755 protein-coding genes, 1 tRNA gene, 31 pseudogenes and 1 riboswitch (2 of these 788 only partly in view) are annotated in these 922746 nt (G+C 70.3%); of the genes and pseudogenes, 417 read left to right on the top strand and 370 right to left on the bottom strand.

Annotation, left to right across the window (positions count from 1 at the left end; genetic code table 11):
• From SH922_RS31950 to SH922_RS31965, 4 genes are all read right to left on the bottom strand, one after another.
• Positions 1 to 568, bottom strand: the 5' portion of a protein-coding gene (locus SH922_RS31950) for a GTPase-associated protein 1-related protein (RefSeq protein ID WP_393061965.1). The gene continues 1880 nt to the left of window position 1, outside the view; 568 of the gene's 2448 nt are visible here — the first part of the coding sequence; its start codon is at positions 566 to 568; its stop codon lies off the left edge, out of view.
• 219 nt (positions 569 to 787) lie between these two features.
• Positions 788 to 2158, bottom strand: a complete 1371-nt coding sequence (locus SH922_RS31955; protein ID WP_393061967.1) for a hypothetical protein — start codon at positions 2156 to 2158, stop codon at positions 788 to 790.
• A 72-nt stretch (positions 2159 to 2230) separates the two neighbouring features.
• A complete protein-coding gene (locus tag SH922_RS31960) occupies positions 2231 to 3172 on the bottom strand; it encodes a hypothetical protein (RefSeq protein ID WP_393061969.1) in 942 nt (313 codons plus the stop codon).
• A gap of 41 nt (positions 3173 to 3213) precedes the next feature.
• A complete protein-coding gene (locus tag SH922_RS31965) occupies positions 3214 to 3756 on the bottom strand; it encodes a hypothetical protein (protein WP_393061971.1) in 543 nt (180 codons plus the stop codon).
• Positions 3757 to 4228: 472 nt separating this feature from the next.
• On the opposite strand from SH922_RS31965, the gene SH922_RS31970 reads away from it, so the two are divergent.
• Together SH922_RS31970 and SH922_RS31975 are read left to right on the top strand one after the other, a co-directional pair.
• Positions 4229 to 5443, top strand: coding sequence for an RCC1-like domain-containing protein (locus SH922_RS31970; protein ID WP_393061973.1), 1215 nt, complete (start codon positions 4229 to 4231; stop codon positions 5441 to 5443).
• A 48-nt stretch (positions 5444 to 5491) separates the two neighbouring features.
• A complete protein-coding gene (locus SH922_RS31975) occupies positions 5492 to 6667 on the top strand; it encodes an RCC1 domain-containing protein (protein ID WP_393061975.1) in 1176 nt (391 codons plus the stop codon).
• Between the two features lie 183 nt (positions 6668 to 6850).
• Here SH922_RS31975 and SH922_RS31980 read toward each other — a convergent pair whose 3' ends face one another.
• Positions 6851 to 7354, bottom strand: a complete 504-nt coding sequence (locus tag SH922_RS31980; protein WP_393061977.1) for a YfbM family protein — start codon at positions 7352 to 7354, stop codon at positions 6851 to 6853.
• Between the two features lie 184 nt (positions 7355 to 7538).
• Here SH922_RS31980 and SH922_RS31985 point away from each other — a divergent pair, with 184 nt between their 5' ends.
• Entirely contained in the window at positions 7539 to 8435 is an 897-nt protein-coding gene (locus SH922_RS31985) for a LysR family transcriptional regulator (RefSeq protein ID WP_393061979.1), read from the top strand.
• A 55-nt stretch (positions 8436 to 8490) separates the two neighbouring features.
• Here the strand turns inward: SH922_RS31985 and SH922_RS31990 are convergent, their stop codons facing one another.
• Entirely contained in the window at positions 8491 to 9453 is a 963-nt protein-coding gene (locus SH922_RS31990) for a transcriptional regulator (protein WP_393061981.1), read from the bottom strand.
• A 300-nt stretch (positions 9454 to 9753) separates the two neighbouring features.
• Between SH922_RS31990 and SH922_RS31995 the strand changes: the two genes are divergently transcribed.
• On the top strand, positions 9754 to 12765 hold the full coding sequence (locus SH922_RS31995) for a S8 family serine peptidase (RefSeq protein ID WP_393061983.1): 3012 nt from the start codon (positions 9754 to 9756) through the stop codon (positions 12763 to 12765).
• Between the two features lie 83 nt (positions 12766 to 12848).
• Here SH922_RS31995 and SH922_RS32000 read toward each other — a convergent pair whose 3' ends face one another.
• Positions 12849 to 13619 (bottom strand): SDR family oxidoreductase, encoded by a 771-nt coding sequence (locus SH922_RS32000; protein WP_393061985.1) that lies wholly within the window; start codon positions 13617 to 13619, stop codon positions 12849 to 12851.
• A 371-nt stretch (positions 13620 to 13990) separates the two neighbouring features.
• Between SH922_RS32000 and SH922_RS32005 the strand changes: the two genes are divergently transcribed.
• Positions 13991 to 14917 (top strand): DUF4344 domain-containing metallopeptidase, encoded by a 927-nt coding sequence (locus tag SH922_RS32005; RefSeq protein ID WP_393061987.1) that lies wholly within the window; start codon positions 13991 to 13993, stop codon positions 14915 to 14917.
• 29 nt (positions 14918 to 14946) lie between these two features.
• Here SH922_RS32005 and SH922_RS32010 read toward each other — a convergent pair whose 3' ends face one another.
• The 3 genes and pseudogenes from SH922_RS32010 to SH922_RS32020 form a co-directional block, all read right to left on the bottom strand.
• On the bottom strand, positions 14947 to 15357 hold the full coding sequence (locus SH922_RS32010) for a RidA family protein (protein ID WP_393061989.1): 411 nt from the start codon (positions 15355 to 15357) through the stop codon (positions 14947 to 14949).
• 60 nt (positions 15358 to 15417) lie between these two features.
• Complete coding sequence (locus SH922_RS32015) at positions 15418 to 15663, bottom strand: DUF397 domain-containing protein (RefSeq protein WP_393061991.1); 246 nt, start codon at positions 15661 to 15663, stop codon at positions 15418 to 15420.
• Positions 15663 to 16258, bottom strand: a pseudogene (locus tag SH922_RS32020) (DUF5753 domain-containing protein); the annotation flags it as partial. The pseudogene SH922_RS32020 and the gene SH922_RS32015, both read right to left, overlap by 1 nt.
• On the opposite strand from SH922_RS32020, the pseudogene SH922_RS32025 reads away from it, so the two are divergent.
• Positions 16247 to 16604, top strand: a pseudogene (locus tag SH922_RS32025) (ATP-binding protein). The pseudogenes SH922_RS32020 and SH922_RS32025 sit on opposite strands and share 12 nt — an antisense overlap.
• A 44-nt stretch (positions 16605 to 16648) precedes the next feature.
• On the opposite strand, the gene SH922_RS32030 reads toward SH922_RS32025, so the two are convergent.
• Entirely contained in the window at positions 16649 to 17269 is a 621-nt protein-coding gene (locus SH922_RS32030) for an L-threonylcarbamoyladenylate synthase (RefSeq protein ID WP_393061993.1), read from the bottom strand.
• Positions 17270 to 17525: 256 nt separating this feature from the next.
• Here SH922_RS32030 and SH922_RS32035 point away from each other — a divergent pair, with 256 nt between their 5' ends.
• Positions 17526 to 17972: a MarR family winged helix-turn-helix transcriptional regulator gene (locus SH922_RS32035; protein ID WP_393061995.1), complete on the top strand. Its 447-nt coding sequence runs from the start codon at positions 17526 to 17528 to the stop codon at positions 17970 to 17972.
• 71 nt (positions 17973 to 18043) lie between these two features.
• Here SH922_RS32035 and SH922_RS32040 read toward each other — a convergent pair whose 3' ends face one another.
• Both SH922_RS32040 and SH922_RS32045 read right to left on the bottom strand, forming a co-directional pair.
• Positions 18044 to 18238: an RICIN domain-containing protein gene (locus SH922_RS32040; protein ID WP_393063748.1), complete on the bottom strand. Its 195-nt coding sequence runs from the start codon at positions 18236 to 18238 to the stop codon at positions 18044 to 18046.
• Positions 18163 to 20034: an RICIN domain-containing protein gene (locus SH922_RS32045; protein WP_393061997.1), complete on the bottom strand. Its 1872-nt coding sequence runs from the start codon at positions 20032 to 20034 to the stop codon at positions 18163 to 18165. The genes SH922_RS32040 and SH922_RS32045 overlap by 76 nt, the downstream gene beginning before the upstream one ends.
• A gap of 219 nt (positions 20035 to 20253) precedes the next feature.
• Between SH922_RS32045 and SH922_RS32050 the strand changes: the two genes are divergently transcribed.
• The 4 genes from SH922_RS32050 (at position 20254) to SH922_RS32065 (ending at position 26250) form a co-directional block, all read left to right on the top strand.
• Positions 20254 to 21063 carry a hypothetical protein gene (locus SH922_RS32050; RefSeq protein WP_393061999.1) on the top strand — a complete coding sequence of 270 codons (810 nt, stop codon included), beginning with the start codon at positions 20254 to 20256 and terminating at the stop codon, positions 21061 to 21063.
• A gap of 16 nt (positions 21064 to 21079) precedes the next feature.
• Positions 21080 to 23224, top strand: a complete 2145-nt coding sequence (locus SH922_RS32055; RefSeq protein WP_393062001.1) for a bifunctional serine/threonine-protein kinase/ABC transporter substrate-binding protein — start codon at positions 21080 to 21082, stop codon at positions 23222 to 23224.
• 6 nt (positions 23225 to 23230) lie between these two features.
• A complete protein-coding gene (locus tag SH922_RS32060) occupies positions 23231 to 25339 on the top strand; it encodes a bifunctional serine/threonine-protein kinase/ABC transporter substrate-binding protein (RefSeq protein ID WP_393062003.1) in 2109 nt (702 codons plus the stop codon).
• 74 nt (positions 25340 to 25413) lie between these two features.
• Entirely contained in the window at positions 25414 to 26250 is an 837-nt protein-coding gene (locus SH922_RS32065) for an alpha/beta fold hydrolase (RefSeq protein ID WP_393062005.1), read from the top strand.
• Here the strand turns inward: SH922_RS32065 and SH922_RS32070 are convergent.
• Together SH922_RS32070 and SH922_RS32075 are read right to left on the bottom strand one after the other, a co-directional pair.
• A pseudogene (locus tag SH922_RS32070) lies at positions 26178 to 26692 on the bottom strand (hypothetical protein); the annotation flags it as partial. The gene SH922_RS32065 and the pseudogene SH922_RS32070 overlap by 73 nt on opposite strands.
• A pseudogene (locus tag SH922_RS32075) lies at positions 26682 to 26846 on the bottom strand (TetR/AcrR family transcriptional regulator); the annotation flags it as partial. The pseudogenes SH922_RS32075 and SH922_RS32070, both read right to left, overlap by 11 nt.
• Positions 26847 to 27279: 433 nt before the next feature.
• On the opposite strand from SH922_RS32075, the gene tdh reads away from it, so the two are divergent.
• The 7 genes from tdh (at position 27280) to SH922_RS32110 (ending at position 36535) form a co-directional block, all read left to right on the top strand.
• A complete protein-coding gene (tdh, locus tag SH922_RS32080) occupies positions 27280 to 28308 on the top strand; it encodes an L-threonine 3-dehydrogenase (RefSeq protein WP_393062007.1) in 1029 nt (342 codons plus the stop codon).
• A 40-nt stretch (positions 28309 to 28348) separates the two neighbouring features.
• On the top strand, positions 28349 to 29542 hold the full coding sequence (locus SH922_RS32085) for a glycine C-acetyltransferase (RefSeq protein WP_393062009.1): 1194 nt from the start codon (positions 28349 to 28351) through the stop codon (positions 29540 to 29542).
• A gap of 58 nt (positions 29543 to 29600) precedes the next feature.
• A complete protein-coding gene (locus SH922_RS32090; RefSeq protein ID WP_393062011.1) occupies positions 29601 to 30521 on the top strand; it encodes a LysR family transcriptional regulator in 921 nt (306 codons plus the stop codon).
• 269 nt (positions 30522 to 30790) lie between these two features.
• Positions 30791 to 31153, top strand: coding sequence for a hypothetical protein (locus SH922_RS32095; protein WP_393062013.1), 363 nt, complete (start codon positions 30791 to 30793; stop codon positions 31151 to 31153).
• Positions 31150 to 35505 (top strand): DUF6531 domain-containing protein, encoded by a 4356-nt coding sequence (locus SH922_RS32100; protein WP_393062015.1) that lies wholly within the window; start codon positions 31150 to 31152, stop codon positions 35503 to 35505. Before SH922_RS32095 ends, SH922_RS32100 begins: the two co-directional genes overlap by 4 nt.
• Entirely contained in the window at positions 35493 to 35987 is a 495-nt protein-coding gene (locus SH922_RS32105) for a barstar family protein (protein WP_393062017.1), read from the top strand. The genes SH922_RS32100 and SH922_RS32105 overlap by 13 nt, the downstream gene beginning before the upstream one ends.
• Before the next feature lie 89 nt (positions 35988 to 36076).
• Positions 36077 to 36535 (top strand): hypothetical protein, encoded by a 459-nt coding sequence (locus SH922_RS32110; protein ID WP_393062019.1) that lies wholly within the window; start codon positions 36077 to 36079, stop codon positions 36533 to 36535.
• Between the two features lie 196 nt (positions 36536 to 36731).
• Here SH922_RS32110 and SH922_RS32115 read toward each other — a convergent pair whose 3' ends face one another.
• Together SH922_RS32115 and SH922_RS32120 are read right to left on the bottom strand one after the other, a co-directional pair.
• Positions 36732 to 37046, bottom strand: coding sequence for a hypothetical protein (locus SH922_RS32115; RefSeq protein WP_393063844.1), 315 nt, complete (start codon positions 37044 to 37046; stop codon positions 36732 to 36734).
• A 38-nt stretch (positions 37047 to 37084) separates the two neighbouring features.
• Positions 37085 to 37237 (bottom strand): annotated as a pseudogene (locus tag SH922_RS32120) (IS630 family transposase); the annotation flags it as partial.
• A gap of 8 nt (positions 37238 to 37245) precedes the next feature.
• Between SH922_RS32120 and SH922_RS32125 the strand changes: the two are divergent.
• The gene (locus SH922_RS32125; RefSeq protein WP_393062021.1) at positions 37246 to 37428 is read left to right on the top strand and encodes a hypothetical protein; all 183 of its coding nucleotides are present in this window, start codon (positions 37246 to 37248) and stop codon (positions 37426 to 37428) included.
• 7 nt (positions 37429 to 37435) lie between these two features.
• Here the strand turns inward: SH922_RS32125 and SH922_RS32130 are convergent, their stop codons facing one another.
• Positions 37436 to 37822, bottom strand: coding sequence for a VOC family protein (locus tag SH922_RS32130; protein ID WP_362548300.1), 387 nt, complete (start codon positions 37820 to 37822; stop codon positions 37436 to 37438).
• Positions 37823 to 37899: 77 nt separating this feature from the next.
• Between SH922_RS32130 and SH922_RS32135 the strand changes: the two genes are divergently transcribed.
• Both SH922_RS32135 and SH922_RS32140 read left to right on the top strand, forming a co-directional pair.
• Positions 37900 to 38541 carry a nucleoside/nucleotide kinase family protein gene (locus tag SH922_RS32135; RefSeq protein ID WP_393062023.1) on the top strand — a complete coding sequence of 214 codons (642 nt, stop codon included), beginning with the start codon at positions 37900 to 37902 and terminating at the stop codon, positions 38539 to 38541.
• Between the two features lie 68 nt (positions 38542 to 38609).
• On the top strand, positions 38610 to 39740 hold the full coding sequence (locus SH922_RS32140; RefSeq protein WP_393062025.1) for an aminopeptidase P family protein: 1131 nt from the start codon (positions 38610 to 38612) through the stop codon (positions 39738 to 39740).
• A gap of 24 nt (positions 39741 to 39764) precedes the next feature.
• Here SH922_RS32140 and treZ read toward each other — a convergent pair whose 3' ends face one another.
• Positions 39765 to 41525, bottom strand: a complete 1761-nt coding sequence (treZ, locus tag SH922_RS32145) for a malto-oligosyltrehalose trehalohydrolase (protein WP_393062027.1) — start codon at positions 41523 to 41525, stop codon at positions 39765 to 39767.
• 166 nt (positions 41526 to 41691) lie between these two features.
• Between treZ and SH922_RS32150 the strand changes: the two genes are divergently transcribed.
• A complete protein-coding gene (locus SH922_RS32150) occupies positions 41692 to 43047 on the top strand; it encodes a GH1 family beta-glucosidase (protein WP_393062029.1) in 1356 nt (451 codons plus the stop codon).
• On the opposite strand, the pseudogene SH922_RS32155 reads toward SH922_RS32150, so the two are convergent.
• Together SH922_RS32155 and SH922_RS32160 are read right to left on the bottom strand one after the other, a co-directional pair.
• Positions 43019 to 43239 (bottom strand): annotated as a pseudogene (locus tag SH922_RS32155) (hypothetical protein); the annotation flags it as partial. The gene SH922_RS32150 and the pseudogene SH922_RS32155 overlap by 29 nt on opposite strands.
• Positions 43240 to 43371: 132 nt before the next feature.
• The gene (locus SH922_RS32160; protein ID WP_393062031.1) at positions 43372 to 44328 is read right to left on the bottom strand and encodes a GNAT family N-acetyltransferase; all 957 of its coding nucleotides are present in this window, start codon (positions 44326 to 44328) and stop codon (positions 43372 to 43374) included.
• A 175-nt stretch (positions 44329 to 44503) separates the two neighbouring features.
• On the opposite strand from SH922_RS32160, the gene SH922_RS32165 reads away from it, so the two are divergent.
• The gene (locus tag SH922_RS32165) at positions 44504 to 45073 is read left to right on the top strand and encodes a DUF1707 and FHA domain-containing protein (protein WP_393062033.1); all 570 of its coding nucleotides are present in this window, start codon (positions 44504 to 44506) and stop codon (positions 45071 to 45073) included.
• An 18-nt stretch (positions 45074 to 45091) separates the two neighbouring features.
• Here SH922_RS32165 and lpdA read toward each other — a convergent pair whose 3' ends face one another.
• A complete protein-coding gene (gene lpdA / locus SH922_RS32170; protein WP_393062035.1) occupies positions 45092 to 46513 on the bottom strand; it encodes a dihydrolipoyl dehydrogenase in 1422 nt (473 codons plus the stop codon).
• Positions 46514 to 46610: 97 nt separating this feature from the next.
• Here lpdA and SH922_RS32175 point away from each other — a divergent pair, with 97 nt between their 5' ends.
• The gene (locus tag SH922_RS32175) at positions 46611 to 47525 is read left to right on the top strand and encodes a LysR substrate-binding domain-containing protein (protein WP_393062037.1); all 915 of its coding nucleotides are present in this window, start codon (positions 46611 to 46613) and stop codon (positions 47523 to 47525) included.
• Positions 47526 to 47872: 347 nt separating this feature from the next.
• On the opposite strand, the gene SH922_RS32180 is transcribed toward SH922_RS32175, so the two are convergent.
• On the bottom strand, positions 47873 to 48790 hold the full coding sequence (locus SH922_RS32180; RefSeq protein WP_393062039.1) for an alcohol dehydrogenase catalytic domain-containing protein: 918 nt from the start codon (positions 48788 to 48790) through the stop codon (positions 47873 to 47875).
• 121 nt (positions 48791 to 48911) lie between these two features.
• Between SH922_RS32180 and SH922_RS32185 the strand changes: the two genes are divergently transcribed.
• Positions 48912 to 49361, top strand: coding sequence for a winged helix-turn-helix transcriptional regulator (locus SH922_RS32185; protein WP_393062041.1), 450 nt, complete (start codon positions 48912 to 48914; stop codon positions 49359 to 49361).
• Positions 49362 to 49646: 285 nt separating this feature from the next.
• Positions 49647 to 50663: a cytochrome P450 gene (locus tag SH922_RS32190; RefSeq protein WP_393062043.1), complete on the top strand. Its 1017-nt coding sequence runs from the start codon at positions 49647 to 49649 to the stop codon at positions 50661 to 50663.
• On the opposite strand, the gene treY is transcribed toward SH922_RS32190, so the two are convergent.
• Complete coding sequence (gene treY, locus SH922_RS32195) at positions 50623 to 53016, bottom strand: malto-oligosyltrehalose synthase (protein ID WP_393062045.1); 2394 nt, start codon at positions 53014 to 53016, stop codon at positions 50623 to 50625. The genes SH922_RS32190 and treY overlap by 41 nt on opposite strands.
• A gap of 135 nt (positions 53017 to 53151) precedes the next feature.
• The gene (gene glgX / locus SH922_RS32200) at positions 53152 to 55320 is read right to left on the bottom strand and encodes a glycogen debranching protein GlgX (protein WP_393062047.1); all 2169 of its coding nucleotides are present in this window, start codon (positions 55318 to 55320) and stop codon (positions 53152 to 53154) included.
• Between the two features lie 378 nt (positions 55321 to 55698).
• On the opposite strand from glgX, the gene SH922_RS32205 reads away from it, so the two are divergent.
• Positions 55699 to 56931 carry an SAV2148 family HEPN domain-containing protein gene (locus SH922_RS32205; protein WP_393062049.1) on the top strand — a complete coding sequence of 411 codons (1233 nt, stop codon included), beginning with the start codon at positions 55699 to 55701 and terminating at the stop codon, positions 56929 to 56931.
• Positions 56932 to 57009: 78 nt separating this feature from the next.
• Positions 57010 to 57738, top strand: coding sequence for a 3'-5' exonuclease (locus SH922_RS32210; protein ID WP_393062051.1), 729 nt, complete (start codon positions 57010 to 57012; stop codon positions 57736 to 57738).
• Between the two features lie 45 nt (positions 57739 to 57783).
• Here the strand turns inward: SH922_RS32210 and SH922_RS32215 are convergent, their stop codons facing one another.
• Positions 57784 to 58650 carry a phosphotransferase enzyme family protein gene (locus SH922_RS32215; RefSeq protein ID WP_393062053.1) on the bottom strand — a complete coding sequence of 289 codons (867 nt, stop codon included), beginning with the start codon at positions 58648 to 58650 and terminating at the stop codon, positions 57784 to 57786.
• 126 nt (positions 58651 to 58776) lie between these two features.
• Here SH922_RS32215 and SH922_RS32220 point away from each other — a divergent pair, with 126 nt between their 5' ends.
• The 7 genes from SH922_RS32220 (at position 58777) to SH922_RS32250 (ending at position 65581) form a co-directional block, all read left to right on the top strand.
• The gene (locus tag SH922_RS32220) at positions 58777 to 59727 is read left to right on the top strand and encodes a carbohydrate ABC transporter permease (protein WP_393062055.1); all 951 of its coding nucleotides are present in this window, start codon (positions 58777 to 58779) and stop codon (positions 59725 to 59727) included.
• On the top strand, positions 59724 to 60563 hold the full coding sequence (locus SH922_RS32225; RefSeq protein WP_393062057.1) for a carbohydrate ABC transporter permease: 840 nt from the start codon (positions 59724 to 59726) through the stop codon (positions 60561 to 60563). Before SH922_RS32220 ends, SH922_RS32225 begins: the two co-directional genes overlap by 4 nt.
• Positions 60563 to 61855 (top strand): ABC transporter substrate-binding protein, encoded by a 1293-nt coding sequence (locus tag SH922_RS32230; protein WP_393062059.1) that lies wholly within the window; start codon positions 60563 to 60565, stop codon positions 61853 to 61855. Before SH922_RS32225 ends, SH922_RS32230 begins: the two co-directional genes overlap by 1 nt.
• A gap of 421 nt (positions 61856 to 62276) precedes the next feature.
• Positions 62277 to 62357 (top strand): tryptorubin family RiPP precursor, encoded by an 81-nt coding sequence (locus SH922_RS32235; protein ID WP_350985409.1) that lies wholly within the window; start codon positions 62277 to 62279, stop codon positions 62355 to 62357.
• A 113-nt stretch (positions 62358 to 62470) separates the two neighbouring features.
• Positions 62471 to 63517 carry a cytochrome P450 gene (locus SH922_RS32240; protein WP_393062061.1) on the top strand — a complete coding sequence of 349 codons (1047 nt, stop codon included), beginning with the start codon at positions 62471 to 62473 and terminating at the stop codon, positions 63515 to 63517.
• Between the two features lie 271 nt (positions 63518 to 63788).
• Positions 63789 to 64991 carry a S8 family peptidase gene (locus SH922_RS32245; RefSeq protein ID WP_393062063.1) on the top strand — a complete coding sequence of 401 codons (1203 nt, stop codon included), beginning with the start codon at positions 63789 to 63791 and terminating at the stop codon, positions 64989 to 64991.
• Between the two features lie 206 nt (positions 64992 to 65197).
• Positions 65198 to 65581, top strand: a complete 384-nt coding sequence (locus SH922_RS32250; protein WP_393062065.1) for a DUF4440 domain-containing protein — start codon at positions 65198 to 65200, stop codon at positions 65579 to 65581.
• Positions 65582 to 65585: 4 nt separating this feature from the next.
• Here the strand turns inward: SH922_RS32250 and SH922_RS32255 are convergent, their stop codons facing one another.
• Positions 65586 to 66416: an ABC transporter ATP-binding protein gene (locus SH922_RS32255; protein ID WP_393063749.1), complete on the bottom strand. Its 831-nt coding sequence runs from the start codon at positions 66414 to 66416 to the stop codon at positions 65586 to 65588.
• Between the two features lie 23 nt (positions 66417 to 66439).
• Positions 66440 to 67309 carry an aldo/keto reductase gene (locus tag SH922_RS32260; RefSeq protein WP_393062067.1) on the bottom strand — a complete coding sequence of 290 codons (870 nt, stop codon included), beginning with the start codon at positions 67307 to 67309 and terminating at the stop codon, positions 66440 to 66442.
• A gap of 97 nt (positions 67310 to 67406) precedes the next feature.
• Between SH922_RS32260 and SH922_RS32265 the strand changes: the two genes are divergently transcribed.
• Together SH922_RS32265 and SH922_RS32270 are read left to right on the top strand one after the other, a co-directional pair.
• Positions 67407 to 67991, top strand: a complete 585-nt coding sequence (locus SH922_RS32265) for a TIGR03086 family metal-binding protein (protein ID WP_393062068.1) — start codon at positions 67407 to 67409, stop codon at positions 67989 to 67991.
• Positions 67992 to 68059: 68 nt separating this feature from the next.
• Positions 68060 to 68692: a DsbA family protein gene (locus tag SH922_RS32270; protein WP_393062070.1), complete on the top strand. Its 633-nt coding sequence runs from the start codon at positions 68060 to 68062 to the stop codon at positions 68690 to 68692.
• 32 nt (positions 68693 to 68724) lie between these two features.
• Here SH922_RS32270 and SH922_RS32275 read toward each other — a convergent pair whose 3' ends face one another.
• The 14 genes from SH922_RS32275 to SH922_RS32340 all read right to left on the bottom strand — a co-directional run bounded on the left by SH922_RS32275 (position 68725) and on the right by SH922_RS32340 (position 82235).
• Positions 68725 to 69483: a sirohydrochlorin chelatase gene (locus tag SH922_RS32275; RefSeq protein WP_393062072.1), complete on the bottom strand. Its 759-nt coding sequence runs from the start codon at positions 69481 to 69483 to the stop codon at positions 68725 to 68727.
• 9 nt (positions 69484 to 69492) lie between these two features.
• Positions 69493 to 70398, bottom strand: coding sequence for an ABC transporter permease (locus SH922_RS32280; protein WP_393062074.1), 906 nt, complete (start codon positions 70396 to 70398; stop codon positions 69493 to 69495).
• The gene (locus SH922_RS32285) at positions 70385 to 71176 is read right to left on the bottom strand and encodes an ABC transporter ATP-binding protein (RefSeq protein ID WP_393062076.1); all 792 of its coding nucleotides are present in this window, start codon (positions 71174 to 71176) and stop codon (positions 70385 to 70387) included. The genes SH922_RS32280 and SH922_RS32285 overlap by 14 nt, the downstream gene beginning before the upstream one ends.
• A 39-nt stretch (positions 71177 to 71215) precedes the next feature.
• A complete protein-coding gene (locus SH922_RS32290; protein ID WP_393062078.1) occupies positions 71216 to 72331 on the bottom strand; it encodes an aliphatic sulfonate ABC transporter substrate-binding protein in 1116 nt (371 codons plus the stop codon).
• 234 nt (positions 72332 to 72565) lie between these two features.
• On the bottom strand, positions 72566 to 73909 hold the full coding sequence (locus SH922_RS32295) for a sulfate adenylyltransferase subunit 1 (RefSeq protein WP_393062080.1): 1344 nt from the start codon (positions 73907 to 73909) through the stop codon (positions 72566 to 72568).
• 1 nt (position 73910) lies between these two features.
• Complete coding sequence (gene cysD / locus SH922_RS32300; protein WP_393062082.1) at positions 73911 to 74846, bottom strand: sulfate adenylyltransferase subunit CysD; 936 nt, start codon at positions 74844 to 74846, stop codon at positions 73911 to 73913.
• Entirely contained in the window at positions 74843 to 75412 is a 570-nt protein-coding gene (gene cysC / locus SH922_RS32305) for an adenylyl-sulfate kinase (RefSeq protein WP_148021567.1), read from the bottom strand. Before cysC ends, cysD begins: the two co-directional genes overlap by 4 nt.
• Positions 75412 to 76128: a phosphoadenylyl-sulfate reductase gene (locus tag SH922_RS32310; protein ID WP_393062084.1), complete on the bottom strand. Its 717-nt coding sequence runs from the start codon at positions 76126 to 76128 to the stop codon at positions 75412 to 75414. The genes cysC and SH922_RS32310 overlap by 1 nt, the downstream gene beginning before the upstream one ends.
• Positions 76125 to 76304, bottom strand: coding sequence for a hypothetical protein (locus tag SH922_RS32315; protein WP_393062086.1), 180 nt, complete (start codon positions 76302 to 76304; stop codon positions 76125 to 76127). The genes SH922_RS32310 and SH922_RS32315 overlap by 4 nt, the downstream gene beginning before the upstream one ends.
• Positions 76301 to 77998: a nitrite/sulfite reductase gene (locus SH922_RS32320; protein WP_393062088.1), complete on the bottom strand. Its 1698-nt coding sequence runs from the start codon at positions 77996 to 77998 to the stop codon at positions 76301 to 76303. The genes SH922_RS32315 and SH922_RS32320 overlap by 4 nt, the downstream gene beginning before the upstream one ends.
• Before the next feature lie 114 nt (positions 77999 to 78112).
• Positions 78113 to 78196, bottom strand: coding sequence for a putative leader peptide (locus SH922_RS32325; RefSeq protein WP_310739661.1), 84 nt, complete (start codon positions 78194 to 78196; stop codon positions 78113 to 78115).
• Positions 78197 to 78365: 169 nt separating this feature from the next.
• Entirely contained in the window at positions 78366 to 78974 is a 609-nt protein-coding gene (locus SH922_RS32330; RefSeq protein WP_393062090.1) for a GNAT family N-acetyltransferase, read from the bottom strand.
• Positions 78975 to 79055: 81 nt separating this feature from the next.
• Entirely contained in the window at positions 79056 to 80336 is a 1281-nt protein-coding gene (locus SH922_RS32335) for a GAF domain-containing protein (RefSeq protein WP_393062092.1), read from the bottom strand.
• Positions 80337 to 80597: 261 nt separating this feature from the next.
• Positions 80598 to 82235, bottom strand: coding sequence for an acyl-CoA dehydrogenase family protein (locus tag SH922_RS32340; RefSeq protein WP_393062093.1), 1638 nt, complete (start codon positions 82233 to 82235; stop codon positions 80598 to 80600).
• Between the two features lie 74 nt (positions 82236 to 82309).
• On the opposite strand from SH922_RS32340, the gene SH922_RS32345 reads away from it, so the two are divergent.
• Positions 82310 to 83413, top strand: coding sequence for a YihY/virulence factor BrkB family protein (locus tag SH922_RS32345; protein ID WP_393063750.1), 1104 nt, complete (start codon positions 82310 to 82312; stop codon positions 83411 to 83413).
• An 11-nt stretch (positions 83414 to 83424) separates the two neighbouring features.
• On the opposite strand, the gene SH922_RS32350 is transcribed toward SH922_RS32345, so the two are convergent.
• A complete protein-coding gene (locus SH922_RS32350; protein ID WP_393062094.1) occupies positions 83425 to 83799 on the bottom strand; it encodes a CU044_2847 family protein in 375 nt (124 codons plus the stop codon).
• Positions 83800 to 83858: 59 nt separating this feature from the next.
• Between SH922_RS32350 and SH922_RS32355 the strand changes: the two genes are divergently transcribed.
• Positions 83859 to 84557, top strand: a complete 699-nt coding sequence (locus SH922_RS32355; protein WP_393062095.1) for a DUF6597 domain-containing transcriptional factor — start codon at positions 83859 to 83861, stop codon at positions 84555 to 84557.
• Between the two features lie 95 nt (positions 84558 to 84652).
• Here SH922_RS32355 and SH922_RS32360 read toward each other — a convergent pair whose 3' ends face one another.
• Complete coding sequence (locus SH922_RS32360) at positions 84653 to 85099, bottom strand: VOC family protein (RefSeq protein ID WP_393062096.1); 447 nt, start codon at positions 85097 to 85099, stop codon at positions 84653 to 84655.
• Positions 85100 to 85229: 130 nt separating this feature from the next.
• Between SH922_RS32360 and SH922_RS32365 the strand changes: the two genes are divergently transcribed.
• Positions 85230 to 85421: a hypothetical protein gene (locus SH922_RS32365; RefSeq protein ID WP_393062097.1), complete on the top strand. Its 192-nt coding sequence runs from the start codon at positions 85230 to 85232 to the stop codon at positions 85419 to 85421.
• A 32-nt stretch (positions 85422 to 85453) separates the two neighbouring features.
• Here SH922_RS32365 and SH922_RS32370 read toward each other — a convergent pair whose 3' ends face one another.
• Genes SH922_RS32370 through SH922_RS32380 form a run of 3 tightly spaced genes read right to left on the bottom strand, consistent with a single transcriptional unit; the run spans position 85454 to position 88821 of the window.
• Positions 85454 to 87025 carry a 3-hydroxyacyl-CoA dehydrogenase gene (locus SH922_RS32370; protein WP_393062098.1) on the bottom strand — a complete coding sequence of 524 codons (1572 nt, stop codon included), beginning with the start codon at positions 87023 to 87025 and terminating at the stop codon, positions 85454 to 85456.
• A gap of 54 nt (positions 87026 to 87079) precedes the next feature.
• On the bottom strand, positions 87080 to 87856 hold the full coding sequence (locus SH922_RS32375) for a CoA-transferase subunit beta (RefSeq protein ID WP_393062099.1): 777 nt from the start codon (positions 87854 to 87856) through the stop codon (positions 87080 to 87082).
• A 47-nt stretch (positions 87857 to 87903) separates the two neighbouring features.
• Positions 87904 to 88821 (bottom strand): CoA transferase subunit A, encoded by a 918-nt coding sequence (locus SH922_RS32380; RefSeq protein ID WP_393063751.1) that lies wholly within the window; start codon positions 88819 to 88821, stop codon positions 87904 to 87906.
• A gap of 160 nt (positions 88822 to 88981) precedes the next feature.
• On the opposite strand from SH922_RS32380, the gene SH922_RS32385 reads away from it, so the two are divergent.
• Entirely contained in the window at positions 88982 to 89893 is a 912-nt protein-coding gene (locus SH922_RS32385) for a LysR substrate-binding domain-containing protein (RefSeq protein WP_393062100.1), read from the top strand.
• Between the two features lie 113 nt (positions 89894 to 90006).
• The gene (locus tag SH922_RS32390; RefSeq protein WP_393062101.1) at positions 90007 to 91230 is read left to right on the top strand and encodes an acetyl-CoA C-acetyltransferase; all 1224 of its coding nucleotides are present in this window, start codon (positions 90007 to 90009) and stop codon (positions 91228 to 91230) included.
• Between the two features lie 88 nt (positions 91231 to 91318).
• Here the strand turns inward: SH922_RS32390 and SH922_RS32395 are convergent, their stop codons facing one another.
• Positions 91319 to 94903: a DNRLRE domain-containing protein gene (locus tag SH922_RS32395; RefSeq protein WP_393062102.1), complete on the bottom strand. Its 3585-nt coding sequence runs from the start codon at positions 94901 to 94903 to the stop codon at positions 91319 to 91321.
• A 477-nt stretch (positions 94904 to 95380) separates the two neighbouring features.
• On the opposite strand from SH922_RS32395, the gene SH922_RS32400 reads away from it, so the two are divergent.
• Together SH922_RS32400 and SH922_RS32405 are read left to right on the top strand one after the other, a co-directional pair.
• Positions 95381 to 102550 carry a ricin-type beta-trefoil lectin domain protein gene (locus tag SH922_RS32400; RefSeq protein ID WP_393062103.1) on the top strand — a complete coding sequence of 2390 codons (7170 nt, stop codon included), beginning with the start codon at positions 95381 to 95383 and terminating at the stop codon, positions 102548 to 102550.
• 72 nt (positions 102551 to 102622) lie between these two features.
• A complete protein-coding gene (locus SH922_RS32405) occupies positions 102623 to 103339 on the top strand; it encodes a hypothetical protein (protein WP_393062104.1) in 717 nt (238 codons plus the stop codon).
• A gap of 39 nt (positions 103340 to 103378) precedes the next feature.
• Here SH922_RS32405 and SH922_RS32410 read toward each other — a convergent pair whose 3' ends face one another.
• The 5 genes from SH922_RS32410 to SH922_RS32430 all read right to left on the bottom strand — a co-directional run bounded on the left by SH922_RS32410 (position 103379) and on the right by SH922_RS32430 (position 108310).
• Positions 103379 to 104125, bottom strand: coding sequence for an SAM-dependent methyltransferase (locus SH922_RS32410; RefSeq protein ID WP_393062105.1), 747 nt, complete (start codon positions 104123 to 104125; stop codon positions 103379 to 103381).
• Between the two features lie 61 nt (positions 104126 to 104186).
• Positions 104187 to 105647, bottom strand: coding sequence for a sialate:H+ symport family MFS transporter (locus SH922_RS32415; RefSeq protein WP_393062106.1), 1461 nt, complete (start codon positions 105645 to 105647; stop codon positions 104187 to 104189).
• 64 nt (positions 105648 to 105711) lie between these two features.
• On the bottom strand, positions 105712 to 106392 hold the full coding sequence (locus SH922_RS32420; RefSeq protein ID WP_393062107.1) for an N-acetylmannosamine-6-phosphate 2-epimerase: 681 nt from the start codon (positions 106390 to 106392) through the stop codon (positions 105712 to 105714).
• Positions 106389 to 107354, bottom strand: coding sequence for an ROK family protein (locus SH922_RS32425; RefSeq protein ID WP_393062108.1), 966 nt, complete (start codon positions 107352 to 107354; stop codon positions 106389 to 106391). Before SH922_RS32425 ends, SH922_RS32420 begins: the two co-directional genes overlap by 4 nt.
• Positions 107351 to 108310, bottom strand: coding sequence for a dihydrodipicolinate synthase family protein (locus SH922_RS32430; RefSeq protein ID WP_393062109.1), 960 nt, complete (start codon positions 108308 to 108310; stop codon positions 107351 to 107353). The genes SH922_RS32425 and SH922_RS32430 overlap by 4 nt, the downstream gene beginning before the upstream one ends.
• A gap of 150 nt (positions 108311 to 108460) precedes the next feature.
• On the opposite strand from SH922_RS32430, the gene SH922_RS32435 reads away from it, so the two are divergent.
• Positions 108461 to 109156 (top strand): FadR/GntR family transcriptional regulator, encoded by a 696-nt coding sequence (locus SH922_RS32435; RefSeq protein ID WP_393062110.1) that lies wholly within the window; start codon positions 108461 to 108463, stop codon positions 109154 to 109156.
• 42 nt (positions 109157 to 109198) lie between these two features.
• Here SH922_RS32435 and SH922_RS32440 read toward each other — a convergent pair whose 3' ends face one another.
• From SH922_RS32440 to SH922_RS32460, 5 genes are all read right to left on the bottom strand, one after another.
• The gene (locus SH922_RS32440; RefSeq protein WP_393062111.1) at positions 109199 to 110323 is read right to left on the bottom strand and encodes an FAD-dependent monooxygenase; all 1125 of its coding nucleotides are present in this window, start codon (positions 110321 to 110323) and stop codon (positions 109199 to 109201) included.
• A gap of 174 nt (positions 110324 to 110497) precedes the next feature.
• Positions 110498 to 111937: an exo-alpha-sialidase gene (locus SH922_RS32445; protein ID WP_393062112.1), complete on the bottom strand. Its 1440-nt coding sequence runs from the start codon at positions 111935 to 111937 to the stop codon at positions 110498 to 110500.
• Between the two features lie 70 nt (positions 111938 to 112007).
• Positions 112008 to 113291 (bottom strand): GDSL-type esterase/lipase family protein, encoded by a 1284-nt coding sequence (locus SH922_RS32450; RefSeq protein WP_393062113.1) that lies wholly within the window; start codon positions 113289 to 113291, stop codon positions 112008 to 112010.
• 30 nt (positions 113292 to 113321) lie between these two features.
• Positions 113322 to 114323: an acetylxylan esterase gene (locus SH922_RS32455; RefSeq protein WP_393062114.1), complete on the bottom strand. Its 1002-nt coding sequence runs from the start codon at positions 114321 to 114323 to the stop codon at positions 113322 to 113324.
• A gap of 174 nt (positions 114324 to 114497) precedes the next feature.
• Complete coding sequence (locus SH922_RS32460; protein ID WP_393062115.1) at positions 114498 to 115217, bottom strand: FadR/GntR family transcriptional regulator; 720 nt, start codon at positions 115215 to 115217, stop codon at positions 114498 to 114500.
• A gap of 169 nt (positions 115218 to 115386) precedes the next feature.
• Between SH922_RS32460 and SH922_RS32465 the strand changes: the two genes are divergently transcribed.
• The 5 genes from SH922_RS32465 to SH922_RS32485 all read left to right on the top strand — a co-directional run bounded on the left by SH922_RS32465 (position 115387) and on the right by SH922_RS32485 (position 122066).
• Positions 115387 to 116982 carry an ABC transporter substrate-binding protein gene (locus SH922_RS32465; RefSeq protein ID WP_393062116.1) on the top strand — a complete coding sequence of 532 codons (1596 nt, stop codon included), beginning with the start codon at positions 115387 to 115389 and terminating at the stop codon, positions 116980 to 116982.
• 222 nt (positions 116983 to 117204) lie between these two features.
• Complete coding sequence (locus SH922_RS32470; RefSeq protein WP_393062117.1) at positions 117205 to 118155, top strand: ABC transporter permease; 951 nt, start codon at positions 117205 to 117207, stop codon at positions 118153 to 118155.
• Between the two features lies 1 nt (position 118156).
• Positions 118157 to 120130, top strand: coding sequence for a dipeptide/oligopeptide/nickel ABC transporter permease/ATP-binding protein (locus SH922_RS32475; RefSeq protein ID WP_393062118.1), 1974 nt, complete (start codon positions 118157 to 118159; stop codon positions 120128 to 120130).
• On the top strand, positions 120127 to 121134 hold the full coding sequence (locus SH922_RS32480) for an oligopeptide/dipeptide ABC transporter ATP-binding protein (RefSeq protein WP_393062119.1): 1008 nt from the start codon (positions 120127 to 120129) through the stop codon (positions 121132 to 121134). The genes SH922_RS32475 and SH922_RS32480 overlap by 4 nt, the downstream gene beginning before the upstream one ends.
• Positions 121131 to 122066 carry a dihydrodipicolinate synthase family protein gene (locus SH922_RS32485; protein WP_393062120.1) on the top strand — a complete coding sequence of 312 codons (936 nt, stop codon included), beginning with the start codon at positions 121131 to 121133 and terminating at the stop codon, positions 122064 to 122066. The genes SH922_RS32480 and SH922_RS32485 overlap by 4 nt, the downstream gene beginning before the upstream one ends.
• Before the next feature lie 89 nt (positions 122067 to 122155).
• Here the strand turns inward: SH922_RS32485 and SH922_RS32490 are convergent, their stop codons facing one another.
• Positions 122156 to 123025 carry a chaplin family protein gene (locus tag SH922_RS32490; protein WP_393062121.1) on the bottom strand — a complete coding sequence of 290 codons (870 nt, stop codon included), beginning with the start codon at positions 123023 to 123025 and terminating at the stop codon, positions 122156 to 122158.
• Between the two features lie 362 nt (positions 123026 to 123387).
• Between SH922_RS32490 and SH922_RS32495 the strand changes: the two genes are divergently transcribed.
• From SH922_RS32495 to SH922_RS32520, 6 genes are all read left to right on the top strand, one after another.
• The gene (locus tag SH922_RS32495) at positions 123388 to 123789 is read left to right on the top strand and encodes a rodlin (protein WP_393062122.1); all 402 of its coding nucleotides are present in this window, start codon (positions 123388 to 123390) and stop codon (positions 123787 to 123789) included.
• A 287-nt stretch (positions 123790 to 124076) separates the two neighbouring features.
• Positions 124077 to 124310 carry a chaplin gene (locus SH922_RS32500; protein WP_393062123.1) on the top strand — a complete coding sequence of 78 codons (234 nt, stop codon included), beginning with the start codon at positions 124077 to 124079 and terminating at the stop codon, positions 124308 to 124310.
• Between the two features lie 442 nt (positions 124311 to 124752).
• Positions 124753 to 125043: a hypothetical protein gene (locus tag SH922_RS32505; protein ID WP_393062124.1), complete on the top strand. Its 291-nt coding sequence runs from the start codon at positions 124753 to 124755 to the stop codon at positions 125041 to 125043.
• A 190-nt stretch (positions 125044 to 125233) separates the two neighbouring features.
• Complete coding sequence (locus SH922_RS32510) at positions 125234 to 125644, top strand: rodlin (protein ID WP_393062125.1); 411 nt, start codon at positions 125234 to 125236, stop codon at positions 125642 to 125644.
• 221 nt (positions 125645 to 125865) lie between these two features.
• Positions 125866 to 126057, top strand: coding sequence for a hypothetical protein (locus tag SH922_RS32515; RefSeq protein WP_393062126.1), 192 nt, complete (start codon positions 125866 to 125868; stop codon positions 126055 to 126057).
• 131 nt (positions 126058 to 126188) lie between these two features.
• A complete protein-coding gene (locus SH922_RS32520; protein ID WP_393062127.1) occupies positions 126189 to 126599 on the top strand; it encodes a rodlin in 411 nt (136 codons plus the stop codon).
• Between the two features lie 127 nt (positions 126600 to 126726).
• Here SH922_RS32520 and SH922_RS32525 read toward each other — a convergent pair whose 3' ends face one another.
• Positions 126727 to 127227, bottom strand: coding sequence for a DUF5949 family protein (locus SH922_RS32525; protein ID WP_393062128.1), 501 nt, complete (start codon positions 127225 to 127227; stop codon positions 126727 to 126729).
• 341 nt (positions 127228 to 127568) lie between these two features.
• Between SH922_RS32525 and rsgA the strand changes: the two genes are divergently transcribed.
• Complete coding sequence (gene rsgA, locus SH922_RS32530) at positions 127569 to 128774, top strand: ribosome small subunit-dependent GTPase A (RefSeq protein ID WP_393062129.1); 1206 nt, start codon at positions 127569 to 127571, stop codon at positions 128772 to 128774.
• Positions 128775 to 128846: 72 nt separating this feature from the next.
• The gene (locus SH922_RS32535) at positions 128847 to 130214 is read left to right on the top strand and encodes a DNA-3-methyladenine glycosylase 2 family protein (protein ID WP_393062130.1); all 1368 of its coding nucleotides are present in this window, start codon (positions 128847 to 128849) and stop codon (positions 130212 to 130214) included.
• 5 nt (positions 130215 to 130219) lie between these two features.
• Here the strand turns inward: SH922_RS32535 and SH922_RS32540 are convergent, their stop codons facing one another.
• The 3 genes from SH922_RS32540 to SH922_RS32550 form a co-directional block, all read right to left on the bottom strand.
• Positions 130220 to 132613 (bottom strand): glycoside hydrolase family 95-like protein, encoded by a 2394-nt coding sequence (locus tag SH922_RS32540; protein ID WP_393062131.1) that lies wholly within the window; start codon positions 132611 to 132613, stop codon positions 130220 to 130222.
• 165 nt (positions 132614 to 132778) lie between these two features.
• Entirely contained in the window at positions 132779 to 133261 is a 483-nt protein-coding gene (locus tag SH922_RS32545; protein WP_393062132.1) for a DUF456 domain-containing protein, read from the bottom strand.
• Between the two features lie 71 nt (positions 133262 to 133332).
• Positions 133333 to 134322 carry a helix-turn-helix domain-containing protein gene (locus SH922_RS32550; RefSeq protein ID WP_393062133.1) on the bottom strand — a complete coding sequence of 330 codons (990 nt, stop codon included), beginning with the start codon at positions 134320 to 134322 and terminating at the stop codon, positions 133333 to 133335.
• A gap of 211 nt (positions 134323 to 134533) precedes the next feature.
• Between SH922_RS32550 and SH922_RS32555 the strand changes: the two genes are divergently transcribed.
• The gene (locus SH922_RS32555) at positions 134534 to 138304 is read left to right on the top strand and encodes a S8 family serine peptidase (protein WP_393062134.1); all 3771 of its coding nucleotides are present in this window, start codon (positions 134534 to 134536) and stop codon (positions 138302 to 138304) included.
• A 147-nt stretch (positions 138305 to 138451) separates the two neighbouring features.
• Here the strand turns inward: SH922_RS32555 and SH922_RS32560 are convergent, their stop codons facing one another.
• Positions 138452 to 138661 carry a hypothetical protein gene (locus tag SH922_RS32560; protein ID WP_393062135.1) on the bottom strand — a complete coding sequence of 70 codons (210 nt, stop codon included), beginning with the start codon at positions 138659 to 138661 and terminating at the stop codon, positions 138452 to 138454.
• A 54-nt stretch (positions 138662 to 138715) separates the two neighbouring features.
• On the opposite strand from SH922_RS32560, the gene SH922_RS32565 reads away from it, so the two are divergent.
• The 8 genes from SH922_RS32565 (at position 138716) to SH922_RS32600 (ending at position 148053) form a co-directional block, all read left to right on the top strand.
• Positions 138716 to 140074, top strand: coding sequence for a protein phosphatase 2C domain-containing protein (locus SH922_RS32565; protein WP_393062136.1), 1359 nt, complete (start codon positions 138716 to 138718; stop codon positions 140072 to 140074).
• A gap of 121 nt (positions 140075 to 140195) precedes the next feature.
• Positions 140196 to 141938: a pyruvate dehydrogenase gene (locus SH922_RS32570; protein WP_393062137.1), complete on the top strand. Its 1743-nt coding sequence runs from the start codon at positions 140196 to 140198 to the stop codon at positions 141936 to 141938.
• A gap of 149 nt (positions 141939 to 142087) precedes the next feature.
• Positions 142088 to 143263: an NAD(P)/FAD-dependent oxidoreductase gene (locus SH922_RS32575; protein ID WP_393062138.1), complete on the top strand. Its 1176-nt coding sequence runs from the start codon at positions 142088 to 142090 to the stop codon at positions 143261 to 143263.
• Positions 143264 to 143412: 149 nt separating this feature from the next.
• Positions 143413 to 143751 carry a (2Fe-2S)-binding protein gene (locus SH922_RS32580; RefSeq protein ID WP_393062139.1) on the top strand — a complete coding sequence of 113 codons (339 nt, stop codon included), beginning with the start codon at positions 143413 to 143415 and terminating at the stop codon, positions 143749 to 143751.
• Positions 143732 to 145186 (top strand): NAD(P)/FAD-dependent oxidoreductase, encoded by a 1455-nt coding sequence (locus SH922_RS32585; protein WP_393062140.1) that lies wholly within the window; start codon positions 143732 to 143734, stop codon positions 145184 to 145186. The genes SH922_RS32580 and SH922_RS32585 overlap by 20 nt, the downstream gene beginning before the upstream one ends.
• 64 nt (positions 145187 to 145250) lie before the next feature.
• Positions 145251 to 146159 carry a dihydrodipicolinate synthase family protein gene (locus tag SH922_RS32590; RefSeq protein ID WP_393062141.1) on the top strand — a complete coding sequence of 303 codons (909 nt, stop codon included), beginning with the start codon at positions 145251 to 145253 and terminating at the stop codon, positions 146157 to 146159.
• Positions 146160 to 146259: 100 nt separating this feature from the next.
• Positions 146260 to 147261 carry a proline racemase family protein gene (locus SH922_RS32595; RefSeq protein ID WP_393062142.1) on the top strand — a complete coding sequence of 334 codons (1002 nt, stop codon included), beginning with the start codon at positions 146260 to 146262 and terminating at the stop codon, positions 147259 to 147261.
• A gap of 69 nt (positions 147262 to 147330) precedes the next feature.
• A complete protein-coding gene (locus SH922_RS32600; RefSeq protein ID WP_393062143.1) occupies positions 147331 to 148053 on the top strand; it encodes a GntR family transcriptional regulator in 723 nt (240 codons plus the stop codon).
• Between the two features lie 97 nt (positions 148054 to 148150).
• On the opposite strand, the gene SH922_RS32605 is transcribed toward SH922_RS32600, so the two are convergent.
• Positions 148151 to 149269: an FAD-dependent oxidoreductase gene (locus tag SH922_RS32605; RefSeq protein WP_393062144.1), complete on the bottom strand. Its 1119-nt coding sequence runs from the start codon at positions 149267 to 149269 to the stop codon at positions 148151 to 148153.
• A gap of 53 nt (positions 149270 to 149322) precedes the next feature.
• On the opposite strand from SH922_RS32605, the gene SH922_RS32610 reads away from it, so the two are divergent.
• Entirely contained in the window at positions 149323 to 150015 is a 693-nt protein-coding gene (locus tag SH922_RS32610; RefSeq protein WP_393062145.1) for a TetR/AcrR family transcriptional regulator, read from the top strand.
• Positions 150016 to 150085: 70 nt separating this feature from the next.
• Here SH922_RS32610 and SH922_RS32615 read toward each other — a convergent pair whose 3' ends face one another.
• Positions 150086 to 150796 carry a hypothetical protein gene (locus SH922_RS32615; RefSeq protein WP_393062146.1) on the bottom strand — a complete coding sequence of 237 codons (711 nt, stop codon included), beginning with the start codon at positions 150794 to 150796 and terminating at the stop codon, positions 150086 to 150088.
• Between the two features lie 288 nt (positions 150797 to 151084).
• Here SH922_RS32615 and SH922_RS32620 point away from each other — a divergent pair, with 288 nt between their 5' ends.
• On the top strand, positions 151085 to 153469 hold the full coding sequence (locus SH922_RS32620) for a M9 family metallopeptidase (RefSeq protein ID WP_393062147.1): 2385 nt from the start codon (positions 151085 to 151087) through the stop codon (positions 153467 to 153469).
• Positions 153470 to 153525: 56 nt separating this feature from the next.
• On the opposite strand, the gene SH922_RS32625 is transcribed toward SH922_RS32620, so the two are convergent.
• The 3 genes from SH922_RS32625 to SH922_RS32635 form a co-directional block, all read right to left on the bottom strand.
• A complete protein-coding gene (locus SH922_RS32625; RefSeq protein WP_393062148.1) occupies positions 153526 to 153915 on the bottom strand; it encodes a barstar family protein in 390 nt (129 codons plus the stop codon).
• Between the two features lie 82 nt (positions 153916 to 153997).
• A complete protein-coding gene (locus SH922_RS32630; RefSeq protein ID WP_326656968.1) occupies positions 153998 to 154390 on the bottom strand; it encodes a ribonuclease domain-containing protein in 393 nt (130 codons plus the stop codon).
• Between the two features lie 133 nt (positions 154391 to 154523).
• On the bottom strand, positions 154524 to 155114 hold the full coding sequence (locus tag SH922_RS32635) for a TetR/AcrR family transcriptional regulator (RefSeq protein WP_393062149.1): 591 nt from the start codon (positions 155112 to 155114) through the stop codon (positions 154524 to 154526).
• A gap of 227 nt (positions 155115 to 155341) precedes the next feature.
• Between SH922_RS32635 and SH922_RS32640 the strand changes: the two genes are divergently transcribed.
• Together SH922_RS32640 and SH922_RS32645 are read left to right on the top strand one after the other, a co-directional pair.
• A complete protein-coding gene (locus tag SH922_RS32640; RefSeq protein WP_393062150.1) occupies positions 155342 to 157279 on the top strand; it encodes a serine/threonine-protein kinase in 1938 nt (645 codons plus the stop codon).
• A gap of 142 nt (positions 157280 to 157421) precedes the next feature.
• Positions 157422 to 157820, top strand: coding sequence for an ATP-binding protein (locus SH922_RS32645; protein ID WP_393062151.1), 399 nt, complete (start codon positions 157422 to 157424; stop codon positions 157818 to 157820).
• A gap of 52 nt (positions 157821 to 157872) precedes the next feature.
• On the opposite strand, the gene SH922_RS32650 is transcribed toward SH922_RS32645, so the two are convergent.
• Both SH922_RS32650 and SH922_RS32655 read right to left on the bottom strand, forming a co-directional pair.
• A complete protein-coding gene (locus SH922_RS32650; RefSeq protein ID WP_393062152.1) occupies positions 157873 to 158946 on the bottom strand; it encodes a DUF2637 domain-containing protein in 1074 nt (357 codons plus the stop codon).
• A 227-nt stretch (positions 158947 to 159173) separates the two neighbouring features.
• Positions 159174 to 160022, bottom strand: coding sequence for a (2Fe-2S)-binding protein (locus SH922_RS32655; protein WP_393062153.1), 849 nt, complete (start codon positions 160020 to 160022; stop codon positions 159174 to 159176).
• Between the two features lie 146 nt (positions 160023 to 160168).
• On the opposite strand from SH922_RS32655, the gene SH922_RS32660 reads away from it, so the two are divergent.
• Positions 160169 to 160930, top strand: a complete 762-nt coding sequence (locus SH922_RS32660) for a GntR family transcriptional regulator (protein ID WP_393062154.1) — start codon at positions 160169 to 160171, stop codon at positions 160928 to 160930.
• 91 nt (positions 160931 to 161021) lie between these two features.
• Here SH922_RS32660 and SH922_RS32665 read toward each other — a convergent pair whose 3' ends face one another.
• The 3 genes from SH922_RS32665 to SH922_RS32675 form a co-directional block, all read right to left on the bottom strand.
• The gene (locus SH922_RS32665) at positions 161022 to 161411 is read right to left on the bottom strand and encodes a hypothetical protein (protein ID WP_393062155.1); all 390 of its coding nucleotides are present in this window, start codon (positions 161409 to 161411) and stop codon (positions 161022 to 161024) included.
• A gap of 145 nt (positions 161412 to 161556) precedes the next feature.
• Positions 161557 to 162342: a hypothetical protein gene (locus tag SH922_RS32670; RefSeq protein ID WP_362553913.1), complete on the bottom strand. Its 786-nt coding sequence runs from the start codon at positions 162340 to 162342 to the stop codon at positions 161557 to 161559.
• Between the two features lie 323 nt (positions 162343 to 162665).
• Complete coding sequence (locus tag SH922_RS32675; protein WP_393062156.1) at positions 162666 to 164387, bottom strand: PucR family transcriptional regulator; 1722 nt, start codon at positions 164385 to 164387, stop codon at positions 162666 to 162668.
• A gap of 274 nt (positions 164388 to 164661) precedes the next feature.
• Here SH922_RS32675 and SH922_RS32680 point away from each other — a divergent pair, with 274 nt between their 5' ends.
• From SH922_RS32680 to SH922_RS32705, 6 genes and pseudogenes are all read left to right on the top strand, one after another.
• A complete protein-coding gene (locus SH922_RS32680) occupies positions 164662 to 165552 on the top strand; it encodes an FAD binding domain-containing protein (RefSeq protein ID WP_393062157.1) in 891 nt (296 codons plus the stop codon).
• Positions 165553 to 165554: 2 nt separating this feature from the next.
• Positions 165555 to 166148: a (2Fe-2S)-binding protein gene (locus SH922_RS32685; protein ID WP_393062158.1), complete on the top strand. Its 594-nt coding sequence runs from the start codon at positions 165555 to 165557 to the stop codon at positions 166146 to 166148.
• 3 nt (positions 166149 to 166151) lie between these two features.
• Positions 166152 to 168537, top strand: a pseudogene (locus SH922_RS32690) (xanthine dehydrogenase family protein molybdopterin-binding subunit).
• 269 nt (positions 168538 to 168806) lie between these two features.
• Positions 168807 to 170264 carry an NCS2 family permease gene (locus SH922_RS32695; protein WP_393062159.1) on the top strand — a complete coding sequence of 486 codons (1458 nt, stop codon included), beginning with the start codon at positions 168807 to 168809 and terminating at the stop codon, positions 170262 to 170264.
• Positions 170265 to 170300: 36 nt separating this feature from the next.
• Complete coding sequence (locus SH922_RS32700; RefSeq protein WP_393062160.1) at positions 170301 to 171452, top strand: XdhC family protein; 1152 nt, start codon at positions 170301 to 170303, stop codon at positions 171450 to 171452.
• A gap of 103 nt (positions 171453 to 171555) precedes the next feature.
• Positions 171556 to 175314, top strand: coding sequence for a S8 family serine peptidase (locus SH922_RS32705; protein ID WP_393062161.1), 3759 nt, complete (start codon positions 171556 to 171558; stop codon positions 175312 to 175314).
• A gap of 80 nt (positions 175315 to 175394) precedes the next feature.
• On the opposite strand, the gene SH922_RS32710 is transcribed toward SH922_RS32705, so the two are convergent.
• Complete coding sequence (locus SH922_RS32710) at positions 175395 to 176657, bottom strand: MFS transporter (RefSeq protein WP_393062162.1); 1263 nt, start codon at positions 176655 to 176657, stop codon at positions 175395 to 175397.
• Positions 176658 to 176809: 152 nt separating this feature from the next.
• Positions 176810 to 177850: a hypothetical protein gene (locus SH922_RS32715; RefSeq protein ID WP_393062163.1), complete on the bottom strand. Its 1041-nt coding sequence runs from the start codon at positions 177848 to 177850 to the stop codon at positions 176810 to 176812.
• A gap of 192 nt (positions 177851 to 178042) precedes the next feature.
• Between SH922_RS32715 and SH922_RS32720 the strand changes: the two genes are divergently transcribed.
• Together SH922_RS32720 and SH922_RS32725 are read left to right on the top strand one after the other, a co-directional pair.
• The gene (locus tag SH922_RS32720) at positions 178043 to 178621 is read left to right on the top strand and encodes a dihydrofolate reductase family protein (protein WP_393062164.1); all 579 of its coding nucleotides are present in this window, start codon (positions 178043 to 178045) and stop codon (positions 178619 to 178621) included.
• A 45-nt stretch (positions 178622 to 178666) separates the two neighbouring features.
• Positions 178667 to 179071, top strand: a complete 405-nt coding sequence (locus SH922_RS32725; RefSeq protein ID WP_393062165.1) for a nuclear transport factor 2 family protein — start codon at positions 178667 to 178669, stop codon at positions 179069 to 179071.
• Between the two features lie 37 nt (positions 179072 to 179108).
• Here the strand turns inward: SH922_RS32725 and SH922_RS32730 are convergent, their stop codons facing one another.
• The 11 genes from SH922_RS32730 to SH922_RS32780 form a co-directional block, all read right to left on the bottom strand.
• The gene (locus tag SH922_RS32730) at positions 179109 to 180248 is read right to left on the bottom strand and encodes a zinc-binding dehydrogenase (RefSeq protein WP_393062166.1); all 1140 of its coding nucleotides are present in this window, start codon (positions 180246 to 180248) and stop codon (positions 179109 to 179111) included.
• The gene (locus SH922_RS32735; protein WP_393062167.1) at positions 180245 to 180547 is read right to left on the bottom strand and encodes a putative quinol monooxygenase; all 303 of its coding nucleotides are present in this window, start codon (positions 180545 to 180547) and stop codon (positions 180245 to 180247) included. Before SH922_RS32735 ends, SH922_RS32730 begins: the two co-directional genes overlap by 4 nt.
• A 7-nt stretch (positions 180548 to 180554) precedes the next feature.
• Positions 180555 to 181214, bottom strand: coding sequence for a glycerol-3-phosphate responsive antiterminator (locus tag SH922_RS32740; RefSeq protein ID WP_393062168.1), 660 nt, complete (start codon positions 181212 to 181214; stop codon positions 180555 to 180557).
• A 43-nt stretch (positions 181215 to 181257) separates the two neighbouring features.
• Positions 181258 to 182811 carry an FAD-binding oxidoreductase gene (locus tag SH922_RS32745; protein WP_393062169.1) on the bottom strand — a complete coding sequence of 518 codons (1554 nt, stop codon included), beginning with the start codon at positions 182809 to 182811 and terminating at the stop codon, positions 181258 to 181260.
• A complete protein-coding gene (locus tag SH922_RS32750) occupies positions 182808 to 184481 on the bottom strand; it encodes an FAD-dependent oxidoreductase (protein WP_393062170.1) in 1674 nt (557 codons plus the stop codon). Before SH922_RS32750 ends, SH922_RS32745 begins: the two co-directional genes overlap by 4 nt.
• Before the next feature lie 95 nt (positions 184482 to 184576).
• Positions 184577 to 186118 (bottom strand): FGGY family carbohydrate kinase, encoded by a 1542-nt coding sequence (locus tag SH922_RS32755; RefSeq protein ID WP_393062171.1) that lies wholly within the window; start codon positions 186116 to 186118, stop codon positions 184577 to 184579.
• 85 nt (positions 186119 to 186203) lie between these two features.
• Positions 186204 to 187658, bottom strand: coding sequence for an MFS transporter (locus SH922_RS32760; protein WP_393062172.1), 1455 nt, complete (start codon positions 187656 to 187658; stop codon positions 186204 to 186206).
• Between the two features lie 283 nt (positions 187659 to 187941).
• Positions 187942 to 188619, bottom strand: a complete 678-nt coding sequence (locus SH922_RS32765; protein WP_393062173.1) for an alpha/beta fold hydrolase — start codon at positions 188617 to 188619, stop codon at positions 187942 to 187944.
• A 291-nt stretch (positions 188620 to 188910) separates the two neighbouring features.
• Positions 188911 to 190464: a peptidoglycan-binding protein gene (locus SH922_RS32770; protein ID WP_393062174.1), complete on the bottom strand. Its 1554-nt coding sequence runs from the start codon at positions 190462 to 190464 to the stop codon at positions 188911 to 188913.
• A 225-nt stretch (positions 190465 to 190689) separates the two neighbouring features.
• Positions 190690 to 191418 (bottom strand): nitroreductase family protein, encoded by a 729-nt coding sequence (locus tag SH922_RS32775; protein ID WP_393062175.1) that lies wholly within the window; start codon positions 191416 to 191418, stop codon positions 190690 to 190692.
• Between the two features lie 47 nt (positions 191419 to 191465).
• The gene (locus SH922_RS32780; protein WP_393062176.1) at positions 191466 to 191927 is read right to left on the bottom strand and encodes a nitroreductase family deazaflavin-dependent oxidoreductase; all 462 of its coding nucleotides are present in this window, start codon (positions 191925 to 191927) and stop codon (positions 191466 to 191468) included.
• Between the two features lie 214 nt (positions 191928 to 192141).
• Here SH922_RS32780 and SH922_RS32785 point away from each other — a divergent pair, with 214 nt between their 5' ends.
• From SH922_RS32785 to SH922_RS32795, 3 genes are all read left to right on the top strand, one after another.
• Complete coding sequence (locus SH922_RS32785) at positions 192142 to 192381, top strand: acyl carrier protein (RefSeq protein WP_393062177.1); 240 nt, start codon at positions 192142 to 192144, stop codon at positions 192379 to 192381.
• On the top strand, positions 192378 to 193625 hold the full coding sequence (locus SH922_RS32790; RefSeq protein WP_393062178.1) for a beta-ketoacyl-[acyl-carrier-protein] synthase family protein: 1248 nt from the start codon (positions 192378 to 192380) through the stop codon (positions 193623 to 193625). The genes SH922_RS32785 and SH922_RS32790 overlap by 4 nt, the downstream gene beginning before the upstream one ends.
• 205 nt (positions 193626 to 193830) lie before the next feature.
• Positions 193831 to 194751, top strand: a complete 921-nt coding sequence (locus SH922_RS32795) for an alpha/beta fold hydrolase (protein ID WP_393062179.1) — start codon at positions 193831 to 193833, stop codon at positions 194749 to 194751.
• Positions 194752 to 194769: 18 nt separating this feature from the next.
• Here the strand turns inward: SH922_RS32795 and SH922_RS32800 are convergent, their stop codons facing one another.
• Entirely contained in the window at positions 194770 to 197175 is a 2406-nt protein-coding gene (locus SH922_RS32800; protein ID WP_393062180.1) for an endonuclease/exonuclease/phosphatase family protein, read from the bottom strand.
• Positions 197176 to 197214: 39 nt separating this feature from the next.
• Here SH922_RS32800 and SH922_RS32805 point away from each other — a divergent pair, with 39 nt between their 5' ends.
• On the top strand, positions 197215 to 197658 hold the full coding sequence (locus SH922_RS32805; RefSeq protein WP_393062181.1) for a hypothetical protein: 444 nt from the start codon (positions 197215 to 197217) through the stop codon (positions 197656 to 197658).
• 74 nt (positions 197659 to 197732) lie between these two features.
• Here the strand turns inward: SH922_RS32805 and SH922_RS32810 are convergent, their stop codons facing one another.
• Positions 197733 to 198479 (bottom strand): DUF6250 domain-containing protein, encoded by a 747-nt coding sequence (locus SH922_RS32810; RefSeq protein WP_393062182.1) that lies wholly within the window; start codon positions 198477 to 198479, stop codon positions 197733 to 197735.
• 543 nt (positions 198480 to 199022) lie between these two features.
• On the opposite strand from SH922_RS32810, the gene SH922_RS32815 reads away from it, so the two are divergent.
• The 8 genes from SH922_RS32815 (at position 199023) to SH922_RS32850 (ending at position 210160) form a co-directional block, all read left to right on the top strand.
• Positions 199023 to 200276: an ROK family protein gene (locus SH922_RS32815; RefSeq protein ID WP_393062183.1), complete on the top strand. Its 1254-nt coding sequence runs from the start codon at positions 199023 to 199025 to the stop codon at positions 200274 to 200276.
• 328 nt (positions 200277 to 200604) lie between these two features.
• Positions 200605 to 201126 (top strand): flavin reductase family protein, encoded by a 522-nt coding sequence (locus SH922_RS32820; RefSeq protein ID WP_393062184.1) that lies wholly within the window; start codon positions 200605 to 200607, stop codon positions 201124 to 201126.
• A 40-nt stretch (positions 201127 to 201166) separates the two neighbouring features.
• Complete coding sequence (locus tag SH922_RS32825) at positions 201167 to 202234, top strand: ABC transporter substrate-binding protein (RefSeq protein WP_393062185.1); 1068 nt, start codon at positions 201167 to 201169, stop codon at positions 202232 to 202234.
• On the top strand, positions 202231 to 203145 hold the full coding sequence (locus SH922_RS32830) for an ABC transporter permease (RefSeq protein WP_393062186.1): 915 nt from the start codon (positions 202231 to 202233) through the stop codon (positions 203143 to 203145). Before SH922_RS32825 ends, SH922_RS32830 begins: the two co-directional genes overlap by 4 nt.
• Positions 203121 to 203927: an ABC transporter ATP-binding protein gene (locus SH922_RS32835; RefSeq protein WP_393062187.1), complete on the top strand. Its 807-nt coding sequence runs from the start codon at positions 203121 to 203123 to the stop codon at positions 203925 to 203927. Before SH922_RS32830 ends, SH922_RS32835 begins: the two co-directional genes overlap by 25 nt.
• A complete protein-coding gene (locus SH922_RS32840) occupies positions 203911 to 205296 on the top strand; it encodes an LLM class flavin-dependent oxidoreductase (RefSeq protein WP_393062188.1) in 1386 nt (461 codons plus the stop codon). Before SH922_RS32835 ends, SH922_RS32840 begins: the two co-directional genes overlap by 17 nt.
• Complete coding sequence (locus SH922_RS32845) at positions 205293 to 209120, top strand: ABC transporter ATP-binding protein (RefSeq protein WP_393062189.1); 3828 nt, start codon at positions 205293 to 205295, stop codon at positions 209118 to 209120. Before SH922_RS32840 ends, SH922_RS32845 begins: the two co-directional genes overlap by 4 nt.
• On the top strand, positions 209117 to 210160 hold the full coding sequence (locus tag SH922_RS32850) for an aldo/keto reductase (RefSeq protein WP_393062190.1): 1044 nt from the start codon (positions 209117 to 209119) through the stop codon (positions 210158 to 210160). The genes SH922_RS32845 and SH922_RS32850 overlap by 4 nt, the downstream gene beginning before the upstream one ends.
• Position 210161: 1 nt before the next feature.
• Here SH922_RS32850 and SH922_RS32855 read toward each other — a convergent pair whose 3' ends face one another.
• From SH922_RS32855 to SH922_RS32865, 3 genes are all read right to left on the bottom strand, one after another.
• The gene (locus tag SH922_RS32855) at positions 210162 to 210530 is read right to left on the bottom strand and encodes a nuclear transport factor 2 family protein (RefSeq protein WP_393062191.1); all 369 of its coding nucleotides are present in this window, start codon (positions 210528 to 210530) and stop codon (positions 210162 to 210164) included.
• 121 nt (positions 210531 to 210651) lie between these two features.
• The gene (locus SH922_RS32860) at positions 210652 to 211494 is read right to left on the bottom strand and encodes an alpha/beta fold hydrolase (protein ID WP_393062192.1); all 843 of its coding nucleotides are present in this window, start codon (positions 211492 to 211494) and stop codon (positions 210652 to 210654) included.
• Positions 211495 to 211665: 171 nt separating this feature from the next.
• Positions 211666 to 212118: a DUF5709 domain-containing protein gene (locus SH922_RS32865; protein ID WP_393062193.1), complete on the bottom strand. Its 453-nt coding sequence runs from the start codon at positions 212116 to 212118 to the stop codon at positions 211666 to 211668.
• Between the two features lie 274 nt (positions 212119 to 212392).
• On the opposite strand from SH922_RS32865, the gene SH922_RS32870 reads away from it, so the two are divergent.
• The 3 genes from SH922_RS32870 (at position 212393) to SH922_RS32880 (ending at position 214625) form a co-directional block, all read left to right on the top strand.
• Positions 212393 to 212623: a DUF6296 family protein gene (locus SH922_RS32870; protein ID WP_393062194.1), complete on the top strand. Its 231-nt coding sequence runs from the start codon at positions 212393 to 212395 to the stop codon at positions 212621 to 212623.
• Between the two features lie 50 nt (positions 212624 to 212673).
• A complete protein-coding gene (locus SH922_RS32875) occupies positions 212674 to 213939 on the top strand; it encodes a CaiB/BaiF CoA transferase family protein (RefSeq protein WP_393062195.1) in 1266 nt (421 codons plus the stop codon).
• A gap of 101 nt (positions 213940 to 214040) precedes the next feature.
• The gene (locus SH922_RS32880; protein WP_393062196.1) at positions 214041 to 214625 is read left to right on the top strand and encodes a TerD family protein; all 585 of its coding nucleotides are present in this window, start codon (positions 214041 to 214043) and stop codon (positions 214623 to 214625) included.
• Between the two features lie 75 nt (positions 214626 to 214700).
• Here the strand turns inward: SH922_RS32880 and SH922_RS32885 are convergent, their stop codons facing one another.
• Entirely contained in the window at positions 214701 to 215582 is an 882-nt protein-coding gene (locus SH922_RS32885) for a DMT family transporter (RefSeq protein WP_393062197.1), read from the bottom strand.
• A 138-nt stretch (positions 215583 to 215720) separates the two neighbouring features.
• Here SH922_RS32885 and SH922_RS32890 point away from each other — a divergent pair, with 138 nt between their 5' ends.
• Positions 215721 to 216878 carry a winged helix DNA-binding domain-containing protein gene (locus SH922_RS32890; protein ID WP_393062198.1) on the top strand — a complete coding sequence of 386 codons (1158 nt, stop codon included), beginning with the start codon at positions 215721 to 215723 and terminating at the stop codon, positions 216876 to 216878.
• Positions 216879 to 216993: 115 nt separating this feature from the next.
• Here SH922_RS32890 and SH922_RS32895 read toward each other — a convergent pair whose 3' ends face one another.
• The 3 genes from SH922_RS32895 to SH922_RS32905 form a co-directional block, all read right to left on the bottom strand.
• Positions 216994 to 221154 carry a carboxypeptidase regulatory-like domain-containing protein gene (locus SH922_RS32895; protein ID WP_393062199.1) on the bottom strand — a complete coding sequence of 1387 codons (4161 nt, stop codon included), beginning with the start codon at positions 221152 to 221154 and terminating at the stop codon, positions 216994 to 216996.
• Between the two features lie 195 nt (positions 221155 to 221349).
• The gene (locus tag SH922_RS32900; protein ID WP_393062200.1) at positions 221350 to 221535 is read right to left on the bottom strand and encodes a hypothetical protein; all 186 of its coding nucleotides are present in this window, start codon (positions 221533 to 221535) and stop codon (positions 221350 to 221352) included.
• 768 nt (positions 221536 to 222303) lie between these two features.
• Positions 222304 to 223146, bottom strand: coding sequence for a response regulator transcription factor (locus SH922_RS32905; protein ID WP_393062201.1), 843 nt, complete (start codon positions 223144 to 223146; stop codon positions 222304 to 222306).
• 129 nt (positions 223147 to 223275) lie between these two features.
• On the opposite strand from SH922_RS32905, the gene SH922_RS32910 reads away from it, so the two are divergent.
• Complete coding sequence (locus SH922_RS32910; RefSeq protein WP_393062202.1) at positions 223276 to 224952, top strand: AMP-binding protein; 1677 nt, start codon at positions 223276 to 223278, stop codon at positions 224950 to 224952.
• Positions 224949 to 226556, top strand: a complete 1608-nt coding sequence (locus tag SH922_RS32915) for an AMP-binding protein (protein WP_393062203.1) — start codon at positions 224949 to 224951, stop codon at positions 226554 to 226556. The genes SH922_RS32910 and SH922_RS32915 overlap by 4 nt, the downstream gene beginning before the upstream one ends.
• A 27-nt stretch (positions 226557 to 226583) precedes the next feature.
• Here SH922_RS32915 and SH922_RS32920 read toward each other — a convergent pair whose 3' ends face one another.
• The 3 genes from SH922_RS32920 to SH922_RS32930 form a co-directional block, all read right to left on the bottom strand.
• Positions 226584 to 226832 (bottom strand): hypothetical protein, encoded by a 249-nt coding sequence (locus tag SH922_RS32920; RefSeq protein ID WP_393062204.1) that lies wholly within the window; start codon positions 226830 to 226832, stop codon positions 226584 to 226586.
• A 76-nt stretch (positions 226833 to 226908) separates the two neighbouring features.
• Positions 226909 to 227445: a GNAT family N-acetyltransferase gene (locus SH922_RS32925; protein ID WP_393062205.1), complete on the bottom strand. Its 537-nt coding sequence runs from the start codon at positions 227443 to 227445 to the stop codon at positions 226909 to 226911.
• Positions 227446 to 227492: 47 nt separating this feature from the next.
• Positions 227493 to 228215 (bottom strand): hypothetical protein, encoded by a 723-nt coding sequence (locus tag SH922_RS32930; protein WP_393062206.1) that lies wholly within the window; start codon positions 228213 to 228215, stop codon positions 227493 to 227495.
• Between the two features lie 310 nt (positions 228216 to 228525).
• On the opposite strand from SH922_RS32930, the gene gcl reads away from it, so the two are divergent.
• Entirely contained in the window at positions 228526 to 230301 is a 1776-nt protein-coding gene (gene gcl / locus SH922_RS32935) for a glyoxylate carboligase (RefSeq protein WP_393062207.1), read from the top strand.
• Positions 230302 to 230402: 101 nt separating this feature from the next.
• Here the strand turns inward: gcl and SH922_RS32940 are convergent, their stop codons facing one another.
• The 8 genes from SH922_RS32940 to SH922_RS32975 form a co-directional block, all read right to left on the bottom strand.
• Positions 230403 to 231143 (bottom strand): class I SAM-dependent methyltransferase, encoded by a 741-nt coding sequence (locus SH922_RS32940; protein ID WP_393062208.1) that lies wholly within the window; start codon positions 231141 to 231143, stop codon positions 230403 to 230405.
• Positions 231140 to 232381 (bottom strand): hypothetical protein, encoded by a 1242-nt coding sequence (locus SH922_RS32945; protein ID WP_393062209.1) that lies wholly within the window; start codon positions 232379 to 232381, stop codon positions 231140 to 231142. Before SH922_RS32945 ends, SH922_RS32940 begins: the two co-directional genes overlap by 4 nt.
• A complete protein-coding gene (locus SH922_RS32950; RefSeq protein ID WP_389061522.1) occupies positions 232378 to 232629 on the bottom strand; it encodes an acyl carrier protein in 252 nt (83 codons plus the stop codon). Before SH922_RS32950 ends, SH922_RS32945 begins: the two co-directional genes overlap by 4 nt.
• Positions 232626 to 233123: a holo-ACP synthase gene (locus SH922_RS32955; RefSeq protein ID WP_393062210.1), complete on the bottom strand. Its 498-nt coding sequence runs from the start codon at positions 233121 to 233123 to the stop codon at positions 232626 to 232628. Before SH922_RS32955 ends, SH922_RS32950 begins: the two co-directional genes overlap by 4 nt.
• Entirely contained in the window at positions 233120 to 234154 is a 1035-nt protein-coding gene (locus SH922_RS32960) for an NAD(P)H-dependent flavin oxidoreductase (protein ID WP_393062211.1), read from the bottom strand. The genes SH922_RS32955 and SH922_RS32960 overlap by 4 nt, the downstream gene beginning before the upstream one ends.
• A complete protein-coding gene (locus SH922_RS32965; protein WP_393062212.1) occupies positions 234141 to 235001 on the bottom strand; it encodes a hypothetical protein in 861 nt (286 codons plus the stop codon). The genes SH922_RS32960 and SH922_RS32965 overlap by 14 nt, the downstream gene beginning before the upstream one ends.
• 89 nt (positions 235002 to 235090) lie before the next feature.
• On the bottom strand, positions 235091 to 235966 hold the full coding sequence (locus SH922_RS32970; protein WP_393062213.1) for a diiron oxygenase: 876 nt from the start codon (positions 235964 to 235966) through the stop codon (positions 235091 to 235093).
• Between the two features lie 50 nt (positions 235967 to 236016).
• Positions 236017 to 237375, bottom strand: coding sequence for a condensation domain-containing protein (locus tag SH922_RS32975; RefSeq protein ID WP_393062214.1), 1359 nt, complete (start codon positions 237373 to 237375; stop codon positions 236017 to 236019).
• 740 nt (positions 237376 to 238115) lie between these two features.
• On the opposite strand from SH922_RS32975, the gene SH922_RS32980 reads away from it, so the two are divergent.
• Both SH922_RS32980 and SH922_RS32985 read left to right on the top strand, forming a co-directional pair.
• Complete coding sequence (locus tag SH922_RS32980; RefSeq protein WP_393062215.1) at positions 238116 to 240023, top strand: ABC transporter ATP-binding protein; 1908 nt, start codon at positions 238116 to 238118, stop codon at positions 240021 to 240023.
• Positions 240020 to 241798 (top strand): ABC transporter ATP-binding protein, encoded by a 1779-nt coding sequence (locus SH922_RS32985; RefSeq protein WP_393062216.1) that lies wholly within the window; start codon positions 240020 to 240022, stop codon positions 241796 to 241798. Before SH922_RS32980 ends, SH922_RS32985 begins: the two co-directional genes overlap by 4 nt.
• A gap of 328 nt (positions 241799 to 242126) precedes the next feature.
• Here the strand turns inward: SH922_RS32985 and SH922_RS32990 are convergent, their stop codons facing one another.
• The 8 genes and pseudogenes from SH922_RS32990 to SH922_RS33025 all read right to left on the bottom strand — a co-directional run bounded on the left by SH922_RS32990 (position 242127) and on the right by SH922_RS33025 (position 252082).
• On the bottom strand, positions 242127 to 243584 hold the full coding sequence (locus SH922_RS32990) for a catalase (RefSeq protein WP_393062217.1): 1458 nt from the start codon (positions 243582 to 243584) through the stop codon (positions 242127 to 242129).
• 284 nt (positions 243585 to 243868) lie between these two features.
• On the bottom strand, positions 243869 to 244768 hold the full coding sequence (locus tag SH922_RS32995; RefSeq protein ID WP_393062218.1) for a 2-hydroxy-3-oxopropionate reductase: 900 nt from the start codon (positions 244766 to 244768) through the stop codon (positions 243869 to 243871).
• Between the two features lie 44 nt (positions 244769 to 244812).
• Positions 244813 to 245655, bottom strand: coding sequence for a TIM barrel protein (locus SH922_RS33000; protein WP_393062219.1), 843 nt, complete (start codon positions 245653 to 245655; stop codon positions 244813 to 244815).
• Between the two features lie 195 nt (positions 245656 to 245850).
• Positions 245851 to 247284 (bottom strand): cellulose binding domain-containing protein, encoded by a 1434-nt coding sequence (locus SH922_RS33005; protein WP_393062220.1) that lies wholly within the window; start codon positions 247282 to 247284, stop codon positions 245851 to 245853.
• Between the two features lie 40 nt (positions 247285 to 247324).
• Positions 247325 to 248917 (bottom strand): beta-N-acetylhexosaminidase, encoded by a 1593-nt coding sequence (locus SH922_RS33010; protein ID WP_393062221.1) that lies wholly within the window; start codon positions 248915 to 248917, stop codon positions 247325 to 247327.
• A 31-nt stretch (positions 248918 to 248948) separates the two neighbouring features.
• Positions 248949 to 249787, bottom strand: a pseudogene (locus tag SH922_RS33015) (carbohydrate ABC transporter permease).
• A complete protein-coding gene (locus SH922_RS33020; RefSeq protein ID WP_393062222.1) occupies positions 249784 to 250767 on the bottom strand; it encodes a carbohydrate ABC transporter permease in 984 nt (327 codons plus the stop codon). Before SH922_RS33020 ends, SH922_RS33015 begins: the two are co-directional and overlap by 4 nt.
• Before the next feature lie 46 nt (positions 250768 to 250813).
• Complete coding sequence (locus tag SH922_RS33025; protein ID WP_393062223.1) at positions 250814 to 252082, bottom strand: extracellular solute-binding protein; 1269 nt, start codon at positions 252080 to 252082, stop codon at positions 250814 to 250816.
• Positions 252083 to 252341: 259 nt separating this feature from the next.
• Here SH922_RS33025 and SH922_RS33030 point away from each other — a divergent pair, with 259 nt between their 5' ends.
• From SH922_RS33030 to SH922_RS33070, 9 genes are all read left to right on the top strand, one after another.
• The gene (locus SH922_RS33030; protein WP_393062224.1) at positions 252342 to 253181 is read left to right on the top strand and encodes a GntR family transcriptional regulator; all 840 of its coding nucleotides are present in this window, start codon (positions 252342 to 252344) and stop codon (positions 253179 to 253181) included.
• 169 nt (positions 253182 to 253350) lie between these two features.
• Complete coding sequence (locus SH922_RS33035; RefSeq protein WP_393062225.1) at positions 253351 to 254520, top strand: lactonase family protein; 1170 nt, start codon at positions 253351 to 253353, stop codon at positions 254518 to 254520.
• A gap of 84 nt (positions 254521 to 254604) precedes the next feature.
• Positions 254605 to 254856, top strand: coding sequence for a hypothetical protein (locus tag SH922_RS33040; protein ID WP_393062226.1), 252 nt, complete (start codon positions 254605 to 254607; stop codon positions 254854 to 254856).
• Positions 254853 to 255230: a helix-turn-helix domain-containing protein gene (locus SH922_RS33045; protein WP_393062227.1), complete on the top strand. Its 378-nt coding sequence runs from the start codon at positions 254853 to 254855 to the stop codon at positions 255228 to 255230. Before SH922_RS33040 ends, SH922_RS33045 begins: the two co-directional genes overlap by 4 nt.
• A 176-nt stretch (positions 255231 to 255406) precedes the next feature.
• Positions 255407 to 255916: a 2-oxo-4-hydroxy-4-carboxy-5-ureidoimidazoline decarboxylase gene (uraD, locus tag SH922_RS33050; RefSeq protein ID WP_393062228.1), complete on the top strand. Its 510-nt coding sequence runs from the start codon at positions 255407 to 255409 to the stop codon at positions 255914 to 255916.
• Positions 255917 to 255945: 29 nt separating this feature from the next.
• Positions 255946 to 256338, top strand: coding sequence for a hydroxyisourate hydrolase (uraH, locus tag SH922_RS33055; protein WP_393062229.1), 393 nt, complete (start codon positions 255946 to 255948; stop codon positions 256336 to 256338).
• A 7-nt stretch (positions 256339 to 256345) separates the two neighbouring features.
• Positions 256346 to 257269, top strand: a complete 924-nt coding sequence (gene pucL / locus SH922_RS33060; RefSeq protein WP_393062230.1) for a factor-independent urate hydroxylase — start codon at positions 256346 to 256348, stop codon at positions 257267 to 257269.
• A 158-nt stretch (positions 257270 to 257427) separates the two neighbouring features.
• A complete protein-coding gene (locus tag SH922_RS33065; protein ID WP_393062231.1) occupies positions 257428 to 258825 on the top strand; it encodes an 8-oxoguanine deaminase in 1398 nt (465 codons plus the stop codon).
• Positions 258826 to 259129: 304 nt separating this feature from the next.
• Positions 259130 to 260578, top strand: coding sequence for a nucleobase:cation symporter-2 family protein (locus SH922_RS33070; RefSeq protein ID WP_393062232.1), 1449 nt, complete (start codon positions 259130 to 259132; stop codon positions 260576 to 260578).
• 84 nt (positions 260579 to 260662) lie between these two features.
• Here SH922_RS33070 and SH922_RS33075 read toward each other — a convergent pair whose 3' ends face one another.
• The 3 genes from SH922_RS33075 to SH922_RS33085 form a co-directional block, all read right to left on the bottom strand.
• A complete protein-coding gene (locus SH922_RS33075; RefSeq protein WP_393062233.1) occupies positions 260663 to 261526 on the bottom strand; it encodes a chitosanase in 864 nt (287 codons plus the stop codon).
• A gap of 171 nt (positions 261527 to 261697) precedes the next feature.
• Positions 261698 to 262009 carry an SH3 domain-containing protein gene (locus tag SH922_RS33080; RefSeq protein ID WP_393062234.1) on the bottom strand — a complete coding sequence of 104 codons (312 nt, stop codon included), beginning with the start codon at positions 262007 to 262009 and terminating at the stop codon, positions 261698 to 261700.
• Positions 262010 to 262197: 188 nt separating this feature from the next.
• Positions 262198 to 262998, bottom strand: coding sequence for a chitosanase (locus tag SH922_RS33085; protein ID WP_393063752.1), 801 nt, complete (start codon positions 262996 to 262998; stop codon positions 262198 to 262200).
• A 108-nt stretch (positions 262999 to 263106) separates the two neighbouring features.
• On the opposite strand from SH922_RS33085, the gene SH922_RS33090 reads away from it, so the two are divergent.
• Positions 263107 to 263790 carry an alpha/beta fold hydrolase gene (locus SH922_RS33090; RefSeq protein WP_393062235.1) on the top strand — a complete coding sequence of 228 codons (684 nt, stop codon included), beginning with the start codon at positions 263107 to 263109 and terminating at the stop codon, positions 263788 to 263790.
• Between the two features lie 45 nt (positions 263791 to 263835).
• Here the strand turns inward: SH922_RS33090 and SH922_RS33095 are convergent, their stop codons facing one another.
• Complete coding sequence (locus SH922_RS33095; RefSeq protein ID WP_393062236.1) at positions 263836 to 264441, bottom strand: TIGR03086 family metal-binding protein; 606 nt, start codon at positions 264439 to 264441, stop codon at positions 263836 to 263838.
• 267 nt (positions 264442 to 264708) lie between these two features.
• On the opposite strand from SH922_RS33095, the gene SH922_RS33100 reads away from it, so the two are divergent.
• Positions 264709 to 265701, top strand: a complete 993-nt coding sequence (locus SH922_RS33100; protein WP_393062237.1) for a fibronectin type III domain-containing protein — start codon at positions 264709 to 264711, stop codon at positions 265699 to 265701.
• 86 nt (positions 265702 to 265787) lie between these two features.
• Here the strand turns inward: SH922_RS33100 and SH922_RS33105 are convergent, their stop codons facing one another.
• The 4 genes from SH922_RS33105 to SH922_RS33120 are packed head-to-tail and all read right to left on the bottom strand — an operon-like array spanning position 265788 to position 270051.
• The gene (locus SH922_RS33105; protein WP_393062238.1) at positions 265788 to 266816 is read right to left on the bottom strand and encodes a LacI family DNA-binding transcriptional regulator; all 1029 of its coding nucleotides are present in this window, start codon (positions 266814 to 266816) and stop codon (positions 265788 to 265790) included.
• A 54-nt stretch (positions 266817 to 266870) separates the two neighbouring features.
• Positions 266871 to 267752, bottom strand: coding sequence for a carbohydrate ABC transporter permease (locus tag SH922_RS33110; RefSeq protein WP_393062239.1), 882 nt, complete (start codon positions 267750 to 267752; stop codon positions 266871 to 266873).
• Positions 267749 to 268729 carry a carbohydrate ABC transporter permease gene (locus SH922_RS33115; RefSeq protein WP_393062240.1) on the bottom strand — a complete coding sequence of 327 codons (981 nt, stop codon included), beginning with the start codon at positions 268727 to 268729 and terminating at the stop codon, positions 267749 to 267751. The genes SH922_RS33110 and SH922_RS33115 overlap by 4 nt, the downstream gene beginning before the upstream one ends.
• The gene (locus SH922_RS33120) at positions 268726 to 270051 is read right to left on the bottom strand and encodes an ABC transporter substrate-binding protein (RefSeq protein ID WP_393062241.1); all 1326 of its coding nucleotides are present in this window, start codon (positions 270049 to 270051) and stop codon (positions 268726 to 268728) included. The genes SH922_RS33115 and SH922_RS33120 overlap by 4 nt, the downstream gene beginning before the upstream one ends.
• Before the next feature lie 276 nt (positions 270052 to 270327).
• Between SH922_RS33120 and SH922_RS33125 the strand changes: the two genes are divergently transcribed.
• The 5 genes from SH922_RS33125 to SH922_RS33145 all read left to right on the top strand — a co-directional run bounded on the left by SH922_RS33125 (position 270328) and on the right by SH922_RS33145 (position 280176).
• Complete coding sequence (locus tag SH922_RS33125; RefSeq protein WP_393062242.1) at positions 270328 to 272334, top strand: beta-galactosidase; 2007 nt, start codon at positions 270328 to 270330, stop codon at positions 272332 to 272334.
• A 94-nt stretch (positions 272335 to 272428) separates the two neighbouring features.
• Entirely contained in the window at positions 272429 to 273580 is a 1152-nt protein-coding gene (locus SH922_RS33130; protein ID WP_393062243.1) for an arabinogalactan endo-beta-1,4-galactanase, read from the top strand.
• A 91-nt stretch (positions 273581 to 273671) separates the two neighbouring features.
• Complete coding sequence (locus tag SH922_RS33135; protein ID WP_393062244.1) at positions 273672 to 274799, top strand: arabinogalactan endo-beta-1,4-galactanase; 1128 nt, start codon at positions 273672 to 273674, stop codon at positions 274797 to 274799.
• A 74-nt stretch (positions 274800 to 274873) separates the two neighbouring features.
• The gene (locus tag SH922_RS33140; protein WP_393062245.1) at positions 274874 to 277714 is read left to right on the top strand and encodes a glycoside hydrolase family 2 TIM barrel-domain containing protein; all 2841 of its coding nucleotides are present in this window, start codon (positions 274874 to 274876) and stop codon (positions 277712 to 277714) included.
• A gap of 173 nt (positions 277715 to 277887) precedes the next feature.
• Complete coding sequence (locus SH922_RS33145; RefSeq protein WP_393062246.1) at positions 277888 to 280176, top strand: glycosyl hydrolase family 18 protein; 2289 nt, start codon at positions 277888 to 277890, stop codon at positions 280174 to 280176.
• Positions 280177 to 280278: 102 nt separating this feature from the next.
• Here SH922_RS33145 and SH922_RS33150 read toward each other — a convergent pair whose 3' ends face one another.
• The 3 genes from SH922_RS33150 to SH922_RS33160 all read right to left on the bottom strand — a co-directional run bounded on the left by SH922_RS33150 (position 280279) and on the right by SH922_RS33160 (position 283595).
• Entirely contained in the window at positions 280279 to 280926 is a 648-nt protein-coding gene (locus SH922_RS33150) for a hypothetical protein (RefSeq protein ID WP_393062247.1), read from the bottom strand.
• Between the two features lie 182 nt (positions 280927 to 281108).
• Positions 281109 to 282728, bottom strand: a complete 1620-nt coding sequence (gene aceB, locus SH922_RS33155) for a malate synthase A (RefSeq protein ID WP_393062248.1) — start codon at positions 282726 to 282728, stop codon at positions 281109 to 281111.
• A 234-nt stretch (positions 282729 to 282962) separates the two neighbouring features.
• Positions 282963 to 283595: an NTP transferase domain-containing protein gene (locus tag SH922_RS33160; protein ID WP_393062249.1), complete on the bottom strand. Its 633-nt coding sequence runs from the start codon at positions 283593 to 283595 to the stop codon at positions 282963 to 282965.
• Positions 283596 to 283801: 206 nt separating this feature from the next.
• On the opposite strand from SH922_RS33160, the gene SH922_RS33165 reads away from it, so the two are divergent.
• On the top strand, positions 283802 to 284116 hold the full coding sequence (locus SH922_RS33165) for a DUF5955 family protein (protein WP_393062250.1): 315 nt from the start codon (positions 283802 to 283804) through the stop codon (positions 284114 to 284116).
• A gap of 51 nt (positions 284117 to 284167) precedes the next feature.
• Here the strand turns inward: SH922_RS33165 and SH922_RS33170 are convergent, their stop codons facing one another.
• Positions 284168 to 284800 (bottom strand): response regulator, encoded by a 633-nt coding sequence (locus SH922_RS33170; RefSeq protein WP_393062251.1) that lies wholly within the window; start codon positions 284798 to 284800, stop codon positions 284168 to 284170.
• A complete protein-coding gene (locus SH922_RS33175) occupies positions 284797 to 285999 on the bottom strand; it encodes a sensor histidine kinase (RefSeq protein ID WP_393062252.1) in 1203 nt (400 codons plus the stop codon). The genes SH922_RS33170 and SH922_RS33175 overlap by 4 nt, the downstream gene beginning before the upstream one ends.
• Positions 286000 to 286109: 110 nt before the next feature.
• On the opposite strand from SH922_RS33175, the gene SH922_RS33180 reads away from it, so the two are divergent.
• Together SH922_RS33180 and SH922_RS33185 are read left to right on the top strand one after the other, a co-directional pair.
• Positions 286110 to 287201 carry an ABC transporter permease gene (locus SH922_RS33180; protein WP_393062253.1) on the top strand — a complete coding sequence of 364 codons (1092 nt, stop codon included), beginning with the start codon at positions 286110 to 286112 and terminating at the stop codon, positions 287199 to 287201.
• Between the two features lie 46 nt (positions 287202 to 287247).
• Entirely contained in the window at positions 287248 to 287928 is a 681-nt protein-coding gene (locus SH922_RS33185; RefSeq protein ID WP_393062254.1) for an ABC transporter ATP-binding protein, read from the top strand.
• 69 nt (positions 287929 to 287997) lie between these two features.
• Here the strand turns inward: SH922_RS33185 and SH922_RS33190 are convergent, their stop codons facing one another.
• Entirely contained in the window at positions 287998 to 288798 is an 801-nt protein-coding gene (locus SH922_RS33190) for an IclR family transcriptional regulator (protein ID WP_393062255.1), read from the bottom strand.
• 327 nt (positions 288799 to 289125) lie between these two features.
• Here SH922_RS33190 and allB point away from each other — a divergent pair, with 327 nt between their 5' ends.
• The 3 genes from allB (at position 289126) to SH922_RS33205 (ending at position 292043) form a co-directional block, all read left to right on the top strand.
• Positions 289126 to 290469: an allantoinase AllB gene (allB, locus tag SH922_RS33195; RefSeq protein WP_393062256.1), complete on the top strand. Its 1344-nt coding sequence runs from the start codon at positions 289126 to 289128 to the stop codon at positions 290467 to 290469.
• Positions 290470 to 290471: 2 nt separating this feature from the next.
• A complete protein-coding gene (alc, locus tag SH922_RS33200; RefSeq protein ID WP_393062257.1) occupies positions 290472 to 291587 on the top strand; it encodes an allantoicase in 1116 nt (371 codons plus the stop codon).
• Between the two features lie 126 nt (positions 291588 to 291713).
• The gene (locus SH922_RS33205) at positions 291714 to 292043 is read left to right on the top strand and encodes a putative quinol monooxygenase (protein WP_393062258.1); all 330 of its coding nucleotides are present in this window, start codon (positions 291714 to 291716) and stop codon (positions 292041 to 292043) included.
• 30 nt (positions 292044 to 292073) lie between these two features.
• On the opposite strand, the gene SH922_RS33210 is transcribed toward SH922_RS33205, so the two are convergent.
• From SH922_RS33210 to SH922_RS33235, 6 genes are all read right to left on the bottom strand, one after another.
• Positions 292074 to 292904, bottom strand: a complete 831-nt coding sequence (locus SH922_RS33210; RefSeq protein ID WP_393062259.1) for an aldo/keto reductase — start codon at positions 292902 to 292904, stop codon at positions 292074 to 292076.
• Between the two features lie 36 nt (positions 292905 to 292940).
• Positions 292941 to 293180 carry a hypothetical protein gene (locus SH922_RS33215; RefSeq protein WP_393062260.1) on the bottom strand — a complete coding sequence of 80 codons (240 nt, stop codon included), beginning with the start codon at positions 293178 to 293180 and terminating at the stop codon, positions 292941 to 292943.
• A gap of 43 nt (positions 293181 to 293223) precedes the next feature.
• On the bottom strand, positions 293224 to 293970 hold the full coding sequence (locus tag SH922_RS33220) for an SDR family NAD(P)-dependent oxidoreductase (protein WP_393062261.1): 747 nt from the start codon (positions 293968 to 293970) through the stop codon (positions 293224 to 293226).
• 465 nt (positions 293971 to 294435) lie between these two features.
• Complete coding sequence (locus tag SH922_RS33225; protein ID WP_393062262.1) at positions 294436 to 295038, bottom strand: TIGR03086 family metal-binding protein; 603 nt, start codon at positions 295036 to 295038, stop codon at positions 294436 to 294438.
• A gap of 48 nt (positions 295039 to 295086) precedes the next feature.
• Positions 295087 to 295521 (bottom strand): hypothetical protein, encoded by a 435-nt coding sequence (locus SH922_RS33230; protein ID WP_393062263.1) that lies wholly within the window; start codon positions 295519 to 295521, stop codon positions 295087 to 295089.
• A gap of 137 nt (positions 295522 to 295658) precedes the next feature.
• Positions 295659 to 296303, bottom strand: a complete 645-nt coding sequence (locus SH922_RS33235) for a TetR/AcrR family transcriptional regulator (protein WP_393062264.1) — start codon at positions 296301 to 296303, stop codon at positions 295659 to 295661.
• A gap of 150 nt (positions 296304 to 296453) precedes the next feature.
• Here SH922_RS33235 and SH922_RS33240 point away from each other — a divergent pair, with 150 nt between their 5' ends.
• Entirely contained in the window at positions 296454 to 297377 is a 924-nt protein-coding gene (locus tag SH922_RS33240; RefSeq protein WP_393062265.1) for a DMT family transporter, read from the top strand.
• Here SH922_RS33240 and SH922_RS33245 read toward each other — a convergent pair.
• Entirely contained in the window at positions 297367 to 297570 is a 204-nt protein-coding gene (locus SH922_RS33245; protein WP_393062266.1) for a hypothetical protein, read from the bottom strand. The two genes, SH922_RS33240 and SH922_RS33245, sit on opposite strands and share 11 nt — an antisense overlap.
• Positions 297571 to 297716: 146 nt before the next feature.
• Here SH922_RS33245 and SH922_RS33250 point away from each other — a divergent pair, with 146 nt between their 5' ends.
• The 5 genes from SH922_RS33250 (at position 297717) to SH922_RS33270 (ending at position 302594) form a co-directional block, all read left to right on the top strand.
• Positions 297717 to 298934: a sensor histidine kinase gene (locus tag SH922_RS33250; protein ID WP_393062267.1), complete on the top strand. Its 1218-nt coding sequence runs from the start codon at positions 297717 to 297719 to the stop codon at positions 298932 to 298934.
• Entirely contained in the window at positions 298931 to 299650 is a 720-nt protein-coding gene (locus tag SH922_RS33255) for a response regulator (RefSeq protein ID WP_393062268.1), read from the top strand. The genes SH922_RS33250 and SH922_RS33255 overlap by 4 nt, the downstream gene beginning before the upstream one ends.
• A gap of 85 nt (positions 299651 to 299735) precedes the next feature.
• Positions 299736 to 300914: a cytochrome P450 gene (locus SH922_RS33260; protein WP_393062269.1), complete on the top strand. Its 1179-nt coding sequence runs from the start codon at positions 299736 to 299738 to the stop codon at positions 300912 to 300914.
• 52 nt (positions 300915 to 300966) lie between these two features.
• On the top strand, positions 300967 to 301386 hold the full coding sequence (locus SH922_RS33265) for a PaaI family thioesterase (RefSeq protein WP_393062270.1): 420 nt from the start codon (positions 300967 to 300969) through the stop codon (positions 301384 to 301386).
• Positions 301387 to 301397: 11 nt separating this feature from the next.
• On the top strand, positions 301398 to 302594 hold the full coding sequence (locus tag SH922_RS33270; RefSeq protein ID WP_393062271.1) for a cytochrome P450: 1197 nt from the start codon (positions 301398 to 301400) through the stop codon (positions 302592 to 302594).
• Positions 302595 to 302617: 23 nt separating this feature from the next.
• Here SH922_RS33270 and SH922_RS33275 read toward each other — a convergent pair whose 3' ends face one another.
• Positions 302618 to 303622, bottom strand: a complete 1005-nt coding sequence (locus SH922_RS33275) for a Gfo/Idh/MocA family oxidoreductase (protein ID WP_393062272.1) — start codon at positions 303620 to 303622, stop codon at positions 302618 to 302620.
• A 193-nt stretch (positions 303623 to 303815) separates the two neighbouring features.
• On the opposite strand from SH922_RS33275, the gene SH922_RS33280 reads away from it, so the two are divergent.
• The 8 genes and pseudogenes from SH922_RS33280 to SH922_RS33315 form a co-directional block, all read left to right on the top strand.
• A complete protein-coding gene (locus SH922_RS33280; RefSeq protein ID WP_393063753.1) occupies positions 303816 to 304532 on the top strand; it encodes a GntR family transcriptional regulator in 717 nt (238 codons plus the stop codon).
• A gap of 259 nt (positions 304533 to 304791) precedes the next feature.
• Positions 304792 to 305775 carry a sugar ABC transporter substrate-binding protein gene (locus tag SH922_RS33285; RefSeq protein WP_393062273.1) on the top strand — a complete coding sequence of 328 codons (984 nt, stop codon included), beginning with the start codon at positions 304792 to 304794 and terminating at the stop codon, positions 305773 to 305775.
• Entirely contained in the window at positions 305772 to 306821 is a 1050-nt protein-coding gene (locus SH922_RS33290) for an ABC transporter permease (protein ID WP_393062274.1), read from the top strand. The genes SH922_RS33285 and SH922_RS33290 overlap by 4 nt, the downstream gene beginning before the upstream one ends.
• Positions 306818 to 307678 (top strand): ATP-binding cassette domain-containing protein, encoded by an 861-nt coding sequence (locus SH922_RS33295; RefSeq protein ID WP_393062275.1) that lies wholly within the window; start codon positions 306818 to 306820, stop codon positions 307676 to 307678. Before SH922_RS33290 ends, SH922_RS33295 begins: the two co-directional genes overlap by 4 nt.
• Positions 307679 to 307853: 175 nt before the next feature.
• Positions 307854 to 309017 carry an ROK family glucokinase gene (locus SH922_RS33300; RefSeq protein WP_393062276.1) on the top strand — a complete coding sequence of 388 codons (1164 nt, stop codon included), beginning with the start codon at positions 307854 to 307856 and terminating at the stop codon, positions 309015 to 309017.
• A gap of 14 nt (positions 309018 to 309031) precedes the next feature.
• Positions 309032 to 309622 carry a hypothetical protein gene (locus tag SH922_RS33305; RefSeq protein ID WP_393062277.1) on the top strand — a complete coding sequence of 197 codons (591 nt, stop codon included), beginning with the start codon at positions 309032 to 309034 and terminating at the stop codon, positions 309620 to 309622.
• A gap of 144 nt (positions 309623 to 309766) precedes the next feature.
• Complete coding sequence (locus tag SH922_RS33310; protein WP_393062278.1) at positions 309767 to 310285, top strand: GNAT family N-acetyltransferase; 519 nt, start codon at positions 309767 to 309769, stop codon at positions 310283 to 310285.
• A 40-nt stretch (positions 310286 to 310325) separates the two neighbouring features.
• Positions 310326 to 310514, top strand: a pseudogene (locus SH922_RS33315) (Lrp/AsnC family transcriptional regulator); the annotation flags it as partial.
• Between the two features lie 87 nt (positions 310515 to 310601).
• Here the strand turns inward: SH922_RS33315 and SH922_RS33320 are convergent.
• The 4 genes from SH922_RS33320 to SH922_RS33335 form a co-directional block, all read right to left on the bottom strand.
• Positions 310602 to 311453 (bottom strand): aldo/keto reductase, encoded by an 852-nt coding sequence (locus tag SH922_RS33320; protein WP_393062279.1) that lies wholly within the window; start codon positions 311451 to 311453, stop codon positions 310602 to 310604.
• Positions 311454 to 311488: 35 nt separating this feature from the next.
• A complete protein-coding gene (locus SH922_RS33325; RefSeq protein ID WP_393062280.1) occupies positions 311489 to 312523 on the bottom strand; it encodes a zinc-binding dehydrogenase in 1035 nt (344 codons plus the stop codon).
• A 126-nt stretch (positions 312524 to 312649) separates the two neighbouring features.
• Positions 312650 to 313627, bottom strand: a complete 978-nt coding sequence (locus SH922_RS33330) for an aldo/keto reductase (RefSeq protein WP_393062281.1) — start codon at positions 313625 to 313627, stop codon at positions 312650 to 312652.
• A gap of 65 nt (positions 313628 to 313692) precedes the next feature.
• On the bottom strand, positions 313693 to 313902 hold the full coding sequence (locus SH922_RS33335; protein WP_393062282.1) for a hypothetical protein: 210 nt from the start codon (positions 313900 to 313902) through the stop codon (positions 313693 to 313695).
• Between the two features lie 122 nt (positions 313903 to 314024).
• Here SH922_RS33335 and SH922_RS33340 point away from each other — a divergent pair, with 122 nt between their 5' ends.
• Positions 314025 to 314930 (top strand): helix-turn-helix transcriptional regulator, encoded by a 906-nt coding sequence (locus SH922_RS33340; protein WP_393062283.1) that lies wholly within the window; start codon positions 314025 to 314027, stop codon positions 314928 to 314930.
• Between the two features lie 234 nt (positions 314931 to 315164).
• On the opposite strand, the gene SH922_RS33345 is transcribed toward SH922_RS33340, so the two are convergent.
• Positions 315165 to 316379 carry a metallophosphoesterase gene (locus SH922_RS33345; RefSeq protein ID WP_393062284.1) on the bottom strand — a complete coding sequence of 405 codons (1215 nt, stop codon included), beginning with the start codon at positions 316377 to 316379 and terminating at the stop codon, positions 315165 to 315167.
• 144 nt (positions 316380 to 316523) lie between these two features.
• On the opposite strand from SH922_RS33345, the pseudogene SH922_RS33350 reads away from it, so the two are divergent.
• The 9 genes and pseudogenes from SH922_RS33350 to SH922_RS33390 form a co-directional block, all read left to right on the top strand.
• Positions 316524 to 317191 (top strand): annotated as a pseudogene (locus SH922_RS33350) (MFS transporter); the annotation flags it as partial.
• A gap of 298 nt (positions 317192 to 317489) precedes the next feature.
• Positions 317490 to 318170 (top strand): helix-turn-helix domain-containing protein, encoded by a 681-nt coding sequence (locus SH922_RS33355; protein WP_393062285.1) that lies wholly within the window; start codon positions 317490 to 317492, stop codon positions 318168 to 318170.
• A 171-nt stretch (positions 318171 to 318341) separates the two neighbouring features.
• On the top strand, positions 318342 to 319247 hold the full coding sequence (locus SH922_RS33360; RefSeq protein ID WP_393062286.1) for a universal stress protein: 906 nt from the start codon (positions 318342 to 318344) through the stop codon (positions 319245 to 319247).
• Between the two features lie 283 nt (positions 319248 to 319530).
• Positions 319531 to 320246: pseudogene (locus SH922_RS33365) on the top strand (PEP/pyruvate-binding domain-containing protein).
• Positions 320247 to 320248: 2 nt separating this feature from the next.
• Positions 320249 to 320413 (top strand): putative PEP-binding protein, encoded by a 165-nt coding sequence (locus SH922_RS33370; RefSeq protein WP_393063754.1) that lies wholly within the window; start codon positions 320249 to 320251, stop codon positions 320411 to 320413.
• The gene (locus SH922_RS33375) at positions 320394 to 320852 is read left to right on the top strand and encodes an Hsp20/alpha crystallin family protein (protein WP_393062287.1); all 459 of its coding nucleotides are present in this window, start codon (positions 320394 to 320396) and stop codon (positions 320850 to 320852) included. Before SH922_RS33370 ends, SH922_RS33375 begins: the two co-directional genes overlap by 20 nt.
• The gene (locus SH922_RS33380; RefSeq protein ID WP_393062288.1) at positions 320849 to 321343 is read left to right on the top strand and encodes a flavodoxin domain-containing protein; all 495 of its coding nucleotides are present in this window, start codon (positions 320849 to 320851) and stop codon (positions 321341 to 321343) included. The genes SH922_RS33375 and SH922_RS33380 overlap by 4 nt, the downstream gene beginning before the upstream one ends.
• A 50-nt stretch (positions 321344 to 321393) precedes the next feature.
• Positions 321394 to 321999: a hypothetical protein gene (locus tag SH922_RS33385; protein WP_393062289.1), complete on the top strand. Its 606-nt coding sequence runs from the start codon at positions 321394 to 321396 to the stop codon at positions 321997 to 321999.
• Positions 322000 to 322239: 240 nt separating this feature from the next.
• A pseudogene (locus SH922_RS33390) lies at positions 322240 to 322416 on the top strand (alcohol dehydrogenase); the annotation flags it as partial.
• A 293-nt stretch (positions 322417 to 322709) separates the two neighbouring features.
• Here SH922_RS33390 and SH922_RS33395 read toward each other — a convergent pair.
• Positions 322710 to 323696, bottom strand: coding sequence for an Acg family FMN-binding oxidoreductase (locus SH922_RS33395; RefSeq protein WP_393062290.1), 987 nt, complete (start codon positions 323694 to 323696; stop codon positions 322710 to 322712).
• 379 nt (positions 323697 to 324075) lie between these two features.
• Between SH922_RS33395 and SH922_RS33400 the strand changes: the two genes are divergently transcribed.
• Complete coding sequence (locus SH922_RS33400) at positions 324076 to 324936, top strand: universal stress protein (protein WP_393062291.1); 861 nt, start codon at positions 324076 to 324078, stop codon at positions 324934 to 324936.
• 164 nt (positions 324937 to 325100) lie between these two features.
• On the top strand, positions 325101 to 326834 hold the full coding sequence (locus tag SH922_RS33405; RefSeq protein WP_393063755.1) for a GAF domain-containing protein: 1734 nt from the start codon (positions 325101 to 325103) through the stop codon (positions 326832 to 326834).
• 24 nt (positions 326835 to 326858) lie between these two features.
• On the opposite strand, the gene SH922_RS33410 is transcribed toward SH922_RS33405, so the two are convergent.
• On the bottom strand, positions 326859 to 327551 hold the full coding sequence (locus SH922_RS33410; protein ID WP_393062292.1) for a response regulator: 693 nt from the start codon (positions 327549 to 327551) through the stop codon (positions 326859 to 326861).
• A gap of 369 nt (positions 327552 to 327920) precedes the next feature.
• Positions 327921 to 328198, bottom strand: a pseudogene (locus tag SH922_RS33415) (DUF302 domain-containing protein); the annotation flags it as partial.
• Positions 328199 to 328447: 249 nt separating this feature from the next.
• On the opposite strand from SH922_RS33415, the gene SH922_RS33420 reads away from it, so the two are divergent.
• Positions 328448 to 328840 (top strand): ATP-binding protein, encoded by a 393-nt coding sequence (locus SH922_RS33420; protein WP_393063756.1) that lies wholly within the window; start codon positions 328448 to 328450, stop codon positions 328838 to 328840.
• A gap of 177 nt (positions 328841 to 329017) precedes the next feature.
• Here SH922_RS33420 and SH922_RS33425 read toward each other — a convergent pair whose 3' ends face one another.
• Complete coding sequence (locus tag SH922_RS33425; RefSeq protein ID WP_393062293.1) at positions 329018 to 329506, bottom strand: MarR family winged helix-turn-helix transcriptional regulator; 489 nt, start codon at positions 329504 to 329506, stop codon at positions 329018 to 329020.
• Positions 329507 to 329602: 96 nt separating this feature from the next.
• On the opposite strand from SH922_RS33425, the gene SH922_RS33430 reads away from it, so the two are divergent.
• The 4 genes from SH922_RS33430 to SH922_RS33445 all read left to right on the top strand — a co-directional run bounded on the left by SH922_RS33430 (position 329603) and on the right by SH922_RS33445 (position 334285).
• Complete coding sequence (locus SH922_RS33430) at positions 329603 to 330793, top strand: PP2C family protein-serine/threonine phosphatase (RefSeq protein WP_393062294.1); 1191 nt, start codon at positions 329603 to 329605, stop codon at positions 330791 to 330793.
• Positions 330794 to 330993: 200 nt separating this feature from the next.
• Entirely contained in the window at positions 330994 to 332676 is a 1683-nt protein-coding gene (locus SH922_RS33435) for a SpoIIE family protein phosphatase (protein ID WP_393062295.1), read from the top strand.
• A complete protein-coding gene (locus SH922_RS33440; protein ID WP_393062296.1) occupies positions 332673 to 333881 on the top strand; it encodes a B12-binding domain-containing protein in 1209 nt (402 codons plus the stop codon). The genes SH922_RS33435 and SH922_RS33440 overlap by 4 nt, the downstream gene beginning before the upstream one ends.
• Complete coding sequence (locus SH922_RS33445) at positions 333803 to 334285, top strand: STAS domain-containing protein (RefSeq protein WP_393063757.1); 483 nt, start codon at positions 333803 to 333805, stop codon at positions 334283 to 334285. Before SH922_RS33440 ends, SH922_RS33445 begins: the two co-directional genes overlap by 79 nt.
• 220 nt (positions 334286 to 334505) lie before the next feature.
• On the opposite strand, the gene SH922_RS33450 is transcribed toward SH922_RS33445, so the two are convergent.
• Together SH922_RS33450 and SH922_RS33455 are read right to left on the bottom strand one after the other, a co-directional pair.
• Positions 334506 to 335735, bottom strand: a complete 1230-nt coding sequence (locus tag SH922_RS33450) for a TetR family transcriptional regulator (protein WP_393062297.1) — start codon at positions 335733 to 335735, stop codon at positions 334506 to 334508.
• A gap of 65 nt (positions 335736 to 335800) precedes the next feature.
• Complete coding sequence (locus tag SH922_RS33455; RefSeq protein ID WP_393062298.1) at positions 335801 to 336895, bottom strand: XdhC family protein; 1095 nt, start codon at positions 336893 to 336895, stop codon at positions 335801 to 335803.
• A 140-nt stretch (positions 336896 to 337035) separates the two neighbouring features.
• On the opposite strand from SH922_RS33455, the gene SH922_RS33460 reads away from it, so the two are divergent.
• The 6 genes from SH922_RS33460 (at position 337036) to SH922_RS33485 (ending at position 346994) form a co-directional block, all read left to right on the top strand.
• Positions 337036 to 337905: an FAD binding domain-containing protein gene (locus SH922_RS33460; protein ID WP_393062299.1), complete on the top strand. Its 870-nt coding sequence runs from the start codon at positions 337036 to 337038 to the stop codon at positions 337903 to 337905.
• Positions 337878 to 338441 carry a (2Fe-2S)-binding protein gene (locus SH922_RS33465; protein ID WP_393062300.1) on the top strand — a complete coding sequence of 188 codons (564 nt, stop codon included), beginning with the start codon at positions 337878 to 337880 and terminating at the stop codon, positions 338439 to 338441. Before SH922_RS33460 ends, SH922_RS33465 begins: the two co-directional genes overlap by 28 nt.
• A 5-nt stretch (positions 338442 to 338446) precedes the next feature.
• Positions 338447 to 340834 carry a xanthine dehydrogenase family protein molybdopterin-binding subunit gene (locus tag SH922_RS33470; RefSeq protein ID WP_393062301.1) on the top strand — a complete coding sequence of 796 codons (2388 nt, stop codon included), beginning with the start codon at positions 338447 to 338449 and terminating at the stop codon, positions 340832 to 340834.
• Positions 340835 to 340895: 61 nt separating this feature from the next.
• Positions 340896 to 341531, top strand: coding sequence for an SRPBCC family protein (locus SH922_RS33475; RefSeq protein ID WP_393062302.1), 636 nt, complete (start codon positions 340896 to 340898; stop codon positions 341529 to 341531).
• Positions 341532 to 341945: 414 nt separating this feature from the next.
• Positions 341946 to 342941, top strand: a complete 996-nt coding sequence (locus tag SH922_RS33480) for a helix-turn-helix domain-containing protein (RefSeq protein WP_393062303.1) — start codon at positions 341946 to 341948, stop codon at positions 342939 to 342941.
• 195 nt (positions 342942 to 343136) lie between these two features.
• Complete coding sequence (locus SH922_RS33485) at positions 343137 to 346994, top strand: S8 family serine peptidase (protein ID WP_393062304.1); 3858 nt, start codon at positions 343137 to 343139, stop codon at positions 346992 to 346994.
• Positions 346995 to 347579: 585 nt separating this feature from the next.
• Here the strand turns inward: SH922_RS33485 and SH922_RS33490 are convergent.
• The 4 genes from SH922_RS33490 to SH922_RS33505 form a co-directional block, all read right to left on the bottom strand.
• Positions 347580 to 348827 carry a PP2C family protein-serine/threonine phosphatase gene (locus SH922_RS33490; RefSeq protein WP_393062305.1) on the bottom strand — a complete coding sequence of 416 codons (1248 nt, stop codon included), beginning with the start codon at positions 348825 to 348827 and terminating at the stop codon, positions 347580 to 347582.
• A gap of 435 nt (positions 348828 to 349262) precedes the next feature.
• A complete protein-coding gene (locus tag SH922_RS33495) occupies positions 349263 to 351185 on the bottom strand; it encodes an acyl-CoA synthetase (protein WP_393062306.1) in 1923 nt (640 codons plus the stop codon).
• Between the two features lie 249 nt (positions 351186 to 351434).
• The gene (locus SH922_RS33500) at positions 351435 to 352886 is read right to left on the bottom strand and encodes an amidase (RefSeq protein WP_393062307.1); all 1452 of its coding nucleotides are present in this window, start codon (positions 352884 to 352886) and stop codon (positions 351435 to 351437) included.
• Positions 352887 to 353081: 195 nt separating this feature from the next.
• Complete coding sequence (locus SH922_RS33505) at positions 353082 to 354146, bottom strand: Lrp/AsnC family transcriptional regulator (protein ID WP_393062308.1); 1065 nt, start codon at positions 354144 to 354146, stop codon at positions 353082 to 353084.
• Between the two features lie 123 nt (positions 354147 to 354269).
• Between SH922_RS33505 and SH922_RS33510 the strand changes: the two genes are divergently transcribed.
• The 10 genes and pseudogenes from SH922_RS33510 (at position 354270) to SH922_RS33555 (ending at position 364375) form a co-directional block, all read left to right on the top strand.
• Positions 354270 to 355838, top strand: coding sequence for an ABC transporter substrate-binding protein (locus SH922_RS33510; RefSeq protein WP_393062309.1), 1569 nt, complete (start codon positions 354270 to 354272; stop codon positions 355836 to 355838).
• A complete protein-coding gene (locus SH922_RS33515; RefSeq protein WP_393062310.1) occupies positions 355838 to 356833 on the top strand; it encodes an ABC transporter permease in 996 nt (331 codons plus the stop codon). The genes SH922_RS33510 and SH922_RS33515 overlap by 1 nt, the downstream gene beginning before the upstream one ends.
• Complete coding sequence (locus tag SH922_RS33520) at positions 356833 to 358671, top strand: dipeptide/oligopeptide/nickel ABC transporter permease/ATP-binding protein (RefSeq protein ID WP_393062311.1); 1839 nt, start codon at positions 356833 to 356835, stop codon at positions 358669 to 358671. Before SH922_RS33515 ends, SH922_RS33520 begins: the two co-directional genes overlap by 1 nt.
• Positions 358668 to 359459 (top strand): ATP-binding cassette domain-containing protein, encoded by a 792-nt coding sequence (locus SH922_RS33525; protein ID WP_393062312.1) that lies wholly within the window; start codon positions 358668 to 358670, stop codon positions 359457 to 359459. The genes SH922_RS33520 and SH922_RS33525 overlap by 4 nt, the downstream gene beginning before the upstream one ends.
• On the top strand, positions 359456 to 360697 hold the full coding sequence (locus tag SH922_RS33530) for an amidohydrolase (RefSeq protein WP_393062313.1): 1242 nt from the start codon (positions 359456 to 359458) through the stop codon (positions 360695 to 360697). The genes SH922_RS33525 and SH922_RS33530 overlap by 4 nt, the downstream gene beginning before the upstream one ends.
• A gap of 221 nt (positions 360698 to 360918) precedes the next feature.
• Positions 360919 to 361241, top strand: a pseudogene (locus SH922_RS33535) (sigma factor); the annotation flags it as partial.
• A gap of 146 nt (positions 361242 to 361387) precedes the next feature.
• The gene (locus SH922_RS33540; protein ID WP_393062314.1) at positions 361388 to 361816 is read left to right on the top strand and encodes an SAV_915 family protein; all 429 of its coding nucleotides are present in this window, start codon (positions 361388 to 361390) and stop codon (positions 361814 to 361816) included.
• 17 nt (positions 361817 to 361833) lie between these two features.
• A complete protein-coding gene (lysA, locus tag SH922_RS33545; protein WP_393062315.1) occupies positions 361834 to 363213 on the top strand; it encodes a diaminopimelate decarboxylase in 1380 nt (459 codons plus the stop codon).
• 98 nt (positions 363214 to 363311) lie between these two features.
• Positions 363312 to 363401 carry a K(+)-transporting ATPase subunit F gene (locus SH922_RS33550; RefSeq protein WP_393062316.1) on the top strand — a complete coding sequence of 30 codons (90 nt, stop codon included), beginning with the start codon at positions 363312 to 363314 and terminating at the stop codon, positions 363399 to 363401.
• Between the two features lie 164 nt (positions 363402 to 363565).
• Complete coding sequence (locus SH922_RS33555) at positions 363566 to 364375, top strand: GNAT family N-acetyltransferase (RefSeq protein WP_393062317.1); 810 nt, start codon at positions 363566 to 363568, stop codon at positions 364373 to 364375.
• An 81-nt stretch (positions 364376 to 364456) separates the two neighbouring features.
• Here the strand turns inward: SH922_RS33555 and SH922_RS33560 are convergent, their stop codons facing one another.
• Complete coding sequence (locus tag SH922_RS33560) at positions 364457 to 366337, bottom strand: APC family permease (RefSeq protein WP_393062318.1); 1881 nt, start codon at positions 366335 to 366337, stop codon at positions 364457 to 364459.
• Positions 366338 to 366599: 262 nt separating this feature from the next.
• On the opposite strand from SH922_RS33560, the gene SH922_RS33565 reads away from it, so the two are divergent.
• Complete coding sequence (locus tag SH922_RS33565) at positions 366600 to 367163, top strand: universal stress protein (RefSeq protein ID WP_393062319.1); 564 nt, start codon at positions 366600 to 366602, stop codon at positions 367161 to 367163.
• Here the strand turns inward: SH922_RS33565 and SH922_RS33570 are convergent.
• The 6 genes from SH922_RS33570 to kdpF form a co-directional block, all read right to left on the bottom strand.
• The gene (locus SH922_RS33570; protein ID WP_393062320.1) at positions 367158 to 369701 is read right to left on the bottom strand and encodes an ATP-binding protein; all 2544 of its coding nucleotides are present in this window, start codon (positions 369699 to 369701) and stop codon (positions 367158 to 367160) included. The two genes, SH922_RS33565 and SH922_RS33570, sit on opposite strands and share 6 nt — an antisense overlap.
• A 69-nt stretch (positions 369702 to 369770) precedes the next feature.
• Positions 369771 to 370454, bottom strand: coding sequence for a response regulator (locus tag SH922_RS33575; protein WP_393062321.1), 684 nt, complete (start codon positions 370452 to 370454; stop codon positions 369771 to 369773).
• Positions 370455 to 370569: 115 nt separating this feature from the next.
• A complete protein-coding gene (locus SH922_RS33580) occupies positions 370570 to 371235 on the bottom strand; it encodes a potassium-transporting ATPase subunit C (protein WP_393062322.1) in 666 nt (221 codons plus the stop codon).
• A 6-nt stretch (positions 371236 to 371241) separates the two neighbouring features.
• Positions 371242 to 373380 carry a potassium-transporting ATPase subunit KdpB gene (kdpB, locus tag SH922_RS33585; protein WP_393062323.1) on the bottom strand — a complete coding sequence of 713 codons (2139 nt, stop codon included), beginning with the start codon at positions 373378 to 373380 and terminating at the stop codon, positions 371242 to 371244.
• On the bottom strand, positions 373377 to 375041 hold the full coding sequence (gene kdpA / locus SH922_RS33590) for a potassium-transporting ATPase subunit KdpA (RefSeq protein ID WP_393062324.1): 1665 nt from the start codon (positions 375039 to 375041) through the stop codon (positions 373377 to 373379). Before kdpA ends, kdpB (SH922_RS33585) begins: the two co-directional genes overlap by 4 nt.
• Positions 375042 to 375048: 7 nt before the next feature.
• Complete coding sequence (gene kdpF / locus SH922_RS33595; RefSeq protein ID WP_078075662.1) at positions 375049 to 375138, bottom strand: K(+)-transporting ATPase subunit F; 90 nt, start codon at positions 375136 to 375138, stop codon at positions 375049 to 375051.
• Positions 375139 to 375661: 523 nt separating this feature from the next.
• Here kdpF and kdpB (SH922_RS33600) point away from each other — a divergent pair.
• Positions 375662 to 377812, top strand: coding sequence for a potassium-transporting ATPase subunit KdpB (gene kdpB, locus SH922_RS33600; RefSeq protein ID WP_393062325.1), 2151 nt, complete (start codon positions 375662 to 375664; stop codon positions 377810 to 377812).
• 19 nt (positions 377813 to 377831) lie between these two features.
• Here kdpB (SH922_RS33600) and SH922_RS33605 read toward each other — a convergent pair whose 3' ends face one another.
• From SH922_RS33605 to SH922_RS33625, 5 genes are all read right to left on the bottom strand, one after another.
• Positions 377832 to 379775, bottom strand: a complete 1944-nt coding sequence (locus SH922_RS33605; protein ID WP_393062326.1) for an NAD-binding protein — start codon at positions 379773 to 379775, stop codon at positions 377832 to 377834.
• A 100-nt stretch (positions 379776 to 379875) separates the two neighbouring features.
• Positions 379876 to 380628, bottom strand: a complete 753-nt coding sequence (locus SH922_RS33610; RefSeq protein WP_393062327.1) for a DUF4118 domain-containing protein — start codon at positions 380626 to 380628, stop codon at positions 379876 to 379878.
• Positions 380629 to 380664: 36 nt separating this feature from the next.
• Positions 380665 to 381369 carry a response regulator gene (locus SH922_RS33615; RefSeq protein WP_393062328.1) on the bottom strand — a complete coding sequence of 235 codons (705 nt, stop codon included), beginning with the start codon at positions 381367 to 381369 and terminating at the stop codon, positions 380665 to 380667.
• A complete protein-coding gene (locus SH922_RS33620; RefSeq protein WP_393062329.1) occupies positions 381366 to 383843 on the bottom strand; it encodes an ATP-binding protein in 2478 nt (825 codons plus the stop codon). Before SH922_RS33620 ends, SH922_RS33615 begins: the two co-directional genes overlap by 4 nt.
• 322 nt (positions 383844 to 384165) lie before the next feature.
• Positions 384166 to 384312: a hypothetical protein gene (locus SH922_RS33625; protein ID WP_393062330.1), complete on the bottom strand. Its 147-nt coding sequence runs from the start codon at positions 384310 to 384312 to the stop codon at positions 384166 to 384168.
• Positions 384313 to 384506: 194 nt separating this feature from the next.
• Here SH922_RS33625 and SH922_RS33630 point away from each other — a divergent pair, with 194 nt between their 5' ends.
• Together SH922_RS33630 and SH922_RS33635 are read left to right on the top strand one after the other, a co-directional pair.
• Entirely contained in the window at positions 384507 to 385238 is a 732-nt protein-coding gene (locus tag SH922_RS33630) for a MerR family transcriptional regulator (RefSeq protein ID WP_393062331.1), read from the top strand.
• 260 nt (positions 385239 to 385498) lie between these two features.
• On the top strand, positions 385499 to 387454 hold the full coding sequence (locus tag SH922_RS33635; protein WP_393062332.1) for an amino acid transporter: 1956 nt from the start codon (positions 385499 to 385501) through the stop codon (positions 387452 to 387454).
• A 360-nt stretch (positions 387455 to 387814) separates the two neighbouring features.
• Here the strand turns inward: SH922_RS33635 and SH922_RS33640 are convergent, their stop codons facing one another.
• The 10 genes from SH922_RS33640 to SH922_RS33685 all read right to left on the bottom strand — a co-directional run bounded on the left by SH922_RS33640 (position 387815) and on the right by SH922_RS33685 (position 398340).
• Entirely contained in the window at positions 387815 to 388606 is a 792-nt protein-coding gene (locus SH922_RS33640) for an ABC transporter permease (protein WP_393062333.1), read from the bottom strand.
• Positions 388603 to 389610 carry an ATP-binding cassette domain-containing protein gene (locus SH922_RS33645; protein WP_393062334.1) on the bottom strand — a complete coding sequence of 336 codons (1008 nt, stop codon included), beginning with the start codon at positions 389608 to 389610 and terminating at the stop codon, positions 388603 to 388605. Before SH922_RS33645 ends, SH922_RS33640 begins: the two co-directional genes overlap by 4 nt.
• Before the next feature lie 308 nt (positions 389611 to 389918).
• Positions 389919 to 390245: a DUF1048 domain-containing protein gene (locus SH922_RS33650; protein WP_393062335.1), complete on the bottom strand. Its 327-nt coding sequence runs from the start codon at positions 390243 to 390245 to the stop codon at positions 389919 to 389921.
• A 1-nt stretch (position 390246) separates the two neighbouring features.
• The gene (locus SH922_RS33655) at positions 390247 to 390603 is read right to left on the bottom strand and encodes a DUF1048 domain-containing protein (RefSeq protein WP_393062336.1); all 357 of its coding nucleotides are present in this window, start codon (positions 390601 to 390603) and stop codon (positions 390247 to 390249) included.
• A complete protein-coding gene (locus SH922_RS33660) occupies positions 390600 to 390926 on the bottom strand; it encodes a PadR family transcriptional regulator (RefSeq protein WP_393062337.1) in 327 nt (108 codons plus the stop codon). The genes SH922_RS33655 and SH922_RS33660 overlap by 4 nt, the downstream gene beginning before the upstream one ends.
• A gap of 1094 nt (positions 390927 to 392020) precedes the next feature.
• Positions 392021 to 393034, bottom strand: a complete 1014-nt coding sequence (yjfF, locus tag SH922_RS33665; RefSeq protein WP_393062338.1) for a galactofuranose ABC transporter, permease protein YjfF — start codon at positions 393032 to 393034, stop codon at positions 392021 to 392023.
• On the bottom strand, positions 393031 to 394149 hold the full coding sequence (locus tag SH922_RS33670) for an ABC transporter permease (protein ID WP_393062339.1): 1119 nt from the start codon (positions 394147 to 394149) through the stop codon (positions 393031 to 393033). Before SH922_RS33670 ends, yjfF begins: the two co-directional genes overlap by 4 nt.
• On the bottom strand, positions 394146 to 395729 hold the full coding sequence (locus SH922_RS33675; protein ID WP_393062340.1) for a sugar ABC transporter ATP-binding protein: 1584 nt from the start codon (positions 395727 to 395729) through the stop codon (positions 394146 to 394148). Before SH922_RS33675 ends, SH922_RS33670 begins: the two co-directional genes overlap by 4 nt.
• Before the next feature lie 30 nt (positions 395730 to 395759).
• A complete protein-coding gene (locus SH922_RS33680) occupies positions 395760 to 396779 on the bottom strand; it encodes an ABC transporter substrate-binding protein (protein ID WP_393062341.1) in 1020 nt (339 codons plus the stop codon).
• A gap of 982 nt (positions 396780 to 397761) precedes the next feature.
• Positions 397762 to 398340, bottom strand: coding sequence for a Dps family protein (locus tag SH922_RS33685; protein WP_393062342.1), 579 nt, complete (start codon positions 398338 to 398340; stop codon positions 397762 to 397764).
• Between the two features lie 246 nt (positions 398341 to 398586).
• On the opposite strand from SH922_RS33685, the gene SH922_RS33690 reads away from it, so the two are divergent.
• Complete coding sequence (locus SH922_RS33690) at positions 398587 to 399954, top strand: dihydrolipoyl dehydrogenase family protein (protein ID WP_393062343.1); 1368 nt, start codon at positions 398587 to 398589, stop codon at positions 399952 to 399954.
• A 29-nt stretch (positions 399955 to 399983) separates the two neighbouring features.
• Positions 399984 to 401132: a low temperature requirement protein A gene (locus SH922_RS33695; protein WP_393062344.1), complete on the top strand. Its 1149-nt coding sequence runs from the start codon at positions 399984 to 399986 to the stop codon at positions 401130 to 401132.
• 92 nt (positions 401133 to 401224) lie between these two features.
• On the opposite strand, the gene SH922_RS33700 is transcribed toward SH922_RS33695, so the two are convergent.
• Positions 401225 to 401947, bottom strand: coding sequence for an alpha/beta fold hydrolase (locus SH922_RS33700; protein ID WP_393062345.1), 723 nt, complete (start codon positions 401945 to 401947; stop codon positions 401225 to 401227).
• Between the two features lie 51 nt (positions 401948 to 401998).
• On the bottom strand, positions 401999 to 402970 hold the full coding sequence (locus tag SH922_RS33705) for an alpha/beta hydrolase (RefSeq protein WP_393062346.1): 972 nt from the start codon (positions 402968 to 402970) through the stop codon (positions 401999 to 402001).
• A 442-nt stretch (positions 402971 to 403412) separates the two neighbouring features.
• Here SH922_RS33705 and SH922_RS33710 point away from each other — a divergent pair, with 442 nt between their 5' ends.
• The 5 genes from SH922_RS33710 (at position 403413) to SH922_RS33730 (ending at position 409381) form a co-directional block, all read left to right on the top strand.
• Positions 403413 to 405290 carry an amidohydrolase gene (locus SH922_RS33710; protein ID WP_393063758.1) on the top strand — a complete coding sequence of 626 codons (1878 nt, stop codon included), beginning with the start codon at positions 403413 to 403415 and terminating at the stop codon, positions 405288 to 405290.
• A gap of 130 nt (positions 405291 to 405420) precedes the next feature.
• Positions 405421 to 406083: a hydrolase gene (locus SH922_RS33715; RefSeq protein ID WP_393062347.1), complete on the top strand. Its 663-nt coding sequence runs from the start codon at positions 405421 to 405423 to the stop codon at positions 406081 to 406083.
• A 47-nt stretch (positions 406084 to 406130) separates the two neighbouring features.
• The gene (locus tag SH922_RS33720) at positions 406131 to 406655 is read left to right on the top strand and encodes a DoxX family protein (RefSeq protein WP_393062348.1); all 525 of its coding nucleotides are present in this window, start codon (positions 406131 to 406133) and stop codon (positions 406653 to 406655) included.
• Complete coding sequence (locus tag SH922_RS33725; protein WP_363141810.1) at positions 406636 to 407373, top strand: YoaK family protein; 738 nt, start codon at positions 406636 to 406638, stop codon at positions 407371 to 407373. Before SH922_RS33720 ends, SH922_RS33725 begins: the two co-directional genes overlap by 20 nt.
• 337 nt (positions 407374 to 407710) lie before the next feature.
• Entirely contained in the window at positions 407711 to 409381 is a 1671-nt protein-coding gene (locus SH922_RS33730) for an MFS transporter (protein ID WP_393062349.1), read from the top strand.
• A 135-nt stretch (positions 409382 to 409516) separates the two neighbouring features.
• Here the strand turns inward: SH922_RS33730 and SH922_RS33735 are convergent, their stop codons facing one another.
• The 3 genes from SH922_RS33735 to SH922_RS33745 form a co-directional block, all read right to left on the bottom strand.
• Positions 409517 to 411829 (bottom strand): ATP-binding protein, encoded by a 2313-nt coding sequence (locus tag SH922_RS33735; protein WP_393062350.1) that lies wholly within the window; start codon positions 411827 to 411829, stop codon positions 409517 to 409519.
• Between the two features lie 202 nt (positions 411830 to 412031).
• A complete protein-coding gene (locus SH922_RS33740; RefSeq protein ID WP_328952134.1) occupies positions 412032 to 412373 on the bottom strand; it encodes a GNAT family N-acetyltransferase in 342 nt (113 codons plus the stop codon).
• Positions 412374 to 412383: 10 nt separating this feature from the next.
• On the bottom strand, positions 412384 to 413364 hold the full coding sequence (locus tag SH922_RS33745; protein ID WP_393062351.1) for a pirin family protein: 981 nt from the start codon (positions 413362 to 413364) through the stop codon (positions 412384 to 412386).
• A gap of 120 nt (positions 413365 to 413484) precedes the next feature.
• Here SH922_RS33745 and SH922_RS33750 point away from each other — a divergent pair, with 120 nt between their 5' ends.
• The gene (locus tag SH922_RS33750; protein ID WP_393062352.1) at positions 413485 to 413991 is read left to right on the top strand and encodes a carboxymuconolactone decarboxylase family protein; all 507 of its coding nucleotides are present in this window, start codon (positions 413485 to 413487) and stop codon (positions 413989 to 413991) included.
• Between the two features lie 354 nt (positions 413992 to 414345).
• The gene (locus SH922_RS33755; protein WP_393062353.1) at positions 414346 to 416601 is read left to right on the top strand and encodes a helix-turn-helix domain-containing protein; all 2256 of its coding nucleotides are present in this window, start codon (positions 414346 to 414348) and stop codon (positions 416599 to 416601) included.
• Positions 416602 to 416939: 338 nt separating this feature from the next.
• Here the strand turns inward: SH922_RS33755 and SH922_RS33760 are convergent, their stop codons facing one another.
• The 7 genes and pseudogenes from SH922_RS33760 to SH922_RS33790 form a co-directional block, all read right to left on the bottom strand.
• Positions 416940 to 417929 (bottom strand): alpha/beta hydrolase, encoded by a 990-nt coding sequence (locus SH922_RS33760; protein WP_393062354.1) that lies wholly within the window; start codon positions 417927 to 417929, stop codon positions 416940 to 416942.
• A gap of 158 nt (positions 417930 to 418087) precedes the next feature.
• Positions 418088 to 419128, bottom strand: a complete 1041-nt coding sequence (locus tag SH922_RS33765) for a helix-turn-helix domain-containing protein (RefSeq protein ID WP_393062355.1) — start codon at positions 419126 to 419128, stop codon at positions 418088 to 418090.
• 1062 nt (positions 419129 to 420190) lie between these two features.
• On the bottom strand, positions 420191 to 420910 hold the full coding sequence (locus SH922_RS33770; protein WP_393062356.1) for an alpha/beta fold hydrolase: 720 nt from the start codon (positions 420908 to 420910) through the stop codon (positions 420191 to 420193).
• A gap of 190 nt (positions 420911 to 421100) precedes the next feature.
• A pseudogene (locus SH922_RS33775) lies at positions 421101 to 421411 on the bottom strand (alpha/beta hydrolase); the annotation flags it as partial.
• Positions 421372 to 421968, bottom strand: a complete 597-nt coding sequence (locus tag SH922_RS33780; protein ID WP_393062357.1) for a helix-turn-helix transcriptional regulator — start codon at positions 421966 to 421968, stop codon at positions 421372 to 421374. The pseudogene SH922_RS33775 and the gene SH922_RS33780, both read right to left, overlap by 40 nt.
• Before the next feature lie 325 nt (positions 421969 to 422293).
• Positions 422294 to 423160: an alpha/beta fold hydrolase gene (locus SH922_RS33785; protein WP_393062358.1), complete on the bottom strand. Its 867-nt coding sequence runs from the start codon at positions 423158 to 423160 to the stop codon at positions 422294 to 422296.
• Positions 423161 to 423387: 227 nt separating this feature from the next.
• Entirely contained in the window at positions 423388 to 424644 is a 1257-nt protein-coding gene (locus tag SH922_RS33790; protein WP_393062359.1) for a PucR family transcriptional regulator, read from the bottom strand.
• Between the two features lie 675 nt (positions 424645 to 425319).
• Here SH922_RS33790 and SH922_RS33795 point away from each other — a divergent pair.
• The 6 genes from SH922_RS33795 (at position 425320) to SH922_RS33820 (ending at position 428862) form a co-directional block, all read left to right on the top strand.
• Positions 425320 to 425712, top strand: a complete 393-nt coding sequence (locus SH922_RS33795; RefSeq protein WP_393062360.1) for an SsgA family sporulation/cell division regulator — start codon at positions 425320 to 425322, stop codon at positions 425710 to 425712.
• Positions 425713 to 425809: 97 nt separating this feature from the next.
• Positions 425810 to 426925, top strand: coding sequence for an LLM class flavin-dependent oxidoreductase (locus SH922_RS33800; protein ID WP_393062361.1), 1116 nt, complete (start codon positions 425810 to 425812; stop codon positions 426923 to 426925).
• Positions 426922 to 427602, top strand: coding sequence for a CE1759 family FMN reductase (locus SH922_RS33805; RefSeq protein WP_393062362.1), 681 nt, complete (start codon positions 426922 to 426924; stop codon positions 427600 to 427602). The genes SH922_RS33800 and SH922_RS33805 overlap by 4 nt, the downstream gene beginning before the upstream one ends.
• Complete coding sequence (locus tag SH922_RS33810; RefSeq protein ID WP_393062363.1) at positions 427599 to 427934, top strand: WhiB family transcriptional regulator; 336 nt, start codon at positions 427599 to 427601, stop codon at positions 427932 to 427934. The genes SH922_RS33805 and SH922_RS33810 overlap by 4 nt, the downstream gene beginning before the upstream one ends.
• Positions 427935 to 428103: 169 nt before the next feature.
• Positions 428104 to 428520 carry a transposase family protein gene (locus tag SH922_RS33815; protein WP_393063759.1) on the top strand — a complete coding sequence of 139 codons (417 nt, stop codon included), beginning with the start codon at positions 428104 to 428106 and terminating at the stop codon, positions 428518 to 428520.
• A gap of 156 nt (positions 428521 to 428676) precedes the next feature.
• Positions 428677 to 428862 (top strand): hypothetical protein, encoded by a 186-nt coding sequence (locus SH922_RS33820; protein ID WP_393062364.1) that lies wholly within the window; start codon positions 428677 to 428679, stop codon positions 428860 to 428862.
• Positions 428863 to 428902: 40 nt separating this feature from the next.
• Here the strand turns inward: SH922_RS33820 and SH922_RS33825 are convergent, their stop codons facing one another.
• The 4 genes from SH922_RS33825 to SH922_RS33840 all read right to left on the bottom strand — a co-directional run bounded on the left by SH922_RS33825 (position 428903) and on the right by SH922_RS33840 (position 430664).
• Positions 428903 to 429271 carry an MmcQ/YjbR family DNA-binding protein gene (locus tag SH922_RS33825; RefSeq protein ID WP_393062365.1) on the bottom strand — a complete coding sequence of 123 codons (369 nt, stop codon included), beginning with the start codon at positions 429269 to 429271 and terminating at the stop codon, positions 428903 to 428905.
• Positions 429268 to 429663 carry an MmcQ/YjbR family DNA-binding protein gene (locus tag SH922_RS33830; RefSeq protein ID WP_393062366.1) on the bottom strand — a complete coding sequence of 132 codons (396 nt, stop codon included), beginning with the start codon at positions 429661 to 429663 and terminating at the stop codon, positions 429268 to 429270. The genes SH922_RS33825 and SH922_RS33830 overlap by 4 nt, the downstream gene beginning before the upstream one ends.
• Positions 429664 to 429937: 274 nt before the next feature.
• Complete coding sequence (locus SH922_RS33835) at positions 429938 to 430258, bottom strand: hypothetical protein (RefSeq protein ID WP_393062367.1); 321 nt, start codon at positions 430256 to 430258, stop codon at positions 429938 to 429940.
• A gap of 130 nt (positions 430259 to 430388) precedes the next feature.
• Positions 430389 to 430664 carry a hypothetical protein gene (locus SH922_RS33840; protein WP_393062368.1) on the bottom strand — a complete coding sequence of 92 codons (276 nt, stop codon included), beginning with the start codon at positions 430662 to 430664 and terminating at the stop codon, positions 430389 to 430391.
• An 84-nt stretch (positions 430665 to 430748) separates the two neighbouring features.
• Between SH922_RS33840 and SH922_RS33845 the strand changes: the two genes are divergently transcribed.
• A complete protein-coding gene (locus tag SH922_RS33845) occupies positions 430749 to 430961 on the top strand; it encodes a hypothetical protein (protein WP_393062369.1) in 213 nt (70 codons plus the stop codon).
• A 697-nt stretch (positions 430962 to 431658) separates the two neighbouring features.
• Here the strand turns inward: SH922_RS33845 and SH922_RS33850 are convergent.
• From SH922_RS33850 to SH922_RS33875, 6 genes and pseudogenes are all read right to left on the bottom strand, one after another.
• Positions 431659 to 432240, bottom strand: coding sequence for a DUF6529 family protein (locus tag SH922_RS33850; RefSeq protein WP_393062370.1), 582 nt, complete (start codon positions 432238 to 432240; stop codon positions 431659 to 431661).
• Between the two features lie 14 nt (positions 432241 to 432254).
• A complete protein-coding gene (locus tag SH922_RS33855; RefSeq protein WP_393062371.1) occupies positions 432255 to 432749 on the bottom strand; it encodes a hypothetical protein in 495 nt (164 codons plus the stop codon).
• Positions 432750 to 433296: 547 nt separating this feature from the next.
• Entirely contained in the window at positions 433297 to 434487 is a 1191-nt protein-coding gene (locus SH922_RS33860; RefSeq protein ID WP_393062372.1) for an SPFH domain-containing protein, read from the bottom strand.
• Positions 434488 to 435341: 854 nt separating this feature from the next.
• Positions 435342 to 435437 (bottom strand): annotated as a pseudogene (locus SH922_RS33865) (DNA-binding response regulator); the annotation flags it as partial.
• Positions 435434 to 436006, bottom strand: coding sequence for a phosphatase PAP2 family protein (locus SH922_RS33870; RefSeq protein ID WP_393062373.1), 573 nt, complete (start codon positions 436004 to 436006; stop codon positions 435434 to 435436). The pseudogene SH922_RS33865 and the gene SH922_RS33870, both read right to left, overlap by 4 nt.
• 71 nt (positions 436007 to 436077) lie before the next feature.
• Positions 436078 to 436683, bottom strand: a complete 606-nt coding sequence (locus SH922_RS33875; protein WP_393062374.1) for a phosphatase PAP2 family protein — start codon at positions 436681 to 436683, stop codon at positions 436078 to 436080.
• A gap of 228 nt (positions 436684 to 436911) precedes the next feature.
• Between SH922_RS33875 and SH922_RS33880 the strand changes: the two genes are divergently transcribed.
• The 3 genes from SH922_RS33880 (at position 436912) to SH922_RS33890 (ending at position 440648) form a co-directional block, all read left to right on the top strand.
• Positions 436912 to 437286, top strand: a complete 375-nt coding sequence (locus SH922_RS33880) for a BlaI/MecI/CopY family transcriptional regulator (RefSeq protein WP_393062375.1) — start codon at positions 436912 to 436914, stop codon at positions 437284 to 437286.
• Positions 437283 to 438215, top strand: coding sequence for a M56 family metallopeptidase (locus SH922_RS33885; protein ID WP_393062376.1), 933 nt, complete (start codon positions 437283 to 437285; stop codon positions 438213 to 438215). Before SH922_RS33880 ends, SH922_RS33885 begins: the two co-directional genes overlap by 4 nt.
• A gap of 480 nt (positions 438216 to 438695) precedes the next feature.
• The gene (locus tag SH922_RS33890; RefSeq protein WP_393062377.1) at positions 438696 to 440648 is read left to right on the top strand and encodes an APC family permease; all 1953 of its coding nucleotides are present in this window, start codon (positions 438696 to 438698) and stop codon (positions 440646 to 440648) included.
• 389 nt (positions 440649 to 441037) lie between these two features.
• Here SH922_RS33890 and SH922_RS33895 read toward each other — a convergent pair whose 3' ends face one another.
• From SH922_RS33895 to SH922_RS33920, 6 genes are all read right to left on the bottom strand, one after another.
• On the bottom strand, positions 441038 to 441208 hold the full coding sequence (locus tag SH922_RS33895; protein ID WP_393062378.1) for a hypothetical protein: 171 nt from the start codon (positions 441206 to 441208) through the stop codon (positions 441038 to 441040).
• A gap of 57 nt (positions 441209 to 441265) precedes the next feature.
• The gene (locus SH922_RS33900; protein WP_393062379.1) at positions 441266 to 441448 is read right to left on the bottom strand and encodes a hypothetical protein; all 183 of its coding nucleotides are present in this window, start codon (positions 441446 to 441448) and stop codon (positions 441266 to 441268) included.
• Between the two features lie 133 nt (positions 441449 to 441581).
• The gene (locus tag SH922_RS33905; protein ID WP_393062380.1) at positions 441582 to 444494 is read right to left on the bottom strand and encodes an AAA family ATPase; all 2913 of its coding nucleotides are present in this window, start codon (positions 444492 to 444494) and stop codon (positions 441582 to 441584) included.
• 94 nt (positions 444495 to 444588) lie between these two features.
• Positions 444589 to 444810, bottom strand: a complete 222-nt coding sequence (locus SH922_RS33910) for a hypothetical protein (RefSeq protein WP_393062381.1) — start codon at positions 444808 to 444810, stop codon at positions 444589 to 444591.
• A 110-nt stretch (positions 444811 to 444920) separates the two neighbouring features.
• Positions 444921 to 448019: a type 2 lanthipeptide synthetase LanM family protein gene (locus tag SH922_RS33915; RefSeq protein ID WP_393062382.1), complete on the bottom strand. Its 3099-nt coding sequence runs from the start codon at positions 448017 to 448019 to the stop codon at positions 444921 to 444923.
• Between the two features lie 250 nt (positions 448020 to 448269).
• Entirely contained in the window at positions 448270 to 449010 is a 741-nt protein-coding gene (locus tag SH922_RS33920; RefSeq protein WP_393062383.1) for a Type 1 glutamine amidotransferase-like domain-containing protein, read from the bottom strand.
• Between the two features lie 257 nt (positions 449011 to 449267).
• Between SH922_RS33920 and SH922_RS33925 the strand changes: the two genes are divergently transcribed.
• Positions 449268 to 450263 carry a helix-turn-helix domain-containing protein gene (locus tag SH922_RS33925; RefSeq protein ID WP_393062384.1) on the top strand — a complete coding sequence of 332 codons (996 nt, stop codon included), beginning with the start codon at positions 449268 to 449270 and terminating at the stop codon, positions 450261 to 450263.
• 59 nt (positions 450264 to 450322) lie between these two features.
• Here the strand turns inward: SH922_RS33925 and SH922_RS33930 are convergent, their stop codons facing one another.
• Positions 450323 to 459151, bottom strand: coding sequence for an amino acid adenylation domain-containing protein (locus SH922_RS33930; RefSeq protein WP_393062385.1), 8829 nt, complete (start codon positions 459149 to 459151; stop codon positions 450323 to 450325).
• A gap of 411 nt (positions 459152 to 459562) precedes the next feature.
• Between SH922_RS33930 and SH922_RS33935 the strand changes: the two genes are divergently transcribed.
• The 6 genes from SH922_RS33935 to sbnB all read left to right on the top strand — a co-directional run bounded on the left by SH922_RS33935 (position 459563) and on the right by sbnB (position 465595).
• The gene (locus SH922_RS33935; protein WP_393062386.1) at positions 459563 to 460024 is read left to right on the top strand and encodes a cobalamin B12-binding domain-containing protein; all 462 of its coding nucleotides are present in this window, start codon (positions 459563 to 459565) and stop codon (positions 460022 to 460024) included.
• Positions 460014 to 461291, top strand: coding sequence for a methylaspartate mutase (locus SH922_RS33940; RefSeq protein WP_393062387.1), 1278 nt, complete (start codon positions 460014 to 460016; stop codon positions 461289 to 461291). The genes SH922_RS33935 and SH922_RS33940 overlap by 11 nt, the downstream gene beginning before the upstream one ends.
• A 73-nt stretch (positions 461292 to 461364) precedes the next feature.
• The gene (locus tag SH922_RS33945; protein ID WP_393062388.1) at positions 461365 to 462381 is read left to right on the top strand and encodes an asparagine synthetase A; all 1017 of its coding nucleotides are present in this window, start codon (positions 461365 to 461367) and stop codon (positions 462379 to 462381) included.
• On the top strand, positions 462378 to 463601 hold the full coding sequence (locus SH922_RS33950; RefSeq protein ID WP_393062389.1) for a glutamate synthase-related protein: 1224 nt from the start codon (positions 462378 to 462380) through the stop codon (positions 463599 to 463601). The genes SH922_RS33945 and SH922_RS33950 overlap by 4 nt, the downstream gene beginning before the upstream one ends.
• Entirely contained in the window at positions 463598 to 464545 is a 948-nt protein-coding gene (gene sbnA / locus SH922_RS33955; RefSeq protein WP_306084180.1) for a 2,3-diaminopropionate biosynthesis protein SbnA, read from the top strand. Before SH922_RS33950 ends, sbnA begins: the two co-directional genes overlap by 4 nt.
• Positions 464546 to 464587: 42 nt before the next feature.
• Positions 464588 to 465595 carry a 2,3-diaminopropionate biosynthesis protein SbnB gene (gene sbnB, locus SH922_RS33960; RefSeq protein ID WP_393062390.1) on the top strand — a complete coding sequence of 336 codons (1008 nt, stop codon included), beginning with the start codon at positions 464588 to 464590 and terminating at the stop codon, positions 465593 to 465595.
• 425 nt (positions 465596 to 466020) lie between these two features.
• Here sbnB and SH922_RS33965 read toward each other — a convergent pair whose 3' ends face one another.
• From SH922_RS33965 to SH922_RS33990, 6 genes and pseudogenes are all read right to left on the bottom strand, one after another.
• On the bottom strand, positions 466021 to 467181 hold the full coding sequence (locus SH922_RS33965; RefSeq protein ID WP_393063760.1) for an alpha/beta fold hydrolase: 1161 nt from the start codon (positions 467179 to 467181) through the stop codon (positions 466021 to 466023).
• Positions 467182 to 467428: 247 nt separating this feature from the next.
• Positions 467429 to 470038: pseudogene (locus SH922_RS33970) on the bottom strand (amino acid adenylation domain-containing protein); the annotation flags it as partial.
• A complete protein-coding gene (locus SH922_RS33975) occupies positions 470035 to 477915 on the bottom strand; it encodes an amino acid adenylation domain-containing protein (protein WP_393062391.1) in 7881 nt (2626 codons plus the stop codon). The pseudogene SH922_RS33970 and the gene SH922_RS33975, both read right to left, overlap by 4 nt.
• 68 nt (positions 477916 to 477983) lie before the next feature.
• Entirely contained in the window at positions 477984 to 484739 is a 6756-nt protein-coding gene (locus tag SH922_RS33980) for an amino acid adenylation domain-containing protein (protein WP_393062392.1), read from the bottom strand.
• A gap of 181 nt (positions 484740 to 484920) precedes the next feature.
• Positions 484921 to 486324 carry an MFS transporter gene (locus tag SH922_RS33985; protein ID WP_393062393.1) on the bottom strand — a complete coding sequence of 468 codons (1404 nt, stop codon included), beginning with the start codon at positions 486322 to 486324 and terminating at the stop codon, positions 484921 to 484923.
• A 4-nt stretch (positions 486325 to 486328) separates the two neighbouring features.
• Entirely contained in the window at positions 486329 to 486943 is a 615-nt protein-coding gene (locus SH922_RS33990) for a winged helix-turn-helix domain-containing protein (protein WP_327173297.1), read from the bottom strand.
• A gap of 165 nt (positions 486944 to 487108) precedes the next feature.
• Here SH922_RS33990 and SH922_RS33995 point away from each other — a divergent pair, with 165 nt between their 5' ends.
• Positions 487109 to 488482 carry a hypothetical protein gene (locus SH922_RS33995; protein ID WP_393062394.1) on the top strand — a complete coding sequence of 458 codons (1374 nt, stop codon included), beginning with the start codon at positions 487109 to 487111 and terminating at the stop codon, positions 488480 to 488482.
• Between the two features lie 94 nt (positions 488483 to 488576).
• Here SH922_RS33995 and SH922_RS34000 read toward each other — a convergent pair whose 3' ends face one another.
• Positions 488577 to 488738: a hypothetical protein gene (locus SH922_RS34000; RefSeq protein WP_393062395.1), complete on the bottom strand. Its 162-nt coding sequence runs from the start codon at positions 488736 to 488738 to the stop codon at positions 488577 to 488579.
• A 36-nt stretch (positions 488739 to 488774) separates the two neighbouring features.
• On the opposite strand from SH922_RS34000, the gene SH922_RS34005 reads away from it, so the two are divergent.
• From SH922_RS34005 to SH922_RS34015, 3 genes are all read left to right on the top strand, one after another.
• Positions 488775 to 490085, top strand: a complete 1311-nt coding sequence (locus tag SH922_RS34005; RefSeq protein WP_393062396.1) for a hypothetical protein — start codon at positions 488775 to 488777, stop codon at positions 490083 to 490085.
• A gap of 236 nt (positions 490086 to 490321) precedes the next feature.
• Positions 490322 to 491341 carry a hypothetical protein gene (locus SH922_RS34010; RefSeq protein WP_393062397.1) on the top strand — a complete coding sequence of 340 codons (1020 nt, stop codon included), beginning with the start codon at positions 490322 to 490324 and terminating at the stop codon, positions 491339 to 491341.
• 262 nt (positions 491342 to 491603) lie between these two features.
• On the top strand, positions 491604 to 492317 hold the full coding sequence (locus SH922_RS34015) for a transposase (RefSeq protein ID WP_393063761.1): 714 nt from the start codon (positions 491604 to 491606) through the stop codon (positions 492315 to 492317).
• A gap of 94 nt (positions 492318 to 492411) precedes the next feature.
• On the opposite strand, the gene SH922_RS34020 is transcribed toward SH922_RS34015, so the two are convergent.
• A complete protein-coding gene (locus SH922_RS34020; protein WP_393062398.1) occupies positions 492412 to 494118 on the bottom strand; it encodes an IS1182 family transposase in 1707 nt (568 codons plus the stop codon).
• Between the two features lie 433 nt (positions 494119 to 494551).
• Between SH922_RS34020 and SH922_RS34025 the strand changes: the two genes are divergently transcribed.
• Positions 494552 to 494905 carry a hypothetical protein gene (locus SH922_RS34025; protein ID WP_393062399.1) on the top strand — a complete coding sequence of 118 codons (354 nt, stop codon included), beginning with the start codon at positions 494552 to 494554 and terminating at the stop codon, positions 494903 to 494905.
• 142 nt (positions 494906 to 495047) lie between these two features.
• Here the strand turns inward: SH922_RS34025 and SH922_RS34030 are convergent, their stop codons facing one another.
• Positions 495048 to 495287, bottom strand: a complete 240-nt coding sequence (locus SH922_RS34030) for a transposase (RefSeq protein WP_393062400.1) — start codon at positions 495285 to 495287, stop codon at positions 495048 to 495050.
• 1390 nt (positions 495288 to 496677) lie between these two features.
• Between SH922_RS34030 and SH922_RS34035 the strand changes: the two genes are divergently transcribed.
• The 11 genes from SH922_RS34035 (at position 496678) to SH922_RS34085 (ending at position 511101) form a co-directional block, all read left to right on the top strand.
• Positions 496678 to 496836, top strand: coding sequence for a hypothetical protein (locus SH922_RS34035; protein WP_393062401.1), 159 nt, complete (start codon positions 496678 to 496680; stop codon positions 496834 to 496836).
• Positions 496837 to 496940: 104 nt separating this feature from the next.
• Entirely contained in the window at positions 496941 to 498188 is a 1248-nt protein-coding gene (locus SH922_RS34040) for an MFS transporter (RefSeq protein ID WP_393062402.1), read from the top strand.
• A gap of 22 nt (positions 498189 to 498210) precedes the next feature.
• The gene (locus SH922_RS34045) at positions 498211 to 499758 is read left to right on the top strand and encodes an NAD(P)/FAD-dependent oxidoreductase (protein WP_393062403.1); all 1548 of its coding nucleotides are present in this window, start codon (positions 498211 to 498213) and stop codon (positions 499756 to 499758) included.
• Positions 499759 to 499760: 2 nt separating this feature from the next.
• Positions 499761 to 501053, top strand: coding sequence for a tetratricopeptide repeat protein (locus SH922_RS34050; protein WP_393062404.1), 1293 nt, complete (start codon positions 499761 to 499763; stop codon positions 501051 to 501053).
• On the top strand, positions 501035 to 502297 hold the full coding sequence (locus SH922_RS34055; protein WP_393062405.1) for a hypothetical protein: 1263 nt from the start codon (positions 501035 to 501037) through the stop codon (positions 502295 to 502297). The genes SH922_RS34050 and SH922_RS34055 overlap by 19 nt, the downstream gene beginning before the upstream one ends.
• Positions 502294 to 503535, top strand: a complete 1242-nt coding sequence (locus SH922_RS34060; protein WP_393062406.1) for an aKG-HExxH-type peptide beta-hydroxylase — start codon at positions 502294 to 502296, stop codon at positions 503533 to 503535. Before SH922_RS34055 ends, SH922_RS34060 begins: the two co-directional genes overlap by 4 nt.
• Positions 503535 to 504770, top strand: a complete 1236-nt coding sequence (locus SH922_RS34065) for an aKG-HExxH-type peptide beta-hydroxylase (RefSeq protein ID WP_393062407.1) — start codon at positions 503535 to 503537, stop codon at positions 504768 to 504770. The genes SH922_RS34060 and SH922_RS34065 overlap by 1 nt, the downstream gene beginning before the upstream one ends.
• Entirely contained in the window at positions 504767 to 505849 is a 1083-nt protein-coding gene (locus tag SH922_RS34070) for a HesA/MoeB/ThiF family protein (protein WP_393062408.1), read from the top strand. The genes SH922_RS34065 and SH922_RS34070 overlap by 4 nt, the downstream gene beginning before the upstream one ends.
• Complete coding sequence (locus SH922_RS34075) at positions 505846 to 508404, top strand: insulinase family protein (RefSeq protein ID WP_393062409.1); 2559 nt, start codon at positions 505846 to 505848, stop codon at positions 508402 to 508404. Before SH922_RS34070 ends, SH922_RS34075 begins: the two co-directional genes overlap by 4 nt.
• Before the next feature lie 106 nt (positions 508405 to 508510).
• Positions 508511 to 509518, top strand: coding sequence for an aKG-HExxH-type peptide beta-hydroxylase (locus SH922_RS34080; protein ID WP_393062410.1), 1008 nt, complete (start codon positions 508511 to 508513; stop codon positions 509516 to 509518).
• Positions 509519 to 509679: 161 nt separating this feature from the next.
• A complete protein-coding gene (locus SH922_RS34085; protein ID WP_393062411.1) occupies positions 509680 to 511101 on the top strand; it encodes a cation:proton antiporter in 1422 nt (473 codons plus the stop codon).
• 100 nt (positions 511102 to 511201) lie between these two features.
• On the opposite strand, the gene SH922_RS34090 is transcribed toward SH922_RS34085, so the two are convergent.
• The 14 genes from SH922_RS34090 to SH922_RS34155 form a co-directional block, all read right to left on the bottom strand.
• The gene (locus SH922_RS34090) at positions 511202 to 512809 is read right to left on the bottom strand and encodes an MFS transporter (RefSeq protein WP_393062412.1); all 1608 of its coding nucleotides are present in this window, start codon (positions 512807 to 512809) and stop codon (positions 511202 to 511204) included.
• Positions 512806 to 513255, bottom strand: coding sequence for a MarR family winged helix-turn-helix transcriptional regulator (locus tag SH922_RS34095; protein ID WP_393062413.1), 450 nt, complete (start codon positions 513253 to 513255; stop codon positions 512806 to 512808). Before SH922_RS34095 ends, SH922_RS34090 begins: the two co-directional genes overlap by 4 nt.
• 97 nt (positions 513256 to 513352) lie before the next feature.
• The gene (locus SH922_RS34100; RefSeq protein WP_393062414.1) at positions 513353 to 514219 is read right to left on the bottom strand and encodes a fumarylacetoacetate hydrolase family protein; all 867 of its coding nucleotides are present in this window, start codon (positions 514217 to 514219) and stop codon (positions 513353 to 513355) included.
• Positions 514220 to 514258: 39 nt separating this feature from the next.
• Positions 514259 to 515299, bottom strand: coding sequence for a cupin domain-containing protein (locus tag SH922_RS34105; protein ID WP_393062415.1), 1041 nt, complete (start codon positions 515297 to 515299; stop codon positions 514259 to 514261).
• A 23-nt stretch (positions 515300 to 515322) separates the two neighbouring features.
• Positions 515323 to 516531 (bottom strand): FAD-dependent monooxygenase, encoded by a 1209-nt coding sequence (locus tag SH922_RS34110; RefSeq protein WP_393062416.1) that lies wholly within the window; start codon positions 516529 to 516531, stop codon positions 515323 to 515325.
• Between the two features lie 178 nt (positions 516532 to 516709).
• On the bottom strand, positions 516710 to 517360 hold the full coding sequence (locus tag SH922_RS34115; RefSeq protein ID WP_393062417.1) for a CoA transferase subunit B: 651 nt from the start codon (positions 517358 to 517360) through the stop codon (positions 516710 to 516712).
• Entirely contained in the window at positions 517360 to 518115 is a 756-nt protein-coding gene (locus tag SH922_RS34120; RefSeq protein WP_393062418.1) for a CoA transferase subunit A, read from the bottom strand. The genes SH922_RS34115 and SH922_RS34120 overlap by 1 nt, the downstream gene beginning before the upstream one ends.
• Before the next feature lie 333 nt (positions 518116 to 518448).
• Entirely contained in the window at positions 518449 to 519207 is a 759-nt protein-coding gene (locus tag SH922_RS34125) for an SDR family NAD(P)-dependent oxidoreductase (RefSeq protein ID WP_393063762.1), read from the bottom strand.
• Between the two features lie 14 nt (positions 519208 to 519221).
• The gene (locus SH922_RS34130) at positions 519222 to 520193 is read right to left on the bottom strand and encodes a fumarylacetoacetate hydrolase family protein (RefSeq protein ID WP_393062419.1); all 972 of its coding nucleotides are present in this window, start codon (positions 520191 to 520193) and stop codon (positions 519222 to 519224) included.
• 229 nt (positions 520194 to 520422) lie between these two features.
• Positions 520423 to 521361: a VOC family protein gene (locus SH922_RS34135; RefSeq protein WP_393062420.1), complete on the bottom strand. Its 939-nt coding sequence runs from the start codon at positions 521359 to 521361 to the stop codon at positions 520423 to 520425.
• A gap of 19 nt (positions 521362 to 521380) precedes the next feature.
• Entirely contained in the window at positions 521381 to 522379 is a 999-nt protein-coding gene (locus SH922_RS34140) for an amidohydrolase family protein (RefSeq protein ID WP_393062421.1), read from the bottom strand.
• Complete coding sequence (locus SH922_RS34145) at positions 522376 to 523506, bottom strand: FAD-dependent oxidoreductase (protein ID WP_393062422.1); 1131 nt, start codon at positions 523504 to 523506, stop codon at positions 522376 to 522378. The genes SH922_RS34140 and SH922_RS34145 overlap by 4 nt, the downstream gene beginning before the upstream one ends.
• 23 nt (positions 523507 to 523529) lie before the next feature.
• Positions 523530 to 524492 carry a cyclase family protein gene (locus SH922_RS34150; RefSeq protein ID WP_393062423.1) on the bottom strand — a complete coding sequence of 321 codons (963 nt, stop codon included), beginning with the start codon at positions 524490 to 524492 and terminating at the stop codon, positions 523530 to 523532.
• The gene (locus SH922_RS34155; RefSeq protein WP_393062424.1) at positions 524489 to 525490 is read right to left on the bottom strand and encodes a fumarylacetoacetate hydrolase family protein; all 1002 of its coding nucleotides are present in this window, start codon (positions 525488 to 525490) and stop codon (positions 524489 to 524491) included. The genes SH922_RS34150 and SH922_RS34155 overlap by 4 nt, the downstream gene beginning before the upstream one ends.
• A 127-nt stretch (positions 525491 to 525617) precedes the next feature.
• Here SH922_RS34155 and SH922_RS34160 point away from each other — a divergent pair, with 127 nt between their 5' ends.
• Both SH922_RS34160 and SH922_RS34165 read left to right on the top strand, forming a co-directional pair.
• A complete protein-coding gene (locus SH922_RS34160) occupies positions 525618 to 526547 on the top strand; it encodes a LysR family transcriptional regulator (RefSeq protein ID WP_393062425.1) in 930 nt (309 codons plus the stop codon).
• A 206-nt stretch (positions 526548 to 526753) separates the two neighbouring features.
• A complete protein-coding gene (locus SH922_RS34165; protein WP_393062426.1) occupies positions 526754 to 527998 on the top strand; it encodes an MFS transporter in 1245 nt (414 codons plus the stop codon).
• A gap of 8 nt (positions 527999 to 528006) precedes the next feature.
• Here SH922_RS34165 and SH922_RS34170 read toward each other — a convergent pair whose 3' ends face one another.
• Positions 528007 to 529017: a LacI family DNA-binding transcriptional regulator gene (locus SH922_RS34170; RefSeq protein ID WP_393062427.1), complete on the bottom strand. Its 1011-nt coding sequence runs from the start codon at positions 529015 to 529017 to the stop codon at positions 528007 to 528009.
• A gap of 102 nt (positions 529018 to 529119) precedes the next feature.
• Positions 529120 to 530166 carry a LacI family DNA-binding transcriptional regulator gene (locus SH922_RS34175; RefSeq protein ID WP_326667268.1) on the bottom strand — a complete coding sequence of 349 codons (1047 nt, stop codon included), beginning with the start codon at positions 530164 to 530166 and terminating at the stop codon, positions 529120 to 529122.
• Between the two features lie 254 nt (positions 530167 to 530420).
• Here SH922_RS34175 and SH922_RS34180 point away from each other — a divergent pair, with 254 nt between their 5' ends.
• From SH922_RS34180 to SH922_RS34200, 5 genes are all read left to right on the top strand, one after another.
• Positions 530421 to 531737, top strand: coding sequence for an ABC transporter substrate-binding protein (locus tag SH922_RS34180; protein ID WP_393062428.1), 1317 nt, complete (start codon positions 530421 to 530423; stop codon positions 531735 to 531737).
• 90 nt (positions 531738 to 531827) lie between these two features.
• A complete protein-coding gene (locus SH922_RS34185) occupies positions 531828 to 532712 on the top strand; it encodes a carbohydrate ABC transporter permease (RefSeq protein ID WP_393062429.1) in 885 nt (294 codons plus the stop codon).
• A gap of 4 nt (positions 532713 to 532716) precedes the next feature.
• Positions 532717 to 533625, top strand: coding sequence for a carbohydrate ABC transporter permease (locus tag SH922_RS34190; protein WP_393062430.1), 909 nt, complete (start codon positions 532717 to 532719; stop codon positions 533623 to 533625).
• Between the two features lie 81 nt (positions 533626 to 533706).
• Positions 533707 to 536277 carry a family 78 glycoside hydrolase catalytic domain gene (locus SH922_RS34195; RefSeq protein WP_393062431.1) on the top strand — a complete coding sequence of 857 codons (2571 nt, stop codon included), beginning with the start codon at positions 533707 to 533709 and terminating at the stop codon, positions 536275 to 536277.
• A gap of 905 nt (positions 536278 to 537182) precedes the next feature.
• Complete coding sequence (locus SH922_RS34200; RefSeq protein WP_393062432.1) at positions 537183 to 539657, top strand: glycoside hydrolase family 3 C-terminal domain-containing protein; 2475 nt, start codon at positions 537183 to 537185, stop codon at positions 539655 to 539657.
• A 288-nt stretch (positions 539658 to 539945) separates the two neighbouring features.
• Here the strand turns inward: SH922_RS34200 and SH922_RS34205 are convergent, their stop codons facing one another.
• On the bottom strand, positions 539946 to 541538 hold the full coding sequence (locus SH922_RS34205) for an MFS transporter (RefSeq protein ID WP_393062433.1): 1593 nt from the start codon (positions 541536 to 541538) through the stop codon (positions 539946 to 539948).
• A 220-nt stretch (positions 541539 to 541758) separates the two neighbouring features.
• Positions 541759 to 542232 carry a MarR family winged helix-turn-helix transcriptional regulator gene (locus SH922_RS34210; protein WP_393062434.1) on the bottom strand — a complete coding sequence of 158 codons (474 nt, stop codon included), beginning with the start codon at positions 542230 to 542232 and terminating at the stop codon, positions 541759 to 541761.
• A 992-nt stretch (positions 542233 to 543224) separates the two neighbouring features.
• Between SH922_RS34210 and xerC the strand changes: the two genes are divergently transcribed.
• The 4 genes from xerC (at position 543225) to SH922_RS34230 (ending at position 547229) form a co-directional block, all read left to right on the top strand.
• Positions 543225 to 544337, top strand: coding sequence for a tyrosine recombinase XerC (xerC, locus tag SH922_RS34215; protein WP_393062435.1), 1113 nt, complete (start codon positions 543225 to 543227; stop codon positions 544335 to 544337).
• A 92-nt stretch (positions 544338 to 544429) separates the two neighbouring features.
• A complete protein-coding gene (locus SH922_RS34220; protein WP_393062436.1) occupies positions 544430 to 545725 on the top strand; it encodes an alpha/beta fold hydrolase in 1296 nt (431 codons plus the stop codon).
• 13 nt (positions 545726 to 545738) lie between these two features.
• A complete protein-coding gene (locus SH922_RS34225) occupies positions 545739 to 546401 on the top strand; it encodes an MBL fold metallo-hydrolase (RefSeq protein WP_393062437.1) in 663 nt (220 codons plus the stop codon).
• Between the two features lie 48 nt (positions 546402 to 546449).
• Positions 546450 to 547229 carry an exodeoxyribonuclease III gene (locus SH922_RS34230; RefSeq protein WP_393062438.1) on the top strand — a complete coding sequence of 260 codons (780 nt, stop codon included), beginning with the start codon at positions 546450 to 546452 and terminating at the stop codon, positions 547227 to 547229.
• Between the two features lie 13 nt (positions 547230 to 547242).
• Here SH922_RS34230 and SH922_RS34235 read toward each other — a convergent pair whose 3' ends face one another.
• Positions 547243 to 548409 (bottom strand): Cmx/CmrA family chloramphenicol efflux MFS transporter, encoded by a 1167-nt coding sequence (locus tag SH922_RS34235; RefSeq protein ID WP_393062439.1) that lies wholly within the window; start codon positions 548407 to 548409, stop codon positions 547243 to 547245.
• Positions 548410 to 548974: 565 nt separating this feature from the next.
• Between SH922_RS34235 and SH922_RS34240 the strand changes: the two genes are divergently transcribed.
• The 5 genes from SH922_RS34240 to SH922_RS34260 all read left to right on the top strand — a co-directional run bounded on the left by SH922_RS34240 (position 548975) and on the right by SH922_RS34260 (position 552749).
• Complete coding sequence (locus tag SH922_RS34240) at positions 548975 to 549415, top strand: DUF6278 family protein (protein ID WP_393062440.1); 441 nt, start codon at positions 548975 to 548977, stop codon at positions 549413 to 549415.
• Positions 549416 to 549548: 133 nt separating this feature from the next.
• Complete coding sequence (locus SH922_RS34245) at positions 549549 to 550292, top strand: amino acid ABC transporter ATP-binding protein (protein WP_393062441.1); 744 nt, start codon at positions 549549 to 549551, stop codon at positions 550290 to 550292.
• Positions 550293 to 550306: 14 nt separating this feature from the next.
• The gene (locus SH922_RS34250; RefSeq protein ID WP_393063763.1) at positions 550307 to 551218 is read left to right on the top strand and encodes a glutamate ABC transporter substrate-binding protein; all 912 of its coding nucleotides are present in this window, start codon (positions 550307 to 550309) and stop codon (positions 551216 to 551218) included.
• A 17-nt stretch (positions 551219 to 551235) separates the two neighbouring features.
• Positions 551236 to 551880 carry an amino acid ABC transporter permease gene (locus SH922_RS34255; protein ID WP_393062442.1) on the top strand — a complete coding sequence of 215 codons (645 nt, stop codon included), beginning with the start codon at positions 551236 to 551238 and terminating at the stop codon, positions 551878 to 551880.
• Positions 551877 to 552749 carry an amino acid ABC transporter permease gene (locus SH922_RS34260; RefSeq protein ID WP_393062443.1) on the top strand — a complete coding sequence of 291 codons (873 nt, stop codon included), beginning with the start codon at positions 551877 to 551879 and terminating at the stop codon, positions 552747 to 552749. The genes SH922_RS34255 and SH922_RS34260 overlap by 4 nt, the downstream gene beginning before the upstream one ends.
• 147 nt (positions 552750 to 552896) lie before the next feature.
• Here the strand turns inward: SH922_RS34260 and SH922_RS34265 are convergent, their stop codons facing one another.
• Positions 552897 to 554135 carry an Ig-like domain-containing protein gene (locus tag SH922_RS34265; RefSeq protein ID WP_393063764.1) on the bottom strand — a complete coding sequence of 413 codons (1239 nt, stop codon included), beginning with the start codon at positions 554133 to 554135 and terminating at the stop codon, positions 552897 to 552899.
• Between the two features lie 228 nt (positions 554136 to 554363).
• Between SH922_RS34265 and SH922_RS34270 the strand changes: the two genes are divergently transcribed.
• The 6 genes from SH922_RS34270 to SH922_RS34295 all read left to right on the top strand — a co-directional run bounded on the left by SH922_RS34270 (position 554364) and on the right by SH922_RS34295 (position 563412).
• Positions 554364 to 555527 (top strand): lipid II:glycine glycyltransferase FemX, encoded by a 1164-nt coding sequence (locus tag SH922_RS34270; protein ID WP_393062444.1) that lies wholly within the window; start codon positions 554364 to 554366, stop codon positions 555525 to 555527.
• Entirely contained in the window at positions 555524 to 557215 is a 1692-nt protein-coding gene (murJ, locus tag SH922_RS34275; protein WP_393062445.1) for a murein biosynthesis integral membrane protein MurJ, read from the top strand. The genes SH922_RS34270 and murJ overlap by 4 nt, the downstream gene beginning before the upstream one ends.
• A 61-nt stretch (positions 557216 to 557276) precedes the next feature.
• Positions 557277 to 557960 (top strand): response regulator, encoded by a 684-nt coding sequence (locus tag SH922_RS34280; protein WP_393062446.1) that lies wholly within the window; start codon positions 557277 to 557279, stop codon positions 557958 to 557960.
• On the top strand, positions 557957 to 559393 hold the full coding sequence (locus SH922_RS34285) for a sensor histidine kinase (protein WP_393062447.1): 1437 nt from the start codon (positions 557957 to 557959) through the stop codon (positions 559391 to 559393). The genes SH922_RS34280 and SH922_RS34285 overlap by 4 nt, the downstream gene beginning before the upstream one ends.
• Positions 559390 to 559923, top strand: coding sequence for a hypothetical protein (locus SH922_RS34290; RefSeq protein WP_393062448.1), 534 nt, complete (start codon positions 559390 to 559392; stop codon positions 559921 to 559923). Before SH922_RS34285 ends, SH922_RS34290 begins: the two co-directional genes overlap by 4 nt.
• Before the next feature lie 309 nt (positions 559924 to 560232).
• The gene (locus SH922_RS34295) at positions 560233 to 563412 is read left to right on the top strand and encodes a TIM-barrel domain-containing protein (protein ID WP_393063765.1); all 3180 of its coding nucleotides are present in this window, start codon (positions 560233 to 560235) and stop codon (positions 563410 to 563412) included.
• Between the two features lie 414 nt (positions 563413 to 563826).
• On the opposite strand, the gene SH922_RS34300 is transcribed toward SH922_RS34295, so the two are convergent.
• Entirely contained in the window at positions 563827 to 565278 is a 1452-nt protein-coding gene (locus tag SH922_RS34300) for an RICIN domain-containing protein (RefSeq protein WP_393062449.1), read from the bottom strand.
• Positions 565279 to 565322: 44 nt separating this feature from the next.
• Positions 565323 to 566804, bottom strand: a complete 1482-nt coding sequence (locus SH922_RS34305) for a pectinesterase family protein (RefSeq protein ID WP_393062450.1) — start codon at positions 566802 to 566804, stop codon at positions 565323 to 565325.
• Between the two features lie 379 nt (positions 566805 to 567183).
• Between SH922_RS34305 and SH922_RS34310 the strand changes: the two genes are divergently transcribed.
• Positions 567184 to 569313, top strand: coding sequence for a sigma-70 family RNA polymerase sigma factor (locus tag SH922_RS34310; RefSeq protein WP_393062451.1), 2130 nt, complete (start codon positions 567184 to 567186; stop codon positions 569311 to 569313).
• 184 nt (positions 569314 to 569497) lie between these two features.
• Here the strand turns inward: SH922_RS34310 and SH922_RS34315 are convergent, their stop codons facing one another.
• On the bottom strand, positions 569498 to 570247 hold the full coding sequence (locus SH922_RS34315) for a hypothetical protein (protein ID WP_393062452.1): 750 nt from the start codon (positions 570245 to 570247) through the stop codon (positions 569498 to 569500).
• A 104-nt stretch (positions 570248 to 570351) separates the two neighbouring features.
• Between SH922_RS34315 and ggt the strand changes: the two genes are divergently transcribed.
• Positions 570352 to 572160 carry a gamma-glutamyltransferase gene (gene ggt / locus SH922_RS34320; RefSeq protein WP_393062453.1) on the top strand — a complete coding sequence of 603 codons (1809 nt, stop codon included), beginning with the start codon at positions 570352 to 570354 and terminating at the stop codon, positions 572158 to 572160.
• Between the two features lie 153 nt (positions 572161 to 572313).
• Positions 572314 to 573147 carry a glycoside hydrolase family 75 protein gene (locus tag SH922_RS34325; protein WP_393063766.1) on the top strand — a complete coding sequence of 278 codons (834 nt, stop codon included), beginning with the start codon at positions 572314 to 572316 and terminating at the stop codon, positions 573145 to 573147.
• Between the two features lie 26 nt (positions 573148 to 573173).
• Here the strand turns inward: SH922_RS34325 and map are convergent, their stop codons facing one another.
• The gene (gene map / locus SH922_RS34330; protein ID WP_393062454.1) at positions 573174 to 573941 is read right to left on the bottom strand and encodes a type I methionyl aminopeptidase; all 768 of its coding nucleotides are present in this window, start codon (positions 573939 to 573941) and stop codon (positions 573174 to 573176) included.
• Positions 573942 to 573982: 41 nt separating this feature from the next.
• Between map and SH922_RS34335 the strand changes: the two genes are divergently transcribed.
• From SH922_RS34335 to SH922_RS34350, 4 genes are all read left to right on the top strand, one after another.
• Positions 573983 to 574252, top strand: coding sequence for a helix-turn-helix domain-containing protein (locus SH922_RS34335; protein WP_393062455.1), 270 nt, complete (start codon positions 573983 to 573985; stop codon positions 574250 to 574252).
• 51 nt (positions 574253 to 574303) lie between these two features.
• Positions 574304 to 574684 carry a PPOX class F420-dependent oxidoreductase gene (locus SH922_RS34340; protein WP_393062456.1) on the top strand — a complete coding sequence of 127 codons (381 nt, stop codon included), beginning with the start codon at positions 574304 to 574306 and terminating at the stop codon, positions 574682 to 574684.
• A gap of 150 nt (positions 574685 to 574834) precedes the next feature.
• Positions 574835 to 576289: a hypothetical protein gene (locus tag SH922_RS34345; protein WP_393062457.1), complete on the top strand. Its 1455-nt coding sequence runs from the start codon at positions 574835 to 574837 to the stop codon at positions 576287 to 576289.
• 214 nt (positions 576290 to 576503) lie between these two features.
• The gene (locus SH922_RS34350) at positions 576504 to 576629 is read left to right on the top strand and encodes a hypothetical protein (RefSeq protein WP_393063845.1); all 126 of its coding nucleotides are present in this window, start codon (positions 576504 to 576506) and stop codon (positions 576627 to 576629) included.
• On the opposite strand, the pseudogene SH922_RS34355 reads toward SH922_RS34350, so the two are convergent.
• Positions 576618 to 576791 (bottom strand): annotated as a pseudogene (locus SH922_RS34355) (transposase); the annotation flags it as partial. The gene SH922_RS34350 and the pseudogene SH922_RS34355 overlap by 12 nt on opposite strands.
• Positions 576792 to 577107: 316 nt before the next feature.
• On the opposite strand from SH922_RS34355, the gene SH922_RS34360 reads away from it, so the two are divergent.
• From SH922_RS34360 to SH922_RS34380, 5 genes are all read left to right on the top strand, one after another.
• Positions 577108 to 577950 carry a nitrilase-related carbon-nitrogen hydrolase gene (locus SH922_RS34360; RefSeq protein WP_393062458.1) on the top strand — a complete coding sequence of 281 codons (843 nt, stop codon included), beginning with the start codon at positions 577108 to 577110 and terminating at the stop codon, positions 577948 to 577950.
• A complete protein-coding gene (locus tag SH922_RS34365; RefSeq protein ID WP_393062459.1) occupies positions 577947 to 579230 on the top strand; it encodes an aspartate aminotransferase family protein in 1284 nt (427 codons plus the stop codon). Before SH922_RS34360 ends, SH922_RS34365 begins: the two co-directional genes overlap by 4 nt.
• 532 nt (positions 579231 to 579762) lie before the next feature.
• On the top strand, positions 579763 to 581163 hold the full coding sequence (gene hydA, locus SH922_RS34370; RefSeq protein WP_393062460.1) for a dihydropyrimidinase: 1401 nt from the start codon (positions 579763 to 579765) through the stop codon (positions 581161 to 581163).
• Positions 581164 to 581174: 11 nt separating this feature from the next.
• Complete coding sequence (locus tag SH922_RS34375; protein ID WP_393062461.1) at positions 581175 to 582176, top strand: TIGR03842 family LLM class F420-dependent oxidoreductase; 1002 nt, start codon at positions 581175 to 581177, stop codon at positions 582174 to 582176.
• A gap of 74 nt (positions 582177 to 582250) precedes the next feature.
• Positions 582251 to 583801 (top strand): NCS1 family nucleobase:cation symporter-1, encoded by a 1551-nt coding sequence (locus SH922_RS34380; protein ID WP_393062462.1) that lies wholly within the window; start codon positions 582251 to 582253, stop codon positions 583799 to 583801.
• Here the strand turns inward: SH922_RS34380 and SH922_RS34385 are convergent.
• Positions 583764 to 584537, bottom strand: a complete 774-nt coding sequence (locus SH922_RS34385) for a hypothetical protein (protein WP_393062463.1) — start codon at positions 584535 to 584537, stop codon at positions 583764 to 583766. The genes SH922_RS34380 and SH922_RS34385 overlap by 38 nt on opposite strands.
• A 199-nt stretch (positions 584538 to 584736) precedes the next feature.
• On the opposite strand from SH922_RS34385, the gene SH922_RS34390 reads away from it, so the two are divergent.
• Positions 584737 to 585099 (top strand): hypothetical protein, encoded by a 363-nt coding sequence (locus tag SH922_RS34390; RefSeq protein WP_393062464.1) that lies wholly within the window; start codon positions 584737 to 584739, stop codon positions 585097 to 585099.
• 194 nt (positions 585100 to 585293) lie between these two features.
• Positions 585294 to 586745 (top strand): amidase, encoded by a 1452-nt coding sequence (locus SH922_RS34395; protein ID WP_393062465.1) that lies wholly within the window; start codon positions 585294 to 585296, stop codon positions 586743 to 586745.
• Here SH922_RS34395 and SH922_RS34400 read toward each other — a convergent pair.
• Both SH922_RS34400 and SH922_RS34405 read right to left on the bottom strand, forming a co-directional pair.
• Positions 586742 to 587548 (bottom strand): class I SAM-dependent methyltransferase, encoded by an 807-nt coding sequence (locus tag SH922_RS34400; RefSeq protein ID WP_393062466.1) that lies wholly within the window; start codon positions 587546 to 587548, stop codon positions 586742 to 586744. The two genes, SH922_RS34395 and SH922_RS34400, sit on opposite strands and share 4 nt — an antisense overlap.
• Positions 587545 to 588528, bottom strand: a complete 984-nt coding sequence (locus SH922_RS34405; RefSeq protein ID WP_393062467.1) for a carboxymuconolactone decarboxylase family protein — start codon at positions 588526 to 588528, stop codon at positions 587545 to 587547. The genes SH922_RS34400 and SH922_RS34405 overlap by 4 nt, the downstream gene beginning before the upstream one ends.
• Positions 588529 to 588697: 169 nt before the next feature.
• On the opposite strand from SH922_RS34405, the gene SH922_RS34410 reads away from it, so the two are divergent.
• Together SH922_RS34410 and SH922_RS34415 are read left to right on the top strand one after the other, a co-directional pair.
• A complete protein-coding gene (locus SH922_RS34410) occupies positions 588698 to 589846 on the top strand; it encodes a sensor histidine kinase (RefSeq protein ID WP_393062468.1) in 1149 nt (382 codons plus the stop codon).
• Positions 589843 to 590526, top strand: a complete 684-nt coding sequence (locus tag SH922_RS34415; protein WP_393062469.1) for a response regulator — start codon at positions 589843 to 589845, stop codon at positions 590524 to 590526. The genes SH922_RS34410 and SH922_RS34415 overlap by 4 nt, the downstream gene beginning before the upstream one ends.
• Before the next feature lie 27 nt (positions 590527 to 590553).
• Here the strand turns inward: SH922_RS34415 and SH922_RS34420 are convergent, their stop codons facing one another.
• Positions 590554 to 591618: a biotin/lipoate A/B protein ligase family protein gene (locus SH922_RS34420; protein ID WP_393063767.1), complete on the bottom strand. Its 1065-nt coding sequence runs from the start codon at positions 591616 to 591618 to the stop codon at positions 590554 to 590556.
• Between the two features lie 356 nt (positions 591619 to 591974).
• Between SH922_RS34420 and SH922_RS34425 the strand changes: the two genes are divergently transcribed.
• From SH922_RS34425 to SH922_RS34485, 13 genes are all read left to right on the top strand, one after another.
• Positions 591975 to 592958, top strand: coding sequence for an ABC transporter permease (locus SH922_RS34425; protein WP_393062470.1), 984 nt, complete (start codon positions 591975 to 591977; stop codon positions 592956 to 592958).
• A gap of 1 nt (position 592959) precedes the next feature.
• Positions 592960 to 593910 carry an ABC transporter permease gene (locus SH922_RS34430; protein ID WP_393062471.1) on the top strand — a complete coding sequence of 317 codons (951 nt, stop codon included), beginning with the start codon at positions 592960 to 592962 and terminating at the stop codon, positions 593908 to 593910.
• On the top strand, positions 593907 to 595991 hold the full coding sequence (locus SH922_RS34435) for a dipeptide ABC transporter ATP-binding protein (RefSeq protein WP_393062472.1): 2085 nt from the start codon (positions 593907 to 593909) through the stop codon (positions 595989 to 595991). The genes SH922_RS34430 and SH922_RS34435 overlap by 4 nt, the downstream gene beginning before the upstream one ends.
• 109 nt (positions 595992 to 596100) lie before the next feature.
• Complete coding sequence (locus tag SH922_RS34440) at positions 596101 to 597783, top strand: ABC transporter family substrate-binding protein (RefSeq protein WP_393062473.1); 1683 nt, start codon at positions 596101 to 596103, stop codon at positions 597781 to 597783.
• Between the two features lie 413 nt (positions 597784 to 598196).
• Complete coding sequence (locus SH922_RS34445) at positions 598197 to 599477, top strand: lectin (protein ID WP_393062474.1); 1281 nt, start codon at positions 598197 to 598199, stop codon at positions 599475 to 599477.
• Entirely contained in the window at positions 599477 to 600871 is a 1395-nt protein-coding gene (locus SH922_RS34450; protein ID WP_393062475.1) for a ricin-type beta-trefoil lectin domain protein, read from the top strand. The genes SH922_RS34445 and SH922_RS34450 overlap by 1 nt, the downstream gene beginning before the upstream one ends.
• Before the next feature lie 285 nt (positions 600872 to 601156).
• Positions 601157 to 602740: an ABC transporter substrate-binding protein gene (locus tag SH922_RS34455; protein ID WP_393062476.1), complete on the top strand. Its 1584-nt coding sequence runs from the start codon at positions 601157 to 601159 to the stop codon at positions 602738 to 602740.
• On the top strand, positions 602737 to 603690 hold the full coding sequence (locus tag SH922_RS34460; protein ID WP_328897292.1) for an ABC transporter permease: 954 nt from the start codon (positions 602737 to 602739) through the stop codon (positions 603688 to 603690). The genes SH922_RS34455 and SH922_RS34460 overlap by 4 nt, the downstream gene beginning before the upstream one ends.
• Positions 603687 to 604586: an ABC transporter permease gene (locus SH922_RS34465; RefSeq protein WP_393062477.1), complete on the top strand. Its 900-nt coding sequence runs from the start codon at positions 603687 to 603689 to the stop codon at positions 604584 to 604586. The genes SH922_RS34460 and SH922_RS34465 overlap by 4 nt, the downstream gene beginning before the upstream one ends.
• Complete coding sequence (locus SH922_RS34470; RefSeq protein WP_393062478.1) at positions 604583 to 605680, top strand: ABC transporter ATP-binding protein; 1098 nt, start codon at positions 604583 to 604585, stop codon at positions 605678 to 605680. The genes SH922_RS34465 and SH922_RS34470 overlap by 4 nt, the downstream gene beginning before the upstream one ends.
• A gap of 83 nt (positions 605681 to 605763) precedes the next feature.
• Positions 605764 to 606720, top strand: a complete 957-nt coding sequence (locus tag SH922_RS34475; protein WP_393063768.1) for an ABC transporter ATP-binding protein — start codon at positions 605764 to 605766, stop codon at positions 606718 to 606720.
• Positions 606721 to 606833: 113 nt separating this feature from the next.
• Positions 606834 to 608669: a gamma-glutamyltransferase family protein gene (locus tag SH922_RS34480; protein WP_393062479.1), complete on the top strand. Its 1836-nt coding sequence runs from the start codon at positions 606834 to 606836 to the stop codon at positions 608667 to 608669.
• 74 nt (positions 608670 to 608743) lie between these two features.
• Positions 608744 to 609571, top strand: coding sequence for an inositol monophosphatase family protein (locus SH922_RS34485; RefSeq protein WP_393062480.1), 828 nt, complete (start codon positions 608744 to 608746; stop codon positions 609569 to 609571).
• A 13-nt stretch (positions 609572 to 609584) separates the two neighbouring features.
• On the opposite strand, the gene SH922_RS34490 is transcribed toward SH922_RS34485, so the two are convergent.
• The gene (locus SH922_RS34490) at positions 609585 to 610439 is read right to left on the bottom strand and encodes an SDR family NAD(P)-dependent oxidoreductase (protein WP_393062481.1); all 855 of its coding nucleotides are present in this window, start codon (positions 610437 to 610439) and stop codon (positions 609585 to 609587) included.
• A gap of 90 nt (positions 610440 to 610529) precedes the next feature.
• Here SH922_RS34490 and SH922_RS34495 point away from each other — a divergent pair, with 90 nt between their 5' ends.
• Positions 610530 to 610961 carry a MarR family winged helix-turn-helix transcriptional regulator gene (locus tag SH922_RS34495; RefSeq protein WP_393062482.1) on the top strand — a complete coding sequence of 144 codons (432 nt, stop codon included), beginning with the start codon at positions 610530 to 610532 and terminating at the stop codon, positions 610959 to 610961.
• 70 nt (positions 610962 to 611031) lie between these two features.
• Here the strand turns inward: SH922_RS34495 and SH922_RS34500 are convergent, their stop codons facing one another.
• Positions 611032 to 611817, bottom strand: coding sequence for a nucleotidyltransferase domain-containing protein (locus SH922_RS34500; protein ID WP_393063769.1), 786 nt, complete (start codon positions 611815 to 611817; stop codon positions 611032 to 611034).
• A 186-nt stretch (positions 611818 to 612003) separates the two neighbouring features.
• Here SH922_RS34500 and SH922_RS34505 point away from each other — a divergent pair, with 186 nt between their 5' ends.
• From SH922_RS34505 to SH922_RS34515, 3 genes are all read left to right on the top strand, one after another.
• Positions 612004 to 613437 (top strand): phytoene desaturase family protein, encoded by a 1434-nt coding sequence (locus tag SH922_RS34505; RefSeq protein WP_393062483.1) that lies wholly within the window; start codon positions 612004 to 612006, stop codon positions 613435 to 613437.
• Between the two features lie 127 nt (positions 613438 to 613564).
• Positions 613565 to 614146: an AAA family ATPase gene (locus tag SH922_RS34510; protein WP_393062484.1), complete on the top strand. Its 582-nt coding sequence runs from the start codon at positions 613565 to 613567 to the stop codon at positions 614144 to 614146.
• A 168-nt stretch (positions 614147 to 614314) separates the two neighbouring features.
• Entirely contained in the window at positions 614315 to 614854 is a 540-nt protein-coding gene (locus tag SH922_RS34515; RefSeq protein ID WP_393062485.1) for an O-acetyl-ADP-ribose deacetylase, read from the top strand.
• Between the two features lie 235 nt (positions 614855 to 615089).
• Here SH922_RS34515 and SH922_RS34520 read toward each other — a convergent pair whose 3' ends face one another.
• From SH922_RS34520 to SH922_RS34535, 4 genes are read right to left on the bottom strand one after another with little or no spacing between them, the layout of a single operon-like run.
• Positions 615090 to 615545, bottom strand: coding sequence for a MaoC family dehydratase (locus SH922_RS34520; RefSeq protein ID WP_393062486.1), 456 nt, complete (start codon positions 615543 to 615545; stop codon positions 615090 to 615092).
• A gap of 34 nt (positions 615546 to 615579) precedes the next feature.
• Complete coding sequence (locus tag SH922_RS34525; protein ID WP_393062487.1) at positions 615580 to 617097, bottom strand: long-chain fatty acid--CoA ligase; 1518 nt, start codon at positions 617095 to 617097, stop codon at positions 615580 to 615582.
• 12 nt (positions 617098 to 617109) lie between these two features.
• Positions 617110 to 617979, bottom strand: a complete 870-nt coding sequence (locus tag SH922_RS34530; protein WP_393063770.1) for an amidohydrolase family protein — start codon at positions 617977 to 617979, stop codon at positions 617110 to 617112.
• A 14-nt stretch (positions 617980 to 617993) separates the two neighbouring features.
• Complete coding sequence (locus SH922_RS34535; protein ID WP_393062488.1) at positions 617994 to 618896, bottom strand: SDR family NAD(P)-dependent oxidoreductase; 903 nt, start codon at positions 618894 to 618896, stop codon at positions 617994 to 617996.
• 120 nt (positions 618897 to 619016) lie between these two features.
• On the opposite strand from SH922_RS34535, the gene SH922_RS34540 reads away from it, so the two are divergent.
• Together SH922_RS34540 and SH922_RS34545 are read left to right on the top strand one after the other, a co-directional pair.
• A complete protein-coding gene (locus SH922_RS34540; RefSeq protein WP_393062489.1) occupies positions 619017 to 619880 on the top strand; it encodes a PaaX family transcriptional regulator C-terminal domain-containing protein in 864 nt (287 codons plus the stop codon).
• 128 nt (positions 619881 to 620008) lie between these two features.
• Positions 620009 to 621403, top strand: a complete 1395-nt coding sequence (locus SH922_RS34545) for an NAD(P)/FAD-dependent oxidoreductase (protein ID WP_393062490.1) — start codon at positions 620009 to 620011, stop codon at positions 621401 to 621403.
• A 653-nt stretch (positions 621404 to 622056) separates the two neighbouring features.
• Here the strand turns inward: SH922_RS34545 and SH922_RS34550 are convergent.
• Positions 622057 to 622752, bottom strand: a complete 696-nt coding sequence (locus tag SH922_RS34550; RefSeq protein WP_393062491.1) for a TetR/AcrR family transcriptional regulator — start codon at positions 622750 to 622752, stop codon at positions 622057 to 622059.
• A gap of 128 nt (positions 622753 to 622880) precedes the next feature.
• On the opposite strand from SH922_RS34550, the gene SH922_RS34555 reads away from it, so the two are divergent.
• The 6 genes from SH922_RS34555 (at position 622881) to SH922_RS34580 (ending at position 629989) form a co-directional block, all read left to right on the top strand.
• Positions 622881 to 624578, top strand: a complete 1698-nt coding sequence (locus SH922_RS34555; RefSeq protein WP_393062492.1) for an amidohydrolase — start codon at positions 622881 to 622883, stop codon at positions 624576 to 624578.
• 87 nt (positions 624579 to 624665) lie between these two features.
• Positions 624666 to 626306 (top strand): ABC transporter substrate-binding protein, encoded by a 1641-nt coding sequence (locus tag SH922_RS34560; RefSeq protein ID WP_393063771.1) that lies wholly within the window; start codon positions 624666 to 624668, stop codon positions 626304 to 626306.
• Positions 626303 to 627271, top strand: coding sequence for an ABC transporter permease (locus SH922_RS34565; RefSeq protein ID WP_393062493.1), 969 nt, complete (start codon positions 626303 to 626305; stop codon positions 627269 to 627271). Before SH922_RS34560 ends, SH922_RS34565 begins: the two co-directional genes overlap by 4 nt.
• Entirely contained in the window at positions 627268 to 628131 is an 864-nt protein-coding gene (locus SH922_RS34570) for an ABC transporter permease (protein ID WP_393062494.1), read from the top strand. Before SH922_RS34565 ends, SH922_RS34570 begins: the two co-directional genes overlap by 4 nt.
• Complete coding sequence (locus tag SH922_RS34575; RefSeq protein ID WP_393062495.1) at positions 628131 to 629135, top strand: ABC transporter ATP-binding protein; 1005 nt, start codon at positions 628131 to 628133, stop codon at positions 629133 to 629135. Before SH922_RS34570 ends, SH922_RS34575 begins: the two co-directional genes overlap by 1 nt.
• Entirely contained in the window at positions 629132 to 629989 is an 858-nt protein-coding gene (locus SH922_RS34580) for an ABC transporter ATP-binding protein (protein ID WP_393062496.1), read from the top strand. The genes SH922_RS34575 and SH922_RS34580 overlap by 4 nt, the downstream gene beginning before the upstream one ends.
• 58 nt (positions 629990 to 630047) lie before the next feature.
• On the opposite strand, the gene SH922_RS34585 is transcribed toward SH922_RS34580, so the two are convergent.
• Complete coding sequence (locus SH922_RS34585; protein ID WP_393062497.1) at positions 630048 to 630356, bottom strand: UBP-type zinc finger domain-containing protein; 309 nt, start codon at positions 630354 to 630356, stop codon at positions 630048 to 630050.
• A 126-nt stretch (positions 630357 to 630482) separates the two neighbouring features.
• Positions 630483 to 630659, bottom strand: coding sequence for a hypothetical protein (locus SH922_RS34590; RefSeq protein ID WP_393062498.1), 177 nt, complete (start codon positions 630657 to 630659; stop codon positions 630483 to 630485).
• Between the two features lie 168 nt (positions 630660 to 630827).
• Between SH922_RS34590 and SH922_RS34595 the strand changes: the two genes are divergently transcribed.
• Positions 630828 to 632315, top strand: coding sequence for an AlkA N-terminal domain-containing protein (locus SH922_RS34595; protein ID WP_393062499.1), 1488 nt, complete (start codon positions 630828 to 630830; stop codon positions 632313 to 632315).
• Between the two features lie 92 nt (positions 632316 to 632407).
• Positions 632408 to 632890 (top strand): methylated-DNA--[protein]-cysteine S-methyltransferase, encoded by a 483-nt coding sequence (locus SH922_RS34600; RefSeq protein ID WP_393063772.1) that lies wholly within the window; start codon positions 632408 to 632410, stop codon positions 632888 to 632890.
• A 63-nt stretch (positions 632891 to 632953) separates the two neighbouring features.
• Here SH922_RS34600 and SH922_RS34605 read toward each other — a convergent pair whose 3' ends face one another.
• A complete protein-coding gene (locus tag SH922_RS34605; protein WP_393062500.1) occupies positions 632954 to 633538 on the bottom strand; it encodes a TMEM165/GDT1 family protein in 585 nt (194 codons plus the stop codon).
• 259 nt (positions 633539 to 633797) lie between these two features.
• Entirely contained in the window at positions 633798 to 634721 is a 924-nt protein-coding gene (locus SH922_RS34610) for an alpha/beta fold hydrolase (RefSeq protein ID WP_393062501.1), read from the bottom strand.
• An 86-nt stretch (positions 634722 to 634807) separates the two neighbouring features.
• Between SH922_RS34610 and SH922_RS34615 the strand changes: the two genes are divergently transcribed.
• On the top strand, positions 634808 to 635401 hold the full coding sequence (locus tag SH922_RS34615) for an ABATE domain-containing protein (protein WP_393062502.1): 594 nt from the start codon (positions 634808 to 634810) through the stop codon (positions 635399 to 635401).
• Positions 635402 to 635439: 38 nt separating this feature from the next.
• Here SH922_RS34615 and SH922_RS34620 read toward each other — a convergent pair whose 3' ends face one another.
• Together SH922_RS34620 and SH922_RS34625 are read right to left on the bottom strand one after the other, a co-directional pair.
• Positions 635440 to 636087, bottom strand: coding sequence for a class I SAM-dependent DNA methyltransferase (locus tag SH922_RS34620; RefSeq protein ID WP_393062503.1), 648 nt, complete (start codon positions 636085 to 636087; stop codon positions 635440 to 635442).
• 29 nt (positions 636088 to 636116) lie between these two features.
• A pseudogene (locus tag SH922_RS34625) lies at positions 636117 to 636871 on the bottom strand (NAD-dependent deacetylase).
• Between the two features lie 67 nt (positions 636872 to 636938).
• Between SH922_RS34625 and SH922_RS34630 the strand changes: the two are divergent.
• Positions 636939 to 637139: a type II toxin-antitoxin system VapB family antitoxin gene (locus tag SH922_RS34630; RefSeq protein WP_327707896.1), complete on the top strand. Its 201-nt coding sequence runs from the start codon at positions 636939 to 636941 to the stop codon at positions 637137 to 637139.
• A 22-nt stretch (positions 637140 to 637161) separates the two neighbouring features.
• Here the strand turns inward: SH922_RS34630 and SH922_RS34635 are convergent, their stop codons facing one another.
• The gene (locus tag SH922_RS34635; RefSeq protein ID WP_393062504.1) at positions 637162 to 637653 is read right to left on the bottom strand and encodes an NUDIX domain-containing protein; all 492 of its coding nucleotides are present in this window, start codon (positions 637651 to 637653) and stop codon (positions 637162 to 637164) included.
• Positions 637654 to 637795: 142 nt separating this feature from the next.
• On the opposite strand from SH922_RS34635, the gene SH922_RS34640 reads away from it, so the two are divergent.
• On the top strand, positions 637796 to 638911 hold the full coding sequence (locus tag SH922_RS34640; RefSeq protein ID WP_393063773.1) for a glycerate kinase: 1116 nt from the start codon (positions 637796 to 637798) through the stop codon (positions 638909 to 638911).
• A gap of 90 nt (positions 638912 to 639001) precedes the next feature.
• Here the strand turns inward: SH922_RS34640 and SH922_RS34645 are convergent, their stop codons facing one another.
• A complete protein-coding gene (locus tag SH922_RS34645) occupies positions 639002 to 639775 on the bottom strand; it encodes a PucR family transcriptional regulator (protein ID WP_393062505.1) in 774 nt (257 codons plus the stop codon).
• Between the two features lie 298 nt (positions 639776 to 640073).
• On the opposite strand from SH922_RS34645, the gene SH922_RS34650 reads away from it, so the two are divergent.
• From SH922_RS34650 to SH922_RS34670, 5 genes are read left to right on the top strand one after another with little or no spacing between them, the layout of a single operon-like run.
• Complete coding sequence (locus SH922_RS34650; RefSeq protein WP_393062506.1) at positions 640074 to 640871, top strand: ABC transporter ATP-binding protein; 798 nt, start codon at positions 640074 to 640076, stop codon at positions 640869 to 640871.
• Positions 640868 to 641671 carry an ABC transporter ATP-binding protein gene (locus tag SH922_RS34655; RefSeq protein ID WP_393062507.1) on the top strand — a complete coding sequence of 268 codons (804 nt, stop codon included), beginning with the start codon at positions 640868 to 640870 and terminating at the stop codon, positions 641669 to 641671. Before SH922_RS34650 ends, SH922_RS34655 begins: the two co-directional genes overlap by 4 nt.
• Positions 641668 to 642558, top strand: coding sequence for a branched-chain amino acid ABC transporter permease (locus SH922_RS34660; protein WP_393062508.1), 891 nt, complete (start codon positions 641668 to 641670; stop codon positions 642556 to 642558). Before SH922_RS34655 ends, SH922_RS34660 begins: the two co-directional genes overlap by 4 nt.
• On the top strand, positions 642551 to 643681 hold the full coding sequence (locus SH922_RS34665; protein WP_393062509.1) for a branched-chain amino acid ABC transporter permease: 1131 nt from the start codon (positions 642551 to 642553) through the stop codon (positions 643679 to 643681). The genes SH922_RS34660 and SH922_RS34665 overlap by 8 nt, the downstream gene beginning before the upstream one ends.
• Positions 643678 to 644928 (top strand): ABC transporter substrate-binding protein, encoded by a 1251-nt coding sequence (locus tag SH922_RS34670; RefSeq protein WP_393062510.1) that lies wholly within the window; start codon positions 643678 to 643680, stop codon positions 644926 to 644928. Before SH922_RS34665 ends, SH922_RS34670 begins: the two co-directional genes overlap by 4 nt.
• 72 nt (positions 644929 to 645000) lie before the next feature.
• Here SH922_RS34670 and SH922_RS34675 read toward each other — a convergent pair whose 3' ends face one another.
• Positions 645001 to 647361 (bottom strand): discoidin domain-containing protein, encoded by a 2361-nt coding sequence (locus SH922_RS34675; protein ID WP_393062511.1) that lies wholly within the window; start codon positions 647359 to 647361, stop codon positions 645001 to 645003.
• Between the two features lie 411 nt (positions 647362 to 647772).
• Between SH922_RS34675 and SH922_RS34680 the strand changes: the two genes are divergently transcribed.
• The 3 genes from SH922_RS34680 to SH922_RS34690 are packed head-to-tail and all read left to right on the top strand — an operon-like array spanning position 647773 to position 650079.
• Positions 647773 to 648159: an Orn/Lys/Arg decarboxylase N-terminal domain-containing protein gene (locus tag SH922_RS34680; protein ID WP_393062512.1), complete on the top strand. Its 387-nt coding sequence runs from the start codon at positions 647773 to 647775 to the stop codon at positions 648157 to 648159.
• Complete coding sequence (locus tag SH922_RS34685; RefSeq protein ID WP_393062513.1) at positions 648120 to 649205, top strand: hypothetical protein; 1086 nt, start codon at positions 648120 to 648122, stop codon at positions 649203 to 649205. The genes SH922_RS34680 and SH922_RS34685 overlap by 40 nt, the downstream gene beginning before the upstream one ends.
• Positions 649189 to 650079 carry a hypothetical protein gene (locus tag SH922_RS34690; protein ID WP_393063774.1) on the top strand — a complete coding sequence of 297 codons (891 nt, stop codon included), beginning with the start codon at positions 649189 to 649191 and terminating at the stop codon, positions 650077 to 650079. The genes SH922_RS34685 and SH922_RS34690 overlap by 17 nt, the downstream gene beginning before the upstream one ends.
• Positions 650080 to 650256: 177 nt before the next feature.
• Here the strand turns inward: SH922_RS34690 and pssA are convergent, their stop codons facing one another.
• The 10 genes from pssA to SH922_RS34740 all read right to left on the bottom strand — a co-directional run bounded on the left by pssA (position 650257) and on the right by SH922_RS34740 (position 661961).
• Positions 650257 to 651075, bottom strand: a complete 819-nt coding sequence (pssA, locus tag SH922_RS34695; RefSeq protein ID WP_328898482.1) for a CDP-diacylglycerol--serine O-phosphatidyltransferase — start codon at positions 651073 to 651075, stop codon at positions 650257 to 650259.
• A gap of 22 nt (positions 651076 to 651097) precedes the next feature.
• Entirely contained in the window at positions 651098 to 651745 is a 648-nt protein-coding gene (locus SH922_RS34700) for a phosphatidylserine decarboxylase (RefSeq protein ID WP_393062514.1), read from the bottom strand.
• A gap of 180 nt (positions 651746 to 651925) precedes the next feature.
• Positions 651926 to 653131 carry an acyl-CoA dehydrogenase family protein gene (locus SH922_RS34705; protein ID WP_393062515.1) on the bottom strand — a complete coding sequence of 402 codons (1206 nt, stop codon included), beginning with the start codon at positions 653129 to 653131 and terminating at the stop codon, positions 651926 to 651928.
• Positions 653132 to 653133: 2 nt separating this feature from the next.
• Entirely contained in the window at positions 653134 to 653661 is a 528-nt protein-coding gene (locus tag SH922_RS34710; protein WP_393062516.1) for a MaoC family dehydratase, read from the bottom strand.
• A 2-nt stretch (positions 653662 to 653663) separates the two neighbouring features.
• Complete coding sequence (locus SH922_RS34715; RefSeq protein WP_393062517.1) at positions 653664 to 654689, bottom strand: HpcH/HpaI aldolase/citrate lyase family protein; 1026 nt, start codon at positions 654687 to 654689, stop codon at positions 653664 to 653666.
• A complete protein-coding gene (locus SH922_RS34720) occupies positions 654686 to 656698 on the bottom strand; it encodes a protein meaA (RefSeq protein WP_393062518.1) in 2013 nt (670 codons plus the stop codon). Before SH922_RS34720 ends, SH922_RS34715 begins: the two co-directional genes overlap by 4 nt.
• Before the next feature lies 1 nt (position 656699).
• Positions 656700 to 658037, bottom strand: coding sequence for a crotonyl-CoA carboxylase/reductase (ccrA, locus tag SH922_RS34725; protein WP_393062519.1), 1338 nt, complete (start codon positions 658035 to 658037; stop codon positions 656700 to 656702).
• A 369-nt stretch (positions 658038 to 658406) separates the two neighbouring features.
• A complete protein-coding gene (locus SH922_RS34730; RefSeq protein ID WP_393062520.1) occupies positions 658407 to 659216 on the bottom strand; it encodes a GNAT family N-acetyltransferase in 810 nt (269 codons plus the stop codon).
• Between the two features lie 56 nt (positions 659217 to 659272).
• Positions 659273 to 660088: a TetR family transcriptional regulator gene (locus SH922_RS34735; protein WP_351000874.1), complete on the bottom strand. Its 816-nt coding sequence runs from the start codon at positions 660086 to 660088 to the stop codon at positions 659273 to 659275.
• A gap of 91 nt (positions 660089 to 660179) precedes the next feature.
• Positions 660180 to 661961 carry a 3-hydroxyacyl-CoA dehydrogenase family protein gene (locus tag SH922_RS34740; RefSeq protein WP_393062521.1) on the bottom strand — a complete coding sequence of 594 codons (1782 nt, stop codon included), beginning with the start codon at positions 661959 to 661961 and terminating at the stop codon, positions 660180 to 660182.
• Between the two features lie 372 nt (positions 661962 to 662333).
• On the opposite strand from SH922_RS34740, the gene SH922_RS34745 reads away from it, so the two are divergent.
• On the top strand, positions 662334 to 662906 hold the full coding sequence (locus SH922_RS34745; protein ID WP_393062522.1) for an adenylosuccinate lyase: 573 nt from the start codon (positions 662334 to 662336) through the stop codon (positions 662904 to 662906).
• On the opposite strand, the gene SH922_RS34750 is transcribed toward SH922_RS34745, so the two are convergent.
• The 3 genes from SH922_RS34750 to SH922_RS34760 all read right to left on the bottom strand — a co-directional run bounded on the left by SH922_RS34750 (position 662884) and on the right by SH922_RS34760 (position 666260).
• Complete coding sequence (locus SH922_RS34750) at positions 662884 to 663447, bottom strand: GNAT family N-acetyltransferase (protein ID WP_393062523.1); 564 nt, start codon at positions 663445 to 663447, stop codon at positions 662884 to 662886. The genes SH922_RS34745 and SH922_RS34750 overlap by 23 nt on opposite strands.
• A gap of 41 nt (positions 663448 to 663488) precedes the next feature.
• Positions 663489 to 665081 carry an alpha/beta hydrolase gene (locus tag SH922_RS34755; protein WP_393062524.1) on the bottom strand — a complete coding sequence of 531 codons (1593 nt, stop codon included), beginning with the start codon at positions 665079 to 665081 and terminating at the stop codon, positions 663489 to 663491.
• 129 nt (positions 665082 to 665210) lie between these two features.
• The gene (locus SH922_RS34760) at positions 665211 to 666260 is read right to left on the bottom strand and encodes an Rv2578c family radical SAM protein (RefSeq protein ID WP_393062525.1); all 1050 of its coding nucleotides are present in this window, start codon (positions 666258 to 666260) and stop codon (positions 665211 to 665213) included.
• Positions 666261 to 666410: 150 nt separating this feature from the next.
• Here SH922_RS34760 and SH922_RS34765 point away from each other — a divergent pair, with 150 nt between their 5' ends.
• The 5 genes from SH922_RS34765 (at position 666411) to SH922_RS34785 (ending at position 673166) form a co-directional block, all read left to right on the top strand.
• On the top strand, positions 666411 to 666854 hold the full coding sequence (locus tag SH922_RS34765) for an SRPBCC family protein (protein ID WP_393062526.1): 444 nt from the start codon (positions 666411 to 666413) through the stop codon (positions 666852 to 666854).
• Between the two features lie 188 nt (positions 666855 to 667042).
• Complete coding sequence (locus tag SH922_RS34770) at positions 667043 to 669487, top strand: MFS transporter (RefSeq protein ID WP_393062527.1); 2445 nt, start codon at positions 667043 to 667045, stop codon at positions 669485 to 669487.
• Between the two features lie 198 nt (positions 669488 to 669685).
• Positions 669686 to 672127 carry a SpoIIE family protein phosphatase gene (locus tag SH922_RS34775; RefSeq protein WP_393062528.1) on the top strand — a complete coding sequence of 814 codons (2442 nt, stop codon included), beginning with the start codon at positions 669686 to 669688 and terminating at the stop codon, positions 672125 to 672127.
• A 102-nt stretch (positions 672128 to 672229) separates the two neighbouring features.
• Entirely contained in the window at positions 672230 to 672949 is a 720-nt protein-coding gene (locus tag SH922_RS34780; RefSeq protein ID WP_393062529.1) for a class I SAM-dependent methyltransferase, read from the top strand.
• 46 nt (positions 672950 to 672995) lie between these two features.
• A complete protein-coding gene (locus tag SH922_RS34785) occupies positions 672996 to 673166 on the top strand; it encodes a hypothetical protein (RefSeq protein WP_393062530.1) in 171 nt (56 codons plus the stop codon).
• 10 nt (positions 673167 to 673176) lie between these two features.
• Here SH922_RS34785 and SH922_RS34790 read toward each other — a convergent pair whose 3' ends face one another.
• The gene (locus SH922_RS34790) at positions 673177 to 674067 is read right to left on the bottom strand and encodes a LysR family transcriptional regulator (protein WP_393062531.1); all 891 of its coding nucleotides are present in this window, start codon (positions 674065 to 674067) and stop codon (positions 673177 to 673179) included.
• A 151-nt stretch (positions 674068 to 674218) separates the two neighbouring features.
• Here SH922_RS34790 and SH922_RS34795 point away from each other — a divergent pair, with 151 nt between their 5' ends.
• Positions 674219 to 675220: an aldo/keto reductase gene (locus SH922_RS34795; RefSeq protein ID WP_393062532.1), complete on the top strand. Its 1002-nt coding sequence runs from the start codon at positions 674219 to 674221 to the stop codon at positions 675218 to 675220.
• 82 nt (positions 675221 to 675302) lie between these two features.
• On the opposite strand, the gene SH922_RS34800 is transcribed toward SH922_RS34795, so the two are convergent.
• Entirely contained in the window at positions 675303 to 675644 is a 342-nt protein-coding gene (locus SH922_RS34800) for an ArsR/SmtB family transcription factor (RefSeq protein ID WP_393062533.1), read from the bottom strand.
• A 102-nt stretch (positions 675645 to 675746) separates the two neighbouring features.
• On the opposite strand from SH922_RS34800, the gene SH922_RS34805 reads away from it, so the two are divergent.
• The 9 genes from SH922_RS34805 (at position 675747) to SH922_RS34845 (ending at position 686030) form a co-directional block, all read left to right on the top strand.
• Entirely contained in the window at positions 675747 to 676724 is a 978-nt protein-coding gene (locus SH922_RS34805) for a zinc-binding alcohol dehydrogenase family protein (RefSeq protein ID WP_393062534.1), read from the top strand.
• A 56-nt stretch (positions 676725 to 676780) separates the two neighbouring features.
• Positions 676781 to 677707, top strand: coding sequence for a ketopantoate reductase family protein (locus SH922_RS34810; RefSeq protein ID WP_393062535.1), 927 nt, complete (start codon positions 676781 to 676783; stop codon positions 677705 to 677707).
• A 107-nt stretch (positions 677708 to 677814) separates the two neighbouring features.
• The gene (locus SH922_RS34815; protein WP_393062536.1) at positions 677815 to 678648 is read left to right on the top strand and encodes a M55 family metallopeptidase; all 834 of its coding nucleotides are present in this window, start codon (positions 677815 to 677817) and stop codon (positions 678646 to 678648) included.
• Positions 678641 to 679984 carry a M20/M25/M40 family metallo-hydrolase gene (locus SH922_RS34820; RefSeq protein ID WP_393062537.1) on the top strand — a complete coding sequence of 448 codons (1344 nt, stop codon included), beginning with the start codon at positions 678641 to 678643 and terminating at the stop codon, positions 679982 to 679984. Before SH922_RS34815 ends, SH922_RS34820 begins: the two co-directional genes overlap by 8 nt.
• A gap of 20 nt (positions 679985 to 680004) precedes the next feature.
• Positions 680005 to 681990 carry a prolyl oligopeptidase family serine peptidase gene (locus SH922_RS34825; protein WP_393062538.1) on the top strand — a complete coding sequence of 662 codons (1986 nt, stop codon included), beginning with the start codon at positions 680005 to 680007 and terminating at the stop codon, positions 681988 to 681990.
• Between the two features lie 41 nt (positions 681991 to 682031).
• Positions 682032 to 682976, top strand: coding sequence for an LD-carboxypeptidase (locus SH922_RS34830; RefSeq protein WP_393063775.1), 945 nt, complete (start codon positions 682032 to 682034; stop codon positions 682974 to 682976).
• Positions 682977 to 683272: 296 nt separating this feature from the next.
• The gene (locus tag SH922_RS34835; protein WP_393063776.1) at positions 683273 to 685048 is read left to right on the top strand and encodes a CocE/NonD family hydrolase; all 1776 of its coding nucleotides are present in this window, start codon (positions 683273 to 683275) and stop codon (positions 685046 to 685048) included.
• 125 nt (positions 685049 to 685173) lie between these two features.
• Complete coding sequence (locus SH922_RS34840) at positions 685174 to 685413, top strand: DUF1049 domain-containing protein (protein ID WP_393062539.1); 240 nt, start codon at positions 685174 to 685176, stop codon at positions 685411 to 685413.
• 59 nt (positions 685414 to 685472) lie between these two features.
• Entirely contained in the window at positions 685473 to 686030 is a 558-nt protein-coding gene (locus SH922_RS34845) for a GNAT family N-acetyltransferase (RefSeq protein ID WP_393062540.1), read from the top strand.
• A 338-nt stretch (positions 686031 to 686368) separates the two neighbouring features.
• On the opposite strand, the gene SH922_RS34850 is transcribed toward SH922_RS34845, so the two are convergent.
• A complete protein-coding gene (locus SH922_RS34850) occupies positions 686369 to 687325 on the bottom strand; it encodes a MerR family transcriptional regulator (RefSeq protein WP_393062541.1) in 957 nt (318 codons plus the stop codon).
• A 100-nt stretch (positions 687326 to 687425) separates the two neighbouring features.
• Here SH922_RS34850 and SH922_RS34855 point away from each other — a divergent pair, with 100 nt between their 5' ends.
• Both SH922_RS34855 and SH922_RS34860 read left to right on the top strand, forming a co-directional pair.
• Entirely contained in the window at positions 687426 to 688952 is a 1527-nt protein-coding gene (locus SH922_RS34855; RefSeq protein WP_393062542.1) for an alpha/beta fold hydrolase, read from the top strand.
• A gap of 70 nt (positions 688953 to 689022) precedes the next feature.
• Positions 689023 to 689664, top strand: a complete 642-nt coding sequence (locus SH922_RS34860) for an SMI1/KNR4 family protein (RefSeq protein WP_393062543.1) — start codon at positions 689023 to 689025, stop codon at positions 689662 to 689664.
• A 105-nt stretch (positions 689665 to 689769) separates the two neighbouring features.
• Here SH922_RS34860 and SH922_RS34865 read toward each other — a convergent pair whose 3' ends face one another.
• Positions 689770 to 690204, bottom strand: a complete 435-nt coding sequence (locus SH922_RS34865; RefSeq protein WP_393062544.1) for a VOC family protein — start codon at positions 690202 to 690204, stop codon at positions 689770 to 689772.
• Positions 690205 to 690351: 147 nt separating this feature from the next.
• Between SH922_RS34865 and SH922_RS34870 the strand changes: the two genes are divergently transcribed.
• Together SH922_RS34870 and SH922_RS34875 are read left to right on the top strand one after the other, a co-directional pair.
• Positions 690352 to 691053, top strand: a complete 702-nt coding sequence (locus SH922_RS34870) for a 2-phosphosulfolactate phosphatase (RefSeq protein WP_393062545.1) — start codon at positions 690352 to 690354, stop codon at positions 691051 to 691053.
• Positions 691054 to 691988: 935 nt separating this feature from the next.
• Positions 691989 to 692297 carry a hypothetical protein gene (locus SH922_RS34875; protein WP_393062546.1) on the top strand — a complete coding sequence of 103 codons (309 nt, stop codon included), beginning with the start codon at positions 691989 to 691991 and terminating at the stop codon, positions 692295 to 692297.
• Between the two features lie 162 nt (positions 692298 to 692459).
• Here SH922_RS34875 and SH922_RS34880 read toward each other — a convergent pair whose 3' ends face one another.
• Complete coding sequence (locus SH922_RS34880; protein ID WP_393062547.1) at positions 692460 to 692810, bottom strand: MerR family transcriptional regulator; 351 nt, start codon at positions 692808 to 692810, stop codon at positions 692460 to 692462.
• Between the two features lie 55 nt (positions 692811 to 692865).
• Between SH922_RS34880 and SH922_RS34885 the strand changes: the two genes are divergently transcribed.
• Together SH922_RS34885 and SH922_RS34890 are read left to right on the top strand one after the other, a co-directional pair.
• Positions 692866 to 693468, top strand: coding sequence for an RBBP9/YdeN family alpha/beta hydrolase (locus SH922_RS34885; protein ID WP_393062548.1), 603 nt, complete (start codon positions 692866 to 692868; stop codon positions 693466 to 693468).
• A pseudogene (locus SH922_RS34890) lies at positions 693465 to 693746 on the top strand (helix-turn-helix domain-containing protein); the annotation flags it as partial. The gene SH922_RS34885 and the pseudogene SH922_RS34890, both read left to right, overlap by 4 nt.
• Before the next feature lie 56 nt (positions 693747 to 693802).
• On the opposite strand, the gene SH922_RS34895 reads toward SH922_RS34890, so the two are convergent.
• Complete coding sequence (locus SH922_RS34895) at positions 693803 to 694168, bottom strand: ArsR/SmtB family transcription factor (protein WP_393062549.1); 366 nt, start codon at positions 694166 to 694168, stop codon at positions 693803 to 693805.
• Positions 694169 to 694272: 104 nt separating this feature from the next.
• Between SH922_RS34895 and SH922_RS34900 the strand changes: the two genes are divergently transcribed.
• The 3 genes and pseudogenes from SH922_RS34900 to SH922_RS34910 form a co-directional block, all read left to right on the top strand.
• Positions 694273 to 695670, top strand: a complete 1398-nt coding sequence (locus tag SH922_RS34900; RefSeq protein WP_393062550.1) for an NAD(P)-binding domain-containing protein — start codon at positions 694273 to 694275, stop codon at positions 695668 to 695670.
• Positions 695671 to 695730: 60 nt separating this feature from the next.
• Complete coding sequence (locus SH922_RS34905) at positions 695731 to 696195, top strand: ArsI/CadI family heavy metal resistance metalloenzyme (RefSeq protein WP_393062551.1); 465 nt, start codon at positions 695731 to 695733, stop codon at positions 696193 to 696195.
• Positions 696192 to 696526: pseudogene (locus SH922_RS34910) on the top strand (MFS transporter); the annotation flags it as partial. The gene SH922_RS34905 and the pseudogene SH922_RS34910, both read left to right, overlap by 4 nt.
• Before the next feature lie 165 nt (positions 696527 to 696691).
• Here SH922_RS34910 and SH922_RS34915 read toward each other — a convergent pair.
• The gene (locus SH922_RS34915; protein ID WP_393062552.1) at positions 696692 to 697045 is read right to left on the bottom strand and encodes a DUF6204 family protein; all 354 of its coding nucleotides are present in this window, start codon (positions 697043 to 697045) and stop codon (positions 696692 to 696694) included.
• 72 nt (positions 697046 to 697117) lie between these two features.
• Here SH922_RS34915 and SH922_RS34920 point away from each other — a divergent pair, with 72 nt between their 5' ends.
• Both SH922_RS34920 and SH922_RS34925 read left to right on the top strand, forming a co-directional pair.
• Positions 697118 to 698014: an arginase family protein gene (locus SH922_RS34920; protein WP_393062553.1), complete on the top strand. Its 897-nt coding sequence runs from the start codon at positions 697118 to 697120 to the stop codon at positions 698012 to 698014.
• A gap of 96 nt (positions 698015 to 698110) precedes the next feature.
• A complete protein-coding gene (locus SH922_RS34925; RefSeq protein ID WP_393062554.1) occupies positions 698111 to 700081 on the top strand; it encodes a DUF5107 domain-containing protein in 1971 nt (656 codons plus the stop codon).
• A gap of 27 nt (positions 700082 to 700108) precedes the next feature.
• On the opposite strand, the gene SH922_RS34930 is transcribed toward SH922_RS34925, so the two are convergent.
• From SH922_RS34930 to SH922_RS34940, 3 genes are all read right to left on the bottom strand, one after another.
• Positions 700109 to 700462, bottom strand: coding sequence for a VOC family protein (locus SH922_RS34930; protein WP_393062555.1), 354 nt, complete (start codon positions 700460 to 700462; stop codon positions 700109 to 700111).
• 103 nt (positions 700463 to 700565) lie between these two features.
• Positions 700566 to 701375 (bottom strand): methyltransferase domain-containing protein, encoded by an 810-nt coding sequence (locus SH922_RS34935; RefSeq protein WP_393062556.1) that lies wholly within the window; start codon positions 701373 to 701375, stop codon positions 700566 to 700568.
• 195 nt (positions 701376 to 701570) lie between these two features.
• Complete coding sequence (locus tag SH922_RS34940; protein ID WP_393062557.1) at positions 701571 to 703076, bottom strand: bifunctional phosphatase PAP2/diacylglycerol kinase family protein; 1506 nt, start codon at positions 703074 to 703076, stop codon at positions 701571 to 701573.
• A 259-nt stretch (positions 703077 to 703335) separates the two neighbouring features.
• Here SH922_RS34940 and SH922_RS34945 point away from each other — a divergent pair, with 259 nt between their 5' ends.
• Together SH922_RS34945 and SH922_RS34950 are read left to right on the top strand one after the other, a co-directional pair.
• Positions 703336 to 704109, top strand: a complete 774-nt coding sequence (locus SH922_RS34945; RefSeq protein ID WP_393062558.1) for an IclR family transcriptional regulator — start codon at positions 703336 to 703338, stop codon at positions 704107 to 704109.
• A complete protein-coding gene (locus tag SH922_RS34950; protein ID WP_393062559.1) occupies positions 704106 to 704957 on the top strand; it encodes an SMP-30/gluconolactonase/LRE family protein in 852 nt (283 codons plus the stop codon). Before SH922_RS34945 ends, SH922_RS34950 begins: the two co-directional genes overlap by 4 nt.
• Before the next feature lie 132 nt (positions 704958 to 705089).
• On the opposite strand, the gene SH922_RS34955 is transcribed toward SH922_RS34950, so the two are convergent.
• The 3 genes from SH922_RS34955 to SH922_RS34965 form a co-directional block, all read right to left on the bottom strand.
• Positions 705090 to 706073 (bottom strand): hypothetical protein, encoded by a 984-nt coding sequence (locus SH922_RS34955; RefSeq protein WP_393062560.1) that lies wholly within the window; start codon positions 706071 to 706073, stop codon positions 705090 to 705092.
• Between the two features lie 109 nt (positions 706074 to 706182).
• Positions 706183 to 707211: a zinc-binding dehydrogenase gene (locus tag SH922_RS34960; RefSeq protein ID WP_393062561.1), complete on the bottom strand. Its 1029-nt coding sequence runs from the start codon at positions 707209 to 707211 to the stop codon at positions 706183 to 706185.
• A complete protein-coding gene (locus SH922_RS34965) occupies positions 707208 to 708362 on the bottom strand; it encodes a mandelate racemase/muconate lactonizing enzyme family protein (RefSeq protein ID WP_393062562.1) in 1155 nt (384 codons plus the stop codon). The genes SH922_RS34960 and SH922_RS34965 overlap by 4 nt, the downstream gene beginning before the upstream one ends.
• 275 nt (positions 708363 to 708637) lie before the next feature.
• Between SH922_RS34965 and SH922_RS34970 the strand changes: the two genes are divergently transcribed.
• Positions 708638 to 709888, top strand: a complete 1251-nt coding sequence (locus tag SH922_RS34970) for an aminotransferase class I/II-fold pyridoxal phosphate-dependent enzyme (RefSeq protein WP_393062563.1) — start codon at positions 708638 to 708640, stop codon at positions 709886 to 709888.
• 43 nt (positions 709889 to 709931) lie between these two features.
• Positions 709932 to 710996: an MBL fold metallo-hydrolase gene (locus SH922_RS34975; protein ID WP_393062564.1), complete on the top strand. Its 1065-nt coding sequence runs from the start codon at positions 709932 to 709934 to the stop codon at positions 710994 to 710996.
• 39 nt (positions 710997 to 711035) lie between these two features.
• On the opposite strand, the gene SH922_RS34980 is transcribed toward SH922_RS34975, so the two are convergent.
• A complete protein-coding gene (locus SH922_RS34980; RefSeq protein WP_393063777.1) occupies positions 711036 to 711662 on the bottom strand; it encodes a DedA family protein in 627 nt (208 codons plus the stop codon).
• Positions 711662 to 712444, bottom strand: a complete 783-nt coding sequence (locus SH922_RS34985; protein WP_393062565.1) for an MBL fold metallo-hydrolase — start codon at positions 712442 to 712444, stop codon at positions 711662 to 711664. Before SH922_RS34985 ends, SH922_RS34980 begins: the two co-directional genes overlap by 1 nt.
• A gap of 109 nt (positions 712445 to 712553) precedes the next feature.
• On the opposite strand from SH922_RS34985, the pseudogene SH922_RS34990 reads away from it, so the two are divergent.
• From SH922_RS34990 to SH922_RS35000, 3 genes and pseudogenes are all read left to right on the top strand, one after another.
• Positions 712554 to 712985: pseudogene (locus SH922_RS34990) on the top strand (aldehyde dehydrogenase family protein); the annotation flags it as partial.
• Between the two features lie 141 nt (positions 712986 to 713126).
• Positions 713127 to 713531 (top strand): hypothetical protein, encoded by a 405-nt coding sequence (locus SH922_RS34995; RefSeq protein WP_393062566.1) that lies wholly within the window; start codon positions 713127 to 713129, stop codon positions 713529 to 713531.
• Positions 713532 to 713686: 155 nt separating this feature from the next.
• A complete protein-coding gene (locus tag SH922_RS35000) occupies positions 713687 to 715849 on the top strand; it encodes an alkaline phosphatase family protein (RefSeq protein WP_393063778.1) in 2163 nt (720 codons plus the stop codon).
• Positions 715850 to 715870: 21 nt separating this feature from the next.
• On the opposite strand, the gene SH922_RS35005 is transcribed toward SH922_RS35000, so the two are convergent.
• The 3 genes from SH922_RS35005 to SH922_RS35015 form a co-directional block, all read right to left on the bottom strand.
• Entirely contained in the window at positions 715871 to 716923 is a 1053-nt protein-coding gene (locus tag SH922_RS35005) for a LacI family DNA-binding transcriptional regulator (protein WP_393062567.1), read from the bottom strand.
• An 86-nt stretch (positions 716924 to 717009) separates the two neighbouring features.
• The gene (locus SH922_RS35010; RefSeq protein ID WP_393062568.1) at positions 717010 to 717579 is read right to left on the bottom strand and encodes a DUF305 domain-containing protein; all 570 of its coding nucleotides are present in this window, start codon (positions 717577 to 717579) and stop codon (positions 717010 to 717012) included.
• A gap of 71 nt (positions 717580 to 717650) precedes the next feature.
• The gene (locus SH922_RS35015) at positions 717651 to 718601 is read right to left on the bottom strand and encodes a DUF1996 domain-containing protein (RefSeq protein WP_393062569.1); all 951 of its coding nucleotides are present in this window, start codon (positions 718599 to 718601) and stop codon (positions 717651 to 717653) included.
• Between the two features lie 285 nt (positions 718602 to 718886).
• Here SH922_RS35015 and ligA point away from each other — a divergent pair, with 285 nt between their 5' ends.
• The 5 genes from ligA (at position 718887) to SH922_RS35040 (ending at position 725985) form a co-directional block, all read left to right on the top strand.
• Entirely contained in the window at positions 718887 to 720980 is a 2094-nt protein-coding gene (ligA, locus tag SH922_RS35020) for an NAD-dependent DNA ligase LigA (RefSeq protein WP_393062570.1), read from the top strand.
• A gap of 276 nt (positions 720981 to 721256) precedes the next feature.
• On the top strand, positions 721257 to 722096 hold the full coding sequence (locus SH922_RS35025; RefSeq protein ID WP_393062571.1) for a rod shape-determining protein: 840 nt from the start codon (positions 721257 to 721259) through the stop codon (positions 722094 to 722096).
• Positions 722093 to 722743, top strand: a complete 651-nt coding sequence (locus SH922_RS35030) for a hypothetical protein (protein ID WP_393062572.1) — start codon at positions 722093 to 722095, stop codon at positions 722741 to 722743. The genes SH922_RS35025 and SH922_RS35030 overlap by 4 nt, the downstream gene beginning before the upstream one ends.
• Before the next feature lie 52 nt (positions 722744 to 722795).
• Entirely contained in the window at positions 722796 to 725075 is a 2280-nt protein-coding gene (gene secD, locus SH922_RS35035) for a protein translocase subunit SecD (RefSeq protein WP_393062573.1), read from the top strand.
• Between the two features lie 166 nt (positions 725076 to 725241).
• The gene (locus tag SH922_RS35040) at positions 725242 to 725985 is read left to right on the top strand and encodes a YoaK family protein (RefSeq protein ID WP_393063779.1); all 744 of its coding nucleotides are present in this window, start codon (positions 725242 to 725244) and stop codon (positions 725983 to 725985) included.
• Here SH922_RS35040 and SH922_RS35045 read toward each other — a convergent pair.
• Positions 725975 to 726784 carry a helix-turn-helix domain-containing protein gene (locus SH922_RS35045; RefSeq protein ID WP_393062574.1) on the bottom strand — a complete coding sequence of 270 codons (810 nt, stop codon included), beginning with the start codon at positions 726782 to 726784 and terminating at the stop codon, positions 725975 to 725977. The two genes, SH922_RS35040 and SH922_RS35045, sit on opposite strands and share 11 nt — an antisense overlap.
• Positions 726785 to 726845: 61 nt before the next feature.
• Here SH922_RS35045 and SH922_RS35050 point away from each other — a divergent pair, with 61 nt between their 5' ends.
• A complete protein-coding gene (locus tag SH922_RS35050; RefSeq protein WP_393062575.1) occupies positions 726846 to 727151 on the top strand; it encodes a 4a-hydroxytetrahydrobiopterin dehydratase in 306 nt (101 codons plus the stop codon).
• A gap of 29 nt (positions 727152 to 727180) precedes the next feature.
• Here the strand turns inward: SH922_RS35050 and SH922_RS35055 are convergent, their stop codons facing one another.
• The 5 genes and pseudogenes from SH922_RS35055 to SH922_RS35075 form a co-directional block, all read right to left on the bottom strand.
• Positions 727181 to 728143 carry a LysR family transcriptional regulator gene (locus SH922_RS35055; protein ID WP_393062576.1) on the bottom strand — a complete coding sequence of 321 codons (963 nt, stop codon included), beginning with the start codon at positions 728141 to 728143 and terminating at the stop codon, positions 727181 to 727183.
• A 215-nt stretch (positions 728144 to 728358) separates the two neighbouring features.
• A pseudogene (locus SH922_RS35060) lies at positions 728359 to 728964 on the bottom strand (hypothetical protein); the annotation flags it as partial.
• A gap of 117 nt (positions 728965 to 729081) precedes the next feature.
• Entirely contained in the window at positions 729082 to 730644 is a 1563-nt protein-coding gene (locus SH922_RS35065) for an MFS transporter (protein WP_393062577.1), read from the bottom strand.
• Between the two features lie 566 nt (positions 730645 to 731210).
• On the bottom strand, positions 731211 to 732137 hold the full coding sequence (locus SH922_RS35070; RefSeq protein WP_393062578.1) for a M64 family metallopeptidase: 927 nt from the start codon (positions 732135 to 732137) through the stop codon (positions 731211 to 731213).
• 174 nt (positions 732138 to 732311) lie between these two features.
• Positions 732312 to 732992, bottom strand: a pseudogene (locus SH922_RS35075) (ISAzo13 family transposase); the annotation flags it as partial.
• A gap of 3 nt (positions 732993 to 732995) precedes the next feature.
• Here SH922_RS35075 and SH922_RS35080 point away from each other — a divergent pair.
• Positions 732996 to 733259 (top strand): integrase core domain-containing protein, encoded by a 264-nt coding sequence (locus SH922_RS35080; RefSeq protein ID WP_393062579.1) that lies wholly within the window; start codon positions 732996 to 732998, stop codon positions 733257 to 733259.
• Between the two features lie 226 nt (positions 733260 to 733485).
• Here the strand turns inward: SH922_RS35080 and SH922_RS35085 are convergent, their stop codons facing one another.
• The 3 genes and pseudogenes from SH922_RS35085 to SH922_RS35095 all read right to left on the bottom strand — a co-directional run bounded on the left by SH922_RS35085 (position 733486) and on the right by SH922_RS35095 (position 737193).
• A complete protein-coding gene (locus tag SH922_RS35085) occupies positions 733486 to 733935 on the bottom strand; it encodes an SH3 domain-containing protein (RefSeq protein WP_393062580.1) in 450 nt (149 codons plus the stop codon).
• A gap of 844 nt (positions 733936 to 734779) precedes the next feature.
• Positions 734780 to 736155 (bottom strand): annotated as a pseudogene (locus SH922_RS35090) (IS1380 family transposase).
• A gap of 171 nt (positions 736156 to 736326) precedes the next feature.
• Positions 736327 to 737193 carry an NmrA family transcriptional regulator gene (locus SH922_RS35095; RefSeq protein ID WP_393062581.1) on the bottom strand — a complete coding sequence of 289 codons (867 nt, stop codon included), beginning with the start codon at positions 737191 to 737193 and terminating at the stop codon, positions 736327 to 736329.
• A gap of 80 nt (positions 737194 to 737273) precedes the next feature.
• Here SH922_RS35095 and SH922_RS35100 point away from each other — a divergent pair, with 80 nt between their 5' ends.
• Together SH922_RS35100 and SH922_RS35105 are read left to right on the top strand one after the other, a co-directional pair.
• Positions 737274 to 738218 (top strand): AraC family transcriptional regulator, encoded by a 945-nt coding sequence (locus tag SH922_RS35100; protein WP_393062582.1) that lies wholly within the window; start codon positions 737274 to 737276, stop codon positions 738216 to 738218.
• 47 nt (positions 738219 to 738265) lie between these two features.
• Positions 738266 to 739201, top strand: coding sequence for a class I SAM-dependent methyltransferase (locus tag SH922_RS35105; protein WP_393062583.1), 936 nt, complete (start codon positions 738266 to 738268; stop codon positions 739199 to 739201).
• A 13-nt stretch (positions 739202 to 739214) separates the two neighbouring features.
• Here SH922_RS35105 and SH922_RS35110 read toward each other — a convergent pair whose 3' ends face one another.
• From SH922_RS35110 to SH922_RS35125, 4 genes are all read right to left on the bottom strand, one after another.
• Positions 739215 to 739691 (bottom strand): RICIN domain-containing protein, encoded by a 477-nt coding sequence (locus SH922_RS35110; RefSeq protein WP_393062584.1) that lies wholly within the window; start codon positions 739689 to 739691, stop codon positions 739215 to 739217.
• A gap of 103 nt (positions 739692 to 739794) precedes the next feature.
• Positions 739795 to 740631 carry an aldo/keto reductase gene (locus SH922_RS35115; protein ID WP_393062585.1) on the bottom strand — a complete coding sequence of 279 codons (837 nt, stop codon included), beginning with the start codon at positions 740629 to 740631 and terminating at the stop codon, positions 739795 to 739797.
• Positions 740632 to 740823: 192 nt separating this feature from the next.
• Positions 740824 to 742623 carry an AMP-dependent synthetase/ligase gene (locus SH922_RS35120; RefSeq protein ID WP_393062586.1) on the bottom strand — a complete coding sequence of 600 codons (1800 nt, stop codon included), beginning with the start codon at positions 742621 to 742623 and terminating at the stop codon, positions 740824 to 740826.
• Positions 742624 to 742970: 347 nt separating this feature from the next.
• Entirely contained in the window at positions 742971 to 743873 is a 903-nt protein-coding gene (locus SH922_RS35125; protein WP_393062587.1) for a LysR substrate-binding domain-containing protein, read from the bottom strand.
• Between the two features lie 116 nt (positions 743874 to 743989).
• Here SH922_RS35125 and SH922_RS35130 point away from each other — a divergent pair, with 116 nt between their 5' ends.
• Positions 743990 to 745018, top strand: coding sequence for a bile acid:sodium symporter family protein (locus SH922_RS35130; protein WP_393062588.1), 1029 nt, complete (start codon positions 743990 to 743992; stop codon positions 745016 to 745018).
• 65 nt (positions 745019 to 745083) lie between these two features.
• Here SH922_RS35130 and fdhD read toward each other — a convergent pair whose 3' ends face one another.
• Together fdhD and SH922_RS35140 are read right to left on the bottom strand one after the other, a co-directional pair.
• A complete protein-coding gene (gene fdhD, locus SH922_RS35135; protein WP_393062589.1) occupies positions 745084 to 745932 on the bottom strand; it encodes a formate dehydrogenase accessory sulfurtransferase FdhD in 849 nt (282 codons plus the stop codon).
• 11 nt (positions 745933 to 745943) lie between these two features.
• Positions 745944 to 746191 (bottom strand): annotated as a pseudogene (locus SH922_RS35140) (Fe-S-binding domain-containing protein); the annotation flags it as partial.
• Positions 746192 to 746509: 318 nt separating this feature from the next.
• On the opposite strand from SH922_RS35140, the gene SH922_RS35145 reads away from it, so the two are divergent.
• Together SH922_RS35145 and SH922_RS35150 are read left to right on the top strand one after the other, a co-directional pair.
• Complete coding sequence (locus SH922_RS35145; protein WP_393062590.1) at positions 746510 to 747460, top strand: beta-ketoacyl-ACP synthase III; 951 nt, start codon at positions 746510 to 746512, stop codon at positions 747458 to 747460.
• A 63-nt stretch (positions 747461 to 747523) separates the two neighbouring features.
• A complete protein-coding gene (locus SH922_RS35150) occupies positions 747524 to 748201 on the top strand; it encodes a GntR family transcriptional regulator (protein WP_393062591.1) in 678 nt (225 codons plus the stop codon).
• Positions 748202 to 748271: 70 nt separating this feature from the next.
• On the opposite strand, the pseudogene SH922_RS35155 reads toward SH922_RS35150, so the two are convergent.
• The 3 genes and pseudogenes from SH922_RS35155 to SH922_RS35165 form a co-directional block, all read right to left on the bottom strand.
• A pseudogene (locus tag SH922_RS35155) lies at positions 748272 to 749164 on the bottom strand (helix-turn-helix domain-containing protein).
• A gap of 208 nt (positions 749165 to 749372) precedes the next feature.
• Positions 749373 to 750401, bottom strand: coding sequence for a hypothetical protein (locus tag SH922_RS35160; protein ID WP_393062592.1), 1029 nt, complete (start codon positions 750399 to 750401; stop codon positions 749373 to 749375).
• A gap of 249 nt (positions 750402 to 750650) precedes the next feature.
• Positions 750651 to 751340, bottom strand: coding sequence for an SMI1/KNR4 family protein (locus SH922_RS35165; RefSeq protein WP_393062593.1), 690 nt, complete (start codon positions 751338 to 751340; stop codon positions 750651 to 750653).
• Between the two features lie 223 nt (positions 751341 to 751563).
• Here SH922_RS35165 and SH922_RS35170 point away from each other — a divergent pair, with 223 nt between their 5' ends.
• From SH922_RS35170 to SH922_RS35255, 18 genes are all read left to right on the top strand, one after another.
• Positions 751564 to 752193, top strand: coding sequence for a hypothetical protein (locus SH922_RS35170; RefSeq protein WP_393062594.1), 630 nt, complete (start codon positions 751564 to 751566; stop codon positions 752191 to 752193).
• Between the two features lie 196 nt (positions 752194 to 752389).
• Positions 752390 to 752563 (top strand): hypothetical protein, encoded by a 174-nt coding sequence (locus tag SH922_RS35175; protein ID WP_393062595.1) that lies wholly within the window; start codon positions 752390 to 752392, stop codon positions 752561 to 752563.
• Between the two features lie 29 nt (positions 752564 to 752592).
• Positions 752593 to 753756, top strand: a complete 1164-nt coding sequence (locus tag SH922_RS35180) for an FAD-dependent monooxygenase (RefSeq protein ID WP_393062596.1) — start codon at positions 752593 to 752595, stop codon at positions 753754 to 753756.
• Between the two features lie 175 nt (positions 753757 to 753931).
• Positions 753932 to 755113 carry an ROK family protein gene (locus SH922_RS35185; protein ID WP_393063780.1) on the top strand — a complete coding sequence of 394 codons (1182 nt, stop codon included), beginning with the start codon at positions 753932 to 753934 and terminating at the stop codon, positions 755111 to 755113.
• A 187-nt stretch (positions 755114 to 755300) separates the two neighbouring features.
• A complete protein-coding gene (locus SH922_RS35190; RefSeq protein ID WP_393062597.1) occupies positions 755301 to 756827 on the top strand; it encodes a sugar ABC transporter ATP-binding protein in 1527 nt (508 codons plus the stop codon).
• Entirely contained in the window at positions 756824 to 757873 is a 1050-nt protein-coding gene (locus SH922_RS35195; protein ID WP_393062598.1) for an ABC transporter permease, read from the top strand. Before SH922_RS35190 ends, SH922_RS35195 begins: the two co-directional genes overlap by 4 nt.
• Before the next feature lie 72 nt (positions 757874 to 757945).
• Entirely contained in the window at positions 757946 to 758986 is a 1041-nt protein-coding gene (locus SH922_RS35200; RefSeq protein ID WP_393062599.1) for a substrate-binding domain-containing protein, read from the top strand.
• 68 nt (positions 758987 to 759054) lie between these two features.
• Positions 759055 to 760293 (top strand): Gfo/Idh/MocA family protein, encoded by a 1239-nt coding sequence (locus SH922_RS35205; RefSeq protein ID WP_393062600.1) that lies wholly within the window; start codon positions 759055 to 759057, stop codon positions 760291 to 760293.
• 12 nt (positions 760294 to 760305) lie between these two features.
• Positions 760306 to 761310 (top strand): sugar phosphate isomerase/epimerase family protein, encoded by a 1005-nt coding sequence (locus SH922_RS35210; RefSeq protein ID WP_393062601.1) that lies wholly within the window; start codon positions 760306 to 760308, stop codon positions 761308 to 761310.
• A gap of 377 nt (positions 761311 to 761687) precedes the next feature.
• Positions 761688 to 765407: a ThuA domain-containing protein gene (locus SH922_RS35215; RefSeq protein WP_393062602.1), complete on the top strand. Its 3720-nt coding sequence runs from the start codon at positions 761688 to 761690 to the stop codon at positions 765405 to 765407.
• Between the two features lie 87 nt (positions 765408 to 765494).
• Positions 765495 to 766649, top strand: a complete 1155-nt coding sequence (locus SH922_RS35220) for an inositol-3-phosphate synthase (RefSeq protein ID WP_393063781.1) — start codon at positions 765495 to 765497, stop codon at positions 766647 to 766649.
• The gene (locus tag SH922_RS35225) at positions 766646 to 767548 is read left to right on the top strand and encodes an SCO3242 family prenyltransferase (RefSeq protein WP_393062603.1); all 903 of its coding nucleotides are present in this window, start codon (positions 766646 to 766648) and stop codon (positions 767546 to 767548) included. The genes SH922_RS35220 and SH922_RS35225 overlap by 4 nt, the downstream gene beginning before the upstream one ends.
• Positions 767545 to 768492, top strand: a complete 948-nt coding sequence (locus SH922_RS35230) for a sugar phosphate isomerase/epimerase family protein (protein ID WP_393062604.1) — start codon at positions 767545 to 767547, stop codon at positions 768490 to 768492. The genes SH922_RS35225 and SH922_RS35230 overlap by 4 nt, the downstream gene beginning before the upstream one ends.
• A 107-nt stretch (positions 768493 to 768599) precedes the next feature.
• Positions 768600 to 769268 (top strand): EboA domain-containing protein, encoded by a 669-nt coding sequence (locus SH922_RS35235; RefSeq protein ID WP_393062605.1) that lies wholly within the window; start codon positions 768600 to 768602, stop codon positions 769266 to 769268.
• The gene (locus tag SH922_RS35240; RefSeq protein WP_393062606.1) at positions 769268 to 770116 is read left to right on the top strand and encodes a TatD family hydrolase; all 849 of its coding nucleotides are present in this window, start codon (positions 769268 to 769270) and stop codon (positions 770114 to 770116) included. The genes SH922_RS35235 and SH922_RS35240 overlap by 1 nt, the downstream gene beginning before the upstream one ends.
• Positions 770117 to 770120: 4 nt before the next feature.
• Entirely contained in the window at positions 770121 to 771296 is a 1176-nt protein-coding gene (gene eboE / locus SH922_RS35245; protein WP_393062607.1) for a metabolite traffic protein EboE, read from the top strand.
• Positions 771293 to 772690 carry an alkaline phosphatase family protein gene (locus SH922_RS35250; protein WP_393062608.1) on the top strand — a complete coding sequence of 466 codons (1398 nt, stop codon included), beginning with the start codon at positions 771293 to 771295 and terminating at the stop codon, positions 772688 to 772690. Before eboE ends, SH922_RS35250 begins: the two co-directional genes overlap by 4 nt.
• Positions 772691 to 772739: 49 nt before the next feature.
• The gene (locus SH922_RS35255) at positions 772740 to 773903 is read left to right on the top strand and encodes a sugar phosphate isomerase/epimerase family protein (protein WP_393062609.1); all 1164 of its coding nucleotides are present in this window, start codon (positions 772740 to 772742) and stop codon (positions 773901 to 773903) included.
• Positions 773904 to 774051: 148 nt separating this feature from the next.
• On the opposite strand, the gene SH922_RS35260 is transcribed toward SH922_RS35255, so the two are convergent.
• Positions 774052 to 775356, bottom strand: coding sequence for a DUF2254 domain-containing protein (locus SH922_RS35260; protein ID WP_393062610.1), 1305 nt, complete (start codon positions 775354 to 775356; stop codon positions 774052 to 774054).
• Between the two features lie 247 nt (positions 775357 to 775603).
• Here SH922_RS35260 and SH922_RS35265 point away from each other — a divergent pair.
• Positions 775604 to 775691 (top strand) — tRNA-Leu (locus tag SH922_RS35265).
• Between the two features lie 166 nt (positions 775692 to 775857).
• Here SH922_RS35265 and SH922_RS35270 read toward each other — a convergent pair.
• From SH922_RS35270 to SH922_RS35325, 12 genes are all read right to left on the bottom strand, one after another.
• Positions 775858 to 777204 carry a protein kinase gene (locus SH922_RS35270; protein WP_393062611.1) on the bottom strand — a complete coding sequence of 449 codons (1347 nt, stop codon included), beginning with the start codon at positions 777202 to 777204 and terminating at the stop codon, positions 775858 to 775860.
• Positions 777204 to 779558: an AAA family ATPase gene (locus SH922_RS35275; protein ID WP_393062612.1), complete on the bottom strand. Its 2355-nt coding sequence runs from the start codon at positions 779556 to 779558 to the stop codon at positions 777204 to 777206. Before SH922_RS35275 ends, SH922_RS35270 begins: the two co-directional genes overlap by 1 nt.
• Positions 779555 to 779734 (bottom strand): hypothetical protein, encoded by a 180-nt coding sequence (locus SH922_RS35280; protein WP_393062613.1) that lies wholly within the window; start codon positions 779732 to 779734, stop codon positions 779555 to 779557. Before SH922_RS35280 ends, SH922_RS35275 begins: the two co-directional genes overlap by 4 nt.
• A gap of 10 nt (positions 779735 to 779744) precedes the next feature.
• Entirely contained in the window at positions 779745 to 783773 is a 4029-nt protein-coding gene (locus tag SH922_RS35285; RefSeq protein ID WP_393062614.1) for a protein kinase, read from the bottom strand.
• A 109-nt stretch (positions 783774 to 783882) separates the two neighbouring features.
• Positions 783883 to 785472 carry a hypothetical protein gene (locus tag SH922_RS35290; protein WP_393062615.1) on the bottom strand — a complete coding sequence of 530 codons (1590 nt, stop codon included), beginning with the start codon at positions 785470 to 785472 and terminating at the stop codon, positions 783883 to 783885.
• A 146-nt stretch (positions 785473 to 785618) separates the two neighbouring features.
• Positions 785619 to 787334, bottom strand: a complete 1716-nt coding sequence (locus SH922_RS35295; RefSeq protein ID WP_393062616.1) for an FAD-dependent monooxygenase — start codon at positions 787332 to 787334, stop codon at positions 785619 to 785621.
• A 109-nt stretch (positions 787335 to 787443) separates the two neighbouring features.
• The gene (gene sph, locus SH922_RS35300; RefSeq protein WP_393062617.1) at positions 787444 to 788427 is read right to left on the bottom strand and encodes a sphingomyelin phosphodiesterase; all 984 of its coding nucleotides are present in this window, start codon (positions 788425 to 788427) and stop codon (positions 787444 to 787446) included.
• A gap of 161 nt (positions 788428 to 788588) precedes the next feature.
• Positions 788589 to 789584 carry a hypothetical protein gene (locus tag SH922_RS35305; protein WP_393062618.1) on the bottom strand — a complete coding sequence of 332 codons (996 nt, stop codon included), beginning with the start codon at positions 789582 to 789584 and terminating at the stop codon, positions 788589 to 788591.
• A 49-nt stretch (positions 789585 to 789633) separates the two neighbouring features.
• Positions 789634 to 790278 (bottom strand): class F sortase, encoded by a 645-nt coding sequence (locus SH922_RS35310; protein ID WP_393062619.1) that lies wholly within the window; start codon positions 790276 to 790278, stop codon positions 789634 to 789636.
• A 91-nt stretch (positions 790279 to 790369) separates the two neighbouring features.
• Positions 790370 to 790816, bottom strand: a complete 447-nt coding sequence (locus SH922_RS35315; RefSeq protein ID WP_393062620.1) for a sortase-dependent protein — start codon at positions 790814 to 790816, stop codon at positions 790370 to 790372.
• A gap of 125 nt (positions 790817 to 790941) precedes the next feature.
• Positions 790942 to 792915, bottom strand: coding sequence for a sensor histidine kinase (locus tag SH922_RS35320; protein ID WP_393063782.1), 1974 nt, complete (start codon positions 792913 to 792915; stop codon positions 790942 to 790944).
• A 67-nt stretch (positions 792916 to 792982) separates the two neighbouring features.
• Positions 792983 to 793717, bottom strand: coding sequence for a response regulator transcription factor (locus SH922_RS35325; RefSeq protein ID WP_393062621.1), 735 nt, complete (start codon positions 793715 to 793717; stop codon positions 792983 to 792985).
• A gap of 143 nt (positions 793718 to 793860) precedes the next feature.
• On the opposite strand from SH922_RS35325, the gene SH922_RS35330 reads away from it, so the two are divergent.
• Positions 793861 to 794700, top strand: coding sequence for a maleylpyruvate isomerase family mycothiol-dependent enzyme (locus SH922_RS35330; protein ID WP_393062622.1), 840 nt, complete (start codon positions 793861 to 793863; stop codon positions 794698 to 794700).
• Between the two features lie 26 nt (positions 794701 to 794726).
• On the opposite strand, the gene SH922_RS35335 is transcribed toward SH922_RS35330, so the two are convergent.
• Both SH922_RS35335 and SH922_RS35340 read right to left on the bottom strand, forming a co-directional pair.
• A complete protein-coding gene (locus tag SH922_RS35335; RefSeq protein WP_393062623.1) occupies positions 794727 to 796415 on the bottom strand; it encodes an AAA family ATPase in 1689 nt (562 codons plus the stop codon).
• Between the two features lie 401 nt (positions 796416 to 796816).
• The gene (locus SH922_RS35340) at positions 796817 to 797296 is read right to left on the bottom strand and encodes a GtrA family protein (protein ID WP_393062624.1); all 480 of its coding nucleotides are present in this window, start codon (positions 797294 to 797296) and stop codon (positions 796817 to 796819) included.
• 362 nt (positions 797297 to 797658) lie between these two features.
• On the opposite strand from SH922_RS35340, the pseudogene SH922_RS35345 reads away from it, so the two are divergent.
• A pseudogene (locus tag SH922_RS35345) lies at positions 797659 to 798779 on the top strand (IS630 family transposase).
• A 151-nt stretch (positions 798780 to 798930) separates the two neighbouring features.
• On the opposite strand, the gene SH922_RS35350 reads toward SH922_RS35345, so the two are convergent.
• The 4 genes and pseudogenes from SH922_RS35350 to SH922_RS35365 all read right to left on the bottom strand — a co-directional run bounded on the left by SH922_RS35350 (position 798931) and on the right by SH922_RS35365 (position 800719).
• The gene (locus SH922_RS35350; RefSeq protein ID WP_024757633.1) at positions 798931 to 799308 is read right to left on the bottom strand and encodes a nuclear transport factor 2 family protein; all 378 of its coding nucleotides are present in this window, start codon (positions 799306 to 799308) and stop codon (positions 798931 to 798933) included.
• Between the two features lie 538 nt (positions 799309 to 799846).
• Positions 799847 to 800076: pseudogene (locus SH922_RS35355) on the bottom strand (helix-turn-helix domain-containing protein); the annotation flags it as partial.
• Positions 800073 to 800426 carry a DoxX family protein gene (locus SH922_RS35360; protein ID WP_393062625.1) on the bottom strand — a complete coding sequence of 118 codons (354 nt, stop codon included), beginning with the start codon at positions 800424 to 800426 and terminating at the stop codon, positions 800073 to 800075. The pseudogene SH922_RS35355 and the gene SH922_RS35360, both read right to left, overlap by 4 nt.
• Complete coding sequence (locus SH922_RS35365) at positions 800423 to 800719, bottom strand: hypothetical protein (RefSeq protein WP_393062626.1); 297 nt, start codon at positions 800717 to 800719, stop codon at positions 800423 to 800425. Before SH922_RS35365 ends, SH922_RS35360 begins: the two co-directional genes overlap by 4 nt.
• An 83-nt stretch (positions 800720 to 800802) precedes the next feature.
• On the opposite strand from SH922_RS35365, the gene SH922_RS35370 reads away from it, so the two are divergent.
• The gene (locus SH922_RS35370) at positions 800803 to 801657 is read left to right on the top strand and encodes a sigma-70 family RNA polymerase sigma factor (protein WP_393062627.1); all 855 of its coding nucleotides are present in this window, start codon (positions 800803 to 800805) and stop codon (positions 801655 to 801657) included.
• Between the two features lie 127 nt (positions 801658 to 801784).
• Here SH922_RS35370 and SH922_RS35375 read toward each other — a convergent pair whose 3' ends face one another.
• The 6 genes and pseudogenes from SH922_RS35375 to SH922_RS35400 form a co-directional block, all read right to left on the bottom strand.
• Positions 801785 to 803224, bottom strand: a complete 1440-nt coding sequence (locus SH922_RS35375) for an NF041680 family putative transposase (protein WP_393055271.1) — start codon at positions 803222 to 803224, stop codon at positions 801785 to 801787.
• A 209-nt stretch (positions 803225 to 803433) separates the two neighbouring features.
• Positions 803434 to 804015: a GNAT family N-acetyltransferase gene (locus SH922_RS35380; RefSeq protein ID WP_393062628.1), complete on the bottom strand. Its 582-nt coding sequence runs from the start codon at positions 804013 to 804015 to the stop codon at positions 803434 to 803436.
• Positions 804016 to 804082: 67 nt separating this feature from the next.
• A complete protein-coding gene (locus SH922_RS35385) occupies positions 804083 to 804439 on the bottom strand; it encodes a nuclear transport factor 2 family protein (RefSeq protein ID WP_393062629.1) in 357 nt (118 codons plus the stop codon).
• 106 nt (positions 804440 to 804545) lie between these two features.
• Positions 804546 to 804812 (bottom strand): annotated as a pseudogene (locus SH922_RS35390) (transposase family protein); the annotation flags it as partial.
• An 876-nt stretch (positions 804813 to 805688) separates the two neighbouring features.
• On the bottom strand, positions 805689 to 805922 hold the full coding sequence (locus SH922_RS35395; protein WP_393062630.1) for a hypothetical protein: 234 nt from the start codon (positions 805920 to 805922) through the stop codon (positions 805689 to 805691).
• Between the two features lie 28 nt (positions 805923 to 805950).
• Positions 805951 to 806766, bottom strand: a complete 816-nt coding sequence (locus tag SH922_RS35400) for a hypothetical protein (RefSeq protein WP_393062631.1) — start codon at positions 806764 to 806766, stop codon at positions 805951 to 805953.
• A 526-nt stretch (positions 806767 to 807292) separates the two neighbouring features.
• Between SH922_RS35400 and SH922_RS35405 the strand changes: the two genes are divergently transcribed.
• Positions 807293 to 808225, top strand: coding sequence for a hypothetical protein (locus SH922_RS35405; protein ID WP_393062632.1), 933 nt, complete (start codon positions 807293 to 807295; stop codon positions 808223 to 808225).
• Between the two features lie 418 nt (positions 808226 to 808643).
• Here the strand turns inward: SH922_RS35405 and SH922_RS35410 are convergent, their stop codons facing one another.
• Positions 808644 to 809354: a hypothetical protein gene (locus SH922_RS35410; protein WP_393062633.1), complete on the bottom strand. Its 711-nt coding sequence runs from the start codon at positions 809352 to 809354 to the stop codon at positions 808644 to 808646.
• A gap of 1054 nt (positions 809355 to 810408) precedes the next feature.
• On the opposite strand from SH922_RS35410, the gene SH922_RS35415 reads away from it, so the two are divergent.
• The 3 genes from SH922_RS35415 to SH922_RS35425 all read left to right on the top strand — a co-directional run bounded on the left by SH922_RS35415 (position 810409) and on the right by SH922_RS35425 (position 811763).
• A complete protein-coding gene (locus SH922_RS35415) occupies positions 810409 to 810618 on the top strand; it encodes a hypothetical protein (RefSeq protein ID WP_393062634.1) in 210 nt (69 codons plus the stop codon).
• An 85-nt stretch (positions 810619 to 810703) separates the two neighbouring features.
• Positions 810704 to 811243 carry a putative immunity protein gene (locus SH922_RS35420; RefSeq protein WP_362511482.1) on the top strand — a complete coding sequence of 180 codons (540 nt, stop codon included), beginning with the start codon at positions 810704 to 810706 and terminating at the stop codon, positions 811241 to 811243.
• A gap of 304 nt (positions 811244 to 811547) precedes the next feature.
• Positions 811548 to 811763 carry a hypothetical protein gene (locus tag SH922_RS35425; RefSeq protein ID WP_393062635.1) on the top strand — a complete coding sequence of 72 codons (216 nt, stop codon included), beginning with the start codon at positions 811548 to 811550 and terminating at the stop codon, positions 811761 to 811763.
• Positions 811764 to 812095: 332 nt separating this feature from the next.
• Here SH922_RS35425 and SH922_RS35430 read toward each other — a convergent pair whose 3' ends face one another.
• Complete coding sequence (locus tag SH922_RS35430) at positions 812096 to 813775, bottom strand: DUF262 domain-containing protein (RefSeq protein WP_393062636.1); 1680 nt, start codon at positions 813773 to 813775, stop codon at positions 812096 to 812098.
• Positions 813776 to 813968: 193 nt separating this feature from the next.
• On the opposite strand from SH922_RS35430, the gene SH922_RS35435 reads away from it, so the two are divergent.
• The 5 genes from SH922_RS35435 to SH922_RS35455 all read left to right on the top strand — a co-directional run bounded on the left by SH922_RS35435 (position 813969) and on the right by SH922_RS35455 (position 820448).
• Positions 813969 to 814784, top strand: a complete 816-nt coding sequence (locus SH922_RS35435; RefSeq protein ID WP_393062637.1) for an SAM-dependent methyltransferase — start codon at positions 813969 to 813971, stop codon at positions 814782 to 814784.
• 198 nt (positions 814785 to 814982) lie between these two features.
• A complete protein-coding gene (locus SH922_RS35440) occupies positions 814983 to 817049 on the top strand; it encodes a phosphocholine-specific phospholipase C (protein ID WP_393062638.1) in 2067 nt (688 codons plus the stop codon).
• Positions 817050 to 817161: 112 nt separating this feature from the next.
• A riboswitch (SAM riboswitch) is annotated at positions 817162 to 817271 on the top strand.
• A 47-nt stretch (positions 817272 to 817318) separates the two neighbouring features.
• Positions 817319 to 817741: a hypothetical protein gene (locus tag SH922_RS35445; RefSeq protein ID WP_393062639.1), complete on the top strand. Its 423-nt coding sequence runs from the start codon at positions 817319 to 817321 to the stop codon at positions 817739 to 817741.
• Between the two features lie 158 nt (positions 817742 to 817899).
• A complete protein-coding gene (locus SH922_RS35450; protein ID WP_393062640.1) occupies positions 817900 to 819195 on the top strand; it encodes a cytochrome P450 in 1296 nt (431 codons plus the stop codon).
• The gene (locus SH922_RS35455) at positions 819192 to 820448 is read left to right on the top strand and encodes a cytochrome P450 (RefSeq protein WP_393062641.1); all 1257 of its coding nucleotides are present in this window, start codon (positions 819192 to 819194) and stop codon (positions 820446 to 820448) included. The genes SH922_RS35450 and SH922_RS35455 overlap by 4 nt, the downstream gene beginning before the upstream one ends.
• A gap of 159 nt (positions 820449 to 820607) precedes the next feature.
• Here the strand turns inward: SH922_RS35455 and SH922_RS35460 are convergent, their stop codons facing one another.
• Positions 820608 to 821897: an MFS transporter gene (locus SH922_RS35460; protein WP_393062642.1), complete on the bottom strand. Its 1290-nt coding sequence runs from the start codon at positions 821895 to 821897 to the stop codon at positions 820608 to 820610.
• 97 nt (positions 821898 to 821994) lie between these two features.
• Here SH922_RS35460 and SH922_RS35465 point away from each other — a divergent pair, with 97 nt between their 5' ends.
• The 5 genes from SH922_RS35465 (at position 821995) to SH922_RS35485 (ending at position 828864) form a co-directional block, all read left to right on the top strand.
• Positions 821995 to 822447 carry a winged helix-turn-helix transcriptional regulator gene (locus SH922_RS35465; protein ID WP_393062643.1) on the top strand — a complete coding sequence of 151 codons (453 nt, stop codon included), beginning with the start codon at positions 821995 to 821997 and terminating at the stop codon, positions 822445 to 822447.
• A 519-nt stretch (positions 822448 to 822966) separates the two neighbouring features.
• A complete protein-coding gene (locus tag SH922_RS35470; RefSeq protein WP_393062644.1) occupies positions 822967 to 823941 on the top strand; it encodes an arabinan endo-1,5-alpha-L-arabinosidase in 975 nt (324 codons plus the stop codon).
• Entirely contained in the window at positions 823923 to 825374 is a 1452-nt protein-coding gene (locus tag SH922_RS35475; RefSeq protein WP_393062645.1) for a family 43 glycosylhydrolase, read from the top strand. Before SH922_RS35470 ends, SH922_RS35475 begins: the two co-directional genes overlap by 19 nt.
• An 83-nt stretch (positions 825375 to 825457) precedes the next feature.
• On the top strand, positions 825458 to 827560 hold the full coding sequence (locus SH922_RS35480; protein WP_393062646.1) for a pectinesterase family protein: 2103 nt from the start codon (positions 825458 to 825460) through the stop codon (positions 827558 to 827560).
• A 296-nt stretch (positions 827561 to 827856) separates the two neighbouring features.
• Positions 827857 to 828864, top strand: a complete 1008-nt coding sequence (locus tag SH922_RS35485; protein ID WP_393062647.1) for a LacI family DNA-binding transcriptional regulator — start codon at positions 827857 to 827859, stop codon at positions 828862 to 828864.
• Between the two features lie 64 nt (positions 828865 to 828928).
• Here SH922_RS35485 and SH922_RS35490 read toward each other — a convergent pair whose 3' ends face one another.
• The 7 genes from SH922_RS35490 to SH922_RS35520 all read right to left on the bottom strand — a co-directional run bounded on the left by SH922_RS35490 (position 828929) and on the right by SH922_RS35520 (position 840195).
• A complete protein-coding gene (locus SH922_RS35490) occupies positions 828929 to 829642 on the bottom strand; it encodes a hypothetical protein (RefSeq protein WP_393062648.1) in 714 nt (237 codons plus the stop codon).
• Between the two features lie 40 nt (positions 829643 to 829682).
• On the bottom strand, positions 829683 to 831935 hold the full coding sequence (locus SH922_RS35495; RefSeq protein ID WP_393062649.1) for a glycoside hydrolase N-terminal domain-containing protein: 2253 nt from the start codon (positions 831933 to 831935) through the stop codon (positions 829683 to 829685).
• Positions 831932 to 833908 (bottom strand): beta-galactosidase, encoded by a 1977-nt coding sequence (locus SH922_RS35500; RefSeq protein ID WP_393062650.1) that lies wholly within the window; start codon positions 833906 to 833908, stop codon positions 831932 to 831934. Before SH922_RS35500 ends, SH922_RS35495 begins: the two co-directional genes overlap by 4 nt.
• Positions 833909 to 833923: 15 nt before the next feature.
• Positions 833924 to 836170: a 1,4-beta-glucanase gene (locus SH922_RS35505; protein WP_393062651.1), complete on the bottom strand. Its 2247-nt coding sequence runs from the start codon at positions 836168 to 836170 to the stop codon at positions 833924 to 833926.
• A 147-nt stretch (positions 836171 to 836317) separates the two neighbouring features.
• On the bottom strand, positions 836318 to 837289 hold the full coding sequence (locus SH922_RS35510; RefSeq protein ID WP_393062652.1) for a carbohydrate ABC transporter permease: 972 nt from the start codon (positions 837287 to 837289) through the stop codon (positions 836318 to 836320).
• Positions 837286 to 838398: an ABC transporter permease gene (locus SH922_RS35515; protein ID WP_393062653.1), complete on the bottom strand. Its 1113-nt coding sequence runs from the start codon at positions 838396 to 838398 to the stop codon at positions 837286 to 837288. Before SH922_RS35515 ends, SH922_RS35510 begins: the two co-directional genes overlap by 4 nt.
• Before the next feature lie 123 nt (positions 838399 to 838521).
• Positions 838522 to 840195, bottom strand: a complete 1674-nt coding sequence (locus SH922_RS35520; protein WP_393062654.1) for an extracellular solute-binding protein — start codon at positions 840193 to 840195, stop codon at positions 838522 to 838524.
• Between the two features lie 456 nt (positions 840196 to 840651).
• Here SH922_RS35520 and SH922_RS35525 point away from each other — a divergent pair, with 456 nt between their 5' ends.
• Both SH922_RS35525 and yicI read left to right on the top strand, forming a co-directional pair.
• The gene (locus SH922_RS35525; protein WP_393062655.1) at positions 840652 to 843525 is read left to right on the top strand and encodes a glycoside hydrolase family 3 C-terminal domain-containing protein; all 2874 of its coding nucleotides are present in this window, start codon (positions 840652 to 840654) and stop codon (positions 843523 to 843525) included.
• Positions 843526 to 843592: 67 nt separating this feature from the next.
• Positions 843593 to 845881, top strand: coding sequence for an alpha-xylosidase (gene yicI, locus SH922_RS35530; protein WP_393062656.1), 2289 nt, complete (start codon positions 843593 to 843595; stop codon positions 845879 to 845881).
• Positions 845882 to 845976: 95 nt separating this feature from the next.
• Here the strand turns inward: yicI and SH922_RS35535 are convergent, their stop codons facing one another.
• Both SH922_RS35535 and SH922_RS35540 read right to left on the bottom strand, forming a co-directional pair.
• Entirely contained in the window at positions 845977 to 846513 is a 537-nt protein-coding gene (locus tag SH922_RS35535; protein ID WP_393062657.1) for a DUF4232 domain-containing protein, read from the bottom strand.
• Positions 846514 to 846705: 192 nt separating this feature from the next.
• Positions 846706 to 848073, bottom strand: a complete 1368-nt coding sequence (locus SH922_RS35540; RefSeq protein WP_393062658.1) for a cytochrome P450 — start codon at positions 848071 to 848073, stop codon at positions 846706 to 846708.
• Between the two features lie 331 nt (positions 848074 to 848404).
• Here SH922_RS35540 and SH922_RS35545 point away from each other — a divergent pair, with 331 nt between their 5' ends.
• Both SH922_RS35545 and SH922_RS35550 read left to right on the top strand, forming a co-directional pair.
• Positions 848405 to 848974, top strand: a complete 570-nt coding sequence (locus tag SH922_RS35545) for a TetR/AcrR family transcriptional regulator (protein ID WP_393062659.1) — start codon at positions 848405 to 848407, stop codon at positions 848972 to 848974.
• A gap of 83 nt (positions 848975 to 849057) precedes the next feature.
• Positions 849058 to 850233 carry a GDSL-type esterase/lipase family protein gene (locus tag SH922_RS35550; protein ID WP_393062660.1) on the top strand — a complete coding sequence of 392 codons (1176 nt, stop codon included), beginning with the start codon at positions 849058 to 849060 and terminating at the stop codon, positions 850231 to 850233.
• Positions 850234 to 850260: 27 nt separating this feature from the next.
• On the opposite strand, the gene SH922_RS35555 is transcribed toward SH922_RS35550, so the two are convergent.
• The 6 genes and pseudogenes from SH922_RS35555 to xylB all read right to left on the bottom strand — a co-directional run bounded on the left by SH922_RS35555 (position 850261) and on the right by xylB (position 857066).
• The gene (locus SH922_RS35555; protein ID WP_393062661.1) at positions 850261 to 850893 is read right to left on the bottom strand and encodes an MMPL family transporter; all 633 of its coding nucleotides are present in this window, start codon (positions 850891 to 850893) and stop codon (positions 850261 to 850263) included.
• A gap of 91 nt (positions 850894 to 850984) precedes the next feature.
• Positions 850985 to 851260 (bottom strand): annotated as a pseudogene (locus SH922_RS35560) (MMPL family transporter); the annotation flags it as partial.
• Between the two features lie 213 nt (positions 851261 to 851473).
• Positions 851474 to 853102, bottom strand: a complete 1629-nt coding sequence (locus SH922_RS35565; RefSeq protein WP_393062662.1) for an aspartate:alanine exchanger family transporter — start codon at positions 853100 to 853102, stop codon at positions 851474 to 851476.
• A 214-nt stretch (positions 853103 to 853316) separates the two neighbouring features.
• Positions 853317 to 854147 (bottom strand): hypothetical protein, encoded by an 831-nt coding sequence (locus SH922_RS35570; RefSeq protein WP_393062663.1) that lies wholly within the window; start codon positions 854145 to 854147, stop codon positions 853317 to 853319.
• Positions 854147 to 855421 (bottom strand): VWA domain-containing protein, encoded by a 1275-nt coding sequence (locus SH922_RS35575; protein ID WP_393062664.1) that lies wholly within the window; start codon positions 855419 to 855421, stop codon positions 854147 to 854149. The genes SH922_RS35570 and SH922_RS35575 overlap by 1 nt, the downstream gene beginning before the upstream one ends.
• A 136-nt stretch (positions 855422 to 855557) precedes the next feature.
• Positions 855558 to 857066 carry a xylulokinase gene (xylB, locus tag SH922_RS35580; protein WP_393062665.1) on the bottom strand — a complete coding sequence of 503 codons (1509 nt, stop codon included), beginning with the start codon at positions 857064 to 857066 and terminating at the stop codon, positions 855558 to 855560.
• 257 nt (positions 857067 to 857323) lie between these two features.
• Between xylB and xylA the strand changes: the two genes are divergently transcribed.
• Positions 857324 to 858493: a xylose isomerase gene (gene xylA / locus SH922_RS35585; RefSeq protein WP_393062666.1), complete on the top strand. Its 1170-nt coding sequence runs from the start codon at positions 857324 to 857326 to the stop codon at positions 858491 to 858493.
• A 106-nt stretch (positions 858494 to 858599) separates the two neighbouring features.
• On the opposite strand, the gene SH922_RS35590 is transcribed toward xylA, so the two are convergent.
• The 4 genes from SH922_RS35590 to SH922_RS35605 form a co-directional block, all read right to left on the bottom strand.
• On the bottom strand, positions 858600 to 859844 hold the full coding sequence (locus SH922_RS35590; protein WP_393062667.1) for an ROK family protein: 1245 nt from the start codon (positions 859842 to 859844) through the stop codon (positions 858600 to 858602).
• Positions 859845 to 859944: 100 nt separating this feature from the next.
• Positions 859945 to 860592: a DUF305 domain-containing protein gene (locus SH922_RS35595; RefSeq protein WP_393062668.1), complete on the bottom strand. Its 648-nt coding sequence runs from the start codon at positions 860590 to 860592 to the stop codon at positions 859945 to 859947.
• A complete protein-coding gene (locus SH922_RS35600) occupies positions 860589 to 861239 on the bottom strand; it encodes a DUF3105 domain-containing protein (protein ID WP_393062669.1) in 651 nt (216 codons plus the stop codon). Before SH922_RS35600 ends, SH922_RS35595 begins: the two co-directional genes overlap by 4 nt.
• Before the next feature lie 81 nt (positions 861240 to 861320).
• Complete coding sequence (locus tag SH922_RS35605; RefSeq protein ID WP_393062670.1) at positions 861321 to 861737, bottom strand: hypothetical protein; 417 nt, start codon at positions 861735 to 861737, stop codon at positions 861321 to 861323.
• Positions 861738 to 861860: 123 nt separating this feature from the next.
• Here SH922_RS35605 and SH922_RS35610 point away from each other — a divergent pair, with 123 nt between their 5' ends.
• Positions 861861 to 862718 (top strand): phospholipid scramblase-related protein, encoded by an 858-nt coding sequence (locus SH922_RS35610; RefSeq protein ID WP_393062671.1) that lies wholly within the window; start codon positions 861861 to 861863, stop codon positions 862716 to 862718.
• Positions 862719 to 862907: 189 nt separating this feature from the next.
• Here SH922_RS35610 and SH922_RS35615 read toward each other — a convergent pair whose 3' ends face one another.
• Positions 862908 to 863867 (bottom strand): phosphotransferase family protein, encoded by a 960-nt coding sequence (locus SH922_RS35615; RefSeq protein ID WP_393063783.1) that lies wholly within the window; start codon positions 863865 to 863867, stop codon positions 862908 to 862910.
• Between the two features lie 52 nt (positions 863868 to 863919).
• A complete protein-coding gene (locus SH922_RS35620; protein WP_393062672.1) occupies positions 863920 to 864684 on the bottom strand; it encodes a VOC family protein in 765 nt (254 codons plus the stop codon).
• A gap of 139 nt (positions 864685 to 864823) precedes the next feature.
• On the opposite strand from SH922_RS35620, the gene SH922_RS35625 reads away from it, so the two are divergent.
• Both SH922_RS35625 and SH922_RS35630 read left to right on the top strand, forming a co-directional pair.
• Positions 864824 to 866515: an FUSC family protein gene (locus SH922_RS35625; RefSeq protein WP_393062673.1), complete on the top strand. Its 1692-nt coding sequence runs from the start codon at positions 864824 to 864826 to the stop codon at positions 866513 to 866515.
• Positions 866512 to 867018 (top strand): MarR family winged helix-turn-helix transcriptional regulator, encoded by a 507-nt coding sequence (locus SH922_RS35630; RefSeq protein ID WP_393062674.1) that lies wholly within the window; start codon positions 866512 to 866514, stop codon positions 867016 to 867018. The genes SH922_RS35625 and SH922_RS35630 overlap by 4 nt, the downstream gene beginning before the upstream one ends.
• A 50-nt stretch (positions 867019 to 867068) precedes the next feature.
• Here the strand turns inward: SH922_RS35630 and SH922_RS35635 are convergent, their stop codons facing one another.
• The gene (locus SH922_RS35635; RefSeq protein ID WP_393062675.1) at positions 867069 to 867899 is read right to left on the bottom strand and encodes an IclR family transcriptional regulator; all 831 of its coding nucleotides are present in this window, start codon (positions 867897 to 867899) and stop codon (positions 867069 to 867071) included.
• A gap of 495 nt (positions 867900 to 868394) precedes the next feature.
• Here SH922_RS35635 and SH922_RS35640 point away from each other — a divergent pair, with 495 nt between their 5' ends.
• The 6 genes from SH922_RS35640 (at position 868395) to SH922_RS35665 (ending at position 874549) form a co-directional block, all read left to right on the top strand.
• Complete coding sequence (locus tag SH922_RS35640; RefSeq protein WP_393062676.1) at positions 868395 to 869993, top strand: sensor histidine kinase; 1599 nt, start codon at positions 868395 to 868397, stop codon at positions 869991 to 869993.
• Positions 869990 to 870397, top strand: coding sequence for a roadblock/LC7 domain-containing protein (locus SH922_RS35645; RefSeq protein ID WP_148016885.1), 408 nt, complete (start codon positions 869990 to 869992; stop codon positions 870395 to 870397). Before SH922_RS35640 ends, SH922_RS35645 begins: the two co-directional genes overlap by 4 nt.
• Positions 870394 to 870765 carry a DUF742 domain-containing protein gene (locus SH922_RS35650; RefSeq protein ID WP_326740158.1) on the top strand — a complete coding sequence of 124 codons (372 nt, stop codon included), beginning with the start codon at positions 870394 to 870396 and terminating at the stop codon, positions 870763 to 870765. The genes SH922_RS35645 and SH922_RS35650 overlap by 4 nt, the downstream gene beginning before the upstream one ends.
• Positions 870746 to 871360 carry an ATP/GTP-binding protein gene (locus tag SH922_RS35655; RefSeq protein ID WP_393062677.1) on the top strand — a complete coding sequence of 205 codons (615 nt, stop codon included), beginning with the start codon at positions 870746 to 870748 and terminating at the stop codon, positions 871358 to 871360. Before SH922_RS35650 ends, SH922_RS35655 begins: the two co-directional genes overlap by 20 nt.
• A gap of 109 nt (positions 871361 to 871469) precedes the next feature.
• Positions 871470 to 873047, top strand: coding sequence for a cytochrome P450 (locus tag SH922_RS35660; RefSeq protein WP_393062678.1), 1578 nt, complete (start codon positions 871470 to 871472; stop codon positions 873045 to 873047).
• A gap of 161 nt (positions 873048 to 873208) precedes the next feature.
• Positions 873209 to 874549 (top strand): 6-phospho-beta-glucosidase, encoded by a 1341-nt coding sequence (locus SH922_RS35665; protein WP_393062679.1) that lies wholly within the window; start codon positions 873209 to 873211, stop codon positions 874547 to 874549.
• Between the two features lie 250 nt (positions 874550 to 874799).
• Here the strand turns inward: SH922_RS35665 and SH922_RS35670 are convergent, their stop codons facing one another.
• From SH922_RS35670 to SH922_RS35680, 3 genes are all read right to left on the bottom strand, one after another.
• On the bottom strand, positions 874800 to 878411 hold the full coding sequence (locus SH922_RS35670; protein WP_393062680.1) for a DUF4132 domain-containing protein: 3612 nt from the start codon (positions 878409 to 878411) through the stop codon (positions 874800 to 874802).
• Between the two features lie 118 nt (positions 878412 to 878529).
• Complete coding sequence (locus tag SH922_RS35675; protein ID WP_393062681.1) at positions 878530 to 878970, bottom strand: hypothetical protein; 441 nt, start codon at positions 878968 to 878970, stop codon at positions 878530 to 878532.
• Positions 878964 to 879422: an ATP-binding protein gene (locus SH922_RS35680; RefSeq protein WP_393062682.1), complete on the bottom strand. Its 459-nt coding sequence runs from the start codon at positions 879420 to 879422 to the stop codon at positions 878964 to 878966. Before SH922_RS35680 ends, SH922_RS35675 begins: the two co-directional genes overlap by 7 nt.
• Positions 879423 to 879627: 205 nt before the next feature.
• On the opposite strand from SH922_RS35680, the gene SH922_RS35685 reads away from it, so the two are divergent.
• The 3 genes from SH922_RS35685 (at position 879628) to SH922_RS35695 (ending at position 881610) form a co-directional block, all read left to right on the top strand.
• The gene (locus tag SH922_RS35685) at positions 879628 to 880488 is read left to right on the top strand and encodes a helix-turn-helix domain-containing protein (protein ID WP_393062683.1); all 861 of its coding nucleotides are present in this window, start codon (positions 879628 to 879630) and stop codon (positions 880486 to 880488) included.
• Positions 880488 to 880724: a DUF397 domain-containing protein gene (locus SH922_RS35690; RefSeq protein WP_219567121.1), complete on the top strand. Its 237-nt coding sequence runs from the start codon at positions 880488 to 880490 to the stop codon at positions 880722 to 880724. Before SH922_RS35685 ends, SH922_RS35690 begins: the two co-directional genes overlap by 1 nt.
• A gap of 79 nt (positions 880725 to 880803) precedes the next feature.
• A complete protein-coding gene (locus tag SH922_RS35695) occupies positions 880804 to 881610 on the top strand; it encodes an SAM-dependent methyltransferase (protein ID WP_393062684.1) in 807 nt (268 codons plus the stop codon).
• A 47-nt stretch (positions 881611 to 881657) separates the two neighbouring features.
• On the opposite strand, the gene SH922_RS35700 is transcribed toward SH922_RS35695, so the two are convergent.
• Positions 881658 to 882743, bottom strand: a complete 1086-nt coding sequence (locus tag SH922_RS35700; protein ID WP_393062685.1) for a M48 family metallopeptidase — start codon at positions 882741 to 882743, stop codon at positions 881658 to 881660.
• Positions 882744 to 882981: 238 nt separating this feature from the next.
• Here SH922_RS35700 and SH922_RS35705 point away from each other — a divergent pair, with 238 nt between their 5' ends.
• Positions 882982 to 883422, top strand: a complete 441-nt coding sequence (locus SH922_RS35705) for a YchJ family protein (RefSeq protein ID WP_393062686.1) — start codon at positions 882982 to 882984, stop codon at positions 883420 to 883422.
• 32 nt (positions 883423 to 883454) lie between these two features.
• On the opposite strand, the gene SH922_RS35710 is transcribed toward SH922_RS35705, so the two are convergent.
• Both SH922_RS35710 and SH922_RS35715 read right to left on the bottom strand, forming a co-directional pair.
• A complete protein-coding gene (locus SH922_RS35710; protein ID WP_393062687.1) occupies positions 883455 to 885527 on the bottom strand; it encodes an MDR family MFS transporter in 2073 nt (690 codons plus the stop codon).
• A 61-nt stretch (positions 885528 to 885588) separates the two neighbouring features.
• Positions 885589 to 886416, bottom strand: a complete 828-nt coding sequence (locus SH922_RS35715; protein ID WP_393062688.1) for a hypothetical protein — start codon at positions 886414 to 886416, stop codon at positions 885589 to 885591.
• A gap of 78 nt (positions 886417 to 886494) precedes the next feature.
• Between SH922_RS35715 and SH922_RS35720 the strand changes: the two genes are divergently transcribed.
• Positions 886495 to 887751 carry a cytochrome P450 gene (locus SH922_RS35720; RefSeq protein WP_393062689.1) on the top strand — a complete coding sequence of 419 codons (1257 nt, stop codon included), beginning with the start codon at positions 886495 to 886497 and terminating at the stop codon, positions 887749 to 887751.
• Between the two features lie 39 nt (positions 887752 to 887790).
• Here the strand turns inward: SH922_RS35720 and SH922_RS35725 are convergent, their stop codons facing one another.
• From SH922_RS35725 to SH922_RS35740, 4 genes are all read right to left on the bottom strand, one after another.
• Positions 887791 to 889005, bottom strand: a complete 1215-nt coding sequence (locus SH922_RS35725; RefSeq protein ID WP_393062690.1) for an acyl-CoA dehydrogenase family protein — start codon at positions 889003 to 889005, stop codon at positions 887791 to 887793.
• A gap of 5 nt (positions 889006 to 889010) precedes the next feature.
• On the bottom strand, positions 889011 to 889484 hold the full coding sequence (locus SH922_RS35730; protein ID WP_393062691.1) for an SCP2 sterol-binding domain-containing protein: 474 nt from the start codon (positions 889482 to 889484) through the stop codon (positions 889011 to 889013).
• A gap of 87 nt (positions 889485 to 889571) precedes the next feature.
• Positions 889572 to 889835 carry a hypothetical protein gene (locus SH922_RS35735; protein WP_393062692.1) on the bottom strand — a complete coding sequence of 88 codons (264 nt, stop codon included), beginning with the start codon at positions 889833 to 889835 and terminating at the stop codon, positions 889572 to 889574.
• A 218-nt stretch (positions 889836 to 890053) separates the two neighbouring features.
• The gene (locus SH922_RS35740) at positions 890054 to 891271 is read right to left on the bottom strand and encodes a helix-turn-helix domain-containing protein (RefSeq protein ID WP_393062693.1); all 1218 of its coding nucleotides are present in this window, start codon (positions 891269 to 891271) and stop codon (positions 890054 to 890056) included.
• Positions 891272 to 891701: 430 nt separating this feature from the next.
• On the opposite strand from SH922_RS35740, the gene SH922_RS35745 reads away from it, so the two are divergent.
• The 5 genes from SH922_RS35745 to SH922_RS35765 are packed head-to-tail and all read left to right on the top strand — an operon-like array spanning position 891702 to position 897579.
• A complete protein-coding gene (locus SH922_RS35745; RefSeq protein WP_393062694.1) occupies positions 891702 to 892496 on the top strand; it encodes a hypothetical protein in 795 nt (264 codons plus the stop codon).
• On the top strand, positions 892493 to 893056 hold the full coding sequence (locus tag SH922_RS35750; RefSeq protein ID WP_393062695.1) for a hypothetical protein: 564 nt from the start codon (positions 892493 to 892495) through the stop codon (positions 893054 to 893056). Before SH922_RS35745 ends, SH922_RS35750 begins: the two co-directional genes overlap by 4 nt.
• Complete coding sequence (locus tag SH922_RS35755; RefSeq protein ID WP_393062696.1) at positions 893056 to 894618, top strand: hypothetical protein; 1563 nt, start codon at positions 893056 to 893058, stop codon at positions 894616 to 894618. Before SH922_RS35750 ends, SH922_RS35755 begins: the two co-directional genes overlap by 1 nt.
• A 10-nt stretch (positions 894619 to 894628) precedes the next feature.
• A complete protein-coding gene (locus SH922_RS35760) occupies positions 894629 to 895558 on the top strand; it encodes a polyprenyl synthetase family protein (RefSeq protein ID WP_393062697.1) in 930 nt (309 codons plus the stop codon).
• Complete coding sequence (locus SH922_RS35765; RefSeq protein WP_393062698.1) at positions 895555 to 897579, top strand: FAD-dependent oxidoreductase; 2025 nt, start codon at positions 895555 to 895557, stop codon at positions 897577 to 897579. The genes SH922_RS35760 and SH922_RS35765 overlap by 4 nt, the downstream gene beginning before the upstream one ends.
• A gap of 273 nt (positions 897580 to 897852) precedes the next feature.
• Here the strand turns inward: SH922_RS35765 and SH922_RS35770 are convergent, their stop codons facing one another.
• Both SH922_RS35770 and SH922_RS35775 read right to left on the bottom strand, forming a co-directional pair.
• A complete protein-coding gene (locus SH922_RS35770; RefSeq protein WP_393063784.1) occupies positions 897853 to 898902 on the bottom strand; it encodes an ISAs1 family transposase in 1050 nt (349 codons plus the stop codon).
• Positions 898903 to 899231: 329 nt separating this feature from the next.
• Positions 899232 to 899708 carry a DUF6924 domain-containing protein gene (locus SH922_RS35775; RefSeq protein WP_393062699.1) on the bottom strand — a complete coding sequence of 159 codons (477 nt, stop codon included), beginning with the start codon at positions 899706 to 899708 and terminating at the stop codon, positions 899232 to 899234.
• Between the two features lie 988 nt (positions 899709 to 900696).
• On the opposite strand from SH922_RS35775, the gene SH922_RS35780 reads away from it, so the two are divergent.
• From SH922_RS35780 to SH922_RS35860, 17 genes are all read left to right on the top strand, one after another.
• Entirely contained in the window at positions 900697 to 901341 is a 645-nt protein-coding gene (locus SH922_RS35780; RefSeq protein WP_393062700.1) for a hypothetical protein, read from the top strand.
• Positions 901342 to 901493: 152 nt separating this feature from the next.
• A complete protein-coding gene (locus tag SH922_RS35785) occupies positions 901494 to 902960 on the top strand; it encodes a DUF6801 domain-containing protein (RefSeq protein ID WP_393062701.1) in 1467 nt (488 codons plus the stop codon).
• Positions 902961 to 902999: 39 nt separating this feature from the next.
• Positions 903000 to 903959 (top strand): hypothetical protein, encoded by a 960-nt coding sequence (locus SH922_RS35790; RefSeq protein ID WP_393062702.1) that lies wholly within the window; start codon positions 903000 to 903002, stop codon positions 903957 to 903959.
• Positions 903960 to 904652: 693 nt separating this feature from the next.
• Positions 904653 to 905648 carry an ABC transporter ATP-binding protein gene (locus SH922_RS35795; RefSeq protein WP_136324787.1) on the top strand — a complete coding sequence of 332 codons (996 nt, stop codon included), beginning with the start codon at positions 904653 to 904655 and terminating at the stop codon, positions 905646 to 905648.
• Entirely contained in the window at positions 905645 to 906493 is an 849-nt protein-coding gene (locus SH922_RS35800) for an MlaE family ABC transporter permease (RefSeq protein ID WP_393062703.1), read from the top strand. The genes SH922_RS35795 and SH922_RS35800 overlap by 4 nt, the downstream gene beginning before the upstream one ends.
• Before the next feature lie 3 nt (positions 906494 to 906496).
• Positions 906497 to 907300, top strand: coding sequence for an MlaE family ABC transporter permease (locus SH922_RS35805; protein ID WP_393062704.1), 804 nt, complete (start codon positions 906497 to 906499; stop codon positions 907298 to 907300).
• The gene (locus tag SH922_RS35810) at positions 907300 to 908613 is read left to right on the top strand and encodes an MCE family protein (protein ID WP_393062705.1); all 1314 of its coding nucleotides are present in this window, start codon (positions 907300 to 907302) and stop codon (positions 908611 to 908613) included. Before SH922_RS35805 ends, SH922_RS35810 begins: the two co-directional genes overlap by 1 nt.
• Positions 908610 to 909644, top strand: coding sequence for an MCE family protein (locus SH922_RS35815; protein WP_393062706.1), 1035 nt, complete (start codon positions 908610 to 908612; stop codon positions 909642 to 909644). Before SH922_RS35810 ends, SH922_RS35815 begins: the two co-directional genes overlap by 4 nt.
• Positions 909641 to 910660 (top strand): MCE family protein, encoded by a 1020-nt coding sequence (locus SH922_RS35820; RefSeq protein ID WP_393062707.1) that lies wholly within the window; start codon positions 909641 to 909643, stop codon positions 910658 to 910660. The genes SH922_RS35815 and SH922_RS35820 overlap by 4 nt, the downstream gene beginning before the upstream one ends.
• 1 nt (position 910661) lies before the next feature.
• Positions 910662 to 911777, top strand: coding sequence for an MCE family protein (locus SH922_RS35825; protein ID WP_393062708.1), 1116 nt, complete (start codon positions 910662 to 910664; stop codon positions 911775 to 911777).
• Positions 911774 to 912928 (top strand): MCE family protein, encoded by a 1155-nt coding sequence (locus SH922_RS35830; protein ID WP_393062709.1) that lies wholly within the window; start codon positions 911774 to 911776, stop codon positions 912926 to 912928. Before SH922_RS35825 ends, SH922_RS35830 begins: the two co-directional genes overlap by 4 nt.
• Positions 912928 to 914190 carry an MCE family protein gene (locus SH922_RS35835; RefSeq protein WP_393062710.1) on the top strand — a complete coding sequence of 421 codons (1263 nt, stop codon included), beginning with the start codon at positions 912928 to 912930 and terminating at the stop codon, positions 914188 to 914190. Before SH922_RS35830 ends, SH922_RS35835 begins: the two co-directional genes overlap by 1 nt.
• Positions 914187 to 914708, top strand: a complete 522-nt coding sequence (locus SH922_RS35840) for a hypothetical protein (RefSeq protein ID WP_393062711.1) — start codon at positions 914187 to 914189, stop codon at positions 914706 to 914708. The genes SH922_RS35835 and SH922_RS35840 overlap by 4 nt, the downstream gene beginning before the upstream one ends.
• Positions 914705 to 915406, top strand: coding sequence for a hypothetical protein (locus SH922_RS35845; RefSeq protein WP_393062712.1), 702 nt, complete (start codon positions 914705 to 914707; stop codon positions 915404 to 915406). Before SH922_RS35840 ends, SH922_RS35845 begins: the two co-directional genes overlap by 4 nt.
• 131 nt (positions 915407 to 915537) lie before the next feature.
• Entirely contained in the window at positions 915538 to 916035 is a 498-nt protein-coding gene (locus SH922_RS35850) for a nuclear transport factor 2 family protein (RefSeq protein WP_393063785.1), read from the top strand.
• Positions 916036 to 916098: 63 nt separating this feature from the next.
• Positions 916099 to 916824 carry a hypothetical protein gene (locus SH922_RS35855; protein WP_393062713.1) on the top strand — a complete coding sequence of 242 codons (726 nt, stop codon included), beginning with the start codon at positions 916099 to 916101 and terminating at the stop codon, positions 916822 to 916824.
• Between the two features lie 22 nt (positions 916825 to 916846).
• Positions 916847 to 918136, top strand: coding sequence for a lytic murein transglycosylase (locus SH922_RS35860; protein ID WP_393062714.1), 1290 nt, complete (start codon positions 916847 to 916849; stop codon positions 918134 to 918136).
• A 14-nt stretch (positions 918137 to 918150) separates the two neighbouring features.
• Here SH922_RS35860 and SH922_RS35865 read toward each other — a convergent pair whose 3' ends face one another.
• Positions 918151 to 919215: an ATP-dependent DNA ligase gene (locus SH922_RS35865; protein ID WP_393062715.1), complete on the bottom strand. Its 1065-nt coding sequence runs from the start codon at positions 919213 to 919215 to the stop codon at positions 918151 to 918153.
• Positions 919216 to 919312: 97 nt separating this feature from the next.
• Between SH922_RS35865 and ligD the strand changes: the two genes are divergently transcribed.
• Positions 919313 to 920323 carry a non-homologous end-joining DNA ligase gene (gene ligD / locus SH922_RS35870; protein WP_393063786.1) on the top strand — a complete coding sequence of 337 codons (1011 nt, stop codon included), beginning with the start codon at positions 919313 to 919315 and terminating at the stop codon, positions 920321 to 920323.
• Positions 920320 to 921399: an ABC transporter permease gene (locus SH922_RS35875; protein WP_393062716.1), complete on the top strand. Its 1080-nt coding sequence runs from the start codon at positions 920320 to 920322 to the stop codon at positions 921397 to 921399. The genes ligD and SH922_RS35875 overlap by 4 nt, the downstream gene beginning before the upstream one ends.
• A gap of 13 nt (positions 921400 to 921412) precedes the next feature.
• Here the strand turns inward: SH922_RS35875 and SH922_RS35880 are convergent, their stop codons facing one another.
• Positions 921413 to 922746, bottom strand: the 3' portion of a protein-coding gene (locus SH922_RS35880; RefSeq protein ID WP_393062717.1) for an OmpL47-type beta-barrel domain-containing protein. It continues 904 nt past the right edge of the window; the window shows 1334 of its 2238 coding nt (coding positions 905-2238); the start codon falls outside the window, past its right edge; its stop codon occupies positions 921413 to 921415.

Raw genomic sequence — 922746 nt, forward strand, 5'->3', positions numbered from 1 at the left:
CGACGAGCACGACCCGGCCGGCGTCGTCCTGCCCCCACAGCCGGCGCAGATCGGCCAGGACCCCGGCGAGCCAGGGGCCCCGGGAGACGGCGAAGTCGTTGAGCCCCTCGCGGTCCCGGGCGTGACCGGTGGCGGGCAGGGCGGCGAGCGGGCCGGGAAGCGTACGGTCCGGCGTCGTGGCGGCCCAGCGGGCGGACCGGCAGACGGCGATCGGGAGCGCGCCGCCAGGAAGCCGGGTGCCGGCCGGGAGATGGACCGCGTGCGCGTGGAAACCCAGGGCGGAGCTCGGCGCGGGCTGCACCGCCACCGTCCGGGCCAGCAGATGACTCCCGTCGGAGAGCACGCTGAAGCTGAGCGCCTCGGGCAGCGCGCGCAGCGCGGCGTCCGCGAGCCGGGGCGCGGTACCGGCGGGTGTCTCGTACTCCAGGAGCGGTCCCGCCTCGGTGAGTACGGACGCGGGTATCGCGGCGTCAACTGCGGTGAATCGGGCCCGTATCGGTTCGGCCTCGCCGGTGCCGGGGCCGTCCCCGCCGGTTGCGGAGGTGTAGTGCAACTGCGCGAGGCTCATGCGTCGGCTCTCTTCGTCCCTGCCGTGAAAGTCCCCCTGCCACCCGCACCCGCCGTCCCGTGGAGGCAGCGCCGTCCCGGCAGAGCGACGACCCCGGCGGGGAGTGTTCCGCAGTCGCTGGGGCGACGCTATCAAGGACCCGCGTGCCGTTGCGGCGGGAAGCCCGAGCGCGGGCGTGCGGGGGCCGGGGCGGTGCGCCCGGCCCCCGCACGCGCCGGGTCAGTCCAGCGCGCGCACGCCCGGAGCTGTCGGCGCAGGGATGTCGTCCATCCCCTTGTCCGCCGACCCCGCAGGGGCGTCGGCGCCCACCGGAGTGGAGGTCATCGGCCGGGATGCGGCACAACGCTGCTTCTCCGACTCGGACATGGGCCCCGTGCGCTGAAGAATACGGTCGGGCACGGCCCGTGACGGCCCGTCGATCACCGCGTGGAGCCGGTAGTCGTCCTTGTTGCTCAGGAACCAGCCCTCGACCCGCTCACGGCTCGGCTGGATCTCCACCCAGCTCACTTCGCCGGGCTGGATCCGCTCCACGATCTCCCGCCGGTCGCTGCTGAACCACTGCCAGGGCCGCTGCCAGCCCTTCTCGTAGGCGAGGGCGAACTGGGCCGCCATCGGGCGCTCCTTGATCCGCTTCCGGTCCTCGTCGCGGTCCCCGGTGGTGGGCAGCCGTGCGACCTCGGTGAGGGCGAGCCCGGCGTCGGCGTAGGCCTGCGCGATGCTGTCGTGGCTGCGCTCGGCGTAGTCGAGCACCCGGGTGTGCTCCAGCGGGTTGCGGGTGCAGTTGATGAACGCCTCACCGACGACCCGCGCCCGGTCGTAGTAGCGGAAGGACATCCGGGTGTCGGGCCGGAAGGTGCAGGCGTTCTCCCCGTTGCACGCGGCGGCCGCGTTGTGCAGGGCCTTCTCCCGCTCATTGCCCTTGTACGCCTCCGAGCGCTCCAGGGCGGACTTGTCGACCGTCTTGTCCAGCGCGGGTGCCACCTCCACCGCCCGGATCCGCGCGATCATCGGTGAACAAGTCACGTGCGTGCGGGAGTCGGTGACCTTGGAAGTGAAGGTGAGTAGCGGTTCGTTCTCGGACGCGGTGAACTCGTAACTTCTTCCGGTCCAACGGCCGGGTCCGGCCTTGCCCTTGACGCGGTCCGGATCACCGGCCGTGGTGACGTCACGGACCGCGCCGCCGGATCCCGCCACGGTGTAGGGCTGGCCGCCCGCCACCTGCTCGGGGGCGCACTCCTTGGAGACCGCCGGGCTGTCCTCGTAACTGACCGTCACTTTCGCGCCGGTGCGGACCCCGCGCAGCCGCTGCTGGAGGGTGTTGCCGTCCTTCTGGAGCGCGACGGCGTGGGACGTGTCCGAGCGGCCGGCGGCGGCCGGCGAATAGCGCTGGTTGGCGCCGGTCCAGTAGTCGATGAGGACGGTCGTGGGGCCGTCGCCCTTCATGGCGGGATCGGCGAAGTCGCCGTTGAGTACGGGAACGGTCTGGGCGGGCGCGGCCGCGCCCGCCGGGGTGGCTCCCAGGGCGGCGGGCAGCGCGAGCCCGGCGACGCCGAGCGCGGCCAGGGTGCGGAGTCGGACGGGAAGGGGCATGGGCGGGCTCCAGGGCAGGGGGCGGGCGGGACCGGGCAGGGGACAGCAGACTTGGTGGAGGGGGTGAGAAGGTCAGCCTTCGGCGGGCACGAGGGGTTCCTCGCGCTTGGGGAGCGCGCCCGGCGGTACGAGGCCCTGGGACGGGACCTCCTGCACCCGTCCGGTCGACGCGGGCTTGTTGTCGCCGTCGTCCGCCGTGCTGGGGGCGGGCCGCGTGCGGCCGCAGAGGTTGTCCGGGACGGCGTAGGTCTGCGCGACGAAGGTGCTGCTGTTGACCATGGAGGGGCTGTCGACGGCAATGCCGGTGACCTTGCCACCCTGGTCGGTGGTGAGGGTGCCGACCACCCGGCGCATCGCCGAACTCGCGCCGAACACCAGCATGTCGTAGGGCTTCACGACGGTCTTGTAGGTAGTCGTCTCGGTGTTGTCGACGGTCCAGGACTTGGAGTAGGTCGCCTTGAACGCGGCCTCGAAGGCCAGCTTGGCGCTCATCGAGCCGGACGCCTTCGCGCCGCCGGAGACATTGGTCTTGTTGCCGTTCTCCGAGGTCGGGCCCTCCTTCAGATTCGGCGTCTTGATGTTCATGCTCGTCTCGTTGCTGAGGTTGGTGGTGACCTCACCGCTGGCCGAGACCGTGCCTTCGACGGTGACCTTGCCGGAGATCTCCCCGCCGATGTTGTCGGTGCTGGAGGTGCGCAGCGTCACCGTACGGTCGACCGACATCGGGTCCACCGTGCAGTTGACGACCGCATTTCCGAGCGACTTGACGGCTGTGGAGTACTCGCGGCTCTTGGCCGGGTCGATGGCGAAGGTGCAGGCAGTCCGCCGTGCACCGCACTGCTTCAGGACCTTCTCGACCTTCGCCTCGCGGTTGTCGGCGGTGAACGCGCGGGCGGTGGGCGTCTCCTGGGGGGCCTCGCCGGAGTCGGCGAGCGCGGGGGCGAGAGGTGCGGCCAGACCGAGAGCGAGCAGGGGGAGGAACAGCGAGCTGCGGCGAAGCGTACGTGTGGACATCGTGGATCCCTTCAGGTGTACGGAGGTGGCGGCGGCGCGGCTCAGGAACCGAGCAGGGAGCACAGCTGCGAGACCGGGAAGGCCGACTGGCTGTCGTCGGCGCCACCGGGCACGGACGCGGGGAAGCCGGTGCAGGTGGACTCGACGGCGGAGGCGGCGTTGTCGGACGGGTCCGGCTCGAACGAGTGGATGGTCCCGTTCATGTCCGAGACGCCGTTCTCCTCCCGCTCACCCTTGCCGGTCAGCTTCTCCATGCACGAGGCGGAGCCGGGCGGGCACTCCTTCAGTTTCTCGCCCGCCGCCTCGATGTCCTTGTCGGCCTGATCGGCCGCCGCCTGGGTCTTCTGCTGCTCCTTCTCGATCTCGGCGGCCTCTTTGTCGTTGGCCTCGCGGTCCTTGCAGGCCTGGTCGTCCGGCTCGCATTCGGCGGCGGGCAGGAGGGGGACCGTGGCGGCGTGTGCGGCGGGGGACTGCGCGTACGCGGCGGAGAGGCAGCCGGTCACCGGCAGGGCGGCGGCGACGGCGAAGGCGGACAGGACGGCGGCGGCGCGCAGGGCGCGGCGGGCGGTCGGCAGGGGACGCACGGGGACTCCAGGCAGCTGGGGGCAGGGAAGAGGGCGGCGCACGGGACGGGGCGGACCGGGAGACCGCCACCAAGATCATCAAGCGCAGTGCGAACGTACATAAATGAGACTCGTGGCGGTCCGGGACACACGGGACCGGCGGAGTGGGCGGCAAGCTCACCGCATCGGCGTAGCGCCGCTCAACTCCCCCGAACGGCAAGGCTCCAGAAGGCCCGGAGCCCTGCCTCCACTGGCCTCGCGCACGGTCGGCGGCGCCCGTCCGCGTGGCCCCGTACTCCGGACGGCGGCCGGTCGCACGGGTGGAATGGCGGCTTTCGGCTCGCGTTAACGATCTTGGACAGTAAGCCTTCAGGAGAGCGCGGCGGCCGTGACCCGGTCCGCCGGGCAGTGTCGCGGGCACCCACGCCCGCCGGCCCGTCATGCCCCGGACCCGCCCCGCCTCGGTCCCCTTCCCCCACGTCTAAGGACACACATGTCCCGTACATCCCGCAGTTCCGGGCGCCTGCGCACGCTGGCCGCCGTCGCCGCGACGGCCGCCGCCCTGGCCGCCGTACCGGCCCTCGCCCCCGTCGCCCAGGCGGACGAGGGCAACCCGACGGTGCTCGCCTGGGGCGCCGGACGCACCGGTCAGCTCGGCAACGGCACCACCACCGACAGCCTCAGCCCGGCCTCCGTCACCAGCCTCTTCCGCGGCGACGTCGACCAGGTCTCGGCGGGCGGCACCTCCTCGTCCGACTCGTTCGTCCTCGCGCGCACCGCCAAGACCGTCAAGTCCTGGGGCAACAACTCCATGGGTCAGCTCGGCAACGGCGGATCCACCAACCAGCCGGTGCCCACCACCGTCCCGCGGCTGACCGACATCAAGGACGTCGCGGCGGGCGGCGGCCACGCCCTGGCCCTCGACACCAGCGGCCAGGTCTACTCCTGGGGCGACAACTCCTACGGACAGCTCGGCAACAACCGCACGGGCGAATACCGCACGGTCCCCGACCGGGTCCAGGGCATGCCCAAGGTCAAGCAGATCTCGGCCGGCTGCGACTTCAGCCTCGCGCTCCTGGAGAACGGCAAGGTGTACGCCTGGGGCCGCGGCGTCTACGGCCAGCTCGGCAACGGCAGCCGCGCCGTTTCCTCCGTACCCCGTCAGGTCACCGGCCTGGAGAACATCACGCAGATCGACGCAGGCTGCCACCACGCGCTGGCCCTGACCGCCGACAGCACGGTCAAGTCCTGGGGCTACAACCTCTACGGCCAGCTCGGCAACTCCTCCACCAAGTCCGCCGTCACCCCGGTCGACGTGGACTGGCTGGAGGACGTCTCCGAGGTCGACGCCGGCGCGAACCACAACTACGCGATCACGAGCGACAGTCACGTCTGGGGCTGGGGCAACAACCAGTACGGCCAGCTGCTGGAGTCCGACGAGGCGTACGACTACAACGTCTCGCGCACCAACCGCACCGCCCCCGTGGAGATCCCGCGCCTGGAGGGCGTCCAGCACATCGCGGCCGGGGCGCGCCACGGCGTCGCCGTCACCGCCGACGACGTCTACACCTGGGGCCACAACGGCGAGGGGCAGCTCGGCAACGGCACCACCGTCGCCCGCTACGAGTCCGTGAAGATCCTCGACGAGGGCTCCGCGATCAAGGACGTCGCCGCCTCCCTCGGCGGCAACACCACCTACGCGTACTGACGGGTGCGTCCCTCACCCGAACAGCGTCCCCGTCCAAGGAGAACCCCCATGTCCCCCCTGCGCACCACCCTCACCGCGGCACTCACGCTCGCCGCCCTCACCGCCCCGTGCCTCCCGGCACACGCCGCCCCCAGCGACCCCTGGGTACGCAGCTGGGGCAACAACAACCTCGGCCAGCTCGGCAACGGCAGCCTCGTCCTCCAGCCGACACCGTCCGACGTCCAGGGCCTGGCCCGCGACGACGTGAAGGAACTGGCCGGCGGCGGCGACATCGACAAGAACACCTTCGCCGTCGCGCTCCTCAAGGACGGCACGGTCCGTTCCTGGGGCGCCAACCTCACCGGCCAGCTCGGCAACGGGACCCTGACCGCCCAGGCCTTCCCCGCGACCGTCGCCGGTCTCTCCGGTGTCAGCGAGATCTCCGCGGGCAGCAACCACGCCCTCGCCGTCCGCGCCGGCCGTGTCCTCTCCTGGGGCAGCAACGCCAAGGGCCAGCTCGGCAACGGCCAGACCGTGGCGGACCCGACCGGGGTGCAGAAGCTCCCGGTCGAGGTGCAGAGCCTCAACAAGGTCAAGGACGTCGGTGCCGGCTGCGACTTCAGCGCCGCCCTGCGCCAGGACGGCACCGTCTGGACCTGGGGCGAGGGCGCCAACGGCCGTCTCGGCACCGGCGACAACACCGTCCGCAACACTCCCCAGAAGGTCAAGGACGTAGCCGACATCGTCTCCATCTCCGTCGGCTGCGCCCACGTCCTGGCCCTCACCGCGGACGGCACGGTCAAGGCTTGGGGCAAGAACACCGAGGGCGAACTCGGCAATGACTCCATCACCGACAGCAATGTCGCCGTCGACGTCGCCTACCTCGACGGCGTGGCCCGGATCTCCGCCAACCAGTACACCAACTTCGCCGTCCTGGACGACGGAAGCGTGAGCGCCTGGGGCTGGAACGCGCACGCCCAACTCGGCGACACCACGAAGGTCAACCGCACCACACCGGTCCCGGTGGACGCTCTTCAGGGCGTCACGGACATCGTGGGCGGCTACGACTACTCGCTGGCGTCCCTGGACGACGGCTCGGTCATCAGCTGGGGCGGCAACGGCACTTCTCAGCTCGGTGACGGCACGGTGGACCCGTCGGCCACGCCTGTGAAGGTGCTCCCGGCCGGCAGCGGCATCGCGCATGTAGCGACCGCGAAGACGGGCCGGTCCAGCTTCGCGTACTGAGCCCGATCCCCGTCCGCTCGATCCCCCTCTGCCCGCCGCCGGTTGTCTCCGGCGGCGGGCAGACAGGAGGACGCAGCCCCGGGCGCCGTGGGGCGATCGTCCACCAGGCGCTGACCGGGCAGTCCAGCAGTCGGCACGGCTGACCGGCCCCGCGTCGACGCCCGTTCGCAGGGAAACGATCAGTCATTGGAGCCAGACGACGATGGTGTCCCCCGCGCGGTCCGCGGCCTGAAAGTAGGGCACCAGCGCCTGGTATCGGCTGGTCACGTACTCCAGCGATTCGCCGCGCTCCCACATCTCGACGGGGTAGATGTCGGCCAGGGCAAGATCCGCCGGGGTGACATCCCGGACCAATGCGTCGACAGGAAGGGCCGTAAGAGCCTCGGCTGCCATGTGGACTGCCTTCGGGGAGAGGATGCAAGGAGGGCTGTGTCCCCAGTCCTCAGCCCCGGGGATGTCCTCTTCGCCATGGACGATGTCGATGGGGAACCCGATCCGGCCGAGCAGGAAGTCGAGAGCGTGCCACGCCTTCTCCGTGCCGTGGCATCGTGCTGCGGACGCCTCTCGTTGCTCGTCCCAGTCCGCATCCGCCAGCTCGTTGACGAACTCCTCGCCCCAGCCCGGGTCGCGGAGTGTGCGCTCGAGTTCGGCGGGGGTCAGACGGGCGTACCTACCGTTCATGCTCATGGCCGGATGCTAAGGGCTGTCCTCGTGCCGGGGCGGTCGGCCCGACCTCGCTGCCACGGCGGCGGGGTCCGGGCAGTGCGGTGACACTCCCCGCCCCTTGGTGTCGCGTAACGGAATATACGAGGCACCTCCCGCGATGTATCGACAGTCAGTACATCGATGACCTCAGGGAGGGGACGGGCCGATGAGCCTTCGTCAGTTCGAGTACGCCCTGGCCGTTGCCGAGGAGGGCTCGGTGACGGCTGCGGCGGATCGGCTGCGCGTTGCTCAGCCGTCGGTGTCCCAGCAGATCCGGGGCCTGGAGCGGGAGCTCGGCGTGGAACTGTTCGCCCGCACACCCACCGGACTCGTGGCCACCGTGGTCGGCCGCGCGTTCCTGCGGGAGGCGGAGGTCGCGGTGAGCGCGGCGCGGCGCGCGACGGCGACGGCGCGGGCCGGTGCCGATGAGCTGGTGGGCGAGCTGGTGGTCGCGGCGCAGATGGGCTTCGGTACGCGGCAGTGGCCGGGCGCTCTGGACGCGCTGCGGCGCCGCTACCCGCGGCTGGAGGTGACCGTCTTCGAGGAGCCGAGCTCCGCGGAGCTGGAGCGGCTGTGCCGCCGGGGCGTGCTGGGCCTCGCCCTGATGGCGGCGTGCGAGCGGAGCCCCGCCGACGCCCACCGCCTCGGCGACGAGGAGTTCGTCGTGGTGCTCGGTGCGGGGCACCGGCAGCTTGCCGCGGACCGGGTCGACCTGCGCGAGCTGGAGGGCGAGGCGTGGGTCAGGTTCGACCGCGACAGCGCACTCGACGGCGTCCTGCTGAGCGTGCTGCGGGACAACGACCTGACCCCGGTCACGGCCGCCCGCGTGTCCCAGACCGCGACGGCCGTGCGCTGGGCCGCCCACGGGCTGGGGGTGGCACTCGTCCCGGCCTCCGCGGTGCCCCACGACCACGAACACCTGGTCCGCCCGGTGTTCCCGGCCGTGTCCCAGCCCGTCATCGCCGTGCTCCGGCAGGGCGCGGGCCCGGGGGAGACAGCCCTGCTCGACCTGCTGCGCCGGGAGACCTGGACCGAGTCCGCTCCCTTCTCGCCCGTGTCCTGACGGGCGAGAAGGGAGCGGACTCCGCTGAGCTCCTGGCGTGACGGGGCGAGCCCTCTCACACCCAGCCACGCTCCCGCGCCCTCACCCCGGCCTGAAACCGTGTCCCCGCATCCAGCCTCCGCATCAACGCCGCCACCCGACGCGTAGCCGTACGCACGCTCACCCCCAACTGCCGGGCGATCGCTTGATCCTTGAACCCGGCGTGGAGCAACCGAACCAGCATCAACTCCTCCTCGCTGGGTCCCTCCACCACACCCAGCCCGTCGGAGAGCAACGGATCGGCCCGTTCCCAGTACGCCTCGAACAACTCCATCAACCCGTCCAGCAATCCCGACGGATGAACCACCACGATGGAGTCCTTGCTCCCTCCGGTCAACGGCACCACCGCGACCCGCCGGTCCACGATGCGCGCCTTGAACGGAAGGTGTGGCAGCAAGCGTGACTGCTCCCCGAGCGCCGCCAGGTTCAAGATCGACTCCAGTCGCCCGGGCGGCTCGATCGACTCCAGGCAGTACACGCCCCGGATGTCCACGCCCCGCTCCAGCCACTCCCGAGTCGTCGCCGTCTCCTGCTCGTTGTGGTGCGGCTCTCCCACCGGCTCCAGATACGGCGGCTTGTCCAGCGTCCACAGATGTGTCGTGACGGACCGGCTCAACTCCTCGACCTTTCGAGCCATCACCTCCTGACCCGTCAGCACTTCCACCAGGGCACCCGGATCCGACCGCAACTGCCCGGCCCGGTGCAGGCGATGCAGATCGGCGAACTCCGTCTCCACTCCGGCGAACGCCGTCTCCGTCTCCGACCGGCGGCGGTGCAGCAACGCCGACAAGGCCGAGCGCGGACTCACCGCCTCCCACTGACCCCGTCCCACCCGCCGCACCAGTCCCAGAGCGGCGAGCCGCTTGAGCGCCTGTCCCGTACGCGCCGCTCCGGACCCCACGCTCTCCGCGAGATCACGCACCGCGCTCCGCGGATCCGTCAGCACCGCCCGGTACACGCCCTCGTCGAACGTGCTCACGCCGACTGCTTCCAGCACAACCAGTCTCCCCTGTCACACGTGTCGGGTCGCCCGGACAGGTACGGGCAGGCGACGAACCGGCCGATGGTCCCCTCGCAGGTGGCGCGTTTGGTCACCGCGCCAAACACGCCATCAGATTATCTGGACACCAGGTGATCGCACAGCGTTCACTTCTCTCGACCGAATCGCCTATCGATCACCACACACGAACGGCGGTTCGTCACCCAAGTCGCCGACTCACACCCGGGCGAGTACCCCCACTCGCCTGTCCGGCATGCACGAACACCTGTGAGGAAACCCGTGACACCTCAGGCACGAAGAGCGTCCCGCATCCGACGCGGCACCATCGGCGCCCTGTTGACCACCACTCTCGCCGCCCTCAGCCTGCCCCTCGCCACCCCCGCCGTCGCGACGGGCGGCCCCAGCGGCCCCCTCTCTGCCGGCAACTACCTGATCACCCTCGCCGACCAGCCGCTCGTCACGTACGACGGCACCGTCGACGACCTCCCCGCCACCCGACCCACCGCGGGCAGGAAACTCGACGTCACCACCGCGAACGCCAAGCGCTACCGCACCCACCTGGTCGACGAGCAGACCCAGGTCGCCAAGAAGGTCGGCGCCGCAGTCCGCCAGCACTACGCCGTCACCACCAACACCTTCAGCGCTCACCTCAACGCCGCCCAGCTTGTCCGGCTGGCCCGCACCGAGGGCGTCACCAACATCGCCCCCGACCGGTTGCACCAGGCCACCGACGACAAGAACTCCACCGACTTCCTGGGCCTCTCCGGCCGAAAGGGGCTGTGGGCCGCCCTCGGTGGCACGGCCAAGGCCGGCAAGGGCATCGTCGTCGGCGACATCGACACAGGCATCTGGCCCGAGAGCGCCTCCTTCAAGGCTCCCGCACTCACGACTAAGAGGCCCACCGGCAAGCACGGCAAGAAGCCCTCCAAGGACGACCTGTACCGGCCCTACCTCGACGGCACGACCACCGTCATGCACAAGGCCGACGGCACCACCTTCACCGGCACCTGCCAGACCGGCGACAGCTTCACCGCCGCCGCTTGCAACGAGAAGATCATCAGCGCCCGCTACTTCGGCGAGGGCTGGCTCCGGAACGTCCCCGAATCCAACCGCGGGGGCTACATATCCCCCCGCGACAGCGAAGGCCACGGCACCCACACCGCATCGACCGCGGCCGGCAACGCCGGGGTCCGGGCCACCGCCGACGGCAATGACCTCGGCACCATCTCCGGCGTCGCCCCGGCCGCCACCGTCGCCGTCTACAAGGCCCTGTGGCAGAGCAAGGACGGCACCCAGGACGGCGGCCTGACAAGCGACCTCGTCGCCGCCATCGACCAGGCCGTCGCCGACGGTGTGGACGTCATCAACTACTCCCTCGGCGCCATGTTCGAAAGCGGGTACGACGACCCGTCCCAGGTTGCGCTCCGTAACGCAGCCGCCGCCGGCGTCTTCGTCGCCACCGCCGGGGGCAACGCCGGCCCCGAGGCCGCCAGCCTCGACAACACGGCTCCTTGGACCACCACCGTCGCCGCCGGAACCATCGCCCCCTACATGGGCACCGTCACACTCGGCGACGGGAGGAGCTACACCGGCATCAGCACCAGCGTGCACGACACCGTCGGCTCCGCGCCCCTCGTCCGTGCCGCCGCGGTCAAGACCGCCGACGCCGACACCGCCGACGCCGACCTGTGCATCGCGGGCACGCTCGACCCCGCACTCACCGCCGGAAAGACGGTTGTCTGCGACCGGGGCACCAATGCCCGCGTCGACAAGTCCGCCGAGGTCAAGAGGGCCGGCGGCACCGCCATGGTCCTGGTCAACCTGCGTAACGAGAGCAGCGACGGCGACCTGCACTCCATACCGACCGTCCACCTGAGCGGCTCCGACGCCACCGCCGTACGCGACTACGCCGCCACGGACGACGCCACCGCCACCCTCACCAGCGGCGGCAAGGGCGCCACCTACCCGCAGGTCGCCGGCTTCTCCTCCCGCGGACCCTCCCTCGTGGGCAAGGGCGACCTCCTCAAGCCCGACATCACCGCGCCCGGTGCCACCATCCTCGCCGCCGTCGCCCCGCCCGGTAACCACGGCCGCGACTTCGACTTCTACTCCGGCACCTCCATGGCGACCCCGCACATCGCCGGCCTCGCCGCCCTCTACCTCTCCGAGCACCCCACCTGGTCCCCGATGAGCATCAAGTCGGCCATGATGACCACCGCTTCCCCGACCAAGAGCGACGACGGCAAGAACAGCGGCGACGTATTCGCCCAGGGCGCCGGCGAGGTCGAGGCCCGGGCGATGCTCCGGCCGGGACTCGTCTACGACTCCAACGAAAAGGACTGGCTGGCCTACCTCGAAGGTGTCGGCATCGACACCCGGACCGGCACCGAGGCCATCGATCCCAGCGACCTCAATTACCCCTCCATCGCCATCGGCGAGCTCTTCGGCACCCAGACGGTCACCCGTACCGTCACCGCCACCTCGGCCGGCACCTACCGGGCCAAGGTCGACCTCCCCGGCATCAAGGCCACCGTCTCCCCGTCCGTCCTGCACTTCAGCCACGCCGGACAGAAGCGCACCTTCACCGTCAAGCTCGACGTGACCACCGCGCACTCGGGAGCACTCGACACCGGTTCCCTCACCTGGACCTCGGGCCGCACCACCGTCCGCAGCCCGATCGCCGTCACCCCGCAGAGCGTCCACGCCCCTGACGAGGTCAAGGGCACCGGCACGAGCGGCGAGACCACCTACTCCGTCACCCCGGCCACCAGCACCCTCACGGCCACTGCCAACGGCCCGGTCTCCTCGCCCCTCACTAAGGGCACTCTGACCGGAACCGCTGCCGAGACCTACTACGAGGCGAACATTCCGGCCGGCACCAAGGCCTCCCAGATCACGATCCACTTCGACCCGGCGGCAGACACCATCGTCGGCGTCGTCTGGGGACGGATGGTCGACGGCGTCCTGCAAAACGGTGCCTTCGCTGATCCCGACAGCAACGGAACATCCACCATCAGCCTGCGGCAGCCGAACGCAGGGACGATCTTCGTGGCCGTGGTCGCCCTCGGCAGTACGGACGACACCGTCACCCCGTACACCTACCAGGTGAACAACATCACCGAGGACAGCCCGGTCACCGGCAAGGTCACGGTCACGCCCGACCACGCCCGTGTCACCCCCGGCACCCCGACCGACCTGACCGCCACCTGGTCCGGCGTTCCGGCGGGAGCCCGGTCCACCGTCTGGATCGAATACCCGAACGGCGCGGGAACCTTCCTGACACTCAATTAACCCCCGCACTATGCAAGTGGTGGCGGCGCCTTTCTCGGGCGCCGCCACCGCTTTCTTTTCCGCGTTCCGGAATTCTTTACGCGTCAGCTCCTGGGGAATTCGCCGCCGTCCACGGTGAGAATATTCCCGGTCACCCAGCTCGCCCGGTCGGAAACAAGGAACAGCACCGCGTCCGCAATGTCGTCGGGCCGGCCGGTGCGCCCCAGCGGCACGCCGCTGTTGTCCGCGCCTGACCCCGGGACCATGCGCGCCCACTCCTCCCGCGTCGCTTCGCCGCCGGGAGTCTCGGTCCTGCCGGGACTGACGGTGTTGACCCGGATGCCGAACGGTGCCAGCTCCAGGGCCAGTCCCTGGCTGTAGTTCTCCAACGCGGCCTTCGCCGCCGTGTAGTGCAGGAACGGCGGGGGCGTGAACGGGGTAGCGGCCGAGGAGACATGCACGATCGTCCCCGAACGCCGTTCCCGCATCCCCGGTGCCAACAGTGCGTCCAGCCGTACAGAGGCCAGGTAGTTCAGGTCCAGCTGGTCCTGCCACTCCTCGTCGGGGATGTCCACGGCCTGCCGGAACGGCCGTGCCCCACCCGCGTTGTTGACCAGGATGTCCACGCCGCCGAGCACTTCCTGCGCGGCCGCGGCAAGTGTCTCCGCACCGGCCCGTGTCCGCACGTCGGCCTCAACGAAGGTGACGCCCTCCGGCATCGCGCTCGTCACCGACCGGGCAGTCGTGAGCACTTCGGCGCCCGCGTCGCGTAGTTGGCGCACGATGGCCGCTCCGATTCCGCGAGAGCCGCCTGTGACCAGGGCCCGCTTTCCGGCGAGTTCTTGCGTTCCCGATCCATTCTCCGTCGTGGTCATGCAACTGGTCCTCTCAGAAATTTCGTACGCGTCCGCTCGACGGAAGTGGAATTCGTCGGCGTCGAGCTGTTCTGACGGTACGTTCGGGAGAGAACGAGAGGCAAAGACGAAATATGAGCAGGTGCCATAGGTAATTCCTATGGCATCCCGGGCTGCGTGCCCGGAGCCCTGGGGCCCGGGTACCGCGGCTTTGTCCGACAGCGCCTCGATCCGACCTGCCACCCGAATGGCGGATTGCCGCGAGCGTCCCTGCCCTCTCGCTGTCAGGCTGGTCCCTGGGGTACGCGGGTCGGTCCATCGGCCGGAAACCCGGGTTCCACATGCCACCGGCTCCCACGCCGGACCCTCGTCGGGTCAGAAAGGTGGATCAGGTGGAAGGCACCAGTACGCGAACACGGGCGATGGTCGCGCTCGCCGCCTCCCTCGCGATCGCATCCGTCACGGGCTGCACATCCGGCACCGAGAGCGCCGCGCGCGGGCACACGGTCCAGGCCGCACCGACCGCACCACCGACAGGGAGCCCGGTCGCCGCGCTACCGCAGAAGACCACTCCCGCTCCTCAGGGCACCGGGGAACTCGTCGTCACCTACGAGGCCGGTGCGACCCAGGAGGACCAGCAGGCCCAGCAGTTCCTCCAGGCGAACGAAGTCCTGGAAGGCGTCGCGGCCCACGCCAATTCCCGGATCGCGCTACCCCATGACATGCCACTGACCGGGCGCAGCTGCGGTGAGGTCAACGCCTTCTGGGACCCCGAGACGCAGAGCATCACTCTCTGCTACGAACTCATCTCCCAGTTCGCCCCCGTCTTCAGCGCGCAGAACACCACGGGCACCGAGGCCCAGCAGACGCGGGCCACCGAGGACGACCTCATCGGCTTCACCAACAGTTCCGTCCTCCATGAACTGGGCCATGGGCTGATCGACGTCTACGACCTGGCGACGACCGGCAAGGAGGAGGACGCAGCCGACCAGCTCGCCACCCTGCTGCTCGTGGGTGACTCCCTGCACCGCGAATACGCGGTGAGCTCCATCGACGCGTGGGGTGCGCTCGCCGTGGCGGACGAACAGGGAGACGTCTCCGGAAAGTTCTCGGACGAGCACTCGCTCAGTGCCCAGCGCTTCTACAACGAGATCTGCTGGTTGTACGGCTCCGACCCCAGCTCCTTCCAGGGCGTCGTCCAAACCGCAGAGAACCCGGACGGCGTGCTGCCCGAGACCCGCGCAGCCAGGTGCCCCGCGGAGTTCGAGCAGATGAACGACGCATGGAGCACGCTGCTTCAGCCGTACCTCAAGAGCTGAAGCTCCCAGAGCTGCAGTCGGTGGCCGTGTCAGGAGTCGAGCACAGCGGCGACGGACTCGATCTCGACGAGCTGGTCGTGGTAGCCGAGCACGGTGACTCCCATCAACGTGCTGGGAACGTCATGGTCACCGAACGCGGCCCGGACCACCTTCCACGCGGTCACCAGGTCCTCCTGACGGGCGGACGCGACCAGCACGCGTGTGCTGATGACGTCCTCCAAGGAGGCGCCGGCGGCTTTCAGCGCGGTCTGCATGTTCTCCACGGCTTTCGCGGCCTGACCCGCGTAGTCCCCGACCGCCGCCGTCGAACCGTCCTCGTTGAGCGGGCACGCCCCCGCCAGGAAGATCAGGCGCGCCTCGGCGGGGGCGGTGGCCGCGTAGGCGTACTCGGCGACGTCGGACAGGGCGGCGGAGCGGATCAGGGTGACGGCACGGGGCATGGTCGGTCGGGTCCTCCGGTGGGCGGGCGGGCGTGTGGAGTGGTGGAGCGCGGGGCGCGCTCAGCTCTGGACGGCGTACGCCGCGAAGCGCGTCCAGGATGTGGGGGAGAGGGCGAGTTGGGGGCCCTCCTCGACCTTGGAGTCGCGGATGTGGACGGTGGTGGGGCAGGTGGCGACCTCTACGCAGGAGTCGCCGGAGCCGCTGCTGTAGCTCGACTTGTGCCAGGACAGGGCGACTTCGACGCAGGAGTCGCCGGAGCTGCCGCTGTAGCTCGACTTGAACCAGGTCAGTTCCGTCGTGTTCATTACGCTCCTCGCATCTGCCGCAGCAGGCTCACGGAGTCCTCCGGCGAATGAGCCTGCGAACGCATCCTGGCATATCGCATTTGGAGCGTGCTCACGACTTTTGACTCGGAGATGAACTCTGGCCGCTCTCCTGCCCCTCGCAGTAGCCGAACCAGCGCTTCTCCGGGGTCTCCAGGAGTTGCATCGGCCCGCCGAGCCCCGCGTGACGCTTCCGCACCACCGGCATGATCTGAAGCTCGATGTTGCGGAGCGAGGCCAGTTCCAGCAGGTGCTCGATCAGCCCCGCGGCCACGGTCCGGCCGCCGGTCCTGCGCAGCAGCAGGTGTTCCTCCAGGATGAAGCTGTACGCGGTGTTGGGCCGCTGTCTCAGCAGCTCTTGCCGTTCCAGCCGGGCCGCCAACTGCGCCTCGATCTGCTCGTCGCCCAACGGCGGAAGTGGCTCGGCGAACAGCGTCCGGGCGTACGCCTCCGTCTGCAACAGGCCCGGGACCAACCGGCATTCGTACGTCTGGAGGATGATCGCCTCCCGCTCCAGCTGGGCCCACTGGCGGAACCAGCCGGCCAGCCCCAGCCGCCGCGACAGATGCTTGGCCGCGCCCGCAACACCCCCATGGCGTCCGACACCGCGGCGCTGGTGGTGGCCGAGCTGGCGGCCGACGCGGCGACCCACGGCCGCGTACCGGGAAGGGACTTCGAGCTGTGGCTCGCCCTCGTCATGGGTGATCCGGAAACGCTCGGCACGCTCCGTCGAGGTCACCGACACCCGGGGCGAAGGCCGCCCGCCGGGCCCCGGGGAGGTCGTGAAACCGCCGCCCGGGTCCGACAGCGGGCACGGGCTGGTGCTGGTCGAGGCGCTGGCGGACCGGTGGGCGGTGCTGGAGCGTGTACCCCCGGGGCGGCCGGGAAAGACGGTTCGCGCGGAGCTGGATCTGCTGTTCTGACCCGGCCGGGCCTTTCGGCCCGGCCTCGCGTCCGGTTACTCGGATTACTCGAAGCGGGAGGGGTCGCCGGCTCCGCGTCGTACGATCTCCAGCTCGCCGCTGGAGAAGTCGATGACGGTGGTCGGCTCCGTGCCGCAGTCGCCGGAGTCGACGACGACGTCCACCTCGTGGTCGAGGCGTTCCTTGATCTCCCAGCCCTGGGTCATCGGCTCCTCCTCGTCGGGCAGGAGCAGGGTGCTGGAGAGCAGTGGCTCGCCGAGTTCCTCCAACAGGGCCTGGACGACGGCGTGGTCGGGGATGCGAACGCCGACGGTCTTCTTCTTCGGGTGCAGCAGCTGACGCGGCACCTCCTTCGTCGCCGGAAGGATGAAGGTGTACTGGCCGGGGGTCGCTGCCTTGATGGCGCGGAACACGTCGTTGTCGATCTGCACGAACTGCCCGAGCTGGGCGAAGTTCTGGCACATGAGCGTGAAGTGATGACGGTCGTCGAGGTTGCGGATCGTGCGGATGCGGGAGATGCCGTCACGGCTGCCGAGCTGACACCCGAGTGCGTAGCAGGAGTCCGTCGGATACGCGACGAGCGACCCGGAGCGGATACTTTCGGCCACGTTGGTGATGGTGCGCCGCTGGGGATTTTCGGGATGTACGTCGAAATACTTCGCCATCCGGCGAGTCTACGGCGGGGGCGGCGACTGGTACGAGGGGAAAGCGGGTTGTCCCGCCTCTGGGAGGGACAGGACAACCGTTTCGGGTGGTGGGGCGCCGCTCAAACCTTTTCGGCCATACATCCAGGCGATGTGCATGTAACACGGGATATGCGCAATGCACATTAAGTGCATGGTGCACACGTGTGGTATATATGTACAAAAGAGGTCGCCCGCCCCGCGGGGAGGCGAGCCCGGCAGTCGAAGGAAGCCTCGCGTGGACATGCCTGTGGAACGGATCGAGTTCGAGACGATGCTGCTCGGCCGGCATATGAGTCTGCTGACCTCGCGGGGCGGCGGGCGGCTCGACCGGAGCGCCTACATCCTCCTCAGCCGCATCCGGGTCGAGGGTCCGATGTCCATCGGCCAGCTCCGGGACGCCTTCGGTCTGGACACCTCCACGCTGAACCGGCAGACCGCCGCGATGCTGCGGGTCGGTGTCGTCGAGCGTATCGCCGACCCGGACGGCGGGATCGCCCGGAAGTTCGCAATTACCGCCGAGGGTGAGCACCGGCTGGACAAGGACCGGGCCGAGAACCGGGACGGCCTGCAGCGCGTGCTGGCCGAATGGACCCCGGAGGAGGCCGCTCAGCTCGCGGACAGCCTCGCCCGCCTCAACCGCGACATCGAGCGCCTCGACGGGCGGCCCTGGCCGCGGGACTGAGCCCTGTGACAGCCGCGCGGGGCCGGATGCCGCCTTCGGCACCCGGCCCCGCCCTGTCTGTCGCGGTCCGGTCAGGACAGCTTGGTGAAGGCCCACGTCTGGACCGCGGCGGCGGAGGCCGCCCGCTGGGTGAGCAGCGCCCCGTCCGTGGTGCCGCCCGCGGTGAGCAGCAGTCCGCTGGACTTGCTCGTCAGCGTGTAGCCGCCGGTCGCGGGAGTGGCGGTCCAGCGCTGGTTCGCGTCACCGCTGCACGCCCACTGGTCGATGGGGGCCCCGCCGCCTTGGAGTTCTGGTAGACCTCGGCGCACAGGCCGCTCCGCACGTTCTTCAGCGTGTACGTGCCGTCGCCGTTGGCCGTGACGTTCCACTTCTGGTTGTCGCCGCCGTTCCAGAGCCAGCCGACCAGCTGGGTGCCCTGGGCCGTGGAGTGTGCCGGTACGTCGATCGCCTGGGTGCCTGCGGAGATCCGGTTGATCCCGGCCGTCGGTCCCATCGGCTTGATGCAGGTGGTGGACGACTGGTGCGCGCCCCGGTCGGGTACGCAGCCGGCCGCGACCGGGCCGCCGAAGTAGTCACGCACGCCCGCGTTCGCCACCACCGCACCGTTGGCGAGGGCGGAGGAACCCGCCTGGAGGCGGTAGCCGTCGGCGTCCGTGCGCGAGGTGGCCGTGCCGGGGGCCGTCAGCTTCGGGTCGGTCGTCACCTTGTGGGCGTCGGCCGGCTCACCGGCCGGGTGGGTGCCGTAGAAGACGTTCGAGTCGTAGCCGAGGCCCGCGGCGTTGACGTAGCTCGCCCCGTCCGTCGCCACGTGGAAGATGTTGTTGGTGAACGTGGCGTTCGCCGACGTCGAACCGTTCGAGTTGCTGATGATCTCGACCGGCTTGGAGAGGTAGAAGGTGTTGTTGTAGATCTGCGTGTTCGTCGTCTTGGCGCAGACCATGTCGAAGAGCTGGCCGCCGTCGTTCTGGCTGATGTTGTACCGGACGATGTTGTCGGCGGTCGTCGATCCGCCGCCGTTGCACAGGAGGATGAAGCCACCCTCGTTGTCGTGGCTGTAGTTGTACTGGTAGATGGTGTGGATGTTGCCCTCGTCGAGGTCGAGTCCCTGCCCGTCGCAGGTGCTCTTGCCGCCGCTGACCTCGTTGAACTGGTACAGCGTGTCCTGGGTGTTCCACCCCCAGATGCCGGCCGCGCAGTGCGCGGGCTCGCGCTCGCGGAAGCCGTCGACCTTGTTGTACTCGACGAGCGCGCCCTCGGTGTGATGCGGGACGATCGCGTCGCCGCCGATGTCGGTGACGGTGTTCCCGCGGATGACGACCCGCGTCTGCGGCGTCCAGGCCCCGCAGGTCGCACCGCAGTTGGCGTTGGCGAGCTCGGGGCGCTGCATCCACCGGGTCCAGAAGTGGATGCCGTAACGGTCCACGGCCCGCACCGTGTTGCCCGTCAGGACGACGTCGTCGAACTTCGTGGGCGTCGTGTTCCCCAGGACCTCGAAGAAGATTCCGGCGCTGGCGTCGTCGTCCTTCTTGGTCTGGTTCCCGTTGACGTCGTGGATGTCGAGACCCGTGAGCCGGTAGTAGGTGCCGGTGCCCGAGTCGGTCCTGGTGATGTGGACACCGCGTCGGGTCGCCGCGGCCGCACCCTTGTTGGAGATGTCCAGGTTCCGGATCTCCCAGTACTGCTGGTCCGCGAGCTGGACGACATCGGTGACCTGTCCCGCGCCGACCAGCGCGGGCTTGGCACCCGTGCCGTACGCGTCGACCACGATCGGCGCTCCGGTCGCGCCCGAGCCCTTGGGGGAGAGCGTCTGGCCGGTACAGGTCGAGCCGCGCTTGAGGAGGACCGAGTCACCCGGCTGGAACGTGTGGGCGTTCACCGGTGCCAGTGCGTTCCACGGCGTGGCCTGGGTGCCGTCGCCCGCGGCGGTGGCGCCGCAGTCGACGTAGAAGGACTGCGAGGCGGCCGGTGCGGCGGCCTGTGCTGCTGTGGTGGGGGCCGTGGCCAGAAGGGATGCCAGCGGTAGTGAAAGCGCAGAGAGGAGCAGGGTTCGTCTTCCGGGCATGGAAAAACTCCATTTTCTGAAAACGGACAGCAGACGTCTGATGCCTGCTCACATTAGGGAGCTGCGGCTTCAGTGGTCAAGACCTGTTCATGTCAATCGGCGGCCCGGTGGTGTCCGGCCCAACGTCTTGATGGCGCAACAGTTTTGGCGCCCCCTGCCCCAGGGCGGCCCGCGATCATAGGATCGGGGCGGTCTTCGGGGGAGACGGGGTGGTCGGTCGTGGCGTGCGCATGGGCGAAACGCGGATACGGAGTGCTGGTGCCGGCTCCACTGGTGCTGGTGGCCTGTTCCGGCGGCGGCGGAAGTCCGGGCGGGGAGGGGGTGAGCGCTTCCGCGACCGGCAGCGCCAGTGCGGAGCCCAGCTCGAAACCCGAGGACTCCGGCGGCATCGATGCGGACCCGGCCAAACTGCCGACCACCCGCAAGGAAGCGCTCGACCTCATCGGCCGGGTCATCGCGGAACCCGCCACCTTCGGCCCCGGCGTGGTCAAGCGGAGCCCGTACGAGAGTGATCCGGCCACCTGGCCCGTCCTCGGCACCGACTGCATCTGGCGGCAGGAGAAGCCGGCGAGCAGTGTCCTCGCCACGATGAGCCGCTCCTTCGAGGTGCCCGCTGCGGGAGGCAAGGGGCCGATGCGGCTCTCCGCCGTCGTCACCGTCCATCGCACCCGCGACGACGCCCGCTGGGAGATGGCGGAATCGGTGGAGGAAACGATGCGTTGCCCGACGCAGCAGCTGCGTCAGGGCGAACAGATCGGGTCGATGATCGCGTCCACGCTGGGGCAGGAGGAGGGCGTACAGGAAAGCGCCGAGGACTTCCTGCTGGAGTCCGGGCAGTACATGAACACGGAGCTCGGCGGCGGTCCTTACCCGTACTCCTGGTACCTGTCGCAGAGTCTCCAGTTCACCGTCGCCGTGACCGGCAAGGGGGCCAAGGGCTGGAGCGAGCAGGAGATCGACGTGCTGGCGAACCAGGCCCACTCCACCATGCTGGTGCGGCTCGGGGCCGCAGTCGAGAAGCAGAGCTGAGAGAGCGGAGAGCGTGATGGAGAAGCTGCGCCCCTCCGACCCCCCACGGATCGGCGGACACCGGCTGCTCGGGCGGCTCGGTGCCGGCGGCATGGGAGTCGTCTACCTCGGCCGTACGGACGCCGGGGCCCTCGCCGCGATCAAGGTGATCCTGCCCGAATACGCCGCCGACGACGACTTCCGGTCCCGCTTCCGGCGCGAGGTCGAGGCCGCCCGGCGGGTGGAGAGCCCCTGGGTCGTCCCGGTCACCGGTGCCGACACGGAGGGCGAACAGCCTTGGCTGGCCAGCGTGTTCGTGCCCGGGCCCGCACTGTCCGAAGCCGTCGCCCGCTGCGGACCACTGACCCCACGCAGCGTCCGGGTGCTCGGCCGGCTACTCGCCCGCGCGCTGGCGTCCGTACACGCGGCGGGACTTGTCCACCGCGACGTCAAGCCCGGCAACGTGCTGCTCACCGTCGACGGGCCGCGCCTGATTGACTTCGGTATCGCGCGGGCCGCCGACGCCACGGCGCTCACCGCCACCGACCTCGTCGTCGGCACCCCCGGCTTCCTCTCCCCGGAACAGGCCACCGGAGGCGGCACGGAGGCCGGACCCGCGAGCGACGTCTTCTCCCTCGGCTGCCTCCTGGCGTACGCCGCGACCGGGCGCCCGCCGTTCGGCAGCGGGGCCGTCGACGCGCTGCTCTACCGGACCGTCCACGACGAGCCCGACCTCGCGGGGCTCGACGACCCCGAACTCCACGCGCTGCTCGCCGCCCTACTGGCCAAGGACCCCGGCGCACGGCCCACGGCGGCCGACCTCGACACGCTGATCACCGAGGACGCACCCGACGGCACCGTCGACTGGCTGCCCAGGGACGTCGTGGCGCTGATCGCCGACCGGTCCGCCGCCATGCTGGAGCTGCCCGGCATCGACCTGACGGTCGCCGAGAACACCCCGCAGCCCGGACCGGGGCGGCGTAAGGTGCTGCTGCTCGCCGGTGCCGGCCTCGTGGTCGCGGCCGGTGGCGGATTCGCCGTACGGGAATGGCTGACCGACGACACGGACGGCTCCGCCGCCAAGTCCGGCGAGCGGGCCTGGACCATCGGCGTCCAGGCCGATCTTTCGGGTCCGCAGAAGGCCGCAGGACAGGCTCAGGAACGTGGAGTGCGGCTGGCCGTCGAGGAGTTCAACGCCCGTCAGGGCAAGCCCTTCACGCTTACCGTCAAGGCCATCGACGACGGGGGTGACACCACTCGCGCGGCGAAGGCCGCCGATCGGTTCGCCCGCGACCGCGACGTGCTCGCCGTCGTCGGCCCGACCGGTGACGCCGCCACGGAGGCCGTCCTCGGCGCGTACGACGAGGCGATGCTGCCACTCATCACCGTGTCCTCACTTCAGCTCACCTACGCCGCCCGGTCCAGGAAGTCCTTCTTCCAGGCGGCCCCCTCCGACGCCGTACTGGCCCAGCCGATCATCAGGCGGCTGGTGCTGCGGCCCGATGTCGAACGGCTCGGAGTGCTGCTCGACCGGGTCGGCGGGCAGTCCGCCTACCAGGTCGGCTACCTGACCAATCTGATGACAGGCCAGATCACCACCGGGACCACCTATCCGCGCGTGATCCCGTCCGGAACACAGGACCTGGCACCCGTGATCAAGGACATGCTCGCGCACGCCAGCGACGCCTTCTTCTACGCCGGTGACGCCGCCGGGGCGGCCCGCACCGCACGCGCGCTCGCGGCAACTCCCTTCAAGGGGCCCCGGATGGCCATGCATACGGCCATGGACGCGCGCTTCATCGAGGACGCCGGACAGCACGCCGAACGCTGGGAGTTCACCGCGCCCTACGTCGACCCGTCGGTCCCCGCGGCCAAGAAGTTCGCCGCGGCCCACCGCGCCGCCTTCGACACCGCGCCCGCGCACTGGGCCGCCGAGGGGTACGACGCGGCCGGGATGGTGATCGCCGCCGTGACTGCTCTCGCCAAGGTGACGGCAGGCCGACCGAAGCGCCCGTCGCGCAGCGCACTCGTCGCGAAGATCGCCGCATCCACGTACAAGGGCGTCTCCCGTACGTACACCTTCGACGAGGACCACCGGATCGGGGGCGATGACGCCTACCTCTACGGAGTGCGGAACGGGCGCTACGTCTACCTCGGCGCCGCGCCGAAGGCCACGGCCTGATCCGGCATGCAACCGCTCACCTCGGACGACCCGCGCACCATCGGCGAGTTCCGCACCCTCGTCCGGCTCGGCGCGGGCGGCATGGGTGTCGTCTACCTGGCCCGTTCCTCGGGCGGCACGCTCGCCGCCGTGAAGGTGATCCGTTCCGAGCACGCCGCGGACCCCGGATTCCGGGCCCGGTTCCGTCGCGAGGCGGAGGCCGCGGGCCGGATCACTGGTCCGTGGGTGGTCCCGGTGACCGGGGCGGACACCGAGGCCCCGGAGCCCTGGCTCGCCACCGCGTTCGTGCCCGGCCCCTCGCTGGGCGAAGTCGTGGAGGGGCAGGGGGCGTTGCCGACGGCTGCGGTCCGGGCGCTCGGCTCGCGCCTGGCCGAAGCGCTCGCCGCCGTGCACGATGCGGGCCTCCTGCACCGCGACGTCAAGCCCGGCAACGTGCTGCTCGCGCTGGACGGCCCCCGGCTCATCGACTTCGGCATCGCCCGCCATGAGGGCGCCACCGCGCTCACCGCGACCGACTCCGTGATCGGCACGCCCGGCTACCTGGCCCCCGAACAGGCGTCGGCGGGGGAGCTCGGTCCCGGCTGTGACGTGTTCTCGCTGGGCTGCGTGCTCGTGTACGCGGCGACCGGGCGGCGCCCGTTCGGTCAGGGGACATCGGCCGGGGTGCTCTTCCGTACGGTGCACGAGGAGCCGGACCTGGAGGGCGTGCCGGTCGCGCTGCTGTCCCTGATCACGGCCTGCCTGGCCAAGGACCCGGCGGACCGGCCGGGCGCCCAGGAGGTCGCGCGGGAACTCGCCGGGAGCGGTGCGGACTGGGAGGTGCCGGGCCTGTCCGCCACGGTCGCCGCCCGCTCGGCCGCCGCACTGGCCCTCCCCGACCCCGAACCGCCCACGGTCGTCCAGGACTCCGGGCCGCCGCGCCCGACCCGGCGGCGGGTGCTGACCGCGGGGGCCGCCGGCGCCGTGCTCCTTGCCGGCGGAGGGACGGCCGCATGGGTGGCCGCCGCCCGGCGCGGCGGCACCGGAACGGCACCCCGCACCCTTCCCGCCTACCGGATCGCCCTGCACGCGGACCTGACCGGACCGGGGAAGGCCGTCGGCCTCGCCCATGAGCGCGGCGCCCATCTCGCGATCGACGACCACAACGCCCGTACGGACAAGGCGTTCACGCTCACGTTGCGCACCGAGGACGACGCGGGTGACGCCGAGCGTGCCCTCGATGTCGCCGACCGGATCGCAGCTGATCCCCGCGTGCTCGCCGTCATCGGCCCCACTGCGGAGGTCGCGGACGCGAAGGTCGTCAGCCGCTACGAGCAGGCTGGCCTCGCCCAGGTCGTCGTCTCGGCCCGTTCCACCACGGCCGAGTGGGTGGAAACCAAGTCCCTGTGCGTACTGCGGCCGTTCGACGAGGGGTTGGCCATGGGACTGACCTTCTACTTGTCCCGCGTCCGGCCGGCCAAGCAGGTCGTCCTCATCGAGGACCCCGCGGACCCGCAGAGCAGCTGGGCGATCAGGGACCTGCTGCCGAGCGCCGCGGCCGGTGAGGCCACGTACGCCGTGCACACCGTTGTGGCCACCGCCCGCAGCTTCGCGCCGGCCGCCCGGGCCGCAGTCGCCGCCGGAGCAGGGGCGGTCGTCTATGCCGGATCGTCCGCCGCCCGGGGCGTCCGCTGCGCCAAGGACCTGGCCGCCGCCGGCTTCACCGGGACCGGCCTGTCGGTCGGTCCCGTCCTCACTCCGGCCTTCCTCCGGGACGCGGGCAAGGCCGCCGAGGGCTGGGTCTTCGCCGAGGCGTACACCGACCCATCGGCCCTGTCCTCCGCCAAGGCGTTCAGCGCCGCGCACCGCAAACGGTTCGGGTCGCCACCCGCCACATGGGCGGCGGAGGCGTACGACGCGGTGGGGCTGATCGCGCAGGCCGGCCACACCACCAGCGCCACCGACGCTCCGCGCGACGGGGTGGCCGCGCGGATCTTCCGCAGCAGCTACCGGGGCATGACCCGACAGCTCTCCTTCGCCGGCACCACCCACCAGGTGGACAGCGCGACAGGCATCCTTCTCTACCGCGTCGACAGGGGGAGGCTCCGCTTCTTGGGATCCGCCGCATCGCTGTGAGCCGAAGCTTCACTCCCCGACGCTGGGTACGGTGAGGCGACAAGTGCGGGACTGCCGGCGAAGAGGAGTACCGAATGGCCGAGTTGGAGCTCTCCGCAGGAATCGTCGAGTACGAGGACACCGGCGGCGACGGGCCCGTCGTGGTCCTGCTCCACGGTGTGGCGATGGACGGCTCGCTGTGGCGGCACGTCGTCGCGGATCTGCGGGACGGCCACCGGTGCATCGTGCCGACGCTGCCGCTCGGCGGCCACCGGCGGCCGATGAAGCCCGACGCCGACCTTTCGGTCCTCGGCGTGGCACGGCTGGTCGCGGAGTTCCTCGAAGCGCTCGACCTCAGCGACGTCACCCTGGTCATGAACGACTGGGGCGGCGCCCAGGCCCTGGTCGCTGACGGCCGGGACCAGCGGATCGGCAAGCTGGTCATCACCTCCTGTGAGGCCTTCGACAACTTCCCGCCCGGCCTGCCCGGCAACAATCTGTACGCCTCCGCCAAGATGCCCGGCGGCCTGAACGTGGCCTTCACGCTGCTGAAGCTCAAGCCGATGCGGCGGCTGCCGATGACCTGGGGCCGGATGAGCAAGCGGCCGGTACCGGACGCGGTGATGGACGCCTGGTTCCGGCCGTTGTGGAGCTCCAAGGAGATCCGTCGCGACCTGCGCAAGTACGTTCTGGGCGTGCCGCCGAAGGCCGAACTCCTGCGCTGGGCGGAGGCCCTGCGCACCTTCGACCGGCCGGCGCTCGTCGCCTGGGCCGCGGAGGACATGGTCATGCCGCCGGAACACGGACGCCGGCTGGCCGACATGCTGCCCAAGGGTGAGCTGGTGGAGATCGCGGACAGCTACACCCTGATCCCGGAGGACCGGCCGGAGGAACTCGCCCGGCACATCCGGGAGTTCCTCCGGAAGGGGTGACGCTGAGCCTTCTGAGTGAGCGCCTCGTCCATGGACTCCTCCCGCCGGCGGTGCAGGAGTTCGTGGAAGGCGGCGGCACCGTGTGGATAGGCGTTCGGGCCATTGGGGCGGCCGCGCCCTTCACGGTTGTAGTAGCCGGGGGTGCACGCGGCGTGGAACCACTCGTGATCCGGGGCACACCCTGCGTGGTCGTGGTGAGCCAGTGTGTGTGGTTGACGCTGCCGGGATCAGGTTCGGGAAGCCGTTCCCGGCCGTGGACGGGCAGCTTGCAGGCGTACCGGTACCAGGGCTTGAGCGCCTCGGCCGTCGCCGGATCCGTGACCGTCCGCTCGACGCGCGTCCGTACCTCGTTCATCTTCGCGGCGTCGGCGACCTCGTGGGTGGCTTCGAATTCCTCCCGCTCATCGGACCGGCGAAAGCTCGGCAGCAGCTTCTCCAGCAGATGCCCCGCGTGCGATCCCGGAGAGCGGGGCGTCCGGACCGTGCACCGCGTAGATCTCCCGGGCTGCGGCGATCAGCGCGGCCCGGTTGCCGGCAGCGGCCTTCGGTCCCCGGTTCGCGGGCCGCCGCTCGTCCGCTGTGGGGTGCTGGGTCATCCGGTCAGGTCAAAGGGCGGGTGCCGGGCCTTCGCCGAGCCGCATCTGCCCTGCCCCCGCCCGCCCGGCTTCAGCCCCGCGCGGCAAGCACCATCAACGGGGCGATCCATCCGTTGGACGGCGGCTGGGCGGCGGTGCGAGGACACGCCGGGGCGGTAGGCCTGACCCGGTGCCCGTCCGCCGAACGGAGCAGGCGGCGCCCGCGCCCGTACGACAGGGCGTGAAGCCAAGCTGCGGGCGCGCTTAAGAAAACCTCGATGGACCTGGGGCGCGGGGTACGGCAGATTTCTCCGTGACGGCGGAGGATGGTGCGCGGCAGCCGGTCGAGCGCGCTGCCACCGTCCCTCTCATACTTCCCCGGGCCGCAGGCTTCCTCTGGCATGCCCCCGGCCCGGGGACATCAACGCCGCACCAGGTACAGGGAGCCGCAGCCGTGAAGGCACTCGTGAAGCAGAAGGCCGAGCCGGGACTCTGGCTGATGGACGTGCCCGAGCCGGAGACCGGTCCCTCGGACGTACTGATCAAGGTGCTCCGTACCGGCATCTGCGGCACCGACCTGCACATCCGTAACTACGACGGCTGGGCCCAGCAGTCGATCAAGACCCCGCTCGTCCTCGGCCACGAGTTCGTCGGCGAGGTCGCCGCGATCGGCTCCGACGTCGTCGACATCGCCGTCGGCGACCTGGTCAGCGGCGAGGGGCACCTGGTCTGCGGCAAGTGCCGCAACTGCCTGGCCGGACGCCGCCACCTCTGCCGCTCCACGCTGGGACTCGGCGTCGGACGCGACGGGGCCTTCGCCGAGTACGTCGCGCTGCCCGCGTCCAACGTCTGGGTGCACCGGGTCCCCGTCGACCTGGACGTCGCCGCGATCTTCGACCCGTTCGGCAACGCCGTGCACACCGCACTGTCGTTCCCGCTCGTCGGCGAGGACGTCCTGATCACCGGCGCCGGCCCGATCGGCATCATGGCCGCCGCCGTGGCCAAGCACGCCGGAGCCCGCAAGGTCATGATCACCGACGTCAGCGAGGCCCGCCTGGAGCTGGCCCGCAAGGTCGGCGTGAGCCTCGCCCTCAACGTCGGCGAGCAGACCATCGCCGACGGACAGCGGGAGCTCGGACTGCGCGAGGGCTTCGACATCGGCCTGGAGATGTCCGGCCGCCCCGAGGCGATGCGCGACATGATCGCGAACATGACGCACGGCGGCCGGATCGCGATGCTCGGACTGCCGTCCGAGGACTTCGCCGTCGACTGGTCCCGGATCGTCACCTCCATGATCACGATCAAGGGCATCTACGGCCGCGAGATGTACGAGACCTGGTACGCCATGTCCGTCCTGCTGGAGGGCGGCCTCGACCTCGCCCCCGTGATCACCGGCCGGTACGGCTACCGCGACTTCGAGGCGGCCTTCGACGACGCGGCGAGCGGTCGCGGCGGCAAGGTCATCCTCGACTGGACCGTCTGACCGACTTCGTACCGGCCCGTACACACCAGGAGACACCTTCATGTTCGACTCCGTACGCGACGACATGCGCACCACCCTCGCCGAGATCGAGGCCGCCGGGCTGCACAAGCCCGAGCGCGTCATCGGAACCCCGCAGTCCGCGACCGTGGCCGTCACCGCCGGCGGCCGCCCCGGCGAGGTGCTGAACTTCTGCGCCAACAACTACCTGGGCCTGGCCGACCACCCCGACGTGATCGCCGCCGCGCACGAGGCGCTGGACCGCTGGGGCTACGGCATGGCGTCCGTCCGCTTCATCTGCGGCACCCAGGAGGTCCACAAGGAGCTGGAGCAGCGGCTCTCCTCCTTCCTGGGCCAGGAGGACACGATCCTCTACTCCTCCTGCTTCGACGCCAACGGCGGAGTCTTCGAGACGGTCCTCGGCCCGGAGGACGCGGTCATCTCCGACGCCCTCAACCACGCCTCGATCATCGACGGCATCCGGCTGTGCAAGGCCAAGCGATTCCGCTACGCCAACCGCGACATGGCCGACCTGGAGAAGCAGCTCAAGGAGGCGTCCGGGGCCCGTCGCCGCCTCGTCGTCACCGACGGCGTCTTCTCCATGGACGGGTACGTCGCCCCGCTGCGCGAGATCTGCGACCTCGCCGAGCGCTACGACGCCATGGTCATGGTCGACGACTCGCACGCCGTCGGCTTCGTCGGCCCCGGCGGCCGCGGTACGCCCGAGCTGCACGACGTGATGGACCGCGTCGACATCATCACCGGCACGCTCGGCAAGGCGCTCGGCGGCGCCTCCGGCGGCTACGTGGCCGCCCGCGCCGAGATCGTCGCGCTGCTGCGCCAGCGCTCGCGCCCGTACCTCTTCTCCAACTCGCTCGCCCCGGTCATCGCGGCGGCCTCGCTGAAGGTCATCGACCTCCTGGAGTCCGCCGGCGACCTGCGCGAGCAGCTCAACGCCAACACCGCGCTCTTCCGTACCCGGATGACCGAGGAAGGCTTCGACGTCCTGCCCGGCGACCACGCCATCGCCCCCGTGATGATCGGGGACGCGGCGAAGGCAGGCCGGATGGCGGAGCTGCTCCTCGAGCGCGGTGTGTACGTGATCGGGTTCTCGTACCCGGTCGTCCCGCAGGGCGCGGCCCGTATCCGCGTCCAGCTGTCCGCCGCCCACTCCACGGCGGACGTGAACCGCGCGGTGGACGCCTTCGTCGACGCGCGGGCGTCACTGGGGGAGTAGTTCCCGAGCGTTCGCGGGGGCGTCTGGGACGCCCCCGCGACCTGGGACAATAGGTCACATGATCGATGCACGGCGGCTGCGTATCCTGCGTGCGGTGGCGGACCACCGCACGGTGACCGCTGCGGCCGCCGCGCTGTATCTGACGCCCTCCGCCGTCTCCCAGCAGCTCGCCGCGCTGGAGCAGGAGACGGGACACCGGCTGGTCGAACGGGGCGCCCGCGGCGCCCGGCTCACCCCCGCCGGGGAGATCCTGCTGACCCACACCAACGCGGTGCTGGCCCAGCTGGAACGGGCGGAGGCCGAGCTCGCCGCGTACAGCTCGGGCGACGCCGGTACGGTCACCGTCGCCGCGTTCGCCACCGGCATCGGCCTGGTCCTCGCCCCCGCGATCGCCGCTCTGGCCCGGACCGCACCCGGCATCAAGGTCCGCGTCCAGGACGCCGAGGGCGACGCGAGCGTCCCCATGGTGCTGGACCGGCAGGTCGATGTGGCGGTCGCCGTCGAGTACCGGGGCGCACCGGGGGAGGACGACCGGCGGCTGACCCGCGTACCGCTGTACTCGGAGCCGTTCGACGCGGTGCTCCCGGTCGGGCACCGGCTGGCCGGCCAGGACCAGGTGGCCGTCGCCGACCTGGCGAAGGACGCGTGGATCGGGCCCTACCCCGGCAACCCCTGCCACGACGTGGTCGTCCTGGCCTGCGAGTACGCCGGCTTCGCACCGAACCTCGAACACTCCTCGGACGACTTCCATGCGGTGGTCGCGCTCGCGGGCGCAGACGCCGGAGTGGCCCTGGTCCCGCGTTCCGCGCTGCGCGGCATGGCCCTCTCGGGCGTGGTGGTCCGCCCGGTGCAGGGCAGCGCCCCGACGCGCCGGGTCTTCGCGGCGGTACGCCGGGGCGCCGAGGCGCATCCGCTGATCGCCCCGGTGCTGGAGGCGCTGGCGGGGGCGGCGGGCGACGACGTCCTCAGGGCGGGCTGAGATCCGGGGCCGGGAACCGTGCCGTGTTCCCGGCCCCGAGGAGATGGCCGAGCAGACCCGCGGACCGCGCGCGTCCACTCGGCGACGACGCACGTCCCGGTCCGTCGCCTCACCGGCACAGACGGTGGTGCGCCGGGGCGCCCCGCTGATCACCCCGGTGCTGGAGTGCTGGTGGGAGGTGTGGCGGGGCGAGGGTATTCCTGACGGGTTCATGATCGGTCAAGGCTAGAGTGGCGCTGTGCAGTCGGTATCGGGGGAGGGCATCACGCATGGGTGACGGCAAGGACAGCGGCGAGGTCCTGGACATCAAGACGGCGGACATCAAGTCAACGGCGCCGGTCTTCCACACACAGGGCAAGAATCTGAGCACGGCGCTCACCACCCTCGTCACCACGCTGGACGGGCTGGGTGCGCCCTGGGGCGACGACGAGCAGGGCAAGGCGTTCGGCGACGCCTACCGCCCTCAGCAGAAGGCCATCGAGACGGCCGCCGGCACCCTTGTTCTCGGCCTGGTCAGCATCCATGAAGCGCTGGCCGACCTGTCGGACGGGCACGTGGACAACGACGAGCTGATCGCCGGAATGTTCAAGAAGGCGAAGCCGACTGACGGCCACGACCAGGGTGACAAATGAGCATCGAGGACGAGGCCAAGGATCTTCTGCTCAAGCTGGGCCTGTGGTGGCCGGATGCCAACTCCGGCACGCTGCGCAGCGTGGCCGACGCCTGGCGGGCCTTCGCGGACTCGGTCGACGATGTCCGTACGCCGGTCAACAACGCGGCCACCACGCTGATCGCCAACAACAAGGGTGAGGCGATCGACGCGTTCTCGACGTTCTGGGAACGCTACGCCAAGGGCAACGACACGGGCTGGCTCAGCGACCTCGCCGGGTCGTCGCGGGAGATGGCGAAGGCGCTGGACAAGTTCGCCGACGCCATCGATGACGCCATCACTAAGCTGTGGACACAGATAGGCATCGATGCCGCCGTCATCGTGGGCGGCATCGCGCTGGCGTTCTTCACCGCCGGCATTGCCGCCGGTGCGGCCGCTCTGGCCACCGAGGCGCTGATCGAGTTCGGCCTCACCATGGGCGTCGCCGTCTCCACCACCGTTGCCGAGATCGCCGCCGGCACACTGGTCGCGGCGGCGTTCGGCGGCATCGAGTCGGTGTCGATCGACCTCGCGGTCGCCCAGCCCCTGAAGATCGCCACAGGTCTGCAGAAGGGCTTCAGCCTGGACGAGATCAATGCGGCGGCCCGGGACGGCATGATGTACGGCGGGCTGTTCGGCGCCGGCGCCGGTGTGGCGAAGGCCGGTGTGGAGGGGAGCCTGTTCACGGGTGCCGACGGCGTGCCGCTGATGCTGCGGCCCCCGGCGCTCCGCCCCGACCTGGTCGAGTTGGGCCCGGCGGCCCGTCCCTGCAAGAGCACCCCGTGTGTGGGCGAGCCGATCGACGTGGCGACCGGTGCCATGCTGATGACGCAGACCGACCTGACTCTCCCGGCCGGACTCCCGCTGGTCTTCGAGCGCACCCACCTGTCCTCGTACCGGGGCGGAGTCTGCTTCGGCCCCACCTGGGTCTCCACCCTGGACGAGTGCCTCCAGATCGACGGGGAGGGGGTGGTCTTCGCCGCCGCCGACGGGATGCGCCTGGTCTACCCCGTTCCGCTGCCAGGCGGTCCCGTACTGCCCGTCAAGGGAGCCCGCTGGCCACTCGAATGGGACGGCAAGCCCGACGGTGTCATGACCGTCACCGACCCGGCCACCGGAGTCGTCCGCACCTTCTGCACCCCCTTGCCCTCGGGCACCCACGGCGTCTTCCACCTCCCCCTGGAAAGCTGGCACGACCGCAACGGCGCGCGGATCGAGGTGGAGCGCACGGCCGACGGCATCCCCACGGCGCTTCGCCACTCCGGCGGCTACTACCTCGCCGTCGACACCGAAGGGCCGCGCATCACCGCCCTGCGCCTGCTCGACCGGGCACCCTCGCTCTACGAGCCGGTGCAGCCCGATGGCGCGGGCAGCGGTACGGTCGTGACGCGGTACGGCTACGACGCGGCGGGCAACCTCACCGAGGTCATCAACTCCAGCGGCGAACCGCTGCGTTTCACGTACGACGCCGAGGGACGGGTCACCTCCTGGACCGACCGCAACGGCACCTCTTTCGCGTACTTCTACGACGCCCGCGGCCGCGTCGAGCGCACCGAAGGCAGCGAGGGCTTCCTCTCCGGGGCCCTGGCCTACGACGACGAGACGCGCACCACCACGTACATCGACTCCCTCGGCCGGCAGTCAACGCATCGCTACAACGCCGCGGGCATGGTCGTCGAGGAAACCGATCCGCTCGGCCACACCACCCACACCGAGTGGGCGGTCAGGGGCGACAAGCCCCTCTCGGTCACCGACCCGCTGGGCCGTACGACGCGATATGCCTACGACGAATCCGGCAACCTCACGGCGGTCACCCTGCCGGACGAGTCCGCCGCCCGGGCCACGTACAACGAGTTCGGCCAACCGACGGAGGTCGTCGAACCCGGTGGGTCCCTGTGGCGGCACATCTACGACGAACGCGGCAACCTCCGCATCACGACAGACCCCCTCGGCGCCGAAACGCACTGCGCCTACGACGAGTCGGGCCATCTGTCCGCCGTCACCGACGCCCTCGGCCACACCCGCAGGCTCACGTCGAACGCGGCCGGACTGCCCGTCGCGGTGACCGACGAGCTGGGACACACCACGGTCGTACGCAGGGACAGCTTCGGCCGCGTCGTCGAAGTCGTCGATCCGCTCGGCCGGACCACGCGCACGGGCTGGACCACCGAAGGCAAGCCGACGTGGCGCGAGTACCCGGACGGCACACGCGAATCCTGGACCTGGGACGGCGAGGGCAACCCGCTCACCCACACCGATCCCGCGGGCAACACCACCGGCCATACAGCCACACACTTCGACGTCCCCGCCACCCGCACGGGCCCGGAAGGCGCGGTGTACGCATTCGCCTACGACACCGAACTCCGGCTGACCACGGTCACGAACCCGCAGGGAGGGACCTGGTCGTACACGTACGACGGGGCGGGCCGACTGGCCGCCGAGACCGACTTCAACGGCCGGACCCTGACCTATGCGCACGACGCGTCGGGCGGCCTGGTGTCCCGCACGAACGGCGCAGGCGAGACGCTGCGCTTCACCAGGGACGCGCTCGGCCGTGTCGTCGAGCAGCTCGCCGACGGCGGTGAGATCACCACCTTCACCTACGGTGTGTCGGGCGATCTGATCCACACGGCCAACGCGGACGCGGAGGTCGCCATCGAGCGCGACGCGCTGGGCCGCACGCTCGCGGAAACCGTCAACGGCCGCACGACGGCCTACGCGTATGACGTCCTCGGGCGCGTCACACGGCGCACCACGCCGTCAGGGCTGGACTCGCACTGGACCTACGACCCGACGGGGCGGCCCGCCCGGCTCGGCACCGACGCCGGCTCGCTGACGTTCACCCACGATGCGGCGGGCCGCGAGACCGAGCGCCGCCTCGGCGAAAGCGTCGTGCTCACCCAGGCCTGGGACGCCGCCCACCGCCTCACCGAGCAGACACTCTCGGGCCGCGTGAACGACGCCGACCGCCTCATCCAGCACCGCACCTACGCCTACCGCGAGGACGGCTACCTCACCGAGATCCGCGAACTGAGCTCGGGCACCCGCCGGTTCGACCTCGACGCCACCGGCCGCGTCACGGGCGTCCGGGCCCACGGCTGGACCGAGACGTACGCCTACGACACCACGGGCAACCTCACCCACGCCACGGCTCCCGCCCACGGGACAGCCGGCGACCGCGAATTCACCGGAACACTCATCCGCAGCGCCGGCCGCACCGCGTACGAACACGACGCCCAGGGCCGCCTGATCCGCAAGACCCGGGGGCTCCTCAACGGGCAACAGCGCCAATGGACCTACGCCTGGAACGCGGAAGACCGCCTGACCGAGGCGGTGACACCGGACGGCGACCGCTGGCGGTACGCATACGACCCACTGGGCCGCCGCATAGCCAAGCACCGGCTGACAGAGGACGGCTCGACCGCCGACCGCACGGAATTCACCTGGGACGACGTACGTCTCGCCGAACAGACGACACCCGACGGCCGGGTCACCACCTGGGACTACGCCCCCGGCACCCACCGTCCCCTCACCCAGACCGACCACAAGCCGCTGCCCCGGGAGCAAGGCGCGTCACTGCTGGCCAAACTGGCCGAGGACGCGGCCACGGACTTCCGTACCCGCTTCTGCGCCGTCATCACAGACGGCCTCGGCACACCGGCCGAACTGGTCACCGTCGACGGGGAACTCGCCTGGCAGCGGCGCACCACCCTGTGGGGCACGAGTCGTCCGACTGCGACCGACACCACGTCGGCGGACTGCCCGCACCGCTTCCCCGGCCAGTACGCGGACCCCGAAACCGGTCTGCACTACAACTACTTCCGCTACTACGACCCGGAGACCGCCCGGTACATCAGCCCCGACCCGCTGGGGCTGGAACCGGCGCCCAACCCGGCAGCCTATATCCCCAACCCCCACAGCTGGATTGATCCCCTGGGGCTGTCAGGTTGCACGAATCCCAAGCCGGGAGAAACTCTGGGGGACGTTGAGAAGGTTCGTGGATGGGTGCCCAAGACCATTCCCGAAGAGTCCCTTCAAGTCCTTCGGGACATGAAAGAGTATAACCTCGGCTGGTGGGGCGGGCCAGGCTTCCACGGGCCGAAGTGGTGGACCGAAACATTCGAGAACAGTGGCAAAAACGGTGGCCACCAACTTCCCCAGTACGAACCTTCGGGCAAGCCGATCACATATCAAGAATATGGGACCTATCCGGCGCCAGGTAATCCTCAGCCCGGCGGTGAACGCTGGGTGTTCGGCAGTGACGGGTCTGCCTACTACACTCCAACTCACTATCAGACGTATATTGTTGGCAGGAGCCCCAGATGGGTGGAGTGATGGAAGAAGAAGCGCGGGCAGTCCACGTTGCTCCATGGATGCATATTATTACGAAAGGTGGCGGCCTGGATCTCGATGAGCTCTTGCCCGCCTCGGGAGATGTGCACGTGGCACGTCTTAATGGCCACGATATGCCTGACGAGGAGTCGGTATTTCTCAAGTTTTGGGAAACTCTGAAGTTTCCTGAATACTTCGGATGGAACTGGCATGCTTTCTATGATTGCCTCCGTGACCTCCAATGGCTTTCATCGGATTACCACGTCCTGATCATCGAATCCGCCGAAAGTGTCCTTTCCGAGGATGGCGTGGCTCGCGAGGAGTTTTTCGGATCCCTCTGGCGTGCGGGCCAACGGTGGTCCTACACCAAGCGGCCGGAGGGCTTGACCCTCAGTAAGTTCTCCGTTGTCCTGTCATGTAGCGAGGAGGCTGCGGCGGGGCTCGCGAGCCGCCTTGCAGAATTTCAGGACCAACGCCACGCCTGAGAGTGATGTTGCTTCTCCTGTCCGTGATCGACAAGAGTCACTGGCCGGCGTTCGTTCCTCCGCCCCCGTCCTGCAGCGGAAGGTCGTCAATGAAATTCGTGAAAGTGGAGTGGGACGCGGCGATGCACGGGTTCGACCTGGACCCGAGCGCCTATCTTGCCGAGCTGCCGAAGATGCGGGACGCGTTGCCTTCCGGCGCCTGGGCCTACGCATCCGACGCGGAGCACTACAGTATGCGCAGCAGTCGTTGCGTGAAGGATCTCGAACTGGCGCACATCTCAGTGCCGACGGGTAATCGCGGCACCCTGGCGATCGAGTTTGCCGCCAACCGGTGGAAGCACGAATCCGGTCTTCGGATTCGGTACTCTGCGGTCTCGCGCTTCTCGATCGAGTACCACCGTTCAATTGACTGGATGCAGGCCGATACTGTGCTGCTCGACGAAATCCTTCCTCGGGAGGATGGCTGTCTCCATGAAATCGCACTGACAGACGCGACGATCACCATTCACTGTCAGGAAATCGAAGCCCTGTGGGGTGGCAAGGAGTGAAAAGGCCTTGGATGTCCGGGCGACCGACACGGTCGACGGCCCGGTCGTGAGCTTCACCAGCCTGGTCGGCACGAGGGACTGATCCGAAACGTCGTTGGCCGGGAGGCTCCTGCTGGCGGGCGGGGTCTACGCCGGGCGTCGACGCTTGCGCTTGATCATTGATTGTCCACACAACGGACAATGATCAAGCGCGGCCTCATTCTCGTTCGCGCCATCGGACCCAGTAGTCCACCCCATCGACCCGGTAGCGGTCCCCGCCGCCGAATCGCCACTCGGCAACCAGCAACTTCGCGGCCGTCGGTGCGTGCCGGTGCGGCGTGAGCAGCGCGGTCAGCTCGTCATACCGGGGGTCGATCCCTCCATGACCAGGACGGCGCTCGGTCCCGGCGGATCCCGCTTCGTAGCAGTGGTTCCACGCGACGAAGATCGCCCACTGCTCGCGCTCCAGCGCTACCAGGGCCTCATCCGCCGGCCACACGAAGTACTCATCCGGGGCAACGGAGAAGTCCACGTCGTGGCAATGGAAGTAGTGAGGTACCCCATCGGAGCTTCGGGTATGACCTCTCTGTCAGCGATCGCATAAAGGTGTTCCACCCGCGCCTTCTTGGCCGCGTAGTCGGGGTCGCTGGACGTCTTCCAGGTCTTCAGGCGTTGAAAGGAGACGCCTTCCTTGCGGATCAGGATGCGCAGGCCCTCGGGCGACCGGAGAGGTGGCCGCACACCGCGAGGACCACAAGACGATCGGCCACTCGTCGGTGGGCCCGGTCACGGTGGACTGCGACGTGGTGGCCGACGGAGACTCCGAGCTCATGGCCGCCGTGCCCGGCAGCGAGGACGAGACCAAGCTCCGGCTCACCGCCATCGCCGGCCCACCGGCCACGACGCACAACTGATCCGATATCACGCCGGCTGGAGCAGGTCCCAGCGGTTGCCGTACAGGTCCTCGAAGACCGCGACCGAGCCGTAGACCTCGTGCCGCGGCTCCTCCAGGAACCGGACGCCGGCCGCCAGCATGCGGGCGTGGTCGCCGGCGAAGTCCTCCGTGTGCAGGAAGAAGCCGACCCGGCCGCCGGTCTGGGCGCCGACACTGGCCGCCTGCACCTCGTCCTTGGCCCGGGCCAGCAGCAGCCCCGTGCCCTCGGTGCCCCGCGGACGCACCACGACCCAGCGGGTGCCGTCGCCCCGGTCGGTGTCCTCCACCAGCTCGAAACCGAGGGCGCCGGTGTAGAAGGCGAGCGCCTCGTCGTAGTCGCGGACGACCAGGGTGACCAGGGCGATGTGGGACATGGGTGCCTCGCGAGACAGTCGGGACAGTACGGGGAACGAAGGCCGGACACCGGCCCCGTGACGGGACAATATCCGCCATGGACACCAGCGACCTCACCGGGCTCACGGCCCGCGCCCGCCGCCTCGCCCTCGCCGGGGACCGCCGCATCCTCGGCATCGCAGGTCCGCCCGGCGTCGGGAAGTCCACCCTGGCGGAGCGGCTCGTCGACACCCTCGGCCCGCTCGCCGTCCTGGTGCCGATGGACGGATTCCACCTCGCCCAGGCCGAACTGGAACGCCTCGGCCGGGCAGGGCGCAAGGGCGCGCCCGATACCTTCGACGCCGCCGGATACGCCGCGCTGCTCCGGCGGTTGCGGGCACCGGAGCCGGGGACCGTCGTGTACGCCCCCGCCTTCGACCGGTCCCTGGAGGAGCCGGTCGCCGGCTCCGTGCCCGTACCGCCTGACGTCCCGCTGGTCGTCACCGAGGGCAACTACCTCCTGTACGGGGAGGGCCCCTGGGCGCCGGTGCGCGGACTGCTCGACGAGGCGTGGTTCCTGGAGCTCGACCAGGACGTGCGCGTCCGTCGGCTCGTCGACCGGCATGTGCGGTTCGGAAAGCCGCGGCCCCGAGCGGAGCGCTGGGTGGCCGGTTCCGACGAGGCCAACGCGCGGCTCGTCGCCCCGGGCCGTGACCGCGCCGACCTGGTCGTCCGGCTCGCAACCGGCACGCCGCCCTGACTGCTCGCGGCCGGGCCCACGGGCGGGCAGGATGCAGAGAGCCGTTCCGCGCCGCCAGGAGGTCCCGCATGTCCAGCCAGAACCAGCCCGTACCGTTCACCGCCGCCGACTACCGGGCCCGGATGACGCGGGCCGCCGAGAGCGCCGCCGCTGCCGGACTCGCGGGCGTCCTGGTCGCGCCCGGCCCCGACCTCGTCTACCTGACCGGCTACCAGCCAACCGCGATCACCGAGCGCCTCACGGTCCTCGTCCTCACCGCGGGCCAGGACCCGGTGCTGGTCGTACCGACCCTGGAGGCCCCCGACGCCGAGAAGGCCGTCGGCGCGCCCGCCCTGACCCTGCGCGACTGGACCGACGGCAAGGACCCGTACGCCGTCACCGCACCCCTGCTCGACGCGCAGGGCCGGTTCGGGATCAGCGACAACGCCTGGGCGATGCATCTGCTCGGCCTCCAGCAGCTGCTGCCCGCGACCTCGTACGCCTCCCTCACCGAGGCGCTGCCCATGCTGCGTGCCGTGAAGGACGCCCATGAGCTGGACCGCCTCGCCGCCGCCGGAGCCGCCGCCGACGCCACGTACGAGGAGATCCTGAAGGTCCGGTTCTCCGGCCGCAAGGAGACCGACGTGGCGGCCGACCTGGCCCGGCTGCTCACGGAGTTCGGGCACTCCCAGGTCGACTTCACCGTGGTCGGCTCCGGACCGAACGGCGCCAATCCGCACCACGAGGCGGGCGACCGGATCATCGAGCGCGGCGACATGGTGGTGCTGGACTTCGGCGGCCTCAAGCACGGCTACGGCTCCGACACCTCCCGCACGGTCCACGTCGGCGAGCCCACCCCCGAGGAGCAGCGGGTCCACGACATCGTGCGGGAGGCACAGGCGGCGGGCTGCAACGCGGTGCGGCCCGGTGTCGCCTGCCAGGAGATCGACCGGGCGGCCCGCGCCGTCGTCACCGAGTTCGGTTACGGGGAGCGCTTCATCCACCGCACCGGCCACGGCATCGGCGTCACCACCCACGAACCCCCGTACATGATCGAGGGCGAGGAGCAGCCGCTCGTCCCCGGCATGTGCTTCTCCGTCGAGCCCGGCATCTATCTGCCGGGCCGGTTCGGCGTCCGGATCGAGGACATCGTGACCGTCACCGAGGCCGGCGGCCGGCGCCTCAACGCCACCGCGCGCGAACTGGCGATCGTCGAGTAGAGGCGGGCGGCCACCGGCAGCCGATCAGTCGTCGGCCAGTACCACGCACGACTCCGGCGGCAGATGCAGTACCCCGTCCGCGCCGGGTGCGTCGACGGGCAGCCAGGCGGCCAGCACCCGGCCCCCGCCGCTGCGGTGCCGGCCGCCGCCCAGCGGGATCGTGGCCGGCTTCTCGTCGAGGTTGACCGCGATCCGCAGATCGCCCCGCCGAAACGCCAGCCAGCGGGCCTCGTCGTCGTACGCCGTCCGCACCGTCGCCAGGTCCGGGTCGCGGAGGTCGGGCAGGGCACGGCGCAGCGCGATCAGTTCGCGGTACCAGGCGTGCAGGCGGGCGTGCGGTTCGCGCTGCGGTTCGCTCCAGTCCAGGCAGGACCGGTCGCGGGTGGCCGGGTCCTGCGGGTCGGGGATGTCCTCCTCGGCCCAGCCGTGCGCCCCGAACTCCCGTCGCCTGCCGGTGCGTACGGCCTCGGCGAGTTCCGGATCGGTGTGGTCGGTGAAGAACTGCCAGGGCGTACGGGCGCCCCACTCCTCACCCATGAACAGCATCGGGGTGAAGGGACCGGTCAGCACGAGCGCCGCCGCGCAGGCCAGCAGGCCGGGGGAGAGGGAGGCGGCGAGCCGGTCGCCGAGCGCCCGGTTGCCGATCTGGTCGTGGGTCTGGGCGTAGCCGACGAAGCGGTGTGCGGCGCTGCGGGTGACGTCGACGTGGCGGCCGTGCGTACGGCCCCGGAAGGTGGAGTACGTGCCGTTGTGGAAGAAGGCGCTCGTCACGGTCTTGGCGAGCCCGGCCAGCGGGGCGGCGGCGAAGTCCGCGTAGTAGCCCTGGGCCTCACCGGTCAGTGCGGTGTGCAGACAGTGGTGGAAGTCGTCGTTCCACTGGGCGTGCAGACCGATGCCGCCGGACTCGCGCGGAGTCGTCGTGCGCGGGTCGCAGAGGTCGGACTCGGCGATGAGGGAGAGTGGGCGGCCCAGTTCGGCGGCGAGCGCGTCGGTGGCGGCCGACAGCTCCTCCAGGAACGTCAGCGCCCGGGTGTCGGCCAGCGCGTGGACGGCGTCCAGGCGCAGCCCGTCCAGCCGGTAGTCGCGCAGCCAGGCGAGCGCGCTGCCCAGCAGGAAGGCCCGTACCTCGTCGGATCCGGGCGCGTCCAGATTGACCGCGGCGCCCCACGGGGTGTGGTGCGTCTCGGTGAAGTACGGGCCGAAGACAGGGAGGTAGTTGCCGGACGGACCCAGGTGGTTGTGGACCACGTCCAGGACGACCGCAAGCCCGAGCCCGTGCGCCGTGTCGACAAAGCGCTTCAGCCCTTCCGGGCCGCCGTACGGTTCATGCACGGCCCACAGCGACACCCCCTCGTACCCCCACCCGTTGACGCCGGGAAACGGGCAGACCGGCATCAGCGACACATGCGTGATGCCCAGCTCGGCGAGATGCCCCAGCCGGGCCGCCGCCGCGTCGAAGGTGCCCTCGGCGGTGTACGTACCGATGTGCAGCTCGTACAGGACCGCGCCCGGCAGCCCGCGCCCCGCCCAGTCGCTGCGCCAGGTGTACGTGTGGTGGTCGACGACGGCGCTCTCGCCGTCCGGCCCGTCGGGCTGGCGGCGCGAGCGGGGGTCGGGGCGCACCGGGCCGCCGTCGAGGGCGAAACCGTAGCGGTCGCCGTCCGCGGCCTCCGCCTCCTCGGTCCACCAGCCGGGCCGGTCCGGATCGCGGTCCATGGTCCGCAGCTCACCCGACAGCCACAGGGCGGCCGATTCCGTGTCCGGTGCCCATACCTCGAACAACATGCAGCGCTCCCTCGTCTCCGTGTACCGGCCCATGGTCGACAGAAGGTGCGATCTTCGACCCCACGACACTGGATCGAGCCCATTACTGGCGATTAAGGTCTGGTTCTGATCATTGCCCTGACCGGTTCCGCCCTACGCACTCCCTCTTACGGCTGTGGAGGCCGAGATGACTGTGCCGCCGTTCCCGCCCGGTTTCCTCTGGGGAGCCTCCGCCTCCGCCTTCCAGACCGAGGGCGCCGCCGACACCGACGGCAAGGGACCCTCCGGCTGGGACGCCTTCGCCGCGCAGCCCGGACGGATCAAGGACGGCACCGACACCACCCGCGGCACCGGATTCCACCGGCACTACCGCGAGGACGTCGCCCTGCTGGCCGGGCTCGGCGCCGACGCCTTCCGGTTCTCGGTCAGCTGGCCGCGCGTCGTCCCCGGCGGCAGCGGACCGGTCAACCCGCAGGGGCTCGACTTCTACGACCGCCTCGTCGACGAACTCTGCGCCCACGGCATCACCCCGGCCCCCACCCTCTACCACTGGGACACCCCGCTCCCGCTGGACGAGGCCGGCGGCTGGCTGAACCGGGACACGGCCTACCGCTTCGCCGAGTACGCGGGCATCGTCGCCGAACGGCTCGCCGACCGCGTACCCATGTGGATCACCCTCAACGAACCCGCCGAAGTGACCCTGCTGGGCTACGCACTCGGCGAGCACGCCCCCGGCCGCTCCCTCCTCTTCGACGCGCTGCCCGCGGCCCACCACCAGCTCCTCGCCCACGGCCTGGCCGTACGCGCACTGCGGGCCGCGGGAGCCGAGAACATCGGCATCGCCGTCTCGCACTCCCCGGTCTGGACCGCCGGCGAGTCCGAGGAGGACCGCTTCGGCGCCGAGCTGTACGACACCCTCACCAACTGGCTGTTCGCCGACCCGCTCCTCACCGGCCGCTACCCCGACGAGAGCTTCGCCGCACTGATGCCGGGCCCCGTCGAGGACGACCTGCGGACCATCTCCACGCCGCTCGACTGGTACGGCGTCAACTACTACAACCCCACCCTGGTCGGCGCACCCAGGGACGACGCACTCGACACCTTCGCCGGCTTCGGCATGCCCGCCGAACTCCCCTTCGGCATACGGGAGATCGAGGGATACGAGAAGACGGACTTCGGCTGGCCCGTCGTCCCCGACGGCCTGCGCGAGACCCTCATCCAGCTGCGGGACCGCTACGGAGACCGCCTCCCTCCGCTCTACATCACCGAGAACGGCTGCGCCGTCGACGAACCCACCGCGGACACCCGCCGGATCGCCTTCCTCGACGGTCACCTGGGCGCCCTGCGGAAGGCCATCGACGCGGGCGTCGACGTACGCGGCTACTTCACCTGGTCGCTCACCGACAACATCGAGTGGACCGAAGGGGTCAGCAAGCGCTTCGGCCTGGTCCACATCGACTACGAGACGCTGCGCCGTACCCCCAAGGACTCGTACGCCTGGTACCGCGACGTCATCAGGGAACAGCGCGGGTACGGGGGCTGATGCGCGACGCCGCACCGGCCCCCGCCCCCTGCTCCTGGACCAGGTGGACGCGCTCCTGCGTCACAGGATGCCCGGCCCTGGCGAACGCGGCCGCCATCGGAACGTTCCCCCGGTCGGTGGCGCCGCGATGAACTCGGCTCCCCGGTCTGCCAGGAAGCGGGTGCACTCCACGAGCAGGTCGTAGCCGTACCCGGTGTGTACGCCACCTGTGATGCCGTTGCCCGTGCCCATGTGCCTCGCCTCCTTCCTCGCCCCGGGCCGGATGCCCTCGCGGCCACCCCAGGGGCTGTCCATGGGATTTGAACGGCCCGCCCTACGATTCCGTCAGCCGTCCCACACCATGTCGAAGGCGCGCTCGAAGTTGATGTAACCCAGGCGTGCGAAGGACTTCGCCATCGGCACGTTGCCGAGGTCCGTCGCCGCCCGGATGCGCTCCACGCCGTCCTGTCCGGCGAGTACCCGGGTTCCCTCGGCGAGGAGTTCGTCGATGTAGCCGTGCCCGCGCTGCGCGGGCAGCACGCCGATGTACGCGATGATCGGGTTGTAGCTGTTGCGGGCCGGGATCACGAAGCCGACCGGTTCGCCGTCCGGGAGTTCGGCGACGCGCCACCACTCCTGCGGGGTCGAGTAGTGGGCGAACTCCTCGTCGTAGTGCTTCTCCGCGGCCTCGCGCGCCGACAGGCCGGACGCCAGGTCCTGCTGTCCGTGGGCATCGAGGGTGCCCTCCATCACCGGCGTCATCAACGCGAGGAGATCCTCGCGCCCGGCGACCGGTCGGAACCGCAGCCGGCCGCTGTCGGCCGGCACGGGGATGCCCGCACGCCACTCCAGGCGCAGCCGCTCCACGAGCATCCGGGCGCCGGTGCGCTCCATGACCCGGATGCGAGCCTCGACGACGTCACGGGCGGCCGGGTCCTCGCGCCAGTCGGGCGGCACGAACCGCCCGTACTCGGGGCGCGGCACACCAGCCGGAACAACGGCGGCGGTCGCCGTCTCCAGCAGCCGCAGCCCCACCTCCCCGCGCTCGGGCTCCGGCAGCGTGTCGTCCAGGTCGAAGAAGTCGAGGAAGAGCGGCTCCTTGCCGTCCTTGCTCCACCAGGCGATCCGCGCCACCACCCGGTCGCCCCGCAGGGCCACCCACATCCACTCCGGGCGGCGACGGCCCGATGCGAGATCGTCCGGGAGCTCGTGGTCCAGGACGTAGGACAGCCGGCAGAAGAGGTCCAGTTCCTCCGGGCCGCTGATCGGACGGACGGTCAGGCCGAGTGGTGCGTCGAGCACAAATCCCCCACAGATGTACGGGCTCGCCCCGGCGGTCGCCAGGGCGGCACGGCCGCAGACATTAGCAACGCCCGGTGTGCAGTGCCGCCGGATACTCCGGGGTCGTGCAGGTCAGGATGGCGGAAAGCGGGGTTGTTCTGGACACTCCGGGGCGGTCGGGCCGACAATTGGCTGTGTGACGTCCTCCTTCGAGTCCCACACGTATCCCGCGCGGCTGTCCGACGCCCAGCGCGACCGTGTCCTCGGTGTGCTCAGAGAGGGCGCGGCGCAGGGCAAACTCTCCCACGACACCTTCATGCGGCGCATGGAACTGGCCCTGATCGCCGGCCGTTCCGAGGAACTGGAGGCGCTCACCGCAGACCTGGAGAGCGAGGGCGGCCGCTGGTCGCGGCAGCTCTTCCGGGCCGTGAGCGGAGTCTCCGGCTTCCCCGAGCGGGTGCGCAGGGCGTGGCGGGCCGAGCGGCTGCCCAAGCTGCTGCTGCCGGCGCCGAGTCCGCGCCCCCTGCTCATCGGCCGCGACCCGGGCAACGGACTGCGCCTCAGCCACGAGACGGTGTCCCGGATGCATGCCGAACTCACCGCGCACGGCGGCCTGTGGGTGCTGCGCGACCTCGGCTCGACCAACGGCACCTGTGTCAACGGACAGCGCGTCACGGGGACGGTGTCGGTGCGCGAGGGGGACCAGGTGAGCTTCGGCAGGATGACCTTCCGGCTCTCCGCGCCGTCGCTCCTGCCGCCCGCGTAGCGCACACGCGCCTCGTACTCACGTCTGCTGGTGCAGTCCGCGGCCCGCCAGAGTGAGGAAAGCCTCGCCGACCGCCTCCGAAAGCGTCGGGTGCGGGTGGATGTGGTGGGCCACGTCGGACGGTTCGGCGTCCCAGCCGACGATCAGCTGGCTCTCGGCGATCATCTCCGAGACGTGCGGCCCGACCAGATGCACCCCGAGGACCCGGCCGCCCCGCTCCGTGACCACCTTCACCATGCCGCCCTGCCCGTGCACCATCCCCTTGGCGACGGCCGTCAGCGGCATCGTGTTGACCGCGACGTCGTGCCCGGCGTCACGCGCCTGCGCCTCGGAGAGCCCCACCGACGCGGTCTGCGGCGCGGAGTACGTCACCCGGGGCACCGCGGCGTAGTCCACCGGCGCCGGACGGAGACCCGCGAGCGCCTCGGCCACCAACAGCCCCTCCGCGAACGACGCGTGGGCCAGCCCGAGGGACGGCGGCGGCAGCAGATCCCCCACCACGTGGATGCCCGGCACGGCGGTCTCCAGCCGCGGCCAGTCCGCGGGCGTCACATGCCCGCGCTCATCGGTGGCGAGGCCCGCCGCCGCGAGACCCAGACCGTCCGTCACCGGGACCCGCCCCACCGCGACGAGCAGCCGCTCCGCCTCCACCGTCCGGCTCTCGCCGCGCGGAGTACGGACCGTGGCCCTGACCCCGTCGTCGAGCAGGGTGGCGTCCAGCAGCCGGGCCCCCACCTGCACATCGATCCCGCGCTTCTTCAGACCGCGGGTCAGATGGCGTGACACATCGGCGTCCTCCAGCGGTACGAGCCGGTCGGCGGCCTCCACCAGAGTGACCCGCGCCCCCATCGACCGGTGCAGCGAGGCGTACTCGACCCCGATCGCCCCGCCGCCCAGCACCAGGACCGACTCCGGCAGACCGGGCGCGAACAGCGCGTCGTCACTGGTGACCACGCGCCTCCCGTCGGCCCTCAGGCCGGGCAGCATCCGGGGCCGCGACCCGGTCGCGAGCACGATGCCGCGACGGGCGGCGACCTCCCCGTACCCCTCGATCCGTACGCTGCGCGGTCCGGTCAACTCCGCGCTGCCGTGCACCACTTCGACAGCCGCATGAGCCAGATGCCCCTCCACTCCACGGTGGTTGCGGGACACGATGTCGTCGCGGGTGGCGACGAGGGCCGGCCAGTCCACCGACTCCAGGGTCGCCTTCACGCCCCACCGTTCCCGGGCCTCCACGATCCCGTCGACGAGTTCGGCGGCGTGCAGCATCGCCTTGCTGGGGATGCAGCCCCGGTGCAGACAGGTGCCGCCCACCTTGTCGCGCTCGGCCAGAACCACCTCCAGACCGAGCGCCGCCGCCCGCAGGGCTGTGGAGTAGCCACCCGTGCCTCCGCCGATGACCACGACGTCGGTCTCGTTCACATTCTGCGTCTGTGTCATGTCCCCACCCTCCGCCCGGTCCTTGCCATGAGTCCAAGGCAATGTTTGTGTGGATTCGATGCACGATGTTTATGGCTGAGGTCAGGGGACGGGCGCGATGAGTCTGCGGCAGATGGAGTACTTCCTCGCGGTCGTCGAGGAGGCCTCGTTCACCCGGGCCGCGGAGCTGCTCCACGTCACCCAGCCGGCGCTGTCCCACCAGATCAAGGCCCTGGAGAAGGCCGTCGGCGGCGCCCTGCTCGAACGGCTGCCGCGCGGCGTCCGGCTGACCGTGATGGGCCGCGCCTTCCTGCCGCACGCCGAACGGTCCGTGCGCAGCGCCGCCCAGGCCCGGCGTGCGGCGCGCGCCGCGGCCGGTGCGGAGGGCGGCGAACTGCACATCGCCACCGTGCATCCGATCGCCGTCGGTATCCTCCCCGACGTCTTCGCCCGCTGGCGTGACACGCACCCCGGAGTCGGTCTCGTCCTGCACGAGTACGCCACCACCGACGCCCTGGAAGAGCAGATCGAGCGTGGCACCGCCGACCTCGCCGTCGGCCCGCCGCCCCCGCACTGGTCCGGCCCGGTCGTCCCGATCGGTGCCGAGGACATCGTCCTGGTCGTCCCCTTCGACGACCCCCTTGCCGGACGGGCCTCCGTCCGGCTCCATGAACTCGCCGACCGGCCGTGGGTGCGGTGCGCGATGGAAGCGGTCGTGGAGGGCCGCCCGTTCCTCGACTGGGCCTGTGCCCGGGCCGGATTCGAACCGCGTACGGCGGTGCGCACCGAGCACACGTCGACCGCGGTACGGATGGCGGCGGCCGGCGTCGGCGTCGCGACGGCCCCCGCGCACGTCGTACGGGGCGCGGTCGGCGAGGACTGTGCGGTGCTCACCGTGGACCCGCCCTGGAGGCGCGAGCTCGCGGTGTTCTCCCGCGTCGAGCTGACCGGCGCCGCTGCGGCTTTCGCCGAACTGCTGACCATGTGCCGGCCGCCCGGGGTTCCCGCCTCGGGGACCAGCGGTCATCGGTGAGATCGATCTTGACGCGCGAGGCATCGCAACCGCATCACTGACAGCAGGCAGCAGGCAGCAGGCAGCAGGCAGCAGGCAGCAGGCAGCGGGCAGCGGGCAGCGGGCAGCGGGCAGCGGGCAGCGGGCAGCGGGCAGCGGGCTGAGACTTCGTCTCTTGCCCCGGACGTCTCGGCGTTGTCCCGACCGACGTCGTGATGGCTGGTGCCGCGGTGGCTCGCCGGTTTCGGTGATGCCGCCGATGTCGTGGCCGGGCCGGCTGCGCGGCAGGGACCGGCCCCTGGAGTCGGAGGCTTCCCGTAGGCAGGTGCCGGTGAGCCTGGTCGGCGGCCCACTCGGCGCCGGGCTGGTCAGGGGCGGATGATGTAGCGGCCGCGGAGGCCGCCCTTGGCGGTGGCCCGGTGGGCTTCGGCGGCCTGGTCCAGAGAGACGACCGCGTGGACGCGGACCGACAGTTCGCCCGAGGCGGCGAGGGTGAGGAGGCCGGCCAGTTGCGCGCTGTCGTAAACGGTGACCACGGAGGCGACCGAGATCCCGCGCTCGGCGGGCGGTTCGAGGCCTGGCCGCAGCCCGACGTAGGCTCCGCCGTCGCGGACCAGCTCGAGAGCTCCCTCATTCAACTGGGCGGGGTCGACGACTGCGTCCCATTCCGGCTCGGCGTGCGTGCTGAAGTCGGCGCCGAGGCCGCGGACGAACTCCTCGTCGCCGGTGCGTGCGAGCCCGGTCACCTGCCAGCCACGTTCCCGGGCGAGAACGGCGACGTTCGCCCCGACCGCGCCCGCGGCGCCGGTCACCAGCAGCCGGGCGGCCCCGGCGGGCGCGTCGCCGAGCAGGTCGACGGCCTGCGCAGCGGCCAGCCCGTTGAGGGGGACCGTGGTCGCGGCCGGCAGGTCCAGCTCGTCGGGGACCGGGACGACGTCGGCCGCTGCGACCACGATCTGCTCGGCGTAGGTGCCGTAGTCGCGGTCGAAGCCGACCACCAGACCGGCCACCCGAGTGCCGACGGCCAGGTCGACGCCCGACCCGGCCGCGTCCACGACGCCGGCGAACTCCCAGCCCAGGCCCGTGTGCTCGGGCTGATCGACCAGCCCTATCGAGTGGAAGAAGCCCGCCGCGACGCCGAGATCGGTTGGGTTGACCGTCGCAGCGGCGATGGCGACGCGAATCTGGCCGGGGCCGGGATCGACGACGGGCACCTCGATGACCTCGATCGAATCGGGGCCGTTCGGGATGCGGACTACGGCGGTGCGGAAGGTGGGGGTGCCCATGGCTTTGGTCCTCTGCGGTGGGGTGATCGTTTCTGTGCTCCATGCTCGTTCTGTGAATGCCGCGGCGGAAGAAGGCACTTGAGAGTGCGTAAGCTGCCTCCAGGTATGGAAGGGGCGATCGATGTCGACGCAGACGGCGGCTCAGAAGCGGGCCGAGGCGAAGGCGAGCTACAACGCGTTCATGGACGGCTGCCCCAGCCGGGAGTTGCTCGACCGTATCTCCGACAAGTGGGTCGCGCTGGTGCTCGCGGCGCTCGGCAGCGACGGCCCGCACCGTCCAGGAGTCGACCACGGCGACGGCCCCCGGTCGATGCGCTACTCCGAACTGTCCCGCCGGCTCGCGGGCGCCAGTCAGAAGATGCTCACCCAGACCCTGCGCTCCCTGGAAGCCGACGGCCTGGTCACCCGTACCGTCACGCCCACCGTGCCCGTCACCGTCACCTACGGACTGACCGGCCTCGGCTTGTCCCTGAACGACGTCATGGCCGGCCTCAAGGACTGGGCCGAAACGCACATGACCGACGTACTCGCCCACCGCGAGGAACACCACCGCACGGCAGCCGAACGCTGAGCCTGCCGGGAGAAGCAGGAACAGTCCGACGTACCGCACCGTGCACATCCGGAGCGTGAACCCGAGCCGGTGGTGCTTCGCGTCCGCCGCAGGGCGATCAGATCCCGGCGACGCCCCGACATGCGGGCCTGCCAGTCCCGAGGCCGGGTTCCGTCCGGCCCGGTCCGGACGCCGGCCGACCCGTCACCCGTACGGCCGCACGCCGACTGCGGTGGGCCCGTTCAGGTGATCCCCTGAGAGGGATCGCGCCGCGCACCGGCGCACCGAACGCCCCGGGGGTACGCCATGCAGGCAGACACGCCCGGAGACATACCGGCCCCGACGCCCTCGCCCGAACGCCGCACCCTCCGGCGCCCGTCCACGCTGCCCCGCCGCGCGGCCCGGGCCGGTGGCGGTCCCAGTCTTCTCGCGCCGGGTGCGGCCCACGACCCGTACCGGCTCTACCGGGTGCTCCGCGAGGAGTACCCGCTCAGCTACGACGCGCCGTTGGGCGCCTGGCTCATCAGCCGGTACGACGACGTGGCCACCGCTCTCACGGACCCGAGGTTCGCGGGCTTCCCGCACGACGGAGCACCCAGGGGCGGCCCGGCCCCGCTCGGGCTCTGCCACGGCAGTGCCCGGTGCCTGCCCCGCGACCGGTACGCGGTGGCGTCCGGGTCCGTACCCGGGCACCTGGCGGAGCGCGTCGAGCGGACCGCCTATGTGCTGGCCCGGCGTATCGCCGGACGCCCGCAGGCCGATCTCGTCGAGGAGTTCTGCCGCTGGCTGCCCGCCGGAGCCCGACCGGGCGCCGGCACGGCCGCCGACACCGCCCCCTGCACCCGGCACACCGGACTGCGGGAGACCGCCCTGGCCTCTCTCCTCGCCAATCTGCTGGACGACCCCGACCTGCTGGCCGCCCTGCGCATCGAACCCGCGCTCACCGGCCGGGCCTGGACCGAGACGCTGCGCCGCGACCCGCCCGTCCAGGTCGTGCTGCGCCGTACCGTCGCCGAGGTCACCCTCAGCGGCGGCACCCTGCCGGCCCGGGCGCCCGTCGCCTGCCTGATCGGCTCGGCGGGCCGTGACCCGGAACGGTTCGCCGCACCGGACGTCTTCGACCCCTTCCGCCGCGACCAGGACCGCGGCACGCCCGGTCCTGCGGGGTGCCCCGCGGTGCTGCTCGGCCGGCTGGAGGCCGAACAGGGCCTGCGCGCCCTGCTCGACGCGATGCCCGCCCTGCGCTGGGCGGACGGATTCCGCCCGGCCGCCACCGGCCTGCTCACACGGGGGCCACGTTCCCTTCTCGTCCGGCCCGGATGAGCAGCGCCACCGGCCGCTCGGCGAACAGCTCCGCCACCGGGACCGTCCCGCCCGAGAACTTCCGGCCCGGCGTCAGCAGATCGCGCCACACCCCGTCGTCCGGCAGCGCCAGCTCCGTCCGGCGCCAGCCGCCCGACTCCGCCAGCCGCAGCGAAAGCCGGGTCACCGCGGTGACCACCTCGCCGGAACGGCAGAAGGCCAGGCAGTGCGCCGCCGCCGGACCCGACGTGGTCAGCGGGGCGTACGTACCCGACTCGCCGAACACCTCGGGCCGCTCCCGGCGCAGCCGCAGCGCCGCCTCCGTGAGTGCGCCCTTCTCGTCGGCGGGCGCGTCGTCGGCAGGCTGCGCGAACGGCCGCCGGTTGTCCGGGTCTACCAGCGCCAGATACTCCCGCTCCGTGCCCTGGTAGAGATCCGGTACCCCCGGCATCGTCAGGTGCACCAGGGCCGCGCCGAGCACCTGGGCCCGCACATGAGGGGCGAGCTTCTCCGCGAACCGTTCCAGCAGCGCCCGCACCGCACCGGTACCGGCAGCCGGACCGGCGGCGACGAAGTCCGTCGCCACCCGCTCGTACACCGGGTCGGGTTCGGTCCAGCTCGTGAACAGCCCCGACTCGCGCACCGCCTTCAGCAGCGCGGGCTCCAGCCGCCCGGACTGTTCCCCGGACGGGAATCCCACACAGCCGATCGCGGTCTGCCACGCCTGCCAGGCGAGCTGCGGATCGGGGGAGGCGGGGGCCGTCCGCGTCAGCTCGGCGACCAGCTCCGTCCACTGCCCGGGGCACTGCGACAGGACCGCGATTCCCGCCCGGACGTCGGCGCTGCGCTTGGTGTCATGCGTCGTCAGGGCCGTGCCGGTGGCGGGCCAGTCACGGGCGAGCCGCGCGCAGAAGGCGTGGAACGCCTCCGGGGCGACCGCCGGCTGCCCCGGATCACCGCCCACCTCGTTGGCCGAGATCAGCGGCACGTAACGGTAGTACGCCGTGTCCTCGACCGCCTTGGCGCGCAGCGCGGAAGCGGTCTGGGCGAACCGGGCGCAGAACGCCGCCCGGTCGTCGCCCCCGCCGAGCCGCCCCAGGGCCAGCTCCCGCACCACGTCGACGGCCGCGGCTTCATCCCGTACCGCGAACACGGCCTTGGCATCGCTCACCGCGACCGCGTCGAGCGTCGCCTCGGCCGTCTCGGTGCAGGGGCCGCCCGCCGTCGCGTACGGGCGGTAGACCGGGACGCGGACCAGCAGTTCGCGCACGGCGGTGTGCAGAGCCCAGGGGGCGTGGTCGCGCAGCACGGGGTCCTGGGCGCAGATGCGTGATGCGAGCCGGGTCAGCAGCTCGGTCTCGGCGGCCAGTTCATGGGTGACGACGCGGTACGCGGCCCGGCGCACGGTCGCCGTCCAGTAGCCGCCCCGGTCGCCGGCCGGCGAGGCGTACTCCCGGTAGCCGTCGAGCAGCTCGGCCGCGCCCGCCGGGTCGACGAAGAGCCCGTCGATCCGGTGCAGCGCGTCGTACCCCGTCGTCCCGGCCACGGCCCAGCCCGCCGGCAGCGGCTCGGGGCCGGTGAGGATCTTCTCCACCACCGTCCACACCCCGCCGCTCGCCGCGGACAGCTGCTCCAGATAGCCGGCCGGGTCGGCGAGCCCGTCCGGATGATCGATCCGCAGGCCGTCCACGACCCCGTCCCGCACCAGCTCCAGGATCTTCGCGTGGGAGGCGGCGAACACCTCGGGGTCCTCCACCCGCACCCCGATCAGCTCCGAGATCGTGAAGAACCGCCGGTAGTTCAGCTCGGTGCGGGCCAGCCGCCACCAGCCGAGCCGGTAGTGCTGGGCTTCCAGCAGCTCCGGGAGGTCGAGGTGGGCGGTACCGGCCCGCAGCGGGAACTCCTGCTCGCCGTAGCGCAGCACGTCCCCGTAGACCCGCAGCCGGTCCGTCTCCTCGCCGATGCGCCCGGCGAGGACGGGCAGCAGGATCCGGCCGTCGCCCGCCGCCCAGTCGATGTCGAACCAGCGGGCGTACGGGGAGTCCGGCCCCTCGCGCAGGACCTCGCGCAGCGCGTGGTTGTGCCGGGGGTCGGCGGCCATGTGGTTCGGCACGATGTCCAGGACGAGCCCGAGCCCGTGCTCCCGCGCGGTGCGAGCCAGCTGCCGCAGCCCGTCCTCGCCGCCCAGCTCGGCGCGCACCCGGCTGTGGTCGACGACGTCGTAGCCGTGCCGGGAGCCGGGCACGGCTTCGAGTACCGGGGAGAGGTGCAGATGGGAGACGCCGAGCGAGGCGAGATACGGTACGGCGTCCTCGGCGGCCGAGAACGGGAACTCCGGCTGGAGCTGGAGCCGGTACGTGGCGGAAGGCGTCATGGGATCGTTCGTACCCAGATCCGGGCCGCCTTTGTCACCCCGGCACGCACGAGTGCACGACCGGCGGCCCCCGCGACGGCGGGCTTCTCCTCACGCGGGCCCGCCCTTGCCTCAGGCCGGCCCGGCCTTCCCCCTTCAGGCCGGCCGCTGAAGCACCACCATGCTCCGTCCCACCAGCGTCACCCGATCGCCCGCAGCCACCTTCGGCCCCGCACCGGTCAGCACCCCGTCCGGGCGAGCCGTGTCGACGACCGCCAGCCACTGCCGCCCGTGATTGACCGGAACGGCGAATTCCAGCGTTTCGGCGCCGGCGTTGAACATCAGCAGGAACGAGTCGTCGGAGATCCGCTCCCCGCGCGGTCCCGGCTCCGAGATGGCGTGCCCGTTCAGGAAGACCGTCAGCGCCTTGGCGTGCGCCGCCTGCCAGTCCCGCTGGGTCATCTCCTCGCCCTCGGGCGTGAACCAGGCGATGTCGGAGAGCTCGTCATGGGTGCCCTCCACGGGGCGCCCGTGGAAGAACCGCCGGCGCCGGAAGACGGGATGGTCGCGGCGCAGCCACACCATCGCCCGGGTGAACTCCAGCAGACTGCTGCCGAGCCCGTCGCCGCCGTCCTGCCCGTCGCCCTCCGCATCGTCGTCGCCCACCGCCCCTGCCGGGTCCGGCCAGTGCACCCACGACAGCTCGCTGTCCTGGCAGTACCCGTTGTTGTTGCCCCGCTGCGTACGGCCGAACTCGTCGCCGTGACTCAGCATCGGCACGCCCTGGGACAGCATCAGGGTGGCGATGAAGTTGCGCATCTGCCGCTCGCGCAGCTCCAGCACCTCGGGCCGGTCCGTCTCGCCCTCCACACCGCAGTTCCAGGACCGGTTGTGACTCTCGCCGTCCCGGTTGCCCTCGCCGTTGGCCTCGTTGTGCTTGTCGTTGTACGAGACCAGGTCGTGCAGGGTGAATCCGTCGTGGCAGGTGGTGAAGTTGATCGAGGCGAGCGGCCGCCGCCCGTCGTCCTGGTACAGGTCCGACGACCCCGTCAGCCGGCCGGCGAACTCGGCCAGCGTCCGGGGCTCGCCCCGCCACAGGTCCCGCACCGTGTCCCGGTACTTCCCGTTCCACTCGGTCCACAGCGGCGGGAAGTTCCCCACCTGGTAGCCGCCCTCACCCACGTCCCACGGCTCGGCGATCAGCTTCACCTGGCTGACCACCGGGTCCTGCTGCACCAGGTCGAAGAACGACGACAGCCGGTCCACCTCGTGGAACTGCCGGGCCAGCGTGGCCGCCAGATCGAAGCGGAAGCCGTCCACATGCATCTCGGTCACCCAGTAGCGCAGCGAGTCCATGATCAGCTGGAGCACGTGCGGGGAGCGCATCAGCAGGGAGTTCCCGGTCCCCGTGGTGTCCATGTAGTACCGCTGGTCGTCGGCGAGCCGGTAGTACGAGGCGTTGTCCAGCCCCCGGAAGGAGAGCGTCGGCCCCAGGTGGTTGCCCTCGGCCGTGTGGTTGTAGACCACGTCGAGGATCACCTCGATGCCGGCCTGGTGCAGGGCGCGCACGGCCTGCTTGAACTCCAGCACCTGCTCGCCCCGGTCGCCCCAGGAGGCGTAGGCGTTGTGCGGGGCGAAGAAGCCGATGGTGTTGTAGCCCCAGTAGTTGGCGAGGCCCGCGTCCGCCAGCCGGTGGTCCTGGACGAACTGGTGCACCGGCATTAATTCGATCGCCGTGACCCCGAGCTCCGTCAGATGTGCGATGACCTCCGGATGGGCCAGGCCCGCGTACGTACCGCGCAATTCCTTCGGCAGCCCCGGATGAAGCATCGTCAGGCCCTTCACATGGGCCTCGTAGATCACCGTGCGGTGGTAGTCCGTACGGGGCCGCCGGTCGTCGCCCCAGTCGAAGTACGGGTTCACCACGACCGAGGTCATGGTGTGCGGCGCGGAGTCGAGGTCGTTGCGCGCGTCGGGCCGGCCGAACGGGTAGCCGTACACCGCCTCGCCCCACTGGATCTGCCCGGCGACCGCCCGTGCGTACGGATCCAGGAGCAGCTTGGCGGAGTTGCAGCGGGCGCCGCGCTGCGGTTCGTAAGGCCCGTGCACCCTGAATCCGTACCGCTGACCGGGCATCACCCCGGGCAGGTAGGCATGGCGGACGAAGGCGTCGGTCTCCCTCAGCTCCACCGCAGTCTCGGAGCCGTCGTCGTGCAGCAGGCACAACTCGATTCGGTGGGCGGCCTCCGAGAAGACCGCGAAGTTGGTCCCGGCGCCGTCGTACGTGGCACCGAGGGGGTACGCCTGTCCCGGCCAGACCTGCATAGATTCGACTCTTCCACTCCTGATGCGGTTGCCTGGGGAATGCGGGCTTCCTGGAGCAGATCTTCCCCGAAGGAGCGGCCCTTACCTAGGACCGGCCGGGAATCGGGGGCGGCGTCGCCCGGTCCGGTCAACATCGGGCCCCTCCGCGTCGCCCGGAACCGGATTCCGGCAACCTCGCCCGGTCGGTTGTCCGTAATGCGGCTTGGGGTGGGGTGTTTAATCACTATGAATCCGCTCACTCCGGCAGATCTCGCCGCACAGAACGCGCGTGTATCGCCGGGGAGTTGGGAAAGGAGCCTGCGCATCCGGCTGCACCGGCTCCCGCTCCCGGAGTACCCTTCCTTGATCGTTGGTGGGGGAGTGGAAGGCGGTGCGCGGGTGAGCTCGGGAGGGTTCGAGCTGCCCCCAGGTGACACGGGTCACGAGGGGGATTCGGCTGATGTCCCGCCCGGGGCGGTTTCGCTTGCGCAGCCCCTGGAGATCGGTGCGGAACTGGACTGGGGCGCGGAGGCCTGGAGCGAGGTGCGCACCCGTGCGCAGCGGGCCGGGCGCGCCTACATCTGGCTGAATCTCGTGGAGCAGCGGCTGCGCGCCGTCGTCGCCGCGGTGCTCCGGCCCATCTACGAACCGGTCCACGGCGAGGACTGGGTGGTGGCCGCGGCGGGACCCGCCGGGCAGGAGTGGGTGCAGCGCGCCGTCGCCGTGCGCGAGGTGTCCCGCCGCAAGGGCTATCTGCTCGACCCGGCGGACGACAACGTCCTGAGCTTCCTCACGCTCCCTCAGCTGCGCGAGCTGATGGTCCAGCACTGGCCCTGCTTCGAGCCGTACTTCGACGACCGCCGCGACGTCGAGCTGGCGCTGGACGAGCTGGAGGTCGCCCGCAACGTGGTCTCCCGCAACCGCGCCCTCAACGAGGCGGTGCTCGCCCAGGCCGAGCGGGCCTCCGCGCGGCTGCTGGAGATCCTGGGCAGCGGCGCGGCCGTACCGTCCGCCGACCGGCTCCCGGTCGACGCGGTGGAGGAGCTCGTCGGAGACCGGTACGCGGACGTGGTCTCCGTCCACCCCGACCGGGTGCGGCTCCAGCGCCAGCTGCCCGCGGAGGACCTCTTCGGCGGTTCGCGCCGGCTGGACGCGATCGGGATTGGGCTCAATCTGCTGGTGCAGAACTTCTCCGGCCGGCGGCTGATCCGGCTCGCCGAGTCGGGCTGCCGGGTCCGGCTGCTCTTCATCAACCCGGCCAGCAGCGCGGTCAAGCGCAGGGAACGGGAGCTCGGCCTCAAGAAGGGCGAACTGAGCCGCACGGTGGAGATGAACATCCTCCACATGCGCCGGGTCCGCTCCAAGCTCCGGGACCCGGGCGCCTTCGAGATCCACGTCTTCGACGAGACCCCGCGCTTCACCGCCTACCTGGTGGACGGCGACGGCGCCGACGCCGTGGGGGTCGTCCAGACCTACCTGCGCCGGGCGCGCGGCATGGAGGCGCCGGTGCTGGTTCTGCGGGGCGGCGGACGGGCGGTGGTCCGGGCCGGCCAGGACAGCGAGCACGGGCTGTTCGAGACGTACCGCGAGGAGTTCGAATCCGTGTGGACGGACTCCCGGCCGGTCTCCTGAGGGACCGTCCCCGGGCGTTGTCAGTGGGCCGTGCGAGGGTGGTCGTCATCTGGGGGAGCACCACGAAGGAGGTACGGGATGAGCTGGCACCGGCAGGCGCTGGTCGGATTCGACCTGGAGACGACGGGTACGGAACCGCTGGAGGCCCGGATCGTGACAGCCGCGGTCGTCCGTGTCGACAGCAGCGACGGCGATCCGGTGCGCCGGCACGCCTGGCTGGCCGATCCGGGGATCCGGATCCCCGCACAGGCGTCCGCGATCCACGGCATCAGCAGCGAGCGGGCGGCGGCGGAGGGCCGGCCGGTGCGCGAGGTGGCCGACGAGATCGCCGACACCCTGACCGGGTACTGGCGCCAGGGCGTCCCGGTGGTCGCGTACAACGCGGCCTTCGACCTGACGCTGCTGACGGCCGAGTTGCACCGCCACGGGCTGCCCTCGCTCAGCGACCGGCTCGACGGCGCGGGGATCGGGCCGGTGATCGACCCGTACACGATCGACCGGTCCGTCGACCGCTACCGCAAGGGCAAGCGCAACCTCGAAGCGGTCTGCGTCGAGTACGGCGTGGTCCACGGGGGAGCGCACGACGCGGCGGCGGACGCGCTGGCGGCGGTGCGGGTGGCGTACGCGATAGCCGCCCGGCACGGCTCGGTGGCCGCGCTGTCGGCGCCGGAGCTGCACGAGCGCCAGATCACCTGGTACGCGGAGTGGGCCGCCGACTTCCAGCAGTTCCTGCGCCGCAAGGGCACGGCGGACGCGGTCATCGACGGTCGCTGGCCGGTGCGGGAGCCGGCGCGGGTCTCCGGCTGACCGGGTCCCGCACCGCTCACCGGTGCGCGTGCGGTGAGGCCCGCCTCAGAACGGGTACCACCGCACTCCCGTGTCCCCGTCCCGCAAGGACGCCACCCGGCGGCGGAACTCCGCGAGTGCCTTCGGGTTGGCCGGGGCGTGCTGCGCGACCCATGCGCAGCTGGCCGTCTCCCGCGCCCCGCGCAGCACCGCGCAGCCGTCCCACTCCCGTACGTCCCAGCCGTACGCCGTGGTGAACGCGTCATAGGCCTCGGCCGCCAGCCCGTACCGGTCACGGGACAGGGCGAGCACCACCAGGTCGTGCTCGCGCAGATCCGTGGAGAAGGTCTCCAGGTCCACCAGGACCGGTCCGTCCGGACCGACATGGACGTTGCGTGCGAGCGCGTCGCCGTGGATCGGACCCGGGGGGAGATGGGGGACCAGTGCGGCGGCCGCCACCGCGAATCCGTCGCGGCGCTCGCGCAGATACGCCGCGTCCGCCGGATCGATCGCCTCGCCGGCCAGGTGCAGCCACCGCTCGACGCCGCCCAGCAGCTCCCTGCGGGGCAGGGTGAGGCCCTCCGGGGCCGGCAGCGCATGCACCGCGCTCAGCAGCGGCGCCAGGTCCCGCGGCTCGGAGAGGCGCACCGCGTCGGGCAGCCGGTGCCACAGTGTCACGGGGTGGCCCTCGACCAGCCGCGCCCCGGGCTCGGCGGCCCGCACGGCGGGGACGCCGGACGCGGCGAGCCACTGCGCCACGGCCACTTCGCGGTCGGCCCGTTCCCGCAGCTCCGGGCTCCGCACGGCGTCCCGGCCGATCTTGACGACCAGGTCGCCCACGGCGAACACCGCGTTCTCGCCCAGCGCGATCAGCTCAGCACCGCCGGGCAGTCCGGCGGCGGTCAGCACCTCGCGCGCTCGCATCTCGTTCATGGATCTGATTTTCGCATCCGTGCAGGCCGCCTTGACGAACCGACGGTCCGTCAGCACGATGGCGGAGGCCACCTGAGCGGCCAGAACGGTATAAAGCCGGTCGAATGACGCAAGGGGGTCGCATTCATGACATTGGCTAATGCAACCGTGCAGTCCGGACGGCACGGCCCGCCGGGCAGCCCGCGCGCCAAGCAGCCCGGGCAGATCAACCGGAACGCCGGAACCTGGTTCCTGGTGCTGCCCGCCCTGATCCCGATCCTCGTCCTCAGTGTCGGGCCGCTGCTCTACGGCATCGCGCTGGCCTTCACGGACTCCCAGTCGGGCCGCACCCGGTCCACGCAGTGGGTCGGCGTACTGAACTTCCAGGACCTGCTCCACGACGGACTGTTCTGGGAGTCGTTCCGGATCGGTCTGGTCTGGGCGCTCGGCGTCACCGTCCCGCAGTTCGTGCTCGCCCTGGGCCTCGCCCTGCTGCTCAACGAGAACCTGCGGATGCGCTGGCTGGCCCGAGCCCTGGCGATCATTCCGTGGGCGATGCCCGAGGTCGTCGTCGGCATCATGTGGCGCCTCGTCTACAACCCGGACGCCGGAATCCTCAACGAGACCATCCGCGACCTGGGGCTCGGTGACGGCCGGGACTGGCTGACCGGCCTCGCCACCGCACTGCCCGCGGTGATCGTCGTCGGCATCTGGGCCGGCATGCCGCAGACCACGGTCGCCCTGCTGGCGGGGCTGCAGAACACCCCGCACGAGCTCCACGAGGCCGCCGCCCTGGACGGCGCGGGCGCCTGGCGCCGGTTCCGTACCGTCACCTGGCCCGCGCTAAAGCCGGTCGCCCTCTCCATCACCGCGCTCAACTTCATCTGGAACTTCAACGCCTTCGCCCTGGTCTACGTGCTGACCAACGGAGGCCCCGGCGGCCGCACCCGGCTGCCGATGCTCTTCGCCTACGAAGAGGCTTTCCGGTACGGACAGTTCGGCTACGCCGCGGCCATGGGCTGTGTGATGGTCGCGGTGATCTCCGTGATCCTCGCCGTGTACCTCGCCGGACGGCTCAGGGGAGGCGAGGACCGATGAGTCTGCGTACCAGCAAGCCGGCACGCGCCGGACAGTACGCCGCACTGCTCTGCTATCTGGTCTTCCTGGCCTTCCCGTTCCTGTGGCTGATCTCCACCGCCTTCAAACCCGCACCCGAACTGGGCTCCCTGCATCCGACATGGATCCCCGAGCACCCGACGCTGGACAACTTCCGGCAGGCCTTCGACGAGCAGCCGCTGCTCCGGGCCGCCGCCAACTCACTGATCGCCGCGCTCTCGGCCGGCGTCATCGCCGTCGTCATCGCGACCCCGATGGCCTATGTGATGGCCCGCCACCGCTCACGCCTCTCCACGGCCGCCACCGGCTGGGTCGTGGTCAGTCAGGCGTTCCCGTTCGTCCTGCTGATCATTCCGCTCTTCCTGGTCCTCAAGCACCTGCATCTGATCAACACCCTGTGGGGGCTGATCATGGTGTACGTGGTGTGGGCGCTGCCGTTCGCGCTGTGGATGCTGGTCGGCTACGTACGGGCCGTGCCGCCCGAACTGGAGGAGGCGGCGGCGGTCGACGGGGCGGGCCGGCTGCGGACGCTCGTCTCGGTCACCGTCCCACTGCTGGGCCCAGGCATCGTCGCCACCGCACTCTTCGCGTTCGTCACCGCCTGGAACGAGTTCTTCTTCGCCCTCGTCCTGCTCAAGACACCGGAGAAGCAGACCTTGCCGGTCGTACTGACCCACTTCCTCGGCGCGGAGGGCGCGAGCGACCTCGGACCGCTCGCCGCCGCCGCGTTCCTGGCCACCCTTCCCTCGCTCGTCCTCTTCGCCGTCATCCAGCGGCGGATCACGGGCGGCATGCTCGCCGGGGCGGTGAAGAGCTGATGCGCGCGCTCGTACGTACGGCAGCCGCGGCGGCCACCGCGCTCGCTCTGCTGCTCACCGGTTGCGGCGGGGGCGACGACGGCCGGGCGGACGGGAAGATCCGGATCCGCTTCCAGTCGCTGGCCTGGCAGAAGGAGTCCGTCGACATCAACAAGCAGCTGGTGAAGGAGTGGAACGCGAGCCACCCCGACATCGAGGTCCAGTACGTCCAGGGCAGCTGGGACAGCGTCCACGACCAGCTCCTCACGTCCTTCGAGGGGGGTGAGGCGCCGGACGTCATCCACGACGCCTCCGACGACCTCGCGGACTTCGCGTACGGCGGCTATCTCGCCGATCTCCGTACTCTCCTCCCGGACCGGCTGACCGACGACATCCCCGCGCAGAGCTGGCAGACAGCCACGTTCGACGGCGGGGTCTACGGGGTGCCGTTCCTCCAGGAGCCGCGGGTCCTGATCGCCAACGCCAAGATCCTCAAGGCCTCCGGGGTCCGCATCCCGACCCCGGAGAAGCCCTGGAGCTGGCCGGAGTTCCGGCAGGTCACCAAGGAGCTGACCGGCAAGGGCCGTTACGGGATCGCCTGGCCGCTGAAGGAGCCGGTCTCCGTCACCCTCAATCTCGGCCTCTCGGCGGGCGGCGAGCTGTTCCACCGCGGCGCCGACGGGAAGGTCACCGTCGCGATGGGCGAGGGCGATCAGGTCGTACCCGGCACCATCCACGACCAGGTCAACACCGACCACAGCGCCGCCCGCACCGCGCTGGGCATGGGCGGCGGGGACACGCTGCCCGGCCTCTTCGGCGGGAAGTACGCCATGGTGCCGCTCGGGTTCTCCTACCGCCAGCAGGTGGTCGAACAGGCCCCGAAGGGGTTCGAGTGGACCGTGCTGCCCGCCCCCGCCGGCAGTGAGGGCCTGGCCCAGGGCGTGAGCCCGCAGACCCTGTCCGTCGCCGAGGACAGCCCGCACAAGAAGGAGGCCGTGGAGTTCATCGACTTCCTGCTGCGGCCAGCCAACATGGTGCGTCTGGCCAAGGGGGACTGGATGCTGCCGACCGGTACGGCAGCCCTGGCGGATCCCTCGCTGCACACCGCTGAGCGCGGCTGGGCGACGGGCGCCGCCCTCGCGGCCGCGTTGCGCTCCGCGCCGGCCCAGTCGGTGCGCGGCTACCCCGAGTGGAAGGACAAGGTCGCCACGCCCGCGCTCCAGGAGTACTACAGCGGTGCGATCGACGCGGACGAGTTGAGGAAACGTCTGGTGGAGGACGGGAACCGGGTTCTGGCCCGATATCAGCGATGACCTCGGACGGCACGGAAAGAGATTACCGACCGGTACGTATCTTTCCGGCGTCGGAGCGCGGGCGATCCGGCCGCCGGATGCCCGCTCGGAGTCGGCGCCAGGCATTTCTGAACGACGGCGATTCAGACATTCATCGGCTTGAATTTGCTTCTTCATGCTCTTGCTGGGACGTGCGCGTACGGGTATGACCGAGGAAAACGCGCCGTTTCTCTTCGGGGCGATGGGTGCCGGCTGAAACGGAACGCGCTGCCGCTTTTGGCCGAAAAGGAGATCATTGACAACGCCAATTGCTCTGGGCTGTACTCCTGTCGGCGGTGAGCAGCGGTACGGAATTTCTGCCGAGGCGGGAAGTTCGTATCGCAATTACGGCCAAGTCGTGCCCAGGAAAAGTAAATTCAAAGTCAAAGATGGAGGTGCTGTTATGAAGTTCCTTTTTCTGCTGAAGGACAAGATGACGCCGGAGAAGAGCCTGAAGGCATACGCCTGGTACCACTGGTACTAAACCGGCATTAGAGTCCGGCCGGCCGGCGGACGCGGTCCGTCGGCCGGGTCCGTGCCCGGCGTGGCCTCACCGGCCCGCCGGGCACGGGCGCCTCTCGCTTCTTGGAGACCACGATGCAGATATCCGGTACCGGCAGCCGCGCCCGGGACGTCGTCTTCGCGCCGAGACTCCAGGCGCTCCTGACGGACCACCGGGGCGAGGAGATCTTCCGGCTGGACCCCGGCACCGTCGGCGTCGCCGGAGCCGGCCTGACCGACCGCATCCTCGCCGCCAGGCCGGCCACCGAGGATGAGCGCCCCACCTTCAAGCCCCTTCACGGGCGGTCCATTCCCCGTGCCGAGGCCGCCACCGTCATGCAGGCCATCGGCCGCGACGTGCGGACGGCCCTGAAGAAGCCCGTTCCCGAGAACGCCGACCTCCGGGGTGAATGGCCGCATGTGGGCCACGTGTACCTGCGTGATCTGATGCTCGGGGGCGACCCCTACCGGCTGCGCATACTCATGGACCGCGTCCTGGAGCTGACGCCCAAGCTCACCTGGTCGGTCATCGTCGCCGGAGCGGCCCTGCCCGGCAGGCTGCGCCCCGGCGCCCCCGTCTCCGCCATCGCGGGCCTGACCGCCGAGGCCAAGGGGTACGGCGACCGCCGCTACGCGATGGGTCTGTACCGCAGAGCCGCGGCCCCTGTCTGCTTCACCGTGTCGACACTGGTCGCGGGCGCGCTCTGGCTCGGATCACCGTTCGACGACGCGACCTCGAACCGGAACATCCTGTACGAGGCCATGCGGCTGCTGCCGCCCTCCTGGAACATTCTGCGAAGGGCGTCCCCGGAGTACCCGGCGCTCGACCCCCGGATCGGCGCCGGTGACGACGTCCTGCTCCTGCCGCTGCTGAGTCACCGGGACCCCGCGCTCTGGGAGGACCCCGATGCGTTCCGGCCCGAGCGCTGGGACCGTCTCGACCCGGACAGTCAGCCCGGCTACCTGCCCTTCGGCCACGAGTCCGAGCGCTGCTGGGGGCGGCACATGGTGATGCCGCTCGCAGAGATGCTGCTCGACATGGTGCGCGGCGGCGGCCTGACGGTGGATCCCGCACAGACGGCCTCCGACGTCCCCCTCGCCGGGCTGATGGGTGTGACGGGGGTGCGGGTCATCCGACGCTGAACCACCCGGCTCCGCCCTGTTCGTGATGCGTTGTCACGGCCGGGGCGGAGTGCTGTGTCCGGTGCTGCCTCCGCCGTGAAGGGGTGGAAGTTGTGCCCGAGTTGAGGATCACTGGTCGTCTTCTTGTGACGAAATCTTGTCGGGGGCGTTGCAGGCGCAAGGAGGGTCTTGATCTGCGCGCGTCAATCGGCGAGGGTTTCGAGCCAGCCCCCGGAGATCTTCCGGCCGAGGGCCAATCCCCCCACAAAGAATGACGAGGAGATCCCTCTTCATGGCAATTCACAAGCGCGCACGCCGGTTCAAGCTGACCGCCGCCGTCACCGCGGTAGCCGCCGCAGCCGGAGTCACCCTGCTGTCCAGCCCCTTCGCCGGAGCGGCACCCGCCCCCGCGACAGGCAAGATCTACGGTGCCGACGCGGCGACCGCCGTCTCCGGCAGCTACATCGTGATGCTGGACCAGAAGGCGGACAAGGCGGAGCTCGCCAAGGAGTACGGCGGCAAGCTGAAGCGCAACTACAGCTCCGCCATCAACGGCTTCTCCGCCAGCGGCCTTTCGGAGACCGAGGCCAAGCGCCTCGCCGCCGACCCGGCCGTCTCCAAGGTGGTCCAGAACAAGAAGTTCCACATCGACGCCACCCAGGACAACCCGCCGTCCTGGGGCCTGGACCGCATCGACCAGGCGGAGACCGCCGGGGACAACGCGTACACCTACCCGGACAGCGCGGGCGAGGGTGTCACCGCGTACGTCATCGACACCGGAGTCCGCACCACGCACCAGGAGTTCGAGGGCCGGGCCAGCTCGGGCTTCGACGCCGTGGACAACGACGACAGCGCCGACGACGGCAACGGCCACGGAACGCACGTGGCCGGCACCATAGCCGGGGCGACGTACGGCGTCGCCAAGCAGGCCAAGATCGTCGCCGTGCGGGTCCTGGACGACTCCGGCTCGGGCACCACCGAGCAGGTTGTCGCGGGCATCGACTGGGTCACCGAGAACCACGAGGGCCCGTCCGTCGCCAACATGAGCCTCGGCGGCGGCGCGGACGAGGCGCTCGACGCGGCGGTCCAGAAGGCCATCGCCTCCGGCGTCACCTTCGCGGTCGCGGCCGGCAACGAGTCGAGCGACGCCGGCGAGGGCTCGCCCTCCCGCGTCCCCGAGGCCATCACGGTCGCCTCCTCCACCGTGGACGACGAGCAGTCGTCGTTCTCCAACTACGGCTCGATCGTGGACATCTACGCCCCGGGCTCGGACATCACCTCGTCGTGGAACGACAGCGACGACGCCTCCAACACCATCTCGGGTACGTCCATGGCGACCCCCCACGTCGTCGGTGCCGCCGCCGTCTACCTGGCAGGGCACCCGGACGCCACCCCGGAGGAGGTCGCGACGGCGCTGACCGAGGGAGCCACTCCGGACGCCATCAGCAACGCCACCGAAGGGACGGCGAACAAGCTGCTGAAGGTCGTTGAGTAACACGGGCACCATCTGACCGGCGGCCACCGCGCCCTCCCCCACGGGGCGCGGCGGCCGCACGGCCGGGGAAGATCGTCCTATGGTGTGCCCATGATGATGTACGCGGCGCCGTTGCCCGGGACGAACGGGAGCGGCCACCGGAGGCTCACCACGGCCGGGCCCCGCGAGCTGCCCACCGGATCCGCGCGGACGGCCGGAGGCGGCTCATGAGCGAGCCGCCCCCGGGTGTGGCCGCAGCGGTCGAGGGCCAACTCCGCCTCCTCGACCCGATGGTCCGGGCCTCCACCGAACTCCTCGTCCAGGTCCTCCACCCCGACTTCCATGAGGTGGACACCACGGGCCGCCGCTGGGACCGCGCGATGGTCATCACCGCGCTGATCTCCGACGAGGCCCCGCGGCCCGGGCAGCTCACCGCCTCACGTATGAACGGGGTCCAGCTCGCCGACGAGCTCGTCCACGTCACGTTCGACACCGAGGCCAAGGGGCAGCGCGCCCACCGCAGTTCGCTGTGGCGCCTCACCGCGACGGGATGGCTGCTGTACTACCACCAGGCCACCCCCTTCGTCATGGCGGCGGCCACCGAAGGGTGAGGCGTCAGCGACGGCCCGCCCGATGCGCCCGCGCCGACCACCGTCCGTCCGTGCGGGTGATCCGTACCGGATGGCCGAAGCAGTCGCTGACCTGACCGGTGGTCAGCACCTCGTCGGCCGGCCCCGAGGCCACATTCCGCCCGCCACGCAGCAGCATCGCATGCGTGGTCGAGGCCGGCAGCTCCTCCAGATGGTGCGTGACCAGCACCGTCGCCAGCTCCGGATGCTCCTCGCGCAACGCGTCCAGACTGTCCAGCAACTGCTCCCGGGCCGCCAGATCCAGCCCGGTGGCCGGCTCGTCGAGCAGCAGCAGCCGGGGCTGCGGCATCAGCGCACGGGCGATGAGCGTACGACCGCGCTCACCCTGCGACAGAGTCGGCCAGCGCGACCGCGTCCTGCCGCCCATGCCCAGCATCCTCAGCAGCCGCTCGGCACGTTCCCGCTGCTCGGCCCCCGGCGACCAGCGCGGCAGCGGCTCGACCGAGTTGGTCAGGCCGGTCAGCACCACCTGGCTCACCGTCAGCGGGGAACGCAGCGGGTGACGCGGATCGACATGCCCCAGCAGGGTCCGCAGCTCCCGCAGATCGACCCGGCCGAGCGTGCGCCCCAGCACCTCCACCGAGCCCCGGGTGGGGTGGGTGACCGCGCCGAGCAGCCCGAGCAGGGTGCTCTTGCCCGCGCCGTTGGCGCCGAGCAGGGCCCAGTGCTCGCCGCTCCGTACGGTCAGCGAGACCGAGTCGAGCAGGACGTTCCCGTCCCGTACGAGGCAGACACGGTCGGCCCGGATCACCGGCACCGGGCCGGCCGGGGTGCTCGGGGCGGGGACGGCGGCGATCGTGGTCACGTGCGCGTACTCCTTCATGCGGATGCGAGCGCCTCCAGGCGGCTCATGTCCTCGGTCGTCAGCCGGATCTCACGCGCCCCCAGGTTCTCCGACAGGTGGACGGGCGAACCGGTGCCCGGGGTCGGGCACAGTACGGGGGAGCGGTGCAGCAGCCAGGCGAGGGCGATCTGCCCGCGGGTGGCGCCGTGGCCCTCCGCGACACCGTCGAGCGCGGCGGAGGCGTCGCCGGTCAGTGCGCCGTCGGCCAGCGGGAACCACGGGAGGAACGCCAGGTCATGGGCTTCGCATACCTTCAGCACCGCATCCGACGCGCGGTCGAGGAGGTTGAAGCGGTTCTGCACCGAGGCGATCCCGGTCAGGGAGAGCGCCTGCTCCAGCTGGTCGGCGGTGAGGGTGTCCAGACCGATGTACCGGATCTTACCTTCCTGCCGCAGCGCATCCAGAGCGCCCAGCTGATCGGCCATCGGAACCTGCGGGTCCAGCCGGTGCAGCTGGTACACGTCGATCCGGTCGGTCCGCAGCCTGCGCAGACTGGCCTCGCACATCGCGCGCAGCTCCTCGGGCCGCCCCGCGACGTGCCAGGCGCTGTCGCTGGTGCGTACGACACCGCCCTTGGTCGCGATCACGAGCTCGTCGCGGTACGGGTACAGCGCTTCGGCCACCAGTTCCTCGGCCACCCCCGGGCCGTAGTTGTCGGCGGTGTCGATCAGGGTGACGCCCTGATCGACTGCCGACCGGAGCACCGTCAGCGCGTCCCGGCGGTCGCCGCGCGGGCCCCAGTACCCGGGGCCGGTCAGCTGGGCGGTGCCGTAGCCGAGACGGCGCACGGGCAGCTCGCCGCCGAGGAGGAACGAACCGTCGGGGGAGGGGAGCGAAGCAGACATGAAGGAACAGTAGTCCCGGGGTCCGGTACGCCCTGCGGCCGGTTCCTGTCGCCTTTTTTCAAGACGGGGTGCGGTGATCCTTTCTAGAGTGCTGTACATGAAGACCGAGCACACCCATATGACCGAATGCGCCGCCGAAGCCGCCCGCGTGGCCCGCGGCGTCCGCCCCGAACAGCTCGAAGCCCCCGTCACTCCCTGCGCCGGCTGGGACGTCCGCGGGCTCATCAACCACTGGGTGCTCTACACCTCGCACGGAATGGAGCACCGCGCCCTGCGCACGGAGATCCCCGAGGAGCTCACCGCGCGGGACTTCACGGCGGACGCCGACTGGACCGAGCAGTACGCGGCCCAGCTGGACCGCGCCGTCGCCGCCTGGTCGGACCCGGCCGTCTGGGAGGGCACGATCGGCACCGGTGAGTCGGCCACCCCGGCCGCGGACACCGCCGCGATGCTCATCGAGGAGACGGCCCTGCACGGCTGGGACGTGGCCCGGGCCACCGGCCAGGAGTTCCGGCTCTCGGACGAGGCGGCTGCCCATGTCCTGGGGATCGTCGAGAAGACCGCGGCGCTCTACCGTCAGTACGAGGGTTTCGCCGACGAGATCACCGTCGCTGCCGGAGCATCCGACTTCGAGCGGGCGCTGGCCCTGAGCGGCCGTGATCCGCAGTGGACCGCCGCATGAAAATGGCCCATCCCCACGGGTGGTGAATGGCCCGTGGGGATGAGCCACTGGCTGGCTAGGCTCGATCCATGACCACTCACCGCAGCCCGGACACGGGCAGGGCCGTCATCGACTTCTTCTTCGACCCGGCCTGCCCGTTCGCCTGGATCACCTCCCGCTGGATGCTGGAGGTGGAGCAGCAGCGCGACATCGAGCTCCGCTTCCACGTGATGAGCCTCTACCTGCACAACACGGGCAACGAACTCCCCGACTGGTACCGGACCCTGGTCGACAAATCGATCGGGCCGGTGCGCGTCGCCGTCGCCGCGGCCGGACTGCGTGGCGAGGGCGTCCTGCGCGATCTGTACACGGCCTTCGGGATCCGGATCCACCAGCAGAAGAACGAGGACTTCGACGAGGTGATCGCCCAGTCCCTCGACGAGCTCGGTCTGCCCGCCGAACTGGCCGCGGCCGCTCACGACCCGGCGTACGACGAGGCGCTGCGCCGCAGCCACGACGCAGGCAAGGACCCGGAGGCGGACGGATACGTGGGCACGCCCACCCTCCACGTGGACGGGACCGTGTGGTTCGGCCCCGTGCTGCGGGCCGTGCCGCGCGGTGAGGAGGCGGCGCGGCTGTTCGACAGCTTCCGGGTACTCGCCGGGTACGACGACTTCTTCGAGCTCAAGCGGACCCGCACGGGCGGACTGGACGTGGGCTGAGCGAGAGCCCGGCATGATCCGGACGAGAGGCCCTACGCGCTGACCGGGGTGGACCGGGCCGTCCGGACGCGTGCCTCGTCGTACCGGTCCAGCAGCAGCCGTGCCAGTTCCGGCGACGGGCCCAGCACGCCGGCCAGTACATCCGCCCCGGCCTCGGCCGCCCCCGCCGCGATGCGGTCCGGGAGGCGGCCGGGCGCGATCACGTACGGGGCGACCGCCACCCGGCGCACACCGTCGGCCCGCAGGGCCCGTACCGCGTCCTCGGTACGGGGATGGGATGCGGAGGCGAACGCAGGCCGCACGGAACACCAACCGGTGTGCCGCAGCTCCCGCGCAATTTCAGCGATCACTGCGATCGCCTCCGGGTCTGTGGAGCCCGCCGAGGCCAGGACGAGCCCGGTCGAGCCTTTGTCGCCGGGGCGGACCCCGGCTTCGTACAGCCGCCGCTCCAGAGCGGAGTTCAGCAGCGGCGAGGGGCCGAGCACCTCGGCCTGCCGCACCCGCAGCCGCGGCAGCCGGGCGCGTGCCTCCCGCAGGACCGCCGGGATGTCGGACTTGGCATGGAAGGCGCGGGTGAGCAGCAGCGGAAGCGCCACCACCTCACCCGCCCCCTGCGCGTCCAGCCCCTCCAGGACCCGCGGCACCGACGGTGCGTTGAAGTCCAGGAACCCGGTCTCCACCCGCAGCCCGGGCCGCAGCGCCCGTACTCGCGCGGTGAGCGCGTGCACGGTCGCCGCGTGCCGCGGATCGCGGCTGCCGTGGGCGATGACGAGGAGGACCGGAGCAGTCATGTCACCAGCTCAGTTCTTCACGAGGAGACCGCGGCTGCGCAGCACCCACCGCTCCAGCGGACTGAAGATGAGCAGGTCGATGGCGATGCCGACGATGAGGATCAGGAAGATGGCGAGGAAGACCATCGACATGCTGCTGGTCTCACGGCCCTGCTCCAGCAGTTGCCCGAGCCCCACACCCAGATCGGGCGACGAGGCGATGATCTCGGCAGCCATCAGCGAGCGCCAGGAGAACGCCCAGCCCTGCTTCAGACCCGCCAGGTATCCGGGCAGCGACGCCGGCAGCACGATGTGCCAGGTGCCGCGCAGCCCGGTGGCACCCAGCGTCTTGCCGGCCCGCAGGTGCAGCGGCGGAATCTGGTCGACACCCGCGACGAGCCCATTGGCGATCGATGGGACAGCACCCAGCAGGATCACCGCGTACATCATCCTGTCGTCCAGCCCCAGCCAGATGACGGCGGGCGGCACCCATGCCACCGACGGCAGCGACTGGAGCCCGGAGAGCACCGGACCGATCGCCGCGCGCACCACCTTCACCCGCGACACCAGCAGCCCCAGCGGGGTGCCGAAGACGAGAGCGAGGAGGAAGCCGAGCAGACCGCGCGAGACGCTCGTCCAGATGTAGCCGAGCAGGGTGCCCTGCGCCCAGGCGTTGGACACCTCGTCCCAGACCAGTGCGGGCGACGGCAGCTTGTAGTCGTCGGTGACCTTCGCCCAGATCAGGATCTGCCAGACGAGCAGCACCAGCGCGACGGCCACCACCGGAGGCAGGACCTTCTGCGTCAGCACCTGGCGCACCGGGGTCCGGCTCACCCGTACCGCGTCGAGCGCGTCGAGTCCCGCTTCCAGGCCGGCCAGGTCCTGGGCCTCGTCCCTCGGGGCGGGGTCCTTGGCTGTGGTCTCAGTGCTGGCCATGTCGGCGGATCTCCCCACGCAGTTGTTCGGTGATCTCGACGGACAGTTCCGCCACCGCGGTGTCCTCGATGCGGCGCGGCTGCTCGATGTCGACCGTCCACTCCCGGGCGATCCGGCCGGGGCGGGACGAGAGCAGCACCACACGCTCCGCGAGCCGGACCGCCTCGCGCACGTTGTGTGTGACGAACAGGACGGAGACGTTCGTCTCGCGCCAGATCCGGGTGAGCTCGTCGTGCAGCACGTCCCGGGTGATGGCGTCGAGTGCGGCGAACGGCTCGTCCATCAGCAGCAGTTGGCTGTCCTGGGCGAGCGCGCGGGCCATCGCCACCCGCTGCCGCATTCCGCCCGACAGCTCGTGCACCCGCTTGCCGTACGCCCCGCCCAGGCGCACCAGTTCCAGGAGCCGCTCCGCCTCCGTGCGGCGTTCCGACTTCGGTACGCCGCGCAGCCGAAGCGCCAGTTCGATGTTCTTGCCCGCGGTCAGCCACGGGAACAGGGCGTGCTCCTGGAACATCAGGGCCGGCCGCCCGCCCGGGGTCTCGATGGAGCCCCCGGTCGGGCGGTCGAGTCCAGCGACCAGGTTGAGCAGTGTCGACTTTCCGCACCCGGAGGCTCCCAGGAGGGTGACGAACTCGCCGGGAGCGACATCGAGCGTGATGTCGTCCAGAACGAGCTGCTGCCCTTCCGGTCCGGCGAAGGACTTCGAGACGTGGTCGATCCGGGCGGCGTGCCCGACCGCCGTACGGTCCTCGGCCTTGGTGAGCGTGGTCGTCGCCATGGTCGTCACCTCCTGGGAGATCCTGGAACGGTCGGGTGGTTACTTGACGCCGAGACCGGCGTCGGCGACCTCGGGCTTGCCCGCGGCCTTGAGGATCTTGTTCAGCGGCTTCAGGTCGTAGATGCCCGTCAGATCCGTCTCGTCCAGCAGGCCGGCCTTCACCGCGTGCTTCGCCTCCGTGTCGAGCGTGGCGGCCAGCGGGTCATCGGTGAACTGGATCGACTTCCACGCCGGGTCCAGGACGTCCGCAGGCAGCTCCTTGCCGGACAGCGTCTTGAGCGCGGCGTTGGCGGACGCCTTCGCCTTGTCCGGGTTGGCGTTGATCCACGCGTTGGTGTTGACCGAACCGCGCAGCACCGCCTCGACGACATCCGGGTGCTCGCTGAGGAACTTCTGCGACACGATGATGTTCGTGATCACGAACTTGTTGTCCGGCCACAGCGTCGACTCGTCGAGGAGCACCTTCGCGCCCTGCTCGACCAGCTTGGACGCGGTCGGCTCGGGAACCCAGGCGCCGTCGATGGAACCGGACTTGTAGGCGTCCGGGGTCACCTTGTTGTCCGTACGCACCACGGAGACGTCGCCCTTCCCGCTCTGCGCGTCGACCGTCCAGCCCTTTTCGGAGATCCAGTTCAGGAACGCCACGTCCTGGGTGTTGCCGAGCTGGGGGGTGGCGATTTTCTTGCCCTTGAGGTCGTCGAGGGTCTTGACCTTCTTCGGGTTGACGACCAGCTTGACGCCGCCGGAGGCCGAACCGCCGATGATGCGAAGGCTCTTGCCCTTGGACTTCGTGAAGCCGTTGATGGAGGGCGAGGGGCCGATGAAGCCGATGTCGATCGAACCGGCGTTGAGTGCCTCGATCTCGGAGGGGCCCGCGTTGAACGTGGAGGGCTTGACCTCGGTGGAGCCGAGCTCCTTGGCGATGAGGCCTTCCTGGATGCCGACCAGCGCGGTGGCGTGCGTCAGGTTCGGGAAGTACCCGATCTTCACGGTGTCCGTGGAGAGCTTCTTGCCGCCGGCGGCGACGTTCGTCTTCTTGGCGTCGTCGTCCTTCGCCTCGGAGCCGTAGCCGCAGGCGGTGAGCGCCACGGCGAGCAGCGGCAGGGCGGCGGCAGCGGCGATGCTACGGCGAAGCGTGGTACGGGGGGCAGACACGGGAGGTCTTCCTCTCGGAGGCCCGGTGCTCACGTCCCTCGGAAGTCCGGGGACGCGGCCGGGAGGTCGGCAGGTCTTCGTCTGAACTGGCGGTGCAGGTGGTGCTGCCGGGCGCGCAGGCAGTGCGCGTACGTCATCGCGCACATCGCGCAACCCCGCCCTGGCCGCTGCCGAGGGCGCCGCTGCCGACGCGGCCGCCCTCTTTCGCGAAGGTGGAGAAGATGTCCTGGCTCATCAGAAGTCCCACTCCGCGTCGTCGTCCACCGGAGTCCCGGTCTGCGGGACGGTGGCGAAGGAGGCGCCCGCCATGCCGGCGGTGAGTGTGGTGCCGTCGGCCGGGTCGATGAGGAGGAAGGAGCCGGTGCGGCGGGAGTCGGCGTAGGCGTCGAGTGCGAGGGGTTCTGCGGTGCGGACGACGACGCGGCCGATGTCGTTGGCGATGAGTTGTCCGGGGGCGGGGTGCTGGGAGAGGTCGTCGAGGGTGAGCCGGGAGGGGATGTCCTTGACGATCGCCTTGACGGTGCGGGTGGTGTGCTTGAGCAGTACCCGCTGGCCCACGGTGAGTGGCTGGTCCGCGACGTGGCAGACGGTTGCCTCGACGTCCTGGGTGATGGCGGGTGCGTCGCCGGCCGGGGCTATCAGGTCGCCGCGTGACACGTCGATGTCGTCGGTCAGGCGGAGCGTGACCGACTGGGGTGCCCAGGCGATGTCCACGCTGTCGCCGAGCAGGTCGATTCCGGCGATGGTGGAGGTGCGGCCGGAGGGCAGGACGGTGACGGGTTCGCCGACGCGGAACACTCCGGCGGCGATCTGGCCGGCGTAGCCGCGGTAGTCGGGGTGCTCGGCGGTCTGCGGCCGGATGACGTACTGGACGGGGAAGCGGGCGTGGCAGGCGGTGAGGTCGTGGCTGACCGGGACTGTTTCCAGGTGCTCCAGAACGGTCGGGCCGCCGTACCAGTCCATGTTCGCGGAGGGCTCCACGACGTTGTCACCGGCCAGTGCGGAGATCGGGATCGCGGTGATCTCCGGGACGCCGAGGGAGGCCGCGTAGGCGGTGAACTCCTTGGCGATGGCGGCGAAGACCGGCTCCGCGTAGTCGACCAGGTCCATTTTGTTCACGGCCAGTACGACGTGCGGGACGCGCAGCAGTGCGGCGACGGCGGCGTGCCGGCGGGTCTGCTCGACGACCCCGTTGCGGGCGTCGACCAGGACGACGGCCAGCTCGGCGGTGGAGGCGCCGGTGACCATGTTGCGGGTGTACTGCACATGGCCCGGGGTGTCGGCCAGGATGAACCGGCGCCGGGTGGTGGCGAAGTAGCGGTAGGCGACATCGATGGTGATGCCCTGCTCGCGCTCGGCCCGCAGCCCGTCGGTCAGCAGTGCCAGGTCCGGCGCGTCCTGGCCGCGCTTGCGGGATGCGTCCTGGACGGCTTCCAGCTGGTCGGTGAGGACCGACTTGGAGTCGTGGAGGAGCCGTCCCACGAGGGTGGACTTGCCGTCGTCGACGGATCCGGCGGTGGCGAAGCGCAGCAGGGTGGTGGTCGACAGCTGGTCGGCCAGCTGGGTGGGTGTGGTCATTTTAGAAGTACCCCTCGCGCTTACGGTCTTCCATCGCGGCCTCGGACATCTTGTCGTCGGCGCGGGTCGCGCCCCGCTCGGTGAGGCGGGAGGCGGCGATCTCGGTGATCACGGCGTCCAGGGTGGTGGCGTCGGAGTCGACGGCGCCGGTGCAGGACATGTCGCCGACCGTGCGGTAGCGGACCTGGCGGGTTTCGACTGTTTCGTGGTCCTTGGGGCCGCCCCAGTCGCCCGCGGTCAGCCACATGCCGGAGCGGTTGAAGACCTCGCGTTCGTGGGCGAAGTAGATCCGGGGGAGTTCGATGCCCTCGCGCTCGATGTACTGCCACACGTCGAGTTCGGTCCAGTTGGAGATCGGGAAGACCCGGACGTGCTCGCCCGCGGCGTGGCGGCCGTTGTAGAGCTGCCACAGTTCGGGGCGCTGGCGGCGCGGGTCCCACTGGGAGAACTCGTCGCGCAGCGAGAAGACCCGTTCCTTGGCGCGGGCCTTCTCCTCGTCGCGGCGGCCGCCGCCGAACACGGCGTCGAAGCGGTGCTGCTGGATCGCCTCGGTCAGCGGCACGGTCTGCAGCGGGTTGCGGGTGCCGTCGGGGCGCTCGCGGAGCTTCCCGGCGTCGATGTACTCCTGGACGGAGGCGACATGGAGACGCAGTCCGTGCTCGGCGACCGTGCGGTCGCGGTACTCCAGGACCTCGGGGAAGTTGTGCCCGGTGTCCACGTGCAGCAGCGTGAACGGCACCGGCGCGGGCGCGAACGCCTTGAGTGCCAGGTGCAGCATCAGGATCGAGTCCTTGCCGCCGGAGAACAGGATCACCGGCCGCTCGAACTCCCCCGCCACCTCACGGAAGATGTGCACCGCCTCGGACTCCAGCGAATCCAGGTGGCTGAGTGCGTACGGATTGGCGGTGCCTTCCGACACAGTCGCGACGGTCGTCACGCTGCACCCCTCTCGCTCAGCAGCGCGTACAGCTCCGCCGCGGACTCCTGCACGGTCTGCTGGTGCGACTCGATCCGCAGGTCGGGCGACTCGGGCGCCTCGTAGGGGTCGTCCACCCCGGTCAGCCCGCTGATCTCGCCCGCCGCCTGCTTGGCGTAGAGCCCCTTCACATCGCGTACGGAGCACACCTCGACCGGAGTGGCGACATGCACCTCCAGATACGCGGTGCCCTCGGCCTGGTGCCGCTTGCGGACCGCGTCACGGCTGTCCGCGTACGGGGCGATGACCGGGACCAGCACCTTCACGCCGTTGGCCGCCAGCAGTTCGGCGACGAAGCCGATCCGCTGGACGTTGGTGTGCCGGTCCTCGCGGGTGAAGCCGAGGCCCGCGGAGAGGAACTCGCGGATCTCGTCGCCGTCGAGCACCTCCACCCGGTGACCCTCGCCGCGCAGCCGCCCGGCGAGTTCGTACGCGATGGTGGTCTTGCCCGCGCTCGGCAGACCGGTCAGCCAGACGGTGGCTCCCGTCTCCGTCACGCTCATCGAAGTCTCCTGATCAGTCGTCATCAGTCGTGCAGCCCGCATTCGGTCTTGCCGCGCCCGGCCCAGCGGCCGGCCCGTGCGTCCTCGCCCTCCAGCACCCGGCGGGTACAGGGAGCACAGCCTACGGAGGCGTAACCGTCCATCAACAGCGGGTTGGTGAGCACCCCGTGCTCGGCGACGTACGCGTCGACTTCGTCCTGGGTCCAGCGGGCGATCGGCGAGACCTTGACCTTCTGCCGCTTCTCGTCCCAGCCGACCACCGGCGTGTTCGCCCGGGTGGGGGAGTCGTCGCGGCGCAGCCCGGTGGCCCAGGCCGTGTACGAGGTCAGTCCCTCTTCGAGGGGCTTGACCTTGCGCAGCTTGCAGCAGAGGTCCGGGTCGCGGTCGTGCAGCTTCGCCCCGTACTCGGCGTCCTGCTCGGCCACGGTCTGGCGCGGCGTCAGCGTGATGACGTTGACGTCCATCACCGCCTCCACCGCGTCACGCGTGCCGATCGTCTCGGGGAAGTGGTAACCCGTGTCGAGGAAGACCACGTCCACCCCGGGCAGGGCGCGGGAGGCGAGGTGGGCGACGACCGCGTCCTCCATCGACGACGTCACGCAGAACCGCTTGCCGAACGTCTCGGTGGCCCACTGGAGGATCTCCAGTGCGGAGGCGTCCTCCAGCTCCCGGCCCGCACGCGTCGCCAGGTCCTTGAGCTCGGCCGCGGAGCGTTCCCTGGTCTGCAGAGTGTCCGTCATATCCCGTCCCCTTCACCGTCGTTGCGCTGCAGTCCCCGGGCCAGCAGGCCCAGGAACTTCAGCTGGAACGCCCGGTTGCAGGAGGTGCATTCCCAAGCCCCGTGCCCTGCCTCGTGCGGGCGCAGGTCCTCGTCGCCGCAGTAGGGGCAGTGGAAAGGCGCGGCGCGTTCGCTCATGACAGCGACTCCGCACTGGCCCTGGCCGCCCAGGTCGCGAAGCGTTCGTCGTCCTCGCGCTCCGCCTGGAACTTCTCCAGGACCCGCTCGACGTAGTCGGGCAGTTCGGCCGAAGTGACCTTCAGGCCGCGGACCTTGCGGCCGAATCCGGCCTCCAGGCCGAGTGCGCCGCCGAGGTGCACCTGGTAGCCCTCCACCTGGTTGCCCTCGTCGTCCAGCATGAGCTGGCCCTTGAGGCCGATGTCCGCGGTCTGGATGCGGGCGCAGGCGTTGGGGCAGCCGTTGATGTTGATGGTGAGCGGCTCGTCGAACTCCGGGAGGCGGCGCTCCAGTTCGTCGATGAGCGCGGCGCCGCGCGCCTTGGTCTCGACGATCGCCAGCTTGCAGTACTCGATGCCCGTGCAGGCCATCGTGCCGCGGCGGAACGAGGACGGCTTCACCTGGAAGCCGAGCGCCTCCAGGCCGGCGGACAGGGACTCGACCCGGTCCTGCTCCACATCGAGAATGATCATCTTCTGCTCGACGGTGGTGCGCACCCGGCCGGAGCCGTGCGCCTCGGCGAGTTCGGCGATCTTGGCGAGGGTGGAGCCGTCGACCCGTCCGACCCGGGGCGCGAAACCGACGTAGAAGCGTCCGTCCTGCTGCGGGTGGACGCCGATGTGGTCGCGCCAGCGGCTGCTCGGCTCCGCGGGCGCGGGTCCGTCCAGCATCGGGCGCTTGAGGTACTCGTCCTCCAGCACCTGGCGGAACTTCGCGACACCCCAGTCGGCGACCAGGAACTTCAGCCGGGCGCGGTTGCGGAGCCGGCGGTAACCGTAGTCGCGGAAGATTCCCACGACACCGGCCCACACGTCCGCGACCTCGTCCAACGGGACCCAGGCGCCCAGGCGTTCGGCCAGTCGCGGGTTGGTGGAGAGGCCGCCGCCGACCCAGAGGTCGAAGCCGGGGCCGTGCTCGGGGTGTTCGACGCCGACGAACGCGATGTCGTTGATCTCGTGCACCACGTCCTGCACCGGGGAGCCGGAGATGGCGGTCTTGAACTTGCGCGGCAGGTTGGAGAACTCCGGACTGCCGATGTAGCGCTCGTGGATCTCGTCCAGCGCCGAGGTGCCGTCGATGATCTCGTCGGCGGCGATGCCCGCCACCGGGGAGCCGATCATCGTGCGGGGGCAGTCACCGCACGCCTCGGTGGTGGAGAGGCCGACGGCCTCCAGCTTCTCCCAGATCGCCGGGACGTCCTCGATGCGGATCCAGTGCATCTGGACGTTCTGACGGTCCGTGATGTCCGCGCTGCCGCGGGCGTACTCCTCGGAGATCTCGCCGATGACGCGCAGCTGCGTGGTGGTCAGCCTGCCGCCGTCGATGCGGACCCGCATCATGAAGTACTTGTCCTCGAGCTCCTCGGGCTCCAGGACCGCGGTCTTCCCGCCGTCGATACCGGCCCGCCGCTGGGTGTACAGGCCCCACCAACGCATGCGTCCGCGGAGGTCGTTGGGGTCGATCGAGTCGAACCCGCGCTTGGAGTAGATCGTCTCAATGCGTGTCCGCACGTTGAGACTGTCGTCGTCCTTCTTGAACTGCTCATTGCCGTTGAGCGGGGTGTAGTGCCCCAGCGCCCACTGGCCTTCGCCACGGTGGCGTCCTGCCTTGCGGCGGGGCGTGGCGGGCGCGGGCTGTTCCGGGGTAGCGGCCATGACAGTACGTCCTTCGGGACTACAGGAGGGCGGCTCTGAACTGCACACTCGCGAGGAGGCGCGGCGGTGCGCAGGATTTGCAGAGAAAGGTTGATCGCGGCGGTGCTGTGACTCTCAGCTCGCCGGACAGATGGCGCTGGACATGCGGCCGAGGTCGACGTGGCGTCGACTCACCAAGGCAATTCCAGTTCCAGGCATGACGGAAGCGTGTCACGCGGGTCTCGGAGCAGTCCACCACTATCCATGATGTGGACGAGAGTGTCCCGACAGGTGAGACGATGTGGCGCCCGTCACTTCAATGACGGGCGCCAGGTGGCCGGAAAACCGGACAACCGTGTGCATTTCTTACGAAGGATTCCCGCAGGGTCTACGGAAGCGGCGTCCGGCCGGATTCCGGCCACGGACCCGGGGTGGCGACCTCGGGCTCCAGCTCCGTCCTGGTGTCGAACAGCCGGAAGCCGCGGCGCTGATAGTTGCCCATGGCGTGCGGCCCGTCCTTGGAGCAGGTGTGCACCCACACCCGCTTCGTCGCGGGCCGCTCGGGCCACCGCTCCGCCAGGTCCCAGGCGCGCGCGACCCCGTACGAGAGCAGATGCCCGCCGATCCGGCGTCCACGGAAGGCCGGGAGGAGGCCGAAGTACATGATCTCGACCACGCCGTCGTCCTGCGGGTCCAGCTCCACGTATCCGGCCGGCGACCCGTTGGCGTACGCCACCCACGTCTCCGCGCCCGGCCGGTCCAGCACTTCCTGCCACTGCGCGTACGTCATCGACAGCCGGTCCGTCCACTGGATGTCGCCGCCGACCGCCGTGTAGAGGAACCGGCTGAACTCCGGCAGCGGCACCTCGGACCGGACGATCCGTACGTCCGAATCCGGCACGGCCGAGGGCCGCAGATCGTCGGGGGAGGTCTGCTCCAGGGACCAGACGGTCACCTCGGCGAGGGCGGGGTCGGATGGACGCTCGGGGTTGCTCATGACTGCCAGAAAACCATGCCCCACGGCCCCGGCCCAAGCCGGGACCACGGAGCGGACGCCCAGGACCTGCGGGAACACCGCTCAGGAGGCGCTGCGCGCCGCCACCACCACGGGGGCCTTCGACCGCGGCAGCAGATCGCCCGGGTGCTCCGGACGGATCACCTCCACTTCCACCCCTTCCCCGAAGCGGTACGGGCGGTGCGCCAGTACCTCCGCGAGATGGCGCCGCAGTCGCGAGATCTCGGCCCGGACCGTCACCGTCCTGGTCGGGTCGCCGAAGAGGTCCTCCGCCAGCTCGGACGCCGTACGCCCCTCCGGGTGCAGCGCCAGCGCGTAGAGCAGCTCGGCGTGGCGCGGGGAGAGCCGCTGCGTCCACGTGCCCACCGGGCTCACCACATTCACGGCGAGGCTGCGCGGCAGGCTCAGATCGAGCACGACCCGGCGCGGCGGGCTGTCCAGCGCCCCGTCCGCCACCTGCACCAGCCAGCCGCCCTGCAGCGGCTCCACCCGGCACATCCCGAGCGAGGGCAGCCACACCCGGCCCGGCTGCAGCGACTTCGGCAGCGGCAGCCGGTCCACCGGAGGCATCCCGGTGACCGCGGCCAGCCAGCCGTTGCTGTCCACCGCCAGGGCCCGGCCCCCCAGCCGGCACAGCATCGGCGCCGCCACCGAGCGCAGCCGGTCGATCGACTGCAGGTGCTGGGTCCTGATCTCGCTCTCGGCCAGCCGGGCCACCGAGCCGACCAGGGCGAGCGTCGTCGGATGGAAGGTGCTCGCCGGACCACTGATATCGACGATCCCCATCAGCCGGCCGTCCCGCGGATCGCGCACCGGGGCCGCCGCGCACGTCCACCCGTGCAGACTGCGGACGAAGTGCTCCGCGGAGTGGACCTGCACAGGGGCGCGCGAGGCGAGCGCGGTACCGATCGCGTTGGTGCCCGTGATCGCCTCGGACCAGGCGGCGCCCTCGGCCAGGCAGATGTTGTCCGCCAGACGCAGCACTCCCGTGTTGCCCTGGCGCCACAGCACCCGGCCCTCCACATCGGTGACCACCATGATCTGCTGCGAGGCGTCCGCGATGCTCACCAGGCCGTCGCTGAGCAGCGGCATCACCTCGCCCAGCGTGGAACTGCGACGCCGGTGCTCGACCTCGTCCAGCTCCAGCAGGATGCTGTGGGTGGTCTGTTCCGGATCGATCCCGCTGCGCAGCACCCGGTCCCACGAGGCCCCGATCTCTGCCCGCGGTGCGGTGGGCATCCGGTCGCCCGCCATCCTCGCCTCGCGGGCCCGGTGGACCAGGCGGTTGGCCCGGCCGGACTCCTGGGCAGCGAGCCGCATCACGTCGACAGGACTCGTCTCCATGCCGGATTCCCCCCTCATGACTGTGCCGGGCCCCGGTCAAGGAGCCGCGGCACCCATCCTGCCGCTGCGGGAGCCCCGGCACCGCAACTCCACACAATGGTTGCAACCCTCTGCAACTCTGGCGACGGCCGCGCGACCGTACAAGAGTGACGGAACACCGAACGGCAGGGTTTCGGCCCCGAAGTCCGGTGTGTACAGCATGGGGGGTGGTGCCGTGTCGGCGCAGCACCACCCCCTGTTGCTGCCCGGATGCCGTTCAGGTCAACGCTCCACGGGCCGCGCCCGTTCAACGACCGATGCCAGATCCAGGCTGTGCGGCAGCGTCCCGAACGCCGAGCCCCGGTCACCGCCCAGGCGTGACGCGCAGAACGCGTCGGCGACCTCCGGCGGAGCCCAGCGCACCAGCAGCGAACCCTGCAGCACCAGCGCCATCCGCTCCACGAGCCGGCGGGCCCGCGCCTCGATCCCCTCCAGGTCGGCGAGCTCGGTCAGCATGTCCTTGATCGCCCGGTCGAGCCGGTGGTCGGCGCCCCGCGCCCGTCCCACCTCCTGGAGGAACGCGTTCAGCGCCAGCGGCTCGTGCTGCAGGGCGCGCAGGACGTCCAGGGCCTGGACATTCCCCGAGCCCTCCCAGATCGAGTTGAGCGGCGCCTCGCGCAGCAGCCGCGGCATCCCCGACTCCTCCACGTAGCCGTTGCCGCCCAGGCATTCGAGCGCCTCGGCCACCAGTGGGGTGCACCGCTTCGTCACCCAGTACTTCGCCGTGGGCACCGCGATCCGCAGGAACGCCGACTCGCCCTCCGTCCCGGCGTCGTACGCGGCCGCGAGCCGCATCGCCAGCACCGTCGCGGCCTCGGACTCCAGCGCCAGATCGGCCAGCACGTTGCGCATCAGCGGCTTGTCGACCAGCACCCCGCCGAACGCGCTGCGGTACGTGGCGTGGTGGACCGCCTGCGCCACCGCCTGCCGCATCAGCGCCGCCGAGCCGGTCACACAGTCCAGCCGGGTCGCCGCCACCATGTCGATGATGGTGCGCACCCCGCGCCCCTCCTCACCGATCCTGCGCACCCACGTACCGTCGAACTCGACCTCGGCGGAGGCATTGGACCGGTTGCCCAGCTTGTCCTTGAGCCGCTGGATCGCGAACACGTTGCGCGTGCCGTCGGGCAGCACCCGGGGGAGCAGGAAACACGTCAGCCCGCCGGGGGCCTGCGCCAGCACCAGGAACCCGTCGGACATCGGGGCCGAGCAGAACCACTTGTGCCCGGTGAGCAGGTACTCCCCCTCACCCGCCAGCGGCTCTGCCCGCGTCGTGTTGGACCGCACGTCCGTGCCGCCCTGCTTCTCCGTCATGCCCATCCCGAGGAGCGCCCCGGTCTTCTGCCCGGCCGGCCGCAGTTCCTCCTCGTACACGTGCGAGGTCAGCAGCGGCTCCCACTCCGCCGCCACGGCCGGATCGGTCCGCAGCGCGGGCACCGCCGCGTGCGTCATCGAGAGCGGGCAGCCGTGGCCCGCCTCGGCCTGCGTCCACACCAGGAAGCCGGCGGCCCGGCGCACATGCCCGCCCGGCCGGTCCCAGGCATCGGTCAGGCCGGCGGTGACGGCATGGCCGAGCAGCCGGTGCCAGGCCGGGTGGAACTCCACCTCGTCGATGCGGTGCCCGTAGCGGTCGTGGGTGCGCAGTCTCGGCGGATTGTCGTTGGCCTGCGCTCCCCACTCCGCGGCCTGGGCGGACCCGGCGGACCGGCCGAGCTCGGCGAGCCCGTCCCGCGCGTCGTCGAGCAGCTCAGCCGGGAGGTGCCGTTCCACGGCTTCGGTGAGCACCCGGTCCGCGCCGAAGACGTCGTAGCCGAGGAGAGGAGGGGCCTGGTTGGACACTGTGTGGGTGGTGGCTGCCATGCCGCTACGGTATGGACGTGCAGGCAGCAAATGAAACACCCGAGCGGTCACCGGGCCGGCTCCACCGGGCCAGAGTGCTCTATCGCAACGTGTCCAAGCGGCAACTGGCCTGGCAGTTGCTGAAGGACACCGTAAATTCGTGCATGGAGTACCGCATTCTGGGACTCGCCGCCGAGGCGGCGTTCTTCACCCTGCTGTCCCTGCCTCCGCTGCTCCTCGGACTGATCGGCCTGCTCGGCTACGTCGACGAGTGGACCAGCACCGCGACGGTCGCCTCCATCGAGCGCAACATCCTGAGCGCCGCCCATACGGTGCTCTCCGAGCGCGGCGTCAACGACTTCGCCAAACCGCTCCTGGCGGATGTCACCACCGGGGCCCGGCCCGACGTCATCTCGATCGGTTTCGCGATCGCGCTCTGGTCCGGTTCACGCGCGGTCAACGTCTTCATCGACACGATCACCGTGATGTACGGGCTCGACGGCCAGCGCGGCATCGTCAAGACCCGGATGCTCGCCTTCCTGCTGTACGTGGTGGCGCTGCTGCTGGGCGCGGTCGTGCTGCCGCTCCTGGTGGTCGGCCCCGACCGGGTCGTGGAGTTCATCCCCTGGGGCACCGAGGTCATAAGCGTCCTGTACTGGCCGCTGGTGATACTGCTGTCCATCGCCTTCCTGACGACGCTCTACCACGTGTCCGTCCCCGTCCGCTCCCCGTGGATCGAGGACATGCCGGGCGCCCTGATGGCGCTGGCGATGTGGGTGCTCGGCAGCTTCCTGCTGCGGATCTACCTCACCAGTACGGTCGAGGGGCCCACGATCTACGGTTCGCTGGCCGCCCCCATCGCGGTACTGCTGTGGATCGGCATCTCCGCGTTCGCGGTGCTGGTGGGCGCCGCGGTCAACGCGGCCATCGACCGGGTGTGGCCGTCGGTGGCGACAGCGGCGGCCCGTGCCGCCAACGACCGGGTACGCGTGGCCCAGGCGGCCGAGTTCGTGGCCCGCACCCAGGCGGAGAGCTGGGACGGCGGCCCGGACGACGACGGGGACGACGGCGACAGCCCGTACATGCCGTCCGAGTTCCCGGAACGGTGGTCGCGGTTCCTGCCGCCGGACGACGTGAAGTCCCGGCTGCAGCCGAGCCGTGAGAAGGAGCCTGACAAGCCGCAGCCGCACGGCGAATGAGAGGCCGGCCGTCAGCCGGCGGCCGGGGCGGGCGACGCGGGCGGAGCCGCCGGCGGGGTCCCGGCGGACGAGCCCGGTGACCAGGACAGCTTGACCGTCAGATGGCCCTCCAGCGCGCTCTTGGCGATCACCGCGCCGGCCTCGGCGGTGATCTTCACACCGAACTCGAGCTCCACACCGTCCGGCTTCAGGGTGCCGTCCCGGAACACCGCGAGCGCCGACTCGGCCGCCGACCGGATGCCCTGGAGCGCCTCGTCGAAGGTGCGCTCCGCCCGGGCCAGCGCATGGCCGTCGCGCGCGACGAGCTGCGCACCCGGGGCATGCCGGTCGACCTCGACCGTCACCGTCTCGCCGCTGTCGGTGGTGAACTCCATCAGTGCCGCCATGACCGCCCCCGGGGTGCCGCGGTTCCGCCCGTTCTCCGTCAGTCGACGAGACTAGTGCCATGGGCGACAGGTACGAAGAGCGCGCGTCGCGGCTCGACGGTGCGAGGGTCTGGACCCTGACCGTGCCGCAGGGATCGGTCCACCCGGTGCTGCCCGACGGCTGCATGGATCTGCTGTGGATCGACGGCCGGCTGCTCGTCGCAGGCCCGGACACGCGTGCGGAACCACCGTCCGGCTCGGACGGCGGCAGCTACGCGGGCATCCGCTTCGCCCCCGGCACGGCGCCCGCCCTGCTGGGCGTACCGGCGCACGAACTGCGAGACCGCCGCGTGGCGCTGGCCGACCTGTGGCCGGCGGCGCTGGTCCGGGAGCTCACCGAGCAGGTCGCCGGGGCCGCCGACCCGGCTGCCGCGCTGGAGGACATCGCGGTGCGCCGGTCGGCGGACACCGCGCAGCCGGACCCGGCGATGCGGTTCGTCGCCGCGCAGCTGGACAGCGGCCGCACCGTCGCGCAGACGGCACAGACCGTCGGCCTCGGCGCCCGCCAGCTGCACCGCCGCTCGCTGGCCGCCTTCGGATACGGACCCAAGACGCTCGCCCGGGTGCTGCGGCTGCAACGGGCGCTGGCGCTCGTACGGGCAGGGACGCCGTACGCGGAGGCCGCGCTCGTGGCGGGCTGCGCCGACCAGGCCCACCTCGCGCGGGAGATGCGCGAACTGGCCGGCACCACCCTGACCGACTACTTCTCGGCGCCTTAGCAGCCGCCCCCGCGCTCGCCGGACGCCCGCTCCCAGGCCTCCGCGATCAACTCGTGCCGTGCGGATCCGCCCCCGCGCAACGTCCTCGTGCAGCCTCAGGGGTGGGCCGCGGCGAACAGCGACACCGCACAGCCGTCCGGGTCGAGCACCACCGCGTACCGCTGCCCCCACACCGCGTCCCACGGTTTCAGATGGCCCCGGTATCCGGCACCGGTCAGCTCGTCGTACACGGCGTCGACCTCCGCCGGGCTGTCGCAGAGGAAGGCGAGCCCGAGCCGCTCCCCGCCGTTCGTCCCGGCCCACTCCGGGTCGAAGGAGCGGACGACGTCCTCGGTGTCCCACAACAGGCGTCCGCCGCCGGGCAGTGTCACTTCGACATGGGGTGCGGATTCCGCGTCGGCGGGGATGTCGAGGCCGAGCCGGCGGTAGAAGGCGAGCGATGCGGCCAGATCCGCGGTGGTGATGGCGATCGCGTCGAGTCGTGGAGTCATGATCCGACGGTAGGCCGGATGCCGGCCCGCGGTCTTGAACGAATCGGTCATGTCCCCGCCCGCCTCGGGCGATGTCCGACCCGTGTCATGGATCGCCCGGTGGGGACGGGGCACGGACCGGAAGCTCCGTCCGGGCAACGAGGGGGTCAAGGGGGCGTGGCCAGGAACGGCACGGGGACGCATGGCCGCACAGGCACCTCTGGCGGTGGCCTGCGCGCTGCCGGCCTGGCAGGTGTGGATGCTCCTCCACGTCGGTTCCGGCCCGGAGGGGCCGCCGGCCCGGCTGGAGCCCCGCCGCCCCGCCCCGCGGGCGCTCGGGCTCGGGGCGGTGACGGCGGCGGTGCTGCTGACACTGGTACGGCTCACGGGCTGAGCGGGGGGCCGGCGGGCCCCCGCTCGACCGCCTCACCCCGTGCTGTTCTCCTCAGCGCCGTCCAGGCAGTCCGCCGGCGACGTGCCCGTGTCCGTCAGGGCCAGGCCCAGTGCCGCACGCTCGGTGACCCAGCGGGTCGGGCGGTGGCGCGGGTCACCCGTCGTGGCGTGCAGCGCCCGGTGCAGCTCCAGCATCCGGGCCGCGCCGATCCGGTCGCCCCAGGCCAGCGGGCCCACCGGGTAGCCGAGACCGGTCGTCACCGCCAGATCGATGTCGGCCGGGGTCGCCAGCGCGCGCTCCGCGATCGATGCCGAGACCGACACGATCGACGCGAGCAGCCGCTGTGCGACCGAGCCCGCCGTGTCCCGCACCACCGACACCGCGAACGGCTCGCCGCCGTCCGAGGCCCGGGCCAGTACCGCGCGGGCGTCCCGCGCAGCCGCCGGCTCCGCGGCCGGGGTCACGGCCAGCACCCGGCGGCGTCCGGCCGCCGGCAACGGGTCCACACCGAAGGTGCGCGCCGCGGGCAGCCCGTGCGCGGCCACCGCGGAAGCCACCGTGGTGCCCCAGACCGGGACCAGCACCAGCGCCCCGGCGGACGGTTCCGCGCCGGTCCCGACCGTGGCCCCCGCCGCGGTCAGAGCCTCCCGCAGCGCGGTGGCGTCTCGCTCCCCGGCCGGGGACGGGGCGACGACGTGCACCGGCCGGTCCGGGTCGCCGGTGACCGGCGCCTCAGCCGCGGGTGCGGCCGCCTCGGGACCGTACGGGAACCAGCCGCGTCCGGTCTTGCGCCCGTGCAGTCCTGCCGCCACGCGATTCGGGGTCAGATACGAGGGGCGGAGCCGGTCCTCGTAGCGGAAGCCCTCCCAGATCGAGTCGATGACCGCGGCGGTCACATCGAGTCCGGTGAGGTCCATCAGCTCGAACGGGCCCATCCGCAGGCCCAGCACGTCCCGCGCGATGCGGTCGATGCCCGCCGGGTCGGTGACCGTCTCCTCCAGTAGCGCGAGTGCTTCCGTCGCCAGTCCGCGCCCGGCGTGGTTGACGAGGAAGCCCGGGGTGTCGGCGACCGTCACCGCACGGTGTCCGCAGCTCTCCACGAGCGCGGTGAGCAGCGGCGGGATCTCCGGGCGCGTGGCGGCGCCGGGTACCACCTCGACGATCCGCATCAGCGGGACGGGGTTGAAGAAGTGCAGCCCGGCCAGGCGCGTCGGGTCCTTCAGCCCGGCGGCGATCCGGGTCACCGACAGCGAGGAGGTGTTGGTCGCGAGGACGGCCGAGGCGGGCAGCGCCTGCTCCAGCCTGCCGAAGACCTCCGTCTTGGTCGCCAGGTCCTCCCGTACGGCCTCGATGGCCAGCTCGACGTCCGGGCCCTCGGCCCACGGGTCGTCCAGCGGGATCACCCGGTCCACGGCGGCGGCCGCGTCCTCGGCGGACATCCGGCCCTTCTGCACGGCCCGTTCGAGCATGGTCCGTACGAACGCGGCTGCCTCCGTCACCGCCTGTGTCCGCACGTCGGACAGCTCGACGGTGTGTCCGCCGACGGCGGCCCACTGGGCGATGCCGCGGCCCATGGCTCCGGCGCCGACGATCCTGATACGCATGGTGGTCCTGGTCCTCTCGATGGGGTGGGTGGCTGGCGGACAGGTGGGTGCGGATCAGCGCAGGTACACGCGGTCCGGGTCGACATCCTCGCGCAGCAGCCGCAGTTCGTCCTCGGTCGGGGGCGGCACCTCGTCGACCGTGTCGGCGACCCGCAGGTCCCAGCCGGTCGCGGCCCGCACCTGCTCCACGGTGACGCCGGGCTGGACGGCGACCAGCCGCAGCTCCTCGCCCACGCCCTCGCGGGCCATGATGCCCAGTTCCGTGATGACCCGGGTGACACCGGCGCCCAGCGGCCGGATGCCCTCGGCGAGCGCACGGTCCGGGCCCGGGGTGGTGCAGAAGTCGAGCTCCGCCGGGAAGGAACGCGGGTGGTGACGGCGCATCACCACGAAGACCTCGCGGGAGTTGGCCATCACCTCGACGCCGCCGCCCGACCCGGGAAGCCGGACCGACGGGCTGTCCCAGTCGCCGATCACCGAGGTGTTGAGGTTGCCCCAGCGGTCGATCTGCGCGGCGCCCAGGAAGCCCACGTCGATGTGGCCGCCCTGGAGCACACAGCCGAAGAGCATGGGCATCGGGATCACCGCCTCAGCCCCCGTGATCAGCACCGCGTCGGCGATGGTCTCCGGTAGCTGCGAGGGATGGGCGCCGCAGACCCCGGACTCGTACACCACCTCGATGTCCGGGGCGACCGTCAGATGGGCCAGCTCGGTGGCGAGGGTCGGCAGACCGATCCCGGCGAACACGGTACGGCGCGCGGCCAGTTCGCGGGAGGCGACGACGGAGAGCAGTTCGGAGGAGGTGATGGTGTCCGGTGCGGTGATCGTCATGACCCGTTCCTTCTCGTGTCCCGTGGCCGTGGTTCCCCCGGACGTGTTCACAGCCGCCGCCCGTAGTTCACCGGCTCGCTGAACGCCTCGCCGACCGCGAGCCCCGCCCAGAACTCCTCGCCCAGCCTGTCGACGTACTCCGCGTGGTCCGCCGTCCCGCGCACCCACTCGTCCAGCCAGTCCTGGAGACGCTGCGGATCCTTGCTGATGTGCGACCAGGCCCGGTAGAAGGCGTTGTCCCGGTCGTAATACCCCTGAGCGAACGAGGGATGCGCCCCGCGCGGGCAGCAGACGACGGCGTCGACCGCGTGCGCGGGGACGAGCGTGCGGTTGGGGTCGGAGCGGATCACCTCGTCGTCGACGATCTCCTCCACGACGACGACCGCCTTGTCCGCCGCGTACACCGCCTCGGCCTGGACGCCGGTCAGCCCCCACATCTGGGTGTTGCCGCTGCGGTCGGCGCGCTGGGCGTGGATGATCGTCACGTCCGGGTTGACGGGCGGTACGACGTAGATCTGCTCGGGTTCGCCGTCCGGACCGGGGTACGGCGAAGTCACCCTGCGCAGATCGCTGTTGACGGACGGCAGATCGCTTCCGCCGTAGGAGCGCAGCGGGTAGAACGGCAGCCGCTGCGAACCGGCGAGATAGCGGCAGATCATTCCGTAGTGGCTGTACTCCTCGAAGGCGAGGGGCGCCGGGTCCGCGCTCTCCACCCGGCGGCGGAGCTCACCGAGCGAACCGGCCGACGAGTTGCCCACGAACGAGGAGACCAGCCGCGTCACACAGCCCGCGGCGATCATCTGGTCCACGACGATGTCCGCGGTCATCCGTACGACCGTGAGGTCGCGGCGGCCCTGTCGGATGATCTCGTGGCCCGCGGCGGTCGGGATGAGATGGGTGAAGCCTTCGAGACAGACGGTGGCTCCGTCGTGGACGAAGGAGGCGATCGCCGCCTTCATCGACATCGTCTTGTCTTTCCGGTCCGTCGTGGCCACGGTGCTCCTCTGCCTGTGCGGACGCGCGCGTCGCCCCACGGTGCCAGCGTCCATTGATCGCTGTCCAATACCGAATTAAGCTCGAATCAAGACGTCTGATTAATCAATGGGTGCTGAGGAAGGGGCGGGCATGGAGCTGCGTCATCTGTCCGCGTTCCTGGCCGTGGCCGAGGAGCTCCACTTCGGCCGGGCCGCCAGGCGGCTGCAGATGGCTCAGCCGCCGCTGAGCCAGCAGATCCGTCAGCTGGAGAAGGAGCTGGGGGTCCAGCTCTTCGAGCGCAACACCCGCTCCGTGCGCCTCACCAGTGCGGGGGAGTCGTTCCTCCAGCCGGTGCGGACCGTGCTCGACGACCTGGACACGGCCGTACGGGCCGTGAAGGCGGCCGGCCGCGGCGAGTACGGGCGGGTCAGCATCGGCTTCGCGGGTGCCTCCAGCCACGAGACGCTGCCCCGGCTGACCCGGGCGGTGCGCGCCGCCCACCCCGGGATCGAACTCGTCATGACCGGCCAGACCTACGCCAACGTCGCGCTGGCCCGGGTCGCGGACGGCTCGCTCGACCTGGGCTTCGTGCGCCTGCCGGTGACGCAGCCGGGCGTGACCTACCGGGTGATCGACGAGGAGGAGCTCGTGTGCGCGCTGCCCTCCGACCATCCGCTCGCCGCCCGGGACAGCGTTCCGATCGAGGTGCTGGCCGGGGAACCGTTCGTCTCGTTCCCCGCGAACACCGGCTCCACCGTGCGGGACGCGATGGTCGGGGCCTGCGAGGCCGCCGGATTCAATCCGAGGGTGGTCCAGGAGGCTCCCGACTCCTACACGATCCTGGCGCTGGTCGCCGCGGGCGTCGGGGTGACCCTCACCGTCACCTCCGTCCAGCACATCCAGCAGAGCGGCCTCGTCTACCGGCCGCTCGCCGGGCCGCCCATCAGGCGCCAGGCGGCGCTGGCCTGGCGGGACGACAACCCCTCAGCCGCCCTGCGCGCGGTACTCGCCGTCGCGGAGGAGGCGCTGCCGACGCCCACCCACGAGCCCGCACCCCATTGAGACGCACCGCGTCTTGAATCAGGGGGAACTGGATATTGGACCGACTCAGTCGGCGGGTGCGAGGGTCATGTCACACCCTTGTCCTCTCTGTCCCCGCCCGGAAAGGCCCCGCTGTGCCCGACCAGAACGATGTCGTGATCTGCGAACCGCTGCGCACCCCCATCGGCCGCTTCGGCGGAGCGTTCGCCGGGCAGACACCGGCCGCCCTCGCCGCACGCGTCATCGCCGAGGTCGTCGCCCGCACGGGGATCGACCCGGACCGGGTCGACGAGGTGATCCTCGGGCACGCCTATCCGTCCTCCGACGCCCCCGCCATCGGCCGGGTCGCCGCCCTGGACGCCGGGCTCCCGCAGTCCGTCACCGGCCTCCAGACCGACCGCCGCTGCGGCTCCGGGCTCCAGGCCGTCCTCGACGCGGCGATGCAGATCAGGGCCGGGTTCAGCGACGTCGTGATCGCCGGCGGCGTCGACGTGATGAGCGCCGCCCCGTACTACACGCACGACGGCCGCTGGGGCATCAAGGGCCCCGGCCTCCAGCTCCACGACTCGCTGGCCCGCGGCCGGGTCACCGCAGGCGGCGTCAGCCACCCGGTGCCCGGCGGCATGATCGAGACCGCCGAGAACCTCCGCCGGGAGTACGGCATCAGCCGCGCCGACCAGGACGCCCTCGCCCTGCGCTCGCAGCAGCGCGCCGGTCGCGCCATGGCCGAGGGCCGGTACGAGGCGGAGACCGTCCCCGTCACCGTACGCACGCGCAAGGGCGAAACGGTGGTCACCGCCGACGAGCACCCCCGCCCCGACACCACCGCCGAACAGCTCGCCGCGCTCCGCCCGATCCTGGGCAAGTCCGACCCGGACGCCACGGTCACCGCGGGCAACGCCAGCGGCCAGAACGACGCGGCGGCCGCCTGCCTGGTGACCAGCGCCGCCACCGCCGAACGCCTCGGCCTCACCCCGCTGGTCCGGCTGGTCTCCTTCGCCCGCGCCGGCGTGCCCGCCGCCACCATGGGCATCGGCCCCGTCCCCGCGACCCGGACCGCGCTCGCCCGCGCCGGGCTCACCCTCGCCGACCTCGACCTGATCGAGCTCAACGAAGCCTTCGCCGCCCAGGTGCTTGCCTGCACCCGGGAACTGGGCCTCGGCGACAAGGACCACGAGGAGCGGATCAACGTGAACGGCTCCGGCGTCTCGCTCGGCCACCCCGTCGGTGCCACCGGCGCCCGCATCCTGGCCACGCTCACCAGAGAACTGCACCGCCGCGAGGCCCGCTACGGCCTGGAGACCATGTGCATCGGCGGCGGCCAGGGCCTCGCCGCGGTCTTCGAGCGCATCGCCTGACACGGTGGACGCACAGGCGCCGTGACGCCGGCACGCACCACGGCTCCGCACCCGGGCAGGGGTGCGGAGCCGTATGCCGTGCGGGGCCTCAGCCGATCGCCATCTTGTTGATCCAGCCCCCTCCGCTCTTGCTCACGATCTCCGTGCCGGAACCGGCCATCTCGGTCCGGGAACCGGCGTAGAAGCGGACCGCGCCGTCGGTGCGGAGCGTCCAGATGTCCGGGATGTTGTCGCCGTTCGCGTCGGGCGTGCCGAACAGGAACCGGATGTTGCTGCTGCCCCACCCCGAGGCTCCGTACTGGTCGTCCACCCCGTTCGCCGAGTTGACGGCCGCCGCGAGGGAGGTGAGGTCGACCCCGCTGCCCGAAGCGGCCGGCTTGCCGGTGCGCAGCAGGAGTCGGCTGGAGACATCCGTCCGGTAGATCAGGTCGGTGATTCCGTCGCCGGTGATGTCCTGGACGCTGACGATGTCGCGCTCGGTCCACGGAGAGCTGGAGAGCCGGACGGCTTGCTCGATGCTGGCGCCGTTGTAGCCGGTGAAGGCCCAGATCGCGTCGCCGACGGTGAGGAAGAAGTCGGTCTTCCCGTCTCCGGTGGCGTCCCCGGCCGCCACGATCTGGGTGATCGTGGCGGGGGCGGGCGCGTTCGACGGCAGTAGCACCCGCTGGCGCTTGTCGATGTTGACGGCGCCGTAGCCGTCGCCCGGGTAGACCCACAGGGCGTTCTCGCGGACGGCCACGAGATCCTGGAGCCCGTCACCGCCGTAGAAGTCACCGAGGTGGGTGATCAGGGTGTTCTTCCAGTACCCGGAGGGTGCGGCGGCGTAGGGGGGAAGGCCGTCGTCTCCGTTGGGGTCCTTGGCGGGGTTGCCTCGGTAGGCGCCCGACATGGAGTAGTCGAGATCACCGGTGCCCTTGGCCAGGTCCGTCGAGGACTCGGACGGGTAGAGGCGCAGATTTCCGTTGCCGTCGACCACCATCAGGTCGGGCCGCCGGTCACCGGTGAAGTCGCCCGGTGCGTCGGCCTTGTCTCTCGGGGTCACGTAGAAGAAGTACTTGAGCGGCTGGGACACGTTCCCGGCGTCGTCCACCGCACGCACGTAGAGCACGTTCGGCCCGGCGAGCGGCGGCTTCACGTTCGACACCGGGGTCGTCGTGGTGGTCGCGGCTCCGTTGGTGCGGTTGACCGAGAAGGGGTACGAGGCCTGGTTGAAGCCGTACTCGTAGCGGACCACGTCCGTCTGCCGGGCCCGGAAGGTGAAGGCGCCGGCCGTACCGAAGGTGACCGTGCTCCACTTCGAGTCCTCGGAGTCGTTCGCGAAGCCGTTGTCGGAGGCGTCGGCGTCCGGAAACTGCGTCGAGGACGCGAGCGGTGGCGACGGCTTCGAGGAGTCGTACACGAAGCGGCACGGGATCTTGGTGTGCGAGTAGGCGGAGGTGGCGCCGTACTTGTCGACCGACTTGGCACGCCACGAGTACGTCGAGCCGTTGACCAGCTTCAGACCGGTGCTGCCCGTCGGGAACGGGTCGGTGTGCACACGCGCCGAGCTGTTCTGGCTGCCGACCGACACCTTGCCCTTGCTGCCGAGGAGGTTGGACGTGCTCCCGCCCGTCGGCCACAGCTCGAAGTTCACGGAGGCGAGGTTGCCGTCCTTGTCGGAGCTGTTGGCCCAGAAGGTCAGCGACGACGCGCCGACGTTGATGTACGGCGACGTGGTGTCACAGCTCAGATCCGGGTCGAGGTCGAGGCTGCTCGGGGTGGCCGGCGGACGGTTGTACGACAGATCGACGTACGGGTCGTTGCCGCCGTTGGCCTGGAACTTCTTCCACGAGTACTGGGAGTTCTCGTCGGAGGCGCGCATGCCGATCGTCATCGTCTTCCACCCGCCCGCGACGGCCTTCTTGGCGCTGTCCTTGACGTCGAAGACCACGTACTCGTCGGGGCACGAGCCGGACTTCCAGCCGTGCGCGAAGCTCCCTCCGCCGATCTTGTTGCCGCTGTTCATGGTGGGGGCGTTCTTCCAGTTCGTCTTCGAACTGATCGGCCCGGTGAGATGAACAGTCATGCTGCGGGCACTGCACGACCAGGAGTACGTCTCCAGGGCGCGCAACTTGGCGCTGTGCACCGTGGAGCCCTTGAGGTCCGCATCCCAGTCGATGCTGAAGAAGGACCGTGAGGTGCCCCAGGTGTCGGACTCGAAGCCGACGCGGGCCTCGTCGGTGCCGCCCCGGTTGAAGTTCTTGCCGTTGTAGAAGGTGGCGGTGGGGTGGCGGCTGTAGGCGGTCGTCCAGTCGTTGGTGTGCTTCTTGATCGACGGGTCGACGAAGACGGGGTACACGGTCGTCGGGGCGGCGAGAAACGCCTGGTCGGGGCTGAACACCCAGGTGCCGGCGTCCAGGTCGACGTCGACGAGCGAGCCGTGCGAGTCGGGCTGCGGGCCGTTGACGCCGGACAGCGAGAGTGTGGCCGCGGCGCCGGTTTGGGAGGGCAGCGGGCTCGGCTCCGGCGGTACGGGCGGTGAAGTGCCCTCCATCTCGGCGACGACCGACGGATCGGCGGCCTCGTCGGTCGCCTCGGGCAGCGCCTCCGGGAGGGGGTCCTCCTGGTCGGTGTCCGCCATCTGGTCGGTCGGCTCGGGCGATTCGGACGGCTCCTCGTCCGGGGTGCCGGTGGCCTCCGCCTCGGAGGGGATGACCTCGGGGGCGGTCGGCGACGCGCTGCTGCCCGCCTGGCCGTCGGTGAGCGCCGGGGTGCCGGCGCTGTCCCACATCAGCGGGGTCGGCGCCTCCGCGACGTCGACGCCTTCCGTGTCGACGGCCGAGACGATGCCGGTGACCGGGTCGAGTGCGAAGTCCAGGTCGGGGGAGCTGAGTCCGTACGCCAGGCGTGCCACGCGCGGGTCGGTGGCCGCCTGACGGTTCTTGACGACGAGGAGCTGTGCGAACCCGCCGTCGGCCGCCGTCAGGACGAGGTCGGCGCCGGGCAGGATCTCCGGGTACAGGGCGCGCGGCCCGTCGATGACGGGGGTGGGCACGGCATCCGGCCAGGTCAGCACGATGTCGTGACCGTCCACCGAGAGCGTCACCAGCGGGTTCGCGGTGGCATCCGTGGCGGCGACGGCATCGCCGAGCAGGGGGACCCGGCGGGGAGCGGAGCGGTCGGCGTGCTGGGCGGCGCGATCACCCGCACCACCACCGGCACGGGCGCCGGAACCCGCGGCGCCCTTGGCGCCCGTACGACCGTGTGCGCCCGACGGCTTGCCCGCACCGCCCGAGAAGACCATGCCCACGTTGGTCGCCCTGGGAGCCCAACCGCCTTCCACCCGGCGCAGATCCCTGTCCACGGCCTTCCAGACCCCGTCCACCCGGGCCCGGATCGGGCTGGCGTGGATCCGGCGTTGGAGCAGTCCGTCCGGGCGTGCCCAGGTCGTCGCGTACGCGGTGCGCAGCGCGGTCGCTTCGACGGCCTTGCCGGTCTTCCTGGCCCTCGCGGCGGCATCGGCTTCCGCCAGCGGCGCCCGGTGAGCCTCGGAGGGGCGGCGTGGCTGATCCGCCCGGTCGGTGCCGTTCAGCGCCACGACCGTGAGGCAGGACGCCGCGATGGCAGCGGCGGCGACGGCCGCGACGGGCCGGCGAGCGGGCGAGCGGCGCCAGCGGCGCCATCGGCTCGGCATGAGAATTCCCTTTCCCCCTGTGAAACAGCTGTGAAAGCTGCGACAACAGCCGACAGATCATGGCTCACCGCCCGGTGGCCGTCACCGTCGTCGCGGTGCGGGTGCCGTCGGACGGTGTGCCGCGCCCCGCGCCGCCCCACGGCCAGGAATCGGCCCGATCCGACGCCCCGGGCGAGCGCACGAGTGCTGAAATCGGTACACAACAGGACGTGTGTAGGGGGCATTTGGTAAGGCCGGTGCCGGAGTGGGTGACAGGTCCCAAAGGTGCCGCAGATGCCCATGGGCGTGATCGGCGGCATAGGTGGTTCTTTGCCGTAACTGACGATATGGACAACCGTTTTGCATTTGTGGTGATGATCACATGGTCACGTACCGTCTGGTTTTTCTTCACAAGTGGCGCACAGAATCAGGCCGTTCGCTGGCCGCACCCGCGCACTGTCCGGGTGCGGCCTTCTGTCGCCCGGGGGGACCTCGTCCGTGCCTGCTTTCGTGTCCGTGTGCCGTGCTCGCCTGCGCTCCGCGGTGGTGCCCGTGGTCGGCGCGGCCCTGCTTGTGGGGCTGCTGCCCTTCACGGCCGCAGCCCAGCCGCCAGATCCCGAATCTGCCGAAGTCGCGCGCGACGACGTCTCGTTGTTGGAGATCCCGGCTGAGCAGCTGGTCGACGGCGGTACGCACAACGCCGGGCTCGACAGCATCGAGACCTCTCCGCCCGCCAACCTGGAGCAGGCCCCGGCCGGCACCGTCATTCCGCCCACGGGCGGCACCGGATCGATCACCTTCGGCGCCGAGGGCGTCCGGCAGGCCGGCGCGCGGTCCGCCGTCGGCACAGCCGCTCTCGAGCCCGTCGGCACCCTGCCCGTGAAGATCGGTCAGGCTCCCGGCGCCGCTTCGCCCACCGGCACCTGGCAGGTCGGCGTCTCCCCGCGCACCGCCCCCGAGGCCGATGGCATCGACGGCGCGCTCGTCACGGTCACCGCCCCCGCCACCGGCTCGGTACCCGTCTCGGTGCAGCTCGACTACAAGGCGTACCAGAACCTCTACGGCGCCGACTGGGCCTCCCGGCTCACCTTTGTGCAGTTCCCCGAGTGCTACCGCACCACGCCCGACGTCGAGGAGTGCCAGGCCTACGAGGAGCTGGAGACGGTCAACGACACCGGCACCAAGACCCTGACAGCCACCGTCGACCCCGCCGCCGACGGCACCGTGACGCCCGCGTCGGCGACCGCGTCCCCGAAGGCCGGTACCGGCACGGTCCAGGCCGCATACCGCACCGGCGCCCGCCAGGCGGCCGCCGGCGGTGACAGCGCCGTGGTCGGCGCCGTCGACTCCGGCGCGGGTGAGAGCGGCTCCTTCAAGGCGACGCCGCTGGAGTCCAACGGCAAGTGGTCGGCGGGCAGCTCGTCCGGTGCCTTCACCTGGTCGTATCCGATCGACGTTCCGCCCACGCCCGCGGGTCCCGCACCGGAGATCTCCTTCGACTACAACTCGCAGAGCGTGGACGCGAAGACATCCACCTCCTCGCCGCAGGCGTCGTGGATCGGTGAGGGCTGGGACTACAACCCGGGCTACATCGAACGCCGCTACCGCACCTGCAAGGACGACCGTGAGGACATCGCGGCCGGAGCCCCCAACAACACGGCGAAGAAGGCCAAGACCTCCGACCTGTGCTGGGTCTCCTACAACGCCGTGATGTCGCTCGGCGGCGCCACGACCGAACTGGTCCGCATCGGCGAGACCGACCGCTACCGCCCGCAGCAGGACGACGGCACCCGCGTCGAGCTGAAGACGGGCGCCACCAACGGCGACAACAACGGCGAGTACTGGGTCGTCACCAAGCGGGACGGCACCGTCTACACCTACGGTCTCAACAAGATCGGCGGCGGTCACGAGGACACCCAGTCCGTCTTCACCGTCCCCGTCTTCGGGAACCACCCCGGCGAGCCCTGCCACGCGGCCGCCTTCGCCGACTCACGCTGCCAGGGCGACACCACCAAGCAGCAGGCATGGCACTGGGGCCTGGACAAGGTCACCGACGTCAACGGCAACGTCATGGTCGTCAACTGGCACCAGTCGACGAACTACTACGCCGTCAACAAGAAGTTCAAGACGCCCGAGAAGTACGTCCGCGGCGGTCTGCCCGACTCGGTCGAGTACGGGCTGCGCGAGGGCGCCCTCGGTGCCACCCCGGCCGCGAAGATCGACTTCCTGCTCCAGCAGCGCTGCCTCCAGGACGCCACCGTCTGCGACTCGGCGAAGTTCGACGACACCAAGAACCCCGCCTCCTACCGCCCGTGGTGGGACAGTCCCGGCAACCTCAACTGCAAGAGCGACTCCAAGCTGTGCCCCGCCTTCCCGTCCTTCTGGAACCGGCTGCGGCTCGGCGGCATCACCACCTACGCCCAGCGCCCCGGCGTCGCGGGCCTGTCCAAGGTCGACACCTATCTGCTCGACCAGTCCTTCCCTCGCGACTGGTACGACACCTCGCCCGGCCTGTGGCTCAACTCCATCCAGCACTACGGCTTCCGCCCCGGTGACACCAGCGGCACGCTGCTCACCAAGTCCGGCGTCAGCTTCCAGCCGTACGTCGTCGGCACCGGCTCCGCGCACCCCCTCAGCACGTATCTGAAGGACCAGCAACTGCCCAACCTGGTGCCCCGCGACTCCTCCGACCCGCGCCCCGGCTTCACCCGGCCGCGCATCGGCGCTGTCGCCACCGAACACGGCGCCGACATCGAGGTGACCTACAAGGGCGGTTGCCGTGTGCAGCCCGATGTGGCGCCCGAGGACAACCACGGCACCTGCTTCCCGGTCCGCTGGTCGCCCGACGCGGAGGTCGAGAAGCCCGCGCTGGCCTGGTTCAACAAGTACGTCGTCCACACCGTGACCGAGACCGACCGGATCACCGGCGTCTCCGCCCGGATCTCGACGCGCTATGACTACTCGGGCGCTGCTTGGGGCAAGAGCGACGACGAGTTCAGCAAGCCCGCTCTGCGCACCTACAGCGAGTGGCGCGGCTACCAGCAGGTGGCCACGTCGAAGGGCAACAAGATCTCTCCGGCCCCCGGCCGCCCGCAGACCCAGTCCTACTCGGTCACCCGCTACTTCCGCGGCGCCGGCGGCCCGGTCAAGGACTCCACCGGCACCGTGACCCTGGCCGCGGACGACATCGCCCCCTACGCGGGCATGACCGCCGAGACCATCGCGTACACCGGGACCGGCGGCAAGATCGCCAGCCGGGTCCTCAACCGGCCCTGGGCCAAACAGACCGCCTCCCGTGAGCGCGGGGGCGGCCTCGCGCCGCTGACCGCGTACCGCAGCGGCTTCGAACGCAGCGACACCTTGCAGACCCTCGGCAGCAGCTGGCAGGGCGTGCGCACCACCACCGTCGTCGACGACACCTACGGACTGCCGCAGCAGGTCGAGTCGGCCGTGGTCAAGCCCGACGGCACCGGCGGTGAGACCCTCAGCGACCAGACCTGCTCCAAGACGTCCTACGTGGTCAATGAGGCGGCCAACCTCGTCGGCCTGCCCAAGGAGATCCGCACCACCTCCACCTCCTGCGCCGGCCACGCCACCGCCGACCCGGCCACCCAGGTGATGAGCGCGGTCCGCACCAGCTACGACGACGGGGCCTGGGGCGCGGCGCCGGTCAAGGGCCTGGCCACCACCACGGCGACGCTCGACGACGACGGCTCCGCCTACTCGATCGTCCACACCAACACCTTCGACCCGCTGGGCCGGGTGCGGAAGATCACCGACCCGCTCAAGGGCGTCTCGGAGACCCAGTACACCCCCGGCGACACCGGCGGCCCCGTCACCGCGATCAAGAAGATCAACCAGAAGGGGCACGCCTCCACCACCACCCTCGATCCGGGCCGCGGCCTGGCCCTCTCGGTCACCGATGCCAACGGGCACGTCTCGCGCATGGAGTACGACGCGTTCGGCCGCCTGGTGAAGGGCTGGTCGGCCGACGCCGCGACGCCCGACGTCCTCATCGACTACCAGATGGCGACCGCCACTCCGACCGTCACCCGGCCCACCGCCGTCACCGTCCGCTCCCTCAAGGACAACGGCAGCTACAGCCGCCAGGTGACCGTCTACGACGGGCTGATGCGCCCCGTACAGACGCAGGACGAGGCCCACGGCCCCGGCCGGATCATCCAGGACACACGCTACGACGACCACGGTCTCGTCTCCGAGCAGACCGGCTCCTACCTCGCCAAGGGCGAGCCCGAGACCGGCCAGTTCAAGCGGGTCAGCGACACCCTGGTGCCCAACCTGGTGCGCAACACCTATGACGGCCTCGGCCGCCCGGTGCGCAAGACCACCGTGCAAAGCGGCAGCGCCGTCTGGTACGACAGCGTCGAGTACGGCGACAACTGGACCATCTCCCGCCCAGCCGGCGGCGCCACCCCCGCCGTGCGCGCCTACTCGGACGCGCGCGGCCGGATCACCCGCGTCGACCACTCCACCAACCGCACCCAGGACGAGTGGCGCACCACCAGGTACTCCTTCGACGCCCGGGGCAACCGCAGCCGGATCGAGGACCACGCGGGCAACCTCTGGACGTACACCTACAACACCCGCGGACTGCTGGCCTCCGCAACCGACCCCGACATCGGCAGCGCTTCCTTCACCTACGACGCGCTCGGCCGGCAGGCATCCGCCACCGACTCGCGCCACCAGACCACGTACACCGAGTACGACGCCATCGGCCGTGTGCTGAAGGTCCGCCAGGGCTCCGCGACCGCCGACCCGGTCAAGTCCTTCACCTACGACCTGCCGGGAGCGCTCGGCAAGGCGGCGAGCTCCACCCGCCACGAGGCCGGCGCCGACTGGACCGACCGGATCACCGCCTACGACGACAAGTACCGCCCGACCACCCGCGAGATCGTCGTCCCGGCCCAGGCCGGGCCCAAGCTCGCGGGTACCTACACCTACCGCTACGCGTACACCGAAGGCGGTAAACAGCTCTCCGTCAGTGTGCCAGCCATCGGGGGTCTGGCCGCCGAGAAGGTCATCACCCGCTACAACGAGGACGGTCTCGCCGAGTCCACCTCCGGCCTGAGCTGGTACACCTCAGACGTCACCTACTCCGCGTACGGCGAGCCCCTGCGGACCGTCAGCGGACCCCAGCCCTACCGGGTGTGGACCACCAACTTCATCAACCAGGAGACGGGCCGCCTCCAGCGGACCGTCTGGGACCGTGAGACCGCGTCCTCGCACCGGATCTCCGACTCCTACTACTCCTGGGACCGTGCGGGCAACCTCACATCGGCGGCCCGCAAGCAGACCGACGGCACCGCGTCCGCCTGGGACAACCAGTGCTTCACCTACGACTACCTCGGTGAGCTGGTCCACGCCTGGACCTCCGGCCTCGCCGTGACCGCCGCCACCGGCTGCAAGTCCGCGTCCGGCACCGCCTGGGGCTACCGCAGCGACGGCCAGAGCAGCGCCGGACCCGTCGCCGAGGCACCGGACGCCGTCACCGACGCCGCCGCGCCCGACGCCGAGATGCAGGCGTCCCTCGACGCCGCGGCCCCCGCCGCCGGGTCGGTCGCGACCACCGCCGACTCCTACTACCAGTCCTTCACCTTCGACGCCGTCGGCAACCGGGCGTCGCTCACCGACCGCGCCCCGGCCAACCCGGCCCTGGACCTCCGTACCACCTACGCCTACGGCAAGACCGTGACGGGCAACGGCACCAGCGCCCCCACCCTCACCCAGCCCCATCTGCTCACCAGTGTCGACCGGCCCACCGGCACCGACCCCACGTACGTCAACGACGCCACCGGCAACACCACCGAGCGCCACCTCACCGGCGGCGACCAGATCCTGGACTGGAACGCCGAGAACAAGCTCGCCTCGGTCACCGGCACGGGCGACGGCGCCGGGCCGATCACCGGCCTGAACGGCAAGTGCGTCGACCTCCAGAGCAACGCCCTCACCGACGGCACCCCGATCCAGCTCCACGGCTGCAACAGCACGCCAGCGCAGGCGTGGCAGACCACCGGCGACACGCTGCGCATCAGCGGCAAGTGCGCCACCGTCAACGGCGTCCTCGTCCAACTCGCCGTCTGCAACGGCAGCACCGCGCAGAAGTTCACCCTGCGCGCCTCGGACAAGGCGTTCGTCCACGCCGCGACCGGCAAGTGCCTGGCCGTGCCCGGCGCCACCGACGCCGACGGCACCGACCTCCAGGTCGCCACCTGCGCCACCGGCGCCGCCCAGCAGTGGGCGCTCGCCGACCGCACCACGTATGTCTACGACACCGGCGGCAACCGCATCCTGCAGAAGTCCGCGGCCGGCACCACCCTGTTCCTGGGCGAGACCGAGGTCAGCACGGACGCCAAGGGCAATCTGCTCAAGGCCAGCCGGATCTACCAGCATCCCGGCGCCCCCTCCGTCGTCCGCGTCAGCAAGAACGGCTCCTCCACGCACGTGCTGAGCGTGCTGCTCAACGACACCGTCGGCACGGCCACCACCTCCGTGGAGCAGAGCACCGGCCAGCCCGTCACCCGCCGCTCCTTCAAGCCGTACGGTGAGGTGCGCGGCACCCGGCCCGTGACCTGGCCCAACGCCCGCAGCTACCTGGGCACCGGCGTCGACGACACCTACTCCGGACTCACCCACCTCGGCGCCCGCGAGTACGACCAGTCGACCGGACGATTCCTCTCCGCCGACCCCGTGGTCGACTTCGCGGACCCGCTCCAGATCAACGGCTACGCCTACGCCAACAACAACCCGATCACCAAGAGCGACCCCGACGGACTCCAGCCCGCCGAGTGCTGGGAAGGCACCGCCGTCTGCCGCGGCGGACGCATCATCAGAATCAAGAACGACAACGTGAAGCCGACCAAGGCGCTCACGGAGACGAAGGTCACCCAGGGCAACAAGACCTACCGCGTCATCTACGACGACCGAGGCGTCCCGCACACCGTGGGCTCGCCAGGAAAGATCAAGTCGGAGCGCGTCGCGATCGAGTTCATGAACGAGGACCTGCGCACGTCGCTCGACCTGTACGACCCGAAGACGGGCAACGGCAGCGAGTACCTCTGGCAGGACGACAACGCAGTGCTCCCCAAGAAGGGCCTGGTCCACGACGCGAACGGCAACCACCGCGTGGCCGGCGCCACCGCCGACTTCATCAAGGTCACCTGGAAGAACGGCAAGATCGTGGACGTCGAGACCTGGGACGCCAACGAGTCCACGCAAGCCGTCAACGGGAAGTCCCTCGACAGCATCGAGAAGACCATCAACAACAAGCTCGACATCGAGGGCAAGAAACAGAGCCAGAAGGTCGTCTTCGTCGCCCACAGCATGGAACAGGCCGAGGCCGTCCGGGACAGGTTCGTCGGCAATGCCAACGTCCGAGTGATCTTCGCCGGGGACGGGAAACCGGGATCGGTCTTCTTCGACACCCACGCGTCGGGCGGGTTCCGCGGCGGCGGCGCCCCGGCGACCGGCCGGGCCGGTGGCCGCGGTAGCGAGACCGGTAGCGGCAAGCGCGGCGGCGGCCTCGGCGGCAAGGTGATGAACGGGGCCGGAATCCTCGGCGACCTGGCGTTCATCTGGGAAGGCTGGAAGACGCTGGAACGGGGCTGCGACGACGTCGTCGTCTCCTGCGGCCCCCCGCCGACCGCCTGACCTTCGCGGCCTGCCAAGGTGGGCCGCGCACCGCACCACACGACCGAGCACCGCACCACGCAAGGGGACACCATGGGCAAACAGCGCATCACCGTCTGTCTGCCGCCCGTCGGCCCCGACGGGCTGAAGCAGGCGATCGGGCAGGCCATGGCCCCCTTCTGGTACGACCGTGAGGACCGCCCCCACCCGGACTGGGTGGGGGAGTGGAGCTACTGGTTCGTCTCCGGGGCAGGCTGCCTCTTCGACGTGCTGCCCGGTCACGAGGACGACCCCCGGCTGGTGCGGTACGACGACTGGACCGACACCCCCGAGGATCTGCCGAGCTCCCACTGCCACGGCGGCCCGCGCGGCATCCTCGACCTCGACACGCCCCGCGCCGCCGAGGCCCGCCGGGCAGGTGACACCTGGACGGCGTACCACGCCTTCGCCGACCGCTACCCGCCCGCGCTGCCCTTCCACCACTTCGCCGAGCGGGCCAGGACCCTGGAGCCCCAACACGCCGGGGAGGCTGCCGTGGCCTCTTTCCGCGCACAGCCCCTGATCCAGGCGATCGAGGCGGACCCCGCCCTGGAGGAGCGGTTCACGTCCGACCCCGTCCTCCACTTCGACGAGGACCGGGAAACCTATGTGGCCCGCCACACAGCGGCCGTGCTGCCCACCCCCGCCCTGCTCACCCTCGACGGGCGGTGGGTGGAGGGCGGGGGCCCCGACTACGAGCGGATGTTCAACGCCTGCCTGGACGGCCTGCCCGGCGACACCATGGTCGTGCGGGTGCTCTACCACTCGTGACGGGCCGGCGCCGTGCCCGTCGCGCGCCGCGCCCCGGGGTCAGCGCTTCATCAGGGCGAACACGCCCCATCCCAGGTACTCGCGCTGGTACCGGACGTGCTGCACCGGCCCCGCCGTCAGCTCCGCGCGCATCTCACCGGCCAGTTCGTCGTCGGGGTTCGCGTCGAGCCAGCGGCGGATGCTGAGCCACTGCGCCGCGACGTACCGGTCCCAGCCCTCCTGGCCGGCGAGCACCATCTCCACCACGTCCCAGCCCAGTTCCCCGAAGTGTTCGAGCAGTTCCGGCAGAGCGAAGAAGTCGTCCCGGTCCGACGCGTGACACGCCTCGACGGCTGTGCGGTCCGGTGGCTCCCGGCGCCAGTAGGGCTCACCGATCAGCAACAGGCCGCCCGGCCTCACCGAGCGCTCCAGCAGCTCGACCGTGCCGGTCACACCCCCGCCGATCCAGGTGGCGCCGATGCACGCGGCGACGTCGACCGGGGCAGGTGCGACGTGGCCGGACGCGTCGCCGTGGACGAAGCCGACCTGGTCCGCCACCCCCAGCTCCGCCGCCCGTTGTCCCGCGGCGGCCAGGAAGACGGTGCTGATGTCGACCCCGGTGCCGGTCACGCCGTGATCGCGCGCCCAGGTGCAGAGCAGCTCGCCGCTGCCGCAGGCGAGGTCGAGGATCCGGCTCCCCGGAGCCAGGCGCAGGGCCCGGCCCAGGGTGGCCAGATTCTCCTCGGTGAACGGGTTGTGCACGCGATGGCCGCTCTCGCGGATGGTGAAGGCACGGGGAAGGTCCACGCGGGGAAGCTAGACCGCCGCGGCACCCCCGTCCACCGGTTTACGGCTCAGCCCGCGGACGTCACCGGTCCGCGCGGACGCGTTCGACGGCGTTCGGCGGCGCCACCGCCAGGTGGTCGCGCTCGGCGTCCGGGTCCGTCAGCCGGTTCAGCCGCGCAGGTACGTCGAAGCCGACCAGCAGCACCACGATCACCGTGCCCGCGAACGTCAGTACCGCCAGCGCCTGCCCCAGGTCCATCCCGGAGGCGAGATGGGCCCCGAGCACCGGGGCGACCGCCCCGCCGAGGGCGCCCACGTTGTACGTGAAGCCGAGCGCCGCACCCCGGCTCGCGGTCGGGAAGTGTCCGCCGATGTAGCGGGGGAGCAGCCCGGAGATGCCGAAGCTCGTCGCCTGGAGGAGGAAGAGCAGGATGCCGAGCAGCATCAGGTTGTTCTGCACCGCGAAGACCGGGTAGACGAAGGCGAGCGAGGCCAGCAGCGTCAGCGCGTACGCCTTCTTCGTGCCGATCCGGTCGCCGAGGAAGCCCGCGGCCCAGCAGCCGACCATGGTGCCGAAGCCGGCGAAGTACAGCACGTCGGTGACCTGGTCCGTGGTGTAGCCCAGCTCCGTCTTCAGGTACGTGGGCAGCAGCGCCTGGATCGGCCACGAGTACAGGAACGCGAAGAACAGCGTCACGATCATCGACAGGTAAAGCACCCAGCTGCGCTTCCCGCCCAGCTGGACGGCGAACGCGGCGAGCGAGAGCCCGGCGATCACCGCGAGCACCGGCACCAGGCCGGCCCCGCCCGGCGTGAAGACGAGGAACAGCGACACGGTGGCGACGACGACGAGCACCGTGTTCGTGACGGCCCGGGCCTGGGTCTCGAACAGCGGCCGGAACGGGTTGGGCTTGGCGCCCTTGTCCGCTACCGACTCCGTCCACTCCTCGGCCTCGGGCAGCGCGCGCCGCATCCACAGCGCGATGGCGATCGGGATGAGGCCCAGGTAGAACATCCAGCGCCAGCCGAGCGAGGGCACCACCCAGTTGTAGACCTGGGCGGCCAGCACCGAGCCGACCGAGAAGCCGGATATCAGGAAGCCGCTGGCCCGGTTGCGCAGAGCGGCGGGCCAGCTCTCCATGACGTAGGTGGAGCTGGCGCTGTACTCACCGGCCATGCCCATGCCGATGGCCAGCCTGGCAGCGAACAGACTGGTGTAGTTCCACGCGAACCCGCAGGCGAAGGTGCCCACCGAGTACAGCAGGATGCTGAGCACCATGGAGAGCTTGCGGCCGTAGCGGTCGCCGATGGCGCCGAGTACGGCGCCGCCGAGCCAGCGGGTGATGAACGCACCGGAGATCAGGCTGGCCGCCTGCACCGTGCTCAGGCCGAACTCGTCACTGATCTCGGTCAGTACGAGGGTGATCAGCACGAAGTCGAAGCCGTCGAGTACATAGCCGATCCAGGCGGCGAAGAACGACTTCCACTGCGTGCGGCTGACCTGGCGGTACCAGGGGAGCGTGGGGGGTGTCGAGGTCTGCACGGTGACTCCAGGGTGCGGGACGGTGCCCGGTCATTTGAACAGCCGTCCCGCGTGGTGGGACAGGTCAGGGCCGGGTGATGCCTGCCACGAAGCGGGCGGTCAGAGCCGTGGGAGCGGTGATGGCGGTGCCGACGACGACGCTGTGGGCGCCGCGTGCCAGGGCCTCGGCCGCTTCCGCGGGGGTGTTGATACGGCCTTCGGCGACCACGGGGACGTCGATCGCGGCGGAGAGCGCCGCGACCAGGTCGAGGTCGGGGCCCGTCTGCTTCGGCGTGCCGGGAACGTAGCCGGACAGGGTCGTGGAGACGAAGTCCGCCCCGAGCGCGGCCGCCGTGACGCCCTCGGCGAGGGTGGAGACATCGGCCATGACGAGAGCACCGGCCGCGTGTACGGCCTCGACGAGCTCGGCGAACGTCGAGCCGTCGGGGCGCGGCCGGTCGGTGGCGTCCGCGGCGACGACGGCCGCGCCCGCCTCGGCCACCGCCAGGGCGTGCCGGACGGTCGGGGTGATGAACACCCCGGTGTCGCCGTCCTTCCACAGGCCGATGACCGGCAGGTCGACGGCTGCGGTGATCGCGGCGACGACCTCCGGATCGTTGGCGCGGATCGCGGCGCCACCACCGGCGACCGCCGACAGCGCGAGCCGGACCAGGGTGGACGTCTCCCGCATCGGATCGCCGGGGGGCGCCTGGCAGGACACGATCAGCTTGCCCTGGAGGGTGGCGGCCAGTTCCTGCGCGGTCATCGGAGAGCTCCCGGGTGGTGGAGGGGAAGGGTGGTGGTGAGGGCGGCCGCGCCGAGCACGGCCGCGTCGTGGCCGAGCAGCGGAGCCTGTGGGACGAGCCTGCGCAGTGGCCCCATCAGCTCCCCGGCGAAGGCGGCCCGCAGGGCGACCTCGTACAGCGCGCCGATCCGCGGGACCCCGCCGCCCACGACGACCCGGTCGGGGCCGAACGCGTTGGCGAGCCCGCCGAGGACATGGCCGGCGGCGGCCGCGCCGGTGGTGATGGCGGTGACGGCATGGGCGTCGCCTTCGGCGGCGCGCGCGGCGACGGTCTCCAGCCGGTCCACGGGGGCGCCGGTCAGCCGCTCGTAGTGGGCGGCGATCCCGGGCCCGGAGGCGATGACCTCCAGGTGGCCGGTGGCGCCGCAGGTGCAGGGCAGGCCCGCCGCCTCGGGGCTGGGCAGGTGGCCGAGGTGCCCGGCGATGCCGGCGGCGCCGTGCAGCATCCGCCCGTCGACGGCGATGGCGCCGCCGACACCGGTACCGATGGCGGCGAAGAGCAGCGAGCCGTGGCCCTCACCGTCCGCGTTCAGGGCGGACAGCTCCGGCCCGGCGGTGGCGCGCACGTCGTTGTCGCAGGCCACCGCGTATCCGGTGCGGTTGGCGAGCCCGACGCCCAGCGGGGTGCCCGCCCAGCCGCGGATGGAGTCGGTGGCGCTGGTGACCATGCCGGTACGGGGGTCGATCACCCCGGCCGCCGCGATGCCGAGCACTGCGGCGCTGTGGCCGGGGTCGACCTCGGCGGCGGCCGCGGCGAGTGCGTCGAGCACCGCAGCTGCGCCCTCCCGGGCCGGGGTGGGCCTGCTGTGCCGGGCCAGGACCGTGCCGTCCGCCGCGAGGAGTGCGGCGGCGATCTTCGTACCGCCGAGGTCGAGACCGACGACTGGCGGCCCGGCCGGTGCCGGCTGTGCCGAGGCGGTCATCGGACCGGCGGCAGACCGGCGTCGCGCAGCCGTCCGGAGACGAGCGCGACGGATTCGGCGGACAGCTGGATCTGCGGAAACGCGGTGTCGCCGCATTCGATGATGCCGAGCAGCCGGAGCGCCGACTTGAACGAGCCGAGCGCCGAGGAGCTGCGGCCCATGTCCGCCTCGGGGCCGACGTCGACCATGGCGAACAGCTCGATCAGCCGCTCCTGCTCCCTCGCGGCCAGCGTCCAGTCACCGGCGCGCGCGGCCTCGTAGAGCCGTACGTAGCCGGCCGGGTCCACGTTGCCGATGCCGGGGACGACGCCGTCCGCGCCGGCTAGCAGCGCCGCGTCGACGGTCAGCTCGGAGCCGGTGAGGATGCTGAAGTCCGGCACCGGGCCGTCGGCGCGGCCCTCGCGGCCGCCGAGCTCGACGATGAGCCGGCGCAGCCCGCCCTCGTCGCCGCTGCTGTCCTTGAGGCCGGCCAGGGTGCCGTCCTCCGCGAGCTCGCGGACCAGCGCGGAGGACAGCTTGCTGTGCACGGCGACGGGGATGTCGTAGGCGAACAGCGGCAGGTCCACTTCGGCGCGCAGCCGGCGGAAGTGCCCGGCGATCTCCTTGGCGTGGGTGCGGGTGTAGAACGGCGCGGTCGCGACCAGCGCGTCGGCGCCCAGGGCGGCGGCGGACTCGGCGTGCTCGACGACGCGGGCCGTCGTGGTGTCGATGACCCCGGCGAGGACCGGGACGCGGCCGTCGGTCGTGTTGACGACGGTCTCCAGGACCGTGGCGCGCTGTTCGTCGGTGAGGTAGGCGACCTCGCTGGTGGACCCGAGTGCGAAGAGTCCGTGCACGCCCCCGCCGATGAGGTGCTCGACGAGGCGGACGAGCGACGTGGTGTCGATCTCCCCGGCGGAGTCGAGCGGGGTGCAGACCGGCGGGACGACGCCGTGCAGCGGTGCGGTCAGAGACATGGTGAAGGCTCCAGCTGATCGAGACACCGATCCGCGGCCTGAGTGGCTACCCGGATCGAGACGTGAGACGTAAGATGTCCTATGTCTGGCTCACCTTAAACAGATGCTCCTGGGAACGGTCAAGGGGCAACGGCACCTCAGGAGGATGTTGTGGCGCGGCCCACCATGGCTCAGGACATCGAGCGCTGGATCAAGGAACTGATTCTGGAGCGACGGCTCGCGCCGGGTGACGCACTGCCCACGGAGTCCGAGCTGATGGAGCTCTTCGGGGCCGGCCGGGTGTCGGTGCGCGAGGCCCTCAAATCGCTCCAGGCGGTCAATGTCGTGGAGATCCGCCGGGGTTACGGCACCTTCGTGGGCTCGCTCTCCCTGTCACCGTTCGCCGAGGGACTGGCCTTCCGCGCGGCCGTCCGCCACCGTCAGGGCGAGCCGGGACTCGCCGAGCTGATGAAGGTGCGGGAGGCGCTGGAGGCAGGGCTCGTCGGGGCCGTCGCGGCCGGCGTGCCCGACGAGGACATCGAGGTGCTGCGGGCCCTGGTCGCGAAGATGGAGGAGGAGGCCGGTACGGGCCGGGTGGCACGTTCCACCGACCGGGCGTTCCACCTCGCCCTCTATGCCTCGCTGGACAACCACCTGCTCAGCGAGGTGCTCGACGCGTTCTGGGCGGCCATGGACCGGGTGCGCGAGGACCTCGACGACGGTCACCAGGACCCGTCGGTCACCTGCGCCCAGCACCGCGAGATCGTCGACGCGGTCGCGGCGGCCGACGGGCTGCGCGCGGTACGGGCGATGCGCACCCACTTCGACGGCATCCGCACCCGCCTGGAACCGTCCCTGGTTCCGTAACCGGGCGGCGGGCCCGGCCGGCCACTGACACCGCTGCCGGCATCACTCCCGCTGGACGCTGCTGTACAGATAGCTGTCGGCGCCGTCCAGCGCGGCCCGGCTCCATGCCGCCACCTCCGCAGGGCCCATCTCCGCCCAGTCCGGGGTCCGTTCGACCATGGCGTGCCCCAGCCTGCGGCCCAGGGCCACCAGGCGGGCCCCCTCGCCCGACCGCTCGTCCGCGTACCGGCGCAGCGCCTCGGCCGCGGACGACGAGGCGCGCAGGACCCGCTCCAGGCAGAGCGCGTCCTGCAGGGCCTTGGTCGCACCGCTCGCGGTGTGCGGCCGGGTGATGCTGGCCGCGTCGCCCGCCAGCAGGAACGGCGGCTCCGCGACCCGGGGCACATGGAAGTCGGCGACGTCGTGGCAGGCCAGGGAGGTGTGCGCACCCCGGCCGACGATCTCGGCCCAGTCCGCCGGGAAGTGCTCCTCGGCGACGCGCCGCACGTACTCCTCGCGCCCGGCGCTCCAGGACGGCGGGGGAGGGGGACCGTAGATGGCGTAGGCAAGCAGCCGGGACCCCTCGGCGGAGCCCGGGATCAGGTAGAACACCCCGTGTCCGCCGCCGAATCCCAGCATGATCCAGGCACTTCGCACGAGTTCCAGCTGGTGCGGGTGTCCGGCGAGCGCGTCGAGCGGGAGCGTGCCGCGCCACACCACGTACCCCGCAGGGACCGGCCGCACCCCCGGGGCGACGGCCGCCCGGGTGACGGACCGCGGGCCGTCCGCGCCGACGACGATGTCGTACCGCTCCTCCGAGTCCGCCGTACGGACCACGGCGCCGCCCGACGGATGACGCAGCACCTCGGTGACGGGCCGGCCCCGGTGGTACGTCACTCCGTCGGCGTTCGCACGCAGCGTGCGCCAGAGCAGTCCCCAGTGGCAGGGCGTCACCGGCCCGTCCTGCCTCGCCAGTTCACGTGCGGTGTGCTGTCCCCGTTCCCGGGTGAGCCAGACCCGCGAGGGCACCGGGGTCGTCGGCATGCCGGCGTCCAGGTAGCCGGCCGCGACCAGTTCCGCGTGGAGCGGCGGCGGGATGACGATGCCGAACCCCCGGTCCTCCAGCGCCCCGTCGCTGCGCTCGTACACCGTGACCTCGGCCCCTGCCCTGGCCCCCGCGATCGCCATCGCACAGCCTGCGACGCTCCCGCCGACCACCCCGATGCGTAATCCGGCTCCCGCCACTTCCGCCACCGCCCTCTTCGGTTGCTCCGACCACTGCGCGTGACGCCCATTGAACGGGGTGGCGGCAACCTGCGTCCAACCGCCCCGTGGCGGCTGGACGCAGGGCCCCCGTCCGGGCTACGGCGTGACGGTCACCGTCGTGCTGCCCGAGGCCTGCTTCCCGTCCGCCCGGTAGGTGGCGGTGAGCGTGGCGTTACCCGACGCGCCCGCGGGCACGGTGACCGGGACCTTGACGTTGGCTCCCTCACCGGGCCGCGTCGCGGGGAACGCGGTCCGCGTGGCCGTCCAGCCGCTCGGCACGGTCAGGTCGACGGTGCCCGCGCTGCGGGTGACGTCCATCCGGTTGACGACCCGGACCGTCACCTCGGTGCCCGTACCCGCCTTGAGGGTCGCCGGCGGGGTGATCGTGATGTCGGCGCAGGTGCCGCCGAGCCACTTCAGATCGAACGAGGAGTACGTGATGTGCTCGTAGTCGCCCCGCTCGTACAGCAGTCCGAGCCTGCCGCCAGGCAGCCGGGTCAGCGTCGAATAGGCGGCGGCGCCCGCGTCGACGACCTTCCTGATCGGCCAGGTCCTCCCGTTGTCGCAGGACATCTTGACGGTGAGGTTGCGCCGTGAGCCGGTGTCCTCGGTGTTGCTGAACAGCAGCCAGGAGGACTGCGGGTCCGAGGCCGCGGCGTCGGGGGCGTACCGCATGACCGAGGCGTTGTTCGCCGGGTCGGGGAGCTCGGTGTCCTGGACGAACGGGGTGTAGGTGACCCCGCCGTCCGTCGAGTACGCGATCGTCCGGTACGGCTTCGAGCGGTTGTTGAGCATGACCGTGCCGTCGTTCAGCTCCACGGTCTTGTTCTCGTCGCCGCCGGGGCCGACCGGGGTCCCCGTCTTCCAGGTCGCGCCATGGTCGTCGCTGTACGCGCTGACCGCGTAGTTGGCTCCGTTGTCGCGGATGGCGTACTGCTGGATCAGCCGGCCCTTGTGCGCCCCGTTGCGCAGCTGGATGCCCTCGCCGGACGCCGCGAACATGCCGCCCCAGGCCGGGTTCTTGATCTGCTTGGTGATCCGGCGGTGGGTCCAGGTCAGCCCGTCGTCGTCCGAGTAGCTGTAGTCGGCCTGCAGGACGTTCGGGTCGGTCTCGTCGTTGCCGGTGGCCGAGCCGAAGAAGCCCTGGTTCACCCCGGCCGCGTAGAACACGAAGATCCGGCCGGTGGTCCGGTCGACGAGCAGGCTCGGGTCCCCGTAGCCGGTGGGGGCGGCGTCCTTGCGGACCACCTGCTGCGCCTGCCACGTCGTACCGCCGTCGGTGCTGCGCCGCAGCACGACGCCGATGTTGGACGGCAGGTCGCCGAGGGTGGGCCGGGCGTCGTACGCAGCCAGCAGGGTGCCCTTGACCGAGGTGGTCAGGGCCGGGATCCGGTAGTAGGGGGAGCCCACTCCGTTGACGGTCAGGTCCTGGGAGGTGAGCGTGCCGGGGGCGGGGGACGCGGCCTGCGCGGTGCCGGTCGTGGCGACCACCAGCAGGGCGGCGCCGAGCAGGGCGACCGGAACTGTTCTCTGCATGGACGATCTCTCTTCTCGGAAGGGGTGGTGCTTCTCGAAGGGTGGGAGATTGGGGGGAGGAGTGCCGGGGCTACGGGATGTGCAGGGAGCAGACCCGGCTGCTCGCGTCGAAGATCCGCAAGTCCTTGATCATTTTCAGGACGATGCGGTGATGGCCCCGCTCGTTGGGGTGGAGCCCGTCGTTGAGCAGGGACAGGGGGACCTGACCGCCGTCGCCGGTCAGCCAGTCGTTGTGGTGGTCGACGAAGACGGCACTCTGCTGCGCCGCGACCTCGCCCATGACCTGCGCGTACTGCGCAAGGTTCAGCCGGCCCGGCCACTTCGCCGGATCGACCGGGTTGGGCGACTGGAGCACCGGTACGGGGGAGCCGGGCAGGGCACGCACCGAGCGGACGAGTGAGACGAGGTTGGCCCGATAGGTGTCGAGGCCGAGTCCGGCCGTCGCGATGTCGTTCGTACCGATCATGATCGAGACGACCTCCGGCGCGAAGGCGGTGACCCGCTCGCCGAACTGCGCGACGAGTTCGGCGCTGGTCGCGCCGCTCACCCCGGAATCGATCACGAAGTCGCGGTTCTTCGGCTTGCCCAGCTCCCAGCGGACCCGTTCCGTCCAGTGCTCCGGGTAGCTGCGCCAGCCGTTGGTGTGCAGTGCGCCGTGCGTGATGCTGTCACCGGTGATGACCCAGGTGGCCGGGGTGTTGCTGTTGAGGATCGTGGAGATGCGGCCCAGGTCGGCGAGATCCGGGCGGGGGCTCTGCGCGACCAGTTCGGTCTCGCTCAGCACCCGGTCCCAGACAGCGGCCCGTTCGACGGTGCCGGTGCAGAACCACTCGCCCCCGGGGTGGTCGCTGTCGGTGTTGCGCCCCAGTGCGAGGGCGGCCGGCTTGGAGACGTTCGCGAAGAAGGCGTGCTGCGCCGTCTCGAAGACCGTGCGCCCGCCGGCGTGCAGTTTGGTGCCCGAGGCGTCGACGGTGACGGCGACGGTGTGGCGCAGCCCGTCGTCATATCGTGTCCGGGTCATGACATTCACGAGCACCGCGCCCTTCTCGCGTACGGAGAACTGAAGGGCGCCGCCGCTCAGATTGAGCGTGATGTTGGAGGAGGGGGCGGTCGGGTCCGAGGCGCTGATCAGCGTCATCGCCTCGTTGTGGCTGGTGGTGCGGAAGGTGACGACGATGGTCCCCGCGGTGAGCGGGGCGAGTGCGCCTGCCCGGTTCGACAGGTCGACGTACTCGCTGCCGTCCAGGTCCACGGGGGTGTCGTGGTCCAGGATCGGGCCGCTGCTCGAAGCGGCGGCGAAGGCGCGGCCGCCGAGCTGGGTGCTCAGGGCTGCCGCGCCTGCGGCGAAAAGCATGGATCGTCTGCGCACGGAAGGTGCCTCCGGTCAGGAGTGGCCGGCCTGCCCCGACGGCAGGCCTGCGAACAGGGAGCGCACCCAGGCGAGTTGTTCCCGCTGCTGGTACTCCGCGCCGCCCTCGTGCCCGTTGAACGCGTAGACCCGCACGTCCTTGGGCCCGGCGTAGCCGTTGTAGGCGGTGAAGCAGGTGGAGGGCGGGCAGATGTCATCCATCATCGCGATGGAGAACAGCGCGGGGGCCGTGGCCCGGGTGGCGAGCAGTGCGGCATCGAAGTACGACAGCGTGGCGAAGACGGACTCCGTGCGGTCGCGGTGGAGCTTGAGGTATTCGGTGATCTCGGTGAAGGGCGGGCGGCCCGAAATCTCCGCCCCGCGACGGAAGTTGCAGAGGAACGGCACATCCGGCATCACCCCGGCCAGCTCCGGGACCAGCCCCGAGACAGCCAGTGCGATCCCGCCGCCCTGGCTGACCCCGGTCACCACGATCCGGTCCGGATCGATCTCGGGCCGGCTGCGCACCGCGTCGACGCAGCGCACCGCGTCGGTGAACAGCCGCCGGTAGTAGTACGTTTCGGGGCTTTCGATGCCCCGGGTGAGGAAGCCGGGTACGACTCCGGCCGCGCCGCCGTCCGGATCGGAGGTGTCGCCGCCGCCGGCCGACCAGCCCTGGCCGCGGGTGTCCATCAGCAGATGCGCGTAACCGGCCGACGCCCACAGCAGGTTCTCGTGCGCCAGTCCCCGGCCGCGGCCGTACCCCAGGAACTCCACGACACAGCCGAGTGGTTCGTCCGTCCCGGCCGGCATCCGCAGCCAGCCACGCACCGGCTGTCCGGCGAAGCCGGGAACCGTCACGTCGTACGTACGGACCTGGGTGAGCCCGGTCTCCACCGCGGTGAGAACGGGCTTGTCCGCCGCGCAGGACCTGGCCTCGTCCAGGGTCCGCGACCAGAAGGCGTCGAAGTCCGCCGGAACGGGAAGCGTCGGCCGGTAGTCGCGGCAGTCCGCGAGGGAGAGGTCCGTGAACGGCATGGAGGTGCCCTCCTGGGGGCGCGGCGGGAACTGCCATGTGCGAGGTGTCGCACCGGTCATCAGACGGATGACGTCAGATGTCCTGTCGGCACATGGACCCTAGGCACCTGCTGCGATGGCCGTCAAGGGTCCCCCCGGGCCGGTCTCGTCAGCCCGGGGGACCTGGCGGGCGGCTCAGCGCCGGGCGCGGGCCTCGGAGATCCGGCGGCGGACGGGGGCGTAGTGCTCGCCGAGCGCCTTGATGAATCCGGCGATGTCGCCGGCCCGGGCGGCGTCCACGATGTTCTGGTGGGCGGCGATCGTCTCGGTCTCGTCGGCGTGCGTGAAGCCGTCCAGGTGCGGCGCGACGATCGCGTACACGTCCCAGAACGCCATCGAGAGCTGCCCGATCAGGTCGTTGTCGAGCGGGGCGACGAGCAGGGCGTGGAAGGCGCGGTCGGCGGCGACGAAGCCGTGCCCGTCCTGGGCCCCGGTCGCACGCATGGTGGCCACCAGGCCGTCCAGGGTGTCCAGCTGCTGCGGGGTGAGCAGCGAGACGATCCGGTCGGCCCGCCCGCGCTCGAAGAGCTCGCGCACGTCGACCAGGTCGGACATCACCTGGAAGTCGTCGTCGGGCGAGAGCAGTCCGCGGAAGGTGAGGCTCTCCACCAGTGCGGAAAGGCTCAGCCGGCCGACGTAGGTGCCGTGCCCGTGACGGACCTCGACGATGTCCAGCGCGTTGAGGATCTTGACGGCCTCGCGGACGCTGGAGCGGCTGGCGCCGAGGGCCTCGCACAGGGCGGGCTCAGTGGGCAGCGGGTCCCCGGGGCGAAGCCTCTCTTCGAGGATGTACCGCTTGATGCCGTCGACGACTTCCTGCCGGAGCAGCTGCCGGCCGGGCCTCGTTCCGGACATATGTGAACTCCCCACCTCTTGACCCCTCTCGATTGTCAAGCTACGTTCCCACGCTATCAAGGCATCAGACATCTGACGTCTGATGCTTCAGGTCCCGAAGTCTCTCGTGAACCTGCGCCAGACCCCCGTTTTCTGCCCCTGACGCCCACCTCAAGTCCCTGGAGGACCCGTGCCCGAGCTGAGATCAGCCGGTGTCGAGCGCCGCACCTTCCTGCGTTACACCAGTGCCGTCGGTGCCGCGGCCGCCATCACGGCGGGCCTTTCCGCCTGCGGCGGACCGTCCTCGACCGCCAACGGCTCGACGGGCAAGGGCAGCGGCAGCGACCTCATCGAGGCCGGTCTGTCCTACCCGCTGTCGACCGGCTTCGACCCGATGATCACCTCGGGTGCGACCCCGTACGCCGCCAATATGCACATCTTCGAGGGGCTGGTGGATCTCGATCCGGCAACACTCGTGGCACGGCCCGCGCTCGCCACCGAGATGCCGAAGAAGATCAACGCCACCACCTACCGCGCCTCGCTCCGCAAGGGTGCGACCTTCCACGACGGATCGGCCGTCACCGCGGACGACGTCGTGTTCAGCTTCGAGCGCATCCTGGACCCGAAGAACGCCTCGCTGATGGCGCAGTTCGTGCCCTTCATCGACACCGTCAAGGCCGTCGACGCCGGCACGGTCGAGTTCAAGCTCAAGTACCCCTTCGCGCTCTTTCCGTCCCGCATCGCCGTGGCCCGGATCGTGCCGAAGAAGATCGTCGAGGCGGACGTCAAGGGATTCGACGCCAAGCCCGTCGGCTCAGGGCCGTACAAGTTCGTCTCGGCGACCCGCGAAGACAAGATCGTCTTCGAGAGGTTCGACAAGTACAACGGTTCGCACCCCGCCAAGGCCAAGAAGATGGTCTGGCGCCTGATCTCGGACCAGTCGGCCCGCGTCAGCGCCATGCAGTCCGGCCGCGTCCAGGCCATCGAGGACGTCCCGTACATCGACGTGAAGGGGCTCTCCGCCACGGCGAAGACCGAGTCCGTGCAGTCCTTCGGGCTGCTGTTCCTGATGTTCAACACCGCCGACAAGCGGTTCGCCGACAAGCGGGTCCGTCAGGCCCTGCACTACGCGCTGGACACCGAGAAGATCATCAAGACGGCCATGGTCGGCGACGCGACGGCCGCCACGGGCTACGTCCCCGCCACGCACCCCGACTACCACAAGGCCGCCACCGTCTACACGCACGACGTGGCCAAGGCGAAGAAGCTGCTCGCCGAAGCAGGGGTGAAGAACCTCAAGTTCACCGTCCTGACCACCGACACCGGCTGGGTCAAGGACATCGCCCCGCTGATCAAGGAGAGCTGGGCCGCGGCCGGTATCGAGGCCACCCTCGGCATCGCCCAGTCCGCCGCCCAGTACGCCAAGGTCGACAGCGGTGACTTCGAGGTCCTCGTCGCACCCGGCGACCCCTCGGTCTTCGGTAACGACGCGGACCTGCTGCTGCGCTGGTTCTACTACGGCTTCTGGCCGGAGAACCGCTACGGCTGGTCCAAGACCGCCGAGTACAAGAAGGTCAAGCAGCTCCTCGACAAGGCCGCCCAGGCCGGCGACGAGCCGACTCGCAAGCAGCTGTGGGGCCAGATCACCGACGTCGTCGCCGACGAGGTACCGCTCTACCCGATCCTCCACCGCAAGCTGCCCACCGCCTGGAACGAGAAGGGCCTGACCGGCTTCAAGCCGCTGCCGACCACCGGCCTGTCCTTCCTGGACGTCAGCCCCGCCTGACCGGCGATCCCCGCCGGGCCGTACGGAAGTCCCCGCACAGGCTGCCGTACGGCCCGGCCCCCAGCGCTCCTCGTGCGGACCGGGCCGGGCCGACCCGGCCCGGTCCGGACGAGGAGCCGCAGACAGGCGCCGCCCGCCGCGCGCCCGGACAACCCGGTCCGGAACACCTAACACCCCCGGCGCCCCGGACCGGATGACCGCCCAACCGCAAGGAACCCGACGATGGTTGCTTTTCTCCGGCTCGCGCTGCGCCGCGTCGCGATGATGCCGGTGATGATCCTCGGTATCGCGTTGCTCGTCTTCGTGGTGCTGCAGTTCTCGCCGGTCGACCCGGCCTTCAACGCGCTCGGGGAGAGCGCCACTCCTGAGGCCCGGGAAGCCTTCGCCGAGGCCAACGGGCTCAACGACCCGCTGCCCGTGCGCTACTTCGACTTCCTCGGCCAACTGCTCCACTTCGACCTCGGGATGACCGTCCCGCCGAGCCAGCCCGTGGTCGACCGGATCACCGCCGCCTTCCCGCTCACCCTCCAGCTGACCGTTCTCGGGCTCATCATCGCCATCGTCCTCGCCGTCGTCGGCGGCGTCCTGGGCGCGATGTACCGCGACCGCTGGCCCGACCAGCTCTTCCGGGTCCTGTCCATGGCCGGGGTCGCCGTTCCGTCCTTCTGGCTCGGGGTCCTGCTCATCCAGCAGTTCGCGCTGAACACCCAGATCTTCCCGACCGGCGGATACACCAACATCGCCGACTCGTTCGGCGGGTGGCTGCAGACGATGATCCTGCCCGCCGTGTCACTCGCGGTGCCCGTCGCCGCGTCGCTCGCCCGCCTCATCCGCACCTCGATGGTCACCGAACTCGACCGGGACTACGTGCGTACCGCCCAGGGCAACGGCCTGCCGGCCTTCCTGGTCATCCGCTCGGTGCTGCGCAACGCGCTCGTCACCCCGCTCACCGTGCTCGGAGTCAAGGTCGGCTACCTGCTCAGCGGCGCCGTCGTCATCGAAGCGATCTTCGACCTGCCCGGCATGGGCAAGCTCATCCTCGAAGGTGTCACCGGAGGCGACGTCGCCCTGGTCCAGGGCACCGTACTGACCATCGCCATCGCCTTCCTGGTGGTCAACGTCATCGTCGACCTGCTCTACCTGCTGGTCAATCCGCGCATCAGGACGGTGTGACATGTTCGCCACGGGCCGTCTGGCCAAGAAGCTCTCCCGACCGGGCGTCGCCTTCCGCGCCCTCCCGGTAACCTCCCGCGTCGCCCTCGGCGTCCTGATCGTCGTCGTCCTCGGCGCCGTGCTCGCCCCCCTGCTCACCCAGGACCCACTGGCCACGGGCAACCCCGTCCAGGCCCCGAGCGGCGAGCACTGGTTCGGCACTGACCGGGCGGGACGCGACGTGTTCGCCCGCGTCGTGCACGGCTCGCGCTACTCGCTGATCATCGGCCTCGGCGCTACCGCCTGCGCCCTGGTTGCCGGGGCGCTGCTCGGCTCGCTCGCCGCCACCTCGCGCAAGCTCGGCGACGAGTCCGTCATGCGCACCCTCGACGTCGTCATGTCGTTCCCGCCGATCGCGCTCGCGGCGGTCCTCGTCGCCGTGTTCGGCACCAGCATCCCGGTGATCATCTTCACGATCGCCTTCGTGTACACGCCGTCGCTGGCCCGGGTGGTCCGCGCCAACGTCCTCTCCCAGTACGGCGAGGACTACGTCGCCGCCGAGAAGGTCATCGGTGCCCGGCGCGGCTACATCGTGCTCCGTCACGTCGCCGTCAACTGCATGGCCCCGGTCATGGTCTTCGCGACCGTCATGGTCGCCGAGGCCATCATCTTCGAGGCCAGCCTCTCCTTCATCGGCGCCGGTGTGCAGGACCCCGACCCCAGCTGGGGCAGCGTGCTCGCCTACGGCCGCCAGATCCTCCTGGCGGGCGGCTGGTGGGCCACCTTCTTCCCCGGCCTGGCCCTCCTGATCACGGTCCTCGCGCTCAACATCCTCTCCGAAGGCCTCACCGACGCCTCCGCCGCGCCCAAGAGCGCCCGCGCAGCCGTCGACGCCACCGCCACCACCGCACCGGACCCGGTCGAGGCGGCCGCCACCGTCGACATCGACGCCGCCCTGACCAAGCTCGCCCGGCACATCAACGCCACCGAGCCCACCCTCACACCGGTTCGCGCGGACGCCGACGAACTCCTCGTCGTGCGCGACCTGGCGATCCGCTTCCCGGACCGCTACGGCGAGATCCCCGTCGTCGACAAGCTGAACTTCACCGTCCACGAGGGCGAGACCCTCGGCCTGGTCGGCGAGTCCGGCTGCGGCAAGTCCATCACCAGCCTCGCCGTCATGGGTCTCCTCGCCCGCAACGCCGAGGTCAGCGGCGAGATCCTCTACCGCGGCCGGGACCTGCTGAAGCTCCCGCCCAAGGAGCGCCGCGCCCTGATGGGCCCCGAGATCGCGATGGTCTACCAGGACGCGCTCTCCTCCCTCAACCCCTCCGTGCTCGTCGGCACCCAGCTGAGGCAGCTGACCTCGCGCGGCGGCACGAAGACCCCCGCCGAGCTCCTGGAGCTCGTAGGCCTCTCGCCCGAGCGCACCCTGCGCAGCTACCCGCACGAGCTCTCCGGCGGCCAGCGCCAGCGCGTTCTCATCGCCATGGCCCTGTCCCGCAGCCCCCGCCTCCTGATCGCGGACGAGCCGACCACCGCCCTCGACGTCACCGTCCAGGCCCAGGTCGTCGAGCTCCTCATCCGGCTCCGCGACGAGCTCGGCTTCGCCATGGTGCTGGTCTCGCACGACCTCGCCCTGGTCGGCGACCTCTCCCACCGGGTCGCCGTGATGTACGCGGGACGGCTCGCCGAGGTCGGCGACACCCGGTCGGTCCTCACCGACCCCGCCCACCACTACAGCCGCGGTCTCCTCGGCTCCGTCGTCTCCCTGGAAGCCGGCGCCGAACGGCTCCACCAGATCCGCGGCGTCGTCCCCGCACCCCAGGGCTTCGGCGCGGGATGCCGCTTCGCCGGCCGCTGCGGTGCGGCGACCGACCTCTGCCGCACCACCACCCCCGCACTCACCGGGCGTTGCGCCACGAAGGACCACGGCTTCGCCTGCCACCACCCGGCCGAGGCCGCCGCGAAGAAGCTGGAAGGGAGCGCCCTGTGATCAGGCTCAACGGCGTCCACGTACGCCACAAGGCACGCAGCGGAGGCCTCTTCAGCCGCGACGCCGTCCACGCGCTGACCGACGCCACCCTGGAGGTCAGGCGCGGCGAGATCGTCGGGCTGGTCGGCGAGTCCGGCTGCGGAAAGTCCACGCTCGCCCGGGTACTGACCGGACTGCAGAAGCCCACCGAGGGCGAGGTCCTCTTCCACGGGCGCGACCTGTGGGCGATGCCGGGCGCCGAGCGCCGCAATGACTTCGGCTCCGCCGTCGGCGTCGTCTTCCAGGACCCCTCCACCGCGCTCAACCCCCGGCTCACGGTCCGCCGGATCCTGCGCGACCCGCTCGACGTACACCGTCGCGGCAGCCGCGAGGAGCGTGAGGCCCGCGTCGAGGAACTCCTCGACCTGGTCGGCCTGCCCGGCCACACCCTGGCGGCACTGCCCGGGCAGCTCTCCGGAGGCCAGCGCCAGCGTGTCGCCATCGCCCGCGCCCTGGCGCTCGAACCGGAACTGATCGTCGCCGACGAACCCACCTCCGCGCTCGACGTCTCGGTCCGTGCCCAGGTCCTCAACCTCCTCGTCGACCTGCGCGAACGCCTCGGCCTGGGCATGGTGTTCATCTCGCACGACATCCAGACCGTGCGCTACCTCGCCGACCGCATCGCCGTCCTCTACCTCGGCCGCATCGTCGAGGAGGGCCGCGCGGCGGACGTCGCGGGCGCCCCCTCGCACCCGTACACCGAGGCCCTGCTCTCCGCGACACCCAGCCTGCTGGAGACGACGGAACGCATCGTGCTCACCGGCCCGGTGCCCTCCGCCACCAACCCGCCGCCCGGCTGTCCGTTCAGCACCCGTTGCTGGAAGGCCGACGACGAGTGCTCCATGGTCTTCCCGGCGGAGACCTTCGGGTCCGGCGAACACCGCTGGCACTGCGTTCACCCCCAGACCCCCGTGTCCCCCTCCGGGGACCCGAACCCCGTACCGTCCGCAAGGAGCACCGCATGACCGCCCGAGCCCCCCGCTATTCGGGAGTGATCCCGCCCGTCGTCACCCCGCTCACCGCGGACGGCGAGCTCGACCGCCCTTCCCTGGAGCGGGTCGTGGGGCATCTCCTCGACGGCGGTGTCAGCGGGCTCTTCGCCCTCGGCAGCTCCGGCGAGACCGCCTATCTGACGCCCGGCCAGCAGGACGAGGTCATCGAGGTCATCACCTCGGCGGCCGCCGGCCAGGTGCCGGTCCTCGTCGGCGCCATCGAGACCACGACCAACCGGGCGATCGAGCGTGCGCGGCGCGCCGCCGCACTCGGTGCGGACGCCGTCGTCGTCACCGCGCCGTTCTACACCCGCACCCACGACCTGGAGATCGACCGGCACTTCAGGGACGTGGCCGCCGCCGTCGACCTGCCGCTCCTGGCGTACGACGTGCCGGTCTGCGTACACAGCAAGCTGGACCCGGAACTGCTGCTGCCGCTGGCGGCCGACGGGGTGCTGGCCGGGGTGAAGGACTCCAGCGGCGACGACGGCTCGTTCCGACGGCTCGTCATCGGCGCCCGTGACCTGCCGGACTTCTCCGTCCTCACCGGTCATGAGCTGGTCGTCGACGCGATGATGCTCGGCGGCGCCGACGGCTCGGTCCCGGGGCTCGGCAACGTCGACCCGCACGGCTACGTCCGTCTCCACCACGCCGCGGTCCGCGGCGACTGGGCGGCGGCGAAGGCCGAACAGGACCGTCTCGTCGCGCTCTTCGACATCATCCGCGCCGCCCGTCCCGGCACCGCGTCCGCCACGGCGGCCGGACTCGGCGCGTTCAAGACCGCGCTGATGCTGCGCGGGCTCATCACCACCAACGTGATGAGCCCGCCGATGCGCCGGCTGGACGCCGCGGAGACGGCGACGATCGCCGAGTGCCTCGACCGCGCGGGACTCTCCCTGGCCTGACGGCCGCCGGAAACGGCAGCCGGACGTGAAAAGGTCCGGCCGGACAGCTTCGTGCTGTCCGGCCGGACCTTTTCGTGTGCGGGGCTACGTCACTTCTGCGAGGCGCGGCTGCGACGCATCAGCAGGCCGCCACCGAGCACGAGGGCGGCGCTGGCGCCACCCGCGATGCCCAGGTTGTCGTTGGCACCGGTGTGCGCCATCTGCGGCGGCTTGTGGTGCTTGGGCGGCGTGTGGTGCCAGGTGTGGGTCGGCGGGTTGTGCGGGTGCCACGTGTGGGTCGGCGGGTTGTGCGTGGGCGGGTTGTGCGTGGGCGGGTTGTGGGTCGGGGGGTTGTGCGTGGGCGGCTTGTGGTGGTGGCTGGGCGGGCAGTTGTGGTCGTGGTGGTGCGTCGGGGGCTTGTGCGGCTTCGGCGGGTGGTGGTGGCCGGGCTGGCAGGCGCAGTCGTGACCGTGGTCGTGGTGGTGCGTCGGCGGCTTGTGCGGCTTCGGGGGCTTGTGGGGGTGCGGGGGCCTCGGGGTGTCGACACCGTCCGACTCGTTCTCGCAATCGCTGCCGAAGGCGGGGTTCAGGGCACCCACCACGTCGACCGTGTTGCCACAGACCTCGACCGGGACGTCGACCGGCGCCTGGATCAGGTTGCCCGACAGTACGCCGGGGGAGTTGGCGGCGAAGCCGTCGGCGTCGGCACCTTGGGCGTCGCCGGCTTCGGAGCCGCCGTCCTCGTTCTCGCACTCGCTACCGAACGCGGGGTTCAGCGCACCGATCACGTTGACCGTGTCGCCGCACAGTTCGACCGGGATATGCACCGGTACCTGTACGGCGTTGCCCGAACCCACACCGGGCGAACCGAACGCGGCGCCATCGGCATTGGAGTCGGCAAATGCGTAGCCGCCGGAGGCGGTCAGAATGCCTGACGCCGCCGCCATGACGAGCACACTTTTGCTCAAGGTATTTCGCATGGGTTGCCCTTTCTTAGGACATTTCGCGCGGGTGATATCGACCCGCAGTTCATTCATCAGGCGGTCCAGCAACCGTCGGGCCTGCCAGTCCTGCTGGGTGGGCGTCCCGTCGGGCGAGCTTGACGAAACCCATAACGACGGCAGAGCGAAAGGGAAACGTGATTCCTATGGAAATCCTGTGACCACCCGGACGGGCTACGTATATGCGTTCGCCCTTCGGCTTCGCGACATGCGCTCCGGTCCCTTTCGTACTGATGTCCGCCAGGTCCCGGCATTCGGGTGAATGGAGATAACCAAACGTCAGGCGGTGAGTTGGGCAGTGCGCTCCGGGTTCGGGGCGTCCAGTACGAGAAGGGTTCATCGTGATCAAGAAGGTCCTGGCTACGGGTGCCGTTGCCGCCTCCATCCTCGGTCTCGGCGCGACGCAGGCCATGGCGATCGGTGACAGCGGCGGCACGACGTCGGTCAACGGCAACGAGGCTTCGCAGTCGTTCGGCAACGCCGAGACCTACGGCGACGAGAGCCCGCAGTTCGGCCTCGTCGAGGGCTCGCTCAACAAGCCCTGCATCGGCCTGCCGGCCAAGGCCAACGTCGGTTCGCTCATCGGCCTCATCCCGGTCGCGGTCCAGGACGTCAACGTCCTGTCCTCCCCGCAGAACCAGCAGTGCACCGAGAACTCCACCCAGGCCAAGGGCGACGAGCCGCTGTCGCACATCCTGGACGGCATTCCGGTCCTCTCCGGCAACGGAGCCGGCAACAGCTGATCCAGTTGAGGGGCCCGGGTCGTCGGCATTCCTCGCCCGAGCGGCCCGGGCCTGCTGCTGCCCTTTTCGGGCCCGCCATCGAAGTACTCCGATGATGGCGACGGTGACGTCGTGTAATCGGAAATGGGTCATTCGGGGGGACTCCGGGGAATCTCCCCGTCGAAGAGTTTCGCTGACCGTCCAGAATCGTTACGAATGGCAGCGGCGGAGTTACGAGTGATCAGGACCGCGCTCGTGCGGCACGAAAGTCGTGGCCGCTCCGGACTCCGTCGAAGAAAGGGTTGAAAGTGAAGTACACCAAGATTGCCGCAATCGCCGCCGGAACCCTCATGGCTATGGGTGCCGCCGCCCCGGCCTTCGCCGACTCCGGCACCGACGGTCTTGCCGCTTACTCCCCGGGCGTCCTGTCCGGCAATGTCGTCGAGGTTCCGGTCCACATTCCGGTCGAGGCCTGTGGTGACAGCATCGACGTCATCGGTCTGCTCAACCCCGCCTTCGGCAGCGCGTGCTACAACGGCTGACACTCCTGGGCTGAGGCCGGCCTGATGGCCGGTCTGCCCCGGATCGCATCTGATGCGATCCGGGGCTTTCCTCTTTTCTGCGCTCCGTCCCGGGAGTTCGCAGCCCTCCTCGATGCGACGGAACGGCCGAAGACATTCCGCCGGCCCGGGGCGCGGTGCGCCGGCGGCTGGGGGCGGACATCCGGGCGGGCGCGCGGGACGGAGTACCGACAGTGCACCACCGAATCGTGTCCGGTGTCCCGCACGTTCCCGAATCGGTGATTAGTCATGCAATCTGCCGAAGTCACGGGAAAGGGGTTCCGAGAAAAAGGGAACGGCCCAGTTGCCCAGCCGCAATCGGATCGTTACCCAGGGAGAAAGCGGCAGAAGTCACAGCTAAAGAAGGCTGGTGCGGCGCGGGGACGCGACCGAAACGGATGCCGCTGCAGAAGGGAACCCGAAAGTGAAGTACGCGAAGACAGCTGCGTTCGTTGCCGGTTCCGTGGTTGCTCTCGGAACGGCTGCTCCCGCCTTCGCCGTTACCACCGCCACGGCCCCCAGCTTCAGCCTCGACGGCGGCGTCAACCAGGTGGTGGCAGCGGCCCCGCAGGCTGTCGACCCGGTCGTCGGCACCGTCGGTGACGCCGCCGATGCCCTGCAGGAGGACGGCACCGTCACCAAGGTCGCCGGTCAGGCCACCGGTGCGGCCAAGGGTGCCGCCCCGCTCATGGGCGGCCTGCCGATCGGCGGCTGACCCGTCCCGCACGACGGCCGTTCCCGCCCTCTCCCCGAGGCATGCGTATTTCTCCGGTGCCGCGCATTCCGTAACCGTACGGATCGCGGAAACACCGTTCGAGTGAAGCGCCACAACCATTCCCGTCACCGCGAGTTGATCAGGTCGCTCCGGACAGGCGGGCAACAGAGAACCCCAGAAGGGCTATTTCATGATCAAGAAGATTATGGCTTCGGCAGCCGTCGCTGCTTCGATCGTCGGTGTCTCCGCCGCGGTCGCACCGCAGGCCATGGCGATCGGCAACGACCAGGGCACCACGTCGGTCAACGGCAACGGCGCCGTGCAGTCGTACGGCAACTCCGCCACCCACGGTGACTGGAGCCCGCAGTTCGCGCTGATCCAGGGCTCGCTCAACAAGCCCTGCATCGCCCTGCCGGCCAAGGCCAATGTCGGTTCCCTGCTCGGTGCCATCCCGGTCGCGGTCCAGGACGTCAACGTCCTGTCCTCCCCGCAGAACCAGCAGTGCACCGAGAACTCCACCCAGGCCAAGGGCGACGAGGCCCTGTCGCACATCCTGGACGACATTCCGGTCCTGTCCGGCAACGGCCTCGCCAACAACTAGTCGTTCCGGAGCGCCCGCAGCTTCGGAGGCGCTTGCGTTTCCCGCATCACGCGTGGGGCCGACCCGTCCCGTGGCAGCCGGATGTCCGGCCGCCCGGACGTGTGTCGGCCCCACTTCGTGTGCCGGGGCGTTGCCACACGCTCCCCCGAAAGGGCGGGTCCGCTGGGCCGGTTGCCGTAGTGGGGGCAGGGGCTTCCCGTCGTACCGGGTAGGGGCTACTCATGGACCAGTACGGCAGTCAACGACGGCGGGACCCGCGCCGGTACCCGCAGGACGGCACACCGATCTACGACCGCCTTCTCGCCGAGTGGCAGGCGGCGGCCCGCGGCGAGGCGGCATCGCCGGATGCCGCTGAGCCCGGACCGCCCGACGCCGCCGGCCTCGTCCCCGGGGCGCGCATTTCCGGTGAGTGATACGGGGGTTGACGCCTGATTGTCAAACTTACGCCGGATCGGACCCATTTGAGTGGACTAGCGGAACCGAAGCCTCCGTGAGGGGTTGATCAGTACGTTCCAGAACGGAACGCTCCGAAAGGTGAAGCGTGATGAAGAAGATGATGGCCGGCGCGGCAGTGGCCGTGTCCCTGGTCGGCCTGGCGGCCGCCGCGGCCCCCTCGGCCATGGCGATCGGCAACGACGCGGGCACCACGTCGGTCAACGGCAACGGTGCCGTGGACTCGTTCGGCAACAGCGCGACCCGGGGTGACGAAAGCCCGCAGGTCGAGCTCGTCCAGGGCTCGCTGAACAAGGCATGCGTCGGCCTGCCGCTCAAGGCCAACGCAGGTGCGCTCGTGGGCATCCTCGTGCCCGTCGCGGTCCAGGACATCAACGTTCTGCACTCGCCGCAGAACCAGCAGTGCGCCGACAACTCCACCCAGGCCAAGGGTGACGAGGCCCTCTCGCACCTGGTGGACGACATCCCGGTCGCCTCCGGGAACGGCCTCGGTAACAACTGAGTCCTGACACACACCGCGGGCGGCCCGAATCCTTTCGGGCCGCCCGCGGTGTGTGGGTGAGACACCTGAGCACAGAGATGCCCACCACCCCGCAGGGGGCGGTGGGCATCGTGCGTGCCGCGGGCGGTCAGCGCAGGCTGCGCACCGGAAGGACGCAGTGCGCGGAGGTCGCGATGACCTCCGGGTCCCCCGCGAAGGAGCGCAGCTCCTCCTCGCCGACCGGGAGCCCGGGGGCTCCCTGCGGCCACGGGCGGGTGGCGAACATCGCGTGTACCTCGCCCTGTTCGGAGGCGGCCGCCAGCCACTGGGGCGGTACGGGGTACTGGGCGGTGAAGTGAGGCAGCGTCAGTACGGCCTGGCCCGCCTGGACGAGGAGCTTGACCGGGAGGCCCGGAGTCTCGTCGGCGCGCACCGGGGCGCCCCCGGCCCGGAGTCCGCAGCGACCCAGGGCGATGCGCATGGCGGCCTCGCCGACGGCCGGCCCTTCCGAGCCGTCGCCCAGCGAATAGGCGAGCAGGAACGCGACGTCATGGCCGCCGTGGGGGTGCTCGCCGCTCCAGCCGATCAGGGTGAGCGTGCCCAACTGGGCCTGGGTGAACGTGCCGGTGGCTGTCTGGGGGGAGGTCATGTCCGGCACCCTAACCGTCCGCGACCGGTCGATCTCCATGCGTATCACCCGATCGAGGGAGAGCATGTGATATTCCGGCCGCGGCACCTGAACCGCCTCCGTTCCGGCCGGAACGGAGGCCCGTGATTAATCTGTTGACGCCGCCCGGCCGCCGCGGGCTATCGTGTGCAGCGTTACGGACGACGGAGAAGACCGTTGGTCCCGGACCGTGCGTGAGACCGGAGGTGAGGACATTGATGACTGTCGCTGCGATGGGCGCTGCCCACAAGCCGAAGAGCATCGTTCCCACCCCCGTGGCCGCCGGCTGACCGACCTCGAGAACCTCTGCGCCTCAGTGCGCAATGCCGGGGCCACCCTGTGAAGGGTTTCCCTTGTCTTTCCCGTCCTCTTCTTCTCCTTTCTCCACTCTTCAGGGCTCCTCGTCGTCGCACCCCCTCTCCGCCTACGGCTGGGACGACGGCTGGGCGGCCGAGTTCGCGCCGTACGCCGAACAGGGGCTGCTGCCGGGACGCGTGGTGCGGGTCGACCGCGGGCAGTGCGACGTCGTCACCCCGCAGGGCACGGTCCGCGCGGACACCGCGTTCGTCGTGCCCCGTGACCCGATGCGGATCGTCTGCACGGGCGACTGGGCAGCCGTTGACCCCGACGGTGACCCGCAGTTCGTCCGTACGCTGCTGCCGCGGCGCACGGCCTTCGTCCGCTCGACCTCGTCCAAGCGTTCCGAGGGTCAGGTGCTCGCCACCAACGTCGACCACATCGCCATCTGCGTCTCGCTGGCGGTGGAGCTCGACCTGGGGCGGGTGGAGCGGTTCCTCGCCCTGGCCATGTCCAGTTCCGGCGGCGACGCGCTGCTGCGCGACGCGGCATCGGCCGGGGACGGCGTTGCCGAGACCCTCGTCGTCCTGACCAAGGCCGATCTGGTCCCGGACGCCGTGACCCTGTCCCACCTCGTCCAGGACATCGAGCGTCTCGCGCCGGGCGTGCAGGTGCTGCCCGTCAGCTCCGCCACCGGTGAGGGCGTCGACGTGTTCTCCGCGATCGTCTCCGGCGGTACGAGCGTGCTGCTCGGTGTCTCCGGTGCGGGCAAGTCCACGCTCGCCAACACCCTGCTCGGGCACGACGCGATGGAGGTGCAGACCACCCGTGACGCGGACGGCAAGGGCCGGCACACCACCACGACCCGCAACCTGCTGGTCCTGCCCTCCGGCGGCGTCCTGATCGACACCCCGGGGCTGCGCGGGGTCGGCCTGTGGGACGCGGAGACAGGCGTCGGCCAGGTGTTCTCCGAGATCGAGGAGCTGGCCGGGCAGTGCCGGTTCCAGGACTGCTCCCACGCGGCCGAGCCGGGCTGCGCGGTGCTGGCGGCGATCGAGGACGGAACGCTGCCCGAGCGGCGCTACGACAGCTACCGCAAGCTGCTGCGCGAGAACCAGCGCATCGTCGCCAAGACCGATGCCCGGGTCCGGTCCGAGATCCGCCGCGACTGGAAGCGCAAGGGGGCCGAGGGCCGGGCCGCCATGGAGGCGAAGCGGGGCCGCGTGCGGTAGCCGGAGCACCCCTGGTCGACGTCCGAAAACCGCGAGTGCGGCCGGGTCCGGTGGCGCACACTGGACGGTGTGATGGACGAAGAGACCAGGTACGAGGCGGTGAGCAGCCGCGATGCGCGTTTCGACGGGGAGTTCTTCTTCGCCGTCGAGACGACCGGCATCTACTGCCGGCCGAGCTGCCCCGCCGTCACCCCCAAGCGGAAGAACGTCCGCTTCTACCCGACCGCGGCCGCCGCGCAGGGCAACGGCTTCCGGGCGTGCAGACGCTGCCGCCCGGACGCCGTGCCCGGCTCCGCGGACTGGAACGTCCGGGCGGACGTGGTCGGCCGCGCCATGCGGATGATCGGCGACGGTGTGGTGGACCGGGAAGGCGTCCCCGGTCTCGCCCACCGGCTCGGCTACAGCTCGCGGCAGGTCCAGCGGCAGCTCAACGCCGAGCTGGGCGCCGGGCCCGTCGCCCTGGCCCGCGCCCAGCGCGCGCACACCGCCCGGGTCCTGCTCCAGACCACCGGGCTACCCGTCACCGAGATCGCTTTTGCGGCCGGTTTCGCCTCGGTGCGTCAGTTCAACGACACCGTCCGGCAGATCTACGCGCGCACCCCGAGCGAGCTGCGCACCGAGGCCGGCACCGGGCTCGGCACCGCGGTCCGGGAGGCGCGCACCACCGGCATTCCGCTCCGGCTCGCGCACCGGGGGCCGTACGCGGCCCGTGAGGTCTTCGACCTGCTCGCCGCCGAGACGGTCGCCCGGATCGAGGAGGTCAGCGGGGAGACCGGGGCCCGGACCTACCGCCGTACCCTGCGCCTGCCGCACGGCACCGGCATCGCCGCCGTGGACGAGCGGTCCGCCGGCAACTGGCTGGATGCCCGCATCCACCTCACGGACCTGCGCGATCTGACGACCGCGGTGCAGCGGCTGCGCCGCCTGTTCGACCTGGACGCCGATCCGTACGCCGTGGACGAACTGCTCGGCGCCGATCCGCTGCTCGCGGCGGGCGTCGCCGCACGCCCTGGGGTGCGCTCGCCCGGTACGTCGGACCCCGAGGAGTTCGCCGTACGGGCGCTGCTGGGACCGGCGGCCGCCGGGGAGCTGGTCGAGACGTACGGGAAGGTCCTGGACGTTCCCTGCGGCGGGCTCACCCATGTGTTCCCCGAACCGGGCGTCCTGGCCGGCGCGGTGTCCGGCCCCGCTCTGAGGGCGCTCACCACCGCTCTCGCCGACGGCGGGGTGCGGCTCGACGCGGGCGCCGACCGGGACAAGGCCGAGCAGGCGCTGCTGCGGCTGCCGGGCATCGGCCAGGACACCGCGAAGCTGATCCGGATGCGCAGCCTGGGCGACCCCGATGTCGACCCGTACGGAACGCCCGGCTCGGACCGGTGGCGGCCTTGGCGCTCCTACGGCGTACGCCGTGCGGAGGCCATGGACCGGGTGCCCGCGTAACGGGATCAGGCCGGCAGGCCCCAGCTCGGTGCGGGTCCGTTCGCCGCGACCGGGCGGACGGTCAGGTCCGGGCGGTCGCCGACTGCGGTGATCAGCGCCGATTCGCCCTTGCGCAGCCGGATGCGTACCGCACCGCCGTCCTGCTCCTCGTGGGCCAGGGGGCGTCCGTGCCGGTCCCGCACCTCGATGGCGCCCTCGATGCCGTGCCGTACGACGCAGGGCGCGCCCGCCTCGCTCGTCAGCCGCACCCAGCGCGTCCGGCCGCCCTCCCGCACGGCGCTGAGCAGGAACGCGCCCTGGGTACGGAAGTCGTGGACGGTCAGGTCCTGCCAGGCGGCGGGCAGGGCGGGGAAGACCCTGATGGTGTCGCCCCAGGACTGGCAGACCATGTCGTGGAGCGACTGGGCGGCCGACAGCGGGGTCTCGATGACGGGGCCGGACTCCTTGTACATGGTGTTGGCCTGGATGAACCGGCTCATCAGCTGACCCAGGTACGTGAGCGCGTCCTCGCCCTTGCCGAGCAGTGCCGACATGGAGGCGGCACCGGTGAAGGTGTAGCCCTGCAGCGCGCCCTCGAAGCCGACCCAGTGGGCGAGGGACTTCTCGATCAGGGCGCGTTCGGTGTCGGTCGCGCCGGTGACCTCGTACAGCGGGTAGACGGCGAGCATGTGCGAGTAGTGGCGGTGGGACTTCGCGAAGGGCACCCCGGCGCCGATCATGTAGCCGTTCTCGTCGACCGGGTAGGGGGCGAGCCTGGCCAGCACCTCCTGCCAGCGGGCGGTCAGTGGATCGTGGACGTCCAGTTCGCGGGCCGAGTCGAGCAGGGTGCGGCAGCCCCAGCGCAGCAGCATCAGGTCGTAGTTGCAGTCGGGGGCGTTGACGCCGTACTCGGGGGAGAAGGTCGCCGGGAGGTGCAGCTTGCCGTCGGCGCCCGGGGTGAGGAAGTGCAGGTAGTAGTTGACGGCCTTGCGCAGCAACGGGAAGAGGGTGTCGCGCAGGACGGACCGGTCCATCGTGTGGCGGTAGGAGAGCCAGACGTTGTGCAGGGCCCAGGTCAGGTTGCCCACCTCGGGGGTGGGCGGGTCCTGGCCGGGGATGCCGACGCCGTAGCCGCCGTCGGCGACCGCGGCACCGTTGACCAGCTGTGGGTCGGTGGTGCGGGGGATGCCGGCGGAGTCGGCCCGGTAGGGGGCGGCGACCTCGCGGGAGAGCTGCTCGCGGAATTCGCTCAGGGCCCGGGTGACGGCGTCGAGCTCCAGGTGATTGGAGCCGTGGATCAGCCAGTACTCCAGCTGGACGTTGAGGTTCCACCAGGTGTTGGGCCACGGTGTGGGCTCCAGCCAGGGGCCCGAGGTGGCCATCACGGGGGCGTCCTTGCGTGCGGCCGACGCCGTTTTGTAGAGCTGGATCCAGTAGAAGCGCTGCAGCCGGGCATCGGGCAGCGACAGGAAGCTCCTGCGGTAGAAATGGTCCCACCAGGCGCGGTGCGGGGCGGCAAGCAGGGTGTACGGAAGGGTGGAGGCGGCCGTGACCGTACGCAGCGCGCGGGTGCGGGCGGTGTTCCCGGGGTGGGAGTGCGTGACGGTCACGTACAGGGTGCGGGCGGCGCCGCGTGTCCGCTCGCGCCAGGCGGTGACGTGCGCTCCGCCCGCGAGCAGCGACTGCACAGCCGCGGTCGTCCCGCCGTGCTCCTCGACGACGGCCGGGGGGTTGCCCGTGTAGCCGTCCGGCAGCGGCTTGAAGGCGGCCCGGGGACTGATCGCCTCGGCCGGGTGGAAGACCCAGCGGAAGTCCTTCTCGCCGGCGCTCGGGGTCACCTCGACGGCCAGCACGTCACCGGTGGACTGCACGAAGGCGCGGAGCGTGAGGGTGCCGGCCGAGGTGGTGACGGTGCCCTGCAACTCGGCGGTGTGCAGCCGCATCCGCCAGTCGACGCCCGTGATGGTGCCGGCCGGCTCCAGGGTGAAGTGGCCGATCGGGAGCCGCGCCAGGCCGAAGAGCGAACCGAACTCGGGCCGGTGGTCCTGGACCTCGGAGTGCTGGACGTTGAAACGGATCGCCGTGGTCTCGGCGCCGGGCTCCGCGTAGATACCGGAGCCGAGCCGGCCGTTGCCCAGGTACGGGCCCTCGTACCAGGTCTTCGGCATCCTCTGCCAGCGCAGGTCGGCGTCGTCGAGGACGGTGTTCCAGCTGTCCGCGGGGGAGTGCACCACGACGGGGGCGGCTGCGGCGGCCGACGGGGCTGCGGCCTGGGCGGGAACGGCGGCGCCGCCCGCCACGAGGACTCCGCCGAGCGCGGTGCCGGTGGCGAGAACGCTTCTGCGGGAGGGGGCGGGCCGGGAAGGGGAGGGCGAGGAATCGGTGTGGGGGGAGGAGGCGTGGTCCGGTGCTGTGGGCAAGGAATCTCCTGGCGATTCGTACGCAGACAGGCGCAACAATTCATCCGAGCTATGTCCTCACGGAACGTAGACTTGAGCCACCTGCCCGTCAATAGGGCGCGAGAGATCCGATGTATCTCTCTCCATGTGGTCGGACTTCACCTACGTGATGGCTGTGGAGGGGGCTCAGCCCCAGATCACCGCGCCCAGCCACGCCCCCACCACCAGCAGGCACGCGAACAGCTCGACGAGTACGGAGTAGCCGGTCGCCCGCATCACCGAGCGGACCGACGCCCAGCCCGCCGCGCGGCTGCCGAGCCGCAGCCGCTCCGCCCCGTAGATCACGCCCACGTACCCGGCGATCGCTCCGACCACCGGGACCACGAAGAATCCGGTGATCGCGCCGATCCCGCCGAGCATCAGCGTCCGCCGTGGCGCCCCGGTCTCGCGGGGGCGGCGCGGCGGCAGGAGCGGTTTCAGCGCCTGGTTCAGCAGCAGCAGCGCCGTGGCCCCGATCAGGACGCCCCAGGCGGCCGGCGTCATGTCCGTCAGCGCCCACCACAGGACGGCCGCCCAGACGATCGCCTGCCCCGGCACACCGGGCAACAGCACACCGATCAGGCCGAGCAGCATGACCAGGCCGACGGCGACGAGCTGCCACACACTCATCTGACCAGCCTGCCGGAATCCGGCCGGTCCCGCCCGTCGTCGGTCCCCGTCCCCGGGCCCGTCGGCGCAGCTCAGAGGCGCGGTCCGCGGGCGACCCAGCCCCGTTCGTACGCATGCCAGCCCAGCTGGAGCCTGGTCGACACCCCGGTGAGCTCCATCAGCCCCTTGACCCGGCGCTGCACCGTCCGCAGCCCCAGGTCCAGCTGTTTCGCGACGCTGGCATCGGTCAGGCCGGCCAGCAGCAGCGACAGGACCTCCAGATCCGTCGGATCGGGACCCGTGGTGTCCTCGCCGATCCGGCCGCTCTCGGCGAGCCGCAGCGGCATCGCGTCGCGCCACACCGCCTCGAAGAGCCCCGCCAGCGACTCCAGCAGCCCCGATTCGTGCACCACCAGGGCCGCGGGCTCCGCGCCGCGACGGGTCAGCGGCACCATCGCCATCGCCCCGTCCGCGACGACCAGCTTCGTCGGAACCCGGTCCACGACGCGGCACTGCTCGTTGCGGCTCAGCGCCGCCGACAGCTCCAGGATTCCCGACGGCAGGCTCAGCACCTCGCGCTCGACCACCACCCGGAACGACACCCCGCGGGTGGCGGCCTGCTCCTCCGACTCGTTGTCGAGCCCGCTGACCGCGATCGGGTTCCCGGTGACCAGGGCGCACACCTCACTCGTCGCCCCCAGCTGCAGCTGGTGGAAACGGTGGGCCACGGCGCTCGCGCCGGTGACCACCTCGACCAGATCGTGCACGGCGGGTTCGGCGGCGTCCACCCGGTACTCCTCGGCCAGCAGCACCGCCGCCAGCTCCGCCTGCTCCAGCTCGTGGCGCTGCTGGGTCAGCAGCGCGCCCAGTGCGACCCCGGGCGGGGCCGCCACCCACCGCCCTGTACGGGCCGACGACTGGGCAGCCAGTCCGTGCTGCTCCAGCCGCCGCAGCGCCCGCTCGGTGTCCCGCTCGGGCAGTGCCAGCCGGTGCGCGAGATCGGAGACCTCCGCGGCTCCGACCGCCACGAGCGCGCGATAGGCCGACTCCTGCGTCTCGTCGAGACCTATGGCTCCCAGCATTCCCGGACCCCTCCCGGCCGTGTTGCTTCCCTGTCGTGTCGTACTGATCGGCCGGCCTGCCGTGGCGGGAAGCGGCCACGGCGTAAACCCGCCGCGGCACATCATCCCTGCACCGCCCGTCACTCTGCCAATGTGGCGCCACCGCAGCACCAACAACCTCCGGAATGCTGGCCTTTACGCCTTTCCGTTCCGGTTTTACTTGGGGAGAGCGATGCGTCCGATATCGCGTACGGCACTGGGGGCGGCCACCGCCGCCGTCCTCGCCGTCACGGTGATCGCGCCGTCCGTGGCAGCGCCACAGGGCGACGCGACCACGAAGAGACCGCTGACCGGCAGCGCGGCTGCCGCCGCCCAGGGGAAGAAGCCGGTCACCGTCACGCTGGTCACCGGCGACAAGGTGCTGGTGAACACCGACAGTTCGGGGAACGCCTCGGCCACCGCGCTGGCCCGCGAGGACGGCACCGTCCCCCTCGTGCAGACCCGCCGCTCGGGCAAGGACCTGTACGTCTACCCGGACACCGCGGTGAAGGCGCTCGCCGAGGGCACCGTCGACGAGGAGCTCTTCAACGTCACCGGGCTGATCCGGCAGGGGTACGACGACGCGCACGCGGACTCCGTACCGCTGATCGCGACCTACTCCGGGAGCACCGCACGCAGCGCGCCCGTCACCCCGCGCGGCGCCGAGCGCGGCCTCGCTCTCCCGTCCATCGACGGTGTGGCGCTCAAGGCCGACAAGGAGCAGACCGCCGCATTCTGGTCGGACGTCACCGGCACCGGCCGGTCACGTTCCGCCGCCGGGCTGAAGAAGCTCTGGCTGGACCGCAAGGTCGAGGCCAGCCTCGACCGCTCCACCAAGCAGATCGGCGCCGACCTTGCCTGGGCCGCCGGCTACGACGGCAAGGGCACCAAGGTCGCCGTCCTGGACACCGGCGCGGACGCCGAACACCCGGACCTCAAGGGCCGGATCGCCGAGTCGAAGAACTTCACCGACTCCGACACCACCGACGACCGCCAGGGCCACGGCACCCACACCCTCTCCACCGTGGGCGGCAGCGGTGCGGCCAGTGACGGGAAGAAGAAGGGCGTCGCCCCCGGCGCCGATCTGCTCGTCGGCAAGGTCCTCAACGACAGCGGCTCCGGCGACTCCTCCTGGATCATCGCGGGCATGCAGTGGGCCGTCGACCAGAAGGCCGACGTCGTCTCCATGAGCCTGGGCAGTCAGACCCCCACCGACTGCACGGACCCGATGAGCCTGGCCGCCGAGGAGCTCGGCAAGAGCAAGGACACCCTGTTCGTCATCGCGGCCGGCAACTCGGGGCCGACGCTCAACACCGTCTCCTCGCCCGGGTGCGCGCCCAGCGTGCTGACCGTCGGCGCGGTCGACCGCGACGACTCCACCGCGCAGTTCTCCAGCCGTGGGCCCGCGATCGTCTCGCACACCCTCAAGCCCGAGATCGCCGCCCCGGGCGTCAACATCTCCGCCGCCGCGGCAGGCGGCCGCGGTGTCTACGCCTACCAGTCGATGTCCGGTACGTCGATGGCCACCCCGCACGTCGCGGGCGCCGCCGCCATCGTGAAGGAACGCCACCCCGACTGGACGGCCCAGCAGGTCAAGGCGGCCCTCGTGTCGTCCGCGAAGAGCGACATCCCCGGTGACGTACGCGAGACCGGCGGCGGCCGGCTCGACGTCAAGGCCGCCATCGACACGACGCTCACCGGCGCACCCGCCGTCCAGGGCGGCACGTTCAACTGGCCGCAGGACAAGACCGACCGCACCACCGTGCAGATCCCGTACACCAACACGGGCGACAAGCCGGTGAAGCTCTCGCTCACCCTCCAGGGTGTCACGGGCAACGACGGATCGGCCGTCCGCTCCTCCGTCGCCGCACTTGGCGCGAAGAGCGTCACCGTGCCCGCCGGAGCGAGTGTCGAGGTCCCGCTGAAGCTCGACCCGACCGCGAAGCTCCAGGACAGCCAGTTCGGCGACGTCACCGGCCGGGTGCTGGCCACCGCCACCGGCGGCGTCAAGGTCTCCACCCCGTTCTCGCTGTACGTGGGCGCCGAGACCGTCACCCTGCGCGTCAAGCTGATCGACCGCAACGGCAAGGCCGCCGCCGGTTCTTCCTCGCTCGACGTCATCGGAACCGACACCGCCACCGGTGAGCGCCGCTTCAACGACGGCTCCACCGACCAGGTGTACGAGGTGCGCCCCGGCGCCTACTTCGTCTCCAGCTTCATCGTCTCGGCCGACCCCGAGGACGCCACAGGGACCCTCGCCAAGTCGGTCGGCTACCTCGCCAGGCCGCAGCTGAACGTCACCAAGGACACCACCCTGGTGCTCGACGCCCGCAAGGCGCACCGGATCAAGGTGAAGACCGAGGACCGGGTCACCGAGACCCGTAGCGGGACCCTGGCCTTCGGCCGCAGCTGGGACGACGTCTGGCTGCACTCCGGGTCCATCGCCGGCGGCAGCGTCATCAAGGACTACGTGGTCGACATCCAGGGCAAGGCCCGGGACGGCGACTTCGAGTTCGACAGCTTCTGGCGTGCCTACGCCCCGCAGATCGAGAAGCTCGCGGTCGTCGGCGGCGCCACCCTGCACCCCACCCCCGCGTCCTCCGGTTCCGTCAACCTCGACGGAACGGGCCAGGCCGCACTCGTCGACGCCGGCACCGGCACCCCCGATGAGCTGAAGGCCGCCGACGTCTCGGGCAAGATCGCCCTGGTCGCTGTCGCGGACGACGGCTACGTGGTCACCCAGGCGCGCAACGCCAAGGCGGCCGGCGCCGTGGCGATCATCGCGCACCGCCCGTCCGCGGGTCCGTGGAAGCCGTCCGTCGGATACGGCGCGGCATCCCTGCCCTCGCTCGGGATCCAGGCGGACGAGGCGGCCGGTCTTGCCGCCTCGCTGGCCGCCGGCCCGGTGAAGCTGAGCTGGAAGGCCACCGCGGTCAGCCCGTTCGTCTACAACCTGGCCTTCCCCGAGACGGGCACCGTCACCTCGGACCGCACGTACGAGGTCAAGGACAGGACGCTCGGTTCGGTCGAGTCCCGCTACGAGTCCATGGGCGTCAAGGCCGACTTCGTCGACACCCTGCTCGTCGCCCGCCCCTACGGCGCCACATACGGCCTCGGTGCATTCGACACCGTCGCCGCACCCGGGAAGCGCACCGAGTACTTCTCGGCGGGCGACAGCTCCTGGCAGCGCTACCTCTCCTCCAGCTTCCCCTGGGGCGAGTCCATGTTCGACCGGGTACGCACCTACCAGGCAGGTTCGCACCGCACCGAGCACTGGTACGGAGGCATCCTCGTCCCGTCCGCACCCCGTGACAGCCAGGGCAGGGAACAGCTCGCCGCGGAACGCCAGGACAATCTGATCGGCGTCGCCCCCGGTTTCTGGAGCGACAGCGAACACGGCGGGCTCCAGGGCTCCTTCGGAGACATGGGCAACATGCGGCTCAGCAGCGGTGGCACGGTGCTCGGTGAGTCCGGCTGGCCCTCCGGGGTGTTCACCGTCCCGGCCGAGGACGCCGAGTACGAACTCAGTATGATGACCATGAAGTCCGGTCAGCCCGCCGCCGTGTGGAAGCGGTCGACCATGACCCAGACCACCTGGAAGTTCCGTTCACACCGGGACGAGAACGCCTACTCCCAGGGCATCCCGCTGCTCTTCCCGGGCTACGACCTGCCCTCGGACGGCATGAAGACCCTGGCGGCGAAGGACGGTCAGCAGATCGGACTGAGCGTCACGGGCCACGCCGGCTACACGCCCGGCAAGCTGACCGAGGTCAAGGTCTCGTACTCGTACGACGGCGGCGAGACCTGGACCGAGGCCACCACCGCCCAGCAGGGCGGCCGTTGGACCGCGACCGTGAACCACGCGGACGCGGCCGGCAAGCCCGTCACGCTGCGCACCGAACTGACGGACGCCAACGGCAACTCCGTCGTCCAGACCGTGACCGACGCCTACGCCGTGCGCTGACGTCACGTCACCCCGACCGGTCCGCCGGGCGTCCTTCCCGTGGGGGGTGGGGCCGCCCGGCGGACCTTTTGCGTGGTGGCCCTTCGGCCAGTTTTTCCGGATGTCCCGTTTTCGCACGGCCTTCGCGGTCGACAATAAGGGCATGAGTCAGCAGGGGGAGAGGTCCGCCGCCCACGAGGACGACTGGTGGCGCAGGCTGTACGACGAATCCGCCCCGGACACGGGGGCGAGCCATGCGGCCGACAGTCTCGACGACCGCTTCGACTCGGCGTCGGGTGCGGTGGCGCCCGACGACAGTGGGGCGTACGAGACCGCCGCCCCGGTGCCCGAACCGAGGCCGGCGCCGTCCGCAGTCACCCGAACGGCGGACGTCGCGCCGGCCCCGCCGCCCGAGGTGACCGTGCGCGCCCCGTGGGAGCCACCGGCCGGCCCACCACGACCCCGCACCTTCGCGGCCCCGCCACCACCAGTTGCTGCTCCGCCTCCGCCACCTCCGCCCCAGCCCCCGCCCCGCCCCAGCCCCCGCCCCCGCCCCCGCCCGTGCGGCCGGTATCCGAGCCGGTCGCGCCGCCCCTCGCCGATCCCCGGATCACGCAGAGCCTCCCGGCCGGGCAGGAGGCCGAGCCGCCGACGCCCGCCGAGGCACTGACTGCCGTGTCCCGCCCGCCCGTCGTACCGGACGGGGCGGCGCCGCCACTGCCCAGGCGCCCCGTCGTCGAGCGGCCCGAGGGCGCCCTTCCGGTCGTCCCCGTCACGGAACCGGCCCCCGCCCCCGAGGCGCCGGCGCCGCATCCCCCGGTCGCCCACGTGGGCGCGAGGCCGCCCACGTACGACGCCGAGCCCACCGCGCTGCCCGCCGCCGACCCGCGCGGACTGCACGGCCTCGTCGCCGACACCGTGCTCGACGGTGCCCGGTACGGCACGTACACCCTGCGGGCCGCTTCCGTACGGGGTGACTCCGCCCGTTTCCGGGGGGAAGTCCGGCGCGACGCGCTGCTCACCGCGCGGTTCGGCACCGCGGACGGCGCGCTCGTCCTGGTCGCCGTCGCAGGTGGCGACCGGTCGTCCGAAAGCGCGCACCTGGCGGCGGCCGACGCCTGCCGCTGGATCGGCGAAGCTGTCGGACGCAGCCACGCCCGTCTCTCCGACGACATAAGAGCGGGCCGCCGCCGCGACCTCAAGTCCGGGCTGCACCGTCTCACCGACCGCAGCTACGGGAAGCTGCGCGCCCGCGCCGCCGAACTCGGCCGCGAACCGCACGAGTACACGGCGGGTCTGCGCTGCCTCCTGCTGTCCGCCGACCCCGAGTGCCGCACCCGGGTCTTCTTCGGCGTGGGCGGCGGCGGGCTCTTCCGGCTGCGGGACGGCAGCTGGCAGGACCTCGAACCGCTGGTGCCGCAGACCGGCGCGCTCACCGGGGAGCCCGTGGCCGGCTACGGGTCGGCGCCCGAGAGCGGCCCCGAGGGGGACCGGCTGACCATGGACCTGGGAGTCACCACCGCCCCGCCCCCGTACATCGAGGAACCGGTCCCGCCGCCCGCCGAGCCGTTCCGCTTCCGCGCGTCGGTCGCCCGGCCGGGCGACACCCTGCTGCTCTGCAGCCCTGGCCTCGCCGAGCCGTTGCGCGGCGAGTCAGCCCTGGCCGAGGAGCTCGCCGAGCGCTGGACACCGGCCCAGGCACCCGGCCTCGGCGCGTTCCTGGCCGACACCCAGATCAGGGTGAAGGGGTACGCCGACGACCGGACGGCGGTCGGCGTCTGGGAGGCGTAACCGCCCGGGGCATGGGTTGATGGACTCCGGAGAATCCGTCCGGCCGGGGCTGCGTGCCCCGAACCGCCGGACCGCCGTCAGCCGGACGTGCACGGAGCACGGGCAGAGGGAGTGCGCACCCATGGCCAAGCAGAACGTGTCGGAGCAGTTCGTCGACATCCTCGCCCGGGCGGGCGTCAAACGCCTGTACGGGGTTGTCGGCGACAGTCTCAACCCGGTCGTCGACGCGATCCGCCGCAACCCGGACATCGACTGGATCCAGGTCAGGCACGAGGAGACGGCCGCGTTCGCTGCCGGCGCCGAGGCGCAGGTCACCGGCGAGCTGGCGGCCTGCGCCGGGTCGTGCGGCCCCGGCAACCTGCACCTCATCAACGGCCTCTACGACGCCCATCGGTCCATGGCCCCCGTCCTCGCGCTCGCCTCGCACATCCCGTCGAGCGAGATCGGGCTCGGCTACTTCCAGGAGACCCATCCGGAGCTGCTCTTCCAGGAGTGCAGCCACTACAACGAGATGATCTCCAACCCGCAGCAGATGCCGCGGCTGCTCCAGACGGCCATCCAGCACGCGATCGGCCGGGGCGGCGTCGCCGTCGTCTCGATGCCCGGCGATGTGGCGTCCCAGCCCGCGCCGGAGAAGTCCGTCGAGCACGCCCTGGTCACCTCTCGGCCCACCGTGCGCCCGGGCGACGCGGAGATCGAGAAGCTCTGCCGGATGGTCGACGAGGCCAAACGGGTGACGCTGTTCTGCGGCAGCGGCACGGCGGGTGCGCACGCCGAGGTCATGGAGTTCGCCGAGCGGGTGAAGGCCCCCGTGGGCCACGCCCTGCGCGGCAAGGAGTGGATCCAGTACGACAACCCGTACGACGTCGGCATGAGCGGACTGCTCGGCTACGGCGCCGCGTACGAGGCCACCAACGAGTGCGATCTGCTGATCCTGCTCGGCACGGACTTCCCGTACAACGCCTTCCTCCCGACCGATGTGAAGATCGTCCAGGTCGATGTGCGTCCCGAACACCTGGGCCGCCGCTCCAAGCTCGACCTGGCGGTCTGGGGCGACGTCCGCGAGACGCTGCGCTGTCTGACGCCGCGGGTGAAGGCCAAGAGCGACCGCAGGTTCCTCGACCGGATGCTCAAGAAGCACGCGGACGCGCTGGAGGGTGTGATCAGCGCGTACACCCGCAAGGTCGACAAGCACGTCCCGATCCATCCGGAGTACGTGGCCTCGGTCCTGGACGAACTCGCGGACGAGGACGCGGTGTTCACCGTCGACACCGGCATGTGCAACGTCTGGGCCGCCCGCTATCTGACGCCGAACGGCAAGCGCAGGGTGATCGGTTCGTTCAGCCACGGCTCCATGGCCAACGCGCTGCCGCAGGCCATCGGCGCGCAGTTCACCGACCGGAACCGGCAGGTTGTCTCGATGTCCGGGGACGGCGGATTCACCATGCTGATGGGGGACTTCCTGACCCTGGTCCAGTACGACCTGCCGGTGAAGGTCGTGCTGTTCAACAACTCCTCGCTGGGCATGGTCGAGCTGGAGATGCTGGTCGCCGGACTGCCGTCGTTCGGTACGACCAACAAGAACCCCGACTTCGCGGCCGTGGCACGGGCCTCAGGGGCGTACGGCGTCCGCGTCGAGAAGCCCAAGCAGCTGGAGAGTGCCCTCAAGGACGCCTTCAAGCACAAGGGGCCGGCGCTCGTCGACATCGTGACCGACCCGAACGCGCTCTCCATCCCGCCGAAGATCAGCGCGGACATGGTGACCGGCTTCGCGCTCTCCGCCAGCAAGATCGTGCTGGATGGCGGCGTGGGCCGGATGGTCCAGATGGCCCGGTCCAACCTGCGTAACGTGCCCCGCCCGTAGGGCCTCCACTAGGTCTTTCGTTTGGATCAGGCCGGAGCCCGCGAGCCCGGGCATGATCCAAACGAGAGGCCCTGGTGGTTGACGGGGCATCAGATCTAGGTGTCTGACGCCCTCTTGGCGGGCTCTGAGCAATGTGACATATTACTGACGTGTTCACGAGACAGCCTTTCGACGTGGTCGTCGTCGGCGCCGGAGTGGTCGGTGCCGCCTGCGCGTACTACGCCGCCCGGTCCGGACTCTCGGTCGCGGTGGTGGACAGCGGGCCGGTCGCCGGCGGCACCACCGGAGCGGGGGAGGGGAACCTCCTGGTCTCCGACAAGGTGCCGGGACCGGAGTTGGACCTCGCGCTCCTGTCCGCCGCGCTCTGGCGCGAGCTGGCCGAAGTGCTGCCCCCTGCAGTCGAGTTCGAGCAGAAGGGCGGGCTGGTCGTCGCGGCAGGTCCCGAGTCGCTGGCCACCCTGACCGCGACCGCCGCCGGGCAGCGGGCGGCAGGGGTCCGGACCACCGCGGTGGCGGCCAGTGAACTGAACGCGCTCGAACCGCACTTGGCCTCCGGGCTCGCCGGAGGGTTCCTCTATCCGCAGGACGCCCAGGTCCAGCCGGCCCTGGCCGCGGCCCACCTCGTCCGCGCTGCCCGCGACGCCGGAGCGAGCTTTCACCCGGGGCAGGCGGTCACGGCCGTGCTGACCGGACCGACGGGCGCGGTGCGCGGCATACGGACCCGTGCGGGCGAGCTGCTCGCCCCGGCGGTGGTCAACGCGACGGGTGTACGGGGCGGGGAGCTGGCGGCTCTGGCGGGCGTGGAACTGCCCGTGCTGCCCAGGCGCGGCTTCGTCCTGGTGACCGAGCCGCTGCCGCCCCTGATCAGACACAAGGTGTACGCGGCGGAGTACGTGGCCGATGTGTCGAGCGCATCCGCCGCCCTGCAGACCTCTCCCGTCGTGGAGGGCACGCAGGCAGGGCCGGTCCTGATCGGCGCCAGCCGTGAACGGGTGGGCTTCGACCGGACGTTGTCCGTCCCCGTGGTCAGCCGGCTGGCCGCGGCGGCAGCCGCGCTCTTCCCGGTGCTCGCCCACACCCGGGTGCTGCGGGCCTACCACGGCTTCCGCCCCTACCTGCCCGACCACCTCCCGGCGATCGGGCCCGACCGCCGCGTGCCGGGACTCTTCCACGCCTGCGGTCATGAGGGTGCGGGGATCGGGCTGGCGCCTGCCACGGCCGTGCTGATCACCGCCGAGATCCGGGGGGAGGCGCCGCCCCTCGACCCCGAGCCGTTCCGCCCGGACCGGTTCGACGCGGGCCCCCGTCCCGGGTCCGGAGGCTGACCCGAGGTCACCCGGCAGCCTCCGAGGCCGCGCCGCCGTGACGCCGTACACCCCGAAGCCGTGACGCCGTACACCCCGAGAAGCCCGCCGACCCGTCCGGGAGCGTCCGGACCGCCCGACCGCCGACCGCCGACCGAGCAGGAGCCCTGGTGAGACGTCCCCGCATACGTACGGCCGCACGAACCCCGGCCGGCCTGGCCGGCGCCGGTCCCGGCCCCGGTTTCGAGATCACCTTCGACGGCCGCCCGGTCCGCGCCCTGCCCGGCCAGAGCATCGCGGCAGTCCTCTGGGCCGCCTCCGTCCTCACCTGGCGCACCACCCGGGTGACCGGACGGCCGCGGGGCGCCTTCTGCGGGATCGGCTCCTGCTTCGACTGCCTGGCCACCGTCAACGGCCTCCCCAACCGGCGCGCCTGCCTGCTGCCCGCCCGCCCCGGCGATGCCGTCACCACGCAGGAAGGGGACGGACATGCCGGTCCCGTCCGCTGAACCGTCCGCCGCCCGGCCCGAGCGCACCGAACTCGCGGTGGTGGGTGCCGGTCCCGCCGGGCTCGCCGCCGCCGTCACCGCGGCCGACGGCGGACTCGACGTGGTCCTGCTCGACGCGGCGGACGCACCGGGCGGCCAGTACTACCGCGCCCCCGCCCCCGGCCTCGGCGTCACCCGTCCCGAGCAACTGCACCACGGCTGGGCGGACTTCGTTGCCCTCACCGCCCGGCTCGACCGGCACCGCGCGGCAGGCCGGATCCGCCACCTCACCGGCCACCACGTCTGGGCCGTCGAGCGGCGCGGAGCGGACTGGACCCTGCACGTGGTCACCGGGCCCGACGGCCGGGACGGGGCCGGCACGCTCGACGCCCGTCGGCTGCTGGTCGCGACCGGCTCCTACGAGCGCCAACTCCCGTTCCCCGGCTGGACCCTGCCGGGGGTCGTCGGAGCGGCCGGGGCGCAGGCCATGCTGAAGTCGGGCCTGGTGCTGCCGGGCCGACGCGTAGTCGTCGCAGGCAGCGGACCGCTGCTGCAGGCCGTCGCGGTCTCCCTCGCCCGAGCGGGCGCCCGGGTGCCCGCACTGGTGGAGGCCTCCGGCTATGGGGCGTACGGACGTGCGCCGATGGTGCTGGCCGCCAACCCCGGCCGGCTCGCCGAAGGGGCCCGGCACGGTGTGGCGCTGGCGCGGCACCGGGTCCGGCTGCTGACGCACCGGGCGGTCACCGCCGTCCACGGCACCGACCGGGTGGAGGGCGTCACGGTGAGCCGGCTGGACCGCGACTGGCGTCCGCTGCCCGGGACCGGGCGCCGGATCGAGTGCGACACCCTGGCCGTCGGGCACGGTCTCGTGCCCCAGCTGGACCTCGCCGTCGGGCTGGGCTGTGCCACCCGGTGCGCCGCGGACGGCTCGGCCGCGCTGGAGCTCGACGAGGAACTGCGCACCACCGTGCCCGGAGTCTGGGCCGCGGGCGAGACCGGCGGCATCGGCGGCGTCCGCCTCGCCCTGGCCGAGGGCGAACTGGCCGCCCGCTCCGTGATCGCGGACGCGCGCGGCGGCCGGGGCACGGCACGCGCGGCGGCGCTGCGCCGGGCCCGGCGCCGGATGCGCGCGTTCGCCGGGTTGATGGCTGCCGTGCACCGGCCGGGGCCGGGCTGGACCGACTGGACGACGACGGACACCGAGGTCTGCCGCTGCGAGGAGGTCACCACCGGCGCGATCCGCACGGCCGTCGGTGAACTCGGTGCCGGGGACAGCCGCACGGTCAAGCTCCTCACCCGGGCCGGAATGGGCTGGTGCCAGGGCCGGACGTGCGGATTCGCCGTGCGGGAACTCTCCGGCTGCGCCGCGGAGACCGGGAGTCCCGACCGCCGTCCGCTCGCCTGCCCCGTCCCCCTGTCCGTGCTCGCCCGTGCCGCCCGCCCCGAGGACACGTGAGGACGCGTACCCCACCCCTCGGCATGTCCTGTCCCGCCTTCGTCACACCTTCCAAGGAGCCCTCATGACGGCGAACATCCCTGCACGCACCGGTCCCTGGCGAGGCGTCATGGTCGCCACGCCGCTCACCCTGCGCGAGGACCGGTCCGTCGACTTCGACGCGTACGCCGCACATGTGCACGACCTCGTCGCCGAAGGGTGCGACGGGGTGGTGCCCAACGGCTCGCTGGGGGAGTACCAGACGCTCACGGACCAGGAGCGCGACCAGGTCGTGCGGGTCGCCGTCGAGGCGGCCGGGGACGGAGCCAGGGTGATGCCCGGCGTCTCCGCCTACGACAGCACCCAGGCGCGGCGCCGCGCCGAGCAGGCGGCCGAAGCCGGAGCCGGCTCCGTCCTGCTGCTGCCGCCCAACGGCTACCCGTGCGACGACGCGGCGGTCCGTGCGCACTACGCGGAAGTCGCCTCCGTGGGCCTGCCGGTCGTGGCGTACAACAATCCGTACGACACCAAGGTCGACCTGACGCCGCGGCTGCTCGCCCAGCTCCACGCCGACGGCTCCGTCGTCGCCGTCAAGGAGTTCAGCGGTGACGTCCGCAGGGCCTACGAGATCGCCGAGGAGGCCCCGGGGCTCGACCTGCTGGTCGGCGCCGACGACGTCCTCCTGGAGCTCACCCTGGCAGGTGCCGTCGGCTGGATCGCCGGCTGCCCGAACATGCTGCCCGCCGGCTGCGTCGCGCTGTACCGGGCAGCCGTGTCCGGGGACCTGGACACGGCGCTGCCGCTGTACCGGCGGCTGCACCCGCTGTTGCGCTGGGACTCCAAGCCGGAGTTCGTCCAGGCCATCAAGGCGTCCATGGACATCGTCGGACGGCACGGCGGACCGACCCGGCCGCCGCGCATGCCGCTCGACGCCGGCGCCCTGGCCGCCGTGCGCGCGGCCACCGAGAAGGCGCTCGCCGAGGGCCTCGACTGAGAGGGGCCGGCAATCGGGGGCGTCGCCCCACCCGTCAGCACACCAGACATCCGCCGGCCGGAGCGTCGTACAGGACCGGCCGGACGATCGAGGGGGACACTTGCGCACGCGTCACATCTTCCACGCCGTCGACTCGCACACCGAAGGCATGCCCACCCGGGTGATCACCGGCGGCATCGGCACGCTGCCCGGCGCCACCATGGCCGAGCGGCGCGCCTACTTCATGGCGCACCGGGACGCGGTGCGGACCCTGCTGATGTACGAGCCGCGCGGCCACGCGGCCATGAGCGGGGCGATACTCCAGCCTCCGACCCGGCCCGACGCCGACTTCGGGGTCCTGTTCATGGAGGTCTCCGGCTGTCTGCCGATGTGCGGGCACGGCACCATCGGGGTGGCCACCGTCCTGGTGGAGACCGGCATGGTGGAGGTCACCGAACCGGTCACCACCGTGCGGCTGGACACCCCCGCCGGGCTGGTGAGCGTCGACGTCCGGGTCGAGGACGGCGCCGCCACCTCCGTCACCCTGACCAACGTCCCCGCCTTCAGCGCCGGACTCGGTCTCACAGCGAAGGTCCCGGGCCACGGCACCGTGCCGTACGACCTCGCGTACGGCGGCAACTTCTACGCCATGGTCCACCTGGACGACCTGGGCCTGCCGTTCGACCGGTCCCGCAAGGACGAGCTGCTGGCCGCCGGGCTCGCCCTGATGGACGCGGTCAACGCCACCGACCGCCCGGTCCACCCGCTCGATCCCGCCATCCACGGGCTCAAGCACGTCCAGTTGATCGCCCCCGGCTCGGATGCCGTCCGCTCCCGGCACGCCATGGCCATCCACCCCGGCTGGTTCGACCGTTCGCCGTGCGGCACCGGCACCTCCGCACGCATGGCCCAGCTCCATGCGCGGGGCGAACTCGCCCTGGACACCGACTTCGTCAACGAGTCCTTCATCGGTACGGAGTTCACCGGCCGGCTCGTCGCCGAGACCACAGTGGGAACGTTGCCCGCCGTCGTCCCCACCGTCACCGGCCGCGCCTGGGTCACGGGGACCGCGCAGTACTTCCTCGACCCGGCCGACCCGTTCCCCGAGGGCTTCCTGTTGTGACCCGTCGAGTCCGTAACGGACAACGTCACATTGTATTCTTGGGCTCCGCACGGTGCTGGAGGAGCAGACATGGCCCGCCTGACGTCGCTCAACGTGATCTCGGCGCAGGAGCATCTGCGCGACCAGGTGGCGCACGCACTTCGGGCGGCGCTCATCTCCGGCGAGCTGAAGCCCGGGACCGTGTACTCCGCGCCCGCGCTCGCCTCCGAGTTCGGTGTCTCCGCGACGCCCGTCCGCGAGGCGATGCTCGACCTGGCCCGTGAGGGCCTGGTCGAGGCCGTCCGCAACAAGGGCTTCCGGATCACCGAACTGACCGAGCAGGACCTCGACGACTTCACCGAACTGCGCGCCATGATCGAGGTACCCACCGTGGGCAGGATCGCGGGGATGGGTCTCACACAGGAGTTGGAGGCGCTGCGGCCCGTAGCCCTGGAAATCGTCGAGGCGGCCCGCCGGCACGACATCCTGGGCTATCTGGAGGCGGACCGCCGCTTCCATCTCGGCCTGCTTGCGCTGGCCGGGAACCGCCGGCTGGTCGAGGAGATCGGCGAACTACGCAAGCGCTCCCGGCTGTTCGGCCTGAACCGGCTTGCCGAGTCGGGCCAGCTGGTCGCCTCCGCGCAGGAACACGTACAACTGCTGGACCTGGTGGCAGCCGGTGACGCCCCGGGGGCCGAGGCCTGCATGCTCGCCCATATGTCCCATGTCCGGTCCCTGTGGGCCGACGGCAGGCAGGACGGGGCCGAGCGCGCCGGCGAGGCGCCCGAAGAGGTGCCGGCCGGCCAGGTCTGAGACCATCGCACGGTTCCGGGGCGGCTGTCGCCCGGACGGAGCGCCGTGATGGTTCGGCTTCCACCCGGTACCCGGCCGGTGTTCTCGCGCTCGGCGGTCAGGACGGCTGGACCTGGTCGAAGAGGGCGAGGGCTTCGGCGGGGTCCGGGCTCACGAGGCGTTCCAGACCGGCGGCCGTGATCTTCGCCCACCTGCCGGCCCGGGCCCACATCTGTTCCTCGAAGGCGCGGACGGTCGCGTCCAGATCTCCGGGGCCGGTGGCGATGGACTCGGCGAGTTCGGCGCCTTCCAGCATCGCGAGGTTCGCTCCTGCCCCCAGTGGGGGCATCAGATGGGCGGCGTCGCCCAGGAGCGTCACCCCGCGGACATGTGTCCAGGTGTGGGACACGGGCAGGACGTAGAGGGGGCGGTGGACGAAAGCGGTGCCGTGGCGGAGGAGGGCGAGGACGGGGGCGGCCCAGCCGTCGAACCGGGCCAGCAGACTCGATCGCACGGCCTCGACGTCGGTCGGGTCCAGGTTCGTGTGCCAGTCCAGCGGCGCGCGGAACTGGGCGTACACCTTGACGTGGCCGCCGCTGTTGCGCTGCGCGACGAGCGCCCGGTTCACGCCGTACACAGCCACGGAACCGTCGCCGATCAAGCGGGCGAGGTCGGGGTGGCGGGTGTCGACGTCATCCAGGGAGGTCTCGATCAAGGTGACGCCGGTGTAGTGCGGCGTCACCGATGAGACCGTCGGGCGGACCCGGGACCAGGCGCCGTCCGCGCCGATCACGAGGTCGAACGTCTCCTGTCGCCCGTCCGCGAATTGGACCAGTACGCCATCCCGGGTCCCCGGCGCCACCTGCGTCACGCCCTGCCCCCACCGGACGTCGAGAGGGCCGAGCAGCAGGTCACGGAGTTGACCGCGGTCGATCTCGGGATTGGCCCGGTCGTCCGGCCGGGGACGCCAGTCGCGCAGGACGGCGCCGTCCGTGTCCAGGATGCGCATGGCCTGCCCCTCGGGACGGGACAGTGCCTGGAACTCCGCCAGCAGCCCCGCCTTCTCCAGCGCGAGCTGGCCCAGCCCTTCGTGCAGGTCCAGCGTGCCGCCCGGGGGGCGGGCGTCGGGGGCTGGATCGCGTTCGAGGACGGCGACGGGGTGGTCATGGCGGTGCAGGACGCGGGCGAAGGCAAGGCCGGCAGGTCCGCTCCCGACCACCGCGATTCGGTGTCTCATGCCGATACACTGTATTTAATCGCTACGGTGTATCGCAACAGTACGATGTGACCATGACTGTGTGGGACCGGCCGGAGCCGCCGAATCGCCCTGTGCCGCTCGACCGGGAGCGGATCGTCGCCGCAGCCATGGCGCTGGCTGACGAGGGCGGACTGGCGGCGGTGTCGTTGCGCAAGGTCGCCGCCCGCCTGGACGCCGGCCCGATGCGGCTGTACGGATACATCTCCACCAAGGAGGAGCTGTTCGACCTCATGGTGGACGAGGTCTACGCCGAGGTTCTTCCCGAGGAACAGCCCGGTGACTGGCGGGAGGCGCTGCGCGTCCTCGCCCACCGCACCAGGCGGGCCGCCCTCCGTCACGAATGGCTGGCCGACCTGCTCGGCGGCCGTCCGGCCCTGGGCCCGAACGGCATCGCCGTGGCCGAGGCCACGCTGGCCGCCCTCGACGGCCTCGCCGGCGTCGACACCGCCATGCGCGCCGTGGAGACGGTCAGCGCCTACTTCACCGGAGCGATCAGGCGCGAGATCGCCAACGTGCGGGCGGAGCGCGCCACGGGCCTGTCCACGCGCGACTGGCAGCGCGCCTCCGGCCCGCGTATGACGAAAGTGTTGGCCACGGGCCGCTTCCCGGCGCTTTCCAAGGCCGTGTACGACGGCACACACGTGGACGCCGAGGAGTCCTTCGCGACCGGCCTGGACTGGGTCCTCGACGCCGTGGCCGCCAAACTCGCCGGGCCGCCGGCGTAACGCTCAACTGCCGCCGAAGCACTCCGGGGCTCCGGGGCACTCAAGGGATGCCGCACAGGCGGCGGGGGCCTCATTCGCTCGCTACGGCCGCGATCCAGTTCTGCCAGACGTGGATCGTGTTGGGCACCTCGGGGTGATCGAGGAGCCAAAGGACATAGCCGGCATGCTGCTGCGCCCATGGGTTGTCGGACCGGGCGGCAGTTTCCAGCCTGCCGCGCAGATCCTCGCTGTCAACCGTTCGGGCAACGCGCAGGTACTCGCGATCCTTGCACCGGTAGGCCCTGTGAACGACGGTCTCGACCAGGTCGGTGAGCTTCGCCCTGACGGTCTCGCTGTGGTCAGTGACCGCCAGGTCCCGTATGAGCCTCTGCTTCGTGCCCCACTTCTTGGCATGCCGGGTCCACTCCTGCGGATACCTCGCCTCCCATTCCAGGAAGAGGAGCGCATAGGGCAGGCCCGGCCATGACCTGATGTCCCCGGGCGGACGGTTCCACAACGCGTTGGGCAGCGCATACTTCCCGGCTTCGACGTACATCTCATGTGCCTGCAGGAAGGCCGGATCCCGCCACTGCTCCCGTCCGCCGAGCGGCAGCGTCAAGTGCCACAACTCGTTGAACCGGCCAAGAGCATCCCGCACGTTCCTCTGGACATCGGCAAGCCGGACCTGCGCCGCAGCCCGCTCGGCGGGATCGTCGGCGATCAGCCCGAACGCCCAGCCCAGCCGGGCGTCCCACACCTGGGCTTCGTCCACGCCGGCACCTGCACCCGCATCCTTCGTCACGCAGGAGATCATCCCCCAGTCGCTGCGCCGGGGTGCGTCGAACCTTGACTCGGAACTTCTCGGGCTGAAGCGCAATCGTCTGCAAGCAGGGCGCTGCGGACGGGAGTTGGCGCGCAGATGAATCTGCGCACAGCTCCTTCCGAAGGACATGTGACATGTGCCATTGTACTGACGGTCGCGCTTGAGGTCGTGCTCATGTCATGAGTCGGGTCATCCATCCGGGCCTCGACCGCACCATCCCCCACGCCGCGCAACGTCGCGCGACACCACACCGCTGGGAGGCGGCACGTGAAGAACCGAACGGTTCGACAGAGATTCACCGGATTGTCCACCGTGGCCCTGGCCGCCTGTCTGGGCGTCGGCATGCTCGCCGCACCGAGCCGGGCCGCCGAGCCCCGGCCCTCCGCACAGGCCGCCGCCCAGGCGACGGCCGCCGCGGGCAAGGCCGTTGGACCCGGGGCGCCCGAACCGGGCGGCCCCGCCGCGCAGGCTCTCACCGCGCCCGTCGAGGACGCCGGCCACATAGGCGGCGCAGCCCTGAAGCCCGCCGACCGGGCCCCGCAGGCCGCGTCCAAGGACGCGCTGAAGCGCGACTACGACGACCCGCGCGCCGCCGCGCCGAGCCACCCGGCCCCGTCGATGAGGGCGAAGGCCCGCTCCGCCGCCGAAGCGGCCGGACTGGCTCCGGCCGCCGCGTGCTCCGTCGCCGACTTCACGAGCCGCACCGGCAGCGCCCTGGTCCAGCAGATCAAGTCGTCGACGACCGACTGCGTCAACACCCTGTTCGGAGTCAAGGGCAACGACGGCTACCTCGCCTTCCGCGAGGCCCAGATGGTCAGCGTCGCCAACGCCCTGCGCGACGGATCGGCCGCGTACCCGGGTGACAGCAGTACCGGCATGCCGCAGCTGGTGCTCTTCCTCCGCGCCGGCTATTACGTGCAGTACTACGACCCCGGCACCGTCGGCGGCTACGGCGCCCCGCTGCGTACCGCCATTCAGAGCGGGCTCGACGCCTTCTTCGCCTCGGCACACTCACGTGACGTCACGGACGCCAACGGCGAGACCCTGGCCGAGGCCGTCACGCTCATCGACAGCGCCGAGCAGAACGACCGCTACCTGTACGTGGTCAAGCGGCTGCTCGCCGGCTACGACTCCTCGTACGACAGCTCCTGGTACATGCTCAACGCGGTCAACAACGTCTACACCGTGACCTTCCGGGGTCATCAACTGCCCGCGTTCGTCACCGCCGTCCAGGCCGACCCGAGCCTGCTCGACTCGCTCGCAGGATTCGCCCGCGACCACCTCGGCCTGCTGGGCACGGACCGTTCGTACCTCACCTCCAACGCAGGTCGCGAACTCGGGCGCTTCCTCCAGGAGGAACCGCTGCGGCCCAAGGCCCGTCCGCTTGTCATCGACCTGCTCGGCCGGAGCTCGTTGACCGGACCCACCGCACCGCTCTGGGTCGGACTGGCCGAGATGACCGACTACTACGACCACACCGACTGCGCCGCGTACGGCACCTGCGACCTGGCGGCACGGATCAGGAGCGCCGTCCTTCCCGTCGAGCACACCTGCAGCGACAGCATCCGCATCCTGGCGCAGCAGATGTCCTCGGCCGACCTCGCATCAGCCTGTACCAGCCTGCGGGGCCAGGACGCCTACTTCCACGAGGTGGCCCGGGACGGCGGACCCGTCGCGGATGACAACAACACCACCATCGAGGTGGTCGTCTTCGATTCGAGCACCGACTACCAGACCTACGCCGGAGCCATCTACGGCATCGACACCAACAACGGTGGCATGTACCTGGAGGGCGACCCGGCAGCGGCCGGCAATCAGCCGCGGTTCATCGCCTACGAGGCCGAATGGGTGCGCCCCGACTTCCAGATCTGGAACCTCAACCACGAGTACACGCACTACCTCGACGGCCGGTTCGACATGGCCGGAGATTTCGAAGCGGGTGTGACGACCCCGACCATCTGGTGGGTCGAGGGCTTCGCGGAGTACGTCTCCTACTCCTACCGTGACGTCACCTACGACGACGCAGTCACCCAGGCCGCCGCACACACCTACACCCTGAGCTCCCTGTTCGACACCACCTACGAGAACGCCGACCAGACACGCATCTACAACTGGGGCTACCTCGCGGTCCGTTACATGCTCCAGTCGCACCGGGCGGACGTGGACCGACTGCTGGGCCTCTACCGCAGCGGTGACTGGAACGGTGCCCGCACCTTGCTCACCTCCACCATCGGCAGCCGCTACGACTCCGACTGGAACGCCTGGCTGACGGCATGCGCGGCCGGCAGTTGCGGCACCACCAACCCGCCGACCGAGCCTTCGGCCGAGTGCACGGCGGGTGATGTGCGCGAGCTCGGCCAGGACTGCACCAGGAGCGGACAGCAGGCGACCCGGGGCAACTACTCCTACCTGTACGTCTACGTGCCCGCCGGAACCGCCCGGCTGAAGATCACCACGAGCGGTGGTACGGGCGACGCCGACCTCTACTACAACGCGAACGGCTGGGCCACCACGGGGGCTTACACATCCCGGGCGACCGGCGGCGGCAACAGCCACACGCTGACGGTCGAGAACCCGGCGGAAGGTGCCCACTACATCAGCCTGTACGCCGTGCAGGACTTCGGTGCGGTGAACGTGTCCACGCAGTACTGATCCCGGACCGGGCGTCACGCGTGCGGATCACCGCGGCCGTGGCGCCCGGAGCGGTCTCAGAGCAGTCGCAGGGTGTCCGGTCCCGTCCGGTCCCGGATGATCTCCACCAGCCGGTCGAAGAGGGTGGGGCCTAGTCCCTCGGCCGCCTGTGCCGATTCGGCGAGCAGGCGCTGCTGATTGCTCGCATGGGCCCGGCCGACGAGTCCGCGGAGATACCGTGCGGTCTCCTCGTGGCCCAGCGCGCGCGCCGACAGCGCGTGGTCCCGCCACTCGATCACGAAGTCGCCGTCGTCCGGCGTGCCCATCCCGCCGCTCAGGCAGTCCGCGAAGGCGTCGAGGTTCCGGCCGAAGTATCCGCCGGGCCCGTTCACCGCCTCGCCGATCACGTCCCAGAAACGCTCCGGGCCGGTGACCTCGGAGCCGTCGATCACATAGGTCACGGTCATGGGGGGAGCGTACAAGTACGTCGGTCCGGTGATCCGCGCCGCAGGTGGGGGGCTACGGCGCGGACCGGACCGAGGGTGCGGCTCAGCAGCCGTGGTCGACGAGGTCGAAGGTCTCGTAGTGGTCGGCGGTGTAGTAGTCCTCCTGGACCTCCTCGCCCGTGACGATGCGTCGCGCACCGCGGGTCGGGGAGCCAGGGGTGATCACGGTGTACTCGTGGTAGTAGCCGGTGCTCTGTCCGGGCAGCACGCCTTCGCGGTTCTGGAAGACGGTCCCGTCCTGGTCGTACGGGAAGGGCCCGCCGGCGTCGATGAGATCGAGGGTGTCATGGGCCTGGGACGGCAGCGCGGAGTAACAGATGCTGCCGACGGAGGTGGTGGCGGCGGTCGCGGTCGCCGTGACGGGGCCGCCGACGAAGAGGACGGACAGGAGGGCGGCGACGCCGCCGAGCGTGGTGATCCGTGGGGGGATTCGCATAACCACCATGATGACGCGCGTAGATGCGGTCCCGTCAACGCCAACAAGGGTGAATTTTTGTGAAGTTAACCGAGGAGAAGGTAAACGTTGCGCTCCGGACGGGCCGGCGCACGCCCTGAGCGCGCAGCGCGTGTCAGGGGCTGACGGAGCGCCAAATGCGGTCCGGGACCGTCCGGACGGCCTCCTCGATGTCGATGTCACCGACCGAGAGCCAGCGGCGCGCGATGCCCGTCACGGGGCCCAGGATCAGTGATTCCACTACGGGCAGGGGGAGGTCGGCGAGTTGGCCCGACTCCTGGTGGGTGCGCAGCCATGCCGCGAGTGGGGCCAGCCGGGCCTCCTGGGCGCCGCGGATCTGACGGGCGCGTGCGGTGATCTCGCGGTCCACGGTGACGGAGTGCATGAGCCGGGCAGCGTCCGGGTGCACCTGGATGAAGTGCAGGTAGGCCCGCACCACCGCCTGGACGCCGGTGCGGGCGTCCTCCGCCCGCATCAGCTCCCCGCCCAGCTCGTCGAGGAGGCGGCCCAGCCAGGACTGCGCGAGCGCGACCACGACGCCTTGAAGACTGCCGAAGTGGTGGTAGATGCTTCCCGCGCTGACGCCACTGGCCGAGGTGATCGCGCCCAGGGTGAGTCCGGCCTCGCCGTCCGACGCGTAGACGTCCAGTGCGCAGTCGAGCACGTGCGCCGCTGTGGCCTCACCGCGTTGTTGCTTCGGACTCATCGACGTCGCCCCAGCTCCCGGATCCGGCGTTCCCCCATGGACCCGCCGGCGGGGAACAGAGTTGAAGAATGTTCCGGAATTATTTCCGGAAACAGTTCCAATCGTTGCATGCTGTGCCTCAGACTGAACACCTTCTGCGCCAAGTCACGTCGGCGCATGGGGATTTCAGGTGGCGGATGCGGTCCCGGGCGGAATGCGCGGCGGGGCTCACGGGGGAGTACTCGGACATGACCAGCATGCACGACGGTGACCACGAGGACGGCGAGGACAACCTCGACGGCGGCATCAAGCCCCTGGCCGCGACCGACCCGGTCCGCATCGGGCCCTACCTTCTGCTCGGCAGGCTCGGCGCGGGGGGCATGGGCCGGGTCTACCTCGCCCGCTCCGAGGGCGGTCGCACGGTCGCGGTCAAGGTGGTGCACCCGGAGCACGTCGCGGACCCGCAGTTCAGGGCGCGCTTCCGCCGTGAGGTCGACGCGGCGAGGCGCGTGGGCGAGCGCTACACCGCGCCCGTTCTGGACGCGGCCCCTGACGAGGAGTACCCCTGGGTGGCCACGGGCTATGTCCCCGGCCTCTCCCTGGAGCAGGTGGTCCGGGGTCATGGCGCGCTGCCCTCCGAGTCCGTACTCGCCCTCGCCGACGGCCTCCTGCGCGCGCTCAAGGACATCCACTCGGCCGGCATCGTCCACCGTGACCTCAAACCGTCGAACGTGATGCTCACGGTCGAGGGGCCCAAGGTCATCGACTTCGGCATCGCCCGTGCCGTCGAAACGTCCGTCGACTCGCTCCTCACCAGCACGGGAATGGTGATCGGATCGCCCGGCTTCATGGCCCCGGAGCAGATCCGCGGCGAGAGCGCGGGCCCGAAGAGTGACGTGTTCACCCTCGGCTGCGTGCTGACGTACGCGGCGACCGGCAAGCTTCCGTTCGGCAACGGGGTGAGCAACCAGCATGCGGTGATGTACCACATCGTCGAGGCCGAGCCCGATGTCGATCAGGTCCGCGACGAGGGTCTGCGCACCCTGATCACCCGCCTCCTCGCCAAGTCCGTCGCCGAACGACCTTCCGTGGAAGCGCTGTTGGCGGAGCGAGGCAGTGAAGGCCTTGCCGCGGGGGCGTCGTGGCTGCCGGCCGGAGTGGTGGGCCACCTCGCGCGGCAGTCGGCGCGGCTCCTGGACGCGGAGGCGGCGCCGGTGCGGCAGGAGAGCGTCGACCGCGGGACGGTCGGCCTGCGGGCGCCGGCGGAGGTTCCCGTGGTCTCCTCCGTCGGTGGGGCGGTCGAGCCCGAACGCAAGCGGGACGGGCGACGCCGCCCATGGATCGTGTCCGTTCCCCTGGTCGTGGTCCTGGCCGGGGGAGGCGGCACGCTGGCGGTTCTGCAGCCGTTCGGCGGCGACAGTGACCGCGGCAGCCACGCGTCCCCGTCCACCGGTGCGACAGCCGCGTCGGTGCCGGCGTCGCCGTCGGCACCGCATGGCTCACCTCCCCGGAGCGACAGGAGTCCCCGGGCGGGCGGCGGCAAGAAGGACGGCGACGACGGGGAGGCAGGCGGTGACGCCGGAGGCTCGGACGGCGGTGCCGGAATACCGGACGGCGGCGGTACGTCCGCCGTGGGGGGCTCCGGCGCAGGCTCCTCCGATGGCGGCGGAACGTCGTCGGGAGGCGGCACCGATGCGACGGGCGGCGGGAGTTCGAGCAGCGGAGGTTCAAGCGGCGGGAGTACGGCCGGCGGTGGCCCGGGCAGCACCTCGGGCTCCACGAGCGGCTCCGGTGGCACCTCCGGGTCCACCACGACCGGCTCGGGCGGCACCTCGGGCTCCACGGGCGGATCAGGTGGTGGGAGCACGGTGCCGTCGTCGTTCGTGGGCACCTGGAAGTACGGCGACACGTACAACGTGGGGCAGCCGGGCGTGATCACCATTTCCGGGTCGGGCGTGGTGCGCCTGTCCGACTTCCCGGTCAACAGCTGCCCGTACGAGGCCAAGGTGACCTCCACCGCGAGCGGCAACAGCCGTATCAACGTCGGCACGGCCAAGCTCGTCGGCGCCAACCCCGGCTACTGCTACGCCACGCTCGACGCGTCGTACTTCACTCTCAACGGCAGCGGCGTCCAGCACAACGTCGGCGCCGCCCATGCCGACGGCTACTACTACAAACGGGCCTGAGGTCCGCCGACGGCCACCCGCGGGTCGCTGGAATCACCGGCCTCGTGACGCATCCGCAAGCGTGACAGCCCGTAGGCGGGGCATGCATTGCGTGAGCACCTTCGATAACAGGGGGCGATTCGCTGTGTGGGCGGGGGAAACGATGGGGCGTCAGGAATTGGCCCGACTGCATCGCAGAGTCGGCCGTGCCGACCTGGCGGCCGTCGCGGAAGTGCGAGGCGCCGTAAGGGAATTACTGCGATATCGATGGAAGGAGGAGCCCGCGCAGGTGGCCGAGCTGCTGCTCAGCGAGCTCGTGACCAATGCGCTGGTCCATACGGGCGACGGGGCGGTCGTCGCCGTGAGTGTGGCGCCGCAGAAGCTGCGCGTGGAGGTCAGGGACTTCGTCCCGGGCATGCCCGTGTCGCACGTACCGGACGCCGACGACGGTACGCACGGCAGGGGACTGGTCCTGGTGGAGAGCCTCGCGGACTCCTGGGGGATCAGCCCGCACGCCCTGGGCAAGGTGGTCTGGTTCGAGCTGGACGGCGAACGGCCCTGACGATCCGACCGGATCGTCAGGGCCGTGTCCCGCAAGGCCGCAGGCCGGCACGTCAGCCGAACTGCTGCTCCAGGTCCTTCAGCTTCTGCTCCAGCGAGTCGAGCCTGGGCAGTGCATGGGTGTCGTCCTCGGCAGTGAGGTCGACCGCTCTCGGGTCAGTCGCGCCCAGCTCAGGGACGCCCCCGGAGTTCGGGCCGTTGGCGGCTTGCAGGGATGGCCGGGGTCGCAGGGGCAGCTGACCGGATATGGCGGGCTCAGCGACGGACTGCGCGGAGCCCGTCGCGGGGGCGATGGCCTGGACGTCAACCTGGGCGCTGCCCCGGCCGACCCGCCCCCAGGCCCGGTTCTGCCGGTTCAGGGCCTTGATCTGCGCCCGGTCCAGCTTCTCCTGGTCCCTCCTGCGGAGACGGTTCTGCTCGTTCTCCCGGCGGTCCTCACGTACCTCGTCGACCGCTTCGTCCAGCGTGCGTACGCCTTCGAGCAGCATCAGCGACCAGGCGCCGAAGGTCTCCCGGGGTGCGCGCAGCCACCGTACGATCCGGATCTGCGGCAACGGACGGGGCACCAGGCCCTGTTCGCGCAGGGCCGCCACCCGGGTCTGTTTCAGCGCCCGGTCGAAGAGCACGGCCGCCGAGAGCGACATCCCCGCGAAGAAGTGCGGAGCACCCGCGTGGTTCAGGCCGCGCGGCGCGTGCACCCAGTTGAACCAGGCGGCGGCACCGGCGAAGGTCCACACCAGCAGCCGTGAGCCGAGCGCCGCGTCGCCGTGGCTGGCCTCACGGACAGCGAGCACCGAGCAGAACATCGCCGCCCCGTCGAGGCCGAACGGCACCAGATACTCCCAGCCTCCGGAGAGGCCGAGATTCTGCCTGCCGAAGCCGACGAGTCCGTGAAAGGAGAGCGCGGCGGCGACCGCCGCGCAGCAGAACAGCAGAACGTACGAGGCGGTCGCGTACAGCGCCTCCTTGCGTCTGCGCCGGTCCTCGCTGCGTTCCCAGGTGTCGTCGGCCGCGGGTGTGTCAGAGGCGCGCTTGCCGCGCGCGACCACCGCAACCGCCGCCATGACCCCCGCCAGCAGCACGGCAGCCGGAAGCAGCCAGTCAAGCGATACGTCGGTCAGTCTCATGCACGATCCCTTGCATCGCGATAGGGCGTTTCGGCTGCCATCGTGCCGGGGATTGCGTCGCGTTCAGGCGGTTTCGGGGCAAGAGAACACCAATGGGGTGGCAGAGCCGTCGGATAACCGCGATCTGGTCGAATGCCTGTATGCCGCAAGGGAGTTGCGTTCGATTCGCGTCACTCGTGCGGGCGGTGTGGACCTTCGGGTCGCGGCACCCCGGCGGGCAGTGCGGATCAGGGGGCGGGCCTCAGCTTCCGGACCCGGTCCGCGTCGCAGGTGCGCGGGCAGGTGACACAGGTGTCCTCGGGCCGCACCGTGTAGAACATGCAGCAGCTCGCCCGGTCCCGGGTGGGCAGCGGCTGCCCGTCCGGTCCGGTCAGCTCCCGGAAGCCCGCCGTGCCGACGTACGGCTTCGTGGTGCCCGGCAGGAGCATCTCCAGCTCGGCCATCGCGCGCCGCTCCTCGCCGAGGAGATGGGCGACGTACCAGAGGCCCTCGACGACCTCGTCCGTCGCCATGCCCCACAGGGCCCGTTTGCCGCGCCGCATCCGCGGGCCGAAGCCGTCGAGCACCGGGCCGAGGTGTTCGGCCACGGACGCGAGCACCTCGGCGCGCAGCGCGGCCTCGTCCGCCACCACGCGCGCGCCCGGCAGTTCCGCCGCCGGATCGCCGGGCAGGCAGGCGAATTCCTGTACCCGTACCGCCAGATGGCCCAGCGCCCGCTGGAAGGTGACGTTCTCGACCGGGATCCGCGGCACCCGCCGGTGCAGGAACCACGGCACCGTCACCAGCAGACAGGCCGGCCATGCGTAGCGGTGCAGCCCGAAGCCGGCGACCACGTCGGGCCGGGCCTGCTGCCCGTAGTCCCGCAGCACCTGGGCGTCGTCCCAGGCGAGGAAGGCGTCGAGTCCGCTGCCCCCGGCCGCGAGCTCGTGGGCAGCCACCCAGCCGGCGCCGCCGGGGGCGGGCTCGCCGTCCGTGAGTACCTCCGCGCGCAGCCCGGGAAAGACCTCGGCCAGGCGCGCGTACGCGTCCGTAACCGCCGAGGTCGTCGTGCCGGGGAGCAGAGTGGGCAGGGTCATGCAGGGACCACCGAATCGCGATCGTTTGCAGGTAAGCCTTACCTTACCCGACGCGATCGATGTTTGAACTGCAGCCTCCTCCGCCTATCGTGCACACGAGGCGCCGTGCACGCGAGCCGCGCCCGCGACCGGCCGAGGAGGTACTCGTGGAGCAGGGCAGAGCCCGTGAGGACGTGTGGACACCGCATGCGTCCGCCGCGCCCATGACCGCCTCCTCGTCCCTCCGGGTGCCGGAGCAGGCGCGTGGCGAGCACACCCACAGCGAGCCGCCCGCCCCCCGGACCGTGGTGCAGCGGCACTCCGTGCGCGGCCAGATCCTGGACGCCCTGCGCGCCGCCCTCGTCGACGGCGAACTGATCCCCGGGCAGGTGTACTCGGCCCCGGCGCTCGGTGCCCGCTTCGGGGTCTCCGCCACCCCCGTGCGCGAGGCGATGCAGCAGCTGGCCGTGGAGGGGGCCGTCGAGGTTGTGCCGAACCGCGGCTTCCGGGTCGCCGAGCGCGGGCCGGGCGAGCTGGCCGAGCTGGCCGAGGTGCGGGCGCTGCTCGAAGTCCCCGTCATGCTGCGGCTCGCCCGCACCGTCCCGCCGGCCGGCTGGTGCGCCCTGCGCCCGCTGGCCGACGCCACCGTCGCGGCGGCGGCCGTCGGCGACCGGGCGAGCTACGCGGAGGCGGACCGGGCCTTCCACGGGGCGGTTCTCGCGCTCTCCGGCAACCAGCAACTCGTGATGGTCGCCGACGACCTGCACCGCCGCTCCCAGTGGCCCCTGGGGCACAATCCGGCCACCCGCCGGGCCGACCTCGTCGCCGACGCGGTGGAACACGCCTCGCTGCTCGACGCGCTGATCGCCCAGGACCTGTCCGTCGTGCAGGCGCTGGTGCGCGAGCACTTCACCGGCGCGGACCGCTGACCCCCGTACGGGTTGCCGCTGCCACGGACCGTTGACCCTCCCGTCCGGGCTGCTGCCGCTGCCACGGACCGCCGTGGATACTCTGTGCCTCTCATCGCATGATCGTTTTCGAGGGGGCAGGGATGATGCGGAACCGAGGGCCGCGGGGGGCGTCCGCGCTACTGGTGGTGCTGGGACTGGCGCTGGCGGCGGCGGGCTGCTCCGAGTCCGGCAGCTCCGACGGAACGCCTCCTGGGACACCCGCTGCCGCGACGCCGTCGCGGAGCGCGAGCCCCGCGCGTACACCTGCGGATGCCACCGCGCCTTCGCCGGCGCACTCCGCGAGCCCGGCGCACTCCGCGACCCCGTCAGCCTCGGCTGCGACCGCCTCCGCCGCGGCCGCCGTCTCCGTGCCGCCGACGAGGAAGCCCGCACCGCTGAAATCCCCGGTCGCGCCGCCCCGGCGCGGCGGCGGCGGGCAGAACGGGAAACCCGCCGCCACGGTGCCGCAGAACCCGAACCGCGGCCCGAACCCCCCGCCCGCTCCGCCGCGTCCGACGCCGACCCCCGAGTGGAGCGACGCGGGCTGGAAGCCCGGCGACCCGGTAGAGGACCGTACCTGACGGTCCTCGTGGCCGGCCCGTGTCTCAGTTCGCCCCGGCCGTCTCCGGCCCCGGCGGGTCGAGATGCGGCGCCAGCCAGGTCGGTACGCCGCCGAGCAGCCGGAAGAGCCTGCCCGCCTCGGCGCGCAGCCGGGTCGCCGCCTCGGGCTCCGGTTCGGCGTCCGCCATGGCGATGAGCGCCGGTGCCGTACCGACCAGGTAGCCCAGCTCCTCCCTTATCCGCAGGGACTCCGCGAAGCCGTGCCTGGCCTCCGCCAGCTCGCCCTCGCGCAGGGCGATCAGGGCCAGATGGCGCCAGGTGGAGGAGAGCAGCAGCGCGTCTCCCTGGGCCGTGGCGCCCGCGTGGGCCCTGCGGTACGCGGCGCGGGCGGCCTGCGGTGAGTCGGCGATGTTCTGGGCGATCAGGCCCCGCCGGAAGTCGAGCAGCGGACGGCCCGGGGCGGCCGGGGCGAGCAGTGCCGCGGCGCGGCTCAGCGCCACCCGTGCCTCGTCGGCCCGGTCCCGTACGCCGAGCAGGGTGGAGGCGTACGCCAGATAGCCGCGCTCGCAGGCGGCGGCCCCGCGTTCGGCATCGTCATGGGCCATGGCCTCGGCGGTGCGCAGCGCGTCCTCCGCGTCGGTCCAGCCCTGGCCGGTGTAGAGACACCGCTCGGTCAGCAGCGCCGTGCGCTGGAGGGCCGCGGCCGGGTCGGTGGCGGCGTCGTGTTCGAGCAGTGCCGCGGCGTCCGTCCAGCAGGCGCGTGACCGCAGCCGCCATACCGCTGTCTGGAGCGGCGGATCGTCATCTGCTGTCGTTCCGGAACCAGACATGGCGGTATGCGCCACATTGCCCTCCCCGAGCGCGCCATCGAGCTGTGGAGAGCGTCCGGCCATTGGGGGCGGCGTCGCAGGGCTGGGTGCGCACATCTGCGGCGTTGTCGTCAATCACCATGGCTCCGCCATGGCTCAGTCCTCCGCCTTGCAGCTGCACGCACCCAGCCCTGCTCCTTCACCCACCCCTCAATGGCCGGGCACTCTGAGTCTGGCCGCATCACAGCACGGAATGGCACGCCGGGCCAAGAGGTCGAGCCAATGTCAGGTGAAACTTTTCACAATCGACGGAGTCCGTGGTAGCCGCCGTGGGCCCCCGGGCGTCAGCTCATACGCAGGGCGAGGAAGAAGTCGAGCTTGTCCTCGAGCCGTGAAAGGTCACGTCCCGTCAACTGCTCGATTCGCCCGATCCGGTAGCGCAGTGTGTTGACGTGGAGGTGCAGCCGGGCCGCGCAGCGGGTCCATGAACCGTCGCAGTCCAGGAACGCCTCCAGGGTCGGGATCAGCTCCGCGCGGTGGCGCCGGTCGTAGTCGCGCAGCGGGTCGAGCAGCCGTGCGGTGAACGCGCGACGTACGTCGTCGGGGACGAACGGCAGCAGCAGTACGTGCGAGGCCAGCTCGTGGTGGCCGGCCGCGCAGACCCGCCCCGGACGGGCCGCCGCCACCCGGCGGGCGTGCCGGGCCTCCTCCAGGGCGCCGCGCAGCCCCTCGGGCGAATGCACCGAGGCGCTGACACCCAGTGTCAGGCGCCCGTCGTCGGCGAGGCCCGCGGAGAGCGGGGCGCGCACGGCGGCCAGCAGGGCGTCGGCGTGCAGCGCGGGGTCGTTCGCCGGGGCCTCCTCGCCGGTCTCGTCCGCTTCCGGCCGGGCGTCGGTGAGGGCGGGCAGCGGTACGAGTGCGATGGCCTCGTCGCCCGTGTGGGCGACCGCGATCCGGTCCGCGGAGTCCGGCCCGGTCACCGCCGGGTCGACCAGGATCTCCTCCAGCAGCGCCCGGGCGGCCGGCCCGCCCGCGATCCCGGAGCCGGTGCCGCCGGGCGCGTCCGCCTCGTTCCACTCGACCCGGGCCACCACGACCTGCCAGTGCGGCGCGCTCCCGAGGCCGGGCAGCAGGACCGGGGCGGCCACCCGGAGCCTGGCGGCGATCTCGGTCGGCGCCGCGCCGGCCTGGACCAGCTCCAGGACCTCCTGGGCGAGCCTGCGGCGGACCGTACGGGCCGCGTCGCGCCGGTCCCGTTCCACCGCGATGAGCTGGGTGACGCCCTGGAGCAGGTCGAGCCGGGCGGCCGACCAGTCGCCCGCATCGGCCTCGACGGCCAGCAGCCAGTCGGAGAGCACCGACTCCCGCACATCGCGGGAGGCCGGCACGGTGCCCCTGCCGTGGTTGCGAATCGGAAAGAGCGAATACGTGACCCCGTCGACGGTGGCCCGGTGCGGGGCACGGCGGCCGGAGCGCACCGCCGCCAGGTGCAGCCCGGCCAGCTCCGCGCCGGCCGGTCCGGACAGCGGTGCGCCCGCGCCCGCGATCTGTCGGCCGGTGGGCGAGAGAACCCAGGCGTGCAGGTCGAGGTCGGAGCCGAGCAGATCGAGGACCACCTCGGGGCCGCCGCCCGCCGGCCCCGAGGTCATCAGCCTGCGGTGCCGGTCCACCACCGCCGCCAGGTCGCCCGCCCGCTCGCCGGACACCTGGCGGACCACATGCTCGGTGATCGTTGCGAACGCGACGGTCTCGTTCACGGCGAAGAGCGGCAGCCGGTGGTGGCGGCACGCCTCGATCAGATCGTCCGGGATGGCGCCGAGCTCCGCCTCGCCCGCCGCGAGCCCGGCGACCCCGGCCCCCGAAAGGATCCGTACGAACGGCTCCGAGTCCTTCGCGTCCCGGTGCCAGGCCAGCCCGGTCAGCACCAGCTCGCCGCCCGCGAGGTAGCGGCTGGGGTCCCGCAGGTCAGTGGTCATCACGCCGCGGACCGACCGGTCCAGCTCCTCGTCGCCGCCGAGCAGCCGCAGGCCCAGCGCGTCGGTCTCCAGCAGTGCGCGCAGCCGCATCTCGTCGCCGCCGATCTCATTCGTTGGTGCGGGTGAAAACTGGGTATTGCGGTGAGGTCACCGATCCCCGCCATTCGTTCGAATCTACAAGACGAGCGAGGAGACCAGCCAACTCCTTCATGGTTTCGGTGACTGCACCAGGTGGAGCAGGGCTTGTGTACTGGGCCACACACCATGTGAACAACACAGGAACAACCCGTAGAGGGCCGGCCGTCCCCAGCCCGACGAACGACAACCCCGGCGAACGACCCGATTGAGAAGAAGAGAGCCACCCATGGACTTCCTTCGCCCCGCCAGCTGGGAGGAGGCGCTCGCCGCCAAGGCCGAGCACCCGACGGCTGTACCCATCGCGGGCGGTACCGACGTGATGGTCGAGATCAACTTCGACCACCGCCGGCCCGACTACCTTCTGGACCTGAACCGCATCGGTGAGCTGTCCGAGTGGGAAGTGGGCCAGGAGAGCGTACGGCTGGGCGCCTCGGTCCCGTACAGCCAGATCATGGACCACCTGCGGGCCGAACTGCCGGGTCTGGCGCTCGCCTCGCACACCGTCGCCTCGCCGCAGATCCGCAACCGCGGCGGTGTCGGCGGCAACCTGGGCACCGCGTCGCCCGCCGGAGACGCCCACCCGGCGCTGCTCGCCGCGGGCGCCGAGGTGGAGGCCGAATCCGTCCGCGGAACCAGGCTGATCCCCATCGACGACTTCTACACCGGCGTCAAGCGCAACGCCCTGGAGCCGGACGAGCTGATCCGGGCCGTGCACATCAAGAAGGCCGACGGGCCGCAGCAGTACTCCAAGGTCGGCACCCGCAACGCGATGGTCATCGCCGTCTGCGCCTTCGGCCTGGCCCTGCACCCCGAGACCCGCACGGTCCGCACCGGCATCGGATCCGCCGCCCCGACACCCGTACGGGCGAAGGAGGCGGAGGACTTCCTGAACGCCGCGCTGGAAGAGGGCGGGTTCTGGGACAGCCGCACGATCATCACGCCCTCGATCGCCAAGCAGTTCGCCACGCTCGCCGCGGCGGCCTGCAACCCGATCGACGACGTGCGCGGCACCGCGAGCTACCGCCGGCACGCGGTCGGGATCATGGCCCGCCGGACCCTCGGCTGGACCTGGGAGTCGTACCGCGGCAACGGCCGCAGCACTGAAGGAGCTGCCTGATCATGCGCGTCAATTTCACGGTCAACGGCCGCCGGCACGAGGCCGACGACGTCTGGGAGGGCGAGTCCCTCCTGTACGTCCTGCGTGAGCGGATGGGCCTGCCCGGCTCCAAGAACGCCTGCGAGCAGGGCGAGTGCGGCTCCTGCACGGTCCGCCTGGACGGCGTGCCCGTCTGTGCCTGTCTGGTCGCAGCCGGCCAGGTCGAGGGCCGCGACGTCGTCACCGTCGAAGGCCTCGCCGACTTCGCCGCCCACCGCGCCGAGGCCCACCCCGGCACCGGTTGCGCCTCCGGAGCCTGCGGTACCGCGCTCGACAAGGCACGGCAGTGGGAGGCCAGGCCGTCCGGCGACGACACCCGCGACACCGGCGAGCTGTCCCCGATCCAGCAGGCGTTCATCGATGCCGGAGCAGTCCAGTGCGGCTTCTGCACCCCCGGACTGCTCGTCGCGGCCGACGAACTCCTGGAGCGGACCCCTGAGCCGTCCGACGCGGACATCCGCGAGGCGCTCTCCGGCAACCTCTGCCGATGCACCGGCTACGAGAAGATCCTCGACGCGGTCCGCCTCGCGGCCGCCCGCGCGGAAGAAACGGTCTAGACGATGGGCGTCAGCGGTTCCCCCACCAACATCAACCAGGGCACCCGGACCAAGGGCGGCATCGGCGAGTCCACGCTGCGCCCCGACGGCATCCTGAAGGTCACCGGCGAGTTCGCGTACTCCTCGGACATGTGGCACGAGGACATGCTCTGGGGCCACACCCTGCGCTCCACCGTCGCGCACGCCGAGATCGTCTCGATCGACATCTCCGAGGCGCTCGCCACCTCCGGTGTCTACGCCGTGCTCACCTACGACGACCTGCCGGCCGCGGTGAAGAACTACGGTCTGGAGATCCAGGACACCCCCGTCCTCGCACACGGCAAGGTCCGCCACCACGGCGAGCCGGTGGCGCTCGTCGCCGCCGACCACCCGGAGACGGCCCGCCGCGCCGCGGCGAAGATCAGGATCGACTACCGCGAGCTCCCGGTCATCACCGACGAGGCCTCCGCGACGGCCCCCGACGCGATCCTCGTCCACGAGGGCCGCGACGACCACCACATCGGGCACGTACCGCACCCCAACATCGTCCACCGCCAGCCGATCGTCCGCGGCGACGCGGAGGCGGCGAAGGCCCGCGCCGACGTCGTGGTCAGCGGCGAATACGTCTTCGGCATGCAGGACCAGGCCTTCCTCGGCCCCGAGTCCGGCCTGGCCGTACCCGCCGAGGACGGCGGCGTCGATCTGTACGTCGCCACCCAGTGGCTGCACTCCGACCTCCGCCAGATCGCCCCCGTCCTCGGCCTGCCCGAGGACAAGGTCCGCATGACGCTCTCCGGCGTCGGCGGCGCGTTCGGCGGCCGTGAGGACATCTCGATGCAGATCCACGCCTGCCTGCTGGCGTTGCGCACCGGCAAGCCGGTCAAGATGGTCTACAACCGCTTCGAGTCCTTCTTCGGGCACGTCCACCGCCACCCCGCCAAGCTCTGGTACGAGCACGGCGCCACCCGTGACGGCAAGCTGACGCACATGAAGTGCCGCATCGTGCTGGACGGCGGCGCCTACGCCTCGGCCTCCCCGGCCGTCGTCGGCAACGCCTCCTCGCTCGCCGTCGGCCCGTACGTCATCGACGACGTCGACATCGAGGCGATCGCCCTCTACACCAACAACCCGCCGTGCGGCGCGATGCGCGGCTTCGGCGCGGTCCAGGCCTGCTTCGCCTACGAGGCGCAGATGGACAAGGTCGCAGCCGAACTGGGCATGGACCCGGTCGAGTTCAGGCAGCTCAACGCCATGGAGCAGGGCACCCTGCTGCCGACGGGCCAGCGGGTCGACTCGCCCGCCCCGGTCGCCGAACTGCTGCGCCGGGTCAAGGCCAGGCCGATGCCGCCCGAGCGCCAGTGGGAGAGCGCCGGCGAGCACGCCGACGTACGGGCGCTGCCCGGCGGACTCTCCAACACCACGCACGGCGAAGGTGTCGTGCGCGGCGTCGGCTACGCGGTCGGCCTGAAGAACGTCGGCTTCTCCGAGGGCTTCGACGACTACTCCACCGCCCGGGTGCGCATGGAGGTCATCGGCGGCGAACCCGTCGCGACCGTGCACACCGCCATGGCGGAGGTCGGACAGGGCGGCGTCACCGGTGCACGCCCAGATCGCCCGTACCGAACTGGGCGTCTCCCAGGTCACCATCCACCCGGCCGACACCCGGGTCGGCTCGGCCGGCTCCACGTCCGCGTCCCGCCAGACCTACGTCACCGGCGGCGCGGTGAAGAACTCCTGCGAGGCCGTGCGCGAACAGGTCCTGGAGATCGGCCGCCGCAAGTTCGGTACGTACCACCCCGCCTGGGCCACCGCCGAACTCCTCCTGGAGGGCGGCAAGGTCGTCACCGACGGCGGCGAGGTGCTGGCCGACCTGGCCGACGTGCTGGAGGACGAGGCGATCGACATCGAGCTGGAGTGGCGCCACCGCCCCACCGAGGCCTTCGACCTGCGCACCGGACAGGGCAACGGCCACGTCCAGTACTCCTTCGCCGCGCACCGTGCGGTCGTCGAGGTCGACACCGAGCTCGGCCTGGTCAAGGTCATCGAACTGGCCTGCGCCCAGGACGTCGGCAAGGCGCTCAATCCGCTCTCCGTCATCGGCCAGATCCAGGGCGGCACCCTCCAGGGCATGGGCATCGCCGTCATGGAGGAGATCATCGTCGACCCGAAGACCGCGAAGGTGCGCAACCCGTCCTTCACGGACTACCTGCTGCCCACCATCCTCGACACCCCGACCATCCCGGTCGACGTGCTCGAACTCGCCGACGACCACGCCCCGTACGGGCTCCGTGGCGTGGGCGAGGCCCCCACCCTGTCGTCGACGCCGGCCGTCCTCGCGGCGATCCGGAACGCGACGGGGCTGGAGCTCAACAGGACACCGGTCCGGCCCGAGCACCTGACCGGCACCTGACCGGAGCTCCTCCTCAGCTCTCCGGGCGGTGCGCGCCTCAGGGAACGTCACACTTCCTGCGCCCGCACCGCCCGGAGATCCCAAGTTCCGCACCGCTCGCGGCCCTTGATCCCCTGCGCCACAGCAGCGGCAGTACTCGTTCCACCCATTCCGTACGAACAGTTCGTCTCGGGCCGTCCCCCGGGTCGTGCAGCCGGAGCATTCATCCCAAATCCCGCATCTCCATTCTTCATCGCGGGTGCCCCTGTGAACCTTGGGAGTCAGGCATCATGACCCAGCAGTCAGTGGAACCGAAGACCGGTGCGGAGGACGCGGGCCCGGGCTCGCGCGTCCCCGCCGGAAAATCGTGGCTCGACCGGTACTTCCACATATCCGAGCGTGGATCGAGCGTCGCGACCGAAGTGCGCGGCGGTGTCACGACCTTCATGGCCATGGCGTACATCCTGTTGCTCAACCCGCTGATCCTCGGCGGCAAGGACGTCGACGGCAACCTCCTCAGTCAGCCCGGGCTGATCACCGCCACCGCGCTCGCGGCCGCGGCGACCACCCTGCTGATGGGATTCGTCGGCAAGGTCCCCCTCGCGCTCGCCGCGGGTCTCAGCGTCTCCGGCGTCCTGTCCTCACAGGTCGCTCCGGAGATGACCTGGCCGCAGGCCATGGGCATGTGCGTGATGTACGGGCTGGTGATCTGCCTCCTGGTGGTCACCGGACTGCGTGAGCTGATCATGAACGCGATCCCGCTCCCGCTGAAGCACGGCATCACCATGGGCATCGGGCTCTTCATCGCCCTCATCGGCCTCTACAAGGCCGGCTTCGTCCAGAAGGGCACCGCCACCCCGGTCTCCCTCGGCCCGGCCGGCGAACTCGTCGGCTGGCCCGTCCTCGTCTTCGCGGTGACCCTGCTGCTGATCTTCATGCTGCAGGCCCGCAACATCCCCGGCGCGATCCTCATCGGCATCGTGGTCGGCACCGTCGTCGCCGTCGTGATCAACAAGGTCGCCGGCGTCGACCCGAAGATCTGGAGCAGTGGCCCGCCCGAGCTGCGGGGTTCGGCGGTCTCGTCACCCGACTTCTCCCTCTTCGGGGACGTCGAGTTCGGTGGCTGGGGCGACGTCGGTGCGATGACCGTCGGCTTCATCGTCTTCACCCTGGTACTGGCCGGCTTCTTCGACGCGATGGCCACCATCATCGGTGTCGGCACGGAGGCCAGGCTGGCCGACGACAAGGGCCGCATGCCGGGCCTGTCCAAGGCGCTGTTCATCGACGGCGCGGGCGGCGCGATCGGCGGCGTCGCCGGCGGCTCAGGACAGACGGTCTTCGTCGAGTCGGCGACCGGTGTCGGGGAGGGCGCCCGGACCGGGCTCGCCTCCGTCGTCACCGGACTCTTCTTCGCCGCCTGCCTCTTCTTCACCCCGCTGACGGCGATCGTTCCGGCCGAGGTGGCGTCCGCCGCCCTGGTCGTCATCGGCGCCATGATGATGCAGAACGCCCGGCACGTGGACTGGAGCGACCGCTCCGTCGCCGTCCCGGTCTTCCTGACAGTGGTCCTGATGCCGTTCACGTACACCATCACCACGGGTGTGGCCGCGGGCGTCATCTCCTACGTCGCGATCAAGGCGGCCCAGGGCCGGGCCCGCGAGGTCGGTGCCTTCATGTGGGGGCTGACGGTGATCTTCGTCATCTACTTCGCCCTTCACCCGATCGAGAGCTGGCTGGGCGTCAGCTGACGCCCGCCCCTCCATACTTCCGCCAAGGAGACCGAGATGCTGGACATCGCCGAGGAGCTCGACCGGTGGGCCGGGCAGGGACGTGACTTCGCCGTGGCCACCGTCGTCGCCGTCGGCGGCAGCGCGCCCCGGCAGCCGGGTGCGGCGCTCGCCGTCGACCGCGACGGCACGGCGATCGGCTCGGTCTCCGGCGGATGTGTGGAGGGCGCGGTGTACGAACTGTGCCGACAGGCCCTCGACGACGGCACGACCGTGCGGGAGCGGTTCGGCTACAGCGACGAGACCGCCTTCGCGGTCGGTCTGACCTGCGGCGGTGTCATCGACATCCTCGTGACTCCGGTCAGGGCGGACGATCCCGCCCGCCCGGTGTTCGCCGCGGCGCTCGCTGCCGCCTCACGAGGGGAGGCGGCAGCGGTGGCCCGGATCACCGACGGACCCGCCGAACTCCTCGGCAGACCCCTGCTGGTCCACCCCGACGGCAGTCACGAGGGCGGGCTCGGCGGCCACCCCGAGCTGGACCGCACCGCGGCGGCCGAGACCCGCGCGATGCTGGACGCGGGCCGCACCGGCACCCTCACCATCGGGGCGGACGGCTCGCAGTGCGGGCAGCCCCTCACGCTGCTCGTCGAGTCCAGCGTCCCGCCGCCCCGGATGATCGTGTTCGGGGCCATCGACTTCGCCTCCGCACTCGTGCGGGCCGGGAAGTTCCTCGGCTACCACGTCACGGTGTGCGACGCCCGCCCCGTCTTCGCCACGAAGACGCGTTTCCCGGACGCCGACGAACTGGTCGTCGACTGGCCGCACCGCTATCTGGCCGGAACCGACGTCGACGCACGCACCGTCCTGTGCGTACTCACGCACGACGCCAAGTTCGACGTGCCGCTCCTGGAGGCGGCGCTGAAACTGCCGGTCGCCTACGTCGGCGCGATGGGCTCGCGCCGCACCCACCTGGAGCGCAACGACCGGCTGCGCGAGGCCGGCGTCACCGAACTGGAGCTCGCCAGGCTGCACTCGCCGATCGGCCTCGACCTCGGGGCCCGTACGCCCGAGGAGACGGCCCTGTCGATCGCCGCCGAGATAGTCGCCGACCGGCGCGGCGGCAGCGGTGTCCCGCTGACCGGCGCCCACACCCCGATCCACCACGGCGGCGCCCTGGCACCGGCCGGGCGGATCGGCTCCGTTGCCTGAACACCGCCCGAATCACCCGAACCGACAGGCGGGTTGCCGCCACGGCATATTCACGCCAGCGCGAACCTCACCGCAGCCGCCGATTTAGCGGTAGATCAGCTGCATGACATTCACACCCTCCACCGGTTCCGGCCGGGCGAGACCCGATCGTGCGGGACGAAGAGCTCTCCTCATAGCCACCTCCGTCGCCCTGGTGAGCGGCGCCCTGCTGCCCGCCACGGGGGCCGCGTCCGCGGCCGAGGGGCCCACACCCTCCGCCGGCCGGCAGGCCACCCCGGTCGAGCGGCACGACATCACCCTGGTCACCGGTGACGTCGTCCACTACGCCGATGGTGCGGGCAAGCAGGACACCGTCACGGTGGACCGCCCCGACGGCGCGGTCGGCGGCGTGCACGTCCAGCAGGCCGGTGACGACATCTACGTCCTGCCCGAGGAGGCCCAGAGCCTGATCGCCGCCGGCAAGCTGGACCGCCGCCTCTTCAACGTCACAGCGCTCACGAAGATGGGCTACGACGACAAGAAGACGGCCGGCATCCCGCTGATCGCCACCTACCCGGTGACCAAGGGCCGTTCGCTGCCGGTCGCCCCGCGCGGCAGCAAGACCGTCCGGGCGCTGGAGTCCATTCACGGTGCGGCGCTGAAGGCCGACAAGGACACCACCCGCGCCTTCTGGGACGACATCGCGCGTACCTCCACGGCCCGTTCGCTGGACAACGGCATCGCGAAGCTGTGGCTCGACGGCCGCGTCGAGGCGGCGCTCAAGGACTCCGTCCCGCAGATCAACGCCCCGCAGGCGTGGGCCGACGGCTACGACGGCAAGGGCGTCAAGGTCGCGGTCCTGGACACCGGCATCGACGCCGACCACCCGGACGTCAAGGACCGCATCCTGGAGTCCAAGAGCTTCGTGCCGGGCCAGGACGTCGACGACAAGCACGGCCACGGCACGCACGTCGCGTCCACGATCGCGGGCTCCGGTGCCGCGTCCGACGGCGTCAACAAGGGCGTCGCCCCGGCTGCCGGTCTGCTCGTCGGCAAGGTGCTCGGCAACGACGGTTCGGGTGCCGACTCCGGCATCATCGAGGCGATGGAGTGGGCGAAGGCGGAGGGTGCCGACGTCGTCTCCATGAGCCTGGGCTCCAGCGTCCCGGACGACGGTTCCGACCCGATGTCCCAGGCCGTCAACGCGCTGTCGGCCGAAGGCGGTCCGCTCTTCGTGATCGCTGCGGGCAACGCGTACGGCGCCGGCACGATCGGTTCGCCCGGCTCGGCCGAGAAGGCGCTCACCATCGCCGCCGTCGACAAGCAGGACAACCGCGCGGACTTCTCCTCCATGGGCCCGCTCGTCCGCTCCTACGGCCTCAAGCCGGACCTCTCCGCACCTGGCGTCGACATCAACGCGGCCGCCTCGCAGTCGGTCCCCGGCATCAGCGGCATGTACCAGTCGATGTCCGGTACATCGATGGCGACGCCCCATGTCGCGGGAGCCGCAGCCATTCTGAAGGAGCGTCACCCCGACTGGTCCGGTCAGCGCATCAAGGACGCGCTGATGACCTCGTCGAAGGTGCTGCCCGCCTACACCCCGTACGAGCAGGGCACCGGACGCGTCGACGTGAAGGCCGCGATCGACACGAAGATCGAGGCCACCGGTTCCGTCGCGGTCGCGTCCTACGCCTGGCCGCACAGCGCCTCCGACCCGGTTGCCGAGCGGACGATCACGTACCGCAACAACGGTACGGAGGACGTCACCCTCGATCTGGCGACGGACACCGACGTGGACGCGTACACGCTGTCGGTGAAGCAGCTGACCGTGCCGGCCGGTTCGACGGCCGAGGCCGTGCTCTCGCTCGACCCTTCCAAGGTCGCGAACAACACCACGTTCTCCGGGCAGGTGATCGCGAAGGACGCCTCGGGCGCCATCGCCGCGCACACCGGCTTCGCGCTGAACAAGGAGCAGGAGCTCTACGACCTGACGCTCCAGCTCCGCGGCCGCGACGGCAAGCCGATGGACGGCCAGGTCGTCCTCGCTCTCCTCGGCGACCCGTACCTGGATGTCGTCGCCGTCCCCGGTGACACCACGCTGCGGCTGCCCCCGGGCAACTACACCGTTTGGGCCGCCGTCGACATCAAGGGCGACACCGCCGACTCGAAGGCCGTCGCCTTCCTGGCAGCCCCCGAGATCATCCTCGACAAGCCCACCACTGTTGCTCTCGACGCCTCCAAGGCCCACAAGGTCAGTGTGCGGACGCCGCAGGAGACCGAGACCCGCCAGTTGCGCTACGACATGGCGCGCATCGCACCGGACGGCACCGTCCAGCGCGACGCGTTCCAGATCCCGATGATGTACGACCAGCTGTGGGCGAGCCCCACCAAGAAGGTCACCCAGGGCAGCTTCAGCTTCCTGACGCGCTGGCGCCAGGGCGAGAAGCTGCTCGACCTGACGGCAGACGGCCGCGATGTCCCGGTGGCCGTGCAGAGCGGTTCGGCCCTCGCCGAGGACAGCCGCCAGCAGCTCGGCAGCGTCTTCGCGGGCAACGGCGCCACTGCCGACTACCAGGGCCTCGACGCCAAGGGCAAGGCCGTCGTGATCCGCAGCAGTGACGCGGTGGCCCCCGCCGACCGGGCCGCTGCCGCGATCGCCGCCGGCGCCAAGGCGCTGTTCGTCGTCAACGCCGGCGACGGCGTGCTGATGGAGTCCTACGCCGACTACGGCACCACGCTGCCCATCCCGGTCGCCTCGGTCCAGCGCCTCGCGGGCGAGAACCTGGTGAAGGCCGCCCAGCACGGCAAGAAGGTGACCGTCGACCAGCGGAAGTTCGCGAGCTACGTGTACGACCTGGTCGACCGCCACGACGGCACGATCCCCGATCGCTCGCTCGCCTTCGCCCCGTCCACCCGTCAGCTCGCGAAGGTGGAGAACACCTTCTACGGCGACCGGGACGCCCTCGGCGGCGGCTACCGCTACGACATCCCCGACTACGGCTACGGAATCGGCTTCCCCGAGTACGAGAAGTACCCCGCCACCCGCACCGAGTGGGTCAACCCGCTGCCGGGCGACTCGTTCTGGTACGAGGACCACACGGTGCTCGACCAGAGCGGCACGGACAGCTCGCTGGAGGAGCGCAGCGGCAACCTGGACTACACGGCGGGCCACACCTACCCCGCCGACTGGTTCGCGCCGGTCACCCGGCCGCGTCTGGGCACCGGGTACTGGGGTCCGTTCCGGTCCGCGTCCAACGACATCCAGTTCAACATCACGCCGTGGACGGACGCCGGCACCGGCCACTCCGGCTCCATGCCCGACAAGGAGTACGACGGCAGCACCACCTCCGCCTTCTACCAGGGCGACACACTGATCGACGAGACGCTCGGCCGCGCGGGCTACGCCTGGGGCCTCTCGCCCGAGAAGCTCCCGTACCGGCTGGTCCTCGACGCCTCGCGCAACGCGGAGATCTGGAAGACCTCGATCCGGACGCACACCGAGTGGAACTTCCACTCGGGTCAGCTCGACCCGAACGGTCCGTCGCAGGCCGACATCCCGCTGCTCCAGCTGGACTACGACGTCAAGACGGACCTGGCCGGTGACGCGAAGGCCGGGAAGTGGACCGAGATCGGTCTGTCGTCCACCACGCAGGAGTGGCTGGAGGGCGCTGTGAAGGCGACGAAGGCCTCGCTGTCGGTCAGCTACGACGACGGCAAGAGCTGGAGCGCGGTGCAGCTGAAGAAGGACTCGGCCGGTTCCTGGACCGCCCGGTTCAAGACCCCGCAGAAGGGTGCCACCGCTGTTTCGCTCAAGGCGCACGCCGAGGCCGGCGACGGTCTCGCCGTGGACCAGGAGATCATCCGGGCCTTCGGCCTGAAGTGACCTGCTGAAGTCCTCACTCAAGGCGGCCGCGCATCCCGGGAACGGGGTGGGCGGCCGCCTTCGTCGCGCTCTTCCGATGATCAAGATCCGCTGACCGCGCCGGGGGCCGCCGCTCCCGCCGCCCGGGAGCGACGGGCCCCGGCGCGCGCCACCACCGCCGCGCACACCAGCGCCGGGGCCGCCGCGAGCGCGAAGCACAGGGCGAGCGGCAGCCGGTCCACGAGCAGACCGACCACGGCGGTGCCGCCCGAGGACCCGGCGTTGAACGCGGTGTTGACCCAGGCGCCCGCCTGGGTGCGCCGGTCGGCGTCCACGGACTCGTCGGCGATCAGATACGCGGTCGTGAGCGCCGGGGCGACGAAGAGCCCGGCGACCGCGACGACGGCGATCAGCACGTACAGACGGGGCGACACCCCGGCCACCAGCAGCGCCGCGCCCAGTGCAGCGGCCACCACCGGCAGCCGCACCCGGCTCGAGGACTTCCACCGGACCGCCCCGTAGGCCAGACCGCCGACGGCGCTGCCGGCCGAGAGGGCGGCCAGCACCCACGACACCGTCGCCGCCTGGTGGAGCCGCTCGGTGAACGCCACCACCAGCAGATCGAGCGCTCCGAGACACAGCCCCACGGCGGCCGTCACCAGGACCGCGTGGCGCAGGGCGGCGACGCCGTGCAGCCGAAGCCGGGGCGCGGTGGGCGCGTCGGCCGGAGCCTGCGCCTTGCGCTCGCGGGACACCGCCGGCGACGACACCAGTGCCACCGCACCCACGAACACCAGCACGGCGCCGGCCAGCACACCGGCCGCGGGCCGGCCGGCCCGCACGATCACACCGACCAGCAACGGACCGGTGACGTAGAGCAGTTCCTCGGCGACTCCGTCCAGGCTGTACGCGCGCTGGAGCAGCTCCCGGTCCGGGACGAGACCGCTCCACAGCGTCCGCATGACCGGACCCAGCGGCGGAGTGCAGGCACCCGCCGTGACGGCGAGCCCGACCAGGACGAGAGGCGGCGCGCCCGGACGCCAGGTGGCCAGGGCGATCATGGTGAGCAGCGCCGCGTACAGCCCGGCCATGGGCGGAAGGACCCGGCGCGGCCCGTGCCGGTCGATCAGGGCGGCACGGGCGGGGGAGAGGCAGACACTCGCGGCCCCGAACAGGGCCATGGCGCCTCCGGCGACGGAGTACGAGTCGGTGGCGTCCTTGACCGCGAGCAGGAGGGAGAGGGGGACGACGCCGTACGACAGCCGCCCCAGCAGCGCGGCGGCGAAGGTGCGCGCGGCATGGGGGGTCCGCAGGACGGTGGCGTACGAAGGCGCGCGCGAGGGCGCGGAAGAAGGCGTGAGCATGATGACGATTCCTCGTGAGGGCAGCGCGGGAACGCGGCGCTGCGGGCATGCGGGGACACCGGAGTGCCGCACCCGGGACAGCGGGTGCGATCAGTACGGCGTCCTACGCACGAGGAAATGACATGCCGGCAAATTAGCAGAGGGGACAGCCCTTAACCAGTGGTCTCCGGATTGGCCGCCAGGATGGCCTCGGCGGCCGTCCACAGCCGGGGCAGGAACCGGGTGACCTCCTCGCGGCGGGCCAGGATGTCCGCGGTGCCCGTGATCCCGGTGAGTTCGGCCACGGCCGCCTCGAACGCGGGCAGCCGCGCGGCGTGCAGCGCGGGGGCGTCCACGGCCAGCACCGTGTGGCAGCGGGCGAGCGTCGCGACGATCCAGAAGACCGCCTCGCGGTGCTCGCCCCGGTCGAGAAGTTCCAGGCTGCCGCCGACCGCGATGGGGCGCGCCTGCTCGGTGAGGTCGCTGCTGAAGAAGAACGGGGTGCGTGCCACCGGGACCGTGGCGTCGAACGTCCGCGTCAGTTCGGCCACATGGTGGCGCACCTGCCGCGCGGAGACATCGGCGCATCCGAGGAGTGCCAGCAGCTCCGGGTACAGCTCCGGCTGCCCGTACGTGGTGAGGACGTCGCGCGCGGCCCGGTAGCGCAGCCGGACGGTGGGGTTGCGCAGCGCGGCGACCAGCAGGACGTGCGTGGTGACCCCGGTGGGGAACATCCAGGCCGGCACCTGCTCGTGAAAGGGGACGGACGTGTCGAACGCGGCGAGACGGCTCTCGACGCGGTGCCGGGCGTCCAGACACCGGCGGCGCACCTGGCTCCGCTCGGCGAACCGAGGCGAGACGGCTGCGTACAGGCCGCGCAGCGTGCCGGTGGGATCGTCGATGACCGCGTCCGTCCGGAAGCTGCCGGCGAGGTGGTACGAGGAGAGCACGGCGTCCGGGTCGCGGAGGTCGGCCCACGGCACGTAGCTGATCTCCAGCAAGGCGTCCTCGTACCGGAGTTTGCCGGGCTTGGCGGGTGGGGTGTCCTCCTCCGTGACGACCACGACGTCGACGTCCGACGAGGGTGCCAGCTCGGCGTCGTCCGGCCGCCCCACCGTCGACCCGCTGAAGTACGCCCCGCGATAACCGGGGGCGGAGCGGGCGTGTGCGGACACCCAGTTGGCAGCGGCGGCACGTGCCTGTCCGACTCTCACGACGGGACTCCAAAGGAACGGGAAAGGGGAGGGCCGGCGGGTCGGCGCCCGGGCCGTTCCCCCCGACTCCTACGGGGTGCGTCCGCCGTTCGTCAAGCGCCGACGCCCGGTTCCCGCTCCCACGCCCGGCCGCCGGGTATGGTCGTTTTCGTTCCGCAGGCCCGTCCCCCATGCTCCACGGCGAGGTGCGCGATGCGAAAGATCATCTATTCCATGTCGATCTCCCTCGACGGCTTCATCGAGGGACCGGACCGGGACATCAGCTGGCACCGGGTCGACGACGAACTCCACCGCTACTTCAACGAGCGGATCGCCACGATGGGCGGGTTCCTCCACGGACGGGTCGTCCATGAGCTGATGGCGGATTTCTGGCCCACCGCAGACCAGGACCCGGCCAACGCCGGGCCGATGGCCGAGTTCGCCGTCATCTGGCGGAACATGCCGAAGTACGTCTACTCCAGGACGCTGGAGCGGGCGGACTGGAACACCACCGTCGTGCACGACGTCGTCGCCGACGAGGTCATGGCGCTGAAGGAACAGCCTGGCGGCGACCTGGCGGTCGGCGGCGCCGACCTCGCCGCGTCATTCGCGGAGCTCGACCTGATCGACGAGTACTGGGTCTACGTCCATCCGGTCCTGATCGGCCGGGGCAAGCCGATGTTCCCGTCGACGGACGCCGTGACCGCACTCCGGCTCGCGGGAACCCGGACCTTCGGGAACGGGGTCGTGGAGCTGCGGTACGAACGTGCCGAAACACCGTCGCGGGACTGACCGTCGGGGGCGTCGGCCGCGGATCGGACCGGGGAGAGGAAGCACATGGCACTGGGCGTCGAGGACCACTTGGCGGTCATGGAACTGATCGCCCTGCACGGGCACCTGGTCGACGACGGTGAACTGCACCGGCTGGAGGAGCTGTTCACCGACGACATCGTCTACGACATCACGGACCTCGGCCATGGCTCGCTGACCGGGGTGGACGCCTTCCGGGACGCCGCGCTCGCGATGGGCTCGCTCAACCCGGTCGGGCACCACGTCACCAACATCGTGCTCACCGATCTCGGTGACGGGCAGGTCGGCGCCCGGTCCAAGGGCATCGGTGTCAACGCGGACGGCACGTGCGGCAGCGTGACGTACGAGGACACCGTCGTGCGGGGTGAGCGGGGCTGGCGCATCAGCTACCGCAAGGTCATCACCCGGCGCACACCCCTCAGCGCCCCGTGAGGCGCCCGCCCGTCAGCGGGCGCCTCCGGCAGGGCGCTCAGGCCTCCAGCAGCCCCGAGGTGTCGAGCACCTGACGGATCGCCCGGCCCGAGGCCAGCTCCTCCATCGCGTGGTTGACCTCGTCCAGCGCGAGCGTGCCGGTGTGCATCTCCTCCACCGGCATCAGCCCCGCCCGCCACAGATCCAGGAACCGCGGGATGTCGCGTCGCGGGACCGCGTCACCCATGTACGAGCCCAGCAGGGACTTGCCCTCGCCCGCGAAGGCCAGGGCCGGGACCTCCAGGACGCGGTCGGGGGCGGGCAGGCCCACCGAGACGACCTTGCCGCCGCGGGCTACAGCTGCCAGGCACTCCGCCATCACCTTCGGGCTGCCCACGGCCTCCACCGCCACCTCGGCCCCGCCGGACGTCAGTTCGCGGATCGCGCCGAGCGCCTCGTCGGGGGCGTACGTGTGCGTCGCGCCCAGGCGCAGGGCCAGCGCGCGCTTCTCCGGCACCGGGTCGACGGCGACGATCGGGTACGCGCCCGCAGCCCGTGCCCCCAGCACCGCCGACAGGCCCACACCGCCCAGTCCGTAGACCACCGCCGACTGGCCGGGGCGCAGGGCGGCCGTGTTGATGACCGCGCCGGCGCCCGTGAGCACCGCGCAGCCGAACATCGAGGCCACGGTGAACGGGATGTCGCGGGGGATCGGCACCACGGACTCCTGGGCCACGACCGCGTACGAGGAGAACGCCGAGACGCCCAGCTGGTGGTGGACCGTGGCGCCTGAGGCGTCGGTCAGCAGCGACGGGCCGTGCAGCAGGGCGCCGGACCCGTTCGCCGCGGCGGCCTGCGCGCACAGGGCCGGGCGGCCCGCCGCACAGTCGGCGCAGAAGCCGCAGCTCGGCACGAAGACCAGGGCGACATGGTCACCGGGGGAGATCCGGTGGACGCCGGGTCCGGTCCCTTCGACCACGCCGACCGCCTCGTGGCCCAGGGCCATCGGCAGCGGCCTGACCCGGTCGCCGTTGACGACGGAGAGGTCCGAGTGGCACAGGGACGCGGCCGCGACCCGGACCAGGACCTCGCCCTCGCGCGGGGCGCCGAGGTTCAGCTCCTCCACCTCGACCGGACGGGTCCGTGCGTAGGGCCGGGCGTTCGATATCCCGCGCAGGACGACCGCACGGGTCTTCACGCGGTCACTTCCTCGCGCGGCGCGCAGCGCAGGACGTCGCGGCTCTCCAGGAGCGGGACGACCTTGCCGAGCACGATTTCCTGGAAGTGCGGGGTCGCGCAGTGCGTGGTGAAGTCCGCCTCGGTCGCGTACTCCTCGTAGAGCACGATCGCCCGCGGGTCCTCGGTGCCCTGGTGCACCCGGTAGGCGAGGTTGCCGGGCTCCTGGCGGGAGGCGGCGGCCATGGTGTCGAGGAGCGGGAGGACGGTGTCCTGCTCGCCGGGCCTCGTGCGGTAGCGGGCTACGACTACGTATGTCACGTCGGTACTACTCCTGGGGTGGGACTGGCCTCTTGAGTGCGGCCGGCGGGACCGGCGGAAGCTGGTCGCGGCGCAGATGCCAGAGGCGGGGGTCGGACGTGGCGGCCGCGGCCGACCCGAGGGCCAGCGCGAGCGCCACGTCCGCGGGGCACTCCACGAAACCCGCGGCCACCGACGGGGACATCGCGCGCTGGGCCTGCGCGCTCATCCGGGCGATGATCGGGGCGGGCATGACTTCGACCAGGTCCGGCGCCCCGCGCGAGATCGCGTCCGTGGAGCGGCGCAGATTGGACCGGTCGGTGACGAACACCTTCATCATCGTCAGCAGGCCGAGCGGTCGGCCCTTCTCTATGAGCGAGAGCCGGGTGCTGACCACGCCGTGCGCGCCCATGTTCCTGATGAACTCCAGCGCGCCCCGGTCCTGCGCGAGACCGGGGCTGCTGTCCACGTTCACGAACACGAGCTTCCCCGCCCGGCCCAGCGCCGGCACGACCTGGGGCAGCTGCCCCACCGCGAACGAGGCGAGGATGCACACCTTGGCCGGTGCGGTCAGGAACTGCCGCAGCGGCTGGGTGCCGACGACCGACGCGATGACGGGCACCTCGGCGAACGCCGAAGTGAGCCGCGGATCGAGCGGTGCGCCGGACCGGGACGGGGAAGGGGTCATGGCAAAGCCTGCCTGGGAAGAGGGGTTCGCGGCTGCTGCTGGGTCAGTTCAGCGGAGACGTACCGAATCGGCTGGGAAGGCCCAGTTTGCCAGGGTTGAGAATGCCGGCCGGGTCCAGGGCCGCCTTCACCGCGACGAACGTCGCGAAGCCCGCACCCAGGGATTCCTCCAGGTAGGGGCCGCGCAGCAGCCCGCAGCCGTGGTGGTGGCTGAGCGCCGCCGCGTGCTTGATGAGGACGGCGTTGGCGGCGTCCCACACCGAGCGGTACCAGTCACGCCGCGCCCCGGGCGCCACCTCGCCGCGCAGCGAGAAGTACACGCAGGCACCGTCGGTGTACGCGTGGGACTGGTGGGCAGAGGCCGCCAGTGTGCCCTCCACCGACTGGATCGCGGCGACAACCTCGTCGTAGATCACCGGCAGATCGGCCCAGGAGGCCGCCATCTCCAGGGTGTCGGCGACGAAGCCGGGGCCGGGCGTGAAGCCGTCGGCGGACTTCCCGACGATCATCCGCTCGTCCAGCCAGCGCTCGAAGACCGCCTCGGAGTCCAGCTCGGGGCCGTACGCGGAGCAGACCTCGGCCGCCACCTTGATCGAGGCGTCCACGATCGCCGGGTCGCCCTCGTCGGCGATCAGCAGGAGGTTGGTCTCCGGATGACCGAAGTGGGTGCCCGACTCCAGGGCGTCGTACAGCCGGAGCACGGCCGGCGTCGCACCGCGTTGCATGATCTTGCGGCAGGCGTCCAGGCCCTCGGCGAAGGTCTCGAAGCCGAACGCGACGGCGTTCGCGTACTCCGGCAGCGGGTGGACGCGCAGCCGGGCCCCGACGATGACGCCGAGGGTGCCCTCGGAGCCGATGAACAGCTGGCGCAGGTCCGGGCCGACGGCGGCACGGGTGTAGTCGCCGTACGTGGCGCGGGTGCCGTCCGCGTGGATCACGTCCACGCCCACGACCATGTCCTCGATCTTGCCGTAGCGCGTCGAGAGCTGACCGGCGCCGCGGCAGGCGATCCAGCCGCCGACCGTGGAGACGGCGAACGCGGACGGCCAGTGGCCGGTCGTGACGCCGTACTCCTCCTGGAGCTGCTTCTCGAAGAGGTCGCCGAACATGCCGGCCTGGACGTCCACCACGTTCGACTCGGCGTCGAAGCCGGTGATCTCGTTCAGCGCGCACACGTCCAGGACGACGCCGCCGAACACGGGCAGCGCGGCCCCCGTGACGTTCGAGCGGCCCGCGGACGGGGTGACCGGGATGCCCGCCTCGTGGCAGATCCGCAGCACGGCCGCGATCTGGTCCGCGTCGGCCGCCTCGACGACCACGGCGTCCGGCGTCGCGGGACGGCCCTCGGTCTCACCGATCATCGAACCGGCCCACCAGTCACGGGTCCGGGTGACCACCTCGTCGCGCTCCACGTGCACGGCGTGCGCGGCCTCGCGCAGCGCCTCGACCACGGACGCGGGGACCTCGACGGGGTTGACCTGGAGCGCGGCCTCGCCGTCGCCGATCGGGGTGTTCTGCGCCCACTTGGCGAAACTGGGGGCGCCGATCGTGTAGTTGCCCCGGTTGAACGGATGGGTGATGGTCTGACGGCTGATCATGCTGCTGCCCCTTCGAGGAGTACGGACTTTTCGTGACGGACGGCCGCGAGGTAGTCGGAGACGGAGCGCTCCACCTCGGCCTCCGTGAGGTTCAGTTCGCGGCCGAGGATCGCGCCGACGGCACCCGCCGCATCGGCGGAGGCGTCGCGGGCGAAGAGCCGGGCGCGCATCCGGCGGGAGAGGACGTCGTCGACCGAGCGGGCCAGTTCGGCGCGCGCCGCGTAGACGACCTCGGCCTTCGTGTAAGGGAGCCCCGCGACGACCGGTTCGGCCAGCGTCGGGTCCTCCTGGATCAGGTCGCCGACGAAGCGGGCCTCGGTGCCGAAGCGCTCGCCCAGGTGCGCGGCGATGCCACCGGACGCCGCCACGGCCTCGGCGTCGTAACCGGCGCCGCCCAGCAGCGGAAGGTCGGTGGTGCGGCTCCTGCCCTTGCGGCCCAGGACCGTCATCACCTTGTCGATGACCAGCTCGCCCATGTGCCGGCTGGTGGTGAGCTTGCCGCCGGTCACCGTCACCATGCCGGTGCGGCCGACGCTGATGTGGTGGTCGCGCCGCATGTCGAGCGTCGCGCCCTCCTTGCCGCCGACCAGCGGACGCAGCCCGCCGATGGACCCGACCACGTCGTCCGGGGTGAGCTTCCCCTCGAAGGCGGTGTTGGCGCCCTCCAGCAGGAAGTCCATCTCCTGACGGGTGCAGTGCACGTCGTCGGGGGAGCCCTGGTAGTCCTCGTCCGTGGTGCCCAGCACCACGGAGTTGCCCCAGCGGGTGCACGTCGCGCGGCGGGCCCGGCCCGGGATCGGCACGGTGACCGTGCAGTTGATCCGCACCTTGTCCCACGGCACCACGATGTGCACGCCCTTGGCCGGGCGCACCTGCGGCCGGTGGCCGTCGACGGCCTTCGCGTCCAGCTCGTCGGTCCACACCCCCGTGGCGTTGACGACGGCCCGCGCCCGGATGTCGACGCTGTCGCCGTCCACCTCGACCCGGGCCCCGGCCACCTTGCCGGCCTGCATCAGCAAGCCCTCGGCCTTCGCCCCGTTGAGGACGGTCGCACCGAGCGCCGCGGCGGTCCGCACGATGGTCAGGACGAGACGGGCGTCGTCGGTGCGGGCGTCGAAGTACATCAGCCCGCCCCGGAGGTTCTCGGCGCGCAGCGTCGGCGCCTGCGCGAGGACCTCCGGAACGGTCAGCCGCTGGTGCAGCTTGCCGATCCGCCAGCCGCCGACCAGGTCGTACGTCCACAGCAGACCCTCGAAGCCCTTGGCGAGCCGGGCGTCGAAGATGCCCTCCTTCTCCAGGATCGGGAAGAGGAACGGCAGCCGGTGCACCAGGTGTGGGGCGTTCTTGCGGAAGCGGTGCCGCTCCAGGAGCGAGTGGCGTACGAGATTGACGTTGCCCTGCTCGATGTAGCGCAGACCGCCGTGCACCATCTTCGAGGACTTCGACGACGTGCCGGAGGCGAAGTCGTCCTTCTCGACCAGCGCCGCGCGCAGCCCGCGCGAGGCGGCGTCCAGCACGGCGTACGCCCCGGTGATGCCGCCGCCTATGACGAGCACGTCGTACGTGTCGTCGGCCAGCTGCCGCTTGGCTGCCGCGCGGTCGAGCAGCAGGGGGGTGCGGCGGGTGGCCGCGGCGCTGCGCCGCGGTTTCCGGGCGGGCATGGTGATCACAACATCAACTCCTGGTGGTTCGGTGCGGCGGCCGTGTGGTCGGGAAACCGGCCGCCTGCTGACGGTGAGGGGCCGTCAGTGGGGGGTGTGAGGGGTCAGGGGCTGTCCGCGGGGTCCTGGAGATGGCCGATCAGCACCTCGCGCCAGGCGGCCCGCTGGGCGGCGCGTTCGTCCGCACCGGTGGACGGTTCGAAGACCTGGCCGTGCGGCTGCGCCTCGACGATCTCCTCCAGCGAGCCCCACAGGCCCTGGGCGACACCGGCCAGATAGGCGGTGCCGCGCAGGCTGGCGGTCGCCGAGTCGGCGACCCGCTCCAGCGGCAGACCGGTCAGGTCGGCCTGGATCCGCATGAGCGGGTCGCTGCCCGCGACCCCGCCGCCGACCCGGAGCCGGGTGAACGGGGCGCCCATCGTGGCGGCGACCCCGTCGACGAGGTCGCACACCGAGTGCGCGATGCCGTCGAGCACGGCCCGGGCCAGATCGGCGCGGGTGGTGGCGAGGGTGAGCCCGGTGAGGGAGGCGGTGGCCTCCGGGTGCCAGACCGGCGTCCGGACCCCGGCGAGCGCCGGGACGAAACGCGGGGTGCGGCCCGGCCGGGTGGGGACCCGGCCGGCCTCCTCACCGAGCTCCTTTGGCGAGGCGAACAGGCCCAGGTCGTCGCAGAGCCAGCGCAGCGCCGAACCCGCCGTGGAGGTGTAGGCCTCCAGGCTGTAGTGGCTGATGTCGCCCTGCCGCCGGCCGGGCTGGGCGAGCACCCCGGAGATGTCCGGCCGGGGCAGGGCGGGCGTGGTACCGGTCGCCGCGTCGACGAACGCGCCGGTCCCGTACATGCACATGCCCTGCCCGGCGGCCAGGCCGCCGAGCGCGATCAGTGCGGCGTGCTGGTCGCCCATGGAAGCGGCCAGTGGGACGGCGATGCCGAGGGCGGCCGGGTCGGTCGTGCCGAATCCGGCGTCGTCCGAGCGGAGTTCCGGAAGCAGGTCGAGGGGGAAGCCCAGATGGCCGATCCACTCCTCGTCCCAGGCGTGCCGCTCCAGCAGGTAACCCCCGCTGGACGCCGCGTTGGTCGGGGTGGTGGCGTGCACGGCGCCACCGGTCAGGCGCCAGATCAGCCAGGTGTCGACGGTACCGAAGAGCAGCCGGCCCTCGCGGTGGGCGGCGGCCACCTCGGGGTGCGCGGCGATCTGCCGGGCGGCCCAGAGGAACGGCGCACGGGCACCGACCGGCCGGCCCTGACGGGCCAGCAGGGCGGCGTCCCACTTCGCCTCGTGCGCGGTGAGCTCGGCGGCGTACCGCCGGTCCTGCCACACCACGGCGGGCAGCAGCGGCTGCCCGGTGACCCGGTCCCAGAGCATCGCGGTGGCCCGCTGGGTGGAGAGGGCGACGGCGGTGAGCTCGATCCCCTCCGCCCGGGCCGCGCCGACGGCCCGGCGCGCCACGTCGAGGGTTCCGGTCCAGATCTCCATCGGATCCTGCTCGACCGAGAGGTCGTCCGGATGGCTGACCGCGATCGAGCGGTAGAACACCTCGTGCGCGGCACCGGAGTCGAGGACGACTCCGGCCCTGGTGCCGGTGGTGCCCTCGTCGATGGCCAGCACACCGCGCCGGGGGGAGGCGCCGGGGAGCGTCTGCGTCATTGCAGCCCTTTCAATTGCGAGCATCGCGAGCTGTACGGAGAGGGGGAGGGGGACCATCGTGTGGTGCGGCAGGCGCTGCGGACGGTCAGCGCGCGGTGGCGGATTCCGCGGATTCCGGCGAACCGGCCGGCGCGCCGAGCGTGGCCGCGTGCTGCGCCGCCGCCTCGTCGGGGGAAGCGGCCTTCATCGGGTCCCACTTGATGGCCAGACAGGTGATCATGCCGAGCAGCGGAACGACGGAGAGCACCAGGAAGGTGTCGGCGAGGCCGAGCGACTCCTTGATCTGCGGGAAGAGATACAGCCCGGCGACACTGCCGAAGCTGCCGACCATCCCGGTCACACCGGTGCCGAGCGCGCGCACATCACTGCTGTACGAGAGCGCGGCGATGGACTTGCCGTTGGCGCCGGGGCCGGCGGAGTGGCAGAGGATGAACAGCACCGGCAGCAGGAACGCCACGGCCGTCGGGACCTTCTCGAAGGTCAGCCCCATCGCGATCAGGGCGACGAACACCCCGGCGAACCCGGCGGCGGAGCTGAGCCGCAGCCCGAGCCGGCGGCCGAAGTACGCGGACAGCAGCCCGCCCGCGATGCCGAAGGCGTTGAACACCATCGAGCCGATCGTGGCCTTCTCGAAGCTCTCGCCGAAGATCGTCAGGCTGATCAGCGGGAGGTACCAGCCGACCGCGAAGTACTGCATCGACTGCCCGAGCGAGATGACCGAGGAGAGGATGGTGCGCGGCAGGTACTCGCCCTTGAACAGCAGCCCGGCCTGGCGGAAGCCGATGGCGGGCGCGGCGGTCGCGGCGCGGGTCGCCTCGTCCGGCTTCCCGGCGACGGCCTTGATCCCGTAGATCCGGTCCAGGTTGAGGACGGACTCGTCGAGGCGGCCCTTGCTCGCCAGCCAGGTGGGACTCTCCCTGAGCATCAGCCACTGGCCCACGAGCAGGACGACGGCGACGACGGCGGCCGAGCCGACCGACCAGCGCCAGATGTCCGCGCCGACGTCCAGGTTGAAGAAGAGCAGGGCCAGCGCGAGGTTGCTGGTGGTGGCGACGTACCAGACGGCCTGCCACAGGTTCAGCCGGCCGCCGAGCTTGGCGGGGGTGTACTCGGCGAGCAGGGCCATGGCGACGGCGAAGTCGATGCCGTAGGCGACACCCACCAGGACCCGGCCGAGCCAGACGACGGTGAAGTCACCGGCGGACGCGGCGAGCAGGGCGCCCGCGATGGCGAAGACCTTGGCGATGAGCAGCGGGGGGACCCGGCCGATCCGGGTGGCGAGCCAGCCGCCGACCGGGTTGAAGATGATCGCCAGGGCCGGAGCGGTGGCCGTGAGGATCGAGACCTGCGTGCTGGTCAGCTCCATCTGGGACGTCATCGGCCCCAGCCCGGCGCTCAGCGCCGCGTTCGAGTAGGCGTCGAGGAACAGCCCGCCGAACACGAGGAACCAGATGACTTGCGCCCGGCCGGTGATCTTTCCCAGCCCATCGATGAGCGCAACGACGTCGCCGACGCCTTTGACGCTCGGACGTTGTGCCATGAATCCGCCTTCGAGGAAGACCCATCGGCGGCACGGGGAGCACAAAAAAACAGGCATGACGAAACCACCGACAGGTGGTCTATGTCTGTGCCTGTCAAAACACTGCGGAAAGCGCCGCAGCACGTGAAGTGCGACTACACGAGGAGGTTAAGAACGAGTCAGGAGAAACGTCAAGGGTTTCCGGCAGGTTACCCAAACGTGACGAGGGCGAGGGCGGCGGCGGGGATGGGGACGACAAAGACGACGAAGGCGACGACGGAACAGCGGAGTGAGCGCCTGTGCGTCAGGCGAAGTCGGGCGCCAACGTTCCGAGGAGGGCCGCGAGGCCGTGCGGGTCACGGCGGGCGATGTTGTGGCCCACGGGAATCTCGTGAACCCGCCAGCCCGAGTCGTTGCGCAACCGTTCGGTCAGGTTCACGAACGGGCTGCCCGGCCACGCGCCACCACTGATGAACGTTCGGCCGGGCGTGTGCCCGGGGCCCGCCCCCAGTCTGACCGACTGGACGAAGCTCGCCAGCGGGTGCGGTCGCGCGCGAGGGTCGAGCCCGTCAGGGACCGCGACCCAACGGCCGTCGGCGCGGACGCCTGCCATGAACAACTCCCGGAAGCCGTCGCTGGTCAGGGACCAGCACGAATCCCCGTCGTCCGGGACGTAGGCGTCGATGAAGACGAGCTGATCGAGACGGTCGCCGAGCCGGTCCGCTACCCCGGCGATCACCATCCCGCCGTAGCTGTGCCCGCACAGTGCGAGGGGCGTCCCGTCGCTGCGGTCAATGATCTCGGCCACCTGGTCAATGTGGGTGTCGAGGTTCGGCGGACGGGACGGATCGGCAGGGCCGTCCGACTCCAGCCCTGCCGGAGTGACCGCCTCGACGTGGTGACCGGCGCGGCGCAGTTCGGTGGCCACCGAGTCGAACGCCCATCCGCCTTGCCAGCCACCCGGCACCATGACGAACTTCACCGTGTCCCCTTCCTGCCGCCACCCATGATCCGCTCGACCGCCTTGAGTCGCGGCCGTCCGCCCAGCGCGGCCCGCGCCGCACCCGCCGGCTGCTCCCGCGTCTCCGCCCTGGGTGCCACGTTCCGAACCGCCTCTCCACCACGACAACCCGCGAACCCTACGGGAGCACCGACGCCGGCGCGACGGGTTTGTTCCGGTGTGCCGAGGCCGCAAGCGTTCGGCGCGTGGGCCGTGGCACGCGAAAGGCGGGGCGGTGCGCCGTGCGCCCCGCCCCGCTGGTAGCCGTCTCCGTCAGCGGCCCGCCTGAAGCGCCGCCCAGGTGCCCGGACCGACGATCCCGTCGACCGTCAGGCCTCGGCTCGTCTGGTAGGAGCGCACCGCGGTCGCCGTCCCCGGGCCGAAGCTCCCGTCGACACCGACCGTCGAGCCGAGCGCCGCGGTCAGCGAGCGCTGGAGCCGCTTCACGCCGTCGCCCGAGGCGCCCTCGGCGAGCGTGGAGGTGGCACCGGCCGACAGCAGGGCGGTCCAGGTCCTGGCTCCCACGATGCCGTCGGAATCCAGCCCGCGTGCCGTCTGGAACGCCTTCACGGCACTCTGCGTGGCCGGACCGAAGCTGCTGTCCGCCTCGCCCGCCGGATAGCCCTGCGCGTTCAGCAGTGTCTGTACGGCCTTGACCTGAGGGCCCGTCGAACCGCTCTGCTGCGTCGCGTACGCGGTGAAGCTCAGCCCGTCGGCGCCGGTGCCGCCGCCGGTGCTTCCGCCGACCAGCTCCATGTAGCGGGTCCAGTCCCAGTACGGGCCCGGGTCGGTGTGGTCGTTGCCCGGTGCCTCGCTGTGCCCGATGATGTGCGCCCGGTCCTTCGGGATGCCGTACCGGTCGCACAGGTACGCGGTCAGGGCGGCCGAGGACCGGTACAGCGAGTCCGTGAACCAGGACGGGTCGTCGATGAACCCCTCGTGCTCGATGCCGAGCGCCGAGGCGTTGGCGCTCCGCGCGTGGTACGCGGTGTCGCTGTCGCGCACCATCTGCGTGATCTGGCCGTCCGACGAGCGCACCACGTAGTGGGCGCTCACCTCGGACGCGGGGTCCTGGAACCAGCTGATCGAGCCCGCGTACGAGCCCTGCGTGACGTGGATGACCACCTTGTCGATCGCCGCCGACCGGCCCGTGGCGAAGTTGTTCGGGTCGGCCGGCACCCACAGCGCCGACGGGTAGTCGGCGCTCCGGGTGCTCGCGTCCGCGGCGGTGAGCGCGCCCTTCTGCGGCGACACCGGACGGCCGGTCACCGAGACTGCCTCGCCGTCCGGCGTCACGGTGTCGAGCCCGTCGGCGAGGAAGGTGTAGACCGTGTCGGCGTAGAGGGCGGCGGCCGGGCCCTCGCTGCCGCTGTACCGGGCGACGGCCGGGTACCAGGCGTCGAGGTCGTCGCGATCCCGGGCGTCGAGCCCGAGCTTGTCGGCGTAATCGCGCAGTACCGCCGCACCGCCCAGGATGTTGGCCGTCGTGTCGGTGCGGAGCTCGGCCGGCGGTTCGCCGGTGAGGCCGGCGGCCCGCTCCAGCGTGTGGTTCACGGGGTTGCTCACCAGGTGCATGACGCCGTATCCGTTGGCCTGGCTGGGGCGGCCGGAGTGGCCGTCGAGCCGGGTCTCGCCGTATCCGACGGCGGCGAGCAGATCGCGGGGGACGTCGAACGTCTCGGCTGCCTGCTCGAACGCCCGGTTCATCGGGTGCCCGGTGTCCGTCGAGGCGAGGGCCGGGGTGCCGGTCGCGGCCAGGACGGTGGCGGTGAGGGCCGCCAGCACGGATGCTCGGGCCTTGGTGTGGGCGGCGGCGCGTCTGGGCATACCTGCTCCTGCTCTGTGGGGGAGAAGAACGGCCCCCGGGCCCGAGTGGGGTGGGTCGAGGGGCCGCGAAGCCCGCTCAGGCTATCTATCTGTTCAGAGCATGACAATCATATCGCGGCGTGTCGAACTTCCTTTCACCTCAATGGAGTTGTGACGACAGTGCGTGGGATGCAGGCGCCGAACCACGCCACCCCAGCCGTGGCGGCGCGGTCCGGACGGCGGGTCCTACCAGCGGTCGCGGTGGATGACGTCGGCCACCGGGCGGCGCCGGACCGGCCCGAAGTTGCCCTGCGGCCATCCGACGGGAATGGCCGCGAAGGTCTCCATGTCCTCGGGGATGCCGAGCGCTTCCTTCCACTCCTGCTCCAGCATCAGGTGCCAGATGGTGATGTTCGCCGCGAGCCCCAGCGCCCGGGCGGCGAGCAGGATGTTCTGGACCCCCGGGTACACGCAGGAACCCTCGGCGAGCGCCTGGAAACGGGTCTGAGTGGTCATCATGTGCTCGACGCCCGCCGGACCGAGCGCCTGCGCGTAGACGGCCAGGCCCTCCTCGTCCATCCGGGGCTCCGGGAACTTGTAGCAGGGCACGATCAGCGCCGGTGTGTCGGCGAAGTGGTCGCGCTGGTACTCGATCGCGGCGACCATCCGGCCGTACGCCGCGTCGTCCATGCCCTTCGGTGCGTACTTCCCGGTCGTCGCCAGATACGCGTCCACGCACCGCTTCCACAGCGGCGCGAGACGCGCCATCACCTCACGGTCCGTCACCACCACGTACTCGTAACACTGCATGTTCCCGCCGCTGGGACCCCAGACGGCGGCCTGTATGAGCTGCTCAAGCGTCTCGTCCGGCACGGGCTCCGGCTTGAGACGGCGCATCGCGCGCATCGTGGACATGGTGGAGAACAGGGCCTCGGCCTCGGCCGTTCCGGCTTCCTGAGTCGTTTCGATCATCATGATCGCGGAGTTTACGGGCGAAGCCCCGCCGCGAGGAGTCCCGTTGATCAGTCCGTGGCCTGGGCGGTCCGCCGCAGCCGGACGACGGGGATGTCGCGGTCGGTACCGCCCCGGTACTTCGCGTACCGGGGGAAGACCTCCACCAGATGCGGCCAGACCCGTTCCTTCTCGTCCGCGGACAGCTTCTCGGCGACGGCCGGGAACCGCTCCGGGCCCACCCGGAGTTCGACGGACGGGTTCGCCCGGAGGTTCAGGTACCAGAGCGGATGGCTGTCCGAGCCGCCGTTCGACCCCACGATCAGGTAGTCGTCACCGTCGCGCCCGTACATCAGCACCGTGCGTCGCAGCGTGCCGCTGCGCCGGCCGACGTAGTCGAGCAGCAGACAGGGGACGCCGAGCTGCGTGGTGCCCTCGGTGCCGCCCGACGACTCGTACAGCTCGGCCTGCTTCGCCACCCAGGTGCTCGGGCTGACCGTTGCCGGCGCCTCGTTGCCGTTCTCCGCTGCCATACCGGTCTCTCCCTCTCGCGGCCTTCCGCCCCATCGTCGCACCCCGGCGGATTCGCACACCTGGACAGCCCCCCACCGCACGGGGGAACGCGGACCGGACCCGTCACCGGCAGGGCGTATAAAAGGTTCCTCCGGACCAGCCGGCGTCCCCCGATGGCACTCACACCTTCACGCGGCAAGGCGTCACCGCGTACGACAGCGGAGGAGTGCCCCCTTGAACACTGCAGACGAGATCAGCACCTTGCTGGTGGCGAACTTCGGAACCGACCCGGTGGCCATCCGCCCCGAGGCGTCGCTCCGTCAGCTCAGGCTGGACTCCCTGGCCCTGGAGGAGCTGCGGCTCCTCATCGAGGACCGGCTCGGCGTCGACCTGGACGACGTCCAGCTGACCTCGCGCGACACGGTCGGCGACCTGGTCGACGTCGTACACGTGCACCGCAAGGCCGCGGCATGACGGCCCCGTACCGCCCCGAGCCGTTCGCCGCCGCCGTCACCGGCATCGGTCTGGTCACCGCGGCCGGCGTGGGCACCGACGCCACCTGGCGCGGGGTGTCCGAGGCCACCGACGCGCCCTCGGTGCGGCGTCTGCCCGAACTCCACGATCTGCCGTGTGACTTCATGTACACCATCACCGGCCTCGACACGAAGACCGTGCTGGGGGTCGCCACCCATCGGCTCATGGACCGCTTCTCGCAGCTCGCCGTCATCGCCGCCCGCGAGGCCGTCGCGGACGCCGGGCTCGACCCCTCGGTCTGGGACAGCGGCCGCGTCGCCGTCGTCATCGGCTCCGCGCACGGGGGACTGCCCTTCTACGACGAGCAGCACACCGCCCTCACCGAACGCGGCGCCCGCCGGGTCTCGCCGAAACTCGCCCCGCTCACCGTCGTCAACGGCGCCGCCAGCAGTGTCGCCACCGACCTCGGCGCACGCGGCCCGAGCCAGGCCGTCTCCACCGCCTGCTCCTCCGGAACCGTCGCCATCGGCACCGCCCACCAGATGCTGCGCACCGGCGCCTGCGACATCGTCGTCGCGGGGGGCGCGGAATCCGTCCGCTCCCGGCTGCTGATCGCCAGCGCCTGCCAGCTGAAGGCCGTCTCCACCCGGCGCGACGACCCCGAGGCGGCCTGCCGGCCCTTCGACACCCACCGCGACGGCTTCGTCGTCGGCGAGGGCGCCGGCCTCCTCGTCCTGGAACGCCCCGAACACGCCGCCGCCCGGGGCGCCACCGTCCGCGCCCACATCGCCGGCTACGGGGCCTCCAGTGACGCGTACTCCGCCGTCGCGCCGGACCCCGACGGGCTCGGCATCGAACGGGCCCTGCGCACCGCACTCGCGGACGCGGGGATGGCGGCCGCGGACATCGGGCACGTCAACGCCCACGGCACCTCGACCGTGGCGAACGACCTGATCGAGGCGACGATGCTGCGCCGGGTCCTGGGCGAACACCCCCTCGTCACGTCGACGAAGGCGATGACGGGTCACACCCTGGGCGCAGCGGGCGGTATCGAGACCGCGCTGACCGTCCTCGCCCTCCAGCACCGGCTCGTGCCCCCCACGGTCAACCTCGACACCCCCGACCCGGAGATCCCGGTCGACGTGGTGAGCAAGGAGGCCCGGCCGGGCGTGTTCGACGCCGCCGTCAAGACCTCGCTCGGCTTCGGCGGGCACAACGCCGCACTCGTCCTCACCAGGGCCTGACCGCGCAGCGGACCCAGGTCCTGTCCGGAGTTCCCCGTCTGTGCCCCGACGCCCGGTACGCACACTCGCTGCACGGGGTCGCAGGACAGGTGGCTCCGCCGCATGACCTGCGACCCCGCACACCGATCGCACGCACCGACCGCCGCTGCGCCCGCGCTCCGCGCGGACGACGGGGAACTCCAGACAGGACCAAGGACCGATGACCATGCCCGACGAGATCATCCGGAACCTGTCGGTGCACGGGCTGCGCTACAGCTACCGCACCCTGACGCAGCCCTCGCCCCGCACCGAAGCGGTCGTCGTCCTCGGGGGCGCGCTCCAGGGGATGTACGGCTGGCCGCAGATGGACGAGCACCTCGGCCCGCACGCCCCGGTCGTCACCGCCGACCTGCCCGGCATGGGAGGCGCCGATCCGCTGCCGCCAGGCACCGGCGACGAACTCCTGTACGACGCCGTCGCCGCCATCATCGACGACCTGGGCGTGGCCAGGGTCAACCTCTTCGGCTTCTCCTACGGCACGTCGATCGCCTTCGGCTGCGCCCGGCAGAACCCCGGCCGGATCGCCCGGCTGGTCCTCGGCGGCGTACCGGCGCACATCAGTGACGCCCAGCGCAGCCAGTGGGGCCGGGCGGTCGACCGGCTGGGGGCGGGGGACGTGGAAGGGCTCGCCACACTGACCGCCGAGGCGCTGATGTGCCTGGACCCGCAGCGCCCGGTCCACCGCAGGGAGCTCGCGCGGCGCTACGTCCGGCGTTCGTTCGTGCACGCGCTCACCCATTCGCCGCACGCGGCGCACTCGCTGCGCCGGGCGCTGGGCCACCGGCCGGACTTCTCCGGCGGGCTGAGCGGGGTGCCCGCGCTCGTCTTCGCGGGCGAGCACGACACCGTGACCTCGCCCGAACGGCAGCGCGCCTTCGCGGCGACGATCGAGGGCAGCCGCTTCCTGACGATCGGCGAATCCGACCACTGGGTGGTGCTGGAGCGGCCCGACGACGTGGCGGACCTGGTGGCGCGCTTCTTCACCGACCGCCCCCTGGAGGCGGCGCCCGCCCTGCGAGCGTTGGCCTCGCTGCCGCGCCCGCGTGCGGGCGCGGCAGGTCCGGTCCTGCCACGGTCGGGCAGCTGAGCTGCCCGACCGGCGGGATCAGTGGCGGCCGTCGACCTTGACCCGCACGATCTGCGGGTCGTGGTCGCTCGCCTGGTCCGCGAACTCCGCGTTGATGTGCACCACGTCGTAGTCGAACCGACGGATGCCGGGGCTCGTCAGGATGTGGTCGAGGGTCTGCGAGTTGCCCTCGTACACATAGCTGTACTGCTCGTTCGCCGGCAGCGTGGTGATCAGCGGCTTGAGTGCCTTGCCTGCGGTCAGCGCGGACATCGTGGGTGAGAACGCGAAGTCGTTGAGGTCGCCGAGTGTGACGACCCGCGCCGACTTGTCGGCCGCCAGCAGGGACTTCACGAAGGTGTTCACCTCCGCCGCCTGCTGGACCCGCTTCGTCTCCGAACTGCGCGACGGCTCCTGGTAGCGGCCGTGCAGCGGCTGGTCGCCGCCCTTGGAGGCGAAGTGGTTCCCGATGACGAACACCGGCTTCCCATGGAAGCGGAATTCACCGACCAGGGGCTTGCGGCTGTCGGACCAGGCCTCGCTCGCCGGGTCGATGCGGCCGGGTGACACCGACAGCGTGACACCCTTCCTCGTCGGCACCGCCGTCACCGCGGTCGTCGCGTCGCCGCCCGCACGGTCCACGAAGGAGACCCGCTGCGGGTTGAAGAGAAAGACGTTGCGGATGTTGCCGCCGGGCTCGCCGCCGTCCTGGCCGTCCTGCGGGGCGACGTAGCGCCAGGCATACCTGGGTCCGCCCGCCGCGACGATCGCGTCGGTGAACCGCTTCAGCGTCGCCTCGGAGCCGACCGTGCCGTCGCTGACCGCGCCGTTGTCGTCCTGGATCTCCTCCAGCGAGACGATGTCGGGGGAGGAGAGGTTGACCGCGACGCCCTCGGCGAGCGTGTCGAACTTGGCCTGCTCGTCCAGCGCGTCCAGGTTCTCCACGTTGTACGTGGCGACGGCGAGTTCGCCGCCCTTCTGCTTCCGGGTGACCTCGCGGCGGAGGTGGTTGTCGGTGAGCGTGCCGAGCTCGGTCGCCTGGAGGTTGTAGCCGCCGAACGAGGCGTAGTCGATCACGCCGGTGGTGGTGCCGGACAGCACGTCGCCGACGTTCCCGACCGGGAAGGGGCGCGTGGTGTCGAGCGACATGACCTTGATCCGGCCGGTGTTCTGGTCGGTGTACGAGGAGTACAGCGTCCCGCCGCGCCGGGTCGGGTTCTGCTTCGGCTCGACGGTCACCCAGATCTCGTCGTACGCGGTCGTGGCACCCGTGACGCGGGTGTCGGCGATCTGCACGCGGGTGCCTTCGAGCGACTCGTAGAGGTCGAGGGCGTACGTCGACGGCTCCAGCGGCAGCGCGTCGATCGAGGCCCCGCCGGCCGAGGGGACGTACGCGGCGGGTACCGCGGCCGCATCGAGCACGACCGGCGCCGGCAGGGCGTTGCCCGACGACAGGACCGTGGTCCTGGGCGAGGTGATCTCGGTGATGGACTGCGTGGTGGCCGACGGGTAGTACTCGTCGACCGTGCCGCTGACGAGTACCGAGTCACCCACCGCGACCGCGGGGGCGGTGGAGCCGGTGTAGACGAAGACGCCCTCGCCGGTCCGCGGGTCCGAGTCCGGCGCGGTGTCCTGGATCCAGAAGCCCTTCGAACCCGTGGTGCGCACCGCGGTGACGATGCCGGGCACGCCGGTCACCGCCTGGCCGTCCGACGGGGAGACCCGGGTGGTGCCCTGGATGTCGTGCACGCGCACGGTGCCGGGCTCGGTCGGGTTGCCCGGGTCGCCCGGGTCCGTGCCGCCGGACGTCTCACCGGCCGCGTTGACCGGGGTGGGGGCTGCGGCGGACAGGTCCGCGGCGTTGTCGTCGGTGTCGGAGAGGGAGGCCGCGCGCGTCACGGAGGCGGTGGCGGAGGCGCCGGTGGCCGGGCCGCCGCCTTCGCGGACGACCGCGGAGCCGTAGCCCACCAGGTCCACGATGCGGGTGTCGGTGGCGCAGTCCGCTGCCGTCTTGCAGGTCAGCGGCGTGGTGCCGGAAACCAGCGCGACGGTGCCGCTGGCGGCGGACATGGCGACGGTGCCGGTGGCGTCCGGGGCGGGCAGGGCGACGGTGCCGCCTGTACCCGCTGCCTGGGCGACCAGATAGCGGCCGCCGGGCGCGACGGAGCCCGTCAGCGCGGAGACCTGCCACAGGGAGCCCGCGGACGGAGCCCCGGGCAGGTACTGGACGCTGAACCCGGACAGGTCGTACGCGGCGGAACCCGCGTTCGCCAGCTCGATGAAGTCGCGGGTGAGCGTCGCGCCCGAGTTCCCGCCGCCGCCGTACACCTCGGAGATCACGGCGGTCGACGACGGTGCCGCGAAGGCGGCGGGCAGCGCGGTCGCCGAGAGGGTCACGGCGACCGCGCCGGCCAGCAGGACGGAACGGGATCTGGATATGCGCACGGAAACTGCCCCTCAGAGTGTGGTGAGGGAGCACAAGCTATGCGCGTAGAACCGGCGATGACAAGGCATCAGAGGTTAATTCCAGAAATCACTCCGGCGAGCGCCGGGCACGAGCTCAGTCCTTGGCTCAGGGCGCCCGGCGCCCCGGCTCGGGTGTGGGGACAACTGCTCGACGTGACCGTGGGCTGTGGCTACCGGCCCTGGCTTGCCGGCATCTGGCTCCTCGCCCTGACCTTGCTGGGCACGCTGGCCTTCGGCACTCATTCCCCCGCCCCGGTCAAACTGGGCGAAGGCAGCCTTCCAGCCCCTCATCCACACCTCGACCTCTTGGTCCCCATCGGTGCTCTGGGACAGCGCACGGGGTGGTACTGGTCGAACGACAGCCTTCAGTGGCCGGCCTACCTGCTGATCGCCTTCGGCTGCGTGCTGACGACCGCCGTCATCGCGGGTGTCACCCGCGCCCAGAAGGATCAGGCGTATTGACCCGTAGCGTCGTCGGCTCGGTTGATCGGAGGCCGTACCACGGCATCAGTCCACTCGGCGGCGCCGCCGTCAGGTCATGCCCGGCCCGAAGCCGACGGCCGGCGCCTCAGCTCGCTGACCCTGAAGTCGCTGATCCTGAAGTGGCTGAGGACGGTACGGAACGCGAAGTGCCCGCCGGTGTAGGGCTCGGGGTCGCGGTGGTCGAAGACCAGCCGCCCGTTGTCCCACCACTGGACTTTCGATCCGTCCGAGACGATCCGGACGTGGTTGGGCTCGTTGGCCGTCAGCAGCGGTTCGGTGTAGTCGAGCAGCAGGGGGCGGACGCCGGCCTCGCCTATGTAGCGCCGCAGACGGGTCGTGGTGTTGTAGTTCGCGCCGTAGCCCGAGTAGTACGTCGTGAGGTAGTCGTACTCGGGGAGCGCGCCGCCGCGCCGGGTGGCGAAGAGGTCGCCGGGGGAGCGTACGTCGCTCGCGTTCCAGAAGTTGTTGAGGTCGGAGACCCGGTCGTTGGCCCCGCCCGCGGAGACCGGGGTGGCGGTGTACTCCAGGAGGTAGGGACCGCGCAGCGGCTGCCTGAACCAGACCGTGGCGCCACCGGGAACGTCGATGTCCAGAACGCCGTGCGAGGCGGTGACGCTGCCGCCGCTCTCCAACTCGGCCGACCACTGCCCGAGGCCGTGGCGGAAGGAGTCGGAGGCGATGAGCCGGCCCCGCCGGGGGTGGTGCGGGCGGGGTGCCGCGGCGGCGGTGGCAGGGACCAGGGCCGACAGCGTGGCTGCGGCGGCCAGGGCCCCGAAGTCGCGGCGGGTCGTGGGGGACATGAAGTGAGGTCTCCTTGAGTGTGCGGCGGGGGAGGGTGGCGGACAGAGGTGAACCCTTACTGTTGAAACGTTTCGACGCCAGTGGTACGGGAGATCCTGCAACGGAACTGCAATACGCCGACCACGTTTCAATCGAATCTCGCAGCGTCCCTCCTCGGTGCCGCAGGGGCGGCGTCGCACCGCCGCAATGCGCGGGCAACATGCGCCACTTGGGCGGCTGTCCATGATGCGGGCAGTGGTTTGACCGGGTTACGTCATTCCGGCTACCTTGCGCGACATGCAGCGATCCACACACCTGACGACGCGAGGTCATGTCGACCTCAAGCGTGTGTGCTCCGCCGCGTGTCATCAGGACTGAGAGCACGGCGCCCGCGCGTCCGGCCACCGGGGCGTTCTCCCCGGTGCGGTCCCCGGATCCCCGCAGGGTGTTTCCCTCCACGGGACAGAGCGCTGAGCTGACTCGCCGTCAGCATGCGTCTGCCACGCCCTCCTTCGAGGAGCGCGCACCGCGTCACCCGCTGCCATCGAGGACCTGGAAGACACGTGAAGAGTCTGTCCGCGGCCGCCCGCCGCCCCAGCCCCCTGCTCCGCTCCGACATACCCTCCGCCGGACCTGCCCGCCGCGTCCCGGGCACCGGATCCGTGCTCGGTGCGATCCTCGACCACGGGCCGGTCGCCCGCTCCACCGTCGCCCGCCTCACCGGCCTCTCGCCCGCCTCCGTCAGCGGGCACGTCGGCCGGCTGCTCGCTCGCGGACTGGTCCGGGAGAGCGCGGAGACCGCCGGCCCCAAGGGGCTCGGCCGGCCACACGTCCCCGTCGAGGTCGACACCGCGCGCTTTCTGGTGGCCGGAGCACACATCGCCGTCGCCCACTCCACCGTCTCCCTGATGGACCTGCGGGGCCGGATCGTCGCCGAAGACCGGCAACCGCACCGCACCACCGAACCCCGCAGCATGCTGGCCGGACTCACGGCCCGGCTGCCCCGGCTGGTGGCCGCGCACGCCGGCGGACGCACCGTGCTCGCCCTGGGCCTGGCCACCGGGCACCGGGTCGACCCCGTGACCGGGGTGATCGTGGAACACCCCCAGCTCGGCTGGCGCGATGTGCCGGCCCGCGACATCCTCTCCGCCGCGACCGGGCTGCCGGTCCATGTGGACAGCCACTCCCGGGCGCTGGCCCGGGCGGAACAGCTGTTCGGTGAGGAGTCGACCCGGTCCAGCACCGTCCTGCTGTTCGTCGGCGCCGTCGTGGACGCGGCCTTCGCCACCGAGGGGGCCATGCACCGGGGCCCGCGGTCGGGGGCCGGCAGCGTGGCGCACCTGCCGCTCGGCGCCGGCGGGACGGGCGGCGCGGAACCCTGCTCCTGCGGGCGGTCCGGGTGCCTCCAGTCGGAGGTCTCGGAGCGGGCCATGGTGCGGCGTGCCGCGGCGCAGGGACTGTTCGTCGGCTCGTTCCCGGAACTTCTGACGCAGGCGCTGGCCGGTGACGCCCGGGCGGTGGCGCTGTTCCGCCGACGGGCGCGGCTGGTCGGCCGGGCCGCGGCCCTGCTGCTGGACATGTTCGACCCGGAGGTGCTCGTCGTGGTCGAGCCCGGGGCGGGCCGGATTCCGGAGTGTCTGGCGGATCTGCGGGCGGAGGTGGCGGAGCGCTCCTGGGTCTGCGACGACCCGGAGCGGGCCGTGGTCCCTTCCAGCTTCACCGGCTCCGTGCTGGCCACAGCGGGTGGCGCGGTGGCGCTCGGTGCGCTGTACGTGGACCCGCTCGGCCCCTGGCCGGCGCTGCCCGCGGTCTCCTGACGCCCCCTCCCCTCCCGCGGCCGTCCCCGTATCCGACTTAATTCAGGCAGTTGCATTGTTGACCGGGCCCGAATCGGAACGGGATGATGGATTCATGACCAGCCGACAGCGGAATTCAGGAGACGCGTCCTCGACGACGCGCGCCTTCCGCTCGGCCGCGTCGGCCCGCGTTTGCGCCCCGCGTCTGTGTTGTCGCCCCTGTCCGGGTGTCCGATAACCACCCGCTGAATTCCGGCGAGAGCCCCGCTCCGCCGTGCGCCGCGCTCTGCCCTTCTGCATAGCCGTCGTATTTCTCCGCCCCTTTCCAACTTTCCATCAGGGAGAGACGTTGACCATTACCGTGCCCTCATACCTGGCGCCGACCGCGCCTGCCGCGAAGGGGATAGCCCCGGACCGGTTCAAGCAGGCGTTCCGCCGATATCCCGCCGGAGTCGTCGTCGTCACCGCCGACGCGGGCCGCGGCCCGATCGGCTTCACCGCGACCTCGCTCAGCTCCCTCTCGCTCGACCCGCCGCTCGTGTCGTTCGGCATCGGGACCGGCACCTCGTCCTGGCCGCACATCGAACGGGCCGGCACCGCGGTCGTGAACTTCCTCGGCGCCGAACAGCAGTCCCTGGCCACCACCTTCGCCACCAGCGGGATCGACCGGTTCGCCGCCCCCACTCGCTGGCGCCGCCTGCCGGAGGGGGAACCGGTGCTCGACGGGGTGGCCGGCTGGCTGCGGCTGGAGACCGAGCAGATCGTCCCGGCCGGCGACCACCGCATCGTCATCGCCCGGGTGGTGGACGCCCGGCTCGACGAGGGACGCAGCCCGCTGCTCTTCCACGACGGCGCCTACCACTCCCTCTGACAGCCCGCCCAGCCCGAAAACTACGGATCAGGAATTCACCATGGCACGCCACGGCACACAGATGAACGTCGGCCGCAGGTCGTTTCTCGCCCTCGCCGGCGGAGCGGTCATCGGCGGTCTCGCCGCCTGCTCACCCCAGGTCAAGACAGCGGCAAGCGCAGAGCCCGCAGGGAAACTCCCCTCGGGGGCCCCGCCGCCGGGGACGAAACTCTCCATAGCCGTTCGATCCACACAACTCCAGCTGGGTCCCGCCGGATTGCGGAAGGACCTTCCCTTCACCGTTTCGCAGTGGCCCAACCTGACCGCGGGCCCCGATATCATCCAGGGATTCCGGGCCCATTCCATCGATCTCGCGGTCAATGCCGGAATTCCGCCGATCCAGGCCCACGCGATCGGCGTCGAAGCGAAGATCGTCGCCGTGCAGGTGCGGACCCATCCCTCGTACGTCTTCGCGACCGCGCCCGGCTCGGACATCAGCTCGGTGGCCGACTTCCGCGGCAAGAAGATCGGCTTCTCCCAGGGCCAGGCGCAGGGCGTCGTCGTCCTGCGCGCGCTGAAGGAGGCCGGGCTGGCCAACGAGGACGTCGAACTGGTCGCCCTGCCCAGCACCCAGTTCCTCACCGCCCTGCAGTCCAAGCAGGTCGACGTGGCTCCGCTGGGCGAACCGACCTTCACCAAGTACCTCACCCAGTACGAGAAGGACGGGGCCCGGGGGGTGAAGACCGACGTCGTGGACCTGCTCTCGGTCCTGTGGGCGCCCAACGAGGTGCTGAACGACCGGGCCAAGGTGGCCGCCGTCCGCAGTTTCATCCCGCTGTGGGCCCGCGGCCAGACCTGGGCCTGGGAGAACACCGGCGAGTGGATCGACACGTACTACGTCAAGGACCAGGGCGTCTCCCAGGAGGACGGCAAACGCATCGTCGCCTCGCTCCACAAGCCGCAGTTCCCGGTCAGCTGGGACAAGGCGATCGCGTGGGAGCAGGAGACCGCCGACCTGCTGGCCGACGGCGGCTTCGTACCGAAGCAGGACGCCGCCGAACTGTTCGACCGCCGCTTCGAGGGGATCGCGGCCAGGGCCGTGGCCGCCCAGTACCGGGAGACGTCATGACCGAACTGCTGACGAACACCCGCACCGCAGGCCGTGTGAGTACGGCCGACGTGCCACTGCAGAAGACCGGGGCGGAGCCGGCCGAATTGCGGGCGCCCGAGACGAAGTCCGCCCCGCCCGCGCCCCGCGCCACCCGCCGACGGCTCGGCCCCGGCCGTGCCGTTCCCTTCGGGCGGCTGATCGGCCCGGTGCTGGTCATCGCCCTGTGGTGGTTCGCCTCGGCCATCGGCTACCTCGACCCGCGGATCCTGTCCGGACCCGGCACGGTCCTCTCCACCGCGTCCGACCTCATCTCCAGCGGCCGGCTCCAGGACAACGTCCTCATCTCGCTCCAGCGCGCCGGACTCGGCCTGTTCTTCGGGGTGACCGCCGGGGTCCTCCTCGCCGTCGCCGCCGGACTCAGCCGCACCGGCGAGTACCTGCTGGACGGGCCGCTCCAGATCAAGCGCGCCATCCCCTCCCTGGCCATGCTCCCGCTGCTGATCCTCTGGCTCGGCATCGGCGAACAGATGAAGGTCACCGTCATCGCGCTCGGCGTCGCGGTGAACATGTACATCAACACCTACGCCTCACTGACCGGCATCGACAGCAGGTACGTCGAGCTCGCCGAGGGACTCGACCTGAGCCGCGCACAGTTCATCCGCAAGGTCGTCGTGCCCGGTTCGCTGCCCGGCTTCTTCGTCGGACTGCGCCTCGGTGTCACCGCGTCCTGGCTCGGACTGATCGTCGTCGAGCAGATCAACGCCACCAGTGGCATCGGCTACATGATGTTCCAGGCCCAGCAGTACGCCCAGTCCGACGTGATCATCGTGGGCCTGGTGGCCTACGGGATCTTCGGCTTCGCATCGGACGCGGCGGTACGCGCCGTCGAGAGGAAGGTCCTTTCATGGCGACGCACTCTGGCGGGCTGAACCCCGTCCACGGGGCCGGCACGGCGGCGGTCGCGGAACGCCCCGCCATCCGCACCAGGAAACTGGTCCGCCGGTTCGGCGACCGCGACATCCTCAAGGAGCTCGATCTCACCGTCGAGCCGGGCGAGTTCACCGCCCTGCTCGGCCGCAGTGGCTCCGGCAAGTCCACCCTGCTGCGGGCCGTCGCCCGGCTCGACCACACCGTCGAGGGCTCCGGCGAACTCACCGTCCCCGACCGGGTCTCGCTCTCCTTCCAGGACTCCCGGCTGCTGCCCTGGCTCAGGGTGATCGACAACGTGATCCTCGGACTGCGCGGCCCCAAGGCGCGTGAGCGCGGTCTCACCGCCCTGGCGGAGGTCGGACTGGAGGGGCGCGACCGGTCCTGGCCGCACGAGCTGTCCGGCGGTGAGCAACAGCGCGCCGCGCTGGCCCGGGCCCTGGTCCGTGAACCCGAACTCCTGCTGGCGGACGAGCCGTTCGGCGCCCTGGACGCGCTGACCCGGATCAAGATGCACGACCTGCTGCGCGAACTCTACGAACGCCACCGCCCCGCGGTGCTGCTGGTCACGCACGACGTCGACGAGGCCGTCGAACTCGCCGACCGGGTGCTGGTCCTGGAGGACGGCCGGATCTCCGTCGACCTCACCGTCGACCTGCCCACCCCGCGCTCCCGCCGCGACCCCCGGTTCCAGGAGTACCGCGACACGCTGCTCACCGCTCTCGGTGTCGCGCAGCCCCAGACCCTTTCCGAAGAGAAGGAATCCCATGTCCAGCACGCCTGACCGCAAGCAGCTGCACCTCAACGCGTTCCTCATGTCCACCGGTCATCACGAGGCGTCCTGGCGGCTGCCCGAGAGCCCGGCCGAGGCCAACTCCGACATCGAGCACTACAAGAACCTCGCCAGGATCGCCGAACGCGGCAGGCTGGACTCGCTGTTCCTCGCCGACAGCCCCGTCCTGATGGGCGACCCCGGACGGCGGCCCGCCGCCAAACTGGAGCCCACCGTCCTGCTCACCGCGCTGGCCGGGGCCACCCGCCACATCGGCCTGATCGCCACCGCGTCGACGAGCTACAACGAGCCGTACAACCTGGCCCGCCGGTTCGCCTCCCTGGACCACGTCTCCGGCGGCCGGGCAGGCTGGAACATCGTCACCACCGCGGGCGCCGACGCGGCCCGCAACTTCGGCCTGGACGACACTCCGCTGCACCACGACCGCTACCGGCGGGCCGGCGAGTTCGTCGAGGTGTCCACCAAGCTCTGGGACAGCTGGGCCGACGACGCCGTGATCGCCGACAAGGAACGCGGCGTCCACGCCCTGGCCGAACGCGTACGGAAGATCGAGCACAGCGGGGAGTTCTTCCGCGTCGACGGCCCGCTCAACGTACAACGGCCTCCGCAGGGATATCCGTTGCTCGTGCAGGCCGGGTCGAGCGAGGACGGCAAGGACTTCGCGGCCCGCTACGCGGAGGCGGTGTTCACCGCCCAGCAGACCCTGGAGGAAGGCATCGCCTTCTACAAGGACGTCAAGCGGCGCGCCGAGGTCATCGGCCGCAACCCGGACGGCATCAAGATCCTGCCCGGCATCGTGCCCGTGATCGGCGACACCGAGGCCGAGGCCCTGGCGCTCGACGCCGAGCTGGAGAACCTCATCGTCCCCGAGTACGCCAAGCGGCAGCTCGCCCGGCAGCTGAGGATCGCCCCGGACGACCTGGACCTGGACGCGGAACTCCCCGAGGACATCCCCACCGAGGACGAGATCGAGGGTGCAAAGAGCCGGTACACGCTCATCGTCGAGCTGGCCAGGAGAGAGAAGTTGACCGTGCGTCAGCTGATCGGCCGGCTCGGTGGCGGCCGCGGCCACCGCACCTTCGCCGGCACCGCGGAGCAGGTCGCCGACACCATCGAGCAGTGGTACGACAGCGGGGCCGCCGACGGCTTCAACATCATGCCCGCCGTCCTCCCTTCCGGCCTGGAGGTCTTCGTCGACCGCGTGGTGCCGATCCTCCAGGAACGCGGCCTCTTCCGTACCGAGTACACCGCGAGCACCCTGCGCGGACACTACGGGCTGCCGCGGCCCGCCAACCGGCTCTTCGAGACCGTCGACCGCAGCGAGGGCCACTTCGGCATCGGTCTGGCGGAGGCCCGGTGACGGACTGTCCGGACCCGGAAACGAGTACGCCCCGGCAGCCGCCGCCCGGCTGGGCGCGCCGGCTGCTGGGCTACTGCCTGCGGCACCGCACCGATCTGCTCCTGGCCTTCGGTGCCGCTGTGGTCGCCGCCGTCGCCACCGCCACCCTGCCGCTCGTGCTGCGGCACGTGGTGGACGGGGTGGCGGCCGGCACCACCGCCTCGCTCGCCCCCTGGACGATCCTGCTCGCCGCACTCGGCGCCGTCCGCTTCGGGGCGAGCTTCACCCGCCGCTACCGCTCGGGCCGGCTCTCCCTCGGGGTGCAGTACGACCTGCGCAACGACGCGTTCGCCGCACTGCTCCGGCTCGGCGGCGCCCAGCAGGACGATCTGCGCACCGGCCAGGTGGTCAGCCGGTCCATCTCCGACATCACCCTCATCCAGACCCTGCTGCAGTTCCTGCCCAACCTCACCGGCAACGCGCTCATGTTCCTGTTCTCACTGGTCTTCATGGCGGTCCTGTCCCCGCTGCTGACCGTCGTCGCAGTGGTCGTCGGCCCGCTGCTCTGGATCATCGCCATGCGCAGCCGCCGCGACCTCTTCCCCGCCAACTGGCACGCCCAGCAGGAGGCCGCGGAAGTCGCCTCCACCGTCGAGGCGACCGTCACCGGCGTCCGCGTGGTCAAGGGCTTCGGCCAGGAGCAGCGCGAACTCGCCGGACTCGAACAGCGCGCCCGCCACCTCTTCGCCTCCCGGCTGCGCGTCGTCCGCTTCACCAGCCGCTACAACCCGGCGCTCCAGGCTGTCCCCGCACTCGGCCAGGTCGCCGTCCTCGCCCTCGGCGGCTGGATGGCCCTGCACGGCAGGATCTCGCTCGGCACCTTCCTCGCGTTCACCACCTACCTGGGCTCCTTCGTCACCCCCGTCCGCCAGGTGGCGACCCTGCTCACCGTCTGGCAGCAGGCAAGGGCCGGCGCGGAACGCGTGCTGGAGGTCGTCGACGAGGCGCCGGTCATCACCGACGCCCCCCACGCCAGGCAGCTGCCGGACGAACCCCCGGCCATCGGCTGGCACGACGTCACCTTCGGGTACGGCGACGGCGCCCCGCTCCTGGACGGCTTCACCCTGGACATCCGCCCCGGTGAGACCCTGGCCCTGATCGGCCCGGCCGGCTCCGGCAAGTCCACCGCGGCAGCCCTGCTGCCCCGCTTCTACGACGTACCTTCCGGATCGGTACGGGTGGGCGGCCACGACGTCCGCGATCTCGCCCTCGCCTCCCTCCGCTCCCGGATCGGCTACGTCTTCGAGGAGAGCCTCCTGCTCTCCGACACCGTGCGCGCCAACATCGCCTACGGGGTACCGGAAGCCACCGACGCACAGATCCGCGCGGCGGCCCGGATCGCCTGCGCCGACGAGTTCATCGAACGGCTTCCCCAGGGGTACGACACCGTCGTCGGCGAACAGGGCCTCACCCTCTCCGGCGGCCAGCGCCAGCGCATGGCCCTGGCGCGCGCCCTGATCGGCGACCCGGCCGTCCTCGTCCTGGACGACGCCACCTCGGCCATCGACGCCCGGGTGGAGGCGGAGATCCACCACCGGCTGCGCCAGGACGACCGGCGCCGCACCACGCTGATCGTCGCGCACCGCAGATCGACGCTCGAGCTCGCCGACCGTGTCGCGATCCTCGACGGCGGCCGCATCACGGACACCGGCACACCGGACGAACTCCTGGCCGGATCCGCCCTGTTCCGCGAACTACTCTCGACGGACGACAGTCCCGACGGCACCACGATCCCCGACCCGGGTGCGGCGACCGGCTGCCCGACGCCGCACCTGTGGCTGCGCCCCGAGGGGAACGACGACGAACAGCTGGAGGGGACCGCGGTGCGGGCCGCCCAGGCGCTGGCCGAGGCCGCGGCCACCTCGGGCCCGGGACGCGCCGGCCCCGGCGGCGGGGTGCTGGGCTCGGCACCGCCGAGCCCCGAACTCATCGCCGGAATGGCCGGACTCCCACTGCCCGCCGCCGACCCCCGGGTGCCCACCGACCAGGCCGTCGCCGCCGAGGCGGATTTCGGCCTCCGCGCCCTGCTGCGGCCCTTCCGGCTGCCGCTCCTCCTCGGTCTGCTGCTCGTCGCGCTCGACGCCGGCGCCCAGATCACCGTGCCGGTCCTCGTCCGCCACGGCGTCGACCAGGGCGTGGCCCACCACGCCGGGCACGTCCTGCTCGCCGCGGCAGCGGCCGCCGCCCTGGTGGTCGCCGCGAACTGGCTGATCGGGGTGGCCCAGGTACGTACCACCGGACGCACCGGCGAACGCCTCCTCTACACCCTGCGTGTGAAAACGTTCGCCCAGCTCCAGCGGCTCGGCCTCGACTACTACGAGCGCGAACTCGGCGGCCGGATCATGACCCGGATGACCACCGACGTCGATGCCCTGTCGAACTTCCTCCAGACGGGTCTGATCACCGCCGTGGTCAGTCTGCTGACGGTCATCGGCGTCCTGGTCACCCTGCTGGTGATCGACGCGGAACTGGCCCTCGTCCTGCTCGCCGCACTGCCCCTGCTGATCCTGGCCACCGCGGTCTTCCGCCACCACTCCGTCCCCGCCTACCGCGAGGCCCGGGAACGGATCAGCGCCGTCAACGCCTGCCTCCAGGAGAACGTCGCCGCGATCCGGGTCACCCAGGCCTTCCGCCGCGAGAGCCGCAACGCTGCCGACTTCGCCGAACTCGCCCGGTCCTTCCGGGACTCCCGGCTGCGCGCGCAGCGCTACATGGGCACGTTCTTCCCGTTCGTCGAGTTCCTCGGCACGCTCTCCTCGGCGGCCGTGCTCACGGTCGGAGCCGGACAGGTCCGCTCGGGCGAGCTGAGCGCAGGGACGCTCATCGCGTTCCTCCTCTACGTCGAGCTGTTCTTCTCACCGATCCAGCAGCTCTCCCAGGTCTTCGACGGCTATCAGCAGGCCGTCGTCGGCCTCGGCCGGCTCCGCGGCCTGATGCGCACCCCCACGGGCACTCCGCCCGCGAAGAACGCCCGGCCGGTGCCCGCCCTGCGCGGCGAGGTCGAGTTCGACTCGGTCTCCTTCGGGTACGCGGGCGGCGGCGGGCAGGAGGTCCTGCACGGGGTCTCCCTGCGCATCGCGCCGGGCGAGACCGTCGCACTGGTCGGGGCGACCGGGGCGGGGAAGTCCACCGTCGTGAAGCTCCTCGCCCGCTTCTACGACCCTTCCGCCGGGGCGGTCAGGGTGGACGGGCACGATTTGCGCGAACTCGACCTGCCCGGCTTCCGCCGCCGGCTGGGCGTGGTCCCGCAGGAGGCCCATCTGTTCAGCGGCACGGTCCGCGACGCCATCGCCTACGGTCGTCCCGACGCCACCGACACCGAGGTGGAGCTGGCGGCCCGCGCGGTCGGGGCGCACGAGATGGTCGCCGGACTGCGGCTCGGCTACCTCCAGCCGGTGGGGGAGCGGGGCCGCAACCTCTCCGCCGGGCAGCGCCAGCTCCTCGCCCTGGCCCGGGCCGAACTCGTCGACCCGGACGTTCTGTTGCTCGACGAGGCGACCGCCTCGCTGGACCTGGCCACCGAGCGCAGGGTGGCCGCGGCGACGGAGGTGCTGGCCCGTCGCCGTACCACGGTCGTCGTCGCCCACCGGCTCACCACGGCGGTCCGCGCCGACCGGGTGGTGGTGCTCGACGCGGGAACCGTCGTCGAGACCGGCACCCACACCGAACTGCTCGCCGCCCACGGTCCGTACCGGCGGCTGTGGGACGCCTTCCGGGAGGCCGGCCACGCAGCGCCGGTCGACCACCTGAATGTCAGTGAACTCGTCAAGGAGAACGCAGGATGACGGAGTACCGCAATTTCGGCCGCACGGGCGTCAAGGTCAGCCCGCTGTGCCTGGGCACCATGATGTTCGGTGCCCGGGGCAACCCGGACCACGACGACAGCATCCGGATCATCCACCACGCCCTGGACTCCGGCATCAACTTCGTCGACACCGCCGACGTCTACTCCGCCGGTGAGTCGGAGACCATCGTCGGCAAGGCTCTGGCGGGTGGCCGCCGCGACAACGTCGTGCTCGCCACCAAGTTCCACGGCAGCCTCGGCGCCGACCCCAACCAGCAGGGAAACTCCCGCCGTTGGATCATCCTGGAGGTGGAGAACAGCCTGCGCCGGCTCGGCACCGACTGGATCGACCTCTACCAGGTGCACCGCCCGGAGCCCGGCACCGACTTCGACGAGACCCTCGGTGCCCTCTCCGACCTGGTCCACCAGGGGAAGATCCGCTACATCGGTACGTCGACCTTCGAACCGTCCGCCATCGTCGAGGGCCAGTGGATCGCGGAGCGCCGCGGCCGCGAACGCGTCGTCGCCGAGCAGCCCCCGTACTCACTGCTGGCCCGCGGCATCGAGCGCGAGGTGCTGCCCACGGCCCGGCGGTACGATCTCGCGGTCCTCTCCTGGAGCCCGCTGGCCGGCGGCTGGCTCTCCGGCCGCTACCGCAAGGGGGCCGACCAGCCCGCATCCAGCCGGGCCGAGCGGCAGGCCGACCGGTTCGACATCGCCTCCGCGGAGAACGCAGCCAAGCTCGACGCCGCCGAAGCTCTCGCCCAGCTGGCCGACGAGGCCGGGCTCACCCTCGTCCAACTGGCCCTGGCCTTCGTGCTGGAGCACCCGGCGGTCACCTCCGCGATCATCGGCCCGCGGACCCTGGAGCAGCTGACGAGCCAGCTCGGCGCGGACCGGGTGCGGCTGGGCCGGGACGTGCTCGACCGGATCGACAAGATCGTCCCGCCGGGCACCAACCTCTCGTCCCGTGACGCCGGTTACCACCCGGCAGAGCTCACCGACCCTTCGCTGCGCCGCCGTTCGCACCCCGTCGGGTAGTTCAGGAGACCGGCACGCGGTCCAGGAAACCGCTGACCGAGCTGATGCGCCCGTCGTCGGCGAGAGTGATCACATCCGAACCGGCGACGGGCGCCGAGCCGTCGGCGGCGGCCACCAGCTCCCAGCCGAAGCGGGCGAGGGCGTGGTGCCCGTCCACCGCCCCGGCCGGCCGGAACTCGAATCCGGGGAACTGCTGCTGAGCGCCGCTGATCGCGGCCGCCAGGGCCTCGTGCCCCGTTACCTCGGCCAGCGGGTCGGTGTACGTGGCGTCCTCGGTGAAGGCAGCGGCGACGGCCTTCTCCAGCTCCTCGGGGCCGGCGGCGTTCCAGGCGGCGAAGTAGCGCTGGACGGCGTCGTCGTAAGCGGTCATCGTGCGGTCCTCTCATCGGGCCCCGGCCGGTGGGCCGGGAGCGCTGTGCTCGTGAGGAACACGATGTCCGACGGGGGCGGAAGGCGTCGATTACCTCCGGGGTAAGCGCGGGTCCGGGCGGTCAGCGCCGGTGTTCGTCCAGGAAGCCCATGAGCGCGGTGTTGAGCTCCTCGGCGTGGGTCCAGCCGATGTTGTGCGGCCCGCCCGGGATCTCCACGAGGCGGCTGTCGCGGATGAGGTCCGGCAGCCTGCGGCCGGTCGAGTCGATCGGCAGGATGCGGTCCTGGTCGCCCTGCACGACGAGCGTGGGCACGTTGTTCTTCGGCAGGTCGTCACGGAAGTCCGTCAGCCACGTGGGTACGCACGCGAGCGTGGCGTGGGCAGCCGCGCCCGCCGCCACGGTCCACTGCGAGCGCAGCGCCTGTTCGCTGATCCGGGTGCCGCCGAGCGCGTCGGCGTTGTTGAAGGCGTCGAGGAAGTCCGTCAGATAGGCGGGCCGGTCCGCCACGATGGCGCTCATGATGTCGTCGAAGACGCTCTGGTCGACCCCGGCCGGGTTGTCGTCCGTCTTCAGCAGGAACGGCGGGATCGGCGCCACCAGCACCGCCAGACCCACCCGGCGCGAGCCGTGGTTGCCGAGGTAGCGGGTGACCTCGCCGGTCCCCATGGAGAACCCGACCAGCGCGGCGTCCTGGAGGTCGAGCTTCTCCATCACCGCGTTCAGGTCCGCCGCGAAGGTGTCGTAGTCGTAGCCGTGCGTGGGCCGGTCGGACCGGCCGAAACCGCGCCGGTCGTACGTGATGACGCGGTACCCGGCTGCGAGCAGGACCGGCAACTGCTTCTCCCAGGAGGCGCCGTTCAGCGGGAACCCGTGGATGAGGACGACGGGCCTGCCCGTCCCGTGGTCCTCGTAGTACAGCTCGATGCCGGCGGAGTTCTCCTGCCCGACGGTGATGTACGGCATGTGGCTCTCCCATGGGGTGCGGTGATCCTGCGGTGGCGCGGTGGCGCGGTGGCGCGGTGGCGCGGAGGCGCGGAGGAAGGGGCGAGGGAGGAGGGCGCAGCAGCACCCGGGGCAGAGCACCGAGGGCGTGAGGCGCCGCAGGCCCCGGCTGCGGCGGGTCCTCTTCCGCCTCTACACCTGGGCGTCCGGAATGACGTGCATGGCCGCCTCCTCGGCGGACGCCGCCGCCCCGTCGATCCCGACGTCCTCGCCCGCCATGCTGTCCGGTTCGTTCAGGTCCAGCTCCCGGGTGAGCCGGCCGGCGCGTACGCCCCCGACCTCCGAGTCCCAGGGCTCGCCGTCCCCGTCGGACACGTCGCCCACGCCGTCCCCGGACGGATCGGCGGTCTCGGGCAGCTCCCGGGCCAGCCGGCCGTCCAGCGTCTCCCCGCTGAGCTGCTCGGACCCGGTGGTGCCCCGGTCCTCCACGGCCCACGGACGCTCGGGAGGCGAGTACCCCTCGTCCAGGACATCGGCGAGCTGCCGGTTGTCGAGGGTGTCCGCCGTGTCGAGCTGCTCGACGGGGTCGGAGGCCTCCGGCTGCTGGGGCTGGTACACATCGTCGCCCCGGTCGGCACCTTCCATGACGATTCCCTTCCCGGTTCGGGGATCCCGGTCATGCCTGCCGTACGACGCGGGAGCAAGGGGGCATATCCACCCGATTGCCTTCAAACTTCCCATACCTCTTCAGGATAGGCGGCCAGGGCCGGGGCCCGCACCGTGCGGTCGTGCACGGGCGGGGACGGCCGGTGTGCGAGACGATGGAAGGTGCAGGCCGGACCGCGTACGCCGCACAAGCGCGTCCGTCGCGCAGGCCGGCCCGCACAGTCCGTCCGAAGGCCGTCGTGGGGAGGTCGTCATGGATTACCCGGAGAGCTATCAGCTGGTGTTTCAGTCGTCGGCCGTCGAGGACGACACGGTGATCGTCAGACGGACCGCACAGTCCGGCGCGGGCGGATACCCGGTCTACGAGGACGAGACCGGTATCGTCCGCGCGGAGATCAGCGAGCGCGGAGAGGTGCGCATGCTCGCCACCGGCGGACACCAGCTCCTCGGCACGCCCCTGGTCGTGCCGGAGCCGACCGTCTGAGCGGCGGGCCGCCCGCACTCCCGCGGTGACCGCCCCGGGAGTATGGGTGCATGACCGAACCGCTTCCGCTCCCGCTCGCGGGCATCACCGTCGTCAGCCTGGAACAGGCCGTCGCGGCGCCCTTCGCCACCCGTCAGCTGGCCGACCTCGGCGCCCGCGTCATCAAGGTCGAGCGCCGCGGCGGCGGCGACTTCGCCCGTCGCTACGACACCACCGTGCACGGCCAGGCCAGCTATTTCGTCTGGCTCAACCGCTCCAAGGAATCCCTGACCCTGGATCTCAAGGCACCCGAAGGTCGCGAGATCCTCCACGAACTCATCTCCGGAGCCGATGTGTTCGTGCAGAATCTCGCCCCCGGTGCGGCGGACCGGATGGGCCTCGGCTCGGCCGCCCTCCAGGACAGGTACCCCTCCCTCATCACCTGCACGGTCAGCGGCTACGGCACGAGCGGATCGTGGTCCGGACGCAAGGCGTACGACCTTCTGGTGCAGTGCCAGACCGGTCTGCTGTCGATCACGGGCTCGCCCGACGAACCGGCGCGCTCGGGCATCTCCGTCGCGGACATCGCCGGAGGCATGTACGCCTACAGCGGCATCCTGTCCGCCCTCTTCACCCGGGCCACCACCGGCCGGGCCCTCACCGTCGAGGTCTCCCTCTTCGACGCGCTCGCGGAGTGGATGAGCCAGCCCGCGTACTACACGCGCTACGGCGGTACCCAGCCGCCGCGGATCGGCGCCCAGCACGCCACGATCGCGCCGTACGGCCCCTTCACCGCCGCCGACGGCAAGGACGTGATGCTCTCCATCCAGAACGAGCGGGAGTGGGACGCCCTGTGCGTCACCGTGCTCGGCCTGCCCGGGCTCGTCGACGACCCCCGGTTCGTCACCGGCTCGGACCGGGTCGCCCACCGTGAGGAGCTCAACGCCATCGTCGCCGCACGGTTCGCGGACCTCGGGAGCGAGGACGCCATGGAGCTCCTGGACCGGGCGGCCATCGCCAACGCCGGCGTGAACTCCGTGGCGGAGTTCCTCGACCACCCCGCACTCACCGAGCGCGACCGCTGGCGCGACATCTCCGTGCCCGGCGCCCCCGGTCCCGTACAGGCGCTCCTGCCACCGGTGGATCTCGGCGGGGTCGGTCCGCGGATGGACCCGGTCCCGGCGGCGGGCCGGGACACCGAGCGGATCCTCGCCGAGCTGGGTCGCAGCGCCTCGGACATCGAGGGGCTGTGTGCCCGCGGTGTCGTCGAGGTCGCGGAGCCCTATCACGCAGACACGTCCGGCCACATCGTGCCGGCGCAGGACAATTCGTCCTGAGCCGTCCAACACTTGGTCGAAATTTTGCCCCTGGTGGGCTGCATCCGGGGGACACCAGGCACACTCGACCTGTAGGAATCTCGCCACGAAGAGGATCACGCATGATCACGTTGAAGAAGGAAGACGGCCCGGCGGATCTGGACGGGGTGACCCACCTGTCCATCGGGGTGTCATGGGACCCCACCGTCGGCGCCAGTGGCGGCCTGATGGGGAAGCTTCGCCAGAAGAAGGGCACCGACCTCGACCTGATCGCCATCGCGATGCAGGGCGCGGAGCCCGTACGCCTGGCCGGCCTCGACTCCCTCGACCCGCTGGGCAACGGTTCGCTGGCTCACAGCGGCGACAACCAGACCGGACACGGTGACGGTGACGACGAGACCGTGACCGTCGACTTCGCCAGGGTGCCGAGCAACATCACGTCCGTCGTCTTCATCGCCGCCGCGTACAAGAAGCACAGTTCCTTCCAGAGCGCGCGCAACATCAGCTTCAAGGTGTACGACGCGACGGGCGGCACCACCCAGCAGGTCGCGGACATCTGGCCGAGCCTGCTCAGCAACGACAACGGCTGCGCCGTGGCCAAGGCGTTCCGCGTCGGCGGGAGCTGGAAGCTTGAGGTGATCAACGAGACGGGGAAGATCAAGCAGGGCGACGAGCAGGCCCTGATGCGCTTCGCGGTCAGCAAGTAGCCGATGGCCGGTAGCGAGTAGCCGGCAGCAGGCTGCACGGCGCGAGCGCCCCGGCCCGACCCGTACACGCGGCGTTCACTCGATCCGCCGCGTACGGGCCGGGGCCGCCGCGTTCCCGGAGGCCAGCGGCGAACGCGCCAGTTCCACGCAACCCACGGCGATCAGGCAGAGCGCCAGCAGCTCCGGGAGCAGCCACCAGCCGGTGCGCAGCTCCTCGCCGAACAGGGTCACCCCGTACAGGACGCTGATCAGGGCGTCCCCCAGGGTCAGGCAGGGCTGGACCGCGACCAGCGTGCCCGCCTGCAGCGCGTTCTGGAGGAGGAACAGCGCGCCGACGCCCGCCGCGGCGGTGGCGTAGAGCTGCCAGGACGAGAAGAGTGCCGCCGCCCCGCCGCCGTCGTCGAGCCGGGCCATGGCGTCCTTCATCAGGGCGGCGGTGAGCGCGTACGCGCAGGCAGCGGCCAGGCCCAGCAGCGCCGCCCGGGGATTGCCGCGGGTGGCCAGGGCGCCCCCGATCAGAGCCGCCTCGAACAGGCCCGTCAGGATCAGGGCCGGAACCCACGCCGCCCCGTGAACCGTGGCGCTGCCACCGCCCGGAGCGGCCGACGCCATGCCGAGGGCCAGACCGGACGTCACGGCGGCCACCCCGAACCACACCGGCCTGGGCAGCCTCACCCGCATCACGAAGCCGGCCATCAGGAGCGTCGCCGGCAGCTCGATCACGAAGATCGGCTGCACCACCGCGATCGGCCCGGTGGCCAGCGCCACGGCCTGGCAGACGGCGGCGACGATCACCAGGCCGATGCCGGCCAACCACACCTTCTGGCGCAGCAGATCACCGATCAGTGACAGGCGCATCGCCTTGCTGTCGGGGACGGTGAGGGCGGCGCGGCGCTGGAGGACGGAGGCCGCGCCGTTGCTGAGCGCGGTCAGGACGGCGAACAGGACGCTGATCACCGGTCCATGATGCGGGTGCCGGGCGCGCAATCCGGGGTCCCGCCGCCGGTCGGCACGGCGGCGGGCGGGAGCGCGGGAGCGCGGGAAAATGTCCCATCAGGAACGAACCTGACCGCATGGCCGCGTAGCGTGCCGTCCATGGCCGTGAAGAAGAAGACCTCCGCCGCCGCTGCCCCTGCGGTGCTCTCGCCGCGGGCACTGGGGCGCGCGACCCTGGAGCGCCAACTCCTGCTCCGGCGTGCCGAGATGTCCGCCAAGGACGCCGTCCACCACCTCGTCGGCCTCCAGGCCCAGAACACCAAGCCGCCGTACTACCAGCTGCTCGCCCGGCTGGAAGGCTTCGACCCGGCCGAGCTCGCCGCGCTGATGGAGTCGCGCGAGGTCGTCCGCATCGTCACCCTGCGCTCCACCATCCACACCCACACGGCCGACGACGCCCTGACGCTGCGTCCGCTCGTGCAGGAGGCCCGCGACCGGGAGCTCAGGATCTTCCGCAAGCGTCTCGTGGGCGTGGACCTGGACCGGCTGCGGGACCTCAGCAGGGCGTACGTCGAGGAGGAGCCCCGCACCCCGAAGGAGATCCGCGAGGCGCTGCTCGCCGAGTGGCCGGACGCGGATCCGCAGGCCCTGAGCACGGCCGCCCGCTGTGTGCTGCCGCTGGTCCAGGTCACCCCGCGCGGGGTGTGGGGCAAGAGCGGCCAGGTCGCGCTGACCACCGCCGAGCACTGGCTCGGCAGGCCCTCCGCGCCGGTTCCCGCGCCCGACGCCACCGTGCTGCGCTACCTCGGCGCCTTCGGACCCGCGTCCGTCAAGGACATGCAGATGTGGGCCGGGCTGACCCGGCTGCGGGAGGTCTTCGAACGGCTGCGGCCCCAGCTCGTCACCTTCCGGGACGAGAACGGCGTCGAACTCTTCGATCTGCCCGACGCCCCCCGCCCCGACGAGGACACCCTCGCCCCGCCGCGTTTCCTGCCCGAGTTCGACAACGTCCTGCTCGGCCACGCGGACCGTTCCCGCGTCATCCCGCCGCAGTTCAAGGGACGCAACGGGTTGGGCAACCAGGCGTACGGAAGCGTGCTGGCCGACGGATTCCTCGCGGCGATCTGGCGGCTGGACGCCGGACGGGGCGGCACGCCGACGACCGTCACCGTGCAGGGGCTGCGCCGGCTCGGCGCAGCCGAGCGGGACGCCGTCACGGACGAGGCCGTGGCCATGCTTTCCGTGATGACGAAGGCGGTCACCGACAGCAACGGATACGACGTCCGGTTCGCCTCGTTCATCGACTTCGACGGGTGAACGAGGCGAGGGCGGACAGGAGGGCGGACGGGCGCTGCCCCGCCGACGAGGTCGCGTGGCGGGGCGGTTTCCGAAGCGCGGCGGGCCCGGGCTCAGGCCGGGCCCGCCGCTTCTGCTAGGACTTCTTCAGTGTGAAGTCGGTGGTCACTGTTCCCTTCTTGACGACCTTGACGGTCGTCGTCCTGGGCGCGTATCCGTCCTTGGCGACGATCACGGTGAGGGGGTTGTTACGGGCATCGAGCCAGAGGGCGTAGTGGCCGTCCTTGTCGGTGATCAGGGTGTACGAGGACGCCCACGAGTCGATCTGGACGGTGGCTCCCTTGAGGGGCGCGGTTCCGGCGGCTGACGTGCCGAGCACCGTTCCGGTGATCTTGCCCCAGGTGTTGGGCGGGGCCACCGTCATGGATACGGGGACCGACGCCACCGGGTACGGAGTGTTGGCGGAGATGCCGATCTGGGCCGTGAAGTCCCCCGGCTGGGTGATCTCGTCGACCGAGGCGTTCACCGACACCGTGACCACGACGCTGGCTCCCGGAGCGAGCTTGAACTCCGAGGCGTCCAGAGACAGCCAGCTCACGTCCGAGCCGCCGGTCTGGTCGTAGCCGGCGAGCAGTTCGACGGCGGTGGACGGGGTGCTGGGAGCGTTGGCACCGCCGACCTTGTAGAAGCCCGGGGCGCCGCCGCCGCGGTAGGTCGCCACGTCGGCGTTGGGCAGGGACGACCAGGTCCCGGCGGCCGGGTCGTAGGCGTAACCCGCGTTGGTGAGAGCACCGCCGCTGACGCCGGAGGAGACCAGCAGCAGGCCGTTGGCCGCTGTGGAGGCCGAGGCCCACTGGGTCTTCGGCATGTCCGGCAGGGCCGACCAGGAGTTGGCGGCCGGGTCGTAGACGTATGCGGACTTCAGCTCGCCTGCGCTGTTGGTACCGCCGGAGCAGTACAGCAGCCCGCTGATGGCGCCGCAGGACTCCCAGGCGACGCTGTCCGGGTAGTTTGCCGCGGTGGACCACGAGTTGGCCGACGGGTCGTAGACCGTCACCGAGGTGGAGCCGCAGGCTGTGGTGCAGCCGCCGACGGAGTAGAGCTTGCCGTCCAGGACCGCGGAGCCCGAGCCCGCCAGCGGAGCCGGCGAGGAGGCACCGGTCGTCCAGGTGTTGGTGGCGGGGTCGTAGATCTCCAGTTTGGCGTCCGGAGCCCCACTGGCGGCCCAGCCGCCGACGATGTACAGCTTCCCGTTGATGAAGCCGTGGGCCGGAGCCTCCCGGGTGTCGGCCGCGTCGGCCAGCTTCGTCCAGCCGCTCGCGGCGTCGTAGGAGTACAGCGACCTGGTGTCGTCCGTACCGTCGAAGCCGAACGCCGAGTAGATCTTGCCGTTGTCAGCGGTGACCGCGTTGTCCATGATGGCCTCGGGCAGATCAGCCACGGTCTGCCAGGCTTCGCCACCCTCGGCCGGAGCGACCGCGCCGGACGTGCCGGCCTGGCTCTTCGCCGACAGAGGCGAGTAGTCGCCCTTCTTGCTGATCAGCGGCGCACCCGAGGCGGCCGGTGTGAAGGCGCCGCTCTTCTCGGCCAGCTTGACGGTGGCGTCGGCACCACCGGTGTTCTTGACCGTGACGGTCCTGGTCGCCGAACCGCCCCAGGCGACCGAGGCGTCGACCGCGGCCGGGGTGACCTTGAGACGCCCGGCCTTCAGGGAGAAGTCCTTGGTCACGGTCGAGTCGGCCGCGAAGGTCACGGCCTTGGAGGCGGCGGTGTACTTGGGCTTCGCGGCGGTCAGGGTCTGCTTGCCGACCGGTGCGAAGGCCCAGTAGAAGCCGTCGCCGAGCGCCGCGTCGTCCGGGGTGGCGGCCGAGGTCGTGCTCACGGAGCCGTCACCGGTGCCGCTGACCGTGCTCCCGATGATGCCGTCGCCGGTGTTGGCGTCGTTGACCTGCCCGACGACCAGACCGCCGGGGACGGTTGACAGGCTGCGGCTGCCGATGAACACGTCGTCGAGCTGCCACCACCAGCCGAACTTGCCGGTGAAGTGGAACCGCACCCGGACGTCGGACTTGCCCGCGTAGTCGGTGAGCGGAATGGTGATCTTGGAACCGGTGACAGCGGTAGTGAGCGAGGAGACCGTGGACCAGGTGGTGCCGCCGTCCGAGCTCACCTCGACTTCGGCCTTCTGGCTGGAGTACGTCTTGTAGCTCGTCCGGTAGCTGAGCTCGGGCAGATCCGTGCCCGAGAAGTCGTAGGACGGGCTGGTCAGCGTGGAGTTCTGGAGCTTGCCGCTGCCCGCCTTGTCGCTGTCCACGATGGCGAAGGCGCCCTTGCCGCCGGTGGTGTTCTTCCGGTTGCCCGGGTCGTCGAACTGCCATCCGCCGGTGGTGCCTTCGGCGTTGACGACGGTCCAGCCCTCGGGGGCCGAGGTGGTCGAGTCGAAGGGCTCGGTGGTGCCCTCGTCCACCACCGTGTACCCGGCTGCGGTGCCCGCCCAGGTGTCCACCGGCAGGCTCACGTTGGCGGAGACCGCCGCGTCGCCCACGGTGATGTCCTTGGTGGCGTCCTGGTAACCCGGGTAGTTGCTGGTGACCTTCAGGGTGTACGACTTGCCGGCCGGGAGGTCGACCGAGTAGGTGCCGGTGCTCGGGTCGGTGTGGACGGGCGCGCCGGGCACTCCGTCAACGGTGATCGCCGCGTAGAGCGGCCAGCCGTGGCCGGAACCGTCGGTGATCTTGCCGGAGACGGTCCGGGTCTCGACCGGGCTGAGCGTGAGGCTCTTGGTGACCGAGCCTCCGTCGGTGATCTCGACGCCGGAGAAGGTGGCCGTGTCGTAGCCGTAGGCGGAGACCTTCAGGTCGTAGGTTCCGGGCGTCAGAGTCAGCGAATAGGCCCCGTCCGCACCGGACTTGGCCTGGGAGTCGCCCGCGGTGATCTCCGCGCCTGCGACCGGGTCACCGGTGGTGCTGTCGGTGACGGTGCCGCTCACCTCGCCGTGCGGACCGTTACGGAACGCCTGCACGCCGTTGGGGGTGCCGAGTCCGGTCGGACCGTCCCAGCCCGTACCCGCGGTGCACATCTTGGCCGGGGTGCAGGAGCCGTTGTTGCCGTCGACGACGTCGTTCAGACCGCTGCCGCCGGCCGCGTAGGGGTAGGCGGCCGGATAGGTGCCTGCTGTCGGTGTGCCGGCCGCGGCGTAGGCGCCGGCGATGATCGGCGAGGAGGCGCTGGTGCCGCCGTAGACGGCCCAGCCTTCACCGCCGTAGGTCTGGTAGACCGAGACACCGGTCAACGGGTCGGCGACCGCGGCGACATCGGAGACCGCGCGCTTGGCACAGTCGGTGCTCACGTTCTCCTGCCAGGCGGGCCTGGCCTCGTAGAGCGAGCAGCCTGAGCCCGGGCCGCCGTAGCTGTTGGACCAGACCGATTCGGACCAACCACGGGTGGTGGAGGAGTCCTGCTCCAGGGCTGTGCCGCCCACGGAGGTCACGTACTGCGAGGCCGCGGGGTAGGAGACGCCGTAGGCACTGTCGCCCGATGAGGCGACCACGGCGACACCCGGGTGGTTGTAGTGGGCGTCGAAGTCGGTGGTCTCCGACGGGTCCTCACCACTGCCCGGATCGCTGGTGTAGCCCGTGCCGTAGGAGTTCGAGACGTACTTGGCGCCCTGCACGACCGCTTGGTCGACGGCGGCGCCCATGTCCTCGAAGCTGGCGGAGTCGGCTTCCACCAGGACGATCTTCGCGTACGGTGCGGCTGCCGAGACCATGTCCAGGTCGAGCGAGATCTCACCGGCCCAGCCGCTGTTGGGCGTCGGGTAGTCGGTGCCGCCCCGCTGGTCGACCTTCTTGAAGCAGCCGTTGTCCGTGGTGCAGGCGGACAGTCCGTACTGCGCCCGGTAGACCGCGAGGTCTTCCTCGGCGGTCGGGTCGTCGTAGGCGTCGACGATGGCGATGGTCTGGCCCGCACCGCCGTTGGCCGGCAGGTTGTAGGCGCTCTGGAGGTCGGTGGCGCCCCAGCCGCTCGGGGTGGCGGCGTTGGGCTGGACGCCTTCCTTGGCGGCCACGTCGGTGCGGCGCAGTGCGAAGCAGCGGACCTCGCCGGGCGCGGGTTCGGCGCAGGAGGCCTCTACGGACGGTTTGGTGTCCAGGTCGGAGCCGGCGGGGGCCGCCGCGTTCGCCGCCGGAGCGGTGAGTCCCAGTACGGCGATGGCTGAGGCGCTGACCAGGGCGGTCAGCCCGGTCCAGACCGGTCTCCTCCGTCTGGCGGCCGGTCTGGATGTGCCGGTGACAGTCAATTGCGTGTCTCCCATGTGATGCACGGGTCGACCACACGCTTTTCAGGTCGACGGCGAATGATTTCCGCCGGGCACTATTTAGCTGCCATTCGGGAGGCATATGTCAATGCATCAATTGTTAATTATCTGGTCTGCCGAAACGGCGAAAGTGGCTGCTTTCGAGCGAATCAAGAGAAAAGCGACTTCTGGCTGATTTCAGTGGTCTAGACAGCGGGTGATGTCGCCGGGGTCCGCCGGAGCGGTCCGGTGCCGGGCGTGGTCGGTGTCCTTGGTGGTCGCCGTGTCGGGAGCGGCGGCATCCGGCCCTGTTTCCCTCGCCTTCGGGTCGGCGCGACGCCGTGCGGCCTGTGCGTCGCTGGCCGCAAATCGCCTGCTGGTCAAGGAGAGTTGATGGTTCCTTCGGGTGGGGTCGGAGAGGTCCTGGCTGGGTGGTGCACGGTCGGGCGCTGGTCGAAAGCAGCCAGCGCCGCGTCTGATTCCGGCCACTCGGTGATGGACCGACGGCGCCTGGGTTCTCGCGAGGTGGTCGTGACCAGCACTCTCACCGGTGGCGGACATCGCTGGGCGATCACTTTCGGGCATTGATGTGTGTAAGTTGCATGAGTGTGGCTGGTATCTGCTCCCGGGGGATATCGGAAATGCAATCCCGCCCTGCTGGTCCTGCGGGCCGGTTTGCCGTCCGGTGAAGGGAGTCGCTCAGAAATGGGGGGCGCGGAGAGGTTTATCGTCGACGGTTCGGTGAAAATACCGGCAGGAGTCGGAAGGTAAACCAGGATCGGTGGAATTCTGCGCGGGAGGTGGCGTCCGGGTTCTCTGCCGGGCCTCGGGGGTGCGCGGCTGGGTCCGCCGGACGTCCGGATTCTCTGGGGCTCGGGTGGGCGGCAGGGTCTGTCGGGCCCGATTTGCCCCGCCGGTCCGCGGGCCGGCAGGCGTCGGCGTGGGCGGGGGACCGCTCGCCGACTAAAGGTATAGACCGCAACATCGAACGCTTGAACGCACCGCGGTCGTCGGGAGCATGAGGCCCGTCAGGCTGTCGGGATCATGAGCGATGACGAGGGTGGCGCCGAAAGCTCCTGGTCCGCGCGGCCCGTAGCAGCCACCGCCCCCCTCGCGCATCACTGCGCGGGCCGTTCCGGCGCCGCCCTCGACCTATGGCAGCAGCCCCGCCCGCCGGGCCGCGACGACCGCCTCCAGCCGGGTGTGCGCGCCCAGTTTCCGCATGGCGGAGCGCAGATAGCCCTTCACCGTCTCCGGCCGCAGCGCGAGCCGGTCCGCCGCCATCGCGTTCGTGGCACCCGAGGCGACACAGGCGAGGACGTCCACCTCGCGCGGCGCCAGCTGCAGCCCGCGCGCCCCGGGCACCTGGGCACCCGCCGCCGCGGCGAGCCGCCCGCACACCGCGAGCAACTCGTCGCGCAGCACCGGGTCGACGACCCTCGGCGCGAGGGCGCGCAGCTCGCGGTGTGCCTCCCGGACGTCCTCCCACGCCCCGGGCACGGCCCGGGGGTCGGTGACCTCCTCCCGGGTCGCGGCGAGCAACTGCTGCACCTCGTCCCGGACAGCCAGCGCCTGCTCCACGTCGCGGGCCGCCGAGACCGCCGCGTCGAACGTACGGTCCCCGAGCGTGAGGGGCTCGCGCAGCGCCCCGTACAGCACACCCCGCACCTTGCGGCGTACGACGACGGGCACGGCGACCACCGAGCGCAGACCCTCCGCGGCGACCGCCGTGTCGTACTCGTGGCTGATGTGGCGCGAGGAGTGGTAGTCGGTCACCGCGCACGGCCGCGACAGCGCGATCGCCTTCCCGCCCAGACCGCTGCCGGCCGAGATCACGAGCCCGCGCAGGGCCGTGGTCTGCGCCCCGTTCAGCTCGGCGATCCTGGCGTGGCGGGTGTCGGAGAGCAGCCCGCCGAAGGCCACGGGCAGCCCGCTCGTCCGGCGCAGCCGCAGCAGCGCCGCTTGCAACTCGACCGCATCGACCGATTCCGGCACGCTGATGCCTCTCCGCCCGGCTCCGGAGGACACGGCGTCCCCCGCGCACCCCCGTTCGGGGGTGGTGAGACCTGGGTCACTGTTTACATGATGTTAAGTGACCGGTCCGGTCCGCAATGAGGAGGGCACATGTCGGCAACCAGTGCGACGGAGACGTTCCGGGCCGCCCGGGACTTTCTGCTTCGGCACCGCGAGGACTACACCGCGGCGTACGAGGGCTTCAGCTGGCCCCGCAGCGACCACTTCAACTGGGCGCTCGACTGGTTCGACGTCATCGCCGAGAACAACGACCGCACCGCCCTGCACATCGTGGAGGAGGACGGCGGACGCACCGAGATGTCCTTCGCCCGGATGTCCGCCCGCTCCAACCAGGCCGCGAACTGGCTGCGCGCCCAAGGCGTACGGGAGGGCGACCGCATCCTCGTCATGCTCGGCAACCAGGCCGAGCTGTGGGAGACCGCCCTGGCCGCGATGAAACTGCGCGCCGTCGTCATCCCCGCGACGCCGCTGCTGGGCCCCGTCGACCTGCGCGACCGGGTCGAGCGCGGCCGGGTCCGGCACGTCCTGGTCCGGGACGCCGACACCGGCAAGTTCGACGAGGTGCCCGGCGGCTACACCCGGATCTCCGTGGGCGCCGACACCGAGGGCTGGATCTCCTACACCGGGGCCGACGAGCAGCCGGAGACCTTCACGGCGGACCGCGAGACCGACGCCGACGAACCACTGATGCTCTACTTCACCTCGGGCACCACCGCCAGCCCCAAGCTCGTCGAGCACACCCATGTCTCCTACCCCGTGGGTCACTTGTCGACGATGTACTGGATCGGGCTCAAGCCCGGCGACGTCCACCTCAACATCTCCTCGCCCGGCTGGGCCAAGCACGCCTGGTCCAATCTCTTCGCCCCGTGGAGCGCCGAGGCGACCGTCTTCATCTTCAACTACACCCGCTTCGACGCCGGCCGGCTGATGGCCGAGATGGACCGTTCCGCCGTCACCAGCTTCTGCGCCCCGCCCACCGTCTGGCGCATGCTCATCCAGGCCGACCTCTCCCAGCTGAAGACCCCGCCGCGCGAGGTCGTCGCGGCGGGTGAGCCGCTGAACCCCGAAGTCATCGAAACGGTCCGGCGCGCGTGGGGCGTCACCATCCGCGACGGCTTCGGCCAGACGGAGACCGCCGTCCAGGTCGCCAACACGCCCGGTCAGGTCCTGAAGGCCGGGTCGATGGGACGCCCGAGTCCCGGCTTCAAAGTCGTCCTCCTCGACCCGGTCAGCGGTGAACCCGGCGCCGTCGAGGGAGAGATCTCGCTCGACCTGTCCGGCCATCCGGTCGGCCTGATGACCGGTTACCACGGCGACCCGGACCGCACCGCCGAGGCCATGGCGGGCGGCTACTACCGCACCGGCGACATCGGCTCACGCGACGCCGACGGCTACATCACCTACGTCGGCCGCGCCGACGACGTCTTCAAGGCCTCCGACTACAAGATCTCCCCGTTCGAGCTGGAGAGCGCCCTGCTGGAGCACGAGGCCGTCGCCGAGGCCGCGGTCGTGCCGGCACCCGACCCGGTGCGGCTCGCCGTCCCGAAGGCGTACATCGTGCTGGCCGAGGGCTGGGAGCCCGGACCGGACACCGCCAAGGTGCTCTTCGCCCACTCCAGGGCCGTGCTCGCCCCGTACAAGCGGGTCCGCAGGCTCGAGTTCGCCGAACTGCCCAAGACCGTCTCCGGGAAGATCCGCCGCATCGAGCTGCGCGAGCGCACCGCCCAGGGCGCGGGGACGGAGTACAGCGAGGGGGACCTGACGTGACAGAGCCGTCATACGCCCACGGCACCGGCACCACCCCCCTGCTCGGCGACACCATCGGGCGCAATCTCGACCGGGCGATCGAGTCGTACCCGGGCCGCGAGGCGCTCGTCGACGTGCCGTCCGGGCGGCGCTGGACGTACGCGGAGTTCGGCGCGGCCGTCGACGAGCTGGCCCGTGCTCTGATGGCCTCGGGCGTGGCCCAGGGCGACCGGGTCGGCATCTGGGCGGTCAACTGCCCGGAGTGGGTGCTCGTCCAGTACGCGACCGCGCGCATCGGCGCCGTCATGGTCAACATCAACCCCGCCTACCGGGCGCACGAGCTGGAGTACGTGCTGAAGCAGGCCGGGATCTCCCTCCTGGCCGCCTCGCTCGCGCACCGGACCAGCGACTACCGGGCCCTGGTCGACGAGGTCCGGGCGAACTGCCCCGCCCTGCGCGCCGTGCACTACATCGGCGACCGCTCCTGGGACGAACTGCTCGCCGTCGCCGGAGCGGTGACCGCAGAGCAACTCGCCGCCCGTGAGGCGGGGTTGTCCTGTGACGACCCGATCAACATCCAGTACACCTCCGGCACTACCGGCTTCCCCAAGGGAGCCACCCTCTCCCACCACAACATCCTCAACAACGGCTACTTCGTGGGCGAGTTGGTCGCCTACACCGAACAGGACCGGGTCTGTCTGCCGGTGCCGTTCTACCACTGCTTCGGCATGGTCATGGGAAACCTCGGCATCACCTCGCACGGCGCCTGCATCGTGATCCCGGCCCCCGCGTTCGAACCCGCGGCCGTCCTGGCCGCCGTCCAGCAGGAGCACTGCACCTCGCTGTACGGCGTCCCCACCATGTTCATCGCAGAACTGAACCTCCCCGATTTCGCCTCGTACGACCTCTCCTCGTTGCGTACCGGGATCATGGCCGGATCACCCTGCCCGGTCGAGGTGATGAAGCGGGTCGTCGCCGAGATGCACATGGACGAGGTGTCCATCTGCTACGGCATGACGGAGACCTCCCCGGTCTCCACCCAGACCCGCCGCGACGACGACCTGGAGCGCCGCACCGGCACGGTCGGGCGCGTGATGCCGCACATCGAGGTCAAGGTCGTCGACCCGGCGACGGGTGTGACGCTGGAGCGCGGTGCGTCGGGCGAACTGTGCACCCGCGGCTACAGCGTGATGCTCGGCTACTGGGAACAGCCGGAACGGACCGCGGAGGCGATCGACGCGGGGCGTTGGATGCACACCGGGGACCTCGCGGTGATGCGCGAGGACGGCTACGTACAGATCGTCGGCCGGATCAAGGACGTGATCATCCGGGGTGGCGAGAACGTCTATCCGCGGGAGATCGAGGAGTTCCTCTACCGCCACCCCAAGGTCGCCGATGTGCAGGTGGTGGGCGTGGCGGACGAGCGGTACGGCGAGGAGATCCTGGCCTGCGTCATCCCGGCGGACCCGGCGGACCCGCCGAGCCTGGAGGAGGTGAGGGCCTTCTGCCACGAGCGGCTGGCGCACTACAAGGTCCCGCGCCTGCTCCGGATCATGGAGGCCTTCCCGATGACGGTCAGCGGGAAGGTCCGGAAGATCGAACTGCGGGAGAACTACGGCCGGTAGCGGGCCGTGACGGGCGCCGGGGCGCCGTCAGGCGGCTTCGATGATGTCGCCGGCGGTGCCCTGGGTCGCGGCCGCCCATTCGATCAGGAGTACCTCGTAGGCCGCGGACTCCATGGGGGACCAGTCCTGGCCGGCCTGCGCGTCCACTAGCGCGCGGATCGCCTCGTTCGCCTCGACGGCGGCGGGGTGGGCCGGTTGTGCGGGAAGGGTGTTCTGCGACGGAGTCGCGGGTCTGGAGGGTGTCGCGGGTGGAGAAAGCCGTGGAGTTAAGACCATGCGCCCCACTCTAGGGCCCGCCACTGACAACAGACCGAACATCTGTGGCCCCTGGCTCGAACGTGACCGATAGCACTCACTGTGGCCGGACGGTTTCTGTGAGGTGCGGCACGTCGCGCCGCATGCAGACCCGCGGCCACCGGTCGAGGCCGTGTTCCGCCTCCTCGGCGCGAATCTTGCGCAGCCCGTCGGTGAGGTCGGACTCCGTCAGGACGCGGAAGCCGAGCCGGGCGTAGTACGGCGCGTTCCACGGCACGTGGGAGAAGGTCGTCAAGGTCAGCGCGGGCAGGCCGCCGGCCGCGGCCCACCCGGCGACGTGGTCGATCAGCGCGCTGCCCAGGCCGCGCCGGGCGGCCGACGGATGGACGGAGACCTGCTCGACATGGGCGGAGCCGTCTACCTCATCGGCGATGAGGTAGCCGAGGGGCCGGTTGTCGGGGCCCGTGGTCACCCAGGCGCGGCCGGCCGCGCGGTAGCCGTTCAGCAGCTCCACGGGCGGTGGGTCGTCGTCGGCCACACAGGACATGCCGAGGGTGCGGAAGGGTTCACCTGCGGCGCGCTCGATGTCCTGGAGAAGCGGGAGATCGGAGCGGCTGGCGAGACGGATGGGCATGCTCAAGTATGGCGCGTGACGCCTGCTCGGGAGGTGGTGTGCCGGACTCAGGCGCCGGTGCTGAGCAGTTCGTCCGCCGGGCTGTTCACCGGCTGCGGGGTCCCGGTGAGGTCCATGACGAACAGCGGGATGCCGAGACCGTCCGCCCGCTCCCTGGCGTCCGGCGCGTACCCCGCGAGCGAGAAGAACACGCTCGACACCGAGGTGCTGAGCGCGTTGAGCCACAGGCATTCGACGTCGCGCAGGGCGGTCGGCCGGGTGGTGGAGTCGACCTGGGCGATCAGCCCGGCCGCCCGCAGGTCGATCCGGGACGCCGGACGTTCGGCGGGCTGCACGACATCGCGGTAGCCCAGCCACTTCAGGTAGAGCGCGGCGGCGCCGACCGCGTCACGCGCGGTACGGATCGTCTGTGGCCGGAAAGTGGGGCGCGGGGCGGGAGCCGTGCGCGGCAGTGGTATGTGGGACGGCCGCACGGACCGGGAGGACGAGCCGCCCACGCGGCCGGGAGCCGCCACCGGCCGGACCGGGATCCGCAGCACGGCCCCGCACGGGCAGCACAGCTCCGGCTGCGGCCACTGGTCGTGCCGGCCGCAGCCGCGGCAGCGCACCGTCACCCAGTCGTCGTTCCAGGTGCGATGGGTGATCGGCGTGACGGGGGCACCGCGCAGCAGGGGCGGTGCGGTCGGTGCGCCGCACGGACACGGGTAGACGGGCGTGGCGTACGCGTGGTCGCGGCGGCAGGCCGGGCACCGTACCGGCACTGATTCCACCCTCGGACTCCTTCCGGCCCACTGATTCCGGCCCACGGGCATGTGGCCGGCCCCTGAATGCGGGCCGGCTCCGCTCCGTACCCCCATGCTCCACCACGAGCGAGGCCCGGGGGAGGGACTTGGGGTACTTCGCGGTGCCCGTCCGCGCGCGTGGCGCCCCGCGCCCCCTCTCTTGACGGCTGTCCGGGCGCACTTTAGATTTGCTTCCGTATAGCAGAATCAAACTTCCGTAATGCGGAATTGGTGCTCTCAGGTGGCGCGACAGAGCCCGACTCCACCCAGGTCCGAGCAGGAGCACTCAATGCCTCGAATGACCGCTGCCCGAGCGGCAGTTGAGATCCTCAAGCGCGAAGGCGTCAGCGACGCGTTCGGTGTGCCGGGCGCGGCGATCAACCCCTTCTACGCGGCCCTCAAGGCCTCCGGCGGGGTTCATCACACGCTCGCCCGCCACGTCGAGGGCGCCTCCCACATGGCGGAGGGCTACACCCGGGCCCGCCCGGGGAACATCGGCGTCTGCATCGGAACGTCGGGACCGGCCGGCACCGACATGATCACCGGCCTGTACTCCGCCATCGCGGACTCGATCCCGATCCTGTGCATCACCGGCCAGGCCCCGACCGCCGTGCTCCACAAGGAGGACTTCCAGGCGGTCGACATCGCCTCGATCGCGAAGCCGGTCACCAAGGCGGCCACCACCGTGCTGGAGGCCGCGCAGGTCCCGGGCGTCTTCCAGCAGGCCTTCCACCTGATGCGCACCGGCCGCCCCGGCCCGGTCCTCATCGACCTGCCGATCGACGTCCAGCTCACCGAGATCGAGTTCGACCCCGATCTGTACGAGCCGCTGCCGGTGCACAAGCCCGCCGCGACCCGCAGGCAGATCGAGCGCGCCGTCGAGATGCTGAACGCCTCCGAGCGGCCGCTCCTCGTCGCGGGCGGCGGCATCATCAACGCCGACGCGTCCGAACTCCTGGTGGAGTTCGCCGAGCTGACCGGCGTCCCGGTCGTCCCGACCCTGATGGGCTGGGGCATCATCGCCGACGACCACGAACTCAATGCCGGCATGGTGGGCCTCCAGACCTCGCACCGCTACGGCAACGCGAACTTCCTGGAGTCCGACTTCGTCCTCGGCATCGGCAACCGCTGGGCCAACCGCCACACCGGCAAGCTGGACGTCTACACCCGGGGCCGGAAGTTCGTCCACGTCGACATCGAGCCCACCCAGCTGGGCAAGATCTTCGCCCCCGACCTCGGCATCGCCTCCGATGCCAAGGCCGCGCTGGAACTGTTCGTCGAGGTGGCGCGTGAGCTGAAGGCGGCAGGCAAGCTGAAGGACCGCACGCAGTGGGCCGCCTCCACGCAGGAGCGCAAGGCGTCCCTCCAGCGGCGCACGCACTTCGACAACGTGCCGCTGAAGCCGCAGCGCGTGTACGAGGAGATGAACCGGGCGTTCGGCCCCGAGACCCGGTACGTCACCACGATCGGCCTCTCCCAGATCGCCGGCGCGCAGATGCTGCACGTCTACCGGCCGCGCCACTGGATCAACTGCGGTCAGGCGGGCCCGCTCGGCTGGACCATCCCGGCGGCCCTGGGTGTGGCGACGGCCGATCCCGAGGGCTCCGTCGTCGCGCTCTCCGGCGACTACGACTTCCAGTTCATGCTGGAGGAGCTGGCGGTCGGCGCGCAGCACCGCATCCCGTACGTGCACGTCCTGGTGAACAACTCCTACCTGGGGCTGATCCGCCAGGCGCAGCGCAACTTCGACATCGACTTCCAGGTCAGCCTGGAGTTCGAGAACCTCAACTCCCCGGAGCTGGGCGTCTACGGCGTGGACCACGTCAAGGTCGTCGAGGGTCTGGGCTGCAAGGCGATCCGGGTCACCGAGCCGGACCAGCTGCTGCCGGCCTTCGAGGAGGCGAAGAAGCTGGCGGCGGAGTTCCGGGTGCCGGTGGTCGTCGAGGCGATCCTGGAGCGGGTCACGAACATCGCGATGAGCGGTACGGACATCGCGTCGGTCAACGAGTTCGAGGACATCGCGACGGAACCGGGCCACGCGCCGACGGCGATCCGCCCGTTCGTGAAGGCCTGATCCGTCGGGCCTGCGGCCCCTGCTTCCCGTTCACCGTTCACCGGGGGAGCAGGGGCCGCCTTGTCGCTGCCCACGATCCACTGCCCGGGCGTGGCAGTGAGTCAGGACAGGACCAGCAGGTCCATCCAGCTGGTCGCCGGCTCCGCGGGGCCGGCCTCGGCCGCCGCGCGCAGGTCCGCCATCCCGGCGGCGAACTCCTCGTCGGTGATGCCCCGCAGTTTGGAGTCGGCGTCGCGGCGGATGCTGTCCGCGAACGCCGCCAGCGTGGGCGCGCTCTCCTGCGGTACGGAGTGCAGAGCGACCCGGGAGAAGCCCGCGGTGGCGAACGCCGCGCAGACCCGTTCGACACTCGGGTAGGTGCTGATGGCGCGCTCGGTGGCGGGGAAGTACCGCACCCGCAGGTCGCGGGCGGCCCGTCCGGGGAACACATTGCGGATGAGGACCGGCGCCCCGGGCTTCAGGGCCCGGCGCAGTTCGCGCGCCGCCGCCCGCGGGTCGGACAGGTGATGGATGACCGAGCCCAGCCAGGCCGCGTCGGCGCACCCGTCGGGTACGGGCAGACTCTCGGCCCGTCCGTCGTGCACTTCGATGCCCTCGGCAGAGGGAATGAGGGCGCGCATCGCCTCGGCCGGTTCGACGGCCAGGACGCGTACGCCGAACCACTCGTGGAACGCGGAGGCGAAGGCGCCCGTCCCCGCGCCGACGTCGAGTACGGTCCCTCCGGGGGCGAGACGTGCCTCCTTGCTGATGATCTCGCGCCAGGCCGCGAGCCCGGCGCGGGGAACCTCCCGCGCGGCCCGGTAGTCCTCGGCAGTGCGCCGGTCGTACGGAATCGCTGTCATGTGCCCTCCAGGTGGTGCGCTGCTGTGCCGACTCGGCCGGTCCGCGGTGCGAGTCCGTTCAGTACGGGGGTCAGGTCCGGTTCCGTGCCGTCTTCCCGATCAGCGAAGATCCCGTAGAAGAGCCAGCCTCTCGGGGGTGCGAGGGTGGACGCCGCGAGGGGGAGGATCCCCGGCCTGTCGTCCCCGGCGAGCAGCCCGGCATCGGACAGGGCGTGGACGAGCCGCTCGAAGTAGTCATCGTCCGCGACCGGTACGAAGGCCATGCGGAGCCTGACACCGAGCCGGGCGGCGATCAGCGCGGGCGAGAAGCGGGCGTTCACCTCGAGTACGGGGACGAGCTCACCCGACGTGGTCGTCATCGAGTCGACGGCCAGCGGCCCGTGGTAGCCCTCGGCGGCCACCGCGGCCGCCACCGCCTCCACGGTCTCGCGGTACCCGGCGCGGTCGAGCTGTTCCAGCAGCGCGGCGCCCGCCGGGCCGGAGCCCCGGAAGGAGTGCCCCTCGTTGACCAGTTCGCGGGTCCCGTGCCAGGTCACCTGCCCCGCCGGACCGATGTCCAGGTGCGTGACGAAATCGGCCGCCCGCTCGTACAGCGGCTGGACGACGAATTCGATCCGGTCCTCCCGCCGGGCCAGGGCGAGCAGGAGCCTGTCCAGCCTGGCGGCCGTTTCGACCACGAAGTTGCCCTGGCCCGAGACGCCGTAGGGATCCTTGACCACGCACGGCGCCCCGGCGGCGGCCGCGCGCAGTTCGTCCGCCGAGGTGACGACCACGCCCGAGCCGGGGTAGCCGAGCCGGGTCGAGAACGTCTTGGAGTTGACCCGGCGGACCGTCCCGGCGTCGGGCTGCCGTCCGTCGAGCCCCATGCGGGTGAGCGCCGCCCGGGTGCTCGGCAGTACCGCGTACGGGGCGCAGGCCAGTCCCGCGAGACCGGCCGTGTCCATGCCGTGCGCCGCGAGCCGCTCCTCCACCGGCTCCCCGGCAGGACCGGGCACCGGCAGGTGCCGGGCGCCGAAACCGGCCGCGTGCATCATCTCGGTGAAGGCGGCCGGGGGCCGGTGATGGGTGAGGAGCACGTCGGCGGGGCGGCAGAGCGCCGCGAGCAGCTCGTCCATGCCGCTCAGCAGACGCTCCGCGTGCGGGTCCCGCAGAGCGGGCAGCCGGGCGAGTCCCTGGGGCCGCCAGTGCCGCTCGGCGTCGCAGCTGCCGAACCGGACGGTGCCCCCCGCGGCGGTCATCCGGAGACGTCCTGAAGGGCGGGCCCACCGGAAAGGAAGCGCTCCTCGATGCGCGCCAGGGTCCGGAAGTCGTCGACGCTGACGGTTCCCAGGTCGATCGGGCGGCCGGAGACCTCTTCCAGGAGGTAGATGAACTCCAGGAAGTCCAGGGAGTCGACGAGCCGCCCTTCGATGAGGTCGAGTTCAGTGCCGATCTCTCCGGTCAGCTCGGGGTTCTTGCTGTAGAGCCAGTCGACTACCTGCTTCATGAGCGCTTCTCCTGTGTGTTGTGGGTGTGGACGGGGCCCGGCGCCGGCAGGGCCGGGGCGCCGACCGCGATGGCGGCGGCCCAGTCGCCCTGGTGGGTGATGCTCACCGACCAGGAGGTGAGTGCCCTGCGTCCGGCCGCGGCGAGGGCGCTGCGGTGCGCGTGGACCAGAGGCGCCCCGCCGGACGCACGCAGGATCTCGATGTCGCGGTGCAGGACGAAGTCGTCCTGGGGGGTGAGCAGTTTGATGAACGCCTCCTTGGCCGCCAGACGGCCGGCCAGGGTCGCGTGGCTGCCGTTGCGCACACCGTCCAGCTCGCGCAGCTCCCGCTCGGTGAACTGGTCGCCGAGCCAGCGGGGCCCGAGCCGGGCCAGCCGCTCGCCCACCGACGGGATGTGCGTCAGGTCGACGCCGACCGCTACCGGCGCACCGGCTGCCAGCTCATCGAGGAGGGCGGTGAGGCGGGACCTGTCGGTGGTCGTGGCCGCGCTCACCGGGCGCCGCCGACAGCTTCGGCGTCCGTCCGGATCGCCCCGCGCAGCTCGTCGCGCAGCCGGGCGACCACGGTGGCGGCGGGCAGTACCGCGTTCACATGGCCGACACCGGCCCCGGCATACCGGGCCATCTCGTCCACCCGCCCCTCGGCCTCCAAGGTGGGGGCCGCCGCCGAACCACGCGGAACGGGCCGGCGGGCACCCATGACCGTGGTCCAGGCGATCAGGTGGGCCGGCAGCGGCTCGGCCGCCTCGGTGACCGGGCTACGCAGGACACGATGGACCCGGCCGGGCCAGCCGATCGAGAACCGGTCCGTCATCACTGTGTCGCCCGGCCCGGCCACGGTGAGCGCCTGCCGGTACGCGGGGTGCGCGCCGGACTCCTCGGTGGCGACGAAAGCCGTCCCGCACAGGGCGCCCGACGCCCCCAGGGCGGCGAGTCCGAGCAGATCCGCGCCCCGGTGCACGCCCCCGGCGGCGAACAGCGGCACGCCGAGGCGCCGCTTGGCGGTCCGCGCCAGGAGCTGCCGCACGGGGAGGGTCCCGAGGTGGTGGCCGCCCGCGTCGGTTCCCTGGAGCACCACGGCGCGGGCGCCCATCGCGACGGCCGCGTCCGCGTCCTCGGCGGTTCCGACCTGGACCACCAGGCGGTGACCGGCCTTGCGTACCTCCCGCGCGAACGGAACGGGCGGCAGGCCGTAGCTGTTCACGACGAGTTCGCGGTCCGCCGCTTCCAGGACGGCCCTGAGCTGATCGGCCAGCAGCGCCCCCGCGACCTCGGGAATCACGTTGACACCGAAGACGGCGGGCGTGGCCCGCGCCGTGGCCGCGACCAGGCCGGAGGCCAGGGTCCGGTCGCTCTTGTAGAGGGCGACGGTGCCCAGCGCCCCGGCGCCGCTGACGGCGGCGGCGAGCGCGGGGGTCGCCACCCCTCCCATCCCGGCCTGGATCAGCGGCAGTTCGGTCCCCAGCGCGGCCGCCCCCGCGGCCAGCGGCGGGGGCAGCCGGAGAGCGGGGTCAGCCCCGGACATCGCGGAGCCTCGCCAGGGCCGACTCGGCGCTGCCGTACGTCAGTTCCATCGCGTGGACCCAGCGCTCCACACCGAAGGCGGTGCAGCTGCTGTGCGCGGTGGCGCCTTCGGTGGTGATGCCGAGGCGTTCGCCGAAGAAGTTGCGGTGCCGGTTGACGGAGGCGATGGCCGTGCCGTCCTTGGCGAGGAACTCGTACTTGACGGGGTCCAGCGCCATCAGCTTCGCGCGGGAGCCGGTCTTGTCGTAGAAGGGGTCGTTGGCGGGCTCGTAGCTCAGCTCCACGCCCAGATCGGCGGCGAGGGCGGTGATGAACTCCTTCGACGCGGCCAGGTGTTCCGCCGCACCCTGCGAGGTGCCCAGGTAGATGACCTCGCGCATGTGGAAGCCCCACAGGCGGCGCAGCCCGTCGTAGTGCGTCTCGTTGCGGAAGCAGCGTCCGACCGAGGTGAGGCGCTGCCCGGCACCGACCTCCTGGCCCTCCAGGGAGAGCAGCAGCCCGTAGCAGGTCGCGGAGGGAAGCATGTAGCCGGTGGCGGCCAGGGACACGTCCGCGGGCGCGGATCCGGCCGCCAGCCCGTCGATGCCCTCCTCGGTGAAGCGCCCCGCGGACACGCCCAGGTGCGGGAAGTTGCGGAAGTAGTCCAGCCGCGCCAGCCCCTCGGCGGGAAGCAGCGGGGGGCCGACGACGGCGGGGGCTTCCACCTGGGCCGCCAGCTGGGTGAACAGGTCGTCGAGGGCGTGGAACAGCGCGGTGCGGGCGGGGCCCAGCGGCACGAGGCCGGGTCCCGGCTGCCGGAGCGCGGCCGTGTCCGACGGCGGGGCGGAAGAGGTGGCGTGCGTGGTCATGGGGCGGCTTCTCCTTGAGTCCGGTGCGGTTCCCGCTCGGCGCGGCCGGTGTGCGGACGCCGTCGGGTGGTGGTGCGGTCGGACGGCGCTCAGCCGAGCAGGCCGATCCGCTGGTAGAAGGCCGTGGTGCGGGAGGTGATCGAGGCGTGCGCCGCCTGGCGGGCCGGGTCGGCCAGCAACCGGGTGCGGAAGGCGAAGGGGTCGGGGATACCGGCGTCGCGGTAGACCTCGACGCTGTACAGCTGCTGGATGGACGTCTCGATGTAGCGCTCCACGTAGGTGCGGGCCATGGCCTTCTCCTCGGCGTCGCCGGCCTCGCACAGCCGCTCGTACAGGGCGCGCACCAACTGGCAGCCGAAGGCGATGTGCCGGGACTCGTCCTGGTGGTGGACCCGGTTGATGGCGCGGATCGTCTCGGGCAGCGTCGCGTCGGCGGCCATCCTGCTGTTGAAGTGGTCGACGATCTGCTCGAAGATCAGGATCCGGCTGAAGACGATGAAGTTGTCGAGCAGGGCGGAGTGGCTCTTGGCGGGGAAGGCCATGGACCGGTCGGCGTAGAGCTTCTTGCCGTACCGCAGGCAGAACTCAGCGAAGAACCACATGTGTTCGTTCTCCTCACCCAGGAAGTGGTGGAAGAACGGGGTAGGGATCTCGTATCCGGGGGCGTGGATACGGGCCACGACCTCCTGGAGCAACTCCCGGATGCCGTGCACGTTCAGGCTGTAGAAGTTGACGCTCTCCCATTTGGCCAGCGCCAGGTACTGGTCGCGGGTGAGCTCGGCGGCGGCGTCGGTGCCGTGCACCGACATGAGGTCCTCGCTCATCCACAGCGCGCCCTCGGGAATGCTGTCGGGCCAGTCGAACGTCTGGTACGGGTTGTAGTAGTCGTTCTCGGCGGCGGCGGTCAGCCGCTTCACAGCGGCGCTGAACTCGTCGTCCCAGACGGATACCGTGGCAGTGCTCATCGTGACTTCCTTATGGGAGGGGTGCGGAGGGGAAAGCCGGTCACCGGTGATCAGCGGAGTGTCTCCAGCGCGACGGTCCCCGCCACGCTCTCGACCAGGAGCGTCTCGAAGGACCGCAGGAGCCGTTCGATCTCCGGCCTGGGGATCAGACGGGTGTCCGCCATGAGGTGGAGCAGGCAGGTGTTCGGCTCGTACGCGGTGTGCACGAAGAAGGTGGCGTCCTGGCGCTCCCACACGCCGACGCAGGACACCTCGGTCTTCTCGGTGAGCGCCCTCAGCTGTTCGGCCGATCCGTCGGTGGCCGGCAGACCGGACCAACGGTCGTGCATCCGCTTGTCGTTGAAGAAACAGGAGAGGTCCAGCTCGCCGCCGCTCGCCACCCGCGCCTCCTCCAGAACTTCGTCCATGGCCAGCGGGTCGTACTGCGCGTGTCGGTAAGCGTTCATGCCCACGAGGAAGGTGCGCCGGATGAGTTCCTCGAACGAGCCCGTGCCGCTGTCGACGGCGAACAGGGCGTTCTCGGCCATCGCCGCGATCAGCCGCCGGCTGCGCTCGTCGTGGCGGTTGACGGCGATGAGCTGGAGGACCGCCGTGTCGTGTCCGCTGTACGAGCCGAGTACGGCGGCGGTCGCGGCGAGCAGCACCGTCTGGGTGCTCACCCGGCAGCGGTCGGCCAGTGCGGTCGCGGCCACGGCGACGGCGGGTGAGTCCATGCGCAGGCGCACGAACCGCTCCGGCGCGGGGTCGTCGGCGGGCCGGGTGAACATGGCGGGGGGCACCCGGCCCAGAGTGGTGCGCCAGTAGGCCAGGGAGGCGGCGCCGCGGGCGGCGCCCGCGCCCTCGGTCTCGAACGCGGCCTGGTCGAGGGGCTGCCAGTCGGAGGAGGGCCCCGCCCGGTCGTCGAGCAACGCGGCCAGGTCGGCGAGGAGTTCGCGTACGGCCCAGAAGTCGACGCCGAGGTGGGAGAAGGCGAGGGCCAGCTGACCGGGGGCCCCCGCCTCCAGCACCAGGGCGCAGCGCAGGGGGAGTTCGCTGTCGTGGTCGAACGCGGTGCCCGCGAGTTCCTGGGCCAGGCGGCCGGCCGTCTCGGCTCCCGTTCCCGGTGAGGTGTCGTACACGGTGTACGCGAACGTCCCCTCGTCCGTGACCTCCTGCTCGGGGCCGGTGGCGGTCTGCCGGAAGTGGGTGCGCAGAGCCTCGTGCCGGCTCAGCAGTTGCCCGAGGGCGGCAGCGACCTGGGCCTCGGTGCGACCGGGCGGCACGGGCAGGGTCCGGCGGATGTTGAAGTAGTGGGATCCCTCGCCCAGCCAGCGGATGGACTTCCAGATCGCCTGCTGGCCCCAGGTCATCGGGGCGCGGTCGGCCCGGCGTCCGCGGAAGCGCGACGAGCCGGTTCGGCTGTCGTCCATGGTTGGTTCCTTTCGTCGCCGCGCAGGGCCGTGCCGCGGGCGTGAGGCATGAGGTGTGGGGAGCGAACCGGACAGGCGGACGCAACCCGTGCGCGGGCAGCGGGCATCGTCCGCCCGGGCCGGGCCGTTGAGGGCGGCCGGCGCGGGGCGGCAAGGGGCTCGGGGCCGGCGCATGGCGGTGTCCGACGGCATGCGCCGGGCGCCCCCGGGGCCGGTTCCCGCGGGTGGATGAATGAGAAGGGGGCCGGCCGGCGCTCAACGGATGTCCGCAGCCCGATTAGGGCGCGAGGTAACACGAGAGTTCGCTCGGGAAGGCGGCTGCGGCCGTCGGCCAAGATGTGGGCACGGGGCCGCCGCACGCCACCCCCGCAGGCGTCAGCTGGAAGACGAGCGGGGGCCGGGCGTCACTGCACGGCCCTGCTCGGAGTCGGGACGTTAGCAACCTGGTTCGCGAAACGTCTAGACCAAATAGGGGAGTTGAACAATTGATGACCATCGGGTGAACATTCGCTGTCCCGTGTGCCCGGGATTCCTTGACGCCTTGAAAGGTCTAGTCCAAACTGCGGGTGGCGCTGATCGGAGCGAGGCGAAGCGCGTGGCCGGCGGACAACCCGCACCGGGCCCCCATGCCGCCGCTCGCGCGCCTCCCACGGCCCGCAATGGTGCGGGACCTCCATCGCACTACCCGAAGAGGTTTTCGAGTGCGACCCGCACACCACGTCACGGAGCCCGGATGGTTCGTGCGACGCGCCGTTCGCTGGCGCTCCGTCGGCAGGCTCCTGCGCCACACGCACCCCGCACTGCGGACGGCGACCATCGCCCTGCACATCACCGTCGGACTGCTGCCGGTCGTCTTCATCGCCTGGACGAGCCGGCTCATCTCCCGCGTCCCCGACTCCCTTTCGCCTTCCGGCGGTTCGGGATGGGCGGTGCTGGGGCTCGCGCCCCTGCTCGCGGTCTGCGCGTTCGTGGTCCAGCAGCTGCTGGCACCCTTCCAATCGGCGCTGGGCGAACTGGTCACCCGGCAGGTGGACGGCGCGTGCATCGCCCGCCTCATGCGGTGCGCGCTGATCGGCCTGCCGGTCGCCGAACTGGAGCGCCAGGACGTCCTCGACATCCTGTCCGACGCCCGGGGTGGGTTCGAGCGGGTGTCCCCCACACCGGGCGACGCCGCCGCCGGGGCCCTGGCGCTGATCGCCCGCTACGCCCAGCTGGCCGGTGCCTCGGTGATGGTCGCCCTGGTACTCGGTCCGGGGCCGGGAATCCTGGTCGCGGTCACGGCCCTGGTGATCAGGTTCGGCCAGCGCGGCTCACTGGACCGCTTCGGCGCCCTGCGGATCGCTCTCGCGGGGGAGCGGAGGAAGCTCAACTACCTGCGCCGCACCGCCGGCGGGCCGGCACTGGCGAAGGAGGCCCGGATGCTCGGGCTGCTCCCCTGGCTCCGCGAGCGCCACACCGCTCAGGCCCGGGGCTATCTGGACCCCCTGTGGGAAGGACGGCGACGGCTCCTCTTCTGGCCCTTCGTGGGACTCGCGGCCGTCGGCCTGGTGGGCGGCGGCGGCTCGCTGTACGTCCTGGCCCGGGAGGGCGCGAACGGCTCCCTGTCCCTGCTCCAGCTCTCCGTGGCCCTCCAGGCCGTACTGATCCCCATGCGGTTCGGCGTGTACTTCCCGGAGAGCGACGTGCAGACCCGGGACGGCCTCGCCGCGTACCACGCGCTGACCCGGCTGGAGTCGATGGCGGCGGGCGGACCCGCCGGCCCCGAGCGGCAGGACGGCGCCCTCGCCACCGTCCCCGAGGGGGCGATCCGCTTCGAGGACGTCACCTTCCGCTACCAGGACGACGGGCCGGACGTGCTGAGCGGCCTCGATCTGGTGCTGGAGCACGGCAGGTCCACCGCCGTCGTCGGGCTGAACGGAGCGGGCAAGACCACCCTGGTCAAGCTCCTCGCCAGGCTCCACGAGCCGTCCGTGGGCCGTATCACCGCCGGCGGCACTCCCTTGTCCGGGTTCCCGGCGGCAGACTGGCACCGGCGCATCGCAGTGATCTTCCAGGACTTCACCCGCTACCAGCTCACCGCCGCCGAGAACATCGGACTGGGCCGGCCGGACCGGATGGACGACCGGGAGGCCCTCCTCGCGGCAGCCGGCCGGGCGGGTGCCCGCGAGGTGATCGAGCGGCTGCCGAACGGCCTGGACACTGTGCTCTGCGGCCAGTACGAGAACGGAAGCGATCTCTCCGGCGGTCAGTGGCAGCGCGTCGCGTTGTCCCGCGCGCTGCTGGCCGTGGACGCCGGTGCCTCGCTGCTGATCCTCGACGAGCCGACCGCGCAGCTGGACGTCCGCGCGGAGGCGGCCTTCTTCGACCGCTTCCTCGAGATGACCGAGGGGATCACGAGCGTGATCGTCGCGCACCGCTTCTCCAGTGTGCGCCGCGCCGACCGGATCGTGGTGCTGGCCGACGGGGCGGTGGCCGAGTCCGGGACCCATGAGGAGCTGATGGCGCTCGACGGACGCTACGCGGAGCTGTTCCGGATCCAGGCGGAGCGCTTCGCCGAGGAACAGGCCGAGGACGCCGCGGTACGCGCCACGGCCGGAACACTCCCGCGCGCCGCTCAGCCCGTTTCGACACCGGAAGGTGCCAGGTGAAGACCCTTTTCCTCGCGGTCCACCAGTTGTTGCGGATCGCCGTACGGTGCGACGCCCGGCGCCTGACCCGGGCCGTCGCCCTGATGGTCGTGGGCTTCCTGTCCACACCTCTGATCGCGCTGTGCCTGAAGTCGCTGACCACGGCCGCGGTGGCGCACGACGCGTCCGTGGCCACCTGGCTGGCCCTGTGCACCGCGCTGTTGCTGGTTCTCGAACTGATGATGAACCACTTCGCGCATCTCTCGTACTTCGAGCTGGGAGAGCTGGAGGAACTGAGCCTGCAGAACGAGGTGATCGCGCTCGCCCATGGCAGCAGCGGCCTGGAACAGTTCGACAGTCCCGGGTACGCGGACACCCTCGCCCTGATCAGGGAGGAGCTGCCCCGCACCCGGGCCTGCCTGGAGGCGGTGCTCCAACTCGGCGGTCTTGTGCTCCAGATGGCCCTGACGTCGGTGCTGCTCGGTCTGCTCGACCCGTGGCTGCTGCTCCTGCCGCTGGCCGGCGCGGTCCCCGTCGTCGCGGGCAACCGGGCCCAGCTCCTGATCGACCGCGCGAAGGAGCTCACCGCACCGGAGAACCGGCTGGGCCGCCACCTGCTGGAGGTGGCCACCACCCAGTCGTCGGTCAAGGAGATCCGGCTCGCCGCAGCCGAGGACGTCCTCCTGCGCCGCCACCGCGCCGACTGGAGCCGGGCGAGCCGGGCGATCGGCGGTGCCCAGCTGACCGCGGCCGTGCTGCGCGCCGCGGGCCAGCTCGTCTTCGCCGCCGGCTACGGCGGGGCGATCTACCTGGTGGTCGGCCGGGCCGTATCCGGCGGGGCGGGCCTCGGCGACGTCATCCTTGTCATCACCCTCGCCTCGCAGATCAGCCTCCAGGTCTCGACCGCTCTCGGGCTCCTGACCGCGCTCCAGGGCGCCGGGCGCACCATGGAGCGGCTGGCCGAACTGCGCGGCCCCGCCGCGCACGGCGACGACGCGCTCACCGACGTACCCGCCGTGCTCACCCGGGGCATCAGGCTGGAGAACGTCAGCTTCAGCTATCCCGGGAGCGACCGGAAGGTCCTCGATGAGGTGACCCTGGACATCCCGGCGGGCACCGCGCTGGCGGTCGTCGGCGAGAACGGAGCCGGCAAGAGCACCCTGGTGAAACTCCTGTGCGGCCTCTACCGCCCCACCTCCGGCCGCATCCTGGTGGACGGGGCCGACCTTGCCGGATGCGACGCCCGCCAGTGGCAGTCCCGGACCGGAACGCTCTTCCAGGACTTCGCCCGGCTCGAACTGCGGCTCCGCGACAACGTCGGCATCGGAGATCTCGGCCGCCTCGACGACGATCCGGCGCTGCACACCGCCCTCCGCGCCGCCGAGGCGGAACAGGTCGAGGAGCGGGTCCCCGCCGGCCTCGACGGACTGCTTGGTCGTGGTTACGGCGACGGCGCCGAACTCTCCGGCGGCCAGTGGCAGAAGCTCGGCCTGGCCCGCGCCCTGATGCGTCGCCGTCCCCTGATGGTGGCGCTCGACGAGCCCGCCTCGGCCCTCGATGCCACGGCCGAGCACGCGCTGTTCGAACGGTTCGCGGACCTGTGCGCGGGGGCGAGCGCCGAAACCGGGGCGATCACGCTGCTCATCTCGCACCGCTTCTCGACCGTCCGGATGGCGGACCTGATCGTGGTGCTGGAGAAGGGCCGTGTCTCGGAGCTGGGCACCCACGCGGAACTGGCCGCGGGCGGCGGTCTCTACGCGGAGCTGTACGACCTCCAGGTCCGGGTCTACAGCTGAGGAGTACGGGCCCGGCCCCGGGCGCGCACGCGAAAGGGCGCGGAGTGCGGGACCGTAATCCGTACTCCACGCCCGCTTCCGGAAAAAGGGAGGAACAGGGGCCGCGGCGAGGCGCGAAGGGGGCGGCAGGGACCGGCTCGTTCAGGTCAGGAACCGGCACCGCCACTCACACCACCGCACTGGCATCGCACCACCGCCGCGGCCTCGGGGGTGTCTGGCGGATCCCCGCGGCGTCGCGGGGATCCGCCAGACACCCCGTCCTGCCCGCGCCCCGCGCAACCCCTCATCCGGGTGGGTGCGACGACGCGAGCAGGGCTTTACCCGGGGCCTAGTCCTCGCGCAGGGCGCGGACGGCCTCCTCCACGCGCGTGCCGTACTCGGCATCCGCGGCGTGGAAGTGGGCGAGGTTCTTCTCGATCACGTCGTCCCGGGTGACCTGCGAGAGGCCGCCCGCGATGTTGGCGATGAGCCGGTCCTTCTCGTCGTCCGACATCAGCCGGTACAGCTCGCCCGCCTGGAAGAAGTCGTCGTCCTTCGTGTGGGCGGGCGCCTCGTGCGTGCCGGTCCAGCCCTGGACGGCCAGCGGGGCGGAGTGCGCCGCGTCCGTCTGGGCCGGGCCCGCGTACGAGTTGGGCTCGTAGTTCTTGTCGTGCCGCGCCCCGTTGCGCGTGGCGTGCAGCCCGTCGCGGCCGTAGTTGTCGACGACGGCGGTGCGCGGCGCGTTCACCGGCAGGTGGGTGTGGTTGACGCCCAGCCGGTAGCGGTGCGCGTCCGCGTAGGCGAACAGCCGGCCCTGGAGCATCTTGTCCGGGGACGGACCGATGCCGGGCACGAAGTTGTTCGGGGAGAACGCGGCCTGCTCGACCTCGGCGAAGACGTTGTCCGGGTTGCGGTCCAGGACCAGCCGGCCCACCCGCTGGAGCGGGTAGTCGCTGTGCGGCCACACCTTGGTGAGGTCGAACGGGTTGAAGCGGTAGTCCGCGGCCTCCGCGGCCGGCATGACCTGCACATGCAGCGTCCAGGACGGGTTCACACCGCGCTCGATGGCCTGGAGCAGGTCCGTCTGGTGGGAGCTCGCGTCCTTGCCGACGAGCTCGGCGGCCTGGTCGGCGGAGAGGGAACGCACGCCCTGGTTCGTCTTGAAGTGGTACTTGACGAAGAAGGCCTCACCCGCGGCGTTCGTCCACTGGTAGGTGTGCGAGCCGTAGCCGTTCATGTGGCGGTACGAGGCGGGGATGCCGCGGTCGCCCATCAGCCAGGTCACCTGGTGCGTCGCCTCGGGGGCGTGTGCCCAGAAGTCCCAGACGTTGTCCGGCTCCTGACGGCCCGTGAACGGGTCGCGCTTCTGCGAGTGGATGAAGTCGGGGAACTTGATCGGGTCCTTGATGAAGAACACCGGGGTGTTGTTGCCGACGAGGTCGTAATTGCCCTCGTCCGTATAGAACTTGAGGGCGAAACCGCGCGGGTCGCGCACCGCGTCCGCGCCGCCGAGCGAGTCGGCGACCGTCGAGAACCGGATGAACGTCTCGGTGCGGCGGCCCACTTCGGAGAGGAAGTCCGCGCGGGTGAAGCCGGTGACGTCGTCGGTCACCTCGAAGTAGCCGTACGCGCCGGAGCCCCGGGCGTGCACCACGCGCTCCGGGATGCGCTCCCGGTTGAAGCGAGCGAGCTTCTCCAGGAGGTGACCGTCCTGGAGGAGGATCGGGCCGCCGGCGCCGGCGGTGGCGGAGTTCTGGTTGTCGGCGACCGGGGCGCCGGACTCGGTCGTAAGCACGCGCTGCGTCATGGTGTCGGGGCGACCTTCCGTACGGGAGCTGCTGAACTGCGACGGCCTGGGGGCGTAGGGGCTCCAGGAGCGTAAGTACGCTCCGAACCCGACGTCAACAGTTTGTTGAAATTCATGGTGAAGAGGTGTGGCAAGGTGCGTGGAGAGGTGTTCCGGACGGCGCCGGCGCCTGGGCGCGACAGGACAGGTGTCAGCGCCGACGCCGCCCGGAAGTCTGTGGGCCGGGGGATACGCACCCGGCGGGGTGGTGCCGGCCGGGCCTGCACGGGGCCCGGCCGCATCGGTCAGTCCCGGACGGGCTGACCGGACAGACGCTCGACCGAGCGCAGCAGCGCCGAGTGGTCGAGGCCGCCGTCGCCCTGCGCGCGCAGCGAGGCGACGAGCTGGGCGACCACGCCGCCGACCGGCAGTGCGGCACCCACGTTGCGGGCGGCGTCCGTGACGATGCCCATGTCCTTGTGGTGCAGGTCGATCCGGAAGCCCGGAGCGAAGTCCCGGTTCAGGAAGTTGTCCTTCTTGCGGGTCAGTACGGTCGAGCCGGCCAGTCCGCCGTTGAGGACGTCCAGTGCGGCGGCGAGGTCGACCCCGGACTTCTCCAGGAAGACGACGGCCTCGGCGCAGGCCTGGATGTTGACGGCGACGATCAGCTGGTTGGCCGCCTTCACCGTCTGGCCGGAGCCGTGCGGACCGCAGAGCACGATGGTCCTGCCCAGCGCGTCGAGCAGCGGCTTCGCGGCGTCGAAGTCCGCCTGCTCGCCGCCGACCATGATGGACAGCACGGCCTCGATGGCGCCGGCCTCGCCGCCGGAGACGGGGGCGTCCAGGACCCGGATGCCCTTCTCGCGGGCGTTCTTCGCGAGGTCCACGGAGGTCTGCGGGGTGATCGAGGACATGTCGATCAGCAGCGCGCCGCGCCTGGCGTTCTCCAGGATGCCCTCGGGGCCGTACGCGATCGCCTCGACCTGCGGGGAGGCCGGCACCATCGTGATGACCACGTCCGCGTCCTTGACCGCCTCGGCGATCGAGCCCGCGCCGGTGCCGCCGGCCGCGGCCAGCCGGTCGACCTTGTCCTGCTCCAGGGTGTAACCGGTGACGTCGTAACCGGCCTTGATCAGGTTCTCGGACATGGGCGAGCCCATGATGCCGAGCCCGATCCACGCAACCTTGGGGAGGTTGTTGCTCATGAGGGTGCCTTCCGATAAGCGTGTGTACGAAGGGCTGTCCGCCGCTATCGGCGGGCGGCCCGCGCGGTGGCCGGGAGCCACTCGAAGGACTCGGCGCTCGGCCGGTCGCCCGGCTTGTACTCCAGGCCGACCCAGCCGTCGTAACCGGCCTTCGTCAGCTCGTCGAGGAGCTGCTCCAGTGGGAGCGAGCCGGTGCCGGGCGCGCCGCGCCCCGGGTTGTCCGCGATCTGGACGTGACCGGTCCTGTCGGCGTACGCCGCGATGACCTGGCTGAGGTCCTCGCCGTTCATCGACAGGTGGTACAGGTCCAACAGGAACTTCGCGTTGCCGAGCCCCGTCGCCGCGTTGACGCGGTCCACGACCTCGATCCCGGCCGGCGCGCTCACCAGCGGGTAGCGCGGCGACTCCGGCTTGTTCAGGGTCTCGATCAGCAGGACCGCCCCGATCCGGTCGGCTGCGCGGGCGGCGATGACCAGGTTCTCCAGGGCGAGTTCGTCCTGCGCGGCGGGGTCGACACCGTCCACCCGGTTGCCGTAGAGGGCGTTGAGTGCCTTGCAGCCGACCGAGGCGGCGAAGCCTGCCGCCACCTCGATATTGGCCCGGAAGCGGTCCGACTCCGTGCCGGGCACGGAGAGCGCGCCGCGGTCGGGGCCGGGCAGCTGTCCGGCGTAGAAGTTCAGCCCCACCAGCTGGGTGCCGGCGTCGTCGAGCGCCTTCTTCAGCGCGTCGAGCTCGGCCTGCGGCGGGGTGGGGGTCTCGGTCCAAGGCCACCACAGCTCGACCGCGGTGAAGCCCGCCGCGGCGGCTGCCGCGGGTCGCTCCAGGAGCGGGAGTTCCGTGAAGAGGATCGAAAGGTTCACATCGAAGCGCTGGTCCGGGTAGCCCATGAGGGTTTCGGCGCTCCTTCCGTATTGCGGAAGTTAGTTTCTGCTTAACGGAAGGTTGCCCGGGAGGTGGCCGGGCTGTCAAGGGGGTGCCCGGAATTCGGGCCGGTCGCGGCGGTCGCACCCGGGTCCGGACATACCGAAGGCGGGGCGGAGGCCCGCCGGCCCTCCGCCCCGCCCTCCGGGTCCGCTACCGGATCACCCGGCAGGCACCGTGTCCTGGTACGTCGTCCCCGCCGTGCGGAACGCGCTCACCCGCGCGCTGACCTGCGCCGGGGTGAGGACCTGGTCCTTCACGTGCAGGACGTAGTCCACCTGCTGGTCGTACGAGCGCGGCGTCGTGCTCGTCTGCCCGGCCAGGTCGATCAGCCACTGGTTGAAGTTGATCGACATCCCCCGCTCCGGCAGATACGCCGCACCGTGCGTGCCGAACACCTGGCCGTCGATGTAGTACGTGATCGCGTTGTCGTCGATCGTCACGACCAGGTCGTGCCAGCCCGCATAGCTCTGCCGGGCCTCACTGTGCTGGTTGACCGCCTCCCACGGGTCGGGGCGATAGGTCTCCCACGAGGTCGTGTACAGGATGTTGCCGCTCTCGCCCCAGCCGCCGTTCGGCAGGTACTCGAAGTCGTACTCCGCGTAGTCGTCCGCCATCGGCGCCTTGAGGTCGTTGATGGTGAAGAACGTCTGGACGAGATGGTCTCCGTCCGGACCGGACACCGGGGCGTCGCTGAACTTCACCCGTGCCGCATAGGTGCCGTTGCGGAACTTCATCGACCGGGTCAGGATCTCGGTCTGCTTCGTCGACTCGCCGCTGCCCGCGGTCGACGTCTCCAGGTTCATCACCGAGTTTCCGCCCTCGGAGGCGAACGTGACGTTCTCCGGCGCCCAGGTGGCGCCGGGTACGCCCGGTCCACCGGAGTTGGAGCGGACGTTCCAGCCGTGCGCGGCGATCTGCGGGTCCGTGTGACCGCTGTAGTTGAAGTCGTCGAACAGCGTCGGGGCGCCGTCCGGCGGATCGGTCGGGTCAGTCGGGTCGGTCGGATCCGTCGGGCCGTTGCCCCCGGGCGCCTCGCCCCAGACCGTGGCGCCGCCGAGCTGCGCGGTCACCTTCGACCAGTCCCCGTACGCAGTCCGGCCCGCGTCGAAGGAGTAGTCGTCGCTCTGCACCAGGGACTGCCAGCTCGACCGGTAGAAGCGCAGCTGCATGTCACCGGTGTCGGCGCCCGGTGCGAGCGATCCGGCACCCGAGGTGAAGCCGATCTCCAGGTAGCGGTCGGCGGTGGCGGTCGGGGAGGCGAGCGTGCCGAACGTACCGGTGATGTTCGCGCAGCCCTTCACCGCCCAGGAGCAGGCGAACCGGTAGGCGTCGCCCGCCGCCTCGCCCTTGAAGTAGTAGCGGACCTTGACGGCGCTGAGCTGTACGGCTCCGCTGCCGGTGTTGCGCACCTTCAGCCAGGGTTCGCTCTGGTCGGCGGTGGCTCCGGACGCACTGGTGCGGTACTGCACGCTGAGCGATCCGTCGGCGGCGCTCGCCGACGACGGGACGGCGGCCAGGGCCGTACAGCCCAGGGCCACGGTGGCGGCGGCTGCCGCCGCCGCGCGGATCCGGCTCTTCGCGAGTGACTTCATGAACCTGTTCCTCTCCGGAACGGTCGTGGGGGAGTGGTTCCTACCGAGTTGGCGCTGTTCCTGGGGAAGCGGTCTGGAGCGACCGGGGGTTCAGGGGGCGGTACCGGACGCCGAGGGCGTCGAGCCGTGCCGTGTGCCGGCCGAGGCGGGACACGAAGCCGGGCCAGTCGCTGCGACCGCCCGACCAGGCGCGGTCCGCGAGGGCGCACAGCCGCGGGTAGGTCAGATACTCGATCTGCTCCGGCGTGCTCGCGTACTCGGTCCACAACTGGGCCTGGGTGCCCAGCACCCGGGCCGCGTCCGCCGCGTCCCAGCCGTCCGGCACAGGCCGGTTGCCGTGGACGGCCCGCAGGCCGACGGGCGGTCCCGGCTGCGCGGCCGGTTCGCCGGGGTCCGTGGACTGGGCGTAGTCGAGGTACGTGGCCCGGTGGTGCGCGGTGACCACCTGGTGGCCGCGGCGGGCGGCCGCCAGCGCGTGGGCCGGGTCGCGCCATGTCATCACCGTGAATTCGAGGGGGAGTTCGGTGCCCGTCTCGGCCCAGCCGACCGGGCGCCTGCCCTGCTCGGCCAGGAAGGACCCGATCCGGCCCATGAACCAGCCGTGCAGCGCCCGGGCGTCGGGCAGCCCCTCGGCGGCGGCCCGCGCCCGCGCCGCCGGGCTCGACTCCCACTCGGTGGTCGGGCACTCCTCGCCGCCGATGTGGATGTACGGGGACGGGAAGACGTCCATGACCTCCTCCAGCACCGTCCGGCAGAAGTCGAAGACCTCCTCGTGGACGCCGAACACCGTGTCGCAGACGCCCCAGCGGGTCCACACGTCCGGCCGCCGCGAGGGATCGTTGCCCAGCTCGGGGTGGGCGGCGAGGGCCGCGCGCACATGGCCCGGCATCTCGATCTCGGGCACCACCCGCACCCCGCGGGCCGCCGCGTAACGGACCAGGTCCCGCAGTTCCTGCCGGGTGTACGCCCCCGAGTGCGGAATCCCGTCGAAGGACTCGTCGCCGCCCCCCGGCGGACCGGACATCGACTGCCTGCGGTGACCGCCGATCCCGGTCAGCCGCGGGTAGGCGGCGACGGGCATCCGCCAGCCCTGGTCGTCGGTGAGGTGGAGGTGGAGCGTGTTGAGCTTGTGCAGCGCCATCAGGTCCACGTACCGGCGCAGATAGGACACCGGCTGGAAGTGCCGGGCCACGTCGAGCATCGACCCGCGCCACGGGTGTGCGGGCACGTCGCTGATCTCGACACAGGGCAGCATCCACGGCGCGTCCCGCTGCGCCGTGCCCGACAGGGCCTCGGCCGGCAGCAGCTGACGGATCGTCTGGACTCCGCAGAGCAGGCCCGGGAGACGCGCGGCCCGCAGCAGCAGGGCGTCCGGGCCGATGGTGAGCCCGTAGCCCTCCTCGCCGAGTCCGCCCAGCTGCGGATCGAGAGCCAGCACGATGCGGCCGGTGGCGGAGGGCGGAAGCGGCAGGCCGGTGGCCGGGGCGAGCAGGGTGCGCAGCAGGTCGGCCGCGCCCTCCGCGCCGGGATAGGCCCGCACCGAGGTGTCCTGGTCGAGGGTGAACCGGCCGGGGCGGGCCGAGACCTTGCGGGGGCGGGGCACGAGGGAGTGTTCGGGGCGTGATGCGGGCACGGGGGTGGCCTCCGGGTTCGGATCTCGGGCTTCAGCCCTTGACGGCGCCGGCCGCGAAGCCGGAGGTGACATGGCGCTGGAGCAGCAGGAAGACGACCAGCGCGGGCAGGGCGAAGAGGGTCGAGGCGGCCATGGTGGCGCCCCAGTCGGTGCCGAAGGTGTTCTGGAACGACGACAGCCAGACCGGCAGTGTGCGGCTGTCCTGGTGCTTGATGATCAGGAAGTTGGCGTACGCGAACTCGTTCCACGCGGTGATGAACCCGAACAGCGAGGTCGCCATCAGCCCCGGCGCGAGCAGCGGCAGCGCCACCCGACGGAAGGCACCGGTCCGGGTGCACCCGTCGACCTGCGCGGCCTCCTCCAGCTCCGGCGGAATGGTGGCGATGAAGCCGCGCAGCACCACGATCGAGAACGGCAGCGTGACCATGAAGTAGACGAGCGTGAGTGTCGGCAGCCGGTCGAGCATGTCCGTGTCGCGGGAGATGATGTAGATCGGGATGATCAGCGACTCCCAGGGCGCCATCTGGGCGATGAAGACCATGAGCATGAACTGCCGCCGGCCCTTCCACCGCATCCTGGCCACGGCATACGCCGAGCCGATGGCGACCAGCAGCGCCAGGAGGATCGAGCTGAGCGTCACCAGGATGCTGTTGCGCCAGAACAGCTCGAACCCGTCGGCCTGCACGGCCGTGCGGAAGTGTTCGAGCGTCCAGGTGTGCGGGAAGAGCTTCGGATCGGCGGACTGGATGTCCCGCGACGGTTGAACGCGGTCGAGATCATCCAGTAGACGGGGAACAGGCAGACCAGGACGGTCAGTACGGCGGCGGCGTTCAGCGGGATCCGCCGGACTCTCGGGTGCAGCAGGCTCATCGGTACTCGTCCTCCTGACGGAACATCTGGCGGAAGTAGAGGACGAGCACCCCGGACATCAGGACCACGGTGAGCATCGAGGCCGCCGAGCCCAGGTCGTAGCGCTGCCCCGCGAGTGCCTTCTGCACCGCGTACACGGGCAGGATCGTCGTGGCGTCGCCCGGACCCCCGCGGGTCATCACCCAGATCTGGACGAACGCCTTGAACGTCCAGATGACTTCGAGCGAGAAGACCAGCAGGAAGATGGGCCGGAGTATCGGGAAGGTGACCGAGCGGAAGATCCGGGAGCCGGACGCCCCGTCCAGCCGCGCCGACTCGTACAGCTCCGCGGGGACCGTGGTGAGCGCCGAGTAGACGGTGATCGCCGCGAACGGAACCGACTGCCAGACGATCAGCAGGACGAGGATCGAGAAGGCGGCGGTACCGTGCGCGAACCACGGGTAGCGGTCGAAGGAGGAGAACCCGGCCTCGGTCAGCAGCCGGTTGACGATGCCGAACTCGGAGTGGAACAGCCACTGGAAGACCGTGGTGGCCGCGACCACCGGCATCGCCCACGCCAGCACCAGCGAACTGAGCACCACGGTGCGTCCGAACCGGCCCAGCCGCTCGGTCATCAGCGCGACCAGGGTCGCGATCACCATGATCAGGACCACGTTGACCGCCATGAACAGGAAGGTGCGCCGGACCACCTCCCAGAACCGCGGGTCGGACAGCAGCGTCCGGTAGTTGCGCAGTCCGACGAACTCCGCGTCGCCCATGATCAGCTGGCGCAGCCGGAAGTCCTGCAGCGAGATCAGCACGGCCCGCAGGAGCGGGTAGACGAGCAGATAGAGCATGCCGCCCAGGGCGGGTGCGATCAGGGCGTACGGCCAGAGGCCGCGCGGCTCCCCGGACCGCCGCCGGCGCGGCGGTCCTGCCGTGCCGGTCGCCGGGCGGCGCAGGCGGCTGGGGGGTGCGGTCCGTTCCCGGATGACCGACACGGCACGCCTCCTCTCGATGGTCGGGCGATCGGGCGGGGAAGGGGGCTCAGGAACCGGTGTTCATGGCCCGGGTGATGTCGCCGGAGGCCTTGGCGGCCTCCTTGGCCGGGTCGCCGCCGGTGAGGACGGCCGCCATGTAGTCCTTGATCGGGTTCTCCGCCTCGACGGCGGCCCAGCCGGGCGTGTTGGGCGTCGCGTGCCCGTTCGCCGCACCGGCCGCCATTGCCGCGGCCCCCGGATCGTCCGCCACGGCCGAGGCGAGCGTCGTGCGGTTCGGTACGTAGCTCATGGCCACGGCCAGCTTCTTCTGCCAGGTGTCACCGGTGAGTTCCTTGATGAAGGTCAGCGCGGCCTCCTGCTTGCCGGACGCCGTGGGAATCACCAGGTCGGAGCCGCCGGTGAAGACGGCACCCGGGGTGTCCGCGCTCTTGCCCGGGATCGGGAAGAAGGCGAGCTTGCCCTTCAGTTCCGGGTTCTTCTCCATGACGACATTGGCGCCGCCCGGGGTCGAGATCACCTGGGCCACCTTCCCCTGGGCCATCACATCGGCCTGCGGCGGATCGTCCTCGTCGGAGTCCTTCGGTCCCTTGCCGAGCGCCTGGAGCTGCCCGTAGAACTCCATCCCGCGCAGCGCCTCGGGGGTGTCCAGTGCGCCCTTCCACTTCCCGCCGGACTCGGTGGCGAGGTCGCCGCCCTCGTCCCAGACGAAGCCGGCCAGTGCGTACCACATCTGCCCGGGCAGATAAATGCCTTGCGTGCCATCCTTGTTGAGCTTGCCGGTGGCCTCGATCCACTGCTCGCGCGTCTTGATCGCGGACGCGTCGACCCCCGCCTTCTCGAACAGGTCGGTGCGGTAGATGACGACGCGGTTGGCCGCGTAGTACGGGATGCCGTACTGCTTGCCCTCGTACGCCCCCGGCTCGGCGAGCCCCTTGAGCCAGTCCTTGCCGTTCAGTTCGTCGACCTTGTCGCTCAGGTCGAGCAGGCCGCCGCTCTGCGCGAACTGCGCGACCTGGGTGTTGCCGCTCTCGATCACGTCGGGTGCGTCGTTGCTGGCCAGCGCTGCGGTGATCTTCTCGCCGATGCCGTCCCACTCCTGGATCTGGACCCGGACCTCGATCGTGGGGTGTGCGGCCTCGAAGCCCTTCACGAACTCCTTCTGGAATTCGGCGGAGACGCTGTCGCGCATCAGCCACACGTCGATGTCCGTCGGCCCGTCACCGGACTTCCCGGCCGAGTCGGACGACGAGCTGCAGGCACTGAGAACGGCGGCCATCACGAGCGCGGACCCACCGGCAAGCAAGCGGTACTTCACGGTTCACCTCTGGGAGACAGGACCTGACCACCTGACCAGTGAAGCCCACTGGACAGCTCACCTCTTGATGGTGGATGAAGGTGGCATAGACCAATGGGGTCGTCAACCCCCTTGGTGGCAACGGGTTTTAGTGATCTAGCGGAAATCTGTCCGGTGGTGAATCCCGCCGGACCGGCTACACTTCCCTTGACCAGTAGCCCAGTTGGCCGGACTGGTCGCTCAACTGGTAAGAATGTGAAGTGTCAGGAGGGGGCAGCGCATGGACGCCGACGCATCGGGGACGGTGCTCAAACGGGAGAGGGCCCGCGACGCCGTGCTGGAGCTGATCGAGTCGCGCCGCCCAGGAGACGCCATCCCTTCGGAGCGTGCGCTGTGCGCCACCCTCGGCGTGTCCCGCCCCACCCTGCGCGCCGCGATCGACGAGCTGGTGGCAGTCGGCCTCCTGGTGCGCGAGCACGGCCGCGGCATGTTCGTCGCCCCCGCGAAGATCACTCAGGAGCTGGTCTCGGCCGACCTGGCGCTGTCGGTCCCGCAGGCGGCGGGGACCTGGTCGAGCCGGCTGCTGGAGTTCACCACCCTCCAGGCCGGCGCCAGGGTCGGCCGCAAACTGCGTATGTCGCCCGCCGGGGAGATCGTGTACGTCGCCCGGCTGCGGCTGGTCGACGGCGCCCCGATGGCCATCGAGCATCTGCACATCAGGGCCGAGCTGGTGCCCGGTCTGTCCGCCCAGGAGCTGGAGAACGGCGACCTGTACGAGCATCTGCGCGAGCGCCACGACGTGCACGTCCACGAAGCGGTCCAGGCCATCGAGCCCACCGTGGTGACCCGGGCCGAGGCCCGGCTCCTGGACGTGCCGGAGCTCTCGCCGGCCCTGCTCTTCGAGCGGCTGACCTCGGACACCACCGGCTGCCCCGTGGAGTACGTGCACTCGCTCTACCGCGGTGACCGCTACCGGATCGTCTCCCGCCTGGCCCTCGGCCCGGCGGCCGCCGTGGAGCCCGTGGAGGGCGGACACCACCCGGGGATCCCGCCGGGGGACTTCGCCCAGGGAGACCCGATCACGTCGTCCACCCGCGGCGACATCCAGTCCGGCGACTGACCCCGGCGTCACCCGCCCCGCATGCCCCGCGCGCCCGGCCCACCGTTCCGCCACACCGTTGCCCCCTGTTGCGCCCTGCGCAATGGCCGGTGCGTCTCTTGCGCGGGCCATCGGGGAAGGCCACTGTGGCTGACACATCCGACGTCACCGACCCCACGAGGTGCCTCGCATGACCTCCCCCACCAGCCGCCGCACCGTCCTCGGAGCACTCCTGGCGGGCGGTGCCCTCGCCGCCGCCCCCACGCTTCCCCGCCGTGAAACCCGCCCCGGTTCCACGCCGCACCCCGCGAAGCACGGGGCACGCCGGACCGGAACGCTCTTCCTGGGCACCTACACCTCGACCAGCCCGGGCGGCACCGGCATCGGCGTCGCCTCGTACGACACGGCAACGGGCGGCATCACCTCCCGCACCGTCGTCACCGGCGTCGAGAACCCCTCTTACCTCGCGCCGCACCCCAACGGCGGCACGCTCTACGCCGTCGACGAGCAGGAGAACGGCGGCGTCACCGCCGTGGCGCTCGCCGGTGACACCTTCCGGGTGCTGGGGACGCAGTCCACCGGCGGCGCAGGCCCCTGCCACCTCTCGGTCCACCCGGGCGGGCGGTGGCTGTTCAGCGCCAACTACACCTCCGGCAGCGTCGCCGTGCACCCGCTCGCCGCCGACGGATCGGTGGGGGAGCGCACGGACCTGGTAGCCCACACCACGCCCGCGCCCGGACCGGGCCAGGACGGCCCCCACGCCCACCAGATCGTCACGGCCCCCGACGGCGGCCACATCCTCGCCGTCGACCTGGGCAACGACACGGTGTACACCTACCGGCTCGACGAGGACCACGGCACCCTGGAGCAGCTCTCGTACGCAGCACTGCGCCCGGGCGCAGGCCCGCGCCACCTCACCTTCCATCCGGACGGCCGTCACGCCTACCTCGCCTGCGAGCTCGACAACACGGTCGTCGTCTGCGGCTACGACCCCGCCACCGGCGCCCTGACACCGGGCACCCCGCAGTCCACCGGAACGGGCGAGGGCACCAGCTACCCCGCCCAGCTCCTGGTCACCGGCGACGGCCGCTTCGCCTACCTCGCCAACCGGGGGCACAACAGCCTCACCCGGTACGCCGTCGAGGACGGCGGGGCGACGCTGCGGCTGCTGGACACCGTGCCGGTCGGCGGCGACTTCCCCCGGCACACAGCCTTCTCGCCGGACGGGTCCCTCCTCTTCGCCGCCAACCAGCGCTCCGGCACGGTCACCGCCTTCCGGGTCGAAGCGGACACCGGCGCGCTGAACCCGGCCGGGACCCCGTTCCCCGCCCCGGCCGCGGTCTGCGTCCTGCCGCTGTAGACCGTGCGGGGCCGCGCCGGTCCGTTAGGGTCGTGCCCGAGCCGCGGGTCGCCCCGGACGCGGTGCGAGGCATTTGGAGGCACAGTGCGCTTGAGAGTGGAGTTCACCACCGAGCCCTTCGATCTCGACGAGGCACCGGCCCACGCGGTCGTGGCCCGCGAGGTCATCCAGTCGGCCGAACTGGACGCGGTCGACGTCGGCCCCTTCGGCAACACGGCGGAGGGCGTCGCCGACGAGGTGCTCGCCGCGGTGGACTCCCTGCTGCGCAAGACCCTGGCATCCGGTGCCACCCGGGTCTCGCTCCAGGTCAACGTCATCGGGGAGGACCCGAAGTGACCGGGCCTGCGGACCACCCCCTCGTCAGCGCCGTCAAGCCGCTCGTCGACGCCATGGGCGCCGAGCTGCTCGGCCCCGAGCAGGCGCAGGCCGACGATGTCGTACTGGCCTGGGAGGGCGTCGACGTCATAGCCGTCCGGCTGCCACAGCTCTCCGACTCGCTGGACCACATCCTGGCCGCGATGGAGCGCCGGCACGGCAAGCCGCTCGCCGAACTGGACCGCAGGACCAAGCAGGAGGTCGTACGGACCCTGGAGGCACGCGGTGCCTTCTCGGTGCGGCACGGCGTCGAGACGGTGGCGGGGGCCCTGGGGGTCAGCCGTTTCACCGTCTACAACTACCTGAACAGGGAAAACGGCACCAAGGGCGCGTAGTTGGGCCATCGGGTGCATGTAAACGGCACATGAACGTGCGGGCCGTCGTCCGGATCATCGGGCGACGGCTTTTTACATGAACGGAATTTCAACAAAGTGTTGACGTGGTGTTGTGGAGGGCGTTAGCTATCCGCAGCCCGACCGACGCACAGCGAAGAACAGCCACGGAGGCTCCCGTGACTTCGAGCTCCACACCGGGCCTCGCCCGGTTCAACACCCTGGCGGACGACGAGGCGGCCACCGCGCTGCACGAGGTCTGTGCCAGTGCGGCCTGGGGAAGAGCGATCCTCTCCCTTCGCCCGTACGACACCGCAGAAGCCCTGTTCTCCGCGAGCGACACCGCCACGGCGGCACTCGGCGCGCAGGACCTGGCCGACGCCATGGCCGGTCACCCGCCGATCGGCCGCCCGAAGCCCGGGGACCCGACCTCCTCCCGCGAACAGCGGGGGATGGCCGGCGCCACCGAGGAGCTCAAGGCCGAGATGCTCGAACTCAACCTGGCCTACCAGGAGCGGTTCGGACATGTCTTCCTGATCTGCGCCACCGGGGCGACCGGTGAGCAGATGCGCGACGCGGTGAAGTCCCGGATCGGGAACTCGCCCGAGCAGGAACGCGCGATCGTGCGCACCGAACTGGGCAAGATCAACCGCATCCGCCTCACCCGTCTCGTCACGGAAGACTCGTAAGAGCTCGTAACAGAAGGAGAGTGAAGGTCTTGAGCACCTTCGCCACCGCATCGGTGTCCACCCACATCCTGGACACCAGCATCGGCCGTCCCGCCGCGGCCGTCCCCGTCTCGCTCGCCGCCCGCACGGGCAGCGAAGCGCAGTGGGTGGCGCTCGGCGGATCCGCGACCGATGCGGACGGGCGCTGCAAGGACCTGCCGGCCCTGCCGGAAGGCACCACCCATGTACGGCTCGACTTCGAGACCGAGTCGTACTTCGCCAGCAAGAAGCAAGCCGAGGCGCAGCAGGACGCCCCCCGCGTAAGGGACAGCGGCGCGTTCTTCCCGGAGGTGGCGATCACGTTCGCCGTCACCCCGGGCGAGCACTATCACGTACCGCTGCTGCTCAACCCGTTCGGCTACTCCGTATACCGAGGGAGCTAGCAGACACATGCCCACGATTCTCGGCCAGAACCAGTACGGCAAAGCAGAGAACCGCGTCGTCAGGATCACGCGGGACGGCGACACCCACCACATCAAGGACCTGAACGTCTCGGTCGCCCTCTCCGGCGACATGGACGACGTGCACTACTCCGGCTCCAACGCCAACGTCCTGCCCACGGACACCACCAAGAACACGGTGTTCGCGTTCGCCAAGAAGCACGGCATCGAGTCCGCCGAGCAGTTCGGCATCCACCTCGCCCGGCACTTCGTGACGTCGCAGGAGCCGATCAAGGTCGCCCGCATCCGCATCCAGGAGTACACCTGGGAGCGGATCGCCACCTCGGACAGCAACTCCCGGTTCATCGGATCGGACGAGGTCAACCACTCCTTCGCCCGCAAGGGCCAGGAACTGCGCACCACGCAGGTCACCTTCGACGGCGAGAAGTGGGAGATCATCTCCGGTCTGAAGGACCTCACGGTCATGAACTCCACCAACTCGGAGTTCTGGGGTTACGTCAAGGACAAGTACACGACGCTCCAGGAGGCGTACGACCGCATCCTGTGCACCGACGTCGCCGCCGCCTGGCGCTACAACTGGACCAGCGACGCCGACCGGATGCCCCACTGGGAGAAGTCGTACGAGCAGGCCAAGAAGCACATCCTGCAGGCGTTCGCCGAGACGTACTCCCTCTCCCTCCAGCAGACCCTCTACCAGATGGGTTCGCGGGTCATCAACAGCCGCAGTGAGATCGACGAGATCCGCTTCTCGTTGCCGAACAACCACCACTTCCTGGTGGATCTGGAGCCGTTCGGCCTCAAGAACGACAATGAGGTCTACTTCGCGGCCGACCGTCCGTACGGCCTCATCGAGGCCACCGTGCTGCGCGACGGCGTCGAGCCGCAGATCCCGGTGGACATGACCAACCTCTGACGCGGCGCCGCGCCGGTTCTCGTCCCGTCCAAGGCGGACGGGGACCGGCCGGGGCAACATGTCCACACCATCTCGGCACCCACAGCCGCTCGGCTGTGGCACTCAAATCCTCCTAGGGTCCTGCCGTGCCCGCATCGCTGATGAGAGAAGGAAGCACCATGGCAGCACCGGCAGCGTCCGACCGAGTGGAACGCATCGTCATCGAGAACTGCTCGATCGCGACCGTCGACGCAGACGACACCGAGTACGCCTCGGGTCATGTCGTCGTCGCGGGCAACCGTATCGAGTCCGTCGGCGCCGGCCGGGCACCGGAGGGCCTGGACAACGTCGTACGCAGGATCGACGGCACCGGGCACCTCGTCACGCCCGGTCTGATCAACACGCATCACCACTTCTACCAGTGGATCACCCGCGGCCTGGCCACCGACCACAACCTCTTCGAGTGGCTGGTCGCGCTGTACCCGACCTGGGCGCGCATCGACGAGCCGATGGCCCGCACCGCCGCGCAGGGCTCGCTCGCCATGATGGCCCGCGGCGGTGTCACCACCGCCATGGACCACCACTACGTCTACCCGAAGGGCTCCGGCGACCTGTCCGGCGCGATCATCGGCGCCGCCCGCGACATGGGCGTACGGTTCACACTCGCCCGCGGCTCCATGGACCGCAGCGAGAAGGACGGCGGACTGCCGCCGGACTTCGCGGTGGAGAGCCTCGAAGGCGCACTGGCCGCCACCGAGGCGACCATCGACGCACACCACGACGCCTCCTTCGACGCGATGACCCAGATCGCCGTCGCGCCCTGTTCCCCCTTCTCCGTTTCCACCGAACTGATGCGTGAGGGCGCCGAGTTGGCGCGCCGACGGGGAGTGCGGCTGCACACCCACGGCTCGGAGACGGTGGAGGAGGAGAAGTTCTGCCACGAGCTGTTCGGCATGGGCCCGACCGACTACTTCGAGTCGACCGGCTGGCTCGGGGCCGACGTGTGGATGGCGCACTGCGTCCACATGAACGACTCCGACATCGCCGCGTTCGCCCGCACCGGCACCGGCGTCGCGCACTGCCCGTCCTCCAACGCCCGCCTCGCCGCGGGCATCGCCCGGGTCCCGGACATGCTTGCCGCGGGCGTCCCGGTCGGCCTCGGTGTCGACGGCACCGCCTCCAACGAGTCCGGCGAACTCCACACCGAACTGCGCAACGCCCTCCTCATCAACCGCCTCGGACCGCACCGCGAGCGCGCCCTGAACGCCCGTCAGGCCCTGCGCCTGGGTACGTACGGCGGCGCCCAGGTCCTCGGCCGCGCAGACCAGATCGGATCCCTGGAGCCCGGCAAGCTCGCCGACCTGGTCCTCTGGAAGCTGGACACCCTGGCGCACGCCTCGATCGCCGACCCGGTGACCGCCCTGGTCTTCGGCGCCGCGGCCCCCGTCACCCTCTCGCTCGTCAACGGCAAGCCGGTCGTCGAGTCCAACCACCTGATCACCGCGGACGAGGACGCCATCGCCCGCGCCACCCGCGACGAGGCCCGCCGCCTCGCGCAGATCGCCGCCGGGGCCTGAGAGGTCGTCGGCCCGGCACCCCCCGATACCGGCCGGCCGAGGGGGACGGCCCTCGGTCGGCCGCCGTGGACCCGAGCGGGGTCCACGGCAACCGGTACGGGAGGCGCGTGCCCAGACGTACGCGCCTCCCGCACCGGTGATCCGAGCTGCCGCACCAGCTGCACGACCTGCCCCACCTGCATCAACTCACCACACGGGGCCCGGTCCGGCGGACACTTCTGGTACATGTCCCGGCGACCGGTCCCGGCACCACCTCCCTGATACCCACGTCGCCGCAGACGTGTACCCGACCGGAGGAACCGCCGTGGCAGCTACGCCCAGGTTTCGCAATGACGCAAGTGCAGCACCCGACCCCGACGGCGAGCCGGTAACGGCCCCGTCCGACCGGAATCATCCGGTCGACGAGACGCTCCCCCCATTCAAGATGTTCACCAGCGGTCTGCAGCACGTGGCCGCGATGTACGCGGGCGTGGTGGCCCCGCCCATGATCGTGGGACCCGCCGTGGGCCTCACCGCCAAGGAGACCGCCTTCCTGATGGGGGCGAGCCTGTTCACCGCGGGGATAGCCACCCTTCTCCAGACGCTCGGCTTCTGGCGAATAGGCGCCCGGCTGCCGTTCGTCAACGGGGTCTCGTTCGCCGGGGTGACGCCGATGGTGGCGATCGGCAAGGACCGCGGACACGACGGCATCGCCGTGATCTTCGGTGCGATCATCGTCGCCAGCCTCCTCGGTTTCGTCCTCGCCCCCTATTTCTGCAAACTGGTCCGCTTCTTCCCGCCCGTCGTCACCGGCACGGTCATCACCCTGATCGGCATCTCGCTGCTGCCGGTCGCCTTCAACTGGTCCCAGGGCGGCAACGCCACGGCCGACGACTACGGTTCCACCACCAACATCACGATGGCGGCGGTCACCCTGGTGATCGTTCTCGCCCTGCGGAAGCTGTTGCGCGGTTTCCTCCAGCAGATCGCGATCCTGCTCGGGCTCGTCGTCGGCACACTGATCGCGATCCCCGTCGGCATCACCGACTTCGGAGCCATCAAGGACGCCGATGTCGTCGGCTTCCCCACCCCCTTCCATTTCGGGGCACCGCAGTTCGAGATCGCAGCGATCGTCTCGATGTGCATCGTGATGCTGGTCTGCATGACCGAGTCGACCGCGGACATGCTGGCCCTCGGCAAGATCGTCGACCGGCCGGCCGACGAGCGGACCATCGAGGGCGGCCTGCGCGCCGACACCCTGGGCAGTGCCATCAGCCCGCTGTTCAACGGCTTCATGTGCAGCGCCTTCGCCCAGAACATCGGACTGGTCGCGATGACGAAGGTCCGCAGCCGCTTCGTGGTCGCCGCGGGCGGTGGCATCCTCATCCTGCTCGGCCTGTGCCCGGTGGCCGCGTCCGTCATCGCGCTGGTGCCGCTGCCGGTACTGGGCGGCGCGGGCATCGTGCTCTTCGGCTCGGTCGCGGCGAGCGGCATCCAGACGCTGGCCACCGCCGCACTGGAGAAGGGCGAGAACGCACTGATCGTGGCGGCCGCCGTGGGCGTCGGGCTGATCCCGATCGCGGCGCCGGAGTTCTACCACGCCTTCCCGAAGGACCTGCTCGTCGTCCTCGACTCGGGGATCTCGACCGGGTGCGTCGTGGCGATCGTGCTCAACCTGGCCTTCAACCACCTGGGCCGGAAGCCGGACACCGAGGCGGAGCCGGACTCCCAGGGTCAGGATTCGGTCAACGCGAGTCCGGTGGGCGTGCACTGACGATCCGACACAGAGCCGTGGCGCGTACGGTTCCGCCCGGGAGGGCGGCCGCACGCGCCACGGCCGGATTCCGGCCCGGGTGCGTCAGCCGATGTGGAAGCTGTCGCCGTACACCTTCCAGTCGAGCGGCGGGTCCAGGTTCAGATTGCCTTCGTCCAGGAAGACCCGCTGGGCGGTGTCCACCCGGCTGGTGTCCGAGTGGGCCTCCTCCTGCTGCATGGCCCAGACCCGCGCGTCCAGGAAGGCGTTGAGGTAGGCGACCTCGTCACCGCCCTGGGCCGGCGGCTTCGCCTTCGCGAGAGCACGCTTGCGGATGGAGCCGAAGCTCGTGCTGTCGCCGCCGTCGCCGTGCATCACGATGGCGTCGTAGTACGCGAACTGGCCGAGCGTGCCCAGCCCGTCGCTCTTGCCGCGGCTGACCGCCGGGTCGAAGTACACCCGGTCGCGCTCGTCGTTCTGTGCCTGCTGGAACGCCGGATCCCCGGCAGCCGTCTCCCAGGCGTCGCTGAAGCCGGGGTCGAGGCCCTCGTGCGAATCGGTGCCATCCACGTCACGCAGGGCGGGTAGGTACTCGGCGAGCGGATTGCCCGGCTCCCGCTGGGTGTAGAGCTCCACGAGATCGAGCATGTCGCCGGTGCCGGAGCAGAAGCCGATGATGCCCGCCGTGTAGCCGCGGCCGTCACCGATGTCCTCGATGTAGCCGTACTGCGCCTTCCAGTCCAGTGAGGAGTTCTCCGCGCTGGAGACCAGTTGCATGGCGATGTCCTTCTTCGCCGGATCGTCGAGCCCGGTCGCGGCTGCCTCCTGGTGGTGAACCGCCGTGGGGGCGGAATCGGTGCCGGCGAAGGCCGTGGCGGGGATCGCCGTGAGGGTCAGGCCGAGCGCGACGAGTGCGACGCGCACGGATCGGTTGTTGCGACGTACGGTGCGCTTGTGGGGAGCGTGCACCAGTCCTCCAAGGGAGTTCGTCGTTCCGATGGTTCTGTTAGGAAGCTTTCCTATCAGAGTCGAACGACGGTCGTACACCCCTTCGACACCGGCGAGTTGGGCGCGCCCTGGAAACACGGAGGCCCCGCACCGGGCGCCGGAGCGGTCGGTGCGGGGCGGCGGAACGAAGGCTCAGCAGTCCAGATAGGCCACGTGGATCCAGACGCCCGTGGGGCCGCCCCACAGGTCACCCATCACCCAGTTGCCCTGCTGGCCGCGGTAGTCGAGGTTCTGTCCCCGGTTCACCTGGCCCAGGACGGGGTAGTCGGTCCCGGGTCCGCCGCGGAAGTTCACCCCGTTGTCGTTGACCGTGCAGACCTGGGCCGGTGCCGCCTCGACGCTGTGCGCGGCGGTCGTGCTCGGGGCGGCCTGGGCGGCGGGCGAGACGGCCAGTCCCAGACCGGCGGTCAGCATGGCCGCGGCCAGCAGAATCTTCTTCATCATGTCGAAAGCTCCTCGATGATCCGGCCCACGAAGCGTGTGCCGTCCGCCCGCCTCAACGGGCCGGCAGGCGCCCCGGACACGGCTGGGGGCCGGCGGTCCCTCGGAAGTGAAAGCGCAGGTCACGCGTGGTGCGCACCGGCGCACACAGAACCCGCGGTCAGTGCTCCGCGCGCCCGTCGATCATGGGTTTACGAACCGTCCGGATCCTTGATCGTGTAGCTGTCGTCGTACACCTTCCATCGCAGCGGTGTCTCCAGACCGAGCCTGCCCTGGCGTACGAACACCCGCTGGGCCGTCTCGACCCGGCTGGTGTCGGTGTGCGAGGGCTCCTTGCGGATCGCCGCGACCCGGGCGTCGAGGAAGGCGTCGAGGTACGCCGCCTCGTCGCCGCCCTCCGCGGGGGAGGCATCCGCGGCGAGGGCCTGGCGGCGCATCGTACGGAATCCGACGGTGCCCTCCGTGTCACCGGCCCCGTGCATCACATAGGCGTCGTAGTAGATGAACTGGCCCAGCGCGCCCAGGCCGTCCTCCTTCGCCTGCCTGACCGCGGGGTCGAAGTACGACCGGTCCCGCTCGGTGTCCTGGGCCGTGCGGAACGCCGCGTCACCGCCGGCCGCGGCCCATGCCTCGGTGAACGGACGGCCGAGTCCCGTGTGCGCGTCGGTCCCCTCGACCGCCCGCAGGGCGGGCAGGAACCGCTCCAGCGGATTTCCCGGCCGGGCCCTCGCGTACCGCTCGACCACGCTCAGCATGTCGCCGGTCCCGGAGCAGAAGCCGATGATGCCCGCCGTGTACCCGCGGCCGTCGCCGATGTCCTGGATGTACGTGTACTGGGCCTTCCAGTCCAGGGTCGAGTTCTCCGCGCTGGAGACCAGTTGCATGGCGATGTCCTTCTTCGCCGGATCGTCGAGCCCGGCACCGGCGGCCCCCTTGCCGGACGAGGTGCCGGTCCCCGCCCCTGTGCAGCCGGACAGCATGGCGACGGCCATGGCGAGGGCGGCGAGGGGGCTGACCAGGGAACGCGGGGTGAGCTTCACTGTCCCAGCCTGCCAGGCCGCGGGAGTGATCTTCCCTCATTCGGCTGTAGCGTCAGGGGTATGGATGATCAGTCTGTTGTGGATGTCGGCGGAGTGCGTCTGGCGTACCGGACCTGGGGTGACCCGTTCGGCTCGCCGGTCGTGCTGCTGCACGATCTCGCCGATTCCGCCGCGAGCTGGGAGGCGGCCGGGAGCCTGCTCGGTCAGGAATGGCGGGTGTACGGCCTGGACCTGCGCGGCCACGGGGAGAGTGACTGGCCGGACGAGTACGACTTCGAGCTGATGCTCGACGACCTCTTCGGCTTCCTCGAGGCGTGCAAGCTCGACCGTGTCGGCCTGGTCGGCCACGGCATGGGCGGTGTCGTCGCACATCTGTTCGCTCAGATGCACGCGGACCGGGTGGAGCGGCTGGTGCTGGTGGAGACCCCGCCGCCGTTCCCGGGGGCAGCCGGCCCCGACGTCCCGCCCGACGGGCCGGTCGACTACGACGAGGCCGTGCTCGCGGCCGTACGGAACCAGCTTGCCGACCCCGACCCGGCGTGGGAGGAGGGCCTCGGTGAGATCGTCGCCCCGACGCTCATGCTCGCCGGCGGCCCGGCCAGCACCATGCCGCAGGAGCGGCTGCAGGACATGGCCACGTTGATCCCGGACTGTCATCTGATCACCCTGGGCGGCGGCCACCGGGTGCACCAGGTCCACGCCGACCAGGTCGCCCATCAGATCACGGAGTTCTTCACCAGCTGACGGGGTCCGGCCCGGGACCCAGCCGCAACCGGCCGGGTCCCGGGCTCAGCCCTCGGGCTGCCAGTCCGGGCGCCGCCCGCTCCGGGCGACCGCCCGGTCCAGCAACGGCGCGTCGCCTGCGACCGGGACGGGCGGGCCGAACGGGGAGGTGGGCGGCGGGTTGTCGCCCAGGTCGGCCAGCAGCGCCAGCGTGTTGCGCAGGTGCGCCTCCTCGGCCCCGTACGGCTGCCCGGTCGACCTCGCCAGGTCCCAGCCGTGCAGCACCAGCTCGTTGAGCGCGACCATGCCGGCCACCTCGCCCGGCAGGTCCACGCTGCCCGCCCGGGTCATGCCCTGCCAGGCATCGAGGGAGCGCCAGGTCGCCACCATCTCGTCGAGTGCTACGGGCAGCGTGCTGCGCCACCCGTCCGCCAGCACCCCCGACTCCACGGAGGGCGCCGTGTCGGTCGTCGCTCCCAGCTCCTTGCGCGCGGCATCGCGAAACGCCACGGCCAGCCCTTCGACATGGGCGAGCATCGCGCCCACCGTGACACCGGGGCACGGGGTCGGTCCGGCCAGTCGGGCGTCGTCGATGGTGTCGAGCATCCCGGCGATCTGCCGGGCCGCGGGTTCGAGGTCGAGGAGGGGGGCGGAGTTCGTCTGCGTGTTCATACCTGTGCAGACTGCCTGGACGCCCCGAACTCATCGCCCGGCGCACCACGTGTTCCCGCAGAATGATCCGGTCGGCGTGACCGGGTACCGCCGGCCGGAGCTCCGTCCAGGAGTCCCGGCGCCACGCCTCCCGGGCACGGCATCCGACGACGGTACGTGCGGCGGCGCAAACCGCGGTGCACACCGGCACATTGCGGAACGTTCCGCTCCGTCCCCTTGTCGGCAGCCCCCACACCATGCGATACAGGTCTGGACCATTGCTGTCGGATGGAAGGCACCACCGTGCAACGCCCCCACGCAACCGCCGCGTTGGCCTGCTCCGCCGCCCTGCTCCTCGCCACGCTCACCGCCTGCGGCTCGGAGGCCGAGGCGGACACCGGAAAACCGACCGCGCCCCACGGGGTGACCGCCCAGGCGAGCAGCGCCACCTCCGCACACGTGATGTGGGAGCCCGCCACCGACGACAAGGCCGTCACCGGCTACGAGATCTACCGGCAGGGCAGGAAGGTCAAGTCCGTCCCGGCGGCAAAGGTGATGATCGACGTCGACGGGCTGACCGCCTCGACCGCGTACACCTTCACCGTCCGCGCCCGCGACGCCGCCGGGAACCTCTCCGCGCCGAGCGCCGCCGCGGCCGTCACCACCCCCGCGCCGACCCCCGCCGACCACGAGGCCCCGACCCGGCCGGTGAGACTGCGTGGCAGTGCCGACGGCAGCAGGGCCGCGACCCTGTCCTGGGGTGGCTCCACGGACGATGTCGGCGTCACCTCGTACGACATCTACCAGGAAGGCTCCCGGATCCACAGCGTGCCCGGCACGCAGACCACGGCCCGCCTGACCGGGCTCCGCCCCGGCACCGTCTACACCTTCACGGTCCGCGCACGCGACGCGGCCGACACCTCGTCGTCCGACAGCAACACCTTCGACCTCACCACCGCGACCGCCCCCGGTGCGCCCGCCAGTACCGCCCCCACGGACCTGAGGATCACGAGCAGCGCCGCGGGCAAGGAGTACGCCGTGGACCTGGACTGGAAGCAGCCGGAGACCGGCGAGAAGATACCCGCCTACCAGCTCTATCTGGACGGCCGGCTCACCACCACGATCGTCTGGGGCGGCGAACCGCCCGTGGGCCGGGCGAGCTACCGGCTCACTGTCGGCGAGCCGCGCGGCACCCGCCACTCGATGAAGATCCGAGCCAGACTCCCCGACGGGAAGTGGGGCGACTTCTCGGCGGCGCGCACCGTCGTGCTCGGCGACTGACCCGCCCTCGGGTGCGCGGCGGGCCGCCCCGTGCGGTCCCGCCGCGCCCCACGGGGAGTGCGGTCGCCGGCGGGCCGCGGTACCGGCTATGCGGAGTCGCGGATCACCAGTGACGTCGGGAGTATCACCGCCGCGGTGTCCTCACCGGCGATCTGGGTGAGCAGCATGCGGACCATCTCGGCGCTGATGCGGTCCCAGGGCTGGCGGATCGTGGTCAGCGCCGGACTGACCGCCGTGGCTGCGGGGGAGTCGTCGAAGCCGCCGACCGCGATGTCGTCCGGGACGGTACGGCCGGCCTGCTGGAGGGTGAAGATGACCCCCTGGGCCATGAGGTCGGACGCGACGAACACGGCGTCCATGTCCGGTGCCCGGCCGAGGAGGAGGCGGGCCGCCTCCTCGCCGCCGGCGCGCCGGTAGTCGCCCTCGGCCACCAGCGCCGGATCGTACGGCAGGCCCGCGCTGTCGAGCACCTCGCGGTAGCCGGCCAGGCGCTCGGTGCCGCCGGGGGTGTCGAGCGGGCCGGTGATCATGCCGATGCGGCGGCGGCCGGCGGAGATGAGGTAGCGGACCATCTCCCGGGCGCCGTCGCGGTCGTCGGCCGCCACGTAACTGACCTTGGACCCCAGCCCGAGCGGTTTGCCGCAGGCCACCAGGGGGATTCCGGCGTCGCGCAGCTCCACGGCGACCGGGTCGCCGCTGTGGCTGGAGACCAGCAGGACGCCGTCGACGTGGCCCGAGGTGATGTAGCGGGTCAGCCGGCGCCGGTCGTCCTTGGCGGAGGCGAGCATCAGCAGCAACGGGATGTCGTGCCGGGCGAGGTGCTCCGTGCAGCCGCGCAGCAGCACGTTGAAGTTGGGGTCCTCGAAGAACTTCTCCTGCGGCTCGGTCAGAAGGAAGGCCACCGAGTCCGAACGTCCGGTGCTCAGGCTGCGGGCATGCCGGTTGACCACGTACCCGGTCTTCTTGATGGCAGCCTCCACCGCTGCGCGGGCGGCGGGTGAGACGTAGTGGCCCCCGTTCAGGAAGCGGGAGACGGTTCCTCGCGAGATGCCCGCCTCACGTGCCACGTCGTGGATGGTGGGAGGCTTGCGTCGGCCGTTCGCGCTGGGGGTCATGTTCCTCAATTGTGCCGGGTGGTACGGGACGGACTCGGTGGCCGGGCCAGGCGGTCAGGCCTTGACCGAGCCGCTCAGCAGATCCAGCGACCAGTAACGCTGGATCACCAGGAAGAGCCCGATCAGGGGGAGGACCGCCAGCAGGCAGCCGGTGATGACCAGAGTGTAGAGCGCGGGCTGGGAGGCACCCTGGGAGAGCAGGGTGTACAGCCCGAGCGTGAGCGGGAACTTCGTGTCGTCGGCCAGCATTACGTACGGGAGCAGGAAGTTGTTCCAGATTCCGACGAACTGGAAGAGGAAGACCGTGATCAGGCCGGGCATCATCATCGGCACGGCGATGCGGGAGAAGATCCGCCATTCACTCGCGCCGTCCATGCGGGCTGCCTCGAGGAGCTCGCCGGGAACGGCGGCCGATGCGTAGATCCTCACCAGATAGACGCCGTAAGGCGAGAGGATCGACGGCAGCAGCATCGACCAGTACGAGTCGGCCAGACCCATCTTGGAGAGCAGCAGGTACTGAGGCACGGTCAGGACGATGCCGGGCACGAGCACGCCCGCCAGGATCGTCTTGAACACGAACTCCCGCCCACGGAAGGCGAACCGGCCCAGCGCATAGCCGCCCGCGGCCGAGACGGCGGCCGAGAGCAGGGCCCCCAGGCCGGCGTAGAACGCGGAGTTCGCCATCCACTGCCAGTAGATGCCGTCGCGGTACGCGGTCAGGTCGCTCAGGTTGTCGAGGAAACCGCTGCCGGGGGCGAAGGTGAACGTGCTGAACAGCTCGTCCCGGCTCTTCGTCGCCGCCATGACCACCCAGATCACCGGGATCAGGCAGTACAGGGCCCCGAGCGCGAGGACCATCGTGGGGATCCACGCGGTACGCCGGGGACCGCGCGAGGTTCCGTCCTTGGGCGTGCTGGTGAGGGTGAGGGCGGTCATGCCTGGTCCTCCCGGGTGAAGCGGTCGGAGACGCGCAGGAGAGTGAAGGAGAGCGCGAAGGTGGCCAGTGCGAGGACGACCGCGGTGGCGGATGCCCCGTACATGTCGGCCTTGCCGAACGCGCTGTCGTAGATGGACATCAGGGGGCTCCAGGTGTTGGGGACGCCGTTGGTCAGCGGCTGGAGCGTCTTGGGTTCGCTGAACACCTGGAGGGTGGCGATCACCGAGAAGAAGAAGGTGAGGACCAGGGAGGGCAGCACCATCGGGATCTTGATGCGCAGCGCGATCTGGAGGCTGGAGGCGCCGTCGAGACGGGCGGCCTCGTAGACCTCCTGGGGGATCGCGCGCAGGGCGGTGTAGATCACGATCATGTTGAAGCCCGTGCCGCCCCACACCGCGATGTTGGCGAAGGAGAAGTACAGGTTGGTTCCGTCGAACAGGTCCGGCGCGGTCATGCCGAACTTGTCGAGGACGTACACGAACGGGCTGACGGCGGGCAGGTAGAGGAAACCCCACAGCAGCGCGGCGATGACGCCGGGCACCGCGTACGGCAGGAAGATCATGAGCCGGGAGAAGGGGCCGCCGCGGACCTTTTCGGTGTCGAGCATCAGCGCGAAGACCAGGGCGAGACCGAGCATGGTCGGGATGACGATCATGCCGTAGCCCAGGGCGCGCAGGACGCTGTGGCCGAACTCGGAGTTGTGGAGCACGGCGGTGTAGTTGGACAGCCCGCTCCAGACCTCCGAGCGGCTTCCGGAGCCGAGGCCGAGGCCCTTGACCTGGACCTTGTGGAGGCTGAGCCAGATCGCGTATCCGATGGGCACGATGGTGAAGACGGCGAACAGGACCAGCGTCGGCACCAGGAAGAAGTAGGGCGCGGTACGGCCGGGGCGGCGGACGCGGCGGGGCGCGGCAGGCCCGGCCGCCCGGGGCGCGACCCGCGTACGGGTCGTGCCCCGGGACGGAGCGGTGGTCATGCCTCGGTCACCTCGAAGCCCTGCTTCTTCATGTCGGCGAAGGACTTGTCCTGCATGGCGTCGACCGCGGTGAGGAACTGCGCGCTCTTCCGCGCCTTGGTGGCCTTGCCGAAGCCGTCGTTGAAAGCGCCGTACGCGGTCTGTACGTTCGGGCCCCAGGCCGACGCGGCGGTGGTCGCCGAGATCTCGGCGGCCGTGTCGTAGAAGTCCTCCTGGTTCGGGAAGAACGCGGGCGTGCTGAGCACGTCGCCGGACTGGCCCTTCGTGGCCGCCGGGTAGATGCCGGCCTCCTTGACCAGGGCGGCCAGCGCCTCCGGGTCGGTGTTCAGCCAGCGCGCGAACTTGGCCGCCGCCTCCGTGTGCTCGGAGTCCGTGGAGACTCCGGTGGAGGAACCGCCCCAGCTGCCGGTGGCCTTGGCGCCCGCATCCCACTGGGGCAGCGGTGCCATGCGCCACTTGCCCTTGGTGTCGGGGGCCGAGCTGACGAGGACGCCGGGTGCCCACACGGCGGAGACCCAGGCGAGGTGGGTGCCCTTGTTCAGCGCCTTGTTCCACGCCGGGGTGTACATGGGCTGGTTGTCGATGACGCCCTCCTGGACCAGTCCGCCCCAGAACTCGGCGACCTTCTTGGTGGCGGTGTCGTCGATGCCGACCGTCCACTTGCTGCCGTTCACCGTCCACCACTGGGCGCCGGCCTGCTGGGCGAGGCCCGCGAACAGGCCCGGGTCGTTGGAGGAGAAGGTGGTCAGGTAGGCGTCGGGGACGGCCTTCCTGGCGGCGCGGGCGGTCTCGGCGAACTCGTCCCAGGTCCCGGGGACCTTCAGGCCGTGCTCCTTGAACAGGTCCTCGCGGTAGTAGAACATCAGCGGCCCGGAGTCCTGCGGGATCGCGTAGAGCGCGTCGGTCCCGAGTGTGGTCATGGCCCACGTGCCCTCGGAGAACTCCGACTTGGCGTCCTTGGCGTACTTGGATATGTCGGCGAGGACGTCGTTGGAGACCAGCGTCGGCAGGGCCTGGTACTCGACCTGGATCAGGTCGGGGGCGTTGCCCGCCTTCTTGGCGGTGATCAGCTTGGAGACGATCTCGCCGCCGCCGGCCTGCTTGGAGACGGTGACCGTGATGTCGGGGTTCTTCTTGTTCCAGATGGCAGCGACCTTCTCCATGCCCGGGGCCCAGGACCAGTAGGTCAGCTTGACCGGGCCGCTGGTCTTGCCGGAGCCGCCGTCGGAGCCGCCGCAGGCGGCGAGGGTGCTGGTCAGTCCGAGGCTCAGGGCCCCGGTGAGCATCGTCCGCCTGCTGATCTGGCGACGGTGGATCGACATCTTCTTCTCCCCTGACTGAGAACGAGCCGGCCTCGGAACGTCCCGCGAGCGCGGCAACCGCCGTGAGGGACGGGGCTGCGGGCAGGTGACCGATGGGCTGTGCGCGAGGGCCGCGCGGCTCTGTGATCGTGCACAGTAGAAAATTGTTTCGGTCTCTTGTCAATGGATGAAACCTGGGGTTACCTACTCGTTGCTCGGGTGTGTCCGTCACGAAGAAGCCTGTGCACGCTCACAGAATCGCTGCATCACCTCGTCTAATTTGCTGGGAGTCAACGCATGTCCCCCTCCGCTCGACGCGCTCTTTCGCCACTCGCCTACGGGGGTGACTACAACCCCGAGCAGTGGCCACGGGAGGTGTGGGAGGAAGACATGCGGCTGATGCGGGAGGCCGGGGTCACCCTCGTCTCCCTCGGCATCTTCAGCTGGGCCCGGATCGAGCCGCGGCCCGGCACCTACGACTGGGAGTGGCTCGACACGATCGTCGGCATGCTCCATGACGCCGGGATCCGGATCGACCTGGCCACCCCGACCGTGGTGCCGCCCGCCTGGTTCTACCGGGCCCACCCCGAGGCACTGCCGGTCACCCGCGACGGCTCCCGCCTCGCCTTCGGTTCACGCGGCGCCATCTGCCACTCCAACGCCGACTACCGGGCCGCGGCCGCGCAGATCACCACCAAGATCGCCGAGCGCTACGGCGACCATCCCGCCGTTGCCCTGTGGCACGTCCACAACGAGTACGGCGCCCCCGTCCTGACCTGCTACTGCGACAACTGCGCCGCCGCCTTCCGTACCTGGCTGCAGGGCCGCCACGGAAGTCTCGACGCACTCAACGAGGCCTGGGGCACCACCTTCTGGGGCCAGCTCTACGGCGACTGGGACGAGATCACCCCGCCCCGCACCACCCCCACCGTCTGCAATCCCGCGCAGCAGCTGGACTTCCAGCGCTTCGCCGACGCCCAGGCCCGCGCCAATTTCTGTGCCGAGCGCGACATCCTGCACCGCCTGTCGCCCGGGGTGCCCGTCACCACCAACTTCATGGTCGCGCCCAGCCAGTGCGAGGGCGTCGACTACTGGGCCTGGGGCGCGGAGGTGGACCTGGTCTCCAACGACCACTACCTGGTCACCGACGGGCGCCGCACCCATGTCAACCTGGCCCTCACCGCGGACCTGACCCGTTCCGTCGCGGGCGGCGCCCCCTGGCTGATACTCGAGCACTCCACCTCGGGCGTCAGCTGGCAGCAGCACAACCCGGCCAAGGCGCCCGGCGAGATGGCCCGCAACTCCCTCGGCCATGTCGCCCGGGGCTCCGAAGGTGCGATGTTCTTCCAGTGGCGGCAGTCCCGCAGCGGTGCGGAGAAGTTCCACTCGGCGATGCTGCCGCACGGCGGCACCGGCACCCGCGTGTGGCGGGAGGTGACCGACCTGGGCCGCCGCGTCGGGGACCTGGCCGGCCTGCGCACCACCCGGACCCGCGCGGACGTGGCCATGGTCTGGTCCTGGGAGTCCTGGTGGGCGCAGAAACTGGAGTGGCGCCCCAGCCAGGACCTGGACGCCCGGGAACGCCTCGACGCCTTCTACGAGGCACTGTACGACCGCAACCTCACCGTCGACTTCTTCCCGCCGAGCGGACTGGGTGACCTGGACCCCGAGCGCTACCCGCTGCTCGTCGTCCCCCAGCTGTACGCGGCACCCGCCGGCATCGCCGCCGATCTGGAGCGGTACGTCTCACGCGGCGGCACCCTGCTGGTCTCCTTCTTCTCCGGCATCGTCGACGAGAACGACACCGTGCACCCCGGCCCCGTCCCGGGGGCGCTGCGCGACGTACTGGGCCTGACCGTCGAGGAGTTCGACGCCCTGCAGCCGGGCGAGAAGCTCACCGTGAGCGCCGGTCCGGACACGACGTTCGAGGCGGACCTCTGGTCCGAGTTCGTCGTCCCGAACATCCCGCACGGCTGTGACACCGTCGCCACGTTCGCCGACGGCCGCGCCGCCGGACACCCGGCCCTCACCCGGCACGCGCTCGGTGACGGTGCCGCCTGGTACCTGGCCACCCGGCTGACGGGCGCGGACCTGGCGGCCGTGGTGGACCTGGCCGTCGCCGATGCGGGCATCACCCCTGCCGGACTGCCCCACGACGTCGAACTCGTCGTACGCGAAGGCGAGTCGGGAACGTTCCGCTTCGCCATCAACCACACGGATGCCGAGGTCAAGGTGGTACTGCCGGACGGGACCTGTGCCGTCGTCGCCGCCGGCGCGGTCGAGGTCCTCCGCGACCCGCGCTGAAGACAGGGCCTCCCTCTTCCCCCTCCTCTCCTCCCTCTCCTTCTCTCCGTTCTCCGCCATCTCAGAGCCGATTTCACTGTGAAGGGACCTCGAAATGCGCAGACGCAGCGTTCTCGCCGTCGGAGCAGCCGGCGCCGCCGCGATGGCCGTACCCGCCCTGGGCGCCGCCCCCGCCTTCGCGGCCGGTTCGCCGGGCCCGGCGCACCGCCGCCGCCTGGAGATCCGTGGCCTGGACATCTCCTCGCTGCCCAAGAACGAGGATCTGGGCGCCGTCTACCGTCGCGCCGACGGCCGCCGCGCCGACCTGATCGACATCCTCGCCGACGCGGGCATCACCCACGCCCGGCTCAAGGTCTGGGTCAACCCGGCCGACGGCTACAACAACAAGGCGAGGATCCTCCCGCTGGCCCGCCGTCTGAAGCGGGCGGGCATCGCCATCTGGGCCGACTTCCACTACTCCGACACCTGGGCCGACCCCGCGCACCAGCCCAAGCCCGCCGCCTGGACCGGACTGGACGCGGCCGGCCTGACCCGGGCCGTCTACGAGCACACCGCCGACGTCCTCGGCGCGCTCAAGCGCCAGGGCACGCCTGCGGACCTGGTGCAGATCGGCAACGAGATCAACGGCGGCATGCTCTGGCCGGAGGGCGACTGGGAGCACTGGGACAACCTCGCCGCCTTCCTCAAGGCGGGTCTGCGCGCGGCGAAGGACACCACGCCGCGCATCCGTACGATCCTGCACCTGGCCAACGGCGGCGACAACGGCCTGTACCAGTGGTGGTTCGACAACGCGGTCTCGCGCGGCGTCGACTTCGACATCATCGGCCTCTCCTACTACCCGTTCTGGCACGGCCCGTTGGAGGGTGCCGCCGCGAACATGGCCGACATCACGGCCCGTTACGGCAAGCCGTGCCTGATCGCCGAGACCGGTTACCCGTTCACGCTGGACAGCGAGGACGCGACCAACGACATCATGAACAGCCCCGCGCAGCTCACCGACGGCTACCCCGCCACCCCGGAGGGCCAGGCCGCCTGGATGCGCGCCGTCGCCGACCTCGCGGCCGCGGTCCCCGGCAAGCAGGGCCTCGGCTACTGCTACTGGGAAGGGGCCTGGACCTACCGTCCGGGCAGCGGCTGGAACGAACAGGACCCTGCATCGGGCAACGCGTGGGAGAACCTCGCCCTGTTCGACTTCGAGGACAGGGAACTGCCCGCCCTGAGAACCCTGGGGCGCTACCGCGGCTGACCCGGCCGGCTTCTCCTGCCCTGCCGGGGACACCACCCGGCCCCGCACCGCTTCGTCCTGCCCCCGCACCTCCGTAACCGGAAGGAACCCCATGCGTCGTCGCGCTCTGCTCAAGGCCGCCGTTGCCACCGTGGCCGCCCCTGCCGTTCTCAGTGCCCTAGCGACCCCGGCCTCCGCCGCCACCGCCCTGTCGGTCCGCGGCATCGACATCTCGTCCCTGCCCAAGTCCGAGGCGCTGGGCGGGGTCTACTACTCGTCGAGCGGGACCAAGACCGACGCCGTGGCGCTCATGGCCACCGCCGGAGTCAGCCACGCCCGCCTCAAGGTGTGGGTCAACCCGGCCGACGGGTACAACAACAAGGCGAAGATCCTTCCGCTGGCCCTCCGGCTGAAGGCGAAGGGCATCAAGCTGCTCGTCGACTTCCACTACTCCGACACCTGGTGCGACCCGGCCAACCAGGCGAAGCCGGCCGCATGGTCGTCGTACTCCGTCGCGCAGCTGTCCACGGCCGTCTACAACCACACCGCCGACGTCCTCGGCGCCCTCGTCGCCCAGGGAACCCCCGCGGACCTGGTGCAGATCGGCAACGAGATCAACGGCGGCATGCTCTGGCCGACCGGCGACTGGAACAACCTGGACAACCTGGCGACGTTCCTCAAGTCCGGCATCAGCGCCGCCCGCGCCACCACCTCCGGTGTCCGCACGGTCCTGCACCTGTCCAACGGCGGCGACCAGAGCCTGTACCAGTGGTTCTTCGACGCCATGAAGGCACGGGGCGTGGCCTGGGACGTCATCGGCCTGTCCTTCTACCCGTACTGGCACGGCACCCTCGCCGAGCTCTCCGCCAACCTGGCGTTCGTCACCGCCCGGTACGGCACCCCCGCCCTCGTCGCCGAGACCGCCTACCCCTGGACCCTCACCGGCAAGGACGGCTTCGCCAACCTGGTCAGCACCTCCGGCCAGCTCACGTCCGGCTACCCGGCCTCGTCCGCCGGCCAGGACGCCTGGGTCAGGGCGGTCGCGGACACCGTCGCCGCCACCCCGAACGGCATGGGTCTCGGCTACGTCTACTGGGAGGGCTTCTGGACGGCCGTCACCGGCAACGGCTGGGACCCGACCGACCCGTCCTCCGGCAACAACTGGGAGAACCAGGCCCTGATCGACTACAGCAACAAGGCCCTGCCCGCGCTGTCCTCGATCGGCTCCTACCGAGCCTGAGCACCCGGAGGGCGCCTCCCGCACGGGGCGCCCTCCTTCGCCCTCGCCACCCGGCCCGCCCGCCAAGGAAGTTCATGCCCTTCTCCTACGTCGAAGACTTCGCCCCGGGTACCGGCACGCTCCCGCCGCGCGCCCGCTGCGCCGCCTCGGACGCGGCCCGCCTCTCACTGAACGGTGAATGGCGTTTCCGGCTCTCGCCCACGGCGGACTCCGAGGACGAGTCGTTCGCCGTGCCCGGACACGAGGCCGAGGACTGGGCGCGGATCACAGTGCCGGGCCACTGGGTCCTCCAGGGCGAGAACGGCGCGTACGGCCTGCCCGCCTACACCAACCACCTCTACCCCTTCCCGGTCGATCCGCCGCGGGTGCCCACCCGGAATCCGACCGGTGACCACCTGCACACCTTCGACCTGCCGGACGGCTGGCCGCAGGACGGGGACGCGGTGCTCCGCTTCGACGGCGTGGAGTCGTGCGCCCGCGTCTGGCTCAACGGCGTACTCCTCGGAGACTTCAAGGGCAGCCGGCTGCCGCACGAGTTCGCGGCCGGGCACCTGCTCGAACCGTCCGGGAACGTGCTGGCCGTCCGCGTCCACCAGTGGTCGTCCGGCTCCTACCTGGAGGACCAGGACCAGTGGTGGCTGCCGGGCATCTTCCGGGACGTGGCGCTTCTGCACCGGCCGCCGGGCGCGGTCGGGGACTTCTTCGTGCACGCCTCGTACGACCACACGGCCGCAACCGGGACGCTGCGGGTGGACAGCGATGTCGCGGGGCGGGTGACGGTGCCGGAGCTCGGCATCGACGTGGCAACGGGTGAGTCCGTGACCGTGCCCGTCACGCCGTGGACGGCCGAGACGCCCCGGCTGTACGACGGTGTTCTGGCCGCCCCCGGCGAACAGGTCCCGCTGCGCATCGGATTCCGTACGGTGGCGGTCGAGGACGGACTGATCAAGGTGAACGGACGCGCCGTCCTCTTCCGGGGCGTCAACCGGCACGAGTGGCATGCGCGGACCGGCCGCACCCTCGACGCGGAGACGATGCGCGAGGACGTGACGCTGATGAAGCGCCACCACATCAACGCCGTCCGTGCCTCCCACTACCCGCCGCACCCCGACTTCCTCGACCTGTGCGACGAGCACGGCCTGTGGGTGATCGACGAGTGCGACCTGGAGACCCACGGCTTCGTCGAGCAGGACTGGCGCGACAACCCCGTCGACGACGACCGCTGGACCCCCGCGCTGCTGGACCGGGCCGCCCGCATGGTCGAGCGCGACAAGAACCACCCCTCGGTGATCATCTGGTCGCTCGGCAACGAGGCCGGCACCGGCCGTGGTCTGACCGCCATGGCCGAGCAGATCCGCGACCGCGACCCGGACCGCCCGATCCACTACGAGGGCGACCCGAGCTGCCGCGACACGGACCTGTACTCCCGGATGTACGCCACCCAGGAAGAGGTCGAGCGCATCGGGCGCGGCCTGGACGGTGGCCCGGACAAACGCCGCGGACTCCCCTTCATCCTGTGCGAGTACGCGCACGCGATGGGCAACGGGCCCGGCGGACTCGCCGACTACCAGCGGCTGTTCGAGGCGTACCCCCGTAACCAGGGCGGCTTCGTCTGGGAGTGGATCGACCACGGCCTGTGGCACGAGACGTACGGCTACGCCTACGGCGGCGACTACGGCGAGGAGCTGCACGACGGAAACTTCGTCTGCGACGGGCTGCTCTTCCCCGACCGCACCCCGTCCCCCGGTCTGGCCGAGTTCAAGGCGGTGATCGCCCCGGTCCGGATCGAGAGCTCCGCCGAGGGACATGACGGGGTACGGATCTCCAATCTGTACGACTTCCGCGACCTGTCGCACCTGGCCTTCGAGTGGTCCTACCAGGTCGACGGGGAGACGACGGCCGGCGGCCCGCTCCAGGTGCCGGCGCTCGCCCCGGGTGCGAGCGCCGAGGTGGCGCTCCCGCCCCGGCCCGCACCGGGCACCTCGGCCGGCGAGCAGATCTGGACCGTGCGGGCCCTGGAGGACGGCCATGAGATGGCGTCCGGCCAGGTGACGGCCGTGGCCCGCGGCCCGCTGCCGCCCGTGCGCGGCGCCCGAGCGCGGCGGGACACCCGCCGGATCACGCTCGGCCCGGCCGCCTTCGACGCCCGCACCGGTGGCCTGCTCACGATCGGAGGGGTCGAGCTGCGGTCCGCACCCCGTCTGGACGTGTGGCGCGCGCCGACGGACAACGACAACGGTGCGGACTGGCAGCCCCACCTCCAGTACGGGCAGCACTGGCGCAAACTGGGCCTGCACCGGATGCACCACCGCCTGGACGAGGTGGAGGTGACGGACGAGGCGCTGACCGTACGGACCAGGGTCGCGCCGGCCGCCCGCGACATCGGCCTGTCCACGGTCCACCGCTGGACCTCGGACGGTGACCGGCTCCGCCTGGCGGTGCAGGTCACCCCCGAGGGCGACTGGCAGGTGCCGCTGCCCCGGCTCGGGATGCGTCTCGGCCTGCCCGGCTCGGCGCACGCGGTGCGCTGGTACGGGGGCGGTCCCGGCGAGGCGTACCCGGACAGCCGGACGGCGTCCAGGCTCGCGCGCCGGGACAGCGACGTGGACGCGTTGCAGACGCCGTACGTCCGGCCGCAGGAGAACGGTGCCCGCGCCGACGTGCGCTGGGCGGAGATCGGTGGCCTGCGGATCGAGGGCGAGCCGGAGTTCTGGTTCTCCGCGCGCCGCTGGACCAGCGAGCAGCTGGACACGGCCCGGCATCTCAGCGACCTCGTGCCGGGCGACACGGTGTGGGTCCACCTGGACCACGGGCTGACGGGCGTCGGATCGCAGGCCTGCGGCCCCGGCCCGCTGCCGCAGGACCTGTTGCGGGCGGAACCGGCGCGGTTCTCCTTCACTTTCCGGGAGTCGTGACCGGAGGTCCGGGCGGTCCGGAGGTGAGGGCGGGTGCGGCCGGCGGCGCCAACTGGTCTGTACCTATTGACGAGTTGGTCCAGACCAATTAGTTTCCGCTGTGCTCCGTGGAACCAAGTGCACCCTGCTCCCCCCGAGGACCGCCTCACCGGTCCCAGTCCCCAGGGAGAACCATGTTCGAGCACATGCCCCTCAGACGGAGGACGGCGACCGCACTGCTCGCCGTCCTCGCCCTCCTCCTCGCCCTGCTGGCCCTCCGGACCGGCCCCGCGCACGCGGCGGGCAAGCTCACGGCGACCTTCACCTCGGCCGACAACGGCCCGTGGTGGAAGGGGACCTATGTCCTGCGCAACGACACCGACACGGCCGTGACCGGCTGGAGCCTCGAATTCGACCTGCCCGCCGGGGTCGCGATCAGCTCCTCGTACAACGGCACCGTCACCACCCAGGGCAGCCGCATCACCGCGGGCAACGCCCACTACAACGGCACGGTCGCCGCGCACAGCACCACCGAGCCGTACAGCTTCTGGTTCGTCGCCACCGGCCCGATCACGGCGCCGACCGGCTGCCGGATCAACGGCGACAAGTGCGACGGGTCAGCCGACGTGCCGCCCGGCGCGCCCGGCGGGCTCAAGCGGACCGATGTGACCGCACGCACCGCCTCCCTGTCCTGGACGGCCGCCGCCGCGGGGGACTTCCCCGTGGCCTCGTACGACATCCTGGCGGGCGGCAAGGTCGTCGGCTCGGCCACCGCGACGACGTCCGTCACCGTCACCGGCCTGACTCCCGCCACCGCCTACTCCTTCACCGTCCGGGCCAAGGACACCCGGGGCAACACCTCCGCCGAGAGCGCCCCGCTGGCCGTCACCACCGTCGACCCGGCCACCGACACCTCCCCGCCGACGGCCCCGGGCGCCCTGCACGCCACCGCGACCGACTCCTCGTCCGTCACGCTGGCCTGGACCGCCGCGACGGACAACCAGCGCGTCGCCGCGTACGACCTCTACCGCGGCTCCGCCCTGGCCACCACGGTCTCCGGCACCACGACCACCGCCACCATCGGCGGCCTGTCGCCCTCGACCTCGTACACCTTCACGGTCAAGGCCCGTGACGCGGCCGACAACGCCTCGTCCGCGAGCAACACCCTCAGGGTGAAGACCGACGACATCGTCGGCGCGGGCAACTACGCGAAGGTCGGCTACTTCGTCCAGTGGGGGATATACGGCCGTCAGTACTTCGTGAAGAACCTCCACGACTCCGGCGCCGCCGGGAAGCTCGACATCGTCAACTACGCCTTCGCCAACATCGACCCCGACAACCTCACCTGCCTGAACGGCGTCACCAAGGGCACCACGGCCGACCCGCAGGACCCGGAGCAGGGCACCGGTGCCGGTGACGCGGACGCCGACTACACCCGCCCGTTCAGCGCCGCCCAGTCCGTGGACGGGGTCGCGGACGACGGCTGGGGCAAACTGCGCGGCAACTTCAACCAGTTGAGGAAACTGAAGAAGCTCCACCCCGACCTCAAGATCGTGGTCTCGCTCGGCGGCTGGACCTACTCGAAGTACTTCTCCGACGTCGCGGCCACCGACGCCGCGCGCAAGAAGTTCGTCTCCTCGTGCATCGACATGTACATCAAGGGCAACCTGCCCGAGTACGGCGGCGCCGGCGGCCCCGGCACCGCGGCAGGCATCTTCGACGGCTTCGACATCGACTGGGAGTGGCCGGGCACCGGCACCGGACACCCCGGCAACCACTACTCGCCGAACGACAAGGGCAACCTCACCCTGCTGCTCGCCGAGTTCCGCAAGCAGCTGGACGCCCTCGGCGGCGGCCACCGCCTCCTCACCGCCTTCACCCCCGCCGACCCGCAGAAGATCGACGAGGGCTGGGACCTGTCCAAGGTCTTCGACTCCCTCGACGTGGCCAACGTCCAGGGCTACGACTTCCACGGTTCCGGCAGCGACAACTCCTGGGAACCGAACCGCACCGGCCACCAGGCCAACCTCTACACCGACGGCCAGGACCCGTACGACTTCCACTTCAGTGCGGACGCCGCCATCAAGGCGTACACCGACGCGGGCGTCGAACCCCGCAAACTGACCCTCGGCATCCCGTTCTACGGCCGCGGCTGGCAGAACGTCACCGACGGCGGGGCGGCAGGCGAATGGCAGTCCGCAGGCGGTGCGGCCCCCGGTCAGTTCGCGGAGGAGGCCGGCACCCGGGGCTACTCCAACCTCACCGGCGCGTACCCGGCGATGACGGTGCATCATGACGAACAGTCGGTGTCGACATACGGATATACCGGCAACCAGTGGTGGTCCTTCGACGACACCTGGTCCATCGGCAAGAAGACCGCGTACGTGAAGGACAAGGGTCTGCTGGGCGTCATGGTCTGGGAGTTGTCGGGCGACACCCCGCAGGGCACGCTGATGGGTGCGCTCGACTCCGGGCTGAAGTAGCGCCACCGGCAACGGGCCGGCCGGCTCGCGGAGTTCCGGTGGACTCCGCGGGCCGGTCACGTGCGAAGGGTGCCGGTCTCCGGCGGTCGCCCGCGCGCACCGTCACAGGGTGATGCGGTCCCGCATCCACCGCAGACAGTCCTCGTCCGCGACGGGCAGCTCCTCGCCCGCCGGCCAGGGGTGGACCGCCAGGACGAGATGGGTCAGATAGCCGTAGGGCCCGCCGTCCTCGCGCGGGGCGAGCACGACGCCGTGCTCGCCCATGCGCCATATCCGGCACCGCAGATGGGGTCCCAGGCTGAGCCATCCGTTGGAACGCAGCGTGCGCAGGGGTGGGCCGAGCTCGGCGGTCAGGACGTCCGCCGCCCGGTCGAGCACGGCTTCGCACTCCGCTTCGCCGGGCGTTTCGAGAAGGATCCAGCCGGGCAGTCCGGCCCACTCCTCGACGAGTTCGACGAGCGAGTCGTGACCGTATTCGTCGGGATCCGGCGGGTTGACGGGATACGCCTCGCCGAACGTCAGGACCAGCGTGCACTCCGGGTCGCCCAGCGGATCGCCCTCGTACCAGAGGACGTGATGGTGCCTGGTGAGGACCGCGTCGCAGACGAGATCGGTGTACTCCCAGCCGAGCTCCTTCTCGCTGTACTCGTCGAACTCCTCCTCGGGGACGGTCTGCATGGCGGGCATGGCCAGCAACTCCCGTACCACGGTGGCGGAGAGCGGCGAATGGGCGAGTGAATGCACGGGCATGAGGCGCGGTGCTCCCTTGGTCGATGCGTGACGGAGCCGGGTCCGGGGGCCGGCGCCGGGATGATTTCACCACGGGCGGCCGCGCGACACGTGTCCGGGCGGGCGCCCCGCAGACCGGACACGGCTCCGCCCCCGGTGCTGTGGGGCACCGGGGGCGGAGTGCGTCTCGCGGGGGTGCGGGATCAGCGCAGCTGCTCGTACGCCGGCAGCGTCAGGAAGTCCGCGTAGTCCTGGTCGAGGGAGACCTGGAGCAGCAGGTCGTGGGCCTGCTGCCACTTGCCGGTGGCGAAGGCCTCGTCGCCGATCTCCGTGCGGATCGCGGTCAGTTCCTCGGCCGCGACCTTGCGGGCCAGCTCCGCCGTGGCGTGCTCGCCGTTCTCGAAGACCACGTCCGCGTTGATCCACTGCCAGATCTGCGAGCGCGAGATCTCGGCGGTGGCCGCGTCCTCCATCAGGTTGAAGATGGCGACCGCGCCCATGCCGCGCAGCCACGCCTCGATGTAGCGGATGCCGACCGCGACGGCGTTGCGCAGGCCGTCGTACGTGGGCTTGGCGTGCAGGGTATCGATGGCGATCAGGTCGCCCGCCGCCACCGAGACGTCCTCGCGCAGCCGCTCCTTCTGGTTCGGCTTCTCGCCGAGGACCGCGTCGAAGGAGGTCATCGCGATCGGGACCAGGTCGGGGTGGGCGACCCAGGAGCCGTCGAAGCCGTCGCTCGCCTCGCGGTCCTTGTCGGCCTTGACCTTCTCGAACGCGACCTTGTTGACCTCGGCGTCCCGGCGCGACGGGATGAAGGCCGCCATGCCGCCGATGGCGTGGGCTCCGCGCTTGTGGCAGGTGCGGACCAGTAGTTCGGTGTACGCCCGCATGAACGGGGCGGTCATCGTCACCGCGTTGCGGTCCGGGAGGACGAACTTGGAGCCGCCGTCACGGAAGTTCTTGACGATGGAGAAGAGGTAGTCCCAGCGGCCGGCGTTCAGCCCGGAGGCGTGGTCGCGGAGCTCGTGGAGGATCTCCTCCATCTCGTACGCGGCGGTGATCGTCTCGATCAGGACCGTCGCGCGGACCGTGCCCTGCGGAATGCCCACGTACTCCTGGGCGAAGACGAAGATCTCGTTCCAGAGGCGGGCCTCCAGGTGCGACTCCGTCTTCGGCAGGTAGAAGTACGGGCCCTTGCCGAGGTCGATGAGGCGCTGCGCGTTGTGGAAGAAGTAGAGGCCGAAGTCGACCAGCGCGCCGGGCACCGGGGTGCCGTCGAGCTGGAGGTGGCGCTCGTCCAGGTGCCAGCCGCGGGGGCGGGTGACGACCGTGGCGAGCTCGTCGGCGGGCTTCAGCGCGTACGACTTGCCGGACTTCGGGTCGGTGAAGTCGATGGCGCGGTTGTACGCGTCGATCAGGTTGAGCTGGCCGAGGATGACGTTCTCCCACGTCGGGGCGGAGGCGTCCTCGAAGTCGGCGAGCCAGACCTTGGCGCCCGAGTTCAGGGCGTTGATGGTCATCTTGCGGTCGGTCGGACCGGTGATCTCCACCCGGCGGTCATTCAGCGCGGCCGGCGCCGGTGCGACCTTCCAGGAGTCGTCCGCACGGATCGCGGCGGTCTCCGGCAGGAAGTCCAGCGTGGAGGTGCGGGCGATCTCGGCGCGGCGCTCGCCGCGCCGGGCGAGCAGCTCGTTGCGCCGGGGCGTGAACCGGCGGTGCAGCTCGGCCACGAACGCGAGGGCCGCGGGGGTGAGGACCTCGTCCTGCCGGGGCAGGGGCTCGGCATCGACGATGGCCAGCGAGGACGGCGCTGGTGCGGACATGAGCTGTCACTCCTTCAGCGGGCGGTGCGGGCGACGTCTCACGGCCGCCGGGTCGCCTGAAACGGCACGGCGTGCCATGGCTCCGGGATGCGGCCGTGGTCGCCGTCTGAGGTGCAGAGGGCTTCTGACCAGTGGATAGTAGTTTCCTCATGGTGGAAGTTCAATGGTTTGTTGATGTCGAGATTCTCCGGGTCGACAGAAGCGGGAGTCTGCTGGCGCAGCGTGCCAGTCCGTTCACTCAAGGTGGGAGAGGTCCTCCGCCGTGTCGATGTCGTAGGCCTGAGCCACATCCGAACACTCGACGAGCGTGATCGCATCGCGGTGCGCCCGCAGATAGGCCCGAGCGCCCTGGTCGCCCACCGCGCCCGCCGCGATGTCCGCCCACAGATCGGCCCCGAAGAGCACCGGATGGCCGCGTTCTCCGCCGTACGAGGCCGCCGCCAGGCTCGTCCGCGAGCGGTACGCCGCCCGCACCCGGGCCACCGCTTCGGCGCCGATGCCGGGCTGGTCGACCAGTAGCACGACAACCGCGTCCGCACCCGTTCCGGTGAGGGCGGTGAGTCCCGCCCGTAGCGAGGAACCCATGCCCTCGGTCCACTCCGGGTTGACCGTCAACCTGACGCCCGGCAGGTCCGCCCGTGCTCGCACTTCGTCGGCCGACGCGCCCAGCACCACCTGGACCGGCCCGCAGCCGCCTGCCCGGAGCGTCTCCACCGCGTGGTCGGCCAGCAGGCGGCCACGGTGCTTCAGCAGGGCCTTCGGGCGCCCGCCGAGGCGGCGTCCGCCGCCCGCCGCGAGCAGCAGCCCGGCGATGACCGGGGAGGCGGACGGGGAGGGTACGGAGAAGGCGTGCGGTGTGCTTGTCATGCCGACTGGATACCTCAGACGGGCCGTTCCTGCACGCGCCGGACCGGTCCACCCGCTTGCGTCAATGTGCGGGACACTCCGAGTTCCGCCCGCGGAGTGGCGCCCGACACCGGTCATGGCGTTAACTTGCCCGCACCCCCGGACACTTGACCACGGTTCGGGGCTTGGTCGAAACACCGGCACAAAGTTGTGCGAGGGGGAGTGCTTTGTTGAAGAGCGTGGGGCAGGCGCGGGTGACCAGCAGTGATGAGGACCCGAGAGTGACGGAGTTGCGTACGGCCGTCGCCCGGCTCCGCCGGGAGCTGGCCGGGCATCCGGCGGAGTTCCCGGACCGCGCGATCGCCGAGGACGAGCTGGCGGCACTGGACGCGATGGCGGCCAGTGGCGCGCCCGAGATTCCCCGGCTCCGCCGGTCGCTGCTGCTGATCGCGGGGGCGGTCGGCTCGGTCAGCGCCCTGGCGTCTGCACTCAGGGACGTACGGGTCGCGGTCGATCTGTTCGGCGAGCCGCCGCGGCGGTAGATCCTCTGCGATGAAGCCGTCGGGGCGGGGCGGGGGCCTGCCGCAGCGGCTTCACCGCCGGATGAGCCTGCGGGCCGTCGCCGCCGCGACGGCCGCGGTGCGCGAGTCCACGCCCAGCTTGGCGTAGATGTGCACCAGATGGGACTTCACCGTTGCCTGGCTGAGGAAGAGCTTCTTGCTGATCTGCAGGTTCGACAGCCCCTCGCCGACCAGTTGCAGCACCTCCAGCTCGCGCTTGGTGAGCGCCTGGGCCGGCATCCGCATGCGGTCCATCAGCCGGTGCGCGACGGCAGGCGCCAGGGCGGAGCGTCCGGCTGCCGCCGTACGGACCGCGGCGGCCAGTTCCTCCGGCGGGGCGTCCTTGAGTAGATAGCCCGCCGCGCCCGCCTCCACCGCCGCGAGGATGTCGGCGTCGCTGTCGTACGTCGTCAGGATCAGCACCCGGGGTGCGTCCGGCGCCGCGGTGATCGCGGCGGTGGCCTCCGAACCGTGCAGACCCGCACCGAACTGCAGGTCCATCAGGACGACGTCGAACTCACCGGTCGCCGCCAGGGCGACCGCCCGTTCGGCGGTGGCGGCCTCGGCGACGACGCGGAAGTCCGGCTCGGTGTCCAGGACGGCCCGCAGGCCAGCCCGTACCACCGGATGGTCGTCGGCGAGCAGCAGTCTGATCGGAGGGGTCATGCGGCGTCCTGTCCGGTCCGGGCGACGGGGAGCGGCAGGGTCAGGGCGACGGCCGTGCCCTGACCGGGCGCCGATTCGACACTCAGGGTGCCGCCCAGCGAACGGGCCCGGGACCGCATGGCCGGCAGGCCGAAGCCGCCCGTCCCGGTTCCGCCGCTCGCGGCGGAGTCGTCGGTGAAGCCCCGGCCGTCGTCGACCACGTCCAGCGCCACCGAGGTGTCCATGAAGCTCAGGGTGATCTCCGCCCGCCGCGCGTCGGCGTGCTGCACCGTGTTCGCCAGCGCCGACTGCGCGGTACGCAGCAGCGCCACCTCGTACGGCGTGGGCAGCTCCACCGGGGTGCCGCTGACGGCGAAACTCACCGTGAGCGCGGGAGCGGTGGTGCGGGCCGAGAGCCGCTCCAGGGCGGCGGCCAGGGAGCCGTTCTCCAGATCGGGCGGGGTCAGGGCGCGCACGAACCGACGGGCCTCGGCGAGGTTGTCCTGAGCTGCCTCGCGGGCCTGGCGGACATGGGCTGCGGCGGGGGCGTCCGCCGGAAGGGTGCGTTCCGCGGCGCGCAGCAGCAGTTGGATGCTGGAGAGGCCCTGCGCGAGGGTGTCGTGGATCTCGCGGGCCAGCCGTTCGCGTTCGGCGAGCGTCCCGGCGGTGCGCTCGGCCTCGGCGAGCTCCGCACGGGTCGAGACGAGCTCCTCGATGAGCTCGCGGCGCCGCTCGCTCTCGCGGAACAGCGCGTCGTACCCGAGGACCGTGGCGACCGCGACCGCCGCCCCGAGCAGCGGGCCGATGAACGTGCCGGGGGTGACCGGCTCGCCGTGCAGCAGGAAACTGGTGATGGCCGCCGCCGCGGTCACCACCACGGCGGGCAGGCTCCATCGGATCGGCAGCAGGTGCAGCTGGAGGAAGTAGAGCGGGAACGCCACCCACAGCGCGTCCGGCGACAGCACCAGCAGTACCAGCCAGAGCGCCCCCAGAACCGCGAGCCAGAGCGCCCCAGCCCGGGTCCGCGGCTGCACGACGGGAGCGAGGGCCCCCGCCGCGTACACCGCGGCCAGCACGACCGCGACCACGACGACGGCCCCGGAGTGCGGGGCGCCGCCGCTCACGGCCTTGACGGCGGCGAGCGCCAGCAGCCCCAGGAGCAGGGCGTGCAGACACAGCCGCAGCGCGGCGGCGACCGGGGGATGGACACGGGTTTCCATGATTCGTCCAGCGTAGACGCGGGGTGCACGGGCCCGGTCAATCGAAAGGTTGATGTCGGGACCGGCCCGCGGGCGATGTTCCGGCGGCCGCCGGAACCCAGGCTGGAGTCATGTTCGTCGCATGGAGAGATCTTCGGTTCGCCAAGGGCCGGTTCGCGCTCATGGGCACGGTCGTGGTGCTGATCACGCTGCTGGTGGGTCTGCTGTCCGGCCTCACGGCCGGGCTGGCCCGGGAGAACACCTCGGCCGTCACGGGGCTGAACGCCGACCACCTGGCGTTCGCCGCCCCGCCCGACGGCCAGTCGGTGTCCTTCACCAATTCCACCGTCCGGGAGGACGCCTGGAAGAGCTGGACGGAGCAGCCCGGGGTCGAGGCGGCGCAGCCGCTCGGCATCCGCACGCTGAACGCCGCCGCGGTGGCGGGGGAGCGGACGGCGGCCGTCTCGGCGTTCGGCGTCGAGCCCGGCAGCGGCCTGGCGCCGTCGGGCACCCCGGTCGGACTCGGCAGGGTCGTGCTCTCTGAGCAGGCCGCCGAGGACCTGGCGGCCCGCGCCGGTGACCGGCTGCGGCTCGGCGGTCGCGAAGTCACCGTCGCGGCGGTCGCGGGCGATGCCTCGTACAGCCATACGCCGGTCGTATGGACCGCGCTCGCCGACTGGCAGCGGTTCGGGGCCGACGGTGCCGGGGGCACGGACCACGCCACCGTGATCGCGCTGACCAGCACCGGCGGGGCCGATCTGGCCGCCGGCGACCGGGCGGCGGGCACCAGCACGCTCACGCTCGACGGCTCACTCACCGCCATCGGTTCCTACCAGGCCGAGAACGGCTCCCTCCAGCTGATGCGCGGCTTCCTCTTCGCCATCTCCGCCCTGGTCATCGGCGCCTTCTTCACCGTCTGGACGATCCAGCGCAGCGGCGATGTCGCCGTCCTCAAGGCGCTGGGTGCCTCCACGCCGTATCTGCTGCGGGACGCACTCGGGCAGGCCGTGGTGATGCTCGCGATCGGTACGGGACTGGGTACCGCCCTCGCCTCCGGCATCGGCGCGCTGGTCAGCGGCGGGGCCGTGCCGTTCGTCCTCGACGCGGCGACCGTCCTCGTCCCGGCGGCCGTGATGATCGCCCTCGGCGCGGTCGGGGCGGCCCTGTCCATCCGGCGGATCACGGCTGTCGACCCGCTCACCGCGCTCGGGAGTGCCCGATGAACACCACACCGCCCCTCACCCCGTGCACCACACCCCGGAGTGCCCGATGACCCTCACGCTCACCGACGTCACGCTCACCTACCCCGACGGCGACGGACGGCTCACCGCTCTGGACCGCGTCGCACTCGATGTGCCCGCGGGCACCCTCACCGCCGTCGTCGGCCCTTCCGGCTCCGGGAAGTCGAGCCTGCTCGCCGTGGCGGCCACCCTGGTCACCCCGGACGAGGGCGCCGTCGTCGTCGCCGGCACGGACACCGCGGGGCTGGGCCGGGCCGACAAGGCCGCGCTGCGCCGCGAACGGATCGGCATCGTCTTCCAGCAGCCCAATCTGCTGCCGTCGCTGACCGCCGTCGAACAGCTCCAGGTCATGGCGCATCTCTCGGGCGGTTCGGCCCGGACCGCCCGCGCCCGTGCGCTGGAGCTGCTCGACGCCGTCGCTCTCGCGGACAAGGCCGACCGCAGACCCCACCAGCTCTCGGGCGGCCAGCGCCAGCGGATCAACATCGCGAGGGCCCTGATGAACGACCCCGCGGTCCTGCTCGTCGACGAACCGACCAGCGCCCTGGACCATGAACGGGGTGCGGCGGTGCTCGATCTCCTCGTCTCGCTGACCCGGCAGCGGTCCACGGCGACCGTCATGGTCACCCATGACCGGACCCATCTGGACCGGATGGACCTGACGGTCACGATGGAGGACGGCAGGCTGACCGCACCGGCACTGGCCTGAGCGCCATGGGGCCGGACACGGCGAAGGGGCGGCCGGAGCACGAAGGCTCCGGCCGCCCCTCCTCACGTCTCAGCCGGCCGACCCGCTGCTGGCCAGTGCCTCGGACAGCTCCTTGGCGGCCTGCTGGAGGATCGGCACGATCCGCTCGGTGGCCGCCTCGGTCACCCGGCCTGCCGGGCCGGAGATCGAGATCGCGGCGGAGGTGGGGGAGTTGGGCACCGAAACCGCCAGGCAGCGGACCCCTATCTCCTGCTCGTTGTCGTCCACCGCGTAGCCGACCCTGCGGACCTGCTCCAGGGCGTCCAGGAAACCGTCCGGGGTGGTGATCGTCTTCTCGGTCGCGGCCGGCATCCCGGTGCGTGCGAGAAGGGCCCGCACCTCGTCCGGCGGGGTGTGCGCCAGGAGGGCCTTGCCGACGCCGGTGGAGTGCGGCAGCACCCGGCGGCCCACCTCGGTGAACATGCGCATCGAGTGCTTGGACGGCACCTGCGCCACGTACACGACCTCGTCGCCGTCGAGCAGCGCCATGTTGGCCGTCTCGCCGGTCTCCTCGACCAGCCGGGCCAGATACGGGCGGGCCCACGTGCCGAGCAGTCGCGCGGCGGACTCGCCGAGCCGGATCAGGCGCGGGCCGAGCGCGTAGCGCCGGTTGGGCTGCTGGCGTACGTAGCCGCACACGACGAGCGTGCGCATGAGCCGGTGAATGGTGGGCAGCGGGAGTCCGCTGCTCGCGGAGAGCTCGCTCAGGCCGACCTCGCCCCCCGCATCGGCCATCCGCTCCAGCAGATCGAAGGCGCGCTCGAGTGACTGCACACCGCCGCTGGAACCGGCGGGCTTGGAGTCGGAAGAGCTGGCGTGGGACGGCGGCACGTCAACGGTCCTTTCGAAGCGGAAGAGCAAGGCAGCAGCCTACCGGGCACTTCCCGATCGGCCCACTGTCGCAGGGGCACCGTCCTGGCCGGTCAGGGCTCGTTTGTCCGGGTGTCCGCGGCCGGGCCGACGGTCTGCGCGGCGTCGCGTACGGCCCATTCTACATTCCGCACTACGAAATTAGTCTTTTACTTTGTGGAAACGTCCAGTCGGTGCCACGCGTGGTCGGCTGAGCGTCCCGAGCGGAGGATGGGGTCTTGACGGGTCGCATTCCCGAGTGAAGACTCCTTCAACAGTTCGTTGAATTCATGAGAGTGGGGAGCACCGGTGTCGGGTACGGACGTGAAGCTGGTACTGCGCTCGACGCGCGTCGTCACCCCCGGGGGCACACGGCCCGCCGCGGTCCACGTCGCGGGCGGGACGATCGACGCCGTCCTGCCGTACGACGCCGAGGTGCCGGAAGGCGCCCGGGTGGAGGACTTCGGCGACGACGTCCTGATGCCCGGACTCGTGGACACGCACGTCCATGTGAACGACCCCGGCCGCACCGAGTGGGAAGGGTTCCACACGGCCACCCGGGCTGCCGCGGCCGGCGGGATCACCACCCTGATCGACATGCCGCTCAACTCCCTCCCGCCGACCACGACCGTCGAGCACCTCCGCGTCAAGCAGCAGGTGGCGGCCCCCAAGGTCCACGTCGACACCGGCTTCTGGGGCGGCGCCATTCCCTCGAACGTCAAGGATCTGCGCCCGCTGTACGAGGCCGGGGTCTTCGGCTTCAAGTGCTTCCTCTCACCCTCCGGCGTCGAGGAGTTCCCCGAACTGGACCAGGAGCAGCTGGCCCGGTCGATGGCGGAGATCGCCGGCTTCGGCGGGCTCCTCATCGTGCACGCTGAGGACCCCCGCCACCTGGCGTCCGCGCCCCAGCGCGGCGGCCCCGCCTACGCCGACTTCCTCGCCTCCCGGCCACGCGACGCCGAGAACACCGCGATCGAGGGTCTCATCGCCCATGCCAAGCGGTTGAACGCGCGCGTCCACATCCTGCACCTCTCCTCCAGCGACGCGCTGCCGCTGATCGCCGCAGCCAAGCGCGAGGGGGTCAGCGTCACCGTCGAGTCCTGCCCGCACTTCCTCACCCTCACCGCCGAGGAAGTCCCCGACGGGGCCACCGAGTTCAAATGCTGTCCGCCCATCCGCGAGGCCGCCAACCAGGACGCGCTGTGGCAGGGGCTCGCCGACGGCACCATCGACTGCATCGTCTCCGACCACTCGCCCTGCACCACCGAACTCAAGACGCCGGACTTCGCCTCCGCCTGGGGCGGAATCTCCTCCCTCCAGCTCGGCCTGCCCGCGATCTGGACCGAGGCCCGCAGGCGCGGCCACTCTCTCGACGACGTCGCCCGCTGGATGTCGGCCGCCCCCGCCGAACTGGCCGGACTCACCGCCAAGGGTGCGATCGAGGCCGGCCGCGACGCCGACATCGCCGTCCTGGCACCCGACGCGACCTTCACCGTCGACCCGGCCGAGCTCTTCCACCGCAACCAGGTCACCGCGTACGCCGGCCGGACTCTGTACGGCGTCGTGCGGTCGACCTGGCTGCGCGGCGTAAGGATCGCCGCCGAAGGCACCCTCGCCGAGCCCACCGGCCGCCTCCAGACAAGGAACAACTGACCATGACGGCGACAGCGCACTTCACCGGCGACGCGAACCCGTACGGCGGCGGCGACCCGTACGCCGACTACCGCACCGCCGACTTCCCCTTCACCCACCTCGTCGACCTCGCCGACCGGCGGCTCGGCGCGGGGGTGATCGCCGCCAACGACGAGTTCTTCGCGGAGCGCGAGAACCTGCTGAAACCGGAGCCCGCCCACTTCGACCCCGAGCGCTTCGGGCACAAGGGCAAGATCATGGACGGCTGGGAGACCCGCCGCCGCCGCGGCGTGAGCGCTGTACAGCCCCACCCGGTGGACGAGGACCACGACTGGGCACTGGTGCGCCTCGGTGCACCGGGTGTCGTACGCGGCATCGTCGTCGACACCGCCCACTTCCGTGGCAACTACCCGCAGGCGGTCTCCGTCGAGGGTGTCTCGCTGCCCGGGGCGCCGTCCCCCGACGACCTCCTCGCGCCCGGCGTGACGTGGACGACGCTCGTTCCCCGTACGGCCGTCGGCGGCCACGCGGCCAACGGCTTCACCGTCGACGCCGCGCAGCGCTTCACCCACCTGCGGGTCAACCAGCACCCCGACGGCGGCATAGCCAGGCTCCGGGTGTACGGCGAAGTCGCCCCGGACCCCGTCTGGCTGACGGCGCTCGGCACCTTCGACCTGGTCGCGCTGGAGAACGGCGGCCGGATCGAGGACGCTTCCGACCGTTTCTACTCCCCGGCGACCAACACCATCCAGCCCGGACGCTCCCGCAAGATGGACGACGGCTGGGAGACCCGGCGCCGGCGCGACAAGGGCAACGACTGGATCCAGTACCACCTCGTCGAAGAGGCGAAGATCCGCGCCGTCGAGATCGACACCGCCTGTCTGAAGGGCAACTCGGCGGGCTGGGCGAGCCTTTCGGCCCGGGACGCGGAGGGCGGCGACTGGGTCGAGGTGCTGCCCAGGACCCGGCTGCAGCCGGACACCAACCACCGCTTCGTCCTGCCTGACGCAGTACGGGCCGATGAGGTCCGCATCGACATCTTCCCGGACGGCGGCATCTCGCGGCTGCGCCTCTTCGGCTCGCTGACGCGACAGGGTGCCGCACGGCTGGCCGCCCGTCACCTCGAGCTGGGCGGCTGAACCGCCCTGCCGGAGGCTGTCCCGGCGGGGGCTGACCGCCCCTGCCGGAAGCTGTCCGTATTCGGTCGATACCGTAGGGATGTGGGACCCTTCCCCGGGTTCCCGCACATCCCCACAGGAGTCGCCATGATCTTCATCGCCGTCAAGTTCACCGTCCGCACCGCCGAGCGCGACAACTGGCTTCCGGCCGTCGAGGACTTCACCCTCGCCACCCGGCAGGAGCCCGGCAACGTCTTCTTCGACTGGTCCCGCAGCGTCGAGAACCCGGACCAGTTCGTGCTGCTGGAGGCGTTCGCGTCCCCCGAGGCCGGTGCGGCCCACGTGCAGTCGGCGCACTTCGCGGCGGCGATGGACACGATGGCGGACCTGGTGGCGGAGGTGCCCGAGATCATCAACGTCGAGGTTCCGGGTGAGGGCTGGTCCCGTATGGCGGAGGTGCAGCCGCGGTCCAGCTGAGACGGAGGGCGGTTCGCTGCCCCCCCCGCCTCAGAACTCCTCGTGCACCTCGGGGTCCCCGCCGAACCGCTCCTGCGGGCCGGCGGAGATGCGGGCCAGTTCGTCCGGCGTGAGCTCGAAGCCGAACAGGCCGAGGTTCTCGCGCTGCCGTCCCGGATCGGCCGACTTCGGGATCGGGACGGCGCCGAGCTGGGTGTGCCAGCGCAACACGGCCTGACCGGGTGTCACTCCGTGCGCCCCGGCGATCGCGACGAGCTCCGGGGCGGCCAGCAGATCGCGGCCGCGCCCCAGCGGGCTCCAGCTCTCCGTCACGATGCCCTTGGCGGCGTGCAGGGCCCGCAGATTCTCCTGCGGCAGCCGCGGATGCATCTCGATCTGGTTGACGGCGGGCAGCACCCCCGTCTCCTTCTCCAGCCGCGCGAGGTGGTCCGCAGTGAAGTTGGAGACCCCGATCGACCGCACGAGCCCGTCCTCACGCAGCCGGATCAGGGCCCGCCAGGTGTCCACGTACAGATCGACGCGGGGCAGCGGCCAGTGGATGAGATACAGATCCACATAGGAGAGCCCGAGGTTGCGACGGGACTCCTCGAACGAGGCGAGGGTCTTCTCGTAACCCTGGTGCCGGCCCGGCACCTTGGTGGTGACGAAGATGTCCTCCCGCGGCACGCCGCTGCGGGCGATGCCTCGGCCCGTGCCGGTCTCGTTGCCGTAGTTCAGTGCGGTGTCGACGAGCCGGTAGCCGAGACCCAGCGCCCCTGCGACGGCTTCCTCGGCCGCGTCGTCGTCCAGTGGCCAGGTGCCGAGTCCCACCGCGGGGAGCGTACGGCCGTCGTTGAGGGTGTGCACCGGGGTCGCGGGCATGATCATCCCTTCCTGTCGGATCACTGCTCACCCAGCCTAGGCCTGGGCGCCCCGGCCCGGCGCCTCGTGGTGCAACCGGGTGATGACCTCGTCGACCCGGTCCCGCTCGTACCCGCGGCGGACCAGATCGAAGGCCGGGGCACCGGCCGCCGGGGCGCCGCCGAGGAGCTGGGTGAGGTAGGCCTCGACCTGATCGCGGTCGTATCCGCGCCGGGCGATGCGGAATCCGAACCGCTCGTACAGCGGACGGTCGTCCTCGTCACCCGGTGCGGACATGAGGCCTCCTCGGAACGGAATCGTTCCCCTCACCCTGCCAGGGTCAGGCCGCGTGGCCGCCGTCCACGACCATTTCCGCACCGGTGATGTACGCAGCCTCGTCGCCGGCCAAGTACGCGATCATCGCGGCCACTTCACCCGGTGCGGCGAACCGGTCCAGCGCGTTCGCCGCCCGCTGGCCGGCGGCGTACGGGCCGTCGGCGGGGTTCATGTCGGTGTCGACCGCACCGGCCTGGACCAGATTGACCGTGATGCCGCGCGGGCCGAGCTCGCGGGCGAGCGGCTTGGTCAGTCCGGACAGCGCCGACTTGCTCATCGCGTAAAGGGTGGAGCCGGGACCGCCCGCGTACCGGCTCAGGGCCGTACCGACGGAGATGATGCGGCCCCCTCGCTCCAGTACACCGGCCGCTGCCCGGCAGGCCAGGAAGACCGCCCGTACGTTGACGGCGAGTACCCGGTCGACATCGGCGTCGGTGAGGTCGCCGATCGGGCCGAGGACGCCGATGCCCGCGTTGTTGACCAGGATGTCGAGCCGGCCGAAGGTCTCCGCCGTCCGGTGCACCGCCGCGGGGACGGCTTCCGGGTCGGCCGAGTCCGCGCGCAGGGCGAGGGCGCGGCGGCCGCCCGCCTCGATCTTCCGCACGACCTCGCGGGCGGCGTCCTCGTCGTGTACGTAGGTCAGCGCCACATCGGCGCCGTCCTGGGCGAGCCGCAGGGCGGTCGCGGCACCGATGCCGCGGCTGCCGCCGGTGACCAGTGCGGTGCGGTTCGTGCTGACAGTGCTGTTCATCAGGGGGTTCCCGTCCGTTGCGTTCGTGCTGACAGGAACAATCAAAGTTCTTCGGCGCACCGGATACCGGCGGGAAACGGACGCCGACTCCGGTACGGCGGGGGCCCGGACCGGTGGGTTCCGGCGGTCGGCGGGGTCGGGACATCCGTAAGACCGTGTCCTGTGCGGGCTCGAAGATGCACGTCCTGTCGGACGCGAACGGACTGCCTCTCCTCGCGCACTCGCCCAGTCCCTGATGGCGCACGACCTGATCGACACGTACAACCTGCTGGTCCACCCGGTCGTGCTCGGCCGCGGGCGACGGCTGTTCCCGGACGGGGGCTTCCGACGGCCTTCGAGCCGACCGGCTCCCGGACGACGCCCAACGGCATCGCGATCCAGACCTACCGGCCCGCCGGACGGGCCACCTTCGGCTCGGTCCCGGACGGCACCTGAGCGGCCGGACCGGCCGGAAGCCCCTCGCCGTCAACTGCCTTGCGGCGGGCCCCAGTCCGGAGAACGGCCGAGTGCCGACAGTACGAGGCGCAGGGTGTCGGCCCCGGGGGCGGGATCCAGTGCAGGCCGGAAGGCCGCCCCGGGCTGTTCACGCCGGTCCCCGCCCGGCACGCGCAACGCGATGGGCAGTGCGGCATCGAGCACGGCCGGCGGGAATGCGGTACGCACGCCCAGGGCGGCCGCCACGTCCCAGGAGTGCACGACGTAGTCGATGAAGTGGAACCCGATCGCCGTGGGTGCGGCGAACGTCGCCTCCGCGTCGATCTCAGGGAGCGTGAACCGCCGCTCCCGTAGGCCCGGTTGAGCGAAACAGTCCAGGAGGGCGTGCGCCGCCCCGCGGTACCACCCGACCGGGTCGTCGCCGGCCGGCCGGGGCTCCCAGGCGGCCGGATCGGCCCCTTCGCCCCGTGCTGCGGCGGCGAAGCCCAGGTGCTGGACGCCCATGTGCGCCACGAGGAGCCGCAGCGTCCAGCGGTCGCAGGGGGTGGGCCGGTCCCAGTCGCCGGGGCCCGCTCGTTCCACCACCCGGACGGACTCCAGTACTGCGGCCCGGTCGAGCTGCACGATGTCCATGGTCCGGTTCCTTTCGAGAGGTGTGCCTGAGGGGTGGGCCGAGCGGGCTCAGGATTCGGACACGGGCCACGGGTCGACGCCGGAGAGCAGGCGCCAGGCGGACTCGCGCAGCGCGGTGCGGCCGGTGAACGGGGTGTGCCAGGTGGCCGAGCGCAGTGCGCCCCGGCCCCGGTACGCGTGCACGATGCGCCGGTGGTCGGGGCGCGCGACGAACCCCATCAGGTGTTCGCGGGCGGTCCAGACCGTGATCGATCCCGAGCGGTCCATCCGGGGGCTGATGTCCGCCCACAGCCACATACCGACCGCGCCGGGCGTGTGCGGCCAGGTGCGGCGCAGCCGCATGCCGGCAGCCCCGACGGAGAGGGTGGTCCAGGGGCGGTGAGTGACGAATTCGGTGACGGAGACGACCACGTCGGTGCCGCGGCCGGGCGGCTCGGCAGCGGGGCCGTCCTGCCATGCGGTGCTCCAGAGGGTGTGCGGCACGAGTGAGCCCTTCCGTGGTTCGGCGCAGCCGGTTGCGCCAGATGCCTGCAACGGTACAACTAGACGAACGATCGTGCTGTTTGTTTCGCCACGTAGTACTCCGCACCGGTTCTGGCGGAGTCGGGTCGTGCCGGTTTCTACAGCGCTGCCGGCAGCGACGAGGTGTCCACCGCCACCGCCCGCAGCCGGTCAAGGATCGCGCGCGCAGCCCTCGGGTAGCTCGCCGAGCTGTCGCGGAGCACGGAATCACCGTTGGCCAGCTCCAGGAACGCGATGATCTCGAAGGCGAGCTGCGGGACATCGCAGTCATCGCGGATCTCGCCCAGCGTCCGCGCCTCCTCGATCCGCCGTTCCACGAACGCGACCCAGCCGGCCTGCGCGGTCACGATCGCGTCATGCACCGCGCCCTCGCGGGCGTCGAACTCGGCGATGGCCGCGTAGAAGAAGCAGCCCCCCGGGAAGACCCGCCCCTGCGAGTACGCGATCCAGCGCTCGCACATCCGCCGGATCCTCCCCAGCCCGGGCGGCGTGGCGCGTGTCGGCTGCACGACATGCTCGTCGTACACCGCGACAGCGGTCCGTACGGTCGCCAGCTGGAGCTCCTCCTTGGAGCCGAACAGGGCGAACACACCGCTCTTGCTCAGTCGCAGATCGGTGGCGAGCCGGCCGAGGGACAGGCCTTCGAGACCTTCGACCGAAGCCACCGCGGCCGCGCGGGCGAGGATCAGCTGCCGGGTGCGATTGCCCCGTTCGACCCTTCCGTCCTGGCGTTCTCCCGCCATCTGGCGACTCCGTGCTCCATGAGGTGCGGGCGCCTGCCGTCGGACGGGTCCCCGGGCTCGCCATTGTAGGAGGGTGCCCGGTAGCGTGACCGCTCCGCGTGCGAGCCAGTGAGGTCTCCACATCATCCCTGTGGAGAACCAGGAGACCGGGTGTCCTCTGTCGCCGTCCCCGCCCTCGCCCCGCCGCGCCGGGCGTGGCTGACCGATCTGCCCGTCCTGCTCGTCGCCGTGGTGTGGGGTTCCAGCTATCTGGCGGCCAAGGGCATCACCACGACGCAGACCGTCATCGCCGTCCTCGTGCTGCGGTTCGCCGTCGTGCTGCCCGTCCTGGTGATCGCCGGACGGTCCCGGCTGCGGGCGCTGAGCGCGGCCCAGTGGCGGGGCGCGGGACTGCTGGGCCTGGTGCTCAGCGGGATCTTCCTGGTGGAGACGTACGGCATCGTGCACACCTCGGCGACCAACGCCGGGCTCATCATCAGCCTCACCATGATCTTCACCCCGCTCGCCGAGGCCGCCGTGACGCGGACCCTGCCGACCGGGGCCTTCCTCTCGGCCGCCGGGCTCTCGGTCGCAGGTGTGGTGCTCCTGACCCAGGGCGGCGGATTCACCAGCCCCTCGGCGGGCGATCTGCTGATGCTGGTCGCCGCGCTCGCCCGTACCCTCCACGTGCTCCTGATGGCGCGCATCAAGTCCGTCCAGTCGGCGGACTCGCTGTCACTGACGACCGTCCAGCTCGGGAGCGCGGTCGCCGTCTTCGCCCTGCTGGCCGCCGCCCCCGGCACCGGGGACTCGCCGTGGTCGGTCGCCGCCGGGTTCGGCGTGCGGGAATGGGGCGGGCTGCTGTTCCTGTCGGTCTTCTGCACGCTCTTCGCGTTCTTCGTGCAGATGTGGTCCGTACGCCGCACCTCGCCGTCCCGGGTCAGCCTGCTGCTCGGCACGGAACCACTGTGGGCAGCCGCCGTCGGTATCGCGATCGGCGGTGAACGGCTGGGCGTCCTCGGGGTCTCGGGCGCGGTGCTCGTACTCGCCGGAACGGCCTGGGGGCGCCGCAGCGCGGACGCGACTACTCCTTGACCGAGTCCGAGGCGATCATGATGGCGACCCCCGCCACCACCAGCACGATGCAGACGAACAACGAGTAGTCACCGACGAACGGCAGCCGCCGCACCACACTGAAGAACCTGAACCAGTCGAACCATTCGTGGAGCAGCCCGGCCGCACCCTGGACGAAGACCAGGAAGCCGACCGTCTCGCAGAGTTTCTTCATGGGAGCGAGCCTGTCGGGCCGCGCACGGGTGCCGCGTCGGCCAGTGGTCTGCACGGCCGGTCCGAAAGTCTCGGCTTACGCGACTTTGGTCGCTTCGCGGCCCGGAACGCCCGGAAGCCCTGCCCCGGCTGCGTAGCTTTGTCGATATGACGCGCACCGAATACCCCTGGCTGCTGCCCTCGGCGATGGCCGACCCCGAGCTGCCGGGCGACCGGGGCGGCCGGACGGGCCGCACCGTGCGGGACTGGATCGTCGACATCACGGCCTTCCTGTGCGCGGCGGGCATCGGGCTGGCGGCCGTCGCCGCGATCGAGGCCGACGAGACCACCCCGGACGTCTTCGTCCTCATCGACTCGCTCGTCGGCGCCGCGGCCTGCTGCGCGTTGTGGGTCCGGCGCCGGTGGCCGGTCGGCCTCGCGGTCGCGCTGACACTCCTGTCCGTCGTCGAACCGGTCGCGGCGGGTGCATGGCTGGTGGCGCTGTTCAGCGTGGCCGTCCACCGGCCCTTCCGCCCCGTGGCCTTCATCGGTGCCGGAGCCCTGCTCGTCGCCCCCGTACAGCCCTATCTGCGCCCCGACCCGTCCACCTCGTTCGTGGCGTCCACCATCATCGGGGTGCTGCTGGTCCTGCTCGTGCTCAGCTGGGGCATGGTCGTACGGTCCAGGCGCCAGCTCGTCGTCACGCTGCGCGAGCGCGCCAGGCGGGCGGAGACCGAGGCCGGACTCCGAGCCGAGCAGGCGCAGCGGCTGGCCCGCGAGGACATCGCCCGCGAGATGCACGACGTCCTCGCCCACCGGCTGACCCTGCTCAGTGTCCACGCGGGCGCCCTCGAGTTCCGCCCCGACGCACCCCCGGCCGAAGTCGCCCGCGCCGCCGGAGTCATCCGGGACAGTGCGCACGAGGCGCTCCAGGACCTCCGCGAGATCATCGGCGTCCTGCGCAGCCCCCGTGACGGCGACGGCGACCGGCCTCAGCCCACGCTCGCGACGCTGGACGCCCTCGTAGCCGAATCCCGGCTGGCCGGCATGAAGGTCACCCTCGACAACCGCATCGCCGACCCTGCCGCCGCCCCGGCCGCCACCGGCCGCACCGTCTACCGCATCGCTCAGGAGGGCCTGACCAACGCCCGTAAGCACGCGCCCGGCACCGAGGTCACCGTCACGGTGGGCGGCGGCCCGGGGAAGGGGATCACCGTCGAGGTGCGCAACCCGGCCCCCACCGAACCCTTCGAGCACGTACCGGGATCCGGCCAGGGTCTCATCGGCCTGACGGAGCGGGCCACCCTCGCCGGGGGGCGCCTCGACCACGGACCGGACCCGGACGGCGGGTTCGGGGTGCGGGCCTGGCTACCGTGGTCCTCATGACCGACCCGACGCCCCCGCCCGTGCCCCGGCCCGTCCGGCTGCTCATCGTCGACGACGACCCGCTCGTACGGGCGGGGCTCACCCTCATGCTCGGCGGCGCCGACGGCATCGACATCGTGGGGGAGGGGGCCGACGGCAGCGAGGTCGCCGAACTCGTCGACCGGCTCCGGCCGGACGTGGTCCTGATGGACATCCGGATGCCGGTCATGGACGGGCTGACCGCGACCGAGGCGCTCCGCGGTCGCCCCGACGCCCCCGAGATCGTCGTCCTGACGACGTTCCACGCCGACGAGCAGGTGCTCCGCGCCATCCGTGCCGGAGCCGCGGGATTCGTCCTCAAGGACACCCCGCCCGCGCAGATCGTCGACTCCGTACGGCGTGTGGCGGCCGGCGACCCCGTCCTGTCGCCCGCGGTCACCCGTCAGCTGATGGCCCGCGCCGCGGGCTCCGGCCAGGAGGAGCGGACGGGCCGCGCCGAACGGGCGCGGCAGCGCATCGCGTTGCTCGCCGACCGGGAGCGCGAGGTGGCGGTCGCCGTCGGACAAGGCCGCTCCAACGCGGAGATCGCCGCCGCCCTCTATCTGAGCGTGGCCACGGTGAAGACCCAGGTGTCACGGATTCTCGCCAAGTTCGACTTCAACAACCGTGTCCAGATCGCGCTGCTGGTCCATGACGCGGGCCTCCTCGACGGCGACGGTGACACCGGCCTGTCCTGAACCCTTCGTCCCCGCCGGACCGCGCGGCTTAGGCTGACCGGGCCGGTCCTGGCGACCGGACCGATCTGACCCGGAGGGCGGGCCCATGTCCGATGTCGACGCGGATCTGCGCGGAGTCGCCGACTTCACCGCGAATCCGCACCCGTACTACGCCGAACTGCGCGCCGATGGTCCGGTGCACGCCGTCCGTACCGACGACTTCGACCGGGTCTGGCTCGTCGTCGGGTACGACGAGGCACGCGCCGTCCTCGCCGACCAGAGATTCGGCAAGGACTGGCGGAAGCTGCCCGGCCAGACGGCCGTGGGCGACCCGATCAACGCCAACATGCTGGAGATGGACGCACCGGACCACACCCGCCTGCGCAAGCTGGTCGCCCGGGAGTTCACCCCGCGCCGGATCGAGGCGCTTCGCCCCCGTGTGCAGCAGATCACCGACGGACTGCTCGACGCGATGCTGCCCGCCGGGCAGGCTGATCTCGTCGACGCGCTCGCCTTCCCGCTGCCGATGACCGTCATCTGTGAACTCATCGGTGTACCCGACCTGGACCGGGCCGCCTTCCGCGAGATGTCCAACGCCGTCGTCTCCCCGGGCGGCGCGCAGGAGGAGGGCGACGCGGTCCGCGCGATGGGCGGCTATCTCGCCGAACTGATCGAGGACAAGCGCTGTTCGCCCGGCGACGACCTGCTGAGCGCACTGATCGCCGCACGGTACGACGACGATGACACGCTGTCGTCCGACGAACTGGTCGGCATGGCCTTCCTGCTGCTGGTCGCCGGCCACGAGACGACGGTCAACCTGATCTCCAACGGCGTACGCGCACTGCTCGCCCATCCTGACCAACTGGCGGCTCTGCGTGCCGACTTCGGGCTTCTCGACGGAGCGGTGGAGGAAATGCTCCGCCACGAGGGACCGGTGGAGACCGCCACCTTCCGGTTCGCCCGGGAGAGCATCCGGATCGGCTCCCGGACGATCCGGGCCGGCGACCCGGTCCTGGTCTCCCTGGCGGGCGCCGACCGCGACCCCGGACGCTTCCCCGGGCCCGACCGCTTCGACATCCGCCGCGACGCGCAGGGGCACCTGGCGTTCGGACACGGGATCCACTTCTGCATGGGCGCACCACTGGCCCGGATGGAGGGCCGCATCGCGATCCGTACACTGCTGGAACGCTGCCCCGGACTCGTACTCGACCCGGGCGCGGGGGAGCCGGACTGGCTGCCGGGCATGCTGATCCGCGGAGTGCGCCGGCTCCCCGTGCGCTGGTGACACGGATTCGCACTCCAGGCGGATTCGCCGGTGAGACAGAGAGGACCCCGCCATGACCGGACTCGACCTGCAGATGGCACAGAAGGTACTCGCCGGCCAGCCGTTCAGCGCCCTCGTCGGCGCACGCATCACCGCCTTCGGCGACGGTGCGGCCACGCTGGAGATCGACAGCCGCGAGGAGTTGCGGCAGCAGAACGGGTTCCTGCACGGCGGCGTGCTCGCCTACGCAGCCGACAACGCCCTCACCTTCGCCGCCGGAACGACGCTCGGCCCGGCGGTGCTGACCGGGGGCTTCTCGATCCAGTACCTCCGCCCCGCCACCGGCGCCACACTCGTCGCTCGTGCGGAGGTCGTCCACACCGGCCGCCGGCAGGCCGTGGCGCGCTGTGATCTGTCCGTCGTGGGTCAGGACGGTGCCGAGACGCTGTGCGCCGTCGCCCAGGGCACCGTGCTGAGCGCCACCTCGTCCTGAAGGAGCTCCGTGTGACGACCGAAGCGATACTCGACCTAGGGGCGCTCGGTGAGCGCTTCACCCGCGATCCGTACCCCGTCTATGCGGACTTAAGGGCTCGTGGCCCCGTCCACCGGGTCCGGATCCCTGAGGGCACACCCGCCTGGCTCGTGGTCGGGTACGAGGAGGGCCGGGCCGCGCTCGCGGACCAGCGGTTCTCCAAGGAGTGGCGCAACGCCTCGCCGTCGCTCGGCGTCAGCCAGGTCGCATCGGGGACCTCCATGCTGAGCTCGGACGCACCTGCGCACACCAGGCTGCGCAAGCTCGTGACCCGCGAGTTCACCGCCCGTCGGATGCAGCAACTGGTCCCGCGCGTGCAGCAGATGACGGACGAGCTGCTCGACATCATGCTGGCGGGCCCGGACCGCAGGACCGATCTCGTCGAGTCCCTGTCGTTCCCGCTGCCCATGTCCGTCATCTGCGAACTGCTCGGCGTGCCGTTCCTGGACCGCAGTGCCTTTCGCGAGTGGTCCAACACCGTGGTGTCCTCCATCGACGGCGACGCGCGCCGCGCCGCGACCGCCGCGATGTCCGGCTATCTGGCCGAGCTGCTCGACGACAAGCGCAAGCAGCCGGGGGACGACCTGATGAGCGCGCTGATCCACACGGCCGACGAGGAGGGCGACCGGCTCTCCGCCGGCGAACTGATGGGCATGGCCTGGCTGCTGCTCGTCGCCGGCCACGAGACCACGGTCAACCTCATCTCCAACGGAGTGCTGGCCCTGCTCACGCACCCCGACCAACTGTCAGCTCTGCGAGCCGACTTCGGACTGATCGACAACGCCGTGGAGGAGATGCTCCGCTACGCGGGCCCGGTGGAGACACCCACGTACCGGTTCACCACCGAAGCGATCGACGTGGGCGGCACGGTGATCCCGGGCGGCGGCGAGCTCGTTCTCGTCGCGATGTCGGATGCCAACCGCGACCCGGACCGCTACCCGGAGGCGGACCGTTTCGACATCACCCGGGACGCCCGCGGGCACCTGGCCTTCGGCCATGGCATCCACTACTGCCTGGGCGCGCCGCTGGCACGCATCGAGGCGGCGGTGGCCATCAGGTCCCTGCTGGAGCGCTGCCCGGAGCTGGCACTGGACGTCGATCCGTCCGAGCTGAACTGGCGTACGGGGATGCTCATCCGCGGGCCGGAGGGGCTGCCGGTCAGATGGTGAACGGGCAGGTGGTGCGCCCGGGCTCAGGCGGACGGGATCTCCGTCAGCTCCACCGGGCGCCGCTCCCGCCGCGAGACCTCGCACGCCTCCGCGACCCGCAGCGCGTGCAGCGCCTCCCGGCCGTCGCACGGATTGGCCGCCTCGCCGCGCACCAGGTGGACGAAGGCGTCCAGTTCGGCCTCGTACGCGGGGGCGAAGCGCTCCAGGAACCCGGGCCAGGGCCTGGCCGGAGCGCCGGGGCCCTTCGGTTCGGCGGAGGTGAGGGGCGTACGGTCGTCGAGGCCGACCGCGATCTGGTCACGCTCGCCCGCGAGCTCCATCCGCACGTCGTACCCGGCGCCGTTGCAACGGGTGGCCGTCGCCGTGACCAGGGTGCCGTCATCCAGCGTCAGCAGCGCCGCCGCCGTGTCCACGTCGCCGGCCGCCCGGAACATCGAATGCCCGGCGTCCGACCCGGTCGCGTACACCCGCGTCACCTCACGGCCCGTCACCCAGCGCACCATGTCGAAGTCATGGATCAGACAGTCCCGGAACAGCCCGCCCGAGAGCGGCAGGTACGCGGCGGGCGGCGGCGCCGGATCGGACGTCACCGTCCGTACGGTGTGCAGCCGGCCGAGCGCCCCGCCGCGCACCGCGGCGCGTGCCTTCGCGTATCCGGCGTCGAACCGGCGCATGAAACCGAGCTGGAGGACGCTGTGCGCACACTCCGCCGCGCGGAGCGCCCCGAGCGTGCCCGCCAGGTCCAGGGCGACGGGTTTCTCGCAGAAGGTGGGCAGCCCGGCGCGGGCGGCCCTGCCGATCAGCTCGGCGTGGGCGGACGTGGCGGAGGCGATCACCACGGCGTCCACACCGGCGTCGAACACTTCCGTCGCCGTGGCCACGGCGCGCGCACCGGTCCGGCCGGCGACGGCGGCCGCGCGGGCCGGGTCGGGGTCCGCCACCACCAGTGCCTCCACCGCCGGATGGCGGGCGAGCACGTCTGCGTGGAAGGAGCCGATCCGGCCGGTGCCGAGGAGTCCGATGCGCATGGTCCCAACGTGCCGTCCACCGGTAACGGTGTCAACCGTATGTCCTGACAAATTGGAGTCCGTGTCGGCAGGTTGAGCTCAGGATGGTGCTGTCCGGACAACAGGACGACCGAACTACCGGAGATACGAACGTGCGGGTTAGGCTCCCGACGTGCCGAAATCCACCGCCGACGCCACGGTCCTCAGTCTCAACGTGGACCGCTCCAGCCCCGTCCCGCTCTACTACCAGCTCGCTCAGCAGCTGGAGGCGGCCATCGAGGACGGCCGGCTCGCCCCCGGCGGGCTCCTCGGCAACGAGATCGACCTCGCCGCGCGGCTCGGGCTGTCCCGGCCCACTGTCCGCCAGGCCATCCAGTCACTCGTGGACAAGGGACTGCTCGTCCGCCGCCGCGGCGTCGGCACCCAGGTGCTGCACAGCAAGGTCAGGCGCCCGCTCGAACTCAGCAGCCTCTACGACGACCTGGAGACCGCCGGCCGGCATCCCTCGACCACCGTCCTGACCAACGCCCCGCAGCCCGCGACGGCAGCGGTCGCCGCGGCGCTGGGCGTCCCGGAAGGCACCGACGTCCAGTACATCGAGCGGCTGCGCCATGCGGACGGCGAACCCCTCGCTCTCCTGCGCAACCACCTGCCCGCCGGGCTCCTCGACCTCTCCGGCGACCGGACCGCCACCACCGGCCTCTACCGGATGATGCGCGGCGCCGGCATCACCCTGCACAGCGCCCGCCAGACCGTCGGCGCCCGCCTCGCCACCGCCGACGAGGCCGGCCCGCTCGGCGAGAGCGAGGGCGCCGCCCTGCTCACGATGGAGCGCACCACCTTCGACGACACCGGCCGGGCGGTCGAATTCGGCACCCACCTCTACCGGGCATCGCGCTACGCCTTCGATTTCCGGCTCCTCGTACGGTGACACGGGGCCCCGGCTCTCGTACGGTGTCACAGGCTTCTCGGCTACTCGTACGGTGACGAAGGCCCCACCCGGCCGCCCCGCCGCCGTACACGTCCCCTTCCGACACACGCGTCGCGCCCCTCCGGGCGGCGGCGGCTCGGGCTCGGGGATACTTGCCCAGCCGGGCCGGGACCGCATGGCCCCGGCTCCACCAGCAGCACAGCGAGCAGCACAAGAAGGGCACGGCGTCGTGGCAAGGGTTCGGACAGGGGTACGTGCGATGGGCGCCGTGCTTGCGGCGGTGCTCGGGGCCTCCCTCATGGGATGCAGCAGCACCGGCGGCAAGCGGGCGGAGGAGCGTGCGGCGCAGGCCGCATCCGAGGGCCGGTCCGCGGTGAACACGCCCCGCTGGACCTTCGCCATGGTCACCCACTCCGGCGACGGCGACACCTTCTGGGACATCGTCCAGAAGGGCGCCAAGATGGCGGCCGACAAGGACAACATCAACTTCCTGTACTCGCACAACGACGAGGCGCAGCAGCAGGCCCAGCTCGTCCAGGCCGCGATCGACAAGAAGGTCGACGGGCTGATCGTCACGCTCGCCAAGCCCGACGCCATGAAGGACGTCGTCGCCAAGGCCACCAGGGCCGGCATCCCGGTGATCACGGTGAACTCGGGCTCCGCCGAGTCCAAGAGCTACGGCGCGCTCACCCACATCGGCCAGGACGAGTCGATCGCGGGCGAGGCCGTCGGGGACGAGCTCAACAAGCGCGGCCGCAAGAAGGCCCTGTGCATCCTGCACGAGCAGGGCAACGTCGGCCACGAGCAGCGCTGCGCCGGGGCGAAGAAGACCTTCGACGGCCAGATGCTGAACCTGTACGTCGAGGGCACCAACATGCCGGACGTCCAGGCATCCATCGAGGCGAAGCTCCAGGCGGACAAGGACATCGACGCGGTCGTGACCCTCGGCGCGCCGTTCGCGGACGCCGCCGTCAAGGCGAAGCAGACCGCCGGCAGCAAGGCCGAGATCGACACCTTCGACCTGAACGCCAAGGTCGCAGCCGAGCTCCAGGCCAAGACCCTCGGCTTCGCCGTCGACCAGCAGCCCTACCTCCAGGGGTACGAGGCCGTCGATCTGCTCTGGCTCTACCGCTACAACCGCAACGTGCTCGGCGGCGGGCGACCGGTCCTGACCGGCCCGCAGATCATCACCTCCGGGGACGCCGCCCAGCTGGCCGAGTACGCGGACCGGGGAACCCGATGACCGCGGGGCCCGGTACGTCCTCCGCCGTGGCGGACGAGCGACTGCTGCGCACCTCGCCGCTGCGCAGGCTGCTCGGCCGCCCCGAGCTGGGCTCGGTCGTCGGCGCGCTGGCGGTCTTCCTCTTCTTCGCGGTCGTCGCCGACAGCTTCCTGCGCGCCACCAGCTTCGGCACGGTGCTGTACGCGGCCTCCACCATCGGGATCATGGCGGCGCCGGTGGCGCTGCTGATGATCGGCGGAGAGTTCGACCTCTCCGCGGGTGTGATGGTCACCAGCTCCGCGCTGTTCTCGTCGATGTTCAGCTATCAGATGACGGCCAACGTCTGGGTCGGCGTCTTCGTGTCCCTGCTGGTCACGCTCGCCATCGGCGCGTTCAACGGCTTCATGCTGACGCGTACCAAACTCCCGAGCTTCATCATCACGCTCGGTACGTTCCTGATGCTGACGGGCCTCAACCTGGGACTCACCAAGCTGATCAGCGGGACCGTCTCGACGAAGACCATCGGCAACATGGAGGGCTTCGACTCGGCCCGGAAGGTCTTCGCCTCGTACTGGACGGTCGGCGGCGTCGAGCTGAAGGTCACCATCCTGTGGTGGGCCGTCATCGTCGCGGTCGCCACCTGGATCCTGCTCCGCACCCGGTTCGGCAACTGGATCTACGCCGTCGGCGGCGGTGCCGAAGCGGCCCGCGCGGTCGGCGTCCCGGTGATCCGGACCAAGATCGGGCTCTACCTCGGGGTGGCCTTCGCCGCCTGGGTCTCCGGGCAGCACCTGCTGTTCAGCTACGACGTGGTGCAGTCCGGCGAGGGCGTCGGCAACGAGCTGATCTACATCATCGCGGCCGTCATCGGCGGCTGCCTGATCACCGGCGGCTACGGCTCCGCGATCGGCTCGGCGGTCGGCGCCGTCATCTTCGGCATGACCAGCAAGGGCATCGTGTACGCGGAGTGGAACCCGGACTGGTTCAAGTTCTTCCTCGGAGCCATGCTGCTCCTGGCCACCCTGCTCAACGCATGGGTACGCAAGCGCGCGGAGGCGACGAAATGACGGCCCCCCAGGCATCGAGCGGGCCGGCGGACACCGACCGGCGGGCACTGGTCGAGCTCGACCACGTCAGCAAGTACTACGGCAACGTCAAAGCGCTCCAGGACGTCTCGCTGGAGGTCCACGCGGGGGAGATCTCCTGCGTCCTCGGTGACAACGGCGCCGGCAAGTCCACCCTGATCAAGATCATCGCGGGTCTGCACCGGCACGACGCCGGGAGCTTCCTGATCGAGGGCGAGGAGACCGCACTCGCCAATCCGCGTGACGCCCTGGACCGGGGCATCGCCACGGTCTACCAGGACCTCGCCGTCGTGCCCCTGATGCCGGTCTGGCGCAACTTCTTCCTCGGCTCCGAGCCGACGACCGGCGCCGGGCCCTTCAAGCGCCTCGACGTCCGGCTGATGCGGGAGACGACCCGCTCCGCGCTGCTTCGGATGGGCATCGACCTGCGTGACGTCGACCAGCCCATCGGCACCCTGTCCGGCGGCGAGCGCCAGTGCGTCGCCATCGCGCGGGCCGTCCACTTCGGTGCCAAGGTCCTCGTCCTGGACGAGCCGACCGCGGCGCTCGGCGTCAAGCAGTCCGGGGTGGTGCTCAAGTACGTCGCCGCCGCCCGGGACGCGGGACTCGGCGTGGTTCTCATCACGCACAACCCGCACCACGCGTACCTCGTCGGTGACCGCTTCGTGCTCCTCAAGCGGGGCGCCATGGCGGGCAGCCACACGAAGGACAGCGTCACGCTGGACGAGCTGACCCGGCAGATGGCGGGCGGCAGTGAGCTGGAGGAGCTCAGCCACGAGCTGGAGCGGGCTCCCGGTCCGCCGGCCGGCCGGCCGGGCGAGGACGACACCTCCGCGTGACGGTGTCCACAGCGGTTCCCGCCCGCCCGACGGGCCCGGTATCCGGGCCTGCCGGGCGGGCGGTGGCAGGACGGTTGCCGCACGGACCCCGGCCGGCAGTGGCAGAATCGACTACGGCGGGCACCGTCCGCCGCCGGAAGCACGACGAGCCGGCCCCCCAGACCACGCAGGGACGATGAGCACGTACCGCGACTTCACGCACCGCGGCTCCGCCCGCGCCACCGTCCTGCGGACCGTCGGCACCAGGGAGCGGCGCTCGCACCTCACCGCGCCGCGGGTCCCCACGGTCGGCATCGACATCGGGGGGACCAAGGTGATGGCCGGCGTCGTCGACGCCGACGGCAACATCCTGGAGACCCTGCGGACCGAGACGCCCGACAAGTCCAAGAGCCCCAAGGTCGTCGAGGACACCATCGTCGAGCTGGTGCTGGACCTCTCGGACCGCCACGACGTGCACGCGGTGGGCATCGGGGCGGCCGGCTGGGTCGACGCCGACCGCTCCAAGGTGCTGTTCGCCCCGCACCTGGCCTGGCGCGACGAGCCCCTGCGTGACGCCCTCGCCTCCCGGCTCGTGGTCCCGGTCATGGTGGACAACGATGCCAACACCGCCGCCTGGGCCGAATGGCGCTTCGGCGCCGGCCGCGGCGAGGACCACCTCGTCATGATCACGCTCGGCACCGGCATCGGTGGCGCGATCCTGGAGGACGGTCAGGTCAAGCGCGGCAAGTACGGCGTCGCCGGTGAGTTCGGCCACATGCAGGTGGTGCCCGGCGGCCACCGCTGCCCCTGCGGGAACCGCGGCTGCTGGGAGCAGTACAGCTCCGGGAACGCACTCGTCCGGGAGGCCAGGGAACTGGCTGCCGCGGACTCCCCGGTGGCCCACGGAATCATCGAGCGGGTCAAGGGCAACATCCCCGAAATCACCGGACCGCTCATCACCGAACTGGCCCGCGAGGGCGATGCGATGTGCATCGAGCTCCTCCAGGACATCGGCCAGTGGCTCGGCATCGGCATCGCCAATCTGGCCGCCGCGCTCGACCCCTCCTGCTTCGTCATCGGGGGTGGCGTCAGCGCCGCCGACGACCTGCTGATCGGACCGGCCAGGGACGCCTTCAAACGCCACCTCACCGGCCGCGGCTACCGCCCCGAGGCCCGGATCGCGAAGGCGCAGCTCGGACCCGAGGCAGGTATGGTCGGCGCGGCCGACCTCGCCAGGCTGGTGGCCCGCCGCTTCCGGCGTACCAACCGCCGACGCGTCGAGCGGTACGAGCGGTACGCCCAGATCTACGACCAGGCCGCCAGCACCATCCGTAACACGCGCAACACCCGCACTTCCTAGGGACCCCCACACCCATGACCGCAGCCGAGCACCCCGTCGTGCCGCGCCAGTCCCCGCCGCCCGGCGAGGGACCGACGCCCGAGGAACGGCGCCGGACCATCCGCCGGCGCCTGATCACAGCGACCATCATCGTGCTGCTCATCGGCATCCCGGCCGGCTATCTGCTGATCTCCGCAGGACAGAGCCGCCGCTCCGGCCAGGACAAGGCCGCCGAGGCGGCGGCGCAGGGGCTCCGCGAGGGCTGGCCGTCACGGATGCTCCGCCGCATCTTCGAGGTGCCGATCCCCGGGGATGCCAAGGAGGTCCAGTACTACGAGACCAACAACTGGAAGGCCAGCCGGATGTACGTGCAGTTCCGCACGACGTCCAACGGCCTCGACCGGTTCCTGACCCAGGTGGGCACGGGACGTGCCGCCCTGGGGACGGGCAAGGTCACCGTCGGCGAGCGCGACACGAAGATCGCGGGCTGGTACTTCGGCGACGGCGTCTCGTGGGCCAGCACCACGCACACCAACAAGGACCCGCGGCCCACCCAGGACATCACCGTCGACATGACCGACCCGATGTCGCCTGTCGTGTACGTCGTCTCCGCCGCGACCCCCTGATCCGGAGCCGAGCGGGGCGCTCGCACGGGGTCGACGCGTGGGCGCACCGGGCGTGCTCAGAAGTTGACCGGCCGGCCCGGTGGCCAGAACCCGTACTCGGACGACTGTGGACAACCACGGGTGAAGTCTCGGACCATGGCTGGTATGCCCACTTGGACCATCAACGCGGAGCCGGTCACCGGCGCAGGTATGGACGACGTGATGTCGCAGTACTTCACGGAAATGGGACTGCGGGTGCTGGGGCACCCGCCCACGGAGGTGGAGCTCCGTGAGGTGCTCGCCGAGGACCCGCACCACGATCTCAGCCCGCCGCACGGCGAGTTTCTCGTAGCTCGCGACGGCGACGGCGTACTCCTCGGATGCGCGGGGTTGCGGCTGCTGCCAGGCGCCCCGGGGACAGCGGAGCTGAAGCGCATGTACGTGCGTCCCGCAGGGCGCGGGGCGGGCCTGGGGCGCGGCCTGCTGGAGGCCGTCGAGGCATCGGCGCAGAGACTGGGCGCGTCCCGGATCGTGTGCGAGACGAATACCCAACTCACCGAGGCGCGGGGCTTGTACGCGGCGCACGGCTATGACGAGACCGCGCCCTACGACGGTCACGGCAGGGCAGACCACTGGTACGTCAAGGCCCTTGTCCGAAAGGCCCGTTACCCGGGCCGGCCGTGACGTCGTGACCGGGCGGTGGCCTGCTGGTCGAACAGGGTGAGTGCGGCGTAGCCGCCCGCGGTGTCTTGCTGAGCCGCAGCTCGACGGCCGCCTGACCGTCACCGAGCTGGCCGCCCGCGTGCAGCTCAGCGTCTCGCCCTGTCACCGCCGCCTGCGCGACCTCGAACGCCAAGGCGCGATCCGCGGCTACCGGGCCGTCGTCGACCCGGTGGCCGCCGGCCTGAATTTCCGGATGGGGCTGCCGAGCAGGACCGTGTCGTACCGGTGGTTTGAGTCCGGTTGTGCGGCGATGGCGGGGAGGGCGTCGCTCTCCTGGTCAGTCGGTCAGCCGCCGCTTGCCGAGCTGTCCGGCGACGGCCGGGTCGCGGTGGTCGAAGAACAGGGAGGCGCCGGTGTCCAGGGCTGCGATGGAGGCCATCTGGTCGTTGGTGAGCTCGAAGTCGAAGACGTCGAAGTTCTCCGCCATGCGCTCGGCACGCACGGACTTGGGGATGGTGACGACGTTGCGCTGGATGAGCCAGCGGAGCACGACCTGGGCGACGGACTTGCCGTGGGCCTTGCCGATGTCGCTCAGGACCGGGTTCGTGAAGAGGTCGTTCTTGCCTTCGGCGAATCCGCCCCAGGACTGGATCTGGACGCCGTGCTCGCGCATGACGTCCTGGTCCGCGGTGCGCTGGAAGAAGGGGTGGGTCTCGATCTGGTTCACCGCAGGCGCCACGTCGTTGTTGCTGATGAGGTCGACGAGGCGGTCGGGGTAGAAGTTGGCGACGCCGATCGCCTTGACGCGGCCCTCGTGGTGCAGTGCCTCCATGGCGCGCCACTGCCCGTACACGTCCCCGAAGGGCTGGTGCATCAGGTACAGGTCGAGGTAGTCGAGGCCGAGCTTGCGCAGCGACGTCTCGAAGGCGGCCTTGGCGTTCTGCTCGGCGGGCGCGTCCTGGATCCACAGCTTGGTGGTGACGAACAGTTCTTCGCGCGGGATGCCGCTGCTCCTGATGGCGCGGCCCACGGCCTCCTCGTTGCCGTATGCGGCGGCGGTGTCGAGCAGCCGGTATCCGGCGGCGAGCGCGTCGCTGACGGTCCGTTCGGTGTCCTGCGGCGGGATCTGGAAGACGCCGAAGCCGAGGATCGGCATCGTGACGCCGTTGTTCAGGGTGACGGTCTGCACGGATGTCTCCTATGTGTTGTGGGAGGTACGGCGGGTCAGAAGGTGATGAGGGCCTTGAGGACGCGACGGTCGGCCATGTCCTGGTAGGCGCCCGGGACTTCGTCCAGGGAGATGGTCCGGTCGAAGACGCGTCCCGGCCGGATCGTGCCGTCGAGGACGTCGGGCATCAGTTCCTCGATGTAGGCGCGGGCCGGGGAGACACCGCCGGTGAGGGTGATGTTCCGCATGATCATGGCGGTGCCTATGGGGCCTTCTTCGTACTGCGGCATGCCCAGACGGCTGATGGTGCCGCCGTCGGTGACGGCGGCGAAGGCCGTGTCCAGGCCCTGGCGGGCGCCGACGGCCTCGATGGCCCTGTCGACGCCGTTTCCGGCGGTCAGGTCGCGGACGCGGGCGATGCCTTCGTCTCCGCGTTCGGCGATGACGTCGGTGGCTCCGAAGTCGCGGCCCAGGTCGGTGCGGTCGGTGTGCCGGCCCATGAGGATGATCCGCGCCGCGCCGAGACGCTTCGCGGCGATCACCGCGCACAGGCCGACCGCGCCGTCCCCGATCACCAGGACGGAGTCCCCGCGGGAGACACCGGCGGTGGTGGCGCCGTGGTGGCCGGTGCCCATCACGTCGGACAGGGCGAGCAGGGAGGGCAGCAGCGGCGAGTCCTCGCCGACCGGGAGCTTGACCAGGGTGCCGTCGGCGTGCGGGATGCGGACGGCCTGGCCCTGGCCACCGTCGACGCCGTCGAGCCCGTACCGGCCGCCGTGTCGGCAGGAGGAGTGCAGCCCCTTGGCGCAGTAGTCGCAGGTGTTGTCGCAGTAGGTGAACGGGGTGACGACCAGGTCACCGGCCTTGATCCCGGTGACACCGGGACCGGTCTCCTCGACCACGCCGAGGAACTCATGGCCCATCGGGCGGCCGGTGTCCGTCCTGGGCATGGCCTTGTAGGGCCACAGGTCGCTACCGCACACGCACGACAGAACGGTCCGAACGACGGCATCGGTGGGCTGCTGGATCTTGGGGTCGGGCCGGTCCTCGATCCGTACGTCGCCGGCTCCGTACATCACTGCTGCTCGCATGGGGATGGTGCTCCAGGTGAAAAGGTTCCGTCGATGCGGAAGAAGGGGGCAGAGCCCTGCTCTGAGACCGGCCGGATGCCGTACAGAAGGTCTTCCGGCGCGGTTGCGGACCGTGAGCTTCTCGGGTCAGCGTTCGAGCATCTGCTGCTGTGCCTCGGTGTGGGTGTCGCCTGCGGCGGGGGGCAGGCTGCTGAGCTTGTCGAGTTGTTCGGTGGTCAGTTCGACGGTGTCGGCGGCGGTGTTCTCCTCGACCCGGGGCACACGCTTGGTGCCGGGGATCGGGGCGATGTCGTCGCCCTGCGCGAGGAGCCAGGCCAGGGCGACCTGTGCGGGGGTGACGCCGACCTCGGCCGCGATGGCCTTGACCTCGTCGGCCAGGCGCAGGTTGCGCTGGAAGTTCTCACCGGTGAAGCGGGGGTTGTCGCGGCGGAAGTCGGATTCGTCGAACTGGTCGGCCGAGCGGATCGTGCCCGTCAGGAACCCGCGGCCGAGCGGCGAGAACGGCACCAGGCCGATGTTCAGCTCGCGCAGCACCGGCAGTACCCGGTCCTCCACACCCCGGGTCCACAGGGAGTACTCCGACTGGACGGCCGTGACCGGGTGGACGGCGTTCGCGCGGCGGATGGTGTCCGGACCGGCTTCGGAGAGGCCGAACGCGCGGACCTTGCCCTCGGCGACCAGTTCGCCCACCGCCCCTGCCGTCTCCTCGATGGGAGTGTTCGGGTCGACCCGGTGCTGGTAGTAGAGGTCGATGTGGTCGGTGCCCAGGCGCTTCAGTGAGCCTTCGACAGCGGTGCGGATGTTGGCCGGGCTGCTGTCCAGGTTCCACGCACCCTCACCGGCGTGCGAGACGAGACCGAACTTCGTCGCCAGCACGACCTGGTCGCGGCGGCCCTTCAGCGCCCTGCCGAGGAGTTCCTCGTTGGTGTAGGGGCCGTAGATCTCCGCGGTGTCGATCAGGGTGACACCGAGCTCCAGAGCGCGGTGCACGGTGCGGACCGACTCCGCCTCATTCGTCCCGGAGCCCGTGTAGCCGTGCGACATCCCCATCGCACCCAGGCCGATCCGGGAGACTTCCAGGTCGCGCAGCTTGATGTACTTCATAAGCATTTATCCTTTCTGTTCTTTTACGTGCTCAGTCTGCTCTGCGGCAGTCTCCGTCCTCCGGCTCACACGCGGGCGACGGGCCGGAGCCGGAAGCCTGCCGCGGTGATGAGGAGGACGGCGGCGGCTGCGATGAACAGCGCGACCCCCTGTGCCACACCGGCGCCCGGACGGCGCTGGCTGTGGCCGTCCGATCCGTTCCGGGGACGGTCGTGGTGGGGGATGCCGACATGAAGGGGCGCTCCTGCCTGACGGAGGTGAGCGGGTGATGTCATCCACCGTGCCCCCTTGCGCGCCGTGCAGGCAGGCCGGGTTTTGCCTGGGAGCGGCCAGCGGGGGTGTGACAGGGCCCCCCTGGCACCTGCCACCACAGTGGCCGGCGGGCGAGACTGGAACCATGGCACCCGAGAGCACCGGCGGCGACGAACTGGCGCGATTCCTGCGCGCCCGCCGCAATCAGACCAGCCCCGAAACCGTGGGCCTCACCCCCGGACCCGGCGTGCGCCGCACTCCTGGGATGCGCCGCGAGGAGCTTGCCACGGTGGCCGGGATCAGCATCGACTACTACACCCGCATCGAGCGTGGCAAGGAAACCCGGCCCAGCCCCGCTGTCGTCGACGCTCTCGCCCGTGCCCTGCGCCTCGACGACGACGAGCACCACCACCTGCGCGAGCTCGCCGCACGGGCCGCCCACTACGCCCCCGAAACGCCGCCCCCGCCGAGCCGGACTGTTCGCCCGCACCTGAAACTGCTGCTGGAAGCGATGCGGCCCAATCCCGCTTACATCGTCAGCCGCAGCATGGACCTGCTCGCCTGGAACCCCGGCGGTCTGGCCCTGTACGCCGGGATGGCCGACTGGCCCGCCAAGCAGCGGAACCTGGCCCGCTACCTCTTCCTCCACCCCACCGCACGGCAGCTGTTCCCCGACTGGGACACCCAGGTGCGCGGCTGTGTGGCCCGCCTGCGTGCCGAGGCCGGAATCAATCCCGACGCCCCGGATCTCACCAGCCTGGTCGGCGAACTCCTCCTCAAGAGCCCCGACTTCGCCAGGCTGTGGGAACGCTACGAAGTCATCGGCCGGAAGAAGATCGAGAAGACCTTCCACCACCCCCAGGTCGGCGAGCTGACGCTCAGCGGCCAGAGCATGAACCTCGAAGGCACCCCCGGCCAACGACTCGGCGCCTACACCGCCGATCCAGGCTCTCCCGATCACGACGCCATGCTCCTGCTCGACATGACCGCGCCCCAGCCCAGCACGCCCCCGGACACGAAGGCCGGTCCGTCACGGCGCACCCCGTCCTGACAGGACGCCGACGCTGAACGGTGGCTGCGGGCACCGGCCGTGCATCAGCGGTCCCGCCCCCAGGAGCGGGGCCGCGCGCGGGCCGTTGGTCCTCACCTCGTTCGCGGCGGTCGAATGAGCCACGCGGCCTGGCACGCCGAGCTCAGGCGACCGGCTGCGCCGCGGGATGGCTCCGCCAGGCCTGACCGAGCGCCGTGAGGGATTGTTGCCCCGCCCCGTGTCACGGGACAGCCCTCAGGCAGGCCTCTGGGGGGAGCGCAGTACGAGCAGGGTGATCTCGCTGGGGGCGAAGACGCGGAACGGCGGGCCCCAGAAACCGGTGCCGCGGCTCGTGTACAGGAGGGTGCGGGTGCCGTGGCGGCTGAGGCCGGCGACAGCGGGCTGGTCGATGCGGACGAGGTGGTGGAAGGGCCAGATCTGGCCGCCGTGGGTGTGGCCCGAGAGCTGGAGGTCGATGCCGCCCGCCGCGGCCCGGTCGACGAACTTGGGCTGGTGGGCCAAGAGCAGGACGGGCAGGTCGGGGTCGGCGCCGTCCAGGGCTCCGGCGAGGTGGGCGCGGTGGCCGGCCAGGCCGGAGGACTCGGCGGTGACGTCGTCCACGCCGGCGACCACAAGAGTGTCGCCGCCGCGTTCGAGCAGCAGATGACGGTTGCGCAGCGGTTCCCAACCCAGCTCGTCCATCAGGTCGACCCAGCCCTGGGCCTCGCTGTAGTACTCGTGGTTTCCGGTGACGTAGACCCGGGCCCGGGTGGCTCGCACGGTGCCGAGCGGGGCGGCCTGGGCGCGGCGGCGTTCGGCCGTACCGTCCGCGATGTCGCCGGTGTGGCAGACCAGGTCGGCCTCCAGGGTGTTGACCTTCGCGCAGACCTTCGCCGACCAGCGGGCACGGTCGAGCGGGCCGTAGTGGGTGTCGGTGATGAGGGCGACGCGAGTGCCGTCCAATCCGGCCCCCAGCCGCGGGAGTTGCACGTCGAGCTGGCGCACCCGGGGCACCCGGCGGGCCTCGGCGTACCCCCAGGCGAGCAGCGCGGCGGCTACGCCGAGGACCGCCCAACTGACGATCCGGGCCCGGTTCTGCCCGTCTCCCACGCCGGCCACGGTCAGGGCGAGACGCAGCAGGACGCCGAGCAGGACCGACCAGGTGAACAGTACCCAGCTGACCCCAAGGAGACTGTCTCCGACGACCGCCGCCCAGTCCTGCTGCCGCCGGCCGTGGCCGCGCACCATCGCGAGCGGCATCGCGACCAGCCCGAGGACGAACAGCGCGGTGCCGCCCAGCGCCACGGGGAGCGGCCAGTGCTGGCCGGTGTGCAGCAGTACCCAGCAGGGCACAGCCCACAGCAGGACGGGGGCGATCAAAGGGATGTAGCGCATCAGGCGGCGCAGCCGACTCTGCCGGGTCGCATGAGCTGCACCGTCCGCGGATCGGGCTTCGCTGGTGTCGGTCACGCTTCCCCTCCTCAAGTAGACAGACTGCCGGCGCGCACTGTACCCGGTCGTTCTGTTGACCTGAGTCGCAGATTCGTTGAATGGGCGGCGGCCTTGTCGAGGATCTGGGCGGCGGTCCTGGTCCAGGTGAAGGGTCGTGGGACCTTGAGCCTGTCCGCGCTCAAGACCGGCGCCCCGCACCCTGCCGCTCTCCGTGACGCTGCTGGCGGCTGCCATCCTGATCCCCCGCTTCTTCCCGAAGTCCCACCGCGGCGGGTGGTGCGGCTCGGGACCCTCGCGTTGCTCGCAGGCGCGCTGGTCCTGATGGCCGCGCTTGACGCGGACGCCGGTGCGGGGATCGTCACCATCGCCCTCCTGCTGATCGGGCTCGGCATGGGCGCGCTGGCGTCCCAGCTCGGGTCGGTAACCGCGTCCGCAGTGCCTGAAGCACAGGCGCGGAAGTCGGCGGCGTCCAGAATGCCGTCACCAACCTCGGCTCCTCGATCGGTACGGCACTCGACGGGTCGATCGTCATCGCCGCGATGACGACCCCTTCCTCAACCGCGTTGACCGGAATCCGGCGATCCCGAGCGAGGTCAGGAGCCAGGCGACTGCCGAACTCCAAAGCGGCGTGACGTTCTTGCCGGATGCCCAGCTCGAGTCCGCCCTGGACGAAGCGGGCACGAGCACGGACGTGACTCAAGCGGCACGCGACGCGAACGAAGACGCCAGGATCGACGGTCTTCGCGCCCGCACTCGCCATCCTCGCCTTCGCTGCTCTCCTCGCGTTGTTCTTCACCTCCCGCATCCCGAACACCCAGCCGCGTTCGACGGAGCCACAGCCGCAGGACGACTGGAACCAAGCTGACCTTGTACTTACCGCTCTCACGGACTGGGAGCGGTTAAAGAGCGAGCGTTCAGAAGGGTCGACGAGTACGGACGTCCCTCCGGAGCCCCGGCACCAGCGAGATCGGGGTCGGCACCGTCGTTTTCGGCTTCGCCAGCTACACCGCGGCCTTTACGCCGCCCGCGCCCGGTTGAGGCACGTAGGGTGCGGTCCCGTCCTGCGCCCGGCCCCGACTCTCGTTAGCGTTGGCTCGTACGACGTGTCGATGGACAGGGAGCCCGAGGATGCCCTCACAACCGCATTCGGCGAGAGGCGACATCGGTCGACGTGTTGCCACGCGTCGCAAGCAGCTCGGCCTGTCCAGGCAGGATGTGGCCTTGCGTGCAGCCGCGGCGCCCGGCTACATCGAGTACGTGGAGGAGCACTCCTCGGCTGCGCCGGGTATCGGCTTTCTGCTCCGGCTGGCCAACGCTCTCGAAACAACGGTCGAGGAGTTGTCGGGCGCGACCGGGGATCTGCCGGCAGGGCTTGCGAGAGCGGCTCAACAAGCCCAAATGGTGGAACTCGATGAATCCGAGTGCTGGGCCCTGCTCGGCGATCACGGTGTGGGGAGGGTGGCGCTGGCCAGCGGGGACGGGCCCGTCGTGCTGCCACTGAACTACCAGGCACTGGACGGCGAGGTCATGTTCAGCACGGCGGAGCACTCCCCGCTATCCACGGCCGCCGGCACAGAGATCGCCTTCGAGGCCGATCACATCGACGATGCCTTCAGCAGAGGGTGGAGTGTGCTGCTCGTCGGGCCCGTTCATGTTGTGGCGGACGAGGAAGTCGCTCGTCGGCTCAGGGAGGCGGCGTACTCGACACCGTGGGCGGGGGAGGGGCGCGAGCATGTCATGGTGCTCTCGCCCCGACGCGTCACCGGGCGCAAGATCATCGTGCGCGGTGCGCCGGGCGACGACCGCTGAATCAGGGGCACGTCAATCCGGATGGGGGAACCACGCATCCAGCCTCCCTTCGGCCCTTCCGGTACGGGGAGGGCCGACAGGTCTCGATCGGGACCAAAGGGCCCCTCCTGGTGAGCTGCCGGTCGGTGCGACCGTGGACGAGTAGCCCTGGGCCACTCCCAAGGAGGAGCCATGACCAGCGACTCTCCCGGCCCCCCGGAACTCGGGGCCGTTGTCGTCGGCATAGACGCATCCCCGCAAGCACGGACGGCTGCCCTGTGGGCGGCCGCGGAAGCGGACCGTCGCGGGCGGCCGCTGCACATCGTCCATGCCACCGATACCGACCGGCGCGCCATTCTCTCGTCAGCCGACACCATCCAGGCGTTGCGCGAAACGGCACGCGAGCTGCTGGCCGGCACAGCCGATGCCGTGGTGGAACGCTTTTCCGGACTGACCGTGACGAAGGAGCTCAGCCGGCAGGAGCCGGTGGCCGGCCTGTACGCGGCTGCCGGGAACCGGGGAACGATCGTTGTGGGGAGCAGAGGGCTGGGCGGGTTCGGTGCTCTGCTGCTCGGCTCCGTAGGACTGGGCGTGGCCGCGCGGACCAAAGTGCCGGTGATCGTCGTACGCGGCGAGCTGGACCGGGCCGAGACGGGTGTGATCACGGCGGCTGTGTACGGCGCCTCCGATCTGGACTGGCTGACAGTCGCGGCTGCCGAGGCGCAGGGCCGTAAGGCGTCACTGCGTCTGTTGAGTGTGTGCAACGTGCTGGCTCACGTCGGCAGCGTCACCACCATGCTTGACGATGTCGGCGGGATCGCCGAGCAGCGGGTGCACGAGGTGTCCGCCATGGCCGACCGCATCCGGACGCGCTGCCCCGGCCTCACCGTCACCCATCACGTCGAGACAGGAACGAGCGTCCCCGGTGTTCTCGTCGAGGCCACGGCCCATACCGACCTGCTGGTCATGGGCACCAGGCATCGGGTGTTCCGGGCGGGACCGGCGTTGGGGCGAACCAGCCATGCGCTGCTCCATCACGGTCACTGTCCCGTCGAGATCATTCCCCCCGACTTCGTGGTGGCGGGCGATGAACCGTGACGGCTCCTGATGCGCACGGCGCTCTGCACCACCCGGAGGCATCGCCACAGGTCCGTCCGGCTCACGCCGACGGTCGGCACTGTCGGGGCGGGGGATGCCGCAATAGGCCGGTCCACATCTCCGAAGAGGTGAAACCCATGAAACGCATCCGGATCTCGGCAAGGCGGCAGTGGCCGCGCAGGCCCTCCCCGCTCGATCTGCGCACCCCGTCGGGTCGCCCGCTGCCCTACTGATATCCGGTATCCGGGCCGGAACCGTAACTGCACGACGCACGGAGGCTGTCATGGCACCACGTCGACACGTCATACCGTCCACCGAGCTCGGCCGTCAGGACGTCGGCAGAGTGGGAGGGAAGCATGCTTCGCTGGGCGAGCTCACCGCACATCTCGGTGCCGCCGGGGTGCGGGTGCCACCCGGCTTCGCCACGACAGCCCAGGCTTATGAAGAGCTGCTGACTGCCGGCGGGCTGCGTGCCTCGATCGCCGGACAGAACGGTCGCCTGCACGGGGGAGCCCCGCTCAACGCGGTCGGCTCGGCCACTCGGGCACTGATGCTTCAGGAAGTGCTGCCGGTGCCGCTCCAGCAGGAGATGGCCACCGCATACGAAGAACTCGCCCGAGCGACGGGGCACGAGAACCCACAGGTCGCCGTGCGCAGCAGCGCCACCGCAGAAGACCTGCCGGAAGCCGGCTTCGCAGGGCAGCAGAGACCTGCCTCAATGTGCGGGGACCTCAGCAGCTCCTCGAATCGTGCCGACGATGCTTTGCTTCACTCTTCACCGACCGTGCCATCGACTGCCGGGAGCGCATGGACCGTCGTCAGCGGCCAGGTGGATCCCGACGAGTACACGGTCTTCAGGCCGAGCCTGAAGGACCCCTTGCTCAACCCGTTGATCGATGTCCGTGTCGGGTCCGAGAAGTGCAAGACCGTAGCGATCCAGCGGTCACCAGCAGCATCACGAGTCTCGTCACACGCCCCACGCGGCCAATCGCCACGTAGGACTGTGCGGCCAACGACCAAGCGAAGAGCCCGAGTTCACCAGAGTTCTGGTAGAGGCCGGCGTCGACTCGATCTCGGCGGTGCCCGACCGTTTCGCAACGGTGAAACAGCATGTGGCACGTGCCGAGGCCCGGAAAGGAGCACATGATGACACGCGCGAAGGCTGAACACAGGCGCAGTTTCCTCCCCGATCTCGTGGACTGGTTCGGCAGCGAATTTCCCGGGCTCCCCGGCTGGCGTCCAGGGGCGGCTGCTCACTCCATCCCGATCGAGGTGTCGAACCAGGAGGGCGATTACGTCCTGCGTGCCCAACTACCGGGCATGGAACCAGAATCGGATATTCGTGTCACGGTCGACGACAACCTCATCACCGTGCACGCGGACCATGCCGAGTCGCAGGAGGAGAAGGAGCACTCCGAGTTCCGTTACGGATCCTTCCGGCGGACGGTGCGTCTCCCCGGCACGATCCGGCCGGACAAGGTCGACGCCTCATACACGGACGGTGTCCTCACCATTCGCGCCGCGCTGTTGGGCCGGGCGGAGGAGAGCGAGTACAGCATCCCGGTGAAGCGCGGCGACGATCGGGGCGAGGAGGCGGTGACATGACGTCGAAGCGTGTACTGGTCGCGTACGGGAGCAAGCACGGAGCGACCGCGGGGATCGCGGACGAGCTCGGGAAGACTCTGCGGGGGGACGGCTTCGACACGGACGTCGTGTCGGCCGACGCCGTCAGTGACGTGAGCGGCTACGACGCAGTCGTACTCGGAGGCGCTCTGTACGCCGGACGCTGGAACGGCGAAGCGACCCAGTGCGCCCGGCGCAATGCGGGGCAGCTCCGGCACCGCTCCGTCTGGCTCTTCAGCAGTGGCCCCGTCGACAGCTCCGCCGAGCAGCGCGACATACCCCCCGTGCACGGCGTGGCCCGCTGGATGAAGAGATTTGACGCTCAGGAGCACACCACCTTCGGTGGGGCGCTTACTGCCGAAACCCCCGGCAGGATCGCCCGGGCGCTAGTCCGCCGCGGCAAGGGCGGTGACTTCCGAAACCCTGAACGCATCCAGGAATGGGCCCACCACATCGCCGACGAACTCACCTGACTTCATTGAGCGGTGCCCCGGCCTCACCCTTCCGGCTACGGAGGCGCGACATGGCCAGCGACGACTCCCCGGCTCCCGGCGGCGGCCTTTCCGGGACGAAGCCCTTCGGACGCCTCGCTCTGGTCATCGCCGCGGTGATCGCACTCATCTGCGGCGCGATGGGCGCCGGAGCCGTGTGGAATGCCGCTGCCCGGACGGACCCGGACACGGCCGCACACCGGCATCGGGTCATCGCCACCACGACCGACCGGGCCGGCATCGCCCCGGCGGCCCGATACGGGACGACGCCCGTGTCCACTGCGCCGGCCTCGTGGCAGTACCCCGGTCACGTCTCGCGAAGCGGGAGCATTCATGTCCGGGCAGGTACCCCCAAGGGCCATGAAACGGCGATCTGGGTGAATGACGCAGGCACGTACCAGGCCCAGTCCCCGCCGAGCGTGTCCCAGCGAGTGTTCACCTCCATCGCCGTCGGTGCCGGGGCGGCCGGTGTCGTCGGACTGGCCGAAGGCGCCGCCGTCCTGCTGGTGCGCCGGCGGGCCATGGGCCGTCGCCTCGTTGCGTGGGAGCGCGAGTGGGAAGAGGTCGAACCCGTATGGACCGGTCGGCTCCGCCGAGAACCCGGACACGACGATGAACCCGGACACGACGATGACTGAGTCTGCCCTGAGCGGCGACACCTCGCGCCCCGCGCTCCCCCCGGATTCCGATCGGAGCGAGCCATGCGGGTCCTGGCAGTCGCCCAGAAGGATCTGCCCCAGAGGGCTTCGCCGCCCTCGACCCGGCAGGAGGCTGAGTCCGGACCGATACCTCGGCCTCGTGTCCGCGGCGCTGGTCACCCGGCCCGGGGTGAACCTGGCTGTGACCTCGTGGACGAGAGACAGGAAGCAGGCCACGTCATGAAGGCACTCCTCTTCCGCGGCCCCGGCCACATCGAGTGGGGGGACGCGCCGGACCCGAGAGTCGAGGACGCCGCCGACGCGATCGTCCGGGTCGACACCGCGACGACCTGAGGCACGGATCTGCACATCGTCAAGGGCGATGTGCCCGAGGTGGAACCCGGGCGCGTGCTCGGCCAAGCGCGGTTCGACGGGGCCCGCGCGCTCCTGGAGGCCCGCGGTCTCGCACTGCCCTTCGGGAACGTGGACGACCCACCCGGCTGCGCGAGTGTGTGGGCGGTCGCCGCACGCAAGAGTGCCGGCCTCGCCGCTGGGCCCGCTCGTGGTGCTGCTTCCCCAGGAGCGACGGGTCACCGTGCCCGCAGGGGGAGAGCGATGGTTCCGACTGCCGTGACACCGACCGACCGGGCGCACCGGGCCGAGCGTGAGCACCGAGGGAGCCGAGCGAGAGCACCGACGGATGCGTACCCTCACCTGATGGTGAGGACCTCGTCCACCCTCCTGCGCGGGGTGGCCGTCCCACGAGGTCCGTAGCCGAGCCTCAGCAGCATGTGCACGAAACCGGTGGCGGAGCCGGGATCGCGCGCGAACGACCGGAGTTCGGGCCACTCCAGAGGCTGCGACAGCATCGACGTCGCGAGACCGTCGAGGGTGGCCTGCAGAAGGACGCGCTGCATCGCTTGGCCCGCTCTCAGCCAGTCCGCCGGTGTGTCCGTCACTGTGCCGAGCAGCGCTATCTGCGGCCGCTTCTCGAAGGGGGTCGCGGCGCGGTCCCGCACACTGCGCTGCGTGTCGAAGTCCCGTGTGGGGGCGGTCACGCCGGAATCCCGCGGGCCGAGCGCGTAGCCGGGTATGCCGTCGGTGCTCCGTTCCTTGCTCCTGCCCGTGCGTGTCCAGGCGGCGATCTCATCGCGCATGGCCCCGCTGGCCGTCTCGAAGAGCTCGGCATCATGGACGAGTTCCATGACGGTGTCCATGTGCCAGGCTGCCGGCACGGTGAGCCGGCAGCCCTCCAGCAGGGCCGCTGCGCAGAGCCCGTCCATTACCCCAGCGGGAATCCGATCGTCCGAGAACGGGAAGCGGCTGGTGTGCCGCTGCCGTACGGCGGGATGCAGCGCAGCCAGTTCCCCCTCAGGGGCGCCTGCCTCGCGGAGTGGCACATCGGCCAGATGCCAGTAGTCCAGCGAGCTGGGGAGCAGGTTCGCCACGGCGCTCCAACCGTGATGAGCGGCTGCGACGCGCAGATTGAACAAAGCGGCACCACACCCCAGGTGAAGGCCGCGGTTGTCCGGGTCACCGGCCGGCAATGTCCGGACCGGGTCGCCGTAGACGGCCAGTACGCGGGTGTCGGTGGAGTAGACGAATTTCCAGGGCTGGGTGTTGTGCATGGACGGCGCTGTCACGGCGTCCTCAACAAGCGACGTCACCACCGTCACATCACGTTCCGTCGTCGACATCGTGTGTCCTGCCTCTGTACGTGATCACCGGCGCCATGCGGTGCCGCTCCCGCAACCAGCGTCCGACGGGAACCGCCGGTACAGGAGGGGCCGAACGGTCCTCCGCCAGGACCGACCGGCTCCGTCCGTCCGAGCTCCCGTCGGTGGCGCGTTCTGCGGTGGGCCCTTTGGGTCCCTCTTTGCCCCCGGCGGCCCCTGCCCGGCACGGATTCCGGTGGCACCTTGAGAACACCCCGGGAGTTGCGCAGAGAAGCCGTGCAAGGGGCTCACAGTTCGGCTGGTCAGGGCAGTGAGTCAAAATCCTCCTCCTCCTGACCGGCGTACGCCTCTGTCCAGCCGAAGTCAGCCACTACTCCTGAACGGACATGGGAAGAACGTCATGATCAGCCACGTGAATCGCCAGGAAGTCGTCATCGGCATCGACCCGGTCAAGGACTGGCACCTGGCCCTCGCATGGGCCGTTGACGAAGCACACCGCCGCAAGCTCGCGCTGCGCCTCGTCGTGGTTGTCCCGCCACAGCACGACACCCAGCACGTCGACGGCACCCCACATCACATGCAACTCGAACGGGCCGGGGCCGACGCGCTGGCGTCGGCGGCTTCCTGGTCGCGCGCCCGGTGGCCCGACGCGGACACCACGACCTCGCTTCTCGGCGGACGTCCGGGGCCCACGCTGGCACACCTTTCGAAGAAGGCACACATGCTGGTCCTCGGCTCACGGCATCTCAGTCGCGCGGAGGAGTTCCTGAGCGCGGGCTCCCTCGTGGTTCCCGTCGCGGCACAGGCTCACTGCCCGGTTGTCGTCGTCGGCGATGCCGAGCACAGCACACAGGAGCCGCAGTACCTGGTGGTCGGGGTCGACGGAAGCCAGTCCTCGAAGTCGGCACTGGCCCTGGCCTTCGAGGAGGCCGACCTGCGCGGTTGCGCACTGCGTGCCATCGCCGTGTGGCAGTCTCCGGTCTTCTCGTTCCACAGGGACGACACCGTGTTCCAGGCCGAGCGACGCCTGCTGTCCGCGACAGTGGCCGGCGGGGCGGAGAAGTACCCCGACGTCCAGCTGCACCACGAGGTACTCACCGGATCCCCCGTAGAAGTCCTGGCGGATGCCGCAGAGCACGCTCTGGCCGTGGTGGTGGGACGCAGGGGGGAAGGCGGATACACCGGAATGCGCGTCGGTTCCGTGGTGCACGGCCTGCTGCAACGAGCGCATTGCCCGGTGATCACGGTCCCCTCGGTGTGAGGCCCCTTCCCGGTGCAGGCCGCCACTTCGGCACGAGGAAGCCCCAACCCGTCACATGGAGTGACACGTGGGTGACTCGACATGAGCGCCCAGGCGGCCGGGCATAGGTTGGAAGCAGGCGCGGATCTGCGCTGTCCGGTGCGACCGTGTCGTCGGAGGTACCCATGGGCGGGGATGCCCGTGCGGACCGGGGAGCCGGGCTCCCACGCCTGAGACTCGACGAGCTGCTGGAGGAACTCCAGGGTCGTATCGATGAGGTCCGAGGAACGCGAGACCGCCTGAACGGGCTACTCGAAGCCGTCATGTCCGTGGGCAGGGAACTCGACCTGCCGCAGGTTCTGCGCGGGATTGTCGAGGCCGCCGTCACCTTGGTCGACGCCGAGTACGGGGCCCTGGGGGTGATCGGGAGCGACGAGAAGCTTGCCGAGTTTCTCCCCACCGGCATCAGTGACGAGGTGCGCGAGCAGATCGGCGACCTCCCCTCCGGGCACGGAATCCTTGGCGAGCTGATCCGGCACCCGGTCCCGATGAGGCTGAGGGAGCTCTCGGAACACCCGGCCTCCTACGGTTTTCCGCCTCATCATCCGCCCATGCACTCGTTCCTCGGCGTTCCCATTCGGGTCCGGGACGAGGTCTTCGGGAATCTCTACCTCACCGAGAAGCGGGGAGCGCCGGACTTCGACGAGGAGGACGAGGCGGTCGTGGCCACCCTGGCTGTGGCAGCCGGCATCGCCATCGAGAACGCCCGTCTCTACGAAGAGGGCCGACGTAAACAGAGGTGGCTGGCCGCGAGCTCCGACTTCACGAGCGCGCTGTTGTCCGGTTCCGCCGAGTCCGAGGTTCTCGAAGGAATGCTGGAACGGGCCATGGACATCGCCGGTGCCGACCTGGGCGCCTTCTACCTCGTCGGGCCGAACGGGGAGCTGACCGGCTCACTCGCGCTGGGAGAAGGCGCCGAAGCCCACCGAGGCATCGTGTTGCCGAGCAGCCAGGGAACGCTCGCCGCTGCCGCGCTCGCGGAGAACGGGCTCGTCACCGTTCCGGACATCGGGGCCGATGCCCGGATCACGGAGCAGCCGGAGCGATGGGAGGGGTTCGGGCCGGCGGTGGCAGTCACTGTCGGGACCAAGGAGAAGCTGAGCGGTGTCCTGGTCCTTGCACGACTTCACGGCAGACCGATGTTCGTGGGCGCGGAGATCGCCGCACTGCCGGGCTTCGCCGGGCAGGCCGCACTGGGCCTCGAACTGGCCGACCGCCGCCGGGACGCCGAACAGATGAGTCTCCTGGAGGACCGGGACCGGATCGCCCGAGATCTCCATGACCTCGCGATCCAGCGACTGTTCGCGACGGGCATGACGCTTCAGAGCGCGCGCCCGTTCATCGAGCACCCCGAAGGCGCCGAGCGGCTGAACCGCGCCATCGATGATCTCGATGCAACCATCAAGATCATTCGCACGACCATCTTCGGCCTCAGAGAACACGACACAGCGGAGAGCCCGCCGAAACTCAGGTCCAGAGTCCTCCAGGTGGTGGACAACGCCACGCCTGCGCTGGGGTTCACGCCCGCACTGAGAATGGAGGGCCTGATCGACACCGACGTACCCGAAGGGGTGGCCGATCAAGTGATCGCGGTCATCGGGGAGGCGCTCAGCAATGTCGCCCGCCACGCACGGGCGACTCAGGTGGAGGCGGCGGTCGTCGCCGACACCGGCCTGCTGCTGGTGACCGTGATCGACGACGGTGTCGGACTACCGGAAGGAAGCCGTCGCAGCGGCCTGCGGAATCTGGCCGAGCGAGCGGAACGACTCGGCGGGACCCTGTCCGTCAGTAAGGGTCCCAAGCCCCGCGGTGGCACCGTGCTGGAGTGGCGGGTCCCGCTGCTCCCGGAGGACGACTGAACGGCTTACGGATCCGTGAACCTGTCACTTCCCCTGCCCCGTGTGCTCCCGCACCTCCGCGGCGATCACGGCCGCCTGCACACGGCGTTCCACCCCTAGCTTCCCGAGAAGCCGGGAGATGTGATTCTTGACAGTCTTCTCGGACAGATACAGCCGCTTGGCGATCTGACGGTTGGTGAGGCCCTCGCCGATCAGGTCGAGAACGGAACGCTCCCGCTCGGACAGCACCGAGAGTCTCTCGTCCTGCGGGGGACTGCCCGCCTCGGGACCGCGCACGGAGCGCAGGAGCCGGGCCGTGGTCGCGGGATCCAGCATCGACTGGCCCTTCGCCACGGTCCGCACTGCAGCCACCAGATCCGAACCGTTGATCTGCTTCAGCACGTACCCGGCGGCACCCGCCATGATCGCATCGAGCAGGGCGTCTTCGTCGTCGAAGGACGTCAGCATCAGACAGGCCAGGTCCGGCATGCGCGAGCGCAGTTCCCGGCACACCGTGATGCCGTCGCCCTCGGACAGCCTGACGTCGAGCACGGCGACATCGGGCCTGAGCGCCGGCCCGCGAGCCAGGGCCTGGTCGGCGGTGGCTGCCTCGCCGACGACCTCCAGCCCGGACTCTGCGTCCAGGAGGTCGCGGAGTCCCCGGCGGACCACTTCATGATCGTCGAGCAGAAAGATACGGATCGGCGCATCGGCTGAGGCAGTCGAGTCATCGGACATCTGCAGTCCCTGGAGGTCGGTCGGCGAGCTGCCCTCCTCCGGCCATTGTCTCAGGGACGAGACCGATGCACTCGGGGAAAGCGGTGCCACCGCCCGGTGTGGCGGACTGCCTACGCGGAGGCGCCGGGCGGATTCTCGTCAAGATCCATGCGCACGTCCACCACGCCTTCGACGGCCCGGACGGCCGTGCCGGCAGGGGGATCAGCGTCGCGTCCGCGTGCACGGTCACGGCCGGGCTCGACATGAGATCCTCCGCCGGCACCGCGCCGGCTTTGGGAGACTCGTCGAGCGATCCGAGGCGGTCGGAGTCAGCCCGGCGGAACGCCTCCTTCGGCAGCAGATCCGCTTCTGACACCACGCCGACGGCACCTGCACCACTACGTGGTCGCCCGTGGTGCGAAAACGACATTGCAGGGAAGCAACAGCCCGACCGACGGGTCTGCTTCCAGTGCCTGCCGGGCCAGAGCAGGATTGCAGGCGCCGAGAATCAGGTACCCCTCCATCTCGTGACCGAGCTTCGCCTTCAGCGTGGCCTGCATGCCGATTTCCGTGAGTACGCCGAAGCCCTGGTCGGCCAGAGCCTCGCGTACCGCTGTGACGGTCTCGTCGAAGGCGCCAGCCAGTGTCACGGTGCGGGCGTACGACATCGTGTTCCGTCTCGTCTCTTCCTCGCGATCGGAAACGGCACCGGCACCTGATCCCGGTGCGGGACATCTCGGATACGAGAGAAACCATAACCACGCCGCAGGTTAATATCTGCTGTGGCTGGCATAGATTTCCATTTGTCCCGCAGGGAGGTAATCGAGGCCTGCTGGTTAAGGGGGGAGAGGCGGGGCAGAAGGGACATCCAGGCAAGGACAGGTCAGGGACGAGCTGAGGAGACCAGGGTGAACCTGATGAACACGATGCGCGTCGATGCCACCGCCATCCGCCCCCCAACCGCTGCCGCCGATGCGCGCGAGAGGGCCCGGATCTTCCTCGAAGCCCTCCGCGAGCCGGCTGTCGCCCCGGATACGGCCGACACCGTGATCCTGGTGGTCTCCGAACTCGTCACGAACGCCCTGCGGCACGCCGGCGGTGCCTCCATCCTCTGCCTGACCGCCCGCCCCGATCTCATCGAGGTGGCCGTCGACGACCCCAGTCCGCAGGCGCCGTGCATGCGCACCCCCGACCTGACCGGCGCCACCGGCGGCTTCGGCTGGCGCATGGTCAACCATCTAGCCCGTACCACCGCTGTGATGCACCGGCCGTCCGGCGGCAAGACCGTCAGCGCCCTTCTCGCCCGCTAGCACCACGAGGGCGCGTCGCGGCGACGCTGCTGCGGCGGTGTCCGATTCGGCTGAGGCGGCCGGAAGCCGAATCCTGCATGGCCGGGATCTCTCGCCGGCCCCTGTGTACACGGGGCTCATCGCGGCTGTGATCGGTGCGTCCGGACGGTTGCCGAGGCGATGGGTGGCGCGTGTGGCTCAGGCCGATTCTCGGTGGCCGACGACCTGTCCGGGTGTGCTGACTGCGTCGCACAGGGCGTTGAGTCCCGTGGCGAGGGCGTTCTGAGCCTCGGGAGTCATGCGACTCATGGCCTGGTGGAGGGCTTTCTCGCGGCGGTTCCTGATGGTGTGCAGGTGCGCGAAGCCGGCATCGGTGAGTTCCAATTGCATCTCACGGCGGTCCTCGGGGCGTGGGGTTCGGCGCACGAAGCCGGCAGCTTGGAGACGGTCGCAGAGGCGGGTGATCGAGGGAGCGGCGGCGGAGAGGCGGCGGCCCAGGGTACTCAGGTTGACGCCGGGCTCCCGCTCGATGATGTACATCACACGTGTCTGGGCGGGGGAGAGCGGCGCGGTGCTGAGGGTGTCGCGGCGATGCTCCCAGGCGATTTCGAGGAGCTCCAGGACCTGGCCGATTTCGGGTACGGGAGGGGAGGTGTGCTGGTGGAGGGGGGTGGGGGCCTCGCGCATGTGACACTCCCGTTTGGACCTGGGTGCCCGTTCCGGCTGGTCGATGTTGGCAGTCGCTTTGATGAAGATATGCGAAAGAAAGTAGGTCCGGTACCGGTGGACAGACCCAGCGCGGTCGAGCGCTCTTTGCGCGAGGCCGCGCCCCACGAGATTTTTGACGTGGTCCGTTCCCTGATCGAGCGCCGCCATGATGCCCGGTCGGTGGACCTGTTGTTGGTCGACTACGCAATGACGAGGCTGCAGCCCGTCGGGGTCCTGCCGCACACCCGCCCTCCGATTCCGGTGCACGACAGCGCTGCGGGCCGTGCGTTCGGCGCACAGGAACCTCACTGCGTGCACGACCGCTCGGCGTCCACGGTGACGGCGTACCTGCCGGTCAGCGTCCGAGGTGACCGCCTGGGCATCCTGAGCGTCACAGTGCAGGTGAGTGAGGGTGGCGAGCTGGCTGCGGCCGTACTGGAGGACCTGCAGGAGTGCGCCGACGCGCTGGCGCACGAGGTGGTCGTCGCGGAACGCGACACCGACGTCTTCCTGCAGGCGCGGCGCGCGGAACGGCTGACTCTGGCCGCCGAGATGCAGTGGCAGTTGTTGCCGGGGCGTTCCTGCGCCCGGCCGGAATACAGCCTGGGCGCCCAGTTGGAACCCGCCTACGCCATCTTCGGTGACAGCTTCGACTGGTCCGCCTCGGCCGATGACCTGTACGTGACCGTCAGCAACGGCATGGGCGAGGGGATCGACGCCGCCCTGCTGACGAACCTCGCCATCAACGCGCTGCGCAATGCCCGCCGCGCCGGCCTGAGCCTGGGCGACCAGGCGTATCTGGCCGATCAGGCGGTGTACGGGCAGCACGGGGGAAGCCGGTACCTGTCGACACTGCTGTTCCGCTTCCACCTCCCGACCGGGGACGTGGAGATCATCGATGCCGGTTCACCACGGGTGTGGCGGGTGCGCAGGGGAGTGGTCGAACCGATCGAGCTGGAGGCGCAGATGCCCCTGGGCATGTTCGAGGACACCGCCTACGTTCCGCAGCACTTCCGGGTCGAACCCGGAGACCGGCTGCTCTTCATCAGTGACGGCGTCTACGACGCCCTGTCTCCGGGCGGTGAGAAGTACAACTTCCGCGCACTTGCCGCGTCGATCAACAACACCCGTCTGCTGCCTGCCCCGCAGGTTCCCAGAGTGATGCTGCAGGAGCTGCTGGGGCACCGCGGTTCCGGCCCCGCGGCGGACGACTCCCTGGTGATGTGCCTGGACTGGCACGGCCGTTCCACGAGCCGCAGCCGCTGACGCTCCGGACGCCGGATATGTGCTCTTCACGTGAAGACCCTGCAACTGTCGCCGTGAAATGCCCGCTCAGCACACCCCCGCAGCAAGCGGCGCGCGGGGGTGGGTTGCCATCGCAGACGCCTGCAAGCAATGCTTGCCGCACGTTAACTATTTTCTGTCAGCGGGAAGGCGGTGCGGTTCGCCCCGGGCGAGCCCTCCTCATGGCTACTACCGAGGGAGTTTCCGTCACGCGAACCGAGCAACGTTCTGTGCCCGACCTATGGGCTCTGGCCCCCTGTCCCATGATCATGGCTGACGAGAGGGGCACCATCCTGGAGACGAACCCCGCTGCCGCACTTCTTCTGGAAGGTGCGGTGCCTGGGGCGAGCATGCTGGACACGGTCCCCGACTGGCTGGCACAGGCCCACCTGGAAGCGGTCGTGCGGGGTCGGCCGCCCGCCCAGAGGCGTCAGGAGGCCGGCGGGCTTCTTTCAGTATCGGGGCGGATCTCGTCGCAGAGTTTCGAGGCGCATCCGACCTGGAGCCAGAGCGGGGATGTGGTGTGGTGGCTGGTCGACGACACCGACCGGCGACTTGCCGAAGAGGCGCTCGTCACCGAGCGTGAACGCACAAGATTCCTCGCGGAGGCGTCCAACGTCCTGCTGTCCTCGTTGAACACCGAGAGATGCATGGCAGCCACTGCGGAGCTGGCCGCACAACATCTCGCAGATGTCGCGGTCGTCGTCACCCCGCCGTCCGGCAGCCGGCTGCTCCTCGCACGTGCCATCGCGGGACAAGCCGGCATCCGGACCGTGGTGAGCGCTGCCCCCTCCCAACTCCCCGGTCTGAGCGAGGCACTGCAGGGTTTCCCGCCCGTACCCTCACGCTGGATCGACCCCGCGACCCTGCCCGACTGGATCGTCCCGCAGGACTTCAGGGGGACCATCGGGTCCGTCGTCGTGACCCCCCTCCCCGGCCATGGTGTGCCCGCAGGAGCCCTGATCCTGCTGCGCAGCTCGGACCATGCGCAGTTCAGTGAGAACGAGGAGATCTTCGCCCGGCTGTTCGCCGCACGAGCCGGGGCCGCCCTGTCCGCGGCCCGCGTCTACGGCGAGCAGAGCGCCATAACCCAGACCCTGATGCGTGATCTGCTTCCTCCCCGGCTGCAGCGGCTCAACGGGGTGGAGATCACCGGAGGCTACCGGCCCGCCGAGGCCGGCGAACGGATCGGCGGCGACTTCTACGACGTGCACCCCGGCAGCACCGCCGCGGAGTCCGCACTGGTGGTCCTCGGCGATGTCTGCGGGAAGGGCCTGGAGGCGGCTGTCCTGACCGGCAAGATCCGCAACACTCTGCAGGCGCTGATGCCAATGGCCGACGACCACGGGCGGATGCTGAACCTGCTCAACGGAGCGCTCCTGAACTCCCACCACACCCGCTTCGCGACGCTCGTGATGGCCTCGGTACAGCGTGCCGAGAACCAGGTGCAGCTCCGTCTCACCTCAGCCGGTCACCCTGCCCCCCTGGTCGTCCGGGTGGACGGCAGCGTCGAAGAGATCCCCACGCACGGCACCTTGATCGGTGTCCTGCAGACGATCGACATCCACTCGGTCGAAGCCGTCCTGCAGCCGGGCGAGACATGCCTGCTCTACACCGACGGCTTCACCGAGGCCCGCGGCGGACCGCTCGGCGACGAACTGTTCGGCGAGGAACGCCTGAAGCGTGCCCTGGCGGAGTGCGCCGGCATGCCCGGGGAGGTTGTCGTCGAGCACATCCAGATGCTCGCCGATCAATGGCTTCGCAACGGCAGCCACGACGACATGGCCGTCATCGCGATCAGCGCACCTCCCACGAACCACCTGAGCGCGGTGAACGGCCACACCCGGGGCAGGTACACGGCATGAGCTCAAGCGACGACACCGGCTCCGGCAGCGAAAGTATCCAGACACTTCGCGGCCGGCTCTGGACAGCGGTCACCAGCTACGACGAACACCGCGCCGCGGACATCCTCTTCGCCGCCCTGGAGGGCGGCACGGGCGCCGAGACGATCCTGCTCGACCTCATCGCCCCGGTGCAGGCGAAGGTCGGGAGCGAATGGGCGGCCAACCGCCTGAGCGTCGCCCAGGAACACGCCGCCAGCGCCATCACCGAACGCGTCGTCGCCGCCCTCGCCCACCACCCCTCCACTCGCACCCCACCAACGCTCGGACGGATCACCGTCGCCTGCGTGGACCAGGAATGGCACGTCCTGCCCGCCCGCCTTCTCGCCGAAGTCCTCACCCTGCGCGGCTGGCAGGTCGACTTCCTGGGCGCCCAGGTCCCCACCCCCCACCTCATCGCCCACCTGCACAACAACGGTGCTGACGCGGTCGCGCTCTCCTCCTCGATCCCCACCCGGCTACCCACCGCCCACGCCGCGATCACCGCCTGCCAGGCCACCGGAGTCCCCGTCCTCGCCGGCGGAGCGGCCTTCGGGACAGACGGCCGCCACGCCCGTCTCCTGGGCGCCAATGCCTGGGCCCCCGACGCCCGCACCGCCGCCCAGCAGCTCGCGGACGGCCTTCCCCGGCTCAGTCTCGCCGCGGGGCGGCAGCAGATCGACGACCTGCCCCACCTCGCCGATCAGGAGTACACACTGGTCGTCCGCTCCCAGGGGCAGCTCGTCAAGGAAGTGCTCGCACAACTGGAAGACCGCTTTCCGGCGATGGCCGCCTACAGCACTCACCAGCGCGAGCGCACGGCTGAAGACATCGCGCACATCGTCGAATTTCTCGGGGTGGCTCTCTACACCGACGACGACGACCTGTTCACCGACTTCATCATCTGGACCGCCGGCATCCTCACAGCCCGCCAGGTGCCCGCAGACTCCCTGCACCCTGCCCTGAACATCCTGGCCGACCAGCTCAACGACTTCCCCCGATCCACCCGGCTTCTCAACCGGGCGCGCTTCGCCCTGGACGACGCACCCGTAGCAGCCGGCAAACACCCCGGAGTTTCCGCAGGACGCCCCCGCCCCACTCCCCCTTCACCATCACCGTTGAAGCCGGCCCGGGCACAGCACATCTCCATCTCGCCGGCGACCTCGACTACGACACCAGCGACGAACTGACCCAGCAAGCCGACCGATGTCTCAACAACCACCCCGACCTGGAGGAAATGCGCCTCATCTGCACAGCACTCCGGTTCTGCGACTCCATGGGCATTTCGGCCCTGCTGATGATCCACCGCAAGACCACCGAACGAGGTGTCCGGCTGTACCTGGACAACCCGCCCCCGTTCCTGGGACGCATCCTGAACACCACGGGAATCCAGCGGCTGTTTTCACCCGCACATCGCAGCAACGGAACCAGCAAGTGCCCCCCGGCGATCGCAAGTTGCGACTCGCAGGGGCGTCGCGATGATGTTGGCAGCGAACTTCTCACGCCAGGCGAGCGCGACGCACACGATGCCGACCGGAACGGATACCTCGACCGGCGGGACCAAGACGCCCGAAAGCGCCCTCTCCGGAGGTGATGTCGAACGTCGCGGTCGCCAAGGCGATGGTCATCCCGAAATGGTTCACCGCTGCGATGAACGCGAGCGTGGTGCGTTGTGTGCTGTGCAACCAGATCCCGTGGACTTCGCCGACGGGCTGCCGTGGGTAAGGCGGCCTTCGTGCTCTCGGAAGAGACAAACGCCGAGCCCTGAGAACCTCGTGGGCGCCATCAAGCCCGGAACGCCGGAGGAAACTCAACTACCGACGCGACCGGCCCTCCAGTGTTTGCCCCAGGGCGCCGAGCAGCGCGGAGAGCCGGCGCCGGTCTGCCGCGCCCAGTCCGGCGAGCAGTTCCTGCTCCTGGGCCGACCGTACGGCGAAGATGCGCTCGGCCAGTTCGAGACCCTCCGGGGTGAGACACAGTCGGATGATCCGGCGGTCGTCCGCGTCGCGTTCGCGCCGGATCAGACCTGCCGCCTCCAAACGGTCCGCGTGCTGAGTGAGACCACCCGCGCGGGCCATGCCGGCTGCCGCCACCTCGCCCATCGTCCGACGGTAGGGCTCTCCCGCTTCGCGGAGGACGGCGAGCACGTCGTAGGCAGGCAGACTGATGCCGTACTCCCGGACGGTCCTGCTGGTCAGCGCCTGCACAGCAGCGGCGCACTCGTTCAGCCGGGCGAACAGGGTCGCGGAGGAGTTGTCCGCCTCCTGCTCCGCCCGCTCCGGGCGAAGGCGCCCGGAGCCTACGGGCTCCGAGGGCTCGGACCCGTCGTGGGAGCCGGCCGCGCCGCCCGGCCCGGGCGGGGGAACGGTGTCGAGGGCGTCGCCGAAGGCGGTGATGAGTACGTCTGTCAGCGCCGGAGCGAGCTCCTCGGTCGGGACGGAGGCCGCTGGTTCATGAGCGAAGAGGTAGCGTTCCATGATCACGCCGAACAGGACGCTCCGGATGACAGCGGCGCGCACCTCCGCGTCGGCCGAGTCGCCGAGCAGACGCGCGAGAGGTACACCGACCTGCTTCTCCAGGATCGTGCGCAAGAGCTCGGCGCTCGGCGGGTGACTGACAGCCGAGCGGATCAGGGCGGGCCAGGGATCGTCGGCCGGGAGGCGGTCCCACCGGTCGAGGTAGGCGCGGGCCAGAGCCGCGGGCAGTTCCCCTGTGTTGGCGGCCGTGGCCGACAGCACGTCGCCGGTGACGCCCGATCCACCACCCACCGCTTCACGGAACAGACCGTCCTTGGTGCCGAAATACGCCATCACCAGGCCGGGGGTCACTCCCGCCTCGGCCGCGACGGCGCGTACGCCCACACCTCTGTAACCATGTGCGCCGAACAGTCGCCGGGCCGCTTCGAGGACCGCACGGCGATTGCCCTCCGGGTCATGCGAGCCGGGGCGGCGTTGTGCCGGCTGCCCCGGCAGCCCTGCCTCCAGGCCGGTTCCCGGCGTGGAGCCCTTCGCCGACCGTCGGCGGTCGTTGTCCTCTGGATGCACGTGATACACATTAAACGAGTGTTCAAATTGAACGGTCGTTCATAAAAACATCCGTTCAAATGTAGTCACGTTGCGTGTACCGGACCCGTCCTCAACGTGAGCGGCAGCGCGGTGCCGCCCCGCCTCACCGCCACGATCTCGGCCAGGATCGACACAGCGGTCTCCTCGGGGCCGTGGCCGCCCAGGTCCAGCCCGATCGGCGAGCGGAGCCGTGCGAGTTCCGCGTCCGTCGCGCCCGCCGTGCGCAGTCGCGCCATCCGGTCCTCGTGTGTCCGGCGGCTCCCCATGGCGCCGACGTATCCAGCCCGGCTGCGCAGGGCGAGGGCGAGAACCGGCACGTCGAACCGTGGGTCATGACTCAGCACGCACACCGCGGTCGCAGCGTCGACCAGGTCCTCGTGGGCGCGGAACCAGCGGTCGGGCCGTTCGGCGACGACATCGTCGGCCCGCGGGAAACGCTCGTCGGTCACGAAGGCGGGCCTGGCGTCGCAGACTGTCACCCGGTACCCGAGTGTGGCGCCGACGTCCGCCAGGGGCCGGGCGACCTCTGCCGCACCGAAGATCAGCAGACGGGGCCGAGAGGCGAAGGACTGCACCAGCAGCTCGCGCTCCGGCGCGCAGGCCGCACCGTCGATCGCGCCGTCCCCGCCGGCCACGAGCCCGTTGGCTCCGCGGGCGAGCATGCCCTCGGCAGCCAGGGCCGCAGCCCTGTCCGTACTCGGGTCGCCCAGCGATCCGGATACCCCTCCGCGGCCGACGACCAGGCACCCTCTGCCGTCGACCGGGGTGACCAGGGCCACCGGTACGCCGGCCTCGACGTCGGCGGCGATCCGGCCGAGGGGCACGTTCGCGCCCACCTCGCGGACCAGCACCTCGATCGTTCCGCCGCAGGTCAGGCCCACCGCGAATGCGTCCTCGTCGCCGATTCCCCAGCGTTCGAGCACGGGGGCCGCGCCCGCGAGTACGTCCTCCGCGATCGCGCAGACCTCGGCCTCGACACAGCCCGCAGAGACGCTTCCGACAACGCGGCCCCCCTCGGACACGAGCATCGAGGCGCCCGGACCGTGCGGGGAAGAGCCCCAGGTGCGCACCACCGTCGCTATGGCGAAGCGGGTCCCGGAGCGTTGCCAGGCGGCTGCCTGGTCGATGACGTGTCGCATATCGCCCTCCGTGGGCTGTGAAGTTTCGGACAACCTCTTGCCAAGAAGAAACTTTAATGTAAATCATTTCAGGTACTAGATAAGTCGCCCGTGTCGAATGCCACGGCGCGACCACGACACGAGAGGTCCGGTGGCAGCGGGTGAAACCCACATCCTTCGACTACACCGCCCCGAGCACCGTCGGCGAAGCGGTAGCCCTCCTCGGTGACGAGGAACGGGAGGCCAAGGTAGTCGCGGGCGGCCAGTCCCTGATTCCCATGCTGAACATGCGCCTCGCCAGGCCCGGGCTGCTCGTGGACATCACGCGGATCCCCGAACTCGGCCGCCTCCATGTGGACGAGTCGGGCAACCTGCACATCGGAGCCGCCGTACGGCAGGCCCACGCCGCCGCGGACAGCGCCGTACGGGACGGATGGCCGCTCCTGGCCGCCGCGATCGACCACATCGGACACCCTCAGATCCGTAACCGCGGCACCGTATGCGGCAGCCTCGCCCACCACGACCCGGCCGCCGAACTCCCGACCGCGGCACTGTGTCTGGACGCCCGATTCGTGATCACCGGGCCGCGGGGCACGCGCACGGTCGCCGCCGAGGACTTCTTCGTCGCCACCTTCTCCACGGCCGTCGAGGCGGACGAGCTCCTCACCGAGGTCGTGTTCCCGCCGCTCCCCGCACACCATGGCTGGGCCTTCGAGGAACTGACGCGCAGGCACGGCGACTTCGCCACCGTCGGCGTGGCCGTCGTCCTGGAGCGGGACACCGCTGCGGACACCGTCCGCGCCGCCCGCGTGGTCTTCTGCGGCGCGGGCCCCGTCCCGGTACGTCTGCCCGCCGCCGAGGAAGCACTCCTCGGCAGCGACGTCGGCGAACGGGCTCTCGCTGCCGCAGCCCGCGCCGCGCTGTCCCGGCTCGCCCCCACCGATGACGTCCACGCCACCGCCGAGTACCGGCGCGAGGGTGCCGCCCATCTTCTCGTCCGTGCATGCACCACCGCCTGGGAGCGCTGCTGATGACCCCCTCCGTCCCCGCCCCGCTCGTCGCGCGCACACCGCCACTCGGCGAGCCGTCCGCCTGGCACGAGATCAGCCTCACCGTCAACGGACGGCCGGTCGCCGCCGAAGTCGAGTCCCGGCTGCTGCTCAGCGACTTCCTGCGCGACCGGCTCGGTCTGACCGGCACCCATGTCGGCTGCGAACACGGCGTCTGCGGGGCCTGCACCGTCCTTGTCGACGACGCGCCGGTACGCACCTGTCTGACCCTGGCCGTGCAGTGCGACGGTGCCGAGATCCGCACCGTCGAGGGCCTCGCCCCCGCCGACACCCCGCTCACACCCGTGCAGCGGGCCTTCCACGAGTGCCACGGCATGCAGTGCGGCTTCTGCACACCCGGATTCGTCATGACGGCGACCGCTCTGACCGAGCAGTCCGAGCGTCCCGCCGAGGAACACGTCGCCGACGCGCTCAGCGGGCATCTGTGCCGGTGCACCGGCTACCGCAACATCCGCCGTGCCGTGTGTCAGGCACTCGACGAACGATTCGGGGAGTGACCCGCATGTCCCACGATTCCGACCGGCCCCGGCCCGGCAACGGCAGCTGGATCGGCCGGTCCGTCCCACGCGTCGAGGACGACCGGCTGCTGCGCGGCAACGGCCGCTACGTCGACGACATCGCCCTCCCCGGCGCCGTCGAAGCCGCCTTCCTGCGCAGCCCGCACGCCCACGCCCGTATCGAATCTGTCGACGTGACAGCGGCCCTGGCCGCACCCGGCGTCGTCGCCGTGTGGACCGGCGACGACGTGGCTGACCTGCCCGCGCTGCTGAACAAGGAAGAACTGCGCACCCCGCCGGGCCTCGCCGAGCTCCTTGATCCGGTGGTCCGGATGACTCCCATGCCGCTGCTCGCCCGCGAGAAGGTCCTCTACGTCGGCCAGCCCGTCGCCGTCGTCCTCGCCGAGAACCGCTACCTCGCCGAGGACGCGCTGGAACTCGTCGAGGTGCGTTACGCGCCCCTGCCCGTGCTCGTCGACCCCGAGCACGCCTTGACCCCGGACGCACCTCTGCTGCACGAGGACCTGCCGGACAACACCGCGGTCGCCGTCGCCACCCGCGTCGGCGATCCGGAAGCCGCGTTCGCCGGCGCACATGCGGTGGTGAGCGAGCGGTTCGAGGCCCACCGGTACGTCGCCTCGCCGATCGAGACCCGTGCGATCTCGGCCCACGTCGATCCGTACAGCGGCCGGCTGACCGTCTGGTCGGGCACCCAGACCCCGCACCGGCTGCGGGACGCCATCGCCCACACCCTCGGCCTGGAATCCGCCACGGTCCACGTCATCGCGGCCGATGTCGGCGGAGGCTTCGGCCAGAAGGGCATCCTCTACGTCGAGGAACTCCTCGTCCCGCACGCCGCCCGTCGTCTCGGCCGTCCCGTGCTGTGGCGCGAGGACCGCAACGAGAACCTCACCGCCTCCTCGCACGCCCGCGAACAGATCCACCGCATCGAGCTCGCCGCGGACGCCGATGGCCGCCTCATCGCCGTACGCGACCGGATCACCGTCAACTTCGGCGCGTACAACATGACCGGCCTGGTCGTGCCGTACAACTCGCTGTGCCACCTCCTGGGCCCCTACCGCATCCCGAACGTGCACATCGATGTCGTCGGGGCGCTCACCAACACCACCTTCGCCACGCCCTACCGGGGAGCCGGCCGTCCGGAGACGGTCTTCGCCATGGAACGGGCGATGGACCGGCTCGCAGCGGAACTGGGCATCGACCCTGAGGAACTGAGGGCGCGCAATCTTGTGCGCCCCGACGAAATGCCCTACGCGACCGGCCTGGTGGACCGTTCGGGCAGCCCGCAGACCTACGACTCCGGGGACTTCCCCGAACTCCTGCGCCGCGCCGTCGCGAAGGCGGACGTCGAGGGAGTACGCGCCCAACAACGCGAAGGCGCCCGCGACGGCAAACACATCGGCATCGGATTCGCGATGTACATAGAGGCCACCGGCCTCGGACCGTTCGAAACCGCACGCATCGACATCGCCCCAAACGGCCGGGTGAGGCTCGCCATCGGCGCCCCCTCCCAGGGGCAAGGACACCGCACGTCCATGGCGCAGATCGCCGCGGACGCCATCGGGGTACCGCCCGATGTCATCGATGTGGTCGGCGGCGACACCGATGCCACCCCGTTCGGCGTGGGCACCATCGCCAGCCGCGCTCTGGTCAACGCGGGGAACGCCACCCACCGCGCAGGCCGACTCGTCCGAGAGAAGATCATCGAAGCGGCAGCCCGTCGCCTCGGTGTCGCTGCGGACGGCCTGGACCTGAGCGAGGGCCTCGTGCGGGCCAAGGAGCGGGGAGGCCCGTCCATCGGCCTGGCGGAACTCGCCGGGAAGGCACCGCTGCCCGGCACTCCCGAACCCACCGACGGCCGGCACGGCACCGAGATCAGCGAGACCGTGCACTTCCGCCCACCGGGATTCGCCGTCGCGAGCGGAGCCCATGCCGCCGTCGTCGAGGTCGACGAACACACCGGCGAGGTCAAGATCCTGCACTACGTCGTCGTCCACGACGCGGGCAACATCGTCAACCCGATGATCGCGGAAGGGCAGGTCACCGGCGGCATCGCGCAGGGCATCGGCGGGGCACTGTACGAGGAGATGATCTACGGCCCCGACGGCCAGCCCCGCACCGGTACCTACATGGACTACCTGGTGCCCACGTCCTCGGAAATACCCGACCTCGACATGGACGAGATCTTCACCCCGAGCCCGATGAACGACCTCGGCGTCAAGGGACTCGGCGAAGGCGGCGCGATCGCGCCCCAGGCGGTACTCGCCGGCGCCGTCGAGGACGCGCTGCGCCCCTTCGGCGTGGTCGTACGCCGCGGCCCCCTCTCGCCCAGCCGGGTGCGCGCGCTGATCCGTACGGCCGCCGACGCCTGAGTCCGCCCAACACCTGAACCGGCGCCGCATCCCAAGCCGGCCGCCCTTTGATTGGACAACCATGCAGCTGGACCACTCCTTCACCGTCCCCGCCGGCCTCGACGACGCCTGGAAGCTCTTCCAGGACCTCGACCGGGTCGCGCCCTGCATGCCCGGCGCCGTACTGGACACCCTTGACGGCGACTCGTTCACCGGCCGCGTCAAGGTCAAGGTCGGCGCGGTACAGATGAGTTACCGCGGCGAGGGAACCGTCACCCGCGACGGATCCGCCCGGTCGATGTTCCTCGACCTCAGCGGAAGCGAGACCCGGGGCGCGGGAACCGCGTCGGCCAGGGTCACCGCGACGCTGAGCGCCGTTCCGGCCGGAACCGTGGTGCGTGTGCGCACGGACCTCGACATCACCGGCCGGCCGGCGCAGTTCGGCCGGGGCATCATGACCGAGGTCGGCGACCGCATCGTCCAGCAGTTCGCCACCCGGCTCGAGGAGCTGTTGCGGAATGCCGGTCCCGGCCCGTCGCCGACGCCCACGACGAGCGCCACGGAAACCCTCCGGGGCAGGCTCGCACCCGAGCCGGAGGCCATCGATCTCGGTGCGGCTGCGCTGCCCGTCCTGCTCAGGAAGGCTGCGGCACCCGCGGCGGCCGTGCTGTTCGCGGTGGTGGTGATCCAGGCGCTGAGGCGGCGTTCTCACCAGTGAAACCCTACGGCGCAGCCGCGCCCGGGCCGGACATTTCCCCTCCTCGCGCGGCTCCACCGCTCGTTCCTTCGCCACAGGTGCAGGCTTGCTGCCGAGAACGGCATGATCTGTCCGTGGGGGCTGCTTCGGCGTGCCGACCGCCCCGCGTCGGTCGGGGAGTTGTTCCGGTCGGCGGCGGGCCGGCTCGCTGACTTCGGCCATTGCAAGCGGGCGTGCCCTTACGGATCGAGCATCTGAAGACGGGCGGCCTGATCGTCCGTGACGGGGATGTGGACGACCGCAGGGTCGCCACTCGCCTGTCACGGACAAGGGCTCGCGTGGCGGACACCGTGTACGCGGAGCATTTCGACAGAACGACGGATGCTCGGGGGGCTGCCGCCGTCCGAACGCCGCCGGCTCGGAGGAAGGGCGCAGATGCTGGAGACGCTGGGGCTGAGCACGAACGAGTCGCAGATGTACCAATTCCTCGTCAGATCGGGGCGTATGTGTACCGATCAGGTGCGGCAGCGGCTCAACCTGAGTGATGCGCAGACGGAGGAAGCGACGCAGGGGCTCGTGGCCAAAGGGCTGGTGACCCTCACCGATGAGCGGCCTGCGCGGCTGGTCGCCTCTCCGCCCGACATAGCCGGTGAGGAACTGCTCCTCACGCGGATGAACCAGCTCCGGAGCGCGCGGGGCGTCCTGGACCGGCTCACCAAGGAGTATCGGAAAGCGGCGTCGGGCCCGGTTGCTCTGGAGGAGGTAGCCGAGATCGTTCCCGACGAGAGCCTGGCGCTGCGATACGAGCAGATCCAGCGCAATGCCCGTAACCGGGTGCTGAGGTTCGACGCACCGCCGTACCTGGTGCCCGGGGATCTCAATTTTGCCGAGCTCGACCAGCTGACGGCCGGTGTCACGTACCGGACCGTGTACGACCGCTTGGCTGTGGCCGAAACCGGTGCGATGCGGGAGATCAAGCAATACGTCGACGCCGGCGAGCGGGCCCGCGTACTCAACCAGGTCCCGCTCAAACTGGTCATCGTCGACAGAGCCACGGCACTGGTGTCGTTGCGTGCCGAGGAGGCGCAACTGCCACAGGTGGCCCTCCTGATCCACCCGGGGCCACTCCTCGAAGCTCTGCTCGCCCTATTCGAGATGGTCTGGGCGTCCGCACTGCCGCTGAATCCCATCTCCGATCAGGGGCCTCTCACGCAGCCGGATGTCCAGATGCTGACTCTCCTGCTCTCGGGACTCACCGATGACGCGATCGCACGCCAACTCGGCATCGGCAAAAGGACGGTGAACCGGCGGGTGCACAGCCTCATGGACCAGGCGGGCGTCTCCAGCCGGATGCAGCTGGGATGGCAGGCGGCCCGGCTGGGCTGGATGACGGATGTTCACGAACCGGTCACCGGGCACCAACCGGCATGACTCGCGCATCGGATCGTGGCAACAAAGCGCCATGTGGCGCAGATGCGCCACGGTGGCTCTGGATCCGCTGGTCCCCCGCCGGTTAGGTTCCGGGCGGCGCGGCATCGTACGGACGTTTCGGCTGGTCACCACCAAGCCCGTCCACACATCACCTTCTTTGGCGCGCCTGTCTGTTGAGCGTGTGAAAGGAACCCGATGTACATATTCCGCGAGAGACGGCGGCGTACCGCTGCCGTCGGCGGAGTGGCAGTGGCGGTCGCCCTGTCACTCACGAGTCAACTACCGGTAGCAGTTGCTGCGGCGACCCCGCAGAGCGGCTCCCTCGTGCAGCCCGCGACCGAGAAGAAGACAGCGTCCACGTCGACGCTTACGCTGATCACCGGGGACACGGTGGCGCTGACCACCGAGGCTGACGGCCGGCAGGCGGTCAGCATCCTGTCCGCGGCAGGGACGTCCAGGTCGTTCGAGACCGCAAGCGGGCAGAACGGTGACTTGTACGTCTATCCGGACGACACGACGGCCGCGATCGCCTCGGACACGGTGGACAGCGAACTGTTCAACGTCAGCCGGATGATCAGGGACGGCTACGGCGACGCGAAGACCGCCGAGGTCCCGGCCATCGTCGACTTCAAGGGCACGCCCGCCGCCGCTGCCCTGAAGCAGAAGGCCGAAGACCTGCCGGGCAGCGACAACCAGCGCGTCCTGCCCGAGCTGGGCCTGTCCGCCGTCAAGGTGCACAAGGACGGCGCGAAGGGCTTCTGGCGCGCCGTCAGGCCCAGCTCCTCGGTCACCCGTAGCGGCGACAGCAGTGTCGTTCCCGGAACCGCCGGAGTGGCAAAGGTCTGGTACGACGGCAGGGCGAAGGTCTCGCTGGACAAGAGCGTGCCGCAGATCGGTGCCCCGGAGGCATGGGCCAAGGGGTACGACGGCAAGGGCGTGAAGGTCGCCGTGCTGGACACCGGTGCCGACCTGACCAACGCCGACATCAAGTCCGAGATCGTCCGGAGCGAGAGCTTCGTCAACGGCCAGACTGTCCAGGACGGCCACGGCCACGGCACCCACGTCGCGTCCACCATCGCGGGCAGCGGCGCCAACTCGGGCGGCAAGTACAAGGGCGTCGCCCCCGGCGCCGACCTGCTGATCGGCAAGGTGCTCGACAACAGCGGGCACGGCGCGGACTCCAGCATCCTGGCCGGTATGGAGTGGGCGATCGAGCAGAGCGCCGACGTCGTCAGCATGAGCCTCGGCGGCACCGACGCACCGGGTGAGGACGTCCTGACCAACGCGGTCAACTCGCTCAGCGCCTCCTCGGACGCCCTCTTCGTCATCGCGGCCGGTAACAGCGGCCCCGGTGAGAGCACGCTCGGCACCCCCGGCGCTGCCGACACGGCCCTCACCGTCGGCGCCGTCGACAAGTCCGACGCGCTCGCCGAATTCTCCAGCCGCGGCCCGCGGCTCGGGGACATGGCGATGAAGCCCGAGATCACCGCACCGGGTGTAGGCATCGTCGCCGCCCGAGCGGCCGGCACCACCATGGGCACCCCCGTGGACGCCAACTACACCTCGGCCAACGGCACCTCGATGGCCACCCCGCACGTGGCCGGTGCCGCAGCGATCCTCAAGCAGCACCATCCCGACTGGACCGGGCAGCGCATCAAGGAGGTCCTGACCGCGCACGCCAAGTCGGCCGCGGACCAGACCGTCTACCAGCAGGGTTACGGCCGGGTCGACATCCCCGCCGCGCTCGACCCGTCACTGGAGCTGTCCGGCACGGCCGACTTCCGCGTGATCCCGTGGCAGAAGGGCACATACGAGAAGCGGACCCGCACTCTCACGCTCCGCAACAACGCCACGAGCGACACCGTCGTCACCCTGGCCGCCTCGGTCAAGGACGCGAGCGGCGCCGAGGTCCCCGCCGGCACGCTGGCCCTCGCGGGAGCGGGCCTGTCCGACGGCCAGGTCACCGTTCCGGCCGGCTCCACCGCCGAGGTCACGGTCACCCTCGACCCCAACGGACTCAAGACCAGCCGGTACAGCGGGTCCGTCACCGCCACCGCCGCAAGCGGTGAGTCGGCGCATGCTGCCCTCGGTTTCGTCACCTCCGTCGAGCAGCACGAGGTCACGCTGAAGGTCACGGACCGCTTTGGGAAAACCCCCAGTGCGGTCAGGTTCACCCTGCACGGGGTGGACAACACCTTCTGGCAGAGCCAGACCATGTACGCCAACGGCACCGCCACCCTGTCGGTGCCGCTCGGCAAGTACTCCATCAACGGCTCGGTCTACTCGGCGGCTCCCACCGGCGGCGCGGTCTCCTACGCGGCCGACCTGTTCGCCGTGCCCGATATCGAGGTGAGTGACCGGGACCAGACCTTCACCATCGACGGCACCACCGCCACCGACCTCAGCGTGAGGATCAAGGGTGAGAAGCGGCCGCTGGAGAACGGCCAGGCGACCACGTTCGTCGTCCGTGACCCCGGCACCGCAGGCGGTTACTCGAGCTTCTCCGGCATCGCTAACCTGCTCAACCTCGCCGACACCAGGCAAGGTGCCATCCCCAGTGACGGCGCCACCACCGGCGCGCTGCGCCTGGAGACCTCCCTGGCCCGGCGCGAACCGCTGGTCCAGCTGGAGGTGACGGGCCCCGGGCACGTGACCATCCCGCTGAAGTCCTCGGTGAACGCGAAGCGCTTCGAGGGCACCAAGCACACCGAGCTGGTCGACCTGGGCGCCGGCACCGAGCAGGACTTCGCCGGTACCGACGTCAAGGGCAAGACCGTTCTGGTCTCCGTGGCCGACGTCACCAAGGCCGACGATCAGGCCGCCAGGGCCGCGGCTGCCGGAGCCGTCGCGATGATCGTGGCCCCTGCCGTTCCCGGGCCGACCGGAAGCGGCGTCCCCGCCGGCCAGACCATCCCGGTCGCCCACGCCACCTACGACAACGCCGCAATCCTCAAGGGCTTGCTGGCCAAGGACAAGGTCCGGATCGCCCTGAAGGGCGTCCTGGAGTCGGGCTACGCCTACAACCCGCACTTCACCGACGACGGGATCCCCGCCGACCTGGCCAAGAGCGTCGACGTCAAGGACTTCGCCAAGGTCACCAATACGTTCCACTCCGACGGCGCCCGGCGCCTGGGCGCCGAGAACATGAACATCTGGGGTCCCCATCAGGTGAGCACCGGCTCCGTCGGCCAGCCCCTTAACCAGGGCACCACCCGCGACGACTACTTCCTCGCGGGCACCGGGGTGACGTACCAGCCGAGCGTGTCGGCCAACTTCAACTCCTCGGCCTGGCGGATGAACGGTCTTAGTGGCACCTACCTCACCCCGGGCAAGTCCTACACCCGGAGCTGGTTCGACGCGCCGAATCACCTGTCCCAGTACGAGTTCGGGCCGTGTGTGTTCTGCCGCGCCGACGTCTGGCAGAAGCTGCCCGGCAGCACCGGCGCCGACAACGATCCCACCCACACCCTGTCGGGCCTGACCGGGACCTGGAGCTACTACCTCAACGGGCAGCCGATCACCGGGTTCGGCCAGCTGGCGCAGGAGAAGGCGGACTACCGGTACGTCCTCGATCAGAAGCTGACCACTGACGTCCCCGGCGTCACCCTGGGCCGCCAGATGCGCACGGAATGGAACTTCAGCCAGGCGGCACCGACCACCATGGCCATCAAGGACTGCGACACGGCGTTCATTCCCACGCCCAAGGTCTGTGAGTCCATGCCCGTGCTCCTGCTCGACTACGACCTGCAGCTGAACGTGCTCAACCAGGCGCGGGCCGGACTGCCGTACACCTTCACCGTGAACGCGGCACGCCCCAAGGGCTGGGCCGGCTCCACGGCGGTCGCCGGCGCCAAGGTCTCCGTCTCCTACGACGACGGCGCCACCTGGAAGCCCACCGCGATGCTGCGCAAGGACGACAACTCCTTCCAGGCACTGCTGTGGCACCCCAAGCTGGCGGACACCAACGGTTTCGTGACCCTCAAGACGGAGGTCTGGGACTCCGCGGGCAGCCGTACCGTCCAAACCATCACGCGGGCCTACGCCCTCAAGTGAGGCCCTGAACCTCAAACCAGCCGAGGACAGGTGTCGGCGAGGCGTCCAGCGACAGCGGTGTGACCACCGCGTCGCTGGACGCCTTCTGCTTGCGTTGTGTGTGCTGATGTCCCGGCCACGGGGGAGCCGACGCGAGGGGTAGCCGCTCCACGAGGACTCAGTTTCCCGTGGAGTCCCTCGTGAGTGTGCTGGTGTCGGGGCCAGACAGCGTAGTGGCCCGTGCTGCTGTTCAGGTGACGAGGACCCGGAACTGGTCGGGACGGTCGGCGGCGAACAGGTGCGAGGGCCATGCCGCCCGCCGGGCGTAACAGTCGCTTGCAGGCGAGCGGCAGCTTCCCGTGCCCGGCCTGGTGAGGAAGGCCCCCGCTGATCTCAGGGCCACGCAGATCGCAGAGAAGCACGTGCGGGGGAGAGGTACGAAGGCAACGGGTACGTGCTCGTGGACGGGCTCGGCAGGGCACACGTGAGCGGGCGTACACGGTCATGGCCGAGAACGCGCTGCGGCGGATCCGTTCGTACGACGCCCGCGCGAGCTGCTTCACCCACCTGGCGAACAAGGGGGTGCCGGACCGTCTGCTCGCACATTCACTGCTGTACGCCTCCCTTCTTCTCCTGCGCGGCATGTGGCAGTGCCTGTCCGGTCGGCTCCGGGTGGGCGTGGCGGCCGTCGTGGTGGGGGCCGTGCCAGTCGAGGCACAGTACGGTGGCGTCGTCGGCCAGGCGGCCGTCGAAGGCGTCGGTGACCGCTGTTGCCAGGGCGCGCACGACCTCGCGGGGATGTTCGGAGGCGGTGTCATGGATCAGGCGGGGCAGATCGACGGAGTCGGCCTGTCGCTCCTGCATACCGTCGGTGTAGAGCAGGAGGCGGTCGCCGGGGCGCAGGTCGAGGTCCTGGATGCGGTAGGTGGTGCCGCCGGGTGCACCGAAGAGCAGGTCGACGTCCAGGCGCACCTCGTTCACTGCGCCGCCGCGCAGGAGCAGGGGTGGGGGGTGTCCGGCATTGACGAGCTGTGAGCCGGTTCCGTCCAGGGCGACGCGCAGGAGCTGTCCGGTGGCGAGGGTGTGGTTGCCGTGGTGGAGGAGGGCCTGATCGATCCGGCGGGCCTGCTCTGCCAGGTCGGTGCCGTCTCGGCGGGCGCCGCGTGAGGCGTTGACCAGGAGGGTGGCCATGAGTGCTGCGTTGACGTCGTGGCCCATGGCGTCGGTGATCGACAGGTGCAGGGTGTCGTGGTCGAGGGTGTAGTCGTAGGTGTCCCCGGCGGCGGATTCGGCGAGCACGAGGGACGCGGCGAGCGCGAACTGTGCGGCTTCGCAGGATGGTGCGTCGGGCAGGAGCTGCCGCTGGATCTCGGCGGCCAGGCTGAGCGGGGTGGCGCGCTGGCCCAAGCGGTAGAGGTCGGTGAAGCGGCGGTCGGTGACGATGATGTACGCCAGCGCGTGAGCGGCCTCGCGGACCTCTTCCAGGATCTCCTCGCTGACGTGCGGCAGGGACAACTCCAGCACCCCGATGGTGTCGCCGCGATTGCTCACCGGGGCGAGCACCCGCTTGCCGTGACCGGCGTCAGGGGCCTGCACCAGTTCCTGGGCATGCAGCACTCGGTCGTAGACGCTGCCGGCCAGTTGGATACGACCGGCGCGGTGGTCGAACTGCGAGGCGGTCTCGTCCCTGACCCGCACCATCTGCTGGCCGACGACATCGACGAACAGGAACGACACCGCCCGCGCGGAGAACCGGTCGCGCAGATTGCGCGCCACCACAGCGAGAGACGCCCCCGGCGCCGCGTCCTCCGCTGCGGCGAGCAGCTTAGTCAGCCCGAACGGGTCTCCCGGCATCGTCGCCTCCCAAGCCTTCCCATACGCACGCTTACGCACGCTCCGCCCCTGACCGCACCGCGCAGCGAATCTCTCACCAGTTCCACCTTGCGCCTTTTCAGGACAGCAGGCGCGCTCAGCCCCTCGGATACGAGACCACCTGCCTGCCTGCCTGCCTGCCTGCTCGCGAAGCGGCGGGACACGAGCGCTGGGCGGACATTTCCCGCTGCCCTGGTCCATGCATTCAGCTGACTGCCCTCGTGGGTGCACCACGTGGACCCGGCAGGCGAGCCGGTGGTCAGACCTCGAACCGGCTGCGTGCGTTCACCTCCGCGAACCGAGGCTCAACTGTGTGAGCGGCTGCGTTACCGGGGGAGACGGATGCTCGCGGTCCCCGTCGGTAGCCCGGCAAGGCCCACCATTGCGCGCTGCCGCCGGTGACCTGCCCTTCCGCGGTCATCGGGTGCCGGTATCCGTGAAGGCCCAGTTCACGTCGTACGGGGCGAGTCGGGCGGTGATCCGGCGGCGCTCGCCGGGGTCGACGGGAGGCAGGGAAACCATCGGGCGGCCGTCCGCCAGTTCACATCGGATCTGTTCGTCGGCGACAGCAACGCCGAGGCCGGCCAGGGCTGTGGAGATCGCGCGCCGCGTGGAGTCGAGGCGTAGAGGAACCTTGGAAGGTTTGCCGATGTCGGTCAGAGGCAGGGACGGCAGAACGATGACGTCCTTGGGGGCAGCGGCTCGCTCGGGTACGTGCTGCGCGGCGAAGGCGATCAGCTCGTCGGGTCCGGTGCCGGTCGTGCCGGGTCCGAGGGTGACGTAGGCGACGGGGACCTCGCCGGAGTGGGGGTCGGGGCGTCCGACGGCGCTTGCGCCGGTGACGGCCGGGTGGGCGAGGAGGGCATCCTCGATGACGGCGGGGTCTATGTTGTGGCCACCGCGGATGATCAGGTCCTTCGCGCGGCCGAGCAGGTGGATGAACCCGTCGGGATCCACGCGCGCGAGGTCGCCGGTGTTGAGCCAGCCGTCGCGCACACTGCCGAGGGTGTCCATGCGCGGTCCGGTGGCGTCGTGGCCGACGACGTAGCCGGGGAAGACGGTGGGGCCGCTGATGGCGAGGATGCCGGGTTCCCCCTGCGGGAGGTCGTGCCAGTTGCCGTCGCTGTCGATCCGTACCGTCTTCACCTGCTGGTAGGGCATGCGCTGGCCCGCGGCCCCTGGGCGCTGGTGTTCGTGCAGGAAGCTCCGAGCGCTGCCGCAGGTGGCCTCGGTGAGTCCGTACCCCTGGCAGAGGGGAACGCCGGTGTGGCGCTCGAACGCCGCACGTACCGCCGGCGGCAGAGGGGACGCGCCGACGATCGCGAAGCGCAGCGAGGTGATGTCCGCGTCGAGCGGCACCCGGGCGAGGCCCGCGTAGACGGTCGGGACCGCGGACATGGTGGCGATCCGGAAATGCTCGACGATCTTCCAGAAGACCGCGAACAGCGCCGGTTCACGGTAGCCGAGGGGACCGGTCCACACACTGTGCTGACCGCGGAGCAGCGGTGCCAGCAGGGTGACGACCAAGGCGTTGACGTGGAACAGCGGCAGTCCGGCGAAGAGTACGGAATCGGAGTCCAACACGCTGTTGGCCGCGATCATCCAGGCGTCGGTCACCTCGTTGGCGTGGGTGTGCGCGGCCAGCTTGGGGGCGCCGGTGGTGCCGCCGGTGTGGAAGTACGCGGCCAGGTCACCGGCCTTCGGAGGCATGACGCCAGGATGGAGCTCTGCCGGCTGGGCGGCGGCCTCGACGTGCAGATAGGCGACGTGCACCCCCTCGACCCGTTCCAGTTCGGGCGCGGGATCGGGTGCGCCGACGGGACGCAGGGCGAACAGCGCGGAGCAGCGGAGCGATGCCGCGACGGTGCGGGCCGTCCGCCACGCGTCGGCGTCGAGTTCAGGTCCGGCCGCGACCAGGACCCTCGCCCCGCCCAGATCCAACAGCCGTTCGGCGTGGCCGGCGGCGAGTGCCGGGTTGACCGGTGCCGCGCAGCCCGCGAGCTGGGCGGCCAGGAGGGTGGCGGGCAGCAGGCCGGCGTTGGGGGTCAGCAGGCCCACGGCGGTGGTACGGCGGACGCCGTGGCGGTGGAAGAGGTTGGCGATGCGGTGCACCTGGTCGCGGAGCTGGTCGAAGGACACGGTCTCGCCGCGCGTCCACTGCTCCGCGCTGGGCAGCACGGTGAGAGCCGGCCGGTCGGGCCACAGCGCGGCGGCGCGTGTCAGTACGTCGTACGTGGAAACGGGCAGGCCGCGGTCCTGGAGAGGGATGGACTCGATCGCTGTCAGGGCGTCCGGCCGGTCGTATACCGGCCAGAGCAGATCGGGTTGCGGGGCGTTCACAGGAACTGCCTTTCGACGGTGGGCTGGTGGGTGTGAGCCGGTTCGCCGGTCACTGACCATGGGCATTCCCGCGCCGGCGGGGGCACTTGGACGCCGCGCCCGGCAGCGCTTGTCAGGCGTCGGCCGCCTGGAGGGCCGGCGGGGGGTCCGGAGGAATACGGCGGTCGGGCGCCGGCTGTGAGGTCGGGCGACCGAGCTGCGTCGACCACGAGAACGGCCGGTGCGGTCGGCCCGGCGTCCCCGCTGTGGTTACGAAAGGCAGTCTTCGATCGGTGCGTACGACCAGGGCCGGACGGCCTCCAGAGCCCTGCCGACGCGAAAGACCGCGGGGTCGTCGTAGGGGTGGCCGACGATCTGGAGGCCGGTGGGGATTCCCCAGCTCGACATGCCGGAAGGGACGTTGAGGACGGGGCAGCGGTTGTTGATGTTGAAAGGCGTTGTCATGGCGCTCCACAGGGTGTCGGCCACTTCCTCGCCGTGCACCACGACCTTGTCGCCGGACAGGTCATCACCCGCGTGCCAGCCGGGGATGGCGGTGGTGGGGCAGATCAGTGTGTCGAATCCGTCCATGGCAGTGGCGAGCCCTCGTTGCAACCGGTGCTCGGCGCGGAGGGCATCGAGGTAGCTCACCCGAGTGCGGGCGTAGGCCATGGTGTCGGCGAAGGCGACCGCATACGGGCTGAGCAGCTCGCGATGGGATTCGGCGGCCTCGATGACGAGGGCGCCGAGGATGGTCGAGAAGTGGCCGGCGACCGCGGTCAGCAGGTCGAGGTGGGTCCAGGGGAGGGTGACCTCCTCCACGTGTGCGCCGGCGTCGGCGAGGGCCCGGGCGGCGGCGCGGGTGTGGGCCTCGACCTCCGGATGGACGTCGTACTCGCCAAGCCGCACGCACAGGGCGATACGCGTTCCGGTCACATCCCCGTACGAGGTGGGCAGGGTCAGCTTGGGGCGGATCGAGGTGTGGTCGCGGGGGTCGGGGCCGGCCAGGACGTTCTGGAAGGCGATGACGTCGTCCACGGTGCGGGCCATGGGGCCGTCGCCGCGGTAGTGGTCGGCTGCGAGCACGCCGAGGCCGGGGTTGCGTCCGTAGGGGGCCTTGAAGCCGACGGTTCCGGTGAACGCGGCCGGGATGCGGGTGGAGCCGCCGATGTCGGAGGCCGTGGCGAGCAGGGTCGTGCCGGCGGCGAGGGAGGCGCCCGCACCGCCGGAGGAGCCACCGGGGGTGAAGCCGAGGTTCCAGGGGTTGCGGGTGATGCCCCACATACGGGAGTGGGTGAAAGTGGTGAGGGAGAACTCGGGGGTCGCGGTGCGGGCGTGAATGATGCCGCCCGCGTCGAGGAGTCGGTCGACTACGGGAGCGTTCTCGGTGGCGACGCGGCCCTCGTGGGCGAGGGAGCCTTCGGTCAGGGTGCGGCCCAGGATGGCGTGCTTCTCCTTGGCCGCCACCGGAATCCCCTCCAGCGGGCGGGGGGCCAGACCGTTCCTGCCGAGGTAGCGGTCCTCGGCGTGCCGGGCCTGCTCCAGTGCCTCGTCGAAGAGCCGCTCGGTGAAGGCGTTGATCCGCGGTTCGACCTTCTCCGCACGTTCGACGACGGCCCGCATGAGCTCGACGGGTGACAGCTCACGGCGGGCGAAGAGCCGGAGAGCCTCAGTGGCGCTGAGGTGGACGAGGTCTTCGCCGGCGGGCGTGCGACTGGACATGGGGTCCTTCCCGTTCGGAGGCTGAGGCCGGCCGGCCGGTCAGCCGGCCGACGGTGGTGTCAGCCTCGGGGACCGGCCCCGCCCAGCCTGTGGATTGCATGGATCCGCCAAGAGCCGGGGTGATGTGCCGGAAAACGCAGCGTGCTCGGGAAGGAGGGGTTCTGTCGGACGGAGCGATTCGGACGAGGAGCGATTTCAGGCGATCGGGTGCCACGGGTCGACCGGGACACAGCCGGTGCTGCGGCCGTCCTCACCGAGCAGGCGGCCCATGCGCTTGACCCAGCGCAGGTTCACGGCCCGGTTGAGCACACGCACCGAGGTGATCCTGGCAGCGGCCCGGACCTCGTAGTGAGCGAGGTCGTCCAGGGCGTGCAGCCACACGACGCTCAGCAGGTTCGCCTCGGCGGACACCGACGCCGCCATACGCGTGTTCCGCAGCCGGCTCAACTCGTCGCCCGCGGTCATGAGCTGGGCGGGCGGCACGGACATCCAGAGCGTCGCCGAGCTGCGCCAGCCCGCATGCAGGTGCGCGGCGTCGCAGCGCAGCACCGCTCTGCCGCCGTGGAGCAGCGAGTGCAGCATCCGTCGCACCGTCGACTCCGGACGGCTCAGTTCGGCGGCGATCGACGTGACGGAGCGGCGGCCGTCCTCGGCGAGGACGAGCAGCAGCACGCGGTCCTCGGGCGTGAGCGTGGCCGCGGCGGTACGGACGCCGCCGTCCTCGGCCTCCGTCAGATCGCGCCGCTGGTCACGGGAGAGGGAGTCCATGCGCCACTCGCTCGCGTCCCGGTGCACGTGCTGCACCAGGTGGGTGCGCGTGGCGGTCACCGCCTCGATACGGCCGAGGGCGAGAACGTACCCGCTCATCAACGACATCGTCGCCGTGGCCACAGTCAGGAGCAGGTCGCACGATCCCGCCACCAGTTCCACGCTCATCGCCTGCGGGTGTCGGGCAAGCTGCTCGGCCAGAGCTTCCCGCGCCTGCGGCAGGCACGACACCTCGATCAGGGCGAGGGCGCCGTAGGTGACTTGGGAGGGAGCGGCGTAGCAGGTGACCCATGCCTCACCCGAGTCACGCAGCCGGGCCCAGCGCCGGGAGAGCGTCGCGGCGTCCACGCCGAGCGGACGGGCCAGCTGCGCCCAGGGAGCGCGGGGCGCCATCTGCAGGGCGTTGACGAGTGCGAGATCGAGTTCATCGAGAGTTCCCCGGGGAGGGGTGGCTGTCGCCTTCAGGCCGACGGAGCCTGCGGATTCATGCATGCGGTCACCTTCCTGATGCGGATTCTTGCAATTGCGGGGCCGATCGGGAAGTGGCCTGTTCTGTATCCCGCAACACACCGCAGCACCGCCCCGCTCTCAGCCCTCAGCCCTGGAGAGTCCTCCATGCCCCGTTCGCGGTTCCTCTCCGGCGCCATCATGGCCGCCGCCACGTCCCTCCTGGCCTCCGCCTGCACCACCGGCCCGTCCGGCGGTCCTTCCTCGGGCGGCGACAGGAGCGGAGGCACCGCCAAGATCGGTGTCACCTCCGACGTCACCTCGTTCGACCCGGCGAAGGGCGCGGGTGCGACCGATTACCTCATCACGTCGCTGCTGTACCAGCCACTGATAGGCCAGGACGACGGCGGTACCTTCGTCCCCGGTCTCGCCGACACCTGGACGTCCACGCCGACGAAGACATCTCTGACTCTGAAGAAGGGACTGACCTGCTCCGACGGATCGGCGCTCACCGCCTCGCAGGTCGTCGCCTCCCTGAAGCGCTACCGGGCGACCTCGGCCGGCGCCCTGCTCACCTTCGGCGCCGCGAACGTCGGAGCGAAGACCACCATCACCGGCGACGACGCGGCCGGCACCGTCACCATCACCACCGCCGCCCCGTGGGGTGAGGTCCTCGCCGGACTGTCCGGCACCGGCGCCGGGATCATCTGCGGGGCCGGCCTCGACGCGGGCACCGCCGCACTCGCTCAGGGCGCCGTCAAGGGCGCGGCCTCCGGCCCCTACGAGATGGCGACGGCGCGGCGCGGAGCCTCGTACGAACTGCGGCTGCGCACGGGCTTCGAGGCGTACCCGCGGTTTGCCTCGACGCCCGCGGGAAAGCCGGCCGACCGCCTGCGGATCCAGATCTCGAAGAACGAGTCGACTCTCGCCAACCAGCTGCAGACCGGCGCCCTCGACCTGGCTCCCCTCACCGGCACGGACGCCATGCGGTTCACGGGCCACGACACGTTCACGGTCACGTCCGCGCCGTTCATCCGCAACTACATCGGATTCAACCAGCGCCCCGGGCGCCCGGGCGCCGACCCGAAGGTCCGCAAGGCGATCGCGCAGGCGATCAGCGTGGACGCGTTCAACAACGTCTTCGGCGGCACCGGACAGACCCTGACCTCGTACGTGGACGAGAAGGCAGCCTGTGTCTCCACCGACGGCTCCCTGCTGACCAGGACGGACACGGCTGCGGCGAAACAGGTCTTGAAGGGCGTCTCGATCAAGCTGGAGGGGTCCAACGCGGTCGCCGGCGGCGCCGGCAACTCCTACGTCGCCGAGGCCCTGCGTGCCGCCGGCGCCGAGGTGAAGCTCACCAACGCCGACAACGCCACCTGGGCCACCGACGTCACCGCCAACCAGGGCGACTGGGACGCCACCGTCTTCCCGCTGATCGCAGGCGCCCTCGCGCGCGGAGGCACCTACTTCCTGGGCCCGGAACCGGCGAAGGGCGGCCTCAACTACGGCGCGGTGAAGAACGCGGCGTACGCGGAGAACTACGTCGCCGCCACCTCCACCACGGACCGCAATGCCAAGTGCGCCGCCTGGCAGAAGGCGCAGGAGGCGCTGCTCAGGGCCAACGACGTGATCCCGCTCGCCACGGTCGATGTGCGCTACGTCGCCCGCAAGGGCGTCTCCTTCGCGACGCCGAGCGGGTCCTTGGCCCTCTCCACCCTCCGGATCACCGGCTGATGGCGGCGGCACCGGCCGGCGGGACGACCGCGAGGGCCGGGCGCCCGACGCGGCTCGGCCCCTGGGGCAGCTTCCTCGTCCGGCGTCTTGCCGGGCTCACCGCCGTCGCGGTCACGCTCGTCGCCGGCACGTTCCTGATGGTGCAGCTCATCCCGGGCGACCCGGCGCGCGTGGCCGCCGGCGCCGACGCCATGCCCGCCGACGTGGAGCGGGCCCGCCACGACCTCGGCCTGGACCAGCCGCTGCTCACACGGTTCGGCATATACACGGGCGGTCTGCTCCGCGGTGACGTGGGTGCCTCCTTCCAGACGAAGGAGCCCGTCGCCGACATCATCGGCGGCCGCCTGCCGTTCACCGCCGAGATCGCGCTCCTCTCCGTCCTGGTGGTGCTGGTGCTCGCCGTGCCGATCGGGCTCGCCGCCGCGGCACGCGGCAGCCGCCGCACCGACGCCTCGTTCACCTTCGTCACCGGAACGGTCGGCGCCACACCCGAGTACATCATCGGCACCCTCCTCGTCCTCGGCTTCGCCATCAAGCTGGGCTGGTTCCCGGCGGCGGGTGCCGAGACCGTCTCGTCGATGGTGCTCCCGGTCGCCGCTCTGGCACTGCCGGCCACCTGCGTCATGGCCCGCATCGTGCGCAGCGAGGCCACACACGTGCTCACCCAGGACTACATGCGCACCGCGCGTGGCCGCCGTCTGCCTCCCCTGCGCCTGTACGCCCGTCACGCCCTGCCCAATCTCCTGACCGCCACGCTGACCCTCGGCGGGCTGATCCTCGCAGGCCTGCTCGGCGGCACGGTCGTCGTCGAGTCCGTCTTCGCCTGGCCCGGTATCGGTCAGCGCGTCGTCGAGGCGCTCCTCGTCCGCGACTACCCCGTCATCCAGGGCTGCGTCCTGGTCCTGGGGCTGCTCGCCGCCCTGCTCAACCTGCTCGTCGACATCGTCCTCGCGCTGCTCGACCCGCGCACCCTGGCCGGAAAGGGAGGCCACTGATGCGACGCATACGGTGGAACGCACCCCTGGTCCTCGCCCTCACCGGCCTCGGACTGATCATCCTCCTCGGCGTCGCCGCGCCCCTTCTCCTGGAGGAGGAGGCGACCGTGCTGAGCGGCGCCGCCCGCGCGCACGTGAGTGCCGAACACTGGCTCGGCACCGACGCTCTCGGCCGCGACGTGCTGGCCCGGACCCTGGTCGCCACCCGCCTCACCCTGATGATGACCCTCGCCGCGACCGCGATCGCCGCGGTCACCGGCATTCTGCTCGGCACCGGCGTCTGGGTGTCGGGCAGGCGCGTGCGCGAGCTGGGCCTGCGCCTGATCGACGTGATGATCTCCTACCCGGCGCTCATCCTGGCGCTGGTGATCGCCACGGTCCTCGGGACCGGGCCCACCGCCTCCGTCCTCGCGATCGGTCTCGGCGGTGCCCCCGCCTTCGCCAGACTCACGGCGAACATGGCGGCGTCGGTGGCACAGCGCGACTTCGTGGCGCAGGCGCGCCTGATGGGCGTACCGCCGTACCGCGTGCTCGTCCGGCACCTCCTGCCGAACATCTCCGGGCCGCTGCTGGTGCTGCTGTCGGTGGCCTTCGCGAATGTGCTCGTCGCACTGTCCGGTCTCTCCTTCCTGGGGGTCGGCGTACAGGCACCGGACTACGACTGGGGCGGGCTGCTCAACTCCGGCCTGGAGTCGCTCTACACCAACCCCGCCGAGGCGATCGGCCCGGCGGTGGCCATCACCATCACGGGAGTCCTCGCGGGCTTCGTCGGCGACGGTCTCGCCGCAGCGCTCGATCCCCGCGGAGGGAGGGCGAAAGCCGCGGCCGCACCTCCCACCGCCACCCCCACGCCCTCGCACCGGGCTCCCGGGAACGCCCTGGTGACGGCGGACGGTCTGGCCGTGGTCCTGCCGGACGGCACCCGTCTCGTCGACGACGTCTCCTTCCACGTCATGCCCGGGGAAATCGTTGGCCTGGTGGGAGAGTCCGGCTCCGGCAAGTCGTTGACGGCGATGAGCGTAGCCCGCCTCCTGCCGGAGGGGCTGTCCGCCCATGCCGCGGAACTGTCGCTGGACGACCTCGACCTGGCCGCCCCTGAAGCAGACCCCAGACGTCTGGCGACCGAGATCGGCATCGTCTTCCAGGACCCGTCGTCCTCCTTCAACCCCGCGCTGCGGATGGGCGGTCAGCTCACCGAAACGCTCCGTGTGCACCAAGGCGTGCGCGGGGCGGAGGCGGACCGGCGGGCCGTCGAGGCCCTGGAGCAGGTACGGATCAAGGAACCCGCCCGGGTCATGAAGCAGTATCCGCACGAGCTGTCCGGCGGCATGCGGCAGCGCGCGATGATCGCCGCGGCCCTCCTGCCCGGTCCGCGGCTGATCGTCGCCGACGAACCGACCACCGCCCTCGACGTGACCGTCCAGGCCGAGGTCCTTGATCTCCTGAAGGACATCAACCGCCTGCGTGGTACGAGCGTGCTCCTCATCTCCCACGACATCGACGTCGTCGGCACCGTGTGCCATCGGGTCATGGTGATGTACGCGGGACGTGTCGTCGAGGAGCTGTCCGCGGCCGACCTGCGGGCGGGCCACGTCCGGCATCCCTATACGCGGGCCCTGCTGGCCGCGAGCCCGCGACTGCGGGACACGGGCACCGGGGAACGCGCACCGCTCGCCACGATCCGGGGCCGCCCGCCGACGCCCGCCGCCCGGCCGACCGGTTGCGCCTTCGCCGACCGGTGCCCCGTGGTGCTCGACACGGTCTGCGCGACCGAACGACCGCGTCCGGCCGGCGGCGTGGCCTGCCATGCCGCATTCAAGGAGGTACAGGCCGAATGACCTCATCCCCTCACAAGCTGGCCGTCGAGGCACTGACCGTCGCCTTCGGTCACGGCCGGCGCGCGAGAACGGTGCTGTACGGAGTGTCCACCGGGGTCCGGGTCGGGCAGACCCTCGGCCTGGTGGGCGAGTCCGGCTCCGGAAAGTCGACGATCGCCAAGGCGATCGTCGGCATCCACCCGGCCCGGGCGGGCCGGATCCTCCTCGACGGAGAGGATCTCACCCGTCTCAAGCGGAGGGAGCTCGCCGCGGTCCGCCGGAGGGTGCAGCTCGTCTCCCAGGACCCGTACGCCTCGCTCAACCCGCGCATGACGATCGGTGAGGCCATCGCCGAGGCCGTCGACCCCGCGCGGGCCGACGCCAGGAAGCATGCGGCAACGGTCGAACGGTGGCTGGAGACAGTCGCGTTGGACGGCTCCGCGGCCGACAGGTACCCACACGAGTTCTCCGGCGGCCAGCGCCAGCGCATCGCAGTGGCCCGCGCTCTCGCCGTGGAACCCGAAGTGCTGATCGCCGACGAGATCACCTCGGCGCTGGACGCCTCCGTACAGGCCGAGGTGCTCAACCTCCTTGAGGAACTACGGCGATCCCTGTCCCTGACGATGATCTTCATTTCCCATGATCTGGCCGTCGTCCGCCACATCAGCGACGAGGTCGCTGTCCTGCGTCGGGGCGAACTGGTGGAGCAGAGCCCGGTGCGGGACCTCTACCGAGCTCCGCAACACCCCTATACGCGCCGCCTTCTGGCGAGCGTGCCGACATTCGAACAGAAGGAGGAAGCGGCATGAACGAACCGACCGCCGTCGCCCGCCTCACGCAGGAGATCACCGCCGGCCTGAAGCCCGCCGCCCTGGAAGACTTCTACCAGGACCTCCACCGCAACCCGGAGCTCGCCTTCCAGGAGCACCGCACCGCCGCGAAGCTCGCCTCGCGGCTGTGTACGGCCGGCTACGTCGTGACAGAAGGCGTCGGTGGTACCGGAGTGGTCGGCGTTCTCGCCAATGGCGACGGTCCGACCGTATGGCTGCGCGGAGACATGGACGCACTGCCGGTCCAGGAGGCCACCGGTCTGGAATACGCCTCCACCGTCGACGGTGTGATGCACGCCTGCGGCCACGATCTGCACGTCACGTGGCTCGCGGGAGCCGCTGACACGCTGGCCGCGGCCCGCAGCACATGGTCGGGCACGCTGGTTGTCGTCGGGCAGCCCGCCGAAGAGTCCGGCGGCGGAGCGTCGGCCATGGTCGCCGACGGGCTGCACACTCGCTTCCCCCGCCCCGACGTGGTGTTCGGCCAGCATGCCGCGCCCGGCCTCGCCGGCTTCTACCCGCACACGCCGGGCCTCACCATGTCGGCCTCCGACGACATCGACGTCGTCGTTCACGGCGTCGGTGGGCACGGCTCTCGCCCCGAGTCGACGACCGACCCGGTGGTGACGGCCGCCTACATCGTCACGCGCCTGCAGACCGTGGTGTCCCGCGAGGTCGCGGCGGCCCACTCGGTGGTCCTGACGGTGGGACAGTTCCACTCCGGTACGAAGCACAACATCATCCCGGCCGAGGCCAGGCTCTCGCTGAACCTGCGCACGCAGGACGTGGATGTGCGGGACCGCGTCCTCGGAGCCGTCCGCCGCATCGTCACGGGCGAGTGCCGGACCGCCGGCTGCCCGACCCCGCCGGAGTTCACGGTCCGTCCCGGATTCCCGAACACCGTCAACGACACCCTTCTCGACAACGAGATCGCTGCCGTGCACCGCGAACTGTTCGGATCGCCCACGGTGTTCGACTTCGGTCCGGCGATGGGCAGCGAGGACTTCTCCCTTCTCGCGCCCGAGGGCGTGCCCTACGACTTCTGGTATGTGACGTCGACCCCGCCCACGGTGTGGGAGGCGGCCCCCGGAACGAGTCTGGCCGAGAAGTTCGGCAACGTACCGGGAAACCACAGCCCTTTGTTCGCCCCTGACCCGGCGGTGCTCGTCCCCGGTGTCCGGACACTGGTCTCGGCGGCGCTGAGCCGACTGGCGTGAACTGACCTGGCCACGCCGGCGTGTCGGTGAGGCTGCCTGACACTCGGGGCAACTGCCCGGGTGGCCGCTCGACCCGTCCTCCTCCGTGGAACGCGCCGAGCGGCCGGAGCGATCGCCGGAGGCGGGGTCCGCCTCATGAGTGAGGGCCACGCTGTCAGGGGCGCCGCGGCACCTACGAACCTCAACCGTTTCCTTTCTAAGGCGCAGACGTGACGACATTCATGCGTGGCGCAGGTAGGTCCGTACAACACGGAGCAGGGACACAGGCGGCCGAGCAAAGCAACGGCCTGCCACGGATCGAGGATGCGAGGAAGGTCGCTCCCAGGGACGCACGGGCGCTGTCCAAGGTGTTCTTCGACCGGCTCCAGGCCCTCAACGAGGCACCCGTGAGTACCAGTACGCGCGGAACACGCTCATCGAGATGAACATCTCCCTGGTGCAGTTCGCGGTGGGCCGCTTCCGCAACCGCGGGACCGGGGCCATGGAGGACATCGTCCAGGTCGGCACGATCGGCCTGATCAAGGCCGTCGACCGCTTCGATCTCTGTCAATCGCGCGTCAAGGGTCGGGCATCCGGGATCAAGGGTTCGCCAACGGACACCTCCGGCCCGGTAGGAGTGGGCATAGCGTCATTGGTATGCCCCGGCGTACGAGCAGGCCGGGGCGCCGACCCGTCTCCACGAGGAGTGCCATGAACGACAACCAGCGTGCCGAGGACCCCGACCCCCTTCATTCGAACCGGGTCGGAGCATTGTTCGTTCCGGTCCGGCCAGGGCCCGTGGGCTACTGTGCCCGGCTCTTCCGTACGCCTCTCGGCGTCCGCACCGCAGTCGCCTTCACCAACGAGCGACAGCTGACCCGCACCCTCGGCCAGCAGCAGACCTGGATCCGGCTCTCCGAACCGGCGGTACGCGCCCTCGTTGCGCCCCTAGGAGTTGTCGGCCTCACCGTCGACCCGCAGCTGGCCGCCCCAGGGCCCGGCGCCGCACCCGTTGGCAGGGCGGACAGCCCTACGAGCGGTGAGCCGCAGCGCAAGCATCGGCCCGCCCGGGATTCGCGAGTGACTGACACGCTGCGCGCGAGCGGCACACCGTCGTTGTCTCCCGCATCAACCTCATGACCGGCTGGGGGAACACCATGAACACACCACTGCCGGCACTTCCGGCTCCGACGTCGGTGCCGACCCTGCCGCGCGCAGTCCCCGTGCCGCCGGCCAACGCCGCAGGTCTGTCGGTCTGGCCCGCTTCCGCGCGGCTCACCTCCCGCGGCGATGTCGCGGTGGGAGGTGTCTCCCTCGTCGAGGCCGCCGAGCGCTTCGGGACGCCGGTCTACCTCCTCGACGAGGGCGAGGTGCGGGAACGCTGCCGCACCTACCTGCGGGCCTTCCCGGACACGGACGTCATCTACGCGGCGAAGGCGTTCCTCTGCCGCGCGCTCCTGCACTGGGTGCAGGAGGAGGGCCTCGGCCTGGACGTCTGCTCAGCCGGTGAGCTGGAGTTCGCCGTCACCAACGGCTTCCCTCCTGAGCGCATCGTGCTGCACGGCAACGCCAAGAGCCCGGACGACCTGAGCGCCGCACTGCGACTCGGCGTCGGAAGGATCGTCATCGACAGCGCGTGGGAGATCGCCCGACTGTCCGCGCTCATTCCGGACGGCGCCCGCCAGAAAGTGCTGGTACGTGTGGTCCCCGGCGTCAGCGCGGGCGGTCACGCCGCGATCCGCACCGGCACGGACGACCAGAAGTTCGGGCTCTCCCTCGCCGACGGCAGCGCCCAGCACGCCATCGCCCGGATCCTCGACCAGCCGCACCTGGAACTGGCCGGACTGCACTGCCACATCGGCTCGCAGATCACCACGGTCAAGCCTTACCTGACCGCGCTCCGGCGCATGGTCGGGCTGCTGGCCCACGTTCACCGTCAGCATGGGGTGGTGCTGCCCGAACTGGACATGGGCGGCGGACACGCGGTCGCCTACCGGCCGGGGGAGGACCCGCTCGACATCCCGTCCCTCGGCGACCGCCTCCGTCGCGAACTCGCCACGAGCTGCACCGCGGCCGGCATCCCCGTGCCCCGGCTCACCATCGAGCCCGGCCGCGCCCTGGTGGGGCCCGCAGGCGTGGCGCTCTACCGGGTGCTCGCCGTCAAGCGGAACGGCGACCGCGTCTTCGTGGCCGTGGACGGCGGAATGAGCGACAACCCGCGGCCCGCGCTGTACGGCGCCAGCTACGCGCCCCGCCTCATCGGCCGCCGCTCGACGGCCGAACCCTGCACGGCGACCGTCGTCGGCCGGCACTGCGAGGCGGGCGACGTACTCGCTGCCGATGCGACGGTGCCGGACGATATCCACCCTGGAGACCTGGTGGCCATCCCGGTCGCCGGCGCCTACCACCTCTCCATGGCATCCAGTTACAACGCGGTCGGCCGCCCGCCCGTGGTCGCCGTCCACGACGGCCGCGCCCGGCTGCTGATACGCCGAGAGTCCCTCGCCGACATCAACGGCCGCGACATCGGGCTCTGAACCGTCCGGGACCCGCACCCCCTCCAGCCTTCTCTCCCCGTAGACCGTGAAGGAGTTGTTATGCCCCGTGCCCGCAGTGGGTCCGATGGTGTGCACCCGTGACCACTGAGAACATCGTCGGTCTGATCGTCGCTGCGAGCCTTCTCGGATACCTGGTGCTGTCCATCAAGTATCCGGATCGGTTCTGACACCGACTCCCCGCGTCGCGCTGTCGTGACTTCACCGACAGAAATACGGGACGGTCCGGGAGGACGTGCGCGCGGGCGACGGACTGCCCCGGTCCCAGACATCGCGGGGCGGTCCCCAACAGGCCCGCCCCGCCCCGCACTCGAACCAGCAGGTGGTGCCGCACGTGATCCAGCTTCAGCCGAACAGCCTCTTCGGGCCGGCCCGTTGGTTCCCCACCGGAACAGCGGGGCCTCCCACCCTCGTCGAACACGTCATACGCACCGGGGCCGGCCGTTGGTGGGCCGACAGCGTTGTCCAGCCACAGGCCGTCGCAGTGAGCTGTGCGAACCACGTAGTCCTGCGCGGCGATCCGTACGCCCTCGCGCTGGACTCCCTTGCTCCTTTCGCCGACAGCTACGTGGAGGCGCCGTCCCGCTTCCTTCCGGTCCTGCGCGCCTCGTTCGAGAGGATCGTGCCGCAGGAGCGGATGCTCTACGTCCGCCGCGCGCTTGCATCCGCACCGGTGCAGCGGCTGATGCGCGGTGTGACGGTACGCCCGCTCGTGCCCAAGGACGCCCCGGCTCTCGCGGCGCTGCGGCCGGAAGCGGCCTGGATTCACGCCAGTTGGGAGGGCTCGGCGGGCCTCGCCGCCTCCGGATGTGGGTGGGCCGCCTTCCACAGGGGCCGGATTCTCGCCGTGGCCTGCACGTATCTCCGGGGCAGCGTGTACGAGGACATCGCATGTGTCACGGTTCCCGACCGCCGGTCCGAGCACCTCGCACACGCCTGTGTGACCGGTCTGTGCGCGGACATCGATGGCCGCGGCCGCACCGCGAGTCTTTCCTGCGCGCGAGAGGACCGTCCCGGCCGCCTCCTCGCCTGGAACGCCGGATTCCGGCTGCAACGCGAGTACGTCCGCTACGCGACCGGGCGACCCACAGCGCCGCACCACCCGATGCCCGCAATCTCCGTGCACGCTCAGGACGGGTTCTGATCAGCCGCCGCAGGTTGGCGGACGTGCCGAATCCGCAGCAGTCGGCGATGGCCGGGTGCTGCGGATTTCATGCGAGGGGGGCTACCGCAGGTTTCGGTCTGCGGGCGGTTCGGCCGACTCGTCCAGGAGCCGGAACCGCAGGCGGCAGATGACCGCGGTGGTTTCGTGGCGCACGGCGTGGGCGACGACGGCACCGCGTTGGTTCTGCAACAGCCGCTGCCACAGATGGGCAGGTTCGACCTCGGGGATGAGCACGGTGATCCGCATGCCCGGATCGGTGGCCGCCAACTTCCGTACGTACGCGGCGACCGGGCGGCCGATCGTGCGGCGGTCAGAGGCGATACGGACCAGAGGGACACCCGGATTCCACAGGGCCCAGTCCCGCTCCAGCGCCTCGGTCTGGGCGCGGTCCTCGGCGTCCGGGTGGCAGACCGTCACCGCGTGGACCTCGTCGCCGAGGGACACAGCGGCGGTAAGGGCCTCGCTGGTGAGCCGGGTGAGGGAGGAGACCGGAACCACGATCAGTGAACGGTCGCGGTGCGGTGGCTCCGGGATGCGGCCGACTTCCAGGCGTTCGCCGATCCTGGTGTAGGCGCGGTGGACGGACTCGAAGCCGGCGACGAGCAGCGGCAGGGTGACCATGATCAGCCAGGCGCCGTCGTGGAACTTGGTCGCTGTCACGACGATCGCGCTGACCCCGGTCAGGAGGGCGCCCAGGCCGTTGAGCACTGCCTTGCCGGACCACCTGGGGCCGCGGACCGCGAGCCAGTGGATGACCATGCCGGTCTGGGCGATCGTGAAGCCGACGAACACGCCGATCGCGAAGAGCGGGACGAGAGTGTTGGTGTCCCCGCCGGAGAAGGTCAGGAGGGCGGCGGAGACGGCAGCGAGTGTGAGTACTCCGTGGCGGTGTACCTGCCGGTCGGCCTTGAGCCCGAAGACGTGCGGCAGGAAGTTGTCGCGGGCCAGCAGGTTGAGAAGAACCGGCAGGCCACCGAACGACGTGTTGGCGGACAGGGCCAGCAGCACCATGGTGGCGAACTGCACGACGTAGAAGGCGAGATTGTGCCCGAACGATGCGTCGGCGAGCTGCGCCAGCACCGTCACACCCTCGACTGGCTGGAGACCGAACCGGGAGATCAGCACGGACAGACCGATCAGCATCACACCGAGCAGCGCGCCGAGGGCGACCTCGGCGCGTTGTGCGCGGCGCGCGGCGGGGGCGCGGAAGGACGGCACGGCGTTGGCGATGGCTTCGACACCGGTGAGCGCCGAGCAGCCCGAGGCGAAGGCTTTGAGGAGGAGCAGCGCACCGACGGTGGTTGCGTTGGTGCCGAGTACGGAGGCGTGGCCGGCAGCCGCTTGTGTGCTCACCGGGGCGTCGCGGAACAGGCCGACCAGGATGAGGACGAAGATCGCTCCGACGAACACCGCGGTCGGCGCGATGAACGCCCGCGCCGAGTCCACGATCCCGCGCAGATTGACGGCGGTGACCAGGACCAGGACCCCGAGGCACAGCCACAGCCGGTCCTCGTACAGCGCCGGGAAAGCGGAGGTCAGCGCTGCCACGCCCGCGGTCACGGCGACGGCCACGTTCAGCACGTAGTCCAGAACCAGGGAGGCGGCGGCCACCAGGCTGGTGCGGCGGCCCAGATGCGTCTTGGCGACCGCATAGCTTCCTCCGCCGTCCGGGAACGCGGCGATGACCTGCCGGTACGAAGCGACGAGAACCGCCAGCAGCAGGGCGATCGCCACGGTGACGGGGAGGGTGAAGCCGAGCCCGTAGCCGCCGGCGGCCGCCAGCACCAGGACGATGGCCTCCGGCCCGTACGCCACCGACGCCATCGCGTCGAGCGACAGAGCGGCCAGCCCCGTCACGGTCGTGAGCTTGTGCCGGGCCCCGTCGTCAGGGGGTTCCTCGGCGCGCGATGCGGCGCCTGACTCTGAGGTGAGGACGGACATGTGGTTCGCACTCCTTCGTTCCGGTTCCGCTCAGCGTGCGCGCGTATGCGGCCGGGCGAGCCCGGCACTGGCGCGTTCTTGGCGCTGGGTGCCGAACTCTTCCCGTGTTCTTGACACAAGGGCCGGGCAGGGGCGATGGCGCCTGTCAGGAGCCCGTATGGGTCTTTGGAACCTGCGTCAGGGATGCGCCAACAGAGCGCATGCAGGGGACGCACCGGCGCTTCCATGAAGGGACAGGAACCGAGCCGGAAGCGGTGGCCCCATGGACGTATCCGTCCGCCCACGTGTGGTGGTCGGCGTGAGCTGCTCGCAGGGGAGCCTTGCCCCGCTGCACCGGGCCGCGGCTGAAGCCCGACGCATCGAGGGAGAGCTGTGGGCGGTGCTTGCCTGGGAGCCGCCCGGCGGTGAACTCGGTCACCGGAGCCTGCTCTGCTCGCCGCAGCCTGCCGAGTACCGAGGCTCGGCGCGGGAACAACTGTGTAGGGCGCTCGATGCAGCGTTCGGCAGCGCCGGCCCCGACGTCCCGTTGCAGTCGCTGGTCGTGCGGGGTTCACCGGGACGGGTGCTGGTGGAGATCGCCGGCCGGGACGACGACCTCCTGATCGTCGGCACCGGATCGCGCCGATGGCTGCACCGCGTGCTGTGCCCGTCCGTGGCACGCTACTGCCTTGCACACGCGTCGTGTCCGGTGCTGGCCGTTCCGCCTTCGCTCCTGGAGAAGGAGCTCGGCACGCTGCGGCGAAGGATCACCTGGCGGCTGCCGTTGGACGTCCGGGAGCTGACCGGCCCCGAGCCCCCGCAGCCTGGCAAGGGGCAAGTGTCATGACGTCATGGTGGCCGGCAGATCGGGTCTGACCGGGGGGCCGTCGCCCGCGGCGCGCAGAGTGAACACCATGGTGAAGCCGCCTCCCGGGGTGTCCTCAGCTGCGAGCGTTCCCCCCATCGCCTCCACGAAGCCGCGGGCCACCGCGAGGCCCAGGCCGACTCCGGCGCCTCGCGGGGAGTCGCCGTAGCGTTGGAAGGGAGCGAAGATCCGTTCCTTGGCCTCGTCCGGTACGCCCGGCCCACGGTCGACCACCCGGACTTCGACCCGGTCGGCGATGGCACTGACCGCCACCAGTACCGCTTCGCCCTCCGGGCTGTACTTCACGGCGTTCTCGACGACGTTGGCAACGGCGCGCTCCAGCAGGCCCGCGTCGACGGCCACCAAGGGCAGATCCTCCGGGATGTCCAGTCGGACGCTGTCCTCAGGGACGCCACCGAGCGCCATGGGAACGATCTCGTCGAGGTCCTTCGCCCGGATCAGCGGCCGGACCGTTCCGGTCTCCAGCCGGGACATGTCCAACAGGTTCCCGATCAGATGGTCGAGGCGGTCGGCTCCCTCCTCGATCCCGGCCAGCAGCTCGGCCCGGTCCTCGTCGGACCACTCCACGTCGGCGGAGCGAAGGGACGTGACGGACACCTTGATGGTCGCCAGCGGAGTCCGCAGATCGTGGCTGACAGCAGCCAGAAGCGCCGTGCGGATCCTGTCACCCTCCGCGTGCTCACGCGCCTGCTCGGCTTCCCCTCGCAGGCGCTGGCGGTCGAGTACGACGGCGGCCTGGGCGGCGAAGGCGGCGAGTACCCGGCGGTCCTCGGCCGGCAGTACACGCCCCGAGAGGGCCAGTGCCATGTGTCCCCCGACGGGCATATCCACATCGGCGTCCTCGGGGCGGGTGACGGGCGTCGGCCCGACGCTTCCCGTGCAGCTCCATCGCTCGACCTCGCTCTGCCGCTCCAGAAGGGCGACGGACTCCATCGCGAAGGTCTCCCGCACCCGCTCCAGCAGTGCGTCCAGGGTGGTCTCGCCGCGCAGGACGCTGCCCGCGAGAAAGGACAGGATCTCGGACTCGGCGCGCAGCCGCGCCGCCTGGTGGGTACGGCGGGCCGCGAGATCCACCACGGAAGCGACGGAGACCGCCACACTCACGAAGATGGCGATGGCGAGGATGTTCTTCGGATCGGAGATGGTCAGCCGATGCAGCGGTGGTGTGAAGTAGTAGTTCAGCAGAAGAGATCCGAGCGCGGCGGAGCCCAGCGCGGGAAGCAGCCCGCCCACCAGGGCGGCGGCCACCGTCAGCGACAGGAACAGAAGCATGTCGTTGGCGAGGCCGAGATCCGCGTCGATGTTGGTGAGCAGCGCGGCCAGGAGCGCAGGGCCGGCGACACCCACCACCCAGCCCCAGACGCTTCGGGCCGTGCTCAGGCGGGCATGCCGGGCCACGGGCAGCCTTCGCCCGCGGGCGACTTCCTCGTGCGTGACGATGTGGACGTCCAGATCGGGGCCGGAGTCCCTCGCGACCGTTGCGCCGACACCCGGTCCGAAGATGTACTGCCAAGCCTTGCGCCGGCTGGAGCCGAGAATGATCTGGCTGGCGTTCACACCACGCGCGAACTCCAGCAGGGACTGCGGAACATCGTCGCCGATGACGTGGTGGAACGTGCCACCGACGTTCTCGACCAGAGTGCGCTGTACGGCAAGGTCTTTCGGTGAGGCGGAGGTCAGGCCGTCGCTTCTGGTGATGTACACCGCGAGCACTTCTCCGCCGGCCCCCTTTTCGGCCAGCCGTGCGGCCCGGCGGATCAGCGTGGCACCCTCGGGGCCGCCGGTGAGTCCGACGACGATGCGTTCGCGGGCCTGCCAGGTGGTGCGGATGTTGTGCTCGCCGCGGTACTGCTGGAGGTATTCGTCGACCCGGTCGGCGACCCAGAGCAGGGCCAGCTCGCGCAGGGCGGTGAGGTTGCCGGGGCGGAAGTAGTTCGACAGCGCGGCGTCGAGCTTGTCGGGCTTGTAGATGTTGCCGTGGGCCATCCGCCGGCGCAGGGCCTGGGGCGACATGTCGACCAGTTCGATCTGGTCGGCGCGACGGACCACCTCGTCGGGCACGGTCTCGCGCTGGCGCACGCCGGTTATCGACTCGACGACGTCGCCGAGGGACTCCAGATGCTGGATGTTCACCGTCGACACGACGTCGATGCCGGCGTCGAGCAGCTCTTCCACGTCCTGCCAGCGCTTGGCGTTGCGGCAGCCCGGAACGTTCGTGTGGGCCAGCTCGTCGACCAGGGCGACGGCCGGTTTGCGTTCCAGGACGGCGTCGACGTCCATCTCGGTGAAGACGGCGGAGCGGTACTCGATCTCGCGGCGCTGCACCTGGTCCAGGCCGTGCAGCATGACCTCGGTACGCGGTCGGTCGTGATGCTCGACGAAGGCGACGACGCAGTCGGTGCCCCGCTCCACGCGGCGGTGTGCCTCGGAGAGCATCGAGTACGTCTTGCCTACCCCCGGCGCTGCGCCGAGGTAGATCCGGAGCTTCCCGCGTCCCATGGTTCCGACAGGTCCGTTCTCTGAGATTCGACTGGATGGGTGGGAGCCTCGGACGATGCGTGCGGGCACTTACCTCTCGAAGCGGTATCCCATGCCCGGGGCAGTGATGAAGTGACGGGGATGCGTGGGGTCGGGTTCGAGCTTCCGCCTCAACTGGGCCATGTACACGCGGAGATAGTTGCTGTGCGTCCGGTGCGTGGGACCCCATACCTCGTCCAGGAGCTGTCGCTGGCTGACGAGCCGACCGGTGTTCCGGACCAGGATCTCCAGCAACTGCCATTCGGTCGGTGTCAGTCGGACGGTGTGGCCGTCTCGCGTCGCCTCCCTCGTGACCAGGTCGAGAACGAACCCACCGGTGACGACTGTTCCCTCGCCACCGGCTGACGGTGCGGAGCTTGTGCGCCGGGTCGCGACGCGCAACCGGGCGAGGAGTTCGTCCATGCTGAACGGTTTGGTGATGTAGTCGTCGGCACCGGCATCGAGTGCTCTGACCTTCTCGTCGGACGCGATCCGCGCGGAGACCACGAGGATCGGTGCCCGGGACCATCGCCGCAGCCCTCGCATCACCTCGATTCCGTCCATGTCGGGCAGCCCGAGATCCAGTAGGACGGCGTCAGGGGGATGCGCCGCAGCGAGCCGCAGTGCGGTGTTCCCGTTGGTCGCGGCGTCCACCTCGTACTTGCGGGCGTGCAGATTGATCGCAATAGCCCGGACGAGCTGCGGCTCGTCCTCCACCACCAGCACCCGAGTCATCGGCGTGCCGCCTTTCCTGTCGTGCGCGAGCCGGGGCGACCGGCTACGTGGGCGGGAGCCGGGGAACCGGGGCTTGTACCTGCGGCCTCGGCTCCCGCCCGTTGCTGTAACCCGATCACTGCTCGACGAGGTCCTTGAGTGCGATGTTGAGCTGGAGGACGTTGACGCGTGGTTCGCCGGCGAAGCCGAGGATGCGGCCGTCGGTGTGCTGGTCGACGAGCTTGGCGACCTGGGCGGTGTCGAGGTGGTTGCGTGCGGCGACGCGGTTGACCTGGAGGTCGGCGTAGGCCGGGGAGATGTCGGGGTCGAGGCCGGAGCCGGAGGAGGTGACGGCGTCGGCGGGGACCTGGGAGGGGTGGACGGGGTGGCCGGGGACGGAGTTGTCCTTGACGACGGCGGCCTTGGCGGCGGTGACCCAGTCGATGAGTTCCTCGTTGTCGCCGGAGCGGTTGGTCGCGCCGGAGAGGATCAGGGAGTACTGGGTGTTGACGCTGTTGGTGCCGAGGCCGTTGGAGGGGCGGGGCTGGAACCACTTGAGGTCGGGGGCCGCGGTCTCCTGGCCTTTCTTGAGGGGGAGGTCGTAGCGCTGGCCGATGAGTTCGGAGCCGACGACCTTGCCGTTCGCCGTGATCTCGGAGCCGTTGGCGCGGCCGGGCATGAGTCCCTGGGCGACGCCGGTGACGGCGAGCGGGTAGATGACGCCGCAGACCAGGGTGAGGACGAGCAGGGCGCGCAGTCCTGCCCAGAGCAGTCGGGCGGAGTTTCCTACGGAGTTGTTCATGGCAGGTCAGCCGATTCCGGGGATGAGGGAGATGATCAGGTCGATGATCTTGATGCCGATGAACGGGGCGATCAGGCCGCCGAGTCCGTAGACGCCGAGGTTGCGGCGGAGCATCGAGTCGGCGCCGCTGGGCCGGTAGCGGACGCCCTTGAGGGCGAGCGGGACCAGCGCGACGATGATCAGCGCGTTGAAGATCACGGCGGACAGGATCGCGGACCGCGGTGAGGACAGGTCCATGACGTTGAGCTTGTCCAGGCCCGGGTAGACCACGGCGAACATCGCGGGAATGATCGCGAAGTACTTCGCGACGTCGTTGGCGATGGAGAACGTCGTCAGTGCGCCGCGGGTGATCAGGAGCTGTTTGCCGATCTCGACGATCTCGATCAGCTTGGTCGGGTTGGAGTCCAGGTCCACCATGTTCCCGGCCTCCTTGGCGGCCGAGGTTCCGGTGTTCATGGCCACGCCGACATCGGCCTGGGCGAGCGCCGGGGCGTCGTTCGTGCCGTCACCGGTCATCGCGACGAGTTTGCCGCCCGCCTGCTCCCGCTTGATGAGGGCCATCTTGTCCTCGGGGGTGGCCTCGGCGAGGAAGTCGTCGACGCCCGCCTCCTCGGCGATGGCCTTCGCGGTCAGCGGGTTGTCGCCGGTGATCATGACCGTACGAATGCCCATCCGGCGCAGCTCGTCGAACCGCTCCCGCATACCCTCCTTGACGACGTCCTTGAGGTGGATGACACCCAGGACTCGTGCTCCCCGGTTGTCGTGTACGGCTACCAGAAGCGGTGTACCGCCGGCTTCGGAGATCGCGTCGGCCAGCCGGCCGGCGTCCTCGGAGACCGCACCGCCCTGGTCACGGACCCAGGTGAGAACGGAGCCCGACGCACCCTTGCGGATTCGCCGCGCGGTGCCGTTCTCGGTGAGGTCCACCCCCGACATCCGGGTCTGTGCGGTGAACGCCACCCACTCGGCGCCGGACAGTTCGCCCTGGTGACGCTCACGCAGCCCGTACTTCTCCTTCGCCAGGACGACGATGGACCGGCCCTCGGGTGTCTCGTCGGCCAGCGAGGAGAGCTGGGCGGCGTCCGCCAGTTCGGCCTCGGTCACACCTGCGACGGGGAGGAACTCGGCGGCCTGGCGGTTGCCGAGGGTGATGGTGCCGGTCTTGTCGAGCAGCAGCGTCGACACGTCGCCCGCCGCCTCGACGGCACGCCCGGACATGGCGAGCACATTGCGCTGGACGAGGCGGTCCATGCCGGCGATGCCGATCGCGGAGAGCAGCGCACCGATCGTGGTCGGGATCAGACAGACCAGCAGTGCGGCCAGCACGATCATGGACTGCTCACTGCCGGCGTAGATCGCGAACGGCTGCAGAGTGACCACGGCCAGCAGGAACACGATGGTGAGGGACGCCAGCAGGATGTTGAGCGCGATCTCGTTGGGTGTCTTCTGCCGGGCCGCGCCCTCGACCAGGGCGATCATCCGGTCGATGAACGTCTCGCCCGGCTTGGTGGTGATCTTGATGACGATGCGGTCGGAGAGCACCTTCGTACCGCCGGTGACGGCGCTGCGGTCGCCTCCGGACTCCCGGATGACCGGGGCCGATTCGCCGGTGATCGCGGACTCGTCGACGCTCGCGACGCCCTCGACGACATCTCCGTCGCCCGGGATGATGTCCCCCGCCTCACACACCACGAGATCACCGATGCGAAGTTCCGCGCCGGGGACCCTCTCCTCGTTCTTGCCGATGATCCGGCGGGCGACGGTGTCGGTCTTGGCCTTGCGCAGGGTGTCGGCCTGGGCCTTGCCGCGACCCTCGGCGACCGCCTCCGCCAGGTTGGCGAAGATCGTCGTCAGCCACAGCCAGACGGCGATCGCCCAGCCGAACCAGTCCGTCGGATCCGTCGCCGCGAGCACGGTGGTCAGCACCGAACCCACCAGCACCACGAACATCACCGGTGACTTGACCATGATCCGGGGGTCGAGCTTGCGTACGGCATCGGGGAAGGACTTGAGTAGTTGCTTGGGATCGAACAGGCCCCCGCCTACGCGTCCTTCGTTCTGGTGACCAGTGGGCGCGTCCTGGTGCGGTGCCCGGGAGGGGGTGACTGTGGACATCGAGTCCTCTTGCTTCAGACGAGTGGTCATGACGCCAGCCCCTCGGCCAGCGGCCCCAGCGCGAGAGCCGGGAAGTAGGTCAGGCCCGTGATGATCAGGATCGTGCCGACCAGCAGGCCGCTGAACAGCGGCTTGTGTGTGCCCAGAGTTCCTGCCGTCGCCGGTACGGGCTTCTGCTCGGCGAGCGAGCCGGCGAGGGCCAGGACGAACACCATGGGCAGGAACCGGCCCAGCAGCATCGCGAGCCCGATCGTGGTGTTGAACCACTGGGTGTCCGCGTTGAGCCCGGCGAACGCCGAACCGTTGTTGTTGGCACCCGAGGTATAGGCGTACAGAATCTCCGAGAAGCCGTGCGCACCCGTATTCGTCATCGAACTGGCAGGCGTCGGCAACGCCATCGAAGCGGCCGCGAAGCACAGCACCAGAGTCGGAGTGATGAGGATGTAGCAGGCGGCGAGCTTGATCTCGCGGGTGCCGATCTTCTTGCCCAGGTACTCCGGCGTACGGCCGACCATCAGACCGGCGATGAACACCGCGATGATCGCCATGATCAGCATCCCGTAAAGGCCGGACCCCGTCCCACCAGGAGCGATTTCACCCAATTGCATGCCGAGCATGGTGATGCCGCCGCCGAAGCCCGTGTACGACGAGTGGAAGGAATTGACCGCGCCGGTGGAGGTGAGGGTGGTGGCCACCGCGAAGATGGACGAGCCGCCGACGCCGAACCGGTTCTCCTTACCCTCCATCGCCCCGCCGGCAATGTCGAACGCGGGCCCGTGGTGGGCGAATTCGGTCCACATCATCAGCGCGGTGAAACCGAGCCAGATGACGCCCATGGTGGCGAGGATCGCGTACCCCTGCTTGAGCGAGCCGACCATGCGGCCGAATGTGCGCGTCAGGGCGAACGGGATGACGAGGATCAGGAAGATCTCGAAGAGGTTGGAGAGCCCGTTGGGGTTCTCGAAGGGGTGGGCCGAGTTGGCGTTGAAGTAACCGCCACCGTTCGTGCCCAGCTCCTTGATGGCCTCCTGCGAGGCGACCGCGCCGCCGTTCCACTGCTGCGAGCCGCCCGTGAACTGACCGACCTCGTGGATGCCGGAGAAGTTCTGGATCGCACCGGTCGCCACCAGCACGAGCGCGCCGATCACCGAGATCGGAATCAGGATCCGCACGGTGCCGCGCACCAGGTCGGACCAGAAGTTGCCCAGCTCACCGGTGCGGGACCGGGCGAATCCCCGGACGAGTGCCACCGCGACGGCGATGCCGACAGCGGCCGAGACGAAGTTCTGCACCGCCAGGCCGCCGGTCTGCACGACGTGGCCCATGGCCTGCTCGCCGTAGTACGACTGCCAGTTGGTGTTCGCGACGAACGAGGCCGCCGTGTTGAACGCCTGGTCGGGGTCGATCGAGGAGAAGCCGAGCGATCCGGGCAGCGAGCCCTGGATCCGCTGCAGCAGATACAGGAAGAGGACGCTCACCGCGGAGAAGGCGAGGACACCCCGGAGATAGGCGGGCCAGCGCATCTCCGTGTTCGGGTTGGCGCCGATGGCCTTGTATATCCACTTCTCCACCCGCAGATGCTTCGGAGAGGAATAGACGCCGGCCATGTAGTCGCCGAGGGGGCGGTATGCCAGACCCAGCGCCACGACGAGCGCGAGTACCTGGAGCACACCAGCGAGGACGGGGCTCATATCGGGCTCAGAACCTCTCCGGGTAAAGAAGGGCGAGGACGAGATAGCCCAGCAGGGCGACGGCCACGACAAGGCCGACGATGTTCTCGGCGGTCATAGTTTGGCCACCCCCCTGGCGACAAGAGCCACCAGCGCGAAGACCGCGATCGTGGTGACGACGAAGGCCACGTCGGCCATCGTGTGCTCCTAGGTGAGATTCGGATACTCGGACACCTTGAGCAAAGCGCCATAACGAGCACTTGTGCCTTCCGTTGACAGGTCCCTTACGGCCATTGACTGGTCTTTGACGAGACCCTTACGCCGCCGCACCCGACTGCGGAAAGATGACTGCCCTTAGCCCGACCGGGCCGTCAGAAGGGTGTCAATACTCGTGCCCGCAGCCGGGCGCGCCCTCGACATGCCCCTAGATTTCGTACGCCGCTCAAGGTGGCGAACGTCGGCGGCATCGCCGGGTGCCGGGATCCTTCCCTCCCCGCCCCGTCGTCGTCGGCGGTGGAACGCGGCGGCGTCCGCCGCTCTGCGTTCGCGTACGTCCCTGCCGGTACCGGAACTCGATACCGGCAGGGACCAGCGGCTCTCCCTCCATCGACCGGTCCGGTCTCCTCAGAAGGTCTTCCTCGATGCATCCCGCCGCACCTCACCCGAGCCCGCCCTCTTCAGAGGCGTCCCCTTTTCCGAAGGCGCGCTCATCAGGCAGGGCCACTCAGCCGGGCGGTCCCTTCGACCCGGTGCAGCTCCTGACGTCGTTCCCCGAGGCCCTGCGCAAGCTGCATCCGCGGACCCTGGTGCGGAACCCCGTGCTGTTCGTCGTGGCCATCGGCTCGGCTCTGACCACGTTCTCGGCCCTCGTTCACCCTTCCGTCTTCACCTGGGTGGTCAGCTGCTGGCTCTGGCTGACGGTGATCTTCGCCAATCTCGCGGAGGCCGTGGCCGAGGGGCGGGGCAGGGCGCAAGCGGAGTCCCTGCGCAGGGCGCGCATCGACACGGTCGCGCTGCGACTGCGCGGATGGCGCGTCGGTATGGATCTGCTGTACGCGGAGACCGAGACGGTAGCCGCGACCGAACTCGGGCTCTTCGACTTCGTCGTGGTCAGCGCCGGAGAGGTGATCCCGGCGGACGGCGATGTCGTCGACGGCGTCGCAGCTGTCGATGAATCGGCCGTGACAGGGGAGTCGGCTCCGGTCATCCGGGAGTCGGGCGGGGACCGTAGCGGTGTGACGGGCGGGACTACGGTGCTCTCCGACCGCATCGTCGTCCGGGTCACCTCGCGCCCTGGTCACTCGTTCCTGGACCGGATGATCGCGCTTGTGGAAGGGGCTTCCCGGCAGAAGACGCCGAACGAGATCGCGCTCAACATCCTGCTGGCCGCCCTGACGCTCGTTTTTGTCCTCGTCGTGGTCACTGTCCAGCCGATGGCTTCGTACGCCAACGCTGCCCAGTCCACGACGGTCCTGGTCGCCCTCCTGGTCACCCTGATCCCGACCACCATCGGAGCCCTGCTCTCCGCGATCGGGATCGCCGGCATGGACCGGCTCGTCCAGCGCAACGTGCTCGCCATGTCGGGCCGCGCAGTGGAAGCGGCGGGGGACGTCAACACACTGCTCCTCGACAAAACCGGCACGATCACCCTGGGTAACCGGGAGGCCGTGAGCTTCGTACCGATGCCCGGTGTCGAGGAGATCCATCTCGCCGACGCCTCCCGGCTCGCCTCGCTGACCGACGAGACACCCGAGGGCCGTTCCGTGGTCGTGCTCGCGAAAGAGCGCTATGCGCTGCGTGAGCCCACCGAGGTGGACCTGAGCCGGGCCAGATTCATCGGCTTCAGCGCCCGGACCAGGATGAGCGGAGTCGACCTGCGCTGGGACAACGGCGCCGCAACCCACATCCGTAAGGGTGCCGCGGCGCAGGTGATCAGCTGGGTGCGCTCCTACGGAGGTCATGTCCCCGATGAGGCGCTCGGGTACACCCAGTCCATCGCCGCCGCCGGAGGAACCCCGCTGGTGGTCGCGGTGCACGACGGGAACGGGCCGCGGATCCTCGGTGTGATCCACCTCAAGGACGTCGTCAAAGAAGGCATCTGCGAACGCTTCGCGCAGCTGCGCCGCATGGGTATCCGTACCGTCATGATCACGGGTGACAACCCGCTGACCGCCAGGGCCATCGCCAAGGAGGCCGGAGTCGACGACTTCCTCGCCGAGGCCACCCCCGAGGACAAGCTGGCGCTGATCAAACAGGAGCAGGCCGGCGGAAAGCTCGTCGCGATGACCGGTGACGGCACGAACGACGCCCCGGCGCTCGCCCAGGCCGATGTCGGCGTGGCCATGAACACCGGGACCTCGGCCGCCAAGGAGGCCGGGAACATGGTGGACCTGGACTCCAACCCGACCAAGCTGATCGAGATCGTCGAGATCGGCAAACAGCTCCTGATCACCCGCGGCGCACTGACGACGTTCTCCATCACGAACGATGTGGCGAAGTACTTCGCGATCATTCCCGCGATGTTCGCGAGCACTTATCCCGGCCTCGACGCGTTGAACATCATGGGCCTGCACAGCCCGACCTCCGCCATCGCGTCGGCGATCATCTTCAACGCACTGATCATCGTGGCGCTCATCCCGCTCGCACTGCGCGGCGTGCGCTACACCCCGGCCTCCGCGCACGATCTGCTGCGCCGCAACCTTGCGCTCTACGGCCTGGGCGGCCTGATCCTTCCCTTCGTCGGCATCAAGCTGATCGACCTGGCGATTTCCGAAGTGCCGGGGATCGGCTGACCACCAGCCTCGTTCACCTTCAAGGTGTCGGCCGCGGCCCCGAGGGCGCTATGCGCCCTCGGGTGAGGATGCCCAGCCCCTGCCGGGTCGTGGCCAGCACGACCCGGTCTCCGGCACGCAGGACACGGCCGTGGGAGGGGCGCCAGTCGAAGCCGGGCCGGCTCGCGAGGCGCAGGCCGCCGAGCGTGTCCGAGGACGAGACAGGAACGGTTCCCGAACCCGCTGCTCCCACGGCCAGGACCCGCCATTCGTTCTGGGCGAACGCTTGGTGGACGGAGAGGCCCTCCAGCGCCGGATGACCGGCCACATCCACCGCGGTGAACAGCAGGACCCCGCGCTCGACCGGCATCACGCCCAGGACGTGACGGCCCATCATCGCGGCAGCGAACGCGGGCGCGGCAAGCGCTGAGACGCTGCGACTGCGGGTGAGCGCATCCGGGTAGGAAGCCCGCAGAGTAAGTGAAACGGTGGCCGCGAAGTCGTCGTCGTACAGGCGCATCACCGCTCGTACACCAGGGTTGGCTTCCCGTGCGGCCATCACGATGTCCAGGTTGGCGCTGTCGTCGCTGGTCAGGACGAGCACGGAGGCGCTCTGTCCGATCCGGGCCAGGTCGAGGACACGGGGCTCCGTCGCGTCCTCCAGTATCAGCGGTACGCCGAGTTCCCGGGCCACCGCGACACCGCGAGCATGTGGGTCGCGTTCGACGACGACGATCCGGTGGCGGGTCGAACGCAGCCGGATCAGGACGCGGGCGCCGACCTTGCCGAGCCCGACGAGCACGATGTGGTCGCTGAGGTCTCCGGTGGGCGGGTGGCTGACCGACGCCGTACGGAAGGCGCCGGTGGCATTGATCGTGGCCGCAACGACCAGGGGCAGGATCGCCAGACCGGTGAAGCCGGCCATCAACTGAAGGACTTTGCGCGCCGGGGACTCGCCGGTGGCCGGATCACCCATGGTGAAGATGTCCAACAGGGGCAGGTACACCGCCTTCCACAGCGGAATGCCGTCATCCGTGTAGTAGGTGGCGAGCGAGAGAAGCGCCACCACGGCCGTCAGTACGCCGAAGACGGACATGACTTCGCGGGAGACGAACACCTTCCACGGCAGATGTGTGAACCGGTCGCGCAACCATCCGCCGACCGTGCGCGAGTCCGCGGGGGCCTCCGGGACATGGTCGTGGGTCACTTCCTCCAGCATCAGCCGGCCGTGCGTGAACTGGCTGTGGTAGGAGGTGACGGTGTCCGGCAGCAGCTGCGTACCGTCCTCGCCAGGCGTTTCCGCGCTGTCCTCACTGCGCGGATCGTGCCGGTCCGCGCCGGACAAGACGGCCAGGGTGGCGAGGTCCGAGGCATGCGGTGGCGTTCCGGCCGGGCGTGCCACGCCCCGGAAGACCTTGCCGGCGACCTGGAGGGTGTGCCCGGGACCGAGCGCGGCCGCGGCGACCAGCTCGGGAACCGCGGTGTCGGCGTCGGAGAGCACGGTCGTCGACGTGTCCAGGGGCAGGCCGTCCGAGGGCGGAGCGGCCCCGCGGCCTCGGCGGGCGAGGACGGCGCGGTCCAGGAGCTGTTCCAGGTGGCGGCCCCGCTCGCGGTTGTACATCCGGATCACCAGCCGAACAGACGGATTGAGGCTGCGGGCCAGCAGAGCCGCCATCATGTTGGTCTGGTCGTCGCCGTAGGTGAGAGCAAGGGCGGCCGCACGCTCGACACCGGCCGCTCGTAGCACCTGCTCGTCGGGACGTGCCGCGATCAGCAGCTCGACAGGGGACCGGGGGTCCCGGTGAAGCATGTCGATCTCACCGCCGTGCTCGTCGTGGCGGGACGGCAGGACGACAGTGACAGTCTCTCCGCACACGGCGTCGAGCTCTACCGCGAGACGCCGGGCCAGACCGTCGTCACCGCAGATCACCATGTGCTGCGAGCGCGGTGCACGGTACGTCGTGGCAGGAGGAGTGGGAGTCACACCCGTCAGCCTGCCGCTTCTGAGGCCCCTGAATCCCGGGCGTACGGAAGTTCGGCATCAACGTTGCGTATGGGGCCAGCGCTCTCCGGTTACGGGCCTGTCAACTGCGGCCCATGGCGTCGATCGTCGCGAGGGCGGTCCCCGTCAGGTTGGCCAGGGTCACCGCCACCAGTCTCGCCTGCAACGGGGCGGGCTCCGTGCCGGCAGTCGGCAGAAGCATGAACCTGCCGTAGTAGTGGCCGTTGCCGGTCGCGCGCAACTCGATCTCCTCCTGCGGCCAGCTTCCCCGGGTGCTGTCCCACAAGCGCCGTCCGGCGACCACGTTGCCGTTCTGTTCGAGCCGTGGCGGGCGCCCCAGCAGCGTTCCGTACTCGAACCGGCAGCCCTGCAGTTCGAGCAGCCGGATCAGTTCGCCCCGGACATGGTCGACCACCGCGTCGGGCGACGTGGTGGACCGTGCCAGCTGCGCGGTCTCGCGGATGGTGGCCAGATGGTCGGCGTCGGTGATGGCGATCACCTGGAGCCTTCGGGCGTGTACCGCCAGCTGCGAGACGATCAGACCGACCACTAGGAGAAGGACCGCTGTCTGGATGTCGTCGCTGTCGTCGATGGCGAAACGCTGATAGGGCGCGGTGAGGAAGAAGTCGAACCAGACGGCGGCCGACAGCGCGGCCAGCAGTCCCGCAGCCCGGTTTCCGGCGGCGGCGATCGCCACGACGACCACGACGAGGATCAGGGCACCGTTGGTGCTGGTCAAGTGTGTTCGAAATGGCACCAGGATCCCGGCCACGGCGAGCGGACCGACCAGCGCCGCAGCCAGAACGGCCTTGTCCCGCAGCGGAATACCGGACATGAATGCCTCCTGAGCTCTGTCTTCCACCTTGCTCCGTCACCGCCGGAAGCGGTAGCCGAGACCGGCTTCGGTGATCAGATGCTGCGGATCAGCGGGATCGGCTTCCAGTTTCCGCCGCAACGTGGCCATGTACACACGCAGATAGTGAGAGTTCTTGCGGGGAGCGTCACCCCAGACCTCGATGAGGAGCGACTGTCCCGTCACCAGCCGCCCGGGAGAGCGCAGCAGCGCACGCAGAACGCGCCACTCGGTCGGTGTCAAGTGCACCCGGTCCGCGGTTGCCGGTTCGGGAGGCGCATCAGGTCTGCGGGTGACGGTGTACTCGGCGAGGTCGACGGCGTACGGCCCCAGAGCCACAGGCTCAGGGGGGTTTGCCAGGGGCTGGGGCCTGCGCAGGACGGCGCGGATCCGGGCGGCGAGCTCGTCGACCGCGAAGGGCTTGGTGAGGTAATCGTCCGCTCCGGCGTCCAGTGCCTCGATTCGGTCGTTGATGCCGGTCCTTCCCGACACGACGATGACGGGCACCGAGCTCCACGCCCGCAGAGATCGGATGACTTCGAGGCCGTTCAGGTCGGGCAGAGCCAGGTCGAGAATCACGATGTCCATCGGGCACCTTGCGGCGAGGTGCAGGGCGGTTCCGGCGTTCGGTGCCGTGGACACCGAGCAGTCACGGGCCCGGAGCGCCGTGCTCAGGAGGTCGAGCATGCGGGGTTCGTTGTCGACCACGAGCGCGTGTTTCACGAGAACTCCTGCATGGCGGCGGGGAGCGACAGCGCCATGGTCAGCCCGCCACCAGGGGTGTCTTCCGGCGTAAGGGTGCCGCTCATGGCCTCGGCCAGGCCCCGCGCGAGAGCGAGGCCGAGTCCGACCCCGGTCGTGTTGTCGGTGTCGCCCAGCCGCTGAAAAGGTACGAACGCCCGATCACGCTCGGTGACCGGCAGGCCGGGTCCACGGTCGATGATGCGGAACTCGACCCGGTCGGCCAGCGTGCTTGCGGTGATCACGACCGGTCGGCCCGGCGGGGTATACCGGACGGCGTTCCCGACGACATTGGCGATGATGCGTTCCAGCAGGGGCGGGTCCGCCACGACGGGCGGCACACCGTTGGGGATGCGGACGGCTACATCGGCCGGGTCGCAGGGCAGCGAGTCCAGAGCCGCTGGAAGCACCTCGTCGAGAGTGGTCGCGCGCAGGTTCAGGCTGAGGGCTCCCGCCTGGAGCCGGCTCATGTCGAGGAGGTTGTCGACCAGTCGGTTCAGCCGGGCCATGGACTCCTCGGCGGTCATCAGCAGCTCGGCCCGGTCCTCGTCGCTGAAGTCGACCTCGGTGCTGCGCAGGGAGCTGATGGCGGCCCAGCCGGCCGCCAGGGGTGTGCGCAGGTCGTGGCTGACGGCGGCGAGCAGCGCCGTACGCATGCGGTCGGCCGCCCTCACGGGCTCGACCTCGGCGGCGGCCTCGACGAGACGAGCGCGCTCGAGAGCCGCGGCCACATGCGCGGTGAAGGCCGTCAGGACACGCAGCTCGGATGCGGGCAGGGTGCGGCCCCGCAGCACCAGGTGAGCGTCCGGGCCGACCGGCACGTTGATGGCGTCGTCCTCCGCCACCGGTTGCTCGAGCAGTTCGACGGAAGCCATTGAGAAGGTCTCTCGCGTACGTTCGAGCAGAACCGGGACTGTCTGGTCCCCGCGGACGATGGATCCCGCCAACGAGGACAGCGTCTCCGCCTCGGCGGTGGCTCGGGCCGCTCGGCGCGACAGGCGCAGCGACCGGTCGACGATCGCGGCCACCGTGGCCGCGACGATCGCGAAGACCACGAGCGCGAGGATGTTGTTGGGCTCGGCGATCGTGAACTCACCGATCGGCGGTATGAACCAGTAGTTGAGCAGCAAGGACGCCGTCACCGAGGCGACGAGCGCGGACACCACCCCGCCGACGCACGCCACCCCCACCACCACGACGAGGAACAGCAGGGCCTCACTCGTCAGGTTGAGGCTGCCCCGACTGCCGGCCAGCAAGCACGTCAGAGCCACCGGCAGGACCAGGCCCGACACCGGCCCTGCGATGAGCCGTGCGGTCGGCAAGGTGCGCCGCCGCGAAGGCAGCAGCCGGCCTCCGCCGACGCGCTCGTGGGTGACCATGTGCACGTCGATGTCCTGCAACAGCTCGACGATCGTTTCGCCGACGCCGCGACCGGTGAGGAACCGCTCCAGCCGCCTGCGCCTGCTGGTGCCGACCACCAGCTGCGTAGCGTTCTCGGCCTGCGCGAACTCGGACAACGCGGTGGCCACGTCGTCGCCCACAACCGAGTGGTAGCTGCCACCGAGACTTTCGACGAGCGCCCGTTGACGAGCCAGCGACGCCGACGAGGCACCGCCGCTCATCCCGTTACTGCGGACGATGTGCACAGCCAGCAGGTCACCGCCCGCGCTGCGGTCGGCGATCCGGGCCGCACGGCGGATGAGCGTCTCACCCTCTGCGCCACCGGTCAGCGCCACGACAACGCGTTCGCGGGTCTCCCAGACGCGGTCTATGCCCTGTTCGGACCGGTACTTCTGCAGAGCCTCGTCGACTCGACCCGCCACCCACAGCAGCGCCAACTCCCGCAATGCGGTGAGGTTTCCCGGCCGGAAGTAGTTGGCCAGCGCGGCGTCGATCTTCTCCGCTTCGCAGATGTTCCCGTGCGCCATCCGGCGACGCAACGCCTCGGCCGGAATGTCGACGAGTTCGATCTGATCGGCGCGGCGCACCACATCGTCGGGGACGGTCTCCCGCTGCGGAACACCGGTGATCCTCTCGACGACATCGCTGAGGGACTCCAGGTGCTGAATGTTGACAGTGGTGACGACGTCGATGCCGGAGGCAAGAAGCTGCTCGATGTCCTGCCAGCGCTTGGCGTGCCGGCCGCCGGGGAGGTTGGAGTGAGCGAGCTCGTCGATGAGTGCCACCTGAGGGCGTCTGCGCAGCACGGCTTCGCGGTCCAGGTCGACGTGTCTGCCGCTGCGGTGCGTGCCCGTGGCGCGGGGGAGGACCTCCAGTCCTTTGAGCCGTTCCTCGGTGAGGGGGCGGCGGTGGCATTCCACGAAGGCCGCCACGACATCGGTGCCCCGTTGCGCCCTGCGGTGTCCCTCGTCGAGCATCCGGTAGGTCTTGCCGACGCCGGGGGCTGCTCCGAGGAAGACCTTGAGCCTTCCCCGTCCCACTTCCGATACCGTCACCGCAGGCGCCTCCTCACGCCGCACACGCGCCTGGCCGCGGGGGCTTTCCTGCGCGGCTGCGGCGACGGGTGCTTCCGATCAGCATCGGCCGTGAGCCGACGGTTGAGGGGCCAGGCCCGACGACCTTGACGCGACTCTGATCCTGATCGCTGCGGGGCAGCGGGAGCCATCAGCGGACGGGCAGGCCGTGATCCGGCTCAGCAACCCACTCACGGTTCGACGCCGGTGGTAACCCGTGGCGCCTGTCGCACACACACGCATTGGCTGGGGCCACGGCTCGCGCTACGGCCCGGGCAGCAGAGCGAACCCGGCGGTTGGATCGTCAGGCTCGGTGCCCGTCGGCCGGCGCCTTCAGTAGCCGGTCCAGCTCATTTCCGGCCTCGTCGTACCCCGCGTCGGAGATCCGTTGCAGCTCGCGCAGGTCGCCGGTCGAGGCCGCGTGTCGGGTGAGCAGAAGCCCGGCGCGCATGGATCCTTCGTCCAATAGCTCGCTCAGCTCCAAGAGTCACCGGCTGCATCGGCGAGGTCGGCCAGCCGGTCCAGCGCGGTCTCGTTGCCCTCATCGGCCAGCTCACGCAGTGTCTCCCGATCGATATCCATGTTCGCCATGACGCCATACTGCAACCTTGCCCTTAGGGAAAGGTCAAGTGGGACGATGGACTGGTGATCACCATCGGGCAGTTGGCCAGGTACGTCGGAGTGTCGATCAAGACCATTCGCGTCTATCACGACAAGGGACTGCTCGCCGAGCCCAACCGTGATGCGTCCGGGTACCGGCGATACAGCGCCAATGACGCCATCGACCTGATCAAGATCCGGACGCTCGCCGAGGCCGGTGTCCCCCTGGCCCGCATCCGAGACCTGAGATCAGCGAACGACAAGGCGTTCCGGCACGCGCTGCGTGAGATCGAAGAGGAGCTCACCGAGCGCATCCGTGGCCTGCAGACGACGCAGGGGCGGCTGCGGCACCTTGAAGCCGGGCATCTGGCACCGCTGCCCACCGAGGTCGATGCCCACCTTGACCGCCTGTCCCACTGGGGATTCTCGCCTCGTTGGGTGGGTCTGCAACGTGACCTGTGGATCCTCGTGTTCGCCACTCACCCGGAGGGCGCGGGCAACCTGTTCCACGACCAGGCCGAGACCCTGGCAGACCCGGCGCTTCGGCAGCTCTTCCTGGAATATGACACGGCGCACGACCTCAGCGCCGACGATCCCCGCATCGACGATCTCGCCCGCCGAATCGCCGAGGCGACCCGGGAACGCTACGGGCCTGACGAACCGCCCGAGCTGGATGCCACCTCCGAGATCCCCGCCCTCATTCAGAGCACGGTGAACGCCTCGTCCCCGGCGTGGCAGCGACTGGACACACTCATTCGCGCACCACGCTACGCGTGACTCAGTGCGCACGGGTGCGGGCACAGGGTGGTACATGTGTTGGAGAGCATTCAGGCCCGCCCGCCGAAACTCGGCCACCGCCCATGATTTCGTCGTCGACACCCTCGGTCGGCGGGCGATACGGATGAGCCCGACCGGTGCATCTTGACGCTCTCCTGACGCGCCCGCTCCGCTCGGTCGTAGACGCACTGCTTACGCTGGCCCGGCCGTCCGGAGGCTGGACGGCACCCCATCCAGCAGCAGCTCAGGAGTACCACCCCATGGCATCCACGCAGGACGCGGGCACCGGACGATTGCGCGCATGGATGCTGGAGGGCCTCTCCGACATGGGCAAGGGCAAGCCCTCCCGGCCCATGGAGCCGGCCCCGGAGTCCGGGCATCAGGGACAGCGCTGGTGGCGGGTGATGTGCCTCACCGGTGTCGACTACTTCTCCACCCTCGGGTATCAGCCCGGTATCGCTGCCCTGGCAGCCGGGCTCCTCTCGCCCATCGCAACGATCGTCCTCGTGATCGTCACTCTGGCCGGCGCACTTCCCGTTTACCGGCGGGTGGCAGAGGAGAGCCCGCACGGAGAAGGCTCGATCGCGATGCTGTCGCGGCTGCTGTCTTTCTGGAAGGGCAAACTCTTTGTCCTCACCCTCCTCGGCTTCGCTGCCACCGACTTCCTCATCACCATCACACTGTCGGCAGCCGACGCCTCTACCCACCTGGTGGAGAACCCGCACCTGGAGGAAGCCCTCCACAACAAGCAGGTGATCATCACCCTCGTGCTGATCGCGCTGCTCGGCGCGGTGTTCCTCAAGGGCTTCCTGGAGGCCATCGGCGTCGCGGTCGTCCTCGTCGGGATCTACCTCGCCCTGAATGCGGTCGTCGTGATCACCGGCCTGTGGCACGTGATGACCAACGGCCACGTCGTCACCGACTGGAGCTCGGCCCTGACCGCCGAACACAGCAACGTCTTCGCCATGGTCGGTGTCGCCCTGCTCGTCTTCCCCAAACTCGCCCTCGGCCTCTCAGGCTTCGAGACCGGCGTCGCCGTCATGCCGCATGTGAAGGGTGATCCCGGTGACACGGAGGCGAAGCCCACCGGCCGGATCCGGGACACCAAGAAGCTCCTGACGACCGCCGCCATGATCATGAGCGTCTTCCTGATCACCACCAGCTTCATCACCACCGTCCTCATCCCGCACGAGGAGTTCGAGTCCGGCGGCAAAGCCAACGGCCGCGCACTCGCCTATCTCGCGCACGAGTACCTCGGCAACACATTCGGCACCGTCTATGACGCCTCGACCATCGCCATCCTCTGGTTCGCCGGGGCTTCGGCCATGGCCGGACTGCTCAACCTGATGCCCCGCTACCTTCCCCGCTACGGCATGGCCCCGCACTGGGCCCGCGCCGTGCGACCCATGGTCATCGTCTTCACGCTCGTCGCATTCCTCGTGACGTGGCTCTTCGACGCCGACGTCGACGCCCAGGGCGGCGCGTACGCCACCGGCGTCCTGGTGCTGATCTCCTCCGCCGCCACCGCGGTGACGATCGCAGCCCGCAAGGCCGGCCAGCGCGGCTGGACCATCGGCTTCGCCGTCATCTCGGCCGTCTTCTTCTACACCACAGTCCTCAACATCATCGAGCGCCCCGACGGCGTAAAGATCGGTGCCTGCTTCATCGCCGGAATCATGCTCATCTCCCTGCTCTCCCGCCTCGGCCGCGCCTTCGAACTGCGTGTCACCCGCGTCGAGCTGGACGAGACAGCCGAACGATTCGTCCGCAACATCTCACACCGCACCGACCGATTCATTGCCAACGAGCCTGACCGCCGCGACATCGCCGAGTACCGCGACAAGATCGAACAGATCCGCGCCGACAACGACCTCCCCACCACCGAAGACTTCGTCTTCGTCGAGGTCACCGTGACCGACCCCTCCGAGTTCGAGGCCGAGCTGACCGTACGCGGCGAAGTTCTTCACGACCGCTACCGAGTCCTGACGGTGCAGAGCTCCTCCATCCCCAACGCGCTGGCCGCCCTCCTGCTCCACTCCCGCGACCTCACCGGCATCCGCCCCCACATCTACTTCGAGTGGACCGAGGGCAACCCCTTCGCCAACTTCCTCCGCTTCTTCCTCCTGGGCCAGGGCGAAGTCGCCCCCGTCACCCGAGAAATCCTGCGCGAGGCGGAACCGGACCGCGACCGCCGCCCCCGCGTCCACGTCGGCTGAGGGACTCGACTGCGCATGCACGCCCGCGCTCCGACATCGCCAACCTCTCGCACCGTTCCATCCGGGTCCAGCTGCGGCGAAGGCCAGATGAGTGTGCCGTAGCCCATCGGCGCGCCCGCACTCTCAGCCCAGAATTCCCTTTGGTGCCGCACCAGTTGGACGACACCGTTCGAAGGCGGTGTGCTGAAGCGGTCATGCTGCGCCGACCCTCCAGACGAGAGGCGCAATTCGACCGCTACCCGCTTCGCTCGGGCGCGCGGCGAATGGGCCCCATGATCCTGCTGAACCTTCAGGATCTCGACTCGGTCCCGGAGTTCGCCCTCCTGTGGCGGGACGAGCTGCCGAAGACAGCCCGTGCACTCATTCCGGGTCGCGGTTGAACTGCGCCGTCGACCAGCGATAGCCGAGCGCGATCAGGCCGACGCACCAGGCGATCGCGATCCAGCCATGGTTACCGATCTCGGTGCCGAGGAGGAGACCACGGAGGGTCTCGATGGCAGGGGTGAAGGGCTGGTACTCGGCGATCGGCTGGAACCAGCCCGGCATCGTGCCGGCCGGGATGAATGCGCTGGAGATGAGCGGCAGGAGGATCAGCGGCATGGCCGTATTGCCGGCCGCCTCGGGGTTGGGACTGGCCGCGCCCATGCCGACCGCGATCCAGGTGAGTGCCAGGGCGAACAGCGTGATCAGCCCGAACGCCGCGATCCACTCCAGTGCCGTGGCGTCCGTGGACCTGAAGCCCATGGCCACCCCGACGGCGCCGACGAGGACCACACTCATCACGCACTGCAGTACACCGCCGACGACATGCCCGACGAGCAGGGAGCCCCGGTAGATCGCCATCGTGCGGAAGCGGGCGGTGAGGCCCTGGGTCATGTCCACGCTGACGGACACCGCGGCCCCGATCACGGTGCTGCCGACGGTCATCAGCAACAGGCCGGGGACGATATAGGCGATGTACTCGGAGCGGTTCGCACCACCGCCCCCCATGCCTGCGCTCATCACGTCGCCGAAGATGTAGACGAAGAGCAGCAACATCATGATCGGCGTGAGCAGCAGGTTCAGGGTCCCGGACGGGTAGCGCCATGCGTGCAGGAGGTTGCGGCGCAGCATGGTGGACGAGTCGCGGACGGCGAGTGAGAGGGCACTCATCGGACTGTCTCCTTGGACTGGTCGGTCTGGCTCGGCAGGGTGGAGCTGGTCAGGGCGAAGAACACGTCGTCGAGGTCGGGAGTGTGCACGGTCAGCTCGTCGGCCTCGATGCCGGCGGAGTCCAGCCAGTCGAGAATGGCGCGCAGCTCGCGCTGGGTGCCGCCGCTGGGGATCTGCAGCGACAGGGCCTCGTCGTCCCGGGTGGCCTCGCAGAGGGCGTCAGCGGCGGACTGGTACGCGACCGGGTCGGTGAAGCGGAGCCGGATGTGCCCGCCCGGGATGCGCCGCTTGAGCTCCTCGGCGCTTCCCTCGGCGGCGACCTTGCCGTCGTTCAGCACAGCGATGCGGTCGGCGAGTTCGTCGGCCTCCTCCAGGTACTGGGTGGTGAGGAAGACGGTCACACCGTCGGCTACGAGGCCGCGGATGATGCCCCACATGTTGTGTCGGGAGCGGGGGTCGAGTCCGGTGGTCGGTTCGTCGAGGAAGATGATCCGCGGGCTGCCGACCAGCGTCATCGCGATGTCGAGGCGGCGCTTCATGCCGCCGGAGTAGGTCGATGCGGGCTTCTTGGCAGCCTCCACCAGGTCGAAGCGCTCCAGGAGTTCGGCGGCGACCCGCCGCCCCTCGCGTTTGGACAGGTGGTGCAGGTCCGCCATGAGGAGCATGTTCTCCTCGCCGGTGATCAGCCCGTCGACGGCGGAGAACTGCCCGGTGACACCGATCGCGGCACGGACCGCCTGTGGGTCGGCGCCCAGATTGTGCCCGCCCACGTGCAGGTCACCGGCGTCGGCGGTGATGAGCGTAGACAGGATCTTGACGGCGGTGGTCTTGCCGGCGCCGTTCGGGCCGAGCAGCGCGAACACAGACCCGGCCGGGATGTGCAGATCGATACCGTCGAGGACGAGCTTGTCGCCATATGACTTGCGAAGCCCGACGGCGGAGATGGCGGGCGGCGACGGATGACCGTCACCTTGCCTGGGCGTGGACATGACAGATGAAGGCATGATGGCTTCCTTTCGGAGGCTGAAGACACAGGGGAATTGGAAGCTGCTTCGGAAGCAGGATTGAGTGACTGTCCGTACAACACGTCAGTCGTGTCGTCTTGGGCGATGGTGTCGAGCGGCCCGCCGCCGGAGATCTGCTCGTCGGAGGCGTGGCAGGGCTGAGCCAAGTAGCGCCAGCCTGCTCAAACACCTCGGTGGACCGGGTCTGCAGTGGCTTCCGGCGGCCGGTCGGCCCGCGCCTGTTCGCACTGTGCCAGGTCGAACGAACCGCACGTGCGGGCTACGCCCACTGGCATGAGGCGCGGGTGTTACTTCTCGGCCGTGCCGGGTTTCCCGCTGATGGACTCCTGGTAGACGTCCGCATAGGTGCGTGAGTCCTTGACCAGTTCGTCGCAGAACGCGGCGACGTCCTCGCCGATGAGTTCCAGGACCCCCTTGCCCTCCGCGGCGCCCTCCTCGAAGAAGTCGACGATCCCGGGGAGCAGGGGCCCGTCGGGCAGGTCGACCGGTCCGACCTTGAACAGGTACTTCTGCATCTCCTTGTAGACGATCTGGTAGTCCGGCGGGAGTGCCTTGACCCGAGCGGTGTGTGCCCGCCACTGCTTCTTGCCTTCGATGATGTCCTGGATGCTCACGTCAGCCTCCCAGCCGGCTCAGTTTCCTTGCGACGTTCCTGTTCAACTGCTCGCGCCACCGGTCGCGGTAGGTTCGGGCCCCTTCGCCGCCGGCTAGCGCGGTGCAGAAGCCTCCGATGTCGTCGCCCAGTACTTCGTGGACGCTTTGCCCGTCCGCCGCTGCTACTTCGAGCAGCCCCAGGGCCGAGTCCAGGATCGGCATCAGGTTGCGGCCGGTGAAGTCCCCATAGGGGAAGAGGTGGGCGATGATCTGTCCCCACGCCGCCCGGTAGTCGTCCGGCAGGGCCTCGGCCCGGGCTTCGAATGCCTTCCATTCCCTGGTGAGATCGCTGCCTGTGATCTTTTCCCAGAAGTTCATCTCCCGCCCTCCTTGAGCTTGTTGATGCGTGATGAGACGTACTGCCATTTCGCCCAGAACGTCGCGAGTTCCTCGCGTCCGGCGTCGTTGAGCGCGTAGAACTTGCGCGGCGGACCGACCCCGGACGGTCGTTTCGTCACCTGGACGAGTTTGTTCCTCTCCAGCCGCAGCAAGATGGTGTACACCGTCCCCTCGACGACGTCGGCGAAGCCGAGTTCGTTCAGCCGGCGGGTGATGGCGTACCCGTAGGTTTCCTCGCTGCCGATGATCTCGAGCACGCACCCTTCGAGCGTGCCCTTCAGCATCTCCGTCAGGTCGTCCATCGCGAGTCCTCCTCAGCTCCTTCGGTACTGCGTACTACCAAGTACCACTACACGGTATCACCGAGTAGTGAAGTCTGCCAGCGATCGACGCACGCGGTCCGAACTCTGCGATCCGTGAGGCGAAGGTAGAGATCCAATGCGACGTGGACCTTGGTTCGCTGGTGCTCGAAGGGGGATTGGCTGTTCGGAGGGGCTTGCCGGACCTGTCCCGTCTCTGTCGATCTCGCCCTTTCTCAAATGATCTGGCCTGGTTCGCTCGCCATCTCAGGTGCCCTGGTTCACTGCAAGCGGTGGCGTCGGCTGCAGCGGGTCTTGCTGTTCGGCGGGGAACAGGAGGGCTGGAAGGTAGCGCATACGTTCCTACGAGGATTCGATGGCGAAATGGGGCGCGATGGCGGGCTTGCGCAGGGGCGCGGATTGCAAAATAGACCGCCGTGGTGGTGGTCGAGTGGGCACATGTGAGACGTGGGAGCGTGGTCGTGTGAGTGAGACGACTACGAACACCCTGCAATACCGCTTTGACGGGCTAGAAGACGCACCAGTCCTGGTGATCGGCCCCTCCCTCGGTACCACCCGGCACACGTAGGCAGAACCGTCTTCTGGCGTCCAGGTGGTCCAATTCGATGCTGTTCACGCGGGTTTGGATTTGGTGGTCCAGCTGCGTCGACGGTGTTGGTGACAGGCGTGTGACAGGACGTGTGTGACGGCATCGGTGATAGGGCGAGGGACTTGCTGATGGGCCAGGCGGGGCCTCTCCTGAAGCCAGGAGGCGAGGCCCCACTGGAGTGCTCTGGTTGGGCTTCGCCGTGAGTTCGGCCGTGCTTGAACGTCTGACGCGTTCGGCTTTTCACGCAGTTCGTGGCCGTGTGATGCTCGCGGGAGCGGTGGATTTGCGATCGCGGCTACAGGTTTCTCTTCGCATCGGAACTCATCGCTGGATGCCGCCCCGGGAGTGGCCGTCCGTCCACGGCTACGAACCGGACCGTAGCCGGTCATGGCGGCCCCCTGGCCGGGACCGCCAATTCGACCGACGTACAGGAAGGGGCGCGGCCGGGAGATCCGGACCGCGCCCCTTCCTGTACGGAATGAACGAACTACGTCGTCCGGCGGGCGGTGAGCACCCGCTGGAGCAGGACGAAGCTCAGCAGGAGGACGCCGGTGACGATCTTGGTCCACCAGGAGGAGAGGGTGCCCTCGAAGGTGACGATGGTCTGGATGACGCCGAGGACGGTGACGCCGAGGACGGTGCCGAGGACGTAGCCGGAGCCGCCGGTGAGGACGGTGCCGCCGATGACGACGGCGGCGATGGTGTCGAGTTCGCCGCCGAGGAGGTTGAGGCTGTAGCCGGACTGGGTGGTGAAGGTGAAGAGGACGCCGCCGAGGGCGGAGCAGACGCCCGAGACCGTATAGGCGGAGAGGACGGTGCGGCGGACCGGGAGAGCCATGAGTTCGGCGGACTGGGGGTTGTCACCGACCGCGTAGACGCCGCGGCCGAAGCGGGTGTAATGCAGGACGGTGTAGGCGATCGCGACGACCGCGAAGGCGATGACGACGCTCCAGGTGATGAAGGCGGAGCCGACGGTGATGCGGTATTGGGCGGCCGAGGCGAAGAAGGGGTCGCTGATGGAGATGGATTCGGTGGAGATGACGAAGCAGAGGCCGCGGGCGAGGAACATGCCCGCGAGAGTGGCCATGAAGGGCTGCACGCCGTAGTCGTGGACCATGTGGCCCATGGTCTTGCCGAGAACGGCGCCGGCCAGGAGGGCCACCAGGATTGATACGAGGGGCGGCCAGCCGTTCGTCTCCGTCAGCCAGGCGCAGATCATCGTGGAGAGCGCCGCCATCGCGCCGACCGAGAGGTCGATGCCGCCGGTCAGCATCACGAAGGTCATTCCGACGGCGAGGACGAGCAGGCCCGCGTTGTTGATGAAGATGTTGAGCAGGACCTGGGTGTCGAGGAAGCCGTAGTAGCGGGAGTTGCCGGCCAGGAGCAGAACGACCAGGAGGAGGGCGGTCGAGGCGACCGGGACGTAGCCGCGCCGGTGGGAGACCGCGAGCCGGAGGCGCTCCAGGGCGGGGGTGGGAGGAGTGGCGGTGGGAGCGCTCATGGCTTCTGGACCTCGGCGGGTGTGGCGGACGCAGCGGACGACGCGCGCGGGTCGGGGACTTCGGCGGTGGTGGCCGGCCCGCCGTTCGCGGCGGCCACCACCTCGCGTCGCCGCAGGAAGCGGGCCCGGAGGGCGGCCCGGTAGGCGGGCGACTGGAGCAGGCAGACCGCGGTGACCACGACGGCCTTGACGACGAGCGTCGTCTCGGAGGGCAGGCCGAGCGAGAGGACGACCTGTGTCATGGTCTGGATGACGAGGACGCCGACGACCGTACCGCCGAGGTAGAAGCGGCCGCCGACCAGTGACGTACCGCCGATGACGACGGCGAAGATGGCGTCGAGTTCGATCCAGAGGCCGGCGTTGTTGCCGTCCGCGCCGGAGATGTTGGAGGAGATCATCAGGCCGGCGGCGCCCGCGCAGAGACCGCAGAAGGCGTACGCCCCGATGATCATGCCGCGCGACTTGATGCCGGCCAGGCGGCTGGCCTCGGGGTTGCCTCCGACCGACTCGATCAGCACACCGAGCGCACTGCGGCGGACGAGCAGCGTCACCAGGCCGATGCTCAGGCCCGCGACGATGGAGGAGAAGGGGAGGCCGAGGACGTAGCCGCCGCCGATGAGGTGGTACGGGTCGGAGGAGACGGTGACGATCTGACCGTCGGTGATCATCTGCGCGATGCCGCGCCCGGCGACCATCAGGACCAGGGTCGCGATGATCGGCTGGATGCCGACGGCGGCGACCAGTACCCCGTTCCACAGGCCCGCGACGAGCGAGAGCCCGAGCGCGAGGCCGACGGCGGAGAGCACTCCGCCGACCGAACCCTGGTCCACCAGGCCCGCGATCTGCGTGCAGGCGACCGCGCCGCCGATGGCGACGACCGCGCCGACCGAGAGGTCGATGCCGCGCAGGGCGATGACGAGCGTCATGCCGAAGGCGACCAGCCCGAGCGGAGCGGAGAGCCGGATGATGTCGATGAGGCTGCCGTAGAGGTGACCGCCCTGGACGCGGACCGCGAAGAAGCCGGGGTCGTTGACGACGGCGATGAGGAGGAGCAGTACGAGCAGGGCGAGCGGCCAGAAGAGGCGATGGGCGGCGAGCGCCCGGAAGCTGGTCATGAGGTGGCTCCGGTAACTCCGGCGCCGCTGTCAGCGGTTGCGGCCCCGGTGGCGATGACCTCCATCAAACGGTCGGTGGTCAGGCCGGCGTCGTTCGGCAGAGTAGCGACGAGTTCGCGGTCGCGCAGGACGGCGACGGTGTCGGACAGGCGGAGGACCTCTTCGAGTTCGGCGGAGACGAAGAGGACGGCCATGCCGCCGTCGGCGAGTTCAGCGACCAGGCGCAGGATCTGCGTCTTGGCGCCGATGTCGATGCCGCGGGTGGGCTCGTCGAGGATGAGGAGTTTCGGTTCGGTGAGCAGCCAGCGGGCGAGCAGCACCTTCTGCTGGTTGCCACCGGAGAGGTTGCGGACCGGCAGGTCGGGGTTGCGCGGCCGGATGTCGAGGGCTTCCATCCACTTGTCGACGAGTTCGTCCTTGCGCTTCGTCGCAAGCGGGCGGGCCCAGCCGTGCGCGGCCTGGAGGGCGAGGACGATGTTCTCGCGGACGGTGAGATCGGGGATCAGGCCGTCGGTCCGACGGTTCTCCGAGAGGTACGCGATCCCCTTGTCGATCGCCGCTCGCGGCGAGCGCAGCGAGACGTCCTGGCCGCCGAGGGTGAGCTGCCCGCTGTCGGAGCGGTCGGCGCCGGCGAAGAGGCGGGCGGTCTCGCTCCGTCCCGAGCCGAGCAGCCCGGCGAGCCCGGTGACTTTGCCCGGCGCCAGGTCCAGGTCGAAGGGGGCGACGGCCCCCTTCCGCCCGACCCCGCGCGCGGTGACGAACGCCTCGGCGGCGGCCGTCTCGACCACGTCACGCGGCGCGTTGTGCTCCTCGGCCTCGAGCGCGCTGAGCTCCTGCCCGAGCATCTTGCCGACCAGTTCGCGGCGCGGCAGTTCGGCGACCGTCCACTCCCCGATGAGCCGGCCGTCCCGCAGGACGGTGATCCGGTCGCTGATCTCGTAGATCTGCTCCAGGAAGTGGGAGACGAAGAGGATGGCGACACCCTCCTCGCGCAGTCGCCGCATCACCCGGAAGAGCCGCTTGACCTCCTCGGCGTCGAGGCTGGAGGTGGGTTCGTCCAGGATGAGGACGGAGGCGTCGACGTCGACGGCGCGCGCGATGGCGACCATCTGCTGCACGGCGAGCGGCTGGCTGCCGAGCGAGGCGGAGACGTCGACGTCGAGTTCGAGACGGGCCATCAATGCCCTGGCCCGCTTGCGCAGTTCCTTCCAGTGGATCATTCCGCCGAACCGTAGCGGTTCGCGTCCGAGGAGGACGTTCTCCGCGACGGAGAGGCTCGGGCAGAGATTGATCTCCTGGTACACGGTGGCGACGCCGCTGCCCTGCGCCTGCAGCGGCCCGGTGAAGGACACCTCGGCGCCCTTGACCCTGATCGTGCCGGCCTCCGCCTCGTACACGCCGGTGAGGCATTTGATCAGGGTGGACTTACCGGCCCCGTTCTCGCCCATCAGAGCGTGCACCTCCCCGGGATGGAGCCGGAAGTCGACCCCCTTGAGGGCCTGCACACCCAGGAACTCCTTGACCACACCCGTCGCTTCGAGAACGGGGCTCGGGGTGTCGGTCGCGGTCGTCGCCGCCATGGTGATACTCCGCGTCTTCGAAGGTCCGGATCAGTACTTGCGGTTGGGGAGTTCGGCCTTCGCCTGGTCCTGGGTGAAGACGCCTTCCTCGGACTCGATGCGACGCTCGACCTTCTCGCCGGCGGCGACCTTCTTCACCAGGTCCATGATCTGAGGGCCGATCAGCGGGTTGCACTCGACGACGCAGTTGATCTTGCCGTCGACCATCGCCTGGAAGGCTTCCTTGATGCCGTCGATGGAGACGATCCGGATGTCGGTGCCGGGCTTCTTGCCGGCCTCCTCGATGGCCTGGATGGCGCCGATCGCCATGTCGTCGTTGTGCGCGAAGAGCACGTCGATGTCCTTGTGGGACTTCAGGAACGACTCCATGACCTCCTTGCCCTTGGCGCGCGTGAAGTCACCCGTCTGCGACGCGATGATCTTGAAGCGGTTGTCCTTGCCGACGATGTTCTTGAACCCCTCGGCGCGGTCGTTGGCGGGCGCGGAACCGGTCGTCCCCTCGAGCACCACCACGTTGAACGGGCCGTCCTCCTTGGTGTCGTCGACCAGCCACTGACCGGCGCGCTCACCCTCCTTGACGAAGTCGGAACCGATGAAGGTCACGTACAGCGACTCGTCCTTGGAGTCCACGGCCCGGTCGGAAAGGATCACCGGGATCCCGGCGTCCTTCGCTTCCTTGAGCACCGTGTCCCAGCCGGTCTCGACGACTGGTGAGAACCCGATGACGTCCACCTTCTGCGAGATGAACGTACGAATCGCCGATATCTGGTTCTCCTGCTTCTGCTGCGCGTCGGAGAACTTGAGCGTGATTCCGGCCTTCGTCGCCGAATCCTTGACGGACGTGGTGTTGGCCGTCCGCCAGCCGGACTCCGACCCGACCTGCGCGAAACCGAAGGTGAGCGTCTTGGACTTGCCGTCCCCGGAGCCGGAGGCCCCGGGCTTCTTCTTCTCGCCACAGGCCGCGAGCGGCACGGCGAGGGCGGCCGCACCCAGCCCCATCAGGAGGTTCCGGCGGCTCAGGGTGTTCAGTACGGTGACCTTTTCGGACATGGGCAGGGCTCGCTTCCTGACAGGGCACGGCGGGTCATCCCGGAACCCCGCACACTTCAATGCGTTCGATATTTCGTACGCAGTTCGAAATTTGGGATGACGGTAGCTCCGAGGGTGAACCAGGTCAACGCCCCATACAGAAAAGGAATATTGCACTTCGGTCTCACCGGGTCATGGCGAACATCTGGCACGAGCCGCCCCGGCGCGGTCAGTGGTCGGCTGTGGCCACGTCCGCTGGTCCAGAGCAGGAATCCGCGGACGGTGGCGCAGGTGGTGGGGCCCTGGCTGAGCCCCACGTCCACCTGGTCCTGGGTGCAGGTGGACAGGGTGGTGCCGCCATCGCGGAGCCACTCCAGCAGGCGGGCCACGTTACGGATCTCGATCCGGGCGCTCTCCGCCGGGCCGACGGTTCTCGGCCAGGAGCCCGCGCAGCAGCTCCTCCGGTAGGCGGTCGGCCCATGGCAACAGGGCCGCAGTCGCCTGCCGGACCACCGCCGACACCAACACTGGAAGAAGATCCAGTCGACCAGTCTGAATGCCCTGCAATACCGCTTTGACGGGCCAGAAGACGCACCAGTCCTGGTGATCGGCCCCTCCCTCGGTACCACATGGCATGTGTCGTAGAGACCGTCCAAGCGCGTCCAGCCAATCCAGGATGGGGCGCGTAGTGCCAGCTCAGGGCGACTCGGTCCGGGGAGTCGGCAGAGTCGGTGTGAGCTGCGTGAGAGCGCGTGAGACGACGAGGCCCCACCGGGGCGCCATCGGTAGGTGGAGCTCGCCGTTCAGCGTCGTCCCGGCGATCGTCCACCAGGACGACGCCATCATCACCATCCTTTCGTGGGGCAGCAGCCGGGGCGCCGGAGATGATCCCTTGTTCCTCGATCTTCGCTACGTCGTACGGGGCCGGCGCGGCACCGTACGGCTTCGTTCATCCCCTGCCGCCACGGTCCCATGTCTCGTCGATCGCCGGCCGAACGGCCCGTCAGGCGCGGACCAGTGGGGTGTCGACCAGATGCTCGGCGAGGAACCACGTCTGCAGCTCCCCGGTCCTGATCACCTGTGAGACCAGCAGGTCGTTCGTGCCGTCGTCACCCAGCTCGATGGTCCGGGCGGCGGCGTCGTGCGCGTCGATGAGGATGGCCTCGTGAGCCTCCAGCAGCCGTGCCAGCATGGCGGGCACTTCCTCCACCCCGTCCGGGGGCCGAGGGATCGATGTGAGCTCCGCGACATGCCTGGCATCGCCCACCGCGACTCCGCCCAGGGACTGGACGCGTTCGGCGATGGTGTCGATGAGTTCGAGCTGCTCCCCTGCGTGCTTGTCCAGGACCAGGTGCAGTTGATAGAAGGTCGCGCCGCGCATCAGCCAGTGATGCTTCTTGTAGAGCCCGTAGAGGATTTGCGTGTCCGCCAGGGCCTTGTTCAGGCGCTGGCAGGAGTACATCCGCGCCTCGTAGGACAGGCCGATCGGGAACTGCTTGACGGTGCCGAACTCCTGGATCACCACGCCCTTCTGGTGCAGCCGCGGCTGGCTGCTGCTCACGGGCTTGGAACTGGTGGTCATGGTCTTCCTCCTGCGCTGCCGTGCTGTGCGTACTCAGGTGACGCTATGTACCCGGACGGAGCACGCCTTGCCGGGTAGCGCACGCAGTGGCGTCCGCCAGCGCACTGCGTGCAGCGTCCGGTGCGCGTCGTTCGCTCTCGGGCAAGCCCCCGTGCGCCGGCGGACTCGGGCCTCCGGCCGACCCGGTCTAGCTTCGGCGGGACGGCCCACGCACGCGTGGAGCACGAGAGATCAGGAGAGGCAGGCATGAGCGCGAACGAGCAGGCGGATGTGGTGGTTGTCGGGCTGGGGCCGGGGGGTGAGTACGTCGCGGGCACCCTGGCCGACGCCGGACTGGACGTGGTGGGGGTCGAGGCGGAACTCGTCGGGGGTGAGTGTCCCTACTGGGCGTGCGTGCCCAGCAAAATGATGATTCGGGCCGGGAACCTGCTTGCCGAGGCGGGCCGGATGTCTGCCCTCGCCGGCGAGGCGGTCGTGACTCCGGACTGGGGCAGGGTCGCCGGTCGCATCCGTGACGAGGCAACCGACGACTGGGACGACCGGGTGGCCGCCGGCCGTCTCGTGGCCAAGGGCGGCCGGCTGGTCCGGGGAACGGGCCGCCTCGCCGGGCCGCGCCGGGTGACGGTCGGCGACCGTACGTGGGAAGCCCGGCGCGGTGTCGTGCTGGCCACCGGCACCCGGCCCAGGATTCCCTCGGTACCGGGGCTCGAGGCGACGCCGTACTGGACCAACCGGGACGCCATGGCCGCCAAGGAGCTGCCCGCGTCGATGGTCGTTCTCGGCGGGGGAGCCATCGGTGTCGAACTCGCCCAGGTATTCGCCCGTTTCACGTGTGCGGTCACCGTGATCGAGGGACAGGACCGGCTGCTGTCGCAGGAGGAACCGGAAGCCGGGGAGCTGGCCGCAGAGGTCCTGCGGGCAGACGGGGTCACCGTACTCACGGGTGCTCGGGCACAGCAGGTCAGCCACGACGGCACCGAATTCACCATCAGCCTGGGTGGCGGCGCGGAGCCGCTGCGTGCCGAACGGCTTCTGGTCGCTGCTGGGCGCCACGCCGACCTGGCAGCCCTGGCCGTCGACACGGTGGGGCTGGATCCCACGGCGGGGGCCGTTCCCACGGACGGGCAGATGCGGGCCGGGCAGGGGCTGTGGGCGGTGGGAGACATCACCGGCCGCGGCGCCTTCACCCATGTGTCGATGTACCAGGCGCAGATCGCCGTAAGGGACATCCTCGGGGAACCCGGTCCCGATGCCGACTACCGGGCACTGCCTCGCGTCACGTTCACCGATCCGGAGATCGGGGCCGTCGGGTTGACCGAGCGGCAGGCGCGGGGGCGGGGGCTGCGGGTGCGCACCAGTGTGCTGACCATCGCGTCCTCCACCCGCGGATGGATCCACGGGCCGGGCAACGAAGGGTTCATCAAGCTCATCGAGGACGCCGACCGGGGCGTACTGGTCGGCGCCACCTCGGCGGGTCCCGCGGGAGGCGAGGTGCTCTACGGGCTGAATGTGGCCGTCCACGCCGCAATACCCGTCGATCGGCTCCAGCACATGATCTACACGTATCCGACCTTCCACCGAACGGTCGAGGCCGCGCTCGGAGGCCTCCACTGAGTCACCGCCCGATCGGCCGGGCGGCCCCGATGTCCAGGCGATGGCGCACCATGGCGGGGCGCGACCCGGGCGAGCCGCACAGGCCCGCCACCTCGCTGGAACTCCTCTTCGACCTGTGCTTCGTCATCGCGGTGGCGCAGGCGTCCAGGAGCCTGCACGCGGCGCTGGCCGACGGGGAGTACGCCATCGGCGTCCTGCGCTTCGCGCTGGTCTTCTTCACCATCTGGTGGGCGTGGATGAACTTCACCTGGTTCGCCTCCGCCTACGACACCGACGACGTCCCGTACCGGTTGACGGTGCTGGTCCAGATCACGGGGTCGCTCGTGCTCGCCGCCGGCGTCTCCAGCGCGTTCGAGGAGGGTGATCTGCGGGTCATCACCCTCGGATACGTCGTGCTGCGCTCGGCGTTGGCCGCCTTGTGGCTGCGCGCCGCATGGTCCGACCCCGCTCACAGGGCGACCACCCTGCGATTCGCCGTCGGAGTGACTGCCTGTCAGTTCGGATGGGTCGGACTGCTCGGCCTCCCGGCCGCGGCGCGCCTGCCAGGTATTGCCGTCATGCTCGTCGCCGAGGTGGCCGTCCCGGTGTGGGCACAGTCCGCCGGGATGACGCCATGGCATCCACGCCATATCGCCGAGCGCTACGAACTGTTCACCCTCATCGTCCTCGGCGAGTCCGTCGCGGCCACCACCGTCGCCGTCCAGAGCGCCTTCGACCGAAACCACGGCACCGGTTCGCTGTACGCGGTGGCGGTCGGCGGCCTGCTCATGGCATACGCCATGTGGTGGCTGTACTTCGCCGAGCCCGCGCACACCCTGCTGGCCACGACGCACCGGTCCCACCGCAGGAGGTTCACCTGGGCTTACGGCCACTACCTGATCTTCGCCTCGGCGACCGCCGAGGGAGCAGGCCTGGCCGCGTACGCGGATCACGTCACTCGTCGCACGGACGCCTCGCCGTTGGCTGCCGGGGCGGCGGTCACTGTCCCGGCGGCCGTCTTCCTGATCACGGTCTGGGCCGTACACCTCCGGCCCCACCAAAGAACCACGGCCGAGTGGATTCCGTATCCCGCCGCCGCGGTCGGCATCCTGCCGGCCGCATACTCCCCGGCACCCGCCCTCGCCGTCGGTGCGCTGCTGGCTGTCCTGGTCGTGGTGGTCACGGTGGAGCGCAGATGAAGGAGGCGCAGCGAGATCTCATTCCGGGCCAAGAGCGAAGGGCCGCGCGGCCGACTCCCGGGGAGTCGGCCGCGCGGCCCTTCGCCGGTATGTCAGCTCGTGGCGCGCACCGCGTCACGGATCAGAGCGGCGACCTCCTTGGGCCGGGACACGGCCACGGCGTGCGAGGCGCCCTCGATCTCGACGATCGTCGCGCCGGCCCGCTTCGCACCGAAGCGCTCGACCTCGGGGTTGATGGCCCGGTCCGCGCCGGCCACGAGTGCCCAGGAGGGCTTGGTCTTCCACGCGGCGGCCGAGGCCGTCTCCGTGAATGCCGAAGCGGCCAGCGGACGCTGAGTCGCCGCCAGGACCTTGGTGACGGCGGCCGGGACGTCGGCGGCGAAGATGTCCGGGAACGCCTCGGCCTTGATGGTGACCTCGACCGCAGGCCCCGCTCCCTCCACGGGGTACGTCGCCTCCTTCAGGTTGCTGACGAGTGGCGAGAGGGGGAAGCGCCCCTGCAACTCGCCCAGGCTCTCGCCCTCTTCGGTGACATAGGCCGCTACGTAGACCAGCCCGACGACGTTCTCCGTGGCGCCTGCCACGGAGATGATTGCCCCGCCGTAGGAGTGGCCGACAAGCACCACGGGACCGTCGATCTGAGCAGCCACGGAGGCGATGTACGCGGCGTCGGACTCCAGGCCGCGCAGCGGGTTCGGCGGCGCCACCACAGAGATGCCGTCGTTCTGCAGTTCCGCGATGACCCCCGTCCAACTGGCGGCGTCCGCGAAGGCTCCGTGCACGAGAACTGCTGTGGGGAGGGGAGACGTGGTCATGGTCGGGTGCTTCTCCTTGTTGTCGGTGAATGTGCGAGGTGAGAGCGTGTGTCAGCCGGCGTGGAGTGCGGTGTGCAAGGTGCCGATGGCCAGCGTGATTGCTGTCTCGGCGGCGTGGGTTCCGCGGAGTGCGTTGAGCATCACGAAGTCGTGGATGATGCCCTGGAGTCGGACGGCGGTGACCGGGACGCCGGCCTCGCGGAGCTTGTTGGCATAAGCCTCGCCCTCGTCGCGCAGGACGTCGGCTTCGCCGGTGATGACCAGAGCCGGGGGCAGGCCGGTGAGCTGTTCGGTGGTGGCCCGTAGCGGGGAGGCGGTGATCTGGGCGCGGTCGGCTTCGTCGGTGGTGTATTGGTCCCAGAACCACTGCATGCCGTCGCGGCGCAGGAAGTAGCCCTCCGCGAACTGGTGGTAGGAGCCGGTGTCGAAGTTCGCGTCGGTGACCGGGTAGAAGAGCACCTGCTGCACGAGGGGGACGTCGCCGCGTTCCTTGGCCATCAGGGTCAGCGCGGCGCTCATGTTGCCGCCGACGGAGTCGCCGGCAACGGCCAGCCGCGAGCCGTCCAGGTCCTTGGAAGCGCCCTGCTGGACGACCCACTGCGCGACCGCGTAGTTCTGCTCGATGGCGACCGGGTAGCGGGCCTCGGGGGAGAGGTCGTACTCGGGGAAGACCACGGCGGCGTTCGCGCCGACGGCGAGTTCCCGTACGAGGCGGTCGTGGGTGTGGGCGTTGCCGAACACCCAGCCCGCGCCGTGGATGTAGAGGATGACGGGCAGGGGCCCTTCCGCACCGGCGGGGCGCACGATGCGTGCGCGGGCACTGCCTGTCGGACCACCCGGGACAGTGATCCACTCCTCGTCGATCAGCGGCTTGTCGATCTCGCCCGACTGCACTTCGTCGACAGCTTTGCGCCCCTCGGCGGGCGGCAGGTCGAAGAGGTAGGGCGGATTGGCAGTCGCTTCGGCGAAAGCGGCTGCTGCCGGCTCCAGTACCGGCTGAACCGGCTCGACGGCATCAGACATGTGATTCTCCTGAGTTACATGGGGTGCGCCGGTCTTTCCGGCAAGGTGAAACGACTCCGGGGCAGACACAGGGATCTGTGGGGCCGTCGCTCACCACGCTAAAACACAGAAGGCGGCGGAGATTGACCACCAGTGCACTGGCGCTGACCTCGCAGCGCATGGAGGGGGATGGCAGTGCACTCGAGGAACGAATCCAGTGCACTACCGGGACACTCGGACGCTTGCGCTCGGAATAGCCTGATGGCGAAGAAGTTGCGGGCCGCCGGGGCCCGGGCCTGTGCATTGCATGAGAGCCCGCCCGGAATCTACTTCGGCTGGGCATGGACGCAGTAAGCGCGAGTGTCCCGGTCCTTTTCCGCCAGTTGCTTTCTCCCCGTTGGAAGTCGATGCAGATGAAATCGACGCTGTTCACGCCTCAGGAGGTTGTCGAAAGGTGTCCACGATGCCGGTCGGTGGGCTGGTTCCCAGCGCCACCGACAACCCTGCGGACCTCGTCGTCCGCAATGCGAAGATCCATACCGGAGACCCGGGTCGCCCGAAGGCCGAGTCCATCGCCATACGTGACGGTGTCATCGTCGTCGTCGGCGACGACAAGGACGTGGCTGCCCATGTCGGCCCGGCCACGAAGGTGGTCGACGCCCTCGGCCGCCGGATGATTCCCGGCCTCAACGACTCCCACCTCCACGTCATCCGAGGCGGACTCAACTACGTGCTGGAGCTGCGCTGGGACGGCGTCCCCACGCTGCGCCAGGGACTGGCGATGCTGCGTGAGCAGGCGGCCCGAACGCCGAAGGGCCAGTGGGTACGGGTGGTGGGGGGGTGGTCGGCCGAGCAGTTCGCCGAACGGCGGCTGCCGACCGTCGCCGAACTGAACGCCGCCGCGCCGGACACTCCGGTGTTCGTCCTGCACCTGTACCAGTCGGCGGTGCTCAACCGGGCGGCTCTCAAGGCCGCCGGATACACGAGGGACACTCCCGACCCCAAGGGCGGCCAGATCGTGCGGAGCCGGGACGGTGAGCCCACGGGCATGCTGCTGGCCGCCCCGAGCGCCCTGATCCTCTATTCGACGCTGGCCAAGGCCCCGGTGCTGGAGGGCGAGGACAAGAAGACCTCCACCCGTCATTTCCTGCGCGAACTCAACAGGTTCGGGCTCACATCGGCGATCGACGCGGCGGGCGGATTCCAGAACTTCCCCGACAACTACAGCACGGTCGTCGAACTGGCCAAGGCCGGTCAACTGTCGCTGCGCATCGCCTATCATCTCTTCCCGCAGACCGCCGGCCAGGAAGTCGAGGACCTTGCCCGCTGGATCGAAATGGCCCGGCCCGAGGACGGGGACGAATGGCTGCGCCTCAATGGCGCAGGAGAGAATCTCACCTGGGCGGCGGCCGATTTCGAGAACTTCAACCAGCCGCGGCCGGAACTCGCCGATTATGAATCGGAATTCGAGAAGGCTGTACGGCTCCTCATGGAGAACGGCTGGGGATTCCGGCTGCACGCCACATACGATGAGACCATTCGCCGCGACCTCGCTGTATTTGAGAAGCTTGCCGCGGATGGGCTCTTCCCGGCCGGGAACCGGTGGCTGTTCGACCATGCGGAGACCGTTTCCGCAGACAGCCTCGACCGGGTCGCGGCTCTCGGTGGCGCCATGTCCGTGCAGAACCGGCTGTCCTTCCAGGGCGAGGCGTTCGTAAGCCGCTACGGCCCCGGCGCAGCCGCGGACGCCCCGCCGATCCGGGCCATGCTGGAGCGCGGCCTGACGGTCGGCGCCGGCACCGACGCCACCCGGGTCTCCACCTACAACCCGTGGATCGCCCTGCACTGGCTGGTCACCGGCCGGACCGTCGGCGACCTGATCGTCCGCCCGCCGCACAACCGGGTCGACCGGCAGACGGCGCTGGCGATGTTCACCGAGGCGGGTGCCTCCCTGACCGGCGAGGAGAGTGTCAAGGGTGTCCTGCGCCCGGGCTTCCTCGGCGACTTCGCGGTCCTGTCCGAGGACTACTTCACTGTGCCCGAGCCGGAGATCGCCCACATCGAGTCCCTGCTGACGGTCGTCGGCGGCCGGATCGTCTACGCCGCCGCCGAGTACGAGGGCCTTGACGAGCAGCTTCCGCCGGTCAGTCCCCAGTGGAGCCCGGTCGCGCACTTCGGTGGCTACCAGGCCACACCGAGCACGGGCCTGTCAGGCGCCCGCCAGGCCGAGTTGCTCGGCCAGGCCGCCGCCGAGTCGGAGCAGCACCGCCAGTGGCGCGCCAGCCGCGGCCTGGCTCCGGAAACCGAGAGCACGTTCTTCGACCCCTGCTTCTCGCTCTGAACTTCCGGGAGGGGCCCGGTCACGAGCCGCCCCTCCCGGGACACCACCCCAACCGGCCCCGTCCCACGGACGGTTGCTCTCAACAGCGGACACCCGTCCGCGATCTCCCCACCCATCGAAAGGCTTTCTCATGGTCAACATCTCCGACGTCACCGCGGCCCCCGGCCCCGACCTGCTGACCCCCGACAACTGCGCCGTGCTGTTCGTGGACCACCAGCCGCAGATGTTCTTCGGCACCGGTAGCGGCGACCGCACCGCGATCATCAACTCGACCCTGGGACTGGCGAAGGCCGCCAAGGTCTTCGACGTGCCGGCCGTGCTGAGCACCGTGGCGGCCGAGTCCTTCTCAGGACCGATCATGCCGCAGCTGGCCGCTGTCTTCCCCGAGAAGGAGATCATCGACCGCACCACGATGAACGCCTGGGAGGACGTCGCCTTCGTCGAGGCCGTCAAGGCGACCGGCCGCAAGAAGCTCGTCATCGCCGGTCTGTGGACCGAGGTCTGCGTCGTACTCCCCACCCTGTCCGCCATTTCTCAGGGGTACGAGGTCTATGTGGTCACCGACGCTTCCGGCGGTGTCAGCCCGCAGGCGCACGAGCACGCCATTCAGCGCATGGTCCAGGGTGGCGCGATTCCGGTCACCTGGGTGCAGGTGCTGCTCGAGCTCCAGCGTGACTGGGCGCGGACCGAGTCGTACGTCCCCGTCACGGAGGTGGTGAAGGAGCACGGCGGCGCCTACGGCCTCGGGCTCGTCTACGCACAGGCGGTCATGGGCGCCCACGCGGCCGGCTGACCTCGTCACACGGATATTGACGGAACGTCAGGAACAGGCAGGAACGAATGAACACCGGACTATTGGTCCTCCGGCTGGTGGTGGGTCTCCTCATCGCCGGGCATGGAGTGCAGAAGGTCAGTTTCCGGCTGGACGGCAACGGTCTGGCGGGCGGAACCGCGGAGTTCCGGCACGACGGCTTCCGCGGCGGCCGGCTCACCGCGCTCGCCGCGGGCACAGGCCAGATCGGCGCAGGCCTGTTCCTGGCGTCCGGACTGCTCACTCCCGCGGCGGCGATGGTCGCCGTGGGAGTGATGACGGTCGCCGGCACCGTCAAATGGCACAACGGGCTCTGGGTCCAGAACGACGGCTACGAGTACCCGATGGTTCTCGTCGTGGCCTCCGCGGTGCTGGCCCTGACCGGCCCGGGCCGCTGGTCGGCCGACAACCTCCTCGGGTTGACCCCCTGGCCGTTGTGGATCTGCCTGGCGACCATCGGCATCGGCCTGGCCAGCGGACTGCTCACCCGAGTGGTACTGCACCGCCCGCCCGCACCCGGTGAGAGGACTCCGCATGTACAAGCTGTTGACTGACGCTGCCCGCACGTTGGTCCCGCCGAAGGGGGACCGGCACGGTCCGCTGCCGCCGCTGATGCTGACGCTGACCGTGGTGACGGGGCTGGTCGACGCCGTGAGCTATCTGTCGCTCGGGCACGTCTTCGTGGCCAACATGACCGGCAACGTGGTCTTCCTGGGGTTCGCTCTGGCAGGTGCCCAGGGACTGTCCGCGTCGGCGTCCGTCGTATCGATGACCGCGTTCCTCGCCGGCGCGCTGGCGGGAGGCCGGTTCGGCACCCGGTTCGCGGCACATCGTGGGCGGCTGCTGACCATTGCCACGGCACTGCAGGCGGTGCTCGTGGCGGCGGCCGTCATCACGGCTGCCGCCTCCGACGGCAGGATGACCACGACGGTCCAGTACACCCTGATCGTGCTCCTCGGCCTCGCCATGGGGATGCAGAACGCGGTCGCCCGGCGTCTCGGCGTCCCGGACCTCACCACGACCGTGTTGACGCTGACCCTGACGGGGCTGGCCGCGGACTCCACCCCGGCCGGTGGGCCGGCGCCCCGGCCCGGCCGACGGATCCTGTCCGTGCTGGCCATGTTCCTGGGAGCGTTCGCCGGTGGCATGCTCCTGCTGCACGCCGAGTTCGCCCTCACCCTGGGCCTGGTGCTGCTGCTGCTCGCGGTGACCTCCGTAGCCGCCCATCGCCTCTCGTCCTCCGACGCCGCCTGGACCCGGCCGCTGTCGTGAACGCGGCGTGGCCCCTCACCCGAATCGCGGGTGCGGGGCCGACGCCTTCCTCCGTCCACGAGGCAGGACATCCCGGACGACCTGCTCAGGGCCGACGTAGGGCCCTCGACAACGTCTGCTTCCAGGACGACGTCCTGTCCGCGGGCACGAAGCTGTTTCCCGGGGGTCGCACCGCGAGGCGGGACCGGCCTCACTGCGCCCAGGGGCCACAGACGGTGCGTTCTCGGTCAACCGGCTCACACCGACCGCTCCTACATTGACCATCGGCTACGCCCGTACGGCGCCTGGGACATTGCCGGATGCACGGCGTCGCGTCCCGATTCCGGCCTGGACCAGCATGCGCGCAGTACCGTCAGCGAAAGACCGCCGTCCGGCCCCGGTTTCTGCCTGGGCCCCGTTCGCCGCGCGCGTCTTTCGCGCGCTGTGGATCGCGCAACTGGTCTCCAACATCGGCAGCTGGATGCAGACAGTGGGCGCACAGTGGCTGCTGGTCGGGCACAGTGCCGCACTGGTGACCCTCGTGCAGACAGCTTCCAGTCTCCCCGTCGTGCTGCTGGCCCTGCCCTCGGGCGTGCTGGCTGACCGCTACGACCGCCGCAGGGTGCTGCTGGCCGCGCAGTTCGCCATGCTCGCCGTCTCCACTGTGCTTGCCGTGCTGGCATTCGCGGATGAGCTCACTCCCGAGCTGCTGCTCGGCCTCACCTTCCTGCTGGGATGCGGCACCGCTCTGATGGGCCCGGCCTGGCAGGCGATCCAGCCGGAGCTCGTGGCACGCCGCGAGTTGGGACAGGCGGCCGCGCTCGGTGCCGTGAACATGAACCTGGCCCGCGCCCTCGGCCCGGCATTCGGTGGAGCGGTGGTTGCGGCAGCGGGCGCGGGCTGGGTCTTCGCCTTCAACGCCGCGTCCTACCTCGGCATCGCGGCCGTTCTCACCTTCTGGCGGCGGCCGCCGGTTCAGGAGCCCCTGGCTCAGGGCGAGAGACTCTGGACGGCCCTTCACGCCGGCCGCCGCTACGTCTGGTACGCGCCCGGAGTCCGTCGAGTCCTGCTGCGGACGGTGCTGTTCATCCCCGGCGGCGCCGCGCTGTGGTCGCTGCTTCCTTTGGTGGCGAGCCGTTCCCTGGGCCTGGGCTCGGGAGGGTACGGGTTGCTGCTCGGCGCGGTCGGTGTCGGTGCCGTGGGTGGGGCCTTCATCCTGCCCGCCGTGCGTCGCGCTCTCGGCGCCAACGGCACTCTCGCCGCAGGTGCCGTCGTCTTCGCCGGGGTGCTGGCGGTCCTGGCCACGGTGCGGATCCCCTGGCTCGCGGTGGTCGCGTTGCTGCCGGCCGGCGTGGCCTGGATCGGTGTGCTGTCGACCCTCAACGCGGCCCTCCAGACGAGGTTGCCGGGCTGGGTCAGGGCCCGGGGACTCGCCGTCTATCTCCTGGTATTCCAGGGCGGCCAGGCGCTTGCGGCACCCGTGTGGGGTGCGCTGGCCGACGGGCCGGGGCTGACCGTCTCCCTCCTGGCCGGCAGCGGGTTGCTCCTGGCCGGCGTGGTAGGTGCGCGCCGCTGGCCGCTGCACGGCATGGACGGCATCGACCCGACTCCGTCCGATCATTGGCCCGTTCCGCCCTTGGTGTTCGAGCCCGGACCGTCCGACGGCCCTGTGCTGGTCTCCGTGGCGTACCGGGTCGACGCATGGAACAGGGCCGCCTTCACCGCTTGCATGGAGCACGTGGCCCGTTCGCGTCGGCGTACGGGAGCCCTCACGTGGGGGCTCTTCCAGGACGGCACCGATCCGGAGCGATTCGTTGAGAACTACCTGGTCGGCTCGTGGGCGGGGCATCTCGCCCAGCACCACAGCAGACTCACGGCTACCGATCGCGGTGACGAGGAGCGGGCCCGCAGCCTGCTGGTGGAGGGCACCGCACCGGAGGTGACCCATGCCTTCGATGCCGCCGCGGGGCCCGTGGTGCCCGGAACGGAGAAGACGGATCGGGGTGGCGACGCTCACCGGACCGGGTGAGGGCGGGGCGCCGGCCCTCGGCGCCGGTCTCGGAGGCTGACACCCCAGGACCGAGGACGTCGGTCGCGCATGTGATCCGACCGCCAAGTCCTGGCAACGGGATCCCGGCCCCGGCCGCCAGGCATGGGATTTGGCCTACTCGGTTCCGCTCGTACGGCAGCCCGCCGAGCCGAGCGCCGGGGGCGGTGCTTGGTGGGCGTCGAGGTCGGCGAGGCGTTCGCGGGCCTCGGTGAGGCTGGTGGGGTCGGCTGCCTTGCCGAGGCCTACCGACCGGGTGAAGGCATCCCGAGCCTCGTCGCGTTGCCCGGCGGCCAGCAGTGCGTCGCCGAGGCGCACCAGGGTGCGGCTTTCCAGACCGTGGTTGCCGCTGTCCCGCCAGAGGTCCGCGGCGGTGCGCAGGTGGTCGGCGGCCTCGCACCAGTTCTCAAGAGCGGTGTGGGCCAGGCCGATGTTCATCTGCAGCGTCGTACGGGTGAAGGCGGCGATATGGGGTTCGATGCGGTCGCCGGCGTGATCCAGGAAGTCGAGCGTGCGCAGGATCTCCGTGATGGACTCCTCGTGCCGGCCCCCCAGGGAAAGGTTCTGGGCGGTGTTGCTCCTGGCCTGCAGAGTGCCGTGGAGGTCACCTGCGGCCTCGAAGAGCCTGGCCGTCTCGCGGTTGTGCGGTGCCGCCGCAGTGTGGTCGCCGAGCAAACCGAGGGCCCAGGCACTGTAGTAATGGGCCCAGCCCTGCTGGGGGAGGTCTTCGGCGCGCTGGGCGGCGGCGAGGGCCTGGGCGGAGCGCTCGACGCTGTCGAGGTGGCGGCCCTCGCAGATCAGCAGGGCCCAGGCGTGGTAGTTCAGTTGGGTGGCTTCGACGAGCGGGTCCCCGAGGGCCTGGGCGCAGCGGACCGCGGTTCGGAAGACTTCGGGCCAGTGTCCCCAGAAGATCCACTGGTCGGAGAACCAGTGCAGGGCCTCGGCGACCTCCACGACGGTGACGTGGTCCCCTGCCGCGGCGGCCGCGCGAAGGGCGGCGAGCCAGTTGTTGCCCTCGGCCTGGAGCCACCTGCGGGCGTGTTCGGCGGTGGACAGGTCGACGGTGCCCTGCCAGGTGGGGGGTGGGGCGCCGTGGTCGGGTTCGTACCAGCGCCCGGCCACGACCGCGGTGTCGAGCAGCCAGCGGTGCAATGCCGACCGGGCCGCCTCAGCGTTCCCGTCGGGCTCCTCGGCCTGCAGCCGGCTGCGGGCGTACAGGCGCAGCAGGTCGTGGAAGCGGTAGCGGTCCTGGTCGGTTCCCAGCAGTCCGGTCTCGACCAGTTCCTCGAGGGTGTCCTCGGTGTCGAACAGTGGCTGCCCGGTCAGCTGGGCGGCACCGGCGGCGCCGACATCGGGGCCGTCGACCAGGGCCAGCAGCCGGAACAGGCGGGCTGCTTTGGGGGTGAGCTGGCGGTAGGACAGCTCGAAGGCCGCCGAGAGATGCAGGTCACCGGCGGTCAGGGTGTCCAGGCGGCGCTCTTCGAGCGCGAGACGGTCGGCGAGGCGGCGTACGGTCCAGCCGGTGCGGGTGGCGAGCCAGTTTCCCGCCACACGCAGGGCCAGCGGCAGATGCGCACACCGCTGGGCGACCTCGGCGAGCGCGGTCGGGTCGGCATCCGCGCGCTCCTGGCCGACCAACGTGGTGAGGAAGGCGGCGGCTTCCGCGGGGGAGAGCTCGCCGAGGGGCAGGCGGTGGACGCTCTCCAGGCCGGTGAGCATCCTTCGACTGGTGATCATCACCATTCCCGCGCCGGCGCTCGGCAGGAGCGGGCGGACCTGCGCTTCGTCGCGGGCGTTGTCCAGCACGAGCAGGCAGCAGCGTTCGGCCAGCGCCTGCCGGTACAGCTCCGGGTGGCCCTGCGGGCCGGCCTTGGCCAGGTCCCGGTCCGCCACCCCCAGCGCCTTCAGGACACGGAGTATCAGCTCGGCCGGGCCGGGCGGGGTGTCGTCCATGCCGCGCAGGTCGACCATGAGCTGCCCGTCGGAAAAGCGGTCGGCCAGCGCTCGGGCGGCGTGCAGTGCCAGAGTGGTCTTGCCCGTCCCCGGCGGTCCGGGAAGCGCCACTACCACCGGCTGTCCGGAGGCTGCCTGCTCGGCCAGTGCCGTCAGCCGTGTCAGCTCCGCCTCCCGGCCGACGAAGTCGTGGATGCCGCGCGGGAAAGCGCGCACCCCGACCGCACTGTGGCGGGGTTTGCGGCCGGTCCGGGCGGCGGCCAGCAGACGCTCCCGCTCCGCCTCGCCCAGCCCCAGCCCGTCAGCCAGCGCGGCGACCGTTCCCCGCTGTGGAGTCGCCCGCCGCCCCCGCTCGAGATCCCCGATCCCGCGGACACTCACCCCCGACGCCTCCGCCAGCGCCTCGATCGTCAGAGACGCCTTCAACCGCGACTGCCGCAACAGCGCCCCGAACCCCTCACCACCCACGTCGGCCACCCGACCCCACCTGTTCCCTCACGTCGTCCACGCCCGAACCGCTGGTGCCCGAACAAGGCGGGGCGTCCAGCGGCGAGGAAGACTTTACGGCGGCTGACCAGGGGCACCGGCCCGGCGGGCCCGCTGCCGGAACCCCGAGAGCGGCCCGCCGGGCCGCGGGCGCACGCGGCAGGAGCGCGGGGAGAGGGCGGCGGCGCGGCGGTCAGTGCTGAAGCTCGGTCTCCAGCCACTGCAGGGCTTCGGGGGTCACGGGGTCGGTGATGTCGGCGAACTCGTCGTGCTTCTTGAGGAACTTTGCCACGTAGGGGCAGACCGGCACGATGCGCTTCCCGGAGGCGCGTACGTCGGTCAGGGCCTGCTGTACGAGTATCGCGGCCAAGCCCTGTCCGGCGAAGGCGTCGTCGATTTCGGTGTGGTAGAAAACACGCTGCTCATCTCGGTCTCGGTAGGCGGTGAGGCCTGCGGTTCTACCGTCGACCAGGATCTCGTAACGGTGCTTGGCGTTCACTCGCCGGACAGTGGGGGCGGCGGCGGGCTGATTCATGGTGTGCCTTTCAGTGACGCGTCGGGTTGGTGCGCGGTGCGATGGTGGCGTTCGGCAGGGCGGGCGCGGGCAGACGGTCGCCGTCGTACGATTCGACGCTGCCGAAGCGGTCGGACGCGTTCTGCCATGCCGTCCTGGCTTCGGCGATGTCTTCGTGGCTGCGGCCGATGAAGTTCCACCACATGACGATCTGCTCTTCGAACGGTGTCCCGCCGAGCAGGACCGCCCGAGCGGGGGTGTCCGTCTCGTTCGTCAGCGTCAGTGTGTCGTTTCCCGTGCGCAGGTATCCGAGTTCCGTCGGCCGAAGGGGTGTTCCGGAGATTCGGACATTCCCTCGGTCGACCAGCAGGCCGTACTCGAAGGCGGGATTCACCGGGAGTGTCGTCGTCGAGCGTGGCTCGAGGAGAAGTTCGGCGCCGAGCAAGGGAGTGAACGTCCGCACCGGAGAGGTGTCGCCGGCCAGAGACCCCAGGAACACTCTGATTTCCGCCCCGCCCACCCGGACCGGGCTCGGGACGTAATGCCGGAAGTCGCGGCCGGTGTGCCGGTGCTCTCCGGGCAGAGCCACCCACAGCTGCACGCCGTGCAGGACCGTGGTGCGGGTGGTGGAGACTTCCGTATGGCTGATGCCGTACCCGCCGGTCATGAGGTTCAGCTCACCGGGCCGCACCAATGCGTGGGTGCCCATGCTGTCACGGTGCTCGATCTCTCCGCCGAACAGCCAGCTCACGGTCTGCAGGCCGGTGTGGGGATGGGGAGCGACGTCCATGCCGCCGGTGTCGGCGACGTCGTCGGGGCCGTAGTGGTCGATGAAACACCAGGCCCCGATCAGTGTGCGGGCACGCTGCGGCAGCGTCCGTCGGACCGTCATCGCTCTCGGTCCGCCCAAAGGGACGTCCCGCGCGGTCAGCACGTCGACCCGCGGGGCGGCCTCGCCGTGCTCCACGGCACCCCCGAGCAGGCCGGTGGGATCCGTGTCGACGTTGCTCATCGCACTCCCTCTCACCCGAAGGTGATTTCATATTCAACAATAATGCCTGATAGTAAGTCCATGCCCCGCACTTGCACGGCAGACCGAGCGAGGGCGCAAGCGGCCCTGAAGGAGCCCACGTTGAGTTACGCCACAGCAGTCCCCGCGAGCCGTCGGGTCTTCATCGACAAGCAGAGCCCCAAGGCCTACCGCGCACTGGTCGAGGCGGCCGATGCGGTCCGCGCGGTCGCCGACGAGGCGGGCCTGGACCGCCGCTTGGTGGAGCTGATCAACCTCCGCGTTTCCCAGCTCAACGGCTGCGCCTTCTGCCTCGACGTGCACACGAGGGCCGCGCTGCGCGCCGGTGAGACCACCCAGAGGCTGGGCGTGCTGGCTGCGTGGCGCGACACCGAACTGTTCACGGAGCGGGAACGCACGGCCCTCGCCCTGGCGGAGGTGACCACCGATCCGGCGAACGCGGTCGCGCAGGACGGCGCATACGAACAGGCTCGCCAGGTCCTCGACGAGGATGAGATCTCCGCGGTGATCTGGGTGGCGATCACCATCAACGCGTTCAACCGGGTCTCCGTCCTGAGTAAGCACCACGTCCGCAGGATCCCCTCGACACCCGGATCCCCACGTGAGTGATCACCACCTCGTTCGCGGGTGAACACCGTCCGGACGACGGTCGATAGGGCCGAGCTGCTCCGCCGGCCGGACTGGCGCACGCGCTGTCCGAGCCGGGCGATGAGCCGCAGGCGTGCACAGCACATTAGCGGCGACCGCGGAAGGCACGTTGCCCGTCGGTGCACCACGTGTGGCCTGTCCGCGCCTCGGAGGGGGCGACGAACGCCTTTGCCTTGAACACCGGGTGCCGCCTGCCGATGGGCCGATGCCGTCCGTCCCCTCATCAGGTCGCGGGCACTCTGGCACCGCGGCCCTGAGGCCGTGACCTGGAGAAACACGCCTTATTCTTCCCTCGGGGGAGAACAGGGAGCGGTCGTGTCCGAAGAGAAGTCATTCGGGGTGGTGCTACGGGGTCTGCGGCAACGGGGCCGTTTGACGATGGAGGAGCTGGCTGAGGCCTCGGGCGTAAGTGTCCGGGCGATCGGCGACATGGAGCGGGGGCGTAGTCGGGTTCCGCAGCGGCGCACGGTGGTGGCGCTGGCGGAGGGGCTGGGGCTGGCGGATGCGGAGCGGGAGGCGCTGCTGGTTGCGGCGCGGGCGGCGCGTCCGACGCGTGCGATGGCGGCGGCGGGGACCGTGGTGCCGCCCCGGTCGGTGGGGGACTTCACGGGGCGTGATCGTGAGCTGGCGCGGCTGACGGAGGCCGCGGCCCGCGCAGGCGCCGGCGTGTGGGCGTCGGTCTCGGTTGTCTCGGGTCCTCCGGGGTGCGGGAAGACGACGCTGGCGCTCAAGGCGGCAGCAGATCTGGCAGGAGACTTTCCTGATGGGTGCTTCGTGGTCGACCTGCACGGAGTGGAGGGCCCTGTGGACCCGGGCGAGGCGCTGCTGAAGCTGCTGAGGGCCCTTGGAGTGCCCGATCGCCGGCTGGCGCAGGAGGATCCGCAGGGTCGTGCGGGGCTGCTGAGGGCGCTGTTGGCTGAGCGCCGGTGCCTGGTGGTCCTGGACAACGCCCGCGACGAGGGGCAGGTCCGTCCGTTGCTGCCCGGGGGAGGGCGGAGTCTTGTGCTGGTCACCAGCCGGCGGCCATTGACCGGGTTGGAGGATGTTGACCGGCTGGCGCTGTCGGAGATGGCGCAGCCGGAGGCGGTCGAGTTGCTGCGCCGGATCCTGGGCGAGGCGCGTGCTGATGCGGAAGCGGAGGCTGTGGCGCGGGTTGCGGAACTGTGCGGGCGTCTGCCGTTGGCCTTGCGGGTGGCGGGAAACTGGCTGACGGTCCGGTCCGGGTGGAGCGTTGACCATCTGGTCCGTCGCCTCGCCGACGAGGAGCGCCGACTGGGCGCCCTGGTCGCGGGTGATGTGCGGGTGGAGGCGGCGTTCGAACTTTCCTACCGGCAGCTGACCGGCCAGGCCGCCCGGATGCTGCGGCTACTGAGCCTGGTCCCGGGGCCGGACATGACCGCCGCCTATGGAGCGGCGCTGACCGCGACCGGCGTCTTCGAGGCCGAGGACGTGATGGAGGAGCTGGTCGAGGCCGGCCTGCTGCAGGCCACCTTCACCGGCCGCTACCAACTGCACGACCTCCTACGGCTCTTTGCCCGCGCCCACCTCTCCCGCGATGAGGAACCCGGCGAGCGGGAAGCGGCCGAGGACCGGCTGCGGACCTGGCTACTGGAGACGGCTGTGGTCGCCGGCCGCTGGTACAAGCCCGGGTACGGGGCGCCGCCATCCTCCTGGCAGGGGCTGGTCCCGCTGGAGAGTGCCGAACAGGCCCGGGCCTGGCTCCAGAGTGAGGCTCCCGCCTGGCTTGCCGCGCTGCGCAGCGCCGCCCACAGGGGTGAGCACACCCTGGTCATGGAGACCGCCGACGCCATGGGATGGTTCTGCGGCGTGTGGGTCTGGGGGCACTGGACCGAGGTCTTCCGTCTGTCCAGCGAAGCCGCCGCCGCACTCGACGACCCGTACCTGCAGGCTGTCCACCTCAACTACTGCGCCTGGGCCCTGAGTATCTGCGAGCACAGGGACCGGGAAGCCATCGAACGGGCCGACGAAGCGCTGCAATTCGCCCGCCGCGCCCAGGACGCCGCTCAGCAGGCCTGGGCGCTGATGTACGCAGTAACTCCCCACCGGCGGTTCGGCGAACTCCAGGAGGGTTTCGACAAGGTTCGCGCCGCTGCCGACCTGTTCGAAGCCGCCGATGATCACGATGGCTGGATCGGAGCCATAGGCGTGTACGGAGGCTGCCTGCGCGACCTCGACCGTGCCGAGGAAGCCCTGGTCCAGCACGAGCGCGTCATCGTTTTCCTCGATGCGCCCAAATGCCCGGTGACCGGGCACGCCGCCGACACCTACCGCGCCATTGCGACCGGCGCTCTCGGTCACGACTACGCCGCCCTGGGGCGATGGCACGAGGCCGCCGACTTCTATCGCAGTACTGTGGTTCAGTCCCACCGCACTGGCCAGACCATCCTGGAGGGACTCACGCTCCTGGGTCTGGGTGAGGCCCTGACCGAACTGGGAGAAGCCGAGGAAGCGCGCTCCTGCTTCCGTCAGGTCCTCGCCCTCGGTGACGCGGCCGACAGCAGCCAACTGAAGACAGCACAGGAGCTCCTGGACGCGCTCCCTGCCGAGTGAGCAACGCCCGCCGACGCGGGCGGCCGTTTGGGACGTCGATGCAGGACTTGAACAACCCGCTGAAGATCGGCGTCGCGGCGATGACGCCGCCCGCGCCGTTCATCGCCTCCACCGCCGCGCGCAGCGCGGGGCCGGGGAAGCCGGTCACCAGGTTGTGAGCGATGCCGACGGCCGGCTCCCCAGTCGTCTTCATCGCTATCGGGCGGTTGCCGCGGCTCGTACCGGTCCGTTCTCCGTCCCACCGCCGCACCCCAGGCCGACCCGCCACGGGCGCCTGCCTGCTCGCGAACGGGGGAGGTGCTCTGCGCGCGCCTCCGTTCACCTGGCCCCGGAAGGAATCAGCCGCGGTGTCGGTGCAGGGCGACGTGCACGGTGTCGAGGGCCTGGGTGAGAGCTGCGCGGGCGGCGTCCGTGTTGCGCAGCGGATCGAGCACCATGAAGCCGTGGATCGTCCCGTGGTACCGCATGGAGACCACCGCGACGCCGGCCGCCCGGAGCTTCGCCGCATAGGCCTCACCCTCGTCGCGCAGCACGTCGGCCTCGCTGGTGACCACCAGCGCGGGAGGGAGTCCGGTGAGCTGCTCCAGGGTCGCCTGCAGCGGTGATGCGGTGGCCTCGCTGCGCTGCCGCGCATCGGGCAGGTACTGGTCCCAGAACCAGCGCATGGTCTCGCGACCGAGGAAGTAGCCCCTGGCGAACCGCTGGTACGAGGGGGTGTCGAAGTCGGCGTCGGTGATGGGGCAGAGCAGCACCTGCTGCAGCAGCCGCACCCCGCCGCGCTCCTTGGCGAGGAGGGTCAGTGCCGCCACCAGGTTGCCGCCGGCCGAGTCGCCCACGGCGGCCATCCGGCTCCCGTCCAGGCCGATCTCGCCGCCTTGCTCGCAGATCCATTTCGCGACCGCGTAGCACTGCTCGATGGCGACCGGATACTGCACCTCGGGGGCGCGTTCGTACTCGACGAAGACCACAGCCGCGTCCGTACCGAGGGCGAACGCGCGCACCAGGCGCTCATGGGTGCCGGCATCACCAAGGACCCAGCCCAGCCCGTGCAGGAACAGCACGACCGGGATTTTGCCGACGCTGTCGGCGGGCTTGACCACCTTCACCCGTACGTGACCGGTCGGCCCGCCCGGCAGTGCGAACCACTCCGTGGAGGTGTCCTGCTCGTCTGGCGGACCGTCCTCGCCCTGCAGTCGGACCAGGTCCAGCCGGGCCTGTTCCAGGTCCGGGTCGTGCCCCGACGGTGGGCAGGCGTGCCTGTCCACGAACGCTCGGGTGGGGTGGTCCAGGACCGGGTGCCGAAGGGGCGAACGGGGGAAGTCGGTCACACCGTCTCCTGCCGAGAGGGCCAAGGGAAGAACTTGGAAGAAGGGTTGTCCGGCGCACCGAATGCATGGTCGCGAGGCGGCAAGCGATGCTGTGGCTGCCGGGCCGGGGAAGTGCCCGCCGGGGCGCGGGGCAGCCCGCACGGCTCCGAGCGGGCACCCTACCCCCTGGAGGGTGCAAGGTCAGCCCCCGGTCGGTCGGCCACCGTGGACGATGGCACAGGCCTGCCCACGGGAGACAGCGCGACGTCGTCCTGGAGGGTGCGCAGGTTCCGCCATTCACGGGGGGAGACGCCGTAAGCGGCGCGGAAGGCCCGGCTGAAGTGGGCGGGGTTGACGAAGCCCCACCGCTGGGCAACGGCGGACACGGTGGGGGCTGCCCTGCCGCGGCGGGCCAGTTCGCGGCCGCACTCCTCCAGGCGCCGTTTCTGGATGAGCCGACCGACGGTGGTCCCCTCGCCTTCGAACAGACGGTGGAGGTACCGGATGGAGATCCGGTGCGCCCGGGCGATGCTCTCCGGCGACAGGTCCGGGTCGCTCAGGTTCCGGTTGATGTGGTCGCGGACGCGTAGGAGCAGGTGGCTGCGGGCGGTGTCCTCGGCGTCCGTGCCGCTCGGGTGGGCCCGCTCGGTGATCAGGGTGGCGAACAGGTCGACGACATTGCCGGCCAACCGGTCCGCGACGGCCGGCGGGTAGGCGTCCGGCGAGGCGGCCAGGGAGGCCAGGAACGGGAGCAGTACCGCGCCGAAGCCGTTCCTGGTGCCGATGGCATGACCGGTGACCTGCCGGATGTCGCTGTCCGGCACGCCCAGCATGCGGCGGGGCAGTTGGAAGACGTGGGTGGCGAACCGCTGCGGATAGTCGAAGGAGTACGGTCGGCTCCTGTCGCACACCACGAGGTCTCCCTCACCCACCTCGGCCCGCCGGCCGTCCTGGATGAAGGTGGCCGTGCCCGATATCTGGACACCGACGGCCACCAGCGCCTCGGACGAGCGGGCGATCAGTGCCGGAGTGCGGCTGACGCGCTCCGCGTCGGCCTCCATGGTGGAGACCTGGAGATACCCGAGTCGGTTGGTGACGATCCGGGCGTCGAAGAGGCCGTCGCCGTGCGGGGTCACGGCCACCGGCACCAGCGTCCTGTTCACCGCATCGTTCCAGTAGGCGACCCTGTCCTGGTCCGGCACCGAGGTGGTCGTCAACACCGAGCTCAATTTGCTCCTCTTTCAGGAAAGTGACTCAGGGGCTGCAACGGACGGCTGGACCTCCCCGGAAGGCGGGGCCGGTGTCCGGCAGGAACGGGCGGCTCGTTGTACGGGCAGCAACTTCGCTGGAGAGCGCAACCGGCCTGCTTCGGCGAGGTCTGGGTTCCCGCCCGCAAACACAGCCAACCAGGGGAGCGCGTCGGTCTCCAGGCAGAACCACAGGCAGAAATGGCGGGAGCAGACAGCCACATCCGGTGCCAGGAGGTCGGCGTCGACGACGTCGGGCGTTTCTCCCGGCAGTGGCGACCGCACTGAGGAATCCGGATACCCGGGACGTCCGCGCCGGCCCCTTCCAGGCGTCCAGGACGTCGTATGCCTGTCCGACGGTGCTGAAGTCCTCTCCCCACATGGTCAGTACGGGGCAGTCGATGAGATGGCCGGCGTCCTCGCGGTCCCGGGCGACGTCCTGGGGTGCGGCACGGAAGTCCTGCAGGACCCCCGCACCGCACCCGGCCGTTGGTAGGCGCGTACGTAGACGGCTGTCCCTCGGGAGTGCGCATGTCCGGGTTGTACGACCAACTCCGGTAGAAGTGCTGAGCCAGATGTCCTCACGGCCGGCGATCAGGGCCTCGGGAAGGTCGGGCACGCCGAGGAAGGTGAAGAACCAGTACCCCTGCCGGGCGAGGTTCACATCGTAGGTATCGGCGATGACCCGGGTGGGGATGGTGTCCATGGCCACGAAACGGTGGATGCGGTCTGCCTGGTCCTTGGCGAACCAGGTGCCGACGCATGCCCCTCGGTCGTGGCCGATCAGAGCGATGCGCTCATGCCCCGGATGGTCCATCAGCGCCTACAACCGGACCGTTGGGCCGCCGCCGTCGGCCGACCGGAGAGTGGTGGAAGAAGAGTCGCTGTGGGATGTGGCCCTGCTGGCGATCCCCGGCAACTGGAGGGAGCCGAGCCAGGCGAACAGTGGTACGCCGCCCACCGGGCGAGGCGTGCGGTCAACCGCTGCAAGGCGGAAGATCCTGCCTCGCACTTCCACGTCACGCGGCTACGGCATCAACTCGTCGCGCGGACGGCGTCGCGGATCAGGTCCGCCACCGCCGTCGGCCGGGAGACGACGACCGCGTGGGAAGCGCCTTCCAGTTCTACGGTTGTCGCACCGGTCCGCTTGGCTCCGAAGCGCTCGATCTCGGGGTTGATCGCCTGGTCCGCGCCGGCCACGAGGGCCCAGCAAGGTTTCGTCCGCCAGGCCGCTGCAGAGGCCGCCTCGGTGAACGTCGAGGCAGCCAGAGGACGTTGCGAAGCCGCCAGCACCCTGGCGATGGACGGGGAGACGTCGGCGGCGAAGACTGAAGGGAATGCCTCCGGGTCGATGCTGACCTCGGTGGCGGTCTTCCCTCCGTCGCCCGGATAGGTCCACTGCTTCAGGCTGCCGACGAGCGGAGAAGCGGGAAAGCGGTCCTGCAACTCGCTGAGGCTTTCGCCCTCTTCGAGGGCATAGGCGGCGACGTAGACGAGTCCGACGACGTTGTCCGCAGTGCCCGCCACGGTGATCAGCGCACCACCGTAGGAGTGGCCGACCAGGATGACCGGACCGTCGATCTGGGAGACCAGAGAGGCCAGGTAGGCGGCGTCGCAGGTCAGGCCGCGCAGTGGGTTGGCCACCGCGAGAACGGCGATGCCGTCGCGCTGGAGTTCGTCGATGACGCCGAGCCAGCCCGCGGCGTCGGCGAAGGCGCCGTGCACGAGGACGACCGTGGGAGTAGCAGGAGACATGTGAGGACTCTTTCTTCTCACACCGTGTTCAGTGCGGTGTGCAGGGTGTCGATGACCGGAGTGATTGCTGTCTCGGCGGCGCGGGTGTCTTGGCCTGAGGGCCGTCCCGTAATCCCTGGTGGATCAGCGCGCGTCGTCAGATGCGGTGCATCGCAAGGCGGAGGGACGTCCGCATGCCGTCGCGGCGCAGGAAGTAGCCCTTTGCGGAGAGGTCGTACTCGGGGTGGACCACGGCGGCGTTCGCGCCGACGGCGAGTTCCTGTACGAGGCGGTCGTGGGTGTGGGCGTTGCCGAACACCCAGCCCGCGCCGTGGATGCAGAAGATGACGGGCAGGGGCCCTTCCATGCCGGCGGGGCGCACGATGCGCGCGAGGACACTGCCTGTCGGACCACCCGGCACAGTGATCCACTCCTCGTCGATCAGCGGCTCGTCGGCCCCTCGGCGGCACCGGGCTCAGGTGTCAGAGATTCCGTCCCTGGACGGAAGCCGAGACCTGCCATGCGCTGGGCGACTCGCCGTAGGTCTGGCGGAAGAGACGGCTGAAGTGGGAGGGGCTGGCGAAGCCCCAGCTCTGCGCGACCGCGGCCACGGAGCGCCTGCGGTTCGACAGCCGACCGAGGTCGAGTCGGCAGGCGGCGAGCCTGCGCTGCCGTACATGCGTACTCACCGTCGTACCCTCGCCCTGGAACAGTTTGTGCAGGTAGCGGACGGATATGTGGTGGGCGCGCGCGATCGACTCCGGCGACAGGTCTGGGTCCATCAGGTTCTCTTCGATGTACGACCGTATGCGGGCCAGCATCTCGCTGCCGTTCTCGGGGGAATCGGACCGGTAGGGCGCGAGGAGTTCGGCAACGAGCAGTGCGATGACGTCCACGGCGTTGAGGGCGAGCCGCTTGCCGTTCGTCGAGTTCCACAGCCCGTCCTCGCCGATCAGTGCGGCCAGGAACTTCGACACCAGTGCCGCGACGCCACCGGCTCCGCTGACCCGGAGGCCCGTCAGGTGCCGTACCTCGGCCTGCGCGATCCCCAAATAGGAGCAGGGGATGCGGAAGAACACGAACTCATTGCCGCGTATCAGGTGCTGGGGGTGCAGAGCATCGAGGAAAACAAGGTCCCCGGCCGCCGGCGAGGGCTGAGCTTCTCTATTCGAAGACGTCTCCGTCGGGGGGCATTTGAGTCCCAGATACAGGCATGCGTCACCTCCTTTCCGCGATGCCCAGGGAAGCGTTCTGCAGTGCCCGGAATCCGCGTCTCGCAATATTTCCGTACTGTGCTGTTCTGTGTTTTCGGGCATGTTTGAAATGACCGACCTGGTCACTGTGGGCTCCAGTCGTGCCGTTGTTCGTCAAAGTGATGTGAAGTGCCCGCACATTGCGCGGGATTTACATGATCGCGACGGAAGGGGCCTCGTCCGCCACTGCTGAAAGGAAGGTGTCTACCACCGCGTTGAAGGCAGGCGGGTTTTCGAGGAAGGGGAAGTGGGAGTTCGCCACACTGGCCGGGAAGACATGGAGACGCGCGCCAGGGATGAGGCCGGCGATGAACTGTTGTGAGGCTGGACTCACATGGCTTCCCTCGCAGCCGATCACCAGGGTCGGTACGTCCACTCGGGGAAGGACGTCGCGCCAGTCCTGCGCGCAGTGGTCGTAGAGCAGGGGCACCCCGGCGTAGGACGGGGTCGACTTGATCTGTTCCACGACGAACGCGATGAGGTCGCGGTCGGGGTCACCGGAGAACATGCCGCGTACGAAGTCGTCACGCACCCGCCCGCCGTCCGGGCCGGCCAGTGCGGCGCCGAGTTCCAGCAGTTCGGCCACATCGAAGATAGCGCCGGAGTCCCGCTGCTCCTCGGGGGTCAGCCAGGGAACGGCCGCCACGGCCGCGGGCTGGTCCACAGCGACGAACCGGCGGATCCGGCCGCTGCCGTACTGGTCGATGAAGCTCCACCACACCGAGGCACCCATTGACCAGCCGAGCGCGTCGAAGCGATCGAGGTCCAGGTGATCGACGAGGTCGAGGACGTCATGGGCGAGCCGGGCGATGCGGTAGCCGTGCCGCGGTTTCTCCGAGAGTCCGTGGCCCCTGAGGTCCAGTGTGATGACGCGGCGGGCCGGAGCGAGACCGTCCATCTGATGCCGGAACATCTCCTGGGTCTGTCCCCAGCCGTGCAGCATGACCAGGGGAACGCCCTCACCCCCGCTGTCCCGGTAGGTCAGCCGAACGCGGTCGTTCGTCGTCAACTCGCCCATGGTCCCCGCCTCATTCTCATGCCAAGCCTTCACGGCGCATCTTGCTCCGCTGTGTCGGCAACCCACGCGACGGCCGGCCGACGTCGTCGTCGGCTCGTGCCTGAACCTATTGTCGTTCGATCAGGTCCGTCGCCACCACCGCGCTCCGTAGGGATCGGTCGAGGAAAACCACGTCACTTCGTAGCAGCGGACCCGACAGGCGGGGCAGGGGGAGGCGGTCGGTCCGTTCAGCCGGCGGTGGCGTGCCCGTCCGGCTGCAGCAGTGCCCGGATGCGCAGGCCAAGGTGCAGGACCAGTCGGTCCGCGCCGCTGTCCAGGTCCAGCCCGGTGATCTCCTGGATCTGCCGCAGCCGGTAGTACAACGAGGTGCGGTGGATATGCAGTGCTTCCGCGGTCCTCGGAACCGAGCCGGCGTGCTCCAGGAAGGACTGCAGGGTCTCCTCCAGACGATGTCCCTGTCCTCCGGCGGCCGCGAGCAGGGCCCGCAGCGGCTTCGGCAGCAGGGATGCGTTGAGGGCGTGATCCGGAAGCTGAAGGAGGACCGCGAACTCCCCCAGTTCCTCCCATTCGCCGACGCGCTCGAAGTGGGGCATCCGTCGGGCCGCGCGCGCTGCCACGAGTGCCTGCTCGTAGGAGACCCACGCTTCGGCCACGCCGGTCTGACGCCCTCCGATCCCGAGCACGGGAGCGGCGGCGGCGTCCAGGAAGGTGTCGAGGGCTTCGACGATCCGACGGGACTGCTCTTTCAGTTCCTGCGGATCCGGCGGCTGCTTGCTCAGCTGGAGCAGGACCGCGCTGTCGGTGGTGACCGCGACTGCGCCGTGCGCCCACCGCGTGCGGCGGAACCTCTCCAGCGCAGCACGCAGCGCAATCTCGACCTGCCCGGGTGGCTCGTGGGAACGAGCCACCTGCACGACGCTGACCACGGCGTGCGGGGCGTTCGGGAGCACGCCGGTGTCCAGGATCTGCTGCTGGGCAGCACGGCGCGCGGTGGGGCTCGTGTCGAGCAGGGCCCAGGGCAGTTCCTGCGCGCCGCTCTCCTCGGCCTGTTCGGCCACATGTTCCGAGTACATCTGGGCTGCGATGCCCTGGGCCGACCTGGCGATGGCGGCCGTCTCGTCCACTGTCAGGTTCCTGTCGGCGGAGACGACCATGAGCAGGCCGAGAAGGTGCCCGCGTTCTCGCAGCGGCACGCAGTAGCGCGGAAGAAGTCCCAGGTCGTCTCGGCCTTCGATGTACCCCGGCTTCGCCCACTGGGCAACACCCTGGTCGAGTACGTACCGGATGATCTCGCTGTCCGCGAGGCCCTGCAACAGGCTGCGGATGCGTACCGGGTCCGCGTCCTCGAAGTGCCTGCTGGAGCAGATGAACCTGACGAGCGGGTCGTCGAGGACCACGGAACGCTGCAGCCTCTCGGCCAGCTCCTCCACGAGTTTCTGCAGTGCGTCGCTCCCCACCCGAGCCCGTTGCAGCCGTTCTGTCATGGTGATCCTTCCTTGGATCTTCTTTCTACAAGGCGTGAATCCGAGACTCCAAATTTTCGACAGTGTGAGGTGCGGCACCCCACCCGTCCCGTGGTGTCCGATTTATGACCGTTGGTAGTCGCATATGGCCGACACGGACGGCTGTGCGGAAACGGACCGGACACTTCTGGCCCACGGATGGCGACCTGCGTCGGGGCGAGAAGCCGGGCAGCGTGGCGGCGCGGTGTTGTACGGCTGCTGTCTTCTGCTGACCGAGCCGCTGGTGCAGGACTTTCCGTCGCGGGGCGGGCGAAGGGGGCATCGGCCCGTCGTCGGGCGAGGCGCAAGGTCGGCGACGGGGTTCAGGGCGTCGCCCACGACCCGTACGTGCGGCGCACTCCTGCGCGGGTCGGACGGTCGACGTCCCGCTCGGCAACGGTCTGCTCGGGCAGCGTGGCGAATCCCCGCCGGATTCCTGCCGTCACGGCACTGCGGCGTTGCCAAAAGGGCTGCCGGTGGGGCGGTGGCATTCACGGAGACGTGAGGCCGACCGTAGTTCTTTCACGGGCAATACTCCGTGCGTTCCTCGGCAACCCGTAGCGGCCACCGGAATTTATGGTCGGGCGTAGAAAACCGCTTCTGCAATCGTTCTTTGGGGCAACCATGATTCAGCGTCTCAGCACGGTCACGTGCCCAGTGGCGACGTACGTCAGCGATCTGAAGGGGCTGTCCGCTCCGCTGTCCGCGGACCTGCACTACGACATGGCGGACCCTTATGCCATCCGCCTTTCCATCGGCGTGCCGATGGAAAGACCCGTCGACTGGGTCTTCGCTCGCGAGCTGCTGGCCGAGGGGCTGCACCGGCCGACCGGGTCCGGTGACGTGGTGGTCATGCCGTGGCACCACCCCCATCCGGACTCTCTACGTGTCGTCTTGAGGAACCGCTCCGGCACAGCGTTGGTCGAGATGGCGGCTTCGGAGGTTGCCACGTTCCTTCGCCGGACCTTCGTGCTGGTGCCCGACGGAGCGGAAAGCCACCACGTGGACCTCGACCGCGCCATCAGTGAGCTCACAGGCACAAGCGGATGACGGAGACGACGGCCCCGGTCCACCGTGACGGGCGCCCAGGACGTGCACAGCACTACAGCCGTCCACTCAACCCGTATGTACCCGAGAGGAATTCCGCGTGACCCAGAAGAGCGAAACGACTTCCACACAGTTCGGCATCTTCACCATCGGTGATGTCACCCCTGACCCGACCACGGGCCGCACGCAGACCGAGCGTGAGCGCATCAAGGCCATGGTCGCTATCGCGCTGAAGGCCGAGGAGGTCGGGCTCGACGTCTTCGCGACCGGCGAGCACCACAACACACCGTTCGTGCCCTCGTCGCCGACCACGATGCTCGGCTACATCGCGGCGCGCACCGAGCGGCTGATCCTGTCCACCTCCACCACTCTCATCACCACCAACGACCCGGTGAAGATCGCCGAGGACTTCGCGATGCTCCAGCACCTGGCCGACGGCCGGGTGGACCTGATGATGGGGCGCGGCAACACCGGGCCGGTGTACCCGTGGTTCGGCAAGGACATCCGCGAGGGCATCAACCTCGCCATCGAGAACTACGCCCTGCTCCACCGCCTGTGGCACGAGGACGTCGTGAGCTGGGAGGGCAAGTTCCGCACACCGCTCCAGAGCTTCACTTCCACGCCCCGCCCGTTGGACGACGTCGCGCCGTTTGTCTGGCACGGCTCGATCCGCTCCCCGGAAATCGCCGAGCAGGCCGCGTACTACGGCGACGGCTTCTTCCACAACAACATCTTCTGGCCGGCCGACCACACCAGGCGGATGGTCGAGCTCTACCGGAACCGCTACGCCCACTACGGGCACGGCACGCCCGAGCAGGCGATCGTCGGCCTGGGCGGGCAGGTGTTCATGCGAAAGAACTCGCAGGAGGCGGTGCGTGAGTTCCGGCCGTACTTCGATGCGGCGCCGGTCTACGGGCACGGCCCGTCGCTGGAGGAGTTCACCGAGCAGACGCCGCTCACGGTGGGCTCGCCGCAGCAAGTGATCGAGAAGACGCTGTCGTTTCGTGAGTACGCCGGTGACTACCAGCGTCAGCTGTTCCTGATGGACCACGCCGGGCTGCCCTTGAAGACCGTCCTGGAGCAGCTGGACCTGCTCGGCGAGGAGGTCGTGCCTGTGCTGCGCAAGGAGTTCGCGAAGGATCGTCCGGCGAACGTGCCGGACGCGCCGACTCACACGTCCCAGCTGGCCACCGCGAAGGCAGGAGTCCGCGCATGAGGCTCGTCGTCGTCTCGGCAGGACTGAGCGTCCCGTCCTCCACCCGGCTGCTCGGCGACCGGCTGGCCGCCGGGGCTGCCGGGCGGACCTCAGCGGACGTGACCGTGGTCGAGCTGCGAGACCTCGCCGTGGAGATCGCGCACAACTTCACCAACGGGTTCCCGGGGCGGGCGCTGGCCGCCGCCTTCGACGCGGTGGCGGCGGCCGACGGAATGATCGTCGTCACGTCGGTCTTCTCGGCGTCGTACAGCGGGCTGTTCAAGTCGTTCTTCGACGCGCTGAGCGTGCACGACGAGGGCGCCCTGGCCGGGAAGCCGGTGCTGATCGCCGCGACCGGCGGCACCGCCCGGCACTCCCTGGTCCTGGACCACGGGCTGCGCCCGCTCTTCGCCTACCTCAAGGCGGTCGTCGTTCCGACCGGGGTCTACGCAGCCTCAGAGGACTGGGGCGCCGAAGGGCTCGACGGCCGGATCGAACGGGCCGCGGGCGAACTGGCGGAATTGATGACCGGTTCGTCCACGGTCAGTCGGCCGGCCGGTGAGAGCCCCGCCGTGCTGCCCTTCGAGGAACAGCTCGCCGCGCTGAAGCCGCGGACCAGGGAAGCGCGTTCCGCGTCAGGTCCTGGAACTGCCCCTCCCTCATCAGTCCCGCAGGTACATGGAAGGAGCATCCGATGAAGGGACAGTCCAAGCCGCAGACCAAGCCGCTCCTGCGGGTATGGGAATGGCAGGCCGACGCCGCATGCCGTGGTTTGGACAGCTCAGTCTTCTACTCGCCGACCGGCGAGCGGGGCCATGCACGCCGTCGACGTGAGGAGGCGGCACGCGCCATCTGCCGGCGGTGTCCCGTAAGCGATCCCTGCCGCCTCTTCGCCGTGACATCCGATCAGAGATTCGGCGTCTGGGGCGGACGAACCGAGGCCGAGCGCCGCTCCGGGACCGACGCCGTTCGCCGGCCGGCCCAGCCCGAGGGGAGTGTCTCGGTTCTGGCTCTTCCAAGAACCTCGTAGGCGTTGATCGCTGCAGCGTTCCGCCGCGGTGATCTGTCAGCTTCTGCCAGGCTGGTGACGGTATGCAGTCGTGATCGCTTTCGTTGTATGCGAGATGTCAACTTGCTGGTATCGACGGTGTTTTCGGGGCTTGCTGCGGTGGTCGTCGAGGAGGTGTCCGATGACGTTGATGCGGCGCCGGATCCGCGGCGCTCCGGTGTCCTGCGCGCTGTGTGGGACACCGACGGCGAAGGTGCATGCGTATCGCCGTCGAACGGTGGCGGACCTGCCGGTGGATGGCCGCCGGGTCCATGTCCGGGTGTGCGTACGGCGGCTGGTGTGCCAGGTTGTGTGGTGCCCGCGCCAGACCTTTCGCGAGCAGATTCCCAGACTGCTGGAACGCCATCAGCATCGAACGGTACGACTGACGGGCCAGATATCCGAGGTGGCGCGGGAGTTATGCGGCCGTGCAGCGGCTCGTCCCGCCCGGGTCCTGGCGGCTCTGGTGTCCCGCAGTAGACGCTCGCTCGTTCAGCTCTCGGTACCGGAGATGCCGCGACGCTGTCCGACGGAGCAGTTGCCGCTGGTCGGTACGCATGGCGAATAGGAGGCCGCCCAGCCACCACAGAATTCGCTACCGCAATTGGGTGCAGGCCGCCTTGTGCAGCTCGGCATCACCGGCCGAAGTGGCAGCTCGCGGGACATGCTCATGAACTGGCCGCGGTCGGGCTGCGGCCCGCGGTGCTGGTCGCGGACACCGGTTATGGGGCGATCGCCGACGGGCCAGGAGGTGGTCCTGCCCGACGACGTCTTCCAGTTGGGTGGGACGCAGGCGGTCGGCGAGTGGCCGGGCGGGCTCCTCGTCGAAGAGCGGCAGGATCGATTCCATCGGTCGCTCGGATCGCAGGCGGAGGTGTGCGGGCGTGGCGAGCCGCGCACGGGGGACTGACAGGCGCGGGCTCAACGGCTTGTGGGCGCGCTCGCGACGCTCATCGGGTACGGGGGCGGTCGCGCCCGGGCAGCCGCTCGACGGCCAGGTCGTAGGAATCCTCGACCGCGTCGGTGATTAGCCGCTTGGTGATGCCGGGGCCCGGTCCGAGCGAGATCCAGTGCCGTTTGTCGAGGTAGCGGCCCGGTGTGATCGACGCGTGGGCCTGTACTTGCGCGCGGGCGTGTTCGGGTTCGCACTTGACCGTGATGATCTGCTCGTCCGGGTCGTCGGTGACGATCAGGAACACCTTGCCCGCGACCTTGTACACGTCCAGGTGCTTGGTGAACGGGTAACCGTGGTCCGTCCCGGGCAGTGCGAGGGCCACGTGGCGGGCGGCGTCCTGGAGTCGGTCGCCGGCCGCGCTCATCGGGATGCCCGCATGCGACTGCCGTAGGTGTGCGGGTCGACGGGCTGCTCGGCCTTGGGCAAGTGGGCGACGACGAGCCGGTATGAGTCGGTGACGAGTTCCCTGACCAGCTCCTTGTCGACGCCTTCCCTGGCTTCCAGCGGAATCCAGTGCTTCCTGTTCATGTGATAGCCGGGGGTGATGTGGCTGTACTGCTCCCGCAGGGCGTGGGCCTCACCGGGGTCCGCCTTGAGGATCACGACGGGGCGCCCCGGTACCTCGGTCATCAACATGAACACCTTGCCGCGCACCTTGAAGACCTCCCAGTCGTCGCCGAAGGGATGCTCCAGCAGGGCGCCGGGAAGCTCCTCGGCGCAGTTGGCGGCGGTCTTGTGCAGGGTCGTTCCGTTCATGGGGCGTTGCCTTCTTCGCGGGATGGTCGCAGCGACGTAATCCATCCTCCCCTCGAAGCCGACAAAAAGGGCGGTAGGCGGCGTGTACATGATGGTCGACAAGCGACACCCCCAGGCCAAGCGGCCAGGCCGGACCGGCCGCGGTTCCGCTGTACGCTCGGCTGGAACCCGAGTGTTGGGTGTCCTGATTCCCGTGTGCGGCGCCTTGTGTTCATTGCGAACCCGCGTGTGCGACCACGCTGCTGTGGGGGCGTGCGCATCCCGTGGACTCGATTCACGCTTCCTCGTGTTGGGTGAGGTGGCCGTCGGTGAGCCGCCAGTAGTGCTGGTGAGGGGTCAGTTGCCAGGACTCGTCGGCAGCGATCGCCTGCGTGATCCATTCATGGAGCTGTGGGAGGGCATGCGCTCGTAGAACAGCGCGGACCGCAGCACGTTCACTGGCATCGACTGGGTGGACGTTTATGCGGAAGCCGACCATGTCCGGGTGGATGCCGCGGCCGTAGTTACGGGGGTTCGGAGCGACCCATTCAGCTCCCAGGACGATGGTCCCGCTGTCGTGCCCGGTGAGGAACTCCAGGTCCGTGACGCGGCTCATGCGGGAACCGAGACTCTCGTTGATGTCGGTTGTGGTCAGAGGCCACGCACGGTGGCGGGGCAGTCTTCGATTTCGTGCAGACATGGCAAGCAGAATCGCAGAAGGTCACTGCTGGCTCTCACAGGTTTGTTCAGCGGCCTGTTCCAGCAGAGCCCTCGGAGGATCCTTCCTGGTGATCGGTGGTGCGCCGGTCAAGTCTGGCCAGCAGATCGTCCAGGTCGGAGGAGGTGGTGAACCTCCACTGGAACGGCTGTGCCGTGGCGTTGTAGCGGCCTTCGAAGCCTCGAAGCCGGTCCCTGACCTGGGTCAGGTTGGTGAAGTCTTTGGGCGAGACGACCTTGCGCTGCACCATGGAGAAGCAGATCTCCACCTGGTTCAGCCAGGAGGCGTGGACCGGGGTGTGCACCAGGACTGCGGTGGGGAATGCCGCGGCCAGCCGGTCGGCGGCCTTCTGCCTGCCTGGACGTCCGCCAGCGCGGCCAGTTCGCCTATGTCGACGGCGAACTGGCACGACGGACAGACCATCAAGCTGATGCGCCTGCGCTACGTCGTTGGTAGCGCCAGCACCTGGGGCTTCGCCCTCTACCTCGCCAGCAGCGACGACTACGAAGACGCAATCCTGCCCACCGGCAGCTTCGCCGGCAGCCCCGAGGATGCCTTGGACTGCGCCTGCAGCCTCTACCTCGCCATACCCGAGATCTGACCGACCGCCACACACGACAGAGGCTCCGGAGTCAACCCCCGAAGGACTTCGCAGCGACTGCCCGTGTATGCGGTCGGCATCGGTTTGATCTCCCGGCAGGGCGGGTGATGCGAATCTCCCGGGCCGGTGTTGTGACGGTGCCGGCCCGGGAGATTCGGCGTGCTGTCGCCAAACAGGGTCGGCCCGGGCGCAGCCGTTCCAGCATCTCCCACGGGGTGTGACTGCGGCCGTGACGCGCGGTCCCCTGGACGCGCACATCACCTGATCAGCGCTCATCGGCGGGGCTTCGGTCGACCGCCGGTGGAAGGTTGGAAGGGTGCCGCTGGGCGAATACGCCGACACGACAGACACGAGGTCCGGATTACCCCTCGTGCGTAGGGGGCCCGTCTCGTGGCCAGCCTGCTCATCCTGGACTACGCCAACACCCGATGGGTATGCCCCGCACCGGTCGAACCTGAGTTGCCTCGCCGTCCCCGCACAGCGGATCGCAACACCCGCCCCGGCCTCCGCCTGCTGCCCCACCACTCCCGAGGCTTCGGACGGCGAGCCCCCTCTCTCGATGTAGAGACTGTCGGCCCACGGCGCGGGAGAGCGTTGTCACGCGGACGCGAAGCCCCTGTGGCGGGAAGTGTCCATTCCGGACTCCGCGCCCAGTACAGGACAGCCCAACGCCACCGTGATGCCCGGAGCGGCGCCCTCAGACGGAGGAGAAGCCTGGTACCGAGTCTCCGTTCAGGGCCCACAGCGCGGCGGTGTACCAGAGGAGGGCCACGCCGAGTACAAGCAGGGCGCCCATCGCTGGGAGCAGCCAGCCTGGCATGCGCCTGCTGCGCACGACGATCACTTTGGCCACGGATGCACCGTAGAGGGCGCATCCGGCGAAGGAGTGGATTGCGGCCCGCGGGGACGTCGTCTCGATCCCGTAGGTAGTAAGACAGTGGTGGGCGATCGGCAGCGAGAAGAGGAAGGTGAGGAACCCGAGAGCGCGGTGGCCCCGGCGTACCGGTCGGGGCGCGGAGCGGGCACCGGGCACGCGGCCGTACATCCACAGGGCGAGGCCGAGCTGAATGAGGGCGAGGCCGAGCAGTGCGGTGCTGAGTTGGGCCTTGAGTTCGACTGCGGCGTTGCCATGCTCCCCGAAGAGTGCGTTGTTGTAGCGCGGGGCGTGGTGGGCTCCGAAGAGGTAGATCCCGACAGCTACCGCGATAGGCAGCAGCACGACGAGCACGGCACTGGTTGTGAAGGCGTTGCGGTCGGCTTCGCCTTGCTGCGAACTCATGCCGCTCTACCGACTCAACTCTCGACCTGCTTGCCCTTGGCGTCCAGGACGTACCACTCGGCGCCGAACTGATCGAGGGCCTGGCCATTCGTCTGGCCAGGCTTCTTATCGCCGGCGTAGTAGTACAAGGGATGGCCGTTGTACGTGACCTGCTGGTCGCCGCCGGAGCGCTTGGTGACGTCGAGCAGTTTCTGGGCCACGCCCTTGCCGGCCTTGGCGTCCCCCTTGCTGAGCAGCGGAGGCCAAGCTTTAGCGCAGTCCCCCGTGCAGTTTGATTTGTTCTTTTTGTCGGCAAGGAAGAGATAGAGGGTGCGGCCCTTCTCGTCGGTGAGGATGGCGCCGAGCTTGTCCACGGACTTCGTGTCGACGGTGGCCGGTTTCGAGGGCGAGGCGCTGGGGGTGGAGCCGTATGCCTCCTCCGCTGTGTCGCTCGTACTGTCGGAGCACCCGGTCAGGGCGGCGGCGAACAGGGCGGCGGCACAGGCGGTGGCCGTCGCGGTGCGCTTCATCTAGGGCTCCTCTGGCGAGTGTGCTGCGTGGCCCCTTGTCTCTCCCCGCCTGTGCCCGCCCACTCACAGCGCCATCGTCAACACCACTCACCCGGCGGCAGTGCATTGCCGCTTCCTCAAAAACCCCCGAGACCAGCGGCGCCTTCGCCCGGCGCCACTTCACCCCGCACGGCTTCCGCATGTTCTTCGCCACCGACATGCCCGCAGGCTCCGTCGGGTCGGCCAGTACGGAACATCCGCTGCGAGAGGTCCCACGACGTGGTGGGCGTGTTCATCCCGGAATGCGTTGTCGGCCGCTGGTGGTAAAGCCTCCTGCATGGCCAGTCCGCACTGTGGCTCAGGAGTCGGCCGCGCCTCCTGCCTGGTGTCATGATCACCAACGTGCTCTGGCTCGGCCTCCGTCACTCGGGCGTGGGACGGCGACAGCCCGGCGCCGGGACCGTCCACCGAGGAGAACCTGGCCCGGCTCACGAGGACACGAAGGCCCGTTCTCACCGATTGGACGCCGAGGCATCCAGCCGGATCGGGGGAGTAAGCGGGCCGGCTGCTACGGGGTCGGGCCGGGAATCCGCAAGCTCCTCTTTCCGTTGACGCCAGGGCTCTTTGTGTTCTGGAGCGCATCAAGGATGGCCAGGCCCTGGCCCACCACACCCGCGGCGATCTGATTGACGCCCTCGGTGCCGTTGAGGACGGTGAGTGTGGCGCTCGACATACCGCGGGCGGCGGCGTCGGCGAGGGCCGGCAGGTTCTCCACCACGCGGTTGGCGGCGAGCAGCTCCTGGTTTCCATCGCGCAGCGAGAGGGCGCGGGCGGTGTTCGCGTCGGCCTGGGCCTGTGCGAGAGTCCGCTCGGTGTAGGCGTTGCCGTCAGCCTCGAACTTGGCGCGGTCCCGGGCGGCTTCGGCCAGGGTGCGCTGTCGGTATGCCTCAGCGTCCGCCGGGCGCCTGACTTCTCCTTCGAGGCGCTGGGCTGCCAGTTCGGCCTGGCGCTGGGCGAGCGCGGTCTGTTCTTCGATGACCTCGTGGGACGCTCTGGCCTGAGCAAGCGGGCCGGCCTGGGCGGCGCGGGCGTTGGACTGCTCGGTCTCGGCGAGGAACCCGGCTCGCTTGATCGCGGTGTCTCGCTCGTACTCCGCCTTGAGGGCCGCCGCCTGCTGTTCGCGTTCGGTCGCCTCCTGGTCGGCCTTGGCCTGGGCGATTCGCGCCTGGCTGGCGACTGCGGCGGCATGCGGAGCTGCGAGGTTGTTGATGTATCCGGTGGTGTCCTCGATCTCCTGGATCTGGAGCGCGTCGACGACGATACCGAGTTTCTCCATCTCGCTGTGACTGCCGGCCATTACCTCCTGGGCGACCCGGTTGCGTTCCCGGATGATTTGTTCGACGGTCAGTCCGCCGACGATGGACCTGAGGTGTCCGGCGAAGATCCGGCCGACGAGCTCCTCCATCCGTTCTTGCTCGGAGAGGAAGCGGCGGGCTGCGTTAGCGATCGAAACCGCGTCGTCACCGACCTTGAACACGCAGACCGCGCGGACGCTCAGCCGGATGCCCTGCTGGGTAACGCAGTCCTCCGCGATCTCCGCTTCCCGCAGTGCCAGGGACAGCATGCGGGCCTTCTGCTTCACAGGTAGCACGAAACTGCCGTGACCTGTGACGATACGGAATTGTGTCGCCTGCGCCTGCCGTTTCGTACCGGATATGAGCATGGCTTCATTAGGTGCGGGGACCTGCCAGAACAACATGAGGGAACTCCCGTCGAGCGTCGGGACGCAACTCACCTTTCAAGATCTTTGCAGGACCGTTCAGGACGGCAGCGGCTCGACGATCACCGAGCGCGCAGAAATGGAGTCAATGACGATGACCCGTGTGTCTCTTGAGAGGGCGGTGTCGGTACGCGACCACGCCGCGTACGTCTCCGAGCCTCCGCGCACGGCAACCAAGACCTCACCCGGGCCATCCGGAGGGATCCCCACGGTGATTCTTCCGATTGCTCCGATCGGGCTCTGGGAGGACTCGTCAGCGCTGGGCATGGGCCCTCTCGCCGGGCATAGGTTTCATGATCACTGATCATCGCCTCCGGCCCTGTTCTCGATCGAGAGCCGCCACGGCGCATGAGCCGTCGGGGACAATTCTCCCGATGTCTTCACCGTACTCCCGTCCTGTGCCGGGGTGGGGCGCGGCGTCGGTACCCGCCGTCGGTCTGCTTGGACTTGCCGGTGATGCTGTTGCCGGACGCGTTGGCCTGCCTGCGCAGAGATCTCGCGACGGGCTCGGGCAGAAGCCGCAGCTCCCGTCGCACGCACTGGCGTCCGCATCGCCGCCGCTGCTCGGGGCATCGACGAGCCGACGGACGGCTTTGAGCCGGTGCCGGGTTCATGGACCATCTGCGTCAGCGGAGGACCCGGCTGCGGGCCGAACGGCATCCGTCCAGGGTTTCGGCGCAGGTGGCCCCTGGGTCCTGCATGAGATGTGAAGGCCGTTGGTGCGTCTGCGTCACACGATCTTCGGGGTTGCTCTGGGGTCGGGACGACCTTTCCGGTGGCGCCTCGCTGCTCCCGGAGTCCGGGTGCGAGTGACGCGGTTGGCCAACACCTTCTGGAGAAGGCTGTAGTCCCTCGTCCCGCAGGCCGCGCAGGAGTACGTCGCGCAGGGCGTGGTCGTCCTCCACGATGAGGATGCGGCCACCTGTCACCGTGCGGTCCCTCGACCGGCCAGTACGTACGCGCAGGCGGTCAGTGCCAGCCAGGCGGCGGCGAACAGCCAGCCGCCGATGACATCGCTGAACCAGTGCACGCCGAGGTAGACCCGGCTCAGTCCCACAGCCACGCCCCACATACCGATCAGGACGGCGGCCACGGGCGGGATGCGCGGGCCCCGCAGATACAGGGCGGCGAAAAGGAGGCCCGCGGTCATTGCGCCGGTGGTGGCGTGGCCTGACGGGAAGGACCAGCCCGAGGCATGCGTCGCCCAGTCGGCGAGCGGGGGCCGGGGGCGGGCAACCAGCGTCATGACTGCGTAGCGCAGAACCTGCCCGGAGCCCAGACAGAGCGCGAGTACCGCGGCAGTGGTGACACGCCGCCTGATGGTGCCGCCCACGGACAGGCCCGCCAAGAGGACTGCGGCAAAGGGGATGAATCCGGTACCGGTCGCGGTGATCGCGCGGGCGAGGGTCACCGCGGCGCCGGGGCGGTGCGTCAGGGACCAGTGGGTCAGCGCGGCGTCGCCGGGCAGCAGCCCCTGCGTCGCACGGAGCACGACCACGGTGAGCAGGGTAAAGGCCGCCGCGGCGGCCAGGGCCACCCCGCCGCACAAGCGTGCAGGCGGGCGGCGGGTCACGCGGCGGCCAGTAGCGGACGCAGTGGGCTGTCCTTCAGCCGGGCGGCGATCGCGCCCTGCTTGCGCCTCACCGCCCAGGTGGTGAGGAGGGCAACCAGGGCGCCGACAAGGAACCCGATAAGGACGTCGTGCGGGTAGTGCACGCCCACCCACACCCGCGAGGCCGCCATCAGGCCCGCTGCGGCCATGGCGATGAGACCCAGTCGGCGCGATACGAGAAGGAGTGCGAAGGCTGCCGCGGAGGCGAGGGCCGCGTGATTGCTGGGGAAGGACCAGTCACCGGGTGCGGGGCACGCTTCGAGGGTGGCCACGTGCAGTTGGTCGCAGGGCCGGCCCTCATGGACTGCCAGTTTCAGAAGGGAGTCGACGCCAAAAGCGAGGACGGTGACCAGGGGGACGGCCAGCGCGGTGATCACGGCCGGGGTCCCGGCTCGGCGGGCCTGCCACCACGCGACGAGCATCAGCAGAGCGAACACTCCCAGCCCGTACGACGACCAGTTGGTGACCAGGCTGTCGACCCATCCGGGCGCCCGGTGGGCTAGGCCGACGATCTTGAGGTAGGCGGGGCCGTCGATGGCCGAACCGTCGTAGGCGAGATACATCAAGGGGTCTCATTCCGGTGCTTGGCGACTCGCCGGGAACGGAGCAGTTCGGCTGCGAGCGGGAGCAAGGTTCACGGCGAGTGGAGATGCGGCGATGACGTGCATGGCCATGCGTGGGTGGCCTCTCACTGAATGCGGGCAGGGGGCAGCCGGGACAGAACCACCGAGCGACTACAATGACGTAGACGGTCTACTGGACTGTAGACGATCCGAGGATGGGGGAATGTCATGGCGGAGGGTGTTGCCGAGCGCAGAGCGGCGGGGGAGCTGGAGGCGAGCGTGCTCGCGGCGCTGTGGGCCGCGGACGGCCCCCAGACCGTCGGCCAGGTACAGCACAGCCTGGCAGTCGAGCTGGCCCGCACGACCGTGACGACGGCCCTGACCCGTCTCTTCGGGAAGGGGGCCGTCGGCAGGGAACGTTCCGGTCGCGGATTTGCCTACTTCCCCGTCCAGGACACCCACGGCCTGACCGCTCAGCGTATGCACCACGAGCTTGACAAGGACCACGATCGACAGACCGTGCTCGCCCGGTTCGTCTCCGATCTGGATCCCGAGGACGAACGCATACTGCGCGACCTTTTGGGGAGCGGTGACGGGCAGTGATCACCGCCCTGATCGTGCCGTTGCTGATGCCACTCGCGGCGCCGGCGCTCGTCCGGTGGGCAGGACCCCGCCAGAGTCCTGCGGCTGCGATGTGGGCGCTGACCACGACCGCGTGTGTGTTGGCGGTCAGCTGGCTCGCGGCACTCGGCGGTTTGCTTCTCGCCGGCGCGCTCACCATGTCCGCTCCGGCCCACCTCGGCCACCTGATCCGCCCCCTGAACGTCGCGCCCGCCGTGGTCGCCTATCCGGCGACCGCGCTCGCCGTCGGGACGCTGTTCGTCTGCGCTTGCGCCGTGGCCCGGGCGGCGCTGCGTCAGCTCCGCCAGTACCGCACCGCGCACGCGCAGTTGCGCAACGCGCCCCATGCGGGAGACCTCAGTGTCTTGGACAGCCCCGAACCAGACGCCTACGCCCTTCCAGGGAGCCCGGGGCGCATCGTGGTGACCTCCGGCATGCTGCGCACCTTGGACGGACCCGAGAGAGAAGCCCTCCTCGCCCACGAACGGGCCCACCTGGCTGGCCGCCACCACTACTTCCTCGCCGCAGGCGACCTCGCCACCCGCTGCCATCCCGCCATGAGCGGACTGCGCGACGCCATCGGCCTGGCCGTCGAACGCGTCGCTGACGAAGCCGCCGCGACCGCGGTCGGCGACCGTAACCTGACAGCGCGCGCCATCGGTCGCGCAGCCCTTGCCAAGCACGCCGGCAGCTCCACTCGACCCGCCTTCGCCGCGGGAGCCGCAGGCGGGCCCGTGCCACAGCGTGTGAAAGCGCTGCTCCAGCCAGCGGCCACTCCTCGCAGGCCGGCAGTCGCGGCAGCCAGCCTGCTACTTGCCTGCTCGGCCGTAACCGGTGGGGGAGCCGCTGCCGGGCTCGTGAGTCTGCATCACAACGTAGAGATCGCCCAGGGCGAAGTGCAGGACGACTGACCGGGCAGAGGCCGCGGGTCAACGGCCACCGCGACCTGCTCGCCCTCGTCCACGCCGCCGGACTTCAGCTGTCCGCATCGGGCCCCGCGGCCGGGCCTTCGGTCAGCCCGGCCTCGCTCCACGCTGACCTCGCCAACGCGCACGCCCGCCAGGAATTGCGGGACAGCCCTTAGTCACTCAGACCGGGTATCTGGAACGCCGACTTCGAGCTGATGAGCGAGCAGGCATGACGGAAATCCGGACTGCTGAACCGGACAGGAGCCGCGAACCAGTGACCCAGGATGCGTTTCCAACACTGCTTGAGGGGTGGCCCGGTTCCGCACTGAGGTGTGGTCCCGAGGATTGTCAGGGGGCAGGGGGCTTTGCCGCCGAGGCGGCGGGGACGTGTCGAGCGGTTCCACGGAGCCTGGCGTGTACGTGTGAGTGCGTGCCCCGTCGTGTCTGCCCAGTCCCGGAGTAGCCGCCCGTTCTGATGGATGCATGACCCTTGATCGGCCGATGTACCGCGTCAAGCGGCGGCTTCTTGGCGAGCCACTCACCACCGAACGTGTCAGTGAGGAGAAGCTGGGCAACCGGACGGCCCTCGGTGTTCTCGCGTCCGACTGCATCAGTTCGTCGGCGTACGGCTCCGAGGAAATGCTCCGGGTCCTCGTGCCGGTGGTGGGAGCAGCCGCTTTCACGCTGGTCATGCCGGTAACCGGTGCGATCTTGCTGGTGCTGCTGCTTCTGACGCTCTGCTACAGCGATGTCGTCACGATCTACACCCGGGCCGGTGGCTCCTATGTGGTGGCCCGGGAAAACTTCGGGCCCAACGTCGCTCAGGTCGCCGCCGTGGCCCTGCTGGTCGACTACATCGTCACCGTTGCCGTCCAGGTATCGGCCGGCACGAACGCGCTGATCTCACTCGCCCATCTGGCCGGCAACGGCTGGACGGGTCTGGACCATCTCCAGTTGCCGGTCTCCGTAGTGGTGATCGTGATGCTCGCGTACGGGAACCTGCGCGGAGTCCGCGAGGCGGGCCGGATGTTCGCGCTGCCCGCGTATCTCTTCGTTGCCGCAATGAGCCTGGTCTTCCTCGTCGCGGCGGTGCGCGCGCTGACGGGCGAGCTGCCGCATGCTGACCTGAATGCTCCTGGGGTGGTGCCTCTGGGGGCTCCCGGCGATGGCTGGCTCTACGGTGCGTCGCTGTTCATCGTGCTGCGTTCCTTCGCCAACGGCGGCTCGTCCCTCACCGGGCTCGAAGCGATCTCGAACGGCATCTCCGCCTTCCGTGAACCGCAGGGCCGAAACGCCCGGCACACCCTCATCACCATGAGTTGCGTGCTCGCCTTCCTGGTCCTGGGCGTCTCCACCCTCGCGCATTTCACCCACGCCGTCCCGTACACCGACGGGACCCCGACCGTCATCGCGCAGGAGGCCCGGCTCGCCTTCGGAAACGGAACGATGGGGACGATCGGGCTCGTCTTCGTCCAGCTCGCGACCGCACTCATCCTCTACACCGGTGCCAACACCCCCTTCACCGGGTTCCCGTTCCTGGCCAGCTTCGTAGCACAGGACCGGTTCCTGCCGCGGGTGCTCACCCGGCGCGGGCACCGGCTGGCCTTCTCCAACGGCATTGTCACCCTCTCCGCTCTCTCGCTCGCCCTACTGCTCGTTACGGGCGCCAACGTGGACAAGCTCGTAGCCCTCTATGCGATCGGCGTGTTCACCGCCTTCACCATGGCTGGGGCCGGCCTCGCCGCCTACCACCTGCGCAGGCGTGAGCCTCTGCGCCGAGTGAAGATCACGGTCAACGCACTCGCGGCGATTGTCTCCGCCGTTGTCGTGCTGATTTTCGCCGTCACCAAGTTCACCGAAGGCGCTTGGCTGGTCGTTGTGGTCTTCCCGCTCGGGGTCTGGGTACTGATCCGCATCAACCGCGAGTACCGGCGTGAGGCCGCGGCCCTGGAACGGCTGCCCACGGGCGCGGACCGGCCGCGTACGCACCGCCACCAGGTGTTCGTCCTTGTCGAGACGCTGGACTTGGCCACGCTGAAAGCGTTGCGGTATGCCCACGAGCTGCGGCCTGACAACGTCAGAGCCGTACACTTCGCCATCGACGAGGCACATGCACGCCGGCTGTCCGCCCTCTGGGCATCGACGTCCGCGACCTCGGTCGACCTGGAACTGGTGGCCTGCCCCGACCGCCGACTGCGTCACGCGATGCGGGAACTGACCGTCAGGACAACACAGGGCGGGGATACCTCCCTCACGGTGCTCGTGCCCCGGCGGATGTACGCCAACGCCCTCGGCAGAATGCTGCACAGGGGCACCGGCGAGAAGATGTCGAGGGCTCTGGAACAGCTGCCCCACGTTGCGGTCACGATCCTGCCGTTCAACGCGTCGCACGCCATGAAAGCTCTCGAGACGGATCGCCCGCCCAGCATGGACTGAGATCGAGCTTCGCACGTATATCGGGCGGCTGACGGTCCTGATCGGCAGGTGCAAATAAGTCCTCGCCCAGGTCACGAGCTGTGCGGCATAGGCGGAGTCGGAGGACGTGTGTGACGGCATCGGTGATAGGGCGAGGGACTTGCCGATGGGCCGGGCGGGGCCTCTCCTGAAGCCATGAGACGAGGCCCCACTGGAGCGCTCTGGTTGGGCTTCGCCGTGAGTTCGACTGTGCTTGAACGCCTGACGCGTTCAGCTTTTCACGCAGTTCGTGGCCGTGTGATGCTCGCGGGAGCGGTGGATTTGCGATCGCGGCTACAGGCAACGTCGTAAGCGTGAGACGACGGGGCCGCGGGGAGGCACGGCGGGGCTGGCACCAGGAGGGTTTCGTGTCAGGGGCCGTAGGGGTTCCAGTGCCCGAGGAACGGCTTCAGGTCGTCGGCTCGTGGTTCGGGGATGAGGGGCATCCGGAGTGGAGTGTTCAGCGGGTCGAGGCGCTCTGTGGTGGCTTCTGCGCAGATGATCCATGCCTCGGCTTCGGTTCTGGTCTGGCCTGAGGGCATGGTCTCGACTCGTGTGCGGGCAGCGGTCACGTACTCGGCCAGTCGGGTCGCGTGGCGTCATGCCGCTTCGTGCGCCTCGAAGTGCCTGACGCGGTATGTCTCGGCGTACTGGACGCGGGCCTTCTCCATGGCGGCTTGCCGGCGGAGCAGGAAGTGCGCCGTCTCGTAGGGGCTGTGGCCGATGACGGTGGCGGTGCCGGGCGGGGAGGCGGCGGCGGCCGTCGCGGCGTCGGGTCTCAACTGTCACGCCCATCAGAGGCGTTGCTCAAGGTAGACCGGACGGCGCGGCGGAGCGATATGCCCGCAGCAAGCGGATCCACCTTGTCGGGCAGGCCGAGCCCCCCGGAGTGACCGGGCCCCGGCCGCCCCCCCGTCATAACTCCGGCAGTTGGGTCGACTGCGCACACAGATCCGCGCGGTTCGCGGCACCCGTCTTGTTCATCAGGCTGGCGATGTGTTTCTCGACCGTGCGGGGCGAGATGAACAGCCGGTCGGCGATGTCCTTGTTGCTCAGCCGGTCGGCGAGGAGCCGGAACGCTTCGTACTCCCGCACCGTGACGCCGAGGGCCCGCAACTGTTCGGGGATGCCGTCCGTGCCGCTTCGGTGCTGGTGCACGGGGGCACCGAGCCGTCTCAGGGCGGCCCGGCAGGCATTCGTGACGGCAGGCACCCCCTGCTCGTGGAAGTGGTGCTCGGCCCGTCTGAGCCAGGCGACCGGCTCGCCCCAGCCGTCCTCGTGTGCCGCGTCGGCGATCAGCCGCAGACCCAGGTGCAGGGCGGTCGGGTACGCGGCGGCATCCCGCAGCGCCGCACCGATGCGCTCGGCCGCCTCTTCGCTCTTCCCTTCCCGGCCGAGCAGGACGGCATCGGCGAAGGTGACGAACTGGCGGTTCCACCGCATCCGTCCGACCGCCGTGGCGGCGACCGCCTCCTGTCGCGTTCGGTCCGCGTCGCCGGCCAGCACGTCCAGCAACAGCCCCACCCCGTGCGTGCCGCTGAGGTAATAGGTGCTGGGATTGTGCCGCTCCAGCTCCGACACCGCCCCCAGTTCCTCCCGTGCCAGGTCCCGGTCCTCCTCCAACAGGGCGCAGAACGCGCGTGCCATGCCCAACGTGAGTGGTTCCTCCTGCGAACCCGCCCCCTCCCATTCCGCGAACGAGTCGAGGGCGGCCTCCATCGCCCGTCGATCGCCCTGGTGCGCCTCCAGCGACGCCAATGACATCAGGAGGTACCGGACTGCGGGGGCGAGCTTGAGCCTGCGCACGATCGTGAGGCACTCGACGGCGGCTTCCCGCGTCGCCTCGCGCACGCCCCGCATCACCCCGTCCAGGACGAGAATGCCGTCCACGGTGTGCACGATGCTGATCGAGCCCAGCCGCAGCGCCTCCTCACGGGCGGACAACAGTCCGGAGGTGTCGCCTTCCGCCAGCCAGTCATTGCCGGCGATACGGGTCGCCGCATACATCCGCCGCAGTGGGAGCTGGTGCCGTTCGGCCGTCGACAGGGCCTTTTCGAGCATGGCCCGGGACTCGTCCGGGTCGCGCTCGCGGGCCACGGTCGCCAGCAGCTCCCATGCCTGGCAGGCGACCGCAGGCAGCGCGTAGCGCTCGGCGGCATCGGCCGCCGAGCGGGCGAGCTTCTCCGCTTGCTGGGTGCGGTCCGTGCCAGGTGTGTCCAGCGCGAGATAGGCAGCGGTGACGTCGACGGCTGCCGTCGCCGCACCATCCGGACTCGCTCCCAGCACCTCGCGGGCGCGGTCGATCTGCCGATTGCCGTCGCTCCAACGCCCAGCCGTGTGAGCCACTTTGGCCAACCGGGTGTGCAGGATCGCCAGACGTGACGCACCCAGACCGGCGCTGTCCAAGGCATGGAGATGCTCGACCAGGTCGAAGGCCCGGTCGAAGTCGCCGGATTCGGCCAGCGCGGGCAGGAGCGCCTCCAGCGCACCCGCCCGGTCCTGCGGGTCGCCGGACTCCGCCAGCAGCGTCTCGGCCCGGCTGAGCAGGGTTACCGCCGAACCGAGCGCGCCCGACGTCAGAGCCCGCCGCCCCGCCTCCGCGAACAGCTTGCCGGCCGCGGTGTCCTCGCCGGCCGAGGACCGCAGCCCGGCTGCGAGCGCGCACCACTCGCCGGGCAGCTGCGGGTGCAGCTTCTCCACCGCCTCCGCGCCCTGGCGTGCCAGGTCCGCCTGCTGAGTCGGCGTCAGCTGAGTGAACAGGGCTTCCACGGTGGGTGAATGACGAAAGGAATACCAGTCGGGAGCGGGCTCGTCCGGGACCACCAGGCGAGCCGCGACACCGGCCTGCAGATGGCTGAGCAGTGCCCGGTCGTCAATGCCCGTCATCCGCTGGAGCACGGTGAGCGGGAACCTTCTGCCCAGCACGGCCGCCGCCGACAGCAGCGTCAGGCCCTCCGCACCCAGCCGGTCGATACGGCGCAGGATTCCCCGGGCGAGAGCGGAGGAGACGTCGCCGCGCGGATCACCGACCGTCCGCCAGCCGTCCGGCCCCTGCACCAGGGTGCCCGCGCCGATCATCGACTGGAGTAACTCCTCGACCAGGTAGGGGCTGCCTGCGCCGCCCTCCCACAACCGCTCCAGCACCGCCGCGGGCACGTCCTGCGCAGTGGTGCCCAACTGACCCGCCACCAGTTCGCAGACCTGGGGGCGGGTCAGTGGCGACAGCTCCACGACCGAGGCCGTGCCACGCCGGCGGGCCGACTGCGCGAGGTCCAGGACGTCGCTGAAGTCCGTGCGGATGGTGGCGAGGAGCAGAACCGAGCTGTACTCCAGATTGTCCACGAGGTATTCCAGGACGCCCAGTGTCTCGGGGTCGGCGTCGTGCAGGTCCTCCAGCACCACGATCCGACCCCGACCGTGGTCGGTGGCCATGAGCAGACGCAGTACGGCCTCGCCTAGGATCACCATGGAACTGCTGTCGCCTGCACCGGTGTTCCAGTCCGGGATCAGTCGTCCCAGCACGGGTCTGTACGGCCCCAGGGGCAGCTCGTCCAGCGATTCACCGGTACGGAACAGAGACATCAGCGCCTCGGTCAGCGGTCGGAAGGGCACCGCCGGACCGGTGGTGCTGCTGCGTCCGCGCAGCACGCCCATCCCTAACTCGAGCGCGCTGCCCACGACCTCGGCTGCCAGCCGGGACTTGCCCACCCCGGCTTCGCCCACCAGGAAGACCACACCGCCGCGTCCATGCCGAGCGTGGGACAAGGCGCGTTCGAGTAGGCCCAGTTGGGCATCCCGGCCGATGAGAGAAGACGCTTGGGAAGGCATGACCTCCAAGCATAATCAGATTACCTGGAGCCGTGGTGCGGCGTCCGGCCCTCCATTCCGCTCGGCCTCCGGCCCGCCGAGCGGAGTGGAGCGTCTACTGGGGCGCGGACACCGAGGTGTCGATCGAACTCAGCGTGATGACTATTCCGCTGGTGAGAACCATGCCTGCCAGGACGCGGGCGCGGGTGCACGCACGATTGCGGCCCGAGAGGGTGATACCGCCTGCGGCGTCCTGCTCGGCGCCGGCAGGCGTGGGGGCACCGGCCTCGGCGGAGACGGAAGCGGCCTGGCTGGAGAGCTGGTTCTGCTGGTTCATGGGAGAACTCCTTCGTGGTGAAGTGCTCGGGTAGGCGAGGGGAGAGCGGAGACGGGGAGAGCGGGGGCAGGAGCGGGAAAAGAGCCGGGTCCGGCCGTGGCCTTTCGCCCTCAGCGGGCGGGCAGAGTGGCCGGACAGGAGTGCTCCAGCAGGAGCGCGGACGGGACACGGGTGGGGGAACACAGACGGAGGAGTCCGTAGCCGATGCCGGCGAGGCCCGTCAGCATGCCGGGAGAGGGCACTTGGTCGGGGGTGGCGCAGCGGTGCTGCTGGCCCTCGACGGTCGCGAGTACCCGGCCGCTGGTGCGGGTCAGGGCAGCGGACGCTTGGGTGTCGCCCCGGCCGGCCAGGACCGAAAGGGCTTCCAGGGCACCGAACACGCCGTGGCCCGCGCTCAGGTTGGGGCCGTCGCCGAGGGCGGAGAGCCGGGCGGCGAGGTCGTTTCGCCCCGGCAGGTGCGCGGCCGCAGCGGCGATCCCGGGCAGACCGGTGGTCCACGAGGGGCCGTGCGCGGCGGCTTCGGGCCCGGCGGTGGCCGAGCGCAGTAGACCGGCCGCTTCCTCCGGACGTCCCCTTCCGTCCGCCCGGTGGTCCGCGTGGCGCCACAGCGCCCAGCCGATGCCCGCGGCCCCGTCGGCGAACCCTGCGGAGCCACCGCCCTGCGAGGCCGCGGGGGCCAGGACGTCCGCCACCGCGTCGGCCAGTTCCAGGGCCTGACGGGCGCCCGTCGCTTCATGGGCGGCGACCGCCGCCGCCAGGGCCCCGGCGGCACCGTCCGCGAAGCCGGGATCCACGCAGGCGCCCACGGCGTGTTCCAGTGCGGTGAGCGCGTCGGGCAGCGAGTCCGCGAGTTCGGCGTCGAGGAGGGACGACAGCCGGATCAGCCCGTACAGGATGCCGCCGAGCCCGTCGTACGCTCCTGGTCCGACCGCGGCACACAGTTCGGGGTCGGCCGCGAGCATCTTCAGCAGGCCAGGCAACGGCAGCACCGCCTGGTGGGCGAGCGCGGTGTAGCGGTCGGCGCCCGCGAGCAGTCCGGCCTGGGCCAGGAAGAGTGCGACCCCGGTGTAGCCCTGGCCGAGCCCCGCACCCATCGGCAGGACCGACCAGTGCCCGCCCGGCAGGCATTCGAGGCCGAGCCAGTTGGCCCGGCCGGCCCGCACGGCGCGGGCGGCGATCTCGTCGGCGATTCCGCAGGCCGCGGCGAGTAGTCGTGACGGCTCCGGCGCCACCGCCGGCAAGGGCGTCGCCACCAGCTCGGAGCGTGGCCTGACCAGCGGGGAACCGGCCTCCCGGGCGGCCAGCGCGGCCGCGACGATCCATTCCTGGTTCCGGCAGTCGACCTCGTCCATCCGGGCGATCTTGGTGCGGACGGCGCTCAGGCTCGCCACCGGCAGCAGGTGAGGCAGCCACGTCCCACCGGCCGCACGCACTCCCGTGCCGGAGGGCCGGTGGACGAAGAGGGGGATGTCCCCGCGCCACAGGTCCTCGGTCTCGTGCTCCACCAGCTGCCCGCGTGCCGGGTCGCGAGACGACTCGGTCCACAGCACCGCGAACGCGGCGTCCCGGGCGAGCGCGTCGCCGAGCAGTGCCGGGTGCGTGGACTCCTCGAGCAGGGTCGAGTACAACCGTGTGGATCGAACGATCAGCCGCGCGGGACTGTCCGCATGCCGGGCCAACAGGGCTCCTGGCGCACTGAGCTCGTTACCGTGCGCCCGGATCGCGTCGTACGTGGTGCGGAAGCCGTCCAGCAGCGCGGCGCGGTGGTCGGCGCCGTGGAGGCGACGTCCGTGGGGCAGCGGCTGGTTCTGCGCGGCCGGACTGACCACCGGACCTCGTACGACGCGCATGGTGTCCAGTCCGCTGTCCTGCCAGCACAGGCCCTCGCTCGGGTACGTGCCTTCCTCGGCACGGCCCAGCGCGGAGATGTCCAGCGCGCCGTGCTCCCCGATCAGCAGGTGGGGCAGCAGGCACGTCCGGTGGACGGAAGCCTGAAGGGCGTCGGCGGCCGGGTCGGCCCCGGCCGTGGAGGCCTGCGGCAGCCCGGTGTGCAGCAGGGTCTCGGCGTCCACCAGCACCGGCTGGTCGCCGGCAGCGATGAGGTTCTCGTAGTGCATGTCGGCGCCGTCCACCGCGTACAGCAGGGCCAGCAGTGCGCCCTGGCGCCGGTAGAAGGCGTCCGCCTCGGCCACCGAGCCGCACCAGCGGTGCTCGATGTACTCCAGCCAGCCGTGTTCCTGCCGCCGCACGGTGCGCGGGGTGCGCAGCTCCAGGCCGTCGACCCGGCCGGTGAGCCAGTGGGCCAGGTCGTCAAGCAGGGCGTGCTGCCCCAGCGGACGGGGCTTGTACACCGCGCGTGCCCCGTCCGCGAACTCCAGCACCGCCACCGAGCGCCCGGCTCGGTGGGCGTCGCCACGGCCCAGTTCGATGCGTGTGAGCGGGCCGGGGTCGCGTCCGTCGAGAAGGACGGCCACCAGTTCCTGCCGGTCGGCGTGCAGCCGCAGGCCAAGTTCGGCGACCGCGTCGGCCGCGTCCATGGCCGTCCGGCCCAGCATCCGGGCCAGCACCGGATAGGCGGTGAACAGGGCCCGCAGGCCGTCCGCACTCCCGCTGGCGGCGAGGAAGGAGGCGAAGCGATCGCGGGGCGTGGCCCCGGGGAGCCGACCGGCGCGCCGGTCGCCGTCCAGTTCACGGACGAGTGTGCGGGCCGCCTGCCGGGCCATCCGGCCCAGCAGCCACTGCTCGAACGAGGCGCGCAGCATGGCCCGTTCTGCCGGGGGGAGCGGTGCCAGCTGCCGGTCGAGGGCGGCCGAGGCCGGACCCACCAGCGGTGCCACGACCGGTGCGAAGGCCTCGGGCCCGGTTGCGTCGCCGCCGGACTCCGGCCGTGCGGCGATGTGGGCACAGTCCAGGGCCTCTTCGATGTAACCCACCCAGCGTGGAGTGCCTGCGCGGTTCGCCAGGCGTTGCGGTGACTCGTCGGCGAGGGCCCCCAGGGCGAGTTCGTCGAGACCCAGGTGGGTCAGCCGAGCCGCGAAGCCCGCCGTGTCCCCGACGGCCCAAGGGGCGCGGCCGGACGGGGCGGTCGCGACGGTCGCCACGGGACGTCCTGGGGCGCCGACGCGCTCGCTGAGGGAGAGCGCGGGGGCCCACCAGGCGAGCGGCAGGTGCGCGCTTCTGGGAGTCGTGGGTGCGGCTGATTCGGTCACAGGAAGAACGTCGCAGATACGGCACGGCCCCCACATGGGGGAGCGTCCCCCATATTCTCCGAATGCCCCCGCCGGTGAGTGGGGGCCGAGGCGGCGAACTCGTGCGCATTCGGCCCGCGTTCCCGGCGCCGGAGGCCGACCTCGCAGGTCACGGCATACGTCGATATCTCCGTGCTGCCGCACGGCCCGCCGTGACACCTCGTTCCGGCGGCACGTCCCCGCCGGTGCGCGGCCGTCCGCGCGGAAGGAGTCAGTGCCGGGCCGGCGGCAGCAGGCGTGGCTCAAGGCGTTCCTCACGCACCCCGTCACCCTCGCACGTCACCACGTAGGCGCCCTTGCCCGCCGATTCCGTGACCGCCTCCACGAGACGGGTGCCGTGGTACACGAGCCCCACCCCGTCGTCGGTGCAGTGCGCCGTCGGCAGGGTGCCGTCAGCGACCATCCGGTGGATCAGCGGACGGCGGCCCAGGTCGGAGTCGTAGTGGACACCGTTGCCGTACGGCAGGAAGCCGAGCGCGTCCACCACCGGCCGCAGATCCGGCCCGTACGAGTCGGTCGCGCCGCCCGTGAACCAGCAGATGGATCCGGCGCTCACCCCGCTCAGCACCACCCCCGCCTGCCAGGCGCGCCGCAGCGCCCCGTCCAGCCCGTGCACCCGCCACACCGCCAGCAGATTCGCTACCGACCCGCCCATAACCCACACGACGTCGTGGTCGAGGAGCGTGCCCTCCACGTCCTCCACGTTCGGCATGGGGAACAGGTGCAGCGGCGTCAGGTCGAACCCCGCCACCCGTGCCGCCTCGTGCATGCGTGCGGTGACGTGCTCCGCGTCCCCCACCGCCGTGCCCAAGTACAGGATGCGCGGACGGCGCCCGTCCACCCCGGACAGGTCAACCGCGTGGTGGACCAGGGAGTTGAACAGCACCCGCGCACGGGGGTCGGCGCGATGCCCTCCGGAGGTGGCCAGGACGGTCGGCTGCGAGGCGGGCATGCGCGAGATGATAACCCGTGCCGGCAACGGGTCGTTGCCGCAACGCGACGGGGCCGCTCCGCCGCACGCCGCGGGAGCATCGGCCACAACTTGGGTGGTCGGCCCGCATCCGCCACCGCCCCCGCCTCCCGTCTACTGATGTCCGGCCGACGATCCCGGCAGCGGCACGGGACCGTGCAGCCCCGGCGTGTGGAACATCGTCGACTCAATCAGTGACCAACAGGTGCCGTACGGCCGAGACAACAGGAGTGAAGGACATGCGGACCTCTCTGGGTATCGACCCCCTCGCACGGAGCGTCTATCTCACGATGGTCGACCTACCCGGCGCCGGTGTCTCCGAGTTGGCGGAGCAGATGAAGGTGTCCGAGGACACGGTCCGGGAGCGGCTGGAGCGGTTGTCCTCCCTCCTGCTGGTGGTTCCCGGCGATACCTCCACCGGCTGGCGTCCCGTCGACCCGGAGGTGGGCCTGGCGGCGATGCTCGCCCGGCAGCAAGACGAACTCGCGCGCCATCGCCTCCAGGTTGAGGACAGCCGGCTCGAAGTGACCCGGTTGCTCTCCGAGCACTCCCGCGCCGGCCGTGACGGTATGCCGGGCGTCGAGTGGCTGGCCGGTGCGGACGCCGTGTGGCGGCGTGTCACGGAACTCGCCGAAGGGTGCGAGCAGGAGTGGCTGACTGTCGGCCCCACGGAGCGGGTCGCTGTTCCCGTTGCCGAGTCCGCCCGGTCCATCGACGAGATCCTGCGCAGGCGTGGAGCGGTTGCCCGCACCATCGTCCTGGAGAGCGTCCGCAACGATCCCGAGGCGATGAGCCGCGTGCGGGGGAGGACAGGCAGCGTCGGCTCGATCCGTACGTTGCCGTCGCTGCCCGCGTGGATGATCCTCTGCGACCGCACCCACGCCGTGGTTCCGGTCGCCGGTGCCCGGGCCGTCGTCGGCGCCATGGTGTGCGGCGTCGAGTCGGTCACCCAGGCGTTCGCCGCCCTGTTCACCCGCCTCTGGAAGGAGGCGTTGCCGCTGGCCGAGGCGCGCCCGCGCACCCGTGGCGGCCTCTCCCTCCAGGAGCAGCACGTCCTGAGACTCTGGGCGCAGGGTCTCACCGATGCCGCCGCCGCCCGCAGGATGGACGTGTCGCTGCGCACGGTTCGCCGGCTCTCCGAGAAGCTGACCGATCGTTTCGGTGCGCAGAGCCGCTTCCAGCTCGGCGCTCTGGCGATCGCCCAGGGTGGCATCCAGGTCGAGGACATGGTCTGACGCGTCCTGCACGCATCCGTGAGACCCCACGGTCGTCTTCGCGGCAGGGGCGTAAGCCCTCATCCGGCCGGCGCGAACTGTGCGCTGATCGCCGCCATCATCAGGTCCGCGATGTGCTGCGCCAGTTCCTCGGGGGTCGGGTGGTCGAACACGGTCCGTACCGGTATGTCGACCCGCAGAGCCTTCCGCAGCCTTGACGCGACCTGGGTGGCGAGCAGTGAGTGCCCGCCCAGCTGGAAGAAGTTGTCGTGGACGCCGACGCGTTCGATGCCCAGAAGCTCCGTCCAGACGGCCGTGATGTGACGCTCGACGGTGTTGCGCGGCGCCGTGTACGACGTTCCGAGATCCGGCCGCATGCCGTCCGGCGCCGGCAACGCCGCCCGGTCCACCTTGCCGTTCGCGGTCAGCGGCAGCTGCTCCAGCACCATGAACCCCGCCGGGATCATGTAGTCGGGCAGCTGGCGCCCCAGGTGCGCGTGCAGTTCCATGATGCTCGGGGCGTCCGGTCCGGCGGCCACCAGGTAGGCCACCAGCCGCTTGTCGCCCGGCACGTCCTCGTGAACGACCACGGCGACCTCACCGACACCGGGATGGGTGATCAAGTTGGCCTCGATCTCGCCCAGTTCGATGCGGTTGCCGCGGATCTTGACCTGGTGGTCGACCCTGCGCAGGAACTCCAGCTGTCCGTCCGGCTGCCACCGGACCAGGTCGCCGGTGCGGTACACCCGGCCGCCCACCTCCTCGGCCTCGAACGGGACGAAGCGCTCGTTCGTCAACTCGGGGCGCCCCAGGTAGCCGCGCGCCACCTGCACTCCACCGACGAGGAGTTCACCGGGAACGCCGACGGGCTGCGGAGTGCCGTGCTGGTTCACCACGACGCACCGGGTGTTGGCGACCGGCCGGCCGATCGGCGGGACCGTGTCACCGGGGACGCACACCGTGGAGGTGGCGACCACCGTGGTCTCCGTCGGACCGTAGTTGTTGACCACGCGGAACGGCAGCCGGGCGAGCGGCGGCATCCGCAGCCGGTCACCGCCGGTCAGTACGTAGTCGAGGGTGCTGTCCGTGCCCCAGTCGAGCGCCGACAACGACTCCAGCATCGGCGTGGACAGGAATGCGGCGTGGACCGCCTGCTCGCCCAGCCAGTCCCGCAGCAGATGCGGAGTGAGCCTGACCCTCTCGTCGGTGACGCAGCAGGTCGCACCCCGGGTCAGGCCGAGCCACAGCTCCCACGCCGCCGCGTCGAATCCGATCCCGGCGAGCAGCGCGATCCGCTGCCCCGGGTCGAGTCCGTACTCGCCCGCCGTCCAGTGGACCAGGTTCACCAGGCTGTGGTGCTCAACCTGGACCCCCTTGGGCCGGCCGGTCGAGCCGCTGGTGTAGATGAGATATGCCAGGTTGTGAGCGGCGGCGGCGGGCTCCGGATCGGTAACCGGCTCACCGTCCAGCGGACCCCCTTCGGCGTCGCACTCGTCGAGCAGCAGCAGCGGAACGCCGGACGGGATCCGGTCCGCCTGCCCGGTGTGGGTGAGGACGACCGGGGTCCTCGTGTCGCGCACCATGTACGCCAGCCGCTCGACGGGGTACTCCGGGTCCATCGGCACGTAAGCGGCCCCCGCCTTCAGTACCGCCAGCTCCGCCGTCACCAGGTCTGCCCCACGGCCCAGGCACACCGCCACCGGCATGTCCGGCCGCACCCCGTACCGGGTCCGCAGGTGGTGGGCGATCCGGTTGGCGCGGGCGTTCAGCTCGCCGTAGGTCAAGTCGCCCTGCGGTGAGTCGACGGCCACGGTGTCCGGCTGCTGGGCGGCCCGCTCCTCGAAGAGGCCGTGCAGGGTGGCCTTGTCCGGGTAGGCGGTGGCGGTGCCGTTCCATTCGACGAGCGTCTTCCGCCGCTCGGCCGGGGTGAGCATGCACAGCTCCGACAGCCGAGCCCCCGGCGCGCCGGCGACCGAGTCCAGCAACGTACGCAGGTGGCCGGCCAGCCGGTCGACGGTGTCACGCGCGAAGAGGTCGGTGCGGTACTCCAGGGTCCCGAGCAGGCTGCCGGCCGGGCCTTCGGACATGATCAGACTCAGGTCGAACTTGGCGTCCGGCAGTGTCACGGCGAACGGTTCCACCTCCAGACCCGGCAGGCTCCAGGTGTGACCGTCCGGCGTGTTCTGCAGCGCGAACAGGGTCTGGAACAGCGGGTTGCGCGACGGGTCGCGGTCGGGTGCCAGTTCCTCCACCAGGCGCTCGAAGGGAAGGTCCTGGTGGTCGTACGCGCCGAGTGCGGTGTCCTTCACCCGGTCGATGAGCTCGGTGAAGGTGGGGTCGCCGGACAGGTCGGTGCGCATCACGAGGGTGTTGACGAAGAAGCCGATCAGATCCTCGGTCTCGGCCCGGTTGCGGCCGGCGATCGGGCTGCCGACCGCGACGTCGTCCTGCATGCTGTACTTCGCCAGCAGCACCTGGAACACCGCCAGGAGCACCATGTAAAGGCTCGCGCCGTTCGTCGCCGCCGCCGCCCGCAGTCGCGCGGCGACCTCACCCGGCACCTCGAACGCCAACGTGGCGCCGCCCGCCGGCGGTCCCGCCGGGCGTCGGTGGTCGCTCGGCAGCTCCAGCGGTTCCAGCCCGGTGAGCCGGTCCCGCCAGTAGGCCAGTTGCCCCTCCATCACCTCACCGGCCATCCGCTCCCGTTGCCACACGGAGAAGTCCGCGTACTGCAGAGGCAGGGTGGGCAGACCGGTCGGCGCCACCCCCGACATCGCCGCCCGGTACCCCTCGCGCAGTTCGCGCGCCATGACTCCCTCCGACCATCCGTCGGCGGCGATGTGGTGCACGGTCAGCAGGATGAATGCCTCGTTGTCGGCGAGCCGCACCAGGTGGGCGCGCAGCAGCGGACTCGTCGCCAGATCGAACGGGCGACCCGCTTCAGTCTCCGCGAACCGCCGTGCCGCCGCACGCCGTTCGTCCGGATCGAGGACGTGGCGCAGGTCGTGGACGGATGCTCCCACCGGTGCCGGTGGGTCGATGACCTGCCCCGGCTCGCCGTTCTCGGGGACGAATCGGGTGCGCAGGATCTCGTGACGCGCCACCATCGCGGTGAGAGCGGTGTCCAGCGCGGTCGCATCCAGTGCGCCACGGACGTGCAGGGCGAACGGTACGACGTACTCGACGCGCCCTGGTTCCAACTGGTCCAGGAACCAAAGCCGTTGCTGGGCGGAACTCAGTGGCAGCGGACCGCCGGTCCGGTCAGCGGGCGTGATCCGCTCCGTGTCGTCCGAGCCGAGCTCCGCTACGACGGCTGCCAGCGCGGCGACCGTCGGTGCCGCGAACAGCGCCCGTACCGGCACGTCCACGCCGAGTGCGGTCCGCAACCGGGAGGTCACCTGCGTGGCCAGCAGCGAGTGACCTCCCAGTTCGAAGAAGTTGTCGTCGATGCCGGCGACGTCCGTACCCAGCACCTGCGACCAGGCCGCCGCCACCGCGCGCTCGGCCGGTGTGCGCGGCGCGACGCGGTCCTGGGGCGAACGGGGCCGGGGAGCGGGCAGCGCGCGCCGGTCCACCTTGCCGTTCGGGGTGAGCGGCAGCCGGTCCAGCAGGACGAAGGCGGACGGCACCATGTAGCCGGGCAGCTCGCGGTGCAGCCGGGCACGCAGTTCCTCGGTGGTCGGCGCCTGCCCGCCCGGCACGACGTACGCCACAAGGCGCTTCTCGGCCGGGATGTCCTCGCGCAGGACGACGGTCGCGGCCGTGACGTCGGGCCCGGCCAGCAGCACCGCCTCGATCTCGCCCGGTTCGATGCGGTGTCCGCGCAGCTTCACCTGGTCGTCGAGCCGTCCCAGGAACTCCAGTTGGCCGTCGGGCAGCCATCGCACCCGGTCCCCGGTGCGGTAGACCCGCCGCGGTGTGCCGTCGACGTTCACGGTGACGAACCGCTCCGCCGTCTGCTGCGGCAACCCCTGGTAGCCACGAGCCAGCCCGGCACCGCCGACCAGGAGTTCGCCCGGAACTCCGATCGGCACCGGCCGGTCGTACCTGTCGACGACGTGGACGACCGTGTTGCGAACCGGCCTGCCGATCGGCGGCACGGCCACCCCCGGCACCACCTCGGCCGATGTCGTGACCACTGTCGATTCGGTCGGCCCGTAGTTGTTGACGACACGGAACGGCAGCCGCAGCCCGGCCGGCAGGCGCAGCGCGTCACCGCCGGTCAGGACGTGGGCCAGCGAGGTCGGCTCCGACCAGTCCAGCGTGGCCAGCGCCTCCAGCATGGGTGTGGACAGAAACGTGCTGTGCACCCGCCGTCCGGCCAGCCAGCGCTGGAGCAGCTCGGGTGTGCGCCGCACTGTGTCGTCGGGTACGCACACGGTCGCACCCGCGGCCAGCGCGGGCCACACCTCCCACGCCGCCGCGTCGAAGCCGATGCCGGCGAGGTGCGCGATCCGGCGGCCCGGCGCCGCCCCGAAGCTCTCCACCGTCCAGTGGATCAGGTTGACGAGGCTCCGGTGCTCGATCTGCACCCCCTTGGGGCGGCCGGTGGAGCCGCTGGTGTAGATCAGGTAGGCCAGATCCTGCGGGGTGGCGGCGGGCTCCGGGTCGTGCGCAGGCAGCTCCTGGATCCGCGGCCAGTCCCGGTCGGTGAGGAAGCGATGGGGTGTGCGGGGCAGTTGGGCCGTGCGCGCCGAGTCGGTCACCACATAGGCCGCTCCGGAGTCCTCGATCATGAAGGCGAGCCGGTCGGCCGGAAGCTCCGGGTCCAGTGGCAGGTACGCGGCCCCCGACTTCAGCGCCGCGAGCAGCGCGGTGACCTGGTCGGGCCCACGCTCCAGACATACGGCCACCACCCGGTCCGGCCCGGCGCCGAGCGACCGCAGGTGCCGGGCCAGCCGATTGGCGCGCTCGTTCAGCTCCTGATACGTCAGCCCCCCGGTCTCCGACAGCACCGCGGTCGTACCGGGCAGTTGTGCGGCGCGCTCCTCGACGAGCCGGTGCGCCGTCGTGGCGGCGTCCGGGGAGAGGGAGGCCGCTCCGGACCACTCGGCCAGCACACGCCCGCGCTCGGCGCCTACCAGCAACTCCAGCTCCGACAGCCGCTGTCCTCCGTCCGGGACGACCGCTTCGAGGAGCGTGGTGTAGTGCCCGGCCAGCCGCGTCGCCGTCGCGTGATCGAACAGGTCCACCGCGAATACGAGGTTTCCGCCGAGCGAACCGTCGGGCCGTTCGGTCAGGAGGAGCGTCAGGTCGAACTTGGCCTCCTCCGCCCGCACCGCGAACGGCTCGACCTCGAGACCGGGCATACCCCACGCGTCACCGTCCGGCGTGTTCTGGAGCACGAACATGGTCTGGAACAGGGGGGTGCGCGACAGGTCCCTCTGCGGCGCCAGTTCCTCCACCAGGCGCTCGAAGGGAAGATCCTGGTGGTCGTACGCGCCGAGGGCGGTTTCCTTCACCCGGTCGAGAAGGTCACCGAAGCTCGGGTCGCCCGACAGGTCGGTGCGCATCACGAGCGTGTTGACGAAGAAGCCGATCAGGTCCTCGGTCTCGGCCCGGTTGCGGCCTGCGATCGGACTGCCGACCGCGACGTCCTCCTGCCCGCTGTACTCGGCCATGAGTAGCTGGAACACCGCGAGCAGGGACATGAACAGGCTGGCGCCGCGCCCCGCCGCCATCCGCCGGGCGGCATCGACCACCTCGGCGGGCACGGTGAAGGCGACCGCGTCACCGCGGCCCGACCGCTCAGCCGGGCGGCGACGGTCGGTCGGCAGTTCCAGCGGCTGGAGTCCGGCGAGTCGCTCGCCCCAGTACGCCGCCTGTCCGTCCAGCGCCGAGCCGTCCAGGGCCGTACGCTGCCAGGCCGCGAAGTCCCCGTACTGGAGCTCCAGCGGTACGAGAGCGGCTGCACGGCCCGTGACCGCCGCCCCGTACAGCTCCCGCAGCTCCCGTGCGAGGATGCCCTCCGACCAGCCGTCGGAGACGATGTGGTGCAGCGCGATGAGCAGGAGCCACTCCTCCTCGGCGACACGCACCGCCACCGCCCGCAAGAGCGGCCCCGACGCCAGGTCAAACGGCAGTTCCGCCGCCTCGCGAAGGATGTCGAGTGCGGCGTCGCCACCGAGGTGCCTCGCGTCGTGCACATCCAGGGCCGCTTCCCTCGGCGCGTCGACGATCTGGACCGGAACGCCTCCACCGTCCGCCACGAAACGGGTCCGCAGGATCTCGTGCCGGCCGACCAGCGCCGTCAGCGCGGCTCCGAACGCGTCCGGTGCGAAACGCCCCGTGACCCGCATGCCGGCCGGGATGACGTACTCCGCCCGCCCTGGCTGCAACTGGTCCAGGAACCAGAGGCGTTGCTGGGCGAACGACAGCGGCAGCGGGCCTGCGGCCGGGTCCTGGCGCGGCATCGCCGTCACCGTGCCGGGACCGAGCGCGTCGAGGGCGGCCGCCAGCAGCGCCGGTGTCGGCGCCTCGAACAGGGTGCGGTAGGACACGTCCACGCCCACGTCCCGGCGCAGCCGGGAAGCGACCCGGGCGGCCAGCAGCGAGTGCCCGCCCAGTTCGAAGAAGTCGTCGTCGATGCCCACCGGCTCCACGCCCAGCAGATCGGCCCAGATGCCGGCGACTGCCGCCTGTGTCGTTGTCCGGGGCGCCGTGTACGCGACGGCCAGATCCGGACGGCGGCTCTCCGGCGCCGGCAGCGCCTTCCGGTTCACCTTGCCGTTCGGCGTCAGGGGAAGCCGCTCCAGCGTCACGTACCGGGCGGGCACCATGTGCTCCGGCAGATCCCGCGACAGGGCGCTGCGCAGCTCGGGCGCGGCGGGGACGCCGTCGCCCGCCGGTACCAGGTACGCCACCAGGCGCTTGTCGCCCGGGACGTCCTCGCGGACCACGACGGTCGCCGCTGCCACGCCCGGCCGGGCGAGCAGGGCGTTCTCGATCTCGCCCAGTTCCACCCGGTGGCCGCGCAGCTTTACCTGGTCGTCGATCCGGCCGAGGTAGACGAGCCGGCCGTCCGGCAGCCACTTCACCAGGTCGCCGGTGCGGTAGACCCGGGCGTCCGGATCCGTGGAGAACGGGTGCGGCACGAACCGCTCCGCCGTCAGGTCGGGCCGTCCCAGATAACCCTTGGCCACGTTCACGCCGCCGATCAGCAACTCACCCGGCACGCCGACCGGCTGAACCTCCCCGTGTGCGCCGACCACGAACACCTCGGTGTTGTCGATCGCGCGACCCATCGGTACGTGGTCCGCCGCCGGATCCACCGAAACCGTACGGCTGACCACGTTGCCGACGGTCGCCTCGGTCGGTCCGTACTCGTTGACGACGGCCGTGTCGTCCGCGCCGCTCGCCAGCATGCGGTGCGTCAGCGCCGGTGTCAGGTCCTCGCCGCCCGCCACCACCGTCGCGATGGCGTGCCGCACACCGGCCCGCTCCAGCCGGGCGGCCAGTAGCTCCAGGTGGGAGGGTGTCGCCTTGAGGAAGCTGACCCGCGCACCGGTCGCCACGAGATCCACGGCCGCGTCGAACACGGTCTGTCCCGGTCCGGGGCTCGGTATCACCAGGCGCAGCCCCTGCACCAGCGGCAGGAACAGCGCGGTGACCGTCAGGTCGAAGGCCGCCGACGAGCACAGCAGCGAGCCGATCTCGGCACCGGGCGCGGGCGGGTAGATGCGGTCGCACCAGTGCAGGTAGTTGACGACACCCAGGTGCGCCACACGGACGCCCTTGGGGCGGCCCGTGGAGCCAGAGGTGTAGATGACGTAGGCCAGGTCGGAGGGGCTCCCCCCGACTGCCGGGTCCGAGCCGTCGCCGTCGGGCCAACTGAGGTCGGTGAGCAGCAGTTCGGGACCCGGTGCGAACAGGCCGGCGTGGGCGGACTGTGTGATCACTACGGGCGCCGCACTGTCGCCGACCATGTACCGCAGCCGCTCGGCCGGATACGACGGGTCCAACGGCACGTACGCGGCACCGGACTTGAGAACTCCGAGCAGGGCACACACCAGATCCGTGCCGTGGTCCAGGCAGACCGCGACCAGTGTGCCCGGTCCGACGCCCCGCTCCTGGAGATGGCGCGCGAGCCGGTTCGCCCGCTCGTCCATCGCGCGGTAGGTCAGCAGCTGGCCGTCGTGCTCCAGGGCGACCCCGTCCGGCTGCCGGGCGGCCCGCTCCTCGACCAGTCGGTGGACGGTCGACGTGTCCGGGAACGCGGACCGGGAGCCGTTCCACTCGGTGAGGATCCGCGTCCGCTCCGGCTCCGTCAGCATCTCCAGCGCGCTCAGCCGCGTCCCCGGTGCCTCGGCGGCGGACCGGGCGAGGACCCCGAAGTGGTCTGCCAGGCGCTCCGCTGTCGCCCGGTCGAAAAGGTCCGTGCGGTAACCCAGCGCGCCGCGCAGCGCGCCGCCGTCGGCGGCGAGCTCCAGAGTTACCTGGGCCGTGGGCGTGAGGATGGCCGTCGCCTCGCCCGCCGTGCGCCACGCAAACCACGGGGCACCGTCGAGCGCGCCGAGGGCTGCCTCAGCGAGCTCCGCGTACGGCAGCCCGCCGCGCGCTCCTACGGCCGTCGCGACGTGCTTCCACGCGTCCTCGAACAGCGGGTCGCCGTCCGGACCACGTACGGCCCGTACCTGTCCGTCATCGCCCCGCACCACCACCGGTACATCGCCCCGGCCGGTGTGCCGCGCGAGCAGGGCATGGAACACCGTCAGCAGGACCGTCGAAAGCTCCACGCCCCGTGCGTGCGCCAGAGCGGAGAGCGCCTTGCAGGTTGCCTCGGGCACGTCGAAGAGGACCTGGTCCTGGGGACCAGTCCCGTCGTCCGCCGGGCGCCGGTCCGCCGGCAGCTCCAGTGGCTCCAGGCCTGCCAGCGCGTGACGCCACTCTTCCACCTGGTGATCAGCCACCGTTCACTCCTCATCGTCAGCACGTTGTCAGTGGTACGAGCGGTACAAGCAGTCGGTGCGGCACAAGCGGCCGGAGCGCTTCAGAGGCGGCACCGTGGCCACCGGCGCCGGAAGGACGTCCGCGGTGAGCACGTTAGGACGCGTGCGCGGGCGCCCCCAGTGGGCACAAATGACGCCCCGGCGGCTGGTCACAAGTGCCCAGTGACGCAAAGGAGAAGCGCTGGCCACCATGGACGACGTCACCCGCCGGCAGTCCGGACGCCCGGAGCCGACTCCCCGAAGCGCTGCCGGACGCCTCCAAGGCGGCAGTGCCTTCGGCGACTCGATCAGGGCGGGGAACGTCCCGGATGACCGGCCCGATCGCAACGATCGCGGCCCCTTACGGTGTCGAGAGGAAAGCCGGTCGTGTACGTGCGTCACCAACCCCCGGAGAGCCCGCCCCACGCGGTTCTGAGCACCATCCCCTCGGACTCGCACACCTGGAACCTGCTGTTCCTCCAACTCACCCTGGAGGAACAGGGATGGGAGGTCACCAACCTCGGAGCCTGCGTCCCGGTCGACACCCTGGTCACCGAGTCCGCCACACGCTCCCCCGGCCTCATCGTCGTGAGCACCGTCAACGGGCACGGCGCTGAGGAGGCCCCCGCCCTGGCCCGCGCGGTGCGTGCCGAGCCCGCCCTGGCCCGTGTGCCCCTCGTCATCGGCGGCAAGCTCGGCACCGAGGGCGCCCTCGCCCCCGAAGCCCACACCGCGCTCACCGGGGCCGGCTTCGATGCCGTCCTCACCGGGCCGAGCGCCGTACCTCGGCTGCTCGCCCTGCTCGACTCCCTGTCGCGGCGCGGGCACGGAAGGGACTACGCCAATGCCGGCTGACCCCCTCCCCGGTGGCGCCTTCCACCGCTTCATGGACGCAGCCGCACGCTCCGGCGCCCTCGTCGTCCAGCCCCGCATGGGGTTCGCCGACCCCGCCAGGATGCGCGCAGGCCTGCTTGCCACCCGTGGCGCCGCAGCCACCACCGTCGGCACCCTCACCCTCGACAGCTTCACCCGGGTCGGTGACTACGAGGCCGCTGCCCGAACCGCTGCCCGGGGGCACCCGCTCAACGGCTACCCGCTCGTGACCATGCCCGTCGCCACCACCACCGCGCTGCTCGACGGCGTCCGCGCCGAGGGCTTCCCCGTCCAGGTGAGGCACGGCTCCGCGCAGCCCGGCCGCATAGTCGAGGCACTGATAGACGCCGGGCTCGACGCCACCGAGGGCGGCCCCGTCTCCTACTGCCTGCCCTACGGGCGCACCCCGCTGGCCACCTCCGTGCAGGCCTGGCGCGACGCGTGCCGCACGCTTGCCTCGCTCCGGGCATCCGGCGTCGAACCGCACCTGGAGACCTTCGGCGGCTGCATGCTGGGCCAGCTCTGCCCGCCCTCGCTGCTCATCGCCCTGTCCGTTCTCGAAGGGATGTTCTTCCGCCAGCACGGCCTGCGCAGCATCTCCCTGAGCTACGCCCAGCAGACCAGCGCGGAGCAGGACGAGGAAGCCGTCCACGCGCTGCGCGCCCTGGCCGCCGACCACCTCCCGGACACCTCCTGGCACGTGGTCGTCTACGCCTACATGGGTGTCTATCCAGAGACCAGACCCGGCGCGCTGGCCCTTGTCGCGGACGCGGCCCGGCTCGCGGTGCGGACCGGAGCCGCGCGCCTCATCGTCAAGACGGCCGCCGAGTCCGCGCGCATTCCCTCGATCGCGGAGAACGTCACGGCGCTGGAGACGGCCACGAGCGCCGCGCACTCCGCGCGGCGCACCGCACCACCGCCGTCCACCGGCGTCGAAGAGGAGGCTCGTGCTCTCGTGGAGGCGGTCCTCGGCCTGCACGACGACCTCGGGCAGGCCCTCATCCGGGCCTTCGCCCGCGGCTACCTCGACGTCCCCTTCTGCCTGCACCCCGACAACGCGGGTCGCACGAGCAGCGTCATCACCGAGCAGGGCCGGCTGGAGTGGTCCCGTACCGGATCGCTCCCGCTCGGCCCCACCGCCGTCGTGCACCGCTCCCGCCGCCTGACCTCGTCGGGGCTGATGTACGCGCTGCATCACGTCAAGACCCGCTACGACGCCCCCACCGGCTCACTCGCCCGAGCGAGCTGACCTCCCGCCACCCTCTTTCTCCGCAGCCCCCTTTCGGGCCGGTGAACCGTACGTCGACCGGACAAGGACCGACATGACACTCCAGATCGACCGCCCCCTGGCGTTCGCCGCCGCTCCCGCCCTGCCCTCGCCGCTGGAACACCTGCGCGACCCGCGCACCAGGGCGGCCCTGCGCATCCAGCAGGCCCTGGTCGCGGGCGCCCGCGCCTATCTGTGTGCCGACGACGCGGTGGAAATGGCCCATCCGATCATCGGCCCCGTCACCGACCCCGGCTCGCGCGGCGCCAAGCAGGTCGACGTCGACTACTACGGCCACCGCTACAAACTGATGACCAGCGCCATCCTCTACAAGCAGGCGTCCCTGCTGGCGTACGACCGCATCTTCCTCATCGCGCCCAACGTCCGCCTGGAACCCGTGGAGACCAGCACGACCCGTCGTCATCTCGCCGAGTTCCGGCAGATCGACGTCGAGTACGCGGGCGCCACCCGCGACGACGCCATGGACATCGCCGAGGGCCTCGTTCGCCACGCGGTCAACACCGTCGCCGACCGGTGCGAGGCCGAACTCGCCGTACTGGGACGCGATCCCGCCGCCCTGCGCCGCTTCGTCGCCCGGCCGTTCGCCCGGGTGCCGCACAGCGAGGTCGTCGAGCGGCTGCGCAGCGACGGTTACCCGCAGGCCGCCGGTACGGAGATCGAGTGGGAGGCCGAGGAGCGCATATCCCGACAGGCCGAAGCGCCGTTCTTCGTCGTGGGCTACCCGAAGGGCTCCCGGGGCTTCTACGACAAGGAGAGCCCGGACGACCCGGGCACCCTCCTCAACTTCGACCTGATCGCACCCGAGTCCTGCGGTGAACTGTGCAGCGGCAGTGAGCGCGAGAGCGAGTACGCCGCCCTGGTCACCCGGATGCGTGAGACCGGTGAGAACCCCGCCAAGTACGCCTGGTACCTCGATGTCGCCCGCCACGGAATTCCCCGGAGCGCGGGCTTCGGCATCGGCCTGGAACGCCTCACCCGCTGGGTGGCCGGCCTCGACTCCGTCTGGCAGGCCACCGCCTTCCCGAAGCTCGCGGGGGTCGTGTCCCCGTGACGTACCTGACCGCCCCTGGCCTGCCCGAGGACGCCATCCGCACGCGTGCCCGCGACGGAGCCGCCGCCGTCTTCCCACCGCTCGACAGCTACGGCACCTCCGTCTTCGGCGCGACCCGCGAAGAGGGCGACGAGATCGACGCCCTGCGCCTGGTCCCACCCGTCTTCATGCCCGGACGCCTCGCCGAACTCATCGACCTCGGACGAGAACCCCTCTACTCCGACGTCCGCCTCACCACCGCCCTCGGCGGTTTCGAGGCCCCCGTGCCGGTGTACGTGTCGGCCCTCGGCTCCACCCGTGTCGCCGGCACCAGCCTCGCCCTCAGCCGCCAGGCCGGACGGCTCGGCATCCCCATGGTCATCGGCGAGAACGTCGCCCCGATGAACGGCTTCCGCAGCAGCGGCGACGACCACCGCAAGGGCCTGCTGGAACGCATCCTCGCCTACTGCGAGGAACTGCCCGAGGGCATCGGCGGCGTCTGCGTCCAACAGAGCACCGAGGACGCCGACTCCGAGGTCTGGAACCACGTCTACAGTGACCCCGCCGTCTCCGGCCTCCTCAGCTCGGGCCGCCTCGGCTTCGAGATGAAGGTCGGCCAGGGCGCCAAGCCCGGCCTCGGCGGCCTCACCATGATCAGCGAGGCGGTCGCCGCCGACCTCGACGGGCAGTACGCGGTCGAACGCCTCGGCCCCGACGCCGCAGCGGTCCTGCGCTGCTCCAGCCCCGGTACCTTCACCGACGAGATCTTCCGCCGGCAGATCCAGCTCATGCGCAACAACTACCCGCGCGCCCGCTGCTGGGTGAAGCTCTTACCCGGCCGGGACGTCGGCCGTGCCGCAGCCATCGCCTGGGAGGCGGGCGCCCACGCCGTCACCGTCGACGGAGCGGAAGGCGGCACCGGCTGGGCCCCCACCGGCTTCCTCGGCCACGTCGGACTGCCGCTGGCCGAGTGCCTGCGCCGCGTAGACCCCGCCGACCGCACCCTGCTCGCCAGTGGACGCGTCTGGGACGGCATCCGCGCCGTCAAACTGCTCGCCCTCGGCGCCCGCGCCGTCGGCCTCGGCCGCGCCGCCCTGGTCGCCGCCGACGAGGACCCGGAACACGGACTCGAACGCCTCGTGGACGCCATGGCCCTGGAGATGCGCATGGCCGTCAGTTCGCTCGGCAGATACGCGGCGGACGAGACCGGCCCCGAGGACCTGTGGAGGCCCGAGTCATGATCTACGAGCACACCTACGAGCTGGTCACCGACGACGTCTTCGTCCGCCTGGCCCACATGGCACCGGGCGCCGACGTCTTCCTCAAGATCGAGGGTCTCAACCCGGCCGGCTCGGTCAAGCTCAAGACCGCCCTGAGCCTGGTCGAGGACGCCGAGCACCGCGGCGTCCTCACCCCCGGCGCCCGCGTCATCGAGTCGTCCTCCGGAAACCTCGGCATCGCCCTCAGCTCCATCTGCGCCACCAAGCGATACGCCTTCACCTGTGTGGTCGACCCCAACACCAACGCCACCAGCATCGACCACATGCGCGCCCTCGGCGCCGAGGTCGTCGTCGTGGACATCGTCGACCCGAACGGCGGCTTCCTCCAGTCCCGCATCGCCCACATCCGACGCCGCGTCGAGGCCGACCCGTCCATGGTGTGGCTCAACCAGTACGCCAACCCGGCCAACCCCCGCGCCCACTACGAGCAGACCGCGCGCACCCTGCTCAAGGAGCTCCAGCACGTCGACTACCTGTTCGTCGGCGCGGGCTCCACCGGCACGTTCGTCGGCTGCTCCCGCTACCTGCGCGAGTACTCACCGGACACCAGGATCGTCGCCGTCGACGCCCTCGGCTCCATCATCTTCGGCGCCCCGCCCGGACCCCGCCGCATCCCCGGCCTCGGCGCCAGCCGCGTCCCGGAGTTGCTCGAACCCGGCCTCGCCGACGACGTCGTGCTCGTCGCGGAGGAGGACGCGGTCCACGAGTGCAGGCTGCTCGCCCGCACCCACGGACTCCTGGTCGGCGGCTCCACCGGCTCCGTCCTGGCCGCGATCCGCCAGTACGCCGACGCGTTCCCCGCCGGCTCCCGCATCGCCGCGATCTCACCCGACCTGGGCGAGCGCTACCTCGGCACGGTCTACAACGACGCCTGGGTGGGACAACACCTCGGTGTCCTCGCCTGACCACCGTCCCGCACTCCTCCCACCCGCGAAAGGCACCCACCGATGTCGACTTTTCATGTGATCGACGGCACCGTCGCCCAGGACGTCATCACCTCCGCGCCGTCCGAGATCCTGGAGATCGTGCGGGACACGTACCTCCAGCACAGCCGCGGCGCCACCGTGAACCCCAACAGCTACTTCCTGCGCTTCCCCGACAACCCCGGCGCCCGCATCATCGCCCTCCCCGCCCACCTCGGCGGCGAAGCACCCGTCTCCGGCCTGAAGTGGATCGCCAGCTACCCGGAGAACGTCCGACGGAACCTTCCCCGCGCCTCCGCCGTGCTGCTCCTCAACGACGCGGAGACCGGCTACCCGTTCGCCTGTCTGGAAGCGTCCCAGATCAGTGCCGCGCGCACGGCTGCCTCCGCCGCGCTCGCCGTGGAGACGCTGGCCCCCGACGAGGCGCCCCGCACGGTGCTCTTCGTCGGTGCCGGCATCATCGGCCGCACGGTCTCCGACTTCCTCGCGGCCCGTGGCCTCAACGTCCGTGAGTGCCTCGTCCACGACCATGTGGGCGCGTACGCACAGAAGTTCGCCACATACGCGTCGGACACACACGGCTGGCGGGCCAGAGCCGTCACCGGGATCGACGAGGCCCTGGCCGCCGCCGACCTGGTGATACTCGCCACCACCGCGCCGGCGCCCTGGCTGACGGACAGACAGACCCTGCAGTCGGGCCAGCTCATCCTGAACCTGTCCCTGCGCGACATCCATCCCACGGTCATGATCAAGTGCCACAACGTCCTCGACGACATCGACCACTGCCTCACCGCCGAGACCTCGCCCCACCTCACGGAGACGGAGTACGGCACCCGTGACTTCATCGACGGCACCCTCGCCGACGTGCTGCGCGGCACAGTCACCCTCGACCGAGACCGGCCCACCGTCTTCTCCCCGTTCGGCCTCGGCGTCCTGGACCTGGCCGTCGGCTGCCATATCTACCGGACCGCCCTGGAGAGCGGCCGCGCCACCGACGTACCCCACTTCTTCCCCGAGTTGACCCGGTGGTGACCTGACCGCCGCGCCCCGGCGTCCTTCGCCCCGGTCCCGGGTTCCCTTCGCTGCTGGTCGGAGGGAACCCGGGACCGGGGCGTTCCGGCGTGTGCGGGCATGCGTGAGGCGGGCGGAACACGGAAGTCGCCCCAGATCGACGAGACGCCCCCGAGGCCCTGCCCGGCGACGGAACTCCGGCGCGTGACACCGGGCGGGCGGGCCCGCCACGGACAGGGACATCGGGGCGACGGCCCGCACCCGTCCGCGGGCCTCACCCGGTGCCGTTGTGGTTCTCCTGGAACGGGTGAGCGATCCGGAGGTGTGCCGCCCCGCCCCCTGCGATGGTGCGGAACGTCCGTCGAGTACCACGAATGCTCCTGGCGGCAAAGAGCCGCCCCCCGCGTGAGCGGGGGGCGGCTTCGGTCGTGCGGACCAGCCGGCTGTCAGGCGGGCAGCAGCAGTGGGGTCTCGTGGTCGGTGCCGCCCCTCCCGGCCTCCCGAACCGCCGCGGCCTCCCCTACCGCCGCGACCAGCACGGACAGCTGCTCGTCACCCTTCACCATCTCCATGTGGCGACCCGGTATCGGACGGATGTCCAGGCCCAGCGGATAGAGCCCGCTCCAGTGGGCGACGTACCGAGCGTGCGGCACCTCGTCGCCGCTTTCGTCGCGCACGGTGTCGCTGACGAACAGCGTCGCGGGAGCCGCCGAGCCTCCGGGCCGGTAGGCGGCGAGCGAGCGCACCTCGGCTTCCAGGACCGGGTAGGGCAGCCACTCATCGAGCGTGATCGCCGACTCCTCGATGTTCATCTCCGGAGCCAGACCCTTCATCTCCCGCTCTGTGGAGGCACGTTGGGTGCCGGTCTCGCCCTGGCCCCTCTGCCACAGGCCGTCCACCCGGCGGTACACCTCGGCGTGCCGACGGAACCGTTCCTGCTGGTCGTCCCCGGTGACCGCCGGCTCCAGCAGAAGCAGGGCGGCCACCGCCTGCGGGTCGGACACACCCATCGCGTGCGCGATCACCGCGCCGGTCGACCAGCCGAGGATCGTGCACGGCCCTTCCGGCTGCACCCGGCGGATCTCCCGCCAGTAGCGGTCCGCGATGGCCTCGAACCCGAAGAGGGGCGACTCAGCCGCGTTCAGCCCCGGTGCCTGGACGCCGTACACGGTGAACGCTCCCGCCAGACGCTGCGCGAGCGCGCGGTACGGATGCGTGCTGCCACCACCGGGGTGCACGCAGAACAGCCGGGGAAGAGAGGGGTCGGCCTCGGCCGACAGCTGGACGACCAGCCCGCCGGACCCGGTCTCGGCCTCCTTCTCCGGGGTGTCCAGCACGGCGGCCAGACCGGCCACCGTCGGATGCCGCATGATCTGCTGGAGGGTGACCTCCAACCCGGCCTCCCGGATCCGCGACGCCACACGCACGGCGCTGATGGACTGCCCGCCGAGCTCGAAGAAGTTGTCGTGGATGCCGATGGTGTCGATGCCGAGGATGTCGCCCCATATCGAGGCGAGTGTGCGTTCGGTGTCGGTGCGGGGGGCGGTGTAGGTGTTGGCGAGGTCGGGGCGTTCGGGCCCGGGTGCGGGGAGGGCTTTGGTGTCGATCTTGCCGTTGGGGGTGAGGGGGAGGTGATCGAGGGTGACGTAGGTGGTCGGGAATCATGTAGTCGGGGAGCTGGCGCTGGAGGTGGGCGCGGAGTTCGCTGGCATTCGTGCTGGTTCCGGCTGTGTTGGTGATGTATGCGGTGAGTTGTTTGTTGCCGGGGGTGTCTTCGCGGAGGGTGATGGTGGTGGTGTGGATGTGGGGGTGGGTGTGGAGGGCGTTTTCGATTTCGCCGAGTTCGATGCGGTAGCCGCGGAGTTTGATTTGGTTGTCGATGCGGCCGATGAATTCGAGGGTGCCGTCGGGGCGCCAGGTGACGAGGTCGCCGGTGTGGTAGGTGCGGGGGTCGGTGGGGGTGTGGAGGGGGTTGGGGGTGAAGCGTTGGGTGGTGAGGTCGGGTCGGTTGTGGTAGTTGCGGGCGAGGCAGATGCCGCCGAGGAGTGCGTGTCCGGGGATGCCGATGGGGGCGGGTTGGTTGTGGTGGTCCAGGACGTAGGTGGTGGTGTTGGTGATGGGTTGGCCGAGGGTGGTGGTGTGTCCGTTGGGGTCGGGTGTGGTGGTGAGGCTCATGACGTTGGCGACGGAGCCTTCGGTGGCGCCGTATTCGTTGCTGATGGTGGTGTGGGTGGTGCTGGTGTCGAGGAGTTGGGCGACCAGGCCTGGGGTGAGGTTTTCGCCGCCGGCGACGAGGGTGGTGATGTGGTGGGTGGCGTGGTGGGTGGTGAGGTGGGCGGCGAGGATTTCGAGGTGGGAGGGGGTGGCTTTGAGGAAGCTGATGGGGGTGTTGGTGAGGATGAGGTCGATCGCGGCGTCGAACGCGGTCTGACCGGGTTGTGTCTGGGGGATGGCGAGTTGGGTGCCTTGGATGAGGGGGAGGAAGAGGGCGGTGATGGTGAGGTCGAAGGTGACGGAGGAGTAGAGGATGGTTCCGATGCCGTCGGGGTTGGTGACGGGGTAGTTCTGGTTGCACCAGTGGAGGTAGTTGACGACGCCGCGGTGTTCGAGGGCGACGCCTTTGGGGCGGCCGGTGGAGCCTGAGGTGTAGATGATGTAGGCGAGGTCGTCCGGTGAGGCCAGCGGTGCGGGATTGTCTGCGGGGCCTTCGGGCCAGTGGGTGTCGGTGAGGAGGTGGGGGGTGCCGTTGGGGAGCCGGTCTGTGTGGTGTGTGCTGGTGATGATGAGGGGTGCTTGGGCGTCTTCGATCATGTAGGTGATGCGGTCGGTGGGGTATTCGGGGTCGAGGGGGACGAAGGCGGCGCCGGCTTTCATGATGCCGAGGAGGGTGGCGATGAGGTCGGGGGAGCGGTCGAGGCAGACCGCGATCAAGGTGTCGGGGGTGATGCCGGTGGCTCGGAGGTGGTGGGCGAGCTGGTTGGCGCGGGTGTTGATCTGTGCGTAGGTCCACTGTTCGTCGCCGTGGGTGACGGCGATGGCGTTGGGGTCGGTGGTGACGCGGTCCTCGATGAGGGAGTGGATGGTCGCGGTGTCGGGGTAAGGGCCGGTGACCCCGTTCCAGTCGACGAGGATCTCCTGCCGCTCCCGCACCGTCAGCATGTTCAGCTCCGCGATGCGCGCCGCGGGAGCCGCCACGACGGACTCCAGCAGGGTGCGCAGGTGACCGGCCATCCGCTCGATCGTCGCCGCGTCGAACTTGCTCCGGTCGTAGACGAATCGGAACTCCAAGGCGCTGCCCGCCGACGCGACCAGGGTGAGCGGATAACCGGTGCGCTCCACGCAGTTGACCAGGCGGCGAGTCAGCCCCTCTGGGAAGTCCGACGGCTTCTGAACCACCGGGTAGTTCTCGAAAACCAGGATGGACCGGAACAGCGGCTCCCCGCGGGCGATGCTGCTGTGCTTCTGAACATCGACCAGGTGGCAGTACTCCCACTGCCGCATCTCCAACTGCTCGTCCTGGAGGTCCCGCAGCCAGCCCGCGACCCCCATCTCACCCGTGAGCCGGCCGCGCACCGGCAGCGTGTTGATGAACAGCCCCATCATCGAGTCCACGCCCGGCAGGTCGATCGAGCGGCCCGAGATGGTCGAACCGAACAGCACTTCGTCGCGGCGGCTGTAGCGGGAGAGCAGGATCGACCACAGCCCCTGCACCAGGGTGTTCATCGTGATCCGCTGGGACCGGGCGTAGTCACGGGCCTGCGCGAACAGATCGGAGGAGGCGATCACTTCGAACTCCCCAACCCCCGTCTTTCCGGTGTCCCGGTCCACGTGCAGGTCGGTCGGCTCGGTGACCCCCGCCAGATACTTCGTCCAGAAATCGGCCGAGGCATCGCCCTGCTGGGCGTTGAGCCACTCGATGTAGCGGCGGTACGGAACGGGTTTTGGCAGGGCGGCGGTTGTGCCGTCGAGCAGGGCGCGGTAGAGGGCGAACAGCTCCTTCTGGAGGATCTGAACGCTCCACCCGTCCAACAGGATGTGGTGGAACGACCAGACGACAAAGCGCCGTTCCTCTGCCGTCCGCAGCACGGTCACTCGCACCATCGGCGCCCGCGACAGGTCGAACCCGCGCTCCCAGTCCTCCGCCAGGAAGGCGTCCAGTCGCTGTTCATGGTCGGGCAGGCCGCGCAGGTCCCGAATCGCGAAGGGCACGGGGGCCTGGCGCTGCACCACCTGCACCGGTTCCGACACGCCCTCCCAGACGAACGCGCTCCGCAGGATCGAGTGCCGATCGACGAGCTGCTGCCACGCCTGTCCGAACAGTGCGTCGTCGAAGGGGCCTTCGACCTCTTCCGTCATCTGCACCATGTACGGGCGCGTGTCGGACGTGTCCTCCAGCGAGTGGTACAGCATCCCGAACTGCAGGGGCGAGAGCCCGTAGACGTCTTCCACGTTGTGCGTGCTCATATCGAGAACCTCTTCAGGATCGCGGCCATGTCGGTGTCACCGATGTCGGTGAGGGGAACGCCGGGGGTGGTCCGGCGGGAGTCGGCGGCGCCTTCGGCGCTGCCGGCGATCAGTGCGCGCAGGTGGCCGATCACTCCCGCGGCCAGCCGCTCGACGGTCTGCCGGTCGTGCAGCGACGTCGAGTAGCCGACGTACACCCCGAACGTGTCGCCCTCGACGGCCGCGGTCACGTCGAGGACGTTCCAGCGCATGCCGTCGGGACTGATCGAGTGGCCCTTGGGCTCGTTCGCGGGGGCGTACCGGCCGATGCCGGGGAGGTCCCGGCTGAACTGCCCCAGGTAGTTGAAGTTGACCTCCGGGACCGGCTGCCGGCCCAGGACGGACGCTACGTCGGGCGCCCCCAGATGACGCAGGATGCCGTAGCCGACGCCCTTGTTCGGGATCCGCTCCAGCTGTTCCTTGACGGAGTCGAGCGACGCAACCGGACCGGCGCCGGGCGCCAGCCGTAGCGCGACGGGGAACACGGACGTGAACCAGCCGACGGTACGCGACAGGTCGACGTCGGGAAACAGATCCTCGCGGCCGTGCCCCTCCAGACCGATCAAGGTCTCGTCGTCGCCGGTCCAGTCCCGCAGCGCCTGCGCGAGGGCGGTGAGCAGCGCGTCGTTGATCTGCGTGCTGAAGGCGCGAGGTACGTCCCTCAGCAGGGCGCGTGTCTCGTCGGGTGTGAGGGTCACCGCGACGGTGGACGCGGAGCCGAGGTCGTTGTGCCCGTCCCGGTCACGCGGAACCTGCCCGCCGGGCTTCGCCTCCGCCCAGTAGGCGAACTCGGCGCGTGCCGGCTCCGACTCCGCGAACGCGCGCAGCCGTTCCGCCCAGGCCCGGAAGGAGGTCGTCTTCGCCGGCAGCCGCGGTGCCTTGCCGGCGGCGCGCTGCTCGTAGCAACTGCCCAGGTCCTCCAGGAGGATCCGCCAGGACACACCGTCGACGGCCAGGTGGTGTACGGCGATCAGCAACCGCTGGCCCCGCGTCGCCCCCAGCTCCAGCAGGGCGCACCGGATCAGAGGGCCCTTCGCCAGGTCGAGGCCTCGCTGGGTCTCCTCCGCGATCCCGAGCGACACCGAGTTCAGGGCGTCGGCGGCGATGTCGGACAGGTCGTGGACGTCGAGGATGCCGGTGTCCACCGGCTCGTCCAGGAACTGGCGCCAGCCGTCTTCGCCGCTCTCGCACCGCAGGCGCAGAGCGTCGTGGTGTTCGACCAGGTCGGTCAGCGCCAGACGCAGGACATCGGGGTCCAAGGCGTCGGTGACCAGCAGCTCGGCCTGGTTGAAGTGGTCGAACGCAGGTAGTTCCTTCTCGAAGAACCAGTGCTGGATCGGCGTCAGAGGTACGTCGCCCACCACGCGCCCCTGCTCCGCGTCGACCAGCGTGGTCGCGCCGGCGTGGACCGCGATCTCGACGATCGTCTGATGCTTGAAGATCATGCGCGGCGTGAGGTGCAGGCCGAACTTCTTCGCCCTGGCGATCATCTGGATGCTGATGATCGAGTCGCCGCCGAGCTCGAAGAAGTTGTCGTGGATGCCGATGGTGTCGATGCCGAGGATGTCGCCCCATATCGAGGCGAGTGTGCGTTCGGTGTCGGTGCGGGGGGCGGTGTAGGTGTTGGCGAGGTCGGGGCGTTCGGGCCCGGGTGCGGGGAGGGCTTTGGTGTCGATCTTGCCGTTGGGGGTGAGGGGGAGGTGATCGAGGGTGACGTAGGTGGTCGGGATCATGTAGTCGGGGAGCTGGCGCTGGAGGTGTGCGCGGAGTTCGCTGGCATTCGTGCTGGTTCCGGCTGTGTTGGTGATGTATGCGGTGAGTTGTTTGTTGCCGGGGGTGTCTTCGCGGAGGGTGATGGTGGTGGTGTGGATGTGGGGGTGGGTGTGGAGGGCGTTTTCGATTTCGCCGAGTTCGATGCGGTAGCCGCGGAGTTTGATTTGGTTGTCGATGCGGCCGATGAATTCGAGGGTGCCGTCGGGGCGCCAGGTGACGAGGTCGCCGGTGTGGTAGGTGCGGGGGTCGGTGGGGGTGTGGAGGGGGTTGGGGGTGAAGCGTTGGGTGGTGAGGTCGGGTCGGTTGTGGTAGTTGCGGGCGAGGCAGATGCCGCCGAGGAGGGCGTGTCCGGGGATGCCGATGGGGGCGGGTTGGTTGTGGTGGTCGAGGACGTAGGTGGTGGTGTTGGTGATGGGTTGGCCGAGGGTGGTGGTGTGTCCGTTGGGGTCGGGTGTGGTGGTGAGGCTCATGACGTTGGCGACGGAGCCTTCGGTGGCGCCGTATTCGTTGCTGATGGTGGTGTGGGTGGTGCTGGTGTCGAGGAGTTGGGCGACCAGGCCTGGGGTGAGGTTTTCGCCGCCGGCGACGAGGGTGGTGATGTGGTGGGTGGCGTGGTGGGTGGTGAGGTGGGCGGCGAGGATTTCGAGGTGGGAGGGGGTGGCTTTGAGGAAGCTGATGGGGGTGTTGGTGAGGATGAGGTCGATCGCGGCGTCGAACGCGGTCTGACCGGGTTGTGTCTGGGGGATGGCGAGTTGGGTGCCTTGGATGAGGGGGAGGAAGAGGGCGGTGATGGTGAGGTCGAAGGTGACGGAGGAGTAGAGGATGGTTCCGATGCCGTCGGGGTTGGTGACGGGGTAGTTCTGGTTGCACCAGTGGAGGTAGTTGACGACGCCGCGGTGTTCGAGGGCGACGCCTTTGGGGCGGCCGGTGGAGCCTGAGGTGTAGATGATGTAGGCGAGGTCGTCCGGTGAGGCCAGCGGTGCGGGGTCGGTGGTCGGTCCCTGGGGCCAGTGGGTGTCGGTGAGGAGGTGGGGGGTGCCGTTGGGGAGCCGGTCTGTGTGGTGTGTGCTGGTGACGATGAGGGGTGCTTGGGCGTCTTCGATCATGTAGGTGATGCGGTCGGTGGGGTATTCGGGGTCGAGGGGGACGAAGGCGGCGCCGGCTTTCATGATGCCGAGGAGGGTGGCGATGAGGTCGGGGGAGCGGTCGAGGCAGACCGCGATCAAGGTGTCGGGGGTGATGCCGGTGGCTCGGAGGTGGTGGGCGAGCTGGTTGGCGCGGGTGTTGATCTGTGTGTAGGTCCACTGTTCGTCGCCGTGGGTGACGGCGATGGCGTCCGGGTCGGTGGTGACGCGGTCCTCGATGAGGGAATGGATGGTCGCGGTGTCGGGGTAGGGGCCGGTGACCCCGTTCCAGTCGACCAGGATTTCCTGCCGCTCCCGCACTGTCAGCATGTTCAGTTCGGAGAGGCGGGCGTCGGGGGTGGCCGCGACGGAGGCGGCAAGTGTGCCGAGGTGGCCGGCCATCCGCTCGATCGCCGCCCGCTCGAACAGATCCGTCCGGTACTCCAGCGCTGCCAGCACCTCGCCGCCCGACTCGGCCGCCGTCAGCTGGAGGTCGAACTTCGCGTCCTGGCCGCCCACCCCGACCTGCTCGACCTCGAGGCCCGGCAGACTCCACGCATCCCCGTCCGGAGTGTTCTGGAAGACGAACATGGTCTGGAAGAGCGGATTGCGCGACAGGTCGCGGTTCGGCGCAAGTTCGTCGACGAGGCGCTCGAAGGGCAGGTCCTGGTGGTCGTACGCGCCCAGAGCCGTGTCCTTCACGCGGTCGATCAGCTCGGTGAACGTAGGGTCCCCGGACAGGTCCGTCCGCATCACCAGCGTGTTGACGAAGAAGCCGATCAGGTCTTCGGTCTCGGCGCGGTTGCGGCCCGCTATGGGCGTCCCCACCGCGATGTCGTCCTGGCGCCCGTAGCGGGCCAGCACGATCTGGAACAGCGAAAGCAGCGTCATGAAGAGGCTCGCTCCGTGCCGTCCCGACGACGCCCGCAACTGATCCGCGACCTCGGCCGGCAGCGCGAAGTACACGGTGTCGCCTGCGGCGTCCTCGCGCTCGGCAAGGCGACCGTGCTGCGTGGGCAGTTCCAGCACCGGTAGACCGGTCAAGCGCTCACGCCAGTAAGCCAACTGCGATTCCAGGAAGTCGCCGGTGAGCTGTTCCCGCTGCCAGACGGCGTAGTCCGCGTACTGCACCGCGAGGTCCGGGAGATTCGCCTCGCGATCGGCCAGCGCCGCCGTGTACAGCTCACGCAGTTCCCGCGCCAGGATGCCGGAGGACCACCCGTCCGAGACGATGTGGTGCAACGTGACCAGCAGGTACTGGTCGTCCTCCGCGACAGGGACCAGGTCCACGCGCAGGAGCCGTCCTCCGTCCAGTTCGAACGGGCGCCGCGCCTCCGCTTCCATGACCTCCTGCGCGGCTCGTGCCCCGTCTCCGAGGGTGGCGTCGGCCTGGACGTGGTGCACCACCGGGGTGACCGACCACGGCGCGTCCACCACCTGCGAGGGGCGTCCGGAGTCGTCGGTGACGAACCGGGTCCGCAGGATCTCGTGCCGTGCCACCAGGCCGGTGAACGCCGTACCCAGGGCGTCGGCATCCAGCTCGCCCCGTATGCGCAGGGCGAAGGGCACCAGGTACTCGGCGCTGCCGGGCGTCAACTGGTCCAGGAACCAGAGACGTTGCTGGGCGAATGACAACGGCAGCGAAGCGTCGGTACGGTCCACCGGTACGAGCGGAGCCTCATCGGCCGTCGCCGTCAGCTCGCGCATGGCCGCTGCCAGGGTCGCCGGGGTGGGCGAGGTGAAGATGGTGCGGACCGGGACGTCGATGCCGAGCTGCCGGCGCAGCCGGGACGTCACCTGCGTGGCAAGCAGTGAATGCCCGCCGAGCTCGAAGAAGTTGTCGTGGATGCCGATGGTGTCGATGCCGAGGATCTCGGACCAGACGGTGGTGACGACGTGCTCGGCAGTCGTGCGCGGGGCGACAAAGGTGGCGTCGAGGTCCGGTCGGTGGCTGTCGGGTGCGGGGAGGGCTTTGGTGTCGATCTTGCCGTTGGGGGTGAGGGGGAGGTGATCGAGGGTGACGTAGGTGGTCGGGATCATGTAGTCGGGAAGCTGCTGCTGGAGGTGGGTGCGCAGTTCGTGGCTGGTGGGGGTGGGGGCCCCTGGTGTGTTGGTGATGTAGGCGGTGAGTTGTTTGTTGCCGGGGGTGTCTTCGCGGAGGGTGATGGTGGTGGTGTGGATGTGGGGGTGGGTGTGGAGGGCGTTTTCGATTTCGCCGAGTTCGATGCGGTAGCCGCGGAGTTTGATTTGGTTGTCGATGCGGCCGATGAATTCGAGGGTGCCGTCGGGGCGCCAGGTGACGAGGTCGCCGGTGTGGTAGGTGCGGGGGTCGGTGGGGGTGTGGAGGGGGTTGGGGGTGAAGCGTTGGGTGGTGAGGTCGGGTCGGTTGTGGTAGTTGCGGGCGAGGCAGATGCCGCCGAGGAGGGCGTGTCCGGGGATGCCGATGGGGGCGGGTTGGTTGTGGTGGTCCAGGACGTAGGTGGTGGTGTTGGTGATGGGTTGGCCGAGGGTGGTGGTGTGTCCGTTGGGGTCGGGTGTGGTGGTGAGGCTCATGACGTTGGCGACGGAGCCTTCGGTGGCGCCGTATTCGTTGCTGATGGTGGTGTGGGTGGTGCTGGTGTCGAGGAGTTGGGTGACGAGGGTGGGGGTGAGGTTTTCGCCGCCGGCGACGAGGGTGGTGATGTGGTGGGTGGCGTGGTGGGTGGTGAGGTGGGCGGCGAGGATTTCGAGGTGGGAGGGGGTGGCTTTGAGGAAGCTGATGGGGGTATTGGTGAGGATGAGGTCGATGGCGGCGTCGAACGCGGTCTGTCCGGGCTGGGTTGTGGGGATGGCGAGTTGGGTGCCTTGGATGAGGGGGAGGAAGAGGGCGGTGATGGTGAGGTCGAAGGTGACGGAGGAGTAGAGGATGGTTCCGATGCCGTCGGGGTTGGTGACGGGGTAGTTCTGGTTGCACCAGTGGAGGTAGTTGACGACGCCGCGGTGTTCGAGGGCGACGCCTTTGGGGCGGCCGGTGGAGCCTGAGGTGTAGATGATGTAGGCGAGGTCGTCCGGTGAGGCCAGCGGTGCGGGATTGTCTGCGGGGCCTTCGGGCCAGTGGGTGTCGGTGAGGAGGTGGGGGGTGCCGTCGGGGAGCCGGTCTGTGTGGTGTGTGCTGGTGATGATGAGGGGTGCTTGGGCGTCTTCGATCATGTAGGTGATGCGGTCGGTGGGGTATTCGGGGTCGAGGGGGACGAAGGCGGCGCCGGCTTTCATGATGCCGAGGAGGGTGGCGATGAGGTCGGGGGAGCGGTCGAGGCAGACCGCGATCAAGGTGTCGGGGGTGATGCCGGTGGCTCGGAGGTGGTGGGCGAGCTGGTTGGCGCGGGTGTTGATCTGTGTGTAGGTCCACTGTTCGTCGCCGTGGGTGACGGCGATGGCGTCCGGGTCGGTGGTGACGCGGTCCTCGATGAGGGAGTGGATGGTCGCGGTGTCGGGGTAAGGGCCGGTGACCCCGTTCCAGTCGACGAGGATCTCCTGCCGCTCCCGCACTGTCAGCATGTTCAGTTCGGAGAGGTGGGCGTCGGGGGTGGCAGCGGCGGAGGCGGCAAGTGTGCCGAGGTGGCCGGCCATCCGCTCGATCGCCGCCCGCTCGAACAGATCCGTCCGGTACTCCAGAACAGCACGCAGTCCGTCCGGTGACTCGACCGCCGTGAGTGTCAGGTCGAACTTGGCCACACCCCGCTCGATCTCCACCGGCTCGACGTCCGTGCCCGCCAGCGCCCAGGCCTCGCCGTCGGCGCTTCCCGGCGCCTGAAGGACGAACATGGTCTGGAACAGCGGATTGCGCGACAGATCCCGCTCCGGCGCCACCTCCTCCACCAGCCGCTCGAACGGCAGGTCCTGGTGGTCGTACGCGCCCAGAGCCGTATCCTTCACGCGGTCGATCAGCTCGGTGAACGTCGGGTCGCCGGACAGGTCCGTCCGCATCACCAGCGTGTTGACGAACAACCCGACGACGTCCTCGATCTCGGCCCGGTTGCGGCCCGCGATCGGGGTGCCCACGGCGATGTCGTCCTGGCGGCAGTAGCGGGCCAGCACGATCTGGAACAACGACAGCAGCGCCATGAACATGCTCGCGCCCTGTCGCCCCGCAGCCTTCCGCAGCCCTTCCGCGACCTCGTTCGGCACGGTGAAGGTCACCACGTCGCCGGTGCCGCTCATGTGTGCCGGACGCGGGTGATCGGTCGGCAGCTCCAAGGGCGTGGAGTGGGCGAGACGCTCGCGCCAGTAACCGAGCTGCCGCTCCAGGGCCGGTCCCGTGAGCTGATCGCGCTGCCAGGAGGCGAAGTCCGCGTAACGAACAGGTAGTTCCGGGAGCGTGGGCTCGCGCTCGGCCAGGGCCGCGGCGTACAGCTCACGCAGTTCGCGCGCCAGGATGCCGGAGGACCAGCCGTCCGACACGATGTGGTGCACCGTCAGCAACAGGTAGTGGTCGTCCTCCGCGAGACGTACGGCGTCCGCCCGCAGAGGCCGGCCCGTCGTGAGGTCGAAGGGGCGGGTCGCCTCGGCGCGCAGCACCTCCTGGCCGCGTTCCTCGGCGTGGGCGTCGCCCGTCAGGTCGTGCACCGTGACCTCGACCGGCCAGGGCGCGGTGATCACCTGCCGCGGTGTGCCGTCGTCGTCCGCCGGGAAAGCCGACCGCAGCACCTCGTGCCGGGCCACCAGGCCGGACAGAGCCGTCTCGAGTGCCGAGACGTTCAGCGGACCCCGGACACGCAGTGCCATCGGCACCAGGTAGTCGGCGCTTCCGGGGGCCAGGCGGTCCAGGAACCACAGCCGCTGCTGTGCGAACGACAGCGGCAGCGGTCCGTCGGCCTCACCGGCACCGCGTACGATCCGGTCCGCGTCCGCTCGCCGTCGCATACGGGACAGCAGCCGCGCCTCGATCGAGTTCTCGCCCATGATGATGTCCGTCCTCTTCCTTTTGTGTGGGCAACGGGTCTCTGCGCGTGGGCAGCGGGCCGCTGGGTTCAGGAGGCCTGTTCCTGTTCGTTTTCCTGCGCGTCGAACAGTTCGATGAGCTGTTGCTTGACACCGGTGACCGTCGGCGCCTGGAAGAGCTGGCGAAGGCCGATACGGACTCCGGTCACCGCCTCGACGCGGTTGACGAGCTGAATGGCGAGGAGGGAATGCCCGCCGATGTCAAAGAAGCCGTCGTGGATTCCGACCTTCTCGAGTCCGAGCACCGCGGCCATGATCCCGGCGATCTCCGCCTCGATCTCGTCCCTGGGCTCCACGAACCCCGCCGCGATGTCACTTTCGTCGGGGGCCGGCAGCGCCGCGTGATCGACCTTGCCGTTCCGGTTGAGCGGGAGTTCCGGAAGGATCACGAACGAGGACGGCATCATGGCCCGGGGCAGCCGCTCGGCAGCCCACCCGCGCAGCGCTCCGGCGTCCGCCGTACCGCCCGGCACGGGTACGAAATAGGCCACAAGTCGCTTGTCGCCGGGGGCGTCCTCGCGGACGGCCACCGCACACACCCCGACTGTGTCGTGGGTCAGCAACACCGCCTCGATCTCGCCGAGTTCGACGCGCACACCGCGCAGCTTCACCTGCCGGTCGATGCGGCCCAGCAGGTCGAGTTCGCCGTCGGCGGTGAAGCGGCCGACATCTCCGGTGCGGTACATGCGGCCGCCGTTGAACGGGTCGGGTACGAAGCGTTCCGCGGTGAGCTCGGGCCGCTCGTGGTAGCCGCGCCCCACGCTGTCACCGCCGAGGTACACCTCGCCCAGCACCCCCGCCGGCACGGGGCGGCGGTCCGGGTCGAGGACGTACACCGTCTGGTTCACCATGGGCCGTCCCGCGAGGACCGGGCCCCCGGGGTCGGTGCGCGAGGCCCGCCAGTACGTGGTGTCGACGGAGACCTCCGTCGCGCCGTACAGGTTGACCAGGTCACCGGGGAAGCGTTCGAGGAAGCGGGACACCAGCGTCGGCTGGAGGGGCTCACCGCTCGCGAAGGCGTAGCGCAGGTGCGCGCAGTCATCGGGCAGTGCCTGCGACACGAACAGGTCCAGCAGGCTCGGGACGAAGTGCAGGCCGACCACGCGATGCGCCCGCATCAGCCGCGACACCTCGGTCATGTCCAGCCGATCGGAGCCGGGAACCAGCACGACCGTCGCGCCCTGCCACAGCGGCCAGAAGATCTCGTACGCCGACACGTCGAAGGACAGCGGGGTCGCCTGGAGGAAACCCTCGCCGGGGGTGAGCGGGAAGGCCTGCTGCATGCCGGCCAGGTAGTTCACCACGCCGCCGTGCTCGATGCGGACACCCTTCGGGCGGCCTGTCGAGCCGCTGGTGTAGATCAGGTAGGACAGGTCGCCGGGTCCGGCGACGGGGTCCGGAGCGGTGACCGGAAGGGAGTCCGGCAGGTCGGTAGCGCTGTCGACGGCCAGCAGGCCCAGGCCCTCGGGCAGCAGGCCGGCGTGAGCGGTGTCGGTGATGGCCAGCGGTGCACCGGAATCCTCCACCAGGTACGCCAGCCGCTCCGCCGGATGCTCCGGGTCGAGCGGTACGTACGCCGCGCCCGCCTTGAGGATGCCGAGCAGCGTCCACACCAGGGCGGGGGAGCGCTCCAGGCAGACGCCCACCGGCACGTCCGGCCCGATCCCCGGCTCGGCGCGCAGCCGGTGCGCCAACCGGTTGGCGTGTTCGTCGAGTTCGCGGTAGGTCAGCTGGTCGCTGCCGCACACGACGGCGATGTCGTCCGGGGCGAGAGCCGCGCGAGCCTCGAACAGCTCGTGCAGGGTGGCCGCAGCCGGGACCGGAGCCTCGGTCGCGTTCCACTCGGTGATGATCCGGTGGCGCTCGTCGGCGCCCAGCATCTCCAGTTCGGACAGCACGGTGTGCGGGTGCGCCGTGGCCGCGTCCAGCAGGTTGGTGAAGTGGTTCACGAGCCGTCGTGCGGTGGCCTCGGTGAACAGGTCGCCGGCGTAGACGACGGCGCCGTTCAGTGTGCCGTCGGCTGCCTCGGCGAGGTACATCGACAGGTCGAACTTCGCTTCACGGACCGGGGACTCGATGGGTTCCGCCGTCAGGCCGGGCAGACTCCAGGCGTCCGCGCCGGGCGTGTTCTGGAGCGCGAAGAGAGTCTGGAACAGCGGATTCCGGGACAGGTCACGGTCGGGTGCCAGCTCTTCGACGAGGCGCTCGAAGGGCAGGTCCTGGTGGTCGTACGCGCCCAGTGCCGTGTCCTTGACGCGCGCCAGCAGATCGGTGAACGCCGGATCGCCGGAGAGGTCGGTGCGCAGGACGAGCGTGTTGACGAAGAAGCCGATCAGGTCTTCGGTCTCGGTCCGGTTCCGGCCGGCGATGGGGGTACCCACCGCGACGTCCCGTTGTCCGCTGTAACGCGCCAGCAGGAGTTGGAACACCGACAACAGGGTCATGAACATGCTCGCGCCGCCTTCGGCGGCCACCGCCCTGGCACGTGCGGCGACGTCGGCGGGAACCGAGAACCGGACGACTTCGCCCTTGCCGGTGCGCTGCGCCGGCCGTGCGTGGTCCGTCGGCAGCTCCAGCGGCTCAAGGCCCGCCAAACGGCTCCGCCAGTAGTCGAGTTGCTGTTCCAGCGGTGCGCCGGTCAGCCAGGCTCGCTGCCACAGCGCGTAGTCGGCGTACTGCACCGGCAGCGGTGCGGGCACCGGCCCCTTCTCCAGGGCCGCCGCGTAAAGTGCGGACAGCTCACGTACCAGCACGCCCACGGACCAGCCGTCGAAGGCGATGTGGTGCACGGTGATCGCCAGTACCGATTCCTCGTCGCCGAGGCGCACCAGTTCCGCGCGCAGCAGGGGGCCGGTGGTGAGGTCCACCGGGCGCAACGCGTCCTCGGCAAGGACCGCCGCACAGGCATCTTCCCGGGCCGGGGCGTCGGCGACGGCACGCAGATCCCGCACCAGGACCGTCACCGCTAGCTCCGGGGAGATCGACTGGACCGGGGAGCCCGCCTCGTCCGTGCCGAACCGGGTGCGCAGGATCTCGTGGCGGGCGACCAGCGCGGTGAAAGCGGTGTTGAGTGCGTCCACGTCGAGCAGGCCGTGGACGCGGTAGGCGAAGGGAAGCAGGTACTCGGCCCTGCCCGGCTCCAACTGGTCGAGGAACCAGAGGCGTTGCTGGGCGAAGCTCAGTGGAATCGGGTCACCGTCGCGCCGCACGGCGCTGATGCGGGAGATCCCGACATCGTCGAGGTCCGCCACTGCCGCAGCCAGCAGCGCCGGGGTGGGTGCGCTGAACAGAGTCCTCACAGGGACATCGACGCCCAGCTGCCGGCGCAGCCGCGACACGACCTGCGTCGCCAGCAACGAGTGGCCGCCCAGCGCGAAGAAGTCGTCGTCGACGCCGACGGTGTCAATGCCGAGAACCTGTGCCCAGACCTCGGTGACCGTCCGCTCAGTCGCGGTGCGCGGAGCCGTGTACGCGGCGCCCAGCTCGGGCCGGTCGGAGGCGGGTGCGGGCAGCGCGCGGCGGTCCGTCTTGCCGTTCGGCGTGAGCGGGATCCGGTCCAGGGGGACGAACGCCGCGGGCACCATGTAGTCCGGCAGGTCGCGCTGGAGGTGGGCACGCAGCGTGCCCGTCTCGACGGGCGGGTTCGCGACGACGTACGCCACCAGCCTCGGGTCGCCCGGTACGTCCTCGCGCAGCAGGACGGTGGCGAGGGTGACCGACGGGTGGGTGAGCAGCGCTGCCTCGATCTCACCGAGCTCGATGCGGTAGCCGCGCAGCTTGACCTGGTTGTCGCCTCTGCCGACGAACTCCAGATGCCCGTCCGGGTGCCACTTCGCAAGGTCGCCGGTGCGGTACACGCGCCGTGGCGTGCCGTCCACGTCGACCACCGTGAACTTCTCGGCGGTCAGTTCCGGCCTGCCCAGATACCCGCGGGCCAGGCCGGGGCAACTGATCCACATCTCACCCGGGACGCCTACCGGGACGGGCCGGCCGTGGCGGTCCACCACGAACACCTTCGCGTTGGCGACCGGGCGCCCGATCGGCACGTGGTCGCCCGGCCCGGTGATCCGTGCCGTCGCCGCCTCCTGTGCCGCCTCGGTCGGCCCGTAGCCGTTCACGAGCGGTACCGAGGTGTGACGGAACCACTGGCGTACCTGCTCCCGCGGGAGCGCCTCACCGCCGAGCCGCACCAGACGCAGGTGCGGGCCGACGGCGTCCGGCCCGTCGAGCTGGGCGGCCAGCGCGCCGAACGCCGACGGGGTCAGCCAGGCGACCGTCACCTCGTTGGTGCGCAGCGCCTGCCCCAGCATCCCCGGATCCCACGCGTCGTCGCGCAGCACCAGGGAGGCGCCCGAGACGAGCGGCGCGAACAACTGCCCCACCGAGGAGTCGAAGGAGATCGACGCGAACTGCAGGACCCTGTCCTCGCAGGTGAGGTCCAGCTGCCGCCGGGTCTCCCGCATACGTGCCCGCAGGGCGCCGTGGGTGATCTGGACGCCCTTCGGCCGGCCCGTCGAACCGCTCGTGTAGATCACGTACGCCAGGTCATCGGGCCCCGGCTCCGGCGCGGAGCCGTCACGGGGGCGGGTGGGAAGATCCGACGGCCAGGTGTCCTCCAGCAGCAGGAGCGGCGTATCCGCGGGCAGCCGCCCGGCGTGCGAGGACTGGGTGACGATCAGCGGGGCCCCGCTGTCCCCGACCATGTAGGCGAGCCGCTCGGTCGGATACGTCGGGTCCAACGGCACATACGCGGCACCTGACTTGAGGATGCCGAGCAGTGCGCTCACCATGTCGGTGCCCCGGTCCACGCAGAGGGCGACCAGGGTCCCGGGACCCGCTCCGCGCTCACGCAACAGGGTGGCGATCCACTCGGCCCGCTCGTCCAGCTCCCGATAGGTCAGGTGATCCGAGCCGCAGCTGAGGGCACGGGAGTTCGGTCGCTCGGCTGCCCGGTCCTCGAACAGACGATGCACGGTGACGGCGTCGGGGGCGTCGGTGTCCGCTCCGTTCCAAGTGGTGAGGATTTCCCGCCGCTCCGCAGGCGTCAGCATCTCCAGGTCGGACAGCCGGGCAGTGGGAGAGTGAGCAGCCGCACCGAGCAGGGTTTCGAAGTGTCCGGCGAGCCGGGCCATCGTGGCTTCGTCGAAGAGGTCGGTGGAGTAGACGATGGTGCCGTCCAGGCCGCCGTCGGCAGCCTCCGTCGCGTAGAAGGAGAAGTCGAACTTGGATTCCTGTGCGGCCAGGTCCAGTTGGCGGATGCTGAGGCCGGGCAACTCCCAGGAGCGGCTGTCGGGAGTGTTCTGGAGGACGAACATGGTCTGGAACAACGGGTTCCGCGACAGGTCCCGCTGCGGCGCCAGTTCCTCCACCAACCGCTCGAAGGGCAGGTCCTGGTGGTCGTAGGCGCCGAGTGCGGTGTCTTTGACGCGGTCGATGAGCTCGGTGAACGTCGGGTCGCCGGACAGGTCGGTCCGCATGACCAGTGTATTGAGGAAGAAGCCGACCATGTCCTCGATCTCGGCACGGTTGCGGCCGGCGATCGGGGTGCCCACCGCGATGTCCTCCTGGCCGCTGTAGCGCGACAGCACGACCTGGAACACGGCGAGCAGCGTCATGAACAGGCTCGCACGCGTGTCGTGCGCCAGCCTGCGGGCCCCGTCGGCGGTCGCGGCGGGGATGCTGAAGGTGAGCATCGCCCCGTTGCCGCTGCGCAGCGCCGGGCGTCTGCGGTCGGTGGGGAGCTCCAGCGGTTCGACGCCCGCCAACTGTGCACGCCAGTACTCCAGCTGGTCGGACAGCACCTCACCGGTGAGCCATGCACGCTGCCAGACCGCGAAGTCCGCGTACTGCAGCGGCGGTTCGGGCAAACCTGCGGGTACGCCCGTGACCCGCGCGGTGTACAGCGTGGTGAGCTCCCGCGAAAGTACCCCCACCGACCATCCGTCGAAAGCGACATGATGAACCGTCAGGGACAGCAGGTGATCCTCTTCGTTCAGCCGGATAAGCAAGGCGCGGATCATCGGCCCGGTGGCGAGGTCCATCGGTCGGAAGCCCTCGGTGCCCACGAGCGCGAGGGCGGCCTCTTCCCTGGCACTGCCGTCCGTGACGGACCGCAGGTCGTGTACAGCCATCGGCAGGGTGCGGGGCTCGTCGACGATCTGCCCGGGGGTACCGTCCTCGTCGGTGACGAAACGGGTCCGGAGCACCTCGTGCCGCGCGACCAGCTCGGACAGCGACGCCTCCAGCGCCGGCACGTCCAGCGGACCGCTGATGCGCAGCCCCATGGGAATGAGGTACTCGGCACGGCCCGGCTCCAGTTGATCCAGGAACCAGAGGCGGCGCTGCGCAAACGACAGGGGCAGAGGCCGCCCATCCCGGGCGGCCGAAGGGATCGCGGCGGTGTCGTCGGAGGCGGACGATGAAGCCAGGGCATCCGTGCCATCGGCCAGGCCCTCGTCGCCCCCGTCCAGAGACTCGAACAGTCGGCGGGTCCGTTGCATGGCCTCTTCGGCGAGGAACGAAGCCACGGCCCGTACGGTCAAGGGCCCCGATACCAAAGGCGCCTGGAAGTCGGAGCCGAATTCCTCCGCCACCCGGCGGGACATCTCCGCCGACCGCTCTCCGGTGCCGCCCAGTAGGAAGAAGTCGGACTCCGCCGTCACCACCTCGGTGCCGAGGACGGACCGCCACACGTCGGCTATCCGGGCCTCGGCCGGCGAGAACGGCTCACGCCCCGCTTCCCGGCCGGGTGCCGGCGCCGGGGGCACCATCGGATTCGTAGTCATGCGTCCACCAGTTCCTCGTCGTCGACCCGTAACGGAAGGCCCTCGGATGCTCAGCCGAGTTCGATGCTCGCAGAGCGATCTTGACGAGATAACTGGTTACTTCTGCCCGGAGGACATGGGCACTTCTGCCCGTACGACGCAGCTCCGGGTGCCCCGGAGCTGCACGGTGACCACGCTGTTTTCAGGCCGCGGCGTGGACCGAGGGCTCCTCGTGCGGCAAGGCCCTCGCCGCCGCGCTCGCCGGACCGGCCCCGGCCATGTCGTCCGCGGCGTCGATGGTGGAGGGTTCGGACACCGTCTGCTTGCGCATCCCGGACCATTCACGGCTCATGCCGGGAAGAGCAATGGCGACCAGATACAGCCCGCCCACGATCCACAGCGCTGTCGACGTGCCGGTCAGGGTCACCAGCCCCGCTCCCAGCAGCCCGCCGAACGGGATTCCCGCCCAGGTGACCGCCTGGGCAAGTGTCTTGACCCGGCCCAGCAGCGGGGTCGGGATCAGCTCGTACGTCACCGCGCCCACGATCGGGTTGACGAAGCCGGAGCCGAGGCCGCCCACTGCGAGCACCGTCAGCACCAGCCACAGCGGCGCACCCAGCGCCATCGCGGCGAACCGGGGCAGGCCGCCGAGGGCGAAGCCGATCAGGTAGACGGTGCGCCGCGGCAGTCGCTCGGCCACCCCGGCGGCCACCAGCGCGGCGATGATCGACGTCGCTGCGAAGACACTCACCACCAGGCCGATGGCTGCCGCGCCGTTGCCCGACTCCTTCGCCCACACCGGCAGCAGTACCGACATGAACGCCTGGTCCAGGAGGTTCGTCACCGCCAGCATGAGCACGATCGACCGCAACAGCTTCGCGTCTCGCAGGAAGGCGGCACCCTGGCGCAGTTGAGAGAGGTAGCCGCCGCTCTCCTCGACCGGGGTTTCGTGCGGCTCGGGCACCGGGTCGGTGAGCGTGGTCGAGACGATCAGCGCCGACACCGCGAACAGCGCGGCGGTGATCCACAGCGCGTACAGGCTGCCGAAGGCGGTGACGACCACGCCCGCGAGGGCCGGCCCGACGGTGGTTGCGGTCCGCTCGACAGCGGCCGAAAGACCGGTGCCCCGCTCGATGGGAACGCGAGCCGCGCGGGTGGCCGACGGTACGAATAGCCCCTTGGCGCCGTTGGCCGGCCCGTCGGCCACGCCGACGACCGCGAGCAGGGCCAGGAGCACTCCGAAGGGCAGGTTGCCTGTCAGGTAGAGCAGCGGGGCGGTGGCCATCGCGGCGGTGGACAGGAGGTCGCCCGCCACACTGATCCGCTTGGGGCCGATACGGTCGATGATCGGGCCGGCCAGTGCCTGCGAGATCACGTACGGCACTATCTGGCAGAAGGCCACCAGACCGGTCTTGCCGACACTGCCCGTGGTTGTCAGGACGAACCAGGGCAGGGCGATGGATAACACCCTGTTGGCGGAGAGCGCCGCCGCGTTGGCCGACAGCATGCCGACCAGACCGCGCAGGACCCTGGGGCCCGCCTCCGGCGCCGTTGCCCGTGCGCCGTTGTCCGCCGCCGTGCCGGCGGCTCTGTGCTGAGTGGCCATCGTTCTACTCCATGTCGCTGGGCTGGATGACTTGCCGGTCCTCGCTGGTCGGGAACAACTGGAACTGGAAGGAGACGCGTGCGGCGTCCTGCGGCAACTGCGCGTCGGCACCTGCTGCGGCGGACGTGCGCCGACGGAGCAGGGCGTGGATCTCCGCCGTCAGCTCCTTGGCGTCGGCCGGGGTGAGGGTGAGCGCGTAGTCACCGAAGTCCTGGGCGTCGCGCCACTGGGGAGTGAGTGCGGGGGTTGCCTCGATCGCAGCCGTCATGGCTCCGGACCAGACCCGGCCGAGGGCCTGGAGGTAGGCGATGCCGAGCCCTTCGCTGCCGTTCAGCACCTCGTTGTCGGGCGCGACGGTATTGGCATGCGCCGCTTGCCACCACCGCTCACGCCGCCCGCCCCGCGAGGGCGCCTCCGTGATGAAGCCGTACTCCGCGAGTTGGCGCAGGTGGTAGCTGGTCGCCCCGGTGTTCAGATTGAGCCGCCGAGCCACGGTGGTAGCCGTGGCCGGGCCCTCCGTCCGCAGGCTGGTGAGGATCTGGACCCGCAGTGGATGGGCGATGCCGCGCAGGTTACGGGCGGTCAGATGTACCTGTGAGGGCTGCTGCGGTAGTTCCATGAGGTTCAAGCTAGACCACAGAGAAGTCTGTGCATAGGAGTTGATGCACACAAGTGTGTGTAGTTTGGTGCCTCCGGTTGCGACGTGGCAGATCCCGGTGTCGCTCGTTTACCTCGTTGCCGAGATCGCTATCGCCGAAGGCGACCCGAGAGGTGCCTCGGCCAGGTGACGGGGTTCCCGTGGTGGGCGGTGCTGCTGCCAGCCCCGGCCGTGAGTATCGAAGTTGGCCCCGAAGCGTTCCAGTTGGCCAAGACGGCTGCAGAGGGCAGTCCTCTGCAGACGGAGGTATGCGGCAAGATGCGGCGCATGACCCTCTCATCGCGCTTCACCCTGCCGGGCCAGGTCCGAGCTGTGGCCGCGTTCGATCCCTCCGGGCCGTTGACTGTGACCGGCTACGGTGCGAATCCCATGGTGACCGTGATCACGAGGGTCGACCTCTCAGGCAAGGTGGCGTGGCAGCGGACCTATCCCGGGACGGGCAGGCCGCAATCCCGTTTGTCCATGGAGGGCACGCTGTGGGTCGCCTATCCGGACGGTGACGGCCGGCTGCTGGAAGGTGTTCTGCCGGACGGGTCTACTGGGCCCACCGCCCGTCCGGAGTGCCGACCCGATGAGGAGATGGGGGCGTTCGTTCTCCTCGACGACGGGTTTGTCATTTCATGGGTCAGTGCTTCCCGCCTAGTCCGTGGGGAACGAAGTCGGCCCATGTCTGTATCGGAGCCTCGCGTGGCCCGGTACACGACAGAGGGCGAGTGCCTCTGGTCCACGCCGATCGTGCTCGGTGCGGTGTCGTTCCCGGGTGCGGTGGAGATGGGTGACCGGACCGGATGGGAGGTCCGGCCGCGTAGACCTTGGATCCCGGAGGAGATCGGCGTCGACCACTGGGAACCGCTGCTCGTGTCGGCCGACCGAATCGCGGCCAGTTTCACGGACACGCGGGGCGGCATCGGGCGGACGTTCTTCCTCCACCTTGGCAGCGGCGAGATCGTGTCGGCCACTTCTCCCGCTCCCACGGGCCGAAAAGCGATAGCAGGTCCTGGTCAGTTCCTGATCGGATCCCAGGGCTACGGCGCGTTCACGACCAGCCGTTTTGGGCGCGACGGCACCGAAACCGGGCGCTGGGCCAGCCACGGGGCCATGCTCGTCGACAAGAACGGCAGCGCCAGCGGCCCCGAGCTCGAAAACATCCTGCCCTCGAGATCACGTTTCCGGATGCTCGCACCGGACAACACCCTCGTCGACGGGCCCGCGCTGACGGGCTACTACACGTCCGACCCCGCGATGGACTGCGAGGGAACCACGGTGTTCTGGCGCGACGGCAAACTGCTCGCCGTGGACAAGGACCTCGCCGGACACGAACTGTCCGCCATGGATGACAGCCGAGCCATCATCGGTCGTGCGCTACTGCTGAACGAAGGCTGCGTCGCCATCTCCCTGGACAACGAGGTCCTGGTCTTCCGTACACCGCTAGGCCCCCTGGCCGAAGGCCCCTGGCCGTGCGGTGAAGCGAACCTCCAGGGCAATCCCCTGCTGAGCTGAAACAGCCAACGTGACGTCGAAGGGACTGGCCAGCTTCCTGTACCCGGCCAGTTGCTGACGCTACACCTGGCAGCTGAGCGCGATAGTTGGCCGGTCAGAGCGTTGTCGTTCGCCTGCACATGCTGGAACCCGCCGGATCCCAGATGGTGAAGCGCGACCGCGTGGGTGGGGCCGTGGCGGCGTCGTCCTGCAGCGTGGCGAAACCTGCCGTGGACGCCGCGCGGGACATGGCGTTGTCGTACGCATGCGCGATCATGCCGTAGCCGTACCGAAGCGCACTGGGAGAGGCTTGATGGACATGGACTTGGTGAGAGACCTGGGCCGCCCGGACCGGCGCGTCGCTGCAGCGGACAAATTGGCTGCGGGCGGAGAGGCGGCGGCAGAGGCCATCGTGCGTGAGCTGACAGATGAGTCATCGCCTGTGGAATGGCGGGATGCCGCTCCCGTGCTCCGGCGGATCGGGGGCGCGGCGTTCGACTATCTGGTCCAAGGGCTCCTGGACGCGCCCACCGCGGAGATGCGAGACAGGGTCGGGTTCGTGTTCACACGGTTGGGCGCGAGGGCCCTCGACCGGTACACCACCGCGCTGTCGCACCCCTCGCCGATCATCCGCCGCCAGGCGGTGCTCGGGATCCAGCACTGCGAGGGGGCCGGCCTGGCGCTCCCCGCTCTGCTGCCCTTGCTCGGTGACTTCGATCGTGAGGTTGCCCAGCAGGCGCACGATGCCTTGATGATTCGTGGCAAGGAGTTCGAAGGGAACCTCGTACCGCTCCTCCAGCGGATCCGGCGGGAGGGCCCCGGCCGACAGCGTGCTCAGGCGCTGTCCGTACTCGCGGCGATCGGCGGTGAGACCGTGTTGCCTGCCAAGGACGTGGCCGCAGTCGAGCGGCTTATCCGCGTGAAACTCGCGGATGACCGGCCGGCGGCATTGTGGACATGCTGGAATTACTGGATCGCGGTGCCGAGCGGGGACCAGGTCGGGATCATCAGCACCTTGGGACTCACGGACTCAAGACCGGTGACCTTTGCGCTCGGCAACGACATCGTCGACTCCGACGGACACGACGCCGAGCCGGGTAGTCATGACGGCTTCACCAGGGTTTTCGTCACCCCTGAACTCGACGGCTGGACCTTCGTACTCGGCGCGTGGTGCGACCCCTGCGACGCGGAACGCAGCGAGGACGTCTTGAGGCTCTGCACTCTGCTCGGCTCACGCTACGGACGGGCCCAGGCGTACTACTACGGCGCCCAGGGCGATGGCTCCGCTTGGCTCGTCACCGAGCAAGGCAAGGTGATCCGACGCTACTGCGAGACCGGCGACGGCGAAGACGAACTGCTGACCCTGGGCGATCCCCTGCCGTTCGAGCGGACGCGCCGAGAGGAGCTTGGCCTCCAGCCCGTATGGGACCCCGCGCTGGAATCCGAGGACGATGCGGACGAATGGAAGTGGGCCGCGTTCGACCTCGCGCCCGAGATCGCCCAATCCCTTGGGGGTAGCCCGCTCAGCATCGGCCCGGAGACCTTCTCGCGTGGTGTTGGCGTCATCGCCCTGACCCCGTACGGGGTTGTCCACGGCGTGCCACCAGGCACGTACCGCATCTGAGGAAAACATCGAGGCCCGAACTGAGCCCGCCACCGTGATCAATCTGGACGACTTCACCACTCGCACCCGGCTTCCTCCTGGGGCGCGATAGTTGGCCCACGCCAACGCCGCATAGCGAGGGTCTTTGGAGATCACGATCGTCTACATCGTGCTGCACCCTGCCTGGCAGGTGGATTCGAGGCGTCCGGATCGCGCATGATCGAATCTCTGTGGATTCGAAAATGGGGCGGTGTGGTGTGGGGGACTGGCGGACCGATCCGACGTTCGCGATGTGCCGGGCTCTGGTGGACGGCGCCGATCCGGCCGCGTTCGCGGGAGGCCCGTTCGACGTCCGGGCTGTGGCGGCGGCTATCCGGCCCGAGACCAGCAACAGAGCTGTCCTCGACGACCTTCCGTGGGGGAACTTCCCTCATGGGGAGGAGGCCCGAGATGCCGTTCGGCAGCTGCTCACCGCAGACGGGACCGCACACAACTCGATGGCTGTGCTGATCGGCATGTGCGCCGACGACAGCCGGGCCGCCGCAGCTCTGGCCGTACCGTTCCTGATCCGGATCGCCACCGACCCCCACCATCCACACCGCGCTGACGCTCTTGGCGGTCTCGCCGCCCCGGCCCGCGCCCGTCACTTCGGAACTGCCTCCCGCGACGAACTCCTCCTCCACCGCTCCGGCCCTCTGCACGACGTTCTCGACGACTACGGCGTCGAGGTGACCGGCTACCCGGCGGGCTGGTCGGTGGCCGCAGCCAGGGCCGCGATCACCGCCGGAATCTCAGTGCTTCTGCCTCTCCTCAACGAGTCCGACCCTGCCATGCGTATCAGCGCCTCCTATGCTCTCGCCACCGCAGCCGACCCTGGCCGTACCGTCCGAAGCGCTTTCGCCACCCGGTTCGCCAAGGAGCAGGACCCCCTGGCCTCGGCCGCCCTGGTTCTCGCCACCGCAGAGACCACACGCGCCCACCCGCGCCGTCCGGACACTGCGAGAATCGGCAAGCTGTGGCAGAACCGGGCACAGCCTTCCGAAGTCCGCCTCGCCGCCGCGATCGGTTGGCTCTGCCTTACCGACGAACCCGCCCCCGACGCCCTACAGGCCACCGTCAGGGCTCTGGCCACCGAAGAGCGCGCCCGCGCCATGGACGTCCTGCCATGGATGACGGCCGCCGGATGCGGCGAACCGGGGCTACTACGCTGCGTCCGCCGCATGCTCCACCCGGAAGAGCCCGAACCATACGACGACCCTTGGGCCCCGCTGGCCTGAACGACGAGTGGCCGGCCCTCGACCATGGCACCCGCGCACCTGCCGGCATTCTGGGCATCGCAGTTGTCTGTCGGGGCCAACTATCGTGCTCAGTCACACGAGTTGTTGTGACTGAGCGCTGTACTTGGCCCTTGAGCGTTCTACGCGGCCCGCTGAGCGTTCTAAAGGTTGTTGCAGAACGCCTGGGATAGGGCATTCCTCTTGTATGGGCGAGGTGTTGCGGGCTGAGTAGTTGTGGGTGGAGACGTCTACTGGCTTGCGGATGGGCCGGTTCGAGAAGTTGGTGAGGGTAGTACGGGAGCGGGGCGGAAACGGTCCCGGTGGAGGGCGCCCGTGGTGCCTGCCACTGGCGGACCAGGTCCTCCTGGTGGCCGTCTACTACCGGACCAACCTCACGATGCGCCAGCTCGCCCCGCTGTTCGGCTGCTCCCCAGCCACCGTCTGCCGGGTCATCCATCGCCTGCGGCCGCTCCTCGCGATCGAGCCGGCGCCTCGGCCCGTCGCGGACGTCGAACGGTTGTGGATCGTGGACGGAACCCTCGTCCCGGTCCGCGACCGCAAGGTCGCCGCGTCCTCCCGCAACTATCGGTTCTCGGCGAACGTGCAGGTCATCATCGACGCGGACAGCCGCCTGGTGATCGCCTCAGCTCGACCCGTCCCCGGGAACAAGGCCGATGCCCACGCCTGGCGAGAATCGGACCTGCCCGCCATCGCGGCCGGGACAACGGTCATCGCAGACGGCGCCTACCTGGGCACCGGCTTGATCGTCCCGCACCGCAGAAGAGCCGGACGCCCACTTCTGCGCGGCCAGGAGGAGGACAACGCCGAACACCGGCGCGTCCGCGCCCGCGTCGAGCACACCTTCGCCCGCATGAAGAACTGGAAAATCCTCCGCGACTGCCGCCAGAAAGGAGACGGACTCCACCACGCCGTACAAGCCGTCGCCACGATGCACAACCTCGCCATGACAGGCTGAACCAGCAGGTCACACGCCATCCCGACCTGCCCACACCCACCCTTCTGCAACAACCTTTAGCTTGACTCTGTCGGGGATCTTGGATCTGTCGAGGTCAGGCGCCCAGGGTTCGCCAAGATTTCGGGCGGGATATTTCGCGCTGGTCGAGGTAGTGCTGGAAGGCGGTCGGTCGGCGAGGCGTGAGGGTTTCCTCGTTCGGTGGCAGTCCGCTGAGGCGCTCGATGTTGACGGCGATGGCCGTCAGAACATGCTGGATGTGGGCCTTTCCCTCTCCTCGATAGCGGCAGTTCCGCATGCCGTGTCCGTGGGCGAACTCGTTGACCGTGCCCTCCACTCCCGAGCGGACCGCATAGCGGGTCTTCCACTCGGGCGTCTGCTGCTCGGCGCGGACCCGAAGCTGCACGTCGCGAAGTTCTCGCGGGGGAAAGCCCACGGTTCGGGCACTGTCCGCGGTGGATGTGCACTGGGAGCGGGCCGGGCAGGGCCGGCACTGACTCTTGGTGAACCGGGCCACGATCAGCGGGGCCGCGGTGGGTGACGAGGTCGGGTAGGGGCCGTGCCAGCCCTGGCTGACCTGGCCCTGGGGGCAGGTGACCTGTTGGCCGTCGTAGTCGATGTGGAAGTCGTCCCGTGCGAAGCCCTCGCTCTGCCGGTGTTGGCGGGTCGGGTTGCTCCGCAGCGGTCCGGAGACGGTGACCTGGTGTTCACGGGTGGCTTGTGCCAGGTGGGGCAGGGACGTGTAGCCGGCATCGACCAGGTGCTCGGCGGGCAGCAGCCCGCGCCGCGCCAGGCGGGTGTGGATGCCGGGCAGGACCTGACTGTCGTGGGTGGTGGCCGCGGTGGTGGCCACGTCCGTGATCACGTTGGGGCCGTCGGGAGCGCACGTCTCGGTCAGGTGAGCGGTGAACCCCTTCCAACTGATGATGTGTCCGTGCCGTGCATAGCGGGCCGAGGTGTCGTAGGGCGAGACGATGGCCCGGGACGAGGGCGGCAGTCCGGGCCCGTCTTCCTTCTCGGCGGTGCGCCAGCGCAGGTGTCCTGCGGGGTCGCGGTGGTAGTTCTGCACCATGATCTGGCGCAGGACCTGGACGCGCGGGCCGAAGGTGCGGTCCGCTCCGTGCTGATAGAGGTGTTCCAGGAGCCGGGCGGCGTCGTTTCCGGTGGCGAGGATTCTGGTCTTGGGCTTGGTGGGGTTCTTGCCCAGGCGGACCGGTCGGCCGTAGCGGCGTCCCCAGTCCTCGTCGACCAGCTCGTCGAGCAGGTGAGGGGAGGTGCCGGCGACTTCTTCCAGTGCGGCGCGGACCGCCTCGGTGATCAGCTCCAGGCGGGTCAGGTCCCGTACCGCGGCCAGGACGTGTGTGGAGTCGGTACGTTGTCTGGTGCGCTCGCGCACCAGTCCGGCCTCCTTGAGGCGGGCCAGCGCGAGGTCGAGGAGGCGGTCAGCACGATCGTCTTCGGCGAGACGGTCGCGGAAATCGGTCAGCACGCTGTGGTGGAAGCCGGGGTCGTCCAGCTCCATGGCCATCGCGTACTTGAAGTCGATGCGGCAGCGGACCGCCTCGGCGGCCTGCCGGTCCGAGAGGCCGAGCAGGAACTGCAGTACGCAGACGGTGGCCAGTTGAGCGGGCGAGAGCCCCGGGCGCCCGTCACGTGGGTACCAGTCGGCGAAGTCCTCGTCGCACCAAAGCCCGTCCAGCCGGTCGCGTACCCATATCGCCGTCGTGCCACCCGGGTTGCTCGCCCGCGCGATCTGCGCGCTTAGAGAAGGGACTTGCTCACCGGAACGCGGGCGCAGGGACAACGGGCACCTCGACAGCTGTATCGGTCGGCGGAACTACTCGAGCATGCCCGCTGGTCATGCTGCCCCACCGGAAAACTCCAAGATCCCCGACAGAGTCAAGCACAGTACCTGTTTCTGATCCCCGGATTTGAGTAGCCTTGGGTTCTACGCTGGCGTGGTGTCCAAGGGCACCGGGCGGGCCGGGGAGAGAAACTGTCGGGCTTGTGGCGAACGGCTGAGGCCGGGTGCCCGGCCTGACGCTCTGTTCCTCAGCTTGTCGTGCCAGGCAGTACGGGATGGCGCTCAGCTCGCTGCCCTTCCTACCACCCAGGCACCGAAGTAGCGAGCGGCTGGACGGCTTGGCTACGAGTACCCAGTAGTACTGGGATTGGTGTGGGCTGTCCGATCCGGGCCGTAGTGTGGGTGCCCTGGCCGAGATCTGGGAGGGACGGGCATGGAGGCAGCCACTGCACGGTTTATTGAGGAGTCCACGGCTCTGCCGCCGCCGGCGCTCGCCGCGCTGTACGAGGAGTCCCTCGACCGCTGGAGCCGGGGCGGCCGCGATGCCAGCCGTGCGACCAGGGTCTCCGCGTCGGAGAACTCCGCGATCGAACGTGCCGTCCGCACCGCTCTCCTCCGCCGCACCCACGAACTGGACGCCTTCCGCGCGGAACTCTGCTTCGACATCGAACCCGCCTGCTCGATCGCCGCGTGCGCTGTCTGCAAGCGTACGAAACTGACGGAGGAGCAGTACAGGGTGCTGCTGGACCCGTTCGCGGCGGCAGGGGTCACGGTCCCAGAGTGGTGAGCTTGTTCTATATCTACCAGGATCTGCCAGGTCTACCGATGGCTTTGAGGATCTCGGGGCGTTTGACGGTTTTGCCGACGTCGTAGCGGGGTGCCCGGTAGCCAGCCCGGAATGGGCGTTGACCCCGAATCCTGAACACGGGTTATGCGGCTGGTGCCAGCGTAGTTGGTCCCCGCGGAAGACTTGCCCCGGCCGCCCGGACCCAGCTCCGCAGGGTCTCCGGATTGATCCCCAGATCAGCGGCGACCGACCTGATCCTCGCTTCAGGCCGCGACTCGTACAGCGCGACCGCGTCCGCCTTGAACTCCGGCGGGTAGTTCTTCATGACCACGAGATGTCCGTTCTCAGATCCGCAGGATCCAGTGTCTCGTGTGTCCAACATCAGGGGTCAAGGCCCCTTCACCCGCCACCTGAGCGTCACGCCCGCGCGTTACGCGGCCTTGCACCATCGTGGGGCATCGCCGGAACGCACGGCGTCATCCGCGGACAGGCCCGAAAGTGCGGTGGGTTCCCGGTGAAAGCACTCCGGCTGCCCTGCGGACGGCCGAGGAGTCGCTGACCGCCCCGACCCCCTCGTCGGCTGACCGCGGAGAGCGTGGAGCGGATGACGGCTCAGGTGGCCGGCGGCGCCGACGAGGACGGCGCCGGAACCGACGGTGGCGGCGCGGAGGGCGGACGCGCCGCCGGTGCTGGGGAAGATCAAGGAAGCGCCGGGCAACGTGAGCCTGGAGACGATGCTCACCGAGATCGGCAAGCTCCTGTCAGTGCGGGCGTGTGGTCTGCCGCCGGATCTGTTCATCGCCGTCGCGCCGAAGGTCGTAGCCGGCCGGCGGGCACGGGCCGCGGTGGAATCGGGCCGCGGAGCCCGTGCGCTCGGGGCGCCTTCGCTCGGGAGCCCACAGCGCAGGCGGCGGACCACTCCTCCGCAACCCTGTTTGCACGGCTGAACGAGTGCGCCGCCGCCCATCAGGCGCTGACCAGCAGGACCGTTCGGGAGTACGGCATCAGCCTGCCTGCCTACGACATGCTCGCCGTCCCCCGCGAAGTGGGAGCGCCCCAGCGTCGGGCGATGGGCGAGGTGGCGGCAGCCGGCACGGCCCGCGCCGGTGGTCTCACTCAGCACGCGGACCGTTCGGCAGGCCAGGCGTGCTGCCCGACCGGTCCCGAGGCGAGTCTCAGCCCGGGGCTCCAGCCCGGTCAGCCGGCCCGGACCCGATGCCGAGGCTTGGCCGAATGCCCCAGGTGTTGCCACGTTGAGCCGCACCCACGCCGTCACGGATCGAGCCCGCGCGATCAAGGGATCACCGGACGGGCCGCCATCATTCTCACGTGCGAACGACCTCGTACGGGAACCCCGCCGTGCACATGGCGGCGACTGCCATCCTGGCGGTAAGGCGCGTACATGCGGGACCTGCCTTACCGACCGTGGACCACGAGGTTCAAAGGCCGTCGAGAAACGACTGGGGCGGACGCGGCTTTCGGCGGGGGTAGGGGCGTTTCGCCCGAAGATCAACGAATTTTTGCACATACTCAATGTTTCCGGAAAGTGACTACAACAGGCAGTCTTGATCTGAGGGCTGTCCGAGTGCATGATTCCTGCACCGAACGGCTGACTGACAGGTCTGCCGAAATGGGTTCCATTCTCGCACTACGGAGCTAATTATGCGTTTCGTGATGCAGTATCTGCGAATGGATGTTCTCCCTCGGTTCAGCTGAATTCACCATTTCAGTCCGGGCCCAGGACTCCGCGCGCCCGGAGAATAGGAGATGTCATGCCCATGGAAAACGCCACGAAGCTCGAGACCGCTGCGACCGCCGAGCCGACGGACAAGGCGACCACGGACTTCACCCTGAGTGCGTCCGAGAACGAGCTCCTCGAGGAGTTCGGCGTCCTGCTCGCCGCCGAGTACAACTACGTCGCCGCTATCTGACAGGCGCCTAGCCAGGCCCTGACAGTGATCGACCGGTGAGACCTGTCCCGCCGTCACCTGACGGCGGGACAGACACCCGCCGCTTCCTTCCGAAATGAGTACCCATGGCCACAGCTTCAGAAGCCGACACCTCGGCGCCACACCCGCACCCGCTGCGTACCAAAGCGTTTCTTCTGATGTGGGTGGCGCTCACCGTCTCGGTCCTCGGCGACCAGTTCTACCGCGTGGCACTGACGCTGACGGTGGCCGATCGTGGCCCGTTCGGGCTGGCCGCGTTGGGAATGGCGCTCGCCGTGCCCATCGCGGTGGTGGGACTGGTGGCGGGGGTGTTCATCGACCGCCACGACCGGCTGAGGCTGCTGGTGCGCACCGATGTCGTGCGTGCCGTCATCGTTGCCGTGCTGGCCTTCCTGCTTCTGACCGGCCACCGCTCATTCCCCGCGCTGATCGCCCTCGCCGTGCTGTTGTCCTTCGTCAGCGTGGTGTTCACCCCGGCCCTCCAGGCGTTGCTGCCGAGTCTGTCGAAGGGGGACCAGCGTCGGCTCATCTCCATGGACGCTTGGATCCTCGGAGCGGTGAGCACGACCGGCGTGGTGGGGCCGGCTCTTGCCGGGGTGTTGCTGCAGGTCGCCAGCGCCGGTGCGCTGATGGTGGTGGATGCGATCACGTTCGCGTTCTCCGCGGTGCTGATCCTTCTGGCCGGCCGCGAGATGCCTGACCGAGAGCGTCCGCCATCAGGGCTGCCTGCCCGGGGCAAGTTCGAGGCGGTCGGTGAAGGGCTTCGCTTCCTGATGAAGCATCCCGTTCTGGGACCCTGTTTCCGGACCTTCCCTCTGATGGACTTCGCCCTGAACTCCGTCCCGTTCGTCCTGCCACTCGTCCTGGCGGCAACCAGCGACGCGGGCACCGAGAAGTACGGGCTCATGCTCGGCGCGCTGGCAGTCGGCCGGGTCGCAGGCATGGCGCTGTTGAACAGGACGTCTCTGAAGGATCACCGGGGTGCCGTCCTGCGCTACAACTTCCTCGTCCAGGGTGCCGGGGTGTTGCTGGTCGCTGCGGCCGGCGAAAGCCTGGCCGGTCTGCCCTGCCTGGTGCTCGTCGGACTGCCGGCAGGTGCCGCCCAGGTGGCCATGGCCTCGTACATCCAGCTGGAGGTCGCACCCCAGATGCGGGGAAGGGTGTTCGCGGCCCTGACCTCCGTGGTGAGCTGGCTCGCCCCCTTCGGCCCGCTGGTCTTCGTCACGGTCGCCGGTCTCACGACGCCGGCAGTGGCCATGGCGGCCATCGGGATTCTTCTCGCCGCAGGAGGTGCGCGACTCTATCTCTGCCGCCCCCTCCGGCTCGTGCTGTGACCGTTTGAATTCAGGAGAAGGCATGGTTGAGGAAGACGTCGATGTCGTCGTCATAGGCGGCGGACCCGCCGGATCCGCATACGCGGCGATTACTGCCCGCGCGGGATTGTCTGTACGTATTGTCGAAGGGAAAGAATTCCCCAGGCATCACATCGGGGAGTCACTGCTCGCCATGTCGATTCCACTCCTGGAGGAAATAGGAGTCGCCCCTCTGCTTGCCGCAGAGGGATTCCTTCCGAAAACGGGCGCCGTATTCGTATGGGGCAGGGATCACAAGCGCATAGACCTCGGATTCCCCGAGCCGGGACTCGCGTACCAGGTGCGAAGGGCCCGGTTCGATCAGATCCTCCTGGACCATGCCGCCGTCTCCGGTGCCCGGGTCAGCCACGGTCAGTGGGTCAGGGGACTGCTGCGGGATACGGCCGGGAGGGTCTGCGGAGTCGTGAGCGAGGGGGAGGACGGGCCCGTCACCCACCGCGCCCGGCTGGTCGTCGACGCGAGCGGCCTGTTCCAGTTCCTCCCGAAGAGGCTCGGACTCACCGTCGACGTCAGTGGCCCCAGGAGGGTCGCGATCTCGGGCTACTACGAGCACGCCGCGCGGGTCCAGGGCGAGCAGGCCAACAACGTCATCAGTGAGGCCACCCGGGACGGCTGGCTCTGGTTCATCCCCCTCGACGAGCACGTCACCAGCGTGGGATTCGTCGGGGACGAGACCGATCTGAGCGAGAAGCCTCATACGGTGCTCGCCGAACAGATCGCGACGAGCACACTCGTCGCCTCGCTCCTCGAAGGAAGCACCCCCCAGGGAAACGCCCGGCTGCTGCGCTACACCAACCACATCGTGGCCGACCCCCTGTGGCACGACGGATGCGTTCTCGTCGGTGACACCGCCTTCTTCGTCGACCCGCTGTTCTCCACCGGCGTCCATGGCGCGCTGCACAGCGGGGTCTCCGCCGCAGCGGCAACGATCGGGCTTCTCTGCGACGGCATCGCCGAGGCCGACGCAGCCGACTGGTACGACTCCGGCATCCGCAAGCACTACCGGCGGGTCCAGACCATGGTGCGGCTCCTCTACGGCGTCAACGGCGGCACCAGCCGCTTCTGGACCGAGCGTGACCTTTCGGCGATGGACCCCGCCGAGGCACAGCGCATCTTCAACGACCTGGGCGACATCAGCATCCCGCTCTTCCAGGGATGGCAACGCGACGGTGCGCTCCCCATGCCCGCTGCCCTCGCCGCGCTGCTCGACGACGCACGGCCGAGCCCCACCACGAAGGCCCGCCTGGACGCCGACACCATCGCTCTCTCCCGGGGCGTCTCGGTGCGCCCGGTACTCAGCCGCCACGGAGGGCGGCTGGCCTCCGCCCTCGGTGTCTTCGGTGAGGGGTCCGACCATGCGGCGGTGGTGGTACGCGCCGACTCACCTGCCGTCGCCCTCGTGCGTGCACTCGACCGGGGACGTACGCCCCGGAGCCTCTGGCAGGACGACCGGCGACTGGAGTCCCTCGTATCGCTGCTGCACAGCAGTGGACTCATCGATGCCGAACGGGTGCGGGCGGGGGTGGTCTGAGCGTGGAACCGTTCCTGCGTCTGCCGTTCGACGTGCCCGTGAAGAACACCAGGCCCCCGGAATTCCATCTCTGGCGCCCCATGCTGGACCTCAGCGACGCGGACGACGCCACCCCCCACAGCGCGCTGAGCACAGAGCTCGCCTACATGAACATGCGGGCGACGCCGGAGGAACGGCTGCCGATCCAGAGCCGGCCCGGGCCGTCCCTCCGCGAACGGATCACCGAGTCCGGCTCCCTGCGCGAGTACGCGTGTGACACCCCCTCCGCGTTGCCCGAGCACCTGCGCACCGCACGGTGGCGGGAACTCGTTGACTGGTGCGAGGAAGCCGAGGGCACGGACCCCGTCCACCGCGGAGGCCTGGCCTCCTTGCTCGCCTCGCTCGGGCTCTACCGCTACCTCGCGAGCTGGCCGCTTCCCGACCATCCGGACGACCCTCACGCCCTCCAGCTCGCCGTCGGCCTGACCCATGCCCGTTCGGTCGTCGACCGCACCGGCTCGCTGCTCGCTTCGAGCGTCGAGGCGCTGGAGCGGGTCATGAGCTGCGGCGACCTGCCGCCCGCCACCCGGCTGGGGGCAGCCACCACCCTGGTCGTCCTTCACTCGCAAAGCCGGCTCAAGGATGTCGACCGGGTCACCGGGTACTGCCGCGAGGCGGCCCGCCACGCCGAAGTGCTCGATCCCGACAAGGACTGGCGGGACCTCCTGCATCTGAGTACCTACTGGCGGGCTGTCAGCTTCGCACCGTTCCTTCACGGGGACCTCCGGGAGACCGATGCCCAGCTCGACAGGGCAGAGGCGCATGCACGCCGGCTGCCCGAAGGGACGCCGCAGGAACGCTGGGTCCGGGCCCAGAACTTCCACCCTCTGCTGGAGACGAGGACGAAAGTCGCGACCGCTCTGGGAGATCTGGACCGGGCGCTCGCTTTCAGCAGGGAACTGCGGGACCGGGACTGGTCGGACGGCAAGGTCCACATCCAGCTGGGAGACGTGCACCGGCGGCGCGGAGAACCTGCGCTCGCCCGCGACGCCTACCTGGCCGCCGTTCCCCTCGGCGCCCCGTTCCGAGCGCTGGCGTGGAGCAAGGCGGCGCAGCTCAGCGGCGACGAGGACGCGGTCTACGCCCTCATGTGCGCGTATCGCGGCGACCCTCGTTCGGTGACCCCCTTGCTTCTGCAGGAGCGCGTATCGCGCGCCAGGGGTGACGACCGGCTCGCCGACTGGGCGGGCCGGACCGCTATGTCCCTCCGTGAGGACCGGAGCAACGAGGAGGCGCAGTGCGTACCGCTTTCCTGAGAGCACCGCAGGAGGGGACGGCTTCCTCGGGGCAAGGCCTTCTCCGGGCCTACCGTGATCTGACGTCCCAGGAGGGTCCGATCCACGCCCGGTCGGTCGCCGCGATGGGGCGCTGTCTGCTGGCCGGGGAACCCGTGCCGTTCTACCAGATCAACACCCTCAGCCGGCTCCGGTGGTTCCTGCGTCTGGAGGACGGCGACATCGCCCTTCACGACCCGCGCGAGGTCGCGCATGCCGACCGGAAACCGGCCTGGCACAAGCTCTGTGACGGCCTCGACGACTGGCCCGCCCTCACCCAGGAGGCACAGGCGGAACTCGTCGCGGTGCTCACCAAGCTCGGCTTCTGGGACCTGGTGCTGCGGCTCGTGCCCGACGACCTCGAGGTCACGGCATCCACGGTCACCGCACGGCTCGCCCACTTCCGATGCAACGCCGCGCTCAAGTCCTCGGGCCCCACGGACCGGACCCGCGCACGGGCAAGTGACGTGACGGAACAGATCGCACTCTCGCAACTCCCCTCCGCTTTGCGGCTGAACGCGGCAGTCAACCTCATCGTCCATCACGCCAAGTCGGACCGCTCCCCCGTGCGACTGCGGTCATGGTGCACGTTGGCCGACGACCTCGTCGCCGGGCAGGAGCCCGACCAGGCGGACCCGATCCAGATGAGCGTCTACTGGCGTGGAGTCAGTTTCCTGCCCTTCTTCGATGGCGACCACCAAGAAGTGCGCCGGATGCTCGACCGGGCAGAGGAGCTCGGACGCCGGGCGCTCGCGGACCCCTCCTGCCAGGACGGCCTGCTCGCCCACGAGAACATGCACCCGCTGCTGGAGACCCGCGGGCGCGCCGCAGCCGCAGCGGGCGACCAGGAGACCGCCGAGCGGTACTACCGAGAACTCGTCGTCCATGACCCTCTGGACGCCAAGACCCACCTGCGCCTCGGGGACCACCTGCACCACAGGGGGCTGCCGGAGGACGCCCGCAGGTGCTACCAGGACGCCGCTGTGATCGGAGCGCCCTACACCGCCTATGCCCTCACCCAGGCGGCACGCTGCTCGGTCGCCCTCGACGACACGGAGCACGCGGTCGCGTCACTCGCCCAGGCCGTGCAGTACGACCCCTGGGCGGTCACACCGCTCGTCCTGCTCCAGGATCTGCTGCCCGGCACGTCACTGAGAGGACTGCGCCCCTGGGCCGGAGAGCGTCTGCAGTCACTTCTCGAAGGTCTCGGAAAGGGGGAACGATGACAGCCACCCACGCACCCGGCCGCACACGGCCCATGTGCTTCGCGCCCGATGCCGAGGCACACCGGGAGGTGCTGGAGAAGATCCTCACGCTGCGCCTGCGGCAGCTGGCCAGGATCTCCGGCCTCGTCGCCAAGGTCCGTCCCGAGAACGCGGCAACGCTCGTACCCCTGCTCGAACGTCTGCCGGAGCTACCGGCCTCAGCACGGGCCACCTTGGCGCGGGACCCCTATTTCCACGCCTCCTTCACCCGGCTCGTGACCGCGCTACGGGCCTCGGACCCGGTGACCGCGCGCACGGCGACGGACCGGCTCACCAGCAGCCTGCTCCTGCCCGCTGCCGGGCTGCTCCCGGGGCCGGTACAACTGCAGGCGGGCCAGGGCGGCGGGTTGTCCCTGGGCGTCGGGGGCCCTCGGCTGCGAGACCACACCCCCGCGGTCGCAGGCACTGTCCACTTCCGGGGCGCAGCCGACGGCGAACTGCACTGGTTCAGTGAGTCCGGAACGAGCGGCACCCTTTCCCCGCACGCGTCGGAACGGCCCGTGCTCGACGGCGACGACGAACGTCTGCCCCCGATGCTCGCCGAACTTGCCGCGGACCCGAAGAGCTTCTCCACCGAGCACGTCCGGCCGGTGACCGCCGGCCACGCACTGACCCACCGGTTCGAGGATGTGTGCGACAGGCTCCGCGCGGCGTGGCCGTCCATGCACGACGAGATCACGGCCAACGTGTCGCTGGTCGTCCCGATCCACAGCCTGCAGACTGCGGCGTTCTCCAACACCGCCTGGCAGGGAGCCGTCTTCCTGCGCGACGACTTCACGGACCCGCTCTTCCTGGCCGAGCGGTTGGTGCACGAATCATCCCATCTGCGTCTGAACGCGGTCATGGCCGTCACCGACCTGCACACCCACAGCTGGGACGAGCGGGTCGACAGCCCGTTCCGTAACGGCCCCCGACCGGTAGCCGGCCTCCTCCACGGCGCGTTCGTCTTCACCCGCGCTGCCGAAGCGCTGCTGCGCATCAGTGAAGGCACGGGTGACGCCGAACGCGGCGCCCGCCAGGCAAAGGCGCTGGTGGAGAAGGTCGACATCGCGCTCAGGACGGTGCGTGTGGCTGTCCGCCTCACCGATGAGGGCCTGGACTTCATGAACGACATCGACCGCGCCCGGCTGTCCGTCGTGTCGCACTGCGGTCACGTGGAGCCTGCCGACGACTCCGACTACCTGCTGGGAGAAATGTGATGACACCGAGCGTGGATACGGGAGGGCACCTGGCAGTGGTCACGGGGGCCGACGAGGCCGCCGGCCACTACGCCTCGCGTCTGCGGGCGTCCGTGACACCGGTCACCCGACGCCTCGCGGCCCTCGCGGGGCCCGGGACGGAGCGCGAACTCGGGGAATGGCGCGACCGGTTCAACTCCCTGGACGACGAGGCCGCGGACGATGTCGTCGGAAGCCCGTTCTTCACCTACTACTGGCTCCAGCTGCTGGACGCGTGCGTCCGCGGCGACCGTGCCTTCGTCGCCGCGTGGTCACGCGACCTCGGGCGTTTCCTCCTGGTGCCCCACCTGCGCAGGAACTCCGGCAGCCGCACCCTGCTGCGGCTGCCGGCCCCCGCGAACGAGATCCATCTCCCTGGCCTGGCGGCCCACTTCACGACGACGGAGCCCGTCGATGCCGTCAGCGCGGGCCCCGACGGGGACGGCAGCTGCCGGGACGGGATCCTGCGGCTTCCGGAGGAGTACCTCATGGGTGAGGGTGCCGATGTACTCGGTTGCGTGCGGCGGGTCCGCCACCATGTCATCACGGACTCCAGGATCGAGGTCTCCGCGGCCGACCCGTGGATCCGCCGCCACCTCGCCTCCATGAACAGCAAGCCTCCGATGGAGGGGTACCCGGCCCCCGATCTGCAGCCGCTGGACGCCGATGCGGCGCAGCTCACCGACATCGACGCCGCCTACGGCCTCATCAAGACCGTCTGGCCCGGTCTGATGCCGGAACTCGACTCGTACGTCAGGCTCTTCGTCCCCTACAGCAGCGCCTTCCACTCGAGCTTCGCCGAAGCCTGCCTCATGCGGGCCGTGTTCCTCTCCGAGGCCAAACACCCTTTCTCGTCCACCGTGTACACCGCCGAGCACCTGCTCCACGAAGCCGCACACCTGCGGCTCACCCTCATCGAGGAACTCGATCCGCTCGTGACGGGCGCCATCGACACCGCATTCGCCTCACCGGTGCGCAAGGACCCCCGGCCGCTCTCCGCCATGCTGCAGACGGTGTTCGCGTTCGCCAGGATCGCCGCGTTCCACCGGCACGCCATCAAGGCGGGCCGAAACACCGAACACGGAGCACGCCACGCCGAGTCGGTGGGTCTGCTCCACAAAGCCCTCCTCGAGGTGGAGAGCGATACCTCACTGAATTTCACCGCGGCCGGTCAACGGCTGTGGTCCGACATGTGGGCCGAGGTCGAACACGCATGACGGGCACGTCCACCACCCCAGCACCCCTGCTCAGACTCCGCGGCCGTGTGCAAGCGGTCTGGGCCGGCGACAGCCTTTTGTTGCGTCTGGGCCCCCGGGCCAGGCGCGTGACGCCGTTCGGCGAGGAGGAGATGCGCCATCTGCACGCACTGCGTGCCGGGCTGACTACAGAAGACGTCCACGCCCGTCCCTGGATGAGGGAACTCCACGAGGCGGGCCTTCTCGAAGAGGTGCGCCCGCCGTCCGACGATCCCGATCTCGGACGTTTCGACCGGCTCCTCAACTTCCTTTCCGAGCTTGAACTGAGGGGGGACGACCGGTACGAAATGCTCGCCCGACTGCGGGCCTCACACTGCGTTGTCGTCGGACTGGGGGGCCTCGCCAGCTGGACGGTGTACAACCTGCTGTGCTGCGGCGTCGGCCGGTTGTCCGTAGTCGACGGGGACACCGTGGAACTGTCCAACCTGAACCGCAGCATCCTGTTCACCGAAGGGGACGTGGGGCGGCCCAAGGTGGACGCCGCCCGGGACTCCGCCCTTCGCTTCAGCCCTCGTACGACGTTCAACGGCCACCACATGATGATCGGTTCAGCCGGAGACCTCGCACCGATACTCGCTGACGCCGACTTGGTGCTCGGCGTGGCCGATCAGCCGCCGTGGCTGATCAAGGAGTGGGTCGCTCTTGCCTCCCACCGCGCCGGCGTCCCCTTCCTCCAAGCCAGCGGGTCCCGCGTCGGCCCCTTCCACCGCCGACAGGGCGATGCCTGTTCGATGTGCGACTGGAGCGGACTGCTCAGGGAGCGCCCCGAGCGCGGGGAGATGCTGCGGCGCCAACAGCTGCTGCCGCGAGGTGACTCCGGTGCGCTCAGCCCGCTCGGATCGATGACAGGGGGCATGATCGCCATGGACGCCCTGCGTCACCTGCTCGGCATCACTCCTCTGACGGCAGACCGGGTATGGGAGATGGGCGGCGACCTCACCTCCGTGCTGCGTGAAGTCCCGAACGATCCTGACTGCGCGGTCTGTTCGGACACGCAAGTACCCCTGCCGCTGCCCAGCCAGTTCGTGAGGCCCGCGTGACCGGGCTGCAGACCCCTCCCGGGCTCCGGACCGCTGCCTCGACAGCCGGCTGGAAACTCTGCCGGCACCACCGGGACGAGAGCGGGGCGATCAGTCTCTGGGAACACCCCAGTGGCGCGAAGCACCTGCACCACGAGCGCTGCGAGGAGCGGGAACACACCTTCGGCGTCGTCATCGAGACGCCCGCCACCGACGACCGGGGAGCGGCGCACGTCCTGGAGCACTGGGTCGGCGCCGGCTCCGCCGCCTATCCGATGAGCAGTGCTCTGCTGACCGCCTCCCAGCGCTGCGGCTCCGCGTTCCTCAACGGCTTCACCGAAACGGGCCGGACGTCGTACACCTTCTCGGCTACGGACGCCGAGGATCACCGCGGACAGCTGGATGTCCTGCTGGACGCGGTCTACCACCCGCTGCTCACCGACCGTACCTTTGCCCGTGAGGCGTGCAGGGCCCTGCCGTCCGCGGAGGATGCGGCGCGGGCACACGCGTGGACAGGCGTCGTGCACAACGAGATGCGGCTGAAGCCCGAACGGCCCACTCAGTGGCTGTCCCGGCTGTTCGCGGCCCGCCACGCACCCGGAAGCCACCACGGATTCCGGCACGAGGGCGTGCCGTCCGCCCTGCCCGAGCTGACCGCCGCCGACACGCGCGCGTTCCACCGCGCCCACTACCGGCCCGGTGCCTCCTTCTCGTTCGGGACGGGACCAGGGCTCGTCGATGCCCTGACCGCGCTGGCACGCGTGACAGCGGACGCGCCCGCTGGCCGGACGCTCCCGGCCGAGCCTTCCAGGAGCGTCACGGCGCTGCATCCGCCCGCAGCCCTGGCACGGCGAAGCTGGGTCACTGCCACGCTTTCCTGGCCGGGTCGCGAGACCGCGTCGTGGGCGGGCGCCCTGCACGCACACGCGGTGCTGATCCAGGCATGGGGTCGACGGGGGAACGACCGGCTGATCTGTCCCCCGTCTGCCGTCGGGGACGACGTGGTGCTGCTCGTGGCAACGCCCGGTGACGGCCTCGACGCCCAGGCGCGCGAGGAGGCAGGGCAGAGTCTCCTTCGTGAGATCAGTAAGACCACCGACGGTGCGTCCCCGGAGGGGCCGCGCCCTCCCACCCTCCTCGAACACTTCGCGGAACCCTACGGCGGACTTCCCGACGGCATCCGCTGGGGGCTCGCGGTCTCCGCCGCGAGATCAGCGGGCCTGGCCCCCTTCGCCCTGCTGGTACCCGGCAGCGTCGAGGTCGCGAGCGTCCCGCCCCGGCCGGCAGCGGCGTTCCTCGACCCGGCCGGTCTCATCGCCGAGCCTGGTGGACCTCCGACCACGGAGCGCGTCGAGTCGGACCAGGCCCTGTGGCGCCTGCAACCCCCTTCGCAGGACGCCCGCTGTCTTCCCCTCAGACCGCTCGGCGACCGGCCGTGGCAGCCGCTCGCCCCCGCCCACGCGCAAGGACCGGGCCTGGACCTCCTCGATCCCCCCGATGCTGACGGCTCGGTGGTCGCCCGCGTGTCCTTGCCGGTGGACCGTTCTGACGCGCCACTGCTCCAGCCACTCGTGAAACTTCTGTCCCTGGGCGCCGGCGAGACGCGGCTCCTTCCGGGGATTCCACAGGTTCGCGAGGAAGGGCGCGGGGTCGTGGCCGACCTCTTCGTCGCGGGCTGGACGCCGGCCGGCTGGCAGCGCAGCACGTCCCGGCTTCGGGACCTTCTGGACGGGCAGCAGGGCGCCGTACGCGCCTCGGCAGTCGTATCGGGCCTGCTGCGCGCCGGCTCCGGGAGGCTGCTGCTCTCCCCTCAGGAACTGTCGGAGAGCGCCGCGTTCGCCGAGGTGTCGGCCACCGGAGCCGCCCATGACGCCATGGCCGGGCTGCCCGCCATGGTCGCGTGGAAAGGGATGACGGACAGCGAGGCCGTGGTCGCGGGACTGCGTCGGCTCCTGGACCGGGCGGAACGTGCCCCGGTCCGGCTGCTGGCCTTCGGCTCCGCGGCTCTCGTGGTGGCCAAGGACCTGGCCGCGATGCTGCCGCCCCCTGCCACGGACGACGCCACCCACTGGGACACGGCCCAGGCGCGGGACCGCATCCGCGTGCCGGCCCGCGGTGAGGGCTACGCCCACGCGCTCGTATGGCCACTGCCGCCGGCGGCGGCGCCCGCGGTGGCGGAGGTTCTGGCCCGCGACGTGCAGCGTCGCATTCTCCATCCGTGGGTACGGGAGGAGGGCGGCGCCTATGCGACGCATGCCTTCTACGATCCCGGCCGTGGTGGCCTCGGCATCTGGATCCACGCAGACCCGGCGGGAGAGGAGCGGCTCGCCCGTCTCCGGGAGAGGATCTGCGAGCGCTACCGTCCACCGGACCACGACGGCCTCGAAACGGCGCGGCTGATGGCATCCCGCACCTTCACACCGCGGCCGGTCACCGGCCCACGCGAGGTGGTCCGGCGATGGGGTCCGGCCTCTCGCGGCGGTGGCGGACTGCTCTCCGTCACAGCCGACGATCTCGAGCAGGCTGTCAGCACCTGGCTCGGTCCGGTACGACCAGCCGCGGCAACGCTGGGATGAGCGGTTGCTTCCGGACAGCCGCAGTAGCCACCACGCCGAGCCCACGAGCGGCACCCACCGGTGGGAACCGAAAGCAGCAGATCATGAACGGAAAGGCGGAAGCCGCATGCCCGGCACGCTCCTCGACCCCGACGCGCACGCAGCCGCCGGCCACCGGCAGCGGCTGGAGCTGTCCCTGACCGGCGAGCTGAACGAGCTCCTCACCTCCCTTCCGGGGGACACTGCGCCGCACGATCCCGTCGCCTCCTCCTGCCCTTCCGCCGACGAAGGGCCCCTCTATCCCGGCCTCTACTCCGCTTACCACTCGCTGCGGAAGCAGGACGGAAAGGAAGCCGGCGCGCTCTGGTTCGCCACGTTCCGGCAGGCAGCCGCCTACCGCACCCGCAGGCGCGACGGGCTCGCCCGCACGGGTGAGTCGGACTACGCCGCAGGCTGCGTGCGACGTGCGCTCTCCCAGGCCCCGCCCGAGATGGACCGGTCCACGGTCACCAGTCATCTGACCGACTGGAGCCCGCCGCAGCGCGCACTGCTCGACCGTGCGCTCGCCCTGCTCGACGCGGCCTGGCCGCAGGCGTACACGGAGGTAGTCACCGCAGTGGCCGAGGTCTCCCTGCTCGGTGGCCACGGGCTGATCGGATTCACCGACTTCGTCGCCCACGGTGCCGTCTTCATCAGCGATTTCCAGCTGACACCGCGTGACGGAGTGAGCGCGGAGCACCTGCTCGCCGAGTCACTCCTGCACGAGGCCACGCACACGGTCTGCAATGCCTCCGCGACGGCTGAGCCGCTGATCCGCAGCCCCCGGGGCGGAGAGGCTCCGCGGGTCAGCACACCCCTGCGTTCGGACCCGCGTCCCCTCGCCGGCTTGACACAGCAACTCGTCGTCCTGACGCGCTGCGCGGAGCTGTACGCACGAGCAGGCGTCGAGGGGCCTGACGGCGCGGGACTGGCCCGACGCGCCCAGCTCCTGGCCGGACAGGCGGCCACGGCCGGCACGACGCTGCGGAAGTTCGAGAAACATCTCACCGAGGCAGGCGTCCGACTGGTTGACGAGGCCGAGCGCCGCCGCCAGGAGGCGACAGCGGGCGTCGGTTCCGTGCCTCCTTCGGCCTGACTCCTGCGCATGGGGCGGTGCGACGGCCACTCCGGTTGCCACCACCACCCGGTGCGCCGCACCCAGAGGCCGGAGCACCGCCGCCGGCACCTTGCGAACTCCCCTTTCCTCGTGCGTGCTTCACACCCAGTCAGAACCACTCGGCCCGGACGGACCCTGCCATGTCTCCTGCACGACTCGCGGCCGACACCGTCGCTCCGCCGGCTCCGCACACCCTGCTGGTGTTCCTCCTTCAGATCGGTGTGCTGCTGGGGCTCGCCCTCGTCCTCAGCCGACTCGCCCGCAAGCTCGGCCTGCCCGCCGTCGCGGGTGAGCTTGCGGCAGGAGTTCTGCTGGGTCCGTCCGTGCTGGCACCGGCGCTTCCCGCTCTCTCCGCATGGCTCTTCCCCCGTGACACCGCGCAGATGCACCTGCTGGATGCCGTCGGACAGCTCGGAGTCCTGCTGCTCGTCGGCTTCACGGGAATGCATCTGGACATGGCGCTGGCCCGCAGGCGTGGCCGCGCCGCTGCCGGCATCAGCGCGGCCGGTCTCCTGCTGCCGCTGGGCATGGGGCTATGGCTCGGGCACGCTCTCCCGGCGCAGTTGAGACCGGCGGACGCGGACCCGGCCGTCTTCGCCCTCTTCATCGGCGTCGCCATGTGTGTCAGTTCCATCCCGGTCATCGCCCGGACGCTTGTCGACATGCGGCTCCTCCACCGCAACGTCGGCCAGATGATCATGGTGGTGGCAGCGATCGACGACATCGCGGGCTGGTTGCTGCTGTCCGTGGTCACCGCGCTCGCCACCACTGGCGTGGGAGCGGGCGAAATCGCGACGCCCCTGATCCACATGGCCCTCGTCATCCTCGCCTTTCTCACGCTCGGACGTCAGCTGGTCCGCCGCGTCCTGTCCGCGGTGGGCTCCTCCGACTCCCCAGGGGCGAGCACCGCCGTCACTGTCGTCCTGCTCGTCCTGGCCGCGGCAGGAGCACAGGCCCTGGGATTCGAGGCCGTTCTCGGCGCCTTCCTCTGCGGCATCCTGATAGGTACGCACGGTCCGAAGGAGCTGACCCAGCGGCTGGAGCCGCTTCGGACGACGGTGCTGCATTTCCTGTCACCCTTGTTCTTCGCCGGAGCAGGTCTACGTATCGACCTCACCGCACTCGCCGATCCCACGACTGCCCTGTGGGGCCTGATCGCACTGGCTCTCGCGGTGACCGGCAAATATCTCGGGGCGGCCACAGGGCTGTTCGCCGGTGGGCTCACCCGCTGGGAGGCGCTGGCACTTGCCGCGGGAATCAACGCCCGGGGCGTCATTCAGGTGGTCATCGCGGTGATCGGACTGCGGGTCGGTCTCCTGAACACCGCGATGTACAGCATCATCGTGCTCATCGCGATCATCACCCCGCTGATGGCGCCGCCCGTCCTGCGACTTGCTGCCCGGCGCATCGAGGAGAGCGCGGAGGAGCGGCTCCGCGAGCACGGTCTGCACGCCCCGGAGGGACAGGACACGGCCCGGGCGTCCACGGAAGACGCGCCCGGCGCTGCCGAGCTGATCCACGACCGAGGATCGAACGCGGAACGGGCTCCCGACGCGAGCTGACTGCCCATCAAAGCTGGCTAGCAGCCTGCTCCGTGGCGTCGAACCAGAACAGCGGGACAGCCCTTAGCACGCTGCCGAGCAGGGTGGTGGGGAGCGGGGGTCAGTGCATGGTGTGGTCGGTGATCCAGCGGGCGGCGAGGAGTCCGGAGGCGGCGGTGAGGGTAGCGGCGGCGATGACGGTGGCATGCAGGCCGAGGGTGTCGGCGAGGATGCCCGCGGGGAGGGCTCCGGCGGCGTAGCCGATGTCGCGCCAGAACCGGTAGGTGCCCAGAGCGTTGGCGCGCCAGGCGGGGTGTGCGTGGTCGGAGACGGAGGCGATGAGGGCGGGGTAGACCATGGCAGTGCCCAGGCCGAGAACTACGGCGGAGAGGACGCCGGCGAGCAGGGGATCGCTGAGCAGGGCGAGGGCGAGGATGAAACCTGCCGCTTGGACGAGCATGCCGGTGACGATGAGAGGTTTGCGGCCGATGCGGTCGGCGAGGCGGCCGGCGGGGATCTGCCCGATGCCCCACAGGATGGGGTAGATGCCTTTGATGAGGCCGACGGCGGCAAGGCCGAGGCCGTGGTCGGTGAACAGCTGGGGGAAGACGCCCCAGGTGAGGCCGTCGTTGAGGTTGTTGACAAGTCCGGCCTGGCTGGCGCCGCGCATGGAGCGGTCACGCCAGGAGGTGCGGATGAACGTGGCGGCCAGGCCGGTCTTCTCACTGCTGGGCGGGGGTTCCGGGTGCTGGGCGAGTTCGAGGGCCACATGGGCGGCGGTGTCCCGGACGGTGAGGGACAGGGCCAAGCCGGCGGCGACGAAGACGACGCCGAGGAGTTCGGGGACGGGGTGCAGGCCGTAGCCGGTGAGCAGTGCGGTGGCGCCGACGGCGGTGTATCCGGCGGCCTCGTTGAGGCCGGTTGCCAGTCCGCGGCGGGCCGGTCCGACGAGGTCGATCTTCATGTTGACGGTCATCGACCAGGCCAGGCCCTGGTTGAGGCCGAGCAGGACGTTCGCGGCGATGATCCAGGTCCAGGACGGCGCCCAGGCAAGCATGAAGGGGACGGGGAATCCGAGCAGCCAGCCGGTGAGGAGGAGCTGCCTGAGCAGCACCAGCCCTGCACCTGTGGCAGTGATGGCCAGTCGTCCACCCACCCGTGTCAGGGTGGGCACGGCGCCGTCGGCGCCGATGCGCTCGACGAAGACGACCTCCGAGCCGTCGCGGACCGCGAGTTGTACGTTTTCACGAGTGAGGGAGGACAGGTCATGCAGGTGAGGCAGCGCGAGTTCGCGGATCCCTTGGCTGCGGGGTGCGAGGGACCCGACTTCCCACAGTCGTAGTCCGACGCGGTAGCGTCCCTGCGCGTCGCGCTCCAGGGCTCCCCAGGCGAGAAGCTCACCGAGCATGCGGTGAACGGTCGACACGGGCAGACGCGCTCGGCGGGCCAGGTCGCTGAGAGACAGGTGCGCATGATCGGCGTTGAATGCGCCGAGGATTTGCAGGGCGCGGCCGATGACGGGGCCCGTACCTGTCGGCGGTGAGGGCTGCTGCTCGGACGGCCGACTCGGTGGGGCTGTGATCGTGGGGCGGTCGTGAGCCAAGGCGTGTGACTCCTTCTTCGACCGGGGTGCGACAGTCCGGCAGGCACTGTTCCTCAGCGAACGGGAGGGGGAATTCCGGGCACAGGACGGGTGGTGGCTTCTGTGGGACGCTCGTCCAGGTCTCATGCCCTGTCGCGGAGTGACTCCTCGTCCAGCGAGGCGAGTCTGCTGAGGATGTCGACGGCCAGTGCCCGTTCACCCGCGGGTAGTGATCCGAGGAGCAGTTCGTTGATCCGTTCTGCTGGAGCGATCAGGGAGTCGAGCAGTTCGGCACCCTCGTCGGTGAGGCTCAGCAGGGTTCGCCTGAGGTCTTCCTCGTCGCGCACCTGGCTCACGTAGTGCTGGTCGGTCAGGCGGCGGATCATATGGTTGACGGTAGAACGGTCCAGTGAGGTGAGGTGTGCGAGAGTCCGCTGGTCGATGCCCGGGTCCCGGCTGAGGGCGTTGAGGATGGCGAACTTCTGGGAAGTGATCTCCCTGGACACGTGCTGGGCCCAGAGGGCTGTGTGCACCTGTTCGGCACGCCGGATCAGATGGCCGATGTAGTTGGGCAGCTCCAGTGCGCGTGCCACGGCGCTCCGTCCGTCGTCGAGGTGGTGCCGGCAGGGAGGCAGCCGGTCTGATGGAGTCTAGAGAGTGCGCGACACCACCTTGGGTGCGACTTGTCCGTCAGCGGGGCCGACGCCCGGGGCGCTGGTCGTAGGGGGTGGCCCGTGAGCCGTCGACCCCCACTTCCAGACGGCCGACCTGCTCGATCTCCAGCACGACACGATCCCCGTGGCTGAGTGGTCCCACGCCTGCCGGTGTGCCGGTCGCGATGATGTCGCCGGGGTGGAGCGTCATCACGGACGAGGTGTAGGCGATCAGGTCTGCCACCCCGAAGATCAGGTCGGCTGTGTTGGTGCGCTGCCGGGTGGCGCCGCCGACATCGCAGCGTAGATCGAGGGAGTCGGGGTCGGGTATCTCGTCGGCGGTGACGATCCAGGGTCCGATCGGTGTGAACGTGTCGAACGACTTGCGTGTGGAGCGGTCTTCGCCGGAGCGGACGGTGATGTCCAGTACGCAGGTGTACCCGAAGACGTAGTCCAGCGCGTCGGCCGCGTCGACGTGAGTGGCGGTGCGCCCGATGACGACACCCAGTTCGCCCTCCTGATCGGTGCGCTTGTCCGTGTAGGGCAGGACGATGTCCCGGCCCGGCCCGATGACCGAGGAGTTGGCCTTCAGGAAGACGCCGAGGTCGGCGACCGACGTGGTGTACTCCATCTCCGCCTTGTGGTCGAGGTAGTTGACCGGGGCGCCGACGACCTTTCCGGGGCGGGGCAGCGGGGATTCCAGGACCGCATCGCTGAGAGGGACGCGTGCGCAGTTGGATACGTCGACATCCACCGCGCCGCCGCGGGCGAGGGCTTCGATGTGCTGGTGCAGTGGGCCGGCCGCACCGGGGGTGCTGCCCTGGGCGAGTTGTTCGGTCACGTCGACGAGGTGGTCGCCGTCGACGATTCCGAGGCGTCCTTTGTTGAACAGGGCCAGGCGCATCGTGGCCTCCTTGTGAAGTATCGGGTGTGGTGTGGTGGATCAGGCGCCGGGATCGGCGCTCTCGGTGCGGTAGAGGCCGAGCGAGCGCATGACGGGCTCGTCGCTGTACGAGAACAGGACGGCATCGTCCGAGGTGGAGGCGTTCAGGTGGCGGTAGGAGGCCCAGCCGGGAACCGCGAAGGTGTCGTGCTCGGACCAGTCCAGACGCACGCCGTCCACGATCGTGGCGCCCTCGCCGCGTACGACGTTGAAGATGGTGGAGGCGGTGTGTCGGCGGCCGGCTCCCTGGAAGCCGGGGCGCAGACGTTGGATGCGGCAGCCGATGGTGGGCATGACCGGGCCGCCCGTCCACGGGTTGGTGTACTCCAGGACGATGCCGTCGACTTCGCTTCCTTCGGCCGCGTCGGCGATGCCTTCCAGTGACCGCTGGGTCTCCTGCCAGGTGTAGCGGGTCACAGGGGAGTTGGGGCCGTCCTGTGAGAGCCAGACGGGGTTGAGCCGGCCGTGGAGGAACTGCCTGCTGCCGGCGTCATCGGCTCGGGTGACCGGTTGGAGGCGCTGGTGGAACTTCTCGTAGAAGCCGGCCTCCAGAGCGTTGACCAGCGGGTAGTCGAGAGCGTCGAGCCAGATCATCGGCGCGTCACCCTCGTGGGTGTGATCGTGCCAGTGCCATCCCGGAGTGAGCAGCAGGTCACCTGGGGCCATGAAGACACGCTCGCCGTTGACCGTCGTCCACGCGCCACTGCCTTCGAGAATGAAGCGGAAGGCGTTGGAGGTGTGCCTGTGGGCCTGGGCAGTCTCGCCCGGCAGGATGATCTGCAGGCCCGCATAGAGAGTGTTGACTGTGGCCGGGGGGTCGCTCAGGCCGGGGTTGACGAGCATGAGGACCCGGCGTTCGGCCTCCTCCAGGGACAGGGTCCTGGAGAAGTGCAGCAGGTGAGGCCGCAGATCCTGCCAGCTCCATCGGTAGGGCACGGCGCGGCTCTTCGGCTCTGCGGGGAACAGATTGCCGTAGAAGCGCCAGAGCGGAGCCGCCCCGAGTCCCTCCAGTGCCTTGTAAGCAAGTTCATCGGTCGTCATGGTGTCCTCCTACGAGTGCGGGATCACGGGGTGGGGACGGCGGCAGGGGCAGGTGTCCACACCCAGGAGACGTCGTTGAAGTCGTCGGACGCTCGTGACGCGAAGAGCTGATTGCGCAGGGTGGCGCCCATGCCCTCCAGGTGGCAGATCTCGCCGAAGCGGCGGGCGTTGGTCTGGATCCGTGCGGCGCGCTCCCGGCGCTGGTCGGCGTACGCGGCGAAGGCGTCCGCAGGGTCTGTGAACCGGCCGAAGGACTGCCCGAGTGCGACTGCGTCTTCCAGTGCCTGGCAGGCTCCCTGGGCCAGGTACTGCAGCATCGGGTGTGCGGCGTCACCGAGCAGGGCGATCCTGCCGTGGACCCAGTTGTCGATGGGCAGGCGGTCGTACAGAGGCCAGCGCCGGTCGCGTGCTATCAGCGGCAGGGCGTCGCGCACGGTCTGGCATGTCCCCGCGAAGCGTTCTTCGAGCTCGGCCTCAGTGCCCCAGTCGTCCGAGTCCGGCGTGTAGTGGTCGCTCTCGAACACGGCGACCTGGTTGTAGAGCTCGCCGCGCCGTACCGGGTACTGCACCAGGTGCATGCGAGGCCCCGCCCAGACCATGACCGCATCAGAGGCGGCGTGCTGCGACATCCGACCGGTCATCCTGTCGGCGGGAAGGGCCCCGCGGAAGGCTACGTAGCGGGAGCAGACCGGTTCTCCGTCGCCGACCAGGGCCTGACGCAGCCGCGAGTGAAGACCGTCCGCCGCCACGACGGCGTCGGCTGTGAGCCTCGGCGCTGTCCCGGCGAAATGGAGGTGTACGGCGGATTCATCCTGTTCGGCGTGCGTGACGGTGTGTCCGGTGCGCAGCGTGATGTCGGGGTGTGCCTGGCAGGCGGCGAGGAGGGCTGCGTGCAGGTCCGTGCGGTGGGTGACGAGGTAGGGATGTGTGAAGCGTTCGGTGTATGCAGCGCTGCGCAGGTCGAGAGAGGTGACCTGCTCGCCGCTCAGGGCGTCCATCATCACGAGCCGGGGCGGGGCGACCGCAGTGCGCTGGACTGCGTCGAGGACCCCCAGTTCTTCGAGGGCCTGTGAGGCGTTCGGGGCGAGCTGCAGGCCGGCTCCGATCTCCCCGAACCGGGCAGCTCGTTCGAGGAGAGTCACGTGGTGACCGGCGCGTGCGATCGACAGCGCGGCGGCCAGGCCGCCGATACCACCGCCGACCACGGCGATGCGGAGTGCAACAGGGGTCACGGACATATGGCCTCCTTGGTCAGGGAAGTGGAGGACACCGAGGGGAAGCGCGAGACGCGCGCAAATGATCAGTACATCAATCATTGGTGTACGGACTATATTGCGAGGGTGTTACCCCGGTGTCAACGGTTCAGCGGGGAAAGGCCAGCAGGGAAGACGGGACGTCAGGTCTGTGCGATCAGCATGCGGCCGTGTGACTGTCCGCGAATACGGGAGCGTCGGTGCGCGTGGTGATGTCCGCGAACGTTACGCCCGGGGCTGTTTCGACGAGGGCGAAGCCGCGTTCGGTGACGTCCAGGACGCCGAGGTCGGTGATGATGCGGTGCACACACTGCCGACCGGTGAGGGGCAAAGTGCACTCCTCCACGATTTTGGGGCTGCCGTCCTTGGCGGTGTGCTCCATGAGGACGATGACGCGCCGGGCGCCGTGGACGAGGTCCATGGCGCCGCCCATACCCTTGACCATCTTGCCGGGGATCATCCAGTTGGCGAGGTCGCCTCGGGCCGACACCTGCATGGCGCCGAGAACGGCGGTGTCGATGTGACCTCCGCGGATCATGCCGAAGGAGAGTGCGGAGTCGAAGAAGGAGGCACCGGGCAGGACGGTGACGGTTTCCTTCCCGGCGTTGATGAGGTCCGCGTCCACCTGGTCCTCGGTGGGATAAGGGCCGGTGCCGAGGATGCCGTTCTCGGAGTGGAGCACGACGTGCACCCCGGGCGGGAGGTAGCCGGGGATGAGGGTGGGGAGGCCGATGCCCAGGTTGACGTAGGAGCCGTCAGCGAGTTCCTCGGCTGCGCGGGAGGCCATCTGTTCACGGGTCCAGGGCATCAGTTGCCCACCGTCCTCTTCTCGATGTGCTTGTCGGCGGCCTGCTCGGGGGTGAGCTCCACAACCCTCTGCACGTAGATGCCGGGCAGGTGGACCTCGTCGGGGGCCAGCTCGCCGGGTTCGACGAGTTCCTCGACTTCAGCGATGGTGACGCGGCCGGCCATGGCTGCGAGGGGGTTGAAGTTGGCCGCAGCCCGGCGGAATACGAGGTTGCCGTGCCGGTCGCCCCGCCATGCTCGGACGAGGGCGAAGTCGGTGGCGATACCGTGCTCCAGAAGATACGTGCGCCCGGAGAAGTCCCGGGTTTCCTTGGGCGGCGAGGCGACGGCAACCGTGCCGTCGTGTGCGTAGCGCCAGGGCAGGCCGCCCTCCGCCACCTGGGTACCGACGCCGGCGGGCGTATAGAAGGCGGGTATCCCGGCGCCACCGGCCCGCAGGCGTTCGGCGAGCGTGCCCTGCGGGGTCAGCTCCACCTCCAGCTCTCCGCTGAGGTACTGCCGGGCGAATTCCTGGTTCTCGCCCACGTAGGAGCCGGTTACACGGGAGATGCGTCCTGCGGCGAGCAGGACGCCGAGGCCGCGGCCGTCCACTCCACAATTATTGGAAACTACATTCAGGCCGCCGGCCCCTTGCTTGTGCAGGGCGTCGATGAGCACATCGGGAATGCCGGAGAGCCCGAAGCCGCCGACGGCCAGTGAGGCACCGGACGGGATGTCTGTGACCGCCTCGGCGGCGCTGCCGCTGACTTTGTTCACGTGTGTGATTCCTTGTCTGTGATGGCGCCGGGCAGGACGGTGGACCGGCGGCCGTCGACGACGAGATCGGCGCGGACGGCGCCGGCGTTGGCCTAGACGATGTCGATCTCGCAGAACGCGCCCGCGGTCTCTTCGGCCCAGGCGCGGGCTGAGCCTCGTCGGTAAAGCCCAAAGGGCTGGGGACGAGAGCAGTGCCGCCCTTCCGGGCGACGAGCCGCTGGGCCACGACGGCCTACTCGTGGATCAGGTCGCCTTCGACGGCCTCCACGCCTTCAGCGGCGAACCGCAGAGCCGCTGACCGGCCCTGGCCTCGCGCGGTGCCGGAAATCGGAGTCACTTTGCCTTCGAGCCGTTTCGCACCGCGGCTTCGGGGTGAAGGGCGTCAGATATGGACTTGACGCCGCCGTGTGCCGTGAGGCCGCCGTCGACGGGTATCTCGGCTCCGCTGATGAACGACGACTGGTCGGACATCAGGAAGACCACCAGGGGAGCCACCTCGTCGACGCTTCCGGTGCGTCCCAGCGGGGTCTCGCGGATGTTGGCCTCGCGGAAGGCTGGGGCGGCGGAGGCGGTCATCTCGGTCTCGATATAACCGGGATGGATCATGTTGACCCGGATACCGCGGGGGCCGAGCTCCAGCGCGGCGGCCTTCGAGAGGCCCCGCAGGGCCCACTTGCTGGTCGTGTACGCGACCGGGTAGTGGGCGGTGAGGGCCGCGGACGAGCCGACGTTCACGATGGAGGAGCCCGGGGGCATCAGGGGTGTGAGGTGCTGGATGCCGAGGAGAGGGCCGGTGACGTTGACCGCGTGGACGCGGGCCATGTCGTCGGGGCGTACGTCGCCGACGCGTGCGCGCCAGGTGATGCCGGCGTTGTTGACCAGGCCGTGCACCTGCCCGTGGGTCTCCCGCAGTGCGGCGGTGAGGCCGGCCCAGTCCTTCTCGCTGGCAACGTCGAGACCACGGCATCCGTGCACGGGTTCAATATCTGTGGCGATGACATGGGCGCCCTCGCGGGTGAGGGCGGCGGCCTCGGCGGCGCCCTGGCCACGGGCCGCTCCGGTGACGACGATCACCTTGCCGAGCAGTCTCATCGAGGTCTGGTCGGTCACGGCCGCTCCCGGCTGCGGCGCCGGCCGGCCGGCAGGGGGAGGGGTTCCACACCCGGGACCACGGTGTTGGTGAGCGTGCCGATACCTTCGACGGTCAGGCTGACGGTGTCACCGGGCTGCAATGGGGGTGGGGTCTGCTTGCCGCTCAGGCCCCAGAGTTCGGCGAGGCAGCCGCCGTTGCCGCAGGTTCCCGACCCGAGGACGTCGCCCGGGACGACGCGGGTGCCGCGGGAGGCGTAGGCGGTCATCTCCTCGAAGGTCCAGCTCATGTTGGACAGCAGGTCCGTACCGACGGTCTCACCGTTGATCCTCGCGGTGAGGGCCAGCCGCAGGAATCCCTCGACGTCACGGTGGGGCTCCAGCTCGTCGGCGGTCACGAGGTAGGGGCCGAGGGTGGTGGCAGTGTCCTTGCCCTTGCACGGGCCGAGGCCGACTTTCATTTCGGCGGACTGCAGGTCGCGTGCGGACCAGTCGTTGAAGACGGTGTAGCCCACGATGTGGTCGCGGGCCCGTTCCGGTGTGAGGTCGCGGCCTTCGCGGCCGATGACGGCGCCCACTTCGAGTTCGAAGTCGAGAACTGCGGAGCCGGGCGGCACCGGGACCCCGTCCCGGGGTCCGTAGATCGCGTGCGGATTGGTGAAGTAGAAGGTCGGTGCCGCATACCACTCGTCGGGCACCCCGGCGACGCCGTCGATCGATCGGCGCACGCCTTCGACGTGCTCCTCGAAGGTGACGAAGTCGCGTACCGAGGCGGGCCGGAGCGGGGGGAGCAGCCGCACCTGGGACACATGGGGCCCGGCCGGCACATCGAGTGCCGCCGCGCCTGCGGCGAGCAGGCCGGGCAGCCCGTCGGTCTCCGTGAGCAGCGCGGTCAGAGACGTAACGCCGGGCAGGGGGAAGAGTGTGCCGTCCTCTTCCACGACGGCCACCCGGTGGCCGTGCTGATGTTGGTAGGCGGCGAAACGCATGGTGCGGCTCCAGCGGAGTGTGGGTCAGGTGAGCAGGATGTGCATTGGGTCGGGTCGTGGCCCCGTCCCGATAGCTGGCCGCCCGCGCGGAGGTGCTGGCTGCGGTGGTCCGCTGCCGTCCGACAGCTGAGCGAGCGACGGTACGGGGTGACTTGGGTGCACCGGGTTCCTGGAGTGCGGCGGGGTGCTTCGGACAGGGGCTGTGCCGCCGCGCCCCAGGTTCGCCCGATCAGACGGGCGGGGCGACGAACACGCCGCGGTCGGGGTCGTTGAACGACTCCTTGGCGACGATCTCGTTCATCGCGTTGGCGGTGCCCCACTGGTCGGTGACTTCGGGCTTGGAGAAGTCGTAGACGTGCGGGTGCCAGGTGTCCTCGTCGAGGTTCTCCAGTTCCGTCGTGTACTCGACGGTGTTGCCGTGCGGGTCGAGGAAGTACGTGAAGGTGTTGTCGCCCGCCATGTGGCGGCCGGGGCCCCAGATCTTCTTGAAACCGGACCGCATGACCCGGCCCGAGCCGCGCATGTACTCGTCGATGCCGCGCATCTCGAATGAGACATGGTGCAGGGCGGTGTGGGGTCCCTGGGCGATGGCCATGGAGTGGTGTTGGTTGCTGATCCGCATGAAGTGCATGACTTCGCCCATATGCGGGGAGCTGAGCGTGTCGGAGAGCGCGAAGCCGAGGTGACGCTCGTACCACTCACGGGTGCGGTTCAGGTCGGGGGAGTTGAGGACGACGTGGGACAGCTTGACCGGGATCGCTTCCTTCTCCTCGATCCTGCGGTGCTGGCGGACCTCGACGTCGGCGGAGACCTCGATGGTGCGGCCGTCGACGTCGAAGAAGCGGAAGCCGTACCCGCCGCCCGGGGTGTCCACCTTTCCGGGCCGGCTGATGAGCTCCACGCCGCCGGCCAGCAGCCGCTCGGCGAGGGTGTCCACGTCGGCCGGGTTCGCGGCGCCGTAGGAGACGAGGTCGAGACGCTTCTCCTCGGCTCTGCGCAGCCGTACGACGTACTGCTCGGGGGAGCCCTCGGCGGCGAGGAACGAGATCCCGGAGTCCTCGGCGACCATGGTCAGGCCCCACACGCCGGCGTAGAAGTCGAGCTGCTTGTCGTAGTCGGGCACCGCGAGGTCGACGTGCCGAAGGTGGGTGAGCAGGCGTGCGTTCATGGTGTTCCTCCTCGTGAGGTCAGGCGAGTCGCAGCAGGGCGGCGGCGTTGCCGCCGCGTACCGCGTCGAAATCGGTCTCGGACAGTCGTGCGGCGCGCAGCGCGCCGACCGGATCCTCGGATCCCATGTCGAAGGGGAAGTCCGAGCCGAGCAGGACCCGGTCCGCACCTGCGACCTCGATCAGTGAGCCCAGCACCCGCGGGTCGTGGACGAGGGAGTCGAAGTAGATCCGCCTGAGGTAGCTGCTGGGCAGGTGCGCGCACCCCGCGCCGGCGTCGGAGCGTGCCGACCAGGCGTGGTCGGACCGGCCGATGTGGGTGGGCAGGTATCCACCGCCGTGGGCGGCGATCAGTTTCAGGCTGGGGTGCCTGTCCAGGACCCCGGAGAAGATCAGGTGCGAGAGGGCCACGGCGTTCTCGGTGGGCTGGCCGACGGTGTTGGACAGGTACCACTGGTCCAGACGCTCGTCGAGCGTGCACCCGAAGGGATGCAGGAAGAGAATCGCACCCGTCTCCTGGGCCCGTGACCAGAACGGCTCGTACGCCGGGTCGGACAGCTCGCGCCCCGGTGCGTGGCTGGAGATCTCCACACCGGCCAGCCCCTGGCCGAGGGCATGGTCGAGGGCGCGCACCATGAGATCAGGGTGCTGGAGAGGTACGAGTCCCAGCCCGCGCAGCCGGTCCGGAGCTTGGGCGCAGTGTGTGGTCGTGGCCTCGTTGGCGAGCCGGTAGACCTTCTCGGCCGTGTCGCGGTCCGCCCAGTAGTGGTAGTGAGAGGGGGAGGGGCTGACCAGTTGGACGTCGACACCCTGGGCGTCCATCGCCGTGAGGCGTGCGGTGACATCGGTCATCTTCGGGATGCGTGCGCGGACCATGGGGCCGCTGACGGCAAGGGCGTCGGGGCCGTTGCGTCGGGCGTCCAGCTCCTTGGCCTCGGCGTGCGCGGGCATACCGGCGACGAGCGCCTCGATCTCGGGGAGCAGGACGTGGGCGTGGACGTCCACGGTCGGGGATGTCACGGCAGCTCCCGGAGCATCGTCATGGTGCGGCGCATCAGGCCGGGCACGTCGGCGTCGCGGACTCCGTCGAGCTGCCACTGTCCGATCTGGACGGACGCCTCCACGACCGGCTGGACGCGGGTGATGCGGCGCTCGTAGTACGCCTGGAGCAGTGCGTCGTCCCAGGTGCCGGCCTCGGTCAGCATCTGGGCGAGGACCCAGGCGTCCTCCAGGGACAGGGCGGCGCCCTGGGCGAGGGTGGGCGGGCAGCAGTGCGCGGCGTCGCCGATGAGCACGATGCGGCCGCGGTGCCAGGAGCCCTCGACGAGCATCCGGTCGAACCAGGTGTAGTTGACCTGTCCGGGATCCGTGATGGTCGCGGTGATCGCCGGCCAGAATCCGCCGTACGCGGAGGTCAGTCGGCGCATCTCGTCGGCGTAGGTCTCCGGCGGGATGGATGCCCGGTCGCGGTTGGCCTCGACGACGTATGCGTAGAGCGTGGTGTCGCTGGTGGGGCAGTAGCCGGCGATGTAGGCCGGGCCGCCGTAGGCGAGGTCGGTGCGGGTGAGACCAGTTGGGCGGGGGGCGGCAATGCGCCAGATGGCCATGCCGGTCGGCTCCGGCTTCGCGGTGATGCCGATCGCGGCGCGGGTGGCGGAGCCGAGGCCGTCGGCGGCGACCACCAGGCCGTAGCGGCCCTCGGAGCCGTCGCTGAAGCGCACGGTGACGCCGTCGTCGTCCTGGTCGAAGTCGGTGGCCTTGGCGCCCAGGCGCACGTGGGCTCCGCTCGCGCGCACCGCGTCGATGAGGATCTGCTGCAGCTGTGGGCGCTGCATGCCGACGGTGGCCGGCAGGTCGTCGCCTCCGCTGCGGATGTCGTCCTGGGCGTGCAGGACGGTGCCGTCGGGGGCGGTGATGCCCACCGAGCCGAAACCGTAGCCCGATGCCTGCACCTGCTCCCACACGCCCAGTTCGCGCAGTACGCGCAGGGCGTTGCCCTGGAGGGTGATGCCGGAACCCGCGGTGGCGTTCCAGTCGTCCTTCGCTTCGATCAGGTCCACGTCGAGGCCGGCGCGGCGCAGCAGGATGGTGAGGGCGTTGCCGGCCGCGCCGCCGCCGATCACCAGGACCGTACGTTCGTTTCTCATGGGGAACTCCTTTGTTCCGCTGATTACTTGACGGCGATCGGGTTGACCGGGCTGCCGACCGCGCCGGTGATCGGCAGGGGGGCGGCGGTGAGCCAGAAGTCGTACACGCCGTCCGCGGCGCAGTCCTCGGCGAGCGCGTCCGGGTCCCACATCTCCCCGATGAGCAGGCCCATGTTGGGGATGGCGACCTGGTGCAGCGGCTGGAAGGCGTTCTCGAACTCGTTGGGCCGGACCTCGAAGCCCCAGGTGTCGGTGGCGATCGCGGCGATCTCCGTGGTGTGCAGCCAGCCGGCCGCGGTGAAGGAGAGGCCGGGAGCCGGTCCGCCGGCGTACTCGCCCCAGCCGTCGCGGCGGACCCGGGCGAGCTGTCCGGTGCGCACCAGGACGATGTCGCCGCGGCCTACGCTCACGCCCTGGGCGTCTGCCGTGGCCGTCAGGTGCTCTGCGGTGATCGGGAAACCGTCGGGCAGTTCGCCGTTCTCACCGATGACCCGGCCGACGTCGAGGAGCACTCCGCGGCCTGCGACGTGCGGTGCCATGTGCTCGATGCCGGTGACCAGGTCGCCTTCGGAGGTGACGACCTTCTCCGCCGGGCGCCCGTTCCACGCCTTGCCGTGATCGAAGATGTGACCGAGCCCGTCCCACTGGGTGGAGCACTGCAGCGGCATCGCGATGACGTCGTCGGCGCCACCGATGCCGTGCGGGAAGCCCTGCCCGGTGAGGACGGCGTCGGTTCCGGTGTCGAGCATCGTGTGCACGGGGTTGGTGCGGCGGCGCCAGCCCTTCTGCGGGCCGTCCATGTCGAAGCGCTGGGAGAGGGAGAAGCTGACACCCCGCCGGATCAGGGCGGCCCCCTCGCGACGTTTGGCCTCGTCGAGGAAGTTCAGGGTGCCGAGCACATCGTCCTCGCCCCAGCGGCCCCAGTTGCTGTACGCCTTGGCGGCCACGGCGATCGAGCCCTCGGGGTCAGTGCGGTCGAGGCTCACGAGGTCCCCTCCGCGACGCAACGGGTGCGCTGGACGCCGAGCCCGGTGACCGTGCCCTCCATGACGTCACCGTCACGCAGCAGTCGGCCCCAGTGCATGCCGTTTCCGGCCGGACTGCCCGTCAGCACCACGTCACCGGGAAGGAGCCGTGCAGTCTGCGAGACGTAGGCCACCACCCGCGCGACGTTGAAGATCATGTCCTTGGTGGACTCGTCCTGCATGGTCTCGCCGTTCAGCTTCAGCGTTACCTGCAGGTCGTCCGGGTCGGCGACCGACGCGGCAGGCACGATCCAGGGGCCGAGCGGGGTGAAACCGGGGGCGTTCTTGCTGCGCAGCCAGTCCGTGCCGATCTGCGGCATGTCCCGGCGGAAGACCGTGGTGCGATCGGTGAGGTCGTTGGCGATGGTGTAGCCGACGACGTGGTCCAGTGCCTCCTCGGCGGACAGCTGGTAGGCGGGCCGGCCGATGACGGCGGCCAACTCCAGCTCCCAGTCCGGCTTCTCGGCCCACGAGGGGAGCACTACGTCGTCATACGGACCGGTGATTGCGCTCGGCAGCCCGATGAACACATACGGCAGGTCCTCGGCCGCCCGGCGGTCCATGATCTCCGCCGCCTCCGCCCGCCGCTCCTCCTCGGAACGGGTGTCGTTCGGGGCGCGGTGCGCGACGTGCAGGTCGATGACGTGCTGCCGGTAGTTCGCACCCGACTGGAAGATCTGGCGGGGCTCGACGGGGGCGTGCACCTGGTAGTCCGCCAGCGGCTTTCGCTGCTGTCCGCCGTCCTCGGCCAGTGCTTCCAGCCGGGGGAGGGCGGCCTCCCAGTTCTCAAGAAGGCTCCGGATGGCCAACCGATCGTCGTCGAATGCGGCTCGCAGTTCGACCACCTGGGCGTCGGGTGTGACGAGTGCGGGGAACGCGGGTCCGTTCGGGGCCGAGAGCGTGGCGAGGGCGAACGGTCCGGCGAAGAGCGCGGACGCGGGTGCAGGTTTCACAGACATGTCCTCCTGATTGCGATGTGACTAATCTGAACCTGCCACCGGCAATCATGGAAATCGATTCTATGGATCACAGTCATCCATTGTGTTTATTCGCGCTGGTCGGCGCCTTGTCGCAAAGGGAACGCCCATGAACCTGTCCCGTCTGGACCTCAACCTCGTCGTCGCGCTGCGTTCTCTGCTGGAGGAGCGCAACGTCACGCGCGCCGGACAGCGCGTCGGGCTCAGCCAACCGGCCATGAGTGCCGCCCTGGCCCGACTGCGCCGCCACTTCGACGACGACTTGCTCGCCCGGGTCGGCGGCCACTACGAACTCACAGCGCTCGGGCAGGTTCTCCTCGACCGCACCGCGACCGCCTATGACGTGCTGGAGCGCCTGTTCGCCAGTCAGGCCGACTTCGACCCGGTGAGTGAGAGCCGCGAATTCAAGCTGATCGCCTCCGACTACGCCGTCGCCGTGTTCGGTACCGAGCTCGCCCGGGTCGTGCATGAGGAGGCTCCCGGCATCCGCCTGCGCTTCACCCAGCCCCCGACCACCATCGTCGATGACACGGCCACGCTACTGAGCACTACCGACGGCCTGCTCATGCCGCACGGAGTCGTCAGTGACTTCCCCGCCACCGACCTCTACCAGGACAGGTGGGTCTTCCTCGTCGCCAACGATCACCCGAGTGTGGAGGACCGGCTCACCCGCCAGGACCTGGCCCGGCTGCCGTGGGTCACCTATCAGCGCACCTACGACGCCCCGGCCGTACGGCAACTCGGCATGCTCGGCGTCGAACCGCGCGTGGAGGTCTCCGTCGACAGCTTCCAACTGCTGCCGCTGCTGGTTGCCGGCACCCGGCGCATCGCCCTGATCCAGGCCCGCCTCGCCCACCTGATGACGCCCCTCGCTGCCGTGCGGGTACTGGAACCGCCCTACGAAGCGGTGCCGCTGCGAGAGGCAATGTGGTGGCACCCCGTCCACACGCACGACGCCGCACACATCTGGCTACGCGAAACGGCGGCCAGGGTCGGCCGACGCATGGCCGATGGGCACGAGACGCCGCGGCCGTCCTGACAGGTGGCGGGAGCGGACGACCTGGATCGGCGGTATCCGCCCAGTGGATCCGAGGCATCCGAAAATCGGATCGCGGCAGGGCTGGGCAGGCCACCCGGGGGGCCGCATAGTCGTGGCACATCCCTATGCCGTGTGCCGACGTCTTCGACCGACGGATCTTTTGCCACGCGCATCTCCCTTCCCGCCTCCCGCTCTGGAGTGCTGCCATGCCCGCTCCCGTCACCCCGCCCTCCGACGCCCACGACTTCCCGGATACGCAGGGGAAACTACCCGCTGCTCTCCTCATGGCCGGCAGTTGCCTGCCTGTTCTGGGCGCTGTGCTGCTCGCACCGGTTCTGCCTCGCATGCAGGAGCACTTCGAGGGCGTCGCCGGCAGCGAGGCCCTGGTGCCCCTGGTGCTCACCGTTCCCGCGCTGTCGCTGGCCCTGCTGGCTCCCTTTGCCGGTGTCGTCGTCGACCGCCTCGGCCGCAAGCGCCTGCTGATCGTGGCGACGGTCCTGTACGCGTTGTTGGGCACAGTTCCGTTGTGGGTGGACTCGCTGTACGGCATTCTCGCCAGCCGCGTGCTGGTGGGTGTGGCCGAGGCGGCGATCATGACCGCTTGCACGACGCTGATCGGTGACTACTACACGGGGCGCGTCCGCGACCGCTACCTCGCGCTGCAGACCATGTGCGCCTCAGCATCCGCCACCGTCTTCTTCGTGCTCGGAGGGGCCCTTGGAGGGGCCGGCTGGCAGGCGCCGTTCTGGATGTACGGAATCGGACTGCTGCTCGCTCCCGCCATGGCTCGCGTACTGCCGGCACCACTGGCTTCATCGGCGATGGAGATCGAGCCGAACGCTTCCACGGCGGACAAGCGACCCTTTCCGATACGCCGTATGGCCGGCCTTTGCCTACTGACCGCATTCGGTGCTGTCATTTTCTACACCGTGCCTGTGGAGATGTCCTTTCTCCTCGATGGCCTGGGCGTCGACTCCACCGGCGGCATCGGTGCCGTCACCGCGGTCGCTAGTGCGGCCACCGTCCTCGGTTCGGTGCTCTTCACCCGACTCACCGGCCGACCACGGCATCATTTGCCCATTGTCTTGCTGCTGTGTGCCGCTGGGTTCCTCCTGATGGCGATGAGCGACAGCCTTCCCCTGCTGATCGTCGGTGCCGTGGTGAACTGCGTGGGCACCGGCCTGCTGCTGCCGTCCCTCCTGACGCTGGCCATGTCCCGTCTCGATTTCGCCGACCGGGGACGCGGCACCGGGTTGTGGACCTCGGCGTTCTTCCTGGGCGAGTTTGCCTGCCCGCTGATCCTCCTCGGAGGCAAGGAAGCTCTCGGAGACCTGAGCTCGGCCGTCGGAGCGCTCGGCCTGGCCACCCTGCTTCTCGCGGGTGCGCCCCTTCTCCTCGCCCACCGGACGCCGGCCGCTGCCCCGCTGCACCATGTTCACGAACAGCCCTGACACCGAGGTCACCGCGCCGGCGCTGCCAAAGTGGACCGGCGCACGACCAGTTCCGGCTGCAGTACGACGTGGACATGTCCGTGAACGGCGTTATGCGCCGTGTCCTCGATGAGCAGGCGGCCTGCCTGCCGCCCCATGGCGACGACCGGCCGCCGCACCGTGGTCAGCGGCACGACGGCGGACGCTGCGAAGTCGAGGTCGCCGTAGCCGACCAATGCGATGTCGTCGGGCACCCTCAGTCCGGCCTCGTACAGGGCCTGCATCACTCCGAGAGCGAGCAGATCGTCGGCGCAGAACACGGCGGTCGGCCGGTCCGCCAGGCCGAGGATGCGCTGACCCGCGTCCTTGCCCGCGCCCACCGTCAGGGCTGGGCACGAGAGCTCATGCAGGGAGTCCGAGGCGAGTCCGGCCCGGCTGATGGCACGACGTGCTCCTGTGCGCCGGTCCCGTATCGGCGCGAACTCGTAGGGACCGCCGACGTGCACAACGGACCGGTGCCCTTGCTCGAGCAGGTGACGGACAGCCGCGTAACCCCCGGCGACATCATCGATTCCCACGGAGCACGCAGCCGGTTCGAGCACGTACTGGTCGGCCATGACGAAAGGCAGCGCATGCCGACGCAACGCAGCCGCGGCTCGGACTGCTCCCTCGCCCGAAACCAGCACGGCTCCGCGGATCCGGTGCGCGGCGATCAGGGCGAGATGCCGACCGTCCTCCGCCCCCTCGCGGGCGCCGGTGCACACCATGACGCCGAGGCCGGCCTCGCCTGCGGCCTGCTCGACGCCGGTGGCCAGCGCCGTGAAATACGGATCCGCCCCGTTCAGCCCCAGGACGGCGATGACACGGGAGGCCAGACCGTCCACCTGCTGTGCGCCTTGGGCGCGTACGTATCCGATCGAGCCGATCACGTCGAGGACGCGCTTGCGGGTGGCCTCGGCGACGACCTCCGGGTGGTTGAGGACGTTCGAGACGGTGCCGAGCGACACACCGGCCTCGCGCGCAACGTCCTTTACGCCCACCTTACGACGCGCCCTGCCGCCGCGAGCCGTCCTTGTCTCCAGCCCGTGTGCCGGTGTCCTGTTCACGAAAGGAATGGTCGTGGGCAGTTGGTGGGCCATCGTTCAAGGGCTCACTGGGGCTGCGGTGGTGCTGCGTTGCACGAGGCGTGGGGTCATCGTCGTCTGCATGGACCGGTCCCGCCTGCCTTCCACGCGCTCGATGAGCATGCGGGCGGCGGTGGAGCCCATGGTGTGTCCCGCCTGATCGACGCTGCTGAGCTGGACGGTGGCCAGGGCAGCGAGAGCGGTGTTGTTGTAGCCGACGAGCGAGAGGTCCTCGGGGATGCGCATTCCGAGTTCGTGGGCCGCCCGGTAGATGCCCAGGGCGGCGACGTCGGCGCCGGTCATGATGGCGGTCGGCGGCCGTTCCATGGTCAGCAGGGTCATGCCGGCCTTGAACCCGCCCTCGTCGGAGTACGCGGCGTGGTGAACCCGCACGTGCTCGGTGAGTCCGTGCCGTTCCATGGCCGAGCGGTAGCCGCCCGCGAGGACGACCTCCGGTGTGCGTTTCCACTGATTGGCTCTGGTGCCGGGGGCCGCGACGAGGGCGATGTCTCGGTGTCCGAGTGCCACCAGATGGTCGACCACCAGGCCCGCGCCGGTGTCGTCCGCGTCGACCACCGAGTCGTGGGTGTCGGTTGCGTCGTGGTGGCCGATGACGACGGTCGGTGTGGCCGCGGCAGTCGCGAGTACCTCGGCGCGCGAGGTGCCCGGAGCGATGAGGATCAAGCCGTCCATCTGGCGGTCGACCATGGAGCGGATGGTTTTCGCCTGTTCGTCCGGGTCGAAGCCGGCCGCGCCGATCAGCACGGTGTACTCGCTGGTGCGGAGCTCCTCCTGGATGCCGTCGAGGATGTCCGCGAAGAAGGCGTTACGGACGTTGTCCAGGAGCACGCCGATCGTGTACGTCCGCCCCCGCATCCCGCGTGCCGCCGCCTGCGGCCGGTAGTCCAGTTCGGCGATGGCCGCCCGCACCTTCTCCTGCATGCCGGGGCTCACGCCGTAGGCGTTGCGCAGCACCTTGGAGACCGCGGCGACGGACACGCCGGCGTGCCGGGCGACGTCGGTGATGGTCACGCGCTTGTTCTGCTTGGGTTCGGCCCCGCCCATCGTCAGTACTCCAGATTTCGTAGGTGCGAGTGTAACGGTCTACATAATGACCTCTGGATGACCACAAGGCTACAGGGTCGGGCCTCGGTGTTACGGCTCTGTGTCTTGACGGATAGCTGCGAGCGGTGCAGGGTGTTGCCCACTTCGTGGTGGAGAACGTTACACACAACCTTCTGCGCGGTTGGACTCGTTTCCTTTCCTCAGCGCCGCTCGTCGTTCCTCGCCCCTTCTCTCAAAGACCTCCGGGAGTCTCCGTGTCCCTTCGCATGCCTCACGCCCGTCGTGCGCGTCTGAGCCTGTTCACGGCCGCCACCGCCTCACTGGCGCTGGTCACCACCGCCTGCGGCGGCAGCGGCTCCGGTTCCTCGGCCGCACCCAAAGAGTTCAGCTACCTGAGCGTCACCGAGAACACCACCGTGAAGACCGCCCTGACCACCATGTCCAAGGGCGCGTGCAAGGCGGCGAACGACGCTCTGCCACTGAAGGTGGAGACCGTGCCGCAGACAAGCCTCGATCAGAAGCTGCAACTGCTGGCAGGCCAGGATGCGCTGCCGGTGCAGTTCGCCGCGGGCAACGCCCCCGCACTCACCCAGCAGTTGGCGAAGTCGGGCAAGGTGGCCGACCTGGAGAAGGAGCTCACCTCTCTCGGCGTTCTCGATCAACTCGAGCCGGCCGCCGTCTCCACCATCAAGGCGCTGTACGGCGGCAAGCTGCAGGTGCTGCCGTATGAGTACAACATCGAGGGCATCTTCTACAACAAGAAGCTCTTCCAGGAGAACGCCATAGCCGTGCCGGGAACCTGGGACGAGCTGGTGGCTGCCGCGGCGAAGCTGGACGCCAAGAACGTTCAGCCGTTCTCCGCCTCCGGCCAGCAGGGGTGGCCCATCACCCGCCTGCTGAGCACCTACCTCTACCGCAGCCTGGGGCCCGACGCCCTTCAGAAGGTGGCCGACGGCAAGGCGAAGTTGACCGACCCGGAGTACGTGAAGGCCGCCGAGGAGATCGCCGGCCTCGGCAAGAAGGGCTACTTCGGCAAGGGCGTCGGTTCCATCGACTACGACACCGCGATGAACCAGTTCCTCAACGGCAAGGCCGCCATGTTCTACATGGGTAACTGGGCACTGGCGAACATCTCGGACGAGAAGCAGAACAAGGTCGGCGCGGAGAACGTCGGCTTCATGCCCTTCCCCGCCGTGTCCGGCGGCAAGGGATCCATCGACCAGTACCCCTCCAACGTCGGCCTCGGCATCACGCTCGGTGCGAAGTCTTTCGACAAGAAGACCGGTGACTGGGTCTCCTGCATCGCCAAGAACTACGGCAGCACCGCGCTCAAGAATCACGGTTCCATCTCCGGTTTCAAGGTGAACACCGGGGTGATGGACGCCAACGACGTCACAACCAAGGTCCGTAAGACGATCAGTGAGTCGAAGCAGAACGTCCTGTGGTTCGAGGCCCTGTTCAGCACCAAGGCCACCACCGTCAGTCAGACCAACGCGGCCGGCCTGGTCACCGGGAGCATGAAGCCCGAGGCGTTCATGCAGACCGTCCAGGACGCGCTGACCGCCAAGTGACCCACCGGGGGCGGCCCAAGCCTCCCCGCGCGGACCGCCCCCGGTTCCGTCCGACAGGTCTCTTCAACGGAAACGAAGTGGACACCATCCATGCACCGCGTACTCGGTGACCGCAGGGCCATCGCGATCCTGCTCGGCCCCGCCCTCCTCGTCTACTCACTGATCATGCTGGTCCCCATCGTGTGGTCCCTCGGGTACTCCTTCACCCAGGGCAACACTATCGAGGGATTCACCGGAAACGGCGGCGCCAACTTCTCCCGGCTGTTCGAGGACCCGGCCGTCCGCGACGCCCTCTGGTTCACCCTCAAATACGCGGCGCTCGTCACGGTCGGCCAGGTCGTCGCCGGCTACCTCCTGGCCCTGCTGTACGTCTTCTTCCTCAAGAAGTCCTCGGCGCTCATCCGCACGCTGGCCTTCTTCCCGGTCGTTCTGCCCACGGTCGCGGTGGGGCTGCTCTTCCAGAAGTTCTTCCAAGTCGCCCCGCAGACAGGCCCGGTCAACTCCCTGCTCAACGCGGTCGGAATCGACTCCATCGACTTCTTCGGCAGCGCAGGCAGCGCGTTCTGGGTCCTGATCGTCATGGACATCTGGCGCTCCATGGGCTTCTACGCCGTCCTGCTCTTCGCCGGCCTGGTCGACATCCCCGACGAGGTCCTCGAATCGGCGCGCCTGGACGGAGCTTCGGGGCTTCGGCTGATCCGGCACATCGTGCTGCCACTGTCCCTGCCCGTGCTGATGTCGTCGCTGATCTTCAGCATCAACGGGACGCTCAAGGTCTTCGACTCCGTCGTCGCCCTCACCAACGGCGGCCCGGGCAACGGAACCACTCCACTGACCCTGTACATGTTCCAGACATCGTTCACCTACAGCGACTACGGCTACGGCAGCACCATCGCCCTGCTGCTGACCGTGGTGTGCCTGCTGGTGAGCCTGGTCGTCTACCGCGTCTCACGGCGCGACATCACGGAGGGCTGAACGCATGGCCATCGACACACCTGTGAAGACCTCCGGAGGCCGCTGGAGCCGAGGGCCGTCCGCTTCCGCCGGTCCCGTCCGGCGGGCCAGGGCGCCGCGCAGGCTGTGGGTGAAGATCGTCGTCACCCTGCTGCTGGTCGTCGAGATCTACCCACTGATCTGGATGCTCCTGACCTCCCTGAAGTCCAACGACGACTACCTCAACAACTCCACCTGGAGCCTGCCCACCACGTGGGATTGGGGCAACTACACCGAGGCATGGACCACGGGCCATCTCGGGCTGTACGTCCAGAACAGCGTTCTCGCCGTCCTGCCCGCCCTGGCGCTCATGCTGCTCCTGGGCACGGCGGCGGGATTTGCTCTGCAGATCATGGTGTGGAAGGGCCGCAGCCTCACCCTTCTCGTCTTCCTCGCAGGCATGATGGTCCCCCCGCAGATGATCCTCCTGCCGCTGTTCACCGTGTACTTCCAGACCGGCCTGTCCGGCACGTTGTGGCCGTTGATCCTCACCTACACCGGCACGGGCCTGCCCCTGACCGTCTTCATGATGGCCACCTACTACCGGACCGTTCCCCGCGAACTGTTCGAAGCGGCCACCATCGACGGCGCGAGCATCCTGCGAGCCTTCTGGACCATCAGCGTGCCCATGGTCCGCAACGCCCTGCTCACTGTCGGCCTGGTGCAGTTCTTCTTCATCTGGAACGACCTGCTCATCGCGCTGACCTTCACCAACAACCAGGACCTGCGCACCATCCAGGTCGGCCTGCTCAACTTCACCGGCGACTTCGGTGCCACACAGTACGGTCCGCTGTTCGCCGCGATCTGCATCAACGTCTTCGGCACCCTCCTGATCTACCTCTTCCTCAACCAGAAGGTCATGAAGGGCCTGACCTCGGGAGCGGTCAAGGGCTGAGACCGGCTGCTCGCAGCCCGCTCGACCCGCTCCCGCGCACGTGAAGAAAGGCTTTCCTTGCTCCCCCCTCAGCCCTGCCCGGTGTCCTTCGAACACCTGCCGGACGGCCTCGGCATCGGCGTCCCCGCCCCCCGTCTGACGTGGACCCGGCCGGCAGGCGGCGGGTCCCAGGAAGCGTACGAACTCGAAGTCGCCCGAGCCGGCCGCATCGACCGCACCGGTCGCGTCGCCGCGAGAGACCAGGTGTTGGTGGCCTGGCCCAGTGATCCGCTGAACTCCCGTGAACGAGCGACCGTCCGTGTCCGCGTCTGGACGACGGAAGCGAGTGAGCCCTCGCACTGGAGCACCCCGAGTGCGGTAGAGGCGGGCCTGCTCGACGCCGCCGACTGGCAGGCAGCCCCGGTGGGCGCCGTCTGGCCCGAGGACCCGGAAGCCGCCCGCCGTCCGGCCCGCGTCCGCAAAGACTTCCGGATCGACCGGACGGTGGCACACGCCCGTCTCTACATCACCGCACACGGACTGTACGAGGCCGAGATCAACGGACGCCGCGTCGGCGATGAGACCCTGGCTCCGGGCTGGACCGTCTACCCGCACCGTCTGCGCTACCGCACGCACGACGTCACCAGCCACCTCACCGAAGGCGCCAACACCATCGGCGCGTGGCTCGGCGACGGCTGGTACCGCGGCAAGTACGGCTTCGACGGCGGCACCCGCAACATCTACGGCACCGACCAATCCCTCATTGCCCAGCTGGAGGTGACGTACGAGGACGGCACCACGGTCACGATCGCCACGGACCGGACCTGGAACGCCGCGCCCGGACCGATCCTGACCAGCGGACTGTACGAGGGCGAGACGTTCGACGCCCGACTGCACGATCCCGACTGGGCCACCCCTCCCGGCGCTGCCGCAGCGGAGTGGACGCAGGTCCGCACCGGCGGTCGCGACATGGGCACGCTCGTCGCCCCGCAGGGACCTCCGGTGCGCTGCACCGAGGAGATCACTCCGGTCACCATCACCCGAACCGGCGATGACCGTCATCTGCTCGACTTCGGCCAGAACCTGGTGGGCCGTCTCCGGGTCACCCTCGACGGCCCGGCCGGCACCGCAGTCACCCTCCGGCACGCCGAGGTCCTGGAGCAGGGCGAGCTGGCCACGCGACCCCTGCGCGAGGCGTATGCCGAGGACACTCTGATCCTGTCCGGCCGGGGGCCATTCACCTGGGAACCACGCTTCACCCTCCACGGCTTCCGCTATGCAGAAGTCAGCGGCTGGACGGCAGACCTGAGCGCCGAGATGGTGACCGCCCGGGTGTACCACACCGACATGCGTCGCACCGGCTGGTTCGAGTGCAGCGAACCACTGGTCAACCGCCTGCACGAGAACGTCGTGTGGAGCATGCGCGGCAACTTCGTCGACATCCCCACCGACTGCCCCCAGCGCGACGAACGCCTCGGCTGGACCGGCGACATCCAAGTATTCGCCCCCACGGCAAGCTACTTGTACGACTGCTCGGGCATGCTCGACTCCTGGCTCACCGACGTCGGCCTGGAGCAACTCCCCGACGGAACGATTCCCTGGTACGTGCCCGTCATCCCGGGCGAGCCCATGTGGACGCCGATCCACCCCGGGGCCGCCTGGGGCGATGTTGCCACGCTCACTCCCTGGACGCTCTACCAGCGCTTCGGAGACCTCGATCTCCTGCGCAGTCACTACCCCATGGCCAAGAAGTGGGTCGACCTCGTTGAAAGCCTCGCTGGGCCGACCCGACTGTGGGACACCGGCTTCCAACTAGGGGACTGGCTCGACCCTGCCGCACCACCCGAGGACCCGGCCGCCGGCCGTACCGACCGTTACCTCGTCGCTACCGCCTACTTCGCCCACTCCGCCCGTCACCTCGCGCTGGCGGCAGCCGCATTGGGCGATGACACGGACGCCGGGCGGTACAGCACGCTGGCCGATGAGGCCGCCAACGCCTTCCGCCGCCGCTACGTCCTTGCATCGGGGCGCATGAGCAGTGACAGCCCCACTGCCTACGCCATCGCGCTCGCCTTCGATCTGCTGGCCCCGCCGCAAAGGCAGCCGGCCGGTGACCGTCTGGCCCAGCTGGTCATCGAGGACGACGCCCGCATTGCCACCGGCTTCGTCGGCACCCCACTGATCTGTGACGCCCTCACCGATACGGGACACCTCGATATCGCCTACCGGCTGCTCCTCCAGACCCAGTGCCCCTCATGGCTGTACACCGTGGACATGGGCGCGACGACGATCTGGGAACGCTGGGACAGCCTTCGCCCGGACGGCACCCTCAACCCCGGAGGTATGACGTCGTTCAACCACTACGCCCTCGGGGCCGTCGCCGACTGGCTCCACCGCGTGGTGGGCGGCATTGCCGCCACGGCCCCCGGATACCGGAGGATCGCCTTCCGTCCGCGTCCCGGTGGCGGCATCACTTCGGCCCGTACCCGGCACGAGACTCCCTACGGCTCGGTGTCTTTGTCCTGGGAGCAGACAGCCGCGGGGCTGACAGCCCACCTCGTTGTACCGGAGGGCTGTGAGGCAACCGCAGAACTGCCCGGCTGCACGCCGGTCGCCCTGGGGCCGGGCAAACATGTCCTCAGCACGGTGGAACTCGCGACAAAGGCAGCCTGACCCCCGTTTCGTCAGCTACTGCAGGCCCGGTGCACGCTTCAATGCGCTTTGCGGTTTCCGGGTTCGATGAACGCATCTTTATTTGCCATGTGGATGACGTCCATTCGCTGCGTCGATAAAGTGCATGCGTAAGCTTTCAATTGAAATTTCAAATCGATTCAACTGGAAAGTCTTGGTCGTTCCGACCGTGAGTTTCTTGAAGTGAGCGTTGCTTGAGGGTTGACCCGAAGGGGTGATAGGCAATAGTTTCCCTTCGTCGGTCGAAACGCTTCACGGGTGGTTGTCTCTGAATACCGAAATCGCATGCCACGGTACGCGGCGTTGATTGTCTCGAATGAAGTGGCAATGCATTTCTGTACGCACGTGTGTCCCACCGAGGTCCCGCCCTCCTCGAACTGGGGCCGGCCGAGCACCTGACTGCTCGGCCGGCCCCGCCCCCCACGGTGGCTCGTTCAGGAGCTGCCATTCTCGTCCGGGAGAGCCGCTGTGAACACGCAAGTTCAGCGTCCGTCGCCGTCTTGCACTGATGTTCGGTGCGGCTTCGGGCGGAAGTGATCCGGCAGTCGCTCTGTCCGGAGCCGGGATGCTGAGAAAGAACGCCCACTCGGTCCCGTAATCAACGAAATATGTATCAGGGGTGGCCCGATTGCCAGCATGAAGGAAAGTGCCAGGCTGTGGCCATTCGCTCTGCCGGGCGCTGAAGATCCAGAAGATGCTCTCTGGCAGCATCGATATCAAGGGCGCCCCTGTCGCCCTGAACGAGGTATCCCGAGAGGGGTGAGCCGCGAGCGCCGACTCTGCCCGATCATCCCCTGAGTTACCCCACCCCAGAAATGCGCGGCGACAGCTGCGAGCGTCGCACAGCGCTGTTCTGTCCTGCCCAGATTCCTCATGGAAGAGCCGCCATGAATCGTCGTACGTTTCTCTCCGCCGCCGTCCTGACCGCTCTGGCTTCCGGCATGGCGCCGGCCGCTGCCGCGCCCCGTCGCACCGCGGATACAGCCCCCGACAGCAGGGCCGTCGCCCTGCTGGCGAGGATGACCGCCGCACAGAAGGAGGCCCTCGTCCGCTGCGACTTCGCGGCCCTGAGCTCTCTCGGAATCCCGGCCCTGACCATGGTGGACGCCTCGGCAGGACTGCGTGGGGAGACCGGCGTCACCGCCTTCCCCGTCCCCCTGGCCCAGGCCGCGACATTCGATGCCGACCTCGCCGGCCGGCTCGGCACGGCACTGGGCACCGAAGGACGGGCCAAGGGTTACAACAACCTTCTCGGCCCTACCGTCGACACCGCCCGAACCTGGCACTTCGGCCGACAGGCCGAGGGCATGGGCGAAGACCCCCTCCTGGCTGGGACCCTGGGCGCAGCGCTCACCCGACGCATACAGGAACAACATGTTGTCGCCACCGTCAAGCACTTCAGTGCGTACACCCAAGAAGTCAACCGCTTCTTCGTCGACGCGCAGCTCTCCGACCGGGCCCTGCACGAGATCTACCACGCCGCTTTCGAGCGCATCATCGCCACCGTGCCCGTCACCTCGGTGATGATGGCCTATCCCAAGATCAACGGTACGTTCGCCACGCAGAGTCCCGCGCTGTTCAACGACCTCAAGAAGACCATCGGTCTGGAGGGCTACACCGTCCCCGACTTCTGGGCCGGCGATGATCCTGTGGGAGCCGTCAAGGCAGGCATGGACCTCGGCGGTCTCGGCCCCGGTGGCGTGAAGATACCTGTCGGCGGCCTCGTCGATGGCAGCGTCCCCACGGCCCGCCTGGACGACGCGGCCCTGCGCATCCTCAACACCATGTACGCCAACGGCCTGTTCGACCACCCCGTACCGGCGCCCGCCGCGGACGTCAGCACCCAGGCCCATAGGGACCTCGCTCATTCCCTCGCAGTCAACTCCGCGGTCCTGCTCACCAACCGCGGCCAAGCCCTCCCGCTGACCTCCACCATCAAGTCGCTCGCGGTCATCGGCCCCGCGGGCGACACCGCCCTGACAGGAGTCTCCGGCTCCAGCTACGTCACCCCTGGTGCCTGGATCACCCCGCTGGCGGCCATCAAGGACCGCGCCGGCGCCGGGGTCACCGTCACCTACCGCGAGGGATCCGTCGGAGACATCCCCCTCACCGCCGTCCCGGCGACGGTGCTGCGCACGGCCTCTGGTGCGGCAGGGCTCACCGGTAGCTTCTACGCCGCAGCCGAACCGTCCGGTACTCCCGTCGCCACACAGGTCAGTGCCGGTGTCGATTTCACCAGTGCGCCCGTGGCCGGTCTGCCCGCCGTGTGGTCGGCCCGCTGGAGTGGCACCCTCACGCCGACCACCACCGGCCTGCACCGTTTCTCGCTGTTGCCCTCAGGTACCACCAAGCTCGTCATCAACGGCAAGACGGTCATCTCCGGCACCCGGCACAGCCGCCGGTTCTTCCTCGGGCCGTACGACTATCCGCTCCAGGGCGCCATCGATCTCACCGCCGGGAAGGCGGTGAGTGTCAGCATCGATTACAGCAACAGCACCGCCGATACCGGCACCTGCGGTCTCACCCTCGGCTGGCAGCCGAAGTCCCTCATACCCGACGCGGTAGCCGCAGCACGTGCCTGCGACGCCGCAGTCGTCATCGTGAACCGGGTCGCGGGCGAGGACATGGACCACGGTTCCCTCGACCTGCCGGGCGACCAGAACAAGCTCATCGCCGACGTCGCAGCAGCCAACCCCCGCACCATCGTCGTCCTGAACACCGACGGCCCCGTCGCCATGCCGTGGATCAACGATGTCGAAGCGGTCGTCCAGCTCTGGTATGCGGGACGCGCCACCGGAACGGCCCTCGCCGCCATCCTCTTCGGTGACGCCGACCCTTCGGGCCGTCTTCCGGTCACGTTCCCCGTCACGGCGTCCCAGGGTCCCGGGGCGACACTGGCCACCTACCCGGGCAATGGCCCCACTGTCTCCCACAGCGAGGGGCACCTGGTCGGCTACCGCTACTACGACGTGAAGAACCAGAGCCCGCTGTTCCCCTTCGGCCATGGCCTCTCCTACACCACCTTCAACCTCGGCTCCCTGGAAACGTCCTACAACACAGCGACCAAGACGCTCACTGCCGCCGTCACCCTCACCAACTCAGGTTCCCGCGCAGGTACCGAAGTCGTGCAGCTCTACGCGGGGCTGCCTGCCGGCGCCCAGGCCGAGCCACGGCGACTGATCGGCTTCCGCAAGGTCACGCTCGCTCCCGGTGCCAGCACTCGGATCACCTTCAGCGTTTCTGCCCGCGACCTGTCGGTGTGGACTGCCGGCGCCTGGAAACTCACCCCCGGCTCCTACACAGTCCACGCCGGCCGGTCCTCGCGAAGCCTGGCTGTACAGCGGGTTGTCACCATCAGCTGAGACCCCTTGAGGTCGTCGGATTGCCCGTCAGTCGCTTTTCGGCGGGCTTCGGTCTGCTGCCGGTTGTGGTCGACAGCAGACCGAAGCCCTGAGCGTGACGACCGGAAGGGCAGTACGACGTCGGATACATCGGCAGCCGCCCGGAAGCTCGAAGCTTGTGATGGCCGAACCGTCGCCGATGCGCGGCTCGAGACGGCGCCCACACTGCAGCAGGGGTGGGCCCGGCCGGGCGCGAGGATGTGTGTCTCCCTGCTGCGTCACCCGGCCCGGGCCGCTCGGTCCTGCCTCTCAGCGACCGGTCGCCCCGGGGCTGCGCCGTACACCGACCACGGCGAGCAGGGCACCCAGCAGGCACAGCAGGCCCGAGACGAGCACGGCGGTGTGTACGCCGTTCATGAAGGCGTGGTGGCTTCCCTCGACGACCGCGGACCTGAGCTGTGCCGGCATCCCGTCGGAGACCGGCGCGACGCCCATCGCCACGGCGTCCTTCGCCTCGCTCAGCCCGTGGGCCGCATCGGCGGGCAGCCCGGACGAGGTCAGCTCGCCGGTCAGGGTCGAACCGACGCGGCTGCTGATCAGGGAGACCAGGACGGACGTGCCCAGCGCGCCGCCTATCTGCAGCGCCGTCGCCTGAAGGCCGCCGGCGACCCCGCCGTCCTTGACCGGTGCGTTCCCGACGATCGCGTCGGAGGACGACGCCATCACCATGCCGACGCCCATGCCGAGCGCGATGAAGGGGGGCCACATGGCGGTGTAGGACGAGTCCGCACCCCACCCGAGCATCGCGAAGCAGGCTGCTGCCTGGAGGGCCATACCCAGCGGCATCGTGAGCCGGGGGCCGAACTTCTGGGTGAGCGCGGCGCCCAGGGGTGATGCCACGACCGAAGCGAGGCTCAGCGGCAGGGTGCGGATACCGGCCTGGACAGGAGTGAAGCCCCGCACGTTCTGCAGGTACAGCATCACGAAGAAGATCATGCCGAGCAGGACGAAGAAGTTCAGCGCGGTGATGACGGTGCCGATGGTCAGCGCCGGGTTCCGGAACAGACGCATGGGCAGCAGAGGGTGCGCGATTCGTGTCTCGTACCGGCCGAACAGCAGCAGGATCAGCACGCCGGCGATGATGGTCCCCAGCGTGCCGGCCGAAGTCCAGCCCCAGGTCTCGCCCTTGACGACGCCGAAGACAACCGCGAGAAGGCCGAGCGCCAGCAGGACGACGCCCGGGATGTCGAACTTCTCATCTGTGGCGCTGGTGTTCCTGCTCTGCGGCAGCACGATGATGCTGAAGACGAGCGCGATGACGCCGATGGGTGCGTTGATGTAGAAGACCGACTCCCAGTTGACGTGCTCGACGAGCAGGCCGCCCACGATTGGACCGAGCGCGGTGGAGACGGAGGACACCATGGCCCAGATGCCGACCGCCATGCCGAACTTCTTCGGCGGGAAGACGGCGCGCAGCATGCCCAGGGTGTTGGGCATCAGCAGCGCGCCGAAGAAGCCCTGGAGCGCGCGGAACGCGATGACTCCTTCGATGGATCCGGAGAGGCCGATGGCCACGGAGGCGACGGTGAATCCCGCGACTCCTACGAGATAGATGGTGCGGCGGCCGAAACGGTCGCCGAGCTTGCCGCCGAGGATCAGCGCGGCGGCGAGGGCGAGCAGGTAGCTGTTGGTGACCCACTGGAGGTCGGCCGTGGAGGCGTTGAGGTCCCGGCCGATCTCCGGGTTGGCGATCGAGACGACCGAGCCGTCGAGGCCGACCATGAAGAGGCCGAAGGCGACGGCGACGAGGGTCAGCCACGGGTTCGCGCGGCGGCCGCGCGGCTGGTCCTCATGGACCGGACGCGCAGGCGGAGCCGGGGAGTTCAGGACGTCGGAGGGCATGAAGGTGTCTGTCCTTCGTGAGGTTACGGGGTGTGTGTCGGGTGTCGTGCGCGGACGGGGCCAGGCGTCCGTGCATGACGAAGCGGCATCCGGGGCCTGAGGAAGGCTGGACGCGGTGGGGGAGAGGTGTCATCCCGTCGGCACGCGGAAACGGTTCGTGCGACTCGTATGACTACGGGCGCGACAGTCCGCAAAGAGTCCGGGACGTCGGCTGCGCGTGTCAGTGACTGAGGGGATGCAGGCGGTCGTTGAGCGCGTGCAGCGCGCCCAGTGCCGAGCCGAGAGCGTCCAGTTCACCTTCGGTCATGGTCTGGAGCGCCCCGGCGACCAGGCCGCTCATCAGGTTCTGGACCTCGGTGAGCTGCTGCCGCGAGGTCGAGGTGAGGTGCAGGTGAGCGATGCGCTTGTCGGCAGGGTCCGGCCGGCGCTCCAGCAGGCCCTGCTCGGTCAGCTGGGTCACCAGCGCGCTCACGTTGTTCGGCTTCATCAGCAGGGCTTCGGCCGCCCTGCGCACCGTCGCTCCGTCGTTGGCCTCGACGTGACGGAGCAGGGCGATCTGCGCCTCGGACGGCTTGGGGTGCTCGACGTGCGGACCGATCTGCCGCTCCACGGCCCGGGCCAGCGCAGGCAGGCACGACACGAGCTCGGCGGCTACGTGGTCGACGTCCTGTGCGAACCTGCTGGGGCGGGGCATGAATACGACTCTAGGTATCCAGATATAGCTATGTCAAAATATCTAACTGTCGGTCACGAGAGACCTTCGCGGCAGGTGAGGCCGATGCCGGCTGCGCGAATGCGGACCGGCGGTGGCGGCGTCCACAGCAGTGCTGACGCGGCCGTAGAAAGGGTTCGAAGGCGACCTCGTAGATCTTTACGGCGACGCTCAGGCGACCGGCCTTCTGACGGCTGACTGTCTGATACGACGTGGCCAGGCTTGGTCGGTGGGCATGACTTAGAGTCGGCGATTGCGGTGTGCCGGGGGCGGGTCACCACGTAGGTGATCCCGTCGGCGATGGCCGGCCCTGGGCGTTGACGGCGATCATGCACTCCCATTCCTGGCACTGCGCGCCCGCCCGAAGCCAGCCCGTCCGCCTCGAACGTCGCCGGGCCGCGCGGATTGGCCACCTTTACCTCGTGCCCGGCCGCGCTCAACCCGCCTGGTCAACGTCTTGCCGATGTCCCCAGTGCCGAGAATGCCGATCTTCCTGGTGAAACTCTATGTCCGGAACGGAACCCCGGTTTCGGTGACTGGGGTCCGGGGCTTGGCCTTGCGGTGCCACCGGGGCTGCGGGCCGGCCGCGGACGCGGTGGTGTGAGTAGGCGATGACAACCTTGCCGAAGTGAGCGCCGCTCTTCGTGTTCGCCCTGTGCGTTCGCGGCGTACCGGCGCTGCCGCTCTCGTGCCGTCCCGGGTGTGGGCAAAGGCCAGAGCCGTGCCGGTGAGCAGAGGGGCGGGGCGGTACGTCCTGCCCGGATCCGTGCGGAACATAGGCCATAAACGCCGGTTAGCCAAACCGGCGATGGTGGCGACGACGGGAGTAGCTCGCGTTCGGCTCCGCTGACGCCGAGGCCTTCAGAGGAGGCGATGTCGCCAGACCGCGGCTCCGTGCTGCGGGCCAGACGCTGGGATGCGGCGCCGCCCATGCCTGTGCGAGCGTTCCCGGGCACTCAAGGAGAGTGAAAGTCGTGTCTGTTCCGATCAAGAAGCTTCCGCCGAATGCGAAGGGGCAGGTCCGGTACCGGTTCGTGGTCGACGTAGGAGCTCATCCCTCGACTGGGAAGCGGCGGCAGGTGACCCGCACTTTCGGCACTCTGAGGGAGGCGAAGGGCGAGTACGCGCACATCACGCACCGCCGCTACGAGGCCGCGGCCGTGCCGTTCGATGGAAGGACCTTGGACGAGTGGCTTGATGAATGGCTGGCCAGAAAGGCGGAGGACCTGGAGGAGAGCACCGTCTACAGCTACACCGTGACTCTGGCGCGTCTTCGGGGAATGCTCGGGCACATCCGGCTCCAGGACCTTGCCGAGGACGATGTCGAGGAGTGGATGAAGTGGGCGCTACGCGAGGGCCGGGTGCGAGGTGGTAAGGCGGGCACCGGTTTGGGGGTGGCCTCGGTTGAGATGTCGCTGGCGCGGTTGAAGGAGGCGCTCGACCGGGCGGTGGCTCGGCGCCTTGTCGAGGTGAATGTTGCCCGGGAGGTGAAGGTCCCTCGCAACCATCGGAAGGCAGAGCGGCGGACCAAGACCGTGAACCCGCCCTGGAACCTCCAGGAGGTGCGCGCCTTCGTGGATGCGGTCAAGAACGACCGTTTGTACGCTGCCTTCCTCCTGTCCCTGATGGGTCTGCGGCCGGCGGAGATCTGCGGAATGCGCTGGGCCGACGTCGACCTGGACAGGGCCACCCTGACCGTCCACCGGACCCGGACCCTGATGGGCAACAAGGTCGTGGTCGAGAAGGACACGAAGTCCCTTGCCGGGGAGCGCCGGCTTCCCCTTCCCGACCTGGTCGGTGCGGCCCTCGCTGACTTCAAGGCCACGCAGGTCATCGAGAAGCTTGCGGCGGGGGAGAGGTACGAGGACAACGAGTACGTGCTCGTGGACAGACTCGGCAGGGCACTCAACGGGCGGCAGTTGCGTGAGCGCGCCTACAGGGTCATGGCCGAGAGTTCGCTGCGCCGGGTCCGTTTGTACGACGCCCGTGCGAGCTGTTTCACGTACCTGGCGAACAAGGGGGTGCCGGATCATTTGCTTGCCCGCTGGGCAGGGCACACCGACGTCCGCACGACGAAGCGGTGTTAGGTGAAGCCGGATGTGGAGGATCTACGGCCGGCGGCGGATACGTGGGGAGGTCTGGCGAGTGCCGCGGCCCCCGCTCACGAAGCGAATGTGAGATGTGGGAGCGTGAGTGGGTGAGTGAGAAGAACGTTGAACCCCTGCAATACCGCTTTGACGGGCCAGAAGACGCACCAGTGCTGGTGATCGGCCCCTCCCTCGGTACCACCTGGCATATGTGGGACCGGCAGATACCGGAGCTCACCCAGCACTGGAGAGTCTTCCGCTACGACCTGCCGGGACACGGCGGCGCGCCCGCGCACCCCGCCACCGCCGTCGGTGAGCTCGCCGACCGGCTGGTGGCCACGCTCGACGGCCTCGGCGTGCGGCGTTTCGGCTACGCGGGCTGCTCGATCGGCGGCGCGATCGGCGCCGACCTCGCGCTGCGCCACCCGCAGAGGGTCGCATCGCTGGCTCTGGTCGCCTCCTCGCCCCGGTTCGGCAGCGCCGACGAATTCCGCCAGCGCGGGGTGATCGTCCGCACCAACGGGCTGGAGCCGATGGCCCGCACCGCGCCGGAGCGCTGGTTCACGCCCGGCTTCGCCGCCGCGCAGCCGGCCATCGTCGAGTGGGCCGTCCAGATGGTGCGCACCACCGACCCCGGCTGCTACATCGCCGCCTGCGAGGCGCTCGCCGCCTTCGACATCCGGACCGATCTCGGCCGGATCGGTGTGCCCACGCTCGTCCTGGTCGGTGCCGAGGACCAGGTCACCGGTCCCGGCGATGCCCGGACCCTGGTCGCGGGCATACCCGACGCACGGCTCGCCCTCGTCCCGGGCGCCTCCCACCTGGCCCCGGTCGAGCAGCCGGGAGCCGTCACCGACCTCCTGCTCACGCACTTCTCCACGGCCTGGCAGGACACCCTGGCCGCCATTCCCGTGCCCTCGTTCGTGCCCAGGCTGTCCGCCCCCGTGCTGCCCGTCGCGGAGCTCACCGCCGCCACCACGCAGCCCGAGGCGGAAACCGGTGGGCGCGCCGATCCGTACGGGCCGGGTATGAAGATTCGCCGTGAGGTGCTCGGCGACGCCCATGTCGACGGCGTCATGGCCGCCGCCGACGACTTCACCGGCGACTTCCAGGAACTGGTCACCCGCTACGCCTGGGGCGAGGTCTGGGGCCGGGAGGGGCTGGACCGGCGCACCCGCAGCAGCGTCACGCTCACCGCTCTTGTCGCCTCAGGACACCTGGAGGGCCTGGCCGCCCACGTCAGCGCCGCCCTGCGCAACGGCCTCACCCCGGTCGAGATCAGGGAAGTGCTGCTGCAGACCGCCGTGTACTGCGGGATTCCCGCCGCAAGTGCCGCTTTCACGATCGCCCAGTCCGTGATTCAGGCCGAAACTACGCCGCCCGCGTAGCAGGATGGGGTGTATGAACGCCCAGAATCCCGAGCCGCTCGCGCTCACGCTGACCAAGCAGTCCCACTCCTGCATCCGACTGGAGAAGGACGGGCGCACGCTCGTCATCGACCCGGGCGGGTTCTCCGAGCAGGACGCCGCGATCGGCGCCGAGGTGATCCTGGTGACGCACGAGCACCCCGACCACTTCAACGAGGAGCGGCTGCGCGCCGGTCTGGAGGCCGACCCGGCGGCCGAGATCTGGACGTTGCGCAGCGTGGCCGAGAAGCTTGCGGCGGCGTTCCCGGGGCGCGTCCACACCGTCGGGCACGGCGACACCTTCTCGGCCGCCGGGTTCGACATCCAGGTGCACGGCGAGCTCCATGCCGTGATCCACCCGGATCTCCCGAGGGTCACGAACATCGGCTTCCTGGTGGACGGGTCCGTCTTCCACCCGGGCGACGCCCTCACGGTGCCCGAGCGGCCGGTCGACACGCTGATGGTCCCGGTGATGGCCCCTTGGAACAAGATCTCCGAGGTCATCGACTACGTGCGCGAGGTCAAGCCGCGCCGCGCCATCGACATCCATGACGCGCTGCTCACCGATCTGGCCCGCCCGATCTACGACACCCACATCGGCAACCTGGGAGGCGCCGACCACGCCCGGCTGAGCCCGGGAGAGTCGACCGGCGTGTGACGGGCGCCGCCCCCGCGACTGTCAGTGGGAGCCGCTAGGTTTACGTACATGCGCATCGCCACCTGGAACGTCAATTCGATCACCGCCCGCCTGCCGAGGCTGCTGGCCTGGCTGGAGAGCACCGGCACGGACGTGCTGTGCATCCAGGAGACCAAGTGCACGGCCGAGCAGTTCCCGGCCGAAGCGCTCCGTGAGCTCGGCTACGAGTCCGCGGTCAACGCCACGGGCCGGTGGAACGGGGTGGCGCTGGTCTCCCGCGTCGGCCTGGCCGACGTCGTGACGGGGCTGCCCGGCGGCCCCGACTACGACGGCGTGCAGGAGCCCCGGGCGATCAGTGCGACCTGCGGCCCGGTCCGCCTCTGGTCGGTGTACGTGCCCAACGGCCGCGAGGTCGAGCACGAGCACTACGCGTACAAGCTGCGCTGGTTCGAGGCGCTGCAGAAGGCGGTGGCGGCGGACGCCGCGGGGGCGCAGCCGTTCGCCGTCCTCGGTGACTTCAACGTGGCCCCGACCGACGAGGACGTGTGGGACCCGGCCCTCTTCGAGGGCGCCACCCATGTCACCCCCGCCGAGCGGGCCGCCCTCGCCACTCTGCGCGAGGAGGGCCTCGCCGACGTGATGCCCCGCCCGCTGAAGTACGACCGCCCGTACACCTTCTGGGACTACCGCGAGCTGCGCTTCCCGAAGAACAAGGGCATGCGTATCGACCTCGTCTACGGCAACGCCCCGTTCACCGCCGCCGTCAAGGACAGCTACGTGGACCGCGAGGAGCGCAAGGGCAAGGGCGCCTCCGACCACGCCCCGGTGGTCGTCGACCTCGAACTCTGAGCAGGTGCCGGGCTCAGGCGTCCGCCTGCGGCGCCTGAGCCCGTACGGCCTCCAGGACGGCTGCCGCTGTCCCGAGCGCCAGGACCATGAGCATCGCGCTCACCCACAGCGGCGACCGGAAGCCGAATCCCGCGCCGATGGCCAGTCCGCCGAGCCAGGGCCCGAGAGCGGCGCCCACGTTGAACGCCGCGGTGGCGAACGAACCGGCCAGGGTCGGCGCACCGCCTGCCAGCCGGAACACATGCGAGATCATCGCGGTTCCCGTGCCGAACGCGAGCATGCCCTGGACGAGGACGAGCGCGACCACAGCCACCGGGCTGCCGGCGCCGGCCGCGAACAGCGCCCAGCCGACGGCCAGAGCGGCCAGGCCGGCCGCGGTCAGGGCGACCGGACGGGAGTCGATGATCCGGCCGCAGACGGCGACCCCGATGAACGAGCCCACACCGAACAGCGCGAGCAGCGCGGGCACCCACGCGGCGCCGAGTCCGGTGACCTGCCGGGCGACCGGTTCGAAGTAGGAGAACGCGCAGAAGGTCGCTCCCTGGACGAGTGCGCTCGTGAGCAGGGTCAGCAGCAGCCGGGACCCTGTCAGGGTCCGCAGTTCGGCGTACGCGCTCGGCAGGGTGACGGCGGGCCGTCCCGGCGGAATCGTCGCCGCGATCACGGCGATGGCCGGCAGCGCGACGAGGGCCACGGCCCAGAACGCCGCACGCCACCCCCACTGCCCGCCCAGCCACGCTCCGGCGGGCACCCCTGCCACACAGGCGACGGTGACACCGCCGACCACCACGGAAGTGGCCCGCGCCCTGGCCGCGGGTCCGGCGAGGGCGACCGCGGTGACCAGGGCGACGGCCCAGAACCCGGCATTGGCCACCGCAGCGACGACCCGTGTTGCCAGCAGCACCCCGTAACTGGAGGTGACGGCCCCGATGACGTGCGCGGCGGCGAAGACGCAGAGGAAGGACAACAGGGCGCGACGGCGCGGCCAGTTGCGGCCCAGGAGCGCCATCGCGGGCGCCCCGAGGACCATGCCCACGGCGAACGCCGAGGTCAGCAGGCCCGCGTCGGGAATGGAGACGTGCAGGTCCTCGGAGATGCCCGACAGCAGACCGGACAGCATGAACTCGGAAGTGCCCTGGGCGAATACGGCGAGCCCGAGAGCGTAGACGGAAAACGGCATGAAGAACCCCATGGACGGCTGATGGACAGAACCGGTCGGGGATGCGGGCCGCGCCCGCTCGCGGTGACGAGCGGCAACGCGGCAGATCAGTACAACAGCCACAGCGCTCACGGCCGTGACACGGCATAGCGGTAGCAGGACCGTGAAGTACGGAGCGTGAAGTGCGGCCGTCGAGTACGGAGCGTGGTGGCCGGACTATGGAGTGCTGGGGAGAGCTGCGCCCGTGCGCGCTGCTCGGCGCGACCCGCATCGCATGGGTCCGGGGCGGCAGCGCGGCAGCCCTGACGCAAGAAGTCGGTCAGGCGCGGACGCGGGAAGCCACCGGGGGACCGGTGGCTAGCGTCTGTCGGACTCGGGGCTGCTCATGAGGGGGAAACTACCAGCCCGCGGCCCGGCTTCTCCACCCCGTTCCCTACGGTCGCATCGCGGGCCCGCCCGGCCCGCGTGTTCCCCACGCGGGAGCGTGTCCGGGTGAACGCGGGGCGTATGCGTGGTGGTCAGCACTCGAACGACAGGCCGCGCGCCCTGTGGTGCGGATCCGGGTGGGGATGGGACCCTGACTCGTATGAACATCCCTTTCTTGGACAACTGGCGTAAGCGTCACGACGGAACGCGGGGGGCGGGGCTCGCGGCCGCCGTCGAGGCCGATCCGGAAGGCGTGGCAGAAATGCTCGCCGAATGTGAGCTGCTCCGCGTCCGGGTGGGGGAGAGAGGCCTCGAACTCGACGACAGTCCGGCCTCGTTGGCGGCGCTCGATCAGTTGCCGCCGCGCTGGCGCGATGATCCGGAGGAGTTGCCCTGGCTGGGCAACGACGCGGGGCTCTACCTGGGCACGGTCCTGGTGCGCAACGTCGCCGGTGCGCTCTGGCACATCTGGCCGAGCGGTCAACCCGTGGTACGCCTGGCTTCGGGGCGCGAGATCGATGTGGTCGAGGCCGGTCTGGACTGGGCGATGACGGGCAGCCCCGAGCTGTCGCAGGTGTACTCGGAGTCGGCCGAGGGGTGATGCGCTGCCGCGTGTACCGCGCGACGAGATAAAACGCCTTATGCCCCATTTACGCGTGTCGGGTGTGAAGTCCCTTTCCGGGGTGGATAGTTTGCGCTGACCTCAACATAGCGATAAGTGGGTAGGGCAGCGTATGGCCGTCGATCCGTTGATCGAGCTGCGTGACGTCAATAAGTTCTACGGAGAGTTGCACGTACTGCAGGACATCAATCTCACCGTCGGCCGCGGGGAGGTGGTGGTGGTCATCGGCCCCTCCGGCTCCGGGAAGTCAACGCTCTGCCGGACCATCAACCGGCTTGAGACGATCGAGTCGGGCCACATCTCCATCGACGGCAGACCCCTTCCCGAAGAGGGCAAGGGCCTGGCGCAGCTGAGGGCCGAAGTCGGCATGGTCTTCCAGTCGTTCAATCTGTTCGCGCACAAGACCGTGCTGGCCAACGTCTCGCTGGCGCAGCTGAAGGTCCGCAAGCGGAAGAAGGGCGAGGCGGACCGGCGGTCCCGGGAGCTCCTGGAGCGCGTGGGGCTCGTTGGCCAGGCCGACAAGTTCCCGGCCCAGCTCTCCGGCGGCCAGCAGCAGCGCGTGGCCATCGCCCGCGCCCTCGCCATGGACCCCAAGGCGCTCCTGTTCGACGAGCCCACCTCGGCCCTCGACCCGGAGATGATCAACGAGGTGCTGGAGGTGATGCAGCAGCTCGCCAGCGAGGGCATGACCATGGTCGTCGTCACCCACGAGATGGGCTTCGCCCGCTCCGCGGCCAACCGCGTCGTCTTCATGGCGGACGGCCGGATCGTCGAGGACCGCACCCCGGAGGACTTCTTCACAGCTCCGGAGAGTGACCGCGCCAAGGACTTCCTGTCCAAGATCCTCAAGCACTGACGGGAGGCCCTGTGTTGCGTACGAGAAAAGTACTGGCCGCCTGTGCCGGTCTCCTGCTGGCCGTCCTTGCCGCGGGCTGCGGCAAGGACGGCAGCCCGCCGGTGAAGGGGCCACAACCCGAGGCGCTGCCGGTCTACAAGGTGGACACGTCCTTCCAGCTGCCGGACTCCAAGACCTGGACCAAGGCGAAGAAGCGCGGATATCTGCGAGTGGGGGCCAAGGAGGACCAGCCCTACCTCGGCGAGAAGGACCCGGCCACCGGCATCTACTCCGGTTTCGACATCGAGATCGCCCGGATGATGGCGGCCTCGCTGGGCTTCGACCCGAAGACGATCAGGTTCAAGACCATCGCCTCCGCCAACCGCGAGACCGCCCTGCAGAACGGGCAGATCGACTACTACGTCGGCACCTACACCATCAACGACATGCGCAAGAAGCTCGTCGGTTTCGCCGGCCCTTATTTCATGGCCGGTCAGGGGCTTCTGGTCCGCACGGACGAGAACGACATCCACGGACCGCAGGACCTGGCCGGCAAGACGGTCTGTTCGGCGGCCGGTTCGACCCCGTACCAGCGGATCGCCGCCGACTACCCGAAGGCGGACCTGGTCGCCTACGACACGTACTCGATCTGCGTCGACAACCTGCTGACGTACCAGGTCGACGTCGTCACCACCGACGACGCGATCCTGCTGGGATTCGCCGCGAAGGCTCCCGACGAGATGAAGGTCGTCGGCAAGCCCTTCTCCGAGGAGCCGTACGGGATCGGGGTCCCCCGCAGCGACAACGCGCTGCGGTTCGCGCTCAACGACGCGCTGGAGGCCAACGAGAAGAACGGCAACTGGAAGAAGGCCTTCGAGGCGACGCTCGGTCTCTCCGGGGCCCCGGCGCCGAAGCCGCCGCCCATCGACCGCTACCCGGCGAACTGAGAGGACGGCCACGACACATGGACGTACTCACCGACAACTTGTCGCTCTACGGCAAGGGCTTCCTCGGAACCGTCGAACTGACCTTCTACGCCTCGATCCTGGCTTTGGTCGTCGGTTTCGTCATGGCCTCCTTCCGCGTGGCGCCCGTCGGGTCGCTCCGGGTGCTCGGCACGGTCTGGGTGACCGTGCTGCGCAACACCCCGCTGACCCTGCTCTTCTTCGCCGTACTGCTCGGCCTGCCGCGCTTCGGCCTGGTCCTGCCGTTCAACGTCTTCGCGATCCTCGCGCTCGGCTGCTACACCTCCGCGTTCATCTGCGAGGTGCTGCGCTCCGGCATCAACACCGTGCCCACCGGGCAGGGCGAGGCGGCGCGGAGCCTCGGCATGACGTTCGGCCAGACGCTCGGCAACGTGGTGCTGCCGCAGGCGTTCCGCTCGGTGATCCCGCCGATCGGCTCGACGCTCATCGCGCTCGCCAAGAACTCGGCGATCGCCGGGGCGTTCAGCGTCACCGAACTGCTCGGCACCTACAAGACCCTCAACGAGCTGGGTTACAGCATCGTCTGGACCTTCGTCTGGATCGCCGTCGGGTACCTGATCATCACTCTGACCATCAGCGCGATCTTCAACGTGCTGGAAAAGCGCTGGGGAGTCGCCCGATGACCGCCCACTCCACCCCCAGCGCGACCGTCCTCTACGACATCCCGGGGCCGCAGACCCGTAAGCGGCACCGCGTGTACGGGATCGTCTCGACGATCCTGATCCTCGCCCTGGTCGGCTGGGTCATCTATCTGCTCTTCGACACCGACCAGTTCACCAGTGCCAAGTGGACGCCCTTCGAGTACAAGGGCATTCAGGAGCTGCTGCTGCGCGGGCTCGGCAACACCCTCAAGGCGTTCGCCTACGCCGCTGTGCTCTCGCTGGCACTCGGGGCCGTCCTCGCGGTGGGGAGGCTCTCCGACCACCGGCCGGTGCGCTGGGTGGCGACCGTCCTCGTCGAGTTCTTCCGTGCCATGCCCGTCCTGGTGATGATCTTCTTCATCTTCGTCGCGCTGAAGGTGCAGCCACTGCCGGCCCTGGTCGCCGGACTGACGCTGTACAACGGCTCGGTGCTCGCCGAGGTGTTCCGTACCGGCATCAAATCGGTGGAGCGCGGTCAGGGTGAGGCGGCGTTCGCGCTGGGCATGCGCAAGACGCAGGTCACGACCTTCGTCCTGGCCCCGCAGGCGGTGCGCGCGATGCTTCCCACCATCATCAGCCAGCTGGTGGTGGCACTGAAGGACACCTCGCTCGGATACCTGATCACCTACGAGGAGTTCCTCCACGCGGGGAAGCTGATTGCGTCCAACCTCGACTACGATCTGCCCTTCATCCCTGTGGTGATGGTGATCTCGCCGATCTACATCGGGATGTGCATGCTGCTCTCCTGGTTCGCCACCTGGGTGGCGAAGCGGCAGCGGCGCAACCCGAAGACGGAGGCGACTGACGTCGCCCCGGCCGATCCGGGGACGCTGATGCCGGGAGCACAGTAGCCGGGATCTGCCGTGAGGCAGACCCGGGGAGCGGTACCTGTCCGGCAGCAGCCGGTGATCACTTCGCGCACAGGGCACGGACGCCGATGGGGGTCCGTGCCGGGCGGGGAGAAGGTCAGCTGCGTGCCGGGCGTGCCGGGCGTGCCGTCAGCCGAGAGCGCTCCTGGTCCGCCAGTCGGCCCAGGAGGCGTTCCACGCCCCGTAGCCGTTGCCCTCCGCGACCGTGCCCTTGGCGTCCGCGCCGGTGATCTCGAATGGGTCGCCGACGCGGGCCTGACGGTAGAGGGAAGCGGCGTCGGCGTCGCTCATCCCGACACAGCCGGAACTGTGGTTGGCCACTCCGAAGTACGCGGCGTTCCACGGTGCGGCATGGGCGTACATGCCCGACCACGTCAGCCGCATCGAGTAGTCGACCATCTTGTCGTAGAGGTCGCCGAGGCCCACCGTCTCGGAGCGCATGTTGATCGTGCCCTCCTTCGCCATCAGTACGGCCGTGCCCCGCCAGGACGCCCTGTCGCCACCCGGTGTGCCCGCGGACATGGGCACGTCCATGACCGTCCTGCCGTCCCGCTTCAGCGCCAGCCGGTGACGGTCCAGGTCGACCTTGACCACCTGACTGCTGCCGACGGTGAACGTCGTCGTGTAGTCACGTACGAACCAGCCGCCCGAGGGACCCGAGTCGACGCCGTTGAGACCGGCGTCGAGCGTGATGCGGGTGCCGGACTTCCAGTACTCCTTGGGCCGCCAGTCCACGCGGTCCCGGCCCGAGTAGTCCTGCAGCCACCCCCAGGAGCCCTCGGTGTTGTTCGAGGTGGAGACCTTGAGCGCCTTCTCGACCGCTGCCCGGTTCTTCACCGGGTGATCGAACACGATGGACAGCGGCTGGGCGATGCCGACCGTGGTGTTCTTGCCGGGAGCGAGCGTCAGCTTGTTCACCTTGTCGGCCGCTGCGGTGGTGAACCCGGCGGTGTCACTGCCACCGCCGGTGTCCTTCGCCTCGACGCGGTACGTGGTGCCGGGCGCGGCCGGCCGGTCCGACGTCCAGGTCCTGCCGTCGGGGGACAGCCGGCCGGTGAGGGCGTCGCCGCCGTCCGCCGAGACCGTGACGGTGCGCAGCTTCCCGGCGGCCAGCGTCACCGTCACCGGCTTGCCCGCCGCGGCTGCGGTGCCGCGGAGGTTCACCGAGATCCGGGTGTCCGCGGCCTGTGAGAGGCCGGCGTCCTGACCCTGGGCCGCGTCCTGGTCCGAGGCCGCGGCGCCGCCGGAGCAGGCCGTGAGCGTGGCGCCGAGCAACGCGGTGCCGGCGATGAGGGCGAGCCGGGCAGGTCGGGCGGGCGGCGCGTTACGGGCGGTGCGCCGAAGGGCGGATATGAAAGGGGCAGGGATCAACGGAAAAACCTCCAGGGCCGTGCTCTGTCGTCGAGGGAGAGGTATTCACCGGAGCCTAAGTTCCGTGAATCCGCGGAAAAGCAGGAATGCGGTGTGTGACATGGAACGCAGCGCAACGGTCATCGTCCGGTCACATCCGGCGCGCAGCCCGGTCATGGTCCGCTGTGAGCATCCTGTGCAGCCCCGCAGAGCAGACCGCGGGGCCCACGAGGGAAGGCCACGGACATGTCAGCGCTGCTCGCGACCGGAGAACGCAGCCGTGATCAGGAACTGCGGATACGCGGACTCACTGCCGCCGAGCACCGGGCACACGTGGCCGCGCACTCGGACGCGAGCTTTCTCCAGTACCCGTCCTGGGCCGGTGTGAAAGATCAATGGACTTCGGAAACGGTCGGCTGGCTGGGCGATCAAGGTGAATTGGCCGGCAGTGCGCTGATTCTCTACCGGCAATTCCCGGGCACCCGAAAACACTTCGCCTACATACCGGAAGGACCGGTGGCCGACTGGGCCGATCCCGGAATCGACCGCTGGCTCCGGCCGCTCATGGCCCATCTGCGCGGCGCGGGGGCGTTCGCCGTACGCATCGGACCGTCCCCGGCCTACCGCCGCTGGGACACCGCCCGCCTCAAGGCCGCCACCGGCCCCGGCCGCACGGTGGGTGACGTACTGGCGAGCGAGGTCGACCCGCTCGGCACCGCCGTGGCCGACCGGCTGCGGGCCCGCGGCTGGCGGCGCTGCGGCGGGGACGGCGACGACGCCGACGCCCAGCCCCGGTACGTCTTCCGGGTGCCCCTCGCCGGACGGTCCCCCGACGATCTGTGGTCCGGGCTCAACCAGGAGTGGCGCCGCAACGTCCGCCGGGCCGGCCGGGCGGGGGTGCGCATCGTCACCGGGAGCGCGGCCGAACTCCCCGAGTTCCACCGCCTGCTGCGGATCACCGAGGAGCGCGACGGCTTCCGGCTCGGCCGCTCCCTGGCCTACTACCAGCGCCAGTACGCCGTCCTCAACGACGAACAGCCCGGTCGGATGAAGCTCTGCCTCGCCGTGCACCAGGGCGAGATCCTCGCCGCCCACACCATGATCAGCACCGGGCGCCGGGTCTGGTACCAGACGGGCGCGTCCGCCGACCACCGCCGAGAGGTCCGCCCCAGCAACGCCCTCCAGTGGCAGATGATGCTCGACGCCCAGGCGCAGGGCGCAGAGGTGTACGACATGCGCGGGGTATCCTCCACCCTCGATCCCGACGACCGCCCCTTCGGGCTGCTGCGCTGGAAGTTCGGCACCGGAGGACAGGTCGTGGAGACCCTCGGAGAGTGGGAGACATCGGTGGGCGGAGCCGCCAACAAGGCGCTGTACCGGGCGTTCCAGGCCTACCTGGCGCACCGGTGACGGCCGCGGACGCGACCACCGGCACGGTCGCCCCGGAACAGCGTGAACGGCAGGGCTCCGCCTCGGTGCTGCGCAGCGGCGCCGTCATGGCCGCCGGGTCCGTCGTCTCACGGGCGACGGGGTTCATACGCTCGGCGGTCGTCGTCGCCGCGCTCGGCACCGGACTGCGGGCCGACGGCTACACGGTCGCCAACACCGTCCCGAACATCCTCTACATGCTGCTGATCGGCGGCGCCCTCAACGCCGTCTTCGTCCCCGAACTCGTCCGGGCCGCCCGGGAGCACACCGACGGCGGAGCCGCGTACACCGACCGCCTTCTCACCCTCTGCACGGTCGGACTGCTCGCCCTCACCGCGCTCGCCGTCGTCGGCGCCCCGCTGATCATCTCGGTGTACGCGCCCACCTACGACGACGGCCAGGCCGAACTCACCATCGCCCTGGCCCGCTACTGTCTGCCGCAGATCCTCTTCTACGGGCTCTTCACCCTCCTCGGACAAGTGCTCAACGCCCGCAACCGGTTCGGGGCGATGATGTGGACCCCCGTCCTCAACAACCTCGTGATCATCGCGGTGTTCGGGCTGTACCTCTGGAGGGCAGTGGGCTCGGACGGCGAACTGACCTCCGCCCAGGCGCAGTGGCTCGGCTGGGGGACCACCGCCGGGATCGCCGTGCAGACCCTCGCCCTGGTGCCGGCCCTGCGCGCCGCGAAGTTCCGCTGGCGGCCGCGGTTCGACTGGCGCGGCAGCGGACTCACCCGCCCGCTGCGGGCAGCCGGCTGGCTCGTGATGCTCGTGCTCACCAACCAGGCCGCCTACTGGGTGGTGACCCGGCTCTCCACCGCCACCGGCCAGCACGCGGCGGACCAGCACCTGGCGGGCGGCGCCGGCTACACCGCGTACAGCTACGCCTTCCAGCTGTGGGTGGTGCCGCAGGGCATCGTGACCGTCAGCCTCGTCACCGCACTGATGCCGCGGATGAGCCGGGCGGCCGCCGAGGGCGATCTGCCCGGGGTGCGGCGCGACATCTCGTACGCGCTGCGGACTTCCGCCGCCGTGGTGATCCCGGCCGCCGCCGCCCTGTTGGCGCTCGCCCCGTGGGTGATGGGATCGGTCTTCGGATACGGACGCACCGGCCCGGCCGACATCACCGTGATGGCCGGCATGATGGCCGCCTTCGCACCGGGACTCATCGCCTACTCCGGGCAGTACGTCCTCTCCCGCGGCTTCTACGCGATGAGCGACACCCGCACCCCTTTCCTCCTCAACCTGGTCATCGCCGCGCTCAACGCCGGGCTCTCGGTCGCCGCCTACCTGCTCCTGCCCGCGCGCTGGGCCGTGACGGGGATGGCGGGGGCGTACTCCGTGGCCCTGTTCGCCGGGTTCACCGTCACCGCGTACGTGCTGCACCGAAGGGTCTCCGCATCCGGTGCGCAGAGGGCCTCGTTGCTGCGCTCGCCGGGGGTGTGGGCGCAAGCCCGGCTGGTGGCCGCATGCGTGCCCGCTGGGCTGCTGGCGTACGCGGCGGCCCGCGTCGTCGACACGGACGGACCGGGACTCGGGGACTTCACCGCGGCCGGGACCGGAGTGCTGGTCCTCTTCCTGGTGGTGGCACTGCTGGCCCGCCCGCTGCGGCTGACCGAGGTCAGCACCGCGCTGGCCGCCGTCCGGGGCAGGCTGCGGCGCACCTGAGGCGGAACCCTGCCCGTTCACACCTCCGAATCCACTCCTTGACCGCTGGGACAATGACGCCATGCCTCGCGTGCTGCTGATCGAAGACGACCCCTCCGTACGGGAAGGCGTCGAGCTGGGGCTGCGCAGGCGCGGGCACGAGATGCGGACCGTCGGCACGGGCGAGGCGGGACTGGCCGCGCTCGACGACTTCCGGCCCGAACTCGTCCTGCTCGACCTCATGCTGCCGGGGATGAACGGCGTCCAGGTCTGCCGCCGCATCCGCGAGACCAGCCAGCTGCCGATCATCATGCTCACCGCGCGCGGCGACGACTTCGACGTGGTCGTGGGACTGGAGGCCGGCGCTGACGACTACATCGTCAAGCCCGCCCGTACCGAGGTGATAGAGGCCAGGATCCGCGCGGTGCTGCGGCGGCTCGCCGAACCCGCCGGGCGCAGCGGCGTCGAGACCCACGGCGCACTGACGGTCGACCGCGTCGGCCTCGCCGTCGCGAAGGCGGGGGAGCGGCTGCTGCTCGCCCCATCCGAACTGAAGCTGTTGCTTCACCTGTCGGCCTCGCCCGAGCAGGTCTTCAGCCGCCAGCAGCTCCTCGAATACGTGTGGGAGCACAGCTACCACGGCGACGCCCGGCTGGTCGACGCCTGTGTGCGCAGGCTGCGGCAGAAGATCGAGGACGTGGCGGGGAGCCCCCGCTACATCCAGACCGTCCGCGGCTTCGGCTACCGCTTCGGACCCCTCGGATGAAGCTGCTCACCGCCCGGTTCGGCCTCCGCACCCGGCTCATAGCCGCGTTCCTGTTCGTCGCCGCGGTCAGCGCCGCCACCACCGCGACCCTGACCTACCGCGAGGCCCGCTCCGCGATCCTGCAGCAGGCGCAGGACACCGCAGTCGCCCAGTTCCGCGACCGGATCAGCGCCCGGGGCGTCGACCTCCCACCGGACGCGGTCGGGCTGCGGGACCTGTGCCTCTCCCTTGCCCGCGACGGCAAGTCGCACACCTGGACCGTCTTCGCCGAGTACGGGGACCTGCGGGTCTCCTCCTCGGACCGTCCGGCCTCCACCGTGATCACGGCGGGACTGCGGGAGGCGGCCCGGGACAACAGCCACGGCTCGTTCCAACGGGTGGTGAAGGACGGCAAGCCCTGGCTGACCGTCGGCATGCCGACCCTCTTCAACCGCGGCGACGGCCGCCAGCCCACCGGCCTCGTCCTGTATGCCGTGATGCCGCTCGCCACCGAGGAGGCGAACGTCGCCGCCATGGTCACCGCGGCCCGCGACGGCGCCCTGCCCGCCCTGCTCATCGCCCTGGTCCCCGCCCTGCTCTCCGCGCGCAGCGTCCTGCGTCCGGTACGTGAACTGCGCCGCGCCGCAGCCGGCATCGGCCGGGGCGAACTCCACACCCGGATCGCGGTCCGCGGCTCCGACGAGATCGCGGAACTGGCCTGGACGTTCAACGAGTCGTCGACCAAGCTCCAGGAGTCCGTCGAGGAGCTCCGCCAGGCCGAGGAACGGGCCCGGCGCTTCGCCTCGGACGTGTCGCACGAACTGCGCACCCCGCTCGCCGGCATGCTGGCCGTCACCGAGGTGCTCGACGAGGACGCCGCCGGGCTGCGCCCCGACACCGCGGCGGCCGTCCGGCTGATCAGCGCGGAGACCGGAAAACTCGCCACGCTCGTCGAGGACTTGATGGAGATCTCCCGGTTCGACGCCGGGGCCGTCGATCTCCACAGCGACGAGGTCGACGTGGCCGAGACCATCCGCAAGACCCTTCAGGCCCGTCACTGGGACGACCGCGTCCGTACCGAACTCCAGGACGGTGTACGGGCGGCGCTCGACCCGCGCCGCTTCGACGTGGTCGTCGCCAACCTGGTCGGCAACGCACTGCGGCACGGGACCGAGCCCGTCACCGTACGCCTGCGGACCGGGCAGCGGGACGGGGCGGCGCGGCTGGTGACGGAGGTCGAGGACAGCGGCCCGGGCATCGACGCCGCCGTGCTCCCGCACATCTTCGACCGCTTCTACAAGGCCGACGCGGCGCGCACACGGTCGACGGGGAGCGGACTGGGCCTCGCGATCACCCGGGAGAACGTCCGGTTGCACGGCGGCACGGTCCATGCCGCCAACGGGCCTGCCGGCGGCGCGGTGTTCACCGTCGAACTGCCGTTGGAGGGGCGGTGAGGAGCGGGCGCGTGCTCGGCGCGCTGTTGCCCGTGGTGCTGCTGGCAGCCGGATGCGGAATCCGGGCGACGGAGGTCGTCGAGGCGGGCGAACCGGCGCTCGTGCAGGTCGCGCCCGCCGGAGAGCTGGGCACCGTCCTGTACTTCGTGTCCTCGTCGACGGCGGCCCGGCTGATGCCGGTCGTGCGCCACTCCGAGCCGTGGGACGAAGGCACCGGGTCGGGTTCCGGCCAGGGGCGGTCTCCCGTCGCAGCGGTCAGGGCCCTCGATCTACTCTTCGCCGGCCCCTCCCGGGCGGAGCGGGACGCCGGGCTGCGTTCCGAACTCCCCAACCAACGAGTGAAGATGGGCGTCGAGCTGAGTGCGCAGGGAGTGCGGATCATGATGGACGCCCCGGTCACCGGACTCTCCGAGCCCGCACGTCAGCAGCTCTTCTGCACCGCCGCCCAGGCCCGGACCGCCGACCGGACCGAGGCGGTGACGGTGACCGGCACCGACGGAGTCATCGGGCCGGCCCACTGCTCCGTCTGACCGCGCTTCGGCGGAGCGTCGACGCTGTCGCCGGACTGCGCCCCCTGCGGCGGTCCCGGGGCGAGCACGGAAAGCGCATCCTCCGCCCCGTCCGCGAACTGACGCCATTTTCCGCACCGTTATGGACACCACGCGAGGCGGCGTGGTGTCCTACGTGCCGAGCAAGTGCTTTCCAACGTTGGAAGAAGCCGGGGTGGCAGGTCTCGCCACCGGCGGACCTACAGGAGGACGGAGTTGCGTGTGATACCCGCATCGAAGAGCCGTGGCAGGCGTGCGCGCCGGAGAGTGGTCGTCGTCGCCGCCCTCGCCGTGGCCGCCTCGACGACCCTGACCGGCGCCGGTGCCGCCTCCGCCGGAGGGGGTCACGGTCGGATCCCGACCGTCACCTCCGGGGACGCGCGCTTCGAGATCCTCTCGCCGACACTCATCCGCACCGAGTACGCGGGCGACGGCACGTTCACCGACGATCCGACGTTCAACGCGATCGGGCGCGAGGGGTTCACTCCGACCACGTACACCGCGCGGACGAAGGACGGCTGGCTGACCGTCTCGACCAGCGCGATGACCCTGCGCTACAAGGTCGGCTCCGGGCCGTTCGATGCGCAGAATCTCTCCGTGCGACTCGAAGCGGGAGCGAAGCCGGTGACCGCCGCCCCCTGGCAGCGGCTCGTCTGCACGCCGGGCGCACTGTGTGAGGCGGAGGATCTCCGGCTCGACGGGATCGGCACCGCGTCGGATCACCATGACCACACCGGGGCCGCCTTCGCCGCCGGCTTCGAGGCCACCGGCAGTTCGGTGTCCACTGACATCGATGTCAGTGCCGAGGGGGCCTACCGGTTCGCCCTGCGGTACGCCAACTCCCGTGGCGGAGACGGCAAGACGGAGACCCGCACCCTGTCCCTCTCGGTGGACGGCGGGGCGCCGCAGAAGGTCAGCCTGCCGGCCACGGCCGACTGGGACACCTGGGCCGAGGCCACGACGGAGGTGAGACTCGGCAAGGGACCGCACACGATCGCGCTGACCCGGACCGAAGCGGACTCGGGGTCGGTGAACGTCGACAGCGTCGCGCTGCTCCGGCCCGATGACGACACGTACCCGTCCGTCGCCGACACCGCGATCAAGGACTGCCTCTTCGGCACGAGTTGCGAGGCGGAGACGGCGCGGATCGGCGGCACGGCCACCGGCGCCCTGGACCACCCGGGATACGCGGGCAACGGCTTCGTCGCCGAACTCGACAAGGGATCGAGCGTCACGGCTCACGCGGTCGGCGTGCCCGCCGACGGTACGTACACGCTCAGGGTGCGCTACGCCAACGGGCAGGGCGGCGACGGCCTCCACCGCGCGCGCAACGCCACCGTGACGACCGCGGCCGCGGGGCCGGTCACGACGCTGGAGCTCCCCGCGACGAAGGACTGGGACGACTGGCAGACAGCCGCGGTCCCCGTCGCCCTCAAGGCGGGCGAGAACGACGTCACCCTCGGCTGCCCCGACCCGGCCAGTTGCCACATCAACGTCGACACCCTCTCCCTGGCCGTCCCGGAGGACGCCGCGCCGCAGCCGCACATCGCGCTCGGCGGATACCGTCGCGGACTGGACGGCGTGACCGGCGAAGGAGCCGCCCCCGTCACCACGCCGGGGCTGCTCAGCCAGGACGGCTGGTACCTGCTCGACGACTCCCCGTCCGCTCTGTACGACACCCGGGCGAAGAAGGTGCGCACCCGCCCCGGTCACGGCGGCGCCCCCTACCAGGACGGCTATGTCTTCGGCTACGGCCACGACTACAAGCAGGGTCTCACGGACCTCGCCACCCTCACCGGGCCGCCCGCCCTCCTGCCCACCTGGGCGTACGGCGTCTGGTACTCCGAGTACATCGACCGGACGGCAGCCGACTACCAGGACGAGATCCTGCCGGCGTTCCGCGCGGAGGGTGTGCCCCTCGACGTGCTGGTGACCGACACCGACTTCAAGGCCGGTGACACCTGGCGTGGCTGGGAGATCGACCCGGCCAAGTTCCCCGATCCCAAAGCCTTCTTCGACTGGTCGCAGGCTCAGGGGCTGCACAACACACTCAACGTGCACCCGAGCATCCGGGCCTCGGACCCGCAGTTCGCCCAGGCTCAGTCCACCGCCAAGGGCAAGCTGGTCAAGGGCGGTTGCGGAGACGACTGCTACGTCTTCGACTTCGGCGACGCGGACCAGCTCAAGGCCTACATGGACCTGCACCGGACCATGGACCAGCAGGGCAACGACTTCTGGTGGCTGGACTGGTGCTGCGACTCCTCGCAGTCCTCGCTGAAGGGGGTGACCCCCGACGCCTGGATCAACCAGCAGTACGCCGACCAATCCGCCGCGGCCATCGGCCGGGGCTTCGTTCTCTCCCGTGCCTACGGTTCGCTCCAGGCGGGCGGGTACAGCGGCCAGCAGGCCCTGCCGACAGGCCCTTGGGCGGACAAACGCAGCACCGTCCACTTCACCGGCGACACCGCCTCCACCTGGGGCACCCTCCGGCTGGAGGTCGGCTACACCCCGGGTGAGTCCGCGGCGACCGGAATGGCGTCCATCACCCATGACATCGGCGGCCACAACGACACGACGGGCATCGACGGTTCGGAGGAGGGCACGCACAGGCTTCCCGACGATCTGTACGCCCGCTGGGTCCAGTTCGGTACCTTCCAGCCCATCGACCGCCTGCACAGTAACCACAGCGACCGACTCCCTTGGCAGTACGGCCCGTCGGCACGGAGGTCGGCGGACGCGTTCCTCAACCTCCGCGAGAACCTGGTGCCTTACACCTACACACTGGCCGAGGAGGCCAACCGCACCGGCGTACCGATCGTTCGTCCCGCCTACCTGGAGTACCCCGAGGAGCCGCAGGCGTACGGCGCAGCCGACAGCGAGTACTTCTTCGGCAGCGACGTGCTGGTCGCCCCGGTGACCACGCCCGGTGAGACCGCCACCACCTCGGTGTGGTTCCCGCCGGGGCAGTGGACCGACTACTTCACCGGCAAGACCTACGCCGGCGGCACCACTCAGGAGGTCACGACCACCCTCGACACGATGCCCGTCTTCATCAAGGCAGGCGGCATTCTTCCCACCCGCACCCACGACGTCACCGACAACGAGCGCAACCCCCTGACCGACGTCTCCCTGTCCATCGCCGCCGGCGCCTCGGGGTCGTACCGCATGTACGAGGACGACGGCACCACGACGCAGAAGAACCGGAGTGCCACCACGACCGTGACGTACCGGGAGAAGGGCTCGCACCGGACCGTGTCCATCGGGGCGGCCAAGGGCTCCTTCAACGGTCAGGTGAAGAGCCGGCAGTGGACGGTCTCGCTCCTGGGCACGACCCACGCCCCCACCGAGGTCACCGCGCGCGGGGAACGGCTCTCCCGGAACGCGTACCACTGGGACGCCGCCACCGGAGCCCTCACGGTCACGCTTCCGCGCCAGTCCGTGCACACGCCCGTCACGGTGACCGTGCGGTAGCGCCGGCGCGGCCGGAGGCGCAGGCGGCCTCGCGTGTGCGCGGGCACACGCGAGGCCGCCGTGTTCCGGGGCGGAGCAGTTCCGGGCTGCCCGCTGCCGGGACACACCCGTCCGGGGGCGCCGCCGCGAAAGGGAGGCAGGTCCAGGCTCCGGGCGAGCCGACGGGGAGCCGGCCCACCGTGCCGTCCGGCCCTGTCCCGCCCCGACGGAGCTCAGCCGGGGGGCGCGGTGCGAGGTCCGCGGCGCGGGTGCGGGGGCCTGTACCGCTCGACCGTATCGGGGCCGTACGCCTGCGGGTTGCCGCGGTTCAGACGCGAGGACGGCGGAGCCGTGCCCCGCGCGGCCGACCTGCCCCGTGCACCCGCCCGCCTTCCGTGTCCGCGGAAGGCGGGCGGGGCCGGGTTCCGGCGGGGCTCAGCCGCCGATGGAGCCCTGCGGTCCGGCGTACTGCTCAAGGAGGGTGGGGACGTCCTTCGCCGGGTCGAGGGCGTACGAGTAGTAGCTGCCCGGGCTGAACGTCGTCCCGTTGGTCACCTGCTTCCCCGTGCAGCCGATCATGATGCTGCCCGACTGGGTCAGGGACGCCGCCGAGGTGTCGACGTTGAACGGGTTGGCGACGTTCTCGAAGTAGCTGTTCTCGACCACGACCTTCGAGGCTCCGCGCGACAGGTTGCCGTAGGAAGAGACGTTCTGGAGGTAGTTGTTGTAGAGGTGGGCGAGCGCCACGTTGTCGATGCTCGGGTTGCGCTGGTTGGTGTCGTGGATCCAGTTGTGGTGGATGGTCATCCGGGCCGTGACCTTGTCGGTCCAGCCGATGCCGAGCGCCTTGTTCTCCGAACCGATGACGTTCCAGGAGATGGTGAGGTAGCTCGTGTCCTTGCGGCTGTCGATGAGGCCGTCGTTCATCCGCTCGATGCGGTTGTGGTCGATCCAGATGTGGTCGGCGGTGTCCATCTGGATGCCGTCGTAGTCGTAGACCTTGTCGTCCGGGTCGTCGTCCGTCATCTGCGCGTCGCGGATGGTGAGGTTGCGGATGATCACGTTGTGGACTCCGGTGCCCAGGAAGAAGCCGCCGTGGACGATCTCACCCTTCGTACCGACGCCGACGATCGTCTTGTCGGACGTCACCGGGATCTCGTGCCCGTACGGGCTGACTGTGACGGCCGCCGCGACCTTGATGACGTACGGGGCAGCGGCGGTGGCGTACTTGACCAGGTCGGCGTAGGTGGTCACGGTGACGGTGCTGCCGGCCGCCCCGCCCGTGGTCCCGCCGCCCGTCGAGGCGAAGCCGTCGGCCTTGTCGGACCAGACCCGGCCGCTCCCGACCGGTTTGAAGGCCCATTGCTTGTTGCTGTTGGCGGTGCAGGTCTCCTGGATGATCGCGGTGCCGTTCGTGGTCGAGGCGCCCTCGTCGCTGACGCACAGACCGCTGTTGACGTTGACGATCTGATACGTGCCCGTGCCGCTCGCGGTCAGTGTCCACATCTGGTTGGTCTGCCCCGCGCAGCTGTACTGCTGGAGCCGGGTACCGCTCGTCGTCGAGTAGTCGGGGACGTCCACGCACTTGCCGCTGTGCACATTGACGAGCCGGTACGAACCCGAGCCCGCCGAGGCCAGCGTGAACTGCTGCCACGGCGAATCAGCCGTGCAGCCCCACTGCTGAAGCAACGCACCGTTCGCGGTCGAAGCGGCCGGCACGTCGATGCACCTGCCGCTCTTCGTCACCGCCAGCTGGTACACCCCGCCCGCAGCCGGCAGCTCGGCAGCCGCCGCCGGGGACACCGCACCACCGGCCAGCACACCCCACACCCCCAGCACGAACGCCACCAACACCGCACCGAAACCGGTCCTTCTGCTTCTTGCCATGTTCTGCTCCCTATTGTCGGCCGTCAGGAAAGACGAAGTCGGCGTCATCGGACGGGGTTCCAGCCGTCAGCGCCCGCCAGGTACTTCTGCGGGGTGTACGAGGCCGCCTGCGCGTCGGCGAGCTGTGGGCGGTTGCCGTTGGCGGTGGCCCCGGCGCCGGTGTTGCGGTATTCGCGGAACCTGGCGTTCTGCCAGGTGCTCGTGGACATGTTCGTCCACGGCTGGCCGGTGGCCACGGCCGCGGACAGGGTGCACTCGCGGTAGAGGACCTGGGCGTCCTGGCGCCACGGCCGCCCCAGCTGAGTCGTGCCCGCGACGGCCCCGGTGACCGACGACTTGTAGAAGAGGAAGCCGTAGGCGCGCTCGGCGGGGGTGCTGGCCGCGGTGATCGGGCCGCCGGTGGTCCGCTTCTCGTAGATCCGGCTGTTGTGGAACACGGCGATCCCGCCGCCGTAGATGAAGTCCACCGTGCCTTCGACGTACGAATTCCACACGTAGACGCGGGCGCTGTTGTTCACCAGGAAGGTGTCCTGGTCACCGAGGAGGCGCACGTCGTCCAGGACCGCGCGGTCGGCGTCGAGATACAGCGCGAGGGCCTGGTCGCCGGTGTCCGAACTGTTCTCGTCGAAGTCGTTGGACATGGTGAGGTTGGTCGCGGCGAAGTCGTGGCCGAGCGCCACGACGGTCGCGCTGCCCGCCGTGCCGTAGTCCCCCGCGTTGTGGTTGCCGACGAGCAGGACGTCGTCGGGGGAATCGCCGGAGCCCTGGAGGGTGATGAACGGCTTGTCGGCCGGGATCTTCACGGGCTGCCGGTAGACGCCGGGCTTGATGGTGATGACCACGCGGCTCGCGTTGCCCGTGCCCACGGCGTCCACCGCCGCCTGCACCGTGGTGTACGTGCCAGTGCCATCGGCGGCGACCGTGTCGCGGGTGCCGGAGACGGGTTTGAAGGCCCATTGCTTGTTGCTGTTGGCGGTGCAGGTCTCCTGGATGATCGCGGTGCCGTTCGTGGTCGAGGCGCTCTCGTCGCTGACGCACAGACCGCTGTTGACGTTGACGATCTGATACGTGCCCGTGCCGCTCGCGGTCAGTGTCCACATCTGGTTGGTCTGCCCCGCGCAGCTGTACTGCTGGAGCCGGGTACCGCTCGTCGTCGAGTAGTCGGGGACGTCCACGCACTTGCCGCTGTGCACATTGACGAGCCGGTACGAACCCGAGCCCGCCGAGGCCAGCGTGAACTGCTGCCACGGCGAATCAGCCGTGCAGCCCCACTGCTGAAGCAACGCACCGTTCGCGGTCGAAGCGGCCGGCACGTCGATGCACCTGCCGCTCTTCGTCACCGCCAGCTGGTACACCCCGCCCGCAGCCGGCAGCTCGGCAGCCGCCGCCGGGGACACCGCACCACCGGCCAGCACACCCCACACCCCCAGCACGAACGCCACCAACACCGCGCCGAAACCGGTCGCGGTTCTCCGGCGCCGGGGCCCTTCCTCGGGGCCGGGCCGGTTCTCCGGTTCACGCCACATCTGATGCTCCTTCGGACAGCGGGTACGGCAGGCGGGCGGCTTCGCCCGGGGCCGGCCGCGGCGCGAGAGGCCGCGGTGTCCTGGTAGATGCGTGGGTCGGAAGGGGATAACAGAAATCTCCGAGAAATCTTCTGGAAAGAGCGGACCGGTCGGGTGACAGATGGCCGGGACACCTCCGACGGCCCTGGGACCCGGCCGACGCCCGGGGTCCCGCAGCTCTACGTGGAGCGGGACCATATGAGCTGTGGCAGTGGGGAGTTCACGAGCCCCGCGAACGGTGTGGGTACCACGCAACCGGATCTTTACAGCCCTCCGGTGCTGTGCCACGATGCGGGCCCTCGACATGATCCATCGGATGAATGGCCGGTAGGTGGAGACCATGGCAGAGCGCCGTACCGATGTCGCGGAGGACGTCACCTCCTTGGTGATCGCCGCGAGGAGCGGTGACCCGGACGCGATGGAGCGGCTCGTCGCCGTACACCTCGGCCTGCTCTACGGCGTGGTCGGCAGGGCACTCGACGGGCATGCCGACGTCGATGATCTGGTCCAGGAGACGATGCTGCGGATCGTCCGGGGACTGCCGAAGCTCCGCGAACCGGAACGGTTCCGCTCCTGGGCCGTGACCATCGCCTACCGCGAGATCCAGCAGTACCAGCGGCGCGGAGCGGGCGCGGCGCCGTCCCGGCGGGACGTCGAGAACGTGGCCGATCCGCTCCCGGACTTCGCTGAGCGCACGGTCGCCGAGCTGGCCCTGACCGGCCAGCGACAGCACCTCGCCCACGCCACCCGCTGGCTGGACCCCGACGACCGCCGTCTGCTCGCCCTGTACTGGGAGGAGGCCGCGGGGCGCCTCACACGGTCCGAGGTCGCCGGGGCCCTCGGCCTCGACCGCAACCACACGGCCGTGCGGCTCCAGCGGATGAAGGAGCGGCTGGACTCCGCGCGCGCACTGGTCCACGCGCTCGCGGCCGCTCCTCGCTGCCCCCGGCTCATGTCGGAGGCGCGGGAGTGGGACGGCACGAGCAGTCCGCTGTGGCGCAAGCGCCTCACCCGCCATGTGCGGGCCTGCGAGGAGTGCGGTGCGCACGGGCGCGGGCTCGTGCCGCCGGAGAATCTGCTGCCCGGCATCGGGCTGGTCGCCGTGCCTGCCGTGCTGCTCGCGGCGCTCCGGCACACGACGGCGTCCGCCGGGGCCACCGGATCCCTCGCACCCTCCCTCCTCGACCGGGTGCGCGAGGCTCTGCACCCCGTCGCCGCGAAGGCGACCGCTGCGGCAGCGGTCGCCCTGGCGGCCGGGACGGCCGGCCTCCTGCTGTGGCAGTCACCGGCCTCCCCGCCCGACGCCGCTCCGGCACCCTCGGCCACCACGACCGCGCGGCCCGGTGCGGGGACCCCGGCGGCAGGCAACGACGTCGCCGCCCAGGACCTCTATGTGGCTCCGGACGGCTCGGACGCCGGCGACGGCAGTCTCGGCCACCCCTTCGCCACCCTCGGGGAGGCGGTCTCCCGGGTCCGGCCGGGACGGACCGTCTACCTGCGCGGCGGCACCTACCGGCCCACCGAGCCGGTGGAGATCTCCACGCCGGGCACCGCGCGGCAGCGCATCACCCTGACCAACTACCCCGGCGAACGCCCGGTGCTGGATGCCTCCGCCCTGCCCGCCAAGTCCTGGACGATCACCCAGACGGCTAGCTGGTGGACCGTCCGGGGGCTGGAGATCCGCGGCTCCGCCAGCCACGCGTACGTCTGCTCCGGCTGCGCGCACACCGTGTTCGAGCGCCTTTCCCTGCACGACAATGCCAAGTCCGGGCTGACACTGCGGGGAAGCGGCACCGTGGCCAACTCCGTTCTCGACAGTGACTTCTACGCCAACCGGGGCGTCGAGGACCATGGCCGCAGCGGGGTCGGGCTGGCGATCAAGTTCGGCTCGGGTGAAGGCAACGTGGTGCGGGGATGCCGTACGTACGACAACGCCAACGACGGCCTGGACCTCGGTGGATTCACCAGTCCGGTGACGGTGGAGAGCAACTGGTCCTTCGGTAACGGCGTGAACCGGTGGCAGGACGCCGACTGGCAGGGAAACGGCAACGGGTTCACCCTCGGTGGTGGCGGCACCCGGGCCGCCGTCGCTCACGTCGTACGGAACAACGCCGCCTGGGACAACACCGGCCTCGGCTTCAACGACGAGGGAAATCCGGGCCGGATCGCACTGACCCGAAACACGGCCTACCGCAATGGGGTCGACGGCTTCCACCTCCCCACCGCCGCCGCGCTCGCCCGCGCCAACGCGGCCGTCGCCAACGGGCGCGACGCGGCGCTCGGCAACGGGGTCCGCTCGACGGTGAACACCTGGGACGGTGGCGTCGGAGGCACCGGCCTGTTCGTCTCGACCGACCCGGCCACCGCCCGGTCCGCCCGGCCGCCGGAGGGCGGCCTGCCACCGACGTCCTTCCTCCGCCCGCGCACGCCGGGCGAAGCGGCGCGCGGGGCAACGATGACCGTCTCCTGACCACCCGGTCCCGCACGATGTCCGAGTCGCACGGAGCCGGTGAATCGGAGCCGATGCCGCCGGAATCCGATCCCGGGCGGCGGCCTTGCGGCCGGCCGGACCCGATGCCGCCGTGCGGTGCCTCGATGACGAGGGAGACGGAGCCGCTGTGGGCTCCGTCCGGCCGCCTGAGGCCCCGCGGCCCTCAGCCCGAGGCGCGGTGGGAGGTCCGCGGCGCGGGCGCCGGTGCGGGGGCCTGAGCCGACCGGGTCACATCGGCCACCAGTTCCACCACATCGGGGCCGTACGCCTGCGAGTTGACCACCTTCAACAGCAGACAGAAGGTGTTGTTGCCGTGCTTGCGGGCGAGGCGCTCGTAGTTGCGGGCCAGATAGCGGGACGCAGCCTGGTTGGTGATCGCCTGCTGGCCGCAGAACAGGAAGACCGGGCGGGCTTCCTGACCTGCTGTCAGCCGGGCCAGGATCACGTACTCGGCCACGCCCTTCTCCACCCGGTAGCGTTCCGATCCGATCTGGAAGGCGTTGCGGTCCGGGCCGGGCTCGGCGTCCGTGTTGATCTTCACGCCGGGCAGCAGCGAGTGCAGGTGTGCGGCCATGCGGCGGTTGGACACGGGGCCGCCGACGCAGAACTCGGTCCGTTCGCCGAACCCCTGCTGGGAGATGTCGTGGGACAGGATCTGGGCGTGCGCCGAGCAGTCCTTGATCAGCGCGGAGAGTTCGAGCAGGGCGAAGACGTCGTGCCGGTGGACGGCGCCGTCACCGCCCGCGTCGCGGTTGACGACGAGCAGGCATTCCGAGTTCCCCGGCAGCCCGAAGAACGCCTGCTTGCGGCGGAGCTTGCGGCGCCAGAGATAGGTGCGCGCGAGCCAGCCGAGGGCGGCGCTGATGCCGGCGGCTATCACGCCCAGCACGATGTTGCGTACGTCGTCAGTCATGGGCGGGCATGTTAGCGGGCATTCGGCCTCAAGTTCGAGGCGGTCCTGACGGGGCGGCCGGGGCAGCGTTACCCTGCGCGGACAATCCTTCTCTGGAGGTGCGCATGAGGCGTTCCGTTGCGCGGAATGTGTCGTTGTTAGGTGTTCTCGCCGCCGTGGTGTCGGTCGGGGCAGCCGCCCCGTCCTCGTCCGCTCCGTCGACCGCGCCGCCGCCCAAATCCCCCGTCGCGGTGGGATACGGGGGAGCGGTCTCCAGTGTCGACGCCGACGCGACGGCCGCGGGCATCGAGGTGCTCCGCAGGGGCGGCAACGCGGTGGACGCGGCCGTTGCGACAGCGGCGGCGCTCGGGGTGACCGAACCGTACTCGGCGGGGCTGGGCGGCGGTGGCTACTTCGTGCACTACGACGCCCGCACCCGCAGGGTGGAGACGATCGACGGCCGTGAGACCGCGCCGCGCAGCGCGGACTCCTCGCTCTTCCTGGAGAACGGGAAGCCCCTCGCATTCGAGTCCGCCGTCACCAGCGGCCTCGGTGTCGGCACGCCGGGCACCCCCGCCACCTGGGACGCCGCGCTCGACGCCTGGGGCAGCAAGTCGCTGCGACAGGTCCTGAAGCCGGCCGAGCGCCTGGCCCGCGACGGCTTCGTCGTCGACGGCACGTTCCGCTCGCAGACGGAGGGCAACCAGGCCAGGTTCGCCGACTTCCCCGCGACCAGGAAGCTCTTCCTGCCGGGCGGCGGCCTCCCGGTGGTCGGCTCGGTCTTCAAGAACCCCGACCTGGCGCGTACGTACGAGGAGGTCGGCCGCAACGGGGTCGACGCGCTCTACCGGGGCAAGCTGGCCGAGGACATCGTGCGGACGGTACGCAATCCGCCCGTCGACCCGGCGTCGACCCGCGTGGTGCGTCCCGGTGACCTCACCACGAAGGACCTGCGCTCCTACCGGGCGCTGCGGCAGGCACCCACGAAGGCGGGCTACCGCGGGCTCGACGTCTACGGCATGGCGCCGTCCTCGTCCGGTGGTACGACGGTGGGCGAGGCTCTCAACATCCTTGAGTCCACCGACCTTTCGAAGGCGAGCCAGGCGCAGTACCTGCACCGCTACATCGAGGCGAGCCGCATCGCCTTCGCCGACCGAGGACGCTGGGTCGGCGACCCGGCGTTCGAGGACGTGCCGACGAAGGAGCTCCTCAGCCAGCGGTTCGCCGACTCGCGGGAGTGCCTGATCAAGGACGACGCGGTGCTCGCCAGCCCGCTCGCCCCGGGGGACCCGCGCCACCCCGGCGACTGCGCCGCTGCCGGGACGGCTGCCCCGACGACGTACGAGGGCGAGAACACCACACATCTCACGACCGCCGACAAGTGGGGCAACGTCGTCGCGTACACCCTGACGATCGAGCAGACCGGCGGCAGCGGCATCACGGTGCCGGGGCGCGGCTTCCTGCTCAACAACGAGCTCACGGACTTCTCGTTCGCGCCGGCCAACCCGGCCGTCCACGACCCGAACCTGCCCGGTCCGGGCAAGCGGCCGCGGTCGTCGATCTCCCCGACCATCGTGCTCGAGCACGGGAAGCCGGTGCTGGCCCTCGGGTCGCCGGGCGGCGCCACGATCATCACGACCGTGCTCCAGTCCCTGATCGGCGTGGTCGACCGTGGCCTGCCGCTGGTGGACGCCATCGCGGCGCCCCGTGCCAGCCAGCGCAACGCGGCGGCGACGGAGCTCGAACCGGGGCTGTGGAACAGCCCGGAACGGACGCAACTGGAGGCTCTGGGGCACGTCTTCAAGCTCAACCCGGAGATCGGGGCGGCGACGGGTGTGCAGCGGCTTCCGGACGGGCGGTGGCTCGCAGCCGCCGAGACGGAGCGACGTGGCGGCGGTTCGGCCATGGTGGTGAGGCCGGCCGGAGCGAACTGACGACTCGTCAGTAACGGTACGGGCGGGGTCGGTCGGACGCGGGGAGACGCGCGTCGGCCGGCCCCGCGGCCTCGACGGGGGCATGCCGGGGGGCGTCTTGGCTGATGTCAGCAAGGGAAAGACTCCTCACGGAAAGGAACCCCCACGGTGCGTATGCGAACGCTTGCCCTCGCCACGGTCTCCGGCGCCGCCCTGCTCGCGTCCGGACCCCTGACGCCCGCCGCCCGGGGCGGCTCGGTCCTCCGCTCCGACGCGATCATGCCGGTGCGGAAGGCGTATCCGGCTCCGGTGCGCCTTACCCCCGCGGCCTATGGCCGTCCGGCACCCGGCGAGGGCCCGTCCGGCGCCGCCTCGCCCACCCCCACGCCCAGCCCGGCCCCCGCCTCTGCCGACGTCAGGGAGGATCCCGTCGGTGCGGCCGAGCTGCTGGCCAAGGTTTCGGCCTGCACGCGGATCTCGAACGGCTACTACCGTACGGACGAGGGGGCTTCGCCCTCCGTGCCGGTGTGCGGCATGAACGGTGCCGTGTTCTGGAAGGCCGACCTGGACATCGACTGCGACGGTGAGGTGACCAAGGCCTGCAACGCGGACACCGACCCGTCGTTCCAGGGCGACACCGCGTTCCACACCTCCGGCGACCGGCCGCTCGACGCGGCGGAACTCCCCTACGTAGTGGTGCCGAGCCGCAGCTCGATGTGGGACTTCGGCAGCGCCGGGATCAAGGGCGGCAGTGTCGCCGCCGTCATCCACGCGGGCAAGGTGGAGTACACCGTCGTGGGTGACACCGGACCCGCCGGGATCATCGGTGAGGCCTCGTACGCGACCGCCGAGGCGCTCGGGATCGACCCGGACCCGAAGTCAGGCGGTACCGGGTCCGGCGTCACGTACATCCTGTTCAAGGACTCCGTCGTCTCACCGATCGAGAGCCACAGTGCGGCGGTGACCGCCGGGGACGCCCTCGCCAAGGAGTTCCTGCAGAACAACTGACGGAGAGCCGTCAAGCCGGAGAGCCGTCAGAGGGCGGTCAGGATCCGGGGGCCGTCGTCCGTGATCGCCACCGTGTGCTCGGCGTGCGCGGCCCGGCTGCCGTCGGACGTGCGCAGGGTCCAGCCGTCCCGGTCCGGATGGAACTCGTCCCGGCCGCTGCCGATCAGCATCGGCTCGATGGCCAGCACCATGCCGTGCCGCAGCGGCATTCCGCGGCCGGGCCGTCCCTCGTTGGGGACGCCCGGGTCCTCGTGCATGGACCGGCCGATGCCGTGGCCGCCGAATCCCTCCGGTATGCCGTAGCCGGCCGAGCGGCAGACCGTGCCGATCGCATGCGCGATGTCGCCGATCCGGTTGCCGACGACGGCTGCCGCGATGCCCGCCTCCAAGGCCTCGAAGGCCGTCTCGACGAGACGGGTGTCCGCGGGCCGGGCACGGCCGACGGTGAAGCTGATCGCCGAGTCTCCGCACCAGCCGTCGAGTGTCGCGCCGGCGTCGATGCTCACGAGATCGCCGTCGCGCAGCCGCAGGTCGTTCGGGATGCCGTGCACGATCGCGTCGTTGACCGATGCGCAGATCACGCCGGGGAAGGGGGTCGGCGCGAAATGCGGCCGGTAGTTCAGGAACGGCGATCCTGCGCCGGCCTCGCGAAGGACCCCGCGGGCCACCTCGTCGAGCTCGCGGAGCGAGACGCCGACGGTCGCCGCCTCGCGTGCGGCCGTCAGCAACTGCGCGACGACCCGGCCGGCCTCGCGCATGGCTTCGATGGATGTGTCTGTCTTGAGCTGCACCATGCCAATTACTATACCGGTCCGAGCGGTATTAGAATGACGGCATGGTTCGAACTCCCCTCACCCCTGAAGAGCGCCTCCGCGGCGAACGGCTCGGCCGGCTGCTCCGCGAGGCGCGCGGCAGCCGTAGCATGGCCGACATCGCGGGATGCGCCGGAATCTCGGCCGAGACGCTGCGCAAGATCGAGACCGGTCGCGCGCCGACCCCCGCCTTCTTCACGGTCGCGGCACTCGCCGGGGCCCTCGGACTCTCCATGGACGAGCTGCTCCCGCGGTGCGCCCCGGAGCCGGACACCGTCCCGCTCGCCGGGTAGCGGAGGGCTGGTGGCGCAAGAGGAGTGGTGGCCCCTGCGTAGGGTTGGGTCATGAGCCTCCAGGACTTCGCCCGCAGCGAGTACGTCAGCCTGACCACGTACCGGAAGGACGGCACGCCCGTCGCCACGCCGGTGTGGGCCGCGGTCGACGGGGACGAACTGTTCGTCTGGACCAAGAGCGATTCATGGAAGGTCAAGCGGCTGCGCAACGACAGCCGTGTCCGCGTCACCGTCTGCGACGTGCGCGGACGGATCGCGGAGGGTGCGCCGAGCGCCGAGGGGTCCGGCAGGCTGCTCGACGAGCGGGGTACTGCCGGTGTGCGCCGGGTCATCGCCCGCAAGTACACCTGGAAGTACTGGCTGCTCGACTACCCGGCGATGATCGCCCGGCTCGGCAAGCGGCCGCACACCGGGATCGCCATCACCTTCTGAGTCCCGGGCCGGTCTCCGAGGGGGCGCGCGCGGCCCCGCCCTGCGCCTCTCGCACCCGGGCCGAAAAATGCACGTAGCAGCCTCGTAACACTGCTGCGGTCGAATGCCTGCGGACTGGAAGGTTCCAGACGACGGCGGCCGAGGGCGACGATGACGGTGCATCAGCATGCTGTGTCCATAGGAGAGTTCGCGCGCCATCTACGAGAGGTGGCGGCGCTGCTCGATCCAGGGCGGGGTTGGTACGGGGTCTTCTGCCGGCGTGATCCGGAAGGGATGCGGGCCTGTCTGACGGGCACGGAGATCCCGCCCTGGGATGTCATGGAGTCGCTCTTCGCGGACCTTGCGGCGGTGCGTGGCGCCGCATTTGCGGAGCGCGAGTCGGGGCGTGCGGCCGAGCTCTACGCGGCCTCCGCCGTCGCCCACGACAGGCGCCCCGGCGGGCGGCAGCAGTTGGTGGAGAGGCTGGAGCTGATGCTGCGGGAACAGGCGGACGCGGCCCAGCGGCTGAGCGCCGCCCGAACGGCCGGCGAAGTGGGTGCGTGGGACGCGGAGGCGGTGGCCTGGGCCCGAGACGACCACGCCCGGGCATCGGCCCGCTGTACGGAGCTGCGCAGGAGGCTGGCCGCGGTGGCGGTGCCGGTGGGCTGGTTCCGTACGGAAGGGGAACCCACGGAACCCACTCCCGCACCCGCACCCACTCCCGCACCCGGGCCCGTACCCGGGTCCGGGTCCGGGTCCGCGCCGTCCGGGTCCGCGCCATCCGGGTCCGCGCCATCCGGGGCTGCGCGGGAGTCCGCCGCCGCACCGGAGTCCGCAGCCGCTGCACCCGGCCCCGTCTCCGCTCGGCGGTCCCCGGCGGCGCACCGGCTCCCCGAGACGTCGTCGGGCCCCGCGGGCAAGCCGCCCCGCAGGAAGCCGCGTGGTGCGCGCTTCGCCGGGCTGGAGGCCGGGGACGAGGGCGCCGTGACCGCCGCACCCGTCCTGCCCGTGGCGGCCGCCCTGCCCCGCGGAGCCCGTTTCGGCGGCGCCCCGGGCGCGGACAGCGGCCCGGCCGGGCATGCCACGGTGGTCCAGGACCCGGCCACGCTCCATTCCGCGCGGGCCACGGTCGCGACCCTGGTCCGGCTCCGGGCGGAGGGCCGCAGCGGCGAGGCGCACGGCGTGCTCTGCGAGGCGGCGGGCCGGCCCGCGGAGCTGCTGCCGGTCCTCGCCGTCGAACTTCACCGGGCGGGGCTCGGAGTGTACTGGTCGACCCTCCTGTGGGAGGTGTCCTCGCTGCCCCCGGCCGAGCTCGCGGCTGCGGCGGACGCACTGGCGGCTGCGGGACGCCCGGAGGACTGCGGGCAGTTGCTGCGGCAGGGAGTGGCACGGCCGGCCGCCGAGATCGCCGATGCGGTGGTCGCCCTGGACCGGGCCGGCCGGGGGCCCCAGGCGCAGGCACTGCTCGGTGCCTTCGTCCGGGTGCGGACACCGCAGGACGCGGCCAGGATCGCGGAGGGTGACCCGCGCCACCTCGTACCGCAACTGCTGGCGGCGGCCCGGACGGTGTCCGAGGCGCGGGAGCGGGACGTCGAGCACGCGCTGCGTGTCGCGGGCATCGCCTGAGGACTGTCCCGCAATTCCCGGTGGATCAGCGCGCGGCGTCAGGTGCGGTGCATCGCAAGGCGGAGGGACGCCCGAATGCTGGATGTATTCGGGCGTTCCGACAACGTGGCGAGGTGCCGTAGCTGACGCCGCGCGCCCGCCAGGAATTGCAGGACAGCCCTCAGGGCCCGTCCTGTAGTTCGCTTTCGGCGTGGTGGCTTTGATGCGGACAAAGATGCATCGGACGCTCCCGGGGGGACTGAGTACCAACCTCGTCACCCGCCGGACCTTCGGCTGGGAACCCGCTCAGCCCGGCCTGCTCGCCGATCTGGACAACGGCCGTTACTTCCCCGCCGGCTGACGGCAGGTCCCGCCGCGGAGCGCCGGTGCGCAGCTTCCACCGGATCCCGTTGATCACCTGCCGGTGATCCCGCCGGCGCCTCCCGCCGCCGTTGGGCGGCAGCAGCGGCTCGATCGCCGCCCACGCCTTGTTCGTCGGCTCACCGCGACCTACGCCTACCACCGCACCGGATCAACACGAGCCGACCAGGCATCAAAGCCACGCCTCGCCGAAACCGACCCACAGGACAGACCCCGGGCCTTTCGTTCTGGATCATGCCGGACCCCGCGAACCCGGCATGATCCGAACGAGGGTCTCCAGGCCCATCCGGCCGAGCCCGGGCAATGGACCGCATGGGTGTGAAACATGATCGACTCCGCTGGTTCACGGCGATGGTCTTGCCCCGCTGTGTGACGGGGCTTACGTTCTCCCCTACGCACGTGTCTACGGGCGTAGAAACGCCAAGAGGCTCTCTGACGCCGCGTCGAAGGAGCAGCTCATGTCCCAAGTCGTACGCGCCGCACTCGTCCAGGCGACCTGGACCGGCGACACCGAATCCATGATCGCCAAGCACGAGGAGCACGCTCGTGAGGCCGCCCGGCAGGGGGCGCAGGTCATCGGCTTCCAGGAGGTGTTCAACGCCCCGTACTTCTGCCAGGTGCAGGAGCCCGAGCACTACCGATGGGCCGAGGCCGTGCCCGACGGCCCGACCGTGCAGCGGATGCGCGAGCTGGCCCGTGAGACCGGCATGGTGATCGTCGTCCCGGTCTTCGAGGTCGAGCAGTCCGGCTTCTACTACAACACCGCCGCGGTCATCGACGCCGACGGCTCGTATCTCGGCAAGTACCGCAAGCACCACATCCCGCAGGTCAAGGGGTTCTGGGAGAAGTACTACTTCAAGCCCGGCAACGCCGGCTGGCCCGTCTTCGACACGGCCGTCGGCAAGGTCGGCGTCTACATCTGCTACGACCGGCACTTCCCCGAAGGGTGGCGGCAACTGGGCCTCAACGGAGCCCAGTTGGTCTACAACCCGTCCGCGACCTCGCGCGGCCTCTCCAGCTACCTCTGGCAGCTGGAACAGCCCGCTTCCGCCGTCGCCAACGAGTACTTCATCGCCGCGATCAACCGCGTCGGCCAGGAGGAGTACGGCGACAACGACTTCTACGGCACCAGCTACTTCGTCGACCCGCGCGGTCAGTTCGTCGGCGAGGTCGCCAGTGACAAGGCGGAGGAACTCCTCGTCCGGGACCTGGACTTCGGGCTCATCGAGGAGGTCCGTCAGCAGTGGGCCTTCTACCGGGACCGCCGCCCCGACGCGTACGAGGGACTGGTGGAGCCGTGAGCAGTCTGCACCATCGCCACCTCGCCGTCAGTCCCGACTGGCTCGCGCTCTACTACCGGCACCCGCTGGAGATCACCCACGGCGAGGGCCGTCATGTCTGGGACGCCGACGGCAACCGCTACCTCGACTTCTTCGGCGGCATCCTCACCACGATGACCGCCCACGCACTGCCCGAGGTCACCAAGGCGGTCAGCGAGCAGGCCGGGCGGATCATCCACTCCTCCACGCTCTATCTGAACCGGCCCATGGTCGAACTCGCCGAGCGCATCGTCACGCTCTCCGGCATCCCGGACGCCCGGGTCTTCTTCACGACCTCCGGCACCGAGGCCAACGACACGGCGCTGCTGCTCGCCACCACGTACCGCAGGTCGAACCAGATCCTCGCGATGCGCAACAGCTACCACGGCAGGTCCTTCTCCGCGGTCTCCATCACAGGCAACAACGCCTGGTCGCCCACCAGCCTGTCGCCGCTCCAGACGCTGTACGTGCACGGGGGTGTGCGCACCCGCGGGCCGTACGCGCACCTGGGCGACGGGGAGTTCATCGCCGCCTGTGTCGCGGACCTGGAGGACCTGCTCGGCCACACCCGGGCTCCCGCCGCACTGATCGCCGAACCCATCCAGGGCGTGGGCGGGTTCACCTCACCGCCCGACGGCCTGTACGCGGCGTTCCGTGAAGTCCTGAACCGGCACGGAATCCTGTGGATCTCCGACGAGGTGCAGACCGGCTGGGGTCGCTCCGGCGAACACTTCTGGGGCTGGCAGGCACACGGGAGGAACGGCCCGCCGGACATCCTCACGTTCGCCAAGGGGATCGGCAACGGCATGTCGATCGGTGGTGTCGTCGCCCGTGCCGACGTCATGAACTGCCTGGACGCCAACTCGATTTCGACGTTCGGCGGCTCCCCGGTCACGATGGCCGCAGGTCTCGCCAACCTCTCGTACCTCCTCGAACACGACCTCCAGGGCAACGCCCGCCGCGTCGGCGGCCTGCTCATCGAGCGACTGCGTGCGATCGGCGCGGCCTCGGAGTGCGTACGGGAGGTGCGCGGGCGCGGCCTGATGATCGGCATCGAGCTGGTGAAGCCGGGCACGGACGAGGCGAACCCCGAAGGGGCCGCGGCCGTGCTGGAGGCGGCCCGGGAGGGCGGCCTGCTCATCGGCAAGGGCGGTGGCCACAACACCAGTGTGCTGCGCATCGCCCCGCCGCTCTCGCTGTCCATCCCTGAGGCGGAGGAGGGCGCGGCGATCCTGGCCGAGGCGCTGCGCTCGGCGGGGTGAGGACGGGGGTGCGGTGGCCGGCCGGTCACCGCACCCCCGTGCCCGACCAGCCGCCCCGGGCCCCCGGACGGCTACCGCCCGACGCGCTCGAACGTCACGGAACCGTCGAAGTTCTCGTCGTCCGTGTCCCAGAGGCTCAGCCGCCCGGGCAGGACGGCGATGGCCTCGATCTTCCGGTTGTCCTGCCTGGTGAAGCCTCCGGCCCGCGGCGAGCTGCTGCTCCCCGCCCGGCACGTTCCCCCGCAAGGGCCCGCGCCACTCGCCCGTCCGGAGTCGCCACCACGTCTGCCGGGGTGTCACCCGTGGCATCCGGTCTCCGCCCCCGTCGCGTATACGACATGTGCGGGTGCCGGGCCCGGCCGGCGGAACCGCACCGCGCACTGGGCCGGTTGAGTGCCGGACGGGTGAAACAGAAACGTCTTCAGCGGTTAGCGGCAGCGGTATTGCCACAGTGGGTAACCCACTTCTACGTTCTTCATCACGCACCTTGTCTACGTGCGTAGACCCATTCCGCCACAGTGAGGAGGGGTACATGAGCCGCACCGTCATCCACGGCGGCCTGGTCGTGACCGCGTCCGACGAGATCCACGCCGACGTACTCGTCGAAGGCGGCCGCATCGCGGCGCTCGCCGCGCACGGCACCGACGCCGCAGCGGGCTGGACCGCCGACCGGACCATCGACGCCACCGGGAAGTACGTCATCCCGGGCGGTGTCGACGCGCACACCCACATGGAGATGCCGTTCGGCGGCACCTACGCCGCGGACACCTTCGAGACCGGCACCCGGGCAGCCGCCTGGGGCGGCACCACCACGATCGTGGACTTCGCCATCCAGTCCGTCGGGCGGTCCCTGCGCGAGGGGCTCGACGCCTGGTACGCCAAGGCGGACGGCAACTGCGCCATCGACTACGCGTTCCACATGATCCTCGCCGATGTGAACGAGTCGTCGCTCAAGGAGATGGACCTGCTGGTCGCGGAGGGCATCACCTCCTTCAAGCTGTTCATGGCCTACCCCGGCGTCTTCTACAGCGACGACGGGCAGATCCTGCGCGCCATGCAGCGGGCCGAGTCCAACGGCGGCCTGATGATGATGCACGCGGAGAACGGCATCGCCATCGACGTCCTGGTCGAGCAGGCCCTCGCCGCCGGCCGTACCGACCCCCGCTACCACGGGGACGTACGGAAGGTGGCGCTGGAAGCCGAGGCGACGCACCGGGCCATCCAGCTCGCCCGTGTCGCCGGTTCCCCGCTGTACGTCGTGCACGTCTCCGCGGACGAGGCCGTCGCCGAGATCGCCGCGGCCCGGCACAAGGGGCTGCCCGTCTTCGGCGAGACCTGTCCGCAGTACCTCTTCCTCTCCACCGACAACCTCGCCGAGCCGGACTTCGAGGGCGCCAAGTACGTCTGCTCCACACCGCTGCGGCCGAAGGAGCATCAGGAGGCGTTGTGGCGGGGGCTGCGGAACAACGAGCTCCAGGTCGTCTCCACCGACCACTGCCCCTTCTGCTTCTCGGGCCAGAAGGAGATGGGACGCGGCGACTTCTCGAAGATCCCCAACGGGATGCCGGGGGTCGAGAACCGGATGGACCTCCTGCACCAGGCGGTCGTCGACGGCCACATCTCGCGCCGCCGCTGGATCGAGATCGCCTGCGCCTCCCCGGCCCGGATGTTCGGCCTCTACCCGAAGAAGGGCACCATCGCGCCCGGGGCCGACGCCGACATCGTCATCTACGACCCGGCGGCCGAACAGACCATCTCCGCCGAGACCCACCACATGAACGTCGACTACTCGGCGTACGAGGGCAAGCGGCTCACCGGTCAGGTGGAGACCGTGCTCTCGCGCGGCGAGGTCGTCATCGACCGCCGTACGTTCACAGGCCGCGCCGGCCACGGCATGTACACCCCGCGCGCCACCTGTCAGTACCTGGACTAGGAGCACCTGGCATGGACTTCGGACTCGTCCTGCAGACGGACCCGCCCGCCTCGGCCGTCGTCGGCCTGATGCGCCGCGCCGAACGCAACGGCTTCCGCTACGGCTGGACCTTCGACTCGGCGGTGCTCTGGCAGGAGCCCTTCGTCATCTACAGCCGCATCCTCGAACACACCGAACGCCTCGTGGTCGGCCCCATGGTGACCAACCCGGGGACCCGCACCTGGGAGGTGACGGCCTCCACCTTCGCCACCCTCAACGACATGTACGGCAACCGCACGGTCTGCGGCATCGGTCGCGGCGACTCCGCGATGCGCGTCGCAGGGCGCAGCCCGAACACCCTGGCCCGGCTCGGCGAGGCCATCGACGTCATCCGCGACCTCGCCGAGGGGCGCGAGGCGGTCGTCGACGGACAGCCGATCCAGATCCCCTGGGTCAAGGACGGCCGGCTGCCCGTCTGGATGGGTGCGTACGGGCCCAAGGCGCTCGCGCTCGCCGGGCAGAAGGCCGACGGCTTCATCCTCCAGCTCGCCGATCCCTTCCTCACCGAGTGGATGATCAAGGCCGTACGTGACGCGGCGGCCGAGGCGGGACGCGACCCGGACTCCGTGACCATCTGTGTCGCCGCGCCCGCCTACGTGGGTGACGACCTCGACCACGCCCGCGAGCAGTGCCGCTGGTTCGGCGGCATGGTCGGCAACCACGTCGCCGACCTGGTCTCCCGCTACGGCGAGCACTCCGGGCTCGTCCCCGAGGCCCTGACCGCGTACATCGCCGGACGCTCCGGATACGACTACAGCCACCACGGCCGCGCCGGGAATCCCGACACCACCTTCGTACCCGACGAGATCGTCGACCGCTTCTGCCTGCTGGGCCCGCCCGAGGCGCACATCGAGAAGCTCAAGGCCCTGCGTGACCTGGGCGTCGACCAGTTCGCCGTCTACAACATGCACGACGCCCGCGAGGCGACCATCGACGCCTACGGATCCGAGATCATTCCCGCGCTCAACGACTGACCACCGCCTTCCTCCGGTCGTACGCACTTCCCCGCCCCGCACGGCACCGTCCCCGAGCGAAGGGTCCAGCCGCCATGACATCGACCGCCCCACCGCCACCACCGCAGGACCGGATATCCGCGGCCCCGGACCGCGTCGAACTCCCCGCCGGTGTCACTCCCGACGACAGCCGGTTCGTCAACGAGGACCTTCTGCCCGTCCCCCTGGAGCGGCGCAACTGGACCACGTACAACTTCGCCGCCCTCTGGGTCGGCATGGCCCACAACATCCCGTCCTGGCTCCTCGCCTCCGGTCTCGTCGCCCTCGGCATGGACTGGAAGCAGGCGGTCTTCACCATCGCGCTCGCCAACCTGATCGTTCTCGGACCGATGCTGCTCACCGGGCACGCCGGACCCAAGTACGGCATCCCCTTCCCGGTGCTGGCCCGCGCCTCGTTCGGGCTGCGCGGCGCCAATCTGCCCGCCCTGATCCGGGCCGCCGTGGCGTGTGCCTGGTTCGGCATCCAGACCTGGATCGGCGGCGTCGGCATCTTCACGCTGCTCGGGAAGATCTTCGGCGGCTGGGCGGAGGCGGACGAGATCGGCGGGCAGCCGTGGACGCTCTGGCTCTGCTTCGTCCTGTTCTGGGCGCTCGAACTCGCCATCATCTACCGGGGGATGGACACCCTGCGCCGGTTCGAGAACTGGGCGGCCCCGTTCGTCATCGTCGGCGCGCTGGTGCTGCTGGTCTGGGTCGCCGTCAAGGCGGGCGGACTCGGCCCGCTGCTCGACCAGCCCTCCAGGCTCGGCTGGGGCAAGGAGTTCTGGCCGGTCTTCTTCCCCTCCCTGATGGGGATGATCGCCTTCTGGGCCACGCTCTCCCTCAACATCCCCGACTTCACCCGCTTCGGCGCCGGCCAACGCGCCCAGATCCGCGGCCAGTCGCTCGGTCTGCCCACCACGATGACGCTCTTCGCGCTGCTCTCCGTCCTGGTGACCTCCGGTTCGCAGGCCGTGTACGGCGAGGCGATCTGGGACCCGGTACAACTGGTCGCCCGTACCGACAACGTCTTCGGGCTGCTGTACGCGCTGGTGACCGTGCTGGTCGCGACGATTTCCGTGAACATCGCGGCGAACGTGGTCTCACCGGCGTACGACCTGGCGAACCTCGCGCCGAAGCTGATCAACTTCCGTACGGGCGCGCTGGTCACGGGCGTCGTCGGTGTCGTGATCATGCCGTGGAAGCTCACCGAGACGCCCGAGCTGTACATCTTCACCTGGCTCGGACTCGTCGGCGGTCTGCTCGGTACGGTGGCGGGCATCCTGATCGCCGACTACTGGATCGTCCGGCGCACCGTGCTCGACCTCGCTGACCTCTACCGGCCCGGCGGCCGCTACTGGTACACGAACGGCTGGAACTGGCGGGCCGTCGCCGCCTTCGCCGTCGGCGGTCTCCTGGCGATCGGCGGCTCGCACTCGGAGCCCGGAAAGGGACCGTTCCCGGCGGACGGTCTGATCCCGTTCCTGAAGCCCCTCGCCGACTACGGCTGGGCGGTCGGCCTGGCCTCCTCGCTGGTGCTGTACGTGGTGCTCACCGGACGCGAGAGCGTCACACCGGGCTCGTCGAGCGACCCAGCAGCGCGCTGACGTCGAAGGTCTCGTCCGGCGGCGGCGTGGTCCTGGGCACCGGCCTGTCGAAGGCGGAGAAGCCCACGACCGCGTCGGCGCCGTTGCCCTTGATGGTGAGCCGCAGCGGATACGGCTTGCCGGTGGCCGCCACGTCCAGCGTCAGTGTGGTGTTGTCCCGGATCCTGGTGAGCGGGATGACGGACGCCTTGCCGAGAGTGGTCTTCGCGCCCTTGTTGAGCGTGCCGGTGTCGTTGTTCGCGTTGTCGCTGACCAGCTTCTGGAAGGTGTTGAGGTCGCAGGTGCTGGTCAGGGCGCTCAGCCGGGGATCATCGGCCGAACCCTTCATGTAGCGGTCGCCCAGGATCGCGGCGAAGGTGGAGCCGCCGTTGGGGACCTGGTTCTTCCAGAAGTCCGCGTCCGGCTTGATCCAGATGTCGTCGCCCCGCTTCACGATCAGCGCCGAGCCCTGGCTGTTGCCGAGGTCCACCGAACCGTTGCAGTTGCCGGCCCGGTCCAGGGTGAGCTCCAGGGACATGGGGGTACTGCCCCTGCCGAGGTCCCCTCTGGTGCTCAGGTGCAGGGATTCTGTGCTGAGCAGCGCGTCACGGGACCGGTCGGCGATCTGCTGGGCGGTGAGGTGGTCGATGTCCTCCGCGTGTGCCACGCCGCTGCCGATGACGCCGCTGCCGGTGACGGAGAGCACGATCGCCGCAGTCCATGCGGCCGGGCGGGTGCCGAGGTGTGAACCGGTCACGGCGCCTCCTCGAAAGGTCGTGGCGGGACTGTCCGGGTCTGCGGTCGGATCATTCGAGCGTACGCCGGGGGAGGGGCGGTCGCCTGGCGGAGCGGCATCCCCTGGGCGCGTACGCAGCGTGACGTCTTGTGGTGTTTTCGGTTATAGGGGCCGGGGGACGTCTGTCACGGCACCGATGCGTCACGACCGAGAGGAAAACATGAGGAAGTCCATGGGGAGCCTGTCCAGGGCCGTAGCGCGGGGCGCCGCCGTCGCTGGGGCGACCACGGCGCTCGCGGTGGCCACCGGCCTGGCCACGGCCGCCTCCGCCGTGGCTCCGGCGGCGACGCCACCGGGGCTGTCGTGCGAGACGGGCAAGCACGCCGTCGACGACTACACCGGCTACGCGCTGTGCCGGAACAACGGCGGCACGGCGCAGACCTTCTGGGTGCACCTGGTCTGCGGCTGGTCCCCGGACGTCGACGGTGAGCACGTCACGCTGAACCCGGGCCAGTCCGGCCAGTCGACCGCGCACTGTGCCGGGCTCGGCACCGGAATCGGTGAGATCACCGTCCAGCCGTAGGCCGGGTGTGCCTGGGTGGTGCCGTTCCGGACAGGAGCGGCGCCATGCAGGTGCCGCGGACGACAGTTCGACGACACGGCCGGCGGCGCCTCCGCCGAACGGTTGAGGGAGCGCCCCCGACTCGTTACCCTCCAGTAAGTCCGTTCGGGCGGACAGGTGTACGCACCTGACGGTACGAGAGGGGCGGGCAGCCCATGTCCTCAGCACAATCCACCGGAACGGACGTCGAGGCCCCGGCCGGGCTGGCCGAGAGCGCACGGGCCCTCGCGGACGGTCGCACCACCGCCACCCGGCTCGTCACCGAGGCCCTCGCCCGGATCGAGGCGAGCCAGGGCACCCTCAACGCCTTCCGGCACCTGCGCGCGACCGCCGCACTCGCCGAGGCCGCCGAGGCCGACCGCCGGCTCGCCGCGGGGGAGCGGCTGCCGTTGCTCGGGGTGCCCGTCGCCGTCAAGGACGACACCGACGTCGCCGGGATGCCCACCCACTTCGGCTGCGCGGGGGAGCTGCCCGCCGCGACCGCCGACAGCGAGTCCGTACGCCGGCTGCGCGCCGCCGGGGCCGTGATCGTCGGGAAGACCAACTCCTGCGAACTCGGTCAGTGGCCGTTCACCGAGGGAGCCGCCTTCGGCGCCACCCGTAATCCGTGGAACACCGATCACACCCCGGGCGGTTCCTCCGGCGGCTCGGCGGCCGCCGTCGCCGCCGGGCTCGTGCCCGCGGCGCTGGGCTCGGACGGCGCCGGGTCCGTACGCATCCCCGCCGCCTGGACCCACCTCGTCGGCATCAAACCGCAGCGCGGCCGGATCTCCGTCCACCCCCACAGCGACGCCTTCCAGGGGCTCACGGTCAACGGCCCACTGGCCAGGACCGTCGCCGATGCCGCCCTGCTGCTGGACGCCGTCGCGGGAGCGCACCCCGACGACCCGCACCGCCCGCCGCCCGTCGACGCCTCGGCCGCCGCCCGCCGCGACCCGGGCCGGCTGCGCATCGCCCTCGCCTGGCGTCCCCCGCTCACCCTCACCGGCACGGCTCCTCACCCGGACGTACGCCGTGCGGTCACCGAACTCGCCGAGGCGCTGGCCCGGCTCGGCCACCATGTCCAGGAGGCCCGGCCCCGCTACGGGCTGATCGGCCTCGGCTTCCTCCCCCGCGCCACCGCCGGAATCGCCGAACTCGCGGCCCTGCATCCCGAACCCGCGCTCCTGGACCCCCGTACCCGCAGCGCCCTGCGCACCGGCACCCGGCTCGGCGGCCGGGTGGTGCGGGCGGCAAGGGAGCGGGAGGTGCGCCAGCACCGGCGGATCGGCGCCCTGTTCCACCCCGCCCGCGGCAGGTCCGGATCCGGATTCGACGTGCTGCTCACCCCGACGACCGCCCTGCCGCCTCCCCGTATCGGCAGGTTCGACGGACTGAGCGCCTGGCGCACCGACGTGGCGATCACCGAGGCGTGCCCGTACGCCTGGCCGTGGAACGTGCTGGGCTGGCCCGGAATCAACGTCCCCGCGGGCTTCACCCCCGATGGTCTCCCGGTCGGAGCCCAACTGCTCGGTCCCTCCCGCAGCGAGGAGCGGCTCATCTCGCTGGCCGCCCAACTGGAGGCCGACCGGCGATGGTACGAGCACCGGCCGCCGGCCGCACCTTAAGGAGTGTGTGCGGTCACCACCCACACGCCCGCCCGCAGCATCACCCCGCGCGGTGACTCGTGCGGCAGCAGCGCGCTGGCCATCGCGGCCCGCGTGGCGTCGGAGACGGCGAGGCCGGGCACGCGGGAGACGAAGAACTCGACCGCGTCCGCCGCGTCCTTGCCCCAGCAGGTGTCGGCGCCGACACCGGTGATCTCGATGTCCACGAAGCCCGCCGCGCCCAGGACCTGGTGGATGCGCTCGGGCTCCGACAGCGACGCCATCGCCGTGGCCACCGCGTTCTCGGTCGTGTGGTCCCGGCCCAGCAGGGAGGCCAGCAGGCCCAGCGCCTTGCGCTCCTCGCCGTCCGGCTGTGCGGGCTGCGGGCAGAGGAACGCCAGCCGGCCGCCCGGCCGCAGCGATCCCGCGATGTTGGTGAAGGCTGCGACCGGGTCGGCGAAGAACATCACCCCGCCCCGGCTGATCGCCAGGTCGTACGCGCCGGGCTGGAACGCGCAGGTCTGCGCATCGCCCAACCGGTAGGTGACATGCGGGAATTGTTCCTCACCGGTGAGTTCGCGGGCCCGTCCGACGAGCGGCTCCGAGATGTCGACACCCGTGACCCGGCCGCCCGGAGCCCGCTGCGCGGCCATCCGGGTGGTGAGCCCGCTGCCGCAGCCGATGTCCACCACCCGGTCCCCGGCATGGATCGCGGCCGCGTCGAACAGCGCGGCGTCGAACCCGTCCAGCATGGCGTTGTAGCGGTCCGGGTGGGCGGCCCAGTGCTGCCCGAGCGGTCCGTTCCAGGCTTCGGCGACTGTCATGCGTGCTCCTTCATTTCGGTGGTGAGCGTGGTCTCGACGCGCCCCATGGCGCAGATCGCACCGAACGCGATCAGGTGGACCAGGCAGTGATCGGTGAACGGCGGTGCGAGCCAGGCGGCCACGTCCTCGTCCGTGATCCGGTACGGGGCGCGTGCCGCGAGCAACGCCAGCCGGGCGCCCGGCCGCTCGGACCGGTCAGGCAGATCCGCACCGTGCAGGGGGAGCGGGGTGACGCCGTCCCAGGCCGCCACCGACTCTCGTACGAGCGCCGCGTCCTCGTCGCTCAGCAGCCCGGCACCCAGTTCCGCCGCTGTGCGCAGCGCGCCGTACGCCGTGCCGACTGCGGTGCCCGCCGCCCAGGCGGGAGCCTCGCCCTCCGTTTCGAGCAGGGGCAGGCTCAGACCCGTCACCAGCTCGCGTCGCACGGTCCGGGCCAGGGTGCGGCCCGCCGCACTCCGTACGGGGCGAAGGCGCTGGAGACCACCGGGCAGCATGCTCTCGGTCAGCAGCGAGGAGACGATCCGGTTGATGAAGTGGAAGGCGAGCGCGGTCCCGATGTGTTCGGGTGCGGCGGCGGGCCCGAACGGCTGCGGCGTACTCATGTCCTTGCCCCAGGCCAGCAGGGCGCGATGAGCGGGGTCCTGCGGCTGCTCGCCGCGGGCGATCGTCTCGGCCAGCCGGTGATCGCCGGTGGCGTGCAGCAGCACGGTGTGCGCGTCCACGCAGAACGGACAGCGGTTGGCGAGCGACACCCCTGCCGCCACCACCTCCTTGTCCGTACGGGACACCTGTCCGGCCAGCAGCGACTCGCGCGCCAGCGCCCAGGCCGCGGTGAGGAGCGGAGGGGAGGCGGACAGGACGACGAAGGTCGGAGCGCGCTCGATCCCGAAGTCGGTGGACATCTGGGCGTAGACGTCGGCGACCACTCCGGTCGCCGACTTCGGAGGTACGGGTGAGGTGTAGCGGAAGGGTCCGGTCATGGCGACGATGCTCGCCCGAGGACCCGGGCCGGGTCGTCGTACCCGCGGAGGCAATCGATGCTGATCCCGTTCGGCTGCGGACGGCCGGGCACTACTGCCCGGGGAGTAGTGCCCGGCCGGTCCCCAGGGCTGATGCCCCGGGTGTCGTACGGGAGTTATGGTGCGACACATGACGGGGGACACGGGGGAGATCGGCCGCCGCACCCGGTTGCTGGACGCGGTACTCGCGGTGGCGATCGGTGCGGCGGTCACCGTCGCCGCCTGCATGGCCTCGGAGCCCGGCGTAGCCGACCTGGTGCTCGTGGCCACCGGGTCGCTGGCCCTCGCCGGGCATCGCCGCGCACCTCGCACGGTGCTCGCCGTCACCACGCTCGCCATGTCCGGCTACGTGGTCCACGCGCACCCGGGCACCTGGGCGGCGTTCCCCGTACTGGCCGCCGTGCACGCCGCCGCGCGCAGCGGGCACCGCGCCTGGGGCATCGCGGCCGGCGCACTCTTCCTCGCCGGCTACTTCACCGTCCTGATCACCGCCTCACCCGCTGCCGAGGGCGTCGTGGAGCGGGCCGTGCTGCTGCTCGGGTGGTTCCTCTGCGCCGGGGTCACCGGACTCATCGACAAGAACTGGCAGGCGTATCTGCGCCAGACCGAACAGCGGGCACTCGACGCCGAACGCACCCGGGACGAGGCCGCGCTGCGCCGGGCGGGGGAGGAGCGGCTGAGGATCGCCCGTGAACTGCACGACTCGCTCACCCACTCCATCTCGATCGTCAAGCTCCAGGCGGGAGTTGCCGTCCACCTCGCGCGCAAGCGCGGCACCGAGGTGGAGCCCGCCCTGCTCGCCATCCAGGAGGCGAGCGGCGAGGCGATGCGCGAACTGCGCGCCACACTGGAGGTGTTGCGCACCGACGTGGTCGAACCCGGCACCGGACTCGACCGGATCGGCGAACTCGCCGAACGGGCCCGCAGCGCGGGCATCGCGCTCGCGGTCACCGTCAGTGGCGAGGAACGGCCGCTGCCCGTGGCCGTGGACCGCGCGGCGTACCGCATCGTGCAGGAAGCCCTCACCAATGTGGCCCGGCACGCCGACCGGGCCCCGACCACTGTCCGGCTCGCCTACGGACCGAACGCGCTGACCGTGCACGTCGACGACCACGGTCCGTGCGGCCCGGACGACACCGTCACCGCGGGCACCGGCCTCACCGGCATGCGGGAGCGGGTCACAGCACTCGGCGGCACCCTGGCCGCCGCGCCACGCCGGGCCGGCGGCTTCTCCGTACACGCCGAACTCCCCCTGCACACCGCCGGATCCATCGCATGAGCAATGACGTCGACGCCCCGATCCGGGTGCTCATCGTCGACGACCAGGCGCTCATGCGGGCCGGTTTCCGGGCACTGCTCGACGCGGAGGACGGCATCGAGGTGGTCGGCGAGGCCGTCAACGGCCGCGAGGGGCTGGAGCTCGCCCGGCTGCACACCCCCGACATCGCCCTCGTCGACGTACAGATGCCGGTGATGACGGGGATCGAGGCCACCCGGGCGATCGCCGCCGACCCGCTGCTGGGCGGCGTCCACGTGGTGATCCTGACCAACTACGGCCTGGACGAGTACGTGTTCGACGCGCTGCGTGCCGGAGCGGCGGGCTTCCTGCTCAAGGACACCGAACCCGCCGAACTGCTCCAGGCCGTCCGGGTCGCGGCCCGCGGCGACGCTCTGCTCTCGCCCGCCATCACCCGCAGACTGATCGGCGAGTTCGTCGCCCGGCCCCCCGACCGGACGACCGCACCGGGCTTCGAGACCCTGACCCGCCGGGAGCGGGAGGTCAGCGCGCTGGCGGCCCGGGGGCTGACGAACGAGGAGATCGCCGCGCACATGGTCATCAGCCCGTTCACCGCCAAGACGCACATCAGTCGCGCCATGATCAAGCTCGGCGCTCGCGACCGCGCCCAACTCGTCGTCTTCGCCTACGAGTCGGGGCTCGTCACCCCGCGTGAGCGGTGATGTCCGGGGGAGCGCCGACCACCGGCCCTACGGCACCCGGGCGGTCCACTCGGCCGTGCCGAACTTGGTGCGGACGAGCTCCTCGGCCCGGGCCAGCTCGTCCGGGGTCACCTTGCCCTGACGGAGGCCGTGCCGGTTGCGGAACGACTCGATCATCCGCTCGATGACAGCCTTACGGGGCAGGCCCGTCTGCCGGCGCAAGGGGTCGACGCGCTTCTTGGCGCTCTTCGTGCCCTTGTCGGACATTTTCTCCTTGCCGATGCGCAGGACGTCGAGCATCTTGTCGGCATCGATGTCGTACGACATCGTCACGTGGTGGAGTACCGCGCCGGGCCCTCCGTCCGGCCCCACCACGCGCTTCTGCGCCGCGCCCGCGATCTTCCCGACCTCGGTCGCGATGTCGTTGAGCGGCTGGTACCAGGCCTTGATCCCCATGTCGCCGAGCGCTTCGAGCACCCAGTCGTCCAGGTAGGCGTAGCTGTCGGCGAAGGAGAGGCCGGAGACGAGGGACTGGGGGACCGCGAGCGAGTAGGTGATGGTGCTGCTCGGCTCCGCGAACATCGCCCCGCCCCCGGAGATGCGCCGGACCACCGTGACGCCGTGGCGGTCGGTGCCTGCCGGGTCGACCTCGTTGCGCAGGGACTGGAAGCTGCCGATGATCACAGCGGGGGAGTCCCACTCCCACACCCGGAGCGTCGGCGGCCGCCGGCCCGCGGCGACCTCGGCCGTGATGACCTCGTCGAGCGCCATGTGGAGTGCGGGGGACTGCGGGGCGTCGTGGATGAGCTGCCAGTCGTAGTCGCTCCACTCCGTGGCATGGGCCAGCGCCCGGCGCACGGCGACGGCGACACCCTCCGACGTGAGCCCGAGCATCACCGTCGACTCCGGGAGGGCCGCGTCGATCCGGGCGGCCAGTCCCGCGGTGTCGGTGGTGGCCGGGGCACCCTCCAGCGCCGCGTCGATCGCCAGGATCGCCTCGTCCGGCTCCAGGAAGAAGTCACCCGCCACCCGTACGTCGCGCAGCGCCCCGCCCCGGACGTCCAGGTCCACCACGACCAGCTTGCCGCCGGGGACCTTGTACTCACCGTGCACAGCCATGCCTCCAGTTCCGCCGGTTCCTATGCTTACGAATCGGCTCCGACCAGGCATAACGCCGTCATCGCGACGTTTAATCCGCGGCCGGCACAGTGAAGGGCCCGCCCCCCCCGGACGAAGCGCGTTCCGTGCACAAATCATGATCTGTCCGGGCTGTTTGCTACGGCGGTATTGCGACGTCGTGGCGGGATGGGCCAGGCCCTGGTGGCGCCGCCGAACCGCGGATGAGACTGACGCTCGTACGCCTGTACTCATGTTCCGTCCCTCCAGAAGGCACCACCGCGCATGCATACGCCCCCCAGACCCGGCGCCCCCTCGGCGCACCTCCTGCGCGCGGTAGGGAGGTGCCGCCCGTGCTGCGCTACGTGACGCGCAAGGCGACGGGCTGGCTCCTGATGATCGTGGTATCGACCAACGCCACGTATTTTCTGGCCAGTTGGTTTCTGGACCCGCGGTCGAACTTCAAGGAGCTGCGGCCGGTCCGCAGCGAGGCGCAGATCGACCGGGCGCTCGCGCCCTACAACCTGGATCCCCAGGTGCCGGTCGTGCAGCGATGGTGGGACTGGTTCACCTCAGTGGTCGTCCACTTCGACTGGGGGAAGTCACCCACGGGCGTCTCCGTCAACGGGGAGATCGGCTACCGCGCGCTCGTCAGCGCGGAGCTGGTCGTCATCGCGACGATCCTCTCCGTCGTGCTCGGCGTCACGCTGGGTGTGTACACGGCGTCGCGGCAGTACGGCTGGGCCGACCGGGTCTCGCAGGCCGTCTCCATCGCGGTGTTCAACGTCCCGACGTCCGTCGCCGCGCTCGGTGTGGTCTTCGTCGCCATCTGGCTGAACCAGCACGCCGGGCTGCACTTCCTCTACGTCGCCGGGGAGAACTCTCCGAACGTCGAAGGACTGCTCCCGACCATCGGCGACCGCATGCTGCACCTGATCCTGCCGACCCTGACGCTGACCCTGATGGGGTACGTCGGCTACCACCTGACGCAGCGTTCGCTCCTGCTCGACACCATCAACGCCGACTTCGTGCGTACCGCCCAGGCCACCGGACTCACCCGGGCACAGGCAATCCGCAGACACGCCCTGCGGACCGCGCTCATCCCGACGGCGACCTCCGTGGCCTTCAGCGTTCCGGCCGTGTTCACCGGCGCCATCATCACCGAGACGATCTTCGGCTGGAACGGTATGGGCCGCTACTTCATCCAGACCATCAGCAAGAACGACGTCCACGGCACGGTCGCGACAGCCGCTTTCGCCGCCGCGCTGACCGCGATCGGCGCGATCCTCGCGGACATCGCCACGGTCTTCCTCGACCCGCGCGTGAGGGTGAGCTGACATGTCCACCGACCTGACCACCGGCCCGTTCACCCCTGCGCCCGCCGGGCTGCCGCGAGCGACGCGGGGCGCGCCCAAGGACGGGCGTCACCTCGGCCTCGCCCGGCTCTACCTGAGGCGCTTCCTGCGCAACCGGCTCGCCGTCGTCGGCGTGGTGATCTTCATGGCTCTGGTGCTGTTCAGCGTGTCCGGCGGCCTGTTCACCTCGTACGCGTACTCCGACGCCGACTTCGCCGCGCTCACCCAGCCACCGAGCTCCGCCCACTGGTTCGGCACCAACCAGGGCGGCAACGACATCTACGCCTCCGCCGTGCACGGACTGAGGCGCTCCCTGACGATCGCCGTGAGCGTGTCCGTCCTGACCGTCGTCGTCGCCGCCGTCATCGGCTCCGGCGCCGCCTACTTCGGCGGCCGGGTGGAGAAGACCACGCTCGCCGTCATCCACTTCCTGCTGATCGTCCCCTCGTTCCTCATCCTCGCTCTGGTCTCCAACCGCCTCGCCGGCGACTGGCGGGTCCTCATCGTCGTACTGACGCTGTTCGGCTGGATGTCCACCGCGAGGGTGATCTGGTCCGTGTCGACCTCCCTGCGGGAGCGGGACTACGTGACGGCGGCCGAGTTCATGGGAGTCGGTCCGCTGCGCATCATCCTCCGCCACATCATCCCCAACCTCGGCTCGCTGCTGATCCTCAACCTGACGCTCGGCGTCGTCGCGACCGTGCTCAGCGAAACCGCCCTGTCGTTCCTCGGGTTCGGCGTCCAGACCCCGGACGTCTCCCTCGGCACGATGCTCGCGGACGGTGCGAGCACCGTCACGAGCGCTCCCTGGCTGTTCGCCTTCCCCGCGGGCCTGGTCGTCCTGCTCACCGTGTCGATGACCTTCGTCGGCGACGGACTGCGTGACGCCCTGGACCCCACATCCGTGACCGGTGCGGCAGGAGGCCGACGATGACCCTCGCGACGACCACGTCCACCGCACCCCTGCCCGCCGACGCCGGCACCCCCGTGCTCTCGGTACGGGACCTGCGGGTCACCTTCCCCTCCGAAGCCGGACCCGTCGAGGCGGTGCGGGGTGTCGGCTTCGATCTCCTGCCGGGCCGCACCCTCGGCATCGTCGGCGAATCCGGTTCGGGGAAATCGGCCACCGCCATGGGCATCATGGGCCTGCTGCCGCCCTCCGCCGACCTGCGGCGCCAGGTGCTGCTCGGCGGGCGGGACCTGATCGGCCTCGGTGACAAGGCCCTCTCCGGGGTACGGGGCAACGCCATCGGCATGGTCTTCCAGGATCCCCTGTCCGCGCTCACCCCCATCTTCACCGTGGGCCGACTGCTCTCCGACGCCCTGCGGATCCACCAGGACCTGACGAAGCGGGCCGCCTGGGAACAGGCCGTCGAACTGCTCGACCTCGTCGGCATCCCCGACCCGCGGGGGCGGGCCAAGTCCTTCCCCCACGAGTTCTCCGGCGGGATGCGCCAGCGCGTCGTCATCGCCATGGCGATAGCCAACAAGCCGTCGGTGCTCGTCGCCGACGAGCCCACCACCGCCCTCGACGTCACCGTGCAGGCCCAGATCCTCGACGTGCTGAGGCTGGCGCAGAAGGAGACCGGTGCCGGACTCGTCCTCATCACGCACGACCTCGGGGTCGTCGCCGGCCACGCGGACGACATCGCCGTCATGTACGCGGGCCGGATCGTCGAGCGGGCGAGCGCCGGGGAACTCTTCGCCCGGCCCGTCATGCCGTACACCGCGAGGCTGCTCGCCGCCGTGCCGACCGTGGACAGCGGCGTCCACCGGCCCCTGCTCCCGATCGGCGGGGAGCCGCCCGTCCTTGTGGGCCTCCCGGTCGGCTGCCCCTTCGCGAGCCGCTGCGCCGTCGCCCTCGACGCGTGCCGCACCGACGAACCCGGGCTGAGCGAGGTCACCGGGCACGGGGACGTGGCGTGCCTGCGCGCGGACGAGATCGCCGATGGAGCGCTGGATCCGGCGGGGGCCGTCGAGCCGGTCGAGCCCGTCCACCAGGAGGCCCGCGCCGCCGGCGACGTGGTGCTCCGGGTGGAGGACCTCGTCAAGACCTTCCCCGTCACCAAGGGGGCCGTCCTCAAGCGCCGGGTCGGCACGCTGCGGGCCGTCAACCGGGTCAGCTTCGAGCTGCGGGCGGGGGAGACCCTCGGCCTGGTGGGCGAGTCGGGCAGCGGCAAGACGACGACGCTGCTGGAGATCCTGCGGCTCAGACGGCCCGAGGGCGGGCGGATCGAGGTCGCCGGCACCGATGTCGGAGCCGTGGAATCAGGCGCGCGTGTACGGGAGTTGCGGCGAGACGTACAGATCGTCATGCAGGATCCGCTGGGAGCGCTGGACCCCCGGCTGCCCGTCTTCCAACTGCTCGCCGAACCCCTGCAGGCCATCGGGCGGGACCGGGGCTCGATCCATGCCCGGATCAACGAACTGCTCGGCCTGGTCGGTCTGGACGCATCGGTGAGCGACCGTTTCCCGGCCGCGCTCTCCGGCGGTCAACGCCAGCGGATCGGCATCGCCCGCGCCCTGGCGACCGAGCCGAAACTGCTCGTGCTCGACGAGCCGCTCTCGGCCCTGGACGTGTCGGTGCAGGCGGGAGTGATCAACCTGCTGGCCCGGCTCAAGCGCGAACTCGGTCTCGCCTACCTCGTGGTCGCCCACGACCTGGCCGTGGTCCGGTACATCTCCGATCGCATCGCGGTGATGTACCTGGGGCACATCGTCGAGACCGGCGACACCGAGACGCTCTTCGCCGATCCGAAGCACCCGTACACCCGGGCGCTGCTGTCGGCGATTCCGGTCCCCGACCCGCAGCGGGAACGCACCCGCGAACGCGTCGTGCTGGAGGGCGAGCAGCCGAGCGCAGCCCGGCTGCCGGCGGGCTGCGTCTTCGTCGACCGCTGCCCGCTCCACCGCGTCGCCGACGAGGCGGTGCGCGAGCGCTGTCGTACGGAACGCCCCGCGCCGGCCTCCGTGGCCGGCCGGCCCGGCCACCAGTACGCCTGTCACGCCGTCTGAGGCCGTCCCGCCCGGTGCCAGGACCCGCCGGTCCTGGCACCGGGACAGTTCACCCCGCCCGTCACCGGGCTCTCCCGTACACCCCACGAAGCAGAAGGAACATTCCGTCATGCGCGCAAGACTGGCCCTGCCTGTCGCCCTGATCGCCGCCATCTCCGTCGCCGCCACCGCGTGCCAGTCCTCCTCGGGCAAGGACGGGGCCGACGCTGACGGGAAGGACGTCCCCAAGGCCGCGTCGGCCGCGGTCGACTACAACCCCCAGCCGTACGAGAACGTCAAGGACGGCGGGACGTACACGACGGTCGGCACCTTCGACGACCAGGGCAACCCGTTCAACGTCAATGCCACGCTGACCGCGTCCAGGGTCTGGGGCTGGTACAACGCCGACGCGATCACCTACTCGCCCACCGGTGAGGTGCAGTACAACCCCGACTACTACAGCGACGTGAAGGTCGCGGTCGAGGGCGGCAACCAGAAGGTCACGCTCACGATCAACCCGAAGGCCACCTTCAACGACGGCACACCGATCGACTGGACGGCGATCGACGCCACCTGGAAGGCCAACAACGGCTCGGACAAGGACTTCGCCACGTCGTCCACGGACGGTTACGACCGGATCACCTCGGTCGCGAAGGGCAAGGACGCCAAGCAGGCCGTCATCACCTTCGAGGGTGCCAACGCCGCTTGGTCCACCCTGTTCACCACCTTCCTGCACCCCAAGGCCGCCACCGTCGAGAACTTCAACAAGGCGTACGTGAAGAAGGCCCACCCGGAGTGGGGCGCCGGGCCGTACACCGTCGGCAAGTGGGACACGCACTCCGGCAACATCACCTTTGTCCGCAACCCGAAGTGGTGGGGCAGGAAGGGCAAGCTCGACAAGCGCACCTACGTCAACCTGGAGCCGACCGCGGCGGTCAACGCCTTCAAGAACGGCCAGATCGACTACACCTCCGCCGTCGACGCGGAGAGCCTCAAGCAGGTCAAGGGGCTCAAGGGCACGGAGATCCGCAGTGGCGGCAGCCCCTTCGAGTACTCCCTCTACTTCAACACGAAGTCGGCAGTCCTCTCGGACAAGGCCGTCCGCAAGGCCATCCAGGAGAGCGTCGACCGGGCACAGATCGCGAAGATCCAGTTCCAGGGGCTCGACTACACGGAGCCGTTGCCCGGCTCGGCGGTGCTCTACAGCTTCCAGAAGGGCTACGCGGACAACCTCTCGGCGGTTCTGAAGTATGCGCCGGACGAGGCGAAGAAGACGCTCGACGCGGCGGGCTGGAAGGCAGGCGACGACGGTATCCGGGTCAAGAACGGCAGGAAGCTGGAAGTCGGGTACACGCTCCTGGGCGACGACCCGCTGGGCAAGGCCACCGCGGGCGCCTTCGCCGCGATGCTGAAGCCGGTCGGCATCCATCTCGTCATCAAGAAGGGTGACGACGCGGACTTCTCCAAGATCCTCAGCGACCGCAGGTTCGACCTGTTCCTGTCTGGCAACCGTTCCATGGATCCGTTCGGTGCCCGCTACCTGTGCGATTTCTACTGCTCGGACCGTGACTCCAACCTCACCGGTGCGGGCACCCCGGCGCTGGACAAGGAGATCCGCGCCACCACAGGGATCGCCGACCTGGACGAGCAGGCCGTGGCGGTCAACAAGGTCGAGAAGAAGGCACTCCAGCAGTACGCCTTCCTGCCGCTGTTCAGCGGTCCCTCCACCTACGGAGTGAAGAAGGGCCTGGCCAATGCCGGCGCGACCATCTTCTACACCCCGCTCCCGGAGACGGTCGGCTGGCAGAAGTGACACACGGTCCGGGCAAGCGCCGGGAGTCATAGTCACGGAGCCGGCCGCAGGCATTCGGCGAATGCCTGCGGCCGGCTCCGTCTTTGTCGGTCTCGTCGCTTCGACTCTTGGCCACTTTCCGCGGTGCCCACCGGGCCATGGCTACCGGGGCGAGGGCGTTTTCGCACTCGAGGGCACATCTCCGCCGGATCGCTCAGTGGTATGTACCAAGGTCTTGACACCCGCTTAGTTCACTTCTTAAATCACCTAGTGAACTAAGCGGCTCCACTGCCGCACGCGTTACGTCCCACAGCACCCCACCTCGGTCGGCGCGGCTCTCGCACGCCCCTCGCGCCCTGTGTCTGTCATGTGTATGCCTGTCATATGCATGACAGATTCCCCTTCCTCCCCCTCACGCACCGGAAGGGAGAGTCATGGACTCCCCACGCCGTACGCGGCGCCTGCTGCACTCCGTACTCCCGGTTCTCACTCTTGCCCTGGTCACGACGGCCCTCGCGGGCGGCGGCGGACCCGCATCCGCGTCCCCCGCCCCTGTGGCGGACGCACGGGCGGCGGCTGCCGTGACGACGTTCGCCGACGAGTTCGACGGCGCCGCCGGTTCGGCGGTGAACGGCAGCAAGTGGCAGATCGAGACCGGCGACAACGTCAACAACCACGAGCGGCAGTACTACACGGCCGGCAACAGCAACGCCGCGCTGGACGGCCAGGGCCATCTGGTCATCACCGCGCGCAAGGAGAACCCGAACAACTACCAGTGCTGGTACGGCACCTGTCAGTACACCTCGGCCCGGCTGAACACCTCCGGGAAGTTCACCCAGACCTACGGCCACGTCGAGGCCAGGATGAAGATCCCGCGCGGCCAGGGCATGTGGCCGGCCTTCTGGATGCTGGGCGACGACATCGGACAGGTCGGCTGGCCCAACTCCGGCGAGATCGACATCATGGAGAACGTCGGCTTCGAACCCTCCACCGTCCACGGCACCCTGCACGGCCCCGGCTACTCCGGCTCGGCCGGCATCGGCGCCGGGTACACCCTTGCGAACGGGCAGGCCTTCGCCGACGCCTTCCACACCTTCGCCATCGACTGGGCGCCCGACTCGGTCACCTGGTCCGTCGACGGCAACGTCTACCAGCACCGCACCCCCGCCGACACCGGCTCCAACACCTGGGCCTTCAACAAGCCCTTCTTCCTCATCCTCAACCTCGCCGTCGGCGGATACTGGCCCGGCGACCCCGACGGCAACACCGCCTTCCCCCAGCAACTCGTCGTCGACCACGTCCGCGTCACCACCAGCGACACCCAGCCGACAACGGGCGGACCGATCACCGGCCTGGCCGGCAAGTGTGTGGACGTCGCCGCGGCGGCCACCGCCAACGGCACCCCGGTGCAGCTCTACGACTGCAACGGATCCAACGCCCAGCGGTGGAGCGTGAATGCGGACGGCACGATCCGGGCGCTCGGCAAGTGCCTCGACGTGGCGTCGGGCGGAACCGCCGACGGGACCGCCGTGCAGTTGTGGGACTGCAACGGGTCGGCGGCCCAGCGCTGGGCCGTGAGCGGGGCGCGCGACATCGTCAATCCGCAGGCGGACAAGTGCCTGGACGTCACCGGCAACAACTCGGCCAACGGAACCCGGCTCCAGATCTGGACCTGCTCCGGCACCGCCAACCAGAAGTGGACGGTGAACAGTTGATGAGACATCACCTGTCCGGCAGGCGCGTGCCCGCCGTCCGGGGCCTGCTCGGCGCCGGGGCTGCCGCGGCGCTGCTGGCCGGTCTGACCGGATCGCCCGCCCTGGGTGCCGCCGCGGCGACCGGGCAGATCACGGGACTGGCCGGCAAGTGTATGGACGTAGCCGGGGCGAGCACCGCCAACGGCACTCCGGTGCAGCTCTACGACTGCAACGGAAGCAACGCCCAGCAGTGGGACGTCGGTTCGGACGGGAGCGTCAAGGCTCTGGGCAAGTGCCTGGACGTGACATCGGCAGGGACGGCGGACGGCACCCCGGTCCAGCTGTGGGACTGCAATGGCTCCGCGGCCCAGCGCTGGACCGTCACCGCGGCGCACGACATCGTCAATCCGCAGGCGGACAAGTGCCTGGACGTCACCGGCAACAGTTCCGCCAACGGCTCCCGGCTCCAGATCTGGACCTGCACGGGCGCCGCCAACCAGAAGTGGACCGCACCCACCGGTGGAGGAGACCCGACACCGCCCGCCGGTGCGATGGCCGTCGCCCCCTACCTCTACAACGGCTGGGGCAGCCCGCCCAGCCCGACCACTGTCATGAACGCGACCGGCGTCAAGTGGTTCACCCTCGCCTTCGTCCTCAGCAACGGCTACTGCAACCCGCAGTGGGACGGGGGCAGGCCGCTGACCGGAGGCGTCGACCAGCAGACGGTGAACACCGTCCGGGCCGCGGGCGGCGACGTGATTCCGTCCTTCGGCGGCTGGAGCGGCAACAAGCTGGAGAGCTCCTGCTCCAGCGCGGGTGAGCTGGCCGCCGCGTACCAGAAGGTCATCAACGCCTACGGGCTCAGGGCGATCGACATCGACATCGAGGCCGAGGCGTACGACAGCGCCGCCGTCCAGCAGCGCACCGTCGACGCGCTGAAGACGGTCAAGGCCAACAATCCCGGGCTCAAGGTCTACGTCACCTTCGGCACCGGACAGAACGGCCCCGACGACAGTCTGATCCGCAAGGCCGCCTCGTCCGGGCTGACCGTCGACAGCTGGACGATCATGCCGTTCAACTTCGGCGGGGCGGGCCAGAACATGGGCGCCCTCACCGTCAGCGCGGCCGAAGGGCTGAAGAACACGGTCAAGAGCGCCTACGGCTACTCGGACGACCAGGCCTACCGGCACACCGGCATCTCCTCGATGAACGGCATCACCGACAACAGCGAGACCGTGACGGTCGCGGACTTCCGCACCATCCTCGGGTACGCGCAGCAGCGGCACCTCGCCCGGCTGACCTTCTGGTCGGTCAACCGCGACCGCCCGTGCACCGGCGGCGGCGCCGACACCTGCTCGGGCGTCGCCCAGCAGCCCTGGGACTTCACGAAGGTGTTCGCCCAGTACGCCGGCTGACCGGCAGTCCTGGCGATGACCCGACGGGCCCCTTGGTGCTTGTGCACCAAGGGGCCCCATTCGTCGCTTATCCCCGTGCTCGCCGCCCGAGTGGGCGTTTGATCCGGTATTCCACCCCGGTGTGCGCATCGTGTGTGCGGCCGTTATCCGATCGTCAGTAAAAACCGTCCGCTATGTGGGCACCCCCCTTGCCTTGCGGACTGTATGCGAAATACGGTCTGCGATATTCCTTGATCACCCCCTGGCGGGAGGTAGGCCCTCGTGCGCCGAAAAGCGGTTGCCCTGGTGGCGGTTGCATTGGTGTCCCTCACCTCGGGCTGCGCGTCGCTGCAGTCCTCGGCGACCGAGGTCGGCGGTGTACGGAAAACCGACGACCGGTCCGTACGCGACGGCGGGACACTCACCGTCGCTCTCAACTCCGACCCGGACAAACTCGACCCCACGCTCGCCCAGACCCTCGTCGGCCGCACGGTCTTCGCGGGCATGTGCGAGAAGCTCTACGACATCGACGAGGACGGTGTCGTCGTGCCGCAGCTCGCTGCCGCACTGCCCACCACCTCGGCCGACGGCCGCACCGTCACCCTGAAGGTGCGCCGCGACCTGAAGTTCAGCGACGGCACCCGGCTCGACGCCGCGGCCGTCGTCACCTCTCTGCTGCGCCACCGCGATCTCCCCGGATCCGCCCGTGGCACGGAGCTCGCCCCGGTCACCTCCATCGAGGCCATCGGCCCCGACACGGTCCGGATGAAGCTCAAGCAGCCCTACGTACCGCTCACCGGCGTCCTCGCCGACCGGGCCGGGATGGTGATGTCACCGACCGCGCTCAAGAAGTACGGGAAGAACTTCACCAACCACCCCTCCTGTGTCGGACCCTTCCGCTTCGTCGAGCGGGTCGGCGGCGACCGGATCGTGCTGAAGAAGGACCCGAACTACTACGACGCGGACAAGGTCCACCTCGACGGGGTCGTCTACAAGCCGATCCCCGACGGCAACGTCCGGCTCGCCAACCTGCGCTCAGGCGATCTCCAGGTCGGCGACCAGATGGGCCCCGTCGACGTACAGAGCGCCCTCACCGAGCCGAAGCTCCAGCTCTTCAACTCGCCCTCGCTCGGCTACCAGGGCATCGGCCTCAACGTCGGCAACGTGAAGGGCCTCGGGCAGCAGCCCGGCAAGCTCGACACCCCGATTGCCCGGGACGTCCGTGTCCGGGAGGCCTTCGAGCTCGCGATCGACCGCGACACGCTCAACCAGGTCGTGTTCCAGGGCATGTACGAACCGGCCTGCGGCCCCATTTCGCCGCAGTCCGCCATCGCCCCCGGCGTCAAGGCCGAGGACTGCCCGAAGCGCGACATCGCCAAGGCGAAGAAGCTGCTGAAGGAGGCCGGGGTGAAGACCCCGCTGAAGATCGAGCTCAAGACCTCCACCACCCCCGAACAGGGGCGGGTCGGCCAGGTCCTCCAGGCCATGGTCAAGGAGGCCGGCTTCGACCTCTCGCTGCGGCCCACCGAGTACGCCACCATGCTCTCGGAGACCGACGCCGGGCACTACGACGTCTTCACCAGCGGCTGGTCCGGCCGGCTCGACCCGGACGGCAACGTCTCCAACTTCCTCAAGACCGCAGGCGCCATGAACGCCTACGGACTCGGCGACCCCGAAATCGACAGACTGATCGCGGAGGGCCGCACCGTCGCCGACCCGGCCCGGCGCACCGAGATCTACGACGAGCTCACCCGCCGCGTGCAGGACGCCCACACCCTGATCTACCTCTACCGGCAGAAGAACTACGTCGTCGCCACCAAGGACGTCGCGGGCATCCGCGTCTACGGCGACGGACTGGTCCGGGTCACGAATGCGGGGTACACCCGATGACGAAATACCTGCTGACGCGGTTGCGTCAGTCCCTCATCACGCTCTTCCTGGTCTCCGTCGTGGTCTTCGCCGGAATCCGGGCGCTCCCCGGTGACCCTGCCCTCGCCCTGGCCGGTGAGGAGCGCAGCCCCGAGGCGCTCGCCGCGATCCGTGAGGCGTACGGACTCAACGACAACATCGTCGTGCAGTACGCGCGGTTCATCGGCCACGCCCTCACCGGCGACCTCGGCAACTCCTCCCGTACCGGGCTGCCGGTGGCCGACGCCATCGGACAGGCCCTCCCGGTCACGCTGGAACTGGCCGCGCTGTCCCTGCTGCTCGCCGTGGTCCTCGGCATCGGCGCCGGAGTCGTCGCCGCCGTGCGGCGCGGGAAGCCCGAGGAGTGGATCGCCAACGTCATCGCCCTGATCGGGCTCTCCATCCCGACGTTCTGGCTCGGCATCGTCCTGGTCCTCGGATTCGCCATCGCCGTACCGGTGTTCGCCGCCTCCGGCTACGTCCCCTTCGGTACGGACCCGGTCGACAACCTGCGCCGCATGGTGCTGCCCGCGATCGTGCTCGGCTCCGGGCTCGCCGCCGTCGTGATGCGCCAGACCCGGGCGGCGATGCTCGACTCGCTCTCCGCCGACTATGTCCGCACCGCCCGCGCCAAGGGCCTGTCGAAACGGTCCGTCGTCGGCGGACACGCGCTGCGCAACTCGCTCGTCACCGTCGTGACCGTGCTCGGGCTCCAGCTCGGCCACCTGATCTCCGGCGCCGTCGTCACCGAGCAGATCTTCGTCCTGCCCGGCTTCGGCAAGCTCACCATCGACGCCGTCTTCACCCGTGACTACGCGACGCTGCAGGCCGTGGTGCTCTGCACCTCCGCCGCGTACATCCTCATCAATCTGCTGGTCGACGTGGTCTATTCGGTCATCGACCCGCGCATCCGGCTCGGAGGTGCCCGGTGACCACAGCGACCCCAGCGACCCCAGTGCTCCCCACCGTTTCGCAGCCGGCGAAGAAGCGGACCGGCAACGGACGGCTCCGCGCCCTGCGCAGGAACCGGCTGGCCATGACCGGCGGCATCATCGCCGCCGTGTTCATCCTGGTCGCCCTCCTCGCCCCGCTGATCGCCCCGTACGACCCCTCCCAGCCGGACTTCGGGAACGTCCTCGCCGAACCCGGCGGGGCGCACTGGCTCGGCACCGACGACCTGGGGCGCGACCAGCTCTCCCGCATCGTGTTCGGGGCGCGCGCCTCCATGCAGGTCGGCCTCGTCGCCGTCGTGCTGGCGTTCGTGATCGGCGTACCGCTGGGGCTGGTCGGCGGCTACTACGGGAAGTTCGCCGACGGTGCGATCTCCCGGCTCACCGACACCATGCTGGCGTTCCCGTTCCTGGTGCTCGCCGTCGGTCTCGCCGCCATCCTCGGCCCCTCGCTGACCAACGCGACCATCGCCATCGGCATCTCGCAGATCCCCGCAGTCATCCGCATCACCCGGGCCGAGACCCTGCGGCTCAAGCACGTCGACTACGTCGGCGCGGCGATCGCCAACGGCGGCGGCGACGGGACCGTGCTCTTCCGGCACATCCTGCCCAACGCCACCTCCGCACTGATCGTCCAGGCGACCGTCGGCATTCCCGCCGCCATCATCGGTGAGGCGCTGCTCAGCTTCCTGGGCCTCGGCGTCCAGCCGCCGGACCCGTCCCTCGGCGTGATGCTCTCCGGCGCCCAGTCCTTCCTGGCCCCCGCGCCCTGGCTCGCCGTCTTCCCCGGCCTGGCGATCGTCGCGGCGACCCTGGCCTTCAACCTGCTCGGCGACGGACTGCGGGACGTCCTCGACCCCCGTGGAGGGACCCGATGACCGAGACCGTTCTCGAATCCGTGCGGGGGCCGGTGGGCGAACCGGTCCTGAGCGTCCGCGACCTTTCGGTGTCGTTCCGCTCCGACACCCGGACCGTGCACGCCGTCGACGGCGTCTCCTGGGACCTCCATCCCGGCGAGGTACTCGCCGTCGTGGGGGAGTCGGGCTGCGGCAAGTCCGTCACCTCCATGGCCGTGATGGGGCTGCTGCCGCCCACGGCACACATCGGCGGCTCCATCCGCCTCGGCGGCCGGGAAATGGTTGGCGCGCCGGAGAAGGAGCTCCAGAAGGTCCGCGGCAAGGACATCGCGATGATCTTCCAGGAGCCGATGACCTCGCTCAACCCGGTCCTCACCATCGGCCGCCAGATCGGCGAGGTGCTGCGCAGGCACCAGGGGCTGAACCGGAAGGAGGCCAGGGAGCGGTCCGTGGACCTCCTCGACCTGGTCGGCATCCCCGCCCCGCGCAGCCGCATCGACGAGTACCCGCACCAGCTCTCCGGCGGCATGCGCCAGCGCGTCATGATCGCGATCGCCGTCGCCTGCGACCCCTCGGTCCTCATCGCCGACGAGCCGACCACCGCGCTCGACGTGACCGTGCAGGCCGGCATCCTCGAAGTCCTCCAGTCGCTGCGCGAACGGCTCGGCACCGCGATCGTCCTGGTCACCCACGACCTCGGCGTCGTCGCCGACGCGGCTGACCGGGTGCTGGTGATGTACGCCGGACGCTCCGTCGAACAGGCCCCCGTCCACGACCTGTTCGCTACTGCCCGGCACCCGTACACCAGGGGCCTGCTCGGTGCCGTCCTGCGGCCCGGCGGCGAGGGCAAGCGCCGGCTGCCCGAGATCCCCGGCCTGGTGCCCAGCCTCGACAGCCAGCCCGATGCCTGCACCTTCGCGCCCCGGTGCAGCCGCGCCGACGAAAGGTGCACGGGCGCCCGTCCCGGCTTCGGGTCCGTCGACCCGAGTACGGGCGCGGACGCCGCCCACCGCGCCGCGTGCTGGCACCCGTACGCCGCCGACGAGGCGTCCGACGTCCTCGCGGCCACCTCCGCGGCCCAGCCCGCGCGACCCGACCAGGAGGCCGGAAAGTGACCGCAGCGCAGACCGTCCCCGCCCCGCGCGAAAGCGCCGAGGGCGCCGCGGACCAGCAGCATCCCGTGCTGCGGATCGACTCGATGGAACGGCACTTCGCCGCCTCCGGCGGCGGCACCGTCCGCGCCGTCGACGGTGTCTCGATCACCGTCGGCCGCGGCGAGGTCGTCGGCCTGGTCGGGGAGTCCGGCAGCGGCAAGTCGACCGTCGGCCGCTGCGCCGTACGCCTCGACGAACCCACCGGCGGCACCGTCCACATCAACGGTACGGACATCTCCCACCTGTCCCGCCGTGCCCTGCGCCCCCTGCGCAAGGACTTCCACCTGGTGTTCCAGGACCCCTCGTCCTCGCTCGACCCACGCATGACCATCGGCCAGATCATCGCCGAACCCATCAAGCTGCACCGCCGGGCCCGCGGCGCCGCCGTCCGCGAGCGCGTCGAGGAGCTGCTCGCCCAGGTCGGGCTGCGTCCCGAACACGCCGACCGGCACCCGCACGAGCTCTCCGGCGGCCAGCGCCAACGCATCTCCATCGCCCGCGCGCTCTCCTGCGACCCCGATCTCGTCGTCGCGGACGAACCGACCTCGGCTCTCGACGTCTCCGTGCAGGCCTCCGTCCTCAACCTGCTCGCCGACCTCCAGCGCGACCGCGGCTTCGGCTGCCTGTTCATCACCCACGACCTGGCCGCCGTCGAGTTCCTCGCCGACCGGATCGCCGTGATGTACCTCGGTCAGATCGTCGAACAGGCGCCCACCGCCGAGCTGTTCGCCGCTCCCAAGCACCCCTACACCCAGGCGCTGCTCTCCGCGGCGCCCGTGCCCGACCCGGTGCTCCAGCGTTCCCGCGAGCGCATCGTGCTCCACGGCGAGCTGCCCAGTCCGCTGGACCCTCCGCCCGGCTGCCGCTTCCACACCCGCTGCCCGCTCGCCACCGAACGGTGCCGCACCGAGGTCCCCGCCCTGCGGGAGCTGCCCGGCGGCCGGCAGGTCTCCTGCCACCTCGTCGACGACGACGGAACCGCCCCGGACGCGGCCGTCTGAACCGCGTACGGGGGCGGGCCCCCGTTCCCGGGGCCCGCCCCCGTACGTACGATCCGCAAACGAACCACCACGGACCACAAGAACTCAGCACGCCGCAGCAAGGAGCCGCATCCGTGTTCACCACCCGGCCCACCCTCCAGGGCACCTTCGGCATGGCGTCCTCCACCCACTGGCTCGCCTCGCAGTCCGCGATGGCGGTCCTGGAGGACGGCGGCAACGCCTACGACGCCGCCGTCGCCGCCGGATTCGTCCTGCACGTCGTCGAACCGCACCTCAACGGCCCGGCCGGCGAGGTGCCGATGATCCTGGCGCCCCACGACGGGGACGTCCAGGTCCTCTGCGGCCAGGGCCCCGCCCCGGCCGGTGCCACGGTCGCCCACTACCGCTCGCTGGGCCTTGACCTGGTCCCCGGCACCGGCCCGCTCGCCGCCGCCGTACCGGGCGCCTTCGACGCCTGGATGCTGCTCCTGCGCGACCACGGCACCAAGACCGTCGCCCAGGTGCTGCGGTACGCCATCGGCTACGCCGAGGACGGGCACGCACCCGTCGAGCGCGTCGGCCAGACCGTCGAGACCGTCCGCGAGCTCTTCGAGACCGAGTGGCAGACCTCCGCCGACGTCTACCTGCCCGGCGGCAAGTCCCCGAAGCCGGGCGAGCTGTTCCGCAACCCCGCCCTCGCCGCGACCTGGCGCCGCCTGATCGCCGAGGCCGAGCAGACCGGCGGCGACGACCGCACCGCGCAGATCGAGGCCGCCCGCGCGATCTGGCGCGAGGGCTTCATCGCCGAGGCCCTGGTCCGCCGGGCGGCCGTCCCCACCATGGACACCAGCGGCACCCGCCACACCGGCACCCTCACCGCCGCCGACCTGGCCGGATGGTCCGCGTCGTACGAGGCCCCCGCCACGTACGACTGGAACGGCTGGACGCTGGCCAAGGCCGGCGGCTGGAGCCAGGGCCCCGCCTTCCTCCAGCAGCTCGCCCTGCTCCCCGCCGAGCTGCCGCGGTACGGCTCCGCCGAGTACGTCCACCTGCTCATCGAGGGCTGCAAGCTCGCCATGGCCGACCGGGAGGCCTGGTACGGCGACGCCGCCGAGGTCCCGCTCGACACGCTGCTCTCCGAGCCGTACAACGCTGCCCGCCGCGCCCTGGTCACCGACGAGGCCTCGTACGAGCTCCGCCCGGGCAGCCCCGACGGCCGCACCCCCGTCCTCAGCGAGCACGCCCACGCCGTCGCCGCCGGTGAGTCCGGGTTCGACGCCATGGGCATACCGGCCGCCGGTGTCGGCGAGCCGACGGTCGCGAAGGAAGGCGCCGGCGAGCCGACGGTCGCCAAGGACGGCGCGACCCGCGGCGACACCTGCCACGTCGACGTCGTCGACCGCTGGGGCAACATGGTCTCCGCGACCCCCAGCGGCGGCTGGCTCCAGTCCAACCCGGTCGTGCCCGAGCTCGGCTTCCCGCTCGGCACCCGCCTCCAGATGGCCTGGCTGGACGAGGGCCTGCCGAACTCCCTCACCCCGGGCCGCCGCCCCCGCACCACCCTCACCCCGTCCCTCGCCCTGCGCGACGGCGTCCCGGTCATGGCTTTCGGCACGCCGGGCGGCGACCAGCAGGACCAGTGGCAGCTGCACTTCTTCCTCGCCGTCGCCCTGCGCGCCGAGGTCCGCGGCGGCCTCGACCTCCAGGGCGCCATCGACGCCCCGAACTGGCACAACGACAGCTTCCCCGGCTCGTTCTTCCCGCGCGGGATGCGCCCGGGCAGCGTCACCGTCGAGGAGGGCATGGACCCGGAGGTCGTCGCGGAGCTGCGCCGGCGCGGTCACGACGTCACGGTCGGCGACCCCTGGTCCGAGGGCCGGATGTGCGCGGTCGCCCGGGACCCGGAGACCGGGGTGCTGTCCGCGGCGGCGAACCCGCGGGGCATGCAGGGGTACGCGGTCGGGCGCTGACCGGCCACCGGCCGGCCACGCCCCCGTCATGACCAGGTCGTCGGCGTCCGGGCGGCCCGTGCTTAGCTGGGGGCATGATCGATGACTTCCTTGCCGGGGACCTGACCGAGGTCGAGGCGGCGGTCCGCGCAGCGGCCGCCGCCGAGATCATGCCGCGCTACCGGCAGCTCGCCGCTCACGAGATCGTCGAGAAGAACGGTCCGCACGACCTCGTGACCACCGCGGACCGGCTCGCCGAGGAACACCTCACCGCCGCCCTGAGCCGGCTCCTGCCCGGCTCCGTGGTCGTCGGGGAGGAGGCGGTCCACGCCGACCCGAAGGTGTACGAGGCGCTGAGCGGCGGGGCCCCCGTATGGATCGTCGACCCGGTCGACGGCACCCGCCAGTTCGTCCGCGGTGAACCTGGGTTCTGCACCCTGGTCGCCCTGGCCCACCGCGGCGAGCTGCTGGCCTCCTGGACGTACGCCGCCGCCCTCGACGAGATGGCCGTCGCGGTCCGCGGCCGGGGGGCCACGCTCAACGGCGCCCCGATACGTTCGGGCTCGCCCGCGCCCGACGCCGTACTGCAGGTGGCCATGTCGCACCCCGACTACACCACCGACGCACAGAAGCAGGCTCTGCTGGGCCTGCGCACCGAAGACATCGACGCCCGCCCCTGCGGTTCGGCCGGCCTCGAATACCTCGCCGTCGCCCGCGGCGACCTGGACGCGCTCGCCTTCAACTGGGAGTACGCCTGGGACCACGCGGCGGGGCTCCTCCTGGTCACCGAGGCGGGCGGCGCGCAGGCCACGCTGTCCGGCGCGCCGTTCCGTATCGCCGGCGGCAACGATCTGCCCTTCACCGCGGCCCGGGACCGTGCGACGGCCGAGCGCATCCTGGCCGCGCTGCGCGCCGGGGCCTGAGCAGTCGGGTTCCTCAGGCCAGCAGGGTGCGGGTCAGCGCGGCGAGACGCTCGCGCGCCCGGGGGTCGTACGCCTGCTCGTGGGCGGCCGTCTCCGTGAACCGGTCGAAGTAGCGGCCGCTGACCTTGGCGAGGGCGGGGTCGGTGATCAGCCGCACCGTGGGACGGACGCCCTCCGCCACGGGGACCGCCGGAGTCAGTCCGTACGCCCGCACTCCCTCGGTGTCCATCAGATGGGCCGGGTGCAGGGCGTTGAAGGTGACCCCGCTGTCCGGCGTATGCGAGGCGGCGAGATCGAACGTCGACATGATCACCGCGAGCTTGCTCCGGCAGTAGGCCTCAAGGCCTTCGTAGCCGCGTTCCATCATGACGTCGTCGAAGTCGACGGGCGACTGCCCCACGGAGGCCACCTGGACCACGCGCGCCGGGGCCGATGCGGTCAGCAGCGGAAGCAGTTCCCCGATCAGCAGATACGGCGTCAGGTAGTTGACAGCGAAACGGAGTTCATGGCCCTGCGCGCTCAGCTCGCGGCGCAGCGGCTCGGCGCCCCCGCCGGCCACCGCGTTGTTGACCAGCACCTCGAGCCGGGGCTCGGCCGCCCGGACGGCCGCGGCCAGGGACCGGACCTGGTCCAGGTCGGAGAGGTCGGCGAGATAGGTGCGGACCTCGGCGCGGCCGGCCGAGATCGCCCGGACCTCGGCGGCTGCCCGGTCCAGCCGCTCCCGGTTGCGGCCGTGCAGAAGCAGCGTCGCGCCGCGGCCGGCCAGATCGCGGGCGAGGTGGAGGCCGAGGCCCTGGGTGGCGCCGGTGATGAGGACGGTCCTGTCGAAGTGGGTGGGCGCATGGCTGTGCACGTCCTGAGTGTCCATGGGTTGAGTTATATCAAGACCTTGATTCAACTTCCATACTTGCCATGCGTCTGATCCCTGCTGCAAGCCCATGGCTGTACGCTCGCGAGCATGGGAATGACCGCCGGCGACCGCCTCGGCGCGGACATCAAACGTGCAGAGCAAGCCCTCATGGCAGCCAAGAGTGCCGCGCTGAAGGGTGCCGACCTGAGCGTCGCGCAGTACGCGGCGCTGTTCGCGCTCGCCGACAACCCCGGGATGTCAGGGGCAGCTCTGGCGAGGGCCTGCCTGGTGACACCGCAGGCGATGGCGGCGGTGCTCAAGAACCTGGAGGAACGCGGACTGATCGTCAGGTCCGTGCATCCGTGGCACCAGAAGATGCTGGAGACCCGTCTGACCGAGGCCGGGACGCGGACGCTGCGGCAGGCCGATGAGCAGGCGGTACGGATCGAACGCCGGATCGCGGACGAGTTCACCCCGCAGGAGCGCGACGCCCTGCGCGAGCTGCTCGCCCGCTGCGTCGAAGCCATTCAGCGGGACTGAGCCCTTGAGCCCCTTCCGGGGCTCAGCCCCTCAACTCCTTTCGGGGGGCGGGCCGGCGCCGTCCTCGCGGTCAGGCCGCCTCCGTCCGCAGGACCTCGCGTACGTCCCGCACGACTGCCGCGGCCGTCTCCACCGCCGTGGCGTCCAGCCCCCGCAATGCCTCGCCCACCCGCTCCGCGAAGTGCGCGGGAGTGTCCGGCAGGGCCGCCGCGGCGGCCAGCGCGCCCTTCTCGTTGAGGCACCAGGTGCGGTGGTGGGCGTGCAGGGACTGGACGAGAACGCCGAACGCCCGCGACAGACAGAGCGAGACGTGGAGCCGGTCACCGGTCGGCGCCGACTTGCGGGCTGCCTCGACCGAGAACTCCGCCTCCCAGGCCGCGTCGGCAAGCGCCGTGCGCAGTGGCTCCGGATAGTCTGACGTCTCCTGCCGAAGGGCTGTCAGCTCGCCGTGCGGATCGGCGAGTACGTGCCCGAGTGCGACCTCGCCCGGATAGGCGGGCGACCAGAAGCCGAGCGGATGGCCGGGCTGGACCCCCACCTCGAAGCGGCCCTGCCGGCAAGCGGACCAGACGGCCTCGACCCGGTCCAGATCACGCAGGATCCAGTCGACCGGGGCACCGTCCACCCGCAGCCAGGCCCCGCCGTTCACCCACGGCCCCCAGCCGCCCGGTCCGGCCACCTCCACCGGGGAGCCCTGGAACGCGGAGGCCAGCGCGGTCAGTGCGGAGAGGTCCGGCACGCCTCGGTAGTACAGGCCCAGGTCCCAGTCGGAGTCCGGCCGGTGGGTGCCCCGGGCCCGGCTCCCGCCGAGGACGACGGCGCGGACGCCGGGCACGGCGGTCAGCCGTTGCGCCATCTCGCCGATCCGGTGGCGCAGCCCGGAATCCTCCGCTTCGCAGGAGACGGCAGGACGCGGTTCCGGGTGCGGCGGCTGCGCGTGGTTCGGAGTATTCATCGGACGGGCACCCTACCCGCGCCCGAACTGTCGGCGCCTGCGAATATCCTGGGTGCTCAGACCGTCGGCTGACAAAGGAGTCCGAAGGTGCCGTCGATGCTCGATGCCGTCGTCGTTGGGGCAGGCCCCAACGGACTGACCGCCGCAGTCGAACTGGCCCGCCGTGGCTTCGCCGTGGAGGTCTTCGAAGCCGAGCAGACCGTCGGCGGCGGAGCCCGTACCGAAGAACTCACGCTGCCGGGCTTCCGGCACGACCCCTGCTCGGCGGTCCACCCGCTGGGCATCGGCTCGCCCGCCTTCGCCGAGATGCCACTCGCCCGGCACGGCCTGGAGTGGCTGCAGCCGCAGCTCGCCCTGGCTCACCCCTTCCCGGACGGTACCGCCGCGGTGCTGGCCACCTCGGTGGGGGAGACGGCCATGACACTCGGGCCGCAGGACGCGGGGGCCTACCGGAGACTCATCGCCCCCTTCATCGGCCACTGGGACAGCCTCGCCCAGGACTTCCTGCGCACCCCGTGGGACGGCCTGCCCCGTGACCCGTACCGCTGGGTGCGCTTCGGGCTCGACGCGATCCAGCCTGCCACGCTCCTGTCCCGCCGCTTCCGGAGCGAGAAGGCGCGCGGCCTCTTCGCCGGACTGGCCGCCCATGCCATAGCTCCCACCAGCGGCCTCGCCACCGGCGGCATCGCCCTGCTCTTCGCGCTCGCCGCGCACGAGAAGGGCTGGCCGGTGCCGCGCGGCGGCTCCCAGGCCATCTCCGACGCCCTCGCCTCGTACCTGCGGGAGCAGGGCGGCGTCATCCGTACGGGCACGGAGGTCAAGCGCCTGGACGAACTGCCGCCGGCCCGCGCCTACATCTTCGACACCTCGCCGACCGCGCTGGCCCGGATCGCGGGGCTGGGCAACGCCTACCGGGGCTACCGCTACGGCGCGGCCTGTTTCAAGATCGACTACGCCCTGTCCGGCCCTGTCCCCTGGACCGCGAAGGAGGCCCGCCGGGCCGGCACGGTCCACATCGGCCCCACGGCCGGCGAGATCGACTCAGCCCTGCGCGCCGCCGTGACCGGCCGTGACCCCAGTGTGCCGTTCCTGATCACCGCCCAGCCCAGCCTCACCGACCCGTCCCGCGCCCCCGAGGGCAAGCAGGTCTTCTGGGTGTACGGACACGTCCCGGCGGGCTGGGAGGGAGACGCGACCGAGGTCATCGAACGCCAACTGGAGCGATTCGCCCCCGGTTTCCGCGACACCGTGCTCGCCCGCGCGGTGACGGGCCCGCCCCAGCTCGCCGTGCGCAACGCGAACTACGTCGACGGGGACATCGCCTGCGGTGCCTTCTCCGGGCTGCAGACCGTGATCCGCCCCAAGCTCGCCCGGGTGCCGTACGCGACCGCGCACCCGTCGGTCTACATCTGCTCGTCCGCGACCCCGCCCGGCCCCGGGGTGCACGGCATGTCAGGACACCACGCGGCGAAGGCGGTATGGCGCCGGCTGCGGGAGTCGGGACCTTCCGGCGGCCGGTGACGGCTGTACAGGAGGGAGCCATGTACAGCCGCATCCGCGGCCTTTGGGCTACTTGTCCCCGGGTGCGAGACAATCATGGTGTGCAAGGGGCTGGCACTCGGCAGGACGGACCCTAAGGTGGTGCGGCATGGACAGACCCGCACCCGCCGTCGCCCGGCCGATCCGGATACCGGTGGGGCTCGTCGTCCTCGTCGGGCCACCGGCCTCGGGGAAGACCAGCTTTGTCCGGGCGCTCATCGCACGACGGAAGATCGATGCCGAAGCATTGGTGTCCAGCGACGAGATCCGCGCCGAGCTCCTCGGTGACCCGCCGGCCGAATCGGACAGCGACGAGGTGGACGCACGCGTCTTCGAGGAACGCGACCGAAGGGTCGTCGCCAGACTCGCCGCGGGGCGATGTGCGGTTGCGGAGTCGACGAACGTCACCCCGCAGGCCCGCGTGCGACTCCTCGCCATCGCCAGGCGCTTCGACGCTCCTGTGACCATGCTGCGGTTCACCTCCGACATCACCGACCTCCTGCAACAGCACAGCGAGCGGGGGCGCCCGGACGTCACCGCCGCAGATGTCCGCACCTCCGCCGCGATCATGGCGCGGGAGGCCGGTGCCGACCGATTGCACTCCGAGGGTGCGGCAGCCGTCCACGACGTCCCCGGCCGACGGCAAGGGGTCACACCGGCCGTCGCCGCCGAACACTTTGCGTTCTGCTGACCCGGCCGCCGAGTCGGAATCCGCCGTGGCGGACCGTTGCCGGGAGCGCTGGAGCGAAGGAGCGACGGTGGCCCGCCGAGGTCTGGCGCGGGCCCGGCCGGCGGTCGTCGGACCGGCACGCGCGCGGTCACCTGCACGCGCACGGGCCGGTACCGGCATGATGGCCGCATGCGCACACCTTCCGCCGTCACCGTCACCCTCGTGCGGGGTGACATCACCCAGCAGTCCGTCGATGCTGTCGTCAACGCCGCGAACTCCTCCCTGCTCGGCGGCGGCGGGGTCGACGGTGCGATCCACCGGCGCGGTGGCCCCGAAATCCTGGCAGCCTGCCGGGAGTTGCGTGCCTCGCGGTACGGCAAGGGGCTGCGCACGGGCCGGGCCGTCGCCACCACGGCCGGAAAGCTCGACGCCCGCTGGGTCGTGCACACGGTCGGCCCGGTCTGGAGCAGTGCCGAGGACCGCTCGGCACTGCTGGAGTCCTGCTACCGCGAAGCCCTGCGCGTCGCCGCGGAGTTGGGGGCGCGGACCATCGCGTTCCCGGCGATCTCCACCGGCATCTACGGCTGGCCGATGGACGACGGTGCGCGCATCGCCGTCCGCACTGTACTGGCGGAGGCCGCTGCGCCCATCGAAGAGGTGCGATTCGTGCTCTTCGACGCGCACGCGTACGTGGAGTTCGAGGAGGCGCTGGTGGCGGCGCAGGCCTGAGGGGGTCCGGGACCCGCGAACGGCCCCGGCTGCCCGTGCTCAGGCCGCCCGGGCGGGCCCGGCACCCTCGACGCCACGCGGCCGGAGCCGATCTGCCGGCACGCGTCGGTCCGTTCCGCCTCCGTCGGCGTGTGCGACGCGACGGGAAGCCGGCCATGTCCGTCCCCTTCGGCCTCGACGGAGAAGGCCGGCCGCGCCGACCCGCAACCGGACCCCGGAGGGTAGTCCTCGGTGATCAGGCATAGAAGCGGTACAGCGCCTGGGCGACACACGCCGGCTTGTCCGACCCGTCGATCTCCACGGTGAGGTCGACGGCCACCTCGACTCCGCCCCTGACGTCCCCGACCGAGGCGATGCGCCCATGTGTGCGGATACTCGAGCCGACCCGCACCGGGGACGGGAAACGGACCTTGTTCAAGCCGTAGTTGACGGCCATCGACACGCCCTCGACCCGGAGCAGCTCGCTCCACATCGGGATGAGGAGCGAGAGGGTCAGGTAGCCGTGGGCGATGGTGCCGCCGAACGGGCCCTCCTTCGCGCGCTCCACGTCCATGTGGATCCACTGGTGGTCGTCGGTCGCGTCGGCGAAGGTGCCGACCCGTTCCTGGGCGATCTCCAGCCAGGAACTGTGGCCGAGATCGGCGTCGTCCAGAGCCTTGATCTCGTCGATGCCGTTCACGGTGAGGGACATGGGTACTCCTTGGGGAGAGAGGGGAACGGGGGTGTCAGCCGGAGCCGTAACGCGCCCTGATCGGCGCCTTGAGAAGTTTTCCGGTGGCATTGCGGGGGAGTTCGGTGGCCAGAACCACCGACCGGGGGACCTTGTAGCGGGCGAGCCGGTCCCGCATGTGGGCGATGAGTTCGTCCGCCGTGACGGCCGTGTCCGCGCGGGGCACGACGACGGCGCGTCCGACCTCGCCCCACTTCGGGTCCGGCACGCCGATGACGGCGGCCTCGGCGACCGCCGGATGACCGAGCAGGACGTCCTCGACCTCGGCCGGATAGATGTTCTCGCCGCCCGAGATGATCATGTCCTTGAGACGGTCGACGAGGGTGACGTAACCGTCCGCGTCCACGGTCGCCACATCACCGGAGCGGAAGCGGCCCCCGGCGAGGAACGCCGCAGCGGTCGCCTCGGGCAGATTCCAGTACCCGGGCGTCACGTTGGGGCCTGCGACGACGACCTCGCCCTTGTCGCCGGTCGGCGCGCTCTCGCCCGAGGGCAGCAGGATCTCGACGTCCGTGAAGAAGTGCGGTACTCCCGCCGATCCGGCGTGGTCGAGCGAGTCCGCCCGTCCGAGGACGAGGGCTCCCGGGGAGGTCTCCGTCATGCCGTAGCCCTGGACGAAGGTGAGCCCCCGGTCCAGACAGGCCCGGGCCGTACGCGAGGGGACCGGGGCACCTCCGCAGAGCAGGGTCCGCAGACTGGACAGGTCGGCCGTCGCCCAGCCGGGCGCCGACACCATCGAGTCGTACATCGTCGGGACCCCGAACATGCAGGTGACGCCGTGCTGTTCGATCAGTGCCAGGCTGCGGGCCGCATCGAACGAGGACTCCAGGACCACCGTGCCGCCCTTGAGGAGCGTCGGCAGGCAGCTCATGTTGAGGGCGGCGGTGTGGAACAGTGGTGCCCCGACGAGCGCGACTTCGTCACTCGCGACATCGGTGTCGACCAGGACGTTGAGGCTGTTCCAGACGATGTTCCCGTGAGTGAGGACCGCCCCCTTGGAGCGCCCGGTGGTTCCCGAGGTGTACATGATGAGACAGACGTCCTCATGGCCCACCTCCTCGTCCACCGGCTCCGTGGCGGCCCCGGCGAGCAGTTCCTCGTACGATTCCCCCGGGCCCTGCTCGACGGCGATCACGGTGCCGATCCCGGAACCCTGGGCCAGCGCCTGCACCCGGTCCCCGGGCTGCCGGGTGTGCACCAGGACCCGGCAGCCCGAGTCCTGTGTCTGATGGAGCAGCTCCGGCAGGGCGAGACGGGTGTTGAGAGGGACGAAGGCCGCACCGAGCAGCCCCGAGGCGAACAGCGTCTCCAGATAGGCCGGATGGTTCGGTCCGAGAAAGGCCACCCGGTCACCGCGGCCTGCGCCCGCCGTCCGCAGCGCGTGCGCGAGCCGGGTGGACCGCTCGTGGAGTTCGGCATAGGTGACGGCGCGGCCCTCGTGCAGGAGAGCGGTGCGCCGGGGAGTTCTGCGGTTGCGTCGCACGACCCAGGAGCCGATGCCCTGATTACGCATGGAAGCCATCCCTCAGCGGTGGGTCAGACCGAGCAGCGCGGCTGCGTTCTCCTTGAGGATCTTCGGTCGCACCGAGTCCTTGATCGGGAGCCCGGCGAAGTCGGCCAGCCAGCGGTCCGGCGAGAGCATCGGATAGTCGGAGCCGAACAGGACCTTGTCCTGCAGCAGGCTGTTGGCGTACTTGACCAGCTGCGGCGGGAAGTACTTCGGTGACCAGCCGGACAGGTCGATGTAGACCTGCGGCTTGTGGGTGGCCACCGCCAGTGCCTCGTCCTGCCAGGGGAAGGACGGGTGGGCGAGGACGATCGGCATGCCGGGGAAGTCCGCGGCCACATCGTCCACGTCCATCGGGTTGGAGTACTTCAGGCGGATTCCGCCACCACCGGGCGTGCCCGCACCGATGCCGGTCTGGCCGGTGTGGAAGAGCGCGATGGCGCCGGCGTCCTCGATGGCCTCGTACAGCGGGTAGGCCATGCGGTCGTTCGGATGGAACGCCTGGATGCTCGGGTGGAACTTGAACCCCCTGATGCCGCACTCCGTTACCAGGCGATGAATCTGACGGACCGCCGCCTTGCCCTTGTACGGGTCGACCCCGGCGAACGGGATGATGACGTCCGGGTTCTCCAGAGCCGCCTCGGCGATCTCCTCGTTCGGTACCGGCGGGGTGCCCGTCGCCGACTCCGCGTCCACGGTGAAGACGACGCAGGCCATCTTCCGCTGACGGTAGTGCGCGGCGATCTCGGGCAGGGTGGGGTGGCGGTGCTCCGCCTTGAAGTAGGCGCCGGCGGCACTGTCCAGCTCGGCCGAGAGCGAGGTGCCGCCCTTGGCGGAGACCTCGGCGTGCGTGTGGAAGTCGATCGCCACGAGTTCATCGAGGTTCAGCACGGTCGCGGTCCTCACAGTTGGGGGGCGGGGATGCCGAAGGTCTCCGGGACGCGGCCGACCGAAACGGGCCAGGCGTCCGCGATGGTGTCGGCGCTCCAGCCCCCCTCGGCGTACGCGACCGAGACCTCCTGGGGATGCGACCAGAGGGCGAGCCTGTCCCCGCCGATGCCGATGCACTGGCCGTTGACCTCGGCCGAGGCATCCGAGGCGAGGAAGGTCACCAGACCGGCGACGTCGTCGGCGGTACCGAATCCCTCGCCCTTGCGCAGGGTGTCCGGGAACGGCGTGCCGTGGTGCTCCAGTGCCTCGATGTGCGGAGCGAAGGCGGGAATGGTCTTCGTCATGGCGGTCGCAGCGACGGGGATCACGGCGTTCGCGGTGATCCCGGCGCGGGCCAGCTCCATCGCCCAGGTGCGGACCATCGCGGCGATGCCGGCCTTGGCGGCGGCGTAGTTGGTCTGGCCGAAGTTGCCGCGCTGGCCGGCGGGGGAGCCGGCGCAGATGATGCGGCCGCCCTCACCCTGCTCCCGCATCCGCGTGGCGGCGGCGCGCCCGCAGGTGAACGTACCGCGCAGGTGCACCTGGACGACCGTGTCGAAGTCGTCGTCGGTCATCTTCCACAGGACCTTGTCCCGCAGGACACCGGCGTTGGTGACCATGACGTCGAGGCGGCCGAAGGCATCGACCGCGCGGGCGACCAGGGCCTCGGCGGCCTCGGTGGTACCGACCGGCACCGGTTCGGCGACGGCCCGGCCCCCTGCCTCGGTGATCCGCTTCACGGCGGCCGCGGCGGCCTCGGGGTCCACGTCGTTGACGACGACGGCAGCGCCGGCGGCCGCGAGGGACTGCGCATAGGCGAGCCCGAGACCACGGCCGCTGCCCGTGACGACGGCGACCTTGTCGGTGAGGTCCATGAACGGAAGTCCTTTCCCTGACGGGGAGTGATGGCGCAAAGCTAGGCACAATTGTGTCGACGGTCAAGAAGAAGCCGAACATTGGCCTTCCGGTGGGCGTCCCACCCCTACGCTGTCCACGTGACCTGTCCCGACCCCGCCCACGAGCCGGAACCCGCTGCCGACCGCGGTGCCCCGCCCCGCACCCAGTCCCTGATGCTGAGCTTCTTCGGCATTCACGTCCTCGGCACGAAGGCCGCCCTCTCCTCGGCGAGCGTCATCGACGCCTTCGCCCGCGTCGGCGTGGGGGAGGACGCGGTCCGCTCCACCCTCACGCGCATGGTGGGCCGTGGGCTCCTCGCGCGGCACCGGCGCGGGCGCAGGATGTACTTCTCGCTCACCGACCGCGCCGCGGTCGTCCTCGCCGACGGGCAGGAGCGCATCTGGCGCACCGGCGCGGTCAACCGCGACTGGGACGGCACCTGGACCCTGGTCGGCTTCTCGCTGCCCGAATCGTGGCGCCGGGAGCGCCACGACCTGCGTTCCCGGCTCGTATGGGCCGGGTTCGGCCCGCTGCAGAGCGGCCTGTGGGTCGCTCCCGGCCGCGTCGACATCGCGCCCATCGCCGCGGAGCTGGGGCTGGGGGACCGTATCAGGGGCTTCCACGGCGAGGCCGCCGCACCCACCGAGGCCGGCGGCCTGCTCCGGACCGCCTTCGACGTCGACGCGATCGCCGAGGGGTACCGCGACTTCCTGGACCGCTGGGGCGGCGGCGCCGGGGCGGCCGTGGCCCAGGACGACCTCGGCCGTCAGCTCCTGCTGCACACCGACTGGCTCGACCTCGTGCGCGGTGACCCCCATCTGCCGGCCGAGCACCTCCCCCCGCAGTGGCCGGCGGCCGGCGCCGAAGTGCTCTTCCGTGAACTCGCGGCCCGTTTCGAGCCGGAGGCCGAGCGGATCGCCGCGGACATCCTGGACCGCTGGGAGGATGCGCCGCCCGTCTGACCGGCCCGCGGTCCGTCCGCCCGGCGGTGCGCCGCCCTTATGTCAACGCTGTTGACCTTGTGGTGTCCCGGTCGGTCTCATGACCTGCACGGAGGCCTCTTCTCCGCGATTCCAAGGAGCACGCCGTCATGGACCCACTCGCCTCTCTCCGAGACGCCGAACCGGCCCCGTTCTGGCTCGACGACCCCGCGAAGCCGCAAGCCGCCCCCGCACCGGCGGGTGACCTCACCTGCGACCTCCTCGTGGTCGGAGGCGGATACACAGGCCTGTGGACCGCCCTCGTCGCCAAGGAACGCGACCCCTCGCTGGATGTGGTCCTCATCGAGGCCGACGAGGCGGGCGGCGCCGCCTCCGGACGCAACGGCGGATTCTGCGAGTCGAGCCTCACCCACGGCCTGAACAACGGCCTCGCCCGCTGGCCCGGCGAGGTGGGGCTGCTCGAACGGCTCGGCCGCGAGAACCTCCAGGCGATGGAGGACACCCTCGTACGCCATGGTGTCGACTGCGACTGGGAGCGCACCGGCTCTCTCGTCGTCGCCACCCACCCCCACCAGGTCGCTGAACTCCAGGAGGAGGCGGAGGCCGTCGCCCGGTACGGGGGCACATCCGTCCTCCTCGACACCGACGCCGTGCGGGCCGAGATCGACTCCCCGACCTTCCTCGGCGGCCTGTGGAACAAGGACGACGTGGCCATGGTCAATCCGGCCCGTCTCGCCTGGGGCCTCAAAAAGGTCTGCGTCGATCTCGGGGTCCGCTTCCACGAGCACACCCCCGCGCTGTCGCTCGACGAGCAGGGCCCGGCGATCGCCGTCCGTACCCCCTACGGCCGGATCACCGCCCGCAAGGTCGCTCTCGCCACCAACGCGTACCCCTCACTGCTTCGCCGCCACCGCCCGTACACCGTTCCCGTCTACGACTACGCGCTCATGACGGAGCCGCTCAGCGAGGAGCAGCTCGCCTCCGTCGGGTGGCGCAACCGGCAGGGCTTCGCGGACATGAACAACCAGTTCCACTACGTACGTCTCTCCGCCGACAACCGGATCCTGTGGGGCGGATACGACGCGGTCTACCACTACAACGGGAAGGTGCGCCCCGAGCACGACCAGCGGCGCGAGACCTTCGAGACCCTGGCGCGCCACTTCTTCACGACGTTCCCCCAGCTGGACGGGGTGCGCTTCACCCACACCTGGGGCGGGGCCATCGACATGAGCACCCGCTTCTGCGTCTTCTTCGACACCAGCCACCAGGGGAAGGTCGCCTATGCCGCCGGCTTCACCGGGCTCGGGGTCGGCGCGACCCGCTTCGGCGCGGAGGTCATGCTCGACCTCCTCGACGGCGCACGCACCGAGCGCACCGCGCTGGAACTCGTCCGCCGTAAGCCGCTGCCGTTCCCGCCCGAGCCGGTCCGTTCGCTGGGCATCGCCGTCACCAAGTGGTCGCTGGCCCGCGCCGACCTCGACCAGGGCCGCCGGAACCTCTGGCTGCGGACGCTGGACCGCCTCGGTCTCGGCTTCGACAGCTGACCGCCCCGCGCCGGCGCTGCTCAGGCCCCGTCGCGCGCCTGCTCCCGCACCGCGCGCGGCGACAGGCCGAACTCGGCCCGGAACACCTTGCTGAAATGGCTCGCCTCCGCCAGGCCCCTGCGGGCCGCGAGGACGTAAGCGGGCAGGTGCGCCAACGCCGGATCGACCAGGTCCTGGCGATCCGTTCCAGCCGCCGGTGCCGCACGTGATCGCTCACCGTCACCCCCGACACTCTGAACAGGGTGTGTAGATGGCGCACCGAGATGTGGTGCGCCGCCGCGATCGCCCCCGGCGGCAGGTCGCTCGTACTCCGCATGGCCGCCCGGGTACGCCCACCAGTACGCGGGCTACGAGGCAGCCCGCCAGGGCACCACCCACTTCGCAGGCGAGCACACCTCCGAGGAGGCCCAGGGCTACATGGAGGGGGAGTGGAGTCCGGCCTGCGCGCGGCCGACGAGATCCTCACGGACCTCGGCCTGCTGTAGCGGAGGACGGTGGCCGACGCGCCCTGCCGGAAGCCTTCCGGCAGGGCCCGTGCCCCGGTCGGCCGGGTCGCGGCCTCCCCGGGGAGCCGCATCCGTGGATGGCTCTGCCCACGCTCCGTGGATCGACGGGCGGCCGAGCCGGACAGCCCGGCGAAGGACCGACCCGGGTCACGCGCCCCGAACAGTCGCGGCGCGCCCTTCGACAGCCGAGATCAGGGCCTCGACCGTGGCGTCGAAGATCTGCTCGTCGGTCACCTCGGCGAGCTCACCGCCGAGACGGGTGATGTCCGGGAAGCGCTCCGGGTCGACCAGCCGGTACTCGCGGCTCCATGCGGAGTCGTCGGCCGCGCGGGCATCCGCGTCGAACAGCAGGAACGCTGCCTGCTGACCCACGTACGCGAGGAGTGTGTCCCCGATCATGCGGTAGTGGACGGCGGCCTCGGCGCCCTCCAGGCCTGCCTCCCGGACGGCGCCGAGGATGAGTTCGACGACCCGGAACTCGTTGGACCGGCGTGTGGTGCGGCTCGCCATGGCGGAGCCCACCACCGGGTACTTCAGGGCGACCGCGAGGGAGGCGTCGGCGAGTGCCCGGATGCGGCTCTTCCAGTCGAGGCCCTCGGGGATGGCGTCGAGCGCCTCGCCGAGCATGTGGTCCGCGACCGACAGCAGCAGCTCGTCCTTGTCGCGGAAGTGCCGGTAGATCGCGGTCGGATCCGCGCCGAGCTCCTCACCCAGGCGCCGGACGGTGAAGGCGTCCCCGCTTCCGCGGGCGGCGATGCGCAGGCTCGCGTCAATGATCGCGCCGGGCGTGAGCTGACTGCCGGCGCGCTTGCTCCGGGCCTTGGTGACGGGTGACTTCGGCATGGTGCGCCCAGTGTATCGGTTCGGGATCCAGTGAGCGCAACACTGTTGACAGCGCTGTTGCGCTGTCGTTCACTCCTCCTCAACGAACACGTCGGGCGGGTCATTCCGCCCTGCTGGAGGTTGAACTGATGGCGCACAGCAGCGAACGGGCCGACACCGTCTTCGTCGGGGGCCGGGTCTTCACCGGAGCGGGCCCCGTCCCGGTGGACGCCGCCGTCGCCGTCAGGGGCGGCCGGATCGTCGCCGTCGCCGACGCGGGTACGGTGCGCACGCTGACCGGTGCCGGTACGGAGGTCGTCGACCTGGAGGGCGGCCTGCTCGTCCCCGGATTCCAGGACGCGCACATCCACCCCGTCATGGGCGGCACCCAGATGCTCGGCTGCGACCAGAGCGAGCAGACCACCGCCGAGGGCTGCCTCGCCGTGGTGGCCCGGTACGCCGAGGACCACCCTGACGCGGTCTGGATCCGTGGTGGCGGCTGGTCGATGGACTGCTTCCCCGGCGGCACGCCGACGCGTTCCATGCTCGACGCGGTGGTACCCGACCGGCCCGTGCTGCTCATGAACTGCGACGGCCACGGCGCCTGGGTCAACACCCGTGCGCTGGAGATCGCGGCCGTCGACCGGCACACCCCCGACCCGGCCGACGGCCGCATCGAGCGGGAGGCGGACGGTGCCCCGGCCGGCACCCTGCACGAGGGTGCGGTGGAGCTGGTGGCCCAGCACGTTCCGGTCGCGACCGAGGACGAGACGTACGCGGGGCTGCTCGCCGCGCAGCAGTACCTGTTCTCCCTCGGGGTGGCCGGGTGGCAGGACGCCATGATCGGCTCCTTCCACGGCTACCCGGACAACCTGCCCGTCTATCTGCGCGCGGCCCGCGAGGGCTTGCTGCTCGCCCGGGTCGTCGGCGCCCTGTGGTGGGACCGGAACCGCGGTATGGAGCAGCTTCCGGACCTCGAGGAACGCCGCCGCATCGGGCAGGTGGGCCGCTTCGGCGCCACCAGCATCAAGATCATGCAGGACGGCGTCGCGGAGAACTTCACCGCCGGGATGCTGGAGCCCTATCTGGACGGCTGCGGCTGCTCGACCGGCAACTCCGGCCTGAGTTTCGTCGAGCCCGGGCTGCTGAACGAGGCGGTGTGCGCGCTCGACCGGTCCGGCTTCCAGGTCCACTTCCACGCTCTCGGCGACCGTGCCGTGCGCGAGGCACTCGACGCGCTCGGCGCGGCCCGTGCCGCCAACGGCGCCAACGACCACCGGCACCACCTGGCCCACCTCCAGGTCGTCCACCCCGATGACATCGCGCGCTTCGCGGAACTGGGCGTCGCCGCGAACATCCAGCCGCTGTGGGCCGCCCACGAACCCCAGATGGACGAGCTGACCATCCCCTTCCTCGGGGCCGAACGCGCCGCCCAGCAGTACCCGTTCGGGGATCTGCGCACTGCCGGGGCCCACCTCGCCGCCGGCAGCGACTGGTCGGTGAGCAGCCCCAACCCGCTGTGGGGCATCCACGTCGCGGTCAACCGTGCCGCCCCCGTCCAGGAACTCCCCGAGGGCGAGACGTACCCGCCGTTCTACCCCGAACAGGCCCTGACCCTGGCCGAGGCGCTCACCGCGTACACCGCGGGCACCGCCTGGGTGAACCACCTCGATGACGTGACCGGCACGGTCGAGGTGGGCAAGTACGCGGACCTCGTCGTCCTCGACCGTGACCCGTTCACGCGCCCCGCCGACGAGATAGGCGACGTCCGGGTGCGCAGGACGTACGTCGAGGGCCGCCTCGTGTTCGACGCGAACACGACCGCGCCCACTGCGTCGACCGACTGACGCAGCCCCAACGCACCTCATCGAGCCCACCCCGGACGGAGACAGACAGTGCCTTCACAGAGCGCAGGATCGAGACGGCCGACACGGATGCGGGCGGTGCGCCGCGCAGCGGGGACCCTCCTCGCGGCGAGCGCCGTGCTCATCAGCAGTGCGTGCAGCGGCACGGCGAACCCGGGCAAGGACGCCGACGCCGGCAGGCCGTACAAGCTCACCAAGCAGACGCCTGCCGCCGCGGGCGGCATCGACTCCTTCACCTGGTCGATCTACGCCGAGCCCTCCTCGCTCGACTACGCCTACGCGTACGACTACCCGCCGAACCAGATCCTCGCCAACGTCTGCGAGAGTCTGCTGCGCTGGAACCCGGACCTGACGACCTCGCCGAACCTGGCGTCCTCGTACACCAATCCCACGCCCACCACCTGGGTCTACAAGATCCGTCCGGGCGTGCGCTTCCACGACGGGACGGTGCTCACCGCGAAGGACGTCGTCGCCTCGCTGCGCCGTCACATGGACCCCGCCGTGGGCAGCGCGTGGGAGAACACGTTCCGCAACGTGAAGTCGATCGACATGACCGGGCCGCTGGAAGTTACCGTCAGGCTGACGAAGCCGGACGCGGTCTTCAACCAGGAGATGGCCACCAGCTCGGGAACCATCGAGTCGGCCGCGACCCTCGCGAAGGCGGGCAAGGACTACGGCAGCCCCAAGGGCGGGGTGAACTGCACGGGCCCGTTCTCGTTCGGGACATGGGCATCGGGTCAGTCGCTCACCCTGAAGAAGTTCGACGGCTACTGGAACACCGAACTGAAGTCCAAGGCGGGCCAGGTCAAGTTCGTGTTCCTGAGCGATGCGACGACCCGCGTCAACGCCTTCCAGAGCGGTGAGGTGGACGGTGGCTGGATGGTCCCCGCCGACGCCTACGACCAGCTCGGCTCGTCCTCCGCCGGCAAGCTCTACTACGGAGTCAATAGCACCGTCGCCGAAGAGATCGTCAGTAACCTCAAGGGCCCGCTCGGCAACACCGAGGTGCGCAAGGCCCTGCTCATGGCCATCGACCGCAAGGGCATCGTCAAGGCCGGCGTCGGCGGGACGGGCGAGGTCGCCGACTCCCTCGTCACCGACAACATGTGGGATCAGGCGCCCCCCGCGGACCGCAAGGCCATCATCGAGGACGTGCCGCACTACCCGTACGACCCGGCGAAGGCCAAGGAGATCGCGGAGGAGGCCGGGGTGAAGGGGGAGCGGATCGTCATCGCGACCAGCCCGCTCGACTCGCAGACGACGATCGTCGCGCAGGCCGTCGAGCAGGCCGCCAAGGCCATCGGCCTCGACCCCAAGATCGAGACGCTTTCCCCGGAGAAGTACTCGACGCTCTTCACGGACGCCGCCGCCCGCAAGGGAATCGACCTCTTCCTGACCTTCTGGTACACGTCGATCACCGACCCGCTCGACGTGTACGGCTCCCTGGAGACCGGCATGTTCACCAACTACGGTGGCTGGACGAACAAGGAGTTCGACAAGGCGGTCGAGGACGCCTCCGGCACCTATGACCCGGCCGCACGGGCCGCGGCGAGCGCGAAGGCGCAGAAGATCGCCCTGCGGGAACTGCCCTGGCTGCCCCTGTACACGCAGCCCACGAGCGTCTTCCTCGGCAACCGGATCACCGGTGTCCAGCCGTCGGTCGCCTACCTCTACTACCCGTGGGCTGCTGAGATCGGGGCCAAGAAGTGAGCCGCAGGACCACCCGGGCGCTCGGGGTCGTGAGCCGCCTGGCCGGGATGGCGGCGACCTTGCTGGTCACCTCGTTCCTGGTGTTCTCCTCGCTGTACCTGGCACCCGGCGACCCGGCGAGCTTCCTGGTGCGCGGGCGCAGCGCCGGCCCCGAGGAACTCGCCCAGATCCGCCACAGGTACGGCTTCGACGAACCGTTCCTCGTCCGGTACTGGGACTGGCTGGGCGGCGTACTGCACGGCGACTTCGGCCGCTCCTACGTCTTCCACCAGGACGTCAGCGCGGTCATCTGGTCGCGGCTGCCGGCCACCCTGCTGCTGATCGCCGCCGCGGCCCTGCTGATCGCGGTGGCCGGTGTCGCGGCCGGCATCGTCGGCGCGCTGCGCCGCGGCACACGGACCGACTCGATGCTGATGCTGCTGGTGACGGTGGGGGCCGCAGCCCCCGCGTTCGTCGCCGCACTGCTGTTGCGGTCGCTGTTCGGCGTGAAGCTGGGCTGGTTCCCGACCATCGGCAACGGCACAGGTGTTCTCGACCGGCTGCACCACGTCGTGCTTCCGGCGATCGCCCTGTCCGTCACGTTCATGGCGATGGTCACGCGGGTGACCCGCTCGTCGATGCTGGAGGAGCTGTGCCGTGAGCACGTCGAGGTCGCGGTGAGCCGCGGCACCCCGCGATGGACCGTGATCCGGCGGCACGTCCTGCGCAACGCCCTCGGCCCGATCGTCACCGTCTCCGCGCTCCTCATCTCCGGCATGCTGGTGAGCACCTCGATCGTGGAGACCGCATTCGGTATGTCGGGCGTGGGTTCACTGCTGGTGACATCGGTCAACCAGATGGACTTCCAGGTGGTGCAGGCGATCGTGCTGCTCGTGGTGGCCGCGTTCGTCGTGGTCAACTTCCTGGTGGACCTGGTGCATCCGCTGATCGATCCGCGGGTGGCGGCAGCGGGGGGTGCACGATGAGCGCCCCGATGGCGGGGCTGGCCCGCGGGCCGGTCGCCAAGTTGCGCTCCATGGGGGGAGGTTGGCTGGAGAAGCTCTGCCTGGGTCTTCTCGTTCTCTTCGTGCTGGTCGCGGTGTTCGCACCGTGGTTGTCACCGCAGGACCCGACGTACGGAGAGCTGGGTACGGGACTCGTCGGCCCGAGCGCCGACCACTGGCTGGGCACCGACCAGGGCGGGCACGACACGTTCTCGGCCCTCGTCGAAGGAAGCCGTACGAGTCTGGTCGGGCCGCTGCTGGTGGTCCTGGTCTCGACCGTGGCCGGCATCGCCGTCGGCCTGTTCTCGGCGTGGCGGGGTGGCTGGGTCGACACAGTCCTCGGGCGGCTGCTCGACGTCGTCTTCGCCTTCCCGGCGCTGCTCGTCGCGATTCTCGCGGTGGCGGTCTTCGGCAAGGGGATGACCGCGCCGGTGATCGCCATGTCCGTGGCCTACATGCCGTACACCGCACGCCTGGTGCGTGGCCTCGCCATGCAGGAGCAGGCCAGGCCGTACATCGCGGCCTACCGTGTGCAGGGGCACTCCGCGCTGTACGTCGCCGTCCGCCGGCTGCTGCCGAACATCGGCCCGACCGTGCTCGCCCAGTCCACCGTCAACTTCGGTTACGCGCTGCTCGACCTCGCCGCCCTGTCCTTCCTGGGCTTGGGCGTGCAGGCGCCGACACCCGACTGGGGCGCCATGATCAACCAGTCCCAGGCCGCCGTCCTGCGGGGCCAGCCGCTGTCCGCGGTCGTGCCCGCCGTCGCCGTCGTGGTGGTCGTCGTGGCCTTCAACATCGTCGGGGAGAACGTCGGCGACCGGCTCGCGGGGAGGAAGTCCTGATGGCGCTGCTGGAGTACGAGAACCTGAGCATCGCCCTGCCCGGCATGGCCCGGCCGGTCCTCGACGGCATCGACCTGACCGTCTCGGCGGGTGAGGTCGTCGCGCTGGTGGGCGAATCCGGTTCCGGGAAGTCGGTCACCGCACGGTCGGCCCTCGGGCTGTTCCCCACCGGGGCCGATGTCGAAGGTCATGTGCGCGTCGACGGAACGGAGCTGGTGGGCGCCGGCCCGGCTGCCCTACGGGCGATCCGTACCGGCAGAGCGTCGATGATCTTCCAGGACCCCCGGGCTGGCATCAACCCGGTCCGCCGCATCGGCGACTTCCTCACCGAGGCGCTGCGCGTCAGCAACGGCTGGAACAAGGGCCGCGCCAACGACCGCGCCGTCGAACTGCTCGGCGCGGTCGGACTCCCGGACCCCGAGCGGCACCTGCGTCAGTACCCGCACGAACTCTCCGGCGGCATGCTGCAACGCGTCATGATCGCCGGAGCACTCACCGCCGAACCCCGGCTGCTGCTCTGCGACGAACCCACCACCGCGCTCGACGTCTCCACCCAGGCCGAGATCATGGCCATCCTCGGGCGGCTGCAGCGCGAACGCGACCTGGGCATGCTCCTCATCACGCACGACATCGAACTCGCGGCCGCCGCCTGCGACCGGATCTACGTGATGTACGCGGGCCGGATCGTCGAAACCGCTCCCACAGCACAGCTCTTCGAGACACCCCGCCACCCCTACACCGCGGGCCTGCTCGGCTCGTCGCCGCCCCTTCGGGCCCCGGACGGACCGCCCGTCCGGCTCACCCCGATCCCGGGCTCCCCCATGGGGCTGCTCGACTCCGCGCCCGGCTGCTCCTTCGCAGCGCGCTGCCGCTTCGCCCGGCCCGGGGTCTGCGACCGGACACCACCGCCGCTGGAGAGGCTCGGCGAGACGCTGGTCGCCTGCCACCTCGCGCAGGAGTCACTCACGTCCATGAACAACACCTTCACAAGGGAGGGCAGTTGACCGTCGAGAACAGCGCCCGCACACTGCTGCGGGTCAGCGGGCTACGCAAGACCTACCGGACGGGCAAGACGGAGGTCGTCGCCGTCGACGACCTGTCGTTCTCGCTGCGGGCCGGCGGCGCCCTCGGCATCGTGGGGGAGTCGGGTTCCGGCAAGACGACCACGGCCCGGATGCTGATCGGCCTCGAACGCCCCGACGCCGGACAGATCCTCGTCCAGGGTGAACCACTGGCCCCGACCGTACGTGGCAGGGCGGCCCGCCTCGCCCGTGCCAAGGCGGTGCAGATCGTCTTCCAGGACCCGTACCTCTCGCTGGACGGACTGATCACCATCGGCGCCACCATCGACGGAGCGCTGCGCCTGCACGGTCTCGCCGGCCCTGCCGCCCGGGCCGCCCGGACACGGGAACTCCTCGCCCAGGTGGGTCTCGGGGAGCGGGAGGCGGCGGCCCTGCCGCGCAAACTCTCCGGCGGTCAGCGCCAACGCGCCGCCATCGCACGTGCGCTGGCGGTCGAACCCGCGGTGCTCGTACTGGACGAGGCGGTGTCCGCGCTCGATGTCTCCGTCCAGGCCCAGGTGCTCAACCTCCTGTCGGACATCCGCCGCGACACCGGCATCGGCCTGGTCTTCGTCAGCCACGACCTGGCCGTCGTGCGGTACGTGTGCGACGAGGCGCTTGTTCTGTACCGGGGCCGCACCATGGAACACCGCCCCGTCGCGGAGCTGCTCTCCGACCCCGGACACCCGTACACGCAGCTGCTGCTGGCATCCGTTCCCCGGCCGGGCTGGGACCCCGACTCCATCAGCCGGCGGCGCAGGGAGCTTGATCCTCTGGCGGCGGGACGCGGCGGCTGACGGGCCCGTCGCGCCCCGGCCGCCGGGTGTGTCCGGCATCGGCCCGGCGGCCCGGCGCTCAGGCCGCCCGGGCGGGCCCGACGCCGTCGACGTCGAACGTCACCTGGTCCTCGTAGCACCACCACCAGGTCTCGCCCGGCTCGTAGGAGCGGATGAGGGGATGCCCCGTGGCCTCACGATGCGCGGTGGCGTGCCTGTTGCGGGAGGAGTCGCAACAGCCGATCTGCCCGCAACTCTGGCACTCGCGCAGATGCACCCAGGTGTCACCCTGTGCGACGCACATCGGGCAGGAGTCGGGGCTGTCCGGGGTGACACGTCGAACCTGGTCCAGATGCGAACAGATCGGCGCGGAAGACGCGTCCGTCATGGCGGGCTCTCCTCTTGCGATTCCGTACCGGGCGGGAACCGGTCTCTGCGCAGGCCGACGGGCCTCAGGCCCGCCCGTGGGCGTCGGAGCCTCCTCAAGCCTCTCACCGCGAGATCGCCTGTCAACTCATGACCGGCCGGGTGCGGCGGCGACCGGGCTGTCCACGCCACCGCACAGGCCATGGTCGTCGCCACCTACGACATGGTCGATGCCGCCACCGAGCAGGGCGGACCTCATCGAGGTGCAGGACACCGCCCGGGCCGCGCACGACCGCCTCACCGATGCTGCGGCTGCGTGCTTCACAGCCAACACCTGAGCCGGGCCCAACCGGGCGCGGGCCGGTGCGCCGGGTGCGGAGGCCGGGCCGGTGCCGGTCGTCACCCCGGGGGAGGCGAAGAGGCCCCTGGCAGCTCGACGCTGATGTCGGATTTCCGCCAGCGACAGCCCCGGACCGTGCCCCATGCTTGAACCATGCACACCGACACCGAGCGCTGCGTGCGGGCCGTTCAGTCCAAGGACTCCCGGTTCGACGGCTGGTTCTTCACGGCGGTTCTGACCACCCGGATCTACTGCCGTCCGAGCTGCCCCGTCGTTCCGCCCAAGGTCGAGAACATGACGTTCTACCCGAGCGCCGCCGCCTGCCAGCAGGCCGGGTTCCGGGCCTGCAAGCGGTGCCGGCCCGACACCAGCCCCGGATCGCCCGAGTGGAATGCCCGCGCCGACTCCGTGGCCCGCGCGATGCGCCTCATCCGCGACGGGGTCGTCGACCGGGAGGGCGTCCCGGGACTGGCCACCCGGCTCGGGTACTCGGCCCGCCAGATCGAACGCCAGCTGCTCGCCGAGCTGGGTGCCGGACCGCTGGCGCTCGCCCGGGCACAGCGGGCGCAGACCGCGCGGGTGCTCATCGAGACGACCGGGCTGCCCATGGCCGAGGTCGCGTTCGCGGCCGGGTTCGCCTCGATCCGCACCTTCAACGACACCGTTCGTGAGGTCTTCGCCCTGGCGCCGGGGGAGCTGCGCAGCCGCGCGTCCCGGTCGGCGCGGCCGCCGGCCACACCCGGGGTGATAGCGCTGCGGCTTCCGTACCGTGCCCCGCTCAACCCGAGCAACCTCTTCGGGCACCTCGCCGCGACGGCCGTCCCGGGCGTCGAGGAGTGGCGCGACGGCGCCTACCGCCGCACGCTCGACCTGCCCCACGGGCACGGCATCGTCGCCCTCACCCCGCACCCCGACCACATCGCCTGCCGGCTCTCCCTCTCCGACCCGCGCGATCTCACCCTGGCCATCAGCCGGTGCCGCTGGCTGCTGGACCTGGACGCCGACCCGGTGGCCGTCGACGGGCAGCTGCGCTCCGACCCGTTGCTGGCCCCGCTGGTCGACAAGGCGCCGGGCCGCCGGGTGCCGAGGACCGTCGACGGTGCGGAGTTCGCCGTCCGGGCCGTGCTCGGCCAGCAGGTGTCCACCGCCGCCGCGCGGACCCACGCGGCCCGGCTGGTCACCGCCCACGGCACACCCGTCGACGACTCCGAGGGCGGCCTCACCCATCTCTTCCCGGCTCCGGAGGCGCTGGCCGGCCTCGACCCCGAGCAGCTCGCGCTGCCCCGCAGCCGCCGCCGTACCCTCACCACGCTCGTCGGGGCCCTTGCGGACGGCTCGCTGCGCTTGGGCACCGACACCGACTGGGAGACGGCGCGGGCCGAACTGAACGCACTGCCCGGATTCGGTCCCTGGACCGTCGAGGTCATCGCCATGCGGGCGCTCGGCGACCCGGACGCGTTCCTGCCGACGGACCTCGGCATCCGGCGGGCCGCCCAGCAGCTCGGCCTGCCCTCGACACCGGCCGCGCTCACCGCGCGTGCGGCGGGCTGGCGGCCCTGGCGGGCCTACGCCGTGCAGTATCTGTGGACCGTCGACGACCACCCCATCAACCACCTTCCCGCACAAGGAAGTGCCTCGTGACCACGACAGGCGCCACCCCCACGGCACGTACCGCCACCGCGACAGGCGAAGCCGTCACGGCACGTACCGCCGCCGCGACCCGGCAGCACACGGTGATCGACAGCCCCTACGGCCTGCTGACCCTCGTCGCCACCGACCGGGTCCTCGCCGGCCTCTATATGACGGGTCAGCGCCACCGGCCGCCCGAGGAGACCTTCGGCGAGCCCGACCCCGGCCCCTTCGACGAGGTCGTTGAGCAACTGGACGCCTACTTCGCCGGTGAGCTACGGGAGTTCGACCTCCCGCTGCACCTCGCCGGTACCCCGTTCCAGCGCTCCGTCTGGGCCGAGCTCCAGCGGATTCCGTACGGCGAGACCCGCTCGTACGGAGAACTGGCCGAGAACCTCGGCAAACCCGGGGCCTCGCGCGCGGTGGGGCTGGCCAACGGCAAGAACCCCGTCGGCATCATCGTGCCCTGTCACCGGGTGATCGGGGCCTCGGGGAGCCTCACCGGATACGGCGGCGGCCTCGACCGCAAGCAGCGGCTGCTGGCCTTCGAGAACGGAACGCAGGACAGCGCCCCGGCGCTCTTCTAAGGCGGTACGGCGAAGGGCTCCGCGCGTATGCGCGGAGCCCTTCCCTGTACCGGCCCGGCCGGGTCAGCCGGTGAAGATCTCGACGACCGTCCAGATCGCCAGTCCCAGCATGCACACCCCGCCGATGCGCTGCACGGTCTTGAGCGGTACGCGCTTGGCGATGAACCGTCCCGCGAGCAGCGCCAGCGCCGATACGGACATCAGCGCGGCGGCGGATCCGATCGCGGTGGACCAGGCGCCGTTGCTCGCGGCAAGGTTGGCCGTCGTGATCTGGGTGAGGTCGCCCCACTCGCTGATGAACACCGCCATGAAGGCGGTGGAGTACACCGGCAAGAAGCCGGTGACCGTCTTCGGGCCGCCGTCCTCGTCCTCGTCGCCCGCGTCGGCCCGGAGCAGCATGAAGGCACCGAAGGCGAAAAGGGAGGCGGAGACGAGCTTGACGATCCAGTCGGGCAGCAGGCCGAGCAGGCCGCCCGCCCCGACCGCGATGGCGACATGGACGATGAACGCGGACGACGTGCCGAACCAGACGTAGAGCGGACGCATGCGCGTGCCCATGGCCAGCGACGCGAACATCGTCTTGTCGGGGAGTTCCGCGAGGAAGATCAGCCCGAAAGCGGTGATGATCGCCAGGGGGTCGAGATGCATTCCGGGTGGCTTTCTGTTGGAGCCGGGCCCCGGATCTTCCGCGAAGTGCCACTCGGGCTTTTCGGAGGACCACTCGGCCCGGCATGACGGCACCGCCCACGGGGAGTGGGCGTGTCATACCTGACCGAAGGTCTCGCCCGCCCGCAATGATCCACGAGCCCGGCCACCGGGAACCCGGAGGTTCCAGTGTGTCGACGACCGGTTTGCAGGGCTACTCCCCTTCGCAGCCGTCAACGTTACCGCACGCCCCCGAGGGTGGTCACGTCCGGTCGGCGGTCCAGGTGCGGTCCAGGAAGTCGGCGATCAGCGGCGCGATCTGTGGGAGGTGGTCCTCCAGGGCGAAGTGACCGGTGTCGAAGAGGTGCAGTTCGGCGTCCGGGAGATCACGCAGATAGGCACGGGCGCCGGGCTCGGGGAAGAACATGTCTCCCGTTCCCCAGACGACGAGCGCCGGCGGGGTGTGCTTGCGCAGCCAGTCCTGCCACTGCGGGTAGAGCGCGACATTGGAGTGGTAGTCGAAGGCCAGGTCCAGCTGTGGCTGGGTGCGGCCCGGCAGGTCCAGGAAGTGCTGGTCCAGGGTCCAGCCTTCCGGCGCCACGAGGTCCGGGTCGGCGGTGCCGCCCTCGTACTGGCCGCGGGTCGCGGGCAGGGTCAGCAGGGACCGCACGGTGTCGGCGGCGCCGGGGTTCTCCGGGCGAAGGGCGATGAAGTCGCGGGCCTGCTGCGACAGCCCCTCCTCGTACGCGTTGCCGTTCTGCACCACCAGCCCGGCGATCCACTCCGGGTGGCGGGCGGCGAGCCGGAACCCGACGGGGGCGCCGAAGTCGAACACGTACATCACGAAGCGTGACAGCCCGAGCTGCTGCACGAAGCCTTCGGTGATGTCCGCGAGCCGGTCGAAGGTGTACGTGAACGGGCCGCCGGTGGTGGCGGACGCCGGGGTGTCGCTGTGGCCGAAGCCCGGGTAGTCCGGAGCGACCAGACGGTAGTGGGCGCCGAGCGCGTCCATCAGCCGGCGGAACTGGTGCGAGGCCGACGGGAAGCCGTGGAGCAACAGCATGACCGGGACGTCGTCCATCGCGTCGTCCGTCACGCCGGCGGGGAGCGACTCGCGGTAGAAGACACGGACGCCGTCGACCTCGATGTGCCGGTGACGGATGTGCGGAACAGCTTGAATCGCCATGTTCACATGCCTCCTTGGTGGCTCGATGCATTAGTTTTACGGGAGAGGGCTCTAATGCGTCAAGTGGGTGAGTTAGCATTAGGTGCATGAATGGTCTTGAGCCCCTGACCGGCGAGCTGCTCGCCCTGGACCTGCTCAACACGCTGCCGTACACGGCGCAGGGCCCCCCGGCCGATCAACTGGCCGACGCGGCCGGGCTGCTGGCCTGGCTGGCCCTGGAGGCGGAGCGGCTGCCCGGCGCCGCGGAGGCCCGCGAAGTGACCCCGGAGGACCTGGCGGCGGTGCACGCGGTCCGGGCGCACGCGGGGCTCGCCGTCGCGGCGGCCCGTGGAGGTGAGCGCCCGCCGGAGTCCGCCCTGCGTGGCCTCAACGAGGCGCAGCTCGCCGCCCCCGCTGTCCGGTACGCGGAGTGGAACGGCGACGCCGTCGTGGTGACGGCCCGCCGTTCCGGCCCGCTCGGTGTGCGGGTGGCTGCGGCACTGGCGGAGGAGGTGGCCGAGCTGCTGGCGGATCCGGCGGTCGCGAGGATCCGGGAGTGCGAGGCGGAGGACTGCACGATGCTGTTCGTGCCCGCCCACCCGCGCCGCCGCTGGTGCTCGGCCGAGCGCTGCGGCAACCGTGCGCGGGTGGCCCGCTACTACCGTCGCCACAAGGGGGAGGGGGTGGACGCCCAGGGGTAGAGGCCCGCGGACCGGCGGGCCCCCGGACCGGCGAACTCCTACGCGGGCTTCCGCGCCAGCAGGAACGCCTGCGGGGTGGCCTCCCGCCGGTCCGCCGCCCGGACCAGCCTGGCCGTCACCTCGAAACCGGTACGCATCAGCAGCCCGGCAACCCACTCGGGGGAGAACCGGTACACGTCGAGGTCCACGGGATGCCCGTACGCGTGCTCCAGCCGGACCCGCTCGTCGCCCGCCTTGAAGGCCAGCAGCAGATGGCCGCCCGGGGCCAGTACCCGGCGGAACTCCGTTACGTACAGCTCCAGTTCCTCCGGCGGGGTGTGGACGAGCGAGTACCAGGCGAGAGCCCCGCGCAGCGAGCCGGCCGTCAGGTCCAGGGCGCTCATCGTCCCCACATCGAACCGCAGGTCCGGGTGGCGCCGACGGGCCTCCGCCACCATGCCGGGCGACAGGTCGATGCCGAACGCCGGCAGCCCGATGTCCCGCAGATACGCCGTCACCCGGCCCGGCCCGCAGCCGAGATCGGCGACGGGCCCGCCGCCGTCGGCTGTCACGTGCGCGGCGAAGGCGCCGAGCATCGCACGGTCCAGCGGCTTGGCCGCGAGCTCGTCGGCAAGCAGGGACGCGTAGTCGGCGGCGACGGTGTCGTACGAGGTCCGCGTGGTGCCGAGGGAGGAAGCTGCAGTCATGCACCGGACCGTACCGGCGCCCACCGACATCACGGCCCGGAGCCCGCGCCCGGCCCCGAACCCGCCTCGTCCGTCAGCCGCTTGAGCAGAGCGGGAAGCGCGGTGCCGATCGGCTCCCGGATCGTCTCCTGAGCGAGCGCGTCGTACGGTGTCGGCTCCGCGTTGACCACGATCAGCCTCGCCCCGTGCTCCGCCGCGATCCCGGCCAGCGAGGCGGCGGGCTGCACCTGGAGCGTCGTACCGACCGCGATGAACACCTCGCAGCCCTTGGCGACCGCCATCGCGTCGCCCATCACCACCGGATCGAGCCGTTCACCGAACATGACCGTGGCCGCCTTGAGGATCCGCCGCACACACCGCACGGCGGATCCGGCTCTCCGGCCTCGACCCGGGCCAGGGCCTCCGCCATCGGCGAGCGGGCGTGACAGCGGGTGCACACCACCTGGCGTGCGGTGCCGTGCAGTTCGAGGACCTTGCGAGCGGAGAGACCGGCTGCCTGGTGCAGACCGTCCACGTTCTGCGTGATCACCCGTACGGCCACGCCCGCCCGCTCCAGGTCCGCCACCGCACGGTGGGCCGCGTTCGGCTCGGCGTTCCACGCCGCGGTGGTGCGCCGCATCTGCCAGGAGCGGCGGCGGATGTCCGGATCGGCCATGTACAGGTCGTACCGGACGAGCTTCTCGGCCTCCGGGTCCTTGCGCCAGAGGCCGTTCGGCCCGCGGTAGTCGGGGATACCGGAGTCCGTGGAGATACCGGCGCCGCTGAGGATCGCCACGAGTGTCATGCGGCGAGCGTACGCACCGCGCGCCGCACCTCGCGAGGCGATATCGCGTGCTGCTACCGTCCCCGCCATGGCGAAGGTGACGGTCAGTCTGGACGCGGAACTCGTGGTCGAAGTGATGGTGCTCGCGGGCGTCGGCAGCCCCCAGGACGCAGTCGAACTCGTCGTACGCGACTACATCGCGCGCGGCCACCGCACCGAGGCGCGGACGGCTGCGCGTGAGGAGACCGTGCGCGAGGACGGGATCAGGCCGCAGGAGCAGCAGGGCTGACCCGCGGCCCGGAGCCGGCTCGTCAGGCGACGGGGCTGCCGTCCTCCAGTTCCACGGTGCCCGCGCCGGACTCCAGCGCGTCCAGCGCCGCCCGCACGCGCCCGCGGAGCGCCCCGAGCAGGTACCGGTCGATCTCCGCGGGCTCGACGAGCTTCCATGACAGAAGCTCCTCCTCCTGGAGCCGGACCGCCTTCAGCTGCTCCTCGTCCAGAACCCCGCCGTCGTACACATAGGCCACGATCGGCGGCCGCGTGGTGCCGCGCGCCCAGTCGACCGCGAGCAGCCGGCCCGGCTCCAGGTCGAGGCCGATCTCCTCGGCCGACTCGCGCCGCGCCGCCCGGCGCGGGGTCTCGCCCTGCGCCGACTCGATCGTGCCGCCGGGCAGCGCCCAGCCCTCGCGGTAGTTCGGTTCGACGAGCAGCACCCGCCCCTGCGCGTCCCGGAAGATGCAGGCGGCACCGGCCAGGACCTTCGGGAGACCGGCGATGTACACGGCGTAGTCATTGGTGGTCACACCGGAAGCGTAGTGGTGGGGCGCAATACCAGGTCCAGGGCCCGGACACCCATGGGCAGGGAGGGGGTGGTGCGGTTAGGGTCGGGGCGGCGCGACTGCCTGTTCGAAAGCAAAGGGAATCAAGGTGACGGACGGAGCAGTGATGGAGACCGCACGCGTGCTCGTCGCGGCGGACAAGTTCAAGGGCTCGCTCACGGCCGTGCAGGTCGCTGAGCGGGTGACGGCCGGGCTGCGGCGCGTCGCCCCCGAGGTACGGGTGGAGACCCTGCCCGTGGCGGACGGCGGCGACGGCACGGTGGCGGCCGCGGTGGCCGCCGGATTCGAGCGCCGCGAGGCGCGGGTGACCGGGCCGCTGGGCGACCCCGTGACCGCCGCGTACGCGGTGCGCGACACCACCGCGGTGGTCGAGATGGCCGAGGCCTCGGGCCTCCAGCATCTGCCCGCGGGCGTGTTCGCCCCGCTCACGGCCACCACGTACGGCTCCGGTGAGCTGCTGCTCGCCGCCCTCGAAGCGGGCGCGCGGACCATCGTGTTCGGCGTCGGGGGCAGCGCGACCACGGACGGCGGGGCAGGCATGCTGGCCGCGCTCGGCGCACGTTTCCTGGACGCGGACGGCAAGCCCGTCGGTCCGGGCGGCGGTGGACTCGCCGATCTCGCCACGGCCGACCTGTCCGGGCTCGACGCCCGGCTCGGCGAGGTCGACCTGATCCTCGCGAGCGACGTCGACAACCCGCTCACCGGGCCCAAGGGCGCGCCGGAGGTGTACGGCCGCCAGAAGGGCGCGACCGAGGAAGACATCGCGGTGCTCGACGCGGCACTCACCCATTACGCCTCCGTGCTGGGGCCGGACCACGCCCAGCTGCCCGGGGCCGGTGCGGCGGGCGGAATCGGGTACGGGGCGCTCGTCGCGCTCGGTGCGCGGTTCCGGCCCGGGATCGAGGTGATGCTCGACGTTCTCGGCTTCGCGCCGGCACTGGCCCGGGCGACGCTGGTCGTCACCGGCGAGGGTTCACTCGACGAGCAGACCCTGCACGGCAAGGCCCCGGCCGGGGTCGCCGCGGCGGCCCGCGCAGCGGGCATCGAGGTCGTCGCGGTCTGCGGCCGGCTGGCGCTGGCCCCGGAGGCGCTGGGGCGCGCGGGCATCCGCCGCGCGTATGCGCTCACGGAGCTGGAGCCGGACCCTGCGGTGTGCATGGCCGAAGCGGGGCCGCTGCTGGAGCGGGTGGCGGAGTCCATCGCACGGGATTTCCTGCGCTGAGGAGAGGCTGAACCAAGCCCCTCCGGCTCGGCGCTGAGGAGTGGCGGTGCGGGGGCGAGCAGCCGGTTACGGACCGGGGGCTCGCCCCCGTTACGGACGCCGGTCCGTAACCGCTCCCCGCCCCATCCGCATGGCATCCAGCGCCAGCACCAGTTCCACCAGTTCGCGCGGCCGCGAAAGCGAGCGTGACGTCAGCTCCTCCAGCCGCCGCAACCGGTTCAGCACCGTGTTCCGGTGGCAGCACAGCCGTACGGCCGTCCGCCCCGCCGACCCCCCGCACTCCAGCCAGGCGTCCAGTGTCGACACCAGCAGGGCCCGGTCGGCCGGGTCGCGGGCCAGGAGCGGGCCGAAGACGTCCGTGGCCAGGTAGGCCGCGAGGGCGGGCTGTCCCGCCACCAGGGCCGCGGGGATCCGGCCGTCCAGACAGACGACCTCCTCTCCACCCGGGCCGCATGTCAGCAGCGCCGCATCGGCCAGCCTGCGCGCCGTGCCCAGGGCGGACAGGGCGTCCACCACGGGGCTGACCCCTCCGGGCCCGGTCCCCTCGCCCGACAACAGCGCGGCCACGGCCGGCGGATCCGCATCGCCCAGCGCCACCACCGCGATCTCCCGGTCCGGCCGTGGCCGCCAGAGGAACCGCATCCCGTGCGCGTCGCCGGGACGGTTCCCGGCGCACCAGGGCGCCGGGACCACCGCCACCGCGTACCGGCCCTGCTCCGGGAGCCCCAGCACCGCACCGGCGAGCGCCGCGAGGCCCGGCCCGGTCTCGTCCTCCAGCAGCGCGTCGAGCAGCGCCCACCCCCGCTCGTCCCCGCGCTGCCGCATCCCCGCTCCGTCCTCCGCGCCCCCGGGGGCCGCTTCCACGCCCCGGTCCTCACCGGACCGCAGTCGTGAGGATGACACCGGTCAGGGCCGGGGGCGACAGCGCACACCCCGCCTCTGTGCGTGTGCACAACCGGCGGTCTCCCGCACTGGTCACCCGCAGCGTTTCGGCCACGGACCGTGGACGCGCGGTCCGCACGCTGCTGGTCTGTGGCCCCAGAGAGGCACAGGGCAGGCACAGGCAGGCACAGGCGGACACCGCCGGCCACGGCCAGGCCGGGGCCCTGCGCACCACGAATCGACGCGTCGATTCCAAGACAAGGCGGAAGGAGGAGGACGCATGGCAGCGCTCGAGATCCGCGCACTGTCCGTGGGCTACGGCCCCGTACGGTCCCTGCGCGACGTCTCCCTCGATGTGCCGGCCGGCGCGATCACCGCCGTACTCGGCGGCAACGGGGCCGGGAAGACCACGCTGCTGCGGGCCGTCTCGCGGACCCTCGGCTTCCACCGCGGGACGGGTACGGGCACCGTCCACTTCGACGGACGGCCCCTGGACGGGCTGCGCCCCGCCCAGGTGGTGGCCGCCGGAGTGGTCCAGGTGCCCGAGGGACGACAGGTGTTCGCCCGGATGACGGTGGCCGACAATCTGCGGGCGGGCGCCCTCGGGGCCCGCGGCGGCCGCAAGGCGTCGGCGGGCGCGCTGAAGCGCGTACACGAACTGTTCCCCGTACTGGGCCGGCGTGCGCACCAGCGCGCCGGGCTGCTGTCGGGCGGCGAGCAGCAGATGCTGGCGATGGGCAGGGCGCTGATGGCCCGGCCCCGGCTGCTGCTGCTCGACGAACCCTCGCTCGGACTCGCCCCGTTGATGGCGCAGCGCATCGCCGAGACGGTGCAGGAGATCAACGCGTCGGGCACCTCCGTCCTGCTCGTCGAGCAGAACGCGGCGATCGCCCTGCGGCTCGCCTCCACGGCCTACGTCCTGGAGGTCGGCGAGGTCACCCTTCAGGGGCCGGCCGACGAACTCGCCGCCTCCGACGAGGTGCGCCGCCGCTACCTGGGTGTCGTCGACGAGACGGCCGCCGAGGACGCGGACCGGGCCTCCGCGGCCGTACGCACTCTGAGCAGGTGGTCCGCATGACCATCGCCCAGGAGACGGCCCAGGTCGCAACCGCACCGGCCGCACTCGCCGTCCGTGACGTCACCGTGCGCTTCGCCGGACTCACCGCACTCGACGGCATCTCCTTCACCGTGGAGCCGGGAAGCGTGCACGCCGTCATCGGCCCCAACGGGGCAGGGAAGTCGACCTGCTTCAACGTGTTGTCCGGGGTGTACCGGGCCGCGTCCGGCACCGTCCACCTCGGTACGACGGAACTCACCGGACTCGCCCCGCACAAGATCGCGCACCTCGGCGTCGCCCGAACCTTCCAGAACCTCGCGCTCCCGCCGCACGCCACCGTCGCCGACAGCCTCCTGCTCGGCCGGCACCGGCTCACCCGCGCCGGGTTCCTCGCCAGCGGACTGCGCCTGCCGTCCGCCGCCCGCGAGGCCCGCCGCCATCTGGACCGGGTCCGTGAGATCGCCGAATTCATCGGTCTGGACAAGGAACTGGACCGGCCCGCCGGTGCGCTTCCGTACGGACAGCAGAAGCTCGTCGAGCTCGGCCGGGCGCTCTGCATGGAGCCGCAGGTCCTCCTCCTGGACGAACCCGTCGCCGGGATGACCGCCGACGAACGGCGGCGCACCGCCGCGGTCGTGGCCGGGGTCCGCGACAGCCTCGGCATCTCGATCGTGCTCGTCGAGCACGACATGGGCGTCGTGATGCGGCTCGCGGACGCCGTGACCGTACTCGACTTCGGACGCAGGATCGCGGACGGCACCCCCGCCGAGGTCCAGAACGATCCGGCCGTCGTCCAGGCCTACTTGGGGGCACAGGAATGACCACCTTCATCGAACTCCTCCTCGGCGGCCTCTCCATCGGCTCGGTCTACGCGCTGATCGCGCTCGGCTTCGTCGTCATCTTCAAGGCCACCGAGGTCGTCAACTTCGCCCACGCCTCCCTGCTCCTCGCGGGCGGCTACGTGACCGCCGTGCTCCACGACGACATCGGCTTCTGGCCCGCGCTCGCCGTCGGCATCGCGGGCGCCGCCGTCGTCGGAGCGGCCGTCGAGTTCCTGGTGATGCGCCGCTACCGGGGCAGCGACCACAGTGTGCTGGCCATCGTCACCATCGGCGTCGACATCCTCCTGACCACCGAACTCACCCGGCGCATGGGCACGGACGTGCTCGCGCTCGGCGACCCGTGGGGCGACGGCGTCGTCACCATCGGCGGCGTCACCCTCGCCGAGACCCGGATCGCCGCGTTCCTCGCCGCCGGCCTGCTCATCACCCTGTTCCTGCTCGCCTTCCGCTTCACGTCCTGGGGCGTCTCGATGCGGGCGGCCGCCGAGAACCCGCAGACCGCGGCCCTGATGGGGATCAAGCTCGGCCGGGTCTCGCTCGCCGCCTGGGCGGTGGCCGGAGCGCTTGCCGCGGTGGCCGCCCTGTTCCTCACCGTCTTCCCCACACCCGGCCTGGAACGGGCCACTTCACTGGCCGCCCTCAAGGCCTTCCCCGCCGCCATCCTCGGCGGACTCGACTCGACGACCGGGGCCCTCGCCGGGGGGCTGATCGTCGGTGTCACCGAATCGCTCGCCACCGGCTACCAGAGCGACCTCTCCTTCCTGGGCCGTGGCATCGGCGACCTCGCCCCCTATCTGGTGATGGTGCTCGTGCTGCTCCTGCGACCCGCGGGACTCTTCGGTACGAAGGAGCTCGCCCGTGTCTGACACCACGACCACGACACAGCCGGACACCGCGGTGAAGCCCGCGGCCGGCACATCCGGGGCCGCACTCGCCACCCGGCTGCGCCGTCCGCGCACCTACCTCTGGGCCGTCGGCTCGGTACTGCTGCTCGCGTTCCCGTTCTACCTGGACCGCTTCTGGCTGCAGGCCGGACTGTTCGCGATGGCGGCCGCCATCGGCGCCATCGGGCTCAACCTCCTCACCGGCGCCACCGGCCAGCTCTCCATGGGGCACGCCTTCTTCCTCGCGGTGGGCGCCTACGGCTACTGCGTCCTCGCGGGGGACAGCAGTACGGAGAACGGGCACGAGCTCTCCGGACTCGGCCTGCCCAGCTGGCTCGCCGCCGTGCTCGCGGTGCTCCTCGCGGGAGCCGCCGGCGGACTGTTCAGCCCCATCGCGAGCCGGCTGCGCGGGGCCTACCTGGGCATCGCGACCCTGGCCCTGATCTTCATCGGCCAGCATGTGCTGTTCAACGCGGGCTCCCTCACCGGCGGCTTCAACGGCCGTGCCGTGCCGCCCCTTTCGCTCTTCGGATTCGACTTCGACGACACCGAGGTCATGGTGGCCGCGGTGCCGTTCCAGTCCTCCGAGAAGCTCTGGTACGCGGCGCTGCTCGCGCTGCTCCTGAGCGGCCTGTTCGCCCGCGGAGTGCTGCGCGGCCGGCCGGGCAGGGCGCTCAACGCCATCCGGGACCACCGCATCGCGGCAGGCGTGATGGGCGTCCCGGTGGCCCGCTACCGGGCGGGCGTCTTCGTCCTGTCCTCGATGTACGCCGGACTGGCGGGCGTCCTGCTCGCGCTGGTCTTCCAGCGGACCGTGCCCGAGTACTTCGGCATGGTCCTGTCCCTCGAATACCTCGCCATGATCGTCATCGGCGGGCTCGGCACCGTGGCGGGAGCGGTCGTCGGGGCCGCGTTCGTCTCGCTGCTGCCGCAGCTGCTCACCCACTACAGCGATTCCCTGCCGCTGGTCTCCGCCCCCGGTACGGGCGGCCTGGCTCCGGGCGAGGCATCGCGCTACCTGTACGGCGCCGCGGTGGTCGCGGCTGTGCTGTTCCTGCCCGGCGGCCTGACACGTCTGATGAAGAACTCAGGAGAGAAGAAATGAAACTGCGTGTGCTCGGGGCCGTGTGCGCGGCCCTCACCCTCACCCTCGTGGGCTGCAGCGAGAAGGCCAAGTCCTCCGACGAGGGAGCCCAGGACAAGAGCGGTGTGAAGACCGGCGAGGGCGTCACGGACTCGACGATCACACTGGGTGCGCTCACCGACATGACCGGTGTCTACGCCTCGCTCGGCAAGAGTGTCACCCAGGCCCAGCAGCTCTGGGTCAAGCAGACCAACGCCGCGGGCGGCATCTGCAAGCGCAAGGTCGAGCTGACCGTGCGCGACCACGGCTACGACCCGCAGAAGGCCATCGCCGGATACACCGAGCTGGAGCCGAAGGTGCTGGGCTTCGTCCAGTTCATCGGTTCGCCGTTCGCGGCGGCGGTCAAGCAGCGCATCGACGGCCAGGACAAGGGACTCGTCCTGCCGCAGGCATGGTCGGCGAGTCTGCTCGGCAGCAAGTACGTCCGTGTCATCGGCGCCACGTACGACGTCGAGACGATCAACGCGATCGACTACCTGCTCGCCGAGAAGCGCATCGCCAAGGGCGACAAGATCGGTCATGTGTACTTCGAGGGCGACTACGGCGAGAACGCCCTGGCCGGCTCGAAGTACGCGGCGAAGGAGGCGGGCCTGACCGTTGTCGAGCAGAAGATCAAGCCCACCGACAACGACATGACCGCCCAGGTCGCCGCGCTCAAGCAGGCCGGAGTCAAGGCCGTCGTGGTCAGCGCGGGCCCGCGTCAGGCGGCCTCACTGGTGGGCGTCGCCGCCGCCACCGGCTTCAAGGTCCCGGTCGTCGGCAACAACTCGGCGTTCGCCCCCCAGCTGCTGAAGACGCCGGCAGGCCCGGCCCTGGAGCACGACTACTACGTCGCCGCACCCACCCTGCCGATCGGTGACCCGGCCGCCGGCCCGGCGAAGCTCGCCAAGGAGTACGGCGCCGAGTACCCGAAGGACGGCCTCGACAACGGCGTCATCGCGGGATACAACGCGGCAAGACTGTTCGGTGAGGTACTGAAGAAGGCCTGCGCCTCGAAGGACCTCACTCGTGAGGGCATCGACAAGGCCCTGCTGACCATCGCGGACTTCGGCAGCGACTTCGGGATGGCCCACGACTTCTCCGACCCGACGGCGCCCTCCAGCCGGGAGAGCGTGATCATGAAGCCGGACGCCAAGACCCCCGGCGGCCTCAAGACCGTCAGGCCCGCGCAGGCGGCAGCGGCGGCGAAGTCCTACACGCTGAAGTAGTCCGACTGCTTCGACGACGGCCGCCGGACGGCACGCATCACGGGTGCCGTCCGGCGGTTCTTCGCGGTCCGGTCAGCTGGTGTAGGCCTCCAGTTCGGAGAGCTGTGCGGCCGGCCATCCGGTGTTGGCGGTGAACGTGAGCCGCAGATAGCGGGACGGTGTGCCGGGCAGGGTGACGGTCGCCTGATTCCCGCTCGACGGATCGAAGGTGTAACCCGATGAGGACTTCAGCGAGTTGAACGTGCCGTTGTCGGAGCTGCCCGACACGCTCAGCGTCTGTGTGCGGGTGGACCAGGCGGCCGCCGGGGGCAGTTTCAGGACCAGCCGCTTGACCGCCTTGGCTGCGCCCAGATCCACGGTGATGGTCTGCGGGAAGGCGTGGTTGGTGCTCTCCCAGTAGGTGTTCGCGTTGCCGTCCACGGCGTTGGACGCGCTGTACACGTCCGCGTGGCCGGATTCGGTGACCGCGCGGCCCTGGGCGAGGTTGCCCGTCTCGGCGGGCGGGTCGGTCGGGTCGGTCGGCGGGTCGGTGGGCGGGTCCGTCGGACCACTGCCGCCGCCCGGCACCCCGCCGTTGGTCCACACCGGGTCCGGCCAGTTGCCGGTGCAGGCCGGCGGGTCGGCGTACCAGCCGGAGTTCCCACTGCCCCGGGTGATCTGGAATCCGCTGCCCACGCAGTTGTGGATCGGGTTGGCCTGCGCGATGTGCGTGGCCACGACATTGGTGAAGGTCGCCGTGCCCGGCGACTGGATCTGGAGGGCGTAGGTGCCGGCGCCGTCGATCTTGATGTTGTCGAAGTGCAGCCCGTTCGTCGCACCCTCGATGAGGTGGATCGCGGCGTAGGAGCTGTCCAGCACCTCGGTGTCGGAGATGTTGACGGTGGCGTTGATCGGTTCGTTGAGACCGCTGAACCAGATCGCTCCGACGCCGAAACGCCAGTTGTAGTCGTTGTTCCCGGTACGGATGAGAGTGTTGCGCGCTGCTGTGGTCGTGCCGGAAACGGCCGTGCCCTGACCGGAGTTGACTCCGGGGTAGCGGTTGGCGATGTGCAGCCCGCCGCCGTTGGTGATGGTGTCCGACATGACGTTGTCGGAGATGGTGATGTCCTTGCCGCCGTACGTGACGATGTTGTTGGCCAGGATCGGCAGGATCACGGTGTTGAACGTGAACTTGTTCTTCACGTTCGGAACGTTCTCCGCCCACATCGCCAGACCGTCGTCACCGGAGTTGCGGACGAAGGTATTGGTGACGGTGGAGTTGGTGACGCCGTAGTGGAAGTTGACGCCGTCCGCGGTCTGGTCCAGGATGCGGCTGTTCTTGATGGTGAAGTTGTCCATCGGGCCGTCCATCCAGGCACCGCACTTGGTGTGCTGCATCCAGACGTTGTCGACGGTCGAGTTGGACAGCGCCCCGCCGATGGCGTTGACCTGGTCGTTGTCCTCGCGCTCCCGGATGTCGCCGATGATCGCGAAGTCCTTGAGCGTGACGTTGCTGCTGCCGCCCTGCGCGGCGTACTTGCCGTACACGCCGACGGCCTTGCTGCGGTTCGACGGGTCACGTCCGGTCAGCACCGAGTACCAGGGGCCGGCGCCGCGCAGCGTTACCTTGTCCACGACGATGTGGTCGCGGACCTGGAAGGTGCCCTGCGGGATGTACACCTCCTTGCCCTGCGCCTTGCCCGCGTCGACGGCCGACTGGATCTTGGCGGTCGAGTCGGCGGCCCCCGTCGGGTCGGCACCGAAGTCGGCGACGACGTCGAGGGCGCCCGAGGGCTTGGCGGTGGGTGCGGCCACCTGCTCGAAGTCCGCCAGGTCGATGGTGAACGACGGTGAGGCGGCGGTGGAGGAGACCTGCAGCCGGACCTTCGTGCCGGCCGCGAGGGTGGACCCGAACATCGTGCGGGCCTCGTCGTAGAAGTGGTGCGGGTTGGTGTCGCCCGGGTTGTTGTTGAAGGGGTATCCGCCGTAGTACCAGCCGTACTTCGAGGTGACGGGCACCGCCTTGGGGGAGGCGCCGTTCACCGTCACGTCGATCGAGGCGTCCCGGCCCGATCCGGCGGCGTTGTCCGGCAACGAGTACCGGAAGGACATGGCGTTCGCGGGCGCCGTGAGCGTGAACTCCACGTACTCACCGACCGCGTCCAGCGTCACGGCCTGCCGGCCCGATGCCTCGGAGGGCAGCGTGCCGTACAGGCGGTTCGGGCCGATCAGCGCGCCGTTGGTGGCGGCGTACTCGGCTTCCTGCTCCTTGAACGGAACGGTCGCGCCGCGACCGGGAACCGCCAGCGGGGAGGGGGCGGGGACCCCCGCCGCCCGGGCGGGCGGGGCGCTGGACAGGACCACGGCGGCGGCGGTGCCGAACGCGGCGAGTGCCAGCGAAAGGGAGGCGGATATGGATCGTCTGAGCAACTGGCGTCGGGGTGGTGGGGTCACGTGAAAGTCGTCCTTGCGGCTCGTGGGGGCTCTTCGGACGCCCCACAGGCTAGGAGCAGGGCCGCAAGGAAGTCCACGCTGCTGCGCAAATTTCTGCTCTCACTACTCAAATATATGACTCAGATCTGTGAGGAATGAGCACTTCGAGGTAGTTGATGGGGTTTGGTCGCCGGGCAGGCGGGTGCGCAGTGTGCCGGGCCGCTGTGCCGGCGGTCCGCTGGTGGAGTGCAAAAGATTCGCACTGGCCCGGAAAAACTCGGGCTCTGGTGGTCTCCGCTGCGGTGGAATGGCGGGGAAACCCGTTCAGGTGGTTTCGCTTCTCATTCCATACGCCGCTCCGCGAGTCAGCGCTTCTCTTGAGGTCCGGCGCACTCGAATCGGCGCTTCATCTCTTCGCGGAGTGGGGTTTGCATGACCAGCGGTCTCATCATGTTCGCGGTACCCGAGCGCAAGGAAGGTGAAAGCGCCAGAGCCGGGCAACTGCGCCGCATCGAGCGCGTGCTGGTGGACCGGGGATTCGAGGTGCGCAGAGCGTTGACCGCTCACGATGCGCTGGCGGTACTGCGGACCGAAGCGGGAATGGTCGCGGCCGTCGTGGACTGGGAACTTCCGAAGACGGATGCGGACGGCGGTGAGCCAGGGGGTGCCGATGTCCTGCGCCAGGCCGACGGGCGCTTTCGGAACCTTCCGGTCTTTCTCGTCACGGACGGCGACGATCTGCAGCATCTGGCGAGTCCGTCGTCGGCTATATCTGGCCCTTGGAGGATACCGCCCCCTTTATCGCGGGACGGATCGTAGCTGCGTCCCGCACTTACCGGGAAGGCCTTCTGCCGCCGTTCTTCAAGGCGCTGCGCCGTTTCGACGACGCCCATGAATATCCCTGGCACACCCCGGCTCACGCGGGGGGAGTCGGCTTCCTCAAGTCGCCGGTGGGCCGGGCCTTCCACGACTATTTCGGGGAACGTATTCTGCGCAGCGATCTGTCGATCTCGGTGGAGGAACTCGGATCGCTCTTCGAACACACCGGTGCGGTCGGCGACGCGGAGGCGAACGCCGCCCGGATCTTCGGCGCCGACCGCACGTATTTCGTTCTGCACGGCGATTCGACCTGTGACCGCATGGTCGGGCATTTCAGTGTCACCCGCGACGAGATCGCCCTCGTGGACCGCAACTGCCACAAGTCCGTCCTGCACGGTCTCGTCCTCTCGGGCGCCCGGCCGGTATACCTGATCCCGACCCGCAACGGTTACGGACTCGCGGGGCCGCTGCCGCCGGGCGGGATCGAGGCAACGGCGATCGCCTCCAGAATCGCCGCGAACCCGCTGGCCCGGGGCGCGGTATCCGCCGAGGCACAGTACGCGGTGCTCACCAACTCCACGTACGACGGACTGTGCTACCAGTCACTCCAGGTCGCCCGGGCCCTCGCCCCCAGCACACCGCGGCTCCACTTCGACGAGGCATGGTTCGCCTACGCCCGCTTCCACCCCCTCTACGCGGGGCGCTACGGCATGGCGGTGGACACGGAGAGCTTTCCGGAGCCCGAGCGGCCGACCGTCTTCGCCACTCAGTCGACGCACAAGTTGCTCTCGGCCATGTCGCAGAGCGCCATGGTGCACGTCAGGTCCGCCCCGCGGGCCCCGGTCGAGCACGACCGGTTCAACGAGGCGTTCATGATGCACGGCACCACCTCGCCGCTGTACCCGATGATCGCCTCACTTGACGTGGCCGCTGCGATGATGGACGGGCCACAGGGCACGTGGCTGATCGACGAAGCGGTGACGGAGGCCATCCGCTTCCGCCAGACGATGGTGCCGCACGGCACAGCGGATCGCGCAGGCCGGTGACCGGCCTGACTGGTTCTTCGGCGTCTGGCAGCCCGATACGGTCACCGACCCCGTCACCGGCGACCGGGTGCCCTTCGCCGAGGCCCCGCCGGCCCTGCTCGGCGCACACCCGTCGTGCTGGGAACTGGAACCGGGCGCCGACTGGCACGGCTTCGACGGCCTCTCCCAGGGCTACTGTCTGCTCGACCCGGTCAAGGTGACCCTCACCTGTCCCGGTATCGATGCGACCGGACGCATGGCGGAGTGGGGCATCCCCGCTCGCGTACTCACTGCCTATCTGGCCACCAGGAACATCGTGGTGGAGAAGACCGACAGCTACACCACGCTGATTCTCTTCTCGATGGGGATCACCAAGGGCAAATGGGGAACCCTGATGGACGCCCTGATGGATTTCAAGACGCTCTACGACCAGGACGTCCAGCTGTCGGACCTGCTGCCCGCACTGGTGGCGGAACACCCGGGACGCTACGCGGGCAGCAGTCTGCGGGGACTGTGCCGGCAGATGCACGACCACCTGCGGCAGGGGCGTCTGGTGGAGTTGCTCGACACCGCGTTCCAGGAGCTTCCCGTGCCCGTCGTTCCGCCTCAGCACTGCTATGAACGACTCATCCGCAGTGGCACCGAGCGGGTGCGCCTGATGGAGGCCGCCGACCGTGTGGCCGCGGCCATGGTCACCGTCACGCCGCCGGGCATTCCTGTCCTGATGCCCGGCGAGAACACCGGCGGTCCGGACGGTCCGCTGCTGGGCTACTTGACCGCGCTCGAATCGTTCGACCGTTCGTTCCCCGGATTCCGGAGTGAGACCCACGGTGTCACGCGCGACCCGGAGACCGGCGACTACCTGATTGAGTGCGTCCGAGCGGACCCGGCCTGAGGGCTGTCCCCGCCAGGAATTGCGGGACAGCCCTCAGGCACTGTCACACGAGTGAGACGCCGACGCTCCGCCGGGCTTCGGCAAGGCACACGGGCGTCACGCTCCGACTGAGCCGGACGACATGCACGAGGGCCCGGATGCTGGGGAGCATCCGGGCCCTCGTACATGATGTGCGGACTACGGCAGCTGAGCCGCTCGTGCCTCGCGCCGGTTGTCACGGAAGGTGTTCACCCGGCGGGCGGTCGCGAAGAGCGGGATCACCGCACCCAGGACCACCTGGAGCGCACAGCCGGTCTGCAGCAGCAGCTGACCACCGGGAGCGTCGAACGCCCACGCGGCCAGGAGCCCCATCGCGGCCACGATCCAGCCGAGCATCGCCACCGCGAGAACGCCCCGCGGCTTGGGGTACTCGACCCGGCTGACCATGAGCCACGCCACTCCGACGATCGCGAGCAGCGTCGGCACGAAGGGCAGCTCCAGGAGCACGATCGAGATGACCGTGAGCGCTCCGAAGGGGCTCGGCATGCCCTGGAACATGCCGTCCTTCAAGGTCACGCAGGAGAATCTCGCAAGCCTGAGCACCACCGCCAGCAGCACCACGATCGCTGCGAGCGCCGAGACCCGCTGGTGTGCGTCGTCCGCGACCATGCCGTACACGAGGACGAAGTACGCCGGGGCGAGCCCGAAGCTGACCAGGTCCGACAGGTTGTCCAGCTCGGCACCCATCGGCGAGGAACGCAGCTTGCGGGCCACGAGACCGTCGAACAGGTCGAAGATGGCGGCCATCAGCATGAGGATCACGGCGGTGGCCGCGGAGTGCCGCGCCATGCCGCTCTCGTCGCTGCCCGTGAGGTGCGGGATGAGGATCCCCGTGGTGGTGAAGTACACCGCCATGAATCCGCATGTGGCGTTACCGAGGGTGAGGGTGTCCGCTATCGACAGCCGCATGGAGAGCGGCATGTCCTCTGCGTCGTCCTCGGCCTCGGCCTCCGGCACCCAGCCGGCCTGTGTATCAGGATCAATCACGGTCAATTCGAGTCACCCCCGCGGTGGTGGCCTGTCCGACCTCGACCGCGACATCGATACCTTCCGGAAGGTAGATGTCGACCCGGGAGCCGAACCGGATCAGGCCGATGCGCTCGCCCTGTTCCACCTTCGTGCCCTTCGGGATGTAAGGGACGATGCGACGGGCGACCGCGCCCGCGATCTGCACCATCTCGATGTCGCCGAGCTCGGTGTCGAAGTGCCAGACAACGCGCTCGTTGTTCTCGCTCTCCTTGTTGAACGCCGGGACGAACCCACCGGGGACGTGCTCGACCGATGTCACCGTGCCGGCCAGGGGCGCGCGGTTGACGTGCACGTTCAGCGGGCTCATGAAGATCGCGACGCGGGTACGCCCGTCCTTCCACGGCATGATGCTCTGCACCACGCCGTCGGCCGGTGAGATGACGCGCCCCTGGGTGATCTCGCGCTCGGGGTCGCGGAAGAACCACAGCATGCCCGCCGCGAGCGCGGTGGTGGGCACGGCCACGGCCGCCCAGCGCCCGGACCTGCGGGCCCGGGTCAGGCTGAGTGCGGCGGTGGCGACGGTCGGCAGGAGCCACGGCGAAGCTCCGCGTGCGATGCGGACCCCGCCGCGTGGTGCGGAGGTATGGCTGTCGGGCATGGATGACCTTCGTAGCGGATGAGGCCGCGCTGGCAACGGGGGACGGCGGCTTTCCGGCGATGTTATCGGTTGCGGACCGCAACTGGGCAAGCCAGCAGCCGAGTCGGACGTCTGGAAGGCACCGGATGAGGATGACAGGGTGTGATCTTCTTCGCGGCTAAATCACCACGAAAGGGACAATCAACCCTGGAAACGGTACTCCTCGAGGAGTCGGCGCCCGATGATCATTTTCTGGATCTCGGCGGTACCTTCACCGATCAGCAGCATCGGGGCCTCACGGTAGAGGCGCTCGATCTCGTACTCCTTGGAGAAGCCGTAACCGCCGTGGATACGGAAGGCGTCCTCGACGACTTCCTTGCAGTACTCGGAGGCGAGGTACTTCGCCATCCCTGCCTCCAGGTCGTTTCGCTCCCCGGAGTCCTTTTTGCGCGCTGCATTTACCATCATCGCATGCGCGGCCTCGACCTTGGTGGCCATTTCGGCCAGCTTGAACTGGATCGCCTGGTGCTGGGCGATCGGCTTTCCGAAGGTGTGGCGCTGCTGTGCGTAGGAAACGCCCAGTTCGAATGCACGCTGTGCGACGCCGCAGCCACGCGCAGCCACGTTTACGCGGCCGACCTCCACGCCGTCCATCATTTGGTAAAACCCTCGGCCGGTGGTGCCGCCCAGTACGCGATTGGCCGGAATGCGTAGTCCGTCCATGATGAGCTCGGTGGTGTCGACGCCCTTGTAGCCCATCTTGTCGATCTTTCCCGGGATGGTGAGGCCGGGCCGGACCTCGCCGAATCCGGGCTCCTTCTCCACCAGGAAGGTCGTCATCGACTTGTGCGGGGGCGTGCCCTCGGGGTGGCCTTCGTCACTCCGGCACAGGACGGCGACGAGCGAGGACGTGCCGCCGTTCGTCAGCCACATCTTCTGGCCGTTGAGGACGTACTCGTCGCCGTCCCTGACGCCCTTGGAGCTGATCGCCGAGACGTCGGAGCCCAGCGCCGGCTCGGACATCGAGAACGCGCCACGGACCTCACCCAGTGCCATCCGGGGCAGGAAGGTGTCCTTCTGCTCCTGCGTGCCGTGCTGCTTGAGCATGTACGCCACGATGAAGTGCGTGTTGATGATTCCCGACACGCTCATCCAGCCGCGGGCGATTTCCTCCACACACAGCGCGTATGTGAGAAGCGACTCACCCAGACCCCCGTACTCCTCGGGAATCATCAGTCCGAACAGGCCGAGTTCCTTGAGCCCCTCGACGATCTCGATCGGGTACTCGTCGCGGTGCTCCAGCTGGGTCGCGACCGGAATGATCTCCTTGTCGACGAAATCCCGGACCGTGGAGAGGATTTCCTGCTGGACGTCGTTGAGTCCGGCCGTCTGGGCGAGTCGCGTCATGGCTACTTCTCCACGTTCTTCTGCGAAGGCTGCTTCAGCTCCGGGCGGCCGGGCTGCTCGCCGCCCCGCTCCTTGATGTACGTCTCGGTGGGGACCATGACCTTGCGGCGGAACACGCAGACGAGGGTGCCGTCCTGCTTGTAGCCCTTGGTCTCCACATAAACGATTCCGCGGTCGCTCTTGGACCTTGACGGCGTCTTGTCCAGCACGGTGGTCTCGCCGTAGATCGTGTCGCCGTGGAAGGTCGGCGCCACGTGCTTGAGCGACTCGACCTCCAGGTTGGCGATCGCCTTCCCGGAGACGTCCGGGACCGACATGCCCAGCAACAGCGAGTAGATGTAGTTGCCGACCACGACGTTCTTGCCGAAGTCGGTCGTCTTCTCGGCGTAGTTGCTGTCCATGTGCAGCGGGTGGTGATTCATGGTCAGCAGGCAGAAGAGGTGGTCGTCGTATTCGGTGACGGTCTTTCCGGGCCAGTGCTTGTAGACCGCACCGATCTCGAATTCCTCGTACGTGCGTCCGAACTGCATGATCAGGCCTCCGGAGCTTCGAACTTGGAGGTGCGCTGCATGCCGGCCGCGCGGCCCTTGCCCGCGATGACCAGGGCCATCTTGCGGCTGGCCTCGTCGATCATCTCGTCGCCGAGCATCGCGGAGCCCTTCTTGCCGCCCTCCTCGGAGGTGCACCAGTCGTAGGCGTCGAGGATGAGCTCGGCGTGGTCGTAGTCCTCCTGCGAAGGCGAGAACACCTCGTTGGCCGCGTCGACCTGACCGGGGTGCAGCACCCACTTGCCGTCGAAGCCGAGCGCCGCGGCGCGGCCGGCGACCTCGCGGTACGCGTCCACGTCGCGGATCTGGAGGAACGGTCCGTCGATCGCCTGGAGGTCGTGCGTACGGGCCGCCATCAGGATGCGCATCAGGATGTAGTGGTAGGCGTCCGCGCCGTAGCCGGGCGGCTGCTGGCCCACGACCAGGGTCTTCATGTTGATCGACGCCATGAAGTCGGCCGGGCCGAAGATCAGGGTCTCCAGGCGGGGCGAGGCCGCGGCGATGTCGTCGATGTTGACGAGGCCCTTGGCGTTCTCGATCTGCGCCTCGATGCCGATCTTCCCGACCTCGAAGCCCATCGTCTTCTCGATCTGGGTGAGCAGCAGGTCCAGCGCGACGACCTGCTGGGCGTCCTGGACCTTCGGCAGCATGATGCAGTCGAGGTTCGGGCCCGCGCCCTCGACGACCGTGATGACGTCGCGGTACGTCCAGTGCGTCGTCCAGTCGTTGACCCGCACGACCCGGGTCTTGCCCGTCCAGTCGCCGTTGTTCAGCGCGTCGACGATGTGATGACGGGCGCCCTCCTTGGCGAGCGGCGCGCAGGCGTCCTCCAGGTCGAGGAAGACCTGGTCGGCCGGGAGGCCCTGGGCCTTCTCCAGGAACCGCGGGTTCGAGCCGGGCACGGCCAGACAGGAGCGGCGCGGGCGCAGACGGTTCACGGCAGCCGAGGGGTGCGCGGCGGAGCCGCCCGAAATCGGGGTGGTGGCGGGCGACGGGCTGGGCGTGGTCATGCGGGGACCTCCAGAGGGTCGAGCTTGTTCGCTTTCCGGATCTCGTCGACGATACGGCCGATGATCTCCGTGATACCGAAGTCCTTCGGGGTGAATACGGCGGCGACACCGGCCTTGATCAGGGCGTCGGCGTCCGCGGGGGGAATGATCCCGCCCGCGATCACCGGGATGTCGCCGGCGCCGGTGCGGCGCAGCCGGTTCAGTACGTCCGGCACCAGCTCGGCGTGCGAGCCGGACAGGATCGACAGACCGACGCAGTGCACGTCCTCGGCGACGGCGGCCGAGACGATCTGCTCGGGGGTGAGGCGGATGCCCTGGTAGACGACCTCGAAACCGGCGTCCCGGGCGCGTACGGCGATCTGCTCGGCGCCGTTGGAGTGTCCGTCCAGGCCCGGCTTGCCGACGAGCAGCCGCAGCCGGCCCGCGCCCAGGTCCTCCGCGGTCCGGGCGACCTTCTCGCGGACGAGCGCCAGCGGGGTGCCCGCCTCCGCCGTCACCGCGACCGGGGCCGAGGACACGCCGGTCGGTGCGCGGAACTCACCGAAGACGTCGCGCAGGGCCCAGGACCACTCGCCGGTGGTGACGCCCGCACGGGCGCACTCGACGGTCGCCGCCATCATGTTCTCGGTGCCCGCCGCGGCCTTCTTCAGGGCGGCCAGTGCCTCGGTGGCGCGGGGTTCGTCGCGGTTGTCGCGCCACTCGTGGAGCGCGGCGACGACCTTGGCCTCGTTCGCCGGGTCGACCGTCATGATCGCCCCGTCGAGGTCGGCGGTGAGCGGATTGGGTTCGGTCGTCCCGTAGATGTTGACGCCGACGATCTTCTCCTCGCCGCCCTCGATCCGGGCGCGCCGGGCAGCGTGCGAGGAGACCAGCTCGGACTTGAGGTAGCCGGACTCGACGGCCGCCATGGCGCCGCCCATCTGCTCGATCCGGTCCATCTCGGCGAGCGAGTCGGTGACCAGCTCGTCGACCTTGGCCTCGATGACGTGGGACCCGGCGAAGATGTCCTCGTACTCCAGCAGATCGCTCTCATGGGCGAGGACCTGCTGGATGCGCAGCGACCACTGCTGGTCCCAGGGCCGGGGAAGCCCCAGCGCCTCGTTCCAGGCGGGCAGCTGCACGGCGCGGGCGCGGGCGTCCTTGGAGAGGGTGACGGCCAGCATCTCCAGCACGATGCGCTGGACGTTGTTCTCCGGCTGCGCCTCGGTCAGACCGAGGGAGTTGACCTGGACGCCGTAGCGGAAGCGGCGCTGCTTGGCGTCGGTGATGCCGTAGCGCTCCCGGGTGACGCGGTCCCAGATGCGGCCGAAGGCGCGCATCTTGCACATCTCCTCGATGAAGCGGACGCCCGCGTTCACGAAGAAGGAGATCCGGGCGACCACGTCGCCGAACTTCTCCTCGGGCACCTGCCCGGAGTCGCGGACCGCGTCGAGCACGGCGATCGCCGTCGACATGGCGTAGGCGATCTCCTGGACCGGGGTGGCTCCCGCCTCCTGCAGGTGGTAGCTGCAGATGTTGATCGGGTTCCACTTCGGGATGTGGTTGACCGTGTACGTGATCATGTCGGTGGTCAGCCGCAGCGAGGGGCCCGGCGGGAAGACGTGCGTCCCGCGCGAGAGGTACTCCTTGACGATGTCGTTCTGCGTGGTGCCCTGGAGCTTGCCGGGGTCGGCGCCCTGCTCCTCGGCGACGACCTGGTAGAGCGCCAGCAGCCACATCGCGGTGGCGTTGATCGTCATCGAGGTGTTCATCTGCTCCAGGGGGATGTCCTGGAACAGGCGGCGCATGTCGCCTAGGTGCGAGACGGGCACGCCGACCCGTCCGACCTCGCCGCGGGCGAGGATGTGGTCGGGGTCGTAGCCGGTCTGGGTCGGCAGGTCGAACGCGACCGACAGGCCCGTCTGGCCCTTGGCGAGGTTGCGCCGGTAGAGCTCGTTGGACGCCTCGGCGGTCGAGTGACCGGCGTACGTCCGCATGAGCCAGGGGCGGTCCTTCTGACGGCCGGTCATGTCAGATGTTCCGGAATCGGTTGATGGCGTCGATGTGCTGCTCGCGCAGCTCCTCGTTGCGCACGCCCAGGCCCTCGGTGGGCGCCAGCGCCAGGACGCCGACCTTGCCCTGGTGGAGGTTGCGGTGCACGTCGTACGCGGCCTGGCCGGTGTCCTCCAGGGAGTAGACCTTCGACAGCGTCGGGTGGATCTTCCCCTTGGCGACGAGCCGGTTGGCCTCCCACGCCTCACGGTAGTTGGCGAAGTGCGAGCCGACGATCCTCTTGAGCGACATCCACAGGTAGCGGTTGTCGTACTCGTGGTTGTAGCCCGAGGTCGAGGCACAGGTGACGATCGTGCCGCCCTTGCGGGTCACGTAGACGCTGGCGCCGAAGGTCTCGCGGCCAGGGTGCTCGAAGACGATGTCCACGTCCTCGCCGCCGGTCAGTTCACGGATGCGCTTGCCGAACCGCTTCCACTCGCGCGGGTCCTGGTTGTGCTCGTCCTTCCAGAACTTGTAGCCCTCGGCGTTGCGGTCGATGATCGCCTCGGCGCCCATCTTCCGGCAGATCTCAGCCTTCTGGTCGCTGGAGACGACACAGATCGGGTTGGCGCCGCCGGCCAGGGCGAACTGCGTGGCGTAGGAGCCGAGTCCGCCGCTCGCGCCCCAGATGAGGACGTTGTCGCCCTGCTTCATGCCGGCGCCGTTGCGGGAGACGAGCTGGCGGTACGCGGTGGAGTTGACCAGCCCGGGTGCCGCCGCCTCCTCCCAGCTGAGGTGGTCCGGCTTCGGCATCAGCTGGTTGGACTTGACGAGTGCGATCTCCGCCAGCCCGCCGAAGTTGGTCTCGAAGCCCCAGATGCGCTGCTCGGGGTCGAGCATGGTGTCGTTGTGGCCGTCCGAGGACTCCAGTTCGACCGACAGGCAGTGCGCGACGACCTCGTCGCCGGGCTTCCAGGCGTTGACGCCGGGGCCGGTGCGCAGGACGACGCCCGCCAGGTCGGAGCCGATGACGTGGTACGGGAGGTCGTGGCGCTTGCTGAGGTCGCTGAGCCGGCCGTACCGCTCCAGGAAGCCGAAGGTCGAGACCGGCTCGAAGATCGACGTCCACACGGAGTTGTAGTTGACCGAGCTGGCCATGACCGCCACCAGGGCTTCGCCCGGGCCGAGCTCGGGCACCGGCACGTCCTCCACATGGAGTGACTTGCGGGGGTCCTTGTCGCGGCTGGCGACGCCGGCGAACATGTCGGCCTCGTCCTTGTGCACGGTCACCGCGCGGTACGAATCGGGAATGGACAGGGCCGCGAAGTCTGCGGCGGTGCTGTCCTCGGACTGGATCGCGTCCAGGATTTCCTTCACGGTGTGCCTCCGGCGGTGCGGCGTTTGAGGGAACGCTTGAGGGTCCTGCGAAGCAGGGGGAGCGGTGTTGCGTGGAGGTGTGCCGTCGGTTCGGCGGATGGTGCTTCGGCTGCTTGCTCTGTGGAGCAGAAGGGTTTGCCTGTGACGCAGGCGTCCGGGCGCGCAGGCACGTGGCTTGCGGGGACAGCCGGCGTACGTGAGGTCTCAGCACGCCGGCCGCCCGGACGACTTCAACGTATGGCACTCCGTGACAGCTGGCAAGGCACTGGGTGCCAGCAATTTCCCTCAATTGTCATCCGGGTGCCACGCATGAGCAACACGTGGGGTGTTTTGCCGCCATCTGCCCCCTCCTGGGTGGTGCCGGTCCGGTCAGGAGGCGGGGCGGTAGACGTACGGCGTCGTCGTGCTCAGGGCCGAGAATCCGAGGCGCTGAAGGATCGGCCGGCTGTCCTCCGTGGCGTCGACCTGGAGGTACCGGTAGCCGCGCTCGGCGGCGATGCCCGCCCGGAAGGCGACCAGCGCCCGGTAGACGCCCCTGCCGCGCCACTCCTCGACCGTGCCGCCGCCCCACAGCCCGGCGAAGCCGGTGCCCGGGTACAGCTCCAACCTGGCCGAGCTCACCGGCTCGTCGCCCGCCATGGCCAGCACCCCGACGAAGTGGTCCGGGTCCTCCTCCAGCCGGGCCAGCACCTGAGGGCGCCGCCGGGACCAGTCCGAGCCGAACGCCCGCTCATGGGCCCGCGCCATCAGGTCCACATCGGCCTCGTCACGCACCGTGCGCAGGTGGACGCCCTCCGGAAGGCGAACGGTCGTGGGCTGGTCCGCGACCGGCGCGACGAGCAGGGTCTCCGGCTCCTCGGGCTCGAAACCGGCTGCCAGCAGCCGCGCCCCGAGGTCGGCCGGCCGGTCGTGCGCGTACAGCTTCCACTCGAACTCGTCGTACCCGAGCTCGGTCCAGTGGGCCACCTGTGCGGCGATCGCGGCGTCCGCCCGTGGCGCGTCCAGATCCGGCGACGACCAGACGACGCCGTTCCAGTCGTGGGGCGCACCCACCTGGCGTACGAGGTCGGCTGTGCGCTCGACGCGGACGCCGGGGCCGCCGGGGCGGGCGTGCTCGCGCATCTCGCGGTCGAAGACGGCCAGCAGCTCTTCATGGTGCGGTGTCGGTTGATCGTTCATCCGCACACCACAGCACCGGGGCTCCGCCCCGGCAACCGGGTTATTGCACGGCCCGCTCAGCGCTCCTTGAGTGCCTGCTGGATCGTGCGCATCACTTCGTCCAGCGGCGCGTCCGTCCGCGCCACGGCCACCAGGACCTCGCCCTCCGTGCTCACCGACGCGGACGGCGGCTTCGCCGGCTCACTGCCGGCGGTCCGGCCCGCGCCGATCCCCGTCCCGAACGTGTCCCGGACGATGGCGAACGCCTGGTCCAGCTGCGCCTCCACATCGCCCTGGCCGTCCGCGCGCAGCCAGCGGCGCAGCACGTGGTTGTGCGCGGTGACCACGGCCGACGCCGCGACCTCCGCCAGCAGCGGATCGTCGTTGCCGGCCAGGTGGTCGCGCTCGTCGAAGTGGCCCAGCAGATAGCGGGTGAACAGCCGCTCGTAGCGGGCCACCGAGGCGATCTCGGCCTGGCGCAGCGTGGGCACCTCCCGGGTCAGCTTGTACCGGGCCACGGAGACCGCGGGCTTCGCCGCGTACATCCGCATGACTTCCTTGATGCCCCGGCAGACCGTGTCGAGCGGATGCTCGTGCGCGGGGGCGGCGTTGAGAACCGCCTCGGCCCGTACGAGGGTGTCGTCGTGGTCCGGGAAGATGGCCTCGTCCTTGGACCGGAAGTGCCGGAAGAAGGTCCGCCGGGCGACACCCGCGGCGCCCGCGATCTCGTCGACGGTCGTCGCCTCGTATCCCTTCGTGGCGAAGAGTTCCATCGCCGCGGCGGCCAGCTCACGGCGCATTTTGAGCCGTTGGGCGGCGGCGCGGGTGCCTGCGGCACTTTCCGGGACGTCGGGCGTGGCGGACACACGGGGGGACCTGGCGGGCTGGGACATGGTGTGAACGTACTGCATCCGTGCAGGAGGGTGCGCCTGTGGGGGCGGGCCGCCCGAAGGGCCGAGCAGCCCGCCCCACCCGGCCCCCGGGTCAGCGGCGGGCATATTCGCGGAAGCCGCGCCCCGTCTTACGGCCGAGGCAGCCGGCGGCCACCAGATGCTCCAGGAGCGGTGCCGGGGCGAGGCCCGGGTCGCGGAACTCGCCGTGCAGCACCTTCTCGATGGCGAGCGAGACATCGAGGCCGACGACGTCCAGGAGCTCGAAGGGCCCCATCGGGTAGCCGCCGCCCAGCTTCATCGCGGCGTCGATGTCGTCGAGGGTGGCGTAGTGCTCCTCGACCATCTTGATCGCGTTGTTGAGGTACGGGAACAGCAGCGCGTTCACGATGAACCCGGCCCGGTCCCCGCAGTCCACCGGGTGCTTGCGCACCTTTCCGCAGACCTCGCGGACCGTGGCGTGCACGTCGTCGGCGGTGAGCACCGTACGGACGACCTCGACCAGCTTCATCGCCGGCGCCGGGTTGAAGAAGTGCATCCCGATGACGTCCTCGGGCCGCGAGGTGGCCCGGGCGATCGACACGACGGGCAGCGAGGAGGTGGTGGTGGCGAGCACCGCGCCCGGCCTGCACACCTTGTCCAGCGTGGCGAACAGCTGCTGCTTGACCAACAGGTCCTCGGCGACGGCCTCGACGGCCAGGTCCACCCCGTCGAAGGAGTCCAGCGAGCCCGCCGCGGTGATCCGGGCGAGGGTCTCGTCCCGGGCCTCGGCCGTCAGCCGCCCCTTGGTGACCGACCGCTCCAGCGACTTGGCGATCCGCACCTTGGCGACGTCCGCCTTCTCCTGGCTGCGCGCGGCGAGCACCACGTCGTAGCCGGCCTTCGCGAAGACCTCCGCGATCCCCGAAGCCATCGTCCCGGAGCCCGCGACACCGACCGAACGCACCGTGCGGCCCGCACCCGCCCCGGCGTCCCGCGCCGGAGTCAGCGCGTCCGGAACCACCGTCTGGCTGCCCGGCTCCGCATACGTGTAGAAGCCGCGGCCCGTCTTGCGGCCGGTCAGCCCGGCCGCGCTGAGCTGGCCGAGGACGGGGGCCGGGGCGTGGAGCCGGTCGTGCGAGGCGGCGTACATCGCCTCCAGGACGGTACGGGCCGTGTCGATGCCGATCAGGTCCAGCAGGGCGAGCGGGCCCATCGGCAGACCGCAGCCCAGCTTCATGGCCGCGTCGATGTCCTCGCGGGAGGCGTAGCTCGCCTCGTACATCGCGGCGGCCTGGTTGAGGTAGCCGAAGAGCAGGCCGTCGGCGACGAACCCCGGCCGGTCGCCGACCGCGACCGGCTCCTTGCCCAGCTGTCGGGCGAGCGCGGTGACGGCCTCGACGGCCGGCGGCGCGGTCAGCACCGACGAGACGACCTCGACCAGTTTCATCGCCGGCGCCGGGTTGAAGAAGTGCAGGCCGAGCACGCGCTCGGGGTGCTGCGACTCCGCGGCGAGCCGGGTCACCGACAGGGCGTTGGTGCCCGTGGCGAGGATCGCGGTGGGTGAGACGACCGCGTCGAGCTCCCGGAAGACCTGCTGCTTGATCTCGTACGTCTCGGGCACGACCTCGATGACCAGCTCGGCGTCCGCCGCGGCCTGGAGGTCGGAGAAGGTACGGAACCGGGCGAGGACGTCGCGCCGCTCCTCCTCCGTGATCCGTTCGCGCTGCACGGCGCGGGCGGTGGAGGCCTCCAGGGAGGCGACGGCCTGGCGGGCGGCCGCGTCACTGATGTCGATACCGATGACCTCGCGGCCGGCGCGGGTCAGGACCTCGGCGATGCCGGTGCCCATGGTGCCGAGGCCGACGACGGCGATGGTGCTGAAATGGGTGTCCATCACGGGACTCCAGGGATGAGTGACGGCTGAGGGACGCACGGAGCGCGCGGCCGATGAGAGGGGCGAAGGGCCCGACCGGCGCATGGCGTGCGGGAATTGCCTGTCGTGGTGCTCGGGTCCCGGGCGTGAATTACCCGCCGGGACCGGGAAGGGGCGACGGACTCTGTCCCGGAGTCACGTCTCGCAAAGCTGCCGAACCGACAAACACTCCGGGTGGCTGCGTCACCAGGCCACCGGAGCCAGCGGGGGAGTGTCCCGCTCACATGAGGTTAACCGACGGGTAATGAGCGCGCCAGCCCCCGATTGTTGTGGCCCCCCTCACATCAACCGCCTCCGCCGGCACGCTGTGTGGCCACCGATACGCTGACGGTCATGGATGAGGAGTACCGGTCACTGACGCACCGGCTGGCGGACGAGGCAGGGGAGTCGGCGGCCTACCGCAGGCTGATCGCCACCGATGACGACGAGGAACTGGCCCGCGTGCTCGTCGAGCACGAACGCCCGCTGTGGGCACGCGAGATCGCCGCGTTCCGGCTCGGCTGCGGCGGTGACCGCCGCGCCTTCGAGCCCCTGGTGCTGCTGCTCAACCACCGCGACCCGGAGCGCTGCGTCGCAGCCGCCCACGCCCTGGCCCGCCTGGGCGACCCCCGCACGCCCCGTGCCGCCGCGGCGCTCGCCACCAACGACCTGCGCACCGCCTACGCCCTCCACCCGGTCCGACTGCTCACCGAACTGCGGGCCCCCGAGTCCGTGCCCGCGCTGATGAGCACCCTGTCCCGGCTGCTGGGGCCGGACGAGCCGCACTGGCGGGTGGCGCTGGCCTGCGTCGAGGGCCTGGGGCGGCTCGGCGACGCGCAGGCCCGCCCGGTCCTGGAGGCGGCCCTGCCGCACCCGCGGCTCGGCGACGCGGCCGAGGACGCGCTCAGCCGGCTTCCGGCGGGCTGAGGGGGCGGACGTAGCGCACCTCGGGCACCGGGACACCGTCCACGTCGAAGGGTTCCTCGGCACCGTCGGCGTGAAAGCCAGCCCGTTCGTAGAAGCGACGGGCGGGCGCGTTCCCGGCCAGCACCCAGAGTGCGAGGTCCGGGTGACCGGCCGCGGCGGCGCGCGCGAGCACCTCCGCCATGAGGGCCCGGCCCACCCCCGTCCCGGTCTGCTCCGGAGCCACGTAGATCGCGTACAGCTCGCCGCGCGCGAGCCGCCTTCCGTCCTCGCGGTACGGCCCGTACGCGGCCCAGCCGATGACGCCGAGGCCTGCCCGCTCGGCCACCAGGTTGACGACCACGTTGTCCCCGGTGAAGAAGCCGCGACGGCGCTCCGCGTCCTCGGCGATGTCCATCGCGTCGAGATGCGCCTGCGGCATCAGGCCGGCGTACGCACTCTGCCAGCCGCGGACGCGGACCGTCGAGACCGCTTCACAGTCGTCGACGGTCATGTCCCGGATCAGTGGTTCGGGGGCGTGTGCCGGAGTGGGGCGCGAAGTCATCCGGCCATCCTCGCGCACGCCCCCGAGGGGTCGCAGCCCGGTCAGCCCCGGAACCCGAGCAGCCTGTGCAGCGTGCTGCCCCGGCCGTTCGCCTCCGTACGGGACGCAGGCCGCGCGGACTTGGCCGTCTCCGGCTTCGGGTCGGGCGTCTTCGCGCAGACCGCGTCCACCTCGGCGCCCTTCCCGCGGGGCACCGTCCCCTTGGCGAGATAGTCCGCCAGGTACCGGTCCAGGCAGGCGTTGCCGCTCAGCGTGACGCCGTGGTTGCCGCCGCCCTCCTCGACGACCAGACTCGAACCGTCGAGCTTGCGGTGCAGGGTGACCCCGCCCTCGTACGGAGTGGCCGCGTCGTCCGTCGCCTGGAAGAGCAGCACCGGTGGCAGCTCGTCGTTGGAGACCCGGACCGGATTCAGCGGCTCCACCGGCCAGTCGGCGCACGGCGCGTTGTACCAGGTGTTGCCCCAGGTCATGAACGGCGCCTTGGCGTGGACCCGCCGGCTGTCGTTGCGCCAGACGTTCCAGTCGCCCGGCCACTGCGCGTCGCGGCACTGCACGGCCGAGTAGACCGAGTACCCGTTGTCGCCCTCCGCGTCGACCGCCCCGAAGCGCTCGTACGCCTTGACCAGGGCCTTCTCGTCCTTGCCGTTCACATAGGCCGCGAACGCCCCGGCCAGCGTCGGCCAGTAGCCGTTGTAGTAACCGCCCGGCAGGAAGGTGTCGTCCAGCTCGCCCGCACCGACCTTGTTGCCCGCGGGATGCTTCTTGACCGCGTCCCGCATCCGGTACCAGGCCGCCTCGACCTTCGCCGGGTCGGTGCCGAGCTTGTACGTACTGTCGTACTTCGCGACCCAGGCGGCGAACGCCTTGTGGCGGGTGTCGAACGCGTAGTCCTGGCTGAGGTTGTCGTCGTACCAGACCCCGTCCGGGTCCACGTTCGAGTCGAGGACCAGGCGCCGGACGCGGTCCGGGAACAGCTTCGCGTACACCGTGCCCAGGTAGGTGCCGTAGGAGTAGCCGAGGTAGTTGAGCTGCCGTGAGCCGGTCGCGGCCCGGATCACGTCGAGGTCCTTGGCCGCGCTCACCGTGTCCATGTACGGGAGCAGGTCCGGGTACTTCTCGCCGCAGGCGGCCGCGAAGTCGCGGGCGCGGTTCCGGTTGGTCTGCTCGTCTTCGACGGAGTGCGGAACCGGGTCGGGCCGTACCGGGTCGAAGTACTTCGGTACGCAGTCCAGGGCCGGCCGGCTCTTGCCGACGCCGCGCGGGTCGAACCCGATCACGTCGTACTGGGCGGCCACTGCCTCCGGCAGTGAGCCGGCGACGAAGCCGGCCATCGACAGGCCGCTGCCGCCGGGACCGCCCGGATTGACCAGCAGCGGACCCTGGAACGTCTTCGCCGTGTGCGGGATCCGCGACAGGGCGAGCGTGACCTGGCGGCCCGAAGGGTCGCCATGGTCGAGCGGAGCGTGCACCGATGCGCACTGGAGCGTCGGGGACGACTGGGTGCCGCAGTCGGTCCACTTGATCGACGCGGCGCGCTGGGCGCCGCCGTCGGCGCTCGCCGGGGACGGCGCGGCGGTCACCAGACCGGCGACCGTCGCCCCGACGGCGACCAGAATTCCTGAACGGTTCGTCATATGGCCTCCCGTGGTGGGGGAACACGGCTGCGCGCGGCGCAGCCCCCGCCGCATGGTCCCCGTATTCGGAGCCGGAAGGACCTGTTCTGGTGAGAGATGACCCGTTTGCCTCCGCGGGTGCGGCCCGGGTCAGAGCAGGGTCAGCTGGGTGGGCTCGGAAGCGGGCGGCGGGGTCTGCGGCTCGCCGCGCTCACGGGAGCCGCGGGGTGTTCCGTGGTGCGAGGGGCCGATGCCGTACTCCGTCGCCAGCTCGTGCACGTACCGGGTGATGCGGCGCTGGTACCACGTGGGCGCGTAGGCGCCGTCCGCGTACAGCCGCTCGTACCGCCGCACCAGATGCGGATGGTGGCGGCCGAGCCACTCCATGAACCACTCCCGGGCGCCCGGGCGCAGATGGAGGACGAGTGGGGTCACCGAGGTCGCGCCGGCGGCGGCGATCGCGCGGACCGTCGCCCGCAGCTGGTCCGGCCGGTCGCCGAGGTACGGGATGACGGGCGCCATCAGCACCCCGCAGCCGATGCCGTGCTCGCTGAGAGTGCGGACGACGTCCAGGCGCCGCTCGGGGGAGGGCGTGCCGGGCTCCACGGTCCGCCACAGTTCGGGGTCGGTGAAGCCGACGGAGACCGAGACGCCGACCTCGGTGACGTCGGCGGCCTGCCGCAGAAGCTCCAGGTCGCGAAGGATCAATGTGCCCTTCGTGAGGATCGAGAAGGGATTCGCGTGGTCGCGCAGGGCCGTGAGGATGCCGGGCATCAGGCCGTAGCGGCCCTCCGCCCGCTGGTAGCAGTCCACGTTGGTGCCCATCGCGATGTGCGCGCCGTGCCAGCGCGGTGAGGCGAGTTCGCGGCGCACCAGCTCCGGGGCGTTGGTCTTGACCACGATCTGGGAGTCGAAGCCGAGGCCGGTGTCGAGGTCCAGATAGCTGTGGGTCTTGCGCGCGAAGCAGTAGACGCAGGCGTGTGTACAGCCGCGGTACGGGTTGACGGTCCACTCGAACGGCATCCGGGACGCACCGGGTACCCGGTTCACGATCGAGCGGGCCCGTATTTCGTGGAAGGTGATGCCCCGGAACTCCGGAGTGTCGAAGGTGCGGGTCGTCACCGCGTCCGCGGCGAAGAGCGCGCCGGTACCAGTTCTGGTGGTTTCGGCGGGGTTGTCGGCCAGATTGTCCCAGCGCATGGACGCCTCCTCGGTAGCACTGAGCCCGAGAATAGAACATTTGTTCCCTTGATCGTTTTCTCCCCTTCGTCCCGGACCGGATTTTGAGCCGGGCTGCCGAGGTGGTTGGCTCAGCACACCCCCGAACAACCGAGTGCTGGAGGAACAGCCATGGCGCAGGTCGAGGCCACGACAGAGCGGATCATCGCGGCGGACGCGGAAGCGGTGTTCGACGCGCTGGCCGACTACAAGGACGTCCGCGGCAAGGTGCTGCCGGACCACTTCAGCGAGTACGAGGTCCGCGAGGGCGGCGACGGCGAGGGCACCCTCGTCCACTGGAAGCTCCAGGCCACCAGTAAGCGGGTGCGCGACTGCCTGCTGGAGGTCACCGAGCCCACCGACGGCCAGCTCGTGGAGAAGGACCGCAACTCCTCGATGGTCACGACGTGGACCGTCACCCCGGCCGGTGAGGGCAAGTCCAAGGCCGTCGTCTCCACCGTGTGGAACGGTGCCGGCGGCATCGGCGGATTCTTCGAGAAGACCTTTGCGCCCAAGGGACTTGGGCGCATCTATGGCGAGCTCCTGCAGAACCTCGCCGCCGAGGTGGAGAAGTAACCTTCGGTCCAGCCGCCCGGCCTCACCGGTTCGGGTGGTCTTTCCGGCCGGTCGGTTGTGCGCCGTAGTGGCTCCCACCGGGGGATACGCCCCCTGAGTGCGCCGTCAGCGCCCCCTCGTCGCGTTTGCCCTCACTTGTCGCGCAATGCGAGAAATGGGCGGCGGCAGTGCGACGAGGGGAGCGGCACGTGGTGGGTGGCATCACTCTGGTGAAGGACGAGCCGGACGGTACGGGCGGCGTCGAGGCGGTGCCCGCGGTCGCCCCGCCTCCGCCGCCCGCCGCGACGGAATCCGCTGCCCCGGCCCCGCCCGGCGACGGCGCGACGGACCCCCGCCGCATCAGGCTCGTCTTCATCGGGCTGATGCTCACGCTCCTGCTCGCCGCGCTCGACCAGATGATCGTCGCGACCGCCCTCCCGAAGATCGTCGGCGAGCTGCACGGCCTCGAGAAGATGTCCTGGGCGGTCACCGCCTATCTGCTCGCCTCGACCATCGGTCTCCCGATCTACGGCAAGCTCGGCGACCTCTTCGGCCGCAAGAGCGTCTTCCAGTTCGCGATCGTCGTCTTCGTCGTCGGCTCCGCACTGGCCGGCTGGTCGCGCACCATGGACGAACTGATCGCCTTCCGCGCTCTTCAGGGTGTCGGCGGCGGGGGGCTGATGATCGGCGTCCAGGCGATCATCGCGGACGTCGTACCGCCACGGGAGCGCGGCCGGTTCATGGGGCTCATCGGCGCGGCCTTCGGACTCGCCTCCGTTGCGGGCCCGTTGCTCGGCGGCTTCTTCACCGACCATGCCTCCTGGCGTTGGTGCTTCTACATCAACGTGCCTTTCGGCCTGGTCACGTTGGCCGTCATCACCGTCGTACTGAAACTGCCGAAGCCCACGGTCCGGCCCCGGCTCGACATCCTCGGTGCCGTTCTGCTGGCAGCCGCCTCCACCTGCCTCGTGCTGCTGACCAGTTGGGGCGGGACGGAGTACGCCTGGGGGTCGCGCACCATTCTGGGGCTGGCCGCCGGAGCTGCCGGAACGACTCTGCTGTTCCTCGCCGTCGAGCACCGCGCGCCCGAACCGATCATCCCGCTGCGGCTGTTCCGCGACTCGATCTTCAACGTCACCGCCCTGGTCGGCGCGGTGGTCGGGGTCGCGCTGTTCGGTGCCGCCAGCTATCTGCCGACCTTCCTGCAGATGGTCGACGGGGCCACCGCCACCGAGTCCGGGCTGCTGATGCTTCCGATGATGGGCGGCATCGTGGGCGCCTCCGTCGTCTCGGGCCAGCTCATCTCCCGTACCGGGCGCTACCGCGTCTACCCGATCGCGGGCAGTGCGATCTCGGCGGTGGGCATGTGGCTGCTGTCCCGGCTCGAAACCGACACCCCGAGGTTCGAGTACAGCATCGCGCAGGTGGTACTCGGCCTCGGGATCGGGCTGATCATGCCGGTGCTGGTCCTTGCCGTGCAGAACTCCGTACGCCCGGCCGACCTCGGCACCGCGACGAGCGCCAACAACTACTTCCGGCAGATCGGCGGCAGCGTCGGCGCCGCGGTGTTCGGCACCCTCTTCGCCGGACGGCTGGCCGACGCGCTCGCCGTGCGGCTGCCCTCCGGAGCCGGTCTGCCCGACCCGGAGTCGATCACGCCGCAGCTGGTCCACGCGATGGAGCCCGCGCTGCGGGACGCCTACATCCAGGCGTACGCCGACGCGATGCCCCGGATCTTCCTCTACCTCGTGCCGGTCCTCGTGCTCGGCCTGTTCTTCGCCTTCTTCCTCAAGGAGAAACCGCTGGTGTCCCACCGCAGCCCCGAAACCGCAGCCGAGCCCGCATCGATCCCCTCCGCCCGCACCGACCCCGCCACCCCGTCCACCGGGTACCTCTCGGGGGTGCCGGTCTGCGGCAGTGTCCAGCACCCCGACGGTACGAAGGTGCCCCGCGCCGCCCTCACCCTCATCGACGTCCAGGGACAGCAGGTCGGCAGGGGTGCCAGCGGCGACGAGGGGCGGTACGCGCTGAGTGTGCCCGGGGCCGGTTCGTACGTCCTCATCGCCGCCGCGGGGGGCCACCAGCCGCAGGCGGTCAGCGTCACCGTGGGCGAACGGCCGGTGGAGCTGGACGTGGTGCTCGGGGGTGCCGGACGGCTGGCCGGGACCGTCGTGACCGCGGACGGCCTCCCGGTACGGGACGCGGCCGTCACCCTGACCGACGTACGCGGGGAAGTCGTCGCCTCCACGCGCAGCGGGCGCGAGGGCGGGTACGTGATCACGGAGCTGGTCGCGGGCGAGTACACCCTCGCCGCATCCGCGCCCGCCTTCCGGCCCGCCGCGCTGCCGGTCAGCGTGCAGGCCGCCAGGGAGACCCGGCAGGACATCGAACTGGCCGGCGGAGCCGTGCTGCGCGGGATCGTCCGGGCCAGTGGCGGACGGCCCGTCGAGGACGCCCGGGTGACGCTCCTGGACGCGGCCGGCAACGTGGTCGACACGCTGACCACAGGCCCCGACGGATCCTTCCGGTTCGTCGATCTGTCCACGGGCGAGTACACCGTGATCGCGGCCGGCTATCCGCCGGTCGCCACCGTGCTCCAGGTCGCGGGCGGCGGGCGCACCGAACGGGACCTCCAGCTGGGCCACGAGGACTGAAAGTCCGGCCGCTTGCCGGGCCGGCCACCCCTGCGCTTCGCCGCGGGGCCCGGCGGCGCGGTCCGGTCGCGCCGGGCCCCGCGCGGCGCACCACCCCCTTGAGGGTGATTCCGCCGATGGCCCGCGACGCCGGACACGGGGCCGTACCGTGGACGCACGCACCGCAGAACCTTGCGGTGAGGAAGGAGCCTGCCGCCCATGGACCTCGGTGTGCCACCGCAGAGGACACCACAGCCACGTGACCCCGCGGCGGGCCGCGTACCGCTCGCCGTGGTCGTCGTCGACGCGGACGGACTCGTCTCGCACTGGTCGACCGGTGCGAGGAGACTCTTCGGGGTGTCCCGGGAGGACGCCGTCGGCTGCCCCGCAGGTGAACTCCTGCCGGTGACCGGGGCGTTACGGCGGCACGGTGATCCGTTGCCGGACAGGGCGTACGCCGAGTTCGGCCCCGAACTCGACAGTTCCCTCAACGGGACGGTCGCCTACCCGGCGGCGGGCCGGGCCCGCGTCGACGAACCGGACCGCGGCCGCATCGACGTGCTCTGGTGGGCCTATCCGCTCGTCGGCCCGGGTCCCGAACGACTGCTCGTGCTGGCCGCCGACTCCGCGCCGCTGAGGGGCGAGGGCGAGACCCGGGACAACGAGACGATCGCCCCGGGATTCGCCCTGCACACCGACTTCCCCGGCTACCGGGAGCTCTCCTCGCGGCTGCCCGAGATCCTGCCCAGCATGAGTGTCCAGGAGGCCACCAGGATCGTCTCCCAGGTCCTTGAGCTCGGCTATCCCGTACTGGAGTTCAGTCACCACGACCGGATCCCGGTGACCCCCGACTGGGGCGTGCCGCGGCGCACCGGACACCGCGCCACCGGCGGCCCGCAGCGCACCGCCGCGGGTTCGCCCGTCCCGCGCGCCACACCCCGTCCCGAGCTGGACCTCGAATACGCGGCGGTCCGCGAGCGGCTGGAGTTCCTCAACGAGGTCAGCGGCCGCATCGGCACCTCCCTCGACCTGGAACGGACCATCCGCGAGGTCACCAGCGCCGCCGTGCCCCGCTTCACCGACTTCGCCGGTACGCATCTGCGCGCCGCGGTCCTGGCCGGCGAGGGCTTCCCGGACGGGCCGCCCGACGTCACGACCATCTGGCACCGTGTCTGGGTCGAGCACAACGACGAACCGGGCCGCTGGGACGACACCGTGCCCGTCGGCGAATCCATCGCCTTCCCCGAGCACACCCCGTTCTTCCAGTGCATGGTCACCGGAGAGCCGGTCATCATCCCTTACGTCAGCGAGGAGTTGAGCAACCGGATCTCGGGCGAGTTCGAGAAGCGCGACCTGCGCCCCCTGATCACGCACCGCTCCCTGCTCATCGTCCCGCTCAAGGCCCGCGACGTGGTGCTGGGCTTCATGGTCCTGATGCGACGCCCTGGCCGCGAACCCTTCGACGACATGGACCGCACCACCGGTGCCGAACTCGCCGCCCGGGCCGGGCTCGTCCTCGACAACGCCCGCATGTACACGTACCAGGAGAACGTCGCCGAGACCCTCCAGGACAGCATGCTGCCGCAGATCGAGCCGCGCATGGCCGGCTGCGACATCGCCACCCGCTACCTGCCCGGCGCCCGGCTGGGCAGGGTCGGCGGCGACTGGTTCGACTCGGTGAAGCTCCCCGGCTCCCGGACCGCGCTCGTCGTCGGTGACGTGATGGGCCACGGCCTCAACTCGGCGGCGATGATGGGCCAGTTGCGCACCGCCGTCCTGACCATGGCGACGATGGAGATGCCGCCCGCCCAACTCCTGCGCAACCTCGACGACCTGGCCCAGCGGCTCGGCGAGCAGTACCTCGCGACCTGCCTCTACGCGGTCTACGACCCGATCAGCTCCGAGCTCCAGATCGCCAACGCCGGGCACATCCCGCCCGTGCTGGTCCGGGCCGAGGACGGCCGGGCCGAGCTGCTCGACCTGCCGACCGGCGCCCCGATCGGTGTCGGCGGGGTCGCCTTCGAGACCGCCACCGTGCGGGTGCGCCCGGGTGACCGGCTGGTGCTCTGCACGGACGGACTCGTCGAGGTGCGGGGTCAGGACATCGGGGCGGGCCTGGCAGCGCTCTGCGCCTCCGCCGCCCACCCCGCCGCGTCGATGGACGACGCCTGTGACACGATCATCCGCGCGCTGAACCCCGGCGGCGGTCGCAAGGACGACGTGGCTCTGCTGATGGCCCGGCTCAACGGCATCCCGGACGGTGACGTCGCGGAGTGGCAACTGGCCCTGGACCCGCGCGAGGTGGCCCGGGCCCGTCGGCTGGTCCGTGGCCGGCTCCTCGACTGGGAGCTGCCGGACGCGGTGGAGGCGGCCGAGCTGATGGTCAGCGAGCTCGTCACCAACGCCGTGAAGCACGGCCGTACCCATCACATCGGGCTCCGGCTGGTCCGCACCGGCGCCCTGCTCTGCGAGGTCAGCGACGACGAGCCCGCCCCCGCCACGCTGCTGGGCGCCACCGCGCAGGACGAGTTCGGCCGCGGACTGGTCCTGGTGAGCAGCCTCGCCCGGGAATGGGGCACCAGTACCACGGCGCGCGGCAAGACCGTCTGGTTCGAGCTGGCACTGTCCCGCGTGCCGCACCCCCGGCCGGCCGCCTGGTGACAGGAGCCCCTCGACCGTGTGCGCACCCTTGCCCGGAACAGCGGAAGGCGGTAGTCCGTTGCTGAGCGAAGAGCCTCTGGACGGCCGGACTTGGGAGTGCGCATGGATGTGTCGCAGGGATACCGCGAGGCGTGGGAAGGCTTCTGGTCGACCACCTCGGACACACCAGGCGAGGCGATCTGGGACGCCGACCCCTCGCTGAGCGCCGCACCGCACAGCGAGCTGTTCCTGCCGTACGCCGATGTCTCACTGCCCGTCGTCGACCTCGGCTGCGGAAACGGCACCCAGACCCGCTATCTCGCCACCCGGTTCGCCCGTGCGATCGGCGTGGACCTCTCGCACGCGGCGATCGGCCACGCCCGGCGGGCGGATCCCGAAGGCATCGCCGAGTTCGCTCAGCTGGACCTGGTCGACGGCGACGCCGTGCGCTCCCTGCACGGGCGGATCGGCGATGCGAACGTCTACATGCGGGCGGTCATCCACCAGAGCGAACCCGAGGCCAGGCCCGCGGTCGCGGCGGCCGTGGCGACGCTGCTGGGGGAGCGCGGCCGGGCGTTCGTCGCCGAGCTGACCCCGGCCTCCAAGGACGTGCTGCAGCGGGCCGCACAGGGGCCGGACGGGCCGCCCGAGAAGCTGCGACGCGTCTTCGAGCACGGGCTGAAACCGGCGAGCGCCACCGACGAGGAGGTGCCGGAGGTGCTGCGGGCGGCCGGGCTTACCACCCTGGACAGCGGTGACACGGCGCTGCCGCAGACCGAGTACCTGCCCGACGGAACCCGGATCGACCTGCCGGCGCGGTGGTTCGTCCTGGCCGCCCGCTGATCCGGGGCGCGTACCGGCCCCGGGCGAGGAGTCCGCCCGGGGCCGGATGCGTCCTTCACGGCAGCAGTCGCGGCGGCGTGAGGGCGTCGGTGCCCTCTCCCTGTGGGCGGCCTTCCGCGACCGGCCGTGCACGGGCGAGGACTCGTCGAAGGCGAGCGACAGTTGCAGCGGCGTCGAGCAGGAGGACGGGGCGTTCGCCGAGGCGCTGAGCGGTTGACCGCAGTGCCTCAGTGCCCGGTCCCCTCCCGTACGAGCGCCATCAGCGCCCGTGCCCCCGGGCTCATCGCCTGCGCCGCCGGAAGCACCACGACGCTCTCGTAGTACGGCTGGTCCGCCCCGTCGAGCGGCACCGCCGCCAGACCCCGGGCCTCGGGCTTGCGGGAGAAGTGGTGCGGCACCACCGCGATGCCGAGCCCCTCGTGAACCAGCTCCAGCAGGCTGTGTACGTCGTTGACCTCCAGCGCCACCGTGCGGCGCACCCGGGCCGCCGCGAACGCCTCGTCGGCCGCACGGCGCGGACCGAAGTCCGGATGGAAGTCGATGAACGCCTCACCCGGCAGCTCGTCCCACCCGACCCGGTCGGCCGAGGCCAGCCGGTGCCCGGGCGCGCACAGCAGGACCATGGGCTCACGGGCCAGCGGGACCAGCTCGCCGCGCCACTCCACGGGGGAGACCGTGGCGGCGAAGGCGATGTCGAGCCGCCCGCCGGCCACCCCGTCCACCAGGTTCGTCGTCCCCTCCTGGCGGAGCCGGATCTCCATGTGCGGGTGTGCGCGGTGGAAGGCGGCGAGCAGCCGGGGCAGGCTCACCCCGGCCACGCACTGCTCCACGCCCACCGACAGGGTGCCGCGCAGCAGTCCCCGTACGGCGTCGACGGCGTCCTTGGCCGCCCGTGCGCCCGCCAGGGTGCGTTCGGCCTCCACCAGCAGGGCGCGCCCGGCCTCGGTCAGCCGCACACTGCGGGTGGTCCGGCTGAACAGCGGGGTCCGCAGCTCCTGCTCCAGGGCCCGGACGGAGGCGGAGAGCCCGGACTGCGACACGGCGACGCGCTCGGCGGCCCGGGTGAAATGCTGTTCCTGGGCGACGGCGACGAAATGTTCCAGCTGGCGCAACTCCATGATTGAGAAATATAGGCGCTGAATCCCAGCGGAATCTCCTGTTGGACTGCTGGATCGTTGTGAGCGAGCCTGGACCCCTGCACCTCTCCCGGCGCGAAGCCTCCCGGCTCCGTCCCGGGCGACCGGAACGATCTCTCCTGTGGAGTCCCGCATGTACATCCCGTCCGCCGGCCGCTACCAGGACATGCCGTACCGGCGCACCGGGCGCAGCGGTCTGAAGCTGCCCGCCCTCTCGCTCGGTCTGTGGCACAACTTCGGCGGTGACCGGACGCCGGAGTCCCAGGGGCAGATCCTGCGCCGGGCGTTCGACCTCGGGATCACCCACTTCGACCTGGCGAACAACTACGGCCCGCCGCCGGGCTCCGCCGAGACCGCGATGGGCCGCGCGCTGGGGACGGACTTCGCCCGGCACCGGGACGAGATCATCGTGTCCACCAAGGCCGGCTATCTGATGTGGGACGGTCCGTACGGGGAGTGGGGCTCGCGCAAGAACCTCCTCTCCTCGCTGGACCAGAGCCTGACCCGCCTCGGCCTCGACTACGTCGACATCTTCTACTCCCACCGGCCCGACCCGGAGACCCCGCTCGAAGAGACGATGGGGGCCCTCCACTCGGCGGTGCAGCAGGGCAAGGCGCTCTACGTGGGTGTCTCCAACTACTCGGCCGAGCAGACGAGGGAGGCCGCCCGGATCCTGAAGGACCTCGGCACCCCGCTGCTGATCCACCAGCCGCGGTACTCGATGCTGGACCGCTGGGTCGAGGACGGCCTGCTCGCGGCCCTGGACGAGCTGGGTGTCGGCTCCATCGCCTACTCGCCGCTGGAACAGGGCATCCTGTCCGACCGCTATCTCCGCGGCATTCCCGAGGGCTCGCGGGCCGCGGGCACCAGCCCCTTCCTGTCGGCCGCGGCGGTCACGCCCGAGCTGGTCGGCCGGCTCCGTGAACTGGACCAACTGGCCTCCGAGCGCGGCCAGTCGCTGGCCCAGATGGCGCTGGCCTGGGTGCTGCGCGGCGGCCGGGTCACCTCCGCGGTGGTCGGCGCGAGCAGCGTCGCCCAGCTGGAGAACAGCGTCGAGGCGGTCCGTAACCTCGAGTTCGGTGACAAGGAACTCGCCAGGATCGAGAAGCTGCTGAAGGGCCCGGAGCGCCGCTGAACCACGAAGAGGCCGGTGCCCCCGTTCGCGGAGGCGCCGGCCTCTTCGTGCGCACCGCGCCGCGCCCGGGTGACCGACCGGCTCAGGCCTCGTCCGGCCGCAGCAACAGGGCCAGCAGGCCCGGGAAGCGGGCCTCGAACTCCTCGCGGCGCAGACGGTTGACCCGTTTGGGGCCCATGTCGCGCTGTTCCACCAGACCCGCCCCGCGCAGTACCGAGAAATGATGACTGAGGGCAGCCTTGCCGACGGGTACGTCGAAGCTGCCGCAGGTGCGGGTCCAGTCCTCGGAGCCCGCCAGGTCGCGGACCAGCTGGAGGCGGACCGGATCGGCCAGTGCGGACAGGGCTCCCAGCACGGAGACCTCCGCGGGGTCGGTGTGCACGGGAGCGGCGCGGTGTCCGCTGCTCGCAGGCTGGTTGGGCATGTCCCGCTCCCCGTGTCCTCGGCCTTGCTGAGTGTTCGATGAATATCTTACACTCCGAGTGTTCGCTTTTCATTGAACACTTCTCCCGGAGGGCGGTCTGCCATGCGTGCGGTCGAGTTCAAGGAGTACGGAGGGCCCGAGGTGCTGACGGTCGTCGAGGCGGTCGCACCCGAGCCCGGTGCCGGTCAGGTCACCATCGACGTCGCCTACGCCGGCGTCAACTTCGCCGACCTCAAGGCCAGGGCGGTGGGGTACCGGGTGCCTCAACTGCCCTTCGTCCCCGGCCTGGAGGTCTCGGGCCGGGTTCGAGCCGTCGGCGAGGGAGTCGTGGGGCTGAGCCCCGGACAGGAGGTCGCGGCGTTCCTCGACGGCGGTGGATACGCGGACGTGGTGGCGGCACCGGCCGCCACTGTCCTCCCGCTCCCCGACGGCATGGACCTGCGCACCGGCGCCACCCTCCCCACTGTGCTGCCGACCGCGCACGCCCTGCTCCACGAGGTCGGGCGGCTGCGGACCGGGGAGAGCGTGCTGGTGCAGGGTGCGGCCGGCGGGGTCGGCACGGTGGCCGGGCAGTTGGCCCGGCTCGCGGGTGCCGGGGCCGTGTACGGGGTCGTGTCCTCCGCCGCGAAGGCCGACTACACCCTCGCCCACGGCTACGACGAGGTGTTCGTCGGCGAGACCGTGTGGGACGAGGTCCGCCGCGCCACCGGTGGCCGGGGCGTCGACCTGGTGCTCGACCCGGTCGGCGGGGACACCCTGCGGCGCGGCATCGAAGCGCTCGCCGTCTTCGGGCGCCTGGTCTCCTTCGGCAACGCGGGCGGCGCACAGCCCTGGAGTGCCGGGCAGGGCGAGCTCTACCCGGGGAGCAGGTCGGTGGCCGGCTTCTCGATCCTGGAACTGGCCGCGAACGACCCCGCGACCCTGCGTACCGTCGCGGAGCGCGCCTTCCGTACCGTGAGCGACGGGCACGTGGATCTTCCGGTGACGGCCGAGTTCGCGCTGGCGGACGCTGCCGATGCACACCTGCTGATGGAGGGGCGTACGTCGACCGGCAAGCTGCTCCTGCGTATCGGCGGCTGACTGATCCCGTCCCGTGTCTCCACCCCCTGCTCACGGACTCCGGAAGGTGCACGTACATGAAGATTCTGGTTGTGGGAGCCGGAGCCACCGGCGGCTACTTCGGCGCCCGGCTCGCGCAGGCGGGCAAGGACGTCACCTTCCTGGTCCGACCGCGCCGCGCCGCCGCCCTCCGTGAGCGGGGCCTGCGCATCACCGGGCTGGGGGAGGAGGAGGCGCTCACGCCCCGGCTCGTCACCGCCGACCAGCTCTCCGGCACCTACGACCTGGTGCTGCTCTCGGTGAAGGCCACGGCCCTGGACGGGGCCCTCGACGACATCGCGCCGGCCGTCGGGCCGACGACCGCGATCGTGCCCCTGCTCAACGGCATGGCGCACCTGTCGCGGCTCAACGACCGGTTCGGCGAGAAGGTGGTGCTGGGCGGCGTCGCCAAGATCATCACCACGCTGAACGATGAAGGGGACATCGTGCGCCTCGCCCCGGTCGCCAGCCTGACGATCGGCGAGCAGCAGGGCGGCACGTCCCCGCGGGTGAAGGCGATCGCCGCCGTCCTCGCCGACGCGGGCATCGACACGTACCAGCCCGAGGACATCCTCGCGGCGATGTGGAGCAAGTGGGTGTTCATCAGCACCCTGGCAGGGCTGACCTGTCTGATGCGCGGCACCGTCGGCGACGTCCGCGCCGTACCCGGCGGACGCGCATTCGTGACCGCGCTCCTGGCCGAGTGCGCGGCCGTCGCGGCCGCCGCGGGCCACCCCGTCCGGGAGAAGGAACTCGACGCCGTGGCCGCGATGCTGACCACGGAGGGATCGCCCCTCACCGCCTCGCTGTACCGCGACGTCGTCCAGGGCGCCCCGACCGAGGCCGAGCAGGTCTTCGGTGACCTGGTCGACCGGGCCCGGCTCCTGTCCGTCGGCACTCCGCTGCTCGACCTCGTCACGCTGAACCTGCGCGTCCACGAACACCGCACCGCATGTGACAGCTGAGAATTCCGGGGCCGGCGCGCCCGGGCCCGCGGCCTTCAGTGGAATGGACCTCTGGAGGCCGGGGCCACCCTGGCCTGCACGTTCATCGGCGCGTACCGTGTGTCGGCATGAAGATCCTCGTCAGCGCCGACATGGAAGGCGCCACCGGCGTGACCTGGCCGGCGGATGTGCTGCCCGGTACACCCCAGTGGGAGCGGTGCCGCTCCCTGTTCACCTCCGACGTCAACGCGGCCGCCCTCGGCTTCTATGACGGGGGCGCCGACGAAGTGCTCGTCAACGAGGCCCACTGGACCATGCGCAACCTGCTGCTGGAGCAGCTCGACGACCGGGTCCAGATGATCACCGGCAGGCACAAGTCGCTCAGCATGGTGGAGGGCATCCAGCACGGCGACGTCGACGCCGTCGCCTTCATCGGCTACCACACGGGCGCCGGTACGGAGGGCGTCCTGGCCCACACCTTTCTGGCCAACTCCATCACCGGCGTGTGGCTGAACGGGGTCAGGGCCAGCGAGGGCCTGCTCAACGCCCATGTGGCCGCGGAGTACGGCGTCCCCGTCGTCCTCGTCACCGGCGACGACCTGACCTGTGTGGACGCCGAGGGCTACGCCCCCGACGCGCGGACGGTCGCCGTCAAGGACTACGTGTCGCGCTACGCCGCGGTCTGCCGCACCCCCGCCCGTACCGCCGCCGACATCCGTGCGGCGGCCAAGGAGGCGGCCGCGCTCGCCGGGCGGTACACACCGGTCGACGGCGGCCCGTTCACCGTGGAGCTGGAGTTCGATGCCGAACACCTGGCCGCCGCGGCCACGGTCGTGCCCGGTGTGGGGGCCTCCGGCGAGAGGCGTGTCGCCTACACCAGCGCGACGATGTACGAAGGTATCCGCACGTTCAAGGCGGTGACGACCATCGTGTCGTCCGCCGTGGAGGAACAGTATGGCTGAGGCGAGCACTCCCAAGGACAGCGTCGACGCCCTCGCGCTCGACGAATCGGTGACGTTCACCTCCGAACTGATCCGCATCGACACCACCAACCGGGGCGGCGGTGACTGCCGCGAACGCCCCGCCGCCGAGTACGTCGCCGAGCGGCTGGCCGCCGCAGGCCTCGAGCCGACGCTGCTGGAGCGCACCCCCGGCCGCACGAACGTGGTCGCCCGGATCCCGGGCACCGACCCGTCCGCGGACGCCCTCCTGGTCCACGGTCATCTGGACGTGGTGCCCGCCGAAGCCGACGACTGGACCGTGCATCCCTTCTCCGGCGAGGTGCGCGACGGAGTCGTCTGGGGCCGCGGCGCCATCGACATGAAGAACATGGACGCGATGATCCTCGCCGTCGTCCGGTTCTGGGCCAGGGCCGGCATCCGCCCCCGCCGCGACATCGTGATCGCGTACACCGCCGACGAGGAGGCCAGCGCCGACGACGGCTCCGGCTTCCTCGCCGACCGGCACGCCGCCCTCTTCGAGGGATGCACGGAAGGCATCAGCGAGTCGGGCGCCTTCACCTTCCATGCCGGACCGAACCTGCCGCTGTACCCCATCGCGGCCGGCGAGCGCGGCACCGGCTGGCTCAAGCTCACCGCCCACGGCAAGGCGGGGCACGGCTCAAAGGTCAACCACGCGAACGCGGTCAGCATTCTCGCCGCGGCCGTCGCCCGGATCGGCACGCACGAGTGGCCGGTCCGCCTCACCCCCACGGTCCGCGCCGCGCTCACCGAGATCGCCGCACTGCACGGCATCCACCCCGACCTCGACGCCCCCGGCTTCGACGTGGACGAACTCCTCGGCAAGATCGGACCGGCCGCCGACCTCGTCGCGCCGACCATCCGCAACAGCTCCAACCCGACGATGCTGGAAGCCGGTTACAAGGTCAACGTGATCCCGGGCCACGCCACCGCCTTCATCGACGGCCGGATGGTGCCCGGCGGTGAGGACGAGTTCCGTGCCACCCTCGACCGGCTGACAGGCCCCTCGGTCGAATGGGAGTTCCACCACCGAGAGGTGCCCCTCCAGGCGCCGGTCGACTCGCCCACGTACGCCAAACTCCGCGCCGCGGTGGAGCGGTTCGACCCGGACGGCCATGTCGTCCCGTACAGCATGTCCGGGGGAACCGACGCCAAGCAGTTCTCCCGGCTCGGTATCACCGGCTACGGCTTCTCACCGCTGAAGCTGCCCGTCGGCTTCGACTACCAGGCCCTCTTCCACGGCGTGGACGAGCGTGTCCCCGTGGAGGCGCTGCACTTCGGCGTCCGGGTCCTGGACCACTATCTGCGTACCGCCTGAACCGCTCGGGGGAATTGATCATGGTATCCACAGGGGCCTACGGAACCTGGCCGTCACCGATCGGCGCCGCGCTGGCCGCCTCCCGCGACGGCCGCCCCGAGTACGTCGGGGCCGTCGGCGACGAGCTGTGGTGGACCGAGCCGCGCCCGGCCGAGGCCGGCCGGCGCGCGCTGGTCCGCCGGCTGGCGGACGGCACCACGGCGGAGCTGCCCGCGCCGTGGAACGCCCGCAGCCGTGTCATCGAGTACGGCGGAAGGCCCTGGGCCGGCGCCGAGCGGGCCGAGGGCGGCCCGCTGGTCGTGTTCGTCCACTTCGACGACCAGCGTCTGTACGCCTACGCACCCGACGGGCCCCGGGAGCCGTGGCCGCTCACCCCCGTCTCCTCCGTCGGCGGCGGACTGCGCTGGGCCGACCCGCGGCTGCACCCGGACCGGGGTGCGGAAGGCGAGGTCTGGTGCGTCCTGGAGGAGTTCACCGGCGAGGGCCCGACCGACGTGCGCCGCGTCATCGCCGCCGTGCCGCTGGACGGGTCGGCGGCCGGCGACCGGTCCGCGGTACGTGAACTCTCCGATGATCGGCACCGGTTCGTCACCGGCCCGGAGGTCTCGCCCGACGGGCGGAGCGTGGCCTGGATCGCCTGGGACCATCCGCGGATGCCGTGGGACGGTACCGAGGTGATGCTCGCCGACATCGGGGAGGACGGCACGTTCCACGACGCCCGGAGCTTCGTGGGCGGCCCGGAGGAATCCGTACCGCAGATCAGGTGGACCGCCGACGGGCAGCTGCTGTTCGCCAGTGACCGCAGCGGCTGGTGGAACCTCTACCGCGCCGATCCGCAGCAGGACGCGGTCGAACTCTGCCCCCGCGAGGAGGAGTTCGCCGGACCGCTGTGGAAGATCGGGCTCAACTGGTTCTGCCCGCTGGACAACGGGCTGATCGCCGCAATCCACGGCAAGGGCTCCACCACGCTCGGCATCCTCGACCCGGAGACGGGCGACCTCGTCGACGTCGCCGGGCCCTGGACCGAATGGGCGGAGACCCTCGCCGTGCAGGGCAGCCGGGTCATCGGAATCGCGGCGAGTCCGCACAGCGCTTACGAGATCGTGGAGCTGGACACGGCGACCGGGCACACCCGGATCATCGGTGCACCGCACGAGGACCCGGTCGACCCGGCGTACTACCCCGAGCCTGCCGTCCGCACCTTCACCGGGCCCGGCGGCCGCGAGATCCACGCCCAGGTCTACCCGCCGCACAGCCCCGACCGGACCGGCCCGGACGACGAGCTGCCGCCCTACGTGGTGTGGGCCCACGGTGGCCCGACGGGCCACGCCGCACTCGTACTGGACCTGGAGATCGCCTACTTCACCTCGCGCGGCATCGGCGTCGCCGAGGTCAACTACGGCGGCTCCACCGGCTACGGCCGGTCCTACCGCAACCGGCTGCGCGAGCAGTGGGGCGTCGTCGACGTGGAGGACTGCTCGGCCGTCGCCCGGGCGCTCGCCGATGAGGGCACCGCCGACCGCCGACGGCTCGCCATCCGCGGCGGCAGTGCCGGGGGATGGACCGCCGCCGCCTCGCTGACCGGGACCGACGTCTACGCCTGCGGCACGATCATCTACCCCATCCTGGACCTGACAGGCTGGGGTACCGACGAGACCCACGACTTCGAGTCGCAGTACCTGGAGTCGCTGGTCGGCCCGCTCGCCGAGGTCCCCGACCGCTACCGCGACAGGTCGCCGATCAATCGCACCGACGGGCTCACCACCCCCTTCCTGCTCCTCCAGGGGGAGGACGACCCGATCTGCCCGCCCGTGCAGTGCGAGCGGTTCCTGGCCACGGTCGAGGGGCGCGGCATTCCGCACGCCTATCTCACCTACCCGGGCGAGGGGCACGGATTCCGGCGCGCCGAGACCATGATCAGCGCGCTGGAGGCCGAACTCTCGCTGTACGCCCAGACCTTCGGTATCAACCGGACCGACGTGCCGCGGCTGGAGCTGAAGAAGTGACAGCTGAGGACCTGGCGGCCGAAGCAGTGACGGCCGGACAAATGAACCTCGCCCCGCTGACCCGTCCCGCCCGGCTGCGCGCGGGCTCCAGGGTCGCCGTGGTGTCACCGAGCGGACCGGTGCCCGTCGACCGTCTGGAGCCCGGCCTCGACCTCCTGCGCGGCTGGGGTCTCGACCCGGTCGTGATGCCGCATGTGCTGGACGTGCACCCGGAGTTGGACTACCTGGGCGGTGCGGACGAGATGCGGGCCCGTGACCTGCAGTCCGCCTGGTGCGATCCGTCCGTCGACGCGGTGATCTGCGCCCGCGGCGGATACGGGGCCCACCGCATGGTCGATCTGGTGGACTGGGCGGCGATGCGGGCCGCCGGGCCCAAGGTGTTCGTCGGCTACAGCGACATCACCGTGCTCCACGAGGCGTTCGCCCTGCGGACGGGGCTCGCGACGCTGCACGGCCCGATGGTGGGTACGGAGACCTTCCTGAAGGACCCGCGGACGCAGGAGTCCCTGCGCGCCACCCTGTTCGAGCCCGAGACGGTGATGACGCTGGGGCTCGACGACGCGAGAGCGCTGGTGCCCGGGCGGGCCCGGGGCATCACGTACGGCGGCTGTGTGAGCCTGCTCGCCGCCGACCTCGGCACCCCGCACGCCCGCACATCGGCCCGCGGCGGTCTGCTCGTCATCGAGGACACCACGGAGGACCCGTACGGCATCGACCGGATCCTCACTCAGCTGATGCGGGCCGGGGCGTTCGACGGCGTAGCCGGGGTGGTCTGTGGTTCCTGGGCGGGATGCGGGCCGTACGCGCAGGTGCGGGCGGTGCTCGCCGACCGGCTCGGCCCGCTGGGAGTCCCCGTCGTCGAGGAGCTCGGCTTCGGGCACGGCCCCACCGGGCTGACGATTCCGCTCGGGGTGCCGGCCGTTCTGGACGCGCCGGCGGACGGAGGCGCGGCCACGCTCACGGTCGAGGTGCCGGCGCTGGTCTGAACGGATGGAGCTCGGCGAAGGCCCCGGCGTCACGCCGGGGCCTTCGCCCTGTCCGCCTGTCGCGCGCGGGGGGCGCGGGGGCGTGGCCCGAACTGGTCCGTGATGCGGAGAAGCTGAACAACCTTCAGGAATCACCGTCCTGGGCGTTGACACCGCTATGACCTGTGTCACAGCATGAGCGCGGCCCAGTACTTACCGGTCGGTAAGGTGTTCTCGGTGTGGAGGTCCTCGTGTCGCGTGCTGTCTCCGGTTCCCGCTCCCGGTCCCGGTCGAAGTCGTCGAAGCCGTCGAAATCGCTGTCCCGCAAACCACTCGCCTTCGTAGCCGGGGCCGCGCTTGCCGCACCCCTCGCGCTCGCGGGCACCGCGCAGGCGGGCACGGCCGCCGCGTCCGAATACACCGTCACCCCGCTGAAGTTCACCGTGTCCGCGGGCGGCCGCTCCTGCACGGTGGACGCCGACCTCTACCGCCCCGCCGGGGCCGACGCCCGGCACCCGGTGCCCGCCGTCCTCGCCACCAACGGCTTCGGCGGCAGCAAGTCGGACGGCTCGACCGACGGCATCGGCAAGGCGTTCGCCTCGCGCGGCTACGCCGGGCTCGTCTACTCCGGCCTGGGCTTCGGCAAGTCCGGCTGCCTCATCACCCTCGACGACCCGGAGACCGACGGCAGGGCGGCCGCCGCCCTCGTCGACTTCCTCGGCGGATCACGCGCCGCCGACGACGGCACCAAGGCGGACTTCGTCACCCAGGACGGCCCCGGGGACCCCACGGTCGGCATGATCGGCGGCTCGTACGGCGGGGCCATTCAGATGGCCACCGCGGCAGTCGACCCCCGCGTCGACGCCCTCGTCCCGCTCATCACCTGGAACGACCTCGGCTACGCGCTCGCTCCGAACAACACCGGTGCGGCCGAGGGCGTCTCCTCCGACACCGCCGGCGTCTTCAAATGGCAGTGGACCAACGGCTTCTACCTGATGGGCGAGGGGCAGACGATCCTCAGCCCCAGCCTCGACCCGTCCCGCTTCGGCAGCCTGAACTGCCTCCACTTCGCCGCGCAGGCCTGCGACACCATCCGGCTGCTCAACTCCGGCCGTTACCCGGCCGACAAGACCGCCGCCATGCTCGACTACGCACGCAGCGTGTCGCCCGTCTCGTACCTGAACCACGTCAAGGCGCCCACCCTCCTGATCCAGGGGCAGGCCGACAGCCTGTTCAACCTCAACGAGGCCACCGCCACGTACCGGACCCTCAAGGCGCAGGGGACGACGGCCAAGATGATCTGGCAGGCCTGGGGCCACAGCGGGGGCCAGGCGGAGGGAGAACTCGACCTGGGTCAGGGCAATCTGGAGACCAGCTACGTCGGCGGGCGCATCCTCGCCTGGTTCGACCGCTACCTCCGCCACGAGCCGACGAGGGACACCGGACCGGAGTTCGCCTACTACCGCGACTGGCAGAGCGGCTACGGCACCGCGGATGCCGTCCCCGGCCTGACGCGGAAGATGTACCTCTCCGGCGACGGCAAGCTCGTCGACAACCGAGCCAAGGTCGCACGCGGCAGCCGCCAGTACACCAACTGGCTGGTACCGACAAGCCACTCGGAGAGCTCACTCGCCGGTCTCATCGGACTGCCCGACCCGAAACCGTACGACACCAAGGGTACCTACCTCGGCTGGACGAGCGCCCCGCTCTCCTCGGCCGTCGATGTGGTCGGGGCCCCGAAGGCCACGCTGAAGGTCGTCTCGCCGAAGACGGAGCGTGTGCAGAACAGTGGAGACGCCGCCGACAAGCTCGTCCTGTTCGCCAAGGTGTACGACGTGGCACCGGACGGCACCAGGACGCTGGTGAACCGGCTCGTCTCGCCGGTCCGGGTGCCGGACGTGACCCGGCCCTTCACCGTTCAGCTGCCCGGCATCGTCCACCGGTACGAGGCCGGGCACCGGCTGGAATTCGTGATCGCGGCCAGCGACAGTGCGTACTTCGGCAACCGCGGCATCAAGCCCGTCACGGTCGTCAGCGCCCCCGGGGACACCGGAGTGCTGGAGCTGCCGGTGGTCGGCGGCACGGTGAGGTGATGCGGTAGCACCGGTCGCGGCCGTCACCCGAACGGCCGTACATCACCGCCCCCCGGCACCTGGACGGAGCCATCCTGGTGCTCCGGGGGACGGTGGCGCATCAGAACGAGGGAAGGGGCCGCTTCATGAGCCCGAAGGACGTGTCGAGCGGCAGCAAGGGCAGCACGGGTGCGTTCACACCAGCCCGCATCCTCGTCATCATCATCGCGGTCCTGTCGATCGTGTTCATCGTGGAGAACACCGAAGAGGTCGAGGTCCGGCTCATCGTTCCGCTGGTGACCATGCCGCTGTACGTGTGGCTGATCGTCATGTTCCTGGCCGGAATGGCGTGCGGAGCGTACATCTTCCGCAGGCGCACCAAGTAGGCGTCCTCCTCCGTCGCCCGGCCCGGCAGGTCCGGGCGACGGAGATCTAGACTGGCCCGATGTCCGACACCACCTACCTGGCCGAGGGCCCACGCGCGGCTATCCGTCCCTTCACCCACGCCGATGCGGACGAGTTCACCGCCCGGACCCGCGAGAGCATGGAACTGCACCGCCCCTGGCTGTTCCCGCCCGCCGACCCCGCCGCGTACGCCACCTACGCGGGTGCGCTCATAGAGGACTCGGCGAGGGCGGGATTCCTCGTGTGCGAGCGGAACGGCACGGCAGGGAAACCGGCCGACGGCGCGATCGCCGGGTTCATCAACATCAACAACATCGTCATGGGCGGATTCCGCTGCGGCGCGCTCGGCTACGGCGCCTTCGCCCACGCGGCCGGGCGCGGCCTGATGAGCGAGGGGCTCGAACTCGTCCTCGGACACGCCTTCGGACCGCTCGGCCTGCACCGGCTGGAGGTCAACGTCCAGCCGGACAACGCGGCCTCGATCGCCCTGGTACGCAGGGCGGGGTTCCGGCTGGAGGGTTTCTCGCCGGACTTCCTGTTCATCGACGGGGCCTGGCGCGACCACGAACGGTGGGCGATCACGGCGGAGATGCGCTGAGGCGCGGTGCACGGGCTCTCCTGGGGGCGACGCGGGTCGGTGGCCGGGGCGGTTCGACCGGTCGGCCGTACGGGCCTCGCGGGACAGCGGCGCGGTCGTACTCTTCACCTCGCACCGCTTCTCCACGGTCCGCCGCGCCGATCTGATCGTGGTCCTGGGTGGCGGCACGCTGCGCGAGTCGGGCGACCACGACGACTTGATGACCCGCGAAGGCCCTTACCGGGAGCTCTACGACCTCCAGGCACAGGCCTACCGATGCACCGGCCCGGGCGGCCGGGGCAGCCGGTGGTCCGCACGTGGAGGCCGGGCGGGGCCGGCTGCGAAGACGCGGCCGGTGCTCAGCCCGCCGCTGCGGCGGTCTGCGCGTCCAGCGCGGCGAACAGCCAGTCGTGCGCGGAACCGGGGGTCGGCTCCGGCGGACCACCGGGCGCGGTGATCACGTCGGCCGTCAGCTCCCAGTACCGGTCGATCCGCGGGTCGGCGGCGAGCTGACCGACCAGCAGGCCGCGGAAGGCCGGGGTGTCCCGGCTGCCGTACGCGCGCGCGTACGCGTCCACGAAACTGTCCAGCTCCTCGCCGGAGTGCGGCTCCACGCCCCGGCGCAACTGCGTGCCGGCCAGTTCGTACGCCTGCGCGAGGCCCGCGTACAGAACGGCGGACGCGCGACCCTCCGAGGCCTTGTGCGCCTCGGGCTGCGGCCGCTCGGCGCCCGTGCACGGTCGGGTCACGAGCGCGTTCAGCCGGGCGAAGGCGAGCACCTGGGCCGGATCCGGATCGTCGGGAGGCTGAGCCACCGCCACCTCCAGAAAGGCGGCCGTCGCCCGGGCCGGCATCCGCGGCGGCAGCCAGGCGCGCCAGAACCGGGCCAGCGGGGCCGTGTTCGGCGGGGTGGCCACTGCGCCGATCAGGCGCAGCCGGTCGGCGCGCTCCCCGGGCGGGCACTCCAGCACCAGCCGCATCCCCGCCTCCCGCCAGCGCAGAGCCGTGAGTTGCGAGCCGAGTTCGCGCAACTGCCCCGCGACGACGTCCTCCAGCACGCTTCCCGCGCCGGCCTCCGCCCCGTCCTCCTCGTCGAGGACGCGGCGTACCTCGCGCACCGGCAGGCCGAGGCTGCGCAGGGAGCGGAGCATACGCAGCCGGCCGAGCGCCTCGGGGCCGTACCGGCGATGCCCGCCCGCGCTGCGGGACGCCTCCGGCAGCAAGCCGTTGTCGGAGTAGAAGCGGACGGCCTTGACGGTGATGCCCGCGCGTTCGGCGAGCTCGCCGATGCTGCACAGGCCGTCGTCGTGCGACATGAACACTTGAACCTCCCTCAGGGGGAGCTTCTACCGTACCGGCGAGGGCGGCGGACGATCGTGGCCGGACCGCCGACGACGGATCGCAGAGGAGCGGAACATGACCGAATTCATCCTGGTGCCGGGGACGTTCACAGGGGCGCACGTATGGGAGGAACTCACTGCCTGCCTGGCCTCGTCGGGCGCCGGGGTGCACACGGCGGCGCTCACCGGTCTCGGAGGGTCCCGCGGAGCCGCGACGGACGACGTCGACCTGGAGACGCACATCGAGGATGTGCTCACGCTGATCGACTCGGTGAGCGCCGAGGTCGGCCGGGACCAGGAGATCGTGCTGGTCGGGCATGACTACGGTGTCCACCCGGTGCTCGGCGCCGCCGACCGCCGCGCGGAGCGCATCGGCCGGATCGTCTGCCTGGACACGGGACCGGGCCAGGACGGAGTGCCCGCGCTGGCCGCCGTCGCGGACCCGTCCGCGCGCGAGAAGGTGGTCGAGCGTGCCGGAGCGGAAGGGGCCGATCAGGTCCTGGCAGCCCCGGCCCGGGACGAGTGGCAGCACTGGGGCAGCATCGCGGGTATCCCCGAAGCGTCGCTGGACCGGCTCACCGCCCTGGCCTCGCCGCAGCCACTGCGGACGCTGCTCCAGCCACTGCGGCTGACCGGCGAGGTGGCCTCGGTGCCCGTCACCGGAGTGCTGTGCAACGGGAACGGTTCGAGCATCGAGATGGTCCAGCGGCGGGTGGACCTCGGCGATCCCGTCTTTCTGGCCCTGGCCGACCCCCAGGTGTCGTTCTTCGAACTTCCCACCGGGCACTGGCCGATGCTGTCCCTGCCGGCCGAGCTGGCCGAGGTCCTGCTGCGGGCCGCCGCAGGCGAGGGGCACCGACTGGTTCCGCCCGGCTCGGCGGAGCAGCCCGCGCACCTGCGGCCGTTCCTGCTGGACGTGCCGGAACTCCCGCATGAGCGGACGGGCAACGTCGATCTGTACCTGCCCGAGGCCGAGGGCCCCCGGCCGGCCGTGGTGTTCGTGCACGGCGGCCCGGTGCCCGCCGGGGTCCGGCCGACCCCGCGGGACTGGCCGGCCCTCAAGGGATACGCCCGCTACGCGGCCGCGGAGGGGGCGGTCGGCGTCACACTCGATCACCGCCTGCACGACATGGCCGACTACCCGCGCGCCGCCGCGGACGTGGCGGCCGCGGTGGAGCTGGTCAGGGCCGATCCACGGGTGGACCCGGACCGGATCGCGCTGTGGTTCCTCTCGGGAGGCGGCCTCCTCGCGGCGGACTGGCTGAGGGAGCCGCCGGCCTGGCTGTGCTGCCTGGCGGCCTCCTACCCGGCCCTGGTTCCGGTCCCCGGCTGGGGACCGGTCGACAGCCGGTTCCGCCCGGTGGACGCGGTGGCGGGCGCGGGCGCCCTGCCCGTCGTGATCACGCGGGTGGGACGCGAGTCGCCCGAACTTGCCGCCACGGTCGAGGAGTTCCTGGTCGCGTCCGAGAAGTGCGGGGCAAACGTCGAGGTGGTGGACGTACCGAACGGCCGCCATGCCTTCGAGACCCTCGACCCGACGGAGGAATCGCGCGAGGCCGTGCACCACGCTATGCGTTCGGTACTGGGGCACGTGTCGGCCTGAGCGGCGGGTCAGGCGGGTCCGGCGCTCAGGCCGCGATCCGGGTGTCGTCGGCCCCGACTACGCTCCCCGTATGACCACCGATTGGATGGCGGAAGCCCGACGCACTGCCCGGGGGCGGCGCTCCGACGCGTCTGGTTTCCCCGCGAGGCCGGACGACTGCCCGGCGCCGCGACTGTCCGAAACGGAGGTATGCGAGGCGGAGGCGGAGCTGGGCATCGTGTTCCCCGACCAGTACCGCGCGTACTTGCTCCGTCGGAGCGCGGGTGGCGTGGACGGTGCGGGCGGCGCGGTGAACCGTCTGCGCCGATCCGCGGCGGGCTGGGGATGGCAGGGGGACTCGGACACCAACTACGACCTGCTCGCTACTGCCTTTCCGCATCCCGACTCCTACAGTGCCGCAGAGGAGGAGCTGAATGCGCGCGGGCCGTCGGCGGACGATTTCCCGGACGAGAACGCCTACCGGACGGCCTGGCAACAGTGGGACGCCGAGTACGAGGTGTTCCAGGAGCGCAAGACGTCCGGCGCTGCGTACATCCAGGACAACGGCTGCGGCTTCGCGACGCTGCTCGTCGTCACCGGCCCTCTCCGCGGCTCACTGTGGTTCGACGGCCGGGCCACCTGCGACCGGATCCTTCCCCTGCACCTGGACGGCCGTCCCGTTTCGTTCGAGGAATGGCTCACTCGGCACTCCATGGACCTGGTCGGCTGGTGAAGGTCGCACCGCCCCGGGCCGGCGTCCACGGCGAAGACTCCGCCGAACGCCGCCCCGGGCAGCAGACGGATGGGTGTGCACCGGTGCGGAATCCCGTTGCGCCTCTCAGCCGAGACAGAACTCGTTGCCCTCGACGTCCTGCATCACGAGGCACGACTCGTTGTCCTCATCGGCAGGCAGAAGCCGCACGCGCACCGCGCCGAGCGGGATCAGCCGTGCGCATTCCGCCTCAAGTGCCGCCAGGCGCTCTTCGCCCACGAGCCCGGTGCCGACCCGCACGTCAAGATGCAGCCGGTTCTTGACGACCTTGCCCTCGGGAACGCGCTGGAAGTACAGCCGCGGGCCCACACCCGAGGGATCACTGCATGCGAACCACGAACCCTGCTCCTGAGGCGGCAGCGAGCGATTGAAATCGTCCCACGTGGCAAAGCCCTCCGGCGGTGGCGGCGCGACGTACCCCAACACCTCGCACCAGAAACGAGCGACGCGCTCAGGTTCTGCGCAGTCGAAGGTGACTTGGAACTTCTTGATCAACGTCATCGTCCCACCCTAGCGGCGGGGTCCATCGTGGTCTCCACGAGCGGGCCATGCCCACCAACGGCCGTACGTATCTCCATCCGGGACCGTTGATGTGAGGCCCGTCACTCTCCCGGCGTCACGGGTCGGGCATGGGTGATCATGACCGGAATGAACACTCGATTCCTCGGGATCCCCGATCTTTCCGAAGTCCCGTCCGTGGCGGTCGTCGTCGACGTCATGCGTGCGTTCACCGTGGCTGCCTGGGCCTTTGGTCAGGGGGCGGAAAAGATCGTTCTCGCTGAGTCGCTGGACGAGGCACTGGCACTCAAGGCTCGCCACCCGGACTGGGTGGCGCTCAAGGACGGTCCGGCCGCGCCCGGGTTCGACACCGTGAACTCACCGGGCATGCTGCGCTCAATTGACCTCGGTGGCCGGACCGTTGTGCAGAAGACCACGGCAGGTACGGTCGGCGCCCTCGCGGTCAAGGAGGCGCAACTGGTGTTGTGCGCCTCCTTTGTGGTCGCAGAGGCAACGGCTCGGCTCCTGCGGACACGCGAGAGCGGCAGTGTCACGTTCGTCGTCACCGGCGAGGGTGGAGAGGCCGATGAAGATCTGGCGTGCGCTCAGTACATCGCTCGGAGGGCCGCCGGCGCCGTGACGGACGCCGCCGTGTTCCTGCGCCGCGCTGCCGAGTCGCGCGCCGCCGCCGAGCTGGCGGAGGGCGTACGCCAAGGAGTTCACCCCGACGACGTTGCGCTCTGTCTTGAGCTCGACCGGTTCCCCTTTGCCATGGTGGCGACCCTGGAAGGTTCGCTCATGGTCCTGCGTCCACACGCGACGCCTTCGCCGACCGACGAGGCCCTGGTCTGACAGTGCGGTGAGGGTTCGGCGAACTCCTTCGCCGGCAGGGCTCGGCAGCGCGTCCGCCGTCGTCCGGCTCGCCGCGGGTGAGGAACGCTCCGCAGGGCGCCCCACGAGCCGGATGGGTCGTGGGGCGCACGTGAGCGGAAGCGGCTCCTTACCGCCTGCGGTGAGACCCCCAACCGATTGCGGCAAGGATCGCGACAGCGAAGCCGGCCGCTTCGGTCGTCGTGGCTGAGCTGGTGATGACGAGTGCGGCGCCGGCCGACGACACTGCGATCACCGGAACCAACGAGATCAGCTCCTGCCTGGAGCTGTTGCGTTGGGGCATGGCTGTCTTACGCTTGCGTGGCAAAGGACTGTTCCTCTCTCGGATACCCCCGAAGGGCACAGCGCCTTGGGTCCTCAGCCGCCACCGCCAAGTAGTCGGCTGGGGGCCCTTTTTGATGGGCGCTCGCCTATGAACTCAAACCTCGTCGGCGGATACAACCCCTTCCGGAAAGTTTTTTTTGATTCCTCAGTGTTGTTACCGTCACAGCCGCATATTCGTTGGTGTCTAACTCGATAAGCCTTCAACTGGAAGGACTTGGCATCCATCGACCCGCACAATCACACGCAGTGCATGGCGTGCGCCTGTGAATATTGCGCCGAGCGGCTGGGTGAGATGGTCACCTGCCCCTCCAAAGGGGTGATCCAGCCTTCGAATGCAAGGCGAGAGCCTGACCTGACGGACGGGTTCGCAGACCGGATACCTGTGGATACGCCTCCTCGGGATGCGAACTGCTCCTCGCTCGGGGCTGAAGAGGTGACCGCACACCCGGAGTTGCCCGCACGGGTGCCCTGAAGGCTCACTCCTGCTCACTGATGAGGAACGGTTGACCTCAAGTCGGGTTGAGCTTCTAGGTTCGGGTGCGCAGATGTCGACGTACCTGGGAGGAACGGCCATGAGAACGCTGGTGCTTGGCAGGACGCCCGCCAGGGTGGCGGAGGTGCTGGCCACGCTGCGCGCGGACGGTTTCGAAGCGGAGGGAGTGAGTACCGACGAGGAGGCCCGGAAGCTGTTGGAGGCCGAGGAGTTCGGGGTGCTGATCATCGGCGGGGGTGTGGAGCCGGACTCCCGCGCAGCGCTCAAGGAGTTCGCGGCGGAGCGCCGGGTGCGGCGGGTGATCGACGGCGCCCTGACAGAGCCCTTCGACACCTACGTGCGGCGGGAGTTCGAGCCGCTGATCCGGGAGGCCGGCTCCAGGGAGTGACGGCCGCTCCGCGCGGGCGTTGCTCCGGGCGGAGCCCCCTCACGCGCTCAGCACCGGCGCAGGCCCGACCTGACGGAGGGCCAGTATTCGGGCGTCCCCCGCCTTGCGGTGCACCGCATCTGACGCCGCGCGCTGATCCACCAGGAATTGCTGGACAGCCCTTTAGCGAGCGGAGGCGAGTGCCGAAAGTCGCTGCTGCGTCTCCCTGAGCGAGGCTTCCTTGGCGCCAAGGCGTCGCGCCAGGGCATCGAGCTCGGCCCGAAGGCCGGGGCACATCTCGAGGGACACGCCGTGCTCGCCCGAACGAGCGCAATCGAGGTAACGGCGGATGGTTGCGGTCCCGAGGCCTGCGGCGATCATCGTCTTGATCTGGGCCACACGCGCGATGTCGGAATCGGTGTAGGCCCGGTAGCCGTTGCGGTCGCGCTCGGGGACCAGGAGCATGCAGTCTTCATAGTGGCGCAGCGCTCGCGCTGTCACCCCGGTCAGCTCGGCGAGTTTGCTGATACGCACGCGTCCTCCTGCGATTTGACCTTCACGCTGGCGTGAAGCCGTACCGTCCAGCGCCATGACACCGAAGACAACCCGGCAGCGGGCCACGATCATCCACGGCTACGCCGCAACACCCGAGGACCATTGGTTCGGATGGCTGGCCGCGCAGCTCGACGCCCGTGGCATGTCTACGACCGTTCCTGCCCTTCCGGACTCCGAGGCGCCTGACCCTGACCGCTGGCTGGCCGCCGTGGCAGCCAGCGTCGGCACGCCGGATGAGGGCTCGACCCTGGTGGCGCACAGCCTCGGCTGCATCACGGCGCTGCGCCATCTCTGCTCCCTGGCGGGTCCGTGGCGTCTTGGTGCGCTCGTGCTCGTCTCAGGATTCGTCGACACGCTGCCGGCCCTTCCGGCGCTGGACGCTCACATCGGCAAGCCGCTGGATCTGGCCGGGATCCGCAACCACGTCGACAGACTCACCCTGATCCGGTCGGACGCGGACCCTTACGTACCACCGAGCCACACCGACCGTCTTGCCGATCTCCTGGGGACATCGACCCAGGTCATTCCCGGAGCCGGCCACTTCCTCGCGTCCGACGGTGTGACGTCGCTCCCCGCGGCCCTCGCGGCGATCGCATCGTCCAGAAGGACTGACGGAGAGCTGACGAGAACCAGATGACACACCGCAACGCGTCACTCTCTCCCGAGGGGCGCCGTCGACTTGTGGAGCGCTGCGAGTCACGCCCGATCGCTCACGTCGCCGCGGAGATGGGCATCTCGCGGGCGACCGCTTCGAAGTGGGTGCATCGCTACCGCCAGTACGGCGACCTTGGTCTGCTGGACCGCTTCTCAGCACCACACCACCGACCCTCCGTGATTCCAGCAGCCGTGGTCAGCCGGAGCGAGAACATGCGACGCGAGAACAAGTGGTCTGCGGCTCGAATCACCCATGAGCTCTGGCGCGCTGCTGCCCGCCTGACTGCATCGGCTGACGCTCAGGCGCGAACCGGAGGTCAGGTGCGGAGGTCGAGCATGGCGGACATGGCGGCCACGACGGGCGGGGCGACCTGGTAGTAGACCCAGGTCCCACGTCGTTCCGAGGTCAGCAGCCCGGCCTCGCGCAGCTTCTTCAGGTGGTGGGACACGGTCGGCTGGGAGACGCCGACGTCGGAGATGTCGCACACGCATGCCTCGCCGCCCGGGTGCGAGGCGACCTTGGAGAACAGGCGCAGCCGCACCGGGTCGGACAGTGCCTTGAACATCGCGGCCATCTTCTCCGCGTCGCCCTGCGACAGCTCCCCGGCGGTGATCGGCGGGCAGCACGGCACCGCGGGACCCGTATCGAGGACCGGCAGCTCCGCAACCTCTGAATTCGACATGCGTCTATGTTGACACTCATAGATGCCGGTGGCAATCTTTGGATATAGACAGCAATCGAAACAGCGGCCGGAGGCGGTCGCGCATACCGGAGGACATCACCGTCATGACCACCACTGCAGACCTTCCGGTTGTCGTCATCGGCGCCGGCCCCGCCGGGCTGGCGGCCGCCGCCCACCTGGTCGAACGCGGCATCGAACCGCTGGTCCTGGAGGCCGGGACCACCGCCGCCACCGCGGTGCGCAGCTGGTCGCATGTGCGGCTGTTCTCGACCTGGAGCGAACTGACCGACCAGGCCGCCGAGAAGCTCCTGGCGCCCACCGGCTGGGTCAGGCCCGACACGGACACCTACCCCACGGGCGGGGAGTGGGCCGGGGACTACCTCCAGCCGCTCGCCGATGTCCTCGGGGACCGGGTCCGCTACGGCGCCACCGTCACCGGCGTCTCCCGCCTCGGCCGCGACCGGATCGTCGACGCCGACCGCGAGCAGCAGCCCTTCACCATCCGCCTCACCCGCGCCGACGGCACCGAGGAACGGATCCTGGGCCGCGCCGTGATCGACGCGTCCGGCACCTGGTCCACCCCCGGCCCGATCGGCGCCGACGGCCTCCCCGCCCTCGGCGAACACGCCTCCTCCGCCCGGATTTCGTACCGCATCCCCGACCTCAAGGACCCCGCCGTCCGCGCCCGGTACGCGGGCAGGCGCACCGCTGTCATCGGTTCCGGGGCCTCCGCGTTCACCGCCCTGGCCGCCCTCGCCGACGTCTCGAAGGACGAACCCGGCACCCACTCGGTGTGGATCCTGCGCCGCGGCATCAGCGGCTCCACCTTCGGGGGCGGAAGCGCCGACCAGCTCCCCGCCCGCGGCGCGCTGGGCCTGGCGGCCAAGGCCGCCGTCGATGACGGGCACGCCGACGCCGTCACCGGATTCCGCACCGAAGTCATCGAGCCCACCGACGACGACCGCCTGGTCCTGGTCGGCGAGGACGGCCGGCGCCTCGACCCGGTGGACGAGGTCATCGTCCTGACGGGCCTGCGCCCCGACCTGTCCTTCCTGTCGGAGCTCCGCCTCGCCCTGGACGAGCGCCTGCAGGCGCCGGTGGAGCTCGCACCGCTCATCGACCCGAACCAGCACTCCTGCGGCACCGTCTACCCGCACGGCCACCGCGAACTGGCCCACCCCGAGCCGGGCTTCTACCTGGTCGGCATGAAGTCCTACGGCCGCGCCCCGACCTTCCTCGCCATGACCGGCTACGAACAGGTCCGCTCCGTCACGGCCGCCCTCGCCGGCGACACCGAAGCCGCCGACCGCGTCGAACTCACCCTCCCTGAGACCGGGGTCTGCGGCGGCGCCGGACTCTTCGACGAGCCTGCCGCAGGGCAGACCGACGAAGGCGGCTGCTGCGCCCCGGCAGCCCCGGCGCTCGTACAGATCGGAACGGGAATCTCACTTCCGGTCGCAGCCCTTGCCGGCACGGCATCCGGCGGGTGCTGCGGGTCCTGAACATCGGCGCCCCGACCAACCTCGGCCGGGGCGCTTCCCCCCTGCGTCAGGAGGATCGTCATGTCCCGAGTACAGCTCGCCCTGCGCGTCCCCGACCTCCAAGCCTCAATCGCCTTCTACAGCAAGCTCTTCGCCACCGAACCGGCGAAACAGCGTGACGGCTACGCCAACTTCACCATCGCCGACCCACCGCTCAAACTCGTCCTCGTTCAGGGCACACCAGACGCAGACACACGCATGGACCACCTCGGCGTCGAGGTCGACACCACCGAAGCAGTCCATGCAGCCACAACCCGCCTCCAGGACCAAGGGCTGGCGACCGACGTCGAGAACGACACCACCTGCTGCTACGCCCTCCAGGACAAGGTCTGGGTCCACGGCCCCGGCCAGGAACCGTGGGAGGTGTACGTCGTCAAGGCAGACGCCGACTCCATGGCCAAGCAGAAGAACAGCACCTGCTGCGCCGACCCGGCCGCCGTAGCCGATCCGCCCGCTCCGGTCCAGGCCGGTGGCTGCTGCCCGTGACCAACCTCGACGCCCGCGGGGCCGCGACCGGAACAGGGGACCGGTCGCGGCCCCGCGCCGTGCTCCCGCCCTGTGCGCCACACAGATCACCAGCTGGGGAATCGTCTACTACGCCTTCCCCGTACTGAACCCGGCCATCACCGCCGACACCGGCTGGTCCGCCGGTGCAACGACAGCCGCGTTCTCCGCAGCCCTGCTCCTCTCCGCCTTCGCCGGGATCCGGGTCGGCCGGTTCATCGACCACCGCGGACCGCGCACTGTCATGACCACCGGCTCCGTCCTCGGAGTGGCAGGCCTGCTCGTCATTGCAGCCGCCCCGAACCTCGAGGTTCGCGGCACCCGGAAGCGGGCTGAGCCAGGGACTTTTCAGGGGCTTTCAGCTCTGTCAGAGGGACTTTCGCGGGACGATCCGGCGTGCAAACCGGTAAGCCCCTGACAGAGCCGAAAGCAGGAGAACACCCTGTTCAGAGGTGGTGCGGCAGCTGCCGGGGCAGTGTCACGCCGACCCCGGCCCCCGCTGCCCCTTGTAATTGATCTTCATGGTGTCCATGTCCGTCGCGGTGGACCGCAGCTCGCCGTGCCCGTAACCGGCCTTCCGTAGCACCGTCTCCGCGCGGTCCTCGGCGATCGCGGCCGCCATCTCCTCGCCGTCCCCGGCATCCGACACCACCACGTACCGGAAGCTGAAGTGCTTGAGCACGCGGTCGTAGGTCAGCGACCCCTCCTCGCTGAAGTGCATCGCGGCCAGGCCGTGCTCCTCCACCTCGGCGAGCAGTCGCTCGCGGGCCTGGTCCGTGAGCCCCTGCCACGTGCCGCGCACGATCACTCGGTATGTGTGCTGCGTGCTCATCGTGTCCCGCCGTTCCTGTCGCATTCCGCAAACCGATTGAGGAGCCAGCCTACGGCGCAGAGGATGGGGCGCATGCGAAATATTGTCGTGCTCGACGCCCCCTCCAACCTGGGACTCCGTCCGCCGGCCCCCGGCACCGTACCGGGCTGCTACAAGCTCGCAGGCGCACTGCGGGAGCAGCGGATCGTGCAGCGGATCGGCGCGTCCGAGGGTGGGGTCGTCGTGCCGCCCCGCTACGACCGCGGTGCGTGGCAGGAGGGGGACGGAGTCTTCAACGCCGCCGCGATCGCCCGGTACACCCGCACCCTCGCCGACCGCGTCGAGCAGCACGTGCGCGCCGGAGACTTCCCTCTCGTCCTGGGCGGTGACTGCTCCATCCAGCTCGGCGCCTCGCTCGCCCTGCGCCGGATCGGGCGGTACGGACTGGTGTCGGTCGACGGGTCCGCCGACTTCCGCCACGCGGGCAACGGCGACGGGATCGGCGCCGCAGCCGGGGAGGAGCTGGCCATCGCCACCGGCCGGGGGCAGAACGACCTCGCCGGGCTGGAGGGGCTGCGGCCCTACCTCCGGGACGAGGACGTGCGGATCCTCGGCATCCGCGACTACGACGAGGACCGCACCGAGCTCGCCGAGCTGAAGATCCCGGTGGCGACCGTCGGCGAGATCCGCGAGCGCGGCGCCGCCGATCTGGCGGGCGGGATCGTGCGGAGCCTGGAGAGTCCGGCCCTCGACGGCTTCTGGGTCCACCTGGACGCCGACGTGCTCGACCCCTCCGTCATGCCCGCCGTCGACAGCCCCGACGACGGCGGACTGTTCCCCGGCGAGCTCGGCCCCCTGCTGCGGACGCTGGTCCACTCGCCACGCTGCGTCGGACTCAACGTCACGGTCTACGACCCCGATCTCGACCCGGACGGCACGGCAGGCGCCCTGCTCACCGACCTGGTGGTCGCGGCTTTTGCCGAAGTCTGACGGCCGATCCCCTGGTCCGGGCGGCATCCAGCGTGTTCCATGGTCATCGGGGGGCGCCCGGACCTGCGGCGGCCCGCGCGAGGGAGCGAGGTTGCCTTGGCCACCACCGTACGACGCACCGTACTGACCCTGCCCGCGGCGGCGACGGGACCGGAGAATCCGTTGCCCGCGCTGCGGCCCCTCGACGAGATGCATGTCGTCGACGACCGGGACCGGGCGGGACTGCCCCGCGACATGGCCCGTCAGATCGGCCACGAACCCCTCGCCACCGTCCTTCCCGTGCGGATCCTCGACGGCTACGGCCGCAAGCGCACCCCCACGGCCCTCGACGCGATCGTCATCGAGAACGACCGGCTGCGGGCGACCGTGCTCCCCGGACTCGGCGGTCGCATCCACTCCCTGTTCCACAAGCCGACCGGCCGCGACCTCGTCTACACCAACCCCGTGCTGCAGCCCGCCGACTTCGCACTCAACGGCGCCTGGTTCTCCGGCGGCATCGAGTGGAACATCGGAGCGACGGGGCACACCACCCTGTCCTGCGCCCCGGTGCACGCCGCTCGTGTCCCGGCACCCGACGGCGGCGAGATGGTCCGGCTCTGGGAGTGGGAGCGGCTGCGCGACCTGCCGTTCCAGGTAGATCTGTGGCTGCCGGAGGACTCCGACTTCCTCCACGTCGGCGTACGGATACGCAACCCGCACGAACACCCCGCACCCGTCTACTGGTGGTCCAACATCGCAGTCCCGGAGGGCGAACGCACCCGGGTGCTGGCCCCCGCCGACGAGGCCTGGCACTTCGGCTACGAACGGACGCTGACCCGAGTCCCGATGCCCGAGACCGGGGGTGTCGACCGGACGTACCCGCTGCGCAGCGACTTCCCAGCCGACTACTTCTACGAGGTACCCGACGGCGCCCGCCGCTGGATCGCCTCCCTCGACGGGGAAGGCCGCGGACTCGTCCAGACCTCCACCGACCTGCTGCGCGGCCGCAAGCTCTTCCTCTGGGGCAGCGGGCCCGGCGGCCGCCGCTGGCAGGAATGGCTCACCGAGCCCGGCACCACCGGCTACGCCGAGATCCAGGCCGGGCTCGCCCGCACCCAGCTGGAGCATGTGCCGCTGGAGCCGGGTGGTGAGTTCAGCTGGCTCGAGTCGTACGGGCCGCTGGCCGCGGACCCTGCCACCGTGCACGGCGGCGACTGGGCCGCGGCCCGTGCCGAGACCGAGCAGCGGCTCGCCGACGCGCTGCCGCGCGCCGATGTGGACGCCGCGTACGAGGCATGGCGCCGCTGCGCCGACACGGAGCCTGGCGAGATCCTCGCCACCGGCTCAGGATGGGGAGCACTCGAAGTACGGCGCGCCGGGTACGAGCTGCCCGGCACCCCGTTCGCGGAGTCCACACTCGGCGAACAGCAGGCGCCCTGGCTGGAGCTGCTGGAGCAGGGCTCCTTCCCCGAACCGCGCCGCGTGGTCCCGCCCGGGCCCACTCTCGTCTCCTCGCACTGGCGCGACATGCTGGAGACGGCCTCCGCCGAACCGCTCACCGAGTACCACCTCGGCGTCGCCCAGTGGCATGCCGACGACCGGGCCCAGGCGGTCCGCAGCTGGGAGCGCGGTCTCGCCCTCGCTCCGTCGCGCTGGCCGTTGCTCCGCTGTCTCGCCGTCGCCGCCCAGGAGAGCGGCCAGCGGGACCGGGCAGCCGACCACTACACGGAGGCGTTCGACGACCTGTGCGCGGAGCGCCGGGACGACGGCGAGGCCTGGACCGCCGCCACGGCCGCCCTCGGCCGGGAGGCGATCGAGGCGCTGCTGGCTGCGGACCGCACCGCCCCGGCGCGCGCGGTCTGGAACGGCTTGCTTCCGGGGATCCGGCCCCGGGGCCGCTTCCGTCTCCTGGAGGCGCGCCTCCTTCTCGCGGAGGGGGATCCGGCGGCCGCCCGGGCCTTGTTCGACGAAGGCTTCGAGGTCGCCGATCTGCGCGAGGGTGCGGAGATCCTGGACGAGGTGTGGGCCGAACTCACCGACGAACCGCTGCCGGACGCGTACAACTACCGCATGCGGCCGCGAGGATGACGGCGGAGGGCGCGGCGGACGGATGGCTCAGACGGTCCGGTTGCGGTCGACGTACTCGAAGACCGAGCCGTCCGGGTGCACCGCGATCAGGTTGCGGCCGGCCGGGGTGGGTACCGGTCCCGCGATGACGCGGGCGCCGACCCGGGTCAGGGAGGCGTGGGCCTCGTCGACGTCCTTCACCGCGATCGTCGCGGTCACCTTGCGCAGGATCTCCAGCTCGGACTCGGGCCCGCTCATCAGCAGAAAGCAGCTGATGGCGGCGACGGACACCCCGCCGCGCTCGAAGCGCAGCGCCGGACTCGCCGTGAGGTCCTCGTAGAAGGCCACCGCGGCCTCCAGGTCGTCGACGCAGATACGCAGCGTGGTTCCCAGGATTTCCATGCCGCACAGGGTAGTTGGCCGGTCAGTGGTGTGTGATCGATTCGGCGGAGGGGCAGGATGCCCCGGCGGCCGGAGGTGGGGACCGGCCCCCGGGGCGGTGGGATCAGGCCCGGCAGAGGATCTCGCCGTGCGGGACCATGAACCAGCCGTCACCCTGTTCGCCCCAGGTGCGCCAGGCCTCGGCGATCGCCGTGAGCTCTCCGGGCGTCGCATGGCCGCCGTCGACCGCCAGCTTCGCGTAGACCGAGCCGACGGTACGGTCCGCCCACAGGCCGCTCCACCAGTCCCGGCTCTCCGGGGTGGCGAAGCACCAGGAGGCGGCGGTCGGGGTGATGTCGGTGAAGCCCGCCTCGCGCGCCCAGGAGAGCAGCCGGCGGCCCGCGTCCGGCTCGCCCCCGTTGGCCCGCGCCACCCGGGCGTACAGCTGCTGCCAGGCGTCCATGACCGGTGACTCGGGGAACCAGCTCATGGCTGCGTAGTCGCTGTCGCGGGCCGCGACGATGCCGCCGGGACGGCAGACCCGCCGCATCTCGCGCAGCGCCTGCACCGGGTGGCCGACGTGCTGGAGCACCTGGTGGGCGTGGACCACGTCGAAGGAGTCGTCGGGGAATTCCAGGGCGTGGACGTCGGCGACGGCGAACTCCACGTTTTCCAGGCCTCGTTCGGACGCGGCCTCGGCCGCCTGGTCGAGGATCTCCTGGGTGGTGTCGACGGCCGTCACCCGGCCGGGGGCGACGAGTGCGGCCAGGTCCGCGGTGATGGTGCCGGGCCCGCACCCGACGTCCAGCACGCTCATGCCTGAGCGGAGTTCACCGACGAGGTAGGCCGCGGAGTTGGCGGCGGTACGCCAGCGGTGCGAGCGCAGCACCGACTCGTGGTGGCCGTGGGTGTAGACGGCGGTCTCCTTCGGCATGACCGTGCATCCTCTCTCGAACGCGACCTCGAAACGCGAGCCGCAAAGCGCTGATCGGTACGGCTACCGTATGCCTTCATGTCGAATTATGAGATGGGCATCTTGCGATATGGACAAGCGCGGCGTGGTGAACTGACGCGAAAGGGCGGCCGACTCGGCGTCGGCCGCCCTTCGCTCATCCGGATCCGGCTGGTCTCACACCGGTCGTGGGCAGTAGACCGTCAGTGCCTCCGGCAGCTTGTCGATCATCAAGTCGCCCTGGCTGTGGGCTACTTCCCCGTCGTAGGCGTACGGGGTGCCGGGCTTCAGGCCGGAGATGCGGATGCGTTGGCGCCGGACGGCGGCGTGGATGGGGGAGCGGGTCAGAGGGCCGGCGACGGCGGCCGCCAGCAGCCTCAGGGCGGGCGTCCGGCCCCCGTGTACGACCCGTACGTCCAGCAGCCCGTCCGCGAGATTGTGCCGCCGGCCGGGCGCCGGGCCGACGCGCTGGAACAGCCCGTTGCCGACGAACAGCAGCCACAAGGGCCGTCTGCGGCCTTGCAGTTCGGCCTCCAGCGGGCGCTCGCCGCGCAGCGCCTCGAAGGCCGCGAGGACACCGGCCGGCCAGCCGCCGATCCGCGGGGCCCAGCGCTCGCGGGTCCGTACCAGCTCCGGATAGACGCCCAGGCTGAAGGCGTTGAGGAAGTAGCCGTGAGCGCCCCCGGGACCCTCCGGTCCGGGCCGGAAGCGGCCCAGGTCCACCCGTACCGCGCTTCCCGAGCCGAGTGCGGCGCAGGCGTCGGCCACGGTCTCGATGCCCAGGTCGTACGCGAAGTGGTTCAGTGTGCCGCCGGGGAACACGGCGAGCGGCAGGCCGTGTACGGCGGCCACCGCCGCCGCCTGGTTGACCGTGCCGTCACCCCCGCACACCCCCAGCGCCCGGCCGCGGCCCGCCGCCTTCTCCAGCTCGGCCGAGAGCTGCGCCGGGGGGCACTCCACCACTTCGGCGTTCGGCAGGGCGTCCCGGACGAGCGACGCCGTGGCCGTCGCCGTTCCCGACTCCTGGTTGACGACGACGACCAGGTCCTGGCCGTCCGGCAGGGCGGGCGCATCGGCGGGCGGCCGGCCGGGCGCGGGCAGTTGCCCCCGGGTCGGCACGATGCCGCGCAGGGCGAACGCCGCCCCTATGCCGAGCGCGGCACCGGCCAGCACATCGCTCGGGTAATGGACTCCGGTGTAGACGCGGGAGGCGGCCACCGACAGGGCGACCGGTGCGACGACCGCTCCCCAGCCCTTCGACTCGAGCGCCACCCCGGTGGCGAACGCGGCAGCCGAAGCGGCGTGCCCCGAAGGGAAGGACGTGGTGACCGGCTGTCGTTTCAGCTGCCGTATCACCGGAACGGCGTCCAGTATCGGCCGCTCGCGGCGGACCGCCCCCTTGCCGATCGTGTTGATCGCCGCCGAGGCCACCGCAAGCGACGCGATCCCGCGAAGCGCGGCCCGCCGGGCCCGGGCACTGCCGCCGAATGCGGCGATGCCCGCCGCCGCGCCGAACCACAGCAGCCCGTGATTGGCGCTGCGGCTGAGCCGCGGCAGCACGGGCCCGGCCGCCGGCCAGTGGCGCTGGGCCAGGTTCTGGAACACGGCCAGATCGCTTCGGTGCAGAACGCTCCGCAGCCCGGCGGGTCGCGGCAGATGTGAGGGGATACTCGGTGAAGGCATGGAACAGCGAATACCCTGACCGCCCCCGCCGAACCGGCAGGCGCGCCCGAACCGTGCGCAGGAGCCCCTGCGAAGGGGGCGCCGAGTGGCACCGACCACTTGTCATTCAGGTGTATACCGGGGCGAACGCGACGTATCCGTACAGGCGTCGGGTGCCGCACATCACTTCGTCATTGCCCCGCAAGTGCGCCACGCTTAGCCTGTGTTCGTGATGCCGGTCACTGGCCGGAATGCCGAACACGAGAGGGTGGTGCAGACCATGGGGCGACTCGTCCCCGCGGTGACCCGGGCGCTGGACGTACTCGAACTCTTCCTCCACGGCGACGGTACGCTCTCCGCGCCCGAGGTGACCCGCAAGCTCCAGCTCCCGCGCACCACCGTCCATGAGCTGCTGACCACGCTCGCCGCTCGTTCGTACCTGGTCGCGATCCCCGACCAGCCCGGCCGCTACCGCCTCGGCGTCCGCACCTACCAGCTCGGCAGCCGGTACGCCGAGCAGCTCGACCTCGCCGCCGAGGGCCAGCAGGTGGCCCGGCAGGTCGCGGAGACCTGTGGGGAGACCGTGCATGTGGCGATCCTGGAGGGGACCGACGTCATCTACATCGCGAAGGTGGACTCCACCCACGCGGTCCGGATGGTGTCGGCGGCCGGCCGCAAACTGCCCGCCCACTGCACGTCGGTCGGCAAGATGCTGCTCGCGGCCCTTCCCGGCCGGGAGCTCGACGCCCGCCTCGACGGACTCGAACTGACCGCGATGACCCCCGACAGCATCACCGACGAAGGAGAACTGCGAGCGGCGCTCGCCTCCGTGCGGGAACGCGGCATCGCGGTGGAGCACCGGGAGTCCAATCCCGACGTGAGCTGCGTCGCCGCGCCCGTCCGGGACCGGTCGGGCCGGGTCGTCGCCGCGCTCTCCGTCTCCGTCCCCATGATCCGCTGGAGCGAGGAGCGCGAGGCGGAACTGGCCACCCTCGCGGCCGAAGGCGCCGACGCGCTCTCCGGCCGCCTCGGCCACCACCGGAGGGAGATGTGAGCCGTCCGCGCCTCGACGTCGCCGTGAGGGAGCACGCCGCACTCGGGGAGGGCCCGACCTGGGACCCGGCCACCGGGCGGCTGATCTGGGTCGACATCCTCTCCGCCCGCATCCACACCTACGACCCGGCGACCGGCCGGCGGACCGTCATGGCCACCGAACAGCACGTCGGCGCGGCCAAGCCACGGGCCGGCGGCGGCCTCGTCGTCAACCTGCGCGACGGAATCGGCCTCTACGACGCGGACGGCGCCTTCCGCTGGCTCGTCCACGACGCCGAGCCGGGACGGCGCGGGAACGATGCCGCGGTGGCTCCGGACGGGGCGCTGTGGGCGGGCACCATGCGCTACGACGAAACGGAGGTCGGCGGCAGCCTCACCCGGATCGCCCCCGACGGCACGGCCACCCGGGTGCTGCCGCTGGTCGCCTGCAGCAACGGCACCGGGTGGAGCCCGGACGGCCGGCTGATGTACTACACCGACACACCGACCCGCCGGATCGACGTCTTCGACGTGGACGGCGAACAGGTCACCGGGCGCCGCCCGTTCGCGACCGTCGAGGAGGGCGCGGGATACCCCGACGGCCTGACGGTCGACGCGGAGGGGGCCGTCTGGGTCGCCCTGTGGGACGGCGCCGCGCTGCGCCGCTACACCCCAGACGGCAGGCTGGACCGCGTCGTCGAGCTGCCGGTGCGACGGCCCACGGCCTGCGCCTTCGGCGGCCGCGACCTGCGCGACCTCTACGTCTCCACTGCCCGCACCGGTCTCGACGCACCGCACCCGCTCTCGGGGTCGCTGCTGGTCCTGCCGGACGCAGGCCTGGGCATGCCCGGTACGGCCTTCGCGGGCTGAGAGGTTGTCGGAGGGTGCCGGGCGGGTCCGGGCCGAGGGTCCGCCCAGCGGCGGATCACCCCGCCTTGGCTCCGGGGCCCGCCCGGCGGCGGATCACCCCGCCGCGCGGCCCGGGACCCGCCCGGCGGCAGGTCAACCCGTCGGGAACCGCCGCAGGGTGCCCGGCAGCCGGGAGCCCAGCGGCGACATGTTCCCGCCGGCGCCGTGCCGGGCCAGCAGGTCCAGGGCCAGCCGGCCGCGCCGGACCCGCTCGCGCGCCGTGTCCAGGGTGACATCGCGCAGATGGGCGCCGTACGGGTAGATGCCGGGCGCCTTGGACAGGCCGAACTTGAGGTAGAGCGGGGCGCCGCGCCGGATCAGCTCGGCCGCCTCGTACATCCGCACATACCCGCCGAGGTCGTCCGGGGCCTCGATGTACAGGTCCATCGGAGCGGCCGAAGCCCGCCGGATCTCCGTGAAGTGAGCGAGCGTCAGGTCGGACGGAATGTTGACCGAGTCCGCCCCGAGCTGTTCGTACACGGCGAACGAGGCGGGATTCACCGGGCCGACCAGGGCGGACACCTTGAAGGTCGTGTCCGCGGGCAGCACGCCCTGCTCACGCAGCCGGTGCAGGGTCCAGAGCACTCCCTCGTCCGCCACCAGCAGGCACTTCACGCCCAGCGCGGAGGCCCGCAGGGCGTCCTCGACGCAGCCGGCCAGGGCGTCGTGGCCACGGGCGCGCAGCCCGGCCCCGCCCGAATCGGTGCGGAACGAGGCCCCGGTGTCCCAGCTGCCGCGCGGACCGGTGAACAGACAGAGCTCGATGCCGCGCTCGGCGCAGCCCTCGACCATGTCGGTGATCTCGGTGTCACTGAGCATCCAGACACCGCTGCCCTGGCTGATCCGGTGGACGGGGACGTCGAGCCGCGCGCTCTCCTTCAGTACGACGGACAGCGCTTCGGGACCCTCCACGGACGGGATCTCGGTCCGCCAGCTGCCGCCGTCGGGAAAGGTGTGCGGGGACGCGTCGGCCGGAGCCGGGGCGGGAGCGCCGAGCCCGAGCGCGGTGAGCGCGGGCTCACCCGGGCGCCGGACGCCGGCGGAGGATCCGGACGGGGCGGAGGATACGGAGGTCATTGAGCGACCTTTCGTGTTCGGTGGGTCGGACGAAGTTCGGGGGAAACGGCGGCGGGCTGGGCGAGGCGGCGCGGCGTCCGCGAGCCCGGCATGATCCGGACGAGAGGCCCTAGGGGCGCATCAGCACCTTGCCCGTCCCGGAGTCGCCGCCCCCGACCAGCGCCACGGCCTCCGCGAACCGCTCCAGCGGGAACTCGTGCGTGATCAGCGCCGCCGGATCGAGCAGTCCCGCGGTGAACGCCCGCACCGCGTACGACCAGGACGCGGAGGACGCCCCGAACACGCTGCGCACCGTGAGCTGGCTCAGCGACAGATGCACCGGGTCGATGCCGACGGCACCCGGCGCGAACATCCCCGTGAGCACGACCCGGCCGCCGCGCCGCGCGAGCAGGCAGGCATCGGCGGCGGTGGTCGCGGCCCCGGCCGTCTCCACCACCAGGTCGTACCTGTCGCGCACCTCAGCGGCCTCCTTGGGTGCCAGGGCCTCGCTCGCCCCGAAGAGCAGCGCCTGGCGGGCCCGTTCGTCCCTCGGGTCGATCACCGTCAGCTCCCCGGGCGACACCGCGGCCAGCAGCTGGACCGCGAGCAGCCCGAGCGTTCCCGCACCCACGACGGCGATCCGCTCGCCCGGCTCAGGTGCGCCGGCCCGCACGGCCGCGGCGATCACGGCGGCGGGCTCCAGCAGCGCGGCGGCGCGCAGGTCGGCGTCGTCGGCCAACGGGTGCAGAAGCCGTGCGGGCACCACGACATGGTCGGCGAACGCCCCGGGCCGGGTGAAGCCCGTCTCGTCGTACCCCGACGTGCACAGCGAGGTCTCACCACTGCGGCACCGCTCGCAGCTCCCACAGGAACGGAACCCCTCGGCGACCGTGCGCCGGCCGGTCAGGGCGGGATCGACGCCGGGGCCCACGGCCTCGACGGTGCCCGACCACTCGTGACCGGGCACCACCGGGTAGCGCACGTAACCCGGGTCGCGATGGCCGTCGTACACCTCGCGGTCGCTCATGCAGATCCCGGCCGCGGCCACCCGCACCCGAACCTCGCCCGGGCCGGGCTCCACGACCGGTCCGGTGGTCAGCCGGTGCGCGCCCGGCCGGTCGATCGTGATCGCCCGTGAACGGGCAGGTCCTTCGCTCACTTGGGCTGCCTCTTCTCCCAGCCGTCGGCCCACAGGTCGAACCGGGCCTGCTGCTGCGGGAACTCGGCCGCGGCGTCCACATCGAGCTCCACGCCGAGGCCGGGGGCGTCGGACAGCTCGAAGCAGCCGGTCTCGGGGTCGACCTGCGGGGCGCCGCGCACGACCTTCTTGATGTCGGCGTCCGCGAAGTCGTTGAAGTGCTCGAGGATCTTGAAGTTGGGGGTGCAGCCCGCGACCTGGAGGCTGGCCGCCGTCAGCACCGAGCCGCCGACGTTGTGCGGGGCGATCAGCGTGTAGTGGGTCTCGGCCGTCGCGGCGAGCTTCCGGGTCTCCAGGATGCCGCCGATGTGACCGACGTCCGGCTGGATGATGTCGGCGGCCTGCGACTCGAAGAGCTCGCGGAACTCGATGCGGTCGTGGATGCGCTCACCCGTCGCGATCGGCATGTCGACCTTGCCCGCCACCTTCGCGAGCGCCTTGAGGTTCTCCGGCGGCACCGGCTCCTCCAGCCAGGCCGGCCGGAACGGGGCCATCTCGTGGGCGATCCGCACCGCGGTCGAGGGGCTGAAGCGGCCGTGCATCTCCAGCATCAGCTCGGTGTCCGGGCCGATGGCGTCCCGGACCGCCTCGATCAGCGACATGGAGTACCGGGTCTCCTCCTGGCCCAGCTCGAAGTGGCCCGTCCCGAACGGGTCGATCTTCAGAGCCCGGTAGCCGCGCGCGACGACCGCCGACGCGGCCTTGTGGTACGCCTCCGGGGTCCGCTCGGTCGTGTACCAGCCGTTGGCGTACGCCTTGACCCGGTCGGTGACCTTCCCGCCGAGCAGCTGCCAGACCGGGACGCCGAGCGCCTTGCCCTTGATGTCCCAGCAGGCCATCTCGACGACCGCGATGCCGGACATCACGATCTCGCCGGCCCGCCCGTAGTCGCCGTACTTCATCCGGCGTACCAGGTCCTCGACGGCGAACGGGTCCGAACCGGCGATGTGGTTGGCCTCCGCCTCGCGCAGATAGCCGATCAGCGCATCGGTGCGGCCGAGCATCCGGGTCTCGCCCACGCCGGTGAGACCCTCGTCGGTGTGGACCTGCACATAGGTGAGGTTGCGCCAGGGTGTTCCGACCACATGTGTGCTGATTCCGGTGATACGCACGGGAGTTGCCCCTCGACTTGTTCGATATTTCGGCACTCGTTCGAAATCCTGGCGTGACCGTAATAACGCGGCAGGGCGAGTGTCAATGGGGCCGTCACGGTGCGGTGCGGTTCCCGGGCCGCCGGATGCCCGCGCCGAGGCCGCCCGGACAGCTTCGCCGTAGCGCAGGCGCCCCGCGCCATTCCCTCGTATAAAGGGCCGGAGAGCGAAGGAACGGTCGCGGCCGGGGAGTGACGCGGCGGTCCGGTCGGTGAGCGGCGGCGAAGGAGGCCCGGATGGGCCGGGAGCGGACCGGACGTCAGGGGCGCGGCGCGCCCGGGGTCCGGGAGGACCGGGGGCCCGTACGGTACGGACCGCCCGCACCCGGCCCCGGACTGCCGGTCCTGCCCGAACTCGCCGAGGTGCTGGCGGCCGCGGCGGGCCGCGGCGAACCCGAACCGGCCGGCGGCTCGGCGGACCTGCGCGAAGCCGCCCGGGCCTACTGGGACCGGCGCGGACTGCGCGGCGGCCCCGAGCACATCGCCGCCGCGCCGGGCACCTCCCCGCTGGTGCTCGCCCTGATCGCCGCGCACGGCGGCGACGTACTGATGCCGCGCCCCTGCCCCGCCTCCTGGATCCCGCAGGCCCGGCTGCTGGGCAGGCCCGCCTACCATGTCCCGACCCCCGCCGAGTGCGGCGGTGTGCCGGACCCGTACGCACTCCTGGAGACCGTGCGCAGGGTGCGCGCCGAGGGAGGCAGGCCGCGGCTGCTGCTGATCTCGGTGGTGGACGACCCCACCGCCACCGTCGCCCCGCCGGAACTGGTGCGCGAGGCCTGCGAGGCCGCCGTCGCCGAGGGGCTGCACATCGTCAGCGACGAGACATGGCGCGACACCCTGCACCGGCCGCACGACACCGTGCTGCTCAGCCCGGCAGAGATGTGCCCCGACGACGTGACGGTCGTCTCCGACCTGGCCGGCGCACTGACCCCGTCCGCCTGGCCGGTCGCGGTCGCCCGGTTCCCGGACACCGAGCGGTCGGCCGTGCGCCACGCGCGTACGCTCGACATTCTCACCGCCCTCGGCGCCCTCGTCGCGGGCCCGGTCGCGGCGGCGGCCGCCCATGCGCTGCGGGAACCGGACGCCGTCACCGAACGGGTCCGCCGGGCCGCCGCGATGCAGGCGCAGATCGCAGCGGCCGCCCACCGGGCCGTGCTCGGCTCCGGCGCGCTGGCCCGCCCCCCGCAGGCGGGCCGCCACCTGTACGCGGACCTCGGCCCGCTCCGCTCCCGGCTCGCCGCCCGGGGGGTCACGGACTCACTGGAGCTGGAGGAATACCTGACGGACCGGCTCGGCGTACCGGTCCCCGGCGGCCACCGCTTCGGCGACGAACTGGGCGCGCTACGGGTGCGGCTGGGCACCGGATCGCTGCTCGGGTCGACCCCGGAGCAGCAGATGGAGTCACTCACTTCCGTGGAGCCCCTCGAATTGCCGCATGTCGTGGCCGCCCTGAACATGTTCCGAGCAGCCCTCGACGAACTCCGCTGAAGCACCGCGCCGCGCCGACGCACTCCGAGACGGGAGCCCCTCGATGACGGAACAGACAGAGCGCGACCTCGCCCGGGAGTTGCGCAGGGTGTCCTGCGGCGCGGTGGTGACCCCGCGTCCCCTCGGAGAGGTGCGGTCCTGGCCCAGGAGCTTCGCCGACCGGCTCACCGCCCCCCTCCCCGGTGTCACCGGCATGTCCCGGCTGGCCCGCGAACACGCCATCCGGCCCAACGCCGAGGGACTGCGCGGCATCCACCGGCTGCCGTACGCCCCCGAGCCGCTCCCCGCCGCCCCGGCCGGAACCACCTCCGTCACCTGGGCCGGGCACGCCAGCTGGATCATCCGCACCGGCGGACTGACCGTGCTCGCCGACCCCGTCTGGTCCCGCCGCATCCTCGGCACCCCGGCCCGGATCACCCCCGTCGGCGTCCGCTGGGACGACCTGCCGACCGTCGACGCCGTCGTCATCAGCCACAACCACTACGACCATCTCGACGCGCCCACCCTGCGCCGGCTGCCCCGGCACACCCCGCTGTTCGTCCCGGCCGGACTGGGCCGCTGGTGCCGCCGCCGCGGTTTCGTCCGCGTCACCGAACTCGACTGGTGGGAATCGGCGGAACTGGACGGTGTCCGCTTCGACTTCGTGCCCTCGCACCACTGGTCCAAGCGCACCCTCACCGACACCTGCCGCTCGCTCTGGGGCGGCTGGGTGATCGAGGACACCGCCGGGCCCGGCCGAGGGCAGCGGATCTACTTCGCCGGGGACACCGGATACGGCCACTGGTTCACGGAGATCGGCCGCCGACACCCCGGCATCGACCTCGCCCTGCTGCCGATCGGGGCGTACGAGCCGCGTTGGTGGCTCGCCGCCGTGCACGCCGACCCGGAGGAGGCCGTGCAGGCGTACGAGGATCTCGGCGCCCACGCCATGGCGCCCATGCACTGGGCGACCTTCCTGCTGTCCGCGGAGCCCGTACTCGAACCCCTCACCCGGCTGCGCACCGCCTGGCGACGGGCCGGCCATCCGCGCGAGCGGCTCTGGGACCTGCCGATCGGTGGCTCGCGCATCGTCGAGACCACGAGCGAACCGCGTACGGTCAGCCCCTGACCCTGGCCCGGCCCCTTCCCGGGCCCGGGCCTTCGGCGGTCACCTTCCGTACCGGGTACGCAGCCGGTGCCACACCGCCGGCGCCGCGCTGATCAGCAGCGTCAGGCCCACCGCCGCCACCACGCCCTGCCACGGCTCCGGGAACAGCGAGCCGCCGAGGATCCCGATCAGCTGATACGTGGCGGCCCACGCCAGACATGCCGGCACATCGCCCCGGGCGAACCGCCTGAGCGGCATCCGGCCCAGCAGACACGCCAGCATCACCGGGATCCGCCCGGCCGGCACCAGCCGGGAAAGCACCAGCACCATCGCGCCGTGCTCGTCGAGCTTCTGCTGCGCCTGTGCGAGCCGCTCCGGCGCAGCCCGGTCGCTGATCGCCCGCAGCCACTTGGAACCGTTCTTCGACCGCACCCCGCGCTGCCCCAGCCAGTACAGGCAGACGTCCCCGAGGAACGCCGCGGACGACGCCACCGCGAAGACCCCCAGCAGCGCGAACGGTGACGACTGGTGGAACGCCACCACGGCCGCCGAACTCACCAGTGCACCCGTCGGCACCACCGGCACCAGGGCGCCCAGTGCCACCAGCAGGAACAGGGAGGGATAGCCGGCCGCCTGCTGCGTCGACTCGGGGGGCAACTGCGTGGTCTGCCGCAGGAACTCGTGGATCACCCGGAGGCCCCCGGCCGCACGTGTTCACCGTGCTCCAGCCGGTGCACCGCCACCTGGGGCGCCCGCAGCGCCGCCTGGCGGACGAACTCGTCACCCGGCGAGTGGAACTCGTGGGGCCGGATCCCGTCCATCCCGATCGGCCAGTACGTGCCGTAGTGCACCGGCACCGCCGCGCGCGGCGCGAGCCGGGCCAGTGCCTCGGCGGCGCGCGCCGCGTCGAGATGGCTGTGACCCAGATACGGCCCCCAGCCGCCGACCGGCAGCAGGGCGACGTCGACCGGTCCGACCGCCCCTGCCATGTCGTCGAAGAGCCCGGTGTCACCGGCGAAATACGTGCGCGCCTCGCCCTCCACGACGTATCCGAGCGCGGGGGAGCGGTGCGGGCCGACGGGGAGACGCCGCCCGTCGTGCAGCGCCGGCACGGCCCTGACGCGCACCTCGCCCACGCGCACCTCGTCGCCCGCCGCCACCTCGGTGATCTGAAGCCCACGCATCCTGCGCAGCACCCGGAGCCCCGGAACCGCCCGGACCGCCCCCAGCGGGACGACCAGCCGGGCACCCGGGGCGACGCGGGCCAGGGACGGCAGATGCAGGTGGTCGGAGTGCAGATGCGAGATCAGGACGACATCGGCGACCGCGGCCGCCGGACCGGGGAGCTCACCGCGGCGTCGGCGCAGATGCGCGAAGCGCCGTACGAAAAGGGGGTCCGTCAGGAACCGCACCCCGGAGTCCTCGATCGTGCAGGTGGCATGACCCCACCAGGTGATCTCCACCGGCACGTGCCGCCTCCTGTTCTCCGGACCTGCCGACGAGCCTACGGGGCGGACGTAACCTCAGTCGGTGAGACCCAGAGTGCCCGCCGCCTGGATCGCCAGCCAGACCTCCGCCAGCGCCCTCGTCGAACGGCTCCCCAAGCACGCCAAGGTCGAGGCGGGCGGCCACCGCGTCGGCGAGAAGGGCTACTTCTACGCCCCGACCGTCGTCTCCGGCCTCAAGCAGGACGACGAGATCATCCAGAACGAGGTCTTCGGCCCCGTCATCACCGTCCAGGCCTTCACGGACGAGGCCCAGGCAGTCGCCTACGCCAACGGCGTCGACTACGCGCTGGCCTCCTCGGCGTGGACCAAGGACCATGCCCGCGCCATGCGGATGTCCAGGAACCTCGACTTCGGCTGCGTGTGGATCAACACGCACATGGCTCTGGTCGCCGAGATGCCGCACGGCGGATTCAAGAAGTCCGGCTACGGCAAGGACCTCTCCGCCTACGGCTTCGAGGACTACACCCGTATCAAGCACGTCATGACCTCCCTCGACGGCTGACGGCTGACAGCCCGACGGGCGGGCGCGCCCCGCGTTCACGGCGCGCGCCCGCCCTCGTGCGCCCCTCCCGCCCTGACGTGCGCCTTCTTGTGCGGGAATCCGGCGGGTAGGGTCGGGGAACGCCTAGCACGGGGGACGGTCATGGGGGACGTACGGGTGGCGGCCATCGCCAGCCTCACACCGCTGGAGGAACTCGACAGCGATCCGTTCCTCGTGGACACCCGCAGCCAGCACGACATGTGCGCCCGCTGGGCCGCCGACCAGGGCTACGTCGTCACCCGGCAGCTGCGCTTCTACGGACTGCGCCCCGACCACCACGCGCTCTGGGCCGACGTCGAAGGTGGCGAGGTCGAACTCTTCGTGGCCCCCACCGACCGGGTGCTCGCCCGGGCCATCGCCTCGGTTCCGCAGTTCGCCGCGGAATGCGAGCGGCGCGGCGTACGCCTGGAGATCGCCGATCTCGACGAACCGCAGTACAGCGCCCGTACCAAAGCCGGTGTGCACCGCAGGCTCTCCATGCCGACCGCCGGCTACGACGGCTGCTGACCGGCCAGACCGCCTGACCGCCCGCCCCGCCCGGGGCTCCCTGGCGCTCCGCCCCCGCTGTGAAAGGCTGGGGCAGGGCCCGGAACGGCGGGGCCCGGACGTGAGGTGGCAGCGGCGTGGGTGACGGGCGATGGCGAACAGCCGGAAGCGCCCTGATGCGGGTGATCGTGGTGTGGGGGGTCTCGACGCTCACCATGCTGGCGCTCGCCGGGATTCTGCCGGACTTCCAGCTCCAGTCGGACGACGGCGACAGCGTGACCAAGACCGCGTTCACCGCGGCCTGGGGCGCGGGCGCCTTCGGTCTGCTCTCGGCGCTGGTCTGGCCGCTGCTCGTACGGGCCCTGCTCATCGTGCCGGCCCTCGTCCTCGGGATGCTGGTCTTCTTCCTGAACGGCTCGCTGCTGCTGATCGCGCTGCGGCTCATCCCGGACGGGCGCGGTGCCGCCGCCCCTGAGACGGCCGTCGTCGTCGCGGCCGTGATGTCCGCCGTCGCCTCCGCGACGTCCACCGCCCTCGCCGTCCGTGACGACAACGCCTACCGCCGCCGGCTCTCGCGCCTGGCCGAACGGCGCCGCCGTCGCAGCGGCACCAGCGGTGAGGGCGGCGACGGGCCGCCCGGCACCGTCTTCATCCAGCTCGACGGAGTCGGACACGACGTACTCGCGCAGGCCGCAGCCGACGGACTCATGCCGACCGTCGCGCACTGGCTCGCCGACACCGAGGGCCACCGGCTCACCCCGTGGCGCACCGACTGGTCCAGCCAGACCGGCGCCAGCCAGCTCGGCATCCTGCACGGCAGCAACCACGACATCCCCGCCTTCCGCTGGTACGAGAAGGAGACCGGCGACGTCATGATCTCCAGCAGACCGGCCAGCGCTCTCGAACTGCAGCGCCGCGCCATCGTGCGCACCCACGACGGCGGACTGCTCACCCTCGACGGGGCCAGCCGCGGCAACCTCTTCAGCGGCGGCGCCGACCAGCTCGCCCTCGTCCTGTCGATGGCCGCCCGGCGGGGCAAGGGGCGGCGCTCCAGAGCCGGATACTTCGCCTACTTCTCCGACCCGGCCAACGCCGTCCGTACCGCGCTCTCGTTCGTCGCCGAGGTCGGCCGCGAGATCGGACAGTCGACGCGCGCCAGGTTCCGCAAGGAGACGCCCCGGATCAAGCGCGGCGGCCTCTACCCCTTCATCCGGGCCTTCGCGACCGTCGTCGAACGGGATGTGGTGGTCGCCGCCGTCATAGGAGACATGTTCGCCGGACGGACCGCGGTCTACGCCGACCTCGTCGCGTACGACGAGGTGGCCCACCACTCGGGGCCGCGCAGCCGGGACGCCGAGAAGGTCCTCGCCAGGCTGGACCGCTCGCTCGCCCTGATCGTCAAGGTCGCCGAACACACACCACGCGGCTACCGCGTCGTGCTCCTGTCCGACCACGGACAGAGCCCGGGGGAGACCTTCGCCGGGACGTACGGGCTGACGCTCAAGGACCTGGTCCGGGCGGGCAGCGGACTTCCGGTGCCGCGCAGGGCCCAGCGCACCCGGAGCGGATCCGAGGCACGGGACGCGGTCCGGATCGCGCTCCACCGGCCGGTCGCCGAGGGCCAGGAGAAGCAGGTGGCGAAAGCCTCCGACCCGGTCGTCCTCGCTTCAGGCAACCTCGGCCTGATCTCCTTCCCCGACATCGAGGGCCGCGCCTCGCGGGAGCAGCTCGACCGCCGCCACCCAGCCCTGCTCGGCACGCTCGCCAACCACCCCGGCATCGGATTCCTGCTCGTCCGCAGCGAGCAGCACGGATCGGTGGTGCTGGGGCGCGGCGGCGCCCGGATCCCCGTGGCGGAACTGAAGGACGGCCAGGGCCCGCTGGCCCCCTTCGGCCCGGGCGCGGCCGACGCGGTCCGGCGCACCGACACGTTCCCGCACGTAGCGGATGTGATGGTCAACTCGATGTACGACCCCGAGACCGGCACCGTGCACGCCTTCGAGGAACAGATCGGATCGCACGGCGGCCTGGGCGGCGAGCAGTCCCGGCCGTTCCTGCTGTGGCCGCGCGGAATGGCGGACCCGCTGGACGCGGCCACCCCCGAGGGCGGGCAGCGGGCGGCCGAACTGGTCGGTGCGGAGGCGGTGCACCGGGTCCTGAGGCGCTGGCTGCGCGACGTCGCGGGACCGCAGGTGCCGGTGCGGCGGGAGGACGGCCCCGGCACCCGGACGGAGCGGCTACCCGGCACGGGGGAGGGGGACGGGGCCGGGAACGTCCTCCCCGGCGTTCCCCGCCCTCCCGACAGGGAGACGGACGCGGGCAGCGGCGCGCGGAGCTGACCGCACCGGGGAGCGCCCCGGTCAGGCCGACCGCCGCCGGACCAGCGTGGGATGGAAGATCACGGACGGCGCCGGCACGCCGGGCTTGCCGATCTGCTTCAGCAGCAGCCGGGCCATCTCCGCGGACATCTCCTCCACCGGCTGCCGGACCGTCGTCAGCGGCGGATCGCAGGCCAGGGCCGCGCTGCTGTCGTCGAACCCGACGATGGCGACGTCCCCCGGAACGTCCTTGCCGGCCCGCAGCAGCACCGGGACGGCGCCCAGGGCCATCAGGTCCGACGCGATGAACACCGCGTCCAGGTCCGGACGGTCCGCGAGCAGCCGCCGCATCGCCGCCGCCCCGCCCGCATGAGTGAAGTCGCCCTCGGCGGCGGCGACGTCCTGGATGCCCTGCGCGGCGAGCGCGTCCACGAAGCCCGTGAGGCGGGCCTGACCGGCCGGCATGTCCTGCGGACCCGTCACGGTGCCGATCCGGCGGCGGCCCAGCGAGACCAGGTGGTCGGCGGCCAGCTGGGCCCCGGCCCGCTGGTCCGCCTCGACGTAGGTGATCGGTATCGGCCGTCGGGGCTGTCCGGCGAGCACGGCGGGCAGCCGGGTGTCGTGCAGCAGTCCGGGGAGCGGATCGTCCGCGTGCGACGAGATCAGCACCACCCCGTCCACATGCCCGTGGCGCAGGTATGACAGCAGCTGGTCGCGGGACTCCTGATCGTCGGCCAGCATCAGCACCAGCTGGATGCCCGCCGGCCGCAGGACCTCGAGAAGTCCTCCTGCCACCCGGCCGAAGTGCGGATCGGAGAACATCCGGCCGACGAAGGGCTCGGACACGGTGCGCCGTTCCTGTTCCGACACGACGAGCGCGATCGAGTCGGTGCGCCGCGTCACCAGCGAGCGGGCCGCACGGTTGGGCACGTATCCGGTGGCGTCCACCGCCTCCTCGACCATCCGCCGCAGCGCCGGGTCCACAGTGGTCGCCCCGTTGATCACCCGGGACACCGTCGCCCGGGACACCCCGGCCACTCCGGCGACATCCTCCAACGTGGCGGGACGGGCGGGCAGCGGTGCGTCGGCAGTCATGCAGTCTTTATACCGGGTGGTACGAGCGGGGCCGAAACGGCCGTCGGGGCCTTGGGCGTACGGGGGCGGAGGCGTCCGCCGGTGCGTTACGACAGGCCTGCGAGCCGGTCGAGTTCGGCCCGGCGGGCCGACACCAGGGCGGCGGCGAGCCGTCTGGCGTCCGGGCGGGTGCCGGCCTTCGTCTCGGAGCGCGACACCTGTGCGGACTGGCGCAGATGGTCGCGGATCTGCGCCACGAGGAAGCGGTCGAAGGCCCCGCCCTCGACGGTTCGGGCCCGTTCGAGGTCGTGCTCCGTCACCATCCCCGGCATGTCGTGCCCCTCGTGCACATTGGTGTCCGGCAGTCCCATTCGGGCCAGCAGCGGTCGCAGCCGGGTGAGTTCGCCGTTCTGGGCGGTCCGCAGGGCGGCAGCCCAGCTCCGTATCCGGGGATCACCCGCCCGTTGTCCGGCGAGCGAGAGCAGCGCCACGGCCTGCGCGTTCATCGGGGTCATCAGCTGGACCCAGGCGGCATCCGTCGGATCGGCCGGGACGGAGAGCGGGGGAGCGGAGGCGGAGGGAGCGGGTGCGGACGGGCGCGGAGCGTCCGCCGGATGCGCGCAGCCGGCCAGAAGGAGCAGCAGGGACAGCGCAGCGGTGGTGCGGGCCGCCTTCATCACGAGGTCCTCGGGAAAGGGCCCGTCCGGGACGTGTGGCCCCGGACGGGCATCGGACGGGTGGTGGACGGTCAGGGGGTGCCGTCGGCACCGCACTTCACGATGGCGTTGATGCAGTCGCGGACGCGCTGTGCCATCTCGGCCTCGGGCCACACGTTGAAGAAGTCGCCGTGCATCGTGTAGCCCCGACCGGACGCGAGTCGCAAGCGAGCCGGGTCACCGTTGACGGGATACCGCAGCACCTGGCGCAGTTTGGGAACCGGCACCGGGTGGGTCGAGGGGCATTCACCGCCGACCGGGTAGGCCATGTGACTCTTGTGGTCGGCCGAATCGAGGTCCCGGCCGTTCCAGCACTGCGGGAAGTCCAGGTAGGACTCCAGCATCGCGTCCGCCGGGCAGTTCACGAAGTCGTGGGACGGGTTGACCTCCCCGTGGTGCAGGCAGGACCAGCGCGAGATCGTGTTGTCGTCGGGACCGGTCGCCTTGGCGTTCCCCGCGACGATCCGCAGTCCGCGGGGAAAGGGCTGGATCCGCTGGATGATGTCGTCCCGGACGCCCTCGCCCAGGTAGTAGAACGTGGTGCCGGTGGGTTCGACCTCCGTGTCGCCGTCGTACAGGGTCGGCACCCAGTACGACGACAGGTCCGTGTCGGGGGCGCAACTGGTCCTGGCCTTCTCCAGCGAGGCGAGGTCGGAGTTGCCGTTCGTCGAGTCGTTGCCGAAGAAGCTGTGCATGTGCGAGGCCCCGGGCAGCCCCGGGAAGACGATCGGGTCGTCGGGCGCCCGGTGGGTGTACGGGCACTCGGCGAGGAACTCGGCGACCCGGACGACGTCCGCGGCGGCCTTGGGGGCAGGTGCGGCTCCGGCGCCCGTGTCCGGCCCGGCGGACGCGCTGCCGGTGGTCGCCTGGAGGAAGGACAGGGCGAGCGCGGCGGCGACGAGTGCCGCCGTGCGGTGATGCCGGGACGGAAGGGTTCTGCGGCGGCTGTCCTCGCCGGTGCGTCGATGACGGAAGAAGAGCACGGCACTCCTGTTCGGGGGAAGTGGGGGATTCCTGGACCATGAGAGAGAGCGCTCTCTCGATGGAACGTAGGAGTGCGCCCAAGGCATGTCAATAGAGTGCGTGTAGCTGCAATTCCCTTCTGAGTGAACCTAGTTGGCGTTCCCTTGTGGCGGGAGAGCGCTCTCTTGGGTGAGGTTTCGACGGATGGTGCCGCATAGGGGACGGACGGTGGTCCGCGGCCGCCCGAAGCGGCCCCCGGAGCTCATGACCAGGGCGTTGTCAGTGGTGGACGGCAGGATAGGGGCATGACGAACTCAGCTGTTGTGCTCGCCGATACCGCCGCCTACGCCGCCGCGGTCGAAGAAGCGTCGCAGGCCGCCGCCGCGTACTACGCCACGGGCGAGAGCACGCTCGACGACGATGCGTACGACCGGCTGGCACGCGGGATCGCCGCATACGAGCAGGACCACCCGCAGGACGTGCTGGCCGAGTCGCCGACCGGCAAGGTGGCCGGAGGCGTGGCCGTCGGAGACGTACCGCACACGGTCCCGATGCTCTCCCTGGACAACGTCTTCTCGGCCGAGCAGTTCACCACCTGGACGGCCTCGCTGGAGCGCCGGATCGGCCGCCCGGTCACCGCCTGGAGCGTCGAGCCGAAGCTCGACGGCCTCGCCGTCGCGGCCCGTTACCGCGCCGGAAGGCTGGAGCAGCTGATCACCCGTGGCGACGGCACCGCGGGCGAGGACGTGTCGCATGCGATCGGCACCGTCGTCGGACTGCCCCGGCAGCTCACCGAGGCGGTCACGATCGAGATGCGCGGCGAGATCCTGATGACGGCCGAGCAGTTCGAGCAGGCCAACACGCTCCGCACCGAGCACGGCGGCGCGCCCTTCGCCAACGCACGCAACGGCGCGGCGGGCACCCTGCGCGCCAAGGACCGCCCCTACACGGTGGAGATGACGTTCTTCGCGTACGGCGTGGTCGCGCTGACCGAACCGGGCGAGCTCGCCGCCACGCCGGCCGAGCTGCCCCACAGCGAGACCCTCGGCTATGCGGCGGGGCTCGGCGTCCACACGGCGGCGGACACGGCGGTGGCGCCGCGCACCGTCACCACCGTCGAGGACGCCCAGGCGCGGATCGAGGAAGTCGCCTCGCTGCGCGCCTCGTTGCCCTTCGGTATCGACGGCATCGTCATCAAGGCGGACCTTGCCGCCGACCAGCGTGACGCGGGCTCCGGCACCCGGGCGCCTCGCTGGGCCATCGCGTACAAACTGCCGGCCGTGGAGAAGGTCACCCGTCTGCTCGGCGTCGAGTGGAACGTGGGCCGTACCGGCATCATCGCGCCGCGCGCAGTGCTGGAGCCGGTCGAGATCGACGGATCGACCGTCAGCTTCGCCACCCTCCACAACCCGGCCGACATCACCCGCCGCGATCTGCGGATCGGCGACCACGTGATGGTCTACAAGGCGGGCGACATCATTCCCCGCATCGAGGCCCCCGTCGCCCACCTGCGGACCGGAGAGGAGCAGCCGGTCGTCTTCCCCGAGGTGTGCCCGCAGTGCGGTTCCGAGATCGACACCAGCGAACAGCGCTGGCGCTGTGTCAGGGGCCGTGACTGCCGCCTGGTGGCTTCCATCTCGTACGCGGCGGGGCGCGACCAGCTCGACATCGAGGGACTCGGCGCGACCCGGGTCGTCCAGCTCGTCGACGCCGGACTGGTCACGGACTTCGCCGATCTGTTCACCCTGGAGCGCGAGCAGCTGCTCGCCCTGGAGCGGATGGGCGAGACCAGCACCGACAATCTGCTGGTCGCGATCGACGCGGCGCGCGCGCAGCCGCTCTCCAGGGTGTTCTGCGCCCTGGGGGTGCGGGGCACCGGGCGCTCCATGTCCCGGCGGATCGCCCGCTACTTCGCGGACATGGACCGGATCAGAGCTGCCGACGTGGAGACGCTCCAGCGGGTCGACGGCATCGGCAAGGAGAAGGCCGCCGGCGTGGTCGCGGAGCTGGTGGAGCTCGCCCCGCTCATCGAGAAGCTGGTCGCCGCCGGGGTCACCATGACCGAGCCGGGCGCGACCCCGCCACCGGAGCCGGGCGAGGAGGGCGACGCGGCGGCGGACGGCGAGGGCGTGGACGGGCGGCCGCTGGACGGGATGACCGTGGTGGTCACCGGAGCGATGACGGGGGCCCTGGAGAAGCTCTCGCGCAATCAGATGAACGAGCTGATCGAGCGCGCCGGCGGAAAGTCCTCCTCCAGCGTCTCCAAGCGCACCACGCTCCTGGTGGCCGGCGAGAAGGCCGGCTCCAAGCGAGCCAAGGCGGAGGACCTGGGTGTGCGGATCGCCGACCCGGAGGAGTTCGCGGAGCTGATCGCGGAGTTCCTGCCGTCCGAGGTGTGACCGTGCGGCCGCCGGACGCGGAGGAATGTCCGGCGGCCGCACGCCCGGCGACCACGCGCCCGTACGCCCGCCGACCACGCGCCCGGGGTGCCCGCGTGGTGCGGCGGAACCGCTCATGCCCGGCGCCACGTCCCCTGCGCCACCGCGTCCTTCGATTTGGTGCGGGAGTGGCTTTCTTTGCCTCCCTATTGCATAGTGAGGGTTCGGCCATGCCTCGCTATCAGCGGGTCAATGGGTGTGCGAACGGCCGCAGTAGCTGGCCGGGGGTGAGGGGCGATGCGTTCTTTGCGCGACGGACAGCGACACGCTCGCTCCGTTCACCGGCAGCACCGGCAGCATCCGCGGCACCGCGAAGTCACCCGCGGGCTCGCGATCGACCTCGGCAGCTCCCGGACCCGCGCCTGGATCCCCGGACAGGGCATCGTCGCGGACACCGGATCCGACCCCGCCGGTGAGTACGGACACGGCGGCCGTCCGGTCCGGCGCGGACGCATCGTCGACACGGAGTCCTGCGGCCGGATGCTCGGCCGGATCGCCGACACGGCCCTGGGCGCCGACCGCAGCGACACGGTGATCGTCCTCAGCCACCCCGTCCTCGCCGGATCCGGACACCGCGCCGCCGCCCGGGACATCCTCACCTCGCTCGGCCCGTCGAGCATCATCGTCCTCGACAGCGCCAGGGCCGCTGCCGCCTGTGCCGGACCGCAGGACGGCGGCCCGCTCCTCGTCGTCGACATCGGCGCCGAGCTGACCGAGGCCACCCTCCTCGTCGACGGAAGGGTCCGCGACGCGCGCCTGGCAGAGACCGGGACCAGCGACCTGGAACCAGGTGAGGCTCCCACCACCGTCGTCCGCGCCGTCCTGGACATGGTCATGGGGATGTGGCACCAGGACCGGCACGGCGCGCTGCTCGGAGCCCTGCGCAGGGGCCCGTTGCTCGCCGGAGGCGGTGCGCTGCGCCCGGACATCACCCACCGGATCGCGGTCCGCCTCGGCGCCCCCGTCCGGCTCACGGACGATCCGGCGACCACGGTCGTGCGCGGTGCCGGGCTGATCCTCAGCACCGTGCTCCGTCACGCCTCCGCCGCACCCGCCCTGCCCGGTCGATCCGGGTGACCCCCCTCCCGGGGCCGCCCCGGGGGAACGCGCCTCCCGGGAGCCGGCCGGACGGCCCGGCGCACCCCGGACGCACAGCGGCGGCACGGCAGTTCCTTGCCGCGCTGCTCCTGGCCGTCCTCGCCGTGGCGGGCGGCGCACCCGCAGCCGCCGGGGCCGGAATCCCCACCCGCTCGTCCGCCGGTCCGGCGCCCACCGCCGAGGGTCCGGACGGAAGCCGGCCGTCCGCCACCTACACCGACCGCTCCCTCCGCACGGACCGCACCGTGCGGACCCACCCGGCAGGCCGGGCGCCGGGCGGCCGCGACACCCGGCCCACCCCTGGCCGCACCGGCGCGGTCACCGCCGCCGGCATCCACCGCCCCGGACCGGCGACGGCACCCCAGCCGTGGGCCGCCGCAGAGCATCCCCGTACCCCGCAACACCTGCCACCGCCCGGTCCCGGCTCCCTTCCACCGCTCCCGCCCGGGATCCCGCCCCCGCACCCCGCTCCCGGGTCCGCACCCGCCGCACCCGCCAACTCCGCCGACCGTTCCCGCGCTGCGCTCCCCGGCGTGCGCGGGCCTCCGAGGGCCGCCGTTCACCGGCCCGGGGACCCGTCACGGGTCCCGACCCCCAACACCGGCGTGCCGTTCCCGCCGTCCTAGCGCCCTTCAGGGCGCTGGACGGCGTCCGGCCGCCCCCTCGGAGGAAACACGCATGACCCGCGCCACCACGGTGCGGGCGGTTCTGGCTGCGGCCGTACTGCTCGTCTCCGTGCTCATCACGCTGACCATGTCCCCCAGACTCGGCCTCGATCTCCAGGGCGGCACCCGCATGGTGCTGCAGGCCAAGGACTCCGACACCGCCAAGGCCGACCGGGAGAGCACCGACCGCACGCTGGAGGTCCTGCGCAAGCGCATCGACTCGCTCGGCGTCACGGAGCCGACCCTGACCCGCTCCGGTGAGGACCGGATCATCGTCGAACTCCCGGACGTCCAGGACCCGCGCAAGGCCGCCGACGTCATCGGCAGGACCGCCCAGCTGACCTTCCACGACGTACAGGGCCCCGGCACACCGGGCGGCGAAGGGCTGACGCTCCCCGACGAACAGGGCCGCACCCTTGCCCTCGGCCCCGCCGCGCTCTCGGGCGCGGGCGTCAAGGAGGCATCCGCCGCGTTCGACGCCCAGCAGGGCGCCGGCTGGAGCGTCTCCCTCGACTTCCACAAGGACGCCGGCCGGGACTGGACCCGGCTGACCGGTGAGGCGGCCTGCCATCCGGTCCAGGACGAGCGGCGTCGCGTCGCCATCGTCCTCGACAAACAGGTGATCTCCTCGCCGCAGGTCTCCCCGACCGTCGCCTGCAACACCGGCCTGCCCTCCGGATCTACCCGGATCACCGGCTCCTTCAGCGCGGACGAGGCCCGCGAACTCGCCCTGCTGATCCAGGGCGGAGCGCTGCCCGTGCCCGTCGAGATCGTCGAGCAGCGGACGGTCGGCCCGACGCTCGGCGCCGCCGCCATCGACGCCAGTGCCCGCGCGGCGATCATCGGCGCCGCGGCCACGGCGCTGTTCATCACCGTCGTCTACCGGCTCTTCGGCGCACTCGCCGCCGTGGCTCTCGGCGCCTACGGAGTCATCTCGTACGCCGCGCTGGTCGCACTCGGCGTCACGCTCACGCTGCCCGGACTCGCCGGGTTCGTCCTGGCCATCGGGATGGCGGTCGACGCGAACGTGCTGGTCTTCGAACGGGCTAGAGAAGAACATGCACTCCGCCCGGGCAAGTCCCTGCGCACGTCGCTCACCGCGGGCTTCCGGCACGCCTGGAGTGCAGTAGCGGACTCCAACGTCACGACGCTCATCGCGGCCGGCCTGCTCTTCTTCCTCGGCTCGGGCCCGGTCAAGGGCTTCGGCGTCACGCTCGGCATCGGCGTCCTCGCGTCGATGTTCTCCGCGCTCGTCATCGCCCGCGCCCTTACGGAGACGGCGGCCCGATCCCGGTTCGTCAGTGACTACCGGGGTGTCAACGGCATCGCGAGCCCCGGCCGGGTACGGACCTGGATCGCCCGCCGCGATCCGCAGCTGATGCGCTCCCCCCGGCGCTGGCTGCTGATCTCCACCGTCCTCATCGCGGTCGCCGTTGCGGGCATCCTGGTGCGTGGCGTCAACCTGGGCGTCGAGTTCACCGGTGGCCGGCTCGTCGAGTACGCCACCAGCCGTCCCGTCGACGTGGAAAGTGCGCGCACCGCGCTGGCCAGTGCGGGCTTCGGTGACGCCGAGGTCACCACGGCCGGTGCCGGCGACATCTCGGTGCGGACCGGGAACCTGGACAACGACGGTGAACACGCACTGCGCGCCGCCCTCGCCGCGGAGGGCGGCGAGACCACGAAGGTCCGCGACGAACTCATCGGCCCCAGCCTGGGCGACGAACTGCGGCGCAACGCCCTGATCGCCCTCGCCATCGCCGTGCTCGTCCAACTGGGCTATCTGGCGATCCGGTTCCGCTGGACGTTCGCCGTGGCCTCCGTCGGGGCGCTCGTCCACGACGTGATCATCCTGGTCGGAGCCTTCGCCTGGCTGGGCCGCACCGTCGACGGCATCTTCCTGGCGGCGCTCCTCACCGTCATCGGGTACTCCGTCAACGACTCGGTCGTGGTCTTCGACCGGGTCAGGGAACTGTGGGCGAAGGCCCGCAGACAACCCCTGGCGGATGTGGCGAACAGGGCCGTCCTGCAGACCGTCCCCAGAACCGTCAACACCGGTATGGGTGCCCTGTTCATCCTCATCGCGCTGGCGGTGCTGGGCGGCGACTCCCTCGCGGACTTCGCCCTCGCCCTGCTGATCGGCATCGTCGTCGGGACGTACTCCTCGGTCATGACCGCCGTACCCGCCGCCCTACTCCTGGAGCGCAGCAGCAAGGCCCCGCCGCCCGCCCGCGCCCCGCGCAGGAAGTCCGGGGCCGGGCAGCGGGACCCGCTCGACAACGGGGCGCGCGTGTAGCCCGCTTCCTCCACCGACGCGGCCATGTGCCGGTCCGTCGCCCCTGCGCCGTTCGAGCGGCACCGGGGCGACGCGCGTCGGGCAGGGCATTCGGCAGGTGCGACGACGGCACAATCCGGTTCCCCACCCCGTGATCCGGAGCGTGCCCATGCCCGTACCCATGCCCATGCCCGTAGTGCTGCGTGAGGCATGGACCACCCTCGTACCGGACATGGACGACCGGCACGGACCGCTGCCGCCACTGATGCTCGCCCTGACCGTCGTCACCGGACTGGTCGACGCCGTCAGCTATCTGGAACTGGGCCAGGTCTTCGTCGCGAACATGACCGGCAACGTGGTCTTCGCCGGGTTCGCGTTCGCCGGAGCCCCGGGGTTCTCCCTCGCCGCCTCGTTCGTCGCCCTCGGCGGGTTCGTGGCCGGGGCGGTGACCGGAGGACGGATCGTCCACCGCTCCCACGTCCACCGCGGCCGCATGCTGCTGCACGCCCTGTGTGCGGAAACGGTGTGCGTCCTGGCCGCCCTGATCGTCACCCTCGTCTCGGGCAGCCCGTACGCCGGCGGCGTGCGCTTCACCCTCATCGCGCTGCTCGCCCTGGGCCTCGGCATGCAGAACGCCGTCGCGCGGGCGCTCGCCGTCCCCGATCTCAAGACGACCGTGCTGACCCTGACCATCACCGGCATCGCCTCCGACGGCCGACTGGCCGGGGGGCCCGGCAGCAAGGCCGGCCGCCGGGTCCTCTCGGCCGCCGCCATGCTGGCCGGAGCCCTCGTCGGGGCCGTGGCCGTCCTGCACGGTCATCCGATCCTGCCGCTCGTGCTGGCCGTCGTGATCCTCGCCGTGGTGTGCCTGGCCGCGCAGGTCCTGGCCAGGGCGGAAGCCCCGTGGGCCCGGCCCGTCGTCAACAAATGAGCGACCTCAGATACGCGGCGGTCGCCGCGTCGGCGGGCAGTAGCGTCTCGATGGCCAGTTCCGCGACCGTCACGTCCATCGGGGTGTTGAACGTCGCGATGGAGGCGACGAAGGAGAGCAGCTGCCCCCCGTGCTCGATCACCAGGGGCAGGGCGAACGGAACCGAGGAAGAGGGCGCGTCCCGGTCCGCATCGCCCTGCGCCTCCGCCGGTACGGGATAGTCCGCGACCTCCTCGTACAGCGCACGCAGCTCCGCCGAACGGACCAGGGCGATCTGACGCTCCATCTGGGCCAGCAGATCGGCCCGCCACTCCCGCAGATTGCGGATCCGCGGAGCCAGCCCCTCCGGGTGCAGGGTGAGCCGCATCGCGTTCAGCGGCGGGGTGAGCAGATGCTCCGCCACCCCGTCCAGCATTCGGGTCATGCCCTGATTGGCCGCCACCACGGTGTACAGGCCGTCGACGACGAACGCCGGATACGGGTCGTAACCCTGGAGCAGCCGGTCCATGCCTTCGCGCAGTGCGCCCATCGTGGGGTCGTCGAGCGCCGTCTCCGTGTAGCGCGGGGCGTAACCGGCCACCACCAGCAGGGCGTTGCGTTCCCGCACCGGCACGTCCAGATGGCCGGCCAGCCGCAGGACCATCTCCTCGCTGGGGCGGGAACGGCCTGTTTCGATGAAGGAGATGTGCCGGGCCGAAGAGTCGGCCCGCAGCGCCAGCTCCAGCTGGCTGATGCGGCGACGCTCCCGCCAGCTGCGCAGCAGCGGCCCTACCCCCGTGTCAAGCGCGACAGTTGTCATACCGAGACCGTAACGTCACCGGCATCATCGACCAGCAAGGCCCTAGCGAGGGAGCCACCGCATGCCTGCCGCACCGCTGCCCCATGACGAGATCGAGAACCGGCTGCGCGAACTGCCCGGCTGGACTCTGGAAGGGGACCGGATCACCCGCACCTACCGCCTCCCGTCGCATTTCGCCGCCGCCGGTCTCACCGTGCACGTCGCCCAGATCCAGGACGAGCTGAACCACCACTCCGATCTCACACTCGGCTACAACACCGTCGCACTGTCCGTGAACTCCCATGACGCGGGCGGAAAGGTCACCGAGAAGGACCTGGGCCTGGCCGCCAGGGTCGAGGCCGTCGCCCCGGGACACGGCGCGGAGTAGCCGGGGCTCAGCGGAGACCGGACGGCGTTTCAGGGCGCGGCGCCGAAGCGCGGATGCGCGGCGAGCCAGCGTGTGTAGGTGTCGCTGCGCTCCACCGCCTGGGCGTACGCCGCCCGGGTGTGCCCGCTCACCGCTCCGGCCGCCGCGGACGCGGCCTCCGAGCGGGGGTGCCAGCCCAGCAGATGGCGCCAGCTCAGCGGCGAGCCGGTCACCGGACGGGTCACCACACCCGGCGTCGGCGGGAACGTCGCCCGGCACAGGCCGACCGCCCGCCCCACCTGCACCAGATGGACGACCGACGCGGTGTCCGTCTCGTACACCGACACCGGGCTGAAGCCGGCCCGCGCACAGGCGGCCACGAAGCAGTCCGCGAAACAGCCGTCGCCGGGCACATCCGCCCAGCACTCGTCCGCCAGCGCGGAGAGCTCCAGCTCCGCCTCCCCGGCCAGCGGATGGCCTTCCGGCAGCATCACGAAGACCGGATCGATCCCGATGACCTGCCATTCCAACCGGTCGGCGACCGGTGGCGGACTCTCGCCACACGCCCCGATGAGAACGAAGTCGAGCCTGCCGTCTACCAGTTGGGATGCCAGCTCCGCCACTGACCATGAGGTGTACGTGGACACCGGCGCCGCCGGGTGCGCCGCGGCCAGCCGGTCGACGAGCCCGCCGAGCAGCGGGCCGTGCGTGCCGCCCAGCCGGAACCGCTCCATGGCCCCCCGCGCGTTGGCGAACCGCACGGCCTCCTCCTGGAGCTCAGTGACGGCCGGCAGTACCACCCGCGCCCGCTCCAGCACCAGTTCGCCCAGGAGGGTCGGCCGCGCACCTGTGTGGTCCCGGTCGAACAACGGGCCGCCCAGCGCCTTCTCGATCCGCCGCAGTTGTGCGCTCAGGGCCGGCTGGGCAAGTCCGAGAGAGGCGGCCGCCTTGGTGAGGCTTCCGGTGTCAGCGATGGCACGTACGGTTCTCAGATGGCGCAACTCCAGCTCCATAACGGCAAGTTATGGCCCAGGTGGCCCGCTGGCAATTGGTTCCGGGTGCTTCAGCGGTCAGGACTCGCCGGTCGAGGCGGTCGGCGCACCGGACGGTCTCGTGGCGCGCGGCTCCGTCCGGCAGGCGATGTGATCAGCTCCGGACGGGCGACCGGTGCGCTACTTGGCCGGCCTGGCCAAGTAGCGCACTCAGGCTTCCGCACCGCGCACGTGGCCTACCGCATGGCGACGTAATCCCCGGTCGACGACTTCGCCCCGGAGGTGGAGTTCCCGTAGTACGTCCACCGCCATGTCCCCGGCCCGGTGGCCTTCACCGCGGTCTTGAGCGCCCCCGTTGCGCTCGACGTCGCCTTCTTGACCGTCGTGTACGAGGAGGCGCCCGCCGACTTGAACTGCAGGCTGACCGTGCGGCCCGCGTACCCCTGGTACGTGTGGGTGCCCCAGTTCGCCCGTGTGACCCGCCCGGTCACGGTGATCGTCCTCCCCTTCGTGACCGGCTCCGGCGAGGCGTTGACAGTGACGTGTGTGGCCCGCTTGACCTGCAACGGGAGGTCCTTGTCGTCAGTGTCGTAGGCGTCGCCGGCGAGAAAGACCCGAGCAGCGGTTCGCCAGGTGCCGGCGTCCTCGTTCCCGAAGTCATGGTTCCGCGGGTCGATGTACAGCCATTCCTTGAAGTCGCAGATTCCTTTCGCCCTGTCCACGACCTTGCAGTCGCTGGTGTCGATGAAGCTGTGCAGGGTGTCCCCGGTATCGGGCTTCCCCCGGTAGGCGAACACCGACGGCCCGAAGTCGTATCTGAGTCTGGTCGTCATCCGGAAGGCCGCACGCGCCACGACCTCCTCCGCGGGGCGGCAACGATTTGATCACCACGGCAGCACCCGGGTCCGGTTCCCGGGGACGGGCCCCTGCGACTTCACGGAGATCCGGCCATCGCACTCTCAGACGGAGCTGCGGGCCTCTTCGTAGTCCGGCTCCGGAATCGGACCCTTCTTCTTTTCGACAGCAGGCAAGGTGATCAGCAGCACAACTGCTCCGAGGAGTGCGATGACCGCGATCCAGCCCGCGCCGACGTGCATAGCATGGATAAACGCATTGTCAGCGGCCTGAGCAAGAGTGGGCCGGTGGATGACGTTGGCGACGTGGCGGGCCTGTTCGGCGGAAACTCGCGCCTGATCCTGCACCGGACCGGGTGCACCCTCCAGCGAAGGTTCGATGGCACGTCGGTACGTGATCGACATGATCGTGCCGCCTACCGCGATTCCGATCACACTGCCGGTCTGTCGCACGGTGTTGGTCACGGCCGACCCTGCACCGGCCTGTTCCAACGGCAGGTTGCTGATCAGTGCGGCCGTGACGGGGCCGATCACCATGCCGATCGCGAGACCCTGCATCAACAACAGGATCTCGATCCAGACGAGTGGGGTTCGGAGTCCGAGGAACCCGTACCCGCCCATGGTCAGCGCAGCCACGGTCAGCGCCGGTACGGTGACGAGCCTTAGCGACAGGCGGCGAACCAGGCGCGAGGCGAGGGGCGCCCCCGCGAGCGCGCCCAATGCGGTCGGGATATTGGCCAAACCTGCCTTCGTCGGCGAAAATCCGAGCGCGCCTTGCAGGTAGAACGCGTTGTAGAAGGTGATGGCGGCCACAGCGAAAAGCAGCAGTCCGAGCGCCAGATTGCCGCCACCGAATGTGCGTTGCGCGAGCAGTCGCGGATCAAAGCTGGGCACCTTGGCACGCAGTTCGACGAGTACGAAAACGGCCAGCAGAACCAGACCGACAACGATCGGCGTCCAGACGTCGGTACGACTCCACGCAGCCACTTGCCCCGCCCGGATCAGCCCGTAGGCCAACGCTACGAGCCCACCGATCGACAGCAACATTCCAGCGGGGGCCAGTGGCCGCCGACTGGGGCTGCGGAAATTCGGAACCAGTACGGCGAGCCCGACCAACGCCAATACTGCGACCGGGACATTGATCAGAAATACCGAGCCCCACCAGAAATGATCGAGCAGGAACCCCGCCAGTACCGGGCCGGCAGCCATTCCTACACCGGCCGACGTCGAGAAAATGCCGATCGCGGCAGCCCGCGCGGGGCCGGTAAAGGTCCACATAAGAATGGCCAACATGGCGGGCGTGATCAGCGCGCTGCCTACCCCCATCGCAGCTCGAGCTGCAATCAACTGGCCCGCATCGCTTGCGTACGCCGCCCACAGCGAGGACCCGGCGAAGATCACCAACCCGCCGGAAAACACAGTCCGGTGACCAAAGCGATCGCCCAATGTGCCTGCAGTGAACATCAACGTGGCGAAGGCCAGAGTGTACGAACCGGTCGCCCATTGCAGTTGACCGGGATTGGCCCCCAGTCCACGGACCGGGTCTGAAAGGGTCTCCAGTGTTGTACTCAGGACGGTATTGTCCAGCCAAATCAGCAGCGAACACAGCATAAGAACGGCAAGAATCAACTGCTGCCTGAACTTCGGCAACGTTGGAGGCGTGGTCATGAACACCTTCGGATGTCGATCGGCGGGAACCTGAACGACTGGACCATAAGCAAACTCTGCGACGCCGTCAAGCTTAGAATTTCTTGTCAATACTGTTGCGACTGGATGGGCAATATGCCCTCTGATGGATTTGCGGACCGAATGATTCTGTGCCCTCTGGTGATTTGCGAGTTGCAGGAATTCGTGACTTCCGGAGGGTTGCGACTGGGCGGATTTCATGCCCTCCGGTGAGCTGTCGCACCGCGTCCTGCGACGTCAGCTCGGTGCCCGAAGCAGTCCCACGATGCCGGGGGCTCGGCGGATCAGGTACTCGGGCATGCCACCCGTGGCCAGCACATCATTCGTCCTGCTCGCTCACGCGTTTGGTGAACTGGCCGCAGTGGGGCGACCGTGTGCCGGGGCGTCGCAGGCCGAGGCCCCGCTATTTGTCGCCGGCGACGACGGCGTGTGCGGCGTCGCCGACTGCCGAGGTAGGTGTACAGGTCGCCGGTGTTGGGATTCGTGGCGACGAGGCCTCTTCCCCAGTCCCCGGTGTAGAGCTGGCCTGCGGGGCCGCCGACCTTGGTTCAGGAGGTTCCCGAACCGTCGTACCGGTGCACGGCATCCCTGCTGGGAGTCAGTGCGCAGATGTTCCTGGTCACTTTCGTCCGGGCCCGGATCACCTGACGGCATATCTGGCAGAACGGGATGCTCAACTCCCGCATTTTGCAGTTATGTTCGGGCCGGAAGGCTCCACAGTGGTAGTAGTGCGCGCCCTCGAAGCATCCGACCGTCCCGGCGGGAACCACGCTCGGCCGTAGATCCACCGAAGCGCAGTTCGGGTTGGACATCGTGGGCAGGGCTGTGGTCTGGGCGACCGCCCAGCCCCATTCCAGTGTGGCGCGGTCGGTGTTCAGCGTGACGTTCGGCTCGGCCGGCTCACCGGCCGGGTGGTGGTCGTGCCCGGTCTCGTTGCCGCCGGCGTAGTACGCGTACTCGTCAGCCAGCCCGTACGCCGTGTGGCCGAGCTCGTGAATGGCGATCTCGGTCGCCCCGTCCGCGAGGGAGTACGTGCCGACGGAGCCGCCGCTCCCGCCGTAGACCGGGGAGTTCACCACGACGATCGCGACAGAGAACTCCGGAACCTGAGCGGCGGCTGTCTGGAGCACCGTCAAGCCGTTGCAGACCAACAGCCGTCTGATGCCGCTCGCGCCGAACGTGGAGTCGAAGTACGTGCGGGCCGTCGCGCCGGTGCCGCCGGCGCCGGCCGGATCGTCGGCGCCCGAGTCGGTGGACGTGACGTTGATCCGCCAGATGTTGATCGCCCGCCCGATCTTGTCGTACGGCGCGGTGGTGGTCAGGGCACTGACGAAGTCGGTGCAGGCGGTGTTGAAAGCGGCCTGCTGATCGACCGTGAAGCCGTCGCCGAGCAGCACAATGGTGAACGCGCGGTTGCGTGGCGCTGTTCCGTGTATCTGGGTGTGGCCCTGGACGGAGCCGTCGGAAGTGGTCATCACGGTCCCCTATCGCTCGAGCCGGAAGGTGGCGAGGTCGACGTCCTGCGCCGCTCCGGCAGGCGGACCTGCGGGACCTTCGGGCGGTGCCTCCGGTCCCGGAGGCGCGACGCGGACCACGGCGACCTGGGCGGCCTCGGCCGGTGCGGGAACGATCACGGTGAACGCGCCGCGCGCCAGTTCGAGTTTCCAGGCCCGGGTGCGGTAGCCGTTGGAGCCGCCCGCGTCGGCAGTGATCAGCAACCGGGTCGCCCGCGGGTAGGTGCATCGGCCCTGGCCATCCCACCAGCGGCGGATCGACTCCACGGCGAACGCGGCTGTGTCGTGATCGGTGCCGACGCTGACCCAGCCGGTGTTCGCCGCCAGGTCGTAGATCCCATAGGGCACGGCTTTGCCCAGCTGCGGGTCGGCGAAGTCATGGACGCCCACAAGCACCGGATCACCGGCCGGCCGCCATTGGCGACCACTGTTCTTGAACTCTCCGACAAGTTCCTTCTTCTTGGTGTCCACACTGATCACCGGCTGGCCGGAGTCCCGATGGTCACGGGCCTGCTCGTTGATATAGCGGAACTGGGCATCCCGGTCGCCGTGTTGGCCTCCCTTCAGGGTCTTGGCATTGGCCTGCAGGCTGAAGCCCTCCTCCCGCAGCAGGCCGGCAATCGTGTCGGCACTGACACGGTGCCCGGCCCGGGTCAGCTCCCGGGCCAGGGCCCGGGTCGACTTCACCGTCCAGCGCAGCGGCGACATCGGATCCCCGCGCTCATCCGGCTCGACCAGCGCCAGCAAGGCCGGACGCAGCCCCGGGTCGAGATCCGCGACCCGTTTGCGTCCTCCGCCCGGCCGCCGCACCCGCCCCGGATGAACGCGATCGCCGAGCGCTGGGTCGGCTCGTGCCGCCGCGAGGCCACCGACCGGATCTTGATCACCGGAGAGCGGCACCCGCGGCTCGTCGTCGAGGAGTACGCCAGCCACCACAACGAACATCGGCCTCACCGATCACTCGCACAGCGATGCCCCGATGGTGTCGGCGCGCCTGAACCGCCCGCCATCGACGGCCCCTCGCGCACCCTACGGCGGGACCGCCTCGGCGGCCTCATCCACGAATACGCGCAGGCCGCATAGGGTGACAGGGGTTCTCGGCACGCACAGGCGCCGTACTCACCGTCCGGATGTTCGCCTTGGACTGGGCACGTCGGGCCGCAACCCACACATGGTGCACCTGGCCGGCGCGGGTGCCCGCGGCCTGGAGCACCCGCCCGGGGCCGTGGGCCGACGCCACGGTCACGGCCGGCCCGGTCCCGCGCGCAGCCAGGCGTAGGCCCTCGATTTGTGGACGGCCCGGGCGCGATCAGCAGGCTTTTGTGGACCCGATTCCATCCAGGTTGTTTTCGTAGATCCAGCCGCTGATCTCGTCACCGGTGAATCGGTTGTATGCCCGGACGTGGTCCCAGAAGTGTGCCGCGCTGTTGATGGTGTAGCAGTGCAGGTAGATGTAGTAGTTCCAGTTGGCCATGCCCACCACGCCGCAGCCTTCATTCGGGCCGGTCCTGATCGGGGCGCCGTCGAGCAGCTCGTAGCGCACCGAGTCCACCCCGGAGTCCTTGTTGGACCAGCTCGGGTGGGTACAGGTGGCTTCCGCGGCTGCTGATGCGGAGGGTGCGACTCCGATACTCATTCCCGTGAGGAGTGCGGACAGACCCATGACAACAAATTGGCGTACCTTCACGCTCATCAAACCCCTTACCGTTTTATGGGCGGTTTTCCCGCAGTCGAGGATGAAACCGCCCATTGCGTGCACGGGTGGCTCGGCTCCTTACTCGGGCACGCTTCCATCACTTCGCCGGCGCCGGTGATGATTTGAGGAAGATCTGAGCCTGCATGCGGCGCCCGAGAATAAGTCCGGGGAGGGGGTTGACTCTGCTTCGACGAGTGGTGCTTCATGTAGCGCACGACGGGCAACAAGGCGCCGAGGCCGGTCGAGGCGCCGACAGACGGGAGAGTGGGTATGCGGAAAATTCGTCGCATATTGATGGCGGTGGGAGCGGCAGCTGCGGCAGTGGCCATAACTGCGTCCCCAGCACAGGCTAGCTACAGCGTAGTTGTGTACGTAGTCGAATGTAGTTATTGCTCCGAGGTCGGAGACGGTCATTTCAATGCCGATCCCGGTGGCGCCTATCCTGGTGACTCCATCAGAGCCTGCGACGTAAATAGTGACGGCTGGGGGATACTAACATTCATGGCCAAGCGTGACGACTGGAACGTTAGGTACGCTACTACCTCCACCGAAGGTCACCTGGCGAATTATTGCACCCCTTGGAAAACGCACGATCTACCGGAAGAAACACCGGTCGATATCGTAGCGTGCCAAGTTAAGAACGGAGTCACGCAGCACTGCAGGTCCGAGGGAGCCGTTACCTGAGAGACTGCCACCCAGTCACCCGGGACCGTGGAAAAGTCCGGTGCGGCTGAGTTTGGCGTTAACCTCGAAGTTTCGTGACGGTCCGCCGACGGAGTCGGTGGACCGTTTTCGTGCCGTGGGCTGAGGCTGTGCAGGCTGAGGGCCCGAGTGTCGCCTCGGGGTGGCGCCGGGTTCCACTGCTCCGGGTGTTGAGGTGCTGTCGTAGGGACGGGGAATCCGCTGGTCAGCCAGGGTCGGGCAGTTGAGTGAGCCGGTCGAGGGCTGCGGTGATGTGACCGGTCCAGGGCCAGTGCCGGGCCAGGCGGAGGATTCGCCGACGGCCGGTGGTCACGAGCTGTCCGGCCGCGGTGAACAGGCGGAGCCGTAGTCGGCGGGGCTCCCAGAGACGGGCCTTGCCGGTCAGGGCGAGCATCGGCATCCAGGCCAGCAGGTCGAGAGCGATCTGCACGAGCTCCAGCCAGATCCGGTTCTGGGCCGTGCGGTGCAGGGGCAGGTTGCGCAGGCCGGTGGCACGGGCGGCGCGGATGCGGTCCTCGGCCCGGGCCCGCAGCCGGTGACGGAGCTCGAGCTCGGCGATCGGCCGGCCCAAGGTGTTGGTGGCGAAACAGGTCAGCCGCATGCCGTCCGCATCCGTGAGCCGCAACTGGGCCCCGGGGTGCGGTCGTTCCTTCCGGACGATCAGCCGCATGCCCTTTGGCCAGCCGTCCAGGACGTCGCCGGTGAGTTCAGCGACCCAGGCGCCGTCGCGGATCTCGCCGTTCGCCTCGACGGCCGCCGTCCAGGCCGAGACCGGAACCTTCAGCACATGCTGGTGGATCGCCTCGGTGATCACCATGCCGACCGAGTAGGACAACCATCGTCCCGCCGGGCGAGCCAGACGACGAAGTCGTGGGTGCCGCCCGCGGAATCGGTGCGGATCAGAGTCCGGCGCCCGCGCCGGTACTTCTTCGGCAGCTGAGCCAAGGCCAGTTGGGTGGCGGTGATGTGGTCGGCCGCGGTGTTCGATCCCGCGTTGCCTGGTCTGAGCAGGGCCGCGACCGGTTCACCCGTGCCGCCCGGTCCGTGGTCGACGAACCCCATCAGCGGGTGGTGGCCGTAGGCTCGCTTCCACGTCGGCGCGGCGTCCGCCTTGTCCGAGTGCGCGATCACCAGCACCCCGTCGAGGTCCACGCTCACCGTCCCGCCCGCGCCAGGCGCTTCCCGGTCGGCCAACCGCCAGACATGTTGACGGACTTCAGCCCGCGCGGCACGGATGGCCCGCAGGGCCTTCTCCTCGGAGGCTGCGAGGGTGTCGATGAGGCGGGAGACCGTCGGGTCGGAGGCCACCGGCCCGAACACGGCCGGCTCGGCCCGCAGCATGGCCACGTCGGCCAGACAGTCCCCGCCCAACGCCACCGCGCGTGCCATGTCCAGCAGGATCTTGCCCGGATCGTGCACCGCCCGCTGCTTGCGCCAGGGCGCGAGTGCCGCCGATATCGCCGTGTCCAGACCGGCCTTGCGGACCGTCTCCACCAGCAGCACGGCCCCGGCCTGGGTGACCACTGAACGGCCACCGCCCCCGACGCGGACAGGCGGGTACGGCCCGCTACTCTTCTTCACCTGGGAAGTGCCTCCGGCGATGGCAGGAACAAGGACCTCGACAATCCTCATTCTTGCTGGTCAGAGGCACTTTTCGCTGTCCTGATCACCTGCCGGACCGCCCGCTTCATGAAAGCGCGAGGCTAGGTCGGGCGGCGTTCGGCGCGGGCCCCTCCCCGTGGCAGGCTGCGCCTACGCGCCCCACGCACCATCGCGCGCCGCGTCGGCGGCGAAAGCGGCGAACGGCTTCGGGTCACGGCCCAGTGCCTGCTTCACGCCGTCGGTGACCGTCGCGTTGTGCCCGTCCAGCAGGAACGTGAACAGCCCGGCCAGGAAGCCCGCTTCGGCCCCCGGGACGCCGTACTGCTCCAGCATCGCCGCATACTGAGGGCCCGTCACGGCGACGTAACGCACCTTGTGCCCCGTCGCACCGGCGAGCTCGGCGGCCGCCTCGGCGAAGGTCAGCGGCCGGGGGCCGGTCAGTTCGTGGACCGTGCCCGCGCCGCCGCCCCCGCAGAGCGCGGCGACCACCACATCGGCCAGGTCGTCGACGTCCACGAACGGCTCGGCAGTCCCGCCCGCCGGGAACACCACCTCACCGCCGAGCACCCCGTCGAGCAGGGCGCCCTCGCTGAAGTTCTGCGCGAAGAACGCCGAGCGCACCACCGTGAGTTCGACGTTCCCCGCAGCCGCGCGCAACGCCTCCTCCGCTACCACGGCCTGCGGCTCGCCCCGGCCCGAAAGCAGCACCAGCCGCCGCACGTCGCATCGTTGCGCGATCTGCCCGAAGGCCGCCATCGCCTCCGGAGCGCCGGGCGCCGCCAGATCGGGGTAGTAGGTGACGTACGCCGCATCCGCACCGCTCAGCGCGGCCTCCCACCCCGACGGGTCCGTCCAGTCGAAAGGGATCTCGCCGGTGCGCGATCCGGCGCGCACCGGAACCCCGCGCGCCGCCAGCCGTTCGGCCACCCGGCGGCCCGTCTTGCCCGTCCCGCTCGTCACCAGTACCGGGGGCGTGCCGAGGGATTCCTGCTTCTGGTTCTCCGTGTTCCGTGTCATGACCCAAGACTCTCCGGACGGCCCCGCCCGCTCCATCCCCGAGCCGCTCAGCTCCCTACGCATGCGTCTACGCTGCCTGCATGGACGCACTCGCCGGACTGCTGGACGGGCCGCGGGCCCGGGGTGCCTTTCTGCTGCGGATGCTGATGGAACCGCCCTGGTCCGTACGGATCGAGGACCGGGCCCCGCTCTGTCTGATGTCCGTGACCGCCGGTGAGGCCTGGATCGTCCCCGCCGGAGCCGCCGAGCCCGTGCTGCTGCGCCCGGGAGACCTGGCCGTCGCGCGAGGCCCGGAACCGTACACCGTCGCGGACCTGCCGGGTACCGAACCCCAGGCACGCATCGGCCCCGGCGGCACCTGCACCACCCTGCACGGCGAACCGCTGTCCCAGTCCATGGCCCTGGGGGTACGTACCTGGGGCAATACACCGGACGGTACGACGACCGTGCTCGTCGGCACCTACCTGATGGACGGCGAGATTAGCGGACGGCTCCTTGACGCGCTGCCCCCGTTGATCGTCCTGCCCTCCGGCGGCCGGAGCAGCCCGCTGCCGCAGCTGCTCGACGACGAGATCGCGCGGGACGAGCCGGGGCAGAGCGTGGTGCTGGACCGGCTACTGGACCTGTTGCTGATCGACGCCCTGCGTACCTGGTTCTCCCGGCCGGGCGCCGAAGCCCCCGCCTGGTACCGGGCCATGGGCGACCCCGTCGTCGGACAGGCGCTCAGGCTCCTCCAGAACGAACCCGCCCACCCCTGGACGGTGGCCGCGCTGGCCGGGCGGACCGGGGTCTCCCGGGCCGGGCTCGCCCGGCGCTTCACCGAGCTGGTGGGGGAGCCTCCGATGGCCTATCTGACCGGTTGGCGCCTCGCCGTCGCGGCGGATCTGCTCCGGGAGACGGACGCGACGGTCGAGGCGGTGGCCCGCAAGGTCGGCTACAGCCAGGCGTTCGCCTTCAGTACCGCCTTCAAACGGGTCCGCGGCGTCAGCCCGCAGGAGTACCGGAAGGGCGGCGGCTTGCCGTAACGGCAACAAAGTTTGCCCCGCGGCTGAGGTGTGGTGAGGCTGACCCCATGAGCAACCACACCGGGCACGGGCACCACCACGGCGGCGACCAGGGACATGACCACGGGCAGGGCGGTGCGCACGGGCACCACCACGACCCTGCCGACTTCGACTGGGACGTCATGGGCCCGCTGCTGGAGCAGAACGCCGAACTCAGCAGCGAGCAGTACACGGAGGCGGCCCGCTGGGTCGCCGGGCTGACCGACGCCCCGAAGGTGCGCCGGGTCCTGGACATCGGCAGCGGACCCGGGGTGATCTCCTGCCTGCTCGCCGACGTGTTCCCGGAGGCGGACGTGGTCGCCGTCGACGGCACCCCGGCCCTGCTGGACCGCACCCGTGACCGCGCGCAGCGGCTCGGGCTCGGAGACCGGGTCACCACCCTGCACGCCGACATCCCGGAGGACCTGGCAGATCTGGGGCAGGCGGATCTGGTCTGGGCGGGCAACGCGCTGCATCACATGGGCGACCAGCGCGCCGTGCTGGCCGGCTTCGCCGCGTTGCTGAACCCCGGCGGCACCGTCGCGCTCGTCGAGGGCGGGCTGCAGCCGCGTCAGCTCCCGCGCGACCTCGGCTTCGGCCGGCCCGGCCTGGAGGCCAGGATGGAGGCAGTGCAGGCCGAGCTCTTCGAGGAGATGCGGGCGGACCTGCCCGACGCCCGGCGCGAGAACGAGGACTGGGCCGCCCTGTTCACCGCGGTGGGCCTCGCCCCGCAGGGCACCCGCAGCTTCCTGCTCGACCTGCCCGCACCGCTCACCGAAGCGGCGCGCGACCACGTCATCGCCGAATTCGCGCGTCGCCGCGACGGGCTGCGCGACCGGCTCGAGGCCGAGGACAACGCCGTGCTCGACCGGCTGCTCGACCCCGAGGACCCGGCCGGACTGCACCGCCGCCGCGACACCTGCCTGCTCATGGCCCGTACGGTCCACCTGGGGCGCCGCAGCTGAGCCGGAGGGCGCCCTACGGCGTGCCGGACACCGGCTCCAGCCGCCACCACTGGCCGGGGGAGTCGGTGTCCTCCCACTGCTGGACGGACGCCCCCTCGGCCGTGCTGCCGTCGGCGACCTCCAGAACCAGTCCGCTCACGAAGCTGACGAGCGTCACGGTGCCCGGCGCCTCCAGATGGCGCTCGATCAGCCATTCCTGCGCACCGAAGTTGTTCGCGCGCCACTGCTGGATCACGGCCCCGTTCTCCGTGGAGGCGCCGCGCACGTCCAGCCGCTTGCCGCTGTGTGCGTTGACCACGTGGTGCAGGGCCGCGCCCTCGTGGACGGGGGTGAACTCCCAGTGCTGGGCAGCCGAACCGTCGACGTCGTTCTGCTGCACCGGTGCGCCGCCGCCCTTCGCGGCGCCCCTCACCTCCAGCACCAGTCCGCTGCCCACATTGCGCAGCCGGTAGAGGCCCGCCCCGACGACGGGCGCGGTGTCCCCGGTCATGTCCGGTCCCTTCGTGCGGCTCGTACGGCTCGTACGGCGAAACCGCCGCCCGGCTCCGGGCCGGGCGGCGGTCACAAGTGGTTCAGCGGCGGTACGTCGGGCCTCAGGCGCCGAGGTTGAACTCGCCCGGGTTCGGGCCGAGCCGCTTGCCCTCGTCCAGCGCCGCGAACGCGGCCAGGTCGTCGGCGTCCAGCTCGAAGCCGAACACGTCGATGTTCTCCGCGATCCGCGACGGCGTCACGGACTTGGGGATCACCACGTTGCCCGTCTGCAGGTGCCAGCGGAGCACCGCCTGAGCCGGGGTGCGGCCGTGCTTCTGCGCGATCGCGACGACCGTCGGGACCTCCAGGAGCCCCTTGCCCGAACCGAGCGGCGACCAGGCCTCGGTCGCGATGCCGTGCTGGGCGTGCAGCGCACGGGACTCGGCCTGCTGGAGCTGCGGGTGCAGCTCGATCTGGTTGAGCGCCGGGACCACGGAGGTCTCGCCCAGCAGACGCTCCAGGTGCTCGGGGAGGAAGTTCGAGACACCGATGGCCTTCGCGCGGCCGTCGGCGTAGATCTTCTCGAACGCCCGGTACGTGTCGACGTACGCGTCCTTGGCCGGCACCGGCCAGTGGATCAGGTACAGGTCGACGTAGTCGAGGCCCAGCTTGTCGAGGGAGGCGTCGAAGGCGCGCAGCGTCGCATCGTAACCCTGCTCCGTGTTCCACAGCTTCGTGGTCACGAAGAGCTCCTCGCGGGCGACACCGGAGGCCGCGATGGCCTTTCCGGTGCCCACCTCGTTCCGGTAGATCGCGGCGGTGTCGATGCTGCGGTACCCGGACTCGATGGCCGTGGCGACCGCCGCCGTGGCCTCGTCGTCCGGCACCTGCCAGACTCCGAAACCGAGCTGCGGCATCTCGACGCCGTTGTTGAGGGTGAGGGAGGGGACCTGGCTCACGAGCGGTCGATCCTAACGTTGTGGGGTGGGACTCCCAGGGTGAACGATCAAGGCGGCCCGCACATTCCCGTCCGCGCGCCGTTTTCACCGGAACGGTACTCCCGGGGCGCATCGCCGGAGCGGCACTCGCGCCGAGCCGCAGGTAACGTCCGTGCGGCGTACGCCCCGAGCCGCACACGGGACCGGGTCCGGTCAGCGGTAGAGCGCGTCCACCTCGGACGCGTACGCCGTCTCGATCGCCTTGCGCTTCAGCTTGAGGGACGGCGTCAGCAAGCCGTGCTCCTCGGTGAACTGGTGGGCCAGGATCCGGAACGTACGGATCGACTCCGCCTGGGAGACCGCCGTGTTCGCAGCCACCACCGCGCGCCGGACCTCCATCTCCAGATCCGGGTCCCGCACCAGTTCCCCCGGGGACATCGCCTGCCGCCCCTGCATCGCGAGCCAGTGCTCCACGGACTCCTGGTCGACGGTGACCAGCGCCGCGATGTACGGCCGGTCGTTGCCGACCACGATGCACTGCGCCACCAGCGGATGCGCCCGCACCCGCTCCTCGAGACCCGCCGGCGAGACGCTCTTGCCGCCGGACGTCACAAGGATCTCCTTCTTGCGCCCGGTGATCGTGAGATAGCCGTCCTCGTCCAGCGCCCCCAGGTCGCCGGTGGCAAGCCAGCCGTCGTTGAGTACCGCGTCGGTCGACTTCGGGTCGCCCAGGTACCCGCCGAACACATTGGCGCCGTACACCCATATCTCGCCGTCGTCGGCGATGTGCACCGTCGTGCCGGGGATCGGCTGCCCCACCGTGCCGTACCGGGTGCGCTCCGGAGGGTTGGCCGTGGCCGCGGCCGTCGTCTCGGTCAGCCCGTACCCCTCGTACACGGTGACGCCCGCGCCCGCGAAGAACAGCCCGAGCTGCCGCTCCATCCCCGAGCCGCCCGACATGGCGTGCCGGATCCGGCCGCCCATCGCCTCGCGCACCTTCTTGTACACGACCTTGTCGAAGAACTGGTGCTGCATCCGCAGACCGGCGGAGGGCCCGGGACCGGTGCCGAACGCACGCGCCTCCATCGCCTCCGCGTACTTCACCGCGATGTCGACGGCCTTGTCGAACGGCCCGATCCGGCCCTCCGCCTCGGCCTTGCGCCGGGCACCGTTGAAGACCTTCTCGAAGATGTACGGCACCGCCAGGATGAATGTGGGACGGAACGACACCAGGTCCGGCATCAGCGCCTTCGCCGACAGCTCCGGCTGGTGGCCGAGCTTCACCCGTCCGCGGATCGCCGTGACCTCCACCATCCGCCCGAAGACGTGCGCCAGCGGCAGGAAGAGCAGCGTCGCCGCCTCGTCGCCCGGCTTGGAGTGGAAGACCGACTCCCAGCGGGAGGCCATCGTCTCCGTCTCGAACATGAAGTTGGCGTGCGTGATCACACAGCCCTTCGGGCGCCCTGTCGTGCCCGAGGTGTAGATGACGGTCGCGACCGAATCGGGCGTCACCGCGCGCCGGTGCCGGTGCACGACCTCGTCTTCGATATGGGCGCCGGCCCCGACCAGCTCGGTCACCGCGTCGGCGTCCAGCTGCCACAGCCGCTTCAGCTGCGGCAGTCGGTCGATCACCGACGCGATCGTCATGGCGTGGTCCTCGTGCTCGACCATGACCGCCGACACCTCGGCGTCGTGCAGCATCCACAGGACCTGCTCGGCCGAGGACGTCGGATAGACCGGCACGGACTGTGCGCCGACCGCCCACAGGGCGAAGTCGAAGAGGGTCCACTCGTAACGGGTGCGAGACATCAGGGCGACCCGGTCGCCGAACCGCACCCCGTGCGCGATCAGCCCCTTGGCCAACGCCAGCACCTCGTCGCGGAACGTCGCCGAGGTGACGTCCCGCCAGCGTCCGTCCGCGTCTTTCCGGCCGAGAGCGACCCGGTGCGGATCCTCCTCGGCGTAGTCGAACACGACATCCGCGAGCCCGCCTACGTGGGGCGCGGCCGCCATGGGTGGGACAGTGAACTCACGCAATGACCTGCTCCTTGTGGCGCTCCGCACAGCGCCGTGACGCTACCCCACGGGGCGTCGCTTAGGGAGAGCCGGGAGCGGGGCGTACTGGGTGCCATCTGCACTGGTCAGGTGGTGAAATCCGGCCAGATGGGCAAGGCCCGGGCACGCTTCTGACCATGGAGTAAGTGGCTCGCGCGGGAATCTCCACCGAATCTGTACGCCGCGATCACTGCATTCTGTACGGGTACGGGTGATCCGTCCGGATCCGACGAGCCGACCGGGTCGGGCCGCTCCGGCCTGCCTGCCTGCCGCGTTGCGTCCATTCTCCCCCTCCCCGAACCCTGTCATGCACGGCTCTGCGTACCGATCGCGCCGATTCCGCCGCGCGGGCGGATCAGCCGGTCACCGCCCGCCAGGATCGCCGCTGCCAGCGCGTCCGCCGCCTGCTGCGCGCCGCCCCGGTGTGTGCCGTGGAGCAGGACGAAGTCCACGTCGCCGAGGTCCGGCAGCCCCTCCCTGGCCGCCACCGGGGCCAGTCCGGGCGGGACCAGGCCGCGGCTGTGGGCCATCACTCCGAGCCCCGCATGGGCGGCCGCGATCAGCCCGCTGAGGCTGCCGCTCGTGCACGCGACCCGCCACGAACGGCCCTGCTCCTCCAGGACCTCCAGCGCGCGGGCCCGGGTGATGCCCGGCGGCGGGAAGACGATCAGCGGCACCGGGCGGTCCGGGTCGATCCGCAGCCGCGGCGCCCCGATCCAGACCAGCGTGTCCTGCCAGACCAGCTCCCCGTGGGTGTCCCCGGTCCGCCGCTTGGCGAGCACCAGATCGAGGCGGCCCGCTGCCAGCTGCTGGTGCAGCGTCCCCGACAGCTCCACGGTCAGTTCCAGCTCGACCTCCGGATGGTCGCGGCGGAACGACTGCAGGATCTCCGGCAGCCGGGTCAGCACGAAGTCCTCCGACGCCCCGAAGCGCAGCCGCCCGCGCAGCCGGGTGCCGGTGAAGAAGGCCGACGCCCGTTCGTGGGCCTCCAGGATCGTCCGGGCGAAACCGAGCATCGCCTCCCCGTCCACCGTGAGATCGACCCGGTGCGTGTCCCGGGTGAACAGCTGACGCCCGGTCGCGTCCTCCAGTCGTCGCACGTGCTGGCTCACCGTGGACTGCCGCACCCCGAGCCGACGGGCGGCCGCGGTGAAACTGAGGGTCTGGGCGACGGCGAGGAAGGTGCGCAGCTGCGCGGGGTCGTACATGGGACCACGTTATCGCGATCCATGATGACAGTCAGAGCGGTGTACGGGATTCCCGATGCCGGTGATCAGGAGCAGGATGGGGGAGGGCACGACCGAACGAGAGACACGTGGAGCACATGAGCCGCCGCACCCTGCAGTTGCCGTCCTGGCTGCCGATCGACCCGTACGTCCTGGCGTTGATCGGCACCGTCGTACTCGCGGCACTGCTGCCGGCCTCCGGCACCGCCGCCGACGTGGCGGGCGGGGCCTCCACCGGGGCGGTCGCGTTCCTCTTCTTCCTCTACGGCGCCCGGCTGTCCACCGCCGAAGCCCTCGACGGGGTCAAGCACTGGCGGCTCCACCTCACCGTCCTGGCCTGCACGTTCGTCGCCTTCCCGCTGCTGGGCCTGGCGAGCAGGGGACTGGTGCCGTACGTACTGACGCCCCAGCTGCAGAGCGGTTTCCTCTTCCTCTGCCTCGTCCCCTCGACGATCCAGTCGTCGATCGCCTTCACCTCCATCGCCCGTGGCAACGTGCCCGCCGCGATCTGCGCGGGTTCCTTCTCCTCGATCGCCGGGATCTTCGTCACCCCGCTGCTCGCGGCGGCGCTCCTCGGCAACAGCGGCGGCGGGTTCTCCGCGGACGCCCTGCTGAAGATCGGCGTCCAGCTGCTGCTGCCGTTCGTCGCGGGACAGCTGCTGCGCCGCTGGATCGGCGCCTTCATCGCCCGCCACAAGAAGGTCCTGGGTCTTGTCGACCGGGGCTCGATCCTGCTGGTCGTCTACACCGCGTTCAGCGAGGGCATGGTCGCGGGCATCTGGCACCAGGTCACCCCGGCCCGGCTCGGAGCGCTGCTCGGTGCCGAGGCGGTGCTGCTCGCGTTGATGCTCGCGGTGAGCTGGTACGGGGCGAAGCGGCTCGGTTTCGGCCGCGAGGACCGCATCGCCATCCAGTTCGCCGGCTCGAAGAAGAGCCTCGCCTCGGGACTGCCGATGGCCAGCGTCCTGTTCGGCGCCCAGGCGAGCCTCGCCGTGCTTCCGCTGATGCTCTTCCATCAGATGCAGCTCATGGTGTGCGCGGTGATCGCGAAGCGGCGCGCCCGCGACCCGCAGGAGCCGCTCGCGGACGGCACCGGGTCCGTGCGGGAGCCCGTCACGGTGGGCTGAGCCAGGCCGGCGCAGGGGGCGCTCCTTGCCGGCCGGACCCCTGTCCGTGCGGCGGGCGGGGCTCCTCAGCCCTGGACGGCCGTCGCCTCCAGGGCGATGCGGTGCTCTCCCGCGTACACGTTCATGGAAGGCCCCCGCAGGAAGCCGACCAGGGTCAGGCCGGTCTCGGCCGCCAGGTCGACCGCGAGGGACGACGGCGCCGAGACGGCCGCCAGCATCGGGATGCCGGCCATCACGGCCTTCTGCGCGAGCTCGAACGAGGCCCGGCCCGAGACCAGCAGGATCGCCCGGGACAGCGGCAGCCGGCCGTCGGTCAGGGCCCGGCCGACCAGCTTGTCGACCGCGTTGTGCCGGCCGACGTCCTCCCGTACGTCGATCAGCTCGCCCGTCTCGGAGAACAGCGCCGCCGCGTGCAGACCCCCGGTCCGGTCGAAGACCCGTTGCGAGGCACGCAACCGGTCAGGGAGTGCGGCCAGCAGCTCGGGCCCGACCCGGACCGGGGGAGTGTCGGCGACCGGATGCCGGGTCGTGGTGCGCACCGCGTCCAGGCTGGCCTTGCCGCACAGACCGCACGAGGACGTCGTGTAGACGTTGCGCTCCAGCGTGATGTCGGGGACCACGACACCGGGCGCGAGCTTCACGTCCACGACGTTGTACGTGTTCACTCCGTCGGCCGTCGCTCCGGCGCAGTACACGATCGACTGCACCTCGGAGCCCTCACCGATCACGCCCTCGCTCACCAGGAAGCCGGCCGCCAGCGCGAAGTCGTCGCCCGGGGTGCGCATCGTGATGGCGAGCGGCTTGCCGTTCAGCCGGATCTCCAGGGGCTCCTCGGCGACGAGGGTGTCCGGGCGGGTGGAGACGGCCCCGTCCCGGATGCGGATGGTGCGGCGGCGCTCGGTGACCCGTCCCATGACAGTGAGACCCGATTCTGTGCGTGTCGGAAGCCGAAACGGCCCTTGATGCAGAGGTTGCCGTGGGTCACCGGGTGTCGTGCGGTGAGGTGACCTTGACGATCTCATTGTCCTGCACATGGAGCGTGACGTTGCAGCCGACTCCGCAGTACGCGCAGACAGTGGTGGTCTCCGTCTGCGCCGGTTCGTCCCAGGTCCCGGCCGCCCGCCTGTCGAACTCGGTCTTGAAGGAGAGTGCCCCGGTCGGGCACACCTCGATGTCCCGGCTTGCCTGCCGCAGGACCCCGTTCGCGTCCCGGACCAGCGGATGCGTCAGCCGCTTTCACGGGGCTCTCCGTCCGGTAGCTGACCGAGCGAGACGGGAGTGGGGAAGCAGCGGGGGAGGTGCGGGAGGGAGGAGCAGGAGACGCTGTCAAGTCGACAGAATATTGTCTACAGTATGCGGTCAAGGAGGTCAAGGCTGTTGTCAAGCCTCCAACCTCCGGCCGGTATTCCTGTGGGATCTCGTGCCCCTGTACCGGGCGGTAGCGACCAACACTGGATGGTTCCTGCCATATGTAGCGAGGGGAACCTGAATATGACCGGCTCACGTGTCGTGGCGCTCGGCCACTATCAGCCCGCCAAGGTGCTCACGAACGACGATCTGGCGGCCATGGTCGACACCAGCGACGAGTGGATCACCAGCCGAGTCGGTATCAAGACCCGCCACCTCGGCGGCCCCGACGAGCCGGTGGACGAGCTGGCCGCGCACGCGGCGGCCAAGGCGCTCGCCGCCGCAGGCCTGCAGCCGGCCGACATCGACCTGGTCCTGGTCGCCACCTCCACCGCGATCGACCGGTCGCCGAGCATGTCGGCCCGGGTCGCCGCGCGCCTCGGCATGTCCTCGCCTGCGGTGATGGACATCAACGTGGTCTGTTCCGGTTTCACCCACGCCCTCGCAACCGCTGACCACGCCGTCCGGGCGGGTGCCGCCACGCGTGCCCTCGTGATCGGCGCCGACAAGATGGGCGACATCGTCGACTGGACCGACCGCTCCAGCTGTGTGCTGATGGGCGACGGTGCCGGTGCGGCGGTCGTGGTCGCCGACACCGGGGTGGACGCCCGGCCCGGGATCGGGCCGGTGCTGTGGGGTTCCGTGCCGGGGATGGGGGATGCCGTGCGGATCGAGGGGACGCCGCCGCGCTTCGCCCAGGAGGGGCAGTCCGTCTACCGCTGGGCCACCACGCAGCTGCCGCCCATTGCGCGCAAGGTATGCGAAAGGGCCGGAATCGCCCCCGAGGATCTCGCCGCGGTGGTGTTGCATCAGGCCAATCTGAGGATCATCGAGCCCGTTGCCCGGAAGATCGGCGCGGTCAACGCGGTCATCGCCCGGGATGTGGTGGATTCCGGCAATACATCCGCGGCCTCGATCCCGATGGCCCTGTCCAAGCTGGTGGAGCGGGGCGAAGTCGCCACCGGCGCTCCGGCGCTGCTTTTCGGCTTCGGCGGGAACCTCAGTTATGCGGGACAGGTGATCCGCTGTCCCTGAGGGGCGTCGTGCTCGGTAGACTGTAGACGATAAGCAATTGCTCGTCGCCGGAGGGGGACCGCGATGTTGTCCACAGGACTGCCGCAGGGGGCTGTGCCGAAGCTGGAACGGCCCGGTCCGCTGCGCGAGCGCGTCTACGAGGCGCTGCTCGAACTCATCACCACCCGGGCGCTCCGCCCCGGCCAGCATCTGGTCGAGAGCGAGCTGGCCGGGCATCTCGGCGTGTCGCGGCAACCGGTGCGTGAGGCGTTGCAACGGCTCAACACCGAAGGGTGGGTCGATCTGCGCCCCGCCCAGGGCGCGTTCGTCCATGAGCCCACGGAGGAGGAGGCGGACCAACTGCTCTCGGTCCGTACGCTCCTGGAGGCGGAGGCCGCCCGGCTGGCCGCCGCCAACTCCGGCACGGCGGGCATCGCCGCCCTGGAGGAGCTCTGCGCCAAGGGGGAACAGGCCGTCGCCGACGACGACGTGGACCTGGCGGTGGCGACCAACGCCGCCTTCCACGCCAAGGTCATGGAGCTGGCCGGCAATGTCGTCCTCTCCGAACTTGCCGGACAGGTGGACGCCCGGGTCCGCTGGTACTACACCCCTGTCGCCCGGCAGCGCGGTACCCAGTCCTGGATCGAGCACCGCTCCCTGATCGCCGCGATCTCCTCGCGCGACGAGCAGCGGGCGACGGCGGTCATGCGGGCCCACACCGAGCACACCCGCCAGACGTACCACCAGCGCGAACAGAGCTGACCCCGCGCTCACGTCGCTCTCCATGCCCTCGAACGCCGGGCCGATGAATCGGCGTTCACAGCGGTAGCCCTCATACCTCCGGCCGGCGACCGGGCCGGAGGTCCCTGGAGACGTGAGGCCCGGCGGGTGTCCCGCGGTCAGGCCACGCAAGGTCGTCCACGGCGAGAAACCGCTCGCCGGCCACGGTCGCGGGGGTCGCCCCGGTGAACGTCATGACGTCGCGGTGCAGGTGGGACTGGTCGGCGTAGCCGGCGTCGGCCGCCATTCGGGCCGCGCTCTCACCCGCGACCAGGCGGTGGGCGGCATGGTCGAAGCGGACCAGCTTCACCGCGTGCTTGGGCGGGAGGCCGAGCTGCGAACGGAAGCGGGACCACAGGCGCTTGCGGCTCCATCCGACCTCGGCCGCGAGTCCGTCGACCCGGGCCAGGCCACGGCTGCCGATGATCCGGTGCCAGGCCCAGGCCACCTCCGGATCCACCGACGGCCCCTCCTCGTACCGACGGGCCAGCAGCGCGTCCGCCCATGCGAAGCGATCCTGTCACGACGGGACTTCGCCCAGTTGCTCGCGGGGATCCGGGACGCCTCCCGGCCCCACAGGTCGCCCAGGGACACGACGGCGCAGTCGAGGTCGGCGGGGGAGGTGCCCAGAACCGCGCGTGCGATCACCGGGGACAGGCGCACCTGTACACACTCGACGTTCTCTCCCCATGCCCGGACCGCGCCGCCGGCCCCCAGCCCTGGTCCGGCCACGAGGCTTCCCGCTGCTGCTGTCCGGCGGCACAGTCGAGGACGGGTGAGCCGGCGCCGAACTCCAGGAGCAGCGTCACGGCCGGGTGCGGGATCATCCGGAGCGTGTCCAGGTCACGGGCACGGAACCCGGCCATGGTGAGACCGGCCACCCCTGCTGGGATGCTGCGGGCTTGCGACGTCCCACACAGCCGTACCGTGCGTGAAGGACCGCATGTTTTCATGCTACGTGAGCGGGCCGGGGGAACATTTGTCCAAGCCGCCGGTGGGTACCGGCGGCGACAGTGGGCTCATGACTGCTTCTGACGGCGGACCGTACGTGAACGGCCGCACCGAGCTGTGACTGAGCGCGGTAGTTGGCCCCGATGGACGACTGGGACGCACAAAACGCGGGCGACGTGGTCGAGGGCCGGCCGGTCGTCGTTCAGGGCAGTGGGGCCCAGGGGTCGTCGCACGGTTCGGGCTCTTCCGGGTAGAGCATTCGGCGGACGCAGCGCAGGAGTCCCGATTCGCCGCAGCCGACGGCGGTCATCCATGGCAGCGCGTCCATGGCGCGAGCGCGCTCTTCGGTCGCAAGGGCGTCGACGGTGGTGGGCAGGGCGCGGGGGACGGGTTCATTGGTGAGGCAGAGCCAGCCGATCGCGGCGGCAAGGCGGACTTCTGGAGCCTGTGCACGGTCCTGCCACAGCGCGCGGATCCTCGCGGTGTCCGGTCGGTGCGGGTGGGCACGGGCGCTCTCTGCCGTGGCAAGCACCAAGCCGGCCAGGGCCACGGGGTCCTGCTCGTTGTCGAACCGGGTGGCGAAGGCGCTTCGGACCCTGCGGTCGGGGTCGGCCGCGGTGGCGAGAGCGTAGGAAGCGTCGATGCGGGTGGTGACATCAGAGTCGTTGAGGAGAGGCAGGAGCATGGGGGTCGCCGCGGTGATCGCGGTTCGGGCGGCAGCCACCGACCAGCCCGCCGGGTACCCGGTCACCTCCGCTCCGTAGTCGTCATAGCCGTCGAAGACGCGGTGCTGGGGGCTCGAGCGGTGGAGGAGGAGTTCGGCGCGGGAGGCGACACCGAAATGACGGGCGCGGGCCGGGGCGGCAAGAGCTCCGAGGGCGTCGGTGTGGTGCGGGTGGTGGGGGTCGGTGGCAATCCGGATCAGAAATGGAACGGCGAGAGCGGCGGAGGCCCGGCTGTCGTTGGCACACAAGCCGATCAGCACGCCCATTGCGAAACGTGCGGACCCGTCGCCGGCGCGCAGCAGGCGAACCGCATCATGGACCTTCTCCCCGTGAGGAAAGTTCTCCCAGGGAACGTCGTCGAGGACGGCTCCGTCGATCTTCCCGGGCCGAATGGCCGCCACCACAGCCCGGATGTCGAACGGACCTCCTACGAACGAGGCCAGATCCGCCCCGTCCACCAGAGCCCGGCACATCGCGAATGTCGGATCGGTCCGCCAGTCCTCCACACCACACCACCCACACCGTCGAATTCTTTGAGGTTCGATCATGAGCGATCCGTACGTCGCGAAGCCACCTCGGCAGTCAGAGCGCTGTACGCCACGGCGTCTTATGCCCCATAAACCCCCAGCTCAGCATGCCCCTACCGCTCTCGCGTGGGCCATCTATGACGCACAGGGGCCAAGCAGCGTGCTCAAGGGCCAACTACAACGCTCATCGTCTCGGCGGCGCAGCTCACCGCACACCGGTGCCCAGCGTCAGGCGTTTGTCGACGGTTGGTGTGCGGTGAGCTCCGCCTTCTGCAGCCAGTTGATGTACCAGTGAGTGAACGTGACCGGCTTCCCACCCTGGCCGAGGAGCGGGACGAGGTCGGCGTCGTCTGCCCGACAGTCGGACCAGACGGTGCCGCGGTAGGTGCCGCTGATGATCAGCCACTCCCTCTGTGCGCATCCGAGGTGGGAGATCACGATGGCGCCGGCGGTGCGCTCGGGGGCGAACATCAGGGCTTCCCAACGTTCGTCCCACGCTTCGATGGCGTCGTCGAAGTCCTCGATCTCGTCGAAGTCCCCTTCTTCAGGACGAACAGCGAGAAGTGCGTCGAGGTCTTCGGGATCCGGGCCGTGGTCAGGAAAGGGCCGAGCGAGCATGGACAGATCGGCCAGGTCTGCACCGTCTCCCTCCCAACGCCAGCGGCCTTGCACGCGGCGAACAGGGAAGAGGCCGTACGCAGGACCCGCGCCACCGGCGCCCACGATGGTGAGGAAGCTGCGGTAATCATCAGGCAACCGCACGCCTACCTGCGCTTCGAGTTCGGCAAGCCCGTCATCCGTCAGGGGTTCTTCCAGGACCCACCCGTGCCCGATCGAGCCGAACACCATGCCGCTCGACGACTGAGAGCCCAACGCGACCACACGCTGACGGACCCCGCTCCACTGCTGATCAACCATGCGCAGACCGTACGCAGAGCCACTGACAGCGAAACCAGCCAGGGGTCACGCACGCGCTACGAGCCATCCAAGACACTCCCGAGGGCCAAACTATCGCGCTCAGTCACACCTCGATTGACTGAGCGCTTCAGTTGGCCGGTCGAGTGCCAGGCTCGTGCGAACCTGGCACGATTCACGTCATCGCCTTGGGGCGGTCAACGTCCAGCCGAGGCGAGAAGGAACTTTGATCTCTGACTACCAGCGGCGTCTGCGAGAGCAGTTTCTGTCCGTCCCTGTCGTTGCGCCGCCTGTCCCGTGGCACCCGGTTCCGAACGGGCTCATCCCTATCGGTGGCCTGCTCGGCATCGGCTTCGCTCTCGCTCCCGACGATGGCCGCGACCTAGTCATGGTTGTCTCCGTCGACGGTCACGGGCTCTTCGACACCGTCACCGGCGAGAAGATCGCCCGGGACCGTGACCCTGACCCCGACGGCAGCACCCCGGACGCAGTGCCAGATCTCTCCTGCCCAGGCCTCGGCCCCATCGCCTCGACCCGAGTACGCATCGCGGGACTCTTCGGAGGCGGCCTGCACACCACCACCGAGGACGGCTGGACCCTGGAGGTCGTCAGCCCCGAGTGGCCACACGACCGCGTTCTGCTGTCCACAGACGGAGGCATCCCCCACAACGGACCGCACGGCGACGGCTGGTGGCACATCTTCGACTCCAACTACTCCGAACTGCGAGCAGCCGGCTTCTCGCCGTCCGGACGCACCCTCGCCGTCGCCACCAGCAGCGACCTAACCCTCTGGACCCGCCAGGCGCCTGACACGGAACGCTCGGGCAGCCAACTCGGCCGCTCACCGGCCAACTGAAGCGCTCAGTCACACCTGTGACAAGGCGCGGTAGTTGGCCCGACTGGCCAAGCCCGCGCTCAGGACACCACCGTCCTGCGGCACGCCGCTGACAGCGCCGGGAGCCGGCTCCGCCACAAGAGACGAGGGGGGTGGACTGCCCCTAATCCCCCAATGGGATTGTCAACTTCCTTGTACAGCAACCAAGGCAGGTGCCATGACCGTGGAGAGCTGGAAGCGTGGCGATGTCGTTCTCGGGCTGTACGAGGTGCTCCACGTGCTCGACGGCGGGGGCATGGGGCTGGTGCACCGGGTCCGGCACCGCGAGTGGAACACGGATCTCGCGATCAAGGTGCCGCGCTCGGAGCTGGCCGCCGCCCGAAGTCCGTGACCTTTGCCGTCCACGTGTCGGTGTCGACCATGACGACCGGAGGCCACGCGGTCGACCTGTTCCGGCCCGCGATGGAGATCTCCGAGAAGATGGGCGTCCTCCCGCGTGTGGAGGAGCGGGCCACCGGCACCCACCGGATGACGGTCCACCGGGAGCGCTCACGGCGTCCAGTCCGGGCGGACCTCTCCAAGATCTTCGGCGCCACCTCCGACCGGCACGTCGAGATCATGCGAGACGACCTGAGCGAGATCTACTACGACACCACGCGCGATGACGTCGAGTACGTCTTCGGCGACTCGATCACCGCGATCTCGCCCGACGGCGAGGTGCGGTTCGAGAACGCCGCGCCACGCCGCTACGACCTCGTCATCGGCGCGGACGGGCTGCACTCCCACGTGCGTCGCCTCGCCTTCGGCGACGAGTCCCGCTTCAGCGCCTTCACCGGTGCCTACTTCGGCGTGCTGACCCTGCCGAACGTCTCCGGGCTCGACGGCGAACTCCTCATGCACGTCGGCGTCGGCCGCACGGCCGGCATGTACGGCGCGCGGCACCTCGCCGACGCGCGGGTGCTGTTCCTGTTCCGCAGCGAGGGTGAGATCGACTACCACCGCAACGACGCGCCCCGGCAGAAGGGGCTGCTGCGCAGCGCGTTCAACGGTATGCACCCCGACGTCGACGGCTGGCTGGACGAGCTCGACCGCACTCCGGCGTTCTACTTCGACTCGATCACCCAGCTCCGCATGGACACCTGGTCGCGGGGGAGGGTGACGCTCGTCGGTGACGCGGGCTACTGTCCCGGCCCGGCCGTCGGCGGCAGCACCAGCCTGGCCGTCGTCGGAGCGTATGTCCTCGCCGGGGAGCTGGCCAGGGCGGGCGGCAACCACGAGCTCGCCTTCCCCGCCTATGAGCGCGCGATGGCGGAGCACGTGCGCGGCAGCCACGCGGCCGGGCTCAGCGCGGCGAGGACCCTGATCCCCACGTCACACCTCGGCGTGCAGGGACTGGCCCAGGGCGCCCGCCTTATCTCCGCCCTGCCCGCGGGGGCAGGCCGCGCTCTCCTCCGCCTCACCACCAAGAGCGCACGCCTGCACAACGCCATGGCCGTCGACGACTACCCGCCGTCGCCCACCACCGCCTCACCAGGCCGGGCAGGCCTCGCGGGCGACCTCGGAGGCGGGCTCGGAGTGGAGTGACCCGGGGCGGAGTGAGGGGCGCTCGCCGCCCCGCTCCACTCCCCTTTGTCCTCAGGGTGGAGAAAGTTGTGGTGGATTCCTGCGCAACTTCTTCCCACTCCCGGCAACCACTGCTACGTTCCCCTCCAAAGCCCGACGGACAGGCCGATGTGGCGGGGAGGGGCACGTGAGACGAATGACGGCACGACCCGCGAATGCGCATCAGGCGCGACTGCTCCGGCTGTTGCGCGACGGCGGGCCCAACTCACGGGCACAGCTGGGGGATCAGGTCGATCTCTCCCGCTCCAAGCTCGCCGTCGAGGTGGACAGACTGCTGGAGACCGGCCTTGTCGTGGCCGACGGACTCGCCGCATCCCGCGGCGGGCGTCGCTCGCACAACATCCGGCTCGCCCCGGCACTGCGCTTCCTCGGCGTCGACATCGGCGCCACATCGGTCGATGTGGCGGTCACCAACGCGGAGCTGGAGGTCCTGGGCCACCTCAACCACCCCATGGACGTACGCGAAGGTCCCGTCGCCATCTTCGAGCAGGTGCTGTCCATGGCGGCCAAGCTCCGGGCCTCCGGGCTCGCCGAAGGGTTCGACGGCGCGGGCATCGGCGTACCGGGACCGGTCCGCTTCCCCGAAGGCATCCCGGTCGCGCCGCCGATCATGCCGGGCTGGGACGGCTTCCCGGTCCGCGAGGCGCTCAGCCAGGAACTGGGCTGCCCCGTCATGGTCGACAACGACGTGAACCTGATGGCGATGGGGGAGCAGCACGCGGGCGTCGCCCGTTCCGTGGGCGACTTCCTCTGCGTCAAGATCGGTACCGGCATCGGCTGCGGCATCGTCGTCGGCGGAGAGGTCCACCGCGGTACGACGGGCAGCGCAGGCGACATCGGACACATCCAGGTCGAACCCGACGGGCGACCCTGCGCCTGTGGCAACCGGGGCTGCCTGGAAGCACACTTCAGCGGCGCCGCGCTGGCCCGCGACGCCGAGGACGCGGCACGCGCCGGACAGTCCCTGGAGCTCGCGGCCCGGCTGGAGGCGTCCGGGAGACTCACCGCCGCCGACGTCGCCGCCGCCGCGGCTGCCGGCGACCCCACCTCGCTCGACCTGATCCGTGAAGGCGGCAACCGGGTCGGACAGGTCATCGCCGGCCTCGTCAGCTTCTTCAACCCCGGTCTGGTGGTGATCGGCGGCGGGGTGACCGGACTGGGCCACACGTTGCTGGCCAGCGTCCGGACCCAGGTCTACCGGCAGTCCCTGCCGCTGGCCACCGGCAACCTCCCGATCGTGCTGGGCGAGCTCGGACCCGCTGCCGGAGTCATCGGCGCGGCCAGGCTCATCAGCGACCACCTCTTCTCACCTGCCTGATCCTCCACCTGTCCGACCCGTACCGGCCCGCATCACTGCCCGCCGGCAACCAAGGCACCGCCCCGCGCTCCAGGCCGGGGTCCGGGAACACCCCGGGACAGCACTGCGCCCTGCCCGCTCACCGGCCCTTCCCTGCGCTCCCGCCTCCGCCCGAGCAGGGACACCCCATCCGCCGAGGGGATTTGTCATGGCTCCAGAACCACCGCTGCTCACCATGTCCGGCATCACCAAGTCCTTCCCGGGTGTGCGCGCCCTCGACGGCGTGGACCTGGAGGTCCAGGCCGGCGAAGTCCACTGCCTCCTCGGCCAGAACGGCGCCGGCAAGTCCACCCTCATCAAGGTGCTCGCCGGGGCCCACCAGCCCGACGACGGCGAGATCACCTGGTGCGGAGCGCCTGCTGTACTGAAGACGCCGATCACCGCGATGCGCCTCGGGATCGCCACCATCTACCAGGAACTCGACCTGGTCGAGGGCCTGTCGGTCGCCGAGAACGTCTTCCTGGGCCACGAACCCACCAGCGCAGGCTTCGTCGTCCGCATCCGTGACGGCCGTACCGCGGCCGCCGCCCTGCTGAAACGGCTCGGCCACCCGGAGATCGACCCGGCCCGCCCGGTCGGTGAACTCTCCGCGGCCCAACAGCAGATCGTCTCGATGGCCAGGGCGCTCTCCCATGACGTACGCCTCATCGTGATGGACGAGCCTTCCGCCGCCCTCGACCCCGACGAGGTCGACAACCTCTTCCGGATCGTCGCCTCGCTGACCGCCGACGGCGTCGCCGTCGTCTACATCTCGCACCGCCTGGAGGAGATCCGCCGGATCGGCGACCGGGTGACCGTGCTCAAGGACGGCCGGGCCGTCGCGGTCGGACTCCCCGCCGAGTCCACACCGACGCGCGACATCGTTGCCATGATGACCGGCCGCAACGTCGAGTACGTCTTCCCGCCCCGGCCGGACGCAGTCCCCGAGGACGCCCGGACCGCCCCGGTACTCACGGTCCAAGGCCTCACCAGGAAGGGCGAGTTCGACCCGGTCGACCTGGAGCTCAGGCCCGGCGAGATCGTCGGCCTGGCCGGACTCGTCGGCTCGGGGCGCTCCGAGATCCTGGAGACGATCTACGGCGCCCGTAAGGCCACCGCCGGACGGGTCACGGTCGCGGGCAGGCCACTGCGGCCCGGCAGTGTGCGCGCCGCCGTCGCCGCCGGCATCGGCCTCGCTCCCGAGGAGCGCAAGGCGCAGGCCCTGCTGATGCTCGAATCCGTCACCCGCAATGTGTCGGTCTCCTCCATGTCCCGCTTCTCCAGGGCTGGTTGGCTCGACCGGGGAGCCGAACGCAAGGCGGCCCGCGCCGCCACCCGCGAACTCTCCCTGCGCCCCGACAACCCGGACACCCCCGTCCGCACCCTGTCCGGCGGCAACCAGCAGAAGGCGGTACTCGCCCGCTGGCTGTTGCGCGGCTGTCGGGTGCTGCTGCTCGACGAACCGACCCGCGGGGTGGACGTCGGCGCCCGCGCCGAGCTCTACGCCGTGATCCGCCGGCTGGCCGACGAAGGCCTCGCCGTTCTGCTCGTCTCCAGCGAAGTGCCCGAAGTCCTGGGCCTCGCCGACCGGGTGCTGGTCCTCCGTGAAGGTCGCGTCGTCCATACGGCGGACGCCAGGGAGCTCGACGAGCACCGTGTACTCGACCTCGTGATGGAAGGGAGCCCGACGTCATGACGCAGCCCGTCTCACCGGCGCAGCAGAGCGGGCCGGACAAGGGCGCCGTGCCCGTGTCCGTCCCCGCGTCCCCGAAGAAGGACCGGTCCCCGCGTGCCTTCGGGCTGCGCGCGGACGTCCGCAACCTCTCCCTGCTCGGCGTCCTCGCCGCGCTCGTAGTCGTCGGCGGCATCACCGAACCCGATGCCTTCCTGGACACCGGGAACCTCCAGCTCATCCTGACCCAGGCGTCCGTCATCGGTGTCGTCACCGTCGGCATGACCTTCGTCATCATCGGCGGCGGCATCGACCTGTCCGTCGGCGCCATGGTCGCCCTCGCCTCCGTCTGGGCGACGACCCTCGCCACCCAGGACTTCGGCTTCGGGGGCATCCTCTTCACCGCCGTCCTGGTCGGTCTCGGCGCCGGACTCGTCAACGGTGTGCTGATCGCGTACGGCAGGCTGGTGCCGTTCATCGCGACGCTGGCGATGCTCGCCTCCGCCCGCGGACTGGCCCTGAACATCACCGACGGCAAGACACAGATCGTCACCGTCAAGTCGGTCCTGGACCTGGGGCTGCCCGACGCGTACGTTCTCGGCATCCCGCCGCTGGTCATGATGTTCGCCGCCGTCACCGTCATCGGCTGGCTGGTGCTGAACCGTACGACCTTCGGCCGGCGCACGGTCGCCGTCGGCGGCAACGCGGAAGCGGCCCGGCTGGCCGGGATCGACGTACGCCGGCAGCGGCTCTATCTCTACCTGCTGTCCGGGCTCTGCTGCGGCATCGCCGCCTTCATGCTGATCATCCTGTCGGGATCCGGTCAGAACACCAATGGCAATCTGTACGAGCTCGACGCCATCGCCGCCGCGATCATCGGCGGCACCCTGCTCAGCGGCGGCCGCGGCACCATCGTCGGCTCCGTCCTGGGCGTCCTCGTCTTCACCACGATCACCAACATCTTCGCGCTCAACAACCTGCAGAGCGATGTCCAGCAGATCGCCAAGGGCGCGATCATCGTCGCCGCCGTCCTCCTCCAGCGCCGGACGTCGGCCCACGGGGAGACCTGACCCCCCCGTCTCCTCCCTCTCGATCCCCCTGTTCCGCATCCCACGCCGCACCGGATGAAGGGTTTGACAGCCATGCCAGAAACCAGCCGCAGAGGACTGCTCTTCGGTACCGCAGCCGTCTCCGCAGGCGCACTGCTGACCGCCTGCACCAGCAACGACCCGAAGGAGAAGGACACCGCCTCCCAGAGCAACGCCCCCGCCGCCGACGACAAGCCGGGCAAGCCCGTCACCATCGGCTTCGCGGGCCCGCAGGCCGACCACGGCTGGCTCAACGCGATCAACGAGAACGCCAGGTCGCGGGCGAAGAAGTACTCCGAGGTGACCCTGGAGACCACCGAGGGCTCCAACGACACCGCCGCCCAGATCGGGCAGGTCAAGACCCTCATCAACAAGAAGGTCGACGTCCTCGTCATCCTCCCGGCCGACGGCAAGGCACTTACCCAGGTCGGCCTGGAGGCGATGCGGGCGGGTATCCCCGTCATCAACCTGGACCGCATCTTCGCCTCCCCGCAGGCCTACCGCTGCTGGGTCGGCGGCGACAACTACGGCATGGGCCTCAACGCCGGTACGTACATCGGCGAACAGCTCAAGGACAAGCCGAACGCCAAGGTCGTCGAGCTCGCGGGCATCGACAACCTGGAGCTCACCAAGCAGCGCAGCCAGGGCTTCGCCGACGCGCTGAAGAACTACTCCAACATCAAACTGGTGGCCCGTCAGGCGGCCGACTTCACCGTCGAGTCCGGCCAGGCGAAGATGGCCCAGCTCCTCCAGGCGCAGAAGCAGTTCGACGCCCTGTGGAACCACGACGACGACCAGGGCGTGGGCGCGCTCCGGGCCATCCAGCAGGCCGGCCGCGACGAGTTCCTGATGGTCGGCGGTGCCGGGGCCAAGTCCGCCATGGACGCCATCAAGGCGGACAACAGCGTGCTCAAGGCCACCGTTCTCTACCCGCCGACCATGGCGGCATCGGCCATCGACCTGGCCCGCGCGCTCGGCCAGGCCAAGGGGGTGTCCGGACTCGCCGAACTGGAGATCCCGACCAACCTCACCCTGTACTCGGCCGTGGTCACCAAGGAGAACATCGACCAGTACCTGCCGACGGGCTTCAGCTGAGCTGTCCCGCGGGAGGGTGCTGACCCTCCCGCCGTACCCACCGAACCATCGATGAGGAGGAAGCCCGGATGGCCCGTAGGGAAGAGACGGAGCAGGAGGCGGCCGCGCCGCCGACATACCGGCCGATGGCGAGCGCACCGACGCTCGGGGTCGGCATGGTCGGATACGCGTTCATGGGCGCCGCCCACTCGCAGGGGTGGCGCACCGCGGGCCATGTCTTCGAGCTGCCGATGAGGCCGGCTCTCGCCGCGATCTGCGGACGCGACCGGACGGCGGTCGACGCCGCCGCCGACCGGCTCGGCTGGGCGGCGGCGGAGACCGACTGGCGGGCCCTGATCGCCCGGGACGACGTCCAGCTCGTCGACATCTGCACCCCCGGCGACAGCCATGCGGAGATCGCCATCGCGGCCCTGGAGGCGGGCAAGCACGTGCTGTGCGAGAAGCCGCTCGCCAACACGGTCGAGGAGGCGGAGGCCATGACCGAGGCGGCGCGGCGAGCAGCCGCCCGCGGTCAGGTCGCGATGGTCGGCTTCAACTACCGCAAGGTGCCCGCCATCACCTACGCCCGCAAGCTCATCGCCGAGGGCCGGCTCGGCACCCTGCGGCACGTCCGGGCCACCTACCTCCAGGACTGGCTGGTCGACCCCGGCTCCCCGCTCACCTGGCGGCTGAAGAAGGAGCACGCGGGCTCCGGCGCGCTCGGTGACCTCGGCGCGCACATCGTTGACCTCGCCCAGTACCTGGCCGGGGAGCTGCTGGTGGGGGTCTCGGCGGTGAGCGAGACCTTCGTCCGCGAACGCCCGCTGCTCGCCGGTTCCTCGGGGGGTCTGGGCGGGGTCGCGGCCGGCGGGGAGCTCGGCACGGTGACGGTGGACGACGCGGCGCTGTTCACCGGGCGGCTCGCCTCCGGCGCCCTGGCCTCCTTCGAGGCGACCCGGATGGCGGCGGGCCGCAAGAACGCGCTGCGGCTGGAGATCAACGGGGAGCGCGGCTCGCTCGCCTTCGATCTGGAGCGCCTCAACGAACTGTCCTTCCACGACCACACGGAGCCCGCCACCACGGCCGGCTTCCGGCGCATCCTGGTCACCGAGCCCGAGCATCCCTACCTGGAGGCGTGGTGGCCGCCGGGGCACGCGCTCGGCTACGAGCACACGTTCATCCACCAGGCCCGTGACGCGGTGCGGACCATCGCGGAAGGGGCGCCGCCCGTACCGTCGTTCGCCGACGGTCTCCAGGTGCAACGGGTGCTGGCGGCGGTGGAGGAGAGCGCCGCGAAGAACTCCGTATTCACCCCCGTACAACTCTAGGAGGTCCTGCGCATGCCCCGTCCCTTCACCCTCTTCACCGGCCAGTGGGCCGATCTTCCCCTGGAGGAGGTCTGCCGTCACGCCCGCGACTTCGGCTACGACGGGCTCGAACTGGCCTGCTGGGGTGACCACTTCGAGGTGGACAAGGCCCTCGCCGACCCGGGATATCTGGAGAGCCGTCACCAGCTGCTCGACAAGTACGGGCTGAAGTGCTGGGCGATCTCCAACCACCTGGTCGGCCAGGCCGTCTGCGACAGCCCGATCGACGAGCGTCATCAGGGCATCCTGCCCGCCCGGATCTGGGGCGACGGGGAGCCCGAGGGGGTGCGCCGGCGGGCCGCTGAGGAGATCAGGAACACCGCGCGGGCGGCCGCGGCCTTCGGCGTGGACACGGTCATCGGCTTCACGGGCTCGTCGATCTGGCACCTGGTCGCGATGTTCCCGCCGGTCCCGCCGCACATGATCGAGCGGGGGTACGAGGACTTCGCGGAGCGCTGGAACCCGATCCTCGACGTCTTCGACGCGGAGGGGGTGCGGTTCGCCCATGAGGTGCATCCCAGCGAGATCGCGTACGACTACTGGACGACGCGCCGCGCGCTGGAGGCGGTGGACCACCGGCCGGCGTTCGGGCTGAACTTCGATCCGAGCCACTTCGTCTGGCAGGACCTCGACCCGGTCGGATTCCTGTACGACTTCCGGGACCGGATCTACCACGTGGACTGCAAGGAGGCACGCAAGCGCCTGGACGGCCGCAACGGCCGGCTCGGCTCCCACCTGCCGTGGGGCGACCCGCGCCGCGGCTGGGACTTCGTCTCGGCGGGGCACGGGGACGTGCCCTGGGAGGACGTGTTCCGGATGCTGCGGTCCATCGGCTACGAGGGCCCGGTCTCGGTGGAGTGGGAGGACGCCGGAATGGACCGGCTGGCGGGGGCGCCGGAGGCGCTGGCTTCGCTGAAGCGGTTCGACTTCGACCCGCCGAGCGCTTCGTTCGACGCGGCGTTCGGCGGCAACGGCTGAGGCGCCGGGGCGCGAGCCTTCCCAGGGCTCCGCCCCCGGGCCTCAAACGCCGGCGGAGATGGTTTCAGGGGCTCCGCCCCGTCAGCCCGCTATCAATCGTCGGAGGGGCTTGGTTCTGCCCGGCGGCACCCGTATCCGCCGTCGGGCCGGTCTCCCCTGCCCGGAACCTGCTTTGTCCTGACCAAGGAAAAAGTTCAACAACTCCGCCGCACAAGGGCTTTCCGTCCCGGACGAACAGGTCTACCGTCCAAGACGTGTACATGACATGACTCTCGTCACCGGAGCCGCACAGGCCCCGGCTGACCTGCGCGGCAGTCCCCGCGCTTCACGGCTCGGCAGCACCCGCCCGTACCACCGGCACTTTCCGGAGGACACTCGTGCACATAACCCGCAGCAGGAGCCGAACCAGGCTCCGCGTACGTAAATCCCTCGCCCTGTTCACCGGCGGCCTCCTCGCCGCCGCCACTCTCAGCCTGGGCGCCACCTCGGGCACGGCCGCCGCCCACACGGATCCCGCCGCCCCGGCCGCGGCCGCCGAGGACTTCCAGCAGGTCACCCTCGCCAAGGGCGCCGCCGAGACCGGTGAACCCATGTCGCTGGCCGTGCTCCCCGACCGCAGCGTGCTGCACACCTCGCGCAGCGGCGAACTGCGCATCACCGACAGCGCGGGCAACACCCGGATCTCCGGCGTCATCCCCGTCTACTCGCACGACGAGGAAGGCCTCCAGGGCATCGGGGTCGACCCGGACTTCAGCGAGAACCGGGCGATCTACCTCTACTACGCACCACCGCTGGACACCCCCGCCGGCGACGCCCCCGAGACCGGCACCGCCGCGGACTTCGCCAAGTTCGACGGGGTCAACCGGCTCTCCCGTTTCGTCCTGAACGAGGACGGCACGCTCGACCTCGGCAGTGAGAAGAAGGTCCTCGACGTCCAGACGTCCCGCGGCATGTGCTGCCACGTCGGCGGCGACATCGACTTCGACGCCGACGGCAACCTGTACCTGTCGACCGGCGACGACTCCAACCCCTTCGCCTCCGACGGCTTCAGCCCCATCGACGAGCGCCCCGACCGCAACCCGGCCTTCGACGCCCGCCGCTCCGCCGGCAACAGCAACGACCTGCGCGGCAAGATCCTCCGGATCAAGGTCGCCGACGACGGCTCGTACACCGTCCCGGACGGCAACCTCTTCGCGCCGGGGACGGACAAGACCCGCCCCGAGATCTACGCGATGGGCTTCCGCAACCCGTTCCGCTTCTCCGTCGACAAGGCCACCGGCATCGTCTACGTCGGTGATTACGGGCCCGACGCGGGCGCGGCCGACCCCAAGCGCGGTCCGGCCGGACAGGTCGAGTTCGCCCGGGTCACCAAGGCGGGGAACTTCGGCTGGCCGTACTGCACGGGCGACAACGACCCGTACATGGACTACGACTTCGCCACCAAGACCTCCGGTGCCGCCTTCGACTGCGCGGCTCCGAAGAACACCTCGCCGCACAACACCGGCCTCGTCGACCTGCCGCCGGCCCAGGCCGCCTGGATTCCGTACGACGGCGCGTCCGTCCCGGAGTTCGGCACCGGCTCGGAGTCCCCGATGGGCGGACCGGTCTACCACTACGACGCGGACCTCGACTCGCCCGTGAAGTTCCCCGAGGCCTACGACGGAGACTTCTTCGCCGGTGAGTTCGGCCGGCAGTGGATCAAGCGGATCGAGCAGGACGCCGACGGCTCCGTGCAGTCCATCAACGACATCCCGTGGTCCGGCACCCAGATCATGGACATGGCCTTCGGGCCCGACGGGGCGCTGTACGTCCTGGACTACGGCCTCTCCTGGTTCGGCGGCGACGAACACTCCGCGCTCTACCGCATCGAGAACGCCACAGGGGGGCGCTCCCCGATCGCCGAGGCCGCGGCCAGCAAGACGTCGGGCACGGCGCCGCTGAAGGTGCAGTTCTCCTCGGCCGGCACCGCCGACGGTGACGGTGACGCCCTCACGTACGCCTGGGACTTCGGCGACGGAGGATCCTCCACGGCCGCCAACCCCGCCTACACGTACAAGAAGAACGGCACCTACACCGCCACCGTCACCGCGAAGGACCCCTCCGGACGCACCGGTTCGGCCAGCGTCCATGTGACGGTCGGCAACACGGCACCCGTGGTGAACCTGGAACTCCCAGGTGACGGGCAGCTGTTCACCTTCGGCGACGACATCCCGTTCAAGGTCACCGTCACCGATCCCGAGGACGGCACGATCGACTGCTCCAAGGTCGAGGTCCGCTTCGTCCTCGGCCACGACAGCCACGGCCACCCGATCACCACGGAACACGGCTGCACCGGCACCATCAAGACCGAGATGGACGGCGGGCACGATCCCAACGCCAACATCTTCGGGGTCATCGACGCCTCGTACACCGACGGCGGGGGCGGCGGCCAGGCCGCACTGACGGGCCATGACCAGTCGCAGCTCCAGCCGCGCCACCGGCAGGCCGAGCACTTCAACAACTCCTCCGGCATCAAGACGTACGACAAGGCGAACGCCGAGGGCGGCAAGACCGTCGGCGACATCGACAACGACGACTGGATCTCCTTCAAGCCGTACATCCTCGGCGACTCCACCAAACTCACCGCCCGGATCTCCTCCGGCGGCGCGGGAGGCTTCCTCGAAGTACGGTCCGGTTCGGCGACCGGGAAGATCCTCGGCTCCGCACCCGTGCCGGTGACCGGCGGCTGGGAGACCTTCCAGGACATCGACGTACCCCTGCGGGGCGTCCCGAAGCAGGCCACCGAACTCTTCCTGGTCTTCAAGGGCGGCGAAGGCGCGCTCTACGACATCGACGAATTCGAACTCTCCAACACCCCGCCCGACAAGACCGCCAAGCGTGTCCTGGTCTTCTCCAAGACCGCCGGCTTCCGTCACGACGCGATCCCCGAGGGCATCGCCGCACTGAAGGAACTCGGCAAGGACAGCAACATCACGGTCGACGCCACCGAGGAGGCCGGCCAGTTCACCACGGCCAACCTGGCCCGCTACGACGCCGTCGTCTTCATGTCGACGACCGGTGACGTCCTCAATGCAGACCAGCAGAAGGCCTTCGAGAACTACATCGCCACCGGTGGCGGCTTCATGGGCATCCACGCCGCCGCCGACACCGAGTACGACTGGTCCTTCTACGGCGGGCTCGTCGGCGCTTACTTCTCCGGCCACCCCGCCATCCAGCCCGTCACCGTCCGCGTCGAGGACCACAAGCACCCGGCCACCGCCCACCTGGGTGACGCCTGGGAGCGGACCGACGAGCTGTACAACTACCGCACCAACCCGCGCGACAAGGTGAAGGTCCTCGCCACGCTCGACGAGACGACCTACACCGGCGGCACCATGAAGGGCGATCACCCGATCACCTGGTGCCAGACCTACCAGGGCGGCCGCTCCTTCTACACCGGACTCGGCCACACCAAGGAGTCGTACGCCGACGCGGACTTCCGCAAGCTGCTGCTCGGCGGGGTGCGGTACGCGGCCGGTCAGGTCACGGCCGACTGCAAGCCGGACACCGGCTACCGGTCGCTCTTCAACGGCAAGACGCTCGAAGGCTGGAAGCAGGCCGGACCCGGGAAGTTCAACGTGGCCGACGGCGAGCTGCGCTCCGAAGGCGGCATGGGCCTGCTGACCTACCAGGCCAAGGAGCTGAAGTCGTACTCCCTGAAGCTCGACTGGAAGCTGTCGGGCGACGACAACTCCGGCGTCTTCGTCGGCTTCCCGGAGTCCGACGACCCCTGGTCCGCAGTGAACAACGGCTACGAGGTCCAGATCGACGCCTCCGACGCCGTCGACCGCACCACCGGCTCCGTCTACACCTTCAAGGCGGCCAACATCAAGGCCCGCGACCAGGTGCTGCGCCCGCCGGGCCAGTGGAACAGCTACGAGATCAAGGTCCAGGGTGAACGGCTCCAGATCTTCCTCAACGGAGTGAAGATCAACGACTTCACCAACACCGACCCGGTCCGCAGCCTCAAGGACGGCTACATCGGCCTCCAGAACCACGGGGCCGACGACCAGGTGTCCTTCCGCAACATCCAGCTGAAGGAACTGCCCTCCGCGTAGGGCGGCCACCCGGCCGGCGGTGGGCGGGGCAGCACGCCCCGCCCACCGCCCGCGGCCCCTTCCCCCTCATGCACAGCACCACCCGCTCTGCCCAGCCAGGACCCCCAGCCAGGGAGGCAGCCCGTGTCAACAACCAGCGTTCGTACCGGAGTCTGGTTCATCGGAGCACGCGGCTCCGTCGCCACCACCGCCACGGCGGGGTGCGCGGCAGTCGCGGCGGGCCTCCACCCGGGGGCGGGCATGGTCACCGAGACCGCCCCGTTCGCCGACAGCGGCCTGACACCCGTGACCTCCCTCGTCTTCGGCGGCCACGACACCCTGGACTGCCCCCTCCCCAAACGGGCCGAAGCACTCGCCGCCGGGGGAGTGCTGCCGCACGGACTCCCGTCCGCCGTACGGTCCGAACTCGCCGCCGCCGACGCGGAGATCCGCATCGGCGGGCCCCTTCCCGGCGACACCCGCACGGACGAGGAACTCATCACCGCGTTCGCCGCCGACCTCACCGACTTCGGCCGCCGCAACGGCCTGGCCAGGACCGTCGTCGTCAACGTCGCCTCCACCGAACCGGCACCCGACGCCGACGCCACACGGCTGCCCGCCAGCTCGCTCTACGCCGCGGCGGCCCTCCGGGCCGGCTGCCCGTACGTCAACTTCACCCCCTCCACCGGACTGCGCACCCCCGCCCTCAAGGACGCCGTCGCAGCCTGCGGACTTCCTCACGCCGGTCGCGACGGCAAGACGGGGCAAACACTGCTGCGGTCCGTGCTGGCCCCGATGTTCGTGCAGCGCGCTCTGCCCGTACGGGCCTGGTCCGGCACCAACCTGCTGGGCGGAGGGGACGGGGCGGCGCTCGCCGACCCGGCCGCCGCCGCCGCGAAGAACGCCGGCAAGGAACGCGTCCTCGCCGACACGCTCGGCGCCGCCCCCGAGGGCGAGGTCCACATCGACGACGTCCCGGCGCTCGGCGACTGGAAGACCGCCTGGGACCACATCGCGTTCGACGGGTTCCTCGGGGCGCGCATGGTGCTCCAGACCACCTGGCAGGGCTGCGACTCGGCCCTGGCCGCACCCCTGGTGCTCGACCTGGCCCGGTTGCTGGCCCGCGCCCACGAAACGGGCCTGAGCGGCCCGCTGCCGGAGCTCGGCTTCTACTTCAAGGACCCGGACGGCGGACCCGCCGCACTCTCCGAGCAGTATCTGGCGCTGCTCGCCTTCGCCGAACGGCTGCGGGGCGAGAAGTGACGGCACGTGCCTGGGCGGAACTGCTCAGGGTCTCCGCGCTGTTCACCGTCCCCGGCGACGCCCTCGCGGGCGCGGCGGCCGTCGGCCGGCGCCCCGACCGCTCCACCGCACTGGCCGTGGGCGCCTCGCTCTGCCTGTACGAGGCGGGCATGGCGCTCAACGACTGGGCCGACCGCGACGAGGACGCCGTCGACCGCCCCCACCGGCCGATCCCCTCAGGCCGGATCACGCCCCGTGCCGCGCTGACGGCGGCCGGCGCCCTGACCGCGGCGGGGCTCGCCCTCGCCGCCCGCGCGGGCCGCCCGGCCCTGGGCGTGGCCACCGGCCTCGCGGCCACCGTCTGGGCGTACGACCTCCGCCTCAAGCACACCCCGGCGGGCCCGGCCGCGATGGCGGCGGCGCGGGGACTGGACCTCCTGCTGGGAGCGACGGCAACAGGGGCGGGGGCGAGCGCGCGGCCCACTCCGACGCCGGGAAGGGCCCTCGCCACCGCGGCCCTGCTCGGCGCGCACACCTACGCGGTCACCACCGTCTCGCGCCACGAAACCCAGGGCGGGTCCGCCGCCGCGCCCCTCGCCGCCCTCGCGGCCGTGGCCGGAATCGGCGGCGCCGTGGTGCGCGAGCGGCCCACCTCCCGCGGCGCGGCGCGGCCCGCTCCCTCCCTCCTCCTCACCGCACTCACCGGCGCCTACCTCCGCACCGCCGCACGCCCCCTCGCGCACGCCGCGCTCAACCCGTCGCCGCCCCTCACCCAGCGCGCCGTGGGCAGCGGCATCCGGGCGATGATCCCGCTCCAGGCCGCCCTCGCCGCACGCGCCGGAGCCGCCGGAACGGGTCTCGCCGTGATGGGACTCGTCCCGCTCGCCCGCGCTCTCTCCCGGAAGGTGAGCCCCACATGACCCTCCGCCTCGGCTACGGCACCAACGGGCTCACCGACCTCCGCCTGGACGACGCCCTCGGGCTCCTCGCGGACCTCGGCTACGACGGTGTCGGCCTGACCCTCGACCACATGCACCTCGACCCGATGGCCCCGGACCTCGCCGCCCGCACCCGCCACGTCGCGGCCCGGCTCCAGGAACTGGGGCTCGGCGTCACCGTGGAGACCGGCGCCCGCTACGTCCTGGACCCGCGACGCAAGCACGGCCCCTCGCTCCTCGACCCGGACCCCGAGGCCCGCGCGGCCCGGACCGCACTGCTCGTCCGGGCCGTCGACGTCGCCGCCGAACTCGGCGCCCACGCCGTGCACTGCTTCAGCGGCATCACGCCCCCCGACACCACCCCCGACACCGCCTGGCAGCGGCTCACCCGCTCCCTCGCACCGGTCCTCGACGCCGCGGAACGGGCCGGAGTGCCTCTCGCGATCGAGCCGGAGCCCGGACACCTCCTCGCCGACCTCGCCGACTTCCACCACCTGCGGGTGCTGTGCGGCGACCCGGAGCCGCTCGGACTCACCCTCGACATCGGCCACTGCCAGTGCCTGGAGCCCGCCCTGCCCGTCGACTGCGTACGCGACGCCGCCCCCTGGCTGCGCCACGTCCAGATCGAGGACATGCGCCGCGGCGTCCACGAGCACCTCCCCTTCGGCGACGGCGAGATCGACTTCCCGCCCGTCCTCGCCGCAATCGACGCCCTCGGCGACACCGGATACGCCGGACTCACCGTCGTCGAGCTGCCCCGCCACTCCCACGCCGGCCCCGAACTCGCCCGCACCTCCCTCGACTTCCTCAACAAGAACCGCCCGCCGAGCCACCTGGGTCCTGTCCGGGGTGTCCCGTCTGCGCCCCGACGCCCGGCACGCACGCTCGGAGCACGGCGCCCCGGGACAGGTGGCTCCGCCACATGACCCGCGACACCGCACACCGATCGCACGCACCGACCGCCGCTGCGCCCGCGCTCCGCGCGGACGACGGGAAACCCCGGACAGGACCCAGCCGCCGAAGGGAGCACACCATGCCGCCCACCCCACTCCTGAGCCGCAAGGAACTCGACACCCAACTCGGCGGAGCCGCGCGCGCCTGGCTCGACGAAGCCCTCGCCGAGGCCGCCCACGCCGCCGCCCATCCCGACACCGCACCCGCGGACAGCTACGCCGTACCACCGTGGGAGCTGCGGTACGCCGCCGCCGGCCGGCACTGCGGACTGGAACACGCCGACTCCGTACGCGGCCTGCTGATCGTCGAGGCCGGGGCCGGGCTGCCCACCGTGACCCGGCTGTACGAACAGGGCACCGCCGCCGAACGCCGCGCCGTCCTGCTCACCCTGCCCGCACTCGACCTCGGCCCCACCGCCCTGCCGCTCGTCGAGGACGCCCTGCGCACCAACGACACCACGCTGGTCGCCGCGGCCGTCGGCCCGTACGCCGCCGCCCACCTCGACCCGCACAACTGGCGCCACGCCGTCCTCAAGTGCCTGTTCACCGGTGTCCCCGTCGAGGCCGTCGACCAGCTGGCCCGGAGATCGCGCGGCGACGCGGAGCTCGCCCGGATGCTGGGCGACTTCGCGACCGAACGCATCGCGGCAGGCCGCCCGGTCCCCGCCGGCCTGCACCGCGTACTCGCGCTCACCGCCCCCGGTCCCGCCGCCCCCACGGCCCCCACGGCCTCAACGGAGGAGTCCTGATGCGCATCTTCGACCCCCACATCCACATGACCTCCCGCACCACGGACGACTACCAGGCGATGTACGACTCCGGGGTCCGCGCCCTGGTCGAACCCTCCTTCTGGCTCGGCCAGCCCCGCACCTCGCCGGCCAGCTTCTTCGACTACTTCGACGCCCTGCTCGGCTGGGAGCCCTTCCGCGCCGCCCAGTACGGCATCGCCCACCACTGCACACTCGCCCTCAACCCCAAGGAGGCGAACGATCCCCGCTGCACCCCCGTCCTCGACGCGCTGCCGCGCTACCTGGTCAAGGACTCCGTCGTCGCCGTCGGCGAGATCGGCTACGACTCGATGACCCCGGCCGAGGACCACGCACTGGCCGCCCAGCTCCAGCTCGCCGCCGACCACGGGCTGCCCGCGCTCGTCCACACCCCGCACCGCGACAAGCTCGCCGGTCTGCGCCGCACCATCGACGTCGTACGCGAGTCCCGTCTCGCCCCGGAAATGGTCCTCCTCGACCACCTCAACGAGACGACCGTGAAGGACGCCCTCGACAGCGGCTGCTGGGCCGGCTTCTCCATCTACCCCGACACCAAGATGGACGAGGACCGCATGGTCGCCGTCCTCAAGCTCCACGGCACCGAGAAGGTCCTCGTCAACTCCGCTGCCGACTGGGGCAGAAGCGATCCGCTGAAGACCCGCCGGGTCGGCGACGCGATGCTCGCCGCCGGGTTCACCGAGGACGACGTCGACCAGGTCCTCTGGCGCAACCCAGTCGCCTTCTACGGCCAGAGCGGCCGCCTCCACCTCGACACGGCCGCCCCTGAACCCCTCCACGAGGGCAACTCCATCCTGCGCGGCGGGGAGTGAGGCCATGCGCTTCCGTCACCCCGACGGCACCGTCGTCCACCTCGCGTACTGCACCAACGTCCACCCCGCCGAAACCCTCGAAGGGGTCCGCGCCCAACTGCGGGACCACTGCGAACCCGTACGCAAACGGCTCGGCCGCGACCGCCTCGGCATCGGCCTCTGGCTCGCCAGGGACGCCGCCCGCACCCTGATCAACGACCCGGCACAGCTGCGCTCCCTGCGCGCCGAGCTCGACCGCCGCGGCCTCGAGGTCGTCACCCTCAACGGCTTCCCGTACGAGGGATTCGGCGCCGAGGAGGTCAAGTACCGGGTGTACAAGCCCGACTGGACCGACCCCGAACGCCTTGCCCACACCACCGACCTCGCCCGGCTGCTCGCCACGCTCCTGCCCGACGACGTCACCGAGGGCACCATCTCCACCCTCCCGCTCGCCTGGCGCACCCCGTACACGGGCGACCCCGAAGCGGCCCGCACCGCACTCGCCGCGCTCACCACCCTCGGCGAACGCCTCGACGCGCTCGCCGAGCTCACGGGCAAGTCCATCCGGATCGGACTCGAACCCGAACCCGGATGCACCGTGGAGACCACCACCGACGCCATCGCCCCCCTCACCGCCGTCGGCCACGCACGCATCGGCGTCTGCATCGACACCTGTCACCTCGCCACCTCCTTCGAGGACCCGGACACGGCCCTCGACGCCCTCACCGCAGCCGGCATCCCCGCCGTCAAGGCCCAGCTCTCCGCCGCCCTGCACGCCGAACACCCCCACCTCCCGGAGGTGCGCACCGCACTCGCGGCCTTCGCCGAACCCCGCTTCCTGCACCAGACCCGCATCGCCACCGCCGCCGGGCTGCGCGGCACCGACGACCTCGACGAGGCGGTCAGCGGCGAGGCCCTGCCCGACAGCGCCCCGTGGCGCGCCCACTTCCACGTACCGCTGCACGCACCGCCCGCACCGCCCCTCACTTCCACCCTGCCCGTGCTCCGGGCCACGCTCGCCCGTCTGGTCGGAGGGGCGCGGCCGCTCACCCGGCACCTGGAGGTCGAGACGTACACCTGGCAGGCGCTCCCGGACGAGCTGCGGCCCCGGACCCGCGCCCAGCTCGCCGACGGCATCGCCGCCGAACTCACCCTCGCCCGGGATCTCCTGGTCGACCTCGGCCTCAAGGAGCTGCCATGACCAACGACGGGACGACCAGCACCCCCACACCCCTCCTCGTCCTCGACGTCGTCGGGCTCACCCCCCGGCTCCTCGACCACATGCCGCACCTCAAGGCCCTGGGACAGTCCGGCACGCACGCCCCGCTCGGCACCGTGCTCCCCGCCGTCACCTGCGCCGCCCAGTCCACCTTCCTCACCGGCACCACCCCCGCCGAGCACGGCATCGTCGCCAACGGCTGGTACTTCCGCGAACTCGGCGACGTCCTCCTGTGGCGCCAGCACAACGGACTCGTCGAAGGCGACAAACTCTGGGACGCCGCCCGCCGCACCCACCCCGGCTACACCGTCGCCAACATCTGCTGGTGGTACGCCATGGGCGCCGACACCGACTACACCGTCACCCCGCGCCCCGTCTACTACGCCGACGGCCGCAAGGAACCCGACTGCTACACCCGCCCGCCCGCCCTCCACGACGAACTCACCGACAGGCTCGGCACCTTCCCCCTCTTCCACTTCTGGGGCCCCGGCGCCGACCTCGTCTCCTCGCAGTGGATCATCGACGCGACCCGCCACATCCTCGACACCCGCCACCCCGACCTCGCCCTGTGCTACCTCCCGCACCTCGACTACGACCTCCAGCGCTACGGCCCCGACGACCCGCGCGCCTTCAAGGCCGCGGCCGACCTCGACCGGGCCGTCGCCCCGCTCCTCGACGACGCCCGCCGCGAGGGCCGCACCGTCGTCGCCCTCTCCGAGTACGGCATCACCCGCGTCGACCGGCCCGTCGACATCAACCGGGCGCTGCGCCGCGCCGGACTCCTGGAGGTCCACACCCAGGACGGCATGGAGTACCTGGACCCGATGACCTCCCGGGCCTTCGCCGTCGCCGACCACCAGATCGCCCACATCTACGTACGCCGCCCCGAGGACCTCGAAGCGGCCCGCGAGGCCCTGGCGGACCTCCCGGGCATCGAGCAGCTCCTCGACGACGAGGGCAAGAAGGCCCACGGTCTCGACCACCCCCGCTCCGGCGAGCTGGTCGCCGTCGCCGAACCGGACGCCTGGTTCACGTACTACTACTGGCTCGACGACGAACGGGCGCCCGACTTCGCCCAGCTCGTCGAGATCCACCGCAAACCCGGCTACGACCCCGTCGAGCTCTTCATGGACCCGCAGGACCCGTACGTACGCGTCAAGGCGGTCACGGCGGTCGCCCGCAAGAAGCTCGGCATGCGCTACCGCATGGCGGTCGTACCGCTCGACCCGTCACCCATCCGAGGCAGCCACGGCCGCCTCCCCCCGAGCGACGAAGAAGGTCCGCTCATCCTCTGCTCCACCCCCCACGCGTTCACCGGACCCGTCCGGGCCACCGAAGTGAAGTCCCTGCTCCTCACGCTGGCCGGCCTCGCATGAGACCGGTCCGTTCACAGCGCTGCGAGCATCTTCGAGAAGGAGAGAGACCGTGACCGTGTACAACGACGCATCCGGAACGGACGGCGCCCTGCGCCGCAGCCTCGGCGTCAGCCGCCGCCGCTTCCTCAGCACCTGCACCGCCGCCGGGGCGGCGGCGATCGCCGCACCCGTCTTCGGAGCATCGCCGGCCTTCGCCCAGCCCGCTTCCCACCAGGGGCACGGCCACGGCCACGGCCACGGCCAGGCCCTGGTCCCGCCGTCCAAGCGCGGGATCATCCTGTACACCGTGCGCGACGCCACGGGCCGGGATCCGCTCAGCACCAGCCTTCCCTCGGGCTTCCGCGACGTCTTCAAGGAGCTGGCCCGCTACGGCTACAAGCAGGTCGAGTTCGCCGGGTACGGCCAGCACGCCAACGCACCCGGCGGAAACAACCTGGAGACGGTCGAGGGTGCGAAGCTGCTGCGCTCGTGGCTGGACGACTACGGACTGCGCGCCCAGGGCAACCACGGCTTCATCCCGGGGTCCTGGCCGGTGAACCAGAGCGACCTGGACCAGTTCAAGCGGCACCTCGAAATAGCCAACATCCTCGGCATGGACCACATGGGCACCGGTGGCGACCCCACCGGCAGCGCCTACCGTGCCGACTGGGACGTGGCCGCCGACAAGTGGAACGCGCTGGGACAGATCGCTCATCGTGCGGGCATCAAGCTGTACACCCACAACCACGACGCGGCCTACGGCTTCCTGCTCGACGGCGGTCCGCTGGACGCGCAGGGGCGGCCCACCCGCAGCTCGGGCATCCGCAAGCTCGAGTACTTCCTCAAGGTCACCGACCCGAAGACCGTATGGCTGGAGATGGACGTCTACTGGGCGCACGTCGCCCAGTACAAGTTCCACACCTACACCGCGCTCGACGGATCGCAGCAGGAGAACATCTTCGACCCCGCGGCAGTGGTCCGCCGCCACAACAAGCGCTACCCGCTGTTCCACGCCAAGGACGGCATCGTCAACACGGCCAGCGGTGACGGCTACGACATGGTCCCCTTCGGCACCGGGGTCATCGACTACCGGACCTTCTTCAGCCGTGTCGGGGAGGCGAACTACCGCAACCCGATGGTCGAGCAGGACACCGCACCGAGCTCGACGGACCTCGCGCAGTCCCTGAAGCAGGCACGGATCAGCTACGAGGGCATGGCGGCGCTGCGCAAGTAGGACGCTCGGCGGGCCCGTCCCCGTCGTGCCCCATGCGTCGGGCCTCCCCGCACCTGTGCGGGGAGGCCCGACGCATGGGGAAAAGACGTTGCCGATTTCCCGCCCCATCACCTCATGCCGTAACCGCACCGAACCGCATCGTGTCCGTTCACCCGATCCCCTGCCGGTCGGGCAGCAGCGCGAACTCCCGCTCGGCGGCTTCCGGCACCGTGCGCTCCACCGCCTGCACCAGCAGCACACGGTGCCGGATCAGCGGACCCTGCCGCTCCGGCCCGGCCAGCACCACCAGGTCATCGATGCCGGCCAGCAGCCGCCGCGTGACCTGGGGGCTGTCCGTCGCGCACCGCCGGATCTCCTCGAATCCGAGATCCACGAGGTCCGCCCACCCCGGCACGTCCTGCACGAGCCGCACCACCCCCTTGCGGTCCCGGTGGTGGACGGTGCCGAGGGGAAGCCCTGCCACGGCCGCGAGGAACTCCACGATCCGGTCGAGGCACTGCACGGCGGTGGTCGGATCGTTCACCGCCGGCGACAGGGCCCGCAACGCGATGTCCGACAGCTGCCGCAGCCCGAACGCCAGGTCCTGGTGGAGCGTGCGTTCGACCCCGACGGACACCGTGTACCGCAGCGCGCGCCGGGGCGGCGCGGTCCCGCCGTGCACCGCCAGCACCGGCGTACCCGGCACGACGAAGTCCCCGAGCCGGGGGATCAGCCGCAGCACCGCGCCCTGATTCCGGGCGGCCCGGACCAGCCGCGCCACGTTCACGTCCCGCAGCACCCCGGCCCGCCCCTCGTGCGGGATCTGCCCGGTCTCCGCGGGAAGCGCGTCCTCGTTCGGCTCGCCGACGGGCATCCGCCGCAGCACATGGAAGGAGTCCCGGGTGATCCGGTCGACGACGGGACCGACCTGCATCAGCCGCAGCGTGGCGCTCACGTACGCGATGAAGAGCAGCAGGCTGAGCCCGACGAGCACGGCGGTCAGCAGGCTCTGCAGAAAGGGGACGGACACGACGCGGCGCGGATCGGCCGTGCTCTCGTACGAGCTCAGGACCAGCAGCGAGAAAACGAAGGTCGCCAGGAAGACGGACAGGGTGAGCTTGCTGATCCGGCTCCGTACGAAGATCCGTACCACCCGGGGTGTGAGCTGCCCGCTCGCCATCTGTACGGCCACCAGCGAGATGCTGAAGACCACACCGATGAAGGTCATCATCGCCGAGCTGATCGTGACGACGATCGTCTTCGTGTCCTCGGCGATCGAGACCAGGTCCTTGATCTCGTCGTACGCCTGCTCGTCCTGGAGGTAGGCCACGATCTGCTCATCGAGGGCCGAGGCGATGAACCAGAGCACGACGGCGCAGACCAGCGTCAGGGTGGGGGCGAACCAGAAGGTCTCACGCAGATGCTCGCGCAGGGGCGACAGCGCGCGGGGTGGCCGGTAGCCGCGATCACTCATGCCCGCGAACGTAACCCGGCCCGCCCACGCACCGGTGGATGCCGCCACCGACCCTCCGGACACACTGTGCGTACGCGACCTGCGACGGACCGTACGCGATCGGCCGGGGCGGGGCCCGCCTCGTCCCGGCCGATGCCCGCGCACCGCACTGACCAGGGCGATGACCACCGGATATGCAGGTGAGAGCCACCCCAAACCCCTGGTATTGTTTTCTTTGTCGCCGCGGGAGACCGGGGCCGACCACCTAGTCCGGGTGGCGGAATGGCAGACGCGCTAGCTTGAGGTGCTAGTGCCCTTTATCGGGCGTGGGGGTTCAAGTCCCCCCTCGGACACCAGGTTCAACCGACCACATGAAGCCGGTCAAAGTGGCACTTAGTCGCTTTGACCGGCTTTGTTGTTGTGGTGGGCGTGGTCCGGCCCTCTGCCGGATCGCAGAGGGCCGGATGTCTTCGTGCTGTTCAGGTGGGGGGTCGTGACGTTTCCCGTACCGCCCTCCGAGGATTACGAGGCCTGCTCCAGCGCCACCCGGAAGTCCGCCGCGCTCCGGAAACCTATCTCCGGGCGTTCACGCAGCGCCTGATCGATGACGGCGGCGAGGGGAGCCGGGATGCCGGGCTCGCGGCGGCGGATCGGGACAGCCGGCTCCTGCAGGACCACCTGCCAGGGGTCCTTCGCGGGCGGGAACTCGCGGGGTGTTTTTCCGGTGAGCACCTGGTACAGGCAGGCGGCGAGAGCCCAGACGTCCACCGCGGGCGGCGCCTTGCGGAAGTTGATGACCTGCTGGCGTGGCATGAACATCGGCTTTCCCGCCGTGGCGCCGGTGCGGGTGAGGCCGCTGAGGCCGGCTTGATCGAAGGCCTTGCCGATGCCGAAGTCGGCGATCTTCGCCGTCATGGTGCCGTCCAGGAGGATGTTGGACGGGGTGAGATCGCGGTGGATGACGCCCCGGTCATGGGCGTGCTCCAGTCCGCGCAGGGCCTGCAGGGCCAGAGGGACGGCCTCGTCGGCCGGCAGGCGGCCGCCGCGTCCGGCCAGCAGGTGGTCGAGGCTGCCGCCGGTGCAGTACTCGGTGGTCAGATAGAAGGTGCCGTTGGCGAAGCCCGCATCGTGCAGCGCCACTACATGCGGGTGCCGCAGCGCCCGGGTCAGCCCCACCTCGCGCAGGAAGCGGGCCCGGGCAGTGGCGTTCGCAGCGACCTTGGGCAGCATCACCTTGAGCGCCACCTCCGCCCCGGTGGATTCGTGTCGCGCCAGATAGACCGCGCCCATGCCGCCCCGGCCGAGCTCGCGCAGCACGGTGTAGCCGTGGATGCCCTTGAGGTCGACGTGCCCGCCCTTCGCCCGCTCCAGCAGCAGCTTCAGCACGGCGGCAGGCTCCGACTGGCAGACAGCGCACAGCACTTCGCCGTCGCGGCCGGGGTCGGCCACCTCGCGGCCGCACGTGGCGCAGGCGCCGAGGACGCGGGTGGGCTGCTGCCGCGTGACACCGACCCGCAGCACGGTCTTGCCGACGCGGATCTCGTCGCCGTCGGACAGATCGTGCTCGGGGTACGAATCGCCCGCGGCCTCGGCAGGAGTGAGGCCCTGGCGGCGCTGGCCGATCTTCTCACCGTTGACATAGGTCCCGTTGAGGCTGCCGAAGTCGCGGATGCGGATATCGGGCGGGTTGATGTCGATGAGGCAGTGATGGCGGGAGACGGTGCGGTGGTGTTCGTCGTTCGGCAGCTGCGGGGAGCAGTCCGGGGAGCGCCCGAGGACGCAGGTGGTGCGGTCGTCATAGACGTACTCGGCCGGGTCCAGACGCCCCTTGACGAGCGTGAGTCTGACGGTGGCGGGTGGCGTTTTCATCAGGAGTTCTCCGTTGTCAAGGACAGTGCCTCGCCCGCGGCGTCCGCCCGGACCGTCGTTCCGTCGGTGATGTCGCCGTTGAGGAGGGCGCGGGCCAGGGGCTGGACGAGGAGGCGGTCGACGGCCTGCTCGAGGAGGCGGGCGCCGACGCGGGGGTCGGCGCCGTGGCGCAGGAGCAGCGCGCGGGCGGCGGGGGTGAGGGTCAGGGTGACGGCGCGGGCGGTGAGCCGGGTCCGAACCCGGTCCAGGAGCTTGTCGAGGACGGGGTGCAGAGCAGCCTCGGACAGCGGGGAGAAGACGACGATCCGGCCGATCCGGCCCAGGAGTTCAGGACGGAGGTGCTGGTGCAGGGCGTCGAGGACCGGCCGGTGCGCAGGGTGGGCAGGCCCGGGCCCGGCGGGGGACGGGCTCTCCTGCCCGGCGGGCGCAGACGCGTTGCCCGGGGGCGCGACACCGGCCGACGACGCCCCTGCGAATCCGAAGCCACCGGCCCGTCGCGAAGCCGTCCCCGACCCGAGATTCGACGTAAGGATCACCACCGCTTCCGAGAAGGGAACCCGCCGCCCCCGCGAATCCGTCAGCTGACCCTCGTCGCAGATCTGCAGCAGCACGTCCAGGACCTCCGGATGTGCCTTCTCCACCTCGTCGAAGAGCACCACACTCTGCGGATGATCTCGGAGCGGGCCGCTCAGCTGCCCCTCGCGGTCATGCCCGACGTAGCCCGGCGGAGCGCCCAGCAGGCGCGAGATCGCATGCCGTTCCTTGTACTCGGACAGGTCGATGCGGACCAGCCGCCGTTCGTCGGTGTAGAGGAACTCGGCCAGTGCCTTGGCCAGTTCCGTCTTTCCCGTCCCGGTCGGCCCCGCGAAGAGCAGCACCCCCACCGGCCGCCGCGGATCGCCCAGTCCCGACCGCCCGGTGCGCACCGCCTCGGCCACAGCACGCACGGCCTCGTCCTGTCCGGCCACGCGGCGACGCAGCTGCTCCTCCATCGCCAGCAGCCGCTCCGCCTCCCCCCGCGCCACCTGCTGCAACGGCAGCCGGGCCCGTTCGGCGACGACCGCAGCCACCTCGTCCCGGCCGATCCGCAGCTCCGGCTCCGGTTCGACGTCAGGGCTCAGCGTTCGGATACGGGCCGTGGCGCATGCCTGGTCGAGGGCGTCGATGGCCTTGTCCGGCAGCCGTTGATCGGGCAGATGCCGGATGGTCAGGTCCACGGCCGCCGCCACTGCCCCCGGCTCGATCCGCACGCCGTGGTGCGCGATGAACGATTCCGCGACGCCGGTGAGAATCGCCACCGCCTCGTCCCGGTCCGGCTCGTCGACCCAGACGACCTCGAAACGCCGCTGCAGCGCCGGGTCGTCCTCGATATCGCGGCGGTATTCGCCGGGCGTCGTGGCCCCGATGCAACGCAGCTCGCCCCGGGCCAGCGCGGGCTTGAGGATGTTGGCGGCGTCGCTCGCCCCACGTCCGCCGGCCCGCAGGACGGTGTGCAGTTCATCGATGAAGAGGATCACTTCCGGTGCGGCCCGCGCCTCATCCAGCACCGATTGCATTCGCTCTTCGAATTCCCCGCGGTACTTCGTGCCCGCCACCAGGGCCGACATCGACAGCTCGACGATCCGCGCCCCGGCCAGCTCGGCGGGTGCGCCGGGCGAGGCCAGCCGCTGGGCGAGGCCTTCGACGATGCCGGTCTTGCCGGTGCCGGCATGGCCGACGAGGACGGCGTTGGCCTTGCGCTGGCGGACGAGGATACGGGCGAGGGTGCGCAGTTCGGCGCGGCGGCCGATCAGCGCCGGCAGCTTGCCCGCACGGGCCAGGACGCTCAAGTCCCTTCCGTAAAGGTCGAGATGCGGAGTGTCGGGTGCCGCGGGGAAGAACGCCGCGGGCGCGTCAGTGATCCCGTACGACTTCAGGACGTTGCGTCCCACGGGGGTGAGCTCGTCGAGCACGGCCCGCAGCAGATGCACGGCGTCGGCCTTCTCCGGGCCGGCCAGCTCCGTGGCGCGGCGGAGGGCCCGGCGCGCGGCACGACTCAGCTGACGTTCGCCCCCGACTGCGCCGCCCTCGACGGCGAGGGCCTCGCGCAGACTCCGGCGCAGGCGGCGCGGGCTGATCCCGGCCCGGGCGAAGCACTCCGTGACGCGCTGGGCGTCGGCTTCTATCGGCCGCCGCAGAGCCGGCTCCCGCTGACCGCGCGCGAGGATCTCCGGCAGGTCAGGACGGCATAACGTGCCTGTCCCCACCAGCAGATGATCGGGCTCGACCTCGGCTGCCCGGCCGGAACGCGCCTCGACAAGGGCCCGGGCCAGCACGAACAGCGCGCTGTCGGCGTAGCCGGCGTCCCCGCTCATGGCGCACCGCCCTCGCTTGCGCCTATCAGTTCCCGGTTCGGCTCCCGCATCGGCACGCTGCCGTCCGCGCGGCCCGACAGCACGTAGCGGTCGTCCGGCGTCAGCGTCAGCACGTAGATGTCCTCCCTATGCCCTTCCCACGCCCGGACGTGGTCCAACGGCGGTCTCCCGGACATGCACGCCCCCTCACATGAACGGGTCGAGATCGTCGTAGTCGAAGGCGTGATCGGTGTACGGCCGGTAGTCGTTTCCACGTACGTGACGGAGGAAGTCCTGGGGAATCTCCAGTTGGTGATGCTCGAAGTAGTGGATCGAGTCGGTTCGCCAGACCCACACTCCGTCCGTGTGCAAGGACGGCCCGCCAGGGATGTACTCCTTCTGGTCGAGCAGGTCGAGGATGGCCGACATGTAGTCCATCGCCCCGAACTCTTCGGTCTTCATGTACTCGATGACCCGGGCCCGGTCCTCGAGCACGTGCCCCTTACGGGCTTCATGGATGGAGGGGAGGTGCTGCAGCCACCCTTCGTACATCTGCCGGTACAGCCCGACCGGCTTCAGCCTCGTGTTCGCCTGCCCCGGTTCAGGGCCGTCGGTGACAGCGCGCAGGGCCTCGTGTGCCTCCCTTCGGGAGGGCGTCGGGGGCGCGGTCGCCAGGCGGTGGAGCTGGGCACGTACGCCGTCGGGCCGCAACCAGCCGTAGCCCGCGTCGCGCAGACGGCCGAGCAGGGTGTCCACATCGCGGTCGGTCAACGGTGTCGGGTGCCAGGCGCGGAAGGTCTCCACGTGCGACAGCGCGCCGTTGTCCCAGTCGGCCGGTTCGCGTGCGGCCAGTTCCCAGTCGAGCTCCCAGAGCTGAACGGTGCCGTCCTGCTCGCCGGAGAGGGCGAAACGGCCGTCGGGCGTCAGGGCGACGCTGGACACGCTTGTCCGGTGACCTTCGAGGACGCGAATACAGCGTCCACTCTCCACATCCCAGACGCGGACGAGGGCGTCGCTGTGGCCGGACACCGCGAAACGGCCGTCCGCGCTGAGCTGGACGGAGTTCGCACGGCCCGCCTGCTCGTCGAATACCCGCACGCACTGTCCGCTCGCCGTGTCCCACAGCCGGATGGTCCGCTCGCTGGAGAGCACGGTTCGTTGATCAGCGCTCAGGCACACTGATGTCAGCTGGTCGGTGTGCCCGCGCAAGGTCAGCAGGCCTTCGCCGCTGTCCAGGTCCCACAGCTGTACGGAATTGGCGGTGTAGCCGCGGTGGGCGACAAGGCGCTCGCCATCGGTGGCTCCGGCCGTGTCCGCCTGCGCACGCTCGGCCTCCAGCGTCATCGGCAGCCTGCCGCTCTCGAGGTCCCAGAAACGGATCATGTTTGCCCCTGCGCCGACCAGGGCCGAGCGGCCGTCGGGGCTGAACCGCAGCCACAAAACGCCGTAGCGGTGCCCGTCCATGACACGCAGGCACTCGCCGTCATCGGCGCGCCACAGCCGTACGGTGCCGTCCTGGCACCCGGACAGCACATACCGTCCGTCGGAGCTCAGGCGCACCGACTCGACCGTGTGGTGGGAGTGACCGTCGAGGACGCGGATGCACGCTCCGCTTTCGAGGTCCCACAGCCTTGCCGTCCGGTCGCTGCCGGCGGTCACGGCGATCCGGCCGTCATCCGACACGTCGACCGAGCTGAGATGGTGGTCATGGGCGCGAAGGGTCCTGCCCCGCCAGGCGGACCGCAGGCCTACGCGGACGGTTGAGCGGCCCAGGGCCCGCCATGCGGACAGGAGTTCGGGATCTCGTTCGAAACCGGAGGTGTTCCTTGCCTGCGTGAGCAGATCGAGCGCGTGCGTGTACCGGCCGGACGCACGTGCCTGCTCCGCCTCTGCTGCCAGATCCGCAACCTGGGCCCTCAGCCGGCTCACCTCGCTGTGCGCCCGCGGCCGGCTCGGCAGCAGCACGCTGGAGTGCTTTCCCGGCAGTTCCCAGGTGCGGCGGATATCCGCATCCACGGAGACCGCGTGCCGTCCGTCCGGGCTCGGCGCGACCGCGAGCGGCACGCTCTCCAAACCTTCGAACGTCCGCAGGCAGCGGCCGGTCTCCAGCTCCCAGAAGCGGATGCTCTTGTCCCGTCCGCCACTGATCGCATGACGGCCGTCGGTGCTCAGCGACACCGCCGACGCTGTCGTGGAGTGTCCGCTGAGCGTGCGCACGCACGTGCCGCTGCCGATGTCCCAGATATGGATCTTCCCATCGGTACCGCTCGTGACGGCTGACGTGCCGTCCGGGCTGAAGCCCTTCGGCTCGGAGAATCCGGAGCCGCGCAGAACATGCCGGAGCCGTCCGTCGGACAGGTCCCACAGCCGGACCGTGGCATTTTCGGTTCCGCCCATGCCCCCGGACGCCAGTGCCCAGCGCGCGTCATCGCTGACCACGAGCGTTCGCCCGTGCTCGTCCGGGCCTTTGAGAGCGGTTCGGCCTTTGCCGGAGTGGAATTCCCAGGAGAAGATCGTTCCGTAGGACGTTGCGCACAGTGCCAGACTGGCGTCGCCACTCAAGCGCACCTGGCGGATCGCGCCCGGGGTGGGCCGCCCCTCCGGGAGGGGGATGGCTGCGCGGCCCAGGCAGCGACCCTCGGCCAGGTCCCAGAACCCCACGACCTCGTCAGCACCTCCGGAGAGGGCGAAACGCCCGTCCGCGCTCACGTCGACGCAGCGGACAGCGCTTTCGTGCCCTTCCACGGCCACCAGGCACTTTCCGCTCTGGACGTCCCACAGCCGCAGCATGCCGTCACGGCTCCCGACGAACGCGAAACGCAGATCGGGAGTGAGCCGTAGCACACTCGGAAAGGCGGGCGGCTGAGCGGCCCACGGCAGGTCGCGCCGCTCGACGCAGCCGGCCCCGGTGAGGTGTCCTGAGCGCAGGGTGCTTACCGCATCCTGGATCTCGGGCTCCGTCGGCTGCTCACGTACGAGCCGGTCGGCCAGCGCGCGCGCCCCGTCGAGGTCGGCGCGTTCCAACTGCACCTGGACGAGGGCGTGTCGTGCCTCCCAGGTGTCCTCGGTGTCGGCGCGGACCGCTTCGATGTCGGCCAGGAGCCCCACATCGCTGATCTCACCGCGCCGCCACCGCCACATGCCGGCGTTGTAGCTGGCCCGTACGTGCCTCGGATCCGCCTTCAGCGCTGCCGTGAACGCCTCCTGTGCCTGGGAGGGTCTGCCCAGGTCGACCAGCGACAGTGCGCGGTTGTTCCATTCGTCCGCCCGCAGATCGGCCGCCGCCGGCTGCACGCGGGGGTACGGGCGTCCCGCAATGTCCCGGTACACACCCACCAAGGAGCCCGCGACTTCGGCCATCGTCCGGGGCCGCCGGGCCGGGTCCGCCTCCAAGCACCGCGCGAGCAAGTCGGCCACGGCATCAGGGATCTGCGGCAGTCCGTCCTCTTCGGGCCCGTCGGTGCGGCAGGCGGTGAGCACCTCACCGGCGACGGAGCCGATCATCCAGTTGACTCCGCCGGTGAACATCTCCAGGACCGACACCGCGAAGCTGTAGATGTCGCTGCGCCGCCCCAGAGCTTTGCCGGCCAGCTGCTCGGGCGAGGCATAGGCACGAGTCATCCCGCCGGTGGGCACCAGCACAGTCCGGTCCGACGGCCTGCCGCCTTCGGGTCGTGTCCCCGCGGTCGCCTGCGCTCGCGCCAGCCCGAAGTCGGTGACCTTGGCCGTGAGGTCCTGCGGGCCGTAGCCGTCGAGCAGGACGTTGTCCGGCTTCATGTCCTGGTGGACCAGTCCCCGGTCATGGGCATGCGCGAGCCCCCAGGCCACCTGGATCGCCACGTCCGTGATCCGGGCCAGCGCCTCCTGGTGCCCCCCTTGATAGAGCCGCCGGTCGTCGATCCACTCCCGCAGGCTCCCGCCGGGGACGTACTCGGCGAACACCCGGGGAATGCCGCCCATCGTGCGCACGTAGAAGCAACTGCAGACGTTCGGATGCAGCCCCAGGGACACCCACGTCTCGGCCTCGTTGACGAACCGCTCGCGGTCGGCCGCGCTGGTGAACAGCTCCGGCCGCGGGCACTTCACCGCCAGGTCGATCCCCCACGCGAGGTGGCGGACCCGGTAGACCAACCCCATCCCGCCGCGCTCGTGCACCAGCGAGACCTTGTACCGGCCATCGATGACGTCGTCGACGCGCCACACCGCCGGTGTCTCGAACCCCTCGTCCACAGCCACCCCCGACACCACCCGTGATCATCGACGATCGCCCACTATAGAACAGGCGCATCAACTCACCCGTGGCGGATGACGGCTCCCATCCCGTGTGCTCGGTAGCGCCTCGCGGTCAGGCCGAAGACAGCTGTTCCGCTATCTCCTTGACCCAGGCGGCGCTCTTCGCCGGGTCGTTGAGGGAGTTCGCCCACTCGTCCGGGGTCAGCCGGTGCTTGGCCGGGCCTGATTTGAGAGCGACGAGAAGGGCCCTGGCCGAGTCCCGCATGGCGGCCGACGTGTCGCTGCTGCCGGCGATGTCCGGGCCCGCCGCCAGTCCGTAGATCTTTCGCGCCATGGCCTGGCGCTCACCGTTCTCCACCTTCTTCCAGAACTTCAGGGCTTCCTTCAGCGCATCCTGGCGGGAGGCGGGCTCCGCCGGGGTCTCGTCCGCCGCCCAGCGTTCGGGGTGGCGGGCCCCGTCGTAGCGCTTCATGCCCGCGCGGCCGGCCCTGTAGGCGGTGACGCCGAGGATGAGGCCGGCCGCCCCCGCGGCGAGGCCCCAGCCGACCGGGTTGCTCGCCAGCCCGGCTCCTCCCGCTGTGGCGGCGACCGCCGTCACGATGCCGCCCGCGGCCTTGGTGGACTCACCTACGGCGGTGAGCGCCTGCTTGCCCATCTTGTTGCGCTGCTTGCCGAGCGCGTACGTGTGCACCGTGTTCATCGTGCTCACGTCCTCGGCGCGCCGGACGTCTCCGGCGGCGTCACGGGCGTCACCCATCGCCGCCCAGGCCGTATCGATGGCCTCGGAAACGCGCTCCAGCCGGTCCTCGCCCTCGTGGTCCCAGTGGGCATCCAGTGCGACGTATGCCTCGGCCGCGGCCCATTCGGCTTCCTGCCGTGCCTGGTTCAGCCGGGTCAGTGCGCCCTCGTCGGTGCGGTCGGGCGTGCCGAGCCCTTTCAGGGCGCGGTACTTGCGGGCCGTCAGTCCGAAGCGGCCCGCCGCACGGGCGCCCTTCACCGCGCCGACAGCGCTGGAGCCGATACCGCTCACCTCCGCCGCGGTCATGGCGTGCGCCGCCTTCTGGGCCTTGGTCAGTTCCTTGGCGATACCGAGGGCGTAGTTTCCCGCACTGGCGGCGCCGACGACCGCGTCGGCCGTTTTGGAGTTGGCCTTCTTGTCGGCTCCGTGGAAGGCGGCGCCGCTCTTGTGCTTCACGGCGTCCTTCTTGGCTTTGGCCGCCTCCAGGCCACTGAGCAGCGTGCCGGCGGTCTCCGTGACGAGGTTCTCCGACGCGGCGGCGGTTCCCGAGGAGCCGGCGGAGTGCTTGAGGCCGTCGTCGACCGTGGCGGAGGCTTGCTGGGAGAAGCCTGCGTTGGCGGGGACATGGACGCCCTTGACGAAGGTGTCGATGAATTCGAGATTCTTCTTGAGCTTGTCGAGGACCGCGGCGATCCGGTCGCGGTAACTCTTCGATCCGGTGGCGGCGTTGCCGTTCTCCGGTTCCTTCTCCTTACCCTTCCCCTTCTCTTTCGCCGTGCCCTTGGCGCGCTGCACCGCCGCGGTCGCGGCTCGGTTGCCGAGGCTGGACTGAAGCCCGAGGGGTGTGCGTTCCGCAGAGTTGCCGGACGGATTCCCGGCCCGGCTCCGGTCCCGGCCCTGCCGGGTCGGCGGCAGGGCAGCCACGGACTGCCGAGCGGAGGTGCGGTGGACCGGGGTGCTCATGGACGTACCTCTCCTGTGCCGGGCCGGGCGAGTGGAGAGTAGCCAGGCATGGCTAACAGGAGGGGTACAGCGGGAGGATCCTTCACGATGGCGCGGAACGCGTTCGGTCAGGACGTGCAGCATGACAGTTCACGCGCTGGGTGGTGTCAGCGTGTTGACCGTGTTGACCGTACTGAACGCCGGTGCGGTCCGTCGGCAGGCCCGGTCAGTGCCGCGAAGTAGCCCGACACGGCCTCCGCGGTGCCGGAGAGCGGGAAGCGTGCACCGATCCGGCCGTCCGGGCGCACGAGGAAGCCGGTCGGGCCGTCGGGGCGGTAGAGCCGGGCGAACTCACCGGCGGCATCGCGGTACGCAGGAGTGTCCGGCGGGGAGTCCTGGCCGACGACAGTGACCGTGTGCAACTCGCCTGCCCCGCGCGCCTCGCCCGCCTCGCCTGCCCCGTCCCCATCGATCAGGTCGGCATCGGCGCTCTTCTCCGCGTACCGCAACAGCACATGTCCCGTGAGTCCGCGCAGGACATCGAGCAGGCGCAGGGAATAGGTGGCCACCGGGGTGGTCAGGCCCGCGCAGTCCGGTGCCCGGTCGCCGGGCTGGGGCGCGTCGTCCGGCCCGTACGGGGCGCCGGCGAGGGGACCGTCGCGGTACTCCACGAGCAGCTGGGCCTCGCGGAGCATCAGCGTCTCCATGTCGTCGGCGTCGTTCTCGATGCCCTTCGTGGCGTGCCGTACGGTCCGGCCGACGACCTCCTCACCGACCGGGCGGCGTTCGGCGTCGTAGCTGGTGAGCAGGGCGGGACCGGCTTCCCCGCGGACGACGAGGGCGAGTTTCCAGGCGAGGTTGCAGGCGTCCTGGATGCCGGTGTTCATGCCTTGCGCTCCGGTGGGCGGGTGGATGTGGGCGGCATCGCCCGCGACGAAGACCCGGCCGTCGCCGTACCGGTCGACGATCCGGTGGCTGATGCGGAAGACGGAGGCCCAGCGCATCCCGGACAGGGTCGCCGGCCTGGGGGCCAGACGGTCGACGACGGCCTGGATGTCGGAGAGCTCCGGAACACGTCCCCCTTCCAGCCCGTGCGCCACCTCGACCCCCTCAGCCGCCCCGGCGGAGAGCGCGGGCGGCACCAGCATGGACATCCGGTAGCGCCCGGTGCCGGGGAGCGGGATGCAGACCAGCAGGTCATCGGTGGAGCCGTCGTCGACGGTGTGGCTCGCACGCACCCCGTAGCCGTACGGCAGGTCCCAGTCGGCCACGACGTCGGCCAGCATGTACTCCTCGGCGAAGGCGCCTCCCTCGAACGAGAGTCCCAGCCCCTTGCGTACGGTGCTGTGCGCGCCGTCGCAGCCGATCAGGAACCGGGCGCGGAGCTCCTCGGGGCCGGAGTCGCCGTCGAGCCGCGCTGTGACCCCGTCCGCGTCCTGGGTGAACGACAGCAGCTCGGTGCCGCGCTCGACGCGCGTGCCCAGACCCGCCACGTACTCCTCGAGGATGCGCTCGGTCTCGTACTGCGGAAGCGCGGCGAAGCCGTAGGGCACTTCGGGCGGCAGGGTGAGATCGATCCGGGCCACCTCGCTGCCGTTGACGTGGATCAGCTGGCCGCGCATCGGGACGGCGGCCTCCAGCACGGTGCGCACCAGGCCCATCCGGTCCCAGATCTCCAGGGTGCGCGGCTGGATCCCGACGGCCTTGGCGTACGGGAGCCGGGCCGGCAGCCGCTCGACGACGCGGCACGACACCCTGCGACGGCGAAGCTCGGCGGCCGCGCTCAGCCCGACCGGACCGGCGCCCACGATGAGTACGTCAGTGGTGTGGTCGCGTGCCACAGATACCTCCCGCGCCTTGCCCCCGGCCGGTCCCTCCTCCATGGTCGCCCGACACGGTACGGGCGGCGAGCCGGGGGAGCGAAGCACCGAGGTGCAGGGCCAGACGGCTCCGGCCCTGCACCGGGGTGCAGGGCCGGAGCCGTCTGCCGGGCTACTGCGCGGCCGCGACGACCGGGTAGTGGTCGGAGAGGTTCTTGTACGTGTAGTCCGTGCCCCAGCTGGACACGGTCCAAGGCGCGCTGTCCTCCTTGACCACCTCGTTCGTCCACCCCGCCGGCTTCGCATGGCCCGCACGGTGCAGCACGTAGTCGAGGTCCTCGCGCGGGTCGTCGGGGTAACGGTCGGCGGCGATCGAGTTGTCCTGCGTGTCGAAGGAGTACGGGTGCCCCGTACGGGCGTCTGCCCCGGTCAGCCCGGCGTTCGCGAGCAGCGACGCGTACTCGGGGGAGTGGGAGTCGACGTTGAGGTCACCGGCCACGATGACCTGCTCGGACGCCGGGATGTTCTTGGCGTCGAGGAACGCGTCGATCTGCCGGAACTGCCGGCCCCGGATCTCCGCCGCCTCGCCCGCACCGCATCCCGGATCGGTCGACTGGGTGTGGGTGCCGACGATGTGCACCCGGGTGCCGTTCACGTTCAGTTCGGCATAGGCGAAGCCCTTGTTGGACCACCAGTCGCTGCCGCAGGCGTCCTTGTAGATGTGCTGCTCCTGCCGGACGATCGGCCACTTGCTGAGGACGGCGACGCCGCCGTCCTCGGGTGTCGTGGCGGAGTACGACCCGCTGGTGGCGTCCCAGCCGCTCCTGCTCCGGCCGACCACCGGGGTGTGGAACGGGTACTGGGCCGAGGCGTTGGCCGTCAGGGCGTCCGACGAAGCGTTGTCGAAGGCTTCCTGGAGCACGACGACGTCGTTGCCACGGAAGAAGGCGGTCTTCGGTATCTCCGCCGCGCGGTGGGCCTGGCCCCAGTTCGGGTAGAGGTTCGTGCTCATCAGGAACGTGTTGTACGTGAGCACCCGCAGGGACGGAGTGCCCGCGGCCGCCGACGCGTGCGGGGCGCCGACGGTCAGGGTGACGGCGGCGAGCGCGGCGGACAGGGACATGCCGTAGATGCGGCGAAGCGCGGAGTGGGGCACCTGGACTCCTGATTCTGCTGCTGCAGTTGGGGGTGGTGAGGTCCTGGCCCCATGAAAGCAGGGGGAGTTACTCATGGGTAGACGGCGGGTTCCGGGAGCCCCTCCCGCCGCCGTCCATCAGGTGACGGCCGTGCCCCTGCCGGTTCGCCCCGGGAGCGGGCCTACTGCATCACCTGCAGGGGCGGATGGTCGAACGACTCCGGACACACGTACACCTGCATCGTGTAGCCGCGGCCGATCGAGATCATGGTGGGTTCATGGGAGAGCGGATACAGCGGACGTTCCGCCTCGGCGGGCTCCTCCAGCGGGCACCAGCTGCCCGTGCCGCCGTCCCACTCGCTGCTGTCCACCGTGAGCAACGGGCGCATCCCGCTGCCGCACTCCTCGCAGCTCATCGGCCAGGGATCGCAGAAGCTCCAGTTCCCCCACCCGCCCAGCTTCCAGCCCGGGGCCACGGCGAGGTCGGACTGGTAGTCGTAGGGCCTGCCCTCCTCCCAGGTGCGGATCCGCTCACGGAGGTCGTCAGCAAGCTCGTGCGGGGCCGGGTACTCGGTGACCGGTTCGGGGCTGAGGAGGCAGGGTTCGGGCAGCGCCTCGCCCTCACTGACCACGGCCGCGGGCACATTGCCCGCCGTCTCGCCGACGGAATCGGCCGCGCGCCAGCGCAGCTGAACACCCGGCATGCAGTCGTCGCCGTGCTCGAAGGAACACCAGAGCACCTGGAGCACGTCGGTGCCCGGCGGGCGGGGCAACGACGGTACGTCCCTGGCGTACACCTGGAGCACGGGAAGCAGCGGAACGGGGCCGTCGACAGGCAGACGCACGCCGCTGTACCCGAGACCGCTGACGAAGGCGCGCTCGTCCGGAGTGAGGAAGTCGGTCCCGGCTGTCCGAGGCCGGGACCAGCCTTCGGTCAGAATGCGGCGCAGCTTCCGCAGGTCCTCCTGCCGGTAGCCGACGAGCGAGGGCCCGGTGTGTTCGGAGCAGACTGGCCACGGCTCGTGCACGGGCCACAGCAGCGGGCCTCCGACGGAGCTGTCGGCGGGCGTCGGCGCGCCCGGCCGTGGATGCAGACGGACGGTGGTGCGGGCGAGCGGCACCAACTCCGGGAAGTGCGCGGCGATGTCGACGGGGCGGGGCGGAGTCGTACGGGACATGGGCAAACGCTAGCGTCCGCCTCTGACAACGCCCGCGCCCCGGCATCCGTCACCGCCTCGTCGCGTAGACGATGAGGTTGTCGACGGGGTGCCCCTGGGCGTCGAACGCGCCGTCACAGGTGATCAGGCGCAGGGCCCGGTCCTTGGTGCTTCCGTAGACCCGGGCGGTCGGGAACGCGGTCTTGCTCGCTGTTTCGCGGCCCGTGACCTTGAAGTGGATCTCGGTGCCGCGTTCGTCGCGGACGGTGATGTCCGCACCCTTGGTGATCCTCTTGAGGTCGTGGAAGACGGCGCGGCCGAGGCGGGTGTCGTTGTGGCCGATCAGCACGGCCGGCCCCGGTTCGCCGGGTACGGCGCCGCCGGTGTACCAGCCGACCGTCATGCCCTTCTCCGCGGGCGGCACTTCGACCGTGCCGTCGGTGTTGAGGCCGAGGCGCATGATGTCGCTGTCCACCCCGAGGGAGGGAATGGAGACGTGGACCGGTGACTGGGCAGCGGCCTTTGCCGGGGGCGTGTCCGTGGCTTCGGCATCAGGAGTGCCGACCGTTGTGGGGGCTTGCGCCACGGCGGCCGGAGACTTCGACGGTGATGCGTCGGAGCAGCCCGTCAGCGCGGGAAGCGCGGTCAGTGCGAGGCAGGCGTACACCGGTAGCGCGGTACGAATGCGCCAAAGGGACGAGGTTGTACGGGACATGGAAACGGGCTCCTGAGGCGATCGGACGACGGCAGAGGCGCCGCCCCGGTGAAGGACGGCGCCACTGCGGGCTGTTCGGCTGCGGGATGGGTCAGCCGTTACGGCGGCCGGTGTGGCGGCGGCGCAGAACGACCGTTCCGGCGCCGGCGACCAGCAGGGCGGCCACGGCGGAACCCATGACGGTGGCGGTGTTGTCGCCCGATGCACCGGCCGGTTCGTCACCGGCCGCGACACCGCCCCGAGGCGTGACCGACGGGGCCTTCGACGGCACGGCCGACGGGGTGGCCGTGGGCGTCGGGTTGTCGCCCGCGGCCACGCCACCACGCGGCATCTCGGACGGGGTGGCGGTGGAGGGCGCCCGGGTGACGGCGGGGGAGGGCTCGGTACCCGGCGAAGACGGCGATGCCGACGGCGCTGCCGAGGGCTTGGCCGTGGGCGTGGGCGAGGAGTCGGCGAACGCCGAGGTGGCGGGTACGCAGACCGCGCCGACCGCGACAGCGCTGAGGACGGCGGTACGCAGAGACGTACGCAGGGGCATGAACATGGCTCCGTTCCAGTTCGGCCTCGACGGCGCCGCGGTGCACAGGCGCACCGCGGCGCGAGGCGTGCCGACAGGCTGGCGCGAAGTTATGAAGAAGCTGTCAGAACGCTGTGGTCATCGCATCAGGGCTGCTCGGAGCGGTCCGCGAGGTCGGCCGGAAGGCGCAGCGTGAACACCGAGCCCTCGCCCGGCACGCTCGCCGCCGTGGCCGTGCCGCCGTGTGCCTCCGCGAGTTTCCGTACGATCGCCAGTCCGAGCCCGCTGCCTCCGGTGCGACGGCTGCGGGACTTCTCGCCGCGCCAGAAGCGGTCGAAGACATGGGCGAGGTCGGCGGCAGGGATGCCGGTGCCCGTGTCCGTCACGTCCACCAGGACCGCGTCGCCCGACTCGGAGCCGTACGCGTGCAGGGTGACCTTGCCGCCGGACGGGGTGTGGCGGACCGCGTTCGACACCAGATTGCCGATGGCCTGGCGGAGCCGTACCGGATCGGCCGTCAGTCCCGGCAGGAGGCGGTCCGGTCGCGGCGGCGGCACCATCAGTGTCACCCCGGCCGTCTCGGCTCGGGCCTGGTGCGCGGCGGCGACCTGGCCCAGCAACTCCTCGATCCGTACCGGTTCGGGATGCAGCCGCAGGGCGCCCGCGTCGGCCTGGGCCAGGTCCTGGAGGTCGTCGATGATGTGCTGCAACTGCACGGCCTCCTCGTGCAGGGAGGCGATGAACGCCGGGTCCGGATCGGCCACTCCGTCCTGAGCGGCCTCCAGCCAGCCGCGGATGTTGCTGAGCGGGGTGCGCAGCTCATGGGCGACGTCGCTGACCATGGCCTTGCGCTGGGCCTCCAGTCGTGCGCGGTGGGCGGACATGTCGTTGAACGTGGCGGCGAGCCGCCCGATCTCGTTGTCCGCGGTGACCAGAACCGGCACGGTGTCCTCTCCGTCCCGCATCCGCTGGGCGGCACCCGTCAGGGCGCGCAGCGGGCGGACGAGCCGGGCGCCGACGAGCACCGATGCGCCGACGGTGAGGGCCAGCACGAGTGCGGCCGCGCCGGCGATCCTGGCGGTGTTCGCCGGGGAGAGGTCGAAACCGGGGACGGTGGTGCCGCCGGTGTCGCTGATGAACAGCAGGGCGGGCGAGGCGACGTACGAACTGAGCTGTTCCCGGCGGGCCGTGCCCACGCAGGAGGCGATGGCCCGGTCGTCCTCGCTGGTGCCGACGGCAGGTGAGGGACCGGTGCCCGGCATGACGCTGGGCGTGGCGCTGGGCGTGGCGGCCGGTGCGGCTTCCGGTTCGATGCCGGGTGGTGCGCCGGGCACCTCGGTGGGCGGCACGGTGGGTACGGCCGTGGGCATGGGCTCCGCGCTCTGCCCCCAGGACAGATCGAGCTTCAGGTGGACACCGCTGCGGTCCTGGCGCTTCAGACAGGCGTCGGTCAGCTGGTTGAGCGCCTTCAGGGCCTTCCTCTCCGTGGCCGTCGGGGTGTCGAGGGCGTCGGTGGTGCAGCGGGTTCCCTGGAGCCGGTCGGGGTCGTTGCCCACCACCTGGATCACCGGGCGCCCGCTCTCGGTCCGGACGACGTCCGAGGCGATCCCGGACTCGCTGAGGCAGGCCACGCCCCGGTCCGCGATCTTCCGCAACGCCGTACGTTCCGCGGCCGGCAGCCGGAACGGCCCGACCGCACGCGGATCGACCCGGTCCGCCGGAGTGCCGGACGGGCCGGCGTTCTCGGCCGCCAGCGCGGTGTCCACCGAAAGCGGGTCCACGATCGCCGACGCCTGGGCCGGCAGCGCGGCGGCTTTCTCCGGCGCGGCAGAGTCCGCGAGAGGCGCGCGCTGCTCGGTTGTCAGCGCGATCCGGCGGCCGGACTGCGCGGCCAGGTCGCGCACGGTGTTACCGACGCCGTCCCAGGTGGGGTGAGCCGCCGCGTAGCCGAGCAGGCTGTGGTAGATCCGGGCGTCGGCGGTGAGGTTCTGGCCCTGCTCCTGGAGGATCGCGCCGGAGGTCGTCTGGACGGCCAGCCACGCCGTGGCGGCGACCGAACACGCCGCGACCAGAGCCGATACGGCCAGCAGCCGGGCGAACAGGCTCTTGCGCAAGGGCAGCCGTGTCCGCGACGGCCCGAACTCCGACGACGAAGCGCTGCGCACACCGCCCCGGGGGCGTCCTTCGCTACGACGACGCACGTGCCGCGGCCTTCGCCGGGTCGGTCAGCTTGTAGCCGACACCGAAAACGGTGAGCAGCCGGGCGGGCCGGCGCGGTGCGGGCTCTATCTTCTTGCGCAGGTTCATGACGTGCACGTCGACCGTGCGGTCGCTGATGTACCGGTCGAAGCCGTGCAGTTCCGCGAGCAGTTGCTGCCGGGAGAAGACCCGGTCGGGCTCGGCCGCCAGGGCGGCGAGAATCCTGAACTCACCCGGAGTGCACTCGACGGCCTCGCCGTCGACCGACACCACGTGCCGGGTGGGATCGACCACCAGCGCCCCCACCGTCAGGACGGCCGTATCGACGGGGCCGGCCTCGGCGGCGCTCGCGGTGCGGCGGCTGCGGCGCAGGAGCGTACGCACCCGGGCCATCAGCTCGCGCGGGCTGTACGGCTTGGTCACGTAGTCGTCCGCACCGAGGTCGAGGCCGAGCAGCAGATCGTCCTCCGTGGTGCGGGCCGTCAGCATCAGCACCGGCAACTCCCGGCACTCGGCGCGCAGCACACGTACCACGTCCAGACCGTCGGCCCGGGGCATCATCACATCGAGGACCAGCAGGTCCGGCTCCCGGTGCCGGACCGCGTCGAGGGCCGCGAGGCCGTCGCCGACGACGGTGACGGCATGCCCCTCCCGTTCGAGGTAGCGGCGGAGTAGCTCCGCCTGTTTCTCGTCGTCCTCGGCGATGATCACATTTGCGCACACGCGCTCGATCGTAGAGGGGTTCGAACGGAGAGCGTCGACCTCTTGCCGGGAGGCCGTGTGAGCTGCTCTTGTGTACCCGCAGGTAACAGGCGCGGGCGGCGGGCTCGGGCTACAGGCACGGCGTTCACGGGAGCGGCAGCACAATGGGCACAGCGGCAGATCAGGGGCAGGCATTCCGGGACGATTTGCCAGAAAGCCTGCCCGAGGGACTGGCCGATGCGATACGTACGACAGCCGAGGAGATCGCGGAGCTGCTGCGCGGCGCCCCCGACACCGGGGCTCCCGTGCCGGGACTGACCTGGACGGTGGGGGAGGTGGCCGCGCACCTGGCGCAGGCCAACGCGCTGATGGCGGGCGTGGCGGCCGGGCACCCTCAAGGCCACGGGGACGGCACCCCGCAGGGCATCGCCGCAGCCAACGAGGAGGCCCTCGCGGCATTCGGCGAGCGTGCGGCGGAGCCGCTGGCCTCGATGATCGTGACGCAGGCAGCCGCCTGCCTGGACGCGATGGCCGGACATCCCGCGGACGAGACGCTGATGACGCCGATGGGGCCGATGAACCGTGTGGTCCTCGGCTCGTACCTCCTGACGCACATGCTGGGCCACGGCTACGACCTGGCCCGCGCACTGAAGCGCCCGCACATGGTCGACCCCGCCCGGGTCCGGCTGGCGCTCCCGTTCATGGTCCTGGCCATGCCCCGGGTGACCGACGCCGCCACGACGGCAGGTCTGAACGCCCGCTACGCGGTGCGGCTGTGGGGCGGCGGCCGCTTCGGTGTGACGTTCACCGACGGCTCGGCGGTCGTGGGCCACGAGCTGCCGGACCGCCCGGACTGCACGATCTCCATCGAGCCCGTCACGTTCCTGCTGATGGCGCTCGGCCGCTGCTCACCGGTGGGCGCCATGGCGCGGGGACGGGTCTTCGCGTGGGGCCGCAAGCCGTGGATGGGGCCGCGGTTCCCGGCGTACTTCAAGGCACCCTGAAGCGGGCCGCCGGGGAACGGCGTGGACTACTTGTCGTTCCCGTCCCCGTGGGACTCCATGAGCTCCTCGTGCGCGGCCACTACGTCCTCGGCGAGCACCGTCACGATCTCCGCCCGGGTGGGTGTGCTGGTGGGGTGCTTGGCGTAGAGCCGCAGATCCCGTTGCGCGGCGGCCTTCTGGCAGAGCTCGCGCGCGAACCGGGCGTTGCCCACCCTGTCGGCCATCCCGCCGTCCACGATCGCCGTGCAGAAGGATCCGAGCACCTCGACCGCTCCGTCGTCGGGTTCGTCGCCCTGGGCGGCCAGGACGGTGCGGGCGATGAGAACCAGCTCCTGCGCGGAGTAGGACGGGAAGTCGACACGCGTGGTGAAACGGGACACGAGCCCGGGGTTGGCGGCGAGCAGCCCGACCATCTCGTCGCGGTAGCCGGCGAGTACGACGACGAGCCGGTCCCGGTCGTCCTCGGCCCGCTTCAGGAGCACCTGCAACGCCTCGTCGCCGAACGCGTCGCCACCGCTGTACCCGCTGTTGGACAGGGCGTACGCCTCGTCGATGAACAGCACCCCGTTCAGCGCCGAGTCGATGACTTTGCTGGTCTTGATGGCCGTGGACCCGAGGTGCTGTCCGACGAGGTCGACGCGCTGGGCCTCGATGACATGACCCGAACTCAGCAGCCCGAGCCCGGCGAACACCTTGCCGATGATGCGGGCGACGGTTGTCTTCCCCGTGCCGGGAGGCCCCGCGAACACGAAGTGCCGGGGGCGGGCGCCGCCGGGCAGCCCCTGCTCCTCGCGCAGGGCGGCCATGCGCAACTGGGCGATGAGAGTGAGCACCTGGCGCTTCACAGGTTCGAGACCGATCATGCCGTCGAGCGACTTCTGCGCCTCGGCAAGCAGTCGGGGCCGCGCTTCGGCGTCGGGCTGCGCGCTGTCCGTACCCCCCTGAGACGGTTGGACGGCCCCGGCCTGGGCCGGAACGGTGGGGGAGGGCGTGTCGGGCTGCGCCGGCCTCGGCAGAACCAGGTCTGCTGCGACGGGGGCCGGAGCGGGCGCCGGCCGGGCCTGGGCGCGGACGTTCACGTCGAAGAGGTCGGGCGCACACCGGAAGGCGTACTGGTACCGCTTCAGCGCCTCCTCCTGCCGCCCCAACTCCTCCAGTGACCGTCCCATGAAGTACTTGGTCTCGGCGTCGAACCGGCTGCCGGTTCCCAGCTTCTTCGGCAGCGGCGTCAGGACGTTGAGCGATTCGTGGTAGACGCCCTGGGCGAAGAGTGCCGCACCGACGTACAACTGCGCCTCGTCGTACAGGAACGCGTCACCGATACCGGTCGCGAACCTCAGCACGAGGGCCCAGTCCTCCTTGACGAACGCGTAGCGCGTGCAGACGAAACGGGTCTCGTCACAGTCGAGTTGTGCGGTGGAAAGCCCGGCCCACGCCTCGTCGACCCGCTTCTTGTCCAGCAGCGAGGACATGGCCGCCAGCCACAGATCGCGCGCGTTCTCCAGACGGAAGGTGACGTAGTGGCCGATCTGGAACGTGGACCGCAGTGGCAGCCCGAACTTCGTCCGCAGCGCACCGAAGGTCCCGGAACACCGGAGCATGGCATCCAGCGCCTCCTGCTGCCGCTGACCGGTCGCGTGCAGCCCCAGCCACGCGTCCGCGGCTGCGGGATCGTGGGTCGTGGGTCGTGGCGAGTGCGAACTGTGCGCCGGCACCCGCGGTGTCCCCGCGCTGCATCAGCGTCATCGCCTGACTCCAGGCCTGTTCGGCCTTCCTGACCGAGCCCCGGCTCGCGGCTGGACCCTGCACGTGCTCTCCCCTCGACGGGCGCGCAGCCCGCGCCGGCGGCCGACAGGGCCCACCGTGATGACCTGGAGCGCTGATCGGGACGGACGGGGCCGCCCTGATCACCTGGAACGCTGGTCAGAATAGCCAACCTTCACGCGCCGCGAGCTGACGTGCGTGTGCCGCGCACGGGGATCGAGGAGTGCGCGACATGCTGGATCCCATTTCGCTGCACACATGGCCCGCGCAGCTGCACGGCCGACCCGTCACGACTGCCGATGGGTGCGAGGAGCGGCGGAGCCGCCCGGCCCACCGACCAGAGGCGCCGAGGTCAGGCAGCCATGGCCACGGACACCTTGCCGAGCGGCGCCTCACGCGTCCTGTCCACCTTGCGCTCCCCGAAGACGACCACCCGCAGCAGCGCGAACCGCCCGGCGCCGGCGATTGCCGACGCCGACAGGTAGACGCTCTGCTGAACGAGCGCCGAAGGCTCGGACTGGACCGCGTACAGACAGAACAGGGCACCCGTCGTGAAGGCGTAGCTCACGGCGACGGTCAGCCCGGACTGAAGGTGGACGCCCCACCCCCTGCGCCCGCTGCGGAACGAGACCCGACTGTGCAACTCGGTCGCGATCACGGTGGACACGACGGTGACGAGAGCATTGGCTACGGCCAGCGGCATCCGGTCCTGGAGGAGAACCAGAACACCACTGGAGGCAACCCCGACCCCGCCACCGCAGATCACAAAGCGCACGAAGGCCGCCAGGGCCGGGTGAAGCGTGCGCGTCGGCTGGAGCGAAGGGGCGGTCACGAGTGGGCCTCCGAAGGCTGTGTGAAGCGGTGTGCCTATTCCACTCCAGAACCTACGGACCCGGCGTCCTCCGGACGACCCGGTTTCTCCCCGACCTTTTCTGGGGGTTATCCCCCAGGCCCCCCTGGGGGATAGCTCCCAGGGGGCGAAACACTTGCCCCACCCGGCCGACGGCGGGTGTTGTCCAGTGCCGTATCAGGAAACGTTTGCCTTGTCGTGATGGACGACTCGCTGCGCACCAGTCAAAGCGGTGCATCTGAGGAGCGTCGAAACGGCTAGTGCTGTGACCGCATAGGTTCGCTGGGTTGGTCGTCGTGGCGGTTGGATGTGTGGTGACGTCCGATCCGACCGCTGGAGGCGCGGTGGCCGAGCCTGTCCGCGTGCGCAGACTGACCGACCAGGAGGGGCAGCGGCTGCAGCAGATCGTGCGCCGGGCAGCACCAACGCGGTGCGCTATCGGCGCGCGATGATGCTGCTGGTCTCGGCCGGCGGGAATCGGGTGCCGGTGATCGCCCAGCTGGTGGCGGCCGAGAGGACACCGTGCGCGATGTGATCCACCGGTTCAACGAGATCGGCCTGGCCTGCCTGGACCCTCGGTGGGCGGGAGGCCGTCCCCGCCTGCTCAGCGATGACGACGAGGACTTCGTCGTCCAGACGGCCACCACCCGCCCCACCAAGCTCGGCCAGCCCCCTTCACTCGCTGGTCGCTACGCAAACTCGTCGCCTACCTGCGCACAGTCCACGGCCGAGTGATCCGTATCGGCCGCGAGGCGTTACGCGGCCTGCTCGCCCGCCGTGGAGTCACCTTCCAGCGCACCAAGACCTGGAAGGAATCCACCGACCCCGACCGCCAGGCGAAGCTGGACCGGATCGAGCACGTCCTGGACCGTTTCCCCGACCGGGTCTTCGCGTTCGACGAGTTCGGCCCACTCGGGATCCGGCCCACCGCAGGCTCGGGCCGGGCCGAACGGAAACACTCCGACCGGTTGCCGGCCACTTACCACCGCACCCATGGAGTCCGGTACTTCCACGGCTGCTACTCGGTCGGCGACGACATGTTGTGGGGCGTCAACCGCCGCAAGAAAGGTGCCGCGAACACGCTGGCCGCACTCAAGTCGATCCGCGCCGCCCGGCCCGACGGCGCCCCCATCTACGTGATCCTGGACAACCTGTCCGCCCACAAAGGCACCGACATCCGCCGCTGGGCTACAAAGCACAAGGTCGAGCTTGCTTCACCCCGACCTACGCCTCTTGGGCCAACCCCATCGAGGCCCACTTCGGACCGCTGAGGCAGTTCACCATCGCCAACTCCAACCACCCCAACCACACCGTGCAGACACGAGCCCTGCACGCCTATCCACGCTGGCGCAACGCCAACGCCCGCCACCGCGACGTCCTGGCCGCCGAACGCAATGAACGCGCCCGCATACGAAGCGAGAAGGGCATCCGTTGGGGCGGACGCCCCCTCAACACCGCAGCCTGACCAACGGCGAACTTACACAGCCACAGCGCATCATCGGTCCGCTCGTGGCCAAGCGGGGACGACCGAAGCGTTGTGAAGATGATCTCGGCTGGGCAGACCGAGCCCCGAACGGGGCCGGTTCAGGAGAAGGACGGCGCCAGAGGAGAATGACTCAGGAGGCGGACGGCTCGATCTCCCCCGCGAAGACGATGACCTGGTCGATGAGGCTCCGCCGCAGATGGACGACGTCCGTTCCCGCCAGGCGGGGGCCTCCATCCGGCGTCGTGAAGACCCACTGGTACCGGGCCCACTCGTCCGGCATGTCCACCGCCGAACAGCGCACCATCGTGCCGGTCCCCGCGGGGTGGCGCCGGATGTCCAGCACGAACCGCTCGACCGCCTCGATCCCCTCACTGCGGCCCAACGGTCCCCAGAAGACCACGTCCGAGGTCAGGGCCTGGGAGAGCAGCGCAGTCACATAGCTGTCGTCCGAGGCGTTGAACGCGGAGATGAACGTGTCGATCGCGGACCGCGCGGTCTCTTCCTGCATGCACCAGTAATACCACTCGCCTCGCGGACCGCGCTCGGCCGACAGCGAGCGAGACTAGCTCGTCCGCGTCGTAAGGGCCGTACTCGTTTACGCGTTCGGCGAGGTTTGGCGCGGCGATATAGTCGCTAGCAACCCAGGGTGTAGCTGCGTCGGGGTCCGCGTCGACGATGGGCGCGGTCCAGAACCCTCCGACGGCTCGCGCGGCCTCCATTTCGCGGCGGAACCGCTCGCGAAAGCCGGGGTCCGCCGCGATCTCCGGACGTACGACCTTCACCGCTACACGTCGCCTCCCGCGCGACTGGGCCAGGTAGACCTTCCCCATACCGCCCTCGCCCAGGCTGCCAGTAAGCCGGTAGGGCCGCGATGCTGAAGCCGATGAACACTTGGCGGAACCACCGCCAGCGGGCGGAGGAAGCCCTGAGGCATCTCCCCGATGCGGCAGGTGACCACTCCCGTGAAATCGGCGAGGGGACTGCCGACCGTGACGCCGCCCGCCGACGCGCGGCCGAACTGGAAGATCAGGTCCAACAAGGGGAGGCTCTACTGAGGCCACGATGTCGGCGCTGGTCGCGCTCGGCTGATGGTGCGGCGTCGAGGACCGGTCGAGCAGCCCTATGTCGCCGTGCTTACGCCAACGGTTCACCCACTTGGACGCGCATGCGCGGGAGATGCCCATCTCCGCGGCGACGTGCGCGATCGGACGCGTTTACAGCGTTCGATCAACCGGCGGCGGCCTTCCGCGGAGAGGGGCGCGTTGGCGTGGGTCATAGCTTGCCCGCGAAGAAGCTGGTGCTGGCGACTGCGAGTAGCAGGTAGCCGCCCGGGAAAGCGATGTTGTAGAAGACATGTGCGTGGAGGTGAGCCAGGACCGCGCCGATGAAGAACGCGGTCAAGCCGATTCCTGCTGCCAGGCCCAGCCAGTGGACCCCGAAAAGTCCCACGAGAAGGCCGAAGGCGCCCGCGAGTTTGAGGGTCGCCAGGTACGGCACTGCAGCTGGGGGGAGTCGAACCTCTGCGGAGTTCGCCAGCACGAACGGTGCCCGCGCGTAGTCCGCGATCGCAATGAACGCGTTCGCGACGACGCACCCGACAGTGGCGATGATCAGTACGGAGCTCATGAGTGGTACGACCCCACGGCGGAAAACGGTTCTGGTGGAACCGGCGCTCCCACAGCTCGCCGGATCAGGTCTCGCAGCTGAGCGGCTTGTGGCAGTCCCACCAAAGGATTCTCTGCTGCCTCATCCATCTCGAGGGCCAGGATGAAGTCCGGCCCCGACTCACTGGAGTACGCCGTGTAGACCACGCCCTGGGGTGATGCCGCGTGGAGGGCGGCGAACACCTTCGCGAGTTGCGACCGGACCTCGGCAGCTGTGCCGCTGTCGGTGCGGAACCGCACCATCTGTAGGCTCATGACGTTGTCATCTCCTCGGGATGCGAACAGGAATGGGTTGAACCGACCGTCCTGACGTCCGCAAGCCCGGAAAGGTGACACCCATGCCGATCACGGTCGAAGAATTCGAGACCGCACGACCGCATCTGCTGTCGGCTGCCCACCGCATGCTCGGCTCGGCTCATGACGCCCAAGATGCCGTCCAAACGACATGGTTGCGGGCCATGACTGCCCGATCCGCACCATCGATTGACAACCCGTCAGCCTGGCTCACGACTGTCACCGCCAGAGTCTGCTTGGACGAGCTGCGTGCTCGACGCCGTCGCAACGAAGCGCCACTGCTCGCGGACGCCATCCCGGCCGCAGAACTGGCCGCGGACGAAGCAATCCTCCGCACAGAGGACGTTTCCCGGGCGCTCATCGTCTTGTTGAACCAGTTGACCCCGCCTCAACGGGTCGCGTACGTCCTGCATGACCTGTTCTCTGTGCCATTCGACCAGATTGCGCACGTGCTGGGCGGGACAGTAACCAGTGCCAAGAAGCACGCCAGCAGGGCCCGACAACGCCTCGGCAGCGGCGAGTATGCCTCGGAGCGGAACAGTCGACCAGACCAGCAGATCGTCGAAGCCTTCATGACAGCAGCCCAAACCGGGGATACCCGAAGAATGATCCAGCTGCTCGCGCCCGACAGCGTCCGCGACGCCGACGCAGCCCTCCTGCCTCGCGGAGCCCGCACCGCAGTCATCGGTGCTGTCGGCATCGCCACCGAGACCGTGCACTTCCGTCATCGCATTCAGTCGGCTTGCAGACTCACCGTCAACAACAAACCGGTGTACCTCATCGCCCCAGGAGGACATCCCCTCGCCACGATCGAGATCAGCACAGCCAACCAGAAGGTCACAAGAATCACGCTGCGATTGGCCCAAACCGACGACCATTTCGCGGCCGCCCTACCGTGAACAACCTCCTGACCCGCAACAGCTAAGGGCTTGCAGAAGAACAACATGCAGGCGAGTGGCGAGCTGACCTGCAAGGTCAAGTCCCGGAATCAGCAAGTTAATTCTCTGCAAGCCCTAAGCTTGACGTTTATGCAGCTCTGCTGCTTGCGGCGGCTCCCGTGAGGTTTGGTTGGTCCTGTTTCCCGACGGGGTGCTCGCGCGCGCGGTGCTTGTTCTTCGTCCCGATTGGCCTGCCGGGGCCCGCAGTGGTGGGTTTCGGTGCGCTGGCCGGCTGAGGCGCTTTCCTGTGGAGGCGGCGAAATCCTCGACGGACGCGCGCAGGTGTGAGGCGCCCTTGGCGGGCGGGCCGTTCCCAGGGATTGCGGAGGTCTTCTGCGAGGGGCCGGGCAAGGCGGAGTTGGGTGTGGGCTGCGATGACGAGCCATGTCCAGCGATCGGCGGCGGCTGGCTCGCGGAGTTTAGGAGCGGTCCACCCCAACGTCTGCTTGAGCATCCTGAAGGTGTGCTCAAGGTCGAATCTGCGCAGGAATGCCTGCCAGAGCCGGTCTACATCCCCAGCAGTGGCGGCGGTGGCCGACCACCACAGCCAGACCGGCCTGGGGCTGCGGTCTCCGCGGAGGTGGTCGACCTGAAGACGGATCACGGTGCCTTCGATGACCGGCAAATCTCCTTCGGGGTGGTCGGCCCAGGCCGAACGCCGGACCAGTAGCGGGTGCAGGCGGTCCCAGGCACTGGCAACGGCCTTCCCGTAGTGAGTGGTGTCGGACACCGTGGTGACCGTCGGGACCGGCTGAGTAGCCGCAACCTCGAACGCGAACTCCGCCCCGCGCTTGGGCTTGCGCCCACGTTTGCCCGCCGGCTGCGGTGTGGGCGGGAAGTACAGGACGCGGTCCGAACGCATCCGGCCCAGCAGTTCCACGGGCAGGTCCGCGAGCAGGTAAGCCAGACGGGTCACGTCATAGCCGGCATCGACGACGACCAGGACGGGCGGGTCACTGATCTGCCACTGGCCTGTCACGTACAGCCGCTGAAACACGTCCCGGACCTGGGCGGCGGTGACGGCGATCGCGTCGTCCCACGGACACAACCGGACCACGTCCAGCAGGGCAGTCCACGAGGTTCGCCCCGGTTCCAGAGCGGCCACGAAGGAATAGGGCCACCCGGGGATCATCTGGGCCGAGCCTCTGCCACGACCGTACGTGTGGCAGAACAGCCGATCCGGGCTGGTATTCGCGTCCGGCCTCAGCCAGTTGCTCACGTCGACCGCCAAGACCAGCTGGCCCGAAGCCGTGCGGGGAAGCGGCAGCCCTACCAGCGTTCTGCGCAGCCGTGCCACATCCAGATCCCCGCTGTTCAGCCCGCCGTACAAAGCGCCATGCCCGCGCCGATGCTCGGGCACCAACGACAGCTCGACCAGCGTCCTCACCGGACCATCCGCGCACAGCAGGGCATCACTCAGCTCGAACAGCGCATCGCGTCGGCCGGTCAGACAGGCATAGAGCTCCGTCCGGAAGCATGACAGTTCGGCAAACGCATCCCGCGGGACGCCGTGTTGCAGCAGACTCATAGTTACGGCCTTCGTGTTGATCCCATGTCTCTGTGACGGAGCACAGGATCAGGCGAAGGCCGCTATTACGTCCGGAACTTAGGCAAACCCATCAGCAAGTTCGAGGCCGTGTTCGACGGCAGACCATAAACGCCAAGCTAAGGCTTGTCCCGTAATGATCTTCGACGTGTCTGGACTGTGGTCGCCTACTGGCGAGATCAGATACCCGGTCAGGCTTTGTGGACTCGGGAGTGCAGGTGCATGTCGTGCCAGCCATCGGCATGGAGCAGCGCCTGGCGCCGTACGCCCTCCAGGGCAAAGCCTGTCTTCTCTGCGATGCGGCAAGATGCGACGTTTACCGTTGAGTGGCCAAGTTCGAGTCGGTTGAAGCTCGCTTCTTCCAGTGCCCAGGTCGCCACGTGGGCCACTGCTCGGGAGCAGAATCCCTTGCCGCGGGCCTCCGGGGTGGTCCAGTAGGAGATCTCTGCTTGGCCTCCGGCCATGATGATGGACTGGAGGGAGACCCGTCCGAGAAGCGTGTTGTCGCCGGCATCGGCCACGGCCCAGTGGCAGGCGGTTTCGGTCTCCCAGCCACGTCGCCACTGTTTGATCCACTCTTGGGCTTCGTTCTCGGAGTCCGCCGTGCGCAGGTGCCAGCGTTGGATCGCCTGGTCCTGAAAGGCTCGTGTGACGGCGGATGCGTCGGATGGCAGCCACGGCCGTAGCAGCAAGTCGTCGTCGATCGACAGTGTCGGCTGCGCAGAGGCGTTGAGGCTGCCAGGGGGCATGACTGGAGTGACCAGGGACGGCATGGTCGACATCATGGCAAGTCAGGCCCTGTGCGCGCGGGCAATCGTCCAGACGTGCGGGTCAGTCGTGTCAGGGGGCGCTGCGCTGGTAGGTCCACATCTCGGCCATCTGACCGTTGTTGAGGCGGATCAGCCAGATGAGATGGGTGTTGATGGTGCCGGGGCGGCTTTCGTGGCCGACGCCGCCGATAACTGAAAGCAGGTCGTCGGTGCCGAGGATCGTGTCGATGTGGAAGCGGAGTCCGGGTCGGCTGGTGTGGATATGCGTAACGCTGCGTTGAACGTCAGCGGGCCCGGATATCTCTGGGTGGGCATGGTCGGCCCAGTGGGGACTCAGCACCTCTGGAGCGATCGAGGTGTCACCTGTGTTCCACATGTGGAAGTACCGCTGCACGATGTGGTGTGAGTTGTCGCTGTGCGCGTCCATCGGGCTCTCCTTCGCTGCGGCGGGTGGCAGCCTGCGAGAGGAACCGTAAGATCACGCGGCGCCTGTGTCTGCCCATTCAAGACGTCGATCTCGAACAGCCAGCCCTTTACCCGGCGAGGGTGAGATTGTGCAGGCGAGCGATGCCGAGCATGGCGTGATGGACGCCTTCGCCTTTGAGTCGGCAGTCGCGGAGGATCTTCCAGGTCTTCATACGGGCGAAGACATGCTCGACGCGGGCGCGGACCTGTTTGTGCGAGCGGTTGTGTTCCTTCTTCCGCTCGGACGATTCCTCGCCCCGGGTGCGGCGGTGAGGCATGAGGAGCCCGGTGCCGGGATAGCCGCCGTCGGCGTTCGTCAGGGTCGGGCCCACGGATTGATGATCTTAACTGGCAGTCACGGGGTCTCGGTGGATACCCGCCCGTGTTGGTCGACCTGTTGGTAGAGCAATGGAGTTCGGCGCGAGAGGCGTGCCAGGCCATCGCCCTTGGGAGCTGGCCTGGCGGAAGGCGTGTACCTGCGACTCCTGCCACGTCACGGTGCCCGCGTCGTGCGGGAGGTGAACGAAACGCGTCTCCCGAGGTGTCGGCGCGCAGGTCCGTCACCTTGCGGCCGCTTACGAGAGTGTGGGCTTCGTGCCAGTCGATCCTTGCATTTCCGTACAGCTCGGCGGTGACAGGTGCTCCCTCGCCCGCTGCCGTGATCTCGTCGCGGTGGGTTGTCAGGACGCCGGCGAACTGGGACAAGGGGACGTGCAGGACACCGCTGAAGTCGGTGTACGTGGCGAGCAGGGACTGGTTTCCGTCACGATCGGTGAAGACGGGGCGCACGTCGATGGGACCGGCGTCGTTTCCAGGGGCGTAGTCCGAACCGTCCACCGTTTCCTGCCCGACCTGCCGCGTCCGGCGTCGTGCGAGCGGGATGGCGCCGACCCCGTCCTCCGTCTTCATGTGGGGAATCTGCCCAGAGGTGCGGAGTCGGCCGTGGACGTACCGGTAGACGTCGTATGCCGTCACGAGGCCGTCTTGGCCAGGGGATCCAGATCTCAGCCCCGCAACCAGATGCCGGGTGAACGGGCTGGCCATACCCGCCTCCCCGGCATCTGAGGAGACGTCCCCATGGCTGGAACTGGTCATCACGAAACGGCCGTGTCCAGCAAGTTGAGCTGTGGGATCCGTTCCCTTCACGGCGGCGGCACCGCTGATGCAGCAGTCCAGGACGACGGCGATCGACCGTGCCGCGCAGTCCTCGATCAGATCGTTGATATACCCGAGCTCGACGGAACGCGCCCGCAGATGTGCGACCGTGGTGTCGCGCGCGCACAGGCGCAGCCTGTTCCGAAGGTCGAGAAGGCCGTGCCCGCTGCGATGAGCTCGCACACGATCGCGGCGAGCTCCTGGCCGTCGAGGTCAGTGGCGGTGAGGTCGTCCTCGATCTGTTGGAGCGCCAGAGAGGCGATGCCGACCGAGTGCGCTGGCGGAGCCACGGTAGGCGGCCTGCTGGGAATCCCTCGCTCAGTACCATCCGATGACGTCGAGCCGCAGACCGTAGCCGGTGTCGACTGCTACCGGCTCGCCGTCGGAGGTCACGAGTTCCTCGAAGAGCAGTTTCGGCTCCGCGGAGCTGCCCTTCTCCTTCAGGAACCAGCCGTGGTCGGTGTGGATGATCGTTTTCGTCCCGTCGGCGCTGGTCGCCTCAAGCGTCTTCTTGGGTTGGACGGCCTTGGCCTTCACCACGCTGCCCGCTGCCGTGACGTCCCAGGTCAGTTCATCGTCTGCCGAGAACGACCCCTCAGGGAGGGCCAGCTCCTTCTTGAGGTCTTCAGGCTTCTTCGGGTCGGCGGAGTACACCGTCTCGTCGTTGGCCAGGAAGTACACCCTCGTGCCGTCGGGGCCGAAGCGAGGCTGGGCGTAGCCGGGCTTCCCTCCGGAGTACGTCGGCCTACCGGCGATCCGCGAGGGGTTACGCCCGTAGAGACCATTCCCGCGACCGACATCTGTGTAGTCCCCGATGAAGAGTTCACCCTCACCTGTGGTCCAGACAACGTTCCGCCAGTCGGGAGAGAAGGCTTCCCTCTTCCATACGTTGGGTTTGGCGTCATGTGGCAGGAAGGCGTCCACTGTCTCCTTGCCGGTCTTCACATCGAAGACAGACAGGTTGGTATTCACCAGGGTGACCAGTCCGTCCACGTTTGGCTGGTCGGACTTCGCGCCGGCCGCCGACGGCGTTGTCACGGGTTTTGCCAACCCCTCTTTGTCACCCGGTGAAGGATCGGAGTCCCCACCGCAGGAGACAGTGCTCGCGAGCATGACGGCCACCAGAGGAAGCATGCGAAGAACCCTCCGGCCGGGGAGCCACCCGGTCAATGCGATCCGGCCCGGCTCGAATGTCAGTTCAGAGACTTTCGGCATCCGCAGCATCCCTCTTGTAGTCACAGTCAATCGGAAACCCAGTTGACCACGGTCCGACCACTTCGCAGGGGCGAAAACCAGACCCTTCCGGCTCGATGTGACGTGCTTCCTCGGACCACGCTTTGCGATCGCAGCAGCAGCAGCCGTCGTACCTGACATCTCACGCGGGTGTTCAGTACCTCCCGAGTTGGTGCAGAGAATGTCGAGGTGGAAAGCGCCGTTCATGCCGTGCGAGGCCAGCTGGCGGAAACTCGTCTTGCCGGTCTTGTCGGCGAGCTTCTCCCGTAGTGTCGGCAGGTTCGGATATTCGACTCTGCGGAATAGCGTTTGCGAGCGCACCGCCGGGCAGTCGGACGACGCGGGGGCGGTTCCTGGTTCTGGCATCAATACACTCCTCGCAGCAGCACTTACGTTCGAGTGCTGCATCTGAAAGCAGGGGGATGTGATGTCGACGGTCGACGTGCAGAGGGTCTGGAAGCCGTCCGTAACGGACCTCTGGGCGGGACGACGCCCTCTGTGGTGGACCGTTGGCCCGACGGGGGAATTGGCTGTTCTGCTCGTCCATCGGCAGTGCCTACGCCGAAGCCGCTACGTGAAGGGCTGGGTGGGATGGGGCCCGCAGGTCCCATTCGATGCGGTGCTCGTGATTCGCCAGGCTGACGGGTCGCTTCAACGTCGACCGATCAAGGACGTCCCGGTCAGGCCGAGCCACATCGCTCTTCTCCCGGAGGCCCGGCTTCTCATCGCAAGCGGTCGAGCGGGCAAGGAGGAGTCGGGAGCATGGAGCCCGAACGCCGTGGTGTTCTCTCTGGAAAGCGGTGACCAAGAAGCCACCTTCTGCATCGGCGACGACATCCCTGCTCTGGTGACCGATCGCGAGGGATCGATCTGGACGGCTTACGGAGACGAAGGCATCTATGGAGGGCATCCGGAGTCTGCAGCCGGTCTTGCCGGCTGGAGTGCCGATGGTCGGGCAACCTGGGCTCCGGGAGGTCGCCTGCCTGACGTGCCTTTGGAGGGATGCACCGCTGCCACCGAGGGGGACCAGGTCTGGCTGATCTGGTATTCCGGCAGTCGGCGGGGAGGCACGTTCTTGACGCGGATCACCCCGTCGACCGGTGAGGTGACCAGCTGGCCCAGCCCTGTACGTGACCCGGACGGGTTCGCCGCGCGCGACCATCGAGCGGTCCTGACCAAGCGCGTTCACAACCAGAGGTCAACCGAAGTGGTGCGAGCGGAGTTGGATGGTGATACCTGGAGTGTGACCGAGCGGCGCAAGATTCGAGTGCCCGGACGGGTGGTCATGCGCTGCGGTCAGGGTCGCGACGGTCTTCTATGGCTTCGCGCTGGCGACACGTGGCTTCGCATCGAAGCCTGATAGCGGCCGAGACGCGCAGCTCACGATCGGCGGGCCACCTCGGCTGCGTAGGCGGTTCTGACGGCTCCTGCTGCCCACCGTTCGGCGGCGAAGGCGCTGATCCCGAGGAGTCGTTGAAGGACGGCCGGGGGCATCTGGATGCAGAGGTCGAGCAGAGCGGCGCATCGTGCGGCTTCGGATGGGAGCCCGATGTTGTGAAGTCGTCTCGTGAGTCGTCGGTTGGTCAGCGGCTTTCCGGGGCGTTGGGTCGGAAGGAGCCAGGGTGCGTTTTCTTCGTTGGACATCACCATGTGCTCGTGGCTGCGTGCGATTTGGACGAGTTGTAGGACGAGATCGTCCAGGGGCGGCGGGAGTCTGAGCGGAGTCTTCTAGAGCTGCAGGGCGACTCCTTTCTCGTCGTGGATGACGTGTGCGGTGGTCAGTCGGCTGATCTTGGCGGGTGTCTGGCCATAGTGAAAGACCATGAGTCCGGCAACGCGGTCCCTGGTTTCGAAGGAGTCGTCGTTGAGGAGTTGGCGGGCGATCGTCCAGCGGTCGTCGGCGTCGAGCGGCCGGTAGAAGGATCTCTGGGGCCGGTCGGGGATGCTGACGCCGGAGGCGTGCGTGCTGCGGACGGCCCAGGTGACGAATGCGCGGGCAATGTAGGGACCTTGGTGGTTCTCCGAGGGAGCCGGAGGTCGATGAGCGTTTGATGGCAGGTGGCCAAGGTCGCGTCGTGCTTCTTGAGCCAGGTCAGGAAGGTGACGGCTCTGCCTATCTGGCTCTGGGTAACATCGACTGCCGCTGGTGAGATCGGTTTGCCTCGGGCGCGGCGTCGGATGCGGACGACGCGGTCCCAGCGGGCGAAGGCGGTAATCAGCCGGCGGTCTTCCGGATCGTCCAGAGTGGCGATCTTGAACTCGACCCATCGCTCCAGGCGGGCCAGGTACTCATCGCGGACGGGCAGGATGCCGGCCGAGACCAGGAGGGAGCGGAGGTAGTCGACGGACAGGTCCTTCGGGCTGGACATGCGGGCGTCGAAGTCCTCGTGGGTGAGGTCGCAAGTTCCGGCGCCGAGGTCGCTGACCAGTTGCTTGGCCGTGGCTGATTTGCGTAGATAGAGAAGTGTCCGGCGGGAGTTGAAGTCCAAGAGAGCCGCAGCGACCTTGTGTCGAGCTCGGGACGGAATTCGCCGTTCGGAGAGGCCAGCACTTGCCGCAGGTGGCGTTCGCCGGCGCATCGGCGGCAGAGGCCGTGGTGGAAGAGCCTTTCGACGGTACCGCATTGCTGACACGGCTTGCGGGCCTCGGGGGCGACTTCCCAGCAGTTCTCGCAGAACGGTCCTCGAGATGTCCGGGCAGATGTCCGGGCGAGCACGCGGGAGGGGCGTTTGCAGTCGGTGCAGGGCTCCAATTTCGTTAAGCAGGCCCGGCAGCGTGGGGTGCCGGCGGCGCTGTGGAAGCAGAGGCGGATCTTGCCGCAGGTGGTGCACTGCATCCTCGGTGGCTTGCGGCAGGCCGTGCAGAGCGGTCCCATCTCGGTGCGGGCGGAGACGGGGCCGAGCGTCGAGTCCCGATAGGCCGTCAAGGCACCCTTGCGGCCCTGCTTGACGGCCTTCTCCACGCGCTCGTCGATGTGGTCGAAGAAGAGCTGACACTCTTCCCGCGTCATCGGCCGACGGTCCGCGTCGCCTTCGTAGTCCACGAGGTGTTCGCGGCGGTTGCCATCGTGGAGGATCGGCGTCGGGTGCGTACCGAAGCGTTCCAGGCAGATGTCCACCCACCCGAAGAGTACGCATGCCGTCGCGACGGCGGTACTGGACCGTGCTGGATGAGGACCGGCTGGCACCCGTACCAGCGGCGGACGGGTTTTTGCGACACGTGCGCTTCGGTCGTGATCAGGCCGAGTCGACGACGCGTACATACGCCAGGGCGGTCGCGCTCTACCTGACGTGGTGCGGCTGCACCGGCCGGGGCTGGACGACGGCGGCGGGTCGCCTGGGCAGCTTCATGTTCTGGCTGCGGCACTCGCCCGGCTACGGCGCTCCAGTGGTGGCCGGGCCCGGGGCCGGTTCATCGTCCTGTTGCTGTCCAGCCCGGCATCCGCCCGCCGGAGCCGGGCTGCGGCTGGAGCGTGACGCGTGAGCTCATCACCGGACCACCTGGCCCGAGCACGGTCAGCGGACTCCGACCGGCGGCGGACCCGTGTCCCTCAAGGTCCTCGACAAGCTGGCCGCGGACGGCGAGGAGATCACCGTCCCCTCCGTTGCCCGCGCCGCTGGCGTCCACCGCAGCCTGATCCACCGGCACGATGACCTGATCCTCGATCTTTGCGCTGAACTCGCAGAACGGGACGAGGACCTCGCCGCCGCACGCGCCGCGAACCGGGAGCTGATGGCACAGCTGAACCGCTGACTACCTATGTGACGTCCCTCGTCGAACGGTCCGATCGTCCGGCCACTGGGGCTCCAGGCGGTTGACCGGTGGAAGAATCGGATCCGTGACGACCGTATTTGGGGACTTCGAGCTGACCATGGATGAGCTGCGCGTTGTCGCACGCTACGTTGTGGAGAGCGCTGAGGAAGTTCTCCCTGTGTTCCAGGCTGCCAACCCCAGCGATCCTCGACCTCGTGCAGCCATCGACGCCGCACGGGAGTTCGTGAACGGTGCGAGAAGGACCAAGCTCCAGCGCATCACCTCCTTGGATGCTCACCGCGCGGCGAAGGAAGCGGCCACCGAAGCCGAACGGCTCGCCGCGCGTGCCGCCGGGGATGCTGCCTCTGCGGCTTACCTTCATCCGATTGCGAAAGCCACCCAGGTAGGTCACATCCTGCGAGCCGCTGCAAGCGCGGCGCTCGTGGGGGAACTGAACGCGGGCGGTGATTTCGCCGTCGGACTCAAGCTGATCGAGCAGGCTCGACAACGCGCCACACCGGTCCTGATCGATGTCCTCAACCGGTACCCCCTCGCACCAACCGGCAAGAGCCGTGCTGCACAACTCATGACCATCCTGGACACGTCCTTGCGCACGTCCCGCTAAGGGAGACCATCCGCCACCGCCACCGCCACCGCCACCGCCACCGCCACCGCCACCGTCCGCGGCACCTGTCGCGCACCTACTACCACCGGCGCCTGCCGCTGAACTGGGCAACCATCACACTTCCCGACTGCTCAAACTGAGCCACCCCGAGAGAAGGGCAGTGGTGCAGGCACGCCGGGACTGCCCGAAAGATTGTGTATGCCTAGGTGTGACCCGTCTGGTGGCCTCTGCCGGGAAGGATCACTGATGGGCATCAAGGATGAGCGCCCGCGCGACAGCGCGAACATCGTACGCACGGGACGAGTTGGCACGACTGACCGGGCTGGACCGGGACCTGGCTGAGCAGTTGGTGGCCCGGGCCCGCAGCGAGGGCCTGAATCCGGTCGGGGAGAACGGGCTGCTCAAGGGGCTGGTGAAGCTGGTCCTGGAGGGTGCGCCGGAGGCGGGGATGAGTGAGCATCTCGGCTACGAGAAGGGGGATTCAGAGCCGACCGACGACGACGGCGCTCCGTCTTCCTGATCCCTCACCTACGCCCGGACCGAGAAGGGCGAAACCGTCGCACTCGTCGCCCGTGTGGCGACCTCGGACGCCGGCGCTGCTGTCCGTGTCACCGCAGCGATGGCCCAGGCGCTCTCCTGAGGGGGTCCGCCGAACTGCGGTGAGCGTCCGTCGGGAGCAGACTGGTGAAGTATGGGAAGCAGCCTTGTCATGCACGAAGGACGAGGCAGGCTGCGCAGGTACGTCTCCCTGCTGGCCGCTGTAGCCGCGACGGGTTGCCTGCTGGCAGGCTGCGGCGGACCGAAGGCTGCTGCGCGAGCAGCGTCGGGAACCGAGATGCCGCCTGGGGGGCGTTACAGCCGCCACTCCTCGGCCAGGATGCCGAGCAGTTCCACCTGGCGCTTCTCCAGGTGCTCCGGTGTCCAGGTGTCCTGACCCAGTACCTGTGTGGTCAGGGGGAACGTGACGACGCCCCGCTTGAGGTACCGCTCCTTCTTGGCGGTGAAGTCGAGGTTCTGTACCTGGGAGTTCTTGGCACGGCTTAGTAGCACCAGGTTGGCCAGGCGGTGCGTCCACAGTGCGCGTTCGTCCGGGGTGAAGTCCGCACGCCATTGCGACTGGGGGCCGGGGTTCTGGGGGAGTACGTGCTCGACCGTGATGCGCGGAGCGTCGTACGTCGCCACGATGTCGTCCTCGGCCAACAACTCGTCGAGTCGCAGCAGGATGTACCGTCGCGTCCTCAACTCGTGGTAGACCTCGCCGTTGAGCCGGCGCAGTGTCTCGGCCCGCTCGGTCTCGGTCAGCTGGAGCGCCGGGGCTTCGAGGCCTCTGCCCGGGGCCAGTTCCTTCAGTTCCTTGAGCAGTTCGGCGAAGCGGAACACACGAGGAGTGGTGTAGACGCGCCGGACGAACATGCTTGCCGCGAGACGTTCCAGTGACCGGAGGAACGCACCCAGCCACACCGGATCGTCCCCGTGGGACGTGAGCGCCCAAAGTGCGGCCGGCCACCAGTCGTTGTTGTCCAGCAGCAGCAGCCTGCGGAACCACAGGTTGACCTGATCCGACCCGTCTCCAGCTGCGTATGCCTTGTCGCGGATCACCGCGGACGCCTCGGCGTAGGGAACGAGTACCTGGTCCACGAACTCCTTGGCCCGTCCACCCTTGTAGTGGACCAGGACCTGGCTCTGGAACTCCTTGAGCAGTTCCTGTCGTGCCCGTTCACCGGAGAAGATCATGCGGATGTGGAGGAAGAGGTCGGAGAAGTCCTCGCGGCCAAGGCTCTCCTCGGAGTCTTCCCACCGCCTGGCGTAGGTCTCCGAGACCTCCTCGTCGATCTCTCCGATGATCTGCGCCTTGAAGATGTCGGCAGGTGACAGGTCGAGACCCCGGGAGTTCATGACGCTGAAGATCCGATGGGCGCTGTCCAGGTCAGGGGTACTGACCGCGACCAGGAAGGTCTGGACCCCCATCAGCTTGCACAGGGAGAGACGCTGCTCGTCGCTCCAGGCGGCCAGGGTGGTGTGCAGCGCCTGTGCGTTCGCCTGGACGGCCCTCTGCGCGTCCGTCCTGAGGTTGTGGGGGTTCAGTTCCAGGAGCGTGCTGATGGAACCGGCGGTCTGGACGTGCTGTTGGAAGAAGTCGGCGTCCCGGGGGCGCAGAGTGAGCCGGGGTTTGGCCTTCAGGCCCAGGACCGTGTTCCCGGGCTCGGAGATCATCGCCACCAGATTGGTCACCACGTCGGGCTGCTGCGCCAGATCGCGCAGCACTGCCAGCAGGATGGTCAAGGTCGTCAGACGTTGCTGACCGTCGATGACGTCGGCCTCGGCGGAGCCGCTGTCCTTGACGAGAACCAGAGAGCCGAGGAAGTAAGGCTCCCCGTCGCCTCTCAGGAGGGCTTCCTCGAGGTCGGCCAAGAGCTGCTGGGCCTGTTCGGGCTGCCATGCGTAGGGGCGCTGGTAGTCAGGGATCCGGAAGTCGTAGTCACTGCAGAAGACTTTGTGCAGCGGCACTTCGCGCGCTTCGAGTTGAGCCATGATCTGCATGATTCCCCACTGGATGCGGGCTTCGCAGCGAAGCGCAGGAAGACTGCGGAGCAAGACTGTCACTGCGGCGACAGCCGTAGTGGCCTGATCTGAGCGGCCGGTCACAGGTGGGACGGGAGTGGAACATGGCACCTGGATATGTTGAGTGCGTTCCTCGATACATCCTTGTGCCAGGAGGCGCCCCGTGAGTGAGCATCAAGTGACCGCCAACGCTGACATATCGGCGCGGATCGATACCACGGTTCCTCACTCGGCCCGCTTCTGGAACTACTTCGTGGGGGGCAAGGACAACTACGAGGTCGACCGCGAGGTCGGCGATCAGATCAAGACGTTCTTTCCCGGGCTCGTCGATGTGGCAGTGGCCGGACGGCAGTTTCTGCGCAGGTCCGTGAGTCATCTGGTCCAGGAACACGGCATCAGGCAGTTCCTCGACATCGGGACCGGTCTGCCCACCGCTGACAACACCCACCAGGTCGCCCAGGCGATCGCCCCCGACGCGCGCATCGTGTACGTCGACAACGACCCGCTGGTGCTCACTCATGCGCGGGCCCTGCTCACCAGCGCGCCGGAAGGTGTCACCGACTACATAGACGCCGACCTCTACCAGCCGGACGCCATCCTGGCCGAGGCGGCGAAGACCCTCGACTTCGAGCGGCCCGTCGCACTCATGCTGCTCGGCATACTCGGCCATGCCGGTGACTTCGGCCGTGCGCGCGATGTGGTGCGCGCGCTCATGGCCGGGCTGCCGTCCGGGAGTCACCTTGTCGTGTACGACGGCACGCGGACCAGCGAGGGCATGATCGCCGCGGAGAAGGCGTACATCGAGAGCGGTGCTGTGCCGTACTACGTCCGCGAGCCCCAGGAGATCGCGACGCTCTTCGACGGCCTGCGCATGATCGAGCCCGGGTTCGTACGGCTCAGCGCATGGCGCCCCGATGCCGAGAGCGCGACGGTGGCGGCCGATGTGGATGCGTTCGGAGGCGTGGGGGTAAAGGCGTAGGGGCGGGGGTGGCTGGGTGCTCGGGGTGATCGTGCGCAAGTCGTAGTGCGCGGGCAGGGTTCCGACCCGCCTCGTCGCCGAATGTTCCGTCGACCGCCACCGAGTGCACACCGCACGGGTCTTCCGCAGGGCCTGCCGATTCTGGAACACTCCAGTCGCTTTCCCCCACATCCCCTCACCCTGCAGAGGCCCCCACCCATGGCAGAACTCAACCGGCGCCGACTCCTGCAACTCGCCGGAGGCACGGCCGCCTACACCGCGTTGTCGAGCAGCATCGCGCGCGCCGCGTCCCTTCCCGCGCGGGGTCGTACGGGCTCCCTCCAGGACGTCGAGCACATCGTCGTCCTGATGCAGGAGAATCGTTCCTTCGACCACTACTTCGGCACCATGAACGGCGTCCGCGGCTTCGGTGACCCGCGGCCCGTCACGCTGCCCAGCGGAAAGCCGGTCTGGCATCAGAAGGACCTCCTCGGCAAGGAGGTGCTGCCGTTCAGGCCGCCCGCCGACGAGCTCGGGATGCAGTTCCTCCGGGACCTGAACCACGACTGGGCGGGCGGGCACCGGGCGTTCAACAAGGGTGCGTACGACCAGTGGGTGCCGGCCAAGACGGCCACGACGATGGCTCATCTCACGCGCGAGGACATACCGTTCCACTACGCCCTCGCCGACGCGTTCACCGTCTGCGACGCGTACCACTGCTCGTTCATCGGGTCGACCGACCCGAACCGCTACTACCTGTGGAGCGGATACACGGGGAACGACGGGTCCGGCGGCGGTCCCGTGCTCGGCAACGACGAGGCGGGGTACGGATGGACCACCTACCCCGAGCGTCTGGAACAGGCCGGCGTGTCGTGGAAGGTCTATCAGGACGTCGGTGACGGGCTCGACGCCGCCGGGTCCTGGGGGTGGATCGACGATGCCTATCGGGGCACGTACGGTGACAACTCGCTGCTGTACTTCAACAGTTACCGCGATGCCGAGCCCGGCGATCCGCTCTACGACAAGGCTCGTACCGGGACCGATCTCAAGAACGGTGGCGGGCTCCTCGACGACCTGAAGGCCGATGTCCGGGCCGGGACGTTGCCGAAGGTCTCATGGATCGTCTCTCCGGAGGCGTACAGCGAGCATCCCAACTGGCCCGCCAATTACGGTGCCTGGTACATCTCGCAGGTCCTGGACGCGCTGACCGCCGATCCCGAGGTCTGGGGCCGGACCGCCCTCTTCATCACCTACGACGAGAACGACGGCTTCTTCGATCACGTCGTGCCGCCCTTCGTGCCGTCGGGGCCCGCGCAGGGGCTGTCCACCGTCGACACCTCGGCCGACTACTTCCCCGGTGACATCCGGTACGCCGCAGGGCCGTACGGGCTCGGGCAGCGTGTGCCCATGCTCGTCGTGTCCCCGTGGAGCACCGGCGGGTTCGCGTGCTCCGAGGTCTTCGACCACACCTCCGTCATCCGGTTCATGGAGCAGCGCTTCGGGGTGCACGAGCCCAACATCTCGCCCTGGCGGCGCGCCGTCTGCGGTGATCTCACCTCCGCCTTCGACTTCCGTCGTGCGGACGCATCGGACGTCTCGCTGCCGTCGACCGACGCCTACCAGCCCCCGGACCGCCTCCGGCACCCCGACTACGTTCCCGCGCCGCCCGCCACCGGCAGCGTGCCGAAGCAGGAGAAGGGGGCGCGGCCCACCCGGCCGCTGCGTTACGCGCCCTACGTCGACGGCGCCGCCGATGTGTCCACCGGCAAGTACCGCCTCACCTTCGGTGGTGGTCCCGCCGCCGGGGCGCAGTTCCTCGTGACTTCCGCGAACCGAACCGACGGGCCCTGGACCTACACCACCGAGGCCGGAAAGTCGCTCTCGGACAGCTGGAACACCGCCTACTCCAAGGGAGTGACCGACCTCACCGTCCACGGCCCCAACGGATTCCTGCGCACCTTCCGGGCGGACGGGAAGGTGGCGGGGCCCGAGGTGACGGCTCGTCATGATGCCTCCTCCGGCGGGCTTGAACTGACCTTCGTCAACGGCGGTTCCGCGACCGTGCGCCTGACCGTTCGCAGCGCCGTCGGGTACGGGGGAGGGGTGCAGACCTTCGCGGTCCGAGCGGGTGCGACCGTGAAGTACGCGCTTGACCTGCGAGGAAGCAAGAACTGGTACGACGTCACCGTCGTCTCCGACGCGGACGCCACCTTCCTGCGGCGCTTCGCCGGACACGTCGAGACGGGCCGGGCCGGTTCGAGCGACCCGGGTCTCGTCACCGGCTGAGTGGCCCCCGTCCGGCGGGCGGTTCGGGGGTGGGCGGTGCCCGTGGCCGGGCGCTGCGCACTCCTGACCACCCGTCGGGCCGGGCCGTGTGCGTGGGATAGGGTTTCGGACGGGTCATGAGTTCCAGTGCACAGCCCCGGCTTGCTGGACGGCACCCCGCTCCGCTGCGGGTGCTCCGGGTGACGACCTGCCCCGTGCGCAGGGTACGGGGAACAGCGGACCGCGGTGCAGGGCACTCGGGGTCCTCACCCCGGAAGGCGAACCTCACCATGCTGCGTCATCTCACCCAGAACGACTCCGTGCGGAGCGAGGACTGCGTCCGCTATGCCGCGGGCCACCGCGTGCACTGGATCCATGCCAAGAAGTGCCGGCAGGAACCTGGACAGGCCGTCGAGATCCTGCTCACCTCCGGTGACGTCCGCGACGACGGATGGGTCGAACTGCGCCCCGCCTTCGACTATGCGGGTGACCTCCCCGCGGTCTGGACGCATGCGCCCGGCGCGCTGCGGGAGACCCTCGCCGATCACCGTGGGCGGGTGTACTGGCTGGCGCGCTGGCATGCGTTGAAGCTCGTGTACGGCGATGGTGAAGGCGCCGGACCCGGGGGTGGGAGGGGGGTCGGGCTGGTCAACGTCGCGCTCCAGGGCGGGGATCTGTGCGAGGGCGGCTCTGCCCGGTGCGGTACATCGTGATGCTTATCAATTGTGCCGAGATGTCGCCCTGTTGTTCAGTTCCGGGTTTGGAATTGATCGCTGTTGACGGTTCCGACGTCACATAAAATCCTTATAGTGAAGCTGCGTTGATCGCATGATCATGACGCTTGCAGCTGTCGCCACAGGAGTCAGGACTCATGACGCGCCCTTCTTCCACCGAGCCCGCGCCGTCCACCCCTCCTGCACCTCCCGGCTGTCCGGCTCACGCCGGTGCCGTGCCGCTCGGCGGGCCCGGGTTCCAGACCGAACCCCAGGCCGTCTACCGCGCCATGCGGCGCGATCACGGGCCTGTCGTCCCCGTGGAACTTCCGGGCGGGTTCCCCGCCTGGCTGGTCGTCGGGTACCGCGAGCTGCATCAAGTCACCAGCGACGGCGAGCTGTTCCCCCGCGATGTCGGCCTGTGGAATCAGTGGCCGAACATTCCTGACGACTGGCCCCTGCTGCCGATGGTGGGGCGCCCCCTGCCGTCCATCTACTTCAGCGCGGGGGAGGAGCACCGGCGGCATGCCCGCATGGTCGGACCGGCTCTCGAAGGCGCCGATCCGTTTGAGATCCGCAACCACTGCGAGCAGTTGGCCGACCGGCTCATCGACGACGTGTGCAGCCGCGGCACGGCCGATCTCGTCGCCGACTTCTGCGAGCCCCTTCCCGTCCTGGTCCTCGCCCGACTGGTCGGGTTCCCCGATGCCGAAGGCGCCGACATCGCGCAGGTGTTGAAGGATCTTGCCGACGGGGGCCCGGACGCGCAGAGCGCCCATCTGCGGTTCGGGGAACACATGGCCCGGCTGGTGGCCGCGAAGCGGGCCGTGCCGGGGGACGACGTGACCTCCCGCATGCTCGCCTTCCCCGAGGCGTTCACCGACGAGGAGTACATGCTCGACCTGATGGCCATCACGGCCGCCGGGCACCTCACCACAGCCGACTGGATCAGCAACTCCCTGCGGCTGATGCTCACCGAGGACGAGTTCGCCGACTCCATGGCCCGCGGCCGGCGCAGCATCGGCGAGGCCATGAACGAGGTGCTCTGGGAGGACACGCCCACCCAGATCCTCGCCGGACGCTGGGCCGTACGGGACACCCAGCTCGGCGGGCAGCGGATCAAGGCCGGGGACATGCTGCTGCTCGGGCTCGGCGCCGCCAACACGGACCCGCTGATCCGCCAGGGCGTGTCCGGCACCGGAGCGCCCGCGCAGGGCGGCAACGGCGCCCATCTCGCGTTCAGTCATGGCGAGTACCGGTGCCCGTTCCCCGCCCAGGAGATCGCCGAGATCATCGCCCGCACCGGCATCGAGGTCCTGCTCGACCGGCTGCCCGATCTCCAGCTCGCCGTCCCCGTCGACGAACTCGTGCGACGGCCCTCCGCGTTCCTGCGTGGATCCACCTCGCTCCCTGTTCGGTTCACCCCCGTTCGTACGACAGGAGACTTCTCGTGAACTGCCCCCACGCCGCCGCCCAGGCAGCAGCCCAGAACGGCGGGACCGTCGTCATCGACCCGATGGTCCAGGACCTGGACGGCGAGACGGCGCGGCTGCGCGACGCCGGACCGCTGGCCCGGATCGAGCTGCTCGGTGTCCCGGCCTGGGCCCTCACCCGGCACGCCGACGCGCGCCAGCTCCTGCTCGATCCGCGGCTGGTGAAGGACCTCGACGCCTGGGGCCTGTGGCAGAGCGGCGAGGTGACGCACGCGTGGCCGCTCATCGGGATGATCGACGCCGGCCGGTCCATGTTCACCGTCGACGGCGACGAGCACCGCCGGCTGCGGACCAAGACCTCCCAGGCGCTCACGCCCCGCCGGCTGGAGGCGATACGCCCCGACATCGAGAAGTTCACCGAGGAACTGCTGGACGCGCTCGCCGAGGGCGGCAGGGACGGGGCCGTCGTCGACCTCAAGTCCGTGTTCGCGCAGCCGCTCCCCATGCGGGTCGTCGGCATGCTGATGGGGGTCGACCCCGCCGCGAACGCCATGCTGACCCGCCAGTACAAGGCCTTCTTCTCGATGCTCACCCCGCAGGACGAACGCCTGGCCCTCCTCGCCGACCTGGACGTCTTCTACGCCGGGCTCGTACGGGAGAAGACCGCGCAGCCGACCGACGACCTGACCTCCGCGCTCATCCTCGCCGACGAGGGCGGCGAGCCGCTGACCGAGGAAGAGGTGGTCGGCAACCTCAAGGCGATGGTCGCGGCCGGTCACGAGACCACGATCGGGCTCATTCTCAATGCCGTACGCGCCCTGCTGGCCCACCCCGAGCAGTTGCGGATGGTCCTCGACGGAGAGGTCTCCTGGGAGACCGTGATCGAGGAGACCCTGCGATGGGACACCCCGACCACCCATCTGCTGATGCGGTTCGCCACCGAGGACATCCAGGTCGGTGACGGTGTCATCGCCAAGGGCGAGGGCGTGGTCATCTCCTACCGGGTGATCGGCCGCGACCCGGAGCAGCACGGCCCCGACGCCGAGTCTTTCGACATCACCCGCCCCACCCCGATCCGGCACATGACCTTCGGGCACGGTCCGCACATCTGCCCCGGTGCGGCGCTCTCCCGCGTCGAGGCGGGGATCGCCCTGCCGGCGCTCTTCGGGCGCTTCCCGGAGCTGCGGCTCGCGGTGCCGGATTCGGAGATCCGCAAGCTTCCCGTGATGACGCAGAACGACATGGAGGCCTTTCCCGTTCTGCTCGGTGCCTGAAGCCGTCTGACCGACGTTCTCCGTACGGCGTGCTGGTGAGAACCGTGTCACCAGCCGCAAACGGCGGTGATTCAGTCCTCCGACCTGTCTCTGACGCCGTTCTATGGGCATGATCGGATGCCGGTCCGGCCGCACCCTGCCGCTTTCCGGTCTTTCTCATCAATCTGTCGATGCATCGACAGTCAAGGAACTGCCGCAGTCGGCGGCCTTGGTGGTGGGGTCCGGGGTGCTGTGTCGCGTGAGCGCCCAGAGCGCAAACGCGAGGCAGCTGATTGCGGCACCCAGGGTGCATACGGCACCCCAGCCGGCCACCGAATAGAGGGAGGTCGCGGCGATGGCGCCGGTGGCGCTGCCGATCGAGTAGAAGACCATGTATCCGCCGATCAGCCGGCTGCCCGCGTCGGGGTGCAGCGCATAGATCAGGGTCTGGTTGGTGACGTGGACCGCCTGCACGGCGAGATCGAGGAGGATCACGCCGACGACCAGGGCCCAGAGCGAGCTGCGGGTGAATGCCAGGGGCATCCACGAGGCAGCGAGCAGCGCCAATGCGATGCCGGTGGTCCGCTGGGAGAGTCCGCGGTCGTTCAAGCGGCCAGCCATGGTCGCGGCCAGGGCGCCTGCGGCTCCGACCAGCCCCAATGCCCCGATCTCGGTGTGGGAAAGGGAGAACGGGGGCTCGCTGAGCGGTAGCGCGATGCTGCTCCACAGGGTGCTGAAGGCTGCGAAGATCAGCAGGCCGAGCACGGCTCGGAGCCGCAGAAGCCGTTCCCGTGCGAACAGGGTGATCGTGGAGCGCAGGAGCTGTCCGTATCGCAGGGACGCCGGTGGGACAACGTCGCGGCGAGGCAGCACTCGGTGCAGGACCAGGGCGAGCAGAGCGGTGAGCGACGCTGAAGCGAGGTAGACGGACCGCCAGCCCGCGAGATCGGCCATGAGACCGGATGCGGTGCGGGCGAGCAGAATCCCGACGACCACGCCGCTGGTCACCAGGCCGACGACGCGTCCGCGCCGGGCAGGAGGGGCCAGTGACGCCGCGAAGGCCACCAGCGTCTGCGTGACCACCGCGAGAAGCCCCATCCCGGCCATGCCCGCGAGGAGGATCGCCGCGGTGTGGGCGGTGGCGACCGCCAGCAGCGCCACCACCAGGAGGAGCAACTGGGCCACGACGAGCCGTCTGCGGTCGGCCATGTCGCCCAGCGGTACGAGGAAGAAGAGTCCGAGTCCGTATCCGACATGCGTGAGGGTGACGATCCCGCCGACAAGTGCCGGGCTCATGGCGAGGTCGTGGCCCACGGTCACCAGGAGCGGCTGGGCGAAGTAGACGTTGGCCACCGCGGTTCCACAGGCGACGGCGAACAGTATGACGACGCCCCGGGACAGGACGAACCCGGAACCTCCGCCGCTCCGGGCCGCGGCCTCCGATGTCGCAGCCTCACGGTTGCCGAGCATTCAGCACCCCTCCTCAAGCATGGTTTCAACTTGCTACCGATCGGGACCGTAGCTTTGTTGGTAGCATCTTGCAACTAGCTTGAGAGTGGAGGACGGCATGGTGACAAGAACGCGCTTCGACGACAGCGACTGTCCCGTCGCGCGGTCAGTGGACGCGATCGGCGACTGGTGGTCTCTTCTGATCGTGCGGGACGCCTTCGACGGGAGCCGTCGCTTCGGGGAGTTCCAGCGCGGCCTCGGCGTGGCGAAGAACATCCTCACCGCGCGCCTGCGCGCCCTGGTCGCCGGCGGTGTCCTCGAGTCCGTCCCCGCTTCGGACGGCAGCGCCTACCGCGAGTACGTACTGACCCCGAAGGGCAAAGCCCTCTTCCCCGTCATCGTGGCGCTGCGGCAGTGGGGTGAACAGAATTTCTTCGCCCCCGGCGAACCGCGCTCCCGGATGGTCGACAGCCGGCAGGGACATCCCCTTCGCGCACTGGAAGTCCGGTCGGCGGACGGGCGACTGCTGGACCCCGACGACACCACCGTCCACAAGGTCTCCACCCAGTGATCCGAGTCGGGGAGACGGTGCCGACTCACCGCCTGTCGATGGTCCGCGGCCGGGTGGGGGAACCGGCAGCCCGTTGCTCCGCCTCCTCCGTCGACGCGGTGCGGGTGCGGATCGCCGTGGCGTAGCCGTTCCGTGGTGCGGAACGCGAGGCTGCGCGGGGACGAGGCCCGCTCCTGCCGTTGAGCCGTTCCCGGGGCGGCGAGCGGGCGGCCGGCGGCATCCAGGGTTCGGCGGCGAGTCCGCCCGCGAGCGAGCTGCAAGGCTGTGCGGCCCCCGCTCATGACAGTGCGCTCGCTTCTTGGCGCGGGCGTGCGCGATCCGTTGACGCAGGAGCCGTTCGACTCTACGGTCCCGTTCGAAGTTACGAGCGTCATTCGAAATATCGAACGCTCTGCAAAGTCATGCCGAGTCACTGGATTTCCTCAAATGGTGGCATGCCCATGGCAACCACATGCTTCTCCGTGGCAACTGCTGTACGAGCCCACGCTCCTCCCGTACCCGAACGCAGGAGGTCCCCTCATGAGCCGCACCACCCGCAGAAGGATCCTCGCGGTCCTCCCCGCCGCGCTTCTCCTGGCCCTCGTGCCGGGCAGCGCCTCCGCCTACCCCAACCCCGGTACCGTCACCGGCGACATCGTCGTCCACGACCCCTCGATGGTCCGGACCTCGTCGGGCCAGTACCTCCTCTACTCGACCGGCGACAACCTCCAGCTGCGCACCTCCACCGACCGGACCGCCTTCGGCCGCTCCGGATCGGCGTTCAGCACCCCGCCGAGCTGGTGGACCACCTACTCCTCGGCGTCCGATCCCTGGGCGCCGGACATCTCGTACCACGGCGGCAAGTACCTGATGTACTACGCGGTCTCGTCCTTCGGGTCGAACACCTCGGCCATCGGGCTGGCCGCCTCCACCACCGGGCAGCCGGGCAGCTGGACCGACTACGGCAAGGTGTACACCTCGGGTTCGTCGAGCGACTACAACGCCATCGACCCCAACCTCTTCGTGGACGACGACGGGAAGTGGTGGCTGTCCCTCGGCTCCTGGTGGACCGGGATCAAGATGATCCGGATCGACCCGTCGACCGGCAAGCAGTACGCGGGGGACACCGCTCGCCGCTCACTGGCTTCCCGCCCCACCGGGACGAAGGCTATCGAGGCGCCGTCCGTGTTGAAGCGGAACGGCTACTACTATCTGTTCGCCTCGTACGACACCTGCTGCGCGGGCACCAGCTCCACGTACAAGATCAAGGTCGGCCGCGCCACGAGCGTGACGGGGCCGTACTACGACCGCAATGGCGTGGACATGCTGAGCAACGGCGGTACGACGGTGCTGGAGTCGCACGGCCGCTACATCGGCCCCGGCGGGCAGTCGGTGCTGGCCGACTCCGACGGCGATCTGCTCGTCTACCACTACTACGACGGCCAGGACAACGGGACTCCCAAGCTCGGCGTCAACCTCCTGAACTGGAGCAGCGGATGGCCCGTCGCCTACTGACCCTGCTGAGCGCCCTCCTTCTCGCGCTGGTCCTGGGACAGCCGGGACCCGCATCGGCCGCCGAGGGGCGCCCGTACACCAACCCGGTCAAGGCGCAGAAGGGCGCCGACCCCTGGATCTCGTACCATGACGGCAACTACTACCTGGTGACGACGAGTTGGACCGATGTCATCACCATGCGAAGGTCGCCCACGCTGGCAGGGCTCGCGGCCGCCCCGAGCGTGCAGGTCTGGCAGGGTGACGCGGCGTCCCGCTGCTGCAACATCTGGGCGCCCGAGCTGCACTACTCGGACGGTCGCTGGTACCTGTACTACGTCGCGGGGCAGAACATCGCCGACTACAACCCGACCCAGCGGGTCCACGTCCTTCAGAGCGCCGGTTCGGACCCGATGGGGCCGTACACGTACAAGAGCCGGCTGGGCGGCGACTGGATGCTCGATCCGAGCGTGCTCACCGTGAACGGCAAGCTGTATCTCCTCGGCAGCGCGAGCGGCGGCGGAACCCAGAACCTGGTGATCGCGCCGATGACGAGCCCGTACACACTCGGCGGGTCCTTCTCAACGATCTCCACGCCCGTGTACGACTGGGAGAAGTCCGGCGCCGCGGTCAACGAGGGGCCCGAGGTGCTGCAAAGGGGTGGGAAGACGTATCTCGTCTACTCCGCGAGCGGCTGCTGGACCCCCGACTACAAGCTCGGGCTGCTCACGCTCACCGGTTCCGATCCGCTGTCTGCGTCCTCGTGGACGAAGAAGGGGGATCCCGTTTTCCAGCGCAAGGACTCGGCGGCGGTCTACGGGCCGGGACACAACGGGTTCTTCACCTCCCCCGACGGATCGGAGAGCTGGATCGTCTACCACGCCAACGACGCTTCCTCGGACGGCTGCGACAACGGGCGTACGACCAGGGCGCAGAAGTTCACCTGGAACTCCGACGGGACCCCGAATCTCGGCACACCCGTCGCGCTCGGCACCACGGCGGCCGGACCCGCCGGGGAGACGGCGGCCACCCCCACCGCCTACACCGTCGTCAACCGGGCCACCGGCAAGTGCATGGACGTGGCCGCCGGTTCGGACGGTGACGGGGCCGACGTCCTCCAGGGCACGTGCAACGGCGGCAGCCGGCAGCGATGGCGCATCGAGGACCGGGGCGACGACACCAGCCGGCTCGTCAACGCGGCCACCGGGAAGGTCCTGGACACCGCGGACTGCTCCTCGGCCGACGGAGCCGATCTGCGGCTGTGGTCATGGCTGGACAACACCTGCCAGCGCTTCAGATTCCTCACCACGGAGGCGGGCGGCTGGGTGCGCATCGTCAACCAGGCGTCGGGGAAGGTCGCCGATGTGGCCGACTGCTCGACGGCGGACGGGGCGGACGTGCGCCAGTGGTCGTGGCTGAACAACCACTGCCAGCAATGGCAGTTGAAACCGGCCTGAGCGGGAGCGGGTGGCAACCATGCGGCCACCGGCGGCAACCAGTACCTGAACGCCACATCTCCTCAACGGGAACGGTTCAGGTCATGACAGCGGATCGCCGAACGGCACAGCACGTCCCCCACAAGCCGGCAGGCAGCAGCCACCGCAGCCGCAGAACACGACTGGCCATGGCGACAGCGGTCGCCACCGCCCTGGCGGCCGGATTCGCCGCCTCCTCGGCGAGCGGTCTGCCCGGAGCGCAGGATGCTCCGGGCAGCACCGCCGCCGCGGCCGCCTCCCCGGTCCGGGCGGACCAGGCGGCCGACGGCTACGCCTCGGTCGACGCCCTGGGACAGGACGGAACGTACGGAGGGCGCGACGGCGAGACCGTGACCGTGCGCACCCTCGCCGACCTGGAGAAGTACGCGACGGCGACGCAGCCCTACGTCATCGTCGTCGCGGCGGGCATCACCATGGATCCCAAGGGCAAGGAGATCAAGGTCGCCTCGGACAAGACGATCATCGGCTCCGGCACCTCCGGGCACATCGTCGGCGGCGGCTTCTTCCTCGGCCAGGGAGTGCACAACGTCATCATCCGCAACCTGACGATCCGGGACTCCTACGCCGGGATCTGGAACGACAAGGACCACGACTGGGACGCCATCCAGATGGACGGCGCCCACCATGTGTGGATCGACCACAACGACCTGCGGAACATGGCCGACGGGCTGATCGACAGCCGCAAGGACACCACGTACCTCACCGTGTCCTGGAACCGGCTCCAGCACGACAACAAGGCGTTCGGCATCGGCTGGACCGAGAACACCACCGCCGACATCACGATCCATCACAACTGGTTCCACGAGACCGAACAGCGCAACCCCTCGACCGACAACGTGGCCCACGCCCACCTGTACAACAACTACCTCCAGGACGATCCCGGCACGGACATCACGGCCAGTTACGGCAACTACGCCCGCGGGCACACCAACATGGTCCTGGAGAACAGCTACTTCGAGGGCCTGAAGAACCCCGTCACGCGGGACAGCACCGCCACCCTGGTCCAGCGCGGCAGCGTCTTCGCAGGGACGAGCGGACGCAACGAGAGCGGCGGCGGGACGTCCTTCGACCCGCGCGCCTCCTACGCCTACACACTCGACAACGCCGCCGACGTGCCCGCACTGGTGAAGGCGGGCGCAGGCCCGCGCCCCACGACCGCGACGGCATCCACCACCACCGCGGCCGCTGCGACCACGCTCACCGTCGCGAAGGACGGCAGCGGTCAGTACGGCACCGTGCAGGCCGCCGTGAACGCGGTTCCCGCCGGAAACACGGCCCGGGTCGTCATAGCCATCGCGCCGGGCACCTACCGCGAGCTGGTGAAGATCCCCTCGACCAAGCAGAACGTCACCCTCCAGGGCACCGGACCCAGCCGCAAGAGCACCGTCATCGTCTACAACAACGCCTCGGGTACGCAGAAGCCCGACGGGTCGGGGACGTACGGAACGGGCGGCAGCGCGACCGTCGCCGCCGAGGCGGACGGCTTCCAGGCCCGCAACCTCACCATCGCCAACGACTTCGACGAGGCGGCCCACCAGGACATGAGCGGGCTGCAGGCCGTCGCGCTGCGCACCGCGGCCGACAAGGTGTTCCTCGACTCGATCATCACCGAGGGCGATCAGGACACCCTGCTGCTCGACACCGCCGCCAAGGACAGGCTCGGCCGTGTCTACATGAGGAACTCCTATGTCGTCGGCAACGTCGACTTCATCTTCGGCCGGGCGAGCGCGGTCATCGACGCCTCGGTCATCACCCTGAAGAAGCGATGGGACGGCAGCTCAGCGGGATACATCACCGCCCCGAGCACGTCTGCCGACCGCAAGGGCTTCCTCATCAACGACTCCACGGTGAGCGGCGACGTCTCCGCGGCGAGCTTCTACCTCGGGCGTCCCTGGCATGCCGGTGGTGACGCCGCGCTCGACCCGATGACCACGGTCCGCGACACCACGCTGAGCGCTGCGATCCGGCCGGCGCCGTGGACCGACATGAGCGGATTCTCCTGGAAGGACGACCGGTTCGCGGAGTACCGCAACGACGGGCCGGGCGCCGGGGCGGCGAGCGGCGACCGGCCGCAGCTCAGCGACGAAGGGGCGGCCGGGCAGGAGATCGCCGACTGGCTGGGGAGCTGGACCCCGTCGGCCTCCTGAGCCGCGGCAACCTCCGGTCCCCCTGATGTTCCGCGCCGCGGGCCGGGCATATCGTGGCGGTAGCCGAAACGGCTGCCGCCACGGCAGGTCCCGGACGGCGGGCCGGCGGGACAGTGAGTCGAAGCGCTTCGACAGCGCTATGGACACCCTGTGCGGGCAGGTCTAGGCTCACTTCATCCGGGCATGTCACAGGCAGACTCGACGAAGTCGAAGCGCTTCGCCACAGCTGACCAGAGCTGCCGGTGCAGGCCGGTTTCCGTGCCGGTGTCCGACGACGTCCCATGATGGAGAGCTGAATGGTCACCCTTGCCGAGGTCGCGCAGCACGCCGGAGTCTCCGCGAGCACGGTGAGCTATGTCCTCAGCGGGAAGCGGTCCATCTCGGTGTCCACCCGGGAGCGGGTTGAGCTGAGCATCCAGCAGCTCGGCTACCACCCCAACGCCGGCGCGCGGGCGCTCGCCAGCAGCAGGTCGAACATCATCGCGCTCATGGTGCCGCTGCGTACCGACATGTACGTCCCCGTGATGATGGAGATCGCCATCGCGGTCGCCACCACGGCCCGCACCCACGGCTACGACGTCCTGCTCCTCACCGGGGAGGAGGGCCCCGCCGCGGTGCGGCGCATCGCCGGGAGCTCGCTCGCCGACGCGATGATCCTCATGGACGTCGAACTCCACGACGAACGGCTGCCGCTGCTGCGTGACACCGACCGGGCCGCCGTGCTCATCGGGCTGCCCGCCGACACCGACGGGCTGACCTGTGTGGACCTCGACTTCGAGGCGACCGGGGCGCTCTGCGTGGACCACCTCGCCGGCCTCGGCCACCGTGAGGTCGCCGTGATCGGCGAGGCGGCCGCGGTGTACGAGCGGCACACCGGCTTCGCCGAGCGCACGGTGGACGGCATACGCGCCAAGGCGCAGGAGACCGGCGTACGTGTGCTGCACCGCCCCTGTGAGGGCGGCTATCCCGCGATGGCCCAGACCCTGTCGCGGATCTTCGACGAGCGCCCCGGTACCACCGGGTTCATCGTGCAGAACGAGTCGGCGGTGGAGCCGCTGCTCAATCTCCTGCGGCAGCAGGGCCGCGCGGTGCCGGAGGACGTGTCCGTGGTCGCGATCTGTCCCGAGCAGGTGGCCTCCCAGGCCTCGGTTCGGCTCACCTCCGTCGCCATCCCCGCGCAGGAGATGGGACGCCGCTCGGTCGAGCAGGTCGTGGCCAAGCTCTCCGGCCGCGGAACGGACGAAGTCGAGCTGCTGGCACCCGAGTTGACGGTACGCGAGAGTACCGGGCCGGCCCCGAGGTAGCGCCCGACGCAGACGCGCGCACGAGCCGGCCCCCGCATGGGGGCCGGCTCCTTGTGCGTACGGCTCAGCTGGAGGAGACACTGAATCCGTTCGTCGTGAAGTCCAGTCCGCCCGACGACGAGGTGATCTCGTAGCCGAACTGGACGTCACCGATGGTCTCGTTGCCCCACCAGCCCTTGGTGTCCTTGATCCACTTCAGGATCGGCAGGATGTTCACCGTGCCCGAGGCGGAGTCGGAGGTGCGCAGGAACGAGAAGACCTGGTTGGCCCCGTTGTCGCCCTTGTAGACGGTCCAGGTGTGGCCGCCGAGCGTCACGTTTCCCTGCGAGGTGCCGAGCGGGCCCACGGCGCCGTTGTAGTTCACCCAGAGCATGACCTCGTAGTCGTAGTCGCTGTCCCAGATGTCGTACGAGGTGTTGTAGGCACCGGACGACGGGACGGTGACGTTGTAGTTGCTGGTGAGCGACGACAGTGAGGTGATGGACTTGCCGACGACCTTCTTGGCGTTGGGGTACGACTTGATGCCGCCCGTGTTCGGGTGGTCGGCCCAGACGCCCCAGTTGCTGGATGAGTTGGCCCAGATGGACTGCGCACCTGCGCCGGAACCCCAGATGTTGTTGTAGAGGGTGTAGCCGTCGGAGGTGGTGTAGTTGCCCCACTGGTCCGAGGAGGACCAGATCGCGGCCTGGGCGGGAGCGGCGGCGAAGCCGATGAGGGCTGCCACTGCCGTCGCCTGGGCCAGTACGAACCTGCTGAGGGTGCGGGTACGTCGTGCCATGGTTGTCCTTCCATGGTGGGGGGATGGGGTGGGGGGAGCGCTACCGCGGACTCATTGCGAGGACGCGGTCCACGCCGGCCGTCAGCTCCAGCGGAGCCGCGGGGATTCCGGCGGAGGAATCGGTGAGGGTGCTGCCGTCGCCCGTACGGACATCGATCCGGGCGTCACGGGTGGGATGCAGCACCGCGGTCGCGGTGCCGTCGGAATGCCAGCGCAGGTCCAGCCCGGCGCCGAACCTGGTGCGCACACCGCGCAGTTCGCCGCTCGGACAGTCGGCCAGGGGGGCGGGCAGCAGGACCAGCCGGTGCGGTGTCGACTGGACGAGCGACTCGATGACCGCCGCGGGCAGTGCGTGGGCGGCGTCCGCGTTGTAGACGTTGCGGGACGGATAGTGGGCGCTCATCAGCGAGTCATGGAAGAAGTCGCCAGCCAGCACGGCGTCCAGCGCCGCCGAGGCCCGCATGCCGTCCCGGAGGCGTGCGGCGATCAGCGCATGGTGCAGATGTCCGTGTGCGGAGTCGTTCTCCGATCCGCGCAGTTCCAGTGCGCGGTGCGCGGCGGCCGAGAGCTCGGGAGTGTCGTACGGATTGATCGCGTCCAGCGGCCACACCGGATAGAGGTGACTGAGATGGCGGTGGTCGTAGGTCTCCTCCAGGCCCGGCCATGCCCACTCGGCGAGCGCTCCGTCCTCGTTGACCCGGTAGCGCGGGAGCCGGTCCGCGAGCTCCCGCCGCCGTGCGGAGGCCGGAGCGGTGGGGGAGCGGTCGGCCGACGCGGTGAGCGCGTGGCGGGCCGCCGCGAGGTCCATCGTCGCGTTCACCGTCCCCCAGCTGGCGTTGGCCGGACGGTTCTCCGGTGAGTACGAGGGCACGACCGCCACCGTGCCGTCGGGCGCGGTGCGGGTCAGGAAGTCCTCGTAGAACAGGGCGGTTTCATGCAGCGCTCCGGTGAGCCGGGGGTCGGTCACCCCGCTCGTCTCGGCGTGCTCGATCAGCGGTTCCAGGAGCCAGTCCGCACCGGCTGTCCACAGGTGCAGCGGATAGGCCCGCTGGTAGTGGCGGGTGTGGCCGGACTCGCCGTCGGTGTGGGACGGCGCGACGATGCCGCGTGCCCCGAAAAGTGCCCGTGCGTTGTCCCGCCAGTCGGCCAACTGCCCGTACACCAGGGAGGCATGCGCCTCGGACACCTCGGGAAGTGCGGCGGCTGCCGCCGAGGCGATCTGGAGGTTGAGGTTGGCATTGGTCGTGAACGCCCCCGACCAGGCGGTGTCCCAGTCGCCCGTCCACAGGCCGGTCAGCCGGGGCGGCAGAACTCCGGAGGACGAGAACAGGTGGTAGCGCCCGGCCGCGAACAACCGCTCCAGCAGCGCGGGGCTGCTTGGCCGACGCACCAGCTCGCTGCCGGGCAGGGCGCGTTCGGCCGGATCTGCGTCCAGGGTCAGGGAGGCCCGCTGGAAGGCCGGGCGGTGCAGTGCGCGGTGCCGGGCCAGCAGCGTCGGGTAGTCGTCGCGCGGCAGGGCGGCGCACTCCGCGGCCAGGTCCAGGCTGCCCGCGTGGCGCCGCACCCGGGTGAGCAGCAGCAGACTCCGGGCCCCCTCGACCCGGATCCCCTCGCCGGAGACGGACACCTTGCCGCCGTCCGCCCGGACCACGGTCACCCCGGTGTAGGCGAGTTCGCTGTCCGGGTAGCCCACCCGCAGGGAAAGGCGGCCGCCGCCCGGCGTCAGCACGGTGCTGCGGCCGATGGCGAGGCGCGGTGGAGCGCCCGGCAGCGCGTGGTCCAGGGTCAGGTCCACCGCGAGTCCGGGGCCGGTGACGTGCTGGACGATCACATCGTCGGCTCGGGAGACGAAGACCTGACTGCGCCGGCCTTCGCACACGGCCGTGATCTCACCCGTGGTGAAGTCGAGGGTGCGGCGGTAGCCCGGGGACGGCTCGTTGCCGTCGGAACCGGACGACGAGTCGGGCGTGGGCCGGATCCTGGTCTGGAACGCCGGATGGAAGGGCTGCACCCACACCAGCGGCCGGCCCGCCCCGAACCGCTCGGCGGCCGTGGTGTCCCCGGTGAGCAGGTCGCTCTGCAGCTGGTCCAGCCGGTCCGCGAGTTCGGGGGCACGGAGGTGCTCGCTGCCGTTGGGGCGGACCAGGGTGTGGTGGTTGACGACGACCCGGTCGTCGACCGGGTCCCCGTACACCATCGCCCCGTGCCGGCCGTTGCCGCCGAGGAAGGCGTCCTCCCAGCGGGCTGCGGGACGCGGCTCCCACGTGCCGTCGATCTGCGTGCGGACGGTCATGGCGCGGCGCTCCGCAGCACGGCCACACCGTAACGCCCCAGCTCCACCCGGTCCTCGACCGTCCGGCCTGTCAGCAGCTCCTCGTGCGCACCCGGAACGGCCACGGTGACGGTGTCCCGCCCGTGGTGGAGCAGGAAGAGCAGCCCGCCGCGACGGACCGCCTCCACACCGGCGGGCAGCCCGGCGAGCACCGGCTCCACGCCGGCCTTCCGCACCACGTCGCCGAGCAGCGCACGCAGCGCCTCCGGCTCCGGCAGCGTCGACAGGTACCGGGCCCGGCCCCTGCGCAGCACCGCGGGCAGCCCGGCCAGCTCGCCGTCGCGGTACGCGGCCACCACCTCGGTGCCCTCCGCCGCCTCCAGCTCCTCCGACCAGAGGGTGCCCTTGAAGCCGTCGCACTCCACGGTCGAACCCGCGTCCAGCGGCCACCACTCGTGCAGCGTGCGGATCCCGAACAGCTCGCGCAGCCGTGCGTCCATCCCGCCCGGCCTGATGCGGTCGTCCACGTCCGCGATCCCGCTGAAGAATCCGCAGACCAGAGTCCCGCCGCCCTGTGCGTACGCCACGAGATTGTCGATCGAGGCGTCGGTGAGCAGATACAGATGGGGTACGGCGACCGCCTTGAACCGGCTCAGGTCGGCGTCGGGGCGGGCGAACTCCGTGGCGACGCCGTTCTCCCACAGGGCGCCGTGCCAGCGCTGCACGACCTCGGTGTAGTCCAGCAGCGAGGACGGCCTGCCCTCCTGCGTGCCCGCCCACCACGAGTCCCAGTCGTGCAGGATCGCCACGTCGGCGGGTACGTCACCGCCGCCGACGGCCGGGCCGATCACGGCGAGTTCCGCCCCCAGCCGCTTGACCTCTCGGAAGGTGCGGCCCTGCTCGCCGGCGTGGGTGAGCATCCCGGAATGGAACTTCTCCGATCCCTGCCGGGACTGCCGCCACTGGAAGTAGCAGACGGCGTCGGCGCCGCGTGCCACGGCCTGCAGCGACCAGAGCCGGTTCAGGCCCTCGGGCTTGGGGTGGTTGACGCCCCGCCAGTTGACCGGCCCCGCCGCCTGCTCCATCAGCATCCACGGGCCTGCGGCCTGCGAACGCGTCATGTCGGCGAGCATCGCGTTGTACTGGCCGCCCTGTGGGTCCCGGGGGTCCGGATAGATGTCGACGGAGACGATGTCCTCCTGCGCCGACCAGGCCCAGGCGTCCTGGCCCGACCACAGCGGCATGAAGTTCGTCGTCACCGGGATGTGCGGGGTGTGCCGGGCGACGATGTCGCGCTCGGCGACGTAGCACTCCATCAGCGCGTCGGAGGTGAACCGCTTGAAGTCCAGCACCTGTGCCGGGTTCTTCATGTACTGCGCCTTGCGTGGCGGCAGGATCTCCGTCCAGGAGTCGTAGCGCTGGCTCCAGAACGCCGTGCCCCACGCCTCGTTGAGCGCGTCGACGGTGTCGTACCGGTTGCGCAGCCACCGGCGGAAGTGGGCGGCGGTCTCGTCGCACCAGCAGTGGGTGCAGTACTCGTTGTTGATGTGCCACACGGTGAGTGCCGGATGGTCCGCGTACCGCGCCGCCAGGTCCTCGGTGAGGGCCGCGGCATAGCGCCGGTAGACGGGGGAGCTCGCGCAGAACTGCTGGCGCGAGCCGTACCAGACGACCGAGCCGTCCTCCGTGCGCGGCAGGGTCTCCGGGTGCCGTGCCCCCATCCACGGCGGCGGGGACGCGGTCGGGGTGGCGAGGGCGACGCCGATGCCGTGCGCGTGCATCAGGTCCATCAGCCGGTCCAACCAGCCGAACTCCCGCGCTCCTGGGCGTGGTTCGATTTTCGCCCAGGAGAAGACGCCGAGGGTGACGGAGTTGACGCCGGCCTCCTTCATCAGCCGGGCATCGTCCTCCCACACCTCCTCGGGCCACTGCTCGGGGTTGTAGTCGCCTCCGAAGAGGATGCGGCCACGGGCTGCGTCGCGCAGGGACGGCATGGCGTCTCTCGTTTCTTACTGGGGTTCTGCGTACTGGATGCCGCGGCCGTTGGTGCCCAGATAGACACGGCCGTGGACACGGGGGTCGCCGGTGATCACTTCGCCGGTCCAGCCCCACTGGTGGGAGTCGTCGTTGATCCGTATCCAGGTGGCGCCCGCGTCGTCCGAGCGCAGCACCGCCACACCGTCATGCGTCGCGGAGACCCTGCCCGTCTGGAAGACGGCCGGGTATCCGGCGCCGGGCCGCTCAGGGCCCTTCACCGGCGCCGCCTTGCCGAAGCCCAGGGCGTGCGAGGCCTGGCAGCCCGCCACCGCCGTGAACGTCAGCCCGCCGTCCGTCGAACGGAACAGTCCGTTGTCCTTCGCGGAAAGCCACAGGTCACCGCTGCGTCCGGGGGCCGCCGCCATCTTGAACTGCACGTCCCCGGACGGGAGTCCGGTCGCGCCCCGGGCGAAGGCCGCCCCGCCGTCCGCCGAGTGGAAGACCGCTCCGGTGTCGGTGTCGTAGACGTAGAAGCGCCGCGCGTCGAGCGGATCGGCGACCGGGGCCGCGCCCTTGGGGAACGTGACGACCTCGGACCAGCTCGCCCCGCCGTCGGTGGAGCGGTGTGCCGGGTACTTGGTGCCGTCCCAGTGGACGAACGACCAGAGCAGGACCGACCCGTCGGCGGAGACCGCGACAGGCCCGGGGGCGGAGGCGGCGATCTCCGGCTGGGCGGCGAACGGCTGCCAGGTCCTGCCGCCGTCGTCCGAGGACGCCCCGGCGGAGGTGGAGCCCGACGGCCAGCCCGTCCGTACGACGTACGAGGGCTTGAGCGCGGCGAGGGCGAGCCCGGTGGCCGTGCCGAAGACCGGGTTCGACGCCATGCCGCGGGACGGGGAGGCGGTGAGCGAGTCGTGGTACATCACCCCGATGTCGCCCAGACCGCTGAGGAGGCGGGCACCCTTTGCGGGCGGGGCGAGCAGGAAACGTACCGACGACTCCTCAAGACCTCGGATCTCCGGGGCCCAGTGGACCAGGTCGCGGGTCCCGAAGATCGTCGCGCCGGTCCCGTACACGATGTGCCGCGAGTCGAACGGGTCGACGGCCACGGCCTGGATCCACCAGCCGAACTTGGCCGACTCCCCGCCCCAGCGCAGATAGGGGGTCTCCGCGACATCGAGGACCGCGGTGTCCTTCAGCGAGGTCCAGGTGGCGCCGGCGTCGGTGGAGCGGAACACCGTGTCGATCTGCGACCAGCGGTTGTTCGTGGTGACCACGAGTGTGCCGGCGCGGCGCGCGTCGACCGCGACACCGCCGTAGCCGAAGCCGTCACCGGCCGCGGCGTCGGGCTGCACGGGGGTCACCTCGCTCCAGGTGTCCGTCACCGTGTCGAGGCGGTGGACCGAGCCGGCGGACTGTCCGTTGGGGCCCGGGGCGTCCGCGTAGGTGACGTACAGGGCGCGGCCGCGGGCGTCGTACGCGGCCCGGACCGGGACCTTCGTCGCCGCGCTCCCGGAGGGCTGTCCGGGTACGGCCTCCCAGCCGCCGGAACCGTCCGTACGGTAGAGCGCGCTGCCGCCGTCACCCCAGCCCGCGTACACCGCCCGGCCCGCGGCGGCGAGGAACATCACGCCCTGGCCGCTCGCCGACGCGGAGGCGGGGAAGTCGGCCGGAGCCCACGACGCACCGCGGTCGGTGGAGCGCAGCAGCCCGTCGTGCCGGGTGCCGAGCCAGAGCGTGTCGCTGTTCCGCGGGTCCACGAGCAGCCGCTCGCCGGCGCCGCGCCCGTCCTCGTTGGCGCCCAGCCGCACCGTCAGGTCTGCCCGCCGCCAGGTCGCGCCCCGGTCCTCGGAGCGGAGCACCGCGCCGGGGCTCGCCCAGGACTGGGCGTACGTGCCGCAGGCCAGATAGAGGCGGTCCGGGTGCGCCGGGTCGACGGCCAGGGCCTCAATGCCGAGCAGGTTCCAGTCGTCCCAGCCGAGGTGGTCGGTGAGCGCGGTCCAGCGGGCCTTCGCCTCGTCCCAGCGGTAGGCGCCGCCGATGTCGGTGCGGGCGTACGCCAGCCCCTTCACGGAAGGGTGGAACAGCACCCCGGTGACGAATCCCGTTCCGCCGATCGCGGCGGTCCGCCAGCGATGGGGCTCGGCGGCGCCGTCCGAGTGGTGCTTCGACGCGGCCGTGGCGGGGCCCGCGGCCGGCAGGGCTGCTGCGGCCGCGGCAACGGCCGCTCCCGCGAGCACCGTTCTGCGACTGGGCGTGGGCGCGGACGAAGTGCGCATGGCGAACACCTTCCGGACAAGGACAAGGAATGGGGCAAGGAATGGGGCAAGGAATAGGGCAAGGAAAGGGACAAGAGGGAGGGGAGGAAGGAGCGGGGCCGGTACCGGCAGGCGTGCGGACCGGCCCCGCACCTGGGCCGTGCTGGATCAGCCCTTCACGGCGCCGGTGAGCATGCCCTTCTGGAAGTGCTTCTGGACGAACGGCGACAGGATCGCGACCGGGATGAGCGCGAGGATCATGACCGCCATCTGCACGGCGAGGCTGTTGATCGACCCGTTGCTGACCGCCGCGCCCATGGCGCCCGGCGGGACCTGGTGCTGGAGGACCAGCTGGCGCAGGATCATCTGCAGGGGGTACTTCTCGCTGTCCTGGATGTAGAGCATCGCGTTGAACCACTGGCTCCAGTAGCCCACCGCGTAGAAGAGCGAGATCACGGCGATCACGGCGCGCGAGAGCGGCATGATGATCTGGAGCAGGATCCGCCACTCGCCGGCGCCGTCGATGCGGGCCGCGTCGATGAGTTCGGGTGCGGTGTCCATGAAGAAGCCGCGCAGGACCAGCACGTTGAAGACGCTGATCGCACTGGGCAGGATCATCGACCAGTAGCTGTCGCTCAGCCCGATGCCCGTGACCAGCAGGTACGTGGGGATGAGCCCCGCACCGAAGAACATCGTCGCCATCAGGGTCATCAGCAGCGGACGGTGGGCGTACGAGTCGCGGCGGCTCAGCCCGTACGCGCACAGGATCGAGACCACCATGCTGACCACCGTGCCGACGACGGTGAGGCCCACGCTCACGGCGGCCGCGCGGGTCACCGCGCCACCGCCGAGGAGCTCCTTGTACGCGACGAACGTGATGCCCTTCGGCCAGACGACCAGACCGCCGGCGTCGTTGATCGCCTTGGTGTCGGAGAGGCTGGTGACGAGCACCACCCAGATCGGGATGATCACGATCGCGCAGATCGCGACGAGACCGAAGCCCTTGAAGGCGAGACCCGTTTTGCTGGGCTCCTCCTCCCACACGGGGCGGGGTTCCGTGCGCAGGGCGCGCTGGAGCGGAGTCTCCGCGCGGGGCGCGGGTTCGGCCGGGTCCTTCTCAAGTTCCAGGAGAGTTGTCATTTCTTGGAGTACACCCCCTGCTCGCCCATCATGTGGGCGACCTTGTTGGCACCCAGCACCATGGCGACGCTGAACAGCCCCTTGAAGACGCCGGCGGCGGCCGCGTAGCCGAAGTCGCCGGTCTTGATGCCCGTCCACCAGATGTAGGTGTCCAGGATTTCCGAAGCGCCGGCGCCGACCTGGTCGCGCTGGAGCAGGATCTGCTCGAAGTCGAGGTTGAGTGCACTGCCCACCCGCAGAACGAGGAGCAGTGCGATGACCGGACGCAGGGCGGGCAGCGTGACGTGCCACATGCGGCGCCAGCGGCCCGCGCCGTCCACGGCCGCGGCCTCGTACAGGTCGGTGTTGACGGCGGCGAGCGCGGCGAGGAAGACGATCACGCCCCAGCCGGCGTCCTTCCATACCGCCTGGGCGGAGACCAGGAACTTGAAGAAGCCCGGGTTGGTCATCAGGTCGAAGCCCTCATGGCCGTGTTCGCGCAGCCATTGGGCAACCAGCCCGGCGCCGCCGAACATCTGCTGGAAGACGGTGACGACGAGCACCCACGAGAAGAAGTGCGGCAGATAGACGACTGCCTGGACCCACGCCCGCACCCGCGCGCTCATGATCGTGTTGACCAGCAGCGCGATGGCGATCGGGATGGGGAAGAAGAGGACGAGCTGGGTGACGAAGATGACCAGGGTGTTGATGAGGACTTCCCAGAAGCGGTAGTCCTCGAAGATCCGGGTGAAGTTGTCGAAGCCGACGAAAGGGCTGCCGGTGATGCCCAGGTCGTACACGTCGTAGTCCTGGAAGGCCACGATGTTCCCGAGCAGCGGGATGTAGTTGAAGATCAGCAGCAGGGCGATGGCCGGCAGCGTCATCAGTACCAGGGTGCGGTCACGGCGCAGACGTTGGCGCCAGGTGATGCCGCCCGCCTGCGGCCCGGTCCTTGCCGGTCTGCTCTTCGACGTACGGGTACGGGGGGTGTCGATCGCGCGCGACCTGCCCGTCCGCCCGCCGCTTCCGTCCTTGCTGTCGCCGTCACCGCTGCCGCTGCCGCCGGCCGGGGCGCCGGCCCCGTCGGCGGTGCGGCCCGGGTCGGTCGTAACCGTGGCCCGTGGTTTCACCGTGTGCTCCCCATGTCGTGCTCTCCACCCCGGCCGCCGGGCCTCGTGCGCCCGGCGGCCTTCTTACGACCTCACCGCTGAGGTCGTTGCTGTCCTGCGTACGGCTGGTGCGCGTCGTACGCGTCAGACGCCGGAGCCGTTCTTGTCGAGGATGTCCTGGTACCAGGCGCGCAGCTTGTCGCCGCCGCTCTTCTTCCAGGTGTTCACGGCCTCGTCGACGTCGCTGACCTTCTTGCGGCCGCGGCGGATGTCCTTCTGGAGGTCGTCGAAGGGCGTGTACAGGGAGGCGTACCGCTGCGGCTCGACGACCTGCATGCCGAAGAAGAGCGGCTTCTTGATGTGCGGGGCCTGACGTGCCATCCAGGCGGCGTAGTCCTTGGCCAGCTGCGGCTGGTCCGGGTAGGCGATCGAGGTGGGCGGCGAGGCGAGGAACAGGAAGGTGGAGGGCTGCGCCTCCTCCACACCCTGCGGAGTGTAGGTCGGGGACCCGTCCTTGATCGTGTAGTGCGTGCCCTTCACGCCGTAGTTGGTGAGCATGAACTCCTCGGTGCCGAACGGCGCGGCCGCGTAGTCGGCGATCGCGAGGAACTCCTCGATCTGCGCCTTGGAGAGCTTCTTGCTGAGGAAGGTGAAGATGCCCGCCGGGTCGTCCTGCCACAGGGTCGGCTTGCCGCCGTCGTGGCTGAAGAAGTCGAGCGCCTGCATGTCGAACTTCGGGTTGGCGGCCTTCTGTTCGGTGACCATGCCCTTCCAGCCGCCGGTGCCGTCGTTGTACATCACGACGTGTCCGCTGGTGAAGCGGATCTTGGCGTCGGCGTCCTTGCCGGCGTCGGCGTCCGGGTGGACGTACCCGCCGTCGTGGAGCTTGCGGGCGAACGCGAGCGCCTCGCGGTACGCCTTCGTCTCGATCTTGTGGACCAGCTTGCCGTTCTCCAACTGCCAGTAGTGCGGCGCGTCCGGCAGCAGGCCGTAGATCTTCTGGATGCAGGTCCAGAGGTCGTCGAAGGCCCACACCTTCTGCTTGGGAGCGGTGTGCTCCTTGCCGAAGGCCAGCAGGTCGTCCGCGCTGGCCGGCACGGCGCCGGAACCGATCAGGTCCTTGCGGTAGAAGATCGCGTTGCCGATGATCGGCGTCGGCATGGGCAGCCCGCGCAGCTTGCCGCCGAAGACGGAGTACTGCCAGGCGCCCGTCGGGATGTTCGCCAGGTTCGGGTACTTCTTGACGGCATCGCCCGCCAGGAAAGGCGTCAGGTCCGCGAACTTGGCGCTGATCGCGTTGCGGATCTGCCCCTGCATGTTCCAGCCGGGGATCGTCATGACGTCCGGGATGTCCGAACCGGCGAGGACCGCGCCGATCTTGTCCTGGTAGGTGTTGCCGTCCTGCGGGTCGAAGTTGAGCGTGGCGCCGACCGCCTTGTTCACCGCTGCGTAGTACGGGTTGTCCTTCTTCGGGACCGTGCCCCACAGCGGCGTCATGACCCGGAACTTCGAGCCCTTGCCCGGGACCGACTTGACCGAGACGACCAGGGGGTCGGGCAGCTTGGTGAAGCCGGGGCTCGAACCGTTGACGCTCGCGACGTCGGGCTGGACCAGGTTCGACGGGGCGTAGGACGGCACAACCTTCTTGAGTGCCTTGCCTGTTGTCGTGCCCTCCTTGCTCCCGGAACCGGAACCGGAGCCGCCGCACGCGGCGAGCAGCGGCACCCCGCCGGCCACGGCGACAGCGGCGACCGCGCCCGTGGCGAGGAAGCTTCTCCGGCTCGGAGCCGTGGAGGAGGGGGAGGAATTCGGCGTCATTGCGTCAACCCTTCGAGGCGCACCAGGACGACACGTGGCGGGCGACCGCCGTTCGGTTCCTGTGTCTGAGGTGGAGCGTTGCTGACTGAGCCGGCGTGACCGGCCGCAGGTGAAGCGGTTCAACAGGGAGGCAGCAGACTCTGTCGCCGTCCCGGAAATTCAAGGGCGCCGGGCGCCCCATCGAAGCTCCGTCGAAGCGCTTCGATGTTGCAGCGAGGTTAAGTGAAGGGCCCCGGCCGCACAAGAGTCCGTTTCCAGATTCCTCCGACCTGTTTCCGAACCGTTTCCTGGCGCAATGGGAGCCTGTGGCGTACGGCGGTCATGGGTAGGGCCTTGACACTTGCGGGGTCGGCCACGGAGCATCGAAGCGCTTCGAAAGATCTTCCGAGGCTCCTCGGGCGCTCGTACGAGGCACTGGCACCGGAAAACCTCCCACCTCTCCAAGGGGACCCGCACGTGACGGAACAACCGCAGCCCTTCCGCGACCCGCAGCTGCCCTTCGCCAAGCGCGTCGACGATCTGCTTCAGCGGCTCACGCTCGACGAGCGGATCGCGATGCTGCACCAGTTCGCACCGGCGGTCGACCGGCTCGGGCTCGGCGCCTTCCGGACCGGCCAGGAGGCCCTGCACGGTGTGGCCTGGATGGGCCCGGCGACGGTGTTCCCGCAGGCCGTGGGGCTTGGCGCCACCTGGAACGACGAACTGGTGCGCCGGGTCGGCGAGGCTGTCGGCAACGAGGTCCGCGCCAAGCGCGCACAGGACGACCGTGTCGGCCTCAACGTCTGGGCCCCCACCGTGAATCTGCTGCGCAACCCGCTGTGGGGACGAGGTGAGGAGGGGTATTCCGAGGACGCGGGCCTGACCTCCGCCATCGCCGTCGCGTACACCCGGGGACTGCGCGGCGACCACCCGCTTTATTGGCGGACCGCCCCCGTCCTCAAGCACTGGCTCGCCCACAACAACGAGACCGACCGCGACACCGCCTCCTCCTCGGTCCGCCCGCGGGTCCTGCACGAGTACGACCTCAGGGCCTTCCGCGACGCCGTGCAGGCGGGCGCGGTGGCCGGTGTCATGCCGGCGTACAACCTGGTCAACGGGCGCCCCAACCACGTCTCGCAGCTCCTGTCCCAGCAGCTGCGCAGCTGGACCGACCGGTCGCTGGTGGTCTGCTCCGACGCCGGGGCGCCGTCCAACCTCGTCGACTCCGAGCACTACTTCGACACCCACGAGGAGGCCACGGCCGCCTCCCTGCGCGCCGGTGTCGACAGCTTCACCGACCACGGACAGGACTCCGCCATCATGACCGGCCGCATCCGCGGCGCCCTGGAGCGTGGCCTGCTCGACGAGCACGACATCGACACAGCGGTCCGCCGGCTGCTCGAAATGCGCTTCTCGCTCGGTGAGTTCGACCCCGAGCTCGACCCGTACGCGAACACCGACGCCTTCGACACCGAGGACCACCGGGCGCTCGCCCTGGAGGCCGCCGAGCAGGCAGTCGTCCTGCTCAAGAACGACGGCCTGCTGCCGCTCGACCCCGCCGCCGGGAAGACCGTCGCCGTCGTCGGCCTCCTCGCGGACGCCTGCAAGCTCGACTGGTACAGCGGCACGCTGATCCACCGCTCCACCCCGCTCGACGGACTGCGGGACCGCTTCGGCGCCGACCACATCGTCTTCGCGGAGGGCGCCGACCTGGTCCGGCTGAAGTGCGCGGAAGGCTGGCTGCAGATTCCCGCGGCGGGCGAGAGTCAGGAGCCGGTGCGCGGCGCGGAAGGCGCCCTCGACCCGGCGCTGCTCGCCGGCCGCACCGACCTGCCGCCGCTGACCTGCGGCGACACCCCGTCGGAGCTGGCGCTCGTGGACTGGGGCAACGGCGTGATCACCCTGCGGGAACCGGCCGGACGCTACCTCTCGGTCGCCGAGGACGGCTTCGTACGCGCCTCCGCGGACGAGCCGGGTGGCTGGATCGTCCAGGAGACGTTCCGCTGGGAGGCGGTGGAAGGTCATGCCGGCGGTCACCGCCTTCTGCATGTCGGAACGGGTAGGTATGTCTCTGTCGCCGCCGACGGCGTAAAGGTTGCCGCCCCCGGCGAAGAAGTTTCCGGCTCCGACCGGGCCGCCGGAACGGTCTTCGAGCTGGAGGTCGCCGAGCGCGGCGAGGACGCCGTCGCCCGCGCGGCAGCCGCCGCCGACCTCGTGATCGTGGTCGCCGGCAACGACGCGCACATCAACGGCCGCGAGACCGAGGACCGCACCACCCTCGATCTCCCCGCCCAGCAGGAACGCCTCTGGCGCGCCGCCCACGCCGCCAACCCGCGCACCGTGCTCGCGGTCACCTCCGCCTACCCGTACGCCCTGACCGACGCAGCGGCCACACTGCCCGCACTGCTGTGGACCGCACATGGCGGCCAGGCCGCCGGGACCGCGCTCGCCCGTGTCCTGGCCGGCGACGTCTCCCCGGCCGGCCGGCTGCCGCAGACCTGGTACGCCTCCGACGCGGAACTGCCCGGCCTGCTGGACTACGACATCATCGGCTCGCGCCAGACCTACCTCTACTACGAGGGCACCCCGCTCTACCCGTTCGGCCACGGCCTCTCGTACAGCGACTTCACCTACAGCGCCCTGAACGCCGAGCGCGACGGCGACCTGCTGCGGGTGTCGCTGACCGTCACCAACACCGGTGCCGTCGCGGCCGACGAGGTCGCCCAGCTGTACGTGCGTGCGGTGGCGCCGTCCGTCGTCCGGCCGCTGCGCCAGCTGGCCGGCCACCGCCGGCTGCACCTGGCGCCCGGCGCCGCGGAGCGCGTCGACCTCATCGTCCCCGTCGCCGAGCTCGGTCACTGGGACGTGGCGCACGGCCGCTGGACCGTCGACCCGGGGGCGTACGAGATCCAGGCAGGCGCCTCCAGTACGGACATCCGGCTCATCACCGTCGTCACCGTCGACGGCGACCCGGCCGGACCGCGCCCCGTCCTGGTACGCGGTCTGGACGCGGCCGACTACGACGAGCAGCTGGGCACCGAGATCGTCGACCGCGCCAGGACGGACGGCGACGCGGTCACCGCCGTCGCCGAGGGCAACGAACTCCTGTACCGGCGCTGCGACTTCGCGGACGGGGCGAGCGGAGTCGAGGTGTCGGCCGCGGGGGAGGGGGCCGTGCTGATCACCGTCGACGGCAGCACCGTCACCGTCCCGGTCGCCGCCACCGACGGACCGTACGACTACCGAACCGTCCAGGCGGGGCTGAACGCCTCCGGCACCGGAGATCTGCGCATCACTCTGCGCGGCACGGTGCGCCTGGCCCGGATCACCTTCACCGGGAACGGCGAATGAACCGGACCGCTCCGCGCACCCCTGTCCCTGTCCCTCCCCCTCCGGTTGTCCCCGGCAAGGAGTCCGCATGAAGTTCACCGACGGCTTCTGGCTCATGCGTGAGGGCGTACGCGCCTCCTACGCGACCGAGATCCGCGATCTGCGCGTCGGCGCCGACCAGTTCACCGCCTACGCGTCGGTCAAGCATGTCGCCGAGCGCGGCGACACCCTCAACACCCCGCTCATCACCGTCGAATGCTTCTCCCCGGCCGAAGGCGTCATCGGCGTGCGCACCACCCACCACGCCGGCACGGTCCACCGCGGCCCCGACTTCGTCCTCCCCGGCCTCGACCCGGCAGCCGCCGGGGCCCGCACCCGGCGGGACGGCGCGGTCACCGAACTGACCAGCGGCCCGCTGACCCTGCGCATGGACGGCGACGGCCCCTGGGGCCTGACCTTCCTGGACGCCGACGGACGGCGCCTCACCGGCGTCGACGCCAAGGGCACCGCCTTCGCCACCACGCCGGACGGCGCCCACCACATGCTGGCCCAACTCGCCCTGGACATCGGTGAGAACGTCTACGGCCTCGGTGAGCGCTTCACCCCGTACGTCAAGAACGGCCAGACCGTCGACATCTGGCAGGCGGACGGCGGCACCAGCAGCGAACTGGCCTACAAGAACATCCCGTTCTACCTCTCGTCGCGCGGCTACGGCGTCTTCGTCAACCACCCCGGCAAGGTCTCCTTCGAGATCGGCTCGGAGTCGGTCGGCCAGGTGCAGTTCAGCGTCGAGGACCAGTCGCTGGAGTACTACATCGTCGCCGGGCCGACGCCCAAGGAAGTGCTGGCCCGCTACACCGCGCTGACCGGCCGCCCCGCCCTGCCGCCGGCCTGGTCCTTCGGCCTCTGGCTCACCACGTCCTTCTGCACCTCGTACGACGAGGAGACCGTCACCTCCTTCGTCGACGGCATGGCGGAGCGCGACATCCCGCTCTCCGTCTTCCACTTCGACTGCTTCTGGATGCGCGAGTACCAGTGGTCGGACTTCCTGTGGGACCCGGAGGTCTTCCCCGATCCGGAGGGCATGCTGGCCCGGCTCAAGGAACGCGGGCTGCGGATCAGCATGTGGATCAACCCGTACATCGCCCAGAAGTCAGCCCTGTTCGCGGAGGGCGCCGAACTCGGCTACCTGGTGCGCAGGCCCAGCGGCGACATCTGGCAGTGGGACCTGTGGCAGCCCGGCATGGCCCTGGTCGACTTTACCAACCCCGCGGCGCGCGAGTGGTACAACGGCAAACTCCGCGTCCTGCTCGACCAGGGCGTCGACTGTTTCAAGACGGACTTCGGCGAGCGCATCCCCACCGATGTCGTCTGGCACGACGGCTCCGACCCGGAGCGCATGCACAACTACTACGCGCAGATCTACAACCGCACCGTCTTCGAACTCCTGGAGAAGGAGCGCGGCCACGGCGAGGCGGTGCTCTTCGCCCGCTCGGCAACGGCGGGCGGCCAGCAGTTCCCCGTGCACTGGGGAGGCGACTGCTTCGCCTCGTTCACCGCGATGGCCGAGTCGCTGCGCGGCGGCCTCTCCCTGTCGCTGTCCGGCTTCGGCTTCTGGAGCCACGACATCGGCGGCTTCGAGGGCACGCCCGACCCGGCGGTCTTCAAGCGCTGGCTCGCCTTCGGCCTGATGTCGTCGCACAGCCGGCTGCACGGCAACGTGTCCTACCGGGTGCCGTGGGCGTTCGGCGAGGAGGCGGTGGACGTCGCCCGGAAGTTCACCCTGCTGAAGCACCGGCTGATGCCGTACCTGTACGGGGCGGCCGCGACCGCCCACCGTACGGGCGTCCCGATGATGCGCCCCATGCTGCTGGAGTTCCCCGGCGACCCGACGACCCGGATGCTGGACCGCCAGTACATGCTCGGACCGGACCTGCTGGTCGCGCCCGTCTTCACGGAGGACGGACAGGTCGAGTACTACGTACCCGAGGGCACCTGGACCGTCCTGCTGACCGGTGAGACCGTCACCGGACCGGTCTGGCGCCACGAGACCCACGGCTTCGACAGCCTGCCGGTCCTGGTGCGTCCGGGCGCGGTGCTCCCGTGGGGCTCGGACGACCAGCGCCCCGACGGCGACTGGCTGGACGGGCTCACGCTGCGGGTCTTCGGCGGGGCGTCCACGGCATCCACCGGCGACGGCACGTCCGTCACGGTGCCGGACCTGACGGGCGCGACCGCCGCCACGTTCCGGGTGGTGCGGGACGGGGAGACCCTGACCGTCACCTCCGAGGGCACGGACCGTCCGTACCGCGTGGTCGCGGAGCCGACGGGGGCCGAGGCTGAGGGATCGGGCACGGTGACGCTGCGGGGGGCCTGAGGTGTCCGGGGCGGGGCTGTCGGAGCAGAGCGGTTACGGCTCCGACAGCCCCGCCCCCGTCCGTCCGACGGGTTGCGGCGGGTTGGGCGGCGGGGTCAGTGCGTCGCGCGGGCCAGGGCCCGGTCCGCCGCGCCCCGCGAGGTGTGCCACAGCGTGGTCACGGGCTCCCAGACGCGGATGCCCCGGTCCATGCCCACCGTGGCCGCGCCGAACGTGACCCCGTAGTGCGCGGGGTCCGCCGCCACGGACAGGCTGCGGACCACATGTCCCCGGGTGGTGCCGCGCTCCGCCGTGCGCACGGCGGCGTAGCCGCGCTCGCCCGGCGAGAGCACGTAGGAGCCGCTGGTGGCGGGCGGGACGGGCTGGGCCGAGCCGTCGAGGCCCCGGAACGTGATCGTCGGGATACGGTCCACGACACAGGTGCGGCCGCCCCGGTTGGTGACGGCGATCCGCGCCACGTTGTGCTTCCCGCCGGGTGCGGCGGAGAGCCTGAGGGCCTTCTCCTGGCAGTGGGCCGGGCGGGCCGACGCCCCGTGGGTCGCCGCGCCGGCCGTCGTCGACGCGGCGGTGGCCGTCAGGGCCAGGGTGGCCGCCGCGGTGAGCGCGACGGTGAGAGTGGAGCTCGGACGCATGATGTTTCTCCCCTTGGATCGACAGCCTGCGGTCGCGGCCACAGGGCCCCGGTGGCCGGTAAGGCCGACAGGGACATTCTGAACGGTATGCCCGGTTCATGGCGATAGATCGGACATATCGGTTCTGCATCTGTCGCCCGGATGGCGCTGCCGCCCACCCGCACCTCATGGGTGGGTGGCAGCGGGCCGGAGCTACCGCGCCCGGACCGTGGCCATCACCTCGCGGTCCGGCTGCAACGTCAGGGACGGCACGGGTTCGACCGTGCCCGGATCCACGTCCAGGTCGAAGCGGCGCGCGAGTACCGCCAGGATCAGCACCGCCTCGACCATCGCGAACCGGGTGCCCAGGCAGACCCGCGGGCCGCCGCCGAAGGGGAACCAGGCGTACTCCGCGATCTCGTCGCCCGCCTCCGCGTCCCAGCGCTCCGGGCGGAACTCCTCCGGCTCGGGGAACCACCGCTCGTCCCGGTGCGTGGCCCACTGACTGCTCCACACCCTGGTGCCCTCCGGCATGGGCACCCCGCCGATCCGTGCCCCTTCCTTCGCGACCCCGGTGACCAGCCAGATCGTCGGGTACAGCCGCAGCGTCTCCTTGACCACCGCCTGGGTGTAGGTGAGCCGGGCGTAGTCGTCGAACCCCGGCTCGCGGTCACCGAGCACCCGGTCCAGCTCCTCGGTGAGCGCGGCCCGCGCCCGGGGGTTGCGGGACAGCAGGTACCAGGCCCACACCAGCGTCGAACTCGTCGTCTCGTGGCCGCCGATGTACAACGTGACCGTCTCGTCGCGGATCTCCTGGTCCGTGAGCCGCGCCCCCGTCTCGTCGACGGCGGTGAGCAGCCGGCTGAGCAGGTCCGGGCGGTCGTCCCCGCCGTCGCGATGCCGGGCGACGACCCGGCCCACCTCGGCGTCGATGACCGCGGCGGCCTTCTTGATCCTGGCCCGTCCGGGCGTCGGCACCCAGTCCGGCAGCAGCGCGCCGATGCCTGCGAACTCCTTGCCGATCTCCGCCTGTGCCACGTCCATGGCCCGGCCCATCGCCTCGGCGTCCGCTGGGGTGTCGACACCGAAGATGGTGCGGACGGCGATCTTCTGCGTCAGTGCCGCCATCTCCCGCTTGATGTCGATGCGTTCGCCGCCCGACCAGGTGTCCGCGAGCTCCACCGTGCTCCCCGCCATGGTCGCCGCGTACGACCGCACCTGCTTGGGCCGTACGGACGGCTGCACGAGCGACCGCTTGCGCCGCCAGTCGCTGCCGCGCGCCACCACGACGCCGGTGCCCATCACGGTACGGAAGGCGATACCGAGCGCCGGCTGGTCGAAGGTGCGTTCCGTCTCGGTGAGGAGTTCGCCGATGCACTCCGGATCGGCTACGAACACACAGGAGTTGCGGCCGAAGCGCCACTGGACCATGTCTCCGTGGCCGCGCAGCCGCTCGAAGAACGCCAGAGGATTCTTTCCGAACTGAGGCATGCTCCCGAGGAAGGGCAGCCCCTTCGGGCCCGGGACGATCCTGTGGCCGCGCGGCCCGGCATCGACGGCCGGCCCGGTCTCCGTGGACATGAAAGGTCTCCGCTCCCTGGTGGCGCGCCACGATCGGCACGCGGCGACATGGCTCCGGTGGAACCGCTGACCACGTTCCCGTCACCGGCCTTGTGGAGTACGTGAGTTGTCGAGGGTAGTCGCGCGGGGTGCCGGAGCACGAGGCGGCCGTGCGGCGCTGCGGTGGTGCGGAGCGCAGGTGGCGGCGCGGACTGCGCCGCGAACGGACTCCTGCGGGAATGGCGACGGCATGCGGTGCAGAGGCCTCGAGGATGACATCGCCGATGGGGGAGTTTTTGCCTAAAGCTATTAGGCAACTGCATAATAGTTGATGCCAAACAGGGAGATGAGCATGGTGCGTGTGGGGCTGACCGCGGAACGCCTGGCCCAGGCCGGGGCGGAGCTGGCTGACGTGGTCGGCTTCGACCAGGTGACCGTTTCGGCGCTCGCCCGGCGGTTCGACGTCAAGGTCGCGAGCCTGTACTCACATCTGAAGAACTCCCACGACCTCAGGACCAGAATCGCCCTGCTGGCCCTGGAGGAGCTCGCCGACCGCGGCGCGGCCGCCCTGGCGGGCCGGGCCGGCAAGGACGCCCTGAGTGCGTTCGCGGACGTCTACCGCGACTACGCCAGGGAGCACCCCGGCCGTTACGCCGCAGCCCAGTTCAAGCTCGACCCGGAGGCGGCCGCAGCCAGTGCCGGTGGCCGGCACGCCCGGATGACGCGGGCGATCCTGCGCGGCTACGACCTGACGGAACCGGACCAGACGCACGCGGTACGGCTGCTGGGCAGCGTCTTCCACGGCTACGTCAGCCTGGAGATGCAGGGAGGGTTCAGCCACAGCGCCCCCGACTCGCAGGAGTCCTGGACACGGGTCATGGACGCCCTTGACGCGCTGCTGCGCAACTGGCCCGCGCCCTGACCGCGTTCCGCTGCCATCGGCCGGCGGTGACCGTCGCCGCGGGAGACCGAACACTTCAGACGTCACGAGTAACAGGTAGAGACATGGACACTGAGACCAGCTGGATCACCACGCCGATCACCGCGGACCTTCTGCGCGGCGCGCTCGACCTGGAGCGCACCGAGCGGGGGCTGCGCCCGCACCGGCTGCCCGCCCGGGCCCGCGCGCAGTGCGCGGACGGTCAGTTGGCCATGGCGGAGGCCCAGCCCTCCGGCGTACGGCTGGTGTTCCGTACCCGAGCCACCGCCATCGAGCTGGACGCACTGCGTACCAAGACGGCCTACGAGGGCGCACCGCCGCGTCCCGACGGGGTCTACGACCTGCTCGTCGACGGCCGGCTGGCGGGACAGGACCGTGCGACCGGGGGCAACGTCCTCATGGTCGACATGACCACCGGGTCCGCGGAGACCCGGCCCGGCCCGCTCGGCACCGTCCGGTTCTCCGGGCTGGCCGAGGGCGTCAAGGACATCGAGATCTGGCTGCCGTACAACGAGACCACCGAGCTCGTCGCCCTGCGCGCCGACGCCCCCGTCGAGCCGGCACCGGAGAGCGGCCGCAAGGTGTGGCTGCACCACGGCAGTTCGATCAGCCACGGCTCCGACGCGGCAAGCCCGACGTCCACCTGGCCCGCGCGTGCCGCCTTCCTCGGCGGCGTGGAACTCATCAACCTGGGCCTGGGCGGCAGCGCACTGCTCGACCCGTTCACGGCCCGCGCGATGCGCGACACCCCCGCGGACCTGATCAGCGTCAAGATCGGGATCAACATCGTCAACGCCGACCTGATGCGCCTGCGCGCCTTCGCCCCGGCGGTGCACGGCTTCCTCGACACCATCCGCGAGGGGCACCCGGACACCCCGCTGCTGGTCGTCTCGCCCGTCCTGTGCCCCATCCACGAGGACACTCCGGGCCCCAGCGCCCCCGACTTCAGCAACCTCTCCGAGGGCAGGATCCGGTTCGCAGCGATGGGCGACCCCGCGGAACGGGCCGCCGGAAAGCTCACGCTCAACGTCATCCGGGACGAGCTGAGCCGCCTCGTGGCGCAGCGCTCGGCCGACGACCCGAACCTCCACTACCTCGACGGCCGCAGCCTCTACGGCGAGAAGGACTTCGCCGAACTGCCGTTGCCGGATCAGCTCCACCCGGACGCCGCCACCCACCGCCGCATCGGCGACCGTTTCGCCGGACTGGTGTTCACCGACGACGGTCCGTTCGCCGCCTGACCGGCCGGCCGGCCGTTCCCGGTGGCATCAGCCCGTATTCGGCGGCGGGCCGGGCCGGACGAGCCCGGACTGGTAGGCCATGACGACGAGTTGGGCACGGTCGCGGGCGTCGAGCTTGTTCATCGCGCGCTGGATGTGGGTGCGTACGGTGAGCGGGCTGAGGGCGAGGGATTCGACGATCTCGGTGTTGGACCTGCCGTTGGCGGCCAAGGCCGTTACCTCGGCGTCGTGCCCCTTGGCGCGCTCCTGCCGGTAGCGGGCGATGACGAAGACCGCATAGTCGATCCCGACCGCGAGACCCAGCATGCTCGCCAGCGAGCCGGTGGACGGGGACAGGCCGAAAGCGCTGCCCAGGGCCATGATCGAGGCCGTGCTGATCCCGACGCCGAGGACGGCGGTGAGGAGCGGGACCCCGGCGGCGGCCGGCGAACCGAACGTGATCAGCAGCACCAGCGCGGCCACCGCGACGCCCACGGCTTCACCGATGCCGCCCGCCCCGACCGAGCCCGACACCGCGGACCCGCGCGCCTCCACCGTCAGACCGGCCTCCTCGGCCCGGTCGATGACGTCCTGCAGTTTCTGCTTGCCGGCGTCCGTCAGCGCGTCGGCCGCCACCTTGTACGAGACGCTCGTGTACGCCGTCGAGCCGTCCCTGCTCACGGCGTGCGCGTCGAAGGGGTTGCGGCGCCGTTGACTGCGGGTCCGTGGCGATCTCGGCCACCGCTTCGTCGACGGCCTGCCGGTACTCGGCGGCAGTGACCTTCCGTCCGTCCGGGGCGACGAGGACGATCTGGGCACCGGCCCCGTCCGCTTCCGTGCCCGGGAACCGCTCGTCCATGAGGTCGAACGCCCGCTGGGACTCCGTCCCGGGCATCGAGGAGGATCGTCGGGCGCCGCAGGGGCGCTGACCGCACCGACCGATCGCCGCCAGGACGGCCGGCCACGGCAGCACCACGTATCGGCGCCGCCCGAAGGCCGCCCGGCCCAGTCGGTACAGGAATGACGCCATGGAAAAGGGACTCCGCATCTCTCGGGAACCCTTCGAGCCTCTCGGGACCGACCCCCTCCCGGAGTCATGCGGCTGCGGACAATCCCGGCTACTGAATACGCAGCAGAGGCGCCCCGGACGTGCTGCGACCGCACGAGGGGACGGGCCGGAGAACCAGGAGAGGACGACCGCCGCCCGAGGGGAGGGCCGGGCCGTGAACACCGATCCCACCCAGCTGAGCGTCCGAGAAGTTCAGAGCCCGACGATCAGCTGAATGCAGACGATCTTGACGAGGATGGCCAGCGCGAACAGCGTCGAGTACCCGTTGTTGACGCGGCTGTCGCTGACCCGGCTGTTGGCGTACGCGGTGATCGCCGGGTTGCCGACGTACCCGGAGAGCAGGCCCATCGTCCGCTCCCGGCTCTGTCCGAGCGCCTTCGCGATCAGCACCATGAGCGTGTAGCTGACCACCGCCCCGATCACCAGGACGGCCACCAGCTTCAGACCGAACACGGAGAACGCGTTCTGGCGGAAGGAGTAGCCGGAAGTGAGGCCGACGACCGCGAGGAAGAGCAGCAGCCCGAGCTGGCGCAGCGTGAGGTTGGCCCGGGTCGGCAGGGTCCACACCAGGGGGCCGGTGCGTCGGCGCCAGCCCAGGATCATGCCCATCACCAGCGGCCCTGCGCCCGTCCCGAGGGCAAGGGTGGTGGAGCCGAGGGTGAGTGAGGGGATGGCGATGAGGAAGCCGAGCGTGAGCCCGAGCCCCAGGCTCACCGCGCTCACCTCGCTGACCTTCGTCTCCGTGTCACCGAGGTACGTGGAGACCTCGGTGATCCGTTCGCGCGGCATCACCACGCGTACCCGGTCGTCGAGCTGGAGCATCAGGTCGTCATGGGCGAGCATGTCGACATCGCCGCGACGGACCCGGCTGACGGCCGCCCCGTACCGCTCGCCCAGACCGAGTTCGGCGATCGTGTGGCCCGCGAGTTCCGGGTTCGTGAGCAGGACCCGGCGGTAGTCGACCGTCCGCCGGTTGTCGAGGAGATGGACGGGGGCGGCCGAGCCCAGCCGCTCGGTGGCGGTGCGTACGTCGTCCTCGCCGCCGACCAGCACGACCAGGTCACCGGGGCGCAGCCGCCCCAGTCCGCGCGCCACCCGCACGTCGCCGCCCTCGGGGCGGTACTCGCTGGCCAGCACCCGGTGGTCCGCGACGCCCGGCACCTCGTCCCACTCCGTCTCGTGATCCACCTGGACCGTACGGGTGACGAGGACGGGCGGCGGCCCTGAGTCCGGGTCGCGGCGTGCCACCCAGCGGCGGCGGGCCGCGACCGCGGAGACGAACAGGATGGTGATGACCACGGCGAGCGGATAGCCGATCGCGTACCCGACCGCGGGCTGCGCCGGATCGGCCGAGGCCTCCTGGGCGGCGGCCAGGCCCGGCGTGGTCGTGCCGATGCCCGCGTAGCCTCCGGCCAGGAACGGTCCGCTGATCCCGAAGCCGCTGTGTCCCACATAGCCGACCACCACCGCGGTGAGCGCGAGCGCCACCACCGCACCGGCCATCACCGCAAGCTGGCTGCGCAGTTCACGGAAGAACGCCGGCCCCGATTCCAGACCCACGGTGTACACGTACAGGGCCAGACCCAGCGCCGAGACGCCCGCCGGCACGGCGGGTGCGATGTCCTCGTCGAGCGCCCCGACCAGCAGGCCGACGAACAGGACACCGGCCGCACCGAGTTTCACCGGGCCGAACCGCACCATTCCGAGCAGGGCGCCGACGGTGATGACGGCGAACACGGCCACCCAGGGATTGTCCGCGAAGAACTGCCACACGGGGCGGGCCTCCCGAGAGAAGAGCGGGCTGAGCCTGACCCGGGTCATGGTCTTCGAGGCGACGGGAGGCTGCCACTCGGGAGAAGCTGACGTGGATCGGTGCGGCGCCTGACAGGTGGTCGGGAGCGGCTTCCGCCGCGCGTCGACGCGCGGTCCGGGCGGCCCACGCGGACCGGACCGCTGCATCCTCCTGCGGTCCGGTCCGCGTGGGCCACGCCGTCGGCCGGGCCGGTCGCCCGGCCCGGCCGACGGCGACGCGTCGTCAGACGCCCGGCGGGACCCGGGACGGGCGGCCGCTGCCGCGCGTCAGCGAGTAGCCGAAGACGGCCGCGAACGCGCCCAGCACCCCGCCGCCGACCGTCCACAGCCAGCGGTCGGTCCACCAGCCGGAGGACCAGCCGTCCTCGGGTTCGCCCGCGAGTGCGACCGGGGCCGCCGACGCTCCGTCGGCGGCCTGCTCGACCGAGGACACGCCCGGAACCAGCGGCTTGGAGAGGCTGCCGTCGACATCGGCCGCGCCGCCCTTGTCGGCCGCGGTGACCTCGACCTCGGTCTGCACCGGCAGCCCGAGGTCCGCCGAGGGCAGGTCGACGACCGTGAGGCGGACGTAGTAGCTGCCGGGCAGCGGGTCGTTGGCCCACGGTTCGGACCAGGCCCTGACGGTACGCAGGACGCAGGTGAGCTCGACCGTGCCGGCGTCGGCCGCGATCTTGCCGGTCTGCTTCCCGTACATGCAGGCCTGACGACGGCGAAGCCCGTCGTACACGTCCACCTGCCAGGTAGAGGCGCCGTGCCGCGCGGTGCTCTCCGGCAGGGTGACCTTCGCCCGGACCGTGGCCCGCTGTCCGGCGTCGGCAGGGAAGACCCAGTACAGGTAGTCGCCGGTGGAGGCGCCGGCGGTGGCGAGCTGGTCCTGCTGGAGCGCCGTGGCGGTGCGGAAGGTGGTGCCCGCCTCCGTGGGGCCGGACCCGTCACCGGACTCGCTCGGGCTCGGACTGGCCGACGGGTCGTCCGCGACGGCGGCACCCGCCCCGGTCAGCAGGGCGAGCCCGGTCAGCAGCGCACCCGCGAGCACGCGTCTCGTACGGAACATCAGTGGGTCCTCCAGACGGCGAAGCGCCAGCGCGAGATCCAGCCGGTCAGCAGGCCCGCGATCAGTCCGGTCAGGACGAGCACGCCCAGCAGCCACCAGCCGCGGCCGAGACCGAACGCGGCGGCGTCGGCCGCCGCGTCGGGGGCGTCCACCAGGTCGATCGTCAGCTCGACCGGCATGCCGGGAGCGGTCTTCACCGAGGCGGGGGCCGAGAAGGAGTTGGAGACCTGGAGACAGACGGTCTCCGCGGCCGGCTCGACGTCGTCGTCCGTGTCCTGTTCGGGCTTCGGGTAGCGCAGACCGGAGGAGATGGCGTCGGTGCGTCCGGTGCCGGACTCCGCACCTCTGACGATCTCGCGGCCGTGCACGGTGACCGCACGCAGCAGCATGCCGTAGTCGTTGCTGACCGCACGGTCGGCGAACACGCTCACCGAGGCGCGCAGTTCCTGGCCGGGCAGCACGTCGACCCGGTACCAGCGGTGCTCGGCGAACTTCTCGCGGTCGGTGTAGAGACCCGGCGCGAGCTTCGGGGCGTCGGTGCAGCTGTCCGTGCCCTTGGCCGCGACCGGGGTGACGACGGGTTCCGCCGCCCGGTCCACCAACTGCTTGACGCGGCCGGAGAGTTCATCGGTGTGCTGGACGGCGGTGTACGTGCCGCCGGTGGCCTCCGCGATGCAGGTGAGCTGCTGGCGGATCTTCGCGTTCGGTACCAGGCCGAGGGTGTCGATGACCAGGTGGATGCCGCGCGCCGCGATGTCACGGGCGACCTCGCACGGGTCGAGCGGACCGCAGGTGTCCTCGCCGTCGCTGATCAGCACGATCCGGCGGGTGGAGTCGCCGCCTTCCAGATCGTCGGCGGCTCCCAGCAGCGCCGGTCCGATCGGGGTCCAGCCGGTGGGCGCCAGTGTGGCGACCGCGGTCTTGGCCTCGGTGCGGTCCAGCGGTCCGACCGGGTAGAGCTGCTTGGTGTCCTTGCAGCCGACCTTCCGGTCGTCGCCCGGGTAGTCGGCGCCGAGGGTCCGGATGCCGAGCTGCACCTGCTCGGGCACCGCGTCCAGGACCTCGTTGAACGCCTGCTTCGCGGCGGTCATCCGGGACTGGCCGTCGATGTCACGGGTCCGCATGGACCCACTGACGTCGAGCACGAGCTCGACCTTGGGGGAGGCTTTGGTGGGGGTTTCATCGGCGGACGCGGGGAGCGCCGAGCCGAGCCCGGCGGTCAGGGTGGCGAGCAGAATGCCCACCCCGACCGTCAGCCTTCTTCTTATGATCATCGCCGGATAGTAGTGAACATCAGTTCGCTATCCAAAACGGCCGGTGCCCGCCGCACGCGCTTGTGTGCGGCGGGCGACGGGACATGACAGAGGGTCAGCTCCGCCGGCCGGTCCGGCCGTGAGTTCTGCCGTCAGTTCAGCCGGTCGGCTTCGCCGGGTGGTCCGCCTTCGCGCCCAGCAGCGGCCCCGCCGCCCGTTCCAGTACCGAACCGACTCGCTCCCAGGTGGCCAGGTCCCTCTCGACCGCCTCCAGGCGCACGTCCTCACCCGTGTCCCAGCCGGAGGCGATCGCCACGGGGTCCGTGCCCGTGGCCGCCGAGGCGGCGAGCGCGGCGGCCCCCAGTGCGACCAGTTCCCCGCTGGCGGGCACGGTCACCGGCCGTCCGGAGAGGCGGCGTACCGTCTCCACCCATACGCGTCCCTGGGCGCCGCCGCCGATCAGCCGGAGCGGCCGGTTCGCCACCTCGGGGTCGGCCGGGTCCAGTCCGCAGGCCAGCAGCAGTTCGTCCAGCGCGCGCAGCACGGTGACGATCGCGCCCTCGTAGGCGGCGCCCAGGAGTTGCTGCGGAGTCGTGTCGTGGCGCAGACCGGTGAGGAGGCCGGCGGCGGTGGGCAGGTCGGGGGTGCGTTCGCCGTCCAGGTAGGGCAGGAGTACGGCTTCGCCGCCGGGGGTCGCGTCATTGCGGTCCAGGCCCAGCAGGGCGGCCACCTTGTCCACGGCGAGCGTGCAGTTGAGGGTGCAGGCCAGCGGAAGGTACGTACCGTCCGCCGCGGCGAAGCCGGCGAGTGCGGGGGAGGCCGGCCGGGCCCGGGAGGCGGTGAAGACCGTGCCCGAGGTGCCCAGGCTGAGGACCGGGTGGTCGAGGAGCCCGGCGCCGCCGAGCCCGAGGCCGACGGCGGCGCTCATGTTGTCACCGGTGCCCGCCGCGACTGCGATGCCGGCCGGCAGGCCCAGCGCCGCGGCGGCCTCCTCCGTCAGTGAACCGACGCGCGCCGCCCCGCTGGATGCCACCTCCGGCAGCAACTCCGGGTCGATGGAGAGGAGTGCGAGGAGCTCCGGGTCGTAGGAACCGGTCGCGGTGGAGTACCAGCAGGTACCGGACGCGTCGCCCGGATCGGTGACGGCGCGGCCGGAGAGGCGCTCGGTCAGGAAGTCGTGGGGGAGCCGGATCGCGACGGTCGCGGCGGCGGTCTCCGGTTCGTTCTCCCGCAGCCACTGCCACTTCGACGCGGTCATCGAGGCCACCGGCACCGAGCCGGTGCGCGCGGTCCAGGCGTCGGCTCCGCCCAGTGCCACGGTGAGCGCGGCGGCCTGCGGGGCGGAGCGGGTGTCGTTCCACAGGAGGGCCGGGCGCAGCGGGCGGCCCGCGCCGTCGAGGACGACCAGTCCGTGCTGCTGCCCTGCGACGGCGATCCCGGTGATGTCGGCGGCGGCGACGCCGGACTCCTTCAGTCCGGCGGCTACCGCGTCGCGCAGCGCCTGCCACCACACCTCGGGATCCGTCTCGCGGGCCCCGCCCTCGCCGGTGACGACATGCGGGGCGCGGCCGACGGCGAGCAGCCGGCCGGTGGCGGTGTCGACGAACGCGGCCTTGGTGGACTGGGTGGAACTGTCCACACCGATGACGACCTCATGCGGCGGCATGGCTGACCTCAATCTCTGGCTCAGGGGGTTCCCGGGCTGTGGACCCTCGCACTGCGGGCTCTCACGTCGACGGGATTTGATCGTACGCAAAACAAATTACGCGATGGATCCCCTCCGGAACAGGGGATGCTCCGGATTTCCGGGGTCGTGGGGTTCCGTTCACGAGGTGGTCCGTGCATGATTAGTCATGACAGTGAACAAATTGAGGTTCGGCCGCTCGACCGGCTGCGGACCCAGGCACCGAAGGCGGCTGGACCATGACGGAACGCTTCACGCCCACCCCCCAGGACAAGTTCACCTTCGGTCTGTGGACCGTGGGCTGGCAGGGGCGCGACCCGTTCGGTGACGCGACCCGGGAGCCGATCGACCCGGTCGACTCCGTCCAGCGGCTCGCGGAGCTGGGCGCCTACGGCGTGACCTTCCACGACGACGACCTGATCCCGTTCGGCTCGACGGACTCCGAGCGCGAAGGCATCGTGAAGCGGTTCCGTCAGTCGCTGGACGCGGCCGGACTCGTCGTTCCCATGGCGACGACGAACCTCTTCACCCACCCCGTCTTCAAGGACGGCGCGTTCACCGCCAACGACCGCGACGTCCGCCGCTACGCGCTGCGCAAGACGCTGCGCAACATCGACCTCGCCGTCGAGCTCGGCGCCACCACCTACGTCGCCTGGGGCGGCCGTGAGGGCTCCGAGTCGGGTGCGGCCAAGGACATCCGCGTCGCGCTCGACCGCATGAAGGAGGCCTTCGACCTGCTGGGCGACTACGTCACCGAGCAGGGCTACGACCTCAAGTTCGCCATCGAGCCCAAGCCGAACGAGCCCCGCGGCGACATCCTGCTCCCCACCATCGGCCACGCCCTCGCCTTCATCGAGCGCCTGGAGCGCCCCGAGATGGTGGGCGTCAACCCCGAGGTCGGCCACGAGCAGATGGCCGGGCTGAACTTCGCCCACGGCATCGCGCAGGCCCTGTGGGCGGGCAAGCTCTTCCACATCGACCTCAACGGCCAGTCCGGCATCAAGTACGACCAGGACCTCCGCTTCGGCGCCGGCGACCTGCGCCAGGCCTTCTGGCTCGTCGACCTGCTGGAGAACTCGGACTACGCGGGCCCGCGCCACTTCGACTTCAAGCCGCCGCGGACCGAGGACTACGACGGCGTCTGGGCCTCGGCCGCGGGCTGCATGCGCAACTACCTGATCCTCAAGGAGCGCGCCGCCGCCTTCCGCGCCGACCCGGCGGTCCAGGAGGCGCTGCGTGCGTCCCGGCTGGACGAGCTGGCCCAGCGCACCGCCGAGGACGGCGTGGCGGGTCTGCTTGCCGACCGCTCGGCCTTCGAGGACTTCGACGTGACCGCCGCCGCGGAGCGCGGCATGGCGTTCGAGGCGCTGGACCAGCTGGCGATGGACCACCTGCTCGGCGTCCGCTGACCCGGCGGGCCGCCCGGCGGCAGTGAGCAGGAGGGGGGACGGAAGCGCGCCGCGCTTCCGTCCCCCCTCTCTCTCTGTCGTACGGGCGCCCGTCAGGGCCGTTCGTTCAGGCCCGGGTCCGCCCCGCGTACGCCACCGGGTCGGCCAGTACGTCCGTCATCACCAGCGCCGCCGCACCCCGTGCCGCGTCACCCGCTACGGACGAGGCGCGCAGCCGGGCGCTGCCCGGTGACCACAGCCCGGAGACCACCCGGTCCGTCAGCTCCTCGTCGGCCGACGGCGCCAGCCACGGCATCAGGTTCCGGTAGATCCCACCGAGCACCACCGCATCGGGGTCCAGCAGATTGACCGCCCCCGACAGCACCCGCCCCAGCTTCCGGCCGGCCTCGGCAACCGCTGCCACCGCCCGCTCGTCCCCGGCCCGGGTACGCCGCTCCAGCTCGGCGACCCCGATTCCGCTGCCGGTCTCCTCGATCCCGGCCGCCCGCAGGAGCGCCGCCTGCCCCGCGTACTGCTCCAGGCAGCCACGCGAGCCGCAGCGGCACTGCGGTCCCGCCGTGTCCACCACCACATGCCCGATCTCCCCGGCGAAGCCGTGCGCACCGCGCAGCAGTTCGCCGTTGACGACCAGAGCGCCACCGACGCCGATCTCACCGGTCAGATAGAGGAAGCTCCGGATCCTCCCCAGCCCGCCGAACCACAGCTCGGCCAGCGCCGCGAGATTCGCCTCGTTCTCCGAACTCACCGTCAGTGCCTCGTGACCGGGACGCTCGGCGGCCAGTGCGGCGGCGAACAGTTCCTCCGCGGGCACCTGGTTCCAGCCCAGGTTCGGGGCCTGACGCACCGAGCCGCCGGAGACCAGACCCGGCAGCGCCAGGGCGACGCCGACCGGGAACAGCTCCTGTTCACGCGCCGACTTCAGGGTGCGTGCGGCGATCCTGGCCGCCCGGGCCAGCACCTCGGCGGGCGGCGCGCCCCGGTTGTCCAGATGCTCGGTGAGCCGGACCCGGCCGGTCCCGGCCAGATCGACGACGACCACCGACACATAGTCGATGTTGACCTCGACGCCGAGCCCGGCCGGCCCGGTGCGGGCCGTCTTGAGCGCGGTTCCTGGCCGGCCCGCCTGGCCGCTGAACGTCTTGCCCGACTCCGTGAGGAACCCGCTGTCGAGCAGCTGCTCGACGAGCGAGGACACGGCGGCCCGGGTCAGCCCCACCCGCGCGGCGACCCCGGCCCGGGTCGCCTCGCCCTCGCCCTCGTCACGGACGGCCCGCAGCACGAGGCTGAGGTTGCTGCGCCGGACGGTGTCCTTGTCGGCCTTGGGCCCCAGCGGCGTGAGGTTGCTGTTCATATCGGTCCCGAGCCTATGCGATCCCGTACGCCAGTACGGTCGCGATGCGGGCAGACCGGGTCCCGGCCCGCGCGCACGGCGGACCGGGACCCGGCAGCCCTCAGGCCGTGGCCCCGCGCTCCTTGAGCATGTCCGCCATGAGCGCGATCTCCGACTGCTGGCCCAGGACCATGCCCGAGGCCAGGTTCCGGATCTCGTCGGTGCCCGCCGCGGTGGCGGCCGCCTGTGCCATCTCCGCCCCGGCCCGGTGATGTGCGGTCATCAGCCTCAGGAAGTGCACCTCGGCGTCCTTGCCCTTCGCGGCACGCAGCGCGTCGAGTTCGGCGTCGGTCGCCATGCCGGGCATCAGCGCGCCGTCTCCGCGCGGGGTGACTGTATGGCCCATCCACGCCATGGGCGGCCCGGGGGAGCTCTTCGCCCGCCCCCACGTCTCCAGCCAGCCCAGCATCATGCCGCGCTGGTTGGCCTGGGTGTTGATGATGTCGTACGCGAGCCGGCGCACCGCCACGTCGGAGGTGCGGTCCCGGACGATGAACGACATCTCGACCGCCTGCTGATGGTGGACCGCCATGTCGCGCGCGAATCCGACATCGGCCGAGGTCTCGGCGGGAGCAGCCGTGGACGCCGCGGTGACGGGGGCCGACGAGGAGGGGCGTACGAGCATCAGCACGACCAGACCGAGCGCGAGCAGCAGAACCGCCCCGCCGGCCAGCACCATCGGCCGTGACGCACGGGCCGCGGACGTCACTTGGCGATCCCGCCGGAGCAGGCGGCGCCGGGCTCAGGGGTCTGCGGGCCCTGGACGTACTTCGTGAAGAACTGGGCCACGCGTGCGTCGGTGGCGCTCTTCACGGCCAGCTGCTTGCCCCAGGCGCTGAGCATCAGCGGGGACCCCTGGTCCTCCAACGGGCTCATCAGGGAGTACGGGGTGGCCGAGACCTTCTTCTCGAGCTTCTTGACGTCGGCCGGTTCCGCCTTGCTCGTGTACGTGACCCAGACGGCGCCGTGCTCCAGGGAGTGGACCGCGTTCTCCTTCGGTATCTCCTTGGTGTAGACATCCGCGTCGCAGTTCATCCACACCGGGTTGTGATCGCCGCCGACCGGCGGGTTCATCGGGTAGTCGACCTTCTTCTCGACATGGTTCTGCGTGAGCTTGTCCCAGCTCTTCTCACCCTCGACGGGCGAGGACTTGGCGGCCGTCTCGGCCTTGTCCTGCTCGTCGGCGGCATTCATCAGGTAGCCGCCGCCGACGACCAGACCGGCCACGACTGCGACGGCCGCGGTGATGGTGATGATGCGGCTGCGGCGCTCACGGGCCCGCTCCTTGCGGCGGGCCTCGTCCAGCTTGGCGCGGCGGGCGGCGGCAGGGGTGTTCTGCTTCTTGGTGGAGGCCATGGTGGGTCCTTGGGTTCGTGACGCGGACGGGTTGCGGGCACACGGGAGCGTTCTCGGGACGTGAGAGAACGGTTTCCGTGGCTAGATCCGTTGAACCTGGAGGCGCAGATGGTCGACGTCGCCCGCGGCGTCGTTCGACGGGCCACGGATGTCGGCGGCGCCGGTGAGCGGGGCGGAGGGGAGAGGCGGGGCGGCTGACGGAAGCGCCACGGGAGCGGGCTGGCCGGGCAGCACGACGGGTGCGGAGTGCTCGGAGGCGCCGTGGCACGAACTTCCCGGGCCGCCCCTGTCAGGGGGGTCGGCCCTCACCGCCGTCGCGGTCACCGCGACGGCGGTGAGGGGCGCGGCCGCTGATGCGGGGCCGTGATGCGGGGACGAAGTCTCGCCGGAGGTCACTGGGCAGCACGTCACCATGGCGATCAGGAGGAACACCCAGCCGAGCACCACGGACGCGCGGGCGTTCCGCCGCCGGTCCGCGCGTTCGCTCAGCCAGTTCATCCCGGCATCGTACCGGTGTGTGAAGTTTCAATGAGTGCGGGACCGGGTGAGCCGTGGCCGGTGAAGCTGTGGATCTCAAGGGGGAGGGGTTCCCATTGCGGCGCGCCGGGATAGTGTGCCCCGGTGACAACGCACTCGAACGTATCTGCGGGCTGGTATCCGGATCCGCACGGCGCGCCCAAGCTGCTGCGCTACTGGGACGGTTCCCAGTGGACCGAGCACACCAATCCGGCCGACGGGCAGCAGCAGGCCCAGGCTCCTGCCCAGGTGCAGCAGCAGGCCGCCCCGCAGCAGCAGTACCAGCAGCAGGCGGCGGTCCAGCAGCAGCCCGCGGTGCCTCAGCAGGGCATGCCCCAGCAGCAGGGCGGCGTCCCCGGTGCGGGGTCGCTCTTCAACCAGCAGGTCCTGGTCGTGAACCAGAAGGCCAAGCTGATCGAGGTGACGAACGAGTACAGCGTCTTCGACCAGCACGGCAACACCGTCGGTTCGGTCGTCCAGGTCGGCCAGAGCGCGCTGCGCAAGGTGCTGCGCTTTCTGACCAGCATCGATCAGTACCTGACTCACCGGCTCGAGATCCGCGACGCGTACGGCCAGCCGCAGCTGCTGCTGACCCGCCCGGCGAAGTTCATCAAGTCCAAGGTCATCGTGCAGCGCCCAGACGGGCAGCCGGTCGGTGAGATCGTCCAGCAGAACGCCATCGGCAAGATCAACTTCGCGATCATGGTCGACGGTCAGCAGATCGGCGCGATCAGGGCCGAGAACTGGCGCGCCTGGAACTTCGCGATCGTCGACCACAACGACGCCGAGATAGCCCGGATCACCAAGACCTGGGAAGGCCTCGCGAAGACGCTGTTCACCACGGCGGACAACTACGTGCTGCAGATCCACTACCAGCTGCCCGAGCCGCTGCTGAGCCTCGTGGTGGCGACGGCGCTGACCGTGGACACGGCCCTCAAGCAGGACGCCCGCGGCCTCGGCTGATACTTCTGCCGTCTGGAGCGGGGCGGCACGCTCTACTGCGCGGGCGGCCTCGTCCACCGCTGGCGCCCGATCGAACCGGGCACACGGGTGCTCGTGGTCGGCATCGGGGGCCACGTCCAGGTGACCGACGAACAGAGCGGCTGACGTACGGCGTTCCGCCCCGCGGGGGCGGAACGCTCCAGGAGGCGGCTATCGGCCGTAGCGGAGGAACAGCTCCTGCACGTACTCCTCCAGCCGCCGGGTCAGCAGCTCGGGCGTCAGGTCGTCCCGTCCCAGCTCGCGCCAGGGGCCGGCCACCTTCTCGGCGTCGGGGGCGAAGGCGAGCGTGTCCAGCAGGCGCCAGTAGAGATGGTCACCGGGATTCTCGGTCAGCAGGCCGCCCGCGGCGAGATAGGCGTCGGCGAACGCCATGCCGGCACCGGCGCCGTGCAGCAGGGCCAGCGCGGTCGAGCAGTGGGCCACGTCCAGGTCCGCCGGCCCCCACGACGTCTCCACCCAGTCGACGACTCCGCTGACGCGCAGCGAGTCGCCCTCCCCGTCGAACAGCACGTTGCCCGGATGGAAGTCGCGGTGGAGGAATCGGGGCCGGTACTCCGGCGCGTCACGGCGGATGGCGTCGACGGCTCGTCGCCACAGGCCGGGCCGCGCCGTGGCCTCCGGCACGCGCACCCGGTCGGGCGCCGTCCACGCCTCGTACGTGCGGGGGCGGTTCTCCGCGGTGACGCGGACCCGGTGGATGCGGACCAGTTGGCCGGCCAGCAGCCCGGCCCGGGATCCGGCTCCCTCGTCGGACAGGCGCACCCTTCCGGGCAGCAGGGACATCAGCAGTGACGGGTGATCGCAGTGGGCTGCCGTCGCGTCCACCCCGTGAAGGACCGCCGCCGGCACATCCGTACTGCCCAGCAGTGCCAGCACGTCGGCCTCGCGAGTGAGCAGGCCCTCCGCGTGCCGGACGAAGAACGGCTTGACGAAGGAGCGCAGCACCAGGCGTCCGGGGGCCTCGCCGCCGGTGACGCTCAGCCGCCGCATCTGTGAGGTCCAGCCGCCCCGCAGCCGCTCGGCGGCGACGACGCGCGCGCCCGCGGGCAGCCCGTCGTCCACCCAGGCGCGGGTGTTCGCCCACTCCTGGTCCCGGTCGTCCGTGCTCATCCCGCTCACTGCTGCCTCCCCGTGCCGTACGGGGAGACTATCCAGCCTGCGGCTACTCCTCGTCGGCCGCCCGGTAGACGCCGAACGCGGCGCCCTGCGGGTCGCGCACCACGGCGATCCTGCGGCTGTGCGCGATGTCCGTCGGGGGCATCAGCAGGTCACCGCCCCCGCTCTGCGCGGTGGCCGCGGTCACGTCGACGTCCGCGACGGCGATGTACGGCAGCCAGTGCGGCGGCACCTCGGGCGGGAAGTTCTCGTCCATCGTCAGCAGACCGCCGAAGTCCTCCCCGTCGACACCCCACTGCGGGTACGTCTCCGAGGCCGTGACCGACCAGCCGAAGACCTCGGCGTAGAAGGCGAGCGCCGGCTCGCGCTCGCGGGTGACGAGCTCGGTCCAGCCCAGCGTGCCCGGTTCGTTGAACAGGTCGGCGCCGGCGAAGGCGCGGCCCTGCCACAGCGAGAACACCGCACCGGACGGGTCCGCGAGCACGGCGAACCTGCCCTCCTCGAAGACGTCCATCGGGCCGACCAGCAGCGAGCCGCCTGCCGCCTTCGCCTTCTCGGCCACGGCGTCCGCGTCCTGCACGGCGAACGAGACCGTCCAGGCCGGCGGCTGTCCGGGCTGGTAGACGGGGCTGAGGGCCGCGACCCGGGCGTCTCCCAGGTGCGCCATGGTGTAGCCGCCCGCCTCCTCGCGCGGATCCGTCTCGGTCCGCCAGCCGAAGAGGGCGGTGTAGAAGGACTTGGCCGCCGGAACGTCGGACGTGCTCAGCTCGATCCAGCAGGGACCGCCGGGTACCGGTGAGGTGAGCTTCATGCGGACTCCTTCGACTGTGGCTTGTGCGCGTGGCTTCCTGGCACAGCTGAACGCTATGACCGTGCGCCGGGGCGGGCCATCGGGGACGGGGCCATCAGCTGCAGTCGTTTACATGTGTAATACCTGCTAAAGTATTTGAGTGAGTAATACAAGCATCCGGTCCCGGCAGCCCTCCGTCCGCAGAATCCCGCTGGCGGCGCCGTTGCGCCTGGCCCGGCCCTCGGACATGTGGTTCAAGCCGGCGACCAGCGTGGTGGTGGCCACGGCGATCCCCAATCTGGTGCTGTACTCCCTGGACCGCCTCGACCTCGTGATGTACACGATGGCCGGCTCGCTCTGTGCGCTGTACGGCCACAACCTGCCGTACGCCCGCCGCGCCAGGACCGTCGTCGGAGTCGTCCTCGGCATGCTCGCCGGCCTGGCGGTCTCCCTGGTCACGGCCTCGCTGACCGGTTCGACCGCGGTCCTGATCGCCGTCGGCGCACTCCTGGCCGCCGGGCAGAAGCTGCTCTGCGACGCCACCCGCATCGGACCCCCCGGACCGGTGATCTTCACCTTCGTCAGCTCCGCCGCGCTGTTCACCCCGCAGGAGACCGGCCAGGTGCCGGGCCACCTCGCTCTGACCCTCGGCGCCGGCGCGGTGTCCTGGCTCGTGACCGTCGCCCCCGCGCTGGTCCGCCGGGAGGGTCCCGAGCGCCGAGCCACGGCCCGCGCCCTGAACGCCGCGGCCGCCTACGTCGCCGAGCCCGGCCACCGCACCCGCCGCGCCACGGTCGCCGCCGTGCACGCGGCCTGGCAGACCCTCCTCGCCGCCGGACGCCCCACCCCCGTACGCAGCGCACTGGAACGCCTCTTCGTCCACGCCGAGACCGCACGCTCCGCGAGCGCGGGGGACACGGCCGGGGACGCAGGCCGGCTCCGCGCGTGGGCCCGGCAGACCCGGTCCCGCGGGCCCGTCCCCACACCCGCGCCCGCCCCGGGAACCGCCGCCGAGCTCTTCGGCGTCGACGCCGAACGCGCAGCCCGGCGCCGCACCTCCCGCGGCGGGGCCCTGCGCGCCCTGCTGCACCGCCTCGCCCCCGGCTCCCCGCTGCTGCCGGTCGCGGCCCGTACGCTCATCGGCTGCGCCCTGGCCGGGTACATCTGCTCGGCGGTCGGCGTCGGCCGCCCCTACTGGGCGATCGTGACCGCCGCCTCGCTCTACCAGGTCAACGTCACACTCTCCTGGAACCGCACGCTGCAGCGCACTCTCGGAAACCTGCTCGGCGTCCTGGTCTTCGCCGCCGTGCTCCCGGTCGCCCGGATGGACCCGCTGGCCCTGATCGGCTTCTGCCTCTTCTTCGGGTTCGCCGCCGAGGCCCTGATCACCCGCAACTACTGGCTCGGCTCCGTGGCCGTCACCCCGATGGCGCTGCTCGTCCTGGAGTACGCCGGCAGCCACCCGGCCGGCGAACTCATCGGCGACCGGATCCTGGACACCGTCATCGGCGCCGCCGTCGGATTCCTCGCCGCGGTGCTCGTCACCAACCGCCGCGCCACCGGCCACGTCGAAAAGGCCCTGGCCGCCGCGGAGCAGGCCCGTGCCCACGCCGTGCAGACCCTCGCGGCCCCCGCGCCCACGCCCGCCGCCCTGGACGCGGCACGCCGCAGGCTCACCGGATCCCTGGTCGAACTGCGCGAGGCGGACGACACCGCGGCCGGTGAATGGTGGCAGCGCGCCCTGCCGCAGGAGGCGGTGCTCGCGGCCGAGCAGGCCGGACACCGTACGCTCGCGGCGACAGCGAAACGGCAGGGGATGATCGCCCCGGCCCAGGAGAACGGAGCGGTGTGACCGACGACATCGTGGCCTCGGTGGTACGGCAGTGGCAGGCCGTGAACCCGGAACTCGACACCGGGCCGATGGAACTCATCGGCCGCATCAACCGCTGCTCCGCCCTGCTCCAGCAGGCCGAGGACGCGCCGCTGCGGGCCGCCGGACTGACCCGCGCCGAGTTCGACCTGCTGGGCGCCGTGCGACGGACCGGCCGTGAACTCACCCCGGGCGAACTCGCCAGGGAGACGTTCTCCTCCGGCGCCGCCGTCACCAAACGCCTCCGGGTCCTCCAGGAGGGTGGCCTGATCGACCGCCGCAGCGACGCGAGGGACCGCCGGGTCGCGCTCGTCCGCCTCACCGAGGAGGGGCGCGAACTGGTCGACGGACTGCTGCCCAAGCAGCTCGCGTACGAACGCGCGTTGCTCTCCGGTCTCGACGCGGAGTCCCGCGACCGGCTCAGCGCACGACTCAGCGAGCTGCTGGTCCAGCTGGAGGGCCGCATCGGCGGCGCCCGCCGCTGACCCGCCGGGCGTACCCGCGGGCCCACCGGCCGCGCCGCCGACCCGCCGGGCTAGGACCTCTCGTTTGGATCATGCCGGGCTCGCGGGCTCTGGCTGATCCGGCCTGATCCGAACGAAAGACCCTGGCCGGGCACGTCGACCAGCGCGGCGGACCGGAGCAACTCCCCGGCGCGGTGCTCCAGCGCGAGGTCTTCGCCGCGGCCCGCCGGTGAGCACGCGGCCAGCGCCAGCCGGTCACGCCAGGTGGAACCGGTCAGAGGTACGGCGACCGCGTTCATGCCCTGCACCGACTCGCCGCGACTGAGTGCGTATCCGCGGTCACGGGTCCTGGCCAGTTCGTCCAGGAGCTCCGGCCGGGAGCCGAGCGTGTGGGGGGTGACCGCGGCCAGCTGTTCCTGCGGATACAGGGCGCAGATCTGTTCGGTGGTCATCCGGGAGAGCAGCAACTTGCCGCCCGCCGTGGCGTACGCGGGGCGGGTGCGGTTCCGCTCCAGCATCACCCGTACCGGATGGCAGGACTCCCGGCCGTCGGTGACGATGACCTGATCGCCGATCAGGGCGGCGCTCAGCACGGTCTCACCCGTACGCAGCAGGGCGTCCTCCAGTACTGCACCGACCTGCTCCCGGACAGGGGCTCCGAACCCGGCCGGGCGGCCCAGCCGCACCAGCTCGGGGCCGGCCGAGTAGCCCCGCCCCGAGGCCTCCCGGATCGCGAATCCGCGCCCCTCCAGGGTGCTGAGGACCCGGTGGGCGGTGGAGCGGCCGACGGAGAGCAGTTCGGCCGCCTCGGAGACGGTCAGTGACTCATGAGTGAGGAACAGCCGCATCAGTCTGAGGCCGGTGTCGAGCGATTCGATGGTGTAGTCCCGCGTCGGCCCCATGAGATGTCTGTTCCCCTTCGTGCCCCGGATTGCCCTGCACTCCTGCGGTGGTCATGAATCTGCTCCTTTCGATCCGCTTCGATCACATGTGCCCTTGTCCTTCTCTGCGGGACGAGGGTGACCGCCCTGAAGCCGGATCACTCGGCAAATTACCGCTGCACCGTACTGCTTGAGCGGGGAGGCCCGGCCGACCGCTGAACGGCTGAAGGTATTTCTGTCCCTCGGTGAAGGACGACCGCAGGCGATTCTTCCGAATCCTTCCGCCTCGTCACTCCCCGCGCACGCTTGTTGGCGGTGCGTGCAAAAACTCGTGAGTGTATTACCGCGGGAGCGCTCGCGCAGGGGGTTGGGTGAATGTGCCGAAGCCCTGTTTCGATCTGACTAAGCTCACGCGCAGTGAAGCCGAGTTGATATGAATTCGAGCACTTGTTCCCTACTGCCCTGCAAGCGCCGTACCTCCTGATTACCTCCCGAATCAACCGCCAGAGGTTTTAGATGGTTCGTGTTGAATCACCGCCGATCGACCGAGAAACATCCGTCGCCCGTGCCGTGTTGCTGCCCGTCGTCGTGATGGCCGGGGCAACCGCGGCCGCCGCGGCGCTGGTTGCCGAGCCCGCGCGGATACCAGTCGTCTGGTGCGGCGTCTTCGCCACCGTCGTGGTCGCCGTGCTCACCGCCGAACTCGCCCGCCGCTCACGCAGGATCCGGCGGCAGCGCGCCCACTACGAGCAGCGCGTCACCGCGCTGGAGCGGCGCATCGCCAATCACGACGAAGAGACCGTGCGGATCAGCAAGGAGCTCCTCCCTGCCGCGATCCACCGGCTGCGCGTGGGCAATTCGCCCGACGAGGTGCTGCGGGACGTCGTGGACGGCGACGAGGTCTACCGCCATCTCCCCGACGCCCAGCGCGCCCTCGTCTACACCGTGCTGGACATCATCGACAACGAGGAGGCGACACGTGACTCGGCGCAGCGCGCCTTCGTCAACGTCGCCCGCCGCGTCCAGGCGATCGTCCACCGGCAGGCCAGCGAACTGAGGGAGATGGAGGAGCACCACGGACGCAACCCCGACGTCTTCGACGACCTCCTGCGCATCGACCACGGCACCGCGCTGATCGGCCGGCTCGCCGACTCCATCGCGGTTCTCGGCGGCGCCCGCCCCAGCCGTCAGTGGCCCAAGCCCGTACCGCTGTTCAGCGTGCTGCGTGGCGCCATGTCGCGCATCCTGGAATACCCGCGCGTCGATCTGCACTCGATCGCCAAGGTCGCCATCATCGGTACCGCGGTCGAACCGCTCATCCACGCCTGCGCCGAACTCCTCGACAACGCCACCCGGTACTCGCCGCCGCAGACCCGCGTGCACGTCACCGCCGTCGAGGTCCAGACCGGTATCGCCATCGAGATCGAGGACGGCGGCGTCAGCCTCAGCGAGGAGGCCCGCGCCCGGGCCGAGAACATGCTCGCCAGGGCCCAGGCCGGCTCCAGCATGAACGACCTCGGCGAGTCACCCCGCCTCGGCATGGCGGTCGTCGGCCGGCTCTCGCGGATGTACGACCTGCAGGTCTCCCTGCGGCAGTCCGCGTACGGCGGTGTCCGCGCCGTGCTCATCGTGCCCCGCGCCATGATCACCACCGGACCCGCTCCCGGCATCGCCCACGGCATCGGCGCCACGTCCCGGCCCACCAGCGACATCGACCTCGCGGACATGAAGCACGTCGTCCCGACCCGCAGCACCCACCGCAAGCCGCAGCCCGTCGTCTCCCGCCCGGCCACCGGACCGGTCGCACCCGACACCCGCCCGGCCGCCCCGGCCGTCGCCATGGAGGATGACGTCCCCGTGGTGACCGAATGGACCTCGGGCGGACTCCCGCAGCGCCGCAGCCGCGGCCGTGCACCGCTGGGTTCGCACAACCTCCCCGTCCAGACCACCGAATCCGGCGCCGGCCGGAGCAACGGCAACGGTCAGTCCAACAGCAAGGAACCGCCGCCCGGGATCTGGCTGGAGGCATTCACCAAGGCCGCCAACGGCGCGCCCCAGGAGCCCTGGGCAGACGAAGACTCTGACGATGCGTGGGACAAGGGAGACCTGAAGTGATCCAGCAGCGGGGCAACATGGACTGGATGCTCAAAGAGCTCGCCGACGACGTCCCCGACATCCATCAGATCGTCGTGCTTTCCGCGGACGGCCTGCGCATCGCCCGGCACGGCGGCGACCCCGACGTCGCCGACCGGCTCGCGGCGGCCTGCGCCGGGCTGCAGAGCCTGGCCGCCGCGGTCGCCTCGGAGATCCCGTACAGCGACGGCAGAATGCGGCTCGTCGTCATCGAGGTGACCGGCGGCTTCTTCTATCTGATGGCAGCAGGGGCCGGCGCCTATCTCGCCGTGCTCGCCGGTGAGACGGTCGACGCGGGACTCGTCGGAGCACGGATGCGCGACATGGTCGTACGCATCGGCGCCCACCTCACGAGCCCGCCCCGACACGACGGGCAGGCCGGATGAGTTCTTCCCGACGAGAACGCCGCAAGGCCGATCCGGCACTGAGCGATCCGGAACGGCTGTACGTCATCACCGGCGATCCCGACGGCAGCGAGCGGGCAGCGCTCGACCTGGTCACGATGGTGGTCTCGAAGTCGCAGCCGAAACCGACGGTCCAGCCCGAGCAGGCCGTGATCCTGCGGCTCTGTCAGGCACCGTTATCCGTCGCCGAGATCTCCGCCTATCTCAGCCTGCCCTTCAGCGTGGTGACCTCGCTCCTCACCGAACTCCTCGCCACGGAACTGATCGAATCGCGCGCGCCGATCGTCCGCGCAACCCTCCCGGACAGGTCCCTCCTCGAAGCGGTGATGCATGGACTTCAGAAACTCTGACACGATCACGGGCCCCCGGAGCGAGGACGTCCTCCCCACCACGGCCACCGCCGCGGTGAAGGTCGTGATCGTCGGCGGGTTCGGGGTCGGGAAGACGACCATGGTCGGCTCGGTCAGTGAGATCCGGCCGCTGACCACCGAAGAGACCATGACCCAGGCCGGCGTCGGCGTGGACGACAACTTCGGGGTGGAGAGCAAGACGGCCACCACCGTCGCCATGGACTTCGGCCGGATCAGCATCAGCCAGGAGCTCATCCTCTACCTGTTCGGCACCCCGGGCCAGGAGCGTTTCTGGTTCCTGTGGAACGGACTGTTCGAGGGCGCACTCGGCGCCGTCGTGCTCATCGACACCCGCCGGCTCGAAGTCAGCTTCGACGTCATCGGGAGGCTGGAGGAGCGCGGTGTGCCGTTCGTCGTCGCCGTCAACACCTTCCCCGATGCGCCGAAACACCCCGTCGAGGCGCTGCGCAGCGCACTGGACCTGCCGGACGAGGTCCCGATGATCGACTGCGACGCCCGGCTGCGCGCCTCCAGCCGCGATGTGCTGATGACGCTGATGCGGTATCTGCACAGTCTGGCCGTCCCGCTCGGCTGACGTAGCCCGGACGTGTTGCCCGCACGCCCAGCCCGCACCCCCCGATCCGCGCGCCCCCACCGCGTACCCCATTAGTCCGGCCCTTGGCAGCCTGATCCCTGGAGCGATCGTGACAACCCCATTCCACTACGAGCCCGGCGAGGCAGCGGGGCCGGTTCCGCCCCCCGAGTGCCCGGCCCACGGCCTCGGTATCGGCCCCGGCGGCCTGCGACGGCTCTACGGCCCCGAGGCCGAAAAGGACCCGCACGGCCTGTACGAGAAACTGCGTGCCGAACACGGCTCGGTGGCGCCCGTACTGCTGCACGGCGACGTACCCGCCTGGCTGGTCCTCGGGCACAGCGAGAACCTGCACATGACCCGTACGCCCTCGCAGTTCTCCCGCGACTCGCGCCGCTGGCGGGCCCTGCAGGACGGCAGCGTCGCACCGGACCACCCGCTGGCCCCGATCTTCACCTGGCAGCCGGTCTGCGTCTTCGCCGACGGTGCCACCCATGAGCGTCAGCGCGGCGCAGTCACCGACGCCATGAGCCGGATCGACACCCGCGGCGTGCGGCGTCACGTCAACCGCTACAGCAGCCGGCTCGTCAACGACTTCTGCCGGGAGGGCCGCACCGACCTGGTGAGCCAGTTCGCCGAGCGGCTGCCCATGATGGTGCTGTGCGCCATCATCGGCATGCCCGAGGAGTACAACGACCGGATGGTGCAGGCCGCCCGCGACATGACCCGGGGCACCGCGACCGCCGTCCAGAGCAACGCCTACGTGCTGGACACGCTGAACCGTCTCGTCGAGCGGCGCCGCCGTGAACCCGCGGACGACTTCGCCACCTGGCTCATCGAGCACCCGGCCGAAATGAACGACCAGGAGCTGGCCGAGCATCTGCGGGTCATCCTGATCTCCGCCTACGAAGCGACCACCAACCTGATCGCCAACGTGCTCCGCATGGTGCTCACCGACCCGCGCTTCCGGGCCCGGCTCAGCGGCGGCCACATGACGGTCCCCGAGGCGGTCGAGCAGACCCTGTGGGACGAACCGCCGCTCACCGCGGTCCTGGGCCGCTGGGCGGTCGGCGACACGGAGCTGGGCGGGCAGCGCATCAAGGCGGGCGACGCGCTGATCGTCGGCATCGCCCCGGCCAACACCGACCCGGTGGTACGGCCCGACCTGAACGCCAGCATGGAGGGCAACCGCGCCCACCTCGCGTTCAGCGGCGGACCCCACGAGTGCCCGGGCCAGGACATCGGACGCGCCATCGCGGACGTCGGCGTCGACGCCCTGCTGATGCGCCTGCCCGACCTCGAACTCTCCGTCGACGAGAGCGAACTGCGCTGGGTCGGCAACTTCATGGGCCGCCACCTGGTGGAACTCCCCGCCGAGTTCGCGCCGCGCCCTCCGCAGGACGACCGGGAGCCGCCGTCCATGGGCAGGCCGAACCCGTCGCGCCAGGACTGGGAGGTGCACTCCGCGGTACGGCACACGGCGCCGACCCCGGTACGCGCCCCGGTCCCGTCGGAACCGGTCCACGCAGCGGCCGGCGGGAGGCCGAAGGGAGCGACCGCCGCCGTCGACGGATCCATTGGCGGAGGGGCGGGCGAGGGCTCCGCGGCAGGGATGATCCCGCAGCAGCGCAGGCCCGCGGCCCCGGCCAGGCTCTGGCGCGTCGTGACCCGCTGGTGGAACGGCTACTGACCGGCAGCGCCTGACAGCCCGACGGCCCGGTGGAGGCGTGAAGTCGACGGCCCGGCGGTGGCGGACCTGCGGCTCCCCGCTGCCGGGCCGTCCCCGCAGGGCGGGCGTCCCGGCCGGTCGCTCGGCGCCCCGCGCGGTCACCCCACGTACCATGCGGAAGCGTGAAGCTGACAATTCTGGGCGGCGGCGGATTCCGGGTACCACTGGTGTACGGGGCGCTGCTCGCCGACCATGCCGAGGGCCGCGTCTCGGCCGTCACCCTCTACGACACGGACGTCGACCGGCTCACGGCCGTGGCCCGGGTCCTCACCGAGCAGGCCGAGGGAATCCCGGACGCGCCCACCGTCGTCGCGACGACCGACCTGGACGAGGCGCTGCGCGGCGCCGACTTCGTCTTCTCGGCGATCCGGGTCGGCGGCCTCGCGGGCCGGGCCGCGGACGAACGGGTGGCCCTCGACGAGGGCGTCCTCGGCCAGGAGACGGTCGGCGCGGGCGGAATCGCCTACGGGCTGCGCACCGTGCCGGTCGCCGTCGATCTGGCCCGGCGCATCGCCCGGCTCGCACCGCACGCCTGGGTCATCAACTTCACGAACCCCGCAGGCCTGGTCACCGAGGCCATGTCCCACCACCTCGGCGACCGTGTCATCGGGATCTGCGACTCACCCGTCGGCCTGGGCCGCCGCATCGCCCGCGTGCTGGGCGCCGACCCCGACCGGGCCCGGATCGACTACGTCGGCCTCAACCACCTCGGCTGGGTGCGCGGGCTGTACGTCGAGGGCCGCGACGAGCTCCCGAGGCTGCTGGCCGACCCGGAACTGCTCGGCTCGTTCGAGGAGGGCCGGCTCTTCGGCACCGACTGGCTGCGCTCCCTGGGCGTGATCCCCAACGAATACCTGCACTACTACTACTTCAACCGTGAGGCGGTCCAGGCCTACCAGGAGGCGGAGCAGACCCGGGGGGCCTTCCTCCGCGAACAGCAGGAGGGCTTCTACGGCCGGATGAAGGACCCGGCCACGCCCGCGCTTGCCACCTGGGACCGCACCCGCGCCGAGCGCGAGGCGACGTACATGTCGGAGAACCGGGAGGTCGCGGGGGCGGGGGAGCGGGACGAGAGCGATCTGGACTCCGGTGGCTACGAGCAGGTCGCGCTCGCCCTCATGCGCGCCGTCGCCCGGAACGAACAGACGTCTCTCATCCTCAACGTCCGCAACCGCTCCGCCCTTTCGGTTCTCGACGCGGACGCCGTCATCGAGGTGCCGTGTCTCGTCGACGCGAACGGCGCCCGCCCCGTTGCCGTCGATCCGCTCCCGTACCACGCCGTCGGGCTGGTCACGGCGGTGAAGGCCGTGGAACGCGCGGTGCTCGACGCGGCAGCGAGTGGCTCGCGCACCGACGCCGTCCGGGCCTTCGCGCTGCACCCGCTGGTCGACTCCGTGTCAGTCGCCCGTCGGCTCGTCGACGGCTACACGAAGGCCCACCCGGAGCTCTCGTATCTGCACTGAGCCGTTGGCTGAGATCAGATCCGATGACGGCCCTGTGCTGCCACGAGCTCGCTGCTGACCAGCAGATGGAGCTGGGTCTCCGGCCGGGCCCCGGTGGCGAGGCCTCAGCCCGGCGGCCGTGGATCACGGCCATCGGCCCGTAGCCCGGCCGCCTCCTCCGCGTACCGCACCCGGGCTGGCGGACGCTGCACCGGGGGCGCCGCCCCATCCGTCCCGCCGGCCGAACCGGGGGACGCGTGGTTGCGAACGGTCATGACGTGACGCCCTCGGTGAGATCGGCCAGGTCGGCGAGCAGCTCGGACGCGGTCACCGCGTCCAGTCCGCCGAAGCGCAGCTCGTAGCTGCGGCTCTGCCAGTAGTCGGTGGGGCGCGTGTCGAGCCAGACGGTCTCCAGGGTCTGGTCGGGGAACATGTCGACGACGCCGACCGCGATACCCGTGTCCAGTGCGATGACCAGACAGCAGTCGTCGACGAGCCGCTTGGAGATCCAGCGCTCCACCCCCGCGTCCTGCGGCACCCCGCGCTCCCAGCCACGGCGCTCCAGACCGAGGACCTTGCCCGTCGGTACCTTGAGGCCCTCGAAGCGGGTCAGGCGGTGGTTGTCGGCTTCCTCCTCGGTCAGCGCGAATACGGCACGCCCCAACTGAGGGAAGGGCTGAACGATCCCGTAGTCCGCGAACACCTCCCACCAGGTGGTCAACTCCTCGCCCAGGTGCAGTGGATGGGCCAGGCGCACGGTCGCCTCCCCGGAGAGACCGAAGGTCTCGCCCTCGGCATCGGCGAACGTACGGTCCTCCGCCACCCGGAACGCGGTGGTCTCCCCGTCTTCCTCGCTCAGCCACACCAGGCGCCGGACCAGGTGCCACAGCAGCGGATGGCCGACGAACAGCTCGCCGAACTCCTGTGCCGTCCAGGACCGGCCCGTCACCATTGCGGCCTCCAGCCGGCGCACCTGGTCGGACGCGACCGTCCGCACATCCTTCTTCAGGGCCATGAACCGCTTGCGCTCTGCCGGAGCCAATTCCGCGTCGTCCCGCGCGCCCGGCTTCGGCAGGTCCTTGCGGTGCTTGCCGTCGCTGTCCTGGACGTACGGCCGCAGCTGCTCGTCGAAGCCCACCGTGAACGTCCGGGTCCCGTAGTCGACGACCGTGGAACCGTCCGTGTCCAGGCCGAAGTCGGGCACGAGCCGGTCGGAAAGCTGCTCCCCGGTGAGCCCGAGACCTGCGGCAACCTCGGCGATCTTCTCCGTCGCCCGGACCTTCAGGGCCTTGAACTTCACCCGCTGGGATATGCCGTGCAGATGCAGGAGGGCGACATCGCTGCCGATCGCCGCCAGCACGTCCAGGCCCTCGACCGCGCGGTGGTGGGCACCCTCGCCGGGCCAGGACCGGATCACCGGCGTCAGCCGGCGCACCGTCTCGTCGTCGCCCAGCCGGCCCAGGGCATGCAGCGCCCACGACTCCTTGGCGGGCAGGGAGGCGAGCCGCCACTGCTCGAAGAGCGCCCAGGCGAACTCGGCCAGTGAGGCGGCGTCCGCTGTCCGCGTGACATCACCGAGCCCCGGATACGGCTCACCGGGTCCGGACATCGCGAGCATGGTCAGGACATGACGCACGGACTCCGGCGGCAGGGCGCCGCCCGACGTGACGGTGATCTGCGGCAGCAGCGCCGGATCCGCCCACCCCGGCACCGTCGGCATGACGGCGGGCAGCGCCCGCTCCAGCGGATCAGCCGTCAGCAGCTCGGCCACCGCGTCCACCGTCTGCGCGCCGTACGCCTCGGCGGCGCTGCGGACCACGGCGTCGCCGTGCAGCGTGGCGATCTGGACCAGGGCCTGTTCGGCGGCGCGTCGCGCCCGGCCGGTCTTGCCGACGGCGTCGGGCACCAGCATCGGAGCGGCCCGGACACCGTGCCGCTCGAACCAGGAACGGGCGGTGGCCGCAGTCGACTTGAGCCGCACCGCCCAGTCGGCCATGTGACGGGCGACCGACTCGTCGACGAAGGGCAGCAGCAACGGTGCGAGGGAACTCGGCTGCCGGGGCACGACGCGCAGCAACAGCGGCAGGGCGGTGAGTCCGAAGCGGGCGGCAATCGGCTTCAGCGTGTCCGAGCCGTCCCACAGATCGGTCGGATCCCAGGTGGCGAGCAGCGGCGTGACCAGGTCCTCGGGGCCGTGGACATAGACCCACGCCGGTTGCAGGTTCGGGGCGTCGAGCTGGTAGCGCAGCGCGGCGATGTCGTTCTCCCAGTCGCCCTTGTCGTGCCGACGGGTGTACCAGCTGGTGCAGGCCGCCCACTGCTCCCGTTCGCCGGGCAGCCACTCCACCTCGGGCTCGCTGACAACTGCCGGACGGGAGAGCACCGTGGGCTTCGTCCTGTTCCGCTGCTGGGTCCACGGCGGGGCCGTCAGCACGGCAGGCAGGGCGCCGGCAGGCGCGTCGCCGAGCCGGTCCATGGGGCTGAGAAGCGGTTCGACGACCTCCGCCAGCTCGACGGCGAGCGTGGGCAACGCGGTCTCCACGACGGCGCGCTGGGTGGCGATGTGCCTCAGCAGCAACTGACGCGAGACGCCCGACCCCGTACCGCCGTGGTCGCGGACCTCCGCTGTGAGCAGTCGCAGCGCCCGGACCGGATAGCGGTGCATCGCCTCCATGAGGGCGGGGCGGACGTGCTTGGAGTCCGAGTGGCCGAGCAGGAGGAGGAACGCCTCGTCCGTCGGGAACTCCACGAGGGCGCTCGCGACGAGCTTCACGCAGTCCGCATAGGAATAGAGACCTTGCAGGTCCTGGCCGAGCAGCGGGACGACGGCTGCGCCGATGCCCTCGGCCAAGGTCGCGATCAGGGCAGGGCTGTGACCGACGGTGGGCTTGTGCGTGAAGGCCCGGACCTGCTCCGCGGAGCTGAGAGCGCAGAACACCAGGGAGAGGACGGCTTCGTCCTGTTCCGCGGTGACTTCGGGATCCGTGCAGAGGCCGGCGACCCAGTCGGTCTCGCTCGGCGCCAGATAGGCCGTGATGATCTTGCGGAAGGCGTCGGTGCGGCACCGGGACAGCGCTTTGATCGTGGCGCGGTAGGTCTCCTCGTCCGCTGCGGCGAGCAGCGACCGCACCCGGTCTGCCGCTTGACGGCATGACTGCGTCCAGTAGGCCTGGGGGGTGTGGGTGCGCGCCTCCAGCCAGGGGTCGTAGCGCCTGGATCCCCTCTGTAGCCAGTGGGCCTCGGTCAGGAACAGCTCCACCGTGGCACGGGCCGCGAACGGCAGTCCGCACAGTCGCACCCAACTGTCGGCCCAGGAACCGGCATGCGGCGAGACGAGTCCGACGATCGAGGCCACGGCCGCCGCTCCGGCCGGTGAATGACTGCCGGCCAGGTGCAGCCGCGTCAGGTCCACGAGCCGCGCATCGCTCCCCGGGGCGTCCAGGAACTCCTGGATCCACGCCTTCTCCTCGGCCGTCCGGGCCTCGATGGCGTCGAGCTGCTTCTTCTGCGCCTTGGCGGGCTTACGGGTGACGCCTCCCCGCCGGGGGTGGAGCGAGCGCTGCCAGGCGACCGGCAGTGCGAGTGTGTCCTCGTCGGGCAGCGCGCCCGGATCCTCGGCCGCCCCGCCCGGCTCACGATCGGACGCCGCCCCCGCAACGCCTGCCGATGGCACCGCCGCCCCCACTTCCCGGTACCCCTTGCGTTCCTTCTCCGCGATCGACTTCGTCACCTGGGCGTCCGCCGCCTGCGCGGATCCGTACTCCTTCGTCTGCGTACGTCCCTCGCTCCCGCAGCGCCCGTACCGCACCGTCACCACAGCGCCGTTTGCCGCGGTCTCCCAGAACTTTGACGTACCGCCCTCGACGTACTCCCAGCGACGCACAGGTCCGCCCCCTTCACACCCGTTCGACCCGTACTGCCACGGGCTTTTCGATCAGTGGTTCCACAGTAGAACCGACCACTGACAACGCAGTGTGACCAGGGTTCGGGACGGAAACGGGTCAGGGAGCGGAGACGACGCGCGGGCCGCCCGTGGGCGCCCACGAGGGCGTCACACCCGTCACCTGGCAGACCATGAGGAACAGCGGGATGGGCGGGGTGTACGGCGTACGGCTGTCGGGCTGGTGGATCAGCCGGGGCCGCACCGCGGGGACGTATGCCCCTCTCGCGTAAGCGGCCTGCGCCGGCCAGTCCAGATCGAGGTCGGACCCCGACGGGACGATCCACCACCAGCGGTCGGCGTCCGCGAAGACGCAGCCCGTACGCGGCAGATGAGACATCAGCCGGAAGCCGTACCGCGCGGGCACCCCCACCGCGTCGCAGCCCAGGCTCGCGGAGAGAGCCGTCGGCAGTGGCAGTTGCACCATGCCGCCGCCCGGGACGCAGCCGGGTTCGCGGGAGCGCCGGGCTCCGAGCAGATGGGACATGGCGTTCTTCAGCATGAGTGCTCCGAGCCGTGCGGCAGTTCCGCCCAGACGATGCGGCCCGAGCCGTTCCCGGCGTCGCGGGACCCCCAGGCGCTGCACATCGCGTCGACGAGCAGCAGGCCGCGTCCGTGCTCGTCGTCGGCGCCGGCGCCCAACTGGGGTCCGCCGGGCTGGTGTCCTTGGTCCTGCACGGCTATGCGCAGCCGGCTCCCGAGGCGGCGCAGCTCGCACACGACACGCGCGCTGGCCGTGTGCACCACCGCGTTGGTGACCAGTTCGGACACGATGAGGACCGCCGCGTCATAGGCGTCGTCGCTCAGCCGCCACTCGTCCAGCCGGGACCGCGTCAGACGCCGGGCACCGGCGACCGACTCGGGGTGCGCGGGCAGCGCGAAGCAGTATCGGAGCGCTTCCGTCCCGGGGCTGAGGTCCATGAGCCGGGGGATGAGCGCACTGCCAGGTGCCACGACCGAATCCTCACAGTGGGGGCTGTGTCACGCTTCGCGATCTTCCTGACGAAGGGCGGGCATGACGAGTGAACTGGTTCACTCACCAACTCTCCCCCTGTCGTGAACACTTGGCAAGGGGCACTCTGAAAAATTCAGAGTGGATGTGTTCTTGGCGGCACGCACATGGCACACTGCTGGCAAACAGCGCATGGGGAGGTCTGAAGTGAGCGAACCGCGGTCCGCCCCGACCGTGGGTCAGGTCGTTCTCGGCAAGCGCCTGCAGGATCTGCGGGAGCGTGTCGGCCTGAGCCGGGACCAGGCAGCCAAGGTGCTCCGCGTCGCCCCGGCGACGATACGCAGGATGGAGACCGCCGAGGTCGCTCTCAAGATCCCCTATGTGCAGTCGCTCCTTAAGGCCTACGGGATCGCCGAGGAGGAGGCCGAAGCCTTCGTCGACCTCACCGAGGAGGCCAACAAGCCGGGCTGGTGGCAGCGGTTCCACGACGTGCTGCCCGACTGGTTCAGCATGTACGTCAGCCTGGAGGGTGCCGCGAGCCTCCTGCGCATGTACGAGCCGCACTTCGTCCCCGGTCTGCTGCAGACCGAGGACTACGCGCGCTCGGTGATGCGCACAGGAGCCGTCGGCCAGACCAGGCCCGAGGACATCGAACGCCATGTGGCGCTGCGGATGGAGCGGCAGTCCCTGCTGACCCGGCCGGACGCCCCGCGGCTGTGGGTGGTGATGGACGAGACGGTGCTGCGCCGCCCGGTGGGCAGCACCGACGCCATGCGCGCCCAGACGGACCGGCTGCTGGAAGCCACCGAGATGCCCAACGTGACCCTCCAGATCGCCGAGTTCTCGACCGGTCACCACCCGGGCACCTACGGGCCGTTCGTCCTCTTCCGGTTCGCCGTCCCCGAACTTCCCGACATGGTCTACAGCGAGTACCTGACCGGGGCCGTCTACTTCGACGCGCGCCCCGAGGTGGCCTCCTACCTCGAGGTCATGGACCGCATGGCGGCCCAGGCCGCGACTGCACAACGCACGAAGGAAATCCTCCGGGACTTCCGCAAGGAGCTGTGATGACACCGATATACAACGGCATGCCGGCCGCCGATCTCGGCTCCGAGGGCTGGTACAAGCCGTGGAGCGGTGGCAACGGCGGCAACTGCGTCGAGGCGATGAAGCTCTCCGACGGAAGAATCGCCATGCGCCAGTCCGCGGACCCCGACGGTCCGGCCCTCATCTACTCCCACCGCGAGATCGCCGCTTTCATCCAGGGCGCCAAGGCCGGTCAGGCAGACTTCCTCCTGACCTGACCCCATCGCGCGGACGGTTCCCGGTCGCCGCGCAACGCATTCGTTCTCTGTTCGCCGACACGGATCCAAGGAGCGCGCTATGACCGGGCACGAGCCACCCGTCAGGATCGACACCAGCAAGCCGCATCCCGCGCGGATGTACGACTGGTTCCTCGGCGGCAAGGACAACTATCCGATCGACGAGCAGATGGCCCGGCAGCTCCTGTCCGTGGACGCGCGGGGCCGTGACATGGCGCGCGTCAACCGGGCGTTCATGCAGCGCGCCACCCGCTGGCTCGCGGAGAACGGCATCCGGCAGTTCCTCGACATCGGCACCGGGATACCCACGGAGCCCAACCTCCACCAGATCGCCCAGCGGACCGCACCGGACGCCCGCATCGTCTACTGCGACAACGACCCGATCGTCCTCGCCCACGCGGCGGCCCTGCTGCGCTCCACCCCGGAAGGCGCCACCGAGTACATCCAGGCCGACGCCCGCAGGCCAGAGGTCATCCTGGAAGCGGCCGGTAAGGTCCTCGACTTCGACAAGCCGATCGCCTTGTCCCTGCTGGCGCTGCTCCACTTCCTGGACGACGAGGACGGCGCCGCCGAACTGGTGGACCGCCTGGTCGACCAGCTCGCACCCGGCAGCTACCTCGTGCTCTCGCAGACCACCGGTGACTTCAACCCGGAGGGTGCGGCCCAGGCTGCCGCCATGTACAAGGCCCGCGGCATGACGCTCCGCCCGCGCAGCCACGCCGAGTTCTCGGCGTTCTTCCACGGCCTCGAACTCGTCGACCCCGGAGTCTCGCTCTCCGCCGACTGGCACCCGGAGCTCGGCGAGGTCATCGACGTCCCGGGCGACGAGCCGATCCCGGGCTACGCGGGCGTGGCCCGCAAGGCCTGAGCGGTGACCGGAAGCGTGGTGAGGACATCGGCTCACGATCCGGCCTCCTACAGCTGTATGCCGTCACGCAGTACCCGTTGCGCCACTGTTCGCTTGGGTACCTGAAGCTCGTCCTCGACAAGGGCCCGGCCGGGCGCGTCGAGCGTGATCGTTGCGGGATACTGCGTGGCGTGGACCAGTCGTTCGATGCGCAGGTGGTCCGGATCGTTGCCGGCGGAGTGGCGGCGCACGCCCCTCGGCGAGTCGGGTTCGGGGGACTGGGGCATGTCTTGTTCACGCAGACGTGCCGCATGCGCGCTGATGATTTCCCAGAGATCCTCCTGCGTGACCGCAGGGGTGCCGGCCTTGACGATGGTTCGCTTCTCGATGGCCAGCCGGTGCAGCTCAAGGCTGATGGCACGTGCCAGGCGCCTGTCACGCAGTGTGGCGAGGGCGGCCGGCGAGGAAGCCGCACGGGCCGACGCGTCGTCCGCCTCGAACAGCGCACGCCGGGCGGCCGGCTCCGTGAGCCACAGCAGCAGGCGGGCCGTCGCGGCCAGTGCCGTTCGTGGAATCCACAGCAGCCACTCACTTTTCCGCGCCCGTGCGTTGAAGCGCTGCGTTCCGTCTGCCACGGCGGCCGCGCCCCGGGAGACAGGGTTGATGCGCGACGACGTGGCGGGAACCGCGCCTGGTTGCAGGGCCTGCACCCCGGCTGTCAGGGACCCGAGGGTCACGCCGACGACGACGCCGTACCGGACGTTGCGGGGAGCGCTCCGGCCAAGTGCTTGGGCCATGGCAGCAATACGCTGCTGAGGAGGGTAGGAGGCCCAGAGCGGGAGACCCAGGACGAGGCAGCGTTTGCGACGAAATCCGTAGGGGATGACGCTCACGGAGAAGTCCGCAGTGAACTGGATCGCCTCGATGCGTCGCACTCCGGCGCTGTCCGCTGTTCTGTGCAGCAGTTCGAAGAAGGCCGGAGCGTCGGCTTCCCGCAGCGTCGGCGCGTCAGGATCCAGACGCCCGAGGCGCGGGCGCAAGGCAAAAGCCAGGCCCAGCAGCAACAGACCTATCACTGGCTGAAAAAATGTGCGAAAACCGAGAACGGTCAACCTCAGGCCGACGATGACCAGCCAGGCTGTGAAGAGTTGCACCGCCCCTGCAACGCCGTACGCGGCTATCGTCGCGCACCTGGCACCTTTCGCGTCCACTGTTCGACTGTGATGGGCGGATTCCACAGGGCCCCCCGGCGGTGAAAGGTCGATACCTCTCGAACGTGCGTCGATCTCATCAGCATTGCGAAGGAGAGACAAGCGGTCTGAGCATGTTCTGAAGGCGCGGCTGACGACCTCCGGCAGCCGGTTCGGTTCCGCCGCAGGTCACAATGGACCCATGTCCCGACGTACCGCACGCCCCCGGCGGCTCTCCGCCGCTCCCGTCTCCCAGGTCACGGCCACTTCGCCGTGCCCCTGCGGGCTGCCCACCGCCTACGGCGAGTGCTGCGGGCGGTTTCACGCCGGGACCCCGGCACCGACATGCGAGGCGCTGATGCGCTCGCGGTACACCGCCTTCGTCGTCCGGGACGCCGCGTACCTCCTGCGCACCTGGCACCCGGACCACCGTCCGGACGCCCTCGAACTCGATCCCGGGCAGCGCTGGCAGGGCCTGGAGATCCTGGAGACTACGGAGGGCAGCGCCTTCCACACCACGGGCACGGTCACCTTCCGGGCGCACTACACGGCCGGCGGCCACCGCGATTCGCTGCACGAGAAGAGCCGCTTCGTCCGGCACGAAGGCGCCTGGGTCTACGAGTCCGCAGTCTTCGCCGACTGACGGTCCGCCGTCAGGCAGGCCCCGGACCGGCCTCAGACCGGTGCGCCGGCCGGGGCCGCCGGGGACAGCTCCTGCGTGAGGTCCTCCGCCAGCAGCCGCTTGGCGATCACGTCGACCGCGGCGCGCAGCCGGGCGTCGTCCGCCTGCTCCTGCTGGTCGCCCAGCTGCTCGGTGAGCCAGCGGGACCACGCGTCGTTGATGGTCCTGGCCTCCCGGCTGCCCGCTTCGGTGTGCGTGAACAGATGGCCGTCCCCGGTGAGGTAGCCCTCCTCGATCATCCGGTCGAAGACGGGCACCAGGACCTCCGGCGGAATCCGGTGCCGGGCCGCGATCAGCCGGAGCCCCGCATGGCCGACCATCCGGGTGAACAGCTCCACCTGCATGACCGCCCAGGCCCCTGCCATGTCGAGCCGGGTATCGGACGAGGCCACGATCCGCCGGGCCGTGTCCGGGTCCACCCGGCGCAGGACCTTGGCCACCGAGAACTCCAGCAGCCGGGCCGAGTCCCCGGCGCTCGGCGACGCGAACCCGTCACCCATGTCGGTCGAGACGGCCCGTGCCGTGTCCCGCAGCTTCACCTGCTTCAGGAACAGCGCGACGACGAAGCCGAGCAGCGCGACCGGCACCGTCCACAGGAACACAGTGTGGAGGGTGTCGGCGTACGCCTGGGCGAGAGGCGCCGACTGGGCATCGGGGAGCGAGTGCAGCCCCTCCGGACTCTGCGACGCCTTCGCCACCACTGCCGGATCTCCGCCCGCCCGCACCGCCGCCGCGACCCCGTCCTTGAGGTTCGGGCCGAGCGAGTTGGCGTAGATCGTCCCGAACACGGCCGTACCGAAGGAGCTGCCGAGCGTACGGAAGAACGTCACGCCCGAGGTCGCGGTGCCCAGGTCCGCATAGTCGACGGTGTTCTGCACCGCGATCGTCAGCACCTGCATGCACAGCCCGATGCCCAGCCCGAGCACCAGCATGTACAGCGACTCCAGCCACACCCCGCTGTCCGGACCCATCCGGGAGAGCAGGAACAGTCCGACCGCCATGACCAGCGAGCCCACGATGGGGAAGATCCGGTAGCGACCGGTCTTGCTGACCACGTTGCCGCTGAAGATCGAGGCGGCCAGCAGACCGATGACCATCGGCAGCGTCCGGACCCCCGACAGCGTCGCCGAGTCCCCGTCCACGTACTGCAGATAGGTCGGCAGGTAGATCATCGCGCCGAGCATCGCGAAGCCCACGATGAAGCTGAGGATCGAGCAGACCGTGAAGACCGGATTGTTGAACAGCCGCATCGGAAGCATCGGTTCCTTCGCCCGGAACTCGACGAAGCAGAACGCGGCGAGGGCGGCCAGGCCGAGGACGAACAGGCCGATGATGGCGGGGGAGCCCCAGGCGTACTCGTTGCCGCCCCAGCTCGTCGCCAGGATCAGGGAGCTCGCACCGACCGTGACCATCGTGATGCCCAGGTAGTCGATGACCGGACGTCCCGCCGCCTTCACGGACGGGATGGTGCGGGCCGCCGCGATGACCACCACGATCGCGATCGGCACATTGACGTAGAACGCCCAGCGCCAGGTCAGATGGTCGGTGAAGAGCCCGCCCAGCAGCGGCCCGATGACGGTCGAGACGCCGAAGACGGCACCGATCGCACCCTGGTACTTGCCACGGTCGCGCAGCGGGATCACATCGGCGATCAGCGCCATCGACGTGACCATCAGACCGCCCGCGCCGATGCCCTGCAGACCGCGCCACACGATCAGCAGCGTCATGTTCGTCGCGAGACCGCAGAGGAACGAACCGGTGATGAAGATGATCGCCGAGAGCTGGAAGACGATCTTCCGGCCGAACAGGTCACCGAACTTGCCGACCAGCACCGTTGCCACGGTCTCCGCCAGGAGGTACGCGGTCACCACCCACGACATATGCGCGGCGCCACCCAGGTCCGAGACGATCGTGGGCAGCGCCGTGCCCACGATCGTCTGGTCCAGGGCCGCCAGCAGAATGCCCAGCACGATCGTCGCGAAGACGATGTTCCGGCGGCGCGGATCGAGCAGGGGCGGTGCGCCGGCGGCCTGCGGGGTGGGGGCGGTCTCGCTGGCAGTGGTCACCTTTGCACCCTCACATCGCCCCATGTCACCCGCATGCGGGGGACGGCCGGACGTGGACGTGTCAGCCCAGCAGGTCCTTCAGCGACGTCGTCATCCGCGCGACGAACGCCTCCCGCACCGGCGGCGCCACCCGGTCCAGCGAGAGATACGGATTGAGGTCCTCCAACTCGACGAGCAGCAGCTCACCCGCCTCCGTCCGGCACGCGTCGACCCGCTGGATGCCGTGGTCGAGAGTGTTCCAGTCGATGAACGAGCGCGCGAACGCCAGATCCGCCGCGCTCGCCTCGTACGGCTCCAGCACCCACCGCTGCTCCGGGTGCGGTGCGTTCAGTGCGTACTGGAAGTCGTGGTCGACGAAGTAGAAGGACACCTCGTAGCGGAAGTCGATCCGCGGCTGGACGAGCTGTGTGCCGTCCGCCTCGGGAGGCAGTACAGGGGTACGTACGAACTGCAGCCCGACCGAGTCCGCGCCCAGCTTCGGCTTGATCACATAGCCCTCGGCCTCGGGCAGCAGCCCCAGATCCGCCACCCGGTCCACGGTCGGAATCACCGGATACCCGGCGCGGCTCAGGTCGACCAGATACTGCTTGCCCGCCATGTCGCCGCGCCCGGTCAGCGGGTTGTACACCCGCGTGCCCAGCTCCCGGGCCCGCGCGCAGAACGCGTCGTACGCCTCCTGGTAGTGCAGCACCGGACCGCTGTTGCGTACGACGACGGCGTCGAAGCCCTCCAGCAGGGCGGCGGCGTCACGGGGGTGACAGAGAGCGACGTCGAAATCCTCGCGCAGCCGCGACGTCAGCTGGATGTCCTCGTCGCAGTAGCGGCGTCCGCGGGCCTCGTAGGCGAGATCGGTGACGAAGAGAACGGACGGGCGGAGGCCGGCGGGCATGGTTCCCCCAGGGGGTTTCAGGGCGGACGGTGGGTCAATAACCTTGGCGGCGTTGCCCGTCAACGACCCTGGAGCGTCATGACGTCTGCCCCACAAGAGTCACTCGCCTCGCAAGCACCACCCGTGCCGGACATTCTCTCGCCCGCCTTCGCCGCCGATCCCTACGGGGCCTACCGGGTCATGCGCGAGAGTCACCCGCTGATCCGGCACGAGGCCACGAACAGTTACATCGTCTCCCGGTACGAGGACGTCGAGCGGGTCTTCAAGGACAAGGCCGGGGAGTTCACCACCGACAACTACGACTGGCAGATCGAGCCCGTCCACGGCAAGACCATCCTCCAGCTCAGCGGCCGCGAGCACGCCGTGCGCCGGGCCCTGGTCGCCCCGGCCTTCCGGGGTACCGACCTCCAGGAGAAGTTCCTCCCGGTCATCGAGCGCAACGCGCGCGAGCTGATCGACACCTTCCGTCGCACCGGCGAGGCCGACCTCGTCGACGCGTTCGCAACCCGCTTCCCCGTCCTCGTCATCGCCGACATGCTCGGCCTGGACAAGGCCGACCACGACCGCTTCCACGGCTGGTACACCAGCGTCATCGCCTTCCTCGGCAATCTCGCGGGCGACCCGGAGGTCGCGGCGGCCGGCGACCGGACCCGGCAGGAGTTCGCCGGGTACATGATCCCGGTCATCCAGGAGCGTCGGAAGTCACCCGGCGACGACCTGCTCTCCGCGCTCTGCGCCGCCGAGGTCGACGGTGTCCGGATGAGCGACGAGGACATCAAGGCCTTCTGCAGCCTGCTGCTCGCCGCCGGCGGCGAGACCACCGACAAGGCCATCGCCTCGATCTTCGCCAACCTGCTGACCCATCCCGAGCAGCTCGCCGCCGTACGGGAGGACCGCACCCTCATCGACCGGGCCTTCGCCGAGACGTTGCGCCTCACTCCGCCGGTCCACATGATCATGCGACAGACGGCCACCGACGTGGGGCTGGGCGGCGGCCGGGTGCCCGCGGGGTCGACCGTCACCTGTCTGATCGGCTCGGCCAACCGGGACGCCTCCCGGTACCGCGACCCGGACCGCTTCGACATCTTCCGCACCGACCTGACCAGCACCACGGCGTTCTCCGCCGCTGCCGACCATCTCGCGTTCGCCCTGGGCCGGCACTTCTGCGTCGGCGCACTGCTGGCCAGGGCCGAGGTGCAGACCGGGGTGAACCTGCTGCTCGACGCGATGCCCGACGTACGGCTCGCGGACGGGTTCACCCCGTCCGAGCAGGGCGTCTTCACCCGGGGCCCGGCGTCGCTGCCGGTGCGGTTCACCCCGCTCGCCGCGCCCTGACCCCGCGTCGGTGTCCGGTCCTCGCCCCATGGCCCCGTGTCAGCGGATGTGGCGCCCCGAGATCGCCCGCGCGATGACCAGGCGCTGGATCTCGCTGGTCCCCTCGAAGATCGTGTAGATCTTGGCGTCGCGGTACATCCGCTCCACCGGATGCTCCCGGCTGTACCCGGCGCCCCCGAGGATCTGGACGGCCTTCTCCGTTGCGGACACGGCGAGTTCACCCGCGCGCAGCTTGGACATGGAGCCCTGGCCCGCGTCGAAGGTCCGGTCGTTGCGGGCCATCCACGCGGCCTGCCAGATCAGCAGCCGTACGGACTCGATCTCCGTACGGATGTCGGCCAGCGCGAACGCGATCGACTGGTTCTCGATGATGGGCCGGCCGAACGCCTCGCGCTGTCCGGCGTACTCCAGCGCGTACTCGTACGCCGCGCGCGCGATGCCCAGCGCCTGGGCGCCGACGGTGGGGCGGCTGACCTCGAAGGTCGCCATCGCCGCCTGGCCCTTGGCGTTGGTGCCTTCGCGGGCGCGGGCGAGCCGGGCGTCCAGCTTCTCCTTTCCGCCGAGCAGGCAGTGCCCGGGCACGCGTACGTCGTCGAGGAAGACGTCCGCCGTGTGCGAGGCACGCAGGCCCAGTTTCTTGATGGTGCGGCTCGCCTCCAGACCCTTCGTGGCGGGCGGCACGATGAACGCGGCCTGCCCGCGCGCGCCGAGCGACGGATCGACCGAGGCGACGACGACATGGATCTCGGCGATCCCGCCGTTGGTGATCCACGCCTTCTGGCCCGAGATCACCCACTCGTCCTTGGCCTCGTCGTAACGGGCCTTCGTGGTCATCGCGGAGACGTCTGAGCCGGCCTGCGGTTCGGAGACGCAGAACGCCGCCACCTTCGGGTCGTCCTCGTCGCCGTAGCACTGGGGCACCCACTCGGCGAGCTGGTCCGGTGTGCCGGAGGCGAAGATGCCGGCGACGGCGAGGGAGGTGCCGAAGAGCGCCATGCCGATTCCGGCGTCGCCCCAGAACAGCTCCTCGTTGGCTATCTGGAGGGAGAGCCCCGACGGGTCGCCGTACATGTCGGCCAGGGACTCGAATCCGTACAGACCTATCCGGGCCGCCTCCTGGATGACGGGCCAGGGCGTCTCTTCGCGGGCGTCCCATTCGGCGGCCGCCGGGCGCACCACCTGGGCGGCGAAGCCGTGCACCCAGTTGCGCAGGTCCTGCTGTTCCTCGGTGAGGGCGAGGGAGAAGTAGCTCATCGGCCTCAGGCCTTCGGGATGTCGAAGTAGCGGGTGAGGCCGGAGGCGAGGCCGACATCGCCGGCCACCTTCAGCTTGCGCATCATGAACATCGTCACGGGATTGCCGTTGCCGGAGACCAGCTTGAGGAACTCCGCGTCGGCCATCACCAGCGTCGTACGCGGTTCGGCGTCGGAGCGGCCTGCGCTGATGGTGCACGCGCCGTCCGCGATCGCGGTCTCGTAGACCGTGTCGGTGTCCCCGGTGATCTTCCAGCGGATCAGCGCCTCGAGCTGTCCCGCCGCGTCCGGACGGAACTGCTGCTTCATCCGGCCGAAGACCTCGCCGAGCACCCGGGTGCGCAGTTCGCCGTGCATGACCTCGCCGAGCTGCTTGGCGGACAGGCCCTTCACGATCCGCGCGAACTCCTGCGGGGAGACGGCCGCGAAGTCGAGGGCGGCCAGTTCGTCGGTGAGGTTGCCGCTGCTGTTGTCGGCCACGCCAGCTCCTTACTCTGGAGTAAACTTACTTCGGAGTAAGGTAAGTGCAGGGCGCCGCCTCCGCAAGGTGGGGGCGAGGCGGGGGAGTCACCAGGAGCTGCTGGGGTGCACCGCCAGCCGGGGGTGGTGGGCGGAGAGCATCTTGTTGGCGCGGGCCAGTTCGGAGAGGGCCTGCTCCCGGTCGGCCTGGTCCTCGATGCCGAGCCGGGGGCCGCGGAACCGGCGGACCTCGCGCGCGGCGCACTCGGCGTCGAACTCCGCCTCCAGGATGTGCGGCGGGATGCAGGAGCCGATCAGCGCGGCGATGCGGTCCGGGATCGGTACGGGGACGAGCAGGTGTGAGGTGGTCATGGGGGTTCCCTCTCGAACGGTGGCCAGGAGGTCGGGCGCTGTGGCCGCCGGGTGGGCGGCCGACTCCTCCATGTGTACGGGACGCATTTACGGATTTCTCGTTGAGAACGTCTCCGTGTGGCAACCGTTTGGGAGTGACCGGGTATTTCCCTTTACTCGTAAGTAAGTTGACGCGCAGTGAAGGCCGTGATCCGGCCGGAAGCCGTTCTGTGTGCGGACTACGGGGTGGTGGAATCCCTGGTGCGGGCCCGCAGCTGAAGCGCCCGCAGAACCGCCTCGGTGGAGAACCTGCTCTCGGGGTCGATCAACTGCTCACCGAAGATGGACTCCAGGTTGCGCATGCGGTAGCGGACCGTCTGGGGATGCACGTCCAGCAGTTCGCCCATGTGGGCAGCGGTGCCCCGGGTGTCGAGCCAGATGCGCAGTGTTTCGATCAGCCGCTCCCGCCGGGTGGCGCTGATGCCCGCGATGGGCGCGAGTTCCCGTTGGGCGAGCTGGTCCAGGAGGACCGGATCGGAGAGCAGCCACAGGGTGATGAGGTGGTCCTCGCAGAGGATGATCGGTGCGTCGTCGATGACTCCCGCGTCGACGAGTTCGAGGACCCTCCTGGCCCAGCGGATCGAGTCCGCGGCCAAGGCGGTGGGAACGGTCAGCCCGATCGCCGCGCGGGTGCCGAGCAGCGTCTGGTCGAGCATGGTTCTTCGTGCGTCGTCGAGCGGCCCCGGGATGAGTAAATGCGGCTGGGGATCGCTGAGATCGACCAGGATGTCGCGGTCGGCGCTGACCCGGTCGAGCCCGGCGGGAGCGCGCGCTGCGACGAGCGTGACCTCCTCGGGCAGCGTCCACCCGGTCTGCTCGGACAGTTCGGCGATGGCGGTACGGGGGACGGGACGCCCGGCCAGGATCAGATGGAGCAGGCGCCGGCGCATGGCCTCGCTCTGCTCGCCGGTCTGCGACTGCACCTCCAGGAAGCCCTCGCGGGAGAGTGATTCGAGCTCGTCCACATAAGCGAAGAGCGCGTCGGCGAAACTGAGCATGAGGGTCGGTGAGAAGTTGTAGCTCCGGCCCACCTTCTTCGCCCGGCGCAGTGCCACGCGGGCGCCGAGCCGATAAGCGCCCTGGAGCGTCTCCATGGTGCGGCCTTCATAGGCCTCGAAACGTCCGAATCGGCGGCACATGTCGTCGCGCAGCGATGTCGAGGTGGACGGTTCGGCGACCAGGTCCACGAAGGACGAGAGGCTCTGTTCGACGCCGACCCGAATGGCCTGGCCATTGGGGCCGCTGAGCAGGCGTGCATATTCCGGATAGGTCCGGGTGACCTCGACTCCGATTTCCTTGATCAGGCTCGGCAGTTCGGGTCGCATGATCGTGGCGAATTCCTGGGGAAGCGGTCCCAGTGGATCGCCCGTGTCCAACGGCTGAATGAGTTTCGGCATGACGTGTCCCCTTGCTCTCCGGTGCCCGGTGGGGGGTGAGGCAGTGGGGGAAAGCGCTCCCACGAACCGACAGGTGCGTACCGAGTCCGCGACGAAGATAGACCAAGTCAGCGCTGGTGCACACTACTTGCGCAAGATCGAAGTGCAAGGGGCACACATCTCGGCCCCGTTGTGGTGCTCCGGTGCAGGTGGGGCGCGACTGCTCACTTCCGGACAATGTTTTTCGGACATTTACTCCCGAGGGCGCAAGGAAGTAACCCTGGGTAATGCCGAGTTGTGTGAGGGGAGGATGCGAATTTCCAGACCTTCCCGACACTGTTGTCGAAGGGGCTGCTGGGTCGTAGGGTCGCCATTCATTGGCGGCGCATCCGGGGGAGGCCACGGAATGGTGAGCTCCGGTTTACCCTGTGGGCGGACCGTGCGGGCCCGAATGCCGTGGGGCGCAGGGCGTTCCGTTCCCGCACTGCTCGTTCTGGCGGTCGCGGCGTCGCTCGTCTCGTGCGGATCCGCCGGGGGCGACGGCAGCGGCACCGCGTTCGCGCGGGGGATCGAACAGGCCCTGGTCGCCGCAGACGGGCGCGGCATCCGGGTCCCCGCCACGCCCGGCAGCTGCGGCCGGGTCACTCTGGATGCCGAGGAGTCCGCATCGCGCGTGGTTCTCCGGCTCTCCCTGGAGGCCGACCGCGATCTCGTGTGTCCCGCCGTCATCCGCACCGTCATGGCCTCCACCACGCTCGAACACCCCCTGGGCAATCGCGATCTCGTGGACGGGGACCGGTCCGGCAGGAGCGTCCCGTTCGTCGACGGCGCCCGACTCCACGAGCCCGGCCGGCTGCCGGCCGGTTACGTGCAGCGCGGCGACGGGATCGACTCCGGCATCGGCCTGAGCGGCGGCGACGGCTCGCCGCTGTGGGCCCGGCGCTACGAGGGAATCGGCGGCAGGGCCCCGCTGGTCGTCAGCCAGTGCACCTGCGACCCGGCGGCCCACCGGATCTGGCCCGCCCGCTCGCACGTCGACATCAACGGCCGGCCCGGCACGATCCGTACTCCGGCGGACGACCCTGACAACGGCTCGTACGCCGTCGTGTGGACCGAAGGAGCACTCGGTTTCGTCGTGATGTCCGCGGACGGTGGCAGCGCCAGGCCTGCCGTGTCGACGAAGGACCTGCTCAGGACGGCGCGGTCACTGCACCCGCGCACCCGACAAGGAGGAGGAACGGCATGACTGAGTCGCAGCTGTCGGAACCGGGCGGCGTACGCCGAAGAACGTTGCTGGGGGCGGCCGGAGCCACCGTGGTCGCCGGTGCCGTCGCCGTCCCCGAAGCGGGCGCGGCGGAACCGGGCTGGCCCCCGCTCACGGCCGACGAGCGAGCGGTGGTGCTGCAGATCGCGCGAGCCGGAGCTGTGTTCCCCGTGGCCTTTCCCGAGTTCGGGGAGCCCGGCAGCGCGGCCGGCCGGGCAGTCCCGGCCCGGCTGAGGACTGCCGAGAAGTCCCTGGGGCCCGAGCGGCTCGCGCAGGTCAGGGCAGGCGCCCGGAGCCTGATCGCCGACGGACTTCAGGGTGCCGACCAGGACACCCTGCTACGGGGTCTCGGTGAGCGGGCGGCGACCGCGGACACCGCCGGCCGGACCGCCCTCGTCACCGTCACCGCTCTTGCCCTCGCCACGATCTCCACGCACTTTGCGGCCGGTGCCGGCTCGACCGACCGAGCCGCGGACCTCTGGCTCGATGGCCTGAGCCGCCTTCGGACATCAACGGAGCAAGGCCGCAGGGGGCGTTCCTGATGACATTCTCCGCAGGCACCCGGTCCGGGCTCCGGCAGGCCAAGCACCGGATCAAGGAGCAGTACAGCCGCAACGATCCCAATGTCGTCGGGGTAGGGCTGAGTTATCGCCATCGAGCCGGGCAGCTGACCGACGAGCCGGTCGTGGTGGTCCTGGTCGCCAAGAAGCGGCCGGCGTCCCATGTGTCCCGGCGCAGACTGCTGCCGCAGTCCATCGACGTCCAGGGTGCCCGATGGGGTGTGGACGTGGTCGAGTCCGGCCCGCCCCCCAGACTGTTCGCCACCGCTCCGGCCCGTCCGCCGGTGAGGCTGCTGAGCGCCCAGGCCATCGCGGACAAGATGCGGCCCTCGCGGCAGGGCGCCAGCATCTCCAACCTGGAGCAGGGCCGAACGGCCGGGACGCACGGCTGCAACGTCGTCGACAAGACGGACGGAAAGCTCTGCCTGCTCTCCTGCAACCACGTGCTCGCCCGCTTGAACGAGGGCAAGCCGGGCGAGGCCATCATCCAGCCCGGGGGATACGACGGCGAAGTGGACGTCAAGAACGCCATAGCCGAGCTGAAGCGGTTCGACCCCGTCGACGCGACCACCGGCACCGACACCGACGCGGCCATCGCCCAGTTCACGGACCAGAGCGGCCAGACCTCCGACGTGGCCAAGGACCTGATGGCCCCGATATCCCCTTCCCATCCAGCCGTCGGCCTGCTGGTCGCCGGAGGATGCAGCGGCGCGGTCTACCTCACGGAAATCGAAACGGTGCTCGCCCGCCTCGACGTGAAACTCGCGGCCGCCACCGGCTCGTCGACCGCGATTGTCGCTCCCGCCATCGGCATGAAGGTCGAGAAGGTCGGCCGCACCACGGCGTACTCCTCCAGCGCCATCGCCGCGATCGAAGTCGACATCGAGGTCGACACCCAGAGTGCGCTCGGGGTCGTCCCGTACCGCGATCTCATCTACGTGCCCGGTCTCGGGCAGGCCGGGGACTCCGGATCGGTGGTCTGCGCGGGCGGCGACGGTGACACGCTGGTCGAGTCCGACTGCGGCGGTTGCACCGTGCTCAACAGCATCGGCAGCTTCTACGATCTCCCGCTGGCTGGGGACAACGACCTCGCCGACCAGATCCGCGACGGCTTCCTGGCGCAGAGCGTGGCCGGCAGCCTCCTCGTCGCCATCACCTACATGAACTCCCAGAACATCACCGACCGGCTGGCCGGCATGGTGGCCGATTCCACGTCGAAGTCCTACGCCGCCAGCTACTACGCGAGGTACCGGGACTTCATCGAGAACGTGCTGAACGACCCCACCTCCACGGCAGTCGTCACCCAGGAGAACCTGGACGACGCGACCAACATCAACGCCGGACTCGTACAGACCTTCGTGATCACCGGCGAGGAATGCGTAGCGGCGAACCAGCTCCAGACCGAGATACTCGACAAGACGCTGGGCATGAACCGTCAGCAGATGCTGACCTACATGAACGACGGACGGATCGCCGCACGCATCCGCGAGATCCTCTCCACCGTGCCGACGATCGAACTCGACGGCCCGGTCGAGGCGGGATAACCCGCCGGCGATGAAGTACTCCCAGCGCGTCACCGCACGCCTGATCCGGCTGGCGCACGGCCTGCACCCGGCGCTGGCCCCGTCCGTCGTGGCCCTGGCCGCGTCCCCGGGCAAGAGTCTGCGAGCGTCGCTGCTCGCCGCCTGCGGTCGGCTCGGCCTGCCGGACGAGCAGCGCCTCGTCAGGCTCGGCGCGATCGTCGAGCTCATCCATCTGGCGTCCCTGCTGCACGACGACGTCATCGACGGCGCCGAGGTACGCAGGGGCGCGCCCGCCGCCCACGTCGTCGTGGGCGGCGAGGCGGCCACCCTGGCGGGCCTCGCCTGTTTCGCCCTGGTGGGTACGGAGACGGCGGACCTGGACGAGGGGCTGGCCCGGATCGTCGGTGACGCGGTCGCCGGGCTGTCGTACGGCGAGCTGATGGACGTGGAACGGGCCTTCGACACCGAACTGCCCCTCTCCGTCTACACGGAGCTGGCGGCGCGCAAGACCGGTGACCTGTTCGGGCTCGCCTGTGTCCTCGGCGCCGTCGAAGGAGGGGCGGCGGACGAGCACGTCCGGGCCGCCGCCCGTTTCGGGAAGGCGCTGGGGGTCGCCTTCCAGATTCTCGACGACTGCCTCGACCTGGAGTCCGACGGCGTGGACAAACCGCTCCACACCGACCTGCGGCTGGGACTGTTCGGCGCACCGGTCCTGTGTGCGTTGCGCCGCGACACCTCCGGTGAACTGGCGGGTCTGCTCCTGTCACCGTCGCTCGACGAGAGCGCGGTGCCGCAGGTGCACCGCATGATCGTCGAGTGCCGGGGCCTCGAGGAGGCGAGAGAGCTGGCGGGCCGGTGGTACGAGGACGCCCTTGCCGAACTGGACCCGCTGCCCGCGGGGACCGCCCGGGACGAACTGCTGGCCACGGCCTCCGGGATGTGGCGGGGGAGGGCACGTTGACGCGTCTGGGTACGGAGGTGCTGGTGGTCGGTGCCGGGCCGGCGGGAGCGGCGACGGCCGCCGAACTGGCCCGGCACGGTATCCGGACCCTGTTGGCGGGCCGGCCCGACGACCGTGAACACGACGTGCTGCTGGGCTCACCGGCGGTGCGCGCCCTCGACAGCCTGGGGGCGCTCGGCGCCGTCGCGGCCCGGCCGGCGGACGGGGTCCTGCTCCATCTCGGCGACGGGCGCGGCAGAGCGGTGACGGACCTGTGCGCGGCGGTCTGCGACCGGCGAACGCTGGGGGAGGCGCTACGGGGGCGGGCCACGGTGCTCGGAGCGACTCACGTGGCGTGCGACGTCGCGTCCGTACGACGGACGGGCGAGGGGTACGAGGCACGGCTCGGGTCCGGAGGCACCGGTGTGGACGGGATGACCGTGACGGCCCGGCACGTGGTCATCGCCTCGGGTGCCCGGTGGGGCGTACAGGAGCAGGCTCCGGGGCTCACGGCCGTGCAGCGGTTCGGCGGCGCCACAGGGCCGGGTGCGCCGATCCGCCTGCGGATGCCTCCTCCTCGGGCCACCGGCCCCGCCGAACTGCCGGTGTGTGCGTGGCACCTGCCCGGGGCCACGCCCGGCACGTGCACCATCGGGGTGTCCACGCTCCAAGGACAGGGAGGGCCCGGCGGAGCGAAAGGCCTGCTGGATGAAGCCGTCACCGCGTTCCGTGCCCTCGACCCCGGATTCCGCCACGCGCGTCCGCTGGGCGCCGTGCTCAGTGGCCCGCTCGACTGCGGCTTCACCCCGGCGCTTGCCGTCGATCCGGAGCACGGAGGGCTACGGGTCGGGGACGCGGCAGGTCTGGCCAACCCGTTCACCGGGGAGGGGCTGAGCTATGCGGTGGAGAGCGGGCTGCTGGCGGCGCGTGCCGTCGCCGGACACCGGGGCGACCCGGATGCGGCGGGGCGGACGTACACGCGAGGGCTCGCCGCAGCGTACGTCGGCTTCTTCGAGACGGCCCAGCACGCCTCGCGCCGCTACCACCTGGCGTGGCGCATCCTGTCGGCCACGGCCGACAGCGACCGTCCCTTCTTCGCCAAGGCACGCCGGGCGCTGCTCCTGCCCGAAGGCCTGGCAGGGCTGACGGCGGTGGACCGGATGCAGCTGCCCTCGGCGGCCACGGCGGCCATGAAGCCGTTCCTGCTGGCATGCGACGAGGTCGCCGTGACGACGGTGCGGGACGAATGGCCCTTCATCGCGCGGCTGTTGATCACCGAGGGAGGGCCGGCCCATCAGCGGCTGCGGCCTGCCGTCCCCTTCTACGCGGCGCTGTTGGCGTCCGGCCGTCGACCGGACATCCGGCTGGCGACAGTCGGCGCGGCGATCGAGCTCGCGACGCTCGGCGCCCTGAGCTTCCTGGGGCCGACGGAACCCGCCCCGGCCGGCCGGGAGCGGAAGGCGGTCGACTGGGGCACCGCAGCCGTCGTGCTCTCCGGCGACTTCCTGCTCTCCCAGGCATCCCGGCTGATCGCCGCCGTGACTCCGGAGATCTCGTGGGCCTTTGCGGACTGGCTGGCTGAGCTGACCGCGCTGCGGGGCGCGCGCCTCGCCCACGACGATTCGGTGGCCGCCGAGGACGTGTTCGCGGCCCTGTTGGAGTTCCCGGCGCGGATCGGCGCCCAACTGGGCGGTTCCTCCGAGGAGGTGACCGCGGTGCTGCGGCAGGCGGGCGCGGAGTGCGGCCGCGCCTTCCTGCACGCGGAGGACGTGCTGGCACTGCGGGGTGAGCGGACGCGTCTGGACACCACGCACTCCGCTCTGCTGGAGGGCCGGATCAGCGCCTGGTCGGACGTGGGGGAGTCGGCGCCGCCCGAGGGCCCCGCGTCGCTGGGTCGGTGGCTGGCGGGATCCGTCGCGGCCTGTCGGGCGGCGGAGCGCTCCACGCAGACTCTGCTCGACGGCGTGCCGCACGCAATGTCCCGGATGATCTTCTCGGAGTTTGTCGCTGCCGTGGCCGGGCCGGCGGGCGTTTCGCAATAGGCGCTGAACGGCGCCTGCCGGCAGCCGCGTTCCGCAACCGGGAGCCCGTGGTGGTGGGCGCCATACCTGCGAGTAAGGGAGCGGTAAACCGGCGTGCCGGGCGCACGGCCCAGGCAGCTTCGACGCAGCAGCGGCGGGGAGGGTGCCGCTGCCGCTCATGGACCGCTGTCGACCTGCGAACCAGCCGGCCGGCACGCCGCCGGGTGGCGCCGCGGCGCACTCGGGCTCCCCCCCCGCCAGGGCGGCGTCATTCAGGTGACGTGTCCTGGTTGATCACATGATGCCGAGGGTGATCAGTGGACGGTTTGCGTCGCGGGTGTGGTGGCGGAGTCCAGCGGCGATGTTCGTCTGGCTGGCGAGTCGGAGAGCGCCGATGGCCAGGTTGCGTAGGGATGCCATGGCACGTGGAGCGGTGCCGGTGCGAACGCGGGAGGCGTCCTCGGCGTACGTGGTGTCTCTCACGTGGTGGATCTTGTTCTCGATGCCCCAGTGGTTGCGGACGCGGCGTGCGATCTCGGTTGCGTCGGCCTGCTCCGCGGTCAGGTCGGTTACCCCGTAGATGCGTTCCAGTGTGACCTTGCCGGTAGTGACGATCTGTCTGCGGCGCACGATCTGGATGGCCTGCACCGCATGTGGGAACGGGATCCCCGTCACGGTGGCGGCCTTGATCCGGCGGATCTCGTCGCGGCCGTGTGCGGTGGCCCGGGTCTTGTCCTGAAGTGGTACTTCCCGCCATGGCAGGGCCTTCAGCCACCGTTGCAGGGTGGGGTGGTTGCCCTTGATCAGTGCGATGTAGTGGGCGTGCTTGTCCTCGACGAGGAAGCGTGCGTGAGCGGTCTGCGAGTGGAGGGCGTCGAAGGTGACCACCGTGCCGTGCAGGTCGAGCGGGGCTAGCAAGGGCTGGAAGACGGTGATCTCGTTGGTCTTGCCGTCCACCTCGCGCTGGGCAGTGACCAGGCCGGTCTCCGTCATCGCGGCGAGCAGGTGGACCTGGGTGCTGTCGGTGCGGCGGGCACCGCGCACGGTCTTGCCGTCCACCGCGAGGGAGGGCAAGGGCGAATCGCTGTCGTCGTTCTCCTTCTGGCCGGCTGCGCGTTCACGCCCGGCGAGCCAACTTCCGACGGCCGTATCCAGCGCGTCTCCGTCGATGCGCTGGAGGACACGGCGCACTGTGGCCTCGGCCGGGGCGACGGGGCCTCGGTCCGGCTCCCGGCACGGACCGCCGAGCCGGGCCAGGACGTGTGGCGGGGCGTCGGCTGCCCACTCCGCGATCGCGGTCAGGGACTTCGCTCCTGCCAGGACCGCACACGCGGCCAGGGACAGGACGAAGGCGAGTGGGTGGGGGGCGCCGGCCCTGGTCGCGGCGAGGGTCGGGCACCTGAGCCAGGCACGTCAACAGACTGGGGAGATCATCAGGGGCGGTCGGTGCGGCGTCGGTGAGTTGCCCCAGAGGGCTCGGGATGAGCGAAGATGAGCGGGCAGACACGGTCTTCCGTTGTGGTGATCAGGGACTCGACACCTCATGATCACCAGAAGGCGTGCCTGTCTCCGCGTCAGCCCCGGCGAGAATCTCATGGCCCTGCCCAGGCTGCTGAAGCCCCATCAACCCAGATTCACTTGCCTGAACGACGCAGTCGTGACTTTCGCTCCGTTCAGAAGGGCCGGAAGACCCCTTCGGGATCATCCTGGGCCCATGCCGCGAACTCCTCGAAGCCCAGGTTGCCGATACTCAGGTTCGCGTAGACCTCGTGAACCCCTGCGGGGATGGCGCGGAACTCACGGCCGAACTCGGTCAGTTGCTCATAGTCCTCATCGTTGACGCAGTCCTCCCGCGTCAGCGTGGTGACTGCTAGCAGCGGGTGGAGTCCAGCCTGCATGCATACCCGGTCGGCAATGAAGACAACGGACAGATTCTCATCACTGCTGACCGCAGTCAGCACCTCGTCGATGGTCGCCTCCACCCAGGCCGGATCGTTGATGAAATGGACCTGGGCCTCGTACTGCCTGTCTCCCCTGGGCTCCATCAGTGCCGCCACCACGTCCTGCCACGCTTGGTCGTCGCGGTAGTCGGTCCTGACAACCAAGGCATCAAACTCATCGTGGCCAGTGACAACGGGCAACGTTCCCATGGGTCCTTCTTCTCTGTGACGATCGGTGAGCCGTGCCGTGACTGTCTCATGGTCCGTCTGTCACGTCCCGCGGGATCGGCGTTCCGCCTGGGCATTGACTGCGCAACCTGGCCGTAGGAGCCCCGACCTGCACGAATACATCAGCAGTACCGCCATCCTCCGCCACCACGCTCGCGACACCAACCGGCCCTGCCCAACCTCAGCATCACGTGATCAAACCGGGCAGACTCACTGAACGACGCCGCCCTGCCCCCCGCCACCCGGTAAACGGACCCGAGCGAAGGAATACTGCGAGCGGAGCGCGCGTAAAGGAAATCCCTTTCCCGAAGCCAATTATTCGGCGGTCCCGGGTAGTGCGTTCACGGGTATGTCTTTAATGGATATCGGGCCATCCGCCTGCCGGGTTCTGCATTCTGTCCTGATGCGCCGGGTGCATCGGCGTGGAGTGCCTCCCGAGGGGCGCTGGGCGGTGCCAGGAGGAGTGGGAACCACCGGCTCGCGCGCCGCGGCGGCGCCCCGCGGCCGCTCACCCGGCGGCCGGGTGTGGCTCCGTGCAGTTCAGCGGCACCGTAACGGGCAGCATTCAGGCCGCTTGCGGCACCGAGATCGACGATCTTACCGGCGGGTAGGTGATGTTGCGGAGGTGTTGACCACTGCCGTGGGTGCGCCTCGGGTGAGTGCGTGGAGGCGGCTCCGGCCCCCGCGTCTCCGTGTGACTACTCACTTTCGTATAAAAAATCGCAGTGATCTGCTGAGTTATCGCTAAGACGGAATGTGTTTATCGAGAGGCTCAGGGAATTTCTGTGCGGGGTATTGCAGCGTTGGGCTACTGGCTCGTAACGTTCGATCCGCACGGAGTTCGATCACGCAGTCCGGGTCCTTGGACTTCTGCGTTCCATGATGTTGAGCCGCCCTTGTTACGAGCCCTCAGCGGGCGCGGTGCAAGGCAATCGGGTACGTCCAACTCCACATTCCGGAGGTAAGTTCCGTGAGAAGCACCCTCAGGCGAGCACTGTTCGCCACCACTGTCGCTGCAGCGGCGTTCGGTTTCACCGCGACATCGGCCTCGGCCACCGCACTCGCCACGTGGACCGTGACCAACCCCAGTGGCACCTTCTCCGCCTCGCTCAAGGCCGGCACCGTGGCCACTCTGATCGACACCGTCACCAGCCAGCAGGTGGACTGCTCCACGGCGACCGCCAGTGGAACCGCGACGAGTGGCACGTACTCCAGCGGTGCCGGACTCGCGAAGATCACCGCCGCCACCTTCGGCTCCGCAGGCGCACCGTGCCCCGGACCTCTCGGCTCCACCTTCACGGCTGTGCTCGCTTCGGGCTCCGTCATCAGCGTCAACGCGAACAGCTACAGCGGTGGCGTCTCCACGGGAACCCTGTCGGGTATCAAGGTGAATCTGACGGGCTCCACCATCCTCGGCACCTGCAATGCGGTGATCACCGGGACCGCGAGCAACGTGACCTACACGAACTCCACGGGCGTACTCGACATCAACAATGGTGCCGGCCTGACGGTCGCGAGCGCCACCAACTGCAGTGGTCTGCTCAACGCCGGTGACGCGGCCACGTTCGACGCCACGTACAAGCTGGTTACGCCGATCACGATCACCTCGCCGTAACCGCATCGGGTCGTCGCCGCATCGAGAGGGTTGCGGAGCAGAGACAGCCTCTGCTCCGCAACCCTCTCCGGCGGCGGACCCGTTCGCCATCGGGACCCCATGGACGAGTGCTGAGCACTGAGACGACGGCAGGTTGTGTCGAGATGAGATTCATGACGAGCGGCCCGCGGCGCACCGCACGGATCGCCACGGTCGGTGCGCTGGCACTCATGACAGGCTTCATGCCGGGTGTTGGAGCCGCCAGCGACACCCAGGCCGCCGAGGCGGAGGTCGCCTACACCTGCGATTCGCCCTCCGGCTCGGTGCCGGTCAAGGTGAAGGTCGAGGCGGAGCTGCCCATCACCACAGATATCGGGACTCCGATCCAGGTTGGGGGCGTGGACCTCTCGTTCGCGCTGCCACGTTCCGCCCTGTCCGATTTGCCGGGGATCGACTCGGCACTTGTCTCGGGCTCTGCCCGCGTGGTGACGGAGGTTTCACAGCGGGGGGAAGCCACGTCCGTGCCCTGGCAGGGACTGGAGATTGCGGAGGCTCCCGTTCCGGCTGCGGGTGACCTCGCGTTCAGGGCCACCGGTGATGTGCCGACGATCACGCCGAGATCGAGCGGGGACATAGGCTTCGCGTTGGGTCACCTCGACGTGGGTCTCGCCTTCCGCGCGGTGGACGGAACGACAACGGCTCCGTCTCCCGTAGCCCTCTCGTGCGCGATCGATCCCGATCAGAGCGCCGAGCTGGCGGCCGTCAACGTCCCCCCACCCGGTGGGAACTCGTCGCCGGCACCCGGCGCGGCCCCCGCGGCACCCGAGCCGTCCAGGAGCACCCCCGGCGGGAGTGACGGAACGAAGGTGCCGAAGGACACAGCGGCAACGCTGGGGAAAGTGGATCTGCCCGAAGGCTGCTCAGTGATGGCGGGGCCGTTCCCGCAGGTGCCGAAACCCGCCCATGGCTATATGGCGGGGTATTCCAATGTCAATAAGCTGGCCGAGGCCATGATGTTCCGTGACCCCGCGAAGCTTGTCCTCAACCTGAACACATCTGTCTCGTTCCTCAAATGCCCGACAGGCGTGAAGAGCTGGCTGACCACTGACGGCACACTCGACCACAACGGCAAGCCGCAGATGCCGCCGGCGAAGGCCACCTTCCTCACCTTCGGTTTCATGCCGACTACGGCGAAGGTGGAGCTGACTCTCGAGGGCAGGGTCGACATCGGCACCTTGGGTGACTCGGCCCCTGATCCCGAGACCAAGCAGTACAAAGAGATGACCACCGCCGTTGCTCTTCTCCGCATACGTCTCTACGACGTCGACGTCAACGGGCAACCGCTGGACGTCGGAGCCAACTGCCGGAGTGTGAGGCCGATGGAGCTCAGGCTCGTCGGGAAGGGGAGCACCGGAACGAACGGCCCGGTGGGGTACACCGTGATGACCGGAGGGCCTTTGACCGGCTACTCGGATGTGCCGCCATTTACCGGATGCGGTGCCACGGAAGACCTTGACAGTCTTTTCACGGCGTCGGTATCCGGGAAGGGCAACTTCACCAAAATGATGCAGTCCCCCTTGTGCGTCGAAGGCGTGCCGGCGAATTGCCCGGAACCCAAGAAGCCCACCCCCGAACGCTGAGGGCTCTCCCGCCCGATTCCTAGAAAGGTTCGACGATCAATGAGTGCTGCCCAAAAACGTGTCAGACCCGCTCTGCTCGGTGCACTTGTGGCGGTGGCCGTCGGCATTCCGCTGAGCACCTCGCCGGCGAGCGCCGCGTCCGCCCAGGAGATGAACGGCAACTGGGCGCCCTTCAGCCGGTGCCCGGTGGACGACCCGGCCATGCTCGCCGCAGACGGCGAGACGGACATTGCGATATGCGTGGCCTCGCACTCCGAGAGCGGTTCCATCAAGCTCGGCAACACCGTGGCGACGACCGGTGCGAACGACCTCCAGTTCGGCGTGGTCCGCAACGCGTCCACCGGTGAGTCCAGGGTCGTGGCACCGGCCGGCGGGTCGATCGTCGGAGCGCCCACGCAGATCCCCGGTGGTCTGCTGGGCCTCATGTGTCCCAGTAACATTCCGGTGATCTCGGGCATCTGCGGTCAACTGGCCGACAGTAGTCTCAACCGGGTCGTGGCCACAGTGGAGTCGGCTGGCACACCCAGCAACTTCGATCTCATCGCGGGGATGCAGAGCGGAAAGACGATCGTCGACATTCCGGTCCGGATCCACCTGCAGAACACGTTCCTCGGGTCCAAGTGCTACATCGGGACCAAGTCCAGCCCGGTCGTGCTGCGTCCGCAGAACCTCTCGGCGCCGGCATTGGGCAGTCAGCGTTTCGACGCCAACGGCACGCCCAACACCGCAGGTCTGATGAACCGCCTCTCGCTGACCGGCAACGACCAGGGGGACAGCGGCTTCGCCGTTCCCGGGGTGAGCGGCTGCGGCCCCCTGACCCTCGGTGAGCTCAACTGGGCGGTCAACCTGAAGACCGCGCTGCCCTCGGCGGCCGGCAACAACAACCTGGTGCTGAATGACGCCGCCACCTACACGGCAGGGCTGGCGGCCCCGGACAGCTCCGCGCCCAACGCCGGTCAGGTGCTCTCGGACAACTGGCACGCCGGCGTGGCCCAGTAGTTCGGCGGTCTTGATTTCGGCATCGCCCACGTGCCCATGCACTGACGGTTCCCCCTTCCTCCGCCCCGCCCGGATGCCGCTCCGGGCGGGGCGGAGGTGTGCGCAAGTGGGCACGGTGAAGCAGTGCGGCGAAGCCGAAAAGACTCACTTGTCGACAACGGGATGAAGGTCCTTACTCACCGCCGGACAAAAACAATCCTGCCACCAATGGCTGTGCAGAAAGTTCAGGAACCGCTATTGCGAAGTCAGGTTACTGGGCCGTAGCGTCCCTGATGAGCAGCACGGAAACGCGTCCGTAACTGTTCGTTCGACGCTCGTGGAGTCCAGGTCGCGCCCCCCTTGACCCGGATACCGCACCGGGAATTGCTTCCGCCCCGAACCCGTCGTCCAGGGGCGGCGCTCCCGCTGTCGGGGCCACACGGCTCCGGCCCCACGGTCCGTGGGGCCCCGACCCGCACACCGGAGATCTTGCTCAGATTCCGACAAAGCCGGTGTACGGCTTTGTCACTCGGTGACAAGTGATCCACATCGAGCACCTGGTTCGTCGATTTCCGCTGTTCAACGGCTTGTCCTGGCGGTTTCGGCGGACATAACGTGCGCCTCCTGGTGCATGTGTGACGAGCCGCCATTGGATTTCTCAGAGCCGGAGCGCTGACAGATGACTTCGTTCACCGATACGTCGAGGGAGGGCCGATGGGAATCGAAGTAGTCGTTGAAGGCCTTACGAAATCCTTCGGTAAGCAGAACATCTGGCAGGACGTCAGCCTCACCCTGCCCGCCGGCGAAGTGAGTGTGATGCTCGGTCCTTCCGGCACCGGAAAGACCGTCTTCCTCAAATCCATCATCGGCCTGCTCAAGCCCGAGCAGGGACGTGTTCTCATCAACGGCGTCGACATGGTGAACAGCCCCGAGCGGAAGATCATGGAGACCCGGAAACTCTTCGGGCTCATGTTCCAGGACGGTGCGCTCTTCGGGTCGATGTCCCTCTTCGACAACATCGCCTTTCCGCTGCGTGAGCACACCCGTAAGAGGGAATCGGAAATCCGCCGGATCGTCATGGAGCGGATCGACATCGTCGGTCTGCTCGGCGCAGAGGACAAGCTGCCCGGTGAGATATCCGGCGGCATGCGCAAGCGGGCGGGCCTGGCCCGCGCACTCGTGCTGGACCCGCAGATCATCCTCTGCGACGAGCCGGACTCCGGACTCGACCCGGTCCGCACCGCGTTCATCTCGCAGCTGCTCATCGACCTCAACGCGCAGATCGACGCGACGATGCTGATCGTCACCCACAACCTCGACATCGCCTCCACCGTCCCGGACAACATGGGCATGCTGTTCTGCCGCAACCTCGTCACCTTCGGACCGCGCGAGGTACTGCTCACCAGCGATCTGCCCGTCGTCTCCCAGTTCCTTGCCGGGCGGCGCGAAGGACCCATCGGCATGTCCGAGGAGAAGGACGCCGCCACCCTCGCCGCCGAGCAGCTCAACGGCTACGGGCAGGGCATCAGTTCGGCCAACGCCCCGCGCACCGTCGTACCTCAACTGGAGCCCTCGCCAGGCCTGCCCGTGCGGCAGGGCGCCCTGCGCCGCCGGGAGCGGGTCATGGCGATGATGGGGCAGCTGCCGGAGGCCGCCCGTACCGCCATTCTGAACAGCTACAGCCCCGCCGCGGGCGGTGGGCGCCCGTGACCGCCCCCATGCCGGTGCGGCCCCCCGAGCCGCCGGCGGACCGGGTGCAGGAGAAGTCGCCCGAGGAGAGACGGCCGACGCGGCTGCTCGCCCCGCTGCGCGAGACCGGGAAGCTGTTCACCCTCGCCGGGACCGTTTGCCGCGAGACCTTCCGCAGACCCTTCCAGGTACGGGAGTTCATCGAGCAGTTCTGGTTCGTCGCCAGCGTCACCATCCTGCCCGCCGCCCTCGTCTCCATCCCGTTCGGTGCGGTCATCGCCCTCCAGGTCGGCTCCCTCACCCAGCAGCTCGGCGCCCAGTCCTTCACCGGCGGCGCCAGCGTCCTCGCCGTCATCCAGCAGGCCAGCCCGATCATCGTGGCGCTGCTGGTTTCAGGGGCCGCCGGTTCGGCGATCTGCGCCGACCTCGGATCGCGCAAGATCCGCGAGGAGCTCGACGCGATGGAGGTCATGGGTGTCTCGCCCGTCCAGCGCCTCGTCGTCCCGCGGGTCCTGGCCACGATGCTGGTCGCCGTCCTGCTCAACGGCCTCGTCTCCGTCGTCGGCACGATGGGCGGCTACTTCTTCAACGTGGTCATGCAGCACGGCACCCCCGGCGCCTACCTGTCCAGCTTCTCCGCCCTGGCCCAGTTGCCCGACCTGTACATCAGCGAGATCAAGGCCCTGATCTTCGGATTCATCGCCGGCATCGTCGCCGCCTACCGCGGCCTGAACCCGCGCGGCGGGCCGAAAGGGGTCGGGGACGCGGTCAACCAGTCCGTCGTCATCACCTTCATGCTGCTGTTCTTCGTGAACATGGTCCTCACGGCGATCTATCTCCAGATCGTCCCCGCGAAGGGGAGCTGACCGATGTCGATGCTCAGCTGGCTCGACCGATCCGGTGACCAACTCACCTTCTACGTACGGGCCCTGGTCTGGATCCCCAGAACGCTCCGCCGCTACCTCAAGGAGGTGCAGCGGCTCCTGGCCGAAGTCGCCTTCGGCAGCGGCGGTCTCGGCGTCGTCGGCGGCACCATCGGCGTCATGATCGCGATGACGCTCGCCACCGGAACCGTCGTCGGCCTCCAGGGGTACGCGGCCCTCAACCAGATCGGCACCGCGGCCTTCACCGGATTCATCTCCGCCTACTTCAACACCCGCGAGATCGCCCCGCTCGTCGCCGGACTCGCCCTCTCCGCGACCGTCGGCGCGGGCTTCACCGCCCAGCTCGGCGCCATGCGCATCAACGAGGAGATCGACGGCCTGGAGTCCATGGGCGTGCGGTCCATGCCCTACCTGGTCACCACCCGCATCATCGCCGGGGTCGTCGCCATCATCCCGCTGTACGCGATCGGGCTGCTCTCCTCGTACATCGCGTCCCGCTACGTCACCGTCCTGTTCAACGGACAGTCGGCGGGCACGTACGACCACTACTTCAACCTCTTCCTCTCTCCGCAGGACGTACTGCTGTCGGTGCTCAAAGTGCTGATCTTCAGCGTCATGGTGATCCTCGCGCACTGCTACTACGGCTTCCACGCCTCAGGGGGCCCCGCAGGGGTCGGTGTGGCCGTCGGCCGGTCGGTGCGCAACGCGATCGTGCTGATCAGCGTCACCGACTTCTTCCTCTCGCTCGCCATCTGGGGCGCCACGACGACCGTGAAGGTGGCCGGCTGATGAAGAACCGGACCGCAACCACGGCCCGCCGCAGACTCGCGGGAGTCGCCTTCCTGCTGGTGCCCGCCCTCCTCATATGGGTGTCGGTCGCGGTGTACGAGAAGGACTTCACCGACGACGCCACCGTGACCGTACGCACCGGAAGCGTCGGCAACGAGATGCACGACAACGCCGATGTGAAGCTGCGCGGAGTCGTCATCGGGCAGGTCCGCACCATCGCGGCCGACGGCGAGGGCGCCCGGCTCACCCTCGCGATAAAGCCCGACCAGCTCGACCGGATCCCGGCCGACGTGACCGCCCAGATGCTGCCCACCACCCTGTTCGGCGAACGGTTCGTGGCCCTCGTGCCGCCCGCAGTCCCGTCCGCGCAGACCCTGCGGGCCGGGGCTGTCATCCCGCAGGACCGTTCCAGCAACGCCATCGAACTGGAAGAGGTGCTCGACAACGTCCTGCCGCTGCTGACCGCGGTGAAGCCGGAGAAGCTCTCCGCCACCCTCAACGCGGTCTCCCAGGCACTCCAGGGGCGCGGCGAGAAGCTCGGCGACACCCTCGTCACGCTCGACGCCCACCTCCAGACGTTCAACCCCCAGCTCCCCACGCTCAACGCCGACATCAAGGAACTCGTCAAGGTGACCAAGGTGTACGGGGACGCCGCCCCCGACATCCTGGACGCACTCACGGACTTCACCACCACCAGCGGCACCATCGCCGAGCAGCAGGCGGAACTCGCCGACCTCTACGGTTCCACGACCGCGACCGCGCAGGACGTCACCTCGTTCCTGCAGGAGAACAAGGACAACCTGATCCGGCTCTCGGCCACGAGCAGGCCGACGCTGGAGCTCCTGGCCAAGTACTCCGACGAGTATCCCTGCACCCTGCGGACCGTGGCCGGATTCGTCCCGGCGATGGACAAGGCGCTCGGCAAGGGAACGGACCAGCCCGGCCTGCACGTCACCGTCAAGTCCGTGAAGTCCCGGGGGAAGTACGTGCCCGGAACCGACACCCCCGTGTACGACGCCACCGGTGGCCCGCACTGCTACTCCGTGCCGTACGTCGGGACGGCCGAGCCGACCGCCGCCGGGCGGGCAGCCGCATCGCCCGCCCCCGGCGACAAGGCGGACGCCGCGGAGCAGACCACCACCGCGCCCACGGCCCAGGACACCGCACTCGGTATGCCCAACTCCCCGCAGGAGAGCCGGCTCGTCAACGAGCTGGTCGCTCCCTCACTGAAAGTCCAGCCGCAGACCCTGCCCGACTGGAGCAGCGTGCTCATCGGTCCGGCCTTCCGCGGTGCGGAGGTGAAGCTCAAGTGAAGCGCCGCTCCCTCGCGGGACCGCTCGCGAAATCGATCGTCTTCATCGTGGTGACCGTCCTGGCCACCACCGTCCTCGGATTGTCCATCGCCAACACGGGGGTCGGTGACACCACCACGTACAAGGCAAGGTTCACCGATGCCACGGGGTTGATCGTCGGCGACAGCGTCCGGATCGCCGGCGTCAAGGTCGGGCAGGTCGAGTCCATCAAGGTGGCCGACAAGCGGCTCGCCGAGGTCGGCTTCGCCGTCCGCAAGGGACGTCGGCTGCCCGCCTCGGTGACCGCGTCGATCAAGTACCTCAACATGGTCGGCCAGCGCTACATCGACCTCGACCAGGGGACCGGAGCGGTCGGCAGGAGCTTCGAAGCCGGAGCGACCATCCCGCTCTCGCGCACCACACCCGCGCTCGACCTGACCCAGCTCTTCAACGGCTTCCAGCCGCTCTTCGAAGGACTGTCCCCGCCGGACGTCAACCAGCTCGCGGGCTCCATCGTCCAGGTGCTCCAGGGCGAGGGCGGCACTGTCGACAGCATCCTCCAGCACGTCGGTTCCCTGACCAGCACGGTCGCGGCCAAGGACAAGGTGATCGGCGAGGTGATCAAGAACCTCAACACGGTCCTGAAGACCGTGAACGACCGGGAAGCCGGATTCGACGACCTGGTCGACACGCTCCAGAAGCTGGTCACGGGCTTCTCGGGTGACCGCAAACCGCTCGGGGAGGCGGTCACGGCGATGGGCGCGCTCACCACGGTCACCGCCGGTCTGCTCCAGGACGGCCGCAAGCCCCTCAAGGACGACATCAAGCAGCTCGGGCGCCTGTCCGACCAACTGGGCCAGGGGACCCCGCAGATCGAGAACTTCCTGAAGAAGACCCCGGCCAAGATGGAGGCCATCAGCCGTCTCGCCTCGTACGGCTCCTGGCTCAACCTCTACCTCTGCGAGGCCAGGGTCAGCGGTGTGACGACCGAGGACGGCAGCGTCCCGCCCACCGGCATCGGGATCACCAACCCGAGCAGGTGCCTGTCATGACGACCAGACCCCTGCGCGAACGCAGTCCCGTCGCCATCGGCATCGTCGGACTCCTCGTCCTGGCCCTCGCCGGCTTCGGCGCCTACCGGGCCGACTCCCTGCCCTTCATCAGCCACGGCACCACGTACACCGCCGACTTCACCGAGTCCGCCGGTCTCGGCGACGGCGACGAGGTACGCATCGCGGGCGTCAAGGTCGGCGAGGTCACCGGAGTCGCACTCGACGGCGCCAAGGTCAAGGTCAGCTTCCGGGTCGAGGACGCCTGGATCGGCGACTCCTCCACCGTGGGCATCGCCATCAAGACGCTGCTCGGTGACAAGTACCTCGCCGTCGACCCGCTCGGCACCGGTCCCCAGGACCCGGACGAGCGCATCACGTCGAGCCGCACCACCTCCCCGTACGACGTCACCCAGGCGTTCAACGGACTGGGCGAGACCATCGGCGAGATCGACACCGAGCAGCTCGCCAAGAGCTTCGAGACGATCTCCGCGACCTTCAAGGACTCGCCGCCGGACGTGAAGAGCGCGGCGGACGGGCTCTCCGCACTTTCGCGGACCGTCTCCCAGCGGGATGCCCAGCTGGCCACGCTCCTCAAGGGCAGCAAGCAGCTGACCCGGACACTGGCCGGCAAGAAGAGCAGCTTCGAGACGCTGCTGAAGGACGGCAACCTGCTCCTCGGTGAAATCCAGGCCCGCCGGGACTCCATCCATCTGCTGCTCACCGGCACCCGCGACCTGGGCACCCAGCTGACCGGTGTCGTCGCCGACAACAACAAGCAGCTGAAGCCCACCCTGGACTCACTCGGCCGGGTCACCGCGGTCCTGGTGAAGAACCGCAAGAGCCTCGACAAGGTGCTGTCGCTGGCCGGTTCGTACAACCGGCTCGTCGGCAACACACTCGGCAGCGGACGCTGGTTCGACAACTACGTCTGCGGGGTCGTCCCCAAGAGCTACCTCCCCGCGAACACGCCTCCGCTGACCGGATGCATGCCACCCAAGCAGCAAGGCGGCCGCTGACATGAGAATCACGCGCATTGTCGGCATCGGCGCCGGACTCGCCGTCGTGGCCGTGGCCGCCACCTCCGGAGTGATGGCCATGGACGAGGAGGGCACGACGACCGTCACCGCCTACTTCGACCAGGCCACCGGCGTGTACGCCGGATCGGACCTGCGGATCCTCGGAGTGAAGGTCGGCCGGGTCGAATCCGTCCGGCCGAAGGGGAAGGAGGTCAGGATCACCCTCCGCGTAGACAAGGGCGTCAAGGTGCCCAAGGGCGCGCACGCCGTGGTCGTCGCCCCCAGCCTGGTCGCCGACCGCTACGTCCAGCTCGCCCCCGCCTACGACGGGGGACCGGTACTGGAGGACGAGGCCGTACTGGCGGCCGCGAACAACGCGACCCCGGTCGAGGTCGACCAGCTCTACGCCTCCATCACCGAGCTCTCCACCGCGCTCGGCCCCGACGGGGCCAACGCGAACGGCGCGCTGGCCGGGCTCCTGGACACCGGCGCCGAGAACCTCGACGGCAACGGAAAGGCCATCGGGGACTCCATCGAGCAGTTCGGCAAGGCGACGAAGACCCTCGACAAGAGCAGCGGCAACCTCTTCGACACGCTGTCCTACCTGCAGACCTTCACCACCATGCTGAAGGACAACGACGGCAACGTACGAGCCGCCGAACAGCAGCTCAACTCGGTCACCGGATTCCTCGCCGACGACAAGCTGAACCTCAGCGCGGCGCTGAAGGAACTGGGCACGGCCCTCGGCCAGGTCAAGACCTTCATCCAGAAGAACCGCGGCGCCCTGAAGGCGAACGTGGACGCCCTGGTGCCGATCACCCAGACCTTGGTCGACCAGCGCGCCTCGCTCGCCGAGTCCATGGACACGCTTCCGCTCGCCGCGGACAACGTGCTCAACGCCTACGACCCGCTGAACCGCACGCTCAACGGCCGTACCAACCTCAACGAACTCTCCATGGGCGGGCCGCTCACCGACGGGTCGACCGACGTGTCCGGACTGTCACCCGTGGACGCCACCCGCCAGAAGGCGCTGCCCTCGCTGCCGCTGCCCGCCGTGGGAACCGTCTACGGCACTCCCGCGAAGTCCGCCACGCAGAAGAAGGGGGCGAAGCGATGAGCCGCGTCCTGCGCAGACCCGGCGCCCGTGCGACCGGCGTCGCCGCCGTGCTCGTCGTGGGCGTCGGGCTGGCCCTGGTCGCCACCACGGTCGACCTGCCGACGTTCACCGGCATCGACCAGCTGCCCCTGCCCGGCGGCGCGGACCTCGGCGACCACCCGTACGAGATCACCGCCGAGTTCGGGGACGTGCTCAGCCTCGCCCCGCAGTCCTCGGTCAAGGTCAACGACGTGGCGGTCGGCCGCGTCACCAAGATCTCGCTGGCCTCCGGCACCTGGAACGCCAAGGTCACCATGCGGGTCAACGGAGACATCAAGCTGCCCGCGAACGCCTACGCGCACCTGGAGCAGTCCAGTCTCCTCGGCGAGAAGTACATCCAGCTCTCGCCGCCCGCCGCCGGCAAGGCCGCGGGCGCCCTCGCCGACGGAGACCGCATCCCGCTGGCCAGGACCAACCGGAATCCGGAGGTGGAGGAGGTGTTCGGGGCTCTGTCGATGCTCCTCAACGGCGGCGGCGTCAACCAGCTCAAGACCATCACCACCGAGCTCAACAAGGCACTCACCGGCCGGGAACCACAGGTTCGTTCCATGCTCAAGCGGGTCAACACCCTCGTGACGAACCTGGACGGGCACAAGGAGGACATCACCGACGCCCTGGACGGGGTCAACCGGCTCTCCGCCACCCTCGCCACCCGCAAACAGGACGTCGGCACGGTACTCACCGGGCTCAGTCCAGGCCTCAAGGTCCTGGAGAAGCAGCGCGGCTCGCTCATGACCATGCTCAGCTCGCTCGACACCCTCTCCACGGTCGCCGTCGACACGGTCGACAAGAGCAAGGCCGACATGGTCGCCGACCTCAAGGCCCTGGCCCCCACCCTCCAGGCCCTCGCCGACTCCGGCCAGGATCTGCCCGACTCCCTCCAGGTGCTGCTCACCTACCCGTTCACGGACGAGGTGCTGCGCGGGGTGAAGGGCGACTACCTCAACGTCTACCTGGATGTGACGGCCATGCCCGGCACACAGATCATTCCGCCGCTCGACCCGTCCGGGACCACACCCCCGGCGGTCTCGGGCGGCACCGCGCAGAAGTCCGGCCCGGCCCTGCCGCTGCCCCTTCCCTCGGTCACCTCGACGACGAAGGGGAGCAACTGATGATCACCCTGGCCATCCGGCTCAAGAACATCGCGTTCCTGATCATCGCGGTGCTCGTACTCGGCTATCTGGGAGTCCGCTACGCCGACCTCGGCCACTACATCGGCATGCGCAGCTACTACACCGTCAAGGTCCAGCTTCCGCAGACCGGCGGCCTGTTCACCCACTCCAACGTCACCTACCGGGGCGTTTCCGTGGGCCGGGTCGGTCCCATCGAACTGACCGACGACGGGGTGGAGGCCGAACTGCGCATCGAGAAGGACGCCCCGCCGATCCCGGACGGGCTGAAGGCCGTCGTCGCCAATCTCTCGTCCGTCGGCGAGCAGTACGTCGATCTGCGGCCGACCCGCACCGAAGGCCCGTACCTGGCGAACGGCTCCGTCATCGACCAGACCGACACGACCGTTCCGGCGCCCGTCACCGACGTCCTCACCAGCGTCGACGACCTCGCCGGATCCGTGGACCTCGAATCGCTGCGGACGGTCGTCGACGAGTTCGGCACCGCTTTCGAGGGCCGCGGTGACGACCTCCAGGTGCTGCTGGACACCGGCAGCGACTTCGTCCGGGCGGCCGACGACGCACTGCCCGTCAACACCCGGCTGATGATCGACGGCGAGACCGTGCTGCGCACCCAGGCGGAACAGGGCGACGCACTCAAGGGGTTCGCCTCGGGAGCGAAGGAACTGGCCACCGAACTCAAGGGATCCGACACCGACCTGCGCAAGCTGATCGCGGCAGCCCCGGACGCGACAGGACAGATCAGCGGACTGCTCCGCGACCTCGACCCGAGCTTCGGGGTCGTCGTCGCGAACCTTCTCACCACCTCGGACGTTGCCGTCACCCGGCAGCGGGGACTGGAAGAACTGCTGGTGAAGCTGCCGGCCGTGGCGGCCGCGGGCTCCAGCGCGGTCGACGAGAACGGCGCCCGGTTCGGAATGTCGGTCACCTTCTTCGAGCCGCTGCCCTGCACCTCGGGCTACGGCGCCACGACCTACCGCAACGGGGATGACCTCACCAAGGGCCCCGCGCTCAACACCGCAGCCCGCTGCACCTCGTCACCCGGAACCGGCATCAACGTCCGCGGCAGTGCGAACGCCCCCAAGGGCGGGGCCCTGCCCGCACCGGCCACACCGGGCTCGATGCTGCTGTCCGACACGTCGAAGGGCCGGCTGCCCGGCGCGCTCGGCGTCACCCCCGACATCGCCCCGGCCGCCGAAGGCATGGCCGGACTGCTGGGTCTCGGCCAGGGAGGCGGCTCATGACACCCCGTACGAAGACCATGGGCGGCTGGGCCGTTCTGCTCGCCGCCGTACTGATCTGTGCGCTCGGCGGCTGGTCGTACGCACAGGCGCGCGGCGACGACGACCTGGCGTACGCCAAGGCCCGTGACACCGCGCTCTCCGACGGGAAGCGTGGACTGGCCGTGCTCAACAGTCTGGACGGCAAGGACGCGAAGAGCGTGGCGGGCGGTCTCGGCGCCTGGCTCGACTCCTCGGCCGGACCGCTCCATGACCAGCTCGCGCGCACCCGGAGAAAGGACGCAGCCGAGCTGACGAAGTCCGGTTCCACGGCGCGCGGGAAGGTCACCGACGCGGCGCTCACCGCCCTCGACGAGCGGACCGGAACCGCCCGGATGATCGCCACGGTGGATGTCGAGATCACCCCGCGCACGGGCAAGGGCGGCACGGAACGCAAACGCTTCGAGGCCACTCTGGCGCGGACAGCGGACGGCTGGAAGGTCAAGGCACTCACGGCGATCGCGGTCGGGAGCGGCACATGAAGCGGCAGGGAGGGGCAGCGGTCGTGACCACCGGCACGGACACCGATGTGGAGGACCTCGGGGAACTCGGTACCACGGCGGCGGGGACGGCCGAGGACGAATCCGGGAAGAGCGAGGCCGGGAAGCTCGAGAACGGAGAGGGCGCTCCGGCAGGCGGTGAGCAGGGGCCGGGCGAGCACGACGCCGCATCCGGTGCGGGCCGCCGACGGCTGCGGGTCGTGGCAGGGGTGCTGGTCGTCGCGCTGCTCGCCGCGGGCGGCGGGCTCTTCGCCGCGGGACGCCAGCTGCGCGACACCCCCGCAACCGCCAACCGGGCGCTGACCAACAGCGAGGCGACCACCCGGGTCGCGGGCGACGTCACCAACGCGCTCGGCAAGGTGTTCTCCTACAGCCCCGCAGCCACCGGGGTCACCAAGGAGTCGGCGAAGCAGCTTCTGGCCGGCAAGGCGCTCCAGCAGTACGCGGCGCTGTTCGGCCAGGTCGAGAAGCAGGCCGCCGGCCAGAAGCTCACCCTCACCACGCATGTCGTGCGCGCCGGAGTGACCCGGCTGACCCACGACAGCGCCCATCTGCTCGTCTTCCTGGACCAGGTCTACGAACGCGAGGGCAAGGCCGCGAACAGAGCGGCCGCACAGCTGTCCGTCACCGCCCAAATGCGGGACGGACGCTGGACGATCGTCGACATCAACTCCAGATAGAGCGTCAGCGCGGAGCGGACACAGCACGGAGCATGCACAGCACAGCACAGCACAGCACAGCACGGACCGGCCGGCAGGGAGAGGCAGCGATGGCACGGGCAGCACGGGTACGGATGACGAGGAATCCGCTGGTGGCGGCGGCGATCGTGCTGACGGTCGCGGCGGCGGGCGCCGCGGGCTGGGGCGGAGTGTCCTGGTACCAGGCGGAGCACGACGGCTCGGCGGCGTACGCCCAGGCGCGCGACGACGCACTGGCCGCCGGCGAACAGGCTGTGCAGAACATGAACACGCTCGACCACGAGCAGCTCGCCGAGGGACTCGACAGCTGGGAGGACTCCACCACCGGGGACCTGCACCAGCAACTCGTCGACGGACGGGACGGGTTCGTGAAGCAGATCCAGGCGGCGAAGACGGTCAGCACGGCCAAGGTGCTGTCCGGTGCGGTCACCGAGTTGGATGACCGGGCCGGCAAGGCGGGGGTGATGGTGGCGCTGCGGGTGACCGTGACCGCGCCCAAGGGCAAGCCCGCGGTGAAGGAGAGCCGGATGCTGGGGCAGCTCACCCGCACCTCCGAGGGGTGGAAGCTCAGTGCCCTCGGCCAGGCGCCCGTAGGCAACACCGCCGGCTGAGAGGCCGCCCGGCTGCCACTGACGCCACCGACTCCCACCCCGCCCCCCGAGAGGACCCCGGACATGTCGACGACCCGTCACCTCGTCAACCGGCAGCGCCGCCTGGCCACCGTCGCCGCCGAACGCACCGCAGCGCCCGCCCCCGTACACAAGCCCGTGGAGCCCGAGACCGTTGCTGACGGTTCCGGGACGGACGGGGCCGCCGTCGACGAGGCGGAAACACAAGAGGAGCCGGAACGGAAGGACGGCAAGGAGCCACCGTCCCGGCCACCGCGCCTCCGCATCCGGCTGCCCGCCGTGCTGTGCGCCGCCACCGTGCTCCTCGGTGCCTTCGCCGTCTGGGCGTTCACCTCGGCCGACAGTCTCCGCGACGACCCGAGCCGGCAGAACACCGCGCTCACCGACATCAGCCGCACCAGCGAGGTGAAGGGCCAGATCACCGAGGCCGTCGGCGCGGTGTTCTCGTACAACTACGCCTCGCCGGCCAAGGCCGATGCCGCGGTGAAGAAGCATCTGACGGGCAGGGCCGTCCAGCAGCACAAGGACATGCTCGCCGAGGTACGGGCGCAGGCGCCCAAGCAGAAGCTCGTCCTCACCACGACCGTGACCGAGAGCGGGGTGGAGACGCTCGACGGCGACCGGGCCCGCCTGATCATCTTCGCCGACCAGAGCAACACCCGTACGGGCAAGTCGGAGGAGACCACGTACGCGGCGGCCATGTTCGCCGTGGACGCGGTTCGTCAGGGCGGCACTTGGCGGATCTCCGCCATCGATACGTTCACCCGGTGACCCGGGGGAGAGGAGAGCACGCATGAGGTTCAACGGCACCATGCGCCGCGGCATCGGCGGCACCGCAGCCGCCGTCGCCGCGATGGCGGCGCTCACCGCGTCCCAGGCACCGGGACTCGTGGCGCACGACGAGACGCCGCAGCAGAAGTTGGAGGCGGAGGAGGTCAAGTGGTCGCAGGTACCCAACGACGACTCCTACCACACCGAACTCCCGCCCCTGAAGAGCCCCGAGCCGCCGAAGCCCGGCGTCAAGCGCAACAGGGCCGCCGTCCAGTCGTGGGCCGAGGCGGGGATCCCGTCCACGGTGCTCGCCGCCTACCGCAAGGCGGAGAGCGCACTGGGGCGCAGTGACCCGGGCTGCCGGCTGCCGTGGCAGTTACTGGCCGCGATCGGCAAGGTCGAGTCCGGACACGCGGGCGGCGGCCGGGTCGACGCCCACGGCACGACGCTCTCCCCGATCCTGGGGCCGGTGCTCAACGGCGCCGGGTTCGCGAACATCCCCGACACGGACGGCGGCGGTTACGACGGGGACAAGACGTACGACCGGGCTGTCGGCCCCATGCAGTTCATCCCCTCGACCTGGGCGCACTGGGCGAGGGACGGCAACGGTGACGGCCGCAGCGACCCGAGCAACATCTACGACGCATCCCTGGCCGCCGGGGCGTATCTCTGCGCCGGCACACGCGATCTGACGGTGCGCGCCGACCTGGACCGGGCGGTCCTGAGCTACAACCACTCGGACACCTATCTGCGTACCGTGCTGTCCTGGCTGGAGTTCTACCGCAACGGCATCCACGTGGTGCCCGACGGTAAGGGCCCCGTGCCCAAGAGCCCCGGTGCCGGCAGTCCGAACGAGCCCAAGCGCCCCGTGGGCGGGCCGGGCACGGGCGGCAACGACGGTGACGGCGGTGGCGGCATCGAGGTCGGTCCGCAGCCCAGCCACTCCACCGGTCCGACGACACCGGGAACCGCGGACCCGGGCACGAGCCCCTCGCCGGGTGACACGGATTCCCCCGGCCCCGGCGGCTCCACGGATCCGGGCACCACCCCCGACCCCGGCGGCTCCACGGATCCGGGCACCCCCGACCCCACCGACACCGGCTCCACCAGCCCGGACCCTACGACGACGCCTGACCCCGGCACGACCCCCGACCCGACCACCACGCCCGACCCGGGTGAGCCCGGCTGCCCGACGGACTCCGCCTCACCGGACCCGACGGACACCACGGGTACCGCGGAGACCCCGTCGCCCGACCCGACGGACACGGGCGAGCCCTGCTCCACCGATTCGGCGCCGCCGGCCACCGGCTGATCCCGGCGGTACGGTCAGCTGCCCGCCGACAGCACCTCGGCCAGGTCGTACCGCACCACCTCATCCAGCTGCGCGTACGTGCAGCCGGTCGGGGTGCGGTCCGGCCGCCACCTGCGGAACTGGGTCGTGTGCCGGAACCGGTCGCCCTCCATGTGGTCGTACGCCACCTCGCAGACCCGCTCCGGACGCACCGCCACCCAGGACATGTCCTTCTTCCCCGACCAGCGGCTCGGGGCGCCGGGCATCCGGGAACCCTCGTGCGCCTCGGCGTCCGCCCAGGCTCCCCACGGGTGCTCGGCGACATCGGTGACCAGGGGTTCGAGCTCGGTGACCAGCTCCGCGCGGCGCTTCATCGGGAAGGCCGCGCAGACGCCCACGTGCTGCAGCGCGCCCTGCTCGTCGTACAGACCGAGCAGCAGCGAGCCGACGACCGGGCCGCTCTTGTGGAAGCGGTAGCCCGCCACCACGCAGTCGGCGGTGCGCTCGTGCTTGATCTTGTACATCGCGCGGGTGTCCGGCCGGTACGGCAGATCGAGCGGTTTGGCGACGACTCCGTCGAGCCCCGCTCCCTCGTACTGTTCGAACCACTCCTGGGCCACGGCCGGATCGGTGGTCGACGGGGCGAGATGGACCGGGGCCGAGGCGTCGGCGAGCGCGGCCTCCAGCACCGTGCGCCGGTCCGACTGTCGCGTGTCCAGGAGCGAGTCGTCGCCCAGCGCGAGGAGATCGAACGCGACCAGACTCGCCGGAGTCTGCTCCGCCAGCAGCCGCACCCGGGAGTCGGCGGGGTGGATGCGCTCACTGAGCCGGTCGAAGTCCAGCCGGCCGTCGTACGCGATCACGATCTCGCCGTCGACGACACAGCGCGGCGGAAGATTCTCCCGGACCGCGGTGACCAGCTCGGGGAAGTAGCGCGTGAGGGGTTTGCCGGTGCGGCTGCCGATCACCACCTCGTCGCCGTCCCGGTGCACGATCGCCCGGAAGCCGTCCCACTTCGCCTCGTACTGCATGCCCGGCGGGATCTTGGACACGGACTTGGCGAGCATCGGCTTCACGGGCGGCATCACCGGCAGATCCATGCCTCGATTGTGGACCGTAAGGCGACCGGAGTCCCCTGATATGCGGCATATGTGCGTCCCGCCTACCGTGGCCGACATGGCAGCAGCGGGCAAAGCGGTGGAGCTGGAAGCAGCGGGACGGGCCGTACGGCTGTCCAATCCGGACAAGATCTACTTCCCGGAGAAGGGCTACACCAAGAGGGACGTGGCCGAGTACTTCCTGGCCGTGGGCCCCGGGATCATCCGTGCCCTGCGCAACCGGCCCACCACCCTCCAGCGGTTCGTGGACGGCGTCGAGGGTGAGTTCTTCTACCAGAAGCGGGCCCCGAAGAACCTCCCCGAATGGATCCCCACCGCCGAGATCGCCTTCCCGAGCGGCCGTTCCGCCAGGGAGATCTGCCCCACCGAGGTGGCCGCCGTCATCTGGGCGGCCAACCTCGGTACCCTCACCTTTCACCCGTGGCCCGTCCGAGGCGGGGACACCGACCACCCCGACGAACTGCGCATCGACCTCGATCCGCAGCCCGGCACCGACTATGCCGACGCGGTCCGGGCGGCCCTCGAACTGCGCTCCGTCCTGGACGAGCACGGGCTGCGCGGCTGGCCCAAGACTTCCGGCGGTCGCGGCATCCACGTCTTCGTCCCCATCGAGGCGCGCTGGACGTTCACCGAGGTCCGGCGGGCGGCCATCGCGGTGGGGCGCGAGCTGGAGAGCCGGATGCCCGACCGGGTGACCACCGCCTGGTGGAAGGAGGAGCGCGGCGAGCGCATCTTCGTCGACTACAACCAGACCGCCCGCGACCGGACGATCGCCTCCGCCTACTCCGTACGCCCCCGGCCGCACGCCCCGGTATCGGCCCCACTGCGCTGGGAGGAGATCGAGGACGCCGAACCCCGTGACTTCGACATCCGGACCATGCCGGTGCGGTACGCGGAGCAGGGCGATGTGCACGCGGACATGGACCAGGAGGCGTTCCGGCTCGACGCGCTGCTGGAGCTCGCCGACCGTCACGAGAGCGACGGCGGCCCCGGTGACATGCCGTACCCGCCGGAGTACCCGAAGATGCCGGGCGAACCGAAGCGGGTGCAGCCCAGCCGAGCCCGTCACGACGAGGACGGCGAGGCATGAGCGAGTCCGGCGCCGCAGCCGGGACACCGAAAGGGGCGCACGGCCGGCCGCTGACCCGCGGCGAGAAATGGGCGGCGTTCAAGGAGTCGCCCTACTTCCCGGCGACTGTCCTGCTGTTCATCCTGGCGGCCGCCGCCGGGCTCTTCGCCGGCTCGTACACGTACGCGATGGCCAACCCGACTCCCCACCGGATTCCGGCCGCGGTGGTCAGCCAGCCGGACACGGCTCGCGGCAAGGAGTTCGTCGCCGCCATGGACAAGGCCCTGGACGCCTCCCTCGTCATCCATGTCTACCGAACCCCCGCCCAGGCGCGCGAGGCGCTGGAGGAGCAGAAGGTCTTCACGATCGTGCGGTCCGGCAGCCGCGGAGTGGCGCTCGACGTGGCCAGTGCCTCAGGTGCCGCCGTCGCCCAACTGCTCGCGGAATCCGCGGTGAAGGTGGGGGACACGCTGGGCATCCCGGTCGCCGTGATGGACGTCAAACCGCTCCAGAAGGGCGACCCGCGCGGACTCGCGCTCTTCTACATCTCGCTGGCCGCCGTCATCGTGGGTTTCGTCGGCTCCATCCAGCTCAGCGTCCACGCCCGGAGCCTGATCCCGCTGGAGCGGATCGCGTTCACGATCGGATACTCGCTGCTCGGCGCCTTCGCCATCGCCGCGGTGGTGGACTGGCTGCTGGGCGCGGTCGACCTGCCCTTCGCCGAGTCCTGGCTGATCCTGGCGTTCACGATGTTCACCTCGGGCATGGTCTTCACCATGTTCAACACCCTGATGGGGCGTTGGGCCATGCTTCCCACATGGGGTGTGATGGTGCTCCTGGGAAACCCGTCCTCAGGCGGAGCGGTGTCCTGGCCGCTGCTGCCCTCGCTGCTTGGGCACATCGGACGCTGGCTGCCGCCGGGGGCCTCCGTCAACGCTCAGCACACCGCCGTCTACTACCAGGGGCACCAGAAGCTCTTCCCCTTTCTGGTGCTCGCGGCCTGGTCCATCGTCTCCATCACGGTCTTCTGGGTGTGGCGCCACCGGCACCCGGGAGGCCGCGACCGCATGCCTGAGCACGCGGCCACGGCCACCTGATCCCGAACGCTGCCTACAGCTCCTGGATCCGGATGTCCCGGTAGGAGATCACGTCCGAGGTGCTGTGGACCTGGAGCCCGATGTAGCCGGAGGCGTACCGCCGGCCGTCGGTGCCCGGGTCGTCACCCCGCGGCGGCTCGAAGAGCTGACCGCCGGTGTTCTCGAACTCGTTGAGCAGGACACCGTTGCGGTAGATCGAGTAGTGCTGATCCACCACCCGGATCTCGTAGTCGTTCCAGGTGCCCTTGGGGGTGACCCCGGCGCCCGCGAGACCCACCCGGTCGAATCCGTAGACGGAACCGGTCTTGTACATGTCGCCGTCCGGCCGGTCGTTGACCTGGATCTCATGGCCGTACTTGATGGCGACCCACTCCGGATTCGGCTCCTCCGGGTTGTCGTGGACGTTGGGGAAGCGCACGAAGACACCGCCGTTGGCGTTGCCCGTGCCGGGGGCGTCGTCCCGCCACTGGAGCTTCAGCGAGAAGTCCCCGTACTGGCGTTCCGGGAACCACAGCATGCCCATGCCGTCCACCGTGGTGGAGCTGGTGATCGAGCCGTCGGCCTCGTTGAGCGCGAACTGCCCGCCGCCCACCTGCTGCCACTTGGCGAGCGAGGCGGCCGTGCCGTCGAAGAGCTTGCGGTAGCCCTCGTCCTGGCCCGGCTTGCCGATGCCGGACTGCTTGGCCGCCGTGTAGATCTTCTTGTGCTCGCGGGCGTCGATCACCCCGGCGGTGAGGAGCTTGTCGAGGACCTTGTCGACGTGCTTGAGGAACAGCGCGTGCGACGACCAGTCCTTCTCGTCCTCGATCAGCTCGTTGATCGTGCAGCGGTTGCCGGTGATGCGGTTGGGGACCCCGGTGTCGACGGTGCCCACGATGACGGTGAGGCGTTCGTCGAACTCAGGGCAGTTCGGCGCCGGTACGCCGCCGCTCTGCGCGACGGTGAACGACACCTGCTTGGCCTCGGAGGTGTTTCCCGCTTTGTCCGTGGCCCGGTGGGCGACCGTGTGGTAGCCGATCCGGTCGACGATCACCGTGGCGGTGTAGGCCAGGTACGGGCCGCCGTCCAGGGAGTACTCGGCCTTGTCCACCCCGCTGTCGGCGTCGGTCGCGGTGACCGTCACCTTGGCGCTGGTGAGGTAGGCGCCGTCCGAGTTCTTGTCGCCCTCGACCTTCGCGGACGTCTCGGGCGGCGTCGTGTCCTGGGTCGGCGGCTCGACGACGGTGAAGTCCACCGCCTTCTCGGCTGCCGCGTTGCCCGCCTTGTCGGTGGCGCGGTAACGGACCTTCTGCGCCCCCATCTCGTGCACCATCACGGGACCGGTGTACGGCTGCCAGGCGCCGTCCG

The organism is Streptomyces sp. LN549 (assembly GCF_043203805.1).
In the GTDB taxonomy this organism is placed as follows: Bacteria; Actinomycetota; Actinomycetes; order Streptomycetales; family Streptomycetaceae; genus Streptomyces.

Coding starts and splice junctions, on each gene's coding strand:
- SH922_RS35080 (WP_393062579.1), top strand. CDS start 732,996: ATGAACGCGATCGCCGAGCGCTGGGTCGGCTCGTGCCGCCGCGAGGCC.
- SH922_RS35500 (WP_393062650.1), bottom strand. CDS start 833,908: ATGCCGTCCCTGCGCGACGCAGCCCGTGGCCGCATCCTCTTCGGAGGC.
- SH922_RS35735 (WP_393062692.1), bottom strand. CDS start 889,835: ATGACCACCTCACACCTGCTCGTCCCCGTACCGATCCCGGACCGCATC.
- SH922_RS33845 (WP_393062369.1), top strand. CDS start 430,749: ATGTCGACGGCGAACTGGCACGACGGACAGACCATCAAGCTGATGCGC.
- SH922_RS32135 (WP_393062023.1), top strand. CDS start 37,900: ATGGACACCAGCGACCTCACCGGGCTCACGGCCCGCGCCCGCCGCCTC.
- SH922_RS32635 (WP_393062149.1), bottom strand. CDS start 155,114: ATGAGTCCGAAGCAACAACGCGGTGAGGCCACAGCGGCGCACGTGCTC.
- SH922_RS35830 (WP_393062709.1), top strand. CDS start 911,774: ATGAGCCGCGTCCTGCGCAGACCCGGCGCCCGTGCGACCGGCGTCGCC.
- SH922_RS35655 (WP_393062677.1), top strand. CDS start 870,746: ATGGACTTCAGAAACTCTGACACGATCACGGGCCCCCGGAGCGAGGAC.
- SH922_RS35405 (WP_393062632.1), top strand. CDS start 807,293: ATGTCGACGGTCGACGTGCAGAGGGTCTGGAAGCCGTCCGTAACGGAC.
- SH922_RS33570 (WP_393062320.1), bottom strand. CDS start 369,701: ATGGGACGCGGGAAGCTCCGGATCTACCTCGGCGCAGCGCCGGGGGTA.
- SH922_RS32970 (WP_393062213.1), bottom strand. CDS start 235,966: ATGAGCACTGCCACGGTATCCGTCTGGGACGACGAGTTCAGCGCCGCT.
- SH922_RS32380 (WP_393063751.1), bottom strand. CDS start 88,821: ATGTCGATGAAGGCGGCGATCGCCTCCTTCGTCCACGACGGAGCCACC.
- SH922_RS34210 (WP_393062434.1), bottom strand. CDS start 542,232: ATGCCCCGCCCCAGCAGGTTCGCACAGGACGTCGACCACGTAGCCGCC.
- SH922_RS32260 (WP_393062067.1), bottom strand. CDS start 67,309: ATGTCTGCTTCGCTCCCCTCCCCCGACGGTTCGTTCCTCCTCGGCGGC.
- SH922_RS35290 (WP_393062615.1), bottom strand. CDS start 785,472: ATGAGCACCCCGGTCCACCGCACCTCCGCTCGGCAGTCCGTGGCTGCC.
- SH922_RS34550 (WP_393062491.1), bottom strand. CDS start 622,752: ATGCCGAAGTCACCCGTCACCAAGGCCCGGAGCAAGCGCGCCGGCAGT.
- SH922_RS35495 (WP_393062649.1), bottom strand. CDS start 831,935: ATGACCGTCCGCACGCAGATCGACGGCACGTGGGAGCCGCGTCCCGCA.
- SH922_RS33480 (WP_393062303.1), top strand. CDS start 341,946: ATGCTGGAGACGCTGGGGCTGAGCACGAACGAGTCGCAGATGTACCAA.
- SH922_RS32880 (WP_393062196.1), top strand. CDS start 214,041: ATGATCACGTTGAAGAAGGAAGACGGCCCGGCGGATCTGGACGGGGTG.
- SH922_RS33435 (WP_393062295.1), top strand. CDS start 330,994: ATGGCTACTACCGAGGGAGTTTCCGTCACGCGAACCGAGCAACGTTCT.
- SH922_RS35695 (WP_393062684.1), top strand. CDS start 880,804: ATGACCGGGCACGAGCCACCCGTCAGGATCGACACCAGCAAGCCGCAT.
- SH922_RS33685 (WP_393062342.1), bottom strand. CDS start 398,340: ATGACCACCAGTTCCAAGCCCGTGAGCAGCAGCCAGCCGCGGCTGCAC.
- SH922_RS35055 (WP_393062576.1), bottom strand. CDS start 728,143: ATGGAGCTGGAGTTGCGCCATCTGAGAACCGTACGTGCCATCGCTGAC.
- SH922_RS34640 (WP_393063773.1), top strand. CDS start 637,796: ATGGAGACCGCACGCGTGCTCGTCGCGGCGGACAAGTTCAAGGGCTCG.
- SH922_RS32230 (WP_393062059.1), top strand. CDS start 60,563: ATGCGCGCGCTCGTACGTACGGCAGCCGCGGCGGCCACCGCGCTCGCT.
- SH922_RS34380 (WP_393062462.1), top strand. CDS start 582,251: ATGACATCGACCGCCCCACCGCCACCACCGCAGGACCGGATATCCGCG.
- SH922_RS34825 (WP_393062538.1), top strand. CDS start 680,005: ATGGTATCCACAGGGGCCTACGGAACCTGGCCGTCACCGATCGGCGCC.
- SH922_RS34510 (WP_393062484.1), top strand. CDS start 613,565: ATGGACAGACCCGCACCCGCCGTCGCCCGGCCGATCCGGATACCGGTG.
- SH922_RS33425 (WP_393062293.1), bottom strand. CDS start 329,506: ATGCGCGAGGCCCCCACCCCCCTCCACCAGCACACCTCCCCTCCCGTA.
- SH922_RS34060 (WP_393062406.1), top strand. CDS start 502,294: ATGACAGCCACCCACGCACCCGGCCGCACACGGCCCATGTGCTTCGCG.
- SH922_RS34315 (WP_393062452.1), bottom strand. CDS start 570,247: ATGACTGACGACGTACGCAACATCGTGCTGGGCGTGATAGCCGCCGGC.
- SH922_RS33100 (WP_393062237.1), top strand. CDS start 264,709: ATGGAAGGCACCACCGTGCAACGCCCCCACGCAACCGCCGCGTTGGCC.
- SH922_RS33710 (WP_393063758.1), top strand. CDS start 403,413: ATGCCGGTCGGTGGGCTGGTTCCCAGCGCCACCGACAACCCTGCGGAC.
- SH922_RS32510 (WP_393062125.1), top strand. CDS start 125,234: ATGATCAAGAAGATTATGGCTTCGGCAGCCGTCGCTGCTTCGATCGTC.
- SH922_RS34780 (WP_393062529.1), top strand. CDS start 672,230: ATGGATGTGTCGCAGGGATACCGCGAGGCGTGGGAAGGCTTCTGGTCG.
- SH922_RS33540 (WP_393062314.1), top strand. CDS start 361,388: ATGAACGACAACCAGCGTGCCGAGGACCCCGACCCCCTTCATTCGAAC.
- SH922_RS33185 (WP_393062254.1), top strand. CDS start 287,248: ATGACCCTCACGCTCACCGACGTCACGCTCACCTACCCCGACGGCGAC.
- SH922_RS34005 (WP_393062396.1), top strand. CDS start 488,775: ATGGACATGGACTTGGTGAGAGACCTGGGCCGCCCGGACCGGCGCGTC.
- SH922_RS33725 (WP_363141810.1), top strand. CDS start 406,636: ATGTACAAGCTGTTGACTGACGCTGCCCGCACGTTGGTCCCGCCGAAG.
- SH922_RS34000 (WP_393062395.1), bottom strand. CDS start 488,738: ATGATCGCGCATGCGTACGACAACGCCATGTCCCGCGCGGCGTCCACG.
- SH922_RS34860 (WP_393062543.1), top strand. CDS start 689,023: ATGACCACCGATTGGATGGCGGAAGCCCGACGCACTGCCCGGGGGCGG.
- SH922_RS32960 (WP_393062211.1), bottom strand. CDS start 234,154: ATGTCCGGGGCTGACCCCGCTCTCCGGCTGCCCCCGCCGCTGGCCGCG.
- SH922_RS34575 (WP_393062495.1), top strand. CDS start 628,131: ATGGCGCTGCTGGAGTACGAGAACCTGAGCATCGCCCTGCCCGGCATG.
- SH922_RS34070 (WP_393062408.1), top strand. CDS start 504,767: ATGACGGGCACGTCCACCACCCCAGCACCCCTGCTCAGACTCCGCGGC.
- SH922_RS32610 (WP_393062145.1), top strand. CDS start 149,323: ATGACTGTGTGGGACCGGCCGGAGCCGCCGAATCGCCCTGTGCCGCTC.
- SH922_RS35430 (WP_393062636.1), bottom strand. CDS start 813,775: ATGGCTCAACTCGAAGCGCGCGAAGTGCCGCTGCACAAAGTCTTCTGC.
- SH922_RS34430 (WP_393062471.1), top strand. CDS start 592,960: ATGTCCACCGACCTGACCACCGGCCCGTTCACCCCTGCGCCCGCCGGG.
- SH922_RS34245 (WP_393062441.1), top strand. CDS start 549,549: ATGGCCGTCGATCCGTTGATCGAGCTGCGTGACGTCAATAAGTTCTAC.
- SH922_RS35200 (WP_393062599.1), top strand. CDS start 757,946: ATGCCAGAAACCAGCCGCAGAGGACTGCTCTTCGGTACCGCAGCCGTC.
- SH922_RS35195 (WP_393062598.1), top strand. CDS start 756,824: ATGACGCAGCCCGTCTCACCGGCGCAGCAGAGCGGGCCGGACAAGGGC.
- SH922_RS32280 (WP_393062074.1), bottom strand. CDS start 70,398: ATGGCCAGCACTGAGACCACAGCCAAGGACCCCGCCCCGAGGGACGAG.
- SH922_RS33510 (WP_393062309.1), top strand. CDS start 354,270: ATGCCCCGTTCGCGGTTCCTCTCCGGCGCCATCATGGCCGCCGCCACG.
- gcl (WP_393062207.1), top strand. CDS start 228,526: ATGACCGCTGCCCGAGCGGCAGTTGAGATCCTCAAGCGCGAAGGCGTC.
- SH922_RS34975 (WP_393062564.1), top strand. CDS start 709,932: ATGACGGAACAGACAGAGCGCGACCTCGCCCGGGAGTTGCGCAGGGTG.
- SH922_RS32425 (WP_393062108.1), bottom strand. CDS start 107,354: ATGACCGCCTCGGCACAGCCGGCACCGGCCGGGCCGCCAGTCGTCGGT.
- SH922_RS31960 (WP_393061969.1), bottom strand. CDS start 3,172: ATGTCCACACGTACGCTTCGCCGCAGCTCGCTGTTCCTCCCCCTGCTC.
- SH922_RS34440 (WP_393062473.1), top strand. CDS start 596,101: ATGCGCGCAAGACTGGCCCTGCCTGTCGCCCTGATCGCCGCCATCTCC.
- SH922_RS32490 (WP_393062121.1), bottom strand. CDS start 123,025: ATGCGAAATACCTTGAGCAAAAGTGTGCTCGTCATGGCGGCGGCGTCA.
- SH922_RS32675 (WP_393062156.1), bottom strand. CDS start 164,387: ATGCGGCTGCGCGCACTGCTGGAGACCGACGCGCTGGGCCTGCGGCTG.
- SH922_RS34620 (WP_393062503.1), bottom strand. CDS start 636,087: ATGACTGCAGCTTCCTCCCTCGGCACCACGCGGACCTCGTACGACACC.
- SH922_RS32285 (WP_393062076.1), bottom strand. CDS start 71,176: ATGGCGACGACCACGCTCACCAAGGCCGAGGACCGTACGGCGGTCGGG.
- SH922_RS34735 (WP_351000874.1), bottom strand. CDS start 660,088: ATGTCCCAGCCCGCCAGGTCCCCCCGTGTGTCCGCCACGCCCGACGTC.
- kdpB (WP_393062323.1), bottom strand. CDS start 373,380: ATGACCACTCGTCTGAAGCAAGAGGACTCGATGTCCACAGTCACCCCC.
- SH922_RS34300 (WP_393062449.1), bottom strand. CDS start 565,278: ATGGCAAGAAGCAGAAGGACCGGTTTCGGTGCGGTGTTGGTGGCGTTC.
- SH922_RS32355 (WP_393062095.1), top strand. CDS start 83,859: ATGGGCGACAGGTACGAAGAGCGCGCGTCGCGGCTCGACGGTGCGAGG.
- treY (WP_393062045.1), bottom strand. CDS start 53,016: ATGACGCCTTCCGCCACGTACCGGCTCCAGCTCCAGCCGGAGTTCCCG.
- SH922_RS33175 (WP_393062252.1), bottom strand. CDS start 285,999: ATGGAAACCCGTGTCCATCCCCCGGTCGCCGCCGCGCTGCGGCTGTGT.
- lysA (WP_393062315.1), top strand. CDS start 361,834: ATGAACACACCACTGCCGGCACTTCCGGCTCCGACGTCGGTGCCGACC.
- SH922_RS32405 (WP_393062104.1), top strand. CDS start 102,623: ATGGGCAAACAGCGCATCACCGTCTGTCTGCCGCCCGTCGGCCCCGAC.
- sbnB (WP_393062390.1), top strand. CDS start 464,588: ATGTCGACTTTTCATGTGATCGACGGCACCGTCGCCCAGGACGTCATC.
- SH922_RS34900 (WP_393062550.1), top strand. CDS start 694,273: ATGACCACCACTGCAGACCTTCCGGTTGTCGTCATCGGCGCCGGCCCC.
- SH922_RS33400 (WP_393062291.1), top strand. CDS start 324,076: ATGATCAGCCACGTGAATCGCCAGGAAGTCGTCATCGGCATCGACCCG.
- SH922_RS32090 (WP_393062011.1), top strand. CDS start 29,601: ATGATCGATGCACGGCGGCTGCGTATCCTGCGTGCGGTGGCGGACCAC.
- SH922_RS32215 (WP_393062053.1), bottom strand. CDS start 58,650: ATGAACGAGATGCGAGCGCGCGAGGTGCTGACCGCCGCCGGACTGCCC.
- SH922_RS35070 (WP_393062578.1), bottom strand. CDS start 732,137: ATGACCACTTCCGACGGCTCCGTCCAGGGCCACACCCAGATACACGGA.
- SH922_RS35110 (WP_393062584.1), bottom strand. CDS start 739,691: ATGACCGGGGACACCGCGCCCGTCGTCGGGGCGGGCCTCTACCGGCTG.
- SH922_RS31975 (WP_393061975.1), top strand. CDS start 5,492: ATGTCCCCCCTGCGCACCACCCTCACCGCGGCACTCACGCTCGCCGCC.
- SH922_RS32700 (WP_393062160.1), top strand. CDS start 170,301: ATGCTGGACATCGCCGAGGAGCTCGACCGGTGGGCCGGGCAGGGACGT.
- SH922_RS35445 (WP_393062639.1), top strand. CDS start 817,319: ATGCTGCGTCATCTCACCCAGAACGACTCCGTGCGGAGCGAGGACTGC.
- glgX (WP_393062047.1), bottom strand. CDS start 55,320: ATGCAGGTCTGGCCGGGACAGGCGTACCCCCTCGGTGCCACGTACGAC.
- SH922_RS35675 (WP_393062681.1), bottom strand. CDS start 878,970: ATGCTGAAGAACGCCATGTCCCATCTGCTCGGAGCCCGGCGCTCCCGC.
- SH922_RS35350 (WP_024757633.1), bottom strand. CDS start 799,308: ATGCAGGAAGAGACCGCGCGGTCCGCGATCGACACGTTCATCTCCGCG.
- SH922_RS34730 (WP_393062520.1), bottom strand. CDS start 659,216: ATGAACGATCAACCGACACCGCACCATGAAGAGCTGCTGGCCGTCTTC.
- SH922_RS35360 (WP_393062625.1), bottom strand. CDS start 800,426: ATGAGCTCCGTACTGATCATCGCCACTGTCGGGTGCGTCGTCGCGAAC.
- SH922_RS32440 (WP_393062111.1), bottom strand. CDS start 110,323: ATGGCGATCGCGGGGGCCAGGGCAGGGGCCGAGGTCACGGTGTACGAG.
- SH922_RS33895 (WP_393062378.1), bottom strand. CDS start 441,208: ATGCCCTCAGGCCAGACCAGAACCGAAGCCGAGGCATGGATCATCTGC.
- SH922_RS35450 (WP_393062640.1), top strand. CDS start 817,900: ATGACGCGCCCTTCTTCCACCGAGCCCGCGCCGTCCACCCCTCCTGCA.
- yicI (WP_393062656.1), top strand. CDS start 843,593: ATGAAGTTCACCGACGGCTTCTGGCTCATGCGTGAGGGCGTACGCGCC.
- SH922_RS32840 (WP_393062188.1), top strand. CDS start 203,911: ATGTCCAGCACGCCTGACCGCAAGCAGCTGCACCTCAACGCGTTCCTC.
- SH922_RS34720 (WP_393062518.1), bottom strand. CDS start 656,698: ATGACCGGCCGTCAGAAGGACCGCCCCTGGCTCATGCGGACGTACGCC.
- SH922_RS35005 (WP_393062567.1), bottom strand. CDS start 716,923: ATGACTGCCGACGCACCGCTGCCCGCCCGTCCCGCCACGTTGGAGGAT.
- SH922_RS33160 (WP_393062249.1), bottom strand. CDS start 283,595: ATGACAAGCACACCGCACGCCTTCTCCGTACCCTCCCCGTCCGCCTCC.
- SH922_RS33655 (WP_393062336.1), bottom strand. CDS start 390,603: ATGAACTTCTGGGAAAAGATCACAGGCAGCGATCTCACCAGGGAATGG.
- SH922_RS33145 (WP_393062246.1), top strand. CDS start 277,888: ATGTTCGAGCACATGCCCCTCAGACGGAGGACGGCGACCGCACTGCTC.
- SH922_RS34185 (WP_393062429.1), top strand. CDS start 531,828: ATGCACCGCGTACTCGGTGACCGCAGGGCCATCGCGATCCTGCTCGGC.
- SH922_RS34470 (WP_393062478.1), top strand. CDS start 604,583: ATGACCGAGACCGTTCTCGAATCCGTGCGGGGGCCGGTGGGCGAACCG.
- SH922_RS35385 (WP_393062629.1), bottom strand. CDS start 804,439: ATGGACGCGCACAGCGACAACTCACACCACATCGTGCAGCGGTACTTC.
- SH922_RS33385 (WP_393062289.1), top strand. CDS start 321,394: ATGGCCAGCGACGACTCCCCGGCTCCCGGCGGCGGCCTTTCCGGGACG.
- SH922_RS32605 (WP_393062144.1), bottom strand. CDS start 149,269: ATGAGACACCGAATCGCGGTGGTCGGGAGCGGACCTGCCGGCCTTGCC.
- SH922_RS32860 (WP_393062192.1), bottom strand. CDS start 211,494: ATGCCGTACATCACCGTCGGGCAGGAGAACTCCGCCGGCATCGAGCTG.
- SH922_RS35475 (WP_393062645.1), top strand. CDS start 823,923: ATGGCCCGTCGCCTACTGACCCTGCTGAGCGCCCTCCTTCTCGCGCTG.
- ligA (WP_393062570.1), top strand. CDS start 718,887: ATGACGAACTCAGCTGTTGTGCTCGCCGATACCGCCGCCTACGCCGCC.
- SH922_RS33265 (WP_393062270.1), top strand. CDS start 300,967: ATGACCGGACTCGACCTGCAGATGGCACAGAAGGTACTCGCCGGCCAG.
- SH922_RS35605 (WP_393062670.1), bottom strand. CDS start 861,737: ATGAACTGGCTGAGCGAACGCGCGGACCGGCGGCGGAACGCCCGCGCG.
- SH922_RS35120 (WP_393062586.1), bottom strand. CDS start 742,623: ATGGCGGCCGCGCCCCACGTAGGCGGGCTCGCGGATGTCGTGTTCGAC.
- SH922_RS34775 (WP_393062528.1), top strand. CDS start 669,686: ATGGACCTCGGTGTGCCACCGCAGAGGACACCACAGCCACGTGACCCC.
- SH922_RS33410 (WP_393062292.1), bottom strand. CDS start 327,551: ATGTCCGATGACTCGACTGCCTCAGCCGATGCGCCGATCCGTATCTTT.
- SH922_RS34360 (WP_393062458.1), top strand. CDS start 577,108: ATGTCCCAAGTCGTACGCGCCGCACTCGTCCAGGCGACCTGGACCGGC.
- SH922_RS35755 (WP_393062696.1), top strand. CDS start 893,056: ATGACATTCTCCGCAGGCACCCGGTCCGGGCTCCGGCAGGCCAAGCAC.
- SH922_RS33095 (WP_393062236.1), bottom strand. CDS start 264,441: ATGAACACGCAGACGAACTCCGCCCCCCTCCTCGACCTCGAACCCGCG.
- SH922_RS33475 (WP_393062302.1), top strand. CDS start 340,896: ATGCAGCTGGACCACTCCTTCACCGTCCCCGCCGGCCTCGACGACGCC.
- SH922_RS34025 (WP_393062399.1), top strand. CDS start 494,552: ATGGAGGCAGCCACTGCACGGTTTATTGAGGAGTCCACGGCTCTGCCG.
- SH922_RS32940 (WP_393062208.1), bottom strand. CDS start 231,143: ATGACAGCGATTCCGTACGACCGGCGCACTGCCGAGGACTACCGGGCC.
- SH922_RS32375 (WP_393062099.1), bottom strand. CDS start 87,856: ATGACGATCACCGCACCGGACACCATCACCTCCTCCGAACTGCTCTCC.
- SH922_RS34525 (WP_393062487.1), bottom strand. CDS start 617,097: ATGCGTAATCAGGGCATCGGCTCCTGGGTCGTGCGACGCAACCGCAGA.
- SH922_RS33770 (WP_393062356.1), bottom strand. CDS start 420,910: ATGTCTCCTGCTACTCCCACGGTCGTCCTCGTGCACGGCGCCTTCGCC.
- SH922_RS35565 (WP_393062662.1), bottom strand. CDS start 853,102: ATGACCCGGGTCAGGCTCAGCCCGCTCTTCTCTCGGGAGGCCCGCCCC.
- SH922_RS34390 (WP_393062464.1), top strand. CDS start 584,737: ATGAGGAAGTCCATGGGGAGCCTGTCCAGGGCCGTAGCGCGGGGCGCC.
- SH922_RS34810 (WP_393062535.1), top strand. CDS start 676,781: ATGAAGATTCTGGTTGTGGGAGCCGGAGCCACCGGCGGCTACTTCGGC.
- SH922_RS34100 (WP_393062414.1), bottom strand. CDS start 514,219: ATGCGCCTGGCCCTGTTCAACAAAGGACGCCTCGGAATCGTCGACGGC.
- SH922_RS34500 (WP_393063769.1), bottom strand. CDS start 611,817: ATGGCGCAACGGCTGACCGCCGTGCCCGGCGTCCGCGCCGTCGTCCTC.
- SH922_RS33675 (WP_393062340.1), bottom strand. CDS start 395,729: ATGGCGGCGACGACCGCGACCGACACCCCGAGCCCCGTTCTCGAAGCG.
- SH922_RS33515 (WP_393062310.1), top strand. CDS start 355,838: ATGGCGGCGGCACCGGCCGGCGGGACGACCGCGAGGGCCGGGCGCCCG.
- SH922_RS32525 (WP_393062128.1), bottom strand. CDS start 127,227: ATGACCTCCCCCCAGACAGCCACCGGCACGTTCACCCAGGCCCAGTTG.
- SH922_RS32340 (WP_393062093.1), bottom strand. CDS start 82,235: ATGGCAGCCACCACCCACACAGTGTCCAACCAGGCCCCTCCTCTCCTC.
- SH922_RS32655 (WP_393062153.1), bottom strand. CDS start 160,022: ATGACCCTGCCCACTCTGCTCCCCGGCACGACGACCTCGGCGGTTACG.
- SH922_RS33925 (WP_393062384.1), top strand. CDS start 449,268: ATGCGGACCTCTCTGGGTATCGACCCCCTCGCACGGAGCGTCTATCTC.
- SH922_RS35130 (WP_393062588.1), top strand. CDS start 743,990: ATGAGCCGCCGCACCCTGCAGTTGCCGTCCTGGCTGCCGATCGACCCG.
- SH922_RS33910 (WP_393062381.1), bottom strand. CDS start 444,810: ATGAACCAGCAGAACCAGCTCTCCAGCCAGGCCGCTTCCGTCTCCGCC.
- SH922_RS32225 (WP_393062057.1), top strand. CDS start 59,724: ATGAGTCTGCGTACCAGCAAGCCGGCACGCGCCGGACAGTACGCCGCA.
- SH922_RS34045 (WP_393062403.1), top strand. CDS start 498,211: ATGGTTGAGGAAGACGTCGATGTCGTCGTCATAGGCGGCGGACCCGCC.
- SH922_RS32420 (WP_393062107.1), bottom strand. CDS start 106,392: ATGACCGCGCAGGAACTGGCCGCCACCCTCCAGGGCAAGCTGATCGTG.
- SH922_RS34855 (WP_393062542.1), top strand. CDS start 687,426: ATGACCGAATTCATCCTGGTGCCGGGGACGTTCACAGGGGCGCACGTA.
- SH922_RS34230 (WP_393062438.1), top strand. CDS start 546,450: ATGCGCATCGCCACCTGGAACGTCAATTCGATCACCGCCCGCCTGCCG.
- SH922_RS32240 (WP_393062061.1), top strand. CDS start 62,471: ATGCAGATATCCGGTACCGGCAGCCGCGCCCGGGACGTCGTCTTCGCG.
- SH922_RS34080 (WP_393062410.1), top strand. CDS start 508,511: ATGCCCGGCACGCTCCTCGACCCCGACGCGCACGCAGCCGCCGGCCAC.
- SH922_RS35145 (WP_393062590.1), top strand. CDS start 746,510: ATGACCGGCTCACGTGTCGTGGCGCTCGGCCACTATCAGCCCGCCAAG.
- SH922_RS32395 (WP_393062102.1), bottom strand. CDS start 94,903: ATGCCGAGCCGATGGCGCCGCTGGCGCCGCTCGCCCGCTCGCCGGCCC.
- SH922_RS34570 (WP_393062494.1), top strand. CDS start 627,268: ATGAGCGCCCCGATGGCGGGGCTGGCCCGCGGGCCGGTCGCCAAGTTG.
- SH922_RS35600 (WP_393062669.1), bottom strand. CDS start 861,239: ATGGCCTCCACCAAGAAGCAGAACACCCCTGCCGCCGCCCGCCGCGCC.
- SH922_RS34840 (WP_393062539.1), top strand. CDS start 685,174: ATGAGCCCGAAGGACGTGTCGAGCGGCAGCAAGGGCAGCACGGGTGCG.
- SH922_RS32680 (WP_393062157.1), top strand. CDS start 164,662: ATGGACTTCCTTCGCCCCGCCAGCTGGGAGGAGGCGCTCGCCGCCAAG.
- SH922_RS35065 (WP_393062577.1), bottom strand. CDS start 730,644: ATGACCACGCCTCCAACGTTGCCGAAGTTCAGGCAGCAGTTGATTCTT.
- SH922_RS35875 (WP_393062716.1), top strand. CDS start 920,320: ATGAGCGAGTCCGGCGCCGCAGCCGGGACACCGAAAGGGGCGCACGGC.
- SH922_RS31980 (WP_393061977.1), bottom strand. CDS start 7,354: ATGAGCATGAACGGTAGGTACGCCCGTCTGACCCCCGCCGAACTCGAG.
- treZ (WP_393062027.1), bottom strand. CDS start 41,525: ATGTTGTTCGAGGTATGGGCACCGGACACGGAATCGGCCGCCCTGTGG.
- SH922_RS34485 (WP_393062480.1), top strand. CDS start 608,744: ATGATCGATGACTTCCTTGCCGGGGACCTGACCGAGGTCGAGGCGGCG.
- SH922_RS32650 (WP_393062152.1), bottom strand. CDS start 158,946: ATGAGACTGACCGACGTATCGCTTGACTGGCTGCTTCCGGCTGCCGTG.
- kdpF (WP_078075662.1), bottom strand. CDS start 375,138: ATGACCGCCGAGAACATCGTCGGCCTTGTCGTGGCCGTCGCCCTGCTG.
- SH922_RS35705 (WP_393062686.1), top strand. CDS start 882,982: ATGTCCCGACGTACCGCACGCCCCCGGCGGCTCTCCGCCGCTCCCGTC.
- SH922_RS32725 (WP_393062165.1), top strand. CDS start 178,667: ATGGCACTGGGCGTCGAGGACCACTTGGCGGTCATGGAACTGATCGCC.
- SH922_RS35105 (WP_393062583.1), top strand. CDS start 738,266: ATGAGCAACCACACCGGGCACGGGCACCACCACGGCGGCGACCAGGGA.
- SH922_RS33300 (WP_393062276.1), top strand. CDS start 307,854: ATGAGCACGTACCGCGACTTCACGCACCGCGGCTCCGCCCGCGCCACC.
- SH922_RS35490 (WP_393062648.1), bottom strand. CDS start 829,642: ATGGCACGACGTACCCGCACCCTCAGCAGGTTCGTACTGGCCCAGGCG.
- SH922_RS33150 (WP_393062247.1), bottom strand. CDS start 280,926: ATGCCCGTGCATTCACTCGCCCATTCGCCGCTCTCCGCCACCGTGGTA.
- SH922_RS34765 (WP_393062526.1), top strand. CDS start 666,411: ATGGCGCAGGTCGAGGCCACGACAGAGCGGATCATCGCGGCGGACGCG.
- SH922_RS35810 (WP_393062705.1), top strand. CDS start 907,300: ATGAAGAACCGGACCGCAACCACGGCCCGCCGCAGACTCGCGGGAGTC.
- SH922_RS32275 (WP_393062072.1), bottom strand. CDS start 69,483: ATGACTGCTCCGGTCCTCCTCGTCATCGCCCACGGCAGCCGCGATCCG.
- SH922_RS32775 (WP_393062175.1), bottom strand. CDS start 191,418: ATGATGATCGAAACGACTCAGGAAGCCGGAACGGCCGAGGCCGAGGCC.
- SH922_RS33340 (WP_393062283.1), top strand. CDS start 314,025: ATGGCACCCGAGAGCACCGGCGGCGACGAACTGGCGCGATTCCTGCGC.
- SH922_RS32335 (WP_393062092.1), bottom strand. CDS start 80,336: ATGGAGACGAGTCCTGTCGACGTGATGCGGCTCGCTGCCCAGGAGTCC.
- SH922_RS32265 (WP_393062068.1), top strand. CDS start 67,407: ATGAAGACCGAGCACACCCATATGACCGAATGCGCCGCCGAAGCCGCC.
- SH922_RS32220 (WP_393062055.1), top strand. CDS start 58,777: ATGACATTGGCTAATGCAACCGTGCAGTCCGGACGGCACGGCCCGCCG.
- SH922_RS33625 (WP_393062330.1), bottom strand. CDS start 384,312: ATGCGCGCCGGGCTTCTGCTCACCCGACACGCGGCCTCGACCGGCGAC.
- SH922_RS35575 (WP_393062664.1), bottom strand. CDS start 855,421: ATGATCATAAGAAGAAGGCTGACGGTCGGGGTGGGCATTCTGCTCGCC.
- SH922_RS33330 (WP_393062281.1), bottom strand. CDS start 313,627: ATGAAGTACATCAAGCTGCGCGACCTGGAAGTCTCCCGGATCGGCCTG.
- SH922_RS35040 (WP_393063779.1), top strand. CDS start 725,242: ATGCCCGTAGTGCTGCGTGAGGCATGGACCACCCTCGTACCGGACATG.
- SH922_RS33860 (WP_393062372.1), bottom strand. CDS start 434,487: ATGTTGTTCTGGCAGGTCCCCGCACCTAATGAAGCCATGCTCATATCC.
- SH922_RS32100 (WP_393062015.1), top strand. CDS start 31,150: ATGAGCATCGAGGACGAGGCCAAGGATCTTCTGCTCAAGCTGGGCCTG.
- SH922_RS33210 (WP_393062259.1), bottom strand. CDS start 292,904: ATGCCCGCGACCCCGGTGCACACCCTCAACGACGGCCGTACGCTCCCC.
- SH922_RS33205 (WP_393062258.1), top strand. CDS start 291,714: ATGATCTTCATCGCCGTCAAGTTCACCGTCCGCACCGCCGAGCGCGAC.
- SH922_RS33980 (WP_393062392.1), bottom strand. CDS start 484,739: ATGACTACGAATCCGATGGTGCCCCCGGCGCCGGCACCCGGCCGGGAA.
- xylB (WP_393062665.1), bottom strand. CDS start 857,066: ATGCCGCCGCATGAGGTCGTCATCGGTGTGGACAGTTCCACCCAGTCC.
- SH922_RS34270 (WP_393062444.1), top strand. CDS start 554,364: ATGTCAGCGCTGCTCGCGACCGGAGAACGCAGCCGTGATCAGGAACTG.
- SH922_RS32585 (WP_393062140.1), top strand. CDS start 143,732: ATGCCGGTCCCGTCCGCTGAACCGTCCGCCGCCCGGCCCGAGCGCACC.
- SH922_RS33975 (WP_393062391.1), bottom strand. CDS start 477,915: ATGGGCGAGAACTCGATCGAGGCGCGGCTGCTGTCCCGTATGCGACGG.
- SH922_RS33085 (WP_393063752.1), bottom strand. CDS start 262,998: ATGGCCGTCGCCATGCTGTCCGGCTGCACAGGGGCGGGGACCGGCACC.
- SH922_RS35835 (WP_393062710.1), top strand. CDS start 912,928: ATGATCACCCTGGCCATCCGGCTCAAGAACATCGCGTTCCTGATCATC.
- SH922_RS34930 (WP_393062555.1), bottom strand. CDS start 700,462: ATGGAAATCCTGGGAACCACGCTGCGTATCTGCGTCGACGACCTGGAG.
- SH922_RS32995 (WP_393062218.1), bottom strand. CDS start 244,768: ATGAGCAACAACCTCCCCAAGGTTGCGTGGATCGGGCTCGGCATCATG.
- SH922_RS32460 (WP_393062115.1), bottom strand. CDS start 115,217: ATGTCCGGAACGAGGCCCGGCCGGCAGCTGCTCCGGCAGGAAGTCGTC.
- kdpA (WP_393062324.1), bottom strand. CDS start 375,041: ATGAGCCCCGTCCTCGCTGGTGTGCTCCAGGTACTCGCGCTCGTCGTG.
- SH922_RS33360 (WP_393062286.1), top strand. CDS start 318,342: ATGACCAGCGACTCTCCCGGCCCCCCGGAACTCGGGGCCGTTGTCGTC.
- SH922_RS35235 (WP_393062605.1), top strand. CDS start 768,600: ATGCCGCCCACCCCACTCCTGAGCCGCAAGGAACTCGACACCCAACTC.
- SH922_RS32350 (WP_393062094.1), bottom strand. CDS start 83,799: ATGGCGGCACTGATGGAGTTCACCACCGACAGCGGCGAGACGGTGACG.
- SH922_RS33640 (WP_393062333.1), bottom strand. CDS start 388,606: ATGAGTGCCCTCTCACTCGCCGTCCGCGACTCGTCCACCATGCTGCGC.
- SH922_RS32095 (WP_393062013.1), top strand. CDS start 30,791: ATGGGTGACGGCAAGGACAGCGGCGAGGTCCTGGACATCAAGACGGCG.
- SH922_RS34605 (WP_393062500.1), bottom strand. CDS start 633,538: ATGCATCTCGACCCCCTGGCGATCATCACCGCTTTCGGGCTGATCTTC.
- SH922_RS33720 (WP_393062348.1), top strand. CDS start 406,131: ATGAACACCGGACTATTGGTCCTCCGGCTGGTGGTGGGTCTCCTCATC.
- SH922_RS34920 (WP_393062553.1), top strand. CDS start 697,118: ATGCGAAATATTGTCGTGCTCGACGCCCCCTCCAACCTGGGACTCCGT.
- SH922_RS34015 (WP_393063761.1), top strand. CDS start 491,604: ATGGGCCGGTTCGAGAAGTTGGTGAGGGTAGTACGGGAGCGGGGCGGA.
- SH922_RS33470 (WP_393062301.1), top strand. CDS start 338,447: ATGTCCCACGATTCCGACCGGCCCCGGCCCGGCAACGGCAGCTGGATC.
- SH922_RS33125 (WP_393062242.1), top strand. CDS start 270,328: ATGTCCCCCTCCGCTCGACGCGCTCTTTCGCCACTCGCCTACGGGGGT.
- SH922_RS35305 (WP_393062618.1), bottom strand. CDS start 789,584: ATGTCCCGTACGACTCCGCCCCGCCCCGTCGACATCGCCGCGCACTTC.
- SH922_RS34175 (WP_326667268.1), bottom strand. CDS start 530,166: ATGGGCGGGGCCGAACCCAAGCAGAACAAGCGCGTGACCATCACCGAC.
- SH922_RS34785 (WP_393062530.1), top strand. CDS start 672,996: ATGCGTCCTTCACGGCAGCAGTCGCGGCGGCGTGAGGGCGTCGGTGCC.
- SH922_RS32365 (WP_393062097.1), top strand. CDS start 85,230: ATGGCCGCACAGGCACCTCTGGCGGTGGCCTGCGCGCTGCCGGCCTGG.
- SH922_RS35750 (WP_393062695.1), top strand. CDS start 892,493: ATGACTGAGTCGCAGCTGTCGGAACCGGGCGGCGTACGCCGAAGAACG.
- SH922_RS34955 (WP_393062560.1), bottom strand. CDS start 706,073: ATGACCTCCGTATCCTCCGCCCCGTCCGGATCCTCCGCCGGCGTCCGG.
- SH922_RS35380 (WP_393062628.1), bottom strand. CDS start 804,015: ATGCCGTCCCTGGTCACTCCAGTCATGCCCCCTGGCAGCCTCAACGCC.
- SH922_RS33500 (WP_393062307.1), bottom strand. CDS start 352,886: ATGTCCAGTCGCACGCCCGCCGGCGAAGACCTCGTCCACCTCAGCGCC.
- SH922_RS32625 (WP_393062148.1), bottom strand. CDS start 153,915: ATGACCGTGACCTATGTGATCGACGGCTCCGAGGTCACCGGCCCGGAG.
- SH922_RS35740 (WP_393062693.1), bottom strand. CDS start 891,271: ATGCCGAAACTCATTCAGCCGTTGGACACGGGCGATCCACTGGGACCG.
- SH922_RS34445 (WP_393062474.1), top strand. CDS start 598,197: ATGGACTCCCCACGCCGTACGCGGCGCCTGCTGCACTCCGTACTCCCG.
- pucL (WP_393062230.1), top strand. CDS start 256,346: ATGCCCACGATTCTCGGCCAGAACCAGTACGGCAAAGCAGAGAACCGC.
- SH922_RS34800 (WP_393062533.1), bottom strand. CDS start 675,644: ATGCCCAACCAGCCTGCGAGCAGCGGACACCGCGCCGCTCCCGTGCAC.
- SH922_RS33485 (WP_393062304.1), top strand. CDS start 343,137: ATGTACATATTCCGCGAGAGACGGCGGCGTACCGCTGCCGTCGGCGGA.
- SH922_RS34940 (WP_393062557.1), bottom strand. CDS start 703,076: ATGCCTTCACCGAGTATCCCCTCACATCTGCCGCGACCCGCCGGGCTG.
- SH922_RS34460 (WP_328897292.1), top strand. CDS start 602,737: ATGACGAAATACCTGCTGACGCGGTTGCGTCAGTCCCTCATCACGCTC.
- SH922_RS33635 (WP_393062332.1), top strand. CDS start 385,499: ATGGCATCCACGCAGGACGCGGGCACCGGACGATTGCGCGCATGGATG.
- SH922_RS33110 (WP_393062239.1), bottom strand. CDS start 267,752: ATGACCGCCCTCACCCTCACCAGCACGCCCAAGGACGGAACCTCGCGC.
- SH922_RS35010 (WP_393062568.1), bottom strand. CDS start 717,579: ATGAAGGCGGCCCGCACCACCGCTGCGCTGTCCCTGCTGCTCCTTCTG.
- SH922_RS32570 (WP_393062137.1), top strand. CDS start 140,196: ATGGCCAAGCAGAACGTGTCGGAGCAGTTCGTCGACATCCTCGCCCGG.
- SH922_RS35570 (WP_393062663.1), bottom strand. CDS start 854,147: ATGTTCCGTACGAGACGCGTGCTCGCGGGTGCGCTGCTGACCGGGCTC.
- SH922_RS35465 (WP_393062643.1), top strand. CDS start 821,995: ATGGTGACAAGAACGCGCTTCGACGACAGCGACTGTCCCGTCGCGCGG.
- alc (WP_393062257.1), top strand. CDS start 290,472: ATGACGGCGACAGCGCACTTCACCGGCGACGCGAACCCGTACGGCGGC.
- SH922_RS32010 (WP_393061989.1), bottom strand. CDS start 15,357: ATGCCCCGTGCCGTCACCCTGATCCGCTCCGCCGCCCTGTCCGACGTC.
- SH922_RS33140 (WP_393062245.1), top strand. CDS start 274,874: ATGCCCTTCTCCTACGTCGAAGACTTCGCCCCGGGTACCGGCACGCTC.
- SH922_RS32475 (WP_393062118.1), top strand. CDS start 118,157: ATGTTCGCCACGGGCCGTCTGGCCAAGAAGCTCTCCCGACCGGGCGTC.
- SH922_RS34155 (WP_393062424.1), bottom strand. CDS start 525,490: ATGTCTGTGAAACCTGCACCCGCGTCCGCGCTCTTCGCCGGACCGTTC.
- lpdA (WP_393062035.1), bottom strand. CDS start 46,513: ATGACACAGACGCAGAATGTGAACGAGACCGACGTCGTGGTCATCGGC.
- SH922_RS33560 (WP_393062318.1), bottom strand. CDS start 366,337: ATGTCCGTCCTCACCTCAGAGTCAGGCGCCGCATCGCGCGCCGAGGAA.
- SH922_RS34905 (WP_393062551.1), top strand. CDS start 695,731: ATGTCCCGAGTACAGCTCGCCCTGCGCGTCCCCGACCTCCAAGCCTCA.
- SH922_RS35640 (WP_393062676.1), top strand. CDS start 868,395: ATGGTTCGTGTTGAATCACCGCCGATCGACCGAGAAACATCCGTCGCC.
- SH922_RS34750 (WP_393062523.1), bottom strand. CDS start 663,447: ATGACTTCGCGCCCCACTCCGGCACACGCCCCCGAACCACTGATCCGG.
- SH922_RS33660 (WP_393062337.1), bottom strand. CDS start 390,926: ATGGACGACCTGACGGAGATGCTGAAGGGCACGCTCGAAGGGTGCGTG.
- SH922_RS35825 (WP_393062708.1), top strand. CDS start 910,662: ATGAGAATCACGCGCATTGTCGGCATCGGCGCCGGACTCGCCGTCGTG.
- SH922_RS35480 (WP_393062646.1), top strand. CDS start 825,458: ATGACAGCGGATCGCCGAACGGCACAGCACGTCCCCCACAAGCCGGCA.
- SH922_RS32770 (WP_393062174.1), bottom strand. CDS start 190,464: ATGCCCAGACGCGCCGCCGCCCACACCAAGGCCCGAGCATCCGTGCTG.
- SH922_RS33215 (WP_393062260.1), bottom strand. CDS start 293,180: ATGTCCGCACCGGGTGACGAGGACGACCGTCCGCTGTACGAGCGGTTC.
- SH922_RS32180 (WP_393062039.1), bottom strand. CDS start 48,790: ATGGGCACCCCCACCTTCCGCACCGCCGTAGTCCGCATCCCGAACGGC.
- SH922_RS32685 (WP_393062158.1), top strand. CDS start 165,555: ATGCGCGTCAATTTCACGGTCAACGGCCGCCGGCACGAGGCCGACGAC.
- SH922_RS34655 (WP_393062507.1), top strand. CDS start 640,868: ATGACCATCGCCCAGGAGACGGCCCAGGTCGCAACCGCACCGGCCGCA.
- SH922_RS34610 (WP_393062501.1), bottom strand. CDS start 634,721: ATGGCGATTCAAGCTGTTCCGCACATCCGTCACCGGCACATCGAGGTC.
- SH922_RS33225 (WP_393062262.1), bottom strand. CDS start 295,038: ATGGACATCGTGCAGCTCGACCGGGCCGCAGTACTGGAGTCCGTCCGG.
- SH922_RS33440 (WP_393062296.1), top strand. CDS start 332,673: ATGAGCTCAAGCGACGACACCGGCTCCGGCAGCGAAAGTATCCAGACA.
- sbnA (WP_306084180.1), top strand. CDS start 463,598: ATGATCTACGAGCACACCTACGAGCTGGTCACCGACGACGTCTTCGTC.
- SH922_RS35275 (WP_393062612.1), bottom strand. CDS start 779,558: ATGAGCGGGGACGCCGGCTACGCCGACAGCGCGCTGTTCGTGCTGGCC.
- SH922_RS33830 (WP_393062366.1), bottom strand. CDS start 429,663: ATGAACGGAACGACCCTGCACAAGACCGCCGCCAACTGCGCCGAGGAG.
- SH922_RS34475 (WP_393063768.1), top strand. CDS start 605,764: ATGGAACGGCACTTCGCCGCCTCCGGCGGCGGCACCGTCCGCGCCGTC.
- SH922_RS34040 (WP_393062402.1), top strand. CDS start 496,941: ATGGCCACAGCTTCAGAAGCCGACACCTCGGCGCCACACCCGCACCCG.
- SH922_RS35505 (WP_393062651.1), bottom strand. CDS start 836,170: ATGCGCACTTCGTCCGCGCCCACGCCCAGTCGCAGAACGGTGCTCGCG.
- SH922_RS31985 (WP_393061979.1), top strand. CDS start 7,539: ATGAGCCTTCGTCAGTTCGAGTACGCCCTGGCCGTTGCCGAGGAGGGC.
- SH922_RS33905 (WP_393062380.1), bottom strand. CDS start 444,494: ATGCCTTCCCAAGCGTCTTCTCTCATCGGCCGGGATGCCCAACTGGGC.
- SH922_RS34970 (WP_393062563.1), top strand. CDS start 708,638: ATGGGCCGGGAGCGGACCGGACGTCAGGGGCGCGGCGCGCCCGGGGTC.
- SH922_RS33260 (WP_393062269.1), top strand. CDS start 299,736: ATGTCCGATGTCGACGCGGATCTGCGCGGAGTCGCCGACTTCACCGCG.
- SH922_RS34435 (WP_393062472.1), top strand. CDS start 593,907: ATGACCCTCGCGACGACCACGTCCACCGCACCCCTGCCCGCCGACGCC.
- SH922_RS32130 (WP_362548300.1), bottom strand. CDS start 37,822: ATGTCCCACATCGCCCTGGTCACCCTGGTCGTCCGCGACTACGACGAG.
- SH922_RS32545 (WP_393062132.1), bottom strand. CDS start 133,261: ATGAGTGTGTGGCAGCTCGTCGCCGTCGGCCTGGTCATGCTGCTCGGC.
- SH922_RS34560 (WP_393063771.1), top strand. CDS start 624,666: ATGCGGGCGGTGCGCCGCGCAGCGGGGACCCTCCTCGCGGCGAGCGCC.
- SH922_RS35460 (WP_393062642.1), bottom strand. CDS start 821,897: ATGCTCGGCAACCGTGAGGCTGCGACATCGGAGGCCGCGGCCCGGAGC.
- SH922_RS34700 (WP_393062514.1), bottom strand. CDS start 651,745: ATGCCCGACAGCCATACCTCCGCACCACGCGGCGGGGTCCGCATCGCA.
- SH922_RS33645 (WP_393062334.1), bottom strand. CDS start 389,610: ATGCCTTCATCTGTCATGTCCACGCCCAGGCAAGGTGACGGTCATCCG.
- SH922_RS33880 (WP_393062375.1), top strand. CDS start 436,912: ATGGCGGAGGGTGTTGCCGAGCGCAGAGCGGCGGGGGAGCTGGAGGCG.
- SH922_RS34415 (WP_393062469.1), top strand. CDS start 589,843: ATGAGCAATGACGTCGACGCCCCGATCCGGGTGCTCATCGTCGACGAC.
- SH922_RS35795 (WP_136324787.1), top strand. CDS start 904,653: ATGGGAATCGAAGTAGTCGTTGAAGGCCTTACGAAATCCTTCGGTAAG.
- SH922_RS32710 (WP_393062162.1), bottom strand. CDS start 176,657: ATGCTCACGCCTTCTTCCGCGCCCTCGCGCGCGCCTTCGTACGCCACC.
- SH922_RS31955 (WP_393061967.1), bottom strand. CDS start 2,158: ATGCCCCTTCCCGTCCGACTCCGCACCCTGGCCGCGCTCGGCGTCGCC.
- SH922_RS33000 (WP_393062219.1), bottom strand. CDS start 245,655: ATGGGCTACCCGGACCAGCGCTTCGATGTGAACCTTTCGATCCTCTTC.
- SH922_RS35725 (WP_393062690.1), bottom strand. CDS start 889,005: ATGAGCTACTTCTCCCTCGCCCTCACCGAGGAACAGCAGGACCTGCGC.
- SH922_RS33610 (WP_393062327.1), bottom strand. CDS start 380,628: ATGTCCGGTATTCCGCTGCGGGACAAGGCCGTTCTGGCTGCGGCGCTG.
- SH922_RS34190 (WP_393062430.1), top strand. CDS start 532,717: ATGGCCATCGACACACCTGTGAAGACCTCCGGAGGCCGCTGGAGCCGA.
- SH922_RS32670 (WP_362553913.1), bottom strand. CDS start 162,342: ATGTCTGGTTCCGGAACGACAGCAGATGACGATCCGCCGCTCCAGACA.
- SH922_RS35820 (WP_393062707.1), top strand. CDS start 909,641: ATGACGACCAGACCCCTGCGCGAACGCAGTCCCGTCGCCATCGGCATC.
- SH922_RS35535 (WP_393062657.1), bottom strand. CDS start 846,513: ATGCGTCCGAGCTCCACTCTCACCGTCGCGCTCACCGCGGCGGCCACC.
- SH922_RS33130 (WP_393062243.1), top strand. CDS start 272,429: ATGCGCAGACGCAGCGTTCTCGCCGTCGGAGCAGCCGGCGCCGCCGCG.
- SH922_RS35095 (WP_393062581.1), bottom strand. CDS start 737,193: ATGACACGGAACACGGAGAACCAGAAGCAGGAATCCCTCGGCACGCCC.
- SH922_RS35165 (WP_393062593.1), bottom strand. CDS start 751,340: ATGGTTGATCAGCAGTGGAGCGGGGTCCGTCAGCGTGTGGTCGCGTTG.
- SH922_RS33940 (WP_393062387.1), top strand. CDS start 460,014: ATGCCGGCTGACCCCCTCCCCGGTGGCGCCTTCCACCGCTTCATGGAC.
- SH922_RS34820 (WP_393062537.1), top strand. CDS start 678,641: ATGGCTGAGGCGAGCACTCCCAAGGACAGCGTCGACGCCCTCGCGCTC.
- SH922_RS33875 (WP_393062374.1), bottom strand. CDS start 436,683: ATGTATCTCGCCTACGACGGTTCGGCCATCGACGGCCCCGCCTACCTC.
- SH922_RS33820 (WP_393062364.1), top strand. CDS start 428,677: ATGGGGCGATCGCCGACGGGCCAGGAGGTGGTCCTGCCCGACGACGTC.
- SH922_RS33380 (WP_393062288.1), top strand. CDS start 320,849: ATGACGTCGAAGCGTGTACTGGTCGCGTACGGGAGCAAGCACGGAGCG.
- SH922_RS32740 (WP_393062168.1), bottom strand. CDS start 181,214: ATGACCCCTTCCCCGTCCCGGTCCGGCGCACCGCTCGATCCGCGGCTC.
- SH922_RS34310 (WP_393062451.1), top strand. CDS start 567,184: ATGGCAGAGCGCCGTACCGATGTCGCGGAGGACGTCACCTCCTTGGTG.
- SH922_RS32320 (WP_393062088.1), bottom strand. CDS start 77,998: ATGGCCGCTACCCCGGAACAGCCCGCGCCCGCCACGCCCCGCCGCAAG.
- SH922_RS33395 (WP_393062290.1), bottom strand. CDS start 323,696: ATGTCGACGACGGAACGTGATGTGACGGTGGTGACGTCGCTTGTTGAG.
- SH922_RS32515 (WP_393062126.1), top strand. CDS start 125,866: ATGGACCAGTACGGCAGTCAACGACGGCGGGACCCGCGCCGGTACCCG.
- SH922_RS34915 (WP_393062552.1), bottom strand. CDS start 697,045: ATGAGCACGCAGCACACATACCGAGTGATCGTGCGCGGCACGTGGCAG.
- SH922_RS34745 (WP_393062522.1), top strand. CDS start 662,334: ATGGATGAGGAGTACCGGTCACTGACGCACCGGCTGGCGGACGAGGCA.
- SH922_RS33525 (WP_393062312.1), top strand. CDS start 358,668: ATGACCTCATCCCCTCACAAGCTGGCCGTCGAGGCACTGACCGTCGCC.
- SH922_RS32000 (WP_393061985.1), bottom strand. CDS start 13,619: ATGACCACGACGGAGAATGGATCGGGAACGCAAGAACTCGCCGGAAAG.
- SH922_RS32105 (WP_393062017.1), top strand. CDS start 35,493: ATGGGTGGAGTGATGGAAGAAGAAGCGCGGGCAGTCCACGTTGCTCCA.
- SH922_RS34030 (WP_393062400.1), bottom strand. CDS start 495,287: ATGTTGGACACACGAGACACTGGATCCTGCGGATCTGAGAACGGACAT.
- SH922_RS32910 (WP_393062202.1), top strand. CDS start 223,276: ATGTCGGCAACCAGTGCGACGGAGACGTTCCGGGCCGCCCGGGACTTT.
- SH922_RS32555 (WP_393062134.1), top strand. CDS start 134,534: ATGCGTCCGATATCGCGTACGGCACTGGGGGCGGCCACCGCCGCCGTC.
- SH922_RS33565 (WP_393062319.1), top strand. CDS start 366,600: ATGGACGTATCCGTCCGCCCACGTGTGGTGGTCGGCGTGAGCTGCTCG.
- ggt (WP_393062453.1), top strand. CDS start 570,352: ATGAGGCGTTCCGTTGCGCGGAATGTGTCGTTGTTAGGTGTTCTCGCC.
- SH922_RS32210 (WP_393062051.1), top strand. CDS start 57,010: ATGAGCTGGCACCGGCAGGCGCTGGTCGGATTCGACCTGGAGACGACG.
- SH922_RS34220 (WP_393062436.1), top strand. CDS start 544,430: ATGTGGGAGCGTGAGTGGGTGAGTGAGAAGAACGTTGAACCCCTGCAA.
- SH922_RS35270 (WP_393062611.1), bottom strand. CDS start 777,204: ATGAAAACGCCACCCGCCACCGTCAGACTCACGCTCGTCAAGGGGCGT.
- SH922_RS34400 (WP_393062466.1), bottom strand. CDS start 587,548: ATGACAGTCGCCGAAGCCTGGAACGGACCGCTCGGGCAGCACTGGGCC.
- SH922_RS32295 (WP_393062080.1), bottom strand. CDS start 73,909: ATGACCACACCCACCCAGCTGGCCGACCAGCTGTCGACCACCACCCTG.
- SH922_RS32385 (WP_393062100.1), top strand. CDS start 88,982: ATGGAGCTGCGTCATCTGTCCGCGTTCCTGGCCGTGGCCGAGGAGCTC.
- SH922_RS34875 (WP_393062546.1), top strand. CDS start 691,989: ATGAGAACGCTGGTGCTTGGCAGGACGCCCGCCAGGGTGGCGGAGGTG.
- SH922_RS35050 (WP_393062575.1), top strand. CDS start 726,846: ATGCCTGCCGCACCGCTGCCCCATGACGAGATCGAGAACCGGCTGCGC.
- SH922_RS35845 (WP_393062712.1), top strand. CDS start 914,705: ATGAAGCGGCAGGGAGGGGCAGCGGTCGTGACCACCGGCACGGACACC.
- SH922_RS32810 (WP_393062182.1), bottom strand. CDS start 198,479: ATGTCCCCCACGACCCGCCGCGACTTCGGGGCCCTGGCCGCCGCAGCC.
- SH922_RS35805 (WP_393062704.1), top strand. CDS start 906,497: ATGTCGATGCTCAGCTGGCTCGACCGATCCGGTGACCAACTCACCTTC.
- SH922_RS31970 (WP_393061973.1), top strand. CDS start 4,229: ATGTCCCGTACATCCCGCAGTTCCGGGCGCCTGCGCACGCTGGCCGCC.
- SH922_RS34755 (WP_393062524.1), bottom strand. CDS start 665,081: ATGACGAACCGTTCAGGAATTCTGGTCGCCGTCGGGGCGACGGTCGCC.
- SH922_RS33305 (WP_393062277.1), top strand. CDS start 309,032: ATGACCGCAGCCGAGCACCCCGTCGTGCCGCGCCAGTCCCCGCCGCCC.
- SH922_RS35210 (WP_393062601.1), top strand. CDS start 760,306: ATGCCCCGTCCCTTCACCCTCTTCACCGGCCAGTGGGCCGATCTTCCC.
- SH922_RS35865 (WP_393062715.1), bottom strand. CDS start 919,215: ATGGATCTGCCGGTGATGCCGCCCGTGAAGCCGATGCTCGCCAAGTCC.
- SH922_RS33115 (WP_393062240.1), bottom strand. CDS start 268,729: ATGACCACCGCTCCGTCCCGGGGCACGACCCGTACGCGGGTCGCGCCC.
- SH922_RS33220 (WP_393062261.1), bottom strand. CDS start 293,970: ATGAACAGCACTGTCAGCACGAACCGCACCGCACTGGTCACCGGCGGC.
- SH922_RS33275 (WP_393062272.1), bottom strand. CDS start 303,622: ATGCGCATCGGACTCCTCGGCACCGGCCGGATCGGCTCCTTCCACGCA.
- SH922_RS33035 (WP_393062225.1), top strand. CDS start 253,351: ATGACCTCCCCCACCAGCCGCCGCACCGTCCTCGGAGCACTCCTGGCG.
- SH922_RS32835 (WP_393062187.1), top strand. CDS start 203,121: ATGGCGACGCACTCTGGCGGGCTGAACCCCGTCCACGGGGCCGGCACG.
- SH922_RS34845 (WP_393062540.1), top strand. CDS start 685,473: ATGTCCGACACCACCTACCTGGCCGAGGGCCCACGCGCGGCTATCCGT.
- SH922_RS35790 (WP_393062702.1), top strand. CDS start 903,000: ATGAGTGCTGCCCAAAAACGTGTCAGACCCGCTCTGCTCGGTGCACTT.
- SH922_RS33420 (WP_393063756.1), top strand. CDS start 328,448: ATGAACACGATGCGCGTCGATGCCACCGCCATCCGCCCCCCAACCGCT.
- SH922_RS32790 (WP_393062178.1), top strand. CDS start 192,378: ATGACGGCCCCGTACCGCCCCGAGCCGTTCGCCGCCGCCGTCACCGGC.
- SH922_RS32825 (WP_393062185.1), top strand. CDS start 201,167: ATGGCACGCCACGGCACACAGATGAACGTCGGCCGCAGGTCGTTTCTC.
- SH922_RS33805 (WP_393062362.1), top strand. CDS start 426,922: ATGAGGCTCGTCGTCGTCTCGGCAGGACTGAGCGTCCCGTCCTCCACC.
- SH922_RS33005 (WP_393062220.1), bottom strand. CDS start 247,284: ATGAAGTCACTCGCGAAGAGCCGGATCCGCGCGGCGGCGGCAGCCGCC.
- SH922_RS32795 (WP_393062179.1), top strand. CDS start 193,831: ATGCCCGACGAGATCATCCGGAACCTGTCGGTGCACGGGCTGCGCTAC.
- SH922_RS35250 (WP_393062608.1), top strand. CDS start 771,293: ATGACCAACGACGGGACGACCAGCACCCCCACACCCCTCCTCGTCCTC.
- SH922_RS35150 (WP_393062591.1), top strand. CDS start 747,524: ATGTTGTCCACAGGACTGCCGCAGGGGGCTGTGCCGAAGCTGGAACGG.
- SH922_RS32645 (WP_393062151.1), top strand. CDS start 157,422: ATGGGGCGTCAGGAATTGGCCCGACTGCATCGCAGAGTCGGCCGTGCC.
- SH922_RS33355 (WP_393062285.1), top strand. CDS start 317,490: ATGCCCTCACAACCGCATTCGGCGAGAGGCGACATCGGTCGACGTGTT.
- SH922_RS34105 (WP_393062415.1), bottom strand. CDS start 515,299: ATGACGACCGATGAACTTGCTTACAAGGCACTGGAGGGACTCGGGGCG.
- SH922_RS35545 (WP_393062659.1), top strand. CDS start 848,405: ATGGTGCGTGTGGGGCTGACCGCGGAACGCCTGGCCCAGGCCGGGGCG.
- SH922_RS34090 (WP_393062412.1), bottom strand. CDS start 512,809: ATGAGACCTGGACGAGCGTCCCACAGAAGCCACCACCCGTCCTGTGCC.
- SH922_RS33745 (WP_393062351.1), bottom strand. CDS start 413,364: ATGAGCAACGTCGACACGGATCCCACCGGCCTGCTCGGGGGTGCCGTG.
- SH922_RS35510 (WP_393062652.1), bottom strand. CDS start 837,289: ATGACAACTCTCCTGGAACTTGAGAAGGACCCGGCCGAACCCGCGCCC.
- SH922_RS34410 (WP_393062468.1), top strand. CDS start 588,698: ATGACGGGGGACACGGGGGAGATCGGCCGCCGCACCCGGTTGCTGGAC.
- SH922_RS32950 (WP_389061522.1), bottom strand. CDS start 232,629: ATGAAGCAGGTAGTCGACTGGCTCTACAGCAAGAACCCCGAGCTGACC.
- SH922_RS34710 (WP_393062516.1), bottom strand. CDS start 653,661: ATGCAGTTCGGACGCACGTACGAGGAATTCGAGATCGGTGCGGTCTAC.
- SH922_RS34085 (WP_393062411.1), top strand. CDS start 509,680: ATGTCTCCTGCACGACTCGCGGCCGACACCGTCGCTCCGCCGGCTCCG.
- SH922_RS33990 (WP_327173297.1), bottom strand. CDS start 486,943: ATGGAACTACCGCAGCAGCCCTCACAGGTACATCTGACCGCCCGTAAC.
- SH922_RS33030 (WP_393062224.1), top strand. CDS start 252,342: ATGGACGCCGACGCATCGGGGACGGTGCTCAAACGGGAGAGGGCCCGC.
- SH922_RS34340 (WP_393062456.1), top strand. CDS start 574,304: ATGAGCCTCCAGGACTTCGCCCGCAGCGAGTACGTCAGCCTGACCACG.
- SH922_RS35330 (WP_393062622.1), top strand. CDS start 793,861: ATGGGCACAGCGGCAGATCAGGGGCAGGCATTCCGGGACGATTTGCCA.
- SH922_RS33705 (WP_393062346.1), bottom strand. CDS start 402,970: ATGTCTGATGCCGTCGAGCCGGTTCAGCCGGTACTGGAGCCGGCAGCA.
- SH922_RS34865 (WP_393062544.1), bottom strand. CDS start 690,204: ATGACGTTGATCAAGAAGTTCCAAGTCACCTTCGACTGCGCAGAACCT.
- SH922_RS32455 (WP_393062114.1), bottom strand. CDS start 114,323: ATGCCGTTCACGGACCTCTCCCTCGCGGACTGCCGCGACTACCGGCCG.
- SH922_RS34680 (WP_393062512.1), top strand. CDS start 647,773: ATGACCAGCGGTCTCATCATGTTCGCGGTACCCGAGCGCAAGGAAGGT.
- SH922_RS32245 (WP_393062063.1), top strand. CDS start 63,789: ATGGCAATTCACAAGCGCGCACGCCGGTTCAAGCTGACCGCCGCCGTC.
- SH922_RS34760 (WP_393062525.1), bottom strand. CDS start 666,260: ATGCGCTGGGACAATCTGGCCGACAACCCCGCCGAAACCACCAGAACT.
- SH922_RS35690 (WP_219567121.1), top strand. CDS start 880,488: ATGACACCGATATACAACGGCATGCCGGCCGCCGATCTCGGCTCCGAG.
- SH922_RS34545 (WP_393062490.1), top strand. CDS start 620,009: ATGGACCCACTCGCCTCTCTCCGAGACGCCGAACCGGCCCCGTTCTGG.
- SH922_RS35615 (WP_393063783.1), bottom strand. CDS start 863,867: ATGAGCACGGACGACCGGGACCAGGAGTGGGCGAACACCCGCGCCTGG.
- SH922_RS32310 (WP_393062084.1), bottom strand. CDS start 76,128: ATGACGGACACTCTGCAGACCAGGGAACGCTCCGCGGCCGAGCTCAAG.
- SH922_RS33695 (WP_393062344.1), top strand. CDS start 399,984: ATGTCCAGGCGATGGCGCACCATGGCGGGGCGCGACCCGGGCGAGCCG.
- SH922_RS34630 (WP_327707896.1), top strand. CDS start 636,939: ATGGCGAAGGTGACGGTCAGTCTGGACGCGGAACTCGTGGTCGAAGTG.
- SH922_RS33835 (WP_393062367.1), bottom strand. CDS start 430,258: ATGAGCCGCGTCACGGACCTGGAGTTCCTCACCGGGCACGACAGCGGG.
- SH922_RS34285 (WP_393062447.1), top strand. CDS start 557,957: ATGAAGCTGCTCACCGCCCGGTTCGGCCTCCGCACCCGGCTCATAGCC.
- SH922_RS35550 (WP_393062660.1), top strand. CDS start 849,058: ATGGACACTGAGACCAGCTGGATCACCACGCCGATCACCGCGGACCTT.
- SH922_RS33690 (WP_393062343.1), top strand. CDS start 398,587: ATGAGCGCGAACGAGCAGGCGGATGTGGTGGTTGTCGGGCTGGGGCCG.
- SH922_RS32325 (WP_310739661.1), bottom strand. CDS start 78,196: ATGCCTGGAACTGGAATTGCCTTGGTGAGTCGACGCCACGTCGACCTC.
- SH922_RS33855 (WP_393062371.1), bottom strand. CDS start 432,749: ATGAAGCGCACCGCGACGGCCACCGCCTGTGCCGCCGCCCTGTTCGCC.
- SH922_RS32185 (WP_393062041.1), top strand. CDS start 48,912: ATGTCGACGCAGACGGCGGCTCAGAAGCGGGCCGAGGCGAAGGCGAGC.
- SH922_RS32085 (WP_393062009.1), top strand. CDS start 28,349: ATGTTCGACTCCGTACGCGACGACATGCGCACCACCCTCGCCGAGATC.
- SH922_RS35540 (WP_393062658.1), bottom strand. CDS start 848,073: ATGTCCACGGAGACCGGGCCGGCCGTCGATGCCGGGCCGCGCGGCCAC.
- SH922_RS34885 (WP_393062548.1), top strand. CDS start 692,866: ATGACACCGAAGACAACCCGGCAGCGGGCCACGATCATCCACGGCTAC.
- SH922_RS34335 (WP_393062455.1), top strand. CDS start 573,983: ATGGTTCGAACTCCCCTCACCCCTGAAGAGCGCCTCCGCGGCGAACGG.
- SH922_RS34205 (WP_393062433.1), bottom strand. CDS start 541,538: ATGCCCTCCGACGTCCTGAACTCCCCGGCTCCGCCTGCGCGTCCGGTC.
- SH922_RS35785 (WP_393062701.1), top strand. CDS start 901,494: ATGACGAGCGGCCCGCGGCGCACCGCACGGATCGCCACGGTCGGTGCG.
- SH922_RS32235 (WP_350985409.1), top strand. CDS start 62,277: ATGAAGTTCCTTTTTCTGCTGAAGGACAAGATGACGCCGGAGAAGAGC.
- SH922_RS34615 (WP_393062502.1), top strand. CDS start 634,808: ATGAATGGTCTTGAGCCCCTGACCGGCGAGCTGCTCGCCCTGGACCTG.
- SH922_RS32760 (WP_393062172.1), bottom strand. CDS start 187,658: ATGGCACAACGTCCGAGCGTCAAAGGCGTCGGCGACGTCGTTGCGCTC.
- SH922_RS34280 (WP_393062446.1), top strand. CDS start 557,277: ATGCCTCGCGTGCTGCTGATCGAAGACGACCCCTCCGTACGGGAAGGC.
- SH922_RS34850 (WP_393062541.1), bottom strand. CDS start 687,325: ATGTCGCACGACGACGGCCTGTGCAGCATCGGCGAGCTCGCCGAACGC.
- SH922_RS33310 (WP_393062278.1), top strand. CDS start 309,767: ATGCCCACTTGGACCATCAACGCGGAGCCGGTCACCGGCGCAGGTATG.
- SH922_RS34595 (WP_393062499.1), top strand. CDS start 630,828: ATGCACACCGACACCGAGCGCTGCGTGCGGGCCGTTCAGTCCAAGGAC.
- SH922_RS32315 (WP_393062086.1), bottom strand. CDS start 76,304: ATGAGCGAACGCGCCGCGCCTTTCCACTGCCCCTACTGCGGCGACGAG.
- SH922_RS32720 (WP_393062164.1), top strand. CDS start 178,043: ATGCGAAAGATCATCTATTCCATGTCGATCTCCCTCGACGGCTTCATC.
- SH922_RS32990 (WP_393062217.1), bottom strand. CDS start 243,584: ATGACGCAGCGCGTGCTTACGACCGAGTCCGGCGCCCCGGTCGCCGAC.
- SH922_RS33985 (WP_393062393.1), bottom strand. CDS start 486,324: ATGGCCACTCAGCACAGAGCCGCCGGCACGGCGGCGGACAACGGCGCA.
- SH922_RS34805 (WP_393062534.1), top strand. CDS start 675,747: ATGCGTGCGGTCGAGTTCAAGGAGTACGGAGGGCCCGAGGTGCTGACG.
- SH922_RS32470 (WP_393062117.1), top strand. CDS start 117,205: ATGGTTGCTTTTCTCCGGCTCGCGCTGCGCCGCGTCGCGATGATGCCG.
- SH922_RS35650 (WP_326740158.1), top strand. CDS start 870,394: ATGAGTTCTTCCCGACGAGAACGCCGCAAGGCCGATCCGGCACTGAGC.
- SH922_RS32190 (WP_393062043.1), top strand. CDS start 49,647: ATGCAGGCAGACACGCCCGGAGACATACCGGCCCCGACGCCCTCGCCC.
- hydA (WP_393062460.1), top strand. CDS start 579,763: ATGAGCCGCACCGTCATCCACGGCGGCCTGGTCGTGACCGCGTCCGAC.
- SH922_RS33575 (WP_393062321.1), bottom strand. CDS start 370,454: ATGACTCGGGTGCTGGTGGTGGAGGACGAGCCGCAGCTCGTCCGGGCT.
- SH922_RS34405 (WP_393062467.1), bottom strand. CDS start 588,528: ATGACCGGACCCTTCCGCTACACCTCACCCGTACCTCCGAAGTCGGCG.
- SH922_RS35855 (WP_393062713.1), top strand. CDS start 916,099: ATGTCGACGACCCGTCACCTCGTCAACCGGCAGCGCCGCCTGGCCACC.
- SH922_RS32360 (WP_393062096.1), bottom strand. CDS start 85,099: ATGACCGATTCGTTCAAGACCGCGGGCCGGCATCCGGCCTACCGTCGG.
- SH922_RS33945 (WP_393062388.1), top strand. CDS start 461,365: ATGACACTCCAGATCGACCGCCCCCTGGCGTTCGCCGCCGCTCCCGCC.
- SH922_RS32065 (WP_393062005.1), top strand. CDS start 25,414: ATGGCCGAGTTGGAGCTCTCCGCAGGAATCGTCGAGTACGAGGACACC.
- SH922_RS32520 (WP_393062127.1), top strand. CDS start 126,189: ATGAAGAAGATGATGGCCGGCGCGGCAGTGGCCGTGTCCCTGGTCGGC.
- SH922_RS34035 (WP_393062401.1), top strand. CDS start 496,678: ATGCCCATGGAAAACGCCACGAAGCTCGAGACCGCTGCGACCGCCGAG.
- yjfF (WP_393062338.1), bottom strand. CDS start 393,034: ATGAGCGCTCCCACCGCCACTCCTCCCACCCCCGCCCTGGAGCGCCTC.
- SH922_RS34515 (WP_393062485.1), top strand. CDS start 614,315: ATGCGCACACCTTCCGCCGTCACCGTCACCCTCGTGCGGGGTGACATC.
- SH922_RS32830 (WP_393062186.1), top strand. CDS start 202,231: ATGACCGAACTGCTGACGAACACCCGCACCGCAGGCCGTGTGAGTACG.
- SH922_RS32965 (WP_393062212.1), bottom strand. CDS start 235,001: ATGACCACGCACGCCACCTCTTCCGCCCCGCCGTCGGACACGGCCGCG.
- SH922_RS34135 (WP_393062420.1), bottom strand. CDS start 521,361: ATGAACGCACGCCTGCTCACCCACCTTCGGCACGTCGACCTCGCGGTG.
- secD (WP_393062573.1), top strand. CDS start 722,796: ATGACCCGCGCCACCACGGTGCGGGCGGTTCTGGCTGCGGCCGTACTG.
- SH922_RS33090 (WP_393062235.1), top strand. CDS start 263,107: ATGGATGATCAGTCTGTTGTGGATGTCGGCGGAGTGCGTCTGGCGTAC.
- SH922_RS35715 (WP_393062688.1), bottom strand. CDS start 886,416: ATGCCCGCCGGCCTCCGCCCGTCCGTTCTCTTCGTCACCGATCTCGCC.
- SH922_RS34815 (WP_393062536.1), top strand. CDS start 677,815: ATGAAGATCCTCGTCAGCGCCGACATGGAAGGCGCCACCGGCGTGACC.
- SH922_RS33065 (WP_393062231.1), top strand. CDS start 257,428: ATGGCAGCACCGGCAGCGTCCGACCGAGTGGAACGCATCGTCATCGAG.
- SH922_RS32745 (WP_393062169.1), bottom strand. CDS start 182,811: ATGATCAGCCGTCAGACCATCACCCATCCGTTCAACCGGGGCAACTAC.
- SH922_RS35745 (WP_393062694.1), top strand. CDS start 891,702: ATGCCGTGGGGCGCAGGGCGTTCCGTTCCCGCACTGCTCGTTCTGGCG.
- cysC (WP_148021567.1), bottom strand. CDS start 75,412: ATGACGACTGATCAGGAGACTTCGATGAGCGTGACGGAGACGGGAGCC.
- SH922_RS34490 (WP_393062481.1), bottom strand. CDS start 610,439: ATGGACACTCAGGACGTGCACAGCCATGCGCCCACCCACTTCGACAGG.
- SH922_RS34065 (WP_393062407.1), top strand. CDS start 503,535: ATGACACCGAGCGTGGATACGGGAGGGCACCTGGCAGTGGTCACGGGG.
- SH922_RS32640 (WP_393062150.1), top strand. CDS start 155,342: ATGACCAGCATGCACGACGGTGACCACGAGGACGGCGAGGACAACCTC.
- SH922_RS35365 (WP_393062626.1), bottom strand. CDS start 800,719: ATGAGCCTACAGATGGTGCGGTTCCGCACCGACAGCGGCACAGCTGCC.
- SH922_RS33890 (WP_393062377.1), top strand. CDS start 438,696: ATGACCCTTGATCGGCCGATGTACCGCGTCAAGCGGCGGCTTCTTGGC.
- SH922_RS33790 (WP_393062359.1), bottom strand. CDS start 424,644: ATGACAGAACGGCTGCAACGGGCTCGGGTGGGGAGCGACGCACTGCAG.
- SH922_RS35590 (WP_393062667.1), bottom strand. CDS start 859,844: ATGAACAGCAACCTCACGCCGCTGGGGCCCAAGGCCGACAAGGACACC.
- SH922_RS35315 (WP_393062620.1), bottom strand. CDS start 790,816: ATGCCCCTGCGTACGTCTCTGCGTACCGCCGTCCTCAGCGCTGTCGCG.
- SH922_RS35620 (WP_393062672.1), bottom strand. CDS start 864,684: ATGAAGCTCACCTCACCGGTACCCGGCGGTCCCTGCTGGATCGAGCTG.
- SH922_RS32030 (WP_393061993.1), bottom strand. CDS start 17,269: ATGGCGAAGTATTTCGACGTACATCCCGAAAATCCCCAGCGGCGCACC.
- SH922_RS34125 (WP_393063762.1), bottom strand. CDS start 519,207: ATGAGACTGCTCGGCAAGGTGATCGTCGTCACCGGAGCGGCCCGTGGC.
- SH922_RS34830 (WP_393063775.1), top strand. CDS start 682,032: ATGAACCTCGCCCCGCTGACCCGTCCCGCCCGGCTGCGCGCGGGCTCC.
- SH922_RS33245 (WP_393062266.1), bottom strand. CDS start 297,570: ATGAAGAAACTCTGCGAGACGGTCGGCTTCCTGGTCTTCGTCCAGGGT.
- SH922_RS33730 (WP_393062349.1), top strand. CDS start 407,711: ATGCGCGCAGTACCGTCAGCGAAAGACCGCCGTCCGGCCCCGGTTTCT.
- SH922_RS34555 (WP_393062492.1), top strand. CDS start 622,881: ATGGCGCACAGCAGCGAACGGGCCGACACCGTCTTCGTCGGGGGCCGG.
- SH922_RS34240 (WP_393062440.1), top strand. CDS start 548,975: ATGAACATCCCTTTCTTGGACAACTGGCGTAAGCGTCACGACGGAACG.
- SH922_RS32055 (WP_393062001.1), top strand. CDS start 21,080: ATGGAGAAGCTGCGCCCCTCCGACCCCCCACGGATCGGCGGACACCGG.
- SH922_RS35125 (WP_393062587.1), bottom strand. CDS start 743,873: ATGTACGACCCCGCGCAGCTGCGCACCTTCCTCGCCGTCGCCCAGACC.
- SH922_RS35000 (WP_393063778.1), top strand. CDS start 713,687: ATGCGGGTGATCGTGGTGTGGGGGGTCTCGACGCTCACCATGCTGGCG.
- SH922_RS34945 (WP_393062558.1), top strand. CDS start 703,336: ATGGGGCGACTCGTCCCCGCGGTGACCCGGGCGCTGGACGTACTCGAA.
- SH922_RS35520 (WP_393062654.1), bottom strand. CDS start 840,195: ATGACGCCGAATTCCTCCCCCTCCTCCACGGCTCCGAGCCGGAGAAGC.
- SH922_RS33740 (WP_328952134.1), bottom strand. CDS start 412,373: ATGAATCAGCCCGCCGCCGCCCCCACTGTCCGGCGAGTGAACGCCAAG.
- SH922_RS35175 (WP_393062595.1), top strand. CDS start 752,390: ATGACCGTGGAGAGCTGGAAGCGTGGCGATGTCGTTCTCGGGCTGTAC.
- SH922_RS32805 (WP_393062181.1), top strand. CDS start 197,215: ATGCGCGTAGAACCGGCGATGACAAGGCATCAGAGGTTAATTCCAGAA.
- aceB (WP_393062248.1), bottom strand. CDS start 282,728: ATGTCCGCACCAGCGCCGTCCTCGCTGGCCATCGTCGATGCCGAGCCC.
- fdhD (WP_393062589.1), bottom strand. CDS start 745,932: ATGGGACGGGTCACCGAGCGCCGCCGCACCATCCGCATCCGGGACGGG.
- SH922_RS32450 (WP_393062113.1), bottom strand. CDS start 113,291: ATGCTTTTCGCCGCAGGCGCGGCAGCCCTGAGCACCCAGCTCGGCGGC.
- SH922_RS32780 (WP_393062176.1), bottom strand. CDS start 191,927: ATGGCAGCGGAGAACGGCAACGAGGCGCCGGCAACGGTCAGCCCGAGC.
- SH922_RS35860 (WP_393062714.1), top strand. CDS start 916,847: ATGAGGTTCAACGGCACCATGCGCCGCGGCATCGGCGGCACCGCAGCC.
- SH922_RS34650 (WP_393062506.1), top strand. CDS start 640,074: ATGGCAGCGCTCGAGATCCGCGCACTGTCCGTGGGCTACGGCCCCGTA.
- SH922_RS34520 (WP_393062486.1), bottom strand. CDS start 615,545: ATGTCCCTCACCGTGAACGGCATCGACGAGATCAAGGCTCTGGACGAC.
- SH922_RS32430 (WP_393062109.1), bottom strand. CDS start 108,310: ATGTCTCTGACCGCACCGCTGCACGGCGTCGTCCCGCCGGTCTGCACC.
- SH922_RS34345 (WP_393062457.1), top strand. CDS start 574,835: ATGACGGTGCATCAGCATGCTGTGTCCATAGGAGAGTTCGCGCGCCAT.
- SH922_RS35840 (WP_393062711.1), top strand. CDS start 914,187: ATGACACCCCGTACGAAGACCATGGGCGGCTGGGCCGTTCTGCTCGCC.
- SH922_RS32945 (WP_393062209.1), bottom strand. CDS start 232,381: ATGACCGCCGCGGGGGGCACCGTCCGGTTCGGCAGCTGCGACGCCGAG.
- SH922_RS33920 (WP_393062383.1), bottom strand. CDS start 449,010: ATGCCCGCCTCGCAGCCGACCGTCCTGGCCACCTCCGGAGGGCATCGC.
- SH922_RS32270 (WP_393062070.1), top strand. CDS start 68,060: ATGACCACTCACCGCAGCCCGGACACGGGCAGGGCCGTCATCGACTTC.
- SH922_RS32140 (WP_393062025.1), top strand. CDS start 38,610: ATGTCCAGCCAGAACCAGCCCGTACCGTTCACCGCCGCCGACTACCGG.
- SH922_RS34255 (WP_393062442.1), top strand. CDS start 551,236: ATGGACGTACTCACCGACAACTTGTCGCTCTACGGCAAGGGCTTCCTC.
- SH922_RS33455 (WP_393062298.1), bottom strand. CDS start 336,895: ATGCGACACGTCATCGACCAGGCAGCCGCCTGGCAACGCTCCGGGACC.
- SH922_RS34535 (WP_393062488.1), bottom strand. CDS start 618,896: ATGGACCTCACCGACAAGGTCGCCGTCGTCACGGGCAGCGGCCGTGGT.
- SH922_RS33290 (WP_393062274.1), top strand. CDS start 305,772: ATGACCGCGGGGCCCGGTACGTCCTCCGCCGTGGCGGACGAGCGACTG.
- SH922_RS34705 (WP_393062515.1), bottom strand. CDS start 653,131: ATGACGCGACTCGCCCAGACGGCCGGACTCAACGACGTCCAGCAGGAA.
- SH922_RS34305 (WP_393062450.1), bottom strand. CDS start 566,804: ATGTGGCGTGAACCGGAGAACCGGCCCGGCCCCGAGGAAGGGCCCCGG.
- SH922_RS33490 (WP_393062305.1), bottom strand. CDS start 348,827: ATGCCGGGAGACCCGTTCGGGCTGACTAAGCTGCTCGCCGCAGCGGAG.
- SH922_RS34870 (WP_393062545.1), top strand. CDS start 690,352: ATGAACACTCGATTCCTCGGGATCCCCGATCTTTCCGAAGTCCCGTCC.
- SH922_RS34935 (WP_393062556.1), bottom strand. CDS start 701,375: ATGCCGAAGGAGACCGCCGTCTACACCCACGGCCACCACGAGTCGGTG.
- SH922_RS32920 (WP_393062204.1), bottom strand. CDS start 226,832: ATGGTCTTAACTCCACGGCTTTCTCCACCCGCGACACCCTCCAGACCC.
- SH922_RS32755 (WP_393062171.1), bottom strand. CDS start 186,118: ATGACGCAGACGCTCCCCGGCGCCTCCCCCCGGCGCGGTGTGCTGGCC.
- SH922_RS32060 (WP_393062003.1), top strand. CDS start 23,231: ATGCAACCGCTCACCTCGGACGACCCGCGCACCATCGGCGAGTTCCGC.
- SH922_RS34790 (WP_393062531.1), bottom strand. CDS start 674,067: ATGGAGTTGCGCCAGCTGGAACATTTCGTCGCCGTCGCCCAGGAACAG.
- SH922_RS35100 (WP_393062582.1), top strand. CDS start 737,274: ATGGACGCACTCGCCGGACTGCTGGACGGGCCGCGGGCCCGGGGTGCC.
- SH922_RS32870 (WP_393062194.1), top strand. CDS start 212,393: ATGGATTACCCGGAGAGCTATCAGCTGGTGTTTCAGTCGTCGGCCGTC.
- SH922_RS32850 (WP_393062190.1), top strand. CDS start 209,117: ATGACGGAGTACCGCAATTTCGGCCGCACGGGCGTCAAGGTCAGCCCG.
- SH922_RS34670 (WP_393062510.1), top strand. CDS start 643,678: ATGAAACTGCGTGTGCTCGGGGCCGTGTGCGCGGCCCTCACCCTCACC.
- SH922_RS34225 (WP_393062437.1), top strand. CDS start 545,739: ATGAACGCCCAGAATCCCGAGCCGCTCGCGCTCACGCTGACCAAGCAG.
- SH922_RS33335 (WP_393062282.1), bottom strand. CDS start 313,902: ATGACATCACCCGCTCACCTCCGTCAGGCAGGAGCGCCCCTTCATGTC.
- SH922_RS32925 (WP_393062205.1), bottom strand. CDS start 227,445: ATGCCCATCCGTCTCGCCAGCCGCTCCGATCTCCCGCTTCTCCAGGAC.
- SH922_RS33325 (WP_393062280.1), bottom strand. CDS start 312,523: ATGCGAGCAGCAGTGATGTACGGAGCCGGCGACGTACGGATCGAGGAC.
- SH922_RS33080 (WP_393062234.1), bottom strand. CDS start 262,009: ATGATGAAGAAGATTCTGCTGGCCGCGGCCATGCTGACCGCCGGTCTG.
- SH922_RS35470 (WP_393062644.1), top strand. CDS start 822,967: ATGAGCCGCACCACCCGCAGAAGGATCCTCGCGGTCCTCCCCGCCGCG.
- SH922_RS32150 (WP_393062029.1), top strand. CDS start 41,692: ATGACTGTGCCGCCGTTCCCGCCCGGTTTCCTCTGGGGAGCCTCCGCC.
- SH922_RS35400 (WP_393062631.1), bottom strand. CDS start 806,766: ATGCTTCCTCTGGTGGCCGTCATGCTCGCGAGCACTGTCTCCTGCGGT.
- SH922_RS32630 (WP_326656968.1), bottom strand. CDS start 154,390: ATGCGAATCCCCCCACGGATCACCACGCTCGGCGGCGTCGCCGCCCTC.
- map (WP_393062454.1), bottom strand. CDS start 573,941: ATGGTGCAGCTCAAGACAGACACATCCATCGAAGCCATGCGCGAGGCC.
- SH922_RS35760 (WP_393062697.1), top strand. CDS start 894,629: ATGAAGTACTCCCAGCGCGTCACCGCACGCCTGATCCGGCTGGCGCAC.
- SH922_RS32250 (WP_393062065.1), top strand. CDS start 65,198: ATGAGCGAGCCGCCCCCGGGTGTGGCCGCAGCGGTCGAGGGCCAACTC.
- SH922_RS32695 (WP_393062159.1), top strand. CDS start 168,807: ATGACCCAGCAGTCAGTGGAACCGAAGACCGGTGCGGAGGACGCGGGC.
- SH922_RS34325 (WP_393063766.1), top strand. CDS start 572,314: ATGCGAACGCTTGCCCTCGCCACGGTCTCCGGCGCCGCCCTGCTCGCG.
- SH922_RS33825 (WP_393062365.1), bottom strand. CDS start 429,271: ATGAGCGCGGCCGGCGACCGACTCCAGGACGCCGCCCGCCACGTGGCC.
- rsgA (WP_393062129.1), top strand. CDS start 127,569: ATGCCGGGGCCACCCTGTGAAGGGTTTCCCTTGTCTTTCCCGTCCTCT.
- SH922_RS33715 (WP_393062347.1), top strand. CDS start 405,421: ATGGTCAACATCTCCGACGTCACCGCGGCCCCCGGCCCCGACCTGCTG.
- SH922_RS34165 (WP_393062426.1), top strand. CDS start 526,754: ATGCCCGCTCCCGTCACCCCGCCCTCCGACGCCCACGACTTCCCGGAT.
- SH922_RS32110 (WP_393062019.1), top strand. CDS start 36,077: ATGAAATTCGTGAAAGTGGAGTGGGACGCGGCGATGCACGGGTTCGAC.
- SH922_RS33815 (WP_393063759.1), top strand. CDS start 428,104: ATGCGGCGCCGGATCCGCGGCGCTCCGGTGTCCTGCGCGCTGTGTGGG.
- SH922_RS33105 (WP_393062238.1), bottom strand. CDS start 266,816: ATGACCCCCAGCGCGAACGGCCGACGCAAGCCTCCCACCATCCACGAC.
- SH922_RS32175 (WP_393062037.1), top strand. CDS start 46,611: ATGAGTCTGCGGCAGATGGAGTACTTCCTCGCGGTCGTCGAGGAGGCC.
- SH922_RS32975 (WP_393062214.1), bottom strand. CDS start 237,375: ATGGACGACAGCCGAACCGGCTCGTCGCGCTTCCGCGGACGCCGGGCC.
- SH922_RS33295 (WP_393062275.1), top strand. CDS start 306,818: ATGACGGCCCCCCAGGCATCGAGCGGGCCGGCGGACACCGACCGGCGG.
- SH922_RS32330 (WP_393062090.1), bottom strand. CDS start 78,974: ATGAGCAACCCCGAGCGTCCATCCGACCCCGCCCTCGCCGAGGTGACC.
- eboE (WP_393062607.1), top strand. CDS start 770,121: ATGCGCTTCCGTCACCCCGACGGCACCGTCGTCCACCTCGCGTACTGC.
- SH922_RS35280 (WP_393062613.1), bottom strand. CDS start 779,734: ATGTCCGGGAGACCGCCGTTGGACCACGTCCGGGCGTGGGAAGGGCAT.
- SH922_RS34895 (WP_393062549.1), bottom strand. CDS start 694,168: ATGTCGAATTCAGAGGTTGCGGAGCTGCCGGTCCTCGATACGGGTCCC.
- SH922_RS32485 (WP_393062120.1), top strand. CDS start 121,131: ATGACCGCCCGAGCCCCCCGCTATTCGGGAGTGATCCCGCCCGTCGTC.
- SH922_RS35205 (WP_393062600.1), top strand. CDS start 759,055: ATGGCCCGTAGGGAAGAGACGGAGCAGGAGGCGGCCGCGCCGCCGACA.
- SH922_RS32865 (WP_393062193.1), bottom strand. CDS start 212,118: ATGGAAGGTGCCGACCGGGGCGACGATGTGTACCAGCCCCAGCAGCCG.
- SH922_RS32015 (WP_393061991.1), bottom strand. CDS start 15,663: ATGAACACGACGGAACTGACCTGGTTCAAGTCGAGCTACAGCGGCAGC.
- SH922_RS34995 (WP_393062566.1), top strand. CDS start 713,127: ATGGGGGACGTACGGGTGGCGGCCATCGCCAGCCTCACACCGCTGGAG.
- SH922_RS32890 (WP_393062198.1), top strand. CDS start 215,721: ATGGCCGTGAAGAAGAAGACCTCCGCCGCCGCTGCCCCTGCGGTGCTC.
- SH922_RS35310 (WP_393062619.1), bottom strand. CDS start 790,278: ATGTCCCGTACAACCTCGTCCCTTTGGCGCATTCGTACCGCGCTACCG.
- SH922_RS35025 (WP_393062571.1), top strand. CDS start 721,257: ATGCGTTCTTTGCGCGACGGACAGCGACACGCTCGCTCCGTTCACCGG.
- SH922_RS34235 (WP_393062439.1), bottom strand. CDS start 548,409: ATGCCGTTTTCCGTCTACGCTCTCGGGCTCGCCGTATTCGCCCAGGGC.
- SH922_RS32370 (WP_393062098.1), bottom strand. CDS start 87,025: ATGCGTATCAGGATCGTCGGCGCCGGAGCCATGGGCCGCGGCATCGCC.
- SH922_RS33465 (WP_393062300.1), top strand. CDS start 337,878: ATGCACCACCGCCTGGGAGCGCTGCTGATGACCCCCTCCGTCCCCGCC.
- SH922_RS35485 (WP_393062647.1), top strand. CDS start 827,857: ATGGTCACCCTTGCCGAGGTCGCGCAGCACGCCGGAGTCTCCGCGAGC.
- SH922_RS35370 (WP_393062627.1), top strand. CDS start 800,803: ATGCCGATCACGGTCGAAGAATTCGAGACCGCACGACCGCATCTGCTG.
- SH922_RS35375 (WP_393055271.1), bottom strand. CDS start 803,224: ATGAGTCTGCTGCAACACGGCGTCCCGCGGGATGCGTTTGCCGAACTG.
- SH922_RS34145 (WP_393062422.1), bottom strand. CDS start 523,506: ATGAGAAACGAACGTACGGTCCTGGTGATCGGCGGCGGCGCGGCCGGC.
- SH922_RS35045 (WP_393062574.1), bottom strand. CDS start 726,784: ATGACAACTGTCGCGCTTGACACGGGGGTAGGGCCGCTGCTGCGCAGC.
- SH922_RS34350 (WP_393063845.1), top strand. CDS start 576,504: ATGCATCGGACGCTCCCGGGGGGACTGAGTACCAACCTCGTCACCCGC.
- SH922_RS33505 (WP_393062308.1), bottom strand. CDS start 354,146: ATGCATGAATCCGCAGGCTCCGTCGGCCTGAAGGCGACAGCCACCCCT.
- xylA (WP_393062666.1), top strand. CDS start 857,324: ATGACGGAACGCTTCACGCCCACCCCCCAGGACAAGTTCACCTTCGGT.
- SH922_RS35775 (WP_393062699.1), bottom strand. CDS start 899,708: ATGGGAACGTTGCCCGTTGTCACTGGCCACGATGAGTTTGATGCCTTG.
- SH922_RS34450 (WP_393062475.1), top strand. CDS start 599,477: ATGAGACATCACCTGTCCGGCAGGCGCGTGCCCGCCGTCCGGGGCCTG.
- SH922_RS34495 (WP_393062482.1), top strand. CDS start 610,530: ATGGGAATGACCGCCGGCGACCGCCTCGGCGCGGACATCAAACGTGCA.
- SH922_RS32045 (WP_393061997.1), bottom strand. CDS start 20,034: ATGCCCGGAAGACGAACCCTGCTCCTCTCTGCGCTTTCACTACCGCTG.
- SH922_RS32550 (WP_393062133.1), bottom strand. CDS start 134,322: ATGCTGGGAGCCATAGGTCTCGACGAGACGCAGGAGTCGGCCTATCGC.
- SH922_RS33375 (WP_393062287.1), top strand. CDS start 320,394: ATGACACGCGCGAAGGCTGAACACAGGCGCAGTTTCCTCCCCGATCTC.
- SH922_RS33785 (WP_393062358.1), bottom strand. CDS start 423,160: ATGGGCGAGTTGACGACGAACGACCGCGTTCGGCTGACCTACCGGGAC.
- SH922_RS35240 (WP_393062606.1), top strand. CDS start 769,268: ATGCGCATCTTCGACCCCCACATCCACATGACCTCCCGCACCACGGAC.
- SH922_RS33235 (WP_393062264.1), bottom strand. CDS start 296,303: ATGGCGGGAGAACGCCAGGACGGAAGGGTCGAACGGGGCAATCGCACC.
- SH922_RS33135 (WP_393062244.1), top strand. CDS start 273,672: ATGCGTCGTCGCGCTCTGCTCAAGGCCGCCGTTGCCACCGTGGCCGCC.
- SH922_RS33850 (WP_393062370.1), bottom strand. CDS start 432,240: ATGAGTTCGCAGCAAGGCGAAGCCGACCGCAACGCCTTCACAACCAGT.
- SH922_RS34740 (WP_393062521.1), bottom strand. CDS start 661,961: ATGGACACCCATTTCAGCACCATCGCCGTCGTCGGCCTCGGCACCATG.
- SH922_RS34200 (WP_393062432.1), top strand. CDS start 537,183: ATGAATCGTCGTACGTTTCTCTCCGCCGCCGTCCTGACCGCTCTGGCT.
- SH922_RS32590 (WP_393062141.1), top strand. CDS start 145,251: ATGACGGCGAACATCCCTGCACGCACCGGTCCCTGGCGAGGCGTCATG.
- SH922_RS33405 (WP_393063755.1), top strand. CDS start 325,101: ATGGGCGGGGATGCCCGTGCGGACCGGGGAGCCGGGCTCCCACGCCTG.
- SH922_RS33670 (WP_393062339.1), bottom strand. CDS start 394,149: ATGACCAGCTTCCGGGCGCTCGCCGCCCATCGCCTCTTCTGGCCGCTC.
- SH922_RS32445 (WP_393062112.1), bottom strand. CDS start 111,937: ATGCAGAGAACAGTTCCGGTCGCCCTGCTCGGCGCCGCCCTGCTGGTG.
- SH922_RS34715 (WP_393062517.1), bottom strand. CDS start 654,689: ATGACCACGCCCAGCCCGTCGCCCGCCACCACCCCGATTTCGGGCGGC.
- SH922_RS35180 (WP_393062596.1), top strand. CDS start 752,593: ATGACGACCGGAGGCCACGCGGTCGACCTGTTCCGGCCCGCGATGGAG.
- SH922_RS32875 (WP_393062195.1), top strand. CDS start 212,674: ATGACCGAACCGCTTCCGCTCCCGCTCGCGGGCATCACCGTCGTCAGC.
- SH922_RS33580 (WP_393062322.1), bottom strand. CDS start 371,235: ATGAACAACTCCGTAGGAAACTCCGCCCGACTGCTCTGGGCAGGACTG.
- SH922_RS33170 (WP_393062251.1), bottom strand. CDS start 284,800: ATGACCCCTCCGATCAGACTGCTGCTCGCCGACGACCATCCGGTGGTA.
- SH922_RS34115 (WP_393062417.1), bottom strand. CDS start 517,360: ATGCCCTGGACCCGTGAACAGATGGCCTCCCGCGCAGCCGAGGAACTC.
- SH922_RS32705 (WP_393062161.1), top strand. CDS start 171,556: ATGACATTCACACCCTCCACCGGTTCCGGCCGGGCGAGACCCGATCGT.
- SH922_RS34795 (WP_393062532.1), top strand. CDS start 674,219: ATGTACATCCCGTCCGCCGGCCGCTACCAGGACATGCCGTACCGGCGC.
- SH922_RS35440 (WP_393062638.1), top strand. CDS start 814,983: ATGGCAGAACTCAACCGGCGCCGACTCCTGCAACTCGCCGGAGGCACG.
- SH922_RS33250 (WP_393062267.1), top strand. CDS start 297,717: ATGACGCGCACCGAATACCCCTGGCTGCTGCCCTCGGCGATGGCCGAC.
- SH922_RS33700 (WP_393062345.1), bottom strand. CDS start 401,947: ATGACCACGTCTCCCCTCCCCACAGCAGTTCTCGTGCACGGAGCCTTC.
- SH922_RS32600 (WP_393062143.1), top strand. CDS start 147,331: ATGGCCCGCCTGACGTCGCTCAACGTGATCTCGGCGCAGGAGCATCTG.
- SH922_RS34160 (WP_393062425.1), top strand. CDS start 525,618: ATGAACCTGTCCCGTCTGGACCTCAACCTCGTCGTCGCGCTGCGTTCT.
- SH922_RS35295 (WP_393062616.1), bottom strand. CDS start 787,334: ATGGAGGAGGGACCGGCCGGGGGCAAGGCGCGGGAGGTATCTGTGGCA.
- SH922_RS34130 (WP_393062419.1), bottom strand. CDS start 520,193: ATGCGTTTCGCCGCCTACCAACATCAGCACGGCCACCGGGTGGCCGTC.
- SH922_RS34585 (WP_393062497.1), bottom strand. CDS start 630,356: ATGACGGACGCGTCTTCCGCGCCGATCTGTTCGCATCTGGACCAGGTT.
- SH922_RS33530 (WP_393062313.1), top strand. CDS start 359,456: ATGAACGAACCGACCGCCGTCGCCCGCCTCACGCAGGAGATCACCGCC.
- SH922_RS33255 (WP_393062268.1), top strand. CDS start 298,931: ATGACCGACCCGACGCCCCCGCCCGTGCCCCGGCCCGTCCGGCTGCTC.
- SH922_RS35185 (WP_393063780.1), top strand. CDS start 753,932: ATGACGGCACGACCCGCGAATGCGCATCAGGCGCGACTGCTCCGGCTG.
- SH922_RS34395 (WP_393062465.1), top strand. CDS start 585,294: ATGTCCTCAGCACAATCCACCGGAACGGACGTCGAGGCCCCGGCCGGG.
- SH922_RS35720 (WP_393062689.1), top strand. CDS start 886,495: ATGACGTCTGCCCCACAAGAGTCACTCGCCTCGCAAGCACCACCCGTG.
- SH922_RS34260 (WP_393062443.1), top strand. CDS start 551,877: ATGACCGCCCACTCCACCCCCAGCGCGACCGTCCTCTACGACATCCCG.
- SH922_RS33680 (WP_393062341.1), bottom strand. CDS start 396,779: ATGTCCGAAAAGGTCACCGTACTGAACACCCTGAGCCGCCGGAACCTC.
- SH922_RS33285 (WP_393062273.1), top strand. CDS start 304,792: ATGGGCGCCGTGCTTGCGGCGGTGCTCGGGGCCTCCCTCATGGGATGC.
- SH922_RS33520 (WP_393062311.1), top strand. CDS start 356,833: ATGCGACGCATACGGTGGAACGCACCCCTGGTCCTCGCCCTCACCGGC.
- SH922_RS33180 (WP_393062253.1), top strand. CDS start 286,110: ATGTTCGTCGCATGGAGAGATCTTCGGTTCGCCAAGGGCCGGTTCGCG.
- SH922_RS34375 (WP_393062461.1), top strand. CDS start 581,175: ATGGACTTCGGACTCGTCCTGCAGACGGACCCGCCCGCCTCGGCCGTC.
- SH922_RS34660 (WP_393062508.1), top strand. CDS start 641,668: ATGACCACCTTCATCGAACTCCTCCTCGGCGGCCTCTCCATCGGCTCG.
- SH922_RS35190 (WP_393062597.1), top strand. CDS start 755,301: ATGGCTCCAGAACCACCGCTGCTCACCATGTCCGGCATCACCAAGTCC.
- SH922_RS33120 (WP_393062241.1), bottom strand. CDS start 270,051: ATGTCGATCCACCGTCGCCAGATCAGCAGGCGGACGATGCTCACCGGG.
- kdpB (WP_393062325.1), top strand. CDS start 375,662: ATGCATCCCGCCGCACCTCACCCGAGCCCGCCCTCTTCAGAGGCGTCC.
- SH922_RS32855 (WP_393062191.1), bottom strand. CDS start 210,530: ATGACCGCTTACGACGACGCCGTCCAGCGCTACTTCGCCGCCTGGAAC.
- SH922_RS33810 (WP_393062363.1), top strand. CDS start 427,599: ATGAAGGGACAGTCCAAGCCGCAGACCAAGCCGCTCCTGCGGGTATGG.
- SH922_RS35635 (WP_393062675.1), bottom strand. CDS start 867,899: ATGGGGCCGACGCGGGACTACACCATCGAATCGCTCGACACCGGCCTC.
- SH922_RS32535 (WP_393062130.1), top strand. CDS start 128,847: ATGGACGAAGAGACCAGGTACGAGGCGGTGAGCAGCCGCGATGCGCGT.
- SH922_RS35260 (WP_393062610.1), bottom strand. CDS start 775,356: ATGAGTGATCGCGGCTACCGGCCACCCCGCGCGCTGTCGCCCCTGCGC.
- SH922_RS35230 (WP_393062604.1), top strand. CDS start 767,545: ATGACCCTCCGCCTCGGCTACGGCACCAACGGGCTCACCGACCTCCGC.